Source organism: Sulfitobacter sp. TBRI5, from assembly GCF_051013555.1.
In the GTDB taxonomy this organism is placed as follows: domain Bacteria; phylum Pseudomonadota; class Alphaproteobacteria; order Rhodobacterales; family Rhodobacteraceae; genus JL08.
This window is the reverse complement of record NZ_CP112884.1, coordinates 3,301,430-4,165,505: the sequence shown is the minus strand read 5'-3', so window position 1 is coordinate 4,165,505 and position 864,076 is coordinate 3,301,430. Positions and strand designations below refer to the sequence as shown.

Genomic DNA, 864,076 nt, shown 5'->3' with positions numbered 1-864,076 from the left:
CCGCCTTTGGCAAGGGTTGATTTTGTCCTGTTGCGGTGATCGGTTGCTTTCATATGTCCGGCCTGTTTGTGCAGCTTGAAACGATCTGCTGGCCTTGATGGAAATCCGCTGGAGAGGTCCCTAATCAACCTGGCGCGCTTGTGAGGCGCGGTGAATCAGACGGGTTTGTCTCGCCGTTGGCTCGATCGTTACGCATCATTGACTGCCTTTGCCAATTCGGATCGGGCTGCGCAATTAGGCGGCAAGCCCAAAAGGTCTATAGGTTTCTCCTCGGGTGAGTACCGCCCATGCGATGCGCGCCAGTTTGTTTGCAAGAGCCACAGATACAAGCCGGAAGGGCTTTTTCTCCAGCAAATTATTGACCCAGTCTGTCATGGGTGTCGGATTGCGCTTCGCGTGCCGCATCACTGCGGTCGCCCCGACAACAAGCAATCTTCGCAGATATCGATCGCCTTGTTTCGAGATGCCGCCCAAACGGGTTTTGCCGCCTGTTGAGTGCTGTTTTGGGGTCAGCCCGAGCCAAGCCGCAAATTGCCTTCCCGAGCTGAACTGATCGGGGTCAGTCACGGTGGCGGCGATGGCGGTTGCTGTGATCACGCCGATACCAGGGATAGCTGCAAGTCTTCGGCTTGCTTCGTTGCTGGCGTGCCAGGCCTTCAGTTCTTGGTCGAGTGCACAGATCTCGTCGGTCAACTCAGCCATGCGCCGGATCCGGATTTCAAGGGCTCTGTGGGCGTAAGGTGGTAGTGTTGCATCTGCAAAAGCTTTATCAGCCACCTTCACAAGATTTGCGATGCCGGGATTTGCGACCAGCCCAAACTCCGCCAAGTGTGCCCGCAGCGCATTCGCAGCCATGGTTCTCTGGCGCACGATCAGCGCCCGGGTTCTATGTGCCATCAGAATGCTTTGCTGTTCGACCGTCTTCATAGGGACAAACCGCATCGTGGGCCGCCCCACTGCCTCACAGATTGCCTCGGCATCAATCGCATCGCTTTTTCCACGCTTCACGTACCCTTTGACGTATGAAGGTGGCATGATCCGAACGTCATGTCCCATCGCACTCAACGTGCGCGCCCAATGATGTGCTGTGGCACACGCCTCCACACCGATCAGACAGGGCGGTAATTTCGAGAAGAAGGGGATCATCTGCTTGCGGTGAAGCTTCTTGACCAGAACCGCATCGCCCGCTTCGTCGATGCCGTGAGCCTGAAAGACGCTTTTCGCCAGATCAAGGCCGAATGTTTTGATGTGCATTTGGTACGCTCCTTTTTTTGCTGCACTCACTTGCAGTACCATTCTAGGCACTGCGGTGGCAGCGGCGTCCACATCATCAAACTTCCAAAATGGAGGTTTGAATGAACGAGCAGCGGTTTACGGTGTCGGACATTTTGTGGCAGCGGCTTGAGCCGCATCTACTGGGTAAGGTCAGTGATGCCGGAGTCACTGCAAAGGACAATCGCATGTTTCTGGAAGCGGTCTTCTGGCGGGTGCGCACCGCGCCGTCGAAAGGCTGGACTTCGGCTATTTGAAGCGGGTGGGAGGTGCTGGTGCGCATGTATGGGCCCCCTCTGGGCAAGGGTTTGAGTTCAATGTGTGGAGAATGCCCAACCAAGACCGGGAGGCTTTTTTTAGTAGGCAACGGCGATCATGCACAAGTCCACTCGACAGATAAAATCAAAAAGGAGCCATCTTTTAGGCGCATTGTGATGCTACCGCTTAGAATGCTGATGCCCCCCCGCCTCAGCAAAAAAGAACGGCCCGTCGCATCTATTTCTCCCCAAAGCAGCGGCGGGCCGCTTTCTTTTTAAAAAAGCGATAGTGACTGTTCGTTGTAGAAGACTGCAACGCTTTGGCTGCGCAATGACCTGCTGGATCGCGACATCACTCCGGTCATTCCGCCGAAGTCCAACCGTAAGTTCCCGGCGGAGTTCGACAAAGACACCTACAAATGGCGGCACCTGATCGAAAACTACTTTGGCAAACTGAAGGAAAACAGAGGGATAGCTATGCGCTCGTGCAAAACAGACCCCAGCTTCAAAGCATTCATCTCGATCGCCGCTACAATCATTCACATCAGGTGAACGTCAACAGCCCCTAGTAGTTTGGCGCGAGGACACGGCCATTTGATCCCTATATGCTGCGCTATAGAGGTTCCATGACCTCGGTCAAAGAATGGAGCTTGACTCGGGCGGAGCCATGCTGTGGCAAGCAGGTTGAAGCCCTACAATTACTGAAATCTGATTATGAGCGAGCAAAAAAGTTTCGCTGATTAGAGAAGCGGAAAGTCCGCGTAGACGAGGGCATGGTCGCTGGCGTGGCTATGATTTTTCAATTCGTCATGAACAGCCATAGAGCCGAGTTCATAGAAGTATCGGGTCATTCCTGTTCGTACGATCTGGGGAACAGTTTGCGGATACTCCCTTGCCAATCGTGTGGACAGAAAAATGCGGTCTGGTCGTGAGTGAATATACGTGTCCGGCACTTCGAAGGTCCAATCTGTGCCGAGTGGCAGACGATCCAGAATATCCTCTGAAAAGCCCTGCTTTAACGGTGTGAGCGCCGTCGTTTTATTTTCGTTGCCCATCGACGACTCATTAAAGTCTCCTACAATCATCCAGCGTTCGGTTTCAGGCTTTGGAAAGCGGTTCTCGACGATAGTTCTTACAGCGCGCGCCTCGGCCTCACGCACAATCTGCGCCTTACCTTCATCCGGATAGGGCGCTTTGAAATGGCAGACAAACAATGTGAAGGTATTAAAGTCCAATTCGAGGCAATCGCGGCGAAAAAGCGGATGATCCCGAAGCTCTTCAGGTAAATCTATTAGCCCTAGGTCCGCTCCAGTGAGGTCCGCGTGGCTTTTGACTCTTAGCGGTTCCATTTTCGAGAGCACCGCCACGTCGAGACCGCGCCCGTCATTTCCTGGTAGACAAATACGGGTGGGGTAGGCAGGCGACCCGGCCGGAAGCAGAAAGTGCGTGTAAAAGAACTCAAGGGTCTCTGCATCGAATACTTCCTGCAAAGCAACAATATCGGCCTTTGCTTCCGCAATGACCTTTGCAGTCATGTGCCGGTCAGCAATATCCTGTTCGACCGATCGAGGCTGGTCGTCAAAATCCTGATCCATCGCGCCATCAAGAACGAGGTTCCCCTGCCTCTGGCGCAGTCTTAGATTTTGTACGTTGAACGTAGCCAGTCGCATTTATGGAACCTTTGGTCATTCAGATTTGCCCAGATTAGCCGAATTTGCCGACACGACCACATGTGACGCAATATCGGGATATTCAATGCTATTTGACGCTTGGTAGGAGAAAATAGGAGACCTTCTAGCTCGTACGAGTAAGCTCACATTTCTTAAGCCTGCGATGAATTGTTACCCCGAGGTCGACGATGCTATCAACACCAACAGCCTAGATAGCAGAACTTCGTGTCGTTCAGGCCAGCTGGCGCATTCGGCCCTCACCGGACATTGACCGATTTCGACGGCGCTACAGCACATTTCTAAAAGCGGACTTTGGCCAGTGTCCGTCGTCAGGTCAGATCTCCTCGGACCGATCTGTTGCTGGGGGTGGTGTTGGGGTGAGTGCGGTAAGCCGCGCGTAAGTTGCATCATCCATCTGATATTCGATTGCGTTGAGGGAAGGTTTTAGTTGGCTGGATTTGCTGGCGCTGAGAATTGGAGCCGTGATATTGGGATTGTGGGCGACCCAGGCAACGGCGAGAGTAATGGCGGAAATGCCCATTTCTTTGGCAACGTCAGAAAGAGCGCTTGCAGCAGCATGCATCCAGCTTTGGCCATAGCGCGCCTTGTACATTTGGTCATGCGTCAGTCGCCCCTCATCGCCGACACTGTATTTGCCAGTTAGAAGGCCGCCACCAAGCGGAGAATATGGCACAACGGCGATGCCTTCTGATGCGCACATAGGCAATATTTCAACTTCGGCCTGACGTTTGACCAAGCTGTACATGGGTTGCAGCATCTCAATCTTAAGGTCCAATGATGCCGCGACCCGAGCCGCTTTCATCACCTGCCAAGCCGCATAATTGGAAACACCGATGTGACCAACGCGCCCTGCATCCACCATTTTAGCCAACACCTCATATGTCGCTTCGAGCGGAACGTCATCTGACCAGCGATGCATATACAGCATGTCAACGCGGTCCATATTCAGACGGGTTAGGCTTTCTTCGACATCCTTCGTTATCGCTTCGGGACTGCAGTCGCCGGTCGACGCACATTTCGTGGCGATGAACAGGTTGTCTCGATCTGTGGCCGCAAATTCGCCAAGCAAGGTTTCGGACTTGCCGCCAGTATACCCATGGGCTGTATCAAAGAAATTGATGCCCGCCTCCCGTGACGCATCAAACATGGCGCGGCTATCAATGGCGTCAGCCTTACCGCCCCACTGCATTGTGCCAAAGCAAAATTTGGATATCGGGGTGCCGGCGGGGGTGCGAAGTTCAGGTTTCATGCAGCAACATTGGCATGATCTGTCTGAGAACAACAGGCATTCTGAGACGCTGGCAAGTGGCATGTCTGGTCGATATTGTTTGTGGCTATCGATTGAAGGACTTTAGCGAGGTTGGAGCAGAAGACAAAAACCGCTTGATCGCGGAATGTGAAGAGAAGATCGCCGACTATATTGAACGCCGGGGCAGCAACATCTGGCAGCATCGGTCTAACGCTAAGGGGTATGTCCCTGGGTCGATCCGCTACGAGGTTCTGAAACGTGCCAAATACCGTTGCGAACTATGTGGCGCATCTGCGGAAGAGGTAGCCCTGCATGTCGATCACATCATTCCGCGCAACAAGGGTGGTCAAGACGACCTCAGCAACTTTCAAGCGCTCTGCATCACGTGCAACATCAACAAGCGTGACCTTGACGATGCAGACTTTCGCGGAGTCGCGGAAGCTTATGGGTATCGCGAGGCAGAATGCGTCTTCTGTGAGGTTTCTGCGGATCGGATAATCGCCGAGAACGAGCTATGCGACGCGATCAGGGACGGGTTGCTTGCTCACTCTCCGTACCACCAGTCGAAGCAACTCTTTGTGTGACAGCGCCGTCCGTGCTTAGCAGCACATTGAGATTCATCAGCAGTCCCTTGCGACTTAAAGATTCTTGATCTGCCTACGACTTTTGCCCATGGCTGCGCAAATTAAGAGGTGGTGGCAGTGACGCTCACAAGATTCATGAACGGATGGACGGTGGGAGCCGCCAGTTCACTTACCCCTACCCAGAAGAACTTGTTGCTCAATACGTCACTACCACTATTGAGTGTAAGCGAAGGCTTTTGTCTCTTATAGGGGGAGCGGGTGCGACTTTTTCCCCATACTGCGTTCTCGATAGCACGCAGATGTGTCCCGCGACTGTCTGGACATTCTCTTTCTGCCGGATGGTGAGCGGCTACAGTTGCCCAATACAAGCGACGGCGATTATGACCTGACGTAAAATGACCTTTATGCTTCTAAGCATTTCGCTGTGACGTGGTCAGCCCATCGATCCATGACGGCGCGGCGCTGTTCAAGCAGGTCTGACCGATTGTAGGAGCGTTCCGTCTTGCTGCCGATCTTGTGCGCCAGCGCCGTCTCTGCGAGGTGCCAAGGTTCTTGCGTTTCTTCGGCCCAAGTGCGGAAACTGGACCGAAAGCCATGCGGGCGGGCCTCGTATCCTTCTCGCGCCAGATAGTGGGCCATGGCCGCGTCGCTGATGGGCTTGCCTTTATAGGCGCAGAACAGGAACCCCTCCCGCGCGAGGGGCCGCGCCAATTCAACAACCCGCATCGCTTCGTCAGACAGAGGCACGCGAAACTGGGTGCTGTTCTTCATGTTCGCCGCCGGGATGGTCCACACGTCGCCATCGAATTGATCGACATGCGCAAAACGCACCGGGGCCGAACGGGTCGCGGTTAGGATCAATAAACGCAGCGCCAGTTCAGTTGGGGTGTCGCCCAAGGTCGCGTACAGCGCAGGCACTTCGGCCCACGGCATCGACGGGATGTTCTGCACAACGTGGCGCTGATTGCCCAGCCGCGCCCGCACACGCGGAACTATGCGCACGTCAATCTCAGGCAGTTCTGTTTCAGCATAGCGCAGCACTTTGCCCAGCCGATCCAAGGCCTTCGCGCTGGCAGATGTCTTGGTGCGCCATATAGGGTCAAATGCCGCGTGTATGTCCTCAAAGGTCAGTTCACGAACGTCACGCCGCCCCAATGCGGGCAGCACATGGACCTTCACAGGCGACAGCCAGCGGCCAGCGCGCCCGCTGTCTTTCAGATCGTGGCGGTTCGCCTTGAGCCAACGACCAACCCAAGCGCGCATCGTGTGGGATCGCGCGCCCGACAGCTTGCCCGGTCCTGCATCACGACGCTTGCGGGCCTCTTCCAGACTAACGGCGGGATATACCCCCAGCGATTTCTCACGGCGACGACCGTCAGCATCGGTGAAACGCAACGACCAAGATTTGCTCTTTCCACGTACGAAAAAATACAGACCCTCGCCGTCTCCGTGCTTGCCATCACCTAACTTTTCGACCATTGTTTTGCTTAACTTGTGCTTCATTTGTCTACCAATATGTCTACCACTTAGTTGTTGCGCTGTGTTACATTCTGGTACATGAAAAGCTACTAGAATGATATAAACAAGGCGAATTGTGTCACGGTGATACGGTGCGTTACACCTCATAGGTGTTTCTCGACCGCACCAATCCTTGCAGGGGAAGCCGGATTTTATGAAGAAACCCTTGCAAGACCTGTCTGCACTCGAAATCGGTTTATACGTGCTTTTGGCCGGCGTTCTGGCTGCCGGGGTCGCGATCGCGGCCTATGATCCTGTGATGTATGTAAACTGGTATGTTCCCGAAGACGGCGTGATCGAATATGCAACGGCAGGGTTCCTGCTGGCCGTGGCGGGTATCAGCCTGTGGCGTTTGCTGGTGTGTCGGGGCGCAAAGACCGGCTGGTTCAGCGCGATGATGGTCTTTACCACCGTTCTGTTCATCTTTGGTGCGGGCGAAGAAGTGTCCTGGGGACAGCGCATCTTTGGCTTTGAATCAAACGCGTTTTTCCAGGAAAACAACGATCAGGCCGAAACAAATCTGCACAATCTGATGGTGGGCGAGGCGAAAATCAACAAGATCATATTCGGCCAGTTGCTGACGCTGTTTCTGGTGCTGTTTTTTCTGATCGGGCCGTTTTTCTATGCACGTTCCAAACGGCTGCGCGTTCTGGTGGACTGGTTCTATATTCCTGTCCCTGCATGGCATCATTCACTGGGCTTTGTTCTGGCGCTGATCGCAACCGTTCTGATCGCGGACGGAAAGCGCGCGGAGTTAAGCGAATTTGCCCTGTCGATCCTGTTGTTTCTGATTGTTCTGCGACCGCGCAATGCGGCCCTTTTTGCCCGCGCATGACGGGCAGGCTGGCGCTATTTGTTTTGTGTTGCGCCCTTGCGGGGCTGGGGCTGGTCTTGCGCCCGGCGCTTGAATGGCGCTTTGCGCTGCCTGATGTCACGCCTGATCCGCGCCCGCCCGCCTTTGAAATAGTTTTTGACTACACTTCACCCGTCGGTACCGCACACGCACCGGCGATAGACGTGACAGAAGACGGGTTTGATCTGATCTGGTTTGACGGATTGCGCGAATCTTCGAACGACACGCAGATTTTCCGCACGCGTCTGCGCGAAACAGCAGCCGGATGGCAGGCTGACACGCCGGCACCGGTGTTCAGCCGCCAATCGCTTACCTCGGTGATGATGCCGCCGCAAACGGTACTGACGCTGGGCAACAGCGTCGAGTTTCATGCCAGACCGGGCGATTTTCTGGCGACAATCGTGTCTGTGGGCGGCTGGGCCATGTCATCGGTCGCCGCGGTGGACATGGAAAACGGTGTGCCTGTTTCCACGCGCAAGCTGAACCTGTCGCCACTTCTGAACCGGTCCTATCTGGTCAAGTCGCCCATGGTGGAGTTCGCCGATGGTATCGACGGGTTGCCGGTTTATTTCGAATTGGGCAATGCCTATGGCGCGCTGGCGCGTGTAACCGCGTCGGGACGGGTGCGCGGCAAAAGCCGGATGGCCGGCGGTGTTGCCAGCATCCAGCCCATGATCGTATCGCAAGATGCCAAAAACGCCGTGGCCTTGCTGCGCAATTTCGATCGCGACAGCGACAGGTTGCTGGCCGCGTGGACAAGCGACGGCGGCCAAAGCTGGAGCAGGCCCGCGCCTTTGGCACTGCCCAATCCCAACTCTCCGGTGGCGGCGCTGGGCCTGCCTGACGGGCGTATCCTGATGGCCTTTAACGATCACGCGCAGCTGACGGATACGATGCGTCTGGCGCTGTCAGCGGATGGCGGGCGGACATGGACGAAAGGCAAAACACTGGAACAGGGGGCAGGGGCGGTACGCTACCCGATGATGCGCTACCTGCCGGACGGGCGAATTGTCCTGACCTATTCGGTGGATGGCAAGACCGGCATACGTGCGCATGTCTTCACCCAAAGCTGGGCCGTGGCGCAATGACGGCGGTCTATGAACTTTGCGCGGCGGCGGTGGTATTCGGCTGGTGCATCAGCCGCATTCTGGGGTTGGTGGTGTCGCCTGCGCGGGCGACCGCCTTGGGCTACGGGCTGTCTGCGGTTATTGTTCTGCTCAGCTATTCCAGCTTTCTGACGGGTATGTTTACCGCACTTCTGGCCCCTTACGGTGTTTTATTGCCGGCCCTGGCTCTGCAGAATTCGGCGCACGGTCTGGGGTTTCAAACGAAACCTTACAGCATCGCGGAAATGCTGGCGGCCTTTGGTCTTTACCTGTTTTTCCTGATGGCCTCGGCGGGCGTATTCGAATGGGATCCCTACAGGTACGGATACGGCGGACAGGGCGCGGCGATTGTGGCGGTGCTGCTGTCGGGCTATGCGCTGTGGCGCGGCCATATCGTGTTGCTGGGCGTGGTCATAGTGGCGCAGGCGCTGTGGTTGCTGGATATCGCAAGTTCCAACCTGTTCGATCACCTGAGCCATGTCTTGCTGGTGTTCATACTGCCGATCACAATCCTAAGACGCGCCACCCAAAAGCCCCAGCCAGACCCAGACAGTGAAAATCGACGCGCCGGTTGAAATCAGAACCGACGAGGCAGCAACGCGCTTGGCGCGGCCGTACATATTGGCGAAGATATAGGCATTAAAGCCCGGTGCCATGGCCGCTGTCACAACACCCGATCGAAACGCGTCAGCAGGAAGCGACAGGGCGGTGCCAAACCCCCAGACCAGCGTGGGATGCAGCAGCAACGCGAAAACGCACACCATCGCAATTGTTTTCAGATCGCCTTCGGGCTTGTACTGAACCAGAACACCCCCCAGCGCAAACAGGGCCGCAGGCAGGGCCGCGCGGATCATCAGATCCATGCCATCGGTCAGGGGCACCGGCAGGGTAAAGCCCGAAAGGTTCACCACAAATCCAAGGGCAATTCCCGCGATCAGCGCATTGCGGAACATGGCCTTCAACGTGGCGCGCGCCATGGTCCAGCCGCTTTGCCCGCGGTTGCGGGTGATTTCCATGACGGTGATGCCCAGCCCGTAGCAAAACGGTGAATGCAGCGCGACGATGGCGTAATTGCCCTGCAATGCGCCAGCCCCATAGGCGCGTTCCATGATGGGCAGGCCCAACAGCACGGAATTGGAAAACAGACAACAGAACCCGATCACGATGCAGTCTTCCCACGGTCGGGCGAACAGCAACCGCGCACCCGCTATACCGGCAGCAAAACAGATGGCCGCGCCGGCATAGAAACTGATCAACAGACGCGGATCGAAAGACGCGCCCAGATCAAGCGTGGAAATGGCACGGAACAGCAAAAGCGGGATGGCGAAATTCTGGCTGAACCGCATTAGCCCGTTGACGTTTTCAAAGCTGAAAAAACCGGTGCGCGTGGCACCGTAGCCGGCGCCGATTACCAGAAAAACCGGCAGGATGACTTGGATCAGAGCATTCATGTCGGATAATCCGCTTCCGTCAGGTGCGGGGGGCGCGGTGTGCGTGCCATATCAATCGGCAAATGTCAGGGTCATGCCGTCATAGGCGGGGATGATGTGATCGGGGGTTTCGGCCGCAACCGTGTCATAGTCCAGATCGTTGTGCATATTGGTCAGGACCGCCCGTTTGGGGGCAACGCGCCTGATCCACTCCAGCGTTCTGTCCAGATGGGCGTGGGTCGGATGCGGCGCGCGGCGCAGGGCATCGACGATCCAGCACTCCAGATTTTCCAGAACCGGCCAGGATTCCTCGTGGATTTCGGCGGCATCCGGCAGATAGGCCACATCGCCCATGCGAAACCCCAGTGAATCGATCGCCCCGTGATTGACGGTGAACGGCGTAAAGGTCAGCGCGCCGCCCGCGCCCGTTACGGTCACATCGCCATCGATGGTGTTCATGTTCAGGATCGGCGGATAGGACGACCCTTTGGGCTGCACGAACGCATAGCTGAACCGGTCATAAAGTGCCTCTTGGGTCGGGCCATCGGCCCAGACGTTCAGGCGTTCGCGCATGTTGAACACGATCATGCGCAGATCATCTATGCCATGCACGTGATCGGCATGATTGTGGGTGTAAAGCACCCCGTCAAGCTGCCCCACATCCGCAGCTAGTAATTGGGCCCGCAAATCGGGCGAGGTGTCGATCAGAACGCGCGTTGTGCCGCTTGGCGTGATCCGCTCTACCAGCAGCGAACAGCGTTGTCTGCGGTTCTTGGGGTTGGTGGGATCGCAATCCCCCCAATGCCCGCCCAACCGTGGTACTCCGCCCGATGATCCGCATCCCAATATGGTCAGTTTCATCTCGGCCATCAGGCATCCGCCTTGTATCGGGCCGCTTTGGAGAACAGGCGGTCGAAATTGCGTTCGGTCTGTGCGGCGAATTCGGCGTAGTCCATTCCGAACACCGCAGCGCCCGCGCGCGCGGTGTGGGCAACATAGGCGGGTTCGTTGCGTTTGCCGCGATGGGGCGGCGGGGCAAGATAGGGCGCGTCGGTTTCCACCAGAATGCGGTCGACCGGGGCGGCGGCAAAGATCGCGCGCAGATCATGGCTTTTGGGAAAGGCGGCAATGCCCGACATCGACAGATAGAACCCCAGATCAAGCGCCGCGCGGGCCAGTTCCGCGCCCGATGAAAAACAGTGCATCACACAGGAAAAGGCACCGTTGCGGTATTCTTCGGTCAGGATGCGCGCCATATCATCATCTGCATCGCGTGCATGAATGATCAGCGGCAGGCCGGTGTCGCGCGCGGCCGCGATGTGAATGCGCAGCGAGGCGCGCTGAACGTCCGCACTGTCGGCCGTATAGTGGTAATCCAGCCCGGTTTCCCCGATGCCGACAAATTTCGGATGTGCCGACAGCGCGATCAATTCGTCTGCCGTTGCCAGCGGTTCTTGTGCGGCACTCATCGGGTGGGTGCCCGCGGCGTAAAACACCGGATCATGCGCTTCTGCGATGGCGCGCACACCGGGTTCCTGGCGCAATCGTGTGCAGATCGTCACCATACGCATAACGCCCGCGTCCAGCGCGTTCTGAATAAATGCGCCGCGATCTGCGTCAAAATCGGGAAAATCAAGGTGGCAGTGGCTGTCGGTAATCGACGGTGGTTGTGTCATCTTACCCCTGTGCGGGGACTAACCCGCGGCAATGTGCTGGATTTTGAAAAACGTATCTAGGACCAGCGCGGCGGGGTCAAGGTTAACCGCCCGCCCATGTTGCAGACGTGCGCCGATTTCCTGCGCGGCGCTGGCCCATGCGCGTCCCTTTTGCGCCGAGGGGGCCAGCCGCGACAGGATCGCGGCTTCGTTTGCAATCGCCTCGGGCGGCGGGTGGCCGGTGACGCCTGTGCGGGCCAATCGTGCCAGTGCCAGATCAAGCAGGGTGATCAGCAGGTCAAGCTTGTCATCCGCCCCGCGCGTGGCCGCAGCTTCGGCCAGTTTCAGGGCGCGGGGGCGATCCAGACGGGGCAGGGTATCCAGCAGGGCCATCAGTTCCGTATAAATCTGGACACCACCCAGATTAAGCAGGCGGATCGCCTCGCCAACAGAGCCACCGGACAGTTGGGCCAGCGCCTGTGGCGATGCATTCGCATCCGCACCGGCCTGCGCCAGTGCCACGGCCATGTCGGGTGCGCTGAGCGGGCCAAGCCGCACTTCGCGACAGCGCGAGCGGATCGTGGGCAACAGCCGCGTTGGCTGATGGCTGACCAGCAGTAATGTCGTGCGCGCGGGCGGTTCTTCCAGCAGTTTCAGCAATGCGTTGGCGGCGCTTGTGTTCAATTCATCTGCCGCATCCACAATCACAACGCGGCGGCCGCCATCGGTTGCGGACATCGAAAAAAACGATTTCAGGCGGCGTACTTCGTCCACGGTGATCTGCTGGCGCAGTTTTTTGGACTTTTCATCATAGGGACGGCGCAGCACTAACAGGCCCGGTTCGGATCCCGCAGCCATGCGCCGGGCCACCGGATGATCCGGGTCAATGCGCAATGATGTCGGCGCGGGCGGCGCGCCGAACATGTCATCCGCATCCGTCAGAGGGGTGGCCAGCAAGAACCGCGCCATCGCCCATGCCAGCGTCGCCTTGCCCACCCCGCGCGGACCGGTCAGAAGCCAGCCATGATGCAGCCTGTCGCTGCCAAAGGCAGTCAGAAATTCCGATTGCGCGCTGTCCTGACCAACCAGTTGCACGGTATCGCGCGGATGCGGCGCGCCATCGACGCGATCAGGTTCAGGATAGACATCATCCGTCATGCAAAGACGGTTTCTGTTGCGCGGGCGACCGCATCGGCCACGACATCAATGTCATGCGCGCCGTCAATCACGCGGAACCGTTGCGGAAATTCCTGTGCAAGTGCCAGAAAACCGGCGCGCATCCGGTCCTGCAAATCCTGCCCGAACTCCTCAAACCGTTCTTCTGCTGTTTCACGCGCAAGCGCACGGCCCAGTCCGGTGGCCGGATCCATGTCGATCAGCAATGTCAGGTCGGGCTCAACCCCGATCATCAGATCGTGCAGCGTGTCGACAATCGCGCGCAAATCGCCGCGAGACAGGCCCTGATACATGCGGGTGCTATCGGCGAAACGGTCACAGATCACCGTTGTTCCGGCCTTCAGCGCGGGCAGGATCGTGCGTTCCAGATGGTCGCGCCGCGCGGCGGTGAACAACAGAATTTCCGTTTCGGCCGACCACCTGTCGGGATCGCCCTGCAACACCAGTGCGCGAATTTCCTCGGCCCCGGGCGACCCGCCTGGTTCGCGGGTCAGGATCACATCGTGGCCGTCGGCGCGCAAGCGATCTGCCAAAAGGCGCGCTTGCGTGGATTTACCGGACCCGTCGATGCCTTCGAATGAAATAAACCGGCCTTTGGCGCTCACATTGCACCCTCGGGGCTTTCGATGATGCGGCCCAGCAAAATCTGGCCCGCCGTGCTGACCCGCGACAGAAACCCACCGTGAGGCACGGCCGTTTCGGCCACCAGCGGCACCCGTGTATCCGGCAGCCCCTCGCGCGCGATCACCAGTTCGGCAATCGGCTGGCCCTGCTGGATCGGGGCGGTGATCGGGCCGGTATAGACCACTTCACCAGATACTTCTTTACCGGTCAGAATGGGCATCAGCACCGATACATCCTCGGCCGCCACCAACCCAACATTTGGTTGTGCGCCCATCCAGACATCGGCCACCGCAAAACGCGTTCCTGCCGGTGCCAGCGTGCGTTCGGCAAACTGGCGGAATGACCAGTTTACGATCGCTTCGGATTCCTGTGCGCGCAGGGCAACCGACTCCAGCCCCGACAGAACAAAGATCACCCGCCGGTCACCTTGCACCGCCGATCCGACCAAACCGTACCCGGCTTCCTGGGTATGGCCTGTTTTAAGGCCGTCGGCGCCGATATTGAGGTTCAGCAACGGATTGCGGTTGCGTGAATTGCCCGGCGCACGCCCGTCAAACGCAAATTCGGTTTCCGCGAACAGCGGATAGAATTCCGGAAAATCGACGATCAGGCGGTCGGCTAGCAAGGCCAGATCGCGCACCGACATCAGATGCCCGACCTGCGGCCATCCGTTCGAGTTGGTGAAGGTCGAACTGGTCATACCCAGTTTTTGCGCACGCTGCGTCATCAGACGGGCAAATCCGGCTTCGGTGCCATCGGGGCTGATCGCTTCTGCAATCACCACGCAGGCATCATTGCCCGACAGCACCACGATGCCGCGCAAAAGATCCTCGACAGACACACGATCCGTCGTGTCCAGAAACATGGTTGATCCGCCATAGCTCATCGCGTGCTGCGACACGGGCAGTTTCTCGTCCAGCGTCAACCGCCCCTCGCGCAACGCCTCGAACGCCATGTAAAGCGTCATCAGTTTGGACATCGACGCCGGCGGCAACGGAATATCCGCGTTTTTGCTGAGCAGAACCGTATTGGTTTTCTGGTCAATCACAAACGCAGCACTCGCCCGCGTTTCAAAGGCCTGCGCGCCAGTGGCGCTGACACTCAGGAACAGTGCGGCAAGGATCGCGCCGGTTTTGATCCAGCGGCTAGTTCGTAACAGCGTAAGCATCGGAAAATCCTTCAGCTTTGATCTTTTTCAGCAGTTCGTTCAATTCACCCTTGGTCGAGGCCGGCCCCACCAGAACCCGCCAGAACGGTTTTCCGTTGGTTGACTGTTCCTTGACGGTCGGCACCATGCCTGCGCTGCGCATTTGGGTTGCGGTCCGGTCGGCATTCGCTTCGACGCTGAAAATACCGATCTGGATGAACGGTTTGGCCAGCGACGACTTGACCGGCGCTGGCGTCGGGGCAGGGGCTGTTGCCGCTGCGGGTGCGGCCGCTGCGGTTTCCACAGCCGCAGGATCAGACGCTTCTATGGCGGCGGCAGCCGCCGAGATCGGATCAAGTGATGTTTCCGAAATTGCGTCAGGCGCGTCAACTGTGGCCGTTTCATCGACGGCAACGGCGGGTTCTTCCGGCACGGTTTCACGGCGCAATGCCGTGACATTCAATTCAGACGGCGCGCCGGCCAGCATCCCAAGGGCCGCTGCCGCATCCGACGAGATTTGCAGCCGTGGCCCGGGAATATCGCGTTCCCGCCGGAACAGCGCCCCGACGACGAATTTGTCATTCGCCGAGTTGCGGATGATCACCCGTTCGGGATCAACCACATCAGGGTGCGCCACCCAGACCCCGCCCAGCGACGGTCGCCCGTCCCAAAGCCCGGCTTCGGTCACCTGAAACACATCGGGCGCTTCGACATCGCGTTCGGTGCCTGTGCCGCTCGCCTCGGTTGCGCTGGTGCTGCTGTTGTTTTCGGGGCTCAGCGCCCCCATCGAAAACTGACCGTTTTCGTCACATCCCGCCACGATCAAAACCAGCACACCAATAAATGCCGCCTGACTGGTCCGTTGGAGTATACCACTGCCCATTTCCACGCCCTTTGCCTGTTTTCGCGGGTCGCCAAGCCTTGACGTACCGCGATCTGCCGGTTGTCCGGTCCTGATAGAGCAGGCTTTTTCAGCCTGTTTGCGCCGACTCTAGCGCGCTCGCGGTCGCAAGAAAAGCCATCTGCGCCCATGTCGGCAAAAAAGCCCCGTCTTTTGCGGAAATTTTTATGGTTTCAGAATCAAACCCGCCCCGTTACGAGGGCATGTCAGGAGGGCTGGCAGAGTGGTCGAATGCACCGGTCTTGAAAACCGGCGTGCGTGAGAGCGTACCGTGGGTTCGAATCCCACGCCCTCCGCCACAAACCATTCGCGAACCCGAGATGAGGCCCCAGTGTGGGCCTTTTTTCTTTTTGTTTCAAAGGGGTTTAGCGACGCCACCCGACTTTCAGAGACTGGCCATTGATCCAAAATCGGTCTCCGAACGCCCCGCGTCTCTTTCCACCCGCCCTTCACCCAAATCGAGACGCATTCAAAAATGGTTTTCTTTTCAGGTGCTTGCCGAAAATAGGTTGCGCCGCAGTTGAAGCAGGTTCGACCGCTATCGAAACGGTCAGAGACACCCGAAGGCGGCGTGGTCGTGCGGGGTGATGCGAAGGCTTGAGTGGGTTGGGCCGCACCTTGGTTGGAAGAAGTTGTCCCCGCGATTGTGGCCCCTGGATCCTGAACCGGTCATTCGCTGCAGCCTGCAGCAACAACCGAGATGCGGACCTTCCAGCCGTTCGCCGCGACCGCGAAATCTCAGGGCTTGCTAGCGCAGCATTTGGCACTAAGGGCGGATTGCGGACTTTCGCCGCAAGTGCGAAATCGAAAGGGCAGCTCGAAGAAAGCGGACGCTCAGGGCATCGACCAGTTTTTTTCTGTCGTGCAAACGCAGCGAAGGTCGGCAGTGAGTATTCAATGCAAACCACCAAATAACTTTGCTCACCGGCGCCCCATAATTTTCCCCAGCAGGCGGTCTGACTAAGCTGGCCAACTGAAATGTTCACGATCTGAGCCGACTTGCATTTCTTTTCAATTCAATCCAGACCGTGATAAACTTATCTAAGCACGCAGCATTCCGCTTTTCGGCGGAAGCTGGCAACGACTACTAACTTGGGGGAAAAAAGATCATGCGAATTCGTTTTCTGACCTGCTCAACAGCCATAGCGATACTTGTCGGCGGCGCAGTGTTTGCACAAGAATACCAAGCAAATGAGGAGCAACTTGAAGGGCTCTTTCCAGCGGGCACGCCCTATTCCCCATATGTTGATCGTAACTTTCCAGAACGCCCGATGTGGGGCGATAGCCATCTGCACACCGCCCTTTCAATGGACGCTGGTGGCTTTGGTAACCGGTTGGGCTTGCGCGAGGCCTACCGCGTGGCGCGCGGAGAACAGGTCACAGCCTCATCTGGGCAAGACATTCGCCTCAGCCGCCCGCTGGACTGGCTTGCGATCACAGACCACTCAGATGGCATGGGATTGATCACTGACATTTTGGCCAAAGCGCCGATTGTCACTCAGTATGAGCAGGGTGCGCGTTGGGCCGAAGGTTTTGGCGCCGGAGGTCAGGAAGCTGTAGAAGCCACTCTCAACCTCATTCAAACTTTTTCGCAGGGTGAAATGGACCCTGAAATGTTTGCCAACTATTCTCCCGGCGCGCGGCGCTACGCAACAATCTGGGATGATGTGATCAATGCCGCGGAAGAATTCAACGAACCCGGTCGCTTCACTGCATTTATCGGGTTCGAGTGGACGTCTCTTGAAAAAGGGGCAAACCTGCACCGCAACGTTATCTTCCGCGACGGCCCGGATCGGGCGCGTCAGGTTGTCCCCTATACAACTCAGGCACCCGTGGGCAGCAATGACCCTCTGGATTTGTACAAATACCTTGAGGAATACGAAGCCAAGACCAATGGCTCGACGATGACATTCGCGCACAATGGCAACCTGTCCAACGGCATTATGTTCCCGATGGATGCACAGTTCACCGGCAAGCCCATCGACAAATTCTATGTCGAGCAGCGCGCCAAATGGGAACGGATGTATGAAGCCACCCAGATCAAGGGCGATGGCGAAACGCACCCCTACCTGTCACCAGACGATGAATTTGCGGATTACGGCACATGGGATGTGGGTAACCTTGATCTGTCCGAGGCCAAGACCGAAGACATGCTCCAGTACGAATATGCGCGGGAAGCCCTCAAAAACGGCATGGTTCTGGAAGAAAAATTCGGCACGAACCCTTACAAATTTGGCATGGCGGGCGCAACGGATTCCCACACATCCTTGCCCGCGATCGAAGAGAACAACTTCTTTGGCAAACACGCAGGGTATGAGCCCTCTGCCGAACGTCTGACACACCCCTTCATGGAAAACGAAAACGGCAAACTCGCCAGTTGGCAACAGGTGGCCTCCGGCCTGACCGCTGTCTGGGCGCATGAAAACACGCGTGCCTCTTTGTTTGATGCCATGGACCGCAAGGAAGTCTATGGCACAACTGGCCCCCGCATGGCCGTTCGTTTCTTTGGGGGATATGATTTCAGCGACGCAGATTTGAAGCGCCGGGAAGTATCCGCTGTTGGATATGAAAAGGGCGTGCCCATGGGCGCTGATTTGACAGCGCCCCCCGAGGCGGGCGTGGCTCCCAGCTTTCTTGTAGCAGCCCTTCGTGATCCCATTGGTGCAAACCTTGATCGCGTTCAAATCATCAAAGGTTGGCTGGATGCAGAGGGCAAGACCCACGAAAAGGTCTATGATGTTGTCTGGTCCGGTACACGTGAGATCGCAGATAACGGCAAACTGCCCCCGGTTGGCAGTACGGTCGATCCTGCAACCGCAACTTGGTCCAATACAATCGGTGCGTCAGAACTGGTCACTGTCTGGAGTGATCCGGATTTTGATGCGAACGATCGGGCGTTCTACTATGCGCGCGTTCTCGAAATTCCAACACCTCCATGGTATTTGTATGATGTCGTGAGATTCGGCCTTGAGGTCCCAGAAGGGGCGCCGCTGGAGCAACAGGAACGCGCCTACACCTCACCAATTTGGTACACTCCAAAAGGGTAAGCTCAATCGGTAAATGTATGATCAGGCGTCTGAGCAGTGTTCTGCTCAGATGAATTTGGAGCAACTACCAACTATGGAGAAATTCAGCCATCTTCGCTGAACACTCTATTTTGGCTCAATCCGAAAGTTCATACGTTTAAAACTACAATTACCGTTTTGCCCGCACTCTGTGAGTTCAGTTAGGTGCGTGTTTTGCAGATGCAGCGAGCGGCTGGTTCGACGGGCCGCATCGCAGCATACAACACGTCCGGCGAGCGGCAGCTACACGCCCAGAAACGGGTAACGCGTAACCATCCACACATTGAAGGGGCTTGTTCTGCAGGCCCCTTCACATGCCAAGAGACCTCAATGACGCGACCAGCACCACAAGGTGGCCACTTGGCCCTATAACTTCAGACGTTCAAGGTGAGCAAGATCAATGGTTATTGACCTAAAGAAAGCCCTTCGGGAACCGATGCTGCATTTTCTGGCGATCGGGGCGGGCATGTTCATCGCTTTTGGGGCGCTGAACCCGTCTGAAGCGGACAACCCGGACCAGATTGTAGTCAGTTCGGGGCAGATCGAACAGCTGGAAGCGGGGTTCACCAAGACATGGTCGCGCCCTCCGACACCTCAGGAACGGCAGCGCCTGATCTCCGAATACATCCGGGATGAGGTGTTTTATCGCGAAGCCGTCAATCTGGGTTTGGACGAAGGTGACGGGGTGATCCGTCGCCGTCTGCGGCAAAAGCTGGAATTCATTCTTGAGGATGTATCTGCCCTGACATCCCCCTCGGACGAGGACCTGCAACAGATTTTAACCGCAAACGAAGACCGGTTTCGTCTGGACCCCAAGCTGTCCTTCCAACATGTCTATCTCAGCCCGGACAGGCGCAACGATATCGGCCAAGATGCCAGGGATATCCTGACGAGATTGCAGGCTGGCGAAGACGCTCCAATGCTTGGTGATCCGATTTTGCTGCCCTCATCATACGAGCTTGCCTCTGTTGCTCAGATCAGGCGTGATTTCGGCGGGGAGTTCGCTGGATCACTCGCCTCCGCCCCGGTGGGCACATGGGTGGGGCCGGTTCGATCCGGCTTTGGCGCGCATCTGGTTCTTGTCAGCGACAGGGTCCCGGGACGCTTGCCCGATCTGGCCGAAGTCCGCGATCTGGTCGCGCGGGAGTGGCAGCTTGAACAAAAAAAGGCCCTGGAAGAAGAGACCTTTCAAAAACTGCTGTCCAGATATGATGTCACTGTCATGCCGGTAGAAGAACAGGCCCAGCCCACAGGGGAGAACTGAGGATGGTGCGAAGCCTGCATTTTCTTGCCGTACTGCTGACGGTATGTGCGGTTCTTTTTGGCGGCGCGGCGCGCGCGGATGACTCGACGCCCGGCTACCTAGAATTTACTGAAGTTTCCGAGGGGCGTTACAGCGTGCTTTGGCGCAGCCCAAAGCTGTCTACCCCGCTGCCAGCGTTGGTCTTGCAACTGCCCGAGGCCGCGCAGAATCTGACCGAACCTGTGACGACGGAGTTGCCGAGATCAATTGTTGAGCGCCGCCTGATCGAGGTCGACCCCGCGCAGTTTCTGGGCAGCCGCATCGAAATTGCCGGGCTGCGCGAAACCAACACGGATGTGCTTGTGCGGATCGCATTCGCCAATGGAGCCGCGACAACAAATCTGTTGCAGCCGTCACAGCCCTGGATGATCGTGAAAGGCCCCCGAAGTGCAGCACAGGTCACGTGGGACTACACCGTTTTGGGTTTCGAACACATTCTTGGCGGGTTTGATCATCTGTTGTTCGTGTTGGCCCTGCTTCTGATCGTCGGACCAAGCAGGCGACTGTTGTGGGCGATCACATCCTTCACCCTCGCGCATAGTCTCACTTTGGCCGCAGCGACGTTGGGCTTGGTATGGGTGCCCGGACCACCGGTCGAGGCGACAATTGCATTGTCCATCTTGTTCCTTGCAGGCGAGCTTTTGAAGGTCGAGCAGAACAAGCCCAGCTTAACAGCAACCTACCCGTGGCTGGTTGCATTTACCTTTGGCCTCTTGCACGGTCTCGGATTTGCCGGTGCGCTGGCGGATGTGGGCCTGCCCGAACACGAAATTCCTCTGGCTCTGCTGATGTTCAACGTCGGTGTCGAACTGGGGCAGCTCACCTTTGTGCTGAGCGTGCTTGCCTTCATGTTCCTGCTGAAGAAGTTCTTTCGCGAGATGCCGAACTGGGCGGTGCAAATGCCGGCTTACTTCATAGGCTCCACCGCTTCTTTCTGGCTGATCGAACGGGTCAGTGGGTTTTGAACCCGGTTGTGCGCGTTGCGCAGCGCATTGGCACTTTGTCCGCGCTGCGGTCATTCGCTTCTCGAAAATGCTGTGCCATCGACGAATGTCCGGTCTGGGCAAGCTGGTGAGTCAGCATCGAGCATCGCTGAATGTCGGGAATGGGCCGGTCGTTTCGCTCGACACAAGGGGCGGATTGCGGACATTCGCTGCACTTCGCACCAAGGTCCGCAAAGCGGAAAATGCGATTGTACGCTGCGCTCACGCGTGAAAAGTTCTTGATCGGGGAAACAGCAGCAATAATGTAGGATAAAAGGTATTCCATGTAGAGAATGCGAGCTGGAAGGAGCTGGAAATGACAATCGAGACTTGGACTGCATTGTTTGGATGGATGACTGTGATTAATTTTGGGTTCCTTGCTGCCACAGGTATTGCTTTGACCGCATTCCGCCCAGCTGTGGCTCGCATTCACAATGCGTCTAACTGGACTAGATGAAAAAACCTTAAACGAGCCTATTTCGGTTACCTATCCAATTATAAAATTTTGGTATTGGTTACCAATTTTGTGCCCTACCTTGCCCTAAAACTGTTGTGAGAACTTAGGTTCTCAGCGGCAAACTGAAACGGGCGCAAAGTTCGTTTGCGCCCGTTATTCCGCGATTAACACGAGAGCTTTTAGTAGACCGATCAGCCGGGCGTGTACCAAATTGGCGAGGTGTAGGCGCGGTCTTGCTGCACCAAAACAGCATCGTCCTGAAGCGTAATGGCATTGCCGTAGAGGGCCTTGTCATAGGCCAACCAGCTTGGAGTTGGGATTTCCAGAACACGAACGTAGTAGAAAGCGCTCTCGGAAGCGTCAAAATCGGGGTCTTCCCAGTAAGCGCCCAGAACTGCCTCACCAATGTCATTTGTATAACGCGCGCCGTTTACCGTGTTGCCTACGGGAGGAAGTTTTCCTTTGGCGTCCGCTACGCGCTCGCCTGCCCATGCAGCGTCATAGACTTTTTCGTGCAGAGTGCCGTCGGCGTCTCTCCAACCTTTTACAATCTGGATGCGATCAAGGTTTGCGCCATCTGGGTCACGCAACGCGCGCACCAGCAATTTCGGCGCGGCTCCTTCTGCCGCAGCAGTCAAATCGCCGCCCATTGGAACGCCATTGGCATAACCGTGTGCGGCAAAATCTGGACGCGTGATTTCATCGGCTGCAAAATCCCATCCAGCAAAGACGCGCACTGTCAGGCGGGTACCGGTAGAGGCGTAAACTTCCTTGCGCTCCATTGCGTCCCAGATTGACTCGCGGGTGTTTTCTTTGGCCCAAACGGCAGCAAGACCAGAGGCCACAGTTTTGTAGTTCTTGATTCTGACGTCCACACCTTCGACGTCAATGACACCGGTGATCAGTTCGTCATAGCGCTCTTGACCAGAACCGGGTTCAACAGGTGTTGCTTTCCCAAAGAAATTCTCTTCGCGGCTTGTCGCCAAAGACGTGTGGCTATCGGTCGAGCCGATCATGCCAAACTTGAAAGGATTGACTCCAAGCTCTGCCTCTTTCTCCAACCCTTGTTTCAGGGCCTCTCGCGCATATTCCCGAGGCAACATATCTGGGGTTTTTTCGGCGAGTCCAAAATTGCCCTTATCCCAAGTATAATAATCTGCGAACTCATCATTGGGGGATAAGGCTGGATGTGCTTCGCCGTCACCCTTGATTTGGGTTACTTCATAGAGCGGTTCCCACAAGGCGCGGCGTTCGGCGTATTCACGTGTCAGCGGTGCGCCATCCAGCGTCACATCGTCAAACATTAACCCATTAGATAGGTTCCCGTTGTGCGGGATTGCCAGAACTTGTCCGCCGGTGCGTCCTTCGTAGGCATCCATCCATTCCCACAGTTTTTCCGGGTCGCTGGAATCGTAGTTAGAGAAGGGCACCAGGTCTTCAACCTCATCCGCGTCATCGCGGAAAACCACGACCCGATGCAGGTTGTTGGTTCCAGGAGATGACGTCCACTCAAAGCCATGCAATGCTGTGAAAACGCCGGGTTCATTGTACTGCTCTGCAGAATCAACAATTCGGTTCCAAACCGTCCGAACCAAGGCATCGTCCTGAAGTGGGTCAATTCCTTTGCCCATTTCCAAGCCCCAGAGGCCGTAGGCCTCAAATGGTTTCCCGGCTTTCACAAGGTCATGAACCTGCTTGCCCCACGGATTGCGCAGAAGTTGTGGGTTGGATTCTGCGATCAGATCAGCAAGACCAAGGTTCTCTGAGTGATCCGCGACGACCAGAAAATCGAGCGGGCGGATCAAGCGGGCACGCTGCCCCAGTGACGCCGTGACGGTTTCCCCCCGCGCAAAACGAAACGCTTCGTCCGGCCCGAGGTAGTTCCCGATCATGCCTGCGTCCGTGGAATAGGACGTGTGAAGGTGGGTGTCGCCCCACAGAACCTGGTTGGGGTAGGCCTGATGAAGATACGGTGAGTATTCTTCTTTGATGTCGCCTGCGGATGCAGCGGGCGCGTCTCCGGCATAAACTATGGGCTGTTCCTGCGCTGCTACAATGGATGGAATAATGACAGCAACTGTTAGGCTTAACGCGACGGAAATCTTCATGGGAAAATCCTGTTAGGCAAAATTTTGATCAGCTTGCATTGTAGCGAAGACCTGTACCGAAGCAACCGGACCTTCGCTGCAATGACCACCAAGGTCGGCAATGGGCCGTTCATGTTGGTCGGGGCGAGATCGTTTGGCAGGATCGCTGCGATGCGGCTAACGGCAGCAAGGAGCCCGGAGCAGACGGTCAACCGAAAGCACTCCTGTTGCAATCAAATGGTTTCACGGCCTAGGTTTAGCAATCAAAGCGAATCTCACGCCCGGGTCACTTCGGCAATGTACAAACGGTCCTACGTCACGGTATTTTTCATTTTTCTCCTGCACACTATCGCCAATGCAAGTGGAGAGCCTTCTATACCGTTTGTGGACGGTCGCTGGAGCGGGGGCATCGAAACCGGTCCTGGTAGCTCAGGTTTTAAAGAGTGTTGGGCCAGCACAACGTTTAGCGATGGAACCACGTTTGCGCTTGCGAAAAGAGACGATGGGAGTTGGCACCTGCGACTGTCAAATCCGGGTTGGCGCTTGCCGCCTTCCCACCGGTACGACATGATCGCGCTGGTCGATTTCTATCCCCAAAAAGTCCGCACTGCCGCCGAAGCCAAGAGCGAGACACGCCTGGAGATTGCAAATCTTGACCAGGTCTCCCTCCTGGGGCTCATCGAGAATGGGCACACGATCGACCTCACATCCAACGGCTTTAATGAAAAGTATGACCTTGAGGGTAGCGCCAAAATCATCCAAAGGATTCGAAACTGTTTCGCCGAACGCAGCTAGCGTCTGAAGGCCCAGCGACGGTCGATGGGCCAAGAGAATAGTCCCTTATTTGCAATGACCAGTTTTGGTAGACGTTTCCCAAAGCAGCTATCAAAAATGCCGAGGTGAATGGCTTGTAAGTCCGCACACCGACGTTTTAGCCGACAAAAATGCTGCGCCATGCACGAATGGCCGCAATGCGAAAGCTGCACCGCAGTGTTGTATGGAGAGGCCAAAGTCCGGTGTGGGCCGGGCGTGTCGCTCGACACAAGGGGCGGAAAGCAGACCTTCGCTGCGACTTGTGCCAAGGTCTGCTATGCGGGTAAGGCGCTGAGACAGCGCGATTGAGATGTAGAGGAACTTGCAATGCTGAATACGCGGAACACTTACAGGTGTATGCTGGGAATCTTTCTGTCCTTGGGGATGTTCCTGGTTTTGCCAGTCGCAGCACAGGAAACAGGGGCCGAAACGCCAGTTGTCCAAAGCGCGTTTGACTCTGTGCAAAATCAAGAGTTAAGCAAGTTGGATCTTGCAACTCTTATGGTTCCATTGACGTCGGATGAACTCGCAGAGGTAGCGGAAGTCTGGCAGGGATACATTCGTGCCGCATTGGAAAAGAGTGCACATTTAAATGTAGCGCTAAATAATGCGTCGAAAAGTGACGCAGAGCTACTGCGGGAGCAGTTGGCAGCGCTGGTGTCGGTAAGTCGTGACTTGCGAGATTCGTATTCTTTGGTTCTGGTGACGTGGGAGCGTAAAGGCGCGGATGCGGACGCCCTAAAAAAGCATAAAGACTATGTGCTGGCGGTGCACGCCGCAACGGTGCAGACATTGGATCCCGTGACCCTGTTGCGGGCATTAGGAAGATGGTCGGTGTCGTCCGATGGCGGGTTGGGCGTTCTGCTGAAATTGGCCGGGCTGATCGTTGCCGTTTGGGCCATGTTCTTCGTGTCGCGCATGGTGCGCAAGTTCGCTGCGCGAGGCCTTGAGCGCGTGCCCAGCCTGTCGCGGCTCTTGAAAACATTCGTTCTTGGAGCCGTGTACTGGCTGACATTTTCTTTGGGTGTCATGATCGTTTTGGCGTTGTTTGGCGTTAACGTGACTCCACTTTTTGCGGTCCTTGGTGGCGCGTCGTTTATTCTGGGTTTTGCCTTGCAGGAAACGCTTGGGAACCTGGCCAGTGGCCTGATGATTATGGCGCTCAAGCCTTTCGACACTGGAGACTACATTCAAGTCGCCGGAACCTCTGGCGTCGTCGATGATATGTCGGTGATATCAACAACGATCCGCACCTTTGACAATCAGGTCATCACGGTTCCCAACAGCAAGATTTGGGGTGACGTCATCACTAATGTCAGTGCATCTGCAACTCGACGGGTCGATCTGGTTTTTGGTATCGGGTACGGGGATGATGCCACTCATGCCATTAAGGTTCTTTCGGATCTCGTAAATGCAGACGAGCTTTGCATGAAAAATCCATCTGCAGAAGTATTTGTTGGCGAACTGGGTGAGAGTTCGGTGAACATTTTCTGCCGCCCATGGGTGAAATCCGAAAACTATTGGACAGTCTATTGGGGACTGACTGGGAGAGCCAAAGAACGGTTTGATGCCGAGGGCATTTCCATACCTTTCCCTCAAAGAGATGTGCATCTTTATCAAAGCAGCACCGGCTCTTCATAGTGCCGGATGTCAGCCGGTCCACGATCGGTGCAACAAAGCTATGACAACGCTTCCGGGAGTGGTACTGTCGCAGCAAAGCTGGCGGTTCGGGTGACTGTCTCTGTCATCTTGGCCGTGCGCCAAAGCCGATAATCGCCCCGTGAAGCAAGAAAGACTGCTGAGGGCCGGAAGCCGACCGTGATGGAAAATGGAAGCGGCCCGAATGCCGCACCATGCACATTTCGGTACTATGGGCGGAAAGTGTGCTTTCGCTGCGGGATGGACCAACGTCTGCTATGGCGTATACCAGATCGGAGAAGTGTATGCCCGATCCTGCTGTGACGGCGGTACGCCTTCAGGCAGATCGACGCCGTAAAAGGCCGCATCATATGTTGTCCAGCGTGGCGTCGGAATCTCAAGAACCCGAACATAGTAGAAGGCACGCTGGGTTGGATCGAAGTCAGGATCTTCCCAGAACGCCATCAGAAGTGAATCGCCAATATCGTTGGTGTATGTGGCAGCCTCAATGTTGACAGTATTGCCGACGGAGCGTTCACAACGGGCTTCAATGATTTCTCGGTCGTCGGAGCAAACGACATCATAGACAAGCTCTTGCGCCTGGCCGTTTGAATCGAGCCAACCCTTGACAACTTGAACGCGATCTAAGTTCGCTCCGTCCGGGTCACGCAGTGTGCGGATCATCAGTTTTGGGGCCATGCCGCCAGGCGCGTTCTGCAAATCACCGCCCATGGGTACACCGCCCAGATAGCCCGTCTTGGCAAAGTCTGGCCGCAGCACATCGTCGGCGTCATACTCCCAGCCGCCGAACACCCGGACCGTCATACGGCTACCCGTCGTTGCATATGTTTCTTTGCGTTTCATCGCATCCCACAACGCCTCGCGCGTGTTTTCCTTTGCCCAGACACCTTGAAGCCCCGACGCTATGGTCTCAAATTCATACGTACCTGTGCCCGCATTCTGCGGATCGGGGACGATCTCTCCTTCGAACCGGTCGAGACCGGGTTCCATTAATGACACTTTGCCAAAATAGTTGTCTTCTCGACTGGTGGCCAGCGAGGTGTGTGAATCGGTTCCACCGATCAATCCAAACTTGAATGGGTTGATGCCGAGTTGTTCTTCCATTTGAAGGCCGACCTTCAATCCACCCCGGGCGTATTCATGTGGCAACATTTCCGGTGTTTTTGGCTCACCGGCCCAATTTCCACGATCCCAATTTTCATAGTCGGCGAACTCGTCGTTCGGTGACAGGAACGGATGCGACTCTCCATCACCTTTCATTTGAGTGACCTCATAGAGAGGTTCCCACTTGGCGCGACGCTCGGCGTAGTCTTGGTCTATTGGCTCTCCAGACTGGGTCTCGACTGAGAACATCACACCATTTGAGATGTTGCCGTTGTGGGGGATAGCGAGAATCTGCCCTCCGGTTTTTTCTTCGTAGATTTCCATCCAATCCCACAGTTTCTCGGGGTCGTCGGACTCATAGGCAGCGAACGGTAGAACTTTTTTCGCCTCCGCAGCACCATCCCGCGTTATGACTATGCGGTGCAGATTATTGCCACCTGGCGCTGATGACCATTCGTAGCCGATGAAGGCCGTAAACTGCCCGGGGGTATTGTGGTTTTCAGCGTGGTCTATGATCTCTTCCCAGACAGTGCGGGTCAGCGCAGGGTCTTTGAGCGGATCATTGCCCCCAACGATGACATTTAGACCCCAGTTTTCAAAGGCTTCGTAGATCTTGCCTTTTTTGTACAGGTCATGCGTCGTCCGGCCGACTTCGCTTTTTAGAATGGCGGGATCTGAACGCTCGATAAGTACAGCGACACCAAGGCTCTCTGCGTGATCAGCTACCACCAGCCAATCCAGAGGTCTGACCAGTTTGACCGGCTGTCCAGAGCTTGCAATAACCTGCTGACCTTTCGCAAAGCGATAAGCCTCATCCGGGCCTAACGTATTGCCTACCAATCCAGCATCCCAAGAATACGAAGTGTGCAGATGTGAATCTCCCCAGAAGACACGATCAGGTGCCTCGAAGTTTACGAAAGGGGAATAATTTTCTGTCTTCTCGACAATTTCGTTTTTCGGTACGGAAAAATCAGGCCCGCTCGCTTGTTGGGCAGCGGCCGATGACGGCAGGACTGTACTCAAAGTGAGCAGTGCGCCAGTTAGCGTTTTTCCAATAGGCATATTCAAATCCGCCTTCCAATATTTCTACTGTTATCCATCTGGAAGGGCGTTCGCTCCAGAGGCTCATATTATGCATAAAACTACATTCAGTCGGCTGCGGCAACAATGACTTGGATCAAGTTCAACGGCTTCCCATAGTGGGACCTTTGCCGTCCTTCGCTGCAAAGAGCACCAAGGTCGGCTTTGGGCCGGTTCTATCGGGCACGTTTTTCTGCATGTGCAAAAACCTTCCAGGCGCGAGGCGGTAAAATCGGGCTCTCAACAGTCATTAGCTGCAGAAGGCACGAACGTCCGCTCCATCCGAAACAGGCACGGTGCCTGGGTCGTTTGAGGCCAAAGGCCAGCTGCTAGTCGAACACGCGCTGCTCTTGTTCCCCCCAAGCCTCCCCTGCCAAAAAACACAGATCATAAAGGCTGACCGCCGATGGCTCGCGCCCGCAGGTCAGCCGCTTCAGGACCTCCGGGGCAAGGTTGGCCATGTCTCGATCATAAGGGATTCAAATACGGCTGGGTACCAAACAGATCCCCGCGCCGAGCGGCTCGCTCTAATTCATAAGCGGCGGCAGAGGTTTCGACCAGGGCGTAGGCATACTCCAAGTGGTCGCGGATAAAGGTCCTCGTGCGGGAATCAAGTGTAAGCGAACCGCTCGCGAACAGGGGCAGTTCCTCGGCCTTTAGCGACGGGATCACGAAACGGTTTGCCACGTAGACGCAGAACTGGTCGCCTGACAGCCTGCCGCTAGCGTGGCTGTTTAGGCGGGTGACCAAGCCGTACTTCTTGGGCGCGGCCTTGCCCTTGCTGTCGATCTCTCGCCCGGACATGCCGCAATAGATTAGTTCGTTATCCTTCCAGATCGCATAGACGCCTGCGGCGACCGCAGGGACGTCTGGGTTTGGCCAATCTGCGAAGGGAAATCGCGGGGTAAACCGATCGCTGTTCATCCTAATACGTCTGCTTCTCAGGAATGACCCCTCGCACGCCGCCGCGGGGATCGGCAACGTCGCCCTTCCGACGCGGGATCAGGTGAACGTGGACATGGAAGATGGTCTGACCGGCATCGGCCCCGGCGTTGATCCCGACATTGAATCCTGTGACGGAGGGGTCTGCGGCAAGAATTTGTTCGCGCTGTTCCTTGAGCAACGTCTGGATCGCGTTCAACTCGGGCTGATAGAGGTCGAAGTGATCGGCCACATGCCGCTTGGGGATGACCAGCGTGTGCATTGGGGTAACGGGAAATCCGTCACGGATCGCGTAGCAAAGCTCGTTCTCGGCGATGATCCTGTCTTCGCCGATTGTGCAAAATATGCAGGCTTGATCTCTGATGCCGTAGGATGCCAGCACGTCCCGAAAATCGGTATCGTCCCTGTCTCGCTTGTTCGTGTTGCATGTGACGCAGAGCGCCTGAAAGTTGCTCAAGTCGTCGCTTCCGCCTTTGGCGCGTGGCACGATATGATCGACATGCAGCGCGGCTTGGTCTTCATGGGCCCCGCATAGCTCACAACGGTGCTTGGCGCGCTTGAGCACCTCATACCGGACCGAGCCAGGAACGTAGCCATCCGCAATGCCGCGATGCCCCCAAATGCCATCGCCTCGCTGACCGATATAGGCGGACAGACGTTGCTGGCAGAGTTCAATGAGTGCAGCGATTTCCTGTTCAGACAGATCGCTGGCCACCAGCCTGTATCCGACAATGCGCCGTCCATCTTTGACCGGCTCGATCACGCCATTTTGCGTGAGTACCTTGCCGACCATGTTTTTTGTTCGGATTTCATAGTACTCGACCTGCGAGCGATCATAGCTCAGCAGAGCCTTGGCAACGTCCTCGGTCGATGCGGAGCCACCCTTTTCCAGCAGAACCTGAAGCATGACCGGCTGATAAACATGAGACATCCGCATCTGTTCGCGGATGTAGGTCTCAAGCTGTTGAAAGGATTGGTTTGCGCTCATGGGCCGAAGGTGGCCGATAAGCCAAGGAAAATCTAGCCTTGGTAATGCTTTGGGGCATCTGACGCTCCGCCAAACACCACCCCCGCCTGGCCCTGCCACGGCAACGCCGCGCATTCAGTCAGCTGCATGACCGTCACCGCTATGACCTCCCGCTTGTAGACCAGCCGCTTCAGCACCTCGGGCGCGAGGTATGCCAGCCGCAACTGACGGCTGACATGACGCTCGGCCAACCCAACAGCCTCGGCCAATTCCTGGATCGTGCTGAATTCGCCTGCCTCCATCCGCCGCCGCCAGCCCCATGCCCGGCCTATGGCGCGCAGGACATGCGGGTCCTGCATCTGATCTTCGCTGGGCAGGTAGTCGGCGGGCGGCATGATTTTTGGCCGACCGTTCTTCTTGCGAATCTTCAACGGGATCACGATGCGGATCGTGTCATCGGCGTTCGTCATTCTGCCGCCTCCAGATTGCGCGGCGCGACCATCTCACGGATGACGCCCGTGATTCCCTCGCGCCGAATGTCCACCTCAAGACCTGCGGCGGTGACAGTAACGCGCCGGATTAGGAGCTGGATGATCCTTGCCTGCTCGGCCGGGAACAGTTGCGCCCAGACCGAGCAAGAGGCACGATCGGTTTGGCGATATAATTGTAGGAAATGCCACTTTCGACCCCATTGAATTTACGTGACTGCAGCAATATGAGATCCAAGTTGAGGGACTGTAGGGGCCCAAGAAACTGAATGCCTGTTTCGATACCGCCTTCCAAGAATAGCCCCGGCTCTTCTCCTTCGAACCGTGATTCAGGCTCAAGAGCCTCTTCCTGTCCGCCGCGGATGACCGCCAGTGAAAGACGGGCCCGTTTTCCTGGGAAACCAGTGAAGCCGAGCTGCCATTGGAGCCGGGCATTCCGGGAGCCATCCGCGGCCGTGGCAGTCGATTTCTCCCACGTTTCAAAAGCGTCGAGCGCGGCTGCGACTACGCGCTCCCTGAGCTCGTTCGCGGCCCAGAGCTTGCGTAGCCAGACGGTAGGTCCAGTGGGTCCATGAGAGGTCATCCAGTCATGAACTAGAAGGACCATCTCCGCCTCTGGGACAGGATCACCCGGGACGAGATCGTAGGACTCGAAAAGGCCCGAAAACCGTTTTCGGTCGGCATCTCGCACCAGGGCTTGGGATAAGGCATAGCTCGCGTACTGCCAGTGGCTGACCAGTGCCTTTGCAGTAGGTCGACCCAGTAAGAAGTCACTCTCGGAAAGCCAAAGATTTAGAGCTCGCCAGAATTGGCGTGTACTTTTTGCGTACTGCTTGAGTTTTTGTTGGTCAAGGGCCTCTGGCTTGATCAGTTTCGATGGCTTCTCTGGGCCGTCGCTGAAAAGCAGTAACCGGCCGTCTACGGTTGGCTTCGTGAACAGCGTCCGTACCTGCGGCTGGGCCTTCAGGGGCAAACGGACGTCCCGTTCGTTCGCCGCATGAACAGCCAATGGACTGGATGCCGTTGCAGCAGATGTGACGATAAAAACTCGACGTGTAATCATAGCGGTCTCCTCGTTCGAGACCGGCAGGACAATCGCTTGTGGATGAGGCCAACCCATTCGTTGCCGATCTGGCCGCATCCCCTTTCGGGCGACCACCTTGCCGGGTTTGGCAGGTTGGCGGAGGCGTAGCCTCACTCTTGATGCACCGATTTATCTAACTGCAATCGCACCGAATTTCAATGGTCGAGTGCTGATCTAGGAATTTCTTTCCGCAGCTTTTCGAAAAGATACGCAGTAGATGACACTGTCACCGGAGAGAGTTCGCTACTAGTTCGTTTCCCTCCGCCACCATATACTTTATGTGAATTTCCTTGGGTCGCTTTGAGCGGCTATTTCCCTTTATTTTGTTGGATTTTGGGGCTTGGTATGTTTGCGCTGGTTTTCTTTCGATAGTGTGCGTATTCTTTCCTTGAGTGGTATGGAATGTGGTATTTTGCGATGGCCTTATCTGGAAAGCTGACCAGAAAGTTGGTGGAGAATCTCGGTGCCGGGCGACACGGCGATGGCGGCGGGTTGTATCTGGTCGTTGATCCATCAGGCGCACGGCGTTGGATCGTGCGTGTCGTCGTCAAAGGGCAGCGCAATGCCAAGGGCGCACCACTTCGCACCGACTTTGGTTTGGGCGGTGCAGATATTGTCACACTTAACCAAGCGCGGGATCGGGCCTTGGAGTATCGGCGCATGGCAAAGCAAGGGTTGAACCCTCGTTTTAATGCCAGCCGCGAGATACCTACGTTTGAGGAAATCTCCCGTCAGGTTCATATAGACAGGATGCCAACTTGGAAAAACGAAAAGCACGGCAAACAGTGGATCAACACGTTGCGCGATTATGCTTTTCCCAAGATCGGGCGTATGCCGGTTGATAGTATTGGCCAGCCTGAAGTGTTGATGTGCCTTTCGCCAATCTGGACCGACAAACATGAAACCGCGCGACGACTGGCGCAACGGATCAAGATCGTACTGGATGTGGCCAAGTCTAAAGGGTTTCGATCCGGCGAAAACCCAGTGACTGAAATCAAGGAAGGTCAGGTCTTACCAAAGGTCAAGGTCAGGCCAAAGCACCACAAGGCGATGGCGTGGCAGGATGTACCAGCCTTCTATGCTGACTTGAAAACCCGTGATGCTATGGCCGCCAAAGCATTGATGTTCACCTGCCTGACCGGATCCCGCACGAGCGAGGTTTTAGGGATGCAGTGGGGCGAAATAGATTTTGATGACCGCCTTTGGACCTGCCCGGCGGATCGGATGAAGGGGGGCGTGGTGCATCGCGTTCCCCTCACAGATGAAATGCTAGCAATAATCAAGCCACTAGTGGCGATGAAGTCAAACTATGTTTTTGAGGGGCAGAAGCGGCATAGGCCCTTGTCCAACATGGCGATGTTGATGCTCTTGCGTCGGATGCAGATCGAAGGTGTCACTGTGCATGGATTTGCGAGGTAAAGGTTGTTAGAGACGCACACATCTCCAAAGCACTGATTTGGTCGATCCCCCAGCCAAATTCTTCCACTGTCGCTCTATGGTGAAGTTTTTCACCATTTCTTACAGAAAACAGAGTTTTTCAACACAATCAGCCCATTGCTGACCATTCCTCATTAGGTCCATGCGGTTCAGAAAGAGGTGGGTGTCGACATTTTTCCGCTTCTATTGACGACCCACTCTTCGAACTCACGTTCCTTAATTGCCGTGATCTACGTCAAACAACAAAGTTGGGCTTCGTGGTATTCGATCGTACAAAGACTCAAAGGGAGTAGAAATGCCGACACCTGTCAACGCAGGTCCAAAGGACTTTCGGTCTGGAGTGATTCCGATGATCGCAATTTTCTTCGTCACCTTGTTGCTCTTGTGTCTCAACGCTCCAGTAATAGCCGAAGAAGCCCCGATTGTTGACCCAAATCGCATTGTTGTAAGCTTGCTGCAAAACGGTCAATGGGACCTGCACACTTCCCGGTTCGACGGAACGAACCGCAAGCAACTTACGAACGACGATCTCCGCGAGATCAATCCTCTGTGGTCACCCAATGGTAAGTTCCTAGCATTTTCCCATGGTGTTCCCTTAGGCGCTGGAGTGTCCGTCGGTGGTGACGGGTTATTCGTCATCCGAGAAGATGGGTCTGGTCTGCGAACTATCTCAAGCGATCGGGTCATTGCCCCTAGCTTCAGTCCAGACAGTCGACTTGTTTCATATTTCACTGGGCAAGAGCCTTGGGTTTGGTTTTTCTGCAGTTACGAAAAGTTCGAACTTCACATCGTAGATATCGAGAGTGGTCGCGAGATCATACATGTTCCCAACCTCATTCACGCGACTTGGCTCAACGCCAACGGTACTGTGTTGTGGTTAGATCAAGAAGGAAATTTTGGTGTGACCGACCCAATCGGGGGAGAAACTCGTGCCCTCGCTGATCCGCCAGAAAGTGAATGGTCGGAGTGGCCTTTTTCGATGTGGCCGCTTGTGTCGTCGACGGATGGAAGTCACATCTACTGGCTGGCGACATCCATTGACCGTGATGTCAGTTCCTTTCGTCAAACTAATTCTGAGGGAGGAGAAATCCGTGAACTTTTTGCGTTACCATCGGGACTGGCACGACTCTTGATCAGTGATTACTGGGGTTGCTATGCACCGCGCCGGCTTGTTGCTGATTGGTCCCCATCCGGTTCAAAATTGCTGCTAACAAAACTCGCGCCAATGACTCCACAGACCGAGTTTCCAAATTCGGATCTATTGAACTATGAAATTGGTATGTTCAACCTTTCTATTGTCGAAATTACTGAAACAGAGACATCCGCTAAGGATATTCCATACACAACCCTGTTGGTCCAGCCTGTTCATTTAGAAGGAAAGCGGTCGGTAGCAAAGACGAGGGAAGAGTTGGGTGGAGAGATACGGGAGTCCACAATAGGAATTGCCGACGCCTATTGGTCTCCTGATGGAAAGAGCATTATTTACGCGATAGAGTGGGGAGGGAAATGGAGTCTGCTGTCCTATGAAATTGAAACAGGCCGGAAAACCCACCTGTTCCCTCAAATTGATCCAAGTAATATCGCCTTTTTGGGTTGCTGTGGTTGGTAGATGTTCCATCCGGATGATCATATAGACTCTCGCCGCTGGGCCTTGTTTGTGGCAAGATCGATCCTGGCGGAATTCTGGGACGGGTGATTTCAATCTTCGCGAAGGGCCCATAGTCGAGCCGCTTTTGTTCAGGTATTATCGCTGACGCTCTCATGCGGCTATGCGCCTTAACAGACATTGGAGCAGTTTGCAGCGACTGGACGCTATCCGCCCTTACTGTCGAATGCTGCGGATTTCATGTAGGTCTTGATTGGGCTGATTGTGTTGAAAAACTCGAAAAAACCGCCCTCTTATTTTTCTGTCAATTTCCGTTGCGTTGGAAAAGTTGGCCCTATTTGAGTGTCGATGGTTGTTAGAGACGCGCACATCGCCAAAGCTCTGATTTGGTTGAGCCCCCAGCCAAAATCTTCAAATGGCGCTCTATGGCGAAGCTTTTCACCATTTCTTACAGAAAACAGAGTTTTTCACACAATCGGCTCGATCCGGACCTTCGCCGCGCATCGCATCAAGGTCTGCAACGCGGGACGAGCCGCCCCGCGCGCTTTTCAACATAAACTGAATATCTGACTTTTATTTGGATGAAAGGTTCATCCACGTGAGCGTTGCGAGAAATCTAGCGCCGTCATAGTCTGCCCGTGCTAAAGGAGTTGTCCCAAGGAGGGACGCGCATGATGCCAAAAACGCAATATACCAAGAGCGACGATGTGCATATCGCATATCAGGTTTATGGACAGGGGCCGAAAAACCTTGTTTTGGTACCCGGCTTCATTTCACAGATCGAAACATATTGGGAGGAACCCAATTTTGCGAAGTGGCTGAAGCGCTTAGGTCAATTCGCTAAGGTGGCAATGTTCGACAAGCGAGGCACGGGCCTGTCTGACCGCGGTGTAGCTGTTCCCGACATGGACAAAAGAATGGACGACATCCGCGCGATCATGGACGCGGCTAGCATGGAAACAGCCTTTGTTATGGGCATCTCCGAAGGGGGCTCTCTCGCCTCGGTGTTCGCGGCATATCAAGCACAACGGTGCGAGGGTTTGATATTGTATGGCGCCTTTGCCCGCTTTGAATCTTGGTTCCCAAGCGATGAGGCGTTGAGCCAGTTGTTTGACTATGCAGAAGAACACTGGGGGAGCGGCGCAGCACTACCGCTCTTCTGTCCAGAGACTGGAAATGATCCCGCATTTCAGGAGTGGTGGGGAAAGTACGAAAGAACTGGAGCCTCGCCACGCGATCTGATCGAAATCATGAAAGTTAACAGTCAGATCGACATCACCGACATCCTTCCATCCATCAAGGCTCCAACGCTTGTGTTGCACAAGACTGAGGATGCGCTGATTGATATCGAAGGCGGAAGAACGCTGGCGCAGATGATCCCGGGTGCTCAGCTATGCGAGTTTTCTGGCAGGGATCATTTTGCATTCATGGGAAATGAGCGAGACGAGATTCTCGGAGAAATTGAGGCCTTCGTGACGGGTTCTAAACCCAAACCGGTCTTCAATCGCGTTTTGGCAGCAGTGGTATTCACAGATATCGTTGACTCAACCTCATTGGCCCAACAACTCGGCGATGACGCATGGCATTCAACACTCGAAAAACATAACAGTATTATTCGTGAGCAATTTCGTCAGTTTCGTGGGCAGGAAGTTAAATCATTGGGCGATGGTTTCCTCGCAACCTTTGACGGTCCAGGACGTGCAATCCACTGTGCGAAAGCAATAGGCGATGCTTTATCCAATTTGGATTTGAAAGTACGCATTGGTGTCCACACGGGTGAAGTTGAAATTTCGGCAAATGATGTGCGCGGAATCGCTGTAAACATAGCCGCGCGCATAGCTGAATTAGGTGGAGGCGGCGACATTGTCGTTTCTCGAACGGTGAAAGATTTAGTTGCTGGCTCAGGTCTTGATTTTGAAAGTCTTGGGTCGAGAGAACTAAAGGGCCTTCCAGAAGCATGGCATGTCTACAAAGCTATGTAATAGCGATTTTGGAAGGTTCCCCTTGGGCTCAAAGCGGAAGTTCACAGGTTTTTGGCGAGTGTCTGCTGTGTCGCGTCAAGCCGCCGTTGGCGACTGGAAATTCGAAACTTTGGTTCCGAATGGCTGCTTTCACCGGCACCAGACGTTCGCTGCACTCTGTATTTATGACCGCCTTGCGGACTTTCCAGACCTTCGACCAAGGGACTTGAAAGAGTGCAAACGGGCCTAAGCGGATGAGGTGGGTGGCTCCTGCTTCACCGGCATCGAATGTGCCAAAGTGCAGTTGTCATGAACTGCTAGGAAAGCAGCCACCCAATGACAGTAAAGACCGTAGGCATTGATCTGGCCAAGGATGTTCTTCAAGTGTACGGTATTTCGGAGAGCGGCCGTGTGATTTTCAATTTTCGAACCTGAGCATCCGGACTGCGCCAATAAATCAAGATATGCTTGAAAAGATTAGATCTTTCTTCGATGCGCTTGCCTCATTTCATCCGATCCATGGCGATCGAACCCAGAACGATCTGGGCCGGATTACACAAGCCTCAATTGAAGGTTGTCGACTTGTTTACATCCACCAAAAGTTTATGGCCACAAATGGCCCTCAGCCCGGCGCGATTTGATCTCCGGTTCAAACTTGTATCGGTTCGGTTTGCGGGACAACTTGAAGTCTTAAGCTGATTCGTGGGCATCCGACGACACGCGCTGAATATCACCTGAACGCCAGCCCAGCCAAAGCGTCTTGCAGGCCGCATGTACGGGTTATACGCCTTCCTCGCATGCCTTGGGTGCTGTCACCGAGGACCTCCCCGAGAAAACAGCGAGGGCACCATCAAAACCGCCATAAGCGACAGCAGCCAGATGACACGTGATTGATAACGCTCCACCGGAGCGCTCAGCCCCCCAAAGATAACCGCATTCGCCAGCAGTCCGGATAGGACGATCAGAAGCGTGCCGCCATGCCTGCGGCGTACACGCGGGAAACAAAGACAGCCGAGGCAGATTGCTGCACTTATGGCCGACGTCCACATGACCAGAGTATCGTATCGTTGCAAGGCACGCAAAGCCGGCGCATCTGGCGGCAACCTTTCGATTCCAAACTCCTCGGTCGCAAGCCTCCCGGAGATATTTCCGGTTCCGATCTTGACGCTCTGCTTTGCAGCGTTTCCAAGCAGCGACGTAGTTTGCGCGATCGGATAGGCCCTGAAGGCGCGCCACAGGATGGTGAACTCTTCTTCTCGAATTTGTGCCATTTGCTCTCGCGAAAGCTTGCTGATCCCGTCCTCGTCCCAAAGGAAACTGCCCACATACGCCGGGATATCGTCGCCGAAGGCATCGCAGAAGGCGAGATTGGCTTCCGGACAGGCCTCGGTGAGGTACCATAAGGCCGGCCCGTCCTCCAAGGAGCGCGCGAGAAGGATCGGAAGCCTGAGTGGGGTCGCGCTCGGGTTGTCAAGAACAGCACTGCTTGCGGCAAGGTTCAGAAGTGGCGCAAAGACGACCGGCAGCAATGCGGCGAAACCCAGCGCGGGCGTAAGCGACCCTCTGACCATCAGACAGAGTAGTGCAACTGCCGTTACCCCGGCCATGAGAGGCGGATAGCCATAATGAAAGCTCACGGCCAATGCCGAGAGCGCCGCAAAAAACCAACGTTGCCAGCCAGTCGTTGCGGAAAGGGGGCCAATGAGCAGGATCCCGAACAGAATTGGCACGGCTGCGAAAATGTCGGGCATCAGGTAAACGACGAACCACGGGAGCGTCGTGGCAGTTGCAAGGGCGATCAGCCCAAGGAAAAGAACAAGTGGTCGTCGAAGCAACGCGTCATCGATCAGAGCGAAAATGAAAAGCGAGACAAAAAGACCCTGAGTAAACGACACCAGCCCGTAGCCGCCTATGGCGTGCAGCGCATAGACCCCAGCTGAATAGGTGAAAGACCGCCCGACGGTCGATTTGTTTTCAGCATCTGCGACCAGAGTGGTTGCAGCCTCAGACGGCGCGGCCATGCTCCCACCACTGGTTGCTGTTGCGGGCTTGCCAAAGAGATCAAAAAATGTTTGCCATATGGAGCCGCCACCCCGAAAATATGAAGCTGTGTCAGCGAATACAAAAACAGCGTCGAAAAGCCAAATCGGCCAACACAGCAAAACTGCCAAAAGGACGGCCGCGGCAAATTTTGGCCACGTCAACAATTGAGGCGTTGAAAATCTGATGAGAGCGACCTCCGAAATAGATTACGTCCCTGCGTCCATGTACCTGCATCGGGCCTCAAGTTCCAGACCCCTTGCCTTAGGAGTGAATTGATGTCCCGTCCGCGCTTACTTTTTGTGTCGCGCGCGATGCCATGGCCGCTGCATGGAGGCGCTCGTATCAGAGACTACAATATGCTGCAGGCTCTCTGTGCCGAGTTCGAAGTGGATTTGCTGACCGTTGGGGAAAGCAACGCGCGCATCGACAGGTTGTGTGACCGGATCATTTTACCCACACGCCACTACGGGGATGAGACGGCTTTGTTGTCACTCGAACGCTGGGTCTTTGCCTGTTTCGAAAGCTTGAAAAGCCGCGATCCGCTTTGGCTGACATCAAAGACCAACGGAAAGCTGCGGCAGGCCATGCGCGGTGCCGCCAACAGCGGCGAATACGCCGCCGTGCACGCGTCGGAACTCAGTTCAGCGGCGACACTGGTCGGCCACACGAAAACACCAGTGGTTTATGATGCACACAACTGCGAATGGAAGCTGCTGGCACGAGCCCTCGACAAGTCATCAGGCGCGATGCGCATGGTGCTCAAGCGCGAAGTCCCACGCTTGCGTGCCACGGAACGAAGTACGGTCATGGGCAGTCAAATGCTCCTGCTACCCTCCCAGAGCGACCTTGAAGATCTTGAAGAACTTGCCGATCAGCCCCTGCCAAATGGCCATGTGATGCCGAGCGCTATTGATCTGGAGTTGTACGCGGAAGCGCGCAGGCGAGAACCGGAGCCCTACACGATACTCGTCCCAGGCAAATTCGACTGGCGCCCGAACGCGATGGGTCTGGAGTGGTTTGTGAAAGAGGTCCTGCCGCGTCTACGCGAAAAGCTTGCAGGCACTGCGTTCAAAGTAATTGTGGCGGGGCGTCTGACGGAGCAGGGCCGGTCTCGGCTTGCCGAAGTGCCGGAGATTGAAGCGGTGCGCAACCCTCATGATATGGTCGGTTACTTTGCGCGGGCCACCGTGGTCGCGGTTCCGGTTCTTGTCAGCAGCGGCACGCGTCTGCGGATGGCCGAAGCGATGGCTTGTGAAAAACCCATTGTTGCTACCACGCCCGGCGCTGCAGGTCTTGAGCCCGGCCCTGGACGTCCTTGGCTTACGGCAGACGAAACAGAGGACTTTGCTCAGGCGCTGAGTGACATTCTGCGCAACGATGACCTGCGGCATGATCTTGCTTCGGACGCTTGGAACCGTGTGCAGGAGCTTGACTGGAGGCGTATGGTTGGGCCGCTCACGGCCGCATACACCGAGTTGCTGGACGGCGGAAAGTGACAGCGGCCAACAAAACATATCTCGCCGGGGCGGCGGCCGTTGGTTTGTCCTCGGCTCTCGGTGCAGGTGCAGGCTTTGTTTCGTTGTTTCTCCTTACTCGGATCCTGACCAAGGAGGACGTCGGCGGCTACGCGTTCGCCTTCAGCCTGCTGCAACTACTTAGTTTCATCACGATCTGGGGCAGCGACAGATACATTTTGCTCAACGTGGCTCAGTATCCGCCGCAACAGGGTGTCCTACTAGAGGTGCGGCTTGCCCTGCGTTTGGCATTGATCGCAAGTCTTGCGGCTTTCGGAACTGGCATTGGTTTGTGGGTTGCGGCTGATGCGCTCGTCGCTGCAGGTGCCATTGAAACGGCTGCATTTTGGGTGCCCGCGCTTGCTTTCGCGCTGGTGCCGATGTCGGCGTCGACCATCTTCATCGCCTGGTTTCGGGCAAATCACCGGGCCGCCCTATCGAGCCTTATGTACGGTTTAACGGACGTGTCCCGTGCCATTCTATTCGCTTGCATCTTTCTCCTTGGGGCGGGATCGAAAGCCATCGCCGCAGTGGTGGTCTTGTCGAGCTTTACCCCGCTTTTGGCTTTGGGCCTTGTGGCGCGCGGGCAAGCTCATGCGGATCTCTGCTCAACAGAAAACCCCACGAAAACGCGTCCGCTCTTCAATGTTCTAGGAAAACTGGCGACTTATGGCCTGAGGATTTTCGACATCATTCTGGTTGGCATGTTTTCCGATGCAGAGACCACGGCGATCTATGCGGTGGCGGCGCGGTTGGCTGTGTTCTGCGCGTTGGGGTCCGAGGCGATGCAACCGTCGTTCGCGCCGCGTGCCAGAGGTCACATCGTACGGGGAGATGCAACGCAATCGCAGCTAGAGCTTCACCGTGCCCGTGCCGCAGCACTATTGTTGACGTTGACGGTCGCAGGATGCCTGACGCTCGTGGGGCCAATGCTACTGGGCCTCTTCGGTGGATTTGAGGCGTCTTTTGCGCCACTGCTCGTTTTGATGGCAGGTTATGTGCTGGCGTCGGGCGCGGGACTGCTGATTTCAATGCTTTCCATGTCCGAAGAAATTGTCGCGTCCACCATGATCCGGCTTGCCGCGCTTGGCGTTTTCTTCGCCACAGCAGTGCCGCTCATCCAATGGCACGGCGCGTCCGGGGCAGCCGCCGCTTTTGCGGTTGCGCAATTGGCGGTGATCAGTAGCACGGTCGTCTTCTCGCGGGCAAAGCTGGGGTTTTGGGCGCTCGACATCGTGTCGGGGTCTATCACATGCATGGCAACTGCGGTGCTATTTCTCGCTGCAGCTGGCCATCTTTCGAGCCTTGCCGCGGGCGTTTTGGTGCTGGCCGCAATACCTGTTCTGCTCGTAGCCGACAGTCATGCGCGCGTGTTGCCAGGCGCCGCGTTGCGCGCGTTGCGCGGGCAGTCTTGAAGGAATGATCCGGCTCAGTCCAAGGGGCAGTGTTGCGCGTAGCGGTTCAGGAATGCCACGCTGTCGATCAATTGGCGGACTCGTGCGACGTCCGCCCGAGACCACTCTGACGCACTGAAACTGCGTTTCGGTTTCTCAAAGCAGAGAGCCGCGCAAGCAGCGACATAGTCTGACTCCGGCGCAAGTCCTAGAAACCGAATAATCGCCGCAATTTCCCGCTGCGGGTCATGTAAGTGCGCTTCATGCGCAACGGAATGCACACGCTGCGCACCGAGGCGGTCGATAACCACCTGCTGAGCATGCATCGAGTTTTCCACGAGCCCGATCGCTGCGCTGATGTCGGTTGGCCCGCGCCCGCTCTCCCTGGCGCGCCGCACGACGGACGAAACCACATCGAAAGGGTTGCGGTAGACGTGGACGATGCGCACCGGGACCTGCAAAGTGTCTTCGATATGATCGGCAAGCCATGGCCGCCGAAGAAGCCGCTTGGTGTCCGCGCTGCCATTCTTGTCGCCAAGAACCCTCAGATATCGATGCCGCCCCTGCCATTGGCCTTCAACCGTGTATTTGTAGCCCCCGTTCCGGGTGCGACCTGTCAGGCGACCGGTGTTGAAAGGGGAGGCTCCCACAGTGCTCCAAGAGTATCGCCGCAATTTTGTTTTTTGAAAAATTCCAGATGATATGGTCCATAATGCCATATTCGCTGCCAGTGGCCGCATCTGGACGCGCGTCTATGATAGCACCAAGAAGACTGTGACCGCTGCGTGCCGAAGCGAGGAAACTGCACCAGGCCTTCAGATGTAATAAATCCGGCGGTGCCTCGTGCAGGAGGTGTTTTGCGCGGCGACTGTCTTGCACCAACTGACGAACGATGGCCCCACGATAGTAGGCTGCCCAATAAAGCTGGCGTGCAGAATCGGGCGAGCGTTGCAAGAACGTGGCAGCGGTCACCCCATTGCCTCGGGCATCGCGTAAAGCGCCTTGCGGTCGCGCGCGTTGAGGTGTTGAGGGCGGTCCATCTCGAACACCGTTAGTCGTTGACGCACGTCTCCTTCGCCGACCAGATATCCTTGCACCTGCCCGATGGCGTCGAAGATCAGCCCAATCATCACTGCAGGGAAATGGGTGACTTCGCGAATTTCTGGGAAAACGGCGAATATGCTACTGCGTTCCCTTGCGTACCGCAAAAAGGGAATGGCTGGGCTCAAGGCCACATAAAGCGCGCGCTTGCCCAGCCCCCAGTTTCCCTCTCGTGCACGGTTGGCTGCATAGAGGCGTCCGACATCTGTGCGATGGGTAAAGGTCGAGCGCCAGTTTGAAGGATTGATATGACGCAGACGTGCTTCGTTCGTGAAATAAAGCTTGCCGCCGCTGTCGATAATATCCCGGATGATCTGCCCTTCGCGGTTGAACCCATCGACGGCGGTCTTTGCATCGAACTTCTCCAGCAAAGATTTCCGGAAAGACCCATTATGGTGACTGACCCAGTTGCTAGGCCCTGATGGTACTGAGACGCTCCAATATGAATAGGCCAGTGAAAAATTGGCCCAGCTCAACAGACTGTCGGGGTTCGCGTTAAAGACACCGGTTCCAACGACATCGGCGTCGGTCTTTTCGAAGGTGTCAACAATCTTCTCGGCCCATTCCGGATCCAGAAAGACATGATCCTCCACACACGCGACATAAGGTGTGCTCGCCTTAAATGCGAGGCAGGCGCTGGATCTGTCGACTGTGTCAATCTTGACCGTGTCATGGACCCTGTAATCGTCGACAGCATCAAGGTAAGGCCGAACGGACGCGACATCGGTGCCAGGATTGACCGCAAGGAGCAGAGTGATCCGGTCGGCAATGGTCTGAGCCGCAATGGAGGCCAGTGTGCGAGATATTGTCTCTACGCTGTAGCAGGTGGACAGGGCGATGGTTAGAATGGCGTCGGCCATGGAATGTCATTCCTCCAGATTGGCATTGTCACTTTCGGCGGTGCTCTTTGCAGCATGAATCGCAATTTCTAGTGCGCGCACACCGGCTTCGACCGGGATAAGGTTCTCGCGTTGGTTAGGCGAATTCGAAATGGTTTTATAGAAGTGATCGAGCGAGGCCGCAAAAGACGGCTCGTGCATGCGGCGCACATCTGCGGCGCGCAGAACCGCAGTCGCACGCTCCGCCGCTCTTTGCACGAGATGCATTCTGTGGCTTGGGGCCGAGACTTCCACATGCCTGCCATTGACCAGATCGACCTTCAGATGCGCAGTTTCGCCAAGCACCTCGATCTCGTTGCGGTTCTGGCCTGAAATCTGGCTGACCATCAGAGACGCCGGTTGTCCGGCTTCCAGCAGAAAGCCCAGCGATGCAGCACTGCCTACGTCCGATTGCTGTAGCCGCGCAGAGACCGATTCAATATCTATGTCGAGCCCAGTCACGAAAGGGATGAGATCGAGGTGATGTATGCCCAGATCCATGATTGCGTCTCCGCCTGCATCCGTCTGCGTCTTCCAGCTCTGCAGGTGGCGCGCTTCTGAACAGAAAATGCCGCGGATGCCTGTCACGGGACCTATGCCACCACTTTTGACGATGCGACGCGCCTCTCTGATGCTTGGATGCAAGCGAAAATTGTGCCCGACCATGGCGACACGATCGCTTTCGCGCAGCGCGTCTTGCAGCTGATGGGCCTCGGCCAAATGCACGGCAACCGGTTTTTCGATGTACACGTGAAGCCCATGTTCCAAAGCGCGCAGTCCGACACTGGCGTGGAACCGAGGAGGCGTGCAGATCACCAGGGCATCCATCGGTGCGATCTGAAGGGCACGGTCCAGGTCCGCTATTTGAACCGCACCAGGATGGTGCCGGCCCACAGCTGCTCGAGCATCTGGGTCGGGATCGATCACCGCCGTCACGGTCATTCTTTCATGCCGGGCCAGCACCGGTGCATGATGCGTCTGGGCAACACGGCCACATCCAACAAGTCCGACGCGCATTGCTACCCCCCTGCAAGTTTTCGGTTGCTGAACCTTTGATTTTTCTCCACAGCATCGCGGTGTTGCTCGCGAGCCAGTTTGTAGAAATCCATAATACGATCAGTATGGGACGCGCGTGAGAAATGTGTTTGCGCGCGGCGCCGACCGTTGGCCCCCAAAGCGCGGCATAGTTTTGCGTCCGACAGCAGGTGCATCAAAGCGGCGTACCATGCATCCGCGTCGCCGGGTGGCGCGATCAAACCAGTTTCCTCGTGACGAATAACTTCAGGCAATGCACCGGTATCTGACCCGAGTACGGCGGTTCCACGCATCATCGCCTCCAAGGAGACATTCCCGAAGGGTTCGTGCCACAGAGATGGGACAACCTGTACCCAAGCGGGTGCTAGTGCAACGTCCAGTTCATCCGCCGACAGATGTCCCATGAAGCTGATACGCCCGGCTGTCTGCGCCGCTCTTTCTCGCAGCGCCTTTTCCTCCGGGCCTGTGCCAAAAATCTGCAGTCGGGCTTCGGGCAATTCGCGGGAGATCCGCGCGAAGACGTCAATTAGGAACCCAACACCTTTTTCTCGAGAAAGCCGTCCCGCATATGAAACGGTCGGCTGTTGCGCGGGATTGGACTGAGGGCCGCGTTCATCCGCAGGATTGTGCAGAACTTCAACGTCAGGCCAGCCGCTTTCAGCGAAGAGCTGCTTGGCCTGGAGGCTGAGCACGATGGTCACGTCAATGGCTGACTGCCATCGCATCAGAAGCTTCTGCTGAAGCATAGCGGACATATGCGTTTTTGTGGAAATACAACCGCTTCGTCGACAGACTGTTCCCTGCACCACGGTACAAGGCGCGCCGTCAGGCCTGATTTTTAACCCGTTCGGGCAAATCTCTTTATAGGTGGGAACCTGAAGTACCACTGGCACGTTGCGTAAAAGCGGCAAGATTAGCGGCGAAAGCTGCCACAGAAAGGATCTTAGGTGGACGACATCGGGCGGCGTTGACTGCAGCTCCTTGCGCATGGCAGCCCAAGCCCACGGGTTGGCACTTTGCAAGGCGACTTGCGCAAGATCGGTGCGACCCGCACAGCTCCTGTCAGAAACCAACGGAAACCCGGGCAACAACTCTGCATTGGAAGACAGCAACCGGACGGCGCACCCCTTGTTGCGCAACGCATCACGCAGGGCCAGGACTTGTAACTCCGCCCCGCCATATGCACGGCCGTGATCATTAACCAAAAGAACCTTCATAATATCGAATCGTTCTCGTCAGACACCTAGAACTCAGTGGTAAACACATTACTGCTTAATGAGCGACAGTCAGCAAAAAGATAACACGTGATTTCTATATAGGTGCTAATAATTAACATGCATCACGCAAAATAGAGCATATTCGTTACTTTTTGTTTGAGTTCTGAAATAGTAAAGTGTCTTGGTGATTAACGGAAATTAATGAGTGGGTTGGTTTTTATGAACAATTCAGAAACAATCGTGTCTTTTCCAAGTGCGGATGGATTCCAATCCATCGCTGTTCTCGGGGGCGGCCCGGCCGGTTTGACGGCGGCCTACGAGTTGCAGAAACAACGACCGAACGCGGATTTGGTTGTTCTGGAAGCGTCTGCCATGTACGGAGGTATCGCGCGCACCGAATGCCATGACGGGTATCGTTTCGACATCGGTGGGCACCGGTTTTTCACGAAGTTGAGCGAAGTCGAGGACATGTGGCATGAGGTGCTGGGTGGCGATTTCATCACGGTTGAGCGGCGTAGCCGGATTTTTTACCGCGGGCAGTTCTTCGATTATCCGCTCAAGCTCTTTGATGCGCTGACAAAGATCGGCGCCTACGAATCGTTCCGTATTCTCCTGAGTTACATCAAGTGGCAAGTCCGTCCACACGAGACCGAAGACACCTTCGAGGAATGGGTGATGAACAGGTTCGGCGGCAGGCTCTACATGCACTTCTTCAAAAGCTACACTGAAAAGGTTTGGGGCATCCCGGCAAACACAATCCGGTCTGATTGGGCCGCGCAGCGAATAAAGAGCCTGACGCTGGCCAAGGCGGTATGGAACGCGCTCTCGGGCGCGAATGATACAGCATCTCTGATTGAAGAGTTTCAGTACCCAAGGCTTGGACCCGGGATGATGTGGGAACGCACGGCGGAGATCTTGGCCGCAGGTGGCGCGCGTCTTGATCTAAACGCACCCGTCAACCGGATCATGCGCAACGGAATGCGGGTGACCGGGGTTGAAATTCAAAAATGGTTGGAAGAAGAATCGATCGTCTCCGAAATGATATCGGCTGATTCGTTCATCAATTCCATTGCTCTGAAAGACGTCGTCGAGATGTTTGACCCCCCTGCTCCGCCAGAGGTTCTTGAAGCGGCACACAGCCTCAAGTACCGCGACTTCATGATTGTAACGCTTGTTCTCGACAATGCGGACCCGTTCCCGGACAACTGGATCTACGTGCACAGCCCCGATGTACGAGTGGGCCGCATTCAAAATTTCCGGGCGTGGTCCGCGGACATGCTACCCAACGACGACAAGGCATCCATTGGCATGGAGTATTTTTGCTACGAGAGCGATGACCTGTGGCAGATGGCCGACGCAGAGTTGATCGAATTTGCAGGGCGCGAGCTCGAGCGTATCAACTTGTCCAAAGCGTCATCGGTCGTAGGTGGTTATGTGATCCGTCAGCCCAAGGCCTACCCGGTCTATGATGAAGAGAGTAAGGTCGCGCTCGACATTGTTGCAGGGTGGCTGCGCCAGCTGGAGAATTTTCAGTGTGTCGGGCGCAACGGTCAACACCGCTATAACAACCAGGACCACTCCATGTTGTCAGCCATGTATGCTGTGCGCAATCTGTGCGGATCAGAATACGACATCTGGGACGTCAACGTTGATCGCTCATACCACGAGCAGATGGACGTACCGAAGCCTGTGGACAAACAGAACGTCGCGGGTTAGAGCGCCGTCCCTGAAATCTGAGTTGATGGGATTCCCACGAGGTTGGTTTTGTGATTCACCATTTTTGGAGGTGGATCATGGGCAAATCACTATCACTTGATGTTCGGGAACGCGTCGATGCAGAAGCGGACGTCACCATGCCGGAGCTGGTAGAGGCGCTGAAAACGGACCATGATCTTACGGCGACACCTGCCATGCTCTCGCGTCACCTGATCCACCGACTTGGGTTCACATATAAAAAAATCCCTGATCGCGACGGAGCGGCTGCGCAAACGGGTCCGGGCCGCGCGATACGAGTGGCAGCGTCAGCGCGTGCCGAGGATGCGCCTTGAGCCGCATAGGCTGGTCTTTATCGACGAAACCGCCGTTACCACAAAGATGACTCGCCTGCGGGGGCGATCACTGCGCGGAACCCGGCTGGAAGCTGATGCGCCCTTCGGCCACTGGCGCACCCAGACATTTATTGCAGGCTTGCGCATAGACGAACTCAGCGCACCCTGGGTGCTGGATGGCCCTATGAACCGCGCCGCGTTTGACGCTTATATCGAGACCCAATTGGCCCCGACACTGCAGCCGGGCGACGTGGTGATCGCCGATAATCTATCATCCCACAAATCCGCTCGCGCGCAGAGCCTGTTGAAGGCGCAGGGCAGCTGGATGCTCTTTCTGCCGCCTTACAGCCCAGACCTGAACCCGATTGAAATGGCCTACTCCGAGCTCAAGGCGCACTTGCGACGGCTCAAGGCGCGAACCTTCGACACTCTATTCCAATCTGTTGCACAGACCTGTGAACTCTTCCCACCAGACGAGTGCCGAAACCTCTTCAAGGCTGCCGGATATGTTGCAGATTAAATGGACGCCGCTCTAGCCTTTCGGCGGACCTAAAGGATCCCCAGCCTGACCGCGGCATACCCTAAGCCAGCGCAGGAGAAATGTACCCACAGCAGAAACAGTGCAGCCGGAAGCGTGAGCAGCCCGTCATGGTTTGCGACAAAGCGCAAGAAGCTCTTGTTGGCGATCGCAATAACCACCAGTCCGAAGCCAAAACCAACAAGGGCGAATGCAAGCGCAAAAGGCAGCAAACCGACTGATAAAAGGGATAGCCCTGCCGCGAGAACAGAGAATTTTCCTTTCCGCGAGACATTTAGCGTGTCTGGAAGGTCGCGCCCTGCAGGCGACCTCAAAAGCTTGGTCCATGGCACGGCACGGTGTAGCGTGTCCGTTCGTATTATGTCCCACAGGCTCCAATATTTTAGGTGCTGGCCTTCCATACGCGGCTCGAGAATAGTTGTGTGCCCGGCGTGATAAAGCCGTATGCCGAACTCAATGTCCTCCATCATCTTCTGTTCCGGATCGAATCCGCCAAGCTTTTCAAAAACAGAACGTCTCACTGCGCCCAGCCCGGTCCAGAAAGACGGCAAGGGGCCCGCCGCCTGATGCACATGATGATGCAACAAATTTCGCAACCGGCTAAAGGTCTCCGAGCGGGCGGGGGCATCGTCGTACGCTCCCACAACGGCGTCCGTATTGGCATCTTCGAAGGCGCGACGAATATGGTGTTGCACATCCGCGTGCACCACGACATCCGCATCGACAAATAGCAGAATATCGCCCGACGCCAGCCGAGCCGCGGCATTGCGGGCGCCTGCCGCGCCGAGGTTCTGATCAGAAAATTGAAGCCTAACCCCAAATGACCGCGCGACTGCTCGCGTGGCATCTTTAGAGGCGTCGTCGAAGACGATCACGTCATCCGGACCAAAGCCCGATGCCAAAAGACCCTCCAGCGACAGGGCAAGGTAGTGCTCCGCATTGTGTGCAGGCACGATCACGGTCACAGATAAGCCGTCCGCCGTATCTCTCATAGCAGGCCTTCGTTGCGATACCAGGCTGCTGTCCGCGCAACGGCCTCTTCCAAGGGTACAGGAGGCGGTGTATTCAGCATGTCGCGTGATTTGCCCAAGTCATATGAGGTTCCGTTGATATGGAAATCAAACTTCTGCCCTAACCGGGTCCACTTGTCTGCGGGCCGGTTTAAAACATCGTAGGCCTTTGCCACAGGCCGTAAAACCGGCCCAAGCCATGACCGACGCCGGACCGAGCCGCCGGTTTTCTCGGCGATCGTGTTCAGAAACTCCCAGAACGGAACCGCCGGGCTGCCGACCATGAAAATTGGAACGCTTAGATCAGCGTGTTCCATGGCCGCAATCAGGCCGTTCGCGATATCTTCGACGAAACTAACATGCTCCGTTTTCTTTCCGTCGCCGATGATCGTGAGATTATTCGAGGCGATCAGCTGAAAGACGGGCAACCAATTCCGATCGCGGGGACCGTAGACGTGTGTCGAGCGAGCGATCACCGTTGGCAGTTGCAGCGCTTTTGCGCGTTTTGCCAGTTTATGCTCGGCTTCCAGCCGCAATACCCGGTAGGGGCGGTCGGGGTCGGGTGCCGTTAATTCATTCCCCGACTGCGATTTTCGGCCAAGGACCCCGGCGCTGCTCACATGCAGAAACCGGCGGGCGCCACCCGCTGCTGCGGCTTCTAGCACATTTATCGGACCATCTACTGTTGTCCGACGGTCTCCCGCACGGTGAATGGCATGACCCTTTGCCGTTTGGCCATGGCGCTGCACTGCCAGATGATAAACGGTATCAAAGCCTGTTACCGCTCCGCGTAGGCTGTCGGCATCGCGTACATCGCCTTCAACAATGTTGGCGCCAAAGGCGCGGACAGCTTCCGATGTACTGCTCGAACGGGCAAGCACGGTAACGTTGTGGCCTTGGTCGCAGAGTTTTTCCACGAGAAAGTGCCCGATCAGACCGGTGCCGCCCGTCACTAGAATCTCCTGGGCGGGTGACGCTTCGGTGGTTGAAAATGAGGCCACGGCGCACCCTCGCATAAACAATATTTTACCGCTTACACTTCAGCTCATTTCGGGGTCTCTGCCAACAAAAATCTTGCACAATTGCAGGGTGCTCGATGAACAGTCTGTAACGGCGCCAAAGCCAAATGCCATTTGCGTCCACTGGGCACTACCGTGAAATTGGGGCGATGTTGTGTCCTATAAAATGCCATACAGCAGTGTGCTCGCCTTGGGCCGCCCGAAACCCTTCGCTGCCAACACATTGAATAGCCACTAAGGGCTCAAGGCAGTCATTCGCCGCGGAGCGCACCAAGGTCCGCTTTTCCGAATTCATCAATTTTCGGTCTTGTAAATCCAGAGCCTAGTATGCGGGTGCTGGCGTTACGCATGGCGCAGGAAACTAATGCCGGTGTCGGGTTGTTTGGGCGCATGATTCCGAAGCGAGAGTATCCGCAAGCCCGATTTCTTTGACGCAGGTGGCGACTCACCCAATCTCTAAGTTTTGTTGCAGTTTTTGGATATGGGAAAAGGTCGCACCAATTCCACCTTGCATATCAAAAGGCCACTACTACTTTAAATTGTGGCAGCGGCGTTTGTCGCGCACGAGTTTCCTGGGTTGGGGGCAGTGCACTGGAATACCCCACCGTATGTCCGGCCACTGAATTTGGCGAACGTTGCTACCACCCCATGAACCCCACTCAAAGGCTACTCGACGCGCCCAGGTGCGGCGCCAAGGCCAAGTACACTCGCTAGCGTTGCCGTTGCCCTGCCGCTACTGCCATTTGGCATAGGCGGTCTTGGCTTCATTGGTCGTCGTAAAAGTAAGTCACAAAAGAATGCCGCCTCATAGAGGTGATCCCTTTTGGCTTTGGCTTTGGCTGTGAAATGGGATAGGTGCTGGATATCGGCTGGCTGCAAAGCGTGGGTGCGACTGGCGTGCCTGAACCGACTATTCTCAACTTCAGCGTGGTATTTTATGTGGTATTAATCGATATGCAATAAGTTATTATTATATTTATCAAGTACTTAAGGCATAAGTATTGCGGACACGCCCTCCGCCAATTTCTATAAGCCCTTGTTATTAAATGGAAATTCCGATGTGGTCAACCTGCTGCGTAGTGTACTTTACACCACGCGGGACGCCGTGAGGGCGTTTGCATGAAGGACCGGAAGGCCATGAGATACATTGACCAGCCCAACCACACGAAAGTACACCACGCAGAATGCTCCATACGTGATTAATATCAACGACTTAGGTGCGATTTTGGGGCGGAGATAAAGTTTCCCACGCCCTCCGCCACCCACATAACTCATTGTAATTATGTGATAATTTCTCAAAATTGTGTCCGATTTCCCCGCGATTTTGCGGGATTTGAGTCGTGCTGAGACGGGATTTCTGCTGATTTTCGCGGGCATTTGCGTGGTTGTCTCAGTTGGCTGATTTGGACGGTGGGGTTTCCCGAGACCAGTCGGTTTGAGACATAGTAGCGATGACGACGATTGCCTTTCTTCGTGTGCGACGGTGTCAGGATGTCGCCGGTCTCGTCGCGGAGCTTGCCGAGCAGCGGCGCTTCGGCATTCAGGGCATGGGGGTGGGGGCCATTGGCTGTTTTGCTCCCGCGCTTGCGCATCGCCGTGGCTTCCAGCTTTGCCTGCACCCGGTCCCAAAGGGCCTGGTCGATGGTGGCAGCATGCAGGCCGGGGAACGATCTGTCCTTGTGCCGTATGCGCCCAAGATAGGTCGGATTGCGCAGAACGTGATAGATCTGGCCGCGACTGAAGGGGCGGTTGCCCTGTTCCCGACCGGTTGCGAAGACGTGGTGTTTGGAGCGCAGGCCTTCAACGTCCGCCTGTCGCGTCACCGCGTTGAGGCAACCCAGTTCCTGATAGAGGGCAAACAGCCGTCGCACCGTGACCGCCTCGCCTTCATTCAGGACCAGTTCCCGGCGGGTCCTGTCGGGATGCGGGTCATAGCCCAGCGGTGGCACACCCCCCATCCAGAGACCTTTCTTCTTGGAGGCGGCAATCTTGTCGCGAATACGTTCCGCGGTCACTTCCCGTTCGAACTGGGCAAAGGACAACAGCACATTCAAGGTGAGCCGCCCCATGGAGGATGAGGTGTTGAAGGCCTGGGTGACGGAGACAAAGGAACACCCGGCGGCGTCCAGCTGGTCCACCAGTTTTGCAAAATCGGCCAGGGATCGTGTGAGGCGATCGATCTTGTAGACCACCACCATGTCGATGCGGCCCGTCCCGATATCACTCAGCAACTGCTGCAGGGCCGGGCGCTCCAGGGTGCCGCCGGACTTGCCGCCATCATCATACCGGGTGTTGAGCTGCTTCCAGCCTTCATGCTTCTGGCTGGCGATATAGGCGACACAGGCCTCATGCTGCGCGTCCAGCGAATTGAAGTCTTGCTCCAGCCCGTCATCCGAGGATTTGCGGGTGTAGATGGCGCACCGGATCTTTGGGGCTTTGCTCATGTGCCCGCTCCTTTGGGTATCCCGAAAAAGCGTGGCCCGGACCAGTGGGCGCCGGTGATGGTGCGGGCAATCACCGACAGCGAGCGATAGGTCCGGCCCTTCCAGAAAAACCCGTCTTCGGACACATCCACAACATGGGTGGTGCCGTTCCATTCGCGCAACAGACGCGTGCCCGGCTTGAGGCCGGCCAGGGCCTTTGCGGCCGTCGTCGCGGCATCCGGCGATTTGTGCAGCTCTCTGGTCAGGGCCTTTGAACACCCGCCCCGGGTCTGCGCCTGGATCTCGAAAGCCAGAACCCGGCGCATGAAGGCCTGGCTCATGCGGGGTGAGGCGGATCGCGTTGTAATCTCCCGCCAGGCCACGCGCAGGGCGCAGCGGTCGAGATCATCGAGCTTTTGCAGTTCGGGTAGGAGCATGTGTCTTTCCTCGGCAGTGTGTTGCAAGGCAAATGGCCTGCTACTGCGAAAAGCCCGATCTTTGTCGGCCTCAAGGTCAGTGATGCGTGAACCGGGCGGACAGTCCAGTGCTAAGTCGAAACTGGCCGACAATCAGGGGTAATAGTGGCGCCGTCGCTCCTCAACATGCTGTAGCTTTAGTTTGGGTGGAACACAGCATGTAGATAAAAGGCTTTACGCGGGCTGCGCAATGTGACAGTGTCATGGTGCTCAAAGCGCAAGCTTCTGAGACAGGGCGGGATGCCCGCTATGGCTGATCAAGACGAGATGTCTGACATCAGGCGACAGAGGTAGAGAAATACTACTTCGAAAAAAGGACCGTTAAATTGTAACGCCTGCTGGGTGCGTCATTTGCGTGCTCTTGCGGTCCTGAACTTCGGAGTAATTCCAATGGTAAGAATACCTGTTTATGGCATCGTTAATGTCGATACTCTCACCCCTTCGGCGCGCAATGCGCGCACCCATGACAAGAAACAGATCCGGCAGATTGCCGACAGCATCAGAACCTTCGGGTTCACCAATCCGCTTCTGATCGACGAAGCAAATGGCGTGATCGCCGGGCATGGCCGTCTGGAGGCCGCCTTGCAACTGGGGTTGACGGAAGTTCCGGCCATCCGGATCACCCATCTGAGCGCGCCTGAACAACGGGCTCTGATGCTGGCGGATAACAAGATTGCGCTGAATGCCGGCTGGGATATGGAGTTGCTGGCGTCGGAGTTGGCGGATCTTTCGGAACTGGATCTGGACTTTGATCTGGAAATCACCGGGTTTGATGTCCCCGAGATTGATCTGATCCTTGAAGGCGTCAAGGCGGCCGAGGCCCCGGCAGATACTGTCGAGGAGCCTGATGCTTCGGGGCTGGCCATTTGCCAATCCGGCGATCTGTGGCTGTTGGGCAAGCATCGGGTGCTGTGTGGGGATGCGCGCAACGGAGAGGATTATGCGCGTCTCATGAACGGGAACGCGGCCGATCTCGGGTTTACCGATCCGCCCTACAATGTGCCGATCTCCGGTCATGTCTGCGGGAGTGGCAAAGTGCAACATCGCGAGTTTGCACATGCGTCCGGAGAAATGACCGAAACGGCATTTGAAGGCTTCCTCACGGACACCTTCCTACATTGCGCCACACATAGCCGTGACGGGGCGGTGTGGTTTGCCTGTATGGACTGGCGCCACGTCGGGGAAATCCGCGCGGCGGGACTGGCCGCGTTCGATCAATGGCTCAATATGTGCGTCTGGGCCAAGACCAATGGTGGCATGGGCAGTCTTTATCGATCGCAACACGAGCTGGTCTTCGTGTTCCGCAAGGGCACGGCCACGCATCGCAACAATGTGCAGTTGGGCAAGTTCGGGCGCAACCGCACCAATGTCTGGACCTATGCCGGGGTGAACACGTTCCGCAAGGGGCGGATGGAGGAACTGCGCTCCCATCCCACAGCCAAGCCGGTTGAGATGGTGAAGGATGCGATTCTGGATGTTTCCAGACGGGGAGACATCGTGCTGGATCCATTCTTGGGATCCGGGTCCACCCTGATCGCGGCAGAGCGCTGCGGACGCATCGCCTACGGTCTCGAAATTGATCCGGCCTATGTGGATGTGATCCTGCGCCGATGGCACCAGGAAACCGGCAAAGTTCCGGTTCGGGCTGGCGATCAAGTGTCGTTCCTGTCCCTTGAAGCAGCCTTTGCAGGGGAGGTGGTGCAATGAGCCGGGACGGGGACGACGACGACACGGTTGGCTACGGCAAGCCGCCAAAGAAAACCCGCTTCAAGGAGGGGTGTTCCGGCAACCCGAAGGGCCGCCCAAAGGGGAGCCGCAACTTTGACAAGGATCTTGATGATGTTCTTGGCTCGAAGATCACGGTCACCGAGAATGGTCGGAAAAAAAGTGTCTCGGCGCAGCTGGCAGCTCTCATGCGGCTCAGGGAAAAAGCCTTGAAAGGGGACGGACGGGCACTGAACCGCTTGCTTTCGATGGCGGATGAGCGATCTGCCGAAAGAGCGGCACATTCCAAAGAACGCAATCTGTATGCCAGTGAGGAAGATATCCTGCAGCGTTATGTTGAAAGTCTTGGCAGTGCGACCAACGGGGAGGATCAGGGCGATGGCGAATGATCTGAACCCGGTTGACGTCTTCAACGCCGTTTTGCGCCAGGATCTCTCGAGCTTCATCCAGCGGGTCTTTGCCACCGTTGATCCCAGCAGTGCCTATCAGCACAACTGGCATATCGATGCGATTGCACATCAATTGGAACGGATTGAACGGGGCGAGATCACGCGCCTGATCATCACCATGCCGCCGCGGTCATTGAAGTCGATTGCGGCCTCGGTGGCGTTCCCGGCCTGGCTTTTGGGCCGTAATCCGCGCAAGCGGGTTCTTGCAGTGTCTTATGCCGAGGGATTGTCAGAGAAACTGGCGATGGATTGTCTGAAGGTATTGGACTCGCCCTGGTACAAGGAGTGCTTTCCGGCCACGCGGATCGAACGGGGGCGTGCCGCGCGCAATGATTTTGAAACTTCAAAGGGTGGTGGACGTTTCTCGACCTCTGTGGGTGGCACATTAACGGGGCGGGGCGGGGATATCATCCTGATTGATGACCCGCACAAGCCCGAAGATATGAATTCGGAGGTCAAGCGCAACGCGGTGCTGGACTGGTATCGTTCAACTTTGCTCAGCCGTCTCAATGATCCCGGCAATGATCCAATCGTGCTGATCCAGCAGCGTGTGCACGAAGCGGATGGTTCTGTCAGAGCAAAATCACTTGAGGCGGGCAGGGCGGTTTTGTAGCCTCGTCGGATGACCAAACCTGATCCATTTCGCTATTTTAAAACGAGCCGAGAGATCATCCGCCTGGCGGTGATGCTCTATGTCCGGTTCCCGCTGTCGCTGCGCAACGTGGAAGATCTGCTGCACGAACGCGGCATCGATGTCAGTCATGAAGCGGTGAGATACTGGTGGCATCGCTTCGGTCCAATGTTCGCGGCGGAGATACGAAAACGGCGGATCGAGGGTTTGAAATCCAGCCGATGGCGCTGGCATCTGGACGAGATGTTCGTGAAGATCAACGGCGAGCAGCATTATCTATGGCGAGCTGTCGATCATGAAGGCGAAGTCCTGGAAAGCTTTGTGACAAAGACGCGCGACAAGAAGGCCGCGTTGAAATTCTTAAAGAAAGCAATGCGTAAGCACGGCAGCCCAGAAGTGATTGTGACAGACGGGCTGGCATCGTACGGCGCTGCGCTGAAAGAAATCGGTGCGGAACACCGCCAAGAAACCGGCCGGTGGATGAACAATAGGGCAGAGAATTCACATCTGCCGTTCCGACGACGAGAACGGGCCATGCTTCGCTTCAGGCGCATGCGAAGTTTGCAGAAATTCGCCTCCGTCCACGCATCCGTTTACAATCACTTTAATCAGGAACGCAGCCTCTCAAGTCGACCTAATTTCAAACTCAACCGCGCCGCCGCTCTGGCTGAGTGGCGCGGTCTCGGTGCGGCATAAGGATCAGCCTTACTGTCCTTGCAGAGACGAGTTCGAATTGGTCTGACAGCACCTGCCGCAGCTTCGTGACAATCTCTTCCGGCTTGTGTCGCTTGATTCCCATCTTTGATCCTCCGTTTCCTAACTATAGGGGCGGACCACTTCAAAGGGGGAGGATCAGTGGCGCTGGCATCTTGACGAGATGTTCGTCAAGATCAACGGTGAGCGGCACTACCTTTGGCGGGCCGTCGATCACGAGGGCGAGGTGCTCGAAAGCTACGTCACGAAGACCCGTGATAAGAAGGCGGCGTTGAAATTCTTAAAGAAAGCAATGCGTAAGCATGGTTGCCCGGAGGTGTTCGTTACGGACCTGCTGCGCTCATATGGTGCTGCGCTGAAAGAGATCGGCGCCGCAGACAGGCAGGAAACGGGCCGGTGGATGAACAACCGAGTGGAGAATTCACACCTGCCGTTTCGACGACGAGAGCGAGCCATGCTTCGGTTCAGACGGATGCGAAGTTTGCAGAAATTCGCCTCCGTCCACGCTTCCGTCTACAACCATTTTAATCAGGAACGCAGCCTCTCAAGTCGAACGAATTTCAAACTCAACCGCGCCGCCGCTCTGGCTGAGTGGCGCGGTCTCGGTGCGGAATAAAGGGCAGTCATATTGTCCTTGCAGAGACGAATTCGAATTGGTCTGACAGCGCCCAAATATCGGCGCGACGCATCCATTGCGCAAACATGAACAGCGGCCAAGGCATCGCAAATGCACCAGGAACCAGCGGTATGCCGTGGCCAACAGCTTAGATCGAACGCGTTGGACGAAGTAACGCCCCGTCCGATAATGGTTCATGATTTTGATGGCTCACTTGCGCTTGCAGCCGCAACCGCAGCACGTTGTTCCGAATTGGATTGGCCGGTGGCGCTTTCAACATCTGGCATGGCAACTCGAACCTCTTTGCGTGCGAAGTTTATACCAGCCTCATCAAAAGCAGCCTTCACGCGTGCTTGCAGTTCTGCGCGAATGGTGAATTGCTCACCTGGCTTGGTCATAAACTTGCCCCTGACAACCATACCCACATCATCGAAGTCAAACACACCCTGGCTCTTAAAAGGCTCAATGAAACTTTCGGCAAAGGCCGGGTCGGCCATCATGTCTTCGCCGATTTCTTTGAATTTCCCTTTAATCAACTTGGGATCGGTTTCGTAGGGCACCGTAAAACTGAGCTGAACGATAACCCAATCACGGCTGAAATTCGTGACCTGGGCAATTTGCCCATAAGGGATGGTATGAACGGCCCCAAGGTGATGGCGCAGTTGCATCGAACGGATCGAGATTTTCTCGACATTGCCCATCGCATCGCCGACTTTGACGTATTCGCCTTTGCGGAAGGCGTCATCCATCAGGAAGAAAACGCCAGACAGGATATCCCGCACTAAAGCCTGTGCACCGAGCCCGATAGCAATGCCGCCCACGCCAAGACCGGTGACGACGGAGTATGCAGGGAAACCAAACCTTTGTGCTGCGGCCACAACCAGAGCGAAAAGAAACAGTCCCACGACGATCCAGCTAACAACCGTCAATAAGAGCACGCCTGCCGAGTTCTGTTCCAATCCCCGTACCCAACTCACCAAATCGACACACAAGTTTCCGGCAACAATCACGATCCAGCCCAGCAACACAAAGCGCAGTAAGGCCAGGGCATAAGCAACAGTGATTTGAGTATCGCCAGTGAGATTGACGATTTCGTCCACGAACCAGGCCGCAGCTATTGTGAGTACCAGTGCACCAAGCAATGTCATAAACTGTCGACGGCGTCTCGCTCGTTCCTGGTTTTCGGTTTCTGCGCCGGCGACTGAACGCGATACACGCAGGATTGGCACAAACTGCAACACAATAAGCAATGCGATTACGAACAGCGCGGTCCACTGCCAATAGGTCTGGTCAAACGCGGTTCTCTTACTCCATTCTGGCAGGCGTTCGCTCCAGCGCAGCGCAATTCCGGGACCGGGCGTTGTGAGATATGCTGTATAGAGACCTGGCGTAGTGGCGTTTGAGTAAGGAAGATCGCGCACCGATTCATAGTACTCGCGTATGTTTTGAGCGGTTTGGCTTGTGAATAGGTATTCGCCCGAACGCGGTCCCTCATCAATGAGCGATATTGTAATCGGCGTATTGGGTATACGCCATTTTTCCGGCAACTCTGAGGCCGCTGAGGGTACCGTCGAAAGGTCGGGAAGCCCGATGCGGTCTAACACCTCGTCCAACATCAGGGCCATTTCGATGGATTGACTCCGCCGAATTTCGGCCGGGAAAGCGGACATGTCTATCGTAGCTGCGGCGCGGCGCAGCGGCAAAACTGTGTCACTGCCGCGTGCGCCATCTCCCGTTGCAATCACGTATACTTCGTCCATTGCATTTACGAAGGATTGCAGTGTCGCTTGCGGGCTGCCGGTCTGCGGAGGTCGCAGCGGGTGATCAACCGTCTGAGCTGCGAGAGGCAACGACGCCATATTGGCGAGGCAAAGAAAAAATATGAAAACCGAGCGATATAGGTGCGTCATTACGTTATGTCAGTCGCCTTCTTTCCATCTGAGTGAGTTTCACTTCATTGACAACGATTTCGGCGGCTTAGGCAACTAAAACTGGCTATTCGATGTTCAGGGAACCCCGTGATCTGATAAGCAAAACAAGTCGGATTCTCAATTAAACATTCAGTTTCTTTTCGAGCGGCAGGTTTGCCTAGCGGTTTCAACGGGTCGACGCAACACTTTAATCTTTTTGGTAAGATGGAGTGTTAAGCATGAAGTATGGCGACCAAGATCGACGTCTATTTTTGTGATCCACAGTCTCCGTGGCAGCATGGTAGTAACGAAAACACCAACCGCCTTCTCAGGCAATACTTTCCGAAAAGGCATTGACATCTCAGGCTTCAGTCAGGCCGAACTCAGTGCCGTTGCACGCCAGCTCAACGAGCGGCCCAGAAAGACCTTGCAATATCATACACCGGCAGAGACGTTTGAGGCCTGTGTTGCAGCGACCCGTTGAAACCACAGCCCAAAGCTGACGATTTGATTGCCTACGAATGCCGCTCATCATAAAGTGGCTTCGCCTTCGATGGGACCAAACGCGTCTTGCCAACGGCAACGGCTCAAGCACTTTAGAGTGACGAGCCTAGCCCTATCGCTGAATGCGAAAGAGCCCGTCAAAGCCCGTCAGCTGTATCATATTCTAAACGCTCTCTGTTTTCGGTATCGCGATGGCCATTTCCTGAGTGTACTCGGAAACGATTTCAGACTCACCTGCGGAGACCGCAGCTTCATATTGCGCGGCGTTTACTATAAAATAACAAAAGGCCTTTTCAGTCTTGCCTTCCACCTCAACGGCAATTGTCTTGCGCACATAGGTGTTGTTTTCGTGGTTGTTGGGGTCGTAACCTTCGAGCCTATCGAGCTCTTTCAGGCCCTGTGCGGTCACGCGGTAGACTTCACCGCTGATATGTTTACCCGACCCTTTTTTGTCAACCAGCGTAGCCATTCGGTGTAAAAAACCGCAATTAGGATTGTTGCAGCCCGGTGTTTTCTGCACGATAAGAGGTAAGGCCTGCGTGGTCGTAGCCACCCCGACAAAATCGCTCAGCAACTTCGCGTTTTTCTCAAAGTTCGGGAAGCCACGCTTTAGTGAACCATACGTAAAGTAGAGATACGTCGTGTCGTTGTCGTCGTCCAGTGACTCGTCCTCGTCGTTAACTTCAAGCTCGAGAGTGTCGTGACTCATGTTCTTGGCCCAACCGTTGAGCAATTCTAGGGTCTCGTCTGACAGTTCAACCTTCGAATCCGCCAACATCCGCATGCAACTCAGGATCTTGAACTCACCGGTGTTGAGGATCAGTTTGATGATATCTTCGGCACCGTTCTTGATGGCAACATGCATCGCGGAGTAACCGGCGACATTAACGCTGTTCACGTCGATACCGAACTTCAGCAACTCTTCTACAGCTGCAACATGTTCAATGCCATGGGTCGTTCCTGTGCCCAATATTTCGCCGGGACCACCACATGCAAAATGAAGCAATGTATCTTTCGTTTCGTGATCGAGAACGTGCACGCCGACCACGTCTTCTCGTATCATTCTGAAGATGCGCTCCCAAAGGAGAGGGTCACGCGACATTGCCGCTTCTTTTGCCCACTTGATAACCCGGTCCGGTTGATGGTCCAGATCGTCAAACGCAATGTTAAGTGCCGTAACGATTTCGTCAGGTGTTGCCATGGCACCAATGCCGAGCGTGCCATTCGACAGTGTGGACCGGCGCGGCCCCGCGAATGTTCCACCCAGACGCTTGAGGATAGCTATATTGTTCTGCGTCGTGATGTTGTTCCACATATTTGTGTTGCAGGCAGGGCAGAATATCACGGGCTTGGTTTGATACTGCCAGGCGACAAAAACTGACGTCAGCAGAGTGTCTCCGATACCATGCGCAATTTTGCCCATGGTGTTGCATGTGATCGGCGCGACAACCACACAATCCGCCCAATCGCACAAGGCGAGGTGAGATGCGCGTACTGCCATGTCGAACTGAGTGTAACGGAAATTCCATTCATCGCTGTCCCGATAAACATCCTTGGGGGTGATATGGTCGTAGATGTCGTACGGACGCTCTTCTCGCTTTTTGACATCTTTAAAAAAATGCTCAGCGTGCGGCGAAGGTATCAGTTTCACGTTGTGGCCAAGGTCGGTGAGCTTTTGCACAAGCTCCGGCACTTTATCCGCCGCAGAGGACCCGCAGGCGCATAGCAACACGTTGCGTTTCCCGTCACGCGGGTCCGTCAAACCACCTTTGGGATATCCGTAGTCGTTGTGCTCAAGGCTCGGTGTCTCGGTTTTCAACAAGACGCGCAAACCTGCCTTCTTGATGTCTTCCTGAAGCCGTCCGGCTATGTAGGAATCCATGATGTCTTTTCTTTTCCCGAGGTACTGCCTTTCCAAGAACAGGTACGGCACCGTCAGTTTGCCGGTCATCGTTTCAAGCTGCCGCCGCATGCGTGTCGCAAGCGTGCCGTCGCCGGACACATCAATCTCGACCAGATCCTCGGCGCCGATGTTGTTGAGCACACTGTGCAGCATGTAGGACCACGGATCGTCGTCGGAATAAAACAGGATCAGTTTGTTCTCGTCGATCAACCGCTGAACGTCACCGGGATCACGCGGCTTTTCACGTTCCTGCAGCACGACCATTTCGAGGTCTTTGTTGTCGCGCAGCCCATGAAAGAGGGTGGTACGGGGTATCTGCCAAACTTGTGAAGTCGCAGGGCTCATGTCCACGAGGGTGACGTAATCGGTTGTTTCATCGTATGCGATGCAAAGGCACCAGAACTCTTGCAAGAGGGTTGTTTCAGTGAATTCGCTACTGGGCAGAGCCACCGCGTTGTGCCCGAGCACTTGGTTCAAGTCGATGTTGATCTGCAAGTGACGTTTTTTTTTCTCCTTCTGGTTCTGGGGCCGCTTGAGGGTCTGTAATTGCGCCTCGAACCAGGCCTCCGGCGTGTCGGGGCTGTCTTTAGTTCTGGTATTGAACGATCGAAATTCGGCTTCTACATGCAGGTCTTCCATTTTCGCAAGATACAGCCGCGCGATTTTGGTGAGCTCTGCAGCCGACCGGACCTTGCTGAGGGACTCCGTATATGAAAGTTCTGCGACCTGCATCAGCTTGTCTTCGCTGGCGCCGTTATCTCCAAAAATCTCGAAACTCTCTGCAAGAACGCTCAAACCGTTGAGGTTGGGAGTGGAGCGTCTGAACATCTCATGTCGTTTGTCATTCGAGATGTTGAGATGAATCGTGCTATCCACGTAACGGATCTCACGTTTGATAGCCTTGAGCTCGGTTGCGACCGCACCTCGGGCCGAGAACCGAAGTATGCCCCGCGCGCGATGCGAGCTTCCATCGCGATCGGACATAGCAGCATAAAGCCGACCCACAGTCGTCACCCACAATTTGCCATATTTCTCCGGGTGAACGTCCATCATGTGAAGCAAACCGGTGCTCGGGTTGCACTTGGCGATCACGGCAAAATGCCCGCCGGGCATCGGACGGCCATGGGCAATGCCTACCTGAAAATTGGCAACAATGATGTCGTCTTTACCTGCCACACGCTCGGATTCGAGAATGGCTTCCATCAACGTTTCCGCGCTCGTTGTTTCAGGGTCCATAAAGAACGGCGTCACCTTGACCCGATCCCGAAGACCAACAGTGTGGATGTAATTGCATGCGATATCGAAAAGCTCACCCAGCGCTATTCCCGTGTTGACGACATAGGAACTCGGCAAGTTGACCTTCCGGAAGATGTCGTTGACCTCGCAAGAGAAGCCAAGCGCCGTCATACTCAGTGCCGCGGCGGTGACGCTGCAGCAATTGATGGATTGCTGGAAGTCCTGCATGTAGACGTTCACGAGGTCGCCGAAAAGCGTTGAGACAAACACTTCGCGCGTCTCGTCTTTCAGATCGGTCCACTTGTTGCGCGATAAGCAGGCCAGCGTCGTGGTTTGCTGTGCCTGCGCTGTCAAACCAACGGGCAGTTCCGAATATGCGAGGTGCGCCTCGTAAAAGTAATCACCCGCGCCAGCCTGCGCTAGTTTCTCGTCATTCTGCAAAAGGGCGACGCTGCCTTCAAGGACAACAAACATCCCGGTTGGCGGCAGGATATCACCTTCAGAAACGTTCAAGACATTGAACGATGCTCTCAATTCCGGTGGTTCGCTTAAAGTCACCGCATCCGGCAAAGCCTCAAGAACAACCGCCCATTGATCGTCATTTACAACCTGCGTCGATTCCGTCTCCAAAGCTTGTGTGTCGGCCATGGGGTGTTTCCTCTCCTGCGCGTACGATCGGTTTCAGGTAACCGCCGTCTGATACTGTTTTTTGCGTATGACCGGCATGGCGTTAAAAAGGCTTGCCGCTTCGGCCGTCGTTCGAAGTTTTGTCAATGCATCGTTGTCTGGGTTGCCGCGCGCTTTATTTGCGAGCGCTCTGGTCCGTTGAATGTGATACTGCGACCATGGCGTCGGTTCTGCTGAAGTGTAGGTTTCGAGGGCCGTGGACAAACGCTCCGCTTCATCGAACGCCTCTGCGTTCAGGCAAGCTTGCATGGCATTCCGGTAAAACCGAAAGTAGTTATGACCCACGCAACCTTTGGCGAGCAAAGCCTCCCCTTCTTCCAGAATTTCAACGCGTCGCGCAGGGTTTAATGTTGTCAGTGCAACAGTGGACATGACCCAAGGGCCAATGAATGTATCGAGGCCCATATCACGGACTTTCCTGAGCGCTGCCTCGGCGAGTTGCTCTGCTTCAATTTCATTGCCCTGTTCAAACTCTATGCGAGCAAGTGTCTCTTCCAAAAAGGGTACAAAGCGTTTGGCACCGAGGCGCCCCGCCAATTTGCTTCCCCGGTTGATCTCGGAGCGTGCTTCGGCATAACGCGCCATCGACGTGAGAATCCAGCCTGCTGTCAGTCGTGACACGATTTCCGGACGGTGGGTTCCAAGTTTTTGCGCCAATTCGCCCGACTGCAAGGCACAGGCAAGTGCTTGTTCGGTTTGATTCATGTAGATTTTTGTAGTGGCCAACATGAACAGATTAGCACTCTGCACGGCACCTAAACCATGCTGCTCGCAAAGCTGCAGGCAGTTTTCTATGACCTTGTGAGCTGTGAACATTCTGCCGCGCGCATAAGCGGCGTCCCCCAACCCGCTCAGCGCCAAGGCTTGTCGTTCCGGCAAATCTGCTCTTTGCGCATACTCAAGGGATTTAGAATGTTCTTTGTGGCAATCGTCCAAAGCACCTCGTGGAAAATGCAGGCTCCCACGCAGATAGTGAATATTGCTCAACTCAGACAAAAGCTCGCCACCTTCGGCGATGGTCTGGGCTTCGTCAAGAACCGTGTATGCTTCATCAATCCGGTCCAGGATACGCATAGCCGCAGCAATGCCGATCATCGAGCGGCATTTGTCTAACGCATGCGCTGCACATTTCTGCGCCTCGCGGAAACACGCTATGGATTTCTCGCTGTCACCCGTTTCCCGCAGCACATCGCCTTTAACCCGCAAAAGAGCACCGCGCGTTTCTGCCTCGGGATCGCAGCTCAACCCGTTTTGCGCAAATTCTAGAGCATCCTCGGCTTTGAACCCATCCCTTGCGTCACGCGCCGCCGCGAGAAACGCGTTGGCGGCTCTCGGGTCTTCAGCGAACGAAAGATGCTGCGCGTAGAGCACGACATCGCGCTTCTCAAACCAATTAGCGGCTGCCAAATGCAATGCACGCAAGTCCTTCCGCAGAATGGTTCTGAGAATGGCATCACGTATCAGAGCATGGGCAAAAAGATATCCGTCATCGATGGGTTTTATCAAAGCCGCGTCCAGCAAGGGACGTTCGTCATATACGCTCAGGTCTGCAATTTGAGTGACAGCGCTCATCTTAAAACGTTGTCCCAGCACCGCTGCCGCATGCAGTATTTTTTTGTCTTGCGGTGCAAGGCGGTCAAAGCGGGCTTGAATTAAGCTCTGGATCGAACTCGGAACGAGACCATCCACGTCGTTGGCATGAGCCAGCATTTGAACGAGAAAAAGAGGGTTTCCCTGTGCCTTCTCAATGCACTCATCCACCATCTGGTTCGTCACGCGGATGGTCATCTGCGCAAGCTCCATCGCATCAGTCGCTTTCAACGCGCCCAGAGTCATCGCCCTTACACGCGCGGAGCTGTCTATTGGCGCAATGTCCATATCCATCACGTGGCCTTCCATACGTGATGTAATCAAAAGAAAGATCGGATTTGCCTGAGTCTCTTCGACGATAATATTTATCATGGGCAGCATTTTGAGCTCCGCCCAATGGATATCCTCCAAAACGATCATCTGTGGCGTTTGTGCCGAGAAGTAGCGCACGACGCGCCGGATCGTTTCATGCAGGCCTTCCATGCGTGCGGTGTCACTCATCGCGCCCAAAATCACGGACATGTCATGATCCGGTTTGACGCCGAGGATCTGAACCATAAAGAGCGTGGAGATTTCATTGAGAACGTTCGCTTCAGTCAATCGCTTGATCGTCGACATTACGGCCGAATGTTGAGCGTGCTCGCCAAGACCGCACATACTGCTAATGATCTTGTTGACGGGCGACGCTGAGTCTCCCAGACCGAAGTCAAGAAACAGCGCGAAGTGTTCTTGAAAACCTTTCGCCCTGGCCGCCTGAAGCGTTTCCTGGACCAGCCTTGTCTTGCCAATACCGGCGTCTCCTCGCAGGTATATTGTTTCTCCCGTCCGGCGGGAGACGGTCCCATCAAGTGCTTTACCCAGCAAATCGACTTCTCTGTCGCGTCCGACGATTTTGCTTTGCGCGACAGCTCTCCCAAAACCGACGAAACGGTGTGCAAGAACCGGAGTATCGTAACCCTTGACTTCCAGCGACACGGGCGCACCGCACTCGATGCGCTGGCTGAGAGACAGAAAAATCTTGTCGTCGATCAGTGTTTCCCTAGGCGCCGCCTGATCGGCAAGGCGGGATGCCAAGTTCACAGTATCGCCTGTTAACGTGAAGTCTTGATCTTTTCGGTGACCATAACCTCTTTTGGAGAATAGAACATTTCCCGCTGCAGCGCCGATGTGCACGGTCAGTTCACGCCCAAATCTTCGAGATATTTCTTCCATGGCGCGGTGCATCTCGATGGTCGTGCGCAAAGCCCGTTCACTATCGTTGCCAAAAGAGACCGGAGCGCCAAACACTGCCATGACGCAATCGCCGATATGACGGTCGACCGTGCCGCCCATACGCACCACAATCTCATTGAAGCGTTCGTACAAACTAGAGAGCACATCGTGCAGGTCTTCTTTGTCCAATTCGCGCGACAACGCGGTGTAGCCGCTGAGATCGGCAAAAATTGTGGTGACGTCTCTTCGCTCTGCATCAGTAGACCCTTCAAGGTCTGTCGACGAGGGCGCAGTGTTCGATGGCTCGTAGGTCTCCGCCGCCTTCTTGAGGCCCGCCAAGATTTTCTTCCGATGGCCCAGCGAGTCAATCCCGATTTCCTTTAATTCATCGAGGGTAAGATCGTCAATAAGCGACATATCAATGTCATTTTGCACAAAAGCATCAAGGTATTGAGAAAAACCTATGCTGCTCAGTACTTTTTCAAGTTCATCCACAAAACCGACCCTCACGATCACGTGCGCAGCCTACTACTTTCGATTGTACGAAAGCAATTGTTAACCATTAAAATTAACGGATGAAAAAGGCCAAATGCTATCGCTTGAGCAGCCCCACTTGATTGGTCCAGATTGAAAGTTAGTGCATGGTTTGGCTTTGTCAGAAGAAACTGACTTGAGCCGGGCAGGACGGTTTCGTAACGTCTGAAGATGACAAAATCTGACCCATTTCGCTATTTCAAAACAAGTCGTGAGATAATCCGCCTGGCGGTAATGCTGTACGTCCGTTTCCCGCTGTCGCTGCGCAATGTGGAAGATTTGCTCCACGAACGCGGCATCGATGTTAGTCATGAATCGGTGAGATATTGGTGGCATCGGTTTGGCCCGTTGTTCGCTGCCGAGATAAGAAAGCGCCGGATTGAGGCTATGAAATCCAGTCGCTGGCGCTGGCTTTTGGATGAGATGTTCGTAAAAATCAACGGTGAGCAGCATTATCTATGGCGGGCTGTCGATCATGAAGGCGAAGTTCTGGAAAGCTACGTCACAAAGACGCGCGACAAGAAGGCCGCGTTGAAATTCCTAAAGAAAGCAATGCGCAAGTACGGCAATCCTGAAGTGATTGTGACGGACGGGCTGGCATCGTACGGCGCTGCGCTGAAAGAAATCGGTGCGGAACACCGCCAAGACACCGGCCGCTGGCTGAACAACCGAGTGGAAAATTCACATCTGCCTTTCCGACGACGAGAACGGGCGATGCTCCGCTTCCGGCGCATGCGAAGTTTGCAGAAATTCGCCGCCGTTCACGCATCCGTTTACAATCACTTTAATCAGGAACGAAGCCTCTCAACGCGACCTAATTTCAAACTCAACCGCGCCGCTGCTCTGGCTGAGTGGCGCGGTCTCGGCACGGCATAAGGAACAGCCTTACTGTCCTTGCAGAGACTGGTTCGCATTTGTCTGACAACACCCTGATGACAGCTTTGCGGGATGAAACGGTCGTCGGCCAATCTAACTAAGACGGGGGTCTTGTCAGAAGGATTGGCGTTGAAGCGGGCAGGGCGTTTCCGTAGCCTATCCTCATGATGAAAACAGACCCATTCAAGGGCTTTCACAGCAGCCCCGAGATTATCCGCCTAGCGGTCATGATGTACGTTCGATTTCCACTTTCGCTCCGAAACGTCGAGGACCTGCTACACGAGCGCGGGATCGACATCAGCCACGAAACGGTGCGGTACTGGTGGAATAGATTTGGCCCGATGTTTGCCGCTGAAATCCGCCGCAAACGAGTTCAGCAGATGCGCGCATACTCGAACTGGCAGTGGCATTTGGATGAGGTATTTGTGAAGATTAATGGCGAGACGCATTACCTTTGGCGTGCCGTGGATCACGAGGGCGAGGTGCTGGAAAGTTACGTCACCAAACGCCGCGATCGCAAAGCAGCATTGAAATTCCTCAGGAAAACCATGAAGCGTCACGGTCACCCTCATATCCTGGTGACCGACAAACTCCGTTCTTACGGGGCGGCAATGAAGGAAATCGGCAACGAGCAGAGGCAGGAGACTGGCCGCTGGAAAAATAACAAAGTTGAGAATTCACACCTGCCGTTTCGACGACGAGAACGGGCCATGCAGCGCTTCCGCAGCATGCGAAGTTTGCAGAAATTCGCCTCCGTTCATGCCTCCGTCTGCAATCACTTCAATCAGGAACGCGCCCTCTACAGCAGAGACAATTTCAAGCTCAACCGCGCCGCCGCTCTCGCAGAGTGGCGCGCCCTCGGCGCGGCATAAGGGGCAGCTTCATTGTCCTTGCAGAGACGGGTTCGAATCCGTCTGACAGCACCGTTCCGCCGCCTGGTGACGAGCCGGTATTATCAGCGTCTCTTTCCGCGGATGAAACTGGATCCAAAACACAACCGGTTTGATCATATGAAAACGACAGTAGGGGGTGGGCGCAAGTCGTCCTCCATCGGTGGTGGCATCACCGGGTTTGGTGCGAACCTCATCATCATTGACGATTTGGGCAAACCTTCAGAGATGCGCCATGACAGTTATCGTCAGGAGTTGCGCGACTATTTTGATCAGACCCTGTTCTCGCGGCTGAACGACAAACGGACCGGTCGGATTGTCTCTATTCAGCAGCGCCTTCATCCTGATGACTTCTCCGCCTACCTGCTCGAGAAGGAGACATTTGAGCACTTGTGCCTGCCGTCGATCGCCGAGATTCCTGAGGACATTCTCCTCTATAACAATCGCGATTGGGCTCGGCGTCCGGGCGATCTGCTCAGCCCGAATAGGGAACCACGGGAGGTTCTGGATCAGATCAAAGCGGACATTGGCAACTATGCGTTTCAGGCTCAATACCAGCAAAACCCGAGCGACGCTGAAAACGAATATCTCAGTATGGATGACCTTCATCTGGTCGATACGCTGCCCGATGAGGCGCTCTTCACGCGCAGGGTCCAAAGCTGGGACACGGCAGCAAAAGATGGTCCGCGATGCGATTACTCGGTGGGCCTGACCTTCGGGTGGCATGATTTCGAAGAGCGCTGGTATCTGTTGGATGTCTATCGCAAACGGACAAACATCACTGAGCTCAAGGCCGCCATTCTTCGCGAGCGCAAGAAATGGTATGCTGATCGAGTTTTACTTGAAGACTCTGCCATGGGGTCGTCCATCCTGCAGGAATTCCGAAAGAAAACGGCGGGCGTCTACATGGGTATCAACGTCGTTTCCAGTAAACTGGACCGGTTCATCCCGCACACTGACTGGATCAGGTCGGGCAAACTGGTCATCCCGACTGACAAGCCTTGGTTTGACAAGTTCCGTCGCGAATTGTTGACGTTCCCGGACGCATCGAATGACGACCAAGTCGACGCACTAACGTGAAGCAGACGGTTCTGCAGATCGTCCACCGACGCAATTGCGCAGGAATGTGTTCAACCACCAGTGCGACAGGTGCTCAGCCCGGCGCTCAGGCTTCGGGTGGCTCCCCCCGCAGCGAAGTTCGATGAAGCTATGACCGAGTTCCGCCTGAGCTGCCATTCGGCGCATCGTTCGCCATCAAATGCCGAGCGGACGAAACTAACGGTGCGCCTGCTTGAGATTTTCAAAACGCTCAACTCTGGAGCAGTTAGTACGTTGCCAGGTGTTCACGCAGCTTTTTGGTATTGGTTAACTTAACTCTGCCGTAAGAACGTGCGACTAATCCAGCTTTCTCAAATCGGTCGAGGTGCCCTGCAATCGTAGCGCGCGACAACGTAGTAAAGTGGGATAGTTCAAACTGTGTTGCATCGATTTCCGGTTCGGGTTCGATGGGTCTATCGATGCTTCTAACACCCGCAAGACGCAACAGTAAGGCTGCAATGCGCCTGCTCGGGTCACGGATAGTCAAGTCGTCCATGATACCCATCGCGGTTAGGAGATGTTCTGCCGCCAATGAACCGATCCAACGCCAAGTTTCCGGATTAGCAGACGCTAACTTCTTGATATCAGGTGTTGCAATGTGAATGTACTCACTAGGGCGGGTGGCCTTGACTGATACGACGTTTGGCAATCCCTTAATTAATTCAATTTCTCCCATCCAATCGCCCGATCGAAAGAGATGTAGAAGGTTCGGTCCGCGCTCAAATGGCGCCATTTCAATAGCAAATGCTCCAGAGACGATGCCACGCAACCCGTCCTGCGGATTACCGGCTCGATGGACGTACTCTCCAGTGTTCGCCTTCCGTAACTCTCCGAGCGAGACGAGTTCCCTCCCAAACTCAACCGGTACGCCCGATAGCCAGCCTTCGCAGCTCAACTCAACATAACTGTCTTTCTTCACCAATTCTTCCCCCAAATGACTGCAGCTGACAGTCTTAAGCATTTGCCAATGATATTGCCAATGCAAATGGCGACCAAGCGTTGAAAATCAGCTCTAACTTTTGTGGGGGAAAGAGAAAGTGAAACCTTTGAAAATGAAAATCGCGGCGATTGGCTTATGCGCATGCCTTGCATCGACCACCGCGATTGCAGCTGACGTGTCGATCACCGAGGACAATGTAAATATCGGCGCAGCGAAGTATTCCCCGTATCTCTACCGCGGGCATCCCACACAAGTTTTCTGGGGCGATACGCATTTACACACGTCTTACTCGACCGATGCAGGCATGATCGGAAATCGCCTTCCTCCTGACACTGCCTTACGGTTCGCCAAAGGTGAGAAAGTTGTATCCTCGTCTGGCGTGGAGGCGCGCCTGATCCAGCCACTTGATTTTCTCGTCGTAGCGGATCACGCGGAGAACCTTGGCTTGGCTGTAATGATTGAGGAGTCGGACGCGGCGCTGCTTCGCGACCGATGGGGCAAGGAAGTACACGATCTCGTCAAGGCCGGGGACAGCTATGGCGCCTATGGCAAGTGGGGCGAAGAAGGGGTGGCGACCGGCATCAACCCAATGCCAAACGTTGCGTTGCAAAGGAACATGTGGGAACGGCTCATTGATACCGTCGAACTCCACAATGAACCGGGTGTCTTCACCTCATTGCATGCTTTTGAGTGGACCTCGTCTCCTAACGTAAAGAATCTACACCGCGTGGTTTTGTTCCGGGATGACGACGACCGTGTGAAGCTAGTGTTACCATTCTCCGCGTATGATTCCGAAGATCCAGAGGATTTGTGGAACTACCTTGAAGGTTACGAGGAGAGGACCGGCGGGCAGGTACTCGCAATCCCACATAACGGTAACTTATCTAATGGATTGATGTTTGACGTTGAGACCCGAGCTGGCGAGCCAATCGACGCGGCCTATGCAAAACGGCGGATGCGTTGGGAACCAATCTACGAGGTAACTCAGGGCAAAGGCGATGGAGAAGCGCATCCTTTCCTTTCGCCCGAGGACGAGTTCGCGGAATTCCATAACTGGGACAAAGGCGACTTTGGCTTCGAAGCAAAGACGCCCGAAATGCTGCCAAATGAATACGCCCGCAGTGCGCTGAAGCTCGGCCTGGAGCAGCAGGCAGCGCTTGGCATCAACCCTTTCAAATTCGGCATGATCGGATCGAGCGACTCCCACACTTCACTTGCCGGCACGCGTGAAGAAAACTATTTTGGAAAATTCTCCGGGGTGGAGCCGGGCACTGGAGAATTCCGCTATGACGACGACGTTGTTTCAGATCGACGTCCAGATGGTGACGGAGGCGTTCAGGTCAAACACTGGGAGACGACGGCTGGAGCGCTGGCCGGTGTTTGGGCTCGGGAGAATACCCGAAAAGCGATATGGGACGCGATGGCCCGCAAGGAGGTATATGCTTCTACCGGCACGCGACCAGTGCTCAGGGTCTTCGCCGGATGGAGTTTCACGGAGGACGATGTGTTCAAGCCGGACTTTGCCACCATCGGATATGCAAGCGGTGTGCCCATGGGCGGCGACATGACCGCGGCACCCGCGGGGCGCGCGCCCAAACTGATGGTCCGCGCCTTGCGTGATCCGAATGGTGCCAACCTCGACCGGATCCAGATTGTGAAGGGTTGGCTTGATGCCAACGGAGTGTCTCAGGAACGGATATACGACGTGGCCTGCTCGGACGAACGAGCGATTTCGGACAACAATCGCTGCGACCGCCCTGTAGGAGACACTGTCGATCTGAATACCGCGACCTATACCAACACTATTGGAGAGGCGGCATTGGCAGCCTATTGGGAAGACCCGGATTTCGATCCGTCCAGCAGCGCCTTCTACTATGTGCGCATCCTGGAAATTCCCACGCCAACGTGGCTTGCCTATGACCGTGTCAAGCTTGGCTCAGAGATTCCGGCCGAAGGCGTCTTGAAGCATCAGGAACGCGCCTACACCTCGCCGATCTGGTATACGCCGGAAGGTTGACTCCAGTTTTTTCGATTTGCGACTGGAGATAGAACTTCGTTTAGGCTGTCAAAGCGTGAAAGGCGTCACCAACTGCGAGGCGGCGCCTTTTTTCGGCTGTTTTGGGGCTCGGAACTGACCTGCGCTGGTTTTCATCGGCGACTGTCGTCATTGAGAATTGAAGATTTGGAATTTCCGGTAGCCGGAGATAAAGGGTTGTAGATCGTAAGACAGGCCATGGAGGCTGGACCAACATATGCGTTTCTTGAAGTGGTTATTGGTGATTGCGGCTTTATTTACCATCGGGGCGGTGGTGTTGAGAACAGTATTCCCTCTGCCAGAGAAGAATTTTTCAGCTCCCACGAACAGACTGGAACCGGATTGGGAAGGGCCACTCGGCCGGGTCATTCAAGGCGCCATGGAGCGCAATCCAGGGCTCGATGGCGTTCGCCCACTTTTCGATGGGCGTTTCGCGTTCGCGGCACGGGCTGTTCTAACAGATGCTGCGGTATCCTCAATCGATGTGCAGTACTACATTTGGCAAAAAGACGTGACCGGTCTGATGCTTCTTGATGAACTTAGGGCCGCTGCCGAGCGCGGTGTGCGCGTCAGGCTCCTGATCGACGACAACGGTATTTCGGGGCTCGACCCTCTGTTGGCGGAACTTAACGAGATGCCAACTGCAAGCGTTCGCATTTTTAACCCGTTCACATTCAGGGATCCGAAACTTCTCTCCTTCGCGTATGATTTCAGGCGTTTAAATCGCCGTATGCACAACAAGTCCATGACGTTCGATGGTGTCGCCACCATCGTGGGCGGGCGCAATATTGGGGATATTTATTTCGACTACGGTACTGGGACCCACTATCTCGACCTCGACGCTTTTGCCATCGGACCGATCGTTAAAGAGGTATCGGCGGCCTTTGACGATTATTGGAACAGTAAATCGGCCTATGACGCAGCATTTTTTCTCACACCGACTGACGGAGAGACAATCTTGGACGCGGCGCAGATTGCGCGACAGTCTGCCTCCGGTGCCGGCTATCAGAAGGCGATTGACGAAAACCCGCTCGCAAAAAGGATTGCCGAAAGAAATTTGAAGTTCGAGTGGAGCGACGTCACGCTAATCGTTGATGACCCGGCAAAGGGGCTTGGAAATGCTGATGGCGACGGGATGATGGTTGAACATCTCGTCAGGCTGGCATTGCAGGCTCAAACGTCCCTCGATCTGGTTTCGGCGTATTTCATCCCCGGCGAAAGGGGGCCAGAGATATTGGAGGGTCTGGCCCGATCAGGGGTAAATGTCCGCGTGTTGACAAACTCGCTCGACGCAACCGATGTCATGCCCGTTCACGCAGCCTACATGGGTTATCGCGAAGATCTCCTGAAATCCGGTGTGGAACTGTTGGAGCTTCATGCACTACGCGAAAGGCGTCGCGATCGCAGTCTGCCGGAGATCCTTGCCGGATCGGCCTCGGGATTGCATGCAAAGGTCTTCGCGTTTGACGGAGAGAAAGTCTTTATTGGATCCTACAATCTCGACCCTCGCTCTGCGAGTCTCAACACCGAGATGGGGCTCTTAATCGAAAGCCGCTCCATCGCAGAGGCGCTTGCATCGCAACTCGCAAAACCAGCGTTCGCATATCGGGTCGAGTTATCCAATGATGGTAACCTCATCTGGATTGAAACAGGCGCAGATGGACAGGTGACAACACACGAGGTCGAACCCGAGACCAGCAGAATCCAGAGAGCCGTGGCCTGGCTCATAGCGAGGCTCCCGATCGAATGGATGCTTTGATCTTACCCAGAGCGTCCGCCCCCTCTCGTTGCCAAAGGTCGCGGCCAGACAATCGAACGACCGCTTCAAGTCCTTGGCGGAAGCATTCCGTTTTTGACTTTCGCAGACGCTGCGATGAAATGTGCAAACCCATTGGCTGCGACTCAGCAAGAAAAGCGGACGTTCATTCATATTGCCGTGAAATTTAGCAGTTCTATTTCCACAAATGCGGACAAACCCGCCATTCGCCGCACCGTTCATCAATGGCCGCTTCGCCGACAAAAACGTTGCGCTTCAATCGCGAGTATCGCGATCTGTCTGACGTTGCGCCAGAATGGCATCGGCTACCGCTGTTGCCATGGCTACAAACACTCCGAGCCCAACAATCACGTATCCGATGGTAAAAACTTTACCGGCAATGGTGTCAGGTGAAAAATCGCCATACCCAACAGTCGATATCGTCATCACTGAAAAGTAAACGGAGTCCAGCCAGCCCCAATTCTCTACGTAGTGATAGAACACTGAAGCGCCTGAAATGATCGCAAAAGTGAAAGCTAATAATCCGATAGACCGTGGGTCGATGAAAGCAGCCTGAAGCGCTCGACCCAACCGGGCAAGTGAATTCATCGTTCAATTACCTTTCTGATACTTAGAGGCGAGGACCTGAAGTAGTTGATCCAGGGATCATTCCAAATGCTAGGCCCGCAATTGACTTGCGCGCCTAACAGGTGATCACTGGATGTGAGTTCTATACCTCCGCGGACGATTTTCCATCGCTACTGAGGGCCATAGCCAGTGAAGATACGCCATCAGACAAAAGCTGTACGCCCAGAAGAATTCCGAGCGCCGAAATAGCTGATACCGGCCAATTCATGAATATGATTAAGCCGACCGCCAATGACGCTAAACCCGATACGAGAACTAACCAGAAAAAACGACGGTCTTCCAGCGCGAAGGATAATACAACTTTAGCGATGCCCCCGCCTAGGCACAGAATAGCGATCATCGTGGTTAGTGCCATCATACCCTTAAGTGGGTGTCCAAGTATTGTGACGCCGAGATAAACGGCCAGTGCACCCAGCAAAATTGTCCAAACTTTTGCTCCTGCTCCTTCGACCCGGAAACCTGCAATTACTTGCAACGCGCCAAAAAGTATGAACAGCCACGCGACTATTATTGTAGCTATGCCGCTGGCAAATACGGGGTTCATTAGCGCTACTACCCCGCCTACAATCGACAGTAACGCCATCAATATCCACAAGATTTTGTTGCCCATTTTGGCATCCTCCCATTATATTTCTTCGATGAGGCACAACGCGCGCGGTGATGGCAACTTTTTACGTCCCCGGCTTCATCTTAATTCGAAATGTGTGTTGTATCGGCACTGCGAAGAGTGCTGTCAGATCAATTCGAACTGGTCTCCGAATGGACGGTGAAGCTGCCCCTTACGACGCGCTAAGACCGCGCCACTCGGCCAGAGCAACGGCGCGGTTCAGCTTGAAATCGGGTCGGCCTGAAAGGCTGCGTTCCTGACTAAAGTGATTGTAGACGGAAGCGTGAACGGCGGCGAATTTCTGCAAACTTCGCATACGCCGGAAGCGAAGCATGGCTCGCTCTCGTCGTCGAAACGGCAGATGCGAATTCTTCACTCGGTTATTCAGCCTGCGACCCGTCTCCTGCTTGTCTGCGACGCCAATCTCTTTGAGCGCAACGCCGTGCGATGCCAGCCCGTCCGTGACAATCACAGCATCACTGCCAGGCAGATAATCTCACGGCTCGTTTTGAAATAGCGAAACGGATCAAGATTGGTCATCCGATGAGGCTACGAAACCACCCTGCCCGTCACAAGCGATTTTGCTCTGACAGTGCCGTTTAACTCAAACGCAACCACAAAAAAAACTGCAGAAAATGTGTTGCATCGAAAGGCGACAAGGACGGCCCGTTCTACAATACTGGTCCGATTGTGGCGATAGTATTGTTCCAGATGCGCCGGTGGTAGGGCCAGCCAAGCACGTGCGTTAGCATCACGGGGTCGCTCTTTTCAATATAGGCTTGCTGACGGTCACAGACCTGCCTGGTGATCTCGACATCCTGCAATAGAACATTGTTTTCGTAGTTGAGATCAAAGCTGCGCAAATCGAGATTTGACGAGCCGACAAGTGTGACAAGACCATCAATGGTCAGGGTTTTGGCGTGAAGGAGGCCGCCCTTGAATTCGTGGATATCGCACCCGGCCGACAAAAGCTTGCGGTAGTAGCTTCGACTCGCAGCGGCAACGATCCAGCTGTCATTCATTTTTGGGAAGATCAGAGTGATGTTCACGCCGCGATGCGCGGCGGCGCAGAGGGCCTCAAGGACTGTGGCGTCGGGTACGAAGTATGGCGTCGACAGCGTAAGTTGGGATTGTGCGGTTGAAATCAGTGTTGCGAACAACTGAGGCGTTGCCGCGCGGCGTTCAGTTGGGCCGTCCCCCATGACCTGTGCAGGGAACCCTTCAGTTGCGGGGACGTGTTCAACATGGAAGCTCTCAAAATCTTCTCCGGTCGCCTGCATCCAATCGCTTAGAAACAGCAGTTGGTTCTGGGTGACTACAGGGCCTTCGAAACGCAGCATTATATCTACCCATGGCGCGTATTTGGCTTTCACAAGGAATTCCGGATCGGCGGCATTGCGGCTGCCGCAATAGGTGATGCGCCCGTCAATCACCGTGATCTTGCGATGGTTGCGCAGATCAACCCTGCTTGTCAGCACTGTGCGGATTGGATTATCGAGTGGCATGGCCACTGCAAGCTTCACTCCGGCCTCTTCCATCTCGCGCCAAAGTGGCGATTTGAGTAGTGCTCGCGAGCCCAGCCCATCAGCCATCGCGCGACAGATCACACCCCGCTCGGCGGCACGGATTAGCGCCTTGCACACGTCTTTCCCGGTCGTGTCCGTTAACCAGATGTAATACAGAACATGCACATGATCGGTGGCTGCGTCGATGTCCGCGATCAGGTGTTTGTTCGTCTCTGACGCATCAGCCATTAGCGTGGCTTGGTTGCCCGCGACGGCGTGAAATCCGTTGATTGAAGACGCATAACGGAAGCCTGGCTGGTAGACTGGATTGATCAGATTTATGCCATTCTTTTCTCCAAAATGCTGCACGGCTGCTGCCCTGATTTCATCGAAGACCTCTTTGTGACGTTTGTCGGCTCGGTGCCCGAGGTCAATCTCGCCGAACAGGAAATAGACAACACTCCCGACGTAGGGCAGCACGTTCAGCACGATGAACCAGGCCAATCGCGCGGAGGGCGACAGATCATCCCGCAGTAGAATGCGGAGTGTGAAGCTCAGAACGAGAAGGGCATGAAAAAGAAGAAGTGTGGCCATATGTCTGTGACTTTCTCAAAACCTATCAAGCATAGCAATTGATTAGGCAACATGCCAGACGGCACTGTCAGACAAAACCAGCTTGAGCCGGGCAGGGTGGTTTCGTAGCCTCACCGGATGACCAAACCTGATCCATTTCGCTACTTCAAAACGAGCCGTGAGATTATCCGCTTGCCGGTGATGATATACGTCCGGTTCCCGCTTTCACATTCGAAATGTCGAGGATCTGTTGCACGAACGCGGCATCGATGTCAGCCATGAGGCTGTCAGATACTGGTGGCATCGGTTCGGCCCGATGTTTGCCGCGGAAATCCGGATACGGCGCATTGTTAGCATGAAATCGAGCAAGTGGCGCTGGCATCTTGACGAGATGTTCGTGAAGATCAACGGCGAGAGACACTACCTTTGGCGGGCCGTCGATCATGAAGGTGAAGTCTTGGAAAACTTCGTGACGAAGACGCGCGATAAAAAGGCCGCGTTGAAATTCTTAAAGAAAGCAGTGCGCAAGCATGGTTCCCCGGAAGTGTTCGTCACGGACGGGCTGGCATCATACGGCGCTGCGCTCAAAGAGATTGGCGTCGCAGACAAGCAGGAAACGGGTCGTTGGCTGAATAACCGAGCTGAGAATTCGCACCTGCCATTTCGACGACGAGAACGGGCAATGCTTCGTTTCCGACGCATGCGAAGTTTGCAGAAATTCGCCGCCGTCCACGCATCCGTTTACAACCACTTCAACCAGGAAAGATCACTCACAAGTCGAGACATCTTCAAGATGGCACGCTCCGCCGCTCTTTCCGAGTGGCGCCAGCTTTGTTCCGGATAGGTTCACGGAGTTGGCGGCAAACTGAGAGTGGTTCGAATTCGTCTGACAGCGCCCCTAGCACCGTTGGGTGATGCGGTTTATTCGCCCATTGAAGTGCCCAGAGGAAAACCTAGTTGGCTTTGTCGTGAAGGCTTGCGTAACGATTGCAGGCATCCCGGTGTCCCTCGGGACGTTACCCCAACCTGAAAGTTTACTGTACAGTCCTCACATCCCACTGGGCAAGTTAACCTCAATCATTGGCGTGACCTATCCAAAAGGATAGTGGACCTATACGGCACTGTCAGAGCAAACCAGCTTGAGCCGGGCAGGGCGGTTTCGTAGCCTCACCGGATGACCAAACTTGATCCATTTCGCTACTTCAAAACGAGCCGTGAGATCATCCGCCTGGCGGTGATGATGTACGTCCGGTTCCCGCTTTCACTTCGAAATGTGGAAGATTTGCTCCACGAACGGGGCATCGATGTCAGCCATGAAGCCGTTAGATACTGGTGGCACCGGTTCGGCCCGATGTTTGCCGCGGAGATCCGGAAACGACGTATTGCTGGTATGAAATCAAGCAAGTGGCGTTGGCACCTGGACGAGGTTTTCGTGAAGATCAACGGAGAGCGGCACTACCTTTGGCGGGCCGTCGATCATGAAGGCGAAGTCCTGGAAAGCTTCGTAACAAGGACCCGTGACAAGAAAGCCGCGTTGAAATTCTTAAAGAAAATAATGCTCAAACACGGTCGACCTGAAGTGGTCGTCACGGACGGGCTGGCATCATACGGCGCTGCGCTCAAAGAGATTGGCGCTGCAGGCAGACAGGAAACCGGTCGCTGGTTGAACAACAGGGCCGAGAACTCGCATCTGCCGTTTCGACGACGAGAGCGGGCAATGCTCCGCTTCCGGCGTATGCGAAGTTTGCAGAAATTCGCCTCCGTCCACGCCTCGGTCTACAATCACTTGTGTGGTTGCCGCCCGTTGTGCAAGAAGTTTTTCGATTGGATGGGTGATCGAGTGCGCACTTGTGTCAGGCCTTTTGTTGCAGCGTGATGTGAGCTGCTGGCCGGTATGGTGATCTGCAGACCGGTTCCACATCTTCAACACGAACTTTTAAGTTCTAATGATTGTCCTGGTTTTTCCGGTCCAGATCTGATCGATCATTTTGCCCATTCAGGTCGTCGACTTCTCACCCCTCTTTACCGACTTCAGGCTGTGACGTTCCGTATCGTTTCACGTAACGGCAGCCCATGCCGGATTTCGGTAATCCTCCTTCTTTGTCAGCATGGCCCAGATTGCCCGCGCCATCTTGTTGGCCAGCGCAGTGTCGCTGTCCTTGCAGAGACTGGTTCGCATTTGTCTGACAACACCATCAGCCTTACTGTCCTTGCAGAGACTGGTTCGAATTTGTCTGACACCACCTTTTATTCTTCTGAGAAAAACGGAATGCCATGCGCTTGCGGTTTGGTTTATTCGGTCGTTACGTCCTCCGGGTCCGAACTCTCGTCAAGCCCAAGCAGGCTGTTAAGCTCGGCGATGGCTTCTTCTGTCAGGTCATCGACATCATGTGGTGCATAAGCCTCTGACAGCGCCGCCGCCGCGACCTGGTTTTCTTTTGACTCGTCCAGATCGCCTTCAAGTTCGGCGATGTTTTCCGCCAGTTCTGCCTGCGCGTCCTGCGCTGCAACTGTGCTATCGATACTTTCTGAAACCTCGGCCAAAGCCTGCTCGTTTTCGGTAACGTTAGGGTCCAATCCACTCATTGCCGCCGCGATTGCATCGACATCAGATTGATAATCGTCTGCTGCCGGATCAAGTGCGTCTATTGCCTCGGTAATCTCTTCAGGCGAAACAAGGCTGTCTTCGGAAATGTTTTCCGCAACAAATTCCGCAGTCGTGGCCACTGTGTCATCGACCTGTTCGTTCAGTGCCGCAATCTGGTCCGTCAGCCCGATCTCACTGATCGTCGCCTCCTGATAGCCTGCGATTTTGCCGACGCGGCTGTTGGGGCTCGCATTCAATCGGGCCGTCTGACTGGCATGGGCCGCGTTCAGACCTTTCAGATTACTTGCGACTTTGCCGTGCTGGTTCTTGGAAACAGACGTACGGGCCTGCTTCGACTCTTTACTGCGTTTGCCTTTGTTGCCGGAAAAGACCGAGCTGATTGCGTCAGACAGTGACGAACCCGACAAGCCCGCCAAACCCAACCCCGTTCCCTTTGAACGCCCCTGGCTTTTGTCAGCACTTTTGCTCTTGCCCTTGTCGGCGCGCGATTTTGAATTGCCGCGCCCGCCAGTGGCGTTGCTTGCGGCACCTTCATTTCCATTCGATGCGCCATTGCCGCCACCGTTGCCGCCACCGTTGCCGCCACCATTGCCGCCACCGTTGCCGCCACCATTGCCGCCACCGTTGCCGCCACCATTGCCGCCACCGTTCCCACCGCCATTGCCACCGCCGTTGCCGCCGCCATTTCCGTTTTTTGCGTATGCTGAATCCGCTGTGACAGCCAGCGCGACCACACTGGTCAGAACAGGTGTTGAACTCATAGCCGCAACGATCAGCGCGCTAATGAGGGATTTGGAAAGTTGATTGGACATGGCAACCTCTTGGGCAAATTCTGAATTTCAAGGCCTCGATGGAACAAAGGCATCGGCAAACTTTTACCACAAAGGAGCCTTTAGAATATGACCGTAATACGGCCGATTAGGCGCTGACACCGCACAATCTACAGCGTTTAATCTTATTGTTGATGTAACCGAAACGCTGTTTGAGCCAGAGCGGAAAGCAGCTTTGTAAAAGAGGCCGAAAGGTTGGGAGAGATTGTTCTGATTCTATGTCTGAACGGTAGGTTTGTTCCGCATTAACAGGCCCTCAGCACAACCAGGACAGGTCTTGTCAGAAGGATTTGAGTTGAGGCGGGCAGGGCGGTTTCGTAGCCTCATCGGATGACCAAACCTGATCCATTTCGCTACTGCAAAACGAGCCGTGAGATTATCCGTCTGGCGGTTATGCTGTATGTTCGTTTCCCGCTGTCGCTGCGCAATGTGGAAGATTTGCTCCACGAACGCGGCGTCGACGTGAGCCACGAGGCCGTTCGATTTTGGTGGCATCGGTTCGGTCCGATGTTTGCTTCTGAGATCCGAAAACGGCGGATCGAGGGTTTGAAATCAAGCAACTGGCGTTGGCATCTGGACGAGATGTTTGTGAAGATCAACGGCGAGCGGCACTACCTTTGGCGGGCCGTTGATCACGAAGGTGAAGTGCTGGAATCCTACGTTACGAAGCGGCGAGATCGTAAAGCAGCGTTAAAGTTCTTAAGGAAATCTATGAAGAGGTATGGCCGACCAGAAGTAATTGTGACGGACAAACTTCGCTCTTATGGCGCTGCTATGAAAGTTATTGGCAACGCTGAAAGACAGGAAACGAGCCGGTGGATGAACAATAGGGCAGAGAATTCACATCTGCCTTTCCGACGACGAGAACGGGCGATGCTCCGCTTCCAGCGCATGCGAAGTTTGCAGAAATTCGCCTCCGTCCACGCATCCGTTTACAACCACTTGTGTGGTTGCCGCCCGTTGTGCAAGAAGTTTTTCGATTGGATGGGTGATCGAGTGCGCACTTGTGTCAGGCCTTTTGTTGCAGCGTGATGTGAGCTGCTGGCCGGTATGGTGATCTGCAGACCGGTTCCACATCTTCAACACGAACTTTTAAGTTCTAATGATTGTCCTGGTTTTTCCGGTCCAGATCTGATCGATCATTTTGCCCATTCAGGTCGTCGACTTCTCACCCCTCTTTACCGACTTCAGGCTGTGACGTTCCGTATCGTTTCACGTAACGGCAGCCCATGCCGGATTTCGGTAATCCTCCTTCTTTGTCAGCATGGCCCAGATTGCCCGCGCCATCTTGTTGGCCAGCGCAATGGCCACCAGCATCCGTGGTTTTCTTGCCATCATCCGATCTAGCCATGAACCTTCGGGAATCGATCTGCGCCCGTGCCAGGCCAGTCGCGACATCGCACCGATAATCAGGAGCCGTCGGATGTCGGCTTGCCCTGCCTTTGAAACACGCCCAAGCCGCTGCTTGCCACCCGATGAGTACTGGCGCGGCACCAAGCCCAGCCATGCTGCGAAGTACCGACCACGCTTGAAAGTCTTCATGTCTGGAGCAAAAGCTTCGATCGCTAACGCAGTGAGCGGGCCCACGCCTGGCATCGTCTGCAGCCGACGCGCAGTGTCGGCCTCGGCAGCAAGACCCTTGAGCCTTTCTGACTTTGTCTCGATCCGAGCCGTTTTCTCGGTGATCTGTTCAAGAAGATCACGACATTCTTCCCGCATCAAGTCGGGAAGATCACTGTTTGGCTCCTCAATGATCGCCTCGATGCGCTTGATCTGCCCTATTCCTTTGGGTGCGATGTGGCCATATTCGTAAAGGTTTGAACGCAGTGCGTTCACCAACGCTGTTCGCTGACGAATGAGCCGTTCGCGACCGCGAAACAGGATTGCATGGGCCTGCTGCTCTTCCGATTTAGGCTCGACAAACCGCATCTCCGGGCGCTGCGCAGCAATGACAATTGCTTCAGCGTCAGCAGCATCGTTCTTATGGCGCTTTACGAATGGTTTCACATATTGCGGCGCAATCAGTTTTGTCTCATGGCCTAGGCGGACCATCTCACGCGACCAATAATATGCGCTGCCGCATGCTTCCATTACAACGACTGCGGGTGGATGGTCTCCCATGAACCTCAAAAACTGCACGCGTGTCAGCTTCTTGCAGAACCTGACTTGCCCTGTCATCGATGCGCCGTGAGCCTGAAAAACGCTCTTCGCCAGATCGACGCCTATCATTGTATCCTTCGTCATGGTTGCCGTCCTTTCCTGCTTCAGTGGCTGTACTCCACCATCATGGCACATTGCGATGCCGTCGAGGGAGGGCGGCAACCACCCCATCTTCAATCAGGACCGCAGCCTCTCAACGCGACCCAATTTCAAACTCAACCGCGCCGCCGCTCTGGCTGAGTGGCGCGGTCTCGGCACGGCATAAGGAACAGCCTTACTGTCCTTGCAGAGACTGGTTCGCATTTGTCTGACAACACCAAGCAGCCTGATGCAGGCGCAGCGAAAATCACCATGATTGCTCGACCGTATCACGGCATTGCCCGCGGCGGAGCTGCACGATTTGCCGTCATTCTCCGCGCATTGCTTCAGCGTCTGCTCTGCGGGACAAAATTGCCTTTAGCTGCGCGTGCGCCAATGACTGCTTTGAAAGCTTCTGTGCATCAAGATCATGTCAATCTTGTCAGCAAAGAGGTTCTCGGAATCACCTTGTGGCAATTGGCCTGGCAATTTGTGAAATACGCTGGAATTTTTTGCGGTATGCAGCCGGAGACAGGCCCACGCCGCGTTTGAACACCCGACGGAAGGAAGCTGGGTCTTCGTACCCGACTGAACCACCGACATCATCTACAGATTTGGCATCAGTTTCCAGCATCTGCTTTGCTTCTTCTATTCTGAGCGCCTGAACATATTCAATCGGGGGGAAACCAGTAACGGACCGAAACCGGCGTGAAAAAGTCCGAGGGTTCAGACCTGATCGCTCAACCATTTTTTCGACCGGCTTGGTCACGTTGTAATTGTTCGCGATCCAAACTTGGCAATCAGAGATTTGCGCATCCGAGGTTTCCATCGGACGGGTCATCACTGAATATGGAGACTGGCCTTCGGAGTGGCCGCTGATCAGAAACACTTTTGCTGTCTCGATGGCATGCTTGTAACCGCAAAACTTGGCGATCAGATAGATTGCCAGATCATGGTAGGCGCTGACCCCACCTGCCGTCACAATGCGGTCAGCTTCGGCTGACAGGCACAAGATGGACTCATTGCGAAAGGCAACTTTCGGGTAATGGCGTTGGAACATATCCCGATATGCCCAATGGGCTGTCGCCTCGCGCCCGTCCAAAAGCCCCGCCTCCGCCAAAAGGAGCGAGCCCGAGCAGACCGACGTTATCAACGCGCCGTCCCTGTGCATGTCTCGCAACCAGGCAATTTCCCGGGGATATCGCTCCTTCGGCACGTCATAGATCGACGTATACATGTCGCACACAACGACGGCATCAGGTGTGCCCAGACTGTTGGTCGCTATGTGCGGTTCAACCGGAATATTTCCGATGCAATGAAATGGCTTTCCGTCTGCCGACACAATTTTGATGTCCAGTAGTTCGTCACCCGGCGATCCTGATATCAATTCAGGGTAAACGGCACCTACCGATAGCAAGACATCATATAATCCGTAGAGAACGGACGATGAGGTTTCTGGTGCAGCGAGCAGCACGATCAGGGGCTTGCTAGGCGGGGTCATGTTACATCCTTGTCCAATTATGCACGGTATTGGCAAATCTGGCTTGGTCACGTGTCCAGTATGCCCCTTCTTTGGCGGCAATGCCACTCTGTCAGGCGGATAGGGTGCGCTAGTCTGGGTTCAGGTTTTGGAAAGGATGCACAAAGTGGAAGACTTACTGAACACATTAGATATGCCGGGGCATGCATTTGGCGGCGAGTTGATTGGCCCCGAAGACGCACGATTTGACGATGCGCGAGGTGTCTGGAATGCGATGATTGATCGCCGCCCTGCGTTGATCGCCCAGTGCAGGACAGCCGGCGACGTGCAGGCCGCAGTCAAGCTCGCGGTAGCCCATGACCTGCCCATTGCCATTCGAGGTGGCGGACACAATGTTGCAGGGCATGCGGTCTGCGACGGTGGTGTCATGATCGACCTTTCGCTTATGCGGGGTGTGACAGTTGATGCCTCTGCCCGTCTGGCAAAGGTTCAGGGCGGCGCTTTGTGGCGTGATGTGGATGCCGCAACCCAGGTACATGGACTTGCGACACCGGGTGGCTTGATTTCCGACACGGGCGTCGCAGGACTGACGCTATCGGGGGGCATTGGCTGGCTGCGCGCTCAACACGGTTTGTCGATCGACAATCTTGTGGCCGCTGACGTTGTTACGGCAGACGGCGATCTGATCCATACGAGTTCCGACGAGAACCCAGAACTGCTCTGGGCTCTGCAGGGCGGGGGCGGCAATTTCGGTGTCGTCGTGCAGTTCGAATTCGCGCTGCACACTTGCGGCCCGGAGGTCATGTTCGCAGCCCCAATCTATCTCGTCGAAGACGGGCCCGAGCCAGTTCGGGCATGGCGCGACTTCATGGCCAAACACGGTGACAGAGTTGGATCGCTTTGCGAGTTTGCCACCGCAGGGGGCGAGGATTTCCCCGAGGAACACTGGGGGAAGCGGATCGTGACGCTCGCCTGCGTGTACAACGGTGACGCCGCTGAAGGTGAGGCGCTTCTTCAGCCTCTTCGTGAGCTTGGCAAATTGTCGGCCGACTTTTCCGGGCGAATGAACTACTGCGACGTGCAGCAGCTGTTTGACACGCTCATGCCCGCCGGAGACTTTCGCTGTTACTGGAAAGCCCGCTACCTGACTGACCTGACAGATGAGATGATTGATCTGGCCATGGCCAACGCAATCGCCGCGCCGTCGGATAACACACTCTCGTCGCTGTGGAATTTCGGCGGGGCGACTGCGAATGTATCAGCGGAGGCGACCGCGTTCGGCGATCGGTCCATGGGGTGGATGTATTCACTGGATGGTGTCTGGTCCGATCCCGCCGATGATGAGGCCAACATCGCCTGGGCCCGTGAGGGCTGGTCCAATTCCGAACGCTTTGGACATCATGGGCGCGCATATCTGAATTTTGCAGGCCATGGTGAGGACAACGCCGCACTGACGCGGACCAGTTTCGGTCCAAACTATGAACGGCTTGTCGCGGTAAAAACCAAATACGATCCGCAAAACCGGTTTCGCTTCAACCAAAACATCGCCCCGGAGGCTTAAGATTGACGTCGCGCTCCGCCAAAGACACCTCTCGAAGAAGGCAAGTCCGTTGGTTGAAGTACGAAAGGCCTTTCCCAACAGAAATGTATTTGGCGGAGCTGCGGCACGGATTTACGTGCATGTTGAGAAAATTGGGCGAGCGCTGGTAGCTGACCGCAACAACGCCAACCAGCCCTGCTACTGGCTCGACCAGACCCGTGGTGGCGGCGACCATAAAGGCATAGGGAACAAGACCACCCACTGACGCGCCCAATCCGACCTTGGACTGCATGTATTCGAGGACTGCTGAGTCATATCAATGTGGCCGCACTATCCGATAATCATAGATAGCCTCACAGACCGAACGGGAAGGTATCCTTCGACCCAGGCAAGGGTTCCGCAGGTAACGGTACCACAGCTTGCGTGCGGTCAAACCAGACATAACCGTCGTATTGAGAGGAGAGGATCGTATGACTGTAGTGACTCCATCTTTCCGTCTCAGGCCGGTAAATGACGCCGATATATCGTTCAAGCCGCGGCTCTGACATTGCGGATCGGAGCGCCTCATTAACCCCGGGCCGCAGGTCGAGCAGAAAGCGCTCGCCCCCTGCGGAATGGCAGACCCCCTCATGGCTGTCAGGACGCGATGGACGCACTGCCTTGATCTCCATGGGGCCATCCCAGTCCGACGCGCATGCCACCGTGCCGGTATGGGTTCCAAATCCGATGAGGGCGGCGTCTTCGCCCCATTCTTCACGACAAAGCTGGCCAATGTTGAACTCGCCTCGGTTCACCCCCATGTCGGTAACACTTGCGTCGCCGATGTGAGAATTGTGCGCCCAGACCACGGCCCGCGCGTCCGGTCCAACATGGTCCATTGTCTGCTTTAAGGTTTGGAACATGTGCATGTCCCGCAAGTTCCAGCTTTCGGTCGAGCCGTAGTACATCATTCGATAGTATTGCTCGGCACCAGCAACAACCCGGGCGTTCTGCACTGCATTAAATAAGCTGTCGCCATTGCTTCGCGCCTGAGAGAGCTCTCTTGTAAGTAAGTCAACCAAGACCCGCGTCACCGGCTCCTCGCACATTGCGTAGCCACGGGACAAAGCTTCGCGGCCATAGGCTGCGGGCTCGTTTGACCAAGGCGCAAGACATTCGTACCGCCGCCGCGCGAGCGCTGCGGCTGATGGGTCGTGATTGTCTAGATAAGACAAAACTTCCGCGATCGAGTTGAACATACTGTAAATATCCAACCCTTGAAAACGAACGCGTTTCACATCTGGGAGCTTAGTGTTGTAATTGCAAAGCCAAGAGATGAAGTCATCCACATCACGATTGCGCCACATCCAGACAGGGAAACGCGAAAACGCAGATACGTTGCGGCTACGCTCTGGCAGCCCACGTACGCGGTGATCGAGTACCGCGGCATCAGGCCAGTCCGCTTCAACGGCGACAATGTTGAAGCCATGCTCCTCGATTAGTCTGCGCGTTATTGCTGCGCGGGCGCGGTAGAATTCCGATGTTCCGTGCGACGACTCTCCGAGCAAAACGACCCGCGCCTCGCCATATCGATCAAATGCTGTGCCAAAGGTCGGATCGTCCAAGTCAGGCAAGGCCTCGGCTGCGGCGCGGACGACTTCCTCGGGAGTGGCGGGCGCCCGTTCCTCGGTAGGGGGAGGCACAAGAGGCGCCTCCGACTTGACCAAATAGTGCTGGAACCAGGCGCCAGCTATTTCGGTAACTTCCTCCAACTCACCTGGCCCTTCGAACAGATGGCCAGCACCCGGTACGATCCGCAATTGTTTTTCAAAGCGCAGCTCTGCGAGGGCGCGGCGGTTGAGTTCCAGAACCTGAAGATCATTGCCTCCAACAACTAGGAGTGTCGGCGCCATGACCTCGGAAAGCCGTTCCCCGGCGAGATCAGGACGACCCCCACGGGACACTACAGCTGAGATACGCCCGCTAAGTTCGGCAGCGGCCAACAAAGCAGCGCCCGCTCCTGTACTCGCCCCAAACAGGCCAAGGGGCAGATCGCCCAGTTCCGGTTCCGATGCGATCCACAGATCTGCGTCAAGCAACCTCCTGGCCAAAAGAGGAATGTCAAAGACATTGCGTCGATCCTCGGCCTCTTGTGAAGTCAGTAAGTCCATTAGCAATGTCGCGAAACCGAGCTCGTTTAGCCGCTCTGCGACTTCCCGGTTGCGCGGGCTCAGTCGGCTTGACCCGCTACCATGGGCAAATAGGATGACGCCACGCGGATCTGGCGGGACGACCAGATCACCTAGCAACCGCAAGGGAGGGATTTCAACGGTGCGGCTCAGCACCGGACCGTCCACGCTTGCTTGCTCAACAGTCCACGCCCGGCGCAAATAGCCGACAGTCTCTTCATCGCTGAGTTGGTGAAAATCAGCGTACGCACCACCCACGCCGCGAAAATACGGGTCGACGACCAGGCAGATTACCTCATCCGCAATCTCTTGAAGTCGAGGTATTTCAGAGGCGGGCGCGACAGGTATGGCCACCACCACTCTTTCAGCGCCCCAGCGCTTCAGCGCGATCAGCGCAGCCTTCATTGTGGCTCCTGTTGCAAGGCCGTCATCAACGACGATCGCCGTCTTGCCTTCAACATCGGACCTGCCACGCCCGCCGAGGTACCTTTCACGACGGCGCTGCATTTCGGCTACTTGCTGTTCGGTGGCTCTCTCCAGATATGACTGATCGGCACCTGACTGACGCATCACCTCTTCGTTGATAACCCGCTCGGGTGGGTCCCCCTCAACAATGGCTGCAAGCGCGACCTCTGGATTGCGCGGTGCACCGATTTTCCTCACCAGGATCAGATCGAGGGGTGCACCAAGAGCTTCTGCGACCTCCGCAGCAACCGGCACGCCGCCGCGCGGCAATGCGAAGACGACTGGCGCATCGAAGCTCCGCTTAACCAGTTCTGCAGCAAGCCTGCGTCCAGCATCATCGCGGTTTGAGAAAATTAAGCGTCCCTCAACCATAGCATTCCTCCCACAGTTACTTCTTCGCGATGAAAGCGGACTCCTTGCAGCAGAAAGTCGTCAACGGCTTTCTGCTCGAACGCAAACAGGGCAAGTAGACGCGAAGGGTAGTGACTTGTTGGTACAACCTTGTCCTCGCGGCTTCATTCCAATCATCAGATGCATCGCGCGCCGAGGGCCCCGTGGCGGATCGCTATATGTGAACCGCCACGGGGCCCTTCTGTTTAGTTTTCGGGTAATTGCTTATCCCGAAGACTCGATTTTGATCTTCTTTGCTTTCGCCACCTGCTCGGGTGGTTTTGGAATTGTCACGGTCAGCACGCCGTCCTTCGCGTGGGCCTTCACGCTGTCGGGATCGATCTCAAACGGCATGGTCATGTCACGCCTGAAGGAGCCTGACGTCCGCTCGACTCGGCGAAACTGACGGCCTTCGTCCTCTTTCTTCTCTTCCTCTTCAGAAACTTTTTCACCACTGACGCAGATACGGTTCCCTTCAATCGAAACATCGACATCTTCCATGCTGATGCCTGGCAGCTCGGCAGTGATACAAACTTCTTTCTCAGTCTCGCTGACATTCGAACGAACAGAGAGCCCACCGGACTTCATGGGAAGGTTCTTGCCAAAGTCTTCGAACATTTCATCAATTTGTTTTCGAAGAGCGCCAAAAGGATCATTAGCGTCATCCTTTTCGCCATCAAAAAATGCGGGTAACCAGTTGCGCTTGGTCATCAAATTTTCTCCCATCCAATTTTGTCGGATAGGCAGTTTAGCAGGCGTCGGCAAACGCGGTATGATTTAAGTCAAACCGGCTAGATTAACGGAAGCTTTGGGCTCGATGCAGTCATTCGACTGTTTTTCTCTGATGACCGGTTCGTCGCGTTAAGCAGCCGTTCACAACCGGAAATTCGAAGTTTTGGTTTTAAACGACTGCTTTCACCAGGACCGGACGTTCGCTGCGGTTGCGACGTATGTCTCACATGCGGACAAAGCCTCCTTCGACAAACCCTCGAATTCAGTTTCACATGGTCTTGTTGTTAAACGACCGGTATGCACAGGAAGGGAGGACATCTGTGGAGCGTCAACTCGCAGCAATTCTGGTCGCCGATATGGTCGGTTACACAAGTCGGATGGAACAGGACGAGTCTGGCACTCTTACTGCTTTTTCTGTTTGTATGGATCAAATAGTCACGCCTCTCGTAAACCGTCATCGTGGACGCATTATTAAGCTTATGGGTGATGGCCTTCTGGCCAGTTTCAATAGTGCCGCTGATGCGGTTTCTTGCGCCATCGAATGGCAACGGGCGACCTCGGAAGGGTCCGACCCGATCCGTTTCCGCATCGGTATCAACCTTGGTGACATCATCATGCAAGATGGTGATGTCTTCGGGTCGGGCGTCAACCTTGCAGCGCGTTTGGAGCAATTGGCGCCTCCCGGAGGCGTGCTTGTCTCTGACGCGGTATATCGTGTGGTCGGCAACCGCATTCCAGTTCCATGGGAGGATGCGGGCACGCACTCCATCAAGAATGTTTTCGAGCCGGTGCGCGCTTGGCGCGTTGCGGGAGATAACAAAGCGGACGCTGAACCGCCGAAACCGGCGGCTGTCAAAAAAGCTGCCATCGCGGTTCTGCCCCTACACAACATGAGCGACGACCCTGAGCAAGCATTTTTCAGCGACGGCATTGCGGAAGATATTATCATGGGCTTGTCGCGCTTTCGTACGCTTCAGGTTATTTCCCGAAACGCGTCTTTCAGATTCAGAGCACAAGACATCGATCCCGCGGAAATTGCTGCGGCGTTGGGCGCCGATTATCTTGTTGAGGGCAGTGTTCGAAAGGCTGGAAGTCGGGTCAGGATTTCTGTGCAGCTCGCCGATGCCGTAACTGGCACGCAGTTGTGGTCGGAACGCTATGACCGCGAATTGGAAGACATCCTATCCGTACAGGACGAAGTGACCCGCAGCATAGTGGCTGTACTACCAGGCCGTGTGCAGCATGATTTTGTCGACCGCTCAGCACAGAAACCGGCAGATGAAATGAAGGCCTATGAATTGATGCTGAGAAGCAAGGCTCTCCGTGACGGACTGAATGCCCGGGACACTGCCAAAGCGCGCGCATTGCTGGAACGGGCCGTCGCACTCGATCCGTCCATAGCCCGATCTTATATGTACCTCTCTGACACCTATGTTATCGACCTTTGGCTTGGACTGGCGGACCCAGACGCTCCTGATCACGCGTTGCACATCGCCCGTAAGGGCGCGGCTCTGGACAACCGAGACCCCTACATTCAAGATCAACTGGGATTTGCCTATTTGTGCGCAAGGCTCTGGGATGAAGCCGATGTACAGTTCGAAAAGACGATATCGCTGATCGAGAACGAGGCTGAATCTATGGCTTGGTGTGGCTACGGCTTTCTGTTGCTGGGACGTCATGACAAGGCGCGGGAAGTGGTCTTAGAGGCGATGCGGTTGGATCCATTACATCCTCCTGCGATCGACTGGATCATGGGGCAGGTCGAATTTTTTTGCGGAAACTTTGAGGCCGCGCTCGGATTGCTGATCGGAGAAGCGCGGCTAAATTCTTTGGCCGCGGCTTTCATGGCCGCTTCTTATGCGCATCTTGGCCGGCAAACTGAGGCGGCGGCAGCCTTGAAGGACTTTATTTCGGAACGTCGCGATGAGTTTGGCGGCCGAGGCATTGAGGTGACCGAAGAAAATTTTTCCATTCTTGCGCATGGTTTCAAAAGCATGTGGCGGCAATCAGACGATTTCGAACTACTGGCCGTTGGTTTGCGCAAGGCCGGACTGTCTAATTAGGGGCAAGTCATCAGTCGTCATCCGACAGCTTTGGGCTGATTGTATTGAAAAACTCGACGCAGCGAAATTTGGTCCAAAATATTGGAACATTCTCCCTGAAGACTGGGTCTCATGAAAAGATGTTTGCAAAAGCGGGCTATCGCGGGAAAAAATCTCTGAATTTGACCATTCCGGGTAGGACACCGAGTGTTTTCAACATGGCGTAATCAGAACCAGCGCGCATCAACGGCCGCTTCCAGTGCTTTGTACATGTGCTGGCAAAATTGCTTTGTATCATTAACTATTGAAAGTGCGCGGTTTGAAGAGCTTTATGCATCATGAACTGCGATCAAAAAATCACTCAAATCATCACTTGGCTAATAGCCGGAGCGCCTCCACCCGGCACGTTCGAGAACTTCATTGGGATATTCTCGGAGAAACTATTTGCCGCGGGCGTTCCGATAGCTTCCATTGCGTTTTACAAATTTAATGTTCATCCAATATTGCCAGCCGAAGGCGTTATTTGGACCATAAAAAAGGGTGTGTGGCATGTCCCTGTTTCCAATGACATGGTCGAGAGCGAAGCATTCCATCATGGACCGCAGGCGACGACGATACGCATGCAACGTATGCTCCGTTTCAGATTTGATGACGAAGAGGACGACGGTGGCGATGCAACCCTGAAAGGATACCGCGATGCAGGTTACACCGATCTCATTTGCCTGCCTTTGTTTAATGTTGATGGATCTGTCTCCCGTTGCGTGTTTGTTGGGACGAAGACCGATAACGGGTTCGATGACGATGTAGTCGCGCAATTGCGCCGATTGCAGGCGCCCGTTGCTCGTGTGTGTGAGCACTTTGGCGACCGAAGCGATATGAGGGTCTCCCTGACCACCTATTTGGGACAGGACATCGGCCGCAAGGTTATGGACGGGAAAATCCAGCGCGGCGAAGGGGAAACCATTTCTGCGATCATATTGTTCGTGGACTTGGTGAGCTACACCGCAATGTCAAATTCGCGTTCGGGGACCGAAGTTCTAAAGGTGTTGAATGCATTTTATGAAATTATCGATGCTGCCGTGGTTGCTAACTACGGCGAAATTCTGAAATTCATTGGTGACGGCGCTTTGATTATTTTTCCAGTTGTCGATGATCTAACCGCTCTGGAAGCTGCTGCGCAAAATGCATTGAATGCTGTTGCGAGTTCAAGGACCGGAATTGAAAAACAGCGCAGTGAAACGCCAATAGAATTTCGCGCCTCGCTCCACATTGGAGAAATATTTTATGGCAATGTTGGTAGTCAAAACCGTCTTGATTTCACGGCAGTTGGCCCAGCCGTCAATCTAGCGTCACGTTTGCTAGATCATGCAGCTAAATTGAATGCAAAGACGGTCTGCTCCCATGAGTTTCACACAATCACTGGAGACGTGACTGATGCAGGCATAAAATGTGATCTAAAGGGGTTCGATAACGCCGTGCCGGTTTTCATCTTGGAGTAACCCCCGAAGACTGAAGGCTCCTGCTTTTATAAGCCGACATTCAGCCCTACCACATTGTCGGTCAAAATGGGCTCAAAGCGGAAGTTCACAGGTTTTTGGCGAGTGTCTGCTGTGTCGCGTCAAGCCGCCGTTGGCGACTGGAAATTCGAAACTTTGGTTGCGAATGGCTGCTTTCACCGGCACCAGACGTTCGCTGCACTCTGTATTTATGACCGCCTTGCGGACCAAGTGTGAATTCGCTGCGTTTGCGTTACAGCCCAGACCTGAACCCGATTGAAATGGCCTACTCCAAGCTCAAGGCGCACTTGCGACGGCTCAAGGCGCGAACCTTCGACACTCTATTCCAATCTGTTGCACAGACCTGTGAACTCTTCCCACCAGACGAGTGCCGAAACCTCTTCAAGGCTGCCGGATATGGTGCAGATTAAATGGACGCCGCTCTAGCATTCAAACTGGACCACTCAAATGGGGCAGATCAACTTGAGATAATTAGACAAGGCTCACCAAGTGATTAGGTTCTGACCCCTAAAAAATTTCAGGAAATGATTGGCGGCAAAGCAGACCTCGGCGCGCTCCGCAGCGAATGACCGGTGAGAGCCCATAGCAGAGGTTGTTTGGCTTCTTGGCTTCCCTGTGGCGCACGAAGCAGGTCGGGCGCAAGCTCCTGCACTCAGTCCGTGTTCTCAACCGATCGCTTTGTTTGAACATTTAAATCAGAGTTAGATTGTTCCATATGAACGCTACGTTGCGGGAATGGAATCGAGATGCCTTCGGCATCAAAGCGTTCTTTTACCAACTGCTGCATATCCCAATAAAGCGTCCAGTAGTCCTCCGTTTTCGACCAAGGCCGACACAGTAGATTCACTGAAGAATCCGCCAACTCTCCGACGCAGATTGCCGGTTCGGGTGTCTCCAGAGCAAGAGGGTGGGCTGCAACCAACTCTGCAAGCAATTTGATCGCCTGTTCAATGCTGTCAGAATAGCTGATGCCAAAGACCATATCGACGCGTCGTGTCGCACTGGCAGTGACATTGGTTATTACACTGTTCCAGACCCTGTTGTTTGGAACCGCGATTATCTTGTTGTCGACTGTGGCAATGGTTGTTGAAATCAAATTGGTCTGTTGGACAGTACCAGTTGCAAAACCTTCAAGATCGACATAGTCGCCTTCATCGAACGGCTTATTTATCATTATCATAAACCCGCTGAAGAAATTGGCGATAGTTTCTTGCATCGCAAAGGCCAAAATAAAACTGATACCGCCGACTAGGGCGAACAGTGGTGCCACGTCCATGCCCAAAATCGACAGCACTATTATCAATCCAATTATCAAAGTCAGCCAATAAAACAGCCCGCCCAAAAATGTCGAAAGAAGTGAAGACAAACCACTTATCCGGCCCATCCAACGCCGCGTGACAGAGCGGATCATCCGCGCTACAAAAAGCAACCCGAGCAGCGACACCACAACAACGATACTGTCAATTGCAACTTTGATGCCCCCGTCACGCGCGGTGAGCCATTTCAGAACGCGCTGGTGCAATGTTTCGACATCCGCATTGCGGATCTCGTCAATAATTATGGCGCTGCGGTAGGCTCGGTATTTGGCGATTTCGTCAGCACTACCACCTTTTTTCTGCCAGTCATTCAAAACGAGAACAAAATTGTCGAACATGTGTCGTCGTTCGTCAGCGAGTTCTGCGACTCGCTCCCGAAAAACATCAGCTGTTTCTCCATCCAATTCATTGACCCGCAGCGTAGCGTCGACAACATCCTGTGTTTGTTCCTGAACAATACGCTGCCACGCCTCGGATGCTGCGGCGAGTTGCGTCTCAGTTAGCGGCAGTAACAAAAGCTCCAACCGCTCACTCTCGATCCGAGGATCCAGGATATGTGAGGGCAGGTTGAACTCCTTTGCCAGCGCGTCGATATCGATTTCGCCAGCGTTGGTAAGTGATGGCGTGGGATCTTCTGACGGGAGTTTTTCATCAGCAGGTGACCGAGTCTGGTCAGAACCGTCTGTCGATTGGGCAAACACGGGCGGACCGTTGAGGACCAGTAAGCCGATTAAAATAAGACTGAGGATACATAACGCTCGACGTAGCATTCGAGGCCTTTCCAGTAGTGTTTTTTGCAACATTAGGAGATTGACCGAGGGTGACAAGCTAAACCAAGTAGCTGCAATAGGTATCTTTTGTCTGACATTCGAGACTTTGGAACTGATTTGAGCAACTAGACAACAGAAAAATCCTTGTTGCGAACACGCCATCTGAAGGCAAATTTTGTGTCCTTTTTGCGTTTCCCTAAACTATCTGAGCATTATGCCAAAAACCACGGTTGGTTGAAGCCATGGACAACATGCTATCGAAAAGTTGAAATTTTCGCTATCAGAAGCATGTTTACGGCTACAACGTGGCTGCTGTCGGCTTAGGCCATGGTTTGGAGCCGACCCGGCTGTGCTTGAAACCCTCGCGCTGCCGGCTTGTGAAACTGTTTCACTCGCTCTTCCCGGTGCCACCACCGGTGTCTTGAAACCGGGTGAAATTATCGACGTGCAGATTGAGGCACCGGCCGAAACAGCGGTTTCATTCTATTTCGACGGGCCAGAAGGCGTGGAAATGACTATCTTTGAACAGCAAGGCAATCTGATCACCGCAGTATCATCTGACACCAAGCAAGACGCTATGCTGACGAGCGCAGGCGCATTGATTGCGCGCGTTGCGGACCTTAACGGACAAGGTGGCGCATGGAATTTGACAGTTCAAATTCAACAGCCGTAAGGGCTGACTGAACGGCTCAAGGTGCGTGTGGCGGCGCTGGTTGCGCGGTCTTTTGCGACGTGTCCAAGTGCACAAGTGCAGGTGTTGCAAGGTTCAGACTGCGTGCAAATGCTTCTTCGAACATAATCCTGACAATCGCGTTATCCGTAGCGCGCATGTGTTTACGTATTTTACTGGTAAGCTTCGTTTCGGGGAGGGGTGACAGATAATAATACAACCGGAATGAAAGCGCGTAGTCACCGGCGTCCACCGCTGCCCACTCGAAAGATAGTTTTTTATTCACCATAATATGGTCGTCTTCAAAAGCCCTTGCACAGCAGGCATCTACAGATTTTTCAATCTTTTCGAATAGGTTAGTTACCGGATCGCGCGCACCTGTCGGAGATGGATACCCCAGCTTGAATTCGAGCGTCCGGCGAAGACCGTCAACCGATGCGCGCTTTGTGTAATTTTCGATACCCCACTTCATAAGATCACAGTTTCGAACCAGAATGCGGTGGTTTTTATCCACATCCAGAAGCAGCGTATAGAACGGAGTAAGGCGGTTGATGATGCATAGACGATCACGGTCGCGCAAAATGACTGTGTCGCCTTCTTCGGCCATGGACGATCCCAGAAGGACGACGCCATGGAACAGATCCGGCAACCAGATCGCGCTGGTGAGCACGAAGAACGCTGCAATAATGCCGATGAAACCGGTTTTCTCCAAAAGGCTGTTCAGGCCCCAAATCTCAATCAAAACATAGATCAGGATAATCAACATTGCGCCGAGCAATACAACACTCGCCATGCGGCTGTGATAGCTGGGAACAGCGACCATTTTGCCGTCAATCTGCCGTGTTGCGCCAAACTTGGCGTCCAGCATACGTCCTGAGACATTGAAAAAAACAAAGCATATGGTAATCGCAAAAACCGTCAACGACATGTTGAGCAGCATCCGGTTGTAATAGATCCCGACGATGTTGTGCAAAACGATGTCGGATAATTGCAGCACGAGGAAAATCACCAGCACGACACGCAGGGTCATCACTTGCAGCGAGGCTCCTTCGCTATCTTTTTTGAGCCCAAGAATGCGCGGGGCCAGCATAAACGCAAACGCGCCGACGATCATCGCAGCAATCGGGACAGAATAGATCTGCAATTCTGGGGACATGTTACCTCTGATCGAAATTCGGCAGAGCCATTTAAGCACATTCACGCCCAAATGAAACGCCACTCATGGCGGGTGCTTAGCCGCAATTAAAAAGCGACGGCTTGGTGGAAGCACAAAAAAAAGGAATTGCTGTTTGCAGCTATTTTACTTTCCACCTAATGGATTTAAGCCACCGGCTTCCAGCCGGTTCGCTTCAGCGAATCTATTCTGATCTTCTCTCCTGAATTTTGAAACCCGCTGAGGCGGTATGGTTTCAAAATTCAGGAGAGAAGATCATGCGCTACTCGTCATCCGCGCACACGCGATTCTATCATAGATACCACGTCGTATGGGCCACGAAGTACCGGTACAAGGTTCTGCAGGGTGCCATGCGTGAGCGGATCCGTGAAATAATCATCCAGACCTGCGGAGAACTGGGTGTCCATATCGTGAAAGGCGTTTTGGCGCGCGATCATATCCATATGTTCCTGTCGATCCCGCCCAAGCTGTCCCTGTCCGATGTCATGCAACGCATCAAGGGTCGCTCATCCCGACGCATCCAGATGGAGTTCCCTGACCTGCGCAAGCGGTATTGGGGCAGACGCTTTTGGGCGCGTGGGTATTTCTCGACGACCTCCGGGAACGTGACTGACGATGTCATCAAGCAGTACCTGGAATTACATTCCACCAAATGATGCCTCCTGCGTCACCAGGAGGTCCTTCACTTTTTGCAGCCGAAGCAAGCCGCCCGATGCGAGTGCAGCATAATTCACCGAACTAACCGCATCGAAAACGCGACCGTTTCGCGGCGCTGCGGCAGAATTTCCCCAAAGCGGTCGTTGAACTCGGCCAAATTGGTGCAAATCGGAACCGGACGTTCGCTGCTCACGTCTCGGATGTCTCAGTTGCGGGACAGAACGGTCGCTCTGTCCGCAGTGTTTTTCGGTCAAACTGGCTCGCTGGTCGCAGCAAATTCCTCAAGACGTCGAGCGGCCTTGTGAAGTATTGCCGCAAGGCGGACGCAGACCTCGCATGTGAAACTCCCGCGCATTTCATGGCCAGCTTCAAGCCGGGTAATTTCCAACTCAAGTAGTTCACATCGGGGGTTCCACCCCTCCCGAAGCATCATCATTTCGTAGTCAGCAAATGGCTTGGTTTTCTGTCCGGAGTGCATTGTCATTTCCTCTTTATGGTCTCTTGATTTGGTGGTCTCTGAAGAAAGAATGCTCCGGTCTGGGGGCCCATGACAAACGATGGTTTTTTGGTACATAGAAAAGAAAAATTTGTGTATGATGCGTTATGGTCTTCCGAATGCCTCCGCTCAAACAGTTACACGCCTTTGAAGCCGCCGCCCGGCATCAGAGCTTCAAGAAAGCGGCAGAAGAGTTACATGTGACACAGGCGGCGATAAGCCATCAGGTTCGTGCACTCGAAGATCATCTTGGGAAGAAACTCTTTCACCGAAAGACCCGCCAACTCGTGCTGACGGATGCAGCAAGAGAGTTTGCTGAAGGTCTATTTGGTGCTTTTGCGCAAATGCAGGCCTCTGTTGGGTACTGTCAGAGCAAAATCACTTGAGGCGGGCAGGGCGGTTTTGTAGCCTCGTCGGATGACCAAATCTGATCCATTTCGCTATTTCAAAACGAGCCGTGAGATAATCCGCCTGGCGGTGATGCTCTATGTCCGGTTCCCGCTGTCGCTGCGCAACGTGGAAGATCTGCTGCACGAACGCGGCATCGATGTCAGTCATGAAGCGGTGAGATACTGGTGGCATCGCTTCGGTCCAATGTTCGCGGCGGAGATACGAAAACGGCGTATTGCGACCATGAGATCGAGCAAGTGGCGCTGGCATCTGGACGAGATGTTCGTGAAGATCAACGGCGAGCAGAATTATCTATGGCGAGCTGTCGATCATGAAGGCGAAGTCCTGGAAAGCTTTGTGACAAAGACGCGCGACAAGAAGGCCGCGTTGAAATTCTTAAAGAAAGCAATGCGTAAGCACGGCAGCCCAGAAGTGATTGTGACAGACGGGCTGGCATCGTACGGCGCTGCGCTGAAAGAAATCGGTGCGGAACACCGCCAAGAAACCGGCCGGTGGATGAACAATAGGGCAGAGAATTCACATCTGCCGTTCCGACGACGAGAACGGGCCATGCTTCGCTTCAGGCGCATGCGAAGTTTGCAGAAATTCGCCTCCGTCCACGCATCCGTTTACAATCACTTTAATCAGGACCGCAGCCTTTCAACTCGGACGAATTTCAAACTCAACCGCGCTACCGCTCTGGCTGAGTGGCGCGGTCTCGGTGCGGCATAAGGATCAGCCTTACTGTCCTTGCAGAGACGAGTTCGAATTGGTCTGACAGCACCTCGAGGACGTGTAACATGGATGTCGTCTAAGTCCGCTCAGCCGACATCGGTGCAGCCTGCGGCGAAGGTTCGTTCCGAGCCAAAGTAGCCTACATTTCGTGCTTGAGAAACTGCGTGAAGACGGTGCCTTTTTCCAAACACAGTTTGGTCAAATTGGGTTTGTGTTTTGCCGCTATCAGGCTCGTAGGCAGAGAAGGAAGTAAAAAATGGCCAGTCAAGAGGTAACTGGACCCTCAGTTCTAACAATATTAGCAGGTCAGACGTCTACGTCTGGACAATATACCGCTTCTAAAGCACCGGCGACGTGGTCCGTGGCCGTGCAAAACGACGGCGCGCTCGACCCAGGCGAATACACCGTCACCGTATCCGCTTTAGGCCTAGTCACAGTGACATTACTTCCGGGTGCAACGATACCACCAACGGGTGTGACGATGTCCTTGGTAGTGAGCGCCTCATCCGGCAACGGTAACGGCAACAACGACTCACTCATTGTGTCTGTGCAGATTGATGCGGATGCAGTGCCTTGTTTTGTTGCAGGAACCTTAATTGATACTGAGACTGGCTCGCGCCCTGTGGAAGAACTGCAAGTTGGAGACCGTGTTTTAACCCACGACGGAAATAGCAAAAAGATCCGATGGGTTGGCTCACGACGGCTGGACTCGCAAAGTCTGCGGAACTTTCCAAACCTCAGGCCAGTGCTGATCAAGCGAGATGCCCTGGGTCAAGGACGGCCGAAGAGAGATTTATATGTATCGCCCCAGCACCGGATATTCATCTGCGGCTGGCGTGCCGAGTTGCTGTTTGGCGAGTATGGTGTACTAGTACCTGCGGTGCATTTGGTAAACGATCAAACGATAATTCGAAGCCCATCAAACAAACCCGTCACGTATTATCACTTTGCAACGGAACAGCATCAGATCGTCTTCGCCAACTCACTTCCCGCCGAAACTCTGTATCCGGGTGACATGGCGTTGTCCGCAGTGACGCATTCGGATGCGCTGGAACTCTTGACAATATTCCCTGAATTGTTGGACCCGTCAGGCAAGGCGGCACCTTCATTATATGCACGTTGTCTGCGAGGTCACGAAGGGCAAATAATTGGCGCCATCAACTAGCCGTTCGCTTCGGGCTACCAATGCTAGGGCGCTCTAGTGCCAATTGGCTTCGATACGATATCACGATGCGACAGAGTCGGCATAGTTTAAATAGAAGTCCGTTCTGTCCCGCAGAGCGGAAGTAGACCAATTTTTCGTCAGTGTCCGCTCTTGTGGTAAGTGGTCGTTCATAACCAAAACTTCAAATTTCCAGTCATGAACGGCTGCTTAACGCGACGAACCGGTCGACAGAGAAAAATAGTCGAATGACTGCATCGAGCCCATAGCGGTAGCGATAGAACTGTAATCTCACGTTTCTCCCGGCATTTGGGCTGCGTTCACTTCGATCGTGTTGAGATCGGGGTCTAACAGATAGAGTTGCGGGAAGCCGGCGAGGCCTTCACGAATCATGAGAACTCTTTTTCTGTCACCTTCGGGCAGATCCTCTCGAAAACCAGCCGCCTCCAAGTGTTCGACCATTCCCTCGAAGTCGTCCGTGCAGAATGCGAAGTGCACGTCGGCGATGTTGGGAGACGGGGCGCTTCGATAAGTTCCAGCTTCATTCAGCACGAGATGGATTTGCCGATCGCCACATCCCAACCACACGCCTGGTATCGGAAATGGCGGGCGAGGCAAGCGCTCCAGTTTGAAAAGATCTTCGTAGAAAGAGGCCGACACCTCAACATCTCTCACGGGATACGAAATGTGATGGAGTAGCATTTCTGTCATGGCATCGATCTCCCTAATATCTTCGACGTGGACAATACCATATGCTGATCCGAAAGGCTGCTCGGACCGCGCAACGGTCATTGGGTAGAAACTAACGGATGCCCGCTCCGAGCCCAAACTTACAGCGGCGCTTAAATTTCTTCTCACACCCTCAACCGTGATTTGAGATATTTGGCGATCGGGCGTCAACATTGTAAAAGGTCGAATCTAGTAGCACTTGGGCGTCCGACTGCCCCGCTATTCAAGATCGGCGGAGTTGCACTTTCGCACAAAACTATTACGCCAACGGTATAACTCGGTTAAGCCCGCAACTGAGACATTCGACAGGCGTGCAGCGAATGTCCGGTACCGCTGAAACCCATCATTCACAACCAAAACTTCGATTTTCTAGTCGCGAACGACGGCTAAACACGAGACAGGAGACGCTCAACAAAATTCGGCGAAGGTCCGTTCCGAGCCCAATGCGATCATTCACTTACCAGCGTCTTAAGTCCGCTTCGGAGATTGCACTACTCGTTTCAATTCGCCACTTGGTACAGCGGCCATTCCCCCGGTACTCCTTTAAGCTCGCGGCTACCAAGCGAAGTGAATTCTAAACCTGAGCCAACAACCAAATCCTTCACTGTTTGTGAAGCTGCAATTGCTTGTGGCGCAGCCTCTGACATAATTCTGGCAGCTATATGAACCGCCAACCCGCTCAAGTCCTCGCCGCGCATCTCGCACTCGCCAGTGTGAATTCCAATTTGGCATTGCAGTCCGAGCCGGTCGATATCCTCGCCAATCGTTTTCGCAAACTCGATGGCTCGTGTTGGCCCACTGAAAGACAGAAGATAGCCGTCACCTGTATGCTTGATACGTCTGCCTCCGAACGCGGAAACTCTACGGCCAACATTCAAATCAAGTTGCTCGAGGATGCTCTTCCACCTCTCATCCCCCATAGTTGACAGGTGATCTGTGGAGCCAACAATGTCTAGAAACAGAATTGTCTTAAGCGCCCTGTCTACAGACGCACCAGATGTTTCACCAACCACAAATTCCTTGATTTCCGCAATGAGCCTGTCCTGATCTCCGTACCATACAATATGGTCGTTACCGGGGATTACCCTCAGTTTGGCGTTGGGAATGTTGTCTGCGATGAAGCGCGCGTTTTCTATCGGGCACCACAAATCATGTTCGCGATGAATGACCAAAGCCGGAGCTTGAATGATTGGTAGAATATCGCGGTAATCTATTTGATAGTTCATACGTGTGATCTGTTCTGCCGCACGCGGGCTTGCTGAAAACCGCAAATACGAGGCAAACCAATCCGCGACTGCTGGGTCGTCGGCGACACTTGGTGCACCATCTTTTAGCGCAAAAGGCTCTCCCCAGTTTTCGAGAAAGCTTGCGATTTGTGGTTCAACTTCCTCTGGCTTAACGCCATACGGATAATCTTCAGTCCAAACGTATTTTGGTCGGCTGCCATTGAGTATCAGATGGCTGACACGCTCGGGATATGTGGCGGCAAAAACTGAACACATAGCGCCACCTTCGGACACACCGAAAAGTACGGCCTTTTCAGACCCCACCGCATCCAAAACCGCATTTATGTCTTCAGATCGCTGTTCCAATGTCGCTACGCCGACATCGCGGTCCGACATACCTGTTCCGCGCTTGTCGAAAAATATGACCCTTGCCATGCGACCAAGCTTGGTCAGGAAACGCGCGTAATCTGGGCTTTCCCAAGCATATTCAACGTTGGTCAACCAACCTTGTGCGAAGAGCAGGTCAAACGGACCATCTCCGAAAACCTGATACGCAATATTGAGGTCGCCACAATTGGCATAGTGGGTTTTAGGTCTGGGCAAACTGTCCTCGCTTTCAATTAATAAGACTGCCAGAAAGCGTTTCCTCTGTCACTTCGCTTGAAATGATAATCCATTGCGAAGCAGGCTTTCTGCGCAGACACCGCAACGGCAAATTTGTCCGCTCTGCAGCCATTGGTGCAGTCTGCGGCGAATGACCGGCCCGATCGTCAGAGCAGAAGTGCTACTGAGCTGACGCTCACAAAGACGCCACTCCTGTCCTGTGCGGCGAATGGCCGGTCTGAAGTATCAGCAGATGCACTTTTGCCCCGATTGGGTCGACAATTGGCCGTGCTTTGCTGCGAGTACTTCTTCAGGCGACTTTGAAGATCGCCGCATCTCTCTGGCGCAGGATGGGCCGGGCGGCACGTTGAACGCCACTTGGTTCTTGTCGCGATTCAAAAAGCATTTGGATTTCATGTTGGGCTTCCTGATCCAATGCTAAAAGCGCCATTTCACCGGTCAACATACTTTCTGTCGGAGCGCCGTTTGCGGTGATGATTTCGTGTTGGTCGAAGAGCAGGTGATAGTAGGTGATTTGGTCAATATCGGGCAACGTTCGAACGGACTTTCCGTTGACCAAGGCGATGGCGGGGACGAGGATCTCCGACTCGCCGAAATGCAGTTCGGCCTGCCAACCTTCGACAAGAATCCGATGCTGTGGCGACACTGTCAGATCTACATGTGGCAGACCGCGGCCGAGGGCGCCAGTATGGATCCGGACCGGTGCGAGATTGGGTCTGCGGGCCAGTTCAAGACTGTCCAACCGCCTACGGCCGATCCACCTGATAGGCTGGTCATCATTATCTCTGGTGCGAACCAGATCGCCTTCGGTCAGACATTCGACGGGCGTCGGACCAAGAGTGGCGTCAATGATTGTTCCCTGCGCAAAGCAGATGACAATCGGAGGAGGTTGGTCTGTGAAATCCTTTTCACCTTTATCTTTGGCGCGGAGGAAGCCGTTGAACGTGGCGCCATTTGCACCAATGTATTCAAAGTTGTATTCGTCTTCTTTTCCTGGATCGACATGGCGGTTGAAAGCATTATTCAGGACAACTGAGTCAGTAGGGTCGTAATCGTTAATATCGATATGCAGACTGTAACTCTGGAAAGTCGAAAGATCGATTTCTACTTCGTCGGCGACGTGGTCATTCCCGCCAAAGTCGATCTTGAGGTTCTTGATATTGGCGTCCGGCGCCGCGACAATGGTAACGGTTCCACCGCCAACTATATCAACGAGAACGGAATCGCCATTTTTCACGACAATTGTCGTGCCGCTTGTGGTAACGACTAATTTCGCCAAACTACTGCCTCGTTCCTCGAATTGTTTCGAGTGTTCTTTGTATTATCATCACATTTTCAGGCGGTCTTTACCAGCATTTGTTTCCTGCACACCGACACATTGAGATAAATGCGGCCTTTAGTTACCCAGCCAGCGCCCATATCCGGCGCCCTGCGTACCCCGCCCCGCCTATATACAGCGGGCGGGGAGACCCATGCCAGCGCCGCCTAGACGCGCTCCTGCTCCGTTTCAGGGCGGGTGCGTTCGGCAACTTTGGCCGATCACCCAACCGTCAATCCGGCTTGCTGGATGTCGCGGTCCTGTTCCAGCGCGGTTTTAATGGCCATGCGAATGAACTTAGGTGTACGAAAAGACGGCAACCCCCATGCAAGCGATGCCGCGCCTGGAACACCCGCGCTGAGAATGGCCATTTTCTTGATCGCCGACATGGATAATCCGGCGCATTTTTCTGAAACAAATGTGTTCACCTTTCCCTCCCTGACCTCTTCTGGCTGATGGCCGATGCGCGCCGGTATTCCGGTTTGCCGCCGGAGGCGTGTTCTTCGAAGATTTCGGCGCAACCCGCAGATTGAAGGGCCTCAGACTGGGGCAGGGGGGTCTGATCCTCTGTTGATACGCGCGCATAGCCTATCAGGGGCATGAAATCGGGCCGTTTGCAATTTAAGGTATCGCCACTAAACGACCGATTGATAGCGACGGGAGGAGAGGTCACATGATGGCTGTTCGTCGCCCAAGATCAGCTTCCATTGACCAAAACTGGGCATTGGCATATATTGCCAATAAAGGAGACCCGGCCCATGGTGACACGCAACGTTGTCCTGACCGAGACCCAAGACCATCTGGTTCAAGCACTGGTGGCGTCTGGGCGCTACCAGAATGTGAGTGAAGCCATGCGCGCTGGCCTGAGGCTGCTCGAGCAGGAAGAAGCACAGCTGGCCGGAATCCGGAAGGGTCTCCTTGAAGGTCTGGCGCAGGCCAAGGCGGGTGATATTGCGGACGGCAGTGGCAAAGATGCGATCCGTAGGGCCTTTGCGACTGCGCGCGCGCGTTCATGAGCCGATCCTTCCGGCTGACCCGTCGTGCGGAAGCCAGCCTCACTGAAATCGCCAGATGGACGATCGAAAATTTTGGGCTGCGCCAAGCAGAGCTTTACGAGGCCGAATTGCTCAACCGCTGTGAAAGTATTATGAATGGCCAGGCCCATAGCCGGAGTTGCGCAGTTCTCGTTGATGATGTCGAAGACCTGCGGTTCATAAGGGCAGGGGAGCATTTCCTGGTCTTTCTGGATCGATCGGACGAGGTCATCATCGTGGATATCCTACATTCCCGCAGCGATCTCCCTCGCCATGTTGCCTCACTTTCGGCTTTGAAGTCGGAAAACTCCTGATCCACGTCACAACCCGGCTGCCTTCGTCAGGTTCAGGCGGAACCTGTCTCGGCGGCGCTGGTAACGGCGGGTCATTTCGGCGCTTGCATGGCCAAGCTGCTTCTGGACATAGCGCTCGTCGACTTCTGCCGAACTGGCGAGTCCGGCGCGCAAGCTGTGACCGGAGAACAGCGCCAGTCGGTCTTTCTCAGGAAGTTCGGATCGGATGCCGGCGTCCAGGTCCGTGCGCCCCTCCTGAAACAATAAAGGCACTGGTGCAGTTTTGCACCTGGTGCCTCCCGGCCTTACGAGGTTCTGGTCTTTCTCTAGTGGTACTCGTTCACGCGTGTCTGGATGAAGTGGCACATCGTGATGAATTTCACAACTTCAGCACTGATCTTGCGGATTGTTTTGATACTGGACTGCATGTCTCATATCCTCCCTGATGCGTTTCACATTACCCCGTGCTGCGCCGTCTGACTGTGAAGCAGGTTACACTCGTGTCACTTTTTTGGATTTTTCTTTAGCGCAGAGCGGTGCGGGCAGGCTGCGTACCCAGTATTGAGGCCGCTCTGACCTAATTGCTGGGTGCAGCCGGGGCTGGGAGAAGTTTGGTCAGGAGCATGCGCAAGACCAAGCCAGAGACAATCCCGACACTGAGCCCAACCGCATCCGCCAGAAAATCTGCGACCTCGGCTTCACGGCCCACGTAGGGCTGGATGAGCTCAATCGCGCCGCCAAACAGGAGTGCGGCCGGGATCACCCAGATCAAACTGCGCGCGTAAAGCAGCGCACTTGGAAAGATCAAAGCCGCAAACGCGATGACATGGTAGGCTTTATCAGAGAGAAGCTCTTCTAAGCCGACGTGCGGTGGTGACGGCGACAGTGTCAGATAGGCGATAACAAAGCTTAGAATGGCTGTCGCGGTCAGTGCGAGGGCGCGACGCGTGGACAGGTTCATGCCGACGACCGGGTTTTTGTTGGCGGCCTTGGTCACGATTTTGGCGACCCGCCATAGATGCGAATGCCGGGGCCATCGTCGGGCGTGCCGATGAATTCGATGCCGGCGGCTTCGAGTGTCGCTTTGATAGCGAGAATGGAACTCTTCCTGACTTTGTTATGTCCATTTTCCGCTTCGGCCGTTTGAATTGTCCGCAATGAAAGGCCTGCCGCTTCTCCCAATTGTGTAGCGGACCAGCCTAGAGCGCTTCGACCACTACGAATTTGAGATGAGGTAATCAATTGCGTAAAATCCTGTAACTTGCATAAAATACGCAAGTAATTATATTCTGAGTTATGCTGGTGAGATTCGAACACAATTGGCGTGCAGAATTCAAGCGTCTTGAGGGGGCCTACGCGCCGTCAACCATGCGGTCCTACTATTCCGACGTGGAAATCTTGGTACTGTCAGACAAAATCGGCTTGAGGCGGGCAGGGCGGTTTCGTAGCTTGCCGAGATGACAAAACGCTCCCCATTCCGCTACTTCAAAACCAGTCCGGAGATCATCCGCCTGGCGGTGATGCTGTACGTGCGGTTTCCTCTGTCCCTTCGAAATGTCGAGAATCTCCTGCACGAGCGCGGCATCGATGTCAGTCATGAAGCGGTGAGATACTGGTGGCATCGCTTCGGTCCAATGTTCGCGGCGGAGATACGAAAACGGCGTATTGCGACCATGAGATCGAGCAAGTGGCGCTGGCATCTGGACGAGATGTTCGTGAAAATCAATCGGGAGCGACATTATCTTTGGCGAGCTGTCGATCATGAAGGCGAAGTCCTGGAAAGCTTTGTGACAAAGACGCGCGACAAGAAGGCCGCGTTGAAATTCTTAAAGAAAGCATTGCGTAAGTACGGCAATCCTGATGTTATCGTCACGGACGGGCTGGCATCGTACGGCGCTGCGCTCAAGGAGATTGGCGTCGCAGACAAGCAGAAAACCGGCCGCTGGCTGAATAACCGAGTGGAGAATTCACATCTGCCTTTCCGACGACGAGAACGGGCGATGCTCCGCTTCCGGCGCATGCGAAGTTTGCAGAAATTCGCCGCCGTTCACGCTTCCGTCTACAACCACTTTAATCAAGAACGCAGCCTCTCAAGTCGAACGAATTTCAAACTCAACCGTGCCACCGCTCTGGCTGAGTGGCGCGGTCTCTGCGCGAATTAATGGACAGTGTCACTGTCCTTGTGGAGACTGGTTCGAATTAGTCTGACAGCACCGTCGATTTGCCGCCTGAAATTGTGAATCCAGAAGTCATGTACGCGGCTGATCCACCGCACCAATGACAGACGCCGCCTGATTGTAATGCATGGAGATCAGTTTGCTGGTCCTCTGTTGAGAGGCGCACCCGTTGAAACCGCCGGACAAAACCGCCGTTCAGTTCAACGGCTCCAAAGCCCATTCATCCCGATAGGGGTTTAACCAAAAACACTGGCTAGTCTGGAAAAAGTATGCTCCTCTAAACTGATTGGTATGCTGAGGCATCCGAAGAATGATCGCAGCGCCGACTTGGCCCCTGAGATACGTATTGGAGACGCTGATCACACAGTCCGAACCGAGCATACCGGAATTGCTGTTCGGCGGAGGAACACCACGCAAAGCGGCTATGACGGCTTTGGTGGTTGGGACAGTTCTGACCGGCATCAATCATGGCGACGCCATCCTCGCGGGCGACTACCCTCCAGTTGTGAAGGTTATCTTGACCTATTGCGTTCCTTACTGCGTCACGAGTTGGGGCGCTGCGACCGGCAAACTCGCACAGTACCGCGACAATCAGGCCAGGGCGGTTTTACGTCAGGAGAGACGAAAATGAACGCAGAGCAGTTCTTCAATCAAAAATCGATCCTTGACCTGAGCTTTTTCAACTTCAAGAACGCGATTACCGCAGCATATTTCGCGAACCAAGACTTCGAGATTCTGCGTACCAACGATAATTTCCGCGCTTTTTTTCCACTGCTGGGAAATGTCTCCAACGCCTCAATGTTTGATGTGCTCGAACAGCTCGGACTTCCCAGTGTCCAGATCGATACATACAAAACGGAATTGTTGGAAAATGGTTCGGTCTTGCTACCCAAGGTCGAGATTTCCACGAGCGGCGAAGACCGGATCTACTCGCTGCTGTCCACGTTCACGCAAGACGCTGATTTTTCTTACCTAAACGGCATCCAAGGCCAGTTTGTCGACCGGACGGCAGAATGGTCGCTTCGCAAGGAACGCGAGGAACTTCTGGAACAGAAGCTGCGGGACCGCGAGTTGATCGAAGCGAAAACCCAGGAACTGCAGAACCTTGCGACCCGGCTGGCGAAATACCTGTCGCCGCAGATCTACAAGAGCATCTTCTCAGAAAGTGAAGACACGTCACATGTGCACAAGCGCAAGACACTGAACATTTTCTTTTCCGACATCGTTCAGTTCACTGATCTCAGCGACACGCTCGAACCCGAACGCCTTGCCGACGTCGTGAATTCCTATCTGTCCGAAATGACCAACGTCGCGCTTGAGTGTGGTGGAACCATCGACAAGTTCATTGGGGACGCCATCATGGTCTTTTTCGGCGATCCTGAAACGGAGGGCGAAGCCGAGGATGCGCTTCGTTGTGTCGAAATGGCTGTAAGAATGCAGGAAAGGGTCGCTCAGTTGCAGAATAATTGGCGAAAGAAGGGCGTCACCAACGGGTTGAAGGTGCGCATGGGTATCGCAACTGGTTTCTGTACGGTCGGCAACTTCGGCTCAGACCAACGGCTCGACTACACCGTCCTTGGCAGCCCGGTCAATCTTGCCTCTCGGTTGCAGAGTGTTGCGGAGCCCAACAAAATCGTAATGGATGAAATCACATACAACCTGGTCGAAGCTGTCGTCTCGGCGGACCTTGCGGGCGAGTTTCAACCGCGCGGATTTGCTCGTCCGGTACGTTATTACGAGTTGAAGAGCTTGGCTCAGGAAGCGCGGCACGAAGTTCAGAAACAACTGTCGCACGTGGGAAAGCATGTCGAAGTCATGCTCTATGACAGTGGAGACATTCGCGGTGCCATCGAGGAACTGCGCGAAATACAGAACAAATTCGAGATCCTGCTGGCCAAGAATGCAAAAAACGGTACGCCTGCCGAATGAGGTGCCCCTGATTTCCTAGACGCCTGCTTCGCTCATTTTCTGTTGTTTCATTTCGTAGTCAACTGGTGACAGCATGCCGTTGTTCGTGTGCTTGCGTGTTGGGTTGTAGAACATCTCGATGTAGTCGAACACATCCTGCCTTGCAGCATCGCGTGTGAGGTAAGTCTGGGTGATCAAAGGGGCAATGGATGGAGAAGCCTTCGCCGCATACATTCGGGAGGTCCTTGCGCCAGAGCTGCTGCCGGTCTTGTCAGAAGGATTGGCGTTGAAGCGGGCAGGGCATTTCCGTAGCCTATCCTCATGATGAAAACAGACCCATTCAAGGGCTTTCACAGCAGCCCTGAGATTATTCGCCTAGCGGTCATGATGTACGTTCGATTTCCACTTTCGCTCCGAAACGTCGAGGACCTGCTACACGAGCGCGGGATCGACATCAGCCACGAAACTGTTCGCTTCTGGTGGAATAGATTTGGCCCGATGTTTGCCGCCGAAATCCGCCGCAAACGAGTTCAGCAGATGCGCACATACTCGAACTGGCAGTGGCATTTGGATGAGGTTTTTGTGAAGATCAGCGGCGAGCGGCACTATCTGTGGCGAGCGGTTGATCACGAAGGTGAAGTGCTGGAAAGCTACGTCACGAAACGCCGGGATCGCAAAGCAGCATTGAAATTCCTCAAGAAATCAATGAAGCGTCACGGGCGTCCTCATATTTTGGTGACAGACAAACTCCGGTCTTACGGGGCGGCAATGAAGGAAATCGGCAACGAGCAGAGGCAGGAAACTGGTCGCTGGCTCAACAATCGCGCGGAGAATTCACACCTGCCGTTTCGACGACGAGAACGGGCCATGCAGCGGTTCCGCAGCATGCGAAGTTTACAGAAATTCGTCGCCGTTCATGCCTCTGTCTGCAACCATTTCAATCAGGAACGCGCCCTCTACAGCAGAGACAATTTCAAGCTCAACCGCGCCGCCGCTCTCGCAGAGTGGCGCGCCCTCGGCGCGGCATAAGGGGCAGCTTCATTGTCCTTGCAGAGACGGGTTCGAATTGGTCTGACAGCGCCCAACAGGCGGCAAAACCCGTTTGGGCGGCATCTCGAAACAAGGCGATCGATATCTGCGAAGATTGCTTGTTGTAGGGGCGACCGCAGTGATGCGGCACGCGAAGCGCAATCCGACACCCATGACAGACTGGGTCAATAATTTGCTGGCGAAAAAGCCCTTCCGGCTTGTATCTGTGGCCCTTGCAAACAAATTGGCGCGCATCGCATGGGTGGTGCTCACACAAGGAGAAACCTATAGACCTTTTGGGCTTGCCGCCTAATTGCGCAGCCCGATCCGAATTGGCAAAGGCAGTCAATGATGCGTAACGATCGAGCCAACGGCGAGACAAACCCGTCTGATTCACCGCGCCTCACAAGCGCGCCAGGTTGATTAGGGACCTCTCCAGCGGATTTCCATCAAGGCCAGCAGATCGTTTCAAGCTGCACAAACAGGCCGGACATATGAAAGCAACCGATCACCGCAACAGGACAAAATCAACCCTTGCCAAAGGCGGTGTCCACATATAAATCACAGATCAGCGCTTATGGGAATCCCTCACGATTCAAGTTTTTGGTCGGATGCTTTAGTGTTTCCTTTCGCGCACCAATCGTAAATTTATTGTGAAACTGTGGTTTTTTTGATAACCTCATTTTTATTTGCGGGGGAAATTCCATGAGAAATGCTTTCATCTACGCGGCAGCGTTTGCAGTTACAGGCGTAGCAGCGCACTCAGCGCCAGTCGACTTATCAACTTGGTCTTCTCCGGAGGGAGGCGGAAGTTGGACTATCGCGGCCGATAACAACTCGGTCTTTCAGAGCACAAATACACCCACGCCAACAACTTTCTTCAGTGGAGTTGATAGTCAAGGCTTGCAGCTCAGCGGGTCGATCACTGTTGAGAGCAGCGGAGGGGACGATGATTTCATCGGCTTTGTTCTAGGCTATGACGCAGGAGACTTGGTGGACGATTCCGCTGATTATTTGTTGATCGACTGGAAACGTGGAGATCAAAATGCTTTCGGCTTTGCACCAGCGGGACTGTCAATATCGCGCGTCACAGGTGGGGTGAACACTACTGAGGCATGGAGCCACACGGGTGATGTTACCGAACTGGCAAGAGGAACAACTCTTGGATTAATTGGTTGGGTACCAGGACAAACTTACTTATTTGACCTCATTTTCACTTCCAGTTTGGTTCAGGTCCGCGTTGACGGCGTCCTAGAACTCAGTGTGGCTGGTTCGTTTAGTGACGGTTCTTTCGGTTTCTACAACTTTTCGCAACAGGGTGTGCGATACGCTGGGTTACAGGAAGAAATAGCGCCGCCAGTTAATGGTGTCGTGCCGCTCCCGGCTGGATTGCCACTTATTCTAACCGCCTTGGGCGTGCTTGGTCTGGCCACGCGCCTCCGCAAGACCTAGGCTCGAAGCTAATATAAAACTACTGCCGCGGCCTACTGGGTCGCGGCTTTCTCGTACCTTGGGTATTTTTCAATTCAGCACCGAATTTAACCGGCCGCTCTGGGTTGATTGTGTTGAAAAACTCTGGTTTCTCGAAGAAAATGCGAAAAACTTCGCCATGGAGGCACTGTCAGAGCAAATTAGCTTGAGGCGGGCAGGGCGGTTTTGTAGCCTCGTCGGATGACAAAATCTGACCCATTTCGCTATTTCAAAACAAGTCGTGAGATTATCCGCCTGGCGGTAATGCTGTACGTCCGTTTCCCGCTGTCGCTGCGCAATGTGGAAGATTTGCTCCACGAACGCGGCATCGACGTGAGCCACGAGGCCGTTCGATTTTGGTGGCATCGGTTCGGTCCGATGTTTGCTTCTGAGATCCGAAAACGGCGGATCGAGGGTTTGAAATCCAGCCGGTGGCGCTGGCATCTGGACGAGGTGTTCGTGAAGATCAACGGCGAGCAGCATTATCTATGGCGAGCTGTCGATCATGAAGGCGAAGTCCTGGAAAGCTTTGTGACAAAGACGCGCGACAAGAAGGCCGCGTTGAAATTCTTAAAGAAAGCAATGCGTAAGCATGGTCGCCCAGAAGTCATCGTCACGGACGGGCTGGCATCGTACGGCGCTGCGCTGAAAGAGATTGGCGTCGCAGACAAGCAGGAAACGGGTCGCTGGCTGAATAACCGAGTGGAGAATTCACACCTGCCGTTTCGACGACGAGAGCGAGCCATGCTTCGGTTCAGACGGATGCGAAGTTTGCAGAAATTCGCCTCCGTCCACGCATCCGTTTACAACCATTTTAATCAGGAACGCAGCCTCTCAAGTCGAACGAATTTCAAACTCAACCGCGCCGCCGCTCTGGCTGAGTGGCGCGGTCTCGGTGCGGCATAAAGCGCAGTCATATTGTCCTTGCAGAGACTGGTTCGAATTTGTCTGACAGCACCTAAAGGAGTACCGGGGGAATGGCCGCTGTACCAAGTGGCGAATTGAAACGAGTAGTGCAATCTCCGAAGCGGACTTAAGACGCCGGTAAGTGAATGATCGCATTGGGCTGATTGTGTTGAAAAACTCTGTTTTCTGTAAGAAATGGTGAAATACTTCGCCATAGAGCGCCGGTTGAAGATTTTGGCTGGGGGCTCGACCAAATCAGAGCTTTGGCGATGTGCGCGTCTCTAACAACCCTCGACACGCAAATAGGGCCAACTTTTCCAACGCAACGAAAATTGGCAGAAAAATGAGAGGGCGGGTTTTTCGAGTTTTTCAACATGGCGTAATTCCTGAGTGGTGCGAGCCTCGGAGCGTGGCACAGCTTGTTATGTTGGCCACAGGCAAACACGAAGGAGAAAGCCGATGAAGACCTATGTTGGACTGGATGTGTCACTGAAAGAAACGTCGATCTGTATCGTGGATGAGACGGGCGTTGCGGTTAAGGAGGGGGTGGTCGTCTCTGACCCCGACCTGATCGCTGAATATCTGGCGGAACATTCACCGATGATGCAGCGTGTCGGTTTGGAATCTGGACCAACGTCCAGCTGGTTATGGCGAGAGTTGGAAGCATGGGGTTTGCCAGCCGTTTGCATTGACGCGCGTCATGCTAGTGCTGCTCTGTCGATGCAGATCAACAAATCGGATCGCAATGATGCCTTGGGTCTTGCGCGTATCATGCAGACCGGGTGGTTCCGCCGAGTTCAGGTGAAGAGTGAGAACAGCCATCGCATTCGTGCGCTGTTGAATGCGCGCAGCCTTTTGGTGCAGATGCGCCGCGACCTGGAAAACCAGATCCGTGGCCTGTTCAAGAGCTTCGGTCTCATTATCGGGCGGGCCAATGGCGGTGTGTTCTTGAAACGTGCCCTCGATGTTTCCCAGCAGGCTCCTGAGCTGGCTGACATTGCGGGACCTCTGCTGAGCGCTCGCGCGGACGTTGATCGTCAACGTCTGGATCTGGAACGACAGATCAAGCGAATTGCCCGTGAAAATGAGCAAACACGCGCCTTCATGACCGTTCCAGGCGTTGGACCAATGACGGCCCTTGCATTCCTGTCGGGCATTGATGATCCGGCTCGTTTTGCACGATCGCGCACAGTGGGTGCCTATCTTGGATTGACACCCAGACGCCATGCATCCGGCGAAGTGGACTGGACAGGACGGATATCCAAATGCGGTGATACGATGCTGCGCACTCATCTCTTTGAGGCCGCCAACGTCATGCTGACCCGGACCAAACAAACCTGCGCGCTGAAGACATGGGGTATGGAAATCGCCGCACGCTCCGGGGGCAAGAAAGCGCGCGTCGCCATTGCTCGTAAACTGGCGACGATCCTGCACCGGATGTGGTGTGATGGAACATCATTCAAGTGGGCAACAACATAGGAAAGATTGAAAATACGAGATCGCCCCGACAAAGGGTGAGCAATGTCCCTGCCGGGACGAATGGCGGTGATGAGATCGACCGATTTTGTGCGAAGGGAAACCCATCCCAAACGCGGTTTCAACATTGATCCATCAACGCTTTCTTGCGCCATCATGCAGAGGTGGAACACCTACTGCGAAGAGAACACTGGAACCGGCAGGAACAAAAATGCTCAAACCACCTTGCGGAATTAGAGAACACAATCGGCTCGATGCAGTCATTAGGTGCGAAACGCACCAAGGTCCGCTTTGTCGCCAATCATTGCTTGTGATTTAACAGCTCCGGAGCCTGACGAAGAGCGTTCATCAAGACAACATTTCCAGAACCGAAAGCCCTGGCAACAGGTGTGCGGCGCACTTCCGGCTGGCAACGGTTTCTAGAACAGAATTTCTAGAGACTTTGCAATGAGAATTATCGCGGTCGAAACGACAGCGACATGCGTCAGTATGAATGGGAAATCTAGAAGCGGCTTTGGGCGGATTGGTATGGATAAATCAATTGCTTCGTGCGTCGCTTCGGCCGCAGCCTGGGACAGTGACATGTGGCAAAAAGCAACGCACGTAGCAAGAAAAGTCATACTCAAAGGCCCTATAAACAAGGATACTGGTTAAAAACACAAACACACTCAAAGCAACTGGCGAACAACAAAGCCATAGAGCACGCTTTAGTTGTACAGGATTGGCGAAAAGTGTCAATTAGTAGACTCTAAGGTGTACTTTTTTACACTAACGTTGTGAGATGGCACCTTAAGCCACTGTCATCGCTTGATAAAACAGAGATTCAAGAGCGGTAGTTACTTTACCAAAATGACCCAGAAACAGTCTTATTCCTAACAAGAACCTATTCAATACTGAGCTGGTTAGTAACGAGTTCGTTGGGTTTCCAGATGAATGAACTGCATAAGGAAGGGCACTATGACCCCTTCGTAATTTGTAAAAAGTACATCCCGAGTTTTTGGGAACGCTCAGCAGATATAGCCGAAGTGTGCGTTATTGCGCTGCTTGTCTGCGCTTCGGTTTATCATCTTATGCTGAGCTAACGCGCAGTCCGGCTTTCGTCAGCAAGGCGAAGGCCGGATGCGACGCTAATTCTGTGGACCTTTTGGGCAGTGGGGAAAAGGTCGCACCAATTCCCCCTTGCATACCAAAAGACCAGTACTAATTCAGATTTAGGTAGTGGCGTTTGTCGCGCACGAGTTTTTTTTGGGTAGGGGTCAGTGTTCTGGTTTACCCCACCGTATGTCCGGCCACTGAATTTGGCGAACGTTGCTACCACACCATCAATAAGAGAAAGCTTTTGCTGCAGTCTGCTTCTGCGCACCTCTATCGCGTCTTTGGGAAAAAGACGACCCGTCGCGATCTTTGAAAATGAGGGAGACCAAGCAGTGAACTCTAATCGGACGTTTTCATTGTCATTTTTGGGGTCCTTAGAGGCTATACTCAAACGGGACAGTGTTGCTGGAAACAATGCATTGGGTAGAGCAGACTTTTCACAAACCGCTGGAATTGTTGACGGCGTTTGTGCACCCATCACAAGCGGCTTTGATGGCGCTGTTTGTAGCTGGCTTTGATTTAGATCAGCGCATGTGCAGCATTATGAGAGACATTCTGGGTTCGCGGACAAACTGTCCGCCACGAATTTCGCATCAGTTTTTTACGATGTGCGAATGAAGCTTTGTTCACACCAGAAAGCTGGTGGGGGCAGTGCGCTGAAACAGAGGGAGCGCGGTAGTGTGGGAAGATAGGTATGCGAACGCGGCCGGCTATCTGTTTGGAGAAGCCCCGGCGCAAATGCTGGTTGAGAACCCGTGGATGATTGATGGGGCAGACACTTGCCTCTGTGTGGCTGATGGCGAAGGGCGGAACAGTGTTTGGCTGGCAAAGCAGGGTCTTTCGGTTGCCAGCTTTGATCTCTCGCCCACGGCAGTGGAAAGGGCACACGCACTAGGCGTGAAAACGGGTGTCCAAGTGGACGCGCACGTCAGTGACTGGGAAAGCTGGGACTGGTCGAGTTCCTTTGATCTTGTGGTTGCCGTTTTCGTGCAGTTTATGGGGCCTGAGGCACGTGTACGCCAGTTTGAGACACTGCGTCAGGCTGTTCGGCCAGGCGGTAGGCTGGTTCTCCATGGGTACACCCCCGACCAGGTCGAGTTTGGCACAGGCGGTCCACCCAATCCTGAGAACATGTACACCACAGAACTGCTTAACAATGCCTTTGGTGACTGGCGGGTCTTGCGGCTTGCCGCTTACGAGCGGGAAGTGCAGGAAGGGCGTGGCCATTCTGGTCAATCCGCGCTGATCGATTTGGTGGCAGAAAAGCCAGTTGCCTGAGGACTTGCTCAAGTCACCCGCACGAAAAGAGATTTTGCATTGTCAGGGCCTGAGCAGCCTGATCTGACGGGTCCGATTTTTTGTTAGTGCATGATTGGCCAGGTTGCCATCCGGATGATGACTTCCCGTGCTTGTGAGCGCGTTTTACAGCTTCGAAGTCGATTTCGAATCCGCTCGCTTTAAAGCGGTTTTTCCATGTAGACGCGGATGTTGTCATCCAACCCGTGCTTGGGCGGTGCGCGGTCTGTGATGTGAAATCCGAGGCTCTGATAGAACCTCCAGAGCCAGGGCGCGATCTCGAGCGTGTTGAGCGACATGAGGGTGACGTGCCGCTCACGCGCCTCTGTTTCGATGCGCTGCATCAGTATGCGACCAATCCCGGATTTGGCATGGTCTTCCAGCACCCCGACGAGATCGATCTGCCAGTTCTTGTCGGAGATCGCATCGACGAGCGCGACGCCAACAAGCTCTCCATCCACCAGTGCCGCCCAGGCGCGTTTGTCGTCGACGGCCGCAGGCAGGTAGTCATATGGGTTGGGGGTGCTGTCGGTCGAAAGGCCAATGAGGGCAAGATAGCGGCTGAACGCTGCGTTGATGACCGCATTTGTCTCGGCGATCTCCTGCGGCCGCAGGTGCCTGATCTCGGGCAGCGGTCGCAGGAGTTTATCCGTCATTGGTCTCAGCCTATCTTCACCGACATTCCTCAGGTAGTATAACCGGCATTTGCATCACAACCATACTATCTGTCGGCAAGTATTTTCTTGATGAAACAAAACCGAAATTTATTAATCGCAGGCAATCGTCAATCCTGCTGTAAGTCCGGCACAAAAATCTGTTTAAGCGGTATCATGGCACGGCAATGGGCTAAGCAAAAGCATCTCTAAGGTCAGAAATGTAATCTGATAACTCGTCAGGATAGCCCCAGCCCATTTTTCCATCCACGCGAAGAAACTCAGCCTCAAGAACAGGCAGAAACTCATCTGCAAGCTTTTGGTCACTCTGTGTCAGAAGCACTTGGGAGATTGCTGACATCATTGAACACAGGCTGCCATAGAAACCTTCGTCAATATCTCCGAATTTGAGTGTAAAATCACTCCCACATTTGACGTAATAAACCATCAGCGTCAGGGTATCCCTGATATCACCATTGGCTTTCTTGAATTCACTAATGGCTTTACGCGCCTCGGCCAACTGCACCCTTTTTTCCATGGTTCCTTAGGACAGATAGCTTTTCGAATTCGGTTTTTGTAAGGGGTCAGATGATCTTGACCTTTGTCATCTCTTAAGAAGCGGGCATGCATGAATGAGGCGTTCTGGTCGCTGAACCGGTATAAATCTTGCACAAGCCCTAATAACTGGGCTGAGGAAAATTCGGATAGTACCGGCTTGATATCTTTCCATGATTTCCCTGTGTTGGTCATAGGTTACCTCCAGCAGCCATGTTAAGTTCAGCTTCTTGGCTATTCTAATTGGGGCATTCTAAAAATGGAACCTGTGGAAGGTTCCGTGTACGTATTAGGTGGGTTTGTCCGCATAGCACAGATATGCGCATGGTGCGATCTACCACTGAGCTGCGATACAACGTAACTGGGTGCTGCGCTTGACCAAACACCGTTCATGATTTCATCCAATCCGCTAGACAGATAAAATCAAAAAAGAGCCATCATTTAGGCGCATTGTGATGCTATCGCTTAGATTGCTGATGCCCCCCCGCCTCAGCAACAAAGAACGGCCCGTCGCGCCTATTTCTCCTCACAGCAGCGGCGGGCCTCCTTTTTCCCAAAGACTGATCGTTGTCGTTGACGCCAATCCGTATCGACAACTGCCTATGACTGGTTAAAACTGACCACATCGCTGCTCTTAACATGTCTTCAATGTCATCAATTACTCAGCCATCAAAGTTTTCCTAATTATCGTTGTCGTTTTATAGGTTCAGTTGCTAGGTATTTTCCTGGGTGCCTATTAACATACACTAAAAATAGGGGATTAAGAGATGACCATTGAGAAAAAGAGTTTAGCCGAACTGAAAGCTGAGAAAGAAGCCGCTGACGCACAGTACTATGCTGAGCTAAAGGCTATGATGAAAGATGAATTTCACTCAGTCTGGGAAGACGTGATTTCACCTGCCCTGCACAGTCTCAAAAAGACAATGGATGAGGTGACGGATAGGTTTGAAGACTTTGAAGAGGAGTTCAAAGGCTATCTGAGGGGCAAAGAACCAGATGTCGATGTTAAGTTTCTCACTGAGATATTTGGAGACTCCCTCACCGTAAAAGAAGATTCAAACAAGAGGCAGAAGAGGCGTACATTCTCCGATAAAGAGAAGAAAAAGCATCTGAAAGAATATGAAAAGGCAGAAGACAAAGCTGCTTACCGTGAAGAACACGACCTTACCTACAATCATTTTGCGAATTGGAAGAAGGCTTTCTTAGCTGCTGAGGGCATGATGGACAAGCCGTAGCGATAACCACAATGGCAGAAGCAAAGATCGACGCGTATCTCAAACCCTTCCTAGGCTTCTGTGCGTTGGTCGACGACAGTATCACCTTTGCGCACGTCACGGGACAACATGTCTTCAAATGCTGCCCGTCCTTTACGTTTAGCGCGCATCGTTGCGCAGAGCAGCTTTAGCGCGGCGGCAAAAGCTTCTGAAATCGAACGCGTTAATCAAAATTTGTGGGTTGGAAAATAACGAACTGTCCCGCGTCTTATCAGCAGTTCAAAGGTTGCATAACTGTCTTTTCCACCGCCACCCTCTGAAAACTCAGTGGGGCAAGAGCGTAATTGGCTCCGTTGAAACGGATCGCTCCTGATTTGAACGCCACCACAATGTTTTCCGGCGGGACCGGGCCAAAGTTAAAATCTATCCCAAGCGATCGGCCGGGGCTGCTGCGGCCAAAGTTTCGATGCTCGATTGAATTGTAGGTTTTGCCATTGGCCTGAACAGCAATCCGGCTTGGGTTTATTTCGACCTTCCCAACAGACGCGACCATCACAAATACCCGGTGAGTAGTTGCAGATTGCGGGAAGCCTTCGCCGATACTGACGCTGACACTTTCTGAACCTTGGGTTCCGCGTTGGAATTCGTAACGGGAGTGGTTGTTCCCACAGGTTTTTCCGAGAACCGCGTTAGGCCCAGATGCTTGGTAATGAACAACTGTACCAGACACCGGCGCGCAGGCAGCAACAATTGCAGCAGTGGCAATCCACAGAACAAGATTTTTGATCACAAAAAAGCACACTCCGTTCAGCCGACATTCCCCAAGCAAAATGCCACCCCGCTCACGTTGACAGCACTTTGTGCGCCGATCAAGCTTTCTGGGCCTGCTGTGCCGAGTTTCGGGCATATGAAGCGCGAACTGAGCGTGATTTCTGGTCTCACGGTGGGGTTGATCCGGGTTTTGGTCTGATCGATAAGTGGCCAGAGAACAAGCAGCTTGGGACATGGGTGGGTACGCAGCGGAAAAATGCCAAGAAAGGTACTCTGTCAGAAGAAGGTCGCCAACGGCTTGAGTCGGTTGGTTTCAGGTTCTGAAGCGTGCCGCGGCTATGCGGTGGGTGCGCGGCCTTAATCAACCACTTCAGGTCAGCGAAGTCTTCGTGAAACAGCGTGCGCCCTCAAACTGATTCACACCCAGTAATTAATAGCCATAACATAGGAGGGCGCACGCTGCTCCATGGCAGATTTATGTTCAGAATATGTCAAAATTGTGGCATTTGATGTGGATAAATCAGCTTTTTGATTGCTCAGGATCAATTGGAATTGATGACTTCATGCAATACCGCTGTCATGCTCACCGTCTTTCGCGAGGGGATAGGAAAAAATGAGAAAAATTAGCGCCAGTATTGGGAACACCACGCCAAACAACAGCCAAACCCAAACACGACGGTTTTTGCTTCGCGCGATGGACGCAATTAATGCGAAATAGCCTACGATAATAAAAATGGCACCTATGCCAAACGCTGTATCGCCATCCATTTAAATTCCCCTTCAAGCCATCTAATTCTTTGCAGAAGCTTAAGATTAAATTCAACATTTCTTCAGATAAATAATCACACGCCGAACAAGTATCAGGACCGAGATTGTTTCTTTGGGGTTAGCCAGTCAATTATGTGATGAATGGTATCTCCTGCCGCCTCCAAGCAGCACTCATGCCAGTATGTGTCACTCTCGGCATGATGCAGGACAGTCTCATCTTTCTCAAAACACCAATTACAGGTGCTTTCGCCAAAAGCCTTCTCGAGTTTCATGTCACTCATTTAAATCCTGTCGGTCGTATTTGTTCGAGTGCAAGGGGGGATCATTCACACTTATTGAAATCGAATAGACGCTCTGCCTTCATTGCTTCGGGCAGAGCGCCTAGCGCAAAGCGGTCTAGGAAGCCCAGTCCAACGGGGAGGAAAAACATTGGCGACCTAGTTTGCGCGAAACTAATTAACTCAAAAAATTGTCAAAAAGAGGGCTATTGGAAAATTAGATTTTCTGGTGTCGCCAGTTTCTATGGAAACAGGAAGTGAGTTTAGGAGATGAGTACAAATGTTTGAGTTACGCAAATTCTACAGCCGGGTCGAAGATTTCCATGGTTCTGTCAGAGCAAAATCACTTGAGGCGGGCAGGGCGGTTTTGTAGCCTCGTCGGATGACAAAACCTGATCCATTTCGCTATTTCAAAACGAGCCGTGAGATAATCCGCCTAGCGGTAATGCTGTACGTCCGTTTCCCGCTGTCGCTGCGCAATGTGGAAGATTTGCTCCACGAACGCGGCATCGACGTGAGCCACGAGGCCGTTCGATTTTGGTGGCATCGGTTCGGTCCGATGTTTGCTTCTGAGATCCGAAAACGGCGGATCGAGGGTTTGAAATCCAGCCGATGGCGCTGGCATCTGGACGAGATGTTCGTGAAAATCAACGGCGAGCAGCATTATCTATGGCGGGCTGTCGATCATGAAGGCGAAGTCCTGGAAAGCTTTGTGACAAAGACGCGCGACAAGAAGGCCGCGTTGAAATTCTTAAAGAAAGCAATGCGTAAGCACGGCAGCCCAGAAGTGATTGTGACAGACGGGCTGGCATCGTACGGCGCTGCGCTGAAAGAAATCGGTGCGGAACACCGCCAAGAAACCGGCCGGTGGATGAACAATAGGGCAGAGAATTCACATCTGCCGTTCCGACGACGAGAACGGGCCATGCTTCGCTTCAGGCGCATGCGAAGTTTGCAGAAATTCGCCTCCGTCCACGCATCCGTTTACAATCACTTTAATCAGGAACGCAGCCTCTCAACTCGAACGAATTTCAAACTCAACCGCGCCGCCGCTCTGGCTGAGTGGCGCGGTCTCGGTGCGGCATAAAGCGCAGTCATATTGTCCTTGCAGAGACTGTTTCGAATTTGTCTGACAGCACCACTATGGCGGCTTCATGGCCTTTGATGTTCTTGTACATGGCCAGCGCAAGATTTTCGGCAATCTGTTTGTAAATGGAGGTCTGTCCTTCGGGGGCGGCGGCAAGAGTGTTGATCAAAGCGTGCAGCTTTCCGGAACAGGTGGGTTCACACGGGGGTATCTGGGGCTTGGCTATGACTTCAAAACATTCTCGGCCGGTGCAAACATTTCGCGGATGAAGTTTTTTGAATCTTCTATCGATGACACCCAGATCAATTTCTTCCTGCAAATGCCGTTCTCTTACAGAACCGGACCTTATGCGCGTTCAGGTGAAACATTCGTTCAGTCGGGGCCATCCGGCAGCAGCGAGACTGCCGGTCGCGCGCCTGAACACATGCTGTCGATGGGGCTGGACAATTATTCGCAGATCGATCCCGAAGGGTCTTACAAGGGCAGAATTCACGCGGTCGATCTGCAGTTTTCTCGTTTCGTGACAAAGAACAGCTATTGGTATTTTGCTTTCGGCGTAGGCTATGACGGGCTGCCGTTGTACAATCAGGTTGTCGGCGGGGTTGGCACCCGTATTGCAATCTCTCCGCGCGTGAACCTTTATGGGCAGATCGGGATCGGGTCTGGCGGCTATGCGCCTTCCTTGATCGACACTGGCTCGGGGTTGCTGGTTTATCCAAAGGCAACTGCCGAATATATGCTGAACAAAAACTGGGGCATCGGACTGACTGCCGGATATCTGATTGCACCTGATGGCACCTCGGAAAACCTTACTTTTGGCGCAACGCTGAATTATCATTTCCGCGCCGAGGACCAGATTGAAAACGCCAGCTATCCGGTTGAGGGCACGTATGCAGGGTACCGGTTCAGTGTATCCCACGAGACAAAGTTCGACATGTCGGTCAATGGCGCATCGCGCAGCAACCTTAACCTGATCGCAATCCAGACCGACCGAATTTTGGGCGATCATTTCTATGTCCCGATCAGAGCAAGCATTTCCTACGAGGCCTACCGGGGCTATCCTGGATATGGTGAGGTGCTGGCGGGTATCGGTTTGCAAAGCAAGTATTCCAGCACAAACAGAATTCAGTTCTTTGGTGAATTGCAGGCCGGCGCCAATGTCGAGGGCGCGCTTTTGAGGGCTGGTGCGGGACTTTATTATGGGCTGAACAAAGATTATGCCCTGCGCGGCCAGATCAGCCAGACCAACGGGGCAAACGGGTTTCGTGCGACAAGTGTGGAACTGGGCCTGACCTATCGTTTTTCACTGCCCAGTTTCTGAGCAGCCTAGCCCAGGAATGCCAGCGCAAACCCCGGTTTTATGCTGCCAGTGCCGACGATAAATGCAAGGCTTCTATTCCGATGTGCGGTACGCAGATGATTGCACCACCAGCACGACAAGCAGCGGCACGGCGACGGTGATCACCCCGACAACGATCAGCAGATGACCCAACTGGGAATAGTCCGCCACAGAAATCTGCGCGCCGGTAACAGGATCAACCGAGGCGCGGGTAACGACAAAAACCTTGTTCAGATACTTGGTACCAAGGCTGGATGCAGACAATGCCATGTTGGTGAACGAGGCCATGACCGCAAAGAATGTGGCCTTCAACTCCGGTGGCGCGTTTCGCGCGATCCATGCCAGCATCGGCACCATCGCGATTTGCCCCAGTGGCGATTCAATCGCGGTATCAAGGATTGCAATAAACCGGGCATCCACGACCCCGCCGGTGTGCGCTGCCGTCCATTCATGCACACCGTAATACAGGCCAATATTCGGCAACGAAAGAACCCCTGCCGCAATCGTAAGCAACACAATGATATAGGCGATCGACCGGTCCGCCATCAGCGGTCGCAGAACCAGCAGACCCAGCAGCGCCAGCAGCGAGGTGATCAGTGACAGGATCGACAGGAACTGTTCGTCAAAACCCAACTCATCGATCTCGAACCACGTAAGCCCCGGCCCGGGCAGGGGCACGGCGCGGAACACGTAGATGATTGTGGCGGTGCCGATCAGAACACGTGCGGCATCTGGTTCGAGTTCCTTGGTCAGTTGCCTGATAAGATAAAGAATGACAGACATCGACGTCACAAAGATGGCTTCCTGCGCATAGGCAAAATCCGAAGTGCCCAGCAGAACGCTAAGGACGACAAAGGCAAGGCCACCACCAAGGATCTGCCAGTTGGCTTCGGTTTCGCCTTCGGGGCCGGTCTGTGGCAATCCGCGCGCGGCCTGTCTGTGTTGCACCAGCATATGCAGAAACATCCCGCTGACCGATATGACCGGAATCGCAAGTGCAATCAGATAGACCTTGGAATAAAGCGCCAGCCGCGCTTCGCGTGATAGGGTTTCGGTGTCTGAAAAAATCCAGATATTGACCGCCGCCACCGAAACAAAACCCGAGATGATCGCAATCCGGCCCAGTGTTTGCATCGTTGTATGCATCGCGCGCAGATGCGTTTGGCTATACGCCTGCCCGCTGTCGTCGGTCGAAGGCACGGCCTCGACCGTCATGGCATCGGCAACAACATCCTGAATCGCATATCCTGACGGAGCCAGCAAAAGGGCGATCACAAACCATGTCTCAAGCGGAAAGACCGCGCGCATCTCGTCCGGGCGTGATACCAGCCCGAACATGATCAGCAAGGACGCCGCAATCAGCGCGGCACCAAGCAGGATCAATACCGCTTTCCAGCGCCAGAACAGGTCAACGACGTGACCCATCGGCAATTTCAGAACCCATGGCAATCCCGCCCAGAAGGTCAAACCCGCGACAAAGGTCGCGGAAAGATCAAGGTATTCCTTTAGGAAAAAGGCGCCCACAACCGACGTCAGGCCGGAAACGCCAGCGGCAAAATAGACCATCAGGGGCGGCAGAAACGACCAGCGCATTTGCAACGCCAAATCCACGAACACGCGGTGAAAGAATGTTGTCTGTTCTGACGCCGCCTTTTGGTCTTTCACTTCCATCAGCCACCTGCACTGCCAGAGGCAGTAATTGTCCTTGGTTTGCTTCGGGTTTCCCAGGTCATCGCGTCCAAGATCTGCACACCCATATTGCGCGCTGCAGCGCATGAAAACCAGATATAGAAACGGCAATGACGTATCGGCCCTTTTCGCCGGTTCAGCCGCTTTCCCGAAGCAAAGATGAAGATGTCTTGACCTGCCGCATGACGAATAACATGTAACCCGAGACGATTGCGGCCATGAAACACCAGACCGATGTAAATGCGTAGTTCGCGAACAGGAAGCCCACGATAACAGACAGAGTGATAAGCACCCCAAAGATCCTGATCGGTTTGGCCGACGATGTTAAAAGGGGGATGCACACGACGCCTGCATAAACGACGCGCAGCACGCTGTGCGGCACAATATCGTCCCATATCAGCGTTGAATTGTAATCAATCGAGTGTTTTACGATCCGGATCGGCAGCCAGTCCGGATGAAAGAGCAACGGAACGAAAAGGGAAAGCCCCAACAAACAACCGACAACCGTCACAAACAGAAAGAACATCTTCCGTTTGCGCTGCCGTTCGACCAGAAAAGCCGCAAGCGGCACAATGAAGGGCCAAAGGAAATAAGCGAAAAACAGAAACCCCAAAGCCAGAACGTGCGCTTGTGATCCGTCTGCCCGGTTGATGGCCATCCAAAGCCCGCCTTCCAGCACCTGCTGCACTGCGAATACGATCGGGAAAACGGCAAACCCCAAAAAACGTCGATCGGTTTTCAGCCCGACAGTCAGAGTATGAATTCCGACAGGCACCAGAGCGGCGGCTGTCACAAAGCTGGCAGAGGCGGAAAAGCACATGGGGGCGGGTCCTGAAGAGTTCTGATCCGGATAGTTGGGCTGACAGATCAAGGCCATGATTGCCAAAACGAAGACATAGGACAGTTAAGGCGGAACAGGATGTTTTGCCCGAAAGGCCGGGCGCCAGTTTGTGCGTTCGTTTTGAACGTCCCGAAGTGGAACTGGATCAGTGGATCAGCAAAACGGCCGAACCGGCATGTTGTGCAACCTTGTTCGACACACTGCCAATAAGGAATTGCCTGACTTTTCCAAGGCCGCGCCGCCCGAGGACAACAAGATCTGCGCCGGTTTCGTCGATCGCGTCAAGAATGCTATCGGCATAATCACCCCCTTCGGAAAGCGTATCGACCTTCTTTACACCTGCTTCCACGGCGCGCTGTTTCGCCCGCTTGAGGATCAGTTCGCCAAGTTCCCCGACAATGCGTGCTTCGTGCCCGGCATCCGACATATGGTTGCGCAACGCCGCGCCAAAGGGAACGGTTCCCGAGGATGCCTGCGCCTCATATTCAGGAACGATATGCTCGATTTCCGCCATATGCTCCAACTCTTCAACGGGGCGCCCGTGCAGTCGTACATGCACGATGTAAAGTCGTGCATCCTGCCTGACTGCCTGATCAATGGCAGCGTCAAGCGCGCGGTTGGCAGTGTCAGATCCGTCGGTTGCTACAAGAACAGTTTTGAACATGATGTCCTCCTCTCGTGATGCGGCAAGTTTAATCCAAACCGCGAAGGGACATTTTGATGCGCATCAATACGGCGCTTGCCGTCCGTGCAACCGCCGTGGCGGCACTGCCAAGTCAAGTTGGGTTGAAACGGGCAGGGGCGGCACCCGACAGCAAAGCCGGTGTTACATGACAAAGCCCATCGCTTTGGAAGCGTCAGGTCTGGCTTGAAGGATTTTTTTGCAAACGAAACTTGCGCATGGACGCGAACAATCCCGCGCCTGCGAACAAGAACCAGAAACTTGCCGGCAAAGGCACTGGCGATACCTCGGGCTCAGGCTCTGGTGGCGCGTATACAACATCATCAAGGCGAAACACTTCGCTTCCTGTCGACTTTTGGCTTCCGAACGTGATCGATTCAAAAGGTATTGACGATGTGAACCCAAAAAAACCGGTGCCGGGCCGCGGCAGGTAAGTCGAAAGATTTACCGTCTGCCCTGCGGCGGACACCGTCAGGAAAGAACCGGTGACGGCACCGTCGAAATCGCCGCCGAACGCGAACATAGCTTCGGGAAACATGAAATAATGCAGGCCTGATGGCGTTCCGTCTGCGTTGACTTCGCCCATGAACTCGCGCGTTCCGTTGACGTCACCGTTGTTCTTGACCAGCGGTTGCCCGTTAAACGGGTCGCCGTTGCCGTCATCGGGCCCGCCCTCATACGAGAACCGAAGGGTGCCAAGCATTGGTGTTTCGCCGGAAAAGATCGTACCCAAGGGCGCAGTCGAAAAATCTTCGGTCACGGCATCCGGTCCGGCCGCAGCAAGAAAGTCAGCTTTGTTCGTGAACACCTGCAAAGCCGCCGAAACACCATTAGGTGCTGGCAGCAAACATGCACAAAATACCCAATACATCCGTTTCATATCGCCCGCCCCCACGGGTTTCGGACCACTTAACGCTATCAAGAGGTCCGGAACAATCTTAAGCAGAAAATGCAGAGTTTTTCTACTGTTATTGGAAGGATAGCAGGTCTGGATACAACGAAAGTGAATTCTCAGAAACCGTCTGGTGCATTTGATTTCCATTCAAGTATCTGTATATAAATAGAAAAATGAGATTTTGGCTGTCGAGGCGCCTCGGTGGCTCCCCTTTGCCGGAAACTGTTCGTCACGGGTTTGGAAACAAAAACGCGATTGTTTTTCAGGCATCTCTACCTGATTCAGCCGTATTCAGGCGCGTTCCTGTAGCGGTTCAACCTGGTCGATAGCCCTGAAATCATCATACCTGCCGGGAATTTTTTCATAGAATTCGACCAGATCAACACCTGCGTTCCGGGCGTGCGACATGCAGATATCAAGGCGGTCCGCGATTGTGGCCTGATCCAGACCCGAAGATATGGCTTTCACCAATAGGTCGTGATCGGTTTTCAGCTTTTTGAAATCGTCACTCTGGGCGAAGGTGCTGTCGCCCAGAATGATGAAAATCCGGGTCAGATCGGTTTTGCCCTTCAGATCGACAATGCCGGAATAAAGGCATGCGATGTCTGGTGCCATTTGGACCGTCCGGGCCGTGGCCACGATATCAAAGCCCACATGACGGCACGTGGTTTCGACACGAGAGGCGACATTCACGGTATCGCCGATGACCGAATAATCAAAGCGTTTGCGGGATCCGACATTGCCGACACAAGCGTTCCCCGAGTTGATGCCGATAGCGATCCGGATGGGTGAACCGGGTTTGCTTTGATTGAAGTCCTTGATCGCAGTTCGCATCTGGATGGCCGCCCGGCACGCGCGCGCAGCGTGATCCGGCGTTTCAATCGGTGCGTTCCAGAAGGCCATCACGGAATCGCCGATGAACTTGTCGATCGTGCCTTCCTGATCTAGGATTTCAAAGCTGAGTTTGTCAAACAGGCCGTTCAGCAGCGCAACAAGGTCCGATGCCTCTACCGTTTCCGAAAGTGTTGTAAAATCACGGATATCGCAAAACATCACAGTCACCGGCTTGGTGATGCCCCCCAGTTCAAGCTGGTATCGGCTTTTTTCGATCTGCTCCAAAACGGTTGGTGCAACATATTTTGAGAAACTGAGCCTGATCTGGCGTTTGTCATAGTCCGTGATCACGAACTGGTACCCCGCAACGGTGGCAAACGCCAAGAACCCCCCAACCAGAGGAAATGTCGCGTCAAACAGAATGCCCTGCGTCGCGTAAGCGACCCAACTGGCGATCACCACAATAAAGGCGCTGAAAAAACCGGTCACAAACGACCAGATGGGCCCCGACAATGTCATGCGATAGAGAACGATCAGGCCAAGCAGGATCAGGGTGAGGATTTCGACGCCCTGAATCCAGTCGGTGCGTTTCAGATATGTGCCCAGCAAGATTTGTTCGACGATCTGCGCGTGGATCGAAACACCCGGAACACTTTGCCGAAGGGCAGTGGCGCGGATATCGAGAAGACCCGCCGCCGAAGATCCGACAAATACAATCGTATTTTGCAGTTTTTCGGCAAGAGCGGGGTCATATGTTTCATCCAGCACCTGATGTGCTGAAACATATAGGTCGGGTTGATATGACCGGAATTTCACCCAAATCTGGCCGTCAAACAGTGTCGGAATGTCAATTTCGCCCACACCCACGGCCGAAACACTGCCCAATGTGCCTTCGGTTCCCCACAGAATATAGGAGGTTTCACCAAGCGCCACACGCAACGCTTCCAAAGCGAGGCTGGGCATCGGGCCTTGTGAGCCGTTCCAGATCAGGGGGACGGTGCGAATAACGCTGGTCTGCCCATAGCCTTCCACACTAACGCTGCCGATGCCGGCTGCGGCGTCTTTCAGAACCGGAATGATCGAAGTTGATGCGCCCATCCGCGGCAGCACATCAATCAGATTTTCGCCGAATTCGATCACCTCGGCCACCGCGGTTTCGGTTGGCTTTCCGGTTTCGGGGGTCTGCGCCGTGCCCAACACGACAGGAATGTTCGCAAAGGTTTCGGCAAACACCGCGTCAAAATCAATTTGCAGCAGGTTCTCGCGGGCCCCGTCTGGCAAGGTCAGCCCCGAAAACGTGTTCCGCTCAAGCAGATTGGACGGTGAGTACCGATCTTTTTCCACAAACAGCACGTCAAACACGACAACCGCAGCGCCGTAGGATTGGAGTTGCGTGACCAGATCGGCAAGCATATCGCGTGGCCATGGCCACTGTCCCAACTCGCGCAGGGAAGCTTCGTCGATGTCGACAATGCGCACTCCGACATCCTGATAGGCTCGGGGTTTTATCTGTTGCAGGCTGTCAAAGTAGAAATCGCGCCCCGCCTTGACCGGATAGGGATCCAGAATCCGGATGACCATCAGGCCAATCAGAAGCACGAACCCAAGGATAAACGGCGTTCTGTTCATGACCTAGAAAACGACCGAAAGAAAACCACCCGAACGCGTCAATTTTCGTCGGCTCCCTCGTCATAACCGCCTCCTCGTTCGTCTCCGCCCCGTGTATCGCCGCGCGCATCCGGGTCGCCGCCGCCTTCAAAACGGTCGCGGCTTTTTTGTGGAACGGTTGTCTGGGTGGTCACTGTTTTTCCGACCTCGCCGCAGGATTCAACGCGTACGCGGTAATCGCTGGCCAGCGATTCCTGCGAAAGAACGAACGGAAAGTTTTCCACTATCAAACTGGCTTTGTTTTCTGGTGTGTCGGGCTGGACAATGCGGCCACGATTGGCGGTTACAACTGCGCACCCGCCGGACACCCGTGCACACGAGTTGGTGCGGGTGCAAATCCTGACCTCGCCGGAAAACGTGACCAGATTGGTCAAACGGCGGCTATCAACTGTGAAATCGAATTCGGTCCCGCGAATACCCATGGTTGCGGTCGGTGTGCGCAGTTCATATGCGGCCTTGGGGCTGCGACCCGTCAGAAAACGAAATGTACCCCCCACGGCCTGAACGGCAAACCGGCTGGCCTTTTCGCCGGTGGACCGGGTGAATTCTTCGATCTGAAGTTCTGATGCGGGGCCGACGACAACGCGTGTCCGGTCTGCAAAAACGATTTGCACCTGGCCGCTGCCATCCGTTCTGATCAAATCGCCTTCCATGATGTCGGCCTTTGAAACCAGTCTTTTGGTCGCGTTTGCCTGGGTAACGGTCGCGCCCTGCGAAACGCTTGTCACCTTTCCGATGGCCTGCGCCCAGACGGGTACCGCGCCCGCACTCAAGACGCCGATAAACAGCAAACCAAAAACACGCCGAAAATTCTTCATGAACAAACTCCAGTATATCTGCGCCTAAAGCTGGAAAGTGCCCAGGTTTTTTCGCAGGCGGCCGAGTTGTCAGTAGAACTGATCCCCCAGCCCTAAAACGATATCAGGTCGAAAATAATTTGTTGTCTTATACAGATTCTGAATGATGCTCTTAAACTTCTTTATTTGCAATAGGTTAGTGGTTTGGCGGGTATCGCGCCTTCAATTTGAACGGCGCAACTGCACCGATGACGCCGGATATCGGGCGCGCAAAAATCCGCAAAAATGCGTTCTGAACATCCTCTGGTCCCGACGATTTTCCGGTTCGCATCAAACGCGCCCGTCCCGTCTGGTGTTGCGCATGAAATCTATGATCTGTCGTCCGCGGCACAGATGTCTGGGGCTTGAAACGTTGGCAAACCGGACCGCGTCACCCGCTGTTTCAAGTGGGCCATTTTGCCTTTACTGCCCATGCCCGTGCTGGAAGGGTGACATGCGCGCCCCTATCTATTTTTGCAGCCAGATGATCCTTCAGGCGCTGCTTGCGATCTTCGGACAAGCTTTTGACATAGCCCGGCGCAGGGCCTGCGCCCAGGGTGAAAGGGTGCCAGAATGCTTCGAAATCCGGAAACCGGGACTCGACCTCGATTGACGTGATCTGTGCTTTTGCCATCCCTGCATCGCGGCAAATATTGGCCAGCCCGTCTTTCTGACAAAACGGAAATCTTGCGCTTTCGTCCAGTTCTACCGCGTCAGGATCAAGTTCGGCGGCGGCCTTCCAAAATGCATCAATGAAGCCCATGCCGCCGCCGGGGTAATCCCACACGTAAAACGCCACCAATCCATCCGGACGCAAGACGCGTTTCATTTCGGCAAAAGCAGCTTTCTTGTCGGCGATGAAGTTCAGGACCAGCCCCGATGTTACAATATCTGCTGATGTGTCCATACAAGGCAGGTGGTCGGCGCTGGCAACTGCAAAGTCAGCCCTGTCATCCGAAATCTCTGCTTTGGCATGGGCAACGAAATCTTTGGATTGGTCCGTTGAAAGAATGGAGCGGGGTCTTGCCGCCGCCAGAATTGCTTCGGTCAGGGCGCCGGTTCCGCATCCGATTTCCAGCCAGTCTGCATTCGCGGGCGGATCGACCCAGTTGACGAACTTTGCCGCGATCTTGCGGCTCCATCTGCCCATGTAATGTTCGTAGCTTTGGCCGGCGCTCCAGGCGTCGAATTCGGTTTGTGCCATCATCTCGCCTTCCAGCAATGCGAAAACGGTTCAGGCGACGGTTCACGCAGCCTCACGACAGCATATCACAGATCGAGATCAAGACATAATTTCAGTATAGTATTCCGGTTGAGGGCCACATTGGCATCCCGCGCTTTTTCCGCCGGGCTTGTTCTGTCCTGATAAAGGCTGGGTGTGTCTTTTGAAGCGGGCAGACTGAAGCAGGTTCGAATTCACGTGCGCGAAGAACATACTGTTTCCCAGATAGCGACAAAATGCCTTGAAAAATGTGGTATTGTGACTTGGTAACAAGTTGTTTCCGAGGTGTAGTAATGAATAAATCCAAGGTAGTGAACCAATTGGCATTTGTAATCAGCCATCTGTATCGTGGAATTTCCGAAAAAGAGATTGAGCAAAAGCTTATGAACGACGGTTGGTCGATCGGTGCCATACGCGAAGCGCTGGACGCCGCGTCCGACGTAAGGCTTTCTGGTCAGGTAAGGTCTTTTTGAGGCCAACTCAAAGCTGAGGTCCTAGCGTTGGTTTCCGGTAGGGCGGAGCGTTAAGAGACGCCACGGTTATCTGTCTGACGGGCTGCAAACGCAGGTCTTGCCGGGCTTGCGATAGAAGGCCGCGCAGACCGAAAAGGCGGGAACTGCGGAAAACAGCTTTCGTAAAACCTCCAGCGCAAAACCTGTTCGAACCGCGCGATGCAGACCTTTTCCAATGCGCCAAAGCGCTGCCTAAGATGCGTTGTCGCGCAGCCACGCGATTATGGCGTCGGTCTGCGGTTCAATCGCCGTGGCCAGACCGCCGGTGAAATCTTTAAATGCTGACTTGCTTGCCACGCCCACTCCGACAAGCACAGGTATGTCGAGCTCTATCGCTGCGCCGATGGCGCTGCAAAACCCGCGGCCGGCCGCTTCCTCGGGGCCGAATTTGTTGAGTATGAACAGATCGGCGTCTTCCAATGCACCTGACTCGACCGAGGCAACGGCTTGGGCGATCGCGCCGGGATCAAGGCGGCAGGCATCAGAACCGGCACCCAGATCCTGTGTGATTTTGGTCACCGGACCTTCTGGCAGAATCCGCACCTTCGTATCGCACCCGTTTTCGAAAACACCTGCATAGCCAAAATCCTTGACGATGCCTGCAAGCGACATGCCCTGCGCCTGCAACAGGTTGGCAACTTCGGACAGGAGCGCGTCTGTTCCGCCGCGCACTGGCGAGGTGACACTTGCAATTTTCATATCCGCTCCTGTGTCTTGTCCGGCACGCACGGGCATTTCCCGACCGCGTCATGCGCCGCGTCTACTGCAGCGAAACCATCAGACAGGCATGGTTTTGCGTCAATGCGGCGGATTGCATCGGACATGCGCCAGTTTGCTGCCCTCTAGATCGCCTCGGCTTCGCCCAGTTCCCTTTCAAGCCGCTCTTCCTCAGCCTTGCGCGGTTTGGACAGTCCGGCCAGCAAAAGATAGGCAACCGGTGTCAGATAAAGGGTTGAAATCGTCGCCAGGCCCAGCCCGCCGACGATGACCCATCCCAGCGCCTCGCGCGCTTCCGCCCCAGCACCGGATGACAGGATCAACGGGACACCGCCAAAAACTGTTGATGTCATGGTCATCATTACGGGGCGAAGACGGATCGTAGAGGCATCATAGATCGCGCTGCGCACGTCCTGACCCTTGTCGCGCAACTGGTTGGCAAATTCGACAATCAGGATACCGTTCTTGGCCATGATCCCGATCAGCATGACAAGCCCGATCTGACTGTAGACATTCAGGCTAAGGCCGGTAAACAGAAGCGCAAAAGCCGCACACGCAAGCCCGATAGGCACCGTGGCCATGACCACAACGGCTGACACAAAGCTTTCGAACTGGGCCGCCAGAACCAGCAGGACGACAAGAATGGCAAAGCCGAATGTCAGCAAAAGCCCTGAATTCGTCTGGTCCAGCGTGGCGGCTTCGGCAAGCGGCACAATCCGGTTTTCCTCGGCCAGAAGATCGTCGGCGATTTGGCGCACCTCTTCCATCGCATCGCCCAGCGACATTCGCGGCGTTAGCCCGGCAGATATTTCCACCGACCGGTTTTGCCCTTCGCGGCTTAATTCCGGGGCCACCGGACGTTCTTCCAGTTTCACAAAACTGGACATCGGAACCATAAGGCCGCTGCCGGTCTGTACGAATATGTTCTCCAGATCATTGGGGTCGTTGACCGGTGTGCTGGTCGAAAGCATCTGCACATCAAAGCTGGCGTCATCGATAAAAACCGACCCGATGCTGTTGCCATCCAGAACCGCGCGCAACGCTTCGCCCAGGCCGGTAATGTCGATTCCCAAATCCGACGCGAGGGCGCGATTGATCTCGATAAAAATCTGCGGCTGTGTGGTTTCGTACTCCAGCCGCACCTGACCCATGGCTTCGTTCTGCTGTAATCTGCTCACCAGTTGCTGTGCCACCTCGGCCAGTTGGGCATAACTGTCACCGGTCACCGCAAAGCTTAGGCCACGCCCGGCGCCACGGATGCCCAGACTGTTGGGCTGAATCGCGAATGTCCGCACGCCGATGATTTCGCGAAGTTTTGCATTGATGTCGTCGACTATTTCGCTTTGGGCGCGGGCACGTTCTTCCCATTTTGCGAGGGTAAACACCATGAAGCCGCGGTTTTCCGCGCCAAAACCAGTGATTGAGAACACATTGGTAATTTCACCCGACGCGCGCAACGGCTGCACGGCGTCTTCTATTTCCTGCATCTTTCTTGTTGTGTAATCGAGGGATACCCCCTGTGGAGCAGTCACGCGCAACAGTGCCACAGCGCGGTCTTCTGCCGGGGTCAGTTCCTGTTTGATGCCATTTGAAACCAGAACGGCAGTGGTCGCGAACAGCGCGGCAACAAGAACAATGACCAAAGGCGCTGCAAGCGCTGCGCGCAGGCTTGCCCCGTAAAGCGCAACCAGCCTGTCGCCCAGCCAGACCAGCGGCCCGCGTTTTTTGGCGGCGTCCTGCGTCAACAGGCGGCTGGCTAGTACCGGGCAAAGCGACAGGGCTACAACCGAAGACAGCATGACGGCAATCGCCAGGGTAAAGCCGAATTCGCGGAACAGGCCACCGGCTTGCCCCGGAAGAAAAGATAACGGTATGAAAACCGCCGCAAGGGTTGCGGTAGTGGTGACAACCGCGAAGAACACCTGCTGTGTCCCCAATACGGCGGCGGCGCGCGGCCCCATCCCGTCGGCACGGCGACGCACGATGTTTTCAAGAACCACAATGGCATCATCCACCACTATTCCGGTGGCAAGAACCAAAGCCAGCAGGGTCAGGATGTTGATCGAGAAACCCACCAGATAGATCGCAGCGACAGTTCCGATCAGGGCCACAGGCAATGTCAGGGCAGGTATCAGCGTGGCGCGCGCATCCCGAAGAAACACAAAGATCACCGCAACCACAATCAGCACCGCAAGGCCAAGTGTTTTCAAAACCTCGTCGATGGCCCCCTGGATAAACAGCGCATCATCGGATGTGACGAAGATGTTGACGTCCTCGGGCAGGGTATCGTTCAGATCAGCAACAACTTTGCGCACCGCTGCCGAAATTTCGAGCGTGTTTGATGTTGCCTGTCTGATAACACCCATGCCCAGACCGAGATTGCCATTTGCCCGCAGCACCGTTTCATTTGGCGCAGGGCCAAGTGTGACGCGGGCAACATCCCCAACCGTGACGTCGTCGGCCAGCTTCAGCGCTTCGAATGCTTCGGCGGTGGCGACGGTGGCCGTGGTGCGCACGTTGATCGATTGCTGCGTGCTGGACAGGTCGCCGGCGGGCGCGTCATAGGATACGTCCGACAATGCATTTCGCATGTCTGCAAGGGTCAGGCCCCTGCTTGCCATTTCCAGTTGGTCGATATCGACGCGGAATATGGGCTGACGATCACCATAGACCTGAAGGTCGGCAACCCCGTTGATAGAGATCAGGCGGTCCAGCACCCGTTCTTCGACAATTTGCGTCAGTTCCTGCGGTGAGCGCCCGGACGAGGTGACGGCAATGCGCATGATCGGGTCGGCGTTGGCGTCTGCCTTTACGATCTGCGGGTTTTCCGCATTGTCGGGAAGATCGTTCACGATGCGCGAAACGGCATCGCGAATGTCGGTAGCGGCCACGTCTATTTCAACGTTTTCTTCGAATTCCACCGTAACACGGCTGCGGGTATAGCGGGAGTTTGAAGAGATTGTGCGCACGCCGGACACCCGCCCGACGGCCCCTTCGATGCGGCCGGTCAGTTCCTGATCCACCGTTTCAGGCGATGCGCCGGGGAAGGGCGTTGTTATGGTTACAACGGGTCGGCCAACATTGGGAAGCTCGCGTATCTCGGCACCAAAAAGCCCGGCGACGCCGGCCAGTACAATCAGCGCGTTCAACACGAAAGCTAGGATGGGACGCCGCACAAAAAGCGCGGTTCCCGAACCAAAGGCGGTGCTCTTTCCGGTAAAGGATGCCATGGTGCGCCCCCCGTTAAAGAGTTTGGGACGGCAAGGCGACGCCAAGCGCAGTGCTTTGGTCGCTGACAATAATCTCGCGTCCCGTTTGCAGGCTTTGCACGCCTTCCGTCACCACCTGTTCACCGGGTGTCAGCAGGCCCTCGACCAGCACCTGATCGCTGTTACGCTGCCGGATCGTGACATTCACCGGCTGGGCCTTGCCGTCACGCACAACCCACACAAACGCGCCCTCGCTGGACCATTGCAGGGCAAGCGGATCAACGGACAACAATGTCTCTCCGGGAAAGCTCAGGCCGACCTTGAAGGCCATACCGACCCGCAACAGATCGTTCGCGTTTTCAACGCGCGCCTGCACGCGCAGGGTCCGGCTGGCGCGATCTACGATTGTATCGATTGCGCTGATCTTGCCCTGCAAGACCACATCACGCAAACCCAAGGGCATGATTTTGACCGGCAACCCGATCTTGATGCCGCTGATCACGCGTTCCGGCACTCTGAAGTCGATCAGAATTTCAGAGCGATCAGTGATGGATATCAGGGCTTCCTGCGCCGTGACCCGATCGCCGACTTCTATGTCGATCAGGCCGACCCAACCGGAAATTGGCGCGACGATCCGGCGTTGTTCCAGATCGAACTGGGCCTGTCTGAGGGCCAGTTCCGCCGTCCGCAAGGCCAGTTCAACCTCGCGAGCCCGAACTTCGGTGACGGCGCCGGTTCGTTGCAACTGCTTTACGCGTTCTGCTTCTGAAATCGCGTTGTCCAAAGTGATCTGGGCGCGTTCCAGCGCGATTGCCTCGGCTTCGTTTTCCAGCCGGATCATCACTGCGCCTTCCTCGACGCGATTACCTGCCCTCAGGGCAATGTCTGTTATCTTGCCCACAGTGTCGGATCGTACCGTCACGCTGCGCAAGGCACGGCCATCCCCGATGGCCGTCACTTCATCCGCGCTGACCGTTGCCGTGACAGTGGATACCTTTACCTGAACTGGCACCGAAACAGGGCGCATTGCGTCAGCGGCCTGATCGCTGCGTTGCTGTTCATCCTCGATCCCAAGAAGCGAAAGCACCCCGATGCGATCCAGAAAGGGCCGGGCTTCCGGGACGTAGCGGATCCAGATGAACAGCGCGGCGCCCAGAACCAGAGCGCCCAACAAAAACTGACGTATCACCGACATTCAGATCGCCTCAAAAACCCTGTCCACAGTAATTTCATAAATAGCACACTCAGCGGGAAGTCACGCGTCAATTCGGCAATGTATGCGGTATCGGACTTATCGTTCGCTGTTCTGGAAAGCCAGCCAGTGGCGGGCAGGGCGGTACATTACCTCTTACTGTTTGCCAAAACACAGTGCCCTTCGGCTGCGTCGGACGCCTTGCAAACTGATCCGCCTGAACCCGCGCTTTTGACCATCAAGCCTGCCAAACCAGCCGTCAATACGTTGTTGATGTTGCGCCATGCAGCGGACGGTTTGCCAGTGGCGATGGCGTTGCGCCACGCTCTTGGCGCGCGCAACCGTGCGGACGCTCTGGCGCGTTTGCGTGGTGTCGGGCACGCCAGCGGGCAGCATTACGCGCTTGCGGCAATCGATGGCATTTCTTCGGTCGAATGTTCGGCCCTGTCCTGCGCGCCCTTGCCGTTGCCGCCGGATGGCGTGCTGCTGCACACCAACCATCCTCTGGCCAATGGTGATGTGGATGACAGCGCGCAGGCGCGGCTGGATGCGGCGGGGTTCAACAAAAGCTCGCGCACGCGGCTGGACTGGTTGCACACGCGCAAGGATGCGATTGATACGGTCGCCCGTCTGCAATCGGTTTTCGATGATGCAGATGCGCCGATCTGTATGCGCGCCAAAACCAATGGCGGGTCCAGCACATTTGCATCCGTTCTTTATGAAATGACCCAAACGCCGCGCGTCCGGATGCGGCAGGGCATCGCGGGGAGCAGCGCATGGCGCGTATTTACATTTTCCGATACGCACGCGACACCCTGATAAAACTGACCAAAAGGAAAACCGATGAACACTGATTTGCTGAAACGGCTTTGCGAAATGCCGGGCGTGCCGGGGCGCGAAAACCGCGTGCGCGATCTGATCACGTCGGAAATCAAGGGCATGTTCGACAACGTCGAAACCGACGCGATGGGATCGCTGATCTGTCGGCGCGATGCCCACGGGACCGAAGACGCGCCCAAGGTGATGCTGCTGTGTCACATGGATGAAATCGGATTTCTGGTCAGTCATATCTCGAAAGACGGGTTCCTGTACCTGCAACCGGTTGGCGGGTTCGATCCGCGCAATCTGTTCTCGCGTCGGGTGCTGGTGTGCACCGATGATGGCGATCTGAAAGGCGTAATGAACCCGGGTGGCAAGCCCATCCATATTTCCTCGCCCGAAGATCGCAAGAAAATACCCGAAGTCGGCGAGTTTTTTGTCGATATCGGACTGGGTGAAAAGGCCAAGGACGTGGTCAAGGTCGGTGACTATGTCGTCATGGATGAACCCTTTGTCGAAATGGGCGACCGGTTCGTGTCCAAGGCGCTGGACAACCGCGTGGCCTGCTGGCTGGGGATCGAGGCGATCCGCAAACTGGGCAAAAAGGGCCGCGGCGCGGAAATTCACGTGGCCTTTACCTGTCAGGAAGAAGTGGGCCTTCGCGGCGCGCGCACGGCGGCCTACCGTGTGCGGCCCGATATCGGATTGGGGATCGACACCACCTTGGCCTGCGACACGCCCGGCGTGCCCGATCACATGGCAACCACGCAATTGGGCAAGGGGTTCGGCCTGCACGTGCGCGACAGCAGCTTTATCGCCGATGCGGAACTGGTGCGCGACATCGAGGCGCTGGCCCTGCGCAGGAAAATCCCGTTCCAGCGCACGATGCTGGCCGCAGGCGGACAGGACGGTGCTGCCGCGCAACAGGCTGCCGCAGGCGCGCGCGCGATCGGGATCGTCGTTGGCACCCGCTATATCCACACCGTGACCGAGATGATTGCGAAACGCGATTTGCAGGCCGCGCTGGACATACTGGTTGCCTATCTGGAAGGGTTCGACAGCTAGGTTGATGCGGTGCGGTTTGGTTTCCGCTGTTCGCCAGACCGCGCCTGTTAGTGCCGCGTCAGTCCACCACGCGATCAAGGCCCATGAGATGCGTCAGTGGCGCGTGATCATCCGTCAGAATTTGGGCGGTCTTCCGGTGTAGAATATTGTCGATAAATCCGGGGTCCAGCGGCTGAAACCGGGTTCTGTCTGGTGCCGCCGTTTCGATCGCGGATACCGGGCTGTCTTGGTCGCTGGCCAGCAAAACAAACACACGGCGTTCCCCGGTTACAGGGGCACTGGCCACGGTCCAGACTTCCACGCTGGCAAAGACTTCGCGCAATGTCACAATCACCGCTGACAGCGCATCCAGCCTGTCGACATTGTCGATAAGGTTCATCGCAAAGACGCCGCCGGGTTCTAGCCGGTCGGCGACCAGATCAAGGAATTCGAGCGTGACAAGGTGCTCGGGAACCGCGATGTCGGTAAAAGCATCCCCGACGATGACATCGAACTTCCCGGTGCTGCCACGCAAGGCCCGTCGCGCATCGTTGTGAAGGATTGTCGCCGTATCGCGATCGAACCAGAAATGCTCTGCTGCCACGGCGGTGACTTCGGGATCAATTTCGGCGATTGTGATGCCGGTTATCCCCCGGTCCGCCCAGGCCCGCGGTACCGAATAAGACCCACCGCCAATGTGGAAAGACGTGAAATCGGTTCGTTCCATCCGCATGCGGGGCAAGGCATCCAGCATGGCGGCATGTTCGGTAAACATCACCCGTGGCGTGTTGCGGTTGCTTATGCCATGGGCCAGATGATCCACCACCATTAGGTTGACCGGGTCGTTCGGATCGTCTGACATGGCGACAGTCCTGATGCAGTAATAGCTGCTTTCCCGATCACAAACCGAAGGCAGGCTGAAAGCGCCGATGCCGATAAGGCAGACGGCTGCGATCCCGCCCAGCGAGATCGTCATTTCACGCGACGTAGCCCCGCCAAGCCAGAACAATGTGAGTGCCGCCATTGCATAGATCGCGGCAATCACAAGTAGGGTCGCCACAGACCCCATCCAAGGCACGAATAGGAACCCCGCCGCCAGTGTTCCGACAATCGCCCCGATCGCACCTGCCGCAAACATCGCGCCCAGTGCCCGTTCAGAACGGTCGCGCCCGCGCATCGCTGCCACCGTCAGGACAGGTGCAGGCACACCCGCAAACACCGAGGGCAAAAAGAACGCAAGCATGCTGAGCGCCGTAATGGCTGCCAGCGGATGCAACAGGGTTTCGATTACCGGCCCCGCAAGTGCCCGCAGCAACAGGGTTGCGCCGGCTGTTGCGCAGGCGGCTGCAATCATTGTCCAACCCGTGATCCGCAGCGCGCGGCCCGTCTCGTACCCCGCGATCCGCCCGCCCCACCAGTGGCCGACAGAAAAACCCGCTAGAACCACCGCAATGATTGACGTCCATGTGTAAAGACTCATTCCGACATAGGGTGCAATCATCCGCCCAGCCACGATCTCGACCACAAGGCTTGACGCGGAAATCCCGGCCTGAAGGAAAATCAGCAACCAAAGCGGTGCAAGAGATTGTTTTTCGGGGTCTTCCATCTGGTTTGTCCTGTCAAAGATACCAGCGTTCAGGCGGGTAGGGCCGATGCCGGGCTGTTATGCTCTCTCTATGCAAATATTCCTGACCACGGTATTCAATTCATGAAACGGAAAGGTAGATGTTCTGCAAGACATTCTAACCATAACGCTGAACCCTGCGATTGATCTGTCCACATCGGTGGCGCAGGTCGTCGCCGGACCAAAGCTGTACTGCGAAGCGCCAAGGATCGATCCGGGCGGCGGCGGTGTGAATGTCGCGCGGGCGATTTGCAAACTGGGCGGCACTGCCAAAGCCCTGATTGCCGTTGGTGGCGTTTCGGGTGAACGGTTGTTGCAGTTGCTCGAGGCGGAAAACGTGCCTGTTCACGCCGTAGCAGTCAGCGGTGAAACCCGCGAAAGTTTTGCGGTCACAGACAGCAGCACCGGTGAACAATTCCGGTTCAGCATTCCCGGGCAAACCCTGACACCGCAAGACGGCGACCGCCTAATAGCTGAAATCACGGCGGCGGCTGCTCCTGACGGCTACGTGGTCTTAAGCGGTGGCGTCTCGCCGGGGCTGGGCGATGCCTATCCGGATCGCATTCGCGCGGCGCTGGCACCGCACACACAAAAACTGGTTGTCGATACGTCCAAGGGTGCCTTGATGCGCCTGATCACGCAGCCTTTGGCCCCTTTGCACATACTGCGGCTGGACCAGCGAGAGGCCGAACAGGCGGCAGGACACCCACTTGATACGATGGACGACAGTATCGCGTTTGCCCGAACCCTGATTGCACGGGGCGTGGCCAGAACCATTGTGACGGGCCGCGCCGCCGAAGGCTCGATCCTGGTAAGCACCGATGCATGTTACATATGCCGCGCGCCGCAGGTTCCCGTTGTCAGCAAAATCGGCGCAGGCGATGCCTTTGTCGGCGCCCTGACGCTGTCACTTGCACGCGGACACCCACAGGATGTGGCGTTGCAATGGGGCGTGGCGGCGGCCAGCGCGACAATGGCCACCGCAGGCACCGGACTTTGCGACCTGCCCAGCGTAGAGGCCCTGCTGCCCCGATGCCATCTGGAACGGGGTTAGCCTGTGTTGGTCATCGCGCAACACTGCAAGAGGTGATCGCGGCACAGCCGCTGCTTTAACATTTTTGGTGAAAACAGCAGGCGGCTTTGATAACGGGTTAAGTGGAAATTGCTGGGGGAGCCATGGAATGAAATCACATGCGCAGGTGGTTGTTGTCGGCGGCGGATGTGTCGGGGCGTCTATTCTTTATGGTCTGACAAAGCACGGCTGCACCGACGCCGTGATGCTAGAGCGTTCGCAACTGACCGCCGGATCAACCTGGCATGCGGCGGGTTTGCTGGTGACATTTGTGCGGTCCCACTCGATTTCCAAGATGACGATGGAAACAATCCGCATTTATGGCGAGGTTGAACGCGCGCTGGGTACGTCGGTTGGCCTGCGACAAGTGGGCCAGTTGCGGATTGCCAATACAGAAAAACGCTGGGACGAATTCCAAAGCTATATCTCGGTGGCCGAAGCCGCAGGTGTGCCCTGCCGCCTGCTAAAGCCCCAAGAAGTGGCCAAGGTGCATCCGTTGCTGGTGCAAAGCAAAGATATCCGCGGCGGCCTTCTGCATGATCAGGATGGCTATATCAATCCGGCCGACATCACTATGGGTCTGGCCAAACTGGCGCGCGACAAGGGCGCCAGCATTTACCAGAACACCGAAGCAACCGGATACGAGGCGATGCCGGACGGGTCGTGGAAAGTGTTCACCAATCAGGGCGAAATCAACTGTGATCACCTGATATTTGCCACGGGCAACTATGCCCGCGAAAACGCGCGGCGCGTGGGGCTTGACCTGCCTTGCATCCCGATTGTGCATCAATACTGGACAACCGAACCGGTGCCCGAACTGATCCGGCGTCGAAAGGAAGGGTTGCCGGAATTTCCGATTTTACGGGATGAGGATTATGGCGCGTACCTGCGGGAAGATGTCGGCGGGTTTCAGTTTGGCCCTTATGAGTTCGAACAGGATCTCAAGCTTTTTGCCGAAGACCGTGTGCCGCCAACTTTCGGTGCCGATCTGTTGCCGGAAGATTTTGAAGCTGTCGAAACCCAGTGGGAACGTGCGATTGAACGTGTGCCCGCTTTGGGTGAGGTCGGCATCAAGGCCAACACACGTGGCCCGTTTCAGATGACCCCGGATGAATTGCCATTGTGCGGTCCGGCACCGGGGCACAGGAATTTGTGGCTGGCCGAAGGTGTCCCCGGCGGTATTCTTTGGGGCGGCACCATGGGCGAGCGGCTTGCCCGCTGGATCATCAATGGTGACCCCGGCATTGACATGTCCGAGATCGATCCGCGCCGCTTTGGTGATTTTGCCGCAAAACGCTGGACCATGGACAAGGTGCGCGGAACGTGGGGCACCCATATGCACGCCCATGTTCCGGGCGAAGACTATCCCTTTGCCCGCCCGATGAAGACCGTTCCGTCTTATGATCTGCTGACGGTGGCGGGCGCTGTCTGGACCACGTTCAACGGCTACGAATTCCCGCGTTGGTTCGCCCCTTCTGTGGAACTGGCCGTGCCCGAAGCGGGGTTCCGGCACACCGCGCATATGAAATACGTCCAGTCAGAGGTGAAAACCACACGTGAAACGGCCGGTTTCATCGAGATGTCGCCGATGACAAAATTCACCATACGCGGGCTGGGGGCTGCCGCGTGGCTTGACGGAATCATGGCCAATAAACTGCCCGGGATCGGACGTATCGCGCTTTCGGTGGTCTGCAACACCCGCGGTGGCATCGATGGCGAATACACCGTCGTGCGCTACAGCGAAAACGACTTTTACCTTGTCAGTACACCCAACGGGCAGGTCTATAACTGGGACCGGCTGTCGCGTCTGTTGCCGGATGACGGATCGGTGCAGATGGAGGACTTGTCGGAACAGATGGGTGTGATCGCGCTGGCCGGACCCAATGCGCGTGGCATTCTGCAACCGCTGACCGACAACGATCTTTCCACCCCGGCATTCCCCTTTATGTCGGCGCAAAAGGGAGAAGTGGGTTATGCCAAGGACGTGCACCTGCTGCGCATCAGCTATACCGGCGAACTGGGCTGGGAACTGCATCACCCGATCGGGTACAACCGGCATCTGGTCGATATGTTGCTGAAGGCGGGGGTGAACCCCTTTGGTCTTGAAGCGCTTGAGTCGATGCGGCTGGAAAAATCCTATCGTGCGATCAATCGAGAGCTACGCCGGGACATCACCCCGTTCGAGGCCGGTCTGGACCGCTTCGTGGTCATGGAAGATCGCACATTTATCGGGCGGGATGCCTTGGTCAAACAGAAAAATGACGGCAATCATCAGGTTCTGGTGACGCTGAAACTGCCCTATGGAGAGACGTCTGTGATCGCGGATGAAGGCGTGTATCAGGATGGAAAGCTGATCGGGCGCGTGACCTCGGGCGGGTTCTCTTATTATTGCAACCACGACATTGCCATGGCGCTGGTCCCTCAGGAATTTGCCAAGAACGGAACCCGACTTCAGGTCAAGATCCACAATAAAATGCGCGCGGCACAGGTGGTGGAAAACTGCGTTTACGATCCATCCGGCGCGCGCGCGCGCGCCTGATCGGGGTTTTCGTACGGCTTGGGCGGGCGCTTTCTCTTGGGATGAAAGAGTGCCTATACTACCGTCCAACCACTCAATTCGGGATATGTTGCCGCCGTGTCATTCACATTTCGCCAGTTGACCTATTTCGTTTCCGTGGCCGAACACGGGTCTGTCAGTGCGGCGTCGCAATCCCTGTCTATTTCCCAAAGTGCTGTGACAGAGGCCATCAAGGATCTGGAAGCCGATCTGGGTGTCAGGCTGTTTGATCGCCATTCCCGCGGATTGCGCATAACGCATCAGGGCCATCAGTTCCTGCGGCACGCTACAACCATTCTGTCCGAGGTGTCGCAGGCGCGGCGGGCCTTTCAGAAACAGGACCGCAGCACTCCGGGCAAACTGCATCTGGGCCTGACCTCGCTTGTGGCAGGATATGTAATATCCGATTTGCTGGCCAAGTTTACCCGAGCCTATCCCGAGGTCGAAATCACCGCCATCGAGGAGTCCGGAGAATATCTTGAACATTTGCTGATCGGCGGCGAAATGGATGTGGCCGTGATGATGACGTCGCGCATGTCGGATAATTATGCACTGCATGCCGAGGCGCTGGATGTGTCGCCCTATCGGTTGTGGATGCCGCTGGGGCACCGGCTTTTGAAACAGGACAGTATCAGCCTGTCCGACCTCAAGGACGAACCGTTGATCGTGCTGAATGTCGATGAAATGGAACAGGAGGCGGTCAAGCTGTTGTCGGTTCTCGGAACCCGGCCCAAAATCGCCTTCCGGACCCGTTCGGTCGAGGCTGTCCGTTCGCTGGTCGCGACCGGCTCCGGCGTGGCGCTTTTGCCCGATCTTGTGTACCGGCCGTGGTCGCTTGAGGGCGACCGGATCGAGGCGCGCGATGTGTCCGGATCATTGCCGGTCGTGCAGGTTGGCCTTGTCTGGCGCAAGGGATCGAAACTGTCTGATGCCGCGCATGAATTTGTGGCGATCGCACAGGCGCACAAACTATCTTCTGGGGTGTAGCGTACAGATATCGGAAAAACCGATATCATAATTCTGCGAATTGAATTGGCGAAAACAGTCTTTCTGCTGCAAGCTTTATCGCAAGAAGGTGGCGCCAAGCTGTCATATCGTTCTTGCAGGGGAGATTGCAGATGAATGGACTGTTGAAATCAAGTGCCGCAATGGCACTTTGTCTGGTTTTCGCCGGGCAGGGCATTGCGCAAACGGCATTAACGGAAATTGGTGAAGGCGAAGGACAGGTCAACATTGTCGCCTGGCCCGGATATCTTGAGCGCGGAGAAACGGTTGCCGAATTCGACTGGATCACCAGCTTTGAAGAAAGGACCGGGTGCATGGTTAACGTTAAAACCGCAAACACCAGCGACGAAATGGTCGCCCTGATGAACGAAGGCGGATTTGATCTGGTGACTGCGTCGGGTGATGCGTCTTTGCGGATGATCGCGGGCAAACGGGTGCAGCCGATCAATATCGACCTGATCCCAAGCTGGTCCACTGTGGACGACCGTTTGAAAGAAGCGCCATGGCATTTCACGAACGGAACCCATTACGGGACACCCTATATGTGGGGTCCAAACGTTCTGATGTATTCCACCGAGGTGTTCCCCGAACCGCCCACAAGCTGGGATGTTGTGTTCAAACCGATGGATCTACCGGACGGTCAGCCCAACGAAGGCCGCGTACAAGCCTATGACGGCCCGATCCACATCGCGGATGCCGCAAACTATCTGATGTTTCACCAACCGGAACTGGGGATCACATCACCTTACGAACTGAACGCGGAACAATATGCCGCCGCACTGGATCTGTTGCGTGAACAGCGCAAGATTGTCAGCCGTTACTGGCACGACGCGTTCATCCAGATCGACGATTTCAAAAACGAAGGCATGGCCGCCTCGGGAAGCTGGCCGTTTCAGGTGAACCTGTTGCAAGGTGACAATGCCGCCGTGGCATCGACGATCCCGCAAGAAGGCGCGACCGGCTGGGCCGATACGACAATGATGCATGCCGAAGCGGCCAACCCCAATTGCAGCTATATGTGGATGGAACATTCGCTGGCTTCCAACCTGCAATCGGACCTTTCTGTGTGGTTCGGCGCAAACCCCGCTGTGCCCGCCGCCTGTACGGATGGGCGCGGTATGCAGACCGCGGAAGGGTGCACAAAGAACGGGCTGGACGATTTCGAACGTATCAAGTTCTGGACCACGCCGGTTTCGTCCTGTGAAAGTCAGGGTGAATGCGTGCCTTACTATCGTTGGGTTTCTGATTACATCGGCGTAATCGGCGGGCGCTAACGCCACCCCGACACGTGCCCGCCGCCTGTGGTGGCGGGCCATATCACTGGAAGCCCTATGACATCTGCAATCCGCTTTTCCGGCGTGTCGCGCCACTATGGCGACGTGAAAGCCGTCGACGGTGTTGACCTTGATATCGCCGAAGGCGAATTTTTCGCCATGCTGGGCCCATCGGGTTCGGGAAAAACCACGTGCCTGCGTCTGATTGCGGGGTTCGAACAACCGACTCAGGGCGACATACGCATATTCGGTCAGGTCGCGCAGAACATCCCGCCCTACAAACGCAATGTGAACACCGTCTTTCAGGACTATGCGCTGTTCCCGCATCTGAATGTGCGCGACAATGTCGCCTACGGCCTGATGATCGCCGGTTTGCCCAAAGGCGCACGTCACAAAGCCGCCGAGGATGCGTTGGGCATGGTTGCGCTGGGCGGATACGGCGACCGTAAGCCCTCTGAACTGTCAGGCGGGCAGCGGCAGCGGGTTGCCTTGGCGCGCGCGCTGGTAAACGAACCCCGCGCCCTGCTGCTGGATGAGCCGTTGGGCGCGCTTGACCTGAAATTACGCGAACAGATGCAGGAAGAACTGAAGGCTTTGCAACGCAGCCTTGGCATCACATTTATATTCGTGACCCATGATCAGGGCGAGGCACTGTCGATGGCTGACCGGGTTGCGGTGTTCAACGAAGGGCGGATCATGCAATTGGGATCGCCCGAAGATATCTATTATCGCCCTGCGGTCCCGTTTGTGGCTGATTTCGTGGGCTCGTCCAATGTGCTGCCACCGGCATTGATGCGCGAACTGAAAGGTGTTGACGGTCACGGCAGCCTGCGCCCCGAGGCGGTGCGCTTGTCTGAAACGGGGCATGCTGCCAGTATTCGAAGCGTCAGTTTTCTGGGGTCTGCAACGCGGGTATCCATGCAGGTGCATGGTGTGGCGATGACGATGCTTTTGCCCAAGGGCGCTGTGGTGCCAAAGGCCGGCGACACGGTGCATGTCGACTGGAACAGCGAAGATCTGCATGTGATGGCGGGCGCATGACCGACCGGGCCGTCATCGCTGATCAGGGCGGAGTGCTGTCACGCATTTCCGACGAATTATGGCGCCGCCCTTCGTTGCTGGTGTTTTTGCTGATTCTGCCACCCGCGCTTTGGCTTGGGATTATCTATCTTGGGTCGCTGTTTGCGCTGCTGGCGCAAAGCTTCTTTTCGATCGACGAATTTTCCGGCCTGATCCAGTACGAATTCACCCTCAAGACCTATGGCGAATTGTTCCGCCCTTCGAATTTCGACATCATCGTGCGCACCGTTGTCATGGCCACCGCTGTCAGTGTCGCGGCAGCAATCATCGGCTTTCCCGTCGCCTATTTCGCCGCGCGCTATGCCCGTGGCAAATGGAAGGCGATATTCTACCTCGGGGTGATGATGCCGCTCTGGTCCAGCTATCTGGTCAAGGTCTATTCCTGGAAACTGATCCTTGCCAAAGAAGGCATCCTGAACTGGCTGTTTGAAACCCTGCACCTCAGCTGGCTTTTGAACGCCTATCTGTCCATTCCGGTCATTGGCGGCAATTCCCTCTCGGTCAGCGCCACCGGCACGTTTCTGGTGTTTCTTTACGTCTGGTTGCCGTTCATGATCCTGCCGATACAGGCATCGCTGGAACGTGTGCCGGTGTCGATGCTGGAAGCGTCCGGTGATCTGGGCGCGCGTCCGTCGCAAACCTTTCGCCATGTGTTGCTGCCGCTTGCGCTGCCCGGTGTGATCGCCGGATCAATCTTTACCTTTTCCCTTACATTGGGCGATTACATCATTCCGCAGATCGTCGGATCTTCGCGGCGGTTTATCGGCCAGGCGGTCTATGCTTATCAGGGCACCGCGGGAAACATCCCGCTTGCCGCCGCCTTTGCCGTCGTGCCCATTCTTTTGATGGCGGTCTATCTGTGGATTGCAAAACGGCAGGGGGCATTTGATGCACTCTGATCGCGCGCCACGGGGATTGAAGATTGCGGCGGGGCTGGGCCTTGCCTTCATGCATCTGCCGATCCTGTTGATCTTTGTCTATGCGTTCACAACCGAAGATAAATCCTATCAATGGCCGCCCCCCGGCCTGACGCTCAAATGGTTCGCCGTTACATGGCACAGGCCCGACGTCTGGACGGCGCTGGCCCTGTCGCTGAAGGTGGCTGCGATTTCAACTGTGATTGCTCTGATACTTGGCACGCTCTGTGCCGCGGCGATCAGCCGGACCAAGTTTTTTGGCCGCGAGGCGATCTCGTTGCTTGTGATATTACCGATTGCGTTGCCCGGAATTATCACGGGGATTTCACTGCGCTCGGCCTTTAATCTGGCTGATATCCCGTTCAGTTTCTGGACCATCGTTCTGGGGCACGCCACGTTCTGTGTCGTCGTTGTCTACAACAATGCGGTCGCACGGTTTCGCCGCGTTTCGGGCAGCCTGATCGAAGCGTCGATGGATCTTGGCGCCAACAGTTTCCAGACGTTCCGCCATGTCATTCTGCCCAATATTTCGACGGCATTGCTGGCGGGTGGAATGCTGGCCTTTGCGCTGTCATTTGACGAGGTCATCGTGACAACCTTTACGGCCGGACAACAACAGACGCTGCCGATCTGGATGCTGGAAGAACTGGTCAGACCGCGTGAACGCCCGGTGACAAACGTGGTCGCGCTGGTCGTCGTGCTGGTCACATTCCTGCCGATACTGGGGGCATATTATCTGACACGCGGCACCGACACGGTGGCCGGACAAGGCAAGTAACTCAACAAGGCAACTGGACCAAAGGAAGAGACATCATGGAAACCAAGATGCTGATCGGGTCATCGTTCGAGGCCGGAACCGATACAGAAGAACACGTTTTGAACCCCCGCACCGGCGAGGTTATTCTGAAGCTGCCCGAGGCCAATCCGGGCCAGATCGACCGCGCCGTGGCATCCGCGCGCGCGGCCTTTGGAACATGGGGGCGCACAACCCCGTCCGAACGGTCTGAAAAATTGCTGGCGATCGCGGACGCGATTGAGGCGAACCTAGAAGAACTAGCGCAGCTTGAGGCGCTGAATTGCGGCAAACCCATCAACGAGGTGCGCACCGCCGAAGTGCCCGCTGTGGCAGACTGCTTCCGATACTTCGCAGGTGCCGTGCGCAACATGCACACGTCAGCAGCCGGGGAATACATGGCGGGACACACATCAATGGTGCGCCGCGATCCTATTGGCGTTGTCGCGTCGATTGCGCCATGGAACTATCCGATGATGATGATGGCCTGGAAACTGGCCCCGGCACTTGCAGGGGGCAATACCGTGGTTCTGAAACCGTCCGAACAGACGCCACTAACGGCTTTGCGGCTGGCGAAACTGATGGCGGATATCCTGCCAGAAGGCGTTGTGAACGTGGTCGTCGGGCAGGGTGCCAGCGTAGGCAATACGCTGATCAGCCATCCGGATGTTGATATGGTTTCAATCACCGGCGATGTGGCAACAGGCAAGAAAGTGCTGCAGGCCGCATCCAGAACAGTCAAGCGGACGCATCTTGAACTGGGCGGCAAAGCGCCGGTGATCGTGTTTGATGATGCCGATCTTGGCCGTGTCGTCGAAGGGCTTAAGGCGTTCGGGTATTACAATGCAGGACAGGATTGTACTGCTGCCTGCCGGATCTATGCCGGTCCGAAAATATATGACAACCTTGTGGCTGATCTGTCCGCGGCCGCGGCCAGCATCGTTTATGACAACTCCGATGACACGCTGAACGAAATTCCGCCGCTTATTTCCATGCGCCAGCGCGACCGCGTTGCCAGTTTTGTGGAACGCACACGCGAACACAAACATATGGAAATTGCGACGGGGGGATCGTCGCATGAGGGATCGGGCTTTTATTTCCAGCCCACCGTGATTGCGGGCGCGCTTCAGACGGACGAGATTGTGCAGCGCGAAGTGTTCGGCCCAGTGGTTTCTGTTACGCGGTTCACCGATGCCGATCAGGCCGTGGACTGGGCCAATGACAGTGACTATGGGCTTGCGTCCTCTGTCTGGACAAGGGATGTGGGCCGCGCGATGGATGTGTCGGCGCGGATGCGTTATGGCTGCACATGGGTCAATACACATTTCATGCTGGTCAATGAAATGCCGCATGGCGGGTTGAAGCAATCGGGATATGGCAAAGACATGTCGATGTATGCGCTGGAAGATTACACAGCCGTGCGTCATGTCATGATCGCGCATTAAGACGGGGCTATCAGGGCCTGACTGCCCGGTGGGACGTGGTGTTGCAGAGGTTTTCGCTCGGTTTTGGAAAACGCCAAAGGCGTGATCCGGGCAAAATTTGGCGTGGGGGGCAGATTACAGCAGGTTCCACAGGTCCAGCGCGGTTTGATCAAGCGAACCCGGATCTGAAAACGCCGAGATTGTCAGCGAGGCGCACCACTCTTCGTTCCCGATGGGCACAAGCTGCCCGTTGGACAGTTCGGATGCGATTGCGGTTTGCGGCATCCAGGCAAACCCGCCACCGGCCAGCAAACGCCGTTTGATCGCTTCGACCAGCCCGTCGACATAGACGGTTTCGACATTCAGGGTTTTTCGATCCACTGTCTGCTCTACGACCATCCCCAGAAAGGATGACCTTTCATAGGCCAGATAGGGGATCGGTGACCGACCGCCCGTGTTCAGGTTCCACCCCAATCGTCGCGCCGGTTCTGTGGCGGCCACCGGGATCAGGCAGTCTATCAAAAGGTCTTTGCGTTCAAATGCGGTTTCATCGATCTTGGGCGAAACTGTATGGTGGCAATAGCACAGCAGAATATCGACCGCGCCTTCGACCAGTAATTCGCAACAGGTGCTAAGGGAATCGGATATGACGCGGGTGCGAAGATCGGGAAGCTGTGTTTGCAAATCTTCGATCCTGGATGCCAGAAAATTCACCGAAATCGTGTGCAGCACCGAAAACCGGATAAACCGGCTGTCACCGATATCCGCATCACGAAGCGACTGGCGCGCTTCGGACAGTTGTGAAATTGCGGCCATAGCGATCGGCAGGAAATTTTGTCCGCTATCGGTAAGCTGCACCGGATAGGTGGCGCGGTTTATCAGCGGCAACCCAACCCAGCTTTCCAAGGCTTTGATTCTACGGCTGAAAGCCGATTGCGTAATGTTTCTTTCCTTGGCCGCGCGCGTGAAATTCAATGTGCGCGCCAGACACTCGAAATCGCGCAGCCAGTTCAGATCCATGTCGTTTCACCTTCGCGCATCCAGTCGGTCCGGCCCAGTATACACATTTATGCAAATCCGGAATAGTTTGATGATTTGTTCGAATTGGCGATCTGGAAACGACTTGATCTAGACTTGAACCCATGAACCGGAAATCCAACCAACCAAACGTTTGCGAAAAAAGCGCGTGAACAACACTCCCGAATTACAAGAAAACTGATGCCAAAAAAGGCGCGATCCAACATAGGAGAGAAATATGAAAACGACCTTTAAATCACTGGGGCTTGCGGCGGCTGTCGGCATCTTTGCGATGCCTGCGCTGGCGTCGGAAGAAGTCAAGATTGGTGTCCCGTCCTGGACGGGTGCACAGGCGATCGCCCACCTGCTGGGGGCTGTCGTGGAAATGCGGATCGGCGGCAAGGTTGAATATGTGCCCGGCAACAACGCCACGATTTTTCAGGCGATGGATCAGGGAAAGGGTGACATTGATGTGCATCCCGATGTCTGGCTGCCCAATCAGGAAAGCTTTACCAAGAAATATGTCGACGAGGCGGGTACCGTAACGCTGTCGTCCAACCCCTATGAAGGCAATCAGGGCTTTTGCGTTTCGAAAGATTTTGGCGAGGCGAACAACATCACCGATATCGCCGATCTGGGCCGTCCGGATGTGGCCGCACTGATGGACAGCGATGGGAACGGTCTGGGCGAAATGTGGATCGGTGCACCGGGTTGGGCTTCGGCCAACGTGAACGAGGTGAAGACACGCGATTACGGCTTGATGGACTTTATCGAACCTGTGCGCGCCGAAGAAAGCGTCAAGACAGCGCGGATCAAGGACAGCATTGCCAAGGGTGAAGGTTATGCATTCTACTGCTACAAACCACACGCTGTCTGGTACATGTTCGACGTCAAAATGCTGACCGAGCCAACGTTTGATCCCGCGAAATATGTGATGATCCAGCCTTCGGATGATCCAGATTGGTTCCAGAAATCGAATGTCGCCACCAAAGACGCGCTGAAAAACGTACAGATTGCGTGGTCAAACTCTCTGGCCGACCGGTCGCCTGCAATCGCCGAGTTTTTTGCGAATTTTGCACTGACAGCCGATGATGTTTCCAGCTTTGCCTACGAAATCAGCGGCAAAGGCCGCGATCCGGCAGAGGTGGCGCGCGAATGGGTCGAAAACAACCCTGATCGCGTCGATACATGGCTGGGTCTGTGATCCGCTGAAAATGCCAACTGGCGGCACCGGCAACACCGGTGCCGTTTCTATCCCTGATCCCCAGCCTGGACATTTTGCGCGATGAGCGATGAAACCGTTATAGAAATTTCCGACGTCTGGAAGATTTTCGGGGCCAATGCGGGCGCTGCTTTGCAGGCCATCCACGAACGCGGGCTGGGCAAGCCCGAGGTTCTGTCCGAATTCAACGCTGTCGTCGGGGTGGCCGGCGTAAGCCTGTCGGTCAAACGTGGCGAAATCTTTTGCATCATGGGGCTGTCGGGCAGCGGGAAATCGACATTGGTACGTCATTTCAACCGGCTGCTGGAACCGACCGCCGGCAAGATCCTGATCGAGGGCACGGATGTCATGGCGCTGGACCCCAAGGCGCTGCAAACATTCCGCAACCGCAAGATCGGCATGGTTTTCCAGAATTTCGCGCTGATGCCGCACCGCTCGGTTCTGGACAATGTCGCGATGCCGCTTGAAATCCGGCAGGTCAGCAAGAATGAACGCATGCGCCAGGCGGCAGCCATTCTGGATATCGTGGAACTTGGGGCGTGGGGGTCCAAATTCGCACACGAGTTGTCTGGCGGCATGCAGCAAAGGGTGGGGCTGGCGCGCGCGCTGGCCGCGAACCCCGATGTGCTGCTGATGGATGAACCATTCAGCGCGCTTGATCCGCTGATCCGGCGGCAATTGCAGGACGAGTTTATCAGGCTTAGCCAGATTCTGAAGAAAACCACCGTTTTCATCACCCATGATCTGGATGAAGCCGTGCGCATCGGCGACCGCATCGCCATCATGCGCGATGGCCGTCTGGTGCAGGTCGGAACGGCCGAGGATATCGTGATGCATCCGGCAGATGATTATGTTGCCGAATTTGTCGCCGGAATTTCCCGTCTCAAGGTGGTGCACGCAGCGGCGGTGATGCAACCGATCAAGGCCTATATCAAGGCGCATGGCCCACTGGCCGCCGATGCACCGCGCGTCAATGAGGCCGAGACGCTAAGCACCCTGATCAACCTTGCCATCGACAAAGAAAGCGCGATCCTGGTCGAATCCGGGGGCAAGGATATCGGCGTCATTTCGCGTGCAGATCTGCTGCGAACTGTGATCGAAGGGACAGAAGTATCATGAGCACGACAGCAGTGAACCCGCTTGAGGACACCGATACAGAGGCCGCGCGCGCCTATGCCAAAGAGCGGCGCGACAACATCCGCACCTTCACACGCACCAGCCCTGATTACTATATCCAGAACTTTGACAAGATCGGCGCTTCGTCGCGCTTTACGCCCACTTTCAACGTGATGGCGGGGCTGTTCGGGCCGGTCTGGTTCGGCGCGCGCGGGCTGTGGTCCTGGGCGTTGCCGTTCCTGATCATTGAAACGCTGGCCTTGGTGCAGATTGCGCGTGGCCTGTTCGGTGATCTGGCGGCAGACGCGATGGCACGCATCGCGTCAATCGAAGGCACACTGGAACTGCGGCGCGAACAACTGGCGGCTGCTATCGAGAGCAATTCTGACAAAATAGATGTTTACCAACGCACGGTGGAATCCCTTGAAGCAAACATCGGCGGCATTCGCGCCGAAGCCGCAGCGCTGGCCGATCAGGGCATCTGGATTGCGCTGGCCGGACTGATCACGCTGCTGGTTGCCAAGGCAGTGCAGGCCGTGGTGGCCAACTGGGCGCTAGAGGCCAGATTTTCAGAATGGCTGTCAGACCGGACAATCCGGTCGGGCATGCCGGTCAGCCACATTGTGCTCAGCGCCATTTTCATGATCCTGATCGCAGTGGCGGCCATGCTGCACTACAGCTTTCCGGGCCGCATATCCCTGCTGACTGAATTCCCGACTGACGAGGCTATCCGCCGGACCGGAGTAACCTGGGTTGAGGATTTCATCGCTTGGTGTGTCCGCAACAGCGAAGCGTTTTTCGATGTCTTGACGTACGGTATCCGGATGATGCTGGACACTCTGGAACTGATTTTTGTCAGTACACCGTGGATCGTGATCGCCAGCCTGATCGTATTGCTGACCTGGCTGACGGCAGGCATTCGTGCCGCGATTTTTTCGGGGGCGTTTCTGGCCTATATGGGCCTGTTGGGGTTCTGGGAAAAGGCAATGACAACACTGGCGCTGCTTGGAACGGCGGCGTGTCTTTCGATCGTGATCGGTATTCCGCTTGGCATGTTCGCCGCCCGTCGCCCACGTTTCTACGCGTTTATCCAGCCGATCATGGATTTCATGCAGACCATGCCCGCCTTTGTGTTCATGGTCCCGGTGATCGCCTTTTTCGGCGTGGGTAAACCGGCGGCTGTGATTGTCACAATGATTTTCGGTGGCACGCCGGTCGTGCGCCTTACGGTATTGGGCTTGCGTGGGGTACCCGAAAGTGTGCGCGAGGCTGCAATCTCATTCGGGGCCAACAAATGGTATCTGCTGACCAAAGTTGATTTGCCACTGGCCAGCCCGTCAATCCGCGCCGGGATCAACCAGACGATCATGCTGTCGCTGGCGATGGTTGTGGTGGCATCGCTGATCGGCGCCAAGGGTCTGGGCGAGGACGTGTTGGAAGCGTTGCAATATGCCAATGTCGGGCAGGGTATCCTTGCCGGATTTGCGATCCTGTTCTGCGCCATGATCCTTGACCGTATCGTGCAGGGTGCGCGCAAATGAAAACGCTTGTGTTGGTCCATGGGTTCATGGGCGGCAGCCTGCAATGGACGGGGCAGCGCGACGCGCTTGGGGACGAATACAACGTGATCACGCCGGATCTTCCCGGATATGGCGAAAACGCGCATTTGGCGGCCCCCGACAACATCATCGACTTTGCCAAATGGGTCCTTGCCGATCTGAGCGACAAAGGCGTCGAAAAGTTCCATGTGCTGGGCCATTCCATGGGGGGCATGATCGTGCAGGAAATGGCGCGGCTTGCCCCTGAACGCGTGAGCCGCCTGATCCTCTATGGTACGGGGGCGATCGGGGTTTTGCCGGGGCGGTTTGAATCGATCGGCGTTTCCAAAGAACGCGCGCGCGCCGACGGACCGCGCGCCACCGCACGCCGTATTGCAGCCACCTGGTTTCTGGAGCGGGAGGCAGCATCGGCCTATGCGCAATGCGCCGCAATCGCAGAGCGCAGCAGCCTGCAAGCCATTCATAGCGGACTGACAGCCATGCAGGAATGGAACGGGTTGTCTTATCTGCCCGATGTCGCGCAAAAGACACTGGTGATCTGGGGTGATCATGATCGCACATATCGATGGAGCCAGACCGAGCACTTGTGGCAATCCATCAAGGATGCCAATCTTGCCGTGATCCCCGGATGTGCCCATGCGGTGCACCTTGAAAAGCCGCACCTGTTCAACACCGTCCTGGGTGAATTCCTCAAGTTGTGAACCTGCACGTCGCGTTAGAGTGGCCACTGCTGATTTGACGCTCAAAAAACGCAGTTGGCCCTCTCCTGCACAAACGCCACAGATCGCCAAAAATATGGCCAATTGATCCACCTCATGGCGGGCCCGGCCTGACTGTGCTTTCCAGAACAGAGCTTGCGAAACGCAGGAACGACAGTTTTCAGTGGCGCATAAATTTGCGCGCATTCGGGGGCCAATTCGGGGCCAAGGGGGACAAGGCATGAAAACCAAAGACTATTTGATTATCGAAAGTGCGACCGGTCTGAGCCGCGCCGAAGTTGGCCGCTTGGGAACGGCGATCCTCTTCATTGTGGCGGTGATGATCTACGCAGGGTCCAAGTTCGCGCATATCGAACAGTCCTATCTGCTGGTCGCCGCTGCCGTCATCGGTGCCTACATGGCCATCAATATCGGTGCCAACGATGTGGCGAACAATGTCGGGCCTGCTGTTGGATCTTTTGCGCTGTCGCTGACAGGGGCCATTGTTATCGCCGCAATATTCGAGGCCGCAGGCGCGATTATTGCCGGTGGTGACGTCGTGAGCACCGTAAAGAAAGGCATCATCGATCCTGCGGATGTTGCAGATCCGCAAGTCTTTGTCTGGGTCATGATGGGCGCATTGACCGGTGCGGCAATCTGGCTGAACGCGGCCACATGGCTGGGCGCGCCGGTTTCGACCACACATTCGATCGTGGGCGGCGTCATGGGCGCGGGCATTGCAGCCGCGGGATGGGACGTGGTGAACTGGGACGCAATGGGCAAAATCGCCGCCAGTTGGGTCATTTCACCCGTCACCGGCGGGATCATTGCGGCCTTGTTCCTGTTCTTTCTCAAGCGGACGATCTTTTTCAAAGACGAACCGATGGAATCCGCGCGCAAGGTTGTCCCGTTCATGATCGGGATCATGGTGTGGGCGTTTACGACCTATATTGCTCTGAAGGGGGTCAAGAAACTTGTCGAAATCGACTTTTTCAATGCGGTCCTAATTGGCCTTGTCGCCGGTCTTGTGGCGATCATTCTTGTCCGCCCGATGATCAATCGCGCGGTGCCTAGCCTGGAACACAACCGCGAAGGCGTGAACCGCCTGTTCACCATCCCGCTGATTATTTCAGCGGCTCTTCTGAGCTTTGCGCACGGGGCAAATGATGTGGCCAATGCCGTCGGTCCGCTTGCCGGTATTGTGGACGCGCTGACCGCCGGTGAAGGCGGCAGTTCGAAGGTGGCGATCCCGCTGTGGGTGATGGTGATCGGCGCACTTGGCATTTCCGTCGGGCTGGCGCTGTTCGGGCCCAAGCTGATCCGGACTGTGGGATCCGAAATCACAGAACTGGATCGCTCGCGCGCGTTTTGTATCGCACTGGCTGCGGCGATCACCGTCATTATCGCCAGCCACCTGAAACTGCCCGTCAGTTCGACCCATGTGGCGCTGGGTGCTGTTTTCGGTGTCGGCTTTCTGCGCGAATTTCTTGAACAACGGGTCGGGAGAGTGGTCGAGAATGTGTTGCACCAGCATCAAGGCGAACCTGATTTTGCCGAGGCTGAGAAAGTGCTGATGAACTTCAGGAATGCGCCGCCCGAAGACAAGAAACGCATCCTGAAGGAATTGCAGAAAATGGGCCCCGAAGCGGTGATTGATGCCGCACAACGCAAGGAGCTGCAAAAGGCGTTGAAGCGGCAACTGGTGAAACGGTCATCCCTTTTGAAAATCGTTTCAGCGTGGATCATTACGGTTCCGGTTTCGGCCGTGTTGGCGGCCTTGTTCTACTTTGTTTTGCGCGGCATGATGCTGCCATAAGGTGCGGGCTGTTATGTTGAACAGGCTATTATTGCCGACCATCCTGCTGGTCCTGTCCATCGGATTCTGGGCCAGTTCCAACTTTCAGGAAATTGCCGCCGGTGTGGCCATTTTCCTGTTCGGCATGATGATGCTGGAAGACGGGTTCAAGCTTTTTAGCGGTGGCCTTCTGGAACGCGCTTTGGAAAGCGCGACACGCTCGATCCCGAAATCGATCGGTTTTGGCATCTTTGCAACAACGATCATGCAATCCAGTTCGCTGGTGTCGGTTATCACCATTTCGTTTCTGTCTGCGGGCCTGATTACGCTTTTGGCGGGGGTCGGCATTATTTTTGGTGCCAATATCGGCACAACAACCGGCGCATGGCTGGTTGCTGGCTTTGGCCTCAAGGTCAACATATCCGCCTATGCATTGCCGATGCTGGCCATCGGCATCGTCTTGGTGTTCCAGAAATCAAAATATCTGCGCGGGGCCGGTTTTGTGCTGGCGGGGCTGGGGTTTCTGTTTTTGGGCATCCACCACATGAAAGAAGGGTTCGAAGCCTTTAAAGACCAGTTCGATCTGACCCGATTTGCACTGAAAGGGGTATTGGGGCTTGCCGTTTACACGCTTGTCGGGGCGGCGGCGACGGTTGTCATGCAATCTAGCCACGCGACGATGGTATTGGTGATCACGGCGCTGGCCGCGGGCCAGATCAGCTATGAAAACGCGCTTGCCTTGGCGATCGGTGCCAATATCGGCACGACAATCACCGCGATCATCGGATCTTTCACCGCAAATTTTCAGGGCAAACGATTGGCGCTGGCCCATCTGATCTTTAATCTGGTGACAGCCGCTGTGGCGCTGGTGTTCATCATGCCGATCCGCGTTGCGGTTGATTACATCAGCGCGGGCGTTGGAATTGCAGATACCGATTACGCCCTGAAACTGGCGGTCTTTCACACCATATTCAATCTGTTGGGTGTGATATTGATGCTGCCTGTTATTCACCGGTTGGTGGCGTTTCTGGAACGGATGATCGTGCAGCCTAAAGAAGACCTGAGCCTGCCGATATACCTGTCCGAAGCCGTTGACGAATTTCCGCAAACCATTCAGGTCGCGATGCGTCGGGAAATCCAGCACCTTTATGACAATTCCGTCGAACTGATCCTGCAAAGCCTGAACTTGAATCCCAAACAGTTGCTGGCTGTTAAGGATATCGATGCACTGGTTGCGGCAAGCCATAGCCCGGTCGAGTTTGATTTTGATATCCAGTACGAACACCGGATCAAGACGCTTTATTCGGCGATTGTAGAGTTCGCCACCCGCGCGGCCGCAAAAGATATGCCCCCTGACGTGATAGACGACATTTACAGCATGCGCGATGTGGCGGCGCAGATTGTGCGTGCGGTGAAATCGGCCAAACACTTGCGCCGTAATGCTTCCAAATACACGCAGGCGCGGCAGGGTGTGATTGCCGATCTCTATAACGGATTGCGCGCCGAAATTGGCCGTATCCTTGTCGAGATTCACAAGCTTGAGCACACCGATCCCGAAGACCGTTCCGGCCTTTGGCTGGATCAGGAACGTATTCAGGTGGAACGCGACGCACAGGAAACCAACACCCGCATCGAGGCTTTGATCCGCGACCGGCGACTGGACGCGACCAAGGCAACGTCATTTCTGAACGATTCAAATTACGCCTATAGCTTGATGCGTGATCTGCTGGGGGCCGCACGGGCGTATTACATCGAAACCGAAGAAGCCATGGCCGAGGTCGAGCGCATTCTGGCATTGGAAGACGACGAGTTGATCGACGCGGCCCTTGACGAAGAACCAGACAGCAGGGCAGGGCCAACATCGTGATGTATTTCTTGTTACTAAACTGTTGCATTGCGTGGCTACCTTTCCTTGTCAGCCGGAGGATGAGATGGGACTGAAGAAGATCGCTGAAAAACTGGATACGTATTACAAACGTCTTGAGCTTGGAAAAGCGGCCAAGATCCAGTCTGCGCATGTGGAAAAGGTGATTGCCAAGTTGCAGGCAAAGCAGGAACAGCTGAAAACTGAACTGTCGGAGACGGAAAAGCCGTCGAAAAAGCAACGGCTTGAAGGCAAGCTGGCAACCGTGGAAGAACAAATAACGCGTTCCGAGTGGCTGTTAAGGGAAATCGGCTGTGTGAAAACACCCTGACCCCGGGTGTTTACGGGGTCCTTCCATGTCAGACCGCAACCGGCGCCGACCGCTGTTGCGCTGAAATTTGACAGGTTTGACCGAAATCAAAACAATTTCCGCTTTTCAGGCGCAGAATAAACTGTGCCCCGTATAGGGCCGGGCCCCAATCGGAAAAGAGCATCGCGATGAAAGTCCTTCCTGCCGACAAGCTGCGCCAGAGTTGCGATCCGGCGCTGCTTGGCTTTGAAACAACGCAAGAGTCCACCGGACTGGTCGAACTGATCGGGCAGGATCGGGCGATGGATGCCATATGCCTGTCGTCCGGCATGACACATCGCGATTTCAACCTTTTTGTCCTTGGGCCGACCGGAACGGGCCGCCACACCGCAGTGCAAAAGATTTTGTCCGAAGATGCGGCCAAGCGGCCGGTGCCGTGTGATTGGGTTTATGTCAACAATTTCGAAGAAGCGCACAAACCCAAGGCGCTGCAATTGCCCTCTGGCACGGCGAAAACCCTGCAAACCGCGATGCAGAACCTGATTGACGATCTTGCCAATGACATTCCAAACCTGTTCGAGTCAGAAGATTATCAAAGTCAGCGGCGGGCCATCGAAGCGGAATTTGGCGAAAAGCACGAAGCGTCGATGGCCGATTTCGCCGAGCGCGCCAAAGCCGAAAACATCGCATTGGTCCGAACGCCCGTGGGGTTCATGCTGACCGCCATTCGCGACGGGAAACTGGTTAAGGCCGAAGACTTTGAACAATTGGACAAGGCGGAACAGGAAAAGATCGAAGAACAGATTGCGCGTTTGCAACAAGACCTAGCCAAAATTCTGCGCGAAGGCCCAAAGCTTGAAAAGGAACATCGCACCAAAGTCGAAGAGCTTAACGCATCAATGGCGGAACGCGCTGTTTCTGCACGGGTAAGCGAGGTGCAGGCCGAGTTTAAGGATATCGGCCCGATTTGCGGATATCTGGAAGAGGTGCACAAGGACATTATTGCAAATGCCGAATTGTTCCTGATTGCAGCAGGGGAATCCCAGAACGGGCCATTTCCAGAAGCCATCAGAAAATTTCACCGCGATTCCGAATTTGACCGCTACGTTGTGAACGTGATGGTGTCTCAGGATGCGAAAACCGCAAAAGGCGCACCGGTTGAAACGGAGGATTTGCCGTCGTTGGATCGACTGATCGGACGGATAGAGCATGCATCGCATATGGGGTCTTTGGTCACGAATTTTACGATGATCAAACCGGGTGCATTGCACAGGGCGAATGGCGGCTATCTTGTTCTGGATGCGCGGCGGTTGCTCAGCGAGCCGTTTGCATGGGATGCGGTGAAACAATCTATCCGCAATGAATCCATCACCATCACGTCCCTGTCTGACCGGCTAAGCCTTGTGGCCACGACCACGCTGCAACCCGATCCGATCCCTCTTGATCTGCGGGTTGTTCTGGTTGGTGATCCGTTTCTTTATGGCTTGCTTGTTATGCTGGACCCGGATTTCAACGATCTGTTCAAGGTGCAGGCTGATTTCGAAGATGCCATAGACCGGACAAAGGACAACCTGATCCGGTTTGGCCAGTTGATTGCGGCTTATGTATCCAAAGAAGATATGTTGCCGATGACCGCGCAAGGCGTTGCCAGCGTTCTGGACGAATCCACCAGAATGGCAGAGGACACGGAAAAGCTGTCCCTGCGCATCGGCGCGTTGGGCGATTTGATCCGCGAGGCCGAGCATTATGCCCGCGCACGGTCCAGCCGCCATATCGAAAATGGTGATATTGAGCGCGCCGTGCAGGAAAGAGACCGGCGCGCATCGCGCATCAAGGACCGGATGCAGGAAGCCATCGCGCGAAAGACCATTCTGATTGATACCAAAGGCGCGAAAACCGGCCAGATTAACGGTCTTTCTGTATTGGGTATCGGCAGTTACCGCTTTGGGCGGCCATCACGCATCACGGCGCGGGTGCGCATGGGGGCGGGCAAACTGGTTGATATCGAACGCGAGGTCGAATTGGGCGGCCCGCTGCATTCCAAAGGCGTGATGATCCTGTCCGGATATCTTACGTCGACCTATGCGCAGGATGTGCCATTTTCACTGCACGCCAGTCTGGTGTTTGAACAAAGCTATGGCGGCGTTGATGGCGACAGCGCATCTTCTGCGGAGCTTTACGCGCTTTTGTCCGCACTTTCCGGGGTGCCGATCGATCAGGGTTTGGCAGTGACCGGTTCGGTCAACCAGCTTGGCGAGGTGCAGGCAATAGGTGGAGTAAACGAAAAGATAGAAGGCTTTTTCGAAACCTGCAAAGCACAAGGCCTGACAGGGTCGCAAGGCGTTCTGATCCCGCAGGCCAACGCCGCGCATCTGATGTTGCGCACTGAGGTTGTTGAGGCCGCTCGCGACGGGCAGTTCCGCATCATTCCGGTCGAAACGATCAACGAAGGCATTGCGATCCTGACAGGAACACCCGCTGGCATCCGCACCGCTGACGGGTATTTTGAACCTGAAACAATCAATGCAAAGGTCGAACAGCGCCTGCGTGACTTCGCCCATACGCGCAAAGCATTTGCGCGCATGTCAGAAGCGGCCAAAGAACAGGGTGATACATAATGTCCGCACCGGCGTCTTACACAAGGATACTGATCGGCGCGGGCTGTTTTGCCGATGCCGAGACAGCGATCCGTCTGGCCGACCGGATCGCGGCAAGTCTGCCGGCGGAACTGGGCGGTGTTCTGGTTGATGAAGGGTTGATGATCGATATCGTCAGCCTGCCGGGGCAGCGGGTGGTTTCGTCCGCGGGCGTGTTGCAGGTGCCCCCCTCTGTCCGGCAGGTGCACAGCCTGATCGAGGCTGACGCAAAGGCCTTTCGCAGCAGATTGTCGGCGATAGCACGCACGCGAACGGTGAAGTGGTCATTCGAACAACGCAGTGGCGAATTGATCAGCGGCCTGTGCGAGGCGGCAAAAGGCTGGGACATCCTGCTCTTGGGCTATCGCGAAATGCACAAACGTCCGGGGCAGGTTGTTGTCGTCGCGTTTGCATCGCCGCGCGTAGAAAAAGCCAGAAAACTGGCCAATGATCTGGCCTGCGTTTTGAAGGCCGATGTTCTGGAACTGTGCCTTGGCACCGGGCAAGACACCGGGGAAACATCCGGCCCGCGCAGCATCGCAGTCAACACCGAACGCGAATTGCTGTTGCAGCTTGGCCGGATCAATGCGTCGGCTGTGGTTGTCGATCTCGCGGCAAGTCCACTCCGTTCTGGGGATCAGTTGCGCCATCTTCTAGAGGCGGCACGCTGCCCGGTTTTTGTGCTTGGCGCCGAACAGGGATTTGTCACGGCATCGCATGTTGAAAAGCCTGATCTGACTGACGATCACCGCCCAAAGTAACCTCGGGACACAAAGCAAATGACATCCAAAATTGATGATCCATACAAAGTGATTGGCGTTAAGCCCGACGCAACCGATGCGGAAATCAAAAAGGCCTATCGCGCGCTGGCCAAGGAACTGCACCCGGATATCAACCCTGGCAACGCCAAGAACGACGAACGGTTCAAGAAAGTCTCGGCTGCGTATAATTTTCTGCGCGATCCGGAAAAGCGGCGCCGCTTTGACGCGGGCGAAATAGACGCCACAGGAGCGGAAGTACCGCCGCGGGAATTCTATCGCGATTATGCGGGATCGGGGCAAGCTAACCGCTATCAGACGACCGGAGACTTTGACGATTTGAGTGACATTTTCGCGCGCGCCTTTGGCGGACGCGCTGGAATGGGCGGCGGTCGGTATGACAGCGCTGGCGGGATGCGCATGCAGATGCCCGGCGGCGATGTGCAATACAATCTTGAAATCAGTTTTCTGGATGCTGTGAATGGTACCAAATACCCGGTAAAAACGCCCGACGGTCACAGCCTTGAAATCAGCATTCCGGCAGGTATCGAACACGGACAAACGCTGCGACTTGCGGGTCGTGGGCAGCCCGGTTTCAACGGTGGCCCGCCGGGTGATGCCCTTGTGCATGTAGGCGTCGCGCCTCATCCACATTTTGAACGTGACGGTGCGGATATCCTGCTTGATCTGCCCATTTCGATTGATGAAGCCGTGTTGGGCGGAACGGTGTCGGTGCCCACAATAGCGGGCCGGGTCAAATTGCGCATCCCTGCGGGATCAAGCGGCGGGCGCGTGATGCGCCTGAAAGGCAAAGGTGTGTCTGCCAAGGGGCGCAAGGCAGGCAACCAGCTTGTCACACTCAGGATCGTGCTGCCTGACCACATAGATGCAGACCTGAAATCCGCAATCGAAAACTGGCACAAAGCCCATCCCTATGATGCCCGCAAAGGCTGGAAAGGAGAAAGATGATGCTGACCAAATCCGAAATGCTGTCGCGCATCGACCGGCTGACCAAATCGCGGCTTGATATCTGTGTAACGCAATCCTGGGTTACACCGCGTCAGGGTGATGATGGGCCGGTCTTTGACGCGTTCGATGCAGCCCGGTTGCAACTTATCGTCGATCTGACCGAAGATATGGCCGTCAATGACGATGCGGTTCCGATCATCCTGTCGCTTGTCGACCAGTTGCACACTATGCGCGCCCGTTTGCGGGCGCTGGATCGTGCGGTTGCCGATCAGGACGATGCCGTTGCCGATGCGATCGCGGCGCGTCTGGCCGACCTGATCGACAGCGATTAGGTGCAGTGCTGAATTAGTGTGCCATATGCGCGCGTGTCCGGACCGACCCGGTCAACGCACCCAACGGTCAAAAGCCGGATTGCGATAGGTTACGGAAATGTTGATCTTCACTTGGGGCTGGCGGGTTTGCACTTCATCCAGAACCTTTTCGACGAATCGCAGGAACCGCGCGTTGCGCATTTCTGCGCGCGACATGCGTCGCGTGGAACTGGTGATCGACATCGTGCTGTAACAACATCTGGCATGCAGTTGCAGGACTTGCGGATCATGGGTAAGACAGTGGCCCAGGCAATGCCAGAATATTTCGGTTTCGGGGCTGCCTGGCGCCAGCAAGACCCTTGACTCCGGGTCCGCAAGAACGGTTTCGAACACAGGTGCAGCCGATCTGTTGGTATGGATCGCAACATCAATACCGTGATCCAGGCCGAAATCAGTAAGGCGCAGTTCAAGCTTGGTTGTCCGTGAAGTCAGGTCGGGGCCATTTGGGCCTGCCAGAAACCCGGTGAAATCATGCGGCATGCGATCTCTCCCTTTTCGGGCAGGTCTGCAAGGCTTGATCCTGCCACGGGGCCGAGTATGGCACGATTTTCAGAATCCGGATTGATCTTCCTCAAACACGGCGCGTTGCACGGGATACCGGATCAGGTATCGGCCGTCCCCAAGGACTGGCGCAAGGCCGCCGCCAGAGTTCTGATGTCGTAAGGTTTGCGCAAAAGCGGATATAGAGTGCCATCTTTGTCGGCTTCAATACTGTCCGGCGCGAAACCAGAGGCAAGAATAATCGGCAGATCAGGGTAAAGTTCACGCGCGGTTCTTGCCAGTTCGTACCCATTCATTCCGCCCGGCATCGTGATGTCGGACAGCATCAGCCGGATCGCATCGGACTGTTCCAACTGTTTCAGGGCCGCAGGTCCGTTGGCCGCCTCAATAACTGAGTAGCCCAGATGCTCCAGCCGGTTGCGGGCCAGATTGCGCACCCGCAGGTCATCTTCGACCAACAGGATCGTTTCGCCGGTCGCTTCGCCCTTTTTGAAGTCGGACTTGCGTTTGGCTGTCTTGGCCGGTTCTGCGGGGTCGATCGCGGGCAGATAAAGCGTGACGATGCTGCCCTTGCCCGGTTCGCTGCTGACGGTTACATCCCCACCGCTTTGACGCGCAAGGCCAAGCATCATCGGCAGGCCCAGACCGGTGCCTTTACCTTGGTCCTTGGTGGTAAAAAACGGTTCGAATACGCGTTCCAGAACTTCGGGCGGCATACCGGTTCCCGTATCGCTGATGGACAGGGCCACATAATCGCCGTCGGCCAGGTCCGTCGCTTCGGGGATGTGATCGGCATCGACCTTCACATTCTGCGCCCGGATGTTCAACGTGCCACCATCGGGCATCGCATCGCGGGCGTTGATGGCCATGTTCAACACCGCGTTTTCGATCTGGCCCGGATCGGCCATGACAGGATCAACAGGCCCGTCCAGCCCTGTTCTGATCTCGATCTGAGCGCCCAGCGTCCGTTTGAGAAACGGCAGCAGGTTCTTGACCAGAGTGGTCAGTTCAAGCCGTTCGGGGGTAAGGGGCTGGCGTTTGGAAAATGACAGCAATTTGCCAACCAGCAGCGCCCCAAGGTTGGCAGCCCCCAATGCTTCGTTCAGTATCTCTTTGTTGCTGGGGTCGTCCGGGCGCATCTCCAGCAACTCGATATTGCCAATAATGACAGTCAGCAAGTTGTTGAAATCATGGGCAATGCCGCCCGTCAATTGTCCCACGGCCTCCATTTTCTGGGCTTGCTCAAGCCGCTGGCGGCTTTCGGTTTCTTCCGTCAGGTCGCGGATGATGCCGATGAATTGCCGCTCACCGTCAATCGTCACCTCGGCCACTTTCAAGTGGACGGGAACGGGTTTGCCGGATTTGTGTCTGGCGACCACATCGCGCCCCGTGCCGATGATCTTGGCCTCGCCGGTTTCCAGATAAGAAGAAATGTAACCGTCATGCGCCGAGTGATGGGGTTCTGGCATCAGCATGTTCACGTTGCGCCCGACCATTTCCGATCTGGTGTATCCAAGCATCCGGGCGGACGGCGGGCTGTAACTGGTCACGATGCCGCTGGTGTTGATCGTAATGATCGCCTCGGGCACCGCATTCAGAATGGCGCTTAGCCGCGCCTCTCGGTCCAGCATGGCCTGCCGCACCTCTTTTTGGTCGGTCACGTCTTCCAGCGCCAGCAGGATCAGATCGCCAGATTCCGTATCCGCGACTTTGCGGGCGTTTAGAACCATACTCCGCTTGCCCATCTTTTCGATATCAAACGTCACGCTGAACGCTTCGATCGGAAGATTTTCGGGAAGCACCAGGTTAAGATGGCGGCGCAATTCCGGTATGTCCCATTGCCCGCCGGCCAGTGAAAAAAGGCTTTTCCCGATAATTCTTTCATTTTTTGTATGGAACAATCTGTGGAACGACCGGCTTGCCGAAACCACGACCTGATCGCTGTTCAGAACCAAAAGCGGCTCGCGCACTGTGTTCACAATGTTTTCGGCGAAACGCTGGGATGCAATGGATTTGCTTTGCAGATCCTTCAGCGCCGTAACATCGGAGAACGTGATCACGACGCCATCGATTTTTTCGTCCTGTGTGCGATAATAGGGCAGGATGCGGCGAATGTACCATTTGCCGTCCTTTGCCTGCACTTCGATCTGGCGTGGAACCAGCGTTTCACGCACCCGCGCAATATCCTCAAACAGGGCCTGGTCATCTATTGAGCTGGTGATGTCGCTGATAGGGCGCCCGATATCCTTGCTGATCAGGCTGAACAGTTCTCGCGCGGTCGGTGTGAACCTCATAATCTCGTGTTCGCGGTTCAAAAAGATCGTGGCAACGCCCGAGCTGGCCAAAAGGTTGTTCAGATCGTCGGAAAGATGCCGTTCCGCCTCGATCTTTTGCTGAAGTTGGGAATTCAGCGTAGTCAGCTCTTCGTTCAGGGATTGAAGCTCTTCCTTGGATGTTTCCAGCTCTTCGTTTGTCGACTGAAACTCTTCGTTCATCGACATGGCTTCTTCGTTGCTGGCCTTCAGATCTTCGGTGGTAAGTTCGTATTCACGGATCGTGTTGCGCAGATCGGCGCGTGTCTTTTCCAGTTCCTGTTCCAGAAGCGGGTTGTTGACGCTGTTGTGCATCAGTTGCGCTGTGTCTTGCGATGGTGCGTTTGCATCCCGGAACGCCACAAGGATCAGTTTGCTGCCGTTCACGTCCACCGGATGTGCCGTCATGTCGACGGTGATGTTTTGGCCATCCCGCATCATGGATGTTGTGCCGCTGGCCTCGGCACCGGTTTCGCGCGCGGCGCGCAAGGTGCTGCCCAGCCGCGCATGCAACCCCTCTCGCGCCATTGCCAGCAGATCGCGGCTTACTTCGCCCGATGGCACCTTAAGATATTTGTCCGTGCGCCCTTCCAGATAAAGCGCCTCGCCGTTTTCGTTCACAAGCGCGGCGGCGGGGCTGTATCGTTCGATCAGCAGCCGCTGGCTGATTTCGGCCAGACGCCTCCCGCCCGGAAGGGTCCGGGGTGGAGGCGCATATGCCCCGATGCCTCCGCGCGTGCCTGTCACGGTTCCCAAAGACAGATGGCGCGCACGCGATGGGCCGGAGCGTTTGTAAACCCGGTATTTTTTGGAAACCGGTTTGAACATGACTTCATCATCGCCAACAGTTTCCGCCATTCCCAGAAACAGCGTGCCGCCATCATTCAGCGCAAAATGAAAGGTTTCAAAAACTTGTTTTTGCGCCTCGGGTGTCAGGTAGATCAACAGGTTTCGGCAGGATACCAGATCAAGTTTCGAAAACGGCGCGTCGGACAGGATGTTCTGGTTTGCAAACACCACGGAATCGCGCAGTTCCCGCGTCGCGCGGTAGCTGTGGTCTTCCTTGACGAAAAACCGTTCCAGCCGCCGCCGTGACACGTCGTTTGCGATGGAATCGGGATACACACCGTTGCGCGCGATTGCCAACGCATTGGTATCTACATCGGATGCAAAAATCTGCACCTTGATGTCCTTTCGCGCGTTGGAAATCTGTTCCAACAGCAGCATGGCGATGGAATAGGCCTCTTCGCCCGTGGCGCAGGCCGGCACCCACACGCGGACGGCCTGCCCGGAACTGAACTGGCGGATCAGATCGGGCAGCACGGATTTTTCCAGAAAGGCATAGGCATCCGGATCGCGGAAAAACGACGTGACACTGATCAGCAGATCGCGGCACAGGTTTTGCGCCTCTTCCGGTGAATCCATCAACAGCGCGTTGTAATCCACGGCATTCTGCATGTGGCGCAACACCATGCGCCGTTCAATCCGGCGCAACAACGTACTGTCCTTGTAAAGATCGAAATTGATCGGAGAATGCGCCTTCAACGTTGTGACAATCGCGGTCAGCGCTTCGCGGGCCTTTTCCCCCAACGGCGCCTTTTGCGGTTTTTCCGGCGTGGCGATATGGCGGGCGAAATCGGCGATGATACCGGGCATCTGCGCGATGGGCATGACGCGGTCAACGGCCCCTGATGCGATGGCACTGCGTGGCATGCCGCCATGTTGCGCCTCGTCCGGATCCTGCACCAGTACGACGCCGCCATGTGCCTTGATCTGGTTCAAGGCGCTGGACCCGTCCGTTCCCGTACCAGACAGGATCACTGCCACAGAGTTCTGTTTCTGATCCCGCGCCAGCGACAACAGAAACCGGTTGATCGGCAGTCTGGTGCCGCGCGCGTCATGCGGTTCGGTCAGGTAAAGCGCGCCTTTTTCGATCTCCATGTAGCGGTTCGGGGGGATGACATAGACGTGGTTGGGGACCACCGGCATGTTGTTCTCTGCCAGAACCACCGGCATCTTGGTGTGGCGCGACAAAAGCTCGGCCATCATGCTTTTGTGTTCCGGATCGACATGATGCACCAGAACAAACGCCATTCCGCTTTCCTCGGGTACCGCTTTCATAAAATCTGTGAAAGCCTCAAGCCCGCCAGCCGATGCCCCGAGCCCGACAACCAGAAACGGCTTCGGATCTGCCTTTTCAGACGATTCCGAACCTGATGTCTGCGTTTTCTTTTTGACCATGGGCGTTTTCGTCTTTCCTCAAACCTTGTTATCAAAAAGAACGGTCAAGAAGAAACAGGAAACGCAGGCCACCCGCAGTTCGTCGCCCATTGGACCGCAAGCAACAATTCATCGCGATTGATTTTCGTCAAAAAAGCAGCGGATGGCAGATGCTATCCTGCTTTATAATATCGCTTTTGACGGTGCCGTCGTGTTCCGCACGGTTCCAATCGCTGCCCGGGTTTTGATGTGGCGCTTTGGATGTGTGCACGAGCGCCATCGACAAGCAACGGACCTGAAACAGGAGAATACATTATGTCCGCCAGAGGATTGGACGTTATCGACCGGACCGTGCAGAAAACCTATGAATGGGTCAATGAACTGCGCGGCCGGCTGGACTGGAGCAGTGATCGCGATGCCTTGCGCCTGTTGCGGGTCACCTTGCACCAGATACGCGACCGCATCCATGTTAACGAAACGGCACAGGTTTCCGCACAGCTTCCGGTGTTGCTGCGCGGGATGTATTTTGAAGGCTGGCAGCCGCATCTGGTTCCGCTGACGGATCGCCACGCGTCCGATTTCATTGATGCAATCGAACATCATGTCGGTGACGTTATGGAATATCGCGGAAAACAAGACATTTTTACGGTATTCCATCTGTTGAACAACAGAATCTCGACAGGCGAGGTTAACGACATTCGCGCCAACCTGCCTGAAGATATTCGTGCTATGTGGCCAGCGCCCTGATCGGCGTGCTTTCACCTTCCGCCAGCGCATCAAGGGCGCGGGGCTGTAACAGCTTGACGTGATGCACCCGATCAATCGCAATCACTTTCGCCTGTCGCAATTCGGTCAGGCTGCGGCTGACCGTTTCAGTGGTCAGCCCAAGATAATCGGCAATATCGGCTCGCGACATGGGCAGATCAAACCCGATACGGCCACCAGCCTGTGTTCCGATGCGGTTGCCCAGAAGGGAAAGAAAGGCCGCAACCCTGTCCCGCGCGGACACGCAGCCCAGAACCATGCAATGACCCTGCATCGCCTCGACCTGACGCAGCGCCGCATTCAGCAATGTCTGGCGCATTTGGCCGTTTCCAGTAAATAGCATTTCGGGCCTGTGGCGGATTACCTTGGTTTCGGTGACAGCGTCACAATCCGAAATGTGATGCTGCCCCGGGCTGTAGCCCAGAACGTCACCGGGAAATCCGAAACCGATAACACAGCGCCGACCGGCGAGTGTCATTCGGCTGAGCAGCATGACGCCGCTGACAATTTCGAATAAACCGGAACACTCATCACCGTCACGAAACAGGCTGGCACCCGAATGGACGCAAAAAGGCAACCGGACCTGTTGGTGTGTGCGCCCGCCTTTGCAGCGGGCTGGCAAGACCTTATTGGAAACGTGCGCAAGATGCATTGTGACCCCCTTTTCGATTCTGTGGCAGTTGATCGAGGAACCAAGTGTGGGCAGGGATTGTCGCTATAGTTGCATCGGGTTTGTATCAAAGTGTATCAGAGAGTATAAATATTCGCGAAAACGAATGTTTTTTCGTATTGGCCGTTCTATCTGGCGAATTTCTGATTACATGTATCCGCAGGGATAGGTGGGAAAGTCATGGCAGAAGCGCATATTCTGGTTGTGGATGACGATGCGAAAGTACGCACGTTGCTGAACCGTTATCTTTCAGGCGAAGGGTTTTCCGTTGTCGAGGCTGAAAATGAACCAGATGCCTTGCAGAAAATCGAAAACACGCGGTTTGATCTGATCACGTTGGATATCAATCTGGGGCAGGGCGACGGGTTTGAAGTCGTGCGCAAGGTCCGGCAGCATTCCAGTGTTCCAATCGTTATGGTCACAGGCAAGGATGACGTCATCGACAAAGTTGTAGGGCTAGAGCTGGGGGCAGATGACTACATCACGAAACCGTTTCATCTGCGCGAACTGATGGCTCGCGTCAGAACAGTGTTGCGCCGTGCCAAAACCGCGCCATCGCTGCTGTCAACGGACGACGCAGCGCCGCCCGACGACAAGGGCGGCACCTATGCAGATACACTGGCCTTCCGCTTTGACGGTCTGGTGGCGATTCCCGACAGGTTCGAACTGATCGACCGGAACGGGCAAAACAGCGATCTGACCAGCGGGGATTTCAAATTGCTGACAATCTTTCTAGATCGTCCCAAACGCATTCTGTCTCGCGAACAATTGATGGATCTGATCGGGGGGCAGGACTGGACGCCGCTAGATCGGGCGATCGACAATCAGGTGGCGCGTCTGCGCAAAAAGATCGAACGTGATCCGTCGAACCCGAAACTGATCAAGACAGTGCGCGGTGTCGGTTATTCTCTGGCATGCGACGTCAAGCGTTCTGCCGATGCCTGATCGCGCGTGCGACGTTTGGTGGTCTTAACCGGGCGATGCTTTTGTGCCGCGTTACTGCCTGGCTGGCTGGCGACCTGCATGGACAGCGCAAAATAGTTGATCATGTCGCTCATCGAAACTACGCCACGCAGTTTCCCGCCCTCCGTGACAAGAAACTTGCGTGTGTTGGTCCGGTTCATCAAATCCAGAAGGTCTTTGGCCGTCATGTCCGGTGAAACCCTGTTGCTGTCGTCTTGGACGATGAACAAATCATTAACATGGGTTGATTGCCAGTTGTCATGGTCGATCCGCAGGACGGTTTGCAGATCGACATAGCCCAACACTGCACCGTTCTCGACCACCGGAACAAAACTTACACGATGGGCCAGCATAATATTGTCGACCAGGTTGGCCAGCGTGCTGTCCGGTGTCACCTTGAAAACGTTCCGCGTCATCAGATCGCTGACTTTCTGGCCTGACATGATTTTTGTCATCATTTGTTTCTGATAGGAGCTTTTGGCGGCTGCCAGAATGAAAAGGCCGATCACGATTTGCCATATGCCGCCGATCAAGGCGCCGCTGAACACGGACAGGAACCCCAGCCCCATCAGCGCATAGGCAAGGATTTCGCCGGATCGGGACGCAATGCGTGTTGCGTCAAGCAGGTTGCCGCTGCGGTGCCAAAGCAAAGCCCGCAACAGGCGCCCGCCATCCAACGGAAAGGCTGGAAGCAGGTTGAACAGCGCAAGAACCAGATTGATCAGTGCAAGATATTCAAGCACCGCCGTGGCAGGACCGGCAAAACCAAGCTCAGATAGGGCCGTGCCCATAAGCCAGAACCCAAGGGACAGTGCAATACTCATGACCGGACCGGCCAAAGCAGTGAAGAATTCGGATCGTGGCGTTGGCGGTTCTTCCGCAAGTTCGGCAACGCCGCCGAACACGAACAGGGTTATCCCGGTGATTTTAATGCCAAAGCTTCGCGCCACCAAAGCATGTGCGAGCTCGTGCAAGACCAGAGATGCAAAAAACAACAGCATGGCGATCAAGGCCATCAGAAAGTACATGTTTTCCGATGCGCCGGGCAAGGATGTCGGAAATACACCCGTCGCAAGGCTCCATGTGATCAGAGCGGCGATCAAAAACCAGCTTGGGTCGATTTTCACCTCGAACCCGAACAGAGACAGGATTTTTCTTGATCCCGAAAACATCGTAAAATCCCCAATAGACTGATTGAATTGTAATGGCTGTGATGTGGGGCAAATTGATCAATCTCAAATTTGGTTGCCGGTTACGCCCTAGCATCAGCGCTTTGTGGTACCGCCCGCAACCGTCTGGATCATTGACAACAGATTCCCGCAAAAGTCCCATGGAAGGACACGCAATTGACAGATAAAGTTGCCAGCCTGATCAAACAGATTAGTGACCTTGAAGACGAGCTTGAGGCTGAGTTTGAACGCCGCAGGGCCGCGTTGAATTTCCGGATCGACCATCATCGCGTGGTTTTTGAACGCGAAATCCAGAAACAGCACAGGGCTCTCAAGAAAAAACTGATGTCATATGTCGCGGGTGCGCGCCCGATGGTGATACTTACCGCGCCGGTGATTTACGCAATGATCGTGCCATTGATGCTGCTGGATGTGTTCGTGACAATGTACCAGACGATCTGTTTCCCTGTTTACAAAATCGAAAAAATCCAGCGGGGCAATTTCGTCACCTTTGATCGCAAGCATCTGTCCTATCTGAACGGGTTGGAAAAACTAAATTGCATGTATTGTTCTTACGGAAACGGGGTACTGGCCTATGCGCGCGAAATTGCAGCCAGTACGGAATTGTACTGGTGCCCGATCAAGCACGCCAGACGGATGCAGGGGCTGCACCGCCACTATCCCGAATTCGCCGAATATGGCGATGCCGAAGGATACCAGCGCCGCGTGCAGGCCGCGCGGAACAAATGTTTGTAACGCCAGCTTTTGCGTCGGGCGCCGTGTCCCGAAACACGTTAATGCGCCAGAAACACAGGCTGTTCAGTCTGCTGGACAAGAGTGCGGGTGGTGCCGCCAAAAATACCTTCGCGCAGTCGCGAATGGCCGTATCCGCCCATCACGATCAAATCGGCGCCGGTTTGTCGGGATTGCTCCAGAATGCAATCGCCTATCTCGCGGCCGCCGCTGGGAAGCTGTTGCACCGTAACGTTGCAGCCATGATGCGTAAGCCACTTGGCAACGTCTGATCCCGGGTTTTCACCATCCTGAAATTCGCTCATCTCCGGATCAAAGACTGCAACGGTAAGGGCATCGCTCTGACGCAGGATCGCAAGTGACTGATGGACAGCGCGGGCACATTGCAGGCTTGCGTTCCATGCGACAAGCACATGTTTGGGAGCTAGTGCCGCCCCGGCACCACTGTTCAGGATGACGCCAGTCGGCGACTGGAACAGGATGCCGTGCACAACCTGGCGGTAAAGATCGTCTTTCTTGCGTAGGTCATCCGAGGCAATCGCCAGATCACATAACATCGCCCGCCGCGCTACCGAACTGGCGGTCAAAGACGGTTCGGAACATACAATCGTGATGTCACCCGACACGTCATGGCGCTTTAACAGCGCTTCAACTGCGTCTGTCTTTGCATTCAGCGCGTCCTGTTCCGTCCGCGCCTCGTTTTGCCAGTCTTCGGGAATAACTGTGGTGCCATAGGGCGGCGCCCCATAGGAATAAATCGGAATTTGAGGCATCTCTCCCACAATCAGGACGGCCACGTGCACAGACTGCACGCGTGCCGCTTCCAGAATTCTGGACAGATCGGCATCGGGGCACTCTTTGCTGATCGCAAACAGAATTGTGCTGTTTTCCATTCATTGTTCCTTTGACCAAAGGCGAAACGCCAGGTGCTGTTCCAGTGTCAGACAGGTTCTGACTTGCTTGTTTTGGTAGCTTTCTGTGAAATCTCGGTTGTTTCCTCAATTGCTTCGACTTCGTTGGACACAACCAGCTCGGCACAGCGCGTCATCAAATCCAGACCTTCGCGCGCGTCTTCTGCCAGTCGCTCCATCGAATGGGCCTGCCAGTCGGCCAGCGCTTTCATCGCAGCACTTGGATCATTCGCCCCGTCCGTTGCAACGACGCTGCTGGCTTTCAGCGCGGATTGGGTCGCCTGATGGCGCCGCTTGAACCATGCCTTGGAAAATTTCTGCGCTTCGTCCAGAATCCGATCCTGCGCCTGCCAGAAATGTTTGGCCTGCGGCCCGAACATCGGGTTTGCAGCCATCATCGAATTGGCGGATTTCATCGCTTCCAGCATCCCGTTCTGTTTCGTATCTGTCTTTGCCATCAATTCATCCTTTCGTGACGCGTTTCACAAGTTTCAACGCGCAGTCTAGCGGATTGGTTCACTCCGACATTAACAAGGATCAATTTAGCCACATTCAACGGCTGGCACGCAAAAACCCGCCAAGCTCGCCGCCCGGATTGATCAAACGCAATCCCGTCGCGCGTCCATCGCCTAGCATGATTGGATAGCAACTTGGGGGCGTGGGATGTTGAGAGCCGAAGAACTTGTTCATTTTGACAGATTTCTTGCCACACCGTGCGGCAGCAAGGATGTGCGAAACCTTTTGATGCAACTGCACCCGCGGCTGCACGAATGTCGCGCCGAAGCCGGTGAAATCATAGCCCATGAAGGAGACACAGGCAGTTTCTTTGTCGTGGTCGTGCAGGGCTGGATTGCGCTGACCAAAGTGATGGACGGCGGAGAAACTGCCATTTTCGATTTGATGCTGGATGGCGATGCTTCGCTGATTGCGGCAGGGCGCGGCAGCAGATTGCCCTACAGCGTCGAAGCCCTGAGCGATGTGCGGTTTTTCATGTTCAATGATAAAATGATCGACGGTCCCGAACCCGAGGCCGCGTCTTTGCGCCGCTATATGCGTACCGCAAACACTGCCCTTTTGGCGCGCACGTCGGAACTGTTGCTGCGTATCGGGCACGGCAACGCGGAAACCCGCGTCGCCTATGCGCTGATCGAACTTTTTCTGAGGCTGGAAGCCATAGGAAGAACCAACGGATTCCAATTTCATATTCCGATGACGCAAAGGCAATTGGGTCAGTTTACCGGCCTTTCGAACGTGCATGTATGCCGTACGTTGCGGCGGTTCTGCCGCAAAAATCTGGTTAAAACCGAAGGGCGGACAGACATCGAGATCACGGATATCCACAGTATCTGCGCGCTGGCGGGCGTTGATCTGGACGATCTTCGCGACGAGATTCTGCCGCGCGTGGCCGTATGATATGACCTATCTGAACTCTACGATTTCTCCCAAGGTCTCACCGGCGGTTTTTTCGCACACGTCGCGGGCAATATCGCCCAGCGACAAGATGCCAACGATCTGACCATCGTCATCGCACACAATCAGGCGCCGGATCTGGTAATCCCCCATGATGCCGGCGCCGTGGGAAATGCTGTCATCCGCGCGACAAGTGATAACCGGCTCTGACATAATCTGGCCGACCGACATGTCAGCGCCCAGCCCGGTCCGGCACATTAGGCGCAGTACAATATCGCGGTCAGTGACAACGCCAACGGGCCGGCGGTTTTCGCAGACCGGTACAAACCCTATGTTTCTGGCCTGCATAAGCGCTGCAACCGCCTGCGCCGTTGTGTCGGGCGTAATGATGGTAACATCGGATTGCATGATTTGGTGAACATCGCGCACTGAACACTCCTCTTGTTGATGCGGATGGCTGCTAAATTAGCGGGATTGGTGATGTTGGAAATTAACCGCGGTCAATGACGCCGGGTCTGGTGCCGTATTCACTACAAGGGTGGCCCGGTGATTTGCCTTGATCCGTCACTGTCCCCCGCGATCTTGCATCTTATTGGGCCGCGCTTTCAAACGGACCGGGTAGAAAACTGGTCCAGATAGCCGTGGGCGAGATGTGGCAGACCGCTTCGCGGCAAGCCGCGCCGGGCGCATGGCCGGTGTTGGCCGTCTTTCGGATGCAACGGAGATCCTGAACCTTCAGGCGGGCAGTGTCGTTGTGAGCTCATCCCGGTAAAGTCAGGGTTTCTAAAACAGTTTGGTCTGCATAGTGCGGGCGCTTGTTCGCAGATTGGACCGTATCTTGTTTCTTGGATCGGGCTAGTACAAGCCCGTTATGTCGCCATTGCATCGCTGGATATCGACAAGGTACCGGTCATCAATCATCCCGAGTGCCGTGTCATCCTGCAGCATGGTATTCGAATGTGCTTGGGAAAGGCCGTAGGACATGCGCAAAGCGGCCACTGTCTGGGTGGACATCTGGTGATAGCGACCGATATCCAGATCGTTCAGGCCAAGGTCGATCAGGCTGCTGAGTGTCTTTCGTGCATCCGGTCCCAACCTTGTCCGAGCGGTGGCGATGTCAGACGCGATATTGTTAAACTTCATGTCTATCCTCCCCTCCTGTTGCGGCATTGGCTACCTGGCGCGCGTTAGGCATTTCTTGCCATATTCATCGGGCGACACGTTGACCGGTGCCAATCGAACCGAACGCGCGCGTTTCATCGACATATTCCAGCCAATTGCCTTAACGCGGGTTAATGCTGGCCGGTTCCAGCCCCGATATCCAAAGAAAAGGGTCAGCAAGATGGCCCGGTTTCGGGCGGACAGGAGGAAGATGATTGGCAGACACTCACACCACTGTCATCAAAATTCCGGAAGCGGTTGGCGTCTTTGACAGTTTTGAAGCGCTTCAGGGGGCTGTCTATGATCTGCGCATGGCGGGGTTCAGCCGCTATGATCTTAGCATGTTGGGACGCCAGGACGATCTGGAAGAAAAACTTGGCCGGCGCTACTGGCGTACCACTGAACTTGAAGATGATCCGAATGCGCCGCGCTCTGCTTTCGTTTCGGAAGAGGCGATCGGCGAACTGGAAGGCGCGATTGCGGGCGGTGTTTTCTTTATTCCGTCCTATGTCGCGTTGGCAGCCATGGCCGCAGCAGGCGCAACTACAATGGCCACGATGGCCGTCTTTGGCATCGTTGGCGTGCCGGCACTGGTGATTGGCGCATTACTTGCGCGCAGGGTGGGAAAAAAGCACAGGGATCATTACGCCAGTCAGGTCGAACATGGCGGCATATTGCTTTGGGTACGTGTCAAGGATGCCGAAAAGGAACGCCTCGCGCGTGATATCCTCAAGGGGCATTCGGGGCGCGATGTGTATGTGCATGATTGGTCAACTTAAGACAGGTCTGCACGCAAACACAAAAAAGAAAAAACAGATGACGATACGTTCTTTAACTTTGCGTCTTCTGGCTTTACTTGCGAATACCGGAGGCACCTGGCCAGATCAGTATCCGGTTACCGGAAAGGAATGTGGCGCCGATGATCCTGTCGCCACGCTCGACTCAAGAGACTGCCTGCCGCCAGCGGTGTAAACCCTTGGCGTTGCGCGTAATCACAAGGGATCGTGCACGCAGTGATCTTGCGAAAACAGGGAGGCGCACCCATTCCCGCGGCTTCGCCTGAACCTTCTGATACCCTTACAGACCGGCACGATCCTATTGGGCATTTGCAGCGGTCTGCCTGCCACGACACATACGGCCTTTCCGACAAAGGGTATTGCAGGCAGCAGATGGCTGGCGCATTCAGAGCCCGGCAAAGCCAGGGGCAGTCAGCAACCGGAGGGGATCATGGCAGAGATTTGGGCAAAGGCGCTGGAAGATCTTTGGGGTATCAAAGCGCACCTGTCGCGTCTGGACGGGGAATATGATCTTAACTACCGCGCCGTGACGGCAGAGGGATCAGCCTTTATCGTCAAGGTAATGCGGGCGGATTGCGACCCTGCGATGGTCGATTTACAGGTGGCAGCGCTGGGTCACGTGGCGCAGCATACACCCGAAATTCCGATGCCGCGCGTGGTGACGGCGCTGGACGGGGCAGACACACTTGTCGTGCGCGACACGGACGGCAAGGACCGTCTGGTGTGGGTACAGACGGCTTTGCCCGGAGGCTGCTACGCGGCGTTCAAGCCACATTCCGATACTTTGATTCACGCGCTGGGGCGTCAGACAGGGCGGCTTGCCGCGACGCTGGAAAGTTTTGAACACGATGCCCTTGCACGTGATTTCAAATGGAACCTGACCCGGTCAGACTGGATCGCGGATCAGCTGGACGTGATCGCCAACCCTGATCGCCGCGCCATGCTTGAGCAGATTTGCGGCGCGTTTGCCGCGATTAAGTCCGCTTTGGGCCAGCTTGCCGTGCAGGCGGTTCACAATGATCTTAACGATTACAACATCCTTGTGGACCTGGACGGATCTGTGCCGGTGGTATCGGGATTGATAGATCTGGGTGATATGTGTGCTGCCCCGCGCATCTGTGATCTGGCCATCGCTGCGGCATACGTAGTGTTGGACCATCCCGCGCCGGAACGCGCCGTGACGGCCCTGATTGCAGGCTATCACGCTGAAAACCCGCTGACCGGAGTGGAAATTGATATGGTGTGGCCGTTGCTGCGCATGCGGTTGGCCAAAAGTGTGGTGAATTCGACATTGATGGCGCGGGAAACACCCGATGATCCCTATGTCACGATCTCGCAAGCTCCGGCGTGGCGGTTTCTTGAACAGCCGGAAATAGAGCCCGAATTGCTGCGCTGCCGGTTGCGCAGCGCCTGCGGATTGCCGGTTGATGATGCGGCGGCGCGTACGGCCGCATGGCTGGCCAAGGCGCGCGGCAGCTTTGCCGATGTGATCGGTGTGTCGCTTTACGATGCGCCGATGGGCGCGCTGTCGGTCGAGGCATCGGCAACCCCGCGCAATCCCTTTGATCTGGCCCACGCCGAAGCAGCCGCCATCGGCAGCGAGACATTCGGCCCCGATGATATCTGGCTGGGCTATTACGCAGAGCCGCGCCTGATCTATACGGCCCCTGTATTTCGCCAGGGAAAATGGAAGGCATCGGACCGCCGGACAGTGCATCTTGGCGTTGACGTATTTGCGGCTGCGGGAACAGACGTACATGCCCCGATGGCAGGCACGGTGGCCTTTACCGAAAACCGCACCGGTGAACTGGATTATGGTGGCATGGTGATCCTGCAACATACCACCCCCGATGGGGATGTGTTCCATACGCTTTATGGCCATCTTGATCCCGACAGTTGCGCTGGTCTGCGCGTGGGCCAAACGATCGACAAAGGCGCGGTTTTCGCGCGGCTGGGCGCGGCAGATTGCAACGGTGGCTGGGTGCCGCATCTGCATTTTCAGCTGGCGTTATCGCTGGCGGGCATGGGAACGGACTGGCCCGGTGTGGCCAATCCGGATGAAATGGCGCTTTGGGGCGCGATCTGTCCGAACCCGGCGGCACTGCTGAACCTTGAGGATGCGCATGTTGCCCATACTCCGACCGACAAGGCCCATGTCCGCGAAATGCGGGCCCGGCATTTCGGCGGCAACCTGAAGCTAAGCTACAGCGATCCCGTGATGATGCTGCGGGGCTGGAAACACCATCTTTTTGATGAATGGGGCCGGCCCTATCTGGATGCCTACAACAACGTCCCGCATGTCGGACACGCACACCCGCGTATTCAGGCGGTGGTCGCGGACCAGCTGCTGCGGATGAATTCCAACACCCGCTATTTGCATCCCGCGCAGGCGGCTTTTGCGGATAAACTGTTGTCGAAACTGCCGCCGGAATTGTCGGTTTGCTGGTTTGTCAATTCGGGAAGCGAAGCCAACGAGCTGACCTTGCGTCTGGCGCGTGCGGCAACCGGGGGGCGGGCGATGATCACGCCGGATCACGGCTATCACGGCAATACCACCGGTGCGATTGACCTATCCGCCTACAAATTCAACGCGCCGGGCGGCATTGGCCAGCCTGATTGGGTCGAACTGGTTGATATCCCCGATGACTATCGCGGGGCGTTCCGGCGCGATGATCCCAAGCGCGGTTTGCGATTTGCCGCACAGGTAGATGCCGCACTGGATCGGATGGGCGGCAAGGGGCACAAACTGGCAGGGTTCATTGCCGAAACATTTCCGTCCGTTGGCGGCCAGATTATTCCGCCCCCCGGCTACCTGCAGGGCGTTTATGAACGGATCCGCGCTGCAGGGGGGGTCTGCATCGCAGACGAGGTGCAGACCGGACTGGGGCGGCTGGGTTCACATTATTTTGCGTTTCAGGCGCAGGACGTTTTGCCTGATATGGTGGTGCTGGGCAAACCGATCGGAAACGGCCATCCTATCGGTGTGGTCGTCAGCACGCCCGAAATTGCCGCCGCTTTTGCCCGGGGCCCCGAGTTCTTTTCGACATTCGGCGGCTCTACCCTGTCCTGCCGCGTCGGCAAGACCGTGCTGGATATCGTCGATAACGAAGGGCTGATGCAGAACGCAGAGACGATGGGGCGCCGTTTGATGGACGGGCTGCGCGATCTGGCCGGACAGTTTCCGTTGATCGGGGATGTCCGTGGAATGGGCCTGTTCGTCGGAGTGGAACTGGTGCGGGACCGCACCAGCCGCGCACCCGCGACACAGGCAACGTCTTACATCCTGAACCGGATGCGTGAAGAACGCATTCTGATGGGACGCGAAGGCCCCGACGACAACATCCTTAAAATCCGCCCGCCCCTGACGATCGATGCAGAGGGTATCGACATGGTGCTTGACCGGTTGGGCGCGGTTCTGGCGGAAACCGGCAGCGCGCCGTAGGGGCGGTATCCGGTCAGGCCGCGCGCGGTGCTAGCGTTGGGTTCTCAGTCTCGAACGCCTCCCATTGCAGATGGCCGCAATAGCGCTGTGACAGCTGTCCGGAACCGTCCATAAGAAACAGGTGAAGCCAGCGGTTGTCGAACAGGGCGCGTACATTTGGGTGGCGGGCCAGAATATCACTCACGGCATCGGCTGGCGCTTCGATGCAAACCGAAAGACGCAGCGGATCGTGGGCAAAGCCGGTTCCGTCATGCACCGATTGCCATGGCAATCCGGACCGCAGCACCCCGCCGTTGCCTTCGACAACGCCAACGCCTCCGGTCACGTTGTGCAACAGCTTGTTACCGGCTCCGAAGACATCGGGTGCCACCACCGATCCGTAATATTGCAGGCTGATCCAGCTGGCCACCACAACGGGGGCGGTCAGGATCAGTTCCAACACACCAAATCCATCGTCTTTTTCCCAGTTGTAGTCGTGCAGGAACGCACGACCGCCTAACCCCTTGCCACGGGTGCGTGCCCTTGGGGCGGCGATGAACGCATTGCATCCGGCCAGCGCCCATTCGGGGCGGGTTTCGGCCCAGTCGGTGCTGCGGCCTGGAACATCGGCGCCATTTGCCGCGCGCGGCAGGCGGACAGCGCGTTCCGTTCGCGCGATTTTGCCCGCCGCAGCCAGCCAGCCTTCGGTCTTGGCAATCAGCGACATGTGGGCGCGATGTGCAAGATCGGATGTGAACAGGGTCACCGCATCGGTGGTTGTATCGTGCAAGGCACCCAGAAACACCGTGTCTTTGGGGATTTCGATGCCGTCTTGCGCCAGACCTGTGCGCACCTCGGTGTCGTTCAGCAATCCGGCCAGAAGCCTTGCGTTGACATCGCCGGCATACCCGCCGCACGCCCCGCAATGCAGCGCGCTGGCATGGGGGTTGTTCACCACGTTCGCGCCATGGCCCACCAGCAGGACAAGCGGTGCAAAACCTGTTGTCATCGACATTGCGCGCAGGATCGTGGCTGCCGCCGCGATTCTGTCAGCCAGTGGCAGGGCATCGTCCAGATGCGGCTGATGCGGATCGATGGACGATGAATGCGGCAGCCCAAGCGCGTCGCGCACCAGTTTGCCAGCATAAACCGGGCCTGTCGCCTCGACAAAGGCAAAGGAAGACACCGCCGCCAGTTTAAACCGACCCCAGGCCCGCGATGTGCGCGCCGAAAGACGCGCTGATTGATCCGCAGCTTTTGTCTGGGCGCGGGTAGACGTGCTGGTCAGCCCCGGATTCAACAGGACGGGCAGGCGGTTTTCATCGACATCTGATGCGAACGAGCGGTGTGCCGGTGTCAGGCCGAAAAATCCGGCAAAACCCAGCGTCTGAATATTGGGATCAAGCGACTCCAATGCCCGTCTGAACACTTCCGACCGCACGTCGATGCAAAACGCAGCCTGAAGACCGGGGCGGCCCTCCGGTGTGTCCTGACCGGTCTTTGCCAGCGTGCTGGCCAATTTGCGCTGGGCTGCGTGTTCTGCAGCGTCCTGCAAAACCGTTGTCGCGATCTGCGTTGCAGACGCGACCGGCGGTGTGGCGTGGGCCGCGCAGATGTCGGACCAAAGCGGCGCGATCTGCGGTTTGTACTGGTCAAACAGCGCCTTTTCCCAGATCAGCCGGATTGTCAGCAGATCTGTGGTAATGGCATCGGTTGTGCCAGCCAGTTCGGCCTGCCACAATTTTTGGCGCGCCAGTTGCGACCATCCGCCCAGACCCAGCAGAAGCTGGTGAAAATAGGTGGGCGCCGCAGCGGGTGTCAGTGCAATGGTATCGCAAGCCAGTGGCAAGGCGGTTCTGGCACGGGCAGGCATCGCAGCCACAGTGGCGGAAAACCCTGCCAAACCGGTGATTTCCGGGGTCAGGTCGCGGCTTGCAAAGATCTGCCAGCTTTCAAACGCCCCGCGACCGGGCGTGGCCTGCCACAACGCCTGACCGGTATCGAAATATCCCGCCGCCCATGCGCCGAACCGTTCCTCGATCAGGCCGGGCCAGTCGATGCCGGATAATTTTGCCGCAAGATGCGCAACGGTTGGCAAGGCGGTGACAGCGTCATCCTCCGCAGCCGCAACGGCTTTCAACGCATCCAGAGTTTCGGGCGCGCCAGACGGCGCCCGTGCCAGTGACGCCGCCAGATCCTGATCTGTGATCGTGCCATCTGCAATCCGCGCCTGATACCAACTGTGCGGCATCGTGACCGACATGCCTGCCACCCGGCCCATCAAAGCGGCAACATCGGCCAGCGACTGGTCTGTCTGGCCAAGAAACGGATTGACGGCCACGGAGGAAGACAAGGGCCAAAGCGGCGGGATGGCGCGGCTTGCCGCTTCCGAGGCCGCATGAAGTTCAAGGTGCAGACCGGACGTGCCGCCATGTGTTTCGGGTTTCATTTTGTGGCTCCTTTTTTGAAAGTTGTGTACCGCGACCAGCCGTTCAAAAGGCGGTCTTCGATGGCATTGATGTAAAGACCATTGGACAGGTGGATGCGCAGGCCCTGCGCCGCAGGGTGATGCGACCAAAGCGGCAATGTCGCCTGGGCCAGCGCCACCATGCCAAAGCTGAACAGCGCCAGCAGGATCAGCGCCCATTCCAAAGCACCGGGCGCCGGTGTCGGCGGCAAGGTAGCTGATGTGATCCACTCTGACCCGCGTTGCAGCGCCACATAGCTGACAGCGGCGACAAAAGACAGGAATGCCGTGCGGCGGGTCAGGGCGCGCGGTGCGGCATCGGCCAGGCCCTGCGCCAGCAAATAGGCCACGCCAAAGATCAGGATCGCCCCCAGCGCCACCGCTTGCGGTGATTTGGCCCCCAGCCCGAAAATCCAGCCGGACGTGATGTAGACAACGCCGTAAATGGCGATGGCAAGGCCGAACGCCCGCGCCACTGCGCGCAGATCAGGCACCGCTACCGGGCCGGGTTTGCGTATGACTGCAACCCGTTCAACCGCGCCGCCCGCAGACAGAAAGGCGTGCGCCTTGTAAAGCGAATGGGCCACGATATGCAAAAGTGCCAACTGGAACAGCGCAAGGCCGCATTGCAGGATCATGAACCCCATCTGCGCAACGGTTGACCACGCCAGCGAAGCCTTGACCGTGGGTTGCGTCAGCATGACAAGCCCGCCGAACAGGGCGGTGAACCCGCCCACCATCACCAGCACCGCCAAAATCAGAGGCGACAGCAGCAGCACATCGGCAAACCGGATCAACAGAAACCCGCCGCCGTTGACCACGCCTGCGTGTAACAGGGCCGACACAGGTGTCGGGGCCTCCATCACTTCGGTCAGCCAGCCGTGGGTTGGAAATTGTGCAGATTTCAGAAGCGCCGCAAGGGCGATCAGAGCCGCAGCACCCGCCGCCAGAGCACCGCCTTCGCCCAGCCGTGCGGCCGCCAGAATATCCGAAATGCGGGTGGTGCCATAGGCAGCGACCAGCATCAGCGCCGCGGTGATCAGCGCAGCATCGCCGGCACGCGCTGTGACGAATTTCTTGTAGGCGGCACGCTGTGCGGCCACGCGCCCCGGATAGAACAGCAACAGGCGATGCAGGCACAGGCTTGTCACGATCCATGCGCCGATGAACTGGATCAGGTTGCCGGACTGCACCAGCAGCAGCACTGCAGCCAGGGTACCCGCCAGCCAGATGGTAAAATCGGTCTGGCGGTGTTCGCCGTCCAGATAGGTCCGCGCATAGCGCATCACGACCCAGCCGATAAAGGCCACTAGACCCAGAATCGTCACGCTGATGACGTCCAGCCGCGATGACAGCCCCACGCCGGCCAGTCCGAAAAGCGGGCTGTCGCCTGCGCCTTTGCCCAGCAGAACAGCCAGCGAAAGCACACTGACGGCCAGCGCGGCAACGGCTGCCGCTTCACCGATCAACGCGCCGTGGCGGGGCAGGGTATCCCGCCGCAGATGCAGCCAGAGGGCAGCACCGAAAAGCGCGGCAGGGGCAAGAAGGGGCACGGTGTAGATCAGCATCGGAAACTCCAACTGGGCAGGTCTGTTGTCCGGCGTGATACGCGCAGTGCTGATGTGAAATAAAATTCATTGTTCACAACGTTTCGTTCGTTTAAAGCGAACGATATGCCCGATATGAACTTTAACCATCTGCGCTATTTCTGGCAGGTCGCCCATGACGGCAACCTGACGCGCACCGCATCGCGCCTGAACCTGTCGCAATCGGCTGTTTCGGTGCAGATCCGCAAGCTTGAGGATCGGCTGGGCCATGCGTTGTTTGAACGGCGCGGGCGGCAATTGCATCTGACCGAGGCGGGGCGGATCACCCTTGATTACGCCGATACCATCTTTGGCGCGGGTCAGGATCTGATGGCAACGCTGAACCAAACCGGCAGCCCGCGTCAGGTCTTGCGTGTGGGCGCGCTGGCCACCTTGTCGCGTAATTTCCAGATCGAGTTTTTGCGCCCCCTGCTGGGGCAGGCGGATGTCGAACTTGTGCTGCGCTCGGGCACGTCGATGGAATTGCTGCAAGGGCTGGAAACCCTAAGCCTTGATGTGGTGCTGACCAATCGCGTGCCGGCACCCGATGCGATGACGGCCTTTATCGCGCATCCTGTGTCAGAACAGCCTGTCAGCGTGATCGGAACACCGGCGCGGATCGGGCAGGCCGAAACATTGCAGGCGCTTTTGATGGGGCATCCGATCATCGTTCCGACCAAGGAAAGCCCGGTCAGAACCGGTTTTGACACGTTGTGTGAACGGCTGGACATTTCACCGGTACTGGCCGCCGAAGTCGATGATATGGCGATGATGCGGCTGTTGGCGCGCGAAGATATCGGCCTTGCCGTTTTGCCGCCGATCGTTGTGAAAAACGAACTTGCGACCGGATTGTTGAAAGAGGCGGACCATCTTGTTGGCCTGACGGAAAGCTTTCATGCGGTGACGGTCAAGCGCAAGTTTCCCAACCCGTTGCTTGCGGGACTTCTGGCGCCGCCGCAAGCGGGCGTTGGTCTGTGAAACCGCGCACTTGCCCTTGCCCGCAATAGACCCGTCGCGGCAGAGGTGATAATTCAGGGCGCATGGGTACGATCACATCCCTTTTTGTACGCAAGGTGGTCCGCGCTGCCGGACAGGATATCGACCGTGCCGCTGTTCTGCGCTCTGTCGGGCTTGACCCTGATCGCCAGATCGACGTTGCAGAACGCATTACCGATATCGCCTATTACGAAATGCTGGAAACCATAGCGGCGCAGCTGGACGATGCCATCGCGTTCCCGTTGCGGGTTGGCCAGTCGATGCAGGCTGACGATTACGGCGCTTTCGGACTGGCCTGGAAAACCGCGCCAACGTTGCGCGGGTCGCTGGAACGGGCCGAACGCTATGCGCTGCTTTTGACCTCGGTCGCGGGGTATGAGGTTCGCGAAACGGATCGCGGTGCTTTTTTCAGAACACACCGGTCAGGGGTACGCAGACTGGGCATGCGCCTGTCAAACGAGGCGACGCTGGCCAGTGTCACATCGATCATCCGGCAGGTATCGCCCGCGCCGTTTACCCCGCTTGAGGTTCATTTCCAGCATCCGGCCCCGGCATCGGTTTCAGCCCACGAAACATATTTTGGCTGTCCGGTTCACTTTGGTTCGAACGCCGATGAAATTCTGGTGTCGTCGGTTGATCTGGACCGGCCCAATCATCTTGGGGATCCAGCCGTTTCAAAATTTCTGGATGCGCATCTGCAATCCGAACTTGCCGCGCAAACCGGGCAGACATCATTTGAAGACGTGATGATGCGCAAGATTTCGGATGCCCTGAGCGAGGGTGTGCCACGGGCCGCCCGCATTGCAAAAGAAATGGGCGTTAGCGAAAGAACCCTGCATCGCAGAGTGTCCCAGCATGGCACGTCCTTCCAGTCCGTATTGGAAAATGCGCAGCGTCGTCTGGCAGAAGGTCTTTTGGTTCAAAGCGAGCATTCCATTGCCGAAATCGCCTTTCTGACCGGATTTTCCGAACAAAGCGCGTTTACCCGTGCGTTCAAGCGCTGGGTGAACGACACGCCTGCCGCCTTTCGTGAAACGCACGGGGCAAGCCGCTGACACCGCGTCTGGCAGGATCGGTCAAACCACTGGCAGGCACGGTCAATACAAAAGACGGCACTGCCCCGCATTCTGGCTGCATCATTCAAACACAGGAGATTTATGATGCAGACCCAACCCATTCTTGTGATCGGCGCCAACGGCAAGACCGGAAGCCGGATCGCCAATATTTTGTCAACGCGCGGTTTTGATGTGCGCAAAGGCACACGCAATGCAACCATCCCGTTCGATTGGGATGACGAAACCACATGGGCGCCTGCGCTGGAAGGTGTCGCAGCGGCCTATGTTTCGTATTTTCCCGATCTGGCCTTTCCCGGTGCCGACGACAAGATCGCAGCCCTGTCGGCGCTGGCGAAATCCATCGGCACACAGCGGCTTGTTCTGCTGTCGGGGCGCGGTGAAACCCATGCTGAAACCTGTGAAAACATCATAGCCCGATCCGGTGTTGATTACACGCTGGTCCGCTGCGCGTGGTTTGCCCAGAACTTCAGCGAAGGTTATCTGCGTGATCCTGTTCTGGGCGGCGAGATTGCCTTGCCTGCCGGTGACGTCCGCGAACCGATTGTCGATGTTGATGATATCGCCGAGGTGGCCGTTGCGGCCCTGACCGTAGATGGGCATTCCGGTGCTCTCTACGAAGTGACCGGCCCACGCCTTTTGCATTTTTCGCAGGCGGCGGTTGAACTTACCGAAGCCGTTGGCAGACCGGTGCGCTACGTCCCCATTACACTTGCGCAATTCCACAGCGCCATGACCGAAATCGGCGGTGCCTTTATTGCCGATGTGTTCACCCATGTCTGCAAAGAGGCGCTGGACGGGCGCAACGAATGGCTGGGGGATGGGGTGCAACGGGCATTGGGCCGCGCACCACGCGATTTCGCCGATTTTTGCAACAAGGCGGCGACGTCCGGTGCCTGGCAGGCGGCCGCCTGACACCGGCCCGCGCCGGCGTTCACATCGCGATCTTTGATGAACCCTTGCGCATCCTGCCCGACAAGATCGGGGCAGGGTGCTCATACCGCGATCTTCAATTCGAAAGGAACAGACATGTCGTTTCCATTTTTTATCCTGTGCCAGTTTTCCGTCATCGCCTTTGCGTTGCTTGGCGGTGTGTTTCTGGTGTTTTCAGATTTCATCATGCGCGCATTGGCGCGCACCAGCGGAGCGGGCGGGGCCGAAGCGATGCAGATCATCAATCGCGAAGTATTCCGGTCTGCCTTCATGGCCCTGTTTCTGGGCATGGTGCCCGTATCGCTGATCATCGTGGTTTACAGCGTGCTTACCCTGAGCGGACCAATTGCAAACGTCACCATCGCGGCAGGTATCATCTATCTGGTCGCGGCCTTCGGCGTGACGATTGTGTTCAATGTCCCGCTGAACGAAACGCTGGACAAAATGGACAAGGACACAGAGGCCACCCGCTCTTTCTGGTCGGACACTTATGTTCCCAGATGGACGTTCTGGAACAGCGTCAGATCCATTGCCTGTGTGATTTCGTGCGGCCTGCTGCTGAGCGGATTGTCAATGACAGTGGCAAGTCATCCAATCTAGGCACGGGGGAAAACCTGCCGCATAGGCGCCTGTGCAAAAACAGATTTGCGCAGGCGGGTTTCATCGGTACAGTTGGCATAATTCCATTGGGGCCGATGCAATTGGGTGCGCGGCAAAACGGTTCGGGGCTGCCACGACATCATGACAGCGAAAAAGACCCAGCCAGATACGACTGCCGAATTCGCGCAGAGACTCCAGTATCTGGAACAGGAACTGAACGACCAGAAGGCGCGAACTGCGGCGGTTACGGACGTGTTGCGCAGTATCGAGATGTCTCAGGGCGACATCCAGCCGATCTTTGGCGCGATTGCCAAAAGTGCCACCGAGCTGTGCAAGGCCAAGTTCTGCATGCTGTGGCGCTATGACGGAACAATGATCCATTACTGTGCCAGCCACGGGTTTTCTGACGCATTCATGAAAACCTATCTGGCCAAATTCCCGATGGAGCCTGACGAATCCGGCATGGCCTATGCGGCGATCAAGGCAGGGCAGGTCTGTCATTTGCCAGACGCGCACGCGGATACCTACTTTGACTACGAAACCGCCAAATTGCATGGCTACCAATATATGATCAGCCTCCCGATCCGGGCAGGTGGGCAGATATGGGGTGTCATGGTGCTGGCCTGGCCCAAGGGAGAGGCCCCGAGCGAAGCGGATATAGCCCTGCTTGAGACATTCGTGAGCCAGGCCGCCATTGCCATCCGGAACGCACAGACATTTGCAGAAAAGCAGCACGCGCTGTCCCGCCAGACGGCCACGTCAGACATTCTGCGGGTGATCAGCAAATCCCCCACAGACACGCAACCGGTGCTGGATAGAATTGCAAAAACCGCCAAAGATCTCTGCAGGGCGCGATGGTGTATGCTGTTCCGCTATGACGGCGAAATGCTGCATCTTGATGCGCAGCACGGATTCGATCCCGCTTTTCTTCAGGCGTTTAAAAACGAATTTCCATCGCCGGTACATGATAAATCAATGGCGGCTCAAGTTATCGCCACCGGTCAGCCTGCCCGCATAGACCACGCCATGACCACAGATTGGCTGGATCGTGATATGGCCCGCGAGAACAAGATTGATCAATCTGTTGCGGTTCCGATCGAATGCGCCGGGCGTATATGGGGCATTATTACGCTGGCTTGGCCGGATATGAAGGGTCAGCGCGAAGACGAGACTGAATTGCTGGAAACCTTTGCGGATCAGGCCGCAATTGCCATCGAAAACACCCGCCAGTTTCGCGAAACCCAAGAGGCACTGGCGCGCGAAAAGGCGAATGCGGAAATCCTGCAGGTGATCAACGAGTCGACATCGGACTTGCAGCCTGTTTTTGATCTGGTGGTGCAGAAATCGGCCGAACTGTGCGGGGCAAAGTTCTGCGTTCTCGACCGCTACGATGGGGAATTGTACCATTTCTGCGCGCAGTACGGGTTTCCGCCGAAGACTGTCAAAAATCTGAAGTCTGACTATCCGTTCGTCGGCACACAGGGCCACCTTTCGCCGCGCGTGATCAAGAACGGCGATATCGCCCAAATTGCCGACGCCCAAACCGACAAGACCTATTTTTCACCAGAACTGGCCGAAAGAGTCGGATTCCGGCGGCTTTTGGGTGTGCCGATCCGGGCGAACGGGCGGGTCTGGGGCGCGATCAACCTGGGCTGGCCCGATGCCACACCGCCGCCGGCGGCGAATATCGAACTGGTGCAAAGCTTTGCCAATCAGGCCAGCATTGCCATCGAAAACGCGCGGTTGTTGCGCGAAACCCAAGACCGCACGGCCGAAGTGACCAAAGCGCTTGAACGTGAAACAGTCACGACAGACATCCTGCGCGCCATCAGCCAATCCCCGACAAATGTGCAACCGGTGATCGACACGATCGTCAGCAGTGCGGCCCAGTTGATCGATTGCGATATGGCGATCTTCCATCTGCGGGATGGCGATCACTATTGGCCGGCGTCAGGGGCGCGGCGCGGCGGCGCGTTGATCACCGAAAAAATTCAGGAAGGCGCGCGCAAACTGGCCGCGCGCATTACCCCGGACGGTATACCGCTACAGCGACTGGCCCCGAACGAGAATTTCCCGTCGCGCGCTATAGTGACACGCGAAGTGCAGCATATCATCGACTGGGAGAATTACGATCTGCCCCCCCACGAGGTGGAGCGCGGCAAACAATTCGGCATGAAAAGCGCGCTATACATTCCCCTTCTTCAGGGCGGAGAGTGTCTGGGATCGCTGGTTCTGGGCACATCCACAAGAACTGCGTTTACAGAGCAGGATATCGCGCTGGCGAAATCTTTCTGTGATCAGGCGATCATTGCGCTGCGCAACACCCAACTGTTTATCGAGACGCAAGAAGCGCTGGAATACCAGACCGCGACGTCAGAGGTGCTGGATGTCATCTCGCGCTCGCCCAACGAATTGCAGCCGGTTCTGGATACCATCCTCGAAGTCGCTTCGCGCCTTTGCAACCCGCAATACGCATATGTCGCGATGTTGAACCCGGAAGATCAACGCTACCACATGCAGGCGTCGCGCAATGTCACGGATGATTTCTTTGCCTATCTCAAGGCCAATCCGATTGAACCGGGGCACGGCACATGTACCGGGCGGACGGCGTTACTGGGCAAGACGGTCTATATCAGGGACACGGAAAACGACGACAGCTATCAATGGAAAGAGGCCGCGCATCGCGGCAATTTCCAGTCGACGGTCGGTGTGCCCCTGATCAAGGACGGGGTTGTCGTTGGCGTCATTTCCCTGGCTCACGGCAAAGCAGACGCGTTTCGCGCAAAACAGATCGCCCTGTTGGAGACCTTCGCAGCACAAGCCGTGATTGCGATCAGCAACGCCCGCCTGTTCGACGAGGTGCAGGCCCGCACCGCCGAAGTGACCGAGGCGCTGGAACAGCAACAGGCTTCGGCCGAAATTCTAAGCGTGATCAGCCAGTCTGTCGAAGACACGCAGCCGGTGTTCGAGAAGATCCTTGAATGCTGCAAAACACTGTTCGGCGGCGAAGAACTGGATGTGCTTCTGGTGGATGAACAGGGTCTTTTGCAGGTGGCGGCCTATGTCGGCAATCATCGTGAGGCTTTGTTGGAAACCTTTCCCGCCCCGTGGGAGATCACACCCGCCGGCGAGGCGATCCGCACGCGCCGTGTGGCCAATTATGCCGACGTGCAGAACAACCCCGATACACCACGTGTTCTGCGCCGCTTTGCCCGGGTGGCCGGGTATCATTCCATCGCCTTTGCCCCGATGATCTGGGAAGGTCAGGGGATCGGCGTTGTCGGGGTTGCCCGTTCGCACAGCCCGTTCACCGACAGGGAACTGCGTATCATGCAGGGCTTTGCCGATCAGGCGGTGATCGCGATCCAGAATTCAAGACTGTTCAACGAGACGCAAAAGGCGTTGTCGCGTCAGACTGCCAGCGCGGACGTATTGCGGGTCATCAGTGAATCCCCGAACGATGTGACTCCGGTCTTCGAGAAAATCGTTCAAGCCGGTGTTGATCTGATATCCTGCGATATGGCTGTCGCCGCCACCAAGAACGATACCGTTTGGTGGCAGGTCGCCGTTGCGACAACAGAAGGGTTGAAACCGGATTTTTCGCGCACCCATCGACCAATTGCACCGGAACAGGATACCCCATCAAAAGTCATGGTGTCCAAGCAGATGTTGCATGTACCGGATTGGACGTCTGCGGATCTCGATCCATACGATCAATCCGTTCATTTGAAGAGCGGGGTCATGTCGTCCCTGACTTTCCCGCTGGTGCGAGGGAACGAGTGTCTTGGCTGTCTTGGCTTCACGCGCAAAAACAAGCGTGCGTTTTCGAAAGAAGAAATCGACATTGCCCAATCCTTTTGTGATCAGGCGGTGATTGCTATCGAAAACGTGCGCCTCTTCAACGAAACCGAGACGTCGCTGGCGCGACAAACGGCCAGCGCCAATATTCTGCGCACAATCAGCGCGTCTTCGACCGATACAACACCTGTATTTCAGGAAATCGTTAAATCGACGACGCAGCTTATCGATTGTGACATGGCGGTCGCGTTGATCAAGGAGCAGGATACGCTGTCGCAGATTGCAGTGGCAAACCGTGACGGGCTGGTGGAAAAACCGGCAAAGATATCCGTTCCGATTGATCCTGATCACAACCTGCCATCGCAGGCCATCGTCTCGCGCAAGGTTCTGCACACGCCGGATTGGGACATCGCCGATCTCAAACCCATTGATCAAGAGATCAGAGAGCGGGCCGGCATCAAATCGACGATCATGTTGCCGCTGTTGAACGGAGACGATTGCGCCGGAACGCTGAACATTTTCCGGTTCACGAAAAAGGCATTCACCGAAGAAGAAATCGCCGTTGCCCAGACGTTTTGCGATCAGGCGGTGATTGCGCTCCAGAACACCAAACTGTTCAAGGAAACGCAAACCGCGCTTGTCCGCCAGACCGCCAGTGCCGATATCCTGCGGGTGATCAGCGGCGCGCAAGAGGATGCCGGCCCGGTCTTCATGGCGATCGCCGAGGCCAGTCTGGGTTTGCTGGAATGCGATAGCGCGGCCGCGTTGATGCGGGACGGCGATCATTTCATTCCGCAAGCGGGTAAACAGAGGGACAAGAAATCGCCTCTGATGCTTGATCCAAAACCGGTCAAGATTGACCCCGCTTTGAATTATCCCTCTCGGGTGATCGAGACCGGAAAGATGATCCACATCCAGGATTTCGCCACCAAAGATTTGCCAAAGCACGAAATTGACGCGGTTCGGAAATTTGGCATGAAATCGTCAATCTACCTGCCAATGATGCGGGAAGGTTTTTGCGTCGGGGTACTGATCTTTACCCGCAGCACCGTCACACGTGCCTTTAGCCCCGAAGAAATCGAACTGGCCAATTCGTTCTGTGATCAGGCCGTGATCGCCATCGAAAACGCACGCCTGTTCCGCGAGGCGAAAGAGGCCCGCGCCGCCGCCGAAACCGCGAACGAAGCCAAAAGCGCATTTCTTGCCACGATGAGCCACGAAATCCGCACCCCGATGAACGCGGTGATCGGGATGAGCGGGCTTTTGATCGACACTGAACTGAACGAGGAGCAGCGCGATTACGCGAGCACCATTCGTGACAGCGGTGATGCGCTTCTGGACATCATCAACGAAATTCTTGATTTCTCCAAGATCGAAGCCGGACAGATGGATATCGAACATCAGCCCTTTGATCTGCGCGAAAGCATCGAATCCGCGATGGACCTGATCAGCGCTCGCGCCGCAGAAAAATGTCTGGATATCGCGTATATCTATGATGATGACGTGCCTGCTGCCGTCAGCGGCGATCTGACCCGCCTGCGCCAGATATTGCTGAACCTGCTGTCCAACGCCGTCAAGTTCACCGACACCGGCGAAGTGGTGCTGACGGTGTCACGGGCGTCAGAAACCAGAAAACATGTCGAACTGGCATTCAGCGTCCGCGATACCGGTATCGGGCTGACACCTGCGGGCATGAAGCGCCTGTTCCAGTCCTTTAGCCAGGCCGACAGTTCGACCACGCGCAAATATGGCGGCACCGGCCTCGGGCTGGCGATATCCAAACGGCTGGCCGATCTGATGGGTGGAACGATGTGGGCCACCAGCGATGGCGCGGGAAAGGGCGCGACCTTTCATTTCACCATCAAGGTCGGCAAGGCCACATTGCCGAAGAACCAAACCCGCAATCTGGTCGGTCAGCAATCGGAACTGATGGGCAAGCGGCTGCTGATCGTCGATGACAATGCCACCAACCGCAAGATATTGGCACTGCAAACGGCGAAATGGGGCACTGAGACACGCGCCACCGACACGCCAAAAGACGCGCTCAAATGGCTGAATGATGGCGAACGTTTTGATCTGGCGATCCTGGATATGCACATGCCGGATATGGACGGGGCCGAACTGGCAGGTGAAATACGCAAGATAAACGCGCAGTTGCCTTTGGTTCTGTTCAGTTCGCTGGGGATGCGCGAAGCGGAAACGAAAACCGGATTGTTCAGCGCCTATCTTGCAAAACCGTTGCGGCAATCGCAATTGTTCGACACGCTTGTCACGCTGTTCGCACCGGAAAAATCAAAATCCCCTGTCAAAAAACCGGGTGAAAAACCCAAAGCGGACCCGGATCTGGCGGCGCGGCATCCCTTGCGTATTCTGTTGGCCGAAGACAATCTGGTGAACCAGAAACTGGCGCTGCGTCTGTTGGAACAGATGGGCTATCGCGCGGATCTTGCCAGCAACGGTGTTGAGGCGCTGCAAAGCGTGGAGCGCCAGACCTATGATGTGGTGCTGATGGATGTGCAGATGCCCGAAATGGACGGATTGGAAGCATCCCGCCGCATTACCGCAGCGCGTGATCCGAACGACAGACCCCGTATCATTGCAATGACCGCAAACGCCATGCAGGGGGACCGCGAAATGTGTCTGGACGCGGGAATGGACGATTACATTGCCAAACCGATCCGCGTTGATCTTTTGATGGATGCGCTGACCAAAGTCCCCCAACGCGACAGGAAAAAACAATGACCGACGGCCCGATTGACCCCGCTGTGTTGTCCGAGCTTCAGGAAACGATGGGAGAGGACTTTGCCAGCGAACTGGTCGCAACCTTTCTTGACGAAGGCCCGACAATGCTGGCTGAGTTGCAGGAGGCAATTGCGCGCGGTGATGCGGACGGATTTCGCCGTGCCGCCCATTCTGTCAAATCGAATGCCAACGTGTTTGGCGCCACTGCATTGGCCGAACTGGCGCGCCGGCTGGAGCTTGCCGGTCTGAGTGACAATGCACAATCGGACAGGGTGGCCGCCACCGAACTTGAAGCGGAATTCGGTCGCGCCGCTGCCGCACTGAAAGGCGCCTGATATGTCCGCTGTGGCCCGTCTGCTGATCGTGGATGACAACAAGGTCAACCGGCTGTTGTTGTCGCGCAGTGTCGAAATGCTGGGCTATGACGCGTCGGTTGCCGAAAACGGGCGCATCGCGATGGAACAGTTGCGCGCCGCGCCGTTCGATCTGTTGCTGCTGGATATCGAAATGCCCGAAATGGACGGGTTCGAGGTTCTGGAAGCCATCAAACTTGATCCCGACCTGAGAGATATTCCGGTCATCGTCACGTCTTCGGTGGAAGGCGTCGAAAATATTGTGCGCTGTATCGAACTGGGGGCCGAAGATTATCTGGCCAAACCGGTGAACAGGGTTCTGTTGCAGGCCCGGCTGACATCCAGCCTAGAAAAGAAACGCTTGCGCGACGAACAGAAAGTGTTGCTGAAACGGTTCGCGACCCGTGAAGTTGCCCAGGATTTGCAGGATTCCGGTTTTGCGCTGGGCGGGCGCCGTGTCAATGCTTCGGTCCTGTTTTGCGATATTCGCGGGTTCACGGCCCTGTCGGAAAACCAGCCGCCCGAAGACACCATCGAATTGCTGAACATCTACTACACCCTGATGTTCGAAGCGGTGGATTGCAACGGTGGCATCGTGACCCTGATGATAGGGGACGGTTTGATGGTCTTGTTCGGCGCGCCGCAACCGCTTGATGATCCGGCGCAAAGTGCGGTCAGCGCGGCGCGGGACATGCTGGCGATGATGGCCGAATTCAATTTGGAACGCGTTGCCGGTGGTAAGGCTGAAATCAGGATCGGGATCGGCATCGCCACGGGCGAGGTTGTCGCCGGATATGCCGGTACGCAAGAGCGCGCGACCTATACCTGCATTGGCGACAAGGTAAACCTTGCCGCGCGCCTTGAAGCGCACACCAAGGTTGTCGGATGTGACATTCTGATGGATGAAACCACACGGCGCGCACTGGGCGATCAGGCAGGGTTGCATCCGTTCGGGCAGGTCCTGTTCAAAGGGTTTTCCGACCCGCAGGACGTTCACGCAATCGGGGCCGACAACGGCGCATGACGCGGCGGGCGGCGTTATGTTTGCTCGGTCGGACGCATGACCTGTAAATTTTGCAGTGATCTGAAGAACGCCCACGCAATCAGAATGCTGGATTTTGCGGTTTCTTGCATGGAAATAGGCACTTGCGGTTTTTGTCAACTGCATATTAGATGGAATGAGCGCATAATTTCCGTGGGGATTGTAAATTTTGCAAAACATCTGGGAGTCTCTGGGTATCGCTTTCGCGCTGGTTCTGTCCGGTGACGCCGACCTGATCGAAATCGTCGGGCTGTCATTGCGTGTCAGTTTGACCGCGACTGCGCTGGCGTGCCTGATCGGGTTGCCGGTTGGTGCCTTGGTGGCTGTCGCGCGGTTTCGCGGGCGCAGTGCGGTTCTGATCCTGATGAATGCCCTGATGGGATTGCCGCCTGTCGTTGTCGGTTTGCTGGTCTATCTGCACCTGTCACGGTCCGGCCCGCTGGGTTTTCTGGGGCTGCTTTACACGCCCACGGCGATGATCATCGCGCAGACAATATTGATCGCGCCGATTGTTGCCGCCTTGTCGCGGCAGGTGCTGGAAGACCTTTATGCAGAATACGCAGAGCAGTTCCGCTCGCTCTGGCTGACGCGCTGGCAGGTCATACAGGCGCTGTTGTGGGATGCGCGCTATTCCCTGCTGACGGTCGGGCTGGCTGGGTTCGGGCGCGCCGTTGCCGAAGTGGGCGCGGTGATCATCGTGGGCGGCAATATTGATCATCTGACGCGGGTCATGACCACGGCCATCGCGCTTGAAACCTCCAAGGGCGATCTTGGTCTGGCTCTGGCGCTGGGCATTATCCTTTTGGCCATTGCGCTGGGGGTGAATGCCGCCGTACAGGCGCTGCGCCTGACGGCCGTCCGGCAGGCCTATGTCTGACGCGGTATCGATCACGCCGCGGAAAGGCGCCCAAGCACAGGCGGCATCTGCCCTGCTGCCGCTGCGGGTACGTGATCTGACGCTTAGGTTCGGTGAGGTGGCGATCCTGAAACAGATCAATCTTGATCTGGGGGCAGGGGGCTGCACGATCGTGATGGGCCCCAACGGTGTTGGCAAAAGCCTGTTTTTGAAACTGTTGCACGGGCTGATCCCTGCCACGTCCGGAACGATTGACTGGAATGGCAACGCCCCGCAGGACGCGACCGCGCGGCAGGCTTTCGTGTTCCAGAAACCGGTTTTGTTGCGTCGTTCGGTGGCGGCCAACATCGATTTTGTGCTGCAGGCGCGCGGCAAGGACAAAAGCGAATGTACCGCTCTTCTTGAACTTGCCGGGCTGGCGCACAAGGCCCGACAGCCGGCCCGCTTGCTTTCGGGGGGCGAACAGCAGCGCCTTGCGCTGGCACGCGCGCTTGCCACAGACCCGGAAGTTCTGTTTCTGGACGAACCGACGGCCAGTCTTGATCCCCGCTCTGTGCTGGCGATCGAACGGATCGTCCGCGATGCCTGCGCCCGCGGTGTGCGGGTGATCTTTATCACCCATGATATCGGGCAGGCGCGCCGTCTCGCGGATGACGTGGTGTTTCTGCACCATGGACGCGTGGCCGTTCATGCCGCTGCGTCTGATTTCTTTCCCGATCCGCCCGATCAGACGGCGCGGGATTATCTGAATGGAAAAATCGTTTTGTGATCGCGAATAAGGGAGATTGGCATGATCAACAGCAAAATCGTTTACGCAACTGGCATCGCAGTGGTTCTGGCCTCCTCCGCGTTGGCGCAGGATCAATCCATTATCGTGCAGTCGACAACGTCTACTGCGAATTCCGGGCTTTATGATCATCTGCTGCCTATCTTTCAGGATGCAACCGGTATTCAGGTGAATGTGGTTGCAGTCGGCACCGGCCAGGCGATCAGGAACGCGCAAAACTGCGATGGTGATGTATTGCTGGTGCACGCAAAGGCGGCCGAGGAAAAATTTGTGGCAGACGGGTACGGCATCGGTCGCACCGATCTGATGTACAATGATTTCGTCATCGTCGGTCCGGTTGCAGACCCTGCGGGGGTTGACGGAATGCAGGATGTTCAAAGCGCGTTGTTGAAAATTGCGGAAACGGGCGCGCTGTTTGCATCGCGCGGGGATGATTCAGGAACCCACAAGAAGGAACGCGCCTTGTGGAACGATGCGGGCGTCGATCCTTCTGAACATTCGGGCGGCTGGTATCGCGAAACCGGGTCGGGCATGGGGGCAACGCTGAACGCGGGCATCGGAATGGGGGCCTATGTCATGACAGACCGCGCCACATGGATCAGTTTTGACAACAAACAGGATTTCGAAATTCGCGTGCAGGGGGACGAGGATATGTTCAACCAATACGGCGTGATCCCGATCAATCCGGCGAAATGTCCGGATGTGAACGTGGATGCGGCGCAGGCGTTTGCCGACTGGTTGCTGTCGCAGACCGGACAGGACGCGATTGCCGCCTACCGGGTGGACGGCCAGCAACTGTTCTTTCCGAACGCACCGCAAAGCTGATAGGAAACAGGGGCGGTCCGATCCTGTGACCGCCCCGGATCGACGGAATGTAATGAACGCGCAAGACCATCACACGCATGAATATCTGACGGTTCACGAACTGGCCGATCTTTTGCGGATCAAGGAACGCAAGGTCTATGATCTGGCCGCGTCCGGCGCATTGCCCTGTTCGCGGGCCACAGGCAAACTGTTGTTTCCGGCGGCCGAAATTCGTGACTGGATCGAAGGCGCGAAATCTGGCGGAACGGCGCACAAGGCCGCCCGCACCGATATCATACTGGGAAGCCACGATCCGCTTCTGGATTGGGCGATACGGGAATCGCGCTGCGGGTTGGCCACCTATTTTGATGGATCACATGACGGGCTGGGGCGGTTTTGCAGCGGTGAAGGCATTGCGGCCGGTCTGCACATTTTTGATGCCGCGGATCAGAGCTGGAATGTGCCTGCGGTCCGTCGGGTGGCGGCAGAGCAGAATGCCGTTCTGATGAGGTTTGCAACACGGCGGCGTGGTATTGTCCTGCGCCCGGATGCGCTATCTGTCGGCGGGATTGGCGATTTGAAAGGCATGTCGATCGTACCCCGACAGGCGGAATCAGGCACAGCCGGTCTGTTTCGCGAGATGATGAAGGGCGCGGGGCTTGACCCATCAGAGGTGACATTCACAGACGTCGCCCGAACCGAAGATGACGCTGTTCAGGCCGTCAGCCGCGGTGAAGCCGATGCAACCTTTGGCCTGGAATCCGTGGCGCAGATGTTCGGGCTTGCCTTTGTGCCGGTGATCAAGGAGCACTTTGACCTGTTGGTCGACAGAAAGGCCTATTTCGATCCGGCCCTGCAATCTCTTGTGGCCTTTTTCGCAAGCGAAAAATTCCTGCGCCGTGCCACAGCCCAGGCCGGATATGATGCGTCCAACGCCGGCAGGATCATCTGGAACGCTTGAACTTCTTCCACTAGGGTAACGGATTAGGCGCTAGATAATCGCGCCGCGCACCTTGGCCGAAACCCATTCCGAAATCACCACTGCGGCCAGAATGACCAGCAGAATAAGCGACACCTGAGGCCAGGCCAGCACGTTGAGCGATGAAGAGAGCTGCAAGCCGATGCCGCCCGCGCCAACAAGGCCCAGGACCGTGCTTTCCCGAATGTTGATGTCCCAGCGGAATACGGCGATACCGGCGAAAGCAGGCATGATCTGCGGCACAATCCCGTAGGCCATAACCTGCCAGCGCGATGCGCCTGTGGCGGTGATTGCCTCGACCTGTGAATGATTGATTTCCTCGATCGCTTCGTAAAGCAACTTGGCACAGAACCCGATCGAGCGGATGGCAATGGCAATGACGCCGGCAAACACACCCGGTCCGATGATCGCGATCAGCAACAACGCCCAGATCAATGAATTGATCGAACGGGTCGAGACGATGATCAGCAGCGCGATCGGGCGGATAAAGTATCGCGACGGGGTGGTGTTGCTTGCTGCCAGAAACGCCACAGGCACGGCAAGAAACAGCGAAATGATGGTGCCCAGCGTCGCGATGTTCAGCGTGTCCCAGATGGGTTTGCCCAGTTGTGTGATATATTCCCATTTGGGCGGGGTTGCGCGTGTCCAGATATCATCGGCGATGCGCGGCGCGTCCCAGACGAAAAACCATGTGGTTGCCTGCGAAATCTGCTGCCAGCAATAGGCAAAGATCGCGATCCCGATCAGCCACAACACCCAGTGGAACAGGCTTTCGCGCCCGGTGCGGCGCTGCCATAACTTCAATCCCTGTGCATCACGTACCGGCATTACTGAACCCTCGCGCGGATCACGCCGGACAGGTATTCCAGTGCCATGACGATCACGATGATCAGCAACAGGATCGCGGCAGCCGTATCGTATTCGTACCGGTCAAATGCCGTGTTCAGCGTGGCGCCGATACCGCCCGCACCGACCAGCCCCAGGATCGCGCTTTCGCGAAAGTTGATATCAAGCCGGTACATGCTTAGCCCGATCAGGCGCGGCATCACCTGCGGCTGGACGCCGTAGTTGATCCACTGCATCCAGCTGGCCCCCGACGCCTTGATCGCTTCGGCCTGCACGCGATCCATGCTTTCGATATCTTCGGCCAGCAGCTTTGAAAGAAAGCCGATGGTCGCGAAACTCAGCGTCAGGAAACCGGCCAGCGGGCCAAATCCGAAGATGGCAACCAGCAAGATCGCCACGATGATTTCCTGCAAGGCCCGACTGACTGCGATGATCGACCGGCAGATCAGATAGATCGGCAGGGGGGCCACGTTGCGCGCAGCCCCCAAAGCGATCGGGATCGATATGATAATGCCCAGAACAGACGAGGCGACTGTCATGATGATGCTTTCGGCCATGCCTTCCCAGATGTCGGATGACCGCGATGTGAAATCGGGGCTGGTGAATGCCAGAACAAACTGTTTGCCGCGTTCCAGACCTTCGTAAACGCGCGACCAGTTGACCTCGATCGTCATGAAGGATGCGATCAGATAGGCAATGAAACCCAGTATCAGAACCCAGCGCAGCCAGGTGCGTTGCACGAAAGGCGGTTTTTTCCAGGGCTTTCCCAACCGTTGCGAGACATCGAACTCGGCGGCGCTCATACTTCAACCTTTTCTTCGATACCTTCCTCGTCCTCGACCTTTTCGATGGTCGCTTCCCAATCTTCTTCGCCGTAGATCGTGGTCAGAACATCGGGGGTCAGACCTTCGGGCGGGCCGTCAAACTCTACTGCGCCAACCCGCAGGCCGATCACGCGTTGTACGAACATCTGCGCCAGCGCGACATCGTGAATGTTGATGATCGCAGCCAGGCCGCGTTCCTTGCACAGTTCACAGATCAGACGCATGATCTGGCGCGATGTCTTGGGATCAAGTGACGCGGTCGGTTCATCCACCAGCAACAGGGCGGGGTTCTGGATCAGCGCGCGGCAGATACCGACACGCTGGCGCTGTCCGCCCGACAGTTCGTCGGCACGTTTATCCGCCATATGGGCCAGCCCGACACGATCCAGCAGGCGAAAGGCTTCGTCGACATCTGCTTGCGGATAACGGCGCAGGAAGCTGCGCCAGAACCCGACATAGCCCAACCGGCCCGACAACACGTTTTCCATCACGGTCAGCCGTTCAACCAGTGCGTATTCCTGAAAGATCATCCCCATGCGGCGGCGTTCGCGGCGCAACGCACCTGCCGACAATCCGGTCAGTTCCACATCGTCCAGATAAACATTGCCCGAGGTCGGTTCGACCAACCGATTGATGCAGCGGATCAGCGTTGATTTACCGGCGCCGGATGGACCGATCAATGCCAGAACCTGACCTTCGGGAACGTCCAGATCAACGGCTTTCAGGGCCTGATCGCCAGTTTTATAAGTCTTTACAAGCTTCTCAAGCCGCAGCATGAAGTCTCCTTGCCTCACCTTTTGTTTTTGGAAAGGGCGGGCGCAAAGGCCCGCCCGATCATGTCTTATTCACACGCATAGCTGACGCCGTTTGCGGCGTCGATCTTGCGGATCACATCCCAGAATTCCTTGTAGGTCATCGGCAGGAACTGGCCCTCGTTCGATTTCTCGAATTCGGCTTTCAGTGAACTGCCTTCCCATTCAAAATTGAAGAACGCGTTGCGAATTGTCTCTTTCAGTTCCGGGGTCAGGTTGTGGGCGGTGCCAAATCCTGTTGTCGGAAAGGTTTGTGATTTGTAGATCGAAACGACCTGATCGGGTTTGATCACGTCCCGCTCGATCATCCGGCTCATCACGGAATTGGCGATGGCGGCCGCGGGATAATCCTTGTTCGCCACGCCAAGAATCGAATTGTCGTGCTTGCCCGAAAACACCGGCTCGAAATCCGTTTCCGCTTCCAGACCGAAATCAGCCTTGAGAATCGCAGACGGTGCCTTGAAGCCGGAATTCGACGTCGGTGAGGTAAAGGCCAGTTGCTTGCCCTTGATATCCGCGGGCGTTTCGATGCCGGAATCAGGATAGGTGATGATCTCCATCTCGTATCCGAAATTGCCATCTTCCGAGGCCATGATGGTGAACGGATTGAAACCTGCGCAGTTCACAGCCAGCGGGTTAGATCCGGTGTTGAACCCTGCGATATGCAGACGTCCGGACCGCATCGCCTCAATCTGTGCCGCATTGCTTTGCACTGGAAAGAACACCACGGATTTTCCGGTTTCTTTTTCCAGATGCGTCAGGAAATCAGACCATGCTTCCTTGTAGACGGCGGGATCTTCGACCGGTGTATAGGCAAAGATCAGAGTGTCTGGATCAACCTGTTGTGCGGGATCTGTTGGTGTATCCGCAAGCAGATCACCATCAGCGTCGCAGAACATTTTATCAAGATCGCCGCGCGGGCAATCCTGGGCTGCAGCAGGGCCGGCCAAAGACATGACAAGGGCCAGTGCCGCACCAGACAAGAGTGTATTTGTGTGTTTCATGTGTAATCCTCCCAATCCGGACACGCTAGCGTCATGAACCGGATTCACAAGACAAATTTACGGTCACTTGGATGGCAGCAGCCCGTGTTGTGCCCAACTGGCAAAGCGCTGTTCGGGTGGCAGGGGCAGGGGCGGGCCATTCAGATATCCGCCTTCGAACAGGACAAATGTAACCGACGCATTGCGCGCGGTTTCAAAGTCCACCGTACTGTCCCCGACATAGACAACCTCGTGCGCCGCACATCCCAGCGCGTCGACGCATTGCAACAGCGGGGTCGCATCCGGTTTTTTGGGCTTGCCCTCTTCGGCGCCGGCGACAATGTCGAAATACTGTGACAACCCCATTTCATCACAAATGGCGCGTGCCGGGCCCGCGGGCTTGTTCGTGCAAACCCCCATCCGCAGCCCCGCCGCCCGGAAGGCGTCAAGGGCCGCCATGACGCCGGGATAGGGTCGGGTCAGCGTTGTCATGTTTTGCCGATAATAACCGTGAAACCGGTCAAGCGTCTGGCGCATCAGACCATCATCGAAATCCCCGGTTGCGCGCAAGCTGCGTTCGACCAGCTTATCCACGCCATTGCCGATAAAGGATGTGACGGTTTCCAGATCAAGCGGGCCACGACCCAAGGGTGCAAGGGCTGCATTGGCGGCAGAGTGCAGGTCTGGCGCGCTGTGGATCAGCGTGCCATCAAGATCGAAAATAATCGCTTTTGTGTTTTGCATGGGGCATTCTTACTGCGCGGTGCGGGGCAACGCCATCCCGCAAAACGAGTGGTCTCGGTGTCCCAAGTCAGGAAGGTTTGTCTTGAACAGATCATAGTCCTGAACGTTCTGATCTGTAGGACAGGGGCGAAGATAGGTTAGGCCGTGTGCCAAAGGGCCTTCTATTTTGTATAGACATAATAACATTAATCGCATAACCAATTTGACATCACCAAAATCGAAAGCTTCCCCCATGTCCCAGACAGAACCCTATGTTCTTACCGATGCCCGGATTGCGACACTGGCTGACGGGGCCGATGGCTACGGGATGATCGAAGGTGGTGCCGTTGTCGTAAATGATGGACGGATCGCGTGGGCCGGTGCGCTAAGCGATTTGCCAGATGAATACGCAGCATGGCGCCATCTGCCGCAACAGGGCAGACTGATCACGCCGGCGCTGATTGATTGTCATACCCATATCGTGTTTGGCGGCAACCGCGCGCTGGAGTTTGAAATGCGCCTGAACGGCGCAAGCTATGAAGAAGTTGCGCGCGCTGGCGGCGGTATCGTGTCGACCGTGCGTGATACGCGCGGCGCGTCCGAGGAAGAACTGACAGCGTGGGCCTTGCCCCGGCTGGACGCGCTGATCGCCGACGGCGCAAGCGTTGTCGAGGTGAAATCCGGCTACGGGCTGGATATCGAAACCGAACTGCGGATGCTGCGTGCAGCGCGCGCGCTTGGGACGGTGCGCACGGTGCAGATCAAAAGCACATTTCTGGGGGCGCATGCCACACCGGCCGAATATGCAGGCCGTAACGACGCCTATATTGATGAGGTGTGCATTCCCGCCCTGCGCGCCGCCCATAGCGAAGGATTGGTGGATGCGGTGGACGGATTCTGCGAAAACATCGCCTTCACCCCCGACCAGATCGAACGCGTGTTCAAGGTGGCCCGTGAATTGGACCTTCCGGTAAAGCTGCACGCCGAACAGCTAAGCCATCAGGGCGGCACAGCCCTTGCCGCACGGTATAGCGCGCTGTCGGTCGATCATGTGGAATACGCAACCGAACAGGATGCGCGGGCGATGGCGGCAGCAGGGTCGGTTGCAGTGATCCTGCCGGGCGCATTTTACACCATCCGGGAAACGCAGGCACCCCCGATCGCGGAATTTCGCAAGCACAACGTGGCGATGGCGCTGGCCACGGATTGTAACCCCGGATCATCGCCGCTGACATCGCTGTTGCTGGCGATGAACATGGGCTGCACCCTGTTCCGGATGACACCCGCAGAAGCGCTGGCCGGTGTCACGTGCCACGCTGCAAAGGCGCTGGGCATCCCGGACAAGGGGTGTGTTGCCGCCGGATATTGCGCCGACCTGGCCATCTGGAATGTGCAGGCCCCGGGTGAATTGGCCTATCGCATAGGGTTCAACCCGTTGCACAAACGGATCGTCGGAGGCGCTATATGATCGTTCTGGAACCGGGCGCGGTGACGCTGGAAACATTGCGCGACCTTTATCGCGATGGCACAGCGACGCGGCTGGCGGACAGCGCGCGCGCAGGTGTCGAGGAGTCGGCGGCGGTGGTGGCAAGGGCCGCAGCAGGGGAGGATGCCGTCTATGGCATCAACACCGGCTTTGGCAAACTGGCCAGCAAGAAAATCGCCCCCAAGGACACGGCGACCTTGCAGCGCAATCTGATCCTGTCCCATTGCTGCGGTGTCGGTGATCCGCTGCCTACGGACAAAACCCGCCTGATGATGGTCCTGAAATTGCTGTCGCTGGGGCGCGGGGCATCCGGTGTGCGCTGGGATGTGATCGCCCAGATCGAAGTGATGCTGAAACACGGCGTGACCCCTGTAATTCCGTCTCAGGGTTCGGTTGGGGCATCGGGCGATCTGGCCCCGCTGGCCCACATGGCCGCAACCATGATCGGCGCGGGCGAGGCGCAGTATCAGGGCCAGCGCATGTCCAGTGCCGATGCTTTGGCCAAAGCGGGCCTGCAGCCCATTGTGCTGGGCCCGAAAGAGGGGTTGGGCCTGATCAACGGCACCCAGTTTTCTACGGCCTGCGCGCTGGCGGGCCTTTTTGAAAGCTGGCGCATGGTCGAAGCATCGATGGTAATCGCATCGCTGACCACCGACGCGATCATGGGTTCCACAGCGCCGCTGATGGCGGGCATCCACGATCTGCGCGGCCACGCCGGACAGATTGATGTGGCCCGCGAAATGCGCGCCATCATGGACGGGTCCGAAATCCGCGAAAGCCATCGTGAAGATGACACCCGCGTGCAGGATCCGTATTGCATCCGCTGCCAGCCGCAGGTTGTCGGGGCCGCGCTGGATGTGTTGCGCGCCGCTGCCCACACATTGCAGATCGAAGCCAACGCCGTAACCGACAATCCGCTGGTTCTGGTGGACGAAGGCCAGATCGTATCGGGTGGAAACTTTCATGCGGAATATGTCGGATTTGCCGCTGATCAGATCGCGCTTGCCGTGGCTGAAATCGGGGCCATTGCCCAACGCCGCGTCGCGTTGATGGTGGACCCGACACTCAGCCATGATCTGCCGCCGTTTCTGACGCCCGATCCCGGGCTGAACAGCGGTTTCATGATCGCCGAAGTGACAACAGCGGCGCTGATGAGTGAAAACAAACACCTCGCGAATCCCTGCGTGACAGACAGCACCCCAACCTCTGCCAATCAGGAGGATCACGTAAGCATGGCGGCCCATGGTGCGTTGCGCCTTGGGCGGATGACGCAAAACCTGTCGGTCATTCTGGGGGTCGAAGCGATGTGTGCAGCGCAAGGGATCGAAGCGCGCGCGCCGCTGGTCACATCGCCCCCCTTGCAGGCGGTGCTTGCGATGGTGCGCACCCGCGTTCCCAGTCTGAAGGAAGACCGCTATCTTGCGCCCGACATAGAAGCGGCCAGCGCGATGGTACGATCCGGAGATTTTGCCAGAACCGCCAATGTCGCGGTGCCGTTTTGAGCGTGGACATCGAAATCCTGCGCGGGGACAGCCCGCTGGTTTTGGGCCTGCCGCATACCGGCACGATCCTGCCGGATGCGGTGCGAACAGCGCTGAACGACACCGGATTGGCGATGGCTGATACCGACTGGCACATTCACGATCTTTATGACGGTCTGTTCGAGGGCGTGACCACCGTGCGTACGCCGGTGCACCGCTACGCCATCGACTTGAACCGCGACCCGACCGGGGCCAGCCTTTATCCGGGGCAGAACACCACCGGTCTGTGCCCGCTGACCGATTTTGACGGTCACGCGATCTATCAGTCGGGTGCAGAGCCTGACGCGGACGAGGTTGAACGCCGCCGCCTTGCCTATCACGCGCCCTATCATGCCGCGCTGAAAGCGGAATTGACCCGCCTGCGCGCGCTTCACGGTTTTGCCCTGCTATTTGATTGCCATTCGATCCGATCCCGCATCCCGTTCCTGTTTGACGGCACGCTGCCGGATTTCAACATCGGCACCAATGAAGGGGCAACCTGCGATACCGCCATTCAATCGGCGGTGCTGGCGCGATGCACTGCCGCCAAAGCCTATAGCACGGTGTTGAACGGCCGGTTCAAAGGCGGCTGGACAACGCGCCATTATGGCCGCCCCGAACAGGGGTGGCATGCCATTCAGATGGAACTGGCGCAATCGACCTACATGATCGAAAGCCCCCCGTGGAGCTATCTGCCCGATCGTGCCCGGACAACACGCGCGATCCTGAAACCCATCCTGACCGATCTGACCCAATGGAGGCCCGCATGAGCGATCCAAGACACAATATCCGTGATGTTTTCCCCGCCACCGGCACCGAAATCACCGCAAAAAGCTGGCTGACCGAGGCCCCGATGCGGATGCTTATGAACAATCTGCATCCCGATGTGGCCGAAAACCCACATGAGCTGGTGGTTTATGGCGGCATCGGGCGCGCGGCACGTACATGGGCCGATTTTGACCAGATCGTGGCGTCCTTGAAATCACTTGAAGCGGATGAAACCCTACTGGTCCAGTCGGGCAAGCCGGTGGGGGTGTTCAAGACCCATGAAAACGCCCCCCGCGTGTTGATCGCGAATTCTAATCTGGTGCCGCACTGGGCCAACTGGGACCATTTCAACGAACTGGATAAGCGCGGGCTGGCGATGTACGGCCAGATGACGGCCGGATCGTGGATTTACATCGGCACGCAGGGCATCGTTCAAGGCACCTATGAAACCTTTGTCGAGGCAGGGCGCCAGCACTACGGCGGCGATCTGACCGGCAAATGGATTCTCACAGGCGGTCTGGGTGGGATGGGCGGTGCGCAGCCGCTGGCGGCGGTCATGGCCGGCGCGTGCTGTCTGGCGGTGGAATGCAATCCCGACAGCATCGATTTCCGCCTGCGCACGAAATATCTGGACGAAAAGGCCGAAACGCTGGACGAAGCACTGACGATGATCGAGCGCTGGACCAAGGCGGGCGAGGCGAAATCCGTGGGCCTTCTGGGCAATGCGGCGGATGTGTTTCCCGAACTGGTCAAACGCATGAAAGCAGGCGGCATCCGCCCCGACATCGTGACAGATCAGACATCGGCGCATGATCCGCTGAACGGCTATCTGCCGCAAGGCTGGAGCATGGGCGAGTGGCGGGCAAAACGCGAAAGCGATTCCAAGGCCGTTGAAAAGGCTGCACGCGCCAGCATGAAAGTGCATGTCGCCGCGATGGTCGATTTCTGGAACGCGGATGTGCCGACACTGGATTACGGCAACAACATAAGGCAGGTCGCACTGGAAGAAGGGCTGGAAAACGCTTTTGCGTTTCCGGGATTCGTACCCGCCTATATCCGCCCGCTGTTCTGTCGCGGGGTAGGGCCGTTCCGCTGGTGTGCCCTGTCGGGTGATCCCGAAGACATTTACAAGACGGATGCCAAGGTCAAGGAACTGATCCCGGATGATCCGCATCTGCACAAGTGGCTGGATATGGCGCGCGAGCGCATCAGCTTTCAGGGCCTGCCCGCGCGCATCTGCTGGGTTGGTCTGGGCCAGCGCGACAAGCTGGGTCTTGCGTTCAACGAAATGGTGCGCACCGGCGAGTTGAAAGCACCGGTGGTCATCGGGCGCGACCATCTGGACAGCGGTTCGGTGGCCAGCCCCAACCGCGAAACGGAAAGCATGAAGGACGGATCGGACGCGGTCAGCGACTGGCCGTTGCTGAACGCGTTGCTGAACACCGCAAGCGGGGCAACTTGGGTATCCCTGCATCACGGCGGCGGCGTGGGCATGGGGTTCAGCCAGCATTCGGGCATGGTGATCTGCTGTGACGGCACAGCCGAGGCCGATGCCCGCATCGCACGGGTTCTGTGGAACGATCCGGCAACCGGCGTCATGCGTCACGCGGATGCAGGGTATGACATCGCGCTGGACTGCGCGCGCGAGAACGGGTTGAATTTGCCGGGGATTCTGGACCGGTAAAGTCACGAAAGGTGTGCGGATGTTTCTGAAGAACGCGTGGTACGTCGCAGCATGGGATCACGAGATCACGCGCGATCTGCAACAGATCACCGTTCTGGGTGAAAAGATTTGCGTATTTCGTCTGGAATCCGGTGATCTTGTCGGGCTTGATGACGCGTGCCCGCACCGCAAGCTGCCCCTCTCCAAAGGCCGGATCAAGGGCGATCATGTGGAATGCGGCTATCACGGGCTGACATTTGATTGCGCCGGGCAATGTGTCTGGGCGCCGGGCACCGGGCGCATCCCGTCCGAGGCGCGCGTGCATGCCTATCCTTTGCACGAAAAATACGGGCTTGTCTGGATCTGGATGGGCAATCCCGCGCTGGCGGATGCGTCCGAAATATTCGAGATTGAAAACTATGATCAACCCGATTGGGGCATCAATCGTGGGGCCGCGATGGAGCTGGACTGCAATTATCTGCTGATGTGCGACAATCTGCTGGACCCGACCCATGTGGCCTGGGTGCACGAAGGCAGCTTTGCCAGCGCCGCCACCAAGGACACGCCGTTGCGTGTAACCAGAACAGACAGCGGCGTGATCGTGCACCGCTGGATGATGGATCACGAACCGGCACCGTTCTACAAGAAGGTGATCGGCTTTCAGGGCAATTGCGACAGGCTTCAGCATTACGAGGTGCGCTATCCATCCCATGCGCTGATCAGGGCGGTGTTTACCCCGGCTGGAACCGGCGGGCCGGATGGACCGCTGCACAATGAGACCTTTGTCATGGACAGCTATAATTTCATGACCCCGACAACCGAAGACAAGACGCGCTATTACTGGTTCCAGCTGCGCAATATCCGCCCGGATGACGATGCGCTGTCCAGAATGATGAGCGAAGATGTGCAACATGCCTTTGAAGAAGACCGCGCCGTTCTGAACGAGGTGCAAAAAGGCATGAGCAACAAACGCACGCCCCATATCGATCTGCCGATTGACGGCGGCCCGTTGCGGTTCCGCCGGCATTTGCAGGCGATGATCAACGAAGAACAGCAGGTTGACCGGCAAATGGCCGAATAACGATCAGCCATACGAAATCGGCACGAAAGTGCCGCTGCTCTGTTCAAAAAAGAAACCTATTCGCCTTCACATTCGTTCCGCACTAGGTCTATTTTCAGTTGAACTGGAAGGTAATGGATTTGCAAAGAGTTCCATTAATTACATCGTTACCGCCATCCTTTTGCCGGGTGGACGGCACTGGCGTCGATGTGGGCGCGCACTGGTTGGAAACCTGCGTCCGGTCGTGGGTAAAGCATGGGTTTCAGCCAGTTACCGTGAATTCCGAAAAGGAAGTGTTGCCGGAATTTGAACTTCTGCCTGAATTCACCCAATTGAAAGTCGACAAAGACGGCTTTGATCAGTTCGGAAAACGCTATGTGGCGCTTGGCGATATGATTGAATGCGTTTTGCAGAATTACGACGGCCCGATTGCAATTACGAATTCCGATATAGCGCTCGACCTTACCGAGGCCGCCAGATCACAAATCGACAGCCTGAATCCCGGATCATGTATTGTGTGCAACCGGATCGATATTGAAACGCCGGATTTCGATCAGGGGGTCCGGTATTCGGCAGGGTTTGATTTTTTCGTATTTCATACGTCTGATCTAAAGAAACTGTCGGCCAACGGCATGTATTTCGGAACGCCGTGGTGGGATTATTTCCTGCCGGTCAATCTGCTGAACCAGGGCATCAGGCGTTTGCCGTCCGAGGGGATAGTTGCCTACCACCTGACACATGCCGATCGCTGGAAACGGCGGCTTTGGCGCAAGCTGGGTCTGCAATTTGCCAGCGATATGCGCGCACTGGGCACAGCCGGCGACAGGGCGTTTCTGTCCGATCTCGACAAGGCACTGAAGCGCAAAAGAAAAAGCAAACACAAACTTCTGTCCCGCATCGTGCCGGAGGCTTTCAGAAGAACCGATTTTTATGCGGTCGCCGATCTGAGCGTGGCCTATATTGATCGCGCGCAAGAGTCCGGCCAGCGCTAAGCCCCAGTGCCCTGCGCGCAAAGGTCTACTCGCGCGGGTTTATGAGCGTTCCATCCCACGGTTCAGTGGCGCTTTTCGCCTCTTGCGGGTCAGCCATGTAAGATGGTGTCATGATCTGAACTGAATTTTCGTTGAAAACGTCCACGATATTGCGGTGCAGGTCAGATAGCAATTTGGGCAGGATCGATCCGCGCGAGGTGTAGGCGTTGATCTGGTAGTTGATCGCGTAATCGGCAAGGCCTGTCCACAGAACAAAGGGCGTCGGCACATTTTTCAAACCATCGGTGCGCAATGCCGCCTCGATCAGCATGGCTTCGATCTTATCCTGTTGCTCTTCGTATCCGATGCCGACAGTTGTATGCACCAGTAGGCCGCGCCCGTCGATCTTGCGCTAATAGTTGACCACTTCAGAATTCAGAAGCTGGGCATTCGGGATGCTGATCATCTCGTTCTTGACGGACTTGATCAGGGTTTCCATCAGCTTGATTTCAACGACGTCGCCCACCTTTTCCCCGACCTTGATGCGGTCCCCGATCGTGGTGCTGCGGCGGTAAATCACGAAAAGTCCCGCCATCATGTTGCTGACAACGGTGTTCGATCCCAGCGACAGCATGACACCGGCCAACAGCGTCAGTCCCTGAAAGGCGCGCGAATCCGAACCCGGAATGTAGGGATAGGCAAAAACCACAGCGATCGCGATGATGATGACGCGCACGATGTTGAATGTCGGCTTGATCCAGTGCGGTTCGAAATTGCGAACCTCGAACGTGCCCGCCTCGATGTTTTCCATGAAAACCTGCAAGCCCTTGACGGTGTAACGCGTCACAACCGCAATGATGATCAGCGTGATAAAGTTCGGGATGTAAGACGCAAAACCCTTGAACACCCCGATCAGCGGATCAGTGACATAGGTCAGCAATATCTGGGAAAAGGGGCGTGTTTCTGCAAAAGACAAAAGGACGAAGGACAGGTAATAGTAAAAGACGAAAAAATAGCCGATCCAAAGCAGGACCTGAACAGCATAGCCCACCAGCTTCGCAACCGCCTTGCCGCGCAAAACGGACTTTGTGGCTTCTTCAAACTGGGTAAAGCGTTTTTCGGTAAGACGTTCGGCCCTGTTTACCATTTTGCGCCAGCGTCGCAGAAAAATGATTGAAACGACGACAAACGCAGAGGTCCACCCGATTGCAACCAGCGCGCTGTCGACACGCCCCTTGCCGGACCGGCTTGCGCGATATTGTTCCACCGCACGCTTGATCACGTTCATCTGGAGTTCGGCCAGCCCTTCGATCGGAATCTGTTCAAATTCGGCATCGGCAGGCGAAGCAATGGTGATCATCTTGCCATTTGCGACAATGGCCCGCCCGAATTCGTTGTTCTCCGTCGAAAACGTGATCGAATGATCTTCGGGCAGTTCTGCAAGCGCGATAATGCGATCCTAAATGGCGGCGGCGCGGTCATGGGCGGGCAGGGCGCTGGACCCGCGCACCAGAAACAGGGTTTTCCCATCAATCACGACAGGGGCCGCGAACACACCGTCTGGATTTTCCATTTCGGTGGAAGGGGTGTTCTGTGTCGAAGCTTCCTGCGCCCAAACGGATGGGGTGTGCCAGAACAGCAGTATCAGGAAAACAGCAGCACCCACCGCCAGCGAAACTAATCGCGTCACGCCCCGCCTTCTGGTTTCATGTGCCATTGTCTTTCCCTTCAATTCGTCAGGCCGTCGCGTCGGATGATGCCACGGTGCGAACATACCCGTTCGTTCCGGATTAGAGGCACAGCTTTAACGCGAAGGGAACAAAAATGCGGGGTGCAATGGAATTTTAACTGCCAAAACAATGACTGGCGATATCGACCGCTCAGCCATGCCATCCGTTACGCTGATAAAGAAAGCAGTTAGGTGTCGTTCAGATATCCAGCGTGTTGCTGCGTTCCCATTCGCTGAAATGGGCACAGAAATCATTCCATTCCAGATGCTTCATTTTCAGGTAAGCAGCCGAGAATTCCGCGCCCATCGCCTGTTTCAGATCGGTATCGGCGTCATAGGCGCGCAGTGCATCCAGCATGTTCAGCGGCAGCTTTGGCGCATCCGTCACGGTGTGGCCTTCGGCATACATGTCAATATCGTGCCGCTTGCCGGGATCGGCCTTTGATGCCAGACCGCTTAGTCCGGCGGCGATGATGACAGCCTGCAAGAGATAGGGGTTGGCGGCACCGTCCGGCAGGCGCAGTTCAAACCGGCCGGGGCCGGGAACGCGCACCATATGGGTGCGGTTGTTGCCGGTCCATGTCACCGTATTGGGCGCCCAGGTCGCACCCGACATGGTGCGCGGGGCGTTGATGCGTTTATAGCTGTTGACCGTCGGATTGGTGATCGCGGCCAGGGCGCTGGCATGTTTCATGATGCCACCCAGAAAATGCTTGCCACGTTCGGACAGGCCCAGTTCGCCCGTGGGGCTGCTGTCTTTTTCGCCGGCGAACACATTTGTCGTGGCTTCATGACCCGGCGCATCCCAGACCGAGATGTGGGCGTGGCACCCGTTTCCGGTCAAACCCTCGACAGGTTTGGGCATGAAGGTCGCGCGGAAGCCGTGCTTTTCGGCGACCGATTTCGTCATGAATTTGAAGAACGAATGTTTGTCGGCTGTTCCAAGGGCGTCGTCGAATTCCCAGTTCATTTCGAACTGGCCGTTCGCATCCTCGTGATCGTTCTGATAGGGGCCCCAGCCCAGTTCCAGCATGTAATCGCAGATTTCGCGCACCACATCATAGCGCCGCATCACCGCCTGCTGGTCATAACAGGGTTTGGCGGCTGTATCGTACGGATCAGACAATTCACGCCCGTCTGGCGTTAGAAGGAAAAATTCGGCCTCGATACCGGTTTTGACATGCAGGCCTTGCTGAGCTGCCTTGGCAATCTGGCGGCGCAACACGTTGCGCGGGGCCTGTGCGACATCTTCGCCTTCCATGATGCAATCTGCGGCCACCCAAGCCACTTCGGGTTTCCACGGCAATCGGATCACTGATGCCGGGTTCGGTACGGCCAGCATATCGGGGTGGGCGGGCGTCAGATCAAGATAGGTGGCAAATCCGGCAAATCCGGCGCCATCCTTCTGCATGTCTTCGATGGCCTGGGTCGGCACCAGTTTCGCACGCTGGCCACCGAACAGATCGGTAAAGGAAATCATGAAGTACTTGATATCGTTTTCCTCGGCGAACGCCGCGAGATCCTTGGTCATGTAGGTTGTTCCTTTTCCCTGTTGTCTGTTTTTTGGGCGTGCCTTTTTGCGGTGCCCTTTGTTTGGTTAAAACCCCGCCTTGCCGGGATACCAGTTTGTGCCTGCCAGCGGAACCTGAGCCATGGCGGCGGCTTCCATTGTCAGCGCCACCAAATCTTCGGGTTCAAGGTTGTGCAGATGGTTCTTGCCACAGGCGCGCGCGATGGTCTGCGCCTCTAGCGTCATGACCTTGAGGTAGTTTTTCAACCGCCGCCCGCCTTCGATCGGATCAAACCGCGCCATCAGTTCGGGGTCTTGCGTTGTGATGCCCGCAGGATCGCGCCCCTCGTGCCAGTCGTCATAGGCGCCTGCTGTGGTGCCCAGCTTGTTATATTCGCTTTCCCATTTTGGATCATTGTCGCCCAGTGCGATCAGGGCGGCGGTGCCGATAGCCACCGCATCCGCCCCCAGCGCCAGCGCCTTGGCCACGTCCGCACCGGACCGGATACCACCGGAGATCACCAACTGTACTTCGCGGTGCATACCCATATCCTGCAGCGCCTGAACCGCGGGGCGGATGCAGGCCAGCGTGGGTTGACCCACATGTTCGATAAACACGTCCTGCGTTGCGGCGGTGCCCCCCTGCATCCCGTCCAGCACGACAACGTCAGCCCCGGCCTTGACCGCCAGAGTGGTATCGAAATAGGGCCGCGCACCCGCGATTTTCACATAGATCGGCACCTGCCATCCGGTGATTTCACGCAGTTCCAATATCTTGATTTCCAGATCGTCCGGCCCTGTCCAATCGGGGTGGCGACAGGCCGAACGCTGATCGATGCCTTTGGGCAGATTGCGCATTTCGGCCACACGATCGCTGATTTTCTGGCCCAGCAACATGCCGCCGCCACCGGGTTTTGCACCCTGACCCACGACTATTTCAATCGCGTCGGCCTTGCGCAGATCATCGGGGTTCATGCCATAGCGGGATGGCAGGTATTGATAGACCAGTTTCGACGAATGCCCGCGTTCCTCGGGTGTCATGCCTCCGTCGCCTGTCGTGGTCGACGTGCCGGCCGCATTCGCGCCGCGCCCCAATGCCTCTTTGGCGGGGCCGGACAGCGCGCCAAAGCTCATGCCGGCAATGGTGATCGGAATGTCCAACTGGATCGGCTTCTTGGCAAAACGGGTGCCCAGTGTGACAGAGGTGTCGCATTTTTCACGATACCCTTCCAGCGGGTAGCGCGAGATCGAGGCCCCCAGAAACAGCAGATCGTCGAAATGGGGCACCTTGCGTTTGGCACCGCCGCCGCGAATGTCGTAAATGCCGGTGGCTGCGGCGCGCCGGATATCGCTGTTGATGTCCTGCGAAAAAGTTGCCGACTGGCGCGGTGTGGTGTGTGGAATGCGGGTGCGCGTTTCGTCGCTCATGGACATGTCCCTAATAGGCCGACGCGTTGTCGACGTCGAAATTGTAAAGCTTGCGGGCTGATCCGTAGCGGGTGAAATCTTCGGGGTTGGCATCGGCACCTGCGCGCGCCAGCAAATCCTTGAGGATCGCAATATGTTCGGGTCGCATTTCCTTTTCTTCGCAATCCGCCCCAAGGCTTTTGACGTTGCCACGCACGAACAGGCGCGCCTCGTAGATGCTGTCGCCCAATGCATCGCCCGCATCGCCCAGCACAACCAGATTGCCCGATTGCGCCATAAAGGCCGACATATGGCCTATATTGCCGTGTACGACGATGTCGATGCCCTTCATAGAAATACCGCAGCGCGAACTGGCATTGCCCTTGATCACCAGCAATCCGCCATGGCCGGTTGCACCGGCATACTGGCTGGCGTCACCTTCGATCACGATGGTCCCCGACATCATGTTTTCGCCCACCCCGGGGCCGGCAGATCCATGAATGTTGATCGTCGCCTGTTTGTTCATGCCGCCGCAGTAGTACCCTGTTGATCCCTTCACCGTCACTTCGATAGGGGCATCCAGCCCAACGGCAATCGCGTGGCTGCCCCTGGCGTTCACGATTTCCCACGCGGTCTGGTTTGTCGTGCCGGTCTGCGCGTGCAGCGTTTCATTCAGCGCGCGCAGACCCTGCGCCTCAAGATCAAAGACCTGCATGTCAGTGGCTCCAGAAATAGACGGTTGCGGGTTCGGGTTCCCAGACGCGGGCGGCGTCTATGCCGGGCAGGTTAACCAGGGCGCGGTATTCGCTGCCAAAGGCCACATATTGTTCGGTTTCCGCCATCACCGCGGGTTTGCAGGCAATCGGATCGCGCACCACACCGAACCCGTCCTTGGTGCCGACGACAAAGGTAAAGAAACCATCCAGATCTTCCAGCGAACTTTCCAGTGCTTCGCCCAATGTGCTGCCGGTCTGCATTTTCCAGCTGAGATAGGCGGCCCCGACCTCAGTATCGTTTTCGGTTTCGATCTGCATGCCCTGATGGCGCAGTTTGCGACGCAGGCTGTTGTGGTTGGACAGCGAGCCGTTGTGCACAAGGCATTGATCCGCGCCGGTGGAAAACGGGTGAGCGCCCATTGTGGTTACTGCCGATTCCGTGGCCATGCGTGTGTGGCCGATGCCATGGGTGCCCTGCATCCGGTCAATGCCGAACCGGCGTGCCACATCTTTGGGCAGGCCGACCTCTTTATAAATCTCGATGGCTTCACCTGCACTCATGATGCGCAGATCGGGGCGCAGTGCGCGCGCCGCGCGCCGCGCTGCATCCATCTGGGCGGCGGGCACTTCAAGAACGGCGTGGGTGTCCAGTTTGCGCAAGGTGACGGGGGCGCCGATGGCTTCGCCCAGATCCTGATCCAAAGTTGCAAAATCTGCATCCGGTGCCGGCGATTGCACCGTCAGTTTAGCGGTCTTTGCCATGCGATCCCCGTAAATCGCAATGCCGGCACTGTCGGGGCCGCGATCCGTCATCGTGATCAGCATATCGGTCAGCAGGCCGCCCAGTTGCGGTTCAAGTGATTTGTCTTTCAGGAACAGCCCGACAATCCCACACATTGCATTGATCCTTTTGCTTAACGGGGTGACTCGGACGCTAGCATTGTTGAAGGCTGTCTTCAACTGACAAGAATAATACTTTCCTGTCAGGGATGGCCGTTATCCGCCTTGCGGGTACGAGATGATCGAAAGATAGCGGGCAGGCAGTTTGACCAGAATTTCGGGTCCGTGGGGCGCATCGGCATCGAAAAACAACGTGTCGCCCGGTTTCAGGGGATAGACCGTGTTGCCGTGCCGGTAATCCACTTCGCCTTCCAGCATGTAAATCGTTTCGATCCCGTCATGCTGGAACGTGGGAAACACATCGGATTCTTCGGTCAGTGTGATCAGATAGGGTTCCACGATCACCCCACTGGCGTTCGATCCGATATGACCAAGCAGGTTGTACTGGTGCCCCGCGCGCGTGCCCATGCGCTGGGTTTCTACACCTTCACCGGCTTTGGTCAGAACGGCAAAGCGGTTTTCCTCGAACCCGCGAAAGAACGATGTCAGCGGCACGCTTAACGCATTGGCCAGCGCCTGAAGCGTGGTCAGCGATGGCGAGGTGTTGCCGTTTTCGATCTTTGACATCATGCCGACGGACAGGCCGGTTGCTTCGGCCAGTTCATTGACCGTCATGTTCTGCTGTTTGCGAAAGGCGCGCACCTCCTTGCCAATCGCCACCTCAAGCACCTTTTCGCGGCCATCGCGAACGCGATGCGGATCCTGACCAAGCGCGCTGTTGCCCGTGGTGCGTTTCGCTGGTTGAGATGCCATGTCAGTCTTTCGCCTTTTGTCCTGTAACGGGCGGGCAAACGATGCGCGCCGCGTTCGGGAAAAGGATAAACATGACTTTGGGAAAAAGAACACCATCTTCCCCGTCAGTAGCCCCTGCGCTTAGTTGCGATGGCGGATCAGGCCCGGCACGGAAATGTGAAGCCGAAAATGTTTGACCCTCCAGCAGGGGGAAGGATTAGATGATCACAAAGCGGCGCACCCGTGCCCGCCCATTCGATACAGAAGGCTTGCGATGAACAGACGCGATTTCCTGATGACCGGCAGCGCGCTGGCGGTATTCCCCGGAACCGGTTTTGCTGCGGCCCCGTTTCTTTTGCGGGCCGAGCCTGTCACCGCGCAGATTTTGCCCTTGGGCGACGGGGCAACGGACATGCTGGGCTTTAACGGGTCCACACCCGGTCCGGAAATACGCGCGCGTCAAGGCGATACCCTGCGCGTCACGTTTGAAAACGGGATTGATCAGGATTCGGCCGTGCACTGGCACGGGATACGGTTGAACAATGCCATGGACGGTGTGCCGGGCATGACGCAACCGCCGGTTCTGCCCGGCACATCTTTCGACTACGCGTTCAAAGTGCCCGATGCCGGCACCTATTGGTACCATTCGCACAACAGATCATGGGAGCAGGTGGCCCGCGGCCTTTACGGCCCCCTGATCATCGAGGAAGACGCGCCGCCGGACGTGGATCACGACATCACCGTGCAGATCGACGATTGGCGATTGTCGGAAACAGGCGAACAAGTCGGCGGCTATGAAAACCTGCATGATTGGTCACATGCAGGGCGCATGGGCAATTTTGCGCGGGCCGTCTTTGATGACAGCATCACGTTGCGCCATGGTGATCGTGTGCGCCTGCGTCTGATCAACGTCGCGACCGCGCGGGTGTTTCCGATTGATGTGACAGGCGTGGCGGGCAAAATCGTTGCGCTGGATGGCATGCCCTTGGCTGCGCCCGAAGACATCGGCCAGTTCACACTGGCACCTGCACAACGCATGGACATCATTGCAGATGTCACCGCGCAGGGCGGGGTCGGTTTTGTGTTTCAGACGCGGCAGGGCCCATATGATCTGGGCATCATTCCCGTTGACGGGACACATCCCGCACCGCGTCAATCAGACATCGCCGCGCTGGCCCCCAATCGTATGCCGCCGCCTGATGTCGAAAACGCCATATCGCTTGATCTGCGGATGGAAGGCGGCGCGATGAGCAGCGTCGCCACTCGCGAGGCGATCTGGCTGTTCAACGGCCAGTCGGGCATGTCGGATGATCCGTATTACATTTTTGAACGCGGGCAAACGGCGCGGATCACGGTGCGCAACGACACACGGTTCGCGCATGGCATCCACCTGCATGGACACCATTTTCACGAGGTTCAGCCGGACGGGTCGCTGGGGCACTATCGCGATACAACGCTGATCGGGCCGGACGAGACCCGCGATATTCTGTGCGTATTTGACAATCCGGGGCAGTGGCTGATGCATTGCCACATGCTGGGTCATCAGGCGGCGGGTATGAAAACATGGTTCAAGGTGCTGTGAAACGCGTCGGTGTCATACTGCTGTTGTGGGCCGGTCCCGCCGGTGCGGGCCACGAACTGGAAAACCGCGACCTGACAAACGGTGCCACGCTTTATGCGCAACACTGCGCCGCGTGCCACGGGACCAATCTGGAAGGGCAACCTGACTGGCGATCGCCGGGGCCGGACGGTATCTTGCCCGCCCCGCCGCATGATCGTACCGGCCACACATGGCATCACAGCAATGCGATGCTGTTCGATTACACAAAACTGGGCGGTCAAAGCGCGTTGGCGGCCCTTGGCGTGACGGATTTCACCAGCGGGATGCCGGCCTTTCAGGATGTGATATCTGATCAGGACATCTGGGATATTCTGGGGTACATCCGTTCAACATGGCCCGCGCGTGAACAGGCCGTTCAATCCGGCCAGAACCCACCGCACGACTGATCCCTGACAGAGACTGCCGCCCGACCGCGCGCCATTTGACTTTGGCCCCAAATCGCTGTTGGGTCGAAGTTTGCAAAACAGGCGATCAACGGCCCTGAAACGGAGTTTTACGCGTGCACATCAAACCCTTTGGCGTTGAAATATGGATGAACGAATTCGAAAATCACTGTGCGTTCAACCTTGCCGAAACCTGTGTGGAATCTCTGACCATCGGGCAATTGCTGCAAATGTCGGGCAAGAACGATACACTGGCAAACGACCTGGCGCAGATGAAAATGACCTATGGCGCGATTGAAGGGTCGGACCGGCTGCGCAGCAATATCTGCACCCTTTATGACAATCAGGCCGTTGAAAACGTTGTGGTCACGCACGGGGCGATCGGGGCCAATGCGCTGTTATATGAAACCCTGATCCAGCCCGGGGATCACATCATTTCAGTGCTGCCCACGTATCAGCAGCATTATTCCATCCCCGAAAGCTATGGTGCCGAGGTCGAGGTGCTGCAATTGGAACCAGACAACGCGTTTCTGCCTGATCTGGACCGGCTTGCCACGATGATCCAGCCCGATACGCGGCTGATTGCCGTCACCAACCCGAACAATCCGACAGGGGCCCTGATGGACAGGGCGTTTCTGGAAAGACTGGCTAATGTCGCGCGGGCGGGTAATGTGTGGGTGCTAAGTGATGAGGTTTATCGCGGCACCAATCAAAGCGGTGACGGCTTTGCGCCGGCCATTGCGGATGTCTATGAAAAAGGCATCAGCGTTGGTGGCATGTCCAAGACATTTTCGTTGGCGGGTCTGCGCCTTGGCTGGATCGCCGCGCCGGTTGAAGTCATTCGGGCGGTCTCGATCCACCGCGATTATAACACCATCAGCGTGGGTATGATCGACGATTTTTTCGCGGCCATGGCGCTGGAGGCGAAAGACAAGATCATTGCGCGCAGCCAGCAGATTACCCGCGACAATCTGGCCACGCTGGATGCATGGATCGCGCAGGAACCTGCGCTGTCTTATGTCCGCCCCAAGGCAGGAACAACCGCGCTGGTCCGGTATGATTTTGACATGCCATCGCGCGATTTCTGTGTGCGGCTGCTGAAGGAAACCGGCGTGATGTTCACCCCCGGTTCGGTGATGGAAATGGAAGGCTGGGTACGCATCGGATATGCCAACAATCCGCAGGTGCTGCGCGACGGGCTGAAGGAAACCAGCAGGTTTCTTGCGATGCTGGAGCAGGAACGGAGCACGACCGCAAAACAGGGACAGCTGACATGACCGACCCAAGCGAACGCGTCCTGCGCCTTGCCGCGCAATCGGTTCTGGCCCGCAGACGGATCGGCGATGCGCTGGTGCAAACGCCGTGTTTGCAGTCTCGCGCGGCTGTGCCGTCCGGGACGCAACTGTATTACAAAACCGAAAACTTTCAGCATACCGGCTCTTTCAAACTGCGCGGGGCGTTGTCCAAGCTGTCGGGCCTGCCCACCGATATGCCGGTGATCACCGCGTCATCGGGAAATCACGGCATCGCCTGTTCCCATGCCGCGATGACAACGGGGCACAAACTGACAGTCGTTCTGCCTGAAAACGTCGCAAAGGCGAAACTGGCCAAAATCGAAAGCTATGGCACCAATACAATTCTGCATCCGGGGGATTCCGGTATGGCCGAAGTGCACGCGCAATCGCTGGCGGCAACGGGCGAGTATGTTTATGTTTCGCCCTACAATGATCTTGATGTGATGGCAGGGCAGGGCACGATCGGGCTGGAACTGCTGGAACAATTGCCACAGATCGACAATGTGTTCATTTCCATGGGCGGGGGCGGTTTGATTTCCGGTATCGGATCTGTGCTGCGGGCGTTTTCGCCGGGCGCAAGGATCATTGGTGTCAGCGCGACACATTCGGCGGCGCTGGCGGCAAGTATGGTGGCCGGCCATATCGTTGAAACCGAACATCTTGACACATTGGCAGATGGTTGTGCTGGCGGCGTGGACGAAGATGCGCTGACCCTTCCGATTGCGACAGAAGTTGTGGACCGGGTGATCCATTGCAGCGAAACGCAAATCGCCGACGCATTGCGGCAACTGGCATGGACCGACACGATGATTGTCGAAGGGGCCGCCGCGCTGGCGCTGGCAGGGTACCTGTCCGACGCGCAGGGTTACGCCGGTCAGTGCAATGTTATCCTGCTGTGCGGCGGCAACTTTGATGTTGCCAGATTGCAGGCTGTGATCGGTTGAACAGGGCCATTCCCTCGAATTATTGCCGGTAACGACCGGAAAATTGGCCCGACTGCCGAAACAAAGGCAACGTTCTGCCGAATATTGACCACATTTCGGCATCATTTGATCAACTGTCATTTCTTCAGGTTGGTCCCATGAGCATTGCAATTCCGGCAAAACCCCGCTCCGCGTCGCTGCTGGCTGCGCCGGTTTTTACCGCGACGATTTTTCTGAGCGCGTCGCTTTTGTTCTTTGTGCAGCCGCTGTTTACCAAGATTGTTTTGCCCCATATCGGCGGCACACCCGCCGTCTGGACAACGGCGATGCTGTTTTTCCAATCGTTCTGATTGCAGGTTATGCCTATGCGCATTTCAGCACCAAATACCTGAGCGTCAAGGCACAGATGATCCTGCATCTGGCGCTTTGGGCCGCAGCGCTGGCCTTTCTGCCGCTGACAATTTCCCAAGGCTGGCGTTATGACGCCGCCAGTTCGACGGTTTTACAAACGCTTAGCCTGTTTGCGCTGGGTGTCGGTGTGCCATTTGCGGTGTTGTCCGCCAATGCGCCGCTGATCCAGTCATGGTATTCCAAAAGCGGCGGACCGTCGGCGGATGATCCCTATTTTCTTTACGGGGCCAGCAATTTCGGATCGCTGCTGGCTTTGCTGGCCTTTCCGCTGGTTGCCGAACCGCTGTTCGGGGCAAGTGCCATCGGCGCCGGATGGGCCGCCGGATTTGTCGCCCTGGGCGGGTTCTTGTTGCTCAGCGGATTGTTCGCGTGGCGCAACGGCAGATCCGCGCATGTAACGCGTGTTGAACACATGGAAGCCGCCGAACCTGTCACCGCCGCGCAGGTCGGCACATGGTTGCTGCTGGCTTTCATCCCGTCATCCCTGATGCTGGCCGTCACAACAAAGATCAGCACCGATATCGGTTCGTTCCCGCTGATCTGGGCGATTCCGCTGGCGCTGTATCTGTTGACCTTTGTGATGACGTTCACGCGCAAGCCGTGGATCAACGATCATTTTGTGCAACTGCTCTTTACGGTCGGATTGCTGGCGCTGATCTTTCTGATCACGATCTCGACCAAATTCGCCCTGTCCTGGACCACGGCAGGGGCATTGGTGACCGGATTTTTTGCTGTCGCCCTGATGTCGCATCGCAAACTTTACCTGACGCGACCGGATGGGCGGCAATTGACGGTGTTCTATGTCACGATGTCCATTGGCGGTGCCTTGGGCGGGCTGTTCAATTCCATTATTGCGCCGATTGTCTTTGATGGCCTGCACGAGGGGCGTTTTGTTCTTGTTCTTGCCGGTTTGCTGTTCCTGCCTGCGCTGATCCTGCCGAAACCGCGCGATCTGGCGGTTGGGGCGCTTGCCGGGGCGGCCTGTTTGCTGATCTTTGCCTTTGGCCTGAAATCGGGCGATGCGACGACCGGAAACCTTGCGCCTAGCGTGATTGCGGTGGCGCTGCTCGCGGGAATCTGGGCGTTTCGCGAACGCGGATATGCGCTTTTTGCGATGCTGTGCGTGGTTCTAGGCGCATCGCCGTTCTTGTTCACCAAACCCGGCCTGCACGAAGACCGCAGTTTTTTCGGAACGCACCGCGTGTTCGAAGAAGACACGGTGCGCAAATATTCAAACGGCACAACCCTGCACGGCGCACAGCGCATTCAGGATGACGGGCGCAAGCCCCTGCCGCTGTCCTATTACCACCCCAACGGTCCGATGGGGCAGATCATGGCATCCGATCAGGGGCGGTCTGCGCACAGTGTCGGCGTTGTCGGTCTGGGTGTCGGATCGCTGGCTTGCTATCGCCAGCCACATCAATCCTGGGCATTTTACGAGATCGACAAACTGGTCGATGATATCGCGCGCACGCCCGAATATTTTTCGTTCCTGTCGCAATGCGCACCGGACGCGCCCACCCATCTGGGGGATGCACGCATTGTTCTGGAACAGCAGAGTGACGTAAAATACGACATTCTGGTGATCGACGTCTACAGTTCAGATGCCGTTCCTGTCCATCTCAGCACGGTCGAGGCGATGGCGCTTTACGTTAACCGGCTGAACCCCGGCGGGTTGTTGGTGTTTCATATCTCCAACCGGTATTACAGCATCGATAAACCCTTGGGGCGGGGCGCCGAGGCGCTGGGTCTTGCGGCAAGGATTCAGACCTATCAACTGGACGAAAACGCCGATGTCGGTGAAACCGGATCGACCGTGGTTGTGATGGCGCAGACCGACGCACCGCTCGCAGCCCTGGCTGACGACGACCGCTGGCAGGTCTTGCAGTCCGATGGCGGGCGCGTCTGGACAGATGATTTCACCAACCTGATGGCAATCCTGCGCTAGCCTAGCACTTAATCTTTTTCATGTCAGGATCGTAGAGCGGCTTTAACGAAGCAGTTGCCGCAAACCGTTCCCCAGCAATGTCGATCTGCCATGCCCCTTTAGCGACAATGTCGCCACTCAAAGGCCGGTCAAGCGTGACAAAGCCGATACCAACGGCCCCGCCTAGCGTGTGTCCGTAGCCGCCGATCTGGATGTATCCTACCTGTTCATCGCCCAGATAGATCAGTTCGTTCCCATATAGCAGCGGGTCCGGGTCATTGATCAGAAACTGCACCATGCGGGTTTTGGGAATCCCGCGCGCCTTGATCGCAGCCAGCGCGTCGCGCCCGATGAACCCGCCGGGCTTGTCCAGTTTCACAGCAAAGCCAAGGCCCGCCTCGATCGGGTTGTCGGTGTTGTCCACATCCAGCCCAAAATCGCGGTATGCCTTTTCCAGCCGCAAGGAATTCAGAGTTTGCATGCCGGCATTGCGCACGCCCAGATCGCGCCCCGCCTGCATCAGCAGATCATAGGTTTGCACCGCCTGCGTTGCAGGCACGTGCAATTCCCAACCCAACTCGCCGATGAACGTGACGCGGTAAGCCAGCACATCGGCATACCCGACGTCGATGTTGCGCGCTTTCATAAAGGGAAACCCGCTGTCGGACAGATCAGCGCCCGATACCCGTTGCATCAGGTCGCGCGCCTTGGGGCCATGCACGTTGATCTGTGTGCGCCCTGCAGTCACATCCGTGACGGTCACGCATTCTTCTGCGCCGATATGGCGGCGCATGCGCATTTCGGTGTGCCCATGCGAATTTTCACCCACCACCACCATGAATTTGTCAGAGGCAAGCCGTGTGACCGTCAGGTCCGCCTCAAACCCGCCGCGCTCGTTGGTCCATGCAGTATAGACGACGCGGCCCGGTTCAACATCAACCTCGTTACAGGACAGGCGGGACAGCAGCGCGCAGGCATCGCGCCCCTGCACCAGAAAACAGGACATTGTGGTCATGTCCATAATCACCACATCTTCGCGCGCCGCGCGGTGTTCTTCGGCGTGCCAGTCAAACCAGTTCTGGCGGTGCCAGCTTAACCGTTCGATTCTGGCCTGTTCGGGAGACGGCGCGAACCAGTCTGGCTGTTCCCACCCGTTGCCTTCAGTGAAATACGCACCTGCCGCTTTCAGCCGGTCATAGAGGACCGATTGTTTTACATTGCGCGCGGTTTTGGGGCTTTCGTTGTGATAATGCTGGCCAAACAGCTTGCCCAGCAATTCGGGCGTGCGGTCGCGGCGAAAAGCGGGGGTGGCCTCGCATCTGGTAAAGCGGTTGACGTTGATGCCGGTCACATCAATCGGGGGCAACTCGTCCACGATCCAGTTGGCCAGCACCATTCCGGTACCTGCGCCATTCAGAATGCCCAGCGAATTCATGCCACATGCTACCCAGCAATTGCGCAACTCGGGTGTCGGCCCGACCAGCGGCGCCAGATCGGGTGTAAAGCTTTCGGGGCCACAAAACAGTTTCTTTACGCCGTAGTTCATCGCCGCCGGGACGCGGCTATAGGCTTTTTCAAGATCGGGGCCGACGCGGTCCCAGTCGGGTTCGATCTCTCCGAACTGGAAATCATCGGGAATTCCGTCCAGCTTCCACGCAGCGGCACCGGGTTCGAACAGACCCAGCATCAGGCCGCCAACCTCTTCACGGTAATAGGTGTAGTTTGACGGGTCTTCCAATACCGGCAGATCGCGGGGCAGATCGGGTATGGTTTCGGTGATCAGATAATAGTGTTCGGCCGCCTGAAGCGGCAGGTTGATGCCAGCGCTGGCGCCCAGCTGGCGCGACCACATCCCGCCGCATATCACGACATTTTCAGCCGTAATCACATGCCCGTCCTGTGTGTGCACGCCCGTTGCCGTGCCGTTTTTGGCCAGAATTTCGCTGACACGCACGCCTTCGAACACACGCGCGCCACCCATCCGCGCACCTTTGGACAGCGACATGGTGATATCCACCGGATTGGCACGCCCGTCTTCGGGGATGTAAAACGCGCCTTTCACGTCGCTTAAGTCCCCGATGGGGAACATATCCTGCGCCTCTTTGGGGGAAATTTCGTGACAGTTGATGCCAAAGCGGCGCATGAAGGGTGCGATGCGGCGCATTTCGTGCACGCGTTCGTCATTGTTGGCAATTTGCAGGTATCCGACATCGCGAAATCCTGTCGGAACTCCGGTTTCCTGTTCCAGATTGGCGTAAAGATCGCGCCCGTGCGTGTACATTTCACATTCGGCTTCGGATTTGAGCAATCCGGCCACGATCAGACCGGCAGCATGCCATGTGGTGCCGGAAGTCAGTTGCCCCTGTTCCAGAACAACAACATCCGTGTGCCCCAGCTTTGTCAGGTGATAGGCCGTATTCATACCGATAGAACCGCCGCCGATGATCACGGTATGGGCATGGGATGGCATTGTGTCGGGCATGGTGGTCTCTTTCGCATTTCAGGGGCTGCACCTTGCGATATCAGCGCCGGATGGATAAATCAATTGATTGAATGTCCATTCAGTGGGTGAGGTTGAAAAAGAGGCAGGCGTGATCCGGAATGCCTTGCGTTGTAGCGGTAACGCACGCAGTTTGGCATGATCGAACGTGCGACGAGATCAGGTATGACGAAACAAAATCAGCAGGGCAAAATCGCCAAAAGCCGGCAGAGCACACTTGTGGTCGATGGCGATCTGCCCCCCGAAAGGCTGGTTCTGGAAACGCCGCGGCTTGTGCTGCGGCCATTCACGCCGGATGATGAGGATATTGCATTCGAAGTGCTGAGCAGCCCCGATGTGATGCGCTACGTTTCAGATGCCATGACGGCGCATGAGGTGTCTGAACACATGCCAGATGCCACCCGGCGCGGGGCAGGTGGGTGCATTGGCATCTGGTGTGCGCAGATCAGGGAAACGGGTGAAAAAATCGGCGATGGCGTGCTGACGCCGATCCCGATCGAAGGTGAAGATACTGATTGGTCACAGGTCGTGCCCGACGCCTAACCCGATGACCGGATCGAAGTGGGCTATCTGTTGAAACCATCGGCTTGGGGGAAAGGGTACGCGACCGAGATTTGCAAAAGGTTGTTGCAATTTGCCTTTGAGCAGACGGCCCTGGACGAGGTGGTGGCCTGCACTGATCCGGAAAATTTCCGATCGCAACATGTGCTGAAGAAATCGGGCATGCGTGATTGTGGAACGGGCCGTGCTTATGGCGAATCCGTTGCATGGTTCGAACTGACGCGGGCAGAGTGGATGGCGCAACACCCGGCATCGTGATCGTGGTTAGCGCAGGGTTTTCGCAATCTTTTTGGCCGCAGCTTTTCCGCTGTTATAAGCGCCGTTGACAAGCGCCGATCTGGCGCCCCCCATCGCTTCTCCGGCAAAGAATACGCGGCCTGCCAGGGGCTCTGCCAGGATGTCGCGTGCACCATCCGCACCGGGGCGCACCGCACCATAGGCGCCAAGCGTCAGGGGGTTTTCTGCCCAGTCCGTTGCAAAGCCCTTGATGAAATGTTTGCGCATCGCTGCCCACGATCCGCACCAGTTGGGTCAGCGCGTAATCCACGACGGCATCCGGCCCTTCACGCGAAAGCGCCCATCCGAAACGGCCGCCGATATTGCCGAACAGGTAATCATGCCCGCAGGGCCAGGCGATGAAGTAACAGGCTTCGCCGGCGCTATCTTCGGGAATGCGGTATGTGACCCAGTTGTTTTCATCCAATCCCAGACGGGCGCCATCAAACAGCATCGGGACTTTCACCAGCAACCCCATCGGGATGTCGGCGGCAGCCTGTCTTTTCCGATCGGGCAGGTCGGGAACAAAGCGGATCTTGTTGGCGTTCAATACGCCGGTCGAAACCGTGACAAGACAGGCCTTGGCGGCAAGTGTTCCGCGTGATGTTTCAACCCTGACGCCTTGACCGGACCAATCGACAGTCGTGACGGTGGTTCCCAGTTTGATGGGCAACCCCCTGGCCTGTGTCGCGACGACAGCGCCCAGACCTTCTGCCACAAAGGCACTGGGCTGATCATCGGCCGAGTCCCAGAACTCCATCGTGGAAACCTGATCAAAATCAACGCCGTAATCCATCGCCCCCATCCATGACTGCACAGTCGCGCAATAGGGCATGCCCTTGATCACGGTCGAGGCCGGAACATCCTTGCCCTTTTTTCCGGCTTTGGTGGGTGCACGTTCGGTTTCCCGTACTGCACGAAGATACGCGGCCCATTCGGTTTCGCTGGCCCTGTTGCCGTCCAGATCAAACAGATCAATTCCGGCATTGGTATGATCGATCAGGGTGAACCCTTTCTTTCGGGCCACTTTGGCAAATCGGTTTTTGTCTGATCCCGAAACCCAGGAACATCCGTGATCTACCGGAACCCCGAAGCTGACACTTTCGGTATGGGCGCGCCCGCCGACGCGATCTGCGGCTTCGACGATCACACAGGATATACCTGCCTTTCGCAACGTGCGGCCGGCTGCCATTCCGGCGGCACCGGCCCCAATGATCACAACATCGGGATTCGTGGGTATTTCGTCTACACTGGCACCTGTGGCGTCGTCACGTGCGGGGATCATGGCGCTGTCCTTTGGGGGCGGATCGCGGGGTTCAGCGCCGCATAGTATTTGCGCAGGTAGCGGGGCACATGCCAGCTGCACAGGGTTCCTGCGGGCACAAAGAACACGTCGCCGGACTTGAAATGGTGTTCGGTCCCGTCAGCTTCGCGCAGCGTGACCTCTCCCTCCAGAACGTGGGCGAATTCATGGTATCCGAACGGTTCCAGTTCCGTTGACAGGGTCTGTGTATCCCATAAGCCGACTTCGAAATTCCCGTGCAGGTTTTCAAAAAACACCCTTTCCCGCTGGGGCGTGCTGGTGTTTTCCAGCAGGTCCGCATCTGACAGTTGCGTATCCGGATCAAGAACAATCACGCCGCCTGCGGCGCTTTCGATCTGCGGGGTGTCGGCACGCAGATCCATGTAGGTGATATAGAATTTCTTAAGGTATCCATCCTGTTTCCAACTGGTCTGGATACCGTTGCGAAAGATCACGTTTTGTCCCTTGCGGGCGGGAACGCCATGCCCGTTTTCGTCGAGCATCTGAAACTGGCCATCCAGCACAAGAATGAATTCATCACCGGGTTAGGGGCCAAAAGCCTCTTGCATGGTGGTCGTGTTCCAGACGCCGGCGCTCATCCCCAGTTCGGGATCTTCGAAATAGACATGCACATTCTGTTCAGACGGCATGGTGTGAAAATCGTCCGCACTCAGCTCCATGCGGGTCAGCCCGCCAGGGCCGTTGGGTTCGAAGCAGATTATTCCGGTGGGCTGTGTCATCTGGTTTCGATCCTTTTGGCGCGGCGCAGTCTGATGTTTTCAAATGTGCCTGTTCTTTGAGCGCGCAGCGGAAACATCAAAGCACGGCGTCTAAATTTCTTGACTCAATCGGGTGATTACTCAATGATTGAATGATCATTCAGTGAGGTATGTGCTAAATGATTTTTGCCGGCTGCGCAATGGCGATATGCACAAACCGGGACTGAAAAAATTCAGAAGGGCCCCCGCCCAAAGGGAAAGCCCGCACCAAAGGGAGACCGAACTGTCATGGATGTTGTCGATCAACTAGGCGCTGTGCGCGAAGGAAAACTAAGCCGTCGGGCGTTTGCCAAGGGGCTGCTGGCGTCGGGTGTCGCAATGGCGACCGTACCGGCGGCGTCGCGTCGAGCGATGGCCGCACCCGAAGATCAGGCATCGTATTTCACATGGGGAGGCTATGATATCCCCGAACTGTTCCAGCCTTATGAAGCCAAGCATGGCGAGATGCCGAATTTCGCGATCTTTGGCGGGTCTGAAGAAGCCCTGACCAAAATGCGCGGCGGTTTCGTCGTCGATGTGGCGCACCCGTGCAATTCTGGCATGCCGCGCTGGGTGCAAACCGGGTTGTTCCAGCCGATCGATACATCCCGGATTTCGATGTGGGGCGATGTGATGCCCGAACTGATCGATCTTCCGGGCAATGATGCCGAAGGCGGCAACGTCTGGATGGCACCGTTCGACTGGGGCCAGACCTCGGTCACGTATCGCACCGATCTGTTCGAGCTGGAAGGCGAGGAAAGCTGGGACATGCTGTGGGACAAGCGGTATGCCGGGCGTCTGGGGTCTCTGGCGTCTGCCGGTGATGCATGGTGGTGCGGTGCGATTAAGGCGGGCGTACCAATGTCCGAGATCGCAACCGAAGAGGCATTTACCAAAATCGCGGCCGTGATGCGCGAACAGCGCCCGCTGATCCGCGTATACACCGATGACACAACCACGCTGGAACAGGCGTTGTCATCGGGCGAAATGGCGGCGGCCATGACGTGGAACAGTTCTGCCGTTCTGCTGCAATCCGAAGGGATACCCGTGAAATTTGCACGACCCAAAGAGGGCGCGCTGACATGGGTGTGCGGTGTGATGATTCACAAGGACGCGCCGAACATTGATCGTGCCTATGACGTGATTGAATCGCTGCTGAGCGTTGAATCCGGAAAATTCATGATCAACGATTACGGCTACGGGCATTCCAACATCCGGTCTTTCGACGAATTTGACGAAGAAACCCTGGCCGGGTTGGGACTAAGCAAGAATCCGAATGAAATCCTGTCGGCGGGTCACTTCCAGCTGCCGCAGACACAGGAAGTCGAAACCCGCATGAACGAGACGTTCGAGCAGATCAAGGCCGGATTCTGATCCCGTCTTTTCAACCCCGCCGGTGTAAAACGCCGGCGGGTCTTTCTGACCCTTAGTCAAAGAACCCAACCGTATGGCTGATACGTCCCTTTCGCGCACGACGACGGATGCCGCCCCGAAAAGGCGATCAGGATCGCGGTTGTCGGTTCTTCTGCACCGCAATGAAACGCTGCGCGGCTATCTTCTGATGTCGCCCACAATGCTGATTATGACCGTCGGCATTCTTGTGCCGTTCATTATCCTGCTGGTGATGAGTTTCTGGACCCGCGAAGGGTTCGGTTTTGACACCACGATGACGGTCAACAACTACGCCCGTATCTGGAACGAACCGATTTTTGGCGCCTTGCTGACGCGATCCTTCTGGATTTCCGGTGTCGCAACCGTGGCCACTGTCGCGCTTTGTTATCCGATGGCCTATTACGTCGCCTTTCACGTCCATCGCAACAAGATGATGTGGATCATTCTGATGACCTTGCCGTTCTGGACCAGCTATCTGCTGCGGGTTTTCGCTTGGAAGGTGATCCTGGGGTACGAGGGTGTGATCAATTCCGGCCTGATGGGGCTGGGCTGGATCGAGGCGCCACTGGAATTTCTGCTCTACAGTCAAACGGCAGTGGTGATCACACTGGCCCATGCTTGGGCGGCGTTTGCCATCCTGCCGCTTTATGTGTCGCTGGAAAAAATCGACAAGTCGCTTCTGGAGGCCGCAACCGATCTGGGGGATGGTCCATTCTACCGCTTTTTCCGGATCACTTTGCCGCTGTCGATACCGGGCATCATCGCCGCCTCGTTCCTGATCTTTATCCCGACCACGGGCGATTACATCACACCCGCCCTTCTGGGCGGGCCGGACGGGGCGATGATTGGCAACTTTATCCAGCTGCAATTCGGCGCAATCAACAACTGGCCGATGGGGGCCAGCCTGTCGATCGTACTGATGCTGTGGATTGCCGCAATCGCTCTGGTGTTCCTGTTTCTGACCCGCACCACGCAGGACAAAATCGCATGAGCAACGGTACCTATATCAAACGGCCCAACCGGCCCCTGCAAATATACGCGGTGATCTTTCTGATCGTGCTCTATGTGCCCGTGTTGTTCATCCCGCTGTTCAGCTTCAACGATTCAATCTATGTCCGCTTTCCGCTCAAGGGTTTTACGCTGGAATGGTACGGGCAGTTGTGGCTGCGCGAACCGGTGTGGAACGCGTTGTGGAACAGCGTCAAGGTGGGCATTGTCGTTTCGGTCATATCGACATTGCTGGGGGTCGTGGCTGCCCGTGCCATTACCCGCTACCGCATGCCGGGGCGCAATGCGATCGTGACATTTATCATGATGCCGCTGGTGATCCCGGGGATCATTTTCGGCGTTGCCCTTCTGGTTCTGATGAGCCGTCTTGGCGTGCCGCTTTCGCTTTACACCGTGACGCTGGGCCACCTGATCGTGTGTCTGCCCTTTGCCGTTGCCGTGCTGCTGCCCCGCTTCGAAGGCTTTGACCGCTCGATGGAGGAAGCTTCGGCTGATCTGGGTGAAAACGGCTGGTGGACATTCTGGCGCGTCACCTTTCCGATGGTCTTGCCCGGCGTGGTGGCCAGCCTGTTGTTGACGTTCACCATCTCTTTCGATGAATTCATCATGGCATTTTTCCTGACCGGTACTGATCCGACCCTGCCGATGTATATCTGGGGCCAGTTGCGGTTCCCGCAGGAATTCCCGTCAGTTCTTGCGCTGTCTTCACTGATCCTTTTTGTTTCTTTCTTGCTGGTGTTTTTCGCGCAATGGATCGGACGCCGGGGATTGGATTCTGACACATGACAAGGCCAAAACAATGACATCTCCTGACGCATTCATATCCATCCGGAACGTCAACAAATTCTTCGGTTCGTTTCAGGCCATAGACGATGTTTCGATGGACATCGCGCAGGGAGAGTTCTTTTCCCTGCTGGGCGCGTCCGGTTGCGGCAAAACCACGTTGCTGCGGATGCTGGCGGGTTTTGAATCCACTTCGGCGGGAGAGATTTTCATTGATGGCCAGCCTTCGGCCGATGTGCCGCCCCACCACCGCCCCGTTAATATGGTGTTCCAGAGCTATGCAATCTTCCCGCATCTGAATGTGCGCGACAACATTGCCTATGGCCTGCGCAAACAGAAACTGCCCAAGGCCAAACACGCTGCGCTGGTTGATGAAATGCTGGATCTGATCAAGCTGCCCGGATATGGCGATCGCAAGGCCACGGAATTGTCCGGCGGACAGCGTCAGCGGATTGCCTTGGCCCGCGCCCTGATCCTGCGCCCCAAGGTTCTGCTGCTGGATGAACCTTTGGGCGCATTGGACAAGCAGTTGCGCGAACAGATGCAACTGGAATTGCGCGCCTTGCAGCGCAAGGTTGGTATCACCTTCGTGTTTGTCACCCATGACCAGGAAGAGGCGCTGACCCTGTCGGACCGTATTGCCGTTATGGCGGGCGGGCGTGTGCTTCAGGTTGATACGCCTTCCGGATTGTACGAACGGCCCCAAACCCGCGAAGTTGCCAGTTTCATCGGCAACATGAACTTTTTCAGGGGTACAGTCCGGCGCAACGGGTCGGCAATGGCGGCGATCGAAACCGAAGGGCTGGGTCAAATTCCCGTGCCTGCCAAAGATGTCGAATATCCAGATGGCGCGCATGTGCAGGTTGCGCTGCGACCCGAAAAATTTGCGCTTTCCGCGACCAAACCAGATGCCGCGCACAGTGTGGCTGGCACATTAAGCAACGCGGCCTATCTGGGAGAAAGAAGCCATTATTATGTGACTATAGAGGGCAAGGATGATCCGGTTGCCGTATCAAGCCCGCACTTGGCACTGGTGAATAACGACACATCACAACAGACTGGTGCGCCCATGTGGTTATCCTGGTCGCCCGAGTCGATTGTGGTGTTGGATGCAGGATGAAACGTCTAGAGCAAGGGGCGAAACGGAAAACGGAATGTTAAGATGAACCAGACGGTCAGAGCATCAAAGCCCGACGTCAAGCCCAAGGCGCGCACGGCCTCGAAAGAGGTGCGGCGCGGTCAGTTGATCGCAGCCACGATAGAATCGATTTCCAAACACGGCATCGGTGGAACGACCATGTCGACCGTGACGGACATTGCCGGGCTGTCCATCGGCATCGTCAACTTCCATTTTCAAAGCAAGCAAAACCTGTTCGAGGAAACGCTGGTTTTTCTGGCTCGCCAGCATCACGATCACTGGCTGAACGGATACAAGGATGCAGGGCTAAGCCCAAAGGACAAGTTGCAGGCCATTGTGGATGCGCATTTTCATGCGAAAATCTGTACCCACAAGAATCTGGCCGTCTGGTTCGCCTTTTACGGAGAGGCGGGGCGCCGCGAAACCTATCGCAAACTGATCGAGGATATCGACTCCGAGCGGTTCGAGATTTCGGTCGATCTGTGCACCCAGATTGCGAAGGAGGGTGGATATAACGCCATCCCGCCGCACCAGATCGCCAACCTGCTCGAGGCGCTGTACGACGGGTTGTGGCTGGATATCCTGACCTATCCCGGCAGTTATTCGCGCCAGACCGCCCGCGCCCATATCGGGGCGTTTCTGGCCAACGTGTTTCCAGGGCATTTTGACATGCCCGAATTCTGAACCGAACCCGCCAGCCGATCTGGTCTGCACCTGATGCGCTTTCATCGGGCCGGATATGCTGCACCCCGAAGGAGCAAGATAATGACCCGCGACCCACGCTATGACATCCTGTTCGAGCCGGTCAAAATAGGCCCAGTCACAGCGCCCAACCGGTTCTATCAGGTGCCCCATTGCACAGGCATGGGTTGGCAGCGGCCCCGCACATTGGCGGCCATGCGCGGGGTCAAGGCAGAGGGCGGTTGGGGGGTTGTCTGTACCGAATACAATTCTATCCACCCCACGTCTGATGATCTGCCCCATGCCTATGCATCGCTGTGGGATGATAGCGATGTGCGCGCGCACAGTTTGATGACCGACGTGGTGCATGAACACGGTTCACTGGCAGGGGCTGAGTTGTGGTATGGCGGTGCAAGATCATCCAACCTGATGTCGCGCCTGTCCTCGATGGATGTAGACAGCGTGCCCAATCTGGCAGGCCATCCGTTTCAGACCCGCGCCATGGACAAATCCGATATCCGGACCTTTCGCCACTGGCACAAGCGCGCGGCCCTGCGCGCGCGCGACGCGGGGTTTGATGTTGTCTATGTCTACGCCACGCACGGCTATCTGATTTCAAATTTCCTCAATCCACGGATGAACACACGCTCGGACGAATACGGTGGTTCGCTTGAAAACCGTGTGCGTCTGGTGCGCGAACTGATCGAAGAAACCAAGGAAGCGGTGGGGGACCGCTGCGCCGTTGCCGTACGCTTTTCCGCAGATGAGGAAATCGGAGAAGACGGTCAGCTTATTCAGGGTGAACGCCGAGAAATGCTGGAAATGATGGCTGATCTGCCCGATCTTTGGGATATCAACATTGCCGATTACTCGCTTGAAATGGGCGTGTCCCGCTTTGTCAAAGAGGCATCGCTGGAACCTTACATGACATGGGTAAAATCGGTCACGTCCAAACCCGTGGTCACAGTAGGGCGCTTTACCTCGCCCGATACGATGGTGTCTCAGGTCAAGCGCGGGATCACCGATTTCATCGGCGCGGCGCGTCCGTCGATTGCAGACCCGTTCCTGCCCAGAAAGATACAGGAAGGTCGCCTGTCTGCCATCCGCGAATGTATCGGCTGCAATGTCTGTTATTCCGGTGACAGCCTTGGCGTGCCGATCCGGTGTACCCAGAATCCGACCATGGGCGAAGAATGGCGGCGCGGCTGGCACCCTGAAAGCATTGCCAAAAAGGCATCGGACAGCCGTGTTCTGATCGTCGGGGCCGGTGCGGCCGGGCTCGAGGCGGCGCGCGCCCTTGGCGAACGTGGCTATGACGTCATGCTGGCCGAGGCCACGCGCGATATCGGCGGACGGGTCACGCGCGAGGCCAGCCTGCCGGGAATGAGCGAATACATCCGAGTGCGTGACTACCGCGAGCAGCAACTGATCGAAATGACCAATGTCGATATCTTCCGCGAAAGCCTGATGAGTGCGCAGGATGTCATGGCGGTCGAAGCGGATCATGTCGCGATCGCCACCGGCGCGCACTGGCGCAAGGAGCTGTTCAACGAAGAGATCTATGTGCCGATTGCCACAGGCGATGCAGCCACGCGCGTCCTGACCCCTGACGATATCATGGACGGCCGGATGCCGGATGGTCCGGTACTGGTTTATGATGGTGACGGGTATTACATGGGCGGCGTCATAGCCGAGCGGATACGTGCGGCCGATCTGGACGTAACCTATTGCACGCCCTCTGACAGCGTATCGCATTGGGCGGGCAACACGTCGGAACGCTGGCGCATTCGAACCCATATGATGGGTCTGGGTATCCGGATCGAAACGGCCCACAGTTTGCACATGTTCGACGGGGAACAGGCTGTTCTGGAATGCGCCTATAGCGGCGCGCAAAAAACACTGTCGGTGGCAAGTGTGGTGATGGTGACGGCCCGCAAACCGAACGACGCGATGTTTCATGATCTGCGGGCAGCCGCAGGACCCGATGGTTTGCCCTTTACACTGACACGGATCGGGGATTGCGAAGCTCCGGCAATCATTGCCGCAGCGGTTCACGCCGGACATCGCTATGCGCAGGAACTCGACTGCGAAATCGATATCGATATGCCGCTGCGTCACGACAGGCTGGATGTGGGGTTTGATACTGGAGCGGTGGCACCGGCGCGGTGGAAGTAAGGACAGGAATGAACATGTCTGATCAAATCTATCTGGATACGCTGTTGCTGTATTACGAAGAAGAAATCGAAGGCGAAGCCTATTTCGCCGAACTGTCGCAGCTGTTTTCACAGCCGGATCACAAGGAAAAACTGACCCTTCTGGCCAAGGTCGAACGCCACGCGGCAAACGCGATCGAGCCGCTGCTTGCGGGCCATGGCATGCAACCGCGGCCCCTCCAAATTCTGACGAAAAGCGGGCGGGATCAGGCGCGCGCCACCGCTGCGGACTGGCCCGCGCTGCTGGCTGACATGAACCAGAACTATCCCGGATTTCTTGAGGATTTCAGAGCGTTGGAGACGATGGCGCCCGCACCTGATCGTGACCGTCTGGGGTTTCTGACGGAACACGAGGTTGCCGCGATTGCCTTTCTGGCCCGCGAAGGGCAGGGCGATGCAAATAGTGTTCAACCGTTGAACGCCTATCTGGCTGCAGACCCCGCTACATGGTGCGCGGGCAGGGGATAACGACAGATGTTGCGATGTTTGATTTTGGGAATGGCCTTGCTGGCAGCCACCAAAGGCATGGCACAGAGTGAAGCAAACCCGGACCCTGCAGAATGCCAAAGCTGCACGGCACGGCATCAAAGCCTGCAAGCGCTTCAGGCCGCGCGCACAAAGCCCGAACAGGGACACTGCGAAGCGGCCCCATCTGCCCAGAACGCAGAAGGATCAGAATCTGCACCACCAGATGAATGTGCAGACCAAGCCCCTGCGGGCCTGTTGCCGCCCAGCCCAGAAGATTAGCTGATGCGGGCGTCTATTTCAGGAAATAGGACGTAATCCTGCCCACGCCCTTGACCACATGATCGCGCGCTTGCGCATCCCGTCCGTGTGGCCCCAGCGCGTCCTTGGTGGCCTTTGAAATCTGGATATGTCCGGCCTTGCCCGTGGCTTCCAGCCGGCTGGCCAGATGGCATTGTCAGAGGAAACCGGGTTGAGCCGGGCAGGGCGGTTTCGTACCTTCCGGACATGACTAAATCTGATCCATTTCGCTATTTCAAAACAAGTCGTGAGATTATCCGTCTGGCGGTGATGCTGTACGTCCGGTTTCCTCTGTCCCTTCGCAATGTGGAAGATTTGCTCCATGAACGGGGCATTGATGTCAGCCATGAAGCCGTTCGATTTTGGTGGCATCGGTTCGGGCCGATGTCTGCTTCCGAGATCCGCAAACGCCGGATCGAAGGCATGAAATCCAGTCGCTGGCGCTGGCACCTGGACGAGATGTTCGTGAAGATCAACGGCGAACAGCACTATCTCTGGCGGGCTGTCGATCATGAAGGCGAAATCCTGGAAAGCTTCGTCACAAAGGGACGTGATAAGAAGGCTGCGTTGAAATTCTTAAAGAAAGCAATGCATAAGCACGGCAGTCCCGACATGATCGTGACGGACGGGCTGGCATCGTATGGCGCGGCTCTGAAGGAGATCGGCGCTGCAGACAGACAGGAAACGGGTCGCTGGTTGAACAACAGAGCAGAAAACTCACACCTGTCATTTCGAAGGCGAGAACGGGCAATGCTTCGGTTCAGACGGATGCGAACTCTGCAGAAATTCGCCTCCGTCCACGCATCCGTCCACAACCACTTGTGTGGTTGCCGCCCGTTGTGCAAGAAGTTTTTCGATTGGATGGGTGATCGAGTGCGCACTTGTGTCAGGCCTTTTGTTGCAGCGTGACGGGCACTTCGTTATACCCGAGTTTGCGCGCCGCAGCGACACGGTCGTGTCCGGCGACGATGCAGTCGTCACCATCGATCAGAACCGGGTTGACGAAATTGAATTGGCGGATCGACGCCGCGATCTGTTCGATCTGCTTGTCGGAATGGGTGCGGGCGTTCCCCGCATAGGGTTTGAGATCCTCCACCTTGCGGTAGGTGATCTTGAGTCGGAGCGTATCCGGCAGGGTCGGACTCTTCGCCCGGGTCTTCGCATTCGGCACAATAGGTCCTCCTCATGCACCACGCCCGCCGGACAGCCCGGAAGGCTTCTTCGAAACTTCTGTTCGGTGCACGAAGCACCTCGGTTGCTTCTCAGTTGATGCGTAAGCAGGACCCTCTAGGTCGCTCACGTAGGATCAGGGTGACCTGATCTACGAACGGCTCTTTCGCCGCCGTTCGACCGGTCGTTCGGAAGCCAAATCTGGCAATGAACGACCGGTAGAAAAGAGATGGGATTGCCATCTGTCAAACGCAAGGAAAAAATTCCAAACATATAAATGGCTTATACAGAATCTTACATGTTCACTATTTGTTTCGCTCCTTCTGGGTCGTCTGCCTCGAGCCAGATTGAAGCTCAACATGACTGCGCTTCGGTGCAATCTCGCTCGCATTGTTCTGTTCCAACTGGCCCTGCGCCGCTCGGGCGAGCCCATGGGGCGGCTCGCCGAAAGGACTGTTGCCGGTTTCCTGAGTGCGCAAAAAGAGATATCAAACAACGTAGTCCCGTCGCCAGAACACCATCTGGCCGCTCACCAATAAGTGGGCGTGGTTCAATCAGATCGGGCTCCAAGGGAGGATCACTGGCGTATGAGAAATATCATCAGAATTGGCGTATTGTCTCAACCAGAGTTGCCAAAGCAGATTGAGCCCATGATTGAAACCATATTTCGAGAGCAGTTCAGAAAACTGAATTCGATCATCGGGGCAAAAAACATCGCTACGGTCAGCTCAGTCAATTGTAAAGTTAGTGAATTGGCTTGCATCTGTGCTTTGGAGGAGGGTTTGAATCTCGAGCTTGAGCCTTTGGATTCGAACGCAGTTCTTGATGAAGAAGAGTTGGAAGTCCGGGCCAAGATCCACGCTGTTCTTGAAAAGCAACCACAAACAACCCAACTGAATGAAAGCGTTTCAGAAGCAGCACTGATCGAATTTTCTGACATAATTGTGCTGGTGTGCGATAGGTTAGATTCAAATCAGATGTCTAGATTTGACGGCATTCGAGAACTTTTTTTGGAAAATGACGCGAAAGAAGCAAAGATGGGGAGGTTAATAATCGATGTGAGTTGCCCAATGCGCTGGGCTTCGGATGCCGATAGTGAGGTGTATTTTGATTACTTAACACGGGCTGCCGGGCAATTCGACGTATCCTCTGAAGTTGAGATTCCAAATCAATTGATAAAGCAATGGAAAGATACAATTTCCGCTGCACCTCACTAGGAGCGCCATATACAAGCCGAAAAGGCTAAAAGTTTGGCCGCTTCAGCCGTTCATGATTGCCAATGGCTAATAATTTGATCTGATCTGAACGCAGGTATCGGTCTCGGTGTTGTACATCCCGCAGCCAAGGCCCGGCCAATCGGAAACCAGCACGGCCGAGTCCGCCAGAAAGTCGGTCCACGCATCACCCTGCACCGGATCGGTCTGGCTGATGATGTCGAACTGACCATCGGCGCGGATCTCGCCGATCAGAACCGGCTTGGCGAGGTGATGGTTCGGGAGCATCACGGCGGTTCCACCGGTCAGGTTCGGAACCTCAAGACCGTACATCTCGGCGCGCACAGCGTCGACATCGGTGGTGCCAGCCGCTTCCACCGCCTGAACCCACATGTGGAAACCGATGTAGTGGGCTTCCATCGGGTCGTTGGTCACACGGTCTTCGGTGCCGATGAACTCATGCCACGCAGCGATGAACGCCTCGTTCTCCCGGGTTTCAGCCGACTGGAAGTAGTTCCATGCCGCTAGGTGCCCTTCAAGCGGACCGGTGTCGACACCGGCCAGTTCCTCTTCGCCAACGGAGAAGGCCACGACCGGAATGTCATCAGCTTCGACGCCTTGTGCGGCCAGTTCGGAGTAGAAGCCAATATTGGCGTCACCATTAATTGTGGAGATCACGCCGACCTGTTCGCCGGTTTCCCCGAGGGCCACAACGTCTGCCACGATCGAGGACCAGTCGGAGTGCCCGAACGGGGTGTAGTTGACGAAGATGTTTTCCTGCGGAACGCCGGCATCCAGCAAGTATTGCTCAAGGATGCGGTTCGTGGTCCGCGGGTAGACGTAGTCGGTGCCCAGAAGCGCGAAGGATTCAACGCCAAGCTCTTCGAGGAAGTAATCGACCGCCGGGATCGCCTGCTGGTTCGGCGCGGCGCCGGTGTAGAAGACGTTCCGCGAGCTTTCCTCGCCTTCGTACTGCACCGGGTAAAACATCAAGCCGTTCAGCTCTTCGATCACCGGAAGGACCGACTTTCGGCTCACCGAAGTCCATGCGCCAAAGATGACGTCAACCTCGTGCACAGTCAGCAGTTCCCACGCGCGCTCAGCGAAAAGCGGCCAGTCTGACGCCGGATCGACGACAACAGCCTCAAGCTCACAGCCCAGAACACCGCCGGCGGCATTCTGTTTGTCGATGAGCATTTCCATCGTGTCTCTGAGCGTCGTTTCCGAGATCGCCATCGTGCCCGATAGCGAGTGCAGGACGCCAACCTTGATTGGGCAGTCTTCGGCAGCAACAGGAGAAGACATGCCAAGCAAGACTGCAGCCAATTTGGCTAAGCTTTTGCGATTCAACGTTTGGCTCCAGATAGATCGTGGCATATTGCTAACTCCGCCGAGCAATTGTGTTTGCGATAATCGAGAGAAGAAGGCCCAGAGTAAAATATCCCAAGACCACTTCGCTGATCACGAGGATCTCTCCGTAAACGTTCTCAGCTGTTACATCGCCATATCCCAGCGTCGTATATGTAACCAACGAGACGTAGAAGGGTGTAAACCAGCTTTGCGCTGAGTTGGAATAATCCATCATTCCCCACCCCAGCCACATATCAAACGAATAAATGATCCCGTACAGCGTTGCGAGAAATAGCGCGTAAGCTCCCACTTTTAGAAGGCTGCGGCCGTGATCAAATAGTCCCCAAGCCTTGAACAAAATTTGCTCAACGGACTTCGCAAAACCGGCAGGCATATTTGAAATAGATGCTTCCAAGGTGTCTATGTAGTCCTGATCCCTAGCGTCTCTTACAAAAAGCGCGTTGCCGTAAACAGAGTCTATGCTGCGAATTCCAAGGTAGCGCCCGCTCATATCTTTTAAGTTGCCGTAGACAACGCCGGTCACATTGGCCCCTTCAACCCGAGCGGTGCAGAATGACGCGCGCGAGATATTTGCGTTTTCCAGGCAGGTATCACGAAGGTCGGCGTTTGTTAGGTTTGCATCACGGAGGTCCGCGCCAGTGAGATCCGCCCCGGCAAGATTTGCTCCACGCAAATCTGCGCCAGAGAGATCGGCCTCCGTTAGATCGGCGTTCTGCAGATTTGCAGCCGTCAGTGTGGCAGCGCTCAGCGTCGCCTTGTAGAGTCCGGCATTCGAAAGATCCGCACCTGACAGTTCCGTGCGATCCATCTTGGCGTGCTTTAAGTTTGCAGATGACAGCCTGGCTTCGAAGAGGTCTGCGCCGGTGAGGTCAAGTCCTGAAAGGTTGCGTTCCGATAGGTCCGCCTCGGAAAGGTCGGCCCCGGCGAAGACCGCCGGAGTATCAGGGTAACTTGAGAGGAAAAGCTCCCAGTCCGTCACTTCACCGTTAAGTGCCTGTAATGCCTCATCAAGCCCCGGAGCCTGTTTGCCAGCCATTTCTTTCAAATTAAAAATTCCTAACGTTCTATCGATTAACCAGCGACAGTATTTCTTCCAATACGCCCTCCACATCTCCGCCAGATTTTTGCACGACATCGCTAACACTGGTCTGAAGGCGTTTTCGGTCTTCGGTGTTCAGTTCCATCGCTGTAACAATAATTATTGGAGTGTTGGCTGATGGATGGTCGCTTGATCTGAGCCTTTCCAGAAACTCAAACCCATCCATGACCGGCATCATGAGATCCAGCAGAATAAGTTCGAATTCATGCTGTTCTGTTTTCCCAAGCGCAATCTTTCCGTTCTCCGCTTCGTCGACCTCCCAGCCGTCGCCTTGAAGCGTGCGTACCATCGTTTCGCGAGCAGCCGGATCGTCTTCAACGATAAGCGCTGTCTTTTGACCGCTCGACGCATACTTTTTAACAAGCCCTGACAGCCTGGCCTTATCAACAGGTTTTTGAAGGGATTCAACGGCACCAAGTGAGTAACTCATGGCCTTGTCTCCAACCATCGAAATCATCACAACCGGAATATCTTTCAATGTGTTGTCAGCCTTAAGTCGGCGGAGGACTGTCCAGCCGTCCATTCCGGGCATCATCACATCCAGCGTTATAAGGGCGGGCATGTGTTCCGCTGCTAGAGCCAAACCTTCAGCGCCTGACTTGGCCAACAACACCGAACAGCCTTCTGCTTCCAGGCGTTTCTTCAGAAGCTCACGAGCAGATGCCTCATCATCAATGACAAGGACTGTGTTTCGATCAGAAGCGTCCTCAATTGGCTGACTTGAAGCCGTTTCCGTCCCTTGGTCCGGTGAGGAAGGCTCGGGCGTTGCGTCTGAAATGCGCGCCTCCTCTTCAAGACCTTGGTGCTTCTTTGCGGCTTTCTTGGGCAGTGTGACGATAAAACTTGAACCCTGCCCAATTGTACTTTCGACACGGATGCTGCCGCCCATCATTTCGCAAAATCTCTTCACGAGGGCGAGCCCTAGACCGGTTCCACCGTAATCGCGTGTCGTAGATTCATCCGCTTGAGAGAATTCCGCGAATATGTGCTCAATCTTGTCTTCAGGGATTCCGATCCCGGTATCGGTGACCGCAAACCGAATTGCCGGTTCATTAGATATGGAGGCCGCATTGGCAGAAAGAGTAATCTTTCCTTCCTTTGTGAACTTCGCGGCGTTGGAGATCAGATTGAAGAGGATCTGGCGAACTTTCGTTACATCGCCGTGCATGGAGCCTAGTTCCTGATCGACATCCAGAACGAGCTCATTGGCGTTCTTTTCGATTAGGCTAAGTGCTGTACTAGCAACGTCTTCTGCAATGTCCTTGACGGCGAAGTCTTCAAGGAACAAATCCATTTTTCCAGCTTCGATCTTGGAGAGGTCCAGCACGTCGTTAATCAGGGACAGAAGATGCTTACCAGCGTTGGTAATCTTGTTCAGATCGCCGAGCATGTCTTCTAGCCCGTCATCTTCAGCATCCTCCGCCAACATTTCTGAGTATCCAATGATCGCATTCATCGGTGTGCGAAGTTCGTGGCTCATATTTGCAAGGAACGCGCTCTTTGCTTCATTCGCCCGTTCCGCCTGCTTACGCGCCTCCTCGGCTTTTCGTTCCAGTTCCAAGCGTTCCGTTATGTCTTCGACGAGCCCGATATAGAAGATTTCATCTCCGACTTGAACTTCCTCAACCCGCGCCTCCAGTTTGAATACCGATCCATCTTTTCGAACGGCGTTAACGATCCGACTTTGACCAACAACCGTTGACGATCCACCTTGAACCCGGCGCTCAAGATAAAGGTCGTGCTCAACGGCGACGCTTGTTTCCATCAAGATCTTGATGTTCTTTCCAAGAATGTCCGACGCATAGTAACCAAAAATTTGTTCAGCAGCCGAGCTGAATGTCTCAATTGTTCCCTTTCTGTCAATAGAAAGGATACCAATGGGACTGGCTTCAATAATCTTCGATATTCTCTGCTCACTAAACGCGAGATCGCCTTGAATCTTCTTTAAGTTTTCGTTCTGTGCAACGAGCTCAGCTTCGTTACGCTTGATCGTTGTGATGTCGGTAACGACCCCGACGAGTCCTCCTCCGCTGATTGGCGTTGTTCTGATTTCAATCGTCCGGCCAGCCGCCGTATTGAGGACAGCGTTTGAGGAGTGGCCCTCGGCGAGGGCTTCCATCCGCGTACGGATTAGCTGTTCAGTATCTCCAAGCCCGTAGTCACCGTTTTCCGCGTGCCAGCGAATGACCTCCTCTTCCGGCTGCCCCGGTTCGACCAGCCTTGAGGGCAGCGCAAGCATCTCGGTGTAGCGCTCATTTGCCAGGACGTAATTCATGTCGGCATCAAGCATGTAGATGCCGTTCGACATCTTCGACAACGCAAGCTGAAGCTGGGCCGAAGCCTCGTTTAATTCGGTCGTCCGTGCAGCCACGGTTGATTCCAACATCGACTTTTGGTTTTCAACTTCCTCAAGAGACTGAATAATTGATAAGCGTAATGCCTCGAAATTCTGCGCAAGCTCGCCAATCTCGTCGCTTGTTTGCACCTCAATGGGCTCGTCAAGTTCGCCAGCGGTTAGTCTCGCGGTGCTGCCAGACAGCAGCCTTAGTGGACGGGTGAGTGAAATTGAAAACAGATAGGACGCATAGATTGCGATGGCCAGAACTATGGAAGCGACCAAGATCAATCGGTCGATCAGTTGATCCGCATCGTGCAGGGCTTCTTCGCGATCGATCTCGCTCATAATGACCCAATCTAGCCCCGACATCTCAAGCGGGCGATATGAGGACAAGACTTCGACATTTCTGTAGTCGGGGAAGATCTCTGTTCCGGTGCGTCCTGAGAGAGCTGCCCGCGTTCCAACGGTATCGACCTCTTGCAAGCCAACGGAACTGTTCGTCCGTTCAATTTGGTCGATGATCGAGCTTGAAAGGCCAACCTCACCGATCAATTCGAGATACTCTTCTCGATCTTCGATCAGAAATCTCGACTGATTGCGCAAGAGCTTGTCACGGCCAACAAGATATGCTTCGCCGGATTCACCCAAACCAACGTCGCTCCAAGACTCGTTGGAAGTCATGATCGCGTTGATCCTGCTGAGAGGAAGTTGTACGGCAAGCACCCCAATCGGTATTGCTCCATCGTAAACGGGCAGAGCGGCGAAAGCCGCCGGTGCATCGAATGAGGGGACATACGGTTCGAAATCGGCGAGGATGACTTGACCAGGACTGGCAGCCATCGCTGCCGTTACTGCTTGTGCGAGGTTCGTGTTTGAATGCGGGCCGTCTAATAGGCTCGTGCCAAAATCGATTTCACGTTCAACGGAGTACACAATGCGGCCGTCATCAGGTTCAACCAGAAAGACGTCATAAAAACCGAAACGGTTCTGAAATTCGCTTAGTGGCTGATCCAATTTTGAAAATGCAGACCCAAAATATGTTTCAAATTGCGCCTCATCCACAAGTCGTGGATCGACGATGTACTGGTTCTGCAGAAAAATCGCCAATCGGTCCTGGGGTAACAGTTCGTCGATCAGAGTATCATCTGCAGTGGAACCGGATTCCATCTCATACCGTTGTAGAAAATCCTCAAAGTAGTATTTCGTTAATTTATCTTGAGATTGCGATGTTATGAGTTCATCGGACGTCTTTAGATAAACGACACCCCGTCGCAGTTTTTGGAGGTGCTCTTTCAGAGATGCGCTTTCCGCAATGAAGTTAAGCTCATCCTCGACTTGGGAGAAATAGCCCTCAATTTGTTGCGCTTTGAGCTCACGAACGGCTGTCAGTCTTTCGAACGCCGCACGCTTCAGGGCTTCATTGGACGAGTATCCAGCCAATACGGCCGCGATACAGACAGCAGCCATGGAAATGACTATGCTGATCGCCGCCAGTTTGGTGCCGATCGTCAATCCCATTTTTGAGATTGGCCTTTCAGTCTTCATATCCCTGCTCCCTTCCTGCGGCGGCCTCTTCATATAGCAGAACTATTGCGTTCATCCTCTTGAGAAGATTTTCTGCTTGTTTGTCGACATCGAGGATGTCACCGGTAACCTGAGTTCCGGTGGACCTTGTGTTAGTTGAAATAAGCTCCCTAAGCGCCGCCCAGTCACCTTGAACTGAGTTTAGACGTTCAATGACTGGCTGAGATTTTGCATCTTTCAGCGCTCCAGGTGTCACCCGGTTCAGAATATTCAGCGATATGCTAAACCTGTTCATGATTCTGAAGAGTTCCTGACGGGTATCAGGTGACGCTAATCCGCTACGAGAGAGGCATAGCAACAGAACCAGCCTTTGAGTAAACATGCGCTGTCGACCTGAGATATTGATGAGCATGGCCATTTGCTCGGAAAGCTCTGCGCTTTTGTAAACTCTCTCGATCAGGTTGACCGCGGCATCCATTTCGGCAAGCGCAGGACCGTTGAGGTCCGAAATCGCCTGCAGATGCGCTTGCTCGACGCGTCGGCGCTCGATCGCATCACGGATGGTCTGGCCATACGGGGAGAAGGCATTGTTCGCGCGTGTCAGCGCACTCAAAACCGAGGCATTGGTTTCCGGCTCAAGTCCGAGCTCGTCGTCCCCGTCCTTCAACCCAGCTTCGGCTATCTGATGCAGCGCCACTGTCTCTGCAGCAGCCGCAAGAAGTGGGGCTGGATCGGGGTTCTGATAGGCAAGACAGACAAACTTTCCGGCTCGCTGGATCAGCATCCGCTGGCGGCCTGACAAGTTGATTCTGCGAGGCCCATCAGAACGCTCTGCTTGCGCGAGCAGATCCCTCGGATGTACCAAAAGCATCGAGGCAAAGACGCCGCCGCCCATAAGCAGCGCCCGGCGTTTGAAGAGCTTCTGGAAAGACTCCATTCCACCATATCCCGTTCTGTTGACAGAGTTCTTGTTCATGGCCTTGTTCCAACGGGCGTTGATATTGAAGCTTGCAGTTCACTCTCCTGATGAATCCCGAGCTCAGAGATATTGAGCCCGGAGATTTCATCCTCCCTGGTCACCCTGAACCGGAAAATCGCGTTGCCAGCCGAGAAGACCAGAAAGGCCATTCCGAAGGTCCAGATGCCGTAGACAAGGACACCGAGCCCCTGAACTCCGACCTGTTCTAGGCGGCTCAGGCCTGTGTCGAGGGTGTCAAGATCCCCGTAGAGACCGGTTGCCAGTGTGCCCCATATCCCGGCCCCCAGGTGCACAGGGATTGCCCCGACCGCATCGTCGATCTTCAGGGTTTCGAGGACCTGGCTGACAAAGACGACGATCATGCCGCCAACCAGGCCAATCAGGGCAGCGGATCCTGTCGAGACGGCGAAACAATTCGCGGTAACGGCGACTAGCCCACCCAGTGCGCCATTGATGAACTGATCAACGTCGAGCCGCTGGTTGACCGCATAGCGAAGCCCACCGGCCGAAATGGCGCCGACGCATCCCCCGACAACCGTGTTGATCAGGATCGACGGCACAGTGTCATCCAGCACCAATGTGCTGCCACCGTTGAAGCCAAGCCAGCCGATGAAGAGAAGAAGAGCGCCAAGTGTGGCGGTGGGCATGTTTGACGGGGTGATGGCCTGGGCGTCCGAGCCGTCATCAAAGCGCCCCAAGCGCGGGCCGATAATCAAGACAAGCGCGAGCCCAGCCCAGCCGCCAACGCTGTGAACCACCGTCGAACCGGCAAAATCCACAAACCCCAAATCCGCAAGCCAGCCCGATCCTTCTGCTATGCGACCGGCCCAACTCCAGTGACCTGCAACGGGATAGAGAAGCCCGGACACGATTATAGCGGCGAAGAGATATGCGCCAAACTTCATCCGCTCGGCGACGATCCCCGATAGGATCGTGACCGATGTCACACATAACATCACTTGGAACAAGAATAAGACCGCAAGAGACGGGGTGGCCTTGGCGAAATCGAGTGCGAATAGATCCAACCCGATCCACCCTCGATAACTGAGACCATACATCAGCCCAAAGCCCACAAGCCAGAACGCCAGGACCGACACACAGAAGTCACAGAAGTTCTTGATCGCGACGTTGATATTATTCTTCGAGCGGGTCATTCCCGTTTCGAGGCAAAGAAAACCCGCTTGCATCAAGAACAACAAGGCACTGGCGATGACCACCCAAAGAAGATCAATGTCCTCCATCAACCGATCCTCCGCCGGAAGAAGCGGTGGCTTTGCAGTTGCCCTTTAGTCGCGACATATCGAGCGCGTAGAGGTTTCATCCGGCGCTCGCAAATGAATGTCGTTCTGCAGTCGTCATCTCACTTTCGTGCTGCATCCCATGTTCCGAGATATTGAGTCCGACGATCTCTTCTTCTCTGGTCACCCTAAAGCGGAAGACCGCGTTGCCAGCGGAGAAGACCAGAAAGGCCATACCGAAGGTCCAGATGCCATAGACAAGCACGCCCAGACCTTGGGCGCCGATCTGTTCGAGGCGGCTCAGCCCTGTGCCAAGGGTTTCGAGATCACCGTAGAGCCCGGTTGCCAGAGTGCCCCATATCCCGGCCCCTAGGTGCACGGGGATTGCGCCGACTGCGTCGTCGATCTTCAGGGTCTCGAGGATCTGGCTGACAAAGACGACGATCATGCCGCCAACCAGGCCAATCAGGGCAGAGGATCCTGTCGAGACGGCGAAACAATTCGCGGTAACGGCGACTAGCCCACCCAGTGCGCCATTGATGAACTGATCAACGTCGAGCCGCTGGTTGACCGCATAGCGAAGCCCCCCAGCCGACATAGCGCCGACGCATCCCCCGACAACCGTGTTGATCAGGATCGACGGCACGGTTTCGTCCAGCACCAATGTGCTTCCACCATTGAAGCCAAGCCAGCCGATGAAAAGCAAAAGAGCGCCAAGTGTGGCGGTGGGCATGTTTGACGGGGTGATGGCCTGGGCGTCCGAGCCGTCATCAAAGCGCCCCAAGCGCGGGCCGATAATCAAGACAAGCGCGAGCCCAGCCCAGCCGCCAACGCTGTGAACCACCGTCGAACCGGCAAAATCCACAAAGCCCAACTCCGCAAGCCAGCCTGATCCACCAGCGCCGTCAAGGCCAGCCCAACTCCAGTGCCCGGCAATTGGATAGAGAAACCCCGATACGATCACCGCGACGAAGAGATAGGCCCCGAACTTCATCCGCTCGGCGACAATCCCAGAGAGGATCGTGACCGCGGCCCCACAAAACATCACTTGGAATAAGAAGAAGACAGCAAGAGACGGGGACGCCTTTGCAAAGTCGATGGAGAACAGGTCCGATCCGATCCACCCTTGATAACTCAGCCCGAACATAAGACCGAAGCCGAGAGCCCAGAAGACCAGCGTGGACAGACAAAAATCAGCGAGGTTCTTGATCGCGACGTTGATGCTGTTTTTTGAGCGGGTCATCCCGCTCTCAAGGCATAAGAACCCACCCTGCATCAGGAAGACCAGCGCACTGGCAAAGATGACCCAGAGCAGATCAATATTCGACATCAGACGAACTGCCAGAGGCAGCCAGTATTGGTGCCTTGCAGCGTCACGCGTTTAGCCATTGTTCAACCTTTTCAAGAAGTCGCTTTATGTCGACCGGCTTGGTATCATAGTCATCGCAACCCGCACCCAGGGCCTTGTCACGATCACCCGCCATGGCATGTGCTGTCAGCGCGATAATCGGAATGCTCTTTGTTTGGTCACTGGCTTTGAGGTGCCGTGCCGCGTCCCAGCCATCCATGACCGGAAGGCTCATATCGAGCAGAATTATGTCGGGGCTTTCCTCTGACGCCATCTCGACACCGCGCTGGCCGTCAAACGCCATCACGACGTCGTAGCCCTTCTTCTTGAGCCTGCGAGACAGCATGTCTCGGTTCATCTCATTGTCTTCAACCAGAAGAATTTTTGCCATCTTGTCTTCCCTTTCTTTTATTCCTGACCAGAACATCGGTACGAAACCTTAAGCTGCGTCTGTTTCCGTCGATGTATCCGCTGCCAGCCGAGCCTCAACGAGTTTCCGTAGATGCATCTCGAGCATTGAATCGAGTTGTTCCTCTGTTTCAAACATATGAAAAGCTCCGATATAGGAGCCGTCTTCGCCAATCAGCCAGCGATCGAGATACCGGGTGAGCTTGTCGATCTGGTCGAGCCTGTCGAGAACAACGTCACGATCCTCGAGCGACAACGTCGGCGCCCCCTGCTTTCTGTAGAGAAGCATCTCCGGAGAGCCTTGCTGCTTAAAACCGCCTAGTGCGTCCTCGAATTCAAATGCCGTACCAGATTCGTATCGGGTCCCGTCAGGTCTCAGGATCGTATCAGGTAGAGGCGAGCCGATGCGAGACCAAAGAATACCAACGTAGATTTCCGTCTCATGCGGTGGGTGGATCTGAGCCTGGAAAGTCTCAGAAGCCAGCATGGGCTCCTCTTCCCAGAGAATTGGGATCAGATAGGCACGCCCAAAGAATTCCTCGTTAAGACGCCCAATCACAGTTTTTGCCACTCGCCGTTCGGGAATGACGTCGCCGGGTGAAGAAATGAATATTCTGAATTGCTTTGAGATGTTCTGGCGGAGGCGGACCTTTTCAAGACAAGCACTGATCCGCGCTTGAAGCAGGATCGGATTGAACGGCTTAAATATGTAGTCTTCGGCACCCTGAAGGATACAATCGACCATCATTTCAATATCGTCAGACGCAGACAGCATGATCACCGGGATCGTGCGCAGGCGAGAAGACGCCTTCATTCGCTGCAGGGTCTCAAGGCCAGTCAGGCCGGGCATCATGTAATCAAGCAGGACAAGGTCAAATCGATCGGTTTCGAGGAGGGCAAGGGCCTCCTCTCCGCTGGACACCGTCCGCGCCGAGTATCCCATGCGCTTAACACGCCGCCTTAATAGCTCGCGGTTTGACGGATCGTCGTCTACCAGCAAGAGTTCGCCCCCTTGGCCGATTTGACTGGTAATTATCGACATGTCTTGTTGCGGAGAGAATTTGCCTTTTTTCTTTGGCGCGGTTTTTTTGTTTGCGTTTTTTTCGAGCAAACGTTGCGGGATGTCATCTACGAGACTTAGCGCTGCTCGCCCCGCTTCGGCGATATTTTCCAGGTCAGATATGAACTCGGCTTCGTCGAGGTCTGTCGCCTCCTCGAAGATCATTTCCGAATAACCGTTTATGTGGTTGAGTTGCATTCGAAACTGAAACTGAGCGTCACCTACATTGACCTCTTCGGGCGAGTCCGTCGAAGCGCCCAAGAAATCTTCTATAAGGGCAAGCATTTTGTGACCTGCATTCTGGATTGCTTGAAGGTCTCCCGAAAATGTCTTCAGGAGATCAGGTGGCAGATCCTCCTCAATCATCTCGGCGTAGCCGATGATATGGCCTACCGGTGTGCGAATGTCGTGGCGCAACTTTGAAAGTTGCGCCTTGAAATCGCTGCTATCTTCCACCTCCTTGTTCATCCTGCAGATGGCGGTTCGTGTTCGCGGTGGTAGCGGTGTGTGCTCCACTGGACCACGTCCATGAGCGAGCGTTCCGCCAAATCCGAAATCACATCCTGTGCGTGGATAGGGTCGGAGATTGCCTCGAGACGCCGCTCAGCGAGTTCAAAAAGCTCTCCCTGATTTGCGTACTGCCAGAGCAGCTCACGCGTCGCCATTTTCGTTTGGTAGATCTCCCATATTGCAAGCCAAAGCGGCAAAAGCCCCATGAGGAAGACGACAATGGTCTTCCCATCAAGATCGCCGATATGAAAACCGTAGAGAGACTTCTTGAAAAAAAGCAGCGACACTGCACCGAGAAACGCAGCAAGAAACAGGAACTTCTTTACTGTTTCCAGACGTTCATGCTCACCGTGTAACTGGTGATGCTTTCGTGAAAAATATGCCGCTTGATCCTTGACCCATCTTTCTGATGCCGTCGCAACCCTATCTTTGGCAGGCACAGTGCTTTCGTAGGTCAAGGGTTCTGTGCATCGGATTGCATCGCCAATCCATCCGAAGCCTTTGAAACGCTCAATGCTGGTTAGTCGGAAAAGGCGCCTTGTCTGGCCTGTTGCACCACCTCCGGACAAGACGAGGAAAAATCGGATTCGGAGTGCCTCGGCCAGCGCGCGGAAGGCGAGGTGACGTCCAAACCAGCCGCGCCTTGAGCCAATGGCGAAAAGTATGAAACCTCCCGCAAACAGAGCCACATAAGCGATGAGAAACAGTTTCAGTGCGGCAATCTTAGCATAGAGCAGAAATGTCAGCCCCATCAGGGCGGCCATGAGGCCGAAAAGCTTAAAGAGACGATCCGATTGACGCTGATTTGCGAGAGCAAGTTGATCCGCACGCAGGAAATCCACGTCGATCGAGGAAGCGACTTCTGATATCTTGATATCATCCGGGGTAGAGATCGGATAGGCGGTCAGATCGGTGCCTGTTTCTGTGTCCCGTTCGATGGCATACTGGTCAAACTCGCTCCAGCGCTCCAGTACGAAATCAGGGATTTGCGGCAGGCGACAGATAAGGCCGGTAGCACCCGCCTGTACCAGATAGCTTGTCTGCACGTCGGCCTGCTCAACTTCGCCCGCCTGCCTAGGTGCTTTGATCCAAATCGCGAGGTCGGATCGATCATCGGCCAACTCGGCGTCACCGACCGCTTCGAGTTTGCGAGCCTGCCGCGTTTGTGGCTCTAAACCGGAGAGGTAGCGAACGACCACGTCGGATGATCCACCAGTAAGCCCCGTCACCTCTCCATCCCAAAGCGCGATAAGGACATTTGAACGTCTAACAAGGTAATCCATGAGCCGCGCATAAAGGGCATCACGAGACGCGTCACCTTCGTAATTGTCCTCCACAGTGCCAAAGGGAAGAGGCAACTCCTGCACTTTGACGCGCGCGTCATTTAAAAGTCGAATAAAGTCCGAGTGCGCTTCGCCCTCAAAGTCTGCCTCGTAGAGAGCACGGGGCATTGGCAGAACCGCGCGCACGGGCAATCCTATCTCAATTGCAACCTCGGTCGCGAGTGTATCGGCGCCCTGAGCCAGTCCGGTCACAAGCTCGACCGGAAGGGCAGCAAACCGTTCTCTGAGAGCCTCAAGTTCATTTCGTAGTGCCGCACGTATGTGGGCGACAGCTTCAGGATGAATGTCACGGTGCCCTGTAAGGCCAATGGTGAACACAAACCCTGATTTTGCCACTTCGTCACTCATTCTGCTATCCCTCGACTCCCAGTGCCCATTTCGGCGCTTCCAGGTCGAGTCGTTTCGAGATGTCCACAAGCGCCTCGCATTCCTTCTGGGTCGGCGTTCCGTGGACGCCTGTCATCCCGACGGCAATCGCGTGGGCGATCTGCGGTGCGCCCTTCATCTCGCTTGCCCGGTCGAGCATAGCGAAAACCTGACCGTTCCGCGCCATAACATCGTCTGAGGCCGCAAACTCGCGAAACAATTCCAACCCGTGATCAATATCCATGTGTCTGAGCAAGTCAGCCTCCGCCATAGTGCGTCGGAGAAACAGTTCTTCCTCCTCATCTACATCACCCCGGCAGGCTGCGATGATTGCAGCGCCTGCCATTGTTGCCTTGATAATATCTTCATGGCGCACCTTGGATGACAGAAGGCTCATGAAATGGTGCAAGGCCGGACGTTCCAGTAATTCTCCCACGTTCTGTCGTAGCTCTTCGGAAAGCTTTCGACGCTCTTCAGCATGCATAGCCGCCAGAAGTTCTTTGTGAGCAACCTTGGCATCCTTTTCGCGTTGCGGAGCACGCTGCGCGAGCGCGTCTTGTAGTTTGAGTTGGATTTCAGGGCTATCGGACATCAAGCTTCGGAGTGCGTCCTCGGGAAGATGTGCGACCACTGAATATTGTTCCGCCTGTGCTAGGTAATTTCGAGGTGTGCCATTCAGGAAGCTTTGCAGGCCAAATATCTCTCCACTCGGGCAATTCTCCACTTTGACTTCGTTCACTCTGTCATCTTCTATGCGCTGATGAAGCGCGACATTTCCGCTAAGGACGAAATAGAGCCCATCTGACGGCTCGCCCGGCTCATAATAGCAAGCCGGTGGATTGAGCGTTATAATTCTAGCGGCTTCGGCCAGCTGAACCAGATTTTCCTCAGTGCATTCCGAGAATATTTCTGATTTTCCGAGCTGGTCGGCGACCTTGTCTTTCCCGAAATCAGCGGCGCCTTCCCGGTCGAGTTTCTCCCACTCGTCGCCGGTACCCAGCCAATGTCGGTTGATCGCGATGCGCAGCCGATGCTTTCTCATCGCACTCCAGATAGCCATAACCATCTCATTCTGTGCATCCCACCAATGATCGTCATCATCGAAATGCCAACGAACCCTCACTTCAATGCCCTCACTGGTATATCCAAGCATATTGAAGTCAGGTTTCGGGTCACGGCGAACGAACCTCGAGTTCTCAAGCTCTTTTGCGATCGCACGAATGGCGAGTTCCGGAGGACAGGACAGTTCCAAAGTAAAAGTGAGGTAATAGCGAAACCGACTAGTGGGTTCGCTGAAGTTCAGGATGGTTCGATCAGCGACACCACTGTTGGGAAAGATATAAAGCGAGTTGGTATGGGGGTTTTTGACCGAGATCGAGCGCCAGTTGATCTCATGGACTTGACCATAAACTCCATCGATCTCGACATAGTCGCCGATACGCAAGGCCTGAGTGGCATTGAGAGCAACGCCGGAGAAGACCTCCTTGAGTGTTGATTGCGCCGCGAAGCCGAGCACCAGCGCCGCCACGCCCGATGTGGCCAGCAGACCTCCAACCGGCTCATCGTAGACGAAGTGCATAACCAGCAAGATTGCTGCAAGATAGAACGCAACCCCGACGCTTCCCGTAACAATGACTGGGACCTTCCTCTCGCCATGATCCGAGAGCAGTCCATCCCAAAGGACAACCCGAATCACACTATTTAACAGAAAGGCAAAACCGATGGCTGTCGCAGCAATAACAGCTCTCTCTACAGGTGCGACAAGCGAATCTGCACCTAAAAAACGAAGCCCGGGGCCGATTGTGAAATCGAGCAACACCAGCAAGCCAATGAGTTCCGCGGATGCTCGGATGCGGTGAACGCGCCCGGACACATACACGGTCGCAATGCGCACCAATAAAAGGGTGGCGCAGGCCAGAAGCCCAAAAAGACCCAAGGCAGGTATCACCTGTTGTATGGCATCCATTTTTCGCCGCTTCCCCCCAAATATATTGATTATTGAATGCTAGTATGTAACGTGTTGGTGAACGGTGTCAATTTGCCGAGGGCTTTCGTAGGGAGCGGGCAGGTCGACGGAAGGCAACATAAAAAGGGAGAGGGATTTCGAGTTCAACTGGGATGACGAAGCCGAAACCAAGGCGGGATACACCGCCGCTATTGAGGCTGTGCTTGGCTTGGCCGCACAAAAGATGCCAGTCACAGAGAAGGCCGTCGCTGAGCGGCATTGACGGACATAAGCACATCCGTCGTCATGCCATGGCGTACGCTATGCGGATGATCCGTGCGCCGATGCATCCGCCAAATTGAACTTGTATTTCGCACGATCATTATTCTTTTTTTCTTTCAACTATTGGCCGCATAGACTGCAGGACATCAGGAGCCGCTACCGTCTACTTGATAAATCAGAGCATGTCGTTAGTTAACAGTCGCAATCTGTTTGTCTGAGAGTCTCCAGGAGACAAGGTCAAACCGCTCGATCCGGGTGAGATTTAGAAGCAAAGAACTCGAATGGGTGAAATCTGCTGAGATCGCTTCGTCGGAGTACGGAATGGCTGCATCTTACTACGTCAATACTTTTGATTTGCCGCCAGATCAGGCGCGAGCAATTTGGCGTGAGATAACCGACGAAACATACGAACTAGCTTCAGCAGCCTGTGCGGGGAACGACTATAGATTTGCCACGCGTATGTGGCTTGCACCGGATATCTTATTTTTCAGGGTCCGAGCGAAAGCGAACACCATATTCAGACCGAGCAAGCTAGTCGAGGGGCGCCCCACTCGCCTCATAAAGGTTAAACTGTATCAGTGTGGCGGAGAAACCATTCAGTTAGATGGTGAGAAATTCCACTTGGATAGCAGTGCGCTCCACTTTATCGATCAAAATCGATCCAAAAGCGAAGCTCACACAGATCACGAACTGGTTTCGATCTTTTTACCCCATCACGCACTTGGATATGACCCGTCGACCCATCCGCCCGTCTTGAGTTTCAGCCTAGACTCCGCCCTCGGACGTTTTCTTCTGGCAACCATTGACGCCGCATTTCAGGAGCTTGACCATCTGAGCCAAAATGAGCTTTCGGTTCTTGCAGAAAGCATCTCAGGGACGCTCAAAAGCGTTCTATCTAATAGAACGAGACATGAAAAATATACAAATACCCAAAATGACCAAGTTAATGCCATCAAGGACTTCATTGAAAAGAATCTTAAATGTAATTGGCTTGGCGCGGGTAGGATATCCCAAGAATTGAAACTGTCCCGAGCTACACTGTTCCGCCACCTGGAAGAATACGGAGGAGTGAACCGGTACATTGTTTCGCGCCGGTTGAGCAGAGCATATCGGGATTTGTCTGAGGCACAGCCCGTGCGAGGCGTCGTTAAGGCCATTGCCGAACGTTGGGGATTTTCTTCACAAGCTCACTTCAGTCGGGTGTTTAAGGAAGAATTTGACGTAAGCCCCGTGTCTTTGGTCGGTCGGTGGGTTCAAAAGCCTCATGATGCGGCAGCAACGGACAACGCTCATGCGCGAGGGAACATCTCTCAATATGCGCCCGACATCGCTGCGCTAAAGTGGGCGTACGAACGTTACAGATAGTCGAGTGGCCTTCGTTTATCCACTTGAGACTCTCAGACAAGCAGATTGCGACTGGCAACTAACGACAACCAACGAATGAAAGAGTAGAATTTTATCGGTTTGATATCGGCCAGTTGATGGCACGAATAAGTAAAATGAACTAAAAGGAGAATATCATGGGAAACGCTCGTCTCGACTACATCTGGCTGGACGGTTACGACATCGCGAACATCCGTACAAAAGCACAAATCCACCCAGATAGTTCGTACAATGGATCTGTTGAAGACACCCCGAAATGGGGTTTCGATGGCAGTTCCACTCAGCAGGCGGAGGGCCATGACTCTGACTGCATTTTGCAGCCCGTTCGTGTCTATCCGAACCCCTTCAGGCAAAACGCCTACCTCGTTTTGTGCGAGGTTTTTCATCGAGATGGGCGCCCGCACGAAACCAACACGCGAAATCTGATTGATCGAGAAGCCGAAGCTGAATTCTGGTTTGGTTTTGAGCAGGAATACATTTTGATGACCTCAAATGGTCGACCTGTTGGGTTTCCCGATGGCGGCTTTCCCGAGCCTCAGGGACCGTATTATTGCGCCGTGGGATCGCATCGCGTCGAGGCGAGAGAATTGGTTGATGAACACTGGGACGCTTGCCTAACCGCCGACCTGGGTGTGACTGGGATCAATGCCGAGGTCATGTTGGGTCAGTGGGAATTTCAGTGTTTTGGAAAGGGAGCCCTTCGTGCGGCCGACGATTTGATCGTAGCGAGGTTCCTACTTCAACTAATCACAGAGAAGTACGATCTGATTGCAACCCTCGACCCAAAACCGATCTCTGGGGATTGGAATGGCTCTGGCATGCACTCAAACTTCTCGTACGACTACCTGCGGGATGTCGGCGGACAGAGCTACATTGAAGCGCTATGCGAAGGCTTCCGCCCATTCCACCAAGATCATATCGATGTTTATGGTGCTGGAAACGAACGCAGATTGACTGGGTCTCATGAAACGGCCTCTATCGATCAGTTCAGCTTTGGAGCATCGAACCGAGGTGCATCAATCCGCATCCCGCTCTACACGACAACGCATGACTGGAAAGGGTATCTTGAGGACCGGCGTCCTGCATCTGATGCTGACCCATATCTCGTCGTCGACCGCATCATGCGCACGGTCAAAGTGGCTCACGAAAAAGCGCTAGAAGCCGTCTAGCTGCAAGGCTGGAGTGTGATATGGAGAGAATTGTAACTCAAAAGACGATGTTCGTAGGCGGGAAGGAGGTGCACGTTTCCGAACGTGCATCTGTCGCCGATGCGGCACACTCGGCCCGGGGCGAAATGAAGGCTCTCACTGATAAGCTCGGCTGGCGCATAGACTGGCAGTTCCACATTTTAGTCGCAGAGGAGAACCACGCTCTGGAATCGAAGCTCGAGGTCTTCTGAAAGCCTCTCCCTCAGCGGGCCAAGAGAAATCAGCATCAACCAAGTGGCTCGACTTCGATTTAAGGCAGTCCTCGTAGCGCGGAAAATTCACCGATCCGCAGAATTCGGGTGCTTCAGCTTTATTTCTCCGGGGTTAGGAACGCCCACTAAAGTAAGAAAGAGGGAACGGGATTTGCCCAAGTACGAAACTCAGCGGAACAGCCTACCCATAGGCCCAAAGTTTCTTGTCATATTCGTTTTGTATTTCTTTGTCAGTTTGGTTTTGGGCATACTTAGCCTGACATTAGCGGCTAACTACGACGGTGTCGCGATCATCTGGTTGCCTGCCGGTTCTGCTGTTGTTGCGCTGGTCTTTATAGATATGCGGCTTTGGCCAAGCATTGCTTTGGCATCCTTTGTTTCAAACCTGTATTTTGGATCAAACATCCAAGCCGCCGTTGGAATTGGTATCGGGAGTGCTCTGGGCGCAATTATAGCCACCTTGGCCCTGCGTGCTCTGGGCCCTTGGAATGAGCTTTCGATCTTTTTCAAAGCTCTAAAACTGGGCACCATCGGGGCAGCAATAAGTGCAAGCATTAGTGCCGGATTTGGTGTTGCATCACTTTATTTCTCAGGCATTGTGCCAGCTTCAAATATGGCAAAAAATTGGACGCGGTGGGTGTTGGGGGATTCAGTCGGGATCTTTTTGTTTAGCTCATTCATCCTGATCTATTACATGATTGAAGACCGTAAAAGCAACAATGCCGAGCCCTAACAGACGGCTAAGCGTGAGGTTTCTCGAACAAGTTGATGCGCCACTAAGATTGGAGGCAATAGGTTCGAGAAACGGCCACCCTGTAAAATGTTCGACGATAATGCTGAGTGGGAATTAGGATTGATGCAGACTGGCTGGAAACAGGAACTCAAGGAAAACTTGCGTGGCCCCGTTGTTGTCCCAAGTATCACCGCCGGACTGGTTGCGGGTGTCCTGACGGTCACCTTCATGTTTTCCTATTCGGCCGTGATTTTTACCGGTGAACTCTCCGGCTACGTGCCACGAGCGACAGGGCAACTCCTCTTTGGTGGTGTTGTAATTGCGCTTGTCATTGGGCTCTTCAGCGAGCTTCGCGGCGTCGTGGCTTTGCCACAAGACAACCCAACGGCAATCATCGCTGTCATGATTGCGACTCTATCCCAACTTCCCGGGAGCACGCTCTCGCCAGAGATGCTGTTTGCCCAGGCGGTGGTAATAATGGTGGCGTCGACAGCTCTTTCGGGTGTGATCTTCTACCTCGTCGGCCGGTGGCGGCTCGCAGCCTTTGTCCAGCTGATTCCGTATCCGGTGATCGCTGGTTTTCTGGCGGCAACGGGGTGGCTGCTTTTCAAGGGCTCCTTCAGCGTAATGGCGGATCAAAAGTTTGATTTTTCCCAGCTCGGTGCACTCGGCGAAGTCACGCATCTTTGGCTGCCCGGAGCCGCATTCGCTATCATTACGTTGTTCGTGTCCCTCAAGTACTCCAATGTTTTCATCATGCCGGGGCTCATCTTGGGCGCGGTAGCTCTTTTTCACGTAATTCTAATTCTCAGTGGTGTTGCGAGCCAGGAAGCCATTGACGGAGGGTGGTTGCTGCAACCATTTGGGGAAGGCGCGTTGTGGCAGCCTTTACCTCTTTCAACATTTCTTGCCGCCGATTGGACGTTGTTTGTGACAGAATTCACAGGGTTGGCCACTATTCTTTCGATTGCGCTCATCTCTGTACTTCTTAACCTCACAGCTCTCGAGTCGGCCTTTAACCGTGACATAGACGTCCACCGCGAGATGCGCCTGGCCGGACTTGCAAACATGCTTGCTGCGCCTGGCGGAAGTCTTGTTGGATATCACTACGTAAGCCTCTCCACTCTCGGGCGTCGTATGCGTGGAGACAGTAGGCTCGTTGGGGTCGTAGTCGCAGTATTTTGCCTTCTTACAATGACGGTCGGCGCAGGTGCTCTGTCTGTATTCCCAAAATTTGTGCTGGGCGGCTTGGTAATGTTTATCGGACTAGGTTTCCTTTTCGATTGGGTTGTTAAAAGTTGGTCCAGTCTACGGCGCGGTGACGTCGCCATAATATTTGTGATCCTTTTTGTGGTCGAGTTTATCGGATTTCTCGAAGGTGTTGCGACCGGCGTAGCCGCAGCCGTAGTTCTCTTCGTGATTAGCTACAGCAAAATTAACGTTGTTCGCTTAGCCATAGAGGGGAGTAATTTTTCGAGTGCCGTTGATCGCCCGGAAGACCAGCGAAACGCCCTGACTACCGAAGGCAAAAAAATTCTATATCTTAAACTTCACGGTTTCATTTTTTTCGCGTCCTCAATTAGGTTGTATGAGGAAGTGGCTGGAGCTCTATCTAAACAAGAGGCCGCACCAGAGTTCGTAATTTTGGACTTTCAGCAGGTTTCCGGATTGGATACGTCTGCCGTTCATGGCCTCGTCAAAATTAAGAAAAAGGCTCTCGAAGTCGGAACGCAGCTTGCGCTGGCTCACGTCTCAGAAGAAATTGATCGACGGTTGCACGAAGAAAAATTTCTAGATGGCGATGCTGTTATCGAGCCGATCTTCAAGGATGCAGACAGTGCCTTGGAATGGTGCGAAGATTTTCTTCTAAGAACGGCTGGTTTTGATCCAAGCCCAAAAGCGTTGCCGATAGACGATCAGTTGAACAAGGTTTTCAAGAGAGAGATCGATGTCCAAAAATTCCGGAGCTACTTGGAAACGATTGAGTTCTCATATGGTGATGTTGTTTCAGAACCTGGCAATGAGCAGCGCATGCTGTACTTTATCGAACAGGGGACCATTTCGATTTATCTCGCCGAGTTAGACGGAAAAAACCGTAGAATACGAAGTGCGGGCTCAGGTTCGATGGTCGGCGTGGCAAGCTTCTTCAGGCAAGGAAATATCGGCCCGCTTGTGCTAGGTATAGCGGACACAGAAGGAACCGCTCACGTTATGACAGAATCGGCATTCGAACGTATGAAGTCCGAAGATCCGGAATTGGTCCTTTCGTTCCAAACATTTGCGCTCGAATACGTTTCAGAGCGGTTGGCAAGTAACTTGCGAACACTTTCATCGATCCTTCGCCTCGAAGAATAATACTTTAGCCTAAAATTCTTTTTCCATCGCTTGTGACGTCAGTGAAAGAGGAACTTTCTTGTCGGCTGAGTTCGCGCTGACTAGCGTCACCGGATGACAAAACGCAGCCCTTGTCGTTATTTCAAGACGAGCCCAGAGAATATTCGCTTGGCGCTTGTGATGTATGTCCGCTCTTAACACCTCGGATGGCATTGTCATTTGTGGACGGCCCCGGTTTTGCAAGGGTTGACTTGAGCGGATTTTGATCGTTGCGGGGTTCGGTCATGTGTCCGGCCTTTGTGTGCGGTGCATGTGACCGTTGGCCCTTCTGTGGTTGTCGCTAAAAATGCAAGAAGTTTCTGAAGCATGGATTTGAGATCGAGTGCGGTCTTCTATCAGGCCTCGTTGTGCGGTCTTTGCCGTCCTTTCCTCTCAGTGGCTGTAACACCACCATTCTGGCACATTGCGATGCCGTCGAGGGAGGGCGGCAACCACCCCATCTGATGATGTCGGCGTGCCGGATCCCAATCAGACAATCGACGCCCTGACAGTATTTCGGGGTGTCACCTTCAGTTGGTTTGAAGGTCCGGTCCTGCAGAGCCCTGCAGGGAGATCAAATTTCAAGAACAGATTGCGCAGTTTTGATGTCGGAAAAACGTGCTCAGGCTGCGACCGGGGCGCCCTTGCAAAAACCGGTTCCGCGAGCCAAGATTGGCGCTGTCAGCCAATAGGATCCGACCATGTCATACCAGAAACCCGCAGGTCTGGGCGCGCTTGTCCAGAAGTGCCAGCCCGGTTTTGCCCTGCCGCGCGATTTTTACACGCGCCCCGATATCTATCAGCACGACATCAAGACCTACTGGAACGAAAGCTGGATATGGGTCGGGCATGTCAGCCAGATTGTGGAAAAGGGCGCGTTCTTTCTGTTTGAATACGGGCATGAATCGATCATCGTGGTGCGCGACGGATCGGACCGGGTGCGCGCCTATCTGAATGTCTGCCGTCATCGCGGATCGCGGGTATGCGTGGAACACCAAGGCACAGCGCGGGTGTTTTCGTGCCCCTATCACGCATGGACATATGATCTGGATGGCAAATTGCGCGGCGGGCGCGAAATGGGCCCCGATTTCGATCCGGCACAATACGGCCTGTTCGAAGCCCATGCTCGCGTGTTTGAGGGGCTGATTTTCATCTCGACCGGCGCAAATCCACCCGACATTGATGCGGGGCTTGATCAGCTGCGCCCGCTGGTCGCGCCGTTCGATCTTGCCAATCTCAAACTCGCACATACGGCATCCTATCCGGTGCCCGCCAACTGGAAACTGGCGATCGAAAACTACATGGAATGCTATCATTGCGCGCCAGCCCACAAGGATTATTCGCGCAGCCACAGTTTGAAAGATCCCGCGTCGATGACCGATGAACTGGTCGGGGCGATGCAGGACAAGGCGCGTGCTGCCGGGCTGGATACGACCGAGATCAGCCTGCCGGAACAGTCGGGCGGGGGAATGAATTTCTATTTCCGCCGTTACCCGCTTTATTCCGGCTATGTCACCGGGAGCAAGGACGGCACGCCGGTTGCGCCGCTGCTGGGAACGCTGGGCGGTTATGATGGCGGCACCACCGATCTTCAGATCGGGGTTCTGAACAATTTCCTGATCTATTCCGACTACGTCGTCGGCTATCGTTTTGTCCCGACCGGCGTGCAGGAAACCGATATTCAGGTCGTGTGGATGGTGCGCGGCGATGCCGAGGCGGGCAGGGATTACGACCCTGACACCCTGATCTGGCTGTGGCACGAAACATCGCTGGATGACGAACGGATCATACGTGTCAATCAGGAAGGCGTGAATTCGCACCACTTTGTGCCGGGTCCGCTGTCGCACATGGAATGGGGCATTCAATCATTCTACGACAGCTATCTTGGCATGATCGCGCCCTCCGTCTGATCGGGAAAACTTCGCGGTCAGTACCTTGTGCTCATCCGGTATCCGGGCTGAAAGGTCATGCGCACAAAGGTGATCGGCTTGCTGCGAAACCACGTTGTGCGTTCCAGCTGGAACAGCGGGGTGCCCTTGGGTGTCGCCAGAAAATCCGCCATTTCGCCACTGGCACCAACCGCAGAAAACGTGATTTCGGCGTTGGAAAATGGCACGGCTTCCAACAGCCATTCATTCGGGCCGATGGTTGAAAAATCGGCGTCTACCACCGATTTCACCGCATCGATGTTGATCCAGCGGTCTTCGAACTGAAACGGCTGGTTGTCGGCGTAATGCATGCAGTTCAGATGCAGGATCTGCGCGCCTTCCGCGACATTGATCTGCGCGCGCAGCCATGCGGGCGCATTGATGATGCTGCGATGCACCAGCGCATAGCGATAGGTGGCGTTCATGTCCTCGATGGTGCGGCGCACCACGGAGATTTCGAATTTGGCCTGTTTTGACGGCGCGCTTTTCACGCGCGTGCCGCTTTTGCGTTTGCGATCCACCAGCCCCTGTTCGGCCAGTTCGCGCAAGGCCCGGTTTACCGTTGCGCGCGCACAGCCGAACTCTTCTGCCAGTTCCATTTCGGTGGGCAGCAGGCTGCCCTGCGGCCAGACGCGGTTTTCAATGCGCGCTTTGACCTCTTCCTTTATATCGTGAAAGCTGACTTTTCGTTGCAAGGTCATGCATTTTGTTCCTTTTGGTGGATGTTTATGATGTGCATAACCGGCAAATGTCCAATATTTATTGGGATCAAGGGGATGGTGCGATGCGGTTCGATCTGAATACTTGCCCGAAACAGCCGTGGAAAAACGGTGGCGGGACCACTCAGGAACTGGCGGTCGGCTACAGTGGCGACGCACTCCTCTGGCGGCTGAGCATGGCGCAGATCTTGGCCGACGGGCCTTATTCGGTGTTTCCCGGTTTGCGGCGTATCCAGACCATCGTGGAGGGGGCGGGCCTGCACCTTTCTGGCCCGGATCAGATGATCGCTGTGCGCCCCTTGCAACCTGTGGCCTTTGACGGCGCGGTGTCATTTTACGCTGCATTGCGTGATGGTCCCTGTCAGGCATTGAACCTGATGTTCGATCCGACCCGCGTGCAGGCCGATATGACCGTTCTGTTCGGGCCGCAATGCTGGTCGGGCATTGATGAAACCCTGCTTTACTGCGCCCGCGGATCTGTCCGGTGTGGCGCCGAAACACTGGCGCAAGAGGCGGGTATCCATTGCACCGGACCTGTAGACATAGATGTATCATCCGGCGCGGTGGCGGTGCTGGCGACGCTGAAACCGGTCAGATAAGCGCCAGCAAATCCTGCACTGTTTGTTTGTAACGTGCGATGATGCGGTCACGGTGAATATGGTGGCCATCCTGCACGCAATGTCGCCCCGCGCTCCACAGGTCGGTAATGATGTCGTCGCCCGCAGCAAAACACAGCCCGTCCAGAACCTGACCATCGTTCAGGGCGCACAGGGCCGGTGTGTCGCTGTTGATCGCCACCAGATCGGCCAGCGCACCCACCTCGATCTGTCCGCTGCCGCGGTTCAGGGCTTGCGCGCCGCCCTGTGCCGCGCCCAGATACAGGTGGTCGCCCACCGATCCGGCTTGCGGCACCAGAACATTGCGGGCCAGATCGCGCAGGCGTTGCGAATATTCCAGCATCCGCAATTCCTCGGACAGCGCGATGCGCACGTTGGAATCCGAACCAATACCAAATGCCCCGCCCGCTGCAAGATAGTCCACACCGTTGAACGGACCGTCGCCCAGATTGGCCTCGGTGATTGGGCACAGGCCTGCCACGGCACCGGACTGCGCCAGCGCGCGGGTTTCTGCGTCGGTCATGTGGGTGGCATGGATCAGGCACCAGCGGGGATCAACACCGGCATTGTCCAGCAGCCACTGTACGGGCCGCGCCCCCAGCCATGCCGAAATATCCGCCACTTCCTTTGGTTGTTCGGCCACATGGATGTGGACAGGCCCGTTCGGTGCGTCCGCCAACACAACCGACAGATCATCGGGGCAGGTGGCACGCAGCGAATGGGGCGCGATGCCCACCTGAGCGTCTTCCGGCAGATCACGGGCGGCCCGGTCGCGCGCCTGTGCCACCAATGCGCCAAACCGGTCGACATCATTGCCGAACCGCAATTGGCCGCCGTTCAATGCGGCCATGCCCGCGCCGCCATAGCTATATAGCACCGGCAGATGGGTCAGGCCGATACCGGTATGCGCTGCGGCGGCGAACACACGCGCGCTCAACTCTGACAGATCGTCATAAGGCTGCCCGCCCGGCTGGTGATGCACATAGTGAAACTCGCCCACGCTGGCATATCCGGCCTCTTGCATTTCCATGAACACGAGTGCCGCAATCGCTTCATAATGATCAGGCGTGATGTGATCCATGAAGCGGTACATCAATGTCCGCCATGTCCAGAAATTGTCTTGTCCGGCGGCGCGAAATTCGGTCATACCGGCCATTGCACGCTGAAAACTGTGCGAATGCAGGTTGGCTAAAGAGGGCAGCAACGTATCAACCGCTATGGCATCGGGTGCAGCGGATGCACCGGCTTTCACGTCCGCGATACGCCCGTGTTCAAGGGAAAGACGCACATTCTGCGCCCAGCCAGAGCTTAGTCGCGCGCGCTTGGCAAAAATTGTCTGCATGGGATCACTTTTGTCTAGACATAAACTGTTTAAAGGCGCCCGATCCGGTAATCAACTTAATTGCGCCGATCAACCGCGCGGCAGGGCGGTTTCGATCTCGTCCTGATAGGCGAACAGCGCGGCCAGACCGCCGGTATGGACAAACAGTACATTGCTGCCCTGCGGGATTGATCCCGACCGGACCAGTGCGGGAATCGCGGCAAAGGATTTGGCGGTATAAACCGGGTCCAGCATGATCCCTTCGACCTGCGCCATCCGGGCCATGGCATCGGCGGCAGCAGGTCCGATCCGCCCGTATCCGGGGGCCAGCGCACCGTCCCAGATTTCGATCCGGTTCTGGGGAACAGGCCCGCCTGTGTCCGTCAGTTCAGACAGCGCCGCCAGAACCCGTTTCAACCTGTCGGTTTGCAGGCCCGCATCACGGCGCACGCAACTGCCAATCACCCGTGCGCCATGGCCGGCGCGGTGCAGCCCCGCGAGCAGGCCCGCATGGGTCAGCCCGCTGCCGGATGCCACGACGATCACGTCAAATCCGGCGTTCTGTGCAATGATTTCATCCGCCGCGCGCATGTATCCTAGCGCACCCAGAGGCGGGTTTCCGGCCGCCAGCGGGATCACATAGGGCACACGCCCCGCCTTTTGTTCCTGAACCGCGCGCGCCCGCAGCGCCGCGTCGGCACCGGCTTCGTCCTCGCCATCAGGGTAGTGCATCACCTCTGCCCCCAGAATACGCGACAGCAACACATTGCCCGAGCGGTCATAGGTGGGCCCCATATCCGGCATACGGGATTCCAGTTGCACGATTGTGCGCATCCCCAACTGCGCCGCCGATGCGGCGGCGGTGCGCACGAAATTGGATTGAACGGCCCCGGTGATCAGGATCGTATCGGCGCTGGCCGCTTGCGCCGCCCCAAGGTAATATTCCAGCTGGCGGGATTTGTTGCCGCCAAAGGTCGTGCCCGCCAGATCATCGCGTTTGATGTGCAGCGTGATGCCTAGCTGTCCAGACAGGCGCGCCAGCGGTTGGATCGGTGTGGCTGGGCCAACCAGTTCGGCGCGCGGCTGTGCCATTACGTCAGCCCCAGTATCGCCTTGGCCTGCTGCGGTGTTGCAACGGGCCGGTCATAACGCACGCACAGATCGGCAGCGCGCCGGATCAGGGCGGCATTCGATGGGGCCAGCCTGTGTTTGTCCAGCCGGACATTGTCCTCAAGTCCGGCGCGCGTATGACCGCCTGCGGCAATGGCCCATTCGTTCACAACGATCTGGTTTGCCCCGATCCCTGCGGCACACCAGGGGGCATCGGGGGCAAGCCGGTGCATTGTGTGGACATAGTAATCGAACACATCCTTGTCGGCGGGCATGGCGTTTTTCACCCCCATGACAAACTGCACGTAAAGCGTGCCGTAAAGACGCCCCGCCTCGTGCAGGCGCACAGCCTGAAGAATGTGCGACAGATCAAACGCCTCGATCTCTGGCGTGACCTGATAGGTCTGCATTTCACCCGCCAGCCAGTCAACCAGATCGGGCGGGTTTTCATAGACGCGGGTGGGAAAGTTGTTTGATCCCACAGACAGGGATGCCATGTGCGGGCGCAGCGGCAGCATACCGCCGCGTTCACGCCCGGCGCCGGATCGCCCGCCTGTTGAAAACTGGATGATCACATCGGGGCAGTGTTCTTCCAACCCCTCCTTGAGCCGCGCGAACTTGTCGGGATCGGATGATGGTGTCTGATCGGAATTGCGCACATGGGCGTGAATGATGCTGGCCCCCGCCTCGTACGCGGCGTGCGCACTTTCGATCTGTTCGGCAATGCTGATCGGAACGGCGGGGTTGTCTTCCTTGCGCGGAACCGACCCCGTGATCGCGCAGCACAGGATGCAGGGTTTGCCCGCGACGCTTTGGTTCGGGTTGGTCATGTCTTGGCGTTCCTTTCGTTGTGCGTGCAGTTTCGGCTATCCGGCCTTTTGCGCGTTGTACTGCCGCGAAGGTGCGGTCGAGCGGCGCACGACATCGGCGATTTTCGTCAGCTCTGTGGCAAGCGGGTTTGTCTTGCGCCAGATCATTCCGATTATACGGGCAGGCTGCGGGTCTTTGAACCGTGTTACTGAAACCGGGGCCGAGCGTGTTTCGACATCGACCGCCATTTCCGGGATGAGAGTGACACCGATACCCGCGCTGACCATCTGCACAAGTGTCGCAAGCGAACTGGCGTCCAGCCCTTCGCGTTGGCGGCTTGTCTGGATGTTGCAGAACGAAAGCGCCTGATCACGAAAGCAATGGCCTTCTTCCAGCAACAAAAGTTTCATTTCCCGCAAAGCGTCGCGGTCGGGCACCGGTTTGCCCTCGTCCCCCAAGGGGCGCGCCAGTACAAAATTTTCCGTGAACAGCGCAACCTCGGTCAGCGACGGTTCCGAAACAGGCAGGGCCACAATGGCGGTATCGATGCGCCCGTCCGCCAGTTCCTGTATCAATTTGTGCGTCATCGTTTCACGCACATGAATGTCCAGCCCGGCATGGGTGCGCGCAAGGCCGGTGATGATACGCGGCAGAAGATAGGGTGCGATGGTCGGGATCACCCCGATGCGCAACCGCCCGACCAGACGGTCCCGCGACGCGCGCGCCAGATCGCCCAGTTCGTCAATCGAGCGCAAAATCTCGCGGGTGCGCAGGGCAAATTCTTCGCCGAACAGGGTTAGCCGCACCTGTCGCGCACCGCGTTCAAACAGGACCGCCCCCAATTCCTGTTCCAGTTCCTTGATCTGGACCGACAGGGCCGGTTGCGATATCGCACAGGCCGCCGCCGCGTGCCCGAAATGGCAATGCCGCGCCAGCGCTTCGAAATACCGCAACTGTTTCAGCGTGAAATTTATCATAAGCGCAGGTTATTGCAGTCATCAGTTTTTTCAACTTAAATAAATTGCGCCGGTTTGATATAAGCAGGGTCAGACCGTATGACTTTCCGGCATTCTGGCCGGGAATCGCTGCGGATAAATCTATTCAGTCATCACAACCAAAATCGGAGAGCGCCATGGACGGAAATGATATTGGAACCGGGGGCAAATGCCCTGTTATGCACGCAACTTTCGGGACGCGATCGAACCGGGATTGGTGGCCGAACCAGTTGAACCTCAGAATTCTGCACCAGAATTCCCCGCTGACCGATCCGACCCGCGGGCGGGTGAACTATGCCGAAGCCTTCAAGAAAGTTGACCTGAAAGCCCTGAAGGAAGACATCTACGCACTGCTGACCGATTCACAGGACTGGTGGCCGGCGGATTACGGGCATTACGGCCCGTTCTTTATCCGGATGGCATGGCACAGCGCGGGCACCTACCGTACCGCAGACGGCCGTGGCGGCGGTTCGTCGGGATCGCAGCGCTTTGCGCCGCTGAACAGTTGGCCAGATAACGGCAACCTGGACAAGGCGCGCCGCCTTCTGTGGCCGATCAAGAAAAAATACGGCAACAGCGTTTCCTGGGCGGATCTGTTCATCCTCGTCGGCAACTGCGCCATTGAATCGATGGGCGGCAAGACTTTTGGCTTTGGCGGCGGTCGCGAAGATATCTGGGAACCCGAAGAAGACATCTACTGGGGTGCCGAGGAAACATGGCTTGCCACCAGCGACAAACCCAACAGCCGCTATAGCGGTGATCGCGTACTGGAAAACCCGCTGGCGGCTGTCCAGATGGGCCTGATCTACGTCAACCCCGAAGGTCCGGATGGCAACCCCGATCCTCTGGCATCGGCGCGTGACATTCGCGATACTTTTGCACGCATGGCGATGAACGATGAAGAAACCGTGGCTTTGGTCGCGGGTGGTCACACCTTTGGCAAGGCGCATGGCAACGGCGATGCCGCTTTGGTCGGGGTAGAGCCGGAAGGCGGCGACATGGCCGCGCAAGGCTTTGGCTGGCTTAGCACACATGGATCGGGCAAAGGCGTCGATACAATCACCAGCGGAATTGAAGGCCCGTGGACACCCACACCGACCACGTGGGACATGAGCTATTTTGACGTTCTTCTGGGATATGACTGGGAACTGACGAAAAGCCCGGCAGGGGCCAACCAGTGGACACCGAAGGCCTGCCAGAACGCCGCCGAGGCGCCGCAGGTCGATGGTAACGGAACCGTGCCGCTGATGATGACAACCGCCGATATGGCGATGCGCATGGATCCGTCGTACGAGAAAATCTCGCGCCACTTCCATGCCAATCCGGATGTGTTTGCCGATGCGTTTGCGCGTGCGTGGTACAAGCTGACCCACCGCGATATGGGGCCAATCTCGCGGTATCTGGGGGATGAAGTGCCTGCAGAAGAGTTGATCTGGCAGGATCCGATCCCGGCCGTTGATCACGATCTGGTCGACGAAGCGGACGTTGTCGCGCTGAAAGAAAAAATTCTGGCGTCGGGTCTTTCGGTGTCTGAACTTGTGACAACGGCATGGGCGTCCGCATCAACCTATCGCGGGTCCGACATGCGCGGCGGAGCCAACGGTGCGCGTATCCGGCTTGCCCCGCAAAAAGACTGGGAAGCGAACCAGCCCGACCAACTGTCCAAGGTTCTGGGTATACTGGAAACCATTCAGTCAGAGTTCAACGCGGCGCAAACCGGCGGCAAGAAGATATCGCTGGCCGATCTGATCGTACTGGGCGGTGGCGCGGCCATCGAACAGGCGGCCAAGGCGGGTGGTCATGATGTGCAGGTGCCGTTTGCACCGGGGCGCATGGATGCCTTGGAGGAGCAGACGGACGTTGAATCCTTCGATGTGCTGGAACCGGTTGCAGATGGCTTCCGCAACTACCAGAAAGCCAGCTATTCTGTCTCGGCAGAAGAAATGCTGGTGGATCGCGCGCAATTGCTGACATTGACCGCCCCGGAAATGACAGCGCTTGTCGGCGGGATGCGGGTGCTGAACACCAATTTCGGCGGAACGGATTACGGTGTTTTCACCGACCGTCCCGGCACGCTCAGCAATGATTTCTTTGTGAACCTGATGGATATGGGCACGGAATGGAAAGCAACCTCTGAGGCCGAGGACGTTTTTGAAGGCCGTGACCGTGCCAGCGGCAAGGTCAAATGGACAGGCACCCGCGTGGATCTGGTGTTCGGATCAAACTCGCAATTGCGGGCCGTGGCCGAAGCCTATGCCTGCGACGATGCCAAGGACACCTTTGTTCAGGATTTCGTCGATGCGTGGACCAAGGTCATGAACGCCGATCGTTTCGATCTGGCCTGATGGGCTGACTAAGAAATGTCTGGGGCGCGGTCTAATTTGGCCGCGCCCTTTTTTATGGCTTGGGGCAGGGGCCCAACGATCCGCGCAGGCACAGGCGCGTATCAAGTTCGATGCTGGTATCGGGCCCGTTTCCTGCCACCATCGCAATCAGGTGTTTGGCCGCCTGGCGGCCCATTTCGCGATGCGGAACATGCACTGTGGTGATTTCAGGGGTCAGAACTGTCGCCAGTTCGATATCGTCAAACCCGGTGATCGAAACATCCTGCGGCACCCGCAGACCCATCTGGATGGCCTGACGCAACGCGCCTGCCGCCAGCACATCGTTGCCGCACATCACGACTGTCGGGCGATCCTTGGCTTGCATCAAATCACGAAAGGCGGTGCCACCTTCCTCAATGCCATAGGGAACTTCGGTCAGTTTCATCAATTCGGGCGATACCCCGTAATCCGCCATCGCCGCCCGAATACCTTCCACCCGGGCGCGGGCGCGGTCATTTGCGGCCTGTTGTGCTGAAATGACGCCGATGTGGCGATGGCCCATGTTCAGGACCGCAAACGCCAGGGATTTCATCGCCTGCTTGTTGTCAAATCCGATCGACAGGTTGGGGTGCCCTGCATCATAGACCCATGCGCTTAGCACTGGCACGGACTGGCGTTGCAGAAACCGGTAGATCGCGGGATCGCGGTGGTGCCCGATCAGCAGCAGCGCATCGGCACCGCGGGCCACCAAGGTGCGGATCTGTTCGGTTTCCAGCTCTTCGCGGTAGGACGAACACGCGACCAGCAGCGTGATACCATGTTCGCGCAATTCTTCCTGAAAGGCGTGGATACCCCGCGCAAAAACCGCGTTTTCCATGGTCGGGATGACAGCACCGATGGTGTTCGTGCGTTTCGCTGCCAGCGCGCGCGCCCCGAAATTCGGTGAATAGTTCAGTTTCTGAACCGCGGTCATCACCTTGCTGCGGGTGTGTTCCGCCACCTGACTGGGCGAATTCAGACAGCGTGAGACCGTCGCCGTCGAAACGCCGGCCTCGCGCGACACGTCTTCCAGTGTGGGCGTCGATATCTTGTTCAATCCCTGACTTTCCCGTTGCCTGTGTGCATCACCCTACAGCAGCCATTCGCAATTGCGAAGAGCAGGCTTTGCTTTGAGTTGTAAATGTAAGCGCTTGCAAATTGAAATGTAAGCGCTTACAGATAAAAAGCAGACGGCGGCGCGAACAACCGCAAAAACGGACAAGGGGGAGGTTTAATCATGTATATGGCAATCGCCGCAATCTTGTTCGGCGTCTATTTCCTGAACGTCACACTCGGTGCCTTCGGAGGAGGAGGGTTTCTGAGTGATGTGCCCGAACTGCTATTGCTGACAGTTTCGGTGCTGTTTTTCGTTGCGGCCATTCTGCTGCGCGAAGCGGCGGAGAAAAACAAACCAAAACAAGACTGAACCAACCCGGGAGGAAGACTTTGGACAACGAACTCAAATCGGCATCACGCCGCAATTTTCTGAAACTGACAACTGGCGGTGCCTTCACTGCGGCAATGGTCGCGGGCGCCGCAGGTACCCTTTGGTCGACCCAGGCTGTGGCCCAGACCGCCAAGGAAGAACAGGACCGCGAAGCCGCCGCAGAACACACGATGACAATCGCCACGGCCTATGTGCTGGGCGCATCGCGCAGCTATCCGATTCTGCAACTTGATCTGAAAGAAAACATCCAGAACGCCACCAACGGCAAGGTCTACGTCAAGCTGGCGCCGGGCGGCCAGTTGGGTGCAGGCGGTGCTTTGGTGCAGAAGGTGCAGGGTGGCACTATTCAGGCTGCGCAACATTCGCTGGCCAATTTTGCCGCGTTTGCACCGGCGGCCGACCTGATCAACATGCCGTATTTCTGTGGTTCGAACCAGCGTTTCACTAATCTGGTGCATTCGGATGCGTGGAAAAGCGATGTCGAGGCAAATGTCGAGGCCAAGGGCTTCAAGGCGCTGTTCTATGTCGTGATCGACCCGCGCGTCGTGGCCGTGCGCAAAGGTGGCGCAGGGGCCGTGATCACGCCCAGCGATCTGGCCGGTGTCAAATTCCGCGTACCGGGATCGAAAATGCTGCAACAGTACTACAAGATGGTTGGCGCAAACCCGACACCTGTGGCGTGGGGCGAAACACCGTCCGCGATCAAGCAGGGTGTGGCAGATGCGCTCGACCCGTCTGTTGGTGCGCTTTATGTCTTTGGCTTCAAGGATATCCTGAGCCACGTGACATTCACGCAGGCCGTACCGGACAGTCAGGTGTTTTCCTGCAATCTGGAATGGTTCAACTCCATGCCCGCCGATGTTCAGGAAGGCATCATGGTCGCCTCGGAAATCACCGGCCACCAGAACCTTGCCAAGGTACCGTCGGCCCGCAACTACGCGATGGCGGAACTGCGCAAATCCGGTGTTGAATTCCATTCCCTGTCCGATGACCAACTGGCCGAATGGAAGGCTGCAGGTGGCTATCAGCGGTCCGAATGGGACGAATTCAAGGTCGAACTGGCCGGATCGATGGAGGCCTTTGGCAAGCTGGAAGAAGCTGCCGGCACCCAGGGGCGCTATTACGTCCACGACGCCTGATCCTGACGCCGCCGGTGCAGGCCACCGGCGGCGCACTTCCTTCTTCAGCAGCACTGCGTGAACCGGGCCATTTGCCCGATCCCGCCTGCGCGCCATGAAAGTGAATGAAATGGGACAATTCCTGAGCAATTTGAACAAGAACGCAGAGCGCTGGGCGCTGCTGTTTTTCTACGTGCTGCTGGTGGTGACAATGTTTGTCGAAGTCATCCGGCGCGAAGTGTTTTCCTATTCGTCGATCTGGGGCGAAGAGATTGTGCGCTATTCTTTCATTTATCTGGCATGGATCGGTGCCGCATCCGCGGTACGCGAACGCGCGCATATCCGCATCGACGTGATCATGCATTACGTGTCACGCCGCACCAAGGCGATGATCTATATCCTGGGCGATATCGTGATGTTCGCGGTCGCTGTGATCGCGCTTTACTGGTCGTTTGAAACGGTACTTGTCTCGCTCAAATTCGGCTCTGTCAGCCATGGCCTGCGGGTTTCGATGGTGTGGTTCCTTGCGGCGGTGCCTATCGGGTTTTCGCTGCTGATCCTGCGCCTAGTCCAATCCTTCCTGCGCGATGTCGCAGACCTTCGTGCGGGCAAGCCCGTCTACGAAGGTGACAAACTTTTTGATTGAGGGGCGGGGCCATGCTTTTTCCAACATTACAAGACCAGACCGTTGTTCTGGGATGGGATTTTTACGGACCGGTTCTGCTGTTCGTGGTGCTGTGCGCCCTTGCCATTCCGATCTGGGCCTCGATCGGGGCTGCCGCCATTCTGATGCTGTTGCTGTCAGGCGCGCTGCCGTTGTCACTGCTGGGGGAATCCCTGTTTGACGGCATTGATGCCTTCGCACTGACTGCCGTGCCGCTGTTCATTCTGACGGGGGATGTGCTTGTTCGCACCGGGCTTAGCCGGAAATTCCTGAACGTCGCCGAAGCGCTGACCTGCTGGACCAAGGGCGGCTTCGGATCGGCCACGGTGCTGGTCTGCGGTATGTTTTCCGCGATTTCGGGTTCCGACGCGGCCGGGGCTGCGGCCGTCGGGCGCATGACAATCGACCGGTTGGTCGAATCCGGCTATCCGCGCCCCTACGCCTGTGCCCTGGTTGCGGCGGGCGCCTGTACCGGCGTTCTGATCCCGCCGTCAATTGCCTATATCATCATCGGTCTTGTTCTGGGGATATCCGCATCCACCCTGTTTATCGCCGCGCTGATCCCCGGTGTTGCGATCCTTGTCGCCATCCTTGTCACCAATCTGGTGATGAACCGGATCTACGCCTATGAAGGTGGCGGCCAGATGACGATGGGCGAATGGGCCGGCAATCTGGGCCGCGCCATTGCCAGCGGATGGTACGCTTTTCTGGTGCCGGGCATCATTTTCTACGGCATCTTTTCGGGTCGCCTGACACCGACCGAAGCGGGCGCAACAGCGGTGATCGTCACCATCATTCTGGGTTTCATCCTGCGCACGCTCAGGTTTTCGGATTTTCCGGCGATGCTGATCAGTTCGGCCAAGGTGAACGGTGTGATCCTGCCGATCATCGCGTTTTCCCTGCCGCTGGCACAGGCGCTGGCGATCATGGGGGTGCCGCAGGGGTTCGTGTCTTCCGTATCGGCCCTGACCGATGATCCGACAATGTTGATCCTGCTGATGATCGGTATCCTGATCCTTGCCGGCTGCGTGATGGAAACCACGCCCAATATCGTGATCCTTGCCCCGATCCTCAAGCCGCTGGCGGATTCGATCGGGATGCACGAAATCCAGTTCTGTATCATGATGATCACCGCGCTGGGTGTCGGCTTCATCACACCACCTTTGGGCCTTAACCTGTTTGTCGTGTCCGGAATTACGGGAGAATCCGTTCTTCGCATTGCGTCACGGGTGGGTCCGTTTGTATTCTTCATGCTGCTCGTGACTTTGCTGATTGCCTATGTTCCGGCAATCTCGCTGACGATGCTGCCCGACAACTTGCGATAACAGGAGGCCTGAATGGCACGTGAATATTTGAAAAAGGCCAAACTGACGGCCAAATCCGACGCTTCGGACGTGCATCAAACGGTCAGCACGATACTGGCCGAAATCGAAGAGGGTGGGGACGCCAAGGCGTTGGAATACGCCGCCAAATTCGACAACTACAATGGCCCCGTTTTGCTGAGCGCGGAAGATATCGCGGCGGCTGCGGACAAGGTGCCGCAACGCCTGAAGGATGACATCGCATTCGCCCACGACAACGTGCGCCGCTTTGCGCAGGTGCAGAAATCGACGATGACGGATGTCGAACTGGAAGTTGTACCGGGTCTGATCGCGGGGCAAAAGGCGATCCCCTGTCAGGCGGCTGGATGCTATGTGCCTGGTGGGCGTTACAGCCATATCGCCAGCGCCATCATGACAGTCACAACCGCCAAGGTGGCCGGATGCAAGCACATCGTAGCCTGTTCGCCGCCACGCGCGGGTGAAGGTATCGCGCCTGCCATCATCTATGCCGCCAACCTGTGCGGTGCCGACAAGATCCTGTCGATGGGTGGTGTTCAGGGCGTGGCCGCGATGACATTCGGACTGTTCGGATTGCCCAAGGCCGATATTCTGGTCGGCCCCGGAAACCAGTTCGTCGCCGAAGCCAAACGCATACTGTTCGGCCGTGTCGGCATTGACATGATCGCCGGTCCGACCGACAGCCTGATCCTTGCCGATGCAACGGCTGATCCGTTCATCGTGGCCACCGATCTGGTCGGTCAGGCCGAACACGGCTATAATTCTCCGGTCTGGCTGGTGACAGACAACCGGGCGCTGGCGGAAAAGGTGATGGAACTGGTGCCCGGCCTGATTGATGATCTGCCGGACGTGAACCGCGAAAACGCCACCGCTGCGTGGCGCGATTACGCCGAAATCATACTGTGCCCCAACCGCGAGGAAATGGCTGCCACATCGGATGATTATGCGCCCGAACACCTGACAGTACAGGCCGCCGATCTGCCATGGTGGCGCGACCGTTTGCAATGCTACGGTTCGCTGTTTCTGGGCGAAGAAACCACTGTCGCCTTTGGCGACAAGGCATCGGGTACGAACCATGTGCTGCCCACATCGCAATCGGCCAAATATACCGGTGGCCTGTCAGTACACAAATACATGAAGATCGTGACATGGCAGCAATCCACCCGCGACGGATCAAAACCTGTCGCCGAAGCGACAGCACGCATTTCCCGACTGGAAGGGATGGAAGGGCACGCCCGCACCGCAGATGCCCGCCTTGCCAAGTATTTCCCCGATGAAACCTTTGATCTGACAGGCATCGAATAACCTATGGCGGACCTGTTCGATGTCAGCGGTAAAACGGTCTGCGTGACCGGCGCCAGTTCCGGACTGGGGCGGGCTGCTGCCACATTGCTGGCGGCGCGGGGCGCAAATGTCGTTGGCATCGCGCGGCGCGCCGATGCTTTGCAGGGATGGCAGGATGATACCGCAGGAAAGACAGCCGCCGTTGTGGCTGATCTGTCAGATCGTGCGGCCTTGTCCGGCATTGCAGAACAGGCGGCGCAGCCTTTTGGCGCGCCTGATATCCTGATCAATGCGGCGGGCCTGAACAATCGTGAACCGGCCGAAGACGTAAGTGCGGCGGGCTGGGACGACACGATCAACCTGAACCTTGCAACGCCGTTTTTTCTGGCTCAGGCAATGGTGCCGGCGATGAAGGCGCGCGGCTGGGGGCGGATCATAAACTTTGCGTCACTGCAATCGCGCCGCGCCTTTGCCAATTCGATCAGTTATGGCGCGTCCAAAGGCGGTGTGGAACAGCTGACACGGGCCATGGCCCAGGCGTGGTCGCCCCATGGCATTACCGCCAACGCGCTGGCCCCGGGTTTTTTTCGCACCGAACTGACCGGACCTGTCTTTGACAACCCCGAATTGGCGCAAAGGAATGCCGATCAAACCTGCATCGGGCGCAACGGCGAACCCAGTGATCTGGATGGTCCGTTGCTGTTCTTCTGCGGGGCCGCGTCGGATTATGTGACAGGGCAACTTCTGTTTGTGGACGGGGGATTTACCGCAAAATGAAAGCACTGGTTTACACCGGCGTGGAAACACTGGAACAGCAGGATGTGGCCCGCCCCGAACCGCGACAGGGCGAAAGCCTGATCCGCATCATGGCTTCGGGCATCTGCGGGTCGGATATGCACGCCTATCTGGGCCATGATGCGCGACGCCCCGCGCCGCTGATACTGGGCCACGAGGCAGCAGGCATCGTTGTGGGCGGGGTCAGAGACGGACGCCGCGTTACGGTCAATCCTCTGGTCACATGCGGGCAATGTTCAAACTGCCAATCAGGGCACACTAACCTCTGCGCCGACCGCCAGATCATATCCATGCCGCCGCGTCCGGGGGCATTTGCCGAATATGTCGTGATGCCCGACAGCAATCTTGTCACCGTGCCGGGCAGCGTGACGCTGGAACAGGCCGCACTGGCCGAACCTTTGGCCTGCGGATGGCACGGGGTGCGTCTGGGGCTGGCGGCGGGTGCACCGGATGCGCGCGCCGTGCGCGGTCTGGCTATCGGGGGCGGTGCCATCGGGCTGGGGGCGGCGCTTTCAATGAAGGCGCAGGGCATCAGGGATGTGACGATAGTTGAACCCAACGAAACGCGGCGCGCGTTTCTGGTGGAAAAATGCGGCTTTCCGGTGATTGCACCGGATGCGCTGTCAGAGGATGACAGCTTTGATCTGGTGGTGGACGGTGTCGGCTTTGCCGCGACCCGCGCCACCGCATCCGCGCGCACCCGCCCCGGCGGGGTGATCGTGCATATCGGACTGGGCGAAGACACCGGTGGGCTGGATATCCGCCGCATGACGCTGCAGGAAATCACCTTTATCGGCACCTATACCTACACCGCCGAAGATTTCCGCCAGACGGCCGCCGCGATATTTGACGGGCGCTTTGGTGCACTGGACTGGATCACGACCCGCGCACTGGCTGACGGGCAGGCGGCATTTCACGAGATTAGGGCTGGTCAAGTGGCTGCCCCCAAGACCATTCTGGTTCCGTCCCACGCGGCCCCGGGCTGACGCCCTTCGGCTTCGCCCGCATACCCTTAAACGAGGAATGACCATGTATAAAAAAATCATCATATCCCTGTCGCTTGATCACGGTATCAGTGCGCGTGCCATCGAAGTTGCCCGCGCGCTTCTGGCCCCCGGCGGTAAAATTCAGGCGGTTCATGTCTATGAACCGATGCAGGGCTCTGTCAGCGCCTATGTGAACGAAGAAGCGGTCGCGCAAGCCATGAAAGGCGCAACACGCGCGCTGGCCAAGCGGGTTGAAAACGCCCCGGACGTAGAGCCAGTGATGATCGAGGGCCATTCCGGTCGCGCTATCACCGATTACGCCGGCGATATCGATGCAGACTGCATCATCGTCGGATCGCACAAGCCGGGATTGCGTGATTTTCTGCTTGGCTCTACCGCGGCGCGCGTCGTGCGTCACGCGCCCTGTTCCGTACATGTTTTGCGCTAGGCAGGGCAAGATTTAACAGACTGAAACCCAGACCATAAACAGGAGAAGCCCCTTGTCCATCCACTCGAGGATCGTGGACGATTTCGTCGCCAATGGCGTTGATTTCATTACCACGGTGCCATGCAAACAACTGGCGGGCGTCATTGACGAAGTCGATGCCCGACCCGAAATTTATCACATCCCGTCAAACAAGGAAGACGAAGGTATGGGGCTGTGCGCCGGTGCGCATATGGGGGGCAAACGGCCTGCGATCATCATGCAGAACACCGCCATCGGCGTAACGATCAACACCCTAGCGACGCTGATCCAGTATTACCGGATGCCGCTGCCGATGCTGATTTCCTATCGCGGGGAATTGCGCGAACCGGTCGCCTGTCAGGTTGAAATGGCGGTGCACACCAAGGCGCTTTTGGCGCAGATGAACATCCCGACCTATCATTTTCACGAAGAAGCGGATGTGCACGAACTGGATACGATCCTGAAATACACGTTCATGTGCAATAAACCTGTTGCGATCCTGACGGACGCATCCTTTTGGGGAGGCTATGGGGATCAATGATCAGATCTGAAATTCTGCGCGAGATCGCGCCCATCCTGCGGGATCATCTGGTGATCTGCAACATCGGCCTGCCCAGTCAGGAAATGCACATGATCGATGACCAGCCGACCAATTTCTACATGCTGGGCACGATGGGTCTGTCTTCCAGCATCGGGCTGGGGCTGGCGCTGGCACAGGACAAGACCGTAATCTCGATCGACGGGGACGGTTCGGTTCTGACCAATCTGGGGACCTTGCCGACCATTGCCAACAATGTGGCCGACAATTTCATCCTGATGATCATCGACAACGGCAGTTATGGCTCGACCGGCGATCAGCCGACCTATGCGGGCAAAAAGACATCGCTGGCCGCCGTGGCAACGGCCTGTGGTTGCGAAAACGTTGTTGAATGCCGTGATGTCGATACCGGTGCTGCGCTCTCGGCGGCGATCGCATCGGGCAAGATGACCGTGCTTGTGGTGAAATGTGACAGTGGCAACGTCAAGGTGCCGGTGATCACAATGGACCCTGTGGTGATCAAGGACCGGTTCATGAAAGCGGTGCAGCAATAGGGCAGGCCATGTCGCGCGCGGCGCAGATACAATCCTACGGTGATGCGCGCCGCCTTGCGCGCCGCGCTTTGCCATGGATGGTATTCGACTATATCGACGGGGCTGCGGGCACAGGCACAGGCGAGGCGGCGAATATCGCGGCCTTGCAAGCCATCCGCCTGCAACCCCGCGTGCTGGTCAATGTGGCGCAGCGCGAACTGGGTGTGCGTGTCTTTGATCACAATTGTGCGCTGCCCTTCGGGATCAGCCCGATGGGCATGTGCAACCTGTCGGCACCGGGGGCCGATCTGATGCTGGCGCGGTTGGCGGCGCGGTGTGAAATGCCGGTGGGCGTGTCTACCGTCGCTTCGACCGCGTTGGAAAAGATGATTGAAACGGCGGATGGGCACGCGTGGTTCCAGCTCTATTACAGCGCTGATGGCCGCGGCAATGACCGTCTGATCGAACGCGCCAAAGCGGCGGGCTATCGCACCCTGATCCTGACCGTCGATGTCCCCGAGGTCGGGCGTCGTCCGCGTGAATTGCGGCGCGGGTTCAAGATGCCGTTCCGCATCGGGCCGCGCCAGTTTGTCGATTTCGCCCTGCATCCGCGGTGGTCGCTGACCACACTGCTCAAGGGGCGGCCCGAAATGGGCAACTTTACAGAACCCGGGTTCGCATTTGATCGCACCGCTAGCAGGGCAGGGGCCGACTGGGATTTCCTGGCACGCCTGCGCGACGGCTGGGATGGCAATCTGGTGATCAAGGGCGTCACATCCGTCAAGGATGCGGTACGTCTGAAATCGGTCGGGGTGGACGCCATTCAGGTTTCCAACCACGGCGGGCGGCAACTGGATTGTGCGCCCCCGCCGATCCTTGCGCTGCCCGCCATCCGCAAGGCGGTGGGGCAGGATTTTCCGTTGTTTTTCGACAGCGGCCTGCGCTCGGGCGAGGATGTGATCAAAGCCTACGCCATGGGCGCCGATTTCGTGTTCTTCGGGCGTGCCATGCAATTTGCCATCGCCGCCGCAGGGGCTGCGGGTCTTGACCAGATGTGCGATGTGTTCGCACAAGAGGCCAGCCTGACACTGGCCCAGATCGGGCGCACGAACCTGACCGGACTGAACGCCTGTTTCAGCGAAACCTGATCCGGTCCCGCCAGCGTTCGTCTGGGTGTCAGTCTTTGACACCTGCAGGGTTTTCCACGTCACGCCCTAAGGATGCCAGATCGGAATACCGGTCGCCGATGCGGTGATGCGGACGCCCGCCCGTGGCCGCACCCAATGCCACGACCAGTTCATCCGCCGCAGGCGCATCGTAGATCGAAAACTGCACCGTCAGATAATGCGACCGGCGTCCGGTATCGTGTTTGTCCATCAGCGGGATGTTGATCTGTGTATTGGCCGGCCCGCGTGTGTTGGTGAACCCCAGATAGCTTTTTGCGCCAACCGCCTCGCGGTAGAAATTGCCGAAATGCAATGTGTGGATCAGGGCCGAGGCATGTTCCAGTTCGCAATTGGTGCCTGCGATGCAGGCTTTGCCATAGGCCTCGATCGCGTCGCCGGAACCCGCCAGCGCAATCAACCGGTCTGTCAGCATCTGGCCCAGAGGCGGGGCCATACGGCGGATATCAGGCGACAGGTCTTCGACATATCCCTTGCCGGCCCACGGGTTTGCGACCACGGCTGCCACACCGATCATGCGCAGGGGCGGGCTGGCTTCGCGTGCGCCTTCGCGGTGGACATCTTCGTCAAATGTGACGACTTTTCTAAGTTCTGGAAGCATGTTGCGGTCTCTTTTTCTGTCCGATTAGTGTTTTGAAGGTTGGCGCGCCGCGACCTGATGCACCATTCCGGTGCTTTCGTCGCCCTGATAAATACCGAAACTGCCGTGGCGGAATTCTTCGCGATACCGCGCCAGCATGCTGCGCTGTGCGCGGCTTTGGATGCGGTCCAGCGGGATGTCTTCCAACGCAAAATACGCCATGTCAGACGGGGGATCACCGCTGACGGTGCCATGATAATAGATGCCGTGATGCGCCGTTTCGCTGTCACGATAGACGGCGTAAAGATAATCCAGCCGCGCGTTCAGGCCGGACGCTTTCAGCCCCGCAACCAGCCCGTCCAGACTGTTGCGATCTTCTGCTGCCATGGGCACGCCATAGGTGCCGTCACCGTGGCGTTTCAACAAAACCTTCTGGTCCCGTTCCATCACCGCCCCGATGGCAATGGTGCCGCCCGCACTGGCCACATCGACCAGCGGGTCTTCAAGTCCGATGGAAAAATACGATCCGCGAAAATAGCCCAAAGGCTGGCTGTCGGTCACACCGTATTCCTCGACCCGCCCGATCAGAACCAGATGATCCCCTGCATCCACGACCGAGTGGCGCGCGCACACGAACCGGCCCAGCGATCCGTCCAGAACCGGCATGTCCGCATGCCCGCTATGCCAGTCGGCCAGTTCGAATTTGTCCGCCGCGCGGGATGCAAACAGGCCGGAAACGGCCTTTTGCGCTTCGCCCAGTACGTTGACGGCGAAATGCGGCGCGCTGGCAAACACATCGCAACTGTGCGCGGATTTGGCGATGCATACCAGTACCAGTGGCGGATCAAGCGATACGGATGTAAATGAATTGGCGGTAAACCCGCGCGGTGTGCCATCGGGCTGTCGCGTTGTCACCACTGTCACGCCGGTTGCAAAAGTTCCGAATGCATTGCGCAAGGCGCGTTTGTCTTCATCCGTCATCACGGGCGGGGCCGCAACTACCCGATCCAGAAAACCGCGCAGGGGCGCATTGATCTGATCCGGCGCTTCGGCCAGTGCCATGTGGCGCAATCCCTTCAGGATGTGCAGTTCTGATCCGGCAATTTCAGCGGCGATAGCCTGCGACATCTCTGGCCCGTTGCCATAATCCTCGTCGCCTGTAATCACCAGCGCCGGACAGGACAGCGGCGGGACCGGGCTGACAATCTCGTCAATCCCGTCTGCCAGAACCTTGTAATTCTTATAGTAAATCTCGATCGGATTGGCAGTCACGCAACTGCGCACAAGATCCATCATTTCGGTGTTGTCTGCACGGAACCCGTCTGTGAACCACCGTTCCAAGGCCGCATCGACCGTTGCTGCCGGTCCATCCCGTTTGGCCTGTTCCACGCGTTGCAGAATGGCGCCTTGTGCCTTGGTGCTGCGCCTGTGCGGGGAATGCAGGATCGCCAGCGCGCTGATCCGCTGCGGCGCGTCCTGCGCCACCCGCCGCGCGATCATTCCGCCCAGCGAAAATCCGACAATGGCGGCAGCGGGTGTATCCAGATGGTCCAGCAGGCCGGTCAACTGCCGCGAAAACATAGACAAAGACGGTGTTTCGGGCGGCGGCGCGCTTTGGCCATGGCCGAAAAGATCATAAGTCACAACGCGGTAGCGATCCGACAGGGCTGGCAGCGTCCATTGCCAGCACGCCCGGTTCAGGCCCAGCCCGTGCACCAGAACCACGACAGGCGCGTCCGGCGGGCCGGCCACATCAAAAACGGTGCCGTCTTCTGTCATATTCATTCGGCGGTGCCCGTCAGCGGACGATAGGCAACCACTTCCACCTCGACACGGGCATCAACCAGAAGATCGCTGACAACAGCCGACCGGGTCGGGGGCTCGACCGGAAAATACTCGCCATAAACCGCGTTGAAACCGGGAAAATCGGCGCGGCTGCGCAGCCACACCATCGATTTCACGACATCCTCCAGCACGCATCCCGCTTGCGCCAGTGTCGCCTTGATATCTTCCAGCACCGCGCGGGTCTGATCCTCGATTGTGCCGGTGGTCATTGGCACACCATCCTGCATCGGAATCTGCCCTGTCAGGAAAACAAAATCACCGGCACGAATGGCGCGCGATAATGTCAGAACGCGCCCGTCGATTTCCAGCGGTCCGCCTATGATCTGTTTGCTTTTGGACATACCCGCGCCTCCCTTGGTGCAGGGTAGACGTGAATTTGGGGCGGCGTATGCTTTTTTTTCGCCATATGGTGTCGAATTTACGCACGTTTGCCGCGCTGAACCGACAAGAATGGGAATCACGCGGATGAAGGGAGCAGGCGACATGACAGATATCCGGACCTACAAAATGCTGATCGACGGGGCATGGGTCGATGCCGCCGACGGCGCGGTATTTGACAGCATAAACCCGACAACCGGTCAGGTCTGGAGCAAAATCCCCGAAGCCACCGCCGAGGATGTCGACCGTGCCGTGCGCGCAGCCCATGATGCGTTTCTGACGGGGCCGTGGGCGAAAATGACCCCGACAGAACGGGGAAAATGCCTGCGTAAACTGGCGGAACTGCTGGCCGATCAATCCGAAGAACTGGGGCGCACGGAATCTGTGGATACCGGAAAAATGCTGAAGGAAACCCGCTGGCAGGCCAAATATATTGCTGAATTCTTTCAGTTTTACGCGGGATGCGCCGACAAGATCAGCGGCGAAACCCTGCCCATTGATAAACCTGATATGTTTGTCTTTACTAAGCGCGAACCACTGGGTGTGGTTGCCGCAGTGGTGCCGTGGAATTCGCAACTGTTTCTGGTGGCGGTCAAGATCGGGCCGGCGCTGGCGGCGGGCAATACCGTGGTGTTGAAAGCGTCAGAACATGCATCGGCCGCAATGCTGGAATTTGGCCGGCTTATCGAACAGGCCGGCTTTCCACCCGGCGTGGTCAACATCGTCACCGGGCATGGTGATCCGTGTGGCCGTGTGCTGACCGGCCATCCGCTGGTGGCGCGCATTTCCTTTACCGGCGGGCCGAATGCGGCGCGCCATGTGCTGGAAAACTCTAAAAACAATTTTGCCGAAGTGTCGCTGGAACTGGGCGGCAAATCGCCGTTTATCGTGTTTGACGACGCCAATATAGAAAGTGCCGTGAACGCATCAATTGCCGGTATTTTCGGGGCCACGGGGCAAAGCTGTGTAGCCGGGTCACGCCTTTATCTGCACGATGACATCGCCGATGAATTCCTCGACCGGATGACCGGGCTGGCCCGCCAGATCAGAATGGGTGACCCGCTGGAAGAAGAAACCCAGATGGGCCCGCTATGCACCACCGGACAGCTTGAGCACATCAAGGCCGAAGTGGCCCATGCCCAAAGCCAAGGCGGCACGGTACTGACCGGCGGCAAGCAGCCCGATGACATGCAGGGTTTGTTCTTTGAACCCACGATCATCGATTGCCCGCGGCAGGATTTGCGCATTGTCGACACGGAATTGTTTGGCCCTGTCCTGTGCGTGCAGCGGTTCAAGACCGAAGACGAGGTGATCGCGCTGGCCAACGATACCGAACACGGGCTTGCGGCAGGGATATTCACCCGCGACAGCGCCCGGTCCTTGCGGATGGCGAACGCGGTGCGCGCAGGCATCGTATGGGTCAACACCTATCGCGTTGTTTCCCCGATTGCCGAATTTGGCGGCATCAAAGGGTCTGGCTACGGGCGCGAAAGCGGCTTTCAGGCCATGTATGACTATACCCGCCCCAAAACCATCTGGATGAACACCTCGGACGAGCCGATGGCAAACCCGTTCGTTATGCGCTGAGCAGGAGACAAACACATGAAATTCCAACTTGCGATCAATATGGAACGTCTGGACGACAGCGCCGACATGACTGATGTGGCGCGCCATACCCTTGAAATGGTGCAAATGGCCGATCAGGGCGGGTTCAATATTGTCTGGGCGGCAGAACATCACGCGCTGGAAATGACTATCGCGCCCAACCCGTTTTCGATCCTGACGTGGTGGGCGGGTGAAACCAATAATATCCGCCTTGGCACGGCGGTCGCCACGGCTGCCTACTGGCACCCGATCAAACTTGCGGGCGAGGCGGCGTTTCTTGATCTGATCAGTGGCGGGCGGCTGGAATTCGGTATCGGATCAGGCGCCTACCAGCGCGAATTTGACAGGATGCACCCCGGTTTGCTGCAAACGGACGGGTATAAATACATGCAGGAAATGCTGCCCGCCGTTCTGGCGCTGTGGCAGGGCGATTACGCCCATGACGGCGAATTCTGGCAATTCCCGACATCAACATCCGTGCCAAAACCGCTGCAACAGCCGCACCCGCGCATCTGGGTCGCGGCGCGTTCACCGATAACCTATGATTATGCGGTGGCCAATGATGCAAATATCATGTGCTGGCCCTTTACCCGCCCCCACGCCGAGGCGGAACTGTACAAACGCCAGCTGGACGAGGCGATCGCCAAACAGGGCGGCACGGCCAACCCGATTTTCGCACTGATGCGCCACAGTGCGCTTTATGAAAACGCGGCAGGCCGGGACGAGGCGATTTCCGCAATCACCCGTGTTCTTGGCCAGTTCGAAAATCTTTATCGCAATCTGGGCGACGTCAAAAACGGCTTTCCCAAGGAAATTCCGCTGAACGAACTGGAAGGGCGCGAACAATATGATCCGGCGATGCTGGAACAGAACCTGATGTTCGGATCGCCCGAGGATGTGATCAAGAAAATCAAGATCTACGAAGATCTGGGCGTCGATGAATACATCTACTATGCCAGCTTGGGCCTTGGGCGCGAGGCGCAGAAACGCTCGCTCAAGCTGTTTATTGACGAAGTCATGCCCGCGTTTCAGTAAAAGGACATTCCCCCATGACAAACGGTGTCACCACCACCCGCAACGGCCACGTGCTTGAGGTTGTTCTGGATCGCCCCAAGGTCAACGCCATTGATGTGCCAACGTCGCAAGCGCTGGCGGCGGCCTTTGCCGAACTGCGCGATGATCCCGAATTGCGCGTTGCGATCCTGACCGGCGCGGGCGACCGGATATTTTCTGCGGGCTGGGATCTCAAGGCGCTGAACGAAGGCGATATGCAGTTGGACAACTGGTGGGAAACCGATGATTACGGCGAAGGCGGCTTTACCGGCCTGACCGAAAACTGGACGCTGAACAAACCGGTCATCGCGGCGATCAATGGCCACGCCATCGGCGGCGGGTTTGAAATGGCGATGGGCTGCGATCTGCTGATCGCGGCTGAGCACGTTGAATTCGGCCTGCCGGAAATGCCATTGGGGATCGTGCCGGATGCCGGTGCCCTTCAACGCCTGCCGCGCCGTATCCCGCACAACATCGCAATGGAAATGTTTCTTCTGGGGCGCCGCATGCCCGCGCAAGAGGCGGCACATTATGGTCTGGTCAACAAGGTCGTTCCCAAGGACAAGTTGATGGAAGCCGCGCGGGAATGGGCAGCGTCCATTGCGTGGTCGGCCCCGCTGGCCATGCAATCGGTGAAAGAGGTCCAGCGCGAGATTGAATGTGTGCCGCTGAAACAGGCGTTTCACAAGATGCGCACCGATCCGATGCCGACCTACCGGAAGATGCTGAAATCATCCGACGCCGCCGAAGGTGTGGCGGCGTTTGTCGAAAAACGCGAACCCAAGTTCAAAGGCGAATAGCGATGTATCCCGATCCGCAATCCATCACCCGCATCGCCAGCATCGGCGGCGGGCCCATCGGCGGTGGCTGGGCCGCCCATTTTCTGGCCCGCGGCTATGACGTGACCAGCTATCTGCACGACCCTGCCGAGATTGGGGCGTTCCGTGCGATCCTGGACACGGCCTGGCGCAGCCTGACTGATCTGGGCCTTGCCAAAGGCGCGTCGCTGGATCGGTTGACGATTGTCCACAACTTGAAGGACGCGGTGCAAGGCGCACAGTTCATTCAGGAAAGCGCGCCGGAAAATCTGGCGATGAAACAGGCGCTTTACAAAACGTTGGGCGAAATTGTTCCCGCCGATGTGGTGATCGGATCCTCTACATCCGGGTTGATGATGACAGATATTCAGGCCGAATGCGCCACCCCCGAACGCTGTGTGATCGGCCACCCGTTCAACCCGCCCTATCTTTTGCCACTTGTCGAAATCGTTGGCGGCAAAAAAACATCGCCCGATGCCGTGGCATGGGCGGGCCGGTTTTACGAAATAGCGGGCAAGGCCCCGCTGATGATGAAAAAGGAAATCCCCGGTTTTGTCGCGACCCGCCTGCAAGAAGCGCTATGGCGCGAGGCGTTGCACATGGTCGCCAATGGCGAGGCAACGCCGGAAGATATCGACATCGCCCTGATGAACGGCCCCGCGCCGCGCATGGTGGCTCAGGGCCAGTGCATGGCATTTCACGTGGCCTGCGGGGCAGGGGGCATGGCCACCAATCTGGATCAGTTCGGTCCGGCCCTGAAATTGCCGTGGACGCGGCTGACCGCCCCCGAGCTTACGCCGGAATTGCGCAACCGGATGGTGGATGGCTGCAATGCCATTGCCGGCGATCGCCCCTTTGAGGACATGGCCGCGCAGCGGGATCGCGAAATCGTCGCCGTTCTGAATGCGCTGCGCGACGTGCGCGCGGATCAGACACCCTAGGATTTGCGCGCCTTGATCGGGCGCGTGTTCAGAAACTCGGACAGGGTGCCGGGCCACGTGGGCGCGGCTTCGTTCTGGGGCCATGCCTCGCGGTATTCCGACGGGCGGCGGCCAAAGAACTTGCCGAACGAATAGGCGAAATGCGACAGGGTGTTGAACCCTGATGCGGTCGCAATCTCGCGCACGCTCAGCTTGGTTGAAATCAGCAGAACCCGCGCGTTCTGTAGCCGCATCAACAGGCTGAACTGGATCACGGTGCAGCCGATGTATTTCTTGAACTGGCGTTCCAGCTGGCGTTGCGAAATCCCCAGACTGCGGGCAATTTCGGGCACGCCCAACGGTTCTTCTATGTTGCGTTCGATCAGACGGATGGCCTGCCGGACCACCGGTGCCATGGTTTCGGTGCCCTGACCCATCGTGCGCCGTTGCGGAGTTGTTTCCGTGCGGATCGGATGGTGCAGCATCTGATCCGCAATTTCGCCCGCAAAGCTGCTGCCGTGGGATTTTTCGATCAGCCGCAACATCAGATCAACGCCGGCCAGCCCACCGGCGCAGGTCATCACCTTGTCGCCGATCGTGAACAGCTGTTCGCTGCACTGGACCGTGTCAAAGCTTTCCTGAAATCCCGACATCCATGACCAGTGGGTCGTGGCGGATTTTCCGGCAAGCAATCCGGCGCGCGCCACGATGTAGCAGCCCAGTTCGACAGAGCAGACCCGCTCGCCCTGCCGCGCGCGTTTGCGCAGCCATGAAATCAGCGACTTGTTCGCGTAATGCTCTGTGCCCCAACTGCCCAGAACAAAGATCAGATCGGCCGGGCCCAGGCTGTCGGTATCCGCGTTCACTTCGGTTTTCATGCCGTTGCTGGCGGTGATGGATGCCCCGTCGAACGATACGATTTCCCACGAAAACGCCCGGATAGAAGACAGATAATTCGCAATGCGCATGGTTTCGATGGTGGTAATCAGGGTCGCGATGTTAAAGCGTGGAACGACCACGAAAATGGCATGTGACTGCCCGCGCGCGCCGCCGCTTGTGCCGTCGAGATTGATGTTCATGTCGCGGTCCGCTCTTTCAAATCCAGTAAGGTTTTTCGTCACTATGACGCAAAATAAGTCGAAAAATCGACATTTATTTTGCCTGTCTGGCCGCCAAACTGATAAAAAACGGGAGGTGCGGCCAATGAATTACGAAGTGATTGTAACCTGTGCCGTCACGGGCGCGGGGGATACGACAGGGCGCAGCGCGCATGTCCCTGTGACCCCCAAACAGGTCGCAGATGCCGCGATAGAAGCGGCCAAGGCCGGCGCGGCGGTGGCCCATATCCACGTGCGCGACCCCGAAACCGGCAAGGGATCGCGCGATCCCAAACTGTTCAAGGAAGTCGTGGATCGTGTGCGCGACAGTGGCACTGACGTGATCATCAATCTGACGGCCGGCATGGGCGGCGACTGGGTGCCTGATGCAACCAACCCTGCCATGCCGGGGCCGGGTACGGACATGATCAGTGCCGAAGACCGGCTGATCCATGTGCATGAATGCATGCCCGATATCTGTTCACTGGATTGCGGTACGCTGAATTTCGGGGATGGCGACAACATCTATATCTCGACCCCGCCAACGTTGCGTCGGATGGCCGAACTGACGCTGGAATGGGGGGTAAAGCCGGAACTGGAAGTGTTCGAGCTGGGGCATATCCGTTTTGCCCGCCAGATGATTGCCGAAGGCCTGATCGCCGATCCGCCGATGTTCCAGATTTGTCTGGGTATCCCGTGGGGGGCCGATCAAAGCGTCGATACGATGAAGGTGATGAAAGACCACCTGCCAGATGATGCAAGCTGGGCCGGTTTTGGGATTTCGCGCATGCAGATGCCGATGGCTGCCGCCGCGGTGGCGATGGGGGGTAATGTGCGTGTCGGGCTGGAGGATAATCTGTTTCTGGATCGGGGTGTGCTGGCCACAAACGGGCAGCTGGTGACACGGATCGTTGAAATCATCGAAAGGATGGGCGCGCGGGCCATCACCCCGCAAGAAGCGCGCAACAAGCTGAATTTGCGGGGGGCAAACGCGTAACATGGCAGCCACCACCGTCGATCAGGGCAGTTTGCAGGTTCGGGATTTATCCAAATACTTCGGTGCGTTCTGTGCCGTTGATAAAGTAAATCTCGAGATTCAGAAGGGTGAGTTCCTGACCCTGCTGGGCCCGTCCGGTTCGGGCAAGACAACGCTTTTGATGATGATCGCGGGGTTTCTGGATATCACCTCGGGCGATATCGCGCTGGATGGCAATTCGATAGCGGATGTGCCCGCCGAAAAACGCAATTTCGGCATGGTGTTTCAGGGCTATGCCCTGTTCCCGCACATGAGCGTGCGCGACAATATCGGCTATGCGCTGTCGGTACGAAAACGCCCCGCTGACGAAATAGCCCGCCGCGTCGACGAAATGCTGGAACTGGTACAATTGCAGGATTTTGCCGATCGCAAGCCCGGCCAGTTGTCAGGCGGGCAGCAACAGCGCGTTGCCCTGGCCCGCGCGTTGTGTTTCGCGCCACCCGTTCTGCTGCTGGATGAACCGCTGGGCGCGCTCGACAAAAAACTGCGCGTCGAGGTGCAGGAACAGCTGAAAGACATCCACAACCGCGTCGGCACTACATTCATATACGTCACCCACGATCAGGAAGAGGCGCTGTCGATGTCGGATCGTGTCGTGATCATGCGCGACGGTGCAATTGAACAGGTCGGCACGCCTGTCGAACTTTACGAAAACCCGAAAACCGAATTTGCCGCCAGCTTTCTGGGCAAAAGCAACTTCTTGCACCGAAGCGACGGTATCTATGCGCTGCGCCCCGAAAAGATCGATATCCACCCCGCCGGACAAAGCCAGACAGATGTGCGCCTGTCCGGAACGATCAGGTCCATCACCTATTTCGGATCCATGCAGCGCATCATCGTGGCCACGACGGACGGGGCCGAGCTTGAGGTTGATATAGATGTCTGGCGCAACGAGGCGCCGCTGGAAACCGGCCAGTCGGTCGATCTGACTTGGCGCAAGGGGGCGGCTGTCAAACTGGAAGACGGATAAAAGCACGTAATCAGAACGCCAGCCAATGGCGTCATTTTTGCCAACGTCCGGCACCAAGCCGGGCACAACAACAAGGAGAGATATAATGCAAGACAAGCAGTTCATGCGTGAAACGCTGCAAGACGGGGCCAAGGCCTTCAAAGCCGGAAAAATGGACCGGCGCGCGTTTCTGACCCTGTGCGCGATGACAGGATTTGCGTCGGCCACGGTTCTGGCGGGCAAGGCCGAAGCGGCGGCGGACGAAATTGTAATGTGGAACTGGGGCGGCCAATCCGAAGAATGCCACGGCAACGCCATCGGGAAACCGTTCGAGGCCGCAACCGGTATGCCGTTGCGCTTTGACACGTCCGGTCCGCTTCAAGGCAAGATCCGCGAAATGGTCGACAGCGGCAATGTCACCGCCGATGTGTGCGATGCGGACCTGTTTGATTCCATCGCGTTGGGGCCATCGGGCCATCTCGAACCGATCGATTACAGCGTCGTCAGCAAGGAAAAGACACTGCCGCAATACGCGTTGGAATATGGCGTTTCGATCATCCTTTACGGCTATGCGTTCGTCTATGATACCGAAGCCTACGGCGACACGCCCCCCAACAGCTGGGCGGATTTCTTTGACACTGCCAAATTTCCCGGCAAACGCTCGCTTTACAAGTGGGCCAACGGTTCGCTTGAGGCGGCATTGATGGCCGACGGTGTGGCCAAGGATGCGCTTTATCCGCTGGATATGGATCGTGCGCTGGCCAAGATCAAATCGATCAAGGATGACAGCCTGTACTGGGGCTCAGGCTCCGAAGCGCACTCGATGTGTGTGAATGGCGAGGTCAGCATGGGCATGATCTGGCAGAACCGCGGCAAGAACATCGAAGCGGACACAGACGGGCGCTATAAACTGGTGATGAACGAGGCGCTGGCGATGCCGGGCGCTTATATCGTGCCCAAGGGCAACCCGGCCGGGCGCGAAGCGATCATGAAATTCATCGCCGTCGCGCAAGAGCCAGAGGCGCAGTTGCAGCTTCTGGATTGTCTGGGCATGACGCCGTCCAACCCTGCCGCGTTCGCACAAATTCCGGACGGGCAGCAGGCTTATGCCATCACGTCGGCGCAAAACATCGACGGTGTCGCGTTTAACGATCCGGTCTGGTGGGGCGAAAATTCGGGCGAGGCGGTCAACGCCTTCCTTGACGCCATCAGCTGAACCCTGCGCGATCCGGCGGATTATGACCCGCCGGATCGCGTGACCCAAACCCATGTGATCGGGCCGAACCAAGATGAACGCGCTGCAAAAACACATAAGTCCGGGATGGCTGCTGGTCGCGCCGTTCCTGTTGCTTGTTGTGGCACTTTATCTTGGCCCGATCGCGAATATCCTGTGGCTTAGCGTGACAGACCCCGAACCGGGTCTGGGCAATTATGCCAAGCTGTACGAAAGCGATGCCTTGCCGCGCATCATCTGGACCACCTTGCGGATTTGCATTGTCACAACGGTATTTTCCGTCCTTCTGGGGTATTCCATTGCCTACGCCATGGTGCACTGCCACCAGAAGCAAAAGAATTACATGCTGACCCTGCTGTTGGTGTCCTTCTGGATTTCGATCCTTGTGCGCACCTTTTCCTGGCTGATGCTGCTGGGGCGCAACGGGCTGGTCAACAACACGCTGGAAGGCATCGGCATCATTTCCGAACCGATCGCCTTCATGCGCAACGAGCTGGGCGTGCTGATCGGGATGGTGCATTACATGGTGCCCTATGCGGTGCTGCCGTTGCTGGTGAACATGCAATCGCTGGATACGCGGGTCATGGATGCCTCGCGCAATCTGGGGGCGACGGGTGCGCAAACCTTCTGGCGGGTCTATCTGCCGCTGACCACACCGGGTCTTGTCGCCTCTACGCTGCTGGTCTTTATCCTGAGCCTTGGGTTTTACGTGACACCTGCGGTTCTGGGCGGCGGCAAGGTGCTGATGATCGCCGAATACATCTCGGTCCAGCTTCTGGTGACGCTGCAATGGGGCACGGCAGCGATGCTGGCAGCGCTGATGCTGTTCGGCGTGCTGTCGATGCTCTACATCATGTCCAAATTCATGAAGCTCAGCACCGTGTTCGGGGGCAGCGCGTCATGAAAACGGGAATTTTGTCACGGTTCAACAGGGTTGGCGCATGGGTTTTGCTGCTGTTTCTGGTCACGCCCGCCTTGATCGCGATCCCGGTGTCACTGACACCAAAACGGTTCCTGTCAATGCCGGGCGGCGAACTGTCGCTGCGCCATTTTGAAAAACTGTTCACCAGCCCCGAATGGATGTCGAGCTTTTTTCAAAGTGCGGTGATCGGGTTGGCGACGTCTTTTCTGGCCACGGTTCTGGGCACGCTGTGCGCCATCGGATTGTGGCGCGTGTCATCGAAATACAGCGAGGTCGTGCGCGCCTTTCTGTTGCTGCCGCTGATCATTCCGCAAATCATTTCCGCCATGGCGTTTTACCGGCTGTGGATACCGATGGGCCTGCTGGACAGCTACGCCGGCCTGATCATCGCCCATACCATTCTGGCCGCGCCGATGGTGCTGATCACGGTCAGCGCGTCGCTTGCGAACTTCGATCCGAAACTGGAACAGGCGTCCAAAAATCTGGGCGCGTCGAATTGGACAACCATGCGCCGCGTGATCCTGCCCTCAGTGCGCCCCGGCGTGTATGCAGGCGCCTTGTTCGCCTTTATCCTCAGTTGGGATGAAATCGTGGTGACGTTGTTCATTTCCAAATTCAACGTCTACACGCTGCCACGCCGGATGTGGAACGGCATCCGCGAAAACACCGACCCGACAGTGGCCGCGGCCGCCGTCGTCCTGATTGCCATAACGCTGATTGCCTTTACCGCATCGGCCATCATGTCGCGGCGCAAAGCCGCGCAATCCAACCCCTGAAGAGGAGCGAGACATGAACAGCATCACCTCGCACGAAAACGAACTTTTGCTCAACACGGTGCGCAGTTTTCTGGAAACCGAGATATATCCGCACGAAGACATGGTCGATCGCGCGGGCGAAGTGCCCGAAGACCTGGGCCGCCAGATCGAAACCCGCGCCAAAGAGGTCGGGCTTTATGCATCCAACCTGCCGGAGCCAGTCGGTGGGGGCGGGTTGAACTATTCCGCGATGGCACTGGTCGAACGCGAATACGGCAAGACGACACATGCCCTGCACAGCTGGATCGGCCGCCCGACCGAACTGCTTTTAGCGTGTCAGGGGGATCAGATCGCGCGCTATCTGGATCCGTGTGTAACGGGCGAGAAACGCGAATTGTTTGCACTGACAGAACCCGAGGCCGGATCGGATGTGATGGGCATGAAAACCAATGCGCGCCGCGATGGTGACGATTGGATACTGAACGGATCAAAGCATTTTATTTCCGGCCCGTGCATGCCCGATTTCGCCATCGTGTTCGCCGCAACGGGTGTCGATGAAACAAAACGCGGCCCGCGCAAACGGGTTACGGCATTTCTGGTCGATGTCGGCACGCCGGGGTTTGATTGCCGCGAAGGCAACAAATGCGTCAGCTATCGTGGCTACAAGACCTTCCAGCTCAGCTTTGACAATGTGCGCCTTGGACCGGGGCAGGTTCTGGGCGAAGAAGGCCGCGGGCTGGAGTTGTCAGGCAAATGGCTGGGTATGGGCCGCATCTGGGTCGGGGCGACCTGTTGTGGCAAGGCCGAACGCCTGATGGAAATGGCCACCGACTGGGCGGCCAACCGCAAACAGTTCGGCAAACCCATCGGCACGTTTCAGGCCACTGGTTTTCGCCTTGCCGATATGGCCATCGGATTGCGCACCGCGGATCTTTTGGTGGCGGACGCGGTGCGCCGTGCGGATGCCGGAATGATGGAAGATGCCGATGCGGCCATGGTCAAGGTTTACTGTTCGGAAATGCTGAACAAGGTTGCCGATGACACGGTGCAGATTTACGGTGGCATGGGCCTGATGGAAGAATTGCCGATCCAGCGTTTGTGGCGGGATTCGCGGCTGGAACGGATCTGGGACGGCACCAGTGAAATCCAGCGCCATATCATCACCCGTTCGATACTAAGGCCGCTTGGTGCATGACGCCCGCGCAGCGCCGGAACTTTGACAGGTTACTGAACCCGCGCCACATTGCCTTTGTCGGCGGGCGTGATGCGATCACGGCCATCAACGAGGCACGCCGCCGTGGATTTGCAGGCCAGATGTGGGCCGTGAACCCGACGCGGCCCGATCTGGCCGGTGTGCCCTGTTTTGCCAGCCTTGATGATCTGCCCGATGCACCGGATGCCGTCTATCTGGCCATCCCCGCTCAGGCGGCGGTTCTGGCGGTGGCGCAACTGGCCGCGATGGGGGCAGGGGGTGTCGTATGCTATACCGCCGGTTTCAAGGAGGCGGGGCACTCCGGGGCCAAGGCCGAAGCTGCGCTGAAACGTGCAAATGGCGACATGGCCCTGATCGGCCCGAACTGTTACGGCGTAATCAATTATCTGGGCAATGCGGCGCTATGGTCTTTCGAACATGGCGGCGCGTCGCCGGGATACGGCGCGGCCATCATCACCCAGTCGGGTATGTTTTCCTCTGACATCACGATGAGCCAGCGATCGTTGCCGATGGCCTATATGATTTCTGCGGGCAACCAGACCGTTCTGGGCCAAGAGGATTTTCTGGATGTCCTGTGCGAAGATCCCCGCGTACGCGCCATTGGTCTGCACATCGAAGGCTTGCGCGATGTGGCCCGTTTTGAACGCGCCGCACTCAAGGCATTGGAACACAACACACCGGTCGTGGCGCTGAAAACCGGCAGTTCCGCAATTGGCGGAGCGCTGACGGTCAGCCACACCGGATCGCTGTCGGGCGCCAACGATCTTTATCAGGCGATGTTTGAACGCACCGGCTTGATTTCCGTCACGAACCCTGCGCAAATGCTGGAAACACTGAAGTATCTTTGTGTCGTCGGCGCGCCGAAGGGACGCAACATTGCAGGCTTTACCTGTTCGGGTGGCGGCGCCACGATGCTGGCGGATCACGGCGAAACGATCGGCCTGACCTATCCCGACTTTAACGGCGATAGCGCGCAGCGTCTGGGGGCGCTGTTGCCTGATATAGCCACCGTGTCCAACCCGCTGGATTACACAACACCGATCTGGGGCCAGCCCGAACATACCTATCCGGTGTTTGCGGCCGCGATGCAGGGGCTGGTGGCCGATGCGGCCGTTCTGGTGCAGGATTATCCCGCTGCCGGTCTGGATGCGTCCAAGATCTACTACCAGAATGATGCCGCAGCCTTTGCGCGTGCGGCAGCGGAAAGCGGTGTGCCCGCCGCGATCTGCGCGACCCTGCCGGAAAATCTGGATCAGGACACGCGCGATGCCCTGATCGCACAGGGCGTTGCCCCGATGCAGGGCCTGCACGAAACGCTGAATGCAATGTTGGATGCGGCGGGCTGGGCGCAGGCACGTGCGCGCATCCTGACACACCCGCCTCAGCCATTGGCGCCGCCACAGTTAACGGGCCTGGTGAAAATGGTGAACGAGGCAGAAGGCAAGGCATGGCTGCAAAAGGCGCGCGTGCCGGTGCCGCGCGGAAAATGTGTGCCGGCATCGGGGCTTTTGGCCGCCGCTGCTGAACTCGGCTATCCGGTTGCGCTAAAGATGATGGGTCCGAAACTTGCCCACAAAACCGAGGCGGGCGCGGTTGCGCTGGGGCTGTCATCGTCTGACGAATTGTCCGCTGCCATCTGCCGGATGAAGCAGGACGTGGCCGCATTTGATGCGGATGCCGTGAACGACAGTTTTCTGGTGGAACAGATGTCACCGCCGCCGCTGGCCGAATTGATCGTGTCCCTGCGCCGCGATGCGCAGTTCGGCTGGGCGCTGACACTGGGCAGCGGCGGTATACTGGTCGAACTGGTGGGCGATGCCGGAACGCTGTTGTTGCCAAGTTCGCCCGCCGACATTCAGACCGCGCTGGCCAGGTTGAAAGTGGGCCATTTGCTGGGTGGGTTTCGTGGCCGGCCAAGGGCCGAACTGGCGGCAATCGCTGACGCCCTGCACCAGCTTTGCAGCTATGTTCTGGCTGGTGATGATCCCATAGCCGAAGTCGAAATCAATCCGATGTTTGTCTATCCCGACAGCATCATGGCCGTTGATGTTCTGCTACACCTCGAGGACCGGACATGAACCGTTTGCGAACACACCCCAACCCGGATCTGAGTGTTGGGGCAGACAACAAGCAAAGATGGAACCAACCCGCGCATCGTCGCCACGGTTTTCACAATGCCCACAGCCTATTTCGCCGCGCGTTGATGGTACGCGCGCGCAATGTGCTGGCACTTGATCCGGTGCCGCCGCGGGGTATCAGCACGCCGGCGCTGGACAATTTGATGGACCATGTGGCGTTTTCCGCCTTTGTATGCGCACGGGACAACAAAATTCTGCTGGACCACTCCGCGCCCGATTTCGATACACGCCACCCCCATTCCATCCAGTCCGTCACCAAGATGCACATTCATCTGATCGTGGGGCGGTTGTTGGAAAAGGGGCTGCTGGATCTTTACAAACCGGTGCGACACTATTTGCCCGATATCGGATCAGGCTATGCAATGGCGCGGGTTCAGGATCTTCTGGATATGAACGTCGCGAATGATTTTTCCGAAGATTACGACGATCCGCAATCCGATTGTTATGCCGAAGAGGCGGCGCTTGGCTGGCGTCTGCCCGAATCCGGCACGCCTGAGATCACGCTGCGCGATTTCACCCATGCCATAACGGGATCCGATCTGAAAAACCGCACGGGCCATGCGGATTACAAATCGGCCAATACCGATGTCCTGACCCTGATCTGCGCCGCCGTGTCACCAGTGCCTCTTGCCGCGCAGATCGAAGCCATCGCAGATGCCGCCGGGTACGAGGATACGTTTCACATCAGCCTGTCGCGGGACGGTTTTCCGGCATTTTCCGGCGGCGGTTGTGTCTCTGCGCGCGATCTGGCGCGCTTTGGGCTATTGTTTGCCCGCGGCGGGCGCGACATCCGCGGCCGCACCTTTGCCAATGACGCGTTCCTGCGCACGTCGCTGCAACGCGCGGCACCGGCGCTGAACCCGCCGCGCGACTGGTTGCGCTATTCCAATCATCTGATGACAGACGGGCGGTTTCTGGGCCACGCAGGATATGGCGGCCAGTTTCTGATGGTTGATACGGTGTCGCGCACGGCCTGCGCGTATCTAAGCGTTCTGGAAAACGATGCCGGCTATGACGAGGATTACATGCTATCTGTCATTCTGGCCCTGCGCGAAGTGTGCGAGGCTGTAGGGCAACAATAGCGATGGGTTTAACCCTTGATGATCACGGCAGAAAACCGGGCTTTGTATGGTAACCCGATGCCCCAACCCTATTCACGGTGCCCCAGCAGAAAATTGCGGACCTCCAGCGTGGCGGGCGCGCAATTATCGCGATGGGTCAGATAATAACCAAGCCCCGTCCGTTTGAGAGCCGGCCCAAGGCGGATAATCTCGCCTTTTTCAACCCATGCATCATCCAGCCCCGCAACACCGATGGCCACACCTTCGCCCGCGCGCACCATATCCAGAAGGGTGGGAAAATTGCGCACTTCGGGCTTGGGGATTGCGGGCAGGGGGGGGCCGTGATGGCGGAACCAGGATTTCCATGTCATCCATCCCACATTGTATTGATCGCCGTGTTCCAGCAACCATTCCCCGCGCAGAGTGAATGGCAGGTTATCGGCGTCAATCTCGGGATGCGCGGCCAGAAAATCCGGTGACGCGATCACATGGGTTTCCTCTTCGAACAGCAGGTCGGAATGCACACCGGCCCATTGCCCGGTGCCAAAGCGGATCGACAGATCAACCCCCTGCCGATCAAAGGCATCATAGTTTTCGGATGTCACAAAATTGATGACCGCGCCGCCCGCCGCCATGCGCAACCCGGAAATCCGCGGGATCACCCACAGATGCGCCATGCCAAAGGACGCGCCGATCACCACTTCGGATCGTGGCGCGGCGCGAATTGCGCCCAGCCCGATCTCAAGCCGGTCAAGGACCGAAATCGCCAGATCGGCGGCCTCCTGTCCGTCCTTGGTCAGCGAAACCGCATTGCCGTGGCGGTGAAACAGCGCGACGCCCAGCCAACCTTCTAGATTGGCGATGTGGCGCGTAACGGCGGGTTGCGCCACAGTCAGTTCCTGCCCGGCGCGGGTAAAGCTGCCATTGCGGGCGACCGCGTCAAACGCGATCAGGGCATTCAGGGAAGGCAGGCGACGACGGCTGGCCATATCTGCGGCTCCATAACAAAAAGGCATGATGCCTTGCCTGTTTTTGGGCCTATCAGACGCGAATGGAAAGGCCTATTGTGTCGGCAAGCAATCGTTCAGCGAAAAAGGGCGCCCGCGTGCAAACTGTAAAATTCACCCAGATGAAAGAAGGCGACAAGGCGGATTACGATCTGCTGAACGCGCATGAAACCGAATATGCAAGCCATACGGCCACCCGCCTGTTGGACGCATTGGAAAGCCTTGATACATCGCTTTCGGGCTATCAGATCACGCGGCTGGGCCATTCATTACAATCCGCGACCCGCGCATGGCGCGACGGCGCCGATACCGACTGGCTGGTTTCGGCATTGCTGCACGATATCGGCGACATCTATGCACCGTACAACCATGATGAATATGCGGCTGCGATCCTGCGGCCCTTCGTGCGTGAACAATGCGCATGGGTGGTGGAAAAACATGGTGATTTCCAGATGCTTTATTACGCGACCCATGTCGGGGCTGATCCGAACAAACGTGACGCCTACAAGGGCCATGCCTATTTTGACGATTGCGCCACGTTTTGCGAGCGTTGGGATCAAACCAGTTTTGACCCGGATTATGATACGCTGCCACTGTCGTTTTTCGCGCCGATGGTGCATCAGGTTTTCGCCCGCAAGGCCTATGACCCGGGCGTTATTCAGGCCGGGGTGCGCGTCGCACTTCAAAACCCCGAGATTGCATCACAGCGCGCCTAGCGCCAACCCCGAGATCCGATCATGACCGATGAAACGCCCCAGACCGGCGCGCCCCGCGCCGTGCGAAAGATATGGAATTACACACCGGCCCTGCCGCTCAGGCTTGCGCCCTACTGGGACTGGCCTTTGGCACCTCTTGCCTCGCTCAAATATCTGGCGCGCAGTTGGAATCCGGTGGCGCAGCGCTGTCTGTTTCTGGTCTGCGCGGTTATCACCTGGCTGTATTTCACTCCGGAACTTGAACGCGCGCAGACATGGCAGTTTGACTGGGTGTTCGAAATCTGGCTGCGCAATCTGGTGATCCTGCTGGTGGTCGCGGGCGGATTGCATCTGCTGTTGCTGCGGTTTCGTGCGCAGGGCGATGAATATCGCTATGACATGCGCCCGATGGCGAGGGGCGCCAAGGTGTTCTATTTCAAGAACCAGGTCTGGGATAACATGTTCTGGACGCTGGGGCCGGCGCTGGCCTTCTGGACCTTTTGGGAAAGCCTGATGTACTGGGCCTATGCCAACGGCTGGGCCACGCTGATCACATTTACGGATAATCCGGTCTGGTTCGTGGGCCTGATTGTGCTGATCCCGTTATGGGCAGGGTTTCATTTCTACTGGCTGCACCGGCTGCTTCATGTCGGCCCGCTCTATACACGCGTGCACGCGTGGCATCACAAGAACGTCAATACCGGCCCGTGGTCGGGTCTGGCGATGCATCCGGTTGAAAGCTTTTTCCTGATGTTTGACACGATGATCTTTTTCATCGTCGCCTCGCATCCGGTGCACGTGATTTTCCTGCTGTTTCACCATGGCATCGGCGCGCCCACATCCCATGCCGGATTTGAAAACCTGAAGATCGGGGAATCTGGCCGTTTCCAGTTGGGCGATTTTTATCACCAGCTGCACCACAAGTTTTTCGATTGCAACTATGGCACATGGGAAACGCCGTGGGATGCGTGGTTCAATACATTTCACGATGGCACGCCGCAAGGCGACGCGCTGGTCAAGGAGCGGCGGCGGAAAATCTGGGCAGGCAAAGGCGATTGATACCCTTGTTTACAAAGGCCGGGCAAGGAATTTCCCAACAAAAATAAAAACCTCTGGTCAATCGAACCTATTGCGATAACCTGTCCGGACGATCACCGGGGGAGTCGCTTGCACAGTGCGGGATTTTCGATCACCGGCCGTATTTGATGGCCACAATGATGTATTGCTTAAACTGTTTCGCGCGGGCGGACGGTCTGCTGTTGCGGGTTTTCTGACCGGGCGTGACGGCGCGATTGATGCGGTTTCGGCGCAAAAGGGCGGCTTTGGCGGCGGATTCTTTGCCGTCTACGTACCATCCGACATGGATCAGGACGTCAAGGTCGACGAGATGACCAAACCGGCTTACGATCTGCCATTGCCGGACCCGATCCCCCAGCAGGATGCCTTGCCCGTCGTCATGGAGCAGGCGGCAATCCTGTTCGAGATGGAACGACAGGGTGCTTTGAAAATCTGCCGGACCGCATCCGACATACGCACTTGTCTGGCCGATGGCATCATGGCGGCAATCTTTCACATCGAAGGGGCCGAGGCGATCGATCCCGATATGCACGTTTTGCATGTGCTCTATCAGGCGGGTCTGCGCTCGGTCGGTCCGGTCTGGAGCCGCGATACGACTTTCGGATATGGTGTGCCGTTCCGCTATCCCAGCACGCCGGATATCGGTGACGGGCTAACCGATCATGGCAAGCGGCTGGTCAAAACCTGCAACGAATTGCGCATCATGCTGGATCTGTCGCACCTGAACGAAGCGGGGTTCTGGGATGTGGCGCGACAATCGGATGCGCCGTTGGTGGCGACCCATTCGAACGCCCATGCGATCTGCCCGCACAGCCGCAACCTGACCGACAGGCAGTTGCACGCCATCCGCGAAAGCGATGGTATGGTAGGGCTGAATTTTGCCGTGGCGTTTCTGCGCGCGGATGGCCGCATGCTGGCCGATGTGCCGTTGGAACAGATGTTGCGCCATCTGGATCATCTGATGACGGAACTGGGCGAGGATCGTGTCGGCCTGGGGTCGGATTATGACGGGGCGGTGGTGCCGGATGATGTCACAACCTGCGCGACCTTGCCCAAACTGAAACAGGCGATGGCACAGCATGGGTATGGCGATGAACTGATCGCGAAGCTGTGCCATGAAAACTGGCTGCGCGTTCTGGAAAAGACATGGGGGTCATAACCCCGCGCATTCGATACAAGTGAAACCAAAACAGGAGAGGACAGAAGATGACGATAATGAACAAATGGCTATCCAGCGCCGCATTGGGCCTTGCGCTTAGCGTGACGTCGATGGCGGCCTATGCGGAAACGCCTGCCAACATGCTGGTCATTGCCAACCGGATTGACGATATCACCACACTGGACCCGGCGGAATCCTTTGAATTTGCCGGTTCTGATGTCAGCCGCAACGTCTATGGCAAGCTGGTCAACTTTGATCCGCTTGATCTGGCTGCGGGCTATCAGCCCGATCTGGCCGAAAGCTGGGAAGTCAGCGAAGACGGGATGACAATCACCTTTACCATGCGCGAAGGCGTCAGCTTTCACTCGGGCAATCCGGTGCGTGCCGAAGATGCCGAATTTTCGCTGCGCCGTGCGGTGCTGCTGAACAAGACACCGGCGTTCATCCTGACGCAGTTCGGTTTTACCCCCGAAAACATCGAAGACACCATCAGGGCGGATGGCAACAAGCTGATGATCACAACCGACAAACGGTATGCGACATCGTTTGTGCTGAACTGCCTGACCGCCACCATCGGCGGGATCGTCGACAAAGAACTGGTCATGGCCAACGAAGTTGACGGCGATATGGGCAACACATGGCTGAAAACCAATTCGGCCGGGTCAGGTGCCTACAAACTGGACAGCTGGAAGCCGAACGAAAGCGTCACACTGTCCTCGAACCCTGATTTCTACAGTGGCGCACCGGCCATGGAACGCGTCATCGTGCGCCACGTTCTGGAAAGCGCGAGTCAGCGCCTGCTGCTGGAACGCGGCGACATCGACATCGCGCGTAACCTCAACCCCGAAGATATCGCAGGGGCCACTGAGGCGGACGGCGTGAAGATCGTGGACGAACTGAAGGGCCGATTGATGTATGCCTCGCTTAATCAGGCGCATCCGGTTCTGTCCAAGCCCGAAGTGCGCCAGGCATTCAAGTATCTGGTTGATTACGAAGGCATGCGCGACAGTTTTCTGAAGGGTCAGTACACGATCCACCAGAACTTCTTGCCGCAGACCTATCTGGGCTCGACCGATGAAAATCCGTTTACCCTTGATGTGGCCAAGGCACAGGAACTGCTGACGGCAGCAGGTGTTGACGGGCTTGAAATCGAAGTGGGCGTGCGCGAGGCGCAGGAACGCATCGAAATCGCGCAATCCTTGCAGAACACGCTGGCGCAGGTCGGCATCACGATGAACATCACGGTGGGGACGGCCAAACAGATACTGGGCCGCTATCGTTCCCGCGAACTTGATGTCTATCTGGGCGCGTGGGGGCCGGATTATCCCGATCCGCAAACGAATGCGGGCACATTTGCCTACAACCCCGACAATTCGATGGAAGCACAGGCCACAGGTTTGCTGGCATGGCGCAATTCATGGGACACCGGCGGTCTGACGGCCAAGGTGGACGCTGCCGTGGTTGAAAACGATCGCGATGCACGGGTGCAGATGTACAAGGATATTCAGGCCGAATTCCGCGAAACATCGCCCTTCGTGATCATGTTCCAGCAAATCGAACAGTCCGCCATGCGCGACAATGTCACGAACTTTTCGACCGGACAGGCCATTACATCAGCATCCTACTGGCAAGTTACCAAGTAAATGGCATTGACTGAAAACCAGCAAAAGGCGCGCGAAAGCGCGCCTTTTGTGCCGGCGATCAAGACTGCCGCGCTGACATTGGGATCAATCGCGGTCACGATGCTGGGCCTGTTGTTCGTCACCTTCGTGATCGGTCGCGTCATGCCGATTGATCCGGTGCTGGCCATTGTCGGGGAACGCGCGTCGCAATCGACCTATGATGCGGTTTATACCCAACTGGGGCTGGATAAGCCGTTGATCGTGCAGTTTCTTTATTACATCTGGGATGTGATGCACGGCGATTTCGGCATCTCCCTGCTGAACGCGCGCCCCGTGTCCGAAGACATCGCCCGCGTCTTTCCCGCCACGCTGGAACTGGCCACGCTGGGCGTGATCTTCGGCATCGTGTTGGGAGTGCCTTTGGGCGTGGTTGCAGCCGTCAAGAAGGGATCGTGGATTGACCAGATCGCGCGTGTTGTCGCGCTGGTGGGCTATTCGATGCCGATCTTCTGGCTGGGCCTGATGGGGCTTTTGATCTTTTACGGTATTCTGGGCTGGGTTGGCGGGCCGGGGCGTGTAGGCATTTTCTATGTGGATGTTGTGCCATCCGTCACCGGTATGATCCTGATTGACAGCCTGCTGGACGGCAACTGGGACGTGTTCAAGAACGCGTTCAGCCATATCATTCTGCCCGCATCGCTGCTGGGCTATTATTCGCTGGCCTATATCAGCCGTATGACGCGTTCTTTCATGCTTGAACAACTCAGCGCGGAATATGTGACCACTGCGCGGGTCAAGGGCATGTCGGAATGGAATGTGGTCTGGAAACATGCGTTCCGCAACATCCGCGTGCAATTGATCACCGTTATTGCGCTAAGCTATGCGACCCTGCTGGAAGGGTCGGTTTTGACCGAGATCGTGTTCAGCTGGCCGGGCATCGGCAGCTATATCACCACGGCTCTTTTGTCGGCGGACATGAACGCCGTTCTGGGTGGCACTGTTGTGGTCGGGCTGATCTTTATCCTGCTGAACATCTTTTCCGACCTGCTTTACAAATTCTTTGATCCGAGGGCGAAATAATGGCCGAACCGCAAAGCCTGCGCGCGTGGCTGTTGACAGATACGCCCACATCAAGACAGCACGCGAAACTGTCCGCACTCTATCAGGGCTGGCTGTCGTTTCGCAGCAATACGATGGCAATGGTCGGTCTGATCATTCTGGTGCTGCTGGTGCTGATTGCCTTTGCCGCGCCGATCCTCGCCCCGCATGATCCCTTTGCACAGGATCTGGGCAACCGGCTGGCGCCTTTGGGAACAGAGGGGCATGTTTTCGGCACTGACAGTCTGGGCCGGGATATCCTGTCGCGGCTGATCTATGGTGCGCGGATCACGCTTTACATCGTCGCACTTGTCGCGCTGATCGCGCCGGTTGCGGGGCTGCTGGTGGGCACAGTATCGGGCTATGTCGGCGGCTGGACAGATATGGTTCTGATGCGCATCACCGATATCTTTCTGGCCTTTCCGCGCCTTGTTCTGGCGCTGGCCTTTGTGGCGGCATTGGGCGCGGGGATCGAAAATGCGGTACTGGCCATTTCGCTGACAGCATGGCCGCCCTATGCGCGGATCGCGCGCGCCGAAACGCTGACCATCCGGTCATCGGATTACATCAGCGCGATCCAGTTGCAGGGGGCGGGACCGCTGCGCATCATCACCAAACATATCTGGCCGCTGTGCATTTCATCATTGATCGTGCGGGTGACGCTGGACATGGCGGGGATCATCCTTGCCGCTGCGGGCCTTGGGTTTCTGGGGCTGGGCGCACAGCCGCCCTCGCCGGAATGGGGCGCCATGATCTCGGAAGGGCGCCGGTTCATTCTGGATCACTGGTGGGTTGCCACCGTGCCCGGACTGGCGATCTTTACCGTGTCGCTGGCCTTTAACCTGCTGGGTGACGGGCTGCGCGATGTGCTGGATCCAAAGGCGGGTGAACAATGACCATTCTGGATGTCAAAGACCTGTGGGTACAGTTTCCCACGCGCAACGGCGTGTTCGATGCGGTGCGCGGCGTGTCGTTTTCGCTGGGGCGCGAGCGGCTGGGCATTGTCGGCGAAAGCGGCTCGGGCAAATCCATGACCGGGCGCGCCATCCTGCGCCTGATCCGCCCGCCCGGTATCGTCAAGGCCGCTCATATTGCGCTGGAAGGCACTGATCTGATGGGGCTGAGCGAAAAAGAAATGCGATCCGTGCGCGGCAGCCGCATTTCCATGGTCATGCAGGACCCGAAATTTTCGCTGAATCCGGTGATGACCATCGGCGACCAGATCATGGAGGCGTACCGCCTGCATAATTCGGTCAGCAAATCCGAAGCCTACAAGAAGTCGCTCGAAATGCTGCAAGCGGTTTCGATCCGCGATTCAGAACGCGTGATGCGCGCCTATCCGCATGAGATGTCTGGCGGTATGGGCCAGCGTATCATGATTGCTATGATGCTGATCCCGAACCCTGAAATCCTGATCGCGGATGAACCGACCTCGGCGCTGGATGTGTCGGTGCAGCGGCAGGTGCTGGATATCATGGACAAGCTGGTCAAGGATCGCGGCATGGGCCTGATCTTTATCAGCCACGATCTGAACCTTGTGGCGGATTTCTGTGATCGGGTACTGATCATGTATGCGGGTCGCATCGTTGAGGTGTGCGATGCCGACAAGCTGCATCAGGCAAAGCACCCCTATACCCGTGGCCTGCTGAATTCGCTGCCGCGTCTGAATGCGCCGCGCGAGCGGCTTGAGGTGCTGGAACGCGATCCTGAGTGGGCGCTGGCCGACAGCGTCAGCGGGCAGGTGTAGGCGATGACAATGTTGCACATCAACGGGTTGAATGTCTGGTTCGGATCGGGGCGCGACCGGGTGGATGCGGTGCGTGACGCAGCATTCGATGTGGCCATGGGCGAAAGCTTTGGTCTGGTCGGGGAAAGCGGGTCAGGCAAATCCACGATCCTGCGCGCGATCGCCGGATTGGCCCCGAACTGGTCGGGCAACATCCGGGTGGAGGGTACGGAACTGTCCGGAAAGCGCCCCAAATCCTTTTTCAAAACGGTGCAGATGGTGTTTCAGGATCCCTATGCATCGCTGCATCCGCGCCATTCGGTGGATCAGGTGCTGGGTGAAACCCTGCATCTGCACGGGTTCACCGATATCGACACGCGCGTTGTCAAACTGCTGGATGATGTCGGACTGGGGCAGAAATTCCGGTTTCGCTATCCCCACCAGCTGTCCGGCGGACAGCGGCAGCGTGTGGCCATTGCCCGCGCGCTGGCCCCCGAACCGGAACTGGTGCTGCTGGACGAACCCACCTCGGCACTGGATGTGTCGGTGCAGGCGGAAATCCTGAACCTTCTGGCGGATTTGCGCACAGATCGTGGCCTGACCTATCTGATGGTGTCCCATGATCTGCCGGTGATCGGGCATATGTGCGACAGGCTGGCGGTGATGAAAGACGGCGAGATCGTCGAAACCATGGATGTCGCCCAATTGCGCCAGATGAAGGCCGTGCATCCCTATTCGCAGGAACTGCTGGCGGCCTCTGTGGTTTAGGGGGGTGGGCCTGTTGGGTCAAAAGCGCTGTCTGGCGGGAGAGTGGGCGTTGGTGCAATCGGTGGGGAAGGGGCGGTTCGAGCCTTTAGTGAACAAAGCTACAATTTTGCATTATCGTTTGGATCAGATTGGAAGACGGCTGCGACTTCGGTTATTTGAAGGTTGCAGCGTACCGCGGCGCAAAGAACTTGGTGAAAGCTTTGACCTCGGGGCGTCGGTACGCGGCGGGTGCAATCAGCATCATATTTGAACTCGACAACTCTTCAATATTGTCAAAACAGCGGATGAGCGTATGGTCAGCTTCAGCCAACCTCAGGTTAACAAGACCCAAACCATGACCTGCCCGTATAGATGCTCTCATCAATTCCGGTTCACTAAAAGACTTAACGATTTGATCCGGTGACACGTGGCGCAAAAGCCAATTGCGCTCATGGCTCGGCACGTCTTCATGCTCGAAAGTTACAAAGCGGTGGCCCTTCAAATCGTCAAGTGACTTCGGTAAGCCGAATTTGTCAGCATAACTCTGCCCGCCGAACAGAGCCCATTTTGCGGTGCTGATTTTCCGGCAGATAAGAGTCTCATCCGGTTCGTTTTTTGAAATTCGCAGCGCGATATCTGCTTCGCCTTCAGACAAGTTCAAGACTTTCAAGCTGGCAATGAACTCGAAGACAACACCCGGATTCAAAGCGACAAATTCGCTGAATATATCCGACACCCGGTCCGAGAAATACCCGGGCGCGGTGATCCGGATCGGTCTTCGTTCGGCCAGTTCTCGTGTTTTGTCAGCAAAGTTTTCAGCAGCTTCTTCAATGGCTTCTGCCAGTGGGTATAGCGTGCGCGCTACTTCCGTTGGCTTGAAACCCCGCGTATCGCGTTCGAATAGCGTGAGCCCGGTCTCGTTTTCCAACGCTTCGATGCGCCGTGCGACTGTGGGCTGGGCAACGCCCAGTTTTCGCGATGCCGACAACGTCGAGCCTTCTCTGACAACCGTCAGAAACACTCGAGCGTCTGACCAATTTCGAAACTCTTTCTTCATTTTTGTAGAACAGCGCAATATCTAACACGATACCAGACGTGTTGGACTGCAAATATAGTGGGAGTCGAAATGTAAAGCCAGAAGGACCTTGCCATGACTTCCTTTACTATGACGCGACCCATTGTCTGGAAACATATTGAAGAAATCTGGAAAGCCTTGAAGCCATCGAGGAATTGCGCGACTTCAACCGACGATGCGCAGAAGGATTCACGTGCCGAGCGGGATTTCATCCTTGAAATGCTAGATAGGAATCCTGAGGCTTTTCAAAGCGAGTTCGACATTCACAGCTTGGCGCGCCTGTACCGTTGCAAGTTCTAGTCCCCTCAAATGAAGTTAGCCTACCAGAACATTGAGACGGTAGGCCGTTAGGCCCGCAAATCAGTCACTGGTGCTGACTGCGGCGAATGACTGGTGAGAGCCCGGAGCGGTCGGACCAAATAGCGTTCTTTTGCAGTTGCCGTTATATATCAGAAGACCGATCGATTAAAATATGCTAGCCTTCGATCAGTTCATTGCTTTGTATCTTTTTCCAAAAAAAAACTTCCCTTGAGGCAGACTTAAACAAGTCAACCCAGCGGTAAATCACACGTCAGCAGGCGGCGTAATCCAAGGGAGGAAAAAGTCATGTCTTCACCAAAATACATGATGATAACCGTGGCAAAATGTGCGCCACAGAAATTTGGCCATGCGATCGAACACCTGGAAAGTCTTGCCAACGATTTAAAAACTAGGGCGGGGGCGGCGACAACCCGGCATGGTATTGTGGCGACAGGTGAACATACGGGGCAGCTCATTCTTTTTCAAACGTATGAAGAAATGAATGGCATTGACCGGGCATTTGACGTCTATGAAAAGTCCAAAGCCTATAAGGGTCTTGTTCACGATCTGGCTATCTCGGTCACTCTTCGAAACATCCTACGTATTGAAGACGTGGGGCTTAAAAACCCATCCAGCGATGTTCCAGCCTATGGAGTTGCCACGCGGGCAAAGTCGGCAGGGCTCGAATTGGACAGATTACGCGCAGCCGTACCCCACTTTGAGAAAAATGGAGCGATGATATTTCGGTACTGCACTATTCTTACAGGACCCACAGCGGGGCATAGGCTTCTAGTCGTGGGCTACCCGTCGATGGACGCGGTAGAAAAGACATATGACACGCTGAGAGGCAGCGCAGAATACAATGCAATTTTGGAGACCCACGAGATTGAATGGCGGAATATCATTCGAATAACCGGCTAAGACGTCGACAGCAACTGCAGCGAATGGCCAGATTAGTTTTTGGCCATTTAACTTTCAGTGAACGGCAAATTTGTCCCGCATGTGAGACATACGTCGCAACCGCAGCGAACGTCCGGTCCAGGTGAAAGCAGTCGTTTAGAACCAAAACTTCGAATTTCCGGTTGTGAGCGGCTGCTTGACGCGACGAACCGGTCATCAGAGAAGAACAGTCGAATGACTGCAACGAGCCCTCTTTGACAAATTCTGCACAGCACACGAATGTCAGCTTAATACCCATCAAAGCGCCATTTTGCTAATCTGCAATCTTGAAGAGCTATTCGATGCGCGTAAAAGAAAAGCGAATGCTTGGGACTGATTGTGCAAGCGACAGCCGTTGGAACTTTAGACTGAGGGTCTTATGGAACGATCGGAAATGACACGAAACTCGCCAGAACTCCTATCAGTTTGCCGTCGTTGGTTTGACGCTGTTCAACGAATGCGTGGGAAAGAGGTTCAGAACATTTTAACTGACAAAGACCACATGCTGTTCATCGGAACCGGGGAAGATGAACTTTGGTCAGGCAGGGCAGTGAAAGCCGGAATCGCAGACTTTTTCGGCTCAATCCCTACAATCATAAAGCTGGAGGAGACCTTTGGCGAAGCTTATGAAAATGGCCGAGTGGGATGGGCTTGCTTTACGCACAACGTTGTTATGGCCCATCAGCCGGACAGAGTGTTCCCTGTTCGGAACACCCTGATATTTGCTTTAGAAGACGGTTTCTGGAGGATGGTGCATCGTCATGGCTCCGTCCCTCTTCCAAATGAAGAGTTCGTCGGCTCGAAGCAAACAGCGATTGCAGATTTGGTCGCTGCGGCCGCAGAGGGTTTCGCAATTGACCAGCAGGATGGTCTTGCGTCGATCATGTTCACCGACATCGTCAATTCGTCAGGACTAGCATCCGTCATGGGGGACCGCTTATGGACATCGGTAGTCTCTGAACACTTCAAACAACTTCGGGCCATCGTAGAAGAAGCAAATGGGCAATTTGTTAAGTCGTTGGGCGATGGAACGTTGTCCAGCTTTCCTAAACCCGATTTGGCGCTTGATGCAGCACGGCGTATTCATGAAACCATCAAGCGGTCAGGCGGCCCTGCAATCTCCGTGCGCGTCGGAATTCATTCTGGAAGTGTTGTCCGGAAAGACGATGACTTCTTTGGCGCAGTTGTCAACAAGGCCGCGCGTATCACGGCAATTGCTGCGCCAAACGAAACTTGGGTTTCCGACGCGACGTCCGAACAAGTCAACGAAAATTCTCACTACCATTTTGTCGAAGCCGGGTTCTTCGAGCTTGATGGGTTTGAAGGCGAGCACTTGATCCGGTCACTGAAATGAGGGCGGGAGAGCTATTGTTGCAGCGCGTTTTCGAAAGCGGACATTTGAGCACCCGCAGCGAAAGCTCACTCCGTCCCGCAGAACAGTCATTGATGCACCGTGCGGCGTAGGTCTGCTCCAGCCCAGAACAGACGTTTATAGGAAGTTTCCACGCCACATCGCGGCTAATAACTGTTTTGAGCCCAAAGTCGGCCTATCGGGAGAACGTTGACAGCTTATTCGTTGAACCAATTCCAGCTGTGATATAGCGTATTTCTCGGTGGCACATGCTGTGTCCAACGGATCGATTTAAACAGAATTTGAGGCCTTTACAACGCGCCACCATCTTCGGAGGAGATCAGACCACTTGTCGGACGTTTACAATGATCGGCTGGAAGCTTCTGATGTTTGATCTCATCCAGCGAACCATCGATCTCGTGCTTTGGACGCCTCCGGGGATCGATGGTAAAGAGGCGCGATATTACATGTTTCACCGCCTCGGACCGTGGGTTGCGAGCTTTTCTCATGGTTTATGGGCAATCACTTTTGCACTGAATGGTGTAACCGTGATGGCGAACTATAACATCGCCGTAACGCTTTTGTTTGCTGTGTACGGATTTCTTTGGCCGCGTCGCCAAGGCCCTATGTGGTACATCCACTTCCTCTATTTCGGAGAAATACCTCTGCATGCTTTGCTTGGCACGCTCTATGCAGGGGTCGGAGCAATGTTTTGGCTCTTCCCGCTTGTGTCTGCCATTGTGTGCTTGGTTACGCCGCAGTTTTCATGGGCGCGCAAAACTCTGATCTGCTCAGGACTCGTTGCTTATGCCGTCCTTGTTGGTGTCCTGGAAATCACATCGCAGCCCTGGGTGATAATGCCCGACGCGTCTATTATTTTCCTCTTCGTCTTAAATACGATCAGCGTGAGTTCGGCATTGGTCTTCTATCTGGGGCTTAACCAGTATCTGGTTGAAACCGCAGAAGAAGGTATGAAACGTGAATATGAACGGGCCGAGAATTTGCTACACAATATTTTGCCGACCCCAATTGCTTTGCGTTTAAAGAACGGCGAACGCGTCATTGCAAATGAGCATAGGGAAGTTTCGGTCATTTTCGCAGATATCGCGAACTTCACAGCCGCGAGCTCACAACTTTCGGCAGGCGAGCTTGTTGAGTCCCTTAATCTGATCTTCACTGAATTTGACAATCTAGCAGACAACTATGGCGCAGAAAAAATCAAAACGATTGGTGATGCCTATATGGTTGTTGTCGGGGTACCTGAAGACAAACGGAACCATGCCGAAATCGCTATCGAGCTTGCGACGGAGATGCATAAGGTCGCAGTAGCCATAAGCGCGCACACGCATTTCAATGTCAATTTGAGAGTTGGGGTCAATTCAGGACCGGTTGTGGCGGGCGTCATCGGCAAGCGCAAGTTTGCATATGACCTCTGGGGGGATGCCGTGAACTTGGCGTCACGCATGGAAAGCCAAGGATTACCCGGGCAAATCATTGTCACCGAGAATACGGCCAAGCTTTTGTCCGACCGTTTCACGGTGACCCCAGAAGGCATTCGCGACATCAAGGGCAAAGGTGAAATCCCGATATTCAGCGTAAAAACCAACACCTGAAAGGCCTTAGATCTTGCGATGTAGATCCAGGTTCCACGTGAGTTGCGCCAGCTTCGAGAACGCGTTATCGAACCGTCTGCTTTGTTCGCAAAGCTGCCACCAAAACACCAGACACCTAACGGCTGCTATCAATCAACCACGATCCCCAGCGACACGGATTGCAGCGGTCTTCACCGCCGCAATCCGCTTTGGGCAAGGCCGATCAGCGCAGGGCGGCTGTGACGATGAATTCCACCAGATAATCCGGTGTTGCCAGTTTCGCCTCGCCGCAGGCGCGGGCCGGTGTGTGGCCTTGGGGCACCCACGCGTCCCAGACTGCGTTCATGGCCTGAAAGTCCGACATATCGGCCAGCCAGATCACGGTTTGCAAAATCCGCGTCTTGTCGGTTCCGGCCTCGGCCAGCAGGGCATCAATCTGTTCCAGACAGGTTTTGGTCTGTTGGGTCACGTCATCTGCGGCATTGCCAACCTGACCGGCAAGGTAAACCATGTCCTTGTGGATCACGATCTGGCTCATCCGGGGGCCGGTATGTTTGCGGGTAATATCGCTCATTCTGTTTTCCTTTTCATGTCCGGAACCGTTCCGGATGCAATGCGTTCAGGATCGCGGGATCCAGATCACTGGGCTGACCCAGGCACAGGCGGGCGCAAATCGCCGACAGGGCCGGGGCCGTTTGTACGCCGTATCCGCCCTGACCCGCCAGCCAGAAAAAGCCGCTGGCATCCGGATCAAAGCCAACCACCGGTGTGCGATCGGGTGCAAAGCTGCGCAGCCCGGCCCAGGAATGGGTGGGGCGCGTGATTGGCATGGTTGTGGCCTGTTCGAAACGGTACAGCCCTTCGGCCAGCACCATGTCATCTGGATAGGCATCATGGGGATCAACCGGGTCTTCCTCGGCCGGGGACACCAGCAGTTTTCCGGCATCGGGCTTGGCATACCAGCTTTCAGAGGCCGAGGCGAACAGCGGCCAACGCTCGATATCGTGCCCGTCGGGCGCATTAAGCAACACCGCAGAGCGGCGCATTGGTGTCAGGCCGACCCCGCCAAGGCCGGCCATCTGCGCCACTCTGTCGGCCCATGCGCCTGCCGCGTTGACCACGATCGGGGCGCTGTGGGTTCCGTTTGGTGTGATCACGCGCCAGACACCGTTTTTATGCGCGATCCCCGTTACCTGCACACCCGTTTCCGTCTGTCCGCCCCGGTCGCGCAGCAGGCGGGCATAGCCCTGCAACATGCGGTCCACGTCAATGTCCTGCGCATCGGGTTCCAGAATGGCCGCCGCGATCCGGTCGCGGCGCAGGATCGGCACAAGGGCCACGGCCTCGTCCGCGGTTAGCCATTCCAGCCCGGTGGCCCCGTCTGCATAGGCTTCCAGCGCGGGCAGGTCATCTTCGTCCGCGATCAGCATTTCGCCGCGCGGCGACAGCAGTGACCGGTCCGAAATACCATCGGGCGCTTCCAGGACCGGCGCGGCAATCGCGTTCAGCGCCCGCAGCACCGCATTGCCGTAATTGCGAATAAACATCGCCGCCGAGCGGCCGGTGGAGTGATAACCGATATGCGCCTCGCTCTCGATCACGACAACCCTGACCTCTGCGCTCAGGTGGGCGGCGGCGCTGATGCCGGCGATGCCGCCGCCGATGATGATGACATCCGGTTGGGTCATGCCGATTGGTATCCTGTCAGAACGTGGGTCAGGTTGGCACCCAGTGCGTCGCACAGATATCCGCCTTCCTGCACAAAAAGTGTAGGAATGTTCAGGCCCGCAATTGCCGCGCCGATGCGGGCAAATCCCGGTGTGGTCACGGCCAGCCCCTTGAACGGATCGTCGATTGACGCATCCAGCCCCAGTGCGATCACGACCACATCGGCGCCAAAGGCGCGCACCCGGTCAAGACCAGTGGCCAGCGCATTCAGAAAACCGCCATCATCGGTGCCCCGGTCCAGCGGAATGTTCAGATTATAACCCAACCCCGCCCCGGTGCCCCGTTCCTGCGCGTGCCCCCAGAAAAACGGATAGAACCGCACCGGATCGGCATGGATCGATACGGTCAGCACATCGTCGCGATGATAGAATATGCCCTGGGTTCCGTTGCCGTGGTGCACATCCACATCCAGAATGGCGGCGCGCATCCCCTTGGCGCGCAACCGTTCTGCCGCGATCGCGGAATTGTTCAGAAAACAGAACCCTCCCGCCAGATCGCCAAAGGCATGGTGCCCGGGCGGGCGGGACAGCGCATAGGCCGCATTTGTTCCGGCCGCGATGGTATCGGCACCGGAAATGGCCGATTGCGCCGACCAGTATGCTGCTTCCCATGTGCCGGACGCGATGGGGCAGGCGGTGTCGGCCTGATGGAAACCGGCCTGACCGACTGCGGATCGCGGATAGCTGTCGGTTCGGTTCGCGGGATGGATATTGGGGATCACCTCGTCCCCGGCGCCGTCGATATATTGCCAGCGTTTGTAGATCGTTTGCAGAAACGTCAGATATTCAGGCGAATGCAGCGCGGCAATCGGGCCCAATCCGGCATCTTCGGGTGTGCTGAATTCACACCCCGCCTCTTGTGCGGCGTCGTGCAGCACCTTGATGCGGCCGGGCTGTTCGGGGTTGGGCAGGATCGCGCCGTTGGCCATGAAATGCTTTGGATCATGGTGCCATTGGCGATCGTCGAAAAACGCTTTCATCTCTGTCCTTTCAGCGCCTCAAAGGCGGGTCTGTCCAAAAGCATGGTGGTTTCATCGGTGCGCGCACCAAAGCCAAGCTGATCGTAAAACCGGCGGGCGCCCGACGCATCATGATAAACCGCCAGTTTCAGATATCCGGCGTTCCAGCGTGTGCCGGCATCCTGTGCGACCTGCGCCAGCAGGCGGCGGCCCAAACCGGTGCCCCGCGCAGACTTTTCGACCCAGAGATCAGATACAAAAACCCCCGGCGCAGCCAGTGTTGTCGACATGACAGGCGAATACATCGCAGCCCCGCATAATCCGGCCTCACCGTTCTCTGCAATCAGCGCGTAAAAGGCGGGTGTCGGGCCAAACCCGGCCTGTTCCAGCAGGGCAATATCGGCGGGGTGCGGATCGCCCAGATCGGCTGACAAGGCGCGCAATGCCTGATCCAGCAAAGGCAGGTCGGCACGTTCGACGCGGCGAATCGTGATGTCTTGCTGGGTCAAATCGCGGTCCTGTCGCTGCCTTTCAGGCCCAGCATTGCGCGTGCATCGGCAGGGGTGGCAACGTCGCGTCCCAACTGTTCGACAATCGCGCGGATCTTGCGCACCTGCTGGGCATTGGTTTGCGCCAGTTCACCGCGCGCAATCATCAGGCTGTCTTCCAGCCCGACGCGCACATGCCCGCCCATGCTGGCCGACATGGTGATCATCGGCATCTGGTGACGCCCTGCGGCCAGTACGGAAAACATGTAATCATCGCCAAACAGCTTGTCCGCGATCACTTTCATATGCATCAGGTTTTCAGGGTCCGGCCCGATCCCGCCCAAAACGCCGAATACGAACTGGATGAACAGCGGTGTCTGCACCAAACCGCGATCCACGAAATGGCGCAGCATGTAAAGATGCCCGACATCGTAGCATTCAAATTCGAACCGTGCGCCGCGCATCTGCCCCATCTCGGTCAGGACATGGGCCATATCGCGCGGCGTGTTCTTGAACACAAGATCATCTGATCCTTCCAGAAACGGTTTTTCCCAGTCGTATTTCCAGTCGCTGATCCGCTCTGCCGCCGGATAAAGCGCGAAATTCATCGTGCCCATGTTCAGCGAACACATTTCGGGTTCCGCCAGCTTCGGCGCGGCCAAACGGTCATCCAGCGTCATCACCGCGCTGCCGCCGGTTGTCAGGTTCAGCACCGCATCGCTGCTTTGCTTGATGCGCGGCAGGAACGCGCCAAAATGCGCGGGCGAGGCCGAAGGCCGGCCCGTATCTGGATCGCGCGCGTGCAGATGCAGGATTGCCGCGCCGGCTTCGGCGGCTTCGATCGAATGTTGGGTGATCTGGTCTGCGGTGACCGGCAAATAGGGCGACATCGACGGGGTGTGGATGGAACCGGTAATCGCGCAGGTGATGATGATCTTTGACATTCGACCCCGCTACGCTGCTGTGATCTCGGGCGCGATTTCATCGAAAAACTGCGCCAGCGACCGGTCCAGAATATCCGTGATTTCGTCCAACTGTGCCTCGGTCACGATCATCGGCGGACAGACCAGGAAATGATCGCCTGAAATTCCGCCCCGCGTGCGGCGCGAATAGATGATCAGCCCGTTGTTATAGGCAATATCGACAAGACGGTTATAGGCATTCATTTCGCGCGGGAGCGTGGCCTTGGTGGCACGATCGGCCATCATTTCAAACGCCATCAGCAGGCCCTTGCCGCGCACATCGCCGATGATTGGATATTTCTGCATCAACCCGTTCAGCCGCATGGCCAGCGCATCGCCCATCCGCGCGGCATTCTGCGTCAGCTCGTGTTGCTCAATCTGCTCCAGCACGGCCAGACCTGCAACACAGGCCAAAGGGTTGCCAGCGTAGGTATGACCGTGAATGAAACCGCCGCTGTCCAGCACCGCCTCGACCATGTCGTTGCGGGCGATCATCGCGCCCAAGGGCATGTATCCCGCACCAAACCCTTTGGACAGCGCAATCAGATCGGGCGCACCGTCCCAGTGATCGCCGCCGAAAAAACGCCCCGTGCGCCCGCCGCCTGTCATCACCTCGTCATGGATCAGCAGCACGTCGTAGTGATCGCAAATCTGCCGCACGCGCGCCATGTAGCCCGCCGGCGGTACCAGCGCGCCAGTTGATGCCCCGCCCACGGGTTCGACGATAAAGGCCAGCACGGTATCCGGGCCTTCCTGCAGGATTTTATCCTCAAGCATGTTGGCATAATGCAAACCCGTTGCCGGATCATTGGCGTCCAGCCCGTCCAGATAGGCGCGCGGTGCCGGGATTTTCGGCATCGTGTGCATCATCGGATCAAACGGTGCGGTCATCGGTGCATAGCCGGTGATGGAAAGCGCCCCCAGCGTCGAACCGTGATAGCTGGGATAGCGTGAAATCACCTTGGTGCGCTGCGCCTGCCCGCGGGTCAGCGCGTATTGCCGCGCCATTTTCAGCGTGCTTTCCACCGCTTCGGATCCGCCGGAAACAAAAAACACGCGGTCCAGTCCCTTGGGGGCCAGTGCCGCGGTCTTGCGGGCCAGCGCCTCGGACGGTCCGGTTTCGAAATGCAGCCGGTAGCCGAATGTCGATTTGTCCATCTGCGCGCGCATCGCGTCCAGCACAGCGGGGTTTGAATGCCCGATATTGCTGACCATCGCGCCGGACGATCCGTCGATATAACGTTTGCCTGACGTGTCCCACATATAGATACCGTCAGCCCGGTCCAGTTCGGGGCGGGCCAGTCGGGATTGATAGAACAAATGGTCCGACATCTATCCGGCTTTCTGCGGCAGGGCGCTGCAATCTTCGGGGTTCAGGCGGATGCTGACTGTATCGCCATCGGCAAACGGGCGCCCGCTGATCATGTTGATCGCCTGCAACTGCGTATCGCCCACGCGCACGAAATAGCGCGCCAGTTGCCCCTGATAATCAACCGCTTCCACTACGGCTTTCGCGGCGGCCTCCGGGTCGTTGCCCGCGCTAAGAAGCAGGTTTTCGGCGCGGATCATCAACTGTGCCGTATCCGCATCGCCCAGCGTTGTCGCGCGCGCGGCAGGCACATGAACCTTGCCGAATTCCGGCGTGTCCAGCGTAACGCCCTTGTCATCGCGCCCCACCACTTTGGCCGGCAGCAGATTGGACGCGCCCAGAAACGTTGCCACAAATTCGGAATGCGGGGTGTTGTAAACCTCGTCAGGGGGGCCGATCTGTTCAACCTCTCCGGCGCTCATCACCACGATCTTGTCCGACATGGCCAGCGCTTCGGACTGATCATGGGTCACGAAAATCGTGGTCACACCGATGCGGTCCTGAATGGCCTTCAATTCGACGCGCATATCCTCGCGCAGGTTGGCATCAAGTGCAGAAAGCGGTTCATCCAGCAACAGCACATCGGGTTCGATCACAATGGCACGGGCCATCGCGATGCGCTGTTGTTGCCCACCGGACAATTGCTGGGGATAGCGGTCTTCGACACCGGGCAGACGCACGATGTCCAGCGCGCTTTTGACCTTGTCCCGCATGTCAGATTTCGAAACGCCCCGATATTTCAGACCGAAGGCGATGTTTTCACCGATCGTGCGATGCGGAAACAGCGCATAGTTCTGGAACACAAGCCCCAGATTACGCTTGTGGATGGGAACGTCGTTGACGCGTTTCCCCCCCACCAGAATGTCGCCGCTGGTCGGGTCGGCCAGACCGGAAACCATGCGCAGAATGGTTGTCTTGCCGCACCCCGACGGGCCCAGAAGCGTCGTGAAAGACCCTTCTTCGAACACGATATTCGCGTTCTTGACAGCTTGGACAAACCCATAGGATTTTTTGATGTCGATCAGTTCAACACGGGCCATGCGCAGTGATCCAGTCAGTGGTTGCAAAGTTAGAGGTGCGGGCCGCCCTGTCGCGGGCGGCCTGCGTTTTTTTCAGGTACGGATCAGCCGCCTTTTGACACGCGGTTCCATTGCTTTGTCTGCTCTTTTTCAACTGCATTCCAGACCACGGGATCACGGAACACCAGTTCAGACAACGTACCTGTCGGATCATAGGCCGGAAGCGCCTCGATCGTCGGTGTCATCTTGACCTTGTTGGGATCCAGCGATGGCGGATACTTCTGGCCCTCGGCCACCGCTATGGCGGTCGCCGGGTCCAGCATGAAGTTCAGCAGTTCTTCGGCTTCGGCCATTGGCGAGCCTTTCAATACGAACATGCTTTCCATCCAGGCCAGCCCGTTGGGCGGATCCATATAGGCAATCGGATGCCCCTGCGCCTGCAAGGCAGCAACGCGGCCAGACCATGCTTCGGTGACATAGATTTCCTCTTTCGCCAGAAGATCCATCAGTTCGGCCCCCGAAGACCAGTATTTCAGAACCAGATCGCGATGCTCGCGCGCCTTGTCCCAGACGGCATCCCAGTCCTGAATGTTGTTCGGGTCCTGACCTGTCTGCAATGCGCCATACCATGCGCGGTTGGCCCAGTCGCCACCCCAGCCGCCGATCTTGCCCTTCAGTTCCTTATCAAGCAACAGATTGGCGCCCAGTTCCTTGGCCTTTTCTTCGGACACGTATTTCGTGTTATAGGCAATACCCGTCGTGCCGTAATCGTAGGGCACGGCCGACAGCGTGTCGGGGGTGATTTTCTTGAACGGTGCGATGATGGATGTCATCACATTCGCCATGTTGGGAATGTTGGCTTCATTCAACTCACTGGCATATCCGGCGTCCACCCAGCGTTTGTACCAGCTGACACCCGAGGAATGCAGGATGTTGTGCCCATCGGTGCTGCCCGCGGCCTTGATCTTGGTCAGCACTTCGGATTCGCCGCCGAACGTCGCATCGATCACCTTGTTGCCGGTAGCTTCCTCATAAGGATTGAACGCATTGGCGCGCAGCGCTTCAGAGACAACGCCGCCCCAGCCTTCGAAATTCAGTTCCGTGCCAGCCGCGCGGGCCTGTTTGGCCATGGTTGTCATCACGCCGCCGGTCACACCGGCATAGATGCCCGCTGCGCCCAGAAGGCCAAAGAACGAACGGCGGTCAATGTCGCCATTTCCCATCCGTTCGCGCAGGATTTCATACCGTTTGGTACTGTCTATCTTTTTCATGTGCTTACTCCTTGTTGGGGGGTTAAATTTTCTTGCGGGAAAAATAGCGCGCCAATGCACCCGCCACCAAAGGCACGCCAACGGTAATACAGATCATGACAAATCCCAGCGCGTTGATTTCGGGGCTGACCGAATTGCGCAGCATTCCGAAAATCTGGGTCGGCACGGTTTCCATGCCCGAAGGCCGCCAGAAGATCGTCGCGGTGATGTTGTCAAAGGAAATGGTGAACGCAAACAACGCGCCGGCAAAAACCGCCGGCAGCATCAGCGGAAACGTCACCTGAAAAAATGTCTGGACCGCGCTGGCGCCAAGGGATCGCGCCGCCTCTTCATAGTCGCGGCGGATGCCGGTCAGGCGCGCCTGCACCACCAGCACCACAAAGGGCAAGGCGATGATCGAATGGCCTAGCAGCAGCAAGCCAAACGATCGCGGCATGTGCAGCCAGCGCAGGAATATCAGCAACCCGACCGCCAGCACCGTTTCGGGCACCAGAACAGGGGAAATCAGGAACGTGGTGATGAAATCCTTGCCGCGAAACTGGTAGCGCACCAACGCCAGCGCGGCCAGAATGCCCAGCGTTGTCGAGATCACCGCCGTCAGCGCGCCAAGGATCAGCGAGGTGCGCAGGGCGCGCGTGATCGCCTCGTTTTCATAAAGCTTGGCGAACCAGCGAAAACTGAACCCCTCGATCGGGAAGCCGCCGAACTGCGATGAATTGAACGCCAGCACCAGCACCACCAAAATGGGCGCGAACATGAACAGGTAGACCATGATCGTGTAGGTTTTCAAAAGGCTCCAGACGCGCATATCCTGGCCCTACCTGAACGCTTTGGACAATTGGTTCAGCCCCATCAGGCGGCTGTAAAGCACCACAACCAGTCCCAGCAGGAACAGCAGAGTGAACGACAGCGTCGCTCCCATCGGCCAGTTCAGTTCCGACACGACGGCATCGTAAATCAGGTTGCCGAACAGAAAATCACCCGGTCCGCCCAGGATCAGTGGCGTGACATAGCTTCCCCCCGTCAGAACGAACACCAGCAGGCAGCCCGCCGCCAATCCGGGCATCGACAGCGGCAGCGTCACCTCGCGAAAGGCCTGCCACGGGGTGGCACCCAGCGTGCGCGCCGCCGGTTCAAGGTTTTCGTCAATGCCTTCCAGACTGACATAGATGTTCAGGATCATGTAGGGCAGGAACACGTGGATAAAGCCGACGATAACGGTGAATTCGTTGTACATCAGCGACAGCGGCGCATCGGTCAGCCCCAGCAACTGGAACAACCCGTTCAGCGCGCCCTGATTGCCGAAAATGTGAATCCAGCTGAGTGTACGGATGATGAAACTGATCCAGAACGGCAGGATCAGCAACAGCAGCAACAGCCATTTGTCGCGGAATTTGGTCATCGCGATGAAATAGGCCGGAATATAACCCAGAACCGCCGCCAGAAACGTCACGATCAGGGACAGGCGCAAGGTTTTCCAGATGGCGGTGTGATAATAGCTGTCGGTCAGCAATTCGTTCCAGTTGCCGAACTGAAACGCCACCCGATCCACAGCAAGATCGACGTTTTCGTAAAACGAATACACCAGAATGAACGCCATCGGGACAACGACCAGCACAGTAATGGCGAACAGCGAAGGCGACAAAAGCAGCCATGGCCGCGTGTCAGTTGTCTGCGTGGTTTCACCCATCTGCGTGTTCATCCCCGAGGTTTCATTTACTATTGCATGTGGGTCGGGAATTGGACAAATTGATAAGACGTATGGATAACATTGATTTGATTAATGCAAACCGGCAAGGAAGATAAATTCGTTTCCCAGCTTGACTGGAACCTGCTGCGCACCTTTGTGGTGATCGTCGAAGAGGCCAGTATCACCCGCGCCGCAACCCGCCTGTTGCGCGGGCAGCCTTCGGTCAGTCTGGCGTTGCAACGGCTTGAAACCGAACTGGAATGCCGGTTGATCGAACGCGGGCGCGGCGCTTTCCACCTGACGGCGGCGGGGCGGCAATTATACACCGAATGTATGGACATCTACGGCGGCATTGCCCGGCTCAAAGATATCACCACGGCCGCAGCCAAGGAAATTTCCGGCCAGGTCTCGATCCATCTGGCCAGTCACGTAATCACCCCGCTGCTGGATGATCTATTGACCGACACCAAACGCGATTATCCCAAAATCACCTTTTCGATCAAGACGGCGACCAGTGCGGATGTGGCCAAGGCTGTTGTGGACAAGACGGCCAGTTTCGGTATCTGTCTGGTCAATCGCCGCCTGCCGGACCTGACCTATCAGGTGCTCTACCGCGAATTTTTCGGGTTTTACTGCGGGCCGCAACATCCGTTGTTCGGACGGCGTGATCTGGTGATGGCCGATTTGCGCGATTGCGATATCGTATCCTTTGACACTGATGATCTGAACGACGCACTGCGCCCCGTTGCGTTGCTGCGCAAACAATACGACATGGCGCAGCGCATTGTCGGCCGGTCGTCGCAACTGGAGGAAGTGCGGCGTATGATCCAGTGCGGACTGGGCATCGGATCCCTGCCGCTGCATGTGGTCGAACGGGATGTGCGCGACGGTTTGTTATGGCGTCTGCCGCCGTTCTATGACCCGCCAGAGGTGGATATCTATCTGCTGATCAATCCCAAGAAACGGCTGAACCGCGCCGAACAGATTCTGGTGGATCGCCTGCAAAGCCAGATCAGTGCCATTCCACTGGATCAACGCACCTATCCACCCGCAGGGCAGGCCCACAGACCGATGAGCGATATGTCCACAAAAGGTGGCAGCGGACTTACATGAACACCAGTGCGCGCGAAATCTCGAAAATCGTATCCGCTTCGATCCGGATCGTATCGTCGGCAATCAGATCCGCACCGGGATAGAACGACCGCTTGTAAGCCAGTTCATGGTGATTGAACCGCAATTCCATCACATAATGATCGCTGGCGGGCAGGGCATGGCCGCCGAAATCCGTGCGCAACGCCGCCTCGACCCCTGTGCGGATGCGGGTGCAGGATTCGGCAGGTGTGATCGAAATCACTGATGCACCGTGCCCGTATTTGGTTTCGACGACCCCCATTTCCGGATTGACCGCCTGTGCCTGCGCACACATCGCCGCATCGCCCGACAGGAACACAACCGGCACCTTGTGGGTCGCCGCCAGCAACGCGTTGATGCCGAACTCGGACAATGGCGCGCCATTGAGGGTGATGTTGGCGTAAGTACCCGTCATCGTGTGCGACAGCGGGTTGCCGCCATCCGCTGCCGGCCCGTGCCAGCCCACCATCACCAGCGCATCAAAACTGTCGTCCAGTTCCTGTATCATCTTGTAAGGGTGGCCTGACCAGCCGCGTATCACACGCACACCCGATGGCAGGCGCGCGATCTCAAGGTTGCGGGCGGTTTCATGTGCGTCACGCACATAAATCTCGTCTGCGCCTGCGTTTGCGGCTCCTTCACAGGCCGCAATCGCCTCGTTCGTCATCAGGGTGCGAAAGGCGGGGTAATCCGGTCCGTCATGCAAGGCTTCATCCCAGTGGGCGATGCCTGCGATGCCTTCGATATCGACGCTTACATATACCTTCATGGGTCCCGCCTTCCGCTAATGCCTGATGCTGTCTTGTGCGGGCAGGCTACACGATGTTGGCGTCCGGACCATAGGGAAAGCCGGTGATGTTTTCCGATGTTTCCTTGCCGACGATCAGAATGTCATGCTCGCGATAGCCACCGGCACCGGGTTGGCCTTCGGGCAGCCACAGCATCGGTTCCATCGACACGACCATGCCGTCTTCCAGCACGGTATCGATATCTTCGCGCAGTTCCAGACCGGCCTCGCGCCCGTAGTAATGGCTTAGAATGCCAAACGAATGGCCATAGCCGAACGACCGGTACTGAAGCAGACCCTCGTCCGCGAAAAAGCGGTTGATCTCGTCGCAGATGCCCGAACAGGTCGCGCCCGGTTTGATCAGGCTTATCCCCAGTTCATGTGCTGCGACATTGGCCTTCCAGATGCGCAGGCTGTCCACATCCGGTTCGCCCAGAAACAGGGTGCGTTCCAGCGCTGTGTAATATCCCGAAATCATCGGGAACGTGTTCAGCGACAGGATATCACCGGTTTCCAGCTTGCGTGTCGTGACCGGATTGTGCGCGCCGTCAGTGTTCAGACCCGACTGGAACCAGACCCAGCTGTCGCGCAGTTCCGAGTTCGGATGCGCGCGGGCAATCTCCAGCTCCATCGCGTCGCGCCCGGCCATTGCAACATCGATTTCCCGCGTGCCTTCACGAATGGCATCGCGCACGGCAGCACCGCCGATATCGGCAATGCGCGCCCCTTCACGGATCAGCGCGATCTCTTCAGCCGATTTCACCATACGGCTGGCCATTGTATCCGGTGCGATATCCACCAGTTCGGGGTCTGACAACATGGTCGTCGCAGTGGTGCGGGCCGCAAGTGTCATATGATCCGCTTCGATCCCGATGCGGCGGGCGCCACCGGCCAGCATCGCAACTGCGCGCCAGTAATTGTCGCGCTTCCAGTCGGTGAAAATGACGTTGTCCCCGACCGAACGCCGCCACGGCTGACCGGCATCAATATTCGCCGAGACTGTTGTGCAGGCATCCTGTGTAACGACACAGCCATAGGGCCGCCCAAAACTGCAATACAAAAACCCGGAATAATAGGCGATATTGTGCATGCTGGTCAGCAAAACGACCGGAATGTCACGTTGCGCCATCAGCGCGCGCAGGTTGGTCAGGCGGCGATCATATTCGCCGGTGCTAAAGGGCAGGGGCGCTTTTTCGCCATTATGGCAGGTAAAAAACTCCGGGCGGTTTGATAGATCTTGCATGGATTTGTTCCTTGTCCACTGCCGGACATAAACCCATGCCCGGCCACACACCCCGGCGTTCAGGGCGGCAGGCCTTGCAAAGCAGGACCGTGACAGGGGACCACGGCCACGACGCCATCGCGGCAGCTGTCACAGGATTTCCGTATTGCCCGGCAATGCGCCGGTCAACACAAATTTTGGATTTCAGGTCGTGCGATCAGCTGGGCGTGATACCGCGCAACCTCTCGGACCGGCGACGCAGCAGTTCGACCGTTGTCAGCAGCATGATCGACAGAACCACCAGAATGGTCGCCACCGCCAGAATGGTCGGGCTGATCTGTTCGCGCAGGCCGGTGAACATCTGCCAGGGCAGGGTTTTCTGGCCGGATGAACCGACGAACAAAACCACCACAACTTCATCAAAGGAGGTGATGAACGCAAACAGCGCGCCCGAAATCACACCCGGCAGGATCAGCGGCATCTGCACCTTGAAAAAGGTCCGGACCGGTCCGGCACCCATATTGGCTGACGCCCGCGTCAGGCTGCGGTCAAAGCCAACCAGCGTTGCGGTCACGGTGATGATCACAAACGGAATGCCAAGGGCGGCATGGGCCAAGATCACGCCCAGATATTCACCCTGCAGACCGATGCGCGAATAAAAGAAAAACATGCCCGCCGCAGAAATGATCAGCGGCACGATCATCGGTGAAATCAGGATCGCCATGATCGCACGGCGGAACGGCACGTGATCCTGGCTAAGCCCGATGGCGGCCAGTGTGCCGAATGTAACCGACAGCAACGTCGCCCAGGGCGCGATGATAAAAGAGTTTTTCAGCGCGTGCTGCCAATCGGAATTGGTTAGGAAATCACGATAATGCTTCAGCGAATAGCCTTCGGGATCCAGCGCCAGCATTTCGGGCGTGAAGGTAAAGAAATCTTCGGCATTAAAGCTAAGTGGCATCACCACGACGATCGGCGCGATCAGAAAGAAAAAGATCAGCCCGCAGATCAGCAGGAACGTATTGTGCCACAGCACATCACCCGCGGTGGCATAAATCGGAACGCCGCGCCGGTAATCGCCCGAATGCAGCCAGTAGGCGAACCAGCTGTAGATCAGTCCAAAGATTGCACCAACAATCAGGCCGGACAGCCCCGCCATGATGAAACCGCCCAAACCCAGAACAATGGCCGTTCCCAGCCGGCCCGTCGCGCGGTTGGGCACCATCTTGATCAGGATGACGGCCAGCAGTGCGGCAACGATGATACCGCCGGCCACACCGGCCCAGGAATTGCCATTTGCCGTTCCCACAAGATACCCGCCAAACGCGCCCGCGGCGGCCATCAGGGGCAAGGTGAACTTGCCAAAATCGGGGGTCGGAATTTCTGATCTTAACTTGGCCATGTTTCTTACCCCAACTTCACGTTGTCGATACCGACAATCTTGTCATACACCCAGTAGAGCATCAGAACCGCGACCAGCAGGATGGTGCCCAGTGCCGCCGCCAGTCCCCAGTTCAAAGAGCTTGAGATGTGATAGGCGATCCGGTTCGAGATAAAGACACCTTTGGTGCCGCCCACCAGTTCGGGGGTGATGTAGTACCCGATGGCCAGAATGAACACGAGGATACAGCCCGCACCGATCCCCGGCACGGATTGCGGGAAATAGACCCGCCAGAACGCTGTCCAGTTGGTTGCGCCCAGCGATTTCGCCGCCCGCACATAAGATGGCGGGATGGTTTGCATCACCGAATAGAGCGGCAGGATCATGAAGGGCAGCAGGATATGTGTCATGGCCACAATCGTGCCGAACTGGTTGTTGATCATGATCAGTCGCGCCGCATCATCGACCAGACCCAGCCAAACAAGCGTATCGTTGATCACGCCCTGTTGCTGCAACATGACCTTCCAGGCAGAGGTTCGCACCAGCAGCGAAGTCCAGAACGGCAACAGAACCAGAATAAGCAGCATGTTCGACGTTTTGGACGGCAGATTGGCCAGCAAAAACGCAATCGGATAGCCCAGCAACACGCATGACCCCATGATCATCAGAGACATGAACAATGTGCGCTGGAACAGGGTGATGTAAATCTGCTGGTTCTCGGGACGCATTTCGACCCCGTCAACTCCCTTTTGCAGATCGACCGAGTTCAGGAAATACCCGTTTGTGTAATTGGAGGAATAGACCTTCAGCGTCTTCCACGTGTCGGGGTCTACCCAGTCTTCGTCGATATCGGCGAATTTTTCCTTGAACGGCGCATCTGCGGCCAGATCCCAGCGATCAATCCGGCGGCCGGATTTGCGGAACAGCGACGACATGCCGGTTTTTTCATAGTTCAGGCGCGACCCAAGCCGCGTGTGCAACTTGGCCTCGACAGCGATCTGCATGTCCTGCGCCAGTGCGGCAAACACCGCCTCGTCGGGCGCTTCGTTTGAATCGGGGTCCCAGTCTTGCAGCGCCCCGACGGTTCTGGGCAGCGTGTCGGGCACGATCGAGTTCTCGACCGAGCGGAACAGCATGTCTGCAATGGGAAGAATAAATGTAATCAGGATGAACACCAGCAACGGTGCAATCAGCATCAGCGCCCGCAGCTTTTCGCGCCGCAACGCCTTTGCAAGGCTTTTCTTCAGCGGTGTGCCATCTGCCGACAGGACAGGTCCGGTATCGGTTGTTGCATCACTCATGGTGTTCCCCGTTCTGTTTTAGGTCTTGGCCGTTTTCGGCTTCTGGTGGTTCGGGGGCGCAGTGGTCCGCGCCCCCGATGGATGTGTCAGGCAGGCCTATTGTGCCAGCCACGCCTGGAATTTCGCGTCGATGTCGTCGCGATAATCGGCCCAGAACTCGTAGTTATAAAGGAACGTGTTCTTGGCGTTTTCGGGATCGGTCGGCATGTGCGGTGCCATATCGATACCCAGTTCGGCGTGCTGGCCAACCAGAGGTGCCGAAGACTTGCGTGCCGGACCATAGGAAATCCACTTGGCCTGATCCGCAAGACGCTGCGTATCTGTGGCGAAATAGATGTAATCCAGCGCTGCTTTTTCACGCTCGGGCGACAGACCGGCAGGAATGATCCAGCCGTCAAGATCGAACACCTGCGCGTCCCACAGCATGGCAACGGGCTGGTCTTGCTCTTCGATCACGCTGAACAGACGACCGTTGTAGGTGGACCCCATAACCACTTCGCCATCGGCCAGCAGTTGGGGCGTATCCGCACCGGCCGACCACCAGATCACGTCATCCTTGATCGTGGCCAGTTTATCCAGCGCCTGCTGCTGACCTTCGGGTGTTTCCAGAACGTCGTAAACGTCTTCCTTGGCAACCCCATCACAGATCAGCGCCCATTCCATGTTGTTGATCGGGCGCTTTTCCAGTGAACGCTTGCCGGGATAGGCTTCGGTATCGAAAATTGCGCAAACGCTTGTGGGGGGCGTGTCACCCACCATGTCGGTGCGATAGCCGAATGTTGTCGAATAAACGATTTGCGGAATGAAGCAGTCGGAAACCAGCAGGTCGCCGAAATCTTCGCTGGCGGGTGTGCCATCGGGGGCAGGGGCCAGTTGTGTGTCGGCATCGATTTCCAGCGCAAGACCTTCGTCGCACAGGCGGATCGCATCGGATGCAACCACATCGACCACATCCCAGGTAATGTTTCCGGCTTCGTTCATGGCGCGCAGTTTCGCAACCGCTTCGGCCGAGCTTTCGTCGTTGATGATGTTCACGCCCGGATTGGCCGCCATATAGGGGTCGTGATAGGCGTTTTGCTGAGATGCAGAATATGCACCACCCCATGACACGATTGTCATGTCCTGGGCCAGCGCGCCGCTCGCTGCCAATGCGGCTGCACTTGCGGTGACGAACAAACTTGTGACTTTCATTTTACTCTCCCTTTATTTCCCGTAACTTTTACGTCCAGCGCTTCGGGTTATCACTGGATCGTCGGTCCGCCCAGCGGCAGACCGAACCGACAGCGCTAGGCGTCCAGCGCGCGGCAATCTTGTGGCAACCAGCCGATTTCAATCTGCTGTCCCGGTTTCAGTCGGTCCTGATCCGGGGCGTTGCGGGTCTTGATGACGAACTCGTCATTTCCGGCAACCCGCAGGCGGGTGCGGAAAATGTCGCCCATATAGATGAACTCCAGCACTTCGGCCTTCAGTGTGTGAACGCCTTTTTGCAAACGGTCCTTGTTGTATTCGACACGTTCGGGGCGGATCGACACGCGGGTGCGTTCGCCCGGCTGGCTGACATTGATCGGCTTGCAGTCAATCAGCTCTCCGTCGTCCAGCTGGACAATGGCAACGCCGTTGTTGACCTCTTTAATAACACCTTCCAGCGTGTTGTTTTCGCCGATAAATTGCGCAACAAAGCTGTTTTCGGGCTCTTCGTATAGCTGATCGGGCGGTGCCAGCTGCTGGATACGCCCGTCATCAAAAACGGCCACGCGATCCGACATGGTCAGCGCTTCGGTCTGGTCGTGCGTCACGTAAACTGTGGTAATGCCCAGTTCATGCGCCAGATGGGTGATTTCGAACTGCATCTTTTCACGCAACTGTTTGTCCAGCGCGCCCAGCGGTTCGTCCATCAGCACCAGTTCGGGTTCAAACACCAGCGCGCGTGCCAGCGCGACCCGCTGTTGCTGACCGCCTGACAATTGTGCGGGACGGCGTCCGCCGAACGATCCCATTTCGACCATATCCAACGCGCGTTTGACCTTGGCCTCGCGGTCGGACTTGCCGATATTGCGCACTTCCAGAGGAAAGCTGAGGTTTTCGGCGATCGTCATGTGCGGGAACAGGGCATAGTTCTGAAACACCATGCCGATACCGCGCTTGTGCGGCGGGATGTTGTTAATGGGTTCTCCGCCCAGCATGATTTCGCCGTGGGTTGCGGTTTCGAACCCCGCCAGCATCATGAGGCAAGTGGTCTTGCCGGACCCTGATGGCCCAAGCATGGTCAGAAACTCGCCGCGGGGAAGCGCCAGGTTCAGATCTTTGACGACAAGCGTTTCGCCATCATAACTTTTCTGGACGTGCTGAAATTCGACGAATGCGTCGCTGGATGAATCGGCCACGTTGTCTCCCTGTCTTTCTGTTTTATCGGTTGAGGTGCCAGCGAACCGGCCCCCACCGGTTTTGACATAGTAAAAGGCATCAGATAGGCGACATGCAACCGGTTTTTGTTATTTTCTATAGTGTTGCCGGAAAAAAGGCGTCAAAACGGCCCTATTTTACGCAGTTTTGCACCAGATGCCTCATGTGCCACGCCAGTGCCTGATTGCTGGACAGAACCGGTTTGCCTAAAGCCTGTTCAATGGCTGGAATCGCATCGTAGGTACGCAGATTCGTGCAGCTTAGAAAAACACCCTCGACCGATGGGTCGGCCCCCAGTTTCACCGCGGCATCGACAACAGAAGCCGTTGAAATCCGAACAACTTTTGCCTCCTGGGCCTCGCCAAAGCTGCCAAAGACAGACATATCCACGCCGTTTTGCGCAAATGCCGCGCGCAACGGCTCGTTCACCTCTTCTATATAGGGCGACAACAGCGCGATCCGCGACAGGCCGCGCGCTGCGCAGGCCGCAACGGTCGCGCGCAGCGGATTAGTGACCGTGTCCACATCGCACGCCCCCTGAACCAGTTTTTCGATCCGCTCTGATCCGATCACCGAACTGGCTGACGTGCAGCCATACCCGATCACCGGAAAGTGCAATCCTTTGGGCAACAGGTCTGCCGCGGCCGTCAGATCGGTCTGCATCTGCGACAGGGTCTGGTGCGTCACCGTCTGACCCGATGGAATGCGGCTGACATAAAGCGGGCTGGGGTGATCGGCGAAATAGCGTTTGAAATCGGGTTCTATCGTTTCATCCGTCTGCAAGACGATCAGCCCGATGGGCGGTTTTTGTGGATCATCGCGGTCCAGCGTATAAGGATAACGGCTCATATGATTTGCATCTCCGCCGTGGCGCGCGGCGACAGGAATTCCGGTGCGCCTTCGGTGATCAGAATATCCTCTTCGTGCACCAGAATTCTGCCGTTGACAGCGATCCCCGGTTCCAGCGTCAATACCATACCCGGTGCCAGAAGGGTATCATCTGCGGGAATGAACGATGGCCATTCGGTCAGCGACATGCCCAACCCGTGCCCAAGACGCCCCGCATCCGTGGCACCGGCCCCCTTGCTCAGAATGTCGTTCATGGCATGGAACAGATCGGCGGCCCTGTAACCGGGGCGGGCGATGGCGGCGGCGGCATCGGTCGCATCGATCAGGGTTTTATACGCATCTGCCACCGGCGGTGCCACCGGTCCGACCGACCAGTTGCGGTCGTAATCGCAAAAATACCCGTCCCAGACCAGGCCGGTATCCAGCATCAGCACATCGCCCTGTTGCAGCGGCACGGGGCGCGCGGGGGAAATCACATCGCTGTATCCGCCCTGTTCCGCCCCACCGGCCAGATAGGGCACCCAATCGGCCCCTTCCTGCAGGCACAGCATCTGGAACTGCCGGAAAATCCGGTCCAGCGGCACGCCTTCGCCCGCGATTTCCGGCACCCGCCGAAAGGCGCGCGCGGCCACTGCGCAGGCGGCGCGGATCTTGTCCACCTCAAGCGGTGATTTGATCCGGCGCAGGTCGCGCACGATCTGCTGATCGCCCGTCAGCGTTCTTGCGCCCAGATCATGTGCCAAACGTTGCAGATCGGCCCATGGCATCCGCACATGGGTTTCCGGCCCGTCGGGCAGGCCGATCCGCGCATGTTCCGGCGTCAGTTCGGCCAGTGTGTCGCACAGCAGCGACAGGCCGTCATCTTCCAGATCGGGAGAGGACCAAGTGCGAATGTCGCGCACCCAAGTCTGTGCCATCAACGCCGCCCCGATGGACGGGATCACCGCAACCGGCGCGCCGCTGGCAGGTACGATCAGAAACCACGGGCGCGTCGGGCTTTCCCAGAACCGGGTCAGATAGCCGCTGAAATAGCGCACATCGGTTTCGCAGGTCAGCACCAGCGCATCCAGCCCGCGCTGGCCCATCAGGTGCTGGGCCTTGGCCACGCGGGCCTGAAATTCGGCATCGGGAAATCCGCGTTGCGGTTCGCTATTGCTCATCAATCGGCCACTTCGGACAGGAAACACAGAACCCGCGCGTCCGCGCCGATCCCGACAGCGGCGCGCGCCTGTTCGGTAAGAACCATCGCCACGCCGGCCCCGCCTGACGGCGTTGTGGCCAAATCTGCCTGTGCCATCGCGGGCAGCATCGCTGAAACCGCAGCATCGGACATCGTCACAAACCAGTCGGCATCACGCGCCAGCCCGTTCAGGGCGATAATCGACGGTTCCTTGCAATCCAGCCGCCCCATGATGCTGTCAAGACCGGTTGTGGTTACACACTTGCCAGCTTCGATGCTGGCCTGCAGGGCCGGAGCGGCGTCAGGTTCAACCACGATGATAGTCGGCGCATTGCCCCACACCTTGCGCGCATAGGCGGCCACCGCCGTCGCCAGCCCGCCAACGCCGGCCTGCAATACGATATGGGTTGGCACTGTCGGGCATTGCTCAACCGCTTCGGCGGCCATTTGCAGATAGCCTTCCATCAGGATGTGGGGCAGTTCGGTATATCCCGCCCAGGCGCTGTCAGACAGCAGGGTCCAGCCGTTGGCATCCGCCGCGGCAGCTGCGGCGGCCATGCTTGCGGCATAATCGGCCCCTTCGCGTACCACATCCGCCCCCTGATCGCGCAATCGGATTGCAAAGCTTTCCGGTACGGTTTCGGCGATATAGATGACCGCGTTTGCACCGAACACCCGCGCGCCCGCCGCCACCGACATGCCGTGATTGCCCGCACTTGCCGTGACATAGGTGCGCCCCCGCAACGTAGTGGCGTCCGGCATTTCGGAAAGATCGCTGGCGTGGCGCGCAATCACGTAAGCCGCACCCAGTGCCTTGAAACTTCCAAGGTTCATGCGCGTGCGCTCATCCTTGACCCACAATGCGGAAATTCCCGCCTGCGTGGCCAGACTTGCGGCGTCCAACAATGGCGTCTCTGCCGCGGCAGGGCAGTGTTCCAGCAACGCCGCAACCCTGTGCGCGGCGATACTGGGATAGGGCGCTTCGGCCACCAGTTTCGGTTTGGCGCGGTGCGGGTTGGCGACAGCTTTCATGCCTTATCCCAACACGTCGGCCACGGCGGCCTTGGTCTGGGCCACCAGCTGATCTGCTTCGGGTTTGGTCAGGCAAAAGGGTGGTGCAAAGCCCAGAATATCGCCCTGCGGCATCGCCCGCCCGATCACGCCACGCGCGGCCAGTGCGCCGGCGATCTGCGGGCCGGTTTTGTCGGCGGCATCGAAAAATACACGATCATCCTTGTTCTTCACAAATTCCACCGCACACAACATGCCTTCACCACGAATGTCGCCCACATGCGGATGATCACCCAGTGCGGCGTGCATCGACTGGTTCAGATAGGCACCCACATCGGTGGCATTCGCGATCAGGTTCAGATCGTCGATCAGTTTCAGGTTCGCGACACCGGCCGCCGCACAGATCGGATGCGCCGAATAGGTCCAGCCATGCCCGATCGGGCCGTTTTCATCGGTGCCCTGTTCCAGAACCGCCCAAACCTTGTCGCTGACGATCGACCCCGACAGCGGCGCATAGGCCGATGTCAGACCTTTTGCGATGGTGATAATATCGGCTTCGATCCCGTAATGGTCCGATCCGAACATGCTGCCCAGCCGGCCAAAGCCGGTTACGACCTCGTCGGCGATCATCAGAATGTCGTGCTTTTTCAACACTGCCTGAATGGCGTCCCAGTACCCTTCGGGCGGGGGAACGATGCCACCGGTGCCCAGCACCGGCTCTCCGATGAAGGCGGCGATGGTATCGGCCCCTTCGCGGGCAATCAGATCTTCCAGCGACTGCACGCATTGTGCAACAAACTGCGCCTCGTTCTGGTCGGCATCCGTGCGGCGGTAATAATAGGGCGCATCGGTGTGCAGCACCTGCGCCAGCGGCAGATCGAATTTCTTGTGAAACAGCTCAAGCCCGGTCAGTGACCCGGTGACAAGCCCCGACCCGTGATAGCCGCGCCAGCGCGATATGATCTTTTTCTTTTCCGGGCGACCCAGAATATTGTTGTAATACCAGACCAGCTTGACATTGGTTTCGTTGGCGTCCGATCCGCCCAGCCCGAAATAGACCTTGGACATATTCGAAGGCGCGCGATCCAGGATCATCTTGGACAGGGTGATCGATGCCTCCGTGCCGTGCCCGACATAGGAATGGTAATAGGCCAGTTCGCCGGCTTGCTGGGCAATGGCGTCGGTAATCTCGCGCCGTCCATAGCCTGCATTCACGCAGTAAAGTCCGGCAAACCCGTCCAGCAATCTGTTGCCGTCGCGATCCTCGATATGGCAGCCGCTGGCGGTCTGGATGATCCGCGACGGGCTTTCGCCACGGGCGTGCTGGGCCAGATGGGTCGAGGGGTGAAAGAAATTGTCACGGTCCCATTGGTCCAGTTGATCGTTGCGCAGCATGTTAGGTTCCTTTTCAGTGCAGATGTCAGTGTTTGCCACTGGTATACAGGGCATAGGCATGGGTTGCGATTGCGGTATCTTGTGCGCCTGTTCCGGTCAGATCGCAAATCGTTATGTCACTTTGGGCGCGCCGCCCGGGTTTGGCGCCGGTCACGACCTCGCCCAGTTCGGCGGGCGTGCCTTTGGTCCACAGACCCGCGGCCAGCGCGCTGCGCAATTCGCCCAGCACCTCGCATTGGCTGACACGGTCGCAGATATAGGCATCGGCGCGCTCCAGCGCGCGCGGGTCGATTTCGTTCTTGTAATCTGCATCCGATCCCAGCGCGGTGATGTGCAACCCGGGATGAAGCCAGCCTGCATCGATCACCGGCGCGCGTGATGCCGTCGCTGTCACGACAAGCTGGCTGTCACGGACCAGCGCTTGCGCATCCTCGACGGCCTGCGCCTTTATCCCCAGTGCGCGCGCCAGATCGTCAGCACAGGTCTGAGCCTTATCCATATCGCGCCCATGCACCAGCACGCGGGCGAACGGGCGCACCAGATGCGCCGCTTCGATCTGTAATCGGGCCTGCATTCCGGTCCCGATGACCCCTGCCGTTTCCACGCTTTCTGGGGCCAGATGGCGCGCGGCCACGGCCCCGGCGGCAGCGGTGCGCAGATCGGTCAGGTACCCGTTGTCCAGCAACACCGCCTCGACCATGCCGGTCTTGACGGAAAACAGCACCATCAACCCGTTCAGGTTGGGCAGGCCAAGCGCGGCATTGCCGTAAAAACCGGTGCTGACCTTCAGCGCGAAACTGTCGAACCCGGGCAGGTATGCGGTTTTCGCGTCCACCTCTCCGTTGCTGTCATGCAGTTCCATCGACATGATCGGCGGCATGATCACACCACCGCTGGCCAGCGCCACAAAGGCGCGTTCGGTCAGGTCGATCATGCCGGTGTCCAGCCCGACCAGCGCGCGCAACTGGTCTTCGGAAACGATGGCAATGTCATGCGGCATAGCGGTGTCCTTTCAATATCATGTCGCCCAGTTCGATGTCCTGTCCGGCCATGATCCGGTGAAAGACATGCATATCCAGATTGCGCCCCGTCAAGATCGTGGCCACAGGCCCCGCCAGATCGGGCAATTTGCCCGCCAGAACCGCCGCCAGCCCGACGACGCTGCCGCCTTCGGCGACCAGACGGTCCTGATAGAACAGGGTTTGCATGGCGTTGTAAATCTCGGCCTCGCTGACCAGAACGACATCATCCAGCAACGCGCGGCACAATGGAAAGGACAACCGGTTCTGCGCCCCGATGCCTCCCCCAAGACTGTCGGCAAGGCTGGCATATTCCGGCACAGTAACCGGATGGCCTGCGCGCAATGCGGCCTCCATGGCCGCGCCCCTGTCCATGCTGATACCGATCACGCGCACCGCCGGGTCCAGCGCCTTGGCCGCCAGTGCTACGCCCGCCGCCAGCCCGCCACCCGACAACGGCACCAGCACTGTGCGGATGTCAGGGCGGGCCTGCATGATCTCAAGCCCGATGGTGCCTTGGCCGGCAATCACAAACGGATCGTCAAAGGGCGAAATGTCGGCAAGCCCTTCGGCATCGACCAGACGCCGGCTTTCGGCCAGCGCATCGTTCTGCGACTGCCCGATGATGCGCACATCCGCGCCGAGCGCGCGGATCCCGTCAACCTTGGCCTGTGGCACCAGATGCGACATGCAGATCACCGCACGCAATCCGCGCAAACCGGCGGCAAAAGCCACGCCGCGCCCGTGATTACCGGTGGAACAACAGGTGACACCGGCTGTGCCATCCGGCAGGGCCATCACCGCATTCAGCGCGCCGCGCAGTTTGAACGCACCGATCGGCTGCGCGATTTCCAGCTTCATCAGAAATTCGCTGCCCGCCACCGAACTCATATGGGGTGACGGAACCAGCGGCGTGTGATCCGCGACCCCGCGAATGGCCGAAGCGGCCTGTTCCACGTCCGCCAGCGTCAGGCCAGATGCACCGCTCGTGCTGTTTTTGGCTTGACGTGACACCTGTCCCCCCGTTTTGTCAGACCGTCCATACACAAAACAATTGGCCCGCCACGTCAACCTTTCGGGCACAAAATATCAGGGAGAGCATCGTGACACACGCCAATCCAGCTTTCAGCCAGACAGAATTCGGCCGCCGTCTGGCGCTGACCCGCGCAGCGATGGAAAAGGCAGGGATCGATGTTCTTTACGTACAGGATCCGTCGAACATGGCCTGGCTGACCGGCTATGACGGATGGTCGTTTTATGTGCATCAGGGTGTTCTGGTGTTTGGTGACGCCGATCCGGTCTGGTGGGGGCGGCGGCAGGATGCCAATGGCGCGTTGCGCACCGTCTGGATGAAGGACGACCGCGTGCATGGCTATGCCGATCACTATGTTCAATCCACCCTGCGCCATCCGATGCAGGATCTGGCGGGCCATATCCGCGACGCCGGATATGGCGGCAAGCGGGTCGGCGTCGAGATGGACAATTACTATTTCTCGGCCAAGGCCTACCAGACGCTGACAACGGAATTGCCGGACGCGACATTTATCGATGCCACGGCGCTGGTCAACTGGCAGCGCGCCGTAAAATCGGACGAAGAAATCGCCATGATGCGCAAGGCCGCGCGCATCGCCGAACACGTGATGGACGGCGTGATCGAACGCATCGAACCGGGTATGCGAAAAAACGATCTAGTGGCCGAGATTTACCGCGACACCATTCGCGGGGTCGAAAACGACTGGGGCGATTATCCGGCCATCGTGCCGCTGTTGCCGTCCGGCACCGATGCCGCTGCGCCGCACCTGACATGGGATGGCACGCCGTTCAAATCGGGGGAGGGTACGTTTTTTGAACTGGCGGGCTGTTACCGGCGTTATCACGTGCCGTTCTGCCGGTCTGTCTATCTGGGTACGCCGCCCGATTTTCTGAAAAAGGCCGAGGCGGCGCTGGTCGAAGGGCTGGAGGCCGGGCTTGAGGCTGCGCGCCCCGGCAACCGCGCACAGGATATCGCCAAGGCGCTGGCCGCACCGCTGGAACGGGCCGGGATCGAACGCGGCGCTCGCTGCGGCTATCCGATCGGGCTGTCCTATCCGCCCGATTGGGGCGAGCGCACCATATCCTTGCGTGAAGAGGACGAAACCGTGTTGCAGCCGGGGATGACATTCCATTTCATGCCGGGTTTGTGGATGGATGACTGGGGTCTTGAAATTACCGAAAGCATCCTGATCAGGGACAACGGCGCAGCCGAATGTTTCTGCAACCGCCCGCGTAAGATGTTCGTGAAACCCTGATGCTGGCCCGCACGATCGATATCCTTGACCGGCTGATTGCCTGCCCGACGGTGTCCAGTGACAGCAATCTGGAACTGATCGCCGATCTGTCCGATACGCTGTCGCATCTGGGCGCGCGGGTGATCACGCAATTGTCGCCCTGCGGCACCAAGGCCAACCTGTTTGCGTCGCTCGGGCCGGACCGGCCGGGGGGTGTCCTGCTGTCGGGTCACACGGATGTGGTGCCCGTCACCGATCAGGATTGGGCGTCTGATCCGTTCATCATGCGCACCGATGATGGCCGCTTGTACGGGCGTGGCACCTGCGACATGAAAGGGTTCATTGCCGCCGCGATGGCGATGGCCGAAGGGCTGGACCCCAACCGTCTGACGCGCCCGCTGCATTTTGCGTTCACCTATGACGAGGAAACCGGCTGTCTGGGTGCGCGCCATCTGGTCGGGGAACTGCGTGGCCTTGGTATCACGCCCGACATCGTGATCATCGGCGAACCCACCGACATGCGTATCATCGAAGGCCACAAGGGGTGTTACGAATATTCGACCCATTTCACCGGATTAGAAGGCCACGGATCGCGCCCCGAACTGGGCGTGAACGCCGCCGAATACGCGGTACGCTATGTCGCCCGGTTGCTGGACCTGCGCGAGGTGTTGAAAACCCGCACCCCGCCTGACAGCCTGTTCGAACCGCCCTGGAGCACGATAAATATTGGCCGTGTCGCGGGTGGCGTGGCCCATAACGTGATCGTCGGCAAGGCCGAGATCGACTGGGAAATGCGCCCGGTGCGCACAGAAGACGCCGATCTGGTCAAGGCCGATCTGGAGCGCTATTGCACCGATGTTCTGCTGCCCGCGATGCAGGCCGTGCACCCGGATGCTTCGATCACCACCACCACGGTGGGCGAGGTCGAAGGCCTGATCCCCATACCCCAGAATGCGGCCCGCGATCTGGTGGCCGAACTGACCGGGGCAAACGGCTGCGAACTGGTGTCTTTCGGGACCGAAGCCGGGCTGTTTCAAAGCCTGGGATGTGATGTGGTTGTCTGTGGGCCGGGATCGATCCTGCAAGCCCACAAGCCCGATGAATTCATCGAATTGTCGCAACTGGAACAGTGCTGCACCATGCTGGACAGGATGGCAGACAAGTTGGGCCGATAGGCAACCCGCGCCGCAACATCCCCCAAAACGCTAGCGCCCGTGGCTGCGATCATAGGCAGAGCGCGCCGGTTTGTCATGTGCGTCGCGCGCCGCTGCCCCTGGATCAAATACCTCGATCAGCAGCGGATAACACTGTGCGGTATCGGATGTGTGTTCAGCGCTGCAATCGCCGCCGGGACAGGCCGAAAGGCCGACAATCAGATCGATTTCGGCGTAAAATTCCAGATAGTCACCGGGACGCACGGGGCTGGCCTTCATGAAATACTGGCCGGTGTCACGGGTGAAGCCGGTGCACATGAATACGTTCAGCACGTCATGCACATGCGGTTCGGCGCTTTCCATCGGCAGTCCGGTAAAATCGGCCAGCGCGCGCGTCAGGTTGGAATGGCAGCAATAATGGTAGTCGGACCCATTCAGCAAACGACCGGTATAAGGGTCGCATCGCGTACCGATCACATCATGAACTGATCCGCCAAACCCATCAAACCCGTACCATTCCAGCGTGTCGGCAGTGATGGTTGCCATCGGCCGCATTGCCGGAAAGGCAGACCACATCCTGTCACCCGTCGAAAGATGTGTGCCGTGCAGCGCGCGGGTTTTGCCGGAATAGAACCGTTCGGTCAGATCATTGGCATTCCACAGGTTCAGATCGCCCACCTGCGATCCCTCTACGGACGAAATGCGGAAAAAGCACCCGGCGGCAACCGCGATACACCGCGCATCGCGCGGCGGGACAGTCACGCTGTCCGCCGCCTTTGATTGCGCGCGCAATTCGGACAATCCAGCCAGATCAGGGGATGGCAGCGTGTCGGGCGGATAACAGATGACCGGCGCGATGGCCTTGCGGGCGTCTGAATCCTGTGGCGCGGAAAATTCGGGGTGGGCAGGTTTCATGGGGGCGGCCTTTGATTCTGGGTGCCGCCCCACCAAACCAGATATTGGCGGCCCTGCAACCCCGGGAAACCCGGTGCAACAGCCCGTTTCAGCCTGTCGGGGCGGCCACCGCGGCGTCAATATCTGCCAGTGTCTTGCGTTCGGCGTCTGATACTTTTTCACCGCCAAAGCCCGGAAACGTGTTTTCGCTGGCCGCATTGGCGACGTTCTGCGCCGTGTCGCGCACGAATTGCGCAAGCACCGCGGCGTGTTCCGGTGCTTTGGTGTGCAGCATTGTCATCGTCGCATGCAATTCGGCAACGGCAGCCGTGCCTGCCTCGGTCGGGGTGCGGCCCTTGATCAGCGCCTTGAGGCCCGATCTTGCCGCCTCGCGTCCTTCGGCGGACATGAACGTGGCGGCCAGATCATCAATCAATGATCCCTCGGGGGCAGAGGCCTGCGCGTCCCTTACTGATTTCACCATGGCCGAGCTTTCCTGAACGGCCCCGATCAACCCACCGGGGTCAGCGGCTGTCACGGCAAAACCCGCCACAAACGGCGCCCTGACAATTCTATCCCATTCCTCGTCTGAAAAGCTGTCCTTCGTTGTCATGTCGATCCTCCTGTCATGCGGCGGTGCTGCCAAATTATCCGGCCTTTGTAACACAGGGTCAACGAATTGCCGTTGACCACGGCGGACACATGCAAACAAATGCACCCGTGCGACCAAAGGCGGCGCATCAGAACGCAAAAGGGCAGACCATGGGCAAATCCATTCTCGTGATCGGGGCCGGTATCACCGGTGTGTCATCTGCTGAATGGCTGCGGCGCGATGGCTGGGATGTAACGCTGGTGGACCGGATCGTTCCGGGGGGGCGTGATCAGACATCCTATGGAAACGCGGGTCTGATCGCGCGCACGGCGATCATTCCGGTGGCCACGCCCGGTTTGATGACACAGGCCCCCGGCATGGTGCTGAACCCGTCGTCACCGCTGTTTCTGCGCTGGGGCTATCTGCCGAAACTGCTGCCCTGGCTGGTGCCGTTTTTCAAAAACAGCTCCGTGCAACGCGTCACCGAAATTGCCGGGGCACTGGCACAACTGACTTTGGATTCGGTTGATCAGCACCAGATTTTGGCCGCCGGCACACCTGCCGCCGAATTTATCCGCACAGGCGACTATGTCAGCCTGTATCCCGACAGGGCCGCTTATGATGCATCGCCGCTGACGATCGAATTGCGCCGCGCCCACGGGATCCATGCGACCTATCTGGATCGGGCGGGGATTCTTGAACGCGATCCCAATATCGGGCCGCGCTATACGTTTGGCACGGTCTTTGGCGATTATGCTTGGTTGTCGGCACCTGATCGCTATGTCGCGGCGCTGTTTGATCATTTCCGTACGCAAGGCGGCAACTTTGTCGCGGGCGAGGTGGCCGATATTGCGCCGGGTGATGCCCCTTCGGTTACGTTGAAAGGCGGCGCGCGTCTGGATGCGGACAAGGTTGTTTTGTCTGCGGGCGCGTGGTCTGGTTCGCTGGCCAGGAAACTGGGCCTTCGCATGCCGCTCGAAGCCGAGCGCGGTTATCACGTGTCGATGTATGCGCCCAGTTTCACCGCACCCAACCCTTACATGATTTCGGACGCAAAATTCGTGCTGACCCCGATGGACGGTTTCTTGCGCGCCGCCGGTGTGGCCGAATTTGCCGGGCTTGACGCGCCGATGTCACAGGCGCCGCTGGATTTGCTGCGTCGTCAGATGAAACAGGTCTATCCCGCGCTGACATTCGAACGCGATGATGTCTGGATGGGGCGGCGCCCCACAACACCGGACAGCCTGCCGGTTCTGGGCGAGGCGCGCAATGCGCCCAACATCATTCACGCCTATGGCGGCCAGCATATCGGTATGACAATTGGCCCGCGTCTGGGGCGGATGGTGACAGATCTGGCATCGGGGCGTCAGGTCAACATCGACCTCTCAAGCTATGCAGCCGACAGGTTCTGACGCGGCGCACTGCCGATCACACCGTCCACAAATGCACGTCAACATTGCCGGCACGTCCGCGCACCTCGACAGTTTTGATTTCGGCGGCATCGCGTTCTGGCCGCGCGTTTAGTGCGGAAAGCACATCCGCAGTTGCGACAATGGATGCGCCCTGCGCCTTGGCGATTTCCATCAGGCGGCTGGCCAGGTTCACGCTGTCTCCGGTGACGGATACCTGTTGTTGCCGGTCATCCCCCAGACGGGACAGGACCACGGGGCCGAAATGTATGCCGATCCGGCAACCCAGCGGCACATCCAGCCCCTGAGATGTCCCCAGTGCAACGATTGCTGCAACCAGATCGAACGCTGCTTTCATCGCGTCATCGGCGGGATTGGGATGCGTGTCGCGCATCCCGAATACGGCCAGCGCGCCATCACCCATATAGTTGAAAACAATGCCATTTTGCTTGTGCACTTCCCGTGCGACAACCGAATGGAACCGCTTCAGAAAGTTCTCGGTGCCTTGTGGCCCCAATGTTTGCGACAACAGGGTAAAACCGCTGAGATCGACAAAAAAGATCACCAGATCGCGCGTCACTGGACGGGAAAGAAAATCAGGATCATCGGCAATCATGTCGGCCAGCGCGGGTGATTGGAATTTCTTCAGCGCGACAACCGCGCGATCCGTAATGGCCGACCTGCGCCGTTCCTGAACATAGCGCATCCCCGCAGCTCCCAGCACCGGCGGCAGTGTGGCCAGCAGCGGCAACGCCGCGCTTAGCCACCAGCCGAACGGAAAGGCCAGCCAGATCAGAGCGATCCAAAGGCCCAGAACGCCCAATGCCAACGTGACGCCCGGCCCAAGGGACAGGGCAAGCACAATAAACGTGCACAAAAATGCCACGCTCGCAGCCATCGCCACGTCGACGCGGCGCACAGTGTCATCCCGCACCAGACCGGGCCCGCCCAAAAGCTGCGAAATGGCCGTCGCAATCAGTTCGACGCCGGGTGTATTTCCATCAAACGGGGTTGGAAACCTGTCGCCCAGCCCTGTGCCGGTCAGGCCCAGAACCACCATTTTGCCGCTCAAACGCCCGTTCGCGCGCCCCTCAACCAAATCCAGCGCCGGTATCGTCGCAACCGTGCCGCTTGGCCCCGCCAGACGCAGCGGCATGTGGAACCCGAAATCAAGCCGCGTCTCGCGGGCACCCAGACGCAGAACATTCCTGTCAAATTCCGGGGTGTCTGCGCTGAACAGGGCGGCTGCGCGCAATGGCAGGGCCGGCTGCAGCCCCTGCGATGTCAGAAACATCAAGGGAATATGGCGCGGTGTGCCGGAAACGTCGGTAGCAATGTTGACCCATCCGGTGTCCGCGGCGGCGCTGAAAACGGGTAGGGGCCACAGTTCGTTTTCAAGCACGGGCAGGCCAGAACCGGCCTGTACAATCGGAAATGTCCCCGCGGCCGCGATCACGCTGGGCAGCGATCCGATGGCCTCGGCAAGCGCGGCATTGCCGGCGGCATCCCCCGCATCGGCCAGCACGACATCCACTGCCAGTACCTTGGGGTTTTGCGCCGCGATGGCGTTGATGACATGGGCCAGACGCGCACGCCCGGTCATGGCGGCCAGCGCCGGATCGGCCAGCGCGGCATCGTCTATGGCAACCACGACAACATCGCCGGGCAGGTCGACAGGGCCGAACGTAGAAAAGCGCAGGTCGATCAGGCCGGATTCAAACCGGTCCAGTAATCCGGCACGCGCACCGAGATGCGGAAGTGACAGGAAAATCGCCCAGATCGCGGCGCACAGGGCACCGAAAAGCGCAATCAGCAACGTGCGCAGACGTGTTCGACGTATCATCTGCCAAAGCGCGCCAACAGGGCCGCGACCCGCGCCGCCCCCCACGATTTAACCTCCAGCGTTTCGCCGGGTGTTACGTCCACCCCGTCGCCCGGCCCCAGAACTACGGGGGCTTCCTGATCTGACAGCGCACCGACATCCACCTGACCGCGCACAACAAAGACAGACGTGCCAGTATCTGTCACATCCACCGCGTAAACCGTGCCGCGCACGGCGGCGATGGCGTGCGGCGTTCTGATCTGCGGGGCAAAACCGCCCGGTGTAACCTCGATCAGGGCGGCCCCGCCTGTCAGATCAAGCGTGTCCGCATCGGAATCGCCCGTCGTGAACCCCATTTGCGCCGCAGCTTCGAGTTCGATCACCAAGCCCCCGGAGCAGGTGAAAACCTGCCTGTCGGGATCGCTGGCCTGTCCCAACAGACAATGTGCCTCCATTTGGGCCAATGCTGCGGGGCTGGATAGATAGACAACACAGCCAGCGGCAAAGAGGGCCTTAAAAATACGATGTGCCCGCATATCGAATACTCCTTAAAGATGACCAAGGTTCTGGCACGTTTTGCCGCCGCAAACAAACATCAAAGGCCCTGACTGGCGGGGCGTTTGTCATGGCCTGCGCCCATGCCTTACCTGATCCAAACGGTTGAACTGACGGCACCTGACCGGCGAATCAATGCCAGGTTTTGAATGTGAAGCGGCTTATCCTCTGGGTTGCATGCGCTGGACGGGCCGCAACAGTGAGGATGAAAGGTACCGAAACAATAGATATCCTTTTTCCTTATTGTTCCTGAAAACCCGCCAATGGGCCGGTTCTTCGTGAATTTCATATACCCACCTACGGCAAACTGCGAACATCGTCGTCACGTTAGTTTAATGAGTGAAATCTGATGTGGGTCGCTGTTGGAAACAGCCAAAGACCTGCATCCAAGGGGGGAATACAATGTTTTTCAAAAGTACCGTCGCAGCGGCCGCTGTGACGTTGATGCTGGCGGCCGGATCGGCCGCAGCGTCAACCTATAAAGCGTTCAGCCATTACGAAGGTGGTCAGCCCGAACACAGTGTTTGGTTTTCTGGCAACAGCAATCCCAGCGGATCATCTGGCAGCAAGCCAAACCATTTCACCTTTGAAAACGCGCTGCCGGGTCACGGCATTTTTGCGGTGAACGGTAACGAGGCGACGCTGACCGGCAATGTCAGGAACGCTGCGGGCGAGGGATTCTTTGTCGAAGTCTACATGTCCGAAGTCGCCGATCCGGGCACCTACAAAGACGCGCCCGGTTATGCCGGCGACCGGTCAGACTGGCGCTTTTTCGAACTGGATGTGACGAAATCCAGCATGATGACGGCCCTTGCCGGAAGCGAGGCGCTGGGAAGCTATGACATTTCCCTGCGCGGTGATCCATTGAAGGTATAATTCGGGATCGGCGCAAACGACAAGGACGCGACCCTGCTGGGCCTGTCGACATGGATTGATTTTACCGAAAAACCGCAAAGCTGCGCGCAAACAGGGTGCCGGTCTTACGCGGGCGACATCAATATCGTTCTGTCGCAAGTGCCGGTGCCTGCGGCAATGCCACTGCTGCTGGCGGGTTTGGGCGGCATGGCCTTTGTTGGCCGCAGACGCCGTAGTAAACGCTGACACCAGAGCACTGATTATTAAATACGCAGGGCGGGTCCGGAAACGGACCCGCCTTTTTCATGTAACAGTGGACAACCCAAAATCTGCGCACGGCTTTCGCAGGTGCCATGTGACGTGTAAACTGATCTGGCCTCGTGATCACAGGCGGGAAGGACCGTTTCATGCATCTGCTGTTTCGTCGACTGCAAAAGCTTTGTGCGATATCGCGCATCAGGATCGCGGCAAGCGCACTGCTGGTTGCATTGACGGCAGTGCAGAACGCCCATGCGGGCAGTATTGCAGACAATACACAGGAAGGTCTTGATCGGCGCAGTGCGCTGGAAGCGGTGGCCGACACGCCGTTCGGATTTGGCAACGGTTCATTTGTTGTTGCGCCTATACCGATGCGCAGCCCGATGTTCGGAACCGGCCTTACCCTGGGTGGCGGTTATCTTTTCCAGAGCGATGCCGGATCCAACACATCATTTTTGGGGCTGGCGGGGCTGAAAACCTCGAACGGCACCAACGGGTATGGCGCAGGGGGTAAACTTTCCTTAAGCGACAACCGCTGGCAAACCACGTTTTTTCTGGGCGAGGTTGATGCCTTTTATGACGCCTTTCCGCTGGGCGTGCCGGTTGCGATCAATCAAAGCGGCCGCCTGGGATTATTGTCGGGATCATACGGGTTCAACCGGCACATTTCGGCCGGTCTGGAAATCAGCCAGCTTGATACGCAGATCCGGCGCGACGGGTCCGGGTTGCTGCCGTCAGATCTGCTGCCGGATGCCGATCTCAACATTGTCACGGTCAATCTGGTCTTTGCTGCGGATTACCGGGATGATTCATTATACCCCACCGAAGGGTCGCACTTGCAGGTCACGGCGGGGCAGGGCCGTACGGTTGACGGGGCCGCACGGGAATTCGAAAAGGCGGTTCTGACCTTCGATCACTTTATCAGCGGTCTGGGGCCGGGGGTGATCGCCATGCGGGTTGCAGCCTGTGGAGTCACCGACAACACCCCGTTTTTCGAAAAATGTTCGATCGGCGGTAGCGATGCCTTTCGCGGATACAATGCGTTTGAAACACTTGGCGACCGGTTGCTTTCGGCGCAGATTGCCTATCGGGGGCAGTTGGGTGCGCGGTTCGGTTATTCCGTTTTCGGCGGGTTCGGCAACACCGCGGATTCGTTTTCAGAACTCGGCGATACGGACATCAGATATGCCGCCGGTATTGGCGGGCGGTTCCGGCTTAGTCGCAAGTTTCCGATGGATTTGGCGGTGGATCTGGTGCGCAACCGGGACGGCGAAAACTATACCTATATCTATGTAGGGCAGAGGTTCTGACGCCCTGATTTCTCGGCTGGTTTCTTACGCAGCCGCGGTTTTCAGGCCCGCCATCAGATGCTGGAATTTTTCACCCTGTACCGCCACGTGATCGCGCAACGCCCGCGCTGCACGATCGGCATCGCCGTCGCGCAGGGCGCGCACGATCTGGTTATGTTCGTCCATCGACTGGCGCATACGCCCCCGCAGTTTCAATTGCAGCCGGCGATACGGCTTTAGCCGCCGGTGCAGGCGCAGCGCTTCCTGTTCCAGAAAGGCATTGCCCGACTGCGCGTAGATCAGATGATGAAATCGTTCATTTTCAATATAGTATTCGCTGGCGTTCTGCTCTGACACCGCTGTCTGGCACTTCAGATTGGCCTGCTCCAGCTGTTCCAGCGCCTCGTCTGAAATGCGCAGCGCGGCAAAGCGCCCGCAGGCGGCCTCAAGCTCGGCCATCACTTCGAACATCTGCAGCAATTCAACCGGTCCGGGCTGGCGCACGAATACGCCACGGCGGGGCACCTGATTGACCAGACCGGATGTGGCCAGCTTTTGAAACGCCTCGCGCAGCGGCGTGCGCGACACGCCAAAACGCTCTGCCAGCTTGATTTCGTCCAGCCGTTCGCCATCAGAAAATCCCGATGTGAGGATCAGCTGTTCCAGTTCTTCGGCAATGATATCGGCACGGCGTTTATCCATGAGGTTTCCTAGCAGCGGCCCTATGAAAATGCAAGTTTAGTATTCTTGTATACAAAAAGGTTGACATGGAATGCACGGATGCGGTTACTTGCTCGCAATGGTCCGCATCGTTTTCGGACCTGTCTATCTGGGAGGATACCATGAAGAACCTATTCGCATCCGGCGTTGCTGCCGTTGCCCTGTTGGCGGCCAGCGCCGTGTCTGCCACCGAATTGCGCCTGTCGCACCAATGGTCCAACAGCGACATCCGCCACAAGGTGGCCGAGATCGTCGCAAACGAGGTTGCCGCCGCGAATGTCGATCTTGAGATCAAGATTTTCGGATCGAAATCGCTGTTCAAACCGCGCGAGCAGTACAAGCCGCTTAGCCGTGGCCAGCTGGACATGACTGTTCTGCCGCTGTCTTACGCAGGCGGCCAGCAACCGGCCTATAACCTGACACTGATGCCCGGCCTGGTGAAAAACCACGATCATGCCGCGCGCCTGGCGGATAGCCCGTTCATGGAAGCGCTTGAGGCCAAGATGGCCGAAGATGATGTGATGGTTCTGGTGCACGGATACCTTGCCGGCGGCTTTGCGGGCAAAGACAAATGCATCACCAAACCCGAAGACGTAGCCGGGTTGCAAACCCGCGCGGCGGGCAAGGCGTTCGAACAGATGCTGGCAGGGGCAGGGGCCTCGATCGCGTCGATGGCCAGCTCGGAAATCTACAATGCGATGCAGACCGGCGTTCTGAACGCGGCCAACACATCGTCGTCGTCATTTGTATCCTACCGGATTTACGAACAGGTGTCTTGCTACACGCCTGCCGGAGATGTGGCGCTGTGGTTCATGTACCAGCCGCTGTTGATGAACAAATCGACCTTTGAAGGCCTGACCGCCGAACAGCAGGATGCCTTGTTGGCTGCTTCGGCCAAGGCCGAAGCGTTCTATCTGGAAGAAGCCAAGAATGAAGACGCGGCATCGGCACAGGTGTTTGCCGACAACGGTGTTGAAATTGCCGAAATGACTCAGGCCGATTTCGACGCATGGCGTGAACTGGCGAAAACCACATCTTATGCCGCGTTCGTGGCAGATGTACCCGATGGTCAGGCATTGCTGGACATGGCGCTTGCCGTTGAATGATCTGATCTGACGTAAAGATCACGGATGGGGCGCAAAACATGTGCCCCATCCCGACCTGAATAACGAAATCAACACGAAAAACAGGGGGTCGGCACATGTCGGGCCAGCTATCGACCAGCGTTGCCAAGACGGGCGACAACCGGTTTCTACGAGGCGTTGCAGCCATATCCACCGTGGCTGGATGGTGTTCTGCGGCGATGATCGTTCTGGCGGTTGGAATTACCTGCCAGATGATCTTTGTGCGCTTTGTGCTGAACGGATCAACGGTCTGGCAGACCGAGATGGTGATTTACCTTGTCATCGCGGCCACCCTGATCGGCTTGCCCTATGTGCAGCGCCTGCGCGGCCATGTGAACGTGGATCTGATCCCCCTGATGTTGCCGTCGCGCTGGCGGCTGGCCCTGTGCATCGTCACGCTGACCACGTCAATCGTGATTGTCGCGGTGATGCTTTATTACGGCTATGATTACTGGCACCTTGCGTGGTCACGCGGCTGGACGTCCGATACAATCTGGGCCGTGCGCCTCTGGATCCCCTATGCCGCCCTGCCTGTCGGTTTCGCCCTTCTGGGTCTGCAACTGATCGCCGATCTGGTCGCTGTCCTGCTCAGGATTGATGCGCCATTCGGGCTGGAGGACGCATAATGGATCCGCTTACACTGGCCGGACTGGTTGCGTTTTTCACCATATTCGTGCTGTTTTCCGGCGTATCGGTCGCGCTGGGCCTGCTGATCGTATCGGGCGGTTTCCTGATTGTGTTCGATGGCGTGCGCAGCCTTGAACTGATGCCGGAAATCCTGTTCGGCAAGCTGGATAATTTTGCCCTTCTGTCCATTCCGATGTTCATCATCATGGGGGCGTCCATCGCCTCGACCCGCGCCGGTGCTGATCTTTACGAGGCGCTGGAGCGCTGGCTGACCCGGGTGCCGGGGGGGCTGGTGATCTCCAATCTGGGGGCCTGTGCCCTGTTTGCCGCCATGTCGGGCTCAAGCCCTGCAACCTGTGCCGCCATCGGCAAGATGGGTATCCCCGAGATGCGCAAGCGCGGCTATCCCGATGGTGTCGCCGCCGGGTCGATCGCCGCCGGGGGCACATTGGGTATCCTGATCCCGCCATCGGTCACGATGATCGTCTACGGCATCGCAACCGAGGTATCGATCGGGCGGCTGTTTCTGGCCGGTGTCTTTCCCGGCCTGTTGCTGGTGACGTTGTTCATGGCATGGTCGCTTTATTCTACGGCGCGGTCGGGCAACGCCCAGCTTTTGCAATCCACCAGCTATAGCTGGCGCGAGAAATTCGAAATCCTGCCCCGGGTGGTTCCGTTTCTGGTGATCATCATTGGCGTTCTTTACGCCATGTATGGCGGCGTTGCGACGCCATCTGAAACGGCAGCCGTGGGCGCGTTGCTGTGCCTGATCATTGCGATGGTGATCTACCGGTTGTGGAACCCGCGCGATCTATGGGTTGTTCTGCGCGACAGCACCAAGGAAAGCGTGATGATCCTGTTCATCATCGCCGCCGCGGGCGTTTTTTCCTACATGCTGTCCAGCCTGTTCATCACCCAGTCGATTGCCGAATGGATCGGCACGCTGGATGTGAACCGCTGGGTGCTGATGGGGGCGATCAACGTGTTCCTGCTGATTGCGGGCTTTTTCCTGCCCCCCGTCGCGGTCATTCTGATGGCGGCCCCGATCCTGTTGCCGATCATCACAACCGCCGGGTTCGATCCGATCTGGTTTGCCGTCATTCTGACGATCAACATGGAAATCGGTTTGATTTCGCCGCCGGTGGGTCTGAACCTTTACGTGATCAACGGCATCGCCCCTGACATCAAGCTCAAGACCATCCTTTTGGGATCGCTGCCCTTTGTCGCCTGTATGGTCGTTGCGATCATTCTGTTGTGCCTGTTTCCGGGCATTGCGACATGGCTGCCCGATGCGGTGATGGGACCCGCGTTATGAGCCTGCTTGCCGATCTTCTGTCGACCGTGTTTGAGCGGGCGACAAAACCGCTGGCACAGCAGGCCGACAGCGGTGCCCCGCTGGATGAAATGATGCGCGATCTGGTGCGCAATCACGACGAAGTGCAGGGCATGGTGCTGGCCCAGCAAATCCTGAACCGGTACCACGCGATGGAAGACGCCGAGAAAAAGGCGTTTTTCCTGATGCTGGCGCAGGATATGGATATTCAGCCCGATCAGGTGCGCGCCGCGTTGGATGCGTACGAGGCGGATCAGACCAAAGCCACCTATCGCGCCTTTGTCGAAGCGGCCGAAGCGCCGCGTCAGGAAATGCTGCGCCGTCTGAACCAGGTTCCGGGGGCGACGGGGCAATTGGTGGCAATGCGCGCCGATCTGCTGAAACTGGTGCGCGACCACCCCGAACTGGCCCCTGTCGATCTGGATTTCCGCCACCTGTTTGCGTCGTGGTTCAACCGTGGCTTTCTGGTGCTGCGCCCCGTCAACTGGGACAGTCCGGCGCAGATTCTGGAAAAGATCATCGCATACGAGGCCGTGCACGCCATCGACAGCTGGGACGATCTGCGCGCCCGTCTGCTGCCTAGCGACCGGCGGTGCTTTGCATTTTTTCACCCCTCAATGCCAAACGAACCGCTGATTTTCGTCGAGGTCGCGCTGACCCGCGGTGTGCCCAGTTCGATCCATTCGGTTCTGACAGAAGACCGCACCGAACTGCCCCCGCAAGAGGCGGATACCGCCGTGTTCTATTCGATCTCTAACTGTCAGGCCGGGCTGGCCAGCATCTCCTTTGGCAACTCGCTGATCAAACAGGTGGCAGGTGATCTGGCCCGTGATCTGCCGGGGTTGAAAACCTTTGTGACCCTGTCGCCTATTCCGGGGCTGGCGGCATGGATGGAAAGCGTGGACAAGAACGAACTGAACCCGGATGCCGAAATTGACGAAGTGGCCGCTGATTTCCTGCTGAACGCCAAACGGCTGGATGGCATGCCGATCGATCCGGTGGCACGGTTCCATCTGGGCAACGGGGCAATGGTGCACGCGGTTCATGCCAAGGCCGATCTGTCCGCCAAAGGGCAGGCACAATCCAAGGGCGCAATGGTGAATTACCTGTACGATCTGTCCAAAATCGCTGAAAACGTACAGGCATTTACCACGGGGGGGCAGGTGGTCGCCTCGTCCGCGGTCAAGGCGCAGGCACGCAACGCAACCCGCATCAAACGCTAAAGAATTCGGAGGCCGGAATATGGCGAACCCGCTTTATGATACATTGTTCGGAACCCATCAGGGGAGCGATGCGGATTTCCTGCTGCTGCCGGATGGAGGCGTTCTGAGCTATCGCGATTTTCTGGCGATGACGGCGCGGTTTGCCCATGTGTTTTCAAATGCGGGGCTGGTGGCGGGCGACAGGCTGGCGGTACAAATCGACAAATCGCCCGAGGCGCTGGCCGTTTACGCCGCTTGTGTGCAGGCCGGATTGGTGTTTTTGCCTCTGAACACTGCCTATAAAGAAGCGGAACTAGCTTATTTTATCGAAAACAGCGGCGCACGTCTGGTCCTGTGCCCCGATGCGCGCGCGCAAACGCTGGCCCCGATTGCAGCGGCCTGCGGTGCGGCGCTGGATATCTTGAACGATGACGGCACCGGCGGCATCGTGGACAAGGCACAGGCGCAGCCCGACAGCTTTGATACTGTGGCACGCAGCAGTGATGATCTGGCTGCGTTCCTTTATACATCCGGAACAACGGGACGATCCAAGGGCGCGATGCTGACCCAGGAGAACCTGTTGTCCAATGCGCAGACGCTGGTGGAGTACTGGCAGTTCAGCGACCGTGATGTGTTGCTGCACGCCCTGCCGATCTTTCACACTCACGGGCTTTTTGTGGCGACGAACGTGATCCTTCTGGCGGGCGGGGCAATGATTTTCCTGCCGAAATTCGATGTGGGGCAGGTTGTGCACGAAATGGCGCGCGCCACATCCATGATGGGCGTGCCAACCTTTTACACCCGCCTGCTGGATACGCCGGAATTCACCCGCGAAGTGGCTGCACATATGCGGTTGTTCGTGTCCGGTTCGGCCCCGATGCTGGCCGAAACCCACACCGCGTTTTTCGAACGCACCGGCCACCGTATTCTGGAACGTTACGGCATGACCGAAACAAATATGAACACGTCCAACCCATATGAAGGGGAACGGCGTGTGGGCAGTGTCGGGTTTCCCCTGCCGGGGGTCGAGGTCCGGATAACGGATGCCGATGGCGCCGATGTGGATCAGGGCACAATTGGCCAGATCGAGGTGCGCGGGCCAAACGTGTTCAAGGGCTATTGGCAGATGCCCGAAAAAACCGCCGCCGAATTGCGCGACAACGGGTTTTTCCTGACCGGCGATCTGGGGCGCATCGACGAAGACGGATATATCTACATCGTCGGACGCGACAAGGATCTGATTATTTCCGGGGGGTACAACATCTATCCCAAGGAAATCGAAATGGTGATCGACGATCAGCCCGGCGTGCAGGAAAGCGCGGTGATCGGCGTGCCCCACGCGGATTTCGGCGAAGGTGTTGTGGCAATCGTCGTGCCCAAACGCGGGGCTTCACCTGATCTGGATGAAATCACCCGATCCATCAAATCCGAGCTGGCGCGCTTCAAGCATCCGCAAAAACTGATTGTGCTGCCGGAACTGCCCAAGAATACGATGGGCAAGGTGCAAAAGAATGTCCTGCGTGAAGACTATAAAGACATATTGTCGGTATAACAGTGTGTTATGGCCGATACCTTAAGTAGTTTTCAGGTCCGGTCAGGCCCAGTTTATATCGGTTGAACTGTCTACTAAAAATTTAGTTTGACAAAAAGCCGGTGTTGGAACCACACTGGCTCAGCCGGATGGAAACCGGCACCAAATCTCAAGGGAGGAGACAAGATGCGTAAGTATCTGCTCTCCGCAGTTGCGGCATCTGCCGTGATCGCGGGGTCCACGACAGCTATGGCCGACGAAGCCGCCGCCACACGCTGGATTGATCAGGAATTTCAACCGTCTGTCCTGAGCAAGGACGAACAAATGGCCGAGATGAAGTGGTTCATCGACGCGGCGCAGCCCTATGCCGGCATGGAAATCAACGTGTTGTCCGAAGGCATTCCGACACATTCCTACGAATCCGAAGTGCTGACCAAAGCGTTCGAGGAAATAACCGGTATCAAGGTCAATCACCAGATTCTGGGCGAAGGCGAAGTGGTGCAGGCGGTGCAAACCCAGATGCAGACCGGCCGGAACCTCTATGACGCCTATGTCAATGACAGTGATCTGATCGGCACCCATTCGCGGTTGCAACTGGCCTATAACCTGACCGACTTCATGGCAGGCGATGGCGCAAGTGTCACCAATCCGGGCCTTGATCTGGCCGATTTCATGGGCATCCAGTTCACCACCGGCCCCGATGGCGACCTTTATCAGTTGCCCGACCAGCAATTTGCCAACCTCTACTGGTTCCGCAAGGACTGGTTCGACCGCGAGGATCTGCAAGCTGCGTTCAAGGAAAAATACGGCTATGATCTGGGTGTGCCGGTCAACTGGTCCGCTTACGAAGATATCGCCGAGTTTTTCAGCAACGACGTCAAGGAAGTCGACGGAACGACCATCTATGGCCACATGGATTACGGTAAACGCGCGCCCGATCTGGGCTGGCGGATGACCGATGCCTGGCTGTCGATGGCCGGTGCCGGATCAAAGGGCGAACCCAACGGTATTCCGATCGACGAATGGGGTATCCGGATGGAAGCGGGTACCTGTAACCCTGTCGGTGCGTCGGTAACGCGCGGCGGGGCGGCAAACGGCCCTGCGGCGGTTTATGCGATCCGCAAATGGGATGAATGGCTGCGCGCCTATGCACCCCCCGGTGCGGCATCTTATGACTTCTATCAGTCGCTGCCCGCACTGGCACAAGGCAACGTTGCCCAGCAAATCTTCTGGTACACCGCCTTTACCGCCGACATGGTCAAGCCGAAATCGGAAGGCAACAACACCGTCGATGACGAAGGCAACCCGTTGTGGCGGATGGCGCCAAGCCCCCACGGCCCCTATTGGGAAGAAGGCCAGAAGGTCGGCTATCAGGACGTGGGATCCTGGACAATTCTCAAGTCCACCCCGCTGGATCGCGCACAGGCGGCGTGGCTTTATGCCCAGTTCGTGGTGTCCAAAACCGTGGATACCAAGAAATCGCATGTTGGCCTGACCTTTATTCGCAACAGCACCGTCAATCACGACAGCTTTAGCGAACGCGCCCCCAAACTGGGTGGTCTGGTCGAATTCTACCGGTCGCCGGATCGTGTGGCATGGTCGCCCACGGGCATCAACGTGCCGGATTACCCCAAGCTGGCGCAAATCTGGTGGCAACAGATCGGCGATGTGAACTCTGGCGCGTTTACGCCACAGGAAGCAATGGATCGTCTGGCCGAGGAAATGGATATCACCATGTCCCGGATGCAGGCCGCCGATGAGGCCGCCAACATCTATGGCGGCTGCGGTCCGCGTCTGAACGAAGAAAAAGACGCGGAATGGTGGTTTGCCAACGGTGGTGCCAAGCCCAAGCTCGACAATGAAAAGCCGCAAGGCCAGACCGTCAACTATGACGAACTGGTGGCGCGCTGGGCGGCGAACTAAACGGTTCTCCCTGTGCGCCTGACCCACTTGGGCGCATACACACTGGCCGGGGCCTTTTTTGGTCCCGGCCGATTTGACGCACCATCACCACCACCTAGCCGGGGCACCATCGCGCATGGCCGTAGAACTCAAGAACATTACCAAAGTCGTGAACGGCAAAGTCCACATCAAAGAGACAAGCATGGTGCTGGAACCGGGCCATTTCAACGTTCTGCTGGGGCAGACGGGCGCGGGCAAGACATCGCTGATCAAGATGATGACGGGTTTGGATCCGATCGCCGGCGGGACGATCCTGTTTGACGGCGTGGATGTGACCGGGCTGAACACGCAGAAACGCAACATTTCCCTCGTGCACCAGTTTTTCGTCAATTACCCGCACATGAGCGTTTTTGACAACATTGCTTCGCCGTTACGCGTGGCGGGCATGGCTAAATCCGAAATTCAGGGCAGGGTGGAACAGGCCGCCGATGTGCTGCAACTGCGCCCGATGCTGGGCCGCCGCCCGCACGAGCTGTCCGGTGGACAACAGCAGCGTACCGCGCTGGCCCGCGCCATCGCCAAGGAAAGCAAGGCGGTGTTTCTGGATGAACCGCTGGCCAATCTGGATTACAAATTGCGCGAGGAATTGCGCGAACAACTGCCCGAGATTTTCGCAGGCCGTGGCGCGGTTGTGGTTTACGCCACCTCCGAACCCGAAGAGGCGCTGTTGCTGGGCGGCATGACCGGGTTGATGAATGACGGGTCTGTGACCCAGTTCGGCCCCACGGCCCAGATTTACCGCGCGCCGCAAGATCTTGTTTCGGCACAGGTTTTTTCGGATCCGCCGATCAATTTTGCAACCGTGACAAAACAGGGCGACACCGCGCGCCTGACATCGCAAACCACCTGGCCGATGGCGGGGGATGCCGCCGCACTGGCGGATGGCACCTATACCGTGGCCATACGCCCCCATCACGTCAGCCCGGTGCCGACAAAATCCTGTTCCATCGCCCTTGATGGCCAAGTGCTGGTGACCGAACTCAGCGGATCGGAAAGCAGTGCGCATTTCCGGATGGACGCGGGCGACTGGGTATCGTTGTCCCACGGGGTACATCCGTTCAAGGTGGGTGAAACCCACATGTTCTATCTGGACCCGTCCGCGTGTTTCTATTTCGCACCCGACGGCAAGATCGTGGCGTAAGGGGTTAGGATCATGGCAAAAATCACGCTCTCCAACTTGCGCCACAGCTATTACTCGAACCCGCAGGGGCCGGATGATTTCGCGCTGAAAAAGATTGATCTGGATTGGCAGGATGGCGGGGCATACGCGCTGCTTGGCCCTTCGGGATGCGGTAAATCTACGCTGTTGAACATCATTTCAGGGCTACTTGCCCCGTCCGAAGGTCGTATCCTGTTTGATGACCGCGATGTGACGCATCTGCCGCCGGACAAGCGCAACATCGCGCAGGTGTTCCAGTTTCCGGTGATCTACGACACGATGACGGTATTCGACAATCTGGCCTTTCCCTTGCGCAATCGCGGCGTGGCCGAGGCCCGCGTGGCCGAACGCGTGCACGAGATTGCCGAGATGCTGGACGTGACCGAAATGTTGGGCACGCGTGCCGCCGGGCTGTCACCGGACAACAAGCAAAAGATTTCGATGGGGCGGGGGCTGGTGCGTGACGATGTGAATGTCGTCATGTTTGACGAGCCGTTAACGGTGATCGATCCGCACCTGAAATGGAAGCTGCGCAGCAAGCTGAAAGAACTGCATCAGAAAGTGCGCGCCACGATGATCTACGTCACCCATGACCAGACCGAGGCGCTGACCTTTGCCGATCAGGTGGTGGTGATGCAGGATGGCGAGATTGTGCAGATCGGCACCCCCGTAGAACTGTTTGATCGCCCCGCCCACACCTTTGTCGGCCATTTCATCGGATCGCCCGGAATGAACATCCTGCCTTGCGAAATCCGCGATAAAGCTACTTTTTTCAACGGGATGAAGATTGATCTTGAAGGAAAAATAGACGGCGCTGACACTGGCGACATGCAGATCGGTGTGCGCCCCGAATTCGTGAGTATTGCCGCATCCGGTATTCCAGCGCGCGTGCGCAAAATCTCGGATGTGGGGCGTCACAATGTGGTCGAGGCGATGGCCGGAGACACCAAGATCAAGGCCGTGATCGAAGGCGCCGTGCCCGAACAGGGCAGCGAGGTGTTTCTGAATCTGGCCCCCGAAAAAACCCGCCTTTACCGCGACGGCTGGATCGCAACCCGACCCGACACAGGAGGTGACGCATGAAAACGCAAAACCACAAAGCGTGGTTCTTTGTGCTGCCGGTGCTGTTGTTGGTCGCCTTCAACGCGCTGATCCCGATGATGACGGTGGTGAATTATTCGGTGCAGGAAACCTTTGGCAACAACCAGTTTTTCTGGGAAGGGCTGCGCTGGTTCGAGGAACTGCTGAATTCGGAACGCTTCCATGCCGCTTTGGGGCGGCAGTTTCTGTTCACCGGTCTGATCCTGCTGATCGAGATTCCGCTGGGTATCATCATAGCACTCTCCATGCCGCGGCAGGGGTTCTGGGTGCCTGTCTGTCTGGTGACGATGGCGCTGCCCATGCTGATCCCGTGGAACGTGGTCGGGGCCATGTGGAACATCTTTACCCTGCCTGACATCGGCCTCCTAGGATATCTGATGAACCATACGCTGGGTATTGACTATGACATGACGCAAAACCCCTTTGCGGCGTGGGCCACGATCATCACCATGGATGTCTGGCACTGGACGTCGCTGGTGGTTTTGCTGTCCTATGCCGGCCTCGTGTCGATCCCGGACGCCTATTATCAGGCGGCCAAGATCGACGGGGCCAGCGCATGGTCGGTGTTTCGCTATATTCAGTTGCCCAAGATGAAACAGGTGCTGACCATCGCAATCCTTCTGCGGTTTATGGACAGCTTTAATATCTACACGGAAGTCTTTGTTTTAACAGGCGGAGGCCCGGGTAATTCAACGACCCTCTTGTCGATTGATCTGGTCAAGATCGCGTTGGGCCAGTTCGATCTGGGGCCGGCGGCGGCGATGTCGCTGATCTATTTCGCCATCACATTGCTGGTGTCCTGGTTGTTCTACACGCTGATGACAAAGGACGACGCAAAATGAAAAAGCGCAGCCTGATCCCGATCCTGTACATCCTGTTCCTGCTGTTGCCCATCTACTGGCTGGTCGCGATGAGCTTTAAGACCACAAACGAAATCCTTTCGGGGTTTTCCCTGTTTCCGCAAACCTTCACGCTGGAAAACTACGCGGTGATCTTTACCGATCCCAGCTGGTATTGGGGTTACATCAACTCGATCCTCTATGTGTCTTTGAACACTGTGATTTCCATCGCTGTCGCCCTGCCTGCTGCCTATGCGTTTTCGCGCTATCGCTTTCTGGGCGACAAGCAGTTGTTCTTCTGGCTGCTGACCAACCGGATGGCCCCTGCGGCGGTGTTTGCCCTGCCGTTCTTTCAGCTTTATTCATCCGTTGGCCTGTTTGATACGCATATCGCCGTGGCGCTGGCGCACTGCCTGTTCAACATCCCGCTGGCGGTCTGGATATTGGAAGGGTTCATGCGGGGCGTGCCCAAGGAACTGGACGAAACCGCCTATGTCGACGGCTACAGCTTTCCGCGGTTTTTCGTGACCATCTTTCTGCCGTCGATCAAGGCGGGTGTCGGTGTGGCCGCGTTTTTCTGTTTCATGTTCTCGTGGGTGGAAATGCTGCTGGCCAAGACCCTGACTGCGGTCGAGGCAAAACCGATTGCAGCCACGATGACAAAAACCGCGTCCAGCGCGGGGTATGAACTGGGCCTGCTGGCGGCGGCCGGCACGCTGACGATCATCCCCGGAGCGGTCGTGATTTATTTTGTGCGCAACTACATCGCCAAGGGTTTTGCCCTTGGGCGCGTATAGGAAAGGGGGCGAAAATGCTGGGATGGATGGCATGGACATGGCCCACGGCGCTGGTGTTCATCGGGATTTTCACCGCAATCGGGATACTGACGGTGATTGAAATCAAATATCCCGGTGGCGGCGAACGCAAGGGCGTGTTGGGCCTGACCACAACGCGCGGTGACCGGCTGTTTATTTCGCTGCTGGGCACGGTCTACATATTCCTTGCCTGGCTTGGGCTTATGGGTATGCCGCTTTGGGCGCCGCTGGCGATCAGCATCGCGTGGGGCGTGTTCTGTTTCTGGAAGGTCTGAGCGGATGGCCAAATTCGACATTGGAAAATGGCGCGGGATCGGTTCTACTGATCTTACAGCCGAAGAGGATGCAACATCAGGACCGGGGCGCGGATGAGACCCAAAAAGAAAAACGAATTCCTGACCGAGGTCGAGCTTGAGTTCATGACCGAGCTTTGGACCCTAGGCGAGGGGACGGTCAGGGACGTACTGGCCAACCTAGACCCGTCGCGCAACCTAGCCTATACTTCGGCGGCCACAATTCTGCGCATCATGGAGCAGAAGGGATTTGTGACCAGCAAGAAAACGGGACAGACATTTGTCTATAAACCTGTGCTGGCCAAGGAAGAATACCAGTCAAAATCCCTGCGCGATCTGTCAAACAAGCTGTTTGATGGCACGCCCGCGTCGCTGGTTGCGCGGTTGGTCGATGATCAGGGCATATCGGAAGAGGCATTAGAGGAAATACGGGCGTTATTGGACAAGAGGTTGAAAAATGACACTGATTGATGCCTTTCTGAATGCCTATATCAATGCGAATATTTTGCTGGTCGCGGCCGTCATCCTGTGGATGGTTGCGTGGTCGCTGATGCGTCTGGCCGGATTGCGCCATGCCTTTGGCACGCAGTTGCGCCTGATCAACAGCCTGTTTTTTGCCGTTGCGCTAAGCCCGTTCATCGCTGCCGGTTTTCAATATGCGCTTGGCACCGGCATAATCGGCAACCGCTTCGTGCCCAACCTTTCGGATTTCGTCGTTGCCCAGTATCTGGATGGGCGGATAGAAATGAAGGCCACGGCCTTTGCCGACATTATCGGATTTCGCGACCGGCTGACCCATGAACTGGTGACGCTGAAAACACCGCTGGGCATCACGGCAGCCCTGTTTCTGCTGGCGGGGTTCAGCGTGCTGACGCTGCGGGTTCTGGCCAGCGCCGTTCAGTTGCGCAACCTGATCCGGCGCAGTTACAAATGGCGTCAGTTCGGCAATGTCCAGTTGCGGCTGAGTGATACGGTCTCTGTCCCGTTTTCAACCCGCAGTCCGTGGCACCGGTTCATCGTCATTCCCACCAAGATGCTGGAAAACAGCGATGATCTTCGCATGGCGCTGGCGCACGAGTTTCAGCATATCCGGCAGGGAGATGTGGAATGGGAAATCGGGCTGGAAACGCTGAAACCGTTATTTTTCTGGAACCCGGCCTTTCTGATCTGGAAGCGCAGCATCGGGCATTTGCGTGAACTGGCCTGCGATCAGACCATATTGGCACGCCATAAATTCGATGCGAATTCCTATTGCGACTGCCTGTTGCGGGTGTGTCAGGATGGCATTCGCAGCCGGTCGCACCGCTTTATTCCCAATGTCGCCTTCGTCCGCATTGATCTTGATCCGTTCAGTTCGAATTCTGCGCGGTTCCTGCGCTACCGCGTGACATCGATGTTGAACACGACACTGCCGCGTGACGGGCGCAACCTGTTCCGGTTTGTGCAGGTGCCGCTGGTGGCGTTGCTGGTGTTTGGAACTGTGGCCATCCAGCGCCCCGGCGACTGGAGCCAGGACCGGTTGATGCTGTCCACCATCGTCAATCTGGAACGGCTGGAGGCGCGAACGGTCCCGCGCCCCTGATCGCCAGTCAGCAGGTATTGAACGCGGTCACATGTGCACGATCTGACCTGTGTGTGACAAGGAATAACTTGCCATTTACCCTGCCAGTAAGCTATGTATCGACTAAGTTAGCGCTAACATGTGCTTTGTGACAAAAGGGGGAAATCATGGTGACGCGGATCGCTATCAACGGGTTCGGCCGGATCGGGCGCTGTGTCTTGCGCGCCCTGGTCGAGCAGGATGCCACCGACATTCAGGTGGTCGCGGTCAACGATCTGACCCCGCCGGAAACCCTGTTGCATTTGCTTAAGGTCGATTCCGTTCACGGCCGGTTTCGCGGTGATATCGCGCTGAATGGCACAACCCTGACAGCCGGGCGCCACACCATCGCCCTGACCAATCAGAAAGACCCGGATCAGCTGCCCTGGGGCGGTGTTGATATCGTCTATGAATGTACCGGCCACTTTACCAGCCGCGACGCAGCAGCGCTGCATCTGAAAAATGGCAGCAAGCGGGTGCTGGTATCGGCCCCCGCCAAAGATGCGGATCGCACGATTGTTTACGGTGTAAATCATCAAACGCTTGTTGCCGGTGACAAGATCATTTCCAACGCGTCCTGCACCACGAATTGCCTGGCCCCAATGGCCATGGTGCTGGATCAGACGGTGGGCCTAAAAACCGGTTACATGACGACAATCCACGCCTATACAGGCGATCAGCCGACCCATGACAGCCCGCATCGCGATCTGTATCGCGGGCGCGCGGCGGCGTTGTCGATGATCCCGACGACAACAGGCGCGGCCAAGGCCATCGGGCTGGTTCTGCCGCAACTGGCGGGCAAGCTGGAAGGATCGGCGGTGCGCGTGCCAACGCCCAATGTGTCTATGGTTGAATTGTGTTTTGTTCCCGAAAGCGCAGCCACGGCCGATGCGGTCAACACAGCGCTGCGCGATGCGGCAAGCGGGCCGCTGGCGGGCATCATGTCATTTGAAACCGATCCGTTCGTTTCGATCGATTACAATCACGATCCGCATTCCTGCTGTGTCGCAGGGCCACAAACCTCGGTGACCACAGGTGGGTTGGTGCGCGTTGTCGGCTGGTACGACAACGAATGGGGCTTTTCCAACCGGATGAACGATACCGCCCGCGCCATCGCAGCCCTGTTCTGATCAGCGCAGAATGCCCTTGAGGTAAACGCCGTAATCGTTCTTGGCGAACATATCGGCGCGCTCTGACAATTGGTCGGCGCTGATCCAGCCCAACGCATAGGCAATTTCGTCCAGACACCCGGTTTGCAAGCCCTGGCGGCGTTCCAACGTCCGCACGAAATTGCCCGCATCCAGCAGGCTGGCGTGGGTGCCGGTATCCAGCCACGCATAACCGCGCCCCATCCGTTTCACCGTCAGCTTGCCAGCGTGCAGGTACATTTCCAGCAATGTCGTAATCTCAAGCTCTCCGCGGGCGGATGGTTTTACGTCGCGGGCAAGGCGGGGCGCGTCGCTGTCCAGAAAATATAGCCCAGTTACCGCATAGCGCGAAGGCGGCACTTCGGGTTTTTCGACAATCGCGACGGCCTTGTCGTTTTTGTCGAAACTGACCACGCCATAGCGTTCAGGATCGGACACGTGATAGCCGAACACGGTGCCACCACTTGCCTGCGTGTCCGCCTCGGCAAGCAATTCAGGCAGGCCGTGACCAAAAAAGATGTTGTCGCCCAGCACCATGGCCGAAGGCGCGCCATCCAGGAAATCCTCGGCCAGAAGATAGGCCTGCGCCAACCCGTCGGGCGAGGGTTGCACAATATAGCTTAGTGAAATGCCCCACTGGCTGCCATCGCCAAGCGTGCGTTTGAACTGTTCCTGATCCTGGGGCGTGGTGATCATTGCAATGTCGCGGATGCCCGCCAGCATCAGCACCGAAATCGGATAATAGATCATCGGTTTGTCATAGATCGGCAAAAGCTGTTTCGAAATGCCCATCGTTATCGGATACAGCCGCGTGCCCGATCCACCCGCCAGAATGATACCTTTACGCTGGGACATATAACTTTCCTTTGAACTGACTATGGGCCTGCATAGGGGCCGCGAAGGGCAAGACTGTGGTAGAAATACGATAAATTCGGATCGGTTGGTATATTGCTTTGGTTGTGCGGCCTATATCGCCTGCAGTTCTGACAGCACCGCACGCAGCGAAACACGCCAGTCGGGCCGTTCGATCCCGAAAGTGCGGGTCAGAGCACGACAGTCCAGACGCGAGTTTTTTGGTCGCATTGCCGGAGTCGGATAGGCACTGGACGGAATGTCGGTCACGGTACAGTCGATCCCTGCCATGTCAAAAATCGTGCGGGCAAAATCGGCCCAACTGACGTCGGGTGTGCCTGCATAATGATAAAGCGCAGGGGCGCGGGGCGTGTCTATCAGCGCTCTGGCAATTGTGACGCAGGCCGCCGCAATGTCGCCCGCTGCCGTCGGCCCGCCAATCTGGTCGGCCACGATGTTCAGCGCATCCCGTTCCGCCCCCAGCCGCAGCATGGTTTTGACGAAATTGAGGCCGTGGGCAGAAAACACCCAGCTTGTGCGCAATATCGCGGCGCTGCCGCCCGCATCCAGAACCGCACGCTCACCCGCAAGTTTGGACCGCCCGTAAGCGCCCAGCGGCCCAACGGGGTCCGACGGCTTCCATGGCGCGGATCCTGTGCCGGAAAATACGTAATCCGTTGAAATCGTGACAAAAGGAATGTTCAAAGTGGCGCAGGTGCGCGCCATGGTGCCGGGCGCATCGCCGTTGATCACGCTGGCCAGCGCCTCGTTTTCCTCGGCAGCGTCGACGGCGGTGTAAGCGGCGGCGTTGATCACGGCAGCGGGCGCACAGGCGGTGATGGCGTCGGCGCAGGCCGCCGGATCGCTCAGATCCGCCGGATCGCGGCCCAGCGTTTTGATGTCATCGAATTTTGCCAGTTCACTGGCCACCTGACCGGTTTTGCCAAACACCAGAATCATGACTTGGTGCCCAGCCGTTCGCCTACTCCGGCACGATCTTGCAGGGCGCGCCACCATGGTTCGTTGTCCAGATACCATTGCACGGTCTTTTCCAGCCCCTTCTGCAAGGTGACAGACGGACGCCAGCCCAGTTCGGATGCAATGCGCGTCGGGTCGATCGCATAGCGCAGATCGTGGCCGGGGCGGTCGCTGACAAACGTGATCTGGTCAGCGTAAGGCGCTGATTTAGGTCGCTTTTCATCCAGAATGGCACAGATCATCCGCACCAGATCGATATTGCGCACCTCGTTTTCGCCGCCAATATTATAGCTGCGGTTCACCCGCCCCTTTTGCAGCACGGTCAGCAACGCATCTGCGTGGTCTTCGACATAAAGCCAGTCGCGCACGTTTTCGCCCGAGCCGTAAACCGGAATGGGCTTGCTGGCCAATGCGTTCAGAATGACCACCGGCACCAGTTTTTCGGGGAAATGGAACGGTCCGTAATTGTTCGAACAATTGGTCAGAACCACAGGCAAGCCATAGGTTTCCGCCCAGGCGCGCACCAGATGGTCACTGGCTGCCTTGCTTGCCGAATAGGGGCTGCGCGGGTCATAGGGTGTGGTTTCGGTGAATTGCCCTGTCGCCCCCAGCGATCCGAACACTTCATCTGTTGAAATATGATGAAAGCGGAACCGGTCTGGCCGCCCTTCGCTGACCCAATAGGTGCGCGCGGCTTCAAGCAGGGTGTAAGTGCCCATGACATTGGTGTCGATGAAAGCACCGGGGCCATCAATGGACCGATCGACATGGGATTCCGCCGCAAGATGCATGACGGCATCGGGCGCATGGGTGGCAAACACTTCATCCAGCGCGGCGCGATCCCGGATATCCGCGTGCACAAAGGTATAGCGGGCATCATCCGCAACGCTGGCCACGTTATCCAGACAGGCCGCATAGGTCAGCGCATCCAGATTGATGACGCTGTGGCCATCACGTATTGCCTGGCGCACCACGGCAGACCCGATAAATCCCGCCCCCCCCGTCACAAGCAACTTCATGGTCTATCCTTCCCACGTGAAAGGCGTATCGAACGCATCCAGCATCTGTGCCCCTGCGTCTTTGTCCGACAGGATCGCAGGGCCGCTCAGGCCCCAATCAATCCCGATGGCCGGATCGTCAAAGCGCACAGCCCCGTCACATTCCGGCGCATAATAATCGCTGCATTTGTAGATGATTTCGGTATCGGGGGCGCGCGTCGCAAACCCGTGCAGAAACCCGGCAGGCACTAATAACTGTCTGCCGTTTTCTGCGCTCAGTTCGATCCCGAACCAGCGCCCGAACGCGGGCGATCCGCGCCGTACATCCACCGCGACATCAAAAAGCACGCCGCGCCCGCACCGCACCAGCTTGGCCTGTGCATGAGGGGGCGATTGAAAATGCAACCCGCGCACGGTGTTCACAGCGGCGGACAGCGAATGATTGTCTTGGACAAATTCGATATTGATCCCCTGATCTTGCAGGGTCTTGCGGTTCCAGCTTTCGGAAAAAAAACCGCGTTCGTCGCCAAAGCGCGCCGGTTCAAGGATCAACAGGTCCGGCAGGTCAGTCTTGGTAATGCGCACTCGAAAAAAAACTCCGTAACATCAATGCTCACAGCCATAGCAAGCAAGGCGCGGCGTGTCACGGTTGCAGATTTTACGTTTTCTTCGGCGTGCGAAAAAGTTGCATTTAAAACAGCCCGCCAGCGCGGGCTGGCGGGCAGGATCATCGGGGCCGGGCCGGAATCAGCGGCCCAAAGTGGCCAAAGTGATCTGGCGCGCGGCCCCCAGACGGTTTTCGATGTAAAACCGTGGGGTTGCGCCGCCTGTATCTATCGCAACGCTCAAATGGCCATCAGGCCCGGTCGTGCCTGTCAGCGCACCGCTGGCAAATTCCAGCGTACCTGCGGGAGCGGTGAACAGGGCTGTGAAATTGGCCGCCCCCGCCAGCGGCCCCGTGACCGAGAACAGGAAACTGTGGCCCGTCAGATCAACCCCCATCCAGATCAGGGCGCGCGACGGATCGGACCACGGAATATCAAAGCTGTGCGCACTGTCATCGTCCAGCAGGATATCGGCCAGATAGGTCTGCCCCGATGGCACCCGCAGGGACGCATCGGCCGGATCAATCACCAGAGCATCGCGCAAAGACACGCCATCGGTGCCAACCTTGACCGACAACTCGTTTGATCCTGACAGCCCGATTTCGGCGCGAGCGGCCCAGCCCGACTGAAACAGCAGGCTGGCCGTGTCCGCATCCGCGGCCTTGTTGATCTTGAGCCGGTGATCGGAACCGTCATGGCTGAACAGGGTGGCATCGCTGGCCACCACCAGCCGGTTGGTGGAATCCGCTGTTGCCTGCACCCCGATTTGTGGCACGTTCTGCAAATCGGGCAGGGCCGCCACCCATGCCCCCCCGTCAAAGCGCACCTGTGCCCCTGTGGCGATAATATCTGCGCGCCAGCCGGGTTTCGGCATCACGCAGGTCCAGCCGGTGCCGTCGAAAACTGCAACTTGCCCGTCTTTCCCCGCCCAGTCACCGGTGGCCCCCGATGCGATCAGATACCGATCCCCGGTTGCGGGCTGCGCGGGCGGCGTGGCGCGCGCCCCTTCCAGCACCGACAGTTGCGTGGCCGCATCCAGAATGCGCAGGGCGGCATTGTGGGTCACGTGTTTTTGCGCCTGAGACGGCTGAATATAGGGCAGCGACAAGGCTGCCGAGGTTTCGACCATGAAATGTTCCTTTTGCAAGGGGTTTAGGGGTATATCAGATGGAAACTGCGGCTGATATATTGAGAAAAGATAAGTGATGCGCGCGCCGGTTTGCCTCAATCTGCAACACATCAACCCCTAAAATCCGAAATGAGTTTCCCGATTTGAACACAATCGGGCAACGCGCGGTTAGGGTCTTTGCACCATCCTGCCTGACGGAAGTGGGAAAGGGTCTGGAATGAAACTGGCGCAGTTTGCGACAGCCACACCGGTTGTGGGCGCGTCGGAACCGGCATTGGCCGGGATCACTGATATGTATCTTTATGCAGGCGGCGCAACACCGGTTCTGTTCACGGTCACGCGGGCGGGCGGATGGCTAAGTGCATATGATGTTTCGTCCGGTGGTGCCACGCTGACGGACAACTGGTATCTGGACGACACCTTTCTGCAACTGGAAAGCACGGATATTGCGGTTGCTTACGGGCCTGACGGCGCGCAGTTGCTGCTGGCGGGGCTGCTGTCTGACGATCTGATGGGTCTGTCTTTGCCTGCTGCGGGCACGGCGGGCGTGTTCGGGATGCAATCCGCATGGCAGACCAGTGGGGTCAGCGCTGCCACATTCACGGATGTTGAATGGGTTGAAGGCACGCAATTCGGGCTGGTGTCGGTCCGCTCGGGCGGTCTGATCAGCCTTGATCTGTCAAATACGGGGCAGGCGGCTGCCTCAATCGCGCCCGGTAGCGGTGTTCTCCCCGATACGCGCGTCAGCGCCATGGCGTCTGCAACGATCGACGGCGTCCATTATGGCGTTGCGGGGTACGCGCAAGACGATGCGCTTGGCCTGTTTCGTCTGGACGATGCGGCGCAGATCGAACCGCTTGCCAGCGTTTTCGCCGGTGCCGATACCGGCTGGTTTTCAGACCCTGCGTCGCTGGCCTTTGCCGAAGTTGCGGGTGAAAGTTTTGTGATCATGGCCGCATCGGGCAGCCAGTCCCTGACGGTGCTGCGGTTTTCTGACACTGACGGGTTTGAAGTGGCCGATCATGTCCTCGACAGTCTTGAAACCCGCTTTGCCCATGCCTCCCATCTTGAGGTGGTTGAAATGGGCGATATGTCCTTTGTGATCGCTGCGGGAACCGACAGCGGGTTCAGCGTGTTTGCCCTGCTGCCCGGCGGGCGGCTGCATCCTGTTGAAACGGTTGCCGGCAGCATTGCATCCCCCCTGAACAATATCACCGGGCTTGAGGCGCATGTGTCGGGTGACGAACTGCACCTGTGGGTATCGACGCAGTCGGCACCCTACCTGTCCGAATATCTGCTTACGTTTCAAGGGCGTGGCAGCATGCTGAATGCCGATGCCGCTGGCGGCCCCCTGTCTGGCACCGGTGCGGCGGATACTCTGGCGGGGCGGGGCCGATATTCTCAATGGCGGGGCGGGGGACGATATCATCATTGACGGGGCTGGAGCGGATATCCTGACCGGTGGCGCGGGCGCGGATGATTTCGTGTTCGTGCGCGATGACCAGCGCGATGTCATTACCGATTTCCAGCCGGGTCTGGACAGGATCGATCTGACCGGCCTGGACCAGCAATGGGATCTGGCTGATCTGATTGTTCTGCCGCGATCCTGGGGGCCGAACTGCGCTATGGCGAAGAGGTGATCGAGGTGCGCAGCGCCACACTAACGCCTCTGGGTTCGGCAGATTTCGGGGCGGATACATTCGTGACGACAGATCGCGTGACCTATACCGGCATTCCGGTGGACCAGATCGTGGTTACCTATGCCGGCGGCGTACCGCTAACGGGCAGCGACATGGCCGACTGGCTGCACGGGGATGATGCGAACGATCTGATATCGGGCGCGGGAGGGGATGACACGATTTGGGGCGTGGCGGGAAATGATACGCTTTACGGCGGAACCGGAAATGACCGGATCGAAGGCGGCGACGGGGACGATTCTTTTTACGGCGATGCGGGTTTGACGTGTTGTTGGGGGGGGCGGGCAACGATGTGCTGGACGGGGGCGCGCAAGCGGATGAACTGCGTGGCGGCGATGGCAACGACCGGTTGCTGGGCGGTGACGGATTTGACACGCTTTACGGTGAAGGCGGCGATGACGTTTTGTTGGGCGGGGACACGGTTGATCGCCTTTACGGGGGTGCTGGCAATGATGTTTTGCGGGGCGGCATCAATGTAGGCTACAGTATCGAAGGCCTGTTTGGCGAAGACGGCGATGATCTGCTGTTTGGCGACGGCGGAATTGATCTGCTGGATGGCGGCGCGGGCAATGATGTGCTGGACGGCGGCAATCAGGCCGATAATCTTTATGGCGGTACCGGCAACGACATATTGATCGGCGGCAACGGGTTTGACCGTCTGTTCGGGGGCGACGGTCAGGATGATTTGCGCGGCGATGCGGGCACCGATGCGCTGTTTGGTCAGGGCGGTGATGATGTTCTGGACGGAGGCACGGATGATGACCGGCTTTGGGGCGGCACAGGGGATGACATGCTGTTCGGGGGTGACGGCAACGACAGCCTGCGCGGGGATGCCGGGTTTGACAGGCTGGACGGTGGCGCAGGCGATGATGACATCTGGGGCAACTTCAACGCGGATGTGTTCGTTTTTGCCAACGGCCACGGACATGACCGGATCATGGATTTCGACGCGCTGAACATCCACGAAAAACTGGATATGTCCGGGCTTGACGCGTTCGGCTCACTTGCGGATGTTCAGGACGCGGCGATCGGGATCGGCGATGATCTGTTGCTGCCGACAGGACCGGACAGTTCGATCCTGCTGGTCAATGTGGCGCTTGGCGATCTGGACGAAAGCGATTTTCTGTTTTGATCTGTGCCGCGCCTATCCTGCCCGCATCTTTGGCGCCCTGCGGGTTTTTTGCAAAAGCGGTTGAACCAGTTCTGCGAATTCTGCTGCCTGTTCGCCATAGCTGCGCACCGGATGGGCGGAACACGGGCCTATGCCGAATTCCAGTATGTTTTCGATCTGCGCCCTTAGCGCATCGGGATAAGGCCCGATGGGGATCAGCGCGTCGCGATCCACCGCGCCATGTTCCGTGGTGCCGCCACTATCGGTCTGGATCACGCGGATCCCGCGGCACAGCGCTTCCCTTATGGCCAGACCAAAGGTTTCCTTCCATTGTGAGAGAAACAGCAATACATCGATTTTTTCGTAAAACGCATCCAGTCCGTCCTGATCAAAGCGCGGATGAATCTGCCAGTCGCCGCCAATGGCTGCCAGATCATGGCCCTTCCACCACGACCCGTTCAGACTGCCATCAACCAGATGGCCACATAAGTTGGTCTGGGGCAGATCGGAAAACACCTGCCGTATCAAAGGCCAGCCCTTGATCTGCGAAGGCCCGCCCAGAAACCCGAACGCAACGCGGGGGTCGCGGGCGCGGCGCGCAGCCTGCCGCGCGAAAAAATCCGCTTTTGGCGCGGTCACGCCATTTTCCCAGACCACGCCCTTGCCCGGTGCAAATCCTGATTTTTCCGACAGATCACGCGCAAAGCGGCTGGGATAAGTGATCAGATCAACGTTCCGCGCGCGCCGGTGCAACAGATCCGAACGGAAACGAGCCGCCGCAGGGTGTTCCACACATCCGCGGCACACAGACGGGCGGATCACCTGCTGGCCGCAATACTGCCCGTCGGGGCGGATCATGAATTGCCGATCACAAAGCCACCAGAAATCATGCACACTCAGCACAACCGGCACATCGTTCAGCGCTGCGGCTTCGATTATTCCGGTGCCGATATCCTGCAGACAATGCGCATGCACCAGATCGGGTGCCAGCTGACCCATCAGACCCGCCAACAGGCTGGTGACCTGCGGATTATCGTAAAGCTGAGCGTAAGAGCGTTGTTCAGGCAGGTTGATCAGATAATTTACGATGCCGCGCGTTTCCGTTTTGATCAGCGCATAAGGCAGCAGATCGGCGCGCTGGCACACGGACACGGCTGTGATCCGCCATCCACTTTGACGGACCAGCGCCAGCGCGACCTCTTGCGCTACAATGGTCGCCCCCCCGTAGGCAAAAGGCGCAAAAAATACGTTGGCCAGCAGGATGTGCGGTACGTTCATCCCTGCACCCAGTCCAGCAGTTCCGGCGCGATCATATGGGGCATGGCCTTGCCCGACCAGCGCGTTTCAACAGCTTTTCTGGCGGCGCGGCCCATGGCACGGGTGGCGGATTTGTCATGCGCCAGACGGTTCAGCGCCGCGCACCACGCGCCCGCACCATCTGCGATAACTCCGGTTGTTTCAGGGACCACGACCTGTGCCATGTCGCTGACGGATCCTACGATCGCGGGCACGCCAACGGCCGCGGCATCCAGAACGCGCGCCGCACTTTTGCAGCGGTTGAACATGTCATCCGCCAGCGGCATGATCGCGCAGTCTGTCTGTGCAAGATGGTGCAGATAAGAGGCGTATCCGCTGAATTCATGCACCTCGACCCGGGCGCGCAGCGCCGCAGGCAGGCGGGATTTGTCAAAATGCCCCAACAGCACAAGAACGCGGGTGTCCGCCCCGTCCAGAAACGCGATCACATCGTCGCGGATCACATCAAAATCGGCCTCGTGCCCCTGTGATCCACTGGCAAAGGCAACACGGAACTGCGCCGAACCGGCACGCTTTTTCATGGCCAGTGCCATCGCCTGCTGGCCTGATTTCAGTGTGGATTGATCCGCAAAGTTACGGCGCAGGTAAATCGGGCGCGGGCAGTAAAACGCCGCATGTTGCGCCAGCGCGGGCGTGGAAACCGAGACGATATCGGCACCGTTCATCATGTCCAGATAACCCAGGGCCTGCGCAACGAACTGCGCCTGCAAGGCCGGCCCGACCACTTTCATGTTGCAGTAGCCTTCATAGGCCGACACCGAAAACAGCGGATCATCCAGATCATACAGCACCGGCAGGCGCAGACGCCGCGCCTCATACCGGTACATCGTGGTTTCGGCGGTTGCCGTCAGGCGGTATTCCATCAGGTGCGTTGTGTCCTGCAAGGCATGCACGCAGCGGGGCACATCCTGGTAATGTGCAAACACAACCTCGACATTTCGACCGCGCCAGAACTGGGCAAGCTGTTCGACGCGGTATTTGCGGCATTGCGGCAGATTCAGATCGCCGATCAGCGCGATCTTGCGCCGCCGCGATTGAACAGCGGGGGCGCGGGTTACATGAAAGGCATCCGATTGCGCCAGCATCCGCCACGTTCCCGTCAGGTAGTGCCCACCCTGTTCAGGCACATCACTTGCGATCGACGACACAGCACTGCGCCCGGTTCCGCGCCAGATCATGGTGGTATAAATACGCGCCTTTTCCAAGGCGTGCGCCAGCCCTTCGTGTTGTACCGTTGCACAGAATTTGCGCAAAAGGGACCAGCGGAACAGAGCGTTGATCATGCCGCGCGCCCTGTCATAACCAGCCCCACAGGGCCGCGAACCACATCATAACTGTACCAGCGCGGGTCTGGCGGTGAATCCCAAGCCGCCGCAACGCCCACAGACGGGCCGGCAGTGCGCGCCGACGCAGATCGCAGAATCCCTCCAGCACGATGCGGTTTGCCGGATGCAGCCGGTGCGCAGAGCGACGCAAGGCCGCGATATTCATGTCATTCCAGCACCGCACATCGCCGCGCGACAATTGCCCAAGTCGTGTCAGGCGCGCGCGCGGAGTTGTTGGCCCCGATCAGGTTGTGCCCGTGTTGGCGATAAAACACCAAGGCTGCCTTGTCGTGCAGAACCGTACCGCCAGCGCCTGTGACCAGCTGATAAATCCACCAGTCATGCATCACGATCCTGCCCGCTTCATGCGCCGCGGCGCAGACCAGACCGGACGCCGCAGGATTCAGAAGCAGCGTATGTCCGGCCGCGATATTCTGGATCAGCGCATTGGTAAATGCAGGGGGATGTGACCAGAGCGGTGACAGTTGTTTGGGGACAAGCGCGGCATCGGTAATCACCGATCGGCTGCAAAACAGGGCAGGGTTATCGGCCTGCTGATGTGACAATGCGGACAGGCCGGTGCGCAACCGGTCTTGCGCCCAGACATCATCCTGATCGCAAAACGCGATTGGGTGGCGCCCCAGCCCAAGGGCCGCGGCGCAGCGCAAAAGGTGCAGGAAATTGGCCGCCGGCCCCTGTTGCGGCCCGTCGACAAGAACAAGCGGATGGCCCGCATCCGCGAACCGGTGCAGGATCGCGCGGCTGTCATCACTTGATCCGTCATCACTGGCCAGAATGCGCCAGTCGGTATGGGATTGCGCCACGATACTGTCCAGTTGGGCCTGCAAATGGGACTGCCCGTTATAGACGGCCAACAGGATCACCACGGGCAAACCGGCTGTCGGCGCCATGTTCGCGAAACTGTCGTGCAGGGCGAATCGGGTGCACATATTCATGCCGCCACCCCGCGCGCCAGAACGGCTTCATGATGGTTCAGGGCTGTTTCGATATCATTGTGAAAGCTCAGCCGCCCCTGATCCAGCACCGCACCGCAGGTACAGATTTGCCGGATCATCGGGGTGGAATGAGACACGACAATCGCGCCGGCACTTGCACGCCGCGCTTCGAACACGGCGATGCTTTTCTTGCGAAATGCGCCATCTCCGACCGCAGTCACCTCGTCCATAAGATAGGTGTCAAACGGGATGCCCATGGCAATGGCAAAGGACAGCCTTGCCTTCATCCCCGCGGAATAAGTGCTGACCGGCAAATGCAAGTGCGCGCCCAGTTCGCTGAAATCATCGACAAAGGCAATCAGGTCCTGCGTGTCTGCCCCGTACAGGCGGGCCACAAACCGGGCGTTCTGCGCGCCCGACAGATCCGGATGGAAGGCCCCCGAAAACCCGATGGGATACGACACGCGTCCTGTTATGCGCACCTGTCCGGCACTGGGGCGCAGCCCGCCGGCCAGAATGTTCAGCAATGTGCTTTTGCCAGCCCCGTTGGCGCCCAGCAGCGCAATGGACATGCCAGAGGGAAAGACAGCGCTGATGCGGTCCAACACCACGTTTTGCTGTCCGCGCACACGGTATGTCTTGCTGACCTGATCCAGGATAATCATGTGCCGCTACCGTCTGTCATAAAGGCCGTAGCCCACCAGACACAGCACTGCCCAAAGCAAAAAAAACGCAGTGCTGCACGGCAAAAACCATTTCAGACGGGCGGGATATTCAGCTTTTTCCGCGCGTGTTGGGCGGATATGCGCGGCCAGATAGCGGCTTTGTTTGCGCGCGTCCGCCCGCGCGCTGTCATAAGATGCGAGGGCCGCCAGATAGGCACTTTCGGCAAATTCGCGGTCCACGATCAGGCCTTCGTATTCACCGATCAGGGTGGCAAATACGGTTTTACCCGGATCGCTGCCGCCCAGCCCCAGCTTGCGCCGTTCGGTCGCGATGCTTTTTTCAATCACGTCGATGCGCCGTTGCGCCCGCAGGATGCGCGGATCATCCTGCCCCGTCGTGCCCTGCAACAGGTCGACATCGATAATGGCCGTTGCCAGTTGTTCCTGAAGGGTGATCATCAGGCCCATCTGGTTGCGCGTGTCCAGCGCCGGATCGACAATCTGGGTACGGTTGCGAAAGGCCGTCAGATCCAGCCGCGCCTGTTTCAGACGTGCCGCAGCCGTGCCCAGTTCGCCGCGCGCATGTTTTATCGCATCCTCGCGCGCCTGCGCGGACAGCACATTGATCAGATCCTCGCACGCGGCCAGAACCGCCAGCGTCACATTCTGTGCATCATCGGGGGTAAAGGCCAGCACGTGCACGTCTATCAGGCCGGAAGCGGGATCATAGACCAGATCGACCATGCGCGCCCAATGGGCCACGACATCTTCGATGGTGCCGCGCGGGTCCAGCGCGAATACGGGATCCTTTTCATGGGAAACGCGTGACCAGATGGTGCGTAAATCCACCGCCTCATCCAGTTTGCGCACCAGATCCTGACTGCCCAGATAGGCATAAAGAATGTCGGTGTCCGATGCCGTTTGCGAGGGCAGGTCTGCCAGCCCGCCCAGCAGGGTTGCGGGCGGTGCAGGGGTTTCGCTGCGCACGGAAAACCCGACGGTCGAGGCATATTGATCGGCCGCGCGCCCGTAAAGATAGGCCGCAACCAGCCCCGCGGGGATACAGACCAGCAGCACGAAACTGACCAAAATGGCCCAGTGACGCCGCCGCATCCTGCCCGCACGGGCCAGAGGGCGCACCACGTGTCGAGCCGGAAATGCGAGCGGCCCATGATCCGTTGGTTGCAACAGAAGAGAAGGGTTGGACATGGTTTGTTAAGGCCTTGGCGCGAATGTTCTGCAAACCGCTTATCCGGCAAATGGGTTACATTTGTGTTGCCGGAATCTGCAAAACGTACATTTGCGAAAGGTGCGCCATGTTTTCGGAAAATCCGCGCCAGATGCGGTTGCGCATCAGCGCAGGCCGTGCGGTGATGGCCCTGATCCTGCGCGAGGTGGCAACTGTCTATGGCCGCTCGCCCGGCGGATATGTCTGGGCCGTGCTAGAGCCTGTATTTGGTATAGCACTGTTAACATTGATATTTTCGATAGGGTTTCGCGCCCCACCTTTGGGCAGCAGTTTCGCGTTGTTTTATGCAAGCGGTGTGCTGCCGTTCCTTGTGTTCACCGATCTGACGGCAAAGCTTGGCCAGACTGTGCCGTTTTCACGGGCCTTGCTGCGGTATCCGCGCCTTACACTGCTGGACGCGCTGATTGCGCGGCTGGTGCTGAACGGGATGATCCAGATCGTCGTAGGTGTGGTGGTTTTGTCGGTACTGCTTGGGCTGACCAACGCAGGCCCGGTCATATCCGCGGGCAGACTGGCGATAGCCTATGGGTTGGCCATTTGCCTTGGTGCCGGGGTCGGCACGCTGAACGCGGTCCTGAATGTGGCGGTTCCGGTCTGGCAATCCGTCTGGGCCATCGGCACGCGGCCTCTGTTCATCGTGTCCTGCGTGTTCTTTCTGTTCGATGCGGTGCCGCATCCTTACGGGGATATGTTGTGGTTCAATCCGCTGGTGCATGTCACCGGCATGATGCGCAGCGGCATTTACCCATATTATCACGCAGATTACGTCGCACCTGCCTATGTGCTGGCCTGTGCTGTGGTGCCTTTGATTGCGGGCTTGTTGCTGGTCCGTTGGCTGGATCGTGGCCGGATAATGCCCTGAGCCACAGGTCGCGTTACCCCCATTGCGGCGGCAGATCGAACCCTTCGGCGCAAATTTCGGATTTGATCCGCGTGATGTCTTTTTCGAAAATTTCAGCAAAGAAAGGCGGCATTGGATGAGTCACACTTTGCGTCGGGTGCCTGTCCAGTATCTTTTTTGGATAGGAATGGGGTGGAAGCGCCAGAAAACTTTCAATCTCGCGCAGGGCGGGGATCTGGTCTTCGTGCAGCGTTTCATAGAAGGTGGCGCGCCACGTTTCGCGATCCAGCCCGGCGCGCAGTGTGCGCAGAACACGGCCGTATTCCGCGTTTTGCCAGATGAATGGCTGGCGCACAAAGTCGGTATAATCACGCGGCCCCCATTTGGTCAGATTGTCGGCCTGGCCGGTGATCTGCAGATGGAACTTTGTATGGCTCCACAGCCGTTTCAGCGGGTCGCGCATGGTGAACAGAACCCGCAGCGTGGTGCACTGGCGCGCGATCTGTCGCCAGGCGGCGACAGGCAAATGCGCATTCAGGTTTGAAAAATCACAGGCATAGGCATGATGTGCCCGGGTTTGAAACAGGGACCGGTACCAGAAATCATCGACAGGATGCGAAAGATAGGCGGCCACCCAATGCAGGTTCATGCGGATCCGGTCGATATTCGCGTGATCGGGATCAAAGCGCAAAAGATACCGTTCGCGCGCCATATGCAGCCGTTTGCGTTCATTCAGAAGGTTGCTGTCCACATAACGGTGATAAAAATAATGGATTTCCTTTTCCGGTGTGAAATGCAGGTTCGGATGCTGATCCAGCACCGAATAGAGCCATGTCGTGCCTGCCTTCATTGCGCCGACACCCAGAAACAGGTTGCCAAACAATTTGTCCTGATCCATCGCGCGCCCCAGTGGTGATCGGTTAGGTGATCCGTCTGACCTGCTTATCCCGCGCCGGTTAAAAAGCCGTTTCCGCAAGAATGGCGGGTCCGGCATGAAAGGCTGCACTGCATTTGCCGCCCCGCAGGTTTTGACTTGCAAGGCGCTGAATTTGTTGATGTTTGGCAAATTGCCGCAGCAAAAATTTACAATAATGCGCGATTGCGGTGAAAATAATTACAAAATTAATGCGCATTTACAGATGGATAGTTGATGATTTGCACATTGTCTCTATGAGTTGTTTACAGGGGGAGAATTGCGGTTAGACGTTTTGTTTTGTCCGGCCCGCACCCCCGGATTGCAATCTGGAGGAGAAATGCGATGACTGACACACCCAATGTTGCCCAGGCCAAAGGGTCAGATTTCTCTCCGGATCCGGCGTTCGCTAAAACGGCCCATGTCGACGCGGCCCGCTACAAATCTCTCTACGAAGCTTCGATCAACGATCCGGATGCGTTCTGGGGTGAACAGGGAAAACGCCTGAGCTGGATCAAGCCGTTTACCAAGGTCAAGAACGTCAATTTCGATCTGGGCAGCGTGTCGATCAAGTGGTTTGAAGACGGGGTGCTGAACGTATCGGCCAACTGCATTGATCGCCATCTTGAAACGCGCGGCGACCAGACGGCGATCATCTGGGAACCCGACAGCCCCGAAGAAGACGCCAAGCACATCACCTACAAGGAATTGCATCGCAACACCTGCAAGATGGCCAATATTCTGGAAAGCATGGGCGTGCGCAAGGGCGACCGTGTCATCCTGTATCTTCCGATGATCCCCGAAGCGGCCTATGCCATGCTGGCCTGCGCCCGGATCGGCGCAATCCACTCCATTGTGTTTGCAGGGTTTTCACCCGATGCGCTGGGCGCGCGGATCAATGGCTGTGATGCAAAAGTTGTTGTTACCGCCGATTACGCCCCGCGCGGTGGGCGCCAGACACCACTGAAATCCAATGCCGATGCGGCGCTGCTGCACTGTAAGGACAGCGTAAAATGTCTGGTGGTGAAGCGCACCGGCGGACAGACCACCTGGACGTCGCGCGATTACGATTACAACGAAATGGCGCTTGAGGCGGACGACTATTGCGCACCCGCCGAAATGAACGCCGAAGATCCGCTGTTCATTCTTTATACATCCGGATCGACAGGCCAGCCCAAGGGCGTGGTGCACACATCCGGGGGATATCTTGCCTATGCCGCGATGACCCACGAACTGGTGTTCGATTATCACGAGGGCGATGTGTTCTGGTGCACCGCAGATGTGGGCTGGGTTACCGGGCACAGCTATATCGTTTATGGTCCGCTGGCCAATGGCGCAACCACGATCATGTTCGAAGGCGTGCCGACCTATCCTGATGCGGGCCGGTTCTGGGCCGTGTGCGAAAAGCACAAGGTGAACCAGTTCTACACCGCGCCGACCGCCATTCGCGCGCTGATGGCGGCAGGTGATGATCCCGTGAACGCCTATGATCTGTCAGACCTCAAGGTGCTGGGCACCGTGGGCGAGCCGATCAACCCAGAAGCGTGGAACTGGTATTACGACGTTGTCGGCAAAGGCAAATGCCCCATCGTGGACACTTGGTGGCAAACCGAAACCGGCGGCCACCTTCTGACTCCGCTGCCCGGCGCGACCAAACTCAAGCCGGGATCGGCACAGCAGCCGTTTTTCGGGATCAAACCCGTGGTACTTGATCCGCAAAGCGGTGTTGAGATCACCACCACCGCAGCCGAGGGTGTATTGTGTCTGGCCGACAGCTGGCCGGGGCAGATGCGCACCGTCTGGGGCGATCACGACCGGTTTGAAAAGACCTATTTCAGCGACTATAAAGGCTACTATTTCACCGGTGACGGATGCCGCCGTGACGCCGATGGCGATTACTGGATCACCGGGCGCGTCGATGACGTGATCAACGTCTCGGGCCACCGCATGGGCACCGCCGAAGTGGAAAGCGCGCTGGTGGCACATGCCAAAGTCGCCGAGGCCGCCGTGGTCGGCTATCCGCACGACATCAAGGGGCAGGGCATTTACGCCTATGTGACGCTGATGAACGGCGAAACGCCTTCCGAAGAACTCCGCAAGGAGCTTGAAGTTTGGGTGCGCACGGAAATTGGCCCGATTGCCAAGCCGGATCTGATCCAGTGGGCACCGGGCTTGCCCAAAACACGTTCGGGCAAGATTATGCGCCGTATTCTGCGCAAGATCGCCGAGGATGATTTTGGTAGTCTGGGCGATACTTCAACCTTGGCCGAGCCTGCCGTTGTCGATGATCTGATCGAAAACCGCATGAACCGGACGAACGCGTGATGGACGGGGCAAAAGCACCACAAACCGCGCCGGTCGTGATCCTGCTGGGCCCGCCCGGTGCCGGCAAGGGCACCCAGGCCCGTATGCTGGAAGAGAAGTTCGGCCTTGTGCAACTGTCCACCGGCGATCTGCTGCGTGCGGCCGTGGCTGCGGGTACGCCCGCAGGCAAGGCGGCAAAGGCGGTGATGGAAGCGGGCGAACTGGTCAGCGACCAGATCGTGATCGACATCCTGCGCGACCGTCTGGCCGAACCCGATTGCGCCAAGGGCGTGATCCTTGACGGTTTCCCCCGCACGACAGCGCAGGCGCAGGCACTTGATATCTTGCTTCATGCATCGGGCCAGCGGATCAATGCAGCCATCAGCCTGGACGTCGATGACGTGAAAATGGTTGTGCGGATCGCAGGCCGGTACACCTGTGCCGATTGTGGTGAAGGGTATCACGACACGTTCAAGACGCCGAAAACAGACGGTAAGTGCGACAAATGCGGCAGCACCGATATGAAACGCCGTGCCGATGACAACGCCAAGACGGTGATGTCACGGCTGGATGCGTATCACGCACAGACGGCACCACTTATCCGGTATTACCAAGATCAAAATACCTTGCAACGTGTGAATGCAATGGGCAACATCGATGCTATCGGACGGGACATTTCCGATGTCGTGAAGGGCGTAACAGCCAAACTGTGACCCGCAAGAGGGGCGCGTGTTGCGCCCCTCTTGCGCATCCTGAAAAACAAAAAGGAGGAGCGCCAAAATGGCGGATCAATCTACACACACCAAGGCGGAAAGGGACGGAGCCGGCTATTGGACTGCCAACGTCCGGATCATCACGATCAGCCTGATTATCTGGGCGCTCGTGTCGTTCGGCTTTGGCATATTGCTGCGTCCGATGCTGGCTGGCGTTTCAGTCGGTGGAACCGACCTGGGCTTCTGGTTTGCCCAGCAGGGTTCCATTCTTGTCTTTCTCGCGCTGATCTTTTTCTACGCGTGGCGGATGAACAAACTCGACCGTGAATACGGCGTAGAGGAGGACTGATCTGATGGACCAGTTTACACTGAACCTGCTGTTTGTGGGCGCATCCTTTGCGCTTTACATCGGCATCGCGATCTGGGCCCGCGCGGGCTCCACTTCGGAATTCTACGCCGCCGGTCGCGGCGTACATCCTGTTACCAACGGTATGGCAACAGCGGCTGACTGGATGTCCGCGGCTTCGTTCATCTCGATGGCGGGTCTGATTGCCTTTACCGGCTATGACAACTCGACCTTCCTGATGGGCTGGACCGGCGGATATGTTCTGCTGGCGCTTTTGCTGGCCCCTTATCTGCGCAAGTTCGGCAAATTCACCGTTTCCGAATTCATTGGTGACCGTTTCTATTCCCCAACTGCACGCCTCGTCGCTGTGATCTGTCTGATTGTGGCTTCGACCACATATGTGATCGGCCAGATGACAGGGGTGGGCGTGGCTTTTGGCCGGTTCCTTGAAATCTCGAACACGTCCGGTCTGTTGATCGGCGCGGCGGTTGTTTTTGCTTATGCGGTGTTTGGCGGCATGAAGGGTGTGACCTATACGCAGGTTGCCCAATATGTCGTTCTGATCATGGCTTACACCATTCCGGCCGTGTTCATTTCGCTGCAACTGACAGGCACGCCAATTCCGGCCTTCGGTCTGTTCAGCGAAGTGTCGTCTTCGACCGGTGGCGAAAGCAGCGTGTATCTGCTGCAAAAACTGGACCAGATTGTGACCGATCTGGGCTTTGCCAGCTATACCGAGGCGCACAAGGACAACCTGAACATGGTTCTGTTCACTTTGTCGCTGATGATCGGGACAGCGGGTCTGCCGCACGTGATCATGCGCTTTTTCACCGTTCCCAAAGTGTCCGACGCCCGTTGGTCTGCTGGTTGGGCGCTGGTGTTTATCGCGCTCTTGTATCTGACCGCCCCTGCGGTGGGTGCGATGGCTCGCCTGAACATCACTAATCTGATGTGGCCCGAAGGGACAAGCGGTGCGGCAGTTTCTGTTGAAACCATTGAAACAGCGCCAGAATACAACTGGATGTTGACGTGGCAGAAAACCGGCCTGCTGGACTGGGAAGACAAGAACGGCGACGGCAAGATCCAGTACTACAACGACAAGTCCGACGCGATGGCAGAAAAGGCTGCGGCAAACGGCTGGCAGGGTAACGAGTTGACCAACTTCAACCGTGACATCCTTGTTCTGGCCAATCCCGAGATTGCCAACCTTCCCGGTTGGGTGATCGGTCTGGTCGCGGCGGGTGGCCTTGCGGCGGCTCTGTCCACGGCGGCGGGTCTGTTGCTGGCGATTTCGTCTGCTGTGTCCCATGACCTTGTCAAAGGTGCGATCAATCCCGGCATCTCGGAAAAGGGCGAACTGTTGTCTGCCCGGATCGCGATGGCGGTGGCGATTGCTGTTGCGACATGGCTGGGCCTCAATCCTCCGGGATTTGCGGCGCAAACCGTGGCTCTGGCCTTTGGTCTGGCGGCGGCGTCGATCTTCCCGGCCTTGATGATGGGTATCTTTTCCAAGCGCGTGAACAACGTTGGCGCTGTGGCAGGGATGCTGGCGGGTCTGATCTTTACGCTGATCTACATCTTCCTGCACAAGGGTTGGTTCTTTGTCGCCGGCACCAACAGCTTCCCCGACACGGTTGACGGATCGCTGTTTGGCATCCAGTCCACTGCGATTGGTGCGGTAGGTGCCGTGATCAACTTTGCGGTTGCCTATGTGGTCTCGATGTCCACAAAAGACACCCCGCAAGAGATCAAGGATCTGGTCGAAAGCGTCCGTGTGCCTGCCGGTGCCGGTGCCGCTGTCGATCACTAAGCAAAACCAGCAGGCAGCCGGTTAAGGTTGCCTGCCTCAAGTCTGCCCTGTCCCGATCACATCGGGGCAGGGACACTCATTTTTCGGGAACTGCCCCATGCACGACGACGCGCTCGCCTTTTTATCCAACCTGCATCCCTACAGCGCGTTTCCGGCAGCTGTACTGGACAAAGTGGCAAAACAGGTAGAATGGCGCGATGTCGGCAAGAACGAAGCTGTCTATGCCTTGGGCGATCAGCTTGCCTGTCTTTACATTATTGCCAGCGGTAAAATCGCCGTCACCGACGCCAACGGCGTTCAGGTGTCGATGCTGGAACGGGGTAATTCTTTTGGCGAACGCGGTTTGCTGCGCGACGGTCTGGCGGCCACGTCGGCAAAAGCGGTCGAGGATGCCCGGCTGTTGTGTCTGCCCGCCGCGCTGTTTGACAGCCTGCGCGCCGAACAGGAACCGTTCCGACAGTTTTTTGATCGGAACCGCACCGGTGCCCGCGCATCCGCTGACCGCAAGTTTGATCTGACCAATGTGCGCGTTGAAACACTGATGATCCCCGATCCGGTGACGTGCACACCCGATACAACGCTGATTGAAGCCGCCCAGGCCATACGCGATCACCGCATTTCCTGCCTGTGCGTCACCGAAGGTGACACGCTTGTAGGTATCCTGACGGTGCGCGATCTGACCGGCAAGGCGCTGGCCGAGGCGCTGCCGCTTGACACGCCGGTGCGCAAGATCATGACACCCGATCCGCGTGTGTTGTCGCCTTCGGCCATCGGGTCGGATGTGTTGCATATGATGATGGAACACCGGCTGGGTCACTTGCCGATTGTCTCGGCGGGCCGTTTGGTGGGTATTGTCACGCAAACCGATCTGACGCGGTTTCAGGCCTCAAGCACGGCCAGTCTGGTTGCGGATGCCGCGCGCGCCACGACGGTGGACGATCTGTCGGGTATCACCGCCCGCATTCCCAACCTGCTGGTGCAACTGGTTGCAGCGGGGCACCGCCATGATGTGGTGACGCGTATGATCACTGACGTGGCCGATGTCGTCACACGCCGTCTGCTGGCGCTGGGCGAAGAAAAATTCGGCCCCGCACCGGCGCGCTATCTGTGGCTGGCCTGTGGATCACAGGGGCGGCAGGAACAGACGGGCGTGTCCGATCAGGACAATTGCCTGATCCTGGAAGACGGAATCGATAAGGAAACGCAAGCGTGGTTCGGCCCGTTCGCGCAATTTGTCAGCGACGGGTTGGACGCGTGCGGATATGTCTATTGTCCCGGCGACATGATGGCGACCAACCCGCGCTGGTGCCAGCCCGCAAAGGTCTGGCGCGACTATTTCAAGGGCTGGATTGCCCAGCCCAGCAAAGAGGCGCAGATGCTTGCCAGCGTGATGTTCGATCTGCGCCCCATCGGCGGAGATTTTAGCCTGTTTGCCGATTTGCAGACCGACACACTGCGCGCCGCATCGTCCAATTCCATCTTTACCGCCCATATGGCCAGCAACGCACTGACCCATGCCACCCCGCTTGGATTGTTGCGCGGCTTTGCCACGATCCGGTCGGGCGAGCACCGCAATACGATTGATACCAAGCTGAACGGCGTCGTGCCGGTTGTTGATCTGGGGCGGATGTATGCGCTTCAGGGACGGTTGGTGGTTGTGAACACGCGTGCCCGTGTCGAGGAGGCACTGGGCGCCGAGATTATCAGCCAGAGCGGCGGGCGCGATTTGCTGGATGCCTATGATCTGGTGGCGCAGACCCGTCTGGAACATCAGGCCAGACTGATCAAGCAGGGCAAGGCTCCGGATAATTTCCTGCCGCCCGCATCGCTGTCTGATTTCGAACGCAGTCACCTGCGCGACGCTTTTGTCGTGATCAAGACAATGCAATCTGCATTAATGCAAGGGCGGGGCATTCTGGGGTAGGAACCCCCGCGCCACACCCGGGAGGAGGGGAACGGCACCATGTTTTTTGAACTGATCGGCACATTCATGGCCGGTGCGACGGCGGCCCTGTTGGTTTGGGCCATCAATCGCGCGCTGAAAGGCCGCCTGCCATCCTGGCTGATGCCGGTCGCTGCCGGAGGTGCGATGATGATCGCCGCCATCACCAGCGAATACGGCTGGTATGCGCGCACAGCCGGCACCATGCCCGAGGGCATAATCGTGGCGCAAACCTTTGAAGAAAAAGTCTTCTATCGTCCTTGGACCTATATCAAACCCTATATCAACCGCTTTGTCGCTGTGGATCGGGCCACCATTCAGACCCACCCGCAACAGCCCGACCAACGTATTGTACAACTGGTATTGCATGGCCGTTGGGCGCGCATGGCCATAGTGCCGATGCTTTATGACTGCGCCGCCGGCAAACAGGCCGACATCGTCGACGGCGTCGAATTCGGCGCAGACGGGGCCGTGCTGAACGCACAATGGATCGATTTGCCCGCGGGCGATCCGATCCTGACGGCAGCCTGCAAGGAGGTGTGACATGAAGGACTTGAGCCTGCGGATTCGAGTCTTTTTGTTCTTTTGTCTCAGTGCACTGGGCGGCGTAGCTGTTGTATTGGGCGCGTTGTGGCTGGGATACCGTCAACTGGGTGATACCGATGGCTTTTCATCCTTTGTCACCTCTGCGGTCGCCGCCGGGTTCGGCCTTGTGGCGCTTGCGGTGTTTATCTGGCTTTTGTTCGATGAAAACGTCGCCAAACCGATCGAGGCGCTGGCCGCCAGCCTTCGGGTCGGTGCACAGGCGGATATCGGCGCAGCGATTGATCGTTCTGCCGCGCGCTATCTGGGCGATCTGGCCCCTGCGGCAGCGGCGGTGCACCAGAAACTAAGTGAAAGCAGCCGCACCGCCGAAGAAACCGTGGCCGAACGCACCGCGCGGCTGGAACGTGAAAAACAGCAACTGCTGAAAATCCTGTCGGACATTCCGACTGCCGTGATCGTGGCGCGCGCCGATCACCGGATCGTTCTTTATGACGGTCAGGCCGCCGCGCTTTTGGAAGCCGAAGCACCGCCAAGGCTCAATGCTTCGATCTTTGAATATCTGGATCAGGACGGGGTTGCGCAGGCCCTGCGCACGCTTGATGCGGAGAACCGGGCGCGCATGCCCGTTGTCCTGACCGGATTGTCGGGCCAGACCTATACCGGCCATATTCGCAAATTCGGCGCGCAGGACGGTTATACTTTGATGCTGGAACCGATGGATCCGGATGCCGAACGCCCGCTGTGTTATGATTTCGATCTGCTGGACCGCGCCGTATCTAACGATCTCAAACAAACCAGACTGCGCGATCTGACCTTTGTGGTCTTTGACAGTGAAACCACCGGCCTGCGACCCGACACAGACCGCGTTGTGCAACTGGGTGCGCTGCGCATCGTCAATTGCAAGCCGATCCCGGGCGAGGTGTTTGACACTCTGGTAAACCCGTCCATGCCGATCCCGCCCGCCTCGACCAAGGTGCATCATATCAGTGATGACATGGTCGCCGATGCGCCCGATTTTGCGCGGGTTTGCGCGGATTTTCACGTGTTTGCACGGGATGCGGTGATGGTGGCGCACAACGCGCCCTTTGACATGGCGTTTCTGCATCAGACCGGACGTGCAAACGGTTTAGCGTTTGATCATCCGGTGCTCGACACGGTGCTGTTGTCGGCTGTCGTCTTTGGCGGTTCGGCCACCCATACGCTGGATGCGCTGTGTGAGCGGCTGAATGTCACGATCCAAGACGATAAACGCCACACCGCCATGGGTGACGCCGAGGCGACGGCCGCCGTTCTGGTGCGCATGATTACCATTCTCGAAGCGCGCGGGATCGAAACGTTCGGCCAGATTCTGACCGAGATGCGCAAACACTCGCGTCTTCTGGAAGACCAGAACAAAGACAGCTGATACCGGTTTTGCAAGGCGCGCCAGCCCGCTGCATTCTCCCATTGGTCCGGAATCAAACAAAAAATCCATTGTTTGATTGACTCAAGCGCCCCTCGCGCGGCAGGCTTTAGCAAGGGTGTGCGAAATTCACAGACAAAAGCCGGAAAAAATCCGTGCGCGCACGCCCGTTATATATTTCTCAGGGGGTCTGACCATGAATAACAATTTGAAACCAGTATCGCTGATGCGCGCCGCAGTTGTGGCGTCTGCACTGGCCCTGTCGCTGCCCGCGCAGGCGCAGGAATCCAGCGATCCGATCAAGCTGACATTGCACGACTGGACCGGCCAGTTGATCACAACCCAGTTGATGGGATCGGTGCTGAAAGAGGCCGGATATAACGTAGAATACGTGCAGGCCGATTATCTGGCGCAGTTTGCGGGCCTTGAATCAGGTGATCTGCACATCGCAATGGAAATCTGGGAGACCACAGGCCGTGAAGCGATGGACGCGGCCACCGCCACCGGCAATGTGGTGAACCTTGGGCCAACCGGAATGCAGGCCAAGGAAGAATGGTGGTATCCCGCCTATATGGCCGAACGCTGCCCCGGCCTGCCCAATTGGGAGGCGTTGAAAGACCCGGCCTGCGCCGAAGCCTTTTCCACCGCCGAAACCGCGCCCAAGGGCCGGTATCTGGGCGGCCCCGTGACATGGGGCGGGTTTGACGATGAACGCGTCGAAGCGCTTGATCTGCCGTTCGAGGTGATCCATGCGGGCACCGATGCGGCCCTGTTTGCCGAGCTGGAAAGCGCGGTTCAGCGCGAAGCCCCGGTTCTGCTGTGGGTCTATGCCCCGCACTGGGCCCCGGCCAAATACGAAGGCGAATGGGTTGAATTCCCGGTCTATTCGGCCGAATGCTACAACGATCCGTCAGTCGGCCTGAACCCGGATATGGCCTATGATTGCGGCAAACCCTTTGGCGATATCTGGAAAGTGGCATGGTCGGGACTGGCCGACAAATGGGCCGGCGCCAAGATGGCCGTTGAAAAGTTCAACATCAACAATGATGAAATGGGTGCGATGATCACGGCTGTCGATCTGGACGGCGGCACTGTCGAAGGTGTCGTGGCCGACTGGATGGCAGCCAATGAAAGCCGCTGGAAAGACTGGATCGCAAACTGATCTGAGTTGACCTGATCTGATGCAAACCATGCCGCCCGTTTTGTACGGGCGGCAACCTGCCTGCGCCGGAGACCGCATTGACCAATACCACCAGGGCCGACCAGAACCGGCCTGACGCCCCCATGCTAGAATGTCGCAATGTCTGGAAACTGTTTGGCGCGCGGGCGGCCGACATTCTTGCCGATTTCGGACCTGACGCAAGCCTTGAACAATTGCAGGGCGCGGGCCTTGTTCCGGCGGTGCGTGCCGTTGATCTGGCCGTGCACACGGGCGAAATTTTTGTGATCATGGGTCTGTCGGGATCGGGCAAATCCACTCTTGTGCGCTGCCTTTCGCGCCTGATCGAACCCACGGCGGGCGAAATCCTGTTTCACGGGCAAAACCTGCTCAGCGCCTCTCAGGAAGAGATGACGCAGTTGCGGCGGCACAAGATGGGCATGGTGTTTCAGCATTTTGCCCTGCTGCCGCATTTGTCCGTTCTGGACAACGTGGCCTTTCCCTTGGAAATTCAGGGCATTTCACGCGCCGAACGCGAAGACCGCGCGCGCCGTATGATCGCGCTTGTCGGGTTGGAAGGGCGCGAGGCGGCCTATCCCCGCCAGTTGTCCGGCGGACAGCAACAGCGCGTCGGCATTGCCCGCAGTCTGGCCGCTGATCCCGAGTTATGGTTTCTGGACGAGCCGTTTTCTGCGCTGGATCCGTTGATCCGGCGTGAAATGCAGGATGAATTCCTGCGCCTTCAGGGCACGCTGAAAAAGACCATCGTGTTCATCACCCACGATTTTGACGAAGCAATCCGCCTTGCCGACCGTATTGCCATCATGAAGGACGGCATCGTGGTGCAGGCGGACACGCCCGAACAGATCGTTCTGAACCCTGCCACAGATTACGTGCGCGAGTTTTCACAGGCGGTGCCGCGCGCAAAGGTAGTGCGCGTGACATCCGTGATGGAACCGGCCGGAGCAGAGACACCGGATGCATCGGTTTCCGCCCGCGCCACAATATCCGAGGCGGCACCGCTTTTCCTGTCCGGCGCCAGCCTTTTGCGCGTCACAGATGCGAACGGCAAAACGCTGGGCCAGTTGCGCCGTGATGCGGTGATTGATCTGATGTTGGCGGGATGATGGCCGACACCGTCGATAGCCCGCCACTCTGGCGCGGTCTGGCCCTTTGGGGCGCGGTTCTGCTGGCATTTGTCGCGCTTATGACATGGGGCCCGACACTGCTGCCATGGGCGTTTGAATACCCCAAGAAGTGGGTTGTTCCCGCCGCGCGCTGGATTTCCGATTTCACCAAATGGCTGCTGAATGACGCCAGTTTCGGCCTTTTCACGTTTCGCGACCTGACGCGGTTCCTGTCCACGCTGGTGGACATCCCCTATCAGGCGGTGGCGGGCGTCTTGTCGGGCGGGATCGAGGCGGTGAACCTGCCGCCGCTGTCCTGGGTCGGGTTGATCGCCTTTGTCGGGTTGATCGGACACCGGCTTGGCGGATGGTCGCTGGCGCTGCTGGCGGCGGGGTGTTTCCTGTTCATCGCCGTATTCGGCCAGTGGACATCGGCGATGGTCACGCTGGCGTCTATTATGATCGCGGTGCCCATCGGGGTTGCGGGCGGCCTGATGCTGGGGCTTGCGGCCTATCGTTGGCGCTGGCTGGCGCGGGCGCTGCAACCGGTGCTGGATCTGATGCAGACCATTCCGGTTTTTGCCTATCTGGTGCCGATCCTGATCCTGTTCGGGTTCGGCCCCACGGCGGCCATTGTGGCCACAGTGATCTATGCCATGCCACCGATGACACGCATCACCATGCTGGCACTGGGCCGGGTTCCGGGCGAAATTCGTGATCTTGGCCATATGGTAGGATGTTCGCGCCGTCAGATGACGTGGCGGGTGATGGTCCCATCAGCCAAGGACGGGCTGATGGTTGGGGTCAATCAGGTGATCATGCTGTCGCTGAACATGGTCATCATCGCGTCGATGATCGGGGCGGGGGGCCTTGGCTTTGATGTGCTGGCGTCTTTGCGGCGGCTGGATTTCGGCGCCGGGCTTGAGGCGGGGTTTGCCATTGTCGCCTTGGCCATCGCGCTGGATCGGCTAAGCCAGGCGGCGGCGCAGTATACCGGTGTCGATGCGCCGTCCGGATATCTGAAATGGGCGCTGGTTCTACTGGCGCTGACCTTTGTTGCCGCGTTTCTTAGCCCCGCCTTGCAAACCTATCCCGATGCATGGGCCATATCCACCGGCGATTTCTGGTCGCGCGTTGTTGCTTGGATCAACGTCAATTATTTTGACACGCTTGAAGCGATCAAGAACACCCTGCTGCTGAACGTGCTGATCCCGACCAAGCGGTTTCTGGTGGGCTTGCCATGGCTGGGGGTGGCGGGCCTGCTGGGCTTTGTCGGCTGGCGGCTGGGCGGTGCGCGCCTTGCGCTGCTGGTGGCGTGTCTGACCATTCTGATCGCCGTGACCGGATTGTGGGAAAAGGCGATGATCACCGTTTATCTTTGCGGCATTTCGGTTGTTTTTGCCATGCTGATCGGCCTGCCCATCGGTGTTCTGGCGGCCGAAAAGGAACGGCTTTGGGTTGGGGTCAAGGTGGCGATAGATACGCTGCAAACGCTTCCGTCTTTCGTGTATCTGATGCCCGCTGTCATGCTGTTCCGCGTCGGCGATTTCACCGCGATGATTGCGGTCGTTGCCTATGCAATCGCACCTGCAATCCGGTATACGGCATTGGGATTGCAGGGCGTCGATGCCCGCCTGATCGAGGCAGGGCGCGCGATGGGCTGCACCGAATGGCAGATCCTGACGCGGATCAAACTGAAACTGGCGCTGCCCGAAATCCTGCTGGGGTTGAACCAGACCATCATGTTTGCCCTGTCGATGCTGGTGATCACCGCGCTGGTCGGTACCCGCGATCTGGGGCAGGAGGTCTATATCGCCCTGACCAAGGCCGATGCGGGACGGGGCCTTGTTGCCGGATTTGCGGTGGCGTTCATTGCCATCATCGCCGATCGCCTAATTCAGGCGGGCGCACAGCGGGCGCGGGCGCGGCTGGGGCTGGAGGACGGACATCATGACACTACCTGACAAAATTCTGGAATTGCCCTGCTGGTCCGGACCGCCGTCTGGTGCGCCATTGGAAGGCGGGCTGTCCAATGAAATCTGGAAGATCACGGATGATGCGGGCGATCACGTGGTACGCTTTGGCGCTGATTACCCGGTCCACCATGTGGACCGCGCCCGAGAGTTGATGAGCACGCGCGCCGCCCATGCAGCAGGGTTTTCCCCTGCGGTTGAATATGCGGCACAGGGTGTGATGGTAACTGGCTTTGTGCAATCGCGCACCTGGGACGCGGCAGACATGCGCCGCGATCCCGCGCGGGTGGCCGACCTGTTGAAACGCTTTCACAACACGATGGCCGCAAATGTATCAGGCACCGCCTATTTCTTCTGGGTGTTCCACGTCATTCGCGATTATGCGCGGACGCTGGCTAACGGCAACAGCCGTTTCGCCGCTGACTTGCCCGGCTATCTGGAGCTTTCAGGGCAGTTGGAAGCAGCGCAGGTGCCATTGCCCATCGTGTTTGCCCACAATGATCTGCTGCCCGCCAACATTCTGGAAGACGATACACGCCTGTGGCTGATTGATTACGAATATGCCGGCTATTCCACGCCGATGTTCGATCTGGCCGGTGTGGCCTCGAATTCTGAAATGGAACCCGAGGCCGCGCAGGAATTGCTGACGCACTATTTCGGGGCCACCCCTGACCGGGCGATGGTGCGGGCCTTTGACGCCATGCAATGCGCATCGCTATTGCGTGAAGCGATGTGGGCCATGGTATCGGAACTGCACCTGAACGCACCGGGCGTTGATTATGTCGCCTATGCGCACGAAAATCTGGAACGGCTGGCCGCGGCGCGCGACCGGTATTCTTCATTATATGGAAAAGACGTATCATGACCCTTCCCAGTCACGCACAGGTTGTTGTTATCGGTGGTGGCATCATCGGATGTTCCACGGCCTATCACCTTGCCCGCGATCACAAGGCCGATGTCGTCCTGCTGGAGCAGGGCAAACTGACGTCGGGTTCAACATGGCATGCGGCGGGGCTGGTGGGGCAGTTGCGGTCTTCCGCGTCGATCACCAAGGTGCTGAAATACTCGGTCGATCTGTACAAGCAGCTTGATGCGGAAACCGGTCTTGATACCGGCTGGAAGATGACCGGATGTTTGCGGCTGGCCACAAATCCGGATCGCTGGACCGAATACAAACGTCTGGCCACCACGGCGGGATCGTTCGGCATGGACATGCACCTGATTTGCCCGGACGAGGTGAAAAAGATGTGGCCGCTGATGGATGTCAGCGATCTGGTGGGCGCAAGCTGGTTGCCGACTGACGGGCAGGCCAACCCGTCCGACATCACCCAAAGCCTGGCCAAGGGCGCGCGCATGCATGGCGCGAAACTGCATGAAGGGGTGCGTGTGACCGGATTTGACATGGACGGCGACCGGATCACCGGGGTGCAAACCAGTCAGGGCACGATCAAATGTGATCGCGTGGTCAACTGCGCCGGTCAATGGGCGCGCAAGGTTGGCGCAATGGCGGGCATCACCGTGCCGCTGCAACCGGTAAAACATCAGTACATCATCACCGAAGCGATTGACGGTCTGTCACCGGATGCCGCCACACTGCGCGACCCTGACCGGCGCACCTACTTCAAGGAAGAGGTCGGCGGGCTGGTCATGGGCGGATACGAACCAGACCCGCAACCCTGGGTGCTGGACGAGTTCGGCGGTGACGTGCCTGATGACTGGGAATTCGGCCTGTTTGACGATGACTATGATCATTTCGCCCAGCATCTGGAACAGGCGATCGAACGTATTCCGGTGCTGACGCAAACCGGCGTAAAACAGATGATCAACGGATCGGAAAGCTTTACGCCGGATGGCAATTTCATTCTGGGGCGGGCACCGGAATGCGCCAACATGTTTGTCGGCGCCGGGTTCAACGCCTTTGGCATCGCATCAGGGGGCGGAGCCGGTTGGGTGCTGGCCGAATGGGCCATGACGGGCGAGGCACCGCTTGATTTGTGGGTGGTCGACATCCGCCGGTTTTCGGACATGCACAAAGACCGCAAATGGGTTTGCGACCGCACGCTTGAGGCCTATGGCAAACACTACACCATCGGTTTTCCGCATGAAGAATACACATCAGGCCGCCCGCGCATCCTGTCGCCGCTATATGAGCGTCTGAAACGGCAAAACGCGGTGTTCGGATCGAAACTTGGCTGGGAACGGCCAAACTGGTTCGCCCCGGACGGTATGGCGCCGCAAGATGTCTATTCGATGGGCCGCCAGAACTGGTTTGACGCGGTGGGGCAGGAACATGCCCATGTGCGCAATTCTGTCGGCGTCTTCGATCAATCCTCGTTCGCCAAATACGAGGTGTCGGGCAGCGATGCACAGGCCGCGCTGGATTGGGTCTGTGCCAACAACGTCAGCAAACCGGTCGGGCGGCTGACCTATACCCAATTGCTGAACTCGCGTGGCGGGATCGAATGCGATCTGACGGTGGCGCGCATCGCCCAAGACAGGTTCTATATCGTGACCGGCACCGGGTTTCGCACCCATGATCTGGGCTGGATCGCCGATCATATCCCTGCGGGTGACGTCAACCTGCAAGATGTGACAGAAGACTGGGGCACGCTGTCCTTGATGGGGCCAAAGGCACGCGATGTGTTGGCCGCCGTGACATCTGATGATGTGTCAAACAGCGCCTTTCCGTTCGGGCATGTGCGTGATCTGGACATTGCCGGCCACAAAGTGCGGGCGCTGCGCGTCACCTATGTGGGCGAACTGGGGTGGGAACTGCATATCCCGATCGCGGCAACGGGTGCGGTTTACGATGCGCTGATGGCAGCGGGGCAGGGTATACGCCCTGTTGGATACCGCGCGCTGGAAAGCCTGAGGCTGGAAAAAGGCTATCGTGCGTGGTCATCCGATATCACACCAAATGACACGCCATTTCAGGCCGGTCTGGGGTGGGCCGTCAAGATGAAGGGCAACACGCCGTTTCTGGGCCGCGAGGCTTTGAGCGCGGCAGCGGGCGAACCGCTGGGCAAACGATTTGTCGGGTTTACGCTGGATGATCCCGATGCAGTCCTGCTGGGGCGTGAAACCATCCTGCGAAACGGCAAGCCGGTCGGGTATCTGACCTCGGGCGGATATGGCTACACGGTGGGCAAAAGTATCGGCTACGGCTACGTGCGCGCGGATGACACCAGCGATGATGCACTGCAAGCGGGCGATTATGCGTTGATTGTGGCCGGGGAAACCCTGCCGGCGCAGATCGGATTGCGCTCGTTCTACGATCCGGAGGGCACCCGCATCCGTGCCTAAAGCACGCGAAATGCGATGGCCCGGCTGGGGATGGTGCCGACCTCACCCGGCATCGATGCATAGGGCGCGGTTTCGTCCAGCATTTCGATCTGGCCGTTGCCCACCAGTTCATCTATCCGCAATTGGAAGCCGCCGTTCCACAATGTATCCTTGACGGTGATCACGATCACCCCGCCGATGGCGCAGATGCGGATCAGCTCATCCAGCGCCTCGGCCCCGACATGGCCGGTGGTGAACACGCCGGTCGAAACGATCCCGGCATAGGCTTCGTCCTCGAAGGGTAAAATACCCCCCAGTGCCAGCTTGTGCAGGGCGCGGTAGTGGCCTTTTTGCGCGGCGCGCGCCAACATGCCTTCGGAAATATCCAGACCGTCCACCTGCGGATAACCGACAATGCCAAGCCATTCGCCCATCAGCCCCGTGCCTGCACCGGCATCCAGCAGCGGTGTTTCCCCCTTGGGCAGAAACCGCGTCAGCAGCGACAGCGCGACCGACGGATGACGATACCCCGCAACCGACATTTCCGCGTCATAGGTTTCGGCCCAGCCATCATAAAGTGCCGCCACATCTTCGGGGGTTTGCGCATCGTAAACCGCGCCCAGATGCCCGTCATGTTTGCCCGTCATGCCTGCCCCCGTGTTATGTGATCCGATCTGTCGGCTTGCCAATCCAATTCCATCGCGCGACAAATATCAAATGAAGAATGCACAATTCGGGGGACCCATGACCGATCTCAAGGCTTTGATGAACAAAATTCCGCAGCTTCAGGGCCATGACGGTCCCGTGGAACGGATGGGCGGGCTGACCAATGTTGTGTACCGTGTGGGCGACTATTGCCTGCGCGTTCCCGGCGAAGGCACCGAAGAATACATTGATCGCAAGGCCGAAGCGGTGGCCGCCCAGGCGGCCGCAGACGCGGGTGTGTCGCCCGAACTGGTTTACGCCGATCCTGACAGCGGTCTTATGGTCACGCGGTTCATTGACGGGGCCACAACGATGACGCCCGATTTTTTTGCGCAGGCCACCACGGACGGCAGCCATGCCGTTGTCGGTCGCGCCGCCATAGCGCTGCGTGATCTGCATCAGTCCGGCGCCGTGTTCCAGGCGGACTTTGAACTGTTCGCGATGATTGATGATTATCTGGGCCTGCTGTCGACCAAGGATGTTGATCTGCCGGACGGCTATCACGACGTGGTGGCCGAGGCCGAAACCATCCGTGCCGCGCTGGCCAGAAACCCCGCGCCGCGCGTGGCCTGCCACTGCGACCCGCTGTGCGAAAACTTTCTGGATACCGGCGCGCGCATGTGGATCGTGGATTGGGAATATTCCGGCATGAACGATCCGATGTGGGATCTGGGCGATCTGTCGGTCGAGGCCGGATTGAACGATGCGCAGGACGGCGCGTTGCTGTCGGCCTATTTTGACGGGCAGGTGCCCGCGAACGATCATGCGCGCATGGTGATCTACAAGGCGATGTGCGATCTGCTTTGGACGTTGTGGGGGCTGATCCAGCTGGCCAATGAGAACCCTGCCGAAGATTTCCGTGCCTACGCCGATGGCCGCTTTGCCCGCTGCAAGGCGCTGATGGCGCGGCCTGAATTCGCCGCCCATGTGGCCACGCTGAACGGATAGCGCAACCCGGGTCAGGCGAGAGACTGCAGGATATCGCTGGCTTTTTCGCCGATCATGATCGCAGGGGCATTTGTGTTGCCCGACACGATTTCCGGCATGATCGCACAATCGGCCACCCGCAGCCCCTTTATGCCGTGCACCCGCAGCCTGTCGTCTACAACCGCATCCTTGCCGCTGCCCATCTTGCAGGTGCCGGTGGGGTGATAGATCGATGTCGAATTGCTGCGCGCCCAGTCCAGCGTGCCGTCATAATCGTCCATATCCAGCGCGGCATCGGGCCGGAACTCGTGCGAGATTTTCGAGGTTAACGGTGCGTGGCGCGCGATCTTTCGGGCGATATTCACACCGTTCACGATTGTCTGGCAATCTGTTTGCGTGGCCAGATAATTCGGGATGATTTTGGGATAGGTTACGGGGTCGGGACCATTCAGGCGGATTTCACCGCGGCTTTCGGGGCGCAACTGGCAGACCGACATGGTAAAGGCCGAAAACGGATGCACCCCTTCGCCGGGGCTGTCGGCAGACCACGGTTGCACATGGAACTGGATATCCGGTGTTTCCAGATCTTCGCGTGTCTTCAGGAAGCCTGTGGCGAGGCTGGCGGCCATCGTCATAGGGCCGGCCCTGAACAATGCATATTTCAGCGCGATCTTGGCCTGACTTACCAGACTGCGCACTTCGTCATTCAACGTGGGTTCGTTGCATTTGAACACAAGACGCGCCTGCAGGTGGTCTTGCAGGTTCCGCCCGACGCCGCCCAGATCGTGTTTCACCTCGACGCCGTTCTCTTTGAGGTGCACGGCAGGTCCGATGCCGGACAGCATGAGGATTTGTGGTGATCCGATGGAGCCCCCGGACAATATGACTTCGCGGTCCGCATTGACCGTCCGGATCTGGCCGGATGCATCACGATAGGTCACGCCGGTGGCTTTGCTCCCCTCCAGTTCCACGCGCTGCACCTGCGCCTTTGTAATGATCCGCAGGTTTTCACGCCCGCGCGCCGGGTTCAGATAGGCCACGGCCGCGCTGCAACGCCGCCCGTTACGGGTGGTCAGTTGGAAATATCCCACCCCTTCCTGTTCAGCGCCGTTGTAATCTGGATTGAACGGATATCCAGCCGCCTGCGCTGCCGCGACCCATGCATCACAGATCGGGCGCTGGATGCGCATGTTGGACACAGAAAGGGGGCCTTCATCACCGTGAAACGCATCGGCGCCGCGTTCGTTTTTTTCCGCACGTTTGAACAGGGGCAGCACATCGTCCCAGCCCCAGCCGGTATTTCCCATCTGGCGCCAGCGGTCATAATCCTGCGCCTGTCCACGTACGTAAAGCAGCCCGTTCAAAGAAGATGATCCGCCCAGAACCTTGCCGCGAGGCCAGTCGATCGAACGCCCGTTCAGCCCCGGATCGGGTTCGGTCCGGTAACACCAGTCAACGGACGGGTTGTGCATGGTCTTGAAATAGCCGACCGGAATGTGAATCCACGGGTTCAGATCGCGCCCGCCCGCTTCCAGCAGAATAACCTTGTTCCTGGGGTTCTCGCTCAGGCGGTTGGCCAGAACGCATCCGGCCGACCCAGCCCCGACAATGATGTAATCCGCCCTCAAGTCCGCCCCTCCGGTAAGTTTCGTAAAAAAACACTATGCAAAACGAAATAAACAATCTACCCTTTTTTGAAACTAATAGTCTCAATAATAGACAATCGGCACCATAAGGGAGGAACCAAAATGGGTGTAGGCAATAAACTGAGCCAGATTTCACGGCGTGATCTGTTCAAGCTGGCGGGGCAATACGGGATGAGCTCGACCGTGTTGGCAGCGGGTGCATTCGGTGGCGCGATGAGCATCGGCAGCCTGGCGCGCGCGGCAGAATCCACATACGAGCGGCGTTTTTCCAAGCCGGCAAAGTTCAATCTGAAATTCGGCGCGGCCGGGTTCAACGCACGTAACCTGTTGATTGAACGGGCAGGGGCGCTGGAATTTGCCCGCGATCTTGAGGCGCGCACTGACGGCGAAATTCGGATCGAGTTCATCGGCGACAACCAGATTTGCGGCCAGTTGTCCTGTGTTGAAAAGACCCAACTGGGCGTTGTCGACATCTATGCGGCCTCTACCCAGAACTCGGCCGGTGGCGCGCCTTATCTGAACGTGCTGGATTATGCCTATATGTTCCCCAGCCGTGCGGCGCAGTACCATTTCCTCTACAGCCCCGAATCGCAGCGTATTCTGCGCGACCCGCTGGAAGAACGGCACGGCCTGAAGTTCCTGTTCAGCCACGCGGAACTGCGCGGCATGCAAATGGGTCTGGGCTGGAAAGACAAGCCGATCACCAAACTGGAAGACCTGTTCGGTTCGAAAAACCGTGTGACCGGCACCCAGTTGGGCCGCATCGCGATGCAGGCGCTGAACCTGAACCCCGTGCCGGTCGCGTGGGAAGAAACCCTTGATGGCTTGCGTCAGGGCCTGATCGATGGCGCGGAAACATGGGCGTCGGCTGTTGCTTATGCCAACATGTCGCCGGTTGTGTCCAAATCGGTCGATCTCAAATTCTTCTGTGGCACCGAACATACATCGATGTCGGCCAAGGTGTTCAACAGCCTTGACGGATACCTGCAGGATGCGGTTCTTGAATCTTCTTACTGGGCGCAAACCCATGTTCAGGCCGCGAACGAGGCTGCACTGGTCAACACGGTAGGCTTCTCAAATCCGCAATTGCCGGGCACGATCTTCGTGGAAAACGATGTAGAGCCGATCTTCCTTCCGGACAGCGAAATCAAGATGGCCGAGGAGATGTGTTCGCCCGAATTCCAGCCGCAGCTGTGGGAACAGTGGCGCGAGCGTCTGAACGGCTGGGCCGGTGGCATCGATACCTATCAAGAGATTTACAACATTGCGCGTGAAATTCCGCTCGACATGAAGGCGGAAAACGTCGAACCGCGCCGGTGGTGGAAGGGCTGATCACCCGCTAAGGTTACTACACCGGCCCTGTGCAATCGGGGCCGGTGTCTGCACGTTATGCGCAACACCGGGCCGATACATCCTGCATCAAGACAGGGATTGGGCCTGACGGAGGAGGGGACAGATCATGTCGATATGGTCTGATGCGATGGGCATCGTAACAGCCGCGTTCAGCGGTGATTCATGGACACTCAGTTCGGCACTGAAAACCGAAGGCGCATGGATCGTCGGGACAATCTGCACCGTGATCGGCGGCTATCTGATGATGCGGCTTTACCGGGCCGTGCCGTTTTTCGATCGCCATCTGGAACGCAGCATCATGGTCTATTCCTATCTGCTGATCGCCGCGATCATCTTTGTCGAAGTGTTCCGGAGGTTCGTTCTAAGCCAACAGGCACCTTGGTCGACGACCCTGCCGCCGGTTTTGTTCCTGATCATGACGTGGTTCGGGTGTTCCTATAATATCCGCCTGCGCACCCATCTGGCCTTTAGCGAATTCCGCAGTGCCATGTCGCGCCCCATGCAGATGGTGTGCCTGTCGCTGGATGCGGTCTTGTGGATGGGCTTTTGTATTATCGTAGTCGTCACCTCGACCCGCGTCGCGGCCAATTCCGCTGCGAATTTCCAGATTTTGGCAGGCACCGACAATTTCATGCAGTGGTGGTATCTGGTGCTGGTTCCGGTGGCCTTTGTTCTGATGGCGGGGCGCGTTCTGGAAAACTGGACCGATGATCTTGCCAATTTCCGCAACGGCAATCCGCTGATCAATCAGGCCGTGATCGGAGGAGACACATAATGACCGACGGTACACTGATCACGCTGATTTCCTTGGGCGTCACCTTTCTGTTCATGCTGGGGGTGCCGGTTTTTCTGATCATCGCCTACTGGGTCGTGGGTACAACATTTGTGCTGGGCCAGACGATGGACAATATCGGCGCGGCCCTGTCGGATGTGTTTACCGACGGCTTTGCCCTGCTGGCGATGCCGCTGTTCATCCTGACTGGCGACCTGATCAACCAGTCGGGCATCGCCAAGCGATTATCCGATTTCGCCTATGCCTGTCTGGGCTGGCTGCGCGGCGGTCTGGCGATGGCGGCCATCGGCGCGTGCGGACTGTTTGCGGCCATTTCCGGTTCAAATTCAGCCACAACAGCCACCATCGGGTCCATGTTGCACCCCGAGATGGTCAAGGGCGGCTATGACGAACGGTTTTCCGCAGCCACCGCAGCGGCGGGCGGCACCGTGGGCATCATCATTCCGCCCTCGATCATCTTTATCGTCTATGGCTACCTGATGAACCTGTCGATTTCCGACCTGTTCATCGCCGGCATCATCCCGGGCGCTTTGATGGTTACTGCGATGATGATCGCCGCGTTTATCATCTGTACGCTGAACGGCTGGGGCCACCTGATCGGGCTAAGCGTCAGCCGCGTGGTCAAAACGGCGTTCGGCGCATGGCTGGGCTTTTTCGCCATCGGGCTGGTGCTTTGGGGCATTTACACGGGCAAGTTTTCCCCGACCGAAGCGGCAGGCGTGACGGTGGGGTTCTGTATCATTGTCGGTATGATCTGCTACCCGATCAACAAGATGATGAAGAACGATGCCAACACCCCGGTCGAGGAAAAAGGCTTTTCCGACATGTTGGTTGTTGAAGGCTTTACGCTGACGCAGGTGCCTTCCATCGTTGTCCGGTCGGCCCAGATCACCGGCATTCTGGCCCCGCTGATCGGGGTGTCGGTGGTGATGCAGCAAAACCTGTCGCTGCTGGGTGCGCAGCAGGTCATCGGCGCGTTTGTGACCGGCATGGGCGGCTATTACGCGGTCTTGTTCACATCCATGGCGATCGTGTTCGTGTCGGGGATGATCCTTGAATCCCTGCCTGTCACCATCATTCTGGCCCCGATCCTGGCCCCGATTGCGGCCTCGGTCGGCATTGATCCGATCCATTTCTCGGTGATCTTCCTTGTTGGCGCGTCTATCGGGTTTATTACGCCGCCTTACGGGCTGAACCTTTATGTCGCCTCGGGTGTGACGGGTGTTCCCTATTTCCGGCTTTTGAAATACACGGTGCCCTATCTGATCGCATTGATCGGCACCTGGTTCATCGTGGCGTTGACGCCGCAGCTTGCGTTGATGCTGGTGCCCGAAATCTAAAGGACGGCCCATGCCAGACGACACCTCGGACACGACAGGGAACATCCCGACAAATCTGCGGGTGCTGTTGCTGCTGGAAGAGGTTGCGAAATCCGGCGTGCCAATCACCCCGACCGAGGTGAACACAAGGATCGGCCTGCCCAAACCGACGGTGCACCGCCTGTTCGCCACGATGGAGCGCGAAGGCTTTCTGCAACGCGATATCGATGGAAAATCCTACAGTCCGGGGCCGCGTCTGCGCCGCTTTTCGATCAACGTGCTGTCGTCCTTGCGGATCAGAACGGCGCGGGTGACCGTGTTGACGGCACTGGCCGAGGAAATCGGCGAAACCTGCAATATCACAACGCCGGATCGTGATTGCATGATCTATCTGGATCGGGTGGAAACCAAATGGCCGCTGCGCATCCAGCTGCCGGTGGGCACGACCGTGCCGTTCCATTGCACGGCCAGCGGCAAGATGTACCTGTCCACCCTGCGCCCGTCACATCTGCGCACCTATATTCGGTCGGCCAAGCTGACCGCGCAAACCGAAAAAACCCTGACAGACCCCGATGATCTGGCGGCCGAGATCAAACGGGTGCAGGAACGGGGCTATTCCACCGATAACGAAGAATTCATGGACGCCATGGTGGCCATCGCAGTGCCGATCAGCGATCCCAGTGGACGGATGCTGGCGACACTGGCGGTGCACGCCCCGACCCACCGGATCAGTCTGGAAGGCCTGCAAGCACATTTGCCACTGATCACGAAAACCGCGCAAACACTGATGACCCTGATCGCCGAGGAATAGGCGGCGTGCCCTAGCTGTGGCTGCGCCCCTTGTCGCCGGTGGGCGAATAGAACCAGTCATCGGGGTAGGGATACCACCAGTCCGCCTCGCGCGCGCGGGGGTCGATCACCACCATTTTGGGCTGACGGAACGCATCCAGACCCTGCGCGCCCAACGCCCGCCCAAGGCCCGAATTCTTCATGCCGCCAAAAGGAAGCGCATCATTGTCGACCAGCGGATTGTTGACCCAGACCATTCCGGCCTTCAATTCATTCACACCGCGAAACGCCTCGTCCAGATCGGATGTGAAGATACAGGCCCCAAGGCCATAATCGGACGCATTGGCGCGCCGTAACGCTTCGTCAAAATCAGCGACACGGATGATTGACACAACGGGGCCGAACACCTCTTCGTGCAAAAGGGTCATGTCATCATTCATTTCTGTCAGGATCGTCGGTTCGAAGAACCAGCCCTTGTCCATATTCGGCGGGATGTGTCCGCCCAGTGCCACTTTGGCACCCTTGCGGACAGCGTCAGACACCAGCGCAATTACCTTGTCGCGGGCCGGTTTGGATACCAAGGGCCCGATTTCTGCCACATCAAGCCCGTTGCCGATACGCAATTGCTGTGCCCGTTTTACCAGAGCCGCAACAAACTGGTCATGCACATCTTCCACCACATAGACCCGCTCGGTCGAGGTGCAGACCTGCCCCGATTGCAGAAACGCCGCCGTGACAACGCCTGCGGCGGCGACGTCGATATCGGCATTGGACGATATGATGCACGGATCGCTGCCGCCCGCCTCGATCACGGCCGGTTTCATCTGTTGCGCGGCGGCGACGGCGACGGCGCGCCCTGTGGACACGGACCCCGTAAAGGCGACGGCGTGGGTCAGTTTGCTGTCGATCAGGTGTTTTCCAACGGCCCCGTCACCGGGCAGGCAGGCAATCAGATCGTCGGGCAAGGCGCTGAAATACTGCATGAATTCCATGGTGCACAGCGTACCGGCAGGCGATGCTTTCAGCACCACGCCATTGCCCGCAGCAAGCGATGCCGCAATCGTCCAGCAGCCCAGGATCAGCGGGAAATTGTAGGGTACGATATGAACCGACACGCCATAGGGTTCATAGGTTTGATACTGGAACGAACCCGGCTGCATCGGTCCTGCGATCTTGCCCGCGTCATGGCGCGCCAGTTCCGCGTAATAGCGGAATACGGCCGGAATATTGGCAATCTCGCCAATGGATTCAGGATAGGGTTTGCCGGTTTCCAGCGTCATCAGACGGGCAACCTGCGTCATGTCCGAATGTTCGATGGCATCCGCAATCCGGTGCAGCACTTTGGCGCGCGATTTGCAATCAGTCGCGGCCCAACCCGCCTGTGCGGCATTGACCCGCGTCAATATCCTGTCGATCAGGGCGCCGTCCGGCGCGCCGTAAACGCCAACCTTGTCTAGCGTGGCCGGATTGATCAGGCTGACGGTTTTCCTTGACAGCGCCACATGCACCGGATTGATGAAATAGCTGGCAATGGATGGATCGAACATGATGTCCCTTCTGTTGAACGCCCGCGCGCCTAGCGGATCATATACACCTTTTTGACAGTCTCGTGCACGGTGCAGACGCCTTTCCAGTCCTGCGGGAAAAACGCGGCCGTATCCGGTTTGATTTCAATTACTTCGCCGCTTTCATGCACATAGGTACAGCGCCCTTCCAGAAAATGGCAGAATTCGTCACGGGTGACGTGACATTCCCACTTTCCGGGGGTGCAGACCCACAGGCCGCATTCCGATTGGCCGTCAGGGCCCTTGTGCAGCAATTTGCCCGAGGTGTGTGAATGGCCCTGGATCATGGTGGGGATTTCGCCCCAATCGGCCAGGTCGGTCTGGGCCAGCGGATCGTGCATAACAGGGGTGGTCATGATGTGTCTTTCTAAAACAGGATGTAGATATTGCGCATGGTGTCATGCACTGTGCAGGTGCCTGTCCAGCCGGCGGGAAACAGGACAACGGTGCCCGGCGTGATCTTGATCACCTCACCATCGTCTTTGGTATAGGTCGCGCGACCCGCCACGAAATGGCACAACTCGTCCCGCGGGATCGACAAGGCCCACGTGCCCGGCGTGCAGACCCATATGCCGGTTTCGGGGCGATTGTCCGGCCCCTTATGCACCAGTCTTCCGCTGGAATGGGACGCGCCCTCGATTGCGTCGGGCTGCGCCCCCCAATCCACCAGATCGGTCCGGCTTGAGGCATCGTAAAGATGTGGCGCGCTGCTCATGCCCCGGCTTTCAGGATACTATCAAGGATGCCCGCCGCCTTGGTCGGGCCATGCTGGGATTGCATCTGCGCCGATGTGGCGGCCAGTTTGGATTTAAGAGCTTCATCACTCACGCAAGTCTCCAGCGCTGCGGCCAGTTGTTCGTCGGTCCAGTCATAGCGGTGAAAGCCGAAGCCGTGGCCGGTTTCCTGCACCCGCGTGGCGTTGTCATGGCCGTCCCAGACATAGGGCATGATGATCGCAGGCTTGCCGAAATACAGGCATTCGGTAAACGAATTGTTGCCGCCATGATGGATCACCGCATCAACCTGCGGAATGACAGACGGTTGGGGATACCAGCTTTGGATGTGCACATTGTCGGGAATGTCGCTGTATTCATCCATGTAATCGCCGACATTCACCAGCGCGCGATAGGGAAGGGCGCTGATTGTCTTGATGATCCGTTTCAGAAGATCCGTATCGCCCGCCCCCAGCGAGCCAAAGGAAACATACAAAAGCGGCTTGTCGTTATTGGCCTTGAAGCTTGGCACGTCATAGGCTTCTTCATCGCGCACGCAGCCCTCAAGATACTGGAACTGCGCCGGATCCAGCGGATTTTCGCGTTCGAACTTGGCCGCTTCGGGGTAAAGCAGCAGGTTCATCGTGGGCGAGGCTTCGAAAAACTCTCCGATGGGATAAGCATCTTCACCGTTCTCGGCCAGAAAGGCGTTGTAATCATCGTGGATCGGTTTGATCACGGCGTTGAATTTTGCCTCGTAGGCCTTGTGACAGGCGGTGTCGTTTTGCCCGCATCCCGACAGGTGCGGCGGTACTTTGGGGTCTGGAATTTCGTTTTCAGAACAGGAAATGATGCGCACCCACGGCACTCCGAATTGCTTGATCGCAGGAAACATGATCACGTTATCCACACAGATCATGTCAGGCTTGATCTTTGCCAACACACCGGGCAAATCCTTCTGCGCCCACTTGGCACTGTCGACAATTGCCTCCCAGCAGTCGCGCACATAGTTGTCGATCTGGTCAATCGGGCTTTTGCGGAAATTGGGGATATGGCCGTTGATGAAGTCTTCCCAGAATTTTGCCATCGCTTCGGGTTCCATCGGTTCGGACAGCGCGACGGGATGCGCCTCGAACCCGTAGCCCGCGTAGACCTCGACAAAGCCCGGATCGCTCAGGAACACGGCCTTGTGGCCCAGTTTTTCGCAGGCCTGCGCAATGCCAACGGAATTCAGCGCCGGACCAAAGGCGGCCTCGGGGAAAAATGCGATTGTTTTCTGTGCCATGTGGTGTCTCCCTTAGTGTGTGGCTTGCTTCGCGTCAGGCGGGGGCCAGAACGCGCGAATGTGCTGCGTCCCAGACGCAGTAAACCTGTTTGCCCGTCGCAATGGAAGCGGGATCAAACTGCCCCGCCTGCATCCGCGCGATGATCACGTGTTTTCCGTCGCAGACCCGGACATGCACCGCCAGATCAGAGCCGTGATAGGCGGTATCGAACACGGTGCCGGACACCGTATTGCGCCCGTCCTGCGGATCGCTGTCCATCAGCATCACCCGTTCGGGGCGCACCGCAACCGAGGCCGCGCCGATCACATCGCTTGCCCCGCGGATCAGGCCTGCGCTCGGCACCTCAACACCTTCGGGCGACGCTATTCCGTCCAGAAAATTCATCACCCCGATGAACCCGGCGACAAAATGTGAATTGGGGTGTTCGTAAAGGTCCTGTGGCGTACCGACCTGAGCCAGCCTGCCGGCATTCAGAACCGCCACACGATCAGCCATCACCAATGCCTCTTCCTGATCGTGGGTGACGATCAGAAACGTGATGCCCACCTCTGCCTGCAGACGTTTCAGTTCAAGCTGCATCTCCTCGCGCAGCTTTTTATCAAGCGCTGACAAAGGCTCGTCCAGCAGCAACACCTTGGGCCGTTTGACCAGTGCGCGCGCCAGCGCCACCCGTTGGCGTTGCCCGCCCGACAGCTGGTCGGGGCGGCGGTTGGCAAAGGCGCCCAGTTGCGCGCTGTTCAGCACGTCGGCCACGCGGGTTGCAATTTCTGCCCGCGGCAGATGTTCCATTTCCAGCCCGTAAGCGATGTTTTTTTCTACGCTCATATGCGGGAACAGCGCATAGGATTGAAACATCAGATTCAGCGGACGGTTGCGGGCAGGGGTGTCGGTCACATCGTTTCCCGCCACGATAACGCGACCGGACTGGGGCGTTTCAAACCCCGCCAATGTGCGCAGCAATGTGGTCTTGCCACAGCCAGATGGCCCCAGAAGCGCGAAAAATTCGTTGTCTTTGATATCCAGCGACACATCGTCGATGGCGGTGACGCTGCCATAGCGTTTGGTGATGTTTTCGATGCGGATCGAATGGGTCATCTGGTGAATACCTCGCGGTCGGCCCGCTGGGCGAAAAACACCAATGCAAACGATACGAACATCACGATTGTGGCCATGGCGTTGATCTCGGGTGTGACGCCAAAGCGGATCATGGCGTAAATCTGCATCGGCAGCGTGGTTGATGACGTGCCCGGACCGGCGGTAAAAAACGCGATGATGAATTCATCGATCGAAAGGGTAAAAGAAAGTAATGCCCCCGCAATGACCCCCGGCAGGATCGCGGGCAGCAACACTCGGCGAAATGTTGTGAATTCGCTGGCCCCCAGATCGGCGCTGGCCTCAAGGATCGAATGATCGAAATTCCGCATCCGCGTGCGCACCACAGCCACCACAAAGGCAATGTTGAACACCACGTGGCTTAGAATGATGGAATGCAGGCCCAGCGTGACAGACAGCGCCGAATAGAACGACAACAGCGCAATCGCCAATACGATATCGGGGATGATCATCGGCGCGAACAGGATCGCATCCAGCGCGGCGGATTGCCTGCGAGTTTCCACACCCACCGCCAGCAACGTCCCGATGATCGTGGCCAGCACGGTCGACACCACGGCGACGATCAACGTGTTGCGCGCCGCCGACAGGATCGCCTTGGATTCCAGTAGTTTACCATACCATTCAAAGGAAAATCCGGTCCAGACCGTGGGCAGCCCCGCGCGGTTAAAGCTAAGCACCATCAGCACCAGAATGGGAATGTAGAGGAACGCATAGAACAGCCCCAGATGCAGTTTCAGACCGTTACCCATCCTTGCGCCCCGCATCGCCTGATGCGCGGTTTGCCAGTACCGCCTGGGTGAACAAAAGCGCCATCATCACCGCAATCAGGAACAGCGACAGCGCTGCGCCAAAGGGCCAGTCGCGTGCACTTAGAAACTGATCATAGATCAGGTTGCCCACCATTTGCAGCCGCCCGCCCCCCAGCAGATCGGGGGTGATGAAATTGCCGATCGACAATACGAAAACGAACACGCCGCCCGCTGCCACGCCGGGAATGGTCTGAGGCAGGATCACCCGGCGAAAGGTTGTCCAGCCCGTTGCCCCCAGATCCTGCGAGGCTTCGATGGTTTCGCGATTGATCCGGTTCAGCGATGCGTAGATCGCCAGCACGACAAACGGGGTGTAGTTATAGACCAGCCCGACCACGATGGCGAAACTGTTGTAAAGCAGGGGCAGCGGGTCATCGATTACGCCGATCCCGATCAGCGAATTGTTGATCAGGCCTTCGCGGTTCAGCATCACGATCCACGCGTAGGTGCGGATCAGATAGTTTGACCAGAATGGCAGAATGACAAGGATCAGCAACACGGTCTGCCACTGGCGCGGCGCGCGGGTGATGGCATAGGCCGCCGGATAGGCGATCAGGATCGCAATCAGTGTGGTCAGCCCGGCAATCTTCGCCGATTGCAGGAAAATCCCCATATAAAGCGGATCGAACGCGCGGCTGAAATTTTCAAAGGTAAAGACATAATCAATGCCGCCGTACACGCCCCGTTCAAAGAACGCATAGGTAAAGATCAATCCGCACGGGATCACCATCAGCAGCGCCAGCCAGCCCAGCCCCGGGCCAAGCAGGATCGCGGATTTCAGGCGAGAGTTCATTGCGGTCTGTCTGGCATGTCAGCGCAGGGATACGCGGCGCAGGGGCCGCGTATCCGCCAATGCGATCCCTATTGCGCCGCCATGATTTCGGTCACGGTGCGCGCGAACGCCTTTTGCCCGTCGCCCAGATCGCGCAACTGTTCGTATTTCAGCATGTCGGCAGGGGCCATGGCCATATTTGGAAAGGTTTCCGCCAGCGAAGGATCAAGCGCATCCATCGCCGCCTTGTTGGGCACCTTGTAAAGGATGTTGCTGGCCACCCATGTGCCGACATCCTCGCTCAGAATGTAATTTACGAACGCATGCGCCGCGTCTTTGTTTTCGGACGCTTCGGTGACAACGATGGAATCCACCCAAAGGTCTGATCCTTCGGATGGGATCACGTATTTGATATCTGGGTTTTCGGCGATGCCGTAGTTGCACCAGCCGTCCCATGCCTGCACCATCGTGGCTTCGCCCGACACCAGCTTGGCATAGAATGTCGCGTCGTCATAAGCCAGCAGATCGCCCTTGGTCGCGACCAGCATGTCCTTGGCCGCGGCCAGGGTTTCATCTGATGTGTCGTTCAGCGATTTGCCCATTGCCAGCGCCGCCGCGCCCATCAGCCAGCGGTCGGTCGACAGCATGGTGATCTTGCCCTTCAGATCGTCACCGGGTTGCAGCAGGTCCGTCCAGGATGTCGGTGCATCCATCATGTCGCTGCGGTAACACAGGCCCGTCGTGCCCCACGCATAAGGCATCGAAAACGTATTGCCCGGATCATGTGCCAGTTCGTTCGCTTCGGGATAAAGGTTTGTGACATTCGGGATTTTGCCATGATCCAGTGTTGCCGCAAGGCCCAGATTGTGCAGCGCCTCGGCAAAGGGCGAGGATACGAACAGCACGTCATATCCCTTGCCGCCACCGGCAACCACTTTGCCCATGATTTCTTCGTTGGTGCCGTGCACCGACAATTCCGCCTCGATCCCGGTTGCGGCGGTAAAGTTTTCCAGCAGATCGGGCGGCATGTAACCATCCCAATTCGAAATCACGATTTTTTCGGCCAGTGCCGGTGTTGAAAAGGCCAGTGTGGCGCAGGCCAGAACCGTGGTGGCGCGCAGTGTTTTCGATGTGAAATAAGATTGATTCATTTGTTATCTCCCTGATCGGCCCGGGAAAATCACAGCAGCATCCGGGCTCCTGAAATCAGGCTACGGGCAGAGACAAAGCCGACACAACAAAAAATTTGTGTCTGCGCTCAAAATCAAGAGGTAAATGCAAGAATCGTCATGGTTTGACGGATCGGGATGCCTTTATGCGCAGCTTTCGCGCGTCCCCGTCACGGGGCCATCGGCGGTGATCATGATATTGGACAATGTACTGTCGGCATGGGCCATGCGGTGGTTCAGCAGGCGTTGGGTCATCTCCAGCAGGATCGGGGCGGCATCTGCATCGGCGGCAATGTTGGTCCACTCACCATCGCCCGCCCGGTCAAACAGCAACGGGGGCAAACCCGCGTTGAAATGCACCAGTGTGTATCGCGGCCCCCGCAGGATCGCCAGATTGCAAAGGTGCGCGGGCAGGTTCAGTTGGCGTTGCCACAGTGTCGGGCTGACGGGATCACCGAAATCAAGCTCGGAATAGGAATGGGTGCGCCAGTCTTCGGGCGAATCGCCTTGCACGAAGGGTTGCAGCGCCCTGCCGTTCATGGACGATGGCACATCCTGCCCGATCCAGCGCAGAATGGTGGGCGCAATATCCACCGCTTCGGTCAATTCGGAAACGCGGCGGCCGAACCCCGCAGGCGCATCCGGATCGCGGATAATCAACGGCGTGTGATAGGCCGCATCATAGCATGACATTTTACCCCAGGCCTGCCGGTCGCCCAGCATTTCGCCGTGATCGGCGCTGATCACGATCAGGGTATCGTCATACTGGCCGCTGTCCTTCAGCGCCTTCAGAATGCGCCCGATATGGGCATCCACTTCGGTGGCAAGACCCAGATAAAGCGCGCGCAGCGTCCGGATCGTCAGATCATCTTCGGGCAGATCAGCAAATCCCGACACCGTGTTCTTCGCCTGATAATTGTCCACTGCGGGGCCGAAAAACGGATGTATCGCGGCCTCATCCCCGCGCGAGAGGCGTTTGGGCATCGGCACGCCGGCGGGATCGTACATCCGGTTATAGGGGGCAGGGGCCACCAGCGGCGGATGCGGGCGAATATAGGTGATGTGGCTGAACCACGGCGCATCGCCGCGCACCGCCAGATCGCGCAGAAACGCATTTGTCAGAAACGCCGTGTCGCTGTCTTCGGCGCTGTAGAACGCCGGATCGTCGATGCGCGGTTCGGCCCCCTTGGCAGCGACTGGCTTGTAGAAATCCGCGTAATCGGGACAGTCATAACCCTTGGCCACCAGATCAGCGCGCCAGGGAAAGGATTCCTCAAGCCGCATTTCAACCGCTTCGTGAAATCCGTTCATCGGCATTTCATAGGTTGTCAGCGCGGGATCGCCCGCAGGGTAGGCGCGCGGATCCTGTGCGGTATCAGTATAGCCGAACAGCATCGGCATATAGCCTTTTTTGCGGGCCTCGGTGGCGATGTTGGGCGCATCATGGCGCAGTGGCGTGCCGTTGCGGATGCTGCGGTGGTTCATCGCATATTGCCCGGTCAGCAAAGAGGCCCGCGACGGGCCGCAGGGATTGGTGACGGAATAGTGCCGCGTGAAGGTAACGGCGTCCTCCATCAGTGCGCGCAGGTTTGGCATGTCCACATGCGCAGCCAGATCGCCGAACACCGTATCGGCGCGCAACTGGTCGATTGTGATGAACAACACATTGCGTCTGCGTGACATGGCGCGCTCCTGTCTGCCGGTGGCGGCACCTAATCCTGATTTGAAGCACTGTTCAACAGGCTATTGCGCCAGTTCCTTCCAGCGGTGACAGGCTACATTGTGCTCGACACCGGCACTTTCCAAAGCCGGTTCCTTGATGCGGCAGATATCAACCGCAAAAGGGCATCGTGTCTGGAACTTGCATCCCGGCGGCGGGTTGGTGGGCGAGGGGATTTCGCCTTCCAGTTTCTGCGCCTTGCCGCGATCATCGGGGTCCAGCGAAGGGATCGCGGACAGCAGTGCCTGAGTGTAGGGATGGCGCGGGGTTGAAAACAACGTGCGTGTCGGTGCGGTTTCCACCAGCCGGCCCAGATACATCACAGCCACATGATCGCAGACATGGGCAACCACGCTCAGGTCGTGGCTGATGAACAGGAAGGTCAGTCCCATATCTTGCTGAATGGCCTTCAAAAGGTTCAGCACGTCAGCCTGAATGGACACATCAAGGGCCGCAACGCTTTCATCGGCCACGATGAATTTCGGGCCGGATACCAGCGCGCGCGCAATTGAAATGCGTTGTCGCTGCCCGCCCGAAAACGCGTGCGGAAACCGCCGCAGGTGTTCAAGGTTCAACCGGCATTTGGCGGCAATCTCTCGCACGCGCGCGTCGGTTTCTTCGCGCGTCTTTGTCAGCCCCATCACCTCAAGCGGTTCGGCGATGATGTCGCGCACAGTCATGCGCGGGCTTAGCGCGGCGTAGGGATCCTGAAAAATCAACTGCGCCCTTTTGCGATAATCCTTAAGCTCCCTGGCCCCCAGGGATTTCAGCGAATATTTGACTTCGCCGTCGTCAAAGTGAACATCCCCCTGGCTGATCGGCGCCGCCTTGAGCATGGCACGCCCCAGCGTTGTCTTGCCGGAGCCGCTTTCCCCGACCAGACCGAAAAAACTGCCCGGTGCGACATCGATCGTTACGTTTTCAACCGCGCGTACAAACGGTTTTGGCCCGATCAATCCGCCGCGCAAAGGGTAATGAACCGACAGGCCCTGCGCCGAAATAAGAGGCTTCTGGCTCATTAGGCACCGCCTTTGGGATCATTCAGATGGCATGCCACCCGGTGGTCGGTGTCGACCTGCGTAAACTCGGGTACCTCGCGCGCACAGCACGGCCCCAGAAGTTCCTGACAGCGGGTGTTGTATACACAGCCCGACGGCCGTTCCAGCGGCGAGGGGATATCCCCCGGTATCGGCGTCAGCGGCGCGTCGATATCATCCAGCGTTGGCAGCGCGGCCAGCAACCCGCGCGTATACGGGTGCGCCGGTTTGCGGATCACATCGCGCACCGTGCCTTTTTCAACCAGCCGGCCCAGATACATCACCGCAACCGTATCCGCGGTTTGTGCGATCACGCCCAGATCATGGGTGATGAAAATGATGCCCATGCCGAATTCTGACACCAGATCTTTCATCAGGTCGATCACCTGCGCCTGAATGGTCACATCCAGCGCGGTTGTCGGCTCGTCCGCGATCAGCAACTTGGGTTTGGTTGACAGAGCCATCGCGATCATTGCGCGCTGTCGCATCCCCCCCGACAGTTCAAACGCATATTGCTTGAACCGCGTCCCCGCGTCGGAAATTCCGACCCTGTCCAGCATCTCGATCGACAATTCCTTGGCCTGCGCCTTGGAAAAATTCGTATGAATCTGCAATTGCTCGACCATCTGATCTCCGATCGAGATCGCAGGCGCAAAGCTGGCCATCGGTTCCTGAAAAATCAGCGATATCGCCCCGCCGCGCACGATTTTCATGTCGCGGTCCGTGTGCAGCGACATCACGTCGACAGGGCCGTCGTCCAGATGCAGGGCAATCTTGGTCTGTTCGCCGTAAACGGCATTGCGCGGGTTCAGCTTCATCAGCGATTTCGCAGTCACGGATTTTCCCGATCCGCTTTCGCCGACCAGACCCATCACTTCGCCCGCTTCCAGACTGAAGGACACATTGTCGACGGCGGTTATGCGGCCTTCGTCGGTGTCAAATTTCAGGGTCAGGTTTTCAACATCGATCAAGCGGCCCATGAGATGACCTTTCGAAAGATGACCTTGTCTTCTCCGTTGGCGTAATAGTCGCGCACACGTCCCTCTTCTTCGTAGTTTTCTTTTTGATATAGCTTTCGCGCTGCCAGTTGCTCGGGCAGTTGCGTGGTTTCAATGATGATCATTCTGGCATCCAGCGACGTTTCCATTTCACGCAACAATCGGGTGGCGACGCCGTTTCCGCGCGCGTTTTCCGAGACTGCGATAGCCAGGATGTTCCAGACACCGTCCGCCATTTCTTCGGGGCGCGCAAATGCAAAGCCGTCGATTTGCCCCGTGTCTTCTGACAGCAACCAGTGATCCGGTGCTCCGTTGAACGCCGGTGCGATCATGTCGGGCAGGTAATCTGCAGGAAACAGATCGGAAGCCTCGGCGATTTCGCCAATCCGGTCCATATCATTCTGTGTAACCTTGCGGATCGTCATTTCTTTGTCTCTCCGTACGGATCGGCCGCATCGCGTAATCCGTCGCCGACAAACACAAAGGCCATGACAAGGATGATGAAAAAGATCACTGGAATGAAGTACCACTGATAGTTCAGCAGAACATCGGCGCTGGTGACGTTTTGCAGCATCACGCCCAGCGAATTGACAGGGTCTTTCAATCCCAGCCCGATAAAGCTGAGCGCGGTTTCAGACAGCACCATATAGGGAAATGAAATCACCAGATCGACGATGATATAACTGGTAAAACTGGGCAACAGATGCTTGCGGATCACATGGCCCGACGATGCGCCACATAGCTGTGCAGCCAGAACATATTCCTGATTGCGCTCGGTCAGCAAATGGGTGCGCACACGGCGGGCAAGCGTCGGCCAGCCGATAAAGCCCAGAATGATCGAAATGAAGAAAAACCTTTCTTCCGCGCTCCACGTGTCCGGAATAAAGGCGGCCAGCGCCATGAACAGAGGTATGGCCGGTATCGTTCGCACCGCATCCGTGACCATTTGTATGAAACTGTCGATCCAGCCGCCGTAATATCCTGATATGCCCCCGATGATCAGGGCCAGCACAAAGGCGATGAACACCCCGATTGTGCCCACAGCCAAGGATGTGTTGATAGCGTGAAAGGTGCGGGAAAAAATATCCTTGCCGGTCGAATCCGTGCCGAACAGGTGCACATACCCTTGGTCCACACCGAACAGGCGCGTCTGGAATGTCATCCCGAACAGTTGGTAGGGCGTGCCTTCGGTAAAGAACTGCAAATAGCGCCGCTTGTCCGTGTTCACCTTGTCGACCCAGCGGAAATTCGTCTGGATCGATCGTTCCCGTTCGTAAGTGTAGACAAAGGGGCGCCAAGAACAGCCGTTGTCATCGCAGAATTGCGGAATTTGCGGTGCGCCGTTCAGGTAATCCTTGTCGCGCCCCGCGATTGTCGGGTCGTAGGGGGTCAGGAACGGGGCGAACAGGCCCGACAGGATCAGAAAGACCAGCACCCAGGCACCCACCATTGCCGATTTCTGCTTTTTGAACCGCGTCCAGATCAACTGCCCCTGAGAGGCCGTGAAATAGGCATCCTTGGCGCTTTGGTCGACGGCTGTATCGGGAAAATTGGTATCGGTCATATCATTTACCCCAGAATGCTGTGACGGATGCGCGGATCAACCAGGGCCAGAACGATGTCCGTGATAAAGTTGATGGCGACGATCGTGCCGGTCAGGAAAAAGATGATTGCCCCGGCAAGCTGCTGATCGTTCGACCGGGCCAGTGCCTCGATCAGCAGGGATCCGGCCTCGGTCAGGGTCAGGATCAGGGCGACAATCGGCAGTTCGTTGAAAATCCGGTTCAGATCGAACCCCAGCGAATTGATGATCGGGCTAAGCGCGTGACGCGCCGGATAGCGCATCAGCAGATGGCGCCCCGATACACCGCGTGCGGCGGCTGCGGTGACGTAAAGCTTGCTGATTTCATCCGACATCAACGCGCGCACGGTCTGGATCGCAAAGGCCGTTGCCGACCAGCCCAGAATGAAAACCGGCAGCCAGACATGGCCCATGAAATCCTTGATCTTGTCCCAGTTCCACGGCGCATCGCGGTATTCCGGTGAAAACAGCCCCGTCAGACTGTCGCCGAACATCACCGTGGAAAACAGCATGATCATCAGCGCCAGCAGAAAGTTGGGCAGCGCCAGTCCAAGATAGCTGACCAGACGCAGGCCGTTGTTCAGGAAAGGGTTGCGCGACGTGGCGGCGATGATGCCAACCGGAACGGCAATGGCATAGGCCAGAAACAGCGATCCAAGGCAGATGCCAACGCTCAGCCAGACCTTCTGGCCCAGCAACTGGTTGATATCCAGCCGCAAGATGCAACTGTCGCCAAATTCGCCCCGAAAGGCGTTGAACAACCAGCTAAGCCAACGCTCCATGAACGGGCGGTCAAGCCCCAGTCGGGCGCGTTCGGCCTCGATATCGGCGATGGAAATCTGCGCGCCCTGAGAGTTCTTGAAAGCCAGATAGCGTTCGGCGCAATCACCGGGCACCAGTTCCATCAGGAAGAACACGATGAACGAAACAAGGCAGAGTGTGAAAATAGCGAGCGCGGCGCGGATCGTCGCAAACCGTAGAAATTGGACCATAAGTGTTTTCACGCCCCCGCAGAATGAAACGACCCGTTATCGGGTTCGGTTTTTATCGTGCGGGCCGCAATAGCGGCCCGCACAGGTGTCAAAAATGTCTTTCGACAGGCTTATTCAGTCAGGAACCACTGCGACGGACGGTAGGGGTACGTCCGGTAATAGGCATAAGATGCGGTCTTGAACGGCGTGGTATTCTTCAACGATGACGAAAAGTAGATCGGCTTCTGTTCTTTCACCGTGCCGATGAACAGCAGGTTGCCGGTCATGTTCTCGACCAGTTTCAGGCCCAAAGCGTCTGATTCAGGTGTGCCCACCGGGGTGGCCTGAAACGCTTTGATGTCTTCCATCATCTCGTACACATACTCTGGCGGTTTCACACCGGCAGTGCCTTCGGATTGCACGTATTCGCCCCACAACATGGCTGTGCGCATGTTGAAATAGTTGTCAAACGGGGGAATGAAGATTTCCGCGTTGCCCAGAACGACAGCCAGCGGCACGCTTTTCTCGTACATCGTGACATCCAGCTGGTTCGAGGACTGCGCCGAACGGTATTCGTCGGTTGTGACCTCTTTCACGGTGTTGTCGATGCCAACATCGCGCCAGTTCTGACCAACCAGTTCGACGATCTTGATCGACATGCCCTGGGTGGCAACCTGAAGGTTCAGTGTCAGCTTGTCGCCATTGGGCAGTTCGCGCATGCCGTCACCATCGGTATCGACCATGCCAACCTCGTCCAGCAGCGAATTCGCCATATCGGGATCGAACTGCGCATAGTGCTGTTCCCACTCTGCCGGAACAAAGCTGGGTGTCGGCGAAAACCCGATATACTGCTGGGGTTCGCCAAGGCCGAACATCGCGACTTCGTTGATTTCGTCGCGGTTCATGGCGACAGACATCGCCTGACGGAACCGCAGATCACCAAACACCTTGCGCTTTTCAAGATCGTCGGACGTGACGTTGAACGCAAAGGTCGGCATCGTGATATCCGGTTTCAGATCGACGACAAAACCGCCCTTTTCCTGATTTTCCAGCAGCAGAGGCACATAGTCGATTTGCAGGGCCTGCGCCTTGTAATCAACTTCGCCGTTGACCAGCTTCAAAAGACGCACTTCGCTTTCGCCAACAAAGATCTCGTCCATCTCGTTGATATAGGGAAGCTGGTTACCGGCCGTATCGACCATATAGAAATACGGGTTGGCAACGAACTGGCGGCCTTCGGTGGTTTCCGAAATCACGATGTGGCTTTCCAGTGTAGGCGCCGCATCAAGGGGCAGGTTGGCAACCTTGTCAGGGTGCGACAGCATCGGTGTCGGTGTGTCCATCCAGTCGGAACTGCCGTAATAGGCCTTGACCACGTCATAGCCGCTTTCGAAACCGGCCGCCTGTGCCAAAGCATCGGCGTCAGGGTTGATCGCGGGGTGGAACTGGCCGAGAAAATGCTTGGGCTGAAAACCTTGGGCATAATGGTTGGCAAAGTGCGCCAGAAAGCCGGGTTTTGGCGACGGCATGTTAAAGCGCACGGTTTGCGCATCAATGACATCAACCGTCATCGGTTCGCCACCGGCCAGCACATAGTCTTTCGGGCTTTCGATCACATTCGGATCAAGCGCCAGATTCTCGTACCAGAATTCAACGTCTTCCGCGCCAAAGGGTTGTCCGTCGGACCATTTGTGGCCTTCGCGCAGAACAAAGGTCAGCTGCGTGAAATCGTCGTTCCATGACCAGCTTTTTGCAACGTTGGGCACAATTGTCGTAAGATCATCGGCATAGCGCACAAGGTTTACGTGGCGGACCGACATAAAGTCGGATGTGCCGGCTTCGGTCGCGTTGGACAGGGCGTTGAACATCCCGCCATAGTTGCCGATCATCTCATAAGGTGCGACAACCAGCGGTTCCGAGGGCAGGCGGTCTGCCAGCGCGGGCACCTCCGGATTGCCGCGAATACGGCTGTTCAAGGCCGCGATATCGGGGTTTTCGGAAAACTCCATCGTGCAGTCTGCAAGGCTTTGAATTTCGGCCAGTTCGTATTGCTGGGGGTACGCGCCCGCAGCAACACCCATCGGGTCCGCAACGGTAACAGCCGGGCAGGCCGCCATCGCTGCGCCCGAAAAGGCAAACAGCGCCGCACTGGACAGTAATAATCTCTTCATCGGTGTCTTCTCCTTGTTGGTTTTCTTTTCGCTGTCCCGCCAGGACAGCCCGGGCATTTTCGCCCTTATTGTCATGAAAAAATGCTGCTTCGATGTGTTGCGCTTAAAGGGAGTTTCCAAAATTTTTGTGACGCAGGCTAATGATGTCCCATTTCCGTCAGGCTGAACGTTTTGGTCAACGCTAAATGTGAGTCTCTTCATGTCGTGCAGTATCCCCCAAGGCACCTTGGAACAGTTTGCCCGAAAATACATCAACTTTCTGTAAGACTTGTGCAGTTTGCGATAAAAGCTTTGGGCTTGGGCTGGCATTTGTCATCGCAAGGCTTTCCGGTTCAGCGCAGGGCATCAGGGATCAAGCGTCGGGCAATCGCCGGCATGTGTAAAATCGCTAAATGATATTGTTTGATAGGTTTTGCTTATGGGTTGGGCTGCGTCGCACGATCCTGTCTCAGGATTTGCCCGCGCGATACCATGCGATGATCTTGCGGCGGTCATCGGGGGGCAGATCGGTAATGTTGGCAGGCGGCATGGCGTGGCTGACACCGGCCTGCAAATAGATATCGCGCGCATGTTTGGTAATGTCGGATGTGGTTTCCAGAAACACACCTTTGGGCGCCCAGTGCATGCCTTCCCACACCGGTTCGCGCGCATGGCACATGGAACAGCGCCCCAGCACGATATCTTGCGCTTCTTCAAACCCTGCGGCATCGGCAAACCGGGCTTCATGCGGCGTCAGCGCGCGCGCCTCGGCGTCTTCATAACTGTCATGGCCGGGCATGGTGGACAGCCACGCGATCAGAATGAACAACAGCACCGTCACTGCCCATGTCCAGTGCGGGCCTTTGCCGGTGGCGTGCATGGTGTTGAAATAGTGCCGGATGGTCACCCCGGTCAGAAAGATGATGCTGGCAATCAGCCAACTGTACTGGGTTCCGAAGGCCAGCGGATAGTGGTTGGACAGCATCAGAAAAATCACCGGCAGTGTCAGGTAATTGTTATGGGTCGACCGAAGTTTTGCGATCTTGCCGTATTTCGGGTCGGGCGTGCGTCCCGCCTTGAGATCGGCAACCACAACGCGCTGGTTGGGCATGATGATCAAAAACACGTTCGCCGTCATGATTGTGGCGGTGAACGCCCCCAGATGCAGAAGTGCGGCGCGCCCCGTGAATATCTGGTTATAACCCCACGACATGATCACCAGCAGCACAAACAACAGTAGCATCAGTGCCGTCGGGCGTTCGCCCAGGCCGGATTTGCAAAGAAAGTCGTAAACGATCCAGCCGATTGTCAGGGAAGCGGCCGAAATCAGGATGGCCTGCCACACCGCCAGATCGGCCTTGTTCGCGTCAATCAGATAGAGTTCGGCGCCGACCCAGTAGACGATCATCAACAAGGCTGCCCCTGACAGCCATGTGGCATAGCTTTCCCATTTGAACCAGATCAGGTGGTCGGGCATCTGGTCGGGGGCAACCAGATATTTCTGGATGTGGTAAAACCCGCCGCCATGGACCTGCCATTCCTCGCCATGCGCACCCTTGGGCAGATGCGGGGATTTGCGCAGGCCCAGATCAAGCGCCACAAAATAGAAAGACGATCCGATCCAAGCAATAGCAGTGATCACGTGCAGCCAGCGCACGGCAAAGCCCAGCCAGTCCCAGATGATTGCCAGATCGTACATGCCTTGCCCTCCGCTTTGGTCCGGCACACCCTAGCCAGACGCGCGTTTATTCTGTATTCCCATATATTGCCAAGCTGTATCAAAAATAAACGAACAATAACGATCAATGTCGTATCTTGATAACATCCGCACCTTCGTGCGCGTCTATGAACTGGGCAGTATGTCTGCGGCGGGGCGCGATCTGCGTATTTCACCTGCGGTCACGTCCTCGCGTATTTCCCAACTGGAAGAGCACCTGAGCGTGCGTCTGTTCCAGCGTACAACCCGCAGCTTGACACCTACGGCGCAGGGGCAGGCGTTTTACGGCGGGGCTTGCGCCGTGCTCGAGGCAGTGGAAACCGCAGAGGCGTTGGTGATGGACATGACGGACAACCCCAAGGGGCTGTTGCACGTGGCCGCGCCGCTGGGGGTCGGGCGGCGGTTGATCGCGCCGCATGTGCCGGAATTTGCGAATGAATATCCGATGGTCGACGTGCGCTTGCGCCTGACCGACCGCAAGGTGGATATTACGGCCGAAGGGCTGGACGTGGCGTTTTTTCTGGGCCAGCCCGAAGACAGCAATCTGCGCATTCGCCCGATTGCGGATTGCCAGAGGGTGCTGTGTGCCGCGCCCGACTATATCGCACGCCGCGGCAACCCGGCCAATGGCAGCGCCCTGATCGAGGGCAAGCACGAATGTCTGAACCTGCGCTTTCCCGGCGCGACCGAATTCCAGTGGCGGCTGATCACAAAGGACGGGCCGCGCAAATTCGCGGTCAGTGGCCGGCTGGAATCCGATGATGGCGATGTGCTGACAGATTGGGCGCTGGACGGGCAGGGGATCGCCATGAAACCGGTGTTCGAAGTGGCGGAACACCTGAAGGCCGGGCGTTTGGTACCCGTGGCGCAAGACACGCCGCCGGTGCCGATCCAGATGGCGTGCCTTTACACGCACCGCCGCCATCAGGACCCCAAAACGCGCCTGTTCATGGAATTCATGACAGATCGTGTGCGCGTGGCCGTACGCGCATCAGAAGCGGTGTTTCAACTGCCCCGGTAAGTGGAATAGCCGAATGGCGACAACAGCAACGGCACATGGTAATGCGCCGCCTTTGACATGCCAAAGCGCAGCGGGATCACGTCCAGAAACCGCGGTTCTTCCGATGGGGTGCCAGTGCCGTCCAGATAGCTGCCGGCATAGAACCGCAATTCGTAGATGCCGGCTGAAAATTCGCCCGCAGGCAGAATATGTTCGTTTGTCCGCCCGTCGGCATTGGTGCGTAAGGTACGCAGATGCGTCGCGCGTTCATTATCGATCCGGTAAAGTTCGATTGTCATGCCTTCGGCCGGGCATCCGCGCGCGGTATCCAGAACATGGGTTGTCAAATATCCGGTCATAGCCTGCCCTTTCGATATGTCGCCATCACTCTGCCAATCCGTACGCCAAAAGGCAAAGCCGCGATTGAATTACAGTGTTTCGTGTTTTTTTTGATAAAGATTCTGATTATTTTGAAATATGGTAGGGTGCAGTGAAGCGCAAGAATTCCAACCGCAGGGCCAGACCGCAGTGACATCCTCTATACGCATCCAGCCGCTGAATGCCGAAAGGTTCGCCCCCTTTGGCGATGTGCTGGAATGTGAGGGCGCGCCGGACAAATTGATCAATCAGGGCCGGTGCGGGCGGTATCACGACCGCGCAAAACTTGATTTCGGGGATGGGCGCGCGGGCATCAGCATGTTTCGCGCACAGATCCGCGCGCTGCCCTACACATTGGACATGGTCGAACGTCACCCCGATGGCAGTCAGGCGTTTATTCCGCTGGGGACCGATCCGTTTCTGGTGATCGTCGCGCCTGATCAGGGCGGCGTTCCGGCGACACCGCTGGCGTTTCTCACGGCTGCGGGGCAGGGCATCAACCTGCACCGCAACATATGGCACGGCGTGCTGACACCCCTTGCGGGCAATGGCATTTTTGCCGTGATCGACCGGATCGGGGCCGGCGCGAATTTGCAGGAGTACTGGTTCGAAACCCCATACACCGTTGACTAAAAACAAGTGCGGCCAGAAAGGCCGGACAGAAACCAACAGGGACACTCCAAATGACAGATACATCCATCGGCACGCCGGAACAGTTGCGCGATCCGGATTATACGCCCGCGCTGCACAAGGCCATTCCACTGGGCATCCAGCATGTGCTGGCCATGTTCGTATCCAACGTGACACCGGCGATCATCATCGCGGGGGCCGCAGGGTTTGGGTTCGGTTCGGATGCCGGCGCGCAGGGCTTTCCGGACATGACCTACCTGATCCAGATGTCTATGCTGTTTGCCGGTATCGCGACGCTGTTCCAGACCATCGGCATGGGGCCGGTGGGGGCGCGGTTGCCGATTGTGCAGGGGACCAGTTTCGCCTTTATCCCGATCATGGTCCCACTGGTCGCAGGCAAAGGGGTCGAGGCATTGCCCGCCCTGTTCGGCGGCGTGCTGATCGGCGGGGTGTTCCACGCACTGCTGGGCACGGTGATCGGCAAAATCCGTTTTGCCCTGCCGCCGCTTGTGACCGGTCTGGTGGTCACGATGATCGGTCTGGCGCTGGTCAAGGTCGGTATCCAGTATGCCGCCGGTGGTGTTCCCGCGATCGACAAGCCTGAATACGGCAGTCTGCTGAACTGGTCCGCTGCGCTGGTGGTCATCTTTGTCACGCTGGGCCTGAAATTCTATGCCCGTGGAATGCTGGCGGTATCGGCCGTGGTGATCGGGATCATCGTGGGATATGCCTATGCGCTGGTCGTGGGTATGGTCACGTTCGATGCGATCGCAACCAGCTGGGGGCGCGCCGCGGCGCTGCAATTGCCGGTACCGTTCAAATACGGGTTCGAATTCAGCGTGGCCGCGATCGTCGGGTTCTGCCTGATGGCGTTCGTGTCGGCGGTGGAAACCGTGGGCGATGTATCGGGGATCACCAAGGGCGGCGCGGGGCGCGAGGCAACGGATCAGGAAATTCAGGGCGCAACCTATGCCGATGGTGTGGGCAGTGCGGTGGCCGGTATCTTTGGCGGCTTTCCAAACACCTCGTTCAGCCAGAATGTCGGCCTGATCGCCATGACCGGCGTGATGAGCCGCCACGTTGTGACAATTGGTGCGGTTTTTCTGATCCTGTGCGGGCTGGTGCCCAAGGTCGGCGCGGTAATCCGCACAATTCCCATCGAAGTGTTGGGCGGCGGTGTCATCGTGATGTTCGGCATGGTCGTGGCCGCGGGGATCTCGATGTTGTCGGATGTGAACTGGAACCGGCGCAACATGGTAATTTTCGCGATTTCCCTGTCCGTCGGGCTGGGCCTGCAACTGGACCCGAAGGCGGTGCAATACCTGCCTGATGCGCTGCGTATTCTGATGACGTCGGGCCTGTTGCCCGCCGCGCTGATCGCCATCGTGCTGAACCTGATGCTGCCCGAAGAGCTAAGCGGCGAGTCGACCGAAGAAGTTTCGGGCGGGTTGGCAGGCCACGCCAAAGGATCGCTGTCCGACCACTAGGGGCTGACGGTGCCAAAAGCCTGCACCGCATCGCGCGCGGCGCGAAACCGGTTCTGAAACGCGGGGGGCTGCCCCCGCGTTTTGATCGTCTGGCCCTGCAACGGCGTATCGATCTCGCCCCCCGCCGCCTCGGCGGCCAGCATGGCGGTGCCCATCGCTGTCAGTTCTGCTTCGTCGGATACGATCACATCACGGTTCAGCGCATCCGCCAGAAACGCGCAGAAATAGGGGTTTGCCGACAATCCGCCGTCAATCGACACGGTGCGCGCCAGCGGTTGCAACGCCTCGATCACCTGCACCACTTCGGCCATGCGAAAGGCCACGCCCTCCAGCACGGCCTGCATCATGTCACCCTTCGTCGTGTCCAGCGCCAACCCCATCCACGCCCCGCGCGCATGCCGGTCCCAGTGAGGGCAGGCCAGACCGGACAGCGCCGGAACAAAGGCCAATCCACGCGCAATTGCGGGATCGGCGTCAAAACGGTTGATGGTGTCGAACCCGTCAAACAGGCCCAGCCCCTGCGCCCAGTTGATCGCCGAGGATGCCGCATAAACGCCGCCATCCAGCGCATAGGTCGGTGGTTCGCCCGTTTTTTGCCATGCCACCGTGGGCAGCGGCCCGCCGGCACTGCGGATCAGGGCCGGGCCGGTCACGCTTAGGGCAAACGCGCCGGTGCCGAACGTGATCTTGGTATCCCCGGCCGCACGGCAGCGATGCCCGTAAAGCGCCGCCTGCTGGTCCACGATGCTGGCGCGCAATGTCAGGTCGGTACCTTCCAGAAGGCCCAGATCGCCATTTGTAGGAACAATCCGGGGCAGGGCACTGACCGGCACGCCAAACAGGTCACATAAATCCTCGTCCCACTTGCAACTGTCCAGTGCCATCAAGGATGTGCGAGAGGCGGTTGTCGGATCGGTTTCAAAGCGGTTGCACAAGCGGTCGCGAAAATAGGCATCCGTTGTCCCCAGCCGCAATGTCCCCTTGGCCGCAAGGGTCTTTGCCGCGGGCACGTTGCGCATGATCCAGCCCAGTTTCGAGGCGGAAAAATAGGCATCAATTGGCAGCCCCGCGCGCTGCATGACCAGATCGGCATGATCCGCCAGTGCAACCAGTCCGGGCGCGGTGCGATCATCCTGCCAGACGATCACGGGGCAGATGGGTTCCCCTGTCTCGCCATCCCACGCCAGACAGCTTTCGCCCTGATTGGCCAGCCCCACCGCGGTGATCCCGTCCACGCCCTGCGCCGCCGCAAGACAGGCGCGCAGGTTGTCCAGCAGTTCGCCCGCATCATGTTCCACGTGGCCCGGCGCGGGATAGATCTGGCGGTGTTGCACCGAATGCAACAACTGTGCCGACCCGTCTTGCGACACCAGAACCGCACGGGTGCTGGTGGTGCCCTGATCTATGGCCAGTGTTTTCATGCTGTTTCGTCCAGTGTTATGTCGATTTTCCCGGCGTTCCGGGTATCGGGATAGGGCAATAGAATACGCCGTTCCGGTAAGGTCTCAACCGGTTTGCGGGTTGTGATCTGCCCGTCCACCCGCATCACCAATGTGCCTTTGACCGCACGGTTCACCCGCAACTGGAACCCGCGCAACGGCGATGGCCCGCCGGACCCGGCCAGACGCTGGGGCACGCAATAGGCCAACGCGTCGCCGTTCAGCGTGATTGTATCTTCAGATGGATCGGGCAGCGGCCGCTGCAGCACTTCAGCCATGATCTGCGCCATGCGCCAGCCCTCGCGCCAGCTCCACCCGGCGGTTTCCACCGCGCGCAATAGGTTTCCAGCGGCAAAATAATCCGGATCACTGCACCGCCCGTACTGGTCGATCTCGGGGCCGCCACTGGCAGGGTCAATGCGCAGGTGGCTGCGCTGCAACACGGCGGCATCGGGGCGGAAAGCGCCGCTGACGATCACCCCGTCGCAGGCAATATCGCGCGACCCGCGCGTATCGCGCACCGACACGGATGTGACGCGGTCGCGCCCGTGGATGGCCGTGATCTCTGTGCCCAGCAACAGCGGAACGCGCGCCAGTCGCGGAAACAGGGCCGTGGGCCAGCGGGCGGTGGTGCGCCCATTGGGTTCGATCATGGCGGCGGGGCGGATGCCCAGATGGCGGCATGTCAGGATCGCGGAAAACGACACCAGTTCGGTGCCCAGAATGACAGGCTGCCGGAACGGGCGCTGGCCATGCAGATAGACCATGCTTTGCAATGTGCCGGTGGTGATCACACCGCCCGGTTTGGTGCCCCCCAGCAGACGCGCAGCCCGCGATGTTTCGCGTGCACCGGTCGCCAGCAGCACCAGCCGTGGCGCCAGCACCTGTGGCCCGGACGGGCCAGTGACAGATACCGCAGGACCGGGCGCAAGGTCCGTCACCGTCACCTGTGTGCGGATTTCAACGCCTGCCTCTTGTGCGGTGCGCACCAGATGGCGGGCATAATCGGGGCCTTTCATCATACGCCCGTATTCACGCAGCCCGAACGGATAATGGCCGCAATGGCGCGGAATGCCGCCTGCCATTGGCTCGCGTTCCAGCACGATCACGCGGGGCACACCAAGGCGGCGCAATGCGGTGGCCGCAGCCAGACCGGACGGGCCGCCGCCCACGATCAGAATGGCGTCCTGCAACGACTCAGCCATCGTCAGCACCCGGGATCGGCTGATCCAGCCGGCCGCGTGTGATGTCGGCCAGTGGCGCAACACAGTAATTGCCCTGACACCGTCCCATCGTCACGCGCGTGCGCCGTTTCAGCCCGGCCAGGCTGGTGGCACGGAGCGGGCCTGACAATGCGGTTTCGATGTCGCGCCGCGTCACCTTTTCACAATGGCAGATGATGCCGCCGTTGCCGGCACATTGCCAGTCACGCGGGCCGTCCTCGGCCAGATTGGGCACCTGCGGCCAGTGGGGCGCGGGCAGGGGCGCGCGTTCGATCAGACCGGCGCAAAGCTTGTGCACGTGCCGCGCCGTCCCAAGTGCGGAACTGAGCCCTGTCGAGCGGATGCCACCGACACTGACATAGGCGCGGTCTGCATGGGCGCTGATCTGGTAATCCTTGAATTCGGTCGCGGGGCGCAATCCGGCGTAAAGCGCCGTTAACTCATGTGCGGCCAGAGCCGGCAGAATCTCGGCCCCGCGCTGGCGCAGGCTGTCCAGTGTGGCGGGGTCCAGCGTCGCGGTGTCGCGCGCATCCTGCTCTTCGGCGGTGGGGCCGACCAGCAGATTGCCCCAGATCGTGCGGCACACCACAATGCCTTTCGTCACTTTGGTGGGTACCGGCAGCAGGATATGGCGGGTCAGCGCCGCTGCGGGTTTGTCATAGACCACGAACTGCCCCTTGCGCGGGTGGATCGTGTAGGTGTTTTGGCCGATCAGCATGGTGTCCACATGATCGCCATAAAGACCGGCGGCATTGATCACCACGCGGCCCCGAACCGCCCCGCGGCTGGTCTCCAGTTGCCAGTGATCCCCGTGATACGTGCCGCCAGACACGGTGCAGTTGCGCACAACGCGCGCGCCGTTCACCACCGCCTGCATCAGATAGGCATAAGGGGCCGACCATGGATCGACCAGATATTCGCGCGGCACGCGAAAGCTGGCCCTGACACCCTGCGCCAGTTCCGGTTCCAGTTCACGGGTTTGTGCCGCGCTCAGCGGGGCGATATCCGTGACCCCGTTGGCGCGCGCCTGATCCATCAGCGCGGGCAAAGCGGCCTCTTCTGCGTCGTTCCAGGCGATCACGAGCGCACCTGCGCGATCCAGCGACAGGTTCAGGCGGCGATGGATATCAATATATTCTGCATATCCGTCGGCGACGCATTGCTGTTCCAGCGATCCGCTGGGCGCGTCAAAACCGGTGTGCAAAATGGCGCTGTTGCCCTTGGATGCGCCATCCAGAATGTCCACCGCTTTTTCCAGCAGCGCCACGTTCCAGCCTTCCAGTGTCAGGCGACGCGCAATGGCGCATCCGATCACGCCACCACCAATGATGATCGCATCGTGGCACAGGTCAGGGGCGGGGGCGGTGTCGGGCATGGACAGATTCCATTTGCGCCAAAAGGCAGGCGCGGGTGTGCCCGAATTCTATGCCACGGAGTGACCGTTCAGTCAATTATTTGCGTTATTCATGACCGAATGATCAAAAAACGCGCAAATACAGTTGACACACACATGGGCCTGCCCGCTAGAGTTGGCACCAGAATTTTGGGGGACGGGCGCAATGACGCCAAAACAACGCCGCACGGAAATTGCCGAAATGGTGGGGCGCACCGGCCAGATCACGGTCGAGGCGCTTGCTCAGGCGTTTTCCGTATCGCTGGAAACCATCCGCCGCGATCTGGGCAAGCTGGCCGAAACCGGCGCGCTGCAAAAGATACATGGCGGGGCAAAGCCGTTGCGCCTTCATGCCGAAGGCAGCTTTGACGAGCGGATGGCCGAAGACGCGGGCGCAAAAATGGCGATTTCCGGAAAACTGGCGGAACTGATCAAACCCGGCGAAACGATTTTTGTCGATACCGGATCGACCACGCTGATTTGCGCCGAAGATCTGGTCAAGATCGACCGTCTGACGGTGATCACCAATTCGGTGCGGGTTGCGCAGGTGATTGCGCAGAACGCAACCAATACCGTGTACCTGCTGGGTGGATTGTTTTCCGGCGACAATGCGGAAACCGCAGGGCCGATGGTGATCGAACAGATCGGGCGTTTTCGCGCGGATCGTGCGGTTCTGACTGTCGCGGCCTTTGATGTCGATGCGGGCGCGATGGATTCCGATTTTGACGAGGCTCAGGTGGCACGAGCAATGATCGCCCACGCGCACCAGACTGTCGTTCTGGCCCATGCGTCGAAACTGGGTTTGCGGGCCGCGTTCCAAATCTGTCGACTTGACGAGGTTGATGTGTTTGTCTGTGATCAGGTGCCCGATCAGGCGGTTGTGTCGGCGCTGGATGCCGCCCAATGTGTGCTGCAATAAGGCCGGTTCGAGGTGGAGAGTCCCGACAGAATGAGAAATGCAATCAAGTCCTATGTCACCGTTGTGGATCGTCTGTCCGATTATGTCGGCTATGTCGCGATGTACCTGATTTTTGCGATGATCGGCATCCTGTTGCTGGATGCGATCACCCGCAATGTCATCCAGATCCCGCTGCACTGGCCGGTGGAACTGGCCCAGTTTACGCTGGCGGCCTATTATTTCATGGGCGGTGCCAAGACGCTGAAAGACAACAGCCATGTGCGCATGGACCTGTTTTACGACAATTTGTCGGATCGCGGCAAGGCGCGGTTGGACGCTATTACAATCAGTTGCCTGCTGTTTTATCTGGTGGTGATGCTGATCGGGTCGATCAGCAGCCTGCAATACGCCATTGATACCGGCGAGCGGCGGTTTTCCATGTGGAACCCGTCAGTTATTCCGATCAAGGCGCTGATGGTGGCCTGTATCGTGCTGATGATCCTGCAATCCATTTCGCTGTTCTTCAAATACATGGCCGCTGCCCGGACCGCACCGCAGGGTGATCTTTCATGAGCTATGAAATGATCGCGACGCTGATGTTTGCGTCAATGATGGTTCTGCTGATGACGGGGCAGCGGGTGTTTGCGGCCATCGGCTTTGTCGCCGCCGGGGCGGCGCTGCTGCTTTACGGGCAGGGTGGCGTGGAAATGCCGTTCAGTCAGGCGTTCAAACTGTTCAACTGGTTCCCGATGCTGACCCTGCCGCTGTTCATTTACATGGGCTATGTGCTGTCGGAATCCGGCATTGCCGAAGACCTTTATAAAATGCTGCATGTCTGGTTTGGCCGCGTGCGCGGCGGACTGGCGATCGGAACGATTTTCCTGATGGTGATCATTTCCGCGATGAACGGGCTTTCGGTGGCGGGCATGGCCATCGGGGCCACCATTGCGCTGCCCGAAATGTTGCGCCGCGGCTATGACAAGGTGCTGATTTCCGGCGTTGTGCAAGGCGGATCAAGCCTTGGTATTCTGGTGCCGCCATCTGTGGTGATGGTTCTTTATGGCATGATCGCGCGCCAGCCGGTCAGCCAGTTGTGGCTGGCGGGGATCATCCCGGGGCTGATGATGGCGACGATGTTCGTGATCTATGTGATCGTGCGCTGCCGGATCAATCCGGCGTTGGCACCCATAGTGTCAGACGAAGAACTGAACATGCCGCGCCGCGAAAAGCTGGCGCTGCTGCGGGCAGGCATCATTCCGTTCCTGATCTTTTTCTGCATGACGGGCCTTTTCGTCATGGGCGTGACCAGCCTTGTCGAAAGCTCGGCTGTGGGGGCCACATCGGCCACTTTGGCCGCTGCATGGAAGCGCCGCCTGTCCTGGAACATGATCCACGAAACTGCGCGCAAGACGCTGGCGATTTCCTGCATGTTCCTGTGGCTGATCCTGGCTGCACTGGCCTTTGGCGCGGTGTTTGACGGCATCGGCGCGGTGCGTGCCGTGGAATCGCTGTTCATCACCCGCTGGGAACTGACGCCCTGGCAGGTGATCATCATGATGCAGATCAGTTTTATCATCATGGGCATGTTTCTGGACGATACCGCGATGCTGGTCATCGTCGCACCGCTCTACATCCCGCTGGTGAAAACGCTTGATCTGGGCATTGATGGTGCGCTTATCTGGTTTGGGGTGCTCTATACCATGACCTGCCAGATCGCCTATATCACGCCGCCCTTCGGCTATAACCTGTTCCTGATGCGGGCGATGGCCCCCAAGGAAATCGGGCTGGTCGATATCTACCGGTCGATCTGGCCGTTTGTTCTTATGATGGCCACCACCATCGCGCTGGTGATGATCTTTCCACAACTGGCGCTTTGGCTGCCACAGACGTTCCGAGGTTACTGAGCAACCGGAATTCCACAGGCCCGTCAAGAGGCCGACCTTTTTTCAACATAGGAGTGTTACAACAATGACTGACAAAACCAAAACGCAATCGCCCTCTGAAAAGATACTCGAAAGCCGACGCAATTTCATGAAGAACGTGGGGCTTGGTGGCGCTGCGGCTGCAACCACGCTGGCCGCCCCCGCAGCCATCGCCCAGACCGCGCCGATCAAATGGCGCCTGCAAACCTATTCGGGCGCACCGCTGGGCGCGCATGTGATCAAACCGCAGATTGATGCGTTCAACGCCGCTGCGAACGGTGAAATGGAAATAGAACTCTATTACGCCGACCAGCTGGTGCCGACATCCGATCTGTTCCGTGCCATGCAGAACGGCACAATTGATGCGGTGCAGTCGGATGACGCGACAATGGCCTCGCCGGTCGATATTTCGGTCTTTGGCGGTTATTTCCCGTTTGCCACCCGCTACAGTCTCGATGTGCCGGCGCTGTTCAACTATTACGGTCTGAACGAAATCTGGGCCGAAGCTTATGGCGAAGTCGAAAACGTCACATGGCTGTCCTCGGGTGCCTGGGATCCGCTGCACATTTTTACCAAGGAACCGATCAATTCGCTGGCCGACATGAGCGGCAAGCGCGTGTTCGGCGTGCCGACAGCAGGCAAGTTCCTGTCGCGTTACGGCCTGATCCCGGTGACCGTGCCATGGGACGATGTCGAAGTTGCGCTGCAAACCGGCGAACTTGACGGCGTGGCATGGTGCGGCTTTACCGAAGCTTACGAGGTCGGCTGGGCCGATATCTGCAACTACGCCCTGACCAACTCTGTCACCGGTGCATGGTTCGGCAGCTATTTTGCCAACACCGAAAGCTGGAACAAGGTGCCGCCGCATCTGCAGCAACTCTATCGCTCGACCATCGACCAATCGCATTACTATCGTGATGTCTGGTACTGGGGCGGCGAGGCCAAGTTGCGCGTCGAAGGCGAGAAGATGGAGCTGACATCCATTCCGGCCGATGAATGGGCGCAGGTTGTCGCCGATTCCGAAGAGTTCTGGGACGAAATCGCAGCCTCTAGCCCGCGCTCTGCCAAGGTGGTACAGGCGTTCAAGGACTACGCCGCAACGATGACCAAAGCGGGTTATCCCTACCGTTAATTTGACATTCCGACCGGGGCGGCAGATTTGCCCGCCCCGGTTGCCACACCGGCCCTTCTGCGGGCCATCGAAAGACGTGAAACATGCCTGCCAACCTTACCTTTGATGAACTCCGAGTTGCCTTTGAAGCCGGCGAGATTGATACCGTTCTGACCTGCATCGTCGATATGCAGGGCCGCCTGATGGGCAAACGGTTCCACGCCGCGCATTTTATCAATGGCGGTCACAGCGAAACCCACGGCTGCAACTATCTGCTGGCCACCGATCTGGAAATGGAAACGGTGCAGGGCTACAAGGCCACCAGCTGGGAAGCAGGGTACGGCGATTACGTGCACAAGCCCGATCTGAGCACCTTGCGCATGGTGCCATGGTTGCCCGGCACGGCGATGGTGATGTGCGATCTGCTGGATCACCACACGCACGAAGAAGTCCCTCATGCGCCCCGCGCGGTTCTGAAGCGCCAGATCGCGCGCGCCCGCGCCATGGGTTTTGAACCGATGATGGCGACCGAGCTGGAGTTTTTCCTGTTCGAACAAAGCTTTGATGCGTTGAATGACGGCAATTATCAGGGCCTGCAAACGCTGGGCCGCTACAACACCGATTACGCGATTTTCGGCACCACCAAAGAAGAAGGGGTCATGCGCGACATTCGCAATGGTCTGTATGGCGCCGGCATCCCTGTCGAAAACTCGAAAGGAGAGGCAGAGGCCGGACAGGAAGAGGTGAACATCAAGTATTCGGACGCGCTGGACACGGCCGACATGCATACGATCACCAAAAATGCCTGCAAGGAAATCGCCTTTCAGCACGGACGTGCCCTGACCTTCATGGCAAAATACGCGACCGAACGCGCCGGATCATCCAGCCACATCCACCAATCCCTGTGGTCGGATGGCAAACCCGCGTTTCTGGATGAAAGCGCGGAATACGGTATGTCGGCCACCATGCGCCATTACGTGGCCGGTTTGCTGGCCCATGCCGAAGAAACCACCTATTTTCTCGCGCCCTATATCAACAGCTACAAACGCTTTACCGAAGGATTGTTCGCGCCAACCAAGGCCGTCTGGTCGATGGACAACCGCACCGCGGGCTACCGTGTCTGCGGTGATGGCACCAAGGGCATCCGCATCGAATGCCGTGTCGGTGGGGCCGATCTGAACCCCTATCTGGCCCTTGCGGCGCAGCTGGCAGCCGGTCTGAACGGGATCGAACAGAAGATGGAACTGGAGCCGGAGATATCGGGCGATGTCTATCGTGCCGGTCAGGCGCGCGACATTCCCAAGACGCTGGGGGCGGCGGCGGCGGCGATGCATCAGTCGAAAATGCTGCGCGCCGCGCTGGGCGATGATGTGATCGATCACTATCACCGCGCGGCCACTTGGGAAATCGAAGTACACAACCGCACCGTCACCGACTGGGATATAAAACGCGGATTCGAACGGGCGTAAACCGCCGGAGGACAAACATGACAACAATCAAACTTACATCGCCCGTAGACGGGAGCATTTATGCCGAGCGCACGGCGCTGAGCGTTGATCAGGCGCACGCCGCCGCAGCGCGTGCCAAGGCTGCCCAAAAAGACTGGGCGGCGCGCCCGCTGGCCGACCGGATGGCGCTGGTTCAGGCCGGAGTGGCCGAACTGAACAAGATGTCGGACCGGATGGTGCAGGAAATCGCATGGCAGATGGGCCGCCCTACACGCTATGGCGGTGAATTCGGCGGTATGAACGAACGCAGCGAATACATGCTGTCGATCGCGCCAGAAGCGCTGGCCCCGATGATCGTGGAAGACAGCGACAAGATGGATCGCCGGATCGAACGCGATCCGCACGGCGTCATTCTGGTAATTGCACCGTGGAACTATCCCTACATGACGGCGATGAACACCATCGTGCCGGCGCTGATCGCCGGCAACGCCGTGATGCTGAAACATGCCAGCCAGACGCTGCTGGTGGGTGAAATGATTGCCGAGGCGATGCATGCTGGCGGCATTCCTGCCGATGTTTTCCAGAATGTGGTTCTTGATCATGCGGGCACGGAATCCCTGATTGCGGCGCGCTGTTTCGGCTTTGTGAACTTTACCGGTTCGGTCGGTGGCGGTCGCGCGATTGAAAAGGCGGCGGCCGGCACGTTCACGTCGCTGGGGCTGGAACTGGGCGGCAAAGACCCCGCCTATGTCATGGAAGATGCCGATCTGGACTGGGCCGTTGATGTGCTTATGGACGGCGCGATGTTCAATGCGGGGCAATGCTGCTGCGGGATCGAACGGATTTACGTACATGACAGCCTTTATGACGCGTTTGTCGAAAAGGCCGTGGCGTGGGTGAAGGCCTTGAAACTGGGCAATCCCTTTGATGCCGAAACCACGCTTGGCCCGATGGCCAATGCCCGCTTTGCGGCCACCGTGCGCGATCAGGTTGCCGAAGCGGTGGCCGCCGGGGCCAAGGCGATGATTGATCCGGCGCTGTTTCCCGCAGATGACGGAGGCGCGTATCTTGCGCCGCAAATCCTGACCAATGTGGATCATTCGATGCGGGTGATGATGGAGGAATCATTTGGCCCTGTCGTTGGCATCATGCCGGTGAAGGACGACGCGCAAACGCTTGAATTGATGAATGATTCGCCATACGGACTGACGGCTTCGCTGTGGACCGGCGATGTGGATCGTGCCTTTGAAATCGGGCGGCAGATCGAAACCGGCACCGTGTTTCTGAACCGGGCCGATTACCTTGATCCGGCAATCTGCTGGACCGGCTGCAAGGACACGGGGCGCGGTGGCGCGCTGTCTGTTCTGGGCTATCACGCGGTCACGCGCCCCAAATCCTATCACCTGCGAAAGGTCAAATCATGAACCTGACTGGCAACTGGTCTTATCCGACCGCAATCAAATTCGGCGCGGGCCGTATCGGGGAACTGGGCGAAGCCTGTGCCGCCGCCGGTATCAAACGTCCGCTGCTGGTCACGGATCGCGGGCTGGCAAGCATGGCGATCACGCAAAACGCGCTGAACCTGATGGAACAGGCGGGGCTGGGCCGCGCGATGTTTGCCGATGTCGATGCCAACCCGACCGAGGTCAACCTGGCCGCCGGGCTTGAGGTATACAAATCCGGCAACCACGACGGCGTGATCGCCTTTGGCGGCGGGTCGGGTCTTGATCTGGGCAAGATGGTCGCGTTCATGTCGGGCCAGACACGCCCCTTGTGGGATTATGAAGATATCGGCGATTGGTGGACCCGCGCCGACCCTGCGGGCATCGCACCGATTGTGGCCGTGCCCACCACGGCAGGCACCGGATCGGAAGTGGGCCGCGCGTCGGTCATCACAAATTCGCAGACCCACGTGAAAAAGATCATCTTTCATCCCAAAGTGTTGCCCGCTGTCGTGATCTGCGATCCGGAACTGACGGTCGGAATGCCGAAAACGATCACGGCCGGCACCGGAATGGATGCCTTTGCCCACTGTCTTGAGGCGTATTCGTCGCCGCATTATCACCCGATGTCGCAGGGCATAGCGCTGGAAGGTTTGCGGTTGGTCAACACCTACCTGCCACGTGCCTATGCCGACGGCACCGATCTTGAGGCGCGCGCGCATATGATGTCGGCGGCGATGATGGGGGCGGTGGCCTTTCAAAAGGGGCTGGGCGCGATCCATGCGCTGTCCCATCCCGTTGGCGCGGTTTTCAACACCCATCACGGCACCACGAACGCGGCTGTCATGTCGGCCTGCCTGGCCTTCAATCGGCCCGCGATCGAAGACCGCATTGCACAGGCATCCGCCTATCTGGGCATCGACGGCGGCTTTGACGGGTTCGCGGCGCGTGTTGTGGAACTGAATGAAATGTTCAGCATTCCCAAAGGGCTGGCGGCGATGGGCGTTGATGCGTCCCGTCTGGACGAGTTGACCGATATGGCGCTGCAGGACCCCAGCGTGGGTGGCAATCCGGTTGAAATGACCAAGGATAACACCCGCGCCCTGTTCGACGCGGCGATGTAGAACAATCGCGCCCTGCAAAGCTGTGGGGCGAATTCCGTATAAACGGGTCAATACGGGCGGGTCAGACACCGCCCGTTTTTTTTCACTGTTTCGCGCCATAATTTTCATAGGAACAGCTTATGAAGTGGTAAGAATAATCAATTTTTCTTGTGTCATGAACGTGCAACACTGCACCGATACTGGACGCGCTGTCTGCGTCCCGAAAAGCCGCAAAAAAACCAACCAAGGAGAAGTATCATGACACTGCACAAGACGCTACTGGCCTCGATTGCAGCGGGGGCGTTGTTCGCAACGACGCTGGCTGCGGAAACCGAAGTCACTGTTTACACCGCTGTCGAGGCCGAAGATCTGGCCCGCTACGCCGAAACCTTCAACCAGTCCTACCCTGATATCAAAATCAACTGGGTGCGCGATTCCACCGGTATCATCACGGCGAAACTGCTGGCCGAACGGGACAATCCGCAAGCTGACGTGATCTGGGGGCTGGCCGCCACATCGTTGCTGCTGCTTAAATCCGAAGGCATGCTGGAACCCTATGCACCCGTCGGTGTTGAAAAACTTGATCCGAAATTTGTCGATGATGGCAACCCGCCGGCATGGGTTGGCATGGACGCCTGGGTTGCGGCGGTCTGCTTTAACACCGTCGAAGGCGAAAAGCTGGGGCTGACACCGCCCACATCCTGGCAGGACCTGACCGATCCGCAATATGCCGGTCATGTCATCATGCCGAACCCGAATTCATCCGGCACCGGATTCCTTGACGTATCCAGCTGGCTGCAAATTTTCGGAGAAGAGGGCGGTTGGGCCTATATGGACGCGCTGCACGAAAACATCGCGCGCTACACCCATTCGGGGTCAGCACCTTGCAAACTGGCCGCATCCGGTGAAATCCCCATTGGCGTGTCCTTTGCCTTCCGGGGGGCCAAATCCAAGGCTGACGGCGCGCCGATCGAAATCATCGTGCCATCTGAAGGTGTCGGCTGGGATATGGAAGCCACGGCCATCGTGGCCGGTACGGCCAATCTGGACGCCGCCAAAGCCATCGTTGATTTTTCGGTGACCAAGGAAGCCAACGAAATGTACAACACCGGCTACGCCGTTGTCGCCTATCCCGGTATCGCCAAACCGGTTGAACATTTCCCCGAAGGCTTGCTGGACGCGATGATCGACAATGATTTCGAATTCGCCGCCAACAACCGCGCCGCCATTCTGGCCGAGTGGCAAAAGCGCTATGACGGAAAATCCGATCCCAAGAACTAGGGGTCTTGTAGGCGCAGGGGCGGGTCTTATCGCCTCTGCGTCTTTTTCCACGATGATTCCGTAAGGCAAAGCGCCGATCCGACCGACACCCAAGAACAAGGACAAGCCCCGTGCCGCAGGCCAACGCTGCCCGAACCCCTTATCTGAATATTGAAAACCTGTGGAAAGCCTTTGGCGATTTTCTTGCGCTCAAGGACATATCGCTTGAAATTGAAGACGGGGAATTCGTTTGTTTTCTGGGCCCGTCAGGCTGCGGCAAAACCACCTTGCTGCGCGCGATTGCAGGGCTTGATCTGCAAACGAAAGGGCGGGTGGTGCAGGGGGGCAAGGACGTATCGAACCTGCCCCCGTCCGAGCGTGATTTCGGAATTGTTTTCCAGTCCTACGCTCTGTTCCCCAACCTGACGATTGAAAAGAACATTGCCTTCGGGCTTGAAAATACCGGCCGGAACAAGGCCGAAATCGCCAGCCGCGTGACCGAACTGCTAGATCTGGTGGGGCTGGAAGAGCAGCGCAAGAAATATCCGGCGCAACTGTCGGGCGGGCAGCAACAGCGCATCGCACTGGCCCGCGCCATTGCCACCAGTCCGGGCCTGCTGCTGCTGGATGAACCCCTGTCGGCGCTGGACGCCAAGGTGCGGGTGCATTTGCGCCATGAAATCAAAGATTTGCAGCGCAAACTTGGTGTCACAACCGTCATGGTGACACATGATCAGGAAGAGGCGCTTTCGATGGCGGACCGGATCGTGGTGATGAAAGACGGGGTGATCGAACAGATCGGATCCCCGACCGAGATTTACCGCCATCCCGCCACTCTGTTCGTGGCCGGATTTATCGGCGAAATGAACCAGATTTCGGCGCAGGCCGGCGCAGCCGATACAGTGACATTCGGCGGTGCGGACATGAAATGCCGCCCACACGGCTTTGACGCCGGCGCAGAAATCATCGCAGCCATCCGCCCCGAAGATATCATTCCCCACGGTTCGGATGCGAAGGCGCTGGGATCTGACGACATTATTGAAACACCGGAAAACGCGTTTGAGGTTCTGGTTGCGGATATGGAATTCCTCGGCTCGTTCTGGCGTTGCCGGCTGGAACACGAAAGGTTCGCGCACGCCGAGGTTTACGCTGATTTTTCAATCAACGCCGTGCGTCGTCTGGATCTTGCCGCGGGCAAACGCATGATGATCGAACTGCCCAAAAACCGCCTGATGGCGTTTGGCAGCGGACGGGTCTGATCAGATGAGCGATGTGCAAACCGCCCGGCTGCCAGCAGGCCCCCATGTCAAAGGCAAGTTGAGCCGCGACGATATCATCATGCGCGGTGGGCTGATCGTGATTGCGCTGTACCTGATCGTCACATTGGCCTTTCCGCTTTATGCGATGATGTCGAAATCGCTTTCGACCTACACGTTCGATCTGAGTACGTTCGAATTTCAGGTCAGCGACGAAGAAGGCACATTTTCCGTCGAACCGGTCACAGCGGCAGAACTGAACGCGCAACTGGGCGTGCTGGCCCCCGATGATCTGATCGCCGGATCGGACAGCCGGTTGGGGGTCACGCAGTTTTTCCCCGACTTCAGTTTTCGCAGCCCGGTAAAATACCGTGTACGCACCACCGCCGAAGACGGGCGGTTTCTGATCGGGTCCGATCTGGTGGACAGCACCGACTGGGTCGAACTGGACAGCAACACGTTCCGCCGCGTGCAATTGCGTCCGGCGCGGGCGCGGGGTCTGGGCAATTTCATCAACTATTTCTCGACACCCAGTCTGTCCAATTCGATCAAGAATTCGGTTGTGATCGCCACGATCAGCACCATCATCACGGTGACGCTGGCGTTCTGGTTTGCCTTTGCGCTGAACCGGACCTGTATGCGGTTCAAGGGGTTTTTCCGTCTTGTTGCAATGGCCCCCATTCTGGTGCCATCCCTGCTGCCCGGCATTGCGCTGGTCTATCTGTTCGGCAATCAGGGCATGCTGAAGGAACTGTTGTTCGGGGCCAGTATTTACGGCCCGATCGGCATCGTTATCGGATCGGTGTTTTTCACCTTTCCCCACGCGTTCCTGATCATATCGACCGCACTGGCCATATCCGATGCGCGCCTTTACGAAGCGGCCGTTTCGCTGCGGGCCACCCCGTGGCGCACGTTCTGGACGGTTACCATTCCGGGCGCGCGCTATGGTCTGGTTTCGGCGGCGTTTGTGGTGTTCAATCTGGTGATCACCGATTTTGGCTTGCCCAAGGTGATCGGCGGACAGTTCAACGTTCTGGCGGTGGACATCTACAAACAGGTCATCGGGCAGCAGAATTTCGAAATGGGCGCGGTGGTATCGGTGGTGCTGGTGATCCCAGCGATTGTCGCCTTCAGCGTCGATCGGCTGGTGCAAAGCAAACAGGTGGCGCTGTTGTCGGCGCGCTCTGTCCCGTACCAGCCCAGCCCGAACCGGCGCGCGGACCGCCTGTTCTTGGTCTATGCTTTTGCCATTGCCCTGTTCATCCTGGGTATGCTGGGCGTTTGCCAGTTTGCCGCCCTGATCAAATTCTGGCCCTATGACCTAAGCCTGAGCCTGAACAACTATCAGTTCAACCGCATGGATGGCGGCGGCTGGGCCGCCTATTTCAATTCGATCAAACTGGGTCTGCTGACGGCGGTTATCGGCACGGCGGTGATCTTTTTTGGCGCGTATCTGGTTGAAAAGTCGAACGGATTTCGCACCGGACGGGCGGTGTTCCAGATGTTCGCGATGCTGCCCATGGCCATTCCGGGCATGGTGCTGGGTCTGGCCTATATCTTTTTCTTCAACAATCCAGCGAACCCGCTGAACGCGATTTACGGCACGATGGCCATTCTGGTCGTCTGCACGATCACGCATTTTTACACGGTGTCGCACCTTACGGCCGTCACGGCCCTGCAACAGATGGACCGGGAGTTTGAATCAGTCTCGGCCTCGTTGAAGCAGCCCACGCTGAAGCTGTTTTCGCGGGTGACGGTGCCGGTCTGCATGCCCGCGGTGCTGGATATTTCGATCTACCTGTTCGTGAACGCGATGACGACGGTTTCGGCTGTGGTGTTTCTTTATTCCCCCAAGACATCGCTGGCATCGATTGCGGTACTGAACATGGACGACGCGGGCGATATCGCACCGGCAGCGGCGATGGGTATGATGATCTTTTACACAAATGCCGCCGCCCGCATTCTGCATATGATCGCGTCCAAGGGCATATTGCGGCGCACGCAGGCGTGGCGTACCCGTTAGACAGGATCAGGCCCGCGCGCCCGCGAAATCCATAAAGGCGCGGATCACCTTCACCTCGCGGCGTTGCATCATATAGACCAGTGATTCCGACATGGTCACATTGATCCCCTTGATCGGGATTTGTACCAGACGGTCGTCATTGCCGAATTCGGCCAGCGATACAAATCCGACCCCCGCGCCGGATGCGACAACCTCGCGCATCGCCTCGCGGCCTTCGGCCTCGATTGCCGGGGTCAGGCGCACGCCCTGCTTTTCGGCCTCGGCCTCGATCTTCTGGCGGGTTTTCGATCCGGCTTCGCGGAAGATCAGGGGCAGCGCCGCCAGTTCTTCAAGGCTCAGGCTGGTTTTGCCTTTGGGCGCGGTGCTTTTGGCGGCAAAAGCCACGATCGGGGTGGCCCCCAGATCGTGCACCATCAGGTCGGGACCGGGCGAAAGGCTGCCCACGACGCCGATTTCGGCGTTATAGGATCGCAACGCCTCGACCACCTCTTCGGTATTGCCGGTGCGCACACTGACAAAAACGCGCGGATAGCGAGCGCGGAACCGGCTTAGGATATCGGTGATGTGATGCGCGGAGTCGGCGACGATGCGCAATGTGCCTTCAACCGCTGTGCGGGTTTCTGACATGTATTCTTCGATTTGCTGTTCGACATCGAAATATTGCTTGGTCAGAACAAACAGCGCGCGCCCCTCGCGGGTCAGCGATACCCGCTTGCGATCGCGCAGGAACAGCAGAACATCATAATCCTGTTCCAGTTTGCGCACCTGTTCGGACACGGCGGGCTGGCTCAGGCGCATGGCCTCGGCGGCGCGCGAAAAACCGCCATGCAGGGCGACATTGTGAAACGCTTTCAACTGGCTTTGGCGCATGGTTTGCCCTCGCGACTCGGTCTATAGGCTGTGCTTATGTAACAATATCTATTAGCAATTTTACATATGGACAAGATTGCCCCACATGATGGGGTAACCCATCGGTATGTCCGGAGAGAGACAATGACCAGTACCGCCCCGAAAATCGAAGCGCCGCGACTGGGAGAGCCCTATCTTCTGACGCCCGGCCCGCTGACCACATCTTACGCGGTGAAAGAGGCGATGCTGCGCGACTGGGGCAGTTGGGATGGCGATTTCCGCGCCATGACACAAACCATGCGCGATGCGTTGCTGGCGATGCTGGGGCAGGGCGGCGAGGCATTCGATTGCGTGCCGATGCAGGGCAGCGGCAGTTTTTCTGTCGAGGCTATGCTGGGTTCGTTCATTCCGCGCGACGGCAAGGTGCTGGTTCTGGCCAATGGCGCTTACGGGCTGCGCACCGCACAAACCCTGCACTATCTGGGGCGTGACCACATTGTTCTGGACAAGGGCGATTACCTGCCGCCACGCGGGGACGAGGTGGCGCGCATTCTGGCCGATGATCCGGCAATCACCCATGTCGTTGCGATCCATTGCGAAACCAGTTCCGGCATCCTGAACCCGGTCGAGGAAATTTCCGAAGTCACCTATGCCGCAGGACGCAAATTGCTGATCGACAGCATGTCGGCCTTTGGCGCGATCCCGCTGGAGCCGTCCAAAATCCGCTATGAGGCGCTGGTCTCTTCGGCGAACAAATGTATCGAAGGCGTGCCGGGCTTTGGCTTTATCATCGCGCGCAAGACGGAACTGGAGGCCGCCAAGGGCAACAGCCATTCGCTGAGCCTCGATGTGCATGCGCAATGGGCGCACATGAACAAGACGGGCCAGTGGCGCTTTACCCCGCCGACCCATGTCGTGGCCGCATTTATCGAGGCGCTGCACGCGCACAAGGCCGAGGGCGGCGTAGCGGGGCGGGGCGCGCGCTATACAAGAAACCGTGATGTGCTGGTGGCTGGTATGCGCGATCTTGGGTTTGAAACCCTGCTGGCCAATCGCTGGTTGTCACCTATCATTGTCACATTCTTTTGCCCTGCCGACGAAAAATTCAAATTCGACACGTTCTACGAACTGATGAAAGACAAGGGCTTCATCATCTATCCGGGCAAGCTGACGGCGGTGGACAGTTTCCGCATCGGCTGTATCGGGCAGATGGACGAACACGTGATGCACCGCGTTGTGGATGCAGCCAAAACCTGTCTGGTCAAGATGGGTGTCACAGATGCCGCGCCGCCCGCAGCGGCGCTGAAAGAACGAGCCAAACTGGCCGCCTGATTGAAAAAGGAAGACCTATGACCCTGCAAACACCGATTACGGCAAACGAACGCGTTTACCCGATGCCCAAAGTACCAGCCATCGCCATCTGTCTGGACGGTTGCGAGCCCGAATATCTGGACAAGGCGATTGCCGACGGATTGATGCCGACGCTGAAGCGGATGCGTGAAACCGGAACCGACCGTCTGGCCCATTCGGTGATCCCGTCCTTTACGAACCCCAACAACCTTTCGATTGCCACTGGCCGCCCGCCCGCCGTGCATGGCATCTGTGGAAATTACCTTTATGAACCGGAAACCGGGCAAGAGGTCATGATGAACGATGTGCGCTTCCTGCGCGCACCCACCGTGTTCAAAACCTTCTACGATGCCGGCGCGCGGGTGGCGATTGTCACTGCCAAGGACAAGCTGCGCGCGCTTCTGGGCGCGGGGCTGAAATTTGACGAAGACCGCGCCAAATGCTTTTCCGCCGAAAAATCCGACAGCACGACAGTGGCGGAACACGGGCAGGACAAGGCCAGCGCTTGGTTGGGCATGCCTCAGCCCGAAGTTTATTCCGCCGATCTGTCCGAGTTTGTGTTTGCCGCCGGCGTCAAGCTGCTGCGCGACTGGAAGCCGGACATCATGTACCTGACAACCACCGATTACGTGCAGCACAAATACGCCCCCGACGATGCAGAGGCGAAATCGTTCTATGCGATGTTTGACAAGTATCTGACGGAACTGGATGCCATGGGCGCTGCCATTGTGGTCACCGCCGATCATGGAATGAAACCCAAGCATCTGGCCGATGGATCGCCCGCAGTTGTTTATGTTCAGGATCTGCTGGACGATTGGCTGGGCAAGGAAGCCGCGCGCCTGATCCTGCCGATCACCGACCCCTATGTGGTGCATCACGGCGCACTGGGATCATTCGCCACGGCCTATTTGCCGGACGGTGCGGATCAGGATGAAATTATCGCCAAATTGAAGGCGACAAAGGGGATCACCCATGTGCTGACCAAGGCCGAAGCAGTCAAGCAGTTCGAACTGCCTGCCGACCGGATCGGTGACATTGTTCTGGTGTCGGGTGAAAACATGACCATTGGCACATCAGCCGACCGCCACGATCTGGCCGCGCTGAATGAACCGTTGCGCAGCCATGGCGGGCTGACCGAACAAGAGGTGCCATTTATCGTGAACCGTGTGATCGATCTGCCTTCGGCACCGCAACTGCGCAATTTCGATGCTTTCTTTTACGCCACCACAGCGGCGGCCCTTTGATATGGACGGAGCGAAAATGAACAAGAAGATCGAAATCCGCCACGAAGGTATGCGTATCGGCGGCGAAGTGGTGTTTACCGAAAACGTGGTGAACGTGCATTACCCCTATACGGATGAAATCGTTGGCACCGTGCCTGCCGGTTCCGCCGAACACGCCGCGCGCGCCTTTGATATTGCCGCTGCCTATAAACCCAAACTGACGCGCTATGAACGCCAGCAAATCTTGTTTCGCGCCGGCGAACTGATCAGGGAACGGCGCGAGGAACTGGCCTATTGGCTGACGCTGGAACTGGGCATCTGCCAGCAACACGCGCTTTATGAAACCGGGCGCGCCTATGATGTGTTCACTCTGGCCGGGCAACTGGCCATTCTGGACGACGGAGAGATTTTTTCCTGCGATCTGACGCCGCAAGGCAAGGATCGCAAGATTTTCACCAAACGCGAACCGGTGGGCGTGATTTCGGCGATTACGCCGTTCAATCACCCGCTGAACATGGTCAGCCACAAAATCGCGCCCGCGATTGCCACCAACAATTGCGTGGTGTGCAAGCCAACCGAACTGACGCCGCTGACCGCGCTGTCACTGGCTGATATTCTCTATGATGCCGGCCTGCCGCCCGAAATGTTTCAGGTGGTCACCGGCAATCCGCAGGACATTGGCGAAGAGATGATCGTGAACGACCACATCGATATCATCACCTTTACCGGTGGCGTGCCGGTGGGCAAGCTGATCGCGTCCAAGGCGGGTTACAAGCGCACCGCGCTGGAACTGGGCGGGAACGATCCGCTGATCATTCTGAACGACCTGTCCGATGCTGATCTGGACAAGGCCGCCACCATCGCCGTGGCGGGCGCCACCGGCAATTCGGGCCAGCGCTGCACGGCGGTAAAACGTATTCTGGTTCAGGAAAGCGTGGCAGACAGGTTTGTGCCTTTGGTGCTGGAAAAGGCCAAGGCGATCAAATTCGGCGATCCGATGGACCCGGATACGCAACTGGGCTGCGTGATCCACGCGCAGGCCGCTGAAACCTTTGAACGCCGCGTCTTTGATGCGGAAAAGGCGGGCGCGAAAATCCTGTATCATCCGGGCCGTCAGGGTGCACTGCTGCCGCCGATTGTGGTGGATCACGTTCCCCATAACAGCGAACTGGTGATGGAAGAAACCTTTGGCCCCGTGGTGCCGATCGTGCGCGTGCCCGACAATGACGAAGAGGTGATGGCGATTTCCAACAGTACGGAATTCGGCCTGTCCTCGGGCGTGTGCACCAACGATCTGCACCGTGCGATTGCCTATGTAAACGGTCTGGATGTCGGCACCTGCAATATTTGGGAACAGCCCGGATACCGCATCGAAATGTCGCCCTTTGGCGGCATCAAGGACAGCGGCAACGGCGTCAAGGAAGGCGTGTTGGAAGCGATGAAGTTCTTCACCAACGTGAAGACCTATTCGTTGCCATGGCCGCGCTAGACACTGGATTTTCCCCAACTGGCGGGGGCATTCCCCCGCCGCTCATTTTTCCGAACGGGACAAGCATGTGAGCAAGCCGGCATTTCACACCGAAGGCGAATCCAATACGTCGGTCCTGCGCCAGCGCTGGCTGGATAAATCCATCGGGCCAAACTCGGCGCCGCTGTTAAAACGCGATGCGGGTGCGTTTTTGCATCAAAGCCTGTCCAGCCCCTGCGTCAGCACCATCGCCAAGGCCGAAGGCATCTGGATCGAAGACAAAGACGGGCGCAGGTACATGGATTTCCACGGAAATTCGGTACATCATATCGGTTATGGCCATCCGCGACTGGTGGCGGCCATCAAGGCGCAACTGGATGATCTGCCGTTTGCGCCGCGCCGGTTTACCTGCGATCCGGCGGTGGAACTTGCCGAAAAGCTGGCCGCGATCAGCCCCGGCGATTTGTCGAAATGCCTGTTTACCACCGGAGGGTCGGACGCCAACGAAGTTGCGTTGAAGATCGCGCGCGCCGCTACGGGGCGGTTCAAGACCGTGTCGTTCTGGGATGCGTTTCACGGGGCGGGGTTCGGTTCGGCCTCGGTCGGGGGCGAGGCAACGTTCAGGTCGCATATCGCGGGGCCGCTGGTGCCGGGGGCGGAACACGTGGCGCCTTTTGCCTGCTACCGCTGCCCTTACAACCACGCAGGGCCCGATGTGTGCGGACTGGCCTGCGCCAAAATGGTCGAATATGTTCTGGAACGCGAAGGCGACGTGGCGGCGGTGATCGCCGAACCAATGCGCGCCGTGCCTTATGTCCCGCCGCCCGGTTTCTGGAAAGCGGTGCGCGAGGCGTGCACGCGCCACGGTGCATTGCTGATCCTGGATGAAATCCCGACGGGTCTGGGAAAGACCGGCAAAATGTTTGCCTTTGAGCATGATGAAATCCAGCCCGATATCGTCACCATCGGCAAGGCGCTGGGGGGCGGTATCCTGCCAATTGCTGCCTGTATCACAACGCCTGCGCTGGATGTGTGCGGCGATTTCGCGATCGGCCACTACACCCACGAAAAGAACCCGGTGACCAGCCGTGCCGCGCTGACCACCTTGCAGATCATCGAAGACGAAAATCTGGTAGAACGCTCTGCCGAACTTGGCGCCTATGCGATGGAACGGTTGCAAACCGCACTGGCCGACTGCCCGATTGTGGGGGACATAAGGGGCAGGGGGCTGATGTTCGGGGTGGAAATCGTGACCAACCGCGAAACCAAGGAACCGGGCCATGATCTGGCGGAACGGATCTATTATCAGTGCCTTGAGGCGGGATTGAGTTTCAAGATCAGTCAGGGCTGTGTGCTGACACTGTCTCCGCCACTGACCATTGCCCGTGACGATCTGGAACGGGCGATGGGTATCGTCGAGGCGGCGATCACCGGACAAACCGCTTGAGCGTTGCAACCTTTGGCATCGTCCTGTTTGCGGCCTTTCTGCACGCCTTCTGGAATGCGGTGGTCAAGGGGGCGACGGACAAGACGATTGTTCTGGGCCTGATCGCACTTGGGCATGTGATCCCCGGAATTGCGATGGTCGCGTTTTCACCAGCCGTGTCGGGCGCAGCGATTCCGTTCATCATCGCGTCTACGGTGATCCACTGGGTTTATTACTATCTGTTGAATGTCGCCTACCGTGTGGGCGATCTAAGCATGGTGTACCCGATTGCGCGCGGGCTTGCGCCGGTTCTGATCGCGCTTGGGGCACAGGTATTTGTCGGTGAACGGTTGCCGCTGGTGGCGTGGGGCGGCATTTTCTGTGTGTCCTTGGGCATCATGGTGCTGACGCGTGGCGTGTTCCGCTCTGGCCTGCCGATATTGGGGTTGGCGGCGGCTGTGGGTACCGCGATGGCGATTGCTTCCTATTCCATTGTGGACGGTGTCGGTGTGCGCCTGTCAGGAAGCGTGCTGGGCTATATCGGGTGGCTGTTCGTCGCGGAAATCATCGTTGCCGTCTACATCTTTGCCAGCCGCCGCGACAGGGTGCGCGCGATGAGCCGGCAAACGATCGTTCTGGGAATTGCAGGTGGCGTTATTTCCGGGTTGGCTTATGCGCTGGTGCTTTACGCCAAGACGCTTGCACCGCTGGGCATCGTTTCGGCCTTGCGGGAAACATCGGTTATCTTTGCTGCGCTGATCGGAGTGGTCTGGTTCAAGGAAGGGCCGCGCCGTCCGCGATTGATCGCAGCCTGTGTCGTTGCGGCTGGCATCGTTCTGATTGCGATTGCAGGACAGCGCTAAGGCGGTGTGGGATTTTGTGCTAAATCTGCAATTTTCATTAAAAAACCACAATAAAACACAAAACCTGATCGACTGCCCTGTATGTTTGTGGCTTTATGGGTGTTTAAGGAGCCAAAATGCCCAAACAACGCAATGATCGCTCGACCCATCGCGAGATTGAACTGCTTGATGCGTTGCGCCGCGTCGGTGGTTCCGCGCGGATCGCCAATCTGGCCGAGGTTCTGGGCGTGTCCGAAGAAACCATTCGCCGCACCTCCAAGGCGTTGGCCAAGGCCAATCTGGTACGGCGCGTGCATGGCGGTGTGTTTCTGGCTAATGCCGAGGCGGAAAGCAGTGTGCTGTCACGTCTGGGGCAGCGATCAACGGAAAAACGCAAGATCGCGCAGGCTGCCGCCGATCTGATCCCGGATGGGGCCTGTGTGTTCCTCGATGTCGGATCGACGACGGCATTTGTTGCCAATGCGCTGCACAAGCATCGCAAACTGACGGTTGTGACCAATTCGCTGAATGTGGCGCAGGCCATGCTGAACCAGAACGACAACAGGGTATTCTTGGCCGGTGGCGAATTGCGCCGGACCGAACGGGGCGCGTTCGGCGCGGACACATCGGCATTTCTGCAAAAGTTCTATTTCGATTTTGCCGTTCTCAGCGTTGACGGGATTGATGCTAAAGGCGGGTTTTTCCTGCTGGGCGCGCAGGAGGCCGCGATTGCGCAGGATGTCGTGGCGCGCACCCGCCACTGTATCGTTGTCGCCGACCATCTGAAATTTGGCCAAAGCGCGCCGCTGATTGTGTGCCCGCCCGAACAGATCGACAGTTTCGTGACAGACCGACCGCTTGCGCCGGTCTATCGCAAGAAATTCAGTGAATGGGGCATCAAAACTGTTCACGGGGACAAAAGTGCGTTGATGTAATGACAACAGATATCGTTAAAGATTGTACCGAAATTTCGGCCTTGGCATCGAAGGCCGCACTGGGGTTTTTCCGCAAGCAGATCGGTGTTGAATTCAAATCGGATGACAGCCCCGTCACCCATGCCGACAAGTCTGTCGAGGCGTTGGTGCGCGCGGAAATTGCACGACGCCATCCCGATCACGGCATTCTGGGCGAAGAGCACGGGCAAGAGAGGACAGACCATCCCGACCTTTGGGTCGTGGACCCGATCGACGGCACCAGATCGTTTATCTCGGGGCATCCGCTGTTCGGGTTCCTGCTGGCCTATCTGCATGATGGCGCGCCGCAGGTTGGCGTGATCGCGATGCCGGCCTTGGATGAAACCTATGTCGGAGCCAGCGGGCAGGGCGCCACGCTGAATGGGGCGCCGATCCGCGTGTCATCGCAAGCCATGCTGGATCATGCCATTATCTATATCAACGAAGGCGACAAGATATTCGCTGATCACCCCGATCTGTTCGCGGTGCTGATGCGTACGGGCAAGACAAGGCGCCTGTCCTATGATTGCTATCCGCATGCGCTGTTGGCTTCGGGGCACGTGGATGTCGTGTTGGATTACGATCTGAAGCCCTATGATTTTCTGGCCCTGCGCCCTGTGATCGAAGCCGCAGGTGGCTGCCTGACCGACTGGCAGGGCAACATCCCGCGCGCCGATTATGAGGGCGCGATTGTCGCCAGTGCCACACCGGAGTTGCACGACCAGATGCTGACGCTACTGCGGGGCGCGCGGCGATGACCATTCTCTGGTTTCTTGTGCATCTGGCGGGGGCAACCATGTTGTTGCTGTTTGCGGTGCGCATGGTGCGCACGGGCATCGAACGTGCCTTTGGGGCATCGTTCCGCCGTGCGGTGACGCAAACCCAGAACCCGCTTCGGTCTGCCGGAACGGGTGTCGTTCTGGCGATTGTCCTGCAAAGCTCTGCGGCTGTGGCCCTGCTGGTGTCGGGGTTTGCGGGCACTGGCACCATTCCGTTCGGTGCAGGGCTGGCGATGGTGTTGGGCGCCGATGTCGGTTCGGCCCTGCTGATCCAGGTGCTGTCCTTTGATCTGGAATGGCTGATGCCGATCCTGCTGGCGCTGGGGGGCGGTTTTTTCATCAAGTCCGAGGGGCGCAAGCTGAAACAGGCGGGCAGGATCATCATGGGGATCGCGTTTATCCTGATTTCGCTGCGGTTCTTGCGCGAAACGATGGAGCCGATCCGCGACAGTGCTTTTCTGCCATCGCTTGCTGGATATCTGGAGCGGGATTTTGTCACCGCCTTTATCGTCGGCGGCGCGCTGGCATTTGTCATGCATTCAAGCGTTGCGGTGATCCTGATGTGTGTCACCCTTGTTTCGATCGGGGCCATTCCGGTAGAGGCGGGCATTTCGCTGGTGCTGGGGGCCAATCTGGGCAGTGCGCTGATCCCTGTGTGGCTGACGCGGGGCATGTCGGCACTGTCACGCCGTATTCCGATGGCCAATCTGATGCTGCGCGGCAGCGGTGCCGTTATCGCGCTGCTGTTGGTGAACAAGCTGCCGGTCCTGCCGTATTTCGAAGATATCCGCCCGGCGCAAACGCTGGTCTATTTGCATATCCTGTTCAACATTGCCCTGTTGTGCGCCTTGCCGTTCTGCACGTTGCTGGCTGGCCCGCTGCAAAGGCTGCTGCCCGATCATGACCTGCAAACACAGGATGTCCTGAACCGCAATATCAGTGTGCTGGATAACTCCGTTCTGGATCGCCCGCAACTGGCCTTGTCGACGATGAAGCGCGAAGTGTTGCGTATGGCCCAGGTGGTCGAAGGCATGATGCGCCCTGTCATGGATCTCTATTCGCATTACGACAAGGATGTATCTTCGGCGATCAAGGCGCAGGACAGTATCGTGAACACGGCGCTGGATGATATCCGGCGTTACACCGCAGCAATGAATGCCGAAAAGATGCGCAAATACGATCAGAAACACGCGCGCGAACTGACCGAATATGCCATTGCGATTGAAACCGCCGGTGACATCATCGTCAAACGCCTGTTGCCGATGGCGCGCGAAAAGGCCGATCAGAGCATCCGGTTCTCCAAGGCAGGCGCGGACGAGCTGGAAACGATCCACGACCGCATCATGGCCAACATGGCGCTGGCATCCAATGTGCTGATTTCAGACGATGTGGAAAGCGCGCGCCTGTTGCTGGAAGAGAAAAGCGAAATGACGCGGATGGAGCGCAAAAGCCGCAAGCGCCATCTGCAAAGGCTAAGCGCAGGCGCGCAAATCAGCTTTGAATCCAGCGATATCCATCTGGAAACCGTCAGTGCCCTGCGCGAATTCAACAGTCATATTTCCGCCGTGGCCTATCCGATCCTCTATCGCAACGGGCAATTGCTGGAAACGCGGCTTATTCAGGGTATCGGCAAGGAAGAGGTCGATGCCGACAGCTAGGCGCGGTGCCGTGCGGTGCTGACCTACAGGATCGGCCCGATGGTCGCGATCACGTTATTCCAGATCCGGTTGTGATAGGACCAGTTCAGAACGTCACTCAGGCGCACTTCGTCCGATTGCGACAGATAGTGGGACTGGCGGGTCATGATATCGGCGGTAATGGCACTGTCCTGTAGCAGAATGTTGTTTTCATAGTTCAGATCGAAACTGCGCAGGTCCAGATTCGAAGATCCGATCAGGCTGATACCATCGTCCACCGTCAGGGTTTTGGCGTGCAGCAACCCGCCCTTGAATTCATGGATACGCGCGCCTGCGGCAAGCAGTTTCTTGTAATAACTTCGGCTGGCTGCCGCGACGATCCATGAATCGTTTTTTTCGGGAAAGATCAGGGTGACGCGCACACCGCGATGGGCCGCGCTGCACAGGGCCTCGAAAACGGTGGCGTCCGGCACGAAATACGGGGTGGTGAGGGTAATGTGATCCCGCGCGCAATTGATCAGCGTTGCAAACAGTTGCGGCGTTGCACCCATGCGTTCTGTCGGGCCGTCCCCCATTGCCACGGCCGCAAACCCGTCAGCATGGGCAGTCGTGTCCCATGTAAAAATGTCGAAACTGGCATCTGTGGCCTGCATCCAGTCGCTTGCGAACAGCAACTGGTTCTGCGCCACGACCGGCCCCTGAAACCGCAGCATGATATCCACCCACGGCGCGTATTTCGGTTTGACCCGAAATTCGGGATCCGCACAGTTCTGGCTGCCGCAATATCCGATTGCGCCGTCAATCACCGTGATCTTGCGGTGGTTGCGCAGATCCAGCCGGCTTGTGATCATGGTGCGGAACACATTGCGAAAGGGCAGGGCGATGGCAAGGTGAACGCCTGCCTCTTTCATTTCGCGCCAAAGCGGCGAATGGATCATCGCACGCGAGCCCATGCCATCGGCAATCGCGCGGCAGGTGACACCCCGTTGCGCCGCGCGGATCAGGGCCTTGCCCATTTCGGTGCCGGTCTCGTCGTTCAGCCAGATGTAATACAGCACATGTACATGATCGCGCGCGCCATCAATGTCGGCGATCATGCGCCGTCGGGTGTGCGCGGCATCCTGCATCACTTCGGCCGTGTTGCCCGCGACGGTCTGGAACCCGTTGATCGACGCCGCATAGTGAAAGGCCGGGCGGTAGGGCGATGCAATCGTGGTATTTGCGACGCTGTCCGTGCCGATGGCGCTGGATGCTTTTTTCCGGATCTGATCGAAAATGCGGGTGTGGCGCGTATCGGCGGTTTTGCCCAGATTGACCTCTCCGAACAGAAAATAGACGAGGGTGCCGACATAGGGCAGCAGCATCAGCACGATAAACCAAGCAAGGCGGGTGGTCGGCACCAGATCATCGCGCAGCAGAATGCGAATGGTAAACGCGGTCACAATCAGAAAATGCGCAAGGACCACAAAGGTAACGATCATACCGCAGCATCCGCCCGGGTTTGCCGTTCGATCTTTGTCAGATCGATATCAACATAGACCGGCAAATGATCCGACGCCCGGCGCGCCAGCGGCGACGTGTGCACACCCGCCGATACCGATTGCGTAAAGCTGTAAAATACAAACCGGTCCAATGCCGCGATGGGGCGCGCGCTGTGAAAACTGCGCCCCGGAATCACGACGTCGAAATCAGGGCCAAAACCTTCGAAAACACGCCCGTAGGTTTTCCATTCGTTGAAATCGGCTGCCACGACCGTTGGCATCGGGCTGTCATGGATATGGGTGCGCAATGCCTTGACCTGTTTGGCGCGCATGCCGCCCGACAGCGCCAGATGTGTGCCGATGACGCGCAGTTCGCCTGCATCGGGATGGGTGAATGTTGCGGCAACGGCGCCGCGCGGTTCGATCGACGGCAGGATCAGGCGCTGGGTCTGCGACAGCAGAAAGGGCGGGCGATACAGGATGGCGTTGCCGTGCCACCCGTGGCTGTCGACGCGCGTGGATACATCGGCGAATTCATAGCCGCATTCGCGGATCAACCGTTCGGCGGGCAATGTGCCTGCGCGCGAACCTGTGCGTTTGTCCGCCTCTTGCAGCACCACGACATCGGCGTCGATTTCGGAAAGAACATCAACAATCCGGTCGGGATCGCGACGCCAGTCCAGCCCCACGGATTTTCGGATATTGTAGCTGGCTATTCTCATTCCGGTCCAAATTTCCCTTTCTTCAAAGAAGCGGCCCCGCCTTGAAACTTCAAGAGGCAATGTGAATTTTTGCACGATGCGCCTGCGCAAACCATCTGTCCATTCCAGGGTCTATCGCGTATGAAACCCAGGATGAGAACCGCGCATTTTTCCAAGGACGGCGACGGGCTTGACCCCGCAAACCTGATCGTATGCCCCAGCTGCGACGCTGTCTTTACCGTGCATGTTCCCGAAAAAGGCGAACGCTCGGTTTGTACGCGTTGTCACACGGTGCTGATCGCGCCGCGCAGGCGTGCCGGAATGCATATCATAACAGTTTCGCTGGCGGTTGTGATCCTGATTTTTGCGGCAGCGGTGTTTCCGTTCATGTCCATTGATGCAGCGGGCGCGCACAATCAGGTATCTATAATGGATGCCGCGCTGGCGTTTCAGGGCGGGCCGCTGTTTGTCGTGTCATTGCTGACGGCTGCGATGATCCTGTTCATTCCGATGATGCGGATGATGCTGGTGATCTATGTGCTGGCCCCGCTGGTGTTTGATCGTCCCCCGGCGCGCAATGCCAAGACCGCGTTTCAGGTGTCTGAACGGTTGCGACCCTGGTCAATGGCGGAAATTTTCGTGCTGGGATGTGCCGTATCGCTGATCAAGATCAGTGATATCGCTGATGTGGCGCTTGGCCCTGCCTTCTGGATGTTTGCAGTGCTGGTGGTTTTGGTCGTGGTGCAGGATACGTTTATGTGCAGGTGGTCGGTATGGAACGCGCTGGAACAGCCCCGGACATCGTAACCGCCCGCGAACTGGGCGTAATCGGATGTCAGAACTGCAGCCATGTCTGGCGCGCGGGCACCCGTGACTGCGCCCGCTGCGGTGCGCCGTTAACGGCCCGCGATCCGATGTCGTTGCAACGGGTGTGGGCGTGGTGGCTGATCGGGCTGATCTGCTATATTCCGGCAAACATGTTTCCCATGTTAAGCACCCGAACCCTGTTTCTGACCAGCGAAGACACGATTGTCGGCGGGGCGGTCACGTTGTTCGAACACGGATCATACGGTATTTCGCTAGTCATCATTGTGGCCAGCGTCGTTATTCCGATCGGCAAGTTTCTGGCCATCGCCTTTCTGGCAACCAGCGTGCAGCGACGATCACTGGTGCCTCAACCGCAGCGCCACGCCTTGTATGAAATTGTCGAATACATCGGGCGTTGGTCGATGATCGACGTGTTTGTCGTTGCCATTCTGTCGTCGCTGGTTCAATTGAATACGCTGGCATCCGTCACACCGGGACCAGCCAGCCTATTTTTTGCCTTGTCGGTGATTTTCACGATGCTGTCGGCACAAAGCTTTGATTCCCGTCTGATCTGGGATCTTGAACCGGACGCGCAGAAAGGATCTGGTCCTAAATGACCCAAATGCCGCCAGAACCCTTGACCGAACCGGCCCGGCGCGCGTTGTGGCAACGCGCCTCGATTGTGTGGATATTGCCGTTTCTGGCGCTGCTCATCGCGTTGGGGGTGGCATGGCAAACCTACGTGGATCGCGGCCCTCTGATCGAGATCGAATTTGAAAGCGGTGCCGGGGTGACGGCGGGCACCACCGAATTACGCTATCGCGATGTGACGGTCGGTGTCGTCGAAAAGGTGCGCTTTTCCGACGGGCTGGGCGCGGTCGTGTTCTCTGTCCGGCTGGACAAGGATATTGCCCCGTTTGTCGATGCCGGATCACAGTTCTGGGTGGTGCGCCCCGAAGTGACGGCGCGCGGCGTGACAGGACTGGACACAGTGCTAAGCGGTGTTTTCATCGAAGGGTCATGGGACAGCACGATAAACACGCCGCAAACGCAGTTTCGCGGCCTGAACGAAACACCCCTGATCCGCCCGGGCGAGGTTGGGTTACAGATCGCCCTGCGCACAACGGCCAACAGCAGCCTGACAGACAACGCCCCAATCCTGTATCGCGGCATCGAAGTGGGCCTTGTGGGGCGTGCGCGCGTGTCACCGCGCAGCGGCTTGGCCGTGGCCGAAGCGATCATTTATGAACCGCACCACCTTTTGATCACCGATGCAACGCGGTTCTGGGATGCATCAGGCTTTGATCTGTCACTGTCGACGAGCGGCGCGGAAATCAACTTTTCCTCGCTTGCGTCACTGGTGTCGGGCGGGATCACATTTGATACCATCGTGTCAGGCGGCGAAACGGTGCAGGATGGCGCGGTGTTTCAGGTCTATGCAGAAGAGTCGGACGCAAGAGAAAGCATCTTCAATGCGGGCGAGGTTGACGCGCTTTTGCTGACAGTGGTGTTTCGCGACAATGTCGCGGGCCTGACCGTCGGATCACCTGTTGAACTGCAAGGCATCCGGATCGGTGAGGTCAGCAGCCTTGCCGGCACCGTCAGTCGCGATGAAACGGGAAGACGCGAGGTTCAATTGAACGCCACGCTGTCGATCCAGCCTGCCAAACTGGGCCTGCCCGGCGATGCGGATGCGCGTGCCGCGCTGGCGTTCCTGCAGGAACAGGTGCGGTCCGGTTTGCGCGCGCGTCTGGCCAGCGCCAGTCTTTTGACAGGCGGGTTGAAGGTGGAACTGGTTGCGCTTGATGACATGCCCGAGGCGCGGATCGACACCACGGCCGAACCGTTTCCGGTCCTGCCCAGTGTCGAAGGCAACCTGTCGGATGTTGCCGCCACTGCCGAAGGCGTCCTGACCCGGATCAACAACCTGCCGATCGAAGAATTGCTGGCCAGTGCCATTGATTTTCTGGATGCCACCAAAGGGTTGATCGCCAACGAAGACCTGCAGGGCGCGCCCGCCGAATTGCGCGCGCTGTTGGGGGATGCGCGTAGTTTTGTCGGGTCGGACGCAATGCAACAGGTGCCGGTGCAATTGTCCGCCACACTGGAACGTCTTGAAACCCTGATGGCGCAGATCGAAGCGCAAGAAACGGTCGAGCGGTTGCTGGCGGCTGTTGATGCAGCCGCGGCCGCCGCTGGCAGCGTGGAAACCGCCGTGGCCGGTGCGCCCGCCCTGATGTCACGGATCGAGGCTGTCGCCGCCAAGGCCGAGAACCTCAAGCTGGAAGAACTGGTCAGCGAGGTGACAGACCTTGTTGATGCGGCCGAGGCGCTGATCGGATCCGAAGACACCGCCGGCTTGCCTGCTGCGCTGACGGCCGCCCTTGTCGAGGTCGAGGCAACATTGGCCGAATTGCGCGAAGGCGGCGCGATCGACAATGCCAACAAGGCTCTGGCCTCGGCGCAGGCGGCGGCGGATGCGGTGGCCGTTTCGGTACAGGATCTGCCGGCGATGATGGATCGCATGTCGCAAGTGCTGACGCAGTTGAGCACGACACTGGCGGATTACGATGAAAACTCGGCGCTGAACCGCGATGCCCGCGCCGCCCTGCGCGAGATCAATTCAGCCGCCAAGGCGTTTGAATCCCTTGCCCGTACCATTGAACGCAACCCCAATTCGCTTTTGATAGGACGCTGATCCATGATGTTTAGAACACTTGCCGCGGCCCTTTGTGTTGCTACCGTCCTGTCGGCCTGTTCGACACCCACAACCTTTGTTCAGGTTCCGCCCGCACCGGTGACCGAACGTGTAAACATTGCGTTCCGCTCGGTCGAGGTGCGCGCGGTGTCCCTGCCAACCTATGCCGCATCAGAAGAAATTTACGGGCAGGGTGCGGATGGCGTGCTGGCCAGTGCAACAAGCGCGCGTTGGGCTGACGTGCCCGAACGCGCCATCACGCTGGAACTTAGCCGCAATCTGGCGGAACTGACCGGTGCGCGGGTGGCACCGGAACCATGGCCCTTTGATGCACGCCCCGCCGCAACGGTGGATGTGCGGTTCGAAGATCTGCTGGCCGGCGCAAACGGCGTGTTTCGCACCTCGGGGCAGTATTTTGTCTCTTCCGAAAGCGGGCGCGAACGCTCTGGCCTGTTCCGTCTGGACGTTCCTTATGATGTTGCGGCAGGGCCGGATGCCATCGCGCAGGCGCGCGCGCGTGCAATCCTTGATCTGGCGACCCTGATCGCGCGCAAGGCACTTTAACGCGGGCGCGCATCCGTAAGGTTCAGCGGAAAGCTGCGCGGGATCAGGCCGGCCTGAAACCAGCAGGCAAAACTGTAGATCGAATAGACCGGCAGGCCCGTCAGGCGGCGGATGTCATCGGCGTAGGGCACCATGTTGGTGCATTCCAGCACAATGGCCCCCAGATCGGGGTGCGCCCCTGTCAGGTTCAACGCCGCCGTACACAGGTCTTCGCGGCACTGGGCGAAATCCATTTCCGGCAAATCCCGTAAAATGGCGCGCGCGAATTGTGTGTCGGGGGCGGTTCCCATCACCGGCGTGTCGGGTGCGACATTGGCTGCCTTCAGATGGGCCGGTGTCAGCGTGTCGGGTGAAATCGTCAGGATGCCGACGCGTTTTCCGGGGGGTAGGGTGGCCGCCACCATGGGCACCTGCATCAGCGATGATGTGGCCACGGGAACGTCCAGCGCCGCAGACAGTTCGCTCTGAAGCAGTGACAGAAACCCGCAGGTCGTCGTGATCCCGTCGCAGCCGCTGTCCACCAGTTCGCGCCCCGCAACGATGAACCGGTCCAAGAGGGCGCCGGGGTCTTTCAGAACGACGTTTTCAGGGCTGGCATCGCGCACGATGCGATACTGCACCGGAAACGGCCATGTCTGTGCGTTGCCCGTATCGCCCGGAATTCGGGGAAAACGGGTGTCGAGCATCAGGATACCCAGACTGGCCCCGTAAATGGTTTTGCCGCCTGAAAATGTTGTCATCCGGTTCAGCCTTTCGTGCCCGATGGTGCGCCGCGCATGGAAAACCGGAACCGGCGAAATATCAACTGTTCATGTTGTGGGACTGGGTGGCCTAATAGGCGGTCGCCGCCCGTGATGCCTGATCGTATTGCCCTGACATCAGGCGCAAAAGGGCCGACAGATCGCTGACGCGGTCGGGGTCCACGCCCAGATCGCCAAGCGCGCGCAGCAACAGCGCCTCGCGGATTTCGCGGTACCGGTCACAGGCGGCACGGCCGGTTTCTGTCGGCATTACCGATTTTTCCTTGCCCTTGCGCACATCCTGAACCAGCCCCGCCTTGATCAGCTTTTTCAAGGCATAGTTCACGGTATGGGTGTCTTCGATGTTCAGCACGTGGCAGATATCGGCCAGTTTCTTGGCGCGGTCGCGGTGGCGGATCGTGTGCAGCACCAGAACCTCAAGCGCGGAAAGATCCGGATACCCCGCGGCGGACATGGCGCGCACAACCCACCGGTTGAACGCATTACCCGCAAGGATCAGGCCGAATTCGAATTCCGACAGTTCGGGAAAGGCACCTGTGGCCAGGTGCGCAGACGAAACAATGGGTCCAAGGGTATGATCAGTCATGTCTTATAATCCAACTTGTCGATAAATTGTCAACAAATTGTTGACTTGTGATCGAATCCGGTCAGTGTAGGGGCACGATCGGCATTGCGGGGGGCAATTCCAGTGACGGAACACGTGATCATCATCGGGGCAGGCATCGTTGGCGTTTCAACCGCCATCTGGTTGCGCCGGTATGATGTGAACGTCACTTTGGTGGATCGCGCCGCCCCGGGGCAGGGCACATCCTATGGCAATGCAGGTGTATTGGCGGCCTGTTCCATGGTGCCCGTCACCGCACCCGGCCTGATCGGCAAGGCACCTGGATTGTTGATGAACCCAGAATTTCCGCTGTTCCTGCGCTGGGGATATCTGCCCAGACTGATGCCGTGGTTGCGCAAGTACATGGCGCACGCCAATGACGCAGACACAAGACGCATCGCTGCCGGACTGACCCCGATTGTCGCGGACACCGTTGACCAGCACAAGGCGCTGGCGCAGGGAACGCTGGCAAAAGACTGGATAACCGACAGCGATTACAATTTCGCCTATGCCGACAAGGCCGCGTTTGAGGCCGACAGCTACACTTGGGCCTTGCGCGCCCGGGCGGGCTTTGAACCGGTTCTGATCACAGGGCGCGACGTGCAGGAATATGATCCGAACCTGTCGCCCGACATCACCTGCCTTGCCTTGATGAAAGACCACGGCTTCATCCGCGATCCCGGCGGCTATGTGGCGGCGCTGGCGCAGGCATTTACCGATATGGGCGGGCAGGTCCGGCAGGCCGACGTTCTGGATTTCGAATTCGAAGACGGACGGATTTCGGCCGTGCTGACGGATCAGGGGGCGATGCCCTGTGACCGGGCGGTGCTGGCCTCGGGCGTCTGGTCAAAACCGCTGATGGCCAAGCTTGGCCTGAATATCCCGCTGGAAACCGAACGCGGCTATCACATTGTTTACGAGGGCGCGAATGGTGGCCCCCGGGCGCCGACGATGGTGGCCAGCGGAAAATTCGTCGCCACCCCGATGGCTGCGGGTTTGCGCTGTGCCGGAATTGTTGAATTCGGCGGACTGAAGGCCGGCCCGTCCAAGGCACCGCTGGCCCTGCTGCGTCGTCAGGTGGCGCGCATCTTTCCCAACCTGACAGCCACTTCAGAAGTGGAATGGCTGGGCCACCGGCCAGCCCCCAGCGACAGCCTGCCCCTGATCGGCGAAATCGGCACCAAAGGCGTTTATACCGCCTTTGGCCACCATCACATCGGTTTGACCGGGGGGCCAAAAACCGGGCGTCTGGTGGCCGATATCCTGACAGGGCGTAGCCCCAACATTGACTTGCAACCCTACGCGCCGCAAAGATTTGACGCATAACAAGACCGAGAAAACCCGAAAAACCAACACCCAAAGGGAGAACGACCAAATGAAAACAGTGAAAACAACAGCCGCGTTGATGGCAGCCTCAGCGCTGACAGCCACTGCCGCGATGGCCGAAACATGGGACATGCCGCTGGCCTATTCAGCAACCAATTTCCATTCCGAAAACGCCGCCAAATTCGGAGAATGTGTCACCGCCGGCACCGGTGGCGAGATCGAGATCGTGACCCATCCTTCGGGTTCCCTGTTCAAGGGTGCCGACATCAAACGCGCGATCCAGACCGGTCAGGTTCCGATCGGCGAACGCCTGTTGTCGGGCCACCAGAACGAAAACGCCGTGTTCGGCTTTGACAGCGTGCCGTTCCTTGCCACGTCATTTGATGCGTCAGGCAAACTTTACGATGCCGCGAAACCGGCGCTTGACAAAATTCTGGCCGATCAGAACCTGACCATTCTCTATTCCGTGCCATGGCCGCCACAGGGGCTCTATTTCAAGAAAGAGGTCAATTCTGTTGCCGATATGGAAGGTATCAAGTTCCGCTCCTACAACAACGCCACCGCGCGTCTGGCCGAACTGACAGGCATGTTGCCCGTGACCATCGAAGCCGCCGAAATTTCGCAGGCTTTTGCAACCGGCGTTGCGGAATCGATGATCTCATCCGGGGCGACGGGCTATGACCGCAAGGTCTGGGAAAGCCTGACGCACTTCTACGAGGTCGACGCCTGGCTTCCCTATAACCACGTCATGGTGAACAACGATGCCTGGGCCGGTGTCAGTGACGCCAACAAGGCCGTCATCACCGAATGCGCGGCAACGGCGACAGCCGAAGGTCTGGAAGCGTCCAAGGCCTACACACAATTCACCATGGACGGTCTGGCCGAAGGGGGCATGACAGTTGGTCCGGCGGGGGAAACCCTTGTCAACGAATTGAAGGAAATCGGCAAAACCATGACAGCCGAATGGCTTGAGGCGGCGGGCGAGGATGGGCAGGCCATCGTCGATGCCTTCAACAACTAAGAAGAAAACCAAAAGCGGGCGGTTCCAAAGGGACCGCCCCAAATGCTTGAACCTCGGGGGACATTCCAATGACATTCATGCGCGGGCTGCGACGCACGCTTGATTTCCTATATGCGCTGTCCGGCGTTCTGGCAGCCTGTAGTCTGGTGGCCATTCTGCTGTTGATCGTGGTGCAGATGCTGGCCCGCTGGACCGGAGAAGTGTTTCCGGGCGCGCCTGATTATGCCGGTTATGCGATGGCAGCGGCGTCCTTTCTGGCCTTTGCCAGCGCGCTGAACAAGGGGTCGCATATCCGCGTGTCCATCCTGTTGAACGTGGTCGGACCGCGGGCGAACCGTATTCTTGAAATCTGGTGTTTCACCATCGGCACGGCGGTGGCGTGGTATGTCGCCTATTACTCTTGGCGCCTGATCGGCTTTGCGATCAAATTCAACGATGTCAGCCAGGGCCAGGATGCGACGCCCTTGTGGATACCGCAAATGCCGATGCTGATCGGCGCGATCATTCTCGCGATCGCGCTGACCGATCACCTGTTGCAACTGATTTTCACCGGCAAACACGGCATTGTCCGTGATCTGGCCGATCAAAGCCACGGAGAATAGAAATGCAGGAAACCTATATCATCATTCTGTTTCTCTTCGTTCTGTTCACTCTGCTGGGGTCCGGTGTCTGGGTCGGTCTGGCGCTGATGGGGGTGGCCTTTGTAGGAATGGAACTGTTCACCACCCGCCCCGTGGGCGATACGATGGCCACAACGATCTGGTCGGCATCTTCGTCTTGGACCCTGACGGCGCTGCCCATGTTTATCTGGATGGGCGAAATTCTTTATCGGACACGATTGTCCGAAGACATGTTTCGCGGCCTTAGCCCGTGGCTGGCGCGCCTGCCCGGCGGGCTGGTGCACACCAATATCGTTGGCTGTACCGTATTTGCCGCCGTATCGGGATCATCGGCAGCCACGCTGACCACGGTCGGCAAAATGTCGATCCCCGAATTGCGCAAACGGGAATATCCCGAAACCATGGTGATTGGCACATTGGCCGGTGCGGCCACACTTGGCCTGATGATCCCGCCATCGCTGACGCTGATCGTCTACGGTGTCACCATCAATGAAAGCATCACCAAACTGTTCTTTGCCGGTATCCTGCCGGGGTTGTTTCTGGCGTCGATGTTCATGGCCTATGTGGCGATCTATGCGACCGTGTCCAAACGCTGGAATCCGGCGGTGGAACCCAAGATGACCTTTGCGCAGAAAGTATCCAATTCCCGGTTCCTGATTCCGGTGATCCTGCTGATCACTGTTGTGATCGGGTCGATGTATCTGGGCATCGCCACCGCGACCGAAGCGGCCGCGTTCGGTGTCATCGGATCGCTGCTGCTGGCGGCGGGGCAGGGATCGCTGTCGTGGCGCACCTTCACCGAAAGCCTGATGGGGGCCACCCGCACCAGCGCGATGATTGCCCTGATCCTTGCAGGGGCCGCGTTTTTGTCGCTGTCGATGGGGTTCACCGGTCTGCCGCGCGGCTTGGCTGATCTGATTGCCACGCTGGAATTGACGCGATTTGAATTGCTGATGGTTTTGCTGGTGTTCTACATCATTCTGGGCTGTTTTCTGGATGGCATTTCATCGGTCGTGCTGACGATGGCCGTGGTCGAACCCATGGTGCGCGAGGCGGGGATCGATCTGATCTGGTTCGGCATCTTTATTGTCGTCGTGGTGGAAATGGCGCAGATCACGCCGCCCATCGGGTTCAATCTGTTCGTGCTGCAGGGCATGACCGAACACGAGATGAGCTTTATCGCCAAGGCGGCGATCCCGATGTTCCTGATCATGGTACTGATGGTGTTCGTGCTGATCGCCTTTCCCGAGATTGCAACTTGGCTGCCCGATAATCTGCGTGCCGGTCCGAACGGGTAGCACGCGGGCAGACAGGGCATGATTGCAATGCTGGGTCATATTGCCCGCCATGGCCGGATTGGCCTTGTGCTGGGGTTGGTCGCGGGGGTGTTGCTGCCTGACGTGGCGCTGATGTTGCGCCCGTGGCTGCCCGAAATGATCGGCCTGTTGCTGTTCCTGACAGCACTGCGGATCGGCGCACGCCAGGCCATCGGATCGATCGGGGCGTTGGGGCAAAGCGCAAGAATTGTCCTGATCTATCAGGTGATCCTGCCGGTGCTGGCCTTTGGCGCATTCTGGCTGTTTGGTCTGGCGGCAACGCCCGTTGCGCTGGTTGTGGTGCTGGCCTTGTCTGCCCCCCCGATCACCGGCAGCCCGAATTTTACGATTTTGCTGGGCCATGATCCGGCCCCGGCCCTGCGCCTTCTGGTGTTGGGTACGGCCGCCTTTCCACTGACGGTTCTGCCGGTGTTCTGGCTGTTGCCGGTGCTGGGCAATGCGGGCGCGGCATTTGCGGCTTCGGCGTGGCTGATGGCGGTGATCGCGGGATCTGTCGGGGCCGGTTTTGCCGTGCGGCGGGCGTTTTTTCGCGCGCCGCGCGCCCAGGTGATTGCCGCAATCGACGGATTGACGGTGATCATGCTGGCGGTGATCGTTGTCGGGCTGATGTCGGCGCTGGGTCCGGCGCTCCGTGGTGCGCCGTCTGTGCTGGCCGGTTGGCTGGCTCTTGCCTTTGCGCTGAACTTCGGGATGCAGATGCTGGCCCATACCGTTCTGGCGGATACAGTCGCGCGGGTGCCGGTCGCCATAATCGCGGGCAACCGCAATGTGGCGCTGTTTCTTGTGGCCCTGCCGTCTGATATCACGGACCCGCTGCTGATCTTTATCGGCTGCTACCAGTTGCCAATGTACCTGACGCCCATACTGCTCAGGAGGTTTTATGTCAGACACGCGCCATAAGCCCGACACCGGCTATCCGCGGATTGCCAGCCTTGGTGTGACCGCCATGCTGGTGCAATTCGGCGCCGGGATGAGCGAGGCCGCCAACCGCGCGGCACTTGCCCTGCGCGCGCGCCTTGAGCGCGAGGGGTGGGACGGTGTCGAAGAAACCTCAACCGCGCTGGTGTCGGTGTTCGTGCGCTTTGATCCGCTGCATCTGAAACACGAAACGCTGGAGCAAAAACTGCAATCCCTGCTGGGTGAACAGGACTGGTACAGCGCGCCCTTGCCCACGGGGCGGCGGCATTTTCACATTCCCTGTGTGTTTGGTGCTGAAGAAGGGCCGCAACTGGAAGAGGCGGCGGCGCTGGCGGGGCTGGACGGGGCGGCGGCGATTGACGATCTGGCCGCGCAAACCGTTCAGGTGTTGACCATCGGTTTTGCGCCGGGTCAGCCCTATATGGGCAGCCTGACGCCCAATTGGGACATTCCGCGCCAGACCGGCCTGACGGCCAAGGTGCCCGAAGGCGCGCTGGTCGTGGCGATCCGGCAGCTGATCATTTTTGCCGCCGATGCACCGACAGGCTGGCGCCATATCGGACAAACCGCCTTTCGCTGTTTTCGCCCGGAACAGGACCAGCCCTTTGCCCTGCGTCCCGGCGATCAGGTGACATTCGATCCGGTGGATCAGGCCACGATGACTGCGATCCGCGCCAAAGATGAAACCGGCGATGGCGGGGCCCGCATCACGGAGGTCACATGAGCGTGTATCTGAACGTGATCGAGGCCGGACCCGCGGTTCTGATACAGGATCTGGGCCGCCCCGGCTTTCTGGTCGAAGGCCTGTCGCAGGGCGGCGCGGCGGATCGTCTGGCCCTGTTCGAAGGTGCAGCCCTTTTGGGCCAGTCAGAGGCTTTGGCGGCGTTGGAACTGGGCGGTTATGGCGGGGCTTTTACCGCAAGCGCGCCCTTGCGTTTTGCGGTGACAGGGGCGCGCATGCAACTGGCGATTGATGGCGCACCGATCCTGATGAACGCCAGCTATACATTGCATCCGGGCCAGACCCTGCGCATCGGTGCGGCGAAATGCGGTGTGTATGGCTATCTGCATCTGGGCGGGGGGCTGGACACGCCCAGCTTGCTGGGCAGCCGCGCCACACATCTTGGCGCAGGCATTGGCAAGGCTGTCGCGTCCGGTGATACGCTGCCTGTGGGTCGTGATCCGCACCCTGACCGGACGGGGAATGTTCTGGATGTGGCCGACCGCTGTTCAGGCGGCGCCTTGCGTATGGTGGCAAGTGTTCAGACTGGAGAATTCGCCCGCGCCGAACTGGACCGGTTCCAGCAGATCACCTTTCAGCGCGATGCGCGCGGCAATCGGCAGGGGGTACGTTTGTCAGCAGATGCCGAACCGTTCACCGTATCTGCCGGGTTGAAAATCGTATCCGAAATGATCGTACCGGGGGATATCCAGATCACCGGTGATGGCGCACCCTATATCCTGCTGGCGGAATGCCAGACCACGGGGGGTTATCCCCGCATCGGCACCGTTATTCCCTGTGATCTGCCGCGTGTGGCACAGGCCAGCCCCGGCACCAAGCTGCGCTTTGAGCTGATCGATATGGAAACAGCGCTGGCGGCCTATGCGGCAGATCAAAAAGCCACCGCCGGACTGGCGCATCAGGTCCGCCCGCTGGTGCGCGATCCCCATGACATTGCCGATCTGCTATCTTATCAACTGATCAGCGGCGTCACCGCCGGACATGACCCGATTTCTACGCAAGAGGACCCGAAATGAGCCAATCTGTCGATCTGAATGCCGATATGGGCGAAAGCTTTGGTCCGTGGAAGATGGGCAATGACGCGGCCCTTCTGGATATTGTCAGCTCTGCCAATATCGCATGCGGGTTTCACGCCGGTGATCCTGATGTAATGGCGCAAACGATGGCGCTGGCGGTTAAAAACGGCGTGGGTATCGGCGCGCATCCCGGTTTCGCTGATCTGCAGGGTTTCGGGCGGCGCAAGCTGCATCTGTCTCATGCTGAGGTTGCACATCTGGTGCAATACCAGATCGGGGCCGCGCAGGCGATGGCACGTGCCGCCGGCGGGCAGGTGCGGCATCTGAAACTGCATGGTGCCTTGTCTAACATGGCGTCAGTCGATGCCGATCTGGCGCGCGCCTGTTATACGGCGGCGCTGGATGTGGCACCCGATATCGTCATAATGGTGCTGGCGACCACCGCGATGGAAGACGTGGTGCGCGATCTGGGCTGTCCCTATGCCGCTGAAATATTCGCCGACCGCGCCTATAATGACGATGCGACGCTGGTCGACCGCTCCCTTCCCGGCGCGATGATCCATGATGCGGATTATGCCGCCAAACGCATCGTTAACATGGTACAGAAAGGCGCAATCATCGCAGAATCCGGCAAACATATCGCCACGCGGATCGATACGATCTGCCTGCATGGCGACACGCCGGAAGCGGTGGAGATCGCCACCGCCGTCAAACGCGAATTGAACGCGGCACAGATTGACGTTGCGATGTTCTAGGCGGGCAAAAGTGCGCCAGTACCCGTAACCAAAGAAAAACCCCGCCGTTTCCGGCGGGGTTTCTTTTTAGTCTCCGTAAGCGACCGATGGCAGCCACGTCACGAGTTGTGGAAACTCGAACACGATGAACAGGCCCAGCAATTGCAATCCGACAAAGGGAATGATGCCCTTGTAGATATGGCTAAGCGAGATTTGCGGCGGGCACACGCCTTTGAGGTAAAACAGTGCAAAACCCACCGGTGGCGTCAGGAACGAGGTTTGCAGCGTCACCGCCACAAGGATCGCGAACCAGACAACAGACGGATCACGCACCTGATCAAAGCCCGGGATGGCCAGTTCAAGGCCCAGAATGATTGGCAACATCAGCGGCATGATGATGATGGTGATTTCGATCCAGTCCAGCAGGAAGCCCAGCAGGAACACGATGAACAGGATGAAAACAACGGTCATGTAAGGATCGTCAAAGGCCGACAGAACCATGTGCTGCACAATCTCGTCTCCGCCATAGCGGCGCAGCACAAAGGCAAAGAAGTTGGCCGCCAGAAAGATACCGACGATGTAGCCCGATGTGTTCAGGGTCGACCGGCTGACTTCTTTCAGAACGGTGTAGTTCAGCTTGCGGTTGGTGGCTGCCAGAATGGTGGCCCCCAGCGCGCCCAGACCGGACGCTTCGGTGGGGGTGGCGATGCCTGCAAAGATTGATCCCAGAACCAGCAGGATCAGGAACATCGGTGGCACAACGGCCAGCAACACCTCTTTGATCACCGGCCAGCCGACCGCTTCGGTTTGTTCGGGCGGCGGCATCGCAGACGGGCGTATCAGCCCGTAAATAATGATGAATATGATATAGAGCGCGCCCAGGATCAGGCCGGGAAACAACGCGCCCATGAACAGATCGCCCAAGGAAATCGCCAGCTGGTCCGACATGATCACCAGCATGATCGATGGCGGGATCAGGATACCCAATGTGCCGGCACTTGCGATGGTGCCGGTGGCAATCGGTTTGGAATAATTCTGTGCCATCATCGCGGGCAGGGCCATCACACCCAACAGGGTGACAGACGCCCCGATCACGCCGGTTGATGCGGCCAGAATGATCCCGATCAGCAACACGGTCAGCGACAGGCCGCCGCGCAGACTGCCAAACAGTTTCTGCATGGAATGCATCATCCGTTGCGCCACGCCGGACTGATCCAGCATCAGGCCCATGAAGATGAACATCGGCAATGCCACCAGAACCGGGTTCTTGACGATATTGCCAAACAGACGCCCCGACAGGGCCTGCAATTTCTGGTATTCGATGCCGGTGCGATCGAATTCGATGATGTCGCGGAACGTACCGCGGAACGGATCAAGGAAGAATTCGGCGATCAACACAAAGACAAGGCTGACCCCGACAAGCGACATGGCCACCGGAATGCCGCGAAACAACATCCAGATAAACGTGCCGAACATCGCCATCACGGCAATCTCGTTCAGGGTCAGAAACTGCCCGATAAAGCTAAACATATGCGTGGTCCTACCCTTGGCTGCGCGCAGAGCGGTCAAAGACCCGCACAGCAGCGATCACGGCAATCGTCAGGACCAGCGTGATAATGATGGTGTATTTGATGTCGTAGGCGCCAATTTCGACTTCATCAAAAATCGCGTGTCGCCCGACCTCGCGCGTTGTGGTGTCTGCCGGACTGGTCAGGTAAACGCCCCACCACAGCACATAATAGACCACAAGATTGATCAGGAACATCGTCGACGGAAAGGCGAACAGCAGCTGTTTCCACAAAACGGGCCGCGTCATGATCGAAAGATTGCGCACATAAGCCGCCCATGTTGCGATACCTATAAAGATAAAGCTCAAGTTCATGAACACCTTGAGGATCCACAGATTGTGCAATCCGTTCGGGCTGTCTGATCCTTCCCACGCCGTAACGGAGGAGATGGCATAGCTCAGCGTCACGTCCCAGCACAGGATGATGAAGGGCAGGAACAGCCACGCAAGGGCAAAGATTTCGATCCGCGTTTTCTTTTCGATCGGGAAACGGTCATAAAGGATATCGACGCGCACATGGCTATTTGTGGTCACGGCATATCCGATGCCGATCAGAACCGCCGCGCCATACAGCCACCACTGGAAATCATCCAGCCAAGCCTGGTTCATGCCGATATAACGCAGCACAACCTGCGAGCAGATGGCGATCATCAGAAACGGGAATAACCACGCAAACACATTTGAAATCACAACAATAAACCTGTCCCCGCGGTTGTGGTTTTCACGCCCAACCTCTCCCGGGTCCGAGATCGCAATAATCTCGTCTGTCGTCTTCATGGTCCTGCCCCTCACATTCGAAAAGACACCGGTTTCAAATCCATCGGTGTCGGGTGTGCCGGGGCGTTTTTCGAACGCCCCGGCATCTGTCAGATGATGCGTCTATCAGTTGCGCGGACGCGGCAGATAGATGGTGTCACCCCATGTTTTGTAACCCGCACGGAATTCCTGAAGATCGGCCCAGACTTCTGCGAAATAGGCATCTTCGGCAGCCAGTTCGGCGGCCACTTCGTTCCATGTCGCTTCGAATGTCGCCAGGATTTCAGCATCCCAGACCTTGATGTTCACGCCGTTGTTTTCGGCGTTGTCGATCATCGCGGCATAGTTCTTGGCTTCGCCTTCGGCATAGTTGGTCGTGATGTTGGCAAGGCAGGCCACTTCGATCTGTTTCTGGCTGCGTTCGTCCAGACCATCCCAGACGTCTTTGTTCACCAGCAGTTCAAACATCGTTGCGGGCTGGTGCCAGCCGGGGAAGTAGTTGTATTTCGCGATGTTGTGAAAGCCCAGACGCGCATCGATCAGCGGCATCGAGAATTCTGTCGCATCAATCGCGCCACGCTCCAGCGCGGGGAAGATATCGCCCGCCGCCAGCAGTGACGTGGATACGCCCAGACGCTGCATCACTTCGGCACCAAGGCCGAAAAAGCGCATGTTCAACCCTTCCAGATCCGAGATCGAGTTGATTTCGTTTTTGAACCAACCGGATGTTTCCGGTGCGATGATACCGCAGGGCATGACGTGGACGTTATAGCCTGCTTCGTCATACATGCGCTGGAACAGTGTGTGGCCGTCATCATACAGCATCCACGCCAGGAATTCGCCCGCTTCGGGGCCGAACGGAACGGCGGCAAACAGCGACGCAGCGGTGATTTTGCCCTGCCAGTAGCCGGATGTCGCGTAAGATGCGTCAACCGATCCGTTTGATACGGCATCAAGCGCTTCCAGTGTCGGAACCAGTTCGCCCGGATCGAAATGTTCGAATTCCACGCCTTCGGAAATGCTGTTTATCTTTTCGACAAAATCAACGCCGGCGGTGCCCAGGATCGGCAGGTTTTTCCCGAACGACGACGTCATTTCGATGACCTCTTGCGCCGATGCAACATTTGCAACCGATAGGGCGGCAACAGCTGTCGCGGTATAAAGATGGTATTTCATGGTGTCCTCCCAGACTAGTTGGACTCCCCCAGGGGGTCTTTGGTAAAATATGTTTACCAGATTATGCAGTATCGGGTATGCCCGATTTTGTGAATACCCACTAACGGGTAGAATGCGCAGGCTGATAGCGGCGCAGGGGCATGTCAATTAAAAAAGGACACGGTGCGGCGTGGGTATGGCTTGTTTTTCCGGGGAACTGCCGGAAGGTGCTTTGTTACCGCGACCGGGGTACAATAGCCGGTTTTGCCAGCATCGGATTGATCGCGTCTACAGCGCACATAAAAACGGGGCCCCGGCGAACCGGAGCCCCTTTACACACTCGCCACCAACACACCTCTTTAAATGGCGATCTTGCCGCCACCCTGTTTGGTCACCACCAGAACCGACGGGCGCGGCGGCATGCCGTCCGCAAAGTCGGGCCAGCGCGTCGCCGGATCTTCAAAGGTCGAATCCCTCTCGAACCCCTTGAAATCCTTGGTTCCGTCCGTGCCCGGATGCTGGACGGCCAGAAACAGGGTTTCGCTGTCGTCGCTAAAGTACGGGCCGCACAGTTCGCCGCCAACGGGGCAGCGGAAGAACAGTTTGGAATGGCCGCGCAAGGCGCCTTCGGTCTCAAGGCTGTAAAGCCCGTCAGACTTCATGGTCTTGCCCCAGCTTGATCCCTGATCTGTCGAAATCCAAAGCCGCCCGTCCGCGTCAAAGGCGCAGTTGTCGGGGGATCCGAACCAGCCGTTTGCAGATGTTTCAGGGTTCCATTGTGCACCCACCTCGGCAATCGATGGATCACCGCATTTGACCAGGATCGACCACGTGCCCGTAGTGGCCGCATGATCTCCGTTGGCTTCCTTGATTTCGATGATGTGGCCAAAACTGCTTTCTGCGCGCGGGTTGGCGGCGTTGACCTGTTCGGCCGTGCGCCGGGTATTGTTGGTCAGCATGATATAGGCGGTGCCATCGCCGCGCGGCTGTGCATCTTCGGGGCGGTCCATCGGCGTGGCGCCCAGCAGATCTGCGGCCAGACGCGCATCAATCATCACGTCACCCTGATCGTTAAAGCCGTTTTCTGCCGTCAACGGGCCGGTGCCATGCACCAGCGGCAACCACGTGATCGTGCCGTCTTCGTCAAACCGCGCGGCATATAATGTGCCATCCGACAGCAGCGCGGAATTGGCGGCCGCGTCATCCCCCACCGTTCCGGCAGAAACGTATTTGTACTGGTAATCGAACCGGTTGTCGTCGCCGGTATAGATCACCAGATGCCCGTCCTTGGATACGGTGGTTTCCGCGCCTTCATGGCGGAACCGGCCAAGGGCTGTGTGTTTGACAGGGCGCGCATCCGGATTGCGCGGATCAACCTCGACAATCCAGCCAAAACGGTTTGCCTCGTTGGGATCCTTGTCGATGTCAAAGCGGTCGTAATATTTGCCCCACGCGTACCACATGCCGGGCACACCGTAGCGTTTCATCGACGCCGCCTGCGGTTGGGCGGACAGGTCGGGCTTGCCTTCGGCGTCACGCGTTTCGGTCCAGAAATAACCGTGGAAATTTTCCTCGGCCATCAGGTAGGTGCCCCAAGGTGTCATGCCGCCGGCGCAATTGTTCAGGGTGCCGATGATCGTCATGCCATCCGGGTCGGCAGTGGTTTTCATACGTTCGTGGCCCGCGGCAGGCCCTGAAACCGTCATTTCCGTGTTCAGCGGGGTGATACGCCGGTTCATCTTTCCGTCGCGCACGACGCTCCATTTTCCGGCTGCGTCTTTCGCAATCTCGACAATTGTGCCGCCATGCGCGGCCATTTCGATATCCACCAGTTCCTTGGTCATACCGGCAAAATCCTGTTTGTCCTGGCGGCCAAGACCGGGGAACATCACCTCTTCATTGGTATATTCGTGATTGACGCACAACAACCCGCGCCCCGGTTCCAGTTCGGTATATCCGACATAGTCGTTGTTATATCCGAACTGTTTCAACTGCGCCTCGACCGTCTGATTCATCGGGTCGAAATCGGGCGCATCGGCTGTAATCGGGTCGCCCCAGCGCAACAGAACATCGGCATCATACCCTGCGGCAATGTGATGTGTTTCGTCATTGCCCCATGTCAGTTCGTCAAAGTTGTAGCGGCCTTTGCCGGACATGGCGGATGCCTGTTTCGAGGCGATTATCGCAGATGTTCCGAACAGGGCGGTCGTCGCCGACACACCCAATATCCCCTTGAGCATGTCGCGGCGGCCGTACCTTGCATTGATCACGTCGCCAATGGTGCGGGTCAGATTGGGGTTTGTCGGGATATCGTCAAATGCTTCAAAGGCTTCGGCTTTGTTTCCGTGCTGGGGATCGTCGATAATGGATTTACGGCTCATAAGGCACCTTTTGCTGGCTGGCGGTCCGGCAGATCGGACCGTATGGAATTGCCAGCATTCTGACTGTGACAAATGACAGGGCGGTGACGCGTTTGTAACACCGATATTATTCTGCCAGAGAAAAGCCCGTGATCAGCTGGCGCAGTCCCAGTGCGGCACCGGCAATGATCGCAATCATGGTCACCGGCGCGCCAAAGGCAAGCACGCTGAACGCCGAAAGGCCCTGACCAACGGTGCATCCCATCGCGATGACGGCACCGGCCCCCATAATGGCCGCACCGATGATCTGGCGGCGCAATTCGCGCGGGTCATCGCAGGCCTCCCATCTGAAATGGCCCTTGATCAGGGAACCGATGAACGCGCCGATCCACACCCCGGCCACGGACCCCACCGCAAACGAAATCGTGCGTGTGCCGCCCGTCATCGCATATAGGATGGTTTCACCCAGCGGCGCGGAATAGGAATGCGACACAACCTGATTGGCCTCAAACCCGTTGGCTGCAACCCATGCGGTGCCGGCCCACCCGATGATGATCGCCAGCCCGACAATGGCGGCCCAGATTATCGAAGAGGGGGCCGCCCGAAACGTCTGTGACATCAGCGCACCGGCGCACAGGCACAGGCCGATGGTGATCCCGATACCCGTTACGGACAGGCCGGACAACCCCGCCAGCGCGTGCGCAATTCCAGGAGGAGTGCTGCCCACAACAGGTGTCTGGTGAAACATCCAGTCGCGCAACGGGGCCAGTGGCCCCGCCAGAACCACATAGGTCGAAATGCCCATGACAAGCACGATCACGAAAGACCGCAGATCGCCGCCGCCCAGCCGGGCAATGGCGCCAAAGCCGCAATTTCCCGACAGGGCCATGCCATAACCGAACATCAAACCCCCGACGACCGAAGCCATCGGCATCCACTGGATCGACAAATAAAACGTGTCGGTACCGATCAGCCACCCGGAGCCCATCAGGGCAAAGCTGCCGGTGATCGCGACCCCGATGGCCAGCAGCCACATGCGCATGCGCACATCCGACCCTCCATAGAGCATGTCTTCGATCGCGCCCAAGGTGCAAAACCGGCCCAGCCGCGCGGCAAGACCCAGCAGCACGCCACCCAAAAGCCCGACTGCAGCCATCCATTGAGGTTCTGACAAAAGTTCAAACATCGCCGCAACCCTCCCCCAGGTCCGGTGCTGGGACTTTTCTAGTCCGTGGCGCAGAACAATTCGTACACCACTTCCAGAATTTTGCGAGGCCGGTCATCTGCGAGGCGGTAAAAAATCGTCTTTCCGTCCCGGCGGGGGATCACCAGACCCTCCAGCCGCAGACGCGATAATTGCTGGGATACGGCCGCTTGGCGCGCTGACAGCAAATCTTCCAGCTCGGTCACGGATTTTTCGCCCGACACCAGATGGCACAGGATCATAAGGCGGCCTTCGTGGCTGATCGCCTTCAGGAAATTGGACGCATTGGTTGCGTTTTCGACCATCTGGTCCATTTCTTCATCGGAAATGTCGGCGCTGAATTCAGGCAACCCCATGGCGATTATTCCTTTGTCCTCTGTCGCTGCGCCCTAGAACGCAATCTGGTCTTCAATCGCGTCTATTCCGGCCTGTGCACATTCATCGTCAAGATCAGGGCCGGGTGCGCCGGAAACTCCTATACCAGCCACCATGGAACCGCCACCTTCATATACGACAAGGCCGCCACCCAAAGGTAACGCTTCGGTGAGGTGGCGAATGCCGGATGAAATTTCGCCCGCTTGCGTCGTGACGGCCAGTTCGGTTGTACCTGTGCGGAACGACACGGCGGTCCATGCCTTGCGCCGTGATGTTTCATAAACATGTGCTCCGGCAAAGCGGTCACGTACAAAGACCTGCGGCAACCCGAAGCGGTCAACCACCGTAACGCCAACCTGATATCCCATGGCGCGGCAGGCCAGCATGGCGGCATCGGCCATTTCTGCCGCCACTTCGGGCTTCAGAACCTGAAATTCCACAAAGGCGTTGTTATCATCCGCGAAGGCGGGGGTGGCGCAGAACAGTGCGGCGGCAAAAGCCATAAATTTTTTCATGATCCTGTCTCTCCTGTATAATTTGTATGGGCGCGCAACATGTCGTCCAGCAGCGGCCAGAAAAAGTTTTCGCCGGGATATCCTTCGATCCGTGCCACTTCCTGCCCGTCCTTGATCAGTACGAACGTCGGTGTGAACGTCACGCGGCGCGCATAGGTCAGATCATCAGGTTTTGCCCGCAGATCAACGCGGCGCAATGGCGCAAACTGGCCTTCCGGCGTGTTCGGATAGGCGGGCGCAATCTCTTCGTTCCAGGCCTGACACCAATGGCATCCGGGTTGTTCGACCATGACCAGTTCAAACGCCCGAACAGCCCCCGCAGCGATCATCAAAATCGCGATACACAGCGTGGTTTGAAGAATTTTCATGATGCGGCCAAATAGCGATTGCGTTTTATAATACATAATTTGAATATGTGAATAGATCAAGCTGAACAGTGTCAGCGTGAAAGGGAACCATGTTCGATATTACATTTGCCGGGGCAATGCTGGCAGGGCTGCTGAGTTTCTTTACGCCCTGCATTTTGCCGATGGTTCCGTTCTATCTGTCCTATATGGGTGGTCTGTCGGTCAGCGAATTGCGCGAAGACGGCGCAATCGCCACAGGCGCACAGCGGCGTTTGTTTGTCTCGTCGTTGTTTTTCGCGCTTGGCGTTAGCACCATCTTTGTCTTGCTCGGCATGGGCGCGACCGCACTGGGGCAGGCTTTTGGTGCCTATCTGGATCAACTGACCTATGTCGCCGCCGCCATTCTGATCGTGTTCGGCCTGCATTTTCTGGGCATCGTAAAAGTGCCGTTTCTTTACCGCGAAGCAAAACTGGAAAGCAGCGCCGCCCCCAGCACGGTCATCGGCGCCTATCTGATGGGGCTGGCCTTTGGTTTTGGTTGGACCCCCTGTGTTGGTCCGGCCCTTGCATCGATCCTGATGATCGCCAGCGGCATGGGCGATATCTGGCGCGGCGGATTGCTGTTGCTGGTCTATGGCCTGTCGATGACCGCACCGTTTGTCATCGCGGCCCTGTTCGCGAAACCGTTTCTGGCATGGGTCCAGCGCAACCGCCGCTTCATGCCATATGTCGAAAAGGCAATGGGCGTCATGCTGATCGTCTTTGCCATTCTGATAATGACCAATAGCGTGACGGTCATCGCCGACGCGATGATCCGTTGGTTCCCGTCTTTCAGCACGCTTGGATAAGGCGACACCAAAAGGAGGAAGAAATGAAACATCTGCTTGCGGGCGCTATCGCCCTGATCATGGCCCTTCCGCTCGGGGCTGCCGAACTGGGCGATGACGGCCTGCACAAAACCCCGTGGATGCGCGACACGTTCAAAGATCTGCGCGAAGATCTGGAAGAGGCGAATGCCGAAGGCAAACGGCTGGTCCTGTTCTTTGAACAGCGCGGTTGCAGCTATTGTGCCAAGATGCACAAAGAGGTGTTCCCCCGCGAAGACGTGTCTTCCTACATTGAAGACAATTACTTTGTCGTTCAGTTAAACCTGCATGGCGACATCGAAGTGACGGATTTCGACGGCGAGACGCTGCCGGAAAGCGACATGGCGCGCAAATGGGGGATTCTGTTTACCCCGACCATCATGTTCATCGACGAAGAGGTTGCAGACGGTGTATCCGCCAAGCAAGCCGCGGTCGCAGTCATGCCCGGTGCCTTTTCGGCAGGAACCACGCTGGATATGTTCACCTGGGTGAACGAAAAACGCTATGCCCTTGATGGTGATGAAGATTTTCAGCGCTACCACGCTCGCCGCATTCAGGAACGCAGCGATGGAAGCACCGATTGAACGGGCGCGAGACGCGACAAAAATACTCATTCATTCACATCAATGAATTTGTTGTTGCATCCTGAACGTCCGGTAGCCTACGGTATACACATTGCTGTCACAGCCATCCAGAAGAGACAGCCAAGGGAGGAACTATGAGGTTTTCATCTTTGACATTTGCGGCCTGCATTGCAGCAGCAGGGGCCGTATCTGCCGCAGAAGGCATTGCACCGGGCGATGTGTCCTATGACGACGGTGCCGTTGCAGCATCGCTTAGCGGGGCCGCAGGAGATGCGGAAAACGGACGTTCGGTCATGACGAACCGCGGGTTGGGCAATTGCATTGCCTGCCACGAAGTCACCGCGTTGAAAGATGCGCCGTTTCACGGCGAAGTCGGGCCACCGCTTGATGGTGCCGCAGACCGTTGGAGCGAAGCGGAACTGCGCGGCATCGTGGCCAATGCCAAGATGACATTTGACGGCAGCGTAATGCCCGCGTTCTACAAGACCAGCGGATTTATCCGCCCCGGCGATGGCTATACCGGCGACGCAGCCACCTCGATCGAACCGATCCTGTCGGCACAGGACGTGGAAGATGTGGTCGCCTTTCTGATGACACTGAAGGAATAACAGCGCCTTTCATACAGGCGCAACGCAAACCCGAGATTAAGGAGACGAGATATGAATCTCTCACGACGCGAAACACTGGCATTGGGACTTGGCGCTGTCGCGCTGACAATCATGCCATACCGCGCCAACGCTGCGGCAGATGACCTGATTGCGGCATTCACCGGCGGGGCCGAGGTAACGGATGGTGGCGTCACGCTGACCGCGCCGGAAATCGCTGAAAATGGCAACACCGTTCCGATCGAAGTCAGCGCTGAAGGCGCCGAGGCGATCATGGTTCTGGCGCTAGGCAACCCGACGCCCCCCGTGGCCACCTTCAAGTTCGGCCCGCTGGCCGGCGCGCAGGCCGCCAGCACCCGTATCCGTCTGGCAGGCACGCAGGATGTCGTGGCGATCGCCAAGATGAGCGACGGCAGCTTCAAGCGGGCTTCGTCCACGGTAAAAGTCACAATTGGCGGCTGCGGCGGCTAACCCGAGAGATAAGGAGATACGAACATGGCAGAAGGTGTAAAACCCCGCGTCAAAGTCCCGAAAACAGCGGCAGCCGGCGAAGCGGTCCAGATCAAGACCCTGATTTCGCACCAGATGGAAAGCGGTCAGCGCAAGGACAAGGAAGGCAATGTGATCCCGCGTTCGATCATCAACCGCTTTACCTGTGACTTCAATGGCCAGAACGTCATTGACGTGACGCTGGAACCGGCGATTTCGACCAACCCCTATATCGAATTTTCGGCCACTGTGCCGGAGGCCGGTGAATTCAAATTCACTTGGTATGACGATGACGGATCGGTCTACGAAGACGCAAAAGCGATTGCCATCGGGTAATCGCCCGGTTGCCCAACAATTCAGGATGCTCCCTGTGCGCGGCCTTGCGGGCCGATGTCACAGGGACGCATTTAAGGGAGGATACGCGATGACATTAAAACCAATAACAGCGGCAATCGCACTGCTGGCAGGAACGTCGACACTGGCGTTTGCCGACGAGAACGCCAAACTGGTCGTGAACGGCGAGATCGAAATGGTCACGCAAACCGCCGCGCCGGAGCATGCTGAAAACCTGTCGGAGATCTATTCCGGCTGGGTGTTCCGGACTGACGAAACCCAGGTATTGCAGATGGATGATTTCGACAATCCGGGCATGGTGTTTGTCGATCTTGGTCTGGACCAGTGGAATGCCGTTGAAGGCAGCGAAGGCAAATCCTGCGCAAGTTGCCACGAAGACGTGGAAACCAGCATGAAGGGTGTGCGCGCTGTCTATCCGAAATGGAATGAAACTGCGGGCGAGGTGCGCACCATTGCGCATCAGATCAATGATTGCCGCGAAAACCAGATGGGTGCGGAAAAGTGGAAGTATGATGGTGGCGACATGGCCAACATGGAGGCGCTGATCAGCGTTCAATCGCGCGGCATGCCGGTGAATGTTGCAATCGACGGTCCGGTGCAGTCGACATGGGAAGCGGGCAAGGAAATGTACTATACCCGCTTTGGCCAGCTTGAACTGTCCTGTGCGAATTGCCACGAAGAAAACTATGGCAACATGATCCGCGCAGATCACCTGAGCCAGGGCCAGATCAACGGATTTCCGGTGTACCGCCTGAAAAACGCAAAGCTGAACACATCGCACGCGCGTTTTAAGGGGTGTGTCCGTGACACCCGCGCCGAAACGTTCAAGCCCGGCAGCCCTGAATTTGTGGCCTTGGAGCTTTACGTTGCAAGCCGCGGCAACGGTTTGTCGGTCGAAGGGCCGTCAGTTCGTAACTGATTGAAATAAAAGCCTGAAACATAAATGCCCCTTCCGCATCAGCGGGAGGGGACAGGATATCTGAATTCAAAACCCACCTGACGGAGCCTGTTGCCCATGATTTCTCGCCGTGATTTTTTGCAAGTTGGAATGGCCGCATCGGCCCTTGTGGGGGCGTCCGGTTTTGGAAACTGGGCCCGTCTGGCGGCGCAGCAATCCCTGACACAGGATCAACTGCTGGAATTCGACACCTTCGGCAACGTGTCGCTGATCCACGTGACGGACATTCACGCGCAACTGAAACCGATCTATTTTCGCGAACCCGAGGTCAATATCGGCGTTGGCCCGAACAAGGGCGAAGTGCCCCACGTCACCGGCGCGGATTTCCGCAAACTCTACGGAATAGACGATGGCAGCCCCTCTGCCTATGCGCTGACATACAATGATTTCACGTCGCTGGCGCAGGCCTATGGCCGTGTTGGCGGGCTGGATCGTGTATCAACAGTGATCAATTCGATCCGTGCCGCGCGCCCCGACGCGCTGCTGCTGGATGGCGGTGATACATGGCACGGCAGCTACACCTGCTATCAGACCGAAGGGCAGGACATGGTCAACGTGATGAATGCGTTGAAACCGGACGCCATGACATTCCATTGGGAATTCACACTCGGCTCGGCGCGTGTGCAGGAAATTGTGGACGGCTTGCCTTTTGCCGCGCTGGGACAGAACATTTTTGATGCGGAATGGGATGAACCGTCAGAACTCTTCAAGCCGTACAAGTTTTTTGAACGCGGCGGCGTCAAGATCGCTGTGATCGGGCAGGCGTTTCCCTATATGCCGATCGCCAATCCGGGCTGGATGTTCCCCGAATACAGTTTCGGCATCCGCGACGAGAACATGCAGGCGATGGTGGACGAAGTGCGCGATATGGGCGCGGAACTTGTAGTATGCCTGTCCCATAACGGCTTTGACGTCGACAAGAAGATGGCAGGCCGCGTCAGCGGAATAGATGTGATCCTGTCAGGCCATACCCATGATGCATTGCCCGAACCTGTGCTGGTCGGGGATACCATCATCATTGCGTCGGGCAGCAACGGCAAATTTGTCAGTCGCGTTGATCTGGATGTGCGCGACGGGCAGATGATGGGCTTTCGCCACAAGCTGATCCCGATCTTTTCCGATGTGATCGCGCCCGATCCCGTGATCACCAGCCTGATTGACGAACAGCGCGCGCCCTACAAGGCCGAACTGGAACAGGTCATCGGGCAGTCGGAATCGCTGCTCTACCGTCGCGGCAATTTCAACGGCACCTGGGATGATCTGATCTGTGATGCGCTGATATCGGAACGTGATGCCGATATCGCAATGTCCCCCGGTGTGCGCTGGGGTCCGTCGATCCTGCCGGGGCAGGATATCACCCGTGAAGATATCTGGAATGTCACGTCGATGACCTACGGCAAGGCATACCGTACCGAAATGACGGGCGAATTCATCCATGTCATTCTGGAAGATGTCGGCGACAACCTGTTCAACCCCGATCCCTATTACCAGCAGGGCGGTGACATGGTGCGCATCGGTGGCATGGGCTACCGCATTGATATCACCAAACCGCAGGGCCAGCGGATCACCGATATGACCTTGCTGAAAACCGGCGAGGCGATCGATCCGGCGAAGTCCTATGTTGTGGCAGGCTGGGCATCGGTCAACGAAGGCACCGAAGGGCCGCAGATCTGGGACGTGGTGGAAAACCACATCGCCAAGCTGGGCACGGTCAGCGTGGCACCCAATACATCTGTCAAAGTCGTGGGCACCTGATCCGCCCGCGACGGTTTGACGTGTTTTTTATTTCATCAAATTCATTAAAGTGAATTTGATAATCCAAGAAGGAGAGAATGGCATGCGTTTCAGCGCGAAGGGCAAAACACCATCGCGGCGCCAGTTTCTGGCAGGTGCTGCGGCTGCAGGGGCCGGGGCGGTTGCCGCCGGCGCCGCAAAGGCCGAAGGCGATCCGCTGATCACCGAAGTGCAGGAATGGGCGCAGGGCTTGGGCGACGGTGTGGATGAAACACCCTATGGCCTGCCGATCGAATTTGAATCCGATGTTGTGCGCCGCAACGTTGAATGGCTGACGGCGGACACCATCAGCTCGATCAACTTTACTCCGATCCATGCGCTGGATGGCACCATCACACCGCAGGGCTGCGCGTTCGAACGCCACCATTCCGGCGCGATCGAGCTGGCGAAACAGGATTATCGCCTTATGATCAACGGTTTGGTGGATACACCTTTGGTGTTCACCTATGCCGATCTGGAACGGTTCCCGCGCGAAAACCACGTTTATTTTTGCGAATGCGCTGCGAATACCGGCATGGAATGGGCGGGCGCGCAGTTGAACGGGGCGCAGTTCACCCACGGCATGATCCACAACATGGAATATACCGGCGTGCCGCTGAAGACCCTGCTGAACGAAGCCGGTGTCCAGACAGCAGGCAAATGGGTTTACGTTGAAGGTGCCGATGCGTCCAGCAACGGCCGTTCGATCCCGCTGGACAAGGCGCTTGATGATGTTTTGGTCGCATTCAAGGCCAATGGCGAGGCACTCCGAAAGGAACACGGGTATCCCGTACGTCTGGTTGTGCCGGGCTGGGAAGGCAATATGTGGGTCAAATGGCTGCGTCGGATTGAAGTCATGGACGGACCCGTCGAAAGCCGCGAGGAAACCAGCAAATATACCGACGTTCTGGAAAACGGCATTGCCCGCAAATGGACGTGGGAAATGGATGCCAAATCGGTGGTGACAAGCCCCAGTCCGCAGGCACCGATCACCCATGGCAAAGGCCCGCTGGTGATTTCCGGTCTGGCGTGGTCGGGCAGGGGGGCCATCACCCGCGTGGACGTCAGCAAGGATGGCGGCAAGACATGGGAAACCGCCCGTCTGGCTGCACCCGGTCAAAGCCGCGCGCTGACACGGTTCTATCTGGATACCACGTGGGATGGCGAAGAAATGCTGCTGCAAAGTCGCGCCATCGACGAAACCGGATACGTCCAGCCGACCAAGGCGCAACTGCGCGAGGTGCGCGGCCTGAATTCGATCTATCACAACAACTGCATCCAGACATGGTGGGTGAAAGCAAACGGAGAGGCTGAAAATGTCGAAGTCTCGTAATCTTCTGACGGGGGCAACACTGGCCGCGACACTGGTTGCGGGCCCCGCTCTGGCCGAAAAGCTGGGTCTTGGGCGTCCGGCCCTGCCCGAAGAGATCGCCGCGTGGGATCTGGATGTCAGCCCTGATGGCACCGGTCTGCCTGTCGGATCCGGCGATGTCTGGACCGGGGATGAACTCTTTGCCGAGCATTGTGCCGTCTGCCATGGTGACTTTGCCGAAGGTGTGGACAACTGGCCCAAACTGGCCGGCGGATTTGACACGCTGGACCGTGAGGATCCGGTGAAAACGGTGGGATCCTACTGGCCCTATCTGTCCACCACATGGGATTACGTCAACCGGTCGATGCCGTTTGGCAATGCCCAGTCCCTGGAACCGGACGAAGTTTATGCCATTGTCGCCTACATCCTCTATTCCAACGATCTGGTGGATGACGATTTCGTTCTGTCCAACGAAACCTTTCTGGATGTTGAAATGCCCAACGCCGACGGGTTCATCCTGGATGACCGCGCCGAAACCGAGCTTGACCGGTTTTCAGGCGAACCCTGCATGACCGATTGCAAGGACAGCGTTGAAATCACCATGCGCGCCGCGGTACTTGATGTGACCCCGGAAGAGGAAACACCTGACGCCGCGGTTGAGGAAGTTGCAACCGAAGAAGAAGCAGTGCTTGAACCGGCGGCCGAGGAAACAGCGGCAGAAGCCGTTGTCGAAACCGTCGCGCTTGACCCCGAGATGGTCGAGGCGGGCGAAAAAGTATTCAAGAAATGCAAGGCCTGCCATCAGGTTGGTGAAGATGCCACGAACCGGACCGGTCCGGTTCTGAACGGTATTGTCGGTGCGCCTGCCGGTGCTGTGGAGGACTTCAAATATTCCAAGGCGCTGATGGAAGCTGCGGAAAACGGTCTGGTCTGGGACGAGGCCGCAATGAGCGAATTCCTGACCAAACCCAAGGCGTTCATGAAGGGCACCAAGATGTCATTCGCGGGCCTGCGCAAGGAAGAAGATGTCCAGGCGATCCTTGCCTATCTGAGATCCTATCAGGAGTAGGTGATGCGCAGTGCCATCCTGATCCTGTTACTGGCTTTGGCGCCCCCCGTCGGGGGCGCTTTGGCTGAACAAGAGGTCCAGCAGATCGGGGACGCAGAGCGCGGTGAAAAACTGTTTTCCAAGTGCAGCGGATGCCACGAGGTCGGCGCCGGAGCAGAAAGCGGCATCGGCCCGCATCTGAATGGCATTTACGGGCGCAAGGCGGCGGCCATCGACGGGTTCTTTTATTCAAAGGGCATCGAACGCGCGGCCAGTGACGGGCTTGTCTGGACGTTGGAAACGCTGGATGCCTATATCGACAACCCCAAGGCGCTGGTCAGCGGCACAAGGATGAGTTTTCGTGGCATAAAAGACCCGCAGGACCGCCACGATGTGCTGGCGTATTTGCGCATTTTTTCCGACAACCCCGCCAACATTCCCGAAGCCGCGCCAACCGCGCAGGCGCGCGAGGTGGACCTGCCGCCCGAGATACTGGCGATTGTCGGCGATCCCGAATACGGCGCTTATCTGTCCAGCGAATGCAGCACCTGCCACCAGATCGACGGCAGCGATGCGGGCATCCCTTCGATCACGCACTGGCCAAAGGAAGATTTTGTCGTCGCCATGCACGCCTACAAACGGAAATTGCGGCCCCATCCCGTCATGCAGATGATGGCTGGCCGCCTGTCAGATGAAGAAATCGCAGCCCTTGCTGCATATTACGGAGCGTTGGATTAAGCCGCGCTCTTTCACGGGAGGAGAAGGCAATGACTTTAAACAGACGTGACTTTATCGGGACCACAGCGGCGGCAGCATCGCTGCTGAGCGCGCCGATGGTACAGGGCGCCAGCCACGGCCGCCCCAAGGTCGTCGTGGTGGGCGGCGGCGCAGGCGGGGCCACCGCAGCACGCTATATCGCCAAGGACAGCAAGGGCGAGATTGACGTCACACTTGTCGAGCCGACGCGCAGTTACTACACCTGCTTTTTCTCGAACCTATATATCGGCGGGTTTCGCGATATCGAAAGCCTTGCCCATTCCTATGGCACTCTGGCCTCGGATTACGGCGTAAACGTCGTGCATGACTGGGCCGTGGGCATTGATCGGGATGCCAAGACTGTGACTCTGGCCGGCGGATCGGTGCTGCCCTACGACCGCCTCGTTCTGTCACCCGGTATTGATTTCGTTGATGGCGCAGTCGAAGGCTGGGATCTGTCTGCACAGAACGCCATGCCGCACGCCTACAAGGGCGGGTCACAAACCGAACTGCTCAAGGCGCAGATCATGGCGATGCCAGAGGGCGGCACATTCGCGATGGTTGCCCCGCCCAATCCCTATCGCTGCCCGCCCGGCCCATATGAACGCGTATCGATGGTTGCGCACCTGTTGAAGGCCAATAACCCGACGGCCAAGATCATCGTCGCAGACCCCAAGGCCAAGTTTTCCAAAATGGCCCTGTTTCAGGAAGGCTGGGGCACGCATTACACAGGCATGATCGACTGGATCGGAGAGGATTTCGGTGGTGGTAATGTATCGGTCAATCCCGATGCCATGACCGTGACGATTGATGGCGAGGAAACCAAGGTTGACGTGTGCAACGTCATCCCCGCGCAAAAGGCAGGCCGTATCTGCGAAATGGCGGGCGTTACGGATGGCAACTGGGCGCCAGTGTCCGGCCATACGATGCAAAGCCGGCTGGATGAAAACATCCACGTTCTGGGCGACGCGACCAATCAGGGCGATATGCCGAAATCAGGCTTTTCCGCCAATTCTCAGGCCAAGGTCGCAGCCATGGCCATTCGCGGTGCGTTGACCGGATCATCGGTGTTTCCGGCCAAGTTTTCCAACACCTGCTGGTCGCTGATCGACACCGAGGATGGCGTCAAGGTCGGTGCCACCTATGAGGCGACCGACGAAAAGATCGCCAAGGTCGACGGCTTTATTTCACAGACCGGCGAAAGCGGGGAGCTGCGCAAGGTGACCTACGAAGAAAGCCTTGGCTGGTATGACGGGATCACCAGCGACATGTTCGGATAGGGATGATCCGACAAAGATAAACGAAAAAGCAACGCCCGCGGGTCACACCGCGGGCGTTGTGCGCTCTGACAGGTGCAGATGCTCCAGCAATTCGGGTATACGGTCACGGAACTTGAAAAAACCGCGTGTCGCGTGCGGCCATGCGGCCCCGTCATAGGGGCGCAAAAGCCGGATCAGCCGTACCTGCGGGCGTTTTGTTTCAATCTGGCGCAGCGCATCCGCGACAGGCCCGACCGGCGCATAGGGGGTGATGATCTGCGCCAGATCGTTGTTGTCGATCCAGTCGATCAGTTTTTCGGGCGGGCAGGGGCCTGTCACAGCGCCCAGCCTGTCGCGCCAACGATCACTGACGTCCTGCATGGCCCCTTGCACGAACTGCACGACATGCGGCGCAACGGCCAAGGGGCTAAGACCGTCCGTTGCGTCCAGCAGCAGCGTGGCAGCGGGGGCCCGATCTGTCGCCAGCACAAATCCGGGGCTCAGATCGTCCCCGTGCAGTATCAGCCCTGTGCGCAGGGATTTATCCCGGTCTTGTTGTGGCGCGGCCCAGTGCGGTGGCGGATCAGCAGGGGCGTCAAGTGGTGGGGCGGTCTGGGCCAGTTGCCCGTGCGGGGCAAACCGCCCTTCTGTGTATTTTTTGATGTTGTCCGACCGCGCCAGATAGGTCTTGCCCCGCGTCTGCACGCCCGCCACCCAGCGCCAGCCCAGCGTGTTCGAGGCCGGATCACCGTCCAGAAGATGGCGCAGAAAGAAATCCGCGCCCAAAACCCACGGCAGGCGCAGGGTGAAAACCCAGATTGACGCAAACCACATCCGCGCATGATTGTGCAGGTACCCGGTCTGCACCAGTTCGCGCGACCAGTGATCGAAACAGGCAATACCGGTTTCACCCAGACACGCGGCCTGCCAGTCGTTTCGCGCCCCTTGCGACGTCTGTATGTGATCCAGCGCCCGCACCAGATCGGCGCGATACTGCGCCCAGACCGCAGGACGCTGTTCCAGCCAGCCTTTCCAGTAGGTGCGCCAGAACACCTCTTGCACGAATTTCTGCGATGCACTTGCGGAATGGCGCGCCAGTGTCGCCGCCAGAACCTCTTGTTCGGTGATAAGGCGGGTGCGCAGATAGGGCGACAGGGTCGATACGTGCGTGTGCGCACCTTGCCCCAGATCGTAATTGCGCAGGCGGGCATAATCCGCGCCTGCCTTGGGCACAAAGCGTGCCAGGCGTTCCAGTGCTGCGGTGCGGGTGGGAATGAATTCAACGGTCATGAGGCGCGATCTAGGCTGGTGTTGGTCCCGATCAACCCGGCCAATCCGTCCGCCCCCCCTTGCAGCCCCCCAAGGGCAACACTAAGACTCTGCTAACAGTTCGTCGGGTATGGTCCCGACACATCAAAGCAGGCAGGCCGATATGCACGATCCTATTGATACCTACATGAACACTCTTGTCCCGATGGTTGTCGAACAGACAAGCCGGGGTGAACGCGCCTATGACATTTTTTCGCGCCTGCTTAAGGAGCGGATCATTTTCCTGTCGGGGCCGGTGCATGACGGAATGTCATCGCTGATCGTTGCGCAGCTTTTGCATCTTGAGGCGGAAAACCCGTCCAAGGAAATCAGTATGTATATCAACAGCCCCGGCGGTGTCGTGACCTCGGGCCTGTCGATCTATGATACGATGCAATACATCAAACCCAAGGTCAGCACGCTGGTTGTCGGGCAGGCGGCCTCGATGGGGTCCTTGCTGCTGACAGCGGGTGAAAAGGGCATGCGGTTTTCGCTGCCCAACAGCCGCGTCATGGTCCACCAGCCATCGGGCGGGTATCAGGGGCAGGCCACGGACATCATGATCCACGCCCAGGAGACGCAAAAACTCAAGACGCGGTTGAACGAAATCTATGTGCGTCACACCGGCCAGACCCTGAAAAAGGTCGAGGCTGCGCTGGAGCGCGATAATTTCATGTCTCCCGAGGAAGCACGCGACTGGGGCCTGATCGACGAGATCGTGGCCAGCCGTCCCAAAGGCGATGACGAAGAGAGCTAAGACATCGCGGCGTGGCCTGATGCAGGATCACATCGTGTGGTCCTGCCATCGGCGCCAAGCGCATTTTGCGATTGTGGTGCTCAAAGTGCTGGCCTAAGCTGGCCAAATCAGGACGGGTCCGGCATCTGTTTCGGCCGGACGCGACACAGTAAAGCCTGAAAGGTTTGAGATGGCGACGAATTCAAGCGGCGACAGCAAAAATACACTTTATTGCAGCTTTTGCGGCAAAAGCCAGCACGAGGTGCGCAAACTGATTGCGGGACCAACCGTGTTCATCTGCGATGAATGTGTCGAACTTTGCATGGATATCATCCGCGAGGAAACCAAGGCCAGCGGTCTGAAATCAACCGATGGCGTGCCGACCCCCAAGGATATTTGCGGCGTTCTGGACGATTATGTGATCGGGCAGGCCACGGCGAAAAAGGTTTTGTCGGTCGCGGTGCACAACCATTACAAACGTCTGAACCACGCCCAGAAGGCCGGCAACGATATCGAACTGGCCAAATCCAACATTCTTCTGATCGGCCCCACCGGTTGCGGTAAAACCCTGCTGGCGCAAACGCTTGCCCGTATTCTGGACGTGCCCTTCACGATGGCCGATGCGACCACGCTGACCGAAGCGGGCTATGTCGGCGAAGACGTTGAAAACATCATTCTGAAATTGCTGCAATCGTCGGAATATAACGTTGAACGCGCGCAGCGCGGCATCGTCTACATTGACGAGGTCGACAAGATCACGCGCAAATCCGAAAACCCGTCGATCACCCGCGACGTGTCGGGCGAAGGCGTGCAGCAGGCGCTGTTGAAGCTGATGGAAGGCACGGTTGCGTCCGTGCCGCCACAGGGCGGGCGCAAACATCCGCAGCAGGAATTCCTGCAAGTGGACACCACAAACATTCTGTTCATCTGCGGCGGCGCTTTCGCGGGGCTTGACCGGATCATTGCTGCGCGCGGCAAGGGCAGCGCCATGGGATTTGGCGCCGATGTGCGCGACAATGATGAACGCGGCGTGGGCGAGATCTTTACCGATCTGGAACCCGAAGACCTGTTGAAATTCGGCCTGATACCGGAATTTGTCGGCCGTCTGCCTGTTCTGGCCACGCTGGAAGATCTGGACGAGGACGCACTTGTCACTATCCTGACCCAGCCGAAAAACGCATTGGTCAAGCAATACCAGCGCCTGTTCGAACTGGAAGATACCCAGCTGACATTTACCGATGACGCGCTGAAAGCAATCGCGAAACGCGCCATTTTGCGCAAAACTGGTGCGCGGGGTCTGCGTTCGATCCTGGAAGATATCCTGCTGGATACCATGTTTGAACTTCCGGGGCTCGATTCCGTTACCGAAGTTGTGGTGAACGAAGAGGCGGTCAATTCCGATGCCAAGCCGCTGATGATCCACGCCGATGCCGAAAAGAAACCCGCCACAGCGGGTTAGGCATGGCGGGCATCCGGCGCATCCATTCCGGTGGCCCCTACGAATCCAGGATAGGCTATTGCCGCGCGACCGTGGCCAACGGCTTGGTGTTCGTTTCCGGTACAGTGGCGGGCGGCCCGGATGTGCCGCCTGATGTTATCGAACAGTGCAAATCGGCGCTGTCTATCATTCAGACGGCCCTGACCGAGGCCGGAGCCAGCTTTGCCGATGTGGTCCGCGTTAACTATATCCTGCCTGACGTGAACGATTTCGAACCGTGCTGGCCGCTGTTGCAGTCGACATTCGGGAAAAACCCGCCGGCGGCGATGATGATCCAAAGCAATCTGATCGATCCCAAATACAAGATTGAGATCGAAGTCACCGCCTGCCTGCCAAGCGCGCAATAGATCGCCCTTGTCACTGGACCTTTGGCCGGCTTTGGTTCATATCTGATCCAACAAATGTCCGGAGGCCTGCATGGGTATCGTGAACAAAATCTTGCGCCTATTCACATGGTGGGACGGGCAGACCCTGAATACCCAGTTGTTCACATGGCGCAAGGGCAAGCGCGTTGGCGAAGACGCGCAAGGCAACGTGTTTTATAAAAACGCGGACGATTCAAAACGCTGGGTGATTTTCAGCGGAGAAGCCGAAGCAAGCCGGATTTCGCCCGATTGGCACGGCTGGCTGCACCGCACATGGGATGAACCGCCCACGGAAAAGCCGTTGGCGAAAAAGGCGTGGCAAAAACCGCATCAGGAAAACCTGACGGGAACGGCGATGGCATACGCACCAGCCGGATCTATCCGGCGCGCAGATCCGGCAAACCGGTCTGACTACGAGGCGTGGACACCCGAATAGGGGCACAGGAAATGGCGGAAAACAGAACCGAAGTTTTGGTCGGTGGCGCGGTATTGGCCGCAGCCATCGCGTTTATGGTCTATGCCGGACAGGCCACCGGGTTTGGCGCAACCAGTGCGGGCTATCCGCTTTCGGCCAGTTTCCGATCGCTCGAAGGGGTCGGCGTGGGCACGGATGTGCGACTGGCCGGCGTCAAAATCGGATCGGTCACCGGTGTAACGCTGAACCCGGAAACCTATCGCGCCGACACCACGGTCAGCGTGATCAACGGCATCGAAATTCCGGACGACAGCGCAATTGTTGTGTCCTCCGAAGGGTTGCTGGGTGGGAATTTCGTTGAAATCATCCCCGGCGGGTCGCCGTTTTTCTACGAAGCGGGTGCGGTCATCGAAGATACCCAGGGCGCGGTCAGCCTTGTTTCGCTGCTGTTGAAATTCGTTTCGGGCAGTGACGAGTGAAACGGCTTGCGCTGATACTGATGCTGTCGGCGGCGCCGGTCAGCAGCCAGGAGGTAACAGCGGGCACCGGTGTTATGCTGCGCGGGCTGGACAAAATCGACGGGTTCCACTCGGACATTGAAATCAGGGCGGGCCAGTCGGTTGCGTTCGGTCAGTTGAACATTGAATTGCAATCCTGCCGCTATCCTGCCGGAAACCCGTCAGGCGATGCCTTTGCCTATCTGATCATCAGGGAAAACGATGCGGCAGCACCGATCTATTCGGGCTGGATGATCGCGTCTTCTCCGGCGCTGAACGCGCTGGATCATGCGCGTTATGATGTCTGGGTCATGCGCTGCACCACATCCTGAGCGGTCGCGGGATCAGGCGCCAGAAAATCGGCCTGCCCCGACACGGCCGCATCCAGCAAGCTGTGATATTCCGCGCGGCTGATTTCGATCGCCCCGAGCGATGCCAGATGTTCGGTCAGAAACTGCGTGTCAAACAGGGTGAAACCCGCAATGCGCAACCGGTCGACCAGATAGGCCAGTGCAACTTTTGATGCATCGCGCTGGCGAGAAAACATGCTTTCCCCGAAAAAGGCCGTTCCCAGCATTACGCCGTAAACTCCGCCCACCAGATCGGGGCCGTTCCAAACCTCAAGCGAATGCGCCCGGTCCAGATCGTGCAACTCCAGATACAAACGCCTGATCTCGTCGTTGATCCAGGTTTCCGCACGATCGGCGCACCCATCCACCACATCTGCGAAACATTGGTTGATGGTGATCGAAAAAACGCCTTTCAGGATCGTCTTGCGCAAGGATCGCGACAGGTGAAACCCGTCCAGCGGCATGATCCCGCGCCGTTTGGGATCAACCCAGAATACTTCGGATTCGCCACCATGATCCGCCATCGGAAAAATGCCGATGGAATATCCGTGCAGCAGCAGATCAGGGGTCAGCGTCATAGAACTAAGCCCACCCTTGACCTACAAGACTACCCGTTCAGATGGGTCAGCAGCCATTTTTCCAGCCAGTGAATATTGTATTCACCGCTGTTCACATCCGGATCCTGCAACAACTCGTGAAACAGCGGCACAGTGGTATGCACCCCGTCCACGATCAGTTCGCCCAAAGCGCGGTTCAGGCGCGCCAGCGCTTCGGGGCGGTCGCGTCCGTGCACGATCAGTTTGCCGATCAGGCTGTCGTAATAGGGCGGGATGGAATAACCGTCGTAAAGTGCGGAATCCATCCGGACACCCAGACCGCCGGGGGCGTGGTACTGGCTGATCCGGCCCGGGGACGGCGCGAAATTCGGCAGTTTTTCCGCATTGATCCGCACTTCGATGGCGTGGCCGTTGATATGCAGATCGTCCTGTTGGAAGGACATCGGCAAACCGGATGCAACGCGGATTTGTTCGCGCACAAGATCGACACCGAAGATCGCTTCGGTCACAGGGTGTTCGACCTGCAGGCGCGTATTCATCTCGATGAAATAGAACTCGTTGTTTTCAAAGAGGAATTCTATTGTTCCGGCACCCGCATAGTCAATTTTGGCCACGGCATCGGCGCAGACCTTGCCAATCTTGGCCCGCAATTCCGGTGTGATCGAGGGGCCGGGGGCCTCTTCAAAGACTTTCTGGTGGCGGCGTTGCAGCGAACAATCGCGTTCGCCCAGATGCACGGCGCGGCCCTTGCCATCACCGAACACCTGAATTTCGATATGGCGCGGACTTTGCAGATATTTCTCGATATAGACTTCGTCATTGCCAAAGTTCGATTTGCCTTCGGCACGGGCGGTCAGAAAGGCGCTTTCCATGTCCTTGGCGGTTTCGGCCACTTTCATGCCGCGCCCGCCGCCGCCCGCAGTGGCCTTGATGATCACCGGATAGCCGATTTCATCGCCGATGCGTTTGGCTTCTGCCAGTGTTGGCACGCCGCCGTCACTGCCCGGCACGCAGGGCACACCCAGCGCCTTCATCGTGTCCTTGGCGGTAATCTTGTCGCCCATGACGCGGATATGTTCGGCTGTGGGGCCGATGAATGTCAGCCCGTGATCCTGCACGATCTGCACGAAATTCGCATTTTCCGAAAGAAAACCGTATCCGGGATGGATCGCTTCGGCGCCGGTGATTTCGCAGGCAGAAATTATTGCAGGCACCGACAGGTAGCTGTCTGTGGCCGAAGGCGGGCCAATGCACACACTTTCGTCCGCCATGCGTACATGCATGGCATCGCTGTCCGCCGTGGAATGGACGGCAACCGATCCAACGCCCATTTCACGCGCCGCACGGATAACACGCAGGGCAATCTCTCCGCGATTGGCGACCAGAATTTTATTGAACATTGCCAACGCCTTATTCCAGGATCACCAATGGCGCACCATATTCGACGGCACCACCGTCTTCGACCAGAATTCGTTTCACGGTTCCGGCGCGGGGTGCGGGAATGTGGTTCATCGTTTTCATCGCTTCCACAATCAGCAATGTATCGCCTTCCGCCACCTGTGCGCCGACCGAAATGAACGGCGCCGCGCCGGGTTCGGCCTGCATATAGATTGTGCCCACCATCGGGGATGTGACCGCGCCGGGGTGGCTGGCCGGATCATCCGCGGCCTGGGCCGCAGGGGCAGGGGCTGCGGCCGGCGCTGCCGCGGCGGCATGGGCTGCGGGCGCGGGGGCGCTTGAAACCTGTGTGACCACCTGTTGCGGTGCCATCCGGCTGACGCGCACGTTCAAACTGTCGTCCTCGCCGTATTCGCGTTTGACCTGCAATTCCGTCAGATCGTTTTCGCGCAACAATTCCGCCAGCGCCTGAATAAAGGCAACGTCTGCATCGTGATTGCTTTTTGTCATGGGATCCTCGACCGCTTCGTTTGGTCCGTCTTGATGCGAACCGTTTTGATGTTGACGCCGCTTATAGGTCATGCGCGCGCACATGAAAAGAAGCGACGTTCCATCCCGGTCAAGAAGGCGGTGCCCCGGATTTTCGAAAAAGCTGCAATGTCCTGCATTCGGACATGGACCCGACCGTTTTCGGGCGTAAACTTGCAAAGATCAGCATCGCAACACGACGCAAGGATAAAGGCTATGAATATCGGGTTTTGGCTGCATCGCCGCGCCCAGACGCACGGGGGCGATCCTGCCCTTTTTCTGGGGCGTGATCTGGTGGCGGATTATGCCGGGTTTCACCGAAAGGCCGCACAGGTCGCGGCCTGGCTGATGGCCCAGGGGTTGCAGCCCGGCGATCGGGTGGCGATTTTCATGAAAAACTGCCCCGATTATCTGATTGTGCAATACGGTATCTGGTACGCAGGCGCGGCGGCGGTGCCGATCAACGCAAAACTGCACCCGCGCGAGGCGGCGTTCATTCTGGGCGATTCCGGTGCTGGAATCACATTTTCATCGCCCGGTCTTTCCGAACCCGTGGCCGATCTTTGCCCTGATACCCGCGTCGTGGATGTGACCACCCCGGCCTATCACCAGATTTTTTCGCTTCCGCCTTTGGGCCAGCCGACACCGCGTGCGCCGGATGATCTGGCGTGGTTGTTTTATACATCGGGCACCACCGGACAGCCCAAAGGCGTGATCATCACGCACCGTATGCTGGTGTCGATGTCGCTGTGTTATCAGACCGATTGTGAACTGGTAACGCAGGATCACACCGCGCTTTACGCCGCCCCGATGAGCCATGGTGCCGGTATCTACAACATGATGCATGTGCGGGCAGGCGCGCGCCATGTGTGCCCGGTTTCGGGCGGCTTTGACGAGGCCGAGATTTTCGATCTGGCGCGCCACTTCGGCAATGTGCAGATGTTTGCCGCACCGACCATGGTCAAGCGGATGACGCAGGTTGCGGTGGCAACGGGCGAAACCGGTGCCGGCTTGCGCACGATCATCTATGCGGGCGGGCCGATGTATCTGGCCGATATCATCGAAGCGGTCGATCACTTTGGCCCAATCTTTGCGCAGATTTACGGACAGGGCGAATGCCCGATGGGCATCACGGCACTGGCGCGCGATGATGTGGCAGACCGCACCCATCCCCGCTGGCGCGAACGCCTGCAATCGGTCGGGCGGGCACAATCCGCGGTCGAGGTGCAGATCGGCGACAGCGCTGGTGTACCCCAGCCTGTCGGCACCCATGGCGAAATCCTGGTGCGCGGCGATACGGTGATGCCGGGCTACTGGAACAATCCGGGCGCCACCGCAAAGACGATCGTGAACGGCTGGTTGATGACGGGGGACATGGGGTTCATGGACGATGACGGCTATGTCACGATGCAGGACCGGTCCAAGGACATGATCATTTCCGGCGGGTCCAACGTTTACCCGCGCGAGGTCGAAGAAGTGCTGTTGATGCATCCCGACGTTTTCGAGGTGTCTGTTGTCGGGCGCACCCATCCCGACTGGGGCGAAGAGGTGGTGGCCTTTGTGGTGGGCAGCGCCGATTCTGCCGCGCTGGACCAGTTGTGCAATGACAATATCGCCCGTTTCAAGCGGCCAAAGGCCTATTTTACCCTGCCGGACCTGCCCAAGAACAATTACGGCAAGGTGCTGAAGACCGAATTACGCAAACGGCTGGAGGACATGACATGACCGATCTTGCAGGGAAAACCGCACTTGTCACCGGATCGGTTCAGGGTATCGGGCTGGCCGTGGCGCGGGTGCTGGCGCGCGCCGGCGCGCGCATCGCGGTGCACGGACTGGCCGGGGATGCGCAAATTTCTGACGTGTGCGAAACACTGGAAAACGATGGTGCCCCGCAGGCCGAATTTTTCCATGGCGACCTGCGCAATGCCGACCGGATTGACGAACTGATGGCTGCGGTGCAGGCGTGGGGCGGGGCTGATATTCTGGTCAATAATGCGGGTGTTCAGCACACCGCGCCTTTGGCGGAAATGCCGCGCGAGAAATGGAACAATATCCTGTCGATCAACCTGTCGGCTGCGTTTCACACCATGCAAAAGGCATTGCCGGTGATGGCGGCGCGCGGTTACGGGCGCGTGATCAATATCGCCTCGGTGCACGGGCTGGTGGCCTCGAAAGACAAGGCGCCCTATGTCGCGGCCAAGTTCGGCCTTGTGGGGTTAAGTCAGGTGGCCGCGCTGGAATATGCCACCGCGGGTGATCGCGCCAAAGGCGGTGTAACAGTCAACTGCATCTGTCCCGGCTGGACTGAAACCGCAATTATCGCACCCCAGATCGAACAGCGCGCGGCCCGGCACGGCGGCGACCGCGCCGCCGGAATCGCCGATCTGCTGCGTGAAAAGCAACCCAGCCAGCGGCTGTCAGACCCGTCCGAGATTGGCGAACTGGCGCTGTGGCTGTGTAATCCTGTGGCCCACAACCTAACCGGCACCTCAATCCCGATCGACGGGGGATGGACGGCCCAGTAGCGCACCGTTGGCGTCCTCGGCCTGACGGTCCAGTTTCTCCGCCTGTTCGGCCAGCAGCGTTTCAATTTCGATCTGGATCGCTGAAGGTGGCGGTGCCGGTTCGTTGTCCCGCGACCACAAGGCAGGACGCGGCACATCGGGTGCGCCGAACCGGCCATTGCCCAAAGCGGTGCCTGCCGGGTTCAGCGGCGCAATTTCGGGTTTGGGTTTGCGGATTTCTGGCAGCGACCAAGGATGGCCGGTGCTAAGCGGGGCCTGAATCCCAGGCGGTATCGCGATTTTCATACTGACTCCGTAACCGTATCGGAGCCCTCACCCGCATGAAGCCTAGATTAACCCGGATTGAAAATGTGTTAATGCGCCAGCCGCATTTCCTTAAAAATCGCCTTAGCCGATAGCGGGGCAGGGTGCCCCGCCGCCGTCTGTGTCAGATCGCCAGATATTCGGCGCGCAACTGTTCGTTTTGCAGTACCTCATCTGCGCTGCCGTCAAAGACGATGCCGCCAGTGTCCAGAATAACCGCCCGGTCAGCCAGTTGCAGCGCGCGCACCGCGTTCTGTTCGACGATCACAGTGGTGATCCCCTGTTCCTTGATCACCATCAGGGTCTTTTCGATCTCGTCGACGATGACAGGGGCCAGCCCTTCGTAAGGTTCATCCAGCAACAGCACCTTGATGTCGCGCGCCAGTGCCCGCGCGATCGCCAGCATCTGCTGTTCGCCGCCCGACAGGGTTGTGCCCTCTTGCGTGCGGCGTTCGCCCAGACGTGGGAACAGTTCATAAAGACGGTCAAGCGACCAGCCGACAGGTGGCGCGATTTGCGCAAGCTTGAGGTTCTCTTCGACTGTGAGGCCGGCGATGATCCGTCGGTCTTCGGGGACAAGGCCCAATCCGACAGCCGCCGCCTCATAGCTTTTCATTTTGTGCAAGGGTTGGTGATCAAGCCATATTTCGCCCTTGGCCAGCTGCGGATTGTCCAGCCGTGCGATGGCGCGCAAGGTTGATGTCTTGCCAGCGCCGTTGCGGCCCAGCAGCGCCAGAATTTCGCCTTCGTGCACGTTAAAGCTGATGCCCTGCACGATATAGCTTTCGCCGTAATAGGCGTGCATGTCCCACACCGACAGAAAGGCGGGGGCGGTCGAGGCCATATTGGCGTTCTTGGAAAAATCCGGTTTGACGTTCATGGTGTGTGTCCCTTTCGCCGCTTACGCGCTTTCGCCCAGATACGCTTCGCGCACTTTGGGGTGGCCCTTGATGTTTTCGGGCGAATCTTCGACCAGTGGGGTGCCCTGTGCCAGAACGGTGATCCGTTCCGCCAGCGAAAACACGACGTGCATGTCGTGTTCGATAATGGCAATTGTGATGTCGCGTTCGTCCTTGATCTGTTTCAGCAGATCAATGGTGTTGTTGGTGTCCGCGCGGGCCATGCCCGCCGTGGGTTCATCCAGCAACAACAGGCGCGGCTGCTGGCTCAGGCACATGCCGATTTCAAGGCGGCGCTTGTCACCGCGCGACAGTGATGCCGCGTGCATATGCCGCTTGTCGATCATGTTCATGTCTTCCAGCATGCTTTCGGCTTTTTCGATCAGATCACGTTCGTTTTCGACCTTTTCGATCGCGTGCATCCGAAATGCGCCATCGCGTTTGGCAAAGCAGGGGATCATCACGTTTTCAAACACCGTCAGATCGCCAAAGATTTCCGGCGTCTGGAACACACGACTGATGCCCATCTGGTTGATTTCGTGCGGGGCGCGGCCCAGAACCGATTGCCCGTCAAACATAACCGATCCGGTATCGGGGATCAGTTTGCCGACCAGACAGTTCAGCAATGTGGATTTGCCCGCACCGTTCGGACCGATGATCGCGTGAACAGAGTTTTCCGCAACGCTAAGGTTGACATTGCCCAGGGCCTGAAGGCCCCCGAACCGTTTGTTGACGTCTTTGACTTCAAGAATACCCATTGCCCGTCTCCTTATTCCGCAGGCTGCTTGGCAGCAGGATCATCGCCGTCTTCGGCCTTGTTGCGGCGAAACAGGTTGAGGATCTTTTGTCCGCCTTCGACCAACCCACCGGGCAGGAAGATGACAACCAGCATGAACATGATGCCCAATGTCAGGTGCCAGCCTTTGCCGATGAACGGATAGACCAGTGCAATCAGCAAATCCTCGATCCCGTCCGGCAGCCAGTAGAACCACTGGTGCAGGATATTTTCGTTGATCTTGGAAATGATGTTTTCCATGTATTTGATGAAACCTGCGCCAAGGATCGGCCCGATAAGCGTTCCGGCACCGCCCAGAATGGTCATCAGAACGACCTCACCGCTGGCGGTCCAGAACATGCGTTCCGCGCCGACCTGCGTATCCATCGCCACCAGCAGACCACCGGCCAGACCGGCATACATGCCCGAGATAACGAACGCCGCCAACGTGTAGGGTTTGGGATCAAGCCCGGTATAGTTCATGCGCTGCTGGTTCGATTTCACCGCCCGCAACATCATCCCAAAGGGCGAGCGGAAGATGCGGATCGACAGATAGAAGGCCAGTATCATGATCAGTCCGGCAAGGTAATACCCGACGTTGAACGTGAACAGCCAGCTGCCAACCGACATTTCGTAGGTCGATGTCATTTCCAGACCGAACAGGTTTGCCCTGGGTGTTGCACCGTCCGTCAAAGGGGCATCCAAAACACGCGGATCAAACGCTTTGGGCTGCAATCCGGTTTCACCACCGGTAATCGGCGTCAGTACCGAATAGGCCAGCGAATAAGACATCTGTGCAAACGCAAGGGTCAGGATGGAAAAGTAGATGCCCGACCGGCGCAGCGAGATCCACCCCACCAGCAGCGAAAACACACCGGCCACTGCGACAGAAACAAGGATCGCGGGGATCACGTTCATCGTCAGCAGTTTCATCATCCAGATACCGGCATAGGAACCGACACCCAGAAAAGCGGCGTGGCCAAAGCTGAGATATCCGGTCAGGCCGAACAGGATGTTGAACCCGATGGCAAAGATGCCAAAGATCACAAAGCGCTGCATCAGGTCGGGATAGCCCGCGTTGAATTGCGCCAGTTCAGATCCTTCGGGGAACGGGTTCAGGATAAAGGGTGCCAGTATCGTCAGGGCGATGACGACCACGAACAGACGAAGATCACTTTTGTTCAGTCCAAACATGGGTCAGTCCTCCATCACGCCTTTGCGGCCCATCAGGCCACGCGGACGCGTCAATAGAATGATAATGGCGATCAGGTAGATGATGATCTGGTTGATACCGGGCAGGAACGAAACAACCTGCGCCATCGACGCAAAGCTTTCGACGATGCCCAGCAGGAAACCGGCCAGCACCGCACCCGGCAGGGAACCCATGCCACCAACAACAACCACAACGAAGCTGAGCACCAGAAAATCCATGCCCATGTGATAATTGGGTGAATTGATCGGCGCGTACATCACCCCGGCAAGGCCGGCGACACAGGCGGCAATGGCGAACATGATGGTAAAGCGTTTGTCGATGTTGATGCCCAGAAGGCCAACGGTTTCACGATCGGCCATACCGGCCCGCACGACCATCCCGAAGGTGGTGAATTGCAGGAATGCAAACACCGCACCGATGATCAGCGCCGCAAAGGCAAAGTAGACCAGCCGCCAGTAGGGATAGATAATCGTTCCGGCATCAAAGCCCAGCATCACCCCGAAATCAAAGCTGCCGCGAAACGCGTCGGGGGCAGGGGTGGGGATCGGGTTGGCGCCGTAAAAATACTTGATGATTTCCTGTAGCACGATGGCGAGGCCGAAGGTCACAAGGATCTGGTCGGCGTGCGGGCGCTTGTAGAAATATTTGATCAGGCCGCGCTCCATCACAAAGCCGACGACAATCATGATCGGGATCGCAAACAGAATGGCAAGCGGTACCGACCATTCGATCAGTGACGAACCCATTTCCGGGCCGAACCACTTTTCAACATAAGGTGTCTGGATTTTCGATGGGTTGCCCAGAAAATCAAGCTGCGTTTCGTCAATGGTTTCGACTGACAGGGTCAGTATCTTGTTCAGGGTGACGGCGCAGAACGCCCCCAGCATGAACAGCGCGCCATGCGCAAAGTTGACAACGCCCAGCGTGCCAAAAATCAGGGTTAGCCCCAGGGCAATCAGCGCATAGGCGCTGCCCTTGTCCAACCCGTTTAGGATTTGCAGAATAATTGCGTCCATGACGACACCCCGTCCCGTAGTGATGCCCGTATTTTTTGGGCGTGTTTGACCGCGCGAAGTGGATCGCGCGGTCTGTTTTTGTCAGATGAAAAAGATCAGGCGCCCGGGTTACACTGACCCAGATCGCCACCGGCAACCTGCGGGTGGTCGGGTTCGTACCAGACCTGAGCCGCCGGTGTGACTTCGACGATTTCCAGAAGGTCGAATTCCGATGTCGGGTTTTCTTTACCCTTCACAACCAGAACGTCCTTGAAGCACTGGTGATCCGCATTCCGGTACAGTGTCGGACCGTTGCCCAGACCATCGAACAGGAAGCCCGAGTTGGCTGCGGAATCGATGCCCGGCATGGAATCTCCGGCGCCTGTCAGGGCTTCGCCAACCGCACAGGGGTTGAAGCTGCCCGCACGTTCCACAGCATCCGCATAAAGCAGCGCCTGAACATAGCAGGTGTGCGCCGCCTGGCTGGGCGGGAAGCCGTATTTGGTACCAAAGGATTTCACGAACGCCTTGGAGCCTTCATCCTGCAGCGACCAGTGCCAGTTTGTCGAACCAAAGATGCCCTTCACGTTTTCGCCGGCCCCTTTGGCCATCAGACGCGAATAAAGCGGAACGATGATTTCGAACTTCTTGCCGTTGACCATACGATCGCGCAGGCCGAACTGAACGGCGTTGGTCAGCGAGTTGACCATGTTGCCGCCGTAGTGGTTCAGAACCAGAACATCGGCATCCGATTGCAGAACCGGCGTGATGTAAGAGCTGAAGTCGGTCTGTGTCAGCGGTGTCTTTACCGTTTCAACAGTTTCCCAGCCCATTGCCTCGGTCGAAGACCGGACAGCTTCTTCTGTGGTGTAGCCCCAGTTGTAATCCGCTGTCAGGTGATAGGCCTTGCGGTCTGTACCATAGGCGTTTTTCAACACCGGAGCGAGCGCGGCACCGGACATGTAGCTGTTAAAGAAGTGACGGAAGCCATTGGCTTTCTTGTCTTTTCCGGTTGTATCGTTCGAGTGGGTCAGACCCGCCATAAAGATAACACCGGCTTCCTGGCACAAGGCCTGAACGGCCACGGCCACACCCGAAGACGATCCGCCGGTGATCATCACCGCGCCGTCTTTTTCGATCATCGACTTGGCCGAGGCACGGGCCGCATCAGATTTTGTCTGAGTGTCGCCTGTGACGTATTCGACTTTCTTGCCCAGAATACCGTTGCCTTGCAGGGCTTTGGAACTGAACGTGTTCATCATGCCGCCGTCGCCGCCACCGTTCAGGTGTTCGACCGCCAGCTCGTAAGCGCGCAGTTCGTCCGCGCCCTCGTCTGCATAGGGGCCCGACTGTGGCACGTTAAAGCCAAGTGTGACTGTCGATCCCGTCGGCTCGTTCGTGTGGGCCGAGACGGATGATGCTGTAAAGATTGTCGGCAGCGCAAGACCGGCACCGGCCACAGCACTGGTTTTCATCAAGCCGCGACGCGTAAAGTTTGATTTGGACATTAAATCCTCCCATTTCGTGAAGTGCGCAGCGGGCTCCTCTCCTCGCAGCGCGGGCACAGTTTGTGCAAAGTCATTATCACCCTCTTGATGAAAATTGCGCAACAAGTCCCTTGAAGCGCACGATTATTTTGTAAATAATTGCACAAGGAACAGGGGTGGTTTGTAAATTTCATTATGTTGCGGTGCAGAAAGCCATTGATAAGCTTTGATAATCGCGGCGGCAAAAAAGGTGACAGATATGGCACGTGATACACTGACCGGCAGCCGTATCCGCGAGCGGCGCATAATGGCGGGTTTGCGGCAGGCCGATCTGGCGCGCCAGATCGATATTTCGGCCTCTTACCTCAATCTGATCGAGCATAACCGCCGCAGAATCGGCGGAAAACTGTTGCTGGATATCGCGCGCGTTCTTCAGGTAGAGCCTTCGATGCTTGCAGAAGGCGCCGAGGCCGCGCTGATCGCGATCCTGCGCGAGGCGGCGGCAGACGCAAAATCGGTATCGGCAGAAACCGACAAGGCCGATGAATTCGCCGGGCGGTTTCCCGGTTGGGCGGAAGTGCTGGCAAAATCGCATCGCCGCGTGGCATCGCTGGAACGCACCGTCGAAACCCTGACAGACCGTGTAACCCACGATCCGCAACTTGCGGCGTCCCTGCATGAAGTGTTGTCGACCGCAGCGGCGATCCGTTCAACCGCGTCCATTCTGGCCGAAACGCAGGAACTGGAACCGGAATGGCGCAACCGCTTTCACCGTAACATCAACGAAGACAGCGCCCGCCTTGCCGAAAGCAGCAAGGCGCTGGTCGGATATCTGGATTCGACCGACGCCCAGCAGGATGATCTGATTTCCCCGCAGGAAGAGGTCGAGGCGCTGCTGGCGGATCAGGGCCATTTCTTTGCCGCGCTGGAAGTAGATGCACCGGACATCCGCAAGATCATCGAAACCGAACCGCGCCTGACATCCGCTGCGGCCCGCCACGTGGCGCGCGGCGTGATGGAACAATATGCCCGCGATGCGGCCGCAATGCCGCTGGATCAATTCCACGCGGCCCTGCTGGAAATCGGGATTGATCCGATTGCGCTCGCGCGCCGGTTCGGTGTGCCGGTCCAGTCGGTGCTGCGCCGTCTGGCGGCCATGCCCGAAGGCACGCCGGGTTCCAATACCGGCCTTGTGGTCTGTGACAGTTCCAGTGCGATGCTGTTTCGCAAGGCGATCGAGGGCTTTTCCGTGCCGCGCTTTGGCACATCCTGCCCGCTGTGGCCGCTGTTTTCCGCCTTCAGCCGCCCGATGACGCCGATCTGCCAACGGGTGGAACAGATCAGCAGGGACGCATCGCAATTCGATTGTATTGCAATTGCGCATCCGATTGGCGAACCGGCCCTTAACATGGACCCAATTTACCATTCCACGATGCTGATCGTTCCGGCCAGCCAGGCCGTGCTGCCTGTCGCGACACCGGGAAAACCGGTGGGAAGTACCTGCCGCGTCTGCACGCGTGAACGCTGTATTGCGCGCCGCGAACCGTCGATCCTGAATGAAGGGTTTTGACAGCATCGCTAAAACTGGGGATAGTCTTGAAAAGACACAACACAAAATCCTGAACAAACAGGATCAAAGCGCACTGCGGACCTTGGGGAGGGGATCGCTGATATGAACCGACACGTTCTGTTGATCGAGGATGAACAAAACATCATCGAAGCGATCAGGTTTCTGCTGTCGCGTGACGGCTGGCGGGTTGATACCCATTCCAACGGTCATGATGCAGTGGATGTGATCCGCGCCGCGCGTCCTGATCTTTTGATCCTTGATGTTATGTTACCCGGAAAAAGCGGCTTTGATATTCTGACAGAGCTGCGCAGCAAGCCCGACACGCTGAAACTGCCTGTCCTGATGCTGACCGCACGGGGGCAGTCGCGTGACCGCGAAATGGCGGAAAAGGCGGGTGCAAGCCGGTTCATGACCAAACCGTTTTCGAATGCCGAGGTGCTGGACGCCGTGCGCGAGCTTGTCGCGGTTTGAAACTGCGCGCACCGGCATCTGCGCGAATGTAGGGACAGGGTATGACCCAGACGGACAAAACCGCCCCGGCCCCCAAACGCGGAAAACGCGTTTTTCTGGAACCCCAGACCTATCGGCGGCGCCGTTTGATGGACGGTGCCCGCATCCTGCCGGCTTTGGGGCTTTTGTTGTGGACGGTGCCGGTGCTGTGGCCGACAGGGACAGGCCCGGACATACGGCCTGTGATGCTGTCCAATGCAATGCTGTACATATTTCTGGTGTGGCAGGGCCTGATCCTTATCGCCCTGGGTATCTGGATCAAGGCGCGGGGCGTTCTGGAAGATGAAGTTGATCCGCAGGACGAGCCGTTCCCGCTGACACAGACGCATCTGGACGAGGACGGCTGATGGCAACGCTGAACCTGCTGATCCTTGCCTGTCTGGGCTATGTCGCGCTGCTGTTTTTGGTGGCCTTCGCGGCGGAACGTGCGGCCCTGCGCGGGCAGGGCGGCTGGCTGCGCTCGCCCCTTGTTTATACGCTGTCGCTGTCGGTCTATTGCACCGGCTGGACGTTTTATGGCGCGGTCGGGTACGCGGCACGTTCGGGCATGGAATACGTCACGATCTATCTGGGCCCGACACTTGTTGTCATCGGTTGGTGGTGGCTGCTGCGCAAACTGGTGCGGATCGGGCGGGCGCAACGGGCCACGTCCATCGCCGACCTGATTTCGTCGCGTTACGGAAAATCCAACCTGCTGGCCATTGTCGTGACCCTGATGGCGGTCGTTGGCGTGACGCCCTATATCGCCCTGCAACTGCAATCTGTGGCGTTGTCTGTCTCGGCTTTTGCCCCGCCATCCGGTCCGGATGCGGTGACAATTGATCGCGAATCCTCCGGGTTCTGGGTGGCTTTGGGGCTGGCGCTGTTTGCCATTCTGTTCGGCACCCGCAATCTGAATGCGAACGAACGCCACCACGGCGTTGTCATTGCCATCGCGGTCGAAGCGGTTGTGAAACTGCTGGCGCTGCTTGCCGTGGGCATCTTTGTAGTGTGGGGCGTGGCCGGTGGTGTCAGCCAGATCATGACCCAGATCGATGCCTCGCCCATCGGCGAATGGCAAATGGATCGCAGCCGATGGTCCACATTGACGCTGCTGTCGGCGATTGCGTTTATTTGCCTGCCGCGGATGTTTCAGGTTCTGGTCGTTGAAAACGATGACGAACGCCATCTGCACACGGCGGCATGGGCCTTTCCGCTGTACCTGATGTTGATGAGCCTGTTCGTGCTGCCCATTGCGGTGACCGGATTGCAGATCATGCCTGCCGGATCGAACCCCGATCTGTTTGTTTTGACCGTGCCGCTGGCGCAGGGGCAAGACGGGCTGGCGCTGTTTTCCTTTCTGGGCGGGTTTTCGTCGGCCACATCAATGGTGATCGTTGCCACGCTGGCGCTGTCAACCATGGTGTCCAACCACATCGTGATGCCGATCTGGTTCAGCCTGCGCAGTGGCGGCGCGTCCGTGTCCGGGGATGTGCGCAATGTGATCATTCTGGCGCGGCGTCTGTCGATCTGCGGTATTCTGGCGCTGGGATATGCCTATTACGTGTTTTCGGGCGGCAGTTCGGCACTGGCCGCCATCGGATTGATCTCTTTCGCGGGGGTGGCGCAGTTCATGCCGGCTATGCTCGGCGGCATATTCTGGCGCGGGGCGACGCGCACAGGTGCAATGGCCGGGCTGATCACGGGTTTTGCGGTGTGGTTTTACACGATGCTGTTGCCCAGCTTTGGCACCGGCGTGTTGCTTTCAGCCGAAATTTTTGAAAGCGGGCTGTTCGGCTGGTCATGGCTGCGCCCGCAGGCCCTGTTCGGTATCACCGGCATTGATCCGACCGTGCATGCGGTTATGTGGAGCCTGACACTGAATTCGGCGGCGTTTTTCCTTGTGTCGCTATTCAGTTTTCCCAGCCCGCTGGAACGGTTGCAGGGGGCGCAATTTGTCAACGTGTTTGCCCATTCCGCCAGCCCGCAAAGCTGGACAGGCTCCATGGCCCAAAGCGAAGACCTTTTGATCATGGCGCAACGGCTTGTCGGCGCATCCGAGGCGCGCGCCTTTTTCCGCGCCGAAGCAGTGCGACAGGGCGTGCACGGCCATTTGCCCGAACCGTCCCCCGATTTCCTGCAACGGCTGGAACGCGAACTGGCGGGATCGGTGGGCGCGGCCACGGCACATGCGATGGTGGGCCAGATCGTCGGCGGTGCCAGCGTTTCGGTGCATGATCTGATGGCGGTGGCGGATGAATCCGCACAAATGCTGGAATATTCCAGCCAGCTTGAGGCAAAATCCGGTGAATTGGCGCGCACCGCCCGCAAGTTGCAGGAAGCGAATGAAAAACTGACGCAACTGAGTGTGCAAAAGGATGCGTTCCTGTCCCAGATCAGCCACGAACTGCGCACACCGATGACTTCGATCCGTGCGTTCTCGGAAATCTTGCGGGACACCAAGAAAATCGGCCCCGAAGAAAAAACCAAATACGCATCAATCATCCATGGCGAAGCTATCCGCCTGACGCGCCTGCTGGATGATCTGCTGGACCTGTCGGTACTGGAACACGGGCAGGTCAGTCTGAACATCCAGCAGGGTCGCCTGGGCGATGTGCTGGATCAGGCCGTGGCGGCCGCATTGGCCGGGCAGCAGGATGCACTGACGGTCCGGCGCGATCCCGTGGCGGAACAGGTCGGGTTGAAGACTGATCTTGACCGGTTAAGCCAGGTTTTCATCAACCTGATCGCCAATGCCCGCAAATATTGCGATGCGGACACTCCGGAACTGCAAATCCTCGTCTCCCGTGCGGGGGGCTATGTAACGGTTGATTTTATCGACAACGGCTCTGGCATCCCGAAAGATGACCAGACCCTGATTTTTGAAAAATTCGCCCGCGTCAGCGACCAGAAAGGCAAGGGCGCTGGCCTGGGGCTCGCGATCTGTCGCGAGATCATGTACCGGCTGGATGGCGACATCACCTATCAGCCCGAAATGAACGGCACCGGTTTCCGCGTGCGGCTGCCGGAATCGATGGCGATGGCGGCGCAATGACGGCACCTTCAATCCAATCGTAACCATATGAGCTTTAGGTTTGGCCCCGACCGCATGGCGACAAAGGGCATTCGGAATGAACACAGCCGTCAGGCGCACGGTGCTGCAACGCAAGGTTGACGCGGCCCGTGACGAACAATTCGCGCGCGCCATGTCGCTGCGCAAGGCATTGCGCCTGACATTGCCCAAGGTCGCGGATGATTTGTTCGGGCTGCCCGTGTCCGTGATCGGGATCACCCAGAGTTTGGTACCCCAGACCCGGCTGGTTGATCTGTTCGACGCCGCATCGCTGCTGGTGCTGATGGATGGCCCAAAGGGCGCGATGGCGGCTGTTACGCTGAATGCCGATCTGGTCGGCGCGGTGATCCAGCAGCAAACCACCGGCACGGTATCACCGCCGCCCGCCGCACCAAGGCCCCCGACACGCACGGATGCCGCCCTGTGCGCCCCAATGCTGGACGCGGTTCTGGCACGCAGCGCCGCCCTGCTTGAGGTCGAGGCGGACAGGCGCGTGTTTGCCGGCTTTAAATTCGGTGCCCGTGTGGAAGACGTGCGCACCCTTGGGCTGGCGCTGGATGCACCCGATTTCACGGTGTTTCATCTGACGCTTGACCTTGCCGGGGGCACACGGCAGGGCGACATATTGTTCTGCATGCCGAACCCGGTGCCGGTCATGCCCGCCTGCGCGCCACCTTTGGACCAACACGCAAATGCCCCGCGGCTGGGGCCGATTGTTCTGCTGGCGCCGACAGAATTGACGGCCGTGCTGTGCAAACTGCGCATGCCGCTGTCGCAGGTGCAGGCACTAAAGGCGGGCGATGTGTTGCCGGTGGCGCGTTCGGCGCTGCGCGAAACCGGTGTGCATGTTCAAAGCTGGCGCAGGATCTGTGTCGGGCAACTGGGACAAAGCGGCGGCTATCGCGCGTTGCGCCTGCAACTGGGGGGCGTGCCAAAGCCACAGTTGCACAGCGCAGAACCCCAGGCGCATGCCGATCCGGATCCGGCCAAGGCCCGCGCGGCCCAACCGCCCGAAGTTGGTGATGTACCATCCGGTCCGGCGCAACCGCCACCCGATGCGGGCGGGCAGTTGGCGCCGTTTTCGCCGCTCTCTGGCACGGATGCCGCCCGCAGAACGGGCAATGCCGAACCTACGCATAATGCATCGTTTGAATAGAAAAGCCGTCAGGGCAGGGGATCAGCCCTGCTGCGAAAGTGCCTCAAGCGTCGGGCGCAACCCGTCCAGATCGTATCCGGCAGCTTTGGTTGCGGCCAGAATGTCGCCCGGGGATTGCGTGCGCGCCTGGGACAGGGCCCAGACCACCGAACTGCGTGTGCCGGAGGCGCAATAGGCCAGCACCGGCCCGTCCGCCGACGCAATCAGATCGCTTTGGCGCTGCACGTTGTCGGGTGTCATGGTTGAATGCGTCAGCGGCAGGAAGGCGAAATCAATTCCCGCGCTGGCTGCGGCCTCTTGCATGGTTTCGTGTTGCTGATCGGGCCCGATTTCGGCATCAGGCCTGTTGCAGATGACACGGCTGATCCCGGCCTTTGCCAGTTCGTCAAAATCGGCCGTGTCGATTTGCGGCGACACAAAATAGGTCGGGGTGATCTGTCGCATGTTCATGACAATGTCCTTTAGATCGCGTTCGCAAGTCTGTCCAGTCGCGTGCGGACTGTTGGTGCACCCCACATGCCCGCGAGCATCGCGATCAGAAACACCAGCCCGCCGACCCCCCCGTAGCTAAGCGAGGCAATCGCCGGGCCGGGGCACAATCCTGCCAGACCCCAGCCCATCCCGAACAGGACAGAGCCGACAATCAGGCGGTGATCTATCAACGAGACCGGCGGTTCCGGAAACTGCCCGCCCACCAGAGGAACGCGCCCTGTCGTCAGCCGCCATGCCACCGCCATCGGCAGGATCGCGCCGCCCATCACAAAAGCCAGTGTCGGATCCCATTGTCCGAAGACATCAAGCCAGCCGATCACCTTACGCGTGTCGGTCATGCCGGACAGCATCAAACCCAACCCGAACAAGGACCCTGCCAGCGCCGAAAACAGAATACGCATCAGACGCCCCCCAACAGCAACCGCACCAACGCCACGGTCACAACGCCGGCCAGAATATAGATCATTGTGGCCACGATGCCGCGTACCGACAAACGGGAAATCCCGCACACCCCGTGCCCCGAGGTGCAACCATTCGCAACGCGGGTGCCAACCCCGACCAGCAGCCCGGCCAGCACGACAATCAGAAGGTTCGACGTCAGATAGGTGTCCATACCGGTCACGAACAGCGACGCAACTGCCGGCGCGCCAACCAGCGCCGCCAGAAACACAACACGTTCGGTTGCCTGGGATGATCCGCTGCGATCAACCAGACCGCCGATGATACCGCTTGCCCCCATGATCCGACCGTTGCCAAGCAGGTACACCGCCCCGCCAAGGCCGATCAGAAGACCGCCCAGAAGGCCCATTATCCAGCTTTGTTCCATGAAATGACCCTAAAGTTTGTTGACTGGAACTTTCAGGAACACATCGCCCTGATCATCGGGTTCGGGCATGTTCCCAGCGCGCATGTTTACCTGAAGCGACGGAATGATCAGCTTGGGCATCGCCAGTGTCGCGTCGCGTGCATCGCGCATTTTGATGAAATCTTCGGCAGGTTTTCCGCCACCGATATGCACGTTCAGCGCCTTTTGTTCGCCGACAGTGGTTTCCCAGGCATATTCATCACGCCCCGGTGCCTTGTAATCATGGCCGACAAAAATCCGGGTGGCATCGGGCAAGGCCAGAATTTTCTGGATCGACGCATAAAGTGCCTTGGACGAGCCGCCGGGAAAATCGCACCGCGCCGTGCCAAAATCGGGCATGAACAACGTATCCCCCACAAAGGCCGCATCGCCGATCACATAGGTCATGCAGGCCGGCGTGTGCCCCGGTGTGTGCATCACATCGCCGCGCAACTGTCCGATATGAAAACTGTCGCCCTCGCGAAACAACTGGTCGAACTGGCTGCCATCGCGCTGAAATTCCGTACCTTCGTTGAATACTTTGCCAAATGTGTCCTGCACCACCTTGATCTGGTCGCCGATCCCGATCTTGCCGCCCAGTTTTTCCTGAAGATAAGGCGCGGCCGACAGATGGTCCGCATGGACATGGGTTTCCAGTATCCATTGTACGTTCAGATCGTGTTCCGTGACATAGGCTATGATGGCATCGGCGGATCTTGTGTCTGTGCGCCCCGAAGCGTGATCGAAATCCAGAACGGAGTCCACGATTGCGCAGGCTTTGCCTTGCGGATCGCGAACGATATAGGAAATCGTGTTGGTGGCTTCGTCAAAAAAGGCATGAACAAAAGGTGTCATTGCATCGTGCTCCTATCTGGTATCGAAACAAATAACATTTTTTGCATATGTTTCAAGTTTTTTGCGTCGGCTTGACGCATGTCAAGGCAGGTCGTCAGGTGTCGGACTATCATTGATATTAAGCAATGTTCGCCAATTCAGGTGAAATATTTGGCAGCTTTGTGCCGATCAACGGATTTGGGAATTTTTCACTCTTAAAAAGGTGATCCGGTCATACAATATTTACACCCTGATTGTTGCCTGCACCAAAACAAGACCATTCAAACTGGGAGGATAAAATGTCAGAATTTCCAACATGCCAGAATGCCGAGCAACTTGGCGCCCGGATCATGCGCGCCAGTGAAGATAAACGTCTGTTGTTGCAGCCCGAATTCAACCGTCTGCTGACAAAACTGAAGGCTGCGGGTGTGCGCGTGCCGGCGCATCTGCGTGCACTGGACGACGAATTGCGAGATGAAATGGTCGAGGCGCGATTCGATAACATGCCGGTCTGACGGATCGGAACGTGGGCGTTTCAGCTTAAGAATACGCCCACAACAACCAGCATCAACCCGATTACGGACAGAAACAGAGCGCCCATATTGATCGGCACAACCGATTGTATCGCGGCGCGCAATTCATCGTCGGACAGATTGGCGCGTTTGGCCTTTGCAACGCGAACGATGCACCAGACCAGACCCAGCAGGCCCAGAACAGACAGGCCTGCGCCGGTCGAGACCAGAATTTCCAATAACGCCATTGTTCGATCTCCTTGGGCGCTGCGCTAGCCCAGAACGAAGCGTCCTGCAACCCTATCGCAGGAAACTGAGCGACAGGCTGAAATCATAGGCATCATCGCCCAGACCCTTTGGCGCGGCGTCAAACCGGCCGGCACGCTTGACGGCGCGCATCGCCGCCTGATCAATATCTGCATCCCCCGACGACCGGATCAGGCGCACGGCGCGCAACTGGCCGCTGCGGCTGACGGACAATGCCAGCTTTGCGGTGCCGCCTGCGCTGGTGCCACGCGGAAAGATCATGTTGCGCTGGATCTTGCGATGGATGCGCGCGCCCCATTCGGCGCGCAAGGCGGTGCTTTGTGCCTTGGTCTGCGATTGGGTCTGCGCCGCCCCCGCGGATCCTTTGGCGGCCGTCTGGCCCTGACCAGCGGCTTGTTTCGCTGGGGACGGGGCTGCGGCCCGGGCCGGGCGCGCCTTGGGGCGTGTTGCGGGCGGTGGCGCGGTTTGCGGCACCGGTTCAGCCTGTTGAACAGGCGGCGGGGGCGGTGTGGTATCGATGCTTGGCATCTGGATCGCGGCGGGGGGCATCAGCGCCTGAACGCTGGGCTTTGCCGCAGGCGGCGGGGCCGGCTTTGTCATCACGGCAGGATCGGAAACGGCATCCGGTGCGGGCTGTGCAACCGGGATCGTCTGCGCCACGGTGGGGGGTGTTTGCCATGCCTCGACCAGGGCCGCCTGACTGGCGCTTGCCGCAACAAGGCTTGCACGGTGCGCGCCCTGATCGCCACTGGCGCTGCTGCCCAGTTCGCCCGGTGCGGCGTACCACAAACCCACATGCACACCCGCCGCAAGTGTCGTGAAAACGATGCCTTCGATAAACCGTATCATGGCGCCCCCGTGATCAGCGACACATCTGTCAGCCCCAAAGACGCCAGCCGTGGCAACATCGCCGCCAGAACCTGTGCCTGCAATCCGGCATCCGCACGGATCATCAGCGGTGTGTCAGGCGCATGCCCGACAAGGGCCGCCCACGCGCCGTCACCGGTTTCACCGGCATAGGAAACCGTTCCGTCCGCTGCGACGAACAAGGTGTCTCCGGGCACCGGTGTGTCTGCGCCGGCGGCTTCGGGGGGGATGATATCGAACGGATCGGGTGGGGCGATCTGGGCGCTCATCAAAAAGAAGATCAGCAATAGGAACACCACGTTGATCATCGGAACGATGTTTTCCCGTGGCGGGCGTGACGGGGCGGGTCCAAAATCCATCTGCCTACTCCACCAGAACCAGTTGGCTAAATCCGGCGTTTTGCAGCGCCTCGATCAGGGTTACGATACGCTGCAAATCCGCGCCGTCGCGCGCGCGCAGCAGGATCGGATCGCTGTCCGATTGCATCAGGGCGGGCAGGGCGGCGATCACCGCGTCCACGTCCTGCGGTTGTCCGTTCAGGGCCAGACGTGACGGCGTCACATCAATCAAACGGGGTGGCCCCTGATACGGCGCGCCGGTGCCTGCCGCGGCGACGGGAACGGCCATGTCCTGACCGAACCGCGCGGCCAGCATGAAAAACACCAGCAGCAAAAACACCACGTCAATCATCGGCGTCAGGCTGGGGGTGCGTTTCGCGTGGGGGCGGGCAAAGCTGAACATCAGGCGTCCGGTGTTCCACGAATGAAAATCTGCGTTGCGGTATCTTCCATATCGGCCTGTAAACGGGCGGTGATGCTTTCGAACCAGACCAGCGCCATTGACGCGGGGATGGCCACGGCCATTCCTGCGGCTGTGGTCAGCAAGGCCTCCCATATTCCGCCGGCCAAAGCGGCGGGGTCGGCACGGCTGCCGGCCTCTTGCAGGGCCTGAAACGCGGCGATCATGCCCAGAACGGTGCCTAGCAACCCCAAGAGCGGCGCGATGGTTGAAATCAGTTCCAGCGCGCGCAACCCGCTGCGCGCCTCGGCCAGATCAGCCTTGGCGTGGCGGGCGGTTTCCTCGCGGGCGGCGCTGTCGCTCAGCTTGGGGTCACAGCGCGCGGAAATCGCGACCAGTGCCAGCCGGGCCCGCAGTGATGCACGCCCCGCCAAAGCGTTCAGCGCGCCATCGCGGTCGCCCTTGGCCCACAGGGCCACGGCCCGTTTCGTGGCGGCGCCGCTCCATGCGCCCATACGGGCTAGCCGCCAGACTTTCCACAGGATCAGCGCCAGCATGACCACGCTAAGCCCGGCAATCAGCCACAATGTCGGGCCGCCGCGTTCCAGAAACTGTATCAGTGCCTGTGGCATCATGCGTCCCCCGTGCGCGCGCCCCACAGCGCGCTTTCGATTGCGTCCAGCCCGTCAGTCAGCGCGGCTGGTCCGGGCTGTAATATCAGGGGCGACTTGATTTCGTAAATCCGGTTCCGCGCAACTGCGGGGATCGCCGCCCAACCGGGGCGGGCGCGGATTTTTTGTGGCCGCACCTTTTTCCCGCACCAGGACGCAATGATCACATCGGGCGCGGCGGCGATAATGTCGGACGGGTCCAGAATGCGCGCTTTGGCCCCCTGATGGGCGCGCAAGTGGGCAAACACATCTGTTCCGCCTGCGATCTCGATCAGTTCGGACACCCAGGCGATGCCGGAGATTGGCGGATCATCCCACTCTTCGAAATAAACGCGCGGGCGGGCCGGGCGCGATGTTGCGCGCATATGTTGCAGGCGCGCGGCATAGACGTCGGCCAGTTGGTCGGCCTGTGCGCCACATCCCGTTAGCGCACCGATCACGCGGATCATGTCCAGTATTCCCGCGACAGAGCGTTGGTTGAACGCGTGCACATTGATCCCCGCGCGGATCAGGTCTGCGGCAATGTCGGCCTGCAAATCGCTGAAGGTCAGCACCAGATCGGGTTGCAACGCCAGTATTTTCGGCACATCCGCCGAAGTAAACGCCCCGACGCGCGGCTTTTCGCGCCGCACCTGCGGCGGGCGCACCGCATAACCGGTGACACCCACGATACGGTCCTGCTGGCCCAGCAGATACAGGGTTTCCACGGTTTCTTCGGTCAGACAGACAATGCGTTCGGGGGGATAAGCCATCAGAACACCCCCGCGCGGCGCACGTTCTGCATCCAGTCCTGCCCTCCCGCCAGAACTGCGGCGTAAACGCTTGCGCCGATCGCTTCGCCGACATCGGTGTGCAATCCGGCAAAGGCGATATCACCTGCAGGGGCGGCCATTGCGATACAATCGGTGCCGGTGCCGGTGCTGATGCCGGTCGGCAATTCATGCCCCAGTGCCATCACGGCGGCGGTGCGGGCCTGCGCCACGATGCTTAACGCCTCGATCAGGGCCGCGTCGCTTAACCCGGCAGACACCTGTACCGCCACGTTGATCGTGCCCCAATCCCTGTTTGAGCGATCCATGCGCGCCCCGACATGTTCGGCGTTTGACAGCCCGACAGTGGCAACCGCGCGGGCTTCCACATCCGCGACCCGTACCGTCGCGCTTTCGAACGCGCGCACATCGCGCGATGTCAGAAACGCCACCGCATCCGCCATATCGCGGTCTTGCAACGCATCGCACAGCCATGTTTTCACATCAAAATCCTGCGGCAGATCAGCATTGCGCACCTCGCGCCACAGGATCGTGTCCGCATCGACAAATCCGGGCCGGTTCAGCGCCCAGCTCAGTACACGATGCGGCGCACCCAGCGGCAGCGTCAGCCACGGCCGGTCCAGCACGATGTCGCCCCAGCCGGTCATGTCAGCACCTTGAGCGGTTGAAACACCGGTCCGTCGGGTGTGTCGCGGTAATAGGCGTCAATGCCGAAGACGCGGTGCAGATTGTCGGGGGTCAGCACATCGCCCGGCGCACCATCGGCCACCAGCCGCCCGCGATCCAGCAGGATCAAGCGCGTACAATGACGCGCCGCCAGTCCCAGATCATGCATCGATGCAATGATGGCGTGGCCATCGCGCGCCAGATCGGCAAACACTTGCATGGTTGAAATCTGGCTGGCCGGGTCCAGCCCGGCAATCGGTTCGTCGGCCAGCAACAGCGGCGTGTCCTGCGCCAGCGCGCGCGCGATCAGAACGCGCGCCTGTTCGCCGCCCGACAATTGCGTGGCCGTACGGTCCAAAAACGGGGCCAGCCCCATGCGCGCGACGGCACCATCAATGGCCGCCTTGTCGTCGGGTGACAGGCGCGCGCCTTTGGGCAGGTGCGGAATGCGCCCCAGCGCAATCAGGGTGGCAACATCAACCGGCCATGCAATCTCGCGCGCTTGCGGCATCCACGCCGCGGCGCGGGCGCGATCACGCGCCGGCATCTGCGCCAGCGTCGATGTACCCTCATGCGGCAACAGGCCCAGGGCGGCGCGCATCAATGTGGTCTTGCCGGCGCCGTTCGGCCCGATCAGCCCGATACATTCACCCGCATCCACGGAAAAACTGACCAGATCGACAACAGGGCATTGCCCGCGCCGCACTGTCAGGTTTTGCAACTCCAGCAGGCTCATGCTGTTTCCGCCCGTGTCTTGTAGATCAGGTGCAGGAACAGCGGCGCACCCACCAGCGCCATCAGCACACCCAGTTTCAGATCGCGTTCGGGAAACACCACACGCACGGCAATATCCGCGGCCAGAACCATGGCCGCACCGCCAAGCGCCGAGGCCCATAACAGGCGCGACGGGCGCGCGCCGACAAATGGGCGCAAAAGGTGCGGTACGACCAGCCCGACAAAGCCGATCGCCCCTGCCACAGCGGTGGCCGCCCCGACACTTGCCGCCGTGCCCACGACAAGCGCAAGGCGTACGCGCGGCAGGCGGATGCCCATCGCTTCGGCGGCATCTTCGCCCAGTGTCAGCGCATCGAGACCGCGACCAAGACTGATCAGCAACAGCCAGCCCGCCGCCATGAACGGCAGCGCCAGCCAGACGTGATCAAACGACCGGTCTGCCAGTGATCCCAGCATCCAGAACACGATTTCGGCGGCGGCAAACGGGTTGGGCGACAGGTTCAACACCAGCGATGTCAGCGCCGAAGCCAGCGCCGAAATCGCAATGCCCGCCAGAATAAGCGTGATGGACGACCCGCGCGGCCCAGCCAGCGCAAGGATCAGGCCCACGGCCAGCATCGCCATGCTTAACGCGGCCAGCGGCAGCGCCAGGGCAAAGGCCAGCGCCGCCCCCGACTGGATCGCCAGAACCGCCCCCAATCCGGCCGAAGCCGACACGCCGATCAGCCCGGGTTCCGCCAGCGGGTTGCGCAAGTAACCCTGCATCGCCGCCCCGGCAAGGCCCAGCGACGCCCCCACCATCACCGCAAGCAACGCGCGGGGCAGGCGGATTTCACGCATCACAACACTAAGCGGGGTGCCATCATCAACCACCAGCGCCCGCAGGCCGGACATCGGCGGGGCAACAGAATACCCGGTGACCAGCGACAGCACGAACAAAACCGCACAGACCAGTATCAGAACAATCGCCAGTTTCATTGCGTGCCCCCGATCCGGATGCGCAGATCGCGCATGGCGCGGATCGCATTCAGCACCTGGGGCGTGCCACAAATCCAGTCGCGGTCGGTCAATTCGCCGGCCATGACGGTGCCTGTCAGGGCGTGCAGCGCGGGATGGTTGAAATTGTCCTCGGATCGGGACTGACCGGGATAATCACGGCCCTGAATGATGATATCGGGGGCCAGAAGGATCAATTGTTCAAGCGGAAGCGTTCCGATTGTGGAAATACCGGCCTGCGTGGCCGCATTTTCAAAACCGGCCACATTCAGAATATCCCCCGCCAGCGATTTGTCGCCCGACGTATAGCTGTTCACATAATAAAGCGCGGCGCGCGGGCGATCGGCAGGGGCGTCTTGCAAGGCCGAAAGATCGGCCTTGAAGGCAGCAATCATCCTGTCCGCCTCTGCTTCGCGTCCCAGTGCGCGGCCCATCTGGGCGATCCTGTCGGGCACGTCCGAAAGGGATTGCGCGGGGGCGAACAAAACAACGGGTATGCCCAGATCACGCAGCATGGAAACGGTGGCAGGGTCGGTGAACGTGCCGGCCAGAACCAGATCAGGGTTCAGCATAAACACCTCTTCCGCGCCTGATCCGTTGGTGGGCAGGGCCAGCGCCTTTTCCACACGTGCCGAACTTTTGGGATCATGCGCCAGACGTGAAACCGAAACCAGTTGCCCCGGTGCCGCCAGATCCAGCGCAAGCTGATCCGTGCACAGGTTGACCGATACCACCCGCTGCGGGGCATCGGCCTGTGCCGCTGCGCCGGTGATCCCCAGCGCAGCCAGCAACAATATGATCCTAAAACGTGGCACGGACACCAAAATAAAAGGCGCGATCGGATGTGCCAAAGCCGGACGAGGTCTGGTATTCTTCGTCCAACAGGTTTTCGATACGCACATAGGCGGTGGCGGCATCCGTCAGGCTATAGGACAGGCCAGCATTGACCAGTGTGTAATCCGGCACCGGACCTGCGGGAAACCCGTCCAGACGGTCAACGACGCGGTTCAGGGTAATCACGCCGTTCATCCGTTCGCCGATTTGCGCGTTCAGTCCCAGCACGAAATCATGATAGGGAACGCGGCTAAGCCGCGCATCGTTCTGATCGCGCGCATCGGTATAGGTATAGTTGGCAAACAGGTTTATGCCCGCGCTTAGCGGGACATCGGCCGCCAGTTCCACGCCCTTTGACACCGATGTGCCGGGGATTTGTTCGTACTGGTTCACCGGATAGGAAATCAAATTGTCGATTTCCGTATAGAATGCTGTCGCCCGCAGAACCGCGCCACCATTCAGCGTTTGCTCAATACCCAGTTCGGCACTGCGGCTTTCTTCGGGTTCCAGATCGGGATTTGTCGGGCCGAAATTGAACGGGCCGAACAATTCGTTCAGCGATGGCGCGCGAAACCCGGTGCCCATGGACGCACGCACAACTGTGCCCGCAGCAGGGCGCCACGCCAGCGCGGCGCGCGCCGTGGGTTTGGTGCCGTATTCGGAATGATCATCGACACGGAAAGACGTGGCCAGATCCAGCGTGTCGCTCAGCACAAACTGCGCCTCTCCGAACAGCGAAAAAATCTCGTATGATGCGGTGCCGGTGCCGAAATCCGCAGTTTCTTCGGAATAACTGCCCCCGAACACCAGTCCGGTACCGCCGATAAAGGCACGGCCGGTATAAAGCAGTTCGGTGCGGTCGCCGACAAAACTCGGGCTGCCGAACGGGGTCAGCGGATCGGACCGTTCGGTTTCGAAATAGCTGAGCGCCAGTTCGTGGTCGATCGCGCCGCCGTCAAATTCAGCATAGACGCGCCCGCCGATCCGGTCGGTGTAGAACGGGCGATCCGCGTCGCCTCCCGGTCCGCCGAACGCATCGATGTTGGTGTCTTCATTCTGATAGATGATGTCAAATCCCAGGCGCAACTGGTCCGTGGCCTCATAGCCGCCGGACAACAGCGCGATGGTCCCTTCATAGCCGTCCTTTTCGGTATTGCCGTCATTTTCGTCGGCTGCTGAAAACCCATCACTTTCGACTCGCGAAATGGTCAGCGCGATATCGCCGCGTTCGGCCTTGCTGGCGATCGAAATGTCGCCGCGCACGGTGTTGAAGCTGCCGACCTCGACGCCGACGGAATAGGTTGTGCCCGGTTCGGTGGCGCGCAGGGTGGTGATGTTGATCGCGCCCGCAATCGCTTCGGATCCGTAAAGCGCGGATTGTGATCCTTTCAACACCTCGATGCGCGAAATGCCCGCTGTCGTCAGTCCGCCCCAGTTATAGGATGTCTGAACCGAGGATGGATCGCTGACATCGATGCCGTTGATACGCACCGAAACATAGCGATCGCTTAGCCCGCGAATACGCAAGGATGTGCTTTTGCCCAGTCCGCCATTCGCGCTGGACGTGATGCCGGGCAGGGTGCTCAAATAATCGGCCACACGGGTTTCCGGGGCGCTGTCCAGTTCCTCTTGTGTTACGATTTCAACGCTCGAACCAGAGCGGTCAAGCTCTGTCGGGGACTGGTTCGCGAAAACCGTGACTTCGCCCAGATCAAAGACGTCGTCGGCCAGCGCGGGCTGCGCGGCAATAACGGCTAGGATCGAGGCAGTTGCCAGTAAGTGTTTCAATGGTCTGTTCTTTCCAGATTGCAAGGCCGTTTTCCGGCCCGGTTTAATGCTGTTCTTGGAAAGGCATGTGCCCGTCCGCCAACGGTGAAACGCCACCACTGCGGACAGACCGCCGACATCGGCGCGCCCCGCGCCCATATCCGGGTGATCACTCTGGCAGGTCTCCTGACTTGCGGGTCAACGCTTGGCCAAACCTTCCCGACCCATGTGGGGCCAGTGGCATATCTTGGCGACGCTCACCGCTTACAGTTGCGGGGGCAGTCCCGGCATTGGGCAAATCGCCCGCACCGGTGTTCCCTTTAACGACGGATGACTCCGCCGAACCAAAGCAGGTTTGGCGTACTCCTGAATGGCACGCGGATCAAGGTGCATTTGCGACCCCAGCGGCAGAGTTTGCGCCAACCCCGCCTTGTGTTCAAACCGGTCTTGCAGCTTTGCGGGCCGCGCGATAGTCACGGCTGACCCAGATCATCAACGCCGAAGGACATTCCAGATGAACGATTCCGTCACCGATGCCAGCTATCGCGTCACCGCAGACGAACTGCGCCAGTTCATCGAACGGATCGAACGTCTGGAAGCCGAGAAAAAAGATCTGGCCGATGCGCAAAAAGAAGTGATGGCCGAAGCCAAGGGCCGTGGTTACGACACCAAGGTCATGCGCAAGGTGATCGCCCTGCGCAAGCGCGACGCCAATGACATTGCCGAGGAAGAAGCGGTTCTTGAGATGTACAAGGAAGCGCTTGGAATGAACTGAGCGTGACCTGTCAGGCGTGGCATTGGCCCGCCGATACTGGCCTTTGGCGCGCCGGAAAGCGCCAGAATGATCTTGATCGCCCCTGAAACAGCCCGTACTTAACAGGGCACAACCCCCGCAGCACTTGGCGGGGCGCGGGCAGTTGACATCAGATATGCGTCCGCAAGCGGCAGACAGACCGGCAGGAGCAGACATGGCACATAAAACACCCAGCGTCGCGGATACGTTAAAGGCGGCGAATACCGCACTGAAGGCGGGCGATCCGCAGCGGGCAGCCACACTTTACCAGTCGGTTTTGCAGCGCTTTCCGGGCAATGCCAAGGCGCAGGCCGGTTTGAAAAAGATCGGGCCCGTTGGCACGGCCCCCAAGCCGTCCTTGTTCGCGATGCCACAATCGCCGCAAAAAACAATCGCGTCACTGGGGCAGTTGTCTGACATCGAAGACCCGATCGAAGCCGCCAAACGCGCGATGCGCGGTATGCCGGCGATGGAAAAAACCAATGATCTGATGGCCGCGACCAGCGGATCTTACAAAAGCCAGCTGCGTGTCAAGAATCCCGAAGACGAGTTTGAGGGAAAGTCGGCCGAGGAATTGGTGCAAATGGCGCATAACGCGCTGAATTCGGCCCAGCCCAACAAGGCGGTCAGGTTGTTTTCACGTCTGCACGAACTTGCCCCGGAAGGCTGCGATTTCCTGAACAATCTTGGCTTGGCACTGCGGGCCGCCGGCCGTCCCGAAGATGCGCTTGAGACCTATAACAAAGCGCTTGCGATCGATCCGGAATACTTGCAGGCCCACTGCAACAAGGGCCTCGTTTACACGGATCAGGAAGATTACGACAGCGCCATGGCCGCCTTCGAAGCCGCGTTCACGATTGATCCGGACTTTGCGCTGGCACGGCGTAATCTTGGGTTGCTTTACATGCAGCGGGGGATGATGGCCGAGGCCGAAGATTGCTTTGTCAAAGCCATCGAAGCCGATCCCGAACTGGGCACGACCTATCTTGACATCAGCACAGCGCGCAAATTCAAGGAAGGTGATCCGCTGATCCCGCAAATGGTCGATGTTCTGAAAAAGAAGAGCCAGAGCGACGGCGAGAAGATTCCGATGAATTTTGCCCTTGGCAAGGTGTTTGCCGATATCGGCGACACCGACAACGCATTCCGGTATCTTTCGGAAGGCAACGCATTGGTCAAGAAAATGCGCAACTATGATATCGCCACCGACAGGCTGCGGTTCGAATTGATCCGGTTGCAGTTCAAGGCCGCTAAACCGTTGGAGCTGACCCCGGCAGAGGCATCCGAACACTCGGTCAAGCCGATCTTTATCGTGGGGATGCCGCGCACCGGCAGCACACTGATCGAACAGGTTCTGTCCAGCCATTCCAAAGTCCACGGCGGAGGAGAATTGGGTTTTCTGAACCCGACGATCAACGCGATACTTCGCAAGGCCGCCCTGACACCGGAACAGGGCTATGACAAGGCGTTGCTGCAAAGGATTCGCAACAGCTATCTCAAGAAAGCCGAAGGTCTGGCCGCGCCTTCCGAATACATGACCGACAAGAACCTGATGAATTTCCGGTTTATCGGCTACATTCTGGCATCCATGCCCGAGGCGGTGGTGATCGATTTGCAGCGGGATCCGATGGCAACCTGCTGGTCCATGTTCAAACACCGTTTTCTTGGGTCTGGATTGTCCTTTACCTTTGATCTGGATGACATCGCCGAATACTACAAGATGTACAAAGATATGATGGCATTCTGGCACCGCAAATATCCGGGCCGGATTGTTTCAGTGAATTATGATGCCTTCACCCGCGATCAGGACGGCGATACCCGTAAACTGCTGGATAATTGCGGGTTGGAGTTTGAACAGGGCTGCATCGACTTTCACAAGAACAAGCGCGCGGTCAAAACCGCGAGCATCATTCAGGTCCGCAAGAAAGTCTACAAGGGCAGCAACGAGGAATGGCGCAAATACGAGCGGTTCCTGGAGCCTTTGAAAGAAAAACTGGGCGTCTGATGTTTTGGAACGGGCCGGCGTTTCGTACCGGCCCTTACCGGTTCCCGCTTCACTGCAAATAGACGGCAACCAGCGTCATCAACGCTGTGCCGGCGGCATCCTCTAGCGTCAGATTCTGGCCGTCAACCTGCCAGCGCGCAACCTGCGGCAGAGCGGTTTTCAACGCGGCTTCGGCAATGTCCAGAGGCGGCAGGCAGGCCATCATTGTCGACATGCCGGGGTTCAGGCGCAGAGTTTCGCCGTCCAGTTCGTACCCGCCATTGATCTGGTTGCACCCGACTGTGGCACTATAGCCGACCGCATCGCCGCCACGCAGGATCATATGCGGTTCGCGCCGGCCTTCGGCCACTTCCATCTGCATGTCGCCGATTGTCAGGATTTTCCAGTAGGTATTGACCAGATCGGCATCGACTTCTTGGGGTTGGGATACTTTTTTCAGGATCACCTCGACCTCGGAACCGGCCCCGCGGGTCAGCACAGGATAGGCATCCATCGTTGTCATCATCAGGCGCCCGTCGTGGCGGATCGACGCGCGTACATTGTAAGACATACGATCTTGGATCTCTGCGGGATCGTATTCCAGTGTGAATGCGTAAGGCGGCGCACCCAGATTTTCGGCTGTGTAGGTCGCGATCACGTCAGCCGGCGCATCGGCGCGGGTGACATCTTCCAGTGTCACCTCAAGCGTGGCCCCCGGTGGCAGCATCATACGCTGCAAATATGTGGCCGTACCCGTCACAGTTTCCGCGTGGGCAAAAACCGGGCAGGACAGCATCAGGGAAAGGCACAACGTTTTCAGGGCAGTCATCATTCATTCTCCGCATGAAGGCAAAAACAGTTAGACGCAGCACATCGGTTCATCCTTGGAAAATAGTCCGGATTATTCAAGACGCCATTGTCTGACGGGTCAGAACGCGGCCATGTGTGTACCTGTTCACTCTTTCAGCTTCATCATCGCCACACCGCTTTCGCCCAGTGGCACAACGGCAAACGGGCCACCCTGACACATATCGCTGGGGTTCTGCGGATCCATCGGCGGATCGGCGGCAAAGACTTTTTTCGCGAAAGCCTCGCCATTGTCGCGGGGACGGTAGCCCAGATAGTTGGCCAGCGTATTGTCCACCGGAGCGCGATCATTGTCGGACACGCCGTAAACAACCGTAAAGCCGGTGACAGGTGTATCAATCGCGCGTTCCACCAGATGGGCCAGATCCTCGTAAGACAGCCACGATCCCACGGCGCGCGCATTGGTCACGCCGGGATTGCAGGACAGAATGCGCATGCACACGGATTCTACCCCGCGTTTTTCCCAGTAAAGCCGCCCCAGATCTTCGGCGAAACATTTGGACAGCCCGTAGAACGTATCGGGGCGGTGGGGCACGTCGGTGCCGATAAATTCGGTTTTCGGATACATGCCCACCGCGTGGATCGAACTGGCATAAACGACACGGCGCACCTTGTTGCGATAGGCGGCCTCCCAGATATTATAGGCCCCCACGATGTTGGAGCTTAGAATGTCGTCAAACGGCGCCTCATCCCCGATAGCGCCAAAATGCACAACCATATCAGCGTCTTGAAGAAGCTTGTTCATCTCTCCCAGATCGGCAAGATCGGCCTTTACATAGGTTTCACCGGGAAACAGCGTGCCCACGTCATCGGCCAGATCGGTTGAGACCAGCGTGTCGGCCATGCCCGATAGGGATTTTCGCAGAAACCCGCCAAGTTTTCCGGCAGCGCCTGTCAGAACAATCTTTTTCATCCGTTTTCTCCGTTCTTCAATTCGTTTCCTGCCCGTTCAGGGCGTTTCGTCTTTGACCTGCGCCAGCAAGGCATCCGCACCTTTGCCCAGCAGACCGATATCGCTGCCGCATGCCACAAAGGTAAACCCGTCAGCCAGCAACTGACGGGCAAACCCCGCGTCTGAAACCAGCGTGCCCACCGGCACGCCCTGCGCAATCAGTTTGCGGGCCACGGGCCAGATCGCCTCCCACACGGGCGGGGACATGTGCTGGCCCAGAAGGCCCATATCGGCGGCAATGTCGGCGGGGCCGAAAAAGACGCCGTTCACGCCGTCAACCGCGCCGATCGCTTCGGCCTGTTGCAGGGCCGACAGTGTTTCAACCTGCACGATCACAGTTGTTTCGTTTTCGATTCCGCTGAAATAATCACCGATGCGGCCGAACTTGTTACCGCGTGTGGTGCCACCAACCCCGCGGATGCCGCGCGGCGGATAGCGTGTGGCCGCCACCGCCTGTTGGGCCTGTTGCACATCCTGCACCATCGGAAACAACAGGCCGGGCGCGCCCATATCAAGCAGCCGTTTGACCTTGACCGGATCGTTCCAGTCGGGGCGCACGATGGCCGTGGTGGGATAGGCGGCAAACACCTGCAACTGGCCAAGGATTGACGTGAATTCAGAAGGCGAATGTTCCATGTCCAGCAGAACCCAGTCAAATCCCGACGGGGCAACCACTTCGGCGGCAAACGGGTTGGCCAGGCTGATCCACAGCCCGATCTGTTTCTGCCCGGACCGGATCGCGTGGGTAAACGGGTTGGGTGCCAGCTTCATATCACGGCCTTTTCGTCAAAGGGTTCGCCCTTTTCGATGCGGTCATACTGGAACGGTGTCAAATCAAGCGTGCGATATTCACCATAAATGATCCGTTCTGCCGTGCCACGCCCCATCGCAGGCGATTGCTGAAACCCGTGGCCGGAAAATCCGTTGACGAAGACAAAGTTGCGCACCTTGGTGTGCGGCCCGATGATCGCGTTCTGATCGAGCGTGTTATAGGCGTAATGCCCGACCCAGGAATTGACCAGCTTGATCGCCTCGAACTGGGGCACGCGGTTGGCGACTGCGGGCCAGACCTTGTTCTCCCAGATGCTGTGATCCATCGTGAAATCGTCGTAATCCACGGCGAAATCTTCATCCGGTGGACATCCGGCCATGTAATAGGCCCCGTCGGTGCGCATGTGTACGCCGCTGGGGTCAATGGTCAGCGGCAGATCACGGTCAAGCGGCGTTTCGGCAGCAAAGATGAACGTATAGCGTTTGCGCGGTTCAACCGGCAATTCGATGCGTGCCATGCGCGATGTGCGCACCGCACGCGGGCCGGATGCGTTGATCACGGTTCCGCACGTCACCACATCCCCCGAAGCCAGCGTGACGCTGTCCACTTGCGTGCCGGTCGCGTTCAGGCTCATCGCGACCACTTCGTTGGTCAGGTATTCCACGCCCTTTTCCCGCGCCGACCGTTTCCACCAGTCAAACATGGTATTGCCGTCGAAATAACCTTCGTCGATCAGGTTGTGATTGGCAGCAATGATGTCGTCCAGCTGATAGAACGGATAATCGCGCGCAATTTCATCACGGGTCATGTGTTTCGTGCCCGCGCCGCAGGCGGCCTGCAAGTGTTGCGCTTCGCGAAGGGTGTTGGCAAATTCTGTGGTGTCAGCCAGATACATGTATCCGAAACTGTGCAGCGTAATATCCGGCACGCGCGGGTCATCGCCCATGAAGTGGCGGAAATTCTTGATGAATTCGACCCCGAACTGCGACACCCGCACGTTGATCTCGCGGCTGAATTGCTGGCGGATGCAACTGTTGGTGTGCGAGGTCGAGGTGAATTCATAGCTGGGGTCGCGCTCAACCACCAGAATACGGCCGTCAAAATCGGGGTTGCTGGCCAGGAACCACGCCACCGACGATCCGTACATCGCACCACCCACGATCACCACGTCATAAGATGTGGCCTTGGGCGTCTGCCAGTTGGTCATGTCACATCCTCTCCTGTTTTTACAGCGTGCAACACCTGCTTGATTTCCGCATCGCTCAGCCCGTAGTCGTCCCGCGCAGACTGCGCCGAAATATAGCTCCGCGCCAGATCGCGCCGCACAAGTGCCGGATCACGTTTTTGCACAGGCCCGTACCCGGCACCGCCCGGAAAGGCGAGCATTACGCGCCGGCCATGGGCAACGGGCTGTTTGCCCTTGCCCTTCATCGGGGTGCCATCATCCTGCGCGATTGTCGTCGGCGCGCCGTTTTCGCCGCCCTGGCGTCCGCGTGCGGGGTGGTTCACGCGGTCGAACATCGCCGAAAAATCGTATTCGTGGCCCTCGGCGGCGCCGACTTCCATATATTGGCCCAGACCGCCGCGAAACTGGCCGGCCCCACCGCTGTCGGGGCGCAATTCCTTGCGCCAGATGATCACCGGGCCGGTATGTTCGGTCGCCTCAATCGGCATTGTCATCACCCCGGACGGAAACGCGGTGGCGTTCAGCCCGTCCACCACCGGGCGCGCGCCTGATCCGCCGGAGTTAAAGGCCAGCACTTCGGCACGCACGGCATCGGGCGGGGCAGGGGCATCGGTGCGCGGGCGCAGCGACACCTGAAAGTTACACAGCGTTCCGGCCCCTTCGGCGGGCACCAGATCGGGCAGCAGCTTGTCCAGCGCGTCATAAACCGTATCGGGGATCATATGGCCGATCACGTGACGTAAAGCCACGGGCGCGGGATGCACTGCGTTCACGATCGTGTCGACCGGCGCGGTGATCTGGAAGGGCTCCAGCGATGCGGCATTGTTCGGGATCTCTGGCGCAATTGCACATTTCAGCGCATAACATGCGTAAGCCTTGGTATAAACAAGGGGCACGTTGATGCCTTTCTTGTCCAAACCCGATGTTCCAGTGAAGTCGCACAATATCCGGTCCTGTTCGATATCAAGCCGCACCACCAGATCAATCGGTGTGTCATAGCCATCAATCCGCATCGCGCCTGTGGCCGATTTGCGGGGCAGGGCGGCGATACGTTCCAGCGTGGCGCGGCGTGAATTGTCCAGAATGAAAGCAGCGATGCCATCCAGACTGTCCAGACTGAATTCGGCCATCATCTCGCTTAGCCGGCGCTGGCCGATTTCGTTGCAGGTGGCCAGTGCATAGATGTCGCCCACCAGTTGATCAGGTTCGCGCACGTTGCCGCGCACGATCCGGATCAGGGTTTTATCCACGACACCGCGTTCGGCGAATTTCATGATCGGCAGGTACAGGCCTTCTTCGTAGATGCTGTTGGCATCGGCCCCGAATCCGCGCCCGCCGATATCGACGATATGCGCCGTGCATCCGAAAAATCCGACATGCTGTCCGTTGTGAAAGGACGGCGTCACAACCGTGATGTCGTGCAGATGGCCGGTGCCTTCCCAGGGATCGTTGGTGATGTAAACATCGCCTTCGAAGATGTTGTCGGGCCCGATCCGGCGGATGAAATGCGCCACCGCGTCGGCCATTGCGTTGACATGGCCCGGTGTGCCGGTCACGGCCTGCGCCAACATGCGCCCCTGCGTATCATAGACGCCCGCCGACAGATCGCCCGCTTCGCGAACGGATGTGGAAAACGCTGTGCGCACAAGTGCTTGCGCCTGTTCTTCAACAACCGAAATCAGGCGGTTCCACATCACCTGATGGGCGACGGCAGACGGGTTCGGGGCAGTTGTCATGCTGTTTCTCCTGCAGGTTTTAGGATCACATCGATACAGCCGTCGGGTTGGGCCAGCGCCATCCGGCTGGACGGAACAACAATGGTCGTTTCGTCTTCGGTGATCACGGCGGGGCCGTGCACCACATCCCCTGTTTTCAGGGCATTGCGCGCCACAATCTGCGCGCTGACCGCACGGGCAAGGGCAGGGTCGAACACGTCGCGCGTGCCGGATATTGCGGCACTGCCCGTTCCGCTGGCTTCGGTTACGGGCGACACGGGGGCAGGCGGCGTTGTGGCGTTCACGGCCCAAACGGTCATTTCAACATCCATACCCTCTACAACGCGGCCAAACAGGTTGGCATAGTCTTCTTCAAACAGGCGCTGGAATGTTGACATGTCCGGATTTGCGGCCTGCTCCGGCGTCAGCACAACCGGAATTTCCCAGCCCTGACCGGTATAGCGCATATAGGCCTTGAATTCGGCCTGAATATCGGAATTCGCATCACAGGACCGCACAAAGGCCGTGGCCTCGCGCTGCAAATCGGCCAATACATCGCGGATCGTGTCCGCCTCGAAATCCGACAGTTTCATATAAAGGCTGCGCGTCGCCTCGAAGCTGAAGGGGGCGCGCAGGAACCCGATGGCCGATCCGACACCGGCCCCTTCGGGCACCAAAAGACGGTCAACGCCCAGTTTTTCGCACAACCGCCCGGCATGCAGCGGGGCCGCCCCGCCAAAGGCGATCATGGTATATCCGGACAGGTCCTCGCCGTTTTCTACGGCGTGCACGCGCGCGGCGTTGGCCATGTTTTCATCGACAACTTCGGCCAGACCGAACGCGGCGGTTTGCGCGTCCATATCCAGCGGCTTGCCCAATTTGGTTTCCAGCGCGCGGCGCGACTGGTCGGTGTGCAGCGGGATGCTGCCACCGGCGAAATTGTCCGCGTCAAGTTTACCCAGAACCAGATCGGCATCGGTGACGGCGGGGCGTGTACCGCCGCGCCCGTAACAGGCCGGGCCGGGTTCGGATCCGGCACTTTCGGGGCCGACGCGGATCTGGCGCATCGCGTCAACATGGGCCAGTGATCCGCCACCGGCACCGATTTCAACCATATCGATGACCGGAATGGAAATCGGCATGCCCGATCCCTTTTTGAACCGGTAGGTACGCGCCACCTCGAACACCCGCGCGGTTTTCGGGGTCTGGTTCTTGATCAGACAAATCTTGGCCGTTGTGCCGCCCATGTCGAAGGACAGTACCTTGTCCAGCCCATAACGCGCCGCGATGTTGGCGGCAAAAACAGCGCCGCCCGCGGGGCCGGATTCAACCAGCCGAACCGGAAATTCCGCCGCGCTCTCGATCGAGATAATGCCGCCGCCGGAATGCATCAGGAAAATCGGACAGCGCACACCGGCCTCGGCCAATCGTCCCTCAAGCCGGCCCAGATAGCTTTTCATCAGCGGCTTGATGTAGGCGTTGGCGACCGTGGTGTTGAACCTTTCATATTCGCGCATCTGCGGCGACACTTCGCAGGACAGCGAAACCATCACATCCGGCAACATTTCCGCCAGCACATCGCGCACCATGCGTTCGTGGATGTCGTTCAGATAGGAATGGATCAGCCCCACGGCGACACTGTCAAAGCGTGCGGTGCGGATATCTTCGGCCAGTGCCTCGATCTCGGCGCGCTCCAGCGGGATCAGCACCTTGCCTTTGGCGCTGATCCGTTCGCGCAGCGTAAACCGGTTCTGGCGCGGCAGCAGCGGGTCGGGCAGCACCATATTCAGATCATATTGTTCAAAGCGGGATTCCGTGCGCATTTCGATCACGTCGCGAAACCCCTGCGTGGTGATCAGGGCGGTGCGCGCGCCGCGCCGTTCGATCAGCGCATTGGTGGCCAGTGTGGTGCCATGAATGATCTGCCCGATCCGGGACGGATCAATTCCCGCCTTGGCGCAGACCTGTGCGGTGCCATCCAGAATGGCATCTTCGGGTGCGCCATAGGTGGTCAGCACCTTGGTTGAAAACTGCTCTGCGCCCCGCTCAAGCACAACGTCGGTGAATGTGCCGCCGATATCCACGCCCAGCCGTATCAAAGATGCATCCATGCCCAGCAGCCCTTTTCCCGAAAAACAGTTCCGCGGCAGAGTAGACACAAGTTTAATATAGGTTCCAACTATTTAATTGGATAATAAAGATCACAAAATTTTATACTCAGATACCGTGGGCTGCGTTGAACTCGGCCGCGACCTTGCGGGCTAGCTGCGCGGCGGTCTGCACGAAATCCATCGCCTTTTGCGCATCATAGCGGGCATAGAACTGTAACGGCTCGGGGGTCCAGCCATAGGGCACGGCAACCAGCGCCCCGCCCGCGATTTCATCAAGGACCATTGCGGCCGGAACGGTGACGATGCCCATCGCGTTGACAGCCATGTGCAGGCAGGCCGTCAGCGAACTGGATGGAACCAGCCGTACAGGCACATCGCGTTATTGCCCGAAATGCGCGGCGGTCTGCGCATATAGCGGTGTGTCGCGCCCGTGGGTCAGGACCGGATGGCGCGCCAGATCGTCCAGCCTGACGGGATCAAGATCCTGCAAGCCCAGCGACGGGGCCGCAACCCAGATCAACGGGTAGGTGCTCAGCGGAATTTCTCCGCTGACCGCGCGGTGGAACGGGGCGTTCTGCAGGGCCAGATCCAGCGTGCGTTCGGCCAGCTGTTTTTCAAGACTGACCGCCATGTCGACAGTCAGTTCCACCTGAATCGTCGGAAACCGTGTTTTCAACTGACCCAGAAAATCGGGCAGCCATGTGTGCACGATCATTTCCGTCACACCCAGCCGCAGCGTCCCGTCAAAAAGCGCGGCTTCGCTTGCCGATTGCACCAGCGCCTGTGTCGCGTTCAGAACCTGACGCGCGTGGCCCAGTACATCCTGCCCCTTGGCCGTCAGACGCACCGATCCCGCATCGCGTTCCATCAGACGCACGCCCAGCAGTGTTTCAAGCCCGGCAATACGCGCCGAAATGTTGGGCTGTGTCGTGTTCAGCCGGTCAGCCGCCTTGCGAAAACTGCCCAGATCAGCCACCCAGATCAACGCTTCAAGTTGTTTCAGGCTGGGGCGCATTGCGGGTACGTGTCCTTTTTTCGGATGGGTCGCGGTCAGTCCGCTTCAAACGGCTGGAACCGCCCATAGCGGCGCTGATCAAAGGCAAGACCCGCCCCGGTGCCGCGCGCGGCGCGTAACACCTGCCCGACCATGATCGTATGATCACCCGCATCGTGCCGTCCGAAGGTGCGGCATTCAAACAGTGCCAGACGGTCCTGCAACACCGGTACGCCGTCATCATTATGCGCCCAGCAAAACCGGTCAAACCCGTTGCCATGGGCCGCGAAATGCAGTGCCACATCTTGCTGGGTATCATCCAGAACGTGAATCGCGAAATGGGGCGCTTCAAAAAACGGCTGATAGCGGCGCGATGATTTGGCCACCGACCACAACACCAGCGGCGGGTCCAGCGAAACGGACGAGAACGAATTCGCCGTCATCGCCATCGGCCCGTCCGGTGTTGCCACGGTAACGATGGTCACGCCGGATCCGAAACAGCCCAGAACATCGCGATAATCGCGAAACGTGTCGGGGCCGGGAACAAAGGAAGAAGCCATAAGGTGAACCGCCTGAAGAATTTTGCATCAGGTGCCACGCTTGGCGCGCGTTGTCCATGACCCGCGCGCCATTCCCTTGGCCCGAAGCGCTGGGTTCAGCCGGTGGCCCTGGCCACCATCGCCTGCAAGCGCGACGCGATATCGTTGATATCCCCCATCGCGTCAATTTTTTGCAACGCGCCTTTGGCGTCGTAATAACTGATCAGCGGTGCGGTCTGTGCGTGATACGCCTCAAGCCGCGAGGCGACGGTTTCGGCGTTGTCATCCGCACGGCGTTTCATATCCGTGCTGCCGCATTTATCGCATTTGCCCTTTTCGGCAGTCGGCTTGAACGTATCGTGATAGCCTTCGCCGCATCCACCGCAGGTAAAGCGCCCCGATATCCGCGTCACCATCGCCGCATCGTCGACCTCAAGGCTGATGGCTGCGTTGATTTTCTGCCCGCTTTCCGCCAGCAGCGCATCAAGCGCCTGCGCCTGTACGGTCGTGCGGGGGAAACCGTCAAGGATCACGCCCTTGGCGCAATCGGGTTCGGCCAGCCTGTCGCGCAGGATATCGATCACGATCTGGTCGCTGACCAGTTCACCCGCTTCCATCACCGCCTTTGCCGCCTTGCCTGCTGGCGTACCCGCGGCCACGGCCGCGCGCAGCAGATCACCGGTGGACAGTTGCACAAGGCCGAATTTTTCTTCCAGCATGCGGGCCTGTGTGCCCTTTCCGGCACCGGGCGGGCCCAGCAGGATCAGAACGGCGGCTTGCGTTTGCGTTGTCACGGACATCAGGAATTCCCCCGGTTTTCGATCAGATCATCCACCACCGACGGGTCGGCCAGTGTCGATGTATCCCCCAGACTGCCAAAATCGTTCTCAGCGATCTTGCGAAGGATCCGGCGCATGATCTTGCCCGAACGCGTTTTCGGCAGGCCCGGCGCCCACTGGATCACATCGGGGCTGGCGATCGGGCCAATCTCGGTACGGACCCAGTTGCGCAATTCCTTGCGCAAATAGTCTGACGGGGTTTCGCCGTTCATCAGCGTGACATAGCAATAAATGCCTTGTCCCTTGATGTCGTGCGGATACCCGACCACAGCGGCCTCGGCGACCTTGGCGTGCGCCACCAGCGCGCTTTCCACTTCGGCGGTGCCCATGCGGTGGCCCGAAACGTTGATCACGTCATCGACGCGTCCCGTGATCCAGTAATCGCCATCGGCGTCCCGTTTTGCCCCGTCCCCAGTGAAATAGTAGCCTTTATAGTCGCTGAAATAAGTTTGCTGGAACCGGTCGTGATCGCCCCAGACGGTGCGCATCTGCCCCGGCCAGCTTGTTTTCAGACACAGCACACCTTCGGCGGGGTTGGAATGGATTTCGACACCGGATTGCGGGTCAAGGATCACCGGTTCAATGCCGAAAAACGGTTTCATCGCCGAACCGGGTTTGGTCGCATGCGCGCCGGGCAGTGGGGTCAGCAAATGACCGCCGGTTTCGGTTTGCCACCATGTGTCCACGATCGGGCACCGCCCGCCGCCAACCACCTGATCATACCAGTTCCACGCCTCGGGATTGATCGGCTCGCCCACAGTGCCCAGAATGCGCAGATCGCTCAGATCACATTTCTTCACCGGCTCATCGCCGTGGGCCATCAGCGCGCGAATAGCGGTGGGGGCCGTGTAGAACTGGTTCACCTTGTGCTTTTCGCACACTTGCCAGAACCGGCTGGCATCAGGATAAGTCGGCACACCCTCAAACATGATCGTGGTCGCGCCATTGGCCAGCGGGCCATAAACGATATAGCTGTGCCCGGTAACCCAGCCCACATCTGCGGTGCACCAGAACACATCGCCGTCATGGTAATCAAAGACGTATTCATGCGTCATGCTGGCATAGACCAGATAACCGCCTGTCGTGTGGACAACCCCTTTGGGCTGGCCTGTCGATCCGGATGTATAAAGAATGAACAGCGGGTCTTCGGCGTTCATTTCGGCGGGTGCGCAATACTCGTCCGCCTCAAGCGCCATTTCGTTGTAATCATAATCACGCGACGTCCATGTGGTTTGCCCGCCGGTGCGTTTCACCACCAGACATTTTACACTGTCCTTGCAGTGCAGCAGCGCCGCATCGGCATTGGATTTCAGTGGTGTCTGGCGCCCACCGCGCGGGGCGTAATCGGCGGTGATCACCACCTTGGCGTCCGATCCGTTCACACGCGCGCCCAGCGCATCGGGTGAAAACCCTGCGAACACAATGGAGTGGATTGCGCCGACCCGGGCACAGGCCAGCATGGCATAGGCTGCCTCGGGGATCATCGGCAGGTAGATCACCACGCGATCCCCCTTGCGCACGCCAAGGCTCTCCAGAATGTTGGCCATCTTGCAGGTGTTACGATGCAATTCCTTGTAGGTGATGTGCTTGGCGTCTTCTTCGGGGCTGTCGGGTTCCCAGATGATCGCCGTCTGGTCGCCGCGCGTTTCAAGATGGCGGTCGATGCAGTTGGCCGATACATTCAGTGTGCCGTCTGCGTACCAGTTGATCGCGACCTTGCCGTAGTCATAGGTCACATCCCTGACGGTGGAATAGGGTTTGATCCAGTCCACACGCTGTCCCTGTTCGCCCCAGAATGCATCAGGGTCCTTGATCGACGCCGCATAAAGCGCATCATATTTCGCTTCATCGATTAGGGCGTTTTTGACGATATCCGCCGAAGGCGCGTGGGTTTTGCCGCTGGCAGATGCGGTGGTGTTATGCTCGGTCATCTTGGATCCTCCCGAATGTGGCATGGTGCGCCGGATCGTTCTTGCGGCGCGGGCCTCCTCCTGCCCTGAATGCGCCCCGTTCCGAACCGGTGTTGCGGTGATCATAGCCGCAACTGAAAAGAAAGGAATAAGCCTCGGGAAAACAACGTTTTCGGTGTAAAGTTTTTTCCCCGCGCCGTGTTTTGGCTGTAAATCCGTCGCGAAGAAACAGGAAAAAGCCTATATTTCGCGGCGATAGGTTGTAAATTGCCGTAATGGTCAGACCGGTAAAGGCTCCGGATTGCGCCCTTTATGCTGACTTGGGCGCGCGAAATCAGGTGTGACATATTGTTTCGGCGTGGCATGTGCGGGCGACACATTTGCAAACCCGCGCCTTTGCCGCCGTCCCCTAAAGCATGTTTTTTTCTTCCAGCACTTTGCGCGCCACCCGAAAACACTCCAGCCCCTGCGGCACCCCGCAATAGATCGCTACCACATGTACCGTGGCGCGGATTTCTTCGGCCGTGACCCCGTTGGTGATCGCACCGCGGCAATGGATTTCCCATTCGTTCATCTTGCCCAGCGCCCCGATCATCGACAGGTTCATCAGGCTGCGGGTTTTCGCATCAATTGCATCATCACCCCAGCCAAAACCCCAGCACCATGCGGTCATCGCTTCCTGAAAGGGGCGGGTGAATTCATCCGCCGCCGCCAGATTCTTTTCCACATATTCAGCACCCAGCGTTGCCTTGCGACGCTCCAGCCCCTTCAAAAACAGATCTTCGTCCATGTTGCCCCTTTTCCGTATTCCGCTTTGCCCGCCGCTGAAAAGCGCAGGCCCACCCCGCCAATGGGCCGCGCTGTGCCCCGCGCCGCAAGACAAAAACGCACCAAACCGGCAAAAAAAGTCGTCACCTTGTCAATCGCCGTCGCGCACAGACATACGGATACGAAGAAAACCGCCTTTTCTGATCGTCAACGGCAGAACGGTCGCCGGTTGCATCACGCAAGCCCGGCCAGACCGGATACCGCAACAGGAGGGCGCATCATGACAATCCCCGAAACCATGAACGCTATGGTGCTGAGTGCGCACGGGGATATGGATGTTCTGCAATGGAAGACGGACTGGCCGGTGCCGCATGTCGGCCCGACAGATGTTCTGATCCGCGTCGGCGCCTGCGGGCTTAACAACACCGATGTGAACACGCGCACGGGCTGGTATTCCAAGGCTGTGACCGAGGCCACGACGGGCGGAGCCTATGACAGTCTGGATGATGCCGATCCGTCCTGGGGCGGTGCCCCGATCGGATTTCCGCGCATTCAGGGCGCAGATACCGTGGGCATTGTCGTGGCCACCGGCAGCGAGGCCGATCCCGCGCTGATGGGCAAACGTGTCATGGTCGATTGCTGGCTGCGCGACTGGGATGATCCGCTGGACAAGACCAAAACCGGTTATTTCGGGTCCGAGCGGGACGGTGGCTTTGCCCAGTTCACTTGCGTCGATTTTCGCAACGTAGCGCCTGTGCACAGCCCGTTATCCGATGCCGAACTGGCGACGTTTCCATGTTCCTATTCCACAGCCGAAGGCATGCTGAACCGTGCCGGCGTCGGGGACGGGGACAGTGTGCTTGTCACCGGTGCATCGGGGGGCGTCGGCTCGGCGCTGATCCAGCTGGCCAAACGGCGGGGCGCGCGGGTTGTGGCGCTGGCCTCTGAAAACAAACACAGCGCGCTTGCGCCTCTCGGGGCAGACGCCCTTTTGCCACGTAACCCTGAAAACCTTCGCGTGGCCCTTGGCTCGGCCATCGGACAGGACAGCGTGTCGGTGGTAGCGGACATTGTTGGTGGGCCTTATTTCGGCACTCTGATCGACGTTCTGGAACGCGGCGGGCGCTATACCTGTTCCGGCGCGATCGCCGGTCCGGTTGTGGATCTGGACCTGCGTACGCTTTATCTGCGGGATCTGACGTTTACCGGCTCTACCGTTCTGCCGCCGCATGTCTTTAAAGATCTGGTCAGCTATATCGAACGCGGCGAAATTCGCCCCGTTCTGGGGGCGACCTATCCGCTGCACGATCTGCATGCGGCCCAGCAGGCGTTCATTGACAAGGCCCATGTCGGCAATATCGTGGTGATCCCGTGACAGACCCGCATTTCGAAACACTGCTAAAGCAAGCGCGCGCCGCCCTCCTGTCCCACCCGCAAACACAGGATTTTTGCGCCTTTCCCGATGACGTGACGCCGCAAGCCGTGGTGCCGTTCCATGCCCCTTGCGCGGACTACCTAGCGCGCGAAACCGGTCTGTTTTCAGATCGTTACGCAGGGTTGCGCGATGCCTTTGTCGCGGCAGGGCCGGTGGCCACATGGCGCGAAACCTACAAAGGCACCGGCATCGGCAAACATTTCATGGACCGCTTTGGCTGCTATTGCCTGATCGGCAAGGATGGCGCCTATATCAGCGCACAGATGTTTGCATGGGTCGTCTATATGCCCGCGCATCTGCATTACCCCTGGCACCATCACCCTGCGGAAGAGATGTATCTGGTTATCGCAGGCGAGGCCGAGTTCATGCGCGAGGGTGCATCGCCCGAGGTTCTGCGCGCCGGTGACACCTGTTTTCATGCCAGCAATCAGCCGCACGCGATGGAAACCCATGATCACCCGGTCATGGCCCTTGTGATGTGGCGCAACGGCTTTGATACGCCCCCGGTTCTGTCCGAAGTCGCGCAAGCAGGCTAGCGGCTTTGATATGCGGGGTGGGCAAACTGTACTCCGCCAACACTTCTTTTTGCCAAAAATACGGGATAACCCCACACCGCCGCGCAGTCCTGATACGTCGGTGATGCGTCCTTTGGCTACGGACGCAATTTGCCCGTGAGGGCGCGGGCCAGATGGACGGTTTGCGCCTCAAGGGTTGGCACCCGGTGCTCCTCCGGTTAGGTTTACCTCAAGTGCCCCGAAGAGAGGGGTGCACAAAGGGAGAGAATTACATGAACAAGATGTTAACCGGAGCCGTTGCGGCGGCTGTGAGTGTTTCTTTTATTTCCGAAGCGGCAGCGACGGAATGGAATGTTTCGGTCTGGGGCAAAAGACGTGCGTTTACCGAGCATGTTGAAAAACTGGCTGAACTGGTCAGCGAAAAGACCAATGGCGAATTCACCATGAACGTCAGTTACGGCGGGCTTAGCAAACCGCGCGAGAATCTGGACGGGATTTCAATTGGCGCGATCGAAATGGCACAATTCTGTGCCGGGTATCATGCAGACAAGAATCCGACCATCACGGTGCTGGAACTGCCGTTTCTGGGCGTGAACACGCTGGAAGAAGAAGTGGCGGTCAGCCACGCGGTCTATGCGCATCCCGCCGTGCAGGCCGATCTGGCACGTTGGAACGCAAAGCTGCTGATGACTTCGCCCATGCCGCAATACAATATCGTCGGCACCGGCGATCCGCGCACCACACTGGATGCGTTTGACGGCATGCGCGTACGCGCCACCGGTGGCATCGGTAAGGCCTTCGAAAGCGTCGGCGGTGTGCCAACATCGGTACCCGCAACAGAGGCCTTCAACGCGATGGCCAGCGGTGTTGTCGATACTGTTGCCTTTGCCCAGCACGCGCACCTGTCCTTTGGCACGATCAACGAAGCCGACTGGTGGACAGCCAACCTGAACCCCGGCACCGTCAACTGCCCGGTCGTGGTCAACACCGATGCTTATGCCGCGCTGAGCGACGAACATCGCGCCGCGCTGGACAGTTCGGTTGACGAGGCGATTGAACACTATTTGGCGAACTACGCCGAGTTGCTGGAACGTTGGGAAGCGGTTCTGGCCGAAAAGGAAGTGGAAAAAGTTGTGATCGCGGATGATGTGATCGCCGAATTCCGCGCTGCTGCCGCCGATCCGATCCGCGAACAGTGGCTGGCCGACATGAGCGCGCAGGGTCTGCCCGCACAAGAGCTTTATGATCTTGTGATGTCGACGCTGAAACAGGCGCAAATGTCCAACTGATCAATCACGCGGGCGGCCTTGTTTGGGGTCGCCCGCTGTCCTTGATCCCTTTTTCCCGAACCAAAGGACGCCCGCATGGCCGGAACTTCTGCTGTGCTTGTCGATGACAGCCGGCTCAGCCGCTGGGATCGCAGCCTTCACCATCTGGAACGCCAGTTTGCCCTGATCAGCGGACTGGCTGTGTTTTCCCTGATGTTTCTGGCCGTCTATTCCGTGGGCGGGCGCAAGTTTTTCAATGCGCCATTGGCGGGATATGTGGACTGGATCGAACAGATCATGCCGCTGATTGCCTTTATGGGCATCGCCTATACCCAGCGTGACGGCGGGCATATCCGCATGGATATCCTGATCGGACGGCTGAAGGGGCGTGCGCTTTGGGCGGCCGAATGCATTTCGATCATTCTGATGCTGGTGCTGATGATCGCGCTGGTCTGGGGCAGCTGGGCCCATTTCCAGCGCAGTTTCGATTTCTCCGCCCCATTGTGGAGCCGTGACAGTTCGATCGACATCGGCATCCCGATCTGGCCTGCGAAACTGCTGGCACCGGTTGCGTTTTCGGTTCTGTGCCTGCGTCTGGTCCTGCAATTATGGGGCTACGGGCGCGCGCTGGTTCTGGGGCTGGACAGCCCGGTGGCGGTGCCGCTGATCCAGGATATCGCAACCCAGGCCCGCGCCGAGGCCGAACAGCTGGACGGGCGGGACTAGGCACATGGAACCAATCGAACTTGGGCTGTGGGTGTCCGGCGGCATGTTGGTGATGGTGGTGCTGGGCATGCGGGTGGCCTTTGCCGCCGGTCTTGCGGGGCTGGTCGGGTTGGTCCTGATTTTCTGGGCGAAACGCGATTTCGGGATGGAACATCTGGGCTGGGCGCTGACCGTTGGCATCAAGACCGCGGGGCAGGTGCCCCATTCCAAAGTGTCCTCGCAGGCACTGTCGCTGATCCCGACCTTTATCCTGATCGGATATCTTGCCTATTATGCGGGCCTGACCCGCGCCCTGTTCGAGGCGGCAAAACGTTGGATCGCATGGGTGCCGGGCGGGTTGGCGGTGTCTACGGTGTTCGCCACGGCCGGCTTTGCCGCCGTGTCGGGCGCATCGGTGGCCACGGCGGCGGTGTTCGCGCGCATTGCCATCCCCGAAATGCTGAAAATCGGCTATAACAAACAATTCGCCGCCGGTGTCGTCGCCGCGGGGGGCACGCTTGCCTCGCTTATCCCGCCTTCGGCGATCCTGGTGATTTATGCCATTATCGTGGAACAGGATGTCGGGAAATTGCTGCTGGCCGGTTTCATACCGGGTATGTTTTCCGCCGTGGTCTATGCGATCCTGATCATCGGCATTGCCGTGGTGTTCAAATCGGTCGGTCCGCCGGTGCGCGGGTTCACCTGGAAAGAGCGGTTCCTGTCGCTGCCCCCTGCATTGCCGATCGTGGCCGTTGTCGTGATCATCATCTTCTTTGTCTACAACCCCTTTGGCGATGCGTGGGGCACCCCCACCGAAGGCGGGGCGGTTGGCGCGTTTATCGTGTTTTGCATGGCCTTGTTTCATGGCATGCGCTGGACCGAGCTTAAATCGGCCCTGCTGGAAACCGCGAAACTGACAGTGATGATTTTTACCATCATCTGGGGCGTTCTGATCTACGTACGGTTTCTGGGTTTCGCTGAATTGCCTTCGGCTTTTGCCGACTGGATATCATCGCTGACCGTTTCGCCGATGCTGATTCTGGTGTGCATATTGCTGGCCTATGCGGTGCTGGGCATGTTCATGGATGCCATCGGCATGCTGTTGTTGACTCTGCCGGTTGTCTATCCGGCGGTCATGGCGCTGAACGGTGGCGAATTTGTCAGCGCGGCAGACAGTGCCTTTGGCATGTCGGGGCCGATGTGCGCGATCTGGTTCGGGATACTGGTGGTCAAGATGGCCGAATTCTGTCTGATCACCCCGCCCATCGGGCTAAACTGCTTTGTGGTGGCGGGGGTGCGCGACGATCTGAGCGTTCAGGACGTGTTCAAAGGCGTCACGCCGTTCTTCATTGCCGATGGTGTGACCATCGCGCTGCTGGTTGCTTTCCCCAGTATCGTTTTGTGGTTGCCGTCGCTGGCCTGACCTATGCGAAATCGTGACCTGTGCAACGATTGGAGGGCGCGCAAAGCGCCGCTAGGCTGAGGCGCATTCGGGTATCTTATAAGGCACGCAAAATGGCAACTCACCACATTCGCACCAGTTTCTGGATTGCTCTGATATCTTTCGTTGCGCCGGGGGTTGCCCTGTCCGCAACGCCGGCCTTTGACTGTGCCAAGGCGGACAGCAGTGCCGAAAAGGCCATTTGTGCCAGTGACATGCTGGCGGAACTTGATGTCGAACTTGACCGCCTGTACCGGCTGGCGCTGAATGATTCAGCGCTTGGCGCGGATCGTCAGGCCGAATTGAAAGCGATGCAACGCGGCTGGATCAAGGGGCGCGATGCCTGCTGGACATCCGATCTGCCGATGGAAACCTGCGTTGCCAACGCTTACGCGATGCGCATCCATGAAATCCGCGAAGGGTATGCCGCCTCCCGCGGTGCCGATGATCATGGTGTTTCACTTGGCCCCGTTGCCTTTGATTGCCCCGATCTGAACGCCGGCCTCAGTGCCGTGTTCATCAACGCAGAAACGCCTCTTGTCACGTTGAAATGGCTGGAAAACGCCATTGTGCTGCCAGCCGTACCTGCCGCATCTGGTGCCAGATACGAAAGCGATATCTGGGTGGATGGGCCTGCAATGCTGTGGACAAAAGGTGACGAGGCGATGTTTACCCCGCCCGGCGGGCCGGAAATGATCTGCCAACTGGACGACATCGGATAGGCAGTTTGCCGTCTGGCCCGGTTAAGAATCCCGATCCTGCCGTTTGGATGCGAACTCGGGCGCAATTCCTCAGACCACCACGATGTTCCCGCGCTTGTGCCCGGTTTCCATGTGCTGATGTGCGGCAACCAGATCGTCCAGCGGATAAATCCGGTCAAAGACGGGGGCGAGTGTGTGGTTTCCGCTCATGTCTGTCAGCTGTTCAAGAAGCCCGCGCAGATATTCAGGTTTCTGAAGCCCGGCCGCCGAAAAACGTGCCTTGCGCGACCCGAACGCAGACGTTTGCACCATTGCCCCCAGCAGATTCAACGACAGAACCGGGCAGATGTATCGGCCACCTTGTGCAAGGCTGTTGCGCGCGTGACTGAACGAGGTGACGCCCAGCGTGTCAAAAATCACGTCATATTCCGCGTTTCCTCTCAGCGGCTCTTCCTGTTTATAATCAATGACGTGATGGGCCCCCAGATCGGCAACAAGGCCCGTATTGCGCGCACTGGTCGTGGCCGTGACAGTTGCCCCCATCGCGGCAGCGATCTGCACGCCTGCACTGCCCAGGCTGCCCGATCCCCCCAGGATCAGCACCCGTTTACCCGCTTGCAAGGACGCAACCGTTTGCAGAAAGTGCAACGAGGTCAGCGGGCCGTCACACATCACCGCAGCGTCTTCATGCGGCAGGCTGGCCGGCTTTTTCATCAGAACACCGTTTTCATCCAGACATATGTGGGTGGCATTGGCCCCAAAGCGCATTCCGGCCTCGCCGAAAACCGCATCGCCCGCTGCAAAACGGCTTACGCCGGTTCCGATTGAGATTACTTCGCCGGACAGGCCCGTGCCGCTCAGATTATTACGGGGGCGACGCAGACCTAGAAACGCGCGGGCAAAGCGCGGTTGTCCCGCCCGCATCATCCCGTCAGCACGGGTGACGGCCGAGGCGTGGATCCGGATCAGGATTTCGGTCGGGCCGGGCGCTGGCATCGGGCGCTCGACGGGTTCAAGCTGGTCGGGCTTTCCGTATCTTCTGATGCTCCAGGCTCTCAGGGTGGCAGACATATCGGTATCTCCGTGAAATCGTGCATTTGATACCGGTGATCTAGTGTATCAATTTGGGTCTGAATATTGACAATTCTTGCCCAATGCGGTTCAAAATCGTTCCACCATGATGGATTGGAAATCGCTTCCCGCCTTTCTGGCTGTAGCCCGTGCCGGATCGCTGCGCGGCGCGGCGGAACAATCCCAGGGCACCCACGCCACGATCCGACGCCAGATCGAAGCGCTGGAAGCGCGGCTTGGAACGCAGTTGTTCCGGCGCGGAACCGTAGGCCTGCGCCTGACCGAGTCGGGGCGTGCGCTGTTGCCTCAGGCGCTGGAGGCCGAGGCGGCGCTGCTTAAAGGGTTCAACGCTGTGCAAGGGCTTGACCGAGAGGCGGCAGGGCGCATTCGCGTGGCGGCGGATCCGATGACGGCCCATTATCTGCTGGCACCTGTTTTGGCTGAATTTGCGCTGCTTTATCCGGAAATCGAAATCGACCTGAACCTGTCATATGGCATCACGTCCATCGCGCGGCTGGAAACTGACGTATCGATCCGCCATACCCGCAAGGTCGAAGACGATGTAGTGGGGCGCAAGCTTTTTCCGCTGGCCATCGGCACCTATGCGGCTGCTGATTATCTGGATCGCATGCTTCCCGTCGCCGGTCCGCAAGGGCAGGGGCTGACCTGGATCGGTTACGGCGAAGTGCCTGAGCTTCTTGAACATATTCGCAATTCGCCGTTCCCCAAGGCGCGCATCCGCCATAACATTCCCGATCCTGCCATGCATTTGCAGATGGCGCGTGCGGGGGCCGGAATGACAGTGCTGGCGGCATGGGTTCAGGCCCGGTTTCCCGAATTGCAGCGCGTGCCCGGAACTGCGTTTGACACCAGCAGATCAACATGGGTCCTGCTGCATGGCGATCTTCAGCGGGTGCGCCGTGTGCGGCTGTTTGTTGATTTTCTGTGCGCCGCGCTTGGCGAAAAGCGGGCCGAATTCATCGGGCGATAAGCTGTGCAAGCCGGTCGATTTGGTGCTATCGGATCGCAATCTGCTGACCCACCCTACAGCATAACCACGAAGACCGGAGAACCAGCATGAGCTACGCCCTCTATGTCGGCAAGAACCACAGCCGGACAGGCCACGCATGGCTTGCCGGGTATGGCGATGAACCATCCTCGCACTGGCTGGAGATCGTGCCCGCCGCCGATCATGCAACGGGCACGACGTTCGAGGCCGGTGTTGGCCCTGATGCCGATATGCCCGGACGCAGAATAACGGTGCCCCGCACCGGCCATGCACTGCGTCATATGCGGGTCAGCTATTCCTACTATCTGGGTGTGCCTGCGCCGATCACCAACGGCGGAGTGAACGAAGCGGGCGTGGCGGTGCGCGATGTCTGGTCCACGTCTCGGGCCGAATTGCGCGATGTGACGCCAAAGGATCAGGCGGGGCTGAACTATAGCGATCTTGCGCGGTGCGCATTGGAAAGCGCCACCAGCGCGCGCGGCGCGGTTCAGCTTTGCGCCGCCCTGATCGCCAGCCATGGCGAGGCGACTTACGGGGGCAACTCTCACATCTTTGCCGATAGCGAGGAGGCCTGGGTGATGATCCAGTTCGCTGGCGGGCAGGGGCTTTGGGTGGCGGAACGGTTGGGGGCGGACAGTATCCGCGCCGCGCGCCCCGGCTATGTGCTTGAGGTTCCTGTAGACGAACCGGGACATCCTGATTTTCTCTATTCGCCAAATTTCGTCAGCTTCGCGCGCGATCAGGGCTGGTATCAGGACGGCAGGTTTGATGCCAACGCGATTTACGGCGATGGCAAGGGCCGCTGGGCCGGTATCGAATGGATCGAAGAACAGATGCAGGCCCGCGCGGCCCGGCCCGAGAGAATCGGGCTGGACGATATGATCTGGGCCGTCAGAACAGAAAAACTGACCGGTGATACGGCAGGGTACGGGCAGGTGGTGCCGCTTCTGCCCGCAACCGATCCGGGCCTTGTTCTGATTTGGCACGCTGCGTGTGGTGCGCTGGCCGCGCCGTTTTCACCTGTGTTTCTGGGTCAGGATGCGATCCCGCCGGAATACGGGCCACACCGTTATCTGACAACCGGCGAATCCCACCGGTTCATGGACATGCGTAAAGCAGTCAGTGGTGGCGTTGATACGGTTTCATCGGTGCCACAAATGGCCGAGACGACAGTGGGTGCGTTTCAGGAAAGCAAACGCCTGATGTACCTGATGCAGTTGATCGGCAAGGAAACGATTGCCCCCGTGCATCAGGCTTTTGTCAGACGCGAAACCGGCCTGTCGGAGCTGACGAAGTCACATTTGCGCGTGGCTGAAACAGCCACGGCTGCCGGATCTGGTACCGATGCAATGGCCGTCCTGACATCGTTTTCCAATGCCGAACTGAAATCAGGTCTGGCTCTTGTGCGTGATCTTGCCACCGGTTTGTCGGTTCAGGCCGCCGGACGGTCCGATGTGCTGCCGTCTGATGCGCCTGTGGGTTTCAGCCAGATCTGGTAGCGCGCGGCCGGGCACGGTGTCGGGCGTTTCGCATTACCGCCAAAATCCCTGATGGCGCTCGCGCGCAAGCGTGTTGCATTCGGTGCGCGACAACAGACACAGTGCGTCCTCTGTGCTTAGACCCTTGCGGCGTGCCCTGTCCCAGACGCGGCGGCATGAGGCGGGCGACCAAGGCAGCACGGCATCGGCCAGCCAGCTTCGCAAATCTGCAGGCAGGGCATCATACGCGCGCATGTGATCGTCTGGTCTGCGCCTGCGTTTAAGGGTGGTGGTTCCCAGATTGCCTGACATCATGCCTGTTTCGGATCGGTAATCGGGTCCAGCACCAGCACCAGCCGCGTTTCGCCTGTCGCTTCGATCGGGGGCGAACGATGCAAAAGGCGGGATGCCGGGTGTTCCGGCCACTGCGATCCGCGCAGAACAACCGGACAGCCGGTCGGAACCGTAAACACGCGGTTTGGTTCGCTGCCATTAACCGACGTGCCGTATTGCGTACCGGTTCAGCGATACGTGCAGATCAGCCGCGCCGACAGACGGTCGATGTGGAATTTCCGACAGGCATTTGTTGTAACCCGCTCCAGACGAATTTGCAGGGACGGTGCGCGCATCAGCCGTGCAAACATTTCGGCAAGGGCTGCTATGTCCTCGATCAGGTGATCACGCTCGGGGGTGTGGGGTGTCTGGGCGGTTTTGCAGGCCTGACCGATCGCATCACGTACCATGCCGGGCTGCAGAACCTGCCGTGCCACAGGCAGCTGCGCCCCGGAAAGCTCATTGATCCATGATTGAACGGCGGGCGGCGTCTGGCGCCGCCAAATCGCTGCCGCGCAATCTGGCCTGTCGATCATGTTCAGGTCTTCGGGCGTATCGGCAACGCGAACGCCGACCGGCGCAGCTTGCGCAAATGATCGCGCGAAACTCATGCGGCTGCCTGGGCTTTGCGCCAGAGGGGAAAGGGATCGGGCAGGTCGGGCAGGGCATCGGGCGACGCTGCGACATGTTCGGGCACCAAAGCCGCATCCAGCCGCATCCTGAGGTTCGCCCAGTCGATATCCGCCCCGATAAACACGATTTCCTGCCGCCGGTCGCCCCATGGTTCGCACCAGTGTTGGGATATGTAACTGCGCGCACTTTCATGATCAGGCCAGCGTTCTTTCGGAACAGAGGCCCACCACGTTCCAAGCGGCTTAATCGAAGATAACGCGCCTGCCAGCGAAAACTCGGCCACCCATTCCGGCCGTGTTGCGATCCAGAAATGCCCCTTGGCGCGGATCACGCCGGGCAGATCTCCGTTCAGGACTGCCATCACCGCCTCGGGCGCAAAGGGTTGTCGCGCGCGGTAAACATAGGATGCGACTCCGTATTCTTCGGTTTCGGGGACATGATCGGCAAAGCCATAAAGCTCTTTCGCCCACATCGGGTGCTCGTGCGCCTTTTCGAAATCGAAAAGACCGGTGTTCAATATGTCACCGGCGGGCACATCCGAATGACTGGTTTCTATGATGCGGGCATCGGCGTTAAGGCTGCGAATGATCTTGCGCGCCGCATCAACCTGATGAAGGGCTGCATCTGCGACCTTGTTCAGCACGACGACATCGGCAAACTCGATCTGTTCGACCAGCAGGTTGACCAGCGTGCGGTCGTCCTCTTCCCCCAGTGTTTCACCGCGATCCCGCAGGAAATCATGGCTGGAATAGTCGCGTAACAGGTTGACCGCATCGACGACCGTCACCAGCGTATCCAGTCTCGCCACATCCGACAGGCTATCGCCGTTTTCATCGCGGAATTCAAAGGTCGCTGCGACGGGCAGAGGTTCGGAAATGCCGGTGGATTCGATCAGTAGATAATCAAAGCGCTTTTCAGCCGCCAAACGCCGCACCTCGGCCAGCAGATCGTCGCGCAATGTACAGCAGATGCAACCGTTTGACATCTCGACCAGTGTTTCGTCTGTCCGTGACAGTGCGGTATCGGCGCGCACCAGATCGGCGTCAATGTTCACTTCGGACATATCGTTGACAATGACGGCCACGCGCCGTCCTTCACGGTTGTTCAGGACGCGGTTCAACAGCGTTGTTTTTCCTGCTCCCAGAAAACCCGAAAGCACAGTGACCGGCAGACGGGCGTCCGGGGGTGAGGCGACAGCATCCATTTCTAGGACTCCTGAGTGATCGTGATTCGTGCAATGTAATGACATAACATCAAGTGGTCGAAAAGAACAAAACCTGACGACTTTTGCGGTAACTTCATTCATTGGCACGGCGCGGAAGGACAAACCCCGGCTGGCATCATAACCTTGCCGGCACCCACTACGGGCACCGGCATGGCATAGTGTTTTGAAGGCAGGCGTTTCGCAGCGCCATGACCGGCTGCGAACGCCGCCTAGGTTCAAAGCCTCACAGGCATCCGGCAAGGTTGGATGCAAGATTGCGCATCAGTTGCGGATAAAGCGCCGGACCGAGTTCGATATCCGAGCCGAGGGGATCAATGATGGCGGTGCTGGCCTGCGTTCCATCAAGTACGGATGCCACCATGTCCGGATTGAACTGCGGTTCGGCCAGAACGCAGTCAATGCCTTGCTCTGCGATACGGGCCTGAATTTCGGTGATCCGGGCAGGGCCGGGATCAGACGCATCGCTGATCGAAATCGCCCCCGAAGCAGGAAAATCGAAATCGGTTTCGAAATACTGGTAGGCATCATGGAACACGATAAATTGACCGCCCCGAACAGGATCAAGCACCGCCCTGATTTCACCGTTCAGCGCCTCGATCTCACCCCGTGCCGCAGCGGCGTTTGCAAAATAGGTTCCCGCATTTTCCGGATCGGCGGCGGACAGTTGCCCTGCGATCAGGTTAAGCCATGTCGCGGCATTCTGCGTCGACAACCAGGCGTGCGGGTCGTGTTCGCCATGTGCATGATCATGATCGGCGTGGTCCTTGTCGTCATGCGCCTTTTCTTCATCGGCGTGTGCTTCATCCGCATGATCGTGCTCGTCCTTATGATCATGCTCGTCCGCATGATCGTGCTCATCCTTGTGATCGTCCTCGTCGTCATGGTCATGGGCTTCGAAAAGCGCGCCTTCGCGAAACTCCAGAAGCATCGTTCCATCCGCTTCCAGAAGCTCGGTCACGGCAGCATCCTTGGCAAGCGTCCCAATCGCGTCGTGCAGCCAGGGCGTCAGGTCTTCCCCGATCCAGACCACAAGATCGGCCTCTTGCAGGGCGGATGCCTCGGACGGGCGCAGGGAATATTCGTGCGGGCTTGCCCCGGGTTGCACGATCAGATCAGGAGTGCCGACGCCCTGCATCACACGCGCCACCAATGAATGAACCGGCGCGATATCAACTGCAACGCGCGGCACATCGGCAATTGCCGTTCCACTAAGCAGCGCCCCTGTAAGCGAGAGGGGCAGGAGTAATCTGGACATCGGGTCCTCCATGTGATTGTATAACATCGCATCCCTCTTATGAGAAACGTGATAACATGACAAGTAGTGTTCCGAACGCGCCGCAAGACGCGACCGCCCCGGTGGGGTTCGTGCGTCACGACCACGCCGTTTGCGTGACGGAAGGACTGGCCGCCGCCGAAAAGCGCTGTGCTGAAAAGGGTCTTCGGTTCACGCCGGTGCGCAGAAAAGTCCTTGAAATCCTGTTGCAGGAACATCGTGCGCTTGGCGCCTATGTCATTCTGGACCGGTTGCGCGAAGAAGGGTTCGGATCACAGCCGCCTGTGGCCTATCGCGCGCTTGATTTCCTTGTGGCCCATGGCTTTGCGCACAAGATCGAACGGCTGAATGCGTTTGTCGCCTGTTCGCATCCCGGCGAAACCCATGCACCTGCCTTCATGATCTGCCGCCTGTGCGAATCGGTGGCCGAGGCGAATTCAACACCGGCGCGGGGGGCTTTGGGCGCGGCTGCGCGGGCAACCGGTTTCCGGATCGAACAGACCGTTGTCGAGGCCGAAGGCGTCTGTCCTTCCTGTGCGGAAAAGGCGGACGCATGAGCCTTGTCGAGGTTGAAAACCTGAGCGTCAGTTACGGTGCGAAAGCGGTATTGGCGCACGTGACGCTGATGATCGAACCGGGCGAGATTGTAACCATCGTCGGTCCGAACGGATCGGGCAAGACCAGCCTGCTGCGTGCGATCATCGGCGCGGTCAAGCCGTCGCGCGGGCGGGTCACTTATGGTAAAAACGTCAGGCTGGGATATGTGCCCCAGAAGCTGCATATCGATCCGACGCTGCCGATGACCGTGGCGCGGTTCTTGCGGTTGCCCGGCGGTGTTGCCGCTGAAGCCATTAATGACGCGCTGGCAAAGGCGGGGGTTCCGGACCTGTCTGACACACAGATGTCGCAGCTTTCGGGCGGACAGTTTCAGCGTGTTCTGTTGGCCCGCGCGCTGATTGGACGACCTGACCTGTTGTTGCTGGACGAAGCAACCCAAGGGCTGGACCAGCCGGGATCGGCGGCGTTTTACCGTCAGATCGAACAGGTCCGCCGCGACACCGGCTGTGCTGTCCTGATGATCAGCCACGAGTTGCACGTGGTGATGAGCGCGTCTGACAGGGTGGTCTGCCTGAACGGCCATGTCTGCTGCGAAGGCACACCCGAAGTGGTCGCGTCGGCCCCGGAATACCGCGCCTTGTTCGGCTCGGGTACCCTGGGCGCGCTGGCGCTTTACCGGCATGATCACGATCATAATCATGACCACGGGCACGACCACGACCATACCCACGACCAAAAACACGATCACACGGAAGCCGCTGAATAATGTTGGATGATTTCATGGTGCGCGCGACGCTGGCCGGGATCGGTGTCGCGCTGGCTGCGGCCCCGCTGGGCTGTTTCGTTGTATGGCGGCGCATGGCGTATTTCGGCGATGCAACCGCCCATGCCGCCATATTGGGGGTCGCTCTTTCTCTGGCTCTGTCGATTTCCGTTTTCGCCGGGGCAATGGTGGTCGCGCTTTTGATGGCGCTGACGGTCAACCTGCTGACGGGGCGGGGCTATGCCATGGATACATTGCTGGGCGTTCTGGCCCATTCGGCTCTGGCTTTCGGGTTGGTGGCCGTGTCGTTTCTGTCCGGCATCCGGATCGATCTGATGGCGTATCTGTTCGGTGATATCCTTGCCGTGTCGCGCATGGATCTTGCGGTGATCTGGGGCGGGGCGGCTTTGGTCGTTGCCCTTGTCGGCTGGCGCTGGTCCGCCCTTCTGACCGCCACACTGAACGAGGATCTGGCCCATGCCAGCGGTATTGATCCAAGGCGCGAACAACTTGTGCTGACGCTGGCGCTGGCCATTACCGTTGCTGTCGCGATCAAGGTGGTTGGCGTGCTTCTGATCGCCGCCATGCTGATCATCCCTGCCGCTGCCGCAAGACCGCTTAGCCGCACGCCCGAAAACATGGCGTTGGTGGCGGCAGGTATCGGCAGCCTTTCGGCTTTGGTCGGGCTGAGGGCGGCCTATGTTCTGGACACACCGGCGGGGCCGTCCATTGTCTGCGTCGCTGCCCTGATCTTTGCCACACTCAGCCTTGCTGGCCGCGTCCGTGCCGCGACATGAAGACCTGATTCCGACATTTGCTGTTCAACAAGGAGATACCAAGATGAATAAAACATCGCTTATGATTGCCCTGATGGCGCCGTCCATGCTTTTTGCGCAGGAAACACGCGATCTCGGTGCCCACGAACACGGCCATTCTGCTCTGAACATCGCCATAGAAAACGGCCAGATCGCAATGGAGCTGGAAGCCCCCGGCGCCGATATTGTCGGGTTCGAGTACGCCGCTGAAACAGCCGAGGATCGCGCCAAACTTGACACCGCGATTGCCACCTTGTCCAAGCCGTTGTCGCTGTTCGTGCTGCCGGCCGCCGCGGGTTGCACCGTCACATCTTCTAGCGCGGGTCTGATAGACGGGCATCATGATGATCATGATGACCACGCAAATGACGATCACGCTAAGGAAGAAGGCGACGATCATGCACATGACGATCACGCCAAGGAAGAAGAGGCAGGCCATACAGAGTTTCACGCCGAATATCTGCTGACCTGTGCTGATCCGAGCGCGGTCAACCGCATCGAATTTGCGTTCTTCGAAGCTTTCCCGAACGCGCAAGAGGTTGAGGTGCAGATGATTTCGGACAAGGGTTCGCAAGGTTTCGAAGTGGAACGGGATGCACCGGTTCTTGATCTGTCGGGACTGATCTGACGAGGATCGCGGTGAACGACGCCGATACCAATCTTGCACTGGTTCTTGATCAGGTTGCATTTCACTGGGCCGGACGCGATGCGTTCGGCCTCAGGGTTCCGGATTTTCGCATCGCGCAGGGCGAACGCGTTTTGCTGCTGGGCGAAAGTGGATCGGGCAAGTCGACCCTTCTGTCGCTGATCTGCGGTATCAATGCACCTCAAGACGGATCGATCCGCGTGGACGGAACCGAGATATCTGTAATGCGCCCCGCCGCGCGCGACCGCTTTCGGGCAGAAAGCATCGGTATCGTGTTCCAGCAGTTCAACCTGCTTCCCTATGCCTCGCCGATTGACAATATCCTTCTGCCGCTGCGCTTTGCCCCAACGCGCCGGGCCCGCGCGGGGGATGCACGTGCTGCCGCGCTTGATCTGACCGACGCGCTTGGCCTGTCGCGCGATATCATTTTGTCGTCCACTGCCGACAGGCTGAGTGTCGGCCAGCAACAGCGGGTTGCTGTCGCGCGGGCACTGATCGGTGCGCCGTCGCTGATTGTCGCTGACGAACCGACATCCGCCCTTGATGCCGGCGCGCAGGCCAGTTTTCTTGATCTGCTTTTTGCGCAATGCGCCGCTGCGGGATCGACCCTGTTGATGGTCAGCCATGATGAACGGCTTGCGCCCCGGTTTGATCGCAGCGTTCGCATGGAAGACATTGCCGTTCTGACGCGCGAGGCCGCCGCATGATCCTGCTGCGTCTTGCCCTGCGCAGCCTGATGGCGCGCCGTCTGACCGTGGGGCTGACGATTTTTGCGGTCGCGCTGTCTGTTACGCTTTATCTTGGTGTCGAAAAGGTGCGGACAGGGGCCAAGGCCAGTTTCGGCGATACGATCTCGGATACGGATCTGATTGTCGGTGCGCGGTCCGGGTCCGTGCAACTTTTGCTTTATTCGGTGTTTCGCATCGGCAATGCGACCAACAATGTGTCTTGGGAAAGCTATCAGGACATCGCCGCACAACCCGAAGTGGACTGGATCGTGCCCATTTCACTGGGGGATTCGCACCGCCAGTTTCGCGTCATGGGCACAACGGCCGAGTATTTCCTGCGCTACAAGTATCGCGGCGGCAGGGCGTTGGAATTTGCCCAAGGCCAGGCGTTCGATGATCTGTTTGACGCGGTGATCGGGGCCGATGTGGCCGCAACGCTGGGGTATTCCACCGGCGATCCGCTTGTCGTGGCGCATGGCCTTGCGTCTTTTGCCAATCATCAGAACCAGCCGTTTCGGGTGTCGGGCATTCTGGCCAAAACCGGAACGCCGGTGGATCGCACGGTGATTGTCAGCCTGAAGGCGATCGAAGCCATCCATGTTGACTGGCAAGGCGGTGCTCAGATCCCCGGTCAGGTCACAACGCCGGATGAAATCAGGCAGATGGACCTGAAACCGGCAGCCATCACCGCCGCCATGATCGGTGTGAAATCGCGACTTCAGGTCTTTGCCTTGCAGCGCGCGATCAACCAATACCCCGAAGAACCTCTTTTGGCGGTGCTGCCCGGCGTGGCATTACAAGAGCTTTGGGGAATCGTCGGCATTGCGGAAACCGCGCTGATCGCCGTTTCGGCCATGGTTGTGGCCACTGCGCTGTTGGGCATGACGGCGATGATTTTTTCAGGGCTGAACGAACGGCGCCGGGAAATGGCGATCCTGCGCGCGGTGGGCGCGCGTCCGCTGACGATTATGGGCCTGCTGATGCTCGAAGCGGTGCTGATGGCGGGAATTGCAGCAGTGCTTGGAATTGCGCTTTTGTACACGGGATTGTGGGTGCTGCGTCCTTACGTAGATGCCGCATTCGGTTTATACTTGCCCATCGAACCACTTTCGCTCCGCGAAGGGGTTGTGGTGGCTGCGGTTATACTGGCTGCCGCCGGAACAAGCCTTTTTCCGGCGTTGCGGGCGTATCGGCTTTCGTTAAGCGACGGCATGACCGTCAGGAACTGATTGCAAAAGGAGGCAGGGACAAATGCAGATCACTCGTCGCGCGGTTTTGCTTGGTCTTGCCGGATTGCCCGTGATCGGCGCACAGACCCCCGCCTGGGCAACATCGTTCCGCACAATCACCTGGGAAGATCTTATTCCCGAAGGGGTGCCTTATTCCGAGATTGTCGGAGAAGGCAGTTATGATGAGGCCAACGATACATGGTTGCCGGATTTCGACGCGAACGCCTACAAGTTCGTCGACGCACTGGATGGCGCGCAGATCCGGATGCCGGGATATATGTTGCCGCTGGAAACCGGCGGTACCCGTGTGACTCAATTCATTCTGACACCTTATGTCGGGGCCTGTATCCATGTCCCTCCACCGCCGCCAAACCAGCTGGTGTTCGTAACATCGCAAAAGCCATGGCGCAGTGCAGGGATGTTCGAAGCGGTCTGGGTCCAAGGCACGATCAAGGTCAATCCTGTCAGCACCAATCTGGCTGAAATCGGCTATGATATGGTTGCGGACGAGATAGAACCATACGTCTGGGAGTGAGAAGATAACTGTGTTCGAAGTGTTGAACAGACGTGCATTCCTGTGCCTGATTGCGATGACTGGCATTGCGCCCGGCATGTCGCTGGCCAGCGAAGACGTTCTTGATCTGGACTGGAGCGACATGATCCCGCCGGGTGGCGATTCCGTGACGCAGCGGCTTCAGAGCCTTGGAATTCTGCCCCATGACGAGATGGCGACGCTTCGGGCCGAACAGCCGACATCATCCGGGGTCAGAACCGATTTCAACGGCAAAATCGTGCGTATCCCGGGGTACATCGTTCCGCTTGAAACCTCGGGTTCCGGCGTGACGGAGTTCATTCTAGTGCCCTATGTCGGTGCCTGTATTCACGTGCCGCCGCCGCCGGCCAACCAGTTGGTTTTTGTAACCACGCAAAAGCCTTATGAAAGTTCGGGCCTGTTTGAAGCTGTAAATGTCACCGGCATGTTCGGAACCGCGTCAATCAGCACACAGCTTGCCGACATCGGATACGCGCTTTCGGCCGATCTGATCGAACCTTACGGACGCTAGGAAACCGGCCTTTCGGGCGGATTTAGACCGGGCAACCACATATGAATGTCGCGGGCGAGTGCACCTGCCACGGCATTGCACGTACACAGTCTGGCGCCATTGCTGCCTGTCGGTTTCGCAATCGGGCAGGGTGGCAGAACAGGCGCCAACTGCGTATGGTGTTCACCGCAGGTCTGCGATACGCGACGACGGACCAAAGGAGACTGCTTTATGCCATTGAACGCAGCCACAAAGGCCGCGCGTTTATCTATTGCGCCTATGATGGACTGGACAGACCGCCATTGCCGCTGTCTGCACCGGCGGATGACCCGGCATGCGTTGCTCTATACCGAAATGGTGACGGCACCAGCGCTGGTGCGGGGCGGGGCGCTGCATCTGCTGGAACATGACGCCAGCGAACATCCCGTTGCGCTGCAACTTGGCGGGTCCGAACCGGCCGAACTGGCGCAGGCGGCCCGGTTGGGCGAACAGGCCGGCTATGACGAGATCAACCTGAATATCGGCTGCCCGTCGGATCGGGTGCAATCGGGGTGTTTCGGTGCGGTACTGATGGAGCGGCCCGGGCTGGTGGCGGATTGCGTCAAGGCGATGCGCGATGCAGTCAGTGTCGAGGTGACGGTAAAATGCCGGATCGGTGTGGATGATCAGAACCCACAACATGTTCTGCCCGATTTTCTGGCGCGGGTCAGCGCGGCGGGCTGTGACCGGTTTGCCATTCACGCCCGCAAGGCTTGGCTGCAAGGGCTTAGCCCCAAGGAAAACCGCGATATTCCGCCGCTGGATTACGATCTGGTGCGACAGATGAAGGGGTTGTTTCCGGCGCTGCACCTTTCCGTCAACGGCGGCATCACCACTCTGGATCAGGCACAGGCGTTTCTGGATGCCGGGCTGGACGGCGTGATGATCGGGCGTGCAGCCTATCATGATCCGGCATCGGTGCTGTGCGCGGCAGACCGGCGGATATTCGGCAGTGGCTTCGACAGCGATCCGGTCAGCGTGGTGCATGACATGCTGCCCTATATCGAAACCCATTTGCGGGCGGGTGGACGCCTGAACCAGATCACGCGGCATATGCTGGGCCTGTTCACCGGTAAACCGGGCGCGCGCGCGTGGCGGCGCACCCTGTCCGAAGGTGCACACAAGGACGGGGCAGGGCCCGAACTGGTATTGCGGGCACTGGATCACATTACTGCGCTGGCCCCGGTGTCAGAGCCGGTGTAAGCACGGCGCGACCGTCTTTTTAGGATACAGGCCATGCATGATCCCGCCCTTTTGATGCAGATGTTTGCGCTTTTGCTTGTCATTGGTGCCTTCGCCGGCGTTTTGGCCGGTCTTTTGGGCGTCGGGGGCGGCATTGTTCTGGTGCCGGCGTTTTTCTATGCGTTCCAGACGCTTGGCTATGACGGCCCGCAATTGATGCAGGTCTGTCTGGCCACATCGCTGGCCACGATCATCGTGACCTCACTCCGCTCGGTTCTCAGCCACAACAAGAAGGGCGCTGTCGACTGGGAGATCTTGCGCACATGGGCGCCCGGTATTGCGGTCGGGGCGATCCTCGGGGTGCTGGTTGCGGCGGCGCTGCGATCCTCAACCTTGCAGGGGGTGTTCGGAGTGTTCGGTATAATCATCGGTCTTTACATGGGCTTCGGACGCGCGGACTGGCGGCTGGGGCAGGCGATGCCGACCGGCATCCGGCGCGCGATCTATTCGCCGGTCATGGGGTTCATGTCGGTGCTGATGGGCATTGGCGGCGGCAGTTTCGGCGTCCCGCTGATGAGCCTTTATAACGTGGCTATCCATCGCGCCGTGGCCACTGCCGCCGGATTTGGTGTGCTGATCGCGGTGCCATCGGTGATCGGGTTTCTGATGCTGGAGGTCGCGCCCGAAACGCGCCCGCCCTATACCATCGGCGCGGTCAATCTGGTGGCCTTTGGCATTGTAGTTGCGATGACGCTGATCACCGCCCCGCTGGGCGTCAAGCTGGCCCACGCAATGGACCCCAAGCCGCTGAAACGCGTCTTTGCGGTGTTCCTGACGCTGGTGGCCCTGAACATGCTGCGCAAGGCTGTGGGATGGTAGCGGATTTCGCGCAAAAAGGATGGGCGCGCTTCGCGTTTGATCCGGATGTGGCGCATTGGGCAAGGCACGCAGCAGGTGCCGCGCGCCGCGCCGTGGACGACCCGGCGCTGGCCCACTGGCATCAGTGTCAGGGCACATGGTTTGTCGGCGTAGATGCGCTGGACAACGATGCTGCAGGGGCAATTGACGGGTCCGGCCCGCTGACAGGGGCGGCGCTTGACTTTATCACTGATTACATCGGACCGGTGCCGCCCCTGCACAAGGCCCAGCTGTCTGTCATGTACCCCGGCTATCCCAAACCGCGCGCGGGTGAAAACGATGCCGCCTTTCGCTATCGTCTGAACCGCGATGCGGCCCATGTGGACGGGCTGATTGCTGTCGGGCCGCACAAGATGCGTAAGGTGCAGGAACCGCACCAGTTCATTCTGGGCCTGCCGCTGAACGACGCCCCAGCCGATGCCGCGCCGCTGGTGGTGTGGAAGGGCAGCCATCTCATCATGCGTGACGCGTTTCGCGACGCACTTGCCGGACACCCGCAGGATCAATTGCACGACGTTGATATAACCGCCGCCTATCAGGCCGCGCGGCGCACCGTGTTTGACACCTGCGCGCGCATCAAACTGCCCGCCCAGCCGGGCGAAGCGATCGTCCTGCACCGCCACATCCTGCACGGCGTCGCACCCTGGGTCGCCGAAACCACCGCCAGCCCCGATGGCCGCATGATCGCCTATTTCCGCCCGCAAATGGCCGGCGGCGTGGCGGCTTGGTTGGAACAACACCTTTGACTGAAGGCAGTTCAGTCCTTCAAGTCCGCTTTCTTGTATCCGTCCAGCAGCATGTTCAGCGCGGCAGGTACCTGCAATGGCAGACGCCCGACATGTTCCGAGAACGAATACCCCGGGTTGATTTCTTTCAGTTCCCGACGAACTTCTTTTGCCTCTTCTACCCTTCCAAGATGTCCAAACGCCGAGATCATAAGACCGCGGCTTAGATCGGTCGCGGGCGATGCCGCGATACGCTCTTTGAAGCGAAGAACAGCGGTTTCGAAATCTCCGGCCAGCAGATGCGCCATGCCCATGAAATGAACATTAAGATGGCCGGCGCGGGGTTCCAGTTGAAGAGCGCGTTCCAGATCAGGAAGGCCGTCAAGCGGAGCGCCCGAGTTAACCGCATTGATACCCCGCATGCCAATGGCCATCGCATAGTTCGGGTTGAGCGACAGGGCCCGATCAATGGCTTCGTTCGAGGCTGCGTGTTCGCCGCGCCAGAATTTGTTGATTGCATCCAGATAATGCGCGTAGGGCATGTCCGGGTTCTTCTGAAGCGCCGTGTCGATGAAGCGTTGCGAATGTTCCAAGCTGTTTGGAATACCCAGCCACTTGTTCTGGAATTCACGGGTATAGGCATGCCCAAGTCCGGCGTAAGGTTCGGCATAGTCCGGATCAAGCTCGATCGCACGGTTGAAACACCTCAAGGCCAGTTCGAACACTTCCTTTGTATTGTCGCTGCTCAGCACAGCCTCACGACCTTTCAGAAACCAGTCGTGTGCTTCTGGGTTCGCAGTTGGAACCATACCAATGCGCTTGTGTTCGACTGCCGTCAGCCTGATCTTGAGAGCATCAACGATACACATCGTCAGATCATCCTGGACGGCAAATAAATCTGTGATCTGGCGGTCATATCTTTCAGCCCAGAGATGCGCGCCGTTTTTCGCATCAATCAACTGCGCATTTACGCGGATACGGTCTGCAACGCGGCGTATGGAGCCTTCAAGGACGTGACTTACGCCAAGTTCGCGGCCAACCTGCCGGATATCTGTTGTTTTTCCTTTGTAAGCAAAGCTGGAGTTGCGCGAGATGACCAGCAGACTGCCGACTTTCGACAAGTCGGTGATGATGTCTTCGGTGATCCCGTCGGAAAAATATTCCTGTTCGGGATCGCGCGATAGATTGTCGAAAGCGAGAACTGCGATGCTCGGTTCGCGTGTCGGATCAACCGCCTCTGGTTTCGTCGCGCGTTCGATAGGGATCGCGTTCGGCCAGCTCCAAACGCCGACAGGGCGCGCGATGTTCTTCAGTTTTTGCGCAACTCCGCCCTGAAAAATCGCTGCTGTCTTCTGATCCAGACTGTTCATCGAAGTGTCCGAAACCAGAACCTGTCCGGGCGCGGCCAAAGCCTCAAGCCGTGCGGCGACATTTACACCTTCGCCAAACACATCGTCGGCTTCGAAGAACACTTCGCCTATATGAATGCCAATACGCAATCTGATCACGTCATGACCGATCAATCCGGTCTGAATAGCAATCGCGCATGTGACGGCATCCGAAATTGATGGAAATTCAACAAGCCAGCCATCCCCCATACTCTTTCTGATGTTGCCTCGGTGTTGATCTACTATGGGATTGAACAGCGTACTGCGCAGTTGCCTTAGTGCATTCATTGTGCTGCTCTGATCAGCGCCCATGAGTTGGGAATAACCGACGATGTCTGCCATCAAGATTGCCGCAAGTCTTCGATCTGCGGGCGTTGTTTCAATAGTGTCCGTCATGTTCGCAATTCTTGAGCATGTCATTTCCATCAACGATACCGCGCGACATGCACACATGCGACCTGTAAATCGGTACGTTGGGATAAACTAAGCGTCCAAGTCGGGCGCAAAAAGCTCAGCTGCTACAGATGCACTAAGACTCCGCCACCTCAAATCCGGGGCGGGTTTCCCAGACGGGCGGCGCGGCCGCCGCGGCGTTTGGTGATCTGGCCGGTGCGGGTGGGCAATTCGGCCATGATGGCCGCTCGGGCCTCGTTGCTCATTTTGGACCATTGGGTGATTTCGTCGATCGAGCGCAGGCAGCCGGTGCACAGGCGCGCTTCGGGATGGATCACGCAGATCTTGATGCAGGGGCTTTGCACCTCGTCGCGTTTCCAGACGTCATCGCTCATGGTTCAGGTTCCTTCAGGGCCGCAAATGGCGCAGCCGGTCCAACACACCCTGCAAGATATAGCTGGCGGCGACGTGATCAATGACCTCGGCGCGACGTTTTCGGGTCGTATCCGCCTCAAGCAGGGCTTTTTCAGCCGCAACCGTGCTCAGCCGTTCATCCCAGAACCCGATGGGCAGATCGCCCAGCCGGTCGAAATTACGCGCAAAAGCACGGGTCGACTGGCAGCGCGGGCCTTCGGACCCGTCCATATTGCGTGGCAGCCCAAGGATCAGCCCGCCAATCCGCCGCTCTGCGATGATATCCTGCAGACGGGCGGCATCCTGGGTGAATTTCGTGCGCCGGATCGTTTCCAGCGGCGTCGCCACAGACAGCATACCATCGCTGACGGCCACCCCGATGGTCTTTTCGCCCAGATCAAGCCCGATCAGCGCCCGCATCGGTGGCAGCGCGGCGGCAAAATCGGCGATATCGTCAAAGATCATGGGATCAGTTGCGCCTGACGGGCCCCGTTGCGGATCAGTTCGATCGCCTCTGGATCACCGTCAAAGATACTCAGCGCTTCGGTATAGACCGCGATGGCGCGTTCTTCCTCGCCCAGAACCCCAAGGGCCGCAATCAGGCGCGCCCAGTCAAAGGGCGGGCCGCCTTCGGTGGCCAGCCGGTCGGACAAGCCGTTGACCATGCCGCGGATCATCTCCTGCCGGTCCTCTACGCTCATCTCGGATGCGGCAGCGACATCGGCGGCAGACGGACCGCTGGCAACTGCCGCAGCAACGGGCAGGGCGTAATTCACCCCCGCCAGATCGGCCATCTGTTCGATCTGCAGGCGGATCGGTTCGATCCACGGCGCATTGGCGGGGCCGGCGCGCAACAGATTGTCCCAGATGCGAAACGCTTGATCGGGGCGCCCGGTCTGCGCCAGCATCAGCCCCTGATAATAACGCGCGGGGCCATTGTTCGGGTCCAGTTGCAGGGCCCGCGCCAGCGCCGCCTCTGCCTCGGGGGATACATAACCGCCCGCGGCAAGGATCAGCATATCGCCCAGATCGGTGTAGTCCGATGCCGAGGCTTCGTCCCCCTTGATCCGCAAAACCTCGCGCTGCGCGGTATAGGCGGCCACGTAATTGCCAATCGCGGCCTCGTTACGGGCCAGCAGCATGTGGCCCTGCAAATCGTCGGGGCGCTGCGCGACGGTGGTGCGCAACTGTTCGATCAGGCGGGTGTAATCCGCGCTCAGCTCCGGTTGCGGGTTGCCGGCAGGCAGGCTGGCTTCGGCAGTGGCCTGATCGGGGCGGGTTTCGCGCGCGATCCGCGCCATTTCAATGCGTGTGTCCAGCGCCAGATCACCATATCCGGGCGCCCCCAGATCGCGGTAAAGATAAAGCGTGCCGCCAACCAGCGCGGCAAAGATCACAACCGCCATGGCATAGGTCGCTGCGCCCGGTGCCTCGGTCGATGTCTGTCCATCCTGCATCTGTGCATCTGCCGCCAGAATACGGCGCGATACTTCGGTGCGGATGCGTTCTGCATCGCTCTGGCCGATCACGCCGCGTGCCAGATCGCGGTCCACCTCTTTCAGCTGGTCGCGGTACACCTGTAAATCAAAGGCTGCCGCCGGTCCGACACTGGCGCGGGCGCGCAGCACGGTCAGAACCAGCAAAAGCGCCACAAGGGCGGCCATCAGGCCTGCAATGATCCAGAATGTCATGGTCTCTCCTGTGTTGGCCCTCATCTATAGGCGGGGGCAGGATGAAAAAAGACCAAAACGCACGAAATCGACACGGCGGGGCCTCATGTCGCAACTGCGATCTATTGTGACGTTTGGCAGGATGGCATATTTCGCGCTTTGCGCCATGTACACATCACACCGGATGCATCGGATTCGATCTATGAAAAAATATTCAGTCTTTGCCGTCGCACGTGAAGCGGCCCGCTATCACTCAGGCTGGGAACGGGCGTGGCGCGCGGCCGAGCCGAAAAAGAAATACGATGTGATCATCGTCGGCGCCGGCGGGCACGGGCTGGCCACGGCGTATTATCTGGGCAAGAATTTCGGCATCACCAATGTGGCCGTGATCGAAAAAGGCTGGCTGGGCGGCGGTAACACCGGGCGCAACACCACCATCATCCGATCTAACTATCTGCAGGATTCATCGGCGGCGATCTACGAAAAGGCGCGCTCGCTTTACGAAACCATGAGCCAGGATCTGAACTATAACGTCATGTTCAGTCCGCGCGGCGTGATCATGCTGGCCCAGACCCAGCATGAAATCCGCGGCTACCAGCGCACCGCCCACGCCAACGCCCTGCAAGGTGTGAAAACCGAATTCATTTCGCCCCAGAAGGTCAAGGAACTGGTGCCGATCATCAATCTGGACGGGCCGCGCTATCCGGTTCTGGGCGGGTTGTGGCAGGCCCGTGGCGGCACCGCGCGCCACGATGCGGTCGCATGGGGCTATGCGCGCGCCTGTTCCGATATGGGCATGGACATCATCCAGAAATGCGAAGTCACCGCCGTACGCCGCGATGGCGGCCGCGTTGTTGGCGTGACCACATCCAAAGGCGATATCGATTGCGACAAACTGGGCATCGTCGTGGCGGGCCATTCGGGCCATGTTGCGGATATGGCGGGGTTCCGTCTGCCCATCGAATCCGTGGCGCTTCAGGCGCTGGTCAGCGAACCGATCAAACCCTGCATGGATGTGGTGGTGATGGCCAACACGGTGCACGGTTACATGTCCCAGTCCGACAAGGGCGAAATGGTCATCGGCGGCGGCACAGACGGGCACAACAACTATACCCAGCGCGGCAGCTTTCACCATATCGAGGAAACCGTGCGCGCCCTGATCGAAACCTTCCCGATGGTGTCGCGCCTGAAAATGCTGCGCCAGTGGGGCGGGATCGTGGACATCACCGGGGATCGCTCGCCGATCCTGTCCAAAACCCCGGTCGAGGGCGTGTTTATCAACTGCGGCTGGGGCACCGGCGGGTTCAAGGCGATCCCAGGATCGGGCTGGGGCATGGCCGAACTGATCGCCAAGGGGCATTCCCCGCTGACCGACGCCTTCGGGCTGGAACGCTTCCGCGAAGGCCGCTTTATCGATGAAAGCGTGGCGGCAGGGGTGGCGCACTGATGGCCATCTTGCACGATACCGGCAGAAAACCGGCAGACTTTGGCCCATGCGCGCCCGCGCCACAGGCCAACCCGTGCCGAAAACCGGCGGGGATTTCCGCTCATATTGAGCGGTGCAAAAAACGCGTCATCCTGACATCTCCCAAACAGGAGACGTCACCATGTCTGACTATATCACGCCGAAAACCACCACTGGCGGCACCAGTGCGCGCGGCCTTGTCATCGCGCTTGTCGTCATCGTTCTGTTTATCGCCGGCCTTGCGGCCATCGGATCGGGCAGCGGGCCTGCGTCTGATGATGGCGCGGCAGTTCCGGCGGTGTCCGATACAGCCCCGGCAGCCCCGGCCACAACCGGCACTGTCACCGAATAAAAACGCGGGCACAGGCCCCACCACTCACACTCACGTCCACTTTGGCGGTCGTTCCCTTGCGGAACGGCTGCCTTTTTACGTCAAAGGTGCCCCATGCTGATCCTGACCTGTCCCTGTTGCGGCGTCACCGGCGAAGAAACCGAATTTCACGGCGGCGGAGAAGCGCACCTGAAACGGTTCGGCCCCGGCGCATCGGATGATGATTTCGAAGGCTATCTGTTCATGCGTGAAAACCCCAAGGGCGTTCATTTCGAGCGCTGGCGGCACGCGAACGGCTGTGGCAAATGGTTTCACGCCGCCCGTTGCACCACCACATTGGAGGTGTTCGGCACTTACAGCGCCCAGACCCTCGCACCGCCCGACGACCTGATCAAAACCATCTCGGAAAAACGCCCCGGATGGTCGTGGAGAGAGTTCGCCTGATGCTTCATCTTTTCAAAAATACTTGCAGCGCAACGCCTGCCATCACCACGAGGTTCGCATCATGAGCACCCGCCTTGCCACCAAGGGCCGTCTGATCAACGACGCGCGCGCGCTTCATTTCACCTTCAACGGCAAACAGATGCGCGGGTTCGAGGGCGACACGCTGGCCTCGGCGCTTCTGGCCAATGACCAGATGATGGTGGGCCGTTCGTTCAAATATCACCGCCCGCGCGGCGTGGTCGCCAGTGGCGCCGAAGAGCCCAATGGTCTGGTCAACATGGGCGAGGGCGGCACGTTCGAACCAAACCAGCGCGTGACCACGACAGAACTGTTTGACGGGTTGAAAGCCGACAGCCAGAACCACTGGCCCAGCCTTGAATTCGATGTCGGTACAATCAACACGCATCTGTCGCGGTTCCTGCCCGCGGGCTTTTATTACAAGATGTTCATGTATCCGCGCTCGTTCTGGAAGCATGTGTATGAACCGTTCATCCGCCAATCCGCCGGTCTGGGCCAAGCGCCCAAAGACCGCGACGTGGACACTTATGAACATTTCTATGCCTTCACTGATGTTCTGGTGATCGGCGGCGGGGTCGCGGGCCTTCAGGCGGCCAAGGCGGCGGCCCTTTCGGGGGCCAAGGTGCTGTTGCTGGAACAAACCGCGCATCTGGGTGGCCGCGCACCGGTGGACGGCGGGCAGGTCGAAGATATGCCTGTGGATAAGTTTGTTGAACAAACTGTCGTTGAATTGGAAACAATGCCCAATGTGACCCTGCGCACGCGCTGCATGGGGGCCGGGGTTTATGATCACGGCTATGTGCTGGGCTATGAACAACTGCGCGATCATGATCCGTCGGCAGCGGGGCCGCGGCACCGGTTGTGGCGCATCCGCGCCCGCCAGATCGTGACGGCAACAGGCGCGATCGAACGGCCTTTGTCCTTTGCGGGCAATGACATCCCCGGGGTGATGCTGGCCTCGGCGGTGCGCGACTACGCGGTCAATTACGGTGTCTCGATCGGGGACCGCACCGTGGTCGTCACCAACAACGATGATGCTTACCTTACGGCAATTGCCCTTAAAAACGCCGGTTTGGTCGTGCCTGTGGTCGTCGATGCCCGCGTACAGGGGGGCGGTGAACTGATGGAACAGGCCAAGGCCCTGGGCATCCGTGTCGAAACCGGCAAGGCCATCGCCAAGGTCAAGGGCGGCAAGCGCGTGACTGGCGTTGCGCTTTGTACGCAGGCGGGTGAAGGCGCCGTTCTGGAAGAGATCGAATGCGACGCGGTGGCCATGTCGGGCGGCTGGTCGCCGGTGGTGCACCTGTGGTCCCATTGCGGCGGCAAGCTGGTCTGGGATGCAGATGCAGCACATTTCCGCCCCGATGTGGATAACCCGCCGACCGGCGCGGACGGCAAGGCGTTTGTGACCGCCGCAGGTGCCGCCAATGGCGCATTGCATCTGGCCACCGTGCTGGGCGATGCCCACGCCGCAGGCAAGGAAGCGGCACAGGCCGCAGGGTTCAAACCCAGGTCCGCGTCTGCGCCGATGGCAACCGGGCCGGAATGCGCGCCGATGCTGCCGGTCTGGCTGATGCCGCAGGGGGCCAGCATCAAACTGCGCACCAAGGCGTGGCTGGATTATCAGAACGATGTGAAAGTCTCTGATGTGCAACTGGCCGCGCAGGAAGGCTTTGAAAGCGTAGAACACGCCAAGCGTTATACAACGCTGGGCATGGCGACGGATCAGGGCAAGCTAAGCAATATCAACGGACTGGCAACGCTTGCCACTGCGCTGAACGCGAATATCCCGGCTGTCGGTACCACCACGTTCCGTCCGCCCTATACGCCGATCTCGATGGCGTCGATCGCGGGCGAGGCGCGCGGCGAAGTGTTCCAGCCGATCCGCAAGACACCGATGTCGGACTGGCATCACGAACATGGCGCCGATTGGGAACCGGTTGGCGCGTGGCGCCGCCCCTATGCCTATGTGCGTGGTGAAGAAACGGTTCATGACGCGGTCATGCGGGAAATCAACCAGACCAGGGCAAGCCTTGGGCTGCTTGATGCTTCGACCCTTGGCAAGATCATTGTCAAAGGCCCCGATGCCGGGCGTTTTCTGGACATGCTTTACACCAACATGATGTCCACGCTGAAGCCGGGCAAATGCCGCTATGGCCTGATGTGTTCGGAAAACGGTTTTCTGATCGATGACGGCGTTGTGGCCCGCATCAATGACGACACATTCCTGTGTCACACCACGACCGGCGGCGCGGAAAGCATCCATGGCCATATGGAAGAGTGGCTGCAAACCGAATGGTGGGACTGGAAGGTTTACACCGCCAACGTCACCGAACAATACGCGCAGGTCGCCGTTGTCGGCCCCAATGCCCGCAAGATGCTGGAAAAACTGGGCGGCATGGACCTGAGCGCCGAGGCGCTGCCGTTCATGGGATGGGCCGATGGCAAGATCGGAGAGTTTGACGCGCGGGTCTATCGCATCTCGTTCTCGGGCGAGTTGTCATTCGAAATCGCGGTGCCCGCCTCGCAGGGGCGCGCCTTCTGGGAGGCGATGCTGGACGCGGGCCGCGAATTTGATCTGATGCCCTATGGCACCGAGGCGCTGCACATCATGCGGGCCGAAAAGGGCTTTATCATGATCGGGGACGAAACCGATGGCACGGTGATCCCGCAGGATCTGGGGCTGGATTGGGCGATTTCAAAAAAGAAAGACGACTATCTTGGCAAACGCGCACAACAGCGCAGCCATATGGCGGATCCCGAACGCTGGAAACTGGTCGGGCTGGAAACAGTTGACGGTTCTGTGTTGCCCGACGGCGCCTATGCCGTGGGCGAGGGGGTGAACGAGAACGGTCAGCGCAATATGATCGGGCGTGTCACATCGACCTATCATTCGCCCACGCTGAACCGTGGCATCGCGATGGGGCTTGTGCATCACGGGCCCGACCGAATGGGCGAAGTGATCGATTTTCCCAAGGTGGACGGCACGGTCGTACAGGCCAAAATCGTTGATCCTGTGTTCTATGACCAAGAAGGGACAAAGCAAAATGTCTAATATCGTCAGTGCTTTGGATCACGCAACTTATGCTGGGATCACCGATATTCGTGAAATGGGTCTGAACGGGATGATCACCCTGCGCGGTGATCTGTCTGCCGCCAAGATCAAATCGGCCGCCAAATCCGCCGCCGGCTTGGATATCCCACCTCAGGGCCACATCAACACTGGCAAGGACGGCAGCATCGCATGGATGTCACCGGACGAGGTGCTGGTGATGTGTGCCTATGACAGCGTACCCGATACGCTGGCCAAGATGCACAAGTCATTGGCCAAAACACATGCGCTGGCGGTCAATGTCTCGGACGCGCGCGCGCTGTTCGAGGTGCACGGCCCCCACGCCCGCGAGGTGATGGCCAAGCTGTGCCCGGTTGATCTGTCGCCCGCATCCTTTGCCCCCGGCATGTTCCGCCGCACGCGTATGGCGCAGGTGCCTGCCGCGTTCTGGATGCCTCAAGAGGATACGTTCCGGATCATCTGTTTCCGGTCGGTGGCAGAATACGCATTCGGCATTCTGAAAATGGCCGCCCAAAAAGGGTCTGAGGTCGGGTATTTCGACACCGCCAAGTGATGTGGAATCACGTTATAAGTAATCCATAAGTCATTGCTATCGATGCAAAATGCGGCCAATCGTGTTCAGCAATATCTGCGCCGCCAGAATGGATGTGGTGCCGCTGTGGTCGTAATCGGGCGCAACCTCGACCAGGTCGATCCCGACGATGTTCTGGCGCGCCGCAACACCGGCGATCAGTTCCAGCACCTCGTAATATAGAAAACCGCCGTGGCTGGGCGTTCCGGTGCCGGGCGCGATTGAGGGATCAAAGCCATCAATATCGACGGTCAGATAGATGTTCGCCTGTTCCGGAATGCGCGCAATCACCGCGTCGGCCCCAAGGGCGCGCACCTGCCGCACCGACAGGATATCCGAGCCCATCGCGCGCGCGGCCTCGTACCCTTCTTTCGCGGTCGAGGAGACATTGCGGATGCCCAGCTGGGTCAGGCCGGTCACGTGATTCTGCTCGGCGGCACGCCGCATCGGGTTGCCGTGACCATGGCGCACGCCGTGGCGTTCATCGACAAAATCAAGATGGGCGTCGATTTGCAGGATATGGATCGGGCCTGCGTCCGAAAACGCGCGCACACAGGGGATATTGATCGAATGATCGCCGCCCAGCACCACCGGCAGCGCCTTGGCCCTTAAAATTGCGCGCACCGCTTTTTCTATATTGGCGTGGCTTTGCTCTGTATCGGTGTGGACAATATCGGCATCACCGATATCCACGATCCGCGTGCCTTCGCCCAGATAGGTCTTGTCATCCTCGTGATCATAGGCGCCGGCATGGCCAAAGGCGAAGAGGGTCGATGCTTCGCGGATGCCACGCGGGCCAAAACGCGCACCGGCCCGCCACTGGGTTCCGAAATCATAGGGTGCACCAACAATCGCCACATCCGCATCAATCGTTTCCCAATCGGGGTGGTAGGGATATTTGCCAAAGGTCGATATCCCGACAAAAGGCAGGTTCAGGCGTCCGCTTTCATATCCGTGGCTCATCTTCGGCTCGTTTTTTTGTTTCGTTTCGGTCTTTGCAGCTCAAGTGGGCCACAGCGGCGAAAATTGCGCAAGGGGCAGGGAACCCTGCACCGGTTTGCGCGTTCATCTTTCACACGCGCAAGGCATCCGGTCGATATTGTCTGTGTCGGCCCTTGACCTTGCGCCATCCTGCGCTTCATGTGACCCATGTACGCGATGTGCGAAACGCAACACCAAACCACGAGGGGGCCCCAATGGCTTTTGAACTTCCCGATCTTCCTTATGCCCACGATGCGCTGGCGGGGGCCGGCATGTCGGCGGAAACGCTCGAATATCACCATGATCTGCACCACAAGGCCTATGTCGACAACGGCAACAAGCTGATTGCGGGCACCGAATGGGATGGCAAATCGCTGGAAGACATCATCACCGGCACCTATGACGCCAACGCGGTGGCGCAGAACGGTATTTTCAACAACATCAGTCAGTTGTGGAACCACAACCAGTTCTGGGAAATGATGGGCCCGAAATCGGGCGCCATGCCATCGGAACTGGAAAAGGCGATCACTGACAGCTTTGGTTCGGTTGATGAATTCAAATCCCAGTTTTCCGCCGCAGGTGCGGGCCAGTTCGGCTCGGGCTGGGCCTGGCTTGTCAAAGACAGCGACGGCGGTTTGAAAGTGACCAAAACAGAAAACGGTGTGAACCCTCTGTGCTTTGGCCAGACGGCGCTGCTGGGCTGTGACGTGTGGGAACATTCCTACTACATCGATTTCCGCAACAAACGCCCTGCCTATCTGACCAATTTCCTTGATAATCTGGTCAACTGGGAAAACGTCGCATCGCGTATGTAAATGCGCGGATGCAATGACATGGAAAACCCCGTGCAGTGCGCGGGGTTTTTTGTTGGGGGGCTTTATTGGATGAATGACTGCTTTGAGCCCAAAGTGCTTTGTTGCATGTTGCGGTAAGCGAAGTCATGATGGAGTTGATCAGCGGACGAAACCAACGTTCCAGCCCAATGGAGGATAGCTTGGTCTTGTCCAAATTTTTCGCGGTAATATTCGTGATCCTCGCGGTTTTCGCCAGTCAAGCAGTGGCGCAATCCCCCCTACGAACATTCCTTGACATTTGCGCGTGTGAAGCAAATACGGCATCTGAGGCGGCGGCTGCATTTGAATTTCAGGCGTGGAGTGCTCCTCAAGCCAGCGAAGTCAAGATCGCGACGGCCTATTTAGCGATCGGCGAATTGATTCTTAGGTTTTCGGCTCGAAAGGGCCTCGACATGCCGCAGCAAGCCGCCCTGGAAGAGCAAAAGCGGGCCGTTCAGTTCTATTCCCGTGAATCTCCTGATGGCGTTTACGCATTGCTTGACCCAACGGGGGCGGCCTTAGTCATGATCTGGTCGCAGCCAATAAGCGAAAAGTTGAGTTGTGCTCTCTATACGAATACCTCCGCAGAAGCACTAAGCCTAATGGATTTCCTTACCGACATTGGTGGGCAAGAAGAGTTAAAACTGACAAGGACTGCTTGGAAAATGTTCAAGGAACCGACATTAGGTTACACTAATGTGTCAGTTCAAATTGCTGCATTCAGAGAACATGCCGCTGTTGTGGCGCTAGGCTACTTGCCAGAAGTGGACATGGCGGCAAGGGTTATTCGCCTTTCTGACTAAAAGCTAATGTCGGATGGGGCGGTCCCCACCTATACCTCTTCCGATAGGCGACATTGGTTTCCTAGCAGCGAATGCACACTTCGTCCGCACAGCAGTCATCCGGCTTTTAGGCCAAACCATTCAGCGATCGAATGTTGATCATCGCTCTTTTGGGCGAGATCAATCGTGTCGGTAATGTAACTTGGTGGGCGTGTCCGTCACCGCCCGCCCGGCCTCGCCGGGCCGCGCCTGACCTTCCCCTCGGGAAGGCGCGTTGCACCTCCCCAAGGTCAGGCGCTGCCCTGTGTTGGGATCAATCCAGTTCACTTTTCAGGCCGCAGATAAAACACCTTGGACACGATCACCCATCTTCCCGCGTGGTGTAAAAGCGTAAGTGTGTCGTCATAGTGATCGCCCAGCCAGATGTTTTCGACCTGAACCATGGCCACGTCACCGAAAACCGATATCGTGTTGATCGCGTACCAAGGCGCGGGGTCCGGCGCGTCGACGGCTTTGTCCACACCTGCGATAAACGCGTCGCGGCTGTCCCATTCAAGGCCGCCCTGGAAATGGCCGATGCAGCACATTCTTTCGTGCATGGCCCGGCGCAGCTTGGCAGGATCGTTTTCGCACATGCCTTCGACATATGTTTTTACGACGTCTGCAATCTCGGCATAGGTTTGTTTGTCTGGCATTCCCGTCATCCTTTCAGCGCCACGGCCCTGAACACTTCGGTGGGGGCGTGGATGCCCTTGAACTCCAACGCGCCGACAGGTTCGGTTCGGGCGATGTCCTCGACCGCCAGACAAGCGCGCGGGCTTAGCAATATCTCTCCGTCGGCGGCATGATCGCACAGGCGCGCGGCAAGATTTACGGCAGTGCCCGAAGCCGTGTAATCATAGCGCCCTTCGGAGCCGACCATGCCAACCGTGGCATATCCCAGCGAAATCCCGACGCCAAAGCCCAGCTTGTGCCCCATGCGCCGCCAGCCGCGCGCCAGGTCTGCCATCCGCTCTTGCATCGCGAATGCCATGCGCAGCGCATCACCGGTTGGGTCGTCACAGGGCAGGGGATCGTTGAAGATCACCATGATGCCATCGCCCGCGCGGTGGTCCACGCCTGCACCATGGGCCGCAATCAACTGACCCATTGCCTCGTGATAGGTTTGCAGCACTTCGATGGTTTCTTCGGGTTCGGCGCGTTCGCAAAACGCGGTAAAGCCGCGGATGTCGCAAAACAGTGTGGCTATCAGGGCGCGGTGACTGCCCAACAGGGCGGTATCGCCCGATGAAATCACCGCATCCGCGACCTGCGGCGACAGGAACCGTTTGAGACGCCCCATGCGCTCCAACTGATCGACCTGGGTGGCAACACGTTCTTCCAGCCCCGCATTCAGCGCCTCGACCTCGGCTGTGCGGCGTTCAAGAGCTTTGAACTGGCGCACGTTGTCGATGGCAATCACGGCCTGTTCGGCAAAGGTTTCGATCAGTGCGATTTCGTCTGCTGAAAACGGCTTTACCTCCTTGCGGCTCAGCGTCATGCTGCCAAAACCGACACCGTCACGCAGCAGCGGCACGATCAGCCATGATCGCACACCTTCTTCGTCCACCAACTGTCGCCGCAACTTCCAGCCCTGCCGGTAAAGATCGGTGTCTTTCAGATCCGCAACGCTGATCACCCGCGCCTCGCGGATCGCCACAACGACCAGATTGGTGCCCTCCATATCCATTTCAAAGCCGGGATTGAACACACCGCCACTGGCCCCCCAGTTGCAAATCAGCCGTGCGTGGCTGCCCGCCTCGTTGACCAGCTGCAAACCCGCAAGCTGGGCATTGCACAACCGCGCCGCCCGATCGAGAATAACCTCGAACACCGGTGTTTCGTCGTCGCGGCTTTGGCTGATCACCTGTAAGACCTGCCGGGTTGCCTTTTCCCGCTCCAGCCGCTGTTCGATCTCCCTGAACTGGCGTACGTTTTCGATGGCGATAACGGCCTGTTCAGCAAAGGTTTCAATCAGGCCGATTTCATCTTCGGAAAAAGGCTTCACCTCGTTTCTGTTGATGTTCAGGCATCCGAAGGCAACGCCATCCTTGATCAGCGGAACCGTCAGCATGGTACGCACGCCAACTTCTTCCACCATTTTCACGCGCACAGGGTCGCGCGCCAGATACAAAGGATCATCCGAAAGGTCATGCGTGTGAATAATGCGCGCCTCGCGAACGGTCACGGCCACTTGCAACGGTCCGTTCAGGTCAAATTCGAAACCCTCATAGAATGTTTCATATCGCGTGCCCCAGACGGTAGTGTATTCAAGCGCGCTGCGCGCCGCGTTGACCAGCGACAGGCCAACCAGCGTTGCATCACATAACCGCGCAACATTGCTTACGATCATATCCAGAACTGGCTGTTCATCCGCTCGCGACTGGCTGATCACCTCCAGAACTTCGCGTGTGGCGGCCTCGCGGTCCAGCCGCTTTTGGACTTCCCGGAACTGGCGTACATTTTCGATGGCGATGACGGCCTGATCGGCAAAGGTCTGGATCAGCTCAAGATCATCCTGTGAAAAAGGATCCACAGCACGACGAAACAGGCCGATATTGCCGATTGCGGTGTCATTGATGATCAGCGGGACGGCCATATAGCTGCGGATACCGTCTTCGTTCACATGGGCGACCCGTCCGGGATCACCTGCGCGGTATTCGTCTGAATCGGCCAGATCATCAACGCGGATCGCGCGTTTTTCAAGAATTGTGCGCGCAATAAGCGAGTTCGGTTGCAGTGCCCATTTGGTAATGCCGGGTTTGGACAGCTTGAGGTCTGGCCCGTAAGACACGGTATATTCTAGAAACTTCCGGTTGCTGTCGACAAGGTTCAGCGCTGCGTGGGGCGCACGGCATAAGGCAGCCGCCTTGCGCAGGATCGCGTCAAAAACAGGGGCTTCATTCTCGCGATTGTCGCGGATGACTTCCAGAATTTCGCGGATTGCGGCCTCTCGGGTCAGGGCCGCTTCCAGACGGGCGGTGTCGTGATCTTGGGTTTTGGAACCAGTATCTTCTGCCAAAATGCGTTCCCGTCAAATGTGCGTGGTCGGAAATTGCGTCCTTTATACATCCAACAGGGCGGCTGGCCAGACGATCCTTGCCCACCACGCCCTGACGCGACCCAAGGCTTGACGCCCCCGCATCCGCGTGGCACCGCTTGGCGCGATCAAAGGGGCTGGGATGACACAATCAGGCAAAGGCGTGGCCGCCATCATCGCCGCCTGCACCATCTGGGGCCTGTCGCCGATTTTCTACAAACAGGTGGCGCATATTCCCGCGATTGAGGTGCTGGCGCATCGTGTCTGGTGGTCGCTGGTTCTGTTCGTTCTGATCCTGACCCTGCAATCGCGTCTGGGGGATGTGCGCGCGGCGCTGTCGACGTGGCGCAATTTCGCACTGATCGCGCTGGCGGCCTGCATGATTTCCGTCAACTGGTTCCTGTTCATCTTCGCGATCCAGATCGAACGCACGACCGAGGCATCGCTGGGCTATTTCATCTACCCGCTGGTTGCGGTGCTGATCGGACGGTTCGGGTTTCGCGAACGTCTGGGGGTGGTGCAATGGGGGGCTGTGGCGCTCGCGGCGGGGGCGGTAGGCGTGCTGACCTATGGCCTGGGTGTGGCGCCGTGGATATCCCTGGCGCTGGCCTGCACCTTCGCGCTGTATTCAACGATCAAAAAGGGGCTGGATACCGGCCCTGTCGTGTCCGTGACCTGCGAAATCCTGCTTTTTTCGCCGCTGGCGCTGGCGGTGATCGTGACCGCGCAGATGGGTGGGCAGGGCGGCTTTGCCACCAATATGCGAGATACCGTGTTGCTGGTGCTGTCCGGTCCGGTGACGGCGGTGCCGCTGATCCTGTTCAGCTATGCGGCCAAGCGCGTCGCGATGTCGACACTGGGTCTGATCGCCTACCTTAATCCGGTGCTGCAGTTCTTTTGCGCGGTGATCCTGTTCGGGGAACCGTTCGGCCCCTGGCACGCCATTGCCTTTCCGATGATCTGGATCGCGCTGGCGCTCTATTCAATCAGCGCGCTGGTTCAGGACAGAACCGCGCGCAGGGCCTCGATCAGTTCCGCGGGCGTCGCCTTGACCGAAACAAAACCGGCCAGTGACGCATCGGCAAAACCCTGATCGATCACCTGATTGATCAATTGCATCAACGGATCCCAGTAGCCATCTGTATTCAATAGGAATATCGGTTTTTCATGCAGGCCAAGCTGGCGCCATGTGATGGCCTCGAACAGTTCGTCCAGTGAACCCGCACCACCGGGCAGAACGACAATCGCATTGGCGTTCATGAACATGACCTTTTTACGCTCGTGCATGGTTTCGGTCACCACATAGCGGGTCAGATCGGTCTTGCCGACCTCGCGCGCTACCAGATGCGCGGGTATCACGCCGAATGTGTCGCCGCCCGCGGCCTGTGCAGCACGCGCCACGGCCCCCATTAGCCCGATATCCCCCGCACCGTAGACCAGTTGCCAGCCGTTCTGCGCCAGTGCCGTGCCCACAGCGGTGGCATCCCTGACATAGGCGGCGCGCGCCCCGTCGCGGGATCCGCAGTAGACGCAGACTGAAAACCCGGTTTTCGCCATTTGAAACATCCTTTTACCACGATCCATATCCTGCATCCGCAATGCCACAAATCCGGTCCTGCAAACAGGGTACCTTCACTTTCTTTTTGCCAAAAATACGGCCGCCCCCGATGATAGAGCGGCAGCAGCGATGTTTTGACCGCGCGCAGGGCTGTTGATAAGGTTGCTCAATTGCGCACAAGGGGATGGGCGAAAATGGACAAAAAGGCAGGGCTCTTGACGGGCAAGGGTGCGGCTGGCGTGGCGGTTGCGGCGGCACTTGTTCTGGGAGGGCTTTACTGGGCGGGCGTGTTCGCGCCCCATGACGGTGCCCTGCCGAGCGACGGCGATCTGGATGCACTGGTCCAGCCCGACGCTTCTGTCCCGACCGAACCTGCCGCGCCCAAACCCGAGGTGCAGGCCACCCAGACCCCTTCGACCGATCCCGCACCGGAAGAGGTGGCTGAACCGGACACCGATGCCGAGGTCGTGGCGCAACCGGAAACAGACACCGATGCTGATGCAGGTACACCAGCGGACGCAGAAACCGCCATTGCGCCGACCTTTGACACCGTGCGCGTGGAACCGGACGGCACAACCGTGATTGCGGGGCGGGGTGATCCCGCCAGCACGATCATGATCCTGATGGACGGGACGGAAATTGCCCGCGCAACGGCGGATGCGGGCGGCAGTTTCGTCAGCTTCCTGACCCTGCCGCCCAGTGCGGCGCCGCGCGTGCTGGCCCTGCAATCGGAAAAAACCGGCACGCAGGCACGGTCCTTGGCTGAAATGATCCTGACACCGACAGTTCCGCAAACCGCCGCGCTCGCTGCACCGGAAGGCACAAGCCCCATAGACACGACCGATGTGGCCGCCGCGCAGCCGCCAGCAGCGCCGCAAACCGGCGCCGATGAAATTGCGGCAATGGCGGCCCCCGAGGTAGATGATGCCGCGACAGAGCCCACTACAACAGTGACGACCGAGGCTGTTCAGGAACCGGACACGGTGGCGGAACCCGTTCCTGTGGCCGAAGACACAGCACCGGCAACGGTCGCGGAAGTGGAACCCGCGCAACCAAGCGATGCGGATGCGGCCACCCGAACGGCGGCGATTGACCCCGCCGACAATGTGGCTGAAGCGCCGCCCCAAGCACCGGTTGCCGTGCTGCGTTCGGATGCGGACGGGGTCGAACTGGTTCAGGGCGCGCCCGGCGCCATGACGACAGTAGAACTGGACACAATCGGCTATTCCGATCTGGGCGATGTCCAGCTAAGCGGACGCGCGCCGGGGGAGGGCTTTGTTCGCGTTTATCTGGACAACCGACCCGTCACCACGCTGCCCGTGCAACCGGACGGGCGCTGGCGCGGTGATCTGCCATCTGTCGATACCGGCGTTTACACCCTGCGTATCGATCAGGTTGACGGGTCGGGAACGGTGACAAGTCGTGTTGAAACCCCCTTTAAACGCGAAGAACCAGAGGTTCTGACGGCCGCACTGGCCGCGCAGAACAGCGCCGCACCGGTGCAGGCGGTCACGGTGCAGGCCGGCAATACGCTTTGGGCGATTGCGCGCGAACGTTATGGCGACGGGTTGCTTTACGTGCGGGTGTTTGACGCCAACCGCGACAGCATCCGCGACCCCGATCTGATCTATCCCGGTCAGGTGTTTGCCTTGCCCGACTAGGGCGCGCCCCGATCGACGCCGCGACTGCTGCGGCGTCAAATACAGGGCGCAGGTCTGGCCATTCCGGTACGCGCGCCCTATGTGTTGACACCGGTCGCACCAGCGCGCCCAAGGAAGCCTGAATGTCTCTCACCTCTGAAGAAATATCCGCTGAAGAGCGCCGGTCCGGCTGGCGCACATTGCGCAAGGTCGGCCCTTATCTGTGGCCTGACGGGCAGGCCTGGGTCAAACGCCGCGTTGTCCTGTCGCTGTTCGTTCTGGTTCTGGCCAAACTGGTCACGGTCTATACGCCCGTCCTTTACAAAGGGGCCGTGGATGCTCTTGCGGATGAAGGTGTGCCGATGCTGGCGCTGGGGGCGGTAGGGCTGACAGTGGCCTATGGCATGGCGCGCCTGTTGTCTGTGGCGTTCCAGCAATTGCGCGATGCGATTTTTGCTGCTGTCGGACAACGTGCGCTGCGCCAGCTGGCGCTGGAAACCTTTGCACACATCCACCGCCTGTCGATGCGCTATCACATCACGCGCAAGACCGGCGGGCTAAGCCGCATTATCGAACGCGGCGTCAAGGGCGTGGATTTCCTGTTGCGGTTCCTGATCTTCAGCATTGGTCCGCTGATCATCGAACTGCTGCTGATCGGGGTGATCCTGACCGTTCTCTTCGATGTCTGGTATCTGGTGGTCGTGGCCGTGACCATCGCGTTCTACGTCTGGTTTACCTTTGCCGTGACCGAATGGCGGGTGAAACTGCGCCGCGAAATGAACGATCAGGATACTGATGCCAACCAGAAGGCGATCGACAGCCTGCTGAATTATGAAACCGTCAAATATTTCGGCGCCGAAGCGCGCGAGGCTGCCCGCTATGACGTGGCGATGCGGCAATACGAAAGCGCGGCGCTGAAAACATCCTATTCGCTGGCGTTTTTGAATTTCGGCCAATCGCTGCTGATCACGGCAGGATTGATCGGCGTCATGGTCATGGCGGCACTTGGTGTGCAGCAGGGCGCACTGACGGTGGGTGATTTCGTGATGGTCAACGCCTACATGCTGCAAATCGCCGTGCCGCTGAATTTTCTGGGCACGGTCTACCGCGAAATCCGCCAGTCACTGGTGGACATGGGCGAAATGTTCGATCTGCTGGAACAACCCCAGGAAGTGACGGACAAGCCGGGCGCCAAGCCTTTGCAGGTGAATGGAGGCAAGATCGAACTGGACGATGTGCATTTCGGCTATGATCCTGCGCGCTCTATCCTGAACGGCGTGTCGCTGACGGTTGATGCGGGCAAGACCGTGGCCATTGTGGGATCGACCGGATCAGGCAAATCCACCATCGGGCGGTTGCTGTTCCGGTTTTACGACGTGACAAAGGGCGCTTTGAAAATCGACGGGCAGGACGTGCGCGACATCACACAAGACAGCCTGCATGACGCCATCGGCGTGGTGCCGCAGGATACTGTGCTGTTCAATGACACGATCCGCTACAACATCGCATACGGCAAAGAGGGCGCAACCCAGGACGAGGTCGAGGCCGCTGCCCGTGCTGCGCAAATCCACGACTTTATCATGCGCCTTCCCGAAGGTTATGACACGGCCGTGGGCGAACGCGGGTTAAAGCTGTCTGGCGGGGAAAAGCAACGCGTCGGGATCGCCCGCACATTGCTCAAGAACCCGCCAATTCTGCTGCTGGACGAAGCGACATCGGCGCTGGACAGCGAAACCGAACATGAAATTCAGGACGCGCTGCACCGCGCGGGCGAAGGGCGCACGGTGATCACCATCGCCCACCGTCTGAGCACGGTCGCCGACGCCGACCAGATCATCGTGCTGGAGGCGGGCAAGATCGTCGAACGCGGCACCCATGATGATTTGCTGGCGCAAAATGGGCGCTATGCCCAGCTTTGGCATCGTCAGCAATCCGAAGAACAGGCGGCGTAGCGCGGGGGCAACCCACCGGCTTATTCCGATGCCACAGCCTTGTCCGTCAGCTTGCCCAATGCGCCGGTCATCTTGGCGATCATTTCTGCATCGGGCGCAATGCCGTGCGTCGCGGCAAGCTCTGCCGGATCATGATAAACCACATGCACGACACCTTCGGCATCGGCATAGGCCAAAACCCGCAGCGGCAGGTCGAGCCCGGATGTCTGCGCCGCCTGCATCGCGGGTGATCCCAGTTTCGGATTGCCGAACATCAGCATCTGTGTCGGGCGCAGTTCCTCGCCAACGCTCTCCGCGCCAGCGGCGTGATCGACCCGCGCAAACACCTTGGCACCGGCCCCTTCGACGGCGGCGGCCAGACGGTCGATGGTGACGCTGACGGAATGGGGGCTGATTTTGTGGATCAGGTCGGCGGCCATGGCGGTTCCTCCGCTAAGGGACAGTGTCAGGGACAGGACAAGGGCAGGGGCGATACGGTGCAGGATCATCTGGGCAACTCCGGTTTTGGAAACACGTCTATCCTAGACAAGCCGGCGTGAAATATCCCTTCACATCCGCGTCATGGCTAAGCCCCGCCCAATCCTGATTACTCAGCAGCCTTGAGCGGGGCGGTATCGACCGGCGCCAAAGGCAGATCGGGATCTGTCCAGATGATCTCGGGCGCTTTCAGGCGGCGCGCGGCGCGTTGCAAGGCCCAGTCTTTGGCGGCTTTCGAACTGCTGCCCATCGACAGTTTCGCCAGCAGACGCGCGAACCAGTGCACATAGGTGGTGAACCAGACGCGCAGCGCCAGCATCGAAGGCGTCACGATCAGCGTCAGCACCGTGGCAATGCCAAGGCCGAACACAACAGCGGTGGCCAGCTGTTTCCACCACAGCGCCGTGGGGCTGTTGATGGTATAGCCACCGCCGATGAAATCCAGCGACAGCCCGAACATCATCGGGGCAAGCCCCGCCATTGTCGTGATCGTGGTCAGCAGAACGGGGCGGATGCGCGCTTCGGCAGTGCGCACGATCGCCTCGATCCGGGGCATATAGCGGGAATATTCCTGATAGGTGTCGATCAGAACAATGTTGTTGTTCACCACGATCCCCGCCAAGGCGACAATACCGGTGCCCGTCATGATGATCGAAAACGGCTGGTTCATCACCATCATGCCGATCAGCACGCCGGTGGTGGACAACACCACCGCGATCAGCACCAGAAACGAATTGTAGAACGAATTGAACTGCGCCAGCAGGATGATGAACATCAGCCCCAGCGCACCGGCAAACGCATTCATCAGGAACGCACCGCTTTCTTCCTGTTCTTCCTGATCGCCGGTCCATTCCCACGCCACGCCGTCTGGCAGCGGTTCGGTTTCCAGCCATTTGGTCAGTTCGGCAATACGTTCGTTGGCGTTGATTGGTACAGCGCTCAGGCTGCCATCCTCCAGCGCCGAAGTCAGCGTATCCATGCTGACACCCTCGCTCAGGCGCAACTGGTCGTATTCAGTGTCGTTCGGGCCGATGAAAGTGCCTGGTTTCGCCTCGGCCGATCCGGTGCCCTGATCTTCGGGTACGGTGTGGGCCACCGCCAGAATTTGCGCCTGCGGGGTGCCTGCATCGGTTACGAATTTCACCATTGCAGGCAGGAAATCCGCCTTCACGTCGAAATAGCGTTGCTGGTCGACACGGCTGATCTCGGCCAGTTTGGCCACCGGTTTGCGGGTGATGAAGTTGCTAAGCGGAACCAGCCCGTCGGAGGTGCGTACCTTGAGCGTATCAAGCGTGCTGAGAACGCGATCTTCTTCGGGCAGGCGGACGCGGATTTCAATTTCTTCGTCGCTGGTATCGACACGCATCGTGTCCAGCAACACGCCCCGCGTGACCAGTTGAACCATCGCACCCACAGTGGCGACATCGGCGCCGTAACGCCCCGCTTTTTCAACGTCTACGTCAATCTGCCAGTCGATGCCGGGCAGGGGGCGGGTGTCTTCGATCTGGGTTAGGGCAGGGGTTGAGTCGAATTTGTCGCGGGCGATGTTTGCGGCGTCTTTCAGAACCTCGAAATCATCGCCTTTCAGGCGCAGATGTACCGGTTTGCCGGATGCCGGGCCTTGCGCTAGCGCCAGAATTTCAGCCTCGAACCCCGGCAATTTGGCAAGTTCGGCGTTCAGTTCGTCGATCACCGTATCGCCATCAAATTCAACCGAACTGATCTGGCGTTCCAGCAGGCCGAAAAACCATTTTTCGGTCTGGGTCGGGCGGTCTTCCCACGGGATCGTTTCAAACTGGACCTGTCCCACCGTGTCCTTGGGGATCGAATTTCCGCTGGAATCGGTGTTCAAACCGCCATCACCGGCGAACGAGAACACGTTGACCACACCGGGATGGGCCATCACGATATCTTCGACCTGCGCCACCATGTTGTCGGCCTCGGTCAGGGAAATGTTGCCACGGGCCCGCACGTAAACGGTGGCCTGTTCGGGTTCGGATTCCACAAAGAACTCGACACCGTTATTGTTGGTCGCAAACAGGCCGAACACGGTCATCACGCCAAAGCCCACAACAGCGATTGTAACCAGCGGCGTGATCGGGTTGCCGGCGATGAACTTGGTGAACAACCCGAACGGGGTACGGCTGTGACCGGCCCTGATTTTACGGGCCTTGCGTTCGATCCGTGCAGCCCCCAGCGTGACCGACGCAGAGAAGGCCGCGAACAGGAACAGCGCAACGCCGAACAGTTCGCCCGAAAGAACGGATGCCGTATCGGGCAGCAGGTAATGCGGATTAAGCACCTGCATCGCACCCAGGAATAGCATGTAAAGGGCCACAGGCACCAGCGCCGCGCGCGCAAGCCACGGCAGGCGGGCACGCAGCGCATCCGATGTGCGCCCGAACATGCGGCTCATCCGGCCGGTGACACCGCCCATGACAGGCAGATAGATCAGCGCCACGATCAGCGATGCGGACAGCACGAAAATCAGCGTGACGGGCAACATGCCCATGAATTCGCCCGGAACGCCGGGCCAGAACAGCATCGGCAAAAAGGCACACAGCGTGGTCGCGGTGGAACTGACGATGGGCCAGAACATCCGCTGCGCCGCCTCGACATAGGCGTGCATCGGGCCGGTGCCTTCCTTGATGCGCTTGTCGGCATATTCGACCACAACGATCGCACCATCAACCAGCATCCCCACGGCCAGAATAAGGCCGAACATCACGATGTTCGAGATGGTCACCCCCATCACAGCCAGGAATACGAAACATAAAAGGAACGATGTCGGAATCGCAAAGCCGACCAGCAGGGCGGCGCGGGTACCCAGGGCGGCCAGCACCACGATCATCACCAGCGCAATCGCCGTCAGAACCGAGCCTTCCAACTGGCTGACCATGGAACCGACAATGCGCGACTGGTCGTTCGAGGTTCCCACCTTGACCGCCGCGCGCAATTCGGGCGGCCAGTTGGCCTTGGCCTGTTCAACCGTTTCGCGCACCAGCGTTGCGGTATCAATCAGGTTAAAGCCTTTGCGTTTGACCACCTGCAAAGCAACGGTGGTTTCCCCGTTGAAACGCGCGGTGCCCAGACGATCCTCAAACGTCAGATTGATCTGCGCCAGATCACCTAATGTCACGACACGGTCGCCATTGGTCTTGACGGGCAGGGCATAGACATCGCGCGGTTCGTCAAAAGACGAAGGGATTTTGACGGCAAATGTGCCCTGCGCTGTTTCAACCTCGCCCGCGGCGATCAGCTGGTTGTTGTTCTGAACCACGGCGATCAGTTCGCTGGCCGACACATTGTAGGATTCAAGGCGCAGCGGATCGATGATCACTTCAAGCATTTCGTCGCGATTGCCCGCAATCCCGGCCTCAAGCACCGGTTCAAGCCCTTCAAGCTCGTCCTGCAAGTCCTTGGCAACACGCGCCATTGTGCGTTCAGGAACCGGGCCGGTCAGGTTCACGATGATGATCGGAAATTCGGAAAAGTTGATCTCGACAATCGAATATTTTTCGGCACCGTCGGGAAACTGGGCCTCGGCCGTGTTCATCGCGTCGCGCACATCGGCCATGATCTTGGTTTTGTCCCAGCCGAAATCGAACTCCAGCGCAACGCCCGCATAGCTTTCGCTGGCAGTTGAGGTCATGGTTTTCAGGCCGTCCAGATCGGACAGTTCGGTTTCCATCACCTTGACCAGCAACGTTTCACTGTCGGCGGCAGAAATGCCGGGAAACGGTACCGAAACGAACAGCGCCGGAATTTCGATATCCGGCTCGCCTTCCTTGGGAAGCGAGAAATAGGCAAAACCGCCCGCCAGCAGGGACAGGGCGATAAAGGCCAGAACCATTCGGGCCCTGTTGGCGGCCCAGTCGACTAGTCCGGTCATTGTTTGACCTCTTGATATGTCGGCACGACAGGCACGCCATCAATCACGAATTCCTGCCCCACAAGGATCACGTCGGCCATGTCCGGCAATCCGGCCAGCCAGACGCCATCGACAGTATCGCGCAGCAGGGTGACGGGCTGGAACTGGGCGGTCTGCTCGGCATCCACAACACGCACGCCCAAGGTGCCCTGATCATTCAGCGTAAGCGCCGATTGCGGCAACAGATGCGCCTTGGCGCCTTCTGCCCCGATCAGGATTTCGGCTGTTTGCCCGTCGCGGATATGCAGATCGGCATTAGGCACCTCGATTTCGACACGAAAGGTGCGGGTTTCCGGATCGGCAGAGCGCGAAAGAAAGATAACGCGCCCTTCCACCAGTTCACCCGATACCAGTTTCGCACCGGCCCGGGCCCCCACTTCGACGCGGTTCACCTCGGTTTCCGGCACAAAGCCGACCAGATTGATCGGATCAAGCTGGATAATCGTGGCGCACAATGATCCTGGCTGCATCAGGCTGCCCAGTTCGGCGGTATCGCTTTCCAGCAACCCTTCGAAAGGGGCCGTGATGGTCAGCCGTTCAATTTCCTTTTCGGCCAGCGCAACGGTGGCCTGCGCCGACTGGATGCCCGATTTCGCGGCCTTGACCCCGGCCATGGCCGATTGTTCGTTGGCCTGTGCCGCGCGCACGGCGGCGATGGCACCCGCCACGCGGGTTTCGGATGCGTAACCGCCCTGAGACAGTTTTTCGGCTGCGTTATTGTTAATCTGCGCTTCTTTCACGCGGGCACGGGCCTCTTCCAGACGGGCCTCGGCCTCGGGAACGCGGCTTTCCGCCTCAAGCAGATTGGCCTGGGCATCCGCCAGCGTGGCATTCCGGGTGCCTGCATCCAGACGGCACAGCACATCGCCCTTGTTCACAAACGCGCCTTTCAAAAGCGGGTCGGAAATCACCTGCGCCGATATTTCTGATCTGACATCAACCTGACGGTTCGCTTCGGTTTGGCCGCGCAATACAACCGCGCTGTCGATAACCTGTGCCACGGAATGGCGTGCCACCACACCCACGGCGGGGGTTGCCGCTACTTCGGCCTCGACGGTTTCGGATGTCGGCGCGTCTTCGCCCAGGGCAAACGCCTTCAGCTCGTCGCGCTCGAACACAACCAAATACAAAAATCCGGCCACCAGCAGAGCGGTGAGGACAGGAATCAATCGCATGTTTTGCCTTTCCTGGCAGTCTCATCAGCACAGCCGTCTAATTTCCTTCGGCTATATACGTATTAATTACGCTAAACTAACCAGTTCAGATTAAACTTTTCCGTGAAACGGTGCAATACGTTGCCGCAAGGTCGCAACTTGCCTCATTTCCTTGCAACAGCCTTCCCCCAAAGGCGAGGTCTTGGCTTGGCCCTGCATGCAAGTTAAGAGGGGGCACGGATCAGTCCAACGGGGACATTTCCGCGCCAGAACGGGAGCAGAGATGAGCGACACCGACAGTTTTATCGAAGAGGTCAGCGAAGAAGTCCGCCGCGACAAGCTTTATGCGACATTCAAGAAATACGGCTGGATTGCCGCATTGTTCATTCTGGTGGTTGTCGGTGGTGCAACATGGTCGGAATGGCGCAAAGCCCAGGGGCGCGCCGCCGCCGAACAATTGGGCGACGATATGCTGGCGGCCCTTGAAATGAACGATGCCGCCGCCCGGGTCGCCGCTTTTGAACAGATCACGCCACAGGCGGGGCCGGATGCCGGACAGCCGGTTCTGGATTTCCTGAAAGCCGCAGAACAGGCCGAAGCCGGCGATGCCGCGGGCGCTGCGCAAACCCTGAACGATCTGGCTGTGAACGGGGATATTCCAGAGATTTACCGCCAGATCGCCGCATTCAAGGCATTGAGCCTGAAAGACAGCGGCATCAGCGATGAAGAAAAGCGAACACAGTTCGAAGCGCTGGCCCGTCCCGGCGCACCATTGCGCCTGCTGGCGATGGAGCAACTGGCATTGCTGGATATCAAAAACGGTCAGATCGATGCAGCGATCGCAACACTTCAGGCCGTTCTGGATGACGCGCAAGTCAGCGCAGGCTTGCAACAACGCGCCGCACAGGTGATTGTGGCCCTGGGCGGCACGCCAAATATAAACGTGCCCGCAGAAGGCTGAACCGGCCCCGGCAGAACTGGCAGAGCAGACAGGATAACACGATGACACCGATTGCCCCTGCGTTTCTTCGCACACTGGCCCTTGCCCTGACGGGCACCCTGTTTCTGAGCGCGTGTGAAGACGATCGCATCCTGCCCGGCGTGCGCGAGGATTTGCGCAGCGAACTGGATGAAGAGGCGGGGCTTGCCAGCGCCGATGCGGTCGTCAATGAAAGCCGGCCTATTTCGCTTCCGGCGCAGCGCACCAACGCGAACTGGCCGCAAAACGCCGGATCTCCGGGCCTGCGCGCCGAACATGCGGCATTGTCGCGCGCGCCCCAGCGCATATGGTCGGCCCCGATTGGCGAAGGCGACAGCCGCAAGTTCCGTATCACCGCAGACCCGGTTGTGGCGCAGGGCCGCATTTACACGCTGGACGCAAAATCAACGGTCACGGCAACATCGACAGGCGGTGCAACCCTTTGGCAAAGCAACATCCGCCCTGCACGTGATTCCGATAAGGACGCCACCGGCGGCGGCATCGCCTATGACGACGGGCGCGTTTACGTGTCGCTTGGCTATGGCGAACTGGCAGCGCTGGATGCCGCAACGGGTGCCGTGATCTGGACCCAGCAACTTGACGCGACAGGCAGCGGTACGCCGACAGTGTCGGGCAACCTTGTCTATCTGGTGGCAGGCGACGATGTCGGCTGGGCCATCGAAAAGGCGACAGGCCGCATCGTTTGGCAAATCATTTCCGCCGGATCGGTTACAAATGTTCTGGGGGCTCCGGCCCCTGCGGTCACCGACACTCTGGCGATCTTTTCGTTCGGGTCAGGGCAGGTTGTTGCGGTGTTTCGCAAGGGCGGCCTGCGCCGCTGGGATGCTTCGGTCACCGGCACCCGGATCGGCCGTGCGATCAGCGGTGTCAGTGACATTACCGGTTCGCCGGTTGTGCGCGGCAATACCGTTTACGTGGGCAACCATACCGGACGTATCGTCGCTCTGGACATTGCCAACGGTGAACGCCGCTGGACCGCAACCAGTGGCGCGATCAGCCCGGTCTGGCCGACTGGCAACGCGGTTTTCGCCATCACCGACACCAACGAACTTGTGCGGCTTGATTCGGCATCCGGCAATCGCGTCTGGGCCGTTGACCTGCCCAAATACGTCAAGGACAAGCCCAAGAAGCGCGGCGAGATCTTTGCCCATTACGGGCCCGTACTTGCGGGCGGACGCCTGATTGTTGCGTCCAATGACGGGGTTTTGCGCAGCTTTGATCCGGTCAGCGGGGCATTGCTGTCCACGGTCGAAGTGCCCGGCGGGGCAACCACCGGACCGGTCGTGGCGGGCGGTGTTTTGTACGTTGTCGGCACCAACGGACAACTCCACGCTTTCCGTTAGCCGCAACATAGGCTAAAGCGCGCCTTTGATACGCGCATGCGGAGCATCTGATGTCTTTTACCCTCGCCATCGTGGGGCGCCCGAACGTGGGCAAATCCACGCTGTTCAACCGCCTTGTGGGCAAACGTCTGGCACTGGTCGACGACCAGCCCGGCGTAACGCGCGACTTGCGCGAAGGCGCTGCGCGTCTGGGGGATCTGCGCTTTACCGTGATCGACACCGCAGGGCTGGAAGAAGTCACCGATGACAGCCTGCAGGGCCGGATGCGCCGGCTGACGGAACGCGCGGTTGATATGGCCGATATCTGCCTGTTCATGATTGACGCGCGCACCGGCGTGACCCCGTCCGACCAACTGTTTGCCGAAATTCTGCGCAAACGCTCGGCCCATGTGATTCTGGCCGCCAACAAGGGCGAAGGCGCGGCCGCCGATGCCGGTGTGATCGAAGCCTACGCACTGGGTCTGGGCGAACCGATCCGCATGTCTGCCGAACACGGCGAGGGGTTGAACGATCTTTATGCCCAGTTGATGCCGCTGGCCGATGCCTTTGCCAAGAAGGCCAGCGACGAAGCCCCCGATGTGGATGTCACAATTGACGCGGATGATCCGGACGCCGTGCGCGTGCCGACCCGCGCCAAACCGTTGCAGGTGGCAGTGGTGGGGCGCCCGAACGCAGGAAAATCCACCCTGATCAACCACATCATCGGCGAAGACCGCCTGTTGACCGGTCCCGAAGCCGGCATTACCCGCGACGCGATTTCCGTGCAGACCGACTGGGACGACGTGCCGGTGCGTATCTTTGATACGGCAGGCATGAGGAAAAAGGCGAAAGTACAGGAAAAGCTTGAGAAATTGTCGGTTGGCGACGGGTTGCGCGCTGTCAAGTTTGCCGAAGTGGTGGTGGTGCTGCTGGATGCGGCCATTCCCTTTGAACAGCAGGATCTGCGCATCGCCGATCTGGCCGAGCGCGAAGGGCGCGCCGTGGTGGTCGCTGTCAACAAATGGGACATCGAACCGGACAAGCAAAAGAAACTCAAGGATCTGCGTGAAAGCTTTGAACGGCTGCTGCCACAGTTGCGGGGTGCGCCGCTGGTGACGGTGTCCGCCAAAACCGGCAAGGGCGTCGACCGGCTTAAAGACGCGATCCTCAAGGCTTACGAGATCTGGAACCGGCGGGTGACAACGGCACAATTGAACCGCTGGCTGACCGGCATGCTGGAACAGCATCCGCCCCCCGCACCGCAGGGCAAGCGCATCAAACTGCGTTACATGACCCAGGCCAAAACGCGCCCGCCCGGATTTGTCGTGATGTGTTCGCATCCCGACAAATTGCCTGCCAGTTATTCGCGCTACCTTGTCAATGGCTTACGCGTCGACTTTGATATGCCGGGGACACCGATCCGCCTGTTCATGCGCAGCCAGAACGAAGAAAACCCGTACAAGAACCGCAAGAAATCGGCACCGTCCAAACTGCGCAAACATACCGAAGGCCGCCGCACAGACAGGTAGAATGAGTATTTGCGGACAAATGAAGCCTGTGTCCTTCATTTGTCCGCCAAATACTCCCGCCGGAGGCATGCACGCAGTGCATCAAAGCGGCAGTTATCGCCCCATCAGCGCATCATCGAACGGGTATTTCGTCAGGTTTTCATAACCGTCTTCGGTGATCAGCACCTGATCTTCCAGCTTGATCGAAAAATCACCACCCTCGGGGGATACCAGCGCCTCGACACAAAGGACCATGCCGGGTTCCAGCGCGTAATCGAACGCGCCCTGTACTGCGCCATCGGGGTAGGCGACCAGCGGCCATTCATCACACAGGCCGACGCCGTGCATCAGGCAGCCGTATTTCTGTTTCTGAAACTGTGCGTCCAGCACATGGGTATTGGCGACCAGTTCGGGGATCGTGACACCCGGTTTCAGCATCTCCATGTTCTGCATGATATGTTCATGCCCGTGCTGCATCGCATAGATCATGTCGGCGGGCGGTTTGCGGTCGCCGATCCACCAACTGCGTGAAATATCGACGCAGATGCCGTAGGATCCGATCAGATCGGTATCAAAGCTGACGATTTCATTGTTCTGCACGATGCGCCCGCCGCATTCCTGAAACCATGGATTGGTACGCGGACCCGAGGACAGTAGCCGTGTTTCGATCCATTCGCCGCCGCGACGGATGTTCTCGGCGTGCAGCACGGCCCAGATGTCGTCCTCGCTCATGTTGCCGGCCGGCACGCCGGTGCGCGCGGCCCGTTCCATTTCCGCCACAGCCGTCTCGCAGGCGTGGCTGGCGCAGCGCATCGCCAGAATTTCGTCCGGCCCTTTGACCGAGCGTGATTTTTCGGTGACTTCCTCGCCTTCCATGATCTCGAAACCCTGCGCTTCCAGTGCCCGCAGCCCGTGCAGCATGATCTTGTCCACGGCAAGGCGCATGTTGTTACCGGCATGTTCGGCGATCAGGGCGCGGACCTCGTTGGAAAACACATCGGCGGCCACGTCCAGCTTGTCGCCGCGATCGAAATAGAACAGGTCCGCGCCAGAGCGCTGTTCGCGCACCAGCGGATTGAAGGTGCTGAGGAACGGGGAATTCTTGTAATCCCAGATCACCATGTAGCCATCGGCGCAGAGTAAGACCGCGCGGAACGGGTTATGAGTGTTCCACAGCTGCATGTTGGTACTGTCGGTGGCATAGCGGATGTTGAGCGGGTCGAACATCAGCAGGCCGCCATAACCGCGATCCGTGATGTGACGGGTCAGTCGCGCCCAGCGGTAGTGGCGCATGGCCTGCAGGTCGGGCAGTTGCAACCCCGCCGCCGCCCATTCGCCGTAAGCCAGCTGGGTCGGGCCGATCTCGATCCGGTTGGCATCGTTGGGGGTGTTGTCGCCCAGGGTTGCGCCTCTGGTCGGGTCGATCTTGCGCTGTGCGCTGTAATGCTGGTTCATGGCACTCTCGTACGGTTGATGGCAACCAGATCACAATGGAACCGGCGGGTGCGCGCGTCTGATTCCGACACGCTCATGCGTCGTTTTCAAAGGACATCGCGCGCCGGATGCGCTATCGGGCCGCCATGACCGAGATTCTGCAACACTCCGTTCCCTATGACGTCATGGTACCCCTGCCGCTTCCGGGGGTGCGCCCTTTGGGCGATGATCCCTGGATACTGGTGGATGAAGCCTATGGCGCCCAGATGCAGCGGCGGGCTGCATTGCTGGCGGGGTCGCGCGACAGGGTTCTTTATCTGGAAGAAGGCGCGCGCGCCGCAGCAGTGGAATTGCTGCACGCGGTGCTCGATCTGCTGAGATCGCGGTTTGATGCGCAGTTTCAGGTATCGGCCCAAGAGGTCGTCCGCCCTGACGGGGTGCGGGTGCCGATTGATGCCGGCGATCCGCTGCACACATTGGGCCAACTGGTGCAGGAGGATTTCTGCATCCTGCAAAAACGCGGTGAAGAACATGTGATGACGGGGGCGGTGCTGTGTTTTCCCGCCGGATGGTGGCTGAAGGACAAGGCGGGCCGCCCGCTGAGCGGCATTCACGAACCGGTTGCCTCCTACGATGAAACGATGACACGGCGGGTGCAGCGCCTGTTTGACGGGGTTCAGCACGGGCGCGGCATGTGGCGGTTCAACGCCCTGTGGTATCAGGACCCCGAATTGCACCAGCCCGAATTGCCGCCAATGGCGGGGCGCGATGTGCGCGGGCCAGAGACCTGCGATTATCTGCGATCCGAACGCCAGTGCATCCTGCGTCTGCCTGTCAGCGATGCGGTGGTGTTTTCAATCCACAGTTTCGTGCTCAAATCGCCGAATCGTCAGGGCTGAACGTGTGGCGGTATCCGGCCCACATGGCCAGTCCGCACATGAACACCAACCCGACACCTGCCAGCGCCCCGACGGTCAGATTGGGTGTCTGCGCGTTTATATTGGCCACCACGATGCCCATCAATCCCCACGCGACCGTGGTACTGTAAAGCGGCGCGCGCCCCAAAGTAATCTGTACGAAAGCAGCAAAGCCGAGCGCGACAAACAGCATCAGTATCGCGGCGTTGTGCTGGCTGAGGATATCGTGCCCGGCCAGAACAAGCGCCAGCGCCACAGCGCTGGCCACGGTCAGCCATCCGGCATAGATCGACACCGGCGCGCGCGCCCACACGCGATCGATCTTGGGGGCATAAAACAGCGCCTTGATTGCGCTGAGCAGCATCAGCCAGATCATCAGCGTCGCCCAGATCGGGCTGAACTGGGCGACGGGCAGCCAGAAGATGCCGATCACCAGTGACACCAGCAAAGACATGCGCATTTTATCCCAGCGCGGATAATCGACACGTTTGAACAGCCCGAACGCCATGCCCGCCGCCAGCCAGGCATAGATCAGCGCCCAGATCGAAAACACATAGCCTGCCGGCTGGATCGGGGCGTCTTTTTGCGGAATTGGAAAGGCTTCGGGGCTGAAGCCCTGAAAATCGGTCACAAACAGCGGCATCAGCGCAAACATGACCGCTGCCAGCAGGACAAGAATGGCTTTCAGATGCATCGCACACTCCTTTTTGCGGGGTCGGGCGGGACCCTGAACTAGATCAATGCCCCGTCCGCACCGATGGTTCCCTTGCCCCCCAGATAGGGGTGCAGGACATCGGGCAGGTTCACCGAGCCGTCGGCCTGCTGGCCGTTTTCCAACACGGCAATCAGGCACCGCCCCACCGCCAGACCCGATCCGTTCAACGTATGCACGAATTCAGGTTTTCCGCCACCCGCAGGTTTGAAACGGGCATTCATGCGCCGCGCCTGAAAATCGCCTGTGGTCGAAACCGAACTGATTTCGCGGTAGGTGTTCTGGCCGGGCACCCAAGCCTCGATATCATAGGTGCGGCGCGCGCCAAAGCCCATGTCACCGGTGCACAGAACCACCGTGCGGTAGGGGACGTTCAACTGTTCCAGCAAATCCTCGGCGCAGCGCAGCATGCGCTTTTGTTCCGCATCGCTTTCATCGGGGTGCGTGATGCTGACCATTTCGACCTTTTCAAACTGGTGCTGGCGCAACATGCCCGATGTGTCGCGCCCCGCCGATCCGGCTTCGGAGCGGAAACACAAGGTATGCGCTGTCAGCCGGACGGGCAGGGCGGTTTCTTCCAGCACATCACCGGCGACGGAATAGGTCAGCGTCACTTCGGATGTGGGGATCAGCCACCAGCCGTTTGTGGTCTGATAGCTGTCATCGCCGAATTTCGGCAGCTTGTCGGTGCCATACATCGCCTCGTCGCGGACCAGAACGGGGCTGTTGCATTCGGTCAGCCCGTTTTTATCCACATGGGTGTCGATCATGAATTGCGCCAGCGCACGGTGCACCCGCGCCACGGCACCTTTCAGCACGACAAAGCGGCTGCCGGACATTTTTGCGGCAACATCGAAATCCATGTTTTGGGCAACGCCCGCAATCTCGAAATGCTCTTTCGGGGTGAATTCAAAGTCGCGCGGGGTGCCCCAGCGGTTCACTTCGACATTGTCGTTTTCATCCGCGCCCTCGGGTACGTCGTCATAGGGCAGGTTGGGAATTTCGGCCAAGAGCGCGGTCAGGCGCGCATCTTCGGCCTTTGCCTCTTCTGTCAGGCGCGCAATCTCGGCCTTTTTCTCGCTGACCAGCGCGCGAAGGCGTTCAAATTCGGCCTCGTCGCCCTTGGCCTTGGCGGCGCCCACCAGTTTTGATGCGGCATTCTGTTCGGCCTGTGCGGTTTCCGCCTTGGTGATGCAGGACCGGCGTGCAGTATCAATTGCAAGGATCTGATCTGCCATCGGCGCATCGCCACGGCGGGCCACAGCGGCGTCAAAGGCAGCAGGGGTGTCACGGATCGCACGAATATCATGCATGGCGGTCGTCCTTTGGAAGTGATTCACTTTGCGCGGTGTTATGGCGCATCTTTGGCGCGATCGTAACCGTGATTATCTGCTTAGTCGGTCGGGGCGGATGTTTGAACCTGACGGCGCACCCAGTCATCAAGATGGGCGGCAAGCGCAAGTCCGGGCCCGCCCGCATGGCCGACCTTGGATGTCACCACTCCGACCAGTTGCCATGATCCGTCGACACGGCGCAGGACAGGCCCGCCGGAATTGCCGCTGATCACATGGCAGGTCAGGCCCAGATATGTCGGCGTGGATTCCATGACCCGGCAATCAGACCGCCCGTTCAGAACGTTCCGGTTGCGGTTCTGATAGCCCAATATGGTCAAAGGGCCGCGCCCGATGGGCCCGTCTACGAACGCAATCGGAGGCACTCGGTTTGCGGGCACAGGTTTGTCCAGAACCAGTATCGCCACATCATAGGTGGCGCGCGCAAAGCCTTCGGTGACCAGATAGGCGGGATGGATGATCACTTCCTTGCCGCGGCGCTTTGCGGCACTGTTTTTACCGTCGCGCCCCGCAAAAAACACGATGCTTTCGGGTTCAAACGAATATCCCTGCCGGTTGGCGACACAATGCGCGGCTGTGATCACCCGGTCCGGCGTGACCAGCGTTCCGGTGCAGATGCCGCGCCGGTCCTCGTTCTTGCGCGACAATTGCCCGACGGCAACAAACTGGGCCCGCTCAGCGGCAGGCACAGGCGGCAGCATGTCCGGGGTTTGCGCATTTGCGGGCAGCACCGCCAGCGTGATTATCAGGGCCAGCACCCGCATCATCGTTCCATCAACCTTTTACCGAACAGTTTGCCATCACATACTGTGTACCAGATTTGTCGCGTCAGGGCAGGGGAAACAACCAGTGTTACATCCCGCCCCGCCATGCAATTCTGTGCCCCGGTTCGCAACGTGGTGGCCGCGGGCGCAAACGTCTTGCAAACCCGAGTGCCAACACATAGGTTCCGCGCAATTCACGGCCCCCCGAAACGGGCCCGCCCCACAAGAAAAAAGGACGCCCTATGGAAGGCAGTGCTATCGCCCAATTCGTGCCATTGATCCTGATTTTTGCGATCATGTATTTTCTGTTGATCCGGCCCCAGCAAAAAAAGGTCAAGGAACATGCCGCGATGGTTTCGGCACTGCGCCGTGGCGATCAGGTTGTGACTCAGGGTGGCCTGATCGGCAAAGTGGTCAAGGTCAAGGATGACGGTGAACTTGAGGTCGAGATCGCCGATGGCGTCAAGGTCCGCGTGATTCAAAGCACCATCGCGACCGTTATGTCAAAGACCGAACCGGCAAAGTAACCCGCCGTACCAAGTGACTGAAAAGGCAGGGTAATGCTGCAAATTGATCTTTGGAAGCGGATAACAATCTGGCTGTTTTGTATCGCCGGATTGTTGCTTGCCTTGCCAAACGGGTTTTATACCCGCGTTGAAAGCCACAATGATGCCGTTGCCGCGATTGAGCTGCAGGGCGCCACGCCCGAACTCGAAGCCGCAGCATCTGTCTGGCCCGACTGGATGCCATCCGCACTGGTCAATCTGGGCCTTGATCTGCGAGGTGGCGCACACCTGCTGGCCGAAGTGCGGCTGGAAGATGTCTATGCGTCGCGCATGGATGCGATGTGGCCGGAAATCCGCGATGCACTGCGCCCAGAACGCGCCACCGTGGGCGGGGTGCGTCAGCAACCGTCTGAACGGGGCGAGATTCGGGTGCGGATCGGGGAAGCCGACGGCATGGCGCGCGCGCTTGAGGTTGTGCGCGGTCTGGCCCGCCCGGTGCCGACCCTGTCGGGTGTCGGGGCCACCGACATTGATGTGCGTGCCGAAGGCGACGTGATCATCGTGACCCTGTCCGAAGCCGAGAAACTGTCCACCGACGAACGCACCATGCAGCAATCGCTGGAAATCATCCGCAACCGGATCGACGAGGTGGGCACACGCGAACCAACGATCCAGCGTCAAGGCGCGGAACGCATTCTTATTCAGGTGCCGGGTATCGGCTCTGCTTCGGAACTGAAAGACATTATCGGCACCACGGCGCAGCTGACGTTCAATCCGGTGGTCAGCCGTGGCAGCAACCCCGATGCATCGCCGGGCATCGGTAACAAAATCCTGCCTTCGCTGGACGAAGAGGGGCAGTATTACACCGTCGAATCCGCCCCCGTTGTCACCGGCGAGGAACTGGTCGATGCGCAACCGTCCTTTGACCAGAACGGAAACCCTGCCGTTTCGTTCCGCTTCAACACATCGGGCGCGCGCAAATTCGGCGACTATACCGCCGAAAACATCGGCAGCCCCTTTGCCATCATTCTGGATGACGAAGTGGTCAGCGCACCGGTGATCCAGTCGCATATTCCAGGTGGATCGGGCATTATCACGGGCCGCTTTTCGGTAGAGGAATCCACCACGCTTGCGGTTCTGCTGCGCGCGGGCGCCTTGCCTGCGGGGCTGGATTTTCTGGAAGAACGCACAATCGGCCCCGAACTGGGGCAGGACAGCATCGATGCGGGCAAAATCGCCACCGTTGTGGCCTTTGGCGGTGTGCTGGTGTTCATGGCGTTGAGTTACGGCTTGTTCGGGCTGTTCGCCAATGTCGCGCTGATCATCAATATAGGCCTGATTTTCGGCCTGCTGAGCCTTGTCGGGGCGACGCTGACGCTGCCGGGTATTGCCGGGATCGTGCTGACCGTGGGTATGGCGGTGGACGCCAACGTGCTGGTGTTTGAACGTATCCGCGAAGAACTGAAAACCGCCCGAGGACCGGCGCGCGCGATCGAACTGGGCTATGAAAAGGCGCTGTCGGCGATTCTGGATGCCAACATCACCACGTTCATCACCGCCGTGATCCTGTTTGTGATGGGGTCGGGCCCGGTGCGCGGCTTTGCCATTACCCTTGGGCTTGGCATCCTTACGTCGGTGTTCACGGCAATCTTTGTCACCCGCCTTATGGTCGTGATGTGGTTTGAACGCCGCCGGCCAAAAACGATCGAGGTATAAAAGATGCGTCTGAGACTGGTTCCCAAGGAAACATCCTTTGACTTCTTCAAGCGCTGGAAAATGTGGCTGGGCATATCGGCGCTGATGATGATCGTTGCCTTTGCATCATTCATGATCCAGGGGCTTAATTTTGGCATCGACTTTCGCGGTGGTACGACCATCCGTTCGGAAAGCCCGTTGCCGGTTGATATCGGTGTCTATCGCGGTGCAATCGACGAACTGGGCCTTGGCGATGTGACGATTACAGAAGTGTTCGATCCCACATTCGGGCCAGAGCAGAACGTAGCCATGATCCGTATTCAGGCGCAGGACGGGCAGGAAGCGGTCACAGCCGAACTGATTGCCGACGTTGAAAACGCGCTGATTGCGGTACGCCCCGATATCAAGTTCATATCGGTCGAAAGCGTCGGGCCCAAGGTTTCTGGCGAACTGGTGCAGACGGCGGCCATTGCGGTGCTTTTGGCGATCGGTGCGGTTCTGATCTATATCTGGCTGCGCTTTGAATGGCAGTTTGCGGTGGGGGCTGTTGTTGCCCTTGTCCACGATGTTATCCTGACCATCGGGGTGTTTTCCGAACTGCAAATCCGGTTCGATCTGGCCATTATCGCCGCTTTGCTGACCATTGTCGGCTATTCGCTGAATGATACGGTGGTGGTGTTTGACCGCGTGCGGGAAAACCTGCGCAAATACAAACAGAAATCGCTGTCCGAGGTTCTGAACATCAGTATCAACGAAACGCTCAGCCGAACGATGATGACATCTGTCACCACCCTTCTGGCGCTGATTGCGCTGTTTGTGCTGGGGGGTGATGTGATCCGTGGCTTTGTCTTTGCGATGATCTGGGGCGTGATCATCGGCACCTATTCATCGGTGTTCGTTGCCTCGACGATCCTGCTGTATCTTGGTGTCAAACGAGACTGGTCCAAACCCGACGCGAACGCGGGCAACCAGTACGCCAACATAGATGCCTGATCTTGTCCTGTCGGCCCTGCAGACGCCGGGGCTGATATGGCTGGTTCTGACGATTATTGTTGCGGGGCTGGTGCGTGGCTTTGCCGGTTTTGGCAGCGCGATGATCATCATGCCGATGGCCAGTTCCGTGCTGTCGCCGGTTGCCGCCATCGTGTTCCTCAGCGTGGTGGAACTGACCGGGCCGTTGCCCAATCTGCCCGCTGCCCTGCGTGACGGAAACAGGCCCGATATCGCCCGCCTTGCACTGGGGGCGGTTCTGGCTTTGCCGTTTGGCATTTACAGCCTGACGCTGATGTCACCGGAATTTTTCGGCTGGATTGTGTCCATACTGGTGCTGGCCCTGCTGGCAGCCTTGATCACCGGCTGGCGGTACAGAGGGGAATTGACCAAGGGGCTGATCATTGCAACGGGCGGTGTTGGCGGTTTCCTCAGCGGATCAACCGGAGTGGCAGGGCCGCCGGTAATCATGCTGTACATGGCCAGCCTGCGGCCGATTTCGGTGATCCGTGCCAATTTCCTAATGTATCTTCTGATGATTGATCTGCTGATGCTGGCGGCGTTTTCGATGCTGGGCCTGATGGAACTTGCCCCCGCCATCATTGGCGTTCTACTTTGGGGGCCCTACATGCTGGCCAATGTGATCGGCGCGCGGTTTTTCCGCCCGGATGCGGAACGCAGTTTTCGCGCGGTTGCCTATATCATCATCGCGGCATCGGCTATTCTGGGCCTGCCACTGTGGAACTGACGAAAGGGACGGGACATGCAACTGAACGAAATCCGCTATGAAGATGCCACCCCGATAGATGGCTACGGCCCCGGATTTTTCCGTATCGGGGGGCAGGTGGTTCAGGGCGCGATGCTGACGCAGTTGACAGGCACCGGCACATGGGGTGGGTTTGACGATGTAGAGCCGCTGCTGGCACTGGCGGGCGAGGTTGATGTTTTGTTTATCGGCACCGGCGCGGAAATTGCCCATATTCCGGCAAAGCTGCGCGAGACGCTGGAAACTGCGGGCCTTGGGGTCGAGGTGATGAATTCGCCCGCGGCCTGCCGGACCTACAACATTCTGCTATCGGAAGGGCGGCGTGTGGCCGCGGCGTTGATCCCTGTCTGACATTGCACACGAACATGGCTTTTGCAGGCGTGAACAATCGGTTAAGCCGTTGCCATGACACTGATCGTTTCCAATCTGACCGTCACGCGCGGCGGCCTCCCGGTTCTGGAGGGGCTGAATTTCACGCTGGAGGCGGGGCAGGCGCTGATCCTGCGCGGGCCGAACGGATCGGGCAAAACCACATTGCTGCGCACGCTGGCCGGATTGCAGCCCGCCGGGCATGGCACCATCAAGGGTGCCGAGGAACAGATCGCCTATGCGGGCCATTCCGACGGGCTGAAACTGACGATGAGCGTGGTTGAAAACCTGACATTCTGGGCGCGGGTGTTTCGCGCTGATGATATTGCGCCCGCGCTGGCCGCCTATGATCTTGGCCCGCTTGCGGATCGTCATGCCGGTACGCTGTCGGCGGGGCAGAAACGCCGCCTTGGACTGGCGCGTCTGATGGTCACGAACCGCAAGATTTGGGCGCTGGACGAACCGACCGTGTCGCTGGACAAAACCGCTGTAGGCCAGTTTGCCGATGCGGTGCGCGCGCATCTGGGGCAGGGCGGATCGGCCATGATCGCCACCCATATCGATCTGGGGCTGGACGCCGATGTGCTGGATGTAACGCCGTTTCGCGCCAGATTGCCCGCGCCAGGTACAGCGGACGAGGCCTACCTGTGATTGCGCTGCTGACACGGGATATTCAACTGGCGTTCCGCGCCGGTGGTGGTTTCGGTCTGGGCCTTGCCTTTTTCCTGATCGTGACCGTGCTGGTGCCGTTCAGCGTGGGGCCGCAAAGTGCGCTGCTGTCAACCATCGCACCGGGGGTGTTGTGGCTGGGCGCGCTGCTGGCCTGCCTGTTGTCGCTGGATCGCCTGATGGCACTGGACTGGGAGGACGGCACGCTTGATCTGCTGGCCACAGCCCCGCTGCCGCTGGAAGGGGTCGCTGCCATCAAATCGCTGGCGCACTGGATCACCACGGGCCTGCCGCTGGTGCTGGCCGCACCGGTGCTTGGCGTATTGCTGAACCTGCCGCCGCAAGGCTATTGGCCGCTGGTCCTGTCGCTGGCGCTTGGCACGCCGGCGCTGTCGGTGATCGGCACATTCGGGGCGGCGCTGACGGTGGGGCTGAAACGCGGCGGATTGCTGATGTCGATCCTTGTGCTGCCGCTTTATGTGCCCACGCTGATCTTTGGCGCGGAAATGGCGCGGCGTGGGGCAGCGGGGATGGATACGGCAACCCCGATGCTGATGCTGGCCGGAATCACCGCCGGCGCGGCCGCTTTGCTGCCCTTTGCCAGCGCGGCGGTCCTGCGCGTCAATTTGCGCTGATGCGGGCAATTGCGGGCATCATCAGGAAGGGTTAGAGAACGGCCATGTCTTTGTGGGAATACGCAAATCCAAGAAAATTTCTGGCCACCAGCGCCCGTGTGCTGCCGGTGATCTGGGTGTTGTCGGCCCTGTGCATCGTCACGGGCCTGATCTGGGGTTTCTTCTTCACGCCCGATGATTTCCGGCAGGGGTCAACCGTCAAGATCATCTATCTGCATGTGCCTTCAGCGCTGATGGCGATCAATGCGTGGTTCATGATGCTGGTTGCATCGCTGGTCTGGATCGTGCGGCGCCACCATGTCAGCGCGCTGGCGGCCAAGGCGGCGGCCCCGGTGGGCGTTGTCATGACCCTGATTGCGCTGGCCACCGGCGCGATCTGGGGCCAGCCGATGTGGGGCACCTATTGGGCGTGGGATCCGCGCCTGACATCGTTCCTGATCCTGTTTCTGTTCTATCTGGGCTATATCGCCCTGTGGGAAGCAATTGATAACCCCGACACAGCCGCCGATCTGACATCGGTTCTGTGCATCGTGGGATCGGTCTTTGCGGTGCTGTCGCGCTATGCGGTCAATTTCTGGAATCAGGGCCTGCATCAGGGCGCATCCCTGTCGCTGGACAAGGAAGAAAACGTGGCTGACGTGTTCTTTCACCCGTTGTTGATTTGCATTGCGGGGTTTGTGCTGCTTTTTCTGGCGCTGGTTCTGTACCGGACCGGAACTGAAATTCGCGCCCGCCGGATAAAGGCGCTGATCACCCGCGAAAGGATGGCGGAATGATGCCAGATCTTGGAAAATACGGCGATGCGGTTCTGTCCGCCTATGGTGCGTCGATCCTGTTGCTGGTTCTTCTGGTTGCCTTCAGCATCTGGAAAGGGCGGCGCGTGCGCGCCGAACTGGACCGGGTAGAGGCGCGCGTGGGCCGATCCAATGGCTAGAATTTCACCCCTGATGCTGGCCCCGCCGGTGATTTTTGGAGCTTTGATAGTCCTCTTTGCTTTTGGAATGTTCCGACCAGACAAGGACGCACTTCCTTCCACCTTTGTCGGTCGGCCTGCTCCGCCTCTTGTTCTGGAAGGTTTGCCGCAAAAAGATAAATTCGACGACAAAACTTTAATAGACGGCAACGTGAAACTGGTGAATTTCTGGGCGAGTTGGTGCGCCCCTTGCAGGGTAGAGCATCCGAACTTGGAGCAATTGGCACAAGAGGGTGTGCCAATTTATGGTATCAACTACAAGGATGACCCGGCCAAGGCTCTCAAGTTTCTCGATGAATTGGGCGATCCATATATTGCGGTTGGCACCGACAAGACTGGTCGCGCTACAGCTCCCAATTGGGGCGTTTATGGGGTTCCAGAAACGTTTGTGGTCGATGGTAGTGGCACTATTCTGCTGCGCTTTCCCGGACCGGTGACGCAGAGGGTGATCACAAAAACCATCCGTCCCCTGTTGGAAGGCGCTGCGTCGAATTGATCGCGTTGGTCTGATCAGGCTTGCCAAATGGGCATGCCGCACCCGATGATGATGCCAACGGGCATTCAACAGGGGCATTACATGGCACAGACGCAAGCGGAAAAAGAGGCGCAGGCCGTCCAGACTTATGTGGCGATGTTCGCGCCTGACCGGATCGATGAAAACTTCCGCACAATGGCACAGACCTATGCGTCGATCACGCTGCCTCGATCCGGGCCGGTTGCGCCCCTGCCTGAGAAACCCTGCGCGTCGGTATTTCCCGAAACCTATGCTTATGAGGGCGCGCAGCACAGTCTGGCCGACCTGCTGAATGCACAACACTGGACCGGTCTTGCCATCGCGCAGGGTGGCGCGCTGGTGTTCGAGGATTACGCCCGCGGCAATACCGCAGCATCGCGCCCAATTCTGATGTCGGTCAGCAAATCGGTGCTGTCGATCCTGTTTGGCATCGCCCACACCGAAGGCGACATTCCCGACCTGAACGCACTGGTGACGGATTATGTGCCGGAACTGGGCGGGACCGGATATGACAATGTCACGCTGCAACAAGTGCTGGATATGACATCCGGCATCCGGTTCACCGAAGATTATGATGATCTGAATTCGGATATCGTGCGCTCGGTCGTGGCTTTTCTGATCGGATCGCAGGATGAATTCTGCAAGACGCTGATCAATGAAAAACCGCCCGGCAGTTTTTTTCAATATGCCAGTGTGGAAACCCATGTGCTGGGCTGGGTGCTGCGCCGTGCAACAGGGCGCAGCTTTGCAGATTATTTTACCGAAAAACTATGGTCGCGGATCGGGGCAGAGGCGGATGCCGATATGTTGACCGATCAGGCGGGGCAACCGCTGGTTTATGGCGGGTTGCACCTGTGCCTGCGCGATTTGATGCGAATCGGCCTGATGCTGACCCATGGCGGCAAAACGGCTGACGGCGTGCAGATTGTGCCCGCCGGCTGGATCACACAATCGACCACCCCGGATACGCCGCAATCGCGCCCCGGTGCGCGTATGCCCTATTCGGAAGACCTGTTCGGATACAAGAACCAGTGGTGGCTGCCTGTCACGCCCGATCACGGTGATTTTTGCGCCATCGGGATTTACGGGCAGTTTCTATATGTGAATCCACACCGCGACGTGGTGATCGCAATGAATTCCGCCTATCGCGATTACAACGACACCGGCGAAGAGATGGAGATGCAGATGCTGTGCGCCTTTCAGGCAATTGTGCGGCATTTGACGCCCGACTGAACGGTACGGAACTGCCATAAAAAACCGGCCCGCGCTGAACGCGGGCCGGTTTCTTATCTTACAGACAGATCGAAAGATCAGGCAGCTTTGGCCAGATTGCGCAGCACGTAATGCAGCACGCCGCCATGTTCGATATATTCAATCTCGATAGCTGTATCGATCCGGCATTTCAGCGTGATATTCTTGGTGCTGCCATCGGCCATCGTGATCGTGCACGGCACCTCTTGCAGCGGCTGGATGGTGTCCAGACCGTGGATGGATACGGTTTCATTTCCGGTCAGGCCCAGCGATTTGCGGGTGTCGCCGCCGGTGAATTCGAACGGAATGACTCCCATGCCAACAAGGTTGGAGCGGTGGATACGTTCAAAACTTTCCGCAATCACCGCTTTGACGCCCAGCAGGGCCGTACCCTTGGCCGCCCAGTCGCGCGATGATCCGGCGCCGTATTGTTCGCCGCCGAACACCACCAGCGGTGTATCCGACTTTTGATAGGCCATTGCCGCATCAAAGATCGACATCTGGCTGCCATCGGGGCCCTTGGTATATCCGCCTTCGACACCGTCCAGCATTTCGTTCTTGATCCGGATGTTGGCGAATGTGCCACGCATCATCACCTCGTGGTTGCCACGGCGCGATCCGTAAGAATTGAATTCGCGCACGGGCACCTGATGATCGCGCAGGTACTGACCGGCTGGTGTTGTCTCCTTGAACGATCCCGCCGGGCTGATGTGGTCGGTGGTGATCATGTCGCCCAGCACCGCCAGCACCTTGGCGCCTTCGATGTTGGAAATCACACCGGGTTCGGCGCCCATACCCTGAAAATAGGGCGGGTTCTGCACATAGGTGGATGCGGGAGGCCAGTCATAGGTTTTTTCATCCGTGGTTTCCACGGCCTGCCATTTGTCATCGCCTTTGAACACGTCGGCATATTTTTCCTGGAACGCGTCGCGTGTCACCGTGGCTTCGACCAGTTCGGCAACCTCCTGGCTGCTGGGCCAGATGTCTTTCAGGAACACATCGTTGCCGTTCTTGTCCTGTCCCAGCGGTTCTGTAGTGATATCGACGTTCATGTCACCAACCAGCGCATAGGCAACGACCAGCGGCGGCGACGCCAGATAGTTGGCGCGCACATCAGGCGAAATGCGGCCTTCGAAATTGCGGTTGCCCGACAGTACCGAAACCGCAATCAGATCGTTTTCGTTGATCGATTTCGATATCTCGGCTTGCAGCGGGCCCGAATTGCCGATGCAGGTGGTGCAGCCATATCCCACAAGGTTAAAGCCGATTGCATCCAGATCATCCTGCAGGCCGGCTGCTTCCAGATAGGCGCTGACCACCTGAGAGCCCGGTGCCAGCGATGTTTTCACCCAAGGTTTGCGGGTCAGGCCCAGTTCATGCGCCTTGCGAGCCACCAGACCCGCGCCGATCATCACATATGGGTTGGATGTGTTGGTGCAGGATGTGATCGAGGCGATCACGATCGACCCGTCATGCAAGGCATAGGTTTCGTTGTCGACTGCGCCGCTTAGGTGGTGGCCTTCGTCACCGGGAATGTGGGACGGGGCGGGGGCGCCACCTTCGGCTGTCATTTCGGCCTTTTCGATGTAATCGGCGCGTTTTTCCGGCCGCTGGCCGGTCACATACTGGCCAAAAGCGCGGGCGGCATCGGTCAGCGCGATGAAGTCCTGTGGCCGCTTGGGGCCGGAGATTGCCGGAACAATCGTTGTCATGTCCAGATGCAACGTATCGGTGTAGATCGGCGCGTAATCATCGTCGCGCCACATGCCGTTTTCGCGGGCATAGGCCTCGACCAGGGCGATGCGCGCTTCGTCGCGTCCGGTGTTGCGCAGGTAGCGCAGGGTTTCGCCGTCAATCGGGAAAAATCCGCAGGTTGCACCGTATTCCGGTGCCATGTTGGCGATGGTCGCGCGGTCTGCCAGCGGCAGTGTATCAAGGCCTGCGCCATAGAATTCGACGAATTTGCCGACAACACCCTTGGCGCGCAGCATTTCGACGACTTTCAGCACCAGATCGGTGCCGGTGGTGCCTTCCATCATCTTGCCTGTCAGTTCGAACCCGACAACTTCGGGGATCAGCATGGAAATCGGCTGGCCCAGCATCGCGGCCTCGGCCTCGATCCCGCCGACACCCCAGCCCAGAACCGCCGCGCCGTTCACCATCGTGGTGTGGCTGTCGGTGCCGACCAGCGTATCGGGATAGGCGACTTCTTCGCCGTTCTGGTCGGTGTCCGTCCAGACGGTTTGCGCCAGATATTCAAGGTTGACCTGATGGCAGATGCCGGTTCCGGGGGGCACCACGCGGAAATTGTTGAATGCGTTCTGGCCCCATTTCAGGAATGTATACCGTTCCATGTTGCGTTCGTATTCGCGATCCACGTTCATCTGGAAGGCGCGCGGGTTGCCGAATTCATCGATCATCACCGAATGGTCAATCACCAGATCGACAGGGTTCAGCGGGTTGATCTTTTCAGCGTCACCACCGAGCGAGATAATCGCATCACGCATCGCGGCCAGATCGACCACGGCGGGAACGCCGGTGAAATCCTGCAACAACACGCGGGCAGGGCGGTAAGCGATCTCGCGCGGGTTCTGGCCGCCATTGGCCCCCCATTGCGCGAATGCCTTGATGTCGTCCACGGTCACGGTCTTGCCGTCCTCGAACCGCAGCATGTTTTCCAGAACCACTTTCAGCGCGGCGGGCAGTTTGGAAAAATCGCCCAATCCGGCCTCTTGCGCGGCGGGGATGGAATAATAGGCCAACGTCTGTCCGGCAGCGCTGATGGTTTTGCGGGTCTTGGCGGTGTCATGTCCAACGGTAATGGGCATCTGGCTTCTCCCTTAATGGATAAGAAATGGGTGGTGCTTGGCCCGCTTCTGAACCCAAATCACTTGGCAATCAAGGGTGATATGCGCAGGTGCGGCAATTTTGTATACCATTGTACACCGCAATTGCGAACATGGCCCGATAACCTGACGGTAACCTTGTCTCTCGAAACGTTGATTGGTTATTTCAGGCGCGCGTTGCTAGGTGTTTTCGGCAACCAAAGGAGACGGAAGACCCATGAAAGCCCTGACTGCCGCGTTCAGCGCCCTTTGGCTGTGCCTGTCTGCCCCTGCCCATGCGCAGAATTCGCCCGTGGTGATAGAACTGTTCACCTCTCAGGGCTGTTCGTCGTGTCCGCCTGCGGATGCGATGCTGCACAAACTGGCCGAACGCGACGACGTGATCGCGCTGGCGCTGCATGTGGATTACTGGGATTACATCGGCTGGAAGGATATCTTTGCCGATCCCGCCTATACCAAACGGCAAAAGGGCTATGCCCACAAGCAGGGTCGCCGCATGATCTACACGCCGCAAATGATCATCAACGGTCAGGATGACGTGGTCGGGGCCAAGCCGATGGATGTGGCCGAACTGATCCGAAAACATCACGCACAGCCTGTGCAAGTGCAGCTTGAGGCGCGCCGCCTTGGCGATATCGTAACCATCCGCGCCACACCGGTCGCAGAGACGGGGCCGATGACAGTGCAACTTGTCCGGTTCATGCCCAAACAAAGCGTTGAAATCACGCGCGGAGAAAACAGGGGCAAGACCGTCAGCTATGCCCACATCACCCACGGCTGGACCGAACTGGGCAAATGGGACGGCAGCGCGCCGTTCGAGCTTAACGCCGATGCGGCGGGCGATGATCCGGTGGTGGTGATCGTTCAGGGTGCGGGCTATGGCCCGATTCTGGCCGCGATCGAATTGCGTTAAACGTCCGTCTGGTCCGGCACGATATAGGGTTTCCAGCGCCGGTGGATCCAGAACCACTGATCCATGTGCTGGCGCACCAGTGCCTCTAACCCGTCATTCACATCCTGTGTCATGGTTTCGGGATCGCTGTGTGTGATCGGTTCCTGTACGGTGATTTCGAAATCAAACCCGTCAGGCTGGCGAATGGCATAGATCGGGATCAGGATTGCCTTGTATTTCAAGGCCAGTTCGGCGGTGACGGTGGATGTAACAGCCGGATGCCCGAAAAACATCAGATCCGCACCGCCATGCACATGCACATCTGTCAGAATGCCCAATGTCCCGCCATCGCGCAGATAGCGGACCATTTCCATCGTGCCACGTCGCCCCTGTTCGAACACCGGCGTGCCGATTGATTTCAGATTGCGCACATAATGAGTGTTGAAATAAGGGTTCGACATTTTGCGATAAAGGCCCCCGATGGTGAACCCGCGTGCGATCAGATGGGCGCGCACCACGTCGTAATTGCCGAAATGTGCGGTGACAAAGATCACCGGTTGCCGGTTGGCCTGTGCTGCTTCCAGCGTGGCGAAACCGGGGCCACCGATTTTTGCCTGTTTGGCGCGTTCGATGAATTCGGCGCCCGAATAGAATTCCATCACCGTGCGCCCCGCATTGTCCAGAACGGCGCGGCTCAGCCGGTCAACCTCGGCCTTGGGCAATTCGGGGCAGACCAGGTTCAGGTTATCGCGTACCCGTTTGTCAAACCGCGACAGCGGGCCAAGCACGCGCGCGACAAGCCCACCCATCCAGCGCACCCGCGTTTCATACGGCAGCAACAGTGCCAGCCAGATCAGCGCGCGCAGCACCAGATTTCCGGTGTATTGTCCGATACGGGTTAACAAGGGATCAGGTTTCTTGGCCACTGTGGTCCGGAGGGGTTAGGGGGGCCGACTGGCGCGCAAAGGTTTCTCTTTGCCAGACATAAAGTCCGGCCGCGGCAATAACAAGCGCCCCCACTACAGTCCAGAAATCGGGGACTTCGGCAAAGAACAGCAGCCCCCAGAACGCGGCGAACACCAGACCCAGATAGGCATATGGCGCCAGCATTCCGGCCTCGCCCGCTGTCAGGGCGCGGATCAGGCTCATTTGTCCGGCGGTGCCAAAGGCTGCGATCATTCCCATCAACAGCCAGCCTTTGGCGCCGGGCGGCTGCCATGCGAACGGAACGGCGATGGACAGGATCAGGGTGCCGACCAGACCGGTGTAGAACAAAGAGGTCCAAACATCCTCGTCCCGCCCGACTAGCCGCGTCAGCAGCGCGTAGGAACTGTAACACAGCGCAGCCCCCAGCGGCAGCAGTGCATAAGGCGAAAACACATCGCTGCCCGGGCGGATCACGATCAGCGCGCCGACCATCGCGGCCAGAATGCCGAACACTCGCCGCATCCCAAGTTTTTCGCCCAGAAACAGCGCCGCACCCAGCGTAACAAGAACGGGATTCACATTCATGATGGCGCTGGCCTCGGTCAGGCCGATATGGGCCAGCCCCAGAAAGAAACATCCCGTCGCGCCCATCAACAGAACCGACCGGAAGAATTGCAGCTTGAGGTATTTCGTTCGCATGACCGACCGGAACCTTGGCGCGATCAGCACCAGAACCAACGCCATCTGCCCGGCATAGCGCGCCCAGAGCGCGGGCACGGTGCCCACAATCGGCGACAGCGCCTTGACGGTGGCATCCATCATCGAAAAGCACAGGATCGCAAGAATCATGTAGGCAATCGCGCGGCCGTTTCCGGCAAGGGCAGGGGCGACAGAGATTGTCATAAAGGGTGGGCGCAATCGGGCATGACCGCCGTGATAGGCGTGCAACCACGGCCTGTCCAGTAGGACAGGCGGCGGGGTCTAGGTGTCGTCAGCGTCGGGCAGGACCAGTTCCAGATCGCCGCGCGCCTCAAGCGCGCGAATGGCGCCTACGATCTGGGTCATCGCCGCTTCGACCGCTTTGGGTTTGGATGGGCCGGCCTCTTCTATTTCGTCGCGCAGGGCATCGCCCATGCGCCCTGACAGGTTAGACAGGATATACGTTGCCACGTCGCCGTGACCTGCGGCATCTGCCCCGGCCAGCGCGGTGACAATCTGTGCCTGATCCACCTCGCGCAGGATCTTGGGAATGTCGCGGGGCGCGATACGGTCGGGGATGTTGGCAAAGGTAAAGATGGCGCGCCGCACCTGTTCGGCAAAGCCTGCATCGGTTTCATCCAGCCCGCTCAGAACGTCTTCGCGCGTGGTGGCGGGTGAAAAATTCAGTATTTCACCGACCCGTTCCACCGGACCGCTGGCAAAAGCCGTGGCGGGTTTGTTTTCCATCTGGCTGGCAAGGGACAGACCGATCCGGTCAACCGCATCCGGAGTGACAGCGCCGGTGCGCGACACCGCATAGGTGATCTGGCGCGCCCGCGGGCCGGGTAACTGGCCCAACAGTTCCGCCGCCTTGGGCACATCCAGTTTGGCCAGAAGCAAAGCGGCGATTTCGACACTTTCATTTTCCAGCACCGGCAGCAGAACGGCAATGTCCTGCGCGCGAATACGCTCCCACGGGTCGCCCGCCTGACGCACGCCAGCCTCTTTGCGCAGGCGCGATGCGGTTTGCGGGCTGATACAGCCATCCAGCGCATCGATTGCGCCGGCCATGCCTTTGGGAAAGGAAAGACCGATCCTGCCCAGTTCGTTGGCAAATTCGTCAATCACGCGCGCAACGGTATCGCGATCTACACTGCGCATTTCGCCCATCTGCTGGGTCAATTGCGCCTGAAGCGCTTCGGGCAATTCCTCAAGCGCAATTTCGGCCCCTTCGTTCAGCAGAAAGCGCACGACAATCGCCGCCTTGGCCTTGCGTGACAGGGCAATGGGGGCGGGTGCGGAGCCGGTGCCATTTACAGACGGAACAGACGCGGCAGATGCGACAGACGGGGGCAGCGACATGAAAACCTCTTGCCGGACAGGACTGACCTGTTTCTAGTCCGGCAAGGATGAATATCGCCTTAAATCAGTAATTGTAGGTCTGTCCGGTCGCCAAAGCCTCGCGCAGGGATGTTTCAGGCCATCCGCCTTGACCGCCGCGCGCCTGTATTTCACGCAGTTGCGCAAGGGCGGCGGCCTTGTCGCCCGCTTCGATCAGGCCCTGACCCATATAGGACCGCGCCAGCAAATTGTCGGGGTTGCGGGCAATCGCATCACGGTAATACGCCATGCCGCGTTCTGTATTGCCCATTTTGCGGTGAGTGAAACCCAGATAGGTCAACACCCGGTCGTCGCTCTGGTCCGACATTTCCGCCAGAACCTTTTGCGCATCTTCGTAACGCCCGGCATAGGCCAGTTCGCGCACCGCATCATACAATGTTTCGTCATCAAGCGACGACCCGCGCGGTTTGACGCATTTCTTGCGGGACGCATCCCAGACCTCTTCGCCCTTGCAGGTTTTGGTGGTGTTGGTGGGTTTGGGCGGCGATGTTGTTGTTTCGTCGCCCGCCGCAAAGGCAAGTGTCGGCAGGCACAAGGCAACAGACAGCAAAATACGCATTACTCTATCCTCATCATGACATGTCAGGAAGGTAGCGTACCCCGGGATAGAGTAAAGCCGCGCTTGGGTTCGCGGCTTCACAATGTTGTAAGTGTTCCGGCTGGATCAGCCGCTTACGATCGGGGTACAGGCCTGTTTGGCGCTATCCCAGACACTGCCTTGTGCGCAGGACATGGCCTGTTGGTCATAGCCTGAACATTTGGCCATCGCCAATCCCGGCAACAGGGTCAGGGAAACAGCGATCAGAAGGGTCTTGGGTGTCATAATTGGCTCTCCTGTGATGGATAGCGGGATCATAGCATAAAAACCGGGTTTGTTGCAGCGATTTTCCGCGGCAGGAAAGCGACGGCTTGCTGTAGTGCCCTGGAACTGTTTTACGCGCCCCTGCTTCCATGCCAGATTAAGCGGCGCACCGGTTCTTTCAGCCCGGAAATTGCAAGGGGTTCAAATTGCCAGACCAGCCGCCGCCATTTCTGATCCTGTCCGATGCCGTGTTGTCGGGAATGGGGATTTCGACACAGGATATCGTCGCGCGTATTGATGCTGCATTGCTGGCCCAGACGCGTGGCAAGGTGTGGAGCGCGCCGAAAGCCGCGATGCTTCCGGGGGATGGGCGTTACATGATGACAACGCTGTCCGCCAGCGATACACCGCAGATGACTATCGTCAAATCCGTTATGGTCAGCCCGCGCAATCCTGCGCGCGGGTTGAACGGGGTCGAAGGGGCGATTCTGATGCAGAACAGCGAAACCGGTGATCTGCTGGCCATCATGCAGGCGGGGTGGATCACAAAGGTGCGCACGGCAGGTCTTAGCTGTGTTGCCGCGCTGCGAATGGCGTATCCGCAATCGCGTGTTCTTGGTCTTGTCGGTGCCGGTCAACAGGCGCGCGGGCATTTGGTGGCGCTGGCCGATCTGTTCCCCTTGGAACAGGTTCGCATTTTCGGCCGCGGTGAGGCCAATATTGATCGGCTGGCCCGTTTGGCATCGGAACTGGGCCTGACGCCGGTGATCTGTGATACGGCGAAAGATGCAATAACCGACGCGGATATCGTCGTTTCGTCGGTCACGCTGTCTTATGATGCGAAGCCGTTTGTCGATGCACGCTGGATGAAACCGGGGGCTTTTGCCGCAATCACGGATGCCGCGACACCCTGGCATCGCACCCATATAAAATCGTTTGGCCGGATCATCATCGATGATCTGGAACAGGAACGCGAAAACCCCAGAAAGATGGTTGATCCCGATCTGGTGGAGGGCGATCTGGCTTCGCTGGTCGGACAGGGGGATCAGCCACACCCCGATCCGACAAAACCATCGGCTTTTGTGTTCAGGGGCATGGCAATCGGCGATTTCGCAATTGCCAGCCTCGCCTATGAACGGGCGCGCGCGCTGGACCTCGGGCGATCGGTCAGTTGGTAGGGGTCATTGGCATCCGCACGCTCTGGATATCGCTGATGGGACGCAGTAAAATCGTGCTCGCAAAGAAAAGAAAGGACACCTTGTCAGATGACACCGACTTTTACCCGCGCGGCACAAGCCGGTTTGATCCTGTCGGTCATTGTGTTGTCAGGCTGCATTGATCCTGAACTGAACCCGCCAACCAGCGGCGTCTATTATGAGGAAATTCACCATCAGTCGGTCTATGGGCGCAGCCGGTAAGGCCGCGCCCGCGCGCTGTTAATCTGTGGTGCCGAACACCCGTTTGAAAATCGTATCCACGTGTTTGGTGTGATAGCCAAGGTCGAACTTTTCTTCGATCTCATCAGCGCTTAGCGCGGCCAGAACATCGGCATCGGCAAGCAGTTCGGTTTTGAAATCCTTGCCCTGCTCCCAGACTTTCATCGCGTTGCGCTGCACCAGTTTATAGGCGTCTTCGCGGCTGACTCCGGCCTGCGTCAGCGCCAGCAATACCCGCTGGCTCATCACCAGTCCGCGGAATTTATTCATGTTCGCCAGCATGTTGTCGGGGTAGATCACCAGTTTGTCGATCACCATCGTCAACCGCGCCAGCGCAAAATCCAGCGTGATCGTGGTGTCGGGCCCGATATTGCGTTCCACCGAAGAATGGGAAATGTCGCGTTCGTGCCAAAGGGCCACGTTTTCCATCGCCGGCACCACGGCCATGCGCACCAGACGCGCCAGACCTGTCAGGTTTTCGGTCAGCACCGGATTGCGCTTGTGCGGCATCGCGCTGCTGCCTTTCTGCCCTGCGCTGAAAAATTCTTCGGCCTCAAGCACTTCGGTACGCTGCATGTGGCGGATTTCGGTGGCAACATTTTCAATCGAACTGCCGACAACGCCAAGTGCTGCGAAAAACGCGGCGTGGCGGTCACGCGGGATGACCTGTGTGCTGATCGGTTCCGGCTGCAGGCCCAGCTTTTCGCAGACATGTTCTTCGACGCGCGGATCAATATTGGCGAACGTCCCGACCGCGCCCGAGATTGCGCCGGTGGCAATCTCGGCCCGTGCCGTGTGCAGGCGGGCCAGGTTGCGATACATTTCCGCATAAAACCGGGCGAATGTAAGGCCCATTGTGGTGGGTTCGGCGTGGATGCCGTGGCTGCGCCCGATGCGCACGGTATCCTTGTGTTCCAGTGCCCGTCGTTTCAGTGCGGCCAGCAATGCCTCGACATCGGCAATCAGAATATCGGCGGCACGCACCAGTTGGACGTTGAAGCAGGTGTCCAGCACGTCCGAGCTTGTCATGCCCTGATGCACAAAACGGGCCTCGTCACTGCCGACATGTTCCGCCAGATGGGTCAGGAACGCGATCACGTCGTGTTTGGTCACGGCTTCGATCTCGTCAATGCGGGCGACATCAAATTCCACGTCCTTGGCCTTCCACACGGCCTCGGCATTGGCGCGCGGGATCACCCCCAGATCGGCCATCGCATCACAGGCATGGGCCTCGATCTCGTACCAGATGCGGAATTTTGTTGCGGGCGACCAGATGGCAACCATATCAGGACGGGAATAGCGGGGGATCATGGGCGGCGCACCTTTTTATGACTGTTCAGCAGATAGGCGCGGTCTTAGACTTAGCCGCGACGCATCACAAGACAGGAGAGTCGCAAGTGAGACGCTTTGCCCTGATCGTGCTGTTGATCTGGCCGTTCACAGCAAGCGCAGGCGATGTTTGGACACCCTTAAGCGGGAGTGAAATCCGCGAAGCGTTGACGGGGCGTACCCTGCAATATGAAACCGCATGGCAGGATTTCCGGGCCTCCGGCAAGACGCTGTATAATGCAGGGTCCGACAGTTGGGGAAACTGGCGCATCGAGGATGATCAGTATTGCAGCCAGTGGCCCCCCAATGATCTATGGGCCTGCTATGAAATGGAACGGTCAGGCGACAGATTGCGTTTTGTCGGACCGAACAACGATATAACCGAGGCTGACTATAAAGAATGAACGCGCAACATCCCGTTCCTCCCGCCCGCAAACTGGCCGATTTTGAAGGCCACTGGTCGCTGACCCGCGATATCGTCCATGAAAACGGCCCCCCTGCGTTTTTCGAAGGCGAAGCGCACTGGACCCCGCAAGGGGACAATCTGGCATATCTTGAAGCGGGATTGCTGACGGTAAAGGGACTGGCCCCGATACAAGGGGAACGCCGCTATCTTTGGGGGCCGGACCTTACCGTGTATTTCGAGGACGGGCGGGTGTTTCATCACGTGCCTGCGCGCGGCGGCCCGGTGTCGCACTGGTGTGATCCCGACCAGTATGACGGGCGCTATGATTTTACCCACTGGCCCAGTTTCGAAGTTGAATGGCAGGTCAGCGGCCCGCGCAAGGCCTACCGCATGACCAGCACATATCGACGGGTTTAAAGCGGGTTCGGGGCCGACAAACGCTTCTTTGCTTGCGCAGAAAGATCAGGTCGGGCATTTATGCAGAAATCCGATGGCAATGGACAGGAGACAACGATCCATGCAAGCGACAGTGACACGAAACGTATTGGCCGACATCCTTGGCCCGCAAAGCGGCACCGCGCTGCGCCTGAAACAGGCGGCGCTGGTTATTCTTGGAATTGCGGTTCTGGCCATCGCAGCCAAGATCAAGGTGCCGATGTGGCCGGTTCCGATCACAATGGGCACGTTTGCCGTGTTGACGATCGGTGCGGCCTATGGCGCGCGTCTGGGTCTGGCCACGATCCTTGGCTACATGATCATCGGCGCGTTGGGCTTTGATATCTTTGCCGGATCATCTGCGGAAAAATTCGGCCTGACCTATATGATGGGCGGCACAGGCGGCTATCTGGTCGGTTATGTACTGGCGACACTGGCGCTGGGTGCGCTGGCACAGCGCGGCTGGGACCGGTCGTTCAAGTGGATGGCGCTGGCGATGCTGATCGGCAACGTGCTGATCTATGTACCGGGTCTGGTCTGGCTGGGGCAACTATACGGTTGGGACAAGCCCATTCTGGCTTGGGGTCTGACCCCGTTCCTGATCGGTGACGTGCTGAAACTGGCTTTGGCGGCATTGCTGCTGCCCGCGATCTGGAAACTGGTCGGCAACGCGCGCGGCTGACCCCGATCAAATCGACATTCAAAAGGCCCGGACCATGCGTCCGGGCCTTTTTCATTGCAGGACAGCCTGTCGCAAGATGGCACTTTGGTATGGACAAGCGTCCACAGGTGACGCTGAATGGACGCCGGACAATCAAGGAACCCATCGCCATGAGACATAGACGAACGTCTGTTTTTAAACGATTTGCCGCAGCAGTGCTTTTGATCTGTGCTGCGGGCATGGGCCATGCAGGCACGCCGGTTGTCTATAGTGATGGTGAACAATCGCTGTTTCGCGTGGATGTTCCGGATTTCTGGTCGGTGCGCACGGGTGGCGAACGCGTGATTGCAGACCCTGAAACCGATGAACCGCGCACAGTGGGCCGCGTGATCGGTCTGGCGCCTGTCGAAGGGGGTGGCGTCTGGGTGGGGCTGGTTTCTCCGCGCAATGTCACGACGCTGGATCAGGCGGACCAGTATCTGCGCGATATCGGCCCTTTTCTTGTACAGGATACCGAAATCAGCAAACGCACCAACCGCAGGATCGCAGGCTTGCCCGCTCGCACCGTGGCGGGACGGGGCACGCGGGATCGCAAATCGATCGATTTTACCGCTGTGACCATTGATCTGCCCAACGGGCGTGTTGCCGTGGCTGTTGTGGTGTTCGAGGCGGGGGCCGATCCGGCCTCGGCTGATGTGATCAACGAAATGTTCGCATCCTTCAAAGCCATTCGATAAGGGGACCGGAAAATGCGTATTTCAGTGCGAAAGCTTGTTTTGTCCCTCGGCCTCGGCGCGTCTGTCGTTGCCGTTTCGGCATGTGATCCGGGATCGGTCAGTACTGGCGGTTCGGTGTATTACGGGGCATCTTATTACGATTCGATGTTGTGGAACGACTATTACTATGGCGGCCACACCAAACCCGACCGCCCCGACAGGCCCGACCGCCCCGACAGGCCGACGCGCCCGCCGATCACAAATCCTGATCCCGGGTTTTCACGCCCGCCGGTGCATCGCCCGCCGGTGCATCGCCCGCCTGCCGCGCGCCCGCCGATTCACCGCCCGGCCGGTGGCGGACGGTTGCGCTAGGCCATATCGGCCAGTTCGGTCTGGATATGTGATGTCCGTTCCAGCGTGCGGTGTACGGGGCATTTGTCGGCGATTTCCAGCAACTTGGCACGCTGATCCGGTGCCAGTTCTCCGCACAGGTGGATGACGCGTTTGAAGCTGTCGATCTTGTCGCCACCGGTTGTGCCTGCGTCCTGCGCGTGAACCTTGTCGTGCGTTACATCCACCCAGATATGATCCAGCGGCCAGCCCTTGCGCCGCGCATACATACGAATGGTCATTGACGTGCATGCCCCCAGACCAGCGGCCAGAAATCCGTAGGGCGACATGCCCAGATTGGTACCGCCATAGGCCAGCGGCTCATCCGCGAGGGCGTGATGCGCCGGACCGGCGTTCACATCCTGCAGAAAGCCGTTCGGGTCGGCCTCGGATACACGCACGATGCCTTCGGGCGCACCGGGTGGCGGGGCAGGCGGCGTCAGATCCAGATAGCGCGATGTCCACGCCGCGATCACGTCGGCGGCGTATTCAGCATCTTCGGCGCGCGAAATCAGATGGTCGGCGCGGTCGAGCGTGACAAAGCTTTTGGGGTGTTTGGCCGCGCGGAAAATATCGCCCGCGTTGTCGATGCCGACAGTATCATCCAGCGGAGCATGCATCACCAGAAGCGCGGCATCGAGCGTTTCAATCGCGGGGGCAAGCTTGCTTTGGGCAACATCGTCGACAAAGGACTTGCCAATGCGGAACGGACGCCCGCCCAGCGTTACATCCGCCGCACCGTTGCGGGTAATCTCGGGCAGGGCATCGGCAAAGTTGTGGGTCACATGGCTGGGATCGAACGGGGCGCCCAGCGTGACCACGGCCTTGATCGATGGAATTTGCGCCCGCGCCTTGAGCACGGCAGCCCCGCCCAGCGAATGGCCGATCAGCAATGACGGCGCCAGATCGCGCCCGTCCAGATAGCGGCACGCCGCCACCAGATCATCGACATTCGAAGTGAATGACGTGTTGGCAAATTCGCCTTTGGAATGGCCAAGGCCGGTGAAATCGAACCGCAAGACCGCAATGCCCATTGCGGCCAGACGGCCCGCGATGCGCCGCGCGGCGGGGATATCCTTGGAACAGGTGAAACAATGGGCGAACAATGCCGTGGCCAGAACCGGACTTTCGGGCAGGTCCAGCCGCGCGGCAAGCTCTGACTGATCGTGACCGGCGAAAGTAATCCGTTCCGTAGGCATCCTTGCTCTCCTTTTTGGGATGAGCTTAAGGGTGGCGCTTTGCCTGTGGTGCTTCAAGGTGCGCCCGGTGGCTGTCACGCGATGGTGACCGGATGAAACGTGGCGCGCGGGCTCAGAACAGGCCTGCGGCGGTCGGATCGGCCTACTGCATCTGGTCTATTTCGGCCTCAAGCGCCGCGATTTCAGCCATGCCTTGGGTAATTTCGGGCACTTGCATCACCACATAAGTGATGGCCAGGCCGGCAAAGACCAGTTTGCCCAGCTTCATGCGCTGTGCCCAGGGATTTGTTTCGGGTTCGGGCGTGGCTTTGGCGGGCTGTGGTTTGCGCGCCCCCAGTTTGCCCGACATGACGGACAGGATGCGGGATTTCGGCACGGCATCGGCGGGTGGTTCATCCGCAGGATCGCCGCGTCCCAGGAACGCATCGCGCAGGGCCGCACTTTCGTCGGCCAGCGGCTGGCGGACCTTGGGTCTGGCTACCGGTTCCGCGATTTTGGAACCGGCCGTTTCCTGAGCGATGCGATCGGCGTCAACAATATCTGTCGGGCCTGGAATGTTCTGTGACATGGAAAGACGCCTTTTCAACAATGCATAACACCACGGTAACCACAAATTGTGGCAGCAAATTTGCGCAATTGCGGAATTGCGCTGGTGGGGTGTTTGGCGTTGGTTGGGTCTGGCCGTCAGGAAAGCCGCGGCCAGATGCAGGTGTTGCCGCTAGACAGGCAACAGGGCAACGACCTGCGCGAATGCGCCATTGGCGTGCAGCGCCACAAGCAGGCCGGTGACGGACAAAGCCTGTGTGTTCAGGCGAAAATCTTCGCCCCGCAGAAGGTTGATAATGAACAGGCTCAGGGCCACTGGCAGTGCGATACAGGCGACAACGCCGGACATGGCCCATGTCGCCAGGCGCAGCGGATCCGAAAGTCTGTCGTCCTGCGCGACCGGTTGCGCGTCATCCTTGAGCGGGATGCGATAGGCATGGGCCAGCGCAACCTGCGCCGACGACCAATCAAGGCCTGATGTCAGCGGCACGAAATGCGTTTGCAAGTTCGTCCCCGAAACCTTGGCCGATCTGGCTGCCGCCCTGACCGTTGCAAATCGGCGGGCAGGTTTGGTCAGGATCGGGCGCTTGGGCGTGACCACGTTGGTTTCAGGGCACATTTCAAAGCAGGACAGGAATTCGTCAGACGGCAGCAATGTCGATTGATCAAGCCATTCCACCACCTCCGGGTTGTGGGTGCGCACGAGGTCGATCATCAGGTAGGCCAGCAGCGATTCAGGATCACCCGCCACACATTCGGACAGTTTGATTTCGATACGGCTGCCGATGTCGAATGCGGCCTGTGCTTGTGTCGTGTCACATTCCTGCTGTGCCGCATTGGCAGGCAGAACATGCAGTTCAATGGAACATGCATTGGATGACAGATGCACCTTATGTGCGATCAGATCTGCAGACATATCCACAGTGTAACCCTGCTTTTCCAGCGAAAAGCAGACAGTTTTGGCGACTTTCTGCAAACGCACGCGTGACGTTGTCGCCAGCCCGAGTCCGCCGTGATATACCGCAAAATCCCGAATTCGTGTGTCCCCTCACGATTACTCTCGCTTAAGGGTATGACGCTAAATTGCGGAAAAACTGTGTCATCAGGGAAATTAAATTCAGTATCCGGAATGGATAAACCCCGGTGCCACCTTGTCTTGCGGGCTAGCCGTCGATCCGCGCGGCCATGATGGCAATGGCCTGCTGGTAGACCGTGGCGGCGTTCCACTGTTTGATCACGGCGAAATTGGGCTGGCCCTGTTGATACCCCTTGCCCGGTTTCCACCCCTTCTGGCGCAGGAAATTGGCGGTCGAGGCCAGCGCATCGGTCTGGTTATAGAAATCGACGCGCCCGTCACCAGTGGCATCCACCCCGTAAGTCAGCGCATTGCCGGGCAGGAACTGGGTATGGCCCAGTTCGCCGTGTTTCGCGCCCTTGGTGGCGGGGGTGATCGCACCCTGATCCACCAGTATCAGCGCCCCGATTGCGTGGGGCTTGAAAAAATCGGACCTGCGGCAATCATAGGTCAGGGTGACGATGGCCGATACGACAGGGCTGTCGCCCATGAAACTGCCAAAGGCGGTTTCCATGCCATGTATAGCAATCAAGACCCCGGAAGGCACGCCGTACTGGCGCTCCAGTGTCGCGTAATAGTCCGGATTGCGCGCCTTGCGTTTGCGCCCATGGGCGACGATTGTATCGGCCCCGCGCACCTGCATGAATTTTTCCAGCGAATATCTGAACGATTTCTGGTTGCGGTCCGCCGCAATGGTGCGCTTGGCATAGGTGCTGGCCGCAAGCGCCTGAAGCCCCAGTTTCTTCACCCCGGCCTGACGCGCCTCTTTGGCAAAATCGGATTTCCACGCTTCAAAGCCCGCACCGGTGTTGCCGCACTGGGCGGCCAGCGCGCCTACGGGCAGAACGGACAGGGCGCTAAAAGCGAAAACCTTAAGTAAACGGCGCATGGAAACCTCACTCGGACGTGTCAGATAGGGCAAAGCTAACCTGCAAATGCGATCAGACAAACAGGAAAGTGGACCGGACCGGTACCCAAGCACCGGATCAGGGCAGCGTGGGCGACATCAGATACATGGCCTGCACCGCCTGACCGGGTTTCACGCCGGGAAATGCCTGTTTGAACAGTTGCTCCATAGCGCCGTTGTTGAACATTTCGGACAGTGCTGTATCGACGGCAAGACGAAAATCGGCATCGCCGCGGGGCAGGGCCAAACCCTGTTTTTCAAGGGTCAGGATGGGGCTGGGTTGCTGGAACTGCTCCTGCAACTTCTGGGTGAAGAATTCGTACATCAGAATCGACTGATCGGCGAAGTAAGCGTCAATCTCGGCGGCCTTGATCGCGTCAAATCCGGCGTTATGGTCCGTAAACTTGACCACCTCGGCTTCGATATTCGCCTGTTTCAGCGACGCTTCCAGCACCGTGAGAGTTGTGGTGTTGCTGCGCACCCCGATCTTCTTGCCGGCCAGATCCTCGAAATTCGATCCCATCGTTTTGGGGAGTAGTACCGAAGTTCCATCAACATAGATCGGCACCGAAAAATCCACTGTCTGGCGCCGTTCCAGCGTGATTGTTGCGGCACCGCACAGCATATCGATGTCACCACTGGCGACTTTTTCAAACCGGTCGTCGGTGTCAATCGGAATGAAACTGACCTTGAGATCGGGCAGTTGCAGGGATTTTGCAATCGCCTGCGCAACGCCGACACAGACCAGCGGACTGTACCCCGCCGGTTGCCCGTCGGCCTGGGCAAAAGACAATGGCGCAGCGTCAGCCCGATACCCGATATTCATCTGGCTTGTGTCCTTGATCCGTTCCAGCGTCTGGGCACTGGCCGGGGTCGCAAACAGGAGGGCCAGTAAGGGCAGGGCGAAGAGGCGCATAACAATATCCTTGAAAATGTCAGGTTCATCGCGAGCATAACGTGCAGGTGCGCGGCGTCCATCCCAATCGGGCCCAATCGGCCCCAAAGCAAACGGGCGCCCGTTTCGGGGCGCCCGCATCAAAAGTGTCATGGCCAAAGCCGGAACATCAGCAGCTGTAATACATACCGAATTCAACCGGGTGCGGCGTGTGTTCGTAAAGTTCGATCTCTTCCATCTTGAGATCGATGTAGCCGTCGATCTGGTCTTTGGTGAACACGTCACCGGCCAGCAGGTAATCATGATCGGCCTGCAGTTCTTCCATGGCTTCGCGCAGCGAACCGCACACTGTCGGGATACCGGCCAGTTCTTCGGCGGGCAGATCATACAGGTTCTTGTCCATGGCTTCGCCGGGATCAATCTTGTTCTTGATGCCGTCAAGGCCGGCCATCAGCAATGCCGCGAACGCCAGATAAGGGTTGGCCGCTGGATCGGGGAACCGTGCCTCGACCCGTTTTGCCTTGGGGCTTTCTGTCCACGGAATACGGACACAGCCCGACCGGTTGCGGGCCGAATAGGCGCGCAATACCGGCGCTTCAAAGCCCGGGATCAACCGCTTGTAGCTGTTGGTGGCCGGGTTTGTGAACGCATTGAGCGATTTGGCGTGCTTCAGGATACCACCGATGTAATACAGCGCTTCCTGGCTGAGATCGGCATATTTGTCACCTGCGAACAGGGGCTTGCCGTCTTTCCAGATCGACATGTTCACATGCATGCCTGTGCCGTTGTCGCCTGCGATGGGCTTGGGCATGAACGTGGCTGTCTTGCCATAGGCGTGGGCCACGTTGTGGATCACATATTTGTACTTCTGCAATTCGTCGGCCTGTTTGGTCAGGCTGTCGAAAATCAGGCCCAGTTCGTGCTGGCACGATGCCACTTCGTGGTGGTGCTTGTCGACCTTCATGCCAAGGCATTTCATAGTCGACAGCATCTCGCTGCGCAGATCCTGTGCCTCGTCTGTCGGGTTGACCGGAAAGTAACCGCCCTTGACGCCGGGGCGGTGGCCCATGTTGCCCATTTCGTATTCCGTGTCGGTGTTCCAGGATGCGTCTGTTGCGTCAACCTCATAGGACACCTTGTTGATCGAATTGGAAAAACGCACATCGTCGAACAAGAAGAATTCGGCCTCGGGGCCCATATAGGCGACATCACCGATACCGGACGCTTTCAGATAGGCCTCGGCCTTCTGGGCGGTGCCGCGCGGGTCACGCTCGTACGCTTCGCCAGTGTCGGGTTCGACAACCGAGCAATGCACGCAGATGGTTTTTTCAGCATAGAACGGATCGATATAGGCGCTTTCGGTATCCAGCATCAGCTTCATGTCGGACGCTTCGATGGATTTCCAGCCTGCGATGGACGAGCCGTCGAACATGAACCCTTCTTCGATGAAGTCTTCGTCCACCAGATCGGCCACGATGGTCACGTGCTGCAGTTTACCGCGCGGATCAGTGAACCGGATATCGACATAGTCGACATCTTCGTCCTTGATCATGTCGAGAACTTTGTTTTTGCTCATTTCCGAAGGGTCCTCTTTTTTGGAAAGTATGAGTTAAGCGATTAAAGTGCGTCTGAACCGGTTTCACCGGTGCGGATGCGGATGGTTTGTTCAACGGGGGAGACAAAGATTTTGCCGTCACCGATTTTATCGGTTTTGGCGGCATCCACGATCGCCTCGATTGCCGAGTCGACCTGATCATCGTCAAGCACGACCTCGATCTTCACCTTGGGCAGGAAATCGACCACGTATTCGGCGCCGCGATAGAGTTCCGTGTGGCCCTTCTGACGGCCAAAGCCCTTGACCTCGATCACAGACAAGCCCTGCACGCCGACGTCTTGCAGGGCTTCTTTTACTTCGTCCAGTTTGAACGGTTTGATGATGGCTTCGATTTTTTTCATCCCGGTCTCCTCGCAGATGCGTCATGCGGCGTCAGACCACTTCTGTTTTGGCGCGGCAATCGGTTAAGATAGCGGTGCTGGAATCTGAACGGAAAATGACGACATGCGCCCAAATACTGTGCAGCGTGCACAAGTTTTAATCACAAATGAATCGTGGGGTCCGGCGAGGTGAGTGAACTTCTGACAGCCGCCCAAATGCGCGAGATCGAGCAGGCCGCGATGCAAAGCGGCGATGTGAGCGAACTGGAATTGATGGAGCGCGCCGGGCGCGGCGTGTTCGAAGCCATTTGCGAGCGATGGCCTGAGGCGGCGGGGCGAGGGGCCAGCCCCTCGCGCTCCCCGAAGTATTTGGAAAAAGATGAACAGGGTTTCAAAGCGGTTGTGCTGTGCGGGCCGGGGAATAATGGTGGAGACGGGTTCGTTGTTGCACGATTGCTGAGGGAAGCGGGGGCGCAGGTGCGGGTGTTCCTGCTGGGCGACATGGAAAAGCTGCCTGACAGTGCAAGGAAAAATTGCGCGCGATGGCTGGAACTGGGAGACATCGACCCGTTTGATGTGGCACATTTTCCGCCTGCGATGCCGGGCGAACCGGATATCTATGTGGATGCGCTTTTTGGCACCGGGTTGACCCGGCCTGTGCAAGACAGTGCGCCATTGCGGGCTTTGGCCGCGGACCGCGTTGCGGATGTGGTGGCGATCGATTGTGTGTCGGGGCTTGATCTGGACAGCGGCCGGTTCCTGACCGCGAACGGGGCGACATATCGCCGGGCGGCGCTGACGGTGACGTTTCACGCGCCCAAGCGCGGGCACTATCTGGCCGAAGGTGCGGTGGCATCGGGGCAGGTGGTGGTGAAGGACATTGGCATAAGCCGCGATATTGCCCACGCGGTGCCTGGGTTTGCCGATCAGACACGGCGCGCGGGCGAGTATGTTTTTCTTGCGCCGCAAGATGGAGACGATCAACCGGTGTGGCGTGATCTGGACAAGGGTGACGCGGGACCGGCGCACCCGCACAAATATGATTTTGGTCACGCGTTCATTCTGTCCGGCGGGGTGGGAAAGACCGGCGCCGCCCGTCTGGCGGCCCGTGGTGCGCTGCGGATCGGGGCAGGGCTGGTGACACTGGGCGTTCCGCCCGACGCGCAGGCCGAAGTGGCCAGCCAGATCACCGCCCTGATGATGCGGCCCGTGGCCGATGGCGCGGATCTGGGCGCCGTGCTGCAGGATGTACGAATCAATGCGCTGTGCCTTGGGCCGGGATTGGGGGTGGATGCGCATGGGCAAGCATTGGTGCAAGCTGCGCTTGAGGCAGAGCGCAAGCCCGCGCTTGTTCTGGATGCCGACGCGTTGACGCTGATGGCAGAGGCGCCGGCGTTGCTGGACCGCTTGCATGCCGGTTGTGTACTGACACCCCATGCTGGTGAATTTACCCGCCTGTTTCCGGATATTGCCAACAGGCTGGCCGCACCTGCGCGGTCTGGCCCTGCCTATTCCAAGGTTGATGCCACACGTGCGGCGGCACAGCGCGCCGGGTGTGTGGTGCTGTTCAAGGGGGCCGATACGGTGATTGCCGCGCCTGACGGCCACTGTGTGATCCATGCTGCAACTGGCGTGCGTTCCGCCCCATGGCTGGCCACGGCGGGGTCAGGTGATGTTCTGGCGGGGTTCACTACCGGATTGCTGGCGCGCAGGTTTGAGCCGCTGCGCGCCGCGCAACTGGCGGCGTGGCTGCATGTGGAATGCGCGCGACAGGTCGGCGCCGGATTGATCGCCGAGGATCTTTCCGAACACTTGCCTGCGGTGTTTCGCGATCTTGGGCTTTAGGCCTGTCGGGCGTTGGCCAGAACAGTCGATGCGCGCGGCGATGCGTTTGCGGACAAGGCGGCGGGCTGGGTGCTGTAGAGTTCCAGGCCATCGACATAGATCACATGGGGCGAGTCAAATTCGATCTGGTAAAGAAGCATGTCGACTTCGCCCAGATCGGTCACGAACTCTCCGTCGATCAGGCGGCTGGCAGGAACCATCGCCCGTTTGCCGCCAAACAGCGCTTCGGCGCGCCAGTCGCGGATCAGGACATGCTGATCGGCGGACAGGATAACATCACGGTCCGGCCTTGTGTGACCCAGTGATCCGGCCCGCAGTCGCACTGCGCGGCATGTTGTCTGGAAAGAGCGCACTGAACGGATCACCGACATGCCGGTATCGCGGGTCACGATCCTGTCGCCGCTGTTGAGGAATTCGACGGGCATTTCGCCGTCAAGCGTCATCACGATGGAGCCTGACGCAATGCCTTGCGCTGCTGTCAGATCAGGGTTCAACTGGCCCGTTTGCGGATCATGCCCGCCAACGCGCCCGACCGTTTTCGGTTTCATGGGCGTATCCTGCTATGTCTGCCTCGGTTTTTTCATGACTTTATGTCATCATTGGGATCATGTCGCGCCTTTTTTTGGTGTGCCGGGCGCCCAACAGCCCCCGAGTTGACACAATTGGTTAACGTGACAAAGCCGGGGCACCGTTCTAGAGTTTCTGAAAACAACGATTTCGCAGGCCGGGCAGGTTACAGGCGATGGCAAATTATGATTTCTGGGCGCTGGGGGAAGCGTCTGTTACCGTATCCGGTGGCGGGCAACTGGATGGCGTCACCCAAGGTGACGGTTCGCATCTGGTTGGGCTGACGATTACGCTGACATCTTCGAATTTCGAAGAAATCAGTGTGCGCGACGGTGGATCGGATAATAATTTTGACGACAATGACGGCAATCAAAGGCTGCGGGGCACGCAGGATTTTGATGGTGTGACCTATGGCAACAACACAACGATAGAGGCCGAATACCAGATGGTATTGCGCGATCCGAATACAGGGATCGAATATCGCGCCATCGCGGTCAACATGAACAATTCCTCGCCCAGTTACGCCACGATCGAAGGTATCGCCTTTGTCGATGTCATCCCGCCGCGCAACGTGGCGCTTGAGGTGATTTCGGCCGCCGAAGGACCGGGCAGTTCGGGGCAGCCGCCGCTTGGGTCGGGCAGCATCGCGCCGCCCTGTTTCACACCGGGCACCAAGATCGCGACACCCACGGGGCTGGCCCGCATCGAAGACCTGAAGGTAGGCGATATGGTGCACACGCTGGATCACGGAGCGCAGCCGCTGATCTGGGTCGGGCAGGTCAGCGTCAGTTCGCTGCGTATGGCGTTGCGGCCCGCGTTCCGCCCTGTGCGGATCGCCAGAGGCGCGCTGGGGCAGGGCATGCCGGTGCGCGACATGATGGTATCGCCGCAGCATCGTATTCTGGTGCAGGGGCCGCAGGCAGAGTTGCTGTTCGGGGCGCCACAGGTGCTTGCCGCCGCGATCCATCTGATCAACGGCACAACGATTACCCGCGCGTGGGTCGTGGCCGAGACGACCTATTTCCATCTGCAATGCGAGCGCCACGAGGTGCTGATTTCCGACGGACTGCCCAGTGAAAGCTTTAACCCGGGGCCCGCGTCGCTTTTTGCCCTGCAAGACAGCGCCTGCGCCGAATTGCGCGCGCTGTTTCCCGATCGCGATCTGAACCACGCCGCCCCGCTGACATCGGCGCGCCCCTTGATAACCCGTGCCGAAGCCGCTTTGTGGAGCGCGCGCGCCGCCTGATATGTCCGGGCTTCTTTTTCTCTCGCATCCGTGCAAAAGCTTTGATATGCCCGCGCCAATGCGGGTGTGGCGGAACTGGTAGACGCACCAGATTTAGGTTCTGGCGCCTTTGGCGTGGGGGTTCGAGTCCCTTCACCCGCACCACCTTCCCCTTTGTTCCGAGTGATGTGACAACTGCGACTTCCCGCGCTACGGGTGGGTATGTTACGTTTCCCGCATAGGCTGTTTCGGTCGACCGGGATGGCGCGCCGAGAATTACAATAACAAAGGACACTCCGATGCCCCGTACCGCCACCGCCCTGATCGCTGTTTTGTTGTCCTCAACCGCCGGTTCCGCACTGGCTGAGTTTCGCTATGACGTGGATGGTGGTGGTTCTGTGCTGTTTTACGGGCAGTTTGATCCGGCCTTTCTGTATTTTGATGACGGTGTAGAAAGCTATCGCAATCTTGTCGACAACGTGAATTCCAACAGCCGGTTCGGATTGGATTTTACCCAGCAATACGGAGAAAATACCTTTCGGTTCAATTTTGAATCCGCGTTCGGGTTTCGCGGGTCGGCCGGGGTGAGCCAGTTGTTCAAGGTCGATGAGTTCGATTGGGATCGCACCAATATCCGCAAGGTCGATTTCAGCCTGAAAACACCGATATACGGTACTTTTTATGTCGGGCAGGGCAGCATGGCGACGGATGGTGTGGCCGAAAACGATCTGTCGGGTACGACGCTGGTGACGTATTCGTCGATTTCGGATACGGCGGGTGCATACCTGTTCCGAACATCCGCCGGCGCGTTGTCTACCGTGGCGATCGGGGCGGTATTCAGTGATCTGGACAGCGGGCGGCGCGGCCGGATCCGGTATGACACACCCAGCTTTGCCGGATTCAGCCTGTCCGCTGCCTATGGCGAGGAAATTCTGGACCCTAACATAAACGCGACGTTTTCAGACATCGCGCTGAAGTACAACGAAACGTTGGGTGATTTCAAAGTGAATGCGGGGATCGCGTATTCCTATCGAGACGGCGATACGTTCAATCAGGAAGACACGTTCGGATCAGTCTCTGTGCTGCACAGTTCGGGTTTTAACGGCACGCTTGCCACCGGCAGTCGCGACGGAGGTGGCAAATACGGATACGTCAAGCTGGGCTATATCGGCAATTGGATCGGGGCGGGTACAACGGCGATTTCTGTAGATTATTACGACGGCAGCGATTTTCTGGTGGCCGGATCGTCTTCGGAAAGTTTCGGAATTGGCGCGGTGCAAAAGATCGACCGCCTGAACTTGGAGGCGTATCTGGGCTATCGGTCCTATGCCTACAGTCAGGTCGGGGCTTCGTTCAGGGATGCAGAGTCGGTTCTGTTTGGCGCACGTTTCAAATTCTGAAGCCAAGAGATGCTGCGCTGAACCCATGGTTTTTTGCGCCTTCTTGCGCAACAGACCGGTTGAGCGCGCAATGCCCCTTGCGCAGGCTGTTGCGGACCAATAGAAGGCCCCAAATTTGCATGGCGTGCGGTCCGCGCGCGCACAAACCTATGGGGAACATTTGATGCAGGTCACAGAGACGCTGAACGAAGGTCTGAAACGCGCCTATTCCATTACCGTCACCGGTGCCGAGCTGGACGCGAAGGTGCTGGAAAAGCTGAAAGAGGCCCAGCCCGAAGTCGAGATGAAGGGCTTTCGCAAGGGCAAAGTGCCGATGGCATTGCTGAAAAAGCAGTTCGGCCAGCGAGTGCTGGGCGAAGCCATGCAGGAAGCGATCGACGGCGCGATGAAAGAACACTTTGATGCCAGCGGCGATCGTCCTGCACTGCAGCCCGAGGTCAAAATGACCAACGAGAACTGGAACGAAGGCGACGACGTTCTGGTCGACATGAGCTATGAAGCGCTGCCCGACATTCCCGAAGTTGATTTCAAGAAAATCAAACTGGAAAAGCTGGTCGCGAAAGCGGACGACAAGGCTGTTGACGAAGCGTTGGAAAATCTGGCCGAAAGCGCGCAGGATTTCAAGGATCGCAAGAAAGGCAGCAAAGCCAAGGACGGCGACCAGATCGTGATGGATTTCGTCGGCAAGGTCGACGGTGACGCTTTTGAAGGCGGATCAGCCGAAGATTACCCGCTGGTTCTGGGATCGAATTCGTTCATTCCGGGCTTTGAAGAACAGCTGGTCGGTGTCAAAGCCGGTGAAGAAAAAACGGTGACCGTGACGTTCCCCGCGGAATACCAAGCCGATCATCTGGCCGGGAAAGAAGCCGTGTTCGATTGCACGATCAAGGCCGTCAAGGAACCGACAGCGGCCAAGATCGATGACGAACTGGCCAAGAAATTCGGCGCCGAGGATCTGGCCGCGCTGAAAGAACAGATCGCAGAGCGGTTGGAGGCGGAATACGCCGGTGCGGCACGCGCTGTGATGAAACGCGCCCTGCTTGACGAACTGGACAAGGCTGTTTCGTTCGAACTGCCCCCGTCTTTGGTTACTGCCGAGGCAGGCCAGATCGCACACCAGTTGTGGCACGAAGACAATCCGGACGTGGAAGGCCACGATCACCCGGAAATCGAAACGACGGACGAACACACCAAGCTGGCTGAACGCCGCGTGCGTCTGGGCCTGCTGCTGGCCGAACTGGGCCGCAAGGCCGAGGTGGAAGTGACCGACGCGGAAATGACGCAGGCGATCATGAACCAGGCGCGCCAGTACCCCGGACAAGAGCGTCAGTTTTTTGAATTCGTTCAGCAAAACCAGCAGATGCAACAGCAACTGCGTGCGCCGCTGTTCGAAGACAAGGTTGTCGATTACGTGTTCGAACTGGCCGAAGTGAAAGACAAGAAAGTGAACAAGGACGCTTTGCAAAAGGCGGTTGAGGCACTTGACGAAGAATAAGCCGGATCACCGGTTTTGAAACAAGGGGCTGTCCTGCGGGGCAGCCCTTTTTCGTTGGGCCCGACATATCCATGCCACAACTGGCGCGAATGCAGGCAACACCGCTGCACATTCTCGCCCGGTGTGCGGCACAAATCTGCCCCTTTTAACCGCTTTAACGGTCAGGACGTTGCGGGCGTTTTGCGGTCGCACCCTGTTGGGCAATTCCAAGGGTAAGGGCTTATGGAACTGATAGACTGGCTTGCCAATCCGACCTGGAAATCAGAGATCGTTCTGTGTTTCATCGCAGTGTTCATCTTGTATTTCGGGTTCAAAAAGAGATCGGAACTGAGCAGGCATGCGGCTGAAAACACCGTTGCCACGCTTCTTGTCGGCGGTGCAAACATTTTTGTGGCGATATACTTTCTGAATGATCTGAATGCCTTGGCGCAATCTGCTTATAAGTCCCTGTCCATTCCGACGCTTGATCCGGAGTTCTGGGATACGACACCTTTCTGGATCGTCTGCCTGATCGGCGTGGCGGCCAAGGACTTTGTGGATTATTGGAACCACCGGTTGATGCACACCAAATGGGGCTGGCCGACCCACGCGGCGCATCATTCCGACACCCATGTCAACGCATTCACAGCCAACAGAATTCATTTTCTGGAGGCGTTTTTGATGACCTGCAGCTATATTCTGCTGCTGACATGGTTGCAGATGCCATATGCCATTCCCGTCGTGATCATTTTCCACACCCTGCACAGCAAATATGTTCACATGGATCTGGAATTCGAACACGGCCCGCTAAAATACCTGATCGCGTCGCCGGTTTACCATCGCTGGCACCATGCCGATGTGCCCGAAGCCTATGGCAAGAACCTTGCCAATGTGATGCCGATCTATGATGTGATGTTCGGCACCTATTACAATCCGGGGAAATGCGATGCGCCGATGGGCGCCTTGAAAAGCGGCATTGCCGACAAGAACCCGGTTCTGATCCTGATCTATCCGTTTCAGGAATGGGCGCGCCTTATCAGGCAGGCGTGGTCTGATCATCTTCAGGCCAAAACGGAACAGTGCGACAGGTCTGCGGCCGCAGATGATGCCTCTGCCGCACCACAGAGGGCCGAGCGGCACTCCTCCGTCTAAAAGGCCACGTTGCGTTAGGATTTGGCCGCTGTGCCGGTCAACGGGTGATCTGGCCGGGTCAGGATTTCAAACCGGTTTCCACCAGCATGCCACGGCGTTTGGCTTCGTAGTAATAGCCCTGCGAATACCATTTGACTGCGTTGTCATAACTGCCATCGGCCAGAAGCCACGCGCCGCGCAGGTATTTGACGGCGTAGGTCAGGTTCGTTTCCGCATCCAGCAGGCCCGCAGCGGGGCCGTCATAGCCCATACCGCGCGCTGTGTTGGGATGGATCTGCATCAGCCCCATGTAAGGGCCGTTGCGCGCGGCGGGGTTGTGTGTGCTTTCACGGATCACAACGCGGTGCACCAGGGGGCGGGGCACGTCGTAAAGATCGGCATATTGATTGATCAGCTGACGCAACTGCGGTGTTTCATTGGGGTAAAGGGGCGGCGCGGCCCGCGATACAGGATCAGGTTGCGAACTGGCACATCCGGCCAATGCTGCGCATAAAAGGATCAAAGCCAAACGGCGGAAAAACCCGGGCATGGATACGCTTTCGAAAGGATCAACTGAGTTGTTTCTGGCGGCTTATCCGAGATGAGGCAAGACAGCCTGTGCACCATGCGCAAGGGTCTGCCGATGGCGCGCCGGCAACGAAAAACGCCGCGCAGGAAACCTGCGCGGCGTTGATGTGGGTCAGGTCGCTGATCGGGATCAGCTTGCCGGTGTTTCGTCTTCGTCGCTGGCGGGTTCTTCGGTGGCAACACCCGAGGATTCGGCCAGATCGAAGTCTTCTGCAGCGGCAGTTCCGATATCGTCGAACAATTCGGCGATTTCGAATTCTGCCGCAGCTTCTTCTTCTGCGGCCAGTTCCTGAATGGATTTGCCCGATGCCTGCAATTCCGCCTCTTCAGGGGAACGTGCGACGTTCAGATTGATTTCTGCTGTCACTTCGGGGTGCAGCACGATGGAAACCGAATGTACGCCCAGATGTTTGATCGGGCCGGTCAGAACGACCTGCTTGCGATCAAGAGTAAAGCCGTTTTCGGTCGCCGCGTCGGCGGCGTCACGGGTGGTAACAGAACCGTAAAGCGCGCCTGCGTCCGAGGCAGAGCGAATCACGATGAACTGCTGTCCATCCAGTTTCGCAGCCATGGATTCGGCTTCTTTCTTGGTTTCAAGGTTCTGCGCTTCCAGCTGGGCCTTGCGGGCCTCAAAGCTGGCGATGTTCGCTTCGGATGCCGAAAGGGCTTTGCCCTGCGGCAGCAGATAGTTGCGCGCATAGCCCGATTTCACATCGACGACTTCGCCCATCTGGCCCAGTTTGGCCACGCGTTCGAGAAGGATAACTTGCATTGTGCTTACTCCTTATTTCACGGCGTAGGGCAGAAGCGCCAGAAAGCGGGCGCGTTTGATGGCACGGGCCAGTTCGCGCTGCTTTTTGGCCGACACTGCGGTGATGCGGGATGGCACGATCTTGCCACGCTCGGAAATGTAGCGCTGCAGAAGACGTGTGTCTTTGTAATCGATCGCCGGTGCGTTGTCGCCCGAGAAGGGGCACACTTTGCGGCGGCGGAAAAATGGTTTGGCTGCCATGGTTTAACGTCCTTTGTTCAAGCGTTGATCAACGGCGTTCGCGGCGTTCGCCACGATCACCACGTTCGTCACGTTTCTGCATCTGCACGGATGGCAGTTCTGCATGTTCATCGACCTTGATGGTCAGAACGCGCATAACGTCATCATGAAGACGCATCAGGCGCTCCATTTCCTGCACGGCAGGGGCCGGTGCGTCGGACCGCAGAAAGGCATAGTGACCTTTGCGGTTCTTGTTGATCTTGTACGCCATCGTTTTGACGCCCCAATACTCGTGATCCACGAGGTTTCCGCCATTGTCGGACAGAACGGTGCCAAAATGTTCGATAAGGCCTTCGGCTTGCGTGTTGGACAGGTCCTGACGCGCAATCATTACATGCTCGTAAAGGGGCATGTGCACTCCTACTTTTATATCAAGGCGCATTTCAAAGGCAGGGCGGTTCGCCTTTTGCTGCCCCACCACGAGAGACTGCGCGGTTCAAATCTTTGCAAAAGGAACGCCCCATATACACGGTTTGCAGGACAGGGCAAGGGACGCTGTCACTGGCCGGCGTTACGGTGCCTAGCGGCGGGCCAGACAGCCAATGACATTGGCCAGAATTCTGGCGGCCGTCAACGCGGATGTACCGGTGCTGTCGCGTGTCGGGACAAATTCGATCATATCGAACGCGACCAGATTACAGGTTCTGGAGACTGCCGCGATCAGATCAACGGTCTGGTAATAGGTCAAACCACCGGGGGTCGGGGCCATGACCGCCGGCATGATGGAAGAATCCAGGCCGTCGCAATCAATCGTGATCATGCAGCTGGACGCAGGTGTCAGGTGCTGCATGACGGTTTCGATATCATTGCGGTGCAATTCCCGCGCGGGAATGATCGTTGCCCCCCAGTCGCGCGCAATTTCCACTTCTGTGCGGCGCGCAGACCCCAAACCGCGAATGCCGACCTGCACGATCTGTTTTACATGATCCATTTCCGAGGCGCGCCGCATTGTGCTGGAAAAGCCCAAAGGTTCGCCGCGCCGTTCATCGCGCCAGTCGATATGCGCGTCTATCTGGATGATGGTCAGCGGCCCCAATGGCTCCAACGCCTTGATAAAGGGGATCGGTGTGGAATCGTCACCCCCGATCATCACCGGGACGGCACCCGCCTTTAAAATTTCGGATGTCGCGGTTTCGATCAGGGACCGGTTGCCTGCGCCGTCCTGAAAAGATGTTCTAAGGTTGCCCGCATCGGCCACGCGACAGGGTCCATCGTTCAGAAGCGGGCCGTCCAGATCAAAATCCCAGTGGTCAAGCCATTGGGAATCTTCCGCCAAAGCGGCGCGCAGGCTGTCTGGTGCGGCAGCATAAGGCGTGTTGTCGATATCACGGTAGGGCGTTCCATGCGGTGCGCCGAAAATGACGACATCCGCGTCAGGCAGTTCATGTTCCTTTTTTGCGCCCATGAAGGGAACGTCAACCGGATCAAACATGGATGGCACTGGGCACCTCTTTCAGATCGCTTTTCTTGCATGACACTAGGAAGTGTGGGGCTGGCTGGAAAGGTAAAACAGTGTTTTCGGTCCGTCACATTCTGGGTTTTCTGCCGCACCTTCGTCGTGCAACTGCCTGTCAATGACCTTGGGCCTGCCCCATTCCTGCCGTGATGTCCCGCGAATGTAAGAGCAATCAAAAACGAAATAGAATTTCACGAGTACACAAGGGATGAATAACATGACTGCAACTTCTGAATTTTTGTCTTCGGGTTCAAAGCACGGAACTGCAACGGCGTCTCAGGATGCTATTTCCGGCGGATATGACGATGGTTCTGCCATCATGCGCACGTCGATGCGTGTACTGGGTGCCGGCTGCGTTCTGGCCGCGTTTGCGCTTTGGGTCGCGCCCGGTGCGATGTGGGATGCCGAAGTATTGCTGATGAAACTGGTGATGTCGCTGATCTGCGCGCTGAGCGGACTGGCACTGATGCAGATGTTTCCGGCACCGGACAAATCCGAAATCCAGTTTGACGCAATCCGCCGCGAGGTCCGTATTGTGGATGGCGACAAGGCCAAAACCATTTTGCGCCGCAGCTATGACAGTCTGGGCGGGGCCAAAGTGACCACCAATGTTGTGACATTGTGGGATATCGATGGCAGTGAGCTGGCCAGCTTTCCGATCGAAAACGACGATACGCGCCGTGCGCTCAGCCGCCAGTTGGACACATTGTGCGTCTGAAGGATTGTGGACACCGGCTTTGCTAAACGCCAGTGTTCACGTGATCACAGGGTCTGTTGATTTCTGCTGAATTGTAAAAAACGGGTCGTGCCTATTTATGAAGGGCATGACCCGTTTTCATTTCAGGAGCCAAATCAAATGAAACTGTTCCCAATTGCCGCTGCGGTGGCGCTTTCGGCCACGACCGCACTGGCCGAAGCTGAAAAATACACCGTTGATGCCAGCCATTCCCAAGTGGCGTTTTCCTATAATCACGCCGGATTTTCTACGACGCACGGCCTGATTTCCGGGTTCGAGGGCGAGGTGATGTTTGATCAGGACAATCCGGCCGCATCTTCTGTTGCGGTTTCGATTGCGGCGGACCGGCTGGTCACCGGCTGGCAGGCGCGTGACGATCATTTTCTGAAATCCGGTGATTTTTTCAAACTGGGGAAATTTCCGCTGGTGACATTCACATCCACCGGAATCGAGGTCACGGGCGAAGATACCGCGCTGATCACCGGCGACCTGACATTGAATGGTGTGACCAAACCGGTGGTGCTGGATACCGTTCTGACCGGAGTGTTCGCGGAGTATCCGTTTCCGCCGTTCAACGGCAAACCGGCAATCGGCTTCAATGCAACCGGATCGGTGATGCGCAGTGATTTTGGCCTTGGGCTTTATGCGCCATTTGTCGGGGACGAGATCGCGCTTGAGATTTCGATTGAAGCAATGAAGCTGGATTAAAACGTCCGCCCGTAAGGTAAAAAGCCCGTCCTGCCATATCGGCGGGGCGGGCTTTTCGCATCTTCAGGTGTCCGCTTGGCTGGCACGCAGGGTGGCATCCACCTTGACTGGAAAGCCCAGCGATTTTTCATCGCTCATGCTGTCGCCAATACCGAAATCGCGCCGGTCCAGCATCAGATCGCCGCGCATCTCGGCCACTCCGTCTGTTATTGCCAGATCAAAGTTCAGAGTGACGGGAACGGTGGCGCCCCTGATCGTCAACGTGCCCTCGGCAACGTAGCGATCATCGGGCATCGGCAGGATGTCGGCTGTAAAACGGGCGGTGGGAAATGTCGCTGCATCAAAGAAATCGGGGCCAAGGGCCTGCGCTGTAACTGACCCAAGGGACAGGGAAGGAATGGCGATGGTCACGTCGACACTACCGGCGCGGTCGTCCCGTTCGGTTGGATCAAAGGTGATGGCCGCCGTCCAATCGGCGAAAGTGCCGGTGACGGTGCTGCCGAACTGAGTCACAGAAATAGTGATCGCGCCATCCTGCACGATCCATTGCGATGGCACGTCTTCCAGCGCCGCACCGGGCACCGTCGCTGTGTCGCGGTGGAAAAAGCCGGCATAAGCTCCCGCCGTAAGGGCCGCGGCCCACACAATCAGGGCCGCGATCAAGGGCAGGGCGGTTTTGTGCTGCGGCGGCGGTGCGGGCGCGTTCACATGGCCGGGCAGCATGCGGCGCAGCGTGGCGTCTCGGTTGATGATGTGATGTTTCAGCGCGCCGGCGATGTGCAAGACAAGGGTAACGATCAACAAGCGTTCCAGAACCTGATGCAGGCCACTGAACAGATGCGCGATACCTTCATCCTTGGACACAAAGGGCAGGGACTGACCGAAAGGCCACCAGATCGGCGCAAAGCCTGTTGTGGCCGCATGGCCGATCCAGCCCGTCAGCGGCACCAGAACCAAAGACCCGTAAAGCAGCCAGTGGGCGGTTTCCGCCAGTGTTGCCTCTAACCGGTTGTCAGCGTTCAGCAATCCGGGTTTGGGCTGGGTGATTGCCCAGAAAATGCGTGCCAGAGCGACAAAAAAGATGGTTATGCCCAGTGTTTTGTGGATCGAAAACAACAACGCCTTCTGCGCCAATTGCCGGGATGTGTCATAGGCCATGTCATTGGCGATGATCCCCAGCGGAATAACCGTCAGGATCAGCAGCGCCACCAACCAGTGAAAGGTTTTTGCGACGCTGCCATAGCTGTGGCTGGTGTTGGAACGTGGCATGGCGTGATTCCCCTGTGGATCGCGCCAGACTGTAAGCTGTTGGCGCGAGGCGCAATATGCGTTGCCGCACAGGCGGTCTGCGGACGCGCGGTGCAAGGCTTGTCTGGCTTGGCGGTGCAGTCTACACCAAGGCAACTGGACAGTAGGAGGACCCCCATCCATGACAACCGCATTCGTGTTTCCCGGCCAAGGCGCCCAAAGCATCGGTATGGGGCAGGCGCTGGCGCAGACCTATCCGGCGGCCAAGGCCGTTTTCGACGAGGTTGACGACGCCCTGGGCGAAAACCTGAGCGGATTGATCTGGGAGGGGGAGCAGGAGGCGCTGACCCTGACGCAGAACGCGCAACCGGCGCTGATGGCGACATCGCTTGCGGCGATGCGCGCGCTTGAGGCAGAGGGGATCAAAATCGGCGATGCGGCCTATGTTGCAGGCCATTCGCTGGGCGAATATTCGGCGCTGGCAGCGGCGGGCGCAATATCGATCGCCGATACGGCCCGACTGTTGCGGATCCGCGGCAAGGCCATGCAAGAGGCTGTTCCGGTGGGCGTGGGCGCAATGGCAGCGCTGTTGGGGCTGGATTTCGAAGCGGCCAGATCGGTCGCGACCGAGGCTGCAAAGGGCGAGGTATGCCAGGCAGCCAATGACAATGATCCGGGGCAGGTGGTCGTTTCGGGCCACAAGCCTGCGGTGGAGCGCGCGGTGGAGATTGCCAAGGCGCACGGGGCAAAACGCGCGGTTTTGCTTCCCGTAAGCGCCCCGTTTCATTGTGCATTGATGCAGCCCGCCGCAGATGCCATGGCAGAGGCACTGAGCGCCGTTACAATTTCCGCGCCTGTCGTGCCACTGGTGGCCAATGTCCGCGCCGAGGCCGTAACCGACCCGGGCGAAATTGCATCGCTTCTGGTGCAGCAGGTCACAGGATCGGTGCGATGGCGGGAAAGCGTGTTGTGGATGGCGCAGCAGGGTGTCACCGAGATTTGGGAAATCGGCGCAGGCAAGGCGTTGAGCGGGATGATCCGCCGGATTGATCGCGAAATCGCAACACGGGCCTTTGGCACACCGGAAGACATTGCTGCCCTATCGGCAACTTGAACAGGGAATGAAGAATGTTTGATATTTCAGGAAAAAATGCACTGATCACAGGCGCGTCGGGCGGTATTGGCGGTGCGATTGCAACGGCACTGCACAGCGCAGGGGCGACGGTTGCCCTGTCGGGGACACGCACCGGCCCGCTGGAAGAGCTGGCTGCGGAACTGGGCGAACGCGCCCATGTGTTGCCTTGTAATCTGAGCGATATGGCAGCTGTCGATGCATTGCCCAAACAGGCGGCCGAGGCGATGGGCAGCGTTGATATTCTGATCAACAATGCAGGCATTACCCGTGATAACCTGTTCATGCGAATGTCGGACGAGGAATGGCAATCGGTACTGGACGTGAACCTGACCGCAACCTTCAAGCTGTGCAAAGGCGTGCTGCGCGGCATGATGAAGGCGCGTTGGGGGCGGATTATCAACATCAGCTCCGTGGTCGGGGCCACCGGCAATCCGGGTCAGGCGAATTATGCCGCGTCCAAGGCGGGGATGGTCGGAATGTCCAAATCGCTGGCCTATGAGGTGGCAAGCCGCGGAATAACGGTAAACGCGGTTGCGCCGGGTTTCATTGCGACGGCAATGACCGACAAGCTGACCGATGATCAGAAGGCCGGGATTCTGGGCCAGATTCCGGCAGGGCGTATGGGCGATGCAGAAGAAATTGCTGCAGCAGCATTGTATCTGGCCAGCCCCCAGGCCGGATATGTCACAGGAACGACCTTGCATGTGAACGGCGGTATGGCCATGTTGTAGGCGATCACAGCCGCGCAGTTTGAACGGTTGTGAAAGCGTTTGCCATCGGCGCATGGTGTGCTATAGGCGGCGCAGTTTTTTCCATTGGGCGTTTGCAGCGCCCTTTGGCCCCCGATGTTTTCGGGACCAGAGCCAGACCCGTCTGGGGATTATCCAAGCCAACCCTTTCGGGTAAGGGCAACACCGGGCCAACGCGCCCACCATTATGAGGACTGAATATGAGCGACGTTGCAGACCGCGTTAAAAAAATCGTTGTAGAACACCTTGGTGTCGAGGAAGACAAAGTGGCGGAAAACGCTTCTTTCATCGACGATCTGGGCGCAGACAGCTTGGACACCGTGGAATTGGTGATGGCGTTTGAAGAAGAGTTTGGCATTGAGATCCCGGATGATGCAGCCGAAACCATTCAAACCTTTGGCGATGCAGTGAAGTTCATTACTGAAGCTTCCTGATCCGGCACTTTCGTTAAGTAAAACGGCGTCTTTCTGCGGAAAGGCGCCGTTTTGCGTTATAAAGGCAATCGCGTGCTTGCGGATCGGGCCAAAGCGCTTCAACACAGACACTGAGCCTTTCGTTATTACCGGACCCCGCCCCATGATCCGCGCCGTTCCCCTGATCAATACTTCGCGCCTGACGCTGCGCCCTTTGCGGATGGAAGATTTTGCCCGGTTTGCCGAGATTTGGGCTGATCCAGAAGTGGCGCGGCATGTGTTTGGACAACCGCGCAGCCGTGGGCAAAGCTGGCGCGCGTTTGTGCGTATCGCAGGCCAATGGCAACTGACCGGATTCGGGCAATGGGCGATCGAAGACCGCGCCAGCGGCAAAATGATCGGCCAAACCGGGTTTTTCAACGGCGGGCGTGATCTGGGCGCAGATTTTGATCCCTTTCCCGAAACCGGCTGGGTTCTGGCGTCAGAGGCGCAGCAAAAGGGATTGGGAAGCGAGGCCACCATGGCCGTGCATGATTGGTATGACAGGGTGATTCCGGGGCCCTTGGTCTGCATGGTCGCCCCGGAAAATGAAACCTCTCTGAAACTGGCGAATGCGCTTGGTTATTCAAATCTGCGCATGACAGAGCATGATGGATCGAAGGTGCAATTGATGCGCCGGGACAAAGCACCGCAACGCTAATCGGCGCAAAATGACGCGAACGGACAGGTTTGTGCCGAATTGAAAGCAACGCCACCTTACGTTAGGGTATAAGCGCAGGATCGGGCGCTGGTTCTGGGCGTCTTGCTGCCAATCAGAAGGAATGGTGTCATGATTATTTATCCGACAATCGAGTTGCAACACGGCCGCTGCGTGTCGTTGAAACGCGGACGGATCGAAGAGCCGATGATCTGGCATGTGGACCCGGTGGAAACGGCGCGTGGGTATGCCGCTGCGGGGGCAGAATGGATGCATCTGACCGATTTCGACGGAATCGAAGGGCGCGATGAAAACAATGAACTGATCGAACAGATTATCCGGTCGGCGGGAATTCCCGTACAGCTGGGTGGCGGTTTTCGCACAGTTGCGTCGGTCGAGCGCTGGATCGAAAAAGGTGCAGGGCGGATCGTGATCGGTTCGCTGGCCACACAAGATCCGCAGACCGTCAAGGATATGGCAAAACGTCATCCGGACCAGATCGTACTGGCGGTGGATGTGTGGAAGGGACAGGTGATGTCGGATGGCTGGCGTCAGGCCAGTGCCTACACGCCGTCCGCATTTCTGAAATCGTTCGAAAACACGCCTTTTGCGGCGATTGTGGTCACGGATATCGACAGTGACGTTGTCGAGGGTACGGAAGCGCAACTGGGGCTGGTTGCCGGCCTGGCAAGCGAAACGCGTATACCTGTGATCGCTCGCGGCACTGTGCATTCGGTCGATGACATTTCGCGGCTGAAATACGTGTCTGGCATATCCGGTGCGATTGTCGGACGCGCGCTGTTTGACAAGACAATTGATCTGAAAGAAGCGATTGAACTGGCAAGGCCGCAGGCCGAACCGCTTGCAGCGTTCAAGTAACCGCCGGCCAAAAACCATTAGGGCGCAAACCCGTACCGCCCCAGCAAAAAACGCAGGGCAGGTGCCGGTTTGCGCCGGTCTTTGCCATCGGGTCTTGTACCGCCTCTTGCCCCCGTGCCCCTGCGCGGGGTAAGAGCGCAGGAACGTGAAAAGGTAAGAGGGCATTCCATGCGCAGAGTAGTAGTTACGGGGCTGGGTCTGGTCACACCACTGGCGTCTGGCGTAGAAGAAACATGGCGCCGGTTGCTTGAAGGTCAATCGGGCGCGGGAACGATCCAGCGCTTCGATGCCAACCATCTGGCCACAAATTATGCCTGTGAAGTTCCACGCGGAGATGGCAGCGACGGAACTTTCAATGCCGACGACTGGCTGGAGCCAAAAGAACAGCGCAAGATCGACGATTTTATCCTGTTCGGGATCGCGGCTGCTGAAATGGCCGTGCGCGATGCGAACTGGACCCCGGAGGACGAAGAAGACCGGCTGCGCACCGGTGTCATGATCGGCTCCGGCATCGGTGGCCTGTCCTCGATTGCTGATACAGCGGTATTGATCAAGGAACGCGGCCCGCGCCGGGTGTCTCCTTTCTTTATTCCGGGTGCCTTGATCAACCTGATTTCGGGGCAGATCAGCATCCGGTACGGGTTCAAGGGGCCAAACCATTCGGTAGTGACGGCCTGTTCGACTGGGGCGCATGCAATCGGTGATGCAAGCCGGCTGATCCAACATGGTGATGCCGATGTGATGATCGCAGGCGGTGCCGAGGCCGCGATCTGCGAAATCGGAATTGCCGGTTTTAACGCTTGCAAAGCGCTGAGCACGAAACGTACCGATGATCCCACAGCGGCCAGCCGCCCCTATGACACGGACCGCGATGGGTTCGTGATGGGCGAAGGCGCGGGTATTGTTGTGCTGGAAGAATATGAACACGCCAAGGCGCGCGGCGCGAGAATATACGCGGAAATTCTGGGCTATGGCCTGTCGGGGGATGCCTATCACATCACCGCACCTTCGGAATCCGGCGAAGGTGGCGAGCGTTCGATGCGCGCTGCGCTGAAAAACGCGGGTCTTGAGCCGGCGGATGTGGATTATATCAACGCCCACGGTACAAGCACCATGGCTGATACGATTGAATTGGGCGCTGTAGAGCGCATGATGGGCGATGCCGCTGCAAATGTGACCATGTCTTCGACAAAGTCGTGCACCGGCCATTTGCTGGGCGCGGCCGGCGCGATCGAGGCTATTTTTTCGATCCTCGCGATCCGCGATCAGGTGGCACCGCCGACGATCAATCTGGACAATCCGGCAACGCAAACGCCGATTGATCTGGCCCCGAATACCAAACGTGAACGCAAAATCGACGTGGCGCTGTCCAATTCCTTCGGGTTTGGCGGCACCAACGCGTCGATTGTCATCGGCAAAGCACCAAGCTGATGTGGCGCAGCGTCGCTTCGAACGGGATTTCGTTTCTGGCAGTGGCCCTGTTCCTGCTGGGCGGCGTCATTTTGTGGGGAAAGTCGCAATACACCGCCGAAGGCCCGCTGGACCAGTCGATCTGCGTGCGCGTGGACCGTGGCAGCAACATGGATATCGTAAGCCGCGATCTGGAAGCCCAGGGCGCGATTTCAAGCGGTGCCATTTTCCGGCTGGGTGCGGATTATTCCGACAAGACACAGGCGTTGAAAGCGGGCAGCTTTCTGGTTGATCCGCATGCGTCGATGGCCGAGATCGTGGATGCAATTACTCGTGGCGGTGCCAGCACCTGTGGAACGGAAATCGTGTACCGTGTGGGCGTGGCCAAGCTGAATGTGCTGGTGCGGGAACTGGACCCGGCGACAAACCGGTTCATCGAACGGGCCGAGTTTGATCCTGCGGAAGAAACCGTGCCGGAAATCTACACGGAAACGAAATCGGACAGTGACACGCGCTTTCGGATCGCGCTGGCAGAAGGCGTGACCAGTTGGCAGGTGGTGGAAAGCCTGGAGGCGATGGATGTGCTGGAAGGCGAGATTGCCGAGGTGCCTGCCGAAGGTATTTTGGCGCCTGACAGCTACGAAGTCGTCAAGGGGACGCTGCGCGAGGATGTGTTGGCCCAGATGCAGGCGGTGCAGGCAGCTCGGATCGACGAAGCCTGGCAGAACCGGAGAGACGATCTGCCGATCCAGACGCCCGAAGAGATGCTGATTCTGGCGTCGATCATCGAAAAGGAAACCGGTGTGGCAGAAGAGCGCCGGCAAGTCGCGAGTGTTTTTGTGAACCGGCTGAATCAGGGCATGCGCCTGCAAACTGATCCGACCGTGATTTACGGCATCACCAACGGAAAAGGCGTTCTGGGGCGCGGTTTGCGCCAGAGCGAATTGCGGGGCGATACACCGTGGAACACCTATGTGATCGACGGTTTGCCGCCCACGCCGATTGCCAATCCGGGACTGGCCAGCCTGCGGGCCGCGGTGGACCCTGATACGACGCCTTTCGTATTCTTTGTGGCCGACGGGACGGGGGGCCATGCCTTTGCCGAAACGCTGGACGAGCATAACCGCAACGTCGCGCGCTGGCGCGAGATTGAAGCCGAACGGGCCAATAACTGATCGGCGCGCCTGGTGCGCCGGCAGAGTCCGTATTTGCGACAAAACGAAGCTGTGGTGGTGTTTCGTCGGAGGTTGATGGGCGTCAAGAAGTTAGTAATTTGTTTATTATACCGTACGCTTAGGGAGGGATGTTCAGGTGAAATGACTTGACTTTTCGCGCGGTGTAATGTAGTATTTACTGCAAGCTGGAAGACATGACAGAAGACATGACAGACGGGTCGGCAGATGAAAATCTGGCGGCCTTTTTTCGTGTCTCTTGTGCGGGGATCATGACGCCTGAGAGGTATGATGCCATATGACAGTGAACACCCCGGATGACGAAATTGCCCGACACGATGCGCTTGTGGCGATGGCCAGAACCGCATTGTCGGAACTGGCCGACCGCCATCGTGCGCGCACAGGGCGGGTGCATCCGTTCTGGGGAAACGGATCGCTGATGGCGGCGGCGCGCGCGCATCCGCTTGCTCCGGAACCGGATTTTGACAATGATAGCTATTGTGCCTGCATGGAACTGGTGTTGCGCGCGCTGGTCGACTGGCGCATCAGCCAGACGCGCAACTGATACACCGGGTGACAGTCGGGTTCAGCATCAGGCGCTTTTCGCCAATCTCTTCGCCACAATCATCGCAATAGCCGAATTCGTTGCTGTCGAGCCGGCGCAAGGCGGCGTGCAAAAGGCTGCTTAACTGCGTGCGGCGGGACTGTTGTGCCTTGGCCATGGCCTGCGCTTGCAGCGCATCCATCCGGCTCAGCCGCCCGACGGCCTGTTGATCCAATGTGACAACGGCCTGCGCGTCCTGACCAAGCGCGTCTTCCTGCGCAAGATCAGCCAGTCGGGTTTCGATCAGGGTGCGGTAACTTTCGCGCCGGGTGTCATTCATGTTTCGGATGGACCCCATCACGGGATTGCAATTTCGTTTTTTGCCTTTAGGTGATATATCATATGTGCAGGAAAAGGACATGATGTGATGGCCGAGACGCGGACAAAACTGGCAAGTGTGGATCCGGTATGGGACCGGATAAAAAAAGAAGCACAGGACGCGGTGCGCGACGAGCCGCTGATGGGCGGCCTGATCCATGCCTGTATTTTGCACCATAAATCCATTCAAAAGGCTTTGTCCTACCGCTTTGCGGCCAAGCTGTCGTCCAATGAAATGTCGCAGGTAATCCTGCGCGAGATTGCGGATAACGCCTATGCCGAATCCCCCGAACTGGTCGCCGCGGCACGTGCCGATCTGATGGCCGTCTATGAACGCGATCCCGCCTGCCACCGGTTTTTGCAGCCAATCCTGTTCTTCAAAGGGTATCAGGCGATGCAATCCTACCGTATCGGGCATTGGCTGTGGCAACATGGCAAACGCGATCTGGCGTATTTCGTTCAAATGCGCGTATCCGAGATTTTCGGCATTGATATCCATCCGGCGGCACAGATCGGGCGCGGCATCATGATTGACCACGCCCATTCCATCGTCATCGGTGAAACCGCCGTGGTCGGTGACAATGTATCGATGCTGCATTCCGTGACGCTGGGCGGCACCGGCAAGGAAGAGGAAGACCGTCATCCGAAAATCGGCAACGGTGTTCTGATCGGAGCAGGGGCCAAGGTGCTGGGCAATATCAAGATCGGTCATTGCAGCCGGATTGCCGCCGGATCGGTCGTGTTGGAGGACGTTCCTCCCTGCAAGACTGTGGCCGGCATTCCGGCCAAGATCGTTGGCGAAGCAGGATGTGACCAGCCATCGGTATCGATGGACCAGATGTTCGGGGTGAAACCCTGACGGATCACGCCATGAGAGAAACGTAGAAAGCGCAGCCAGTGGCTGCGCTTTTTTTTTGGATATTTTCAAACAGAAGAAGATCAGGCGAGCATGACCATCGGGTTTTCCAGATTGTCGACGATGGCCTGCAAGAGTTGCGCCCCAAGCGCGCCATCGATCACCCGGTGATCGACTGACAATGTCACCGACATGACCGTGGCCACGGACAGTTCGCCATCTTTGCCCACCACCGGCTTTTTCACACCGGCGCCAACGGCAAGGATCGCGCCATGCGGCGGGTTGATCACCGCATCGAAATTGTCGATGCCGAACATGCCAAGGTTGGAAATGGCGAAACTGCCGCCCTGATATTCATGTGGGGCAAGTTTGCGATCGCGCGCACGGGTGGCAAGATCTTTCATTTCGGCCGAAAGAGCGGACAGCGATTTCATCTCTGAATCGCGCAGAACCGGCGTGAACAACCCGCCTTCGATCGCGACGGCAACGGCCACATCGGACGGTTTCAGTTTCAACATCCTGTCACCGGCCCAGACCGCATTGGCATCGGGCACCGATTGCAGCGCGAGGGCGCAGGCCTTGATAATGAAATCGTTGACCGAGAGTTTGACGCCGCGCGATTCCAGATCCTTGTTCAACTGGCCTCGGAAGGCGAGCAGCGCATCAAGTTTGATATCGCGGCGCAGGTAGAAATGCGGGATCGATTGTTTGGCTTCGGTCAGGCGGGCGGCGATGGTCTTGCGCATGCCGTCCAGTTTAACCTCTTCATAGTCGCGATCCGCGTAGATTTTCGCAACCGCATCGGCCGACGGACCGGATGCCATGGCAGCGGGTGCGGCAGACGCCGCAGCCTGCGCAGGCGCAGCAGGGGCCTTGGATTTGGCGGGCGCACTGGCATCTTCGACATCCGCCTTGATGATCCGGCCACGCGGACCAGAGCCCGAGATATCGGCAAGGTCCAGACCCTTGTCGGCTGCAATGCGACGGGCAAGTGGGGATGCAAAAACGCGCGAGCCGTCAGATGTTGTCGGGGCTGCCGGTGCTGCGGCTGGCGCTGCGGACTCAGAGTCGGCGGGCGCATCTTTTTCCGGCGCAGCATCGGCAGCTTCCGCTTTGGCCGGGGCCGATGTGTCGATATCATCGGCACTTTCGCCTTCTTCCAGCAGAACCGCGATCGGGGTGTTGACCTTGACCCCTTCACTGCCTTCGGCCACCAGGATCTTGCCGACAATCCCTTCGTCCACGGCTTCGAATTCCATCGTGGCCTTGTCGGTTTCAATCTCGGCCAGCAGATCGCCGGAAGAGACTGTGTCGCCTTCCTTGACCAGCCATTTGGCCAATGTGCCTTCTTCCATGGTCGGGCTGAGGGCGGGCATGAGGATTTCTGTAGGCATGTTGCGCGCTCCTTACCGGTAGGTGACTTGTTTGACGGCGGCGATCACTTCGTCTGTCGTGGTCAGCGCGTGTTTTTCAAGATTGGCGGCATAGGGCATCGGAACATCCTTGCCGGTGCAATTGACCACGGGCGCATCAAGATAATCGAATGCCTGCTGCATGATCACCGAACTGATGTAATTTCCGACCGATCCTTGGGGCCAGCCTTCTTCGACGGTGACACAGCGGTTGGTTTTCATCACCGAATTCAGAATGGTGGTGGTGTCCATCGGGCGCAGGGTGCGCAGATCGATGACTTCCGCGGAAATACCTTCTGCGGCCAGTTTGTCGGCCGCTTCCAATGCATAGGTCATGCCGATGCCAAAGCTGACGATGGTGACATCGCTGCCTTCGCGCCAGATGCGGGCCTTGCCGAAAGGAACGGTGTAATCATCCAGATCCGGAACATCGAATGTGCGACCGTAAAGAATTTCGTTTTCAAGAAATACCACCGGATTGTCGTCGCGGATGGCGGTTTTCATCAACCCTTTGGCGTCGGATGCGGAATAGGGCATCACCACTTTGAGGCCGGGTACCTGCATGTACCATGCGGCGTAATCCTGGCTGTGCTGCGCGCCCACCCGTGCGGCGGCACCGTTGGGGCCGCGGAACACCATCGGCGCGCCCATCTGGCCACCGGACATATACAGTGTCTTGGCCGCCGAATTGATGATGTGATCAATCGCCTGCATGGCGAAATTCCACGTCATGAATTCCACAATCGGGCGCAATCCGGCAAAGGCGGCACCAGTGGCGATCCCGGCGAACCCGTGTTCGGTGATCGGGGTGTCGATCACGCGCTTGGCACCGAATTCGTCCAGCATCCCCTGCGAGATCTTGTAGGCCCCCTGATATTCGGCGACTTCCTCCCCCATCAGGAACACGTCTTCGTCGCGCCGCATTTCCTCGGCCATGCCGTCACGCAACGCTTCGCGCACGGTCTGGGTTTTCATCTTGGTGCCTTCGGGCCAGTCCGGTGTCAGATCGGCGGCGGGAACCGGGGCAGGGGTGGCGGCCTTTGCCGGGGCCGACTCTTTTGCAGGTTCTTCGGCCTTTGGCGCCTCTTCTTCTGCGGCGGATGCGCTGTCGGGTATCGCCGACGCATCTTCGCCTTCTTCCAGCAGAACGGCGATGGCGGTGTTCACTTTCACGCCTTCGCTGCCTTCTTCGATCAGAATCTTGCCGATCACGCCTTCGTCGACCGCCTCGAACTCCATCGTGGCCTTGTCGGTTTCAATCTCGGCCAGAATATCGCCGGAATTGACGGTATCGCCTTCTTTGACCAGCCATTTGGCCAATGTGCCTTCTTCCATCGTTGGTGAAAGGGCGGGCATCAGAATTTCGGTTGCCATTGCTTAATCCTCCTCGGCCCTTCAGGCGTAAATATCTGTCCAGAGCTCGTCCAGATCGGGCTCGGGGCTGGTTTTTGCGAATTCGGCCGAGGCGTTGACCACCGCCTTGATCTCTTTGTCGATTGCTTTCAGATCGTCTTCGGTGGCGTGTTTGCCGGTCAGCAGAAGCTCGCGAACCTGTTCGATAGGATCGCGCTCGTCGCGCATTTTCTGAACCTCTTCGCGGGTGCGGTACTTGGCCGGATCCGACATCGAATGGCCGCGATAGCGATAGGTTTTGATTTCAAGAATATAGGGGCCTTTACCGGCGCGGCAGTGCGCCACAGCCTTCTCGCCGGCTTCCTTGACGGCCAGAACATCCATGCCATCAACCATATCGCCCGGAATGCCGAACGCTTCGCCGCGATGATAGATATCGGGCGACGAGGTCGAGCGTTTCTGTGATGTTCCCATGGCGTACTGGTTGTTTTCGATGACAAAAACCACCGGCAATTCCCACAACGCCGCCATGTTGAAGGTTTCATAGACCTGCCCTTGGTTGGCAGCGCCATCGCCGAAATAGGTGAACGTCACATTGTCGGTACCGCGATATTTGTCGGCAAAGGCGATACCTGCGCCCAGGGGAACGTTCGCGCCCACAATGCCGTGACCGCCGTAAAAGCGTTTGTTTTTGCTGAACATGTGCATCGAACCGCCCTTGCCCTTGGAATAGCCGTCGATGCGTCCGGTCAATTCGGCCATCACGCCGTTCGGGTCCATTCCGCAAGCCAGCATATGGCCGTGATCGCGGTAGGTTGTGATACGGCTGTCGCCTTCCTTGGCGGTGGCCTCAAGCCCGACGACAACGGCCTCTTGCCCGATGTACAAATGGCAGAAACCGCCGATCAGACCCATGCCGTAAAGCTGTCCGGCCTTTTCTTCGAATCGCCGGATCAGCAGCATATCCTTGTAATAGGCTTTCAGTTCCTCGGTGGAAACGTTTGGTTTCTTTGTTGTTTTTCGGGCGGCCATGGCTGCGCTCTCCCTTATCTGCACAAATAGTTTAGCGTTAAACTATCTAATAACGGATTCAGGATTAAGACGCGAGTGCCAATATGACGCGCCGTCACTTCATCGCACTTAAGAGGTTACGCAGTCCTTAGCGGATCACGATTTCATCGGGACGCAACAGGCCCAGAACGGAACGCGCCTGTTCATCCAGAAGATCAAGATCAAGATAGGTGTCGGACAGGCGCAGCGTCAGGTTTTCCATCCGCGCGACATCCAGTTGCAGTTTCGCCAGTTCAACCTTCAGATGATCCGCCTCGGCCACGATTTCGGCGCGACGGAACAATCCGAAATCACCCTGCACTGCTGCAAAGGTAAAATAGATGCACAAAGCAAACGAGATTGCGAAAAAGATAAGAACGCCAAGGGCGGGGCGGGATGCGCGTGTCACTGAATATACTGCCTACGAAAACGTCTCTTGCCGGACGGTAAATGCACTATGGCACAGGCGATTCGCGTTGTGAATCCCCTAATTGTCAAAAAATTAAGACAAGCAAAGGCTTGCCGTGTTTTCGGGGCATCTGCGCCGTGCTTCAGCCGGCAACCGACGCATCATAGATGCTTTGGATTGTCGCGTTGAGCGTATCGTTGAACTCGGTGTCGGATTGCTGGGCAGACAGGCCTTCGGTCAGCGCACGCGAAAAGCTGGCGATCACGCCGCTATTGCGGGCCAGACGCGCGTTTGCCTCTTGCCGCGAATACCCGCCCGAAAGCGCGACAACCCGCAGCACGCGCGGGTGATCCACCAGCGGCTTGTACAGGTTCGCAACCTCGGGCAGCGTCAGTTTCAGCATCACATCGCCCCCGTCAGGCAGCGCATCAAGCTGGGCCAGAATCTCGTCCCGCAGGATGGTCTCGGCGGCGCCCTTGTCCGTGATCGAAATCGTGACTTCGGGCTCGATGATCGGCACCAGTCCATGCGCAATGATCTGTTTGCCGATCTCGAACTGTTGGGCCACGTTGGCGCGGATGCCGGTGGCCGAGGCCGCATCGATGACCGAACGCATCTTGGTGCCGAAAATGCCGCCCTTGGCCGCGCGCGCAAGCAGTTCGTCCAATCCCGGCATCGGTTTCATCAGGCGCACGCCGTCAGCTTCGTCCATCAGGCCCTTATCGACCTTCAGAAACGGGACAACACCGCGATCCTGCCACAGATAATGCGCGGTGGGCTTGCCGCCCATTTCACGATCCATCGTGTTTTCAAACAGAATGGCGCCCAGAATGCGTTCTCCGGTAAAGGCGGGCGCGTTGACGATCCGGGTGCGCATGTCGTGGATCAGGTCGTACATTTGCGCGTCACCGGAATAGGCATCTTCCGATATACCGTACAACGCCAGCGCCTTGGGTGTTGATCCGCCGCTTTGGTCCAGTGCTGCAATAAAGCCTTTGCCGCTGCGGATCTGATCTGTCTGTTTCTGGTCTGGCATGTCTGACGTTACCCAATACTCGTTTGAAATAAGATTTCCGGTTAAAGACATTCAATAGGCAGTTGCGCGGAGCGTTGCAATTCAGTTAGCGCGAACACAGTGTTGCCGTTGTGTCAGGCCATTAACGCAGCCACACCGGGCAGTGTCTTGCCTTCCATCCATTCCAGAAACGCTCCGCCCGCGGACGAGATATAGGTGAAATCGGCCGAGACACCGGCCTGATTAAGCGCGGCAACCGTATCGCCACCACCCGCCACCGACACCAGTTGACCGGCCTTGGTCAGATCAGCGGCCTTTTGTGCGGCAGCATTCGTGGCCGCATCAAAGGGGGGCAGTTCGAACGCGCCCATCGGGCCGTTCCAGATCAGGGTGCGCGCCTGTTCGAACGTGCCCGCAATCAGGGCGACGGTATCCGGTCCGGCATCCAGAATCATGGCATCGGCGGGGCAGGCATCCGCCGGAACTGTCTGGTGCGGTGCATGTGCGGCAAAGTTCTGGGCCACAACCAAATCGACGGGCAGGATAATTCGGCATCCCGCCGTCCTGGCGTCTTCCAGAATCTCGCGCGCGGTGTCGGTCATATCGCGTTCGGCCAGTGATGTGCCGATCTCTTTGCCCTGCGCGGCCAGAAAGGTGTTGGCCATGCCGCCACCGATCACCAGGTAATCGACCTTGGTCGTCAGATTGCCCAGCAGTTCCAGTTTGGTTGATACCTTTGCGCCCCCCACCACAGCCACAACAGGGCGCTGGGGCTGACCAAGTGCTGCATCCAGCGCCTGCAATTCGGCCTGCATCAACCTGCCGGCACAGGCGGGCAGCAAACGCGCCACCCCCTCGGTGGATGCATGCGCGCGGTGCGCGGTTGAAAATGCATCGTTACAATAGACATCCCCCAAACGCGCCATTTCAGCGGCCAGATCGGGATCGTTCTTGGTTTCCCCGTCATAGAACCGGGTGTTTTCAAGCAATAGGATCTGGCCATCGGGCAGGGCGGCCACGGCCGCTTCGGCCGCCGGGCCACGGCAATCGGCCACAAACATGACCGGGACGCCAAAGGCGGTTTCCAAGGCGGGCACCAGCTGTTGCAGCGACAGGGCCGGATCTGCTGCGCCCTTGGGGCGTCCGAAATGTGACATCAGAACCGGCTTGCCACCCGCGCGCAGCACATCCGAGATTGACGGCACAAGCCGCCGGATCCGCGTATCATCCGTCACTACGCCGTTTTCAAATGGAACATTCAGATCGACGCGCATCAACACGCGCTTTCCACCAAGCTCCATGTCATCCAGTGTTTTCCAGCTCATGCTTTGTCTCCGATCCCTTTGGTGGCCGGTTTTTGCGGCATTTGCCACGTTCGTCAATGGGACACTTGGCAATTGGGGCTGCGCGGCATAGGTAAATGCCAAACCCAAGTACAGGAGCGCCCGATGGCCGAGATAAAAGACCCCGAAAACACAATTCTGATGGAACTGAAGGACGGAACCGTCACAATCGAATTGCTGCCCGATGTGGCCCCCAAACATGCCGAGCGCATGAAGGAACTGGCACGCAGCGGTGCTTATGACAACGTCTGTTTCCACCGCGTGATTGATGGCTTCATGGCGCAAACCGGCGATGTGGCGAATGGCAATATGGAATCCGGGTTCAATCTGCGTTCGGCCGGAACCGGCGGTTCCGATCTGCCCAATCTGCCTGCCGAGTTTTCCAAACTGCCCCATGATCGCGGCACATTGGGCGCGGCGCGTTCTGCCAACCCCGACAGCGCCAACAGCCAGTTTTTCATCAACTTCAAGGACAACCATTTCCTGAACGGCCAGTACACCGTTTATGGCCGGGTGATTTCGGGCATGGAACATGTCGACGCCATCGTAAAAGGCGAACCACCTGCAAACCCCGACCGGATGGTCAGCGTCAAGGTCGCGTCAGATGCGTAAGACATTTCTGTGGCTGGGCATGTTCCTGTGCGCAGGCGTCGGGATCATTCTGATGTTCATGGTGTTGCGCGCTGGCCCCGTCGCGGTGGATGCCGGTCCGGTGATTGCATCGCAAGGCTCGGTTGATATGCCGGAACCCAAACCGGGGGCGGCCGTGGATTGGGACCAGCCCGGCCCCTATCTTCAGATTGCCGTCGCCGGAGAGTCCAACGGTGTGATCACCATTGATCTGGCCGAAACCATCGCGCCATTGCATACCGCGCAGATCGTCGCGCTGGCACAGGAGGGCAAATACGACAATGTTGTCTTCCATCGTGTCATCGAAGGTTTCATGGCGCAAACCGGTGACGTGGAATTTGGCAAGCTGGGTCAGGATATGCGCAACGCCGGCATGGGCGGATCACAGCGCGGAAACATTCTGGCCGAATTTTCCGAAGTGCCGTTTGACCGCGGGATCGTTGGCATGGCGCGCAGCCAAAGCGTTGACAGCGCCAACAGCCAGTTCTTCATCATGTTCGATCAGGGGCATTTCCTGAACGGTCAGTACACGGTAATTGGCCGCGTTACCGACGGGATGGATGTGGTGGATGCAATCAAACGCGGATCGGGGCAAAGCGGTGCTGTCACCGGTCAGCCCGATGTGATGCAGGCCGTGCGCGTCGTGCAATAATCACAACGGGCGATCAACCGCCCTGACAGGAACAAAAAAGGCGCCGGAGCATGCAATGCCCGGCGCCTTTTCTTATGGGGTGTTCTGTCGCTTAAGAGCTTTTCGCAGCCTGCGCGGGTGCCGCCGACGGCGGGGTGGGCGCGGGGGCGGATTTGCCCGAGTTCAGCGGATCGTCCTGACGTTGGACAGACCCTTCGAAATGCGCACCGCTTTCGATCGCGATTGTCTTGTGGATGATGTCGCCCTCGACGCGGGCTGTCGATGTCAGGCGCACTTTCAAGCCGCGCACGCGGCCCACGATGCGACCATTGACCACAACATCGTCGGCAATCACTTCGCCTTTGATGGTCGCGGTTTCGCCAATGGTCAGAAGATGGGCGCGGATATCCCCTTCAACAGTGCCTTCAACCTGGATGTCTCCGGTTGTTTTCATGTTGCCGGTGACATGCAGATCCGCCGACAGAACCGATGCGGGCGGCTTGGCCTTCGGGGCCGACGCCTTGAACTCGTTCTGGTTCTGGGAACTTGCAGGCGCTTCCGGAGCTGCAGGTTTTGCGGTATCGGCCTTTGGGCCGGGTTCGTTGATTTTGCTTTTAGAAAACATCGTTTGCAGCCTTGATATAGATCATTGGGTTGACGGCTTTGTCGCCTACACGGACTTCGTAATGTAAGTGAGTACCTGTAACACGTCCAGACGCTCCCATATCACCAATACGTTCCCCGCGCGAGACCCTTTGACCAACATTTACCCGCAATTTCGACAGGTGCGCGTAGCGCGTTTCAATTCCGAATTCATGCCGTATTTTGACCAGACGACCATATCCTGCGGACCATCCGGAATGCACCACAACACCGTCCGCCGTTGAATAGATCGGCGTGCCTATGCTTGCCGCAAAGTCAACGCCGCTGTGCATGCGCCTACCGCCGGTTTTCGGGTCACGGCGATAGCCGTAGCCGCTGGTGAATCGGAAGGCAGATTTGACCGGCGTGGCAAAGGGCGCTTTCTGCGCGGCGATCCGGTAAAGATTAAGCTGATCCATCTGGTTCAAAAGCCGGTTCGCGCGCATCGTGTCAGGCGACAGTTCGTCGCTGCGCGTCGAGAACGACAGCGGGGTCAGGGGGCCGCCCTGACCGGAATAGCCGCGCCGGACCTGTTCGATGATACGATCTGTCGGCAAGCCCGCGGCGCGGAACATTTTGTCCAGCGGGGCCACGGATACTGTCATGGCTTCTTCCAGCTGGCGGAAAATCTGGTCGTTCTGCTCTTCCATCAGGGCGATCTGAAACGCCATTTCATCCGCCTTGATCAATGCATCCTCTGCATCGGCGATAACCTGATCGCGTTCTTTTGCCGTTTCGGCAAGTGCCGTGGCCAGCAATTCGGTTGGTGCGATTGCGCCGGGATTGGCCGCCACCAGTGCCGCAACGTTTTCTGTCTGGTCTTCCAGGGCCGTCACTTGCGCGCGGGCCGCTTCACGATCCTGCATGGTCTGGCGCAATGTCGTCTGGATCACCTCGATCCCGGTTTCCAGCTCGCGGCGGCGCGTTTCCGAAGACAAAAGTTCGGATTGCATGACCGATATCTGGTCCAGTGCCGCGTTGAACCGTTCCTGTGCGGCCAGCGCTTCGTCGGCGCGGGCATCGCGTTGTCCCGACAGAACATTCAACCGCGCCTCATAGGTGCGCTGATCGCGTTTGGCCTGTTCGCGGAAATTGCCCGATCCGATGCTGTCCATCAGCAAAATGGCGGTTGCAACGATGGCCCAGGCGATGATCGCCGCGCTTCCGGCGAATGCCAGAACCTGTGTGCCGGATTTAAGACGGATGAACCGGGTGTCGGTATCCGATTTCAAAAACAGCCGGCGTTCCGGAAAATAGTGTTCAAGAATCGCATGTATGCGAATTGCGAGACGCGTTCTCACCCTGTTATCCTTGTCCCATCCCAATGGCGGTGGTCCGTCGCCTCTGGGGGATAACGGCACCTTCCAAGGTGCTTAGCCAGCCGTTTCCAATTGGGCAAGTCAGTTGGCCAATTGCGCCTTTTCAGCCGGTCGATTCATGCCGATCCGGCAAGAAATCGCCGATAGCAAGGGCTTGGAACGCAACTTTCAGGTGAGTTCTTCGGTCAGCGGCCAGTAAAAATCAGGTGGAATTCCGGCTTCCGCGCGTTTTTCTTCGTTAAAGGGCGGCTTCAGCAAGCCATGAAAATATTGCCGTACCAGCGCGTGAAAGGCGACTTTGGGGTCTTTTTCGTGGCGTCCACACAGGAAATGGAACCATTTCGATCCATAGGCCACATGCGCGACCTCCTCGGCATAAATGGTGTTCAGGGCGTTGACCGCGCTGTCGGCCTTGGCCTGTTCGAACAGCTTGATCATGCCCGGTGTCACATCCAGTCCGCGCGCCTCGAGCACCATGGGAACAACTGCCAGCCGCCCGAACAGGTCATCTGCCGTATCATCGGCCGCGCGCCACATGCCGGCATGGGCAGGCAGCGCACCATAGTGGCTTCCCAATTCTTCCAGGCAATCGCACATCAGATTGAAATGCTTGCTTTCTTCATCTGCCGCCTTGACCCAGTCATCATAGAATCCGATGGGCATCGGCGTGTCGGTGAACCGCGCAATCACATCCCAGTGCAAATCAACCGCGTTCAGTTCGATATGGGCCACGGCATGCAGCAGGGCAATACGCCCTTCGGGTGTGCCGGGGCGGCGTTTGGGCACATCGCGCGGCGCGACCAGTTGCGGTGTGTCAGGGCGGGCCGGGTGATCGGGTGGGTTGGCGCGCCCGATGTCGGGCGCTGTATCCTGCGCCCTTGCGGCAAACCATTCGGCGGCAAAACCGCGGGACAGAGCGGTTTTTTCCCGCCCGTCCGCAGTGTTCAGAACTGCCACTGCCATTTCGGCAAGCGGGCGCATCACAGCGCGCGCGCCGCTTCCAGAACCTCTTCCATGTGGCCGGGCACTTTGACCTTGCGCCAGACGCGCGCGATCCTGCCATTCCCGTCGATTAGAAAGGTTGTGCGCTCAATACCCATATAGGTTTTGCCGTACATGTTCTTTTCTTTCCAGACGCCGTAATCTTCACAAACTTGTCCGTGTTCGTCCGACAGAAGCGGGACGGTCAAATTGCGCTTTGTCGCGAATTTTTCGTGGCTGGAAATGCTGTCCTTGGACACGCCAACGACCTGCACGCCCGCCTGTTCGAACGCGGGCATCAATTCCGAAAAGCCGATGGATTCCTTGGTGCATCCCGGCGTATCATCGCGCGGATAGAAAAACAGCACGACCGGCGCGGGCCGCAGCGCTGACAGGGTGATTTCATGCCCCTGACCGGCAGGCAGGGTAAAATCGGGGGCGGTGTCGGACAGATCGGGCATTTCAAGCTCCACATAAGGCTGAGAAAAAGTGAGTTTCATATTAGGGCGCGGCGGACAAGAATAAAGACATGACATCCCCGACGCCGCACGAAACCGATAGCGCACCGCCGCATCCGGCCCGCCCCAAGCGGCGGCGCCGCGGCATGGGCCTTTGGTCTTTGCTGAGTTTCGTTGTGGTGCCGATGATGGCGGTGGTGCTGTTTGTCGGACTGACAGGGCGCCCGATCACTGCGCCCGACTGGCTGCGCGACCGTGTTCAGACCCGCATAACAACGCAGGTTCCCGGCCTGTCGGTCGGCTTTGGTGAGATGGTTCTGACGGTTGAACGCGGATGGCGCCCCAGCGTGCGTTTGCGCGATGTGCGGTTTCAGGATGCATCCGGTGCGCCGATTGCCAGTGTCGCCGATCTGACCGCCAGCCTAGCGATGCGGCCGCTGCTGGAGGGTCAGGTTCAACCCAAGCGTATCACCGTAAATGGCGTGACAGCCAATTTGCGTCGGGGAGAAGATGGGCGCATTACGCTGTCACTTGGGCAGAACGTTGTTCCGGCGCGGCAGGCCTCCAATCTGGGGCAACTGATCGAACAACTGGACAGCGTGCTGACGCTGCCAGCATTGCGCGCATTGGTCAACGTGGATTTGCGCGCGCTGACATTGCGCTATGAAGACGTGCGCAATGCACGCGCATGGACGGTCGATGGCGGACGCCTGCAAATGGACCGGAACGCCGATGATCTGCGCCTGTCGGGCGATTTTGCACTGCTCAGCGGCGGGGCCGAGGCCGCGACGCTGGCCGTGAACTACGACAGTCGCATCGGTGATATCGAGGCGCAGTTCGGCGCGACAATCACCAATGTTGATGCGGGTGATATTGCCGCGCAAGGGCCGGCTTTTGCGTGGCTTGATGTTTTGCGAGCCCCGATTTCAGGGGCGCTGCGCGGGCAGGTGTTGCCTGACGGGCGATTGGGGCCTTTGAATGCCACGCTGCAAATCGCAACCGGCGTTGTTCAGCCCAACGACCAAACCCAACCAATCCCTTTCGATGCGGCGCGCACCTACTTTATCTATGACGCCGCCAGCGAAACCATCCGGTTTGATGAATTGTCGGTTCAAAGCAAATGGGTGACAGGGCGCGCCGAAGGGGTCGCCACACTTCTGGGTGTACGCAATGGCCAGCTGGAAGAAATGGTGGCCCAGTTCGATCTGTCCGAATTGGTGGCAAACCCCGCCGCCCTTTATAAAACCCCGGTGAGCATCGACAAGGCGCGCATGGATTTGCGGCTGCGCCTTGATCCGTTCGAACTGACCCTGGGCGAGGCGTTCGTGTCTGATCGGGGCCGGTCTTTGCGGTTGTGGGGGGATCTGGCTGCTGATCAGCGTGGCTGGGAACTGGCACTTGAAGGCGCGTTGGATGCCGTTTCGCCCGACCGCCTGCTGGAACTGTGGCCCCGTACAGTCGGTGACAAAACCCGCACCTGGTTGGAAAACAACCTTTTGGCCGGGGATTTGTCCAACATCGACCTGTCGTTGCGCGCCAAGCCCGGCACCCGCCCGCTGGTGCATCTGAATTTCGATTTTGATCAGGCCGATATCCGCTTTGTCAAAACCATGCCGCCGATCCGTGATGCGGCGGGACATGCCAATATTCTGGGCAACCGCTTTACACTGGTGGCTGACAGCGGATTTGTGCAGGCTGATCAGGGCGGGCGGATCGATGTTGCGGGCACGTCTTTCATCGTGCCGGACATGACAATCAAACCCGGCGCGCCTGCGGTGGTCAAACTGCAACTTTCCAGCACTGTTACTGCCGCCTTGTCCTTGCTGGACAGTGATCCGTTGAACGTGATGACCAAGGCGAAGCTGCCCGCGACAATCGCGGACGGGCGCGCGGAACTGCAAGGTACGCTGGCCCTGCCTTTGCGCAAAGGGCTGCATCCGGAAGACGTGCAATACAATGCAACCGGCGTGGTATCCTCGGTGCGCAGCACCACGCTTATTCCCGAGCGGGTTCTGGCCTCGGATGCGTTGAAGATCGTCGCGGACAACGCTTCGGTTGCAGTGTCCGGTCCCGGCCGGATCGGCGCAGTGGCCTTTGACGGCACATGGCAACAACCCATCGGGGCCGGACCCGGCGCAGGCAGCACCTTTACCGGAACCGTGGAATTGTCCGAACAAACCATCGACGAATTCAACATCGGCCTGCCGCAAGGGGCTGTGACCGGTGCGGGGCTGGCAACCATCCGCGTGGGTCTGATCCCTGATCAGCCGCCGACACTTGATTTGCGATCCACACTGCAAGGCATCGGGCTGTCCATTCCGCAGATCAACTGGCGCAAATCCCCGTCGCAAAGCGGATCGTTCGAACTGGCAGCCGTGTTAGGCAAACAGGCCGATGTGTCACGGATCGCGATTAATGCAAACGGCCTGTCCGCGACGGGGCGCATCACGTTGCGGGATGGCGGCGGCATGGACAGCGCATCGTTTACCAGCGTGAAGATCGACGATTGGCTGGATGCGCCCGTGGTATTGACGGGCAAGGGCGTCGGCACCCCGCCCGATATCGACCTTGGCGGGGGAAGTGTTGATCTGCGCCGTGCCGATTTCGGCGCGCCATCGGGTGCTGAATCGGGCGACCTTTCGCTGACGCTGGACCGGTTGCAAATCAACGACGCGATCACGCTGACAGACTTTCGCGGCGGGTTTGACACAACGCGCGGGATGGATGGCAGATTTGTCGGCAAATTGAATGGCGGCACTGAAGTGGCCGGGCAGCTTGTTCCCCAGAACGGGCGGACGGCGATGCGCCTGACCAGCACAGACGCCGGCGGGGTGTTCCGGTCTGCCGGTTTTCTGAAACAGGCACGTGACGGCGATCTTTCGCTGACGCTGATGCCGGTCGGAGAGGCCGGAACCTTTGACGGATCACTGCGCGTGACCGGCATCCGCATCAAGGACGCGCCGGTGATGGCCGAATTGCTGAACGCGATGTCGGTTGTCGGATTGCTGGAACAACTGGGCGGGCAGGGCATCCACTTCAGCGAAGTAGACGCACAATTCCGCCTCACGCCTTCACAGATCATCGTCACCTCCGGGTCTGCTGTTGGCCCGTCCATGGGGCTGTCGCTGGACGGGATTTATGCGCTGGACAGCAATTCGATGGATATGCAGGGTGTCATCACGCCAATCTATCTGCTGAACGGGATCGGCAGCGTCCTGACCCGCAAGGGCGAAGGCGTTTTCGGTTTCAACTATGCGCTCAGCGGCAATGCGCAGTCGCCCGATGTCTGGGTGAACCCGCTGTCGGCGCTGACACCGGGCATGTTCCGCAATCTGTTTCGCAAGGCGCCCCCCGTTGTCGAGGCACTGGATGGCAGCCCCGCGCCCAATATCGCCGCAGAACAACCCGCCGCGCCGGAACCGGTTGAAGATGACGATCCGGGGCGTTAGCAGGCGCGTATGAAACTGTCTGATTTTGATTTTGATCTGCCCGATGCGCTGATTGCCACCCGTCCGGCCACACCGCGCACATCCGCGCGGCTGTTGGTGGCATCCGGAGACCGGATCACGGATGCGCAGGTGCACGATCTGGGCACATATCTGCGCGCGGGTGATCTGCTGGTTCTGAATGACACCAAGGTGATTCCTGCGCGTCTGTCGGGCACCCGAAAGCGGGACAGCGCCCAGGGCCAGACCAAGGCACGCATCGAAGTGACGTTGCTTGAGCCGGCGGCAGACGGCACTTGGTCGGCTTTGATCAAGCCATTGAAAAAAGTGCGCATTGGCGAAACGATTGAATTTCCGCTTGGACTGACCGCCACTTTGACGGGCACCGGTGACGGGCAGGGCCAGTTGCAGTTCAACCTTTCGGGGGATGATTTCGACCACGCGCTTGCCGCCGCCGGAGCGATGCCGCTGCCCCCTTACATCGCAGCCAAACGCCCCGCTGATGAACGTGACAAGACCGATTACCAGACCGTGTTTGCCCGCAATGTCGGAGCGGTGGCAGCCCCGACTGCATCCTTGCACTTTGATCAGGCCTTGCTGGCGCAGTTGCAGGACATGGGGGTGCGCTTGACCTATGTCACGCTGCATGTGGGGGCGGGAACCTTTCTGCCGGTCAAGGTGGATGATGTCACCACCCACAAGATGCACGCCGAATGGGGGCAGGTCAGCGCAGAAGCCGCGGCAGCCATTGCGCAAACCAAGACGGCAGGGGGGCGTGTGATCCCGGTGGGCACCACCGCGCTGCGCCTGATCGAAAGCGCGGCGCGCGAAACCGGCAGTGTCGCACAATGGCAGGGGGACACCGATATTTTCATCTATCCGGGCTTTGCGTTTCGCGTGACCGACGCGCTGATGACCAATTTCCATTTGCCGCGATCCACGCTGATGATGCTTGTTTCCGCCCTGATGGGGCAAGACCGGATTGCGCGCATCTATGAACATGCCATATCGCAAGGCTATCGTTTCTTTTCGTACGGGGATTCGTCACTTCTTATCCCGTGAAGGCCAGTTGCGGCGATTACACCCCCGTTTAGGTCGCTGCTGACCAACCCACACACTGTCCTGTCGCGCACTAGGGGGCAGGGCACACTTTAAACCGGTATCGGACAGGTTATGTTGCAAGTTCTTTCCAATTCCTGGGCGCTTTTACTGGGTATGGGCCTGTTGATGGTCGGCAACGGCATGCAGGGCACGCTGTTGGGCATCCGTGGCGAGATCGAAGGGTTTTCAACCCTTGAGATGTCATTTGTCATGTCGGCTTACTTTGTCGGGTTTCTGGGCGGGTCGCGCATGGCTCCGTGGATGATCCGCCGTGTTGGCCACGTGCGTGTGTTTGCCGCGCTGGGATCGTTCATTTCCGCCGTGATGATCCTGTATCCGACACTGGCCGACCCCATCGCCTGGTCCATCGGGCGCATTGTGATCGGGTTCTGTTTTTCCGGCGTCTATGTCACGGCTGAAAGCTGGCTGAACAATGCGGCCACCAATGACAACCGCGGCAAGGCCTTATCTCTTTACATGATCGTTCAAACGGCAGGGATCGTGGCCGCGCAAGGCCTGTTGCTGACAGCGGACCCGTCCGGTTTTGTCCTGTTCGTGATCCCGTCGGTGCTGATTTCTATCTCGTTCGCGCCGATCCTGCTGTCGATCAGCCCGACGCCGGCCTTTGACACCACAAAACCGATGAGCCTGAAAGAAATCATGAAGATTTCGCCCCTTGGATGTGTGGGCATGTTTTTGCTGGGTGGGGTATTTTCGGCGCAGTTCGGCATGGCACCGGTCTACGGGGCCGAAGCCAAACTGAGCGTGCCGCAAATCTCGATGTTCGTGGCGATGTTCTTTGTCGGATCGGTTGTCGCGCAATATCCGATTGGCTGGATTTCGGATCGCATGGACCGCCGCAAACTGATCATGATCGTTTCGATAATCGGGGCGGTCGGATCGACCATGGGGATGATGCTGGGCGCGAATTTCACATTGCTGCTAACATCCGCGTTTGTGATCGGCGGCATGTCCAACCCACTTTATTCGCTGCTGATCGCGCACACCAATGACTTTCTGGAACACGAAGACATGGCCGCCGCATCGGGCGGGCTTATTTTCATCAACGGGCTGGGCGCAATTGCCGGCCCGCTGATCACCGGCTGGATCATGGGTCAGATCGGGCCGGGCGGGTTTTACCTGTTCACCGGCGTGCTGTTTGTCGCGATGGCGCTTTATGCGGCGTATCGCATGACACAGCGCCCCGCAGTGCCTGTTGATGAAACCATCGGATACACCCAGATGTCGCCGACCACATCGCCGGTGGCACAGGAATGGGCCATCGAAACCGCCATCGAAGAGGCCATTGAAGAGGCAGAAAGCGACAATGCGGCCTAAATGTCGCGATTATTGCAAATGTTTCAACTGTTATAAAAAGTTACTGTCCAACGTGTTTAACAGGAATGTAACGTTTTTAAGTACTGGAGCAAAAGCTATGGAGATAGCCTGATGGTCGGTCCGGAAGAAGTATTGAGTTTTTGGTTAGATGATGTTGGTCCTGACGGTTGGTATGATACCGACGAAACGCTCGGCAGACGCATTTCAGATAAATTTGGCGATGTCTGGCAAGGGGCACGGGACGGGCGATATTCGCTCTGGCTGACATACCCCAGCGGGGCGCTGGCCTATGTGATCCTGACGGATCAGTTTCCACGCAACATGTTTCGCGGTTCGTCCAAGGCGTTTGCCACGGACAGGGCCGCCCTTGCGGTTGCCAAGTCGGCGATATCCAAAGGCTGGGACATGAAAATAGATGAACCAGCCCGCCAGTTTTTCTATATGCCCCTGATGCATTCGGAAAATCTGTGCGATCAGGATCGCTGTGTCCGGTTGATGAAAGAGCGGATGCCGCTATACGGTGCGGGCAACATGCTGCACGCCCGCGCGCACCGCGAAGTGATCCGCCAGTTTGGCCGCTTTCCCTATCGCAATGCCGCGCTGGAGCGCAAACAAACCGCATGCGAGGCCGATTACGTCCAGCAGGGCGGATACGGTCACACGGTGCGGGCGATGGAAATGAAAAAGGCCGGATGAACGGCGCCGGCGGCGCATGATTGTGCCGTCGCTCTCCCGTATTTTCGGCAAAAAGAAGTCGCTGGAATGGCGCTGCATTGCGGTTGCAACTATGTCGCGGATAGCGCGCATTGATGCGGGCGTTCGGATAGTTTAATGGTAAACTAAATTTCGAACGGAGGGCATCATGGCCGCAAAATCATTTGATCTGATTGTGATCGGGGCGGGCCCCGGAGGATATGTTGCCGCCATTCGCGCCGCGCAACTGGGCATGAACGTCGCCATCGTCGAACGCGAGAATATGGGCGGGATCTGCCTGAACTGGGGCTGTATCCCGACCAAGGCGATGCTGCGCAGTTCCGAAGTGTTCCACCTGATGCATCGCGCCAAGGAATTCGGCCTGAAGGCGGAAAACATCGACTATGATCTGGATGCGGTTGTCAAACGTTCGCGCGGGGTGGCGGCGCAACTGTCCGGCGGCATCGGCCATCTGATGAAAAAGAACAAGATCACAACCTTCATGGGCGTGGCGACCATCGCGGCCAAGGGCAAGGTTTCGGTCAAGACCGAAAAGGGCAGTGAGGAGCTGACAGCCAAGAACATCATACTGGCCACCGGTGCGCGGGCACGCGAATTGCCGGGCCTTGAAGCGGATGGCGATCTGGTCTGGACCTACCGCACCGCGCTGACACCGCCCCGGATGCCGAAGAAACTGCTGGTTATCGGATCAGGAGCGATTGGCATCGAATTCGCCAGTTTTTACAACACGCTGGGTTGCGACACGACCGTTGTCGAGGTGATGGATCGCATTCTGCCCGTCGAAGATGCCGAGATTTCGGCCTTTGCCAAGAAAGCATTCGTCAAACAGGGCATGAAGATCATGGAAAAGACCATGGTCAAGCAGTTGGATCGCGCCGTGGGTAAGGTGACAGCCCATATCGAAACCGGCGGCAAAGTGGAAAAGCACGACTTTGACACCGTGATTTCGGCGGTGGGCATTGTTGGCAATGTCGAGGATCTGGGGCTGGAAGCCTTGGGCGTCAAAATCGACCGCACCCATGTGGTAACCGACGAATACTGCCGCACTGGTGTCGAGGGTTTGTACGCCATCGGCGATATCGCCGGCGCACCATGGCTGGCGCACAAGGCCAGCCACGAAGGCGTGATGGTTGCAGAACTGATCGCTGGCGGGCATCCCCATCCGGTCAAACCCGAAAGTATCGCGGGCTGTACTTATTGCCACCCGCAAGTGGCATCGGTCGGGTATTCCGAGGCCAAGGCCAAAGAACTGGGTTATGACGTCAAAGTGGGCCGCTTTCCCTTTATCGGCAACGGCAAGGCAATTGCCCTGGGCGAGGCCGAAGGCATGATCAAGACCGTGTTCGATGCCAAGACGGGTGAATTGCTGGGCGCGCATATGGTGGGCGCGGAAGTGACCGAAATGATCCAGGGCTATGTGATCGGGCGTCAGCTTGAAACCACCGAAGAAGACCTGATGAACACTGTATTCCCGCATCCGACCCTGTCTGAGATGATGCATGAAAGCGTGCTGGATGCGTTTGACCGCGTGATCCACATGTAGGACCGCCTGCCGTTTTGTGCTACCCATGCCGGACTGGTCCGGACAGGGACAATCGCAAGGGGGGACAAAATGGCGGATCCGTTTCAGGATGTTGATGCAAGGGGCGCGGACTTTATCAAGGCCGTGGCCGACGCGCTGGAAACACGCGCTGCAGAGCCGATCATGCAGGACATTGTCGACGGCTATCTGGCCGAGGCCGGTTTTCAACCCGGCGGGATACATCTTGAGGTTGGCGCCGGAACGGGGGCAATCGCGCGCCGTATCGCGCGTCATGCCAATTCCGGGCGGGTGATCGCAAGCGATCTGTCGCCCGGTCTGATTGACTATGCGCGCGCGCATCCCGACAACCCGGACAACCTGGAATTCGAAGTGGCGACAGGGGCAACCCTGGCGCATGATGATGCAAGTATCGACACCGTGGTGATGCACACTGTGCTGTCGCATGTTCCCGACCCGCGCATTCTGCTGGACGAGGCGGCGCGGGTTCTGAAACCGGGTGGTGTTCTTGTGATTTGCGATGCCGATTTTTCAAAAACATCAATCGGAAACACGCTGGGTGATCCGCTGGATGCCTGTGCCGTTTATTTTGCGGACAATTTCGTGACCGACAAACATCTGGTCGGGCGGTTGCGCGAACTGACGGCGGGGGCCGGATTTCAGATCGAAACATTCCGCGTTGTCTCGCGATTGATCAGCGAAGGCCTTAGTGCGATGAACTGGGTGGCAATGGGCGGTAAGATGATGGTTGAACGTGGCCTAATCGGACAACAGATGCTGGATGCGATGATTGCTGAATATCACCGACGTCTCGAAGTAAACGCTTTGTACGGCTTCCTGCCGTTCGCGGTTCTGATCGCGCGCCGCGCATCGGCCTGACCTGATCAAGACAGCAGGAGAGCAAGTTGGTCAGTCTCAACCGTGTGGTCATGCAGAAATCAAGCCGCGAGATCATTCGCGCGCTCGAGCCGGAAAAGCTTGATGTTGCCGAGATTTCCGGCAAATGGGGGCGGCAGTTTCCGTTCAAATCCTATCGGCAATACCGCTATCCCCAATATGACATTTGCGCCGGACCGTTTCCCGCCGAAGCCGATACAGCGCCGGAATTCGATCTGATCCTTGCCAATCAGGTTTGGGAACATCTGGATCGCCCCTATGCTGCCACGCAGAATGTACGCACCATGCTGCGCGACGGGGGATATTTCTGGCTCGCCGTGCCGTTTTTCATCCCCTATCACGGCGCGCCAACCGATAATTCTCGATGGTCGGCACGCGGGTTGACCAATCTACTGATCGAGGCCGGGTTTGAAGAAACCGCCATCCATGCCGAACAATGGGGCAATCGCAACGCTGCCCTGCGCAATCTGGAACAAAAATGGCCGCCCCGATACGAAAAGGGCAGTGACAGTCTGGCGAATGATCCCCATATGCCGGTCTGTGCGTGGGCGATTGCACAAAAAACCTGACGGCGCGGTTGGGGACAGGGCGAGAAATCGCAGGTTCGCACTTTGTTCTCAATTTAGCATTGGAGAATCCCGCGCACTCAACTATGTCTAACCCGTTAACGGGGGCGATCATGCCAGAGCAAAAATTCATCGAAGTCCGCGGCGCGCGCGAACACAACCTGAAATCCATCGATGTGGATATTCCGCGCGACCAGTTGGTTGTAATCACCGGATTGTCGGGATCGGGCAAATCCAGCCTTGCCTTTGATACGATCTATGCCGAAGGCCAGCGGCGCTATGTGGAATCCCTGTCGGCCTATGCGCGCCAGTTTCTGGACATGATGCAAAAGCCGGATGTGGATCACATCAGCGGCCTGTCGCCCGCGATTTCGATTGAACAGAAAACCACATCAAAAAACCCGCGTTCGACCGTAGGCACCGTGACCGAGATTTACGACTACATGCGCCTGCTGTTTGCGCGTGTCGGCACGCCTTATTCGCCCGCCACCGGTCTGCCGATCGAAGCGCAGCAGGTGCAGGATATGGTGGACCGTGTCATGACAATGGAGGAAGGCACGCGCGCCTATCTTCTGGCCCCCATTATACGTGACCGGAAAGGTGAATATCGAAAGGAATTCATCGACTTGCGCAAGCAGGGGTTCCAGCGCGTCAAGGTGGATGGCGCGTTCTACGAACTGGATGAACCACCGGTGCTGGACAAGAAATTCCGTCATGACATTGACGTTGTCGTGGATCGGATCGTGGTGCGCGAGGGGTTGGAAACCCGTCTGGCCGACAGTCTGCGTACAGCGCTTGATCTGGCTGACGGCATCGCCATTCTGGAAACCGCCCCGACCGAAGGCGAACCCGAACGCTATACGTTTTCGGAAAAATTCGCCTGTCCGGTCAGCGGGTTCACCATTCCCGAAATCGAACCGCGTCTGTTTTCGTTCAACGCACCGTTCGGGGCGTGCCCCGATTGCGACGGGCTGGGCGTGGAACTGTTTTTCGATGAACGACTGGTCGTGCCGGATGCGACGCTGAAAATATATGACGGGGCGCTGGCCCCGTGGCGCAAGGGAAAATCGCCCTATTTTCTGCAAACGATCGAAGCCATCGCCAAACATTACGAATTCAACCAGAACACCCGCTGGAAGGATCTGGACCCGCATGTGCAAAAGGTGTTCCTCTATGGCTCGGGGGGCGAGGAAATCCCGTTTCGCTATGATGAAGGCGGTCGGGTCTATAAGGTGACGCGTGTCTTTGAAGGCGTGATTCCGAATATGGAGCGGCGCTATCGCGAAACCGACAGCAACTGGATTCGTGAAGAATTCGAACGCTACCAGAACAACCGGTCCTGCGGCACCTGCGGCGGCTTCCGTCTGCGTCCCGAAGCGCTGGCCGTCAAGATTGCCGGCCTGCATGTGGGGCAGGTGGTGCAGATGTCAATCCGTGAAGCGTTCGAGTGGTGCAAAACCGTACCCGAACATCTGAGCGTCCAGAAAAACGAGATTGCAAAGGCGATCCTGAAGGAAATCCGCGAACGGTTGGGGTTTCTGAACAATGTCGGGCTGGAATATCTGACGTTAAGCCGCAACAGCGGTACCCTGTCGGGCGGCGAAAGCCAGCGCATCCGGCTGGCCAGCCAGATCGGGTCCGGACTGACCGGCGTTTTATATGTACTGGATGAACCTAGTATCGGGCTGCATCAGCGCGACAATGATCGTCTGCTGGGAACGCTGAAAAACCTGCGCGATCAGGGCAACACCGTGATCGTGGTCGAACATGACGAAGAAGCGATCCGCGAGGCGGATTATGTGTTTGATATCGGCCCGGGTGCTGGGGTGCATGGTGGTCGGGTGGTCAGCCACGGGGTACCTGCGGCGATTGCGGCGGATGCCGCATCGATCACGGGGCAATACCTGACAGGGGCGCGCGAAATTGCGGTTCCGAAGGCCCGGCGCAAGGGCAACAAGAAAAAGCTGAAAGTGGTGAACGCCACCGGCAACAACCTGAAAAACGTTACTGCCGAATTCCCGCTGGCGAAATTTGTCTGCGTGACCGGCGTGTCGGGTGGTGGAAAATCGACGCTGACGATTGAAACGCTGTTCAAGACCGCCAGCATGCGCCTGAATGGCGCGCGCCAGACGCCAGCACCCTGTGAAACCATTCAGGGGCTGGAACACTTGGACAAGGTGATCGATATTGACCAGCGCCCCATCGGCCGCACACCGCGATCCAACCCCGCGACCTATACTGGCGCCTTTACCCCGATCCGCGACTGGTTTGCCGGATTGCCGGAATCCAAGGCGCGCGGCTACAAACCGGGGCGGTTTTCGTTCAACGTCAAGGGCGGGCGCTGTGAGGCATGCCAGGGCGATGGCGTGATCAAGATCGAAATGCACTTTCTGCCCGATGTGTATGTCGAATGTGAAACCTGCAAAGGCGCGCGCTACAACCGCGAGACACTTGAAATCAAGTTCAAAGGCAAAAGCATTGCCGACGTACTGAACATGACGGTCGAAGATGCGCAGACATTTTTTCAGGCGGTGCCGTCGATCCGCGAAAAGATGGATGCGCTGATGCGTGTGGGGCTTGGCTATATCAAGGTCGGCCAGCAGGCGACAACCCTGTCAGGGGGCGAGGCGCAGCGTGTGAAACTGTCCAAGGAACTGTCCAAACGCTCCACCGGGCGGACATTGTACATTCTGGATGAACCCACCACCGGCCTGCATTTCGAAGACGTGCGCAAGCTGCTGGAAGTGCTGCATGAACTGGTGGATCAGGGCAACACGGTGATCGTGATCGAACACAATCTGGATGTGGTTAAAACCGCCGATTGGGTGATAGATATCGGTCCCGAGGGCGGCGATGGCGGAGGCGAGGTGATTGCCACCGGAACACCGGAAAAAGTAGCCGAGGAGGCCCGCAGCTATACCGGGCAGTATCTGAAACCGATGCTCAAGACCAAACGCGTGGCCGCCGAATAGGATCAGGGCGCGCTGAGGGCCAGATCAAGTAGGCGGGCGAAATCGGCAGCGTTCAGGCTGTCAAACGCACCGCTCAGCTGTTCCAGCTCGTCCGCACGCGCCTGTCCCAGCACAGGATCGGTAAACAGATGATATTTCTGCGAAATCTCGGCGTCGCTTAGCGGCAGATCGGTGTCGCCGCGCGGCGTGCGCGGGGCGGCATCAAGGCGGGTTCCGTCCTGCAGCGTGATGCTGACCTGCGCCCAGCGTTTGCCATCACTGATCCGTGTCAGATCCGGATCATCAATCAGGTTTGTCGCTTTGGAAACACGCAGGATATCGGGATCCTGCAAGGTGGCGCTGTCCAGTTCGCGCGCGCCGACCTGGCCGCGCACGATCATCGTGGCGACCGGAAAGGCAATGGAATAGGCAAATTCATCCGGTGTCGACGGGGTACGGCCTGCAAGACGTGTAGCGTTGTGAAAGGTGCGGATATCCACGCGGGCGACGTCCGAATGGTGCAGCGCGTGTTCTGCCATCAGCGCCTGCGCCGCATCAAGCGACGGGTGCGCCCAGCGGCAGCAGGGGTAAGGCTTGTAATGGGTATCTTCGACAAGGCGCCAGTTCGTACCAAGATCGGCCCAGAACCTTGCAGCTTCTGCGCCTTCACAGGTCAGCGCCGGCGCGCCGGTGAACCCTGATTGCGCCAGATAGGCCGCCGTCACGCCTGACGGTGCGCCCCAGCCGACACCGTCGCGCAGCATTGTCGGATGGTCGATGCAGCGCATCATCTGGCTGCGTGGCCCGTGATATTCGCCGATGCCCGCCGCATGCCGGATCGTTTCGCCGTCACAGCCCAATTGCCGTGCAACCGCCGTGGCCACCCCGACAGATGTCCAGGCCCCCGAGGTGTGATAATCGGCGCAGGTGGCGTGCTGGGACAACCCCGCGCGATAACTGACTTCGTAGGCAACAGCCAGATGGGCGGCAAACGCCGCGCCGTCCAGCGCGCGGCCCTGACCGGTCCGGGCATCGGCCACGGCCAGCAGCGCGGGAAAGACCGCAGACCCGGCATGCCCCTTGCAGGGCGATGTGCCGTCATGGGCGTCAACACTGTCGATGGTAAACGCCCCCGCCATCGCGGCCCCTGCGGGACTGACGGGTGCGCCATTGATCAGCATGCGCGCCGCTCCGGCCCCGGCCGCGCCGAACAGCGCACAGGCCCCCGCGCGCGCGATACCTGCCAGTTCCGTGGTTGATCCCACGGCGGCAACCCCCATCGTATCGGTAAAACTGCGGCGCAATACGCGCAGTACATCGGCAGGCAGATCATCATATCTCAGATCGGCGGCAAATCGGTGAAAGGGCAGGGACATGGGCGCTCCGTCAGTTGCGACTGGAGTGATCCTATCCGACAAAGGCGGTCAGGATGTCCTGTTTCCGACAGGTCCAGAACTTCTTTTGCGGATGTTTCGCGCGTCAGGCAGCCAGCGCAGCCATAAGCGGCGCGGCCTCATAGCGTTTCAGAACCAGACGCGCGGCAGGGCCATACCCATCGGACAGCGCACCCAGATGTGGGAACAGGGCCAGTATTTCATCCTGTGTCGCGCTGTCGAACCCGCCCATCGTGGCCGGGCCGGGCAGGTAACTTTCCGAGGCCACACCGTTTGCCGTGATGATCTGGTGGTGATCAAACAGAATGTGGAAATATGTGACGTGGCGCAGGGTTGTATCTGCGCGGATATGCATATCGTTCACCAGATCCTTGGCCTTGACCAGAACCTCGGCTTCGCCAAACAACAATTCGGCCCACCGGTCCGTGATCAGCACCCTGTGTTGCGGTGACAGCAACAGATCACGGGTCGCCCCGAACTGGCCCCGCTGCAGCCTTATGGGACGATAATCGCCTGTAGCGGCCACAGTGCGGTGCCCGATCCAGCGGATTGTTCTGGGTCCGTTATCGCGTGTCATCACCGACATGCCCGCCGTCAGGGCTTCGATAGCGACCGCGCCGTCAGGTGTGTCGATCAGCGTGCCTTTGACGAAACAAGGCACCTGTTCCACTTCGACCAGCGCGGTGTCGGTGTTGCCGGCGGTATCTTCGATTGTATAGTTGAAATAGGTGGTTTCGGCGTCACTGTCGCTGACGATCGTGAAGGTTCCGTTGGCGTTCAGCGTTACCTGCTGTCCGGTCGCCAGAGTGACGGTATCACCCGCATTCACCGCAGTTCCGTTGATATGAGTCACTGTCAGTGTGCCGCCAGTGGAACTGTCATTGTCCAGCACATCCAGCGTTCTGCTTTTGTCGGTGGGCATGACGATCTGATCATCCTGCGCAATGATCGTGGATTGCACTGATCCGCCCGCAATCAGAAGGTTTGTGTCGTAGGATGTATCTCCCACATCCGCAACGCCGATTTTCAACGTGTTGGGAAAGCCCGGGATCACAGGCGCGACAAATGTCAGCGTAACGGTAAACCCGTCCATTTCGGTGTTGAACTGATCGTTTGTGTTGTCGTTATAGATGTTCTGTGCGGTGTTGCCGTTGATGTTCCCGATCGAGGCTGAACCGTCGCCAACCGTCACCGTGGCCTGCACCCCGTTGACCCAGACGCCGACAACATCGTTGAACGCAGAGTTGATGTATTCCGGGAATTCTTCCGAACTCAACACAAAATCGATCGTGATCGTGTCGCCGGCAGGGGTAAAGCTCATCTCAAGAAAGGATGCATCGCGAGTGCCGGTCCCGGCCAGCGCGTTGAAGTCCGCGTCATTGTTAATGCCGCTGGTGTTCGTGCTGGTGCCTGCGGACGTGTTGGTGTTTGTGGTGCCATTGTTGTTGGTAAAATCGGCCACATGCCCTGTCGACAAGATGACGCCGCTGTCACCCGGTGTTGCCTCTGGCGAAATCGTGTCGCCGGACGTGTAGATGCCCGATGACAGCGCATCGCCCCAATAGGTCGCCGAATGAACGGTGATGCCCGCGCCAAAAATCTCGTTCGCCATCGCGAGAGCACCTGCCGTGCTGTCGATGGGCAATTCTGTGGCAATGGGCATAACGACTCTCCAACCGGGACGAACACAGGAACGTTCTGGGGAAAGTGCCTTGAAATTCTGTTTATTCGGCGCGAGAGGTGTGATTTTTTTGTGGTGCAACGGGCTTTTGCGGCCATCGTCGCTGTCGGAATTAGCCAAATTGAACTTGGCTAACCATCTGGTTTAAAAGAAATGAAGTCACAATCTAACATGACGCTGCGCGGCGTGACTTTATTTTGCCCTGTTTTGCCGAATAGCGCCGCGCAATCAGCTGCGCCTGCGCTTTTCAAACCGGGGCAGCATCGCCGAAAAATCGCGGCCATTGCCGTCTTCGGTTTCAACAAATTTCTGATAGAGATCACGCGCCATTTGCCCCATCGGCGTGTCCGCATCCACCGCCTCGGCTGCCTGCTGAGACAGGCGCAGATCCTTCAGCATCAGATCGGCGGCAAATCCGGGTTTGTAATCATTGTCGGCAGGGGATTGCGGGCCAATGCCCGGTGCAGGGCAATAGGCATTCATCGACCAGGAATAACCCGATGACGTGCTGACCACATCAAACATTTTCTGACGGTCCAGCCCCAGTTTGTCGGCCAGGGCAAATGCTTCGCAGGTGGCGATCATGGTGACGCCAAGGATCATGTTGTTGCATATTTTTGCGGCCTGTCCGGCACCGGCCGTCCCGCAATGCACGGCCTTTTGGCCCATCACGTCGAACAATGGCGCGGCTTTGGCAAATGCCGCATCCGATCCGCCCGCCATAAAGGTCAACGTGCCGGCACTGGCCCCGCCAACGCCCCCTGAAACAGGTGCGTCAACGGCAAGCAATCCGGCGTTTTCAGCTTCTTGCGCAACGGCGCGTGCGCTTTCCACATCAACGGTCGAACAATCGATCAGCGCGGCACCCTGCGCCATTGCGGGGATGATATCAGCCGCCAGCGCGCGCAGGATGTCACCGTTGGGCAGCATGGTGATCACGCAATCCGCGCCACGCGCGGCTTCAACTGCGGAACCGGCCTTTGTCACACCTTCAACATCCACATCGGCCACATCGAAACCGGTGACCTGATAGCCGGCCTTGGCCAGATTGGCGGCCATCGGCGCGCCCATATTGCCCAGTCCGATAAACCCGATTTTCATGGCCGTTCCTTCCGTAAATTCAAGTTTCGCGTCCCGTACCGGCATCAGCATCCTGCTGACTGCAACGGCAGGCACATCCTGTCCGGCATATTGCCACTGCGGATTGCGGTCTTTGTCAATAATCGCGGCGCGGATGCCTTCCAGAAAATCACCATGTTCCATCGACCGATGGGTAAAGCGGTATTCCAGTTCCAGCGCCTTTCGGATGGTCAGGGACGGGCCGCGCAGACGGTGGATCATTTCGATGAAACACGCCATCGACAGCGGCGCATTGCGTTCCATCAGTTTCAGCGTATCGCGGGCGAAATCGGATGGATCATCACGCAAGGTCGTCAGGATATCCCCAAGGGATTCGCCCCCGAACAACCCATCGATCTGGTCCTGCAATCCGGCCAGAACGCCCGACGGTGGTGTTTCTGCCGCCGCGTCCAGCGCGCTGACATCTGCGTCTGTTTCCAGTGCCGCGATCAGGTCGCCCCATTTGTCCTGGGGAATGAACAGATCGGCAAACCCGGCCAGTATCGCATCACCTGCGTTCATCCGTGAAGCCGTGGTACCCAGATATTCGCCCAATCGCCCGGGGGCGAGGGCCAGCATAAACGATCCGCCGACATCCGGCACAAGCCCGATGCCACATTCGGGCATGGCAATCTGGCTGGTTTCACCAACAATCCGGTGCGATCCGTGACAGCCGATGCCAACGCCGCCGCCCATCGTATATCCCTGCAAAAAGCTGATGACGGGCTTGTCATATTCGAAAATCATCGCGTTCAGGCGGTATTCATCGCGCCAGAACTGCTGACCATAGCTGTAATCACCAGCAGTACCCGTGGCGTACATCTGCGCAATATCGCCACCCGAACAAAATGCACGATCCCCCGCGGCATCGATCACGATCACATGCACCGACGGATCATCGCGCCATTTTATCAAGGACGTCTCGATCTCAAGACACATCTGATAGGTCAGCGCATTCAGCGCCTTGGGGCGGTTCAATGTGATCCGGCCCGCGCGTCCGGACGTGCGAATATCAATATCGCTCATCGTGTGGCCAGCATGTCGCGCGCCACGATCAGGCGCATGATTTCATTAGTGCCTTCCAGAATCTGGTGCACCCGCAGATCGCGTACCAGTTTTTCGATGCCGTAATCGGCCAGATAGCCATAGCCGCCGTGCAGTTGCAGGCATTGATCCACCACGTTGCTGCCGGTTTCAGTGACGAATTTCTTGGCCATGGCGCAGAATTTGGTGGCATCCGGTGCGCCCTGATCCAGCTTCCACGCCGCCTGACGCAGGAAGGTTCGCGCCGCCTGAAGCTCGATTTCCATGTCTGCCAGCCGGAACTGCAGGCCCTGGAACTGGTCAATCGGCTTTCCGAAGGCCTTGCGTTCGCCCATATAGGTCAGTGTCGCGTTCAGCGCGGTCTGCGCTGCACCCAGCGAACAGGCGGCAATATTCAAACGGCCGCCATCCAGCCCCATCATCGCATATTTGAAACCCTGACCCTCTTCACCGATGATATCTGACGCCGAAATGTTGCAATTATCGAACTGCACCTGCCGTGTTGGCTGGCTGCGCCAGCCCATCTTGTCCTCCAGCCCGCCAAAGGACAGACCGTCCGTGCCATCCTGCACGATCATCGCCGACACTCCCTTGGGCCCGTCTTCGCCGGTGCGCGCCATCACCACATAGGCGTCGGAATATCCGCCGCCGGAAATGAACGCCTTGGTGCCTGTCAGGCTCCAGCCTTCATTGGTGCGGGCCGCCCGGGTTTTCAGTGCCGCCGCATCCGACCCCGATCCCGGCTCGGTCAGGCAATAAGACAGCACCGTGTGCATCGACAGGATATCTGGCATCATCCGCGTTTTCAGATCATCTGATCCGAACGCATCAATCATCTTGGCACACATATTGTGGATCGACAGGAACGCCGCCACTGACGGGCAGGCCATCGACAAAGCTTCGAACACCAGTGTCGCATCCAGCCGGGTCAGCCCCGATCCGCCGCTGTCCTCGCTGACATAAAGCCCGCCAAAGCCCAGTTCCGCAATCTGCGGCCACAGTGTTTTGGGGATATCGCCATCACCTTCCCACTGGCGGGCAAAGGGGGCGATATGCTCTTGCCCAAAGGCATGGGCCATATCGAAAATGGCTGTTTGCTCTTCACTCAGGGCGAAATCCATCTGTGGTCCTTTCGGGCAGGGTGGCAGAATTGAACGCATGTTTATTTAACGGAGCCGATGCGCGCTTGGCAAGGGGCGCGACGCGTGCGCATGGACGGGCACGCGCTGGCACGACAGGAATAATGCATCGACTTTGGTGGCAGGATTGGCAACACTTGCATTCAACTCGGTCCGGCGACGGACGCATCACCTAAGGGACAGGACATGATCTGGGCGGCAGCATCAAAAATTGCAACCAAACTCGCCGGGGACGGCGAAGAAAAGAAGATCGAACGGGACGGGCTGCTGAAACGCACGCTGGGACTGGCCGATGCCGGCATTCCCATCGGACGCGAGCATGAGGCGGCGGGCTACGTGCGCTGGGATGCGCAGGACAATGATGCGTCTTCTACTGGATCAATCAAACAGGCGGACGGTGCGGACCTGAAATGGCGCGATTTCCTGTGGAGCGGACCGGCAAAGATCGACGAATGCGAGTGGGGGCAGGTACGCTGGCGCTTTTACAGCAACGGGCTGGTGTGTTTTGACGCGCAGATGTCGAACAACAGCACAAAGCTGGATATCGGCGACGTTCAGGGCCACCGGATGGAATTGCGCGAAAAGAACGGTTTGTTGCTGGGCGTCTGGATCGCGGGCTTTTTCGTGAACCGCGCCTTGCCACAACGCGGATTTGCGTCGTCCTTCGTGGATGATCACGAACCGCTAAAGCTGCACTTTGATGATATAAACGAAACCCAGCACGGCGCGTGGGTCTGTTTGTAAGCGGGGCGCGGTCCCTAAAGATCGGCGTGAAACTCCTCGATCAGGTGGCGCACCACGGCCTGCCCGGGGTCTTTGCCTGCTGCTTTTGCCTCGGCATGCACACGGCGCTGGCGGGTCGAACTGGTGCCGTTTTCGACAATATCCTTGAGCGCGGCAATTTCCGTCAGTGAATGCATCGCCTCGCCGTCTTCTGCCAGCAATCCGATCAGTTCATCCAGCAACACGTCGAACGGGCGGATCGTGCGTTCACCGAAATCGATCAGACCTTCGGCAATGCCATAGCGCTGCGCGCGCCACCGGTTTTCGCCCACAAGAAACCTGTCATATTCGCGCCAGCGCAAATTGCGTGCCCGCAACCGCCACAACATTCGCAATATGGCTTGGGTCGCAGCGGCCAGTGACAGCGTGTGTTCCAGGCGTGGCGACACATCCATGATCCGGGTTTCGAGTGTGGGAAAGCGGTGCGACGGGCGCAAATCCCACCAGATCTTTGTCGTGTCCTCGATCACGCCCAGTTCGATCAACGTGCCTGTGGTGCGTTCATATTCGGCCCAGCTGCCGAAATGCGGCGGCAGGCCGGTGCGCGGCAGATTGTCAAACACCGTCAACCGGTAAGAGGCCAGCCCCGTATCGTCGCCCTGCCAATAGGGCGACGATGTGGACAGCGCCAGAAGGTGGGGTAGAAAATAGCACAGTTGCGGCATCAGATCGGTGCGCAATGCGTCATCTTCGATGCCCACATGCACATGCATCCCGCAAATCAGCATCCGGCGCGCCACACCGCCCAGCGCGTGTTGCAGATCGGAATAGCGTTCCTTGTCGGTGTGCTGCTGGTCTTTCCAGTCGGCAAACGGATGGCAGGACACCGCAATCGGCGACAGGTTGTGTTTTGCCGCCTGTTCGGACACGCAGGCCCGCAGGCGCTTCAGATCATCGCGGGCATCCGCGATGGTGGCGCAGACCCGTGTTCCGACTTCGATCTGGCATTGCAGGAATTCGGGGCTGACCTGATCCTGCAATTTGGCCTTGCAGGCATCCATCAATTCGGGGGGCGCTTCGGCAAGCGACAAGCTGTCGCGATCCACCAGCAGGTATTCTTCTTCGATGCCCATCGTAAAGCTGGGCTGGGCGGCGGTCATGTCGGGCCTCCTGACTGGGACAAACTGCGATGTTCGGCCCAGTCAAAAGGGGAATACGCCCTTTGCCAAGGGAAAAAGCCGCTTACAGCAGCAAGACCTGCGTGCCCACATCGACCAGAGCGTACAATTCCTCGATATCGGAATTGAACAATCCGATGCATCCGGACGAACTTTGGCGCCCGATTTTCCGCGTGTCATGGGTGCCATGCACCAGATACGCAGGCCATGTCAGATAAAGCGCATGAGTGCCCAGCGGATTGCCCGGCCCGGGGGGCATGTAAGCGGGCAGGGTGGGGTCACGTTCCCGCATCGAGGCTGTGGGCGTCCAGTCCGGTGCTTCGCGCTTGCGCACCACCTTGGTATAGCCGCGCCGCGTCAGGTCTTCGGTCAGCGGAACCGAGGATGGATACAGCCGGTGGGTTTCCCCGTCCGGTCCCCAGTAATGCACGGCGCGCGATGAAATATCCGCCAGCAGACAGCCCTGTCCCAATGTGTCGAAATGATCCTGCCAGTTCTGATCCTGAAAGGCCGATGTGTTGCGCCGCACGGGCGGGGCGTTGCGTACTGTCGCGGGCATTTGATCGCCCTGATCATCTGTAAGCGATTGCGCAGGCAAAAGCGTTGGCGTCAAAGCTGCGGCGCTTCCCGTCAGCAGGATACGGCGTCGCGTTAACCGGTTATGCATCATGATTTTTCCTGTACTGCTCGATTTTTTCTTTTCCTTATCGCGCCCCTTACCCTGTGAAAAGGCAAGTGCCCCGGTCCTCGCGATGAATTGATCCATGCCATATTCCATTAACGGAATGTTGCGAAGGCAGGAACCGGCAAAAAACAGGAGTTCGCCGATGAAACCTTACTTTACCCGACTGAGTGCTGTGCTGATGCTGATCACAGCGGTCTTTACCACCACCCTGCCTGCGCAGGCCGACACCGACACGCCCCGCGGTTTGTTCGTTAATCTGACAACTGACGATACGTGGGCCGCGGCCAAAGGCATCATGTTCGCAAATGAAAAATCGCTCAAGAACGGCCATGACACGGCGATCTGGCTGAAAGTGCGCGCGGTTTAATTGGCTGACAAGAAGCGGCCCAGCCACATCCATGGGATGATGGCCGAGAGCGGGACATCTGTTCAGGATATGTTGACCGCCTTTATCGCCGATGGCGGCACCGTGATCATGTGTCAGGCCTGTTCGAAAGCCGCAGGGCTGACGCAGGATGATTATATCGACGGCGTCACAATGGGCAGCTGGCCGGTGGTTGAAGGCTGGTTGTTTCGCGAAAACATGCAGACCCTGTCGTGGTGGCATTACCACACGCCCCGAAACCTCCGGCCGTTGTGCCGGGGGTCAGGTGACGGTGATCTTGCCCTGCATGTTGGGGTGCACCTCGCAGAAATAATCGTATTCGCCCGGTGTGTCGAACCTGATCGCGGCCTTTTTATTGCGCCGCAGAATACCGGTATCCCAGGTACCGCCTTTGTCTGTTGCCGTGTGTTCGGCGCTGTCGCGGTTGCGCCATTCGATACTGTCACCGGCCTTGATGGTGATGCGTGTCGGAACAAAGGCCATGTTGGCGATGCTGACCTGATGCGTGGTGGCGGCAAATGCAGCGTGCGGCAGCATCGCGGCGGCGCAGGCGCTGGTCAGGATCAGGCGGCGGGTCAGTCGGGGCATGGTGTCTCCTTGGAATTTCGCGGTTTGTTCACAGTGTAGGGTGAAAACCGAACGGTGAAAGAGCGTTTTTTCAAACGGCGTCGGTGCGGTGCTGATAGCGCTATCCGGATTCGCTCCGTTAACGTGGGATTAAAGCAGGTATTTGTCCATTTGGCAGCGTGCGCGGAACCCCGCTCTCCTATTGCGTGTGTGGATAACCCACTTGATCCTGTGGATATGTCAGGGCTTGAACGCTAGGTGTTCAGTCCCGGCATCTGGTGGATCGGATTGATGATGAATCGACCTGGCCGTTGGTCCACGGGTGGTTGGGCTTCGTCAGGCGATGTTCGATCCCGTTGGCCTCGCAAATCATGTCGAAGCGCATTGGCCGGGAATAGATGGTGTTGCGGTTTCTAGGCTGCTCTGCGAACTGAATGCCGTTGTCTGTCAGAATGGTATGCACCTGATAAGGCACACCTTCGAGCATGTGCTGCAAGAACTCCCAGGCTGTCTTCCTGTCTGCCTTCTCGACAAGTTGGGTCACGGCAAATTTGCTTGTGCGGTCAATGCCGACGAACAGGTAAAGCTTGCCCTCAGCGGTTTGCACCTCGGCGATGTCGATATGGAAGAAGCCGATAGGGTAGCGCTTGAACTTCTGGCGCTTCGGCTTGTCGCCTTCCACGTCAGGCAATCGAGAGATGCCATGGCGCTGCAGGCACCGATGCCGCGCCGAACGCGTCAGATGTGGGATGGACGACTGCGGAGCATAGAGACAATCGTCCAGCGGCAACAATGTATGCCGTCTGAATGCGACGATGGTCGCTTCCTCGGCTTCGGTTAGAACCGTCGAGCGTGGCTCCTTCGGCCCCGTCTTCAGGTCTTCAACGGACTGGCGTTTGCGCCACTTCGCTACCGTCTTGGGATTGATGCCGAGTTCCTGGCTCAGTTTCGCGAGCGAAGCTTGCGATCGCTGTATTGCAGCTCTGACGGCGTGCGTGGTCGTGGCGCTCCCGTGACGAACTTGTCCCATAGTGCTTCCTTCCATTCCTGAGAAAGGATCGCACCATCAAACCGTGGGATCAAACACCTAGCGAATGACCGGTCGGAGCCCAAAGGCAACCCTAATCCTTCCCGCAGCATTAGTCGGAATGGGCGGATTGTGTTGAAAAACTCGACGCAGCAAAATTTGGTCCAAAATATTGGAACATTATCCCTGCATATTGGGCTTCATGAAACGATGTTTGCAAAAGTAGACTATCGCGGGAAAAGGTTCTCTGAATTTGACCGTTCCGGGTCGGACACCGAGTTTTTCAACATGGCGTAATCAAAACCATAGCTCAACCGCGCCTGTTATTCTGGATACCCATGTCATTGAAAAGGAGACCGACCGATGGAATATTTTGCTGGTTTGGATGTGTCCATGGAAGAGACGCATATCTGTATTCTCGACCGCGAAGGCCTGTTGATCCGGGAAGGGAAAGCACCCTCGACGCCGAAGGCGATTGCCGGGTTTCTCGCTGCCGGACCCACATGTGCCAAGGTTGTTTTCGAGACCGGGCGCATAGCCCCAATGCTGTTCCACGGCCTGACGGAACTTGGTGTCCCGGTCGTTTGCATCGAGAGCCGCCAAGCCTATCAGGCACTGAAGTCGCTCGCAGGGCATAAAACCGACCGAAACGACGCGCGTGGATTGGCGCATTTAGCACGGACAGGGTTCTACAAACCGCCCCATGTCAAATCGCTGTCCGCTCATGCGATCCGCTCGCTGATCGCGGCGCGCAAGAAGCTGGTCGGACAACGCGTGATCATCGATAATCAGATCCGTGGACTTGTCGTCGTGTTTGGGGTCCGCCTGCCACGCGCTCTGTCCCCCGCATTCAAAGACGTGGCTTTGAAAATCAGCGACGGCGTTCCCGGTTTGCATGCTGCGTTGCGAGGCCTGTTTGCGGCGCGCCACGCGATATTGACGGCCGTGGTCGCCATCGACAGCGATATCAAAGTGATGACGCGCAAATCAAACATCTGCACCCGCCTCATGACAGTGCCAGGCGTTGGCCCGATCACGGCACTGGCGTTCGCGGCAGCCATTGATGATCCGACACGCTTTAAACGCTCGCGAGATGTAGGGCCCTATCTCGGGCTGGTTCCCAAACGCCACCAGTCCGGCGAGGTCGACTATACCGGTAGTATCTCGAAATGTGGCGACGTGCGGGTCCGAACGCTGCTCTATGAAGCCGCGAACGTGATGCTCACACGATATGCGGCACCGCTCAAACTCAAGTCATGGGCGCTCGCAATCGGGCAGCGCTCGACAATGAGAAAAGCGCGGGTGGCGCTGGCAAGACGGCTCGCGATCATCCTGCATGCCATGATGCGCGATCAGACTGACTTCCGGGCCGTATGACCAGAACCTGAGCAGCAGAGGATTCCTATATCACAGTTCCTACACGGGAGGACGCCCGAGGGAGGGCGTGGAACATGGCGCCGATTTTGTAGCGACAGAGCAGACGACCAATCTGATCGCGGTTTCAACCTTGCCGATCCACACCCAGCCAACCCCATCATGAGCCCGTGAGCTCGAAGAGAACCCAGGCAACCTCAGACGTTAAACCACCCGCAGAGTGAGAAAGCATATTGACAGATTAGAGAACACAATCGGCGGAAAGTGTGCTTTCGCTGCGTTTGGCACCTAGGTTTGCTTTGCGGCGGCAAAGCCCTGATTCGTCGCAAACGTGACCAAACCAGTTCAGAATACAGCTATAAGTGGTTTCTTGTAGGGATGAATTCGCTTCCTTGGGGGGGGGCATGTGCGCGAAAGTTGAAAGTGGCCGCTCAAATACAGCCACTGAGGGAAAAGCAAAAATAAAACTTTACGGCAAAAATATGGCGAGCTATGGTCATATATATGTTTTGTGTGATTATGTATGGAATGGAAAAATGAGTGTTGTGAGAATTATATCTACGGCGTGTGTTGCATCGTTGTTTATCGCGAGCAGTGCATTGGCTGCAACTTATACACAGACAACAACGGGGTCTTTGTGTAGTATAACAGCCGATGTATCGCCCGATGCAGATGCATGTTTCGGTACGACGTTAGAAAATGCCAATGCCCAGCAGGTTAACCTGAATAGTGACATGTTCACTGTTGGAACGACAACCGTGACAGGCCTATTCGGCTACACAGATTGGACTACCTTCCAGTCTGTAGGATCTGTTTCTGGTGATCAAAAGACGGGAACGATTGCAGTCAACACCAATACCTATGGAATGGTTGCTGTCTTACTGAAGTCTGCAAACACTTTTGCCGCCTACCGTTTCGACAACGGGCTGAACGGAATACTAAGTTTTTTTACCCCGAATGATAGTGGTTTGAGCAACTATGTCATTGCGGGTCGCAATCCGTCGCCGGTCCCTTTGCCAGCGGCTGGCTGGATGCTTCTGGCCGGTGTTGGCGGATTGGCCGCGATGCGCCGCCGCAAGAAAAGATCGTAAACCGTTCTCTGAAATGAACAGTTAGTACATGAATGGGCGGTCCTTAGGGGGCCGCCCTTTCTCATGTCTGACGCGCGCAAAGGGGACGAACGCGCGCGCGTTCACATATCGGCTCAGACAAAAAGGGCGGTTCTGAAAGCCGCCCCTAAATGCCTTATTCCATCACCGGAATGCTGAATTCGCCACCTTCCTTGATCCCGGACGGCCAGCGCGCTGTCACGGTCTTGGTGCGGGTGTAGAATTTGAACGCATCGGGTCCGTGCTGGTTCAGATCGCCGAACACCGATTTTTTCCATCCGCCAAAGGTGTGATAGGCCAGCGGCACCGGGATCGGCACGTTGATGCCCACCATGCCCACATTGATCCTATTAGCAAAATCACGCGCCGCATCGCCGTCGCGGGTAAAGATCGCGGTGCCGTTGCCGTATTCGTGATCCATCGCCAGGCCAATCGCCTCTTCATAGGATTGCGCGCGCACGCAGGTCAGCACCGGACCAAAGATTTCGTGCTTGTAGATGTCCATGTCTTTGGTGGCCCTATCGAACAGGTGCGGCCCGACAAAGAACCCGTCTTCATAGCCCTGCAGGCTGAAATTGCGCCCATCGACAACCAGTTCGGCACCCTGATCGATACCGGTCTGCACCAGACGTTCGATATTGGCCTTGGCGGCGGCGGTCACGACGGGGCCGTAATCCACATCCTTGCCCGATGTATAGGGTCCGACCTTAAGCGCCTCTACCCGGGGCACCAGCTTTTCGATCAGACGGTCGGCGGTTTCGTCACCCACCGGCACAGCCACCGAAATCGCCATGCAGCGTTCGCCCGCCGCGCCGTATCCGGCACCGATCAGAGCATCCGCCGCCTGATCCATATCGGCATCCGGCATGATGATCATGTGGTTCTTGGCACCGCCGAAACACTGCACACGTTTGCCGTTGGCACAGCCTGTGCCATAGATGTATTCGGCAATCGGGGTCGATCCGACAAATCCGACAGACTGGATCACATCGTGATGCAGGATCGCATCAACCGCTTCCTTGTCGCCGTTCACGACCTGAAGAATGCCCTTGGGCAATCCGGCTTCTTCCATCAATTCCGCCAGCATCAATGGCACAGAGGGATCACGTTCGGACGGCTTGAGGATAAAGGCGTTGCCGCAGGCAATCGCCGGCGCAAACATCCACATCGGGATCATTGCCGGAAAGTTGAACGGCGTGATACCCGCCGTCACACCAAGCGCCTGACGCATGGAATACATGTCGATGCCGGGGCCAGCGCTGTCAGTGTAATCGCCTTTCAGCAATTCCGGCGCTCCGATGCAGTATTCCACCACCTCAAGGCCGCGCTGCACGTCACCGGCAGCGTCGGGCAGGGTCTTGCCGTGCTCGCGGCTCAGCGCTTCGGCCAGTTTGTCCATATCGCGGTTCAGCAGGCCGACAAAGGCCATCAGGACGCGGGCGCGGCGCTGCGGGTTGGTTGCCGCCCATGCGGGCTGGGCCGCCAGCGCGTGCTGCACGGCACTGTCCAGTTCCGCAGCCGAGGCCAGCGGGCATTTCGCCTGCACCTCACCGGTTGCGGGGTTGTAAATGTCTGAAAAACGGCCTGACGTGCCTTTGACGTGCGCACCGTTGATGTAATGGGTCAACTCTTGCATGGGATCCTCCTGATCAAGTCGGGCGCAGTATAGCCTTGCAAAAATCCCCCGAACAGAGGCAAGATTTCAAAGTTGGTCTTGCAAAAATGCAAAAGGGGGTGAAATGCAGCGGCACTGGGATGATGTGCGGGTTTTTCTGGCCGTGGCGCGCGCCGCCAGCCTGTCGGGTGCGGGCAAACATTTGCGCATCGATCCGGCCACCGTGGGGCGGCGCATTGCACGGCTGGAACAGGAAATCGCGACAGCCCTGTTTGTGAAATCGCCGCAGGGATATGTGCTGACCAATGCGGGCCAGCGCCTGATGGAGCGTGCGGAAACCGTCGAAGCCGCAATGCAGGCCGCATCGGATGTTCTGAACACCACCAGCGAAGAGTTAAGCGGGCAAATCCGGCTGGGCGCCCCGGACGGCTGTGCAAACTATCTGCTGCCGCAGGTCTGCGCCGCAATCTGTGCCGACCATCCCGATCTGGACATCCAGATCGTTGCCCTGCCGCGCGTGTTCAACCTGTCCAAGCGCGAGGCAGACATGGCCATCGGTGTCAGCGCCCCCACCGCCAACCGGTTGCATGTGCAAAAACTGACCGATTACAAACTGCACCTGATGGCGGCGCGGCCATATCTGCGGGCGCATCCTCCGATCCAGACCGTGCGCGACCTGCAGGATCACCGCGTGATCGGGTATATCCCCGATATGATTTTCGATACCGAACTGGATTACCTGAACGATCTGGGGATCAAACGGGTGGCACTGGCGTCAAATTCGGTTTCGGTACAGTTCAACATGGTGCGGCAGGGCGGTGGCATCGGCGTGGTGCATGATTTTGCAATGCCCAGCGCCCGTGGCTTGCGCAAGGTTCTGGCCGACCAGATCAGCCTGACGCGCAGTTTTTACCTGATCCGCCACAAAACTGACCTTCAAAGCGCCCGCATGAAGCGTTTTGCCAGCCTTTTGGCGCAAGGCGTTGCCGAAGAAGTGTCGCGGCTTGAGGGTCTGACTTGACTTGAACAACTATTGCGGCAACGCTGTTGATATTGAAAGATTGTTGCGGGAGATGTCCTATGCTGGTCCATCAGATTTTGAAATCCAAGGCAGATGATTCTGTCATGACCGTGCCGCCGGGCACTTTGGTGTCGGATGTTGTAAAAACACTGGCCGAAAAGGGTATCGGAACGGTTCTGGTCTCCAAAGACGGAAAATCGCCGGATGGTATTCTGTCGGAACGCGATATCGTACGTCAGATGGCGTCAAAGGGCGGCGCCGTGTTGCAGGCCAAGGTCGAAGACTACATGACCGCAAAGCTGGTGACATGCGCGCGCAACGACAGCGCGGAATCGGTTTTGACGCAGATGACGCAGGGCCGTTTCCGGCACATGCCGGTTCTGGAAAACGGCGAACTGGTCGGTCTCATTTCACTGGGCGATGTGGTCAAGGCGCGCCTGGCCGAGCTGGCGATGGAAAAAGATGCGCTTGAAGGGATGATTATGGGGCATTAGCCCCTTGCATTTCAGGCGCGCGTCCTGTTGCTCTTTGTCCTGGAAAACACAACCTTTTCAATGACCCGACCCAAGGAGAGCCTTGATGCGCATTGGCCTGTATCCCGGCACGTTCGACCCGATCACTCTGGGACATATCGATATCATCCGCCGCGCCTCGGCGCTGGTGGACCGATTGGTGATCGGCGTTGCGATCAACCGCGACAAAGGCCCGTTGTTTCCACTGGAAGAACGGGTTGCCATGATCGAGGCGGAATGTGCCAAGCTTTCCAAACAGACCGGCACCGAAATCGTTGCGCATCCGTTTGAAAACCTGCTGATCGATTGTGCCCGCGATGTGGGGGCGCAGATCATCATCCGGGGTTTGCGCGCTGTTGCCGATTTCGAATATGAATACCAGATGGTCGGTATGAACCGCGTGCTGGATGACAGTGTCGAAACCGTGTTTCTGATGGCCGAGGCGCGGCATCAGGCGATTGCGTCAAAGCTGGTAAAGGAAATCGCCCGTCTTGGCGGGGATGTCAGCAAATTCGTGCCGCCCGCCGTCAATACGGCCCTGAAGGTCCGGTTGCGCTAGCGCCAGAAGGCGATCCATTCCACCAGTTCGGCGAATTTCTTGCCCAGAAAGATCAGATGCTCTGATCCGTACAGAAAAACGTCCAGTAAAATCGCGCCGACGATAATCAGGCCAAGCACAATTGCAATTCGGTTGGTCATGGGCGCGTTATTCCTGCCATTGCGTCACAGCAGGGTATGGCAGTCTGGTTAAAACTCTGCAAGCGCGCGCTGGATCACCCGTTCAGACGGCCCATCGCAACGGCAACATCCGCCATACGCACGGAAAAGCCCCATTCGTTATCATACCACGCCAGCACACGCACCATGCGCCCGCCAGTCACTTTGGTCTGGTCGGGGGCAAAAATGCAGCTGTAATCGGTGTGGTTGAAATCGATCGACACCTTGGGCTCCGCATCATAGGCCAGTACCGCACCCATCGGGCCTGCGGCGGCTTCGGCCATCACGGCGTTTACATCGGCCACGGTGACGTCTTTCTTGGCCTCAAAGGTCAGGTCAACGGCGCTGACATTCGGGGTGGGCACACGCATTGCCGTACCATCCAGTTTCCCTTTCAGGTTCGGCAGCACCTCGCCCAGCGCTTTGGCGGCGCCGGTCGACGTCGGAATGATCGCCATCGCAGCCGCACGCGCGCGGTAAAGATCGCTGTGGCGCCGGTCCAGCGTTGGCTGATCGCCGGTATAGGAATGGATGGTCGTCATGATGCCGCGTTCGATGCCGATCGTCTCGTCCAGCACCTTGGCCAGCGGCGCCAGACAGTTGGTGGTGCACGATCCGTTCGAAATCATCTTGTCACCAGGGCGCAGCATGTCGTGGTTCACACCGAACACGATGGTTTTTTCCACGTTTTTGGCCGGGGCCGAAATCAGAACCGATTTAGCGCCGCGCGCCAGATGCGCACCTGCCTTGGTGCCGTCATTCATCGCGCCGGTACATTCCAGAACAACATCACAGCCGGACCAGTCCAGCGCGTTGGCGTCATAGGTCGAAAACATCTGCATCGGGCCGCGCCCCAGATCCATCGTGCCTTCGCCAATTGTCACCTCGCCCGGAAACCGCCCATGCACCGAGTCATAGCGGAGCAGGTGCGCCGCCGTGTCCACCGGGCCGGTTGCGTTGACTTTGGTCACGGTGATGTCATTGCGCCCGCTTTGCGCGATATGGGACAGGGTGCAGCGGCCGATGCGGCCAAATCCGTTGATACCTACCGTGATTGTCATCTGTGTCTCCTGAACTCATACAGCGCGATTGGGTGCGATATAGCCGTGACAACCCCGTTCCGAAAGGCAAAAAGGCACTGTTTTTCCGCGTGTTAGCGCAAACTGGGGGTTTTGGGCGATTGGTGGCGCTAACTGTTGCGCAGGAATCGCGGTTGCCATGGGGCAAGACTTTGCTAGCGTGTTGGGAAACGAAACAAAGGGTATGTGATGAGCGGATTGTTGGCGCTGCTGGATGATGTAGCTGCAATTGCCAAAGTGGCGGCTGCTTCGGTGGATGACGTGATCGGGCAGGCGACCAAGGCGGGCGCCAAGGCAGCAGGGGCCGTGATCGACGATGCCGCGGTCACGCCGAAATATGTGCAGGGCTTCAAGGCTGAACGCGAACTGCCGATCATCTGGCGCATCACCAAGGGGTCGCTCAAGAACAAGCTGGTGTTTCTGCTGCCTGCGGGGCTGGCGCTGTCGGCCTTTGCACCGTGGGCCATTACACCGCTGCTGATGGTTGGCGGTGCTTACTTATGCTTTGAAGGGGCTGAAAAGGTAGCCCATTCCCTGGGCATCGGCGGGCACGGGCATATGGATCATCCAAAGGCCGATGTCGAACCAGTCGATCCCGCCCATCTGGAAGAAGAAAAGGCCAAGGGTGCGATCAAGACCGATTTCATCCTCTCGGCCGAGATCATGACCATCGCGCTGGCCGCCATCCCGGTCAGCAATTTCTGGATGGAGGCCGCGACATTGGCGGCCGTTGCCATCATGATCACCGTTGCGGTTTACGGATCGGTCGCGCTGATCGTCAAAGCCGACGATGTCGGGCTGGCAATGGCCAATGGCGGACGTCTGGTGCCGACCCGAAAACTGGGGCAGGGGATCGTCAAGGCGATGCCCGGTTTTCTGCGCATCCTGACAGTGGTCGGCACCGCCGCGATGCTATGGGTGGGCGGATCAATCATCATCCACGGACTGGAAGTGCTGGGCTTCGGCTGGCTTGGCCACCACATCCACGATTGGGCCTATGCCGTTGGCCATGCCGTGCCCGAACGTTTTACCGCCGCTGTTGAATGGATGGCCAAGGCAACCATGGACGGTATTTTCGGGGTTGCGCTGGGGCTGGTTCTGATCCCGATCGGGGAAAACATTGTCACGCCCGCCTGGCGGGCCGTGTTCGCGCGCGGCTAGGCACCGCGCGCGATCGCATCATTTCTTCAGCAGCGATTTTACCTTGGCCGCAGTCGCTTCGGCGGTGATGCCGAATTGTTCATAAAGAACATCCGCAGGGGCCGATGCGCCAAAACCGTGCATCCCGATAAAACCGGATTTTTCCCGCTTGCCGCGCTCGCCGAACAACCACCGGTCCCAGCCGAACCGGATACCGGCCTCGATCGCGACGCGCACAGGGCCGCCGGGCAGAACGCGCTTGCGATAGCGTTCGTCCTGATCTTCGAACAGTTCCCAACACGGCATGGACACAACGCGCGTCCCGATGCCTTCGGCTTGCAACAGATCGCGGGCGGCCAGTGCGATTTCAACCTCTGATCCGGTGGCCATCAGGATTGCCTCGCGCCTTCCTTCGGCATCGGCCAGAACATATCCGCCCTGTGCGGTCATGTTCTTGGTCTTGTGCTCGGTGCGCACGGTGCGCAGGCCCTGACGGGTCAGCGACAGAACCGATGGCGTTTCCTTGCTGGTCAGGGCAATTTCCCATGCTTCGGCGGTTTCAATCGTATCGGCGGGGCGGAACACATAGGTGTTCGGCGTCGCGCGCGAAATCGCCAGATGTTCCACCGGTTGGTGGGTCGGGCCGTCTTCGCCCAGCCCGATGCTGTCATGCGTCATCACGAACACGGTCGGGATGCGCATCAGCGCGGCCAGACGCATGGCGGGGCGCGCGTAATCGGTGAAACACATGAACGTGCCACCATAGGGGCGCATACCGCCATGCAGCACCATGCCGTTCATTGCGGCGGCCATGCCGTGTTCGCGGATGCCGTAATGAATGTAGCGCCCTTTGCGGTTTTCCGGCAGGAACACGCCCAGATCGGCGGTTTTCGTGTTGTTCGATCCGGTCAGATCGGCGCTGCCGCCGACGGTTTCGTGCATGATCGGATTGATCACTTCCAACACTTTTTCCGATGAAGCGCGCGTTGCCAGTTTCGGCGCACTTTCGGTCATCTGTTTTTTGAACGCCTTGATTGTCGCGCTTAGCTTTTTCGGGGCATCCAAAGCATAGGCGCGGTTGAACTCGCGCTGCTTGTTGCCGGGCAGGGTGGCAAAGCGTGCCTCCCATTCCGCGCGTGTTGTTGCGCCGCGCGCGCCAATCGCTTCCCATGCCGATTTGACATCGGCGGGAATTTCAAACGGGCCCGTCTTCCAGCCATAGGCCGCCTTGGCCGCAGCCAGCTGGTCTTCATCGGTCAGGGCGCCGTGGCCTTTGGATGTGTCCTGCGCCGCGTGACCCAGAGCGATATGCGTCTTGCATGCCACCATCGTGGGTTTGTTGCCCTTTTTTGCCTGCGTCAGGGCCGCGTCAATCGCCACCGGATCGTGCCCGTCAATTTCCAGAACATTCCAGCCGGATGCCTTGAACCGCGCGACCTGATCGGTGCGGTCGGCAATATCGACGGTTCCGTCGATGGTGATGTTGTTATTGTCCCACAGCACGATCAGCTTGCTCAGCTCGTGCCGTCCGGCCAGCCCGATCGCTTCCTGGCTGACGCCTTCCATCAGACATCCGTCACCGGCGATGACATAGGTGAAATGATCGACCGCCTTGCGCCCGTAATGCGCGCGCTGCATTTCTTCGGCCATGGCAAAGCCGACCGCGTTTGATATGCCCTGTCCCAGCGGGCCGGTCGTGGTTTCGATCCCTGCCGCATGGCCATATTCTGGATGGCCCGCCGTGCGCGATCCCCACTGGCGGAAATTCTTGATTTCTTCCAGTGACATATCCTTGTAGCCCGTGAGATAGAGCAGCGAATAAAGCAACATGGAACCGTGACCGGCCGACAGGATGAACCGGTCGCGGTCCGGCCAGTTGGGGGCAGAAGCATCGAATTTCAGGTGCTTTTCAAACAACACCGTCGCCACGTCGGCCATTCCCATCGGCATACCGGAATGGCCCGAATTTGCGGCCTTGACCGCGTCAAGTGTCAGTGTCCGGATCGCCGTCGCTTTGGACCAGTGATCCGGATGGGCGGCAGAAAGGGCGGCAATGTCCACAGGTGCATTCACGGGTCAGATGTCCTTTTGATTGGGCAGATCGGTTGGCAGAAAAGGCCGCAAGGCCAAAGGTCTTGCCCGCTGAATAACAGCCGGTCCGCAAAGATCAAGCACCCGTGGTATCGGCACATGAAGGCCGTGCTTCAAGTGATTGAAAGCAAAGGGGCGCAATTTGGTTGGGCTTTGGGTAAACTTGGGTCATATCCTAGCATGGGGCGATTCGCACGGACCGGCCCCGGCGGCACAGCGCATGGCAGAACAAAGGATTGGGCATGAGCGAGATTGAAGAGTTGCACCGAAGGATCACCGCCGCGATGGACCGGATCGGGCAGGGGCTGGACGGATTGTCTGGCGCAACAGCAGGTGCAGACACGGATGCCGGTAGCGATGGCTCTGCCGCGCTTCAGCAGGCGCTGGACGAAGAAAAACTGGCAAACGCCCAGTTGAAAGAACGTGTTGCCGCCCTGCGCAAGCAACTGGACAACACCGAAACCAACGCCGCGCGGCATTTTCAGGAACAGGGCACACGCAGTGCCGCCCTGGATGCCGAACTGACACGGCTGCGCAAAGCCAACGAACAATTGCGCAATTCCAATGCCGCCCTGCGCGAAGCCAACGAGGCGGGCGTGGGCGAACCGCATCTGATCAATAAGGCAATGCTGGCCGAATTGCAGGCGCTGCGCGCCGCGCGCGCGGCTGATGCCGCCGAAGCGCAGGCCATCATGGGCACGCTGGCCCCGCTGATCGAAGCCGCAGCCCAGGACCAAGAGGAGAGCGTCTGATGCCCGAGGTGCAAATCAGAATCGGCGGACGGACTTTCGAAGTGGCCTGCCAGGAAGGCGAAGAGCAATATCTGCACACCGCCGCCAAGATGCTGGATGACGAGGCGCAGGTGCTGGCCGATCAGGCCGGACGGATGCCCGAAGCCCGAATGCTGTTGATGGCAGGGCTGATGCTGGCCGACAAGACGGCAAGCGTCGAAGACCGGATTTCCGTGATCGAGGCGCGTCTGGCCGAACGGGATCAGGAACTGGAAAAACTGCGCAACGCCCCCGCACCGGAACCCGAACGGATCGAAGTGCCGATTGTGCCGACGGCTGTCACCGAAACATTGGCTGAAATCGCCGCCCGCGCAGAATCCCTTGCCGCCGCGATCGAAGAAAAGGCGGGCTAGCGGCGCAGCAGCCTGTTCAACAGGTTTTTTCGCGGGGCCATGACAACGCGGTTGTGCGCCAAATCTTCGCACACGCCGTTCAAGCCGCTGGTCAACCCGACCAGTATGCGCTGCGCGGCAGGATCGTCTGGCGCGTCCCCCGCTTCAAGGATCAGGCGGCGGGTACAGGTGCGCAACATGCTGGTTGCCGCAGTGGGGCCGGTATGCGCCTCAAGCCGTTCGGCAAAGAGGCCGGCCTGTTCCGCTACCGCGTCAGAATTGTCGATGCAAAGGGAAAACGCTGCGGGCTCTGTGATCCGCAACCGGTCAGGCGGGCCAGGATCGCGTTCGCACAGGCATCCCAGATGATCTTGCAACCGCTTTTGCAGCAAGTCCAAAGACACAGTGCGCGCACCGGGCCTATACCAGATGCGCGCAAATTCAGTTGGCACAGGGGCCTAGCCGTTGGCTTCGCGGATCTTGTCGGCGGCGTCCTTGTCGTAGGCCACGCCGTTCTGTTCGAACAACGTATCCAGTTCGCCCGAAAGCGTCATTTCGGTGATGATGTCGCAGCCCCCGACAAATTCACCTTTGACATAAAGTTGCGGCACCGTCGGCCAGTCGGAAAAATCCTTGATGCCCTGGCGCAGGTTTTCATCGGCCAGCACGTTAACGTCGGCGAAATTCACGCCCATATAATTCAGAACACCGGCAACGCGCGATGAAAACCCGCATTGCGGCATTTCCTTGGTCCCTTTCATGTACAGAACCACATCGTTGGCGCTGATGGTTTCCTGAATTTGGCTGGCGGTATCAGTCATCTTGGGTCTCCGTCCTTTTGCCTTGCGGCACAAATCGTTTTGCATAGTCTTGCGGGTCTTTGGGCACAGTGTAGCGCGCGATCTGGCTGCCGCCACCGCCACCCGAATTATAATCGAGTTCAATCACATGATCGCCCTTGCCGGGCAGGCTGCCGCGTTCGGTGCCTTTGGTGCGGTGAAGGGCGAACGCCCCGCACAGCATGGATACGATGCCGACCAGTACGATCAAAGGTATGATGAACCCCCAATCCATGGGCCTAGTCAGGGGCCTTGGTTGTCAGCGCCAGCGCGTGCAATTCACCCTGCGATCCATCCATCTTGCCCTTCAGCGCGGCATAGACTGCGCGCTGCTGCTGCACACGGTTCTGCCCGCGAAAGCTTTCGTCGATCACTTCGGCTGCGAAATGCGCCCCATCATCGCCCTGTACGTTGATACGGGCCTTGGGAAACGCCTCGCGGATCATCGTTTCAATTTCGTGGGCGGTTATCGGCATAGCGGCACTCCGGTCATTGATGATGATAGATGTAGGCGGTGGACGTGCCGCGTGCAAGGGACCCGATCAGGCAATCGCAGCTTCAAAGGCCGAACGGAACAGCCCCGAAAGCTCCGCCATTTCAGCGCTGTGGCCGTCAAAGGCGATGGTATTACCGCCAAACTGTCCGATCTTTTCTGCGGGCACACCGGCCTTTCGGGCGGCCTCCATCAAAGCATCAGCCTTGTCCGGCGCACAGGCCAGAACATAGCGCGCCTGATCTTCGCCAAACAGGATGCCGGTATCGGCACTGTTCAGTTGCACGCCCACGCCCGATTTTTCAGCCAGTTCAAATGCGGCCAGCGCCAGCCCGCCATCAGACAGGTCACTGCAGGCACGGATCAGGGCGCGGCTGTCGCGCACAAAGCTGCCATGGCGCTTTTCGGCGTCCAGATCGACATGGGGCGCATCGCCGTCCTGACGGCCAAACGCCTCGGCCAGTAGGGCGGACTGGCCCAGATGCCCGTGGCTTTCGCCCAGCACAATCACCACATCATGGGCCAGCGCCTGATCACCGATGATGTCGGCGGTTGAGCGCAAAAGACCAACGGCGCCAATTGTCGGTGTCGGCAGGATCGCAGAGCCATCGGTTTCGTTATACAGCGACACGTTGCCCGACACGATCGGCATATCAAGCGCAGCTACCGCCGCGCCGATGCCCTGGATCGCGCCAACAAACTGGCCCATGATCTCGGGCTTTTCGGGATTGCCGAAATTCAGGTTGTCGGTTGTCGCAAGGGGCAGGGCACCCGCGGCGCACAGATTGCGATAGGCTTCGGCCACGGCCTGTTTGCCGCCTTCGACAGGGTTGGCTTTGACATAGCGGGGCGTCACGTCCGATGTGAAGGCCAGCGCCTTGTCCGTGCCATGCACCCGGATGATGCCCGCGCCCAGTCCGGGTGTACGGGCGCTGTCGGCCATGACCATCGTGTCGTATTGTTCAAAGACCCAGTTTTTGGCGGCGTAATTGGGCGAAGCCAGCAAGGCGCGCAATCCGGCAATCGGATCGATCGATGGCACGTCGGCCAGCGGTGCGGCGGGTGGCGTGGCGACCCACGGGCGATCATATTCGGGCGCATTGCCCGAAAGCGCCTTAAGCGGCAGATCGGCCTTCACGTCGCCATTGTACATGATCAGGAAACGATCTTCGGCGATTGTTTCGCCGACAATTGCGAAATCCAGATCCCATTTTTCAAAGACCGCGCGCGCGTCGGCTTCTTTTTCGGGACGCAGCACCATCAGCATGCGTTCCTGGCTTTCCGACAGCATCATTTCATAGGCGGTCATGTGTTCTTCGCGCACCGGCACATTTTCCAGATCAAGACGCACGCCCAGATTGCCCTTGTCGCCCATTTCAACCGCGGAACAGGTCAGGCCCGCCGCGCCCATGTCCTGAATGGAAATGACGGCGCCAGTCTGCATCAGTTCCAGCGTCGCTTCCATCAGGCGCTTTTCGGTGAACGGATCGCCGACCTGTACGGTGGGGCGTTTTTCTTCGATCGTGTCATCGAATTCGGCCGAGGCCATCGTGGCCCCGCCCACACCGTCACGACCGGTTTTGGCACCAAGATAGACCACGGGCATCCCCACACCCGACGCGGCCGAATAGAAAATCGCATCGGTATCGGCAAGGCCAGCAGCAAAGGCGTTGACCAGACAATTGCCGTTATAGGCGGGGTCAAAGCGCACTTCGCCGCCAACAGTCGGCACGCCGAAACAATTGCCATAGCCACCCACACCGGCGACCACACCATTGACCAGCTGCCGTGTCTTGGGGTGGCTGGTTTCACCGAACGACAGTGAATTCATCGCCGCCACCGGGCGCGCGCCCATGGTGAACACGTCACGCAAGATACCGCCCACCCCTGTCGCCGCACCCTGATAGGGTTCGATATAGCTGGGGTGGTTGTGGCTTTCCATTTTGAACACCACGCACTGACCATCGCCAATGTCGACGATACCGGCGTTTTCGCCGGGGCCGCAGATCACCTGCGGGCCTGTTGTGGGCAGGGTGCGCAACCATTTTTTCGATGACTTGTAGGAACAGTGTTCGTTCCACATGGCCGAAAAGATGCCCAGTTCGGTAAATGTCGGCTCGCGTCCGATGATGGTCAGGATAAGCTGGTATTCATCGGGGCTCAGCCCGTGGCTCTTGATCAGGTCGGGCGTGATGGCCGGCTCTTGCATCCTGTTGGATTCCCCAAATGGCAGTCAGATGGGCTGTCTTTAATCCAAGGGCGCGCGAGGGGAAAGACCCCCGCGCGCCACGATGGTCATTCCGCCTATTTTTTTCCGGCCGCGCCCGCATCGCGGGTTTCCGCTTCGGCTGCGGCTGCGGCGGTAATCCTCGCCTTGTCCTCGTCTGTCAGCTCGTCGTGATCTTCCAGATTGGGGATGTTCACACGCACTTCGCGGCGGGCAAAATCAATGCCGGCTTCGTCGAACGCGGCCTTGACGCGATTATAGATCTCTTTACGCATCATGAACTGCGATCCGGGTTTGGCCATGAATTTGCCGCGCACGACCATACCGACATCGTCGAAATTGTAGACGCCCTGCGATTTGAACGGCTGCAACATATCATCCTTGAATTCGTCCATGGCCTGTACTTCCTGGCCGATTTTCTTGAACATCTTGCGCACTTTTTCGGGGTCGGTATCAAAAGGTACCGTGAACTTTAGCTTCGTGATCACCCAGTCGCGGCTAAAGTTCGTGACTTTGGCGATATCCCCGTAAGGCACCGTGTGAACAAGGCCCAGATGATGGCGCAACTGCATCGAGCGGACCGAGATTTTTTCGATCGTGCCTTTGACATCGCCAACATCGACATATTCGCCAACGCGAAAGGCATCATCGACCAGAAAGAAAACACCAGAAACCACATCGGTGACCAGCTTCTGTGCCCCGAAACCGATGGCCAGACCGGCAATACCCGCCCCCGCCAGCAGCGGTGTTGTATCAACCCCAAGGCCGCTTAGGGCAAGAAGGGTGAACAGAACAACAATCGTTATTCGAGACACCAACAGGATAAGCGGCAGCACAGTCGACAGGCGCGAACTGCCCGCACCGCCGCCGTCGCCCAGTTCCTGTTCTTCCGAAGGCGCCTCTCCGGAGGCCGTCATTTCCTTAGCCAGCTGGCGGTTGATCACAACGGACACCACCTCCCAAAGCAGATAGCCGATTGCAATTGTGATCAGGAACGCAACCACGTTGCCGGCCAGTCTGGCCCCGACGGCACCGGCAGCCAGGCTTGCCAGAGTCACACCCCAGAAATTCGCGATCACAAGAACCACAAGGCCAAATACAATAACGCGTCCGATGCGCACATAAGACAATTCGGTGGCGTGATGCGCCCGTCTGGCAATCACACCTTCGCCCAGCATTGGCGGCATGATATTGCGCACGATCCCGCGCACCATCGTATCAAGGGCGGGGGCCAGCAACAAAACAGCCATTGTTTTAAAGTGAGGCGCGGTGCGCAGCAGATCGATCTGGCCATAGCTGGACAGCGTCAGGACAAGCCACCACGTTGCCAGAGACACCGCAATCGCGAAATAGGGATAGGCACTTGAAACTTTGGCCTCAATTTCGCTGACGCCTTTATCGGGTCCGCGCATCATCTGTATCAGACCATCACGCGCGGTCCACGCGATCCAGACGATGTACAAATGCAGCGAAAGGTTCAGCCAGAACCCCAGACGCATATCCGCCACCGGAACCTGATTAAGTTCGTTGAAGCCAAGGATCGCAATGGTAAACCCGAACAGGAACGAAAAGCCGACAATGTGCCGGTTCAGGAATTGTGCCGTCTGATTGTCGGCATTTACCATACGATAATTTTCGCGTTGCGGCGCCAGCAGAAAGCGCGAAAAGGCAATAACGATCCGCGGCAAAGCCACAAGGTTGAACAGGATGATCTGTGCAAATGGAAGCATCTCCAGCGGGATGATCGAAAAGGCAACGGTGCGACCGACCGCAAAAAAGACAAACACCCCCAGCAGATCGCGACACAACCGCCGGAACAGGGCCGCAACGGTCGCGCGCAGTGTTTCGGGGCGTTCGTCATCTTCGTTCAGCGTATGCCAGCCACGGGTCAGCCGATTCACAACCCATTCTGCCGCAAAGCCCGCTGCGATCACTGTAAAGCACAGCCCCAAGAACAGCAGCACGCCCGAGACACCAAACTGGGAAAAGAAGTTTGAGACAGACTGCGCCTGCAAGCTAAACAGATTGGGGATGGCCTTGATCGCGATCAGTATCTGGCCAACAGCCCCCGTTGTCGCATGATAAAACATTTCACCCAGACCGCTGGAGTCGTCCGCACTTTCTGCGGCTTGCGCCTGTGCGACCGCATCAAGGCGCTCCAGCAACAAGCCTCTGACCTGTTCGTCAGACAACCCCGCCACCAGATCGCGCACGTTTTCGGGGGACAGCGTTTCCGGCAATGTCACTGACGCGGTGTCGGTTGCGCTTTGTGCCTGTACTGCGCCCGAGAATGCGACACACAAAAAGAGCGCAAGCGCGCTTGATAGAATTCTTGTCAGCAAGTGTTCTGTCCCTTGTCGGTATTTGGTTACTTGTTTGTTTGGCTCAAAATCGGCGAAAACCCTCTACTATGCAAGAAATCTCTGCACCCCGGATTTGCGCACGCAATTGACTGTGTCGCAGGGCCAAAAAAAAGGCCGAGCTAATAAGCTCGGCCGAAGTCCAACAGGGAGGTATGAAGATGATGCGCGTTTAAGCCTTCATCGCCTTCGAATGATCAAATAGGCAGCAGAATTGAATCGATCAAGAGTTATCGGGCCATTATTCGGCAATCCCGATATGCACTGGATGCATAGCTTTGATCAGGGTTTCGCCTGATCGCGCAATTGCCGGCGGTAGGTAATGATTTCGTCCTGCACAAAGTCGCGAAACGCAGAGATGCGTTTGGATTGGCGCAGTTCCTCGGGGTAGGCCAGGAAAACGGGCACATCCGCCGAAGTCACCTCGGGCAGGACAGAGACCAGATCGGGAAAGTCCTGCGTGACATAATCGGGCAGGATGCCAATGCCGATATTGCTGATAACCCCTTGCAGCACACCGAAATAATTGTTCACCGTCAGAAGTGACCGGATATCGTATGTCATCAGATGCTGCACCAGCGATATTCCCGCGACAACCTGGGCCGATTTCACATTCTGGAACACCAGACGGTGTCTGGAGATATCTGACAACCGCTTGGGCGTACCGTTTTCCGCCAGATAATCGGGCGACGCAAACAGGCGCATTTGTACTGTCATCAGTTTCTTGCGGATCAGATCGGCCTGCGAAGGTTCCTTCATCCTGATCGCCACATCCGCCTCGCGCATTGGTAAATCCAGAACGCGTTCTTCCAGCATCAGATCGATTTTAAGGTCGGGATATTTTTCGTACAATTTGTTCAGGCGCGGCACCAGCCAAAGCGAGCCGAACGCCATTGTGGTCGTCACCTTGAGTTCGCCGAACACTTCTTCTTCGCTGTCGCGGATACGGGCGCTGGCCGTGTCCAGACGTTTGACCATCGCGCTGGTTGCATCAAACAGCAATTCACCCTGTTCGGTCAGAATCAGCCCGCGGGCATGGCGGTGAAACAGGGTTGCGTGCAGGCTTTCCTCAAGCCCGCGAATCTGGCGGCTGACCGCAGATTGTGACAGGTTCAACTTGTCACCCGCATGGGTCAGGCTGCCGGCATCGGCAACCGCATGAAATATTCGAAGCTTGTCCCAGTCCATCGCCGCAACTTTCATATAGATGTATGTGACCTATATGAAATCATGAAAAAAGGAACCTGGCGCAGGGCGGGAAACGCAAAATATCCAAAAAATTCGCTATGCAGGTCAGAAATTGTGACCTATTATTAGGCAAGTAATTGTTCACCCAGCCTTGGGAGGGGCCGATGTCGAACCAGAAGATTTCCCTGAATGACCGGTTTGATCTGACCAAGTCTCCGGTGCTGCTGAATGGTACACAGGCTTTGGTGCGGCTGATGCTGATGCAAAGGGCCCGCGATGCAGCCGCAGGGCTTAATACTGCGGGGCTGGTAACCGGATATCGCGGCTCGCCTCTGGGGGCGGTTGATTTGCAAATGATGCGCGCAGCCAAGCCGCTGGCGCAAAGCGACATTACCTTTCAACCCGGATTGAACGAAGATCTGGCCGCCACCGCCCTGTGGGGCAGCCAGCAGGCAGAACTGCGCGGCGAAGGCAAATATGACGGCGTGTTCGGCCTTTGGTACGGAAAAGGGCCGGGTGTGGACCGTACCGGCGATGTGATGCGTCACGCGAACATGGCCGGTACGTCGGCGAATGGCGGTGTGCTGATGGCTATGGGCGATGACCATACCGGCGAATCCAGCACGGTTCTGCATCAGTCCGAATGGGCGATGGTGGATGCCTACATGCCAGTGGTCAGTCCCGCAGGTGTGCAGGAAATTCTGGATTACGGAATTTACGGCTTTGCCCTTTCGCGCTTTTCAGGGCTGTGGGTCGGCTTGAAAACCATGAAAGACACGGTCGAGGTTACATCAGTCGTCAACGGTGAACCCAACCGGATGAAGCTGGTTGCACCCGAGATGGAAATGCCCGAAGGCGGGCTGAATATCCGTCTGATCGACACGCCGCACGCGCAAGAGGCGCGGATGATCGACTACAAACGCTACGCGGCAGAACTGTTTTCCCATGCCAACAAGATGGACAAGCGCGTCTGGGGGAAACCCGGCGCCAAGATCGGCTTTGTTGCTGCCGGAAAGAACTGGCTTGATCTGGTGCACGCGCTTAGCCTGCTGAACCTGACCGAAGCCGACGCAGAGCGTCTGGGCATCACCACCTACAAGATCGGGCAGACCTTTCCGCTGGATATGCGCGGATTTCATGACTGGGCCGAAGATCTGGATCTGATCGTCGTCGTCGAGGAAAAACGCAAATTGATCGAAGTGCAGATCAAAGAGGCCATATTCAACGACCGTCAGGGGCGGCGGGTTTATGGCTGGCACAAGGGCGGCGGTGCCGGTTCGATGCACGGCGAAGAACTGTTTCCGACGCGCGGCGCTCTGGATCCGATCATGATTGCCGAAAAAATCGGCGGCATCCTGATCGAAGAGTGGCGCGAAACCGATGCGATCAAGGCTGGCCTAGCATCGCTTAGCGAAGCGCGGCGCGCCGACAATGCCGAAGATATTGCCGCCCGCCTGCCGTATTTCTGTTCGGGTTGTCCGCACAATTCATCCACCAAACTGCCCGAAGGCAGCCGCGCCTATGCCGGTATCGGGTGCCATTACATGGTGCAGTGGATGGATCGTGAAACCACCGGCTTTACCCATATGGGCGGCGAAGGCGCCAACTGGATCGGCGAAGCGCCGTTTTCCAAACGCGGCCATGTGTTCCAGAACCTGGGCGATGGCACATATAACCATTCGGGCATTCAGGCGATCCGCGCAGCGATGGCCGCTGGCACCAACATCACTTACAAGATCCTTTACAACGATGCCGTCGCCATGACCGGCGGGCAGGGCAACGAAGGCGGGCTGGACGCGCCCCGTATCGTCGCCGAACTGAAAGCGATGGGGATGAAACACATCGCCGTTGTCTATGACGAAAAGGAAGATGTGGACCTTAATGCCTTTCCCAAAGGCGTTGAAACACATGAACGCAAATCCCTGATGCAGGTGCAGGACGCGTATTCAAAACTTCCCGGCGTGTCTGCGATTGTCTACATCCAGACCTGTGCCGCCGAAAAACGCCGCCGTCGCAAGCGCGGCCTGTTCCCGGACCCGGACAAACGGGTTTTCATCAACACGGACATTTGCGAAGGCTGCGGCGATTGCGGCGTACAATCGAACTGCGTGTCGATCGTGCCGGTTGAAACCGAACTGGGGCGCAAACGCGCCATCGATCAATCTTCGTGCAACAAGGATTATTCCTGCGTCAAAGGGTTTTGCCCGTCTTTCGTAACGCTGGAAGGCGCCAAGATCCGCAAGGAACCAACGGCAGAATTACATCTGCCCGATCTTGCGATGCCCGATCTGCCCGCGATCAACGGCACCCATAACATCGTGATCACCGGTGTTGGTGGCACCGGCGTTGTGACCATCGGGGCGGTGATTGCACAAGCGGCCCAGCTGGATGGCAAGGGCGCAGGCATGATGGAGATGGCCGGACTGGCCCAAAAGGGCGGTGCGGTGCACATCCATTGCCGGCTGGCCGAAAAACCCGAAGACATCAGCGCAATCCGCGTCGCCACGGGCGAGGCGCACGCCCTGATCGGTGGTGATCTGGTCGTGTCGGCGGGGGCCAAGACACTGGGCCTGACCCGCGCGGGACAAACCGGTGCTGTGGTCAACAGCCATGAAATCATCACCGGTGATTTCACCCGGAACACCGAATTCTCACTGCCGACCGACCGGTTAAGCGTTGCCTTGCAGGCGCGGCTGAAAGACCGGGTCGATCTGTTTGATGCCTCTGAGCTGGCCAGGGCGACTTTGGGGGATTCGATCTTTTCCAACATGATGGTGTTTGGGGCAGCGTGGCAGCGTGGGCTTGTCCCGCTGACATTTGATGCGATCAGGCAAGCGGTTGAAATGAACGGGGCCGCGGTTGAACGCAACCTGCGCGCATTCGATATCGGACGCTGGGCAGTGCTTTATCCGCAGGACGCTGCAAAACTGCTGGCCCCGACAGTTGTGTTCTTGCCCAAATCACTGGGCGAAAAGATCGACTACCGTGCCGATCATCTGACACGCTATCAATCCGCGCGGCTGGCAAAACGCTATCGCAAACTGGTCGACGGCATTTCCGATCCGGCGCTGAAAGAGGCGGTGGCCAAAGGCTATCACAAACTGCTGGCCTACAAGGACGAATATGAAGTCGCCCGCCTGTTGCTGACCAGTCAGGAAAAGGCAGCGGCTGAATTTGACGGCGATTTCAAGATGACGTTTCACCTTGCACCGCCGATCCTGTCGAAAACCGGCCCTGATGGTCGCCCGCTCAAACGTGAATTCGGCGCATGGATGCAGGGGCCATTGAAAATCATGGCAAGGTTGAAGGCGCTGCGCGGCACGCCGTTTGATCTGTTCGGATACACCGCAGAACGCCGGATGGAGCGCGCCCTGATCAAACAGTATGAAAAAGACATGAAAGCGATCCTTCCGAACCCCAGCGCAGACAAGATGGACATCGCATGCGCGCTTGCAGTCCTGCCGCTGGATATTCGCGGGTTTGGACCCGTCAAGGCCGCGAACGAGGCCAAGGCCGCCAAACGGCGCGAAGAACTGCTGGCCGCCTTTGCCGCAGACCCAAAGCCGAAAGCCACCGCAGCCGAATGACGATGTGTCGTCATTCGGTTACAGATATGTCATAGGCTGGCCGCGAACCGCCCGACACCGTGTCGGGCGCAGAAGGATGCACAGGCCATGTCTTCAAGGCGCGAAATCACACGTGATATCACCTATTCCCATTCCGCTGCATCGCGCGGCGGGCGGGCCATTGTCCGGTTGCTTGAAAATTCGACAGGTCGCCTGCGCCTGATCAAGCGGGCAGATGGATACGAGCAAGAGATCGCGGCCGGGCGCGATTTCTGGCAGGTCATGGTCGAACGCTATGGGCTGACACTGAACGTCATTGCCGGATCGCTGCGCCACATTCCAAAGGACGGGCCGCTGATCCTGATCGCAAATCACCCCTATGGCATTCTGGACGGGCTGATCATGGGCCATATCCTGTCCACCGTGCGCGGCGATTTCAGGATACTGGCCAATTCAGTGTTCAGACGGGCCGAGGATCTGAACCGTGTCCTGCTGCCGATCAGTTTTGATGATACCAAGGACGCGCTGAAGCTGAACCTCAAAACCCGCGCCACCGCACTGGATTATCTGGGGCAGGGCGGCGCGATTGGCGTGTTCCCCGGTGGCACGGTCAGTACAGCCGCCAAACCGTTTTCGCGGCCCATGGATCCGGGCTGGCGCAGTTTCACCGCCCGGATGGTGGCCAAATCGGAGGCGACGGTGGTGCCGCTGTTCTTTGACGGGCACACCTCGCGGTTGTTTCAGATTGCCAGCCACCTGCATTATACCCTGCGCCTGGGATTGCTGATCCAGGAATTCAACAAACGGGTCGATACACCTGTCGATATTGTCGTCGGCGATCCGATCGGGCGTGACGTTCTGGACCCGATGTCAAAAGATGCCAAAGCAATGATGGATTTCCTTCGCAAAGCCACGTATGAGCTGTCTCCAACGCCGCTCAACTCTTATGATTACGGCTTTGAATTCGAGGAACGGCATCGCGCCTGAAGGACGACATGGCAGTTGGAATTTTTGATTCAGGTCTGGGCGGGCTGACGGTTCTGGACGCCGTGTCAAAGCGGCTGCCGGATGTGGAATTCGTCTATTTCGCCGACAGTGCCCACGCACCTTACGGTGTGCGCACGGCAGACGATATCTATAATCTGACCTGTGCGGCGGTCGAACGTCTTTGGGCCGAAGGCTGTGATCTGGTTATCCTTGCCTGCAACACAGCCAGTGCGGCCGCCTTGCGCCGGATGCAGGAAAGCTGGCTGCCTGCTGACAAGCGTGTTCTGGGTGTTTTTGTCCCCCTGATCGAGGCGCTGACCGAACGCAACTGGGGCGACAATTCTCCTCCGCGCGAGGTTGGGGTCAAGCATGTGGCGCTGTTTGCCACACCCGCCACCGTTGCCAGCCGTGCGTTTCAGCGTGAACTGGCGTTTCGTGCCATCGGTGTCGATGTAGAGGCACAGGCCTGTGGTGGCGTTGTCGATGCCATCGAAGAAGGCGATATGATTCTGGCCGAGGCGCTGGTGCGCAGCCATGTGGATGCGCTGAAACGCAAAATGCCCCATCCGCAGGCAGCGGTGTTGGGGTGTACCCATTATCCGCTGATGCAGGACACGTTCCAGCAGGCGCTTGGTCCCGAGGTCAGTGTCTTTTCGCAGGCGGGGCTGGTGGCGGAATCGCTGGCCGATTACCTGACCCGGCATCCCGATATGACAGGCGCGGGGCACACTGCCTTTCTGACCACAGGCGATCCCAAGCGGGTCAGCGACCGCGCAACGCAAGTTTTGCGACGACAGATCGCATTTCAGGCAGCATAATCGCTGTTGTTTAAGACTTTACAAAATCTTACACGCGCACCTTGAACCGGTGCAACCGACATTGAAAGAGGTCCGATATGACCCACAACATCGCAATTCTGGGCGCCAGCGGCTATACCGGTGCCGAACTGGTCCGGCTGATCGCCACCCATCCGAATATGAAAATCGCCGCCTTGTCGGCAGACCGCAAGGCGGGCATGGTGATGGCCGATGTGTTCCCGCATCTGCGCCATCTGAGCCTGCCAACGCTGTGCACCATCGATGAAATCGATTTTTCCACGGTTGATCTGTGTTTCTGCGCGCTGCCGCACAAAACCTCGCAACAGGTGATTGCCGCGCTGCCTGCGCCCCTGAAGATCGTTGATCTCAGCGCGGATTTCCGGCTGCGTGATCCGGCAGCCTATGAAAAATGGTACGGCAATGCGCACAGCGCATTGGCCCAGCAGGACGAGGCGGTCTATGGCCTGACCGAATTCTATCGTGATGAAATTACCGCTGCACGGCTGGTCGCAGGCACCGGGTGCAATGCGGCCACCGGGCAGTTTGCGCTGCGTCCGCTCATTGCCAACGCCGTGATCGATCTAGATGACATTATTCTTGATCTGAAATGCGCCGTTTCCGGTGCGGGGCGCAGCCTCAAGGAAAATCTGCTGCACGCGGAACTGTCAGAAGGCACCAACGCCTATGCGGTGGGTGGCACGCACCGCCATCTGGGTGAATTTGATCAGGAATTCAGCCGGTTGGCCCGACGCCCTGTCAAAGTGCAGTTTACACCGCACCTGATCCCCGCCAATCGCGGCATTCTGGCCACCTGTTATGTCAAAGGCGATGCGCAAATCGTTTATGATACATTGTGCACCGCCTACGCGGACGAGGTGTTCATTCACATGTTGCCCTTTGGCGCAACGCCCAGCACCCATGACGTGCGCGGGTCGAACTTCTGCCATATCGGGGTGACTGCCGACCGCATCGAAAACCGCGCCATTGTCGTGGCCACGCTGGATAACCTGACAAAAGGTAGCAGCGGGCAGGCGTTGCAAAACGCGAATTTGATGTTAGGTGAGGATGAGACCGAGGGGTTAATGCTGGCACCCCTTTTTCCGTAAGAGGATGCGATGAAAAACCTTAAGAAAACCCGCCGTATTCAAGTGGTTTTGCTTACGTTTCTGGCACTGATTGTTTCGGTGGTGTTGATCGGATACGCGATGCGCGACGGTATCAACTTTTTCCGCGCGCCCTCGCAGATTCTGGCGGAACCGCCGCAACCGACCGAAGTGTTCCGCATTGGCGGGTTGGTTGAAGAAGGCAGTATCGTACGTGGAGAGGGTGAAACCATCCGCTTTAGTGTGACCGATGGTGGCGCATCTGTTCCGGTGACATATGCGGGCGTTCTGCCCGATCTGTTTTCCGAAAACGAAGGCATGGTCGGCACCGGAAGTTACGTGAACGGTGTGTTCGAAGCTACGGAAATCCTTGCGAAACACGATGAAACCTACATGCCCGCCGAAGTGATTGACGCGCTGAAGGAGCAGGGCGTCTATCAGGATCCCGACCAGGTGTCCGAAGCGGCGACAAACTAGGTATAAACCGCAAACACCGCGCGCTGTCTCCAACAATAATTAACGTCTGATACGCAGTTTCCTGTCGCATAGAACATGCCAACAGAGGCTGTGCGATGCCCGACATCCAACAGATTGCGAAAGAAATTGTCGCCCGCGAAGGCGGCTATGTGAACGATCCCGATGATCCGGGCGGCGCGACCAAATTTGGCGTGACCCTTGGCACCTTGCGCCGACTTGGCATTGATCTGGACGCCAACGGGATAACGGATCACCGCGATGTTCAGGCGCTTAGCCGCGAACAGGCAACCGATATCTTTCTGATCCACTACTTCAAACGACCGAACATCGCCAGCTTGCCAGCCGCGCTACATGGCAGCGTGTTCGATATGTATGTCAATGCCGGTACCAATGCTGTGAAAATCCTTCAAAATCTGCTGCTTAAGATGGGGTATGGTATCACCGCGGACGGTATGATCGGGCCACAGACGCAAAAGGCAGCGGCGGATGCCTATGAACGCGGGCCCGCCCATCTGGCCGATGCCTACGCGATTGAACGGCGCAGATATTACTTCGATCTGGCCGATCGCCGCCCCGCCAGCCGTAAATATGCCCGCACCCGAAAGGGCGGCAAGGGCGGCTGGATCACGCGGGCCGAAACCTTCATGGCACCGCATTACCACCTGACGGTGTCGCAATTTCAAGAAAGGACAAAATCATGGGACTGATCGGGCAGATCATCGGGCTGATCTTTGGCGACGGGCGCAACGTCATCCGTGATACCGCCGAAGTGTTTCGCGAAAACGCCGAAGCGGGTGCACAACGCAGCGAGGCGATACAAATACAGGCGATGCAACAGCATGCCGCCGAATTCGCCGTTCCGCGCAAGGGCACTTTCGACAGGCTGATGGATGGGCTGAACCGTCTGCCGCGACCGGCGATGGCCTTTGGTACGCTGGGCCTGTTCGTGGCGGCGATGGTGGATCCGGTGTGGTTCGCCGCGCGAATGCAGGGCATTGTTCTGGTGCCCGAACCGCTGTGGTGGTTGCTGGGCGTCGTGGTGTCGTTCTATTTCGGGGCGCGCCATCAGGTGAAATCGCAGCAGTTCCAGCGCGAGATTGTCGGCACTATGGGGCGTGTCCCAGAGGTTCTGAATAACCTTCGCGAGCTGCAAACCATGGAAACCCGACCGAAAGAGGCCGCTGCCCTGGAAGTGCCGGATGGCGATGAAGAAAATGCAGCCCTAAGCGCATGGCGCAAAAGCGCGCAAACCAGACGCCCCGCGACAATGTGAACCGCATTCCTGTCCGATTGTGATTGGCCGCGCCTGTCCGGGCGATTATAAACAGCGTCATGATTACAGAACTCGGACATTTCGCCCTCATCCTGGCCTTTATGGTGGCCATTTTTCAGACAATTGTGCCCATGGTCGGGGCCTATAAACGTTGGCCGGGATGGATGGCGGCGGCAGAACCGGCCGCGACAGTGCAGTTCTGGCTGACGGGCTTTGCGTTCGCGGCGCTGACATGGGCCTTTGTCACATCTGATTTTTCACTGCGACTTGTGGTGCTGAACAGCCATTCGGCCAAGCCGATGTTGTATAAAATCAGCGGTGTCTGGGGCAACCATGAAGGATCAATGCTGCTGTGGGTGTTGATCGTGACGCTGTTCGGCGCGATGGCGGCATGGTTTGGTTCTAATCTTCCGCCCACGCTCAAGGCGCGGGTGCTGGCGGTGCAGGCTGCGATTGCGGTGGCATTCTTTGCCTTTATCCTGTTCACGTCGAACCCGTTTCTGCGGCTGGCTGTCCCGCCTTTTGACGGGCAGGATCTGAACCCTCTGCTGCAGGATCCGGGCCTCGCCTTCCATCCGCCGTTTCTGTATCTGGGATATGTCGGCCTCAGCATGACGTTTTCCTTTGCCGTTGCCGCCCTGATCGAAGGGCGCGTGGACGCCGCATGGGGCCGCTGGGTGCGTCCGTGGACGCTGGCGGCGTGGATTTTCCTGACGATCGGCATCGCGCTTGGGTCCTGGTGGGCCTATTATGAACTGGGCTGGGGCGGGTTCTGGTTCTGGGATCCGGTCGAAAACGCCAGTTTCATGCCCTGGCTTCTGGCCGCTGCATTGCTGCATTCCGCCATTGTGGTCGAAAAACGCGAAAGCCTGAAAAGCTGGACGATTCTGCTGGCCATTCTGGCCTTCGGTTTTTCCCTGATCGGAACGTTCATCGTGCGCTCGGGGCTTCTGACATCGGTCCACGCCTTTGCCAACGATCCCGAACGCGGCGTTTTCATCCTGATGATCATGGCTTTTTTCATGGGCGGGGCGCTGGTGTTGTTTGCCGCGCGGGCCCGCGTGATGGAGGCGAAGGGGATATTCGGAACCGTCAGCCGCGAAAGCGCGCTAATCGCGAACAACGTCTTGCTGGCCGTGGCTTGTTTCGTTGTGTTCGTCGGCACGATGTGGCCTTTGGTGGCGGAAATGTTCTTTGATCGCAAGCTGAGCGTCGGCCCGCCGTTTTTCAACATGGCCTTTACGCCGTTCATGGTTGCTCTGGGTGCGATCCTTCCGGTTGGGGCGATGCTGCCATGGAAACGTGGCAGGCTGGGCCAGACATTCTGGAAACTGCGCTATGCGTTTGCGCTGGCGCTGGCTCTGGCCGTGCTGGCCTTTGCGATGCAGACAGGACGCAGCGGAATGGGCCCGATCGGCCTGTTTCTGGGCGCGTGGCTGGTCTTTGGCGCGGCGGTTGATATCTGGTCGCGTACGGGCAGGGGCAGTGGCCGTTTGGCCCGCCTGACACGTCTGCCCCGCGCGGATTGGGGCAAGGCGTTTGCCCATGCCGGTCTGGGTGTCACGATGTTCGGCATTGCTGGACTGATGGCGTGGGAACAGGATGACATCCGCGTCGTGCAGGTTGGCACCCCGTTCGAGGTCGGCGCCTATTCCATGACCCTGCAAGAGGTCAAGGAGGTCGAGGGGCCGAATTTCCTGTCCACCACCGGCGTTATCTCGCTGTCCAGAAACGGACAGGAAATCGCCGTGCTGCGCCCTGAAAAGCGGATTTATCCCGTGGCACAAATGCCCACGACCGAGGCGGCGATCGATTACCGAATTCTGCGCGATGTCTATGTGGTTATTGGCGATCAGCAATCCAGCGGTGGCTGGACCATCCGGACCTACATCAAACCGCTGACCAACTGGATCTGGATGGGCTGCTTTTTGATGTCCCTTGGCGGCGCGCTTAGCCTGTCGGACAGACGGTTCCGTGTGGCCGCCGGTGCCGCCAAAAAAACGCCACAAGGTGTGCCAGCGGAATGACGTTTTGGAAACACGTAATCTGGGTTTTGGCGCTGGCGATGATGGCGTGGACCGCGCCGGCCGGCGCGGTGCAGCCTGATGAAATTCTGGCTGATCCGGTGCTGGAAGAGCGTGCGCGCGATCTGTCCAAGGGCCTGCGCTGTCTGGTCTGCCGCAACGAAAGCATTGATGAAAGCAATGCCGATCTTGCGCGCGATCTGCGGCTTCTGGTGCGCGAACGGCTGGTCGCAGGGGACAGCGATGACGAGGTGATTGACTTTGTTGTCGACCGTTACGGCGAATACGTTCTGTTGCAGCCGACAGTTGGCGGATCAAACTGGCTGTTATGGGCCGCAGGGCCGCTGATGCTGATCCTGGCGGGGGGCATCGGGGTGGTTTACCTGCGCGGCCGTGCCAGTGCCCCGCAGCAACATGAAACCGCGCTGAACGACGCGGAAAAGGCCCGTCTGAAGAAAATTCTGGAACAATGACGTCCGGTTTCGCTTTTCACGCTTAGCGCCCGCCGATACCGTGCCGCAAACTGCAACATGGCGAGGCACGAGATGGAATATCAGACGATCACCCTGGAGATTGAGAATGACGCGGCGGTTGTCACGCTGAACCGTCCGGACGTGATGAACGCGCTGAACACGCAGATGCGCGCCGAGATCACCCATGCCGTTCAAACCGCCGGCGCAGAGGCGCGGGTCGTGGTGCTGACAGGGGCAGGGCGCGCGTTCTGTTCCGGTCAGGATCTGGGCGACCGGGCCAGCGCCGCCAATCTGGATCTGGAACGCACGCTGCGCGACGAATACGTGCCGATGCTGCGGGCGATCTACGACTGCCCCGTGCCAACGATCACCGCCGTAAACGGCCCCGCCGCGGGTGCTGGGGCCAACCTTGCGCTGGCCGCAGACGTGGTGATTGCATCGCAAAGCGCATATTTCCTTCAGGCATTCACCCGGATCGGCCTGATCCCCGATGCTGGCGGTACCTATTTCCTGCCCCGTCAGATGGGCATGGCCAAGGCGATGGGGGCAGCACTTTTTGCCGACAAGATCACCGCCCAGCAGGCCGATGACTGGGGCATGATCTGGGAATCGGTGGCGGATGACGGTTTTGCCGATCACTGGCGCGCCCGTGCGGCGCACCTCGCCAAGGGTCCGACCGCCGCTTACAAAGGCGTCAAGGATACGATCCGCGGCAGTTTTGATAACACATTGGATGATCAGTTGCTGCTTGAGGCCCGTGTTCAGGGCGCATGTGGCAAGACCCGCGATTTCAAGGAAGGTGTTGTGGCTTTCATGGAAAAACGGCCCGCGCAATACGAAGGCCGCTGATCTTTCTGGGGCTGACTAAAAGGGCAGGGTGTGCAAAGCCGCCCTATGCCGCGACAAGTGGCGATGCAATGATCACATCTGCAGGTGTCAGGCTGCCTGCAGCACCCAGCACAATGGCCAGTATCTCGCCATCGGCCAGCACCAGTGCATCGTCGCCATCGTCCTGAATGCTGATCACCGGATCGGCATTGGGATCATCGGGCAGGATCAGGATCTGATCGGACGAACCGTTGTAATCCGTGATTGTCGCGCCGCCTTCGGCCGCCTGTTCCAGCAACAGCATGAAGTTATCTGCCGCGCCACCACCGGTTCCGGTATCGCCAACACCCAATATCAGTGTGTCCTGGCCAAACCCGCCGTCCAGAGTGTCCGGATCGCCATCATCAACGGGCGTGATAGCATCGCCCGGCGCAAGGCCCAGCACGGTTTCAAGGTCTTCGCCCGCGCGCAGTTGGGTCAGCTGGTCTTCGTCCAGATCATCGACGCCGATCCGACCGCCGACAAGAATGTCGTCGTCATTGTTGCCGGTCAGGATATCGGCCCCTTCGCCGCCGATGACAATATCGTCACCAGCCCCGCCAGCAACCTGATCATCGCCATCATCTCCGGCAACCAGATCATCGCCCTTTTCACCAAAAATGATATCGTTGCCATTGCCACCCGACAGCAGATCGTCACCGTCACCGCCGCGCAAGGTATCCGGCCCGTTGCCGCCAAGGGCCACATCACTGCCATCGCCGGCGCGCAGGGTGTCGGCACCGGTGCCGCCATCCAGCAGATCATCGCCCGCCGCGGCCTGAATTAGATCGTTGCCCGCGCCGGTCCGCAGTTCGTCATCAGCCTCGGTGCCAAAGCTGTCGTCGTCGCCGTCGTTTTCGTCATCATCGTCGATGGCATCGGCAATTTCGACAGCGGCCCACCCCCACAGTATCGCACTGATGAAAAAGATGGTCGTTAACATAGTTCTATCCCCCCACGGAATATGCACGACGCTGCACGCAGCGCACACAAGTGGATGGAATAAAGATGTGTCAGTGCACCCCAGGTGCCTATGCCGCAGGAATTGCCCTGCTATGGCTGGGTCCAAAACAACCGGACCAGCGTGATACCCCTTACTCCGCGCACTCGCGTTAATACTTTGTTAGGTTCTGGGTGGGCTGCCTGTCAAGAAAATCACGCCACTGTTTCGTTTCTGTCGCCAATAGGGTCATGTCGCACCGGATTAACGGAAAAAGCGCCCTTGTTTCACTGAACAAAGGCGCTTTTTAGTGCTGTCGCAGAATCGTCCGCAAGCAGTTAGCGGTCTTCGATATCCACGTAATCGCGCAGGGTTTCGCCCAGATAAAGCTGGCGCGGGCGGCCGATCTTGTTTTGCGGATCGGCGATCATTTCCTTCCACTGCGATACCCAGCCCACCGTGCGCGACAACGCAAAGATCGGCGTGAACATTGATGTCGGGAATCCGATCGCTTCCAGAATGATGCCGGAGTAGAAATCGACATTCGGGAACAGCTTTTTCTCAACGAAATAGGGATCGGCCAAAGCCGCCGCTTCCAGTTCCTTGGCCACTTGCAGCGTCGGGTTGTTTTCAACACCCAGCAGTTCCAGAACCTCGTCCGCGGACTGTTTCAGAACCTTGGCGCGCGGGTCTGTATTTTTGTAAACACGGTGGCCAAAGCCCATCAGGCGGAACGGATCGTCTTTGTCCTTGGCGCGGGCGATGTATTCGGGGATGCGGTCTGGTGTGCCAATCTCTTGCAGCATTTCCAGACAGGCCTGATTGGCGCCGCCATGGGCCGGACCCCAAAGGCAGGCAATGCCGGCGGCGATACAGGCGAACGGGTTCGCCCCAGAGGACGAGGCCAGCCGCACAGTGGATGTGGATGCGTTCTGTTCGTGATCCGCATGCAGGGTGAAAATCCGGTCCATCGCGCGGGCGATGATCGGGTTCACCACATACTCCTCGGCCGGGACCGAAAAACACATGTGCAGGAAATTGGCTGCGTAATCCAGATCGTTGCGCGGATACACGAACGGCTGCCCGATCGAGTATTTGTAGGCCATTGCAGCAATCGTTGGCACCTTGGCAATCAGGCGCATCGCGGCAACTTCGCGCTGCCATTCATCATTGACGTCGGTGCTGTCATGATAAAACGCCGACATCGCGCCCACAACACCCACCATCGTCGCCATCGGGTGCGCATCGCGGCGGAACCCGCGAAAGAAATTGTGCATCTGTTCATGCACCATCGTGTGGCGGGTGATGCGGCCTTCGAAATCTTCCAGTTCGGCGGCATTCGGCAATTCGCCGTTCATCAGCAGATAACACACTTCCAGATAGTGCGATTTTTCGGCCAGCTGGTCGATTGGATAACCACGGTGCAACAATTCGCCCTTGCCACCGTCGATAAAGGTGATCGTGCTGTCACAGCTCGCGGTCGAGGTGAAGCCGGGATCATAGGTGAACACGCCCGCCTGGGCATAAAGTTTGCGGATGTCGACAACGTCCGGTCCAGCCGTGGGGGAAAAGATCGGCAGATCATATTGCGTGCCATCAATGGTCAGGGTCGCGGATTTTGCTTTTTCTGTCATGGTCGTCCCTTTTATATCGGCCGGGCTTCATGCGGATCATGCCGCCGCGGCGCGTCCCGTCCTTTGGCGGCGGGACCGGTTGAATATCAGCGATCTTGGCACGCAAAGCTCAACAGCGTGTGACCGTCTTTATACCTGCGATGCATCGGCCAGTCGGGCCACGGTTTCATCCTGCCCCAGCACCAGCATCATATCAAATACCGAAGGTGTCATTGTCCGTCCGGCAAGCGCCGCGCGCAGTGGGCCTGCCAGTTTTCCGAACTTGGTCCCCTTGGCCTCGGCAAAGCGGGACATGACCTCCTCCAGATCGTCTCGCGTCCAGCTAGCATTTTGCAAGTGCGGCGTCAATTCTTTCAGTATACCACGGGATACCGTATCAAGCTGGACAGCGGCCTTCTCGTCCGGCAAGATTGGACGGGAAGACAGAATAAACACAGCCTTATCAAGCAATTCAGGGAAAGTGCGCGCCCGTTCCTTGAGGCAATACATCGCACGTCCCAGACCATCATTTTGTTCCGGTGTCAGCGGGTCGGCACCGCTGACGGCCAGAAATTCCGCGATTTCTTGCTGCAATGCAGCATCATCCGAAGCCGCGATGTGCTGCCCGCTCAGATTCTCGAGTTTCTTGGTGTCAAAACGGGCCGGGCTTTTGCCAATGCCGTCCAGATCGAACCAGTCAAGCGCCTGTTCATCGGTAAAGAATTCATCGTTGCCGTGGCTCCATCCCAGCCGGGCAAGGTAATTGCGCATACCGGCCGCAGAATAGCCCATGATCTGGTATTCCTGCGCGCCCAGTGCGCCGTGGCGTTTGCTTAGCTTTTTGCCGTCAGGTCCATGGATCAGGGGGATATGCGCCCAGACAGGCACATCCCATCCCATCGCGTCATAGATCATCATCTGGCGCGCCGCGTTGTTCAGATGATCGTCACCCCGGATCACATGGGTGACACCCATGTCATGATCGTCCACCACCACGGCCAGCATGTAGACAGGTGTGCCATCACTGCGCAGCAAAACCATATCGTCTAACTGGTCATTTCCGATGCTGACATCGCCCTGAACACGGTCGCGGATCACGGTCACGCCTTGGGTCGGGGCCTTGATACGGATCACATAGGCCGTATCGGGATGCGTGGCAGGATCGGCATCACGCCACGGGCTGCGAAACAGGGTGGATTGGCCGCTGGCACGCGCTGTTTCGCGAAACGCCTCAATCTCGTTCTGCGTGGCGAAACATTTATAGGCTTTTCCGGCGTCCAGCAATTCATGGGCCACTTCGGCATGGCGCACAGCACCTTCGAACTGGCTGATCACCTCGCCGTCATGGTCCAGTCCCAGCCAGTCCAGGCCCTGCAAAATGGCGGCTGTCGCTTCGGGGGTAGAACGTGCGCGATCGGTATCTTCGATCCGCAACAGAAACTTGCCGCCGCGTCCGCGTGCATAAAGCCAGTTGAACAACGCCGTACGCGCCCCGCCGATATGCAGGAACCCCGTGGGCGACGGGGCAAAACGGGTGACGACATTCTGGGACATTGCGGGCCTTTACCTTTCCGTAACCATGCCGGGCATAGCGTGGTCCAAACTGTCTACCCATAGCCGCAAACGGGGGCAAGCATGCGCAGCACCGCTTTGCGCGATCACATCGGGGCAATTGTTCTGAACCAGCGCGGCTTTCTGTTTCCATGGGTGCCGGTCTGTCTGGCCGCGGGTATTGCTGTCTACTTCGCTTTGCGCTTTGAACCGCCGGTCTGGGTCTATGTGCCGTGCACGATCCTTTCGGGGTGTGCCGCACTTGCCGCAAAGCGCTGCGGTGGGATCATCGGTCCGCTGGTCTGGGCGCTCGCTTTGGTCGGCGCCGGTTTCGTGATCGCGGGAACGCGCGCCTATCAGGTGGGCGAGCCGGTGCTGGGCTGGCGCTATTACGGCCCTGTGGAAGGGCGGATCATCGGCATCGACCGCTCGGCTTCGGATGCGGTGCGTCTGACGCTGGATCAGGTGGTTCTGGGGCGGATTTCAGCACCGCGCACCCCCACACGTGTGCGCATTTCCCTGCACGGGGATGCAACAGGCGCGACCCCCTTGCCGGGTTTGCGGATCATGACAACGGGCCACCTGTCACCGCCCTCAGGCCCGGTAGAACCCGGCGGTTTTGATTTTCAGCGCCACGCCTGGTTCCAGCGGTTGGGCGCGGTCGGTTACACCCGCGTGCCGATTGTCGCGCTGAATGCCCCGCAAGGATGGCGTGGCGGATTGGGCGTTTTTTCGGTTCGTATGGCGGCTTCTGCGCGGGTGCAGCAGGTGTTGGAAGGTGACATTGGCGGGTTTGCGGCCGCCGTGACCACCGGGGATCGCAGCGCGATATCACAATCCGCGCTGGACGCGCTGCGCGCCAGCAACCTGGCGCATCTGCTGGCGATTTCCGGCCTGCATATAGGGCTGCTGGCGGGGTTCGTGTTTTCGGCGGTGCGGGTTGCGGTTGCATTGCTACCATTTGTGGCGTTGCGCGTGCCCTCAAAAAAGCTGGCCGCGGGGTTTGCCCTGTGTGCAGCCGCCATCTATCTGGGGCTGTCGGGCGGCAATGTAGCCACCGAACGGGCATTCATCATGGTTGCCGTAGCGCTGTGTGCCGTCATGGTCGACAGACGGGCCATATCCCTGCGCGCCGTGGCGGTGGCCGCCATTCTGGTCTTGCTGTTGCGCCCCGAAGCCTTGCTTGGCCCGGGTTTCCAGATGTCCTTTGCCGCGACAACGGCTCTTGTCGCCGTATTTGGCACATTGCGTGACCGCAAGATCACGTTGGGGCCGGTCTGGCTGCGCCCGGTTCTGGCGGTTGTCATCTCTTCTGCCGTGGCGGGGGTCGCAACCGCGCCCATCGGGGCGGCGCATTTCAACACGGTGTCGCATTTCGGCTTGATCGCGAACCTGTTGTCGGTGCCTCTGATGGGCATTCTGGTTATACCGGCGGCTGTTCTGGCCGCGTGTCTTGCGCCTTTCGGGGCCGAGGCACTGGGCCTCTGGGCCATGGGGCTGGGCCTGCGCTGGATCCTGGGTGTCGCGCACTGGGTTGCGGGGCTGGACAATGCGCAAGGTTACGTGCAGGGGCCGGGACCGGCGGTTTTACCCCTGATCGCAATCGGCGCACTGTTCCTGATCCTGTGGCAGGGGCGGGTGCGCTGGGGTGGTCTTGTGCCGATGGTGCTGGCCGTGGCCCTGTGGGCGCAGGTTGACCGACCGCAGGTTCTGATTGCTGATACCGGCGCTTTGGTCGGGGTGATGACAGATCAGGGCCGCGCGCTGAGCAAGCCGCGCGGTGCCGGGTTTATCGCGTTGAACTGGTTGGAAAACGATGGCGACGGGGCCGATCAGGAAAAGGCCGCCAGCCGCTGGGATGGGCAGCCTGACCGTATTCGCCAGACATATGTGGGCGGCGTACCACTGACCCACGTCATCGGGAAAAAAGCCGCCGCGCAGGCCGAATGCATCAAAGGCGGTATACTGGTGTTTTCTGTGCCCACCGAAACGGCGCTGGCCTGCGACGTCTTTGATCCGGTGCGGCTGCGTGAAACCGGCAGCGTAGCGCTTTATGCGGACAAGGGGCAGGTGCGTTTCGTCACCGCCAAGGATATCACGGGCGCGCGGCTTTGGAACTCGAACGACAGCGGGCGCAGATACCCAAAATAAAAGCCGCCCCGCGACGGATACGCGGGGCGGCATATTGGATTTCGTGCGGCGTGATCAATAGGTGCGGATCAACCCGACCAGACGGCCTTGAACCTTCACCTTGTCTTCGGGGAACACACGGGTTTCATAGGCCGGGTTCGCCGCTTCAAGCGCGATTGCGTTGCCCTTGCGCATGAACCGCTTCAGCGTCGCCTCGTGGTCTTCGACAAGGGCAACAACAATATCGCCGTTATCCGCCACGCTGGTTTCGCGGATCACGACCACATCGCCGTCGTTGATACCGGCGTCGATCATGGAATCACCTTTGACTTCAAGTGTATAATGATCACCCTTGCCCGAAAGCATATGGCCCGGAACGGCCACGTTTCTGGTGAAATCGCTGATCGCTTCGATCGGGACACCGGCGGCGATCCGGCCCATCAGGGGCAGTTCGACGGACAATGTGCCCGATACAGCCTGTGCTGCCGCAGGCGGGGGAACATCGGGTTTGTCACCCTGAATAACGCGGGGCTGAAAGCCCGATGTCGGCGCGCCGCCCAGACTTTCGGGCAGTTTCACAATCTCAATTGCTCGGGCGCGGTGCGCCAGACGCCGGATAAAGCCGCGTTCTTCCAGCGCGGTGATCAGGCGGTGGATGCCGGATTTTGATCGCAGATCCAGCGCTTCCTTCATTTCGTCGAAACTGGGCGGGACCCCGTCACGTTGTACGCGTTTCTGGATAAATTCCAGCAAATCCAGTTGCTTCTTGGTTAACATGCTTCGCGCCTCCGGCTGATGCGTTTCTTTTTGTTCTACGCATGTTCCCGTTTTGTGTCAACCTGTTGCTGCCGTAACGGCAAGCGCGATCAGATCGGGATATAGCTGACCAAAGTTCCGACCGGCTGCGCCGGATCATCAGGTGCGCGCACCAGCAGCGCATTGGCCGAGGCCAGCACCGTCAGCAACGAACTGTCCTGACGGTCATGCGCGGTGATCTTGCCGGCCTCGACGCGGGCGCGCATGTAATGTTCGCGCGGCCCGTTTGCGCCAAGCGGCGCGGCCAGTTGTGCGTTTTGGCGCGGAGTGGGCGCCGGCGGTTGGCCCAGCATCACACGGATCATCGGCGCTACAAAAATCTGCCCACACACCATGGCCGACACCGGATTGCCCGGCAGGCCAACCATCGCGGATCCTTTCAATGTGCCCGCCATCAGCGGTTTGCCCGGGCGCATGCGCACTTTGTAAAAACTCTGTTCCATCCCCAACCGGGCCGCAACGCCGGCCACCAGATCGTGATCGCCAACAGACGCGCCCCCGATCGTCAGGATCAGATCGGCGCCGGCGGCCAGATCAAATGCCGTTTCATGGGATCGTTCCGTATCCCTCGCAATCGGCAGCAAACGCGGATCGGCGCCCAGATTGCGCAGCATCGCATGCAATCCGAAACTGTTGGATGCAATGATCTGGTCGGGCGAGGGGCTTTCGCCCGGCATCACCAGTTCGTCACCTGTGGCGATGATGGCCACCACGGGTTTGCGATGTACCGGGACTGTTGCCACGTTCATCGATGCCAGCAATGCCACGTCCTGCGGGCTAAGCAGGCGCGGTGCGGTCATTGTTGTTCCTGAGGTGAAATCGGCACCGGCAGGACGGATGTTGTTCTTGCTGCCCAGATCGGGGTTAAGCGTGATCAGATCGCCCTTGCGCGTCACGTCTTCCTGAATGGCGATAAATCCGGCACCATCGGGCACCGGCGCACCGGTAAAGATGCGCACCGCCTGTCCGGCAGCAACACTGCCTTGCCAGCGATGGCCCGCCGCCGCTTCGCCCACAACCTTGAACATCGCCGCCGGTTGCGCCTCATCCGCGCGAATGGCATAGCCGTCCATTGATGACGCGGCAAACGGCGGCTGATCACGACCTGCGCTGACATCCAGCGCCAAAGAGCGGCCTGCCGCCTCGATCAGGGGAACGTATTCCACACCGGTCGTGCGTACCAATGCGAAAAGCTGGTCCAGCGCCTCGGAAACGGTGATCATGCGCAACCCCTGTGCAGGCAACATCGCGTGATCGCGTCAAACACCGTGTTGATCACTTTCATTTTGCCTCATAACGACCTGATTTACCGCCATCTTTCAAAACAACACGAATGCCGCCGATTTCCATCGCCTTGTCCACAGCCTTGGTCATGTCATAGACGGTCAGCGCGGCGATGCTGACGGCACTCAGCGCTTCCATTTCCACGCCTGTCTGGCCGCCGGTCTTGACGGTTGCGGTGATGCGCACGCCGGGCAGATCGGGATCAAGGGTCAGTTCAACGGACACTTTGGTAATTGGCAACGGATGACACAGCGGGATCAGATCGGCGGTTTTTTTGGCGCCCATGATCCCCGCAAGCCGCGCAACACCCAGAACATCGCCCTTTTTGGCGCTACCTTCAGAAATGATTTCAAAGGTTTGCGCCGCCATGCTGATGTGACCTTCGGCCACAGCGATGCGATCTGTCACAGGTTTTTCCGACACATCGACCATATGCGCCTCGCCCTTCTTATCGAAATGCGTCAGGGGCATCACATGCCCCCCGGCAACAGCGGATTGGCCAGCAACGCGCGGGTTGCCTCCGCCACATCATCCTGCCGCATCAGGCTTTCGCCGATCAGGAAACAGCGGGCACCATAACGCGCGATATCCGCCAGATCTGCAGGGGTGGACAACCCGCTTTCGCAGACAATGGTACGATCTGCAGGCACAAGTTTGGACAGGGTGCGCGTGGTGTCGAGCGTGGTCTCAAAGGTTTTGAGATTGCGGTTGTTGATGCCGATCAGGTGCGATGTCAGCGCGCCAGCACGTTCAAGCTCGGCCTGATCATGCACTTCGATCAGAGCGTCCATACCCCATTCCGTGGCCGTTGCTTCCAGCTCCTGCGCCTGTGCATCCGAAACCGACGCCATGATAATCAGAATGCAATCTGCGCCCAATGCGCGGGCCTCGACCACCTGATAGGGGTCATACATGAAATCCTTGCGCAGCACCGGCAACGCGCAGGCGGCGCGCGCTTCGACCAGATAATCCTTGGCCCCCTGAAAAGACGGCGTATCGGTCAACACCGAAAGACAGGTTGCACCACCTTCTGCATAGGCCGCGGCAAGGGCCGCCGGATCAAAATCGGCGCGGATCAGTCCTTTGGAGGGGCTGGCCTTCTTGATTTCCGCAATCAGGCCGTATCCGCTGCGCATCGCGGCGAACAAAGCATCTGTGAACGGCCGGATTTCAGGTGCGGTGCGGGCCGCCTCTTCGACGGCTTCCAGCGGTTTGGCCGCCTTGTCAGCGGCAACCTCTTCCAGTTTATAGGCTTTGATCTTGTCCAGAATAGTCTTGGTCATGTGGCGTCCTGTGTAATGCGGGCGGCGGCCGTCAGTCTGTCTTGCGCTGCACCGCTGTCAATACTGTGCACAGCCATTTCCGCGCCTGATTTGAGATCAGGCACGGCATCTGCCACCATCAGTGCAGCGGCTGCATTCAGCAGGACCGCATCGCGGTAAGCCGAATGAACGCCGGACAACAGCGCCTTGAAATCGCGCGCATTTTCTTCCGGTGTGCCGCCAAGAATAGCTTCGAAAGGATGCACCGGCAATCCGGCGTCTTCGGGATGAACCTCAATGTCGCTTACCGACCCGTCGGTGTCCAGTGACGATACCCAGCTGACGCCGGTGATCGTCAATTCATCGGTGCCGTCCGATCCGTGTACCAGCCAGGCGCGTTCCGATCCAAGCTGGCCCAGCGTTTCGGCCATCGGACGGATCAGATCGCGCGAAAAGGCACCGGTCAACTGCCGTTTCACACCCGCAGGATTGGTCAGCGGACCCAGAATGTTAAAGATTGTACGCGTCCCCAATTCCGCCCGCGTCGGCATCACATGGGCGGTGGCCGGATGGTGCATCGGGGCCATCATGAACCCGATCCCTGCCTCGGCAATGGCGCGCTCCACCACTTTGGGGCCGACCATCACGTTGAACCCCATCTGGGTCAGCGCATCAGCAGCTCCGGATTTCGAACTGAGGTTGCGATTGCCATGTTTGGCCACCGGCACACCGGCACCGGCAACAACGAACGCCGTCGCCGTGGAAATGTTCAGCGTGCCTTTGCCGTCGCCCCCCGTACCGACAATATCCATCGCACCTTCGGGCGCTTTGACCTTGTGGCACTTGGCCCGCATCACGGCGGCGGCAGCGGCGTATTCATCAACGGTTTCGCCGCGCGTGCGCAATGCCATCAGCAATCCGCCAATCTGTGACGGGGTCGCTTCGCCTTCAAACAGGATACCAAAGGCGGTTTCAGCCTGTGCACGGGTCAGCGGGCCATGTGCCGCCGCGTCGATCAGGGGTTTAAGCGCGTCACTCATGCCGGGACTTTCAGTTCTTTCAGGAAATTCTTGAGCAGGGCGTGCCCATGCTCGGATGCTATGGATTCGGGGTGAAACTGCACACCGTGGATCGGCAATTCACTGTGTTGCAGGCCCATGATGGTTCCGTCCTCAAGCTCTGCCGTGACAGTCAGGCAGTCGGGCAGGGTGGCGCGATCGACAACCAGCGAATGATAGCGCGTCGCCTCGAACGGGGTGGGCAATCCGGCAAACAGGCCGCTGCCGGTGTGGTGCATCCGGCCCATTTTGCCATGTACAATCTCGTGGCAGCGTACAACCTTGCCGCCAAACGCCTGCCCGATGGTCTGATGCCCCAGACAAACCCCCATCAGCGGTGTGCGGGTTTCTGCCGCAGCTTTTGTCAGCGCCAGGCAGATACCGGCCTGATCGGGATCGCACGGCCCCGGCGACAATAAAATGCCCGCAGGGTTCAGCGCCATGGCCTGTTGCACACCAATCGCATCGTTGCGCTTAATCACCACATCGGCACCAAGTTCCCCAAGATAGTGGACAAGGTTGTAGGTAAAGCTGTCATAGTTATCGATAAGCAAGAGCATAGGCGAAACTTTGCGAAACTGGGGCTGGAGGCTGACGCCTGCATGGCTGTATAAAGAGTTCGGACATACATGTTCAGTCTTGCGGGGCAGCGTCAAGGGTTGGCGCGCCGCAAGTCAGAGGCAGAGAACGACACAAAGGCAGAGGACAAAGCAGTGGCACGCGGATTCTTGAGCGGGGTGATGTGGGGCAGTTTGCTGTCATTGGGTGTGGCCGGAACGGTTTCGGTGCTCAGTGACGGACCAGCCAAACCCGATGTGTCGGCAACCGCGCCCGATGCCGTCAGCACCGATGCACAAACGCCGGAAACAACGCCGTCCGTTGCGACAGAACAGGATGCCGGGCCCGTTGCAACAGCGCCGGAAACCATGCCGGACGCACAATCCGAACCCGCCGCCCTGGTTCCGGATACAGCACCCACACCCGCGCCCGATGTGACGGCGGAAAGCGCCGAACTGTCCGAACCCGCCCAATCGGCCAAGACTGGCGCGGTTGACGTCGGGGCAGAAACGCCCGCCCCGGTTCTGGAACAGGGCACAGTGCCTCAAGCCCCCAGCAGCGATGCGACAGCATCGGTTTCAACCGAACCGGCGCAGCCCGCTACTCCGCAGGTATCGCAACCCGAACAGTCGCTTGACGCGCCCGAAACGGAAACAGTAACCGCCCCGCTGCCCGAACCGGCAGCGCCTGCAACTGTGGTTGAGGAAGCGGCCCCGGTGCCCGCACCAACCCCGGATGCAGAACCCGAGGTGGATACAGCCGCGGCAGAAGCCCCCGTAGAGCCGGTTCAACCGGAACCCGAAACACCGGACGCAACCGCGCCAGAGCCGGAACAGACGCCGGACATTTCACAGGCGCAAACACAAAGCGAACAAGCCCAAAGCCCGACAGGAATAGGCGCGCCAGCCAGCGATCTTTCGAAACTGGCCCCCAATGTGGCGACAAATCGGTTGCCGACCCTGGGCGACACACCGCAAGAGGAACCGGTTGCCGAAACGGTTACCGGAACGCTGGATTTCAACTCCGACCTGCTGCCGATCCAGCGCTTTGCCGCCCCGTTTGAAAACCCCGATGAAAAGCCTTTGATGGCCATCGTTCTGATGGATGACGGAACCGGCATTTCCGGTGGCGCCGCAGGGGCTGACGCGCTGTCATCCTTTCCCTATCCTGTGACGTTCGCGGTTGACACAAGCCTGCCGAATGCGGCCGAAAAGATGGCGCGTTATCGTGCTGACGGGTTCGAAGTGATGGCGCTGGTTAATCTTCCCGAAGTCAGTTCCGCAACCGATACCGAAGTGTCGATGAGCGTGGCTCTGGCCGCACTGCCTGAAGCCGTGGCCGTTCTGGAAGGTCCGGGTACGGGCATTCAGGGCAATCGCGAAATGTCGGATCAGGTGACGGCGATCCTTGCCGACGCTGGTATGGGGCTGGTCACGCAACCCAAAGGTCTGAACACGGTGCAGAAACTGGCCTTGCGCGACGGCGTGCCTGCCGCCACCTTATTCCGCGATTTTGACGGGGCAGGGCAGGATGCCGTTGTGATCCGCCGTTTTCTGGATCAGGCCGCGTTCAAGGCCGGTCAGGAAGGTGGCGTGATCATGGTTGGCCGCCTTCGCCCCGATACGATTTCCGCACTGCTTTTGTGGGGCCTGCAGGATCGGGCAGGGCGCATTGCACTGGCGCCGGTTTCGGCCGTTCTGACTGCACAATAACCCGCAGCGGCTTATTGAAAACCAGTGCCGTCCGTTCGGGTGAGCGCGTTCTTTCAGGCGTGATTCTTGCATCTTTCTTTTGACTATAATGCGCTGTTTTCGCGTATCAAAAGTGCTGTTGACGCTGTTTGATTGCTAAATCGAAACAGTCTGTTTTGGCCGATCCCAGAAAAAATCCTCAAGTTACATCGTTCTTTTGATATATATCAAATTGCGAATTTATTATTCGCTTCAGGATAAGGCATTCGGGTCCGCGTTCACGAATCCCTTTTGTGTGTTTGAACAACAACGCGGTGACGACGGTGGGGCCGCCGAACTGGTGGGTCTGGTAAAGTGAAGGAGTTACAAAGAATGAAGTTAAGTAAAAGCAACAGGGCACCGATCGCCATGATGGGCATGGCGCTATTGCTGGGATCAACCCAGATGGTGTCTGCGGCGTCTATTACCGGCTGGAACACTGACAACGTGGTGTCGACGCCAGCGCCGATTCCGGTGGAAGACACTCCCGCCGAAAACCAGCTTCCCGGAGTAAGCGTGATCTATAATGCGGATGTAACCGGCGGTGTCGGGTCTGCGACTAGCAGTGGACAAATCGTGTTTGATCCACCCGAAGCCATCAGCCCGGGCCTGAAAGTAGAAAACCTAAGCTACGAAGACACCGGTCCGCCCCCGAGAATCCAGTTGGACGGCTGATTAACGTCAGCGGGCAGCAGATTGACGGTGTCACGGTTGAACTTGGCTTTGGGGTGGGTAGCGGTTTCACTGCCGCAACCGGAGATCAGCTGACCTTTTCCACCGAGTTTTCGGCACAGCCTAACGACAGCGGCCTGTCATCCACGTCGCAATTTCCCTTTGGTCTGTTCGGCGCGGCCGATGACAGCCCGAATTTCCTGATTGACGGCTTCTTTGCCAGCGACCGCACAGGGTTTGATCTGGTCCAGACCGATACGATGATTTCGACCGCAGGCTATTACGGCGAATACTTCAACATGTTCGGTGCGTGGAATTCGCAAGAGGATGTGGTTGATGGCCTGTTCTGGGATTTCGATGATGATGCAGACACCGACAACCTGCTGATGGCATGGCAGACCGGCGCGGACGAATGGGAACTGCGCCGCACCGTCGGGGAAACCTGCGAAGTGGGAAATCCAACGAACTGTACCCCTGGTCAGACACTGGACGTCTTTGAAACCGGTACATTGGACGAGATCATCGCCATTCTGACAGATGCCAGTGATCCGTGGGAAGACATTTTCGCAACCGGCGCGATTGAGGATCTGGCCAACCTGAACCTCAACTACGCGATATCGCTTGGTGATATAGACGCATCAAGCTTCACACTCCGCACCACGGCCCATGCCGTATCTGCGGTGCCGTTGCCCACAACCGCGCCTTTGCTGGCTGGCGGTCTGGGTCTTTTACTAGTGGCGCGCCGTAAGCGCAAAGTGGGGGCTGCTGGATAATAACAGGGGCTCGTTGTTCGCTGTGTGCCGCTGTCCCCCTAAGGCGTTGGCACAGAGCGCTTCCATCAGGATCGTCGGTTCAGACCGGCGATCCGCCCGCAGCGCGCATCAGGGCGCGCATTCTGCGTTCGACCAGCCAATCACCCTGCCGCACCTGAAGCGCGGGCCCGCGTTTTTGCGGAACGCTTACGTAATAGCTGTTTTCCAGCACATATCCGTCTACATCTCGCTGTCCCGAAAACTGAACCACCAGTTTGGGCAGATCATCCAGCGTTCCATCGTAATTCAGGATCAGCGCTGCAGTCGGTTCGGGCGGCAGAAACGACCGGCATTGCACCCGATCCGCACTTTCGCGCACGAAGGTGTCGCTGGGATCAGAACAGGTTGTCTCTAGCGCGGCAAACAGATCGTCGGGGCGCTCGCTGAATCGGGCTGCGGTGCGCCCGTCCGCCGGATCTGCCCCCCCATTTATGGGTGTGCATCCTGCAACAGCCAGCATGATGATCAAAAAGATTCGGTGCATATCGTCATCCCGTCTGTTCCCTTGGGCCCAGATGAACATGAAACAGGCAGCGCGACAATGGGGCCCAAAATACATGATCCGGTTCCGCACAGCAGGTGCCCTTGGGTAAACAAAACTCTTAGGTTTGTGGCGTAAGTGACCCGCTTTATTTGGGTTTTGCCGGTCAGGGCAGGCGGGTCGGGTTGGCCACGTGTCCGGTAATGAATCACATGGGCCATTGCCGCACCTGACGGGACGGCAATGGTCAAGTCAAAAGATGTCAAAAAACTTTTAAAAATGCGTTGACGCTGAGGGGGTTCATACGTCAGGTTGTGCAGGCCAACGAAGCAGCCACAACATCTAGTGTTTCTATCTAGCGGGCGGCGCTGGCAGGGACGGACAGTAAACCACAACACATGGATCAATCGGTGATCCGGGGCAGCCTTTTTTCGTACAGGGCGGCCGGATGGACGTCTTTGCCTGCTTCTTTTTTGGCACAGGGTGTGCCGGCCGCAATGACGGTGATGCGACAGCATCTGGTGCAAAACGAAATGCTGGGAATGAGGCAGCGGTAACATGAAAATTGAACGGAAATTTACAAAGGCAGGTCAGGACGCATACGCGGCGCTGGATTTCATCAGCACTGTGTCCGAAATCCGCAACCCTGATGGAACAATCGTGTTCCGTCTGGACAACGTCGAAGTGCCGGCCAAATGGAGCCAAGTTGCCAGCGACGTGATCGCCCAGAAATATTTCCGCAAAGCCGGTGTTCCCTCGAAAATGAAACGCGTCAAGGAAAAGGGCATTCCCGAATTCCTGTGGCGTTGCGTCCCTGATGGCGACGATGTCGAAATGGGCGGAGAAACGTCCTCGAAACAGGTGTTCGACCGTCTGGCGGGCGCCTGGGCCTATTGGGGCTGGAAGGGCGGCTATTTCACCGACGAAGAAGATGCGCGCGCCTATTTCGATGAAATGCGCTACATGCTGGCCACCCAGCGCGCCGCGCCCAACAGCCCACAGTGGTTCAACACCGGCCTGCACTGGGCCTATGGCATCGACGGTCCGGCACAGGGCCACCACTATGTCGATTATGCCACCGGCGAACTGACCAAATCCACCAGCAGCTATGAACACCCCCAGCCGCATGCCTGTTTCATTCAGGGCGTGCAGGACGATCTGGTGAACGAAGGCGGCATCATGGACCTGTGGGTGCGGGAAGCACGCCTCTTCAAATACGGGTCGGGCACCGGATCGAACTTTTCGATGCTGCGCGGCGAGGGCGAGAAGCTGTCAGGCGGCGGAAAATCCTCGGGCTTGATGGGCTTTCTGAAAATCGGTGACCGTGCCGCAGGCGCGATCAAATCGGGCGGCACCACACGGCGCGCGGCCAAGATGGTGATCGTCGATGCCGACCACCCCGATATCGAGGATTTCATCAACTGGAAGGTCATCGAAGAGCAGAAAGTGGCCAGCATCGTTGCCGGATCAAAAATGCACGAACAAAAGCTGAATGCGCTGTTTGATGCGATCCGCACATGGGATGGCGCCGAAGCAGACGCCTACGACCCCAAGGTGAACGACGCGCTGAAAGCCGCGGTAAAGGATGCCAAAAAAGTCTGCATTCCGGAAACCTATATCAAACGGGTGCTGGATTACGCCAAACAGGGCCACACCAGCATCGAATTTCCGACCTATGACACCGATTGGGATTCCGAAGCCTATTCCAGCGTGTCCGGCCAGAACTCCAACAACTCGATCCGTGTCACCGATGCGTTTCTCAAGGCTGTCGAAACCGATGGCGACTGGGAATTGATCAACCGCAAGGACGGCACCGTTTCCAAAACCATCAAGGCGCGCGATCTGTGGGAACAGGTGGGCCATGCCGCATGGGCCTGCGCCGATCCGGGCATCCAGTACCACGACACCGTCAATGCATGGCACACATGCCCCGAAGATGGCGCGATCCGGGGATCGAACCCCTGTTCGGAATACATGTTCCTTGATGACACCGCCTGCAACCTTGCGTCGATGAACCTGCTGACCTTCTACAAGGACGGCGAATTTCAGGTCGAAGACTATATGCACGCCACACGGCTGTGGACCCTGACGCTTGAGATCAGCGTGATGATGGCCCAGTTTCCGTCCAAGGAAATTGCGCAATTGTCCTATGATTTCCGCACATTGGGTCTGGGTTATGCCAATATCGGCGGCCTGCTGATGAACATGGGCCACGGCTATGACAGCGACGAAGGCCGCGCAATGTGCGGCGCACTCAGCGCGATCATGACCGGCGTTGCCTATGCCACGTCCGCTGAAATTGCGGGCGAGCTTGGCCCGTTCAGCGGGTACAAGCGCAACAGCAAACACATGCTGCGCGTCATGCGCAACCACCGAAACGCGGCCTATGGCGCGACAGACGGGTACGAGAACCTTGCCGTTAAACCGGTGCCGCTGGATCACGCCAACTGCCCCGATTCCCGCCTGATCGATATCGCCATGTCCAGCTGGGACGAGGCGTTGAAACTGGGCGAACAGCACGGCTATCGCAACGCACAGACCTCGGTCGTGGCACCCACCGGCACCATCGGTCTGGTGATGGATTGCGACACCACCGGCATTGAACCCGATTTCGCGCTGGTGAAATTCAAGAAACTGGCCGGCGGCGGTTATTTCAAGATCATCAACCGCTCGGTTCCTGCAGCACTGGAAAACCTCGGATACGGCAGTGCCGAGATAGAAGAGATCGTAAGCTATGCGGTCGGCCACGGATCGATGGGCAACGCGCCGGGCATCAACCATTCGGCGCTGACAGCGCATGGCTTCGGCCCTTCCGAACTCGACAAGATCGACGGCGCACTGGAAAGCGCGTTCGACATCCGCTTTGTGTTCAACCAGTGGACCCTTGGCACCGAATTCTGCATGGAAAAGCTGGGCATTCCTGCTGAAAAGCTGAACGATCCGTCCTTTGATCTGCTGCGCCACCTTGGCTACAGTCGCAAGGACATCGAAGCGGCAAACGATCATATCTGTGGCACCATGACACTGGAAGGCGCGCCATTCCTCAAGCCGGAACACTATCATATCTTTGACTGTGCCAATCCCTGCGGCAAGAAAGGCAAACGCTACCTGTCGGTCAACAGCCACATTCACATGATGGCGGCTGCGCAATCCTTCATCTCGGGCGCGATCAGCAAGACGATCAACATGCCCAACGATGCCACGATCGAAGATTGTCAAAGCGCCTATGAACTGAGCTGGTCACTGGGCGTCAAGGCCAACGCGCTTTACCGCGACGGGTCCAAACTCAGCCAGCCGCTGGCGGCGTCGCTGGTCGAAGATGATGACGAGGCGCTGGAAACGCTGGAAAGCGGCAACGCCCATGAAAAGGCGACTGTTCTGGCCGAAAAGATCGTTGAAAAGATCATCGTCAAGGAAATCATCAAATCGCACCGCGAAAAGATGCCTGAACGGCGCAAGGGCTATACCCAAAAGGCGGTTGTCGGCGGTCACAAGGTTTATCTGCGCACCGGTGAATACGAAGACGGCCAGTTGGGCGAGATTTTCATCGACATGCACAAGGAAGGTGCCGGCTTCCGCGCGATGATGAACAATTTTGCCATCGCTGTCAGTGTTGGCCTGCAATACGGCGTCCCGCTCGAGGAATTCGTGGATGCGTTCACCTTCACCAAATTCGAGCCGGCAGGCATGGTGCAGGGCAATGACAGCATCAAGAACGCCACGTCGATCCTGGATTACATCTTCCGCGAACTGGCGGTCAGCTATCTGGACAGAACCGATCTGGCGCATGTGAAACCGTCGGGCGCATCCTTCGACGATCTGGGCCGCGGCGAAGAGGAAGGCGTGTCCAACATCTCGGAAATGTCCGACACGGCAGCGTCGCGCTCGCTGGAAGTGCTGAAACAGATCAGCTCGACCGGGTATCTGCGCAAACGTCTGCCACAGGAACTGGTCGTGCTTCAGGGCGGCCAGATGGACAGCCGCGCCTTTGTCGAGGCGGATGCGATGAACGCCTTGCAAACGCTGGTGCCCGAAGTTGCCGTGGCCGCAGGTGGCAGCAGCGCCGCGTCCCTGTCCAGCACGTCGATCACCACCGCTTCCGTCACGCTGGATGCCCGCACCAAAGCCAAAATGCAGGGCTATGAGGGCGAAGCCTGTGGCGATTGCGGCAACTACACACTGGTGCGCAACGGCACCTGCATGAAATGCAACACCTGCGGCGCGACAAGCGGGTGTAGCTGATGGGAGAGCCACACGGAGCGATCAAATGATAACTTTTAGGCAACTTCTAGAGGAGATACCTGACGCGACCAGCCGGCATCTGTTGCGCCAATTCAATTTGGCGCAACGTTCGACGGGGCGAGCTCAATCTGTAAGAGATCTCGCATTATCTCTCGGTTTCGATGTGACTGAAAAATCGTTTCCGCTAGGAATTGACGGAAGGTTGGTTGCTGACCCGTTCGCCTCAAATGGCTACGAAATACAGGTTAACAAACATCATTCTGTAGAGAGACGACGCTGGACCTTGATGCACGAAATTGCTCACTTTTTTTTACATAGAAATCATGAGGATTTTTTCGCAGAGAACAGTTATCGGGCGTCGCCAGGTTTTCATTTCTATCGCTCGGACGAGTTGGTTGAAGAAAAACAAGCAAACGAATTCGTAGCCGCGGCTTTTTTTGGTGACGGAGCACTGGCGGCCATAAACAGTTGGTTTCAAGGCGATGTGAAAAAGATTTCACGCGCTTTCGGGCTTTCTGAAAAAGCCATTCGAATAGCATTAAAGGAGAAGCACTAGCTTTTCAGCAACAAGAATAGGGTGGGGCGGAACTATACGTCCTCCCACCTTTACACCGGGCGGGTGCGCTCGCCCGTAACGACGTTCAGGCCGCAGGCAAAAAAATACCGAGCGGTTAACAAACAGAGCTTGAACGGCGAAACTCTCAGGGGACCTTCGGGTCCCCTTTTTCTTTGTGACCGCCTTTGTCCAAACCATGGATGCCTCCGGCGGGGATATTTGCAAACAGAAGAAGACATGGGGCACGTCACGCACCTTCATTTGTCCCGAAATACTCATTCAGGTCAGTAAAGATCCGTCACCGACATGTCGGCATCCAGGTCCATATCCCGGCGCAGGGTTGCTCGGGCGCGGGCCAGACGTGACATGACCGTGCCAACAGGGCAGCCTGTGGTGTTGGCCAGATCGGTGGGGCTGGCCTGACCGGCCAGAACAAGGGTCAACAGCCGCGCCTGATCGGCCGGCAGGCGGTTGATCGCGGCGCAGGTGTCACGAAAGGCAAGCTGGCGCAGGGCATCGGGCCCGACCGCGGCCATATCATCGCTGAATTCGACGTCATCGCGCACGGAACGGGCCTTGCTGCGGGCCAGATTGCGTAAGGTTGTCATGGAATAGGCGCGCAGGTCATCAATTTCGGCGCCCCGGGCCAGTCTGGCCCAGATGCGCAGGGCCGCGTCCTGTGCCAGATCATCCGCCAGATCGCGGTTGCGCGTGAGGCGGCGCGCCAGACGGGTCATGGCTGCAAGATGCGTCGTCAGGTCATAATTCGGGGGTGGTGTCTTCTGGAAGGACATCGCAAGTCTCCTTGAGGACGGGGTCGAGACAACCTCTGTGACATCGCCTGAAGGTTTGAAAAGACGGGCGTTTTCCGCCGATTGGTCCCGATGGGCCTTTTTCGGCGACACGGCGCGCATCCCAGCGGACCGGATCGGCAGCGTTTTGCAGATTTCCGCCCGCCTGCGCCCCGCAAGGAACGCAAAACCGATCTGACGCGTCTAGAGGGGTGAGGGCCAACATAACGGCGCCTCGCAACACATCATAAACGGAGAGTCCCAATGAAAACGACACTGATCACCCTGCTGAGCGCTGCAACACTGGCCGCGCCGCTTTGGGCTGCGACAGATGTAGATGCCAATGCCGATGGCGTGCTGACCATTGACGAGGTACAGGCCGCCTATCCCGACATCACGGCGGAAACCTTTTCAGCGATGGATGTGAATGCTGACGGCGCGCTGGACAGCGACGAAGTTGTTGCCGCGCAGGCCGCTGGCATGATGCCCGCACCCAGCGAAGGGTAAAGGCACAAGCAGCATCCGGTGCCCCAAACACCGGATGCTGCACCTTTTTCAATGCATCAGGCTGGCAGGTGGATCTTGAACGCCGCGCGGATCTGCGCATCGACGATGGGATCAAACCGCGCTTCTGATCGTTTTCCAAGGATTTCGTCCTTGCGTGCGATCGCCTTTGCAATCAAATCGGGCTTGCCAATCTCGGCCCATTCCTTGGGCGAAGTACGATCGCCAAGCCTGGGGTAGACATAATCAGACTGCATCCGCCCCAATGTCTGATCGGTTCCCAGATAATGCCCCGAACCACCCAGACAGACCTCGGCAATCTGATCGACCGCAACGGTTTCATCGGTCACTTCGATGCCGCGCACGCAGCGCATGGCGTGACCGATCAGGTCATCGCCAAGGATCAGCGATTCATGGCAAAACCCCAGCAGGGACGCGTGCATGCCCGCAGCCTCATAAACCATGTTCAGACCGGACAGACCGGCCATCACATTGGAACACATCTGTTCCCATCCGGCCTGCATATCAGGCAGTTTCGCATCCGCGATGCCCGCCGCAGCCCCGCCGGGAACGCCGTAAAACTGGTGCATCTGCGCGCATCCCGCGCTTAGCAGGGCCTGTTCGCCCGATCCGCCGGTCATCGCGCCGGTGCGCAGATCAAGCCCGAAGGGCCAGGTGCCGAAGATTGCCGCATGGCCCGGTTTGACCGCGTTGACATAGACCAGACCGGCCAGACATTCGGCCACCGCCTGAACGATTGCGCCCGCCACGGTCGACGGGGCGGTTGCGCCCGCCATGCCAGCCGACAGCAACAGGACCGGCATGCCGCCCTTGATGCATTCTTCCATCACCTGACAGGCTTCGGTCGCGAATTTCATTGGCGGTACGACAAAACAGTTGGAATTGGACATGAAGGGGCGTTCGCGCCACTTGTCTTCGCCCCCCGCGATCATGTGCAGCATCTTGAGCGCGTCCGGCACAAAGGACGGTTCGGTAAAGGATGTGCCGATATGTTTGCGTGTTCCCGCCGCGCAGGCATAGACGGTGTTCAGGTCCATTTCCCGATTGTCGGCGATATCGCGGCACACCATCGGGCGTTGCAGAAAGTGGATATTGTCCAGCACATCGGTGATGCGGGCCGCATCGTGCAGATCCTGCACCGTGCATTCGCGGTAATTGCGACCTTCGACATCGACCAGATGCACCGCCGCACCTGCGGTGCCGTAATGGACCCGTGTTCCGCTCAGTTCCAGATCATGGGCCGGATCACGGGCGAACAGGGTGATCGACCGGTTGGCTTTTGCGATCGTGTCTTCGACCAGGGCCCGGGGGAAACGGATGCGTCCGTCATCGCCCAGAATGGCGCCCGCGCCTGTCAGATATGCGATGCCCGACGGGGGCGCATCGGCCAGCCCGATCTGCTCCAGCGCATCAAGGGCGGCGCGGTGGATGCGTTCCATTCCGGCTTGGGTCAGCGGTTTGTAGGTGCCCCCCGACATTCCGGCGCGGATCGGGCGCAGGTGATCGGCAAGAGGTGCTGCACGCGCGGCACGGCGCGCAGCGCGCCCGCCGCTGCGTGCGGAAGTGGAAGGGGGGACAGAAGTGTCAACTGTGTCGGTCATGTGCATGGCCTTGGACAAAATGCATTGAAAACGGTGTGCGGGATCAGCGCAGGTGAGGTCGTCCGCGTGCAGCGCGGCCGCGTTCCGCACCGATCGTGCGGATCACCAAACTGATTTTGCACGTGTCCGCCTGCATTCGTGTCCTCGCGTTGCCAGCCCTTTATGAAGCGACTGCGCCGACCTCTCTGTCTTGTTTGCGACCAATGTCGTTTTTGGCCCTTCACCCCGGAAATTTGTTCAAGAGGGGCGCGACAGTCTGTCCGGACAAAACGTGCGGATGGGTCATTTTTTGCCCAGAGATTTGGGAACCAAGCGGAAAATGGCGCGTTAATTCAGTGGGAAACGGGCCGCAGCCGTCAATCACGCCGATGTGTAAAAGGCGGGCTTGAAGGTTTGGGGCCGCACAATATGTGCCATGTCAGGTGGAGGACCCATCTCTGGCACAACACGAGACAGAGTTTAGAAATAGGAGTAATCGAGATGAAAAAAACAATAGCAGCAGGCCTGATCACTGTCATGGCGTCACCGGTATTCGCCGGCTCTTTGGCCGATCCGGTGCCCGAACCTGTTGCGGTTGCCCCGGTTGCCGTGGTCAACACAGGCGGTGACTGGACAGGATTTTACGCGGGTGCGCAATTGGGATGGCTGGATGCCAACCCCGATCTGGTACCGGGCGGAGATGATTTCATTTACGGTTTGCATGCCGGTTACGACTATGACTTTGGTCTGTTCGTACTGGGCGCCGAACTTGATTACGATGCCGGCGATATCGACATCGCAGGCGGCACCGCGTCAATCGACGATGTGTGGCGTGCCAAACTGCGTGCCGGTTACGATCTGGGCAACACGCTGATCTACGCAACAGGCGGCTATGCCGAAGTTGACACTTCGATCGGTGACGGCGACGGATATTTCGGCGGTATCGGTGTTGCATACAGAGTGTCGGACAATTTCACCGTCGGTGGTGAAATTCTGGGCCACAAATTCGACAGCATCGGCGGCGTGACAGATGCCGACGCGACAACGGCGACATTGCGGGCATCGTTCCGCTTCTGATCCGGACGATCAAACAATCAGAAACGTGTCAGGGCTTTGCCTTGGCTCGTTTTTTCGTTTCAGCCTGCGTGTTTTTCGGCAAATCCGCACAGGTCTTTCAGGGCTTTGGCAAATGCCCCGTCTTCGATGGTCATTGCGACGCGGATATGGCCCGCGGCCGATGTGCCGAAACTTTCGCCCGGCATCACCGCAATCTGGCATTCATCCAGCAACCCATTCGCAAACGCCTCACCGCTCAGGCCGGTCGCGCGCACATCCAGCATCAGATACATCGCCCCTTGCGCCGGGATCAGCGTGACAGTGTTCTGCGCCGCGATGATTTCGGCTGCCAGTGCGCGGCGGCGGCGGAACGGTTCGGCCACCGCGTCTTCAAAGGCCGGCCCCTGATGCAGGGCGAAATTGGCAGCGTCCTGAATGAAACCGGGCACGCCGTAAGTGGTGTTTGTGGCCAGATCGATCAGGCGGTCGATCACCTCTTCTGGCCCGACAATCCAGCCGCAGCGCGATCCGGTCATGGCGTGGGATTTCGACATGGACCCCACCACAAGCGTCCGCTCGGCCATATCGGGCAGGCTGCGCGGTGATATGTGGCTGCCATCCCAGACCTGGGTGTCATACACCTCGTCCGAGATCAGCCAGAGATCATGCGCCTTGCACACATCCGCAATGCCGCCCAGCGTGGCGCGTGAATAGACGGTGCCTGTCGGATTGTTGGGCGAATTGATCAGCAGGGATACCGCGCCCTGCGCCTGCGCCGCGATATCTTCGCCGCGGGGCTGGAAAGCATCCTCGGCACGGGTATGCACCACGCGCGGGATCGCCCCGGCCGCGCGCAGCGTGCCAGGGTAGGTGGCGTAATAGGGATCAAGATACAGTGCGGCATCGCCGGGATTGCACACCGCGTAATGCGATGAAAAAAGCGCGGATTGCCCGCCCGGTGTGATCATCACGTTTTCCGGACCGGTGGGCACGCCTGTCCGCTCCTGAATGCGATTTGCAACGGTTTCACGCAACGATTTTACGCCAGGAACCATCGCATAGCCGGTGTGACCGCCGATGGCAGACGCGTTCATCGCCGCCAGAATATCGCCATGCGTGCGAATATCATGTTCACCGATGGTCAGTTCCACAATCGGCGCGCCTGCCGCCTTTAAAGCGCGGGCACGGTAAAACACGCTCCAGCCGTCATCACCTTCGCCGTTCAGTTTGGTGATCCTTTGGGACAGCTTCATGACAGGCTCCTTCGCGCGCAGATTTCAATGCGGCGGAGGGGGCACAGAATCAGCAAGCTTGTCAATCAGCGGAACGCCCGCTATCACAACGTCATGACCGATCTGACGCCCATTTGCTGCTGCATTACCATCTGAGATATCTCAGCGGGCCGGTTTCTTTCGTTTTCACAACAGACAAGAGGTGCTAGGTCCGCGTGACCCGCGCGACAAGGACCTTTGTTATGACGACCAAACCCGTGATCAGGCTGCGCAATTCGATGACGCGCAAAACAGAAGATTTCACGCCTATCGATGAAAACGATGTGCGGATGTATCTGTGCGGCCCCACGGTTTATGACCGCGCCCATCTGGGAAATGCGCGCAATGTCATCATGTTTGACGTGCTGTTCCGTCTGCTGCGCCATGTCTATGGCCAAGATCACGTGACCTATGTGCGCAACTTCACCGACGTGGATGACAAGATCAACGCGCGCGCGGCTGAAACCGGACGGTCGATTTCAGACATCACCGAAGAAACCATTGGCTGGTATCTTGAGGATATGGCGGCACTGGGCAATCTGGAACCGACCCACATGCCGCGCGCGACACAGTACATTCCCGAAATGATCGCAATGATCGAGGATCTGATCGCCAAGGGCCACGCCTATGCCGCCGAAGGCCATGTGCTGTTCGATGTGCGGTCTTATGAAGAGTATGGCAAACTGTCGGGCCGGTCGGTCGACGACATGATCGCCGGCGCGCGGGTCGAGGTGGCGCCTTATAAACGCGACCCGATGGATTTTGTCCTGTGGAAACCGTCAGGGGACGATCTGCCCGGCTGGGACAGCCCGTGGGGTCGGGGGCGGCCCGGCTGGCATATCGAATGTTCAGCGATGTCTTATGCGTTGCTGGGCGAAAGCTTTGACATTCATGGTGGTGGCAACGATCTGATGTTTCCGCATCACGAAAACGAAGTGGCGCAAAGCTGCTGCGCGCACCCCAAAGGCGATTTCGCCCGCATCTGGATGCACAACGAAATGCTGCTGGTCGAGGGCAAGAAAATGTCCAAGTCGCTGGGCAATTTCTTTACCGTGCGCGACCTGCTGGATCAGGGCGTGCCGGGCGAGGTGATCCGCTTTGTGTTCCTGAGCACCCATTACGGCAAGCCGATGGACTGGACGCAGAAGAAGGCGGATGAGGCTGAGAAGACGCTTTTGACATGGAAGCACATCGTGGACCAAGAACGCGATTTAGTCACCAGAGAGTTCACGGCAAACACGCCACCGAAAGAGATTGTCGAAGCTTTAGCTGACGACTTAAACACATCTTTGGCCCTGACCAGAACAGGACAATTGGCAAAGCAAGCCAAAGCGTCTGGTGGTGCCAAATGCGTAGAACTTGCAGAGGCACTTCACTTTTTGGGTTTTGAGCACGATAAGGACTGGTCTGTTTCCTATGGATATTCCTTAGAAAAAACTCTTGGCCAGCCTGTCAATTTAGAAGACTACGAAACAGTCTTATTCAATGAATGGAAGACGGCAAAGAAATCCAAGGATTTTTCCAAGGTCGATGAATTGAAAGCGATGTTGGTGGCGGCGGGTGTTGAAATCCGCATGAACCAAGATGGCGTAACGCTGGAGTTTTCAAAAGACTTCGACCCGTCCAAACTGGAGGCTCTGAAATGACAAACCTCCCTTGCAACAATTCCAGCGCCCGACACGAGTGTGGGGGCAAAGCGCCCGCCCTTGGTGGCGGGTCGGGCGCTGTTCGGGCAAAAGGCCCGAACGGGAGCATGATATGAAAGAACGTCTTTCCCTCTATGACACCACCCTGCGCGATGGGCAGCAAACCCAGGGCGTGCAGTTTTCCACCGCTGAAAAGCAACAGATCGCCCGGATGCTGGATGATCTGGGTGTGGATTACATCGAAGGCGGCTGGCCCGGTGCCAACCCGACGGATTCGGCGTTTTTTGATGACGCGCCGCACACCCGCGCCACCCTGGCTGCCTTTGGCATGACCAAACGGGCAGGGCGGTCGGCCCAGAATGACGATGTGCTGGCAGCGGTGATGAACGCCGGCACCAGCGCGGTGTGTCTGGTGGGTAAATCGCACGTCTACCACGTCAAGGCGGCCCTTGGGATCAGTCGCGCGGAAAACACCGAAAACATTGCGCAATCCATCGCCTACATCACCGCGCAGGGGCGCGAGGCGCTGTTTGACGCGGAACATTTCTTTGACGGATACGCCGCCAACCCGGCCTATGCGCTGGAAGCGGCGCGCGCGGCCTATGATGCGGGCGCGCGCTGGGTGGTGCTGTGTGACACCAATGGCGGCACCTTGCCTGCCGATATCGCCCGCATCACCGCCGATGTGATCGCCTCGGGCATCCCCGGATCGCATATTGGCATCCATACCCACAACGATACCGAAAACGCCGTGGCGGGCACGCTTGCCGCCGTGGATGCGGGCGCGCGCCAGATACAGGGCACGCTGAACGGGCTGGGCGAACGCTGTGGCAATGCCAACCTGACGACGCTGATCCCGACGCTTCTGCTCAAGGAACCTTATGCCAGCCGGTTTGAAACCGGCGTCACGCTGGACGCATTGCGCGGCCTGACCCGCGCCAGCCGCAAACTGGATGAAATCCTGAACCGCGTGCCGATGAAACAGGCGGCTTATGTCGGATCGTCCGCCTTTGCCCACAAGGCCGGATTGCACGCCAGCGCCATCGCCAAAGACCCCGCCACATACGAACATATCGATCCCGCCAGCGTCGGCAACGCGCGCATCATTCCGATGTCAAATCAGGCGGGGCAATCCAATCTGCGCAAACGTTTGGAAGAGGCCGGATTGAACGTGCCCGCCAAAGACCCCGCACTGGCCCGCATTCTGGAAAGGGTCAAGGAACGGGAGGCCGAAGGTTATTCCTATGACACCGCGCAAGCCTCGTTCGAATTGCTTGCCCGCGAGGAACTGGGGCAACTGCCCGAGTTTTTCGAGGTCAAACGCTACAAGGTCACGATCGAGCGGCGCAAGAACAAGTATGACCGCATGGTCAGCCTGTCCGAAGCCGTGGTCGTGGTGAAAGTGGATGGCGAGAAAAAGCTGTCCGTCTCGGAAAGTATGGACGAAACCGGCAGTGATCGCGGCCCGGTCAACGCGCTGTCCAAGGCGCTGGCCAAGGATCTGGGCCGCTATCAGGACATGATTGATGATATGCGGCTGGTCGATTTCAAGGTGCGCATCACCCAGGGCGGAACCGAGGCGGTGACCCGCGTGATCATCGACAGCGAAGACCGCACCGGGCGGCGCTGGTCAACGGTGGGTGTGTCCGCCAACATAGTCGACGCCTCGTTTCAGGCGCTGATTGATGCGATCCGCTGGAAGCTGATCCGTGACCTTAAGTGAGGACATCACCGCCTGCGCCGCCATCGTCGAGCGCGGCGATCCCGACAGGTTCATGGTGGCGATGGCCGCCCCGGTGGCCGCGCGCCGCGTTCTGTTTCCACTTTACGCTTTCAACGTCGAAGTTTCGCGCGCGCCCTGGGTGACAGAAGAAACCATGATCGCGGAAATGCGCCTGCAATGGTGGCGAGACGCGATCGAGGAGATTGCCAAGGGTGGCACCGTGCGCCGCCACGAGGTGGTGACCCCGCTGGCGGACATCCTGACACCCGACATGGCCGCCGGAATGGATGAGATGATCGCGGTAAGGCGTTGGGATATATACAAAGATCCGTTCGAAGATGTCGCGCATTTCGACCGCTATATTGATCAAAGTGCCGGCTCGCTGATGTGGGTTGCAGCCCGTATTCTGGGCGCCGCCGACGAAGCCGTAGTGCGTGACGTTGGCTATGCCGGCGGTGTGGCCGCGTGGCTGCGCGCCATTCCCGATCTTGAGGCGCGCAAGCGTGTGCCGCTTCTGGATGGTACAGCAGACGGGGTGCGCGCGCTGGCCCGGGGTGCGCTGGACAGATTGCAGAGGGCGCGCAGCAATCGGCGGGCCATCTCGCGCGCGGCAGCGCCTGCCTTGCTGTCCGGATGGCAAAGCGGCGCGATCCTGAAACAGGCGGTGGCAGACCCGCAGGCCGTGGCAAACGGCACCTTGGGCCAAAGCGAGGCGAAAAAGCGGTTTACCCTGATGTGGGGCGCGGCAACAGGGCGCTGGTAAAGCGCGCGGCGCGTCAGGCGGTTTGTTCGCGCGGGCGCAGCATCAACCAGATCAGCGCGCCACCCGCCAGCGCCAGAAACGGGATCATCGCGATATTGACGGCATACCAGCCCTGAACCGCATCGCCACCCGAACAGTTCATCAATCCACCCGATGCAAGTGACGCAAAGGTGACACCGCCAAAGACCAGCAAATCGTTCAGGCCCTGCATCCGGCCGCGTTCATGCGGCTCGTGTGAGGCGGTCAGCATCGTTGTCGCGCCGATGAAACCGAAATTCCACCCGATCCCCAGCAGGATCAGCGCGATGAAGAAATGCCCCAGTTCCACACCGCTCAGCGCCACGCCCCCCGCAACCCCAAGGATCAGCAGGCCCAGCCCCATGATCTTTTCCACGCCAAAGCGCGCAATCAGATGACCGGTGAAAAACGACGGCGCAAACATCGCCAGCACATGCCCCGTCACCACTTCAGACGCATCCGCCACGCCGAACCCGCAGCCGACAACCGCCAGCGGCGTCGACGTCATGACAAGGTTCATCAGCGCATAGGACACCATGGCGCAGATCACCGCGACGGCGATACGCGGTGTTGTCAGCAATTCCCAACGCGTGCGGCCCCGCGGGCTGTCCAGCGTGGGGGCAGGGGGCTTGGGAATGCGCAAGAACAGGAAAAATACCATGCCCAACAGGTTCATACCGATGGCCGCCATATAGACAGGAAAGAACCGCATTACGGTGGCGTCGGCGGTATGACTGCTCAGATAGCCTACCAGTTGCGGGCCGATCACGGCCGAAATCAGACCGCCCGCCATGACATAGGAAATCGCCTTGGGTTTGAACGCATCCGATGCGGTATCGGCTGCGGCAAAGCGGAAAAAACCCTGCGATGACATGTAGATGCCCGTCAGGTAACTGCCGGCAAGGAAAATCCAGAAATTCGACAAGGTCAGCGCATAGGCAGACACTGCGGCCCCGATCAACCCGCCCAATGCGCCAACATAGAAACCGCTTTTGCGGCCAAAGCGCTGCATCAGCGGGCTAAGCCACGGCGCGGTGGTCATCGATCCGAACACGATCAGCGATATGGGCAGGGTGGCCAGACACGCATTGGGGGCAAGCTGTTGCCCGGCCAGACCGCCGATGACGAAAATCATCGTGATCTGACTGCCTAGAAACGCCTGCGCCGCCACCAGAACGGCCACGTTGCGTTTCGCCAGCGAGTCATTGGAAGGTGTCATGGCGATGGCGTATATAGGAATTCGGGGGGGTTCAAGCGGCTTGCAACATCCCCGGCAGGTTCTAAGGTGCGCGGAATGAACACACCCCACCATCTTCTGTTATTGGCCGGTGCAAGCGAAGCGCGCGGTATTGCGGATGCGCTGCGGTCCTGCGACCAAATGCGCGTGACAGCATCGCTGCATTTTGCGGAACGCACTGCAGGGCCGCTTGCGGTGCCCACCCGCATCGGCGGCTTTGGTGGCGGTAACAGGTTTGCCGCGTTTCTGGCCGAAAACCGGATCACCGCCGTTCTTGATGCCACGCACCCGTTCGCGGCAGAGATCACACAGCGCAGCCGCCGGATATGCAGGGACCTGAACCTGCCCTATGCGCAGGTTCTGCGCCCCGAATGGCAAGCGGTTAAAGGTGATATCTGGCACGATGTTGGCGACGAAACAGAAGCGGCGCAGATCATTCCGCCAGAGGCACGCGTGTTCACCACCACGGGCCGTGCCACAATTGAAAAATTCGCAGGGCTGCGCGCGCAACACCTGTTCGTGCGCCAGCTGCGCGACGGGGCCCAACCCAGACCTGTGGACAGAATGACTTATGTGCGCGGCGTCGGTCCGTTCTCTGTTACCGACGAAATCGCCCTGTTTCAAAAGCTGAACATCACCTGGCTGGTGGCGCGCAATGCGGGCGGCGTGATCAATTACACCAAGATCGAGGCGGCGCGCGCTTTGGGGATCGACGTGGCGATGATCCGGCGGCCCTCGCAATCCGGTGCATCGGAACTGCAAACCGTTACAGACGCGCTGGAGTGGGTGGCAACGTTATGAGTGTCGGACCAAAGACGCAGCCAGAAATCGGGCGCGTGATCCATTGCGATGCCTGCGTTGCCGAAGGGGCGGCGTGGCTGGCCCAACGCGATGCCCGGTTTGCGCACGCGCTGGCACAAACGGGTCCGTTGCCGCTGCGTCTGAAACCTGACGGGTTTGGCCCGTTGCTGAACGCGATTGTCAGCCAGCAGGTCAGCGTGGCGTCGGCCAATGCGATCTGGGCGCGGCTGGAAAATGCGGGTCTGACGGACGCCGCAGCCATTCTGGGCGTCGATGATGAAACGTTGCGCGCCGTTGGGATGAGCCGCCAGAAAGCGCGCTATGCCCGCGCGCTGGCAGAGGCGGATATCGATTACGCCGCGTTGCGCGAAGTGCCATCAGAACAGGTGATCAAGACGCTGGTTACTGTTCCGGGCATCGGGGTATGGACGGCAGAAATCTACACCATGTTCAGCCTTGGGCGCGCCGACATTTTTGCCCCCGGTGATCTGGCCCTGCAGGAATCCGCGCGGATATTGTTTGATCTGCCCGCGCGCCCCAAAGATCGTGCCTTGCGTGATATGGCGCGGGATTGGGCCCCCTGGCGGTCAGTCGCGGCCCGCGCGCTGTGGGCCTATTACCGCGTGGCGACAAAGAACAAGGGCCTGTCAGACTGACAGGCCCCGTTGTGGTTGCACTCTGATCGTAAGCAGGTGATTGGATTACTCGACCGGCGTCCAATCCTCTGTCGGGTCATAGGCCGTCATGCCCGCAGCTATTTCCAGCGTGTCTTCGCCCAGAATCGCTTCAAGCACCACACCGTTTTCGGACACCATAAAGCTGTGGATGCCGGTTTCGCCGAACACGGCGGGCACCGCCAGCAGGGCGTGCCCACCAACCATGTTGTCATTGACAAGATAGCTCATTTCGCCGCCTGGCGCGGCGGCGGATTGTTCGGTCAGAATGCGGAAATAATACCCGGAATAGGGTTCGGGGTCATAATCCTGCTCACCATCGCTAAAGCCGGTGGCCGATGCACGGGCGAACAGTTCGCCCAGCGGGCTGTCGGGATCGGCCCAGAACAGGCCGTCCCGTTCGGTTTCGGACGTTGAAATGATCTGGCTGGCAAATTCCATCACGCCATCGCCATCATGATCGTTCAGCCGGAACGTCGCCTGAATATCGACATAGGCGTCCATCAGTTCCAGGATCTCCAGCTCGTTCAGGCCGACCTCGCGCAGTGCCACTTCTTCGCGGCCTGTTTCATTGTCAAACGCCCAACCGTCGCCGGTTTTGGCCAGAGGTACGGGAAACGGCCAGCCTTCGGCGCCCAGTGCAATAACAACCGATCCGTCTTCTTGCGGGACCATCCGGTAGCCTTCGTTGTAAAGCGCCAGCAGAACAAATCGGTTTGCCGCGTCTTCATCAGGATCGCCATCAGACAGATAATCTTCGGCCTCTGCGCCGAAAACCGTCAGGACCGCATCGCGATCGCCTGTCTTCAAGGCCGACATCATCGCGTCCAGTGCATCCTGTGGCGACGCATAAGTGGCAGGGTCGGCCGCAAGCGGGGACGCAAGAAACAGCATCAGGGCCAATGGTTTGAGAAATTTGGTTTTCATGATCTTATCTCCGACCTTTGGCTTTGCGTCCGCTGGCCTTGCCGCGGCTGGAGGCCTTACGGGCCTTGGGGGCAGAGGCGCGCTTGGCCGTCGCCTTAGGTTTCTTATGTGGCTTCGCCTGTTTCACAGGCGGCCGCTTGGCAGCGGGTTTCTTGACCGCAGGTTTGGCCGCCGGTTTTTTCGCCGCAGGTCTTTGGGCGGCAGGTTTCGCCGCTTTCGGGCGGTTTACTTGTGGTTTCTTCGCGGTTTTGTTGATTGCATTCCGCTTGGCGCCATCCGGTGTTCTGGACGGGCGGTTCACTTGCGGGCGTTTGTTGTCAACGCCGGGCCGGCTGATATCGGCGGCACCGGATTTGTTTGACAATTGCGTGCGCAAACTGTCCCCGCGGGTCTCTTTCTTGTTGACCGGCAGCTTGGTTTTACCGTTCGGGTCGCGCTTGGCCGCGATCTTGTCCTTGGCATCCTTCTGACGGTCCGGATCGGGTTTCCAACTGCCATCCGGGTTGCGATCGGGGCGTTCCGGACGGTTATTGCCGACATTAACGTTGTTGCCGATGTTCACATTTCCGTCGACATCAATATCCACGTCCGGACGTGTATAGATCGGGCCACCGCCCCAGCCACCGCAATTGCGACAGCCCCAGTAATCGTTCCAGTCGTCATCATCGTCGAATATGGCATCGATCAGGGCAAATGTGCCAAAGGCCACCGCGCCGGTGACAAGCGCATCACCGACCATGTTGTCATTATTGTAGACCACCTGCGGGTCATATTGCGGCACATAGACCACTTCGGGATTGGTGGGCTGGATCACCACTGTTTCCGCCTGCGTCACCTCGTCCTGGGTGACTTCGACGGTTTGTTCTTCGCCGCTGATCAGCGCACCGGAATTAACGGCTTGCGCCCGCATGGTTTGCACAGCCGCCATGACGTCATCGCTTTGCGCAAGCATCGCGTTGCCCATTGTTTCGGTCCATTCCACATGTGACGCCATGTCGGACAACACGTCAGGAAAGGCTGTGGCCAGAACCTCGACGCTGGGATCCCATTCTTCGGCCTCGATCAGGGCATTCATCGTTTCGGGATCCGCGCCATCATTCATGGCCAGCAGACGATCGCCCTTGATCACTTCCAGCGGATAGGTAGAGGCCACCAGAATCTGGATCAGCAACGTATCAGGATAAAGCGCAACCGGCGCGACAAGGTTTTCAAGTTCGGCCTGAGTCAACAGGTCCGCGTCGTCGCTTTCGGTGTCGGTTTGGGCGGCATCCTCCGATGCCGTATCTGTGGATTGCGCATAGGCCGCCGGCGCGCCAGCCAGCAACAGGGCAATCCATAAGGCTTTGACAGACTGTGGCACGAAACAAGGCTCCCCGATGATGTGTGATTATCAAAAGGTTATTGATTGGTATCCAAAGTGCAACCGGTTTAACGCCTGCCCGCCAAGATATTGTGTGCTGCCTGAGGCGCGGCCGCTGTTGCTCTGCGGGCTTGTTTCCGGCGATGGCAAGTGTCAGACACATCCACAGTCGGGAGCAAACAGAGGGTAAGGCACGCATGACACGGGTTTTAAAAGCGGGGCGTCGCGCGTCCCTGTCAGGGGATGTGCGATCAGTTGTGGTGTTTCTGCATGGCTACGGCGCCAACGGCGCTGATCTGCTTGGGCTGGCCGATCCGCTGGCCGAACATCTGCCCGATACGTTGTTCGTGGCGCCCGACGCCCCCGAAGACTGTGCCGGTGCGCCGATGGGTTTTCAGTGGTTTCCGATCCCGTGGATTGACGGATCGTCCGAAGAAGAGGCCGAACGTGGCATGCGCGCGGCGGTGGATGATCTGAATGCGTTTCTGGACGCGCTGATGGTGGACGAAGATGTTATGCCCGAACAGGTCGTCCTGTTCGGGTTTTCCCAGGGCACGATGATGGCGCTGCACGTGGCGCCGCGCCGCGAAGATGAAGTGGCGGGTGTGGTGGCCTTTTCGGGCCGTTTGGTATCACCCGAAACACTTGAGGACGAAGTGGTCGTGCGCCCGCCGGTTCTGCTGGTTCATGGTGACGCGGATGATGTGGTGCCGCCGCAATCTCTGCCGCAGGCTGCCGAAGCCCTGCAAGCGGCCGGTTTCAAAGAGGTTTACGCCCATGTCATGAAAGGCACCGGCCACGGTATCGCACCCGACGGTCTGAGCGTGGCGCTTGCGTTCATGCGAGACAAGCTGGGGCTTTAGCGGGTTTCGCGCCCACCGTATGTGGGCCCGACACCGCGCGCGGCCCCGCCTGTGGATAAGTGTCATCGCGGCGTTACGGAATCATACTATCCAATCTGCGACATGTTGTGGATAAACGGGGGCTTGCCAGCTTCGAACCACGATATATAGTCAGTCACAAGACCGGGGACAGAGTCTTTGCCCCGGTGGATGTTTAAAGGCAGACCCGGCGAGGTATGAGTCTGAGATGGACGGCGATTTTAGAACTGAGTTTGTGCGGGCACCGGGGGCGTTGAAACAGCATCCGGCATTGGTGTTGAATGCGGATTACCGGCCATTGTCCTATTATCCGCTGTCGCTGTGGCCCTGGCAGGAGGCGGTCAAGGCGGCCTGGCTCGACAGGGTCGATATCGTGGCGGAATATGACACCGTGGTCAGAAGCCCCAGTACCGAGATCAGGATACCATCGGTTGTTGTCCTCAAAGATTATGTCAAACCTCAAAAGCGCGTGGCCTTCACGCGCTTTAATTTATTTCTGAGGGACGAATTCCGCTGCCAGTACTGTGGCGCCAAGGGAGATCTGACCTTTGATCATGTTGTACCGCGCGCCAGTGGCGGTGTGACAAGCTGGCAGAATGTGGTGGCCGCATGCAGCCCGTGCAACCTGCGCAAGGGATCAAAGCCGCTGCACCGCACCGGCATGAACCTGCGCAAACCACCACGCCAGCCCGCATCCGAAGAACTGCGCAACATGGGCCGCAAATTTCCGCCGGGCCACCTGCACGAAAGCTGGATGGATTTCCTCTACTGGGATGCCGAACTGGAAGCCTAGGGTCTGGACCCTGACAGGGGTTAAGCGGCCATTAGGTGCGTTTGTTTTGTGGGACTGGGGGCGGGACAAAGTTGCTGTTCGTTGTTTCCAACGCCCATGAGCCAAATCTGGTATAATAACTAGACAACTACTGTTCTTGCATCCGTTCCATCTTGATCGACTTGATTAATGAACAAATACACTTTTCGCAATGCGGCACCTTCAGATGCTATCCGTTGTTTTGATATCGAAACCGCTGCTTATGAGGGAGATGAAGCTGCAACGCTTGAAAAAATTTCAAAGCGCATCGCCATTTACCCCCAAGGATTTCTGGTCGTTGAGGTCAACAATGAAGTTGTTGGCTTCGTCAACAGCGGATGCGCTTATTCTGTTGAAATGTCTGACGAAGATTTCAAAGAATTGATTGGGCATGATCAGGCTGCGCCGAACGTCGTTATCATGTCGGTCGTGGTTGATCCTGAATACCAAGGACAAGGTCTATCCACCGCTTTAATGAGTGAATTCGCAAAACGTATGGTTCACAAGGAAAAAACCTCAATCCATTTGATGTGCAAAGAGGACCACGTGCCACTTTATGAAAAATTTGGCTATCGGTATATACAGCCTTCGGCATCCGATCATGGAGGGATGCAATGGCACGAGATGATTATGGAATTAGGTTCACTGTAAAACGCCCGTTCCGAAATCCAAGAAACTATTCGCTGTAAATCCCTTCAACACCCGCTCGTGTGCCAAAGACAGGATTCAAGTATTTTTGAAAAGATGAAGACGGGCCGTATTTTGATATACGACCTGCTTCTTGCTGCTTCAGGGCTGGGCGCGTTGCACCATGCCGAACAGATCGCGCGGATCATCGGGATCGGCCAGCAGATCAAGATCATGGTAATAATCTGTGCCGACGATCTTGTTGCGGACATAACGCAGGGCGCTGAAATCCTCGATCGCGAAACCGACGCTGTCAAACAAGGTGATCTGGCGATCGGATGTGCGGCCCTTGGCGGTGCCGGAAATCACCTGCCACAATTCAGTGACCGGATGATCGGGGTCAAGCTGCTGGATTTCGCCTTCGATCCGGGTCTGGGGCGGGAATTCGACAAAGATGTCGGAGCGGCGCAGAATATCGGCGTGCAGTTCGGTTTTGCCGGGGCAGTCGCCGCCAATGGCGTTGATGTGCACGCCCGCGCCGACCATGTTGTCGGTCAGGATGGTGGCGTTCTGTTTGTCCGCCGTGCAGGTTGTGATGATCTGCGCGCCTTCCATTGACGCCTCGGCACTGTCGCAGGGCACCACTTTTAATCCGTGGCCCGCCAGATTGGCGGCGCATTTTGCCGTGGCCGCCGGATCAATGTCATAAAGACGCACGGTATCGATGCCACAGATCGCCTTCATCGCAAGGCTCTGGAATTCGGATTGCGCGCCGTTGCCGATCATGGCCATCGTGGTGCTGCCCTTGGGCGCCAGATGTTTGGCCACCATGGCAGATGTGGCCGCCGTGCGCAGCGCTGTCAGGATCGTCATTTCCGACAACAGGACGGGGTAGCCGTTGCTGACATCAGCCAAAAGACCAAAGGCTGTAACGGTTTGCAGGCCTTCCTTCATGTTCTTGGGGTGGCCGTTCACATATTTGAAGCCATAAACCTCGCCATCCGAGGTCGGCATCAGTTCAATCACGCCTTCGGCAGAATGGCTGGCGACGCGGGGCGTTTTGTCAAACAACTCCCAGCGGATGAAATCCTGTTCGATGTAATCAGCCAGATCGCGCAACATCGGTTCGATACCGATATGGTGGATCAACTGCATCATGTGATCGACAGAAACGAACGGAACAAGGGCTTTGTCAGAAGGAAGCATCGGGAATATCCTAAATCAGCTGTAGGCGCGGGTGGGGCGATCGAACACGCGGCGCCCGAGGGCGGACGCGGCCAGATCGACCATGACTTGTGCGGTGCGGCCACGTTCATCCAGAAACGGGTTCAGTTCGACCAGATCCAGCGATGTCATCAAGCCGCTGTCATGCAGCATTTCCATCACCAGATGGCCTTCGCGGATGGTTGCGCCACCCGGAACCGTGGTGCCGACCGCAGGGGCAATCGAGGGATCAAGGAAATCCACATCCAGCGAAACGTGCAGGAACCCGTTGGCCTCTGCGACCCGGTCCAGAAACGCGGCCAGCGGTTTGCCAACACCGATTTCATCGATTTCGCGCATGTCGTGGCGATGGATCGCGGTTTGCTGCAACGCATCACGTTCGGGCAGATCGACCGACCGCAGGCCAATGATGCAGATATTTTCCTGCGGGATCGGATTTGTGATCTTTGGAAAACCGCCAAAGCCTTCGCGCCCCGTGACATAGCCCAGCGGCGTACCGTGCAGATTGCCCGATGCGGTGGATTGCGGCGTGTGAAAATCGCTGTGCGCATCCAGCCACAACACGAATTGCGGGCGGTTCTGACTGGCGGCATGGTTAGCCACGCCGGCGACACTGCCCAGAGACAGGCTGTGATCGCCGCCCAGAAAGATCGGCAAACCGCGCGACATGGCGTTCTCCGCCGCCCGGATCAGACGGTTGGTCCAGCCGATGGTTTCCTGCAAGGCATAAATCCTGTCGTCTTCGGCATCGGGGTTGTAGCTGGCCGGGCTCAGATTGCCCTGATCCTCGATCTTGTGGCCAAGATCGCGCAAGGCCCCCGCCAGACCGGCTGTGCGGTAGGCATCGGGGCCCATCAGGCAGCCCTTGCGGCGTTTTCCACTGTCGACCGGCGCGCCGATCAAAATGCAGGTCTTGCGTGACATATCCAACCTCGTGTCGCTATCTGCCCCTAAATAGGTGCCGTTTCGGGTTGAGTGAAAGCGTGCATTCTGTCCATAATGGGGATTAGATGTTCAAAACGGAGCCTGTTATGGACGAAACGGACCAGAAACTGATTGCCGCCCTGCGCCATGATGCCCGCGCCTCCCTGTCTGATCTGGCGTTGCTGCTGGGTGTGTCACGCACAACCATTCGCGGACGGATCGAACGGTTGCGCCAGCGCGGCGATATCCTTGGGTTTTCCGTCGTCCTGAAAGAAGACGCGCTGCGCGATCCGGTGCGTGGCCTGATGATGATCGGGATCGAAGGGCGCGGCACCGACCGTATCATTCGCCAGTTACAGGGGTTCAGCGAAGTGCGCGCGGTGCATTCCACCAATGGGCGCTGGGATGTGATCGCCGAAATTGGCACGCGCACACTGGAATCCTTTGATGCGGTGCTGTCGAAAATCCGGCGGTTGGACGGCGTGGCGACCAGCGAAACCAGCCTGTTGCTGGCGACACGCAAATCGGCCTAGCTGCGACGGCGGGCGGCCATCAGCCACAAGGCAGCAAGCAGAAGCGACACGACCACATTCCAACTGGCCATGCTGAGACCGAACATCTGCCACGCCACCTCGTCACAGCGCACTAGCGGGGCGGCCATGATCTGATCCAGCAATTCTGACGCGCTAAGCCCGCCGACAGGGCCGGATGTGCACGTATCGGGGCCTTCCCACCATGTCTTTTCCACGCCGGTGTGGTAGAATCCGATTGCGGCACTGGTAAACGCTGCCAGCGCGCCCAGACGGGGCAGGGCGCGCCCCGGCACCATCAGGGCAAACAGCCCGATGAAAACGGCCGCCATATGTGGATAGCGCTGCCAGTAGCACAGTTTGCAGGGGGCCATTTCGCCCAGATACTGAAACCCGTAAGCGCCCATCAGAACCGCCAGCGACCCAAGTGCGGCCAATATGATCATCGTGTGTCTGGTCATAGATATCTAAGCAAGGCAAATCCGCCGATCAGCATGATGACAAACAGGGTGAACATAAGCCCAAGTCGTTTCTCGATAAAGTCCCGCATCGGTGCGCCATATTTCCACAGCAATCCGGCCAGAATGAAAAAACGCAAGCCCCGCGCCAGAATGGATGTGGCGATAAAGGTTGTCAGTGACATGCCGGTCCAGCCGGACATGATCGTAATGACCTTGTAAGGAAACGGGGTGACCCCGGCGGTCAGAACCGCCCAAAAGCCCAGATCGTTGAACCGCGTGTTGAATTCGGCCATCGCGTCAGCCTTGCCCAGCGAGGCAAGGATCGGCTGGCCGATGGTTTCAAAGGCCAGCGCCCCGATTGCGTAGCCCAGCAATCCGCCCAGTACCGACGCCACCAGCGCCACAGCGGCAATCAGCCATGCGCGCGACGGCTGGGCAAGGATCATCGGGATCATGATGACATCGGGCGGGATCGGAAAGACCGAGCTTTCGATGAACGCGACCACCGCCAGCACCCACAACGCGCGGGGATGATCGGCCATGCCCATCGTCCAGTCGTACAAGCCTTTGATCATCCGGTCTGCCCTGTGATTGTGTAAGATCAACTGCCTAGCCAAGTTGGCGGGCGGTGCAAGGCCAAAAACGCGGCAGCAGCGATGCCTGCGGTACTGGACTCTGCGAAAAACCGGTGTTTTGTCGGGAATTTCAATCAAGGGGGGTTGATGGTTACAATGACCTGTGGATTGGTACGCCATGGAGAAAAGGCCGCCTGAACGGCCATAAGGGAGGAACTTATGAAATTCGCTTTGAAAACCGCATTTGCGGGCGCTTTGGCCATCGGGTTGGGTGCCGGGGGCGCAATGGCTCAGGAAGTGACGCTGCGCTGCCAGCATTTTCTGCCGGCAAAAGGGTCTGTGCCCGCCTTTTTCATGGCCCCCTGGGCCGAAAAGATCGAAGCCGACAGCGGCGGACGGATCAAGGTGGAACTCTACCCAGGCATGCAACTGGGCGGCAAACCACCGGCTTTGTATGATCAGATCCGCGACGGCGTGATCGATTGCGGCTGGGCACTGCCCGCCTACACGCCGGGCCGGTTTCCCGAAAGTGAAGTGTTCGAACTGCCGTTCATGACCTCGATGAGCGCCGAGGCGTCTTCGAAAGCAGCCTGGGAATTCACTGAAAAATATATGGGCGAGCGGTTCGGCGACATTCATGTGATTGCGGTGCACGTGCATGGACCGGGCATTATTCACAAAAAGGGCGGCCCTATCGAATCGACGGCTGATCTGAACGGATTGAAACTGCGCGGCCCGTCACGTCAGGCCAATGCGCTGCTGGAAACGCTGGGCGCAACCCCCGTGGGGATGCCGGTGCCCGCCTTTCCCGAGGCGCTGAGCAAGGGCGTTGTGGATGGCGGCGTGATCCCGTTCGAAGTGGTGCCGGGCCTGAAGGTGCACGAGCTGACAGACAGCCACACCGGCATTTCCGGTGATCGCGCGCTTTACAACACGTTTTTCATCTGGGGCATGAACAAAGCCAAATATGACAGCCTTCCCGATGACTTGAAGGCCGTTATTGATGCGAATTCGGGGCTGGAAACATCCGGTCTGGCCGGCGCTGCGATGGATAAGGGCGACGAGATTGCCGAGAAACTGATCGGGGAACGCGGCAACACGATCAACTATCTGGGCGAGGATGTCGTGGCCGAACTGCGTGTTATCGGTGATGCGCAAACTGCGGCTTGGATTGTGGAGGCCACCGAAAAAGGTCTGGACGGACAGGCAATGGTCGATGATGCGGCAGCGATGGTCGAAAAATACTCGAACTGAGCGGCGCAGAATGCAATAAGGCTCCGGCGCGGGTGCGCGCCGGGGCTTTTTCTTTATCCGGTACAGGCAGATCCTTGGGCAGGGGCAAACCATGGCGCTAGCAATCAACGCTGAACGGCGCGCGGGCCGCGTGATCGACATGATCGCACGCCTGTTTGCCTATATCGGCGGCTTTATTCTGGTGGCGATGGCGCTGGTCACGGTCGTTTCGATTGTCGGGCGGGCGCTTTTGTCGTTCGGATTGTCACCTGTACGGGGCGACTACGAACTGGTGGCCAATGGCTGCGCGCTGGCCGTTTTCTGTTTTCTGCCATACTGCCAGTTGAAACGGGGCCATGTGACGGTGGATATCGTCACCTCAATGTTTCCGCCACGCGCGCAGGCCATATTCGGCCTGATCGGCGATCTGCTGATCACGCTGGCCGCAATCATCATGATGCGCCAGTTGTGGTTCGGTTTCGGCGAAAAATTCCCCTATGGCAGCGATGCTCTGCGCGACACTTTGGGAATGGGGTACAAACCGTTCTTTGCCGAAACGACCTATGAACTCGAAATTTCGGTGTGGATTCCCTATGGTCTGGCGCTGATCGGGGCCGGCCTGTTCGTGATCGTGTCGCTTTACACGGTGTGGCGCAGCCTGAACTGGGTCAGCGCCGGACGCGAGGGCGCGGTATGATGGAACTGTCTGGTCTGCCGCTGGCGCTGACGGCGTTCGGCTTTATGTTGCTGGGCATCTTTTTGCGGGTGCCGATTGCTCTGGCGATGGCCCTGACCGGATTTTTCGGAAGCTGGTACGTGCTGGGCACCGCCAATGCGCCGATGGCACAGCTGAAAACGCTGTCCTACGAAACATTTTCCAATCAGGGGCTGTCGATCGTGCCCCTTTTCCTGCTGATGGGGCAGTTTGCCACCCGCACCGGAATGAGCGCGGCGCTGTTTCGCGCGGCTTCGGATTTCCTTGGCCACCGCAAAGGTGGCATCGCCATGGCATCGGTCGGGGCCTGTGCGGGGTTTGGCGCGATCTGCGGATCATCGCTGGCCACCGCCAGCACGATGGGGCAGGTGGCCCTGCCCGAAATGCGCCGCCGCGGTTATTCCGACGCGCTGAGCACCGGTGTGCTGGCCGCCGGGGGCACCCTGGGCATCTTGATCCCGCCGTCGATCATTCTGGTGATCTATGCCATCATGGCCGAACAGAACATCGTCAAGATGTTCATGGCAGCCCTGATCCCCGGTATTCTGGCGGCTCTGGGGTACATGATCACCGTCGCGATCTATGTGCGCATCAAACCGGACAGCGCCAGCGTGGCCGAACGCGTGCCCTACCGCGAACGCCTGCGAACACTGGGCGCGACATGGCCGGTGATCGTGATTTTCGGGCTAACCATGGGCGGCATTGTCGGCGACTGGAACTGGGCGCGACCCGGACCGCAGGCCCTGTTCACCCCGAACGAGGCAGCGGCCTTTGGCGCGGTGGCGACAGGGTTTTACGGCATCGTTATGGGGCGTCTGGACTGCGCTGGCCTGCTGGGGGCGTTTCTGGAAACCGCCAAGGCAACGGCGATGATTTTCCTGATTCTGCTTGGGGCCGAGGTTTTGAAAGGTTTTCTGGCATTGACCCGCGCACCCGATATGCTGGCCGACTGGGTACTGAGCGCCGGATACAGCCCGATCATGGTGCTGAGCATCATGTTGATCTGTTACCTGATTTTCGGCTGTGTCATGGACAGCCTGTCGATGATATTACTGACCATTCCGATTTTCCTGCCGGTGATCGAAGTGCTGGATTTCGGCATGAGCGCGGAAGAAACCGCGATCTGGTTCGGCATTCTGGCCCTGATCGTCGTCGAGGTCGGGCTGATCACGCCACCTGTGGGTATGAACCTGTTTATTATCAACGGGGTGGCGCGCGATATTCCAATCTCGCACACCTATCGCGGAGTGGCGCCGTTTGTGATGTCCGATCTGGTGCGGGTGGTGATCCTTGTGGCGTTTCCCCCGATTACTCTGTGGCTGGTAAAGGTGATGTTCTGACGCTTGGGGCATGCATGGTCCGGTCATCTGACGGCGCGTACGCAGGGGCGTTGCGCGGCAAGTATTTTTGAAAAGATGAAACGCGGGGCGATATTTTGCCTCTGGACGTGGCGGGTTCCAAGAGTTAGGAAAACACCGTTGCCCGAGTGGTGGAATGGTAGACACGACGGATTCAAAATCCGTTGCTTTACGGCGTGCCGGTTCAAGTCCGGCCTCGGGTACCACTTTCTGGAAAAATCTTTGTATCAGGCTGTTGCTTAAAGCAGGTGCCTTTTGTGTTTCCAGTTCCAGTTCCGATATCAGCAAACGGGCCATGCGGCGCCCTACTTTACGCCCGTCAAAAAAGGCCGGGTTGGGGTGCTTGTCGGCAATCGGCTTCATCAGGAAGCGGTAATTCCCGTCATAGAATTTGAAGTTCGTCTCGCATAACAAAAGGCGGCCGGTTTTCTTGCAGGGAAGTATGTCATGGGCGAAAAAACCAACCCCCAGCGCATCTTTTACCCGCTGTGAAATAGTCTTGATCTGATCCATGTTGGGCCGGATCAGCAGGTCGTGAAAATGCCGGATCAGATCCGCATCGACCGGGGTGTCGCGGGTGTGGACGCTTGCGTCTTTTCCTGCGCGTACCCAGGCAAACAACACTTGCGCACCAACCACTTGCGCCCGAAGACATACGTTCCACATCTCGCCCTGAAATTCATACCGGCAATCTACGTAATCCGTGTTATAGCGGCTCTCATCCAGTGCGCCGCCACCGTCGATCAATTGCGTTGGAACATGTGCATCGTTGACCGCATTGGAAAACGCGACCTCGAACTGATCCTGATCTTTCAGTTCCCTCGGCATCGGAACTTCAGCGGATTTGAGAGTTTTGTTTTGCCTTGATTTATGTCCGACAATGCGACCTGTGTCCGCGGAGTGCAGAATCTTGTACCCCAAAGCCTTGATCTCCGACTCGCGGGATCGCAACCAGCTTACCTTTCGATCACGGATGAAAAACAGCTCGTTGTAATGTAACAGAACAAAAGCCTGAGGGTCAGTGGTTTTTCCGCGATGCAGGAGTTCCTCAAACGTCAGCACCTCGGCTTGAATGCCCATATTCGTAAGTAATTGAGAAAACCGCTTGATGATGTTCGCAGATCCCTTGCCCTTTGCGATGACGCCCGGTTCTGTAAAGGAAACGATGAAAACCTGGGCCTTATGAGATCCTATTCCTTGTGAGCTGTCGTAAGACTGGTCAGCAGTTGTGCCGTTTCCGGTTCCTTACGCAATTCTGCAATACGCTGTGTGTGCAGTTCACAGCATGCGGCATGCAGGCGGGCCACCTCGGGGTCGGCCATCAGCGCCGCGAACTTCTTTGCCTTGCGCGGTTGAACGGCATCCAGAGAACTGTCTTCTTCGGCGTTGTGGTTCATCATCGTCCAGTAATCCAACCCCAGAGTGTCACCGGTATGATGCGCGCGTCCGCGCATTTTCTTCACCAGATAGCTTTCGCAGGACTTCAGTGCGTAATGGTTGATCTGCACCAGATCATATCCGACTGAATCGCGCATCGAGCGCCATTGACCGGTAAAATAACGTTCGGGCATCGGCTGCCCTGATCCGTTCACCCAATGCGCGTCCTCCATACCGGAAATGCGTGGGCGTTTGGGTCTGTGCACCCCGATGAAATCCCACAGGCCGCGTTTGAACATGGTCTTGAAACCCCACGCCTGCGGCGGGCGCGGCATCCATTCCGGCGCGGCGCGGCGGAACTGATCGGTAATAAAGCTGTCGCGATAGGTTTCGACCCCAGCATTTCCAAACAAACGCCATGTCATCGAGATCATGCGCGCATCAGGCACGGCATCCACCAGCGCCTGAAGACTGTGATCCCCGGTTTTCACATTGATATGTTCATCGGCATCGATGGGGATAACCCAGTCTTCATCGGTGGCGATGTTCATTTTCAAAAACCGCTTATAGGCACGTTTCTGCGGGCTTACGGGGCGTGTACTTGTGTTGTCGACATGGGTAATCGCGCCGATCTGGTCCAGACGGTCCAGAAGTGCATCAGATCCGTCAGAGCAGTCGTTGGAAAAGACGACAATCCTGTCGGCCCCGATTGCCTGATTATGCGCCACCCATTCCAGAATATAGGGGCCTTCGTCTTTCATCGGCGTGACAATTACAAAGCGCGGCGTATGCGGGGCCAAAGTGTTTTCCTGTCTTCCCAACGCATGAACGGTTTGCGCTGTCTGCTGCCTGTGCGCGGGTCTATGGCGCGCTAAGCGCCATGCCCGTCATCGTGTTTATAAAGTCCAATATCAGACGGATTGCACGATTTGGCAACGCCAATGCAACGGTTCGGGCCATGTTCGCGTGGCACTGCGCCGAAAAGTGCACAAAAGAATTCATTGCAATCCAAAACGGCGCGCGCGTACATCTTGGAAAAACAACACAAGGTCGAGCAGATGGGCAAAGACGCATTGGCGCCCGTGGAAAACGGGTTACGCGCCGCCGAGCAGATCAAGCTGCGCTTCAAACGGGTGCCGCGCGGCATGATCCAGGTGGGTGCGCATAACGGTCGGGAAGTGCGCCATCTGGCCCGTTCCGGTGTTGAACGCGGGGTTTTCATTGATCCGCTGGATGAAACTTTCCCGATGTTGCAGAAACGCGTGGATCAGCACAGCGGGTATCGTGCCATTCAGGCGCTTGTGGGCGATGTAGATGGGCAGGAGGTCGATTTTCGGATCGCATCCAATTCCGGCGAAAGTTCAAGCATTCTGGAACCAGGAAGCCACACAACCGTCAAACCCAAGATCGCGTTTGAAACCACGCGTAGGATGACACTGCGCACGCTGGATGTTCTGCTGCCGGAACACGGGCTAGATGCATCCGATTACGATCTGTTGTTTGTCGATACCCAAGGGGCCGAAGTGCACGTGCTGCGCGGGGCCATGGCGACATTGGCGAAGATGGATTTTGTATTTCTCGAAGTCAATATTGGTGGCATGTATAAAGGCGATACGCCGTTGCCGGAACTGTCGATCTTCATGAAAACGCTGGGTTTTGAAATTGCATGGTGCGACGTAAAGCATCTGGGCTGGGGAGATGCCCTGTTCGTAAGACGCAACTTGTTCGCGGTCTGAACCGCGGCTCTAACCGGCAAGGGGTGTTTGTGCCTCGCGTGCCGCGCGTTTCCTGCGACGTTTTTCGCGCAACGCCACTTTGGCCATTTTTGCTTTGCCGATGGGGTCTTGCGGTGGTGTGCGCTCGTCCAGCATACCGGGCGTATCAAGAGCGGCGGAAAATACCAGTTCGCACGCCTGTTGCAGCGCCAAGTTTTCTTCGGCGCTGTCGCGGCGATAGTTGATGTCGGTTTCCGACAATGGCGCCGCATCAAAGAGCGCGGCACGATCGCCAAAAAACTCTTCTCTAAAATCCGCGTCCGAGTCAGCCAGAACCTGCACAAGGGCTTCCCGTTCCTGCGGTTCCAGTACGTCGTTCTTGCGCTGCATCACCGGGTGCGCGGGCATGTCACGGCGCAGGCGGCGCACGCTCTTTTTGCCGATCAAGCGGGTCAGAACACCGAACGCATCGCTGCCCGCGCGGGACAGCGACGGGTTGGATTGGCCTTGCGTGTCCACATCAATGGGGACTTCGGCGCCCAGAAGATCAAAGAAATCATCGATGACATTGCCGTTTACCAGCGTTGAACGATCATAAAGCCGCGGGATGATCCGCGCCTTTGGGAAGGCCGCGCGCAAATTCGCAACCACACCGGAAAAATTGTAAGCCATCGGATTGGCGTGAATATCAGCCAGACGCTGTTGAACAAATGCCGTTGTACCCTGGGTGATCTTGCCGTTCTTTGCGCGCTGCTTGTAATCGGCTTCGAAAAAGCCGTCATAGCGGCGGCAAAAGAAGGTGATGCAGATATCCTCGGCCGGGATACCCGACAACAACGGCGCGTAATCCGCTGGTTTTGCAGTATAAAGCATTTCCGAGGACACAAGACACACCTTGTCCGCGTTTGCCGCGTATTCGGCGGTAAAATCGGCCTGTGTTGCGCTTTGATTGGGACCGCCCTGCGCGATATCGAACACGATCGGGTTATGGCTGATCGGCATGTTGCCTTTGCCATCGGCACGGCGACGGCCCGCTTGCATGTAGTGAACACCGGTTTCGGACAACGCATCCGAATGGGCACGCAGAAAGTTCTGCAAAGCCGTGGTGCCTGTTTTCGGCATCCCGATATGAAGATAGATCATTTCATGCCTCGCGTTCCAATCGGTGTATTGCTGGTTCTCGCCGGATCAGTTGAAAACAGCAAGTATCTGTTCCATTTCGCGCGCCACGGCCGCAGGAGAAGACTTCTCGCGCACATCCGCCATAACGTTCAGGCCTCGCTGCCAGTCAGGTCCGCCATAACTGCTGCGCGCAAAGTCAATCCGTTCTCCGATGGACTGTTCGGTCAGATCGTCGACAAGATAGGGGTAATCATCGCCCAGATAATGGATCGCGTCATCCACTTGTCGATTGACCAGTATGTTTGCGCCAACTGCTGCGGCATTGAACCCTTTGGTAAACGGTTTCGCCATACGGCGTTCGATAGCAGGGCGCGCAGACGCGCCGCGAACACCATAATGCAGTCGGGACTCCTGAAAATGACGAAGGACAGATGAGAATTCGTCAGTCTTGGTAAACGGGTAAACGTGAACGTCGTTTTCGTACTGGGCAGGCAAAAGCGTGTTGCCGATATTGCCGAAATACCCGATTTCCAGTTTGTCCGGGGTGTCGGATGCCGCGACAAGGCGCAGGTCGGCATGGTGGCACATCTGTGCCACAGTGATCCCGGACCGGATGGCTTTATTGTCTTCCAGCCTCTTTTTCAAAAGCATTTCGCTTTTACGCGATGCCGCTATGTGGACATCGGGCAGGCCAAGCGTTTCGGAATTTATCGGGGCATCGACATGATCGATACAGACACCGCGCGCGCTGCGCCGCAAAATATCCAGCGCTTCGGGCGTGAATGACTGGGCGGCGTTTTTCAGCAGGATAACAATGGCATCGCTGCACCCTTTGGCAAAACGACGCTGGCGCACGGCAAATTTCTTTTTCGGAGGCGATGCAATTTCAAAGGTGTATTTGTCGCCCAGATACCGCGATGATATTTGCGCCATCTGATCGCAGCGCATCACCTTGGCGCCGAAATGCACGTGCCCTGTTTGTGCACGAACACAACACGAGTCTTTTCCATTTGCCTGCCTTTCCGTACTGCTCGTTTAGCGGCAACACACTGAAACTGCTATTTTTATTATGATGTACGGCCCTGTGCCAACCCTGTCGAGGGTGGTGTGGCATATGGAACAAATGGAACGGAACATGCGGCATAAATGCAGCGCAACCGGCTTCCCAAGATCGCTCGTGGCTGTTAGCGTGCTGGAAAAAAGAAAGCGGGCACGAGCGATGGACGACAAGATCGTCATTTTTACCACGATGAAGAACGAAGGCCCCTATATTCTTGAGTGGGTTGCCTTTCACCGGGCACTGGGCGCGGGTCACTTTGTGATTTTCACCAATGATTGCGAAGACGGAACCGATGCCATCGCGGCGCGGCTTGAAGAATTGGGAATAGCCAGCCACGTGCCCAACGCCGTCAAGGAAGGCGGCAACCCGCAGCATCAGATGCTGCGCCGCGCCCGACGCCATCCAAAGGTAAAAGAGGCCGACTGGCTGATGTGTCTGGATGTCGATGAATTCTGGAACATCCGGATCGGAAACGGCACCTTTCCCGAACTGGTCGACGCGGTCGAGGCTAAAGCGGGCCAGCCTGTCGATGCGATTTCATTTGCGTGGAAACTGTTCGGGTCGTCCGGCAATCTGACATTCGAAGATTTGCTGGTGACACAGCGCTTTACCCTGGCCGATATTGATTTCCCGTATCATTCCGGCCGTGCCTCGGGGTTGAAGACCCTGTTTCGCAACAACGGCAAATTTACCCGTTTTGGCCCGCACAGACCAAAAGGGATGGAAGAAGGCAAGGAAGATCAGGTCGCGTGGTCAGATGCCGGTGGAAACCTTTTTCCGGCCGCTTCGGTCGGGTGGCGCGCGTGGAAAAGCTTTGATCATAGCTTTGGCCGGTTGCACCATTATTCGGTGCGCGCAGTCGACAGTTTCCTGATCAAACGTGATCGTGGCCGCACCAATCATGTGAACGTCGATCAGGCCGAAAGCTACTGGCGCGACATGAACGTCAACAAGGCCGCCGATGTTTCGATCCTGCCGCAAAGCGAACGGGCAGAGCCCGCGCGACAGGAATTGTTGCAGGACAAAATGCTTGGTACGCTGCACAGCACGGCGTGCGACTGGCACCGCGACAAGGTTGCAGAACTGAAGGCCCGCCCCGACTGGACGGAATTTCGCACCTGGCTTTATGAAAACGTCGTTTAGCCATGGCCGAATTTCTTTCCAAAGCCGAACAGAAGCCAGATCATCCGGATCGCAAAACCGGATACGAACGCATACTTAACGATCCGCCGCCGCCATGGTTTGTCGATCTTTATCCCGGCGGGGACGGCATCGGATTCATGCACAAGATGGCGCGCCATGCGGTTACATTTCATGATCGTGGCCCGCAGGTTCTGATGGTCAGTTTCGATAACATAGCCAATGTGAATGACCGGTCGTTCGCGCGCGAGCCGTGGGGGTGGAAATTTTTCCGCGATCAGGGCTATTCCCATATGGGTATCTTTGCCCGCACCAAGGCATGGTACCGCGACCGCGAAATCATAGATTATATGGAAGCCCGCGCCGCCGAAGGGTTTTTCAGCAAATTCGACAAGGTCGTGTTCACCGGCTCGTCAATGGGCGCATTCGGGGCGCTGGTGTTCGCCCCCCTTGCACCCAACGCCAACGTGATCGCGTTCAACCCGCAATCCACGCTGGATGCGCGTCTGGTGCCATGGGAAGAACGCTACAAGTTCGGGCAGGTACAGGATTGGGATCTGCCTTACGGTGACGCCGCGCAATCGGTTTCGGATATTGGAAAGGCCTACGTAATCTATGATCATTTTTTTGATCCCGACAGAACCCATGCGCACCGTCTGACAGGGCCGAACGTGATCCTTTTGAAAAGCTGGTTTTCCAACCATTTTGCCGCCCCGATGCTGCGCAAGATCGATTTGCTGAAACCCGTCATGCTGGGCGGAATTGACGGAACGCTGGACGAACAGACGTTTTACAGGATGTTTCGTGCGCGCCGGTCTTTGCCCTGGTACATGCGCGGGCTTGGTGAACGGGCCGAGGCCAAAGGGCACGAGGCGTTACTTGGGCCGGCGCGCGCACGGTTCCGCAAACTACGCCGGGCAGAAAAAGAGCAACAGGCAGAAGAACCGGCCGATGTTGCCGAAAGCGCGCAACCGTGACACCGGCCCGCCAACGCGGAGTGTTCATCGGCCAGCGCAAGGATCGGCTGGGCGCGCGATTACTGATGATGCTGACCTGCATCCGCCTGTCCGAAGACTTCAAGACCGAATACCGCGTGAACTGGTTCCCGAAAGGGGTCGACGCGCCGGAACTGGATAGTCCGTCAGAATTGTTTGATCCGGCATGGATGGAAACTCATTTTTTGTCGGCAGATGCGTTTGATGAAACCGAACAGAATGCATTGCCACTGGCGGCCTTTGCGGACGATGCCGATGCGACGCGTCTGAACGCACATCTTGGGGCAGGGCGCGCAGTGATTGTCGAAGAAGGGTTCGAAGTCTTCGCCTTTCCCTGGGAAAACCCCGAAGAAATCCGCACCCGATACAGCGGTTTCATCGACAAGATCGCCTTTATCCCGGTTATCGAACAGCATATGCGCCAGATCGAGGCCGCATTGGTGGGCAAGGGATCATCAGCCTATCACATACGGCGCGGAGATATTCTGAACGGGTTGCCGTGGAAACATTCGACATGGCCCGCCAAGATCGAACCCGAAGAATTATATGAACGTCATCTGGAAAAACACGCGGGCCAGCCGGCCATCATGTTTTCCGACCAGCCGGAAATCATCGCATCGTTCTGCAAAAGATATCCGTGGCTGAAACAGATGTCAGACATTGCCGATCTGTCTGGCCTGACACGGTCACAAAGGGATTTTCTGGAACTGTTCGCCATGTCACGCGCGGACCAGATTGTCGCCCCGATCATTTCTGCCTTTTCCTCGGCTGCGGCGCGCCTGTCTGGGCGTCAGCGGCTGGTGTTCCGCGATGTTCTGGACGAAGACGACATTACACAGGCCAATGAAAACCTGCTGGCCCGCGCCAACCGGGGGGCAGCTGCGTTTCTGAACCTGTCCGAAGCGGCGCATCTTTATTCAAAGCTTGAACAATATCTGAATGCCAACGACCGCTCGCAAGAGGCCTGTGATCTGGTGCAATCGCTGGTCGATGCGGGGGCGGACAATGCGTTTCTGCCGATCTATCTGGCGTTGAACCATTTTTATCTGGGCAAGTGGCCCGATGCGATGCAGGTGGCGCGCGCTGGTCTGCAAAACCCGCATCTGTGGCCCGAGGATTTCGCGGTTCTGTCGGCATTGCTGGGGGCCACACATGGCGCACGCAAACAACGCTGGGCGGCAGGTCAGCATTTTTCACGCGCGTTCTGGGCCAAACCGATGCGCCCCGATGTTGTGGTGCTTGGATCGCGTATGGTCTATCGCAAGCAATTGCCCAAACGCCTGTTCCCGCCGATTGATTGGGACTTGCTGAAGTTTTCGCGCCAGCCGTGGTTTATCCCGTTCAACAACCTGTATCTTGTGCAGTGGAAGATCATCCGCCGCCGTCCGTGCAATTTTGATATGGTCCTGCTGGACTGGGCCGATTTTGTGTTGGATCAGAAGGGCCGCCAGTTGCAGGGCAGCCGCCCCCGGCTTGAGACATTGAAACGCTCGGTAGAAGCTGCGTCTTCGTTTGAAGCGGATGCGCCCGAACGGCAAAGCGTGTTGGCATTGATCGATTTCTGGATGGGCGCACCGGTTGCCGATTGCATGGCGCGCAACGATGCGGCGCTGGCCAAAACGCCGGATCATCCGCTGTATTTCAAACGGCAGGCCGATATGCTTGAGGCCAGCCATGACATCGCCGGCGCGCGTATGGCGCTGACCGAGGCACTGGCCCAGCAGACCGACAACCCTTATCTGCTGTATACACTCGGTCGGTTTCTGGAGCGTCACAACGCGGCGGAACAGGGGCAGGATCTCATCCTGCGTGCGGCAGAGCTGGATCATGGTACGGCGGCAATTCAAGGTGAAGCCGGGCGTATCCTGATGCGCAACGGCCAGTTGGATGCGGCGCATCAAACATTACTCAAGGCGCAGGATCTGTGCCCGACTTACAAGCGGTTCGGGAACCAGATCGAACGCATCGAAAGCAGGGCCGCCACCGGCTAGCCGCCTATGGCGCGTTGCGCCCCGCGCAAAACCAACGCCGATTCGAATTTGAATTATGACATCAAGAACCAGTCGGCGAAAATCCGCCCCATTGGTGCATGTTGGGCGACATTCAGAACAAACCAGACGCGATTGCATCTTGAAGCTGCCATATTTCCGCCACGATCGAACTATCACGGATATCGAAACAATCTTTGAAACCGATTTCTGCGCGACTTCAAGGAATGGCCCGTTTTAACCGTTTCCAAACAAAGCTTGTGGATCGCACGCTGCATATCGGGAAACAATAAACAATTTGAGACAAAGTGATTTTTCGAAATACTCGCTTAACGTGTCGCGCAAATCATAATTTTGCTGCCGTTTTGCCATTTTTTCCTTTGTCGCACCGAGGCAGACAGATAAGACTGAACGTGCCCAACTGGGGGGTAATGTTTGTAGGCCACGGGGGCGGCCGCACGAGAACGCATCTTTTAGGTGCGGGAGGTGCGTGGTCGCTGTGTTGCGTTTGTAACAAGTGATTAACGAGTGCGCCTGACAGCATGTTGCTGTTGGTGTGTCATGGCAAGGGCGTCAGCCTGCGACCACGACATCTCTCCTCAAGATGCGGACAACGTGCAAACACGTTGCGTTTGGCATGATTGCCGAACGAAACGGTGGCGCGTTTTGGTTCCCGCCATGTGGCGGGTGCGTACCTTGGGGTACGGGTAGGAGGTAACGATGGTGGTGAGTAACGAGGATCCCAATGCGGCCCATCTGATCGGCTTTTGGGACTTTCTGAAACCGGACGCAGGCAAAGACACCGGTCTTGCCGATGGCATCGCGCAAAATGGCAAATTCGAAGGCGGCGCACGGGCATCCGGCGGGCAGTTGAAAACCGATGGCTACGGCGACTATTTTGATGTCGACGGCGAAACCGTTTCGGCAGGGAACGACACACCGTTCGATCTGGCCAAGGGCACGATTGCGCTGCAATTCACGCAGGATTGCCATATCGGATCCTCGCCCGATACGCTGGTCAACCGCGGCGAATATGCCGATCGCGCCACCGAAGGTTATTTCCAGATGCGTGTCACGCGCGACGGCCGTGTCGAGGTGATGCACTGCGCCGATGGCGAAGATGTGCTGCTCAAGACCGACGCGGGTTTCTTTGACGAAGGCGATACGGTCAAGGCAACTTATGCGTGGGATGACACCAAGGGTGTTGTTCTGCAGGTCGAAAACCTGACCAAAGGCACGACACAGACGATCGAAGCGGCGACCACCGGCTTGACGCTGGACATTGGCGATAATGATGACGAAGTGTTTACATTCGGCGCCCGTGAATCCGACGACGGCCAGTACAATCAGTTCTTTGACGGATCGATCGATTTTGTTGCCGTCTACAACATTGACACAATCAATTCCGGCACAACCCCGCCTCAGGGCAACGGCATAGTGTCGGGCACTGATGGCGATGATGTCATCGATCTGGCCTACACCGGCGACCCCGAAGGCGACCGTGTCGATGCCAATGACGCGATCCTGCCGGGGCAAGGGCCAAACGACGATATCATCGTGGCCGGCGCCGGCAACGATATCGTGCGCGGCGAACAGGGCGATGATACGATATTCGCCGGCACCGGAAACGACACGGTCTTTGGGGGTGACGGAGACGATACCATTTCGGGCGGGTCGGGCGATGACACGCTGAACGGCGGCGACGGCACCGATATCATTTCCGGCGATATTGGCAACGACACGATCAATGGTGGCGCCGGAGCGGACGCAATGGCTGGCGGCGCGGACCGCGACACGTTTCTCGGGGCGACCGCAGGTGACATTATCGATGGCGGGGAAAGCACATCATCGGGCAATGTGCTGGATGATTTCGATACACTGGATTTGACCGGCGCGGGCGAGGCGAACAACCCCGGCGGGCGCGCCGTGGTGGAATACGACACCAACCCTGAAAACGGCATCGTCCGGTTTCTGGATGCCAATGGCAACGAAACCGGATCGCTGCAATTTACCAACATCGAAAACGTGATCGAAGATGTAATCTGTTTTACGCCCGGAACGCTGATCGCAACGCCCAAGGGCGAACGGCTTGTCGAAACACTTAAGGCGGGCGACCGCGTAATCACTCGCGACAACGGAATTCAGGAAATTCAGTGGTTGGGCCAAAGGGGCGTTCTGGGCACCGAACTGCTGCGCAAGCCGCACCTGAAACCGGTCATGATCAAGGCCGGCGCCCTTGGCAACGGGTTGCCCGAACATGATACAATGGTCAGCCCAAACCACCGCGTTCTGGTGGCCAGTGACAAGACAGCGCTGTATTTCGAAGAACGCGAAGTGCTGGTTGCGGCCAAGCACCTGACCGGATTGAAGGGGGTCGATGTGGTGAACGTGACGCAGACCAGCTATATCCACATGATGTTTGCCCAACACGAAGTGATCCTGTCCAACGGATCATGGACGGAAAGCTTTCAGCCCGGTGATTATTCACTGCAGGGCATCGGAAACGCGCAACGCAATGAAATAATCGAACTTTTCCCTGAACTGAAAACCCGTAAGGGGCTTGACGGCTATGTGTCCGCGCGCCGGTCTCTGAAAAAGCACGAGGCCCGTATCCTCACGAAATAGGCGGTTAAAACCGTCAACGGCTTATGCAGCCAGCCTGTCGGGAGAGCCTGACAGGCGCAGGAAACGGAGCAGTCTACTGTTCCGTTTCTTTGTTTTTGGCGGTCAGGTTTTTTTCGATTTCCGCCAGTCTGCCCAGTCACTTGGCGTATCCAGATCGGTTGTGGCGCGCTGGCCGGGCAGATCGATAAAGATGCACCGCCCCTGATGGGCCTGAACGATGCCGGCGGCCCCACGATCGCCCGACAGGCGTTGCAGATCGCCCAACAGATCGGACGGAAACACCACCGGATGGCCGTGCCGCCCGTTTGCGTCACGCGCGCGCAGGATCGCCATGGGGTTCCGTTCGTGGGCCTCTGCCAGTGCCGTGAAATCTTCGCTGCATAATTCGGGCATATCCGCAGGCACAACCATCGCCGCAGAACTGCCGTGGGGCAGGGATGCGACACCTGCGCCAATCGAATGGCCCATCCCAAGATTCGCTTCGGGAACCGCGAGTACATCAACATCCAGATCGACCAGCACCCTGGCGCGCGGATGATCGGGCGCGGGAACGGTGACAGTGACAGGCAGGCCCGCCGCGTATGCCCGCAGTGCGAGTGTCCGCAGACAGGGTTGCCCATCCACATCCATCAGCAATTTGTCAGCCCCGCCCATGCGCGAAGACTGCCCAGCGGCCAGCAGTAATACCCGAACTGTCATGTCCTGCCTTTGGTGGCGTCGGGCCGTTGCGCCAGCCCTGACAATGTTCTAGCCGCGCATGCGCGCGCCGTCAGCATCAAACAGCGGTTCGGTGATCAGACGGGCAGGGCGCATCTGGCCCAGTATCTCGATCTCGACAGCCAAGCCTTCGGCCACACGGTCTGTCGGGACAAAGCCCAGCGCAATGGATTTGCCTGCATAATGCGAATATCCGCCCGAGGTGCAGAACCCCTGAACCGACCCGTCCAGCCAGATCGGTTCATAGGCATTCACATCGGCATCGTCGGCATCCACCTCAAAGGCGCAAAGCTGGCGGGCGGGGCCGCTGGCTTTTTCCGCCTCGGCGGCGGCGCGGCCGATGAAATCAGTGTTTTTCTTGAAACTGATGAACCGGTCCAGCCCGGTTTCGGCGGCAGTGTAATCGGGCGAAAATTCGGACAGCCAGCTGCCAAAGAACTTGTCCAGTCGCAGCGACATCATCGCACGCATCCCGAATGGCACCATGGCGTGATCCTGCCCCGCAGCCCACAGCACATTCCAGAGCGCGCGCTGGCCCATCGGGTCGCAGTAAATCTCAAACCCCAGATCACCGGTATAGCTGACCCGCTGCACGATGCAGTCAGTCATGCCGACGGTCATTTTGCGCACATCCAGGAATTTCATATCCGAAATATCGCTGCGGGTGCAGGCGGCCAGAACCTTGGCCGCGTTCGGCCCCGCGATCTGGAAACCGTTGCGCCTGTCGCTGATGTTTTCGACGCTGACACCTTCATCAAGGTTTTGCAGGAACCAGCGATAGTGGAACGCCTGTGATCCGTAAGACGCGGTCAGTTGGAATTCATCCTCGGCCAGACAGGACATGGTGAAATCGCCGATCAGCTTGCCCTTGGGCGACAGCATCGGGGTCAGCGACAGGCGGCCCGGTTGCGGCACACGGCCCGCCATGATCCGGTCAAGCCATGCACGCGCTCCGGCGCCTTTGACCAGATATTTGCCAAAATTGTGCAGCTCGTTGATACCCACACCGCTGCGCACCGCGTTCACCTCGCGCGCCGTGGCCTCAAACGCATCCGAGCGGCGGAAGGATGGTGTTTCATAAACCGGTTCATCGCCCTGCGCGAAATAGTTCGCAACTTCCAGCCCGTATTGCTGGCCCCAGACTGCGCCCATTTCGGTGAATATGTCATACATCGGCGTTGTGCGGTTGGGCCGTGCGGCGGGCAGTTCTTCGTTCGGGTAGGCGACACTGAACCGTTTCTGATAGTTTTCGATGACCTTGGGCAGCGTATAGCCCGGAGAAATCCAGTCTCCGAACCGGGCAACGTCCATTGCGAACGTATCGCGTTCTGTTTCGCCCTCGACCATCCATTGCGCCAGCATCAGTCCGACACCGCCGCCCTGGGAAAAGCCCGCCATAACGCCGCAGGCCGCCCAGTAATTGCGTACGCCGGGCACCGGGCCGACCAGCGGGTTTCCATCCGGCGCAAAGGTGAAGGGACCGTGGATGACAGTCTTGACGCCCGCGCGTTCCAGATCGGGAAAGCGCTTGTAGGCAAAGGCGATGCTGTCTTCAATCTTGTCAAAATCGTCTTGCAGAAGGTCCTGCCCGAAACTCCAAGGCGTTCCCTCAACCGCCCATGGGCGACATTTCTGTTCGTAAAACCCGATGCACAGCCCCTTGCCCTCTTGGCGCAGATAGCTTTCTCCGGCAGGGTCCATGACGTGGGGATGTTCCACCCCGTCCTTCATCATCTCGACGATCATGGGAACATCTTCTGTCACCAGATATTGATGTTCCATCGGGTGCAGCGGAAAATAAAGACCCGCCATCGCGCCCACTTCACGCGCCCAGAGGCCACCGGCGTTGACCAGATGTTCGGTGTGGATCGTGCCCTTGTCGGTCACAACATCCCATGTGCCGTCAGCGCGCTGGTTGGTTTCGCGCACCATGCAATGGGTTTCAATCGTTGCGCCACCCATGCGCGCGGCCTTGGCATAGGCGTGGGTGGTGCCCGACGGATCAAGATGCCCGTCCAGCGGATCGAATAATCCGCCGACAATGCCGTCGATATTGGTGACGGGCGCGATCTTCTTGATCTCTTCCGGGGTGACGATTTCGGTTTCCAGCCCCATGAAACGGTGCTTGGCCCGCTCTGCGACCAGCATATCGAACCGGTCCTGATCTTCGGCCAGTGTGATGCCGCCCACATGGTGCAACCCGCAGGACATGCCGGTGATTTCTTCCAGTTCCTTGTAAAGACGGATCGTATACCCCTGCAGGGCCGCCATGTTCGTATCACCGTTCAGCGTGTGAAACCCGCCCGCCGCATGCCAAGTGGACCCCGATGTCAGTTCGGAACGTTCCAGCAGCATCACATCGGACCACCCGAGCTTTGTGAGATGATAAAGAACAGACGCACCGACGACTCCGCCGCCAATGACAACAACACGAGAGGTGGTTTTCATATTGGAATTCCTTTAGGTTTCGGCGCAATATAGCCATGTGAAAACCCCGGCGGAACGTCCGAATGCGACACCGCCTGTCGTGCATTTTTTAATCACGGGCCTGGCCCTGAAGAAAGCGTTCTGTTCTGACCGGATTGATCACAAGCCTGCCCGCAACCGCCCTGCGAAAACTGCGCCAATTCACCCGCAAACTGTGGGTGCGCGTGGTGCTGATGGGCCTGTTGGCGATTGCATCACTGGGTCTAACCCAGTTGTTCAATCCTGTCATTCCCGCGCGGTTTTCTGTTTATCTGCACGAGATATCGGCAGACCGCCTGCTTGATATCATTGCAAACGCAATGCTGGCGGTCACAACATTTGCGCTGACCGTGATGGTGTCTGTCTATCGCTCGTCCGCCTCGCAATGGACACCGCGGGTGCACAGCCTGATCATGGAAGACACGACAACGCAAAACACGCTGGCCGTCTTCATCGGCGCCTATGTCTATGCGCTAACGGCCATCATCATGCAGGAACTGGGCGTGTATTCCGACGAACACGGCGTTGTTCTGTTTGGTGTGACCGTTCTGGTGTTGCTGCTGATCGTGATTTATCTGATCCGCTGGACCCTGCATTTGCAGACCCTTGGCAGCCTGTTGGATACCAGCCGCGATCTTGAAAGCCAGACCCGCGCCCTGCTGGAAGACCGACGAGAAATGCCCTGTCTCGGCGCCAACCCGCTGACCAGGAATACCGTGATCTCGGAAGCTGCACGCGATGTTCTGGCCACGGAAACCGGGTATATCCGTCATATCTATCCCGAAGCGCTGAACGAAGCGGCGGAAAAGACGGGCATGAACGTCTATCTGGTGCGCGCCGTGGGCAGCTTTGTGTTTCGCGGCGATATTCTGGCCCATGTCAGCGGGACAAGCGAAACAGACAGCGACACCACCGATTTCGACAAGACCCTGCTGGATCACATTACGATCGGCGACCAGCGATCCTATGATCAGGACCCGCGGTTCGGTCTGCTGGCGATGGGTGAGATTGCCTCAAAGGCGCTGTCGCCCGGTGTGAACGATCCCGGCACCGCGATCGATATCATCACGCGTCTGGGGCGTATCCTGATGGTTTGCAAAAGCGCATATGACAGTGACGAAACCATCCGTCACCCGTTTCTTTGGTCCAGACCGATGGATCCGGCAGATCTGCTGGAAGACGCGTTTGGCGCACTTGCGCGCGACGGGGCAAACAACATTGAAGTGCAGCAAAGGTTGCAACACACGCTGACCGGTTTGATCGAACATGCGGAACCGGGCATTCGCACCGCCGCCGCCGACATGGCCGCTCTGGCCTATCGCCGCGCGCAAGAGACCCTGGCCTTCGAAGATGACCGGACACGCCTGACATCCAGCACGTGCCGGACAGTTCTGGATCAGGCTGGCTGATACCGCCCCGAAATGGCTTGACCGGCGAATATGTCGTCGCAGCATTAATCTTGATCAATGTAGGCAATCGCTGATTGATGCTACACTCAAATCAAGAGGATGCGGCGTGATAGTGTGGTAAAGGGTGAGGGGTTGGCCGCATCCTGGGCCGCGCTGGCTGCATTAGTCGGCGCGGCGCTGGTGGGCAGGCCGATGATTCATTAGTACAGGTCGCGTTTGTGACGACAATCCATCCTGGCACGCCTGAGCGCGTGTAATTTCCCCCACAGTTTGTATCACTGCGACCCGATATGTCGGGAAAGGGCAACCGGAACGCCGTAATGGGCGTCAGGTTGCCCGTCAGCACGTCATCAACAAAGGACAACGCCAGATGCGCACCCATGCCCAAGCCGTAGTGATCGGAGGCGGCGTGATCGGCTGCTCGATCCTGTACCACCTGACCAAACTGGGCTGGTCGGATGTTGTTCTGCTGGAACGCGACGAGTTGACCAGCGGCAGCACATGGCACGCAGCGGCAAACATTCACGGATTGCACGACAGCACTAATATCAGCCGCATCCAGCACTACACGATGAACCTATACAACGCGCTTGAGGAAGAAACCGGCCAAAGCTGCGGCGTGTTCCAACCCGGAAGCCTGTATCTGGCCCAGACCGAAGCCCGCGAACATCAATTGCGCCTGCAGGCGGCCAAGGCCAAGCTTTATGGCATGAATTTTCACGAAGTGACCCGTGACGAGGCCGAACGCCTGCACCCGCTGGTAAACTTTGACGGCATCCGCTGTATCATGTGGGAACCCGATGGCGGCAATGTGGACCCCAGCGGCGTGACCAACGCCTATGCAGCCGGCGCGCGCCAGAATGGCGCGGAAATCATGCGGTTCACGCCGGTCACGGCCACCACGCCGCAGCCAGATGGCACATGGATCGTGGAAACGCCCAAAGGAAATATTCGCACCGAATGGGTGATCAACGCGGCGGGCCTGTGGGGGCGCGAAGTGGCGGCGCTTGCCGGGATCGAATTGCCCCTGCAACCTACGGAACACCAGTATTTCGTGACCGAAACTATCGATGAAATCGCCGCGCTGGACCGCCGTCTGCCATCAGTGGCCGACCGCGACGGCGAATATTACCTGCGTCAGGAAGGCAAGGGGCTGCTGGTCGGCGCCTATGAAAAGAACCTGAAATTCTGGGCCGAAAACGGCACCCCGCTGGATTTCGCCCATGATCTGTTTCCCGACGATCTGGAACGGATCGAAGACAACATGATGCGCGCGATCGATCGTGTGCCCGCTGTGGGCAGCGCCGGCGTCAAGCGGGTGATCAACGGTCCGATGATCTGGTCGCCCGACAGCAACGTGATCCTTGGGCCGGTGCCCGAACTGCAAGGCTATTTCTGCTGCAACGGCATCATTCCGGGCTTCAGCCAGTCGGGCGGCATGGGCCTGATGGTTGCGCAATGGATCATCGAAGGCGAAATGAAATACGATATGTTCGCCTGGGACATGGCGCGTTTTGGTCTTTGGGCAGGCAAGGAATTCACCAAGGCCAAGGTGGGCGATCAATACGCCAACCGCTTTGCCATCCATTTCCCCAACGAAGAACGCAGCGCAGGCCGCCCGTGCCGCACCCGCCCGATCTACCAGATGCAAAAGGACATGGGCGCGGTGTTCGGGCTGAACTATGGTTGGGAACACCCGCTGTGGTTTGCCGATGCACCAGGTGTGAAAGACACCAACGGTTTTACCCGCCAGAACTGGTGGGAACCGGTGGGTGCGGAATGCAAAATGCTGCGTGACCGCGCAGGCATCATCGATATTTCGAACTTTGCCAAATATATCTGCAAGGGTCCGGACGCCGAAAGCTGGCTGAACGCGGTCTTTGCCAATAACATGCCCAAAGCTGTCGGGCGGTCGTGCCTGACGCCGCTGATTGGCAAACGGGGCGGCATTGCAGGTGATTTCACCGTGACGCGCCTTGCCGAAGACGAATTCTGGGTCATCGGCTCAGGCATCGCCGAACGCTACCATTCGCGCTTCTTCAAGGAAGTCCCCTTGCCCGAAGGCACCACATTCGAAAGCCGGACAGAAGCGATGTGCGGATTCAACGTGGCCGGCCCGCAAAGCCGCGCAATGTTGCAGCGGCTGACCAATGCCTCGCTCGCGACCCAGGATTTTCCGTTCATGCGCTCAAAGCGGATCGAACTTGCCGGGGTTGAAGTGCTGGCCCTGCGCGTGTCTTTTACCGGCGATCTGGGATGGGAGTTGCACTGCGCGGCGCAGGATCAGGAACGGCTTTACACTGCCCTGATCGAGGCTGGCAAAGCCGTCGGCGCAGGCCCCGTAGGCGGGCGCGCACTGATGAGCTTGCGGGTCGAAAAAGGCTATGGCAGCTGGTCGCGTGAATATTCACCCGAGTACTGGCCACAGGAAGTTGGCCTGGACCGGTTATGCAAGCTGGACAAGGATTTTCTCAACAAGGACGCGGTGGCCGCCAACCTGCAAAAAGAGGCGCGCGAACATCTGGTTCTGCTGGCTCTGGATAGCGGCGAAACCGATGCCTCCAACGCCGATGCCACGGGTGGGGAGCCCATTTTCAAGAACGGCAAGGGGATCGGGCGCGTAACATCGGGCACCTATGGCTATACGGTCGGGCAATCGCTGGCGCTTGGCTATGTCAACGGGGCGCAAGCTGGCGACAGTGTCGAGGTGATGGTTCTGGGAAAACCGCACAAGGCGACAATCCTGCACGAGCCGCCCTTTGACCCCAAAGGCGAAAAACTGCGCGCTTAGGCGCGGGCAGGCGAGGGTGGAATAAGTATTGAAGAAAAGATGAAGCACAGCACCCGCCTTCATCTTTTCAAAAATACTTGAAACCCAGCACTCCGCCGCACGCGCCGAGAGGCGCGTGATCAGAGCGCACGTATCTTAAGTTTGGATATGCGATTGCCATCGCGCGCGGTCACTTCGAACCGGAAGCCATGGAACGAAAATACCTGTCCGACGCTGGGGATCATCTGGGCTTCGTGAATGACAAGCCCGGCCACCGTGTTGGCCTCGTCATCGGGCAGGGTCCAGTCGGTGGCGCGGTTCAGATCGCGAATCGTCATGGCCCCGTCCACGGTAAAGGTACCATTGTCCATCTTGCGGATCGGATGTTCGGCATCGGGGTCGAATTCGTCGGTGATTTCACCCACGATTTCTTCCAGAATATCTTCCAGCGTGATCAGGCCCTGCAGCGAGCCGTATTCATCCACCACCAGCGCGAAATGGGTGCGCATGCGCAGAAACTGGCGCATCTGGTCGTCCAGCGTTGTGGTTTCGGGCACAAAATAGGGCGGCATTGCCACGTCCTGAATTTTGAAATCCTTCAGACCGTCTGCGCCCGGTTTGCCCCGCACCAGTTTGTGCATCGCGCGCAGCAGATCCTTGGCGTGCACGACGCCGATGATGTTTTCCTGATCGCCCTGAAACACCGGCAGGCGGGTGTGGTTGCTTTCCAGACACTGGTTCAGGATCTGTTCGGGCGCATGGGTGGCATCAATCATTTCGATGCCCGAGCGGTGCAACATGATCTCTTCCACCATGCGTTCGGCAAGATCCAGCGCCCCCAGAATGCGATCCCGGTCTTCTTTTTCGACAACCCCTTCGGAATGGCCCAGTTGAAGCGCACCGGCGATTTCCTCGCGCACGGCCAGAATGTTGCGATCAGGATCGATCTGGACGCCAAACAGGCGCAGCACACCGCGCACGAACAGGCGCACCACCGCGACAATCGGCGAAAAAACCCAGATCACCACCTGAATAAGCGGCGATACCAATGCCGCGGCGCGTTCCGCATTTGTGATCGCATAGGTCTTGGGCAACACTTCCGCAAAGATCAGAACCAGCAGGGTCATCACCAGCGTCGCCAGGGCCACACCGCTTTCGCCAAAGGCGCGTGTGAAAATAACAGTGGCCAGTGACGCTGCAAGAATGTTCACCAGATTGTTGCCCAGCAACACCGACCCGATCAGGCGTTCGTTGTCTTCGGTGATATCCAGCGCGCGACGCGCCCCCTTGTTGCCCTTGTCGGCCTGAGCGCGCAATTTCCCGCGCGACGCTGCCGTCAAAGCCGTTTCCGACCCCGAAAAAAATCCGGACAGGACAAGCAGAAACAGGATCACCCCCGTTGTGATCCAGAACGCACTATCCAAAGCCGATGCAGGAGTGTCCATTTCGAAATTCATCCTTCTTTCTGAAAGAGGGTTATGGGCACAGCGTGCGGTTCAATCAAGAGAGCGTTTGCCATAGATCGCCAATACCGGTGTTTCGGGCACAGGGCGCGCGCATGATCATGTCTGCGGCAGCGCACAACGCATATCGTTCAGGTGTCTTCGGTCGGTTTGCGGGCACCAGTCTTGGTCAGCGGATGATGCTCCAGAACCAGTTCGCTCAGGCGTTCATCCAGAACGTGCGTGTAAATTTCCGTTGTCGCCACATCCGCATGCCCCAGCAATGTCTGGATCACCCGCAAATCCGCACCGTTGGCCAGAAGATGGGTGGCAAAGGCATGGCGCAAAGTATGGGGTGTTACCTTGTCGGGCGCGACCCCACCGGCAACAGCCAGTTCCTTGATCAGCAGATAGAACCTGTGTCGCGTCAGGTGGCCTGATTTGCCGCGCGACGGAAACAGATGGCGCGGCGGCGGGATGCCCCTGGCCCTTTCGGTTTCTCGCTGGCGATCCCATTCGGCCAGCCATGCCGCCAGCGCGTCACGGGCCGGCGGGGACAAGGGAACCATGCGTTCCTTGCCGCCCTTACCTAAAACCAGCAACATGCGCGGATCTCCCCGCGCTGCGCTGACCTGCAGCGCGACAAGCTCACTCACGCGCATGCCAGTCGCATAAAGCAGTTCCATCAGGCAGGTGTTGCGCAACCTGTCAGCAGGGCTGCGGCCAACGGTGCGGGCCGCGGCCAGCAGGCCGTCAACCTCGGGGATATCCAGCGTTTTGGGCAGGCGCTGCGCACGGCCCGGCCCCTTGATCTGGATCGCCGGATTGTCTGTTCGCCAGCTTTCTTCAAAGGCAAAGCGGTAAATCTGTTTGATCGCAGACAGCCGCCGTGCGCGGGTTGCCCGGGACAGGCCCTGCGCATCACATGCGATCAGATAGGCTTCGATATCCTCCCGGGACGCCTTGCCAAAATCGCTGCCGTGCTGATCAAGCCATGCCGCGCAATCCTTCAGATCGCGCCCGTAGGCCAGTAATGTATTCATGGCGGCCCCCAACTCGGCGGCCTGCGCTTCCAAAAATGTCGATATCCAGTGATAATCGTCCGTCGGGCGCATTTCAGGCCTCGGGCGAGCGCAGCAAAAGTTGCAGGCTGGCGCGACGTGCGGCGTCTTCCAGCCCAAAGGCGCGCAAGGCCGCAAGGGATTGCGTCAGACTGTTAAGATCACCGCGCGATCCGTCATCAAACAACCGCATGGCGCGCAGGATCGCTTCGCCCAGCTGGCCCGCTGCCGCCAGATCAACAAGGTTTTGCGGGGCAGGATCAGGGCCGAACGCATCCGCGATCGCCGCCGCAGTCGGATTGGGTGGGCGAAACCCTGTCAGATCGCCCTTGGCCAGACCGGTCAGAAACGACATCCGGTCGCTGCGCGGACTATACAATTGCGCTGCGCGTTCATAATCGGGTGACAGCAATGCAATTTCATAGGCCAGTTCTCTGGCTTGTCCGGTCAGGGGTATCTCTGCCAGATCGGTGGCAAACAGCTGGGCAAAGGACACCTCCAGACCCGCCGATTGCATGGCCTGCCATGCGGGCGGTAGTGTTTTGGCCACGGCTGTCGGGCTTTTGCTGTTCAACGCTGTATCGAACCGTTGCAGCGCCTCAACCCGGTCCCAGATCCCGCCCGACGCGGCAGGTAGACGGGCGGTGTAGATGCCCAGCAACCGGTTGGCGGGCAGCGCGCCGCTTCGGCTTAGCCGTTCGGCGGCTTCCAGTTGCGCCTTCCATCCCGCGACCTCGCGCAGATCGGCGCTGGCAAAGGTGCGGGGCAGGGATGCCGCGTTCAGCGGTTCTCCGATTGCTTCATGAAGCCGAAAGACCAAAGGCGTGACCGGGCCGCTTAAGGTTAAAGGTGGCGCATCCTCAAACGCTTCGAGTTCTACGAACCGTTCCAGCAGCGCCTCGGAATGCGGATCGATCAGCGACAGGGCATGCGCAGTGTCCAGCATAAGCGCCGCGTTCTGCCAATCGCCTGCACGCACAGCGCAAAACACCCGCGCCCCGTAACCCGGCGCCAGATGCGGCGCGCGGTTCATCACGGCACAGGCACGATCTTCGTCCCCGGTCAGCAGGGTGACATCAAACCAGCGCCCGAACAGCGCCTTGGACCGTTCCGGCCCGACCTGTTCGATCAGCGCCTGTGCCGCATCCAGCGCACCCAGTTCGACCAGCTTGTCAATCCGCGCCAGCAGCAGGGTTTGCGTGGCGGGCGCATCGGGATCCTGATCCGCCTCGGCCAGCAACAGTTTGTACAAAAGCGACTGCATGGCTGGCAATTCCTCGACCGGAAGATCGGAAATCAGCCGTATCAGAACCCGCGTCTCGCTGTTGTTCCACAATGTGGGCGGCAATCCCGTCACCGATGCGGGCACCAGACCAATGGCGCGGTTGGCTGACCCTTCCAGCGGGGCCACGGAAATTTCCGGCTGTGCCGCGCTTTGTGCAATCGGTGGTTCAGCCGGCAACGCCGCCGCCGTTGAAGGCGGGTTTTTGTTCAACCATTCAATGGCTGACAGTGGCTGTTGCGCGCCTGCTTGCGCGCCGATCAGGGTAAATCCAAGAACAATTCCGGCGCACCGGCCTTTAATCCGCATTCAGAATCACCGGTTCCCGCATCTCGGTTTGCGGCGCTGAGAAATCGGCCCCAAAAAACGGCCCGATATATGCATATCCGACAATTCCAAGAAATCCGAAAAAACACAGGTACACCAGAAATTTCAAAAAACGTACCATGTCACCCTCGATTCTGCGGTTTGACCGCGGTCTTTGCCTGCCTGTTAAACTTATATATGGCCTTTTTGCCAAGATCACGTCATTCACAACATAATGAGCGGAATTAAGCAAAATATGTCGGATAAAAGCCAACCGGACACCAATTATCACCTGCACAAGACCGTTGTTCTGGTTGGCATGATGGGGGCCGGGAAAACGGCCGTGGGGCGCGCATTGGCCGCACGGCTTGATGTGCCGTTTCTGGACAGCGATCACGAAATAGAACTTGCCGCCGCGCGCACGATACCGGAAATTTTCGAACGCGACGGCGAAGGTTTTTTTCGCGCCAAGGAAAGCCAGGTTATCGCGCGCCTGCTGACGGAAACACCGGGAATCCTGTCGACCGGGGGCGGCGCGTTTCTGGCACCACAGAACCGCCAGCAGATTTCACAACAGGGCGTTTCCGTGTGGTTGAACGCGAACCTTGATCTGCTTTGGTCGCGGGTGCGCCACAAGGATACGCGCCCGTTGCTGCGCACGCCTGATCCGCTGGGAAAACTGACCGAATTGTATGAAGCGCGTGTGCCGATTTACCGGCAGGCCGACCTGATGGTGCAGGCCGACAAGAAGTTTTCCATCGATGATATGGTGGATCGCGTGATCGACGCGTTGTTGCACCGACCCGACGTACTGGAGCGTTCGAAATGACAGTTACCGTATCTGTTCCCTTGCCCGGGCGGGCCTATGACGTGGTGATCGGCCCCGGACTTGTGGATCGTGCAGGCACATATGTGGCCCCGTTATTGCGCCGCCCGCGCGTCGCGGTTCTGACCGATGAAAACGTGGCGGCCCTGCATCTGGAACGGTTGCGCGCCGGTCTTTCTGCCGAAGGGATCGACATGGTCGCGCTGACACTGCCCGCCGGCGAAAGCACCAAAAGCTGGGCGCATCTAACCCAAAGCGTTGACTGGCTGCTGGATCAAAAGGTGGAAAGATCCGATGTTGTGGTGGCGTTTGGCGGCGGGGTGATAGGTGATCTGGCCGGGTTTGCCGCCGCGATCTTGCGCCGCGGCGTGCGGTTTGTGCAGATGCCGACATCGCTTCTGGCCCAGGTTGACAGTTCGGTCGGTGGCAAAACCGGTATCAACGCGACCCAGGGCAAGAACCTGATCGGCGCATTTCATCAGCCCAGCATGGTTCTGGCTGACATTGATATTCTGGGTACGCTGCACGCCCGCGATTTTCTGGCGGGTTATGGCGAGGTGGTCAAATACGGATTACTGGGCGATGCGGCATTTTTTGAATGGCTGGAACGGAACGGTGCGGCCTTAAGCGCCGGTGATCAGGCCACCCGCATCGAGGCCGTGCGCCATTCCGTACAGATGAAGGCGGATATTGTCGTTCGCGATGAAACCGAACAGGGCGATCGCGCCTTGCTGAACCTTGGGCACACATTCTGTCACGCGCTTGAGGCCGCAACCGGATACGGCAACCGCCTGCTGCATGGTGAAGGCGTTGCTATCGGCTGCGCGCTGGCCTTTGAATTGTCTGCCCGTCTGGGGCTGTGTTCGCAAGAAGACCCAAGCCGCGTGCGCGCCCATTTGCGCAGCATGGGCATGAAAACCGATCTGGCCGACATCGCGGGCGACCTGCCGGATGCCGCCACCTTGCTGGAATTGATGGGGCAGGACAAGAAAGTGGTGGATGGCCAGTTACGGTTTGTTCTGGCGCGCGGCATCGGTCAGGCTTTTGTCACCGGCGATGTGCCGGCATCAACAGTTCTGGATGTATTGACCGACGCGCTGGCCCTGCGCGCCCAGATGTCTTGACGGCAGCGGCACGTCACCCCGCACCGCGCCATTGTTCCACCTCTTAAAACGGGATTTCGTCGTCCAGATCGCGCGAGGATGATCCACCGCCTTGTGATCCACCCTGTGACCCGCCGCCATAGCCGCTGTCTTGCGAACCACTGTCGTATCCGCCGCCCTGGCCACCGCCATAAGACGATCCGCCACCACCGCCGCCGTCGCGGCCATCCAGCATCGTCAACGTACCGCCAAAGCCTTGCAACACAACTTCGGTTGAATATTTGTCCTGACCGGACTGGTCCTGCCACTTGCGGGTCTGCAACTGGCCTTCGATATAAACCTTGGACCCTTTTTTCAGGTATTGTTCGGCAATACGCACCAGACCTTCGTTAAAAATCGCCACCGAATGCCATTCGGTCCGTTCTTTGCGCTCTCCGGTATTCTTGTCTTTCCAGGTCTCGGATGTAGCGATGCGCAGGTTGCACACCTTGCCGCCGTTCTGGAATGTGCGTACTTCGGGATCACGCCCCAGATTGCCGATAAGAATGACTTTGTTAACCGATCCGGCCATGTCGTTTTGCCCCCGCTAGGTCTTGTTGCGCATGACGTTTCGAATCTGTCACGCCGTTTCTCTGGCGACGTTACACTTCCTGCAACTTGGTTTAAACACGGTTAACGACGACAATATGCCGACATGCGCGCCCGGACTGGCGAAAGCCGATAAAACCGCTATAGTGCGCGCAGGGATTGGTGCTGGGAAAAACCGTATGCGCAGACAAGTATCGGCCTGTTTGATCATGGCCATGGTGGGTGGAACCGCGGCAGGGGCGGATGTTTTTTCGTCCAAGAACCGCGCAGCCCTGTTCAGTTCGCAAACTAGAATCCTCGATTCGCGTGCGTCCAAGCAATACAACAATTCGGTCCGTCTTCAGCCCCCTACGGTCAACACCCCGACCAAATGGGGCACGCTGGGCTATGACGGAAAGTACAAGGGCAAATACCTGACAATGGCGCGCGATGCGGCGCGGCGCAACAATGTGCCCGAAGACCTTTTCGTGCGACTGGTTCAGCAGGAAAGCAACTGGAATCCGCGCGCGAAATCGCACAAAGGTGCGTTCGGACTGGCCCAGTTGATGCCCCAAACCGCGCGCATGTTGCGCGTTGATCCGTCAGACCCCTACGAAAACCTCGATGGCGGTGCGCGTTATCTTTTTGAACAATATCGCGAATTCGGATCGTGGCGTCTGGCCCTTGCAGCCTATAATGCAGGTCCGGAGGCCGTCAAAAAGCACGGCGGTGTTCCACCCTATAAAGAAACCCGCGATTACGTGAAAATCATCTGGGGCAGCTAGCGCCAGTCCCGGATTGTTTCCAACCTTTCCGCAAAACAGTGTCTTGAACAATGATTGCACGCTCTGGCTGTGTTCAGATTGCGGCAGGCGCGTCTGCCGATACCTTAACCATTCCAAATCCCGGCCCCATTGCAGCCATTTTTATCCGCCAAACCTGTATTCAAGACATCAACACCAAGCGGAGCAACCACGATGGCCTCGACAGAATTTCATGATCGGATCAACCGGATCAATCAGGCCAATGCAGAACGCATGAAGGCGCAACGCACGCCCATGCGCGGCAAAAGCCATGCAGTCACTGCCTACGCGAAAAACCCGCGTGCTGCCAAGCTGCGTGCCAAGGATGGCGCCGCCAGCGGACAGTACTTTGTGCCCAGCGGTGTGGGCCTTGCCATCGGTCTGCTGGTCGCCATTCTTAATCTGGGTGCAGTTCAGGCCGGATCACCCTGGGGGCCAGGCACGGCACTGGCCGCGTCCTTTGGCCTTATCGGATCCACCGGTGTGGTTCTGACCCTGCCGATGTTGCTGGTTTCGCTGCTCATGCGCCAAACAAAACCGGGCTTTTTCTTCTTTTCGATGACCTACTGCATCGCCGTCATCGCTTCGCTGTTTGTCTGATCCGTCGGGACACGTTCAGACATTCAGCAAGAAGGGCGGTCCCACAGGGGGCCGCCCTTTTGGTTTCAAAACCAGGCCACGGGTTATTCTGCGGCAATCTCGATAACCGGTTCCATTTCGGCGAATTTTTCGTCGCTCAAGTGGCATTTGACCTGATGGTTGCCCGCCAGAACTCGGACCGGCGGCACTTCCTTTTCGCACAGGTTCCCCGGCACCTGCGATTTCCAACGACAGCGCGTCTGGAACGGGCAACCTGTCGGCGGGTTCATCGCCGAAGGAATATCACCCTCAAGCACGATATGCTTTTTCTTGACCTTGGTGTCGGCAATCGGCACCGCCGACAGCAACGCTTCTGTGTAGGGATGATAGGGCGGGCTGAAAACCTGATCGGTGGTGCCCAGTTCCACTACGTGCCCCAGATACATCACCATGACCCGGTCGCTGAGATAACGCACAATCGACAGGTCATGGCTGATGAACAGCAGAGTGGTTTTTTCTTCCCGCTGGATTTCCATCAACAGATCGGTCACCGCTGCCTGAACCGACACATCAAGCGCCGAAACCGGTTCGTCCGCCACCACGATCCGCGCACCGCCCGAAAAGGCGCGCGCAATCCCGACACGCTGTTTCTGGCCGCCTGACAACTGGCGCGGCATCCGTTCGGCAAAAGCGCGGGGCAGTTTCACCAGATCCAGAAGTTCCAGCATGCGTTGCTTGCGCTCGGCCTCGCTGTTTCCGTAGCCAAAAATTTCCAGCGCCCGGATAATCTGGCGTCCCACCGTCATTGACGGGTTCAATGTGTCAAACGGGTTTTGAAACACCATCTGGATGTCGGCAACGGTTTTGGTATCGCGCTGTTCGATCGGGGTTTGTTCGATGTTGCGGTTATCCAGCAGAATCTGGCCTTCGGTGGCCGTTTCCAATCCCATCAGAACCTTGGCAAAGGTCGACTTTCCGCACCCGGATTCCCCCACGATTGCCAGCGTTTCGGATTCGCGCGCTTCGAAACTCAGCGTTTCGTTCGCCTTGACCACTTTCTTCTCGCCACCGCCAAACAGGGCGCTTGCCGCCACCTCATAATACTTCTTGAGGTTGTCCATCTTCAGAACGACCTGACCGATTTCGCCTTTTTCCTTCTTCTCGGCCAGCTCCATCGGCGCGTTCCAGTCGATCTCCTTGAACTTCACACAGCGCGAGGCGTGCCGCTCGTTGCCCGGCACATCCTCCATCATGATCTGCCCCTGATCACAGCGCCCGGCCTCGAAATAATCGCAGCGCGGGCCAAAGTTGCAGCCCTGTGGCCGTTCATGGGGCAGGGGAAAGTTGCCCGGAATGGCCACAAGCGGACGGCTGTTCTTGTCGGCCCCCGGCAGCGGGATCGAACGGAACAGCGCCTGAGTATAAGGATGCTGCATCTTGTCGAACACATCTTCGATGCTGCCCCGTTCCACGGCTTCGCCCGAATACATCACGCAAATCCGGTCACAGGTTTCCAGAACCAGCCCCAGGTTATGGCTGATGAACAGCATCGAAGTGCCGTACTTCTTGCCCAGATCCTTGACCAGTTCGACAACCGCCGCCTCGACCGTCACGTCAAGCGCGGTGGTCGGTTCATCCAGGATCAGCAAGGACGGTTCCGACATCAGCGCCATCGCGATCACGATACGCTGCTGCTGACCACCAGACAGCTGGTGCGGAAACGAATTCAGGATCCGCGCGGGATCAGGCAGTTTCACATCCGTGACCACCTGCAGCGCCCGGTCATAGGCGTCTTTTTCGTTCATGCCCTGATGGATCATCGGCACTTCCATCAGCTGTTTACTGATTTTCATCGCCGGGTTCAGCGACGCCATCGGCTCCTGATAGATCATCGCAATCTCAGATCCGCGGATATCGCGCAATTCCTCGTCGCTCATCGCGCCCAGATCGCGCCCCTTGAACTTGATCGATCCGCCGACGACCCGGCCGTTCTTGCCCAGATCCTGCATCACCCCAAGCGCAACGGTGGATTTGCCACAGCCCGATTCCCCGACAAGCCCCACCGCCTCGCCAGGGCGCACATTGACGGAAAAATCCATCACGGCGGGAATTTCGCGCAAGCGGGTAAAGAATGAAATCGACAGCTTGTCGATCTCCAGAATGGGCCCGTCATATTGTGTTTTTGCCATCTGGCAGTCCTCCTGTTGGAGAGTTGAGATCATGCGGTCAGCGCCCTGATCTTCTTTTGTTCAAAAATATCCCGGGGGTCCGGGGGCTGGCCCCCGGTCCCGCGCTTTATATCTAGTCCTTCAGGCTTTCTTCCCGCAGGCCGTCCGCCAGCAGGTTCAGGCCCAGCACCATGCTCAGCAGCGCAAGCGCCGGCGGCAGGGCAGGGTGCAGATAGATCGACAACAGCTTGCGCCCTTCGTTGATCGTGCTGCCCCAGTCCGGGCTTTCCGGTGGCAGGCCAAGGCCGAAAAAGCCCAATGTGCCCAAAAGGATCGTGGTATAGCCGATGCGCAGACAGAAATCGACGATCAGCGGCCCGCGGGCGTTGGGCAGGATTTCCCACAGCATGATGTACCACGGACCTTCGCCACGGGTCTGGGCCGCAGCCACATAATCGCGGGTTTTGATATCCATCGCCAGACCGCGCACGATCCGGAACACGGTGGGCGAGTTCACGAACACCACCGATACGAACACCACAAGGATGCCGCCGGGCACGTCAAACAGGTCCAGAAATCCGGGCAGGACATAGATGATCGATCCGACCTCGGAAATCAGCGATAGGTAAACCCACGCCATCGCCCCCAGAACCCCGATCAACAGCGGTGTGCGGAAATTCGGCTGCGTGTAATAGCGCGAATTCAGCAGGATACCGACAAAGACCAGCGGGAAGATAAACAGGAAAACCGCCATGAAGTTCGGGATGCCGGTGTCCACGATCTCGGGTGTGACCAGAAGATAGAACAGCAGGATAACCGGAAAGGCGAGGATCAGGTTGGCAAGGAACGACAGGACCGTGTCCAGACGCCCGCCATAATACCCCGCCGGCAGACCCAGTGTGATACCGACCATAAAGGCAAACATTGTGGCCAGCGGTGCGATCTGCACCACAACCCATGCGCCTTTGACCATCCGGCTGAACACATCGCGCGCCAGATTGTCACCACCCAGCAGATAATAGGCATATTCGCCCTCGCTTGCGCCGGCCAGCGGTGTGCCGGGCACCTTGTTCTTCATGCCGGACACCTGGTTCAGCGGATCATGGGTGATGATCAGGTCAAGCGACCCGTAAATGCCGGTGAACACCCAGAACATCACCAGTCCAAAGCCGATCATGCCGATCGGGCTGTCATAAAGTTTGCCATAAAGCCCCAGCTTGCGCTTGTAGGCCATCGACAGTGAATACAGAACCGCCAGCGAAATCCAGACCGGTGTGAACTGATAGAGGATGCGGATGATAATCTCGCCCCAGGATAGTGGATCCATAATCTCGGCCCCCCTTAAGAAATTCGGATGCGTGGGTTCAGATAGACATAGCCGATATCCGATATCAGCTGCGTCACCAGAACCACCACGACCGAGACCACCGAGACCGCAAGAAGCAGTTCGATATCGTTGTTACCGGCAGCTTGCACCAGCACCCAGCCGAAACCCTTGTAGTTGAACAGGGTTTCAACGATGACCACGCCGTTCAGCAACCACGGAAACTGCAACATGATCACCGTGAACGGTGCGATCAGCGCGTTGCGCAAGGCGTGTTTCATCACGATGTTGGGGAACGAGACGCCTTTCAGCCGCGCCGTGCGGATGTATTGCGCTGTCATCACTTCGGTCATCGATGCGCGGGTCATCCGTGCGATATATCCCATTCCGTAAAGCGAAATGGTCAGCACCGGCAGAAAGAAGTTTTCGAAATTCGCGCTTTCCATCGCCGATGTCGCGGTGCCCTTGAACCACTTCAATCCAACAGCAGAAGAGGCAAAGACCGCGATAAAGATAACACCTGATACATATTCCGGGGTCGCGGTGGTTGTGATCGCAAAGGTCGACAGGGTCCTGTCGGTTTTTGATCCCTCGCGCATCCCGGCCAGCACGCCAAGTAACAGGGCAGATGGCACCATCAGGACCATGACCCAGAACATCAGCTTGCCGGTCAACCCCAGCCGCGTTGCAATGATTGTCGAGACATCGTCCTTGAACACTGTGGAATATCCCCAGTCCCCTTGCAGGATGCCGCAAAAGGTCGCCCTGTCGTCAGCCGGAACATCGCTGCCAAAGCAGCGGCCGGTTTCGACACCGTCCTCTGTTGTGTGCGTCCAGCCGGGCACGACACCCAGCCATTGGCCGAATTTGCTTGGTGTGGAATCCAGATACCCGCGATTGCCCAGCCAGCTTGCCACGGCTTCGTCCGACATGCGGAAGTTGCCTTGGGTCTTGGCCAGTTTTTCAAGGTTCGGATACAGATTGGTCAGAAAGAAGACGATGAAAGTCAGGCAGAGCGCCGTGATTATCATCACGCCTAAACGCCGTAAGATGAACAGTCCCATGAGAGCCCCTGTTGGTAGGCTGAGGCGGGCCTTTTCGTGCCCGTCCGTTTTTCAGCGCCCTTATCCGGGCGCCGTTGCGAATGGCCGTGCCCCTGTGTGGGGCACGGCCGGGTCGTTTTAGCTGGCGATGTGCCATTTGTAGTATTGCGACAGATACGCAATGTGCTGTTCGGCACCCACAATGCTTTCCTTGTGGTGACGATAGATCGAACGCCAGTAAGGCTGGATCGTTACGCCTTCTTCAACCATGATGGCCTGCAGCTTGCCCATCAGCACGCGGCGCTTGTCAGCATCCGCAATCGCGTTGGCCTGGGCCAGCAGGTCGTCGAATTCGGCGTTGGAAAATCCGCTTTCGTTCCACGCTTCGCCCGAACGATAGGCCAGACCCAGGATCTGGGTGCCCAGCGGACGGTGGTTCCAGTTGGTGGAGCTGAACGGATACTTGACCCAGTCGTTCCAGAAGGTCGATCCGGGCAGAACCGTGCGTTTGACGTTGAAACCGGCATCGCGCAACTGGGCGGCAACCGCGTCAGTCGTGTTTTTGCGCCAGTCATCGTCGATCGAATGGATTTCCATTTCGAAATCGCCAAATCCGGCTTCGTCCAGCAAGGCCTTGGCGGCTGCAGGATCAAGCGGTCCGCGTTTCACTTCGGGATCCCACTCAGGATGGATCGGCCCGACATGCTGGTTGTCCGCAGGAATACCCAGACCTGACACACCCAGTTCCAGACACACAGCGTTGTCCACAGCCATCTGAATGGCCTGACGTACGCGTTTGTCGGCATAGGGTTTCACACCGTCAACTTCGGCCAGCTGGTTGGGGCGGATCACGATGGTCGAACCAGACACAACTTCGCTTTGGACCATGCCAAGACCGGCCATGATATCCACGAAATCGCCTGTGGTTTCATAGATCACATCAACTTCGTCGGATTCAACCGCCGCAACCCAGGCTGCAGGATCGGTGCCATAGTCGATGAATTCCATGCGATCGATATAAAAGCCACCTTCTTCAAAGGCTTCATCGCCCCACCATGGATGGCCGGATTTTTCGATAACGGCTTTCACGCCGACTTCGATCTCGACCACTTTCATCGGGCCGGTACCGACCAGTTCGGTCACATCTGCTGCAGGATCATAAGACTGATGCACGATAGGTGCCGGATAATCCGCCATGCCCGGGATCAGCGTGATATCCGAGGAGTTCAGGTTCAGAACAACAGTGTGGCTGTCCTTGACCTCAATCGCGCCAGCGGACGCTTTGCCGGTTTCACTGTCAACAAGGGCCGCCATACGGGCTGCCATCGAGTTGCCTTCCGCCGCCGAATCACACCAGCGCTCGATGTTGAAAGCAACATCTTCTGCGGTGAAATCATCGCCGTTGTTCCATTTCACGCCCTTGCGCACGTTCAGTGTATAAACGGTCGCGTCGTCGTTGACCTCCCAGCCTTCCAGCAGCATGCCGCGGAACGAACCGTCATTGTTGTATTCGACAAGATATTCGATCGTGCCGTTTACGACATAGGCAATCTGGTTCCAGTCGAATGTGCGCGGGTCTTTTTGCGCACGGACTTCCATCAGCATGCGCACGGTACCGCCGCGCTGGATATGGGCGGCGGCCTTTGCCGGCGCCTGCAGACCCAACATGCCATAGGCCGTTGCGGTGCTGACACCCAGAGCAGTTGCACGGGTCAGGAATTCGCGGCGGTCCATCAGACCGGCCTTTTCCTCACGCGCGTACATTTCTGCCGCCGGATGGATTCTATTTTCTTGGATAGGTTGCGTCATCTTTTTCTCCCTGAGACACATCACATTTAAAAGAAGTGAAATCTGCTTTTTATTGTATCGAGGACAGTTTTACCCGCCACTCTACAAACACCCCTTCGGCGCGCATTCGGCACCAGAACAGGCGCGGCGTCAATGTTTGGTTTCACCATTTGATGTCACAAAAACGACATATCTTTCGTCGAAAACAGGCAATTCGGTTTTTTGGAAACGCGCGTTCATCTTTTTCAAAGGTCCGGTTGCCGTCGAATTTCGCCTTTCACGCGCCGCAACAGGTGCGCACCGTTTGGGCGCGCACCTTGGGATCGTGGTCAAATCAGGCCGCCAGGCCCCATTTATAGTGGTGGTGTTCGAACGCAATATGCATGTCAGCATCCACAACACCTTCACGGTAATGCCGGAATACGGAACGCCAGAATGGCTGGACCGTAACGCCTTCGTCCTGGATCAGCGCTTCCATCTTGGCCATAACCTCGCGCCGCTTGTCGGCATCGGCAATGGCCAGTGCCTGCGTCAGCAACCCGTCAAATTCGGCGTTTTCCCAACCGAATTCATTCCACGCCTCGCCCGATTTATAGGCCAGCGCATGAATCTGGACGCCAAGGGGGCGGTGGTTCCAGTTGGTTGAACTGAATGGATAATTGACCCAGTCATTCCAGAATGTCGAACCCGGCAGAATGGTGCGTTTGACGTTGAACCCGGCATCGCGCAACTGGGCGGCAACCGCGTCGGTCGTGTTCTTGCGCCAGTCGTCATCGATCGACAGGATTTCATGTTCGAAATCCATCATGCCCGCCTCTTCCATCAGCGCGCGCGCACCCTCTGGATCATGCACCAGCGGCGGTAGTTCCGCGTATTCGGGATGCACCGGCGCAACATGGTGGTTTTCTGCCGTTGTACCCAATCCGGAATAGCCGAGTTCCAGACAGATATCGTTGTTCACCGCCATCTGAATTGCCTTGCGGACACGTTTGTCGGCATAGGGCTTCATTCCGTTGACTTCGGCCTTCTGGTTGGGCCGGATCACGATTGTGCCGGCTGTGACCACTTCGGATTTGACCATGCCCATGCCATCCAGCACTTCGATGAACTCCCCGACAGTTTCGTGCAGCATATCGACCTCTTCGGCCTCGATCGCGCTAATCCAGGCGGCAGGGTCGGTTCCGAAATCGATGTATTCGATGCGGTCCAGATAAGGGCCGCCATAAACCTCGGTGCCCCACCATGTGTGATCTGCAATGCGTTCAAGCGTGCATTTCACACCCACTTCCAGTTCGGTGATCCGGTAGGGGCCAGTGCCGATGTTCTGTGTATAGTCATTGTCCTGAAACGACGCATGCGTGATCGCCGACGGGTAATCGGAAAAACTGGCGATCAGGGAAATATCCGGCTTCGGCAGGTTCAGTTTCAGCGTGGTATCGTCAACAATCTCGATCACGCCATCGGCAATCTGACCTGTGGCGTCATCCACCAGTGTGGCCATCCGGCCCGCCATAGAGTTGCCTTCGACCGATTTGTCACACCAGCCTTCAACATTGCGCGCCACATCCGCGGCGGTCAGCGGATCGCCGTTGCTCCATTTGACGCCGGGGCGGATGTTCAGCGTGTAGACGGTTGCGTCTTCGTTCACTTCCCAGCTTTCCAGCAACATGCCGCGAAATGTGCCGTCATTGTTGTATTCGATCAGATATTCCAGCGTACCGCGCGTCTGGTTGCCGTGTTCGGACCAGTCATAGACACGGGGCTGTTTCAGCGCGCGCACACTTAGCTGCACACGCAGTGTCCCACCCGCCTGTTTATGTGCGGCAGCCTGAACAGGCTGCGCAATGCCAATCAGCCCGTAAGCGGCTGTGGCAGTCACACCCATTGAAGTTGCGCGTGTCAGAAATTCGCGCCGGCTCAGCTTTCCTTGTTCGAATTCGTCCGCATACATCTTTGCAGCGGGATGCGCGTCTTTGCACGTCAGTGTTTTTTCCAGTGTCATGTCGTGGCAAACTCCCTGTTCGGTTTTTGTTTTATCTTTTTTGTGCGTGGGTCATTCTTCGGAATGCCAACCGCACTTGAACTCAACGGTGATGCCCACATTTGGCCTTAGGTCAACCTTTTGGCCGGAAAACGCACTTATGCGCGCAATGTGCCGGCACTTGGCGCAGCGCCCTTGGCAGGTTTCAGTTTGCGCAATTCGGTCGGGCTGTGTCTGGTGTGATGCTGCATGAACCGGGTGAAATACGCGGCTGATCCAAACCCCAGATAGCGCGCTATATCCTGCACCTGAACATCGGAAAACGTCAGCAGATGGCGGGCCTCGTAAAGGGTGCGGTCCGTCAGCAGATCGGCGGCCGTCTTGCCCGTGCTTGCCTTGCAGGCCCGTGTCAGATGCGTTGGCGTGACACCCAGAGCGCTGGCATAATCCGCCATGGGCGCACCGCTGCGGAACTCTTGCGCGATACGGCGGCACATCGCCCGCGACAGACGGTTGGCAGCCTTCAGGGGTTTGGGCGTATGTTCGTCCAGCGCAAGCTGGCGGCGCAACCAGACCGACACGAGGGCCGTCTGTGCCTCCATCGCTTCGGACAACAGCGGGCGGGCATTGGTTTGTTCGCGGTGCAGCGCCTCGAACAGGGCCGTCAGTTCCGATTGCGCTGTCACGTCCCTGATCCGCAAATGGTGGGCCTGTCCGGGCAGGCGCAATTCGGTGGCATCCGGAATAACCAACGCCTGTCCGAACCCGGGGCGCCCCAGTTCCAGCGCCAAGGTAGTTCCGGCGGGCACAAACAGGACATTGTGCGTTCCCATACCGCGCCGCACGCCATCCAGCAGGGCAAGCCCCTGACCGCGGGTGATCCAGATGATCAGATGGTGTGAACGGTCATGCAACAGATCAAGCTGCCAGTCACCACGCTGCGCAAGTTGCGCCAAAGTGCGCAATTCCACGCGATCGGGCGCTGCAAACGGATCTTTGGATAAACCAGCCATATTTGCGGATATATCAAAACTGGCGGAAAATTCTATTCGTAAATCGCCAATCAGGTTTGATTTTCACAAGTCCGCAGGGTTGATCCATGTCCACGCCTGCATCCGCGACCGCATCCATGTGCGCTGACGTTTGGCAAAGCGCCGGGTGGCAATGACGGCCCTGTCACGGGCATTTTCCAGCGTCACATCCTGTGTCAGATGCGCCACCAGTTCGGGTACACCGATGGCCTTGAACGCGGGCAGGGCGGGATCATAAAACGGCAGCATCGCGCGCACTTCGTCCAGCGCGCCGCCAGCGATCATCTGATCAAACCGTTCCGCAATGCGCGCGTCCAGTTCCGGTTTGGCACGGTCCACCACGATCGGTACTGTTTGCGACAGTGGCAACAGCGGTGGTCCGGTATCGTCCTGCCAAACATGCAGCGGACGACCGGTTGCTGTCTGAACCTCCCAGGCGCGCTGCACACGGGCGCGGTTGGCCAGATCAAGACGGCGCAACGTGTCCGGATCGGTCTGCGCCAGCAGGTCGGACAAAGACAGCGTGTTGCCCCGCGCGCGCACGTCGGGCGGGGTTGCGGGGATATCAGCCAGCCCTTCGGTCAGCGCCAGAAAATTCAACCCTGTGCCGCCAACGATGATCAGCCGGTCCGGTCCCTGCAAAAGCGGCGCAACATCCCGCAGCCAGTGCCCTGCCGAATAGGGCGTATCAAACGGAACATGGCCGTAAAGGCGATGCGGCGCCTGTGATTCTTCATCCTGCGACGGGCGCGCCGTCACCACCCGCCAGCAGGAAAACACCTGACTGGCATCGGCATTCACGATAATTCCGCCGTATTCGCGCGCAATGTGCAGGGCCAGCCCCGATTTGCCCGATGCCGTGGCGCCGGCAATCAAAACCAGTGTTTTTTCGGGAATATGGGGAAGCACGCTCAAAAAACGCCGCCCGGCACCGGAAAATGCGCGCCGGATCTGAACAGTTTTTGCTTGTCCTTCGGTTGACGCATTGAACCTGCCTTGGTTTTCCGACATTTTGCGCGCAACCTAGCCCCTTGCCGCAGCGGAGCGCAATATGACCGACCAGTCCCCAGACACCAAAGACACCACCTATCAACGGGTCATGCTCAAAATCTCGGGCGAGGCGCTGATGGGCGATCAGGGGTTCGGGCTGCACCCTCCAACCGTTCAGCGCATCGCACAGGAAGTGAAATCGGTCCATGATCTGGGGGTCGAGATTTGTATGGTGATCGGGGGGGGCAACATCTTTCGCGGTCTGCAGGGCAGTGCGCAGGGCATGGAACGCACGACAGCCGATTACATGGGCATGCTGGCCACGGTGATGAACGCACTGGCAATGCAATCCGCACTGGAAGAACTGGGCGTACATACCCGCGTGATCAGCGCAATCACAATGAACGAGGTCGCAGAACCCTATATCCGCCGCCGCGCGGTCCGCCATCTGGAAAAGAAACGGGTCTGCATTTTCGCCGCCGGAACCGGCAACCCCTATTTCACTACGGACACCGCCGCGACTTTGCGCGCCAACGAAATGGCCTGTCAGGCGATCTTTAAGGGCACCAAGGTTGACGGCGTCTATGACAAGGATCCCAACAAGTTCGATGATGCCGTGCGCTATGATGTTGTCAGCTATGATGACGTGCTGGCCAAACGTCTGGGCGTAATGGATGCCAGCGCAATCGCGCTGGCACGAGACAACAATTTGCCCATCATCGTGTTTTCGCTGGACGAACCGGGTGGCTTTCGTGGCATTCTGGCCGGCCGAGGCACCTATACAAAAGTGCAGGGATAGCGTTATAGAGCGATCAAGCGGCCCAAAGAGCCAAGAAGGAAAGCAGGGACATGTCAGACGATATCGACATTGATACAGACGATCTTGAACGGCGCATGGACGGCGCGATGGCGGCGCTGCGCACCGAATTCGCGTCATTGCGTACAGGACGCGCAAGTGCGTCGATGCTGGAACCGGTGATGGTTGAAGCCTACGGCCAGAAGACACCGATCAATCAGGTCGGCACGGTCAATGTGCCGGAACCACGCATGGTCACGATCAACGTCTGGGACAAGGCGATGGTGGGCAAGGTCGAAAAAGCCATTCGTGAAAGCGGTTTGGGGATCAATCCGCAGCTGAACGGCACCATTATCATGCTGCCCATTCCGGAACTGAACGAGGAACGGCGCGCGCAACTGTCCAAAGTGGCAGCGCAATACGCCGAAAGTGCGCGGATCGCCGTGCGCAATGTGCGCCGCGATGGCATGGACCAGATCAAAAAGGCCAAGGCCGCGGGCATGTCGGAAGACGACCAGAAAATCTGGGAAGGCGAAGTACAAAGCCTGACAGACCGGTTTATCGCCGCCATTGATACGTCACTGGACACGAAACAAGCCGAAATCATGCAGGTCTGACCCGCGGGTATGCCCAAGGATCCACATAATAAGGCCAAGGCGCCTTGTCCCAACGGGCCAAAGCACGTGGCGATTATCATGGATGGCAACGGTCGCTGGGCACAGGCACGCGGACGGCCACGCCTGTTCGGCCACCATGCCGGCGCCAAGCGCGTGCGCGAGGTGGTCAACGCCTGCCCGGACCTTGGCGTGAAATATGTCACCATATTCGCGTTTTCTACAGAAAACTGGAAACGCACCCAGGTCGAGGTATCCGGCCTGATGAACCTGTTTCGCCGCTATATCGCGAAAGAGGCGCGCGCCCTGCAAAAAGAAAACGTCCGGGTCCGGTTTATCGGAGATCGGGTGCGGCTGGACGAAAAGCTGGTGGCGCTGATGGACGAACTGGAACTGCTGACGGCAGACAACGATCTGGTTCATCTGACCATCGCGATCAATTACGGCAGCCGTGACGAAGTGGCCCGCGCCACCAAACGGCTGGCGCAGGATGTGGCGGACGGGCGGTTGAAGCCTGCGGATGTGAACGAAGAAACCCTGCCCAAATATCTGGACACCTATGTTCTGCCAGATCCCGATCTGGTGATCCGCACCAGCGGAGAGGCCCGCATTTCCAATTTCTTGCTCTGGCAATCCGCCTATGCCGAATACGAATTCATCGAAACGCTGTGGCCCGATTTCACGGCCGAACTGTTTCGCGAACTGTGCCTGTCCTATGGGCGTCGCGACCGCCGGTTTGGCACTGTTTCTGCATGACCACGCCTCCCCCTTCCGATAGCGGACGCTGGTCTGATCTGTCCACGCGTGTTCTGTCCGGTGCCGTGATGGTTGTTGTCGGTCTGTGGGCCGTCTGGATGGGGCAGGATGTGTTCCATGTCTTCGTAGCGCTGGTCTGCGGTGCAATGGTGTGGGAACTGGTGCTGATGCTAAGCCCCGCAACACGCCAGATTGCGCTGCAACTGGGGGCGTTGGCAGGGGCTGCCGTGTTGCTGGCGATCTATCTTCCGGCGATCTTCGCGCTTCCGGTTCTGATTGCCCCGGCGCTTGTCGGCTTTGGCCAGTTGAAACAGAACAGAATGATTTATCTTGTCTTTACGGCGCTGGTTTTGCTGGCCGGATATGGCATGATGTCGGTGCGCGACGATCTGGGGTTCATCTGGATGTTATGGCTGGTTCTGGTGGTCGTCATCACTGATATCGCGGGATATTTTGCAGGCCGCATGATCGGCGGGCCAAAGTTCTGGCCATCCATCAGCCCGAAAAAAACATGGTCCGGCACCAGCGCGGGCTGGATCGGGGCAGGGATCATCGGACTGATCTTTGCGCTTTCTACCGATACCGGTCTGGAACTTGTCGCCATTTCGATGATCGTGGCCTTTGCCTCGCAACTGGGAGACATCGCGGAAAGCTTTATCAAGCGGAAAATGGGCGTCAAGGACAGCAGCAGCCTGATCCCCGGACATGGCGGCCTGCTGGACCGCTTTGACGGGATGCTGGGCGCATCTGTGTTTTTGCTGGTTCTGATGCAATTTATCGGCTTTCCGCCGGGGCTGGTCTGATGCGTCAGGTTTCAGTGCTGGGGGCCACGGGATCTGTCGGGCAGAACACGATCGATCTGATCCGGCGGTCACGCGAAGACTATGATGTGGTTGCGCTGACGGGTGATCAGAACATCGCGCAACTGGCACAGGATGCCAAAGACCTGCGCGCGCAAGTGGCCGTTACAGCCGACCCAGATCGTCTGGATGATTTGCGCGCAGCCCTTGCAGGCAGCGAAGTTGAGGCCGCCGCCGGCCTTACCGCCCTGACCGAAGCTGCTGCGCGCCCCGCCGATTGGATCATGTCGGCTATCGTCGGTGCTGCGGGCCTTGCTCCGGGCCTCGCCGCACTAAAACAGGGGTGCACACTGGCGCTGGCCAACAAGGAATCGCTGGTCTGTGCGGGCGCGCTGATGCTGGACACGGCACACCGGAACGGCGCGCATCTGATCCCTGTCGACAGCGAACATTCTGCCGTGTTCCAGGCCCTTGTCGGCGAGGATATCGGCGCTGTTGAAACCGTCACGATCACATCATCGGGCGGGGCGTTCCGGGACTGGCCGATTGATGATCTGGCACAGGCAACGGTTGCCCAGGCCTCGACCCACCCGAATTTCGCGATGGGCCAGCGCATCACGATCGACAGTGCGACGATGTTTAACAAATCCATGGAAGTCATTGAAGCGCGTGAACTTTTTGACCTTGAGCCAGACCAGATCAAGGTGCTGATCCAGCCCGAACAGATCATTCACGCCATAGTCGCGTTCAGGGATGGTGGCCTGATGGCGCATCTGGGCGCACCGGACATGCGCCACGCCATCGGTTATGCGCTGCACTGGCCCGACCGGCGCGATCTGCCGGTTGAGCGGCTGGACCTAGCGCAGATCGGATCGCTGTCGTTCAAAACCCCCGACACGGCCCGCTATCCGGCCCTGCGGCTGGCCGGACGGGTGATGGAATCCCGCGGATTGAGCGGCGCGGTGTTCAATGGTGCCAAGGAACGGGCGCTGGATGCATTTATCGCCGGACGCATCGGATTTTTGCAAATGGCCGAAGTGGTAGAGCGTGTTCTGGACGCGTTGAGTGCGCGTTCGGGCCTTATTGATGCCACGATGACCCTTGATATCGTGGCCCAGACGGACCATCTGGCCAGAGAACATGCCGATATCGTAATGAAAAACCTGGACCGGTAGAACCGTCCACCGCAACGAGCAGGAAAACGACTTGGATATTTTGGGGCTGATACCGCAATTCGGCGGCGTGATCTGGACATTGATTGCCTTTGTTGTGGCGCTGTCCGTGATTGTCGCGATTCATGAATACGGCCACTACATCGTGGGCCGCTGGACAGGGATCGAAGCCGATGTGTTCAGCCTTGGGTTCGGGCCGGTTCTGTTCAGCCGCGTCGATAAACACGGCACCAAATGGCAATTCGCCCTGCTGCCGTTCGGCGGCTATGTGAAATTCAAGGGCGACGCCAACGCCGCGTCCGGCAAAGACGTCGAAGCGATGGAGGCCACGCCCCCCGAAGAATTGCGCAAAACGATGCATGGCGCGCCGCTTTGGGCGCGGACGCTGACCGTGGCTGCCGGCCCTGCATTCAACTTTGCGCTGTCCATTCTGGTATTTACCGGATTTGCCCTGACAAACGGGGTAACAGCCGTGCCTTTGGCCGTGGGCGAGTTGCGCGACATGCCACCCGAACAGGTGCAGGATCTGCAACCCGGGGATCAGATCATTGAAATCGGCGGCTTGCCCGTACCCGATTTCACCGACGCCGAGGCATTCGATGCATTCGAGACCAAACTGCCGCGCGCATCTGTGCTGGATTACAAAGTGCAGCGTGACGGCGAAGACATCATTGTGCAGGGGCCGTATCTGATGCCGCCACTGGTGGTTGGGGTTTCTCCGCAAAGCGCCGCGATGGATATCGAGATCAAGACCGGCGATGTGATCACCGCGATTGATGGTGCGCCGATCTATGCGTTTGAACAGTTGAAAGACGCTGTGGAAGGGTCTGACGGGCGGGTTCTGCTGTTGAACGTCTGGCGCGACGGACAGAATATCGATTTCGCGTTAAAGCCCAAACGCACCGACGAACCGCAGGCCGATGGCGGGTTTGCCACAAACTGGCGCATCGGCATTGCCGGCGGCATGATATTTGAACCGGCAACAACCACCCCCGGCTTTGGCACCGCAATCTGGAGCGGGATCACCCAGACCGAAATGATCCTGTCAGGGTCCATTTCAGGGCTGTGGCACATGATCACAGGAGCAATCAGCACCTGCAACATGTCCGGCCCGATCGGCATCGCCCAGGTGTCGGGCGAAATGGCTTCGCAGGGCGCACAGAACTTTATCTGGTTTATTGCCGTACTGTCTGCGGCCGTCGGATTGCTGAACCTGTTTCCGATCCCCGCACTGGATGGCGGGCATCTGGTATTTTACGCCTACGAGGCTGTTGTGGGCAAACCACCCAGTGACGGCGCGCTGCGTATTCTGATGGCGGTCGGCATTTCTCTGGTTCTTACATTGATGGCTTTTGCCCTTTGGAACGACATTTTTTGCCCCTGACAGGCCATGCGCCCCAATCCTGACACAATACGTCAATCTGTTGCCACAATCGGACGCTACATTTTGCGTACGTAGAAGCAAAGAAAGGGAACGCTATGCAAACCCTCCAAAGCGGTTATCGCGGGCTAAGCCTGCTTGTAGACTTGAACTGGGACCGGATCTTGTATCTGGCAACCCTTGTTGGTGCGCTGATGATCGGTGCCTATGTGGGCAGCCTGTAAGGGCACGCAACAACACTATCGGGTTAAGGTAAAACAACGCCGGGCTTTTTGCCCGGCGTTTTTGCATCTGCGGTTTTGACAAGTGGAGGCAATAAAGGTAACCACTCTGGTATTGGATGTCGAAAAAAAACAGGTTCTAGATCATGAGATTGAGGAACGCGGCGGGTACATCCTGCGTAATACGGGGCAGAGCAGGCTATATGTGGTATTTCCGACTGATCGCAGTTTTTTGTGCAATTGCAATGACTTTTGCAGTGTCTCCGCGCGGCGCGCAGGCGCAGAACTACACCTTCTCAAACATAGATATTCAGGGCAACAAGCGGATCGAAGACATCGCTATCCTGACCTATGCGGGAATCACGCGGGGCCAGACAATCACTGCCGGTGAACTGAACGATGTGTACCGACGGATCGAGGATAGTGGCGTTTTTGAAACAGTCGAGCTTGATCCGCGCGGGAATACGCTTGTTATTACAGTCACGGAACGCCCCACGGTCAATCAGATCAACTTTGAAGGCAACAGCCGGGTGCGCGACAATGAATTGCGCGCCATCGTCGGGTCGACCCAGCGCCGCGTATTCATTCCCGAACAGGCGGAACGGGACGCCGCAGCCATCGCAGACGTCTACGCCCAGGAAGGACGGCTGGCCGCCAAGGTCACACCAAAGATCATCCGCCTGAGCGACAACCGCGTTGATCTTGTCTTTGAAATTCTGGAAGGCGACACGATCGAGATCGAACGCCTGACCTTTGTGGGCAACCGCGCCTATACTGACCGGCGCCTGCGTCAGGTGCTGGGCACGAAACAGGCAGGCCTTTTGCGGGCGCTTATCCGGTCCGACACCTTGATCGAAGACCGGATCGAATTCGACAAGCAGTTGCTGACGGATTTCTACCAGTCACGCGGGTACGTCGATTTCCGGATCAACAGCGTAAACGCCGAACTGTCGCGCGAACGCGACGGGTACTTTCTAGTGTTCAACATTCAGGAAGGCCAGCAGTTCCGGTTCGGTCAGATTACAACCGTCAGTGAAATGCCGGGCGTGGACGCGCAGGAATACCAGGACAATCTGAAAGTGAAGCCCGGTGTCGTCTATTCGCCAACGCTGGTCGAAAACTCGATTGCCCGGATGGAACGTTTGGGGATCGCGAACGGCGTTGATTTCATGCGGATTGATCCGCGCATTACCCGCAACGACCGAGATCTGACACTTGATGTCGAATTCGCGCTGGTCAAAGGCCCGCGGATTTTTGTCGAACGGATCGACATTGAAGGCAACACGACCACACTGGATCAGGTTGTGCGGCGCCAGTTCCGCATCGTTGAAGGCGATCCGTTCAATCCGCGCGAAATCCGCGAAAGCGCCGAACGCATCCGCGCTTTGGGGTATTTTTCCAGCGCTGATGTGGAAGCCCGCGAAGGCAGCAGCCCCGATCAGGTGATTGTGGATGTGGACGTGGAAGAGCTTCCCACAGGCGCGCTGAACTTTGGTGGTTCATTTTCAACCTCTGATGGTTTTGGTATTCTGATCAGCTTCCGCGAAGACAACTTTCTGGGCCGTGGTCAGCGATTTGGAATTGATCTGTCCACCGCGCAAGAGGCGCAGCGTTACGGCTTCAGCTTTACAGAGCCCGCATTGCTGGGCCGTGACCTCAGCCTTGGGGTGGCCATCGATTTCTTCGAAAACGAAAACTCCTATGCCAGCTACGACGTCGAAAAGCTGATCTTCCGTCCTGAACTGTCATTCCCGGTCAGTGACAACGGCCGAGTGTCTTTCAATTACAAGGCCGAACGGACCGATATGAACCGCCGCACACCGCGCGAAGACGGTGTCGTGATCGGCAACGAAATCAATGTCGGCGAACAATGGACCAGCTCGATCGGCTATGTGTATTCCTATGATTCACGCCGGGTCGGTCTGAACCCCAATGCCGGGTACCTGTTTGAATTCGGTCAGGATTTTGCGGGGATCGGGGGCGACAACGAATATGTCAGAACCCAGGCCACCGCGATTGCCCAGACCAAGGTGCTGAACGAGGAAGTCACGTTGCGGGCCACACTTGAGGGCGGCATGTTGAACTGGTTGAGCGGCACCAGCCGCGTCACCGACCGTTTCCTGCTGGACCCAAGCACGATGCGCGGGTTTGAAACCGGCGGTATCGGCCCACGCGATCAAACTCTGGGCGCGTCCGACGGTCTGGGCGGCAACCTGTTCGTCGTGGCACGGTTCGAGGCGGAATTCCCGCTGGGCCTGCCCGAAGAACTGGGGATCATGGGCGGCGTGTTCTATGACGTCGGCAATCTGTGGGATCTGTCGGATGTAAACCTGACGGGCGGCAATATCGTTGGCGAAAGCGGATCGTTCCGCCATGTTGTCGGCGTGTCGCTTTTCTGGGAAACGCCGCTTGGGCCGTTGCGGTTCAACTTTTCCAACGCACTTGTCAAAGAAAGCTTTGACGACGAACAGCAGTTCGACCTGACCATTTCAGCAAGGTTCTGATCCGGTCATGCGGGCCTTGCGTGCCTTTGCGTTCGGCACGTTCCTGATCTGTCAGGGCGTGTTGGGTTCTGTGCCGGCTCTGGCACAATCCCTTGGAACGGTGGTCAGCCCGATACTGACCATCGAATCCGATCGCTTCTATGCGCAATCGGCCTTTGGCAAACGGGTTGCTTCGGAAATCGAAGCCGAAGGTGCCATTCTGTCTGCCGAAAACCGCAGGATCGAAGCCGACCTGACAGCAGAAGAAAAAGCACTGGCCGACCAGCGCGCCGAGATGGACCCGCAGGCGTTCCGCGCATTGGCCGATGCCTTCGATGAAAAGGTCCAGACCATAAGACGGACACAGGACGCCAAGGCGCGCGCCCTTAACCTGCGAAACGAGGCGGAACGCACGACTTTCGTCAACACCGCCGGTCCGGTGCTTGAGGTTCTGATGCGCGATGCCGGCGCGGCTGTCATTCTTGAACGGCGCAGCGTATTCCTGAGCGCGAACGCCATTGATGTCACCGACGAGGCGATACAGCGTATGGATGCCGCTTTTGGCGACGGCAGCCAGCTTCCGAAAGAGTAGGCCGGCACGGCGACTCTTGCCCATTTGTGGCCCGCTTGTTAGTCACATCTGACAGCGATGATCCGAAGGTAGGACCCCGAAATGACTTCACAGCTTCTTAGCGCAGATATCCAGTTGATCCAGCGGATCCTGCCGCATCGCTATCCGTTTCTGCTGATTGACAAGGTCATCGACATTGACGGAACATCATCGGCGACAGGCATCAAGAATGTCACCATGAACGAACCCCATTTTCAGGGCCATTTTCCCGGTCTGCCGATCATGCCCGGCGTGACCATTGTCGAGGCAATGGCCCAGACGGCGGCGATCATGGTCGGGGTGGCGCTGGATATGGCAGACAAGGAAATGAAAGTTTATTTTCTGGCCATTGATTCATGCAAATTCCGCCGCAAGGTTGTGCCCGGCGATGTGCTTAGCATGAAACTGACCACCAAACGGGGCAAGCCCGGCGGCAAGGTCTGGAAATTCAACGGCGTTGCATCTGTGGGTGATGAAATGGCCGCCGAGGCCGATTTTACCGCCATGATGGACATGGGTTAGGAGAACCCGCATGGCACAGATACATCCCAGCGCGATCATCGAAGATGGCGCGGTGATCGGCAAGGGCTGTATCATCGGGCCCTTTTGTGTGGTCGGAGCGCATGTCGTTCTGGGCAGCGGTGTCGAACTCAAAAGCCACGTTGTGGTCACCGGCCATACAAGCATCGGCCATGATACGGTGGTGTTTCCGTTTTCCGTGATCGGTGAAATCCCGCAAGATCTGAAATTCCGCGGCGAATCCAGCCGCCTTGAAATCGGTAACCGTAACCGCATCCGCGAACACGTGACGATGAATGCCGGCACCGATGGCGGCGGCGGCGTGACCAGAATTGGCGATGACGGTCTGTTCATGGCCGGATGCCATATCGCGCATGATGCCCAGGTGGGTGATCGGGTGATTGTGGTCAATTCTGCGGCAGTGGCCGGCCATTGCGTGATCGGCGATGATGTGATCATCGGCGGTTTGTCCGGTATCCATCAATGGGTGCGCATCGGGCAGGGCGCGATCATCGGCGCGGTCACGATGGTGACGCATGATGTTATTCCCTATGGTTTGGTTCAGGCCGCGCGCGGTGAACTCGATGGGTTGAACCTTGTCGGGTTAAAGCGGCGCGGTGTCGCACGGGCGGACATCACCGCCCTGCGCTCGGCATTCCACACCCTTGCACAGGGTCAGGGCACGTTTCAGGCCCGCGCCGCTGAACTGGCGGAAACCAATCAAAACACCTATGTTCAGGAACTGCTGGATTTTGTCCTTGGCGACAGTGACCGGTCTTTCCTGACACCACGCTGATCCCATGCTGGCACTGATCGCGGGGCAGGGCATGCTGCCGGGCATTCTGGCGGCGCACATGGATCAACCGCCGTTGATTTGCGCCCTTGAAGGGATTGAACCTGACGGTCTGACACCGGATATGGTGTTCCGGATCGAAACACTGGGCAGCTTTCTGGCGTCGATGTCTGACAAGGGCATTAACGAAGTCTGCTTTGCCGGTGCCATAACGCGCCCTGTCATTGATCCGGCGGCGATTGATGCCGCAACGCTGCCGCTGGTGCCTGTTTTGCACGCCGCGATTCAAAGCGGCGACGACAGTGCCCTGCGCGCGGTGATGGGGATATTCGAAAACCACGGCTTTAGCATTCGCGCCGCGCACGAGATCGTACCGTCCCTGTTGCCGGATGCGGGAATACTGGGGCAGGTGCAGCCCGGTGCACAGGATGAAACCGATGCCGCCCGCGGCGCCGCAATCGTGTCAGCCATGGCACAGGTCGATATCGGGCAGGCCTGTGTTGTTGCGCAAGGACAGGCGCTTGCAGTGGAAGCCCTGTTTGGCACAGACTGGATGCTGGCATCGCTCGCTCAGCGCCCCGCGCACCCGAAGGGCGGTCTTTTGTTCAAAGCTCCAAAACCGGAACAGGACAGACGCGCCGATCTGCCGACTATCGGCCCATCCACGGTGCGCGCGGTGCAGGATGCTGGATTACGTGGCATCGTGGTCGAGGCCGGCGGCGTCATGATCCTTGAGCGTGACGCGGTGATCAAGGCCTGCGATGCCGCCGGCCTGTTCCTTTGGGTTCGTGCATGATGCGTGTCTTTATTGTTGCCGGCGAACCATCGGGCGACAAACTGGGCGCGGCCCTGATGACAGGGCTGCAAACGCTGGCCGGGGATGTACAGTTTGAAGGCATTGGCGGGCCACTGATGCAGGACTGCGGCCTTGTCAGCCGGTTCGATATGTCCGAACTCAGCGTCATGGGGATCGCCGAGGTTCTGCCAAGATACCGCGCCCTGATGCGCCGGATCAACGAAACAGCCGCCGCCGTGATCGACACGGCGCCCGATGTTCTGATCACCATCGACAGCCCCGATTTCTGCCTGCGCGTCGCGCGCCGGGTGCGGGCAGGCGCACCCGGCATCCGGACCGTCCACTATGTCGCGCCCACTGTCTGGGCATGGCGACCGGGACGGGCAGCCAAAATGGCAGAAATGATCGATCATGTGCTGGCCCTGTTCCCGTTCGAACCGCCACTGATGCAGGCGGCAGGCATGGACTGTGATTTTGTCGGCCATCCGGTCGTCGCCGAACCGGTCGCCACAGCGGAAGAGGCAGCCGCCTTTCGCACCCGCAGCGGCATCGGGCGCGCGCCCTTTGTTCTGGTTCTGCCCGGCTCGCGCCGGGGCGAAGTTACGCGGCTGGCGCCGATCTTTCGTTCCGCCGTGCAGCAGATGATCAAGGAACGACCCGATCTGCGCATCGTCGTCCCCGCCGCGGCCCCGGTGGCGGGCCTGTTGCAGGATATCGTTCCACACTGGCCCGGCGATCCCATCCTTCTTGATCCGCGCGCAGCACCCCCAGAAACGGCCCTGTCGCAAAAACGCGCCGCTTTTGCAGCCGCAGACGTTGCGCTGGCCGCATCGGGCACCGTATCTCTGGAACTGGCCGCTGTCGCAACCCCGATGGTGATTGCCTACGATATGAACTGGTTCTCGCGCCAGATCATTGCCCGCATGCTCAAGGTCGATACGGTCACGCTGGTCAATCTGGTCTCGGACACACGCGTCGTGCCCGAATTTCTGGGGCCACGCTGCAAACCCGATCTGATTTCAGCTGCGGTACTGCAGGTCCTGGATCATCCCGATGCGCAACAGCAGGAGATGGAGGTCACGATGCAGCGCCTTGGGCGCGACGATCTTGATCCGGGCCTGCGCGCTGCACAATCGGTGCTGGATTTTCTGGCCTAGGCTTTGGCCCGCGTCACTTGCGATCTGTCAGACCGCGCGCCCATCTTCTTCTGTTTTCAAATATCCATTGCGCAGCGGATGCCGCAAAACGCTAGGCCCCGCGCCAGATCCAGCCGCCGCCGAAAATCCGGCTGCCGCCGGTTTCATAGAACACACAGGCCTGCCCCGGCGACACGCCCTGTTCCGGCGTCAGCAGTTCCACTTGCGCGGTCGTCGCTGACAGCGGCCGTATGATCGCTTCGCTGGGCGGGCGGGTCGAACGCACCTTGACCGAAACGTGCCATTCCACCTGACTGTCCAGCGGGGCATCACCCAGCCAGTTGATCTCGCGCACCGGTATTGTCCTGGTGGCCAGCATTTCCTTAGGGCCGACGATCACGTGTTTCTTTTCGACATCCAGTTTCACCACGTATAGCGGATCTTCCAGACCGCCGATCCCCAGGCCGCGTCGCTGGCCGATGGTGTAATGCACTACGCCGGTGTGACGCCCCAGAACCGTGCCGTTCGTATCCACGATGTCACCGGGATCGGCAGCTTCGGGGCGCAGTTTTTCGATCACCGAGGCGTAATCCCCGTTCGGCACGAAACAGATATCCTGACTGTCCGGTTTGTCAGCCACGACCAGCCCGAATTTCGAGGCCAGCGCGCGCGTCGCGTCCTTGGACGGCAGATGGCCCAGCGGAAAGCGCAAGTATTCCAACTGATCAGGCGTTGTCGAAAACAGGAAATAGCTTTGATCGCGGTTGGCGTCTTCGGCGGAATGCAGTTCCGGCCCGTGCACACCCATCTTGCGCTGGATGTAGTGGCCCGTTGCCATGCAGTCGGCCTCAAGATCCTTGGCCGTTTCCAGCAGATCCTTGAATTTCACCCGTTCGTTGCAGCGGATACAGGGCACAGGGGTTGCGCCGGCCAGATAACTGTCGGCGAATTCATCAATCACTGCATCCTTAAAGATGTTTTCGTAATCCAGCACATAATGGGGAAACCCCATGTCTTCGGCCACACGCCGCGCGTCGTGAATATCCAGACCCGCGCAACACGCGCCTTTCTTGGCCAGCGCCGCGCCGTGATCGTATAATTGCAGCGTCACGCCAACCACATCATAGCCTTCGCTGGCCAGTTGAGCGGCCACAACCGAACTGTCCACGCCCCCCGACATGGCAACCACAACCCGCGTGTCCGCAGGCGGCTTGGCAAATCCCAGCGAATTCAGTTGCGTATGTTCATCCAGCGCCATCGGCGTCTCCTGTCGGTGTCGCGGCCTCTATAGGCGGCGAATGCACGAAAATATAGGTAAATCCAAGCTATTCTTAAAGAGGGGCTTCACAGCTTCTTAAGCCTGCGCTGTGCAACCTTGCGCGCAGGATTGCAAGCAGGTGTACCATGTATCTCAAAAAAGTAGACGGCCCGCGTGCGGTCACGTTGCCGGACGGTCGGGTCATGACCCGTGCCGACCTGCCCGAACCCGCGACCCGCCGCTGGGTCGCCTCGCGCAAGGCCGCGGTGGTGCGCGGTGTGGTTTACGGCCTGATTACACGCGACGATGCATTGAAACTTTACGATATCTCGGGTGAGGAGTTTCAGGCCTGGCTTGACGCCGTCAGCGATCACGGAGAAGCGGCTTTGAAAACAACTGCCTTGCAAAAGTATAGACAGCCCTAGATTGCATGCCGTAGTTTCTTCACAATGCTAACTTGTAGTTAACCTTTCTTGGGCACGGTTAACCGCATTCATAAGGCCCGATCACCGGGTTCAAGCAATCGGGCCGGTCGCCCGTGTTCAGGAGACTTATTATGCGTGTGCTGTTGGTTGAAGATGATCCCACAACCTCGAAAAGTATCGAACTGATGCTGACCCATGCCAATCTAAATGTCTATGCCACCGATCTGGGCGAAGAAGGCATCGATCTGGCAAAACTTTATGATTACGATCTGATCCTGCTGGACCTGAACCTGCCGGATATGAACGGTCACGAAGTGTTGCGCCAGATCCGCCTGTCACGCATCGAAACCCCGATCCTGATCCTGTCGGGCGCCGATGATACCGAAAACAAGATAAAGGGGTTCGGGTTTGGCGCGGATGATTACCTGACCAAACCGTTTCACCGCGAAGAACTGGTGGCCCGCATCCATGCGATTATCCGCCGCTCCAAGGGGCATTCCCAATCGATCATCAATACCGGCCGCATCGCCGTCAATCTTGATGCCAAGACAGTCAGCGCCGATGACAAACCGGTGCATCTGACCGGCAAGGAATACCAGATGCTGGAACTGCTCAGCCTGCGTAAGGGCACGACCCTGACCAAGGAAATGTTTCTGAACCATCTTTATGGCGGCATGGACGAACCGGAACTGAAGATCATCGACGTTTTCATCTGCAAACTGCGCAAAAAGCTGAGTGTTGCGACAGAGGGCGACAACTATATCGAAACGGTATGGGGGCGGGGATACGTGCTGCGCGATCCTGAACCCGGACAGATGCAAGACCGCCGCATCGCGATCGGCGCGTAAGCGCGCCGCACCTCCCTATACCAAACGCCTTCAAGCAGCATTTCTGGCAGGTCCGGGCCACCCACCACTCACGACAACAGGCCCGGACCAACAGGCGAACAAAACCTGTTAAACGCCTCATACCGTTCTGCATGGCACCTTTTGTTTACCCCTGAAGCCACACACAGATACTGGACCCCGACCGCTGTGCCGCCTATCACTGGGCAGGGCCAGCAACCGGAGGCGGGCGGTGACGCAAGACGCAGATATTTCAGACCTGACAGAGGCCGAGGTCCGCGCAGAACTGGCGCGCCTGTCCACCCTGCTGGCTGCGGCCAATCAGGCCTATCACGGCGCGGACGACCCCGAAATATCCGACGCGGAATATGACGCGCTCAAACAGCGCAACGCCGCGCTTGAGGCTGCGTTTCCTGATCTGAAAAGACCAGACAGCCCGTCCGACCATATTGGCGCTGCGCCATCAGAAGGCTTTGCCAAGGTCGCGCATACGGTACGCATGCTGTCATTGGCCAATGCGTTCGAAGACGATGACATCGTCGATTTCGATGCCCGCGTCCGCAAATATCTGGGCCTTGGGGAAACCGCACCGCTGCCGATGACGGCAGAACCCAAGATCGATGGTCTGTCCCTGTCCCTGCGCTATGAACAGGGAAAACTGGTTCAGGCCGCCACGCGCGGCGATGGCGCGGTGGGCGAAAACGTCACCGAAAACGCCCGCACCATTTCTGACATTCCCGAAACGCTGGAAAATGCCCCGGACATCCTTGAGGTGCGCGGCGAAGTTTACATGTCCCACGCCGATTTCAGCGCGCTGAATACGCGGCAGGCACAAACCGGCGGCAAACAGTTTGCAAATCCGCGCAACGCCGCCGCCGGATCGCTGCGCCAGCTGGATGCGCGCATCACCCGTGCCCGTCCGCTGCGGTTTTTTGCCTATGCCTGGGGGCAGGTGTCTGATCCGTTGGGGCAAACCCAGATGCAGGCGCTGGAAAAGCTGGCCAGCCTTGGCTTTGCCACCAATCCCCTGACCCAGTTGTGCGACGGGCCGGACGCGATGATGGACCATTACCGCACCATCGAACGCCAGCGCGCGACGCTGGGTTATGATATCGATGGAGTGGTTTACAAGGTCAACGATCTGGCATTGCAGGCGCGCCTTGGCTTTCGCTCCACCACGCCACGCTGGGCCATTGCGCATAAATTTCCGGCCGAACTGGCCTGGACACGTCTGGAGGCGATCGACATTCAGGTCGGACGCACCGGCGCGCTTAGCCCGGTCGCGCGGCTGGCCCCGGTGACAGTGGGCGGGGTCGTTGTGTCAAACGCGACCCTGCATAACGAAGATTACATCGCCGGACGGGATGCAAAGGGCGCGCCGATCCGTGACGGCAAGGATATCCGCATCGGCGACTGGGTGCAGGTCTACCGCGCGGGCGATGTCATTCCCAAGATCGCCGATGTCGATCTGGAAAAGCGCCCCGAAACTGCGCAGCCTTACACCTTTCCCACCACATGCCCCGAATGCGACAGCGCCGCGATCCGAGAGGAAGGCGACGCCGTGCGCCGGTGCACCGGCGGTCTGATCTGCCCGGCACAGGCTGTTGAAAAGCTCAAACATTTTGTATCGCGCGGCGCTTTTGACATCGAAGGCTTGGGCGCCAAACAGGTAGAACAGTTTTACCGCGATGGCTGGATCAGCGAACCGGCGGATATTTTCACGCTGAAAAACCGGTTTGGCAGCGGCATGCAGCAGTTGAAGAACCGCGAAGGCTGGGGCGAAAAATCGGCAGAGAACCTGTTCGACGCGATCGACGAAAAACGAAAGATTCCGCTGGGCCGGTTGCTGTTTGCGCTGGGTATCCGGCACATGGGCGAAGCGGCATCAAATACACTGGCGCGCCATTACGGATCATGGGATGCGCTGGTTACGGCACTGGACAGCGCGCGTGACTGCCAAGGCCCGGCCTGGGACGATCTGATCGCGATCGACGGTATCGGCACGGTCATGGCGACATCGCTGGTCACCGCCTTTGCCCAAGACCGCGAACGCCAATCCATCGACCGACTGGTGCAGCACCTTGATATCACGGACGCCGCCAGACCGGACACAGATGGCAGCCCTGTGGCCGGTAAAACCGTGGTGTTCACCGGCACGCTGGAAAAAATGACCCGCGCCGAGGCCAAGGCCCGCGCCGAAGCGATGGGGGCCAAAGTATCCGGATCAGTCAGCGTCAAGACCGATCTGGTGGTCGCAGGGCCCGGCGCCGGATCAAAAGCGCAAAAGGCTGCTGATCTGGGCATCGAAACCATTGACGAAGACGGGTGGATTGCCCTGATCAACGGCGCATGAGCGGGCGGCCGGAAATCCTGTTTCCGCTGTTTTCCGGTTTGGAAACACTGGAAGGCATTGGCCCGAAAACCGCCCAGAACTTGGAACATATGGGCGTGACACGGCCCCGTGATCTGTTGTTCACCTTGCCCTATGCCGTGATTGACCGGCGCCGCCGCGATACGATCAAGGGCGTCGATCTGCCCAAAACCCTGACGGTTGCCGTTACCATCGGTCCGCATCGCAAACCGGCGAACCGGTCGGGCGCCTACCGCATACAGGTGGAAGATGCGCAAACATCATTTCAACTGGTCTATTTCCACGCGCGCGGGGATTACCTGCAAAAGCTGTTGCCCACCGGCGCGCGCCGTCTGGTGTCGGGCAAGGTCGAGCTGTTTGATGGCATCGCGCAGATGGTGCACCCCGATCACATCGTGGACGAGGCCGACGCGGACGAGATCCCGGCGCAGGAACCGGTTTATCCGTTGACCTCCGGTGTGACGCAAAAAACCCTGTTCAAGGCCACCCGCGCCACGCTGGCCCGCGCCCCCGATCTGGCCGAATGGATCGATCCGGCGTTGAAAGCGCGCGAAAACTGGCCCGACTGGCAGGCCGCCATCACCAAGGCACACAGCCCCGAACGCATGGACGAGCATAGCCCGTCCGATCCCGCGCGGGCGCGATTGGCCTATGACGAATTCTTTGCGCATCAGGTCACGCTGGCGCTGGCGCGCGCGCGCGAACGCAAGACAAAGGGGCGCGTCAGTGTGGGCACCGGCACGCTGCAATCTTCTGTGCTGGCGGCATTGCCCTATGAACCGACGGGCGCACAAACCCGCGCGGTGCGCGACATTGCCGAAGACATGGCAACCCCGCTGCGGATGAACCGGTTGCTGCAGGGCGATGTCGGGTCGGGCAAAACGCTGGTGGCATTTCTGGCGCTGCTGATCGCGGTCGAATCCGGCGGGCAGGGCGTTATGATGGCCCCCACGGAAATTCTGGCGCGCCAGCATCTGGACGGGTTGCGCCCGCTGGCCGAAAGCGCCGGCGTCGTGCTGGAAATTCTGACCGCACGCGACAAAGGAAAGGAACGCGGCGCCAAACTGGCCGCACTGAAACAGGGCAAGATCCAGATATTGGTCGGAACCCATGCGGTGTTCCAGAAGGATGTCGAATTTGATGATCTGCGGTTGGCCATTGTGGATGAACAACACAGGTTCGGGGTAAGGCAACGCCTGGAACTGGGGCGCAAGGGCCTGCTGGCCGATGTGCTTGTGATGACAGCCACACCGATCCCGCGCAGCCTGTCGCTGGCGCAATATGGCGATATGAACGTGTCCGTGCTGGATGAAAAACCGCCCGGGCGCCAGCCGATAAAAACCGCGCTGGTCAGCACCGAACGCATGGACGAAGTGATTGCCCGTTTGCAGGCCGCGATTGCCGAAGGACGCCAGTGTTATTGGGTCTGTCCCTTGGTCGACGAAAGCGAATCTGTTGATCTCACAGCGGCCGAAGACCGCTTCAAGCGCCTGCGCGCTATTCTGGGGGATGCGCATGTCGGGCTGGTGCACGGGCAAATGCCTAGTGCCGACAAAGATGCCGCAATGGCGCGATTTCAGGTGGGCCAGACCAAGGTTCTGGTGGCGACAACCGTGATCGAAGTGGGGGTGAACGTGCCCAATGCCACAATCATGGTCATTGAACGGGCCGAAACCTTTGGGCTGGCGCAGTTGCACCAGTTGCGCGGACGGGTCGGACGGGGCGATGCCGCATCGACCTGTCTGCTGTTGTATCAGGCCCCGATGACGGACAGCGGACGCAGGCGGCTTGAGGTGTTGCGCGAAACCGAAGACGGGTTCCGGATCGCAGAAACCGATCTGCAAATGCGCGGCGCGGGGGATCTGATCGGAACCGCGCAAAGCGGCATGCCAAAGTTCCGGATCGCCGATCTGGAAACTCAAACCGCGCTGATGGCGGTGGCGCAAACAGACGCGCGCGCGCTGCTGGTTGCGGATCCGGCCCTTGGATCGGATCGCGGACGCGCCACCCGCACGCTGCTGTGGTTGATGGAACAGGATCAGGCTATTCATTTGATATCAGTCGGTTAGGCGATTAATCCCCCATGAAATATCATTAAGTTCACAAATGTTCTATAAAAGTTCTTTACAAATCGTGAATTAGATGAGAACACTTAGGGAACAAAAGCAGATATGAAGGGCTGATATCATGTTCATCCAGATTAAAACCGTACTTCTCCGCTCTCAGGACACGCTGGTTCAGGATGCAGTGGGTGTTGCGGCTTTGGCTGTGATGCTGGTTGTCGGCCTACATATGCCTGTATTTGCCTGATTTTTTCTGCCTCGTGCGTTTCGCGCCGGCCTTCCTGCATCCTGTCCCAACTTATATGCTGATTGACTGACACTGCCTGTCCCAAGTCCTGATCTGGAAACGTCCGGGTCCCACGCGAAACCCACAAACCTGCCGCCGCCGTTCAAAGAACGCGCGGCGGTTTTTTTTGGTTCCTTGTGATGTCAATCAGGCGCAGTGGGCCTGTTCTGCCTTGCTCACTGCCTCGACGCTTGCTTCAAGCGCCAAAAGGATGGAGGCGTGGCGGTTCTTGTAATCCCGTGCAGGTTCCAGAACCGCAAGCCCGTCAAACGGAGCATCTGGCACCGGGCCACCGGATTTCAGCATCGCGCTCAGCTGATCCCGTGCCGTTTCAATCTGGGCGCGGGTACAGCCGACAATCGCACCACCCACCACAGACGCCGCCGCCTGACCCAGCGCGCACGCCTTTACATCCTGTCCGAAATCAGCCACGCGCCCGTCCTGCACCCGCACATCGACCGTAACGGTTGATCCGCACAGGGGCGCGCGCCGCTTAACGGTCGCGTCAGGGGCGTCCAGACGATCCAGATGCGGAATATCTGCCGCAAGCGCCAGAATGCGCCCGGAATACAGCTTGATCAGATCGGTATTGCCGCTCATGTCTTTCCCTTTTTGGTCCTAATGCATACATAATCTTCACAGGCGCAGATGCAAAAGGTTTTCCCATCATGACATTCGACCCCGCCACGCTGAGCTATAATGCTGCCGGTCTGATACCCGCGATTGCGCAAGAGGAAACCACCGGCGAGGTGCTGATGATGGCATGGATGAACGCAGAGGCCGTGCAGCGCACACTGGACACCGGCCGCGTCACTTACTGGTCACGCTCGCGCAGCGCGTTCTGGATCAAGGGCGAAACCAGCGGGCATGTTCAGGATCTGGTAGACATGCGCGTGGATTGCGACCGCGATTGCCTGCTGCTGATCATACGCCAGACCGGTGCCGCCTGTCACACCAACAGGCGCAGTTGTTTTTACACATCTGTCGGCACAGAAGGTGAAACCGAACTGATGGCACCCATGGGGCAGGGGCCGGATTAAGTATTTTTGAAAAGATGAAGGGCAGGGCAGTCACAGCCCGACCCGGGCGCGAATATCCTGCGGGCGAATGCCTTCGGCGCGGTATTTCGAAATGGCGCGCGCATCGTCCCGTTTGGCCAGGCGCTTTCCGTCTGTATCGCGGATCAGACGGTGATGGTGATAGACAGGTGTGGGCAAGCCCAGCAAGGCTTGAAGCAAGACCTGCACAAACGTGGTCTCAAAAAGGTCCTCGCCCCGGATCACGTGGGTGATGCCCTGATCTGCATCATCCACAACCGCCGAAAACACATAAGATACGGTTCCGATATCCTTGCGCCCGATCACGATATCGCCGGTCTGCGCCGTCAGGTGAACAGTGTTCACATTATGCAGACCAGCATGTTTTGCACCGGTTTCCCGAAAGACAAGGGGCGCGCCCTTGATCACCTCGAGCGCGCGGGCCACATCAAGGCGCAGCGCGTCGCTTGCCCTGCGCGAGGACATGGGGCGGGCCCGACAAGTGCCGGGGTAGGCCACCGGTGCGGGATCGCCCTCTTGCGGGGCAGACAGCGCGGCGCGGATATCGGCGCGCGAACAAGAGCACGGATAAAGTAATCCGCGTGACTCCAGCACCTCCAGCGCCGCATCATAGCGGGGCAGATTGTCAGACTGGCGCAACACCGGCATTTCCCAGTCAAGGCCAAGCCAGGCCAGATCGTCGTAAATCAGCGCCTCCCATTCGGGGCGGGCGCGCGCTGTATCTGTATCTTCGATCCGCAACAGAAACCGCCCCTGATGGACCTGCGCCATGTCATATGCCAGACACGCGGAATAGGCATGCCCCAGATGCAGCGGCCCGGTTGGACTGGGCGCAAATCTTGTGGTGAAACTCACGCTTTTTCAATCACGTATACGTTTGCGTTCATGTTGATCCCGGGCAAATGCGGGCCGTTTTCCCTGAACAGAAGATGCGCGGCGCCGCAATCGATCCATTCGCACAGCTTGGCTTCGTATATCCGATCGGCAAGGGCGTGATCGTTCAGGGACAGCACGAAAAAGCCGCCCGGGTCCAGGGCGTGCATGATATCATCAATCGACGAGGCAGGGGCCGCGCTTGCGCCAATGACCCCGATGGCTGCAATGGCATTGTATTGTCCGGGGGCAGCGGGCAGATCATCATCGGCGTCTATGGCGGTCAGCGTGCGGTAGATGTTTTTTTCCCGCGCCCTGTCCAGCATGTCCGGGGACACATCGACGCCATCAATCGTTTCGAACCCGGCCAGTTTCAGCGCAAGCCCTGACAGGCCGGTTCCGCACCCGAAATCCAGAACAGGGGCCGCCTTGTCGGTGACGTATTGCGCCAGTGCCGCAGCGCAACGCCCCGGCGTGGCATAGCCGTTTTCGCTGATTTCAGCCTCGTAGGTTGCGGCCCAGTCATCATATAGACGGCGCACACCGTCTGCTTCGCGGGTGCCGTAGGCCTTGCTTAAGAAACCGTCTGTCATGATCCGATGCTAGGGCAAAAGACTAGGCGGCGTCCAGCACGGCACTTTGCAGCCAAGCCTGGAAATCGCCTTTTGCGCGATCTGTATAGGCCTGATACCGGTCCTTGCGGCCGCGCCGCCCTGATTTGAGGCCATCCACAGGAGGGAAAAGGCCGAAATTCACATTCATCGGCTGAAAGGTCTTTGCCTCTGCGCCGCCCGTGATGTGGGTGATCAGCGCCCCGATGGCCGTTGTGGGCGGCGGCGGTGCGAGCGGTTTGCCCAGAATGTCGCCCGCAGCCAGACGCCCGGCCAAAAGGCCCATGGCAGCGCTTTCCACATAGCCTTCGACACCGGTGATCTGGCCGGCAAAACGGATATGGGGCTGGCTGCGCAGCCGCATCTGCTGATCCAGCAGGGTCGGCGAATTCAGAAACGTATTGCGATGGATGCCACCCAAACGGGCAAAGCTGGCCTGTTCCAGACCGGGGATCATGCGCAACACCTCGGTCTGGGCGCCGTATTTCATTTTTGTCTGAAATCCGACGATGTTATAAAGCGTTCCCAATACATTATCGCGGCGCAGCTGCACCACGGCATAGGGTTTGACATCCGGGGCATGCGGATTGGTCAGACCCACCGGTTTCATCGGGCCAAAGCGCAACGTTTCGCGCCCGCGTTCGGCCATCACCTCGATCGGCAGGCAGCCGTCAAAATATCCGACGGTTTCGCCCTCGTGAAATTCGGTTTTGTCTGCGGCCAGCAGCGCATCGATAAATGCCTCGTACTGATCCTTGTCCATCGGACAATTCAGGTAGGCGGTGCGCTCTTCTTCGGTGTCGCCCTTGTCATAACGCGATTGCATCCAGGCGCGCGTCATATCGATCGAATCGTGATACAGGATCGGCGCGATGGCATCAAAAAACGCCAACGCCTCGGCCCCGGTTTCGGCCTGAATGGCCTGCCCCAAGGCGCCCGACGTAAGCGGGCCGGTGGCAATGATCCAATGTCCGTCCTTTGGCAATTCGGTGATTTCGCCATAGGCGACCGAAATGTTGGGATGCGCCAGCAAGGCCGCTGTCACCGATTCGGCAAACGGATCGCGATCAACCGCCAGTGCGCCGCCCGCGGGCAGTTTGTGTTTGTCGGCCATCGCCATGATGATCCCGTTGGCCGCGCGCATTTCCCAGTGCAGCAACCCAACGGCATTCTGTGTATCATCATCCGAGCGGAATGAGTTGGAACAGACCATTTCCGCAAGATGGCCTGTCTTGTGGGCAAAGGTTTCCACCTTGGGGCGCATTTCGTGGATAAGCACGGGCACGCCCGACTGGGCCGCCTGCCATGCGGCTTCGGCCCCGGCCATGCCGCCGCCAACGATATGAAGTGTTTCGGTCATGCTGTGGGATGTAGGGCAGGGCACGGCCAAGCGCAACGGCCCTGTGGGGTCTGCGGGTTGGTTTTGCGGGGATGTTTTGGGGTCGCCGCTGCGGGAATGTCATGATCAGTTAGAGAGACTGATCTGGAGGGACCTTCCGCCGGCGGCGACCCAAAAGCGTATCAGACGCTATGTCTTGGAATCACTCTTGCCCCATTTGTGCCGCTTTCGAAAGGGAAAAAGTGGAAACCGATTGGTTCTTATTGCACAACAATCGTTAAATCATTGCTAATGAACGAAAAGTTAACGGGGTCAGGACAAAAACAAGGAAATTCACTGTTTCCAATTCGGCGGTCGCTTCCCCAGAAATGCCTCAATTCCTTCTTCGGTGTCCTTGTCCATCATGTTTTCAACCATGACGCCCCCGGTATAGGCATAGGCCTGCGCCAGCGGCATTTCCATTTGCCGGTAATAGGCCGCCTTGCCGATTTTCACCGCTGTGGCCAGTTTCGCGGCAATCGTTTCCGCCAGTGCCTGCGTTTGCGCCGCCAGCTCTGTTTCCGGCACCACGCGGTTAACCAACCCCAGCGCCATCGCGCGATCGGCATCTATGAATTCGCCGGTGGTCAGCATTTCGAACGCGTGTTTCGTTGGGATATTGCGCGACAGCGCCACCATCGGAGTCGAGCAGAACAGCCCGATATTCACTCCGTTCACGCCAAATCGCGTGCCCTCGGCGGCCACGGCCAGATCGCAGGACGCCACCAACTGGCACCCGGCCGCCGTGGCGATGCCGTGCACCTGCGCAATCACCGGCTGGGGTACAGCCCGCACCGACATCATCATCGCGGCACACCGGTCGAAAAGATCCTTGAAATAGGCCTTACCGCCATCTTCGGCCTGCCGCCCGTTGGTCATCTGCTTCAGATCATGGCCCGCGCAAAACGCCTTGCCCGCGCCCGACAGGATCACCGCGCGCACCGATGTGTCATCGCGCAGATCATCCAATGTGTGCTGCAAGGCAGCCAGCATTTCGTCCGACAGGGCGTTCAGCCTGTCGGGTGCGTTCATTTTCAGATGCGCAATCGCATTTGTGTCGTGACGTTCCAGAATTGCCATCTTGCCCTCCTACCGGTTCGCCGCCAACGTTAGCCGCAACGCAACAGGAGGGAAAGCATGCCCGTCGTCATGACAAAAGAAGATATGGAACAGTTTTTGAACGACGTGTTTCCGCAGGTGGCCGGTGATTTCGGAGTTGATCACATCGGCGAAAACCAGATCACCATGCGCCTGTTTGCCAATGAAAAACATCTGCGTCCCGGCGGAACGGTTTCTGGACCTGCCATGTTCGGCCTTGCGGATGTCTGCGTTTACATGGCGATCATGGCGATGATCGGCCCCAAGGCGCTGGCCGTGACCACAAATGCATCAATTGATTTCATGCGCAAACCCGTTGCTGGTGTTGATCTGGTGGCACAGTGTCGTCTGCTGAAACTGGGGCGCGTTCTGGCCGTGGGCGAAGTGTTGTTGTTTTCCGAAGGCATGACAGACCCTGTGGCGCGCGCGTCAATGACATATTCGATCCCGCCAAAAGACTGAAAAGTGGGGTATTATGATACCTTATTTATAAGTACCTGTTTTCGCTTGATTAATGCCTTGCATACACGCTTGACGGGACCAATCGTGGGTATATAACGCCCCAATCGAATTCGGACCGCCTGTTTGGGGCGGTCTTTTCCATCAAACAGGACGAACCTGACATGAAAACCTTTTCTGCAACACCGGCAGATATTGACAAGAAATGGATCCTGATCGACGCCGAGGGCGTGGTTCTGGGCCGTTTGGCGTCGATCGTTGCCATGCGCCTTCGGGGCAAACACAAGCCATCGTTCACGCCGCACATGGACATGGGCGACAACGTGATCATCATCAACGCCGAAAAGGTGCAGGTGACAGGCAAGAAACGTGAAAAGCCGAATTACTGGCACACGGGCCACCCCGGCGGGATCAAATCGCGCACAACAGGCGAAATCCTGGAAGGCAAATACCCCGAGCGCGTCGTGACGCAAGCTGTCAAACGCATGCTGCCCGGCAACCGCCTGTCGCGTACGCAGATGACCAATCTGCGCGTCTACGCCGGCACAGAGCACCCCCACGAGGCGCAAAGCCCCGAAGTTCTGGATGTCAAATCCATGAACAACAAAAACACCCGGAGCTGATAGACATGGCTGATGAGATCAACACACTCGAAGACCTGAACGAAGTTGCAGGTCTGAACCCGGCACCGGTCGATCTGGCCGAGCCGCGCGAACCTGTCCGTGACGAACTGGGCCGCTCCTATGCCACCGGCAAACGCAAAGATGCGATCGCCCGGGTCTGGATCAAACCCGGTTCCGGCAAGGTCACCGTCAATGGCAAAGAGATCAAAACATATTTTGCACGCCCCGTGCTGCAAATGATCCTGCGCCAGCCGTTCACCATTTCCGGCACCGAAGACCAGTTCGACGTCACCGCCACCGTCAAGGGCGGCGGTCTGTCCGGTCAGGCCGGTGCGGTCAAGCACGGTATTTCCAAAGCATTGCAGCTTTATGATCCGTCGCTGCGCGGCGCATTGAAAGCCGCCGGCTTCCTGACACGCGACAGCCGCGTTGTGGAACGCAAGAAATACGGCAAGGCGAAAGCCCGCAAGAGCTTCCAGTTCTCCAAGCGTTAAGCGGGCAGGACACCAGACAATCAAAAGGGGCGGTCAGTTGGCCGCCCTTTTTTCATGGCAGCCCGGATTTTGGATGGCGTTCGTTAGGGAACAGGCAACCAGTTCCGTTCCGCAATGATCTGGCCGAAATACTTCGATCCGGCCAGTGTCCAGTGCCCATAATCATAAGATACGGCCTTGCCGTCGGGCGTGATGCCGCTGCATTCCTGAACGGTATCGTCACACACCAGCGCGTAGCGATCCAGATAGGTCATGTTGTGCGCTTGAGCGATCTGTTGCAGCTCGGGGGCCATGTTCAGGGCCAGTTCGCTGCGTTCGGAATAGAATTTCTTGTTGGTGCGCTGACGGGGAAACGCCATCTTGCCATCAAACCGGATGTCGCGGGCAATTTCGTGGATCATCACCGGCGCCTCGGTGTCATATTCGACGTTCTGTCCGGCCAGATACATCTTGATGCCGCGGTCTTGCAGCATTGCAGGCACGTTTTCCATGATGTTCAGGCGTCCGGGTCGGTGCCAGCGGGCCGCAAACACGACATGGGTTGTTTTGGCCAGCAATGTCGCGCTGATACTCAGAAACTCTTCAAGACATGCTTCCAGTTCAGCTTTGTCGTTTGCGTGTTCGTAGCAGCCGAAATTCATCGAGATCTGCCGGATATTCACGTTCGGAAACATATCCGGATTCTGGTAGATCGCGTTGAACAACCCTTTGGAATGGCTGTCCCCCACCAGCAATACATTGGCTTTTCCGGTGTCTTCCCCGAAATCCGCCAGGTCAAACCGCGCGGGTACCTCGCCGGTCAGAACATCCCAGGTGCGAAACCGTTCGTATCGCGCATCGATCATTGGCTGGCTGAGATTGCGGATGATTTCACGATCGGGAAACCCGTCTTTTTCATGCCCGTAATACCCGACAAGGACAAACGCCAGCATGCCGGCCAGCGACGCGCCGAAAATACCATGCCGTGATGGCAACAGCCGCGCCGGCGCACCGCGAAAGGGTTGTTCGACATAGCGCCAGCTGACCGCGGCCAGTACCAGTGACAAAACTGCCAGAAGCGCCATAAGCCACGGATCGGGAAACACCACGGATTTGATGCGCGCAAACGCGAAAAGCGGCTGGTGCCACAGATAGGCGGAAAAGCTGATCAAACCGATGCCCACAAAGGCACGCATCGATAAAATCCGCGCCGTCATGCTGTCGGGTGTGGCGAACAGGATAATCAACGCTGTTCCCGCGACAGGTGGAATGGCAAAGGCGGGGTAGGGCGTGTCATGGCTGAATGCAAAGATTGCGAAAACGATCAGCCCAAGGCCGATCGCCGCCCATAGCGCATTCCCCTTGGGGGGATGATACAGCATCACATAGGCGCACAGTGATCCGACCAGCAGTTCCCAGATGCGCGTATGGGTCAGGAAAAACCGACCCTCGGGTTCCAGATTGCCCAACGTGGCATAGGCTATACTGGCGATGGCGCAGACCAGAATGAACCACAGCGCAACACGGCGCCCCCACCGCATTGCCACCGCCAGAAGCGGGGGAAACAGCAGATAATACTGTTCTTCGACGGCAAGCGACCAGGTGTGCAAAAGCGGCTTTTCTTCGGCCACAGCCGCGAAATAGTCGCTTTCGCTGTAAAACAGGAAATTGCTGCTGAACAACGATGTGACGGTCAGGCTCTCGAAAAAATCCTTGAGCTGGGTTTGCAACATCCACGCCCAAGCAAACGGAATGCACGCCGCCATGACAAGAAACAAGGCCGGCAGAATGCGCCGCGCGCGACGTTCATAGAACCGGACCAGCGAATAAGTGCCCGATTCCATGTCGCCAAGCAGGATGGTCGTGATCAGATAGCCCGAGATCACAAAGAAAACATCAACACCGACAAACCCGCCGGAAAACAGGGAAAACCCGCCGTGAAACAGGATAACCGGAACAACCGCAACAGCGCGCAGGCCGTCTATGTCGCGCCGGTACTTCACGGGCGGATCGCTGTCAGTCTGATATCAACGCGCACAGTTTCACGCATCCGGGTGCACGTACCAGTCGTCAAAGCGCGATGCCGTTTCAGCAACGCGCCTGTATCCATGTTCAGTCAAAATCCGATATATATCAGAACGTTGCGGCGCGAAGTTGCGTTCAACCGTGATCACACGAAACCGGTAACTGTCAAAGTCGAACGCTTTCAGGATGTCAAACTCACTGCCTTCGGTATCGATCGAAAGATAATCGATCACCTGCGGGGCACCGTGCGACTGAAGCAATTCGGTCAGCGTGATGGTTTCAACGGAATAGGTATTGCCCCTGATCTGGCGCCGCTTTTTCACGAACTGCGTCAAACCAGAGTTTTCGCCGCGCGGCGCTTCGGTGAAATCCAGATGGGCACCGGATTCGCGCCAGACGCAGCGCGTGTCGATCACGGCACTTCGGTTGGCATGCAGATCAGTGTGCCATTGCCGCGCCGGTTCTGCCAGAATGCCGGTCCAGCCGAAGTTTTGCTCCAGAAGGGCCGTATTGCTCAGATCCAGACCGTTTGTCGCTCCGAATTCCACGAAAAAACCCTGACGCTTGAACCCCGACATGCCCAGTACGAAAACATCCTGACGCAGTTGCGATCTTGAGGATGGGAACAGCGCCAGACACTGTGCCTGAAACTGCGGTGGCACCGCCTTTAACAGCTCAAGTTCGAAATAGGCCGGCGCCTGCTGTTGCAGCGCGGCAAGCTTTGATTTGCGGACCAGTTGATAACTGAACATCGGGGGCGTGTCTTCCGTCTTGAGCGTGGGTGCCTTGTTCCACGGACGGATCGTCTGGTCAATCGCGTCAATCGCGCACCCGGCTACGCGATGTACGCCCGTGCTGCAAATGTCTATTCGTCGGGCCGGATCAGACCCAGACCGCGCAAATAAATGCCGATGCCGCTTTCCAGCAGGTCTTCGGGGGGAAAGGGGCTTTGCGTGCCCGGAGAATTGCGGGCGAACAATTCCACAACGCCATGGCTCAGCGCCCAGATATGCGCGCTGAACATCGATGCGGGTGGGCGTTTTTCTGGCGGGATATGTTTGGACAGATCGGCGGCCGCCTGTTCCAGAACGGCGCGCGCCCGCTGTGACACAGCAGCCAGTTCCGGAGTGCGATTGACCGAAATGCCGCTTTCGAACATCGCGATGTAGTGGCCAGGATATTTGCGCGCAAAGGCCAGATAGGCGCGCCCTGTTGCCTCGAACGCGGCCAGTGCGGATGGCTGGCCCTTGTCATAGGCATATTGCATGACATCGCCAAAAATCTCGTATCCCTGACGGGCCGCTTCGGCGATCAGATCTTCGCGCCCTTCGAAATGGCGGTATACGGCAGCGGGTGTGACGCCGGCCTGTTTCGCCGCTTCGGACAGGGTGAAGCCGGTCGGGCCTTTCACCGTGATCAGTTCCAGCGCCGCTTCGATCAATGCCTGTCGCAGATTGCCGTGATGATAGCCGCGTTTAGGCATCCCAGATGTCCGGACCGCCGCAGATTTTCTGATCGATCTTGCCGATCGCGTCTTTGTCCTTGCGGTCGTAATCAAAGGCATGCATCACGGTGCGCAACACCGAAAGGCGTGCGCGTTTCTTGTCGTCCGAGCGGACAACGGTCCAGGGTGTCGCCTCTGCGTGGCTGCGGTGCAGGGTTTCGCCGATCGCATCGGTGTAGGCATCCCATTTCAACAATCCCTGAACGTCAATCTGGCTTAGTTTCCATTGCTTTAAGGGATCTTGTTCACGCGCAAGAAACCGGCTGAGCTGTTCCGCGCGCCCGACATTCAGCCAGAATTTGAACAGGTGAATTCCGTCATCGATCAGCATCTTTTCAAAGGGCAACACCTGCTTGAAAAACACTTCGCGCTCGGCATCTGTGCAGAACCCGAACACCTTTTCCACCACGCCGCGATTGTACCAGCTACGGTCAAAAAAGACGATCTCGCCCGCTGATGGCAAATGCGAAATGTAACGCTGGAAATACCATTCGGTGGCTTCCTTGTCCGTTGGTTTTGACAGCGCCACAACCCGCGCACCACGAGGATTAAGGTTTTCGCGAAACCTTTTGATAACGCCTCCTTTTCCGGCGGCATCACGGCCTTCAAACACAAGCGCGATACGGGTTCCGCTGGTTTTGGCCCAGGCCTGCAGCTTGACCAGTTCAATCTGAAGCTTTTCCAGTTCTTTCCTGTAGGCTTTCTTGCCCATCTCATCCTCATGCGGATAGCTCGGAGAGATGATGGAATCCTTGTCCGCAGATCTGATCGCGTCGCGCACATCCTGGGGGGCTTCGTTTTCGTAATACGCGCTGATCGCGCCATCAAAGGGCAAGGTCATGGGGGATCCCTTAAAATTCGTGGTGATCTTAATATGGGATGTTAATCCCTTTAACGCAAACCCGCACGTGCCGCCGCACGGTCAATTGCGGCAATCACGTCATCCTGCGCAACAAGATGCGGCATGTGTCCGATGCCGGGCAGGCGGGTCAGTACCGCACCCGGTATCTGATCCACCAGTTTTTCAGAGTGAATTGACAGCCCGACAGTTGTGTCGGCCGTACCATGAACAATTTCGGTCGGGGCGGTAATGCGATGGTAGTCGGTGACCTGCATCAGGATTTCCGACAACAGGTTGGCGCGCTGATCTGCGTTGGCGCGCATCGATATACGGCGCAACGTCAGAGGCGCCCCCACATGATCTGCATAGCCTTCCGGGGCGGACTGCGGCGGAAAGACACTGACAATGGCGGCTTCGGTCCGCGATTGCGGTACAAAGGCTGTGATCAGGGGCACCACAAGCGCCTTGCCCCACCACGACGACGTCACGCGATAGAATGGATCAAGCGGCGTGGACCACGGGTTGGATACCGACGCGACCGGGATCAGCGCGGCCACCTGATCGGGATAGTTGGACGCCCAGGCCAGGGCCACGCCCCCGCCATAGCTTTGCCCCATCACGATGGGTTTTTCAGCGCCCAGTTGCCGCGCGGCCTGCATCAGCAGAGCGGCCTGTTGTTGCAATGTCGATCCGTCCTTGTCGACCCGTTCGGTATAGCCCAGTCCGGGGCGGTCAAACACGATCACGCGGTAGGTTTCGGCAAGGCGCGGTGCCAGCGAAAACGTCATGTCGCGGGTGTTGCCGCTGGCGCCGTGGATCAGCACCAGATCGGGGCCTTGCCCCATGACAACGGCGTGTACGTCGATCCCATTCACGTCGATAATCTGGCCTTCGGGCGGAAACGTTACTTCGGCCTGCGCCTCGCGGTGGCCGGCGCGCACCTGCACTACGGCAACAACAGCCACAACAACAAGGGCGAATGAGATCAGCAGCTTACTGGCCAATTTTTTGCATATCAAACGGGGTTGTCTGATAGATTTCATTGATCCAGTTGCCGTAAAGCAGGTGGGCATGACTGCGCCAGCGGTTTTGCGGCGGGCGGGTCGGATCATCTTCGGGGTAATAATTCAGTGGCACGTTGATCGGCGTCCCATCGGCGATATCGCGGTCATATTCCTGTTTCAGCGTGTCGCGGTCATATTCGAAATGGTTGAAGATATAGAGCGCGCGATGCGCCGGATCCTGCACCAGACAGGGGCCGACCAGATCACTGCCCAACAGGGTTTGCAGCCCGGTGGCGGCATCAATTTCGGCCTGTCGCATTTCTGTCCAGCGCGACACAGGGATCACGCAATCATCTGAAAACCCCCGCAAATAGGGCGAGGCCGGATCAAGATTGCGATGCCGGAAACAGCCGAACGCCTTGGCGCCTAGCATGTGTTTTTTCACACCGTGGAAATGGTTGATCATCGCCATCCCGCCCCAGCACACACCAAACGTGGAATGCACGTTGGTCTGGGTCCAGTCCATGACCTGCTGCAACTCGTCCCAATAGGTCACATCGGAAAATTCCAGATGTTCGATCGGAGCGCCGGTGATGATCAATCCGTCGAATTTTTCGCCGCGCACCTCTTGGAAGGTGCGGTAAAAGCTTTCCATGTGGTCGGCGGCCGTGTTGCGTGCCTGATGTTCGGTCATCCGGATCAGACTCAGTTCGATCTGAAGCGGAGTTGCCCCGATCAGGCGGGCAAACTGGTTTTCGGTCTGGATTTTCTTGGGCATCAGGTTCAGCAACCCGATGCGCAGGGGCCGGATGTCTTGGCGCGCCGCCTGTCCTTCGTCCATGACCATCACACCTTCGCGCGTCAGCACGTCAAAGGCAGGCAGGTCGGCAGGAATTTTGATTGGCATCAGACAGGTCCTATGGTCGGGCTGTTCAGGTAGCGCGTTCAGGCACGCCGCTCAAGTGCGGCGGCGATCACATCATCGAAATCGGTGGTCGTTTTTACCGAAGCAACTTCATCCGCTGTCACGGTCACGCCCCAATCGGCCATTGCCTCGTAACGCGGCTGGCGATGTTCCAGCGCCCTGGCATAGGTCCAGCGGATAAAGGAGTCAGGATCAACGTCATCTTCCTGAAGATTGTTTTTGCTCAGATATTCGGCCCATACCCGGGCCAGAAATTCGGGCTGATAGGCCATCGGCTTGGGCGCTTTGTCAAACCGGGCGATCAGATCCTGGGTATGCGCATTACTTCCCTTGATCCAGACCAGCAGTGTTTGATCGGCAAGCGCGCGCAGCAACGTATCATCGGGATTGTCGGGATCAACCCATTCACAGATAGATCCACCGCTGTCGCAAATAAAATGCGGATACCCGTAAAGCGCCTGTGCCCGTTTGATGAACCGTTCGGTATCCATCAGCGCCGAGATTTCGGCCTGCCGGAACTGTTCCTGCCGTTCGATGTAATCGGCCATTGATGTTCCGCCGCGCGCCGGATCGCCGGGTTTGCCCAGATAGGTGGCCACCGGAGTCAGGTTGTTGAACGAGATATTGGAGCCGATATAGATAGAATCCGTCATCAGAAGGTCGCGCAGGAACGGCACTTTCATCGCGTGCGCCTTGGCGTTGTCGGTGATGTATTCGCCCATATACCGTGTGCCGATCCGGTAATCGATCGAATAGTGGAACCATTGGCCGCTGGCGCGCAGCAAATTGGAAAGATGGGTCTTGCCCAGACCGGACATGCCAAACACAAGCACCCGTTTATGTTCGGTTTTCCGCCAGTCCTGCGCAGATTGATAGAGCATGGTAAGTCCCCTTTGCCCCGTCCTAGTCGCGCAGGGCAAAACCGTCAATCACTTGGCTGATCTGAACCACGCCCAGACCCACCCGTCCAGAACCACCATTCCCAGTGCCAGCAGGGCAAACCCGATATAGGCACGCGGTGAAAGCGCCTCGCCCAGAACGGCCCATCCCAGCACGATCGATACCGGCGGGATCAACAAGGTCACCAGCATCAGGTTTCCGCTGCCCGCCATGCCCAGCACACGGTAATAGAGTAGATAGGCTCCCGCCGTGGCAATCACCGCATAATACAGGATCGCGCCCCATGTCTGCGCCATCAGATCAAACTGAATCGGCCCGTCGATCAGAAGGGCGGCGGGCAGGATGATCAGGGTTGAACCCGTCAACATTCCCGCGGCGGCAACCTGTGGCGCAAGGCCCGACAGGGTCAGGCGTGCCCATGCGGACGCAAACGCATAGCTAAGTGTGCCAAGCAAAACCGCCAGTTGCGCGACGCTACGCAGATCAAGATTGGCAAACTGGTTCAGACCAATGGCCGTGGCCACCCCCAGAAAACCCAAGGTGACACCCACCAGTTTGCGCGCGCTTAACCGTTCGTCCGCGAACACTATGGCAGCAACGATCACGCCGAACACCGCCGTCGTTGCATTCAGGATCGAGGTCAGCCCGACCTCGATATGCAACTGGCCCCACGCCATCAGGGCAAACGGGATCACGTTGTTCAGCAATCCCATCACCAGAAACGCGCCCCAGACCCGCGGGTCGTGCGGGATCGGCAGGCGCATCGCCAGCACAACGCCCCAAAGCACCAGCATCGCCCATCCGGTGCGGTGCGCCACCGAGGTCAGAACCGGCACTTCCTTAAGCGCGATATGGACCGACAGGAACGATCCACCCCAGATCAGCGCCAGAAGGCCCAGTTCCGCCCATGCGCGGGTCGATAGGGATTTTTGTGGTGTCATTGCATCTGTTTAGGCGGCACGCCCGCACAGCGCGACCCGAATCTTGCGCCTAAACGAAAACGGCCCGCTGATTGCGCAGCGGGCCGGTTCAATCAAGGATTTGTATCGCAGGATCAGAAGTAATAACCGATCCGGATACCAAAGCCCAAAGCGTCGTTGTCGCGGAAAACGCCAGCAGGGGCAACGGCACCAGCGCGCGTTTCAGTGGTGTCGATCATGACATACCGGACACCACCGCTGATTTTCATGTTACCCTTGGTGTAGGTCGCGGCCAGACCAAGGCTGGTTTGACCGTCTGTCGGGCCAAGGTTGGTGGTGAAACCGCCAATCGGCTCTTCATAACCGACGGTTGCGGCAACGGCCCACGTATCGTTGATCCGGCGGCCCAGACCCAGCGTGTAGGTCACGATATCGCCGTTATAGCTGACCAGCGAACCGCCGCCTGTCAGCGTCTGGTAGTTGGTTGGCGTGATTTCGAATTCGGACCAATCAGTCCAGCGAACAGAGCCGAACAACAATGTGTCCTTGGCAATGCCCGACTGGAATTCGAGGTTCAAAGACTGAGGCGTATCAATCGGTGTTGTGCTGGCGTTCGGCCCACCCAGTGCGATCGAGGTTTCAACCGTATCCAGTTCATGTTCGATCTTGGAATTGTAGGTCAGCGAAACACGCAATGCGATATCGGGGCGTTCATACGCAACACCGGCCAGATATCCGACACCAAAGTCGCGGTCGCCATCTGCTGAATATCCGCTGACAAAAGGAATCACCGCCTCGGCTGCGATGGTCTGCAACCGGATACCACCATAAAAGCTGAGATTCGTTGGCAGGTTGTACTGCAAGATACCCGTGATCGCGTTCGAATCGAATTCCGCAGTGGACCCGGCAGCAAAATACCCTGTGCCTGTCGGATAATCGACATTCGCACCGAACGGTTTGTCAAAGATCAGCGCATAGGACCATGTATCATTGATATCGGCTTTGTATGCCGCGCCGAATTGCAGATAGTCTTCGGACATGTTGCCCGACGATCCGCCGCCAACACCGGCCGTTCCGACGCCCGAAACAGAAGGCGAAACAGAGCCAAAACTGAATTCGGCATATCTGCCTTTTTCGAAAAGCACAGCAACGGACTGGCCTGTACGGTCCAACGCGCCTGCATGTGCTGCATATGTGCTTAGCATCAGTGCAGATGCTGCTGTTAGTGCGACCTTCATCGCTGTCCTCCCACGGAAACAAGATAAAACTTTATTATGGAATGGTCGTATAAAATCGCTGACCTTTACGTCAATCTTTGACGGAACGTAACAAATATATGACCATACGTAAGTCTGAATGGGCCATGTGGCGCTTTATCGCGCACGTGCTCCGCGCGATTCCACCCAGATGTTCATGTAATTCCCCGCGAAAATGATGAACGCACCGACGAAAACCCAGATATCCAGACCTTCCTGATACAATACCATGCCCAGAACGGCGATCACCGGCAACCGGACGAAATCCATCGGGATGACCACGGTGGCCGGTGCAATGGCAAGCGCATTGGTCAGGCAGTAATGCGCCAGCAATCCGGCACATCCGATCAGAACCAGATAGGGCAGGGTGTGCGCCGTTGGCAACGCGATATCACCATCATGACCCGCCGCGATCAAACCCAGCACCAATTGGATGGCAGTGAGGTAAAACAAGATGCAACTGATGGTTTCCGTACGGGTCAGACGTTTGGTGAACATGATTGTAACGGCAAAGAACACCGCACACGCGGCCGCAGCGCCGATACCGGCGTTCAGGGTCGACGCATCGGGGCGCGCTACAATCAGAATGCCGACGAACCCCAGCAACGCCGCTAGGGCACGCACACGGGTCAAACGTTCGCCCAGAATAAGCGGCGACAAGACAACCACCCACAAGGGCGATGTGAACTCTAACGCAAAAACCTGCGCCAGGGGGATCACTGTCACCGCATAGAACCACAGGTTCTGGCCGGTGAAATGCGCGACATTGCGGATCATATGGGTGCCGGCCTGCTGTGTTCTGACCTGCTCCCAGGCGCCGTTCAGCGTAATCAGGCCGCTGACGATGATAATGCCGATCGCACTGCGATACATCATGATTTCAAACGTATCGAAATCGGAACTGACCTCGCGCCCTGCGATGGCCATCGCCGAAAACGACGAAATGGACCCGATCATCCAGAACGCGGCCACAAGAGACGCGCTTCTGGCCGGTCGCACGGAAAGGTTGGGACCTACTTCCACCACATATCCGGCATTACGATGTCGGGCTCACTTGCCAGGTTCTTGCGATCCAAGGCATGGGGCAAGACAACAGGGCCGCTGGCCGAACAACCTGAAACCCGGTCATTCCTGATGAATGTCACTTCGAAAACGCGGGGTATTTCGGCCCCGCGATGGCGGGCAATCCCGCAACAATTGTTCGGATGGACATGGGCAATCGAAAAGTCCTTGTAAATCTTTTCGAAAACCGAATTTGCCAGACGCAGAAACTCCCTGTCGAACAGTTTATCGAACGCGTGGAATTCGATAATCATAGTCCGGAACTGCCTTAGAACAGACGAGGGCGTTTCAACAAGAACATCATACTCGAACCCTTCGATATCCATTTGCAACAGCATATCGTCCGCGTTTTCAGGATTCTTTTGCGCAATCCAGGATGAAAGCGTGGTGTTGATCCCGTCGTCGCGCGCGCCCAGAAACTTTGCATCAAATTCGAACAGCGCGTTGTAGAGCGGCGGCTTTTCAACGCTCGCATCGGCCATAAAACATTTGATACCGTAGTCCGAAGCAATCGCGTTCTCGAACGTGGCCGTATAATCAACCCCCGGAGAAAAACAGGACGCTATGCCCTGCATGTCATCAGGCACCAGATAGCCGCCATCTGCATCGCCTCCGATCCGGATCAGATCAACCGGAACCAGTTTGGATTTGAACCGTTCGATAAAGGAAAGAACCAGATCGGGCTCGCACATTTTTTGCATCATGTAACCACGGTGCAAAAAATAAGGTCTGGCTATAGATGTGATGCCCATTTTGTTTTCCTTCCGGGATAGGCCTAGCACAGGAAAACTGATCGCGCGCGGGGCTGGTTCACCGTTTCATTTCACCCAGTTTGCAAACCGGTCATTCCCATTCGATCGTGCCCGGAGGTTTGGATGTGATATCATAGGTCACGCGGTTGATCCCGGGCACCTCGTTGATGATGCGGGTGGCCGTTTCGCCCAGAAAATCATGTTCGAACGGGTAATAATCGGCTGTCATGCCATCCACAGACGTGACGGCACGCAGGGCGCAGGCGTAATCATAGGTGCGCCCGTCGCCCATCACCCCGACAGTTTTCACCGGCAGGATCGCCACAAATGCCTGCCAGATATCATCATAAAGCCCGTGCCGCCTGATCTGGTCGATATAGACCGCGTCCGCTTCGCGCAGGATATCCAGTTTCTCGCGGGTAATTTCGCCCGGACAGCGAATGGCCAGACCGGGGCCGGGGAAGGGATGGCGCCCGATAAAGCTGTCGGGCAGGCCAAGTTCGCGCCCCAATGCGCGTACTTCGTCCTTGAAAAGCTCTCGCAGGGGTTCAACCAGTTGCATGTTCATCCGTTCCGGCAGGCCGCCCACATTGTGGTGCGACTTGATCGTCACGGATGGCCCGCCGCTGAACGAAACGCTTTCGATAACGTCGGGATAAAGCGTGCCCTGTGCCAGAAAATCGGCACCGCCGGTTTCCCTGGCATATCTTTCGAACACTTCGATGAACAGGCCACCGATGATCTTGCGTTTGGTTTCAGGATCGCTGACGCCTTCAAGCTTGCCCAGAAACAGATCGGATTCGTCGGCGTGAATAAGCGGCAGGTTGTAATGTTCGCGGAACATGCCCACGACCTGTTCGCTTTCGCCTTTGCGCATCAGGCCGTGATCGACATAGACACATGTCAGTTGATCACCGATCGCTTCGTGGATCAGCACCGCCGCGACGGAACTGTCAACGCCACCGGACAGGGCGCAAATCACTTTGCCGTCGCCCACTTGCGCGCGTATCTTTTCAATGGCCTCTTCGCGGTAGGCTCCCATTGTCCAGTCGCCCTTGAAGCCTGCGAGTTTCACAAAATTCTCGTACAGCTTTGCGCCGTTGGGGGTGTGGTGCACCTCGGGGTGAAACTGGACCGCATAAAAATCGCGCTGCGTATCGCCGGTGATGGCGAACGGCGCATTGGGCGATGTGCCGAAAACTTCGAAACCCGGCGCGATCTGGCTGACATGATCACCATGACTCATCCAGACCTGTTCGCGATCCGCTTCGAACCATCCCTGCAAAAGGGCCAGTTTCTTTGCCGCCGGTGTCACATAGGCGCGACCAAATTCCGCCGTTCCATGGCCGCGTTCAACCTTGCCGCCCAGAACATGCATCATCACCTGCTGGCCATAGCAGATCCCGAGGATCGGCACGCCCAAGGCGAACACCGTTGCAGGCGGCATCGGCGCGCCTTCGGCAAACACCGAGGCCGGCCCACCCGAGAAGATCACCGCCTTGGGTGCGAATTCGGCCAGAAAGGCATCCGTCACGTTCTGGTAGGGATGAATTTCGCAATAGACATTCAGTTCGCGCAGGCGGCGCGCGATCAGCTGCGTTACCTGGCTACCGAAGTCGATGATAAGAAGGCGGTCATGGGAAATTTGCGTCATGCCCGAGTGATTAGGACCGCACGAGGCCTGTTGCAAGGGCAGAACTGGGGCCAGCACCAGACCCCGCCGGTATTTTTGGCAAAAAGAAACCGGGACGCAGCGCATAGCCATGTCGCTTTTCCCCCGCAATGGCCGCAATTTACGCGCGGCGCAGGATCGGGCTGGGCTAATGTCTGATCCAATCTCGGAATTTTGACGCAAGGAAATACAATGTCAGACGTTGCACCTTCAAGACGGGCACGTGGTGGTGGCGGCGCAGCACGCCGCGCCGAGCGGTCTACCCTGAATATCGAAACCGCAAAGTTCATCGAGCGGAATATCCCGCTATACGAGATGCTGAACGACGAGGCGCTTGAGATCATCGAGCGCAATGCGGACATTATTCTGGAAGAGGTCGGGGTAAACTTTGTTAACAATCCGGCTGCACTTGAGCGCTGGCGCGCCGCTGGGGCCGAGATTGACGGCGAACGCGTGCGCATCCCGAAGGGTCTGGCGCGCGAATTGTGCAAGACCGCCCCGTCGCGGATCGTGCAACATGCACGCAATCCCGCCAAGAACGTCGAAATCGGAGGCAATACACTGGTTTGCGCACCGGTTTACGGCCCGCCCTTCGTGCGTGATGCCGCAGGCGGGCGCCGCTATGCAACAATGGATGATTTCCAGAAATTCGTGAAACTGGGATACATGTCCAAATGGCTGCATCATTCGGGCGGCACCGTGTGTGAGCCGACGGATGTGCCGGTGAACAAGCGGCATCTGGACATGTTGCTGGCCCATATGACGCTGAGCGACAAGCCGTTCATGGGATCGGTCACGGAACCAAGCCGCGCGCAGGACAGCGTGGACATGTGCGAGATCCTGTTCGGCAAGGAGTTCGTTCAGAACAACACCGTCATGACATCGCTGATCAACATCAACTCGCCCATGACCTTTGACGACGTGATGATGGGTGCGCTTGAGGTCTATGCCGCCAACAATCAGGCCTGCATCATTTCCCCGTTCATCGTGGGCGGCGCAATGGCGCCGGTTTCGGTGATCGGCACGCTGACGCAGGTGATGGCGGAATGTCTGGCGGGCATCGCCTATAGCCAGTTGGTGCGTCCGGGTGCGCCGGTGATTTTCGGGGCATTTGTGACATCAATCGACATGAATTCGGGCGCGCCGACCTTTGGCACACCCGAAGCGTCGCAAATCCTTTACGGGGCAGGGCAGTTGGCCCGTCGCATGGGTCTGCCGTTCCGGTCGGGTGGTGGATTGTGCGGTAGCAAGCTGCCCGATGCGCAGGCGGCTTATGAAACCGCGCACACCCACAACGCGGCCCTGTTGGGCGGTGTGAACTTCATGCTGCATTCCTGCGGCTGGCTCGAGGGCGGTCTGGTGTCGTCTTTCGAGAAATTCGTGATGGACGCGGACCAACTGGGCATCTTGCACAACATGGCGCGCGGCGTTCAGTGGGATGAGAACGGTCAGGCGATGGATGCGATTCGCGAAGTTGGCCCGGGTGGGCATTATCTGGGATGTGCGCACACGCAGGCCAATTTCAAAGATGCGTTCTGGCGCACCGAGGTGTTCGATTACAAACCGTTCGAAACCTGGGACGAAGAAGGCGCGCGCGATACGCAGGCCCTGGCCTCTCTGCGGGTAGAGCGCCTGTTGAACGCCTATGAAAAGCCGCCCCTTGATCCGGCGGTTGAAGAGGCGTTGCAAGCTTATGTTGCCGAGAAAAAAGCATCTATGGCCGACGCTTTTGTCTAAACACTTTGCGAGGCGCGCAACAATCGCGCCTCGCCCATCATGGCGATCAGGATATCGACATGACGCACCAGCGAATAAGACGCATCGTCACTGATACGCTGGCTGTTTATCGCCGCTTCCATTTCCATCAGTTTCAGTAGTGCAGGGGCGGGCCGCGGCGCGCTGCCATAGCCCAGTATCCGCTGCAGGTGCCGGTCACGGCGGTATTCTTCGGCCCCGATGCGCGCCGCCCGCATTAACAGGCGCGGGCGCTTCAGAACTGTCAGCATGGTCAGAATGTCTTGCACGGTGCTTTCCTTTTTTGTCCAGTCAAATCAAAGCGTCGGACATCAGGATGGCACAGGTTCGTGCCCTGTTGCGGAGGGCATACCCTGCGCGCACGGCGGATTCACGCGTGTTTATCAAATGGAAACAATAATTGGAATTTCCGATGATTTTAATCGAACAGTAATCAATACAACCCTAGGTAGTTTTCAACATCTTGGTAATGAAAATGAACAATCCGTTTCACGGAACCCGGTTCGTCGACCTGTTCAGTCGCACCAACCCACGGAGTGAGTGATGACATACATGCCGTCTTGCACCGGGTTCCCGTTTTCCCTGCCGACCTGGGTGCCCGGAAATGTCGCGGATTATCTTGCCCACACTGAATCCGGTCTTTCAATTCGCGCGCTGGCCCGCAGCAAAGGCACACATGCATCAACCATCTTGCGCCAGATCCGCAAACTGGAGGCAAGGCGCGACGATCCGTTGATCGACACTGCCTTGCGCCGGTTGGGACAGGCCCATTTCCGGCCCGTGATTAAGGGGCGCTTCACTGTTTCATCAACCAAGGAGGGTATACCGATGTCTGTCAGCACCGGTTATGACACATCATCCAATCCGGACGGGGCATCCCTGTCCGGTGAAGCGGCGCGGATCCTGCGGCGCCTGTGCGAAACGGGCGCGGTTCTGGCCGTGGCCACAGATATGGAAAAATCCGTTGTCGTGCGCGACGGGCCGGACGGGGCCAGCACCCGCACTGCGGTTGTGGACACGACCGTGGCGCAGGCGATGGCGCTGAACGACTGGATTGCCTGCAAAACACCGGGGCGGCTGTCGCGCTATAAAATCACACCGGCCGGTCGCACGGCGCTGAGCCGGATGCTGGCGGAACAGGAAAACAGATGCCGGATTGCACGCGAATCCGGCTTTGCCGAGGATCAAAGCGGGTTCGACACACAACGCGCGGGCCCCTTGGAGCAGGGTGCAGACAGCGCAAAATCCCGTCGGTTGCGATATAATCTGGCGGAAAGCCCTTTGATTGCGCTGGCGCGCCGTAAGGACCGCGACGGCTCCCCCTTTCTGGGGGATGATCTTGTGCGGGCCGGCGAACGGTTGCGCGAAGATTTCGAACTGTCCCAGATGGGGCCGCGCATGACCCAGAACTGGAACCAGTTTCTGACAGGGGGCATCCGTTCGGGGGGAGCCGGGCATAATGAAGGGGCCGCAGGCCCGATGCGTGCACGCGAACGGGTGGCACAGGCCTTAAGTGACCTTGGGCCGGGCCTGTCTGATGTTGCCTTGCGATGCTGTTGCTTTCTGGAAGGGCTGGAAATGGCGGAAAAACGCATGGGATGGTCGGCACGGTCAGGCAAGATTGCGCTGCGCATCGCCCTGCAGCGTCTGAAACGGCACTACAGCGAAACAAAAGGCGGGGCAGGATCGATGATCGGCTGAAGTTTCACCTTTGCGTGTGGCCCTGCAACGGTGATTGAGAAGTGCGCGCCGGCTGATTAGCCTGAATGCTGAAACCGGTGGCAGGGACTGAGCATGACATATTTTGATCGCAAGGACGCATTGGCCCTGTTCATTTTGCGGCTGGGTCTGGTCTGGTTCATGTTTCTGTGGGCTGCGCACAAGCTGATCACTCCGGCGCAATATCAGCAACTGGCCCGGCATTTCGACGGGGTCGAGGTGTCGCTGACCCAGATCTACATTGCCGGTGGCGTACAGATCTTTCTGTGTCTGCTGGCCCTGCTGGGGGCGTTGCGCCTTTTCAGTTACGGCAGTCTGGCCCTGATGCACCTTTATACCATCTCGCGCCGGTGGGAGGGGTTTCTTGATCCGTTTGCCCTGAACGACAAGGGCTTTCCCGTTCACCGCAATCAGGTGATCGATCTGGCTGTGCTGGCGGCGTTTGCCGCTTTGTTGCTATTGATCCATCGTGACCATTTCAGCGTCGGCGGCTGGCTGCGGCGGCACCAAGGCGCGCATTGGTGGCACTAGAGCGGCCCAGGAAAAGGGTCGCCTTCGGCGAAAGTATTTATGAAAAGATGAAGCGGAAAAGGAGAACAGCCGACGATAAAACAGAGGCGACATTGCGTCGCTGGTTTTTTCGCTTATGTCAGGGTATATGAGCGATAGTTTAACGGCTAAACCAAAAGGCCCGCCCGATGCGTGATTTGAAAATACCCGAACATCGTCACCCTGAAAAAGCCCGCCGCCCCGATAATCCCCAGCCAAAGAAACCGGCATGGATCAGGGTCAAGGCGCCGGGCGGCAAGGGCTATGCCGATACCGCCAAGATCATGCGCGACAACAAACTGGTCACCGTCTGCGAAGAAGCCGGTTGCCCCAATGTCGGCGAATGCTGGAGCCAGGGCCACGCCACCATGATGATCATGGGCGAGGTCTGCACGCGGGCCTGCACGTTCTGCAACATCGCCACCGGCAAACCGCCCGAAGATCTGGACGTGTTCGAACCGGGACGGGTTGCGGATGCGGTAAAAAAACTGGGTCTGAACCACGTTGTGATCACATCCGTGGATCGTGACGACATCGAAGACGGCGGGGCAGCGCATTTTGCCCAGACGATCCGCGCTATCCGCAATCAATCACCCGATACCACGATCGAAATCCTGACGCCGGATTTCATCCGCTGCGATCCATCGGTTCTGGAACAGGTTGTCGAAGCGCGCCCCGACGTGTTCAACCACAATCTTGAAACCGTTCCCGGCCTTTATCCGCAGGTGCGACCCGGTGCCCGCTATTTCCATTCCCTGCGTCTGTTGCAGCGGGTCAAGGAAATGGACCCGTCGATGTTTACCAAATCCGGTATCATGGTGGGTCTTGGCGAAGACCGTCAGGCCGTGATGCAGGTGATGGAAGACATGCGTGCCGCCGATATCGATTTTCTGACCATCGGCCAGTATCTGCAACCCACGCCGAAACACCACAAGGTGGACCGTTTTGTCCACCCTGATGAATTTGCCGCCTATGAAAAAGCTGCCTATGGCAAAGGGTTCCTGATGGTTTCGGCCACGCCGCTGACGCGATCAAGCTATCATGCCGGTGACGATTTCGCGCGTCTGCGCGAGGCGCGGATCAGGAAATTGTCGGGCCAGTAGGCGCAGTTACGGCAACGCCTTGAGGTAGGCCGCGATTGCAGCGCGGTCACTGGCGGGCAGGCGGGCCATGTTGCCAACCACTTTCGCCATGTGACCACCGGCGCTGTCATACTCCGGTGTGAACCCGCTTTCCAGATAGTAGGCGATGTCGGCCGCGCTCCAGGTCAGGCTGGCCGGATCGATCCCCGGAATGCGCCCTTTGCCGGACGGGTTGGGCGCGCCCGTCATCCAGTTCGACAGGTCAAGCCCGCCAGCAAAATCGCGCGGCGTATGACATTCCGAACAATGGCCCGGCCCTTCGACAAGATAGCGACCGCGCGCGATCTGTGCATCCACATCGCCGGCCAGCACCCAATCGTCTTTCAGGTTAAGCTGCTTCCACAGCCCGATGCCGCGCCGCACCGTAAAGGGAAACCCCAGATCATGGGGCGGGTTGACCTGATCTGACGCGGGCAGGGTGACCAGATAGGCATGCAGGTCGACGACATCCTGTGCCGTCATCTTGGTGTAGGATGTGTAAGGAAAAGACGGGTAATAATGCCGACCGTCAGGCGATACACCGGCCATCATAGCATTGGCGAGGTCAAGCGCGCTCCACCCGCCAATGCCCGCTTCGGGGTGGGGCGAGATATTGGGCACGGTGAACGCCCCGAAATCGCTGGCAAGGGATTGGCCGCCCGCCAGCACCAGAAGATCATCGCCTTTGGCATCATCCGCTGCATGGCAGGATGCGCAACCGCCCGCCCAGAACACAAGCGCGCCCTGTTCGGGATCGGGCGTCAGCCCCGCCAACAGGGCATCATCTACCCCGACAGGGCGGGACAGCCACCAACCGAAAGCCGCCCCGAGCAGTGCAAGAAAAATGCCCCAGCGCACCAGTCGCATGGGGTATCACCCTTCAGGTGCGCGAAAGGTTTCGTGGCAGGCCTTGCAGCTTCCCCCCATCGGGCCCATTGCAGGGCCAATGGCATCCGGTCCGCCCGCCACAGCGGCCTGCATCGCCACTGCCGCCTTGCCGAAATCGGCCCATTTGGCCGCGAATTCATCGGGCTTTTCCCATATATTGGGCTGCGCTCGGGTACCATCGATCGACATGTTGTCCGAACCGGCGGGCCACATCGCGTCTTCGTGGAGATTTGACACGGTCACCAGATTATCGGCGGCTTCCTGTGCCATCCCGGCATCAAATTCTCGTTCGCCCTTTAGCATGTCACCCAGCAAGCCAAGGTTGAACGCCATGATCCGGAACTGGCCCTGACGGGCTTTCTTTTCGGCGTTGAAATCCTGTGCAAAAGCCGTTGTTGCGGTCAGCGCGACCGCTGCGACTGCTGTTATCGAAATAATCTTCATTGGGCCCTCCGGTTTTTCTGTTGTGCCGCCATCGTGAAGCGATCTGCCCCTGTGTCAAATAAACTATTTGAGAACAACGCAAAAAACTGCGGGCACAGCACGTTTTTTGCCTAATCGGAATAACGCTTGATTCTGGTGTTTTCGGTGCTGGCCCAATCCGGCCACACGCCGAAATGATCCAGCGCATAGATCGCCGCGCTGATCGCCACGACCGCCGCAAGCAGCTTCATGCGCGCAACCGAAGGCGGCCTGTCTGCCCAGCGGCGCAACCGCAACAGATGCCGGATGTTCATTCGGTGAATCGCACCTTGCCGATAAAGGGCAGGTTGCGATTGCGTTGTGCAAAGTCGATGCCATAGCCGACGACGAATTCGTCGGGAATTTCAAATCCGGTCCAGTCGGCCTTGAAATCAACCTCGCGGCGGCTGGGTTTGTCCAGCAGGGCGATGGATTTCAAACGCGCGGGGTGGCGGCTTTCCAACAGGTGCGTGACGTGGTTCAGCGTGTGGCCGGTATCGACGATATCTTCGACGACCAAAACATCGCGCCCTTCAATTGCGCCGCGTAAATCCTTGAGAATACGCACTTCCCGCGTGCTTTCCATGCCATCCCCGTATGAAGACGCTTCCAGAAAATCGACTTCGATCGGAAGATCAAGTTCGCGCACCAGATCGGCAATGAACACAAAACTGCCGCGCAGCAGGCCGACAACAACCAGTTTGTCGGTATCCTTGAATTCTTCGTGAATCTCGCGACACAGTTCCTCGATTCGCGCTGCAATCGATTTGGCCGAGATCATTTCATCAATGACATATGGACGCGTCATTCTGCCTTCCCCTTGATTTTCCCGCCAAACAATACGACATCGGGCGGCACTGTCACGGTCAAAGGCAAGAATTCAAGATGCCCACCCATTCGGAAACGCGCCATTTGCCGTATTCTGCGCAGCAAATGTACGATCTGGTGGCAGATGTGGCGCGATATCCCGAATTTCTGCCCTGGTGCGCGGCAGCGCGGATCAGATCGACACGCGATATCCCCGATGGCGGCGTCGTGATGGAGGCCGATCTGGTGATTTCCTTCAAGGTCTTTCGCGAACGCTTTGGCAGCCGCGTGACGTTGTGGCCCGCGCAGTACAAGATTGACACGGAATATCTGGATGGCCCGTTCCGCTACATGAAATCGAACTGGGCTTTTGCCGATGCGCCGGGGGGATGCGAGGTGACGTTTTTCGTGGATTTTGAATTCAAGAACGCGGTTTTGCAGGGCATCATCGGCGTGGTGTTCAACGAGGCGATGCAGCGGATCGTGCGGGCCTTTGAACGGCGGGCGGCAGAGCTTTATGGCTGATCCTGTCGAACAGATTGTCTCTGCGGCGACTGCGCCGCCGCCACCGGATGCGCTGGAAGTGATGCGTCTGTCGCTGGTGGATTGGCTTTCGGTCGGTCTGGCGGGGCGGGAAGAACCGGTTTCAACGCTGACCCGCGACATGGTGCTGGCCGAAGGCGGCCATGCGCAGGCCACGCTTTTTGGCGGGCAAAAGGCACCGGCGCGGGCGGCGGCGCTGTGCAATGGGGCCTGTTCGCATGCGCTGGATTATGACGACACACATTTTGCCCACATCGGGCACCCTTCGGTTGCGGTGATCCCCGCGGCGCTGGCCGTGGCCGAGATGTGCAATGCCACGCCCGAACAGATGGTGCGCGCCGCCCTGGCCGGATGCGAGGCATCGGTGCGCTTCGGCCTGTTGTTCGGGCGCAGCCACTACCAGACGGGATTTCACCAGACGGCCACGGCGGGGGCGTTCGGCGCGACTGTCGCTGCGGTTTTATTGCTTTCGGATGAGCGCGCAGTGATGGCGCACGCCCTTGGTCTAGTCAGCACGCGCGCATCTGGGCTGAAATCGCAGTTCGGCACCATGGGCAAACCGTTCAACGCCGGTATTGCCGCATCAAACGGGGTCGAGGCGGCGCTGCTGGCACAGCGCGGGTTCATATCCAACCCAGATGCCATCACCGGTGCCTTGGGATTCACCGATACACATCACTGCGAAACATCGGACGCGCAGCCAGACGGGTTTCTGATGCCGCAGGTCCAGCACAAGTTCCACGCCTGCTGCCATGGTCTGCACGCCGCGCTTGAGGCGCTGGAGACCCTGAAACCGGTTGCACCGGAAACTGTGCGCACCCTGCGCGTGCACACCAATCCACGCTGGATGAGCGTGTGCAACAAATCCACAGTGACCACGGGGCTTGAGGCAAAGTTCAGCTATCGCGCAGTGCTGGCCCTGTCATTGGCGGGGCACAGCACGGCGGCGCTGGACAGCTACAATGATACGCTGTGCGCCGATCCGCAGCTTGCCGCATTGCGCGCGCGCGCGGATGTGGTTGCGGATGCCAGTATTGCGGAAACCGCCACCCGGCTTGCGCTTGACACCGATCAGGGACAGCGCACCGCAACGTTTGATCTGAACACGCCGCTGACAGGGCCGCAACGCGCGCAGCGGATCAGATCGAAATCGGCGGCGTTGCTGGGGGCGAACAAGGCAGATGCCGTCTGGCAGGTCGTGCACGCAGCCGACGCCACCATGGCCGACCTGACGGCGACGATGGTCCCCTGATCACGCCCCTGCAGGGGCCAGCGCGGTTTGTAGCAGAAACAGCGCATGATCCCTTGCGGCAGCGCGCACCTTGTCCCGCCCCAAGGCCCCGAATTCCACGGTTTCGCAAACTGTTGCGCGCCCCGTGGCGGCCAGCGCGAAACACACGCGCCCTTCGGGTTTGAAATCGGAACCGCCCGGACCGGCGATGCCGGTAATGGCCACGCTTAACTGCACAGGGGCATTGCGCAATGCGCCATCCGCCATGGCGCGCGCCACTTCTTCCGACACGGCACCGTAGGTATCCAGTGTTTCCACCGACACGCCCAGCATGTCCTGTTTGGCCTGATTGGTATAGGTCACAAAGCCGCGTTCGAACACTTCCGAAGATCCGGCCACATCGGTCAGCGCGGCGGCAACCATGCCACCTGTGCAGCTTTCGGCGGTGGCGATCATGATGCCCTGGGCACTGGCCGCGTTCAGGATGGCCGCGACAGTCACACCCCCAAGACCCAGTGCGCCAGCCACGCCAGCACGGCAACGCCAAGTGCCGCGAACACACCGGCAATCACATCGTCAAGCATCACCCCCAGCGCATCATTGCGCCGGTCGGCCCAGCCAATGGGGCCGGGTTTGGTGATGTCGAACAGGCGAAACAGCACAAAGGCCGCGATCCACCCCGGCCACATCGCGGTCATTGCGACACCAGCATGCCATGCGCCAAAGGACAGCGGCAAAAGCGCGATCAGCTGGCCTGCGACCTCGTCCATCACGATTTCAGAGGGGTCGTGATTTTCCTGCCCCTTGGTCATTTCCCGCGTAGCCCACCATCCGGCCAGAAACGTGACGGCACAGGCCGCCAGCATCAGGGGAAAGCCACCGATTATCTGGATGACCGCCGCCAAAGGCAATGCGGCCAGCGACCCCCATGTGCCCGGGGCGGGGCGCAGATATCCTACGCCGCCAACCGTGCCTGTCATCTGTGCAACCCGGTTCATGCCGGAACCAGAGTTGCACTGGCCTGGGCAGCGATGCCTTCGCCCCGTCCGGTAAAGCCAAGTTGTTCCGATGTTGTCGCCTTGATCGAAACCTGATCCGCGCGCAGCCCCATGATCTTGGCCATGCGCGCCTGCATGGCCTCTGCATGGGGGCCGATCTTGGGAAATTCGCAGATCAGCGTGCAATCGACATTGCCGATCCGATACTGCATCTGCTGCGCCAGATCGACGGCATGGCGCAGGAAAATATCGCTGGCCGCCCCTTTCCACTGCGGATCACTGGGCGGAAAATGGCGGCCGATATCGCCTTGCGCCAGCGCGCCATAAATCGCGTCTGTCACCGCATGCATCCCCACATCCGCATCGGAATGACCCTGCAGGCCGCGCGTGTGGGGCACAGCCACACCGCACAGAACCAACTTCGATCCGTCGCAAAACCGGTGCACGTCAAAGCCGTTGCCTGTCCGTATGTCCATCTGATGCCTCAAAATACGCTCTGCGCGTTTAAAATCATCCGCCGTCGTGATTTTCAGATTGTCTTCCGACCCGTCCACAATGGCAACCTCAAGCCCCGCCGCGCGCGCAATTTCAACATCATCCGCCGCGTCGCCGATATAGGTGCGATGCGCCGTGGTGATCGCTGTCAGGTTGAACCCCTGCGGTGTTTGCGCCCGATACAGGCCGCTGCGGTCCACCGGACCGTTCACAACACCGTCCTGACCCGACCAAAGGGCATCCACCACGGGCAATGCCGGTGCCGCTGCCTTGTGGGTTTTCAACGCATCCAGCACCCGCGAGATGATGTCGCGCGCCACACAGGGGCGCGCACCATCGTGGATCAGAACGTGATCATAGCTTCCTTCCAGCACCTCAAGCCCGGCAAGAACGGATGCACGGCGCGTCGGCCCGCCAGTTACAAGATCGAACTTTGACAAGGCGGGCAGGGGATATTTGCCAATGTCCTGCGGCCCCACCACCAGAAGGGTGCGATCAATTTCGGGATGTGCGGCAAAGCGGGCCAGCGTGTGTTCCACCACAAGACGCCCGCCAAGGGGGCGCCATTGCTTGGGTACACCGCCCCCGGCGCGCAGTCCGCGCCCGGCGGCAACAATGATGGCAGCTGTGGTCATGATCCCTCGGGTCTGGTTACGCCCTATGTATCTAGGGGGCCAGCCAGCGCAACGCAATCATCCGGAATTGCGCCTAAAAATTAGGCAATCGCCATTTAAGACGCGCCGTAATAGGCCCCGAATATTGTGGTTTGCCAAATATATCGATATCACAATGCCACATGCACAAGGAATAGGCACTTGCCGGTCGCATTGGACGAAAGAACCCTGACACCCCCTGTTTTTCTGGCCCCGCTGGCCGGAATCACCGATCTGCCGTTCCGTGATCTGGTGTCATCCTTCGGGGCCGGTCTGGTGGTCAGTGAAATGGTCGCCAGTCAGGAAATGGTGCAGGCCCGCCCCGGCACACGCGAACGCGCGGAACTGGGCATGGGGCAGGCGCATACCGCCGTGCAACTGGCCGGGCGCGATCCCTACTGGATGGCCGAGGCCGCGCGCCTGGTTGAAGACAACGGCGCGGCGATGATCGATATCAACATGGGATGCCCTGCCAAAAAGGTGACAACCGGCTATTCGGGATCGGCCCTGCTGAAAACGCCCGATCTGGCCTTGTCCCTGATCGAGGCGGTGGTGAAAGCGGTATCGGTTCCCGTCACCCTGAAAACCCGGTTGGGCTGGGATGAAACCTGTCTGAACGCGCCCGACATCGCGCGGCGCGCCCAGAATGCGGGCATACGCATGGTCACGATCCACGGCCGCACCCGAAACCAGTTTTACAAAGGCCACGCCGACTGGGCCGCCATTCGTGCAGTGCGCGATGCCGTTTCCATTCCGGTGATCGCAAATGGTGACATTACCGACACCATTACCGCCCGTCAGGCGCTGGACCGCTCTGGCGCCGCGGGCGTGATGATCGGGCGCGGAGCGCAGGGGCGCCCCTGGGCGCTGGCGCAGGTAGCGCATGATCTGTTCGGCGCACCACAGCCCGCGCGCCCCGAAGGCACGGCGCTGATTGACATGGTGCGCACCCATTATGACGCGATGCTGTCATTTTACGGCAACGAACTGGGTGGCCGCGTCGCGCGCAAGCATCTGGGATGGTACATGGATGACGCCGGCACCGATCCGGCCCTGCGCCGCGCGGTGCTGACATCGCGGGCACCCGATGTCGTTATGCGCCTTTTGCCCGATGCGCTTTGTCCAAAAGGGCGGGCGGCGGCATGATTTCGAACCAGTCCATATGGGCCTCGATCCCGGTGCCGACCCTGCTGATCGACGAAGATGATCGTATCGTCGATGTGAATTCCGCCGCCGAAGGGTTTTTGAATGCCTCGGCAAAATCCGTCACCGGTGAACCGGTCTGGGATATGGTCGCGGTCGATGACCCGCTGGAAGAGGCGTTTGATCGCGCCCGCGCGCAAGGCACACCGCTGTTTGTCAATGATGTCGATGTCGGTTCGGGCGCCCGCCCGCCGCTGCAATGCGGATTACAGATCGCGCCGCTCGTCGGGCATCCGGGCAAAATGATCCTGATGATCACCCCGCGCGAACTGGCCGGACGCATGACCCAAAGCCATTCTGTGAAATCCGCAGCCAAATCGGCGATCGGCATGGCGGAAATGATGGCGCATGAAATCAAGAACCCGCTGGCGGGGATCACCGGTGCGGCGCAACTGCTGTCGATGAATTTAAGCGCGGATGATCTGGAACTGACAGATCTGATCGTCGAGGAAAGCCGCCGGATCGTGAAACTGCTTGAGCAGGTGGAACAGTTCGGCAACCTGAGCGCGCCAGACCTGCAACCGGTGAACCTGCATGACGTGATGGATCGCGCGCGCCGGTCTGCCCTGTTGGGGTTCGGCGCGGATATGAAAATTATCGAAGATTACGATCCGTCACTGCCGCTGGCCCATGGCGACCCCGATCAGTTGTTGCAGGTTGTGTTGAACCTGTTGAAAAATGCATCCGAAGCCGCTGGGCCACAGGGCGGCACCATCCGCCTGCACAGCTATTACGAACATTCGTTCCGGCTGCGGCGCAGCGATGGCACCGGCCATTCGCTGCCGCTGCAAATCGAAATCATTGATGACGGCCCCGGTCTTCCAGACAAGATCAAGGCCGATATTTTCGATCCCTTCGTTTCAGGGCGCGAAAACGGCACCGGCCTTGGCCTCGCGCTGGTGAGCAAGATCATATCGGATCACAACGGCTGGATTTCCGTCACCTCGGTGCCGGGCCGGACGGTTTTTCGCCTGTCGCTGCCGCGGGCCCCCAAGGAAAACAAGGAGAACGGATAATGGATGGTACGGTTCTGGTCGCGGATGACGATCGCACGATCCGCACGGTTCTGACGCAGGCGCTGACGCGGGCCGGGTGCAAGGTGCATGCGACGTCGTCGCTGACCACACTGATGCGCTGGGTGGCCGAGGGCAAAGGCGACGTGGTGATCACCGATGTCGTCATGCCCGATGGCAACGGGCTAGAGATGCTGCCGAAAATCGCGATTGACCGTCCCGGTATGCCGGTCATCGTAATTTCGGCCCAGAACACGATCATGACAGCGATACAGGCCGCCGAAGCCGACGCCTATGACTATCTGCCAAAACCCTTTGATCTGCCGGACCTGATGAAACGAACAGCGCGCGCGCTGGAAAGCAAGAAACGCACGCCCGCACGTCTGCCCGAGGGGCAGGAACGCCCGGATGAATTGCCGCTTGTCGGCCGCACACCGGTGATGCAGGCGCTGTACCGGCTAGTGGCGCGCGTCACCAACACCGATTTGCCGGTGTTGATCTGTGGCGAATCCGGAACCGGAAAATCCCTGATCGCCCGCGCTATCCACGATTTTTCGGACCGCCGCACATTGCCCTTTGTGACCGTCACGGCGAATGAACTGCAAGATCTGGAAGGCCCTGCCAAAGTGTTCGCTCGGGTGCGTGGGGGGACTTTGCTGATTGATGAAATCGCCGATATCAGCGCCGAATTGCAGGCGCGCATCGTGCGCATGATGGATGCCGCGGGCGATCACATGCCCCGTTTCATGGCCACCAGCCAAAGCAATCTGACCCGCGCCATGGAAGCGGGGCAAATGCGCCAGGATCTGTTTTACCGCCTAAGCGGTGCAACGCTGAACGTGCCGTCCCTGCGCGAACGCGTTGATGATATCCCGCTGTTGGCAGAACATTTTCTGGCCCGCGCGGAACAGACCGGGGCGCCGTGCCGTACCTTGTCGCCCGAAGCGTCAGAGCTGTTTCGCGCCTATAGCTGGCCCGGCAATGTGCGCCAGCTGGAAAACGCGATCCGTCGCCTGGTGCTGACCAGCCCTGCAGAAGACATATCGCGCGCCGAAATCGAAGCGGTGCTGGGCAGCCAGCCCGAAATGGAACCGGTTCTGGGGGGCGGTGACAGCGAAAAACTGTCGGCCTCGGTCGGGCGCCATTTGCGCCGGTATTTCGATCTTCACGGCACCTTGTTGCCGCCGCCCGGCCTTTACGGGCGGATCCTGCGCGAAGTCGAAGGCCCGCTGATCGAAATCGCGCTTGAGGCAACCGGCGGCAATCAGGCGAAATGCGCCGATTTGCTGGGCATCAACCGCAATACTTTGCGCAAGAAAATCACCGAACTGGATATTGAGGTGACAAGACGCCGCAAATTGATGTAAAACGGCCACATAACCGTGGCCATCCGGCGTCACCGCCAGATCAGGACCACATAATATAGCGGTAAGCTGCGCAGGCGGCACATCAATAAGGATAGCGCGGGTGGCAACCCGGTCACGCGATAGCCATTGGATAAAATTCGCCCGTTTGCGGCGGATGCGCCGCGTGCAGAACGCGGCGACGCTGGGTCTGGTCATTCTGGGTCCGGCTTTGGCGCTTGCGACATTCCTTATTCTGGGGCCGTTTGATCAGGGGTCCGGCTCGCCTTCGCTGCGTCTGATTCTGCTGGCCGATCTGGTGTATGTTCTGGTTGTCGCCACGCTGGTTCTGGGGCAGGTGGCCCGGCTTGTTTCGGCGCGACGGGCAAAATCGGCGGGTTCTCGCCTGCATTTGCGGCTGACCGGTGCCTTTGCGCTGCTGGCGCTGATCCCCACTGTGACCGTCGCGGTGTTTGCCGTGTTGACCGTGAATATCGGTCTGGAAGGCTGGTTTTCGGACCGGGTGCGCGAGGTTGTCGGCAATTCGCTGGCCGCCGCCGAAGCCTATGAAGGCGAACAGCGCGAGGATTTGCGCCAGGATGCACAGGTTCTGGCACGGTTTCTGGATCGCGAACGCACCCGTCTTGTGTTTCTGGACGAGGCCGAACTGCGCCAGATGCTGACCCAGGGCCAGAACCAGATACAGCGCGGCCTGCGCGAGGCATATGTTATTGACGGAACAGGCGAAATTCGCGTGCGGGGCGAACGATCATACCTGTTCGATTATGATCGGCCAACGCAATCCCAGATCGAACAGGCCAATGCCGAAGGCATGGTGATCATAGAGGATTGGGAAAACAGCGAATTCCGGGCGCTGGTGCGCATGGACGCCTTTGTTGATCGCTACCTGTTTGTAAGCCGTGACGTGGATGGTGAAATTCTCAGTCTGCTGGACGAAACGCAGGAAACTGTCCGCCTTTACCACCAGCTTGAGGCAGATCGTGGCCGCGTTCTGTTTGAATTCGGCCTTTTGTACATCGGTTTTGCCGTGATTCTGATTCTGGCAGCCATCTGGGCCGGCCTCTGGTTTGCGGAACGTCTTTCGCGGCCTGTGGGCCGGCTGGCAGGCGCGGCGCAGCGGGTCGGGGCGGGCGATCTGGATGTGCAGGTGCCCGAAGAAGACGGCGATGACGAGATTTCGATGCTAGGCCGCTATTTCAACCAGATGACCAAGCAGTTGAAAGGCCAGCGCGAAACCCTGCTGGACAACACCCGCCAGATCGAACGGCGCCGCCGCCTGTTTGATTCCGTGCTGAGTTCGGTCACGTCCGGCGTTGTCGGGCTGGATGCCGAAGGCCGGGTCGCGTTTGTGAACCGGTCAGCGGAACGGTTGCTGGGCTGGTCCGAAGACCGCCAGTCAGTTGATCTGGCGGTCGCAGTGCCCGAATTCGGGCCGCTGTTTACTACCTTGCGCTCCACCCAGGCCGAGGTGACGCAGGATGAAGTCAAGGTATCGCGCGACGGACGGCTTGAAAACCTTCTGGTGCGCATGGCCACGCGGCGCAATGAGTCCGGCGGTCTGGAAGGCTATGTGGTGGCTTTTGACGACGTAACTGATCTGGTCAGCGCCCAGCGGATGGCGGCTTGGGGCGATGTGGCCCGCCGCATCGCGCATGAAATTAAGAACCCGCTGACCCCGATCCAGCTAAGCGCGGAACGCATCAAACGCAAATTCGCCCCGCAGGTGGGTGAAGACGGCGACAAACTGGAACAGATGACAGACGTTATTGTTCGCCAAACCAATGACTTGCGCCGCATTGTTGATGAATTTTCCAAATTCGCCCGGATGCCCGAACCGGACCGGCGGGTCGAAGACCTGACCCATCTGGTCAGCGATGCAGTTTCGCTTCAGCAATCGGGGCAGCCCGATGTCACGATCACCGCCACATTGCCCGATCACCCGGTCGAGGCGGAACTGGATGCAACTATGATCTCTCAGGCGCTGACAAACCTTATCAAGAACGCCGGAGAAGCCATTGAAACTTTGCAGGAAAAAGGTGCGCCTGATGGTCTTCAACCGGAAATTCGCGTCGGCATGACGCTGGACGGTATTCAGGCCTGCATCACGATTGCCGACAACGGCATCGGTCTGCCCGAAGATCGCGCGCGCCTGTTCGAACCTTATGTTACAACACGCAACGAAGGCACAGGGCTGGGCTTGCCGATTGTAAAGAAAATCATAGAAGAGCACGGCGGCACTTTGGTGCTACAAGACGCGCCTGTCTTTGACGGGCAAACCCACTTCGGAGCGATGGCGGTGATCAGGCTGCCCATCGGCACCGAACCCGATTTAAACCAAAATATGCGTAAAAAAGCGGAGCAGGAGACCCATGAGTGATATTCTGATTGTCGACGATGAAAAAGATATCCGTGAACTGATTTCGGACATTCTGGAAGACGAAGGATTCGCCACACGGCTGGCGGGCAATTCGGATGATTGTATGTCTGCGATCAATACAGAACCGCCGGCGCTTTTGATCCTTGATATCTGGCTGAAAGACAGCCGGATGGACGGGATCGATATCCTAAAGACGGTCAAACGCGACAATCCGGATGTGCCCGTGGTGATCATATCGGGCCACGGCAACATTGAAATTGCGGTCGCTGCGATCAAGCAGGGCGCCTATGATTTCATCGAAAAACCGTTCAATATCGATCAGTTGCTGGTTGTGATCCGGCGTGCGATGGAAACATCCCGCCTGCGCCGCGAAAACCAATCCCTGCGGCGCAAGGATGTCACCAGTGCCGAAATGATCGGATCAAGCGCCGCGTTCCGCACGCTGGTATCGCAACTGGACAAGGTGACGAAATCCAACGGCCGCGTCATGCTGACCGGCCCTGCGGGATCGGGCAAGGAAGTGGCAGCACGTTATATTCACGCCCATTCCAACCGGTCGGGCGCCCCGTTCGTCACGGTCAATTGCGCAGGCGTGGCCGCGGACCGGATGGAAGAGGTTCTTTTTGGCCGCGAAAGCCCCGAACGCGGGGTGGAACCGGGCCTGCTGGAACAGGCGCATGGCGGTGTTGTCTATTTTGACGAAGTGGCCGACATGCCCATTGGCACGCAATCAAAAATCTTGCGGGTTCTGGTGGATCAACAGTTCCAGCGCGTTGGCGGCAACGACAAGGTACGTGTCGATCTGCGTGTTATTTCAAGTACAAACAAGGACCTGGAAGCCGAAATTGAAGCAGAGCGGTTTCGGCAGGAGCTGTATCACCGCCTGAATGTGGTGCCGATTGCGGTTCCGTCGCTGGCCGAACGTCGCGAGGATATTCCGGTTCTGGCAGAGCATTTCATTGCGGCTTGCAACACATCCCAGGGCTTGCCGCTGCGCGAAATGACGGACGAAGCCGCAGCCCTGATGCAGACGATGTTGTGGCCGGGAAATGTGCGCCAGTTGAAAAACCTGATCGAACGGGTGTTGATCCTGGGAGAAGGCTCCGGCCCGATCGAGGCAAAGGAACTGCCGGCAGAAGACGACAAACCGGCAGAAGAGGGCCGTGTTGTCCTGTCGGGCGCACTGGCCACACTGCCGCTGCGCGAAGCCCGCGAAGCGTTCGAACGCGAATATCTGCTGACCCAGATCAACCGCTTTGGCGGCAATATCAGCCGCACGGCGAATTTTGTCGGCATGGAACGCAGCGCGCTGCATCGCAAGCTAAAGTCGCTGAACGTGGTCACATCCAGCAAATCCGGTGCGCGGGTGGCCCATGTGGATGAAAGCGAACTGGAAGATATGCAAGAGCCTGCGAACTGAGGACAGCAGGCCCTTATTCCACGTTAACGATCTGCCAACTGCCACCTTCGTTGCGGATGACGCAGGAATTTGCGGCAAGGGCAGGCATCGTGCGGGTTGCGGCAGGTGAAACACTGCCGGCAACTGATTGCGAACACTGTGGAATTTGCGTGCGCTGATAGCCTTTGGCAGCCATGCACTGATCCATCAGGCGCAGCCGCAACGGCGCGTTCACATCCACCGAATACACCCGGCCCGGACGCCAGAACCCCGGATAATAGGTGCAGTTGCCCGCCCCGTTGCACGACCGGTATCCGGGAACATACAATCCGGGATCCTGGCGCACCTGACTGGCCACAGGCGCATCGCGCAGGGCGGCAACCTCGCACTTGGTCTCTTCGGTCTGCATGCGTGTCACGTCGGCGCCGGGTTTGTAGTACAGTTCCAGCGGTGTGGCGCAGGCCCCCAGGGCCAGAAAAAACAGGGCAAACAGCAGGGATCGCATGGGTCTTGTCCTTATCGGGATGAAGCCGCTCCAGGGTGCCGCAGCGGGCGACAAATGACAAACAATTTGACCCTTTCTAACCCTTCTGTCATTCAACAAGTTCAGAAAAACACGCTGTTCACGGTGGGTTTTTCGCACACCAAAGGGCATATGGTATGAAGGTCATCATTTGCGGGGCAGGTCAGGTTGGCTGGCAGATCGCGCGCCATCTGTCAGGCGAACGCAACGATGTCGTCGTCGTCGACAGCAACCCCGATCTGGTGCGCCGCGCCACCGACACGCTGGATGTGCAGGGCATTGCGGGATATGCAAGCTATCCCAACATTCTGGACCGAGCAGGCGCGCGGGACGCGGATATGGTCATCGCGGCCACCCATTCCGACGAAGTGAACATGGTCACCTGTCAAGTCGCCCATTCCGTCTTTGGCGTGAACCGCAAGATTGCCCGCATCCGCAGTCAATCCTATCTGGATGCGATCTATTCCGATCTTTACCGGCGCGATCACATGCCGATCGATGTGGTGATCAGCCCCGAACGCGAGGTTGCGGCAGCAGCCATGCAGCGCCTGTCGGCCCCGGATGCCTTTGACACTGAAATTTTCATGGAAGGGCAGGCCCAGTTGCTGGGGATCACGATCGAAGAAGAATGCCCCGTGGTGAACACACCGCTGCGCCAGTTGACCGATCTGTTTTCCACCCTGCGCGCCATTGTCGTCGGTGTCCGCCGCGATGGCACGCTGTTCGCCCCCGAAGCCAACGACCAGTTGTTTGTCGGTGATGATTGCTACGTGTTCAGCCATGTCGAAGACGTGCGCCGCACGATGGAAATATTCGGCAAGACCCACAAGAAACAGGACCGTATCGTGATGGTCGGGGGCGGCAATGTCGGCCTGACCGTGGCATTGCAACTGGAACAGCTGAAAACCCGCGTGCGGGTCAAGGTGATCGAAAAAAACCGGAAATGCGCAGAAATGGCCGCCGAGGCTCTGGAACGCACGATTGTGCTGAACGGCGATGGTCTGGATGCCGCCCTGCTGAACGAGGCCGGGATCAGCCGCGCCGATGCGATGCTGGCCGTCACGGATGACGACAAGACCAACATGCTGGCTGCCGTACGTGCCAAATCCGAAGGCTGCGCCTATGCCATTGCGCTGATCAACGATCCGACGCTGGTTCCCCTGATGGGGCCGCTGGGCATTGATGCCTACATCAACCCGCGCGCCACCACCGTCAGTTCGATCCTGCGCCATATCCGCCACGGACGGGTGCGCGGTGTCTATTCCATCGGCGATGCCGAAGCCGAGGTGATCGAAGCCGAAGTTCTGTCAACATCACCCATAGCAGGCCAGAAAATCAGTGATATCGACTTTCCCGAAGGCGTGCTGGTCGGGGCTGTCATGAAAAGCCACGAAGTGATCCGACCCACAGGCGATACCAGAGTGGAAGAAGGCGATGTCATTGCCCTGTTTGCGATGGCCAAGGATGTCCCCGAAGTCGAACGCCTGCTTCAGGTGTCGATCGATTTCTTCTGATCCATGCCCCGTTCAGCCAGCCCATCCCGTTTTCTGGACATTTTGCTGAACCTGCCGCTGTTTCTGTTGCTGGTCGGATGTGGCTCTGCCTCGATGTACGTGCCTGCTGCCTATTCGCTGATCCTGACCAATCACACGGATTCGCGCACCTTTTTCTATGCCGGCACGCTGGGCCTGATCACCACTGCCATGATTGCCATCGCGATGAGCGGCCGGCGCAGCCGGCACGGCACGCTTGGCCAGCTGATGTCGCTGTTTTCGATGTTCGCCTTTCTGCCCGTGCTGTTGGCGATCCCGTTCTATGACGCGCTGCAAACCACCAGTTTTCTGAATGCCTATTTCGAAATGGTCAGCGCCATCACCACCACCGGCGCCACCATGTTCGAAGATCCGACGCGCCTTTCGAGCGGGTTGCACCTGTGGCGGGCGCAGGTCGGCTGGATGGGCGGGCTGGTCATGTGGATCGCCGCATCGGCCATTCTGGCCCCGCTGAACCTTGGCGGGTTCGAAGTGACCGCGCGCGCCCAGCCCGGCCGGATGTCCGAAGCACGCGGCGACCGTGTGGGGCGGTCTGACCCGCGCACCCGGTTGCTGCGCATCACAATAGTGTTGTTTCCGATTTACGCCGGTCTGACGTTGGTGTTGTGGGTGTTGTTGTTGCTGGGCGGGGATACGTCGCTGGTGTCGCTGTGCCATGCCATGTCGGTAATGGCGACCAGCGGCATTTCCCCCATTGGCGGGGTGCAGAACGGCGCGTCGGGTTTCACCGGCGAGGCGGTCATGTTCCTGTTCATGCTGTTTGCCTTGTCACGTCTGACATTTTCCACCGATACCGTCACCACCGGCGGAACCGGCATTCTGTCCGATCCCGAATTCCGCATCGGCATGATGCTGGTCATTGGAGTGCCGGTTCTGCTGCTGCTGCGCCACTGGATGGGATCGCTTGAGGTGCGCGAGGGCGACAGCCTGTTGAAGGCCGCACAGGCGTTCTGGGGGTCGATGTTCACGGTCCTGTCATTCCTGACCACCACCGGATTTGAAAGCGCCGACTGGGGCACATCGCAAAACTGGTCGGGCCTCAGCACGCCGGGCCTGATCCTGATGGGTCTGGCGCTGACCGGGGGCGGTGTGGCGACAACGGCGGGTGGCGTGAAACTGCTGCGGGTCTATGCGCTTTATCTGCACGGGTTGCGCGAAATGGAACGGCTTGTGCATCCTTCATCGGTCAGCGGCGGCGGCCAGCGCACCCGCCGAATCCAGCGCGACGGCGCCTATATCGCATGGATCTTTTTCATGCTGTTTGCCCTGTCTCTGGCGCTGGTGACGGTGGTTCTGACGGCTTTGGGCGTTGATTTCGAAAATGCCGTGGTCCTGAGCATCGCGACATTGTCGACAACCGGTCCCCTGATCCAGTCAGCGTCCGAGGCCCCCGTCAGCCTTGTTCAGCTTGGCCCGTGGGCCAAGGGCGTACTGTGCGCTGCCATGGTTCTGGGGCGTCTGGAAACCCTTGCCATTATTGCCCTTCTGACCCCGGATTTGTGGCGCAGTTAGCCGCAATAAGTTGTGCCCAAGATGCGACAATTGCGTTCGGAGCGTAACGGATTGTTTTTTGGGCTGGAAACTCCCCATTTGCCGCTACATACTGGTGTGTGCGAGGGAATACGCTGATCCGCAGCGTGAAAAAGAACAAAGGCGAGTAATAATGGCTTCGGACAGACAGAACCTTCAGGACGCGTTCCTGAACCACGTGCGCAAAACCAAAGTGCCCGTGACTATCTTCCTGATCAATGGCGTAAAGCTGCAAGGCGTGATTACGTGGTTCGATAATTTCTGCGTTCTTCTGCGTCGTGACGGCCAATCCCAGCTTGTTTACAAGCATGCGATTTCGACGATCATGCCATCCCAGCCGATCAGCCTGTATGAGGGCGAAGACGCCTCTTGATGGAACACGAGCGTGCCGTCACCCGCGCATGGGTGTTGCATCCTGACCTGAAATCAGACCATTCCCGCCGGCCCGCCGAACCGGCATTGGCCGAAGCGATTGCGCTTGCCGATGCGCTGGCCGAACTTCAGGTTGTCGGCGCCGATGTGGTACGCCTGCCCAAGGCCCATGCAGGCATGCTGTTTGGCAAGGGCAAGATCGAGGAACTGCGCCAGAAATTCGAAGCCGACGAGGTTGAACTGGTTCTGGTCGACGGGCCGGTCAGCCCGGTGCAGCAACGCAATCTTGAAAAGGCCTGGGGCGTAAAGCTGCTGGACCGGACCGGTCTGATCCTTGAGATTTTCAGTGATCGCGCCCGCACCAAGGAAGGTGTGTTGCAGGTCGAAATGGCCGCGCTGTCCTATCAGCGCACACGGCTGGTGCGGGCCTGGACCCACCTGGAACGCCAGCGTGGCGGGCTGGGATTTGTTGGTGGTCCCGGTGAAACCCAGATCGAAGCGGACCGGCGCGCCATTGACGACCAGTTGGTGCGCCTGCGCCGCCAGTTGGACAAGGTGGTCAAAACCCGCACACTGCACCGCGCCGCGCGCGCCAAGGTGCCTTACCCGATTGTTGCGCTTGTGGGGTATACCAACGCCGGCAAATCCACCCTGTTTAACCGTCTGACAGGGGCCGATGTCATGGCCAAGGATATGCTGTTTGCCACACTGGATCCGACGATGCGGTCGGTTGTGCTGCCCGATGGGCCGGAAATCATCCTGTCGGACACGGTGGGTTTCATCAGCGATCTGCCCACCGAACTGGTCGCAGCCTTCCGCGCCACGCTGGAAGAAGTCCTGGGCGCCGACCTGATCTGCCACGTGCGCGACATATCCCATGGCGAAAGCGAGGCGCAGGCCCGTGACGTGATGGATATCCTGACATCGCTTGGCATTGATGAAGACCGGCCCCTGATCGAAATATGGAACAAGATCGATCTGCTGACCCCTGAGGCGCAAGAAGCCATGCGCGCCCGCGCCGCGCGCGACGAAACGCGCTTTGCGATCTCTGCCGTCACGGGCGAGGGGATAGATGACCTGCTTGCCGCCATTGCCGATATTCTGGTCGGCGTCAAAACCACCGAAACCCTGACACTGCCGTTTTCCCAAGGCAAGAAACGCGCCTGGCTGTTCGCGCAGGATATCGTGCAGGACGAGGCGCAGGGCGAAGACGGGTTTGACATCACCGTCCGCTGGAGCGCACGGCAAAAGCAGGATTTCGAACGGCTTTGATGCTGTCGGGTTTACGCCCAGACACCCCCGTCACGGCGCGATCAATGGCAATCGCCTTCCAGTGAAATGGGTTCCAGGAAAAAATCGTTCGGTCCGCCCAGAAACGGGATGCACGTAACAGTGCGTTGCAAAACCCTGTAGGAAAATATCATTTCAAAGGAATAAAGGCAGGTTTTCATGCCGCCATCGCCTTCGGGGCATTCGATGGAAAAGAAGATCCGCTTGACCTTGGTTTGATTGGGCAGATTGGGCACCGGTATCCAATCTGTCGTGGTGTGAATACGGCAATCTGGCCCGCACGGATCGGTATGTTTGCGCTCAAGATAACGCGCAAAAGCCTCTTTGGCCTTCAGAAACGCCTGATCCGCCAGAGCCTGATCATAGGCAGGGCATCCCGCGCTGATCGTGCCTTCGGACCCGCCGACGCCACTGGCAGACAGAAATTCGAATTTGTATTCCGTGGTTGGTGAAGGGCATCCCATGGACGTTTCCTTTTTCAAAAGAAACAGCCCCTCGGGCGGGTGTTATAGCGATTTTGAACGTTTTTGCCTGCGCATCGGCGCAAAATCGCCCAAACAGTCCGAAAGCTTCACCTTCACCAACCACGGTTCGGGCCGTGTCAGGCCCCGTCGATCTGGCGTTGGTTCTCTCCTTGCTTCAATGGCAAAGGGCCGGGCTGTGCCTGCAGCCCTGTCTATGCCGATGTTCACTCGGCCGGGATAAGGCGGGTCACGCCGACGGATGCGGCGCGGGCCAGGTTTTCATCCAGTGACATCGGGATGTATTCACCGCGCCGCCACAGCTGCGCCAGATCGTCATAGTGGCGCGACAGGAAATGCCCCGATTGACCGGTCGAGGTGACGAAAACCGAACTGTCGGGATCGGCAAAATCATAGACCCCGCGATAGGCGGCGCTGTGCACATTCTGGAACGGGTCCGGATCCTGCCCGCTGGTGCGCCCGCGTTGCAGCGTATTGTCGCCGCCGCTGGTGGACTGGCGGATGTTCACGAAATAGCGCAGCACCGGCACCTCGCCCAGAACCGGGTGATCATGGGTGGCCTGATGCGCATCGCCCCAGCGCAGGCTTTCCAGTGCGGGGCCGTGTTTTTCACCGATCCAGACCAGCGCATCATCCAGCGCCAGCCGCGCCATGTCGGGGCAGGTTTCCACTGGTGCGCTTTGCAGAACATCGCACCATACGGATGCGCCATCCACGTCCCGAAATGCGCGTTCGATAAACAGCGGTTCCACATGGTCGAATTCAACCGCCAGCGGTCCCAGCTCATCCTGTATCAGGCGGGTTTGCAGCGCGCGCAACCACGCCGCATAGATCAGCGGCTCGGGCAAATGTTCGTTCATTTCACCATTCCAGCTGGCCAGCAATGTTAACGCGCGCTGGCGCTGGCGCTCGGCGGTACCATCGGGGGCCGCTTCGCCGGTGAACCATAATTCGGCCCCGATCAGCGGCAACAACGTTCGTGCCGTCGCACTGACCGGATCAAGCTGGGCCTCGATAAAACTGTCGCGGGTGTGAACCTGACGCGACTGCATCAGGCGCTGCCAGCGCTGGATACGCTGACTGTCACCCCAGACATAAGACACATGTTTGGGAAACGGGCGATCAATCGTCTTGTTGTTGGTATTGCCAAGGATACCGCCAACAGGGGCGATGAAATGCGGGTTGTCGCTGAAGGGCAACCGACCCTGCCAGCGGTTTTCGTGGCGCCACCCCGGCGAAGGCAACCGCCCCTGGCTTTGATGCTCGGCGTTGCGGCGCGGCATCGCGCCGATCGTTTTCATCGCGATATCGGACTGGTCGGCCAGCGTCAGGTTCTGCGAGGGGGCGATATAGTCTTCGCTCAGTTCCAGCCCGTCGCGCACGGTTTGCGCCCCCATCAGGGCGATTGCCGCACTCATTGTAGTGTCTTTGGGGCTTAGCGCGGTCCATGCCAGCGAAACAACGTGACCGGGGGGTGTGATGGTGGACAATCCGTAATGCGAACCGGGCAGAACCGGGCCGTTTTCCGTCCAGCGCAATGTCAGCGTGATCGGCGTGCTGTCCTTGATCTCGACAATGGATTTGCGGGTCACGAAGGGGCGAAACCCGGCGGGCGTCTGGTATTCTTCCGGATTGTCCGGATTGATTTTTTCGATGAACAGATCCTGATCGTCCAGATAGGACGACGTAATGCCCCAACCCAGTGTCGCACTGCGCCCTGTCATCACCACCGGCACGCCGGGAATGGTGGCCCCGATCACACCGCCAGACGCCAGTTCCAGCCGCGCCAGATACCAGATCGAAGGCGCTGTCAGGCCAAGATGGGGATCATTGGCCAGCAATGTGCCCCCCGATGCGCTGCGCGACGGGGCGGCGGCCCAGGCGTTCGACGCGCCGGCAAGGCCACGGCGTTTGAACGGCGACGTTTGTGTTTGCGGCATCGGGCTGGCCTGTGCGAAGCGCGGCACCGGGCCCGGTACAAGGGCAGAGTAACGGGGCAGGGCGGCAACACCTGATCCCGGAACATCAGGCAGGATATCACGCAACCTGTTTTCATCCGGCAGGATCAGCGACGTGCGCGCGCGCAATACCTCTTCCTCCAGATGCGAGGACAGTTGCAGCGCCATCAACTTGATGATCGCAATCGAATCTGCCGGCTGCCACGGGGCAATCGGGGCATTGAACACGAACATTTCCGGCGCGCCGCGCCCCAGCGCATCAATGTTGATTTCCGCCAGCCGCGAATTCACGCCAGCCGCATAGGCCGACAGGGCAGCGCGCGTTTCGGGGGTTTGCACCTCGACCGATTTGACAGACAGCGCGTAAAGGTCCAGCCGCCGCACCAGACTGTCGATGGATACGGTGCGTTCACCGAACAGCTCTGACAACCGGCCCTGCACCGTGCGGCGCAGCATTGTCATCTGCCACAGCCGGTCCTGCGCGTGGGCATAGCCAAGCCCGAAATACACATCCGTGTCCGGCGCATCCGGCGCAGCAAAGATATGGGGCACATTGGCGTTGTCACGCACCACCTCGACAGGGGCGCTGATATCGGCAACCCGCAGCGTCTTGTCGTAATCGGGTAGGGAACGGGACGCGAGATAATACACCACGACAGCCCCCAGCACGATCAGGCCGATCAGACCCGATGCAATGCGAAGCAGCCATTGGAACAGCGTTGGCATCAAGCCCCCTTTTCTTTACCCGTCATGGATGCAAGTTTAGCCAGACACAATGCGTAACCAAAAAGAATTCAAGGGGAAAGCACATGGCAAACGTCGCGTTTCTGGGTCTGGGGGTTATGGGTGGTCCGATGGCGGCCCATCTACAGGCAAAAGGCCACAACGTCACGGTTTATAATCGGACCGCGTCCAAGGCGCAGGCCTGGGCCAAGTCCCATGGCGGCCAGCATGCCGCGACCCCGCGCGAGGCGGCAAAGGGCGCTGAATTCGTGATGGCGTGCGTGGGCAATGATGATGATCTGCGCTCGGTCTGTCTGGGCGATGACGGCGCGTTTACCGGGATGGATGCGGGCAGCGTTTTTGTCGATCACACCACTGTTTCGGCGGCTGTCACCCATGAACTATACGCAACCGCCAAATCCGCCGATATCGCCTTTGTCGACGCGCCGGTGTCCGGCGGGCAGGCCGGCGCGGAAAACGGTGTGCTGTCGATCATGTGCGGTGGCGATGAGGCCGAATATGCCCGCGCGGAACCGGTGATGGCGGCCTATTCCAAAACCTGCCGCCGGATCGGCACCAGCGGCGCCGGCCAGATGACCAAGATGTGCAACCAGATCGCCATTGCCGGTCTGGTGCAGGGCCTGTCAGAGGCGCTGCATTTCGCGGAAAAGGCCGGTCTGGACGGGCGCGCCGTTGTCGAGGTGATCAGCCAGGGTGCCGCGGGCAGCTGGCAGATGTCGAACCGCTATGAAACCATGCTGGACGACAAGTTCGATCACGGGTTCGCGGTGGACTGGATGCGCAAGGATCTGGGCATCTGTCTGGACACCGCCAATGACACCGGCGCCAGCCTGCCGGTCACGGCGCTGGTCGATCAGTTCTACAAGGACGTGCAGAAACTGGGTGGCGGGCGCTGGGATACATCCAGCCTGATCAGACGCCTGCGCGCGATGGGGTAAACGGGCCTTCGGGTTCGGACCGGATCAGGCAGCAAAAAAGGCGGGCTAGATGCCCGCCTTTTCAAACCTAAAATCAAAGTCTTACGGAATGATCCGCGTGTATTTTGTGCCTTCCAGCGTCGCGCCGACCAGCAATCCGGCGCGGCCGAACACCGCCGCCAGAACCGGTGCTAGCGCGGTGGTGGTTTCGGCGGCCAATCCGTCGCCCTGATCGGAAATCACGTATTCCACACCCGCGCCCACGGCCCATCCGGGCGAACGGCGAAAATCCATCAGCGCGTCGTCTGTCATGAAGAACAGCACATGCGCGTATTGCTGGGCGCCGATCTGCAAACCGGCGCTGGCCTTGGTGGTGGAATAATAATCCACTGTCGTGCCGCCAACCCGCAGCGCACCGCGCCCATAGGCGCCGCCGTAGATAAACCCGGCTTCGGTCACCAGCGGCATCACCAGCATCCCGTTGGCCTTCTGGGAAAGGTCAACCGTGTTGGGGTATTGGCGGTACATCTGGTCAAGGGTTGCATCAACGCGCGCGTCGATCGTGCCGGGGCCGGAACTGCCCACGCCGTTGCCACATGCCGCAGTCAACGCAACGCCAGAGAATGCCGCAAGAGTAAACCCGCGCCGGGTCAGACGGGAGGAATCGTGATTTTTCATATGTTTTGCCTGTAATTGTTGCCTGTTCAGCCGGTTTATCCGGTCTTGTCGGCGTTTATACGCCGATAACGCCGATGTGTCACGCCAAAGAATGGCAATGGGCGGCATGCTGCCCTTTGGACGCCGAAGATCCGGTCAGACCAGACCGTGCGCCAGAGTAAACGGATCGCGCGCGGCATCGCGGTGCCATTCATATTCACAGATCAGCGCCACGTCTTCGGCCTGTTCCGTACCGTGCAGATGTTCGATCACGGCCAGCGTCATGTCCATGCCCGCCGACACACCGGACGAGGTGAAAAACCGGCCATCCTGCACCCACCGGGCCTGCCGCTGCCAATCCACGTCCGGACCCTGCGACACGACCCAGTCAAACGCCGCCTTGTTCGAGGTTGCGCGCCGCCCGTCCAGCACACCCGCCTTGGCCAGCAGGGCAGAACCTGTGCACACGCTCAGCACATATTCGGCCTGTTGCGCCGTGCGCGCGATCCAGTCCAGCAGATCAGTATCGTTCAGACCCGGCCGCACGCCCGGGCCGCCGGGTACAAACAGGATGTCATATTGTGTCCCGTCCCCGGTGCCGGCTTCGGCGACGGCGGCGAGTTTCTGCGCGCTGCGCACCGCGCCGCGATCCTGCGCCACAAGTGTCAGATCGAAATCATCCGCCAGATGGCCGAACATTTCCATCGGTCCAAACAGGTCCAGCAGTTCGAAACCGGGAAATATCAAAGCACCGATTGTGCGCATGTCGTGACCCTTTCAATTCGCGGGCAGGGCGCGTGCCTACCCCTTGGTCCCGTTCAAAAGACGCGCGGCATCCGGGGCGAAATAGGTCAGGATGCCATCACATCCGGCCCGTTTGAACGCCATCAGGCTTTCCATCATCACCTTTTTACCGTCGATCCAGCCATTCTGTGCTCCGGCCTTGATCATCGCGTATTCGCCCGACACCTGATAGGCGAATGTCGGTGCGCCAAAGCTGTCTTTGACGCGGCGGCAGATATCCAGATAGGGCATGCCGGGTTTGACCATGACCATATCGGCACCTTCCATCAGGTCGCGTTCGATCAGGCGCAGCGCCTCGTCCGAATTGGCCGGGTCCATCTGATAGGTTTTCTTGTCCCCGCTCAGCGCGCCCGACGCGCCGACCGCATCCCGGAACGGCCCGTAAAACGCACTGGCGTATTTGGCGGCATAAGACATCACCATGACGTTGTGGTGCCCGCCGGTTTCAAGCGCATTGCGGATCGCACCGATCCGGCCATCCATCATATCGGACGGCCCGATAATATCGGCCCCGGCTTCGGCCTGTGCCAGCGCCATTTTCACCAGCGCCGCAACCGTTTCATCATTCAGAATCTCGCCATTCACGACATAACCGTCATGGCCGTTGATGTTGTAGGGGTCCAGCGCCACATCCGTCATGACGGCAATATCTGGCACGGCGGCCTTGATCGCGCGTGTGGCACGGTTGGACAGGTTGTCGGGGTTCCACGCTTCGGCGCATTCTTCGGTGCGGTCTTTTTGTTCGGTGTAAGGAAACAGGCAAATCGCCGGAATCCCCAGATCAGCGGCCTGTTTAGCAGCCTCGACAATCCGGTCCACACTGCGCCGCATCACACCAGGCATGGAGGTCACCGGCTCTTCCACACCCTCGCCACTGCGCACGAAAAGCGGCCAGATGAAATCATCGGCGCTGAGCGTATTTTGCCGCACAAGCGCGCGCATCGGGGCGCTTTGACGGGTGCGGCGCAGGCGTGCGGCGGGAAAGGGGGCAACGGTCGGTTTCATCTGGATCACTCTGTTCTTGAACTTGTTTAGGCCTGACACGGAAAAACAGGCTTCACAAGGGTAGGAATTGCCGCGCCGCCCCGCTAAGAGAGGCAAAAGATTGCAAAGCAGGCTCCCCTTGGACTGGCACCAAACTGTATTTGAACTGATCGACATGCGTTCGTTTTCGAACCTGTGGTTCTGGATCGCATTGGCTGTGATGTGGTCAACCGCCAGCCACTGGGTCATCGGCGTTCCCTATGATCTTGTGCTGCGTGCCCGCCGGCAGGGCGGACAGGTCGAAACCGATCTGGAAGATCTGGTGCGTATCAATGTGAACCGACTGCTTTATGTCGCGCGCGTTTCGGGGCTGTGGCTTTTGGGGTTTGGCTGCTTTTTCCTGACCGCGCTGGCTATCACCGGGTTCATGTACGACGTCGAATTTGCCCAGGCCGTGTTTTTGCTGCTGTTCCCGATGTCGATTGTCGGGCTTTTGTCACTGTCAACGGCGCGGCTGATCGAAACCGAACATCTGGTTGGCGAAGCGCTGCACCGGCGGTTGGGGCGGCACCGGTTCTTCACCCAGTTTATCGGCATGATTTCGATCTTTCTGACCGCCATGTGGGGCATGTTCCAGAACCTGTCGCTGGGTCCGTTCGGCTGACAATGTCAAACAACGGCTTTCATATAACGCTTGGCGGCGCACCGGAAGGCTATGACGCAAAGCTGATCCTGAAGGAACTGGCGGACGCGGGTGCGCCGGTTCTGCATATCGCGCGCGATGACAAACGTATGGTCGCAATGCGCGCGGCGCTGGCGTTTTTTGCCCCCGATATGCCCGTTGTCACCTTTCCCGGCTGGGATTGCCTGCCTTATGACCGCGTATCGCCCAACGCCGATATTTCAGCAACGCGGATGGCCGCGCTGGCCGGTCTGGTCCATGGGATGCCACCGCAATATGTGCTGCTGACAACCCTGAACGCCGCCAGCCAGTACGTGCCCGCGCGCACCATCCTGCGCGAGGCCGCGTTCAAGGCGCAGGTCGGTGCGCGTATTGACGAAGCCGCGTTGCGCGCATTTCTGGCCCGCATGGGGTTCAGCCAAAGCCCGACCGTTCTGGAACCGGGCGATTACGCGGTGCGCGGCGGGATCATCGACATCTATCCGCCGGGCGATCTGGGGCCGGTGCGGCTGGATCTGTTCGGCGATGTGCTGGACGGCGCGCGCCGGTTCGATCCGGCAACACAGCGCACGACCGAAAAGCTGGACATGATCGAACTTGCGCCGGTGTCCGAGGTGATACTGGACGAGGCCGCGATCACGCGGTTTCGCCAGAACTATCGTATCGAATTCGGCGCGGCGGGCACTGATGATCCCCTGTACGAGGCGGTCAGTGCGGGGCGCAAACATCAGGGCGCGGAACACTGGTTGCCGTTCTTTCACGAAAAGCTGGAAACCCTGTTCGATTACCTGCCCAAGGCCAGCATCACGCTGGATGACCAGATCACCCCGACGCGGCTGTCGCGCTGGGATGCGATCGTGGACCAGTATGAAACCCGCAAAATCGCAATGTCGGAAAAATCGCACCTGAACACGGTGTACAAGCCGGCGCCACCGGCCAGCCTGTATCTGGATGATGCGACATGGACCACCGCGGTTGCGGACCGGCGGGTGATCCAGCTTAATCCGCTGCCACAGGCAACCGGCCCGAACGTGCTGGACGCGGGCGGGCGCATCGGGCGCAATTTCTCGCCCGAGCGGCAATTGGAAAACATCAGCCTGTTCGGCGCGCTGGCGGATCACATCAGGAAGAAACTGGACACAGGCCCCGTGGTTGTCGCCAGTTATTCACAAGGCGCGCGGGAACGGCTAAGCGGCTTGATCGAAGACGAAGGGCTGGCCGAAACAATCCCGATCACCGATGCCACGCGCATCGGCAAACGGGGGCTGCATCTGGCGGTATGGGCGCTGGAACATGGCTTTGAGGCCCCCGGGCTGACCGTGATTTCGGAACAGGACGTTCTGGGCGACAGGCTGATCCGCGCTCCGCGCAAGAAACGGCGTGCCGAAAACTTTCTGACCGAAACCCAAAGCTTGTCACCCGGCGATCTGGTGGTGCATGTCGATCACGGCATCGGGCGCTATCACGGCATGGAAGTGATCACCGCCGCAGGTGCAGCGCATGAATGCCTGTTGCTGGAATATGCCGAACAGGCACGTCTGTACCTGCAGGTGGAAAACATCGAACTGCTGTCGCGATACGGCCACGAAGAAGGCCTGCTGGATCGGTTGGGCGGGGGCGCATGGCAGGCCAAAAAGGCCAAACTGAAAGAACGTATTCGCGAAATGGCCGACCGTCTGATCCGCGTCGCCGCAGAACGCGCCCTGCGCCGCGCACCGATCATGGATCCGCCGCCGGGCATGTGGGATGCGTTCAGCGCCCGCTTTCCCTATACCGAAACCGATGACCAGATGCGCGCGATCGGCGAAGTGCTGGACGACATGCACAGCGGATCGCCGATGGACCGGCTGATTTGCGGCGATGTCGGCTTTGGCAAGACCGAGGTGGCGATGCGCGCGGCCTTTGTGGCGGCCATGTCCGGCGTGCAGGTCGCAATCATCGCCCCGACAACGCTGCTGGCGCGCCAGCATTACAAATCCTTTGCCGAACGGTTTCGCGGCTTCCCGATCGAGGTGCGGCCCCTGTCACGCTTCGTGAGTGCCAAGGACGCGCAGGCCACGCGGGACGGCATCAGCCGGGGCACGGTGGATATTGTCATCGGCACCCACGCGCTGCTGGCGAAATCCATCCGGTTCAAAAACCTGGGCCTGCTGGTGATCGACGAAGAACAGCATTTTGGCGTAAGCCACAAGGAACGGCTGAAACAGTTGCGCACCGATATCCACGTGCTGACGCTGACCGCGACACCGATCCCGCGCACCTTGCAATTGTCCCTGTCGGGCGTGCGCGACCTTAGCATTATCGGCACGCCCCCGATCGACCGGCTGGCAATCCGCACCTATGTCAGCGAATTTGATGCCGTGACCCTGCGCGAGGCGCTGTTGCGCGAACATTATCGCGGCGGACAGTCGTTTTTCGTGGTGCCCCGTATTGCCGATCTGCCCGAGATCGAAACTTTTCTGGCCGAACAGGTGCCCGAAGTCAGCGTGGTTATCGCCCATGGCCAGATGGCAGCGGGTGAACTGGATGACCGCATGAACGCGTTTTACGACGGCAAGTACGATGTGTTGCTGGCCACAACGATTGTCGAATCCGGTTTGGATATTCCGTCGGCCAACACCATGATCATCCACCGCGCCGATATGTTCGGCCTGTCGCAGCTTTACCAGATCAGGGGGCGGGTGGGCCGTTCGAAAACCCGCGCCTATGCGTATCTGACCACGAAACCGCGCGCCAAACTGACCCCGGCTGCGGAAAAACGGCTGCGGGTTCTGGGATCGCTCGATACATTGGGGGCAGGCTTTACCCTTGCCAGTCAGGATCTGGACATTCGCGGCGCAGGAAACCTGTTGGGCGAAGAACAATCCGGCCAGATGCGTGATGTCGGCTTCGAACTCTATCAATCCATGCTGGAAGAGGCGATTGCCAAGATCAAGGCGGGCGAATTGGAGGGGCTGAGCGCGGCAGACGATCAATGGGCGCCCCAGATCAACCTCGGCGTGCCCGTCCTGATACCGGAACCCTATGTGCCCGATCTGGATGTGCGACTGGGCCTTTATCGCCGCCTGTCCGAGCTTAGCACCAAGGTCGAACTGGAAGGTTTCGCCGCCGAATTGATCGACCGGTTTGGCCCGCTGCCCAAAGAGGTGAATACTCTGCTGCTGGTCGTGCGGATCAAGGCGATGTGCAAACGCGCCGGTATTGCCAAGCTGGATGGCGGCCCCAAGGGCGCGACGATCCAGTTCCACAATGACAAATATGCCTCGCCCCAGGGGTTGGTTGATTTCATCACCGATCAGCGCGGGCTGGCCAAGGTCAAGGACAACAAGATCGTGGTCCGGCGCGACTGGAAAAAAGACAGCGACAAGATCAAGGGCGCGTTCGCGATTGCACGCGACCTGGCCGAAAAGGCGATTGCAGAACAGAAAAAGGCCAAGGCCAAACAGGGTTAGACCGGTTGTTCCTCGGTCCGTTGGAGTGACAGCATCAGACCGGCCGCCACGATTGCCATAACCAGAACACCGATGATCAGAGGCAGGGGCGTGCCGTCAAAGGCCAGACCGACAGGGGCCGCGATCACCGCCGCCAGCACGGTTGATACCGCCCCCATCACCGACGCCGCCATGCCCGCGATATGCCCCATCGGTTCCATCGCAATGGCATTCAGGTTGCCGATGGTCATTCCCATCATGAAAAACACCGAGAACTGCCAGACCATGAAGGCCCCGAACTGTATGCTTTGGGGCGGTTGCATCAGCCACAAGACCAGCATCAGGCTCGAAAGGGCGACTTGCACGGACAGCGATACCGTCACCAGACGCCGCATTCCGATATGCATCACCAGCGCCGCATTCAAAAATCCTGCCGTGCCCGACAGCAGGGCAATGCCGCCAAACCAGAACGGAAACTCTGCGCCGCGCTGAAACGAAATATCAAAAATCTGCTGCACCGAACTGAGCATGGAAAACAACATGCCGAAGATCAGCGTTTGCACCAGCATCGACATGCGCACCGCCGGATGGGCGAACAGTTCCTTGATGGCGACCCACAACAAACCCGCCCGAAAAGGCCGCCGGTTTTCCACCGGCAGGGATTCACCCAGCCGGACCGACATCCACACCATGCTGACCAGCGAGAACAGGATGAATGCAACAAAGATACTGCGCCAGCCAAACAGCGCAATGATGCCCGCCCCCAAAAGCGGCGCAAAGGCCGGCACAAGGGTAAAGATGATCATCACGAATGAAACAAGCTTGGCCATTTCCCGGCCGGAATAGAAATCGCGGATCACCGCCATCGTCGCAATGCGCGGCCCCGCAGCCCCCAACCCCTGCGCAATACGCGCGGCAAAAACCCATTCAAGCGATGAACTGGCCCAAGCGACCGCCGCCCCAATGATATACAAGGCCCCGCCGGCCAGAATAACCGGCTTGCGCCCGAACGCATCCGACAGCGGGCCAGTAAACGCGGTGCCAATGCCCATGCCCAGAACAAACGAGGTGACGATCAACTGGGCCCGGTTCAGGGCATCCGGGCTTAGTTCGGCCCCGATGCTGGGCAGGGCGGGCAACATCGCATCAATCGAAAACGCGATGGTGGCGAACATCATCGCACACAGCGTGATGAACTCGACCCGCCCCATCGTGTTGGTGCGCGCATCGCTCACGCGTCAGTGTCCTTGCCTGTCTCGGCCTTGATATACGCTTCTTCGCTTTCCTCGATCCGTTTGGCACGTTTGCGCATCCGGCGGCGCAGCGTGAATTCGCCGAATTGCTGAATGGCCACGGCGAAAATACCCAGTCCGGTAAAAATAAGGACCGTCGTGCCGATCTTGCCCAGTGCGGTGACGGGTACAATTGATCCGTACCCGACCGTGGACAGGGTCACGACCGTGAAAAAATAGGAATCCAGCAGGCTCCAGCCTTCAACAAGATGGAAAAATACCGTCCCCGAAACGATCACCGTGATCAGGGCGGAAATCAGCGTGACAGGACGGGCCCATGTCATGACGCGGTGTTCTCCTGCACCTCTGCGATCACCCGCGCCCAGAGTTCCGGTGGT

792 protein-coding genes, 3 tRNA genes, 17 pseudogenes and 2 riboswitches (1 of these 814 only partly in view) are annotated in these 864,076 nt (G+C 57.9%); of the genes and pseudogenes, 438 read left to right on the top strand and 374 right to left on the bottom strand.

All coding sequences use genetic code 11. The features are described from left to right. Window positions 1–234: 234 nt before the first annotated feature. The gene (locus OLX72_RS20610) at window positions 235–1,254 is read right to left on the bottom strand and encodes an IS110 family transposase (protein ID WP_433989489.1); all 1,020 of its coding nucleotides are present in this window, start codon (window positions 1,252–1,254) and stop codon (window positions 235–237) included. Between the two features lie 101 nt (window positions 1,255–1,355). Between OLX72_RS20610 and OLX72_RS20605 the strand changes: the two genes are divergently transcribed. Next, a complete protein-coding gene (locus tag OLX72_RS20605) occupies window positions 1,356–1,529 on the top strand; it encodes a hypothetical protein (protein WP_433989488.1) in 174 nt (57 codons plus the stop codon). 740 nt (window positions 1,530–2,269) lie between these two features. Here the strand turns inward: OLX72_RS20605 and OLX72_RS20600 are convergent. Both OLX72_RS20600 and OLX72_RS20595 read right to left on the bottom strand, forming a co-directional pair. Further along, window positions 2,270–3,199: an endonuclease/exonuclease/phosphatase family protein gene (locus OLX72_RS20600; protein ID WP_433989487.1), complete on the bottom strand. Its 930-nt coding sequence runs from the start codon at window positions 3,197–3,199 to the stop codon at window positions 2,270–2,272. 334 nt (window positions 3,200–3,533) lie between these two features. After that, window positions 3,534–4,469 (bottom strand): aldo/keto reductase, encoded by a 936-nt coding sequence (locus OLX72_RS20595; protein ID WP_114870469.1) that lies wholly within the window; start codon window positions 4,467–4,469, stop codon window positions 3,534–3,536. 14 nt (window positions 4,470–4,483) lie between these two features. On the opposite strand from OLX72_RS20595, the gene OLX72_RS20590 reads away from it, so the two are divergent. After that, window positions 4,484–5,053 carry an HNH endonuclease gene (locus OLX72_RS20590; protein WP_114870468.1) on the top strand — a complete coding sequence of 190 codons (570 nt, stop codon included), beginning with the start codon at window positions 4,484–4,486 and terminating at the stop codon, window positions 5,051–5,053. A 402-nt stretch (window positions 5,054–5,455) separates the two neighbouring features. Here OLX72_RS20590 and OLX72_RS20585 read toward each other — a convergent pair whose 3' ends face one another. Then, window positions 5,456–6,532 carry a tyrosine-type recombinase/integrase gene (locus tag OLX72_RS20585; protein WP_162798055.1) on the bottom strand — a complete coding sequence of 359 codons (1,077 nt, stop codon included), beginning with the start codon at window positions 6,530–6,532 and terminating at the stop codon, window positions 5,456–5,458. Window positions 6,533–6,725: 193 nt separating this feature from the next. Here OLX72_RS20585 and OLX72_RS20580 point away from each other — a divergent pair, with 193 nt between their 5' ends. From OLX72_RS20580 to OLX72_RS20570, 3 genes are read left to right on the top strand one after another with little or no spacing between them, the layout of a single operon-like run. Further along, window positions 6,726–7,406 (top strand): hypothetical protein, encoded by a 681-nt coding sequence (locus tag OLX72_RS20580; RefSeq protein WP_433989486.1) that lies wholly within the window; start codon window positions 6,726–6,728, stop codon window positions 7,404–7,406. Then, a complete protein-coding gene (locus tag OLX72_RS20575; RefSeq protein ID WP_162798053.1) occupies window positions 7,403–8,512 on the top strand; it encodes an exo-alpha-sialidase in 1,110 nt (369 codons plus the stop codon). The genes OLX72_RS20580 and OLX72_RS20575 overlap by 4 nt, the downstream gene beginning before the upstream one ends. Continuing rightward, window positions 8,509–9,105, top strand: coding sequence for a hypothetical protein (locus OLX72_RS20570; RefSeq protein ID WP_433989485.1), 597 nt, complete (start codon window positions 8,509–8,511; stop codon window positions 9,103–9,105). The genes OLX72_RS20575 and OLX72_RS20570 overlap by 4 nt, the downstream gene beginning before the upstream one ends. On the opposite strand, the gene OLX72_RS20565 is transcribed toward OLX72_RS20570, so the two are convergent. Genes OLX72_RS20565 through OLX72_RS20535 form a run of 7 tightly spaced genes read right to left on the bottom strand, consistent with a single transcriptional unit; the run spans window position 9,043 to window position 15,445 of the window. Then, on the bottom strand, window positions 9,043–9,981 hold the full coding sequence (locus OLX72_RS20565; protein ID WP_114870464.1) for an AEC family transporter: 939 nt from the start codon (window positions 9,979–9,981) through the stop codon (window positions 9,043–9,045). The genes OLX72_RS20570 and OLX72_RS20565 overlap by 63 nt on opposite strands. A gap of 51 nt (window positions 9,982–10,032) precedes the next feature. Next, window positions 10,033–10,830, bottom strand: coding sequence for an MBL fold metallo-hydrolase (locus OLX72_RS20560; RefSeq protein WP_114870463.1), 798 nt, complete (start codon window positions 10,828–10,830; stop codon window positions 10,033–10,035). Further along, on the bottom strand, window positions 10,830–11,636 hold the full coding sequence (locus OLX72_RS20555) for a TatD family hydrolase (protein WP_114870462.1): 807 nt from the start codon (window positions 11,634–11,636) through the stop codon (window positions 10,830–10,832). Before OLX72_RS20555 ends, OLX72_RS20560 begins: the two co-directional genes overlap by 1 nt. 18 nt (window positions 11,637–11,654) lie before the next feature. Then, window positions 11,655–12,773 (bottom strand): DNA polymerase III subunit delta', encoded by a 1,119-nt coding sequence (locus OLX72_RS20550; RefSeq protein ID WP_114870461.1) that lies wholly within the window; start codon window positions 12,771–12,773, stop codon window positions 11,655–11,657. Continuing rightward, the gene (tmk, locus tag OLX72_RS20545) at window positions 12,770–13,396 is read right to left on the bottom strand and encodes a dTMP kinase (RefSeq protein ID WP_114870460.1); all 627 of its coding nucleotides are present in this window, start codon (window positions 13,394–13,396) and stop codon (window positions 12,770–12,772) included. Before tmk ends, OLX72_RS20550 begins: the two co-directional genes overlap by 4 nt. After that, the gene (locus OLX72_RS20540; protein WP_114870459.1) at window positions 13,393–14,583 is read right to left on the bottom strand and encodes a D-alanyl-D-alanine carboxypeptidase family protein; all 1,191 of its coding nucleotides are present in this window, start codon (window positions 14,581–14,583) and stop codon (window positions 13,393–13,395) included. The genes tmk and OLX72_RS20540 overlap by 4 nt, the downstream gene beginning before the upstream one ends. Next, on the bottom strand, window positions 14,561–15,445 hold the full coding sequence (locus OLX72_RS20535) for an SPOR domain-containing protein (protein WP_114870458.1): 885 nt from the start codon (window positions 15,443–15,445) through the stop codon (window positions 14,561–14,563). Before OLX72_RS20535 ends, OLX72_RS20540 begins: the two co-directional genes overlap by 23 nt. 227 nt (window positions 15,446–15,672) lie before the next feature. Here OLX72_RS20535 and OLX72_RS20530 point away from each other — a divergent pair. From OLX72_RS20530 to OLX72_RS20515, 4 genes are all read left to right on the top strand, one after another. Beyond that, window positions 15,673–15,762: transfer RNA gene (locus OLX72_RS20530), tRNA-Ser, on the top strand. Window positions 15,763–16,572: 810 nt separating this feature from the next. Continuing rightward, entirely contained in the window at window positions 16,573–18,510 is a 1,938-nt protein-coding gene (locus OLX72_RS20525) for a DUF3604 domain-containing protein (RefSeq protein ID WP_114869158.1), read from the top strand. A gap of 418 nt (window positions 18,511–18,928) precedes the next feature. Continuing rightward, entirely contained in the window at window positions 18,929–19,792 is an 864-nt protein-coding gene (locus OLX72_RS20520; protein ID WP_114869159.1) for a peptidyl-prolyl cis-trans isomerase, read from the top strand. Window positions 19,793–19,794: 2 nt separating this feature from the next. Beyond that, window positions 19,795–20,796 carry a HupE/UreJ family protein gene (locus tag OLX72_RS20515; protein WP_114869160.1) on the top strand — a complete coding sequence of 334 codons (1,002 nt, stop codon included), beginning with the start codon at window positions 19,795–19,797 and terminating at the stop codon, window positions 20,794–20,796. A 666-nt stretch (window positions 20,797–21,462) separates the two neighbouring features. On the opposite strand, the gene OLX72_RS20510 is transcribed toward OLX72_RS20515, so the two are convergent. Further along, window positions 21,463–23,379, bottom strand: a complete 1,917-nt coding sequence (locus tag OLX72_RS20510) for a DUF3604 domain-containing protein (RefSeq protein ID WP_114869161.1) — start codon at window positions 23,377–23,379, stop codon at window positions 21,463–21,465. A gap of 81 nt (window positions 23,380–23,460) precedes the next feature. Between OLX72_RS20510 and OLX72_RS20505 the strand changes: the two genes are divergently transcribed. Next, window positions 23,461–24,153 (top strand): hypothetical protein, encoded by a 693-nt coding sequence (locus OLX72_RS20505; protein WP_205389048.1) that lies wholly within the window; start codon window positions 23,461–23,463, stop codon window positions 24,151–24,153. A 345-nt stretch (window positions 24,154–24,498) separates the two neighbouring features. Beyond that, window positions 24,499–25,812 carry a mechanosensitive ion channel family protein gene (locus OLX72_RS20500; protein WP_433989484.1) on the top strand — a complete coding sequence of 438 codons (1,314 nt, stop codon included), beginning with the start codon at window positions 24,499–24,501 and terminating at the stop codon, window positions 25,810–25,812. A 273-nt stretch (window positions 25,813–26,085) separates the two neighbouring features. Here OLX72_RS20500 and OLX72_RS20495 read toward each other — a convergent pair whose 3' ends face one another. From OLX72_RS20495 to OLX72_RS20470, 6 genes are all read right to left on the bottom strand, one after another. Continuing rightward, complete coding sequence (locus tag OLX72_RS20495; protein ID WP_114869165.1) at window positions 26,086–27,996, bottom strand: DUF3604 domain-containing protein; 1,911 nt, start codon at window positions 27,994–27,996, stop codon at window positions 26,086–26,088. A 347-nt stretch (window positions 27,997–28,343) separates the two neighbouring features. Beyond that, entirely contained in the window at window positions 28,344–28,475 is a 132-nt protein-coding gene (locus tag OLX72_RS20490; protein WP_302622787.1) for a hypothetical protein, read from the bottom strand. 7 nt (window positions 28,476–28,482) lie between these two features. Then, window positions 28,483–28,938 carry a hypothetical protein gene (locus OLX72_RS20485; protein ID WP_114869166.1) on the bottom strand — a complete coding sequence of 152 codons (456 nt, stop codon included), beginning with the start codon at window positions 28,936–28,938 and terminating at the stop codon, window positions 28,483–28,485. Between the two features lies 1 nt (window position 28,939). Next, window positions 28,940–29,944, bottom strand: coding sequence for an HIT family protein (locus OLX72_RS20480; RefSeq protein WP_217621157.1), 1,005 nt, complete (start codon window positions 29,942–29,944; stop codon window positions 28,940–28,942). Between the two features lie 32 nt (window positions 29,945–29,976). Then, entirely contained in the window at window positions 29,977–30,393 is a 417-nt protein-coding gene (locus OLX72_RS20475) for a hypothetical protein (protein WP_114869167.1), read from the bottom strand. 109 nt (window positions 30,394–30,502) lie between these two features. Further along, window positions 30,503–31,474: a hypothetical protein gene (locus tag OLX72_RS20470; protein ID WP_433989483.1), complete on the bottom strand. Its 972-nt coding sequence runs from the start codon at window positions 31,472–31,474 to the stop codon at window positions 30,503–30,505. A gap of 46 nt (window positions 31,475–31,520) precedes the next feature. Beyond that, window positions 31,521–31,623, bottom strand: a riboswitch (SAM-I-IV-variant riboswitch). A gap of 274 nt (window positions 31,624–31,897) precedes the next feature. Here OLX72_RS20470 and OLX72_RS20465 point away from each other — a divergent pair. The 3 genes from OLX72_RS20465 (at window position 31,898) to OLX72_RS20455 (ending at window position 36,520) form a co-directional block, all read left to right on the top strand. Continuing rightward, window positions 31,898–32,914: a tyrosine-type recombinase/integrase gene (locus OLX72_RS20465; RefSeq protein WP_433989482.1), complete on the top strand. Its 1,017-nt coding sequence runs from the start codon at window positions 31,898–31,900 to the stop codon at window positions 32,912–32,914. Window positions 32,915–33,227: 313 nt separating this feature from the next. Next, window positions 33,228–34,541 carry a TolB family protein gene (locus OLX72_RS20460; protein ID WP_433989481.1) on the top strand — a complete coding sequence of 438 codons (1,314 nt, stop codon included), beginning with the start codon at window positions 33,228–33,230 and terminating at the stop codon, window positions 34,539–34,541. 668 nt (window positions 34,542–35,209) lie between these two features. Then, window positions 35,210–36,520 (top strand): adenylate/guanylate cyclase domain-containing protein, encoded by a 1,311-nt coding sequence (locus tag OLX72_RS20455; RefSeq protein WP_114870421.1) that lies wholly within the window; start codon window positions 35,210–35,212, stop codon window positions 36,518–36,520. Between the two features lie 791 nt (window positions 36,521–37,311). Here the strand turns inward: OLX72_RS20455 and OLX72_RS20450 are convergent. Continuing rightward, a complete protein-coding gene (locus OLX72_RS20450; protein ID WP_433989480.1) occupies window positions 37,312–38,670 on the bottom strand; it encodes a hypothetical protein in 1,359 nt (452 codons plus the stop codon). 147 nt (window positions 38,671–38,817) lie between these two features. Between OLX72_RS20450 and OLX72_RS20445 the strand changes: the two genes are divergently transcribed. Next, complete coding sequence (locus OLX72_RS20445; RefSeq protein WP_433989479.1) at window positions 38,818–40,038, top strand: glycosyltransferase family 4 protein; 1,221 nt, start codon at window positions 38,818–38,820, stop codon at window positions 40,036–40,038. Continuing rightward, a complete protein-coding gene (locus tag OLX72_RS20440) occupies window positions 40,035–41,471 on the top strand; it encodes a lipopolysaccharide biosynthesis protein (RefSeq protein WP_433989478.1) in 1,437 nt (478 codons plus the stop codon). The genes OLX72_RS20445 and OLX72_RS20440 overlap by 4 nt, the downstream gene beginning before the upstream one ends. 14 nt (window positions 41,472–41,485) lie before the next feature. Here OLX72_RS20440 and OLX72_RS20435 read toward each other — a convergent pair whose 3' ends face one another. The 4 genes from OLX72_RS20435 to OLX72_RS20420 form a co-directional block, all read right to left on the bottom strand. Beyond that, window positions 41,486–42,169, bottom strand: coding sequence for a sulfotransferase (locus tag OLX72_RS20435; RefSeq protein ID WP_433989477.1), 684 nt, complete (start codon window positions 42,167–42,169; stop codon window positions 41,486–41,488). Window positions 42,170–42,418: 249 nt separating this feature from the next. Further along, on the bottom strand, window positions 42,419–43,411 hold the full coding sequence (locus OLX72_RS20430; protein ID WP_433989476.1) for a glycosyltransferase: 993 nt from the start codon (window positions 43,409–43,411) through the stop codon (window positions 42,419–42,421). 6 nt (window positions 43,412–43,417) lie between these two features. After that, complete coding sequence (locus OLX72_RS20425; RefSeq protein WP_433989475.1) at window positions 43,418–44,446, bottom strand: Gfo/Idh/MocA family protein; 1,029 nt, start codon at window positions 44,444–44,446, stop codon at window positions 43,418–43,420. 2 nt (window positions 44,447–44,448) lie between these two features. Next, on the bottom strand, window positions 44,449–45,681 hold the full coding sequence (locus OLX72_RS20420; protein WP_433989474.1) for a glycosyltransferase family 4 protein: 1,233 nt from the start codon (window positions 45,679–45,681) through the stop codon (window positions 44,449–44,451). Between the two features lie 219 nt (window positions 45,682–45,900). On the opposite strand from OLX72_RS20420, the gene OLX72_RS20415 reads away from it, so the two are divergent. Both OLX72_RS20415 and OLX72_RS20410 read left to right on the top strand, forming a co-directional pair. Next, window positions 45,901–47,397, top strand: a complete 1,497-nt coding sequence (locus tag OLX72_RS20415) for an NAD(P)/FAD-dependent oxidoreductase (RefSeq protein WP_433989473.1) — start codon at window positions 45,901–45,903, stop codon at window positions 47,395–47,397. 125 nt (window positions 47,398–47,522) lie between these two features. After that, a pseudogene (locus OLX72_RS20410) lies at window positions 47,523–48,249 on the top strand (IS630 family transposase); the annotation flags it as partial. Between the two features lie 29 nt (window positions 48,250–48,278). On the opposite strand, the gene OLX72_RS20405 reads toward OLX72_RS20410, so the two are convergent. The 4 genes from OLX72_RS20405 to OLX72_RS20390 form a co-directional block, all read right to left on the bottom strand. Continuing rightward, entirely contained in the window at window positions 48,279–49,259 is a 981-nt protein-coding gene (locus OLX72_RS20405) for a glycosyltransferase family 2 protein (protein WP_433989472.1), read from the bottom strand. Continuing rightward, a complete protein-coding gene (locus OLX72_RS20400) occupies window positions 49,256–50,278 on the bottom strand; it encodes an NAD-dependent epimerase/dehydratase family protein (RefSeq protein WP_433989471.1) in 1,023 nt (340 codons plus the stop codon). The genes OLX72_RS20405 and OLX72_RS20400 overlap by 4 nt, the downstream gene beginning before the upstream one ends. Window positions 50,279–51,591: 1,313 nt before the next feature. After that, on the bottom strand, window positions 51,592–52,740 hold the full coding sequence (locus OLX72_RS20395; protein ID WP_433989470.1) for a recombinase family protein: 1,149 nt from the start codon (window positions 52,738–52,740) through the stop codon (window positions 51,592–51,594). After that, complete coding sequence (locus OLX72_RS20390; protein WP_433989469.1) at window positions 52,737–53,156, bottom strand: DUF2924 domain-containing protein; 420 nt, start codon at window positions 53,154–53,156, stop codon at window positions 52,737–52,739. Before OLX72_RS20390 ends, OLX72_RS20395 begins: the two co-directional genes overlap by 4 nt. 429 nt (window positions 53,157–53,585) lie before the next feature. Here OLX72_RS20390 and OLX72_RS20385 point away from each other — a divergent pair, with 429 nt between their 5' ends. The 5 genes and pseudogenes from OLX72_RS20385 to OLX72_RS20365 all read left to right on the top strand — a co-directional run. Then, on the top strand, window positions 53,586–54,902 hold the full coding sequence (locus OLX72_RS20385) for a DNA methyltransferase (protein ID WP_433989468.1): 1,317 nt from the start codon (window positions 53,586–53,588) through the stop codon (window positions 54,900–54,902). Further along, window positions 54,899–55,309 (top strand): DUF5681 domain-containing protein, encoded by a 411-nt coding sequence (locus OLX72_RS20380; protein ID WP_433989467.1) that lies wholly within the window; start codon window positions 54,899–54,901, stop codon window positions 55,307–55,309. Before OLX72_RS20385 ends, OLX72_RS20380 begins: the two co-directional genes overlap by 4 nt. After that, window positions 55,299–55,982 carry a hypothetical protein gene (locus OLX72_RS20375; protein WP_433989466.1) on the top strand — a complete coding sequence of 228 codons (684 nt, stop codon included), beginning with the start codon at window positions 55,299–55,301 and terminating at the stop codon, window positions 55,980–55,982. Before OLX72_RS20380 ends, OLX72_RS20375 begins: the two co-directional genes overlap by 11 nt. Before the next feature lie 9 nt (window positions 55,983–55,991). Continuing rightward, window positions 55,992–56,696: an IS6 family transposase gene (locus OLX72_RS20370; RefSeq protein ID WP_433989465.1), complete on the top strand. Its 705-nt coding sequence runs from the start codon at window positions 55,992–55,994 to the stop codon at window positions 56,694–56,696. A 160-nt stretch (window positions 56,697–56,856) separates the two neighbouring features. Beyond that, window positions 56,857–57,330: pseudogene (locus OLX72_RS20365) on the top strand (IS6 family transposase); the annotation flags it as partial. A 194-nt stretch (window positions 57,331–57,524) separates the two neighbouring features. Here the strand turns inward: OLX72_RS20365 and OLX72_RS20360 are convergent. Further along, window positions 57,525–59,240 (bottom strand): mechanosensitive ion channel family protein, encoded by a 1,716-nt coding sequence (locus OLX72_RS20360; RefSeq protein WP_433989464.1) that lies wholly within the window; start codon window positions 59,238–59,240, stop codon window positions 57,525–57,527. Window positions 59,241–59,483: 243 nt separating this feature from the next. On the opposite strand from OLX72_RS20360, the pseudogene OLX72_RS20355 reads away from it, so the two are divergent. Beyond that, window positions 59,484–59,724 (top strand): annotated as a pseudogene (locus tag OLX72_RS20355) (IS30 family transposase); the annotation flags it as partial. Between the two features lie 183 nt (window positions 59,725–59,907). On the opposite strand, the gene OLX72_RS20350 reads toward OLX72_RS20355, so the two are convergent. Next, window positions 59,908–63,531, bottom strand: coding sequence for a flavoprotein (locus OLX72_RS20350; protein WP_433989463.1), 3,624 nt, complete (start codon window positions 63,529–63,531; stop codon window positions 59,908–59,910). A gap of 33 nt (window positions 63,532–63,564) precedes the next feature. Continuing rightward, a complete protein-coding gene (locus OLX72_RS20345; protein WP_433989462.1) occupies window positions 63,565–66,867 on the bottom strand; it encodes an adenylate/guanylate cyclase domain-containing protein in 3,303 nt (1,100 codons plus the stop codon). 210 nt (window positions 66,868–67,077) lie between these two features. Between OLX72_RS20345 and OLX72_RS20340 the strand changes: the two genes are divergently transcribed. From OLX72_RS20340 to terL, 3 genes are all read left to right on the top strand, one after another. Further along, entirely contained in the window at window positions 67,078–67,782 is a 705-nt protein-coding gene (locus tag OLX72_RS20340) for an IS6 family transposase (protein WP_433989461.1), read from the top strand. 164 nt (window positions 67,783–67,946) lie between these two features. Continuing rightward, window positions 67,947–68,654, top strand: a complete 708-nt coding sequence (locus OLX72_RS20335; protein WP_433989460.1) for an IS6 family transposase — start codon at window positions 67,947–67,949, stop codon at window positions 68,652–68,654. A gap of 138 nt (window positions 68,655–68,792) precedes the next feature. Then, window positions 68,793–69,752, top strand: coding sequence for a phage terminase large subunit (gene terL / locus OLX72_RS20330; protein WP_433989459.1), 960 nt, complete (start codon window positions 68,793–68,795; stop codon window positions 69,750–69,752). A 244-nt stretch (window positions 69,753–69,996) separates the two neighbouring features. On the opposite strand, the gene OLX72_RS20325 is transcribed toward terL, so the two are convergent. Beyond that, a complete protein-coding gene (locus OLX72_RS20325) occupies window positions 69,997–70,689 on the bottom strand; it encodes a Crp/Fnr family transcriptional regulator (RefSeq protein ID WP_186437462.1) in 693 nt (230 codons plus the stop codon). A gap of 118 nt (window positions 70,690–70,807) precedes the next feature. Here OLX72_RS20325 and OLX72_RS20320 point away from each other — a divergent pair, with 118 nt between their 5' ends. Together OLX72_RS20320 and OLX72_RS20315 are read left to right on the top strand one after the other, a co-directional pair. Further along, complete coding sequence (locus OLX72_RS20320; RefSeq protein ID WP_433989458.1) at window positions 70,808–72,727, top strand: DUF3604 domain-containing protein; 1,920 nt, start codon at window positions 70,808–70,810, stop codon at window positions 72,725–72,727. A 235-nt stretch (window positions 72,728–72,962) separates the two neighbouring features. Further along, window positions 72,963–74,504, top strand: a complete 1,542-nt coding sequence (locus tag OLX72_RS20315) for a phospholipase D family protein (RefSeq protein WP_114869176.1) — start codon at window positions 72,963–72,965, stop codon at window positions 74,502–74,504. 273 nt (window positions 74,505–74,777) lie between these two features. On the opposite strand, the gene OLX72_RS20310 is transcribed toward OLX72_RS20315, so the two are convergent. From OLX72_RS20310 to cls (OLX72_RS20295), 4 genes and pseudogenes are all read right to left on the bottom strand, one after another. Beyond that, window positions 74,778–75,110, bottom strand: coding sequence for a potassium channel family protein (locus OLX72_RS20310; protein ID WP_114871427.1), 333 nt, complete (start codon window positions 75,108–75,110; stop codon window positions 74,778–74,780). A 121-nt stretch (window positions 75,111–75,231) separates the two neighbouring features. After that, window positions 75,232–75,759 carry an HdeD family acid-resistance protein gene (locus tag OLX72_RS20305; protein ID WP_433989457.1) on the bottom strand — a complete coding sequence of 176 codons (528 nt, stop codon included), beginning with the start codon at window positions 75,757–75,759 and terminating at the stop codon, window positions 75,232–75,234. A gap of 169 nt (window positions 75,760–75,928) precedes the next feature. After that, window positions 75,929–76,240 (bottom strand): annotated as a pseudogene (locus OLX72_RS20300) (DDE-type integrase/transposase/recombinase); the annotation flags it as partial. A gap of 187 nt (window positions 76,241–76,427) precedes the next feature. Further along, window positions 76,428–77,855, bottom strand: a complete 1,428-nt coding sequence (gene cls, locus OLX72_RS20295; protein ID WP_433989456.1) for a cardiolipin synthase — start codon at window positions 77,853–77,855, stop codon at window positions 76,428–76,430. A 117-nt stretch (window positions 77,856–77,972) separates the two neighbouring features. Here cls (OLX72_RS20295) and OLX72_RS20290 point away from each other — a divergent pair. Together OLX72_RS20290 and OLX72_RS20285 are read left to right on the top strand one after the other, a co-directional pair. Continuing rightward, a pseudogene (locus OLX72_RS20290) lies at window positions 77,973–78,678 on the top strand (IS6 family transposase). A gap of 330 nt (window positions 78,679–79,008) precedes the next feature. Further along, window positions 79,009–79,710, top strand: a complete 702-nt coding sequence (locus tag OLX72_RS20285) for an IS6 family transposase (RefSeq protein WP_433989455.1) — start codon at window positions 79,009–79,011, stop codon at window positions 79,708–79,710. Between the two features lie 180 nt (window positions 79,711–79,890). On the opposite strand, the gene OLX72_RS20280 is transcribed toward OLX72_RS20285, so the two are convergent. Both OLX72_RS20280 and OLX72_RS20275 read right to left on the bottom strand, forming a co-directional pair. Beyond that, complete coding sequence (locus OLX72_RS20280; protein ID WP_433990492.1) at window positions 79,891–80,013, bottom strand: hypothetical protein; 123 nt, start codon at window positions 80,011–80,013, stop codon at window positions 79,891–79,893. Between the two features lie 113 nt (window positions 80,014–80,126). Continuing rightward, window positions 80,127–81,254, bottom strand: coding sequence for a hypothetical protein (locus OLX72_RS20275; RefSeq protein WP_162798046.1), 1,128 nt, complete (start codon window positions 81,252–81,254; stop codon window positions 80,127–80,129). Window positions 81,255–81,602: 348 nt separating this feature from the next. Between OLX72_RS20275 and OLX72_RS20270 the strand changes: the two genes are divergently transcribed. After that, window positions 81,603–82,304 carry an IS6 family transposase gene (locus OLX72_RS20270; RefSeq protein ID WP_254684588.1) on the top strand — a complete coding sequence of 234 codons (702 nt, stop codon included), beginning with the start codon at window positions 81,603–81,605 and terminating at the stop codon, window positions 82,302–82,304. A 180-nt stretch (window positions 82,305–82,484) separates the two neighbouring features. Here the strand turns inward: OLX72_RS20270 and OLX72_RS20265 are convergent, their stop codons facing one another. Then, on the bottom strand, window positions 82,485–83,516 hold the full coding sequence (locus tag OLX72_RS20265) for an IS110 family transposase (protein WP_114870428.1): 1,032 nt from the start codon (window positions 83,514–83,516) through the stop codon (window positions 82,485–82,487). Window positions 83,517–83,604: 88 nt separating this feature from the next. Between OLX72_RS20265 and OLX72_RS20260 the strand changes: the two are divergent. Continuing rightward, window positions 83,605–83,697: pseudogene (locus OLX72_RS20260) on the top strand (IS6 family transposase); the annotation flags it as partial. Window positions 83,698–83,973: 276 nt separating this feature from the next. Here OLX72_RS20260 and OLX72_RS20255 read toward each other — a convergent pair. Continuing rightward, the gene (locus OLX72_RS20255) at window positions 83,974–85,011 is read right to left on the bottom strand and encodes a GlxA family transcriptional regulator (protein WP_114871344.1); all 1,038 of its coding nucleotides are present in this window, start codon (window positions 85,009–85,011) and stop codon (window positions 83,974–83,976) included. A 145-nt stretch (window positions 85,012–85,156) separates the two neighbouring features. Between OLX72_RS20255 and OLX72_RS20250 the strand changes: the two genes are divergently transcribed. Beyond that, a complete protein-coding gene (locus OLX72_RS20250; protein ID WP_433989454.1) occupies window positions 85,157–86,551 on the top strand; it encodes an FAD-binding oxidoreductase in 1,395 nt (464 codons plus the stop codon). Between the two features lie 332 nt (window positions 86,552–86,883). Here OLX72_RS20250 and OLX72_RS20245 read toward each other — a convergent pair whose 3' ends face one another. After that, complete coding sequence (locus tag OLX72_RS20245; protein WP_114870426.1) at window positions 86,884–89,535, bottom strand: erythromycin esterase family protein; 2,652 nt, start codon at window positions 89,533–89,535, stop codon at window positions 86,884–86,886. 243 nt (window positions 89,536–89,778) lie between these two features. Further along, complete coding sequence (locus tag OLX72_RS20240) at window positions 89,779–90,264, bottom strand: Hsp20/alpha crystallin family protein (RefSeq protein ID WP_433989453.1); 486 nt, start codon at window positions 90,262–90,264, stop codon at window positions 89,779–89,781. 341 nt (window positions 90,265–90,605) lie between these two features. On the opposite strand from OLX72_RS20240, the gene OLX72_RS20235 reads away from it, so the two are divergent. The 3 genes and pseudogenes from OLX72_RS20235 to OLX72_RS20225 all read left to right on the top strand — a co-directional run. Next, window positions 90,606–92,348: an adenylate/guanylate cyclase domain-containing protein gene (locus OLX72_RS20235; RefSeq protein WP_433989452.1), complete on the top strand. Its 1,743-nt coding sequence runs from the start codon at window positions 90,606–90,608 to the stop codon at window positions 92,346–92,348. 317 nt (window positions 92,349–92,665) lie between these two features. Beyond that, complete coding sequence (locus tag OLX72_RS20230) at window positions 92,666–93,826, top strand: adenylate/guanylate cyclase domain-containing protein (RefSeq protein WP_114870773.1); 1,161 nt, start codon at window positions 92,666–92,668, stop codon at window positions 93,824–93,826. A gap of 251 nt (window positions 93,827–94,077) precedes the next feature. Continuing rightward, window positions 94,078–94,254 (top strand): annotated as a pseudogene (locus OLX72_RS20225) (IS630-like element ISSpo6 family transposase); the annotation flags it as partial. A 242-nt stretch (window positions 94,255–94,496) separates the two neighbouring features. On the opposite strand, the gene OLX72_RS20220 reads toward OLX72_RS20225, so the two are convergent. Next, window positions 94,497–95,861: a mechanosensitive ion channel family protein gene (locus tag OLX72_RS20220; RefSeq protein ID WP_205388938.1), complete on the bottom strand. Its 1,365-nt coding sequence runs from the start codon at window positions 95,859–95,861 to the stop codon at window positions 94,497–94,499. 418 nt (window positions 95,862–96,279) lie between these two features. Between OLX72_RS20220 and OLX72_RS20215 the strand changes: the two genes are divergently transcribed. Then, on the top strand, window positions 96,280–96,603 hold the full coding sequence (locus tag OLX72_RS20215) for a hypothetical protein (RefSeq protein ID WP_114870412.1): 324 nt from the start codon (window positions 96,280–96,282) through the stop codon (window positions 96,601–96,603). A 16-nt stretch (window positions 96,604–96,619) separates the two neighbouring features. On the opposite strand, the gene OLX72_RS20210 is transcribed toward OLX72_RS20215, so the two are convergent. Further along, complete coding sequence (locus tag OLX72_RS20210) at window positions 96,620–97,756, bottom strand: hypothetical protein (protein WP_114870411.1); 1,137 nt, start codon at window positions 97,754–97,756, stop codon at window positions 96,620–96,622. A 275-nt stretch (window positions 97,757–98,031) separates the two neighbouring features. Here OLX72_RS20210 and tnpA point away from each other — a divergent pair, with 275 nt between their 5' ends. The 4 genes from tnpA (at window position 98,032) to OLX72_RS20190 (ending at window position 101,217) form a co-directional block, all read left to right on the top strand. Continuing rightward, window positions 98,032–98,430: an IS200/IS605 family transposase gene (tnpA, locus tag OLX72_RS20205; RefSeq protein WP_433988602.1), complete on the top strand. Its 399-nt coding sequence runs from the start codon at window positions 98,032–98,034 to the stop codon at window positions 98,428–98,430. A gap of 616 nt (window positions 98,431–99,046) precedes the next feature. Continuing rightward, a complete protein-coding gene (locus OLX72_RS20200) occupies window positions 99,047–99,313 on the top strand; it encodes a LysR family transcriptional regulator (protein ID WP_433989451.1) in 267 nt (88 codons plus the stop codon). A 31-nt stretch (window positions 99,314–99,344) separates the two neighbouring features. Then, window positions 99,345–100,049: an IS6 family transposase gene (locus tag OLX72_RS20195; protein WP_433989450.1), complete on the top strand. Its 705-nt coding sequence runs from the start codon at window positions 99,345–99,347 to the stop codon at window positions 100,047–100,049. Window positions 100,050–100,308: 259 nt separating this feature from the next. Then, on the top strand, window positions 100,309–101,217 hold the full coding sequence (locus tag OLX72_RS20190) for a Hint domain-containing protein (protein WP_114870423.1): 909 nt from the start codon (window positions 100,309–100,311) through the stop codon (window positions 101,215–101,217). Window positions 101,218–101,505: 288 nt separating this feature from the next. Here the strand turns inward: OLX72_RS20190 and OLX72_RS20185 are convergent, their stop codons facing one another. From OLX72_RS20185 to OLX72_RS20165, 5 genes are all read right to left on the bottom strand, one after another. After that, the gene (locus OLX72_RS20185; RefSeq protein ID WP_433989449.1) at window positions 101,506–101,925 is read right to left on the bottom strand and encodes a VOC family protein; all 420 of its coding nucleotides are present in this window, start codon (window positions 101,923–101,925) and stop codon (window positions 101,506–101,508) included. 518 nt (window positions 101,926–102,443) lie between these two features. Next, window positions 102,444–103,772, bottom strand: coding sequence for an adenylate/guanylate cyclase domain-containing protein (locus OLX72_RS20180; RefSeq protein ID WP_433989448.1), 1,329 nt, complete (start codon window positions 103,770–103,772; stop codon window positions 102,444–102,446). 310 nt (window positions 103,773–104,082) lie between these two features. Further along, the gene (locus OLX72_RS20175; protein WP_433989447.1) at window positions 104,083–105,072 is read right to left on the bottom strand and encodes a Hint domain-containing protein; all 990 of its coding nucleotides are present in this window, start codon (window positions 105,070–105,072) and stop codon (window positions 104,083–104,085) included. Between the two features lie 260 nt (window positions 105,073–105,332). Then, on the bottom strand, window positions 105,333–105,539 hold the full coding sequence (locus tag OLX72_RS20170) for a hypothetical protein (protein WP_433989446.1): 207 nt from the start codon (window positions 105,537–105,539) through the stop codon (window positions 105,333–105,335). After that, window positions 105,536–105,712 (bottom strand): recombinase family protein, encoded by a 177-nt coding sequence (locus tag OLX72_RS20165; protein ID WP_433989445.1) that lies wholly within the window; start codon window positions 105,710–105,712, stop codon window positions 105,536–105,538. The genes OLX72_RS20170 and OLX72_RS20165 overlap by 4 nt, the downstream gene beginning before the upstream one ends. 157 nt (window positions 105,713–105,869) lie before the next feature. Between OLX72_RS20165 and OLX72_RS20160 the strand changes: the two genes are divergently transcribed. After that, the gene (locus OLX72_RS20160) at window positions 105,870–106,127 is read left to right on the top strand and encodes a type II toxin-antitoxin system ParD family antitoxin (protein ID WP_114869441.1); all 258 of its coding nucleotides are present in this window, start codon (window positions 105,870–105,872) and stop codon (window positions 106,125–106,127) included. Further along, window positions 106,124–106,459: a type II toxin-antitoxin system RelE/ParE family toxin gene (locus OLX72_RS20155; protein WP_114869442.1), complete on the top strand. Its 336-nt coding sequence runs from the start codon at window positions 106,124–106,126 to the stop codon at window positions 106,457–106,459. Before OLX72_RS20160 ends, OLX72_RS20155 begins: the two co-directional genes overlap by 4 nt. Before the next feature lie 6 nt (window positions 106,460–106,465). Here the strand turns inward: OLX72_RS20155 and OLX72_RS20150 are convergent. The 3 genes and pseudogenes from OLX72_RS20150 to OLX72_RS20140 form a co-directional block, all read right to left on the bottom strand. After that, window positions 106,466–106,687 (bottom strand): annotated as a pseudogene (locus OLX72_RS20150) (tyrosine-type recombinase/integrase); the annotation flags it as partial. Between the two features lie 328 nt (window positions 106,688–107,015). Continuing rightward, window positions 107,016–107,435, bottom strand: a complete 420-nt coding sequence (locus OLX72_RS20145) for a VanZ family protein (RefSeq protein WP_433989444.1) — start codon at window positions 107,433–107,435, stop codon at window positions 107,016–107,018. Further along, entirely contained in the window at window positions 107,432–107,716 is a 285-nt protein-coding gene (locus OLX72_RS20140) for a transcriptional regulator (RefSeq protein WP_433989443.1), read from the bottom strand. The genes OLX72_RS20145 and OLX72_RS20140 overlap by 4 nt, the downstream gene beginning before the upstream one ends. Before the next feature lie 179 nt (window positions 107,717–107,895). On the opposite strand from OLX72_RS20140, the gene OLX72_RS20135 reads away from it, so the two are divergent. The 3 genes from OLX72_RS20135 to OLX72_RS20125 all read left to right on the top strand — a co-directional run bounded on the left by OLX72_RS20135 (window position 107,896) and on the right by OLX72_RS20125 (window position 110,544). After that, complete coding sequence (locus OLX72_RS20135) at window positions 107,896–108,600, top strand: IS6 family transposase (RefSeq protein WP_433989442.1); 705 nt, start codon at window positions 107,896–107,898, stop codon at window positions 108,598–108,600. A gap of 361 nt (window positions 108,601–108,961) precedes the next feature. Then, window positions 108,962–109,246, top strand: a complete 285-nt coding sequence (gene nrtS / locus OLX72_RS20130; protein WP_433989441.1) for a nitrate/nitrite transporter NrtS — start codon at window positions 108,962–108,964, stop codon at window positions 109,244–109,246. After that, on the top strand, window positions 109,243–110,544 hold the full coding sequence (locus OLX72_RS20125) for an adenylate/guanylate cyclase domain-containing protein (RefSeq protein ID WP_433989440.1): 1,302 nt from the start codon (window positions 109,243–109,245) through the stop codon (window positions 110,542–110,544). Before nrtS ends, OLX72_RS20125 begins: the two co-directional genes overlap by 4 nt. Before the next feature lie 15 nt (window positions 110,545–110,559). Here OLX72_RS20125 and OLX72_RS20120 read toward each other — a convergent pair. Further along, window positions 110,560–110,706 (bottom strand): annotated as a pseudogene (locus OLX72_RS20120) (IS3 family transposase); the annotation flags it as partial. A 138-nt stretch (window positions 110,707–110,844) separates the two neighbouring features. Here OLX72_RS20120 and OLX72_RS20115 point away from each other — a divergent pair. The 6 genes and pseudogenes from OLX72_RS20115 to OLX72_RS20090 all read left to right on the top strand — a co-directional run bounded on the left by OLX72_RS20115 (window position 110,845) and on the right by OLX72_RS20090 (window position 117,777). Continuing rightward, window positions 110,845–111,552 carry an IS6 family transposase gene (locus tag OLX72_RS20115; RefSeq protein ID WP_433989439.1) on the top strand — a complete coding sequence of 236 codons (708 nt, stop codon included), beginning with the start codon at window positions 110,845–110,847 and terminating at the stop codon, window positions 111,550–111,552. 55 nt (window positions 111,553–111,607) lie between these two features. Beyond that, a pseudogene (locus tag OLX72_RS20110) lies at window positions 111,608–111,865 on the top strand (transposase); the annotation flags it as partial. A 392-nt stretch (window positions 111,866–112,257) separates the two neighbouring features. Beyond that, window positions 112,258–113,004 carry a VPLPA-CTERM sorting domain-containing protein gene (locus tag OLX72_RS20105; RefSeq protein WP_433989438.1) on the top strand — a complete coding sequence of 249 codons (747 nt, stop codon included), beginning with the start codon at window positions 112,258–112,260 and terminating at the stop codon, window positions 113,002–113,004. Between the two features lie 219 nt (window positions 113,005–113,223). Beyond that, a complete protein-coding gene (locus tag OLX72_RS20100; protein ID WP_433989437.1) occupies window positions 113,224–113,928 on the top strand; it encodes an IS6 family transposase in 705 nt (234 codons plus the stop codon). Window positions 113,929–114,387: 459 nt separating this feature from the next. Continuing rightward, on the top strand, window positions 114,388–115,407 hold the full coding sequence (locus tag OLX72_RS20095) for an IS110 family transposase (RefSeq protein ID WP_433989436.1): 1,020 nt from the start codon (window positions 114,388–114,390) through the stop codon (window positions 115,405–115,407). Window positions 115,408–117,177: 1,770 nt separating this feature from the next. Then, window positions 117,178–117,777 carry an SAM-dependent methyltransferase gene (locus tag OLX72_RS20090; protein ID WP_433989435.1) on the top strand — a complete coding sequence of 200 codons (600 nt, stop codon included), beginning with the start codon at window positions 117,178–117,180 and terminating at the stop codon, window positions 117,775–117,777. Between the two features lie 179 nt (window positions 117,778–117,956). Here OLX72_RS20090 and OLX72_RS20085 read toward each other — a convergent pair whose 3' ends face one another. Both OLX72_RS20085 and OLX72_RS20080 read right to left on the bottom strand, forming a co-directional pair. Beyond that, window positions 117,957–118,451, bottom strand: a complete 495-nt coding sequence (locus tag OLX72_RS20085) for a GNAT family N-acetyltransferase (protein ID WP_433989434.1) — start codon at window positions 118,449–118,451, stop codon at window positions 117,957–117,959. A 190-nt stretch (window positions 118,452–118,641) separates the two neighbouring features. Next, window positions 118,642–118,986 (bottom strand): hypothetical protein, encoded by a 345-nt coding sequence (locus OLX72_RS20080; RefSeq protein ID WP_433989433.1) that lies wholly within the window; start codon window positions 118,984–118,986, stop codon window positions 118,642–118,644. Between the two features lie 784 nt (window positions 118,987–119,770). On the opposite strand from OLX72_RS20080, the gene OLX72_RS20075 reads away from it, so the two are divergent. Continuing rightward, on the top strand, window positions 119,771–120,238 hold the full coding sequence (locus tag OLX72_RS20075; protein WP_433989432.1) for a hypothetical protein: 468 nt from the start codon (window positions 119,771–119,773) through the stop codon (window positions 120,236–120,238). A gap of 250 nt (window positions 120,239–120,488) precedes the next feature. Here the strand turns inward: OLX72_RS20075 and OLX72_RS20070 are convergent, their stop codons facing one another. Beyond that, window positions 120,489–121,007 (bottom strand): hypothetical protein, encoded by a 519-nt coding sequence (locus tag OLX72_RS20070; RefSeq protein WP_433989431.1) that lies wholly within the window; start codon window positions 121,005–121,007, stop codon window positions 120,489–120,491. 68 nt (window positions 121,008–121,075) lie between these two features. Here OLX72_RS20070 and OLX72_RS20065 point away from each other — a divergent pair, with 68 nt between their 5' ends. Continuing rightward, window positions 121,076–121,312: a helicase associated domain-containing protein gene (locus OLX72_RS20065; protein ID WP_433989430.1), complete on the top strand. Its 237-nt coding sequence runs from the start codon at window positions 121,076–121,078 to the stop codon at window positions 121,310–121,312. A gap of 237 nt (window positions 121,313–121,549) precedes the next feature. Here OLX72_RS20065 and OLX72_RS20060 read toward each other — a convergent pair whose 3' ends face one another. Further along, entirely contained in the window at window positions 121,550–121,756 is a 207-nt protein-coding gene (locus OLX72_RS20060) for a hypothetical protein (protein ID WP_433989429.1), read from the bottom strand. A gap of 660 nt (window positions 121,757–122,416) precedes the next feature. On the opposite strand from OLX72_RS20060, the gene OLX72_RS20055 reads away from it, so the two are divergent. Both OLX72_RS20055 and OLX72_RS20050 read left to right on the top strand, forming a co-directional pair. After that, the gene (locus OLX72_RS20055; RefSeq protein ID WP_433989428.1) at window positions 122,417–123,121 is read left to right on the top strand and encodes an IS6 family transposase; all 705 of its coding nucleotides are present in this window, start codon (window positions 122,417–122,419) and stop codon (window positions 123,119–123,121) included. A gap of 67 nt (window positions 123,122–123,188) precedes the next feature. After that, window positions 123,189–124,442, top strand: a complete 1,254-nt coding sequence (locus tag OLX72_RS20050; protein WP_433989427.1) for a hypothetical protein — start codon at window positions 123,189–123,191, stop codon at window positions 124,440–124,442. Between the two features lie 72 nt (window positions 124,443–124,514). On the opposite strand, the gene OLX72_RS20045 is transcribed toward OLX72_RS20050, so the two are convergent. The 7 genes from OLX72_RS20045 to OLX72_RS20015 all read right to left on the bottom strand — a co-directional run bounded on the left by OLX72_RS20045 (window position 124,515) and on the right by OLX72_RS20015 (window position 133,112). Then, window positions 124,515–126,131, bottom strand: a complete 1,617-nt coding sequence (locus tag OLX72_RS20045) for a hypothetical protein (protein WP_433989426.1) — start codon at window positions 126,129–126,131, stop codon at window positions 124,515–124,517. 154 nt (window positions 126,132–126,285) lie between these two features. Continuing rightward, a complete protein-coding gene (locus OLX72_RS20040; protein WP_433989425.1) occupies window positions 126,286–126,969 on the bottom strand; it encodes a DUF6629 family protein in 684 nt (227 codons plus the stop codon). Between the two features lie 166 nt (window positions 126,970–127,135). After that, a complete protein-coding gene (locus tag OLX72_RS20035) occupies window positions 127,136–127,654 on the bottom strand; it encodes a universal stress protein (protein WP_433989424.1) in 519 nt (172 codons plus the stop codon). Window positions 127,655–127,847: 193 nt separating this feature from the next. Beyond that, window positions 127,848–128,480, bottom strand: a complete 633-nt coding sequence (locus OLX72_RS20030) for a hypothetical protein (RefSeq protein ID WP_162797940.1) — start codon at window positions 128,478–128,480, stop codon at window positions 127,848–127,850. A 378-nt stretch (window positions 128,481–128,858) separates the two neighbouring features. Continuing rightward, window positions 128,859–131,030 carry a CHASE2 domain-containing protein gene (locus tag OLX72_RS20025; RefSeq protein WP_433989423.1) on the bottom strand — a complete coding sequence of 724 codons (2,172 nt, stop codon included), beginning with the start codon at window positions 131,028–131,030 and terminating at the stop codon, window positions 128,859–128,861. Window positions 131,031–131,068: 38 nt separating this feature from the next. Continuing rightward, window positions 131,069–131,887: a FecR family protein gene (locus tag OLX72_RS20020; protein WP_433989422.1), complete on the bottom strand. Its 819-nt coding sequence runs from the start codon at window positions 131,885–131,887 to the stop codon at window positions 131,069–131,071. 421 nt (window positions 131,888–132,308) lie between these two features. After that, window positions 132,309–133,112: a class I SAM-dependent methyltransferase gene (locus OLX72_RS20015; RefSeq protein WP_433989421.1), complete on the bottom strand. Its 804-nt coding sequence runs from the start codon at window positions 133,110–133,112 to the stop codon at window positions 132,309–132,311. A gap of 308 nt (window positions 133,113–133,420) precedes the next feature. On the opposite strand from OLX72_RS20015, the gene OLX72_RS20010 reads away from it, so the two are divergent. Continuing rightward, entirely contained in the window at window positions 133,421–133,600 is a 180-nt protein-coding gene (locus tag OLX72_RS20010; RefSeq protein WP_433989420.1) for a hypothetical protein, read from the top strand. A 231-nt stretch (window positions 133,601–133,831) separates the two neighbouring features. Here the strand turns inward: OLX72_RS20010 and OLX72_RS20005 are convergent, their stop codons facing one another. The 3 genes from OLX72_RS20005 to OLX72_RS19995 all read right to left on the bottom strand — a co-directional run bounded on the left by OLX72_RS20005 (window position 133,832) and on the right by OLX72_RS19995 (window position 138,760). Beyond that, a complete protein-coding gene (locus tag OLX72_RS20005; RefSeq protein ID WP_433989419.1) occupies window positions 133,832–134,338 on the bottom strand; it encodes a DUF2478 domain-containing protein in 507 nt (168 codons plus the stop codon). Between the two features lie 143 nt (window positions 134,339–134,481). Continuing rightward, window positions 134,482–137,586, bottom strand: a complete 3,105-nt coding sequence (locus tag OLX72_RS20000; RefSeq protein WP_433989418.1) for an efflux RND transporter permease subunit — start codon at window positions 137,584–137,586, stop codon at window positions 134,482–134,484. Between the two features lie 13 nt (window positions 137,587–137,599). Further along, complete coding sequence (locus OLX72_RS19995) at window positions 137,600–138,760, bottom strand: efflux RND transporter periplasmic adaptor subunit (protein ID WP_433989417.1); 1,161 nt, start codon at window positions 138,758–138,760, stop codon at window positions 137,600–137,602. Window positions 138,761–138,838: 78 nt separating this feature from the next. Here OLX72_RS19995 and OLX72_RS19990 point away from each other — a divergent pair, with 78 nt between their 5' ends. Together OLX72_RS19990 and OLX72_RS19985 are read left to right on the top strand one after the other, a co-directional pair. Next, window positions 138,839–139,576: a carcinine hydrolase/isopenicillin-N N-acyltransferase family protein gene (locus OLX72_RS19990; protein WP_433989416.1), complete on the top strand. Its 738-nt coding sequence runs from the start codon at window positions 138,839–138,841 to the stop codon at window positions 139,574–139,576. Window positions 139,577–139,600: 24 nt separating this feature from the next. After that, a complete protein-coding gene (locus OLX72_RS19985; RefSeq protein ID WP_433989415.1) occupies window positions 139,601–140,641 on the top strand; it encodes a M42 family metallopeptidase in 1,041 nt (346 codons plus the stop codon). Window positions 140,642–140,699: 58 nt separating this feature from the next. On the opposite strand, the gene OLX72_RS19980 is transcribed toward OLX72_RS19985, so the two are convergent. Then, entirely contained in the window at window positions 140,700–142,226 is a 1,527-nt protein-coding gene (locus tag OLX72_RS19980; protein ID WP_433989414.1) for a fused MFS/spermidine synthase, read from the bottom strand. 124 nt (window positions 142,227–142,350) lie between these two features. Here OLX72_RS19980 and OLX72_RS19975 point away from each other — a divergent pair, with 124 nt between their 5' ends. The 8 genes from OLX72_RS19975 to OLX72_RS19940 all read left to right on the top strand — a co-directional run bounded on the left by OLX72_RS19975 (window position 142,351) and on the right by OLX72_RS19940 (window position 152,387). Continuing rightward, window positions 142,351–143,298, top strand: coding sequence for a 1-phosphofructokinase family hexose kinase (locus OLX72_RS19975; protein WP_433990485.1), 948 nt, complete (start codon window positions 142,351–142,353; stop codon window positions 143,296–143,298). Window positions 143,299–143,425: 127 nt separating this feature from the next. Continuing rightward, on the top strand, window positions 143,426–145,855 hold the full coding sequence (locus OLX72_RS19970) for a GcvT family protein (RefSeq protein WP_433989413.1): 2,430 nt from the start codon (window positions 143,426–143,428) through the stop codon (window positions 145,853–145,855). 96 nt (window positions 145,856–145,951) lie between these two features. After that, window positions 145,952–146,860 (top strand): LysR family transcriptional regulator, encoded by a 909-nt coding sequence (locus OLX72_RS19965; protein WP_114869508.1) that lies wholly within the window; start codon window positions 145,952–145,954, stop codon window positions 146,858–146,860. 131 nt (window positions 146,861–146,991) lie between these two features. Continuing rightward, window positions 146,992–148,152 carry an ABC transporter substrate-binding protein gene (locus OLX72_RS19960; protein ID WP_433989412.1) on the top strand — a complete coding sequence of 387 codons (1,161 nt, stop codon included), beginning with the start codon at window positions 146,992–146,994 and terminating at the stop codon, window positions 148,150–148,152. A gap of 57 nt (window positions 148,153–148,209) precedes the next feature. Further along, complete coding sequence (locus OLX72_RS19955; protein WP_433989411.1) at window positions 148,210–149,193, top strand: ABC transporter ATP-binding protein; 984 nt, start codon at window positions 148,210–148,212, stop codon at window positions 149,191–149,193. Beyond that, entirely contained in the window at window positions 149,190–150,131 is a 942-nt protein-coding gene (locus OLX72_RS19950; RefSeq protein ID WP_114869511.1) for an ABC transporter permease, read from the top strand. The genes OLX72_RS19955 and OLX72_RS19950 overlap by 4 nt, the downstream gene beginning before the upstream one ends. Continuing rightward, the gene (locus OLX72_RS19945; protein WP_114869512.1) at window positions 150,121–150,927 is read left to right on the top strand and encodes an ABC transporter permease; all 807 of its coding nucleotides are present in this window, start codon (window positions 150,121–150,123) and stop codon (window positions 150,925–150,927) included. The genes OLX72_RS19950 and OLX72_RS19945 overlap by 11 nt, the downstream gene beginning before the upstream one ends. A gap of 35 nt (window positions 150,928–150,962) precedes the next feature. Further along, window positions 150,963–152,387, top strand: a complete 1,425-nt coding sequence (locus OLX72_RS19940) for a gamma-aminobutyraldehyde dehydrogenase (RefSeq protein ID WP_433989410.1) — start codon at window positions 150,963–150,965, stop codon at window positions 152,385–152,387. Between the two features lie 114 nt (window positions 152,388–152,501). Here OLX72_RS19940 and OLX72_RS19935 read toward each other — a convergent pair whose 3' ends face one another. Further along, window positions 152,502–153,386, bottom strand: a complete 885-nt coding sequence (locus OLX72_RS19935; protein WP_114869514.1) for a LysR family transcriptional regulator — start codon at window positions 153,384–153,386, stop codon at window positions 152,502–152,504. Between the two features lie 235 nt (window positions 153,387–153,621). Here OLX72_RS19935 and OLX72_RS19930 point away from each other — a divergent pair, with 235 nt between their 5' ends. The 11 genes from OLX72_RS19930 to OLX72_RS19880 all read left to right on the top strand — a co-directional run bounded on the left by OLX72_RS19930 (window position 153,622) and on the right by OLX72_RS19880 (window position 166,642). Further along, complete coding sequence (locus tag OLX72_RS19930) at window positions 153,622–154,587, top strand: ABC transporter substrate-binding protein (protein ID WP_114869515.1); 966 nt, start codon at window positions 153,622–153,624, stop codon at window positions 154,585–154,587. Window positions 154,588–154,668: 81 nt separating this feature from the next. Then, window positions 154,669–155,724 carry a quaternary amine ABC transporter ATP-binding protein gene (locus tag OLX72_RS19925; protein WP_114869516.1) on the top strand — a complete coding sequence of 352 codons (1,056 nt, stop codon included), beginning with the start codon at window positions 154,669–154,671 and terminating at the stop codon, window positions 155,722–155,724. Next, window positions 155,721–157,262: an ABC transporter permease gene (locus OLX72_RS19920; protein ID WP_433989409.1), complete on the top strand. Its 1,542-nt coding sequence runs from the start codon at window positions 155,721–155,723 to the stop codon at window positions 157,260–157,262. The genes OLX72_RS19925 and OLX72_RS19920 overlap by 4 nt, the downstream gene beginning before the upstream one ends. Continuing rightward, window positions 157,259–157,981: an alpha/beta fold hydrolase gene (locus OLX72_RS19915; RefSeq protein WP_114869518.1), complete on the top strand. Its 723-nt coding sequence runs from the start codon at window positions 157,259–157,261 to the stop codon at window positions 157,979–157,981. Before OLX72_RS19920 ends, OLX72_RS19915 begins: the two co-directional genes overlap by 4 nt. 238 nt (window positions 157,982–158,219) lie before the next feature. Further along, window positions 158,220–159,794, top strand: coding sequence for an inorganic phosphate transporter (locus OLX72_RS19910; protein WP_433989408.1), 1,575 nt, complete (start codon window positions 158,220–158,222; stop codon window positions 159,792–159,794). A 13-nt stretch (window positions 159,795–159,807) separates the two neighbouring features. After that, window positions 159,808–161,640: a Na/Pi cotransporter family protein gene (locus tag OLX72_RS19905; RefSeq protein WP_433989407.1), complete on the top strand. Its 1,833-nt coding sequence runs from the start codon at window positions 159,808–159,810 to the stop codon at window positions 161,638–161,640. Then, window positions 161,600–161,968, top strand: a complete 369-nt coding sequence (locus tag OLX72_RS19900; RefSeq protein WP_162797942.1) for a hypothetical protein — start codon at window positions 161,600–161,602, stop codon at window positions 161,966–161,968. The genes OLX72_RS19905 and OLX72_RS19900 overlap by 41 nt, the downstream gene beginning before the upstream one ends. Before the next feature lie 167 nt (window positions 161,969–162,135). After that, window positions 162,136–164,565, top strand: a complete 2,430-nt coding sequence (locus OLX72_RS19895; RefSeq protein WP_433989406.1) for an AAA family ATPase — start codon at window positions 162,136–162,138, stop codon at window positions 164,563–164,565. Further along, window positions 164,565–165,344: a hypothetical protein gene (locus tag OLX72_RS19890; RefSeq protein WP_433989405.1), complete on the top strand. Its 780-nt coding sequence runs from the start codon at window positions 164,565–164,567 to the stop codon at window positions 165,342–165,344. The genes OLX72_RS19895 and OLX72_RS19890 overlap by 1 nt, the downstream gene beginning before the upstream one ends. An 18-nt stretch (window positions 165,345–165,362) precedes the next feature. Next, window positions 165,363–166,310 carry a DnaJ C-terminal domain-containing protein gene (locus OLX72_RS19885; RefSeq protein ID WP_433989404.1) on the top strand — a complete coding sequence of 316 codons (948 nt, stop codon included), beginning with the start codon at window positions 165,363–165,365 and terminating at the stop codon, window positions 166,308–166,310. Then, window positions 166,307–166,642: a chaperone modulator CbpM gene (locus OLX72_RS19880; RefSeq protein ID WP_205389120.1), complete on the top strand. Its 336-nt coding sequence runs from the start codon at window positions 166,307–166,309 to the stop codon at window positions 166,640–166,642. The genes OLX72_RS19885 and OLX72_RS19880 overlap by 4 nt, the downstream gene beginning before the upstream one ends. A 51-nt stretch (window positions 166,643–166,693) precedes the next feature. Here OLX72_RS19880 and OLX72_RS19875 read toward each other — a convergent pair whose 3' ends face one another. Both OLX72_RS19875 and OLX72_RS19870 read right to left on the bottom strand, forming a co-directional pair. Continuing rightward, window positions 166,694–167,161, bottom strand: a complete 468-nt coding sequence (locus OLX72_RS19875; protein ID WP_433989403.1) for a hypothetical protein — start codon at window positions 167,159–167,161, stop codon at window positions 166,694–166,696. Between the two features lie 122 nt (window positions 167,162–167,283). Continuing rightward, a complete protein-coding gene (locus tag OLX72_RS19870) occupies window positions 167,284–171,735 on the bottom strand; it encodes a chemotaxis protein CheB (protein ID WP_433989402.1) in 4,452 nt (1,483 codons plus the stop codon). 294 nt (window positions 171,736–172,029) lie between these two features. On the opposite strand from OLX72_RS19870, the gene OLX72_RS19865 reads away from it, so the two are divergent. Next, complete coding sequence (locus OLX72_RS19865; RefSeq protein WP_114869526.1) at window positions 172,030–172,461, top strand: DUF2267 domain-containing protein; 432 nt, start codon at window positions 172,030–172,032, stop codon at window positions 172,459–172,461. Here OLX72_RS19865 and OLX72_RS19860 read toward each other — a convergent pair. Next, a complete protein-coding gene (locus tag OLX72_RS19860; RefSeq protein ID WP_114869527.1) occupies window positions 172,442–173,131 on the bottom strand; it encodes a helix-turn-helix domain-containing protein in 690 nt (229 codons plus the stop codon). The two genes, OLX72_RS19865 and OLX72_RS19860, sit on opposite strands and share 20 nt — an antisense overlap. Before the next feature lie 198 nt (window positions 173,132–173,329). On the opposite strand from OLX72_RS19860, the gene OLX72_RS19855 reads away from it, so the two are divergent. Then, entirely contained in the window at window positions 173,330–174,094 is a 765-nt protein-coding gene (locus tag OLX72_RS19855; protein WP_114869528.1) for a response regulator, read from the top strand. On the opposite strand, the gene OLX72_RS19850 is transcribed toward OLX72_RS19855, so the two are convergent. Next, window positions 174,052–175,284 carry a site-2 protease family protein gene (locus OLX72_RS19850; protein WP_433989401.1) on the bottom strand — a complete coding sequence of 411 codons (1,233 nt, stop codon included), beginning with the start codon at window positions 175,282–175,284 and terminating at the stop codon, window positions 174,052–174,054. The genes OLX72_RS19855 and OLX72_RS19850 overlap by 43 nt on opposite strands. A gap of 174 nt (window positions 175,285–175,458) precedes the next feature. Between OLX72_RS19850 and OLX72_RS19845 the strand changes: the two genes are divergently transcribed. Further along, on the top strand, window positions 175,459–176,037 hold the full coding sequence (locus OLX72_RS19845; RefSeq protein ID WP_114869530.1) for a hypothetical protein: 579 nt from the start codon (window positions 175,459–175,461) through the stop codon (window positions 176,035–176,037). A 38-nt stretch (window positions 176,038–176,075) separates the two neighbouring features. On the opposite strand, the gene OLX72_RS19840 is transcribed toward OLX72_RS19845, so the two are convergent. After that, window positions 176,076–176,927: a universal stress protein gene (locus OLX72_RS19840; RefSeq protein WP_433989400.1), complete on the bottom strand. Its 852-nt coding sequence runs from the start codon at window positions 176,925–176,927 to the stop codon at window positions 176,076–176,078. A gap of 47 nt (window positions 176,928–176,974) precedes the next feature. Further along, window positions 176,975–177,403, bottom strand: coding sequence for a hypothetical protein (locus OLX72_RS19835; protein WP_114869532.1), 429 nt, complete (start codon window positions 177,401–177,403; stop codon window positions 176,975–176,977). 205 nt (window positions 177,404–177,608) lie between these two features. Here OLX72_RS19835 and OLX72_RS19830 point away from each other — a divergent pair, with 205 nt between their 5' ends. Continuing rightward, the gene (locus OLX72_RS19830; RefSeq protein ID WP_114869533.1) at window positions 177,609–178,358 is read left to right on the top strand and encodes a Crp/Fnr family transcriptional regulator; all 750 of its coding nucleotides are present in this window, start codon (window positions 177,609–177,611) and stop codon (window positions 178,356–178,358) included. Between the two features lie 6 nt (window positions 178,359–178,364). On the opposite strand, the gene OLX72_RS19825 is transcribed toward OLX72_RS19830, so the two are convergent. Together OLX72_RS19825 and OLX72_RS19820 are read right to left on the bottom strand one after the other, a co-directional pair. Next, window positions 178,365–178,784 (bottom strand): CBS domain-containing protein, encoded by a 420-nt coding sequence (locus OLX72_RS19825; RefSeq protein ID WP_114869534.1) that lies wholly within the window; start codon window positions 178,782–178,784, stop codon window positions 178,365–178,367. A gap of 426 nt (window positions 178,785–179,210) precedes the next feature. Then, a complete protein-coding gene (locus tag OLX72_RS19820) occupies window positions 179,211–179,498 on the bottom strand; it encodes a hypothetical protein (RefSeq protein WP_162797944.1) in 288 nt (95 codons plus the stop codon). A gap of 233 nt (window positions 179,499–179,731) precedes the next feature. Between OLX72_RS19820 and OLX72_RS19815 the strand changes: the two genes are divergently transcribed. Together OLX72_RS19815 and OLX72_RS19810 are read left to right on the top strand one after the other, a co-directional pair. Continuing rightward, window positions 179,732–180,295 (top strand): hypothetical protein, encoded by a 564-nt coding sequence (locus OLX72_RS19815; protein WP_114869536.1) that lies wholly within the window; start codon window positions 179,732–179,734, stop codon window positions 180,293–180,295. Window positions 180,296–180,743: 448 nt separating this feature from the next. Then, complete coding sequence (locus OLX72_RS19810; RefSeq protein ID WP_433989399.1) at window positions 180,744–183,755, top strand: aminotransferase class III-fold pyridoxal phosphate-dependent enzyme; 3,012 nt, start codon at window positions 180,744–180,746, stop codon at window positions 183,753–183,755. Between the two features lie 13 nt (window positions 183,756–183,768). Here OLX72_RS19810 and OLX72_RS19805 read toward each other — a convergent pair whose 3' ends face one another. Then, complete coding sequence (locus OLX72_RS19805; RefSeq protein ID WP_114869537.1) at window positions 183,769–186,183, bottom strand: YbcC family protein; 2,415 nt, start codon at window positions 186,181–186,183, stop codon at window positions 183,769–183,771. After that, the gene (locus tag OLX72_RS19800) at window positions 186,180–187,769 is read right to left on the bottom strand and encodes a proton-conducting transporter transmembrane domain-containing protein (RefSeq protein ID WP_433989398.1); all 1,590 of its coding nucleotides are present in this window, start codon (window positions 187,767–187,769) and stop codon (window positions 186,180–186,182) included. Before OLX72_RS19800 ends, OLX72_RS19805 begins: the two co-directional genes overlap by 4 nt. A gap of 105 nt (window positions 187,770–187,874) precedes the next feature. Between OLX72_RS19800 and OLX72_RS19795 the strand changes: the two genes are divergently transcribed. From OLX72_RS19795 to OLX72_RS19745, 11 genes are all read left to right on the top strand, one after another. Then, the gene (locus tag OLX72_RS19795) at window positions 187,875–188,765 is read left to right on the top strand and encodes a LysR family transcriptional regulator (RefSeq protein ID WP_114869539.1); all 891 of its coding nucleotides are present in this window, start codon (window positions 187,875–187,877) and stop codon (window positions 188,763–188,765) included. 62 nt (window positions 188,766–188,827) lie between these two features. Then, window positions 188,828–189,838, top strand: coding sequence for an AraC family transcriptional regulator (locus tag OLX72_RS19790; RefSeq protein ID WP_114869540.1), 1,011 nt, complete (start codon window positions 188,828–188,830; stop codon window positions 189,836–189,838). Between the two features lie 102 nt (window positions 189,839–189,940). Further along, on the top strand, window positions 189,941–190,771 hold the full coding sequence (locus tag OLX72_RS19785) for an NmrA family transcriptional regulator (RefSeq protein ID WP_433989397.1): 831 nt from the start codon (window positions 189,941–189,943) through the stop codon (window positions 190,769–190,771). 114 nt (window positions 190,772–190,885) lie between these two features. Beyond that, window positions 190,886–191,389 (top strand): DUF1772 domain-containing protein, encoded by a 504-nt coding sequence (locus tag OLX72_RS19780; protein WP_114869541.1) that lies wholly within the window; start codon window positions 190,886–190,888, stop codon window positions 191,387–191,389. 141 nt (window positions 191,390–191,530) lie between these two features. Further along, a complete protein-coding gene (locus OLX72_RS19775; RefSeq protein WP_433989396.1) occupies window positions 191,531–197,929 on the top strand; it encodes a GAF domain-containing protein in 6,399 nt (2,132 codons plus the stop codon). Further along, the gene (locus tag OLX72_RS19770; protein ID WP_114869543.1) at window positions 197,926–198,264 is read left to right on the top strand and encodes an Hpt domain-containing protein; all 339 of its coding nucleotides are present in this window, start codon (window positions 197,926–197,928) and stop codon (window positions 198,262–198,264) included. Before OLX72_RS19775 ends, OLX72_RS19770 begins: the two co-directional genes overlap by 4 nt. 1 nt (window position 198,265) lies before the next feature. Beyond that, entirely contained in the window at window positions 198,266–199,306 is a 1,041-nt protein-coding gene (locus OLX72_RS19765) for an adenylate/guanylate cyclase domain-containing protein (protein ID WP_114869544.1), read from the top strand. A 187-nt stretch (window positions 199,307–199,493) separates the two neighbouring features. After that, the gene (locus OLX72_RS19760; RefSeq protein ID WP_114869545.1) at window positions 199,494–200,201 is read left to right on the top strand and encodes an ABC transporter permease; all 708 of its coding nucleotides are present in this window, start codon (window positions 199,494–199,496) and stop codon (window positions 200,199–200,201) included. Then, the gene (locus tag OLX72_RS19755; RefSeq protein ID WP_114869546.1) at window positions 200,194–200,949 is read left to right on the top strand and encodes an ATP-binding cassette domain-containing protein; all 756 of its coding nucleotides are present in this window, start codon (window positions 200,194–200,196) and stop codon (window positions 200,947–200,949) included. Before OLX72_RS19760 ends, OLX72_RS19755 begins: the two co-directional genes overlap by 8 nt. 21 nt (window positions 200,950–200,970) lie before the next feature. Beyond that, a complete protein-coding gene (locus OLX72_RS19750) occupies window positions 200,971–201,792 on the top strand; it encodes a substrate-binding domain-containing protein (RefSeq protein WP_114869547.1) in 822 nt (273 codons plus the stop codon). A 52-nt stretch (window positions 201,793–201,844) separates the two neighbouring features. Further along, window positions 201,845–202,732, top strand: a complete 888-nt coding sequence (locus OLX72_RS19745; RefSeq protein WP_114869548.1) for a helix-turn-helix transcriptional regulator — start codon at window positions 201,845–201,847, stop codon at window positions 202,730–202,732. A gap of 30 nt (window positions 202,733–202,762) precedes the next feature. On the opposite strand, the gene phnE (OLX72_RS19740) is transcribed toward OLX72_RS19745, so the two are convergent. The 5 genes from phnE (OLX72_RS19740) to gph form a co-directional block, all read right to left on the bottom strand. After that, window positions 202,763–203,578 carry a phosphonate ABC transporter, permease protein PhnE gene (phnE, locus tag OLX72_RS19740; protein ID WP_114869549.1) on the bottom strand — a complete coding sequence of 272 codons (816 nt, stop codon included), beginning with the start codon at window positions 203,576–203,578 and terminating at the stop codon, window positions 202,763–202,765. Beyond that, entirely contained in the window at window positions 203,578–204,399 is an 822-nt protein-coding gene (phnE, locus tag OLX72_RS19735; RefSeq protein ID WP_114869550.1) for a phosphonate ABC transporter, permease protein PhnE, read from the bottom strand. The genes phnE (OLX72_RS19740) and phnE (OLX72_RS19735) overlap by 1 nt, the downstream gene beginning before the upstream one ends. After that, complete coding sequence (phnC, locus tag OLX72_RS19730) at window positions 204,396–205,196, bottom strand: phosphonate ABC transporter ATP-binding protein (protein ID WP_433989395.1); 801 nt, start codon at window positions 205,194–205,196, stop codon at window positions 204,396–204,398. Before phnC ends, phnE (OLX72_RS19735) begins: the two co-directional genes overlap by 4 nt. Before the next feature lie 65 nt (window positions 205,197–205,261). Further along, entirely contained in the window at window positions 205,262–206,236 is a 975-nt protein-coding gene (gene phnD, locus OLX72_RS19725; RefSeq protein ID WP_114869552.1) for a phosphate/phosphite/phosphonate ABC transporter substrate-binding protein, read from the bottom strand. A gap of 63 nt (window positions 206,237–206,299) precedes the next feature. Beyond that, window positions 206,300–206,959, bottom strand: a complete 660-nt coding sequence (gene gph / locus OLX72_RS19720; RefSeq protein WP_433989394.1) for a phosphoglycolate phosphatase — start codon at window positions 206,957–206,959, stop codon at window positions 206,300–206,302. A gap of 232 nt (window positions 206,960–207,191) precedes the next feature. On the opposite strand from gph, the gene hutI reads away from it, so the two are divergent. From hutI to OLX72_RS19685, 7 genes are read left to right on the top strand one after another with little or no spacing between them, the layout of a single operon-like run. Next, window positions 207,192–208,406 (top strand): imidazolonepropionase, encoded by a 1,215-nt coding sequence (gene hutI / locus OLX72_RS19715; protein WP_433989393.1) that lies wholly within the window; start codon window positions 207,192–207,194, stop codon window positions 208,404–208,406. Beyond that, complete coding sequence (gene hutH, locus OLX72_RS19710) at window positions 208,403–209,926, top strand: histidine ammonia-lyase (RefSeq protein WP_433989392.1); 1,524 nt, start codon at window positions 208,403–208,405, stop codon at window positions 209,924–209,926. Before hutI ends, hutH begins: the two co-directional genes overlap by 4 nt. Continuing rightward, window positions 209,923–210,714: an N-formylglutamate deformylase gene (gene hutG, locus OLX72_RS19705; protein WP_433989391.1), complete on the top strand. Its 792-nt coding sequence runs from the start codon at window positions 209,923–209,925 to the stop codon at window positions 210,712–210,714. Before hutH ends, hutG begins: the two co-directional genes overlap by 4 nt. Continuing rightward, window positions 210,711–212,396 carry a urocanate hydratase gene (gene hutU / locus OLX72_RS19700; protein ID WP_433989390.1) on the top strand — a complete coding sequence of 562 codons (1,686 nt, stop codon included), beginning with the start codon at window positions 210,711–210,713 and terminating at the stop codon, window positions 212,394–212,396. Before hutG ends, hutU begins: the two co-directional genes overlap by 4 nt. Window positions 212,397–212,415: 19 nt before the next feature. Continuing rightward, window positions 212,416–213,456 (top strand): Rieske 2Fe-2S domain-containing protein, encoded by a 1,041-nt coding sequence (locus OLX72_RS19695; protein WP_433989389.1) that lies wholly within the window; start codon window positions 212,416–212,418, stop codon window positions 213,454–213,456. After that, on the top strand, window positions 213,434–213,745 hold the full coding sequence (locus tag OLX72_RS19690; RefSeq protein ID WP_433989388.1) for a hypothetical protein: 312 nt from the start codon (window positions 213,434–213,436) through the stop codon (window positions 213,743–213,745). Before OLX72_RS19695 ends, OLX72_RS19690 begins: the two co-directional genes overlap by 23 nt. Continuing rightward, the gene (locus tag OLX72_RS19685) at window positions 213,711–214,427 is read left to right on the top strand and encodes a hypothetical protein (RefSeq protein WP_433989387.1); all 717 of its coding nucleotides are present in this window, start codon (window positions 213,711–213,713) and stop codon (window positions 214,425–214,427) included. Before OLX72_RS19690 ends, OLX72_RS19685 begins: the two co-directional genes overlap by 35 nt. 25 nt (window positions 214,428–214,452) lie before the next feature. Here the strand turns inward: OLX72_RS19685 and OLX72_RS19680 are convergent, their stop codons facing one another. The 8 genes from OLX72_RS19680 to OLX72_RS19645 all read right to left on the bottom strand — a co-directional run bounded on the left by OLX72_RS19680 (window position 214,453) and on the right by OLX72_RS19645 (window position 221,421). Continuing rightward, a complete protein-coding gene (locus OLX72_RS19680) occupies window positions 214,453–214,791 on the bottom strand; it encodes a hypothetical protein (RefSeq protein ID WP_433989386.1) in 339 nt (112 codons plus the stop codon). A gap of 27 nt (window positions 214,792–214,818) precedes the next feature. Continuing rightward, complete coding sequence (locus OLX72_RS19675) at window positions 214,819–215,766, bottom strand: mechanosensitive ion channel domain-containing protein (protein WP_433989385.1); 948 nt, start codon at window positions 215,764–215,766, stop codon at window positions 214,819–214,821. Window positions 215,767–215,865: 99 nt separating this feature from the next. After that, on the bottom strand, window positions 215,866–216,123 hold the full coding sequence (locus tag OLX72_RS19670; RefSeq protein ID WP_433989384.1) for a hypothetical protein: 258 nt from the start codon (window positions 216,121–216,123) through the stop codon (window positions 215,866–215,868). A gap of 211 nt (window positions 216,124–216,334) precedes the next feature. Continuing rightward, on the bottom strand, window positions 216,335–217,666 hold the full coding sequence (glnT, locus tag OLX72_RS19665; protein WP_433989383.1) for a type III glutamate--ammonia ligase: 1,332 nt from the start codon (window positions 217,664–217,666) through the stop codon (window positions 216,335–216,337). 66 nt (window positions 217,667–217,732) lie between these two features. Further along, window positions 217,733–219,073 (bottom strand): FMN-binding glutamate synthase family protein, encoded by a 1,341-nt coding sequence (locus OLX72_RS19660; protein ID WP_433989382.1) that lies wholly within the window; start codon window positions 219,071–219,073, stop codon window positions 217,733–217,735. Window positions 219,074–219,083: 10 nt separating this feature from the next. Then, window positions 219,084–219,767: a protein GlxC gene (locus tag OLX72_RS19655; RefSeq protein ID WP_433989381.1), complete on the bottom strand. Its 684-nt coding sequence runs from the start codon at window positions 219,765–219,767 to the stop codon at window positions 219,084–219,086. Between the two features lies 1 nt (window position 219,768). Further along, complete coding sequence (locus OLX72_RS19650) at window positions 219,769–220,665, bottom strand: class II glutamine amidotransferase (RefSeq protein WP_433989380.1); 897 nt, start codon at window positions 220,663–220,665, stop codon at window positions 219,769–219,771. Window positions 220,666–220,764: 99 nt separating this feature from the next. Beyond that, on the bottom strand, window positions 220,765–221,421 hold the full coding sequence (locus tag OLX72_RS19645) for a helix-turn-helix domain-containing protein (RefSeq protein ID WP_433989379.1): 657 nt from the start codon (window positions 221,419–221,421) through the stop codon (window positions 220,765–220,767). Between the two features lie 253 nt (window positions 221,422–221,674). Here OLX72_RS19645 and OLX72_RS19640 point away from each other — a divergent pair, with 253 nt between their 5' ends. The 6 genes from OLX72_RS19640 to OLX72_RS19615 all read left to right on the top strand — a co-directional run bounded on the left by OLX72_RS19640 (window position 221,675) and on the right by OLX72_RS19615 (window position 227,981). Next, the gene (locus OLX72_RS19640) at window positions 221,675–222,982 is read left to right on the top strand and encodes a multicopper oxidase family protein (RefSeq protein ID WP_433989378.1); all 1,308 of its coding nucleotides are present in this window, start codon (window positions 221,675–221,677) and stop codon (window positions 222,980–222,982) included. Then, complete coding sequence (locus OLX72_RS19635; RefSeq protein ID WP_433989377.1) at window positions 222,964–223,407, top strand: c-type cytochrome; 444 nt, start codon at window positions 222,964–222,966, stop codon at window positions 223,405–223,407. Before OLX72_RS19640 ends, OLX72_RS19635 begins: the two co-directional genes overlap by 19 nt. Window positions 223,408–223,520: 113 nt before the next feature. Further along, window positions 223,521–224,681, top strand: coding sequence for an aminotransferase (locus OLX72_RS19630; RefSeq protein ID WP_114869565.1), 1,161 nt, complete (start codon window positions 223,521–223,523; stop codon window positions 224,679–224,681). Then, window positions 224,678–225,643, top strand: coding sequence for a pyridoxal-phosphate dependent enzyme (locus OLX72_RS19625; RefSeq protein WP_114869566.1), 966 nt, complete (start codon window positions 224,678–224,680; stop codon window positions 225,641–225,643). Before OLX72_RS19630 ends, OLX72_RS19625 begins: the two co-directional genes overlap by 4 nt. 137 nt (window positions 225,644–225,780) lie before the next feature. After that, on the top strand, window positions 225,781–225,972 hold the full coding sequence (locus OLX72_RS19620) for a hypothetical protein (RefSeq protein ID WP_254684724.1): 192 nt from the start codon (window positions 225,781–225,783) through the stop codon (window positions 225,970–225,972). Window positions 225,973–226,028: 56 nt separating this feature from the next. Beyond that, window positions 226,029–227,981: a spermidine synthase gene (locus OLX72_RS19615; protein ID WP_254684725.1), complete on the top strand. Its 1,953-nt coding sequence runs from the start codon at window positions 226,029–226,031 to the stop codon at window positions 227,979–227,981. A gap of 1 nt (window position 227,982) precedes the next feature. Here OLX72_RS19615 and OLX72_RS19610 read toward each other — a convergent pair whose 3' ends face one another. Continuing rightward, window positions 227,983–230,442 (bottom strand): GcvT family protein, encoded by a 2,460-nt coding sequence (locus tag OLX72_RS19610; RefSeq protein WP_433989376.1) that lies wholly within the window; start codon window positions 230,440–230,442, stop codon window positions 227,983–227,985. Between the two features lie 156 nt (window positions 230,443–230,598). Here OLX72_RS19610 and OLX72_RS19605 point away from each other — a divergent pair. Continuing rightward, window positions 230,599–231,279: pseudogene (locus tag OLX72_RS19605) on the top strand (GNAT family N-acetyltransferase). A gap of 6 nt (window positions 231,280–231,285) precedes the next feature. Here OLX72_RS19605 and OLX72_RS19600 read toward each other — a convergent pair. The 4 genes and pseudogenes from OLX72_RS19600 to OLX72_RS19585 form a co-directional block, all read right to left on the bottom strand. Further along, entirely contained in the window at window positions 231,286–231,525 is a 240-nt protein-coding gene (locus OLX72_RS19600) for an FAD-dependent oxidoreductase (RefSeq protein ID WP_114869570.1), read from the bottom strand. Next, window positions 231,512–232,582, bottom strand: a pseudogene (locus OLX72_RS19595) (flavin monoamine oxidase family protein); the annotation flags it as partial. The pseudogene OLX72_RS19595 and the gene OLX72_RS19600, both read right to left, overlap by 14 nt. Continuing rightward, window positions 232,579–233,103, bottom strand: coding sequence for a cupin domain-containing protein (locus OLX72_RS19590; RefSeq protein WP_433989375.1), 525 nt, complete (start codon window positions 233,101–233,103; stop codon window positions 232,579–232,581). The pseudogene OLX72_RS19595 and the gene OLX72_RS19590, both read right to left, overlap by 4 nt. A 42-nt stretch (window positions 233,104–233,145) precedes the next feature. Beyond that, a complete protein-coding gene (locus OLX72_RS19585) occupies window positions 233,146–233,340 on the bottom strand; it encodes a hypothetical protein (RefSeq protein WP_254684728.1) in 195 nt (64 codons plus the stop codon). A 267-nt stretch (window positions 233,341–233,607) separates the two neighbouring features. Here OLX72_RS19585 and OLX72_RS19580 point away from each other — a divergent pair, with 267 nt between their 5' ends. From OLX72_RS19580 to OLX72_RS19550, 7 genes are all read left to right on the top strand, one after another. Next, window positions 233,608–234,732 carry an ABC transporter substrate-binding protein gene (locus OLX72_RS19580; RefSeq protein ID WP_114869571.1) on the top strand — a complete coding sequence of 375 codons (1,125 nt, stop codon included), beginning with the start codon at window positions 233,608–233,610 and terminating at the stop codon, window positions 234,730–234,732. A 73-nt stretch (window positions 234,733–234,805) separates the two neighbouring features. Further along, on the top strand, window positions 234,806–235,741 hold the full coding sequence (locus OLX72_RS19575; RefSeq protein ID WP_114869572.1) for an ABC transporter permease: 936 nt from the start codon (window positions 234,806–234,808) through the stop codon (window positions 235,739–235,741). Next, window positions 235,738–236,544, top strand: a complete 807-nt coding sequence (locus tag OLX72_RS19570; RefSeq protein ID WP_114869573.1) for an ABC transporter permease — start codon at window positions 235,738–235,740, stop codon at window positions 236,542–236,544. Before OLX72_RS19575 ends, OLX72_RS19570 begins: the two co-directional genes overlap by 4 nt. A 13-nt stretch (window positions 236,545–236,557) precedes the next feature. Continuing rightward, window positions 236,558–237,661, top strand: a complete 1,104-nt coding sequence (locus tag OLX72_RS19565) for an ABC transporter ATP-binding protein (RefSeq protein ID WP_433989374.1) — start codon at window positions 236,558–236,560, stop codon at window positions 237,659–237,661. Window positions 237,662–237,703: 42 nt separating this feature from the next. Beyond that, entirely contained in the window at window positions 237,704–238,363 is a 660-nt protein-coding gene (locus tag OLX72_RS19560; RefSeq protein WP_114869575.1) for a TetR family transcriptional regulator C-terminal domain-containing protein, read from the top strand. Between the two features lie 81 nt (window positions 238,364–238,444). Continuing rightward, entirely contained in the window at window positions 238,445–240,535 is a 2,091-nt protein-coding gene (locus OLX72_RS19555) for an FAD-dependent oxidoreductase (RefSeq protein WP_433989373.1), read from the top strand. A gap of 14 nt (window positions 240,536–240,549) precedes the next feature. Beyond that, on the top strand, window positions 240,550–241,041 hold the full coding sequence (locus OLX72_RS19550; RefSeq protein ID WP_254684729.1) for a hypothetical protein: 492 nt from the start codon (window positions 240,550–240,552) through the stop codon (window positions 241,039–241,041). Window positions 241,042–241,333: 292 nt separating this feature from the next. Here the strand turns inward: OLX72_RS19550 and OLX72_RS19545 are convergent, their stop codons facing one another. Next, a complete protein-coding gene (locus OLX72_RS19545) occupies window positions 241,334–241,486 on the bottom strand; it encodes an adenylate/guanylate cyclase domain-containing protein (RefSeq protein WP_114872167.1) in 153 nt (50 codons plus the stop codon). Between the two features lie 59 nt (window positions 241,487–241,545). Here OLX72_RS19545 and OLX72_RS19540 point away from each other — a divergent pair, with 59 nt between their 5' ends. Next, window positions 241,546–242,247: an IS6 family transposase gene (locus tag OLX72_RS19540; protein WP_433989372.1), complete on the top strand. Its 702-nt coding sequence runs from the start codon at window positions 241,546–241,548 to the stop codon at window positions 242,245–242,247. On the opposite strand, the gene OLX72_RS19535 is transcribed toward OLX72_RS19540, so the two are convergent. Continuing rightward, on the bottom strand, window positions 242,225–242,509 hold the full coding sequence (locus tag OLX72_RS19535) for a ParB/Srx family N-terminal domain-containing protein (RefSeq protein ID WP_433989371.1): 285 nt from the start codon (window positions 242,507–242,509) through the stop codon (window positions 242,225–242,227). The two genes, OLX72_RS19540 and OLX72_RS19535, sit on opposite strands and share 23 nt — an antisense overlap. A gap of 586 nt (window positions 242,510–243,095) precedes the next feature. Between OLX72_RS19535 and OLX72_RS19530 the strand changes: the two genes are divergently transcribed. Then, complete coding sequence (locus tag OLX72_RS19530) at window positions 243,096–243,725, top strand: hypothetical protein (RefSeq protein ID WP_114869579.1); 630 nt, start codon at window positions 243,096–243,098, stop codon at window positions 243,723–243,725. A gap of 66 nt (window positions 243,726–243,791) precedes the next feature. Here the strand turns inward: OLX72_RS19530 and urtA are convergent, their stop codons facing one another. The 10 genes from urtA to OLX72_RS19480 all read right to left on the bottom strand — a co-directional run bounded on the left by urtA (window position 243,792) and on the right by OLX72_RS19480 (window position 259,272). Continuing rightward, complete coding sequence (urtA, locus tag OLX72_RS19525; RefSeq protein ID WP_114869580.1) at window positions 243,792–245,027, bottom strand: urea ABC transporter substrate-binding protein; 1,236 nt, start codon at window positions 245,025–245,027, stop codon at window positions 243,792–243,794. Between the two features lie 76 nt (window positions 245,028–245,103). After that, window positions 245,104–246,129, bottom strand: coding sequence for a pentapeptide repeat-containing protein (locus OLX72_RS19520; RefSeq protein ID WP_254684784.1), 1,026 nt, complete (start codon window positions 246,127–246,129; stop codon window positions 245,104–245,106). A gap of 28 nt (window positions 246,130–246,157) precedes the next feature. Next, window positions 246,158–250,075 carry a response regulator gene (locus OLX72_RS19515; RefSeq protein ID WP_433989370.1) on the bottom strand — a complete coding sequence of 1,306 codons (3,918 nt, stop codon included), beginning with the start codon at window positions 250,073–250,075 and terminating at the stop codon, window positions 246,158–246,160. After that, the gene (locus OLX72_RS19510; protein ID WP_433989369.1) at window positions 250,065–251,030 is read right to left on the bottom strand and encodes a type IV pili methyl-accepting chemotaxis transducer N-terminal domain-containing protein; all 966 of its coding nucleotides are present in this window, start codon (window positions 251,028–251,030) and stop codon (window positions 250,065–250,067) included. The genes OLX72_RS19515 and OLX72_RS19510 overlap by 11 nt, the downstream gene beginning before the upstream one ends. Next, window positions 251,027–252,274: an ammonium transporter gene (locus tag OLX72_RS19505; RefSeq protein ID WP_433989368.1), complete on the bottom strand. Its 1,248-nt coding sequence runs from the start codon at window positions 252,272–252,274 to the stop codon at window positions 251,027–251,029. The genes OLX72_RS19510 and OLX72_RS19505 overlap by 4 nt, the downstream gene beginning before the upstream one ends. A gap of 76 nt (window positions 252,275–252,350) precedes the next feature. Then, window positions 252,351–253,601 (bottom strand): ammonium transporter, encoded by a 1,251-nt coding sequence (locus OLX72_RS19500; protein WP_433989367.1) that lies wholly within the window; start codon window positions 253,599–253,601, stop codon window positions 252,351–252,353. A 43-nt stretch (window positions 253,602–253,644) separates the two neighbouring features. Further along, the gene (locus OLX72_RS19495; protein WP_114872168.1) at window positions 253,645–254,010 is read right to left on the bottom strand and encodes a response regulator; all 366 of its coding nucleotides are present in this window, start codon (window positions 254,008–254,010) and stop codon (window positions 253,645–253,647) included. Between the two features lie 48 nt (window positions 254,011–254,058). Beyond that, window positions 254,059–255,543 carry a response regulator gene (locus OLX72_RS19490; RefSeq protein ID WP_433989366.1) on the bottom strand — a complete coding sequence of 495 codons (1,485 nt, stop codon included), beginning with the start codon at window positions 255,541–255,543 and terminating at the stop codon, window positions 254,059–254,061. Between the two features lie 8 nt (window positions 255,544–255,551). Continuing rightward, the gene (locus OLX72_RS19485; RefSeq protein WP_114869587.1) at window positions 255,552–257,288 is read right to left on the bottom strand and encodes a hypothetical protein; all 1,737 of its coding nucleotides are present in this window, start codon (window positions 257,286–257,288) and stop codon (window positions 255,552–255,554) included. Window positions 257,289–257,292: 4 nt separating this feature from the next. Then, window positions 257,293–259,272 (bottom strand): cyclic nucleotide-binding domain-containing protein, encoded by a 1,980-nt coding sequence (locus tag OLX72_RS19480; protein WP_114869588.1) that lies wholly within the window; start codon window positions 259,270–259,272, stop codon window positions 257,293–257,295. 582 nt (window positions 259,273–259,854) lie between these two features. Here OLX72_RS19480 and OLX72_RS19475 point away from each other — a divergent pair. The 7 genes and pseudogenes from OLX72_RS19475 to OLX72_RS19445 all read left to right on the top strand — a co-directional run bounded on the left by OLX72_RS19475 (window position 259,855) and on the right by OLX72_RS19445 (window position 267,352). After that, window positions 259,855–260,898: a helix-turn-helix domain-containing protein gene (locus OLX72_RS19475; protein WP_433989365.1), complete on the top strand. Its 1,044-nt coding sequence runs from the start codon at window positions 259,855–259,857 to the stop codon at window positions 260,896–260,898. A 155-nt stretch (window positions 260,899–261,053) separates the two neighbouring features. Continuing rightward, complete coding sequence (locus OLX72_RS19470; RefSeq protein WP_114869590.1) at window positions 261,054–262,085, top strand: glutamine synthetase beta-grasp domain-containing protein; 1,032 nt, start codon at window positions 261,054–261,056, stop codon at window positions 262,083–262,085. A 20-nt stretch (window positions 262,086–262,105) separates the two neighbouring features. Beyond that, a complete protein-coding gene (locus OLX72_RS19465) occupies window positions 262,106–262,315 on the top strand; it encodes a hypothetical protein (RefSeq protein ID WP_114869591.1) in 210 nt (69 codons plus the stop codon). A 172-nt stretch (window positions 262,316–262,487) separates the two neighbouring features. After that, a complete protein-coding gene (locus OLX72_RS19460) occupies window positions 262,488–263,069 on the top strand; it encodes an MASE1 domain-containing protein (RefSeq protein WP_205389155.1) in 582 nt (193 codons plus the stop codon). Between the two features lie 87 nt (window positions 263,070–263,156). Further along, window positions 263,157–265,424 (top strand): SulP family inorganic anion transporter, encoded by a 2,268-nt coding sequence (locus OLX72_RS19455; protein WP_433989364.1) that lies wholly within the window; start codon window positions 263,157–263,159, stop codon window positions 265,422–265,424. 93 nt (window positions 265,425–265,517) lie between these two features. After that, window positions 265,518–265,595 (top strand): annotated as a pseudogene (locus OLX72_RS19450) (IS6 family transposase); the annotation flags it as partial. A gap of 548 nt (window positions 265,596–266,143) precedes the next feature. After that, window positions 266,144–267,352, top strand: coding sequence for an aromatic ring-hydroxylating oxygenase subunit alpha (locus OLX72_RS19445; protein WP_433989363.1), 1,209 nt, complete (start codon window positions 266,144–266,146; stop codon window positions 267,350–267,352). 17 nt (window positions 267,353–267,369) lie between these two features. Here the strand turns inward: OLX72_RS19445 and OLX72_RS19440 are convergent, their stop codons facing one another. Next, window positions 267,370–268,071: a GntR family transcriptional regulator gene (locus tag OLX72_RS19440; RefSeq protein ID WP_433989362.1), complete on the bottom strand. Its 702-nt coding sequence runs from the start codon at window positions 268,069–268,071 to the stop codon at window positions 267,370–267,372. A gap of 47 nt (window positions 268,072–268,118) precedes the next feature. On the opposite strand from OLX72_RS19440, the gene OLX72_RS19435 reads away from it, so the two are divergent. Continuing rightward, window positions 268,119–268,688, top strand: a complete 570-nt coding sequence (locus tag OLX72_RS19435; RefSeq protein WP_433989361.1) for a HutD/Ves family protein — start codon at window positions 268,119–268,121, stop codon at window positions 268,686–268,688. On the opposite strand, the gene OLX72_RS19430 is transcribed toward OLX72_RS19435, so the two are convergent. The 4 genes from OLX72_RS19430 to OLX72_RS19415 form a co-directional block, all read right to left on the bottom strand. Continuing rightward, the gene (locus tag OLX72_RS19430) at window positions 268,681–270,048 is read right to left on the bottom strand and encodes a formimidoylglutamate deiminase (protein ID WP_433989360.1); all 1,368 of its coding nucleotides are present in this window, start codon (window positions 270,046–270,048) and stop codon (window positions 268,681–268,683) included. The genes OLX72_RS19435 and OLX72_RS19430 overlap by 8 nt on opposite strands. A gap of 69 nt (window positions 270,049–270,117) precedes the next feature. Further along, window positions 270,118–271,119, bottom strand: coding sequence for a D-cysteine desulfhydrase family protein (locus OLX72_RS19425; protein ID WP_433989359.1), 1,002 nt, complete (start codon window positions 271,117–271,119; stop codon window positions 270,118–270,120). Further along, window positions 271,119–271,967 carry a 3-keto-5-aminohexanoate cleavage protein gene (locus OLX72_RS19420; protein ID WP_114869599.1) on the bottom strand — a complete coding sequence of 283 codons (849 nt, stop codon included), beginning with the start codon at window positions 271,965–271,967 and terminating at the stop codon, window positions 271,119–271,121. Before OLX72_RS19420 ends, OLX72_RS19425 begins: the two co-directional genes overlap by 1 nt. A gap of 36 nt (window positions 271,968–272,003) precedes the next feature. After that, the gene (locus OLX72_RS19415) at window positions 272,004–272,924 is read right to left on the bottom strand and encodes a hydrogen peroxide-inducible genes activator (protein WP_433989358.1); all 921 of its coding nucleotides are present in this window, start codon (window positions 272,922–272,924) and stop codon (window positions 272,004–272,006) included. Window positions 272,925–273,079: 155 nt separating this feature from the next. On the opposite strand from OLX72_RS19415, the gene katG reads away from it, so the two are divergent. Then, window positions 273,080–275,287, top strand: coding sequence for a catalase/peroxidase HPI (katG, locus tag OLX72_RS19410; protein WP_433989357.1), 2,208 nt, complete (start codon window positions 273,080–273,082; stop codon window positions 275,285–275,287). Between the two features lie 52 nt (window positions 275,288–275,339). Here katG and OLX72_RS19405 read toward each other — a convergent pair whose 3' ends face one another. Further along, entirely contained in the window at window positions 275,340–276,362 is a 1,023-nt protein-coding gene (locus OLX72_RS19405; RefSeq protein WP_114869602.1) for a LacI family DNA-binding transcriptional regulator, read from the bottom strand. Window positions 276,363–276,542: 180 nt separating this feature from the next. On the opposite strand from OLX72_RS19405, the gene OLX72_RS19400 reads away from it, so the two are divergent. The 11 genes from OLX72_RS19400 (at window position 276,543) to OLX72_RS19350 (ending at window position 285,624) form a co-directional block, all read left to right on the top strand. Beyond that, window positions 276,543–276,731: a hypothetical protein gene (locus tag OLX72_RS19400; RefSeq protein ID WP_114869603.1), complete on the top strand. Its 189-nt coding sequence runs from the start codon at window positions 276,543–276,545 to the stop codon at window positions 276,729–276,731. Between the two features lie 20 nt (window positions 276,732–276,751). Continuing rightward, a complete protein-coding gene (locus OLX72_RS19395) occupies window positions 276,752–277,891 on the top strand; it encodes a TRAP transporter substrate-binding protein (RefSeq protein WP_114869604.1) in 1,140 nt (379 codons plus the stop codon). A gap of 109 nt (window positions 277,892–278,000) precedes the next feature. Continuing rightward, window positions 278,001–278,516, top strand: coding sequence for a TRAP transporter small permease (locus tag OLX72_RS19390; protein WP_114872169.1), 516 nt, complete (start codon window positions 278,001–278,003; stop codon window positions 278,514–278,516). 11 nt (window positions 278,517–278,527) lie between these two features. Then, window positions 278,528–279,859: a TRAP transporter large permease gene (locus tag OLX72_RS19385; protein ID WP_114869605.1), complete on the top strand. Its 1,332-nt coding sequence runs from the start codon at window positions 278,528–278,530 to the stop codon at window positions 279,857–279,859. A gap of 12 nt (window positions 279,860–279,871) precedes the next feature. Next, a complete protein-coding gene (gene hisD, locus OLX72_RS19380) occupies window positions 279,872–281,179 on the top strand; it encodes a histidinol dehydrogenase (RefSeq protein ID WP_114869606.1) in 1,308 nt (435 codons plus the stop codon). Between the two features lie 3 nt (window positions 281,180–281,182). After that, complete coding sequence (locus OLX72_RS19375; protein WP_114869607.1) at window positions 281,183–281,935, top strand: SDR family NAD(P)-dependent oxidoreductase; 753 nt, start codon at window positions 281,183–281,185, stop codon at window positions 281,933–281,935. Continuing rightward, window positions 281,932–282,939: a zinc-dependent alcohol dehydrogenase gene (locus OLX72_RS19370; protein ID WP_433989356.1), complete on the top strand. Its 1,008-nt coding sequence runs from the start codon at window positions 281,932–281,934 to the stop codon at window positions 282,937–282,939. Before OLX72_RS19375 ends, OLX72_RS19370 begins: the two co-directional genes overlap by 4 nt. Before the next feature lie 43 nt (window positions 282,940–282,982). Next, window positions 282,983–283,387, top strand: a complete 405-nt coding sequence (locus OLX72_RS19365) for a universal stress protein (RefSeq protein ID WP_114872170.1) — start codon at window positions 282,983–282,985, stop codon at window positions 283,385–283,387. A 52-nt stretch (window positions 283,388–283,439) separates the two neighbouring features. Beyond that, the gene (gene comD / locus OLX72_RS19360) at window positions 283,440–283,946 is read left to right on the top strand and encodes a sulfopyruvate decarboxylase subunit alpha (RefSeq protein WP_114869609.1); all 507 of its coding nucleotides are present in this window, start codon (window positions 283,440–283,442) and stop codon (window positions 283,944–283,946) included. Beyond that, window positions 283,943–284,497, top strand: a complete 555-nt coding sequence (gene comE / locus OLX72_RS19355; protein ID WP_114869610.1) for a sulfopyruvate decarboxylase subunit beta — start codon at window positions 283,943–283,945, stop codon at window positions 284,495–284,497. Before comD ends, comE begins: the two co-directional genes overlap by 4 nt. 8 nt (window positions 284,498–284,505) lie before the next feature. Next, a complete protein-coding gene (locus OLX72_RS19350; protein WP_114869611.1) occupies window positions 284,506–285,624 on the top strand; it encodes an alpha-hydroxy acid oxidase in 1,119 nt (372 codons plus the stop codon). Window positions 285,625–285,652: 28 nt separating this feature from the next. Here the strand turns inward: OLX72_RS19350 and OLX72_RS19345 are convergent, their stop codons facing one another. Genes OLX72_RS19345 through OLX72_RS19335 form a run of 3 tightly spaced genes read right to left on the bottom strand, consistent with a single transcriptional unit; the run spans window position 285,653 to window position 288,426 of the window. Continuing rightward, window positions 285,653–286,261, bottom strand: a complete 609-nt coding sequence (locus OLX72_RS19345; RefSeq protein WP_114869612.1) for an amino acid synthesis family protein — start codon at window positions 286,259–286,261, stop codon at window positions 285,653–285,655. Window positions 286,262–286,285: 24 nt separating this feature from the next. Continuing rightward, window positions 286,286–288,025, bottom strand: coding sequence for an alpha/beta fold hydrolase (locus OLX72_RS19340; RefSeq protein WP_433989355.1), 1,740 nt, complete (start codon window positions 288,023–288,025; stop codon window positions 286,286–286,288). Further along, window positions 288,022–288,426: a RidA family protein gene (locus tag OLX72_RS19335; protein WP_114869614.1), complete on the bottom strand. Its 405-nt coding sequence runs from the start codon at window positions 288,424–288,426 to the stop codon at window positions 288,022–288,024. The genes OLX72_RS19340 and OLX72_RS19335 overlap by 4 nt, the downstream gene beginning before the upstream one ends. 142 nt (window positions 288,427–288,568) lie before the next feature. Here OLX72_RS19335 and OLX72_RS19330 point away from each other — a divergent pair, with 142 nt between their 5' ends. From OLX72_RS19330 to OLX72_RS19315, 4 genes are read left to right on the top strand one after another with little or no spacing between them, the layout of a single operon-like run. Continuing rightward, the gene (locus OLX72_RS19330) at window positions 288,569–290,050 is read left to right on the top strand and encodes an aldehyde dehydrogenase (protein WP_114872171.1); all 1,482 of its coding nucleotides are present in this window, start codon (window positions 288,569–288,571) and stop codon (window positions 290,048–290,050) included. Window positions 290,051–290,065: 15 nt separating this feature from the next. Next, window positions 290,066–291,103, top strand: coding sequence for an LLM class flavin-dependent oxidoreductase (locus OLX72_RS19325; RefSeq protein ID WP_114869615.1), 1,038 nt, complete (start codon window positions 290,066–290,068; stop codon window positions 291,101–291,103). Between the two features lie 14 nt (window positions 291,104–291,117). Then, a complete protein-coding gene (locus OLX72_RS19320; RefSeq protein ID WP_114869616.1) occupies window positions 291,118–291,921 on the top strand; it encodes a carnitinyl-CoA dehydratase in 804 nt (267 codons plus the stop codon). Window positions 291,922–291,923: 2 nt separating this feature from the next. Continuing rightward, window positions 291,924–292,880, top strand: coding sequence for a 3-hydroxyacyl-CoA dehydrogenase NAD-binding domain-containing protein (locus tag OLX72_RS19315; protein WP_433989354.1), 957 nt, complete (start codon window positions 291,924–291,926; stop codon window positions 292,878–292,880). Here the strand turns inward: OLX72_RS19315 and OLX72_RS19310 are convergent. Next, window positions 292,877–293,938 carry a GlxA family transcriptional regulator gene (locus OLX72_RS19310; protein ID WP_114872172.1) on the bottom strand — a complete coding sequence of 354 codons (1,062 nt, stop codon included), beginning with the start codon at window positions 293,936–293,938 and terminating at the stop codon, window positions 292,877–292,879. The two genes, OLX72_RS19315 and OLX72_RS19310, sit on opposite strands and share 4 nt — an antisense overlap. 124 nt (window positions 293,939–294,062) lie before the next feature. On the opposite strand from OLX72_RS19310, the gene OLX72_RS19305 reads away from it, so the two are divergent. The 8 genes from OLX72_RS19305 (at window position 294,063) to OLX72_RS19270 (ending at window position 303,285) form a co-directional block, all read left to right on the top strand. Next, complete coding sequence (locus OLX72_RS19305) at window positions 294,063–294,953, top strand: 3-keto-5-aminohexanoate cleavage protein (RefSeq protein WP_433989353.1); 891 nt, start codon at window positions 294,063–294,065, stop codon at window positions 294,951–294,953. Between the two features lies 1 nt (window position 294,954). Further along, window positions 294,955–295,962: an ABC transporter ATP-binding protein gene (locus tag OLX72_RS19300; protein WP_114869618.1), complete on the top strand. Its 1,008-nt coding sequence runs from the start codon at window positions 294,955–294,957 to the stop codon at window positions 295,960–295,962. Window positions 295,963–296,047: 85 nt separating this feature from the next. Next, window positions 296,048–297,157, top strand: a complete 1,110-nt coding sequence (locus OLX72_RS19295; RefSeq protein ID WP_114869619.1) for an extracellular solute-binding protein — start codon at window positions 296,048–296,050, stop codon at window positions 297,155–297,157. Between the two features lie 73 nt (window positions 297,158–297,230). Beyond that, entirely contained in the window at window positions 297,231–298,079 is an 849-nt protein-coding gene (locus OLX72_RS19290) for an ABC transporter permease (RefSeq protein WP_114869620.1), read from the top strand. Further along, entirely contained in the window at window positions 298,076–298,873 is a 798-nt protein-coding gene (locus tag OLX72_RS19285; protein WP_114869621.1) for an ABC transporter permease, read from the top strand. Before OLX72_RS19290 ends, OLX72_RS19285 begins: the two co-directional genes overlap by 4 nt. Before the next feature lie 13 nt (window positions 298,874–298,886). Beyond that, window positions 298,887–300,047: an acyl-CoA dehydrogenase family protein gene (locus OLX72_RS19280; protein ID WP_433989352.1), complete on the top strand. Its 1,161-nt coding sequence runs from the start codon at window positions 298,887–298,889 to the stop codon at window positions 300,045–300,047. Next, the gene (locus OLX72_RS19275) at window positions 300,044–302,143 is read left to right on the top strand and encodes an acetate--CoA ligase family protein (protein WP_433989351.1); all 2,100 of its coding nucleotides are present in this window, start codon (window positions 300,044–300,046) and stop codon (window positions 302,141–302,143) included. The genes OLX72_RS19280 and OLX72_RS19275 overlap by 4 nt, the downstream gene beginning before the upstream one ends. Further along, complete coding sequence (locus tag OLX72_RS19270; RefSeq protein ID WP_433989350.1) at window positions 302,140–303,285, top strand: serine hydrolase domain-containing protein; 1,146 nt, start codon at window positions 302,140–302,142, stop codon at window positions 303,283–303,285. The genes OLX72_RS19275 and OLX72_RS19270 overlap by 4 nt, the downstream gene beginning before the upstream one ends. 68 nt (window positions 303,286–303,353) lie before the next feature. Here OLX72_RS19270 and OLX72_RS19265 read toward each other — a convergent pair whose 3' ends face one another. Then, window positions 303,354–304,253, bottom strand: coding sequence for a LysR family transcriptional regulator (locus tag OLX72_RS19265; RefSeq protein WP_433989349.1), 900 nt, complete (start codon window positions 304,251–304,253; stop codon window positions 303,354–303,356). A gap of 140 nt (window positions 304,254–304,393) precedes the next feature. Here OLX72_RS19265 and OLX72_RS19260 point away from each other — a divergent pair, with 140 nt between their 5' ends. The 8 genes from OLX72_RS19260 to OLX72_RS19225 all read left to right on the top strand — a co-directional run bounded on the left by OLX72_RS19260 (window position 304,394) and on the right by OLX72_RS19225 (window position 312,416). Next, window positions 304,394–304,987 carry an HD domain-containing protein gene (locus tag OLX72_RS19260; protein WP_254684785.1) on the top strand — a complete coding sequence of 198 codons (594 nt, stop codon included), beginning with the start codon at window positions 304,394–304,396 and terminating at the stop codon, window positions 304,985–304,987. A gap of 21 nt (window positions 304,988–305,008) precedes the next feature. Next, window positions 305,009–306,025, top strand: coding sequence for a sterol desaturase family protein (locus tag OLX72_RS19255; RefSeq protein WP_114869626.1), 1,017 nt, complete (start codon window positions 305,009–305,011; stop codon window positions 306,023–306,025). Between the two features lie 115 nt (window positions 306,026–306,140). Continuing rightward, a complete protein-coding gene (locus OLX72_RS19250) occupies window positions 306,141–307,202 on the top strand; it encodes a dipeptidase (protein WP_433989348.1) in 1,062 nt (353 codons plus the stop codon). Window positions 307,203–307,249: 47 nt separating this feature from the next. After that, entirely contained in the window at window positions 307,250–308,845 is a 1,596-nt protein-coding gene (locus tag OLX72_RS19245; protein ID WP_433989347.1) for an ABC transporter substrate-binding protein, read from the top strand. Continuing rightward, on the top strand, window positions 308,846–309,904 hold the full coding sequence (locus OLX72_RS19240) for an ABC transporter permease (RefSeq protein WP_114869629.1): 1,059 nt from the start codon (window positions 308,846–308,848) through the stop codon (window positions 309,902–309,904). Further along, complete coding sequence (locus OLX72_RS19235; protein ID WP_114869630.1) at window positions 309,904–310,818, top strand: ABC transporter permease; 915 nt, start codon at window positions 309,904–309,906, stop codon at window positions 310,816–310,818. The genes OLX72_RS19240 and OLX72_RS19235 overlap by 1 nt, the downstream gene beginning before the upstream one ends. Beyond that, window positions 310,815–311,669 (top strand): ABC transporter ATP-binding protein, encoded by an 855-nt coding sequence (locus OLX72_RS19230; protein ID WP_114869631.1) that lies wholly within the window; start codon window positions 310,815–310,817, stop codon window positions 311,667–311,669. Before OLX72_RS19235 ends, OLX72_RS19230 begins: the two co-directional genes overlap by 4 nt. Window positions 311,670–311,672: 3 nt before the next feature. Continuing rightward, window positions 311,673–312,416, top strand: a complete 744-nt coding sequence (locus tag OLX72_RS19225; RefSeq protein ID WP_114869632.1) for an ABC transporter ATP-binding protein — start codon at window positions 311,673–311,675, stop codon at window positions 312,414–312,416. Window positions 312,417–312,567: 151 nt separating this feature from the next. Here OLX72_RS19225 and OLX72_RS19220 read toward each other — a convergent pair whose 3' ends face one another. Continuing rightward, window positions 312,568–313,416 (bottom strand): LysR family transcriptional regulator, encoded by an 849-nt coding sequence (locus OLX72_RS19220; protein ID WP_433989346.1) that lies wholly within the window; start codon window positions 313,414–313,416, stop codon window positions 312,568–312,570. Between the two features lie 129 nt (window positions 313,417–313,545). Between OLX72_RS19220 and OLX72_RS19215 the strand changes: the two genes are divergently transcribed. From OLX72_RS19215 to OLX72_RS19200, 4 genes are all read left to right on the top strand, one after another. Further along, window positions 313,546–313,770, top strand: coding sequence for a hypothetical protein (locus OLX72_RS19215; RefSeq protein WP_433989345.1), 225 nt, complete (start codon window positions 313,546–313,548; stop codon window positions 313,768–313,770). A gap of 306 nt (window positions 313,771–314,076) precedes the next feature. After that, the gene (locus OLX72_RS19210) at window positions 314,077–314,691 is read left to right on the top strand and encodes a hypothetical protein (RefSeq protein ID WP_433989344.1); all 615 of its coding nucleotides are present in this window, start codon (window positions 314,077–314,079) and stop codon (window positions 314,689–314,691) included. A gap of 397 nt (window positions 314,692–315,088) precedes the next feature. After that, on the top strand, window positions 315,089–316,063 hold the full coding sequence (locus OLX72_RS19205; RefSeq protein ID WP_433989343.1) for an adenylate/guanylate cyclase domain-containing protein: 975 nt from the start codon (window positions 315,089–315,091) through the stop codon (window positions 316,061–316,063). 362 nt (window positions 316,064–316,425) lie between these two features. Beyond that, window positions 316,426–317,673 (top strand): adenylate/guanylate cyclase domain-containing protein, encoded by a 1,248-nt coding sequence (locus OLX72_RS19200; RefSeq protein WP_433989342.1) that lies wholly within the window; start codon window positions 316,426–316,428, stop codon window positions 317,671–317,673. A gap of 202 nt (window positions 317,674–317,875) precedes the next feature. Here OLX72_RS19200 and OLX72_RS19195 read toward each other — a convergent pair whose 3' ends face one another. The 10 genes from OLX72_RS19195 to OLX72_RS19150 form a co-directional block, all read right to left on the bottom strand. Beyond that, window positions 317,876–318,226: a RidA family protein gene (locus OLX72_RS19195; protein ID WP_114869641.1), complete on the bottom strand. Its 351-nt coding sequence runs from the start codon at window positions 318,224–318,226 to the stop codon at window positions 317,876–317,878. A gap of 13 nt (window positions 318,227–318,239) precedes the next feature. Beyond that, window positions 318,240–319,340: an NAD(P)/FAD-dependent oxidoreductase gene (locus tag OLX72_RS19190; RefSeq protein WP_433989341.1), complete on the bottom strand. Its 1,101-nt coding sequence runs from the start codon at window positions 319,338–319,340 to the stop codon at window positions 318,240–318,242. Next, entirely contained in the window at window positions 319,337–320,359 is a 1,023-nt protein-coding gene (locus OLX72_RS19185) for a histone deacetylase family protein (protein WP_433989340.1), read from the bottom strand. Before OLX72_RS19185 ends, OLX72_RS19190 begins: the two co-directional genes overlap by 4 nt. Further along, complete coding sequence (locus OLX72_RS19180; protein ID WP_254684731.1) at window positions 320,356–320,847, bottom strand: GNAT family N-acetyltransferase; 492 nt, start codon at window positions 320,845–320,847, stop codon at window positions 320,356–320,358. Before OLX72_RS19180 ends, OLX72_RS19185 begins: the two co-directional genes overlap by 4 nt. Continuing rightward, the gene (locus OLX72_RS19175) at window positions 320,844–321,770 is read right to left on the bottom strand and encodes a 3-keto-5-aminohexanoate cleavage protein (protein ID WP_114869644.1); all 927 of its coding nucleotides are present in this window, start codon (window positions 321,768–321,770) and stop codon (window positions 320,844–320,846) included. The genes OLX72_RS19180 and OLX72_RS19175 overlap by 4 nt, the downstream gene beginning before the upstream one ends. A gap of 9 nt (window positions 321,771–321,779) precedes the next feature. Further along, complete coding sequence (locus OLX72_RS19170; RefSeq protein ID WP_114869645.1) at window positions 321,780–323,120, bottom strand: aspartate aminotransferase family protein; 1,341 nt, start codon at window positions 323,118–323,120, stop codon at window positions 321,780–321,782. Beyond that, complete coding sequence (locus OLX72_RS19165; RefSeq protein ID WP_114869646.1) at window positions 323,121–324,197, bottom strand: ABC transporter ATP-binding protein; 1,077 nt, start codon at window positions 324,195–324,197, stop codon at window positions 323,121–323,123. It lies immediately after the preceding gene. An 83-nt stretch (window positions 324,198–324,280) separates the two neighbouring features. Further along, window positions 324,281–325,447, bottom strand: coding sequence for an extracellular solute-binding protein (locus OLX72_RS19160; RefSeq protein ID WP_433989339.1), 1,167 nt, complete (start codon window positions 325,445–325,447; stop codon window positions 324,281–324,283). Window positions 325,448–325,469: 22 nt separating this feature from the next. Continuing rightward, window positions 325,470–326,255 carry an ABC transporter permease gene (locus OLX72_RS19155; RefSeq protein WP_433989338.1) on the bottom strand — a complete coding sequence of 262 codons (786 nt, stop codon included), beginning with the start codon at window positions 326,253–326,255 and terminating at the stop codon, window positions 325,470–325,472. A gap of 9 nt (window positions 326,256–326,264) precedes the next feature. Then, complete coding sequence (locus OLX72_RS19150; protein ID WP_254684732.1) at window positions 326,265–327,149, bottom strand: ABC transporter permease; 885 nt, start codon at window positions 327,147–327,149, stop codon at window positions 326,265–326,267. An 81-nt stretch (window positions 327,150–327,230) separates the two neighbouring features. Here OLX72_RS19150 and OLX72_RS19145 point away from each other — a divergent pair, with 81 nt between their 5' ends. Beyond that, complete coding sequence (locus OLX72_RS19145; protein ID WP_114869649.1) at window positions 327,231–328,250, top strand: LysR family transcriptional regulator; 1,020 nt, start codon at window positions 327,231–327,233, stop codon at window positions 328,248–328,250. Here the strand turns inward: OLX72_RS19145 and OLX72_RS19140 are convergent. The 12 genes from OLX72_RS19140 to eutB all read right to left on the bottom strand — a co-directional run bounded on the left by OLX72_RS19140 (window position 328,243) and on the right by eutB (window position 341,830). Next, window positions 328,243–329,037 (bottom strand): M55 family metallopeptidase, encoded by a 795-nt coding sequence (locus OLX72_RS19140; RefSeq protein WP_433989337.1) that lies wholly within the window; start codon window positions 329,035–329,037, stop codon window positions 328,243–328,245. The genes OLX72_RS19145 and OLX72_RS19140 overlap by 8 nt on opposite strands. Before the next feature lie 46 nt (window positions 329,038–329,083). Further along, window positions 329,084–330,298, bottom strand: a complete 1,215-nt coding sequence (locus tag OLX72_RS19135; protein WP_114869651.1) for a M24 family metallopeptidase — start codon at window positions 330,296–330,298, stop codon at window positions 329,084–329,086. Window positions 330,299–330,494: 196 nt separating this feature from the next. Continuing rightward, entirely contained in the window at window positions 330,495–331,679 is a 1,185-nt protein-coding gene (locus OLX72_RS19130; RefSeq protein WP_114869652.1) for an ABC transporter permease, read from the bottom strand. Between the two features lie 5 nt (window positions 331,680–331,684). After that, window positions 331,685–332,959, bottom strand: coding sequence for an ABC transporter permease (locus tag OLX72_RS19125; protein WP_433989336.1), 1,275 nt, complete (start codon window positions 332,957–332,959; stop codon window positions 331,685–331,687). Between the two features lie 96 nt (window positions 332,960–333,055). Further along, window positions 333,056–334,150, bottom strand: a complete 1,095-nt coding sequence (locus tag OLX72_RS19120; RefSeq protein ID WP_114869654.1) for an extracellular solute-binding protein — start codon at window positions 334,148–334,150, stop codon at window positions 333,056–333,058. 95 nt (window positions 334,151–334,245) lie between these two features. After that, window positions 334,246–335,343, bottom strand: coding sequence for an ABC transporter ATP-binding protein (locus OLX72_RS19115; RefSeq protein WP_114869655.1), 1,098 nt, complete (start codon window positions 335,341–335,343; stop codon window positions 334,246–334,248). A 151-nt stretch (window positions 335,344–335,494) separates the two neighbouring features. Beyond that, the gene (locus OLX72_RS19110) at window positions 335,495–336,211 is read right to left on the bottom strand and encodes a maleate cis-trans isomerase family protein (RefSeq protein ID WP_114869656.1); all 717 of its coding nucleotides are present in this window, start codon (window positions 336,209–336,211) and stop codon (window positions 335,495–335,497) included. Continuing rightward, window positions 336,208–337,371: a M24 family metallopeptidase gene (locus OLX72_RS19105; protein ID WP_114869657.1), complete on the bottom strand. Its 1,164-nt coding sequence runs from the start codon at window positions 337,369–337,371 to the stop codon at window positions 336,208–336,210. Before OLX72_RS19105 ends, OLX72_RS19110 begins: the two co-directional genes overlap by 4 nt. Next, entirely contained in the window at window positions 337,371–338,423 is a 1,053-nt protein-coding gene (locus OLX72_RS19100) for a pyridoxal-phosphate dependent enzyme (RefSeq protein ID WP_433989335.1), read from the bottom strand. Before OLX72_RS19100 ends, OLX72_RS19105 begins: the two co-directional genes overlap by 1 nt. Window positions 338,424–338,426: 3 nt before the next feature. Beyond that, complete coding sequence (locus OLX72_RS19095; protein WP_433989334.1) at window positions 338,427–339,797, bottom strand: aspartate aminotransferase family protein; 1,371 nt, start codon at window positions 339,795–339,797, stop codon at window positions 338,427–338,429. 25 nt (window positions 339,798–339,822) lie between these two features. Then, on the bottom strand, window positions 339,823–340,797 hold the full coding sequence (locus OLX72_RS19090) for a cyclodeaminase (protein ID WP_433989333.1): 975 nt from the start codon (window positions 340,795–340,797) through the stop codon (window positions 339,823–339,825). Further along, the gene (gene eutB, locus OLX72_RS19085; protein ID WP_254684733.1) at window positions 340,787–341,830 is read right to left on the bottom strand and encodes a hydroxyectoine utilization dehydratase EutB; all 1,044 of its coding nucleotides are present in this window, start codon (window positions 341,828–341,830) and stop codon (window positions 340,787–340,789) included. Before eutB ends, OLX72_RS19090 begins: the two co-directional genes overlap by 11 nt. Before the next feature lie 89 nt (window positions 341,831–341,919). Here eutB and doeA point away from each other — a divergent pair, with 89 nt between their 5' ends. Further along, the gene (gene doeA / locus OLX72_RS19080) at window positions 341,920–343,104 is read left to right on the top strand and encodes an ectoine hydrolase DoeA (RefSeq protein ID WP_433989332.1); all 1,185 of its coding nucleotides are present in this window, start codon (window positions 341,920–341,922) and stop codon (window positions 343,102–343,104) included. Beyond that, window positions 343,104–344,258 (top strand): acetylornithine deacetylase, encoded by a 1,155-nt coding sequence (gene argE / locus OLX72_RS19075; protein ID WP_433989331.1) that lies wholly within the window; start codon window positions 343,104–343,106, stop codon window positions 344,256–344,258. Before doeA ends, argE begins: the two co-directional genes overlap by 1 nt. 30 nt (window positions 344,259–344,288) lie before the next feature. On the opposite strand, the gene OLX72_RS19070 is transcribed toward argE, so the two are convergent. Further along, window positions 344,289–345,152: an urea carboxylase-associated family protein gene (locus OLX72_RS19070; RefSeq protein ID WP_433989330.1), complete on the bottom strand. Its 864-nt coding sequence runs from the start codon at window positions 345,150–345,152 to the stop codon at window positions 344,289–344,291. An 88-nt stretch (window positions 345,153–345,240) separates the two neighbouring features. Then, complete coding sequence (locus tag OLX72_RS19065) at window positions 345,241–345,744, bottom strand: hypothetical protein (protein WP_433989329.1); 504 nt, start codon at window positions 345,742–345,744, stop codon at window positions 345,241–345,243. Between the two features lie 89 nt (window positions 345,745–345,833). On the opposite strand from OLX72_RS19065, the gene OLX72_RS19060 reads away from it, so the two are divergent. Then, window positions 345,834–347,135: an NAD(P)/FAD-dependent oxidoreductase gene (locus OLX72_RS19060; RefSeq protein ID WP_114869665.1), complete on the top strand. Its 1,302-nt coding sequence runs from the start codon at window positions 345,834–345,836 to the stop codon at window positions 347,133–347,135. A 16-nt stretch (window positions 347,136–347,151) separates the two neighbouring features. On the opposite strand, the gene OLX72_RS19055 is transcribed toward OLX72_RS19060, so the two are convergent. Together OLX72_RS19055 and OLX72_RS19050 are read right to left on the bottom strand one after the other, a co-directional pair. Next, on the bottom strand, window positions 347,152–348,975 hold the full coding sequence (locus OLX72_RS19055; RefSeq protein WP_433989328.1) for a CHASE2 domain-containing protein: 1,824 nt from the start codon (window positions 348,973–348,975) through the stop codon (window positions 347,152–347,154). Further along, entirely contained in the window at window positions 348,972–349,490 is a 519-nt protein-coding gene (locus tag OLX72_RS19050; RefSeq protein WP_114869667.1) for a FecR family protein, read from the bottom strand. Before OLX72_RS19050 ends, OLX72_RS19055 begins: the two co-directional genes overlap by 4 nt. A gap of 421 nt (window positions 349,491–349,911) precedes the next feature. Here OLX72_RS19050 and OLX72_RS19045 point away from each other — a divergent pair, with 421 nt between their 5' ends. The 3 genes from OLX72_RS19045 to OLX72_RS19035 all read left to right on the top strand — a co-directional run bounded on the left by OLX72_RS19045 (window position 349,912) and on the right by OLX72_RS19035 (window position 351,932). Beyond that, window positions 349,912–350,385, top strand: coding sequence for a hypothetical protein (locus OLX72_RS19045; RefSeq protein ID WP_433989327.1), 474 nt, complete (start codon window positions 349,912–349,914; stop codon window positions 350,383–350,385). A gap of 138 nt (window positions 350,386–350,523) precedes the next feature. Continuing rightward, window positions 350,524–350,610, top strand: a complete 87-nt coding sequence (locus OLX72_RS19040; RefSeq protein WP_433990484.1) for a VPLPA-CTERM sorting domain-containing protein — start codon at window positions 350,524–350,526, stop codon at window positions 350,608–350,610. 161 nt (window positions 350,611–350,771) lie between these two features. Next, entirely contained in the window at window positions 350,772–351,932 is a 1,161-nt protein-coding gene (locus tag OLX72_RS19035) for a BamA/TamA family outer membrane protein (protein WP_433989326.1), read from the top strand. Between the two features lie 24 nt (window positions 351,933–351,956). Here OLX72_RS19035 and OLX72_RS19030 read toward each other — a convergent pair whose 3' ends face one another. Then, the gene (locus tag OLX72_RS19030; protein ID WP_114869670.1) at window positions 351,957–352,613 is read right to left on the bottom strand and encodes a GntR family transcriptional regulator; all 657 of its coding nucleotides are present in this window, start codon (window positions 352,611–352,613) and stop codon (window positions 351,957–351,959) included. 140 nt (window positions 352,614–352,753) lie between these two features. Between OLX72_RS19030 and dctP (OLX72_RS19025) the strand changes: the two genes are divergently transcribed. The 14 genes from dctP (OLX72_RS19025) to gap (OLX72_RS18960) all read left to right on the top strand — a co-directional run bounded on the left by dctP (OLX72_RS19025) (window position 352,754) and on the right by gap (OLX72_RS18960) (window position 367,347). Beyond that, entirely contained in the window at window positions 352,754–353,737 is a 984-nt protein-coding gene (gene dctP, locus OLX72_RS19025) for a TRAP transporter substrate-binding protein DctP (protein ID WP_114872180.1), read from the top strand. Window positions 353,738–353,832: 95 nt separating this feature from the next. After that, entirely contained in the window at window positions 353,833–354,381 is a 549-nt protein-coding gene (locus OLX72_RS19020; protein WP_114869671.1) for a TRAP transporter small permease, read from the top strand. Next, the gene (locus OLX72_RS19015; RefSeq protein WP_114869672.1) at window positions 354,381–355,697 is read left to right on the top strand and encodes a TRAP transporter large permease; all 1,317 of its coding nucleotides are present in this window, start codon (window positions 354,381–354,383) and stop codon (window positions 355,695–355,697) included. Before OLX72_RS19020 ends, OLX72_RS19015 begins: the two co-directional genes overlap by 1 nt. After that, complete coding sequence (locus OLX72_RS19010; RefSeq protein ID WP_114869673.1) at window positions 355,694–356,938, top strand: malonyl-CoA decarboxylase; 1,245 nt, start codon at window positions 355,694–355,696, stop codon at window positions 356,936–356,938. Before OLX72_RS19015 ends, OLX72_RS19010 begins: the two co-directional genes overlap by 4 nt. A 19-nt stretch (window positions 356,939–356,957) precedes the next feature. Further along, window positions 356,958–358,469, top strand: a complete 1,512-nt coding sequence (locus OLX72_RS19005; protein WP_433989325.1) for a malonate--CoA ligase — start codon at window positions 356,958–356,960, stop codon at window positions 358,467–358,469. 165 nt (window positions 358,470–358,634) lie between these two features. Continuing rightward, the gene (locus tag OLX72_RS19000; RefSeq protein WP_114869675.1) at window positions 358,635–360,371 is read left to right on the top strand and encodes an ABC transporter substrate-binding protein; all 1,737 of its coding nucleotides are present in this window, start codon (window positions 358,635–358,637) and stop codon (window positions 360,369–360,371) included. 115 nt (window positions 360,372–360,486) lie between these two features. Continuing rightward, window positions 360,487–361,551 carry an ABC transporter ATP-binding protein gene (locus OLX72_RS18995; RefSeq protein ID WP_114869676.1) on the top strand — a complete coding sequence of 355 codons (1,065 nt, stop codon included), beginning with the start codon at window positions 360,487–360,489 and terminating at the stop codon, window positions 361,549–361,551. A 12-nt stretch (window positions 361,552–361,563) separates the two neighbouring features. Further along, a complete protein-coding gene (locus tag OLX72_RS18990) occupies window positions 361,564–362,652 on the top strand; it encodes an ABC transporter ATP-binding protein (protein ID WP_114869677.1) in 1,089 nt (362 codons plus the stop codon). Beyond that, the gene (locus OLX72_RS18985) at window positions 362,649–363,512 is read left to right on the top strand and encodes a carbohydrate ABC transporter permease (RefSeq protein WP_114869678.1); all 864 of its coding nucleotides are present in this window, start codon (window positions 362,649–362,651) and stop codon (window positions 363,510–363,512) included. Before OLX72_RS18990 ends, OLX72_RS18985 begins: the two co-directional genes overlap by 4 nt. Further along, the gene (locus OLX72_RS18980) at window positions 363,509–364,306 is read left to right on the top strand and encodes a carbohydrate ABC transporter permease (RefSeq protein ID WP_114869679.1); all 798 of its coding nucleotides are present in this window, start codon (window positions 363,509–363,511) and stop codon (window positions 364,304–364,306) included. The genes OLX72_RS18985 and OLX72_RS18980 overlap by 4 nt, the downstream gene beginning before the upstream one ends. Window positions 364,307–364,320: 14 nt before the next feature. Beyond that, complete coding sequence (locus tag OLX72_RS18975; RefSeq protein ID WP_114869680.1) at window positions 364,321–364,599, top strand: DUF2160 domain-containing protein; 279 nt, start codon at window positions 364,321–364,323, stop codon at window positions 364,597–364,599. A gap of 93 nt (window positions 364,600–364,692) precedes the next feature. Beyond that, window positions 364,693–365,088, top strand: a complete 396-nt coding sequence (locus tag OLX72_RS18970; protein WP_114869681.1) for a BlaI/MecI/CopY family transcriptional regulator — start codon at window positions 364,693–364,695, stop codon at window positions 365,086–365,088. Continuing rightward, complete coding sequence (locus tag OLX72_RS18965; RefSeq protein WP_433989324.1) at window positions 365,075–366,199, top strand: M56 family metallopeptidase; 1,125 nt, start codon at window positions 365,075–365,077, stop codon at window positions 366,197–366,199. The genes OLX72_RS18970 and OLX72_RS18965 overlap by 14 nt, the downstream gene beginning before the upstream one ends. Window positions 366,200–366,345: 146 nt before the next feature. Continuing rightward, a complete protein-coding gene (gene gap, locus OLX72_RS18960) occupies window positions 366,346–367,347 on the top strand; it encodes a type I glyceraldehyde-3-phosphate dehydrogenase (protein WP_114869683.1) in 1,002 nt (333 codons plus the stop codon). On the opposite strand, the gene rfbA is transcribed toward gap (OLX72_RS18960), so the two are convergent. The 5 genes from rfbA to OLX72_RS18935 all read right to left on the bottom strand — a co-directional run bounded on the left by rfbA (window position 367,348) and on the right by OLX72_RS18935 (window position 371,927). Beyond that, window positions 367,348–368,220 (bottom strand): glucose-1-phosphate thymidylyltransferase RfbA, encoded by an 873-nt coding sequence (gene rfbA / locus OLX72_RS18955; RefSeq protein WP_114869684.1) that lies wholly within the window; start codon window positions 368,218–368,220, stop codon window positions 367,348–367,350. A gap of 111 nt (window positions 368,221–368,331) precedes the next feature. Next, window positions 368,332–369,177 (bottom strand): dTDP-4-dehydrorhamnose reductase, encoded by an 846-nt coding sequence (gene rfbD, locus OLX72_RS18950; protein ID WP_114869685.1) that lies wholly within the window; start codon window positions 369,175–369,177, stop codon window positions 368,332–368,334. After that, the gene (gene rfbB / locus OLX72_RS18945) at window positions 369,174–370,214 is read right to left on the bottom strand and encodes a dTDP-glucose 4,6-dehydratase (protein ID WP_433989323.1); all 1,041 of its coding nucleotides are present in this window, start codon (window positions 370,212–370,214) and stop codon (window positions 369,174–369,176) included. Before rfbB ends, rfbD begins: the two co-directional genes overlap by 4 nt. A gap of 3 nt (window positions 370,215–370,217) precedes the next feature. Continuing rightward, window positions 370,218–370,778, bottom strand: a complete 561-nt coding sequence (gene rfbC, locus OLX72_RS18940; RefSeq protein WP_114869687.1) for a dTDP-4-dehydrorhamnose 3,5-epimerase — start codon at window positions 370,776–370,778, stop codon at window positions 370,218–370,220. 162 nt (window positions 370,779–370,940) lie between these two features. Next, window positions 370,941–371,927 carry a DUF2793 domain-containing protein gene (locus OLX72_RS18935; protein ID WP_162797955.1) on the bottom strand — a complete coding sequence of 329 codons (987 nt, stop codon included), beginning with the start codon at window positions 371,925–371,927 and terminating at the stop codon, window positions 370,941–370,943. Between the two features lie 217 nt (window positions 371,928–372,144). Here OLX72_RS18935 and OLX72_RS18930 point away from each other — a divergent pair, with 217 nt between their 5' ends. From OLX72_RS18930 to OLX72_RS18915, 4 genes and pseudogenes are all read left to right on the top strand, one after another. Further along, window positions 372,145–373,362 (top strand): hypothetical protein, encoded by a 1,218-nt coding sequence (locus tag OLX72_RS18930; protein WP_433989322.1) that lies wholly within the window; start codon window positions 372,145–372,147, stop codon window positions 373,360–373,362. Continuing rightward, window positions 373,292–373,567, top strand: a complete 276-nt coding sequence (locus tag OLX72_RS18925) for a M10 family metallopeptidase C-terminal domain-containing protein (RefSeq protein ID WP_433989321.1) — start codon at window positions 373,292–373,294, stop codon at window positions 373,565–373,567. The genes OLX72_RS18930 and OLX72_RS18925 overlap by 71 nt, the downstream gene beginning before the upstream one ends. A gap of 152 nt (window positions 373,568–373,719) precedes the next feature. After that, window positions 373,720–373,872, top strand: a pseudogene (locus OLX72_RS18920) (calcium-binding protein); the annotation flags it as partial. A 44-nt stretch (window positions 373,873–373,916) separates the two neighbouring features. Next, window positions 373,917–374,756 carry a calcium-binding protein gene (locus OLX72_RS18915; RefSeq protein WP_433989320.1) on the top strand — a complete coding sequence of 280 codons (840 nt, stop codon included), beginning with the start codon at window positions 373,917–373,919 and terminating at the stop codon, window positions 374,754–374,756. A 12-nt stretch (window positions 374,757–374,768) separates the two neighbouring features. On the opposite strand, the gene OLX72_RS18910 is transcribed toward OLX72_RS18915, so the two are convergent. The 5 genes from OLX72_RS18910 to OLX72_RS18890 all read right to left on the bottom strand — a co-directional run bounded on the left by OLX72_RS18910 (window position 374,769) and on the right by OLX72_RS18890 (window position 380,207). Then, the gene (locus OLX72_RS18910) at window positions 374,769–376,013 is read right to left on the bottom strand and encodes a glycosyltransferase (RefSeq protein WP_433989319.1); all 1,245 of its coding nucleotides are present in this window, start codon (window positions 376,011–376,013) and stop codon (window positions 374,769–374,771) included. Next, window positions 376,010–377,335 (bottom strand): hypothetical protein, encoded by a 1,326-nt coding sequence (locus OLX72_RS18905; protein ID WP_433989318.1) that lies wholly within the window; start codon window positions 377,333–377,335, stop codon window positions 376,010–376,012. Before OLX72_RS18905 ends, OLX72_RS18910 begins: the two co-directional genes overlap by 4 nt. 209 nt (window positions 377,336–377,544) lie before the next feature. Further along, window positions 377,545–378,327 (bottom strand): glycosyltransferase, encoded by a 783-nt coding sequence (locus OLX72_RS18900; RefSeq protein WP_433989317.1) that lies wholly within the window; start codon window positions 378,325–378,327, stop codon window positions 377,545–377,547. A gap of 2 nt (window positions 378,328–378,329) precedes the next feature. Beyond that, window positions 378,330–378,998 carry an ABC transporter ATP-binding protein gene (locus OLX72_RS18895; protein ID WP_433989316.1) on the bottom strand — a complete coding sequence of 223 codons (669 nt, stop codon included), beginning with the start codon at window positions 378,996–378,998 and terminating at the stop codon, window positions 378,330–378,332. Window positions 378,999–379,004: 6 nt separating this feature from the next. Further along, window positions 379,005–380,207: a capsule biosynthesis protein gene (locus OLX72_RS18890; RefSeq protein WP_433989315.1), complete on the bottom strand. Its 1,203-nt coding sequence runs from the start codon at window positions 380,205–380,207 to the stop codon at window positions 379,005–379,007. 107 nt (window positions 380,208–380,314) lie between these two features. Between OLX72_RS18890 and OLX72_RS18885 the strand changes: the two genes are divergently transcribed. Then, the gene (locus OLX72_RS18885) at window positions 380,315–381,109 is read left to right on the top strand and encodes an ABC transporter permease (RefSeq protein ID WP_254684738.1); all 795 of its coding nucleotides are present in this window, start codon (window positions 380,315–380,317) and stop codon (window positions 381,107–381,109) included. Between the two features lie 13 nt (window positions 381,110–381,122). On the opposite strand, the gene OLX72_RS18880 is transcribed toward OLX72_RS18885, so the two are convergent. Further along, window positions 381,123–381,986, bottom strand: coding sequence for a sulfotransferase (locus OLX72_RS18880; protein WP_114869695.1), 864 nt, complete (start codon window positions 381,984–381,986; stop codon window positions 381,123–381,125). A 360-nt stretch (window positions 381,987–382,346) separates the two neighbouring features. Here OLX72_RS18880 and acs (OLX72_RS18875) point away from each other — a divergent pair, with 360 nt between their 5' ends. The 12 genes from acs (OLX72_RS18875) (at window position 382,347) to OLX72_RS18820 (ending at window position 398,626) form a co-directional block, all read left to right on the top strand. Further along, window positions 382,347–384,326 (top strand): acetate--CoA ligase, encoded by a 1,980-nt coding sequence (acs, locus tag OLX72_RS18875; protein ID WP_433989314.1) that lies wholly within the window; start codon window positions 382,347–382,349, stop codon window positions 384,324–384,326. After that, the gene (locus OLX72_RS18870; RefSeq protein ID WP_114869697.1) at window positions 384,326–385,018 is read left to right on the top strand and encodes an adenylate kinase; all 693 of its coding nucleotides are present in this window, start codon (window positions 384,326–384,328) and stop codon (window positions 385,016–385,018) included. Before acs (OLX72_RS18875) ends, OLX72_RS18870 begins: the two co-directional genes overlap by 1 nt. A 67-nt stretch (window positions 385,019–385,085) precedes the next feature. Beyond that, window positions 385,086–385,367 (top strand): DUF4212 domain-containing protein, encoded by a 282-nt coding sequence (locus OLX72_RS18865; RefSeq protein ID WP_114869698.1) that lies wholly within the window; start codon window positions 385,086–385,088, stop codon window positions 385,365–385,367. A gap of 4 nt (window positions 385,368–385,371) precedes the next feature. Next, window positions 385,372–387,174: a sodium:solute symporter family protein gene (locus tag OLX72_RS18860; RefSeq protein ID WP_114869699.1), complete on the top strand. Its 1,803-nt coding sequence runs from the start codon at window positions 385,372–385,374 to the stop codon at window positions 387,172–387,174. A 97-nt stretch (window positions 387,175–387,271) separates the two neighbouring features. Then, window positions 387,272–389,098, top strand: coding sequence for a DUF294 nucleotidyltransferase-like domain-containing protein (locus OLX72_RS18855; protein ID WP_433989313.1), 1,827 nt, complete (start codon window positions 387,272–387,274; stop codon window positions 389,096–389,098). A gap of 39 nt (window positions 389,099–389,137) precedes the next feature. Continuing rightward, on the top strand, window positions 389,138–389,659 hold the full coding sequence (locus OLX72_RS18850) for a hypothetical protein (RefSeq protein WP_114869701.1): 522 nt from the start codon (window positions 389,138–389,140) through the stop codon (window positions 389,657–389,659). Window position 389,660: 1 nt separating this feature from the next. Further along, entirely contained in the window at window positions 389,661–391,067 is a 1,407-nt protein-coding gene (locus OLX72_RS18845; RefSeq protein ID WP_114869702.1) for a 3'-5' exonuclease, read from the top strand. A gap of 193 nt (window positions 391,068–391,260) precedes the next feature. Beyond that, window positions 391,261–392,226 (top strand): ABC transporter substrate-binding protein, encoded by a 966-nt coding sequence (locus OLX72_RS18840; protein ID WP_114872184.1) that lies wholly within the window; start codon window positions 391,261–391,263, stop codon window positions 392,224–392,226. A gap of 122 nt (window positions 392,227–392,348) precedes the next feature. Then, the gene (locus OLX72_RS18835) at window positions 392,349–393,350 is read left to right on the top strand and encodes a quaternary amine ABC transporter ATP-binding protein (RefSeq protein WP_114872185.1); all 1,002 of its coding nucleotides are present in this window, start codon (window positions 392,349–392,351) and stop codon (window positions 393,348–393,350) included. Continuing rightward, window positions 393,347–395,314: an ABC transporter permease gene (locus OLX72_RS18830; protein WP_433989312.1), complete on the top strand. Its 1,968-nt coding sequence runs from the start codon at window positions 393,347–393,349 to the stop codon at window positions 395,312–395,314. The genes OLX72_RS18835 and OLX72_RS18830 overlap by 4 nt, the downstream gene beginning before the upstream one ends. After that, window positions 395,301–396,188, top strand: coding sequence for a choline kinase family protein (locus OLX72_RS18825; protein WP_114869703.1), 888 nt, complete (start codon window positions 395,301–395,303; stop codon window positions 396,186–396,188). Before OLX72_RS18830 ends, OLX72_RS18825 begins: the two co-directional genes overlap by 14 nt. Beyond that, window positions 396,185–398,626 (top strand): GcvT family protein, encoded by a 2,442-nt coding sequence (locus OLX72_RS18820; RefSeq protein WP_433989311.1) that lies wholly within the window; start codon window positions 396,185–396,187, stop codon window positions 398,624–398,626. Before OLX72_RS18825 ends, OLX72_RS18820 begins: the two co-directional genes overlap by 4 nt. Here the strand turns inward: OLX72_RS18820 and OLX72_RS18815 are convergent. Then, entirely contained in the window at window positions 398,623–399,252 is a 630-nt protein-coding gene (locus OLX72_RS18815) for a class I SAM-dependent DNA methyltransferase (protein WP_114869705.1), read from the bottom strand. The genes OLX72_RS18820 and OLX72_RS18815 overlap by 4 nt on opposite strands. Window positions 399,253–399,349: 97 nt before the next feature. On the opposite strand from OLX72_RS18815, the gene OLX72_RS18810 reads away from it, so the two are divergent. After that, a complete protein-coding gene (locus OLX72_RS18810; protein ID WP_433989310.1) occupies window positions 399,350–400,258 on the top strand; it encodes a phosphotransferase in 909 nt (302 codons plus the stop codon). Window positions 400,259–400,269: 11 nt separating this feature from the next. Here OLX72_RS18810 and OLX72_RS18805 read toward each other — a convergent pair whose 3' ends face one another. Next, a complete protein-coding gene (locus tag OLX72_RS18805) occupies window positions 400,270–401,865 on the bottom strand; it encodes a GMC family oxidoreductase (RefSeq protein ID WP_114869706.1) in 1,596 nt (531 codons plus the stop codon). A gap of 120 nt (window positions 401,866–401,985) precedes the next feature. Between OLX72_RS18805 and OLX72_RS18800 the strand changes: the two genes are divergently transcribed. The 4 genes from OLX72_RS18800 (at window position 401,986) to OLX72_RS18785 (ending at window position 406,159) form a co-directional block, all read left to right on the top strand. Beyond that, window positions 401,986–403,215 carry a TRAP transporter substrate-binding protein gene (locus tag OLX72_RS18800; protein WP_433989309.1) on the top strand — a complete coding sequence of 410 codons (1,230 nt, stop codon included), beginning with the start codon at window positions 401,986–401,988 and terminating at the stop codon, window positions 403,213–403,215. 127 nt (window positions 403,216–403,342) lie between these two features. Further along, window positions 403,343–404,011 carry a TRAP transporter small permease gene (locus OLX72_RS18795; protein ID WP_114869708.1) on the top strand — a complete coding sequence of 223 codons (669 nt, stop codon included), beginning with the start codon at window positions 403,343–403,345 and terminating at the stop codon, window positions 404,009–404,011. After that, window positions 404,011–405,369: a TRAP transporter large permease gene (locus tag OLX72_RS18790; RefSeq protein WP_114869709.1), complete on the top strand. Its 1,359-nt coding sequence runs from the start codon at window positions 404,011–404,013 to the stop codon at window positions 405,367–405,369. Before OLX72_RS18795 ends, OLX72_RS18790 begins: the two co-directional genes overlap by 1 nt. Before the next feature lie 10 nt (window positions 405,370–405,379). Beyond that, window positions 405,380–406,159, top strand: a complete 780-nt coding sequence (locus OLX72_RS18785; RefSeq protein WP_433989308.1) for an IclR family transcriptional regulator — start codon at window positions 405,380–405,382, stop codon at window positions 406,157–406,159. A 10-nt stretch (window positions 406,160–406,169) separates the two neighbouring features. On the opposite strand, the gene OLX72_RS18780 is transcribed toward OLX72_RS18785, so the two are convergent. From OLX72_RS18780 to OLX72_RS18705, 16 genes are all read right to left on the bottom strand, one after another. Continuing rightward, the gene (locus OLX72_RS18780; protein ID WP_433989307.1) at window positions 406,170–407,684 is read right to left on the bottom strand and encodes an aldehyde dehydrogenase family protein; all 1,515 of its coding nucleotides are present in this window, start codon (window positions 407,682–407,684) and stop codon (window positions 406,170–406,172) included. A gap of 29 nt (window positions 407,685–407,713) precedes the next feature. Continuing rightward, entirely contained in the window at window positions 407,714–408,058 is a 345-nt protein-coding gene (locus tag OLX72_RS18775; protein WP_114869712.1) for a cupin domain-containing protein, read from the bottom strand. A gap of 11 nt (window positions 408,059–408,069) precedes the next feature. Continuing rightward, complete coding sequence (locus tag OLX72_RS18770; protein ID WP_114869713.1) at window positions 408,070–408,417, bottom strand: cupin domain-containing protein; 348 nt, start codon at window positions 408,415–408,417, stop codon at window positions 408,070–408,072. Next, entirely contained in the window at window positions 408,414–409,700 is a 1,287-nt protein-coding gene (locus OLX72_RS18765; RefSeq protein WP_433989306.1) for a nucleotide disphospho-sugar-binding domain-containing protein, read from the bottom strand. The genes OLX72_RS18770 and OLX72_RS18765 overlap by 4 nt, the downstream gene beginning before the upstream one ends. A gap of 34 nt (window positions 409,701–409,734) precedes the next feature. Next, a complete protein-coding gene (locus OLX72_RS18760) occupies window positions 409,735–410,796 on the bottom strand; it encodes an ABC transporter ATP-binding protein (protein ID WP_114869715.1) in 1,062 nt (353 codons plus the stop codon). Further along, window positions 410,793–411,563, bottom strand: a complete 771-nt coding sequence (locus OLX72_RS18755; protein WP_205389170.1) for an ABC transporter permease — start codon at window positions 411,561–411,563, stop codon at window positions 410,793–410,795. The genes OLX72_RS18760 and OLX72_RS18755 overlap by 4 nt, the downstream gene beginning before the upstream one ends. Continuing rightward, window positions 411,556–412,416: an ABC transporter permease gene (locus tag OLX72_RS18750; RefSeq protein ID WP_114869717.1), complete on the bottom strand. Its 861-nt coding sequence runs from the start codon at window positions 412,414–412,416 to the stop codon at window positions 411,556–411,558. Before OLX72_RS18750 ends, OLX72_RS18755 begins: the two co-directional genes overlap by 8 nt. Window positions 412,417–412,484: 68 nt before the next feature. Beyond that, window positions 412,485–413,546, bottom strand: a complete 1,062-nt coding sequence (locus OLX72_RS18745) for a polyamine ABC transporter substrate-binding protein (RefSeq protein WP_433989305.1) — start codon at window positions 413,544–413,546, stop codon at window positions 412,485–412,487. Window positions 413,547–413,708: 162 nt separating this feature from the next. Further along, a complete protein-coding gene (locus OLX72_RS18740; RefSeq protein WP_114869719.1) occupies window positions 413,709–415,247 on the bottom strand; it encodes a sulfatase-like hydrolase/transferase in 1,539 nt (512 codons plus the stop codon). Between the two features lie 60 nt (window positions 415,248–415,307). Continuing rightward, on the bottom strand, window positions 415,308–416,303 hold the full coding sequence (locus OLX72_RS18735) for an ABC transporter ATP-binding protein (RefSeq protein WP_114869720.1): 996 nt from the start codon (window positions 416,301–416,303) through the stop codon (window positions 415,308–415,310). Then, window positions 416,303–417,301 carry an ABC transporter ATP-binding protein gene (locus OLX72_RS18730; protein WP_433989304.1) on the bottom strand — a complete coding sequence of 333 codons (999 nt, stop codon included), beginning with the start codon at window positions 417,299–417,301 and terminating at the stop codon, window positions 416,303–416,305. Before OLX72_RS18730 ends, OLX72_RS18735 begins: the two co-directional genes overlap by 1 nt. After that, entirely contained in the window at window positions 417,289–417,744 is a 456-nt protein-coding gene (locus tag OLX72_RS18725; protein WP_114869722.1) for a GNAT family N-acetyltransferase, read from the bottom strand. Before OLX72_RS18725 ends, OLX72_RS18730 begins: the two co-directional genes overlap by 13 nt. Beyond that, entirely contained in the window at window positions 417,741–418,883 is a 1,143-nt protein-coding gene (locus OLX72_RS18720; RefSeq protein WP_114869723.1) for an ABC transporter permease, read from the bottom strand. The genes OLX72_RS18725 and OLX72_RS18720 overlap by 4 nt, the downstream gene beginning before the upstream one ends. A gap of 5 nt (window positions 418,884–418,888) precedes the next feature. Beyond that, window positions 418,889–419,893, bottom strand: a complete 1,005-nt coding sequence (locus tag OLX72_RS18715; protein ID WP_114869724.1) for an ABC transporter permease — start codon at window positions 419,891–419,893, stop codon at window positions 418,889–418,891. A 110-nt stretch (window positions 419,894–420,003) separates the two neighbouring features. Beyond that, window positions 420,004–422,043 carry an ABC transporter substrate-binding protein gene (locus OLX72_RS18710; RefSeq protein ID WP_433989303.1) on the bottom strand — a complete coding sequence of 680 codons (2,040 nt, stop codon included), beginning with the start codon at window positions 422,041–422,043 and terminating at the stop codon, window positions 420,004–420,006. Between the two features lie 448 nt (window positions 422,044–422,491). After that, complete coding sequence (locus tag OLX72_RS18705; protein ID WP_433989302.1) at window positions 422,492–423,721, bottom strand: urate hydroxylase PuuD; 1,230 nt, start codon at window positions 423,719–423,721, stop codon at window positions 422,492–422,494. 106 nt (window positions 423,722–423,827) lie between these two features. On the opposite strand from OLX72_RS18705, the gene OLX72_RS18700 reads away from it, so the two are divergent. Beyond that, window positions 423,828–424,760 carry a LysR family transcriptional regulator gene (locus OLX72_RS18700; RefSeq protein ID WP_114869726.1) on the top strand — a complete coding sequence of 311 codons (933 nt, stop codon included), beginning with the start codon at window positions 423,828–423,830 and terminating at the stop codon, window positions 424,758–424,760. Here the strand turns inward: OLX72_RS18700 and uraH are convergent. Further along, entirely contained in the window at window positions 424,745–425,098 is a 354-nt protein-coding gene (uraH, locus tag OLX72_RS18695) for a hydroxyisourate hydrolase (RefSeq protein WP_114869727.1), read from the bottom strand. The two genes, OLX72_RS18700 and uraH, sit on opposite strands and share 16 nt — an antisense overlap. Window positions 425,099–425,267: 169 nt before the next feature. Between uraH and OLX72_RS18690 the strand changes: the two genes are divergently transcribed. Together OLX72_RS18690 and OLX72_RS18685 are read left to right on the top strand one after the other, a co-directional pair. Next, on the top strand, window positions 425,268–425,750 hold the full coding sequence (locus tag OLX72_RS18690; RefSeq protein WP_254684740.1) for an ureidoglycolate lyase: 483 nt from the start codon (window positions 425,268–425,270) through the stop codon (window positions 425,748–425,750). Between the two features lie 50 nt (window positions 425,751–425,800). Then, a complete protein-coding gene (locus OLX72_RS18685; RefSeq protein WP_114869729.1) occupies window positions 425,801–427,234 on the top strand; it encodes a uracil-xanthine permease family protein in 1,434 nt (477 codons plus the stop codon). On the opposite strand, the gene OLX72_RS18680 is transcribed toward OLX72_RS18685, so the two are convergent. The 3 genes from OLX72_RS18680 to OLX72_RS18670 are packed head-to-tail and all read right to left on the bottom strand — an operon-like array spanning window position 427,231 to window position 431,271. Continuing rightward, complete coding sequence (locus tag OLX72_RS18680; RefSeq protein WP_114869730.1) at window positions 427,231–428,655, bottom strand: FGGY family carbohydrate kinase; 1,425 nt, start codon at window positions 428,653–428,655, stop codon at window positions 427,231–427,233. The genes OLX72_RS18685 and OLX72_RS18680 overlap by 4 nt on opposite strands. Beyond that, window positions 428,652–429,878 (bottom strand): NAD(P)/FAD-dependent oxidoreductase, encoded by a 1,227-nt coding sequence (locus OLX72_RS18675; protein ID WP_205389171.1) that lies wholly within the window; start codon window positions 429,876–429,878, stop codon window positions 428,652–428,654. The genes OLX72_RS18680 and OLX72_RS18675 overlap by 4 nt, the downstream gene beginning before the upstream one ends. Continuing rightward, window positions 429,871–431,271 carry an NAD(P)/FAD-dependent oxidoreductase gene (locus OLX72_RS18670; protein ID WP_433989301.1) on the bottom strand — a complete coding sequence of 467 codons (1,401 nt, stop codon included), beginning with the start codon at window positions 431,269–431,271 and terminating at the stop codon, window positions 429,871–429,873. The genes OLX72_RS18675 and OLX72_RS18670 overlap by 8 nt, the downstream gene beginning before the upstream one ends. Before the next feature lie 184 nt (window positions 431,272–431,455). Here OLX72_RS18670 and OLX72_RS18665 point away from each other — a divergent pair, with 184 nt between their 5' ends. The 10 genes from OLX72_RS18665 (at window position 431,456) to OLX72_RS18620 (ending at window position 443,752) form a co-directional block, all read left to right on the top strand. After that, complete coding sequence (locus OLX72_RS18665; RefSeq protein WP_114869732.1) at window positions 431,456–432,208, top strand: DeoR/GlpR family DNA-binding transcription regulator; 753 nt, start codon at window positions 431,456–431,458, stop codon at window positions 432,206–432,208. Window positions 432,209–432,238: 30 nt separating this feature from the next. Continuing rightward, window positions 432,239–432,760: a TRAP transporter small permease subunit gene (locus OLX72_RS18660; RefSeq protein ID WP_114869733.1), complete on the top strand. Its 522-nt coding sequence runs from the start codon at window positions 432,239–432,241 to the stop codon at window positions 432,758–432,760. Continuing rightward, window positions 432,757–434,091: a TRAP transporter large permease gene (locus tag OLX72_RS18655; protein ID WP_114869734.1), complete on the top strand. Its 1,335-nt coding sequence runs from the start codon at window positions 432,757–432,759 to the stop codon at window positions 434,089–434,091. The genes OLX72_RS18660 and OLX72_RS18655 overlap by 4 nt, the downstream gene beginning before the upstream one ends. A gap of 64 nt (window positions 434,092–434,155) precedes the next feature. Continuing rightward, window positions 434,156–435,241 carry a TRAP transporter substrate-binding protein DctP gene (gene dctP, locus OLX72_RS18650; RefSeq protein WP_114869735.1) on the top strand — a complete coding sequence of 362 codons (1,086 nt, stop codon included), beginning with the start codon at window positions 434,156–434,158 and terminating at the stop codon, window positions 435,239–435,241. An 83-nt stretch (window positions 435,242–435,324) separates the two neighbouring features. Next, entirely contained in the window at window positions 435,325–436,689 is a 1,365-nt protein-coding gene (locus tag OLX72_RS18645) for a glutamine synthetase family protein (RefSeq protein WP_114869736.1), read from the top strand. Window positions 436,690–436,706: 17 nt separating this feature from the next. Then, window positions 436,707–438,092, top strand: a complete 1,386-nt coding sequence (locus OLX72_RS18640) for an aldehyde dehydrogenase family protein (RefSeq protein ID WP_433989300.1) — start codon at window positions 436,707–436,709, stop codon at window positions 438,090–438,092. After that, complete coding sequence (locus OLX72_RS18635; protein ID WP_114869738.1) at window positions 438,089–439,234, top strand: iron-containing alcohol dehydrogenase; 1,146 nt, start codon at window positions 438,089–438,091, stop codon at window positions 439,232–439,234. The genes OLX72_RS18640 and OLX72_RS18635 overlap by 4 nt, the downstream gene beginning before the upstream one ends. A 237-nt stretch (window positions 439,235–439,471) precedes the next feature. Continuing rightward, on the top strand, window positions 439,472–440,494 hold the full coding sequence (locus tag OLX72_RS18630) for a putative 2-aminoethylphosphonate ABC transporter substrate-binding protein (protein WP_114869739.1): 1,023 nt from the start codon (window positions 439,472–439,474) through the stop codon (window positions 440,492–440,494). 110 nt (window positions 440,495–440,604) lie between these two features. After that, on the top strand, window positions 440,605–441,732 hold the full coding sequence (locus OLX72_RS18625; protein ID WP_114869740.1) for a putative 2-aminoethylphosphonate ABC transporter ATP-binding protein: 1,128 nt from the start codon (window positions 440,605–440,607) through the stop codon (window positions 441,730–441,732). 4 nt (window positions 441,733–441,736) lie between these two features. Further along, the gene (locus OLX72_RS18620; RefSeq protein ID WP_433989299.1) at window positions 441,737–443,752 is read left to right on the top strand and encodes a putative 2-aminoethylphosphonate ABC transporter permease subunit; all 2,016 of its coding nucleotides are present in this window, start codon (window positions 441,737–441,739) and stop codon (window positions 443,750–443,752) included. A 6-nt stretch (window positions 443,753–443,758) separates the two neighbouring features. Here OLX72_RS18620 and OLX72_RS18615 read toward each other — a convergent pair whose 3' ends face one another. Next, entirely contained in the window at window positions 443,759–444,622 is an 864-nt protein-coding gene (locus OLX72_RS18615; RefSeq protein WP_114869742.1) for a LysR substrate-binding domain-containing protein, read from the bottom strand. A 123-nt stretch (window positions 444,623–444,745) separates the two neighbouring features. Here OLX72_RS18615 and OLX72_RS18610 point away from each other — a divergent pair, with 123 nt between their 5' ends. The 8 genes from OLX72_RS18610 (at window position 444,746) to OLX72_RS18575 (ending at window position 454,300) form a co-directional block, all read left to right on the top strand. Beyond that, window positions 444,746–445,933, top strand: coding sequence for a 2-aminoethylphosphonate--pyruvate transaminase (locus tag OLX72_RS18610; protein ID WP_114869743.1), 1,188 nt, complete (start codon window positions 444,746–444,748; stop codon window positions 445,931–445,933). A gap of 17 nt (window positions 445,934–445,950) precedes the next feature. Further along, a complete protein-coding gene (gene phnA / locus OLX72_RS18605) occupies window positions 445,951–447,195 on the top strand; it encodes a phosphonoacetate hydrolase (RefSeq protein ID WP_114869744.1) in 1,245 nt (414 codons plus the stop codon). Between the two features lie 16 nt (window positions 447,196–447,211). Further along, on the top strand, window positions 447,212–448,663 hold the full coding sequence (gene phnY / locus OLX72_RS18600) for a phosphonoacetaldehyde dehydrogenase (RefSeq protein ID WP_254684741.1): 1,452 nt from the start codon (window positions 447,212–447,214) through the stop codon (window positions 448,661–448,663). A 67-nt stretch (window positions 448,664–448,730) separates the two neighbouring features. Further along, window positions 448,731–450,089, top strand: coding sequence for a (R)-1-hydroxy-2-aminoethylphosphonate ammonia-lyase (pbfA, locus tag OLX72_RS18595; protein ID WP_114869746.1), 1,359 nt, complete (start codon window positions 448,731–448,733; stop codon window positions 450,087–450,089). Beyond that, window positions 450,086–450,931 carry a DMT family transporter gene (locus OLX72_RS18590; RefSeq protein ID WP_114869747.1) on the top strand — a complete coding sequence of 282 codons (846 nt, stop codon included), beginning with the start codon at window positions 450,086–450,088 and terminating at the stop codon, window positions 450,929–450,931. Before pbfA ends, OLX72_RS18590 begins: the two co-directional genes overlap by 4 nt. Window positions 450,932–451,047: 116 nt before the next feature. Next, the gene (locus OLX72_RS18585; RefSeq protein WP_433989298.1) at window positions 451,048–451,845 is read left to right on the top strand and encodes a DeoR/GlpR family DNA-binding transcription regulator; all 798 of its coding nucleotides are present in this window, start codon (window positions 451,048–451,050) and stop codon (window positions 451,843–451,845) included. Then, window positions 451,845–452,621 carry an inositol monophosphatase family protein gene (locus OLX72_RS18580; RefSeq protein ID WP_433989297.1) on the top strand — a complete coding sequence of 259 codons (777 nt, stop codon included), beginning with the start codon at window positions 451,845–451,847 and terminating at the stop codon, window positions 452,619–452,621. The genes OLX72_RS18585 and OLX72_RS18580 overlap by 1 nt, the downstream gene beginning before the upstream one ends. Continuing rightward, complete coding sequence (locus OLX72_RS18575) at window positions 452,618–454,300, top strand: Na/Pi cotransporter family protein (protein ID WP_114869750.1); 1,683 nt, start codon at window positions 452,618–452,620, stop codon at window positions 454,298–454,300. Before OLX72_RS18580 ends, OLX72_RS18575 begins: the two co-directional genes overlap by 4 nt. Window positions 454,301–454,323: 23 nt before the next feature. Here the strand turns inward: OLX72_RS18575 and cls (OLX72_RS18570) are convergent, their stop codons facing one another. Beyond that, window positions 454,324–455,760, bottom strand: a complete 1,437-nt coding sequence (cls, locus tag OLX72_RS18570) for a cardiolipin synthase (protein WP_114869751.1) — start codon at window positions 455,758–455,760, stop codon at window positions 454,324–454,326. Next, window positions 455,757–456,482: an endonuclease/exonuclease/phosphatase family protein gene (locus OLX72_RS18565; RefSeq protein ID WP_114869752.1), complete on the bottom strand. Its 726-nt coding sequence runs from the start codon at window positions 456,480–456,482 to the stop codon at window positions 455,757–455,759. Before OLX72_RS18565 ends, cls (OLX72_RS18570) begins: the two co-directional genes overlap by 4 nt. Before the next feature lie 120 nt (window positions 456,483–456,602). Here OLX72_RS18565 and OLX72_RS18560 point away from each other — a divergent pair, with 120 nt between their 5' ends. Genes OLX72_RS18560 through OLX72_RS18545 form a run of 4 tightly spaced genes read left to right on the top strand, consistent with a single transcriptional unit; the run spans window position 456,603 to window position 460,530 of the window. Then, the gene (locus OLX72_RS18560; RefSeq protein WP_433989296.1) at window positions 456,603–457,268 is read left to right on the top strand and encodes a paraquat-inducible protein A; all 666 of its coding nucleotides are present in this window, start codon (window positions 456,603–456,605) and stop codon (window positions 457,266–457,268) included. Further along, entirely contained in the window at window positions 457,235–457,885 is a 651-nt protein-coding gene (locus OLX72_RS18555) for a paraquat-inducible protein A (RefSeq protein ID WP_205389173.1), read from the top strand. Before OLX72_RS18560 ends, OLX72_RS18555 begins: the two co-directional genes overlap by 34 nt. After that, entirely contained in the window at window positions 457,882–459,966 is a 2,085-nt protein-coding gene (locus tag OLX72_RS18550) for an intermembrane transport protein PqiB (RefSeq protein WP_433989295.1), read from the top strand. Before OLX72_RS18555 ends, OLX72_RS18550 begins: the two co-directional genes overlap by 4 nt. Before the next feature lie 3 nt (window positions 459,967–459,969). Beyond that, window positions 459,970–460,530, top strand: a complete 561-nt coding sequence (locus OLX72_RS18545) for a PqiC family protein (protein ID WP_433989294.1) — start codon at window positions 459,970–459,972, stop codon at window positions 460,528–460,530. Here the strand turns inward: OLX72_RS18545 and OLX72_RS18540 are convergent. Together OLX72_RS18540 and OLX72_RS18535 are read right to left on the bottom strand one after the other, a co-directional pair. Continuing rightward, window positions 460,527–461,270 carry an aspartate/glutamate racemase family protein gene (locus tag OLX72_RS18540; protein WP_433989293.1) on the bottom strand — a complete coding sequence of 248 codons (744 nt, stop codon included), beginning with the start codon at window positions 461,268–461,270 and terminating at the stop codon, window positions 460,527–460,529. The two genes, OLX72_RS18545 and OLX72_RS18540, sit on opposite strands and share 4 nt — an antisense overlap. A 91-nt stretch (window positions 461,271–461,361) precedes the next feature. Further along, window positions 461,362–461,877, bottom strand: coding sequence for a winged helix DNA-binding protein (locus tag OLX72_RS18535; RefSeq protein WP_114869756.1), 516 nt, complete (start codon window positions 461,875–461,877; stop codon window positions 461,362–461,364). Window positions 461,878–461,979: 102 nt separating this feature from the next. Between OLX72_RS18535 and OLX72_RS18530 the strand changes: the two genes are divergently transcribed. The 8 genes from OLX72_RS18530 (at window position 461,980) to OLX72_RS18495 (ending at window position 469,630) form a co-directional block, all read left to right on the top strand. Next, complete coding sequence (locus tag OLX72_RS18530) at window positions 461,980–463,221, top strand: NAD(P)/FAD-dependent oxidoreductase (RefSeq protein ID WP_114869757.1); 1,242 nt, start codon at window positions 461,980–461,982, stop codon at window positions 463,219–463,221. A gap of 49 nt (window positions 463,222–463,270) precedes the next feature. Next, a complete protein-coding gene (locus tag OLX72_RS18525) occupies window positions 463,271–464,242 on the top strand; it encodes a TRAP transporter substrate-binding protein (RefSeq protein ID WP_114872192.1) in 972 nt (323 codons plus the stop codon). A 77-nt stretch (window positions 464,243–464,319) separates the two neighbouring features. Further along, window positions 464,320–464,844 (top strand): TRAP transporter small permease, encoded by a 525-nt coding sequence (locus OLX72_RS18520; protein ID WP_114872193.1) that lies wholly within the window; start codon window positions 464,320–464,322, stop codon window positions 464,842–464,844. A 2-nt stretch (window positions 464,845–464,846) separates the two neighbouring features. Beyond that, window positions 464,847–466,160, top strand: a complete 1,314-nt coding sequence (locus tag OLX72_RS18515; RefSeq protein WP_114869758.1) for a TRAP transporter large permease — start codon at window positions 464,847–464,849, stop codon at window positions 466,158–466,160. An 18-nt stretch (window positions 466,161–466,178) separates the two neighbouring features. Further along, on the top strand, window positions 466,179–467,099 hold the full coding sequence (locus OLX72_RS18510; protein ID WP_114869759.1) for a hypothetical protein: 921 nt from the start codon (window positions 466,179–466,181) through the stop codon (window positions 467,097–467,099). Then, window positions 467,080–467,841 carry a 5-oxoprolinase subunit B family protein gene (locus tag OLX72_RS18505; RefSeq protein WP_114869760.1) on the top strand — a complete coding sequence of 254 codons (762 nt, stop codon included), beginning with the start codon at window positions 467,080–467,082 and terminating at the stop codon, window positions 467,839–467,841. Before OLX72_RS18510 ends, OLX72_RS18505 begins: the two co-directional genes overlap by 20 nt. Continuing rightward, window positions 467,838–468,875, top strand: coding sequence for a biotin-dependent carboxyltransferase family protein (locus tag OLX72_RS18500; protein ID WP_433989292.1), 1,038 nt, complete (start codon window positions 467,838–467,840; stop codon window positions 468,873–468,875). Before OLX72_RS18505 ends, OLX72_RS18500 begins: the two co-directional genes overlap by 4 nt. Then, the gene (locus tag OLX72_RS18495; RefSeq protein WP_114869762.1) at window positions 468,872–469,630 is read left to right on the top strand and encodes a LamB/YcsF family protein; all 759 of its coding nucleotides are present in this window, start codon (window positions 468,872–468,874) and stop codon (window positions 469,628–469,630) included. The genes OLX72_RS18500 and OLX72_RS18495 overlap by 4 nt, the downstream gene beginning before the upstream one ends. A 66-nt stretch (window positions 469,631–469,696) precedes the next feature. On the opposite strand, the gene OLX72_RS18490 is transcribed toward OLX72_RS18495, so the two are convergent. The 8 genes from OLX72_RS18490 to OLX72_RS18455 all read right to left on the bottom strand — a co-directional run bounded on the left by OLX72_RS18490 (window position 469,697) and on the right by OLX72_RS18455 (window position 477,909). Next, window positions 469,697–471,139 carry a TRAP transporter large permease gene (locus OLX72_RS18490; RefSeq protein ID WP_114869763.1) on the bottom strand — a complete coding sequence of 481 codons (1,443 nt, stop codon included), beginning with the start codon at window positions 471,137–471,139 and terminating at the stop codon, window positions 469,697–469,699. Window positions 471,140–471,149: 10 nt separating this feature from the next. Continuing rightward, a complete protein-coding gene (locus OLX72_RS18485; protein WP_114869764.1) occupies window positions 471,150–471,953 on the bottom strand; it encodes a TRAP transporter small permease subunit in 804 nt (267 codons plus the stop codon). Between the two features lie 105 nt (window positions 471,954–472,058). Next, complete coding sequence (locus OLX72_RS18480; protein ID WP_114869765.1) at window positions 472,059–473,108, bottom strand: TRAP transporter substrate-binding protein; 1,050 nt, start codon at window positions 473,106–473,108, stop codon at window positions 472,059–472,061. 338 nt (window positions 473,109–473,446) lie between these two features. Next, the gene (locus OLX72_RS18475; protein WP_433989291.1) at window positions 473,447–475,468 is read right to left on the bottom strand and encodes a PhoX family protein; all 2,022 of its coding nucleotides are present in this window, start codon (window positions 475,466–475,468) and stop codon (window positions 473,447–473,449) included. Between the two features lie 106 nt (window positions 475,469–475,574). Further along, complete coding sequence (locus OLX72_RS18470) at window positions 475,575–476,633, bottom strand: YeeE/YedE family protein (protein WP_433989290.1); 1,059 nt, start codon at window positions 476,631–476,633, stop codon at window positions 475,575–475,577. Between the two features lie 38 nt (window positions 476,634–476,671). Beyond that, a complete protein-coding gene (locus OLX72_RS18465) occupies window positions 476,672–477,007 on the bottom strand; it encodes an ArsR/SmtB family transcription factor (protein WP_114869768.1) in 336 nt (111 codons plus the stop codon). Between the two features lie 33 nt (window positions 477,008–477,040). Then, complete coding sequence (locus OLX72_RS18460) at window positions 477,041–477,541, bottom strand: GlcG/HbpS family heme-binding protein (RefSeq protein ID WP_114869769.1); 501 nt, start codon at window positions 477,539–477,541, stop codon at window positions 477,041–477,043. Then, a complete protein-coding gene (locus tag OLX72_RS18455) occupies window positions 477,538–477,909 on the bottom strand; it encodes a hypothetical protein (protein ID WP_205389189.1) in 372 nt (123 codons plus the stop codon). Before OLX72_RS18455 ends, OLX72_RS18460 begins: the two co-directional genes overlap by 4 nt. Window positions 477,910–477,998: 89 nt before the next feature. On the opposite strand from OLX72_RS18455, the gene OLX72_RS18450 reads away from it, so the two are divergent. The 11 genes from OLX72_RS18450 (at window position 477,999) to OLX72_RS18400 (ending at window position 487,913) form a co-directional block, all read left to right on the top strand. Further along, the gene (locus tag OLX72_RS18450; protein WP_433989289.1) at window positions 477,999–478,736 is read left to right on the top strand and encodes a cytochrome c biogenesis CcdA family protein; all 738 of its coding nucleotides are present in this window, start codon (window positions 477,999–478,001) and stop codon (window positions 478,734–478,736) included. A 23-nt stretch (window positions 478,737–478,759) separates the two neighbouring features. Beyond that, window positions 478,760–479,338: a thioredoxin family protein gene (locus OLX72_RS18445; RefSeq protein ID WP_114869771.1), complete on the top strand. Its 579-nt coding sequence runs from the start codon at window positions 478,760–478,762 to the stop codon at window positions 479,336–479,338. A 134-nt stretch (window positions 479,339–479,472) separates the two neighbouring features. After that, window positions 479,473–479,946, top strand: coding sequence for a sulfur oxidation c-type cytochrome SoxX (gene soxX / locus OLX72_RS18440; RefSeq protein WP_114869772.1), 474 nt, complete (start codon window positions 479,473–479,475; stop codon window positions 479,944–479,946). Window positions 479,947–479,997: 51 nt separating this feature from the next. Further along, window positions 479,998–480,414 carry a thiosulfate oxidation carrier protein SoxY gene (gene soxY, locus OLX72_RS18435; RefSeq protein WP_114869773.1) on the top strand — a complete coding sequence of 139 codons (417 nt, stop codon included), beginning with the start codon at window positions 479,998–480,000 and terminating at the stop codon, window positions 480,412–480,414. A 24-nt stretch (window positions 480,415–480,438) separates the two neighbouring features. Next, window positions 480,439–480,768, top strand: coding sequence for a thiosulfate oxidation carrier complex protein SoxZ (soxZ, locus tag OLX72_RS18430; RefSeq protein WP_114869774.1), 330 nt, complete (start codon window positions 480,439–480,441; stop codon window positions 480,766–480,768). An 88-nt stretch (window positions 480,769–480,856) separates the two neighbouring features. Continuing rightward, entirely contained in the window at window positions 480,857–481,705 is an 849-nt protein-coding gene (gene soxA / locus OLX72_RS18425) for a sulfur oxidation c-type cytochrome SoxA (protein ID WP_433989288.1), read from the top strand. Between the two features lie 96 nt (window positions 481,706–481,801). Continuing rightward, a complete protein-coding gene (gene soxB / locus OLX72_RS18420; RefSeq protein WP_114869776.1) occupies window positions 481,802–483,499 on the top strand; it encodes a thiosulfohydrolase SoxB in 1,698 nt (565 codons plus the stop codon). A gap of 82 nt (window positions 483,500–483,581) precedes the next feature. Further along, a complete protein-coding gene (soxC, locus tag OLX72_RS18415; RefSeq protein WP_114869777.1) occupies window positions 483,582–484,850 on the top strand; it encodes a sulfite dehydrogenase in 1,269 nt (422 codons plus the stop codon). Then, window positions 484,834–485,898, top strand: coding sequence for a c-type cytochrome (locus OLX72_RS18410; RefSeq protein ID WP_433989287.1), 1,065 nt, complete (start codon window positions 484,834–484,836; stop codon window positions 485,896–485,898). The genes soxC and OLX72_RS18410 overlap by 17 nt, the downstream gene beginning before the upstream one ends. 3 nt (window positions 485,899–485,901) lie before the next feature. Then, the gene (locus OLX72_RS18405) at window positions 485,902–486,615 is read left to right on the top strand and encodes a c-type cytochrome (protein ID WP_114869779.1); all 714 of its coding nucleotides are present in this window, start codon (window positions 485,902–485,904) and stop codon (window positions 486,613–486,615) included. A 29-nt stretch (window positions 486,616–486,644) separates the two neighbouring features. Continuing rightward, window positions 486,645–487,913 (top strand): FCSD flavin-binding domain-containing protein, encoded by a 1,269-nt coding sequence (locus OLX72_RS18400; protein ID WP_433989286.1) that lies wholly within the window; start codon window positions 486,645–486,647, stop codon window positions 487,911–487,913. 42 nt (window positions 487,914–487,955) lie between these two features. Here OLX72_RS18400 and OLX72_RS18395 read toward each other — a convergent pair whose 3' ends face one another. Then, window positions 487,956–489,182, bottom strand: a complete 1,227-nt coding sequence (locus OLX72_RS18395; protein ID WP_114869781.1) for an FAD-binding domain-containing protein — start codon at window positions 489,180–489,182, stop codon at window positions 487,956–487,958. A gap of 142 nt (window positions 489,183–489,324) precedes the next feature. Between OLX72_RS18395 and OLX72_RS18390 the strand changes: the two genes are divergently transcribed. The 6 genes from OLX72_RS18390 (at window position 489,325) to OLX72_RS18365 (ending at window position 493,043) form a co-directional block, all read left to right on the top strand. Next, entirely contained in the window at window positions 489,325–489,957 is a 633-nt protein-coding gene (locus OLX72_RS18390; RefSeq protein WP_114872194.1) for an ATP-dependent Clp protease proteolytic subunit, read from the top strand. Between the two features lie 169 nt (window positions 489,958–490,126). Continuing rightward, window positions 490,127–491,395 carry an ATP-dependent Clp protease ATP-binding subunit ClpX gene (gene clpX / locus OLX72_RS18385; protein ID WP_433989285.1) on the top strand — a complete coding sequence of 423 codons (1,269 nt, stop codon included), beginning with the start codon at window positions 490,127–490,129 and terminating at the stop codon, window positions 491,393–491,395. 2 nt (window positions 491,396–491,397) lie between these two features. Beyond that, the gene (locus tag OLX72_RS18380; RefSeq protein WP_114869783.1) at window positions 491,398–491,781 is read left to right on the top strand and encodes a RidA family protein; all 384 of its coding nucleotides are present in this window, start codon (window positions 491,398–491,400) and stop codon (window positions 491,779–491,781) included. A 70-nt stretch (window positions 491,782–491,851) separates the two neighbouring features. Further along, window positions 491,852–492,235, top strand: coding sequence for an NADH:ubiquinone oxidoreductase subunit NDUFA12 (locus tag OLX72_RS18375; RefSeq protein WP_114869784.1), 384 nt, complete (start codon window positions 491,852–491,854; stop codon window positions 492,233–492,235). Window positions 492,236–492,246: 11 nt separating this feature from the next. Further along, a complete protein-coding gene (mlaD, locus tag OLX72_RS18370) occupies window positions 492,247–492,693 on the top strand; it encodes an outer membrane lipid asymmetry maintenance protein MlaD (RefSeq protein WP_114869785.1) in 447 nt (148 codons plus the stop codon). A 20-nt stretch (window positions 492,694–492,713) separates the two neighbouring features. Further along, window positions 492,714–493,043: a DUF2155 domain-containing protein gene (locus OLX72_RS18365; protein ID WP_114872195.1), complete on the top strand. Its 330-nt coding sequence runs from the start codon at window positions 492,714–492,716 to the stop codon at window positions 493,041–493,043. Here the strand turns inward: OLX72_RS18365 and aat are convergent. From aat to accB, 3 genes are read right to left on the bottom strand one after another with little or no spacing between them, the layout of a single operon-like run. Next, window positions 493,007–493,639, bottom strand: a complete 633-nt coding sequence (gene aat, locus OLX72_RS18360) for a leucyl/phenylalanyl-tRNA--protein transferase (RefSeq protein WP_433989284.1) — start codon at window positions 493,637–493,639, stop codon at window positions 493,007–493,009. The two genes, OLX72_RS18365 and aat, sit on opposite strands and share 37 nt — an antisense overlap. 29 nt (window positions 493,640–493,668) lie before the next feature. Beyond that, window positions 493,669–495,018, bottom strand: coding sequence for an acetyl-CoA carboxylase biotin carboxylase subunit (gene accC, locus OLX72_RS18355; protein WP_433989283.1), 1,350 nt, complete (start codon window positions 495,016–495,018; stop codon window positions 493,669–493,671). Window positions 495,019–495,028: 10 nt separating this feature from the next. Then, window positions 495,029–495,526, bottom strand: a complete 498-nt coding sequence (gene accB, locus OLX72_RS18350) for an acetyl-CoA carboxylase biotin carboxyl carrier protein (protein ID WP_114872196.1) — start codon at window positions 495,524–495,526, stop codon at window positions 495,029–495,031. A gap of 234 nt (window positions 495,527–495,760) precedes the next feature. On the opposite strand from accB, the gene OLX72_RS18345 reads away from it, so the two are divergent. Both OLX72_RS18345 and OLX72_RS18340 read left to right on the top strand, forming a co-directional pair. Then, complete coding sequence (locus OLX72_RS18345) at window positions 495,761–497,269, top strand: AMP-binding protein (protein ID WP_433989282.1); 1,509 nt, start codon at window positions 495,761–495,763, stop codon at window positions 497,267–497,269. Beyond that, window positions 497,266–498,069, top strand: coding sequence for a 3-hydroxybutyrate dehydrogenase (locus tag OLX72_RS18340; RefSeq protein WP_114869789.1), 804 nt, complete (start codon window positions 497,266–497,268; stop codon window positions 498,067–498,069). The genes OLX72_RS18345 and OLX72_RS18340 overlap by 4 nt, the downstream gene beginning before the upstream one ends. Here the strand turns inward: OLX72_RS18340 and OLX72_RS18335 are convergent. The 6 genes from OLX72_RS18335 to OLX72_RS18310 all read right to left on the bottom strand — a co-directional run bounded on the left by OLX72_RS18335 (window position 498,034) and on the right by OLX72_RS18310 (window position 503,762). Beyond that, a complete protein-coding gene (locus tag OLX72_RS18335) occupies window positions 498,034–498,354 on the bottom strand; it encodes a hypothetical protein (RefSeq protein WP_114869790.1) in 321 nt (106 codons plus the stop codon). The two genes, OLX72_RS18340 and OLX72_RS18335, sit on opposite strands and share 36 nt — an antisense overlap. Before the next feature lie 142 nt (window positions 498,355–498,496). After that, entirely contained in the window at window positions 498,497–499,252 is a 756-nt protein-coding gene (locus OLX72_RS18330) for an ABC transporter ATP-binding protein (RefSeq protein WP_433989281.1), read from the bottom strand. Between the two features lie 21 nt (window positions 499,253–499,273). Next, the gene (locus OLX72_RS18325; RefSeq protein WP_114869792.1) at window positions 499,274–500,029 is read right to left on the bottom strand and encodes an ABC transporter ATP-binding protein; all 756 of its coding nucleotides are present in this window, start codon (window positions 500,027–500,029) and stop codon (window positions 499,274–499,276) included. Window positions 500,030–500,040: 11 nt separating this feature from the next. Then, window positions 500,041–501,240: a branched-chain amino acid ABC transporter permease gene (locus tag OLX72_RS18320; protein WP_114869793.1), complete on the bottom strand. Its 1,200-nt coding sequence runs from the start codon at window positions 501,238–501,240 to the stop codon at window positions 500,041–500,043. 3 nt (window positions 501,241–501,243) lie between these two features. Beyond that, window positions 501,244–502,275: a branched-chain amino acid ABC transporter permease gene (locus OLX72_RS18315; protein WP_114869794.1), complete on the bottom strand. Its 1,032-nt coding sequence runs from the start codon at window positions 502,273–502,275 to the stop codon at window positions 501,244–501,246. 95 nt (window positions 502,276–502,370) lie between these two features. Further along, window positions 502,371–503,762, bottom strand: coding sequence for a substrate-binding protein (locus OLX72_RS18310; RefSeq protein WP_114869795.1), 1,392 nt, complete (start codon window positions 503,760–503,762; stop codon window positions 502,371–502,373). Window positions 503,763–504,000: 238 nt separating this feature from the next. Between OLX72_RS18310 and OLX72_RS18305 the strand changes: the two genes are divergently transcribed. The 5 genes from OLX72_RS18305 to OLX72_RS18285 all read left to right on the top strand — a co-directional run bounded on the left by OLX72_RS18305 (window position 504,001) and on the right by OLX72_RS18285 (window position 510,029). After that, entirely contained in the window at window positions 504,001–505,311 is a 1,311-nt protein-coding gene (locus tag OLX72_RS18305) for a helix-turn-helix domain-containing protein (RefSeq protein ID WP_433989280.1), read from the top strand. Window positions 505,312–505,413: 102 nt separating this feature from the next. Then, entirely contained in the window at window positions 505,414–505,782 is a 369-nt protein-coding gene (locus tag OLX72_RS18300; RefSeq protein WP_114869796.1) for a response regulator transcription factor, read from the top strand. A gap of 41 nt (window positions 505,783–505,823) precedes the next feature. Further along, window positions 505,824–506,168, top strand: a complete 345-nt coding sequence (locus OLX72_RS18295; protein ID WP_205389191.1) for a hypothetical protein — start codon at window positions 505,824–505,826, stop codon at window positions 506,166–506,168. Further along, a complete protein-coding gene (locus tag OLX72_RS18290) occupies window positions 506,168–508,855 on the top strand; it encodes an ATP-binding protein (RefSeq protein ID WP_433989279.1) in 2,688 nt (895 codons plus the stop codon). Before OLX72_RS18295 ends, OLX72_RS18290 begins: the two co-directional genes overlap by 1 nt. Before the next feature lie 76 nt (window positions 508,856–508,931). Then, entirely contained in the window at window positions 508,932–510,029 is a 1,098-nt protein-coding gene (locus tag OLX72_RS18285) for a FliM/FliN family flagellar motor switch protein (protein WP_433989278.1), read from the top strand. Between the two features lie 21 nt (window positions 510,030–510,050). On the opposite strand, the gene OLX72_RS18280 is transcribed toward OLX72_RS18285, so the two are convergent. From OLX72_RS18280 to OLX72_RS18265, 4 genes are read right to left on the bottom strand one after another with little or no spacing between them, the layout of a single operon-like run. Further along, a complete protein-coding gene (locus tag OLX72_RS18280) occupies window positions 510,051–510,479 on the bottom strand; it encodes a TIGR01244 family sulfur transferase (protein ID WP_114869799.1) in 429 nt (142 codons plus the stop codon). Between the two features lie 11 nt (window positions 510,480–510,490). Further along, complete coding sequence (locus tag OLX72_RS18275; RefSeq protein ID WP_114869800.1) at window positions 510,491–510,922, bottom strand: DUF6691 family protein; 432 nt, start codon at window positions 510,920–510,922, stop codon at window positions 510,491–510,493. After that, entirely contained in the window at window positions 510,922–511,347 is a 426-nt protein-coding gene (locus tag OLX72_RS18270) for a YeeE/YedE family protein (protein ID WP_114869801.1), read from the bottom strand. Before OLX72_RS18270 ends, OLX72_RS18275 begins: the two co-directional genes overlap by 1 nt. Before the next feature lie 9 nt (window positions 511,348–511,356). Next, window positions 511,357–512,220, bottom strand: a complete 864-nt coding sequence (locus OLX72_RS18265; protein WP_114869802.1) for an MBL fold metallo-hydrolase — start codon at window positions 512,218–512,220, stop codon at window positions 511,357–511,359. Between the two features lie 278 nt (window positions 512,221–512,498). Between OLX72_RS18265 and OLX72_RS18260 the strand changes: the two genes are divergently transcribed. Next, window positions 512,499–512,714 carry a hypothetical protein gene (locus OLX72_RS18260; RefSeq protein ID WP_114869803.1) on the top strand — a complete coding sequence of 72 codons (216 nt, stop codon included), beginning with the start codon at window positions 512,499–512,501 and terminating at the stop codon, window positions 512,712–512,714. Window positions 512,715–512,734: 20 nt separating this feature from the next. Here OLX72_RS18260 and OLX72_RS18255 read toward each other — a convergent pair whose 3' ends face one another. Genes OLX72_RS18255 through OLX72_RS18205 form a run of 11 tightly spaced genes read right to left on the bottom strand, consistent with a single transcriptional unit; the run spans window position 512,735 to window position 521,043 of the window. After that, on the bottom strand, window positions 512,735–512,959 hold the full coding sequence (locus OLX72_RS18255) for a hypothetical protein (protein WP_433989277.1): 225 nt from the start codon (window positions 512,957–512,959) through the stop codon (window positions 512,735–512,737). Window positions 512,960–513,011: 52 nt separating this feature from the next. Continuing rightward, complete coding sequence (locus OLX72_RS18250) at window positions 513,012–513,827, bottom strand: energy transducer TonB (protein ID WP_114869805.1); 816 nt, start codon at window positions 513,825–513,827, stop codon at window positions 513,012–513,014. Continuing rightward, window positions 513,824–514,204 (bottom strand): ExbD/TolR family protein, encoded by a 381-nt coding sequence (locus OLX72_RS18245; RefSeq protein WP_114869806.1) that lies wholly within the window; start codon window positions 514,202–514,204, stop codon window positions 513,824–513,826. Before OLX72_RS18245 ends, OLX72_RS18250 begins: the two co-directional genes overlap by 4 nt. A 4-nt stretch (window positions 514,205–514,208) precedes the next feature. Continuing rightward, complete coding sequence (locus OLX72_RS18240) at window positions 514,209–514,586, bottom strand: ExbD/TolR family protein (protein WP_114869807.1); 378 nt, start codon at window positions 514,584–514,586, stop codon at window positions 514,209–514,211. Beyond that, complete coding sequence (locus tag OLX72_RS18235; RefSeq protein WP_114869808.1) at window positions 514,586–515,218, bottom strand: MotA/TolQ/ExbB proton channel family protein; 633 nt, start codon at window positions 515,216–515,218, stop codon at window positions 514,586–514,588. The genes OLX72_RS18240 and OLX72_RS18235 overlap by 1 nt, the downstream gene beginning before the upstream one ends. Next, window positions 515,215–516,006: a cobalamin-binding protein gene (locus OLX72_RS18230; RefSeq protein ID WP_205389194.1), complete on the bottom strand. Its 792-nt coding sequence runs from the start codon at window positions 516,004–516,006 to the stop codon at window positions 515,215–515,217. The genes OLX72_RS18235 and OLX72_RS18230 overlap by 4 nt, the downstream gene beginning before the upstream one ends. Then, window positions 516,006–516,671 carry an adenosylcobinamide amidohydrolase gene (locus OLX72_RS18225; protein ID WP_114869810.1) on the bottom strand — a complete coding sequence of 222 codons (666 nt, stop codon included), beginning with the start codon at window positions 516,669–516,671 and terminating at the stop codon, window positions 516,006–516,008. Before OLX72_RS18225 ends, OLX72_RS18230 begins: the two co-directional genes overlap by 1 nt. After that, window positions 516,668–517,426 carry an ABC transporter ATP-binding protein gene (locus OLX72_RS18220; RefSeq protein ID WP_114869811.1) on the bottom strand — a complete coding sequence of 253 codons (759 nt, stop codon included), beginning with the start codon at window positions 517,424–517,426 and terminating at the stop codon, window positions 516,668–516,670. The genes OLX72_RS18225 and OLX72_RS18220 overlap by 4 nt, the downstream gene beginning before the upstream one ends. Continuing rightward, on the bottom strand, window positions 517,423–518,403 hold the full coding sequence (locus OLX72_RS18215) for a FecCD family ABC transporter permease (RefSeq protein ID WP_114869812.1): 981 nt from the start codon (window positions 518,401–518,403) through the stop codon (window positions 517,423–517,425). The genes OLX72_RS18220 and OLX72_RS18215 overlap by 4 nt, the downstream gene beginning before the upstream one ends. Beyond that, window positions 518,400–519,212, bottom strand: coding sequence for an ABC transporter substrate-binding protein (locus OLX72_RS18210; protein ID WP_433989276.1), 813 nt, complete (start codon window positions 519,210–519,212; stop codon window positions 518,400–518,402). Before OLX72_RS18210 ends, OLX72_RS18215 begins: the two co-directional genes overlap by 4 nt. 10 nt (window positions 519,213–519,222) lie before the next feature. Continuing rightward, window positions 519,223–521,043, bottom strand: a complete 1,821-nt coding sequence (locus OLX72_RS18205; RefSeq protein WP_433989275.1) for a TonB-dependent receptor plug domain-containing protein — start codon at window positions 521,041–521,043, stop codon at window positions 519,223–519,225. A 138-nt stretch (window positions 521,044–521,181) separates the two neighbouring features. After that, window positions 521,182–521,386, bottom strand: a riboswitch (cobalamin riboswitch). A gap of 150 nt (window positions 521,387–521,536) precedes the next feature. Between OLX72_RS18205 and OLX72_RS18200 the strand changes: the two genes are divergently transcribed. Both OLX72_RS18200 and OLX72_RS18195 read left to right on the top strand, forming a co-directional pair. Further along, complete coding sequence (locus tag OLX72_RS18200) at window positions 521,537–521,797, top strand: DUF2312 domain-containing protein (protein ID WP_114869814.1); 261 nt, start codon at window positions 521,537–521,539, stop codon at window positions 521,795–521,797. A gap of 193 nt (window positions 521,798–521,990) precedes the next feature. Then, a complete protein-coding gene (locus tag OLX72_RS18195; RefSeq protein ID WP_433989274.1) occupies window positions 521,991–523,820 on the top strand; it encodes a sulfotransferase in 1,830 nt (609 codons plus the stop codon). Between the two features lie 49 nt (window positions 523,821–523,869). On the opposite strand, the gene OLX72_RS18190 is transcribed toward OLX72_RS18195, so the two are convergent. From OLX72_RS18190 to OLX72_RS18135, 12 genes are all read right to left on the bottom strand, one after another. Then, the gene (locus tag OLX72_RS18190) at window positions 523,870–524,631 is read right to left on the bottom strand and encodes a YbaY family lipoprotein (RefSeq protein WP_433989273.1); all 762 of its coding nucleotides are present in this window, start codon (window positions 524,629–524,631) and stop codon (window positions 523,870–523,872) included. A gap of 123 nt (window positions 524,632–524,754) precedes the next feature. After that, entirely contained in the window at window positions 524,755–525,579 is an 825-nt protein-coding gene (locus tag OLX72_RS18185; protein ID WP_433989272.1) for an NAD-dependent epimerase/dehydratase family protein, read from the bottom strand. 36 nt (window positions 525,580–525,615) lie between these two features. Beyond that, window positions 525,616–526,389, bottom strand: a complete 774-nt coding sequence (locus tag OLX72_RS18180) for an HpcH/HpaI aldolase family protein (RefSeq protein WP_433989271.1) — start codon at window positions 526,387–526,389, stop codon at window positions 525,616–525,618. Then, complete coding sequence (locus tag OLX72_RS18175; protein ID WP_114869819.1) at window positions 526,386–527,597, bottom strand: NAD(P)/FAD-dependent oxidoreductase; 1,212 nt, start codon at window positions 527,595–527,597, stop codon at window positions 526,386–526,388. Before OLX72_RS18175 ends, OLX72_RS18180 begins: the two co-directional genes overlap by 4 nt. Then, entirely contained in the window at window positions 527,594–529,312 is a 1,719-nt protein-coding gene (locus tag OLX72_RS18170) for a hydantoinase B/oxoprolinase family protein (protein ID WP_114869820.1), read from the bottom strand. The genes OLX72_RS18175 and OLX72_RS18170 overlap by 4 nt, the downstream gene beginning before the upstream one ends. Further along, window positions 529,309–531,402, bottom strand: coding sequence for a hydantoinase/oxoprolinase family protein (locus tag OLX72_RS18165; RefSeq protein ID WP_433989270.1), 2,094 nt, complete (start codon window positions 531,400–531,402; stop codon window positions 529,309–529,311). Before OLX72_RS18165 ends, OLX72_RS18170 begins: the two co-directional genes overlap by 4 nt. A 106-nt stretch (window positions 531,403–531,508) precedes the next feature. Then, complete coding sequence (locus OLX72_RS18160; protein ID WP_433989269.1) at window positions 531,509–531,727, bottom strand: hypothetical protein; 219 nt, start codon at window positions 531,725–531,727, stop codon at window positions 531,509–531,511. A gap of 54 nt (window positions 531,728–531,781) precedes the next feature. Continuing rightward, a complete protein-coding gene (locus OLX72_RS18155) occupies window positions 531,782–532,417 on the bottom strand; it encodes a LysR family transcriptional regulator (RefSeq protein ID WP_433989268.1) in 636 nt (211 codons plus the stop codon). 35 nt (window positions 532,418–532,452) lie between these two features. Then, on the bottom strand, window positions 532,453–532,956 hold the full coding sequence (locus tag OLX72_RS18150; protein ID WP_114869823.1) for a flavin reductase family protein: 504 nt from the start codon (window positions 532,954–532,956) through the stop codon (window positions 532,453–532,455). Between the two features lie 95 nt (window positions 532,957–533,051). Continuing rightward, on the bottom strand, window positions 533,052–533,735 hold the full coding sequence (locus OLX72_RS18145) for an adenylate kinase (protein WP_114869824.1): 684 nt from the start codon (window positions 533,733–533,735) through the stop codon (window positions 533,052–533,054). Beyond that, the gene (acs, locus tag OLX72_RS18140; protein ID WP_433989267.1) at window positions 533,735–535,705 is read right to left on the bottom strand and encodes an acetate--CoA ligase; all 1,971 of its coding nucleotides are present in this window, start codon (window positions 535,703–535,705) and stop codon (window positions 533,735–533,737) included. Before acs (OLX72_RS18140) ends, OLX72_RS18145 begins: the two co-directional genes overlap by 1 nt. Window positions 535,706–536,093: 388 nt before the next feature. Continuing rightward, the gene (locus OLX72_RS18135; protein WP_114869825.1) at window positions 536,094–536,474 is read right to left on the bottom strand and encodes a carboxymuconolactone decarboxylase family protein; all 381 of its coding nucleotides are present in this window, start codon (window positions 536,472–536,474) and stop codon (window positions 536,094–536,096) included. A gap of 258 nt (window positions 536,475–536,732) precedes the next feature. Between OLX72_RS18135 and OLX72_RS18130 the strand changes: the two genes are divergently transcribed. The 6 genes from OLX72_RS18130 (at window position 536,733) to OLX72_RS18105 (ending at window position 542,538) form a co-directional block, all read left to right on the top strand. Beyond that, the gene (locus OLX72_RS18130; protein ID WP_162797960.1) at window positions 536,733–537,827 is read left to right on the top strand and encodes an alcohol dehydrogenase family protein; all 1,095 of its coding nucleotides are present in this window, start codon (window positions 536,733–536,735) and stop codon (window positions 537,825–537,827) included. Continuing rightward, window positions 537,824–538,423, top strand: coding sequence for a dimethylsulfonioproprionate lyase family protein (locus tag OLX72_RS18125; RefSeq protein ID WP_433989266.1), 600 nt, complete (start codon window positions 537,824–537,826; stop codon window positions 538,421–538,423). Before OLX72_RS18130 ends, OLX72_RS18125 begins: the two co-directional genes overlap by 4 nt. Before the next feature lie 251 nt (window positions 538,424–538,674). Next, the gene (locus OLX72_RS18120) at window positions 538,675–539,691 is read left to right on the top strand and encodes a C4-dicarboxylate TRAP transporter substrate-binding protein (protein ID WP_114869827.1); all 1,017 of its coding nucleotides are present in this window, start codon (window positions 538,675–538,677) and stop codon (window positions 539,689–539,691) included. A 75-nt stretch (window positions 539,692–539,766) separates the two neighbouring features. Then, the gene (locus OLX72_RS18115) at window positions 539,767–540,396 is read left to right on the top strand and encodes a TRAP transporter small permease subunit (RefSeq protein ID WP_114869828.1); all 630 of its coding nucleotides are present in this window, start codon (window positions 539,767–539,769) and stop codon (window positions 540,394–540,396) included. A 4-nt stretch (window positions 540,397–540,400) separates the two neighbouring features. Further along, window positions 540,401–541,798, top strand: a complete 1,398-nt coding sequence (locus OLX72_RS18110) for a TRAP transporter large permease (RefSeq protein ID WP_433989265.1) — start codon at window positions 540,401–540,403, stop codon at window positions 541,796–541,798. A gap of 92 nt (window positions 541,799–541,890) precedes the next feature. Further along, window positions 541,891–542,538, top strand: coding sequence for an MliC family protein (locus OLX72_RS18105; RefSeq protein ID WP_433989264.1), 648 nt, complete (start codon window positions 541,891–541,893; stop codon window positions 542,536–542,538). 69 nt (window positions 542,539–542,607) lie between these two features. Here the strand turns inward: OLX72_RS18105 and OLX72_RS18100 are convergent, their stop codons facing one another. Next, window positions 542,608–543,588, bottom strand: a complete 981-nt coding sequence (locus tag OLX72_RS18100; RefSeq protein WP_433989263.1) for an NAD(P)-dependent alcohol dehydrogenase — start codon at window positions 543,586–543,588, stop codon at window positions 542,608–542,610. A 106-nt stretch (window positions 543,589–543,694) separates the two neighbouring features. Between OLX72_RS18100 and OLX72_RS18095 the strand changes: the two genes are divergently transcribed. Together OLX72_RS18095 and OLX72_RS18090 are read left to right on the top strand one after the other, a co-directional pair. Next, window positions 543,695–544,579: a LysR family transcriptional regulator gene (locus tag OLX72_RS18095; protein ID WP_433989262.1), complete on the top strand. Its 885-nt coding sequence runs from the start codon at window positions 543,695–543,697 to the stop codon at window positions 544,577–544,579. Window positions 544,580–544,665: 86 nt separating this feature from the next. Beyond that, the gene (locus OLX72_RS18090; protein ID WP_114869832.1) at window positions 544,666–546,096 is read left to right on the top strand and encodes a C69 family dipeptidase; all 1,431 of its coding nucleotides are present in this window, start codon (window positions 544,666–544,668) and stop codon (window positions 546,094–546,096) included. Between the two features lie 33 nt (window positions 546,097–546,129). Here OLX72_RS18090 and OLX72_RS18085 read toward each other — a convergent pair whose 3' ends face one another. From OLX72_RS18085 to OLX72_RS18070, 4 genes and pseudogenes are all read right to left on the bottom strand, one after another. Further along, the gene (locus OLX72_RS18085; RefSeq protein WP_114872201.1) at window positions 546,130–546,387 is read right to left on the bottom strand and encodes a DUF6525 family protein; all 258 of its coding nucleotides are present in this window, start codon (window positions 546,385–546,387) and stop codon (window positions 546,130–546,132) included. Further along, window positions 546,387–547,019 (bottom strand): annotated as a pseudogene (locus OLX72_RS18080) (DUF1826 domain-containing protein). Before OLX72_RS18080 ends, OLX72_RS18085 begins: the two are co-directional and overlap by 1 nt. After that, entirely contained in the window at window positions 547,016–548,245 is a 1,230-nt protein-coding gene (locus tag OLX72_RS18075; RefSeq protein ID WP_433989261.1) for a GTP-binding protein, read from the bottom strand. Before OLX72_RS18075 ends, OLX72_RS18080 begins: the two are co-directional and overlap by 4 nt. A 244-nt stretch (window positions 548,246–548,489) precedes the next feature. Beyond that, window positions 548,490–549,521: a zinc ABC transporter substrate-binding protein gene (locus tag OLX72_RS18070; RefSeq protein ID WP_433989260.1), complete on the bottom strand. Its 1,032-nt coding sequence runs from the start codon at window positions 549,519–549,521 to the stop codon at window positions 548,490–548,492. Between the two features lie 56 nt (window positions 549,522–549,577). Between OLX72_RS18070 and OLX72_RS18065 the strand changes: the two genes are divergently transcribed. From OLX72_RS18065 to OLX72_RS18015, 11 genes are all read left to right on the top strand, one after another. Further along, window positions 549,578–550,096 (top strand): transcriptional repressor, encoded by a 519-nt coding sequence (locus tag OLX72_RS18065; RefSeq protein ID WP_114869834.1) that lies wholly within the window; start codon window positions 549,578–549,580, stop codon window positions 550,094–550,096. Then, a complete protein-coding gene (locus OLX72_RS18060; RefSeq protein WP_114869835.1) occupies window positions 550,093–550,863 on the top strand; it encodes an ATP-binding cassette domain-containing protein in 771 nt (256 codons plus the stop codon). Before OLX72_RS18065 ends, OLX72_RS18060 begins: the two co-directional genes overlap by 4 nt. After that, complete coding sequence (locus OLX72_RS18055) at window positions 550,863–551,657, top strand: metal ABC transporter permease (RefSeq protein WP_114869836.1); 795 nt, start codon at window positions 550,863–550,865, stop codon at window positions 551,655–551,657. The genes OLX72_RS18060 and OLX72_RS18055 overlap by 1 nt, the downstream gene beginning before the upstream one ends. 43 nt (window positions 551,658–551,700) lie before the next feature. Further along, the gene (gene zrgA / locus OLX72_RS18050; RefSeq protein ID WP_114872203.1) at window positions 551,701–552,303 is read left to right on the top strand and encodes a zinc uptake protein ZrgA; all 603 of its coding nucleotides are present in this window, start codon (window positions 551,701–551,703) and stop codon (window positions 552,301–552,303) included. Between the two features lie 11 nt (window positions 552,304–552,314). Then, the gene (locus tag OLX72_RS18045; RefSeq protein WP_433989259.1) at window positions 552,315–553,028 is read left to right on the top strand and encodes an ABC transporter ATP-binding protein; all 714 of its coding nucleotides are present in this window, start codon (window positions 552,315–552,317) and stop codon (window positions 553,026–553,028) included. Further along, window positions 553,028–554,278, top strand: a complete 1,251-nt coding sequence (locus OLX72_RS18040) for an ABC transporter permease (RefSeq protein ID WP_114872204.1) — start codon at window positions 553,028–553,030, stop codon at window positions 554,276–554,278. The genes OLX72_RS18045 and OLX72_RS18040 overlap by 1 nt, the downstream gene beginning before the upstream one ends. Window positions 554,279–554,300: 22 nt before the next feature. Further along, window positions 554,301–554,813: a DUF3299 domain-containing protein gene (locus OLX72_RS18035; protein WP_433989258.1), complete on the top strand. Its 513-nt coding sequence runs from the start codon at window positions 554,301–554,303 to the stop codon at window positions 554,811–554,813. Between the two features lie 19 nt (window positions 554,814–554,832). Then, entirely contained in the window at window positions 554,833–555,342 is a 510-nt protein-coding gene (locus OLX72_RS18030) for a DUF3299 domain-containing protein (RefSeq protein ID WP_254684788.1), read from the top strand. Window positions 555,343–555,552: 210 nt separating this feature from the next. Beyond that, a complete protein-coding gene (gene dusA / locus OLX72_RS18025) occupies window positions 555,553–556,563 on the top strand; it encodes a tRNA dihydrouridine(20/20a) synthase DusA (protein WP_433989257.1) in 1,011 nt (336 codons plus the stop codon). A 33-nt stretch (window positions 556,564–556,596) separates the two neighbouring features. Then, the gene (locus tag OLX72_RS18020; protein ID WP_433989256.1) at window positions 556,597–557,421 is read left to right on the top strand and encodes a sulfite exporter TauE/SafE family protein; all 825 of its coding nucleotides are present in this window, start codon (window positions 556,597–556,599) and stop codon (window positions 557,419–557,421) included. Further along, window positions 557,415–558,206, top strand: a complete 792-nt coding sequence (locus tag OLX72_RS18015; protein ID WP_433989255.1) for a hypothetical protein — start codon at window positions 557,415–557,417, stop codon at window positions 558,204–558,206. The genes OLX72_RS18020 and OLX72_RS18015 overlap by 7 nt, the downstream gene beginning before the upstream one ends. Before the next feature lie 11 nt (window positions 558,207–558,217). Here OLX72_RS18015 and OLX72_RS18010 read toward each other — a convergent pair whose 3' ends face one another. The 4 genes from OLX72_RS18010 to ccmI all read right to left on the bottom strand — a co-directional run bounded on the left by OLX72_RS18010 (window position 558,218) and on the right by ccmI (window position 562,071). Then, entirely contained in the window at window positions 558,218–559,969 is a 1,752-nt protein-coding gene (locus OLX72_RS18010; RefSeq protein ID WP_433989254.1) for an adenylate/guanylate cyclase domain-containing protein, read from the bottom strand. A 149-nt stretch (window positions 559,970–560,118) separates the two neighbouring features. After that, window positions 560,119–560,361, bottom strand: a complete 243-nt coding sequence (locus OLX72_RS18005; RefSeq protein WP_433989253.1) for a DUF1289 domain-containing protein — start codon at window positions 560,359–560,361, stop codon at window positions 560,119–560,121. Between the two features lie 13 nt (window positions 560,362–560,374). Beyond that, window positions 560,375–560,845: a Holliday junction resolvase RuvX gene (gene ruvX / locus OLX72_RS18000; RefSeq protein ID WP_114869845.1), complete on the bottom strand. Its 471-nt coding sequence runs from the start codon at window positions 560,843–560,845 to the stop codon at window positions 560,375–560,377. Beyond that, window positions 560,842–562,071 (bottom strand): c-type cytochrome biogenesis protein CcmI, encoded by a 1,230-nt coding sequence (ccmI, locus tag OLX72_RS17995; RefSeq protein WP_433989252.1) that lies wholly within the window; start codon window positions 562,069–562,071, stop codon window positions 560,842–560,844. The genes ruvX and ccmI overlap by 4 nt, the downstream gene beginning before the upstream one ends. A gap of 181 nt (window positions 562,072–562,252) precedes the next feature. Between ccmI and OLX72_RS17990 the strand changes: the two genes are divergently transcribed. From OLX72_RS17990 to OLX72_RS17970, 5 genes are all read left to right on the top strand, one after another. After that, complete coding sequence (locus tag OLX72_RS17990) at window positions 562,253–563,497, top strand: sarcosine oxidase subunit beta family protein (protein WP_433989251.1); 1,245 nt, start codon at window positions 562,253–562,255, stop codon at window positions 563,495–563,497. A 160-nt stretch (window positions 563,498–563,657) separates the two neighbouring features. Then, window positions 563,658–563,867, top strand: a complete 210-nt coding sequence (locus OLX72_RS17985; RefSeq protein WP_114869847.1) for a hypothetical protein — start codon at window positions 563,658–563,660, stop codon at window positions 563,865–563,867. A 93-nt stretch (window positions 563,868–563,960) separates the two neighbouring features. Beyond that, window positions 563,961–564,290, top strand: coding sequence for a sarcosine oxidase subunit delta (locus tag OLX72_RS17980; RefSeq protein ID WP_114869848.1), 330 nt, complete (start codon window positions 563,961–563,963; stop codon window positions 564,288–564,290). Between the two features lie 61 nt (window positions 564,291–564,351). Beyond that, the gene (locus tag OLX72_RS17975) at window positions 564,352–567,363 is read left to right on the top strand and encodes a sarcosine oxidase subunit alpha family protein (RefSeq protein WP_433989250.1); all 3,012 of its coding nucleotides are present in this window, start codon (window positions 564,352–564,354) and stop codon (window positions 567,361–567,363) included. Further along, window positions 567,356–567,934: a sarcosine oxidase subunit gamma gene (locus OLX72_RS17970; protein ID WP_114869850.1), complete on the top strand. Its 579-nt coding sequence runs from the start codon at window positions 567,356–567,358 to the stop codon at window positions 567,932–567,934. Before OLX72_RS17975 ends, OLX72_RS17970 begins: the two co-directional genes overlap by 8 nt. Before the next feature lie 36 nt (window positions 567,935–567,970). Here the strand turns inward: OLX72_RS17970 and speB are convergent, their stop codons facing one another. After that, the gene (speB, locus tag OLX72_RS17965; protein WP_433989249.1) at window positions 567,971–568,915 is read right to left on the bottom strand and encodes an agmatinase; all 945 of its coding nucleotides are present in this window, start codon (window positions 568,913–568,915) and stop codon (window positions 567,971–567,973) included. A gap of 233 nt (window positions 568,916–569,148) precedes the next feature. Here speB and OLX72_RS17960 point away from each other — a divergent pair, with 233 nt between their 5' ends. After that, window positions 569,149–569,748, top strand: coding sequence for a superoxide dismutase (locus tag OLX72_RS17960; protein WP_114869852.1), 600 nt, complete (start codon window positions 569,149–569,151; stop codon window positions 569,746–569,748). 125 nt (window positions 569,749–569,873) lie between these two features. After that, complete coding sequence (locus OLX72_RS17955) at window positions 569,874–570,569, top strand: hypothetical protein (RefSeq protein ID WP_433989248.1); 696 nt, start codon at window positions 569,874–569,876, stop codon at window positions 570,567–570,569. A 302-nt stretch (window positions 570,570–570,871) separates the two neighbouring features. On the opposite strand, the gene OLX72_RS17950 is transcribed toward OLX72_RS17955, so the two are convergent. Then, the gene (locus tag OLX72_RS17950; protein WP_162797962.1) at window positions 570,872–571,243 is read right to left on the bottom strand and encodes a nuclear transport factor 2 family protein; all 372 of its coding nucleotides are present in this window, start codon (window positions 571,241–571,243) and stop codon (window positions 570,872–570,874) included. Between the two features lie 5 nt (window positions 571,244–571,248). Further along, complete coding sequence (locus OLX72_RS17945; protein ID WP_114869855.1) at window positions 571,249–573,609, bottom strand: GAF domain-containing protein; 2,361 nt, start codon at window positions 573,607–573,609, stop codon at window positions 571,249–571,251. A 160-nt stretch (window positions 573,610–573,769) separates the two neighbouring features. On the opposite strand from OLX72_RS17945, the gene rarD reads away from it, so the two are divergent. After that, complete coding sequence (gene rarD / locus OLX72_RS17940; protein ID WP_433989247.1) at window positions 573,770–574,720, top strand: EamA family transporter RarD; 951 nt, start codon at window positions 573,770–573,772, stop codon at window positions 574,718–574,720. Here the strand turns inward: rarD and OLX72_RS17935 are convergent. Further along, window positions 574,627–575,184 carry a TIGR00730 family Rossman fold protein gene (locus tag OLX72_RS17935; RefSeq protein WP_114872206.1) on the bottom strand — a complete coding sequence of 186 codons (558 nt, stop codon included), beginning with the start codon at window positions 575,182–575,184 and terminating at the stop codon, window positions 574,627–574,629. The genes rarD and OLX72_RS17935 overlap by 94 nt on opposite strands. Before the next feature lie 195 nt (window positions 575,185–575,379). On the opposite strand from OLX72_RS17935, the gene OLX72_RS17930 reads away from it, so the two are divergent. Both OLX72_RS17930 and OLX72_RS17925 read left to right on the top strand, forming a co-directional pair. Then, a complete protein-coding gene (locus OLX72_RS17930) occupies window positions 575,380–576,846 on the top strand; it encodes a LysM peptidoglycan-binding domain-containing protein (RefSeq protein ID WP_433989246.1) in 1,467 nt (488 codons plus the stop codon). Window positions 576,847–576,968: 122 nt separating this feature from the next. Continuing rightward, entirely contained in the window at window positions 576,969–578,777 is a 1,809-nt protein-coding gene (locus OLX72_RS17925; protein ID WP_114869857.1) for an ABCB family ABC transporter ATP-binding protein/permease, read from the top strand. A 20-nt stretch (window positions 578,778–578,797) separates the two neighbouring features. Here OLX72_RS17925 and OLX72_RS17920 read toward each other — a convergent pair whose 3' ends face one another. From OLX72_RS17920 to OLX72_RS17910, 3 genes are all read right to left on the bottom strand, one after another. Continuing rightward, window positions 578,798–579,196, bottom strand: coding sequence for a DUF302 domain-containing protein (locus OLX72_RS17920; RefSeq protein ID WP_433990483.1), 399 nt, complete (start codon window positions 579,194–579,196; stop codon window positions 578,798–578,800). Between the two features lie 167 nt (window positions 579,197–579,363). Further along, window positions 579,364–583,146 carry an efflux RND transporter permease subunit gene (locus OLX72_RS17915; RefSeq protein ID WP_114869859.1) on the bottom strand — a complete coding sequence of 1,261 codons (3,783 nt, stop codon included), beginning with the start codon at window positions 583,144–583,146 and terminating at the stop codon, window positions 579,364–579,366. Beyond that, window positions 583,143–584,360 carry an efflux RND transporter periplasmic adaptor subunit gene (locus OLX72_RS17910; protein WP_114869860.1) on the bottom strand — a complete coding sequence of 406 codons (1,218 nt, stop codon included), beginning with the start codon at window positions 584,358–584,360 and terminating at the stop codon, window positions 583,143–583,145. The genes OLX72_RS17915 and OLX72_RS17910 overlap by 4 nt, the downstream gene beginning before the upstream one ends. Before the next feature lie 262 nt (window positions 584,361–584,622). Between OLX72_RS17910 and OLX72_RS17905 the strand changes: the two genes are divergently transcribed. The 3 genes from OLX72_RS17905 to der are packed head-to-tail and all read left to right on the top strand — an operon-like array spanning window position 584,623 to window position 588,190. Beyond that, complete coding sequence (locus OLX72_RS17905; RefSeq protein WP_114869861.1) at window positions 584,623–585,300, top strand: tetratricopeptide repeat protein; 678 nt, start codon at window positions 584,623–584,625, stop codon at window positions 585,298–585,300. 41 nt (window positions 585,301–585,341) lie between these two features. After that, window positions 585,342–586,682 carry a PQQ-like beta-propeller repeat protein gene (locus OLX72_RS17900; RefSeq protein ID WP_114869862.1) on the top strand — a complete coding sequence of 447 codons (1,341 nt, stop codon included), beginning with the start codon at window positions 585,342–585,344 and terminating at the stop codon, window positions 586,680–586,682. A gap of 50 nt (window positions 586,683–586,732) precedes the next feature. After that, window positions 586,733–588,190, top strand: coding sequence for a ribosome biogenesis GTPase Der (der, locus tag OLX72_RS17895; protein ID WP_114869863.1), 1,458 nt, complete (start codon window positions 586,733–586,735; stop codon window positions 588,188–588,190). Between the two features lie 93 nt (window positions 588,191–588,283). Here der and dddP read toward each other — a convergent pair whose 3' ends face one another. After that, window positions 588,284–589,624: a dimethylsulfonioproprionate lyase DddP gene (gene dddP, locus OLX72_RS17890; RefSeq protein WP_433989245.1), complete on the bottom strand. Its 1,341-nt coding sequence runs from the start codon at window positions 589,622–589,624 to the stop codon at window positions 588,284–588,286. A gap of 107 nt (window positions 589,625–589,731) precedes the next feature. Here dddP and OLX72_RS17885 point away from each other — a divergent pair, with 107 nt between their 5' ends. Continuing rightward, a complete protein-coding gene (locus tag OLX72_RS17885; protein ID WP_433989244.1) occupies window positions 589,732–590,502 on the top strand; it encodes a heme-dependent oxidative N-demethylase family protein in 771 nt (256 codons plus the stop codon). On the opposite strand, the gene OLX72_RS17880 is transcribed toward OLX72_RS17885, so the two are convergent. The 3 genes from OLX72_RS17880 to OLX72_RS17870 form a co-directional block, all read right to left on the bottom strand. Then, window positions 590,477–591,214: a hypothetical protein gene (locus OLX72_RS17880; RefSeq protein WP_433989243.1), complete on the bottom strand. Its 738-nt coding sequence runs from the start codon at window positions 591,212–591,214 to the stop codon at window positions 590,477–590,479. The two genes, OLX72_RS17885 and OLX72_RS17880, sit on opposite strands and share 26 nt — an antisense overlap. 38 nt (window positions 591,215–591,252) lie before the next feature. Then, window positions 591,253–592,545 carry a serine--tRNA ligase gene (serS, locus tag OLX72_RS17875; RefSeq protein WP_433989242.1) on the bottom strand — a complete coding sequence of 431 codons (1,293 nt, stop codon included), beginning with the start codon at window positions 592,543–592,545 and terminating at the stop codon, window positions 591,253–591,255. A gap of 80 nt (window positions 592,546–592,625) precedes the next feature. Further along, window positions 592,626–593,351, bottom strand: a complete 726-nt coding sequence (locus OLX72_RS17870) for a trypsin-like serine peptidase (protein ID WP_114869867.1) — start codon at window positions 593,349–593,351, stop codon at window positions 592,626–592,628. 239 nt (window positions 593,352–593,590) lie between these two features. Between OLX72_RS17870 and yajC the strand changes: the two genes are divergently transcribed. The 11 genes from yajC (at window position 593,591) to OLX72_RS17815 (ending at window position 601,698) form a co-directional block, all read left to right on the top strand. After that, window positions 593,591–593,875, top strand: coding sequence for a preprotein translocase subunit YajC (gene yajC, locus OLX72_RS17865; RefSeq protein WP_114869868.1), 285 nt, complete (start codon window positions 593,591–593,593; stop codon window positions 593,873–593,875). 33 nt (window positions 593,876–593,908) lie between these two features. Then, window positions 593,909–595,570 (top strand): protein translocase subunit SecD, encoded by a 1,662-nt coding sequence (gene secD, locus OLX72_RS17860; RefSeq protein WP_433989241.1) that lies wholly within the window; start codon window positions 593,909–593,911, stop codon window positions 595,568–595,570. Between the two features lie 3 nt (window positions 595,571–595,573). Then, window positions 595,574–596,542, top strand: coding sequence for a protein translocase subunit SecF (gene secF, locus OLX72_RS17855; protein WP_114869870.1), 969 nt, complete (start codon window positions 595,574–595,576; stop codon window positions 596,540–596,542). After that, window positions 596,535–597,287 (top strand): sulfite exporter TauE/SafE family protein, encoded by a 753-nt coding sequence (locus OLX72_RS17850; protein WP_114869871.1) that lies wholly within the window; start codon window positions 596,535–596,537, stop codon window positions 597,285–597,287. The genes secF and OLX72_RS17850 overlap by 8 nt, the downstream gene beginning before the upstream one ends. Window positions 597,288–597,302: 15 nt before the next feature. After that, window positions 597,303–597,656, top strand: coding sequence for an Mth938-like domain-containing protein (locus OLX72_RS17845; protein ID WP_433989240.1), 354 nt, complete (start codon window positions 597,303–597,305; stop codon window positions 597,654–597,656). 54 nt (window positions 597,657–597,710) lie between these two features. Then, window positions 597,711–598,325, top strand: coding sequence for a heme ABC exporter ATP-binding protein CcmA (ccmA, locus tag OLX72_RS17840; protein ID WP_114869873.1), 615 nt, complete (start codon window positions 597,711–597,713; stop codon window positions 598,323–598,325). Further along, the gene (ccmB, locus tag OLX72_RS17835) at window positions 598,322–598,978 is read left to right on the top strand and encodes a heme exporter protein CcmB (protein ID WP_114869874.1); all 657 of its coding nucleotides are present in this window, start codon (window positions 598,322–598,324) and stop codon (window positions 598,976–598,978) included. Before ccmA ends, ccmB begins: the two co-directional genes overlap by 4 nt. Before the next feature lie 44 nt (window positions 598,979–599,022). After that, window positions 599,023–599,754, top strand: coding sequence for a heme ABC transporter permease (locus OLX72_RS17830; RefSeq protein ID WP_114869875.1), 732 nt, complete (start codon window positions 599,023–599,025; stop codon window positions 599,752–599,754). Next, window positions 599,751–599,912, top strand: a complete 162-nt coding sequence (ccmD, locus tag OLX72_RS17825) for a heme exporter protein CcmD (protein ID WP_205389200.1) — start codon at window positions 599,751–599,753, stop codon at window positions 599,910–599,912. The genes OLX72_RS17830 and ccmD overlap by 4 nt, the downstream gene beginning before the upstream one ends. Further along, a complete protein-coding gene (locus OLX72_RS17820; RefSeq protein ID WP_114869877.1) occupies window positions 599,905–600,447 on the top strand; it encodes a DsbE family thiol:disulfide interchange protein in 543 nt (180 codons plus the stop codon). Before ccmD ends, OLX72_RS17820 begins: the two co-directional genes overlap by 8 nt. 81 nt (window positions 600,448–600,528) lie before the next feature. Then, window positions 600,529–601,698 (top strand): serine hydrolase domain-containing protein, encoded by a 1,170-nt coding sequence (locus OLX72_RS17815; RefSeq protein ID WP_162797963.1) that lies wholly within the window; start codon window positions 600,529–600,531, stop codon window positions 601,696–601,698. Window positions 601,699–601,775: 77 nt separating this feature from the next. Here the strand turns inward: OLX72_RS17815 and acnA are convergent, their stop codons facing one another. Then, window positions 601,776–604,544 (bottom strand): aconitate hydratase AcnA, encoded by a 2,769-nt coding sequence (gene acnA / locus OLX72_RS17810; protein WP_114869879.1) that lies wholly within the window; start codon window positions 604,542–604,544, stop codon window positions 601,776–601,778. Window positions 604,545–604,779: 235 nt separating this feature from the next. On the opposite strand from acnA, the gene OLX72_RS17805 reads away from it, so the two are divergent. After that, window positions 604,780–605,475 carry a DUF1223 domain-containing protein gene (locus OLX72_RS17805; protein WP_114869880.1) on the top strand — a complete coding sequence of 232 codons (696 nt, stop codon included), beginning with the start codon at window positions 604,780–604,782 and terminating at the stop codon, window positions 605,473–605,475. Here the strand turns inward: OLX72_RS17805 and OLX72_RS17800 are convergent. From OLX72_RS17800 to OLX72_RS17780, 5 genes are all read right to left on the bottom strand, one after another. Further along, a complete protein-coding gene (locus OLX72_RS17800; protein ID WP_433989239.1) occupies window positions 605,472–606,359 on the bottom strand; it encodes a lysophospholipid acyltransferase family protein in 888 nt (295 codons plus the stop codon). The genes OLX72_RS17805 and OLX72_RS17800 overlap by 4 nt on opposite strands. A 4-nt stretch (window positions 606,360–606,363) precedes the next feature. Next, window positions 606,364–607,284: a DMT family transporter gene (locus OLX72_RS17795; protein WP_205389202.1), complete on the bottom strand. Its 921-nt coding sequence runs from the start codon at window positions 607,282–607,284 to the stop codon at window positions 606,364–606,366. A 78-nt stretch (window positions 607,285–607,362) separates the two neighbouring features. Next, window positions 607,363–608,442 carry a flagellar motor switch protein FliG gene (locus OLX72_RS17790; RefSeq protein WP_433989238.1) on the bottom strand — a complete coding sequence of 360 codons (1,080 nt, stop codon included), beginning with the start codon at window positions 608,440–608,442 and terminating at the stop codon, window positions 607,363–607,365. Between the two features lie 64 nt (window positions 608,443–608,506). Then, window positions 608,507–609,040 (bottom strand): tetratricopeptide repeat protein, encoded by a 534-nt coding sequence (locus OLX72_RS17785; protein ID WP_114869883.1) that lies wholly within the window; start codon window positions 609,038–609,040, stop codon window positions 608,507–608,509. A gap of 105 nt (window positions 609,041–609,145) precedes the next feature. Beyond that, window positions 609,146–609,304, bottom strand: coding sequence for an adenylosuccinate lyase (locus OLX72_RS17780; protein WP_114869884.1), 159 nt, complete (start codon window positions 609,302–609,304; stop codon window positions 609,146–609,148). 185 nt (window positions 609,305–609,489) lie between these two features. On the opposite strand from OLX72_RS17780, the gene OLX72_RS17775 reads away from it, so the two are divergent. Continuing rightward, window positions 609,490–610,461, top strand: coding sequence for an ornithine cyclodeaminase family protein (locus OLX72_RS17775; protein ID WP_433989237.1), 972 nt, complete (start codon window positions 609,490–609,492; stop codon window positions 610,459–610,461). Between the two features lie 87 nt (window positions 610,462–610,548). Further along, entirely contained in the window at window positions 610,549–610,701 is a 153-nt protein-coding gene (locus OLX72_RS17770) for a hypothetical protein (RefSeq protein WP_162797964.1), read from the top strand. Between the two features lie 18 nt (window positions 610,702–610,719). Here OLX72_RS17770 and purB read toward each other — a convergent pair whose 3' ends face one another. Continuing rightward, complete coding sequence (gene purB, locus OLX72_RS17765) at window positions 610,720–612,030, bottom strand: adenylosuccinate lyase (protein WP_433989236.1); 1,311 nt, start codon at window positions 612,028–612,030, stop codon at window positions 610,720–610,722. An 86-nt stretch (window positions 612,031–612,116) separates the two neighbouring features. Between purB and OLX72_RS17760 the strand changes: the two genes are divergently transcribed. The 5 genes from OLX72_RS17760 to OLX72_RS17740 all read left to right on the top strand — a co-directional run bounded on the left by OLX72_RS17760 (window position 612,117) and on the right by OLX72_RS17740 (window position 614,638). Next, window positions 612,117–612,452, top strand: coding sequence for a hypothetical protein (locus tag OLX72_RS17760; protein WP_114869886.1), 336 nt, complete (start codon window positions 612,117–612,119; stop codon window positions 612,450–612,452). Next, on the top strand, window positions 612,449–612,871 hold the full coding sequence (locus tag OLX72_RS17755) for a DUF6314 family protein (RefSeq protein ID WP_114869887.1): 423 nt from the start codon (window positions 612,449–612,451) through the stop codon (window positions 612,869–612,871). The genes OLX72_RS17760 and OLX72_RS17755 overlap by 4 nt, the downstream gene beginning before the upstream one ends. A 100-nt stretch (window positions 612,872–612,971) precedes the next feature. Further along, window positions 612,972–613,571, top strand: coding sequence for a biotin transporter BioY (locus OLX72_RS17750; RefSeq protein ID WP_114869888.1), 600 nt, complete (start codon window positions 612,972–612,974; stop codon window positions 613,569–613,571). 149 nt (window positions 613,572–613,720) lie between these two features. Beyond that, window positions 613,721–614,287, top strand: a complete 567-nt coding sequence (locus tag OLX72_RS17745; RefSeq protein WP_162797965.1) for a hypothetical protein — start codon at window positions 613,721–613,723, stop codon at window positions 614,285–614,287. A 12-nt stretch (window positions 614,288–614,299) separates the two neighbouring features. Next, on the top strand, window positions 614,300–614,638 hold the full coding sequence (locus OLX72_RS17740) for a hypothetical protein (RefSeq protein ID WP_433989235.1): 339 nt from the start codon (window positions 614,300–614,302) through the stop codon (window positions 614,636–614,638). Here the strand turns inward: OLX72_RS17740 and OLX72_RS17735 are convergent. From OLX72_RS17735 to OLX72_RS17705, 7 genes are all read right to left on the bottom strand, one after another. After that, window positions 614,635–615,855 carry a bifunctional alpha/beta hydrolase/OsmC family protein gene (locus tag OLX72_RS17735; RefSeq protein WP_433989234.1) on the bottom strand — a complete coding sequence of 407 codons (1,221 nt, stop codon included), beginning with the start codon at window positions 615,853–615,855 and terminating at the stop codon, window positions 614,635–614,637. The two genes, OLX72_RS17740 and OLX72_RS17735, sit on opposite strands and share 4 nt — an antisense overlap. 142 nt (window positions 615,856–615,997) lie before the next feature. After that, window positions 615,998–616,423 carry a hypothetical protein gene (locus tag OLX72_RS17730; protein WP_114869892.1) on the bottom strand — a complete coding sequence of 142 codons (426 nt, stop codon included), beginning with the start codon at window positions 616,421–616,423 and terminating at the stop codon, window positions 615,998–616,000. Window positions 616,424–616,573: 150 nt separating this feature from the next. Then, entirely contained in the window at window positions 616,574–617,323 is a 750-nt protein-coding gene (locus tag OLX72_RS17725) for a hypothetical protein (RefSeq protein ID WP_433989233.1), read from the bottom strand. A 241-nt stretch (window positions 617,324–617,564) separates the two neighbouring features. Beyond that, a complete protein-coding gene (locus OLX72_RS17720; protein WP_433989232.1) occupies window positions 617,565–618,365 on the bottom strand; it encodes a lytic murein transglycosylase in 801 nt (266 codons plus the stop codon). Between the two features lie 97 nt (window positions 618,366–618,462). Next, window positions 618,463–619,299, bottom strand: coding sequence for an amino acid ABC transporter substrate-binding protein (locus OLX72_RS17715; RefSeq protein WP_433989231.1), 837 nt, complete (start codon window positions 619,297–619,299; stop codon window positions 618,463–618,465). Window positions 619,300–619,447: 148 nt separating this feature from the next. Further along, entirely contained in the window at window positions 619,448–620,854 is a 1,407-nt protein-coding gene (gene glnA, locus OLX72_RS17710) for a type I glutamate--ammonia ligase (protein ID WP_433989230.1), read from the bottom strand. A 41-nt stretch (window positions 620,855–620,895) separates the two neighbouring features. Further along, a complete protein-coding gene (locus tag OLX72_RS17705) occupies window positions 620,896–621,234 on the bottom strand; it encodes a P-II family nitrogen regulator (protein WP_114869896.1) in 339 nt (112 codons plus the stop codon). A gap of 168 nt (window positions 621,235–621,402) precedes the next feature. On the opposite strand from OLX72_RS17705, the gene OLX72_RS17700 reads away from it, so the two are divergent. Next, window positions 621,403–623,058: an NAD(P)H-hydrate dehydratase gene (locus OLX72_RS17700; protein WP_433989229.1), complete on the top strand. Its 1,656-nt coding sequence runs from the start codon at window positions 621,403–621,405 to the stop codon at window positions 623,056–623,058. On the opposite strand, the gene OLX72_RS17695 is transcribed toward OLX72_RS17700, so the two are convergent. Beyond that, entirely contained in the window at window positions 623,055–623,606 is a 552-nt protein-coding gene (locus tag OLX72_RS17695) for a Hint domain-containing protein (protein WP_114869897.1), read from the bottom strand. The genes OLX72_RS17700 and OLX72_RS17695 overlap by 4 nt on opposite strands. Window positions 623,607–623,800: 194 nt before the next feature. Here OLX72_RS17695 and OLX72_RS17690 point away from each other — a divergent pair, with 194 nt between their 5' ends. The 5 genes from OLX72_RS17690 (at window position 623,801) to OLX72_RS17670 (ending at window position 628,876) form a co-directional block, all read left to right on the top strand. Continuing rightward, window positions 623,801–624,871 carry a Hint domain-containing protein gene (locus OLX72_RS17690; protein WP_433989228.1) on the top strand — a complete coding sequence of 357 codons (1,071 nt, stop codon included), beginning with the start codon at window positions 623,801–623,803 and terminating at the stop codon, window positions 624,869–624,871. A 60-nt stretch (window positions 624,872–624,931) separates the two neighbouring features. Further along, window positions 624,932–625,015: transfer RNA gene (locus tag OLX72_RS17685), tRNA-Leu, on the top strand. 134 nt (window positions 625,016–625,149) lie between these two features. Beyond that, window positions 625,150–626,250, top strand: coding sequence for a porin (locus OLX72_RS17680; RefSeq protein ID WP_114869907.1), 1,101 nt, complete (start codon window positions 625,150–625,152; stop codon window positions 626,248–626,250). A gap of 163 nt (window positions 626,251–626,413) precedes the next feature. Beyond that, window positions 626,414–627,745: a trigger factor gene (gene tig, locus OLX72_RS17675; RefSeq protein ID WP_433989227.1), complete on the top strand. Its 1,332-nt coding sequence runs from the start codon at window positions 626,414–626,416 to the stop codon at window positions 627,743–627,745. 222 nt (window positions 627,746–627,967) lie between these two features. After that, on the top strand, window positions 627,968–628,876 hold the full coding sequence (locus OLX72_RS17670; RefSeq protein WP_433989226.1) for a sterol desaturase family protein: 909 nt from the start codon (window positions 627,968–627,970) through the stop codon (window positions 628,874–628,876). A gap of 58 nt (window positions 628,877–628,934) precedes the next feature. Here OLX72_RS17670 and OLX72_RS17665 read toward each other — a convergent pair whose 3' ends face one another. The 5 genes from OLX72_RS17665 to OLX72_RS17645 all read right to left on the bottom strand — a co-directional run bounded on the left by OLX72_RS17665 (window position 628,935) and on the right by OLX72_RS17645 (window position 631,926). Next, window positions 628,935–629,405, bottom strand: a complete 471-nt coding sequence (locus OLX72_RS17665) for a transglycosylase SLT domain-containing protein (RefSeq protein ID WP_433989225.1) — start codon at window positions 629,403–629,405, stop codon at window positions 628,935–628,937. A 168-nt stretch (window positions 629,406–629,573) separates the two neighbouring features. Further along, complete coding sequence (rplI, locus tag OLX72_RS17660) at window positions 629,574–630,215, bottom strand: 50S ribosomal protein L9 (protein WP_114869909.1); 642 nt, start codon at window positions 630,213–630,215, stop codon at window positions 629,574–629,576. Between the two features lie 12 nt (window positions 630,216–630,227). Further along, entirely contained in the window at window positions 630,228–630,455 is a 228-nt protein-coding gene (gene rpsR, locus OLX72_RS17655) for a 30S ribosomal protein S18 (protein WP_005852865.1), read from the bottom strand. Between the two features lie 28 nt (window positions 630,456–630,483). Further along, the gene (rpsF, locus tag OLX72_RS17650) at window positions 630,484–630,846 is read right to left on the bottom strand and encodes a 30S ribosomal protein S6 (protein WP_114869910.1); all 363 of its coding nucleotides are present in this window, start codon (window positions 630,844–630,846) and stop codon (window positions 630,484–630,486) included. A 168-nt stretch (window positions 630,847–631,014) separates the two neighbouring features. After that, on the bottom strand, window positions 631,015–631,926 hold the full coding sequence (locus tag OLX72_RS17645; RefSeq protein WP_433990482.1) for an arginase family protein: 912 nt from the start codon (window positions 631,924–631,926) through the stop codon (window positions 631,015–631,017). 241 nt (window positions 631,927–632,167) lie between these two features. Between OLX72_RS17645 and OLX72_RS17640 the strand changes: the two genes are divergently transcribed. Both OLX72_RS17640 and OLX72_RS17635 read left to right on the top strand, forming a co-directional pair. Continuing rightward, on the top strand, window positions 632,168–632,668 hold the full coding sequence (locus tag OLX72_RS17640) for a hypothetical protein (RefSeq protein WP_433989224.1): 501 nt from the start codon (window positions 632,168–632,170) through the stop codon (window positions 632,666–632,668). A 138-nt stretch (window positions 632,669–632,806) separates the two neighbouring features. Beyond that, window positions 632,807–633,394, top strand: a complete 588-nt coding sequence (locus tag OLX72_RS17635) for a YceI family protein (RefSeq protein WP_114869912.1) — start codon at window positions 632,807–632,809, stop codon at window positions 633,392–633,394. A gap of 63 nt (window positions 633,395–633,457) precedes the next feature. Here the strand turns inward: OLX72_RS17635 and OLX72_RS17630 are convergent, their stop codons facing one another. Next, complete coding sequence (locus OLX72_RS17630; RefSeq protein ID WP_114869913.1) at window positions 633,458–634,663, bottom strand: cytochrome b/b6 domain-containing protein; 1,206 nt, start codon at window positions 634,661–634,663, stop codon at window positions 633,458–633,460. Window positions 634,664–634,823: 160 nt separating this feature from the next. Here OLX72_RS17630 and fabD point away from each other — a divergent pair, with 160 nt between their 5' ends. The 8 genes from fabD to OLX72_RS17590 all read left to right on the top strand — a co-directional run bounded on the left by fabD (window position 634,824) and on the right by OLX72_RS17590 (window position 641,662). Then, window positions 634,824–635,756, top strand: a complete 933-nt coding sequence (gene fabD / locus OLX72_RS17625; protein WP_433989223.1) for an ACP S-malonyltransferase — start codon at window positions 634,824–634,826, stop codon at window positions 635,754–635,756. 14 nt (window positions 635,757–635,770) lie between these two features. Next, a complete protein-coding gene (gene fabG / locus OLX72_RS17620; RefSeq protein WP_433989222.1) occupies window positions 635,771–636,508 on the top strand; it encodes a 3-oxoacyl-[acyl-carrier-protein] reductase in 738 nt (245 codons plus the stop codon). 218 nt (window positions 636,509–636,726) lie between these two features. Continuing rightward, window positions 636,727–636,960 (top strand): acyl carrier protein, encoded by a 234-nt coding sequence (locus OLX72_RS17615; protein ID WP_039529899.1) that lies wholly within the window; start codon window positions 636,727–636,729, stop codon window positions 636,958–636,960. Between the two features lie 142 nt (window positions 636,961–637,102). After that, window positions 637,103–637,639 (top strand): GNAT family N-acetyltransferase, encoded by a 537-nt coding sequence (locus OLX72_RS17610; protein WP_433989221.1) that lies wholly within the window; start codon window positions 637,103–637,105, stop codon window positions 637,637–637,639. Between the two features lie 129 nt (window positions 637,640–637,768). Beyond that, window positions 637,769–638,515: a HisA/HisF-related TIM barrel protein gene (locus OLX72_RS17605; protein WP_114869917.1), complete on the top strand. Its 747-nt coding sequence runs from the start codon at window positions 637,769–637,771 to the stop codon at window positions 638,513–638,515. Window positions 638,516–638,683: 168 nt separating this feature from the next. Next, window positions 638,684–639,946 (top strand): beta-ketoacyl-ACP synthase II, encoded by a 1,263-nt coding sequence (gene fabF / locus OLX72_RS17600; protein ID WP_114869918.1) that lies wholly within the window; start codon window positions 638,684–638,686, stop codon window positions 639,944–639,946. After that, complete coding sequence (mltG, locus tag OLX72_RS17595) at window positions 639,946–641,100, top strand: endolytic transglycosylase MltG (RefSeq protein WP_114869919.1); 1,155 nt, start codon at window positions 639,946–639,948, stop codon at window positions 641,098–641,100. Before fabF ends, mltG begins: the two co-directional genes overlap by 1 nt. A gap of 295 nt (window positions 641,101–641,395) precedes the next feature. After that, complete coding sequence (locus tag OLX72_RS17590) at window positions 641,396–641,662, top strand: hypothetical protein (RefSeq protein WP_433989220.1); 267 nt, start codon at window positions 641,396–641,398, stop codon at window positions 641,660–641,662. Here OLX72_RS17590 and OLX72_RS17585 read toward each other — a convergent pair. Further along, window positions 641,643–641,981: a TraR/DksA family transcriptional regulator gene (locus OLX72_RS17585; RefSeq protein WP_254684746.1), complete on the bottom strand. Its 339-nt coding sequence runs from the start codon at window positions 641,979–641,981 to the stop codon at window positions 641,643–641,645. The genes OLX72_RS17590 and OLX72_RS17585 overlap by 20 nt on opposite strands. An 87-nt stretch (window positions 641,982–642,068) precedes the next feature. Here OLX72_RS17585 and cysE point away from each other — a divergent pair, with 87 nt between their 5' ends. Continuing rightward, window positions 642,069–642,878, top strand: a complete 810-nt coding sequence (gene cysE, locus OLX72_RS17580; protein ID WP_433989219.1) for a serine O-acetyltransferase — start codon at window positions 642,069–642,071, stop codon at window positions 642,876–642,878. Between the two features lie 80 nt (window positions 642,879–642,958). Here cysE and OLX72_RS17575 read toward each other — a convergent pair whose 3' ends face one another. The 6 genes from OLX72_RS17575 to OLX72_RS17550 all read right to left on the bottom strand — a co-directional run bounded on the left by OLX72_RS17575 (window position 642,959) and on the right by OLX72_RS17550 (window position 649,439). Next, complete coding sequence (locus tag OLX72_RS17575) at window positions 642,959–644,269, bottom strand: pyruvate dehydrogenase complex dihydrolipoamide acetyltransferase (protein WP_114869923.1); 1,311 nt, start codon at window positions 644,267–644,269, stop codon at window positions 642,959–642,961. Window positions 644,270–644,281: 12 nt separating this feature from the next. Beyond that, window positions 644,282–645,661: a pyruvate dehydrogenase complex E1 component subunit beta gene (locus OLX72_RS17570; protein WP_114869924.1), complete on the bottom strand. Its 1,380-nt coding sequence runs from the start codon at window positions 645,659–645,661 to the stop codon at window positions 644,282–644,284. 21 nt (window positions 645,662–645,682) lie between these two features. After that, a complete protein-coding gene (gene pdhA / locus OLX72_RS17565) occupies window positions 645,683–646,672 on the bottom strand; it encodes a pyruvate dehydrogenase (acetyl-transferring) E1 component subunit alpha (RefSeq protein ID WP_114869925.1) in 990 nt (329 codons plus the stop codon). Between the two features lie 127 nt (window positions 646,673–646,799). Further along, window positions 646,800–647,099 (bottom strand): FtsB family cell division protein, encoded by a 300-nt coding sequence (locus OLX72_RS17560; protein ID WP_114869926.1) that lies wholly within the window; start codon window positions 647,097–647,099, stop codon window positions 646,800–646,802. Window positions 647,100–647,241: 142 nt separating this feature from the next. Continuing rightward, window positions 647,242–648,135 carry a fructose bisphosphate aldolase gene (locus OLX72_RS17555; protein ID WP_433989218.1) on the bottom strand — a complete coding sequence of 298 codons (894 nt, stop codon included), beginning with the start codon at window positions 648,133–648,135 and terminating at the stop codon, window positions 647,242–647,244. A 113-nt stretch (window positions 648,136–648,248) separates the two neighbouring features. Further along, window positions 648,249–649,439 carry a phosphoglycerate kinase gene (locus OLX72_RS17550; RefSeq protein WP_433989217.1) on the bottom strand — a complete coding sequence of 397 codons (1,191 nt, stop codon included), beginning with the start codon at window positions 649,437–649,439 and terminating at the stop codon, window positions 648,249–648,251. A 123-nt stretch (window positions 649,440–649,562) separates the two neighbouring features. Here OLX72_RS17550 and OLX72_RS17545 point away from each other — a divergent pair, with 123 nt between their 5' ends. Next, window positions 649,563–650,069: a peptidylprolyl isomerase gene (locus OLX72_RS17545; RefSeq protein WP_114869929.1), complete on the top strand. Its 507-nt coding sequence runs from the start codon at window positions 649,563–649,565 to the stop codon at window positions 650,067–650,069. Between the two features lie 127 nt (window positions 650,070–650,196). Beyond that, window positions 650,197–650,739: a peptidylprolyl isomerase gene (locus OLX72_RS17540; RefSeq protein WP_114872217.1), complete on the top strand. Its 543-nt coding sequence runs from the start codon at window positions 650,197–650,199 to the stop codon at window positions 650,737–650,739. 91 nt (window positions 650,740–650,830) lie between these two features. On the opposite strand, the gene OLX72_RS17535 is transcribed toward OLX72_RS17540, so the two are convergent. The 4 genes from OLX72_RS17535 to bcp form a co-directional block, all read right to left on the bottom strand. Then, window positions 650,831–651,343 (bottom strand): bactofilin family protein, encoded by a 513-nt coding sequence (locus OLX72_RS17535; RefSeq protein WP_114869930.1) that lies wholly within the window; start codon window positions 651,341–651,343, stop codon window positions 650,831–650,833. Next, a complete protein-coding gene (locus OLX72_RS17530; RefSeq protein ID WP_433989216.1) occupies window positions 651,333–652,661 on the bottom strand; it encodes a DUF5930 domain-containing protein in 1,329 nt (442 codons plus the stop codon). Before OLX72_RS17530 ends, OLX72_RS17535 begins: the two co-directional genes overlap by 11 nt. Before the next feature lie 186 nt (window positions 652,662–652,847). Further along, window positions 652,848–653,660, bottom strand: coding sequence for a ferritin-like domain-containing protein (locus OLX72_RS17525; protein ID WP_433989215.1), 813 nt, complete (start codon window positions 653,658–653,660; stop codon window positions 652,848–652,850). Next, complete coding sequence (gene bcp, locus OLX72_RS17520; RefSeq protein WP_433990481.1) at window positions 653,660–654,121, bottom strand: thioredoxin-dependent thiol peroxidase; 462 nt, start codon at window positions 654,119–654,121, stop codon at window positions 653,660–653,662. Before bcp ends, OLX72_RS17525 begins: the two co-directional genes overlap by 1 nt. A gap of 68 nt (window positions 654,122–654,189) precedes the next feature. Between bcp and OLX72_RS17515 the strand changes: the two genes are divergently transcribed. From OLX72_RS17515 to uvrA, 8 genes are all read left to right on the top strand, one after another. Continuing rightward, entirely contained in the window at window positions 654,190–657,567 is a 3,378-nt protein-coding gene (locus OLX72_RS17515; protein WP_433989214.1) for a YhdP family protein, read from the top strand. Between the two features lie 9 nt (window positions 657,568–657,576). Continuing rightward, window positions 657,577–658,626, top strand: coding sequence for a tRNA preQ1(34) S-adenosylmethionine ribosyltransferase-isomerase QueA (gene queA / locus OLX72_RS17510; protein ID WP_433989213.1), 1,050 nt, complete (start codon window positions 657,577–657,579; stop codon window positions 658,624–658,626). 111 nt (window positions 658,627–658,737) lie between these two features. Next, a complete protein-coding gene (locus OLX72_RS17505; protein ID WP_114869935.1) occupies window positions 658,738–660,003 on the top strand; it encodes an MFS transporter in 1,266 nt (421 codons plus the stop codon). Between the two features lie 111 nt (window positions 660,004–660,114). Further along, complete coding sequence (locus tag OLX72_RS17500; protein WP_433989212.1) at window positions 660,115–660,699, top strand: DUF924 family protein; 585 nt, start codon at window positions 660,115–660,117, stop codon at window positions 660,697–660,699. Between the two features lie 166 nt (window positions 660,700–660,865). Further along, window positions 660,866–662,260 carry a dihydrolipoyl dehydrogenase gene (lpdA, locus tag OLX72_RS17495; RefSeq protein ID WP_433989211.1) on the top strand — a complete coding sequence of 465 codons (1,395 nt, stop codon included), beginning with the start codon at window positions 660,866–660,868 and terminating at the stop codon, window positions 662,258–662,260. Window positions 662,261–662,329: 69 nt separating this feature from the next. After that, entirely contained in the window at window positions 662,330–663,136 is an 807-nt protein-coding gene (locus tag OLX72_RS17490; protein ID WP_433989210.1) for a class I SAM-dependent methyltransferase, read from the top strand. A 26-nt stretch (window positions 663,137–663,162) separates the two neighbouring features. Next, entirely contained in the window at window positions 663,163–663,723 is a 561-nt protein-coding gene (locus tag OLX72_RS17485) for a class I SAM-dependent methyltransferase (protein ID WP_433989209.1), read from the top strand. A 110-nt stretch (window positions 663,724–663,833) separates the two neighbouring features. Beyond that, on the top strand, window positions 663,834–666,692 hold the full coding sequence (gene uvrA / locus OLX72_RS17480) for an excinuclease ABC subunit UvrA (protein WP_433989208.1): 2,859 nt from the start codon (window positions 663,834–663,836) through the stop codon (window positions 666,690–666,692). Window positions 666,693–666,694: 2 nt separating this feature from the next. Here uvrA and OLX72_RS17475 read toward each other — a convergent pair whose 3' ends face one another. From OLX72_RS17475 to OLX72_RS17455, 5 genes and pseudogenes are all read right to left on the bottom strand, one after another. Continuing rightward, window positions 666,695–668,047 carry an MmgE/PrpD family protein gene (locus tag OLX72_RS17475; protein WP_433989207.1) on the bottom strand — a complete coding sequence of 451 codons (1,353 nt, stop codon included), beginning with the start codon at window positions 668,045–668,047 and terminating at the stop codon, window positions 666,695–666,697. 103 nt (window positions 668,048–668,150) lie between these two features. Continuing rightward, a complete protein-coding gene (locus OLX72_RS17470; RefSeq protein WP_433989206.1) occupies window positions 668,151–669,728 on the bottom strand; it encodes a Hint domain-containing protein in 1,578 nt (525 codons plus the stop codon). Window positions 669,729–669,974: 246 nt separating this feature from the next. Then, window positions 669,975–670,892, bottom strand: coding sequence for a 3-hydroxyisobutyrate dehydrogenase (mmsB, locus tag OLX72_RS17465; RefSeq protein WP_433990480.1), 918 nt, complete (start codon window positions 670,890–670,892; stop codon window positions 669,975–669,977). A gap of 33 nt (window positions 670,893–670,925) precedes the next feature. After that, a pseudogene (locus OLX72_RS17460) lies at window positions 670,926–671,891 on the bottom strand (enoyl-CoA hydratase/isomerase family protein); the annotation flags it as partial. Further along, the gene (locus OLX72_RS17455) at window positions 671,888–673,030 is read right to left on the bottom strand and encodes an acyl-CoA dehydrogenase family protein (RefSeq protein WP_433989205.1); all 1,143 of its coding nucleotides are present in this window, start codon (window positions 673,028–673,030) and stop codon (window positions 671,888–671,890) included. The pseudogene OLX72_RS17460 and the gene OLX72_RS17455, both read right to left, overlap by 4 nt. Window positions 673,031–673,234: 204 nt before the next feature. On the opposite strand from OLX72_RS17455, the gene OLX72_RS17450 reads away from it, so the two are divergent. Then, window positions 673,235–673,792, top strand: a complete 558-nt coding sequence (locus OLX72_RS17450; protein ID WP_433989204.1) for a hypothetical protein — start codon at window positions 673,235–673,237, stop codon at window positions 673,790–673,792. 14 nt (window positions 673,793–673,806) lie between these two features. Here the strand turns inward: OLX72_RS17450 and OLX72_RS17445 are convergent, their stop codons facing one another. Both OLX72_RS17445 and OLX72_RS17440 read right to left on the bottom strand, forming a co-directional pair. Further along, on the bottom strand, window positions 673,807–674,931 hold the full coding sequence (locus OLX72_RS17445; protein ID WP_433989203.1) for a carboxylate-amine ligase: 1,125 nt from the start codon (window positions 674,929–674,931) through the stop codon (window positions 673,807–673,809). Between the two features lie 82 nt (window positions 674,932–675,013). Beyond that, window positions 675,014–675,619 (bottom strand): L,D-transpeptidase, encoded by a 606-nt coding sequence (locus OLX72_RS17440; RefSeq protein ID WP_433989202.1) that lies wholly within the window; start codon window positions 675,617–675,619, stop codon window positions 675,014–675,016. 157 nt (window positions 675,620–675,776) lie between these two features. Here OLX72_RS17440 and OLX72_RS17435 point away from each other — a divergent pair, with 157 nt between their 5' ends. Beyond that, window positions 675,777–676,001, top strand: coding sequence for a hypothetical protein (locus OLX72_RS17435; RefSeq protein WP_433989201.1), 225 nt, complete (start codon window positions 675,777–675,779; stop codon window positions 675,999–676,001). Window positions 676,002–676,280: 279 nt separating this feature from the next. Here OLX72_RS17435 and OLX72_RS17430 read toward each other — a convergent pair whose 3' ends face one another. Together OLX72_RS17430 and OLX72_RS17425 are read right to left on the bottom strand one after the other, a co-directional pair. Further along, entirely contained in the window at window positions 676,281–676,607 is a 327-nt protein-coding gene (locus OLX72_RS17430; RefSeq protein WP_433989200.1) for a cupredoxin domain-containing protein, read from the bottom strand. 277 nt (window positions 676,608–676,884) lie between these two features. Further along, window positions 676,885–677,616: pseudogene (locus OLX72_RS17425) on the bottom strand (DDE-type integrase/transposase/recombinase); the annotation flags it as partial. 360 nt (window positions 677,617–677,976) lie between these two features. On the opposite strand from OLX72_RS17425, the gene OLX72_RS17420 reads away from it, so the two are divergent. Together OLX72_RS17420 and OLX72_RS17415 are read left to right on the top strand one after the other, a co-directional pair. Then, the gene (locus OLX72_RS17420) at window positions 677,977–678,990 is read left to right on the top strand and encodes an IS110 family transposase (protein ID WP_433989199.1); all 1,014 of its coding nucleotides are present in this window, start codon (window positions 677,977–677,979) and stop codon (window positions 678,988–678,990) included. A gap of 401 nt (window positions 678,991–679,391) precedes the next feature. Beyond that, on the top strand, window positions 679,392–680,078 hold the full coding sequence (locus tag OLX72_RS17415; RefSeq protein WP_433989198.1) for a VPLPA-CTERM sorting domain-containing protein: 687 nt from the start codon (window positions 679,392–679,394) through the stop codon (window positions 680,076–680,078). 154 nt (window positions 680,079–680,232) lie between these two features. Here OLX72_RS17415 and OLX72_RS17410 read toward each other — a convergent pair whose 3' ends face one another. After that, the gene (locus OLX72_RS17410) at window positions 680,233–681,732 is read right to left on the bottom strand and encodes a CoA-acylating methylmalonate-semialdehyde dehydrogenase (protein WP_433989197.1); all 1,500 of its coding nucleotides are present in this window, start codon (window positions 681,730–681,732) and stop codon (window positions 680,233–680,235) included. A gap of 103 nt (window positions 681,733–681,835) precedes the next feature. Between OLX72_RS17410 and OLX72_RS17405 the strand changes: the two genes are divergently transcribed. The 3 genes from OLX72_RS17405 to coaD all read left to right on the top strand — a co-directional run bounded on the left by OLX72_RS17405 (window position 681,836) and on the right by coaD (window position 683,803). Continuing rightward, complete coding sequence (locus OLX72_RS17405) at window positions 681,836–682,732, top strand: LysR family transcriptional regulator (protein ID WP_433989196.1); 897 nt, start codon at window positions 681,836–681,838, stop codon at window positions 682,730–682,732. A 59-nt stretch (window positions 682,733–682,791) separates the two neighbouring features. After that, entirely contained in the window at window positions 682,792–683,226 is a 435-nt protein-coding gene (locus tag OLX72_RS17400; protein WP_114869953.1) for a CBS domain-containing protein, read from the top strand. An 85-nt stretch (window positions 683,227–683,311) separates the two neighbouring features. Further along, a complete protein-coding gene (coaD, locus tag OLX72_RS17395) occupies window positions 683,312–683,803 on the top strand; it encodes a pantetheine-phosphate adenylyltransferase (protein WP_114869954.1) in 492 nt (163 codons plus the stop codon). Here coaD and OLX72_RS17390 read toward each other — a convergent pair. Both OLX72_RS17390 and gap (OLX72_RS17385) read right to left on the bottom strand, forming a co-directional pair. Then, window positions 683,800–683,943: a hypothetical protein gene (locus tag OLX72_RS17390; protein WP_205389214.1), complete on the bottom strand. Its 144-nt coding sequence runs from the start codon at window positions 683,941–683,943 to the stop codon at window positions 683,800–683,802. The genes coaD and OLX72_RS17390 overlap by 4 nt on opposite strands. A gap of 74 nt (window positions 683,944–684,017) precedes the next feature. Continuing rightward, complete coding sequence (gene gap / locus OLX72_RS17385) at window positions 684,018–685,022, bottom strand: type I glyceraldehyde-3-phosphate dehydrogenase (RefSeq protein WP_433989195.1); 1,005 nt, start codon at window positions 685,020–685,022, stop codon at window positions 684,018–684,020. A gap of 207 nt (window positions 685,023–685,229) precedes the next feature. Between gap (OLX72_RS17385) and OLX72_RS17380 the strand changes: the two genes are divergently transcribed. Continuing rightward, window positions 685,230–686,201, top strand: coding sequence for a DUF808 domain-containing protein (locus OLX72_RS17380; RefSeq protein ID WP_433989194.1), 972 nt, complete (start codon window positions 685,230–685,232; stop codon window positions 686,199–686,201). Between the two features lie 18 nt (window positions 686,202–686,219). On the opposite strand, the gene tkt is transcribed toward OLX72_RS17380, so the two are convergent. Then, window positions 686,220–688,241, bottom strand: coding sequence for a transketolase (gene tkt, locus OLX72_RS17375; protein WP_433990479.1), 2,022 nt, complete (start codon window positions 688,239–688,241; stop codon window positions 686,220–686,222). 272 nt (window positions 688,242–688,513) lie between these two features. On the opposite strand from tkt, the gene OLX72_RS17370 reads away from it, so the two are divergent. Together OLX72_RS17370 and OLX72_RS17365 are read left to right on the top strand one after the other, a co-directional pair. Beyond that, window positions 688,514–689,023 (top strand): hypothetical protein, encoded by a 510-nt coding sequence (locus OLX72_RS17370; protein ID WP_114869959.1) that lies wholly within the window; start codon window positions 688,514–688,516, stop codon window positions 689,021–689,023. Then, window positions 689,023–689,415, top strand: a complete 393-nt coding sequence (locus OLX72_RS17365) for a cell division protein ZapA (RefSeq protein WP_114869960.1) — start codon at window positions 689,023–689,025, stop codon at window positions 689,413–689,415. Before OLX72_RS17370 ends, OLX72_RS17365 begins: the two co-directional genes overlap by 1 nt. Here OLX72_RS17365 and OLX72_RS17360 read toward each other — a convergent pair. The 7 genes from OLX72_RS17360 to OLX72_RS17330 form a co-directional block, all read right to left on the bottom strand. Beyond that, window positions 689,412–689,798 carry a hypothetical protein gene (locus tag OLX72_RS17360; protein WP_433989193.1) on the bottom strand — a complete coding sequence of 129 codons (387 nt, stop codon included), beginning with the start codon at window positions 689,796–689,798 and terminating at the stop codon, window positions 689,412–689,414. The two genes, OLX72_RS17365 and OLX72_RS17360, sit on opposite strands and share 4 nt — an antisense overlap. 54 nt (window positions 689,799–689,852) lie before the next feature. Then, complete coding sequence (gene grxD / locus OLX72_RS17355) at window positions 689,853–690,215, bottom strand: Grx4 family monothiol glutaredoxin (protein ID WP_114869962.1); 363 nt, start codon at window positions 690,213–690,215, stop codon at window positions 689,853–689,855. Then, entirely contained in the window at window positions 690,208–690,468 is a 261-nt protein-coding gene (locus OLX72_RS17350) for a hypothetical protein (protein ID WP_433989192.1), read from the bottom strand. The genes grxD and OLX72_RS17350 overlap by 8 nt, the downstream gene beginning before the upstream one ends. A gap of 4 nt (window positions 690,469–690,472) precedes the next feature. Beyond that, window positions 690,473–690,709 (bottom strand): BolA/IbaG family iron-sulfur metabolism protein, encoded by a 237-nt coding sequence (locus OLX72_RS17345; protein WP_114869964.1) that lies wholly within the window; start codon window positions 690,707–690,709, stop codon window positions 690,473–690,475. Window positions 690,710–690,775: 66 nt separating this feature from the next. Beyond that, complete coding sequence (purL, locus tag OLX72_RS17340) at window positions 690,776–692,935, bottom strand: phosphoribosylformylglycinamidine synthase subunit PurL (protein WP_433989191.1); 2,160 nt, start codon at window positions 692,933–692,935, stop codon at window positions 690,776–690,778. Between the two features lie 95 nt (window positions 692,936–693,030). Beyond that, entirely contained in the window at window positions 693,031–695,295 is a 2,265-nt protein-coding gene (locus tag OLX72_RS17335; RefSeq protein WP_254684749.1) for a mechanosensitive ion channel family protein, read from the bottom strand. A gap of 300 nt (window positions 695,296–695,595) precedes the next feature. Continuing rightward, complete coding sequence (locus OLX72_RS17330) at window positions 695,596–696,501, bottom strand: LysR family transcriptional regulator (protein ID WP_114872221.1); 906 nt, start codon at window positions 696,499–696,501, stop codon at window positions 695,596–695,598. 164 nt (window positions 696,502–696,665) lie between these two features. Here OLX72_RS17330 and OLX72_RS17325 point away from each other — a divergent pair, with 164 nt between their 5' ends. The 10 genes from OLX72_RS17325 to OLX72_RS17280 all read left to right on the top strand — a co-directional run bounded on the left by OLX72_RS17325 (window position 696,666) and on the right by OLX72_RS17280 (window position 708,071). Beyond that, the gene (locus OLX72_RS17325; RefSeq protein WP_433989190.1) at window positions 696,666–700,088 is read left to right on the top strand and encodes an indolepyruvate ferredoxin oxidoreductase family protein; all 3,423 of its coding nucleotides are present in this window, start codon (window positions 696,666–696,668) and stop codon (window positions 700,086–700,088) included. An 87-nt stretch (window positions 700,089–700,175) separates the two neighbouring features. Next, window positions 700,176–701,054: a lysophospholipid acyltransferase family protein gene (locus OLX72_RS17320; protein ID WP_114869967.1), complete on the top strand. Its 879-nt coding sequence runs from the start codon at window positions 700,176–700,178 to the stop codon at window positions 701,052–701,054. Window positions 701,055–701,062: 8 nt separating this feature from the next. Further along, a complete protein-coding gene (locus OLX72_RS17315) occupies window positions 701,063–701,872 on the top strand; it encodes a glutamate racemase (protein WP_433989189.1) in 810 nt (269 codons plus the stop codon). Window positions 701,873–701,949: 77 nt separating this feature from the next. Continuing rightward, window positions 701,950–702,978 carry an N-acetyl-gamma-glutamyl-phosphate reductase gene (gene argC / locus OLX72_RS17310; RefSeq protein ID WP_433989188.1) on the top strand — a complete coding sequence of 343 codons (1,029 nt, stop codon included), beginning with the start codon at window positions 701,950–701,952 and terminating at the stop codon, window positions 702,976–702,978. Window positions 702,979–702,987: 9 nt separating this feature from the next. Continuing rightward, on the top strand, window positions 702,988–703,452 hold the full coding sequence (gene ccmE / locus OLX72_RS17305; protein ID WP_114869970.1) for a cytochrome c maturation protein CcmE: 465 nt from the start codon (window positions 702,988–702,990) through the stop codon (window positions 703,450–703,452). A 95-nt stretch (window positions 703,453–703,547) separates the two neighbouring features. Next, complete coding sequence (locus OLX72_RS17300; RefSeq protein WP_114869971.1) at window positions 703,548–704,159, top strand: holin-associated N-acetylmuramidase; 612 nt, start codon at window positions 703,548–703,550, stop codon at window positions 704,157–704,159. Then, window positions 704,150–704,725 carry a holin family protein gene (locus OLX72_RS17295; protein ID WP_114869972.1) on the top strand — a complete coding sequence of 192 codons (576 nt, stop codon included), beginning with the start codon at window positions 704,150–704,152 and terminating at the stop codon, window positions 704,723–704,725. Before OLX72_RS17300 ends, OLX72_RS17295 begins: the two co-directional genes overlap by 10 nt. Before the next feature lie 59 nt (window positions 704,726–704,784). Further along, window positions 704,785–706,752, top strand: coding sequence for a heme lyase CcmF/NrfE family subunit (locus tag OLX72_RS17290; RefSeq protein WP_114869973.1), 1,968 nt, complete (start codon window positions 704,785–704,787; stop codon window positions 706,750–706,752). Then, window positions 706,749–707,222 (top strand): cytochrome c-type biogenesis protein, encoded by a 474-nt coding sequence (locus OLX72_RS17285; protein WP_205389216.1) that lies wholly within the window; start codon window positions 706,749–706,751, stop codon window positions 707,220–707,222. The genes OLX72_RS17290 and OLX72_RS17285 overlap by 4 nt, the downstream gene beginning before the upstream one ends. 72 nt (window positions 707,223–707,294) lie before the next feature. Next, window positions 707,295–708,071: an enoyl-CoA hydratase-related protein gene (locus OLX72_RS17280; RefSeq protein WP_114869974.1), complete on the top strand. Its 777-nt coding sequence runs from the start codon at window positions 707,295–707,297 to the stop codon at window positions 708,069–708,071. 43 nt (window positions 708,072–708,114) lie between these two features. Here the strand turns inward: OLX72_RS17280 and OLX72_RS17275 are convergent, their stop codons facing one another. The 3 genes from OLX72_RS17275 to gltX all read right to left on the bottom strand — a co-directional run bounded on the left by OLX72_RS17275 (window position 708,115) and on the right by gltX (window position 712,196). Then, window positions 708,115–709,032 carry a calcium-binding protein gene (locus tag OLX72_RS17275; protein WP_114869975.1) on the bottom strand — a complete coding sequence of 306 codons (918 nt, stop codon included), beginning with the start codon at window positions 709,030–709,032 and terminating at the stop codon, window positions 708,115–708,117. A 335-nt stretch (window positions 709,033–709,367) separates the two neighbouring features. Beyond that, window positions 709,368–710,663, bottom strand: coding sequence for a citrate synthase (locus OLX72_RS17270; RefSeq protein WP_114869976.1), 1,296 nt, complete (start codon window positions 710,661–710,663; stop codon window positions 709,368–709,370). A 129-nt stretch (window positions 710,664–710,792) separates the two neighbouring features. Continuing rightward, the gene (gene gltX / locus OLX72_RS17265) at window positions 710,793–712,196 is read right to left on the bottom strand and encodes a glutamate--tRNA ligase (RefSeq protein WP_114869977.1); all 1,404 of its coding nucleotides are present in this window, start codon (window positions 712,194–712,196) and stop codon (window positions 710,793–710,795) included. Window positions 712,197–712,277: 81 nt separating this feature from the next. On the opposite strand from gltX, the gene OLX72_RS17260 reads away from it, so the two are divergent. Next, window positions 712,278–714,344 (top strand): ComEC/Rec2 family competence protein, encoded by a 2,067-nt coding sequence (locus OLX72_RS17260; RefSeq protein ID WP_433989187.1) that lies wholly within the window; start codon window positions 712,278–712,280, stop codon window positions 714,342–714,344. Between the two features lie 54 nt (window positions 714,345–714,398). Here OLX72_RS17260 and lexA read toward each other — a convergent pair whose 3' ends face one another. The 6 genes from lexA to OLX72_RS17230 all read right to left on the bottom strand — a co-directional run bounded on the left by lexA (window position 714,399) and on the right by OLX72_RS17230 (window position 719,303). After that, on the bottom strand, window positions 714,399–715,100 hold the full coding sequence (gene lexA, locus OLX72_RS17255) for a transcriptional repressor LexA (RefSeq protein ID WP_114869978.1): 702 nt from the start codon (window positions 715,098–715,100) through the stop codon (window positions 714,399–714,401). A gap of 89 nt (window positions 715,101–715,189) precedes the next feature. Then, a complete protein-coding gene (locus OLX72_RS17250) occupies window positions 715,190–716,362 on the bottom strand; it encodes a molybdopterin molybdotransferase MoeA (protein WP_114872223.1) in 1,173 nt (390 codons plus the stop codon). A gap of 58 nt (window positions 716,363–716,420) precedes the next feature. Next, the gene (gene moaC, locus OLX72_RS17245) at window positions 716,421–716,894 is read right to left on the bottom strand and encodes a cyclic pyranopterin monophosphate synthase MoaC (RefSeq protein WP_114869979.1); all 474 of its coding nucleotides are present in this window, start codon (window positions 716,892–716,894) and stop codon (window positions 716,421–716,423) included. Continuing rightward, window positions 716,894–717,706 carry an indole-3-glycerol phosphate synthase TrpC gene (gene trpC / locus OLX72_RS17240; RefSeq protein WP_114869980.1) on the bottom strand — a complete coding sequence of 271 codons (813 nt, stop codon included), beginning with the start codon at window positions 717,704–717,706 and terminating at the stop codon, window positions 716,894–716,896. Before trpC ends, moaC begins: the two co-directional genes overlap by 1 nt. Continuing rightward, on the bottom strand, window positions 717,703–718,725 hold the full coding sequence (trpD, locus tag OLX72_RS17235; protein WP_433989186.1) for an anthranilate phosphoribosyltransferase: 1,023 nt from the start codon (window positions 718,723–718,725) through the stop codon (window positions 717,703–717,705). Before trpD ends, trpC begins: the two co-directional genes overlap by 4 nt. Next, window positions 718,722–719,303, bottom strand: coding sequence for an aminodeoxychorismate/anthranilate synthase component II (locus OLX72_RS17230; protein WP_433989185.1), 582 nt, complete (start codon window positions 719,301–719,303; stop codon window positions 718,722–718,724). The genes trpD and OLX72_RS17230 overlap by 4 nt, the downstream gene beginning before the upstream one ends. A 69-nt stretch (window positions 719,304–719,372) precedes the next feature. Here OLX72_RS17230 and OLX72_RS17225 point away from each other — a divergent pair, with 69 nt between their 5' ends. The 3 genes from OLX72_RS17225 to OLX72_RS17215 all read left to right on the top strand — a co-directional run bounded on the left by OLX72_RS17225 (window position 719,373) and on the right by OLX72_RS17215 (window position 722,476). Further along, a complete protein-coding gene (locus tag OLX72_RS17225; RefSeq protein ID WP_433989184.1) occupies window positions 719,373–721,013 on the top strand; it encodes a divergent polysaccharide deacetylase family protein in 1,641 nt (546 codons plus the stop codon). Window positions 721,014–721,364: 351 nt separating this feature from the next. Beyond that, the gene (locus OLX72_RS17220) at window positions 721,365–721,706 is read left to right on the top strand and encodes a hypothetical protein (protein WP_162797973.1); all 342 of its coding nucleotides are present in this window, start codon (window positions 721,365–721,367) and stop codon (window positions 721,704–721,706) included. After that, a complete protein-coding gene (locus OLX72_RS17215) occupies window positions 721,703–722,476 on the top strand; it encodes a choice-of-anchor F family protein (protein ID WP_433990478.1) in 774 nt (257 codons plus the stop codon). Before OLX72_RS17220 ends, OLX72_RS17215 begins: the two co-directional genes overlap by 4 nt. Before the next feature lie 79 nt (window positions 722,477–722,555). On the opposite strand, the gene OLX72_RS17210 is transcribed toward OLX72_RS17215, so the two are convergent. Further along, the gene (locus tag OLX72_RS17210) at window positions 722,556–722,999 is read right to left on the bottom strand and encodes a hypothetical protein (protein ID WP_433989183.1); all 444 of its coding nucleotides are present in this window, start codon (window positions 722,997–722,999) and stop codon (window positions 722,556–722,558) included. A 555-nt stretch (window positions 723,000–723,554) separates the two neighbouring features. Here OLX72_RS17210 and OLX72_RS17205 point away from each other — a divergent pair. Both OLX72_RS17205 and OLX72_RS17200 read left to right on the top strand, forming a co-directional pair. Further along, entirely contained in the window at window positions 723,555–727,238 is a 3,684-nt protein-coding gene (locus OLX72_RS17205) for a vitamin B12-dependent ribonucleotide reductase (RefSeq protein WP_114869986.1), read from the top strand. Between the two features lie 25 nt (window positions 727,239–727,263). After that, on the top strand, window positions 727,264–727,794 hold the full coding sequence (locus tag OLX72_RS17200; protein ID WP_114869987.1) for an ImmA/IrrE family metallo-endopeptidase: 531 nt from the start codon (window positions 727,264–727,266) through the stop codon (window positions 727,792–727,794). A 284-nt stretch (window positions 727,795–728,078) separates the two neighbouring features. Here OLX72_RS17200 and OLX72_RS17195 read toward each other — a convergent pair whose 3' ends face one another. Beyond that, window positions 728,079–728,588, bottom strand: coding sequence for an RNA polymerase sigma factor (locus OLX72_RS17195; protein ID WP_433989182.1), 510 nt, complete (start codon window positions 728,586–728,588; stop codon window positions 728,079–728,081). Between the two features lie 261 nt (window positions 728,589–728,849). On the opposite strand from OLX72_RS17195, the gene OLX72_RS17190 reads away from it, so the two are divergent. Beyond that, a complete protein-coding gene (locus OLX72_RS17190; RefSeq protein WP_114869989.1) occupies window positions 728,850–729,092 on the top strand; it encodes a hypothetical protein in 243 nt (80 codons plus the stop codon). Window positions 729,093–729,148: 56 nt separating this feature from the next. Here the strand turns inward: OLX72_RS17190 and OLX72_RS17185 are convergent, their stop codons facing one another. Next, window positions 729,149–730,711, bottom strand: coding sequence for a trimethylamine methyltransferase family protein (locus tag OLX72_RS17185; protein WP_433989181.1), 1,563 nt, complete (start codon window positions 730,709–730,711; stop codon window positions 729,149–729,151). Between the two features lie 480 nt (window positions 730,712–731,191). Between OLX72_RS17185 and OLX72_RS17180 the strand changes: the two genes are divergently transcribed. Beyond that, complete coding sequence (locus tag OLX72_RS17180) at window positions 731,192–731,767, top strand: outer membrane protein (protein ID WP_114869990.1); 576 nt, start codon at window positions 731,192–731,194, stop codon at window positions 731,765–731,767. 59 nt (window positions 731,768–731,826) lie between these two features. Here the strand turns inward: OLX72_RS17180 and OLX72_RS17175 are convergent, their stop codons facing one another. Continuing rightward, window positions 731,827–732,999: a pyridoxal phosphate-dependent aminotransferase gene (locus OLX72_RS17175; protein ID WP_433989180.1), complete on the bottom strand. Its 1,173-nt coding sequence runs from the start codon at window positions 732,997–732,999 to the stop codon at window positions 731,827–731,829. Between the two features lie 221 nt (window positions 733,000–733,220). On the opposite strand from OLX72_RS17175, the gene cysS reads away from it, so the two are divergent. The 3 genes from cysS (at window position 733,221) to OLX72_RS17160 (ending at window position 737,149) form a co-directional block, all read left to right on the top strand. Continuing rightward, complete coding sequence (gene cysS / locus OLX72_RS17170; protein WP_433989179.1) at window positions 733,221–734,663, top strand: cysteine--tRNA ligase; 1,443 nt, start codon at window positions 733,221–733,223, stop codon at window positions 734,661–734,663. A 112-nt stretch (window positions 734,664–734,775) separates the two neighbouring features. Beyond that, the gene (gene cimA, locus OLX72_RS17165; protein ID WP_114869993.1) at window positions 734,776–736,386 is read left to right on the top strand and encodes a citramalate synthase; all 1,611 of its coding nucleotides are present in this window, start codon (window positions 734,776–734,778) and stop codon (window positions 736,384–736,386) included. Continuing rightward, window positions 736,373–737,149, top strand: coding sequence for a squalene/phytoene synthase family protein (locus OLX72_RS17160; protein WP_433989178.1), 777 nt, complete (start codon window positions 736,373–736,375; stop codon window positions 737,147–737,149). The genes cimA and OLX72_RS17160 overlap by 14 nt, the downstream gene beginning before the upstream one ends. Window positions 737,150–737,162: 13 nt before the next feature. Here OLX72_RS17160 and OLX72_RS17155 read toward each other — a convergent pair whose 3' ends face one another. Further along, the gene (locus tag OLX72_RS17155; RefSeq protein WP_433989177.1) at window positions 737,163–738,386 is read right to left on the bottom strand and encodes an MFS transporter; all 1,224 of its coding nucleotides are present in this window, start codon (window positions 738,384–738,386) and stop codon (window positions 737,163–737,165) included. A 75-nt stretch (window positions 738,387–738,461) separates the two neighbouring features. Here OLX72_RS17155 and OLX72_RS17150 point away from each other — a divergent pair, with 75 nt between their 5' ends. Beyond that, window positions 738,462–739,205 carry a precorrin-6A/cobalt-precorrin-6A reductase gene (locus OLX72_RS17150; protein ID WP_114869996.1) on the top strand — a complete coding sequence of 248 codons (744 nt, stop codon included), beginning with the start codon at window positions 738,462–738,464 and terminating at the stop codon, window positions 739,203–739,205. Beyond that, window positions 739,202–739,861 carry a DNA-3-methyladenine glycosylase family protein gene (locus OLX72_RS17145; protein WP_114869997.1) on the top strand — a complete coding sequence of 220 codons (660 nt, stop codon included), beginning with the start codon at window positions 739,202–739,204 and terminating at the stop codon, window positions 739,859–739,861. The genes OLX72_RS17150 and OLX72_RS17145 overlap by 4 nt, the downstream gene beginning before the upstream one ends. Window positions 739,862–739,906: 45 nt before the next feature. Here the strand turns inward: OLX72_RS17145 and OLX72_RS17140 are convergent, their stop codons facing one another. Continuing rightward, window positions 739,907–740,806 (bottom strand): DUF2950 family protein, encoded by a 900-nt coding sequence (locus tag OLX72_RS17140; RefSeq protein WP_114869998.1) that lies wholly within the window; start codon window positions 740,804–740,806, stop codon window positions 739,907–739,909. A gap of 4 nt (window positions 740,807–740,810) precedes the next feature. Then, window positions 740,811–742,166: a DUF3300 domain-containing protein gene (locus OLX72_RS17135; RefSeq protein ID WP_433989176.1), complete on the bottom strand. Its 1,356-nt coding sequence runs from the start codon at window positions 742,164–742,166 to the stop codon at window positions 740,811–740,813. A gap of 197 nt (window positions 742,167–742,363) precedes the next feature. Between OLX72_RS17135 and OLX72_RS17130 the strand changes: the two genes are divergently transcribed. The 3 genes from OLX72_RS17130 (at window position 742,364) to OLX72_RS17120 (ending at window position 744,509) form a co-directional block, all read left to right on the top strand. Further along, window positions 742,364–743,029 carry an alpha/beta hydrolase gene (locus OLX72_RS17130; RefSeq protein WP_114870000.1) on the top strand — a complete coding sequence of 222 codons (666 nt, stop codon included), beginning with the start codon at window positions 742,364–742,366 and terminating at the stop codon, window positions 743,027–743,029. A gap of 226 nt (window positions 743,030–743,255) precedes the next feature. Beyond that, window positions 743,256–743,840 (top strand): HNH endonuclease, encoded by a 585-nt coding sequence (locus tag OLX72_RS17125; protein WP_114870001.1) that lies wholly within the window; start codon window positions 743,256–743,258, stop codon window positions 743,838–743,840. 168 nt (window positions 743,841–744,008) lie between these two features. Beyond that, the gene (locus OLX72_RS17120) at window positions 744,009–744,509 is read left to right on the top strand and encodes a GNAT family N-acetyltransferase (RefSeq protein WP_114870002.1); all 501 of its coding nucleotides are present in this window, start codon (window positions 744,009–744,011) and stop codon (window positions 744,507–744,509) included. Between the two features lie 138 nt (window positions 744,510–744,647). On the opposite strand, the gene OLX72_RS17115 is transcribed toward OLX72_RS17120, so the two are convergent. After that, window positions 744,648–745,691, bottom strand: coding sequence for an ornithine cyclodeaminase (locus OLX72_RS17115; protein WP_114870003.1), 1,044 nt, complete (start codon window positions 745,689–745,691; stop codon window positions 744,648–744,650). Between the two features lie 15 nt (window positions 745,692–745,706). Then, on the bottom strand, window positions 745,707–746,633 hold the full coding sequence (gene rocF / locus OLX72_RS17110) for an arginase (protein ID WP_114870004.1): 927 nt from the start codon (window positions 746,631–746,633) through the stop codon (window positions 745,707–745,709). A 107-nt stretch (window positions 746,634–746,740) separates the two neighbouring features. Here rocF and OLX72_RS17105 point away from each other — a divergent pair, with 107 nt between their 5' ends. Continuing rightward, window positions 746,741–747,166, top strand: a complete 426-nt coding sequence (locus tag OLX72_RS17105) for an Lrp/AsnC family transcriptional regulator (RefSeq protein ID WP_114872226.1) — start codon at window positions 746,741–746,743, stop codon at window positions 747,164–747,166. Here OLX72_RS17105 and OLX72_RS17100 read toward each other — a convergent pair. Both OLX72_RS17100 and OLX72_RS17095 read right to left on the bottom strand, forming a co-directional pair. Further along, window positions 747,163–747,624, bottom strand: coding sequence for a disulfide bond formation protein B (locus OLX72_RS17100; protein WP_114870005.1), 462 nt, complete (start codon window positions 747,622–747,624; stop codon window positions 747,163–747,165). The genes OLX72_RS17105 and OLX72_RS17100 overlap by 4 nt on opposite strands. Next, window positions 747,621–748,199: a YqaA family protein gene (locus tag OLX72_RS17095; protein WP_114870006.1), complete on the bottom strand. Its 579-nt coding sequence runs from the start codon at window positions 748,197–748,199 to the stop codon at window positions 747,621–747,623. Before OLX72_RS17095 ends, OLX72_RS17100 begins: the two co-directional genes overlap by 4 nt. A gap of 219 nt (window positions 748,200–748,418) precedes the next feature. Here OLX72_RS17095 and OLX72_RS17090 point away from each other — a divergent pair, with 219 nt between their 5' ends. From OLX72_RS17090 to OLX72_RS17070, 5 genes are all read left to right on the top strand, one after another. Further along, entirely contained in the window at window positions 748,419–749,453 is a 1,035-nt protein-coding gene (locus OLX72_RS17090; RefSeq protein WP_114870007.1) for a TRAP transporter substrate-binding protein, read from the top strand. A gap of 91 nt (window positions 749,454–749,544) precedes the next feature. Further along, the gene (locus tag OLX72_RS17085) at window positions 749,545–750,129 is read left to right on the top strand and encodes a TRAP transporter small permease (RefSeq protein ID WP_114870008.1); all 585 of its coding nucleotides are present in this window, start codon (window positions 749,545–749,547) and stop codon (window positions 750,127–750,129) included. A 5-nt stretch (window positions 750,130–750,134) separates the two neighbouring features. Then, window positions 750,135–751,487 carry a TRAP transporter large permease gene (locus tag OLX72_RS17080; RefSeq protein WP_114872227.1) on the top strand — a complete coding sequence of 451 codons (1,353 nt, stop codon included), beginning with the start codon at window positions 750,135–750,137 and terminating at the stop codon, window positions 751,485–751,487. Between the two features lie 140 nt (window positions 751,488–751,627). Next, window positions 751,628–751,711: transfer RNA gene (locus tag OLX72_RS17075), tRNA-Leu, on the top strand. Between the two features lie 334 nt (window positions 751,712–752,045). Beyond that, window positions 752,046–752,372: a hypothetical protein gene (locus OLX72_RS17070; protein WP_433989175.1), complete on the top strand. Its 327-nt coding sequence runs from the start codon at window positions 752,046–752,048 to the stop codon at window positions 752,370–752,372. Window positions 752,373–752,695: 323 nt separating this feature from the next. On the opposite strand, the gene OLX72_RS17065 is transcribed toward OLX72_RS17070, so the two are convergent. Further along, window positions 752,696–753,682, bottom strand: a complete 987-nt coding sequence (locus OLX72_RS17065; RefSeq protein WP_254684752.1) for a glycosyltransferase family 2 protein — start codon at window positions 753,680–753,682, stop codon at window positions 752,696–752,698. A gap of 231 nt (window positions 753,683–753,913) precedes the next feature. On the opposite strand from OLX72_RS17065, the gene OLX72_RS17060 reads away from it, so the two are divergent. After that, complete coding sequence (locus tag OLX72_RS17060) at window positions 753,914–754,618, top strand: FkbM family methyltransferase (protein WP_162797976.1); 705 nt, start codon at window positions 753,914–753,916, stop codon at window positions 754,616–754,618. Window positions 754,619–754,627: 9 nt separating this feature from the next. On the opposite strand, the gene OLX72_RS17055 is transcribed toward OLX72_RS17060, so the two are convergent. Next, complete coding sequence (locus OLX72_RS17055) at window positions 754,628–755,740, bottom strand: hypothetical protein (RefSeq protein ID WP_114870012.1); 1,113 nt, start codon at window positions 755,738–755,740, stop codon at window positions 754,628–754,630. A 45-nt stretch (window positions 755,741–755,785) separates the two neighbouring features. After that, window positions 755,786–756,688 carry a hypothetical protein gene (locus tag OLX72_RS17050; protein WP_433989174.1) on the bottom strand — a complete coding sequence of 301 codons (903 nt, stop codon included), beginning with the start codon at window positions 756,686–756,688 and terminating at the stop codon, window positions 755,786–755,788. Between the two features lie 250 nt (window positions 756,689–756,938). Here OLX72_RS17050 and OLX72_RS17045 point away from each other — a divergent pair, with 250 nt between their 5' ends. The 4 genes from OLX72_RS17045 to OLX72_RS17030 all read left to right on the top strand — a co-directional run bounded on the left by OLX72_RS17045 (window position 756,939) and on the right by OLX72_RS17030 (window position 763,527). Continuing rightward, complete coding sequence (locus OLX72_RS17045; RefSeq protein ID WP_433989173.1) at window positions 756,939–757,922, top strand: glycosyltransferase family 2 protein; 984 nt, start codon at window positions 756,939–756,941, stop codon at window positions 757,920–757,922. A gap of 2 nt (window positions 757,923–757,924) precedes the next feature. Continuing rightward, complete coding sequence (locus OLX72_RS17040; protein ID WP_114870015.1) at window positions 757,925–758,896, top strand: hypothetical protein; 972 nt, start codon at window positions 757,925–757,927, stop codon at window positions 758,894–758,896. Beyond that, window positions 758,893–760,905 carry a hypothetical protein gene (locus OLX72_RS17035; RefSeq protein ID WP_114870016.1) on the top strand — a complete coding sequence of 671 codons (2,013 nt, stop codon included), beginning with the start codon at window positions 758,893–758,895 and terminating at the stop codon, window positions 760,903–760,905. The genes OLX72_RS17040 and OLX72_RS17035 overlap by 4 nt, the downstream gene beginning before the upstream one ends. A 717-nt stretch (window positions 760,906–761,622) precedes the next feature. After that, a complete protein-coding gene (locus tag OLX72_RS17030) occupies window positions 761,623–763,527 on the top strand; it encodes a Hint domain-containing protein (RefSeq protein WP_433989172.1) in 1,905 nt (634 codons plus the stop codon). A 102-nt stretch (window positions 763,528–763,629) separates the two neighbouring features. Here the strand turns inward: OLX72_RS17030 and OLX72_RS17025 are convergent, their stop codons facing one another. Both OLX72_RS17025 and OLX72_RS17020 read right to left on the bottom strand, forming a co-directional pair. Then, a complete protein-coding gene (locus OLX72_RS17025) occupies window positions 763,630–764,226 on the bottom strand; it encodes a nucleotidyltransferase family protein (RefSeq protein ID WP_433989171.1) in 597 nt (198 codons plus the stop codon). A gap of 48 nt (window positions 764,227–764,274) precedes the next feature. Further along, complete coding sequence (locus OLX72_RS17020) at window positions 764,275–766,692, bottom strand: GcvT family protein (RefSeq protein WP_114870020.1); 2,418 nt, start codon at window positions 766,690–766,692, stop codon at window positions 764,275–764,277. A 134-nt stretch (window positions 766,693–766,826) separates the two neighbouring features. Between OLX72_RS17020 and OLX72_RS17015 the strand changes: the two genes are divergently transcribed. Beyond that, on the top strand, window positions 766,827–768,119 hold the full coding sequence (locus OLX72_RS17015; protein WP_254684753.1) for a DUF2254 domain-containing protein: 1,293 nt from the start codon (window positions 766,827–766,829) through the stop codon (window positions 768,117–768,119). Between the two features lie 370 nt (window positions 768,120–768,489). Continuing rightward, a complete protein-coding gene (locus OLX72_RS17010; RefSeq protein WP_114870021.1) occupies window positions 768,490–770,910 on the top strand; it encodes a GcvT family protein in 2,421 nt (806 codons plus the stop codon). A 119-nt stretch (window positions 770,911–771,029) separates the two neighbouring features. On the opposite strand, the gene OLX72_RS17005 is transcribed toward OLX72_RS17010, so the two are convergent. The 4 genes from OLX72_RS17005 to OLX72_RS16990 all read right to left on the bottom strand — a co-directional run bounded on the left by OLX72_RS17005 (window position 771,030) and on the right by OLX72_RS16990 (window position 775,122). Then, window positions 771,030–772,334, bottom strand: a complete 1,305-nt coding sequence (locus OLX72_RS17005; protein WP_114872229.1) for an HlyC/CorC family transporter — start codon at window positions 772,332–772,334, stop codon at window positions 771,030–771,032. A gap of 149 nt (window positions 772,335–772,483) precedes the next feature. After that, on the bottom strand, window positions 772,484–773,446 hold the full coding sequence (locus tag OLX72_RS17000) for a tyrosine recombinase (RefSeq protein ID WP_433989170.1): 963 nt from the start codon (window positions 773,444–773,446) through the stop codon (window positions 772,484–772,486). A 1-nt stretch (window position 773,447) separates the two neighbouring features. Then, window positions 773,448–774,983, bottom strand: coding sequence for a hypothetical protein (locus tag OLX72_RS16995; protein ID WP_433989169.1), 1,536 nt, complete (start codon window positions 774,981–774,983; stop codon window positions 773,448–773,450). Continuing rightward, a complete protein-coding gene (locus tag OLX72_RS16990) occupies window positions 774,973–775,122 on the bottom strand; it encodes a hypothetical protein (RefSeq protein ID WP_205389219.1) in 150 nt (49 codons plus the stop codon). The genes OLX72_RS16995 and OLX72_RS16990 overlap by 11 nt, the downstream gene beginning before the upstream one ends. Window positions 775,123–775,215: 93 nt before the next feature. Between OLX72_RS16990 and OLX72_RS16985 the strand changes: the two genes are divergently transcribed. Both OLX72_RS16985 and aroB read left to right on the top strand, forming a co-directional pair. Then, complete coding sequence (locus OLX72_RS16985) at window positions 775,216–775,809, top strand: shikimate kinase (RefSeq protein ID WP_433989168.1); 594 nt, start codon at window positions 775,216–775,218, stop codon at window positions 775,807–775,809. Continuing rightward, on the top strand, window positions 775,806–776,930 hold the full coding sequence (aroB, locus tag OLX72_RS16980; RefSeq protein ID WP_433989167.1) for a 3-dehydroquinate synthase: 1,125 nt from the start codon (window positions 775,806–775,808) through the stop codon (window positions 776,928–776,930). Before OLX72_RS16985 ends, aroB begins: the two co-directional genes overlap by 4 nt. A gap of 43 nt (window positions 776,931–776,973) precedes the next feature. Here the strand turns inward: aroB and OLX72_RS16975 are convergent, their stop codons facing one another. Then, window positions 776,974–777,480: a single-stranded DNA-binding protein gene (locus tag OLX72_RS16975; RefSeq protein WP_114870026.1), complete on the bottom strand. Its 507-nt coding sequence runs from the start codon at window positions 777,478–777,480 to the stop codon at window positions 776,974–776,976. 196 nt (window positions 777,481–777,676) lie between these two features. On the opposite strand from OLX72_RS16975, the gene OLX72_RS16970 reads away from it, so the two are divergent. Together OLX72_RS16970 and OLX72_RS16965 are read left to right on the top strand one after the other, a co-directional pair. Then, window positions 777,677–778,261, top strand: coding sequence for a lytic transglycosylase domain-containing protein (locus tag OLX72_RS16970; RefSeq protein ID WP_114872230.1), 585 nt, complete (start codon window positions 777,677–777,679; stop codon window positions 778,259–778,261). Window positions 778,262–778,453: 192 nt separating this feature from the next. Then, the gene (locus tag OLX72_RS16965) at window positions 778,454–778,879 is read left to right on the top strand and encodes a hypothetical protein (protein ID WP_433989166.1); all 426 of its coding nucleotides are present in this window, start codon (window positions 778,454–778,456) and stop codon (window positions 778,877–778,879) included. Window positions 778,880–778,962: 83 nt separating this feature from the next. Here the strand turns inward: OLX72_RS16965 and OLX72_RS16960 are convergent, their stop codons facing one another. The 7 genes from OLX72_RS16960 to miaA all read right to left on the bottom strand — a co-directional run bounded on the left by OLX72_RS16960 (window position 778,963) and on the right by miaA (window position 789,204). Further along, window positions 778,963–781,047: a dipeptide ABC transporter ATP-binding protein gene (locus tag OLX72_RS16960; RefSeq protein ID WP_114870028.1), complete on the bottom strand. Its 2,085-nt coding sequence runs from the start codon at window positions 781,045–781,047 to the stop codon at window positions 778,963–778,965. Window positions 781,048–781,159: 112 nt separating this feature from the next. Next, complete coding sequence (locus tag OLX72_RS16955) at window positions 781,160–782,353, bottom strand: ABC transporter permease (RefSeq protein WP_114870029.1); 1,194 nt, start codon at window positions 782,351–782,353, stop codon at window positions 781,160–781,162. A gap of 14 nt (window positions 782,354–782,367) precedes the next feature. Beyond that, a complete protein-coding gene (locus OLX72_RS16950) occupies window positions 782,368–783,414 on the bottom strand; it encodes an ABC transporter permease (protein ID WP_433989165.1) in 1,047 nt (348 codons plus the stop codon). 117 nt (window positions 783,415–783,531) lie between these two features. Beyond that, window positions 783,532–785,202 carry an ABC transporter substrate-binding protein gene (locus tag OLX72_RS16945; RefSeq protein WP_433989164.1) on the bottom strand — a complete coding sequence of 557 codons (1,671 nt, stop codon included), beginning with the start codon at window positions 785,200–785,202 and terminating at the stop codon, window positions 783,532–783,534. Between the two features lie 313 nt (window positions 785,203–785,515). After that, on the bottom strand, window positions 785,516–787,183 hold the full coding sequence (locus OLX72_RS16940; RefSeq protein ID WP_433989163.1) for an ABC transporter substrate-binding protein: 1,668 nt from the start codon (window positions 787,181–787,183) through the stop codon (window positions 785,516–785,518). A 137-nt stretch (window positions 787,184–787,320) separates the two neighbouring features. Continuing rightward, the gene (locus OLX72_RS16935; protein ID WP_433989162.1) at window positions 787,321–788,175 is read right to left on the bottom strand and encodes a helix-turn-helix domain-containing protein; all 855 of its coding nucleotides are present in this window, start codon (window positions 788,173–788,175) and stop codon (window positions 787,321–787,323) included. 63 nt (window positions 788,176–788,238) lie between these two features. Beyond that, window positions 788,239–789,204: a tRNA (adenosine(37)-N6)-dimethylallyltransferase MiaA gene (gene miaA, locus OLX72_RS16930; RefSeq protein ID WP_433989161.1), complete on the bottom strand. Its 966-nt coding sequence runs from the start codon at window positions 789,202–789,204 to the stop codon at window positions 788,239–788,241. A 40-nt stretch (window positions 789,205–789,244) separates the two neighbouring features. Between miaA and pyrH the strand changes: the two genes are divergently transcribed. The 13 genes from pyrH to lpxB all read left to right on the top strand — a co-directional run bounded on the left by pyrH (window position 789,245) and on the right by lpxB (window position 801,281). After that, window positions 789,245–789,982: a UMP kinase gene (pyrH, locus tag OLX72_RS16925; protein WP_114870035.1), complete on the top strand. Its 738-nt coding sequence runs from the start codon at window positions 789,245–789,247 to the stop codon at window positions 789,980–789,982. 50 nt (window positions 789,983–790,032) lie between these two features. Then, entirely contained in the window at window positions 790,033–790,596 is a 564-nt protein-coding gene (frr, locus tag OLX72_RS16920) for a ribosome recycling factor (RefSeq protein ID WP_114870036.1), read from the top strand. Between the two features lie 9 nt (window positions 790,597–790,605). Next, complete coding sequence (gene uppS / locus OLX72_RS16915; RefSeq protein WP_114870037.1) at window positions 790,606–791,349, top strand: polyprenyl diphosphate synthase; 744 nt, start codon at window positions 790,606–790,608, stop codon at window positions 791,347–791,349. Then, window positions 791,346–792,152: a phosphatidate cytidylyltransferase gene (locus OLX72_RS16910; protein ID WP_114870038.1), complete on the top strand. Its 807-nt coding sequence runs from the start codon at window positions 791,346–791,348 to the stop codon at window positions 792,150–792,152. Before uppS ends, OLX72_RS16910 begins: the two co-directional genes overlap by 4 nt. Next, window positions 792,152–793,324, top strand: coding sequence for a 1-deoxy-D-xylulose-5-phosphate reductoisomerase (gene dxr, locus OLX72_RS16905; protein ID WP_114870039.1), 1,173 nt, complete (start codon window positions 792,152–792,154; stop codon window positions 793,322–793,324). Before OLX72_RS16910 ends, dxr begins: the two co-directional genes overlap by 1 nt. A gap of 31 nt (window positions 793,325–793,355) precedes the next feature. Next, window positions 793,356–794,705 (top strand): RIP metalloprotease RseP, encoded by a 1,350-nt coding sequence (gene rseP / locus OLX72_RS16900; RefSeq protein WP_114870040.1) that lies wholly within the window; start codon window positions 793,356–793,358, stop codon window positions 794,703–794,705. A 95-nt stretch (window positions 794,706–794,800) separates the two neighbouring features. Continuing rightward, window positions 794,801–794,926 carry a hypothetical protein gene (locus OLX72_RS16895; protein WP_302622791.1) on the top strand — a complete coding sequence of 42 codons (126 nt, stop codon included), beginning with the start codon at window positions 794,801–794,803 and terminating at the stop codon, window positions 794,924–794,926. Between the two features lie 200 nt (window positions 794,927–795,126). Continuing rightward, window positions 795,127–797,427, top strand: coding sequence for an outer membrane protein assembly factor BamA (gene bamA / locus OLX72_RS16890; protein WP_433990477.1), 2,301 nt, complete (start codon window positions 795,127–795,129; stop codon window positions 797,425–797,427). A gap of 7 nt (window positions 797,428–797,434) precedes the next feature. After that, entirely contained in the window at window positions 797,435–797,998 is a 564-nt protein-coding gene (locus OLX72_RS16885) for an OmpH family outer membrane protein (protein ID WP_114870042.1), read from the top strand. 81 nt (window positions 797,999–798,079) lie between these two features. Then, on the top strand, window positions 798,080–798,538 hold the full coding sequence (fabZ, locus tag OLX72_RS16880) for a 3-hydroxyacyl-ACP dehydratase FabZ (protein ID WP_114870043.1): 459 nt from the start codon (window positions 798,080–798,082) through the stop codon (window positions 798,536–798,538). Between the two features lie 10 nt (window positions 798,539–798,548). Beyond that, entirely contained in the window at window positions 798,549–799,331 is a 783-nt protein-coding gene (lpxA, locus tag OLX72_RS16875; RefSeq protein ID WP_433989160.1) for an acyl-ACP--UDP-N-acetylglucosamine O-acyltransferase, read from the top strand. A gap of 4 nt (window positions 799,332–799,335) precedes the next feature. Next, window positions 799,336–800,124 (top strand): LpxI family protein, encoded by a 789-nt coding sequence (locus tag OLX72_RS16870; RefSeq protein WP_114870045.1) that lies wholly within the window; start codon window positions 799,336–799,338, stop codon window positions 800,122–800,124. Further along, window positions 800,124–801,281, top strand: coding sequence for a lipid-A-disaccharide synthase (gene lpxB / locus OLX72_RS16865; protein ID WP_433990476.1), 1,158 nt, complete (start codon window positions 800,124–800,126; stop codon window positions 801,279–801,281). Before OLX72_RS16870 ends, lpxB begins: the two co-directional genes overlap by 1 nt. Window positions 801,282–801,372: 91 nt before the next feature. Here the strand turns inward: lpxB and mnmA are convergent, their stop codons facing one another. Continuing rightward, the gene (mnmA, locus tag OLX72_RS16860; protein ID WP_114870046.1) at window positions 801,373–802,518 is read right to left on the bottom strand and encodes a tRNA 2-thiouridine(34) synthase MnmA; all 1,146 of its coding nucleotides are present in this window, start codon (window positions 802,516–802,518) and stop codon (window positions 801,373–801,375) included. A 146-nt stretch (window positions 802,519–802,664) separates the two neighbouring features. On the opposite strand from mnmA, the gene OLX72_RS16855 reads away from it, so the two are divergent. The 5 genes from OLX72_RS16855 (at window position 802,665) to OLX72_RS16835 (ending at window position 808,469) form a co-directional block, all read left to right on the top strand. Beyond that, a complete protein-coding gene (locus OLX72_RS16855; protein ID WP_433989159.1) occupies window positions 802,665–802,943 on the top strand; it encodes a DUF1153 domain-containing protein in 279 nt (92 codons plus the stop codon). Window positions 802,944–803,074: 131 nt separating this feature from the next. Then, the gene (gene ctrA, locus OLX72_RS16850; protein WP_433989158.1) at window positions 803,075–803,791 is read left to right on the top strand and encodes a response regulator transcription factor CtrA; all 717 of its coding nucleotides are present in this window, start codon (window positions 803,075–803,077) and stop codon (window positions 803,789–803,791) included. Window positions 803,792–804,020: 229 nt separating this feature from the next. Beyond that, a complete protein-coding gene (gene ligA / locus OLX72_RS16845; protein ID WP_433989157.1) occupies window positions 804,021–806,141 on the top strand; it encodes an NAD-dependent DNA ligase LigA in 2,121 nt (706 codons plus the stop codon). Continuing rightward, window positions 806,138–808,228, top strand: a complete 2,091-nt coding sequence (gene recG, locus OLX72_RS16840) for an ATP-dependent DNA helicase RecG (RefSeq protein ID WP_433989156.1) — start codon at window positions 806,138–806,140, stop codon at window positions 808,226–808,228. The genes ligA and recG overlap by 4 nt, the downstream gene beginning before the upstream one ends. Before the next feature lie 118 nt (window positions 808,229–808,346). Beyond that, window positions 808,347–808,469: a hypothetical protein gene (locus OLX72_RS16835; protein WP_302622792.1), complete on the top strand. Its 123-nt coding sequence runs from the start codon at window positions 808,347–808,349 to the stop codon at window positions 808,467–808,469. Window positions 808,470–808,655: 186 nt separating this feature from the next. Here the strand turns inward: OLX72_RS16835 and OLX72_RS16830 are convergent, their stop codons facing one another. Next, window positions 808,656–809,108 carry an iron-sulfur cluster assembly scaffold protein gene (locus tag OLX72_RS16830; RefSeq protein ID WP_114870051.1) on the bottom strand — a complete coding sequence of 151 codons (453 nt, stop codon included), beginning with the start codon at window positions 809,106–809,108 and terminating at the stop codon, window positions 808,656–808,658. A 68-nt stretch (window positions 809,109–809,176) separates the two neighbouring features. On the opposite strand from OLX72_RS16830, the gene hisI reads away from it, so the two are divergent. Beyond that, window positions 809,177–809,548 carry a phosphoribosyl-AMP cyclohydrolase gene (hisI, locus tag OLX72_RS16825; RefSeq protein ID WP_114870052.1) on the top strand — a complete coding sequence of 124 codons (372 nt, stop codon included), beginning with the start codon at window positions 809,177–809,179 and terminating at the stop codon, window positions 809,546–809,548. A 30-nt stretch (window positions 809,549–809,578) separates the two neighbouring features. Here the strand turns inward: hisI and gluQRS are convergent, their stop codons facing one another. The 4 genes from gluQRS to OLX72_RS16805 all read right to left on the bottom strand — a co-directional run bounded on the left by gluQRS (window position 809,579) and on the right by OLX72_RS16805 (window position 813,508). Then, window positions 809,579–810,421, bottom strand: coding sequence for a tRNA glutamyl-Q(34) synthetase GluQRS (gluQRS, locus tag OLX72_RS16820; protein ID WP_114870053.1), 843 nt, complete (start codon window positions 810,419–810,421; stop codon window positions 809,579–809,581). Further along, entirely contained in the window at window positions 810,418–811,032 is a 615-nt protein-coding gene (locus OLX72_RS16815; protein WP_433989155.1) for a class I SAM-dependent DNA methyltransferase, read from the bottom strand. The genes gluQRS and OLX72_RS16815 overlap by 4 nt, the downstream gene beginning before the upstream one ends. A gap of 22 nt (window positions 811,033–811,054) precedes the next feature. After that, window positions 811,055–812,410 carry a methylenetetrahydrofolate--tRNA-(uracil(54)-C(5))-methyltransferase (FADH(2)-oxidizing) TrmFO gene (gene trmFO / locus OLX72_RS16810; protein ID WP_433989154.1) on the bottom strand — a complete coding sequence of 452 codons (1,356 nt, stop codon included), beginning with the start codon at window positions 812,408–812,410 and terminating at the stop codon, window positions 811,055–811,057. 312 nt (window positions 812,411–812,722) lie between these two features. Continuing rightward, the gene (locus tag OLX72_RS16805; RefSeq protein ID WP_114870056.1) at window positions 812,723–813,508 is read right to left on the bottom strand and encodes an enoyl-CoA hydratase; all 786 of its coding nucleotides are present in this window, start codon (window positions 813,506–813,508) and stop codon (window positions 812,723–812,725) included. A 57-nt stretch (window positions 813,509–813,565) separates the two neighbouring features. Between OLX72_RS16805 and OLX72_RS16800 the strand changes: the two genes are divergently transcribed. From OLX72_RS16800 to rpsI, 3 genes are all read left to right on the top strand, one after another. Continuing rightward, window positions 813,566–813,988: a PaaI family thioesterase gene (locus OLX72_RS16800; RefSeq protein ID WP_114870057.1), complete on the top strand. Its 423-nt coding sequence runs from the start codon at window positions 813,566–813,568 to the stop codon at window positions 813,986–813,988. A gap of 161 nt (window positions 813,989–814,149) precedes the next feature. Further along, window positions 814,150–814,608, top strand: coding sequence for a 50S ribosomal protein L13 (gene rplM / locus OLX72_RS16795; RefSeq protein WP_433989153.1), 459 nt, complete (start codon window positions 814,150–814,152; stop codon window positions 814,606–814,608). Between the two features lie 5 nt (window positions 814,609–814,613). Further along, the gene (rpsI, locus tag OLX72_RS16790; RefSeq protein ID WP_114870059.1) at window positions 814,614–815,102 is read left to right on the top strand and encodes a 30S ribosomal protein S9; all 489 of its coding nucleotides are present in this window, start codon (window positions 814,614–814,616) and stop codon (window positions 815,100–815,102) included. Between the two features lie 83 nt (window positions 815,103–815,185). Here the strand turns inward: rpsI and OLX72_RS16785 are convergent, their stop codons facing one another. From OLX72_RS16785 to guaA, 12 genes are all read right to left on the bottom strand, one after another. Continuing rightward, a complete protein-coding gene (locus OLX72_RS16785) occupies window positions 815,186–817,084 on the bottom strand; it encodes an acyltransferase family protein (RefSeq protein ID WP_433989152.1) in 1,899 nt (632 codons plus the stop codon). Window positions 817,085–817,123: 39 nt separating this feature from the next. Continuing rightward, complete coding sequence (locus OLX72_RS16780) at window positions 817,124–817,858, bottom strand: FkbM family methyltransferase (protein WP_433989151.1); 735 nt, start codon at window positions 817,856–817,858, stop codon at window positions 817,124–817,126. Between the two features lie 113 nt (window positions 817,859–817,971). After that, a complete protein-coding gene (locus tag OLX72_RS16775; protein ID WP_433989150.1) occupies window positions 817,972–818,589 on the bottom strand; it encodes a TetR/AcrR family transcriptional regulator in 618 nt (205 codons plus the stop codon). Further along, window positions 818,582–819,451, bottom strand: coding sequence for a polyphosphate kinase 2 (gene ppk2 / locus OLX72_RS16770; protein ID WP_433989149.1), 870 nt, complete (start codon window positions 819,449–819,451; stop codon window positions 818,582–818,584). The genes OLX72_RS16775 and ppk2 overlap by 8 nt, the downstream gene beginning before the upstream one ends. A gap of 50 nt (window positions 819,452–819,501) precedes the next feature. Beyond that, the gene (locus tag OLX72_RS16765; protein ID WP_433989148.1) at window positions 819,502–820,455 is read right to left on the bottom strand and encodes an alpha/beta fold hydrolase; all 954 of its coding nucleotides are present in this window, start codon (window positions 820,453–820,455) and stop codon (window positions 819,502–819,504) included. Beyond that, window positions 820,445–821,362 (bottom strand): homoserine O-acetyltransferase MetA, encoded by a 918-nt coding sequence (metA, locus tag OLX72_RS16760; RefSeq protein WP_114870063.1) that lies wholly within the window; start codon window positions 821,360–821,362, stop codon window positions 820,445–820,447. Before metA ends, OLX72_RS16765 begins: the two co-directional genes overlap by 11 nt. Before the next feature lie 38 nt (window positions 821,363–821,400). Continuing rightward, complete coding sequence (locus OLX72_RS16755) at window positions 821,401–822,261, bottom strand: ATPase (protein WP_433989147.1); 861 nt, start codon at window positions 822,259–822,261, stop codon at window positions 821,401–821,403. 48 nt (window positions 822,262–822,309) lie between these two features. Further along, complete coding sequence (locus OLX72_RS16750) at window positions 822,310–823,221, bottom strand: DMT family transporter (protein WP_433989146.1); 912 nt, start codon at window positions 823,219–823,221, stop codon at window positions 822,310–822,312. A 113-nt stretch (window positions 823,222–823,334) separates the two neighbouring features. Further along, window positions 823,335–824,438, bottom strand: coding sequence for an OmpP1/FadL family transporter (locus tag OLX72_RS16745; protein ID WP_433989145.1), 1,104 nt, complete (start codon window positions 824,436–824,438; stop codon window positions 823,335–823,337). Between the two features lie 135 nt (window positions 824,439–824,573). Continuing rightward, a complete protein-coding gene (locus tag OLX72_RS16740; protein ID WP_433990475.1) occupies window positions 824,574–825,413 on the bottom strand; it encodes a DMT family transporter in 840 nt (279 codons plus the stop codon). Window positions 825,414–825,469: 56 nt separating this feature from the next. Next, complete coding sequence (locus tag OLX72_RS16735) at window positions 825,470–826,270, bottom strand: FkbM family methyltransferase (protein WP_433989144.1); 801 nt, start codon at window positions 826,268–826,270, stop codon at window positions 825,470–825,472. Between the two features lie 91 nt (window positions 826,271–826,361). Continuing rightward, window positions 826,362–827,924 carry a glutamine-hydrolyzing GMP synthase gene (guaA, locus tag OLX72_RS16730; RefSeq protein WP_433989143.1) on the bottom strand — a complete coding sequence of 521 codons (1,563 nt, stop codon included), beginning with the start codon at window positions 827,922–827,924 and terminating at the stop codon, window positions 826,362–826,364. A gap of 210 nt (window positions 827,925–828,134) precedes the next feature. Here guaA and OLX72_RS16725 point away from each other — a divergent pair, with 210 nt between their 5' ends. Continuing rightward, entirely contained in the window at window positions 828,135–829,679 is a 1,545-nt protein-coding gene (locus tag OLX72_RS16725; protein ID WP_114870068.1) for a trimethylamine methyltransferase family protein, read from the top strand. Here the strand turns inward: OLX72_RS16725 and OLX72_RS16720 are convergent. Next, window positions 829,676–829,966, bottom strand: coding sequence for a DUF6477 family protein (locus OLX72_RS16720; protein WP_114870069.1), 291 nt, complete (start codon window positions 829,964–829,966; stop codon window positions 829,676–829,678). The two genes, OLX72_RS16725 and OLX72_RS16720, sit on opposite strands and share 4 nt — an antisense overlap. A gap of 274 nt (window positions 829,967–830,240) precedes the next feature. Here OLX72_RS16720 and OLX72_RS16715 point away from each other — a divergent pair, with 274 nt between their 5' ends. The 3 genes from OLX72_RS16715 to lipA all read left to right on the top strand — a co-directional run bounded on the left by OLX72_RS16715 (window position 830,241) and on the right by lipA (window position 833,068). Continuing rightward, window positions 830,241–831,398 carry a DUF6456 domain-containing protein gene (locus OLX72_RS16715; protein ID WP_433989142.1) on the top strand — a complete coding sequence of 386 codons (1,158 nt, stop codon included), beginning with the start codon at window positions 830,241–830,243 and terminating at the stop codon, window positions 831,396–831,398. A 93-nt stretch (window positions 831,399–831,491) separates the two neighbouring features. After that, entirely contained in the window at window positions 831,492–831,947 is a 456-nt protein-coding gene (locus OLX72_RS16710; RefSeq protein WP_114870070.1) for a hypothetical protein, read from the top strand. A gap of 167 nt (window positions 831,948–832,114) precedes the next feature. Next, window positions 832,115–833,068, top strand: a complete 954-nt coding sequence (gene lipA / locus OLX72_RS16705) for a lipoyl synthase (protein ID WP_433989141.1) — start codon at window positions 832,115–832,117, stop codon at window positions 833,066–833,068. A gap of 6 nt (window positions 833,069–833,074) precedes the next feature. Here lipA and OLX72_RS16700 read toward each other — a convergent pair whose 3' ends face one another. The 4 genes from OLX72_RS16700 to hpt all read right to left on the bottom strand — a co-directional run bounded on the left by OLX72_RS16700 (window position 833,075) and on the right by hpt (window position 835,244). Then, window positions 833,075–833,953: a cytochrome c gene (locus OLX72_RS16700; protein WP_114870072.1), complete on the bottom strand. Its 879-nt coding sequence runs from the start codon at window positions 833,951–833,953 to the stop codon at window positions 833,075–833,077. Between the two features lie 6 nt (window positions 833,954–833,959). Next, window positions 833,960–834,418: a c-type cytochrome gene (locus OLX72_RS16695; protein ID WP_114870073.1), complete on the bottom strand. Its 459-nt coding sequence runs from the start codon at window positions 834,416–834,418 to the stop codon at window positions 833,960–833,962. A 110-nt stretch (window positions 834,419–834,528) separates the two neighbouring features. Beyond that, a complete protein-coding gene (locus OLX72_RS16690; protein ID WP_114870074.1) occupies window positions 834,529–834,711 on the bottom strand; it encodes a hypothetical protein in 183 nt (60 codons plus the stop codon). Next, entirely contained in the window at window positions 834,708–835,244 is a 537-nt protein-coding gene (gene hpt, locus OLX72_RS16685; protein ID WP_114870075.1) for a hypoxanthine phosphoribosyltransferase, read from the bottom strand. The genes OLX72_RS16690 and hpt overlap by 4 nt, the downstream gene beginning before the upstream one ends. A 77-nt stretch (window positions 835,245–835,321) precedes the next feature. On the opposite strand from hpt, the gene OLX72_RS16680 reads away from it, so the two are divergent. Continuing rightward, window positions 835,322–835,768, top strand: a complete 447-nt coding sequence (locus OLX72_RS16680; protein WP_114870076.1) for a type II toxin-antitoxin system RatA family toxin — start codon at window positions 835,322–835,324, stop codon at window positions 835,766–835,768. After that, complete coding sequence (locus tag OLX72_RS16675; protein ID WP_433989140.1) at window positions 835,761–837,038, top strand: MmgE/PrpD family protein; 1,278 nt, start codon at window positions 835,761–835,763, stop codon at window positions 837,036–837,038. The genes OLX72_RS16680 and OLX72_RS16675 overlap by 8 nt, the downstream gene beginning before the upstream one ends. On the opposite strand, the gene OLX72_RS16670 is transcribed toward OLX72_RS16675, so the two are convergent. The 3 genes from OLX72_RS16670 to OLX72_RS16660 are packed head-to-tail and all read right to left on the bottom strand — an operon-like array spanning window position 837,039 to window position 839,145. Beyond that, the gene (locus OLX72_RS16670; RefSeq protein ID WP_114872237.1) at window positions 837,039–837,518 is read right to left on the bottom strand and encodes a CinA family protein; all 480 of its coding nucleotides are present in this window, start codon (window positions 837,516–837,518) and stop codon (window positions 837,039–837,041) included. It lies immediately after the preceding gene. After that, complete coding sequence (locus OLX72_RS16665) at window positions 837,515–838,015, bottom strand: phosphatidylglycerophosphatase A family protein (protein ID WP_433989139.1); 501 nt, start codon at window positions 838,013–838,015, stop codon at window positions 837,515–837,517. The genes OLX72_RS16670 and OLX72_RS16665 overlap by 4 nt, the downstream gene beginning before the upstream one ends. After that, the gene (locus OLX72_RS16660; RefSeq protein WP_114870079.1) at window positions 838,012–839,145 is read right to left on the bottom strand and encodes a bifunctional 2-C-methyl-D-erythritol 4-phosphate cytidylyltransferase/2-C-methyl-D-erythritol 2,4-cyclodiphosphate synthase; all 1,134 of its coding nucleotides are present in this window, start codon (window positions 839,143–839,145) and stop codon (window positions 838,012–838,014) included. Before OLX72_RS16660 ends, OLX72_RS16665 begins: the two co-directional genes overlap by 4 nt. Window positions 839,146–839,325: 180 nt before the next feature. On the opposite strand from OLX72_RS16660, the gene dusB reads away from it, so the two are divergent. The 5 genes from dusB (at window position 839,326) to OLX72_RS16635 (ending at window position 846,540) form a co-directional block, all read left to right on the top strand. Beyond that, window positions 839,326–840,309 (top strand): tRNA dihydrouridine synthase DusB, encoded by a 984-nt coding sequence (gene dusB / locus OLX72_RS16655; RefSeq protein ID WP_433989138.1) that lies wholly within the window; start codon window positions 839,326–839,328, stop codon window positions 840,307–840,309. Beyond that, window positions 840,306–841,382, top strand: coding sequence for a two-component system sensor histidine kinase NtrB (locus OLX72_RS16650; protein WP_114870080.1), 1,077 nt, complete (start codon window positions 840,306–840,308; stop codon window positions 841,380–841,382). Before dusB ends, OLX72_RS16650 begins: the two co-directional genes overlap by 4 nt. Further along, window positions 841,382–842,746, top strand: coding sequence for a response regulator (locus tag OLX72_RS16645; protein ID WP_433989137.1), 1,365 nt, complete (start codon window positions 841,382–841,384; stop codon window positions 842,744–842,746). The genes OLX72_RS16650 and OLX72_RS16645 overlap by 1 nt, the downstream gene beginning before the upstream one ends. A gap of 154 nt (window positions 842,747–842,900) precedes the next feature. Continuing rightward, window positions 842,901–845,120, top strand: a complete 2,220-nt coding sequence (locus OLX72_RS16640; protein WP_433990474.1) for an ATP-binding protein — start codon at window positions 842,901–842,903, stop codon at window positions 845,118–845,120. Further along, the gene (locus tag OLX72_RS16635; protein WP_114870083.1) at window positions 845,113–846,540 is read left to right on the top strand and encodes a sigma-54-dependent transcriptional regulator; all 1,428 of its coding nucleotides are present in this window, start codon (window positions 845,113–845,115) and stop codon (window positions 846,538–846,540) included. Before OLX72_RS16640 ends, OLX72_RS16635 begins: the two co-directional genes overlap by 8 nt. Before the next feature lie 13 nt (window positions 846,541–846,553). Here the strand turns inward: OLX72_RS16635 and OLX72_RS16630 are convergent, their stop codons facing one another. Next, a complete protein-coding gene (locus OLX72_RS16630) occupies window positions 846,554–847,024 on the bottom strand; it encodes a hypothetical protein (RefSeq protein ID WP_114870084.1) in 471 nt (156 codons plus the stop codon). A 155-nt stretch (window positions 847,025–847,179) separates the two neighbouring features. Between OLX72_RS16630 and trkA the strand changes: the two genes are divergently transcribed. The 4 genes from trkA to hflX all read left to right on the top strand — a co-directional run bounded on the left by trkA (window position 847,180) and on the right by hflX (window position 851,769). After that, entirely contained in the window at window positions 847,180–848,556 is a 1,377-nt protein-coding gene (gene trkA, locus OLX72_RS16625) for a Trk system potassium transporter TrkA (RefSeq protein WP_114870085.1), read from the top strand. Between the two features lie 3 nt (window positions 848,557–848,559). After that, window positions 848,560–850,107, top strand: a complete 1,548-nt coding sequence (locus OLX72_RS16620) for a TrkH family potassium uptake protein (RefSeq protein WP_433989136.1) — start codon at window positions 848,560–848,562, stop codon at window positions 850,105–850,107. 151 nt (window positions 850,108–850,258) lie between these two features. Then, complete coding sequence (gene hfq, locus OLX72_RS16615) at window positions 850,259–850,498, top strand: RNA chaperone Hfq (RefSeq protein ID WP_007119530.1); 240 nt, start codon at window positions 850,259–850,261, stop codon at window positions 850,496–850,498. Next, window positions 850,498–851,769, top strand: coding sequence for a GTPase HflX (gene hflX / locus OLX72_RS16610; RefSeq protein ID WP_433989135.1), 1,272 nt, complete (start codon window positions 850,498–850,500; stop codon window positions 851,767–851,769). The genes hfq and hflX overlap by 1 nt, the downstream gene beginning before the upstream one ends. Window positions 851,770–851,810: 41 nt before the next feature. Here hflX and OLX72_RS16605 read toward each other — a convergent pair whose 3' ends face one another. Continuing rightward, on the bottom strand, window positions 851,811–852,251 hold the full coding sequence (locus tag OLX72_RS16605) for a hypothetical protein (protein WP_114870088.1): 441 nt from the start codon (window positions 852,249–852,251) through the stop codon (window positions 851,811–851,813). Window positions 852,252–852,475: 224 nt separating this feature from the next. Continuing rightward, on the bottom strand, window positions 852,476–854,953 hold the full coding sequence (locus tag OLX72_RS16600; protein ID WP_433989134.1) for a penicillin acylase family protein: 2,478 nt from the start codon (window positions 854,951–854,953) through the stop codon (window positions 852,476–852,478). An 83-nt stretch (window positions 854,954–855,036) separates the two neighbouring features. On the opposite strand from OLX72_RS16600, the gene OLX72_RS16595 reads away from it, so the two are divergent. Beyond that, window positions 855,037–855,909 carry an NAD(P)-dependent oxidoreductase gene (locus OLX72_RS16595; protein ID WP_114870090.1) on the top strand — a complete coding sequence of 291 codons (873 nt, stop codon included), beginning with the start codon at window positions 855,037–855,039 and terminating at the stop codon, window positions 855,907–855,909. 81 nt (window positions 855,910–855,990) lie between these two features. Here the strand turns inward: OLX72_RS16595 and OLX72_RS16590 are convergent, their stop codons facing one another. From OLX72_RS16590 to hemB, 3 genes are all read right to left on the bottom strand, one after another. Then, the gene (locus OLX72_RS16590; protein WP_114872239.1) at window positions 855,991–856,566 is read right to left on the bottom strand and encodes a YSC84-related protein; all 576 of its coding nucleotides are present in this window, start codon (window positions 856,564–856,566) and stop codon (window positions 855,991–855,993) included. Between the two features lie 135 nt (window positions 856,567–856,701). Next, window positions 856,702–857,310 carry a DJ-1/PfpI family protein gene (locus OLX72_RS16585; RefSeq protein ID WP_433989133.1) on the bottom strand — a complete coding sequence of 203 codons (609 nt, stop codon included), beginning with the start codon at window positions 857,308–857,310 and terminating at the stop codon, window positions 856,702–856,704. Window positions 857,311–857,346: 36 nt separating this feature from the next. Beyond that, window positions 857,347–858,354, bottom strand: coding sequence for a porphobilinogen synthase (hemB, locus tag OLX72_RS16580; RefSeq protein WP_114872240.1), 1,008 nt, complete (start codon window positions 858,352–858,354; stop codon window positions 857,347–857,349). 118 nt (window positions 858,355–858,472) lie between these two features. Between hemB and OLX72_RS16575 the strand changes: the two genes are divergently transcribed. Then, window positions 858,473–858,997, top strand: coding sequence for a component of SufBCD complex (locus tag OLX72_RS16575; RefSeq protein ID WP_433989132.1), 525 nt, complete (start codon window positions 858,473–858,475; stop codon window positions 858,995–858,997). Between the two features lie 2 nt (window positions 858,998–858,999). Continuing rightward, the gene (gene mfd / locus OLX72_RS16570) at window positions 859,000–862,467 is read left to right on the top strand and encodes a transcription-repair coupling factor (RefSeq protein ID WP_433989131.1); all 3,468 of its coding nucleotides are present in this window, start codon (window positions 859,000–859,002) and stop codon (window positions 862,465–862,467) included. Here the strand turns inward: mfd and OLX72_RS16565 are convergent. The 3 genes in view from OLX72_RS16565 to OLX72_RS16555 are tightly spaced (at most 20 nt apart) and all read right to left on the bottom strand, a layout consistent with a single transcriptional unit that may run on beyond the window. After that, window positions 862,464–863,657, bottom strand: coding sequence for a multidrug effflux MFS transporter (locus OLX72_RS16565; protein ID WP_433990473.1), 1,194 nt, complete (start codon window positions 863,655–863,657; stop codon window positions 862,464–862,466). The genes mfd and OLX72_RS16565 overlap by 4 nt on opposite strands. Before the next feature lie 20 nt (window positions 863,658–863,677). Beyond that, a complete protein-coding gene (locus OLX72_RS16560; RefSeq protein WP_114870094.1) occupies window positions 863,678–864,022 on the bottom strand; it encodes a potassium channel family protein in 345 nt (114 codons plus the stop codon). Further along, window positions 864,019–864,076, bottom strand: the final stretch of a protein-coding gene (locus tag OLX72_RS16555) for a DsbA family oxidoreductase (protein ID WP_205389222.1). The gene runs 581 nt beyond the window's last position; 58 of the gene's 639 nt are visible here — the last part of the coding sequence; its start codon lies off the right edge, out of view; it ends in the stop codon at window positions 864,019–864,021. Before OLX72_RS16555 ends, OLX72_RS16560 begins: the two co-directional genes overlap by 4 nt.

Excerpts from the sequence above, each read along its gene's own strand:
- OLX72_RS18130 (WP_162797960.1), top strand. The coding sequence starts at position 536,733 with ATGACAATCCCCGAAACCATGAACGCTATGGTGCTGAGTGCGCACGGG.
- OLX72_RS17885 (WP_433989244.1), top strand. The coding sequence starts at position 589,732 with ATGCGCTATCGGGCCGCCATGACCGAGATTCTGCAACACTCCGTTCCC.
- OLX72_RS19030 (WP_114869670.1), bottom strand. The coding sequence starts at position 352,613 with ATGGATAAACGCCGTGCCGATATCATTGCCGAAGAACTGGAACAGCTG.
- OLX72_RS18305 (WP_433989280.1), top strand. The coding sequence starts at position 504,001 with ATGGCACGTGATACACTGACCGGCAGCCGTATCCGCGAGCGGCGCATA.
- OLX72_RS18005 (WP_433989253.1), bottom strand. The coding sequence starts at position 560,361 with ATGAGCGATGACGTCTGGAAACGCGACGAGGTGCAAAGCCCCTGCATC.
- OLX72_RS20115 (WP_433989439.1), top strand. The coding sequence starts at position 110,845 with ATGATGAAAACAGACCCATTCAAGGGCTTTCACAGCAGCCCTGAGATT.
- OLX72_RS16560 (WP_114870094.1), bottom strand. The coding sequence starts at position 864,022 with ATGACATGGGCCCGTCCTGTCACGCTGATTTCCGCCCTGATCACGGTG.
- hisI (WP_114870052.1), top strand. The coding sequence starts at position 809,177 with ATGACATTCGACCCCGCCACGCTGAGCTATAATGCTGCCGGTCTGATA.
- uvrA (WP_433989208.1), top strand. The coding sequence starts at position 663,834 with ATGCCAGAGCAAAAATTCATCGAAGTCCGCGGCGCGCGCGAACACAAC.
- yajC (WP_114869868.1), top strand. The coding sequence starts at position 593,591 with ATGGAAGGCAGTGCTATCGCCCAATTCGTGCCATTGATCCTGATTTTT.
- OLX72_RS18225 (WP_114869810.1), bottom strand. The coding sequence starts at position 516,671 with ATGACCGGCTGGGGCGACATCGTGCTGGACCGGCCGTGGCTGACGCTG.
- OLX72_RS19810 (WP_433989399.1), top strand. The coding sequence starts at position 180,744 with ATGGCAGAGATTTGGGCAAAGGCGCTGGAAGATCTTTGGGGTATCAAA.
- OLX72_RS18310 (WP_114869795.1), bottom strand. The coding sequence starts at position 503,762 with ATGTCCAAATCAAACTTTACGCGTCGCGGCTTGATGAAAACCAGTGCT.
- hfq (WP_007119530.1), top strand. The coding sequence starts at position 850,259 with ATGGCTTCGGACAGACAGAACCTTCAGGACGCGTTCCTGAACCACGTG.
- OLX72_RS16690 (WP_114870074.1), bottom strand. The coding sequence starts at position 834,711 with ATGAACATCCGGCATCTGTTGCGGTTGCGCCGCTGGGCAGACAGGCCG.
- rplM (WP_433989153.1), top strand. The coding sequence starts at position 814,150 with ATGAAAACCTTTTCTGCAACACCGGCAGATATTGACAAGAAATGGATC.
- OLX72_RS18195 (WP_433989274.1), top strand. The coding sequence starts at position 521,991 with ATGGCACATAAAACACCCAGCGTCGCGGATACGTTAAAGGCGGCGAAT.
- OLX72_RS18615 (WP_114869742.1), bottom strand. The coding sequence starts at position 444,622 with ATGCGCCAAAGCCAGTTGAAAGCGTTTCACAATGTCGCCCTGCATGGC.
- OLX72_RS17980 (WP_114869848.1), top strand. The coding sequence starts at position 563,961 with ATGCTGATCCTGACCTGTCCCTGTTGCGGCGTCACCGGCGAAGAAACC.
- OLX72_RS17930 (WP_433989246.1), top strand. The coding sequence starts at position 575,380 with ATGGACAAAAAGGCAGGGCTCTTGACGGGCAAGGGTGCGGCTGGCGTG.
- OLX72_RS19970 (WP_433989413.1), top strand. The coding sequence starts at position 143,426 with ATGAAATCACATGCGCAGGTGGTTGTTGTCGGCGGCGGATGTGTCGGG.
- OLX72_RS17795 (WP_205389202.1), bottom strand. The coding sequence starts at position 607,284 with ATGACAATCTCTGTCGCCCCTGCCCTTGCCGGAAACGGCCGCGCGATT.
- OLX72_RS19270 (WP_433989350.1), top strand. The coding sequence starts at position 302,140 with ATGAACCGTTTGCGAACACACCCCAACCCGGATCTGAGTGTTGGGGCA.
- OLX72_RS19275 (WP_433989351.1), top strand. The coding sequence starts at position 300,044 with ATGACGCCCGCGCAGCGCCGGAACTTTGACAGGTTACTGAACCCGCGC.
- secF (WP_114869870.1), top strand. The coding sequence starts at position 595,574 with ATGCGTCTGAGACTGGTTCCCAAGGAAACATCCTTTGACTTCTTCAAG.
- OLX72_RS19500 (WP_433989367.1), bottom strand. The coding sequence starts at position 253,601 with ATGTCGAATATTGATCTGCTCTGGGTCATCTTTGCCAGTGCGCTGGTC.
- OLX72_RS20265 (WP_114870428.1), bottom strand. The coding sequence starts at position 83,516 with ATGACGAAGGATACAATGATAGGCGTCGATCTGGCGAAGAGCGTTTTT.
- lipA (WP_433989141.1), top strand. The coding sequence starts at position 832,115 with ATGCGTGATTTGAAAATACCCGAACATCGTCACCCTGAAAAAGCCCGC.
- OLX72_RS17805 (WP_114869880.1), top strand. The coding sequence starts at position 604,780 with ATGAAAGCCCTGACTGCCGCGTTCAGCGCCCTTTGGCTGTGCCTGTCT.
- OLX72_RS16630 (WP_114870084.1), bottom strand. The coding sequence starts at position 847,024 with ATGCGATCCCTGCTGTTTGCCCTGTTTTTTCTGGCCCTGGGGGCCTGC.
- OLX72_RS20575 (WP_162798053.1), top strand. The coding sequence starts at position 7,403 with ATGACGGGCAGGCTGGCGCTATTTGTTTTGTGTTGCGCCCTTGCGGGG.
- OLX72_RS18160 (WP_433989269.1), bottom strand. The coding sequence starts at position 531,727 with ATGGCTGTCAACGCGATGGGCATCGTCACCGTTCCGGCCGCAATGGTC.
- OLX72_RS17175 (WP_433989180.1), bottom strand. The coding sequence starts at position 732,999 with ATGAAGCTGTCCCAAAGGATCACCAAACTGAACGGCGAAGGTGATGAC.
- OLX72_RS17475 (WP_433989207.1), bottom strand. The coding sequence starts at position 668,047 with ATGTCCCTGCCCTTTCACCGATTTGCCGCCGATCTGAGATATGATGAT.
- OLX72_RS20380 (WP_433989467.1), top strand. The coding sequence starts at position 54,899 with ATGAGCCGGGACGGGGACGACGACGACACGGTTGGCTACGGCAAGCCG.
- OLX72_RS18630 (WP_114869739.1), top strand. The coding sequence starts at position 439,472 with ATGACACTGCACAAGACGCTACTGGCCTCGATTGCAGCGGGGGCGTTG.
- OLX72_RS17365 (WP_114869960.1), top strand. The coding sequence starts at position 689,023 with ATGCCCGAGGTGCAAATCAGAATCGGCGGACGGACTTTCGAAGTGGCC.
- OLX72_RS18400 (WP_433989286.1), top strand. The coding sequence starts at position 486,645 with ATGACTTTAAACAGACGTGACTTTATCGGGACCACAGCGGCGGCAGCA.
- OLX72_RS16585 (WP_433989133.1), bottom strand. The coding sequence starts at position 857,310 with ATGCGCACAATCGGTGCTTTGATATTTCCCGGTTTCGAACTGCTGGAC.
- OLX72_RS18395 (WP_114869781.1), bottom strand. The coding sequence starts at position 489,182 with ATGACCGTTGAATTCATTCCCACCCGCACCGCAGCACTGGAACGCCTG.
- hisD (WP_114869606.1), top strand. The coding sequence starts at position 279,872 with ATGGCACGTGAATATTTGAAAAAGGCCAAACTGACGGCCAAATCCGAC.
- OLX72_RS18240 (WP_114869807.1), bottom strand. The coding sequence starts at position 514,586 with ATGTTCAGCTTTGCCCGCCCCCACGCGAAACGCACCCCCAGCCTGACG.
- OLX72_RS17000 (WP_433989170.1), bottom strand. The coding sequence starts at position 773,446 with ATGCGCCCGACGGACGATTATCACTGGATATCGACATTTTTGGAAGCG.
- OLX72_RS20160 (WP_114869441.1), top strand. The coding sequence starts at position 105,870 with ATGGTGACACGCAACGTTGTCCTGACCGAGACCCAAGACCATCTGGTT.
- OLX72_RS19150 (WP_254684732.1), bottom strand. The coding sequence starts at position 327,149 with ATGAACACGCAGATGGGTGAAACCACGCAGACAACTGACACGCGGCCA.
- OLX72_RS18830 (WP_433989312.1), top strand. The coding sequence starts at position 393,347 with ATGATGGCCGACACCGTCGATAGCCCGCCACTCTGGCGCGGTCTGGCC.
- OLX72_RS20195 (WP_433989450.1), top strand. The coding sequence starts at position 99,345 with ATGACCAAATCTGATCCATTTCGCTATTTCAAAACGAGCCGTGAGATA.
- OLX72_RS20080 (WP_433989433.1), bottom strand. The coding sequence starts at position 118,986 with ATGGAAAAAAGGGTGCAGTTGGCCGAGGCGCGTAAAGCCATTAGTGAA.
- OLX72_RS19315 (WP_433989354.1), top strand. The coding sequence starts at position 291,924 with ATGTATCCCGATCCGCAATCCATCACCCGCATCGCCAGCATCGGCGGC.
- OLX72_RS16725 (WP_114870068.1), top strand. The coding sequence starts at position 828,135 with ATGTCAGACGTTGCACCTTCAAGACGGGCACGTGGTGGTGGCGGCGCA.
- serS (WP_433989242.1), bottom strand. The coding sequence starts at position 592,545 with ATGCATGATATTCGTGCGATCCGTGACACCCCTGCTGCCTTTGACGCC.
- OLX72_RS18565 (WP_114869752.1), bottom strand. The coding sequence starts at position 456,482 with ATGAGAATAGCCAGCTACAATATCCGAAAATCCGTGGGGCTGGACTGG.
- argE (WP_433989331.1), top strand. The coding sequence starts at position 343,104 with ATGCTGGCCCGCACGATCGATATCCTTGACCGGCTGATTGCCTGCCCG.
- OLX72_RS16815 (WP_433989155.1), bottom strand. The coding sequence starts at position 811,032 with ATGACAGACGGTTTCTTAAGCAAGGCCTACGGCACCCGCGAAGCAGAC.
- OLX72_RS18095 (WP_433989262.1), top strand. The coding sequence starts at position 543,695 with ATGATGGATTGGAAATCGCTTCCCGCCTTTCTGGCTGTAGCCCGTGCC.
- OLX72_RS20390 (WP_433989469.1), bottom strand. The coding sequence starts at position 53,156 with ATGCTCCTACCCGAACTGCAAAAGCTCGATGATCTCGACCGCTGCGCC.
- OLX72_RS19245 (WP_433989347.1), top strand. The coding sequence starts at position 307,250 with ATGACGATAATGAACAAATGGCTATCCAGCGCCGCATTGGGCCTTGCG.
- OLX72_RS17030 (WP_433989172.1), top strand. The coding sequence starts at position 761,623 with ATGGTGGTGAGTAACGAGGATCCCAATGCGGCCCATCTGATCGGCTTT.
- OLX72_RS19385 (WP_114869605.1), top strand. The coding sequence starts at position 278,528 with ATGCTTTTTCCAACATTACAAGACCAGACCGTTGTTCTGGGATGGGAT.
- coaD (WP_114869954.1), top strand. The coding sequence starts at position 683,312 with ATGCGCATTGGCCTGTATCCCGGCACGTTCGACCCGATCACTCTGGGA.
- OLX72_RS17850 (WP_114869871.1), top strand. The coding sequence starts at position 596,535 with ATGCCTGATCTTGTCCTGTCGGCCCTGCAGACGCCGGGGCTGATATGG.
- OLX72_RS17350 (WP_433989192.1), bottom strand. The coding sequence starts at position 690,468 with ATGGATTGGGGGTTCATCATACCTTTGATCGTACTGGTCGGCATCGTA.
- OLX72_RS19510 (WP_433989369.1), bottom strand. The coding sequence starts at position 251,030 with ATGAACAAGAACTCTGTCAACAGAACGGGATATGGTGGAATGGAGTCT.
- OLX72_RS18260 (WP_114869803.1), top strand. The coding sequence starts at position 512,499 with ATGTCAGAATTTCCAACATGCCAGAATGCCGAGCAACTTGGCGCCCGG.
- hutH (WP_433989392.1), top strand. The coding sequence starts at position 208,403 with ATGATCGTTCTGGAACCGGGCGCGGTGACGCTGGAAACATTGCGCGAC.
- OLX72_RS18775 (WP_114869712.1), bottom strand. The coding sequence starts at position 408,058 with ATGACCACCCCTGTTATGCACGATCCGCTGGCCCAGACCGACCTGGCC.
- hutI (WP_433989393.1), top strand. The coding sequence starts at position 207,192 with ATGTCCCAGACAGAACCCTATGTTCTTACCGATGCCCGGATTGCGACA.
- OLX72_RS18790 (WP_114869709.1), top strand. The coding sequence starts at position 404,011 with ATGACCGACGGTACACTGATCACGCTGATTTCCTTGGGCGTCACCTTT.
- OLX72_RS16955 (WP_114870029.1), bottom strand. The coding sequence starts at position 782,353 with ATGGATCCACTATCCTGGGGCGAGATTATCATCCGCATCCTCTATCAG.
- OLX72_RS16830 (WP_114870051.1), bottom strand. The coding sequence starts at position 809,108 with ATGAGCGGCAATACCGATCTGATCAAGCTGTATTCCGGGCGCATTCTG.
- OLX72_RS18165 (WP_433989270.1), bottom strand. The coding sequence starts at position 531,402 with ATGGATGCATCTTTGATACGGCTGGGCGTGGATATCGGCGGCACATTC.
- OLX72_RS18055 (WP_114869836.1), top strand. The coding sequence starts at position 550,863 with ATGTTGGATGATTTCATGGTGCGCGCGACGCTGGCCGGGATCGGTGTC.
- OLX72_RS18835 (WP_114872185.1), top strand. The coding sequence starts at position 392,349 with ATGCTAGAATGTCGCAATGTCTGGAAACTGTTTGGCGCGCGGGCGGCC.
- OLX72_RS17920 (WP_433990483.1), bottom strand. The coding sequence starts at position 579,196 with ATGGCCGCCGACCTGATCCACAAAATCAGCCCCCATTCCGTCAGCGTC.
- OLX72_RS17275 (WP_114869975.1), bottom strand. The coding sequence starts at position 709,032 with ATGTTAACGACCATCTTTTTCATCAGTGCGATACTGTGGGGGTGGGCC.
- OLX72_RS17330 (WP_114872221.1), bottom strand. The coding sequence starts at position 696,501 with ATGGACTGGGACAAGCTTCGAATATTTCATGCGGTTGCCGATGCCGGC.
- OLX72_RS18015 (WP_433989255.1), top strand. The coding sequence starts at position 557,415 with ATGGTAGCGGATTTCGCGCAAAAAGGATGGGCGCGCTTCGCGTTTGAT.
- ccmE (WP_114869970.1), top strand. The coding sequence starts at position 702,988 with ATGAAAAACCTTAAGAAAACCCGCCGTATTCAAGTGGTTTTGCTTACG.
- pdhA (WP_114869925.1), bottom strand. The coding sequence starts at position 646,672 with ATGGCCGCCCGAAAAACAACAAAGAAACCAAACGTTTCCACCGAGGAA.
- OLX72_RS17745 (WP_162797965.1), top strand. The coding sequence starts at position 613,721 with ATGAGACATAGACGAACGTCTGTTTTTAAACGATTTGCCGCAGCAGTG.
- cysE (WP_433989219.1), top strand. The coding sequence starts at position 642,069 with ATGGCCGAGACGCGGACAAAACTGGCAAGTGTGGATCCGGTATGGGAC.
- OLX72_RS18520 (WP_114872193.1), top strand. The coding sequence starts at position 464,320 with ATGCGCGGGCTGCGACGCACGCTTGATTTCCTATATGCGCTGTCCGGC.
- OLX72_RS17415 (WP_433989198.1), top strand. The coding sequence starts at position 679,392 with ATGTGCGCGAAAGTTGAAAGTGGCCGCTCAAATACAGCCACTGAGGGA.
- OLX72_RS16600 (WP_433989134.1), bottom strand. The coding sequence starts at position 854,953 with ATGCCAACGCTGTTCCAATGGCTGCTTCGCATTGCATCGGGTCTGATC.
- OLX72_RS18585 (WP_433989298.1), top strand. The coding sequence starts at position 451,048 with ATGCCCAAACAACGCAATGATCGCTCGACCCATCGCGAGATTGAACTG.
- OLX72_RS19955 (WP_433989411.1), top strand. The coding sequence starts at position 148,210 with ATGACATCTGCAATCCGCTTTTCCGGCGTGTCGCGCCACTATGGCGAC.
- OLX72_RS18890 (WP_433989315.1), bottom strand. The coding sequence starts at position 380,207 with ATGTCCAACCCTTCTCTTCTGTTGCAACCAACGGATCATGGGCCGCTC.
- OLX72_RS17470 (WP_433989206.1), bottom strand. The coding sequence starts at position 669,728 with ATGCCCATTGCCACAGAATTGCCCATCGACAGCACGGCAGGTGCTCTC.
- OLX72_RS19470 (WP_114869590.1), top strand. The coding sequence starts at position 261,054 with ATGGGAAACGCTCGTCTCGACTACATCTGGCTGGACGGTTACGACATC.
- OLX72_RS18610 (WP_114869743.1), top strand. The coding sequence starts at position 444,746 with ATGACCAGTACCGCCCCGAAAATCGAAGCGCCGCGACTGGGAGAGCCC.
- OLX72_RS18745 (WP_433989305.1), bottom strand. The coding sequence starts at position 413,546 with ATGAATCAATCTTATTTCACATCGAAAACACTGCGCGCCACCACGGTT.
- OLX72_RS18800 (WP_433989309.1), top strand. The coding sequence starts at position 401,986 with ATGGGTGTAGGCAATAAACTGAGCCAGATTTCACGGCGTGATCTGTTC.
- OLX72_RS17830 (WP_114869875.1), top strand. The coding sequence starts at position 599,023 with ATGTCTTTGTGGGAATACGCAAATCCAAGAAAATTTCTGGCCACCAGC.
- OLX72_RS19215 (WP_433989345.1), top strand. The coding sequence starts at position 313,546 with ATGACTTCCTTTACTATGACGCGACCCATTGTCTGGAAACATATTGAA.
- OLX72_RS19895 (WP_433989406.1), top strand. The coding sequence starts at position 162,136 with ATGAAAGTCCTTCCTGCCGACAAGCTGCGCCAGAGTTGCGATCCGGCG.
- OLX72_RS17515 (WP_433989214.1), top strand. The coding sequence starts at position 654,190 with ATGACATCCCCGACGCCGCACGAAACCGATAGCGCACCGCCGCATCCG.
- OLX72_RS18505 (WP_114869760.1), top strand. The coding sequence starts at position 467,080 with ATGTCAGACACGCGCCATAAGCCCGACACCGGCTATCCGCGGATTGCC.
- OLX72_RS16735 (WP_433989144.1), bottom strand. The coding sequence starts at position 826,270 with ATGGGCATCACATCTATAGCCAGACCTTATTTTTTGCACCGTGGTTAC.
- OLX72_RS17555 (WP_433989218.1), bottom strand. The coding sequence starts at position 648,135 with ATGCCAGACCAGAAACAGACAGATCAGATCCGCAGCGGCAAAGGCTTT.
- OLX72_RS18525 (WP_114872192.1), top strand. The coding sequence starts at position 463,271 with ATGAAAACAGTGAAAACAACAGCCGCGTTGATGGCAGCCTCAGCGCTG.
- OLX72_RS17695 (WP_114869897.1), bottom strand. The coding sequence starts at position 623,606 with ATGAAACCGAAAACGGTCGGGCGCGTTGGCGGGCATGATCCGCAAACG.
- OLX72_RS19435 (WP_433989361.1), top strand. The coding sequence starts at position 268,119 with ATGTCCAATATTTATTGGGATCAAGGGGATGGTGCGATGCGGTTCGAT.
- tnpA (WP_433988602.1), top strand. The coding sequence starts at position 98,032 with ATGCGCTACTCGTCATCCGCGCACACGCGATTCTATCATAGATACCAC.
- OLX72_RS17915 (WP_114869859.1), bottom strand. The coding sequence starts at position 583,146 with ATGACCGGACTAGTCGACTGGGCCGCCAACAGGGCCCGAATGGTTCTG.
- OLX72_RS19635 (WP_433989377.1), top strand. The coding sequence starts at position 222,964 with ATGGTTCAAGGTGCTGTGAAACGCGTCGGTGTCATACTGCTGTTGTGG.
- OLX72_RS18075 (WP_433989261.1), bottom strand. The coding sequence starts at position 548,245 with ATGGATGCTGTCGCCTCACCCCCGGACGCCCGTCTGCCGGTCACTGTG.
- OLX72_RS18465 (WP_114869768.1), bottom strand. The coding sequence starts at position 477,007 with ATGGGGTTGCCTGAATTCAGCGCCGACATTTCCGATGAAGAAATGGAC.
- OLX72_RS16595 (WP_114870090.1), top strand. The coding sequence starts at position 855,037 with ATGGCAAACGTCGCGTTTCTGGGTCTGGGGGTTATGGGTGGTCCGATG.
- OLX72_RS20315 (WP_114869176.1), top strand. The coding sequence starts at position 72,963 with ATGCGTTTCTTGAAGTGGTTATTGGTGATTGCGGCTTTATTTACCATC.
- OLX72_RS19855 (WP_114869528.1), top strand. The coding sequence starts at position 173,330 with ATGGCAGAAGCGCATATTCTGGTTGTGGATGACGATGCGAAAGTACGC.
- dctP (WP_114872180.1), top strand. The coding sequence starts at position 352,754 with ATGAAGAACCTATTCGCATCCGGCGTTGCTGCCGTTGCCCTGTTGGCG.
- OLX72_RS19770 (WP_114869543.1), top strand. The coding sequence starts at position 197,926 with ATGACCGACGGCCCGATTGACCCCGCTGTGTTGTCCGAGCTTCAGGAA.
- OLX72_RS19280 (WP_433989352.1), top strand. The coding sequence starts at position 298,887 with ATGAACAGCATCACCTCGCACGAAAACGAACTTTTGCTCAACACGGTG.
- OLX72_RS19110 (WP_114869656.1), bottom strand. The coding sequence starts at position 336,211 with ATGAGCCGTTATCCTTATACGCTGGACCGCGATGATCCACAAAAACCG.
- fabZ (WP_114870043.1), top strand. The coding sequence starts at position 798,080 with ATGACTTCACAGCTTCTTAGCGCAGATATCCAGTTGATCCAGCGGATC.
- OLX72_RS17210 (WP_433989183.1), bottom strand. The coding sequence starts at position 722,999 with ATGCACCGAATCTTTTTGATCATCATGCTGGCTGTTGCAGGATGCACA.
- OLX72_RS16800 (WP_114870057.1), top strand. The coding sequence starts at position 813,566 with ATGCCCGTCGTCATGACAAAAGAAGATATGGAACAGTTTTTGAACGAC.
- OLX72_RS17525 (WP_433989215.1), bottom strand. The coding sequence starts at position 653,660 with ATGCGCCCGCTTGCCGAAATGGCAGTGGCAGTTCTGAACACTGCGGAC.
- OLX72_RS18150 (WP_114869823.1), bottom strand. The coding sequence starts at position 532,956 with ATGGCTTCTTCCTTTGTTCCCGGCCCCGACACGTTTCGCGATTATCGC.
- OLX72_RS19325 (WP_114869615.1), top strand. The coding sequence starts at position 290,066 with ATGAAATTCCAACTTGCGATCAATATGGAACGTCTGGACGACAGCGCC.
- OLX72_RS19670 (WP_433989384.1), bottom strand. The coding sequence starts at position 216,123 with ATGGCACATGAAACCAGAAGGCGGGGCGTGACGCGATTAGTTTCGCTG.
- OLX72_RS19320 (WP_114869616.1), top strand. The coding sequence starts at position 291,118 with ATGACAAACGGTGTCACCACCACCCGCAACGGCCACGTGCTTGAGGTT.
- OLX72_RS19155 (WP_433989338.1), bottom strand. The coding sequence starts at position 326,255 with ATGCGCGTCTGGAGCCTTTTGAAAACCTACACGATCATGGTCTACCTG.
- OLX72_RS19775 (WP_433989396.1), top strand. The coding sequence starts at position 191,531 with ATGACAGCGAAAAAGACCCAGCCAGATACGACTGCCGAATTCGCGCAG.
- pyrH (WP_114870035.1), top strand. The coding sequence starts at position 789,245 with ATGACCGACCAGTCCCCAGACACCAAAGACACCACCTATCAACGGGTC.
- ctrA (WP_433989158.1), top strand. The coding sequence starts at position 803,075 with ATGCGTGTGCTGTTGGTTGAAGATGATCCCACAACCTCGAAAAGTATC.
- OLX72_RS19010 (WP_114869673.1), top strand. The coding sequence starts at position 355,694 with ATGAGCCTGCTTGCCGATCTTCTGTCGACCGTGTTTGAGCGGGCGACA.
- OLX72_RS17085 (WP_114870008.1), top strand. The coding sequence starts at position 749,545 with ATGGCGCTAGCAATCAACGCTGAACGGCGCGCGGGCCGCGTGATCGAC.
- OLX72_RS20460 (WP_433989481.1), top strand. The coding sequence starts at position 33,228 with ATGCCGACACCTGTCAACGCAGGTCCAAAGGACTTTCGGTCTGGAGTG.
- bamA (WP_433990477.1), top strand. The coding sequence starts at position 795,127 with ATGTGGTATTTCCGACTGATCGCAGTTTTTTGTGCAATTGCAATGACT.
- OLX72_RS16990 (WP_205389219.1), bottom strand. The coding sequence starts at position 775,122 with ATGGTACGTTTTTTGAAATTTCTGGTGTACCTGTGTTTTTTCGGATTT.
- OLX72_RS17750 (WP_114869888.1), top strand. The coding sequence starts at position 612,972 with ATGCAAGCGACAGTGACACGAAACGTATTGGCCGACATCCTTGGCCCG.
- cysS (WP_433989179.1), top strand. The coding sequence starts at position 733,221 with ATGACGACCAAACCCGTGATCAGGCTGCGCAATTCGATGACGCGCAAA.
- OLX72_RS17005 (WP_114872229.1), bottom strand. The coding sequence starts at position 772,334 with ATGGACACTCCTGCATCGGCTTTGGATAGTGCGTTCTGGATCACAACG.
- OLX72_RS17270 (WP_114869976.1), bottom strand. The coding sequence starts at position 710,663 with ATGACAGAAAAAGCAAAATCCGCGACCCTGACCATTGATGGCACGCAA.
- OLX72_RS17670 (WP_433989226.1), top strand. The coding sequence starts at position 627,968 with ATGGAACTGATAGACTGGCTTGCCAATCCGACCTGGAAATCAGAGATC.
- OLX72_RS17250 (WP_114872223.1), bottom strand. The coding sequence starts at position 716,362 with ATGATCACCGTTTCCGAGGCGCTGGACCAGCTTTTCGCATTGGTACGC.
- OLX72_RS17420 (WP_433989199.1), top strand. The coding sequence starts at position 677,977 with ATGGAATATTTTGCTGGTTTGGATGTGTCCATGGAAGAGACGCATATC.
- OLX72_RS18285 (WP_433989278.1), top strand. The coding sequence starts at position 508,932 with ATGAACACAGCCGTCAGGCGCACGGTGCTGCAACGCAAGGTTGACGCG.
- OLX72_RS19035 (WP_433989326.1), top strand. The coding sequence starts at position 350,772 with ATGCATCTGCTGTTTCGTCGACTGCAAAAGCTTTGTGCGATATCGCGC.
- OLX72_RS19475 (WP_433989365.1), top strand. The coding sequence starts at position 259,855 with ATGGCTGCATCTTACTACGTCAATACTTTTGATTTGCCGCCAGATCAG.
- OLX72_RS19570 (WP_114869573.1), top strand. The coding sequence starts at position 235,738 with ATGAGCAACGGTACCTATATCAAACGGCCCAACCGGCCCCTGCAAATA.
- OLX72_RS19185 (WP_433989340.1), bottom strand. The coding sequence starts at position 320,359 with ATGAAAGCGTTTTTCGACGATCGCCAATGGCACCATGATCCAAAGCAT.
- OLX72_RS20360 (WP_433989464.1), bottom strand. The coding sequence starts at position 59,240 with ATGACGCACCTATATCGCTCGGTTTTCATATTTTTTCTTTGCCTCGCC.
- dddP (WP_433989245.1), bottom strand. The coding sequence starts at position 589,624 with ATGAACCAGCATTACAGCGCACAGCGCAAGATCGACCCGACCAGAGGC.
- OLX72_RS19335 (WP_114869614.1), bottom strand. The coding sequence starts at position 288,426 with ATGTCCAAAAGCAAACAGATCATAGGCGGACCGCTGGAAATCGACGGG.
- OLX72_RS18785 (WP_433989308.1), top strand. The coding sequence starts at position 405,380 with ATGCCAGACGACACCTCGGACACGACAGGGAACATCCCGACAAATCTG.
- OLX72_RS18760 (WP_114869715.1), bottom strand. The coding sequence starts at position 410,796 with ATGACCCATTCGATCCGCATCGAAAACATCACCAAACGCTATGGCAGC.
- OLX72_RS17570 (WP_114869924.1), bottom strand. The coding sequence starts at position 645,661 with ATGGCAACCGAAATTCTGATGCCCGCCCTTTCACCAACGATGGAAGAA.
- OLX72_RS18840 (WP_114872184.1), top strand. The coding sequence starts at position 391,261 with ATGAATAACAATTTGAAACCAGTATCGCTGATGCGCGCCGCAGTTGTG.
- OLX72_RS17105 (WP_114872226.1), top strand. The coding sequence starts at position 746,741 with ATGGACGAAACGGACCAGAAACTGATTGCCGCCCTGCGCCATGATGCC.
- OLX72_RS18645 (WP_114869736.1), top strand. The coding sequence starts at position 435,325 with ATGCCTGCCAACCTTACCTTTGATGAACTCCGAGTTGCCTTTGAAGCC.
- glnA (WP_433989230.1), bottom strand. The coding sequence starts at position 620,854 with ATGAGCAAAAACAAAGTTCTCGACATGATCAAGGACGAAGATGTCGAC.
- OLX72_RS18755 (WP_205389170.1), bottom strand. The coding sequence starts at position 411,563 with ATGGGTAACGGTCTGAAACTGCATCTGGGGCTGTTCTATGCGTTCCTC.
- OLX72_RS19260 (WP_254684785.1), top strand. The coding sequence starts at position 304,394 with ATGAAAGAAGGCGACAAGGCGGATTACGATCTGCTGAACGCGCATGAA.
- OLX72_RS17120 (WP_114870002.1), top strand. The coding sequence starts at position 744,009 with ATGAACAAATACACTTTTCGCAATGCGGCACCTTCAGATGCTATCCGT.
- lexA (WP_114869978.1), bottom strand. The coding sequence starts at position 715,100 with ATGTTAACCAAGAAGCAACTGGATTTGCTGGAATTTATCCAGAAACGC.
- OLX72_RS20340 (WP_433989461.1), top strand. The coding sequence starts at position 67,078 with ATGACAAAATCTGACCCATTTCGCTATTTCAAAACAAGTCGTGAGATA.
- OLX72_RS16645 (WP_433989137.1), top strand. The coding sequence starts at position 841,382 with ATGGATGGTACGGTTCTGGTCGCGGATGACGATCGCACGATCCGCACG.
- OLX72_RS19200 (WP_433989342.1), top strand. The coding sequence starts at position 316,426 with ATGATCGGCTGGAAGCTTCTGATGTTTGATCTCATCCAGCGAACCATC.
- OLX72_RS20470 (WP_433989483.1), bottom strand. The coding sequence starts at position 31,474 with ATGATTACACGTCGAGTTTTTATCGTCACATCTGCTGCAACGGCATCC.
- OLX72_RS18795 (WP_114869708.1), top strand. The coding sequence starts at position 403,343 with ATGTCGATATGGTCTGATGCGATGGGCATCGTAACAGCCGCGTTCAGC.
- ppk2 (WP_433989149.1), bottom strand. The coding sequence starts at position 819,451 with ATGACCTTGCCCTTTGATGGCGCGATCAGCGCGTATTACGAAAACGAA.
- OLX72_RS18460 (WP_114869769.1), bottom strand. The coding sequence starts at position 477,541 with ATGAAAAAATTTATGGCTTTTGCCGCCGCACTGTTCTGCGCCACCCCC.
- OLX72_RS17500 (WP_433989212.1), top strand. The coding sequence starts at position 660,115 with ATGGTCGGTCCGGAAGAAGTATTGAGTTTTTGGTTAGATGATGTTGGT.
- OLX72_RS17925 (WP_114869857.1), top strand. The coding sequence starts at position 576,969 with ATGTCTCTCACCTCTGAAGAAATATCCGCTGAAGAGCGCCGGTCCGGC.
- OLX72_RS18725 (WP_114869722.1), bottom strand. The coding sequence starts at position 417,744 with ATGACGATCCGCAAGGTTACACAGAATGATATGGACCGGATTGGCGAA.
- lpxA (WP_433989160.1), top strand. The coding sequence starts at position 798,549 with ATGGCACAGATACATCCCAGCGCGATCATCGAAGATGGCGCGGTGATC.
- OLX72_RS19120 (WP_114869654.1), bottom strand. The coding sequence starts at position 334,150 with ATGAAAGTCACAAGTTTGTTCGTCACCGCAAGTGCAGCCGCATTGGCA.
- OLX72_RS20570 (WP_433989485.1), top strand. The coding sequence starts at position 8,509 with ATGACGGCGGTCTATGAACTTTGCGCGGCGGCGGTGGTATTCGGCTGG.
- OLX72_RS19330 (WP_114872171.1), top strand. The coding sequence starts at position 288,569 with ATGACAGATATCCGGACCTACAAAATGCTGATCGACGGGGCATGGGTC.
- OLX72_RS19880 (WP_205389120.1), top strand. The coding sequence starts at position 166,307 with ATGATGCTGACCAAATCCGAAATGCTGTCGCGCATCGACCGGCTGACC.
- OLX72_RS19485 (WP_114869587.1), bottom strand. The coding sequence starts at position 257,288 with ATGAGTGACGAAGTGGCAAAATCAGGGTTTGTGTTCACCATTGGCCTT.
- OLX72_RS19125 (WP_433989336.1), bottom strand. The coding sequence starts at position 332,959 with ATGAGTGATGCAACAACCGATACCGGACCTGTCCTGTCGGCAGATGGC.
- OLX72_RS19065 (WP_433989329.1), bottom strand. The coding sequence starts at position 345,744 with ATGACAACGAAGGACAGCTTTTCAGACGAGGAATGGGATAGAATTGTC.
- OLX72_RS17720 (WP_433989232.1), bottom strand. The coding sequence starts at position 618,365 with ATGCGCCGTTTACTTAAGGTTTTCGCTTTTAGCGCCCTGTCCGTTCTG.
- mnmA (WP_114870046.1), bottom strand. The coding sequence starts at position 802,518 with ATGGCGCTGGATGAACATACGCAACTGAATTCGCTGGGATTTGCCAAG.
- OLX72_RS18550 (WP_433989295.1), top strand. The coding sequence starts at position 457,882 with ATGACCCAAATGCCGCCAGAACCCTTGACCGAACCGGCCCGGCGCGCG.
- OLX72_RS18255 (WP_433989277.1), bottom strand. The coding sequence starts at position 512,959 with ATGGCGTTATTGGAAATTCTGGTCTCGACCGGCGCAGGCCTGTCTGTT.
- zrgA (WP_114872203.1), top strand. The coding sequence starts at position 551,701 with ATGAATAAAACATCGCTTATGATTGCCCTGATGGCGCCGTCCATGCTT.
- OLX72_RS17870 (WP_114869867.1), bottom strand. The coding sequence starts at position 593,351 with ATGATGCGGGTGCTGGCCCTGATAATCACGCTGGCGGTGCTGCCCGCA.
- OLX72_RS18540 (WP_433989293.1), bottom strand. The coding sequence starts at position 461,270 with ATGACAACATTTTCAGGCGGCAAAACCATTTACGGGGCCAGTCTGGGT.
- OLX72_RS18340 (WP_114869789.1), top strand. The coding sequence starts at position 497,266 with ATGACCGATCTTGCAGGGAAAACCGCACTTGTCACCGGATCGGTTCAG.
- OLX72_RS18270 (WP_114869801.1), bottom strand. The coding sequence starts at position 511,347 with ATGGAACAAAGCTGGATAATGGGCCTTCTGGGCGGTCTTCTGATCGGC.
- OLX72_RS18345 (WP_433989282.1), top strand. The coding sequence starts at position 495,761 with ATGAATATCGGGTTTTGGCTGCATCGCCGCGCCCAGACGCACGGGGGC.
- OLX72_RS19455 (WP_433989364.1), top strand. The coding sequence starts at position 263,157 with ATGTTCGACGATAATGCTGAGTGGGAATTAGGATTGATGCAGACTGGC.
- phnA (WP_114869744.1), top strand. The coding sequence starts at position 445,951 with ATGACCCTGCAAACACCGATTACGGCAAACGAACGCGTTTACCCGATG.
- OLX72_RS20395 (WP_433989470.1), bottom strand. The coding sequence starts at position 52,740 with ATGAGCAAAGCCCCAAAGATCCGGTGCGCCATCTACACCCGCAAATCC.
- OLX72_RS20605 (WP_433989488.1), top strand. The coding sequence starts at position 1,356 with ATGAACGAGCAGCGGTTTACGGTGTCGGACATTTTGTGGCAGCGGCTT.
- gap (WP_114869683.1), top strand. The coding sequence starts at position 366,346 with ATGGTGACGCGGATCGCTATCAACGGGTTCGGCCGGATCGGGCGCTGT.
- OLX72_RS18485 (WP_114869764.1), bottom strand. The coding sequence starts at position 471,953 with ATGAAGACGACAGACGAGATTATTGCGATCTCGGACCCGGGAGAGGTT.
- OLX72_RS18685 (WP_114869729.1), top strand. The coding sequence starts at position 425,801 with ATGACAGATACATCCATCGGCACGCCGGAACAGTTGCGCGATCCGGAT.
- queA (WP_433989213.1), top strand. The coding sequence starts at position 657,577 with ATGAAACTGTCTGATTTTGATTTTGATCTGCCCGATGCGCTGATTGCC.
- cls (WP_433989456.1), bottom strand. The coding sequence starts at position 77,855 with ATGGCCACACTTCTTCTTTTTCATGCCCTTCTCGTTCTGAGCTTCACA.
- OLX72_RS18735 (WP_114869720.1), bottom strand. The coding sequence starts at position 416,303 with ATGAGCCAGAAGCCTCTTATTTCGGCGCAGGGCCTGTCGGTTCATTAC.
- speB (WP_433989249.1), bottom strand. The coding sequence starts at position 568,915 with ATGAGCCACGGATATGAAAGCGGACGCCTGAACCTGCCTTTTGTCGGG.
- OLX72_RS19300 (WP_114869618.1), top strand. The coding sequence starts at position 294,955 with ATGGCAGCCACCACCGTCGATCAGGGCAGTTTGCAGGTTCGGGATTTA.
- uppS (WP_114870037.1), top strand. The coding sequence starts at position 790,606 with ATGCCCAAGGATCCACATAATAAGGCCAAGGCGCCTTGTCCCAACGGG.
- OLX72_RS17955 (WP_433989248.1), top strand. The coding sequence starts at position 569,874 with ATGATGGAGTTGATCAGCGGACGAAACCAACGTTCCAGCCCAATGGAG.
- acs (WP_433989267.1), bottom strand. The coding sequence starts at position 535,705 with ATGACCGAGCATAACACCACCGCATCTGCCAGCGGCAAAACCCACGCG.
- OLX72_RS16755 (WP_433989147.1), bottom strand. The coding sequence starts at position 822,261 with ATGCTCTATCAATCTGCGCAGGACTGGCGGAAAACCGAACATAAACGG.
- OLX72_RS17990 (WP_433989251.1), top strand. The coding sequence starts at position 562,253 with ATGAAAAAATATTCAGTCTTTGCCGTCGCACGTGAAGCGGCCCGCTAT.
- OLX72_RS19520 (WP_254684784.1), bottom strand. The coding sequence starts at position 246,129 with ATGGCTGGCAAACAGGCTCCGGGGCTTGATGAGGCATTACAGGCACTT.
- OLX72_RS20000 (WP_433989418.1), bottom strand. The coding sequence starts at position 137,586 with ATGGCATCCTTTACCGGAAAGAGCACCGCCTTTGGTTCGGGAACCGCG.
- grxD (WP_114869962.1), bottom strand. The coding sequence starts at position 690,215 with ATGACTGATACCGCCAGCCAAATTCAGGAAACCATCAGCGCCAACGAT.
- OLX72_RS17665 (WP_433989225.1), bottom strand. The coding sequence starts at position 629,405 with ATGCCCGGGTTTTTCCGCCGTTTGGCTTTGATCCTTTTATGCGCAGCA.
- OLX72_RS20495 (WP_114869165.1), bottom strand. The coding sequence starts at position 27,996 with ATGCCTATTGGAAAAACGCTAACTGGCGCACTGCTCACTTTGAGTACA.
- trmFO (WP_433989154.1), bottom strand. The coding sequence starts at position 812,410 with ATGACCGAAACACTTCATATCGTTGGCGGCGGCATGGCCGGGGCCGAA.
- OLX72_RS18220 (WP_114869811.1), bottom strand. The coding sequence starts at position 517,426 with ATGAGCCTGCTGGAGTTGCAAAACCTGACAGTGCGGCGCGGGCAATGC.
- OLX72_RS18330 (WP_433989281.1), bottom strand. The coding sequence starts at position 499,252 with ATGAACGTCAAACCGGATTTTTCCAAGAACGCCAATATGGCCTCGACC.
- recG (WP_433989156.1), top strand. The coding sequence starts at position 806,138 with ATGAGCGGGCGGCCGGAAATCCTGTTTCCGCTGTTTTCCGGTTTGGAA.
- OLX72_RS20040 (WP_433989425.1), bottom strand. The coding sequence starts at position 126,969 with ATGTGCTTTTCCGCCTCTGCCAGCTTTGTGACAGCCGCCGCTCTGGTG.
- OLX72_RS19870 (WP_433989402.1), bottom strand. The coding sequence starts at position 171,735 with ATGGTCAAAAAGAAAACGCAGACATCAGGTTCGGAATCGTCTGAAAAG.
- OLX72_RS19850 (WP_433989401.1), bottom strand. The coding sequence starts at position 175,284 with ATGTTTTCGGGATCAAGAAAAATCCTGTCTCTGTTCGGGTTCGAGGTG.
- OLX72_RS18405 (WP_114869779.1), top strand. The coding sequence starts at position 485,902 with ATGCGCAGTGCCATCCTGATCCTGTTACTGGCTTTGGCGCCCCCCGTC.
- OLX72_RS18710 (WP_433989303.1), bottom strand. The coding sequence starts at position 422,043 with ATGAAGAGATTATTACTGTCCAGTGCGGCGCTGTTTGCCTTTTCGGGC.
- hemB (WP_114872240.1), bottom strand. The coding sequence starts at position 858,354 with ATGAAACCGACCGTTGCCCCCTTTCCCGCCGCACGCCTGCGCCGCACC.
- OLX72_RS19540 (WP_433989372.1), top strand. The coding sequence starts at position 241,546 with ATGACTAAATCTGATCCATTTCGCTATTTCAAAACAAGTCGTGAGATT.
- OLX72_RS18120 (WP_114869827.1), top strand. The coding sequence starts at position 538,675 with ATGAACAAGATGTTAACCGGAGCCGTTGCGGCGGCTGTGAGTGTTTCT.
- mmsB (WP_433990480.1), bottom strand. The coding sequence starts at position 670,892 with ATGCCGGTACGGGACGCGAAACTTGAATTTACGGAAGGAACGGCCATG.
- OLX72_RS20045 (WP_433989426.1), bottom strand. The coding sequence starts at position 126,131 with ATGGAAGTGAAAGACCAAAAGGCGGCGTCAGAACAGACAACATTCTTT.
- OLX72_RS20515 (WP_114869160.1), top strand. The coding sequence starts at position 19,795 with ATGGTGCGAAGCCTGCATTTTCTTGCCGTACTGCTGACGGTATGTGCG.
- OLX72_RS20555 (WP_114870462.1), bottom strand. The coding sequence starts at position 11,636 with ATGACACAACCACCGTCGATTACCGACAGCCACTGCCACCTTGATTTT.
- OLX72_RS18640 (WP_433989300.1), top strand. The coding sequence starts at position 436,707 with ATGACAACAATCAAACTTACATCGCCCGTAGACGGGAGCATTTATGCC.
- OLX72_RS18390 (WP_114872194.1), top strand. The coding sequence starts at position 489,325 with ATGCACGATCCTATTGATACCTACATGAACACTCTTGTCCCGATGGTT.
- OLX72_RS18320 (WP_114869793.1), bottom strand. The coding sequence starts at position 501,240 with ATGTTTGGACTGAACAAAAGTGATCTTCGTCTGTTCGTGGTCGTCATC.
- OLX72_RS20560 (WP_114870463.1), bottom strand. The coding sequence starts at position 10,830 with ATGGCCGAGATGAAACTGACCATATTGGGATGCGGATCATCGGGCGGA.
- phnE (WP_114869550.1), bottom strand. The coding sequence starts at position 204,399 with ATGAGCGCCGCCGAGTTCGATGTCTCGCAACGGTTGGGAAAGCCCTGG.
- accC (WP_433989283.1), bottom strand. The coding sequence starts at position 495,018 with ATGTTCAATAAAATTCTGGTCGCCAATCGCGGAGAGATTGCCCTGCGT.
- OLX72_RS18765 (WP_433989306.1), bottom strand. The coding sequence starts at position 409,700 with ATGGCACAGAAAACAATCGCATTTTTCCCCGAGGCCGCCTTTGGTCCG.
- OLX72_RS20095 (WP_433989436.1), top strand. The coding sequence starts at position 114,388 with ATGAAGACCTATGTTGGACTGGATGTGTCACTGAAAGAAACGTCGATC.
- OLX72_RS17590 (WP_433989220.1), top strand. The coding sequence starts at position 641,396 with ATGACAGTGAACACCCCGGATGACGAAATTGCCCGACACGATGCGCTT.
- OLX72_RS17975 (WP_433989250.1), top strand. The coding sequence starts at position 564,352 with ATGAGCACCCGCCTTGCCACCAAGGGCCGTCTGATCAACGACGCGCGC.
- OLX72_RS20155 (WP_114869442.1), top strand. The coding sequence starts at position 106,124 with ATGAGCCGATCCTTCCGGCTGACCCGTCGTGCGGAAGCCAGCCTCACT.
- OLX72_RS19070 (WP_433989330.1), bottom strand. The coding sequence starts at position 345,152 with ATGAAACCTGCCCACCCCGAATTTTCCGCGCCACAGGATTCAGACGCC.
- OLX72_RS17880 (WP_433989243.1), bottom strand. The coding sequence starts at position 591,214 with ATGCATCTGAAAGCCATTCTTGTCCTGCTGGCAGCGGTCATGTTTGCG.
- OLX72_RS17740 (WP_433989235.1), top strand. The coding sequence starts at position 614,300 with ATGCGTATTTCAGTGCGAAAGCTTGTTTTGTCCCTCGGCCTCGGCGCG.
- OLX72_RS17400 (WP_114869953.1), top strand. The coding sequence starts at position 682,792 with ATGCTGGTCCATCAGATTTTGAAATCCAAGGCAGATGATTCTGTCATG.
- OLX72_RS16960 (WP_114870028.1), bottom strand. The coding sequence starts at position 781,047 with ATGGCAAAAACACAATATGACGGGCCCATTCTGGAGATCGACAAGCTG.
- OLX72_RS19420 (WP_114869599.1), bottom strand. The coding sequence starts at position 271,967 with ATGACCAACCCGAACCAAAGCGTCGCGGGCAAACCCTGCATCCTGTGC.
- OLX72_RS19160 (WP_433989339.1), bottom strand. The coding sequence starts at position 325,447 with ATGAAAAAGATAGACAGTACCAAACGGTATGAAATCCTGCGCGAACGG.
- OLX72_RS17635 (WP_114869912.1), top strand. The coding sequence starts at position 632,807 with ATGAAACTGTTCCCAATTGCCGCTGCGGTGGCGCTTTCGGCCACGACC.
- OLX72_RS17320 (WP_114869967.1), top strand. The coding sequence starts at position 700,176 with ATGTCTTCAAGGCGCGAAATCACACGTGATATCACCTATTCCCATTCC.
- urtA (WP_114869580.1), bottom strand. The coding sequence starts at position 245,027 with ATGTCTTCTCCTGTTGCTGCCGAAGACTGCCCAATCAAGGTTGGCGTC.
- OLX72_RS18290 (WP_433989279.1), top strand. The coding sequence starts at position 506,168 with ATGGCAACGCTGAACCTGCTGATCCTTGCCTGTCTGGGCTATGTCGCG.
- OLX72_RS18375 (WP_114869784.1), top strand. The coding sequence starts at position 491,852 with ATGGGTATCGTGAACAAAATCTTGCGCCTATTCACATGGTGGGACGGG.
- OLX72_RS20550 (WP_114870461.1), bottom strand. The coding sequence starts at position 12,773 with ATGACGGATGATGTCTATCCTGAACCTGATCGCGTCGATGGCGCGCCG.
- OLX72_RS19295 (WP_114869619.1), top strand. The coding sequence starts at position 296,048 with ATGCAAGACAAGCAGTTCATGCGTGAAACGCTGCAAGACGGGGCCAAG.
- OLX72_RS18450 (WP_433989289.1), top strand. The coding sequence starts at position 477,999 with ATGTTCGATATTACATTTGCCGGGGCAATGCTGGCAGGGCTGCTGAGT.
- OLX72_RS20385 (WP_433989468.1), top strand. The coding sequence starts at position 53,586 with ATGGTAAGAATACCTGTTTATGGCATCGTTAATGTCGATACTCTCACC.
- OLX72_RS18215 (WP_114869812.1), bottom strand. The coding sequence starts at position 518,403 with ATGAAACTGGCGATTGTTCTGATACTGGTCTGTGCGGTTTTGTTCGTG.
- OLX72_RS20125 (WP_433989440.1), top strand. The coding sequence starts at position 109,243 with ATGAACGCAGAGCAGTTCTTCAATCAAAAATCGATCCTTGACCTGAGC.
- OLX72_RS16750 (WP_433989146.1), bottom strand. The coding sequence starts at position 823,221 with ATGACACCACAAAAATCCCTATCGACCCGCGCATGGGCGGAACTGGGC.
- OLX72_RS20035 (WP_433989424.1), bottom strand. The coding sequence starts at position 127,654 with ATGTTCAAAACTGTTCTTGTAGCAACCGACGGATCTGACACTGCCAAC.
- OLX72_RS18380 (WP_114869783.1), top strand. The coding sequence starts at position 491,398 with ATGGCGGGCATCCGGCGCATCCATTCCGGTGGCCCCTACGAATCCAGG.
- gap (WP_433989195.1), bottom strand. The coding sequence starts at position 685,022 with ATGACAATCACGGTAGGTATCAACGGATTTGGCCGCATCGGCCGCTGC.
- hflX (WP_433989135.1), top strand. The coding sequence starts at position 850,498 with ATGGAACACGAGCGTGCCGTCACCCGCGCATGGGTGTTGCATCCTGAC.
- OLX72_RS18715 (WP_114869724.1), bottom strand. The coding sequence starts at position 419,893 with ATGGTCCAATTTCTACGGTTTGCGACGATCCGCGCCGCGCTCGCTATT.
- OLX72_RS19650 (WP_433989380.1), bottom strand. The coding sequence starts at position 220,665 with ATGTGTGGGATTGTCGGGCTGTTCCTGAAAGACAAATCACTTGAACCG.
- rfbD (WP_114869685.1), bottom strand. The coding sequence starts at position 369,177 with ATGATTCTGGTGTTTGGCAAAACCGGTCAGGTGGCCAGTGAACTGGCA.
- OLX72_RS18845 (WP_114869702.1), top strand. The coding sequence starts at position 389,661 with ATGAAGGACTTGAGCCTGCGGATTCGAGTCTTTTTGTTCTTTTGTCTC.
- OLX72_RS19800 (WP_433989398.1), bottom strand. The coding sequence starts at position 187,769 with ATGCTGATCTACACCGTGCCCCTTCTTGCCCCTGCCGCGCTTTTCGGT.
- OLX72_RS18145 (WP_114869824.1), bottom strand. The coding sequence starts at position 533,735 with ATGTCCGTGACAACGCAAACGCAAGCCGCCGTTCTGATCCTGCTGGGC.
- dusA (WP_433989257.1), top strand. The coding sequence starts at position 555,553 with ATGCCATTGAACGCAGCCACAAAGGCCGCGCGTTTATCTATTGCGCCT.
- OLX72_RS17290 (WP_114869973.1), top strand. The coding sequence starts at position 704,785 with ATGATTACAGAACTCGGACATTTCGCCCTCATCCTGGCCTTTATGGTG.
- OLX72_RS18060 (WP_114869835.1), top strand. The coding sequence starts at position 550,093 with ATGAGCCTTGTCGAGGTTGAAAACCTGAGCGTCAGTTACGGTGCGAAA.
- OLX72_RS18975 (WP_114869680.1), top strand. The coding sequence starts at position 364,321 with ATGCTGGGATGGATGGCATGGACATGGCCCACGGCGCTGGTGTTCATC.
- OLX72_RS20190 (WP_114870423.1), top strand. The coding sequence starts at position 100,309 with ATGGCCAGTCAAGAGGTAACTGGACCCTCAGTTCTAACAATATTAGCA.
- purL (WP_433989191.1), bottom strand. The coding sequence starts at position 692,935 with ATGCAAGAGCCGGCCATCACGCCCGACCTGATCAAGAGCCACGGGCTG.
- OLX72_RS16635 (WP_114870083.1), top strand. The coding sequence starts at position 845,113 with ATGAGTGATATTCTGATTGTCGACGATGAAAAAGATATCCGTGAACTG.
- OLX72_RS18575 (WP_114869750.1), top strand. The coding sequence starts at position 452,618 with ATGACCATTCTCTGGTTTCTTGTGCATCTGGCGGGGGCAACCATGTTG.
- OLX72_RS17315 (WP_433989189.1), top strand. The coding sequence starts at position 701,063 with ATGGCAGTTGGAATTTTTGATTCAGGTCTGGGCGGGCTGACGGTTCTG.
- OLX72_RS16715 (WP_433989142.1), top strand. The coding sequence starts at position 830,241 with ATGACATACATGCCGTCTTGCACCGGGTTCCCGTTTTCCCTGCCGACC.
- OLX72_RS19165 (WP_114869646.1), bottom strand. The coding sequence starts at position 324,197 with ATGGCCCGTGTTGAACTGATCGACATCAAAAAATCCTATGGGTTTGTC.
- OLX72_RS16935 (WP_433989162.1), bottom strand. The coding sequence starts at position 788,175 with ATGGCTGGTTTATCCAAAGATCCGTTTGCAGCGCCCGATCGCGTGGAA.
- soxB (WP_114869776.1), top strand. The coding sequence starts at position 481,802 with ATGATTTCTCGCCGTGATTTTTTGCAAGTTGGAATGGCCGCATCGGCC.
- OLX72_RS20465 (WP_433989482.1), top strand. The coding sequence starts at position 31,898 with ATGTGGTATTTTGCGATGGCCTTATCTGGAAAGCTGACCAGAAAGTTG.
- OLX72_RS19575 (WP_114869572.1), top strand. The coding sequence starts at position 234,806 with ATGGCTGATACGTCCCTTTCGCGCACGACGACGGATGCCGCCCCGAAA.
- der (WP_114869863.1), top strand. The coding sequence starts at position 586,733 with ATGTCTTTTACCCTCGCCATCGTGGGGCGCCCGAACGTGGGCAAATCC.
- OLX72_RS16780 (WP_433989151.1), bottom strand. The coding sequence starts at position 817,858 with ATGTTCAGTTATCAACTGGTCCGCAAATCAAAGCTTGCCGCGCTGCAA.
- OLX72_RS19930 (WP_114869515.1), top strand. The coding sequence starts at position 153,622 with ATGAAAACGACCTTTAAATCACTGGGGCTTGCGGCGGCTGTCGGCATC.
- OLX72_RS17935 (WP_114872206.1), bottom strand. The coding sequence starts at position 575,184 with ATGGCGAAAACCGGGTTTTCAGTCTGCGTCTACTGCGGATCCCGCGAC.
- OLX72_RS18185 (WP_433989272.1), bottom strand. The coding sequence starts at position 525,579 with ATGAAAAAGATTGTTCTGACAGGCGCTGCCGGAAAACTTGGCGGGTTT.
- OLX72_RS18455 (WP_205389189.1), bottom strand. The coding sequence starts at position 477,909 with ATGAAAATTCTTCAAACCACGCTGTGTATCGCGATTTTGATGATCGCT.
- OLX72_RS18930 (WP_433989322.1), top strand. The coding sequence starts at position 372,145 with ATGAAACTGGCGCAGTTTGCGACAGCCACACCGGTTGTGGGCGCGTCG.
- OLX72_RS18175 (WP_114869819.1), bottom strand. The coding sequence starts at position 527,597 with ATGACCAACTGGCAGACGCCCAAGGCCACATCTTATGACGTGGTGATC.
- OLX72_RS19390 (WP_114872169.1), top strand. The coding sequence starts at position 278,001 with ATGGGACAATTCCTGAGCAATTTGAACAAGAACGCAGAGCGCTGGGCG.
- OLX72_RS17010 (WP_114870021.1), top strand. The coding sequence starts at position 768,490 with ATGCGCACCCATGCCCAAGCCGTAGTGATCGGAGGCGGCGTGATCGGC.
- OLX72_RS19265 (WP_433989349.1), bottom strand. The coding sequence starts at position 304,253 with ATGGCCAGCCGTCGTCGCCTGCCTTCCCTGAATGCCCTGATCGCGTTT.
- OLX72_RS18965 (WP_433989324.1), top strand. The coding sequence starts at position 365,075 with ATGACACTGATTGATGCCTTTCTGAATGCCTATATCAATGCGAATATT.
- OLX72_RS18480 (WP_114869765.1), bottom strand. The coding sequence starts at position 473,108 with ATGAAATACCATCTTTATACCGCGACAGCTGTTGCCGCCCTATCGGTT.
- OLX72_RS16940 (WP_433989163.1), bottom strand. The coding sequence starts at position 787,183 with ATGACACTGGAAAAAACACTGACGTGCAAAGACGCGCATCCCGCTGCA.
- OLX72_RS19585 (WP_254684728.1), bottom strand. The coding sequence starts at position 233,340 with ATGACACAGCCCACCGGAATAATCTGCTTCGAACCCAACGGCCCTGGC.
- OLX72_RS19860 (WP_114869527.1), bottom strand. The coding sequence starts at position 173,131 with ATGCATCTTGCGCACGTTTCCAATAAGGTCTTGCCAGCCCGCTGCAAA.
- OLX72_RS19675 (WP_433989385.1), bottom strand. The coding sequence starts at position 215,766 with ATGATCACCATTGCTTCGCCTGCCGATGCCGAATTTGAACAGATTCCG.
- OLX72_RS20060 (WP_433989429.1), bottom strand. The coding sequence starts at position 121,756 with ATGGATGGCGATACAGCGTTTGGCATAGGTGCCATTTTTATTATCGTA.
- OLX72_RS18020 (WP_433989256.1), top strand. The coding sequence starts at position 556,597 with ATGCATGATCCCGCCCTTTTGATGCAGATGTTTGCGCTTTTGCTTGTC.
- mfd (WP_433989131.1), top strand. The coding sequence starts at position 859,000 with ATGTCAAACAACGGCTTTCATATAACGCTTGGCGGCGCACCGGAAGGC.
- trpC (WP_114869980.1), bottom strand. The coding sequence starts at position 717,706 with ATGACCAAGACTATTCTGGACAAGATCAAAGCCTATAAACTGGAAGAG.
- OLX72_RS18100 (WP_433989263.1), bottom strand. The coding sequence starts at position 543,588 with ATGTCTGCCACCCTGAGAGCCTGGAGCATCAGAAGATACGGAAAGCCC.
- OLX72_RS18475 (WP_433989291.1), bottom strand. The coding sequence starts at position 475,468 with ATGAGCCGTAAATCCATTATCGACGATCCCCAGCACGGAAACAAAGCC.
- OLX72_RS17025 (WP_433989171.1), bottom strand. The coding sequence starts at position 764,226 with ATGACAGTTCGGGTATTACTGCTGGCCGCTGGGCAGTCTTCGCGCATG.
- OLX72_RS19600 (WP_114869570.1), bottom strand. The coding sequence starts at position 231,525 with ATGCGCAAACATTTCATCAAGGGCTTTGCAACGGACTGGGCAGAAAAC.
- OLX72_RS18815 (WP_114869705.1), bottom strand. The coding sequence starts at position 399,252 with ATGACGGGCAAACATGACGGGCATCTGGGCGCGGTTTACGATGCGCAA.
- OLX72_RS18300 (WP_114869796.1), top strand. The coding sequence starts at position 505,414 with ATGAACCGACACGTTCTGTTGATCGAGGATGAACAAAACATCATCGAA.
- fabD (WP_433989223.1), top strand. The coding sequence starts at position 634,824 with ATGACAACCGCATTCGTGTTTCCCGGCCAAGGCGCCCAAAGCATCGGT.
- OLX72_RS20310 (WP_114871427.1), bottom strand. The coding sequence starts at position 75,110 with ATGAATTCACTTGCCCGGTTGGGTCGAGCGCTTCAGGCTGCTTTCATC.
- OLX72_RS16590 (WP_114872239.1), bottom strand. The coding sequence starts at position 856,566 with ATGAAAAATCACGATTCCTCCCGTCTGACCCGGCGCGGGTTTACTCTT.
- OLX72_RS18230 (WP_205389194.1), bottom strand. The coding sequence starts at position 516,006 with ATGGCTTATCCCCCCGAACGCATTGTCTGTCTGACCGAAGAAACCGTG.
- OLX72_RS20595 (WP_114870469.1), bottom strand. The coding sequence starts at position 4,469 with ATGAAACCTGAACTTCGCACCCCCGCCGGCACCCCGATATCCAAATTT.
- tig (WP_433989227.1), top strand. The coding sequence starts at position 626,414 with ATGCAGGTCACAGAGACGCTGAACGAAGGTCTGAAACGCGCCTATTCC.
- OLX72_RS20100 (WP_433989437.1), top strand. The coding sequence starts at position 113,224 with ATGACAAAATCTGACCCATTTCGCTATTTCAAAACAAGTCGTGAGATT.
- OLX72_RS19660 (WP_433989382.1), bottom strand. The coding sequence starts at position 219,073 with ATGAGCGACGAAACGCGCACCCGCATTCCACACACCACACCGCGCCAG.
- OLX72_RS16885 (WP_114870042.1), top strand. The coding sequence starts at position 797,435 with ATGCGGGCCTTGCGTGCCTTTGCGTTCGGCACGTTCCTGATCTGTCAG.
- OLX72_RS20085 (WP_433989434.1), bottom strand. The coding sequence starts at position 118,451 with ATGACGGATAAACTCCTGCGACCGCTGCCCGAGATCAGGCACCTGCGG.
- OLX72_RS18315 (WP_114869794.1), bottom strand. The coding sequence starts at position 502,275 with ATGGACGCAATTATTCTGCAAATCCTAAACGGGTTGGACAAGGGCAGC.
- rarD (WP_433989247.1), top strand. The coding sequence starts at position 573,770 with ATGACACAATCAGGCAAAGGCGTGGCCGCCATCATCGCCGCCTGCACC.
- OLX72_RS19340 (WP_433989355.1), bottom strand. The coding sequence starts at position 288,025 with ATGAATATGACAGAAGACGGCACCGTTTTTGATGTGGCCGGCCCGCCG.
- OLX72_RS19785 (WP_433989397.1), top strand. The coding sequence starts at position 189,941 with ATGATGCAGACCCAACCCATTCTTGTGATCGGCGCCAACGGCAAGACC.
- ccmI (WP_433989252.1), bottom strand. The coding sequence starts at position 562,071 with ATGACATTCTGGATCATTGCAGGCCTGATGGCCGCCCTTGTGGCGCTT.
- OLX72_RS19995 (WP_433989417.1), bottom strand. The coding sequence starts at position 138,760 with ATGTCGGTGATACGTCAGTTTTTGTTGGGCGCTCTGGTTCTGGGCGCC.
- OLX72_RS17430 (WP_433989200.1), bottom strand. The coding sequence starts at position 676,607 with ATGCCCCGACTGACCCGCCGCCTGATCCTGACCAGCGCCTGCGCCGCC.
- OLX72_RS19640 (WP_433989378.1), top strand. The coding sequence starts at position 221,675 with ATGAACAGACGCGATTTCCTGATGACCGGCAGCGCGCTGGCGGTATTC.
- OLX72_RS18620 (WP_433989299.1), top strand. The coding sequence starts at position 441,737 with ATGAGCGATGTGCAAACCGCCCGGCTGCCAGCAGGCCCCCATGTCAAA.
- OLX72_RS17505 (WP_114869935.1), top strand. The coding sequence starts at position 658,738 with ATGTTGCAAGTTCTTTCCAATTCCTGGGCGCTTTTACTGGGTATGGGC.
- OLX72_RS18275 (WP_114869800.1), bottom strand. The coding sequence starts at position 510,922 with ATGCGTATTCTGTTTTCGGCGCTGGCAGGGTCCTTGTTCGGGTTGGGT.
- OLX72_RS16970 (WP_114872230.1), top strand. The coding sequence starts at position 777,677 with ATGCGCAGACAAGTATCGGCCTGTTTGATCATGGCCATGGTGGGTGGA.
- OLX72_RS17755 (WP_114869887.1), top strand. The coding sequence starts at position 612,449 with ATGAACGCGCAACATCCCGTTCCTCCCGCCCGCAAACTGGCCGATTTT.
- moaC (WP_114869979.1), bottom strand. The coding sequence starts at position 716,894 with ATGCCCCTGACGCATTTCGATAAGAAGGGCGAGGCGCATATGGTCGAT.
- OLX72_RS19195 (WP_114869641.1), bottom strand. The coding sequence starts at position 318,226 with ATGAGCGATATTACCCGCAAACATACCGGCCCCCGGATGAGCCAGATC.
- OLX72_RS16675 (WP_433989140.1), top strand. The coding sequence starts at position 835,761 with ATGGCTGATCCTGTCGAACAGATTGTCTCTGCGGCGACTGCGCCGCCG.
- rplI (WP_114869909.1), bottom strand. The coding sequence starts at position 630,215 with ATGCAAGTTATCCTTCTCGAACGCGTGGCCAAACTGGGCCAGATGGGC.
- OLX72_RS19020 (WP_114869671.1), top strand. The coding sequence starts at position 353,833 with ATGTCGGGCCAGCTATCGACCAGCGTTGCCAAGACGGGCGACAACCGG.
- OLX72_RS18010 (WP_433989254.1), bottom strand. The coding sequence starts at position 559,969 with ATGACGGACACTATTGAAACAACGCCCGCAGATCGAAGACTTGCGGCA.
- OLX72_RS19235 (WP_114869630.1), top strand. The coding sequence starts at position 309,904 with ATGGCCGAACCGCAAAGCCTGCGCGCGTGGCTGTTGACAGATACGCCC.
- OLX72_RS20210 (WP_114870411.1), bottom strand. The coding sequence starts at position 97,756 with ATGTCCCCAGAATTGCAGATCTATTCTGTCCCGATTGCTGCGATGATC.
- OLX72_RS19095 (WP_433989334.1), bottom strand. The coding sequence starts at position 339,797 with ATGCTGCGCAACGATCAACTGGACCAATGGGACCGTGACAATTTCTTT.
- OLX72_RS19960 (WP_433989412.1), top strand. The coding sequence starts at position 146,992 with ATGAATGGACTGTTGAAATCAAGTGCCGCAATGGCACTTTGTCTGGTT.
- rpsF (WP_114869910.1), bottom strand. The coding sequence starts at position 630,846 with ATGCCCCTTTACGAGCATGTAATGATTGCGCGTCAGGACCTGTCCAAC.
- OLX72_RS20600 (WP_433989487.1), bottom strand. The coding sequence starts at position 3,199 with ATGCGACTGGCTACGTTCAACGTACAAAATCTAAGACTGCGCCAGAGG.
- OLX72_RS20500 (WP_433989484.1), top strand. The coding sequence starts at position 24,499 with ATGCTGAATACGCGGAACACTTACAGGTGTATGCTGGGAATCTTTCTG.
- OLX72_RS17490 (WP_433989210.1), top strand. The coding sequence starts at position 662,330 with ATGGCGGATCCGTTTCAGGATGTTGATGCAAGGGGCGCGGACTTTATC.
- OLX72_RS17820 (WP_114869877.1), top strand. The coding sequence starts at position 599,905 with ATGGCTAGAATTTCACCCCTGATGCTGGCCCCGCCGGTGATTTTTGGA.
- ccmD (WP_205389200.1), top strand. The coding sequence starts at position 599,751 with ATGATGCCAGATCTTGGAAAATACGGCGATGCGGTTCTGTCCGCCTAT.
- OLX72_RS18495 (WP_114869762.1), top strand. The coding sequence starts at position 468,872 with ATGAGCCAATCTGTCGATCTGAATGCCGATATGGGCGAAAGCTTTGGT.
- mltG (WP_114869919.1), top strand. The coding sequence starts at position 639,946 with ATGTGGCGCAGCGTCGCTTCGAACGGGATTTCGTTTCTGGCAGTGGCC.
- OLX72_RS20420 (WP_433989474.1), bottom strand. The coding sequence starts at position 45,681 with ATGAAGGTTCTTTTGGTTAATGATCACGGCCGTGCATATGGCGGGGCG.
- OLX72_RS20610 (WP_433989489.1), bottom strand. The coding sequence starts at position 1,254 with ATGCACATCAAAACATTCGGCCTTGATCTGGCGAAAAGCGTCTTTCAG.
- OLX72_RS17815 (WP_162797963.1), top strand. The coding sequence starts at position 600,529 with ATGGCACAGACGCAAGCGGAAAAAGAGGCGCAGGCCGTCCAGACTTAT.
- OLX72_RS18885 (WP_254684738.1), top strand. The coding sequence starts at position 380,315 with ATGTTTTCGGAAAATCCGCGCCAGATGCGGTTGCGCATCAGCGCAGGC.
- OLX72_RS19400 (WP_114869603.1), top strand. The coding sequence starts at position 276,543 with ATGTATATGGCAATCGCCGCAATCTTGTTCGGCGTCTATTTCCTGAAC.
- OLX72_RS17055 (WP_114870012.1), bottom strand. The coding sequence starts at position 755,740 with ATGATCTATCTTCATATCGGGATGCCGAAAACAGGCACCACGGCTTTG.
- OLX72_RS17380 (WP_433989194.1), top strand. The coding sequence starts at position 685,230 with ATGAGCGGATTGTTGGCGCTGCTGGATGATGTAGCTGCAATTGCCAAA.
- OLX72_RS17195 (WP_433989182.1), bottom strand. The coding sequence starts at position 728,588 with ATGTCCTTCCAGAAGACACCACCCCCGAATTATGACCTGACGACGCAT.
- OLX72_RS17115 (WP_114870003.1), bottom strand. The coding sequence starts at position 745,691 with ATGCTTCCTTCTGACAAAGCCCTTGTTCCGTTCGTTTCTGTCGATCAC.
- soxX (WP_114869772.1), top strand. The coding sequence starts at position 479,473 with ATGAGGTTTTCATCTTTGACATTTGCGGCCTGCATTGCAGCAGCAGGG.
- OLX72_RS17100 (WP_114870005.1), bottom strand. The coding sequence starts at position 747,624 with ATGACCAGACACACGATGATCATATTGGCCGCACTTGGGTCGCTGGCG.
- OLX72_RS19430 (WP_433989360.1), bottom strand. The coding sequence starts at position 270,048 with ATGCAGACAATTTTTGCCAAGCGCGCGCGACTAAGCTCTGGCTGGGCG.
- OLX72_RS16805 (WP_114870056.1), bottom strand. The coding sequence starts at position 813,508 with ATGGCAATTCTGGAACGTCACGACACAAATGCGATTGCGCATCTGAAA.
- OLX72_RS18870 (WP_114869697.1), top strand. The coding sequence starts at position 384,326 with ATGGACGGGGCAAAAGCACCACAAACCGCGCCGGTCGTGATCCTGCTG.
- OLX72_RS17260 (WP_433989187.1), top strand. The coding sequence starts at position 712,278 with ATGCGCAGCACCGCTTTGCGCGATCACATCGGGGCAATTGTTCTGAAC.
- OLX72_RS19820 (WP_162797944.1), bottom strand. The coding sequence starts at position 179,498 with ATGAAGTTTAACAATATCGCGTCTGACATCGCCACCGCTCGGACAAGG.
- OLX72_RS19865 (WP_114869526.1), top strand. The coding sequence starts at position 172,030 with ATGTCCGCCAGAGGATTGGACGTTATCGACCGGACCGTGCAGAAAACC.
- OLX72_RS17540 (WP_114872217.1), top strand. The coding sequence starts at position 650,197 with ATGCCGGAACCCAAACCGGGGGCGGCCGTGGATTGGGACCAGCCCGGC.
- OLX72_RS18085 (WP_114872201.1), bottom strand. The coding sequence starts at position 546,387 with ATGTCAGGCAATCTGGGAACCACCACCCTTAAACGCAGGCGCAGACCA.
- OLX72_RS18250 (WP_114869805.1), bottom strand. The coding sequence starts at position 513,827 with ATGATACGGTTTATCGAAGGCATCGTTTTCACGACACTTGCGGCGGGT.
- argC (WP_433989188.1), top strand. The coding sequence starts at position 701,950 with ATGACCCACAACATCGCAATTCTGGGCGCCAGCGGCTATACCGGTGCC.
- fabG (WP_433989222.1), top strand. The coding sequence starts at position 635,771 with ATGTTTGATATTTCAGGAAAAAATGCACTGATCACAGGCGCGTCGGGC.
- dctP (WP_114869735.1), top strand. The coding sequence starts at position 434,156 with ATGACTGACAAAACCAAAACGCAATCGCCCTCTGAAAAGATACTCGAA.
- OLX72_RS20050 (WP_433989427.1), top strand. The coding sequence starts at position 123,189 with ATGGCCTTTGATGTTCTTGTACATGGCCAGCGCAAGATTTTCGGCAAT.
- rpsI (WP_114870059.1), top strand. The coding sequence starts at position 814,614 with ATGGCTGATGAGATCAACACACTCGAAGACCTGAACGAAGTTGCAGGT.
- OLX72_RS18675 (WP_205389171.1), bottom strand. The coding sequence starts at position 429,878 with ATGGCTGAGTCGTTGCAGGACGCCATTCTGATCGTGGGCGGCGGCCCG.
- OLX72_RS19920 (WP_433989409.1), top strand. The coding sequence starts at position 155,721 with ATGAGCACGACAGCAGTGAACCCGCTTGAGGACACCGATACAGAGGCC.
- OLX72_RS19060 (WP_114869665.1), top strand. The coding sequence starts at position 345,834 with ATGCAAACAAATGCACCCGTGCGACCAAAGGCGGCGCATCAGAACGCA.
- gltX (WP_114869977.1), bottom strand. The coding sequence starts at position 712,196 with ATGTCCCAGAATGTCGTCACCCGTTTTGCCCCGTCGCCCACGGGGTTC.
- OLX72_RS17900 (WP_114869862.1), top strand. The coding sequence starts at position 585,342 with ATGACACCGATTGCCCCTGCGTTTCTTCGCACACTGGCCCTTGCCCTG.
- OLX72_RS19805 (WP_114869537.1), bottom strand. The coding sequence starts at position 186,183 with ATGAAACCCGAAACACATGGCGGCACGTCCGGTCTGCACCTTGAACTT.
- OLX72_RS20490 (WP_302622787.1), bottom strand. The coding sequence starts at position 28,475 with ATGGCCAACCTTGCCCCGGAGGTCCTGAAGCGGCTGACCTGCGGGCGC.
- phnD (WP_114869552.1), bottom strand. The coding sequence starts at position 206,236 with ATGAAACACACAAATACACTCTTGTCTGGTGCGGCACTGGCCCTTGTC.
- OLX72_RS19140 (WP_433989337.1), bottom strand. The coding sequence starts at position 329,037 with ATGAAGGTATATGTAAGCGTCGATATCGAAGGCATCGCAGGCATCGCC.
- OLX72_RS19890 (WP_433989405.1), top strand. The coding sequence starts at position 164,565 with ATGTCCGCACCGGCGTCTTACACAAGGATACTGATCGGCGCGGGCTGT.
- bcp (WP_433990481.1), bottom strand. The coding sequence starts at position 654,121 with ATGCCCGATCTGTCCGACACCGCCCCCGATTTTACCCTGCCTGCCGGT.
- OLX72_RS19105 (WP_114869657.1), bottom strand. The coding sequence starts at position 337,371 with ATGAGCAATAGCGAACCGCAACGCGGATTTCCCGATGCCGAATTTCAG.
- OLX72_RS18510 (WP_114869759.1), top strand. The coding sequence starts at position 466,179 with ATGATTGCAATGCTGGGTCATATTGCCCGCCATGGCCGGATTGGCCTT.
- OLX72_RS17020 (WP_114870020.1), bottom strand. The coding sequence starts at position 766,692 with ATGAAAACCACCTCTCGTGTTGTTGTCATTGGCGGCGGAGTCGTCGGT.
- OLX72_RS19130 (WP_114869652.1), bottom strand. The coding sequence starts at position 331,679 with ATGGCCAAGTTAAGATCAGAAATTCCGACCCCCGATTTTGGCAAGTTC.
- OLX72_RS19240 (WP_114869629.1), top strand. The coding sequence starts at position 308,846 with ATGGCATTGACTGAAAACCAGCAAAAGGCGCGCGAAAGCGCGCCTTTT.
- OLX72_RS18700 (WP_114869726.1), top strand. The coding sequence starts at position 423,828 with ATGTCGTATCTTGATAACATCCGCACCTTCGTGCGCGTCTATGAACTG.
- OLX72_RS16775 (WP_433989150.1), bottom strand. The coding sequence starts at position 818,589 with ATGCCTAAACGCGGCTATCATCACGGCAATCTGCGACAGGCATTGATC.
- OLX72_RS19875 (WP_433989403.1), bottom strand. The coding sequence starts at position 167,161 with ATGCCGCATGATTTCACCGGGTTTCTGGCAGGCCCAAATGGCCCCGAC.
- OLX72_RS20280 (WP_433990492.1), bottom strand. The coding sequence starts at position 80,013 with ATGCGAACCAGTCTCTGCAAGGACAGCGACACTGCGCTGGCCAACAAG.
- OLX72_RS17535 (WP_114869930.1), bottom strand. The coding sequence starts at position 651,343 with ATGTTTTCTAAAAGCAAAATCAACGAACCCGGCCCAAAGGCCGATACC.
- OLX72_RS18770 (WP_114869713.1), bottom strand. The coding sequence starts at position 408,417 with ATGAGCAGCGCGCCACATCTTTACGATGCCTCAAGCCGGACCGATCTG.
- OLX72_RS17285 (WP_205389216.1), top strand. The coding sequence starts at position 706,749 with ATGACGTTTTGGAAACACGTAATCTGGGTTTTGGCGCTGGCGATGATG.
- phnE (WP_114869549.1), bottom strand. The coding sequence starts at position 203,578 with ATGCCGGTACGTGATGCACAGGGATTGAAGTTATGGCAGCGCCGCACC.
- OLX72_RS16950 (WP_433989165.1), bottom strand. The coding sequence starts at position 783,414 with ATGGGACTGTTCATCTTACGGCGTTTAGGCGTGATGATAATCACGGCG.
- OLX72_RS20135 (WP_433989442.1), top strand. The coding sequence starts at position 107,896 with ATGACAAAACGCTCCCCATTCCGCTACTTCAAAACCAGTCCGGAGATC.
- OLX72_RS18865 (WP_114869698.1), top strand. The coding sequence starts at position 385,086 with ATGGCGGATCAATCTACACACACCAAGGCGGAAAGGGACGGAGCCGGC.
- OLX72_RS18855 (WP_433989313.1), top strand. The coding sequence starts at position 387,272 with ATGCACGACGACGCGCTCGCCTTTTTATCCAACCTGCATCCCTACAGC.
- OLX72_RS20455 (WP_114870421.1), top strand. The coding sequence starts at position 35,210 with ATGATGCCAAAAACGCAATATACCAAGAGCGACGATGTGCATATCGCA.
- OLX72_RS16945 (WP_433989164.1), bottom strand. The coding sequence starts at position 785,202 with ATGACGCAACCTATCCAAGAAAATAGAATCCATCCGGCGGCAGAAATG.
- OLX72_RS18105 (WP_433989264.1), top strand. The coding sequence starts at position 541,891 with ATGGCAACTCACCACATTCGCACCAGTTTCTGGATTGCTCTGATATCT.
- OLX72_RS19795 (WP_114869539.1), top strand. The coding sequence starts at position 187,875 with ATGCCCGATATGAACTTTAACCATCTGCGCTATTTCTGGCAGGTCGCC.
- OLX72_RS19230 (WP_114869631.1), top strand. The coding sequence starts at position 310,815 with ATGACCATTCTGGATGTCAAAGACCTGTGGGTACAGTTTCCCACGCGC.
- OLX72_RS20305 (WP_433989457.1), bottom strand. The coding sequence starts at position 75,759 with ATGGGCAACAAAATCTTGTGGATATTGATGGCGTTACTGTCGATTGTA.
- hutU (WP_433989390.1), top strand. The coding sequence starts at position 210,711 with ATGAGCGATCCAAGACACAATATCCGTGATGTTTTCCCCGCCACCGGC.
- ccmA (WP_114869873.1), top strand. The coding sequence starts at position 597,711 with ATGACACTGATCGTTTCCAATCTGACCGTCACGCGCGGCGGCCTCCCG.
- OLX72_RS17545 (WP_114869929.1), top strand. The coding sequence starts at position 649,563 with ATGGCCGAGATAAAAGACCCCGAAAACACAATTCTGATGGAACTGAAG.
- OLX72_RS17680 (WP_114869907.1), top strand. The coding sequence starts at position 625,150 with ATGCCCCGTACCGCCACCGCCCTGATCGCTGTTTTGTTGTCCTCAACC.
- OLX72_RS20255 (WP_114871344.1), bottom strand. The coding sequence starts at position 85,011 with ATGACCCCGCCTAGCAAGCCCCTGATCGTGCTGCTCGCTGCACCAGAA.
- OLX72_RS17585 (WP_254684746.1), bottom strand. The coding sequence starts at position 641,981 with ATGAATGACACCCGGCGCGAAAGTTACCGCACCCTGATCGAAACCCGA.
- OLX72_RS17300 (WP_114869971.1), top strand. The coding sequence starts at position 703,548 with ATGCCCGACATCCAACAGATTGCGAAAGAAATTGTCGCCCGCGAAGGC.
- soxA (WP_433989288.1), top strand. The coding sequence starts at position 480,857 with ATGACATTAAAACCAATAACAGCGGCAATCGCACTGCTGGCAGGAACG.
- OLX72_RS17705 (WP_114869896.1), bottom strand. The coding sequence starts at position 621,234 with ATGAAAAAAATCGAAGCCATCATCAAACCGTTCAAACTGGACGAAGTA.
- OLX72_RS17730 (WP_114869892.1), bottom strand. The coding sequence starts at position 616,423 with ATGTCACAGAACATTCCAGGCCCGACAGATATTGTTGACGCCGATCGC.
- OLX72_RS19950 (WP_114869511.1), top strand. The coding sequence starts at position 149,190 with ATGACCGACCGGGCCGTCATCGCTGATCAGGGCGGAGTGCTGTCACGC.
- OLX72_RS19910 (WP_433989408.1), top strand. The coding sequence starts at position 158,220 with ATGAAAACCAAAGACTATTTGATTATCGAAAGTGCGACCGGTCTGAGC.
- OLX72_RS17905 (WP_114869861.1), top strand. The coding sequence starts at position 584,623 with ATGAGCGACACCGACAGTTTTATCGAAGAGGTCAGCGAAGAAGTCCGC.
- OLX72_RS19170 (WP_114869645.1), bottom strand. The coding sequence starts at position 323,120 with ATGTCGGACCATTTGTTCTATCAATCCCGACTGGCCCGCCCCGAACTG.
- OLX72_RS19210 (WP_433989344.1), top strand. The coding sequence starts at position 314,077 with ATGTCTTCACCAAAATACATGATGATAACCGTGGCAAAATGTGCGCCA.
- OLX72_RS18515 (WP_114869758.1), top strand. The coding sequence starts at position 464,847 with ATGCAGGAAACCTATATCATCATTCTGTTTCTCTTCGTTCTGTTCACT.
- OLX72_RS17575 (WP_114869923.1), bottom strand. The coding sequence starts at position 644,269 with ATGCCTACAGAAATCCTCATGCCCGCCCTCAGCCCGACCATGGAAGAA.
- rocF (WP_114870004.1), bottom strand. The coding sequence starts at position 746,633 with ATGTCACGCAAGACCTGCATTTTGATCGGCGCGCCGGTCGACAGTGGA.
- OLX72_RS18295 (WP_205389191.1), top strand. The coding sequence starts at position 505,824 with ATGACCCAGACGGACAAAACCGCCCCGGCCCCCAAACGCGGAAAACGC.
- OLX72_RS19610 (WP_433989376.1), bottom strand. The coding sequence starts at position 230,442 with ATGCCCGACACAATGCCATCCCATGCCCATACCGTGATCATCGGCGGC.
- OLX72_RS18200 (WP_114869814.1), top strand. The coding sequence starts at position 521,537 with ATGAACGATTCCGTCACCGATGCCAGCTATCGCGTCACCGCAGACGAA.
- OLX72_RS18560 (WP_433989296.1), top strand. The coding sequence starts at position 456,603 with ATGAAACCCAGGATGAGAACCGCGCATTTTTCCAAGGACGGCGACGGG.
- uraH (WP_114869727.1), bottom strand. The coding sequence starts at position 425,098 with ATGACCGGATATTTGACAACCCATGTTCTGGATACCGCGCGCGGATGC.
- OLX72_RS18905 (WP_433989318.1), bottom strand. The coding sequence starts at position 377,335 with ATGATCAACGCTCTGTTCCGCTGGTCCCTTTTGCGCAAATTCTGTGCA.
- OLX72_RS19985 (WP_433989415.1), top strand. The coding sequence starts at position 139,601 with ATGAACACTGATTTGCTGAAACGGCTTTGCGAAATGCCGGGCGTGCCG.
- rfbB (WP_433989323.1), bottom strand. The coding sequence starts at position 370,214 with ATGAAGTTGCTTGTGACGGGGGGGGCGGGATTTATCGGGTCTGCCGTG.
- OLX72_RS17280 (WP_114869974.1), top strand. The coding sequence starts at position 707,295 with ATGGAATATCAGACGATCACCCTGGAGATTGAGAATGACGCGGCGGTT.
- OLX72_RS20335 (WP_433989460.1), top strand. The coding sequence starts at position 67,947 with ATGATGAAAACAGACCCATTCAAGGGCTTTCACAGCAGCCCCGAGATT.
- OLX72_RS18070 (WP_433989260.1), bottom strand. The coding sequence starts at position 549,521 with ATGTCCAGATTACTCCTGCCCCTCTCGCTTACAGGGGCGCTGCTTAGT.
- OLX72_RS16640 (WP_433990474.1), top strand. The coding sequence starts at position 842,901 with ATGCGCCGCGTGCAGAACGCGGCGACGCTGGGTCTGGTCATTCTGGGT.
- OLX72_RS18680 (WP_114869730.1), bottom strand. The coding sequence starts at position 428,655 with ATGAAAACACTGGCCATAGATCAGGGCACCACCAGCACCCGTGCGGTT.
- OLX72_RS19375 (WP_114869607.1), top strand. The coding sequence starts at position 281,183 with ATGGCGGACCTGTTCGATGTCAGCGGTAAAACGGTCTGCGTGACCGGC.
- OLX72_RS18235 (WP_114869808.1), bottom strand. The coding sequence starts at position 515,218 with ATGATGCCACAGGCACTGATACAGTTTCTGGAACGCGGCGGCCCGACA.
- OLX72_RS18825 (WP_114869703.1), top strand. The coding sequence starts at position 395,301 with ATGACACTACCTGACAAAATTCTGGAATTGCCCTGCTGGTCCGGACCG.
- OLX72_RS19415 (WP_433989358.1), bottom strand. The coding sequence starts at position 272,924 with ATGATAAATTTCACGCTGAAACAGTTGCGGTATTTCGAAGCGCTGGCG.
- OLX72_RS20510 (WP_114869161.1), bottom strand. The coding sequence starts at position 23,379 with ATGAAGATTTCCGTCGCGTTAAGCCTAACAGTTGCTGTCATTATTCCA.
- OLX72_RS16665 (WP_433989139.1), bottom strand. The coding sequence starts at position 838,015 with ATGAACCGGGTTGCACAGATGACAGGCACGGTTGGCGGCGTAGGATAT.
- ruvX (WP_114869845.1), bottom strand. The coding sequence starts at position 560,845 with ATGATCTTTGACGATATCGCCGATTTTGCCGCCGCGCTGCCACCGATG.
- OLX72_RS20285 (WP_433989455.1), top strand. The coding sequence starts at position 79,009 with ATGACCAAACTTGATCCATTTCGCTACTTCAAAACGAGCCGTGAGATC.
- OLX72_RS16620 (WP_433989136.1), top strand. The coding sequence starts at position 848,560 with ATGCCCCGTTCAGCCAGCCCATCCCGTTTTCTGGACATTTTGCTGAAC.
- OLX72_RS16660 (WP_114870079.1), bottom strand. The coding sequence starts at position 839,145 with ATGACCACAGCTGCCATCATTGTTGCCGCCGGGCGCGGACTGCGCGCC.
- OLX72_RS17950 (WP_162797962.1), bottom strand. The coding sequence starts at position 571,243 with ATGCCAGACAAACAAACCTATGCCGAGATTGCAGACGTCGTAAAAACA.
- OLX72_RS19905 (WP_433989407.1), top strand. The coding sequence starts at position 159,808 with ATGTTGAACAGGCTATTATTGCCGACCATCCTGCTGGTCCTGTCCATC.
- OLX72_RS17370 (WP_114869959.1), top strand. The coding sequence starts at position 688,514 with ATGAGCGAGATTGAAGAGTTGCACCGAAGGATCACCGCCGCGATGGAC.
- OLX72_RS19255 (WP_114869626.1), top strand. The coding sequence starts at position 305,009 with ATGACCGATGAAACGCCCCAGACCGGCGCGCCCCGCGCCGTGCGAAAG.
- OLX72_RS20565 (WP_114870464.1), bottom strand. The coding sequence starts at position 9,981 with ATGAATGCTCTGATCCAAGTCATCCTGCCGGTTTTTCTGGTAATCGGC.
- OLX72_RS17735 (WP_433989234.1), bottom strand. The coding sequence starts at position 615,855 with ATGCCTACGGAACGGATTACTTTCGCCGGTCACGATCAGTCAGAGCTT.
- OLX72_RS19980 (WP_433989414.1), bottom strand. The coding sequence starts at position 142,226 with ATGGAAGACCCCGAAAAACAATCTCTTGCACCGCTTTGGTTGCTGATT.
- OLX72_RS17220 (WP_162797973.1), top strand. The coding sequence starts at position 721,365 with ATGAAGTTAAGTAAAAGCAACAGGGCACCGATCGCCATGATGGGCATG.
- OLX72_RS20505 (WP_205389048.1), top strand. The coding sequence starts at position 23,461 with ATGACCACCAAGGTCGGCAATGGGCCGTTCATGTTGGTCGGGGCGAGA.
- OLX72_RS20435 (WP_433989477.1), bottom strand. The coding sequence starts at position 42,169 with ATGGCATTATGGACCATATCATCTGGAATTTTTCAAAAAACAAAATTG.
- OLX72_RS16855 (WP_433989159.1), top strand. The coding sequence starts at position 802,665 with ATGTATCTCAAAAAAGTAGACGGCCCGCGTGCGGTCACGTTGCCGGAC.
- OLX72_RS17615 (WP_039529899.1), top strand. The coding sequence starts at position 636,727 with ATGAGCGACGTTGCAGACCGCGTTAAAAAAATCGTTGTAGAACACCTT.
- OLX72_RS17295 (WP_114869972.1), top strand. The coding sequence starts at position 704,150 with ATGGGACTGATCGGGCAGATCATCGGGCTGATCTTTGGCGACGGGCGC.
- OLX72_RS19745 (WP_114869548.1), top strand. The coding sequence starts at position 201,845 with ATGAACGCGCAAGACCATCACACGCATGAATATCTGACGGTTCACGAA.
- OLX72_RS19145 (WP_114869649.1), top strand. The coding sequence starts at position 327,231 with ATGCAAACCGGCAAGGAAGATAAATTCGTTTCCCAGCTTGACTGGAAC.
- OLX72_RS19365 (WP_114872170.1), top strand. The coding sequence starts at position 282,983 with ATGTATAAAAAAATCATCATATCCCTGTCGCTTGATCACGGTATCAGT.
- OLX72_RS20580 (WP_433989486.1), top strand. The coding sequence starts at position 6,726 with ATGAAGAAACCCTTGCAAGACCTGTCTGCACTCGAAATCGGTTTATAC.
- OLX72_RS18245 (WP_114869806.1), bottom strand. The coding sequence starts at position 514,204 with ATGGATTTTGGACCCGCCCCGTCACGCCCGCCACGGGAAAACATCGTT.
- OLX72_RS17780 (WP_114869884.1), bottom strand. The coding sequence starts at position 609,304 with ATGACACCCAAGACCCTTCTGATCGCTGTTTCCCTGACCCTGTTGCCG.
- OLX72_RS19465 (WP_114869591.1), top strand. The coding sequence starts at position 262,106 with ATGGAGAGAATTGTAACTCAAAAGACGATGTTCGTAGGCGGGAAGGAG.
- OLX72_RS18490 (WP_114869763.1), bottom strand. The coding sequence starts at position 471,139 with ATGTTTAGCTTTATCGGGCAGTTTCTGACCCTGAACGAGATTGCCGTG.
- OLX72_RS18335 (WP_114869790.1), bottom strand. The coding sequence starts at position 498,354 with ATGAAAATCGCGATACCGCCTGGGATTCAGGCCCCGCTTAGCACCGGC.
- OLX72_RS18545 (WP_433989294.1), top strand. The coding sequence starts at position 459,970 with ATGATGTTTAGAACACTTGCCGCGGCCCTTTGTGTTGCTACCGTCCTG.
- OLX72_RS20240 (WP_433989453.1), bottom strand. The coding sequence starts at position 90,264 with ATGACCAAGCGCAACTGGTTACCCGCATTTTTTGATGGCGAAAAGGAT.
- OLX72_RS18660 (WP_114869733.1), top strand. The coding sequence starts at position 432,239 with ATGAGAAATGCAATCAAGTCCTATGTCACCGTTGTGGATCGTCTGTCC.
- OLX72_RS17345 (WP_114869964.1), bottom strand. The coding sequence starts at position 690,709 with ATGCCGATAACCGCCCACGAAATTGAAACGATGATCCGCGAGGCGTTT.
- lpxB (WP_433990476.1), top strand. The coding sequence starts at position 800,124 with ATGCGTGTCTTTATTGTTGCCGGCGAACCATCGGGCGACAAACTGGGC.
- OLX72_RS18895 (WP_433989316.1), bottom strand. The coding sequence starts at position 378,998 with ATGATTATCCTGGATCAGGTCAGCAAGACATACCGTGTGCGCGGACAG.
- OLX72_RS19530 (WP_114869579.1), top strand. The coding sequence starts at position 243,096 with ATGAGAAATATCATCAGAATTGGCGTATTGTCTCAACCAGAGTTGCCA.
- OLX72_RS17190 (WP_114869989.1), top strand. The coding sequence starts at position 728,850 with ATGAAAACGACACTGATCACCCTGCTGAGCGCTGCAACACTGGCCGCG.
- OLX72_RS16700 (WP_114870072.1), bottom strand. The coding sequence starts at position 833,953 with ATGCGACTGGTGCGCTGGGGCATTTTTCTTGCACTGCTCGGGGCGGCT.
- OLX72_RS19480 (WP_114869588.1), bottom strand. The coding sequence starts at position 259,272 with ATGGATGCCATACAACAGGTGATACCTGCCTTGGGTCTTTTTGGGCTT.
- OLX72_RS19370 (WP_433989356.1), top strand. The coding sequence starts at position 281,932 with ATGAAAGCACTGGTTTACACCGGCGTGGAAACACTGGAACAGCAGGAT.
- OLX72_RS17225 (WP_433989184.1), top strand. The coding sequence starts at position 719,373 with ATGTTCAGTCTTGCGGGGCAGCGTCAAGGGTTGGCGCGCCGCAAGTCA.
- OLX72_RS19505 (WP_433989368.1), bottom strand. The coding sequence starts at position 252,274 with ATGGAGGACATTGATCTTCTTTGGGTGGTCATCGCCAGTGCCTTGTTG.
- OLX72_RS19495 (WP_114872168.1), bottom strand. The coding sequence starts at position 254,010 with ATGGCAAAAATTCTTCTGGTTGAAGACAATGAGATGAACCGAGACATG.
- OLX72_RS20405 (WP_433989472.1), bottom strand. The coding sequence starts at position 49,259 with ATGAGAGATACGGCGGACGGCTTATCTGTGACCGTGATCGTGCCTGCA.
- OLX72_RS17610 (WP_433989221.1), top strand. The coding sequence starts at position 637,103 with ATGATCCGCGCCGTTCCCCTGATCAATACTTCGCGCCTGACGCTGCGC.
- OLX72_RS17155 (WP_433989177.1), bottom strand. The coding sequence starts at position 738,386 with ATGACACCTTCCAATGACTCGCTGGCGAAACGCAACGTGGCCGTTCTG.
- OLX72_RS17770 (WP_162797964.1), top strand. The coding sequence starts at position 610,549 with ATGACACCGACTTTTACCCGCGCGGCACAAGCCGGTTTGATCCTGTCG.
- rfbA (WP_114869684.1), bottom strand. The coding sequence starts at position 368,220 with ATGTCCCAGCGTAAAGGTATCATTCTGGCGGGTGGATCGGGCACGCGG.
- OLX72_RS20350 (WP_433989463.1), bottom strand. The coding sequence starts at position 63,531 with ATGGCCGACACACAAGCTTTGGAGACGGAATCGACGCAGGTTGTAAAT.
- OLX72_RS18670 (WP_433989301.1), bottom strand. The coding sequence starts at position 431,271 with ATGCCCGACACCGCCCCCGCCCCTGACCTGTGCCACGATGCGATCATC.
- OLX72_RS20005 (WP_433989419.1), bottom strand. The coding sequence starts at position 134,338 with ATGAAAATTGCAAGTGTCACCTCGCCAGTGCGCGGCGGAACAGACGCG.
- OLX72_RS17405 (WP_433989196.1), top strand. The coding sequence starts at position 681,836 with ATGCAGCGGCACTGGGATGATGTGCGGGTTTTTCTGGCCGTGGCGCGC.
- OLX72_RS18180 (WP_433989271.1), bottom strand. The coding sequence starts at position 526,389 with ATGAAGCTGGCACCCAACCCGTTTACCCACGCGATCCGGTCCGGGCAG.
- OLX72_RS19350 (WP_114869611.1), top strand. The coding sequence starts at position 284,506 with ATGTCGCGCGCGGCGCAGATACAATCCTACGGTGATGCGCGCCGCCTT.
- OLX72_RS18935 (WP_162797955.1), bottom strand. The coding sequence starts at position 371,927 with ATGGTCGAAACCTCGGCAGCCTTGTCGCTGCCCTATATTCAGCCGTCT.
- accB (WP_114872196.1), bottom strand. The coding sequence starts at position 495,526 with ATGACAAAAAGCAATCACGATGCAGACGTTGCCTTTATTCAGGCGCTG.
- OLX72_RS16745 (WP_433989145.1), bottom strand. The coding sequence starts at position 824,438 with ATGAAGGTCGCACTAACAGCAGCATCTGCACTGATGCTAAGCACATAT.
- frr (WP_114870036.1), top strand. The coding sequence starts at position 790,033 with ATGTCAGACGATATCGACATTGATACAGACGATCTTGAACGGCGCATG.
- OLX72_RS18110 (WP_433989265.1), top strand. The coding sequence starts at position 540,401 with ATGGAACCAATCGAACTTGGGCTGTGGGTGTCCGGCGGCATGTTGGTG.
- OLX72_RS18170 (WP_114869820.1), bottom strand. The coding sequence starts at position 529,312 with ATGACAACTGCCCCGAACCCGTCTGCCGTCGCCCATCAGGTGATGTGG.
- OLX72_RS16895 (WP_302622791.1), top strand. The coding sequence starts at position 794,801 with ATGCAAACCCTCCAAAGCGGTTATCGCGGGCTAAGCCTGCTTGTAGAC.
- OLX72_RS19790 (WP_114869540.1), top strand. The coding sequence starts at position 188,828 with ATGGGTACGATCACATCCCTTTTTGTACGCAAGGTGGTCCGCGCTGCC.
- OLX72_RS19000 (WP_114869675.1), top strand. The coding sequence starts at position 358,635 with ATGCGTAAGTATCTGCTCTCCGCAGTTGCGGCATCTGCCGTGATCGCG.
- OLX72_RS18720 (WP_114869723.1), bottom strand. The coding sequence starts at position 418,883 with ATGACCGATACCAATTTTCCCGATACAGCCGTCGACCAAAGCGCCAAG.
- OLX72_RS18750 (WP_114869717.1), bottom strand. The coding sequence starts at position 412,416 with ATGAACTCTCGCCTGAAATCCGCGATCCTGCTTGGCCCGGGGCTGGGC.
- OLX72_RS18910 (WP_433989319.1), bottom strand. The coding sequence starts at position 376,013 with ATGAACGTACCGCACATCCTGCTGGCCAACGTATTTTTTGCGCCTTTT.
- OLX72_RS20015 (WP_433989421.1), bottom strand. The coding sequence starts at position 133,112 with ATGATGGCACAAACCGAATTCGACGCCTGGAGCGCCGGCCAAAGCTAC.
- OLX72_RS18280 (WP_114869799.1), bottom strand. The coding sequence starts at position 510,479 with ATGAACATGCGACAGATCACCCCGACCTATTTTGTGTCGCCGCAAATC.
- OLX72_RS18265 (WP_114869802.1), bottom strand. The coding sequence starts at position 512,220 with ATGACACCTTTTGTTCATGCCTTTTTTGACGAAGCCACCAACACGATT.
- acs (WP_433989314.1), top strand. The coding sequence starts at position 382,347 with ATGACTGACACACCCAATGTTGCCCAGGCCAAAGGGTCAGATTTCTCT.
- OLX72_RS18900 (WP_433989317.1), bottom strand. The coding sequence starts at position 378,327 with ATGTGCACCCGATTCGCCCTGCACGACAGTTTCGCGAACATGGCGCCG.
- OLX72_RS20430 (WP_433989476.1), bottom strand. The coding sequence starts at position 43,411 with ATGGCCGACGCCATTCTAACCATCGCCCTGTCCACCTGCTACAGCGTA.
- OLX72_RS20415 (WP_433989473.1), top strand. The coding sequence starts at position 45,901 with ATGAACAATTCAGAAACAATCGTGTCTTTTCCAAGTGCGGATGGATTC.
- OLX72_RS18730 (WP_433989304.1), bottom strand. The coding sequence starts at position 417,301 with ATGGGCCGCTTGATCGATGTTGAAAACCTGACCCTGAAATTTGACACC.
- OLX72_RS20585 (WP_162798055.1), bottom strand. The coding sequence starts at position 6,532 with ATGGTCGAAAAGTTAGGTGATGGCAAGCACGGAGACGGCGAGGGTCTG.
- OLX72_RS20535 (WP_114870458.1), bottom strand. The coding sequence starts at position 15,445 with ATGGGCAGTGGTATACTCCAACGGACCAGTCAGGCGGCATTTATTGGT.
- OLX72_RS19550 (WP_254684729.1), top strand. The coding sequence starts at position 240,550 with ATGTCTGATCAAATCTATCTGGATACGCTGTTGCTGTATTACGAAGAA.
- OLX72_RS19580 (WP_114869571.1), top strand. The coding sequence starts at position 233,608 with ATGGATGTTGTCGATCAACTAGGCGCTGTGCGCGAAGGAAAACTAAGC.
- OLX72_RS17550 (WP_433989217.1), bottom strand. The coding sequence starts at position 649,439 with ATGAGCTGGAAAACACTGGATGACATGGAGCTTGGTGGAAAGCGCGTG.
- OLX72_RS19090 (WP_433989333.1), bottom strand. The coding sequence starts at position 340,797 with ATGCCGCATGACATTGCCATCGTTTCCGAAGACCAGTTGCGCGCGCTG.
- OLX72_RS19425 (WP_433989359.1), bottom strand. The coding sequence starts at position 271,119 with ATGGCACAGCCGCGCGCCGAACTGGTTGGCCCAGCCACACCGATCCAA.
- OLX72_RS17445 (WP_433989203.1), bottom strand. The coding sequence starts at position 674,931 with ATGACCGCCGCCCAGCCCAGCTTTACGATGGGCATCGAAGAAGAATAC.
- metA (WP_114870063.1), bottom strand. The coding sequence starts at position 821,362 with ATGCCAATCAAAATTCCTGCCGACCTGCCTGCCTTTGACGTGCTGACG.
- mlaD (WP_114869785.1), top strand. The coding sequence starts at position 492,247 with ATGGCGGAAAACAGAACCGAAGTTTTGGTCGGTGGCGCGGTATTGGCC.
- OLX72_RS19055 (WP_433989328.1), bottom strand. The coding sequence starts at position 348,975 with ATGATACGTCGAACACGTCTGCGCACGTTGCTGATTGCGCTTTTCGGT.
- OLX72_RS16835 (WP_302622792.1), top strand. The coding sequence starts at position 808,347 with ATGTTCATCCAGATTAAAACCGTACTTCTCCGCTCTCAGGACACGCTG.
- OLX72_RS19645 (WP_433989379.1), bottom strand. The coding sequence starts at position 221,421 with ATGGCATCTCAACCAGCGAAACGCACCACGGGCAACAGCGCGCTTGGT.
- OLX72_RS17325 (WP_433989190.1), top strand. The coding sequence starts at position 696,666 with ATGTCGAACCAGAAGATTTCCCTGAATGACCGGTTTGATCTGACCAAG.
- OLX72_RS19135 (WP_114869651.1), bottom strand. The coding sequence starts at position 330,298 with ATGCAAGATCTATCAAACCGCCCGGAGTTTTTTACCTGCCATAATGGC.
- OLX72_RS17180 (WP_114869990.1), top strand. The coding sequence starts at position 731,192 with ATGAAAAAAACAATAGCAGCAGGCCTGATCACTGTCATGGCGTCACCG.
- OLX72_RS19835 (WP_114869532.1), bottom strand. The coding sequence starts at position 177,403 with ATGGCAAAGACAGATACGAAACAGAACGGGATGCTGGAAGCGATGAAA.
- soxC (WP_114869777.1), top strand. The coding sequence starts at position 483,582 with ATGCGTTTCAGCGCGAAGGGCAAAACACCATCGCGGCGCCAGTTTCTG.
- OLX72_RS19190 (WP_433989341.1), bottom strand. The coding sequence starts at position 319,340 with ATGACCCAACCGGATGTCATCATCATCGGCGGCGGCATCGCCGGCATC.
- OLX72_RS20075 (WP_433989432.1), top strand. The coding sequence starts at position 119,771 with ATGACCATTGAGAAAAAGAGTTTAGCCGAACTGAAAGCTGAGAAAGAA.
- cimA (WP_114869993.1), top strand. The coding sequence starts at position 734,776 with ATGAAAGAACGTCTTTCCCTCTATGACACCACCCTGCGCGATGGGCAG.
- comE (WP_114869610.1), top strand. The coding sequence starts at position 283,943 with ATGATCAGATCTGAAATTCTGCGCGAGATCGCGCCCATCCTGCGGGAT.
- OLX72_RS16975 (WP_114870026.1), bottom strand. The coding sequence starts at position 777,480 with ATGGCCGGATCGGTTAACAAAGTCATTCTTATCGGCAATCTGGGGCGT.
- OLX72_RS19555 (WP_433989373.1), top strand. The coding sequence starts at position 238,445 with ATGACCCGCGACCCACGCTATGACATCCTGTTCGAGCCGGTCAAAATA.
- OLX72_RS17715 (WP_433989231.1), bottom strand. The coding sequence starts at position 619,299 with ATGCGCCTCTTCGCCCTGCCCTTACTGGCCCTCCTGTTTGCGACCCCG.
- OLX72_RS19750 (WP_114869547.1), top strand. The coding sequence starts at position 200,971 with ATGATCAACAGCAAAATCGTTTACGCAACTGGCATCGCAGTGGTTCTG.
- OLX72_RS18365 (WP_114872195.1), top strand. The coding sequence starts at position 492,714 with ATGCTGTCGGCGGCGCCGGTCAGCAGCCAGGAGGTAACAGCGGGCACC.
- OLX72_RS16695 (WP_114870073.1), bottom strand. The coding sequence starts at position 834,418 with ATGAAGATTATTTCGATAACAGCAGTCGCAGCGGTCGCGCTGACCGCA.
- OLX72_RS16605 (WP_114870088.1), bottom strand. The coding sequence starts at position 852,251 with ATGGGATGCCCTTCACCAACCACGGAATACAAATTCGAATTTCTGTCT.
- phnY (WP_254684741.1), top strand. The coding sequence starts at position 447,212 with ATGAACAAGAAGATCGAAATCCGCCACGAAGGTATGCGTATCGGCGGC.
- OLX72_RS16740 (WP_433990475.1), bottom strand. The coding sequence starts at position 825,413 with ATGATCGGGTCCATTTCGTCGTTTTCGGCGATGGCCATCGCAGGGCGC.
- OLX72_RS17070 (WP_433989175.1), top strand. The coding sequence starts at position 752,046 with ATGCCGGATCAGATCCGCATCGACCGGGGTGTCGCGGGTGTGGACGCT.
- miaA (WP_433989161.1), bottom strand. The coding sequence starts at position 789,204 with ATGTCGGAAAACCAAGGCAGGTTCAATGCGTCAACCGAAGGACAAGCA.
- OLX72_RS16995 (WP_433989169.1), bottom strand. The coding sequence starts at position 774,983 with ATGCGGATTAAAGGCCGGTGCGCCGGAATTGTTCTTGGATTTACCCTG.
- OLX72_RS18555 (WP_205389173.1), top strand. The coding sequence starts at position 457,235 with ATGGAACGCGCTGGAACAGCCCCGGACATCGTAACCGCCCGCGAACTG.
- OLX72_RS20165 (WP_433989445.1), bottom strand. The coding sequence starts at position 105,712 with ATGCCCCTGATAGGCTATGCGCGCGTATCAACAGAGGATCAGACCCCC.
- OLX72_RS20445 (WP_433989479.1), top strand. The coding sequence starts at position 38,818 with ATGTCCCGTCCGCGCTTACTTTTTGTGTCGCGCGCGATGCCATGGCCG.
- OLX72_RS19915 (WP_114869518.1), top strand. The coding sequence starts at position 157,259 with ATGAAAACGCTTGTGTTGGTCCATGGGTTCATGGGCGGCAGCCTGCAA.
- OLX72_RS17640 (WP_433989224.1), top strand. The coding sequence starts at position 632,168 with ATGACTGCAACTTCTGAATTTTTGTCTTCGGGTTCAAAGCACGGAACT.
- OLX72_RS18190 (WP_433989273.1), bottom strand. The coding sequence starts at position 524,631 with ATGATGACTGCCCTGAAAACGTTGTGCCTTTCCCTGATGCTGTCCTGC.
- OLX72_RS17785 (WP_114869883.1), bottom strand. The coding sequence starts at position 609,040 with ATGCGTATTTTGCTGTCTGTTGCCTTGTGCCTGCCGACACTTGCCTTT.
- OLX72_RS20025 (WP_433989423.1), bottom strand. The coding sequence starts at position 131,030 with ATGAACAGAACGCCGTTTATCCTTGGGTTCGTGCTTCTGATTGGCCTG.
- OLX72_RS18665 (WP_114869732.1), top strand. The coding sequence starts at position 431,456 with ATGACGCCAAAACAACGCCGCACGGAAATTGCCGAAATGGTGGGGCGC.
- OLX72_RS20010 (WP_433989420.1), top strand. The coding sequence starts at position 133,421 with ATGAATAAATCCAAGGTAGTGAACCAATTGGCATTTGTAATCAGCCAT.
- OLX72_RS19620 (WP_254684724.1), top strand. The coding sequence starts at position 225,781 with ATGAGCATTGCAATTCCGGCAAAACCCCGCTCCGCGTCGCTGCTGGCT.
- OLX72_RS16710 (WP_114870070.1), top strand. The coding sequence starts at position 831,492 with ATGACATATTTTGATCGCAAGGACGCATTGGCCCTGTTCATTTTGCGG.
- secD (WP_433989241.1), top strand. The coding sequence starts at position 593,909 with ATGCTGCAAATTGATCTTTGGAAGCGGATAACAATCTGGCTGTTTTGT.
- OLX72_RS18970 (WP_114869681.1), top strand. The coding sequence starts at position 364,693 with ATGAGACCCAAAAAGAAAAACGAATTCCTGACCGAGGTCGAGCTTGAG.
- OLX72_RS18065 (WP_114869834.1), top strand. The coding sequence starts at position 549,578 with ATGACAAGTAGTGTTCCGAACGCGCCGCAAGACGCGACCGCCCCGGTG.
- OLX72_RS19945 (WP_114869512.1), top strand. The coding sequence starts at position 150,121 with ATGCACTCTGATCGCGCGCCACGGGGATTGAAGATTGCGGCGGGGCTG.
- OLX72_RS18780 (WP_433989307.1), bottom strand. The coding sequence starts at position 407,684 with ATGTTCGATCCATCCATTGCCAGCTATTTCATCAATCCGGTGCATGTG.
- OLX72_RS17605 (WP_114869917.1), top strand. The coding sequence starts at position 637,769 with ATGATTATTTATCCGACAATCGAGTTGCAACACGGCCGCTGCGTGTCG.
- gph (WP_433989394.1), bottom strand. The coding sequence starts at position 206,959 with ATGCAAAACACAAAAGCGATTATTTTCGATCTTGATGGCACGCTGATC.
- OLX72_RS18980 (WP_114869679.1), top strand. The coding sequence starts at position 363,509 with ATGAAAAAGCGCAGCCTGATCCCGATCCTGTACATCCTGTTCCTGCTG.
- OLX72_RS17790 (WP_433989238.1), bottom strand. The coding sequence starts at position 608,442 with ATGTCGCTGCCCCCGTCTGTCGCATCTGCCGCGTCTGTTCCGTCTGTA.
- OLX72_RS17095 (WP_114870006.1), bottom strand. The coding sequence starts at position 748,199 with ATGATCAAAGGCTTGTACGACTGGACGATGGGCATGGCCGATCATCCC.
- OLX72_RS17645 (WP_433990482.1), bottom strand. The coding sequence starts at position 631,926 with ATGTTTGATCCGGTTGACGTTCCCTTCATGGGCGCAAAAAAGGAACAT.
- OLX72_RS18810 (WP_433989310.1), top strand. The coding sequence starts at position 399,350 with ATGACCGATCTCAAGGCTTTGATGAACAAAATTCCGCAGCTTCAGGGC.
- OLX72_RS17230 (WP_433989185.1), bottom strand. The coding sequence starts at position 719,303 with ATGCTCTTGCTTATCGATAACTATGACAGCTTTACCTACAACCTTGTC.
- OLX72_RS17630 (WP_114869913.1), bottom strand. The coding sequence starts at position 634,663 with ATGCCACGTTCCAACACCAGCCACAGCTATGGCAGCGTCGCAAAAACC.
- OLX72_RS19615 (WP_254684725.1), top strand. The coding sequence starts at position 226,029 with ATGATCCTGCATCTGGCGCTTTGGGCCGCAGCGCTGGCCTTTCTGCCG.
- OLX72_RS18115 (WP_114869828.1), top strand. The coding sequence starts at position 539,767 with ATGGCCGGAACTTCTGCTGTGCTTGTCGATGACAGCCGGCTCAGCCGC.
- OLX72_RS18035 (WP_433989258.1), top strand. The coding sequence starts at position 554,301 with ATGCAGATCACTCGTCGCGCGGTTTTGCTTGGTCTTGCCGGATTGCCC.
- OLX72_RS16680 (WP_114870076.1), top strand. The coding sequence starts at position 835,322 with ATGCCCACCCATTCGGAAACGCGCCATTTGCCGTATTCTGCGCAGCAA.
- OLX72_RS19925 (WP_114869516.1), top strand. The coding sequence starts at position 154,669 with ATGAGCGATGAAACCGTTATAGAAATTTCCGACGTCTGGAAGATTTTC.
- OLX72_RS17125 (WP_114870001.1), top strand. The coding sequence starts at position 743,256 with ATGGACGGCGATTTTAGAACTGAGTTTGTGCGGGCACCGGGGGCGTTG.
- OLX72_RS16965 (WP_433989166.1), top strand. The coding sequence starts at position 778,454 with ATGGCCTCGACAGAATTTCATGATCGGATCAACCGGATCAATCAGGCC.
- OLX72_RS19780 (WP_114869541.1), top strand. The coding sequence starts at position 190,886 with ATGTCGTTTCCATTTTTTATCCTGTGCCAGTTTTCCGTCATCGCCTTT.
- OLX72_RS18655 (WP_114869734.1), top strand. The coding sequence starts at position 432,757 with ATGAGCTATGAAATGATCGCGACGCTGATGTTTGCGTCAATGATGGTT.
- OLX72_RS20475 (WP_114869167.1), bottom strand. The coding sequence starts at position 30,393 with ATGACGAACGCCGATGACACGATCCGCATCGTGATCCCGTTGAAGATT.
- OLX72_RS19045 (WP_433989327.1), top strand. The coding sequence starts at position 349,912 with ATGTTTTTCAAAAGTACCGTCGCAGCGGCCGCTGTGACGTTGATGCTG.
- OLX72_RS19940 (WP_433989410.1), top strand. The coding sequence starts at position 150,963 with ATGGAAACCAAGATGCTGATCGGGTCATCGTTCGAGGCCGGAACCGAT.
- OLX72_RS19590 (WP_433989375.1), bottom strand. The coding sequence starts at position 233,103 with ATGCTCGACGAAAACGGGCATGGCGTTCCCGCCCGCAAGGGACAAAAC.
- OLX72_RS18985 (WP_114869678.1), top strand. The coding sequence starts at position 362,649 with ATGAAAACGCAAAACCACAAAGCGTGGTTCTTTGTGCTGCCGGTGCTG.
- OLX72_RS19935 (WP_114869514.1), bottom strand. The coding sequence starts at position 153,386 with ATGGATCTGAACTGGCTGCGCGATTTCGAGTGTCTGGCGCGCACATTG.
- OLX72_RS20270 (WP_254684588.1), top strand. The coding sequence starts at position 81,603 with ATGACCAAACCTGATCCATTTCGCTACTGCAAAACGAGCCGTGAGATT.
- OLX72_RS18635 (WP_114869738.1), top strand. The coding sequence starts at position 438,089 with ATGAACCTGACTGGCAACTGGTCTTATCCGACCGCAATCAAATTCGGC.
- OLX72_RS19310 (WP_114872172.1), bottom strand. The coding sequence starts at position 293,938 with ATGAACATCAATCTCGACGGCACAAGCGGCGGCGCGCGCGGGCAGTCA.
- OLX72_RS20485 (WP_114869166.1), bottom strand. The coding sequence starts at position 28,938 with ATGAACAGCGATCGGTTTACCCCGCGATTTCCCTTCGCAGATTGGCCA.
- OLX72_RS17150 (WP_114869996.1), top strand. The coding sequence starts at position 738,462 with ATGAACACACCCCACCATCTTCTGTTATTGGCCGGTGCAAGCGAAGCG.
- OLX72_RS19440 (WP_433989362.1), bottom strand. The coding sequence starts at position 268,071 with ATGACCTTGCAACGAAAAGTCAGCTTTCACGATATAAAGGAAGAGGTC.
- OLX72_RS19305 (WP_433989353.1), top strand. The coding sequence starts at position 294,063 with ATGAATTACGAAGTGATTGTAACCTGTGCCGTCACGGGCGCGGGGGAT.
- OLX72_RS17130 (WP_114870000.1), top strand. The coding sequence starts at position 742,364 with ATGACACGGGTTTTAAAAGCGGGGCGTCGCGCGTCCCTGTCAGGGGAT.
- guaA (WP_433989143.1), bottom strand. The coding sequence starts at position 827,924 with ATGACGCAAATTTCCCATGACCGCCTTCTTATCATCGACTTCGGTAGC.
- OLX72_RS19225 (WP_114869632.1), top strand. The coding sequence starts at position 311,673 with ATGACAATGTTGCACATCAACGGGTTGAATGTCTGGTTCGGATCGGGG.
- aroB (WP_433989167.1), top strand. The coding sequence starts at position 775,806 with ATGACAGTTACCGTATCTGTTCCCTTGCCCGGGCGGGCCTATGACGTG.
- OLX72_RS19565 (WP_433989374.1), top strand. The coding sequence starts at position 236,558 with ATGACATCTCCTGACGCATTCATATCCATCCGGAACGTCAACAAATTC.
- OLX72_RS18995 (WP_114869676.1), top strand. The coding sequence starts at position 360,487 with ATGGCCGTAGAACTCAAGAACATTACCAAAGTCGTGAACGGCAAAGTC.
- OLX72_RS17450 (WP_433989204.1), top strand. The coding sequence starts at position 673,235 with ATGATCTGGGCGGCAGCATCAAAAATTGCAACCAAACTCGCCGGGGAC.
- OLX72_RS17145 (WP_114869997.1), top strand. The coding sequence starts at position 739,202 with ATGAGTGTCGGACCAAAGACGCAGCCAGAAATCGGGCGCGTGATCCAT.
- OLX72_RS19050 (WP_114869667.1), bottom strand. The coding sequence starts at position 349,490 with ATGCGGGCACATCGTATTTTTAAGGCCCTCTTTGCCGCTGGCTGTGTT.
- OLX72_RS19655 (WP_433989381.1), bottom strand. The coding sequence starts at position 219,767 with ATGCAGGTCTTTGATCTTGAGGCGCAGGGTCTGCGCGCGCTGAATGAA.
- fabF (WP_114869918.1), top strand. The coding sequence starts at position 638,684 with ATGCGCAGAGTAGTAGTTACGGGGCTGGGTCTGGTCACACCACTGGCG.
- OLX72_RS19560 (WP_114869575.1), top strand. The coding sequence starts at position 237,704 with ATGAACCAGACGGTCAGAGCATCAAAGCCCGACGTCAAGCCCAAGGCG.
- OLX72_RS17985 (WP_114869847.1), top strand. The coding sequence starts at position 563,658 with ATGTCTGACTATATCACGCCGAAAACCACCACTGGCGGCACCAGTGCG.
- OLX72_RS20590 (WP_114870468.1), top strand. The coding sequence starts at position 4,484 with ATGATCTGTCTGAGAACAACAGGCATTCTGAGACGCTGGCAAGTGGCA.
- OLX72_RS16650 (WP_114870080.1), top strand. The coding sequence starts at position 840,306 with ATGATTTCGAACCAGTCCATATGGGCCTCGATCCCGGTGCCGACCCTG.
- OLX72_RS18155 (WP_433989268.1), bottom strand. The coding sequence starts at position 532,417 with ATGCGCCCCAGCCTGAAACAACTTGAAGCGTTGATCTGGGTGGCTGAT.
- OLX72_RS18410 (WP_433989287.1), top strand. The coding sequence starts at position 484,834 with ATGTCGAAGTCTCGTAATCTTCTGACGGGGGCAACACTGGCCGCGACA.
- OLX72_RS20425 (WP_433989475.1), bottom strand. The coding sequence starts at position 44,446 with ATGCGCGTCGGACTTGTTGGATGTGGCCGTGTTGCCCAGACGCATCAT.
- OLX72_RS19205 (WP_433989343.1), top strand. The coding sequence starts at position 315,089 with ATGGAACGATCGGAAATGACACGAAACTCGCCAGAACTCCTATCAGTT.
- OLX72_RS19765 (WP_114869544.1), top strand. The coding sequence starts at position 198,266 with ATGTCCGCTGTGGCCCGTCTGCTGATCGTGGATGACAACAAGGTCAAC.
- OLX72_RS19175 (WP_114869644.1), bottom strand. The coding sequence starts at position 321,770 with ATGTCAAAGATCATCATCACCTGCGCGATTACCGGTTCCATCCACACC.
- OLX72_RS19445 (WP_433989363.1), top strand. The coding sequence starts at position 266,144 with ATGTCATACCAGAAACCCGCAGGTCTGGGCGCGCTTGTCCAGAAGTGC.
- OLX72_RS18470 (WP_433989290.1), bottom strand. The coding sequence starts at position 476,633 with ATGTTTGAACTTTTGTCAGAACCTCAATGGATGGCTGCAGTCGGGCTT.
- OLX72_RS17205 (WP_114869986.1), top strand. The coding sequence starts at position 723,555 with ATGAAAATTGAACGGAAATTTACAAAGGCAGGTCAGGACGCATACGCG.
- OLX72_RS18850 (WP_114869701.1), top strand. The coding sequence starts at position 389,138 with ATGTTTTTTGAACTGATCGGCACATTCATGGCCGGTGCGACGGCGGCC.
- OLX72_RS20105 (WP_433989438.1), top strand. The coding sequence starts at position 112,258 with ATGAGAAATGCTTTCATCTACGCGGCAGCGTTTGCAGTTACAGGCGTA.
- OLX72_RS20020 (WP_433989422.1), bottom strand. The coding sequence starts at position 131,887 with ATGAAGAATTTTCGGCGTGTTTTTGGTTTGCTGTTTATCGGCGTCTTG.
- purB (WP_433989236.1), bottom strand. The coding sequence starts at position 612,030 with ATGATCCCCCGCTATTCCCGTCCTGATATGGTTGCCATCTGGTCGCCC.
- OLX72_RS17455 (WP_433989205.1), bottom strand. The coding sequence starts at position 673,030 with ATGGATTTCGCCCTGAGTGAAGAGCAAACAGCCATTTTCGATATGGCC.
- OLX72_RS19885 (WP_433989404.1), top strand. The coding sequence starts at position 165,363 with ATGACATCCAAAATTGATGATCCATACAAAGTGATTGGCGTTAAGCCC.
- OLX72_RS16565 (WP_433990473.1), bottom strand. The coding sequence starts at position 863,657 with ATGGGGCGGGTCGAGTTCATCACGCTGTGTGCGATGATGTTCGCCACC.
- OLX72_RS20055 (WP_433989428.1), top strand. The coding sequence starts at position 122,417 with ATGACAAAACCTGATCCATTTCGCTATTTCAAAACGAGCCGTGAGATA.
- OLX72_RS19005 (WP_433989325.1), top strand. The coding sequence starts at position 356,958 with ATGGCGAACCCGCTTTATGATACATTGTTCGGAACCCATCAGGGGAGC.
- OLX72_RS20375 (WP_433989466.1), top strand. The coding sequence starts at position 55,299 with ATGGCGAATGATCTGAACCCGGTTGACGTCTTCAACGCCGTTTTGCGC.
- OLX72_RS20185 (WP_433989449.1), bottom strand. The coding sequence starts at position 101,925 with ATGACAGAAATGCTACTCCATCACATTTCGTATCCCGTGAGAGATGTT.
- OLX72_RS18820 (WP_433989311.1), top strand. The coding sequence starts at position 396,185 with ATGACCCTTCCCAGTCACGCACAGGTTGTTGTTATCGGTGGTGGCATC.
- OLX72_RS16870 (WP_114870045.1), top strand. The coding sequence starts at position 799,336 with ATGCTGGCACTGATCGCGGGGCAGGGCATGCTGCCGGGCATTCTGGCG.
- OLX72_RS20480 (WP_217621157.1), bottom strand. The coding sequence starts at position 29,944 with ATGAGCGCAAACCAATCCTTTCAACAGCTTGAGACCTACATCCGCGAA.
- OLX72_RS18445 (WP_114869771.1), top strand. The coding sequence starts at position 478,760 with ATGAAACATCTGCTTGCGGGCGCTATCGCCCTGATCATGGCCCTTCCG.
- OLX72_RS20275 (WP_162798046.1), bottom strand. The coding sequence starts at position 81,254 with ATGTCCAATCAACTTTCCAAATCCCTCATTAGCGCGCTGATCGTTGCG.
- OLX72_RS20525 (WP_114869158.1), top strand. The coding sequence starts at position 16,573 with ATGCGAATTCGTTTTCTGACCTGCTCAACAGCCATAGCGATACTTGTC.
- aat (WP_433989284.1), bottom strand. The coding sequence starts at position 493,639 with ATGACGCTGACCCCTGATCTGCTGCTGCACGGATATTCCATCGGCATT.
- OLX72_RS19830 (WP_114869533.1), top strand. The coding sequence starts at position 177,609 with ATGTTGAGAGCCGAAGAACTTGTTCATTTTGACAGATTTCTTGCCACA.
- OLX72_RS19515 (WP_433989370.1), bottom strand. The coding sequence starts at position 250,075 with ATGAAGACTGAAAGGCCAATCTCAAAAATGGGATTGACGATCGGCACC.
- OLX72_RS17845 (WP_433989240.1), top strand. The coding sequence starts at position 597,303 with ATGCAACTGAACGAAATCCGCTATGAAGATGCCACCCCGATAGATGGC.
- OLX72_RS19285 (WP_114869621.1), top strand. The coding sequence starts at position 298,076 with ATGAAAACGGGAATTTTGTCACGGTTCAACAGGGTTGGCGCATGGGTT.
- OLX72_RS19755 (WP_114869546.1), top strand. The coding sequence starts at position 200,194 with ATGTCTGACGCGGTATCGATCACGCCGCGGAAAGGCGCCCAAGCACAG.
- OLX72_RS19345 (WP_114869612.1), bottom strand. The coding sequence starts at position 286,261 with ATGCTTCCAGAACTTAGAAAAGTCGTCACATTTGACGAAGATGTCCAC.
- OLX72_RS17435 (WP_433989201.1), top strand. The coding sequence starts at position 675,777 with ATGAAACCTTACTTTACCCGACTGAGTGCTGTGCTGATGCTGATCACA.
- OLX72_RS20200 (WP_433989451.1), top strand. The coding sequence starts at position 99,047 with ATGCCTCCGCTCAAACAGTTACACGCCTTTGAAGCCGCCGCCCGGCAT.
- OLX72_RS17690 (WP_433989228.1), top strand. The coding sequence starts at position 623,801 with ATGGCAAATTATGATTTCTGGGCGCTGGGGGAAGCGTCTGTTACCGTA.
- OLX72_RS17970 (WP_114869850.1), top strand. The coding sequence starts at position 567,356 with ATGTCTAATATCGTCAGTGCTTTGGATCACGCAACTTATGCTGGGATC.
- OLX72_RS16910 (WP_114870038.1), top strand. The coding sequence starts at position 791,346 with ATGACCACGCCTCCCCCTTCCGATAGCGGACGCTGGTCTGATCTGTCC.
- OLX72_RS19015 (WP_114869672.1), top strand. The coding sequence starts at position 354,381 with ATGGATCCGCTTACACTGGCCGGACTGGTTGCGTTTTTCACCATATTC.
- trkA (WP_114870085.1), top strand. The coding sequence starts at position 847,180 with ATGAAGGTCATCATTTGCGGGGCAGGTCAGGTTGGCTGGCAGATCGCG.
- soxY (WP_114869773.1), top strand. The coding sequence starts at position 479,998 with ATGAATCTCTCACGACGCGAAACACTGGCATTGGGACTTGGCGCTGTC.
- trpD (WP_433989186.1), bottom strand. The coding sequence starts at position 718,725 with ATGAGTGACGCGCTTAAACCCCTGATCGACGCGGCGGCACATGGCCCG.
- OLX72_RS18325 (WP_114869792.1), bottom strand. The coding sequence starts at position 500,029 with ATGGGTATTCTTGAAGTCAAAGACGTCAACAAACGGTTCGGGGGCCTT.
- OLX72_RS19290 (WP_114869620.1), top strand. The coding sequence starts at position 297,231 with ATGAACGCGCTGCAAAAACACATAAGTCCGGGATGGCTGCTGGTCGCG.
- OLX72_RS18500 (WP_433989292.1), top strand. The coding sequence starts at position 467,838 with ATGAGCGTGTATCTGAACGTGATCGAGGCCGGACCCGCGGTTCTGATA.
- OLX72_RS18535 (WP_114869756.1), bottom strand. The coding sequence starts at position 461,877 with ATGACTGATCATACCCTTGGACCCATTGTTTCGTCTGCGCACCTGGCC.
- OLX72_RS18090 (WP_114869832.1), top strand. The coding sequence starts at position 544,666 with ATGAGCTACGCCCTCTATGTCGGCAAGAACCACAGCCGGACAGGCCAC.
- OLX72_RS20370 (WP_433989465.1), top strand. The coding sequence starts at position 55,992 with ATGACCAAACCTGATCCATTTCGCTATTTTAAAACGAGCCGAGAGATC.
- OLX72_RS20245 (WP_114870426.1), bottom strand. The coding sequence starts at position 89,535 with ATGGTTGAGGGACGCTTAATTTTCTCAAACCGCGATGATGCTGGACGC.
- OLX72_RS20540 (WP_114870459.1), bottom strand. The coding sequence starts at position 14,583 with ATGCTTACGCTGTTACGAACTAGCCGCTGGATCAAAACCGGCGCGATC.
- OLX72_RS17140 (WP_114869998.1), bottom strand. The coding sequence starts at position 740,806 with ATGAAAACCAAATTTCTCAAACCATTGGCCCTGATGCTGTTTCTTGCG.
- glnT (WP_433989383.1), bottom strand. The coding sequence starts at position 217,666 with ATGACCAAGGATCTCGCGGCGTTCGCCGAGGAAAACGATATCAAGTAC.
- OLX72_RS17410 (WP_433989197.1), bottom strand. The coding sequence starts at position 681,732 with ATGCAAGAGTTGACCCATTACATCAACGGTGCGCACGTCAAAGGCACG.
- OLX72_RS17090 (WP_114870007.1), top strand. The coding sequence starts at position 748,419 with ATGAAATTCGCTTTGAAAACCGCATTTGCGGGCGCTTTGGCCATCGGG.
- katG (WP_433989357.1), top strand. The coding sequence starts at position 273,080 with ATGGACGGAAATGATATTGGAACCGGGGGCAAATGCCCTGTTATGCAC.
- OLX72_RS17200 (WP_114869987.1), top strand. The coding sequence starts at position 727,264 with ATGATAACTTTTAGGCAACTTCTAGAGGAGATACCTGACGCGACCAGC.
- OLX72_RS18740 (WP_114869719.1), bottom strand. The coding sequence starts at position 415,247 with ATGTCACGCAGACGCAATGTGTTGTTCATCACAATCGACCAGTTGCGC.
- clpX (WP_433989285.1), top strand. The coding sequence starts at position 490,127 with ATGGCGACGAATTCAAGCGGCGACAGCAAAAATACACTTTATTGCAGC.
- OLX72_RS17040 (WP_114870015.1), top strand. The coding sequence starts at position 757,925 with ATGGCCGAATTTCTTTCCAAAGCCGAACAGAAGCCAGATCATCCGGAT.
- OLX72_RS19625 (WP_114869566.1), top strand. The coding sequence starts at position 224,678 with ATGACCGACCCAAGCGAACGCGTCCTGCGCCTTGCCGCGCAATCGGTT.
- OLX72_RS17185 (WP_433989181.1), bottom strand. The coding sequence starts at position 730,711 with ATGACCGACACAGTTGACACTTCTGTCCCCCCTTCCACTTCCGCACGC.
- OLX72_RS18580 (WP_433989297.1), top strand. The coding sequence starts at position 451,845 with ATGACAACAGATATCGTTAAAGATTGTACCGAAATTTCGGCCTTGGCA.
- OLX72_RS17390 (WP_205389214.1), bottom strand. The coding sequence starts at position 683,943 with ATGACCAACCGAATTGCAATTGTGCTTGGCCTGATTATCGTCGGCGCG.
- OLX72_RS19990 (WP_433989416.1), top strand. The coding sequence starts at position 138,839 with ATGTATGCGGTATCGGACTTATCGTTCGCTGTTCTGGAAAGCCAGCCA.
- rpsR (WP_005852865.1), bottom strand. The coding sequence starts at position 630,455 with ATGGCAGCCAAACCATTTTTCCGCCGCCGCAAAGTGTGCCCCTTCTCG.
- phnC (WP_433989395.1), bottom strand. The coding sequence starts at position 205,196 with ATGCTGCGGCTTGAGAAGCTTGTAAAGACTTATAAAACTGGCGATCAG.
- OLX72_RS17910 (WP_114869860.1), bottom strand. The coding sequence starts at position 584,360 with ATGCGATTGATTCCTGTCCTCACCGCTCTGCTGGTGGCCGGATTTTTG.
- OLX72_RS19840 (WP_433989400.1), bottom strand. The coding sequence starts at position 176,927 with ATGGAAAACAGCACAATTCTGTTTGCGATCAGCAAAGAGTGCCCCGAT.
- OLX72_RS19100 (WP_433989335.1), bottom strand. The coding sequence starts at position 338,423 with ATGAAAGCTGTCGCCAACCCGCACCGCGCCAAACCGAAACTGGTGGCC.
- OLX72_RS20230 (WP_114870773.1), top strand. The coding sequence starts at position 92,666 with ATGAACTGCGATCAAAAAATCACTCAAATCATCACTTGGCTAATAGCC.
- OLX72_RS20520 (WP_114869159.1), top strand. The coding sequence starts at position 18,929 with ATGGTTATTGACCTAAAGAAAGCCCTTCGGGAACCGATGCTGCATTTT.
- dxr (WP_114870039.1), top strand. The coding sequence starts at position 792,152 with ATGCGTCAGGTTTCAGTGCTGGGGGCCACGGGATCTGTCGGGCAGAAC.
- acnA (WP_114869879.1), bottom strand. The coding sequence starts at position 604,544 with ATGCCCATTACCGTTGGACATGACACCGCCAAGACCCGCAAAACCATC.
- cls (WP_114869751.1), bottom strand. The coding sequence starts at position 455,760 with ATGATCGTTACCTTTGTGGTCCTTGCGCATTTTCTGATTGTGACCGCG.
- OLX72_RS18990 (WP_114869677.1), top strand. The coding sequence starts at position 361,564 with ATGGCAAAAATCACGCTCTCCAACTTGCGCCACAGCTATTACTCGAAC.
- terL (WP_433989459.1), top strand. The coding sequence starts at position 68,793 with ATGAAAACGACAGTAGGGGGTGGGCGCAAGTCGTCCTCCATCGGTGGT.
- OLX72_RS18880 (WP_114869695.1), bottom strand. The coding sequence starts at position 381,986 with ATGGATCAGGACAAATTGTTTGGCAACCTGTTTCTGGGTGTCGGCGCA.
- OLX72_RS19695 (WP_433989389.1), top strand. The coding sequence starts at position 212,416 with ATGTTTCTGAAGAACGCGTGGTACGTCGCAGCATGGGATCACGAGATC.
- OLX72_RS16985 (WP_433989168.1), top strand. The coding sequence starts at position 775,216 with ATGAGCGGAATTAAGCAAAATATGTCGGATAAAAGCCAACCGGACACC.
- soxZ (WP_114869774.1), top strand. The coding sequence starts at position 480,439 with ATGGCAGAAGGTGTAAAACCCCGCGTCAAAGTCCCGAAAACAGCGGCA.
- lpdA (WP_433989211.1), top strand. The coding sequence starts at position 660,866 with ATGGCCGCAAAATCATTTGATCTGATTGTGATCGGGGCGGGCCCCGGA.
- OLX72_RS17045 (WP_433989173.1), top strand. The coding sequence starts at position 756,939 with ATGGACGACAAGATCGTCATTTTTACCACGATGAAGAACGAAGGCCCC.
- OLX72_RS18705 (WP_433989302.1), bottom strand. The coding sequence starts at position 423,721 with ATGTACGATCTGGCAATCATCTGGGACTGGCTGGGCTTTGCCGTGCGC.
- OLX72_RS17440 (WP_433989202.1), bottom strand. The coding sequence starts at position 675,619 with ATGATGCATAACCGGTTAACGCGACGCCGTATCCTGCTGACGGGAAGC.
- hpt (WP_114870075.1), bottom strand. The coding sequence starts at position 835,244 with ATGACGCGTCCATATGTCATTGATGAAATGATCTCGGCCAAATCGATT.
- OLX72_RS18860 (WP_114869699.1), top strand. The coding sequence starts at position 385,372 with ATGGACCAGTTTACACTGAACCTGCTGTTTGTGGGCGCATCCTTTGCG.
- OLX72_RS18135 (WP_114869825.1), bottom strand. The coding sequence starts at position 536,474 with ATGGACGAAGATCTGTTTTTGAAGGGGCTGGAGCGTCGCAAGGCAACG.
- OLX72_RS17960 (WP_114869852.1), top strand. The coding sequence starts at position 569,149 with ATGGCTTTTGAACTTCCCGATCTTCCTTATGCCCACGATGCGCTGGCG.